This window comes from Sphingomonas sp. CL5.1 (assembly GCF_013344685.1).
Taxonomy (GTDB): Bacteria; Pseudomonadota; Alphaproteobacteria; order Sphingomonadales; family Sphingomonadaceae; genus Sphingomonas.
In genome coordinates, this window is sequence record NZ_CP050137.1 from 921,500 (window position 1) to 1,822,730 (window position 901,231).

General features: G+C 67.6%; 842 protein-coding genes, 8 tRNA genes, 15 pseudogenes and 1 riboswitch (2 of these 866 cut by a window edge). Of the genes and pseudogenes, 482 read left to right on the forward strand and 383 right to left on the reverse strand.

Annotation, left to right across the window (positions count from 1 at the left end; translation table 11 throughout):
- A protein-coding gene (alr, locus tag F9288_RS04620) for an alanine racemase (protein WP_174835548.1) crosses the window boundary here: on the reverse strand, positions 1-1,081 show its 5' portion. Its footprint begins 35 nt before the window's first position; 1,081 of the gene's 1,116 nt are visible here — the first part of the coding sequence; the start codon lies at positions 1,079-1,081; its stop codon lies off the left edge, out of view.
- Between the two features lie 120 nt (positions 1,082-1,201).
- On the opposite strand from alr (F9288_RS04620), the gene F9288_RS04625 reads away from it, so the two are divergent.
- A complete protein-coding gene (locus F9288_RS04625) occupies positions 1,202-1,648 on the forward strand; it encodes an Lrp/AsnC family transcriptional regulator (RefSeq protein ID WP_174835549.1) in 447 nt (148 codons plus the stop codon).
- Between the two features lie 204 nt (positions 1,649-1,852).
- Complete coding sequence (gene rnk / locus F9288_RS04630) at positions 1,853-2,266, forward strand: nucleoside diphosphate kinase regulator (RefSeq protein ID WP_174835550.1); 414 nt, start codon at positions 1,853-1,855, stop codon at positions 2,264-2,266.
- A gap of 49 nt (positions 2,267-2,315) precedes the next feature.
- On the opposite strand, the gene F9288_RS04635 is transcribed toward rnk, so the two are convergent.
- Together F9288_RS04635 and F9288_RS04640 are read right to left on the reverse strand one after the other, a co-directional pair.
- Positions 2,316-2,813, reverse strand: coding sequence for an RcnB family protein (locus F9288_RS04635; protein ID WP_174835551.1), 498 nt, complete (start codon positions 2,811-2,813; stop codon positions 2,316-2,318).
- A gap of 121 nt (positions 2,814-2,934) precedes the next feature.
- A complete protein-coding gene (locus tag F9288_RS04640; RefSeq protein ID WP_174835552.1) occupies positions 2,935-3,402 on the reverse strand; it encodes an outer membrane protein assembly factor BamE in 468 nt (155 codons plus the stop codon).
- Positions 3,403-3,514: 112 nt separating this feature from the next.
- Here F9288_RS04640 and F9288_RS04645 point away from each other — a divergent pair, with 112 nt between their 5' ends.
- Both F9288_RS04645 and F9288_RS04650 read left to right on the forward strand, forming a co-directional pair.
- Positions 3,515-4,036 carry a ubiquinol-cytochrome C chaperone family protein gene (locus F9288_RS04645; protein WP_254621076.1) on the forward strand — a complete coding sequence of 174 codons (522 nt, stop codon included), beginning with the start codon at positions 3,515-3,517 and terminating at the stop codon, positions 4,034-4,036.
- On the forward strand, positions 4,033-4,548 hold the full coding sequence (locus tag F9288_RS04650; protein ID WP_174835554.1) for a DUF177 domain-containing protein: 516 nt from the start codon (positions 4,033-4,035) through the stop codon (positions 4,546-4,548). The genes F9288_RS04645 and F9288_RS04650 overlap by 4 nt, the downstream gene beginning before the upstream one ends.
- Before the next feature lie 15 nt (positions 4,549-4,563).
- Here F9288_RS04650 and F9288_RS04655 read toward each other — a convergent pair whose 3' ends face one another.
- Together F9288_RS04655 and F9288_RS04660 are read right to left on the reverse strand one after the other, a co-directional pair.
- Entirely contained in the window at positions 4,564-5,103 is a 540-nt protein-coding gene (locus F9288_RS04655; protein ID WP_174835555.1) for a histidine phosphatase family protein, read from the reverse strand.
- 15 nt (positions 5,104-5,118) lie between these two features.
- The gene (locus tag F9288_RS04660) at positions 5,119-7,830 is read right to left on the reverse strand and encodes an ATP-dependent DNA helicase (RefSeq protein WP_174835556.1); all 2,712 of its coding nucleotides are present in this window, start codon (positions 7,828-7,830) and stop codon (positions 5,119-5,121) included.
- Between the two features lie 116 nt (positions 7,831-7,946).
- Here F9288_RS04660 and sucC point away from each other — a divergent pair, with 116 nt between their 5' ends.
- The 7 genes from sucC (at position 7,947) to F9288_RS04695 (ending at position 14,510) form a co-directional block, all read left to right on the forward strand.
- Entirely contained in the window at positions 7,947-9,146 is a 1,200-nt protein-coding gene (sucC, locus tag F9288_RS04665; RefSeq protein WP_174835557.1) for an ADP-forming succinate--CoA ligase subunit beta, read from the forward strand.
- A 423-nt stretch (positions 9,147-9,569) separates the two neighbouring features.
- On the forward strand, positions 9,570-10,319 hold the full coding sequence (locus F9288_RS04670) for an electron transfer flavoprotein subunit beta/FixA family protein (RefSeq protein ID WP_174838868.1): 750 nt from the start codon (positions 9,570-9,572) through the stop codon (positions 10,317-10,319).
- The gene (locus F9288_RS04675) at positions 10,316-11,245 is read left to right on the forward strand and encodes an electron transfer flavoprotein subunit alpha/FixB family protein (protein ID WP_174835558.1); all 930 of its coding nucleotides are present in this window, start codon (positions 10,316-10,318) and stop codon (positions 11,243-11,245) included. Before F9288_RS04670 ends, F9288_RS04675 begins: the two co-directional genes overlap by 4 nt.
- A gap of 220 nt (positions 11,246-11,465) precedes the next feature.
- Positions 11,466-12,410: a helix-turn-helix domain-containing GNAT family N-acetyltransferase gene (locus tag F9288_RS04680; protein ID WP_174835559.1), complete on the forward strand. Its 945-nt coding sequence runs from the start codon at positions 11,466-11,468 to the stop codon at positions 12,408-12,410.
- Positions 12,411-12,453: 43 nt separating this feature from the next.
- Entirely contained in the window at positions 12,454-13,539 is a 1,086-nt protein-coding gene (locus F9288_RS04685) for an alpha/beta fold hydrolase (protein WP_174835560.1), read from the forward strand.
- A 51-nt stretch (positions 13,540-13,590) separates the two neighbouring features.
- Complete coding sequence (locus tag F9288_RS04690) at positions 13,591-14,235, forward strand: peptidylprolyl isomerase (protein WP_174835561.1); 645 nt, start codon at positions 13,591-13,593, stop codon at positions 14,233-14,235.
- Complete coding sequence (locus F9288_RS04695; RefSeq protein ID WP_174835562.1) at positions 14,232-14,510, forward strand: acylphosphatase; 279 nt, start codon at positions 14,232-14,234, stop codon at positions 14,508-14,510. Before F9288_RS04690 ends, F9288_RS04695 begins: the two co-directional genes overlap by 4 nt.
- A 2-nt stretch (positions 14,511-14,512) precedes the next feature.
- On the opposite strand, the gene F9288_RS04700 is transcribed toward F9288_RS04695, so the two are convergent.
- Positions 14,513-14,953, reverse strand: a complete 441-nt coding sequence (locus tag F9288_RS04700; RefSeq protein ID WP_174835563.1) for an MAPEG family protein — start codon at positions 14,951-14,953, stop codon at positions 14,513-14,515.
- A gap of 199 nt (positions 14,954-15,152) precedes the next feature.
- Between F9288_RS04700 and rpmF the strand changes: the two genes are divergently transcribed.
- The 5 genes from rpmF (at position 15,153) to F9288_RS04725 (ending at position 18,111) form a co-directional block, all read left to right on the forward strand.
- On the forward strand, positions 15,153-15,332 hold the full coding sequence (rpmF, locus tag F9288_RS04705) for a 50S ribosomal protein L32 (protein WP_137785313.1): 180 nt from the start codon (positions 15,153-15,155) through the stop codon (positions 15,330-15,332).
- 30 nt (positions 15,333-15,362) lie between these two features.
- Positions 15,363-16,394, forward strand: coding sequence for a phosphate acyltransferase PlsX (plsX, locus tag F9288_RS04710; RefSeq protein WP_174835564.1), 1,032 nt, complete (start codon positions 15,363-15,365; stop codon positions 16,392-16,394).
- Positions 16,391-17,359, forward strand: coding sequence for a beta-ketoacyl-ACP synthase III (locus tag F9288_RS04715; protein WP_174835565.1), 969 nt, complete (start codon positions 16,391-16,393; stop codon positions 17,357-17,359). The genes plsX and F9288_RS04715 overlap by 4 nt, the downstream gene beginning before the upstream one ends.
- Before the next feature lie 95 nt (positions 17,360-17,454).
- The gene (locus F9288_RS04720) at positions 17,455-17,754 is read left to right on the forward strand and encodes an integration host factor subunit alpha (RefSeq protein ID WP_174835566.1); all 300 of its coding nucleotides are present in this window, start codon (positions 17,455-17,457) and stop codon (positions 17,752-17,754) included.
- A gap of 3 nt (positions 17,755-17,757) precedes the next feature.
- Positions 17,758-18,111, forward strand: a complete 354-nt coding sequence (locus F9288_RS04725) for a MerR family transcriptional regulator (RefSeq protein ID WP_174835567.1) — start codon at positions 17,758-17,760, stop codon at positions 18,109-18,111.
- A 471-nt stretch (positions 18,112-18,582) separates the two neighbouring features.
- Here F9288_RS04725 and F9288_RS04730 read toward each other — a convergent pair whose 3' ends face one another.
- Positions 18,583-19,269, reverse strand: a complete 687-nt coding sequence (locus F9288_RS04730) for a TetR/AcrR family transcriptional regulator (RefSeq protein WP_174835568.1) — start codon at positions 19,267-19,269, stop codon at positions 18,583-18,585.
- A 108-nt stretch (positions 19,270-19,377) separates the two neighbouring features.
- Here F9288_RS04730 and F9288_RS04735 point away from each other — a divergent pair, with 108 nt between their 5' ends.
- Both F9288_RS04735 and F9288_RS04740 read left to right on the forward strand, forming a co-directional pair.
- On the forward strand, positions 19,378-21,735 hold the full coding sequence (locus tag F9288_RS04735) for a TonB-dependent receptor (protein ID WP_254621077.1): 2,358 nt from the start codon (positions 19,378-19,380) through the stop codon (positions 21,733-21,735).
- Between the two features lie 70 nt (positions 21,736-21,805).
- Positions 21,806-23,065, forward strand: coding sequence for an MFS transporter (locus F9288_RS04740; protein WP_174835569.1), 1,260 nt, complete (start codon positions 21,806-21,808; stop codon positions 23,063-23,065).
- 3 nt (positions 23,066-23,068) lie between these two features.
- Here the strand turns inward: F9288_RS04740 and F9288_RS04745 are convergent, their stop codons facing one another.
- The 8 genes from F9288_RS04745 to F9288_RS04780 form a co-directional block, all read right to left on the reverse strand.
- Positions 23,069-24,595, reverse strand: coding sequence for a peptide chain release factor 3 (locus tag F9288_RS04745; protein WP_174835570.1), 1,527 nt, complete (start codon positions 24,593-24,595; stop codon positions 23,069-23,071).
- 56 nt (positions 24,596-24,651) lie between these two features.
- A complete protein-coding gene (locus F9288_RS04750) occupies positions 24,652-25,533 on the reverse strand; it encodes an aldose 1-epimerase family protein (RefSeq protein WP_174835571.1) in 882 nt (293 codons plus the stop codon).
- Positions 25,526-27,907, reverse strand: a complete 2,382-nt coding sequence (pheT, locus tag F9288_RS04755) for a phenylalanine--tRNA ligase subunit beta (protein WP_174835572.1) — start codon at positions 27,905-27,907, stop codon at positions 25,526-25,528. The genes F9288_RS04750 and pheT overlap by 8 nt, the downstream gene beginning before the upstream one ends.
- The gene (gene pheS / locus F9288_RS04760) at positions 27,904-29,049 is read right to left on the reverse strand and encodes a phenylalanine--tRNA ligase subunit alpha (protein ID WP_174835573.1); all 1,146 of its coding nucleotides are present in this window, start codon (positions 29,047-29,049) and stop codon (positions 27,904-27,906) included. The genes pheT and pheS overlap by 4 nt, the downstream gene beginning before the upstream one ends.
- Before the next feature lie 208 nt (positions 29,050-29,257).
- Positions 29,258-29,623, reverse strand: a complete 366-nt coding sequence (gene rplT, locus F9288_RS04765) for a 50S ribosomal protein L20 (RefSeq protein ID WP_174835574.1) — start codon at positions 29,621-29,623, stop codon at positions 29,258-29,260.
- A 13-nt stretch (positions 29,624-29,636) separates the two neighbouring features.
- Positions 29,637-29,840 carry a 50S ribosomal protein L35 gene (gene rpmI, locus F9288_RS04770; protein WP_066588206.1) on the reverse strand — a complete coding sequence of 68 codons (204 nt, stop codon included), beginning with the start codon at positions 29,838-29,840 and terminating at the stop codon, positions 29,637-29,639.
- 133 nt (positions 29,841-29,973) lie between these two features.
- Positions 29,974-30,381 (reverse strand): DUF1801 domain-containing protein, encoded by a 408-nt coding sequence (locus F9288_RS04775; RefSeq protein ID WP_254621078.1) that lies wholly within the window; start codon positions 30,379-30,381, stop codon positions 29,974-29,976.
- 5 nt (positions 30,382-30,386) lie between these two features.
- Positions 30,387-31,490 carry a DUF2332 domain-containing protein gene (locus F9288_RS04780; protein ID WP_174835576.1) on the reverse strand — a complete coding sequence of 368 codons (1,104 nt, stop codon included), beginning with the start codon at positions 31,488-31,490 and terminating at the stop codon, positions 30,387-30,389.
- 68 nt (positions 31,491-31,558) lie between these two features.
- On the opposite strand from F9288_RS04780, the gene hisG reads away from it, so the two are divergent.
- The 4 genes from hisG to F9288_RS04800 are packed head-to-tail and all read left to right on the forward strand — an operon-like array spanning position 31,559 to position 34,150.
- Complete coding sequence (gene hisG / locus F9288_RS04785; RefSeq protein ID WP_174835577.1) at positions 31,559-32,209, forward strand: ATP phosphoribosyltransferase; 651 nt, start codon at positions 31,559-31,561, stop codon at positions 32,207-32,209.
- Positions 32,206-33,498 carry a histidinol dehydrogenase gene (gene hisD / locus F9288_RS04790; RefSeq protein ID WP_174835578.1) on the forward strand — a complete coding sequence of 431 codons (1,293 nt, stop codon included), beginning with the start codon at positions 32,206-32,208 and terminating at the stop codon, positions 33,496-33,498. Before hisG ends, hisD begins: the two co-directional genes overlap by 4 nt.
- 23 nt (positions 33,499-33,521) lie before the next feature.
- Positions 33,522-33,974 (forward strand): transcription antitermination factor NusB, encoded by a 453-nt coding sequence (nusB, locus tag F9288_RS04795; protein ID WP_174835579.1) that lies wholly within the window; start codon positions 33,522-33,524, stop codon positions 33,972-33,974.
- Complete coding sequence (locus tag F9288_RS04800; RefSeq protein WP_174835580.1) at positions 33,974-34,150, forward strand: DUF4169 family protein; 177 nt, start codon at positions 33,974-33,976, stop codon at positions 34,148-34,150. Before nusB ends, F9288_RS04800 begins: the two co-directional genes overlap by 1 nt.
- A 35-nt stretch (positions 34,151-34,185) precedes the next feature.
- On the opposite strand, the gene F9288_RS04805 is transcribed toward F9288_RS04800, so the two are convergent.
- Complete coding sequence (locus F9288_RS04805; protein ID WP_174835581.1) at positions 34,186-35,109, reverse strand: ABC transporter ATP-binding protein; 924 nt, start codon at positions 35,107-35,109, stop codon at positions 34,186-34,188.
- A 68-nt stretch (positions 35,110-35,177) separates the two neighbouring features.
- Here F9288_RS04805 and F9288_RS04810 point away from each other — a divergent pair, with 68 nt between their 5' ends.
- From F9288_RS04810 to F9288_RS04840, 7 genes are all read left to right on the forward strand, one after another.
- The gene (locus F9288_RS04810) at positions 35,178-35,408 is read left to right on the forward strand and encodes a zinc-finger domain-containing protein (RefSeq protein ID WP_174835582.1); all 231 of its coding nucleotides are present in this window, start codon (positions 35,178-35,180) and stop codon (positions 35,406-35,408) included.
- Positions 35,409-35,454: 46 nt separating this feature from the next.
- Positions 35,455-36,879: a metalloprotease TldD gene (gene tldD / locus F9288_RS04815; RefSeq protein ID WP_174835583.1), complete on the forward strand. Its 1,425-nt coding sequence runs from the start codon at positions 35,455-35,457 to the stop codon at positions 36,877-36,879.
- A 77-nt stretch (positions 36,880-36,956) separates the two neighbouring features.
- On the forward strand, positions 36,957-38,729 hold the full coding sequence (locus tag F9288_RS04820; RefSeq protein WP_174835584.1) for a retroviral-like aspartic protease family protein: 1,773 nt from the start codon (positions 36,957-36,959) through the stop codon (positions 38,727-38,729).
- 14 nt (positions 38,730-38,743) lie between these two features.
- Entirely contained in the window at positions 38,744-39,304 is a 561-nt protein-coding gene (locus F9288_RS04825; RefSeq protein ID WP_174835585.1) for a pyridoxamine 5'-phosphate oxidase family protein, read from the forward strand.
- Positions 39,301-39,501 (forward strand): DUF2007 domain-containing protein, encoded by a 201-nt coding sequence (locus F9288_RS04830; protein WP_174835586.1) that lies wholly within the window; start codon positions 39,301-39,303, stop codon positions 39,499-39,501. Before F9288_RS04825 ends, F9288_RS04830 begins: the two co-directional genes overlap by 4 nt.
- Positions 39,502-39,645: 144 nt before the next feature.
- Entirely contained in the window at positions 39,646-39,984 is a 339-nt protein-coding gene (locus F9288_RS04835; RefSeq protein ID WP_174835587.1) for a P-II family nitrogen regulator, read from the forward strand.
- A gap of 11 nt (positions 39,985-39,995) precedes the next feature.
- Positions 39,996-41,306 (forward strand): ammonium transporter, encoded by a 1,311-nt coding sequence (locus F9288_RS04840; RefSeq protein ID WP_174835588.1) that lies wholly within the window; start codon positions 39,996-39,998, stop codon positions 41,304-41,306.
- Between the two features lie 88 nt (positions 41,307-41,394).
- On the opposite strand, the gene F9288_RS04845 is transcribed toward F9288_RS04840, so the two are convergent.
- The 3 genes from F9288_RS04845 to F9288_RS22295 all read right to left on the reverse strand — a co-directional run bounded on the left by F9288_RS04845 (position 41,395) and on the right by F9288_RS22295 (position 43,781).
- On the reverse strand, positions 41,395-42,087 hold the full coding sequence (locus tag F9288_RS04845; protein WP_174835589.1) for an aspartate/glutamate racemase family protein: 693 nt from the start codon (positions 42,085-42,087) through the stop codon (positions 41,395-41,397).
- A 4-nt stretch (positions 42,088-42,091) separates the two neighbouring features.
- A complete protein-coding gene (locus F9288_RS04850) occupies positions 42,092-42,868 on the reverse strand; it encodes a glutaminyl-peptide cyclotransferase (protein WP_174835590.1) in 777 nt (258 codons plus the stop codon).
- An 82-nt stretch (positions 42,869-42,950) separates the two neighbouring features.
- Positions 42,951-43,781, reverse strand: a complete 831-nt coding sequence (locus tag F9288_RS22295; RefSeq protein ID WP_174835591.1) for a cold-shock protein — start codon at positions 43,779-43,781, stop codon at positions 42,951-42,953.
- A gap of 367 nt (positions 43,782-44,148) precedes the next feature.
- On the opposite strand from F9288_RS22295, the gene F9288_RS04860 reads away from it, so the two are divergent.
- From F9288_RS04860 to rpoN, 5 genes are all read left to right on the forward strand, one after another.
- Positions 44,149-44,769: a ribonuclease D gene (locus F9288_RS04860; protein ID WP_174835592.1), complete on the forward strand. Its 621-nt coding sequence runs from the start codon at positions 44,149-44,151 to the stop codon at positions 44,767-44,769.
- Positions 44,762-45,400, forward strand: coding sequence for an LPS export ABC transporter periplasmic protein LptC (gene lptC, locus F9288_RS04865; RefSeq protein ID WP_174835593.1), 639 nt, complete (start codon positions 44,762-44,764; stop codon positions 45,398-45,400). Before F9288_RS04860 ends, lptC begins: the two co-directional genes overlap by 8 nt.
- Positions 45,401-45,407: 7 nt before the next feature.
- A complete protein-coding gene (locus tag F9288_RS04870; protein ID WP_174835594.1) occupies positions 45,408-45,977 on the forward strand; it encodes an LptA/OstA family protein in 570 nt (189 codons plus the stop codon).
- A gap of 135 nt (positions 45,978-46,112) precedes the next feature.
- The gene (gene lptB / locus F9288_RS04875) at positions 46,113-46,889 is read left to right on the forward strand and encodes an LPS export ABC transporter ATP-binding protein (protein WP_174835595.1); all 777 of its coding nucleotides are present in this window, start codon (positions 46,113-46,115) and stop codon (positions 46,887-46,889) included.
- 118 nt (positions 46,890-47,007) lie between these two features.
- Positions 47,008-48,483 carry an RNA polymerase factor sigma-54 gene (rpoN, locus tag F9288_RS04880; protein WP_174835596.1) on the forward strand — a complete coding sequence of 492 codons (1,476 nt, stop codon included), beginning with the start codon at positions 47,008-47,010 and terminating at the stop codon, positions 48,481-48,483.
- A 115-nt stretch (positions 48,484-48,598) separates the two neighbouring features.
- Here rpoN and F9288_RS04885 read toward each other — a convergent pair whose 3' ends face one another.
- The gene (locus F9288_RS04885) at positions 48,599-49,456 is read right to left on the reverse strand and encodes a LysR family transcriptional regulator (protein WP_174835597.1); all 858 of its coding nucleotides are present in this window, start codon (positions 49,454-49,456) and stop codon (positions 48,599-48,601) included.
- Between the two features lie 200 nt (positions 49,457-49,656).
- Between F9288_RS04885 and F9288_RS04890 the strand changes: the two genes are divergently transcribed.
- The 9 genes from F9288_RS04890 (at position 49,657) to alr (F9288_RS04930) (ending at position 59,587) form a co-directional block, all read left to right on the forward strand.
- The gene (locus F9288_RS04890; RefSeq protein WP_174835598.1) at positions 49,657-51,153 is read left to right on the forward strand and encodes a CoA-acylating methylmalonate-semialdehyde dehydrogenase; all 1,497 of its coding nucleotides are present in this window, start codon (positions 49,657-49,659) and stop codon (positions 51,151-51,153) included.
- Between the two features lie 12 nt (positions 51,154-51,165).
- On the forward strand, positions 51,166-52,311 hold the full coding sequence (locus F9288_RS04895; protein ID WP_174835599.1) for an acyl-CoA dehydrogenase family protein: 1,146 nt from the start codon (positions 51,166-51,168) through the stop codon (positions 52,309-52,311).
- The gene (locus F9288_RS04900) at positions 52,308-53,339 is read left to right on the forward strand and encodes an enoyl-CoA hydratase/isomerase family protein (RefSeq protein ID WP_174835600.1); all 1,032 of its coding nucleotides are present in this window, start codon (positions 52,308-52,310) and stop codon (positions 53,337-53,339) included. Before F9288_RS04895 ends, F9288_RS04900 begins: the two co-directional genes overlap by 4 nt.
- 132 nt (positions 53,340-53,471) lie before the next feature.
- The gene (locus F9288_RS04905; RefSeq protein WP_174835601.1) at positions 53,472-54,254 is read left to right on the forward strand and encodes an enoyl-CoA hydratase-related protein; all 783 of its coding nucleotides are present in this window, start codon (positions 53,472-53,474) and stop codon (positions 54,252-54,254) included.
- Positions 54,255-54,301: 47 nt separating this feature from the next.
- Positions 54,302-55,186, forward strand: a complete 885-nt coding sequence (mmsB, locus tag F9288_RS04910) for a 3-hydroxyisobutyrate dehydrogenase (RefSeq protein WP_174835602.1) — start codon at positions 54,302-54,304, stop codon at positions 55,184-55,186.
- Positions 55,183-55,650: a GreA/GreB family elongation factor gene (locus F9288_RS04915; protein WP_174835603.1), complete on the forward strand. Its 468-nt coding sequence runs from the start codon at positions 55,183-55,185 to the stop codon at positions 55,648-55,650. Before mmsB ends, F9288_RS04915 begins: the two co-directional genes overlap by 4 nt.
- A 165-nt stretch (positions 55,651-55,815) precedes the next feature.
- Positions 55,816-56,664 carry a nidogen-like domain-containing protein gene (locus tag F9288_RS22070; RefSeq protein WP_174835604.1) on the forward strand — a complete coding sequence of 283 codons (849 nt, stop codon included), beginning with the start codon at positions 55,816-55,818 and terminating at the stop codon, positions 56,662-56,664.
- Positions 56,665-56,913: 249 nt separating this feature from the next.
- Positions 56,914-58,530 carry an MFS transporter gene (locus F9288_RS04925; RefSeq protein ID WP_174835605.1) on the forward strand — a complete coding sequence of 539 codons (1,617 nt, stop codon included), beginning with the start codon at positions 56,914-56,916 and terminating at the stop codon, positions 58,528-58,530.
- A 31-nt stretch (positions 58,531-58,561) separates the two neighbouring features.
- On the forward strand, positions 58,562-59,587 hold the full coding sequence (gene alr / locus F9288_RS04930; RefSeq protein ID WP_174835606.1) for an alanine racemase: 1,026 nt from the start codon (positions 58,562-58,564) through the stop codon (positions 59,585-59,587).
- 7 nt (positions 59,588-59,594) lie between these two features.
- Here the strand turns inward: alr (F9288_RS04930) and F9288_RS04935 are convergent, their stop codons facing one another.
- Genes F9288_RS04935 through F9288_RS04945 form a run of 3 tightly spaced genes read right to left on the reverse strand, consistent with a single transcriptional unit; the run spans position 59,595 to position 62,243 of the window.
- Positions 59,595-59,981 carry a VOC family protein gene (locus F9288_RS04935; protein WP_174835607.1) on the reverse strand — a complete coding sequence of 129 codons (387 nt, stop codon included), beginning with the start codon at positions 59,979-59,981 and terminating at the stop codon, positions 59,595-59,597.
- Positions 59,978-61,150: an acetyl-CoA C-acetyltransferase gene (locus F9288_RS04940; protein WP_174835608.1), complete on the reverse strand. Its 1,173-nt coding sequence runs from the start codon at positions 61,148-61,150 to the stop codon at positions 59,978-59,980. Before F9288_RS04940 ends, F9288_RS04935 begins: the two co-directional genes overlap by 4 nt.
- A gap of 31 nt (positions 61,151-61,181) precedes the next feature.
- Positions 61,182-62,243 (reverse strand): alpha/beta fold hydrolase, encoded by a 1,062-nt coding sequence (locus tag F9288_RS04945; RefSeq protein WP_254621079.1) that lies wholly within the window; start codon positions 62,241-62,243, stop codon positions 61,182-61,184.
- 14 nt (positions 62,244-62,257) lie between these two features.
- On the opposite strand from F9288_RS04945, the gene phaR reads away from it, so the two are divergent.
- Entirely contained in the window at positions 62,258-62,815 is a 558-nt protein-coding gene (gene phaR, locus F9288_RS04950) for a polyhydroxyalkanoate synthesis repressor PhaR (protein WP_174835609.1), read from the forward strand.
- A gap of 4 nt (positions 62,816-62,819) precedes the next feature.
- Here phaR and F9288_RS04955 read toward each other — a convergent pair whose 3' ends face one another.
- The 3 genes from F9288_RS04955 to ada all read right to left on the reverse strand — a co-directional run bounded on the left by F9288_RS04955 (position 62,820) and on the right by ada (position 66,787).
- Positions 62,820-64,064, reverse strand: a complete 1,245-nt coding sequence (locus tag F9288_RS04955) for an aspartyl protease family protein (RefSeq protein ID WP_254621080.1) — start codon at positions 64,062-64,064, stop codon at positions 62,820-62,822.
- 113 nt (positions 64,065-64,177) lie between these two features.
- Positions 64,178-65,689 (reverse strand): CpaF family protein, encoded by a 1,512-nt coding sequence (locus F9288_RS04960; RefSeq protein WP_174835610.1) that lies wholly within the window; start codon positions 65,687-65,689, stop codon positions 64,178-64,180.
- 57 nt (positions 65,690-65,746) lie between these two features.
- Positions 65,747-66,787, reverse strand: coding sequence for a bifunctional DNA-binding transcriptional regulator/O6-methylguanine-DNA methyltransferase Ada (ada, locus tag F9288_RS04965; RefSeq protein ID WP_174835611.1), 1,041 nt, complete (start codon positions 66,785-66,787; stop codon positions 65,747-65,749).
- A gap of 68 nt (positions 66,788-66,855) precedes the next feature.
- Here ada and F9288_RS04970 point away from each other — a divergent pair, with 68 nt between their 5' ends.
- Positions 66,856-67,635 carry an enoyl-CoA hydratase gene (locus tag F9288_RS04970; RefSeq protein ID WP_174835612.1) on the forward strand — a complete coding sequence of 260 codons (780 nt, stop codon included), beginning with the start codon at positions 66,856-66,858 and terminating at the stop codon, positions 67,633-67,635.
- A gap of 6 nt (positions 67,636-67,641) precedes the next feature.
- Here the strand turns inward: F9288_RS04970 and F9288_RS04975 are convergent, their stop codons facing one another.
- Positions 67,642-68,316, reverse strand: coding sequence for a dienelactone hydrolase family protein (locus F9288_RS04975; RefSeq protein ID WP_174835613.1), 675 nt, complete (start codon positions 68,314-68,316; stop codon positions 67,642-67,644).
- Positions 68,317-68,481: 165 nt separating this feature from the next.
- On the opposite strand from F9288_RS04975, the gene F9288_RS04980 reads away from it, so the two are divergent.
- The 6 genes from F9288_RS04980 (at position 68,482) to F9288_RS05005 (ending at position 73,929) form a co-directional block, all read left to right on the forward strand.
- A complete protein-coding gene (locus tag F9288_RS04980; RefSeq protein WP_254621081.1) occupies positions 68,482-69,051 on the forward strand; it encodes a F0F1 ATP synthase subunit delta in 570 nt (189 codons plus the stop codon).
- 4 nt (positions 69,052-69,055) lie between these two features.
- Positions 69,056-70,585 carry a F0F1 ATP synthase subunit alpha gene (gene atpA, locus F9288_RS04985; protein ID WP_174835614.1) on the forward strand — a complete coding sequence of 510 codons (1,530 nt, stop codon included), beginning with the start codon at positions 69,056-69,058 and terminating at the stop codon, positions 70,583-70,585.
- A gap of 52 nt (positions 70,586-70,637) precedes the next feature.
- Positions 70,638-71,516 carry a F0F1 ATP synthase subunit gamma gene (locus tag F9288_RS04990; RefSeq protein WP_174835615.1) on the forward strand — a complete coding sequence of 293 codons (879 nt, stop codon included), beginning with the start codon at positions 70,638-70,640 and terminating at the stop codon, positions 71,514-71,516.
- Between the two features lie 24 nt (positions 71,517-71,540).
- Entirely contained in the window at positions 71,541-73,010 is a 1,470-nt protein-coding gene (gene atpD / locus F9288_RS04995) for a F0F1 ATP synthase subunit beta (protein WP_174835616.1), read from the forward strand.
- Positions 73,011-73,060: 50 nt separating this feature from the next.
- Positions 73,061-73,312, forward strand: a complete 252-nt coding sequence (locus F9288_RS05000) for an ATP synthase F1 subunit epsilon (RefSeq protein WP_174835617.1) — start codon at positions 73,061-73,063, stop codon at positions 73,310-73,312.
- Between the two features lie 107 nt (positions 73,313-73,419).
- A complete protein-coding gene (locus F9288_RS05005; protein ID WP_174835618.1) occupies positions 73,420-73,929 on the forward strand; it encodes a hypothetical protein in 510 nt (169 codons plus the stop codon).
- Between the two features lie 15 nt (positions 73,930-73,944).
- Here the strand turns inward: F9288_RS05005 and F9288_RS05010 are convergent, their stop codons facing one another.
- Complete coding sequence (locus F9288_RS05010; RefSeq protein WP_174835619.1) at positions 73,945-76,113, reverse strand: primosomal protein N'; 2,169 nt, start codon at positions 76,111-76,113, stop codon at positions 73,945-73,947.
- Positions 76,114-76,152: 39 nt separating this feature from the next.
- Here F9288_RS05010 and F9288_RS05015 point away from each other — a divergent pair, with 39 nt between their 5' ends.
- Both F9288_RS05015 and F9288_RS05020 read left to right on the forward strand, forming a co-directional pair.
- Positions 76,153-76,596: a hypothetical protein gene (locus F9288_RS05015; RefSeq protein WP_174835620.1), complete on the forward strand. Its 444-nt coding sequence runs from the start codon at positions 76,153-76,155 to the stop codon at positions 76,594-76,596.
- A complete protein-coding gene (locus F9288_RS05020; RefSeq protein WP_174835621.1) occupies positions 76,593-77,474 on the forward strand; it encodes a tyrosine recombinase XerC in 882 nt (293 codons plus the stop codon). Before F9288_RS05015 ends, F9288_RS05020 begins: the two co-directional genes overlap by 4 nt.
- Positions 77,475-77,627: 153 nt before the next feature.
- Here F9288_RS05020 and gshB read toward each other — a convergent pair whose 3' ends face one another.
- The 3 genes from gshB to rsmI form a co-directional block, all read right to left on the reverse strand.
- Positions 77,628-78,602: a glutathione synthase gene (gene gshB, locus F9288_RS05025; RefSeq protein WP_174835622.1), complete on the reverse strand. Its 975-nt coding sequence runs from the start codon at positions 78,600-78,602 to the stop codon at positions 77,628-77,630.
- A 178-nt stretch (positions 78,603-78,780) separates the two neighbouring features.
- On the reverse strand, positions 78,781-79,134 hold the full coding sequence (locus F9288_RS05030) for a YraN family protein (RefSeq protein WP_174835623.1): 354 nt from the start codon (positions 79,132-79,134) through the stop codon (positions 78,781-78,783).
- Complete coding sequence (gene rsmI / locus F9288_RS05035) at positions 79,131-79,961, reverse strand: 16S rRNA (cytidine(1402)-2'-O)-methyltransferase (RefSeq protein ID WP_174835624.1); 831 nt, start codon at positions 79,959-79,961, stop codon at positions 79,131-79,133. Before rsmI ends, F9288_RS05030 begins: the two co-directional genes overlap by 4 nt.
- A gap of 10 nt (positions 79,962-79,971) precedes the next feature.
- Here rsmI and F9288_RS05040 point away from each other — a divergent pair, with 10 nt between their 5' ends.
- On the forward strand, positions 79,972-81,162 hold the full coding sequence (locus F9288_RS05040) for a penicillin-binding protein activator (protein WP_174835625.1): 1,191 nt from the start codon (positions 79,972-79,974) through the stop codon (positions 81,160-81,162).
- Between the two features lie 17 nt (positions 81,163-81,179).
- Here the strand turns inward: F9288_RS05040 and hemW are convergent, their stop codons facing one another.
- The gene (hemW, locus tag F9288_RS05045) at positions 81,180-82,325 is read right to left on the reverse strand and encodes a radical SAM family heme chaperone HemW (protein WP_174835626.1); all 1,146 of its coding nucleotides are present in this window, start codon (positions 82,323-82,325) and stop codon (positions 81,180-81,182) included.
- A gap of 21 nt (positions 82,326-82,346) precedes the next feature.
- Between hemW and F9288_RS05050 the strand changes: the two genes are divergently transcribed.
- The 6 genes from F9288_RS05050 to pdeM all read left to right on the forward strand — a co-directional run bounded on the left by F9288_RS05050 (position 82,347) and on the right by pdeM (position 89,552).
- Positions 82,347-82,916, forward strand: coding sequence for a CAP domain-containing protein (locus F9288_RS05050; RefSeq protein ID WP_368076209.1), 570 nt, complete (start codon positions 82,347-82,349; stop codon positions 82,914-82,916).
- A gap of 85 nt (positions 82,917-83,001) precedes the next feature.
- Positions 83,002-83,928 (forward strand): helix-turn-helix domain-containing protein, encoded by a 927-nt coding sequence (locus F9288_RS05055; RefSeq protein ID WP_174835628.1) that lies wholly within the window; start codon positions 83,002-83,004, stop codon positions 83,926-83,928.
- Between the two features lie 46 nt (positions 83,929-83,974).
- Positions 83,975-86,392: a ligase-associated DNA damage response DEXH box helicase gene (locus F9288_RS05060; protein ID WP_174835629.1), complete on the forward strand. Its 2,418-nt coding sequence runs from the start codon at positions 83,975-83,977 to the stop codon at positions 86,390-86,392.
- 42 nt (positions 86,393-86,434) lie between these two features.
- Positions 86,435-87,382: an aspartyl protease family protein gene (locus F9288_RS05065; protein ID WP_174835630.1), complete on the forward strand. Its 948-nt coding sequence runs from the start codon at positions 86,435-86,437 to the stop codon at positions 87,380-87,382.
- Positions 87,383-87,447: 65 nt separating this feature from the next.
- Positions 87,448-88,845 carry a M20/M25/M40 family metallo-hydrolase gene (locus F9288_RS05070; RefSeq protein WP_174835631.1) on the forward strand — a complete coding sequence of 466 codons (1,398 nt, stop codon included), beginning with the start codon at positions 87,448-87,450 and terminating at the stop codon, positions 88,843-88,845.
- Positions 88,846-88,889: 44 nt separating this feature from the next.
- Positions 88,890-89,552, forward strand: coding sequence for a ligase-associated DNA damage response endonuclease PdeM (gene pdeM, locus F9288_RS05075; RefSeq protein WP_174835632.1), 663 nt, complete (start codon positions 88,890-88,892; stop codon positions 89,550-89,552).
- Positions 89,553-89,562: 10 nt separating this feature from the next.
- On the opposite strand, the gene F9288_RS05080 is transcribed toward pdeM, so the two are convergent.
- Positions 89,563-90,777: a UbiH/UbiF/VisC/COQ6 family ubiquinone biosynthesis hydroxylase gene (locus F9288_RS05080; RefSeq protein WP_174835633.1), complete on the reverse strand. Its 1,215-nt coding sequence runs from the start codon at positions 90,775-90,777 to the stop codon at positions 89,563-89,565.
- Positions 90,778-90,895: 118 nt separating this feature from the next.
- On the opposite strand from F9288_RS05080, the gene F9288_RS05085 reads away from it, so the two are divergent.
- Entirely contained in the window at positions 90,896-93,178 is a 2,283-nt protein-coding gene (locus F9288_RS05085) for a DNA translocase FtsK (protein WP_174835634.1), read from the forward strand.
- 9 nt (positions 93,179-93,187) lie between these two features.
- On the opposite strand, the gene F9288_RS05090 is transcribed toward F9288_RS05085, so the two are convergent.
- Together F9288_RS05090 and F9288_RS05095 are read right to left on the reverse strand one after the other, a co-directional pair.
- Positions 93,188-93,889: a dienelactone hydrolase family protein gene (locus F9288_RS05090; protein ID WP_174835635.1), complete on the reverse strand. Its 702-nt coding sequence runs from the start codon at positions 93,887-93,889 to the stop codon at positions 93,188-93,190.
- The gene (locus tag F9288_RS05095) at positions 93,882-94,280 is read right to left on the reverse strand and encodes a methylated-DNA--[protein]-cysteine S-methyltransferase (protein WP_368076210.1); all 399 of its coding nucleotides are present in this window, start codon (positions 94,278-94,280) and stop codon (positions 93,882-93,884) included. Before F9288_RS05095 ends, F9288_RS05090 begins: the two co-directional genes overlap by 8 nt.
- 119 nt (positions 94,281-94,399) lie before the next feature.
- On the opposite strand from F9288_RS05095, the gene F9288_RS05100 reads away from it, so the two are divergent.
- Genes F9288_RS05100 through F9288_RS05125 form a run of 6 tightly spaced genes read left to right on the forward strand, consistent with a single transcriptional unit; the run spans position 94,400 to position 99,911 of the window.
- A complete protein-coding gene (locus tag F9288_RS05100; RefSeq protein WP_174835637.1) occupies positions 94,400-94,633 on the forward strand; it encodes a DUF6489 family protein in 234 nt (77 codons plus the stop codon).
- The gene (mnmE, locus tag F9288_RS05105; protein ID WP_174835638.1) at positions 94,633-95,910 is read left to right on the forward strand and encodes a tRNA uridine-5-carboxymethylaminomethyl(34) synthesis GTPase MnmE; all 1,278 of its coding nucleotides are present in this window, start codon (positions 94,633-94,635) and stop codon (positions 95,908-95,910) included. Before F9288_RS05100 ends, mnmE begins: the two co-directional genes overlap by 1 nt.
- A complete protein-coding gene (gene mnmG / locus F9288_RS05110; RefSeq protein ID WP_174835639.1) occupies positions 95,910-97,631 on the forward strand; it encodes a tRNA uridine-5-carboxymethylaminomethyl(34) synthesis enzyme MnmG in 1,722 nt (573 codons plus the stop codon). The genes mnmE and mnmG overlap by 1 nt, the downstream gene beginning before the upstream one ends.
- On the forward strand, positions 97,628-98,242 hold the full coding sequence (gene rsmG, locus F9288_RS05115; RefSeq protein WP_174835640.1) for a 16S rRNA (guanine(527)-N(7))-methyltransferase RsmG: 615 nt from the start codon (positions 97,628-97,630) through the stop codon (positions 98,240-98,242). Before mnmG ends, rsmG begins: the two co-directional genes overlap by 4 nt.
- Positions 98,239-99,021 (forward strand): ParA family protein, encoded by a 783-nt coding sequence (locus tag F9288_RS05120; protein WP_174835641.1) that lies wholly within the window; start codon positions 98,239-98,241, stop codon positions 99,019-99,021. Before rsmG ends, F9288_RS05120 begins: the two co-directional genes overlap by 4 nt.
- Positions 99,018-99,911 carry a ParB/RepB/Spo0J family partition protein gene (locus tag F9288_RS05125; protein ID WP_174835642.1) on the forward strand — a complete coding sequence of 298 codons (894 nt, stop codon included), beginning with the start codon at positions 99,018-99,020 and terminating at the stop codon, positions 99,909-99,911. Before F9288_RS05120 ends, F9288_RS05125 begins: the two co-directional genes overlap by 4 nt.
- Positions 99,912-99,915: 4 nt before the next feature.
- Here the strand turns inward: F9288_RS05125 and holA are convergent, their stop codons facing one another.
- From holA to F9288_RS05145, 4 genes are read right to left on the reverse strand one after another with little or no spacing between them, the layout of a single operon-like run.
- On the reverse strand, positions 99,916-100,938 hold the full coding sequence (holA, locus tag F9288_RS05130) for a DNA polymerase III subunit delta (RefSeq protein ID WP_174835643.1): 1,023 nt from the start codon (positions 100,936-100,938) through the stop codon (positions 99,916-99,918).
- Positions 100,935-101,438 carry an LPS assembly lipoprotein LptE gene (gene lptE, locus F9288_RS05135; RefSeq protein WP_174835644.1) on the reverse strand — a complete coding sequence of 168 codons (504 nt, stop codon included), beginning with the start codon at positions 101,436-101,438 and terminating at the stop codon, positions 100,935-100,937. Before lptE ends, holA begins: the two co-directional genes overlap by 4 nt.
- Positions 101,435-103,945 (reverse strand): leucine--tRNA ligase, encoded by a 2,511-nt coding sequence (gene leuS / locus F9288_RS05140; protein WP_174835645.1) that lies wholly within the window; start codon positions 103,943-103,945, stop codon positions 101,435-101,437. Before leuS ends, lptE begins: the two co-directional genes overlap by 4 nt.
- Positions 103,946-103,987: 42 nt before the next feature.
- Positions 103,988-104,422 carry a DUF3576 domain-containing protein gene (locus F9288_RS05145; RefSeq protein ID WP_174835646.1) on the reverse strand — a complete coding sequence of 145 codons (435 nt, stop codon included), beginning with the start codon at positions 104,420-104,422 and terminating at the stop codon, positions 103,988-103,990.
- Between the two features lie 235 nt (positions 104,423-104,657).
- Between F9288_RS05145 and F9288_RS05150 the strand changes: the two genes are divergently transcribed.
- On the forward strand, positions 104,658-105,356 hold the full coding sequence (locus F9288_RS05150; RefSeq protein ID WP_174838875.1) for a hypothetical protein: 699 nt from the start codon (positions 104,658-104,660) through the stop codon (positions 105,354-105,356).
- A 15-nt stretch (positions 105,357-105,371) separates the two neighbouring features.
- On the opposite strand, the gene F9288_RS05155 is transcribed toward F9288_RS05150, so the two are convergent.
- Positions 105,372-105,881: a thiamine phosphate synthase gene (locus F9288_RS05155; RefSeq protein ID WP_174835647.1), complete on the reverse strand. Its 510-nt coding sequence runs from the start codon at positions 105,879-105,881 to the stop codon at positions 105,372-105,374.
- 22 nt (positions 105,882-105,903) lie between these two features.
- On the opposite strand from F9288_RS05155, the gene F9288_RS05160 reads away from it, so the two are divergent.
- From F9288_RS05160 to ribA, 4 genes are read left to right on the forward strand one after another with little or no spacing between them, the layout of a single operon-like run.
- Complete coding sequence (locus F9288_RS05160; RefSeq protein WP_174835648.1) at positions 105,904-106,578, forward strand: YggS family pyridoxal phosphate-dependent enzyme; 675 nt, start codon at positions 105,904-105,906, stop codon at positions 106,576-106,578.
- On the forward strand, positions 106,575-107,237 hold the full coding sequence (locus tag F9288_RS05165) for an HAD family phosphatase (RefSeq protein ID WP_174835649.1): 663 nt from the start codon (positions 106,575-106,577) through the stop codon (positions 107,235-107,237). The genes F9288_RS05160 and F9288_RS05165 overlap by 4 nt, the downstream gene beginning before the upstream one ends.
- Positions 107,238-107,276: 39 nt before the next feature.
- Positions 107,277-108,059 (forward strand): exodeoxyribonuclease III, encoded by a 783-nt coding sequence (locus F9288_RS05170; protein WP_174835650.1) that lies wholly within the window; start codon positions 107,277-107,279, stop codon positions 108,057-108,059.
- Entirely contained in the window at positions 108,056-109,105 is a 1,050-nt protein-coding gene (ribA, locus tag F9288_RS05175) for a GTP cyclohydrolase II (RefSeq protein WP_174835651.1), read from the forward strand. The genes F9288_RS05170 and ribA overlap by 4 nt, the downstream gene beginning before the upstream one ends.
- Positions 109,106-109,285: 180 nt before the next feature.
- Here the strand turns inward: ribA and F9288_RS05180 are convergent, their stop codons facing one another.
- The 5 genes from F9288_RS05180 to hemE form a co-directional block, all read right to left on the reverse strand.
- On the reverse strand, positions 109,286-109,882 hold the full coding sequence (locus F9288_RS05180; protein ID WP_254621082.1) for an outer membrane lipoprotein carrier protein LolA: 597 nt from the start codon (positions 109,880-109,882) through the stop codon (positions 109,286-109,288).
- A 60-nt stretch (positions 109,883-109,942) separates the two neighbouring features.
- Positions 109,943-110,662, reverse strand: a complete 720-nt coding sequence (locus F9288_RS05185) for a YjbE family putative metal transport protein (protein WP_174835652.1) — start codon at positions 110,660-110,662, stop codon at positions 109,943-109,945.
- 233 nt (positions 110,663-110,895) lie between these two features.
- Positions 110,896-112,152: a transcription termination factor Rho gene (gene rho, locus F9288_RS05190; protein WP_174835653.1), complete on the reverse strand. Its 1,257-nt coding sequence runs from the start codon at positions 112,150-112,152 to the stop codon at positions 110,896-110,898.
- A 165-nt stretch (positions 112,153-112,317) separates the two neighbouring features.
- Complete coding sequence (locus F9288_RS05195; protein ID WP_174835654.1) at positions 112,318-112,776, reverse strand: CopD family protein; 459 nt, start codon at positions 112,774-112,776, stop codon at positions 112,318-112,320.
- A 24-nt stretch (positions 112,777-112,800) separates the two neighbouring features.
- On the reverse strand, positions 112,801-113,823 hold the full coding sequence (gene hemE / locus F9288_RS05200; protein ID WP_302675330.1) for a uroporphyrinogen decarboxylase: 1,023 nt from the start codon (positions 113,821-113,823) through the stop codon (positions 112,801-112,803).
- Positions 113,824-114,121: 298 nt separating this feature from the next.
- Here hemE and F9288_RS05205 point away from each other — a divergent pair, with 298 nt between their 5' ends.
- From F9288_RS05205 to F9288_RS05255, 11 genes are all read left to right on the forward strand, one after another.
- Complete coding sequence (locus F9288_RS05205; RefSeq protein ID WP_174835656.1) at positions 114,122-114,952, forward strand: pyruvate, water dikinase regulatory protein; 831 nt, start codon at positions 114,122-114,124, stop codon at positions 114,950-114,952.
- Positions 114,949-115,539 (forward strand): nucleoside triphosphate pyrophosphatase, encoded by a 591-nt coding sequence (locus F9288_RS05210; RefSeq protein ID WP_174835657.1) that lies wholly within the window; start codon positions 114,949-114,951, stop codon positions 115,537-115,539. Before F9288_RS05205 ends, F9288_RS05210 begins: the two co-directional genes overlap by 4 nt.
- Positions 115,536-116,348, forward strand: a complete 813-nt coding sequence (locus F9288_RS05215; RefSeq protein WP_174835658.1) for a shikimate dehydrogenase — start codon at positions 115,536-115,538, stop codon at positions 116,346-116,348. Before F9288_RS05210 ends, F9288_RS05215 begins: the two co-directional genes overlap by 4 nt.
- Positions 116,345-116,938 (forward strand): dephospho-CoA kinase, encoded by a 594-nt coding sequence (gene coaE / locus F9288_RS05220; protein ID WP_174835659.1) that lies wholly within the window; start codon positions 116,345-116,347, stop codon positions 116,936-116,938. The genes F9288_RS05215 and coaE overlap by 4 nt, the downstream gene beginning before the upstream one ends.
- A 7-nt stretch (positions 116,939-116,945) precedes the next feature.
- Positions 116,946-117,638 (forward strand): DNA polymerase III subunit epsilon, encoded by a 693-nt coding sequence (gene dnaQ / locus F9288_RS05225; RefSeq protein ID WP_174835660.1) that lies wholly within the window; start codon positions 116,946-116,948, stop codon positions 117,636-117,638.
- A 55-nt stretch (positions 117,639-117,693) separates the two neighbouring features.
- A complete protein-coding gene (gene raiA, locus F9288_RS05230; protein WP_174835661.1) occupies positions 117,694-118,278 on the forward strand; it encodes a ribosome-associated translation inhibitor RaiA in 585 nt (194 codons plus the stop codon).
- Between the two features lie 17 nt (positions 118,279-118,295).
- On the forward strand, positions 118,296-118,766 hold the full coding sequence (locus F9288_RS05235; protein ID WP_174835662.1) for a PTS sugar transporter subunit IIA: 471 nt from the start codon (positions 118,296-118,298) through the stop codon (positions 118,764-118,766).
- Complete coding sequence (locus F9288_RS05240) at positions 118,753-119,208, forward strand: PaaI family thioesterase (protein ID WP_174835663.1); 456 nt, start codon at positions 118,753-118,755, stop codon at positions 119,206-119,208. Before F9288_RS05235 ends, F9288_RS05240 begins: the two co-directional genes overlap by 14 nt.
- Positions 119,205-119,534, forward strand: a complete 330-nt coding sequence (locus F9288_RS05245; protein WP_174835664.1) for a DUF1491 family protein — start codon at positions 119,205-119,207, stop codon at positions 119,532-119,534. Before F9288_RS05240 ends, F9288_RS05245 begins: the two co-directional genes overlap by 4 nt.
- A 161-nt stretch (positions 119,535-119,695) precedes the next feature.
- Positions 119,696-120,334: a cell wall hydrolase gene (locus F9288_RS05250; RefSeq protein WP_174835665.1), complete on the forward strand. Its 639-nt coding sequence runs from the start codon at positions 119,696-119,698 to the stop codon at positions 120,332-120,334.
- 86 nt (positions 120,335-120,420) lie between these two features.
- Positions 120,421-120,867, forward strand: a complete 447-nt coding sequence (locus F9288_RS05255; protein WP_174838879.1) for an MmcB family DNA repair protein — start codon at positions 120,421-120,423, stop codon at positions 120,865-120,867.
- Between the two features lie 4 nt (positions 120,868-120,871).
- Here the strand turns inward: F9288_RS05255 and F9288_RS05260 are convergent, their stop codons facing one another.
- Positions 120,872-121,468 (reverse strand): ankyrin repeat domain-containing protein, encoded by a 597-nt coding sequence (locus F9288_RS05260; RefSeq protein ID WP_174835666.1) that lies wholly within the window; start codon positions 121,466-121,468, stop codon positions 120,872-120,874.
- Positions 121,469-121,532: 64 nt separating this feature from the next.
- On the opposite strand from F9288_RS05260, the gene F9288_RS05265 reads away from it, so the two are divergent.
- Genes F9288_RS05265 through F9288_RS05275 form a run of 3 tightly spaced genes read left to right on the forward strand, consistent with a single transcriptional unit; the run spans position 121,533 to position 123,216 of the window.
- Positions 121,533-122,111, forward strand: a complete 579-nt coding sequence (locus F9288_RS05265) for an SCO family protein (RefSeq protein WP_174835667.1) — start codon at positions 121,533-121,535, stop codon at positions 122,109-122,111.
- Entirely contained in the window at positions 122,108-122,539 is a 432-nt protein-coding gene (locus F9288_RS05270; RefSeq protein ID WP_174835668.1) for a YcgN family cysteine cluster protein, read from the forward strand. Before F9288_RS05265 ends, F9288_RS05270 begins: the two co-directional genes overlap by 4 nt.
- On the forward strand, positions 122,536-123,216 hold the full coding sequence (locus F9288_RS05275; protein WP_174835669.1) for a M48 family metallopeptidase: 681 nt from the start codon (positions 122,536-122,538) through the stop codon (positions 123,214-123,216). The genes F9288_RS05270 and F9288_RS05275 overlap by 4 nt, the downstream gene beginning before the upstream one ends.
- Here the strand turns inward: F9288_RS05275 and F9288_RS05280 are convergent.
- The 7 genes from F9288_RS05280 to F9288_RS05310 all read right to left on the reverse strand — a co-directional run bounded on the left by F9288_RS05280 (position 123,186) and on the right by F9288_RS05310 (position 128,944).
- Complete coding sequence (locus F9288_RS05280) at positions 123,186-125,330, reverse strand: transglycosylase domain-containing protein (RefSeq protein WP_174835670.1); 2,145 nt, start codon at positions 125,328-125,330, stop codon at positions 123,186-123,188. The genes F9288_RS05275 and F9288_RS05280 overlap by 31 nt on opposite strands.
- 75 nt (positions 125,331-125,405) lie before the next feature.
- Entirely contained in the window at positions 125,406-125,801 is a 396-nt protein-coding gene (msrB, locus tag F9288_RS05285) for a peptide-methionine (R)-S-oxide reductase MsrB (protein WP_174835671.1), read from the reverse strand.
- A gap of 70 nt (positions 125,802-125,871) precedes the next feature.
- Complete coding sequence (locus F9288_RS05290) at positions 125,872-126,396, reverse strand: CAP domain-containing protein (protein WP_174835672.1); 525 nt, start codon at positions 126,394-126,396, stop codon at positions 125,872-125,874.
- A 79-nt stretch (positions 126,397-126,475) separates the two neighbouring features.
- Positions 126,476-127,108, reverse strand: coding sequence for a L,D-transpeptidase family protein (locus F9288_RS05295; protein ID WP_174835673.1), 633 nt, complete (start codon positions 127,106-127,108; stop codon positions 126,476-126,478).
- A gap of 16 nt (positions 127,109-127,124) precedes the next feature.
- On the reverse strand, positions 127,125-127,754 hold the full coding sequence (locus F9288_RS05300) for a PEPxxWA-CTERM sorting domain-containing protein (protein WP_254621083.1): 630 nt from the start codon (positions 127,752-127,754) through the stop codon (positions 127,125-127,127).
- Positions 127,755-128,012: 258 nt separating this feature from the next.
- Positions 128,013-128,099 (reverse strand) — tRNA-Leu (locus F9288_RS05305).
- Between the two features lie 113 nt (positions 128,100-128,212).
- Positions 128,213-128,944, reverse strand: a complete 732-nt coding sequence (locus F9288_RS05310; RefSeq protein WP_174835675.1) for an MJ0042-type zinc finger domain-containing protein — start codon at positions 128,942-128,944, stop codon at positions 128,213-128,215.
- Positions 128,945-129,104: 160 nt separating this feature from the next.
- On the opposite strand from F9288_RS05310, the gene ftsE reads away from it, so the two are divergent.
- The 4 genes from ftsE to F9288_RS05330 are packed head-to-tail and all read left to right on the forward strand — an operon-like array spanning position 129,105 to position 131,918.
- Positions 129,105-129,809 (forward strand): cell division ATP-binding protein FtsE, encoded by a 705-nt coding sequence (gene ftsE, locus F9288_RS05315; protein ID WP_174835676.1) that lies wholly within the window; start codon positions 129,105-129,107, stop codon positions 129,807-129,809.
- 3 nt (positions 129,810-129,812) lie between these two features.
- Positions 129,813-130,688, forward strand: a complete 876-nt coding sequence (locus F9288_RS05320) for an ABC transporter permease (protein WP_174835677.1) — start codon at positions 129,813-129,815, stop codon at positions 130,686-130,688.
- A complete protein-coding gene (locus F9288_RS05325; RefSeq protein WP_174835678.1) occupies positions 130,685-131,218 on the forward strand; it encodes a YdcF family protein in 534 nt (177 codons plus the stop codon). Before F9288_RS05320 ends, F9288_RS05325 begins: the two co-directional genes overlap by 4 nt.
- A gap of 13 nt (positions 131,219-131,231) precedes the next feature.
- A complete protein-coding gene (locus tag F9288_RS05330) occupies positions 131,232-131,918 on the forward strand; it encodes a 1-acyl-sn-glycerol-3-phosphate acyltransferase (protein ID WP_174835679.1) in 687 nt (228 codons plus the stop codon).
- A 12-nt stretch (positions 131,919-131,930) separates the two neighbouring features.
- Here F9288_RS05330 and F9288_RS05335 read toward each other — a convergent pair whose 3' ends face one another.
- Both F9288_RS05335 and hisC read right to left on the reverse strand, forming a co-directional pair.
- Entirely contained in the window at positions 131,931-132,839 is a 909-nt protein-coding gene (locus tag F9288_RS05335) for a prephenate/arogenate dehydrogenase family protein (RefSeq protein ID WP_174835680.1), read from the reverse strand.
- Complete coding sequence (gene hisC, locus F9288_RS05340; RefSeq protein WP_174835681.1) at positions 132,839-133,939, reverse strand: histidinol-phosphate transaminase; 1,101 nt, start codon at positions 133,937-133,939, stop codon at positions 132,839-132,841. Before hisC ends, F9288_RS05335 begins: the two co-directional genes overlap by 1 nt.
- Positions 133,940-134,021: 82 nt before the next feature.
- Here hisC and F9288_RS05345 point away from each other — a divergent pair, with 82 nt between their 5' ends.
- Genes F9288_RS05345 through F9288_RS05355 form a run of 3 tightly spaced genes read left to right on the forward strand, consistent with a single transcriptional unit; the run spans position 134,022 to position 136,163 of the window.
- The gene (locus F9288_RS05345; RefSeq protein WP_174835682.1) at positions 134,022-135,137 is read left to right on the forward strand and encodes a homoserine O-acetyltransferase; all 1,116 of its coding nucleotides are present in this window, start codon (positions 134,022-134,024) and stop codon (positions 135,135-135,137) included.
- Complete coding sequence (gene metW / locus F9288_RS05350) at positions 135,134-135,742, forward strand: methionine biosynthesis protein MetW (RefSeq protein WP_174835683.1); 609 nt, start codon at positions 135,134-135,136, stop codon at positions 135,740-135,742. The genes F9288_RS05345 and metW overlap by 4 nt, the downstream gene beginning before the upstream one ends.
- Before the next feature lie 28 nt (positions 135,743-135,770).
- On the forward strand, positions 135,771-136,163 hold the full coding sequence (locus tag F9288_RS05355) for a response regulator (protein ID WP_174835684.1): 393 nt from the start codon (positions 135,771-135,773) through the stop codon (positions 136,161-136,163).
- Here F9288_RS05355 and F9288_RS05360 read toward each other — a convergent pair.
- Genes F9288_RS05360 through F9288_RS05385 form a run of 6 tightly spaced genes read right to left on the reverse strand, consistent with a single transcriptional unit; the run spans position 136,147 to position 141,979 of the window.
- Entirely contained in the window at positions 136,147-137,661 is a 1,515-nt protein-coding gene (locus F9288_RS05360) for a sensor histidine kinase (protein WP_174835685.1), read from the reverse strand. The two genes, F9288_RS05355 and F9288_RS05360, sit on opposite strands and share 17 nt — an antisense overlap.
- 9 nt (positions 137,662-137,670) lie before the next feature.
- A complete protein-coding gene (gene ssb, locus F9288_RS05365; protein WP_174835686.1) occupies positions 137,671-138,231 on the reverse strand; it encodes a single-stranded DNA-binding protein in 561 nt (186 codons plus the stop codon).
- Positions 138,232-138,240: 9 nt separating this feature from the next.
- Positions 138,241-140,094 (reverse strand): ferrous iron transporter B, encoded by a 1,854-nt coding sequence (locus F9288_RS05370; RefSeq protein ID WP_174835687.1) that lies wholly within the window; start codon positions 140,092-140,094, stop codon positions 138,241-138,243.
- Positions 140,094-140,345: a FeoA family protein gene (locus F9288_RS05375; RefSeq protein ID WP_174835688.1), complete on the reverse strand. Its 252-nt coding sequence runs from the start codon at positions 140,343-140,345 to the stop codon at positions 140,094-140,096. The genes F9288_RS05370 and F9288_RS05375 overlap by 1 nt, the downstream gene beginning before the upstream one ends.
- Positions 140,346-140,402: 57 nt before the next feature.
- On the reverse strand, positions 140,403-141,071 hold the full coding sequence (locus F9288_RS05380; RefSeq protein WP_174835689.1) for a COQ9 family protein: 669 nt from the start codon (positions 141,069-141,071) through the stop codon (positions 140,403-140,405).
- Entirely contained in the window at positions 141,068-141,979 is a 912-nt protein-coding gene (locus tag F9288_RS05385) for a DMT family transporter (protein ID WP_174835690.1), read from the reverse strand. Before F9288_RS05385 ends, F9288_RS05380 begins: the two co-directional genes overlap by 4 nt.
- A gap of 62 nt (positions 141,980-142,041) precedes the next feature.
- Between F9288_RS05385 and F9288_RS05390 the strand changes: the two genes are divergently transcribed.
- Entirely contained in the window at positions 142,042-143,118 is a 1,077-nt protein-coding gene (locus F9288_RS05390) for an alkene reductase (protein ID WP_174835691.1), read from the forward strand.
- Between the two features lie 40 nt (positions 143,119-143,158).
- Here the strand turns inward: F9288_RS05390 and F9288_RS05395 are convergent, their stop codons facing one another.
- From F9288_RS05395 to gltX, 8 genes are all read right to left on the reverse strand, one after another.
- Entirely contained in the window at positions 143,159-143,428 is a 270-nt protein-coding gene (locus tag F9288_RS05395) for a hypothetical protein (RefSeq protein WP_174835692.1), read from the reverse strand.
- Between the two features lie 154 nt (positions 143,429-143,582).
- A complete protein-coding gene (ribH, locus tag F9288_RS05400; protein ID WP_174835693.1) occupies positions 143,583-144,002 on the reverse strand; it encodes a 6,7-dimethyl-8-ribityllumazine synthase in 420 nt (139 codons plus the stop codon).
- A gap of 24 nt (positions 144,003-144,026) precedes the next feature.
- Positions 144,027-145,178, reverse strand: coding sequence for a 3,4-dihydroxy-2-butanone-4-phosphate synthase (gene ribB, locus F9288_RS05405; RefSeq protein ID WP_174835694.1), 1,152 nt, complete (start codon positions 145,176-145,178; stop codon positions 144,027-144,029).
- A complete protein-coding gene (locus F9288_RS05410; protein WP_174835695.1) occupies positions 145,162-145,773 on the reverse strand; it encodes a riboflavin synthase in 612 nt (203 codons plus the stop codon). Before F9288_RS05410 ends, ribB begins: the two co-directional genes overlap by 17 nt.
- Before the next feature lie 5 nt (positions 145,774-145,778).
- Positions 145,779-146,765 (reverse strand): bifunctional diaminohydroxyphosphoribosylaminopyrimidine deaminase/5-amino-6-(5-phosphoribosylamino)uracil reductase RibD, encoded by a 987-nt coding sequence (gene ribD, locus F9288_RS05415; protein ID WP_302675331.1) that lies wholly within the window; start codon positions 146,763-146,765, stop codon positions 145,779-145,781.
- Positions 146,762-147,109, reverse strand: coding sequence for a hypothetical protein (locus F9288_RS05420; protein ID WP_174838881.1), 348 nt, complete (start codon positions 147,107-147,109; stop codon positions 146,762-146,764). Before F9288_RS05420 ends, ribD begins: the two co-directional genes overlap by 4 nt.
- A 123-nt stretch (positions 147,110-147,232) precedes the next feature.
- Positions 147,233-147,889, reverse strand: coding sequence for an energy transducer TonB (locus F9288_RS05425; RefSeq protein ID WP_174835697.1), 657 nt, complete (start codon positions 147,887-147,889; stop codon positions 147,233-147,235).
- Between the two features lie 143 nt (positions 147,890-148,032).
- Positions 148,033-149,361 (reverse strand): glutamate--tRNA ligase, encoded by a 1,329-nt coding sequence (gene gltX, locus F9288_RS05430; protein WP_174835698.1) that lies wholly within the window; start codon positions 149,359-149,361, stop codon positions 148,033-148,035.
- Between the two features lie 83 nt (positions 149,362-149,444).
- On the opposite strand from gltX, the gene F9288_RS05435 reads away from it, so the two are divergent.
- On the forward strand, positions 149,445-150,380 hold the full coding sequence (locus tag F9288_RS05435; RefSeq protein ID WP_174835699.1) for a ribose-phosphate pyrophosphokinase: 936 nt from the start codon (positions 149,445-149,447) through the stop codon (positions 150,378-150,380).
- A 77-nt stretch (positions 150,381-150,457) separates the two neighbouring features.
- Here F9288_RS05435 and F9288_RS05440 read toward each other — a convergent pair whose 3' ends face one another.
- Positions 150,458-150,772 carry a PilZ domain-containing protein gene (locus F9288_RS05440; RefSeq protein ID WP_254621084.1) on the reverse strand — a complete coding sequence of 105 codons (315 nt, stop codon included), beginning with the start codon at positions 150,770-150,772 and terminating at the stop codon, positions 150,458-150,460.
- A 220-nt stretch (positions 150,773-150,992) separates the two neighbouring features.
- On the opposite strand from F9288_RS05440, the gene F9288_RS05445 reads away from it, so the two are divergent.
- Together F9288_RS05445 and nhaA are read left to right on the forward strand one after the other, a co-directional pair.
- On the forward strand, positions 150,993-152,570 hold the full coding sequence (locus tag F9288_RS05445) for a lysine--tRNA ligase (RefSeq protein ID WP_174835701.1): 1,578 nt from the start codon (positions 150,993-150,995) through the stop codon (positions 152,568-152,570).
- A complete protein-coding gene (gene nhaA, locus F9288_RS05450) occupies positions 152,567-153,760 on the forward strand; it encodes a Na+/H+ antiporter NhaA (RefSeq protein ID WP_174835702.1) in 1,194 nt (397 codons plus the stop codon). The genes F9288_RS05445 and nhaA overlap by 4 nt, the downstream gene beginning before the upstream one ends.
- Here the strand turns inward: nhaA and F9288_RS05455 are convergent.
- A complete protein-coding gene (locus F9288_RS05455; protein ID WP_174835703.1) occupies positions 153,749-154,435 on the reverse strand; it encodes an RlmE family RNA methyltransferase in 687 nt (228 codons plus the stop codon). The two genes, nhaA and F9288_RS05455, sit on opposite strands and share 12 nt — an antisense overlap.
- Entirely contained in the window at positions 154,432-155,472 is a 1,041-nt protein-coding gene (locus F9288_RS05460) for a Ppx/GppA phosphatase family protein (protein WP_174835704.1), read from the reverse strand. The genes F9288_RS05455 and F9288_RS05460 overlap by 4 nt, the downstream gene beginning before the upstream one ends.
- Before the next feature lie 171 nt (positions 155,473-155,643).
- Between F9288_RS05460 and F9288_RS05465 the strand changes: the two genes are divergently transcribed.
- Positions 155,644-155,717 (forward strand) — tRNA-Gln (locus F9288_RS05465).
- Between the two features lie 62 nt (positions 155,718-155,779).
- On the opposite strand, the gene F9288_RS05470 is transcribed toward F9288_RS05465, so the two are convergent.
- Positions 155,780-156,295, reverse strand: a complete 516-nt coding sequence (locus F9288_RS05470; RefSeq protein WP_174835705.1) for a hypothetical protein — start codon at positions 156,293-156,295, stop codon at positions 155,780-155,782.
- A 110-nt stretch (positions 156,296-156,405) separates the two neighbouring features.
- Positions 156,406-157,095, reverse strand: a complete 690-nt coding sequence (locus F9288_RS05475; protein WP_174835706.1) for a helix-turn-helix transcriptional regulator — start codon at positions 157,093-157,095, stop codon at positions 156,406-156,408.
- Positions 157,096-157,196: 101 nt separating this feature from the next.
- Here F9288_RS05475 and F9288_RS05480 point away from each other — a divergent pair, with 101 nt between their 5' ends.
- Genes F9288_RS05480 through F9288_RS05490 form a run of 3 tightly spaced genes read left to right on the forward strand, consistent with a single transcriptional unit; the run spans position 157,197 to position 159,197 of the window.
- On the forward strand, positions 157,197-157,505 hold the full coding sequence (locus F9288_RS05480) for an NIPSNAP family protein (RefSeq protein WP_174835707.1): 309 nt from the start codon (positions 157,197-157,199) through the stop codon (positions 157,503-157,505).
- A 34-nt stretch (positions 157,506-157,539) separates the two neighbouring features.
- Positions 157,540-158,289, forward strand: coding sequence for an isocitrate lyase/phosphoenolpyruvate mutase family protein (locus F9288_RS05485; protein WP_174835708.1), 750 nt, complete (start codon positions 157,540-157,542; stop codon positions 158,287-158,289).
- 17 nt (positions 158,290-158,306) lie between these two features.
- Positions 158,307-159,197, forward strand: coding sequence for a formylglycine-generating enzyme family protein (locus F9288_RS05490; protein WP_174838882.1), 891 nt, complete (start codon positions 158,307-158,309; stop codon positions 159,195-159,197).
- On the opposite strand, the gene F9288_RS05495 is transcribed toward F9288_RS05490, so the two are convergent.
- The 6 genes from F9288_RS05495 to F9288_RS05515 all read right to left on the reverse strand — a co-directional run bounded on the left by F9288_RS05495 (position 159,194) and on the right by F9288_RS05515 (position 163,743).
- A complete protein-coding gene (locus F9288_RS05495) occupies positions 159,194-160,441 on the reverse strand; it encodes an adenosylmethionine--8-amino-7-oxononanoate transaminase (RefSeq protein ID WP_174835709.1) in 1,248 nt (415 codons plus the stop codon). The two genes, F9288_RS05490 and F9288_RS05495, sit on opposite strands and share 4 nt — an antisense overlap.
- Positions 160,438-161,067, reverse strand: a complete 630-nt coding sequence (gene bioD, locus F9288_RS05500) for a dethiobiotin synthase (RefSeq protein WP_174835710.1) — start codon at positions 161,065-161,067, stop codon at positions 160,438-160,440. The genes F9288_RS05495 and bioD overlap by 4 nt, the downstream gene beginning before the upstream one ends.
- Entirely contained in the window at positions 161,064-162,188 is a 1,125-nt protein-coding gene (locus F9288_RS05505) for an 8-amino-7-oxononanoate synthase (protein WP_174835711.1), read from the reverse strand. Before F9288_RS05505 ends, bioD begins: the two co-directional genes overlap by 4 nt.
- A 46-nt stretch (positions 162,189-162,234) precedes the next feature.
- The gene (locus tag F9288_RS22300; protein ID WP_302675318.1) at positions 162,235-162,369 is read right to left on the reverse strand and encodes a hypothetical protein; all 135 of its coding nucleotides are present in this window, start codon (positions 162,367-162,369) and stop codon (positions 162,235-162,237) included.
- 69 nt (positions 162,370-162,438) lie between these two features.
- Entirely contained in the window at positions 162,439-162,930 is a 492-nt protein-coding gene (locus tag F9288_RS05510) for a methylated-DNA--[protein]-cysteine S-methyltransferase (RefSeq protein WP_174835712.1), read from the reverse strand.
- A 216-nt stretch (positions 162,931-163,146) separates the two neighbouring features.
- Positions 163,147-163,743 (reverse strand): TlpA disulfide reductase family protein, encoded by a 597-nt coding sequence (locus F9288_RS05515; RefSeq protein WP_174835713.1) that lies wholly within the window; start codon positions 163,741-163,743, stop codon positions 163,147-163,149.
- A gap of 16 nt (positions 163,744-163,759) precedes the next feature.
- Between F9288_RS05515 and argH the strand changes: the two genes are divergently transcribed.
- The 8 genes from argH to F9288_RS05555 all read left to right on the forward strand — a co-directional run bounded on the left by argH (position 163,760) and on the right by F9288_RS05555 (position 177,112).
- Positions 163,760-165,121 (forward strand): argininosuccinate lyase, encoded by a 1,362-nt coding sequence (argH, locus tag F9288_RS05520; RefSeq protein ID WP_174838884.1) that lies wholly within the window; start codon positions 163,760-163,762, stop codon positions 165,119-165,121.
- A gap of 2 nt (positions 165,122-165,123) precedes the next feature.
- Positions 165,124-165,360 carry a hypothetical protein gene (locus F9288_RS05525; protein ID WP_174835714.1) on the forward strand — a complete coding sequence of 79 codons (237 nt, stop codon included), beginning with the start codon at positions 165,124-165,126 and terminating at the stop codon, positions 165,358-165,360.
- Between the two features lie 2 nt (positions 165,361-165,362).
- Positions 165,363-166,619 carry a diaminopimelate decarboxylase gene (gene lysA / locus F9288_RS05530; protein WP_174835715.1) on the forward strand — a complete coding sequence of 419 codons (1,257 nt, stop codon included), beginning with the start codon at positions 165,363-165,365 and terminating at the stop codon, positions 166,617-166,619.
- A 2-nt stretch (positions 166,620-166,621) separates the two neighbouring features.
- Positions 166,622-167,365 carry a bifunctional precorrin-2 dehydrogenase/sirohydrochlorin ferrochelatase gene (locus F9288_RS05535; RefSeq protein ID WP_174838886.1) on the forward strand — a complete coding sequence of 248 codons (744 nt, stop codon included), beginning with the start codon at positions 166,622-166,624 and terminating at the stop codon, positions 167,363-167,365.
- On the forward strand, positions 167,362-168,312 hold the full coding sequence (locus F9288_RS05540; protein WP_174835716.1) for a CorA family divalent cation transporter: 951 nt from the start codon (positions 167,362-167,364) through the stop codon (positions 168,310-168,312). The genes F9288_RS05535 and F9288_RS05540 overlap by 4 nt, the downstream gene beginning before the upstream one ends.
- Before the next feature lie 84 nt (positions 168,313-168,396).
- Complete coding sequence (locus F9288_RS05545) at positions 168,397-174,177, forward strand: alpha-2-macroglobulin (RefSeq protein WP_174835717.1); 5,781 nt, start codon at positions 168,397-168,399, stop codon at positions 174,175-174,177.
- Between the two features lie 4 nt (positions 174,178-174,181).
- A complete protein-coding gene (gene pbpC, locus F9288_RS05550) occupies positions 174,182-176,299 on the forward strand; it encodes a penicillin-binding protein 1C (protein ID WP_174835718.1) in 2,118 nt (705 codons plus the stop codon).
- A 15-nt stretch (positions 176,300-176,314) separates the two neighbouring features.
- On the forward strand, positions 176,315-177,112 hold the full coding sequence (locus F9288_RS05555) for a DUF72 domain-containing protein (protein ID WP_174835719.1): 798 nt from the start codon (positions 176,315-176,317) through the stop codon (positions 177,110-177,112).
- On the opposite strand, the gene F9288_RS05560 is transcribed toward F9288_RS05555, so the two are convergent.
- From F9288_RS05560 to hemC, 3 genes are read right to left on the reverse strand one after another with little or no spacing between them, the layout of a single operon-like run.
- On the reverse strand, positions 177,105-178,016 hold the full coding sequence (locus tag F9288_RS05560) for a hypothetical protein (RefSeq protein WP_174835720.1): 912 nt from the start codon (positions 178,014-178,016) through the stop codon (positions 177,105-177,107). The genes F9288_RS05555 and F9288_RS05560 overlap by 8 nt on opposite strands.
- A 24-nt stretch (positions 178,017-178,040) precedes the next feature.
- The gene (locus tag F9288_RS05565; protein ID WP_174835721.1) at positions 178,041-178,703 is read right to left on the reverse strand and encodes a uroporphyrinogen-III synthase; all 663 of its coding nucleotides are present in this window, start codon (positions 178,701-178,703) and stop codon (positions 178,041-178,043) included.
- The gene (gene hemC / locus F9288_RS05570; protein WP_174835722.1) at positions 178,700-179,599 is read right to left on the reverse strand and encodes a hydroxymethylbilane synthase; all 900 of its coding nucleotides are present in this window, start codon (positions 179,597-179,599) and stop codon (positions 178,700-178,702) included. The genes F9288_RS05565 and hemC overlap by 4 nt, the downstream gene beginning before the upstream one ends.
- A 65-nt stretch (positions 179,600-179,664) precedes the next feature.
- Here hemC and tsaD point away from each other — a divergent pair, with 65 nt between their 5' ends.
- From tsaD to F9288_RS05585, 3 genes are read left to right on the forward strand one after another with little or no spacing between them, the layout of a single operon-like run.
- On the forward strand, positions 179,665-180,690 hold the full coding sequence (gene tsaD / locus F9288_RS05575) for a tRNA (adenosine(37)-N6)-threonylcarbamoyltransferase complex transferase subunit TsaD (protein ID WP_174835723.1): 1,026 nt from the start codon (positions 179,665-179,667) through the stop codon (positions 180,688-180,690).
- Entirely contained in the window at positions 180,687-181,658 is a 972-nt protein-coding gene (locus F9288_RS05580; RefSeq protein ID WP_174835724.1) for an NAD(P)H-dependent glycerol-3-phosphate dehydrogenase, read from the forward strand. Before tsaD ends, F9288_RS05580 begins: the two co-directional genes overlap by 4 nt.
- A gap of 2 nt (positions 181,659-181,660) precedes the next feature.
- Positions 181,661-182,191, forward strand: coding sequence for a DUF1697 domain-containing protein (locus tag F9288_RS05585; RefSeq protein ID WP_254621181.1), 531 nt, complete (start codon positions 181,661-181,663; stop codon positions 182,189-182,191).
- Here F9288_RS05585 and F9288_RS05590 read toward each other — a convergent pair.
- Positions 182,188-182,349, reverse strand: a complete 162-nt coding sequence (locus tag F9288_RS05590; RefSeq protein WP_174835726.1) for a DUF1674 domain-containing protein — start codon at positions 182,347-182,349, stop codon at positions 182,188-182,190. The genes F9288_RS05585 and F9288_RS05590 overlap by 4 nt on opposite strands.
- A 40-nt stretch (positions 182,350-182,389) precedes the next feature.
- Here F9288_RS05590 and F9288_RS05595 point away from each other — a divergent pair, with 40 nt between their 5' ends.
- From F9288_RS05595 to purH, 4 genes are all read left to right on the forward strand, one after another.
- The gene (locus F9288_RS05595; RefSeq protein WP_254621085.1) at positions 182,390-183,673 is read left to right on the forward strand and encodes an RsmB/NOP family class I SAM-dependent RNA methyltransferase; all 1,284 of its coding nucleotides are present in this window, start codon (positions 182,390-182,392) and stop codon (positions 183,671-183,673) included.
- Between the two features lie 25 nt (positions 183,674-183,698).
- Complete coding sequence (gene rpe, locus F9288_RS05600) at positions 183,699-184,361, forward strand: ribulose-phosphate 3-epimerase (protein ID WP_174835728.1); 663 nt, start codon at positions 183,699-183,701, stop codon at positions 184,359-184,361.
- The gene (locus tag F9288_RS05605) at positions 184,358-186,091 is read left to right on the forward strand and encodes a heparinase II/III family protein (RefSeq protein WP_174835729.1); all 1,734 of its coding nucleotides are present in this window, start codon (positions 184,358-184,360) and stop codon (positions 186,089-186,091) included. Before rpe ends, F9288_RS05605 begins: the two co-directional genes overlap by 4 nt.
- A gap of 79 nt (positions 186,092-186,170) precedes the next feature.
- A complete protein-coding gene (gene purH / locus F9288_RS05610) occupies positions 186,171-187,742 on the forward strand; it encodes a bifunctional phosphoribosylaminoimidazolecarboxamide formyltransferase/IMP cyclohydrolase (RefSeq protein WP_174835730.1) in 1,572 nt (523 codons plus the stop codon).
- A 45-nt stretch (positions 187,743-187,787) separates the two neighbouring features.
- Here purH and F9288_RS05615 read toward each other — a convergent pair whose 3' ends face one another.
- The 5 genes from F9288_RS05615 to nadB form a co-directional block, all read right to left on the reverse strand.
- Positions 187,788-188,462, reverse strand: a complete 675-nt coding sequence (locus tag F9288_RS05615) for an OmpW family protein (protein ID WP_174835731.1) — start codon at positions 188,460-188,462, stop codon at positions 187,788-187,790.
- A gap of 118 nt (positions 188,463-188,580) precedes the next feature.
- Complete coding sequence (locus F9288_RS05620; RefSeq protein ID WP_174835732.1) at positions 188,581-190,101, reverse strand: lipopolysaccharide biosynthesis protein; 1,521 nt, start codon at positions 190,099-190,101, stop codon at positions 188,581-188,583.
- A 25-nt stretch (positions 190,102-190,126) separates the two neighbouring features.
- On the reverse strand, positions 190,127-192,886 hold the full coding sequence (polA, locus tag F9288_RS05625; RefSeq protein WP_174838888.1) for a DNA polymerase I: 2,760 nt from the start codon (positions 192,884-192,886) through the stop codon (positions 190,127-190,129).
- A 118-nt stretch (positions 192,887-193,004) separates the two neighbouring features.
- Positions 193,005-194,150, reverse strand: a complete 1,146-nt coding sequence (locus tag F9288_RS05630) for a serine hydrolase (RefSeq protein ID WP_174835733.1) — start codon at positions 194,148-194,150, stop codon at positions 193,005-193,007.
- 111 nt (positions 194,151-194,261) lie between these two features.
- Positions 194,262-195,842: an L-aspartate oxidase gene (gene nadB, locus F9288_RS05635; protein WP_174835734.1), complete on the reverse strand. Its 1,581-nt coding sequence runs from the start codon at positions 195,840-195,842 to the stop codon at positions 194,262-194,264.
- Positions 195,843-195,909: 67 nt separating this feature from the next.
- Between nadB and thiL the strand changes: the two genes are divergently transcribed.
- The 16 genes from thiL (at position 195,910) to F9288_RS05715 (ending at position 208,856) form a co-directional block, all read left to right on the forward strand.
- Entirely contained in the window at positions 195,910-196,797 is an 888-nt protein-coding gene (thiL, locus tag F9288_RS05640) for a thiamine-phosphate kinase (protein WP_174835735.1), read from the forward strand.
- A 111-nt stretch (positions 196,798-196,908) separates the two neighbouring features.
- Positions 196,909-199,080: a sodium-translocating pyrophosphatase gene (locus F9288_RS05645; protein WP_174835736.1), complete on the forward strand. Its 2,172-nt coding sequence runs from the start codon at positions 196,909-196,911 to the stop codon at positions 199,078-199,080.
- A gap of 125 nt (positions 199,081-199,205) precedes the next feature.
- Positions 199,206-199,451 (forward strand): translation initiation factor IF-1, encoded by a 246-nt coding sequence (gene infA / locus F9288_RS05650; protein WP_026325702.1) that lies wholly within the window; start codon positions 199,206-199,208, stop codon positions 199,449-199,451.
- 15 nt (positions 199,452-199,466) lie between these two features.
- Positions 199,467-200,057, forward strand: coding sequence for a nucleoside triphosphate pyrophosphatase (locus tag F9288_RS05655; RefSeq protein ID WP_174835737.1), 591 nt, complete (start codon positions 199,467-199,469; stop codon positions 200,055-200,057).
- Positions 200,050-200,967, forward strand: coding sequence for a ribonuclease (locus tag F9288_RS05660; protein ID WP_174835738.1), 918 nt, complete (start codon positions 200,050-200,052; stop codon positions 200,965-200,967). Before F9288_RS05655 ends, F9288_RS05660 begins: the two co-directional genes overlap by 8 nt.
- Entirely contained in the window at positions 200,967-201,140 is a 174-nt protein-coding gene (locus tag F9288_RS05665) for a DNA gyrase inhibitor YacG (protein WP_174838890.1), read from the forward strand. Before F9288_RS05660 ends, F9288_RS05665 begins: the two co-directional genes overlap by 1 nt.
- Positions 201,141-201,168: 28 nt before the next feature.
- Positions 201,169-201,244, forward strand: a tRNA-Phe gene (locus F9288_RS05670).
- Positions 201,245-201,435: 191 nt separating this feature from the next.
- Positions 201,436-202,701 carry an integrase arm-type DNA-binding domain-containing protein gene (locus F9288_RS05675; protein ID WP_174835739.1) on the forward strand — a complete coding sequence of 422 codons (1,266 nt, stop codon included), beginning with the start codon at positions 201,436-201,438 and terminating at the stop codon, positions 202,699-202,701.
- Positions 202,702-202,722: 21 nt separating this feature from the next.
- Positions 202,723-203,028 (forward strand): tyrosine-type recombinase/integrase, encoded by a 306-nt coding sequence (locus F9288_RS22355; protein ID WP_368076211.1) that lies wholly within the window; start codon positions 202,723-202,725, stop codon positions 203,026-203,028.
- Positions 203,029-203,093: 65 nt separating this feature from the next.
- A complete protein-coding gene (locus F9288_RS05685; RefSeq protein WP_174835740.1) occupies positions 203,094-203,870 on the forward strand; it encodes a hypothetical protein in 777 nt (258 codons plus the stop codon).
- A 121-nt stretch (positions 203,871-203,991) separates the two neighbouring features.
- A complete protein-coding gene (locus tag F9288_RS05690; RefSeq protein WP_174835741.1) occupies positions 203,992-204,168 on the forward strand; it encodes a helix-turn-helix domain-containing protein in 177 nt (58 codons plus the stop codon).
- Between the two features lie 198 nt (positions 204,169-204,366).
- Entirely contained in the window at positions 204,367-205,224 is an 858-nt protein-coding gene (locus F9288_RS05695) for a bifunctional DNA primase/polymerase (RefSeq protein ID WP_174835742.1), read from the forward strand.
- Positions 205,214-206,728: a YfjI family protein gene (locus F9288_RS05700; protein WP_174835743.1), complete on the forward strand. Its 1,515-nt coding sequence runs from the start codon at positions 205,214-205,216 to the stop codon at positions 206,726-206,728. The genes F9288_RS05695 and F9288_RS05700 overlap by 11 nt, the downstream gene beginning before the upstream one ends.
- A gap of 131 nt (positions 206,729-206,859) precedes the next feature.
- A complete protein-coding gene (locus tag F9288_RS05705) occupies positions 206,860-207,273 on the forward strand; it encodes a hypothetical protein (RefSeq protein ID WP_174835744.1) in 414 nt (137 codons plus the stop codon).
- Positions 207,270-207,770, forward strand: coding sequence for an ImmA/IrrE family metallo-endopeptidase (locus tag F9288_RS05710; RefSeq protein ID WP_174835745.1), 501 nt, complete (start codon positions 207,270-207,272; stop codon positions 207,768-207,770). The genes F9288_RS05705 and F9288_RS05710 overlap by 4 nt, the downstream gene beginning before the upstream one ends.
- Positions 207,771-207,779: 9 nt before the next feature.
- Positions 207,780-208,856 carry a beta family protein gene (locus F9288_RS05715; protein WP_174835746.1) on the forward strand — a complete coding sequence of 359 codons (1,077 nt, stop codon included), beginning with the start codon at positions 207,780-207,782 and terminating at the stop codon, positions 208,854-208,856.
- Positions 208,857-209,327: 471 nt separating this feature from the next.
- On the opposite strand, the gene F9288_RS05720 is transcribed toward F9288_RS05715, so the two are convergent.
- The 3 genes from F9288_RS05720 to F9288_RS21915 form a co-directional block, all read right to left on the reverse strand.
- A complete protein-coding gene (locus tag F9288_RS05720; protein ID WP_174835747.1) occupies positions 209,328-209,981 on the reverse strand; it encodes a hypothetical protein in 654 nt (217 codons plus the stop codon).
- A gap of 9 nt (positions 209,982-209,990) precedes the next feature.
- The gene (locus tag F9288_RS05725) at positions 209,991-210,257 is read right to left on the reverse strand and encodes a hypothetical protein (RefSeq protein ID WP_174835748.1); all 267 of its coding nucleotides are present in this window, start codon (positions 210,255-210,257) and stop codon (positions 209,991-209,993) included.
- A gap of 196 nt (positions 210,258-210,453) precedes the next feature.
- Complete coding sequence (locus F9288_RS21915) at positions 210,454-211,179, reverse strand: hypothetical protein (protein ID WP_217482584.1); 726 nt, start codon at positions 211,177-211,179, stop codon at positions 210,454-210,456.
- Between the two features lie 265 nt (positions 211,180-211,444).
- Here F9288_RS21915 and F9288_RS21920 point away from each other — a divergent pair, with 265 nt between their 5' ends.
- On the forward strand, positions 211,445-211,903 hold the full coding sequence (locus tag F9288_RS21920; RefSeq protein ID WP_217482585.1) for a hypothetical protein: 459 nt from the start codon (positions 211,445-211,447) through the stop codon (positions 211,901-211,903).
- A 413-nt stretch (positions 211,904-212,316) separates the two neighbouring features.
- Here the strand turns inward: F9288_RS21920 and F9288_RS05740 are convergent, their stop codons facing one another.
- Positions 212,317-212,868, reverse strand: coding sequence for a hypothetical protein (locus tag F9288_RS05740; RefSeq protein ID WP_174835749.1), 552 nt, complete (start codon positions 212,866-212,868; stop codon positions 212,317-212,319).
- 55 nt (positions 212,869-212,923) lie between these two features.
- On the opposite strand from F9288_RS05740, the gene F9288_RS05745 reads away from it, so the two are divergent.
- On the forward strand, positions 212,924-213,523 hold the full coding sequence (locus F9288_RS05745) for an ATP-binding protein (RefSeq protein WP_174835750.1): 600 nt from the start codon (positions 212,924-212,926) through the stop codon (positions 213,521-213,523).
- Positions 213,524-213,825: 302 nt separating this feature from the next.
- Entirely contained in the window at positions 213,826-214,011 is a 186-nt protein-coding gene (locus F9288_RS05750; RefSeq protein WP_174835751.1) for a hypothetical protein, read from the forward strand.
- A gap of 39 nt (positions 214,012-214,050) precedes the next feature.
- Here the strand turns inward: F9288_RS05750 and F9288_RS05755 are convergent, their stop codons facing one another.
- The 11 genes from F9288_RS05755 to F9288_RS05805 all read right to left on the reverse strand — a co-directional run bounded on the left by F9288_RS05755 (position 214,051) and on the right by F9288_RS05805 (position 225,377).
- Positions 214,051-214,779 (reverse strand): RNA methyltransferase, encoded by a 729-nt coding sequence (locus F9288_RS05755; RefSeq protein ID WP_174835752.1) that lies wholly within the window; start codon positions 214,777-214,779, stop codon positions 214,051-214,053.
- Positions 214,776-215,237, reverse strand: coding sequence for a transcriptional regulator NrdR (gene nrdR, locus F9288_RS05760; RefSeq protein ID WP_174835753.1), 462 nt, complete (start codon positions 215,235-215,237; stop codon positions 214,776-214,778). The genes F9288_RS05755 and nrdR overlap by 4 nt, the downstream gene beginning before the upstream one ends.
- Before the next feature lie 122 nt (positions 215,238-215,359).
- The gene (locus F9288_RS05765) at positions 215,360-215,536 is read right to left on the reverse strand and encodes a small multi-drug export protein (protein WP_174835754.1); all 177 of its coding nucleotides are present in this window, start codon (positions 215,534-215,536) and stop codon (positions 215,360-215,362) included.
- An 8-nt stretch (positions 215,537-215,544) separates the two neighbouring features.
- Positions 215,545-216,852, reverse strand: a complete 1,308-nt coding sequence (gene glyA / locus F9288_RS05770) for a serine hydroxymethyltransferase (protein ID WP_174835755.1) — start codon at positions 216,850-216,852, stop codon at positions 215,545-215,547.
- A 15-nt stretch (positions 216,853-216,867) separates the two neighbouring features.
- A complete protein-coding gene (gene rpiB / locus F9288_RS05775) occupies positions 216,868-217,383 on the reverse strand; it encodes a ribose 5-phosphate isomerase B (RefSeq protein WP_174835756.1) in 516 nt (171 codons plus the stop codon).
- A gap of 131 nt (positions 217,384-217,514) precedes the next feature.
- Positions 217,515-219,020, reverse strand: a complete 1,506-nt coding sequence (locus tag F9288_RS05780; protein WP_174835757.1) for an acetyl-CoA acetyltransferase — start codon at positions 219,018-219,020, stop codon at positions 217,515-217,517.
- Between the two features lie 2 nt (positions 219,021-219,022).
- The gene (locus F9288_RS05785) at positions 219,023-219,826 is read right to left on the reverse strand and encodes an enoyl-CoA hydratase-related protein (RefSeq protein WP_174835758.1); all 804 of its coding nucleotides are present in this window, start codon (positions 219,824-219,826) and stop codon (positions 219,023-219,025) included.
- 11 nt (positions 219,827-219,837) lie between these two features.
- A complete protein-coding gene (locus F9288_RS05790; protein ID WP_174835759.1) occupies positions 219,838-222,117 on the reverse strand; it encodes a CoA transferase in 2,280 nt (759 codons plus the stop codon).
- Entirely contained in the window at positions 222,114-223,514 is a 1,401-nt protein-coding gene (locus F9288_RS05795; protein WP_174835760.1) for a phosphotransferase family protein, read from the reverse strand. The genes F9288_RS05790 and F9288_RS05795 overlap by 4 nt, the downstream gene beginning before the upstream one ends.
- The gene (locus F9288_RS05800; RefSeq protein WP_174835761.1) at positions 223,511-224,626 is read right to left on the reverse strand and encodes a hypothetical protein; all 1,116 of its coding nucleotides are present in this window, start codon (positions 224,624-224,626) and stop codon (positions 223,511-223,513) included. Before F9288_RS05800 ends, F9288_RS05795 begins: the two co-directional genes overlap by 4 nt.
- Positions 224,627-224,777: 151 nt before the next feature.
- Complete coding sequence (locus F9288_RS05805; RefSeq protein ID WP_174835762.1) at positions 224,778-225,377, reverse strand: NADPH-dependent FMN reductase; 600 nt, start codon at positions 225,375-225,377, stop codon at positions 224,778-224,780.
- A 63-nt stretch (positions 225,378-225,440) separates the two neighbouring features.
- Between F9288_RS05805 and F9288_RS05810 the strand changes: the two genes are divergently transcribed.
- On the forward strand, positions 225,441-227,594 hold the full coding sequence (locus tag F9288_RS05810) for a transglycosylase domain-containing protein (protein WP_254621086.1): 2,154 nt from the start codon (positions 225,441-225,443) through the stop codon (positions 227,592-227,594).
- Between the two features lie 94 nt (positions 227,595-227,688).
- Positions 227,689-228,606, forward strand: coding sequence for a DMT family transporter (locus F9288_RS05815; RefSeq protein ID WP_174835763.1), 918 nt, complete (start codon positions 227,689-227,691; stop codon positions 228,604-228,606).
- On the opposite strand, the gene F9288_RS05820 is transcribed toward F9288_RS05815, so the two are convergent.
- Together F9288_RS05820 and F9288_RS05825 are read right to left on the reverse strand one after the other, a co-directional pair.
- Positions 228,516-229,343, reverse strand: a complete 828-nt coding sequence (locus tag F9288_RS05820) for an NAD(P)-dependent oxidoreductase (RefSeq protein ID WP_174835764.1) — start codon at positions 229,341-229,343, stop codon at positions 228,516-228,518. The genes F9288_RS05815 and F9288_RS05820 overlap by 91 nt on opposite strands.
- A gap of 109 nt (positions 229,344-229,452) precedes the next feature.
- Positions 229,453-231,090 (reverse strand): M28 family peptidase, encoded by a 1,638-nt coding sequence (locus F9288_RS05825; protein ID WP_174835765.1) that lies wholly within the window; start codon positions 231,088-231,090, stop codon positions 229,453-229,455.
- Positions 231,091-231,170: 80 nt separating this feature from the next.
- Between F9288_RS05825 and pepN the strand changes: the two genes are divergently transcribed.
- Positions 231,171-233,762 (forward strand): aminopeptidase N, encoded by a 2,592-nt coding sequence (gene pepN / locus F9288_RS05830; protein ID WP_174835766.1) that lies wholly within the window; start codon positions 231,171-231,173, stop codon positions 233,760-233,762.
- A gap of 74 nt (positions 233,763-233,836) precedes the next feature.
- Here pepN and F9288_RS05835 read toward each other — a convergent pair whose 3' ends face one another.
- The 7 genes from F9288_RS05835 to F9288_RS05865 form a co-directional block, all read right to left on the reverse strand.
- Entirely contained in the window at positions 233,837-234,208 is a 372-nt protein-coding gene (locus F9288_RS05835; RefSeq protein ID WP_174835767.1) for a tRNA-binding protein, read from the reverse strand.
- Positions 234,208-234,879 carry a glutathione S-transferase family protein gene (locus F9288_RS05840; protein WP_174835768.1) on the reverse strand — a complete coding sequence of 224 codons (672 nt, stop codon included), beginning with the start codon at positions 234,877-234,879 and terminating at the stop codon, positions 234,208-234,210. Before F9288_RS05840 ends, F9288_RS05835 begins: the two co-directional genes overlap by 1 nt.
- Before the next feature lie 89 nt (positions 234,880-234,968).
- Positions 234,969-239,495: a glutamate synthase large subunit gene (gltB, locus tag F9288_RS05845; RefSeq protein WP_174835769.1), complete on the reverse strand. Its 4,527-nt coding sequence runs from the start codon at positions 239,493-239,495 to the stop codon at positions 234,969-234,971.
- Positions 239,492-239,632, reverse strand: a complete 141-nt coding sequence (locus tag F9288_RS05850) for a hypothetical protein (protein ID WP_174835770.1) — start codon at positions 239,630-239,632, stop codon at positions 239,492-239,494. The genes gltB and F9288_RS05850 overlap by 4 nt, the downstream gene beginning before the upstream one ends.
- Positions 239,629-241,074 (reverse strand): NAD(P)-dependent oxidoreductase, encoded by a 1,446-nt coding sequence (locus F9288_RS05855; RefSeq protein WP_174835771.1) that lies wholly within the window; start codon positions 241,072-241,074, stop codon positions 239,629-239,631. Before F9288_RS05855 ends, F9288_RS05850 begins: the two co-directional genes overlap by 4 nt.
- Before the next feature lie 133 nt (positions 241,075-241,207).
- A complete protein-coding gene (locus tag F9288_RS05860) occupies positions 241,208-242,017 on the reverse strand; it encodes an undecaprenyl-diphosphate phosphatase (protein WP_174835772.1) in 810 nt (269 codons plus the stop codon).
- A gap of 38 nt (positions 242,018-242,055) precedes the next feature.
- A complete protein-coding gene (locus F9288_RS05865; protein WP_174835773.1) occupies positions 242,056-242,994 on the reverse strand; it encodes a complex I NDUFA9 subunit family protein in 939 nt (312 codons plus the stop codon).
- 104 nt (positions 242,995-243,098) lie between these two features.
- Here F9288_RS05865 and F9288_RS05870 point away from each other — a divergent pair.
- Positions 243,099-243,185: transfer RNA gene (locus F9288_RS05870), tRNA-Leu, on the forward strand.
- Positions 243,186-243,749: 564 nt separating this feature from the next.
- On the opposite strand, the pseudogene F9288_RS22360 reads toward F9288_RS05870, so the two are convergent.
- Positions 243,750-244,772: pseudogene (locus tag F9288_RS22360) on the reverse strand (recombinase family protein); the annotation flags it as partial.
- Positions 244,773-245,031: 259 nt separating this feature from the next.
- Complete coding sequence (locus tag F9288_RS05885; RefSeq protein WP_174835774.1) at positions 245,032-246,309, reverse strand: hypothetical protein; 1,278 nt, start codon at positions 246,307-246,309, stop codon at positions 245,032-245,034.
- Positions 246,310-246,662: 353 nt separating this feature from the next.
- Between F9288_RS05885 and F9288_RS05890 the strand changes: the two genes are divergently transcribed.
- Entirely contained in the window at positions 246,663-247,208 is a 546-nt protein-coding gene (locus F9288_RS05890; protein WP_174835775.1) for a hypothetical protein, read from the forward strand.
- Between the two features lie 194 nt (positions 247,209-247,402).
- Positions 247,403-248,347: an SAM-dependent methyltransferase gene (locus tag F9288_RS05895; RefSeq protein WP_254621089.1), complete on the forward strand. Its 945-nt coding sequence runs from the start codon at positions 247,403-247,405 to the stop codon at positions 248,345-248,347.
- 90 nt (positions 248,348-248,437) lie between these two features.
- On the opposite strand, the gene F9288_RS05900 is transcribed toward F9288_RS05895, so the two are convergent.
- Together F9288_RS05900 and F9288_RS05905 are read right to left on the reverse strand one after the other, a co-directional pair.
- Positions 248,438-249,223 (reverse strand): TIGR02391 family protein, encoded by a 786-nt coding sequence (locus F9288_RS05900; protein ID WP_174835776.1) that lies wholly within the window; start codon positions 249,221-249,223, stop codon positions 248,438-248,440.
- Between the two features lie 98 nt (positions 249,224-249,321).
- Positions 249,322-250,125: a hypothetical protein gene (locus tag F9288_RS05905; protein ID WP_174835777.1), complete on the reverse strand. Its 804-nt coding sequence runs from the start codon at positions 250,123-250,125 to the stop codon at positions 249,322-249,324.
- 387 nt (positions 250,126-250,512) lie between these two features.
- Here F9288_RS05905 and qatA point away from each other — a divergent pair, with 387 nt between their 5' ends.
- The 8 genes from qatA (at position 250,513) to F9288_RS05945 (ending at position 257,413) form a co-directional block, all read left to right on the forward strand.
- Positions 250,513-252,486 (forward strand): Qat anti-phage system ATPase QatA, encoded by a 1,974-nt coding sequence (gene qatA, locus F9288_RS05910; protein WP_174835778.1) that lies wholly within the window; start codon positions 250,513-250,515, stop codon positions 252,484-252,486.
- Complete coding sequence (gene qatB / locus F9288_RS22305; RefSeq protein WP_174835779.1) at positions 252,486-253,346, forward strand: Qat anti-phage system associated protein QatB; 861 nt, start codon at positions 252,486-252,488, stop codon at positions 253,344-253,346. The genes qatA and qatB overlap by 1 nt, the downstream gene beginning before the upstream one ends.
- Complete coding sequence (gene qatC / locus F9288_RS05920; protein ID WP_174835780.1) at positions 253,343-254,692, forward strand: Qat anti-phage system QueC-like protein QatC; 1,350 nt, start codon at positions 253,343-253,345, stop codon at positions 254,690-254,692. The genes qatB and qatC overlap by 4 nt, the downstream gene beginning before the upstream one ends.
- Positions 254,689-255,453, forward strand: a complete 765-nt coding sequence (gene qatD / locus F9288_RS05925; RefSeq protein ID WP_174835781.1) for a Qat anti-phage system TatD family nuclease QatD — start codon at positions 254,689-254,691, stop codon at positions 255,451-255,453. The genes qatC and qatD overlap by 4 nt, the downstream gene beginning before the upstream one ends.
- Positions 255,454-255,732: 279 nt before the next feature.
- On the forward strand, positions 255,733-256,281 hold the full coding sequence (locus F9288_RS05930) for a hypothetical protein (RefSeq protein ID WP_174835782.1): 549 nt from the start codon (positions 255,733-255,735) through the stop codon (positions 256,279-256,281).
- A gap of 218 nt (positions 256,282-256,499) precedes the next feature.
- Positions 256,500-256,883 (forward strand): hypothetical protein, encoded by a 384-nt coding sequence (locus tag F9288_RS05935; protein WP_174835783.1) that lies wholly within the window; start codon positions 256,500-256,502, stop codon positions 256,881-256,883.
- Positions 256,880-257,092: a hypothetical protein gene (locus tag F9288_RS05940; protein WP_174835784.1), complete on the forward strand. Its 213-nt coding sequence runs from the start codon at positions 256,880-256,882 to the stop codon at positions 257,090-257,092. The genes F9288_RS05935 and F9288_RS05940 overlap by 4 nt, the downstream gene beginning before the upstream one ends.
- 180 nt (positions 257,093-257,272) lie before the next feature.
- Positions 257,273-257,413, forward strand: a complete 141-nt coding sequence (locus F9288_RS05945; RefSeq protein WP_174835785.1) for a hypothetical protein — start codon at positions 257,273-257,275, stop codon at positions 257,411-257,413.
- Between the two features lie 95 nt (positions 257,414-257,508).
- Here F9288_RS05945 and F9288_RS05950 read toward each other — a convergent pair whose 3' ends face one another.
- Together F9288_RS05950 and F9288_RS05955 are read right to left on the reverse strand one after the other, a co-directional pair.
- The gene (locus tag F9288_RS05950; protein ID WP_174835786.1) at positions 257,509-258,060 is read right to left on the reverse strand and encodes a hypothetical protein; all 552 of its coding nucleotides are present in this window, start codon (positions 258,058-258,060) and stop codon (positions 257,509-257,511) included.
- A gap of 2 nt (positions 258,061-258,062) precedes the next feature.
- Complete coding sequence (locus tag F9288_RS05955) at positions 258,063-258,980, reverse strand: hypothetical protein (RefSeq protein ID WP_174835787.1); 918 nt, start codon at positions 258,978-258,980, stop codon at positions 258,063-258,065.
- A gap of 385 nt (positions 258,981-259,365) precedes the next feature.
- On the opposite strand from F9288_RS05955, the gene F9288_RS05960 reads away from it, so the two are divergent.
- The 10 genes from F9288_RS05960 (at position 259,366) to F9288_RS06005 (ending at position 271,423) form a co-directional block, all read left to right on the forward strand.
- Positions 259,366-262,644 (forward strand): MobA/MobL family protein, encoded by a 3,279-nt coding sequence (locus F9288_RS05960; RefSeq protein ID WP_174835788.1) that lies wholly within the window; start codon positions 259,366-259,368, stop codon positions 262,642-262,644.
- Between the two features lie 147 nt (positions 262,645-262,791).
- Positions 262,792-263,322, forward strand: a complete 531-nt coding sequence (locus tag F9288_RS05965) for a hypothetical protein (protein WP_174835789.1) — start codon at positions 262,792-262,794, stop codon at positions 263,320-263,322.
- Between the two features lie 4 nt (positions 263,323-263,326).
- Positions 263,327-263,956, forward strand: a complete 630-nt coding sequence (locus F9288_RS05970) for a hypothetical protein (RefSeq protein ID WP_174835790.1) — start codon at positions 263,327-263,329, stop codon at positions 263,954-263,956.
- 122 nt (positions 263,957-264,078) lie between these two features.
- Positions 264,079-264,309, forward strand: coding sequence for a hypothetical protein (locus F9288_RS05975; protein ID WP_174835791.1), 231 nt, complete (start codon positions 264,079-264,081; stop codon positions 264,307-264,309).
- A 260-nt stretch (positions 264,310-264,569) separates the two neighbouring features.
- Positions 264,570-265,028, forward strand: coding sequence for a MarR family winged helix-turn-helix transcriptional regulator (locus F9288_RS05980; RefSeq protein ID WP_217482586.1), 459 nt, complete (start codon positions 264,570-264,572; stop codon positions 265,026-265,028).
- The gene (locus F9288_RS05985; RefSeq protein WP_217482587.1) at positions 265,028-266,998 is read left to right on the forward strand and encodes an FUSC family protein; all 1,971 of its coding nucleotides are present in this window, start codon (positions 265,028-265,030) and stop codon (positions 266,996-266,998) included. The genes F9288_RS05980 and F9288_RS05985 overlap by 1 nt, the downstream gene beginning before the upstream one ends.
- Positions 266,995-267,207, forward strand: coding sequence for a DUF1656 domain-containing protein (locus F9288_RS05990; RefSeq protein WP_174835793.1), 213 nt, complete (start codon positions 266,995-266,997; stop codon positions 267,205-267,207). The genes F9288_RS05985 and F9288_RS05990 overlap by 4 nt, the downstream gene beginning before the upstream one ends.
- Positions 267,208-267,214: 7 nt before the next feature.
- Positions 267,215-268,123, forward strand: coding sequence for an HlyD family secretion protein (locus tag F9288_RS05995; protein ID WP_174835794.1), 909 nt, complete (start codon positions 267,215-267,217; stop codon positions 268,121-268,123).
- Positions 268,120-269,559: an efflux transporter outer membrane subunit gene (locus F9288_RS06000; protein ID WP_174835795.1), complete on the forward strand. Its 1,440-nt coding sequence runs from the start codon at positions 268,120-268,122 to the stop codon at positions 269,557-269,559. Before F9288_RS05995 ends, F9288_RS06000 begins: the two co-directional genes overlap by 4 nt.
- 13 nt (positions 269,560-269,572) lie before the next feature.
- Entirely contained in the window at positions 269,573-271,423 is a 1,851-nt protein-coding gene (locus tag F9288_RS06005) for an FUSC family protein (protein WP_174835796.1), read from the forward strand.
- Positions 271,424-271,699: 276 nt separating this feature from the next.
- Here F9288_RS06005 and F9288_RS06010 read toward each other — a convergent pair.
- The 18 genes and pseudogenes from F9288_RS06010 to F9288_RS06095 form a co-directional block, all read right to left on the reverse strand.
- Positions 271,700-271,930, reverse strand: a pseudogene (locus F9288_RS06010) (transposase domain-containing protein); the annotation flags it as partial.
- Between the two features lie 49 nt (positions 271,931-271,979).
- Entirely contained in the window at positions 271,980-273,143 is a 1,164-nt protein-coding gene (locus F9288_RS06015; protein ID WP_174835797.1) for an acyl-CoA dehydrogenase family protein, read from the reverse strand.
- A gap of 193 nt (positions 273,144-273,336) precedes the next feature.
- Complete coding sequence (locus tag F9288_RS06020) at positions 273,337-274,590, reverse strand: acetyl-CoA hydrolase/transferase family protein (protein ID WP_174838898.1); 1,254 nt, start codon at positions 274,588-274,590, stop codon at positions 273,337-273,339.
- Positions 274,591-274,610: 20 nt separating this feature from the next.
- Positions 274,611-275,804 carry an acetyl-CoA C-acetyltransferase gene (locus F9288_RS06025; RefSeq protein ID WP_174838899.1) on the reverse strand — a complete coding sequence of 398 codons (1,194 nt, stop codon included), beginning with the start codon at positions 275,802-275,804 and terminating at the stop codon, positions 274,611-274,613.
- Positions 275,805-275,907: 103 nt separating this feature from the next.
- Positions 275,908-276,822 carry an SDR family NAD(P)-dependent oxidoreductase gene (locus F9288_RS06030; protein ID WP_174835798.1) on the reverse strand — a complete coding sequence of 305 codons (915 nt, stop codon included), beginning with the start codon at positions 276,820-276,822 and terminating at the stop codon, positions 275,908-275,910.
- Positions 276,823-276,839: 17 nt separating this feature from the next.
- A complete protein-coding gene (locus tag F9288_RS06035) occupies positions 276,840-278,003 on the reverse strand; it encodes an acyl-CoA dehydrogenase family protein (protein ID WP_174835799.1) in 1,164 nt (387 codons plus the stop codon).
- Between the two features lie 3 nt (positions 278,004-278,006).
- Positions 278,007-279,059 (reverse strand): acyl-CoA dehydrogenase family protein, encoded by a 1,053-nt coding sequence (locus tag F9288_RS06040; RefSeq protein WP_174835800.1) that lies wholly within the window; start codon positions 279,057-279,059, stop codon positions 278,007-278,009.
- On the reverse strand, positions 279,056-279,943 hold the full coding sequence (locus tag F9288_RS06045) for a MaoC family dehydratase (protein ID WP_217482589.1): 888 nt from the start codon (positions 279,941-279,943) through the stop codon (positions 279,056-279,058). The genes F9288_RS06040 and F9288_RS06045 overlap by 4 nt, the downstream gene beginning before the upstream one ends.
- The gene (locus tag F9288_RS06050; RefSeq protein ID WP_174835801.1) at positions 279,933-280,790 is read right to left on the reverse strand and encodes a MaoC family dehydratase N-terminal domain-containing protein; all 858 of its coding nucleotides are present in this window, start codon (positions 280,788-280,790) and stop codon (positions 279,933-279,935) included. The genes F9288_RS06045 and F9288_RS06050 overlap by 11 nt, the downstream gene beginning before the upstream one ends.
- On the reverse strand, positions 280,790-281,692 hold the full coding sequence (locus tag F9288_RS06055) for a CoA ester lyase (protein ID WP_174835802.1): 903 nt from the start codon (positions 281,690-281,692) through the stop codon (positions 280,790-280,792). Before F9288_RS06055 ends, F9288_RS06050 begins: the two co-directional genes overlap by 1 nt.
- Positions 281,692-283,809: an acetate--CoA ligase family protein gene (locus F9288_RS06060; protein ID WP_174835803.1), complete on the reverse strand. Its 2,118-nt coding sequence runs from the start codon at positions 283,807-283,809 to the stop codon at positions 281,692-281,694. Before F9288_RS06060 ends, F9288_RS06055 begins: the two co-directional genes overlap by 1 nt.
- A 7-nt stretch (positions 283,810-283,816) precedes the next feature.
- Positions 283,817-284,209 carry a nucleic acid-binding protein gene (locus tag F9288_RS06065; RefSeq protein ID WP_174835804.1) on the reverse strand — a complete coding sequence of 131 codons (393 nt, stop codon included), beginning with the start codon at positions 284,207-284,209 and terminating at the stop codon, positions 283,817-283,819.
- 34 nt (positions 284,210-284,243) lie between these two features.
- Positions 284,244-285,686 carry an NAD-dependent succinate-semialdehyde dehydrogenase gene (locus F9288_RS06070; RefSeq protein WP_254621093.1) on the reverse strand — a complete coding sequence of 481 codons (1,443 nt, stop codon included), beginning with the start codon at positions 285,684-285,686 and terminating at the stop codon, positions 284,244-284,246.
- Positions 285,683-286,777 carry an alcohol dehydrogenase gene (locus tag F9288_RS06075; RefSeq protein WP_174835805.1) on the reverse strand — a complete coding sequence of 365 codons (1,095 nt, stop codon included), beginning with the start codon at positions 286,775-286,777 and terminating at the stop codon, positions 285,683-285,685. Before F9288_RS06075 ends, F9288_RS06070 begins: the two co-directional genes overlap by 4 nt.
- 141 nt (positions 286,778-286,918) lie before the next feature.
- Positions 286,919-287,806 carry a transporter gene (locus F9288_RS06080; protein ID WP_174835806.1) on the reverse strand — a complete coding sequence of 296 codons (888 nt, stop codon included), beginning with the start codon at positions 287,804-287,806 and terminating at the stop codon, positions 286,919-286,921.
- Between the two features lie 102 nt (positions 287,807-287,908).
- Entirely contained in the window at positions 287,909-288,661 is a 753-nt protein-coding gene (locus F9288_RS06085; RefSeq protein ID WP_174835807.1) for an SDR family NAD(P)-dependent oxidoreductase, read from the reverse strand.
- A gap of 84 nt (positions 288,662-288,745) precedes the next feature.
- Complete coding sequence (locus F9288_RS06090; protein ID WP_174835808.1) at positions 288,746-290,362, reverse strand: NAD(P)/FAD-dependent oxidoreductase; 1,617 nt, start codon at positions 290,360-290,362, stop codon at positions 288,746-288,748.
- 114 nt (positions 290,363-290,476) lie between these two features.
- The gene (locus F9288_RS06095; protein ID WP_174835809.1) at positions 290,477-291,382 is read right to left on the reverse strand and encodes an alpha/beta hydrolase; all 906 of its coding nucleotides are present in this window, start codon (positions 291,380-291,382) and stop codon (positions 290,477-290,479) included.
- A gap of 266 nt (positions 291,383-291,648) precedes the next feature.
- On the opposite strand from F9288_RS06095, the gene F9288_RS06100 reads away from it, so the two are divergent.
- The gene (locus tag F9288_RS06100) at positions 291,649-292,440 is read left to right on the forward strand and encodes an IclR family transcriptional regulator (RefSeq protein WP_174835810.1); all 792 of its coding nucleotides are present in this window, start codon (positions 291,649-291,651) and stop codon (positions 292,438-292,440) included.
- Positions 292,437-293,504, forward strand: a complete 1,068-nt coding sequence (locus F9288_RS06105; protein ID WP_217482592.1) for an AraC family transcriptional regulator — start codon at positions 292,437-292,439, stop codon at positions 293,502-293,504. The genes F9288_RS06100 and F9288_RS06105 overlap by 4 nt, the downstream gene beginning before the upstream one ends.
- A gap of 175 nt (positions 293,505-293,679) precedes the next feature.
- Here the strand turns inward: F9288_RS06105 and F9288_RS06110 are convergent, their stop codons facing one another.
- From F9288_RS06110 to F9288_RS06135, 6 genes are all read right to left on the reverse strand, one after another.
- Positions 293,680-295,716 (reverse strand): acetoacetate--CoA ligase, encoded by a 2,037-nt coding sequence (locus F9288_RS06110; protein WP_174835811.1) that lies wholly within the window; start codon positions 295,714-295,716, stop codon positions 293,680-293,682.
- Positions 295,713-296,690 carry a hydroxymethylglutaryl-CoA lyase gene (locus F9288_RS06115; protein WP_217482593.1) on the reverse strand — a complete coding sequence of 326 codons (978 nt, stop codon included), beginning with the start codon at positions 296,688-296,690 and terminating at the stop codon, positions 295,713-295,715. The genes F9288_RS06110 and F9288_RS06115 overlap by 4 nt, the downstream gene beginning before the upstream one ends.
- A complete protein-coding gene (locus tag F9288_RS06120) occupies positions 296,675-297,454 on the reverse strand; it encodes an enoyl-CoA hydratase-related protein (RefSeq protein ID WP_174835812.1) in 780 nt (259 codons plus the stop codon). Before F9288_RS06120 ends, F9288_RS06115 begins: the two co-directional genes overlap by 16 nt.
- Before the next feature lie 35 nt (positions 297,455-297,489).
- Positions 297,490-298,797 carry an MFS transporter gene (locus tag F9288_RS06125; protein ID WP_174835813.1) on the reverse strand — a complete coding sequence of 436 codons (1,308 nt, stop codon included), beginning with the start codon at positions 298,795-298,797 and terminating at the stop codon, positions 297,490-297,492.
- Positions 298,798-298,898: 101 nt separating this feature from the next.
- Positions 298,899-301,070: a TonB-dependent receptor gene (locus F9288_RS06130; RefSeq protein ID WP_174835814.1), complete on the reverse strand. Its 2,172-nt coding sequence runs from the start codon at positions 301,068-301,070 to the stop codon at positions 298,899-298,901.
- Positions 301,063-302,310, reverse strand: a complete 1,248-nt coding sequence (locus F9288_RS06135; RefSeq protein WP_217482594.1) for a CaiB/BaiF CoA-transferase family protein — start codon at positions 302,308-302,310, stop codon at positions 301,063-301,065. Before F9288_RS06135 ends, F9288_RS06130 begins: the two co-directional genes overlap by 8 nt.
- Positions 302,311-302,581: 271 nt before the next feature.
- Between F9288_RS06135 and F9288_RS06140 the strand changes: the two genes are divergently transcribed.
- Positions 302,582-303,337, forward strand: a complete 756-nt coding sequence (locus F9288_RS06140) for an IclR family transcriptional regulator (protein ID WP_174835816.1) — start codon at positions 302,582-302,584, stop codon at positions 303,335-303,337.
- Between the two features lie 11 nt (positions 303,338-303,348).
- Here F9288_RS06140 and F9288_RS06145 read toward each other — a convergent pair whose 3' ends face one another.
- From F9288_RS06145 to F9288_RS22365, 4 genes and pseudogenes are all read right to left on the reverse strand, one after another.
- On the reverse strand, positions 303,349-303,582 hold the full coding sequence (locus F9288_RS06145; protein WP_174835817.1) for a hypothetical protein: 234 nt from the start codon (positions 303,580-303,582) through the stop codon (positions 303,349-303,351).
- Between the two features lie 232 nt (positions 303,583-303,814).
- Positions 303,815-304,075, reverse strand: coding sequence for a hypothetical protein (locus F9288_RS22090; RefSeq protein ID WP_368076212.1), 261 nt, complete (start codon positions 304,073-304,075; stop codon positions 303,815-303,817).
- Between the two features lie 10 nt (positions 304,076-304,085).
- Positions 304,086-304,325, reverse strand: a pseudogene (locus F9288_RS22095) (hypothetical protein); the annotation flags it as partial.
- On the reverse strand, positions 304,256-304,552 hold the full coding sequence (locus F9288_RS22365; protein ID WP_174835818.1) for a transposase domain-containing protein: 297 nt from the start codon (positions 304,550-304,552) through the stop codon (positions 304,256-304,258). The gene F9288_RS22365 and the pseudogene F9288_RS22095, both read right to left, overlap by 70 nt.
- Between F9288_RS22365 and F9288_RS22105 the strand changes: the two are divergent.
- Positions 304,445-304,762: pseudogene (locus tag F9288_RS22105) on the forward strand (tyrosine-type recombinase/integrase); the annotation flags it as partial. The gene F9288_RS22365 and the pseudogene F9288_RS22105 overlap by 108 nt on opposite strands.
- A 108-nt stretch (positions 304,763-304,870) precedes the next feature.
- Complete coding sequence (locus F9288_RS06160) at positions 304,871-305,146, forward strand: hypothetical protein (protein ID WP_174834728.1); 276 nt, start codon at positions 304,871-304,873, stop codon at positions 305,144-305,146.
- Here the strand turns inward: F9288_RS06160 and F9288_RS06165 are convergent.
- Genes F9288_RS06165 through F9288_RS06175 form a run of 3 tightly spaced genes read right to left on the reverse strand, consistent with a single transcriptional unit; the run spans position 305,101 to position 309,286 of the window.
- Positions 305,101-306,534 (reverse strand): efflux transporter outer membrane subunit, encoded by a 1,434-nt coding sequence (locus F9288_RS06165; protein WP_174835819.1) that lies wholly within the window; start codon positions 306,532-306,534, stop codon positions 305,101-305,103. The two genes, F9288_RS06160 and F9288_RS06165, sit on opposite strands and share 46 nt — an antisense overlap.
- On the reverse strand, positions 306,534-308,060 hold the full coding sequence (locus F9288_RS06170; protein ID WP_174835820.1) for a DHA2 family efflux MFS transporter permease subunit: 1,527 nt from the start codon (positions 308,058-308,060) through the stop codon (positions 306,534-306,536). The genes F9288_RS06165 and F9288_RS06170 overlap by 1 nt, the downstream gene beginning before the upstream one ends.
- Complete coding sequence (locus F9288_RS06175; RefSeq protein ID WP_174835821.1) at positions 308,060-309,286, reverse strand: HlyD family secretion protein; 1,227 nt, start codon at positions 309,284-309,286, stop codon at positions 308,060-308,062. The genes F9288_RS06170 and F9288_RS06175 overlap by 1 nt, the downstream gene beginning before the upstream one ends.
- A gap of 242 nt (positions 309,287-309,528) precedes the next feature.
- Between F9288_RS06175 and F9288_RS06180 the strand changes: the two are divergent.
- The 3 genes and pseudogenes from F9288_RS06180 to F9288_RS06190 form a co-directional block, all read left to right on the forward strand.
- Positions 309,529-309,729 (forward strand): annotated as a pseudogene (locus F9288_RS06180) (IS21 family transposase); the annotation flags it as partial.
- The gene (locus F9288_RS06185) at positions 309,668-309,817 is read left to right on the forward strand and encodes a hypothetical protein (RefSeq protein WP_174834729.1); all 150 of its coding nucleotides are present in this window, start codon (positions 309,668-309,670) and stop codon (positions 309,815-309,817) included. The pseudogene F9288_RS06180 and the gene F9288_RS06185, both read left to right, overlap by 62 nt.
- Entirely contained in the window at positions 309,814-310,284 is a 471-nt protein-coding gene (locus F9288_RS06190; RefSeq protein WP_174835822.1) for a TetR/AcrR family transcriptional regulator, read from the forward strand. Before F9288_RS06185 ends, F9288_RS06190 begins: the two co-directional genes overlap by 4 nt.
- On the opposite strand, the gene F9288_RS06195 is transcribed toward F9288_RS06190, so the two are convergent.
- Together F9288_RS06195 and F9288_RS06200 are read right to left on the reverse strand one after the other, a co-directional pair.
- Positions 310,276-310,665, reverse strand: coding sequence for a PaaI family thioesterase (locus tag F9288_RS06195; protein WP_174835823.1), 390 nt, complete (start codon positions 310,663-310,665; stop codon positions 310,276-310,278). The genes F9288_RS06190 and F9288_RS06195 overlap by 9 nt on opposite strands.
- A 14-nt stretch (positions 310,666-310,679) precedes the next feature.
- Complete coding sequence (locus tag F9288_RS06200; RefSeq protein ID WP_174835824.1) at positions 310,680-311,135, reverse strand: PaaI family thioesterase; 456 nt, start codon at positions 311,133-311,135, stop codon at positions 310,680-310,682.
- An 84-nt stretch (positions 311,136-311,219) separates the two neighbouring features.
- Here F9288_RS06200 and F9288_RS06205 point away from each other — a divergent pair, with 84 nt between their 5' ends.
- Complete coding sequence (locus F9288_RS06205) at positions 311,220-312,197, forward strand: MlaD family protein (RefSeq protein ID WP_174835825.1); 978 nt, start codon at positions 311,220-311,222, stop codon at positions 312,195-312,197.
- Here F9288_RS06205 and F9288_RS06210 read toward each other — a convergent pair.
- Both F9288_RS06210 and F9288_RS06215 read right to left on the reverse strand, forming a co-directional pair.
- Positions 312,163-312,498: a hypothetical protein gene (locus tag F9288_RS06210; RefSeq protein ID WP_174835826.1), complete on the reverse strand. Its 336-nt coding sequence runs from the start codon at positions 312,496-312,498 to the stop codon at positions 312,163-312,165. The genes F9288_RS06205 and F9288_RS06210 overlap by 35 nt on opposite strands.
- A 170-nt stretch (positions 312,499-312,668) precedes the next feature.
- Positions 312,669-313,351 (reverse strand): annotated as a pseudogene (locus F9288_RS06215) (IS5 family transposase).
- A 204-nt stretch (positions 313,352-313,555) separates the two neighbouring features.
- On the opposite strand from F9288_RS06215, the gene F9288_RS06220 reads away from it, so the two are divergent.
- Together F9288_RS06220 and F9288_RS06225 are read left to right on the forward strand one after the other, a co-directional pair.
- Positions 313,556-314,587: an IS110 family transposase gene (locus F9288_RS06220; RefSeq protein ID WP_174835827.1), complete on the forward strand. Its 1,032-nt coding sequence runs from the start codon at positions 313,556-313,558 to the stop codon at positions 314,585-314,587.
- A 197-nt stretch (positions 314,588-314,784) separates the two neighbouring features.
- Entirely contained in the window at positions 314,785-315,372 is a 588-nt protein-coding gene (locus F9288_RS06225) for an IS110 family transposase (protein WP_174835828.1), read from the forward strand.
- A 586-nt stretch (positions 315,373-315,958) separates the two neighbouring features.
- On the opposite strand, the pseudogene F9288_RS06230 reads toward F9288_RS06225, so the two are convergent.
- Positions 315,959-316,828: pseudogene (locus F9288_RS06230) on the reverse strand (IS3 family transposase); the annotation flags it as partial.
- A gap of 138 nt (positions 316,829-316,966) precedes the next feature.
- Here F9288_RS06230 and F9288_RS06235 point away from each other — a divergent pair.
- The 3 genes from F9288_RS06235 (at position 316,967) to F9288_RS06245 (ending at position 320,362) form a co-directional block, all read left to right on the forward strand.
- Positions 316,967-317,680 carry a TetR/AcrR family transcriptional regulator gene (locus F9288_RS06235; RefSeq protein ID WP_254621096.1) on the forward strand — a complete coding sequence of 238 codons (714 nt, stop codon included), beginning with the start codon at positions 316,967-316,969 and terminating at the stop codon, positions 317,678-317,680.
- Positions 317,680-319,290, forward strand: a complete 1,611-nt coding sequence (locus tag F9288_RS06240) for an AarF/ABC1/UbiB kinase family protein (protein ID WP_174835829.1) — start codon at positions 317,680-317,682, stop codon at positions 319,288-319,290. The genes F9288_RS06235 and F9288_RS06240 overlap by 1 nt, the downstream gene beginning before the upstream one ends.
- A gap of 124 nt (positions 319,291-319,414) precedes the next feature.
- Positions 319,415-320,362 carry an IS630 family transposase gene (locus tag F9288_RS06245; RefSeq protein WP_174835830.1) on the forward strand — a complete coding sequence of 316 codons (948 nt, stop codon included), beginning with the start codon at positions 319,415-319,417 and terminating at the stop codon, positions 320,360-320,362.
- A 122-nt stretch (positions 320,363-320,484) separates the two neighbouring features.
- Here F9288_RS06245 and F9288_RS22110 read toward each other — a convergent pair.
- From F9288_RS22110 to F9288_RS06265, 5 genes and pseudogenes are all read right to left on the reverse strand, one after another.
- Positions 320,485-320,675 (reverse strand): annotated as a pseudogene (locus F9288_RS22110) (IS5/IS1182 family transposase); the annotation flags it as partial.
- A 323-nt stretch (positions 320,676-320,998) separates the two neighbouring features.
- Positions 320,999-322,783, reverse strand: a complete 1,785-nt coding sequence (locus tag F9288_RS06250) for an acyclic terpene utilization AtuA family protein (RefSeq protein WP_174835831.1) — start codon at positions 322,781-322,783, stop codon at positions 320,999-321,001.
- Positions 322,780-323,985 (reverse strand): CaiB/BaiF CoA-transferase family protein, encoded by a 1,206-nt coding sequence (locus tag F9288_RS06255; protein WP_174835832.1) that lies wholly within the window; start codon positions 323,983-323,985, stop codon positions 322,780-322,782. Before F9288_RS06255 ends, F9288_RS06250 begins: the two co-directional genes overlap by 4 nt.
- An 8-nt stretch (positions 323,986-323,993) precedes the next feature.
- Positions 323,994-326,882, reverse strand: coding sequence for a TonB-dependent receptor (locus tag F9288_RS06260; RefSeq protein ID WP_174835833.1), 2,889 nt, complete (start codon positions 326,880-326,882; stop codon positions 323,994-323,996).
- Positions 326,883-326,951: 69 nt separating this feature from the next.
- Positions 326,952-328,253 carry an MFS transporter gene (locus tag F9288_RS06265; RefSeq protein ID WP_217482595.1) on the reverse strand — a complete coding sequence of 434 codons (1,302 nt, stop codon included), beginning with the start codon at positions 328,251-328,253 and terminating at the stop codon, positions 326,952-326,954.
- 173 nt (positions 328,254-328,426) lie between these two features.
- Between F9288_RS06265 and F9288_RS06270 the strand changes: the two genes are divergently transcribed.
- From F9288_RS06270 to F9288_RS06290, 5 genes are all read left to right on the forward strand, one after another.
- Entirely contained in the window at positions 328,427-328,948 is a 522-nt protein-coding gene (locus F9288_RS06270) for a MaoC family dehydratase N-terminal domain-containing protein (RefSeq protein WP_174835834.1), read from the forward strand.
- The gene (locus tag F9288_RS06275; RefSeq protein WP_174835835.1) at positions 328,945-329,349 is read left to right on the forward strand and encodes an acyl dehydratase; all 405 of its coding nucleotides are present in this window, start codon (positions 328,945-328,947) and stop codon (positions 329,347-329,349) included. Before F9288_RS06270 ends, F9288_RS06275 begins: the two co-directional genes overlap by 4 nt.
- Positions 329,346-329,705: a hypothetical protein gene (locus F9288_RS06280; RefSeq protein WP_174835836.1), complete on the forward strand. Its 360-nt coding sequence runs from the start codon at positions 329,346-329,348 to the stop codon at positions 329,703-329,705. The genes F9288_RS06275 and F9288_RS06280 overlap by 4 nt, the downstream gene beginning before the upstream one ends.
- Positions 329,702-330,865 (forward strand): acyl-CoA dehydrogenase family protein, encoded by a 1,164-nt coding sequence (locus F9288_RS06285; protein ID WP_174835837.1) that lies wholly within the window; start codon positions 329,702-329,704, stop codon positions 330,863-330,865. Before F9288_RS06280 ends, F9288_RS06285 begins: the two co-directional genes overlap by 4 nt.
- A 118-nt stretch (positions 330,866-330,983) precedes the next feature.
- Complete coding sequence (locus F9288_RS06290) at positions 330,984-331,721, forward strand: IclR family transcriptional regulator (RefSeq protein WP_174835838.1); 738 nt, start codon at positions 330,984-330,986, stop codon at positions 331,719-331,721.
- Between the two features lie 499 nt (positions 331,722-332,220).
- Here the strand turns inward: F9288_RS06290 and F9288_RS06295 are convergent, their stop codons facing one another.
- The 5 genes and pseudogenes from F9288_RS06295 to F9288_RS06315 all read right to left on the reverse strand — a co-directional run.
- Positions 332,221-333,747, reverse strand: coding sequence for an IS66 family transposase (locus tag F9288_RS06295; protein WP_174838910.1), 1,527 nt, complete (start codon positions 333,745-333,747; stop codon positions 332,221-332,223).
- Between the two features lie 154 nt (positions 333,748-333,901).
- Positions 333,902-334,255, reverse strand: coding sequence for an IS66 family insertion sequence element accessory protein TnpB (gene tnpB, locus F9288_RS06300; RefSeq protein WP_174835839.1), 354 nt, complete (start codon positions 334,253-334,255; stop codon positions 333,902-333,904).
- Positions 334,252-334,695 (reverse strand): transposase, encoded by a 444-nt coding sequence (locus F9288_RS06305; RefSeq protein ID WP_174835840.1) that lies wholly within the window; start codon positions 334,693-334,695, stop codon positions 334,252-334,254. The genes tnpB and F9288_RS06305 overlap by 4 nt, the downstream gene beginning before the upstream one ends.
- A 144-nt stretch (positions 334,696-334,839) precedes the next feature.
- Positions 334,840-335,220 (reverse strand): annotated as a pseudogene (locus F9288_RS06310) (oxidoreductase C-terminal domain-containing protein); the annotation flags it as partial.
- Positions 335,221-335,257: 37 nt separating this feature from the next.
- Positions 335,258-335,395 (reverse strand): annotated as a pseudogene (locus F9288_RS06315) (IS3 family transposase); the annotation flags it as partial.
- Positions 335,396-335,740: 345 nt separating this feature from the next.
- On the opposite strand from F9288_RS06315, the gene F9288_RS06320 reads away from it, so the two are divergent.
- The gene (locus tag F9288_RS06320; protein WP_174835842.1) at positions 335,741-335,938 is read left to right on the forward strand and encodes a hypothetical protein; all 198 of its coding nucleotides are present in this window, start codon (positions 335,741-335,743) and stop codon (positions 335,936-335,938) included.
- Positions 335,928-338,000: a recombinase family protein gene (locus F9288_RS06325; RefSeq protein WP_174835843.1), complete on the forward strand. Its 2,073-nt coding sequence runs from the start codon at positions 335,928-335,930 to the stop codon at positions 337,998-338,000. The genes F9288_RS06320 and F9288_RS06325 overlap by 11 nt, the downstream gene beginning before the upstream one ends.
- Positions 338,001-338,023: 23 nt before the next feature.
- Here the strand turns inward: F9288_RS06325 and F9288_RS06330 are convergent.
- Positions 338,024-338,709: pseudogene (locus F9288_RS06330) on the reverse strand (IS3 family transposase); the annotation flags it as partial.
- Positions 338,710-338,970: 261 nt separating this feature from the next.
- Between F9288_RS06330 and F9288_RS06335 the strand changes: the two are divergent.
- From F9288_RS06335 to F9288_RS06355, 5 genes are all read left to right on the forward strand, one after another.
- Positions 338,971-339,852, forward strand: coding sequence for an integrase arm-type DNA-binding domain-containing protein (locus tag F9288_RS06335; RefSeq protein ID WP_254621097.1), 882 nt, complete (start codon positions 338,971-338,973; stop codon positions 339,850-339,852).
- The gene (locus tag F9288_RS06340; protein WP_174835844.1) at positions 339,833-341,590 is read left to right on the forward strand and encodes a hypothetical protein; all 1,758 of its coding nucleotides are present in this window, start codon (positions 339,833-339,835) and stop codon (positions 341,588-341,590) included. The genes F9288_RS06335 and F9288_RS06340 overlap by 20 nt, the downstream gene beginning before the upstream one ends.
- Positions 341,591-341,641: 51 nt before the next feature.
- Positions 341,642-342,208, forward strand: a complete 567-nt coding sequence (locus F9288_RS06345) for a TetR/AcrR family transcriptional regulator (RefSeq protein ID WP_174835845.1) — start codon at positions 341,642-341,644, stop codon at positions 342,206-342,208.
- Positions 342,209-342,271: 63 nt separating this feature from the next.
- Positions 342,272-343,240 (forward strand): quinone oxidoreductase, encoded by a 969-nt coding sequence (locus F9288_RS06350; RefSeq protein WP_174835846.1) that lies wholly within the window; start codon positions 342,272-342,274, stop codon positions 343,238-343,240.
- On the forward strand, positions 343,237-343,965 hold the full coding sequence (locus tag F9288_RS06355) for an SDR family NAD(P)-dependent oxidoreductase (RefSeq protein WP_174835847.1): 729 nt from the start codon (positions 343,237-343,239) through the stop codon (positions 343,963-343,965). The genes F9288_RS06350 and F9288_RS06355 overlap by 4 nt, the downstream gene beginning before the upstream one ends.
- On the opposite strand, the gene F9288_RS22370 is transcribed toward F9288_RS06355, so the two are convergent.
- Both F9288_RS22370 and F9288_RS22375 read right to left on the reverse strand, forming a co-directional pair.
- Positions 343,962-344,969, reverse strand: coding sequence for an ATP-binding cassette domain-containing protein (locus tag F9288_RS22370; protein ID WP_368076233.1), 1,008 nt, complete (start codon positions 344,967-344,969; stop codon positions 343,962-343,964). The genes F9288_RS06355 and F9288_RS22370 overlap by 4 nt on opposite strands.
- Before the next feature lie 97 nt (positions 344,970-345,066).
- A complete protein-coding gene (locus tag F9288_RS22375) occupies positions 345,067-345,567 on the reverse strand; it encodes an ATP-binding cassette domain-containing protein (protein ID WP_368076213.1) in 501 nt (166 codons plus the stop codon).
- 113 nt (positions 345,568-345,680) lie between these two features.
- Here F9288_RS22375 and F9288_RS06365 point away from each other — a divergent pair, with 113 nt between their 5' ends.
- Together F9288_RS06365 and F9288_RS06370 are read left to right on the forward strand one after the other, a co-directional pair.
- Positions 345,681-346,316, forward strand: a complete 636-nt coding sequence (locus F9288_RS06365) for a TetR/AcrR family transcriptional regulator (protein ID WP_174835848.1) — start codon at positions 345,681-345,683, stop codon at positions 346,314-346,316.
- Positions 346,317-346,477: 161 nt separating this feature from the next.
- Positions 346,478-347,584: a redoxin family protein gene (locus F9288_RS06370; RefSeq protein ID WP_174835849.1), complete on the forward strand. Its 1,107-nt coding sequence runs from the start codon at positions 346,478-346,480 to the stop codon at positions 347,582-347,584.
- 318 nt (positions 347,585-347,902) lie between these two features.
- On the opposite strand, the gene F9288_RS06375 is transcribed toward F9288_RS06370, so the two are convergent.
- Positions 347,903-348,118: a hypothetical protein gene (locus F9288_RS06375; protein WP_174834730.1), complete on the reverse strand. Its 216-nt coding sequence runs from the start codon at positions 348,116-348,118 to the stop codon at positions 347,903-347,905.
- A gap of 270 nt (positions 348,119-348,388) precedes the next feature.
- Positions 348,389-348,622 (reverse strand): hypothetical protein, encoded by a 234-nt coding sequence (locus tag F9288_RS06380; protein WP_174835850.1) that lies wholly within the window; start codon positions 348,620-348,622, stop codon positions 348,389-348,391.
- A gap of 88 nt (positions 348,623-348,710) precedes the next feature.
- Between F9288_RS06380 and mdlD the strand changes: the two genes are divergently transcribed.
- From mdlD to F9288_RS06395, 3 genes are all read left to right on the forward strand, one after another.
- Positions 348,711-350,039, forward strand: coding sequence for an NAD(P)-dependent benzaldehyde dehydrogenase MdlD (mdlD, locus tag F9288_RS06385; RefSeq protein WP_174835851.1), 1,329 nt, complete (start codon positions 348,711-348,713; stop codon positions 350,037-350,039).
- A gap of 19 nt (positions 350,040-350,058) precedes the next feature.
- Entirely contained in the window at positions 350,059-351,681 is a 1,623-nt protein-coding gene (locus tag F9288_RS06390) for an FAD-dependent oxidoreductase (RefSeq protein ID WP_174835852.1), read from the forward strand.
- A gap of 106 nt (positions 351,682-351,787) precedes the next feature.
- Positions 351,788-352,132: a UBP-type zinc finger domain-containing protein gene (locus tag F9288_RS06395; RefSeq protein WP_174835853.1), complete on the forward strand. Its 345-nt coding sequence runs from the start codon at positions 351,788-351,790 to the stop codon at positions 352,130-352,132.
- Between the two features lie 62 nt (positions 352,133-352,194).
- On the opposite strand, the gene F9288_RS06400 is transcribed toward F9288_RS06395, so the two are convergent.
- The 5 genes from F9288_RS06400 to F9288_RS06420 form a co-directional block, all read right to left on the reverse strand.
- Positions 352,195-352,827, reverse strand: a complete 633-nt coding sequence (locus F9288_RS06400; protein ID WP_174835854.1) for an NAD(P)H-binding protein — start codon at positions 352,825-352,827, stop codon at positions 352,195-352,197.
- Position 352,828: 1 nt separating this feature from the next.
- Positions 352,829-353,611 (reverse strand): SDR family oxidoreductase, encoded by a 783-nt coding sequence (locus tag F9288_RS06405; RefSeq protein ID WP_174835855.1) that lies wholly within the window; start codon positions 353,609-353,611, stop codon positions 352,829-352,831.
- A 24-nt stretch (positions 353,612-353,635) separates the two neighbouring features.
- Complete coding sequence (locus F9288_RS06410; protein WP_174835856.1) at positions 353,636-354,358, reverse strand: PA1136 family autoinducer-binding transcriptional regulator; 723 nt, start codon at positions 354,356-354,358, stop codon at positions 353,636-353,638.
- Positions 354,355-355,206: a glyoxalase III HchA gene (hchA, locus tag F9288_RS06415; protein WP_174835857.1), complete on the reverse strand. Its 852-nt coding sequence runs from the start codon at positions 355,204-355,206 to the stop codon at positions 354,355-354,357. Before hchA ends, F9288_RS06410 begins: the two co-directional genes overlap by 4 nt.
- 426 nt (positions 355,207-355,632) lie before the next feature.
- Positions 355,633-355,827: a hypothetical protein gene (locus F9288_RS06420; RefSeq protein ID WP_217482596.1), complete on the reverse strand. Its 195-nt coding sequence runs from the start codon at positions 355,825-355,827 to the stop codon at positions 355,633-355,635.
- A 37-nt stretch (positions 355,828-355,864) separates the two neighbouring features.
- Here F9288_RS06420 and F9288_RS06425 point away from each other — a divergent pair, with 37 nt between their 5' ends.
- The 3 genes from F9288_RS06425 to F9288_RS06435 are packed head-to-tail and all read left to right on the forward strand — an operon-like array spanning position 355,865 to position 359,666.
- Positions 355,865-358,156, forward strand: a complete 2,292-nt coding sequence (locus F9288_RS06425; RefSeq protein WP_254621099.1) for a TonB-dependent receptor — start codon at positions 355,865-355,867, stop codon at positions 358,154-358,156.
- A gap of 35 nt (positions 358,157-358,191) precedes the next feature.
- Positions 358,192-358,587, forward strand: a complete 396-nt coding sequence (locus tag F9288_RS06430) for a nuclear transport factor 2 family protein (protein WP_174835858.1) — start codon at positions 358,192-358,194, stop codon at positions 358,585-358,587.
- Positions 358,584-359,666 (forward strand): amidohydrolase family protein, encoded by a 1,083-nt coding sequence (locus F9288_RS06435; RefSeq protein WP_254621100.1) that lies wholly within the window; start codon positions 358,584-358,586, stop codon positions 359,664-359,666. Before F9288_RS06430 ends, F9288_RS06435 begins: the two co-directional genes overlap by 4 nt.
- A 3-nt stretch (positions 359,667-359,669) precedes the next feature.
- Here F9288_RS06435 and F9288_RS06440 read toward each other — a convergent pair whose 3' ends face one another.
- Complete coding sequence (locus F9288_RS06440; protein ID WP_174835859.1) at positions 359,670-360,686, reverse strand: fumarylacetoacetate hydrolase family protein; 1,017 nt, start codon at positions 360,684-360,686, stop codon at positions 359,670-359,672.
- 184 nt (positions 360,687-360,870) lie between these two features.
- On the opposite strand from F9288_RS06440, the gene F9288_RS06445 reads away from it, so the two are divergent.
- Positions 360,871-361,755: an SDR family oxidoreductase gene (locus tag F9288_RS06445; RefSeq protein ID WP_174835860.1), complete on the forward strand. Its 885-nt coding sequence runs from the start codon at positions 360,871-360,873 to the stop codon at positions 361,753-361,755.
- Here the strand turns inward: F9288_RS06445 and F9288_RS06450 are convergent.
- From F9288_RS06450 to F9288_RS06470, 5 genes are all read right to left on the reverse strand, one after another.
- Positions 361,681-362,694: a LysR family transcriptional regulator gene (locus F9288_RS06450; RefSeq protein ID WP_174835861.1), complete on the reverse strand. Its 1,014-nt coding sequence runs from the start codon at positions 362,692-362,694 to the stop codon at positions 361,681-361,683. The two genes, F9288_RS06445 and F9288_RS06450, sit on opposite strands and share 75 nt — an antisense overlap.
- Positions 362,695-362,765: 71 nt before the next feature.
- Positions 362,766-363,788 carry an amidohydrolase family protein gene (locus F9288_RS06455; protein ID WP_254621101.1) on the reverse strand — a complete coding sequence of 341 codons (1,023 nt, stop codon included), beginning with the start codon at positions 363,786-363,788 and terminating at the stop codon, positions 362,766-362,768.
- A 99-nt stretch (positions 363,789-363,887) separates the two neighbouring features.
- The gene (locus F9288_RS06460; protein ID WP_174835863.1) at positions 363,888-364,769 is read right to left on the reverse strand and encodes an SDR family NAD(P)-dependent oxidoreductase; all 882 of its coding nucleotides are present in this window, start codon (positions 364,767-364,769) and stop codon (positions 363,888-363,890) included.
- 49 nt (positions 364,770-364,818) lie between these two features.
- A complete protein-coding gene (locus tag F9288_RS06465; RefSeq protein WP_174835864.1) occupies positions 364,819-365,601 on the reverse strand; it encodes an SDR family oxidoreductase in 783 nt (260 codons plus the stop codon).
- Complete coding sequence (locus F9288_RS06470; RefSeq protein WP_254621102.1) at positions 365,598-366,638, reverse strand: glyoxalase; 1,041 nt, start codon at positions 366,636-366,638, stop codon at positions 365,598-365,600. Before F9288_RS06470 ends, F9288_RS06465 begins: the two co-directional genes overlap by 4 nt.
- 231 nt (positions 366,639-366,869) lie before the next feature.
- Here F9288_RS06470 and F9288_RS06475 point away from each other — a divergent pair, with 231 nt between their 5' ends.
- From F9288_RS06475 to F9288_RS06500, 6 genes are all read left to right on the forward strand, one after another.
- The gene (locus F9288_RS06475) at positions 366,870-367,802 is read left to right on the forward strand and encodes a 3-keto-5-aminohexanoate cleavage protein (RefSeq protein WP_174835866.1); all 933 of its coding nucleotides are present in this window, start codon (positions 366,870-366,872) and stop codon (positions 367,800-367,802) included.
- Between the two features lie 10 nt (positions 367,803-367,812).
- The gene (locus F9288_RS06480) at positions 367,813-368,850 is read left to right on the forward strand and encodes an SMP-30/gluconolactonase/LRE family protein (RefSeq protein ID WP_174835867.1); all 1,038 of its coding nucleotides are present in this window, start codon (positions 367,813-367,815) and stop codon (positions 368,848-368,850) included.
- Positions 368,851-368,963: 113 nt separating this feature from the next.
- Positions 368,964-370,082 carry an FAD-dependent monooxygenase gene (locus F9288_RS06485; RefSeq protein WP_174835868.1) on the forward strand — a complete coding sequence of 373 codons (1,119 nt, stop codon included), beginning with the start codon at positions 368,964-368,966 and terminating at the stop codon, positions 370,080-370,082.
- Between the two features lie 86 nt (positions 370,083-370,168).
- A complete protein-coding gene (locus F9288_RS06490) occupies positions 370,169-371,245 on the forward strand; it encodes a S9 family peptidase (RefSeq protein ID WP_254621103.1) in 1,077 nt (358 codons plus the stop codon).
- A 41-nt stretch (positions 371,246-371,286) separates the two neighbouring features.
- Positions 371,287-373,623 carry a transketolase gene (locus F9288_RS06495; protein WP_368076214.1) on the forward strand — a complete coding sequence of 779 codons (2,337 nt, stop codon included), beginning with the start codon at positions 371,287-371,289 and terminating at the stop codon, positions 373,621-373,623.
- Positions 373,624-373,664: 41 nt separating this feature from the next.
- A complete protein-coding gene (locus F9288_RS06500; protein WP_217482597.1) occupies positions 373,665-374,393 on the forward strand; it encodes an SDR family oxidoreductase in 729 nt (242 codons plus the stop codon).
- A 447-nt stretch (positions 374,394-374,840) separates the two neighbouring features.
- Here F9288_RS06500 and F9288_RS06505 read toward each other — a convergent pair whose 3' ends face one another.
- From F9288_RS06505 to F9288_RS06515, 3 genes are all read right to left on the reverse strand, one after another.
- Positions 374,841-376,397, reverse strand: coding sequence for a Fic family protein (locus tag F9288_RS06505; RefSeq protein WP_174835871.1), 1,557 nt, complete (start codon positions 376,395-376,397; stop codon positions 374,841-374,843).
- A 781-nt stretch (positions 376,398-377,178) separates the two neighbouring features.
- Complete coding sequence (locus F9288_RS06510; RefSeq protein WP_174835872.1) at positions 377,179-378,519, reverse strand: amidohydrolase; 1,341 nt, start codon at positions 378,517-378,519, stop codon at positions 377,179-377,181.
- Between the two features lie 37 nt (positions 378,520-378,556).
- Positions 378,557-379,126, reverse strand: coding sequence for a TetR/AcrR family transcriptional regulator (locus F9288_RS06515; RefSeq protein WP_174835873.1), 570 nt, complete (start codon positions 379,124-379,126; stop codon positions 378,557-378,559).
- A gap of 182 nt (positions 379,127-379,308) precedes the next feature.
- Here F9288_RS06515 and F9288_RS06520 point away from each other — a divergent pair, with 182 nt between their 5' ends.
- Together F9288_RS06520 and F9288_RS06525 are read left to right on the forward strand one after the other, a co-directional pair.
- Positions 379,309-382,218 (forward strand): TonB-dependent receptor, encoded by a 2,910-nt coding sequence (locus F9288_RS06520; RefSeq protein ID WP_174835874.1) that lies wholly within the window; start codon positions 379,309-379,311, stop codon positions 382,216-382,218.
- A gap of 23 nt (positions 382,219-382,241) precedes the next feature.
- On the forward strand, positions 382,242-383,384 hold the full coding sequence (locus tag F9288_RS06525; RefSeq protein ID WP_174835875.1) for an alpha/beta fold hydrolase: 1,143 nt from the start codon (positions 382,242-382,244) through the stop codon (positions 383,382-383,384).
- A 7-nt stretch (positions 383,385-383,391) separates the two neighbouring features.
- Here the strand turns inward: F9288_RS06525 and F9288_RS06530 are convergent, their stop codons facing one another.
- From F9288_RS06530 to F9288_RS06540, 3 genes are all read right to left on the reverse strand, one after another.
- The gene (locus F9288_RS06530; protein ID WP_174835876.1) at positions 383,392-384,120 is read right to left on the reverse strand and encodes a hypothetical protein; all 729 of its coding nucleotides are present in this window, start codon (positions 384,118-384,120) and stop codon (positions 383,392-383,394) included.
- Between the two features lie 91 nt (positions 384,121-384,211).
- The gene (locus F9288_RS06535) at positions 384,212-384,523 is read right to left on the reverse strand and encodes a hypothetical protein (protein ID WP_174835877.1); all 312 of its coding nucleotides are present in this window, start codon (positions 384,521-384,523) and stop codon (positions 384,212-384,214) included.
- A 167-nt stretch (positions 384,524-384,690) separates the two neighbouring features.
- On the reverse strand, positions 384,691-385,344 hold the full coding sequence (locus tag F9288_RS06540; RefSeq protein WP_174835878.1) for a hypothetical protein: 654 nt from the start codon (positions 385,342-385,344) through the stop codon (positions 384,691-384,693).
- 141 nt (positions 385,345-385,485) lie between these two features.
- Between F9288_RS06540 and F9288_RS06545 the strand changes: the two genes are divergently transcribed.
- The 8 genes from F9288_RS06545 to F9288_RS06580 all read left to right on the forward strand — a co-directional run bounded on the left by F9288_RS06545 (position 385,486) and on the right by F9288_RS06580 (position 397,379).
- Positions 385,486-387,708, forward strand: coding sequence for an arylsulfatase (locus tag F9288_RS06545; RefSeq protein WP_174835879.1), 2,223 nt, complete (start codon positions 385,486-385,488; stop codon positions 387,706-387,708).
- A gap of 73 nt (positions 387,709-387,781) precedes the next feature.
- On the forward strand, positions 387,782-389,077 hold the full coding sequence (locus F9288_RS06550; RefSeq protein ID WP_174835880.1) for an MFS transporter: 1,296 nt from the start codon (positions 387,782-387,784) through the stop codon (positions 389,075-389,077).
- 66 nt (positions 389,078-389,143) lie between these two features.
- Positions 389,144-390,610 (forward strand): hypothetical protein, encoded by a 1,467-nt coding sequence (locus F9288_RS06555; protein WP_174835881.1) that lies wholly within the window; start codon positions 389,144-389,146, stop codon positions 390,608-390,610.
- Positions 390,611-390,720: 110 nt separating this feature from the next.
- The gene (locus F9288_RS06560; RefSeq protein ID WP_174835882.1) at positions 390,721-394,164 is read left to right on the forward strand and encodes a response regulator; all 3,444 of its coding nucleotides are present in this window, start codon (positions 390,721-390,723) and stop codon (positions 394,162-394,164) included.
- A gap of 13 nt (positions 394,165-394,177) precedes the next feature.
- Positions 394,178-395,002: a protein-glutamate O-methyltransferase CheR gene (locus F9288_RS06565; protein WP_174835883.1), complete on the forward strand. Its 825-nt coding sequence runs from the start codon at positions 394,178-394,180 to the stop codon at positions 395,000-395,002.
- Positions 394,999-395,574 carry a chemotaxis protein CheB gene (locus tag F9288_RS06570; RefSeq protein ID WP_174835884.1) on the forward strand — a complete coding sequence of 192 codons (576 nt, stop codon included), beginning with the start codon at positions 394,999-395,001 and terminating at the stop codon, positions 395,572-395,574. Before F9288_RS06565 ends, F9288_RS06570 begins: the two co-directional genes overlap by 4 nt.
- The gene (locus tag F9288_RS06575) at positions 395,571-396,752 is read left to right on the forward strand and encodes a hybrid sensor histidine kinase/response regulator (protein WP_254621104.1); all 1,182 of its coding nucleotides are present in this window, start codon (positions 395,571-395,573) and stop codon (positions 396,750-396,752) included. Before F9288_RS06570 ends, F9288_RS06575 begins: the two co-directional genes overlap by 4 nt.
- Positions 396,753-396,779: 27 nt before the next feature.
- The gene (locus F9288_RS06580) at positions 396,780-397,379 is read left to right on the forward strand and encodes a DUF4126 domain-containing protein (RefSeq protein WP_174835885.1); all 600 of its coding nucleotides are present in this window, start codon (positions 396,780-396,782) and stop codon (positions 397,377-397,379) included.
- Between the two features lie 10 nt (positions 397,380-397,389).
- Here the strand turns inward: F9288_RS06580 and F9288_RS06585 are convergent, their stop codons facing one another.
- The 5 genes from F9288_RS06585 to F9288_RS06605 are packed head-to-tail and all read right to left on the reverse strand — an operon-like array spanning position 397,390 to position 402,805.
- On the reverse strand, positions 397,390-398,241 hold the full coding sequence (locus F9288_RS06585; RefSeq protein WP_174835886.1) for a MaoC family dehydratase N-terminal domain-containing protein: 852 nt from the start codon (positions 398,239-398,241) through the stop codon (positions 397,390-397,392).
- 19 nt (positions 398,242-398,260) lie between these two features.
- The gene (locus F9288_RS06590) at positions 398,261-399,493 is read right to left on the reverse strand and encodes an acetyl-CoA C-acetyltransferase (RefSeq protein WP_174835887.1); all 1,233 of its coding nucleotides are present in this window, start codon (positions 399,491-399,493) and stop codon (positions 398,261-398,263) included.
- On the reverse strand, positions 399,490-400,689 hold the full coding sequence (locus F9288_RS06595; protein ID WP_174835888.1) for a CoA transferase: 1,200 nt from the start codon (positions 400,687-400,689) through the stop codon (positions 399,490-399,492). The genes F9288_RS06590 and F9288_RS06595 overlap by 4 nt, the downstream gene beginning before the upstream one ends.
- 6 nt (positions 400,690-400,695) lie before the next feature.
- Complete coding sequence (locus tag F9288_RS06600) at positions 400,696-401,877, reverse strand: acyl-CoA dehydrogenase family protein (protein ID WP_174835889.1); 1,182 nt, start codon at positions 401,875-401,877, stop codon at positions 400,696-400,698.
- A 10-nt stretch (positions 401,878-401,887) separates the two neighbouring features.
- Positions 401,888-402,805: an SDR family NAD(P)-dependent oxidoreductase gene (locus F9288_RS06605; RefSeq protein ID WP_254621105.1), complete on the reverse strand. Its 918-nt coding sequence runs from the start codon at positions 402,803-402,805 to the stop codon at positions 401,888-401,890.
- Between the two features lie 103 nt (positions 402,806-402,908).
- On the opposite strand from F9288_RS06605, the gene F9288_RS06610 reads away from it, so the two are divergent.
- The 5 genes from F9288_RS06610 (at position 402,909) to F9288_RS06630 (ending at position 410,560) form a co-directional block, all read left to right on the forward strand.
- On the forward strand, positions 402,909-403,634 hold the full coding sequence (locus F9288_RS06610) for an IclR family transcriptional regulator (RefSeq protein WP_174835891.1): 726 nt from the start codon (positions 402,909-402,911) through the stop codon (positions 403,632-403,634).
- Between the two features lie 70 nt (positions 403,635-403,704).
- A complete protein-coding gene (locus F9288_RS06615) occupies positions 403,705-404,412 on the forward strand; it encodes a fumarylacetoacetate hydrolase family protein (RefSeq protein WP_174835892.1) in 708 nt (235 codons plus the stop codon).
- Positions 404,413-404,731: 319 nt separating this feature from the next.
- Positions 404,732-407,050, forward strand: coding sequence for a TonB-dependent receptor (locus F9288_RS06620; protein WP_254621106.1), 2,319 nt, complete (start codon positions 404,732-404,734; stop codon positions 407,048-407,050).
- A gap of 51 nt (positions 407,051-407,101) precedes the next feature.
- The gene (locus tag F9288_RS06625) at positions 407,102-408,817 is read left to right on the forward strand and encodes an amidohydrolase family protein (protein ID WP_174835893.1); all 1,716 of its coding nucleotides are present in this window, start codon (positions 407,102-407,104) and stop codon (positions 408,815-408,817) included.
- A 51-nt stretch (positions 408,818-408,868) separates the two neighbouring features.
- Positions 408,869-410,560, forward strand: coding sequence for an amidohydrolase family protein (locus F9288_RS06630; protein WP_174835894.1), 1,692 nt, complete (start codon positions 408,869-408,871; stop codon positions 410,558-410,560).
- 92 nt (positions 410,561-410,652) lie between these two features.
- On the opposite strand, the gene F9288_RS06635 is transcribed toward F9288_RS06630, so the two are convergent.
- Complete coding sequence (locus F9288_RS06635; RefSeq protein ID WP_174835895.1) at positions 410,653-411,108, reverse strand: Lrp/AsnC ligand binding domain-containing protein; 456 nt, start codon at positions 411,106-411,108, stop codon at positions 410,653-410,655.
- A 135-nt stretch (positions 411,109-411,243) separates the two neighbouring features.
- Between F9288_RS06635 and F9288_RS06640 the strand changes: the two genes are divergently transcribed.
- The 16 genes from F9288_RS06640 to F9288_RS06715 all read left to right on the forward strand — a co-directional run bounded on the left by F9288_RS06640 (position 411,244) and on the right by F9288_RS06715 (position 430,455).
- Positions 411,244-412,563 carry a radical SAM protein gene (locus tag F9288_RS06640; RefSeq protein ID WP_174835896.1) on the forward strand — a complete coding sequence of 440 codons (1,320 nt, stop codon included), beginning with the start codon at positions 411,244-411,246 and terminating at the stop codon, positions 412,561-412,563.
- A complete protein-coding gene (locus F9288_RS06645; RefSeq protein WP_174835897.1) occupies positions 412,553-412,807 on the forward strand; it encodes a hypothetical protein in 255 nt (84 codons plus the stop codon). Before F9288_RS06640 ends, F9288_RS06645 begins: the two co-directional genes overlap by 11 nt.
- A gap of 168 nt (positions 412,808-412,975) precedes the next feature.
- Positions 412,976-414,625, forward strand: coding sequence for a cytochrome-c oxidase, cbb3-type subunit I (gene ccoN, locus F9288_RS06650; RefSeq protein WP_174835898.1), 1,650 nt, complete (start codon positions 412,976-412,978; stop codon positions 414,623-414,625).
- Between the two features lie 13 nt (positions 414,626-414,638).
- Complete coding sequence (gene ccoO / locus F9288_RS06655) at positions 414,639-415,373, forward strand: cytochrome-c oxidase, cbb3-type subunit II (protein WP_174835899.1); 735 nt, start codon at positions 414,639-414,641, stop codon at positions 415,371-415,373.
- On the forward strand, positions 415,370-415,531 hold the full coding sequence (locus tag F9288_RS06660) for a cbb3-type cytochrome c oxidase subunit 3 (RefSeq protein ID WP_174835900.1): 162 nt from the start codon (positions 415,370-415,372) through the stop codon (positions 415,529-415,531). Before ccoO ends, F9288_RS06660 begins: the two co-directional genes overlap by 4 nt.
- Complete coding sequence (gene ccoP, locus F9288_RS06665; protein ID WP_174835901.1) at positions 415,524-416,453, forward strand: cytochrome-c oxidase, cbb3-type subunit III; 930 nt, start codon at positions 415,524-415,526, stop codon at positions 416,451-416,453. The genes F9288_RS06660 and ccoP overlap by 8 nt, the downstream gene beginning before the upstream one ends.
- Entirely contained in the window at positions 416,440-417,936 is a 1,497-nt protein-coding gene (gene ccoG, locus F9288_RS06670) for a cytochrome c oxidase accessory protein CcoG (protein ID WP_174835902.1), read from the forward strand. The genes ccoP and ccoG overlap by 14 nt, the downstream gene beginning before the upstream one ends.
- On the forward strand, positions 417,933-418,391 hold the full coding sequence (locus tag F9288_RS06675) for a FixH family protein (RefSeq protein WP_174835903.1): 459 nt from the start codon (positions 417,933-417,935) through the stop codon (positions 418,389-418,391). The genes ccoG and F9288_RS06675 overlap by 4 nt, the downstream gene beginning before the upstream one ends.
- The gene (locus F9288_RS06680) at positions 418,388-420,514 is read left to right on the forward strand and encodes a heavy metal translocating P-type ATPase (protein WP_302675319.1); all 2,127 of its coding nucleotides are present in this window, start codon (positions 418,388-418,390) and stop codon (positions 420,512-420,514) included. The genes F9288_RS06675 and F9288_RS06680 overlap by 4 nt, the downstream gene beginning before the upstream one ends.
- Positions 420,511-420,660 (forward strand): cbb3-type cytochrome oxidase assembly protein CcoS, encoded by a 150-nt coding sequence (ccoS, locus tag F9288_RS06685; RefSeq protein WP_174835904.1) that lies wholly within the window; start codon positions 420,511-420,513, stop codon positions 420,658-420,660. Before F9288_RS06680 ends, ccoS begins: the two co-directional genes overlap by 4 nt.
- Positions 420,661-420,814: 154 nt before the next feature.
- Positions 420,815-422,422: a serine hydrolase gene (locus F9288_RS06690; protein WP_174835905.1), complete on the forward strand. Its 1,608-nt coding sequence runs from the start codon at positions 420,815-420,817 to the stop codon at positions 422,420-422,422.
- Positions 422,423-422,516: 94 nt separating this feature from the next.
- On the forward strand, positions 422,517-425,261 hold the full coding sequence (locus F9288_RS06695; RefSeq protein ID WP_174835906.1) for a TonB-dependent receptor: 2,745 nt from the start codon (positions 422,517-422,519) through the stop codon (positions 425,259-425,261).
- A 210-nt stretch (positions 425,262-425,471) separates the two neighbouring features.
- Complete coding sequence (locus F9288_RS06700; protein WP_174835907.1) at positions 425,472-426,137, forward strand: response regulator; 666 nt, start codon at positions 425,472-425,474, stop codon at positions 426,135-426,137.
- 5 nt (positions 426,138-426,142) lie between these two features.
- A complete protein-coding gene (locus F9288_RS06705) occupies positions 426,143-427,636 on the forward strand; it encodes a HAMP domain-containing sensor histidine kinase (protein ID WP_254621107.1) in 1,494 nt (497 codons plus the stop codon).
- 87 nt (positions 427,637-427,723) lie between these two features.
- Complete coding sequence (locus tag F9288_RS06710) at positions 427,724-429,133, forward strand: CapA family protein (RefSeq protein WP_174835908.1); 1,410 nt, start codon at positions 427,724-427,726, stop codon at positions 429,131-429,133.
- Between the two features lie 35 nt (positions 429,134-429,168).
- Positions 429,169-430,455: a M20/M25/M40 family metallo-hydrolase gene (locus F9288_RS06715; protein WP_174835909.1), complete on the forward strand. Its 1,287-nt coding sequence runs from the start codon at positions 429,169-429,171 to the stop codon at positions 430,453-430,455.
- Positions 430,456-430,497: 42 nt separating this feature from the next.
- Here the strand turns inward: F9288_RS06715 and F9288_RS06720 are convergent, their stop codons facing one another.
- Positions 430,498-432,624, reverse strand: a complete 2,127-nt coding sequence (locus F9288_RS06720) for a M3 family metallopeptidase (protein ID WP_217482598.1) — start codon at positions 432,622-432,624, stop codon at positions 430,498-430,500.
- Between the two features lie 259 nt (positions 432,625-432,883).
- Between F9288_RS06720 and F9288_RS06725 the strand changes: the two genes are divergently transcribed.
- The 4 genes from F9288_RS06725 to F9288_RS06740 are packed head-to-tail and all read left to right on the forward strand — an operon-like array spanning position 432,884 to position 437,446.
- The gene (locus F9288_RS06725; RefSeq protein WP_302675320.1) at positions 432,884-434,932 is read left to right on the forward strand and encodes an FUSC family protein; all 2,049 of its coding nucleotides are present in this window, start codon (positions 432,884-432,886) and stop codon (positions 434,930-434,932) included.
- Positions 434,929-435,144 carry a DUF1656 domain-containing protein gene (locus F9288_RS06730; RefSeq protein ID WP_174835912.1) on the forward strand — a complete coding sequence of 72 codons (216 nt, stop codon included), beginning with the start codon at positions 434,929-434,931 and terminating at the stop codon, positions 435,142-435,144. The genes F9288_RS06725 and F9288_RS06730 overlap by 4 nt, the downstream gene beginning before the upstream one ends.
- Entirely contained in the window at positions 435,141-436,022 is an 882-nt protein-coding gene (locus F9288_RS06735; RefSeq protein ID WP_174835913.1) for an HlyD family secretion protein, read from the forward strand. The genes F9288_RS06730 and F9288_RS06735 overlap by 4 nt, the downstream gene beginning before the upstream one ends.
- The gene (locus tag F9288_RS06740; RefSeq protein WP_174835914.1) at positions 436,019-437,446 is read left to right on the forward strand and encodes a TolC family protein; all 1,428 of its coding nucleotides are present in this window, start codon (positions 436,019-436,021) and stop codon (positions 437,444-437,446) included. Before F9288_RS06735 ends, F9288_RS06740 begins: the two co-directional genes overlap by 4 nt.
- Positions 437,447-437,458: 12 nt before the next feature.
- Here F9288_RS06740 and F9288_RS06745 read toward each other — a convergent pair whose 3' ends face one another.
- The 3 genes from F9288_RS06745 to F9288_RS06755 are packed head-to-tail and all read right to left on the reverse strand — an operon-like array spanning position 437,459 to position 443,235.
- A complete protein-coding gene (locus tag F9288_RS06745; protein WP_174835915.1) occupies positions 437,459-438,871 on the reverse strand; it encodes an efflux transporter outer membrane subunit in 1,413 nt (470 codons plus the stop codon).
- Positions 438,861-440,042, reverse strand: a complete 1,182-nt coding sequence (locus F9288_RS06750; protein ID WP_174835916.1) for an efflux RND transporter periplasmic adaptor subunit — start codon at positions 440,040-440,042, stop codon at positions 438,861-438,863. The genes F9288_RS06745 and F9288_RS06750 overlap by 11 nt, the downstream gene beginning before the upstream one ends.
- Entirely contained in the window at positions 440,035-443,235 is a 3,201-nt protein-coding gene (locus F9288_RS06755) for an efflux RND transporter permease subunit (RefSeq protein WP_174835917.1), read from the reverse strand. Before F9288_RS06755 ends, F9288_RS06750 begins: the two co-directional genes overlap by 8 nt.
- A gap of 235 nt (positions 443,236-443,470) precedes the next feature.
- Between F9288_RS06755 and F9288_RS06760 the strand changes: the two genes are divergently transcribed.
- The 5 genes from F9288_RS06760 to F9288_RS06780 all read left to right on the forward strand — a co-directional run bounded on the left by F9288_RS06760 (position 443,471) and on the right by F9288_RS06780 (position 453,598).
- On the forward strand, positions 443,471-444,379 hold the full coding sequence (locus F9288_RS06760; protein ID WP_174835918.1) for a LysR substrate-binding domain-containing protein: 909 nt from the start codon (positions 443,471-443,473) through the stop codon (positions 444,377-444,379).
- An 87-nt stretch (positions 444,380-444,466) separates the two neighbouring features.
- Complete coding sequence (locus F9288_RS06765) at positions 444,467-445,738, forward strand: efflux RND transporter periplasmic adaptor subunit (RefSeq protein ID WP_174835919.1); 1,272 nt, start codon at positions 444,467-444,469, stop codon at positions 445,736-445,738.
- Positions 445,735-448,890, forward strand: a complete 3,156-nt coding sequence (locus F9288_RS06770; RefSeq protein WP_174835920.1) for an efflux RND transporter permease subunit — start codon at positions 445,735-445,737, stop codon at positions 448,888-448,890. The genes F9288_RS06765 and F9288_RS06770 overlap by 4 nt, the downstream gene beginning before the upstream one ends.
- Positions 448,887-452,156, forward strand: a complete 3,270-nt coding sequence (locus F9288_RS06775) for an efflux RND transporter permease subunit (RefSeq protein ID WP_254621108.1) — start codon at positions 448,887-448,889, stop codon at positions 452,154-452,156. Before F9288_RS06770 ends, F9288_RS06775 begins: the two co-directional genes overlap by 4 nt.
- Positions 452,153-453,598, forward strand: a complete 1,446-nt coding sequence (locus F9288_RS06780) for an efflux transporter outer membrane subunit (RefSeq protein WP_174835922.1) — start codon at positions 452,153-452,155, stop codon at positions 453,596-453,598. The genes F9288_RS06775 and F9288_RS06780 overlap by 4 nt, the downstream gene beginning before the upstream one ends.
- A gap of 10 nt (positions 453,599-453,608) precedes the next feature.
- Here the strand turns inward: F9288_RS06780 and F9288_RS06785 are convergent, their stop codons facing one another.
- Together F9288_RS06785 and F9288_RS06790 are read right to left on the reverse strand one after the other, a co-directional pair.
- Positions 453,609-454,784 (reverse strand): acyl-CoA dehydrogenase family protein, encoded by a 1,176-nt coding sequence (locus F9288_RS06785; RefSeq protein WP_174835923.1) that lies wholly within the window; start codon positions 454,782-454,784, stop codon positions 453,609-453,611.
- Positions 454,781-455,311, reverse strand: coding sequence for a MarR family winged helix-turn-helix transcriptional regulator (locus tag F9288_RS06790; protein ID WP_174835924.1), 531 nt, complete (start codon positions 455,309-455,311; stop codon positions 454,781-454,783). Before F9288_RS06790 ends, F9288_RS06785 begins: the two co-directional genes overlap by 4 nt.
- Positions 455,312-455,486: 175 nt before the next feature.
- On the opposite strand from F9288_RS06790, the gene F9288_RS06795 reads away from it, so the two are divergent.
- The 3 genes from F9288_RS06795 (at position 455,487) to F9288_RS06805 (ending at position 459,707) form a co-directional block, all read left to right on the forward strand.
- A complete protein-coding gene (locus tag F9288_RS06795) occupies positions 455,487-455,975 on the forward strand; it encodes a DUF3237 domain-containing protein (protein WP_174835925.1) in 489 nt (162 codons plus the stop codon).
- Positions 455,976-456,089: 114 nt separating this feature from the next.
- On the forward strand, positions 456,090-457,340 hold the full coding sequence (locus F9288_RS06800; protein WP_174835926.1) for a hypothetical protein: 1,251 nt from the start codon (positions 456,090-456,092) through the stop codon (positions 457,338-457,340).
- Between the two features lie 120 nt (positions 457,341-457,460).
- Positions 457,461-459,707 (forward strand): TonB-dependent receptor, encoded by a 2,247-nt coding sequence (locus F9288_RS06805; RefSeq protein ID WP_174835927.1) that lies wholly within the window; start codon positions 457,461-457,463, stop codon positions 459,705-459,707.
- Between the two features lie 74 nt (positions 459,708-459,781).
- Here the strand turns inward: F9288_RS06805 and F9288_RS06810 are convergent, their stop codons facing one another.
- The 6 genes from F9288_RS06810 to F9288_RS06835 all read right to left on the reverse strand — a co-directional run bounded on the left by F9288_RS06810 (position 459,782) and on the right by F9288_RS06835 (position 467,098).
- Positions 459,782-461,533, reverse strand: a complete 1,752-nt coding sequence (locus F9288_RS06810; protein ID WP_174835928.1) for a sulfatase-like hydrolase/transferase — start codon at positions 461,531-461,533, stop codon at positions 459,782-459,784.
- A 63-nt stretch (positions 461,534-461,596) separates the two neighbouring features.
- Positions 461,597-462,646 carry a cobalamin-independent methionine synthase II family protein gene (locus tag F9288_RS06815; protein WP_174835929.1) on the reverse strand — a complete coding sequence of 350 codons (1,050 nt, stop codon included), beginning with the start codon at positions 462,644-462,646 and terminating at the stop codon, positions 461,597-461,599.
- Between the two features lie 104 nt (positions 462,647-462,750).
- Positions 462,751-463,371: a VOC family protein gene (locus F9288_RS06820; protein WP_174835930.1), complete on the reverse strand. Its 621-nt coding sequence runs from the start codon at positions 463,369-463,371 to the stop codon at positions 462,751-462,753.
- Positions 463,372-463,533: 162 nt separating this feature from the next.
- The gene (locus F9288_RS06825; protein ID WP_174835931.1) at positions 463,534-464,175 is read right to left on the reverse strand and encodes a carboxymuconolactone decarboxylase family protein; all 642 of its coding nucleotides are present in this window, start codon (positions 464,173-464,175) and stop codon (positions 463,534-463,536) included.
- A gap of 12 nt (positions 464,176-464,187) precedes the next feature.
- The gene (locus tag F9288_RS06830; protein WP_174835932.1) at positions 464,188-464,580 is read right to left on the reverse strand and encodes a nuclear transport factor 2 family protein; all 393 of its coding nucleotides are present in this window, start codon (positions 464,578-464,580) and stop codon (positions 464,188-464,190) included.
- 229 nt (positions 464,581-464,809) lie between these two features.
- On the reverse strand, positions 464,810-467,098 hold the full coding sequence (locus tag F9288_RS06835; RefSeq protein ID WP_174835933.1) for a TonB-dependent receptor: 2,289 nt from the start codon (positions 467,096-467,098) through the stop codon (positions 464,810-464,812).
- An 87-nt stretch (positions 467,099-467,185) separates the two neighbouring features.
- Between F9288_RS06835 and F9288_RS06840 the strand changes: the two genes are divergently transcribed.
- Positions 467,186-467,686 (forward strand): DUF3237 domain-containing protein, encoded by a 501-nt coding sequence (locus tag F9288_RS06840; protein WP_174835934.1) that lies wholly within the window; start codon positions 467,186-467,188, stop codon positions 467,684-467,686.
- Here F9288_RS06840 and F9288_RS06845 read toward each other — a convergent pair.
- From F9288_RS06845 to F9288_RS06870, 6 genes are all read right to left on the reverse strand, one after another.
- On the reverse strand, positions 467,671-468,375 hold the full coding sequence (locus F9288_RS06845; RefSeq protein WP_174835935.1) for an alpha/beta fold hydrolase: 705 nt from the start codon (positions 468,373-468,375) through the stop codon (positions 467,671-467,673). The two genes, F9288_RS06840 and F9288_RS06845, sit on opposite strands and share 16 nt — an antisense overlap.
- Positions 468,375-469,286, reverse strand: a complete 912-nt coding sequence (locus F9288_RS06850) for an NAD(P)-dependent oxidoreductase (RefSeq protein ID WP_174835936.1) — start codon at positions 469,284-469,286, stop codon at positions 468,375-468,377. The genes F9288_RS06845 and F9288_RS06850 overlap by 1 nt, the downstream gene beginning before the upstream one ends.
- Positions 469,286-470,584 (reverse strand): phosphopyruvate hydratase, encoded by a 1,299-nt coding sequence (gene eno, locus F9288_RS06855; protein WP_174835937.1) that lies wholly within the window; start codon positions 470,582-470,584, stop codon positions 469,286-469,288. Before eno ends, F9288_RS06850 begins: the two co-directional genes overlap by 1 nt.
- Complete coding sequence (locus F9288_RS06860; protein ID WP_254621109.1) at positions 470,584-471,585, reverse strand: aminoglycoside phosphotransferase family protein; 1,002 nt, start codon at positions 471,583-471,585, stop codon at positions 470,584-470,586. The genes eno and F9288_RS06860 overlap by 1 nt, the downstream gene beginning before the upstream one ends.
- A 13-nt stretch (positions 471,586-471,598) precedes the next feature.
- Positions 471,599-472,726, reverse strand: coding sequence for an alpha/beta hydrolase (locus F9288_RS06865; protein WP_174835938.1), 1,128 nt, complete (start codon positions 472,724-472,726; stop codon positions 471,599-471,601).
- Between the two features lie 67 nt (positions 472,727-472,793).
- Positions 472,794-473,696 carry a hydroxymethylglutaryl-CoA lyase gene (locus F9288_RS06870; RefSeq protein ID WP_174835939.1) on the reverse strand — a complete coding sequence of 301 codons (903 nt, stop codon included), beginning with the start codon at positions 473,694-473,696 and terminating at the stop codon, positions 472,794-472,796.
- 111 nt (positions 473,697-473,807) lie between these two features.
- On the opposite strand from F9288_RS06870, the gene F9288_RS06875 reads away from it, so the two are divergent.
- Entirely contained in the window at positions 473,808-474,230 is a 423-nt protein-coding gene (locus F9288_RS06875) for a MarR family winged helix-turn-helix transcriptional regulator (protein ID WP_174835940.1), read from the forward strand.
- Positions 474,227-474,778, forward strand: coding sequence for a 3-isopropylmalate dehydratase small subunit (gene leuD, locus F9288_RS06880; RefSeq protein WP_174835941.1), 552 nt, complete (start codon positions 474,227-474,229; stop codon positions 474,776-474,778). Before F9288_RS06875 ends, leuD (F9288_RS06880) begins: the two co-directional genes overlap by 4 nt.
- A gap of 103 nt (positions 474,779-474,881) precedes the next feature.
- Here leuD (F9288_RS06880) and leuC (F9288_RS06885) read toward each other — a convergent pair whose 3' ends face one another.
- From leuC (F9288_RS06885) to F9288_RS06920, 8 genes are all read right to left on the reverse strand, one after another.
- The gene (gene leuC / locus F9288_RS06885) at positions 474,882-476,285 is read right to left on the reverse strand and encodes a 3-isopropylmalate dehydratase large subunit (RefSeq protein WP_174835942.1); all 1,404 of its coding nucleotides are present in this window, start codon (positions 476,283-476,285) and stop codon (positions 474,882-474,884) included.
- The gene (locus tag F9288_RS06890; RefSeq protein ID WP_174835943.1) at positions 476,282-477,460 is read right to left on the reverse strand and encodes a CaiB/BaiF CoA-transferase family protein; all 1,179 of its coding nucleotides are present in this window, start codon (positions 477,458-477,460) and stop codon (positions 476,282-476,284) included. The genes leuC (F9288_RS06885) and F9288_RS06890 overlap by 4 nt, the downstream gene beginning before the upstream one ends.
- Positions 477,461-477,521: 61 nt before the next feature.
- Positions 477,522-478,100: an NADPH-dependent FMN reductase gene (locus tag F9288_RS06895; protein WP_174835944.1), complete on the reverse strand. Its 579-nt coding sequence runs from the start codon at positions 478,098-478,100 to the stop codon at positions 477,522-477,524.
- 54 nt (positions 478,101-478,154) lie between these two features.
- Positions 478,155-478,670: a MarR family winged helix-turn-helix transcriptional regulator gene (locus F9288_RS06900; protein WP_174835945.1), complete on the reverse strand. Its 516-nt coding sequence runs from the start codon at positions 478,668-478,670 to the stop codon at positions 478,155-478,157.
- A 90-nt stretch (positions 478,671-478,760) separates the two neighbouring features.
- The gene (locus F9288_RS06905) at positions 478,761-479,735 is read right to left on the reverse strand and encodes a polysaccharide deacetylase family protein (protein WP_174835946.1); all 975 of its coding nucleotides are present in this window, start codon (positions 479,733-479,735) and stop codon (positions 478,761-478,763) included.
- Positions 479,736-479,803: 68 nt separating this feature from the next.
- On the reverse strand, positions 479,804-480,940 hold the full coding sequence (nagA, locus tag F9288_RS06910) for an N-acetylglucosamine-6-phosphate deacetylase (RefSeq protein ID WP_174838924.1): 1,137 nt from the start codon (positions 480,938-480,940) through the stop codon (positions 479,804-479,806).
- Between the two features lie 2 nt (positions 480,941-480,942).
- Positions 480,943-481,989, reverse strand: a complete 1,047-nt coding sequence (locus tag F9288_RS06915; RefSeq protein ID WP_217482599.1) for an SIS domain-containing protein — start codon at positions 481,987-481,989, stop codon at positions 480,943-480,945.
- A 5-nt stretch (positions 481,990-481,994) separates the two neighbouring features.
- Positions 481,995-482,738, reverse strand: coding sequence for a GntR family transcriptional regulator (locus F9288_RS06920; protein ID WP_174835947.1), 744 nt, complete (start codon positions 482,736-482,738; stop codon positions 481,995-481,997).
- 195 nt (positions 482,739-482,933) lie between these two features.
- On the opposite strand from F9288_RS06920, the gene F9288_RS06925 reads away from it, so the two are divergent.
- The 7 genes from F9288_RS06925 (at position 482,934) to F9288_RS06955 (ending at position 495,411) form a co-directional block, all read left to right on the forward strand.
- Positions 482,934-485,594 carry a TonB-dependent receptor gene (locus F9288_RS06925; protein ID WP_174835948.1) on the forward strand — a complete coding sequence of 887 codons (2,661 nt, stop codon included), beginning with the start codon at positions 482,934-482,936 and terminating at the stop codon, positions 485,592-485,594.
- A 124-nt stretch (positions 485,595-485,718) separates the two neighbouring features.
- The gene (locus F9288_RS06930; RefSeq protein ID WP_254621110.1) at positions 485,719-487,980 is read left to right on the forward strand and encodes a beta-N-acetylhexosaminidase; all 2,262 of its coding nucleotides are present in this window, start codon (positions 485,719-485,721) and stop codon (positions 487,978-487,980) included.
- Positions 487,977-490,421 (forward strand): phosphoenolpyruvate--protein phosphotransferase, encoded by a 2,445-nt coding sequence (ptsP, locus tag F9288_RS06935; protein WP_174835950.1) that lies wholly within the window; start codon positions 487,977-487,979, stop codon positions 490,419-490,421. Before F9288_RS06930 ends, ptsP begins: the two co-directional genes overlap by 4 nt.
- Positions 490,421-492,103, forward strand: a complete 1,683-nt coding sequence (gene nagE / locus F9288_RS06940; protein WP_174835951.1) for an N-acetylglucosamine-specific PTS transporter subunit IIBC — start codon at positions 490,421-490,423, stop codon at positions 492,101-492,103. Before ptsP ends, nagE begins: the two co-directional genes overlap by 1 nt.
- Before the next feature lie 71 nt (positions 492,104-492,174).
- Positions 492,175-494,433, forward strand: coding sequence for an NADP-dependent malic enzyme (locus F9288_RS06945; protein WP_174835952.1), 2,259 nt, complete (start codon positions 492,175-492,177; stop codon positions 494,431-494,433).
- A gap of 132 nt (positions 494,434-494,565) precedes the next feature.
- Positions 494,566-494,970 (forward strand): hypothetical protein, encoded by a 405-nt coding sequence (locus F9288_RS06950; RefSeq protein ID WP_174838927.1) that lies wholly within the window; start codon positions 494,566-494,568, stop codon positions 494,968-494,970.
- A gap of 117 nt (positions 494,971-495,087) precedes the next feature.
- Positions 495,088-495,411: a hypothetical protein gene (locus F9288_RS06955; RefSeq protein WP_174835953.1), complete on the forward strand. Its 324-nt coding sequence runs from the start codon at positions 495,088-495,090 to the stop codon at positions 495,409-495,411.
- Positions 495,412-495,487: 76 nt separating this feature from the next.
- On the opposite strand, the gene F9288_RS06960 is transcribed toward F9288_RS06955, so the two are convergent.
- The 6 genes from F9288_RS06960 to F9288_RS06985 are packed head-to-tail and all read right to left on the reverse strand — an operon-like array spanning position 495,488 to position 501,961.
- The gene (locus F9288_RS06960; protein WP_174835954.1) at positions 495,488-496,483 is read right to left on the reverse strand and encodes a cell wall hydrolase; all 996 of its coding nucleotides are present in this window, start codon (positions 496,481-496,483) and stop codon (positions 495,488-495,490) included.
- A 34-nt stretch (positions 496,484-496,517) separates the two neighbouring features.
- The gene (locus tag F9288_RS06965) at positions 496,518-499,331 is read right to left on the reverse strand and encodes a pitrilysin family protein (RefSeq protein WP_174835955.1); all 2,814 of its coding nucleotides are present in this window, start codon (positions 499,329-499,331) and stop codon (positions 496,518-496,520) included.
- A 9-nt stretch (positions 499,332-499,340) separates the two neighbouring features.
- Positions 499,341-500,132: a GNAT family N-acetyltransferase gene (locus F9288_RS06970; protein ID WP_174835956.1), complete on the reverse strand. Its 792-nt coding sequence runs from the start codon at positions 500,130-500,132 to the stop codon at positions 499,341-499,343.
- A complete protein-coding gene (locus F9288_RS06975) occupies positions 500,129-500,332 on the reverse strand; it encodes a hypothetical protein (protein ID WP_174835957.1) in 204 nt (67 codons plus the stop codon). The genes F9288_RS06970 and F9288_RS06975 overlap by 4 nt, the downstream gene beginning before the upstream one ends.
- Positions 500,333-500,334: 2 nt before the next feature.
- Complete coding sequence (gene tgt, locus F9288_RS06980) at positions 500,335-501,471, reverse strand: tRNA guanosine(34) transglycosylase Tgt (protein ID WP_174835958.1); 1,137 nt, start codon at positions 501,469-501,471, stop codon at positions 500,335-500,337.
- A 10-nt stretch (positions 501,472-501,481) separates the two neighbouring features.
- A complete protein-coding gene (locus F9288_RS06985; RefSeq protein WP_174835959.1) occupies positions 501,482-501,961 on the reverse strand; it encodes an EF-hand domain-containing protein in 480 nt (159 codons plus the stop codon).
- Positions 501,962-502,709: 748 nt separating this feature from the next.
- Between F9288_RS06985 and F9288_RS06990 the strand changes: the two genes are divergently transcribed.
- Positions 502,710-504,230: an O-antigen ligase gene (locus F9288_RS06990; RefSeq protein WP_174835960.1), complete on the forward strand. Its 1,521-nt coding sequence runs from the start codon at positions 502,710-502,712 to the stop codon at positions 504,228-504,230.
- A gap of 28 nt (positions 504,231-504,258) precedes the next feature.
- Here the strand turns inward: F9288_RS06990 and F9288_RS06995 are convergent, their stop codons facing one another.
- On the reverse strand, positions 504,259-505,203 hold the full coding sequence (locus tag F9288_RS06995; protein WP_174835961.1) for a hypothetical protein: 945 nt from the start codon (positions 505,201-505,203) through the stop codon (positions 504,259-504,261).
- A gap of 54 nt (positions 505,204-505,257) precedes the next feature.
- Here F9288_RS06995 and cysD point away from each other — a divergent pair, with 54 nt between their 5' ends.
- From cysD to F9288_RS07010, 3 genes are all read left to right on the forward strand, one after another.
- Positions 505,258-506,172, forward strand: a complete 915-nt coding sequence (cysD, locus tag F9288_RS07000) for a sulfate adenylyltransferase subunit CysD (RefSeq protein ID WP_174835962.1) — start codon at positions 505,258-505,260, stop codon at positions 506,170-506,172.
- 111 nt (positions 506,173-506,283) lie between these two features.
- A complete protein-coding gene (gene cysN, locus F9288_RS07005; protein ID WP_174835963.1) occupies positions 506,284-508,191 on the forward strand; it encodes a sulfate adenylyltransferase subunit CysN in 1,908 nt (635 codons plus the stop codon).
- 203 nt (positions 508,192-508,394) lie between these two features.
- The gene (locus F9288_RS07010) at positions 508,395-508,634 is read left to right on the forward strand and encodes an XrtV sorting system accessory protein (protein ID WP_174835964.1); all 240 of its coding nucleotides are present in this window, start codon (positions 508,395-508,397) and stop codon (positions 508,632-508,634) included.
- A gap of 18 nt (positions 508,635-508,652) precedes the next feature.
- Here the strand turns inward: F9288_RS07010 and F9288_RS07015 are convergent, their stop codons facing one another.
- The 3 genes from F9288_RS07015 to F9288_RS07025 all read right to left on the reverse strand — a co-directional run bounded on the left by F9288_RS07015 (position 508,653) and on the right by F9288_RS07025 (position 515,493).
- The gene (locus tag F9288_RS07015; RefSeq protein WP_174835965.1) at positions 508,653-511,808 is read right to left on the reverse strand and encodes a calcium-binding protein; all 3,156 of its coding nucleotides are present in this window, start codon (positions 511,806-511,808) and stop codon (positions 508,653-508,655) included.
- A gap of 122 nt (positions 511,809-511,930) precedes the next feature.
- A complete protein-coding gene (locus F9288_RS07020) occupies positions 511,931-513,325 on the reverse strand; it encodes an HlyD family type I secretion periplasmic adaptor subunit (protein ID WP_174835966.1) in 1,395 nt (464 codons plus the stop codon).
- On the reverse strand, positions 513,322-515,493 hold the full coding sequence (locus F9288_RS07025) for a type I secretion system permease/ATPase (RefSeq protein ID WP_174835967.1): 2,172 nt from the start codon (positions 515,491-515,493) through the stop codon (positions 513,322-513,324). Before F9288_RS07025 ends, F9288_RS07020 begins: the two co-directional genes overlap by 4 nt.
- 186 nt (positions 515,494-515,679) lie before the next feature.
- Between F9288_RS07025 and F9288_RS07030 the strand changes: the two genes are divergently transcribed.
- Both F9288_RS07030 and F9288_RS07035 read left to right on the forward strand, forming a co-directional pair.
- On the forward strand, positions 515,680-515,949 hold the full coding sequence (locus F9288_RS07030; RefSeq protein ID WP_174835968.1) for a hypothetical protein: 270 nt from the start codon (positions 515,680-515,682) through the stop codon (positions 515,947-515,949).
- A complete protein-coding gene (locus F9288_RS07035) occupies positions 515,949-517,289 on the forward strand; it encodes an SGNH/GDSL hydrolase family protein (protein WP_174835969.1) in 1,341 nt (446 codons plus the stop codon). Before F9288_RS07030 ends, F9288_RS07035 begins: the two co-directional genes overlap by 1 nt.
- A gap of 49 nt (positions 517,290-517,338) precedes the next feature.
- On the opposite strand, the gene F9288_RS07040 is transcribed toward F9288_RS07035, so the two are convergent.
- Entirely contained in the window at positions 517,339-517,584 is a 246-nt protein-coding gene (locus tag F9288_RS07040) for an XrtV sorting system accessory protein (protein WP_174835970.1), read from the reverse strand.
- Positions 517,585-517,891: 307 nt separating this feature from the next.
- On the opposite strand from F9288_RS07040, the gene xrtV reads away from it, so the two are divergent.
- Genes xrtV through F9288_RS07055 form a run of 3 tightly spaced genes read left to right on the forward strand, consistent with a single transcriptional unit; the run spans position 517,892 to position 520,391 of the window.
- Positions 517,892-518,779, forward strand: a complete 888-nt coding sequence (gene xrtV, locus F9288_RS07045; protein ID WP_254621111.1) for an exosortase V — start codon at positions 517,892-517,894, stop codon at positions 518,777-518,779.
- Positions 518,776-519,507, forward strand: coding sequence for an exosortase-associated protein EpsI, V-type (gene epsI, locus F9288_RS07050; RefSeq protein WP_254621112.1), 732 nt, complete (start codon positions 518,776-518,778; stop codon positions 519,505-519,507). Before xrtV ends, epsI begins: the two co-directional genes overlap by 4 nt.
- Before the next feature lie 26 nt (positions 519,508-519,533).
- Positions 519,534-520,391, forward strand: coding sequence for an EpsD family peptidyl-prolyl cis-trans isomerase (locus tag F9288_RS07055; protein WP_174835971.1), 858 nt, complete (start codon positions 519,534-519,536; stop codon positions 520,389-520,391).
- 100 nt (positions 520,392-520,491) lie between these two features.
- On the opposite strand, the gene F9288_RS07060 is transcribed toward F9288_RS07055, so the two are convergent.
- A complete protein-coding gene (locus F9288_RS07060; RefSeq protein WP_174835972.1) occupies positions 520,492-521,937 on the reverse strand; it encodes a tetratricopeptide repeat protein in 1,446 nt (481 codons plus the stop codon).
- Between the two features lie 222 nt (positions 521,938-522,159).
- On the opposite strand from F9288_RS07060, the gene F9288_RS07065 reads away from it, so the two are divergent.
- The 4 genes from F9288_RS07065 to F9288_RS07080 are packed head-to-tail and all read left to right on the forward strand — an operon-like array spanning position 522,160 to position 526,231.
- Positions 522,160-522,762, forward strand: coding sequence for a polysaccharide biosynthesis/export family protein (locus tag F9288_RS07065; RefSeq protein WP_254621113.1), 603 nt, complete (start codon positions 522,160-522,162; stop codon positions 522,760-522,762).
- A 20-nt stretch (positions 522,763-522,782) separates the two neighbouring features.
- Positions 522,783-523,946 carry a hypothetical protein gene (locus F9288_RS07070; protein WP_174835973.1) on the forward strand — a complete coding sequence of 388 codons (1,164 nt, stop codon included), beginning with the start codon at positions 522,783-522,785 and terminating at the stop codon, positions 523,944-523,946.
- On the forward strand, positions 523,943-525,397 hold the full coding sequence (locus F9288_RS07075; RefSeq protein WP_174835974.1) for a Wzz/FepE/Etk N-terminal domain-containing protein: 1,455 nt from the start codon (positions 523,943-523,945) through the stop codon (positions 525,395-525,397). The genes F9288_RS07070 and F9288_RS07075 overlap by 4 nt, the downstream gene beginning before the upstream one ends.
- A gap of 12 nt (positions 525,398-525,409) precedes the next feature.
- Positions 525,410-526,231, forward strand: a complete 822-nt coding sequence (locus F9288_RS07080) for a CpsD/CapB family tyrosine-protein kinase (RefSeq protein WP_254621114.1) — start codon at positions 525,410-525,412, stop codon at positions 526,229-526,231.
- A gap of 3 nt (positions 526,232-526,234) precedes the next feature.
- Here the strand turns inward: F9288_RS07080 and F9288_RS07085 are convergent, their stop codons facing one another.
- Genes F9288_RS07085 through F9288_RS07095 form a run of 3 tightly spaced genes read right to left on the reverse strand, consistent with a single transcriptional unit; the run spans position 526,235 to position 529,331 of the window.
- A complete protein-coding gene (locus tag F9288_RS07085) occupies positions 526,235-527,395 on the reverse strand; it encodes a glycosyltransferase (RefSeq protein WP_174835975.1) in 1,161 nt (386 codons plus the stop codon).
- The gene (locus F9288_RS07090; RefSeq protein WP_174835976.1) at positions 527,392-528,132 is read right to left on the reverse strand and encodes a WecB/TagA/CpsF family glycosyltransferase; all 741 of its coding nucleotides are present in this window, start codon (positions 528,130-528,132) and stop codon (positions 527,392-527,394) included. Before F9288_RS07090 ends, F9288_RS07085 begins: the two co-directional genes overlap by 4 nt.
- The gene (locus tag F9288_RS07095) at positions 528,129-529,331 is read right to left on the reverse strand and encodes a glycosyltransferase (protein WP_174835977.1); all 1,203 of its coding nucleotides are present in this window, start codon (positions 529,329-529,331) and stop codon (positions 528,129-528,131) included. Before F9288_RS07095 ends, F9288_RS07090 begins: the two co-directional genes overlap by 4 nt.
- 168 nt (positions 529,332-529,499) lie before the next feature.
- Here F9288_RS07095 and F9288_RS07100 point away from each other — a divergent pair, with 168 nt between their 5' ends.
- The 5 genes from F9288_RS07100 to F9288_RS07120 all read left to right on the forward strand — a co-directional run bounded on the left by F9288_RS07100 (position 529,500) and on the right by F9288_RS07120 (position 534,310).
- Positions 529,500-530,534 carry a glycosyltransferase family 2 protein gene (locus F9288_RS07100; protein ID WP_174835978.1) on the forward strand — a complete coding sequence of 345 codons (1,035 nt, stop codon included), beginning with the start codon at positions 529,500-529,502 and terminating at the stop codon, positions 530,532-530,534.
- A complete protein-coding gene (locus tag F9288_RS07105) occupies positions 530,531-531,538 on the forward strand; it encodes a glycosyltransferase family 2 protein (RefSeq protein ID WP_174835979.1) in 1,008 nt (335 codons plus the stop codon). Before F9288_RS07100 ends, F9288_RS07105 begins: the two co-directional genes overlap by 4 nt.
- Positions 531,535-532,077: a serine O-acetyltransferase gene (locus tag F9288_RS07110; protein ID WP_174835980.1), complete on the forward strand. Its 543-nt coding sequence runs from the start codon at positions 531,535-531,537 to the stop codon at positions 532,075-532,077. The genes F9288_RS07105 and F9288_RS07110 overlap by 4 nt, the downstream gene beginning before the upstream one ends.
- Positions 532,078-532,172: 95 nt before the next feature.
- A complete protein-coding gene (locus F9288_RS07115; RefSeq protein WP_174835981.1) occupies positions 532,173-533,420 on the forward strand; it encodes a glycosyltransferase family 4 protein in 1,248 nt (415 codons plus the stop codon).
- 20 nt (positions 533,421-533,440) lie between these two features.
- Positions 533,441-534,310 (forward strand): bifunctional 2-polyprenyl-6-hydroxyphenol methylase/3-demethylubiquinol 3-O-methyltransferase UbiG, encoded by an 870-nt coding sequence (locus F9288_RS07120; RefSeq protein WP_174835982.1) that lies wholly within the window; start codon positions 533,441-533,443, stop codon positions 534,308-534,310.
- Between the two features lie 17 nt (positions 534,311-534,327).
- Here the strand turns inward: F9288_RS07120 and F9288_RS07125 are convergent, their stop codons facing one another.
- Genes F9288_RS07125 through F9288_RS07140 form a run of 4 tightly spaced genes read right to left on the reverse strand, consistent with a single transcriptional unit; the run spans position 534,328 to position 539,036 of the window.
- Positions 534,328-535,356: an acyltransferase gene (locus F9288_RS07125; RefSeq protein ID WP_174835983.1), complete on the reverse strand. Its 1,029-nt coding sequence runs from the start codon at positions 535,354-535,356 to the stop codon at positions 534,328-534,330.
- Positions 535,346-536,467: an acyltransferase gene (locus F9288_RS07130; RefSeq protein ID WP_174835984.1), complete on the reverse strand. Its 1,122-nt coding sequence runs from the start codon at positions 536,465-536,467 to the stop codon at positions 535,346-535,348. The genes F9288_RS07125 and F9288_RS07130 overlap by 11 nt, the downstream gene beginning before the upstream one ends.
- Positions 536,464-537,642 (reverse strand): acyltransferase, encoded by a 1,179-nt coding sequence (locus F9288_RS07135; RefSeq protein WP_174835985.1) that lies wholly within the window; start codon positions 537,640-537,642, stop codon positions 536,464-536,466. Before F9288_RS07135 ends, F9288_RS07130 begins: the two co-directional genes overlap by 4 nt.
- Before the next feature lie 2 nt (positions 537,643-537,644).
- A complete protein-coding gene (locus F9288_RS07140; RefSeq protein ID WP_174835986.1) occupies positions 537,645-539,036 on the reverse strand; it encodes a sugar transferase in 1,392 nt (463 codons plus the stop codon).
- 162 nt (positions 539,037-539,198) lie between these two features.
- On the opposite strand from F9288_RS07140, the gene F9288_RS07145 reads away from it, so the two are divergent.
- Positions 539,199-539,956 (forward strand): IS5 family transposase gene (locus tag F9288_RS07145; RefSeq protein WP_174834848.1). Its coding sequence is split into 2 segments (ribosomal slippage): positions 539,199-539,532 and positions 539,532-539,956, totalling 759 coding nucleotides; the frame shifts between segments, so codons are not numbered across the junction.
- 108 nt (positions 539,957-540,064) lie between these two features.
- Here the strand turns inward: F9288_RS07145 and F9288_RS07150 are convergent.
- Both F9288_RS07150 and F9288_RS07155 read right to left on the reverse strand, forming a co-directional pair.
- Positions 540,065-540,271, reverse strand: coding sequence for a hypothetical protein (locus F9288_RS07150; RefSeq protein ID WP_174835987.1), 207 nt, complete (start codon positions 540,269-540,271; stop codon positions 540,065-540,067).
- A 154-nt stretch (positions 540,272-540,425) separates the two neighbouring features.
- The gene (locus tag F9288_RS07155; RefSeq protein WP_174835988.1) at positions 540,426-542,063 is read right to left on the reverse strand and encodes a hypothetical protein; all 1,638 of its coding nucleotides are present in this window, start codon (positions 542,061-542,063) and stop codon (positions 540,426-540,428) included.
- A gap of 142 nt (positions 542,064-542,205) precedes the next feature.
- On the opposite strand from F9288_RS07155, the gene F9288_RS07160 reads away from it, so the two are divergent.
- The 6 genes from F9288_RS07160 to F9288_RS07185 all read left to right on the forward strand — a co-directional run bounded on the left by F9288_RS07160 (position 542,206) and on the right by F9288_RS07185 (position 548,114).
- The gene (locus F9288_RS07160) at positions 542,206-543,039 is read left to right on the forward strand and encodes a 2OG-Fe(II) oxygenase (RefSeq protein WP_174835989.1); all 834 of its coding nucleotides are present in this window, start codon (positions 542,206-542,208) and stop codon (positions 543,037-543,039) included.
- Positions 543,040-543,082: 43 nt separating this feature from the next.
- Entirely contained in the window at positions 543,083-544,429 is a 1,347-nt protein-coding gene (locus tag F9288_RS07165; RefSeq protein WP_174835990.1) for an oligosaccharide flippase family protein, read from the forward strand.
- A 35-nt stretch (positions 544,430-544,464) separates the two neighbouring features.
- The gene (locus F9288_RS07170) at positions 544,465-545,640 is read left to right on the forward strand and encodes a glycosyltransferase family 4 protein (protein ID WP_174835991.1); all 1,176 of its coding nucleotides are present in this window, start codon (positions 544,465-544,467) and stop codon (positions 545,638-545,640) included.
- Positions 545,641-545,725: 85 nt separating this feature from the next.
- Positions 545,726-546,127 (forward strand): acyltransferase, encoded by a 402-nt coding sequence (locus tag F9288_RS07175; RefSeq protein ID WP_174835992.1) that lies wholly within the window; start codon positions 545,726-545,728, stop codon positions 546,125-546,127.
- A complete protein-coding gene (locus tag F9288_RS07180; protein ID WP_302675321.1) occupies positions 546,034-546,858 on the forward strand; it encodes an acyltransferase in 825 nt (274 codons plus the stop codon). The genes F9288_RS07175 and F9288_RS07180 overlap by 94 nt, the downstream gene beginning before the upstream one ends.
- Positions 546,859-546,932: 74 nt before the next feature.
- Positions 546,933-548,114 carry a glycosyltransferase family 2 protein gene (locus F9288_RS07185; RefSeq protein WP_174835994.1) on the forward strand — a complete coding sequence of 394 codons (1,182 nt, stop codon included), beginning with the start codon at positions 546,933-546,935 and terminating at the stop codon, positions 548,112-548,114.
- Here the strand turns inward: F9288_RS07185 and F9288_RS07190 are convergent.
- Positions 548,111-549,442, reverse strand: coding sequence for a NupC/NupG family nucleoside CNT transporter (locus F9288_RS07190; RefSeq protein ID WP_174835995.1), 1,332 nt, complete (start codon positions 549,440-549,442; stop codon positions 548,111-548,113). The genes F9288_RS07185 and F9288_RS07190 overlap by 4 nt on opposite strands.
- A gap of 218 nt (positions 549,443-549,660) precedes the next feature.
- Positions 549,661-550,389: a dienelactone hydrolase family protein gene (locus F9288_RS07195; protein ID WP_174835996.1), complete on the reverse strand. Its 729-nt coding sequence runs from the start codon at positions 550,387-550,389 to the stop codon at positions 549,661-549,663.
- 84 nt (positions 550,390-550,473) lie between these two features.
- On the opposite strand from F9288_RS07195, the gene gpmA reads away from it, so the two are divergent.
- The 3 genes from gpmA to F9288_RS07210 all read left to right on the forward strand — a co-directional run bounded on the left by gpmA (position 550,474) and on the right by F9288_RS07210 (position 552,799).
- Positions 550,474-551,160: a 2,3-diphosphoglycerate-dependent phosphoglycerate mutase gene (gene gpmA, locus F9288_RS07200; RefSeq protein ID WP_174835997.1), complete on the forward strand. Its 687-nt coding sequence runs from the start codon at positions 550,474-550,476 to the stop codon at positions 551,158-551,160.
- Between the two features lie 98 nt (positions 551,161-551,258).
- Complete coding sequence (purE, locus tag F9288_RS07205; RefSeq protein WP_254621115.1) at positions 551,259-551,735, forward strand: 5-(carboxyamino)imidazole ribonucleotide mutase; 477 nt, start codon at positions 551,259-551,261, stop codon at positions 551,733-551,735.
- On the forward strand, positions 551,732-552,799 hold the full coding sequence (locus tag F9288_RS07210; protein WP_174835998.1) for a 5-(carboxyamino)imidazole ribonucleotide synthase: 1,068 nt from the start codon (positions 551,732-551,734) through the stop codon (positions 552,797-552,799). The genes purE and F9288_RS07210 overlap by 4 nt, the downstream gene beginning before the upstream one ends.
- Before the next feature lie 6 nt (positions 552,800-552,805).
- Here F9288_RS07210 and F9288_RS07215 read toward each other — a convergent pair whose 3' ends face one another.
- From F9288_RS07215 to F9288_RS07230, 4 genes are all read right to left on the reverse strand, one after another.
- Positions 552,806-553,828 carry a hypothetical protein gene (locus F9288_RS07215; protein ID WP_174835999.1) on the reverse strand — a complete coding sequence of 341 codons (1,023 nt, stop codon included), beginning with the start codon at positions 553,826-553,828 and terminating at the stop codon, positions 552,806-552,808.
- Positions 553,829-553,971: 143 nt separating this feature from the next.
- On the reverse strand, positions 553,972-555,162 hold the full coding sequence (locus F9288_RS07220) for a cytochrome P450 (RefSeq protein WP_174836000.1): 1,191 nt from the start codon (positions 555,160-555,162) through the stop codon (positions 553,972-553,974).
- 162 nt (positions 555,163-555,324) lie between these two features.
- Positions 555,325-555,621, reverse strand: coding sequence for a hypothetical protein (locus tag F9288_RS07225; RefSeq protein ID WP_174836001.1), 297 nt, complete (start codon positions 555,619-555,621; stop codon positions 555,325-555,327).
- Entirely contained in the window at positions 555,611-558,433 is a 2,823-nt protein-coding gene (locus F9288_RS07230) for a pitrilysin family protein (protein ID WP_174838937.1), read from the reverse strand. Before F9288_RS07230 ends, F9288_RS07225 begins: the two co-directional genes overlap by 11 nt.
- A 115-nt stretch (positions 558,434-558,548) precedes the next feature.
- Between F9288_RS07230 and F9288_RS07235 the strand changes: the two genes are divergently transcribed.
- The 4 genes from F9288_RS07235 to F9288_RS07250 are packed head-to-tail and all read left to right on the forward strand — an operon-like array spanning position 558,549 to position 563,193.
- Positions 558,549-559,013: a MarR family winged helix-turn-helix transcriptional regulator gene (locus F9288_RS07235; RefSeq protein WP_174836002.1), complete on the forward strand. Its 465-nt coding sequence runs from the start codon at positions 558,549-558,551 to the stop codon at positions 559,011-559,013.
- A complete protein-coding gene (locus tag F9288_RS07240) occupies positions 559,001-560,425 on the forward strand; it encodes an efflux transporter outer membrane subunit (RefSeq protein WP_254621116.1) in 1,425 nt (474 codons plus the stop codon). Before F9288_RS07235 ends, F9288_RS07240 begins: the two co-directional genes overlap by 13 nt.
- Complete coding sequence (locus tag F9288_RS07245) at positions 560,422-561,615, forward strand: efflux RND transporter periplasmic adaptor subunit (RefSeq protein ID WP_174836003.1); 1,194 nt, start codon at positions 560,422-560,424, stop codon at positions 561,613-561,615. Before F9288_RS07240 ends, F9288_RS07245 begins: the two co-directional genes overlap by 4 nt.
- Before the next feature lie 27 nt (positions 561,616-561,642).
- Entirely contained in the window at positions 561,643-563,193 is a 1,551-nt protein-coding gene (locus F9288_RS07250; RefSeq protein ID WP_174836004.1) for a DHA2 family efflux MFS transporter permease subunit, read from the forward strand.
- 29 nt (positions 563,194-563,222) lie between these two features.
- Here the strand turns inward: F9288_RS07250 and mnmA are convergent, their stop codons facing one another.
- Entirely contained in the window at positions 563,223-564,326 is a 1,104-nt protein-coding gene (gene mnmA, locus F9288_RS07255; RefSeq protein WP_174836005.1) for a tRNA 2-thiouridine(34) synthase MnmA, read from the reverse strand.
- Between the two features lie 149 nt (positions 564,327-564,475).
- Between mnmA and F9288_RS07260 the strand changes: the two genes are divergently transcribed.
- From F9288_RS07260 to F9288_RS07270, 3 genes are all read left to right on the forward strand, one after another.
- Positions 564,476-564,712: a hypothetical protein gene (locus tag F9288_RS07260; RefSeq protein WP_174836006.1), complete on the forward strand. Its 237-nt coding sequence runs from the start codon at positions 564,476-564,478 to the stop codon at positions 564,710-564,712.
- A gap of 108 nt (positions 564,713-564,820) precedes the next feature.
- Positions 564,821-565,120 (forward strand): DUF1153 domain-containing protein, encoded by a 300-nt coding sequence (locus F9288_RS07265; protein ID WP_174836007.1) that lies wholly within the window; start codon positions 564,821-564,823, stop codon positions 565,118-565,120.
- Between the two features lie 241 nt (positions 565,121-565,361).
- Entirely contained in the window at positions 565,362-565,619 is a 258-nt protein-coding gene (locus F9288_RS07270) for a GlsB/YeaQ/YmgE family stress response membrane protein (protein ID WP_174836008.1), read from the forward strand.
- A gap of 56 nt (positions 565,620-565,675) precedes the next feature.
- On the opposite strand, the gene F9288_RS07275 is transcribed toward F9288_RS07270, so the two are convergent.
- The gene (locus F9288_RS07275) at positions 565,676-566,389 is read right to left on the reverse strand and encodes an SIMPL domain-containing protein (protein ID WP_174836009.1); all 714 of its coding nucleotides are present in this window, start codon (positions 566,387-566,389) and stop codon (positions 565,676-565,678) included.
- Positions 566,390-566,588: 199 nt separating this feature from the next.
- Between F9288_RS07275 and F9288_RS07280 the strand changes: the two genes are divergently transcribed.
- The 7 genes from F9288_RS07280 (at position 566,589) to F9288_RS07310 (ending at position 575,855) form a co-directional block, all read left to right on the forward strand.
- The gene (locus F9288_RS07280) at positions 566,589-567,761 is read left to right on the forward strand and encodes an efflux RND transporter periplasmic adaptor subunit (RefSeq protein ID WP_174836010.1); all 1,173 of its coding nucleotides are present in this window, start codon (positions 566,589-566,591) and stop codon (positions 567,759-567,761) included.
- Positions 567,762-567,769: 8 nt separating this feature from the next.
- Positions 567,770-570,985 (forward strand): efflux RND transporter permease subunit, encoded by a 3,216-nt coding sequence (locus tag F9288_RS07285; protein WP_174836011.1) that lies wholly within the window; start codon positions 567,770-567,772, stop codon positions 570,983-570,985.
- 78 nt (positions 570,986-571,063) lie between these two features.
- Positions 571,064-572,329 (forward strand): DUF445 domain-containing protein, encoded by a 1,266-nt coding sequence (locus tag F9288_RS07290; RefSeq protein ID WP_254621117.1) that lies wholly within the window; start codon positions 571,064-571,066, stop codon positions 572,327-572,329.
- A gap of 55 nt (positions 572,330-572,384) precedes the next feature.
- Complete coding sequence (locus tag F9288_RS07295) at positions 572,385-573,482, forward strand: ABC transporter permease (RefSeq protein WP_174838942.1); 1,098 nt, start codon at positions 572,385-572,387, stop codon at positions 573,480-573,482.
- Positions 573,482-574,300 carry an ABC transporter ATP-binding protein gene (locus F9288_RS07300; protein ID WP_174836012.1) on the forward strand — a complete coding sequence of 273 codons (819 nt, stop codon included), beginning with the start codon at positions 573,482-573,484 and terminating at the stop codon, positions 574,298-574,300. Before F9288_RS07295 ends, F9288_RS07300 begins: the two co-directional genes overlap by 1 nt.
- Complete coding sequence (locus F9288_RS07305; RefSeq protein WP_174836013.1) at positions 574,300-575,265, forward strand: MlaD family protein; 966 nt, start codon at positions 574,300-574,302, stop codon at positions 575,263-575,265. Before F9288_RS07300 ends, F9288_RS07305 begins: the two co-directional genes overlap by 1 nt.
- A gap of 8 nt (positions 575,266-575,273) precedes the next feature.
- Positions 575,274-575,855 carry an ABC-type transport auxiliary lipoprotein family protein gene (locus F9288_RS07310; RefSeq protein WP_174836014.1) on the forward strand — a complete coding sequence of 194 codons (582 nt, stop codon included), beginning with the start codon at positions 575,274-575,276 and terminating at the stop codon, positions 575,853-575,855.
- Positions 575,856-575,859: 4 nt separating this feature from the next.
- Here F9288_RS07310 and F9288_RS07315 read toward each other — a convergent pair whose 3' ends face one another.
- Entirely contained in the window at positions 575,860-576,816 is a 957-nt protein-coding gene (locus tag F9288_RS07315) for a peptidylprolyl isomerase (protein WP_174836015.1), read from the reverse strand.
- Positions 576,817-576,917: 101 nt separating this feature from the next.
- Here F9288_RS07315 and F9288_RS07320 point away from each other — a divergent pair.
- The 14 genes from F9288_RS07320 to F9288_RS07385 all read left to right on the forward strand — a co-directional run bounded on the left by F9288_RS07320 (position 576,918) and on the right by F9288_RS07385 (position 588,650).
- Positions 576,918-577,008: transfer RNA gene (locus F9288_RS07320), tRNA-Ser, on the forward strand.
- A gap of 575 nt (positions 577,009-577,583) precedes the next feature.
- Positions 577,584-578,711 carry a helix-turn-helix transcriptional regulator gene (locus tag F9288_RS07325; RefSeq protein WP_174836016.1) on the forward strand — a complete coding sequence of 376 codons (1,128 nt, stop codon included), beginning with the start codon at positions 577,584-577,586 and terminating at the stop codon, positions 578,709-578,711.
- Between the two features lie 355 nt (positions 578,712-579,066).
- Positions 579,067-580,395 carry a hypothetical protein gene (locus F9288_RS07330; protein ID WP_174836017.1) on the forward strand — a complete coding sequence of 443 codons (1,329 nt, stop codon included), beginning with the start codon at positions 579,067-579,069 and terminating at the stop codon, positions 580,393-580,395.
- A gap of 60 nt (positions 580,396-580,455) precedes the next feature.
- Complete coding sequence (locus F9288_RS07335) at positions 580,456-580,788, forward strand: hypothetical protein (protein ID WP_174836018.1); 333 nt, start codon at positions 580,456-580,458, stop codon at positions 580,786-580,788.
- Between the two features lie 11 nt (positions 580,789-580,799).
- Positions 580,800-581,519 (forward strand): C39 family peptidase, encoded by a 720-nt coding sequence (locus F9288_RS07340; protein WP_254621118.1) that lies wholly within the window; start codon positions 580,800-580,802, stop codon positions 581,517-581,519.
- Positions 581,520-581,527: 8 nt separating this feature from the next.
- Positions 581,528-582,289 carry a hypothetical protein gene (locus tag F9288_RS07345; protein WP_174836019.1) on the forward strand — a complete coding sequence of 254 codons (762 nt, stop codon included), beginning with the start codon at positions 581,528-581,530 and terminating at the stop codon, positions 582,287-582,289.
- A 16-nt stretch (positions 582,290-582,305) separates the two neighbouring features.
- The gene (locus F9288_RS22115) at positions 582,306-583,637 is read left to right on the forward strand and encodes a hypothetical protein (RefSeq protein WP_174836020.1); all 1,332 of its coding nucleotides are present in this window, start codon (positions 582,306-582,308) and stop codon (positions 583,635-583,637) included.
- A gap of 192 nt (positions 583,638-583,829) precedes the next feature.
- The gene (locus tag F9288_RS07355) at positions 583,830-584,222 is read left to right on the forward strand and encodes an EF-hand domain-containing protein (protein ID WP_174836021.1); all 393 of its coding nucleotides are present in this window, start codon (positions 583,830-583,832) and stop codon (positions 584,220-584,222) included.
- 40 nt (positions 584,223-584,262) lie between these two features.
- Positions 584,263-584,817, forward strand: a complete 555-nt coding sequence (locus F9288_RS07360) for an RNA polymerase sigma factor (protein ID WP_174836022.1) — start codon at positions 584,263-584,265, stop codon at positions 584,815-584,817.
- Positions 584,810-585,199 carry a hypothetical protein gene (locus F9288_RS07365; protein ID WP_174836023.1) on the forward strand — a complete coding sequence of 130 codons (390 nt, stop codon included), beginning with the start codon at positions 584,810-584,812 and terminating at the stop codon, positions 585,197-585,199. The genes F9288_RS07360 and F9288_RS07365 overlap by 8 nt, the downstream gene beginning before the upstream one ends.
- A complete protein-coding gene (locus tag F9288_RS07370) occupies positions 585,200-585,643 on the forward strand; it encodes a periplasmic heavy metal sensor (protein ID WP_174836024.1) in 444 nt (147 codons plus the stop codon). It abuts the gene before it with no gap.
- Between the two features lie 60 nt (positions 585,644-585,703).
- Positions 585,704-587,140 carry a DUF1800 family protein gene (locus F9288_RS07375; RefSeq protein WP_174836025.1) on the forward strand — a complete coding sequence of 479 codons (1,437 nt, stop codon included), beginning with the start codon at positions 585,704-585,706 and terminating at the stop codon, positions 587,138-587,140.
- A gap of 5 nt (positions 587,141-587,145) precedes the next feature.
- Positions 587,146-588,294, forward strand: coding sequence for a DUF1501 domain-containing protein (locus F9288_RS07380; RefSeq protein ID WP_174836026.1), 1,149 nt, complete (start codon positions 587,146-587,148; stop codon positions 588,292-588,294).
- A 101-nt stretch (positions 588,295-588,395) separates the two neighbouring features.
- Entirely contained in the window at positions 588,396-588,650 is a 255-nt protein-coding gene (locus tag F9288_RS07385; RefSeq protein WP_174836027.1) for a hypothetical protein, read from the forward strand.
- Positions 588,651-588,840: 190 nt separating this feature from the next.
- Here the strand turns inward: F9288_RS07385 and F9288_RS07390 are convergent, their stop codons facing one another.
- From F9288_RS07390 to F9288_RS07405, 4 genes are read right to left on the reverse strand one after another with little or no spacing between them, the layout of a single operon-like run.
- Positions 588,841-589,770 (reverse strand): LysR substrate-binding domain-containing protein, encoded by a 930-nt coding sequence (locus F9288_RS07390; protein WP_174836028.1) that lies wholly within the window; start codon positions 589,768-589,770, stop codon positions 588,841-588,843.
- 3 nt (positions 589,771-589,773) lie between these two features.
- Positions 589,774-591,606, reverse strand: a complete 1,833-nt coding sequence (locus F9288_RS07395) for a CocE/NonD family hydrolase (protein ID WP_174836029.1) — start codon at positions 591,604-591,606, stop codon at positions 589,774-589,776.
- A 2-nt stretch (positions 591,607-591,608) separates the two neighbouring features.
- Positions 591,609-592,994 (reverse strand): YfcC family protein, encoded by a 1,386-nt coding sequence (locus tag F9288_RS07400; protein WP_174836030.1) that lies wholly within the window; start codon positions 592,992-592,994, stop codon positions 591,609-591,611.
- A gap of 25 nt (positions 592,995-593,019) precedes the next feature.
- Positions 593,020-595,860: a TonB-dependent receptor gene (locus F9288_RS07405; RefSeq protein WP_217482602.1), complete on the reverse strand. Its 2,841-nt coding sequence runs from the start codon at positions 595,858-595,860 to the stop codon at positions 593,020-593,022.
- 202 nt (positions 595,861-596,062) lie between these two features.
- On the opposite strand from F9288_RS07405, the gene F9288_RS07410 reads away from it, so the two are divergent.
- Complete coding sequence (locus F9288_RS07410; protein ID WP_174836032.1) at positions 596,063-597,073, forward strand: CapA family protein; 1,011 nt, start codon at positions 596,063-596,065, stop codon at positions 597,071-597,073.
- A 46-nt stretch (positions 597,074-597,119) separates the two neighbouring features.
- On the opposite strand, the gene F9288_RS07415 is transcribed toward F9288_RS07410, so the two are convergent.
- Both F9288_RS07415 and F9288_RS07420 read right to left on the reverse strand, forming a co-directional pair.
- Positions 597,120-597,776 (reverse strand): TetR family transcriptional regulator, encoded by a 657-nt coding sequence (locus tag F9288_RS07415; RefSeq protein ID WP_174836033.1) that lies wholly within the window; start codon positions 597,774-597,776, stop codon positions 597,120-597,122.
- 121 nt (positions 597,777-597,897) lie between these two features.
- Entirely contained in the window at positions 597,898-600,165 is a 2,268-nt protein-coding gene (locus tag F9288_RS07420; protein WP_174836034.1) for an FdhF/YdeP family oxidoreductase, read from the reverse strand.
- Between the two features lie 428 nt (positions 600,166-600,593).
- Between F9288_RS07420 and F9288_RS07425 the strand changes: the two genes are divergently transcribed.
- Together F9288_RS07425 and F9288_RS07430 are read left to right on the forward strand one after the other, a co-directional pair.
- Positions 600,594-601,643 carry a Dyp-type peroxidase gene (locus tag F9288_RS07425; protein WP_174836035.1) on the forward strand — a complete coding sequence of 350 codons (1,050 nt, stop codon included), beginning with the start codon at positions 600,594-600,596 and terminating at the stop codon, positions 601,641-601,643.
- Between the two features lies 1 nt (position 601,644).
- Positions 601,645-602,463, forward strand: a complete 819-nt coding sequence (locus F9288_RS07430) for a family 1 encapsulin nanocompartment shell protein (protein WP_174836036.1) — start codon at positions 601,645-601,647, stop codon at positions 602,461-602,463.
- Between the two features lie 179 nt (positions 602,464-602,642).
- Here F9288_RS07430 and F9288_RS07435 read toward each other — a convergent pair whose 3' ends face one another.
- Positions 602,643-603,380 (reverse strand): O-methyltransferase, encoded by a 738-nt coding sequence (locus F9288_RS07435; protein WP_368076220.1) that lies wholly within the window; start codon positions 603,378-603,380, stop codon positions 602,643-602,645.
- 499 nt (positions 603,381-603,879) lie between these two features.
- On the opposite strand from F9288_RS07435, the gene F9288_RS07440 reads away from it, so the two are divergent.
- The 4 genes from F9288_RS07440 to F9288_RS07455 all read left to right on the forward strand — a co-directional run bounded on the left by F9288_RS07440 (position 603,880) and on the right by F9288_RS07455 (position 609,894).
- Entirely contained in the window at positions 603,880-606,405 is a 2,526-nt protein-coding gene (locus tag F9288_RS07440; protein WP_174836038.1) for a TonB-dependent receptor, read from the forward strand.
- A 21-nt stretch (positions 606,406-606,426) separates the two neighbouring features.
- Positions 606,427-607,740, forward strand: coding sequence for an amidohydrolase family protein (locus F9288_RS07445; protein ID WP_174836039.1), 1,314 nt, complete (start codon positions 606,427-606,429; stop codon positions 607,738-607,740).
- Positions 607,737-609,056, forward strand: coding sequence for an amidohydrolase family protein (locus tag F9288_RS07450; RefSeq protein ID WP_174836040.1), 1,320 nt, complete (start codon positions 607,737-607,739; stop codon positions 609,054-609,056). Before F9288_RS07445 ends, F9288_RS07450 begins: the two co-directional genes overlap by 4 nt.
- Before the next feature lie 274 nt (positions 609,057-609,330).
- Entirely contained in the window at positions 609,331-609,894 is a 564-nt protein-coding gene (locus F9288_RS07455) for an outer membrane protein (protein ID WP_174836041.1), read from the forward strand.
- Positions 609,895-609,925: 31 nt separating this feature from the next.
- Here the strand turns inward: F9288_RS07455 and F9288_RS07460 are convergent, their stop codons facing one another.
- Entirely contained in the window at positions 609,926-611,575 is a 1,650-nt protein-coding gene (locus tag F9288_RS07460) for a thiamine pyrophosphate-binding protein (RefSeq protein WP_174836042.1), read from the reverse strand.
- Positions 611,576-611,644: 69 nt separating this feature from the next.
- On the opposite strand from F9288_RS07460, the gene F9288_RS07465 reads away from it, so the two are divergent.
- The 17 genes from F9288_RS07465 to nadA all read left to right on the forward strand — a co-directional run bounded on the left by F9288_RS07465 (position 611,645) and on the right by nadA (position 625,608).
- On the forward strand, positions 611,645-612,586 hold the full coding sequence (locus tag F9288_RS07465; protein WP_174836043.1) for an SMP-30/gluconolactonase/LRE family protein: 942 nt from the start codon (positions 611,645-611,647) through the stop codon (positions 612,584-612,586).
- Positions 612,587-612,589: 3 nt separating this feature from the next.
- Positions 612,590-613,285: a VIT family protein gene (locus F9288_RS07470; RefSeq protein WP_174836044.1), complete on the forward strand. Its 696-nt coding sequence runs from the start codon at positions 612,590-612,592 to the stop codon at positions 613,283-613,285.
- 46 nt (positions 613,286-613,331) lie between these two features.
- Positions 613,332-613,985 (forward strand): HAD-IA family hydrolase, encoded by a 654-nt coding sequence (locus F9288_RS07475; RefSeq protein ID WP_174836045.1) that lies wholly within the window; start codon positions 613,332-613,334, stop codon positions 613,983-613,985.
- A 110-nt stretch (positions 613,986-614,095) separates the two neighbouring features.
- Positions 614,096-614,803, forward strand: coding sequence for a CoA transferase subunit A (locus tag F9288_RS07480; RefSeq protein ID WP_174836046.1), 708 nt, complete (start codon positions 614,096-614,098; stop codon positions 614,801-614,803).
- On the forward strand, positions 614,803-615,438 hold the full coding sequence (locus F9288_RS07485; RefSeq protein ID WP_174836047.1) for a 3-oxoacid CoA-transferase subunit B: 636 nt from the start codon (positions 614,803-614,805) through the stop codon (positions 615,436-615,438). Before F9288_RS07480 ends, F9288_RS07485 begins: the two co-directional genes overlap by 1 nt.
- Positions 615,439-615,560: 122 nt before the next feature.
- A complete protein-coding gene (gene leuC, locus F9288_RS07490; RefSeq protein ID WP_174836048.1) occupies positions 615,561-616,991 on the forward strand; it encodes a 3-isopropylmalate dehydratase large subunit in 1,431 nt (476 codons plus the stop codon).
- Positions 616,992-617,154: 163 nt separating this feature from the next.
- Positions 617,155-617,748: a 3-isopropylmalate dehydratase small subunit gene (gene leuD, locus F9288_RS07495; protein ID WP_174836049.1), complete on the forward strand. Its 594-nt coding sequence runs from the start codon at positions 617,155-617,157 to the stop codon at positions 617,746-617,748.
- A gap of 116 nt (positions 617,749-617,864) precedes the next feature.
- On the forward strand, positions 617,865-618,866 hold the full coding sequence (locus F9288_RS07500) for an NADPH:quinone oxidoreductase family protein (protein WP_174836050.1): 1,002 nt from the start codon (positions 617,865-617,867) through the stop codon (positions 618,864-618,866).
- 67 nt (positions 618,867-618,933) lie between these two features.
- Positions 618,934-619,257 carry a DUF1476 domain-containing protein gene (locus tag F9288_RS07505; RefSeq protein WP_174836051.1) on the forward strand — a complete coding sequence of 108 codons (324 nt, stop codon included), beginning with the start codon at positions 618,934-618,936 and terminating at the stop codon, positions 619,255-619,257.
- 1 nt (position 619,258) lies between these two features.
- Positions 619,259-619,492 carry a BolA/IbaG family iron-sulfur metabolism protein gene (locus F9288_RS07510; RefSeq protein WP_174836052.1) on the forward strand — a complete coding sequence of 78 codons (234 nt, stop codon included), beginning with the start codon at positions 619,259-619,261 and terminating at the stop codon, positions 619,490-619,492.
- A gap of 27 nt (positions 619,493-619,519) precedes the next feature.
- Positions 619,520-619,846, forward strand: coding sequence for a Grx4 family monothiol glutaredoxin (gene grxD, locus F9288_RS07515; RefSeq protein ID WP_174836053.1), 327 nt, complete (start codon positions 619,520-619,522; stop codon positions 619,844-619,846).
- A 281-nt stretch (positions 619,847-620,127) separates the two neighbouring features.
- Complete coding sequence (locus tag F9288_RS07520; protein ID WP_174836054.1) at positions 620,128-620,496, forward strand: BlaI/MecI/CopY family transcriptional regulator; 369 nt, start codon at positions 620,128-620,130, stop codon at positions 620,494-620,496.
- The gene (locus tag F9288_RS07525; protein WP_174836055.1) at positions 620,493-622,091 is read left to right on the forward strand and encodes a M56 family metallopeptidase; all 1,599 of its coding nucleotides are present in this window, start codon (positions 620,493-620,495) and stop codon (positions 622,089-622,091) included. Before F9288_RS07520 ends, F9288_RS07525 begins: the two co-directional genes overlap by 4 nt.
- Positions 622,092-622,202: 111 nt before the next feature.
- Positions 622,203-623,060 carry an MBL fold metallo-hydrolase gene (locus F9288_RS07530; RefSeq protein ID WP_174838945.1) on the forward strand — a complete coding sequence of 286 codons (858 nt, stop codon included), beginning with the start codon at positions 622,203-622,205 and terminating at the stop codon, positions 623,058-623,060.
- Complete coding sequence (locus F9288_RS07535; RefSeq protein ID WP_174836056.1) at positions 623,042-623,740, forward strand: DUF4230 domain-containing protein; 699 nt, start codon at positions 623,042-623,044, stop codon at positions 623,738-623,740. The genes F9288_RS07530 and F9288_RS07535 overlap by 19 nt, the downstream gene beginning before the upstream one ends.
- 82 nt (positions 623,741-623,822) lie before the next feature.
- Positions 623,823-624,584, forward strand: coding sequence for a hypothetical protein (locus tag F9288_RS07540; protein ID WP_254621119.1), 762 nt, complete (start codon positions 623,823-623,825; stop codon positions 624,582-624,584).
- A gap of 31 nt (positions 624,585-624,615) precedes the next feature.
- Positions 624,616-625,608, forward strand: coding sequence for a quinolinate synthase NadA (gene nadA / locus F9288_RS07545; protein ID WP_174836057.1), 993 nt, complete (start codon positions 624,616-624,618; stop codon positions 625,606-625,608).
- A 71-nt stretch (positions 625,609-625,679) separates the two neighbouring features.
- Here nadA and purQ read toward each other — a convergent pair whose 3' ends face one another.
- Positions 625,680-626,345 (reverse strand): phosphoribosylformylglycinamidine synthase subunit PurQ, encoded by a 666-nt coding sequence (gene purQ / locus F9288_RS07550; protein WP_174836058.1) that lies wholly within the window; start codon positions 626,343-626,345, stop codon positions 625,680-625,682.
- Positions 626,342-626,584: a phosphoribosylformylglycinamidine synthase subunit PurS gene (gene purS / locus F9288_RS07555; protein ID WP_174836059.1), complete on the reverse strand. Its 243-nt coding sequence runs from the start codon at positions 626,582-626,584 to the stop codon at positions 626,342-626,344. The genes purQ and purS overlap by 4 nt, the downstream gene beginning before the upstream one ends.
- Positions 626,585-626,680: 96 nt before the next feature.
- On the opposite strand from purS, the gene F9288_RS07560 reads away from it, so the two are divergent.
- The 3 genes from F9288_RS07560 (at position 626,681) to F9288_RS07570 (ending at position 628,218) form a co-directional block, all read left to right on the forward strand.
- Positions 626,681-626,833: a hypothetical protein gene (locus tag F9288_RS07560; protein ID WP_174834731.1), complete on the forward strand. Its 153-nt coding sequence runs from the start codon at positions 626,681-626,683 to the stop codon at positions 626,831-626,833.
- Positions 626,834-626,955: 122 nt separating this feature from the next.
- Complete coding sequence (locus F9288_RS07565) at positions 626,956-627,693, forward strand: TorF family putative porin (RefSeq protein ID WP_174836060.1); 738 nt, start codon at positions 626,956-626,958, stop codon at positions 627,691-627,693.
- 60 nt (positions 627,694-627,753) lie between these two features.
- A complete protein-coding gene (locus tag F9288_RS07570) occupies positions 627,754-628,218 on the forward strand; it encodes a hypothetical protein (protein ID WP_174836061.1) in 465 nt (154 codons plus the stop codon).
- 93 nt (positions 628,219-628,311) lie between these two features.
- Here F9288_RS07570 and glnA read toward each other — a convergent pair whose 3' ends face one another.
- The 3 genes from glnA to F9288_RS07585 all read right to left on the reverse strand — a co-directional run bounded on the left by glnA (position 628,312) and on the right by F9288_RS07585 (position 632,521).
- On the reverse strand, positions 628,312-629,724 hold the full coding sequence (gene glnA / locus F9288_RS07575; RefSeq protein ID WP_174836062.1) for a type I glutamate--ammonia ligase: 1,413 nt from the start codon (positions 629,722-629,724) through the stop codon (positions 628,312-628,314).
- Between the two features lie 73 nt (positions 629,725-629,797).
- Positions 629,798-630,136 carry a P-II family nitrogen regulator gene (locus F9288_RS07580; RefSeq protein WP_174836063.1) on the reverse strand — a complete coding sequence of 113 codons (339 nt, stop codon included), beginning with the start codon at positions 630,134-630,136 and terminating at the stop codon, positions 629,798-629,800.
- Between the two features lie 210 nt (positions 630,137-630,346).
- On the reverse strand, positions 630,347-632,521 hold the full coding sequence (locus F9288_RS07585) for a PQQ-dependent dehydrogenase, methanol/ethanol family (protein ID WP_174836064.1): 2,175 nt from the start codon (positions 632,519-632,521) through the stop codon (positions 630,347-630,349).
- Positions 632,522-632,679: 158 nt separating this feature from the next.
- On the opposite strand from F9288_RS07585, the gene F9288_RS07590 reads away from it, so the two are divergent.
- On the forward strand, positions 632,680-633,420 hold the full coding sequence (locus F9288_RS07590; RefSeq protein ID WP_174836065.1) for an LssY C-terminal domain-containing protein: 741 nt from the start codon (positions 632,680-632,682) through the stop codon (positions 633,418-633,420).
- Between the two features lie 7 nt (positions 633,421-633,427).
- On the opposite strand, the gene map is transcribed toward F9288_RS07590, so the two are convergent.
- Complete coding sequence (map, locus tag F9288_RS07595; RefSeq protein WP_174838948.1) at positions 633,428-634,255, reverse strand: type I methionyl aminopeptidase; 828 nt, start codon at positions 634,253-634,255, stop codon at positions 633,428-633,430.
- Positions 634,256-634,307: 52 nt separating this feature from the next.
- Here map and F9288_RS07600 point away from each other — a divergent pair, with 52 nt between their 5' ends.
- Positions 634,308-635,066, forward strand: a complete 759-nt coding sequence (locus F9288_RS07600; RefSeq protein ID WP_174836066.1) for a molybdopterin-binding protein — start codon at positions 634,308-634,310, stop codon at positions 635,064-635,066.
- 33 nt (positions 635,067-635,099) lie between these two features.
- Here the strand turns inward: F9288_RS07600 and F9288_RS07605 are convergent, their stop codons facing one another.
- Together F9288_RS07605 and F9288_RS07610 are read right to left on the reverse strand one after the other, a co-directional pair.
- The gene (locus F9288_RS07605; RefSeq protein ID WP_174836067.1) at positions 635,100-635,399 is read right to left on the reverse strand and encodes a hypothetical protein; all 300 of its coding nucleotides are present in this window, start codon (positions 635,397-635,399) and stop codon (positions 635,100-635,102) included.
- Positions 635,399-635,572, reverse strand: a complete 174-nt coding sequence (locus F9288_RS07610; RefSeq protein WP_174836068.1) for a hypothetical protein — start codon at positions 635,570-635,572, stop codon at positions 635,399-635,401. The genes F9288_RS07605 and F9288_RS07610 overlap by 1 nt, the downstream gene beginning before the upstream one ends.
- 90 nt (positions 635,573-635,662) lie before the next feature.
- Between F9288_RS07610 and F9288_RS07615 the strand changes: the two genes are divergently transcribed.
- Positions 635,663-636,286, forward strand: a complete 624-nt coding sequence (locus F9288_RS07615; protein ID WP_174836069.1) for a S24 family peptidase — start codon at positions 635,663-635,665, stop codon at positions 636,284-636,286.
- A gap of 9 nt (positions 636,287-636,295) precedes the next feature.
- Here the strand turns inward: F9288_RS07615 and F9288_RS07620 are convergent, their stop codons facing one another.
- On the reverse strand, positions 636,296-636,469 hold the full coding sequence (locus tag F9288_RS07620; protein ID WP_174836070.1) for a hypothetical protein: 174 nt from the start codon (positions 636,467-636,469) through the stop codon (positions 636,296-636,298).
- Positions 636,470-636,582: 113 nt separating this feature from the next.
- Between F9288_RS07620 and F9288_RS07625 the strand changes: the two genes are divergently transcribed.
- From F9288_RS07625 to F9288_RS07635, 3 genes are read left to right on the forward strand one after another with little or no spacing between them, the layout of a single operon-like run.
- Positions 636,583-636,795 carry a hypothetical protein gene (locus F9288_RS07625; RefSeq protein WP_174836071.1) on the forward strand — a complete coding sequence of 71 codons (213 nt, stop codon included), beginning with the start codon at positions 636,583-636,585 and terminating at the stop codon, positions 636,793-636,795.
- 41 nt (positions 636,796-636,836) lie between these two features.
- Complete coding sequence (locus tag F9288_RS07630) at positions 636,837-638,792, forward strand: autotransporter assembly complex family protein (RefSeq protein WP_174836072.1); 1,956 nt, start codon at positions 636,837-636,839, stop codon at positions 638,790-638,792.
- Positions 638,789-642,907: a translocation/assembly module TamB gene (locus tag F9288_RS07635; protein ID WP_254621120.1), complete on the forward strand. Its 4,119-nt coding sequence runs from the start codon at positions 638,789-638,791 to the stop codon at positions 642,905-642,907. The genes F9288_RS07630 and F9288_RS07635 overlap by 4 nt, the downstream gene beginning before the upstream one ends.
- A gap of 43 nt (positions 642,908-642,950) precedes the next feature.
- Here the strand turns inward: F9288_RS07635 and F9288_RS07640 are convergent, their stop codons facing one another.
- Together F9288_RS07640 and F9288_RS07645 are read right to left on the reverse strand one after the other, a co-directional pair.
- Positions 642,951-643,250 carry an EthD family reductase gene (locus F9288_RS07640; RefSeq protein WP_174836073.1) on the reverse strand — a complete coding sequence of 100 codons (300 nt, stop codon included), beginning with the start codon at positions 643,248-643,250 and terminating at the stop codon, positions 642,951-642,953.
- A 68-nt stretch (positions 643,251-643,318) separates the two neighbouring features.
- Positions 643,319-644,743 carry an aldehyde dehydrogenase family protein gene (locus tag F9288_RS07645; protein ID WP_174836074.1) on the reverse strand — a complete coding sequence of 475 codons (1,425 nt, stop codon included), beginning with the start codon at positions 644,741-644,743 and terminating at the stop codon, positions 643,319-643,321.
- 193 nt (positions 644,744-644,936) lie between these two features.
- On the opposite strand from F9288_RS07645, the gene F9288_RS07650 reads away from it, so the two are divergent.
- Complete coding sequence (locus tag F9288_RS07650) at positions 644,937-645,878, forward strand: right-handed parallel beta-helix repeat-containing protein (RefSeq protein WP_174836075.1); 942 nt, start codon at positions 644,937-644,939, stop codon at positions 645,876-645,878.
- A 92-nt stretch (positions 645,879-645,970) separates the two neighbouring features.
- Here the strand turns inward: F9288_RS07650 and F9288_RS07655 are convergent, their stop codons facing one another.
- The 4 genes from F9288_RS07655 to F9288_RS07670 all read right to left on the reverse strand — a co-directional run bounded on the left by F9288_RS07655 (position 645,971) and on the right by F9288_RS07670 (position 650,064).
- Entirely contained in the window at positions 645,971-646,765 is a 795-nt protein-coding gene (locus F9288_RS07655; RefSeq protein ID WP_174836076.1) for a PEPxxWA-CTERM sorting domain-containing protein, read from the reverse strand.
- A gap of 114 nt (positions 646,766-646,879) precedes the next feature.
- The gene (locus tag F9288_RS07660; RefSeq protein WP_174836077.1) at positions 646,880-648,493 is read right to left on the reverse strand and encodes a choline dehydrogenase; all 1,614 of its coding nucleotides are present in this window, start codon (positions 648,491-648,493) and stop codon (positions 646,880-646,882) included.
- 33 nt (positions 648,494-648,526) lie between these two features.
- The gene (locus F9288_RS07665) at positions 648,527-649,486 is read right to left on the reverse strand and encodes an NADPH:quinone oxidoreductase family protein (protein ID WP_174836078.1); all 960 of its coding nucleotides are present in this window, start codon (positions 649,484-649,486) and stop codon (positions 648,527-648,529) included.
- Positions 649,483-650,064 (reverse strand): TetR/AcrR family transcriptional regulator, encoded by a 582-nt coding sequence (locus F9288_RS07670; protein WP_254621121.1) that lies wholly within the window; start codon positions 650,062-650,064, stop codon positions 649,483-649,485. Before F9288_RS07670 ends, F9288_RS07665 begins: the two co-directional genes overlap by 4 nt.
- Before the next feature lie 96 nt (positions 650,065-650,160).
- Here F9288_RS07670 and F9288_RS07675 point away from each other — a divergent pair, with 96 nt between their 5' ends.
- From F9288_RS07675 to F9288_RS07685, 3 genes are all read left to right on the forward strand, one after another.
- Positions 650,161-651,420, forward strand: a complete 1,260-nt coding sequence (locus F9288_RS07675) for an acetyl-CoA C-acetyltransferase (RefSeq protein WP_174836080.1) — start codon at positions 650,161-650,163, stop codon at positions 651,418-651,420.
- A gap of 61 nt (positions 651,421-651,481) precedes the next feature.
- A complete protein-coding gene (locus F9288_RS07680) occupies positions 651,482-653,029 on the forward strand; it encodes an acyl-CoA synthetase (RefSeq protein ID WP_217482603.1) in 1,548 nt (515 codons plus the stop codon).
- A 19-nt stretch (positions 653,030-653,048) separates the two neighbouring features.
- Complete coding sequence (locus tag F9288_RS07685; RefSeq protein WP_174836081.1) at positions 653,049-654,641, forward strand: AMP-binding protein; 1,593 nt, start codon at positions 653,049-653,051, stop codon at positions 654,639-654,641.
- A gap of 13 nt (positions 654,642-654,654) precedes the next feature.
- On the opposite strand, the gene murA is transcribed toward F9288_RS07685, so the two are convergent.
- From murA to phaC, 4 genes are all read right to left on the reverse strand, one after another.
- Positions 654,655-655,938 carry a UDP-N-acetylglucosamine 1-carboxyvinyltransferase gene (gene murA, locus F9288_RS07690; protein ID WP_174836082.1) on the reverse strand — a complete coding sequence of 428 codons (1,284 nt, stop codon included), beginning with the start codon at positions 655,936-655,938 and terminating at the stop codon, positions 654,655-654,657.
- Positions 655,939-656,105: 167 nt separating this feature from the next.
- Positions 656,106-656,435 carry an ATP-dependent Clp protease adapter ClpS gene (clpS, locus tag F9288_RS07695; protein WP_174838953.1) on the reverse strand — a complete coding sequence of 110 codons (330 nt, stop codon included), beginning with the start codon at positions 656,433-656,435 and terminating at the stop codon, positions 656,106-656,108.
- Between the two features lie 176 nt (positions 656,436-656,611).
- The gene (locus F9288_RS07700) at positions 656,612-657,436 is read right to left on the reverse strand and encodes a phasin family protein (protein WP_174836083.1); all 825 of its coding nucleotides are present in this window, start codon (positions 657,434-657,436) and stop codon (positions 656,612-656,614) included.
- A 118-nt stretch (positions 657,437-657,554) separates the two neighbouring features.
- Positions 657,555-659,300 (reverse strand): alpha/beta hydrolase, encoded by a 1,746-nt coding sequence (gene phaC, locus F9288_RS07705; protein WP_174838955.1) that lies wholly within the window; start codon positions 659,298-659,300, stop codon positions 657,555-657,557.
- 153 nt (positions 659,301-659,453) lie between these two features.
- Between phaC and F9288_RS07710 the strand changes: the two genes are divergently transcribed.
- From F9288_RS07710 to F9288_RS07725, 4 genes are all read left to right on the forward strand, one after another.
- On the forward strand, positions 659,454-660,662 hold the full coding sequence (locus F9288_RS07710) for an LL-diaminopimelate aminotransferase (RefSeq protein ID WP_174836084.1): 1,209 nt from the start codon (positions 659,454-659,456) through the stop codon (positions 660,660-660,662).
- A 70-nt stretch (positions 660,663-660,732) separates the two neighbouring features.
- Entirely contained in the window at positions 660,733-661,509 is a 777-nt protein-coding gene (locus tag F9288_RS07715; RefSeq protein WP_174838957.1) for a sulfite exporter TauE/SafE family protein, read from the forward strand.
- An 8-nt stretch (positions 661,510-661,517) separates the two neighbouring features.
- Positions 661,518-661,976, forward strand: coding sequence for a GNAT family N-acetyltransferase (locus tag F9288_RS07720; protein ID WP_174836085.1), 459 nt, complete (start codon positions 661,518-661,520; stop codon positions 661,974-661,976).
- 66 nt (positions 661,977-662,042) lie between these two features.
- On the forward strand, positions 662,043-662,522 hold the full coding sequence (locus tag F9288_RS07725) for an acyl-CoA thioesterase (protein WP_368076225.1): 480 nt from the start codon (positions 662,043-662,045) through the stop codon (positions 662,520-662,522).
- A 161-nt stretch (positions 662,523-662,683) separates the two neighbouring features.
- On the opposite strand, the gene F9288_RS07730 is transcribed toward F9288_RS07725, so the two are convergent.
- The 4 genes from F9288_RS07730 to hflK form a co-directional block, all read right to left on the reverse strand.
- The gene (locus tag F9288_RS07730) at positions 662,684-664,300 is read right to left on the reverse strand and encodes a helicase HerA-like domain-containing protein (protein WP_174836086.1); all 1,617 of its coding nucleotides are present in this window, start codon (positions 664,298-664,300) and stop codon (positions 662,684-662,686) included.
- A 109-nt stretch (positions 664,301-664,409) separates the two neighbouring features.
- Positions 664,410-665,957, reverse strand: coding sequence for a Do family serine endopeptidase (locus F9288_RS07735; RefSeq protein ID WP_174838961.1), 1,548 nt, complete (start codon positions 665,955-665,957; stop codon positions 664,410-664,412).
- A gap of 119 nt (positions 665,958-666,076) precedes the next feature.
- Complete coding sequence (gene hflC / locus F9288_RS07740) at positions 666,077-666,952, reverse strand: protease modulator HflC (protein ID WP_174836087.1); 876 nt, start codon at positions 666,950-666,952, stop codon at positions 666,077-666,079.
- The gene (gene hflK / locus F9288_RS07745; protein ID WP_174836088.1) at positions 666,949-668,028 is read right to left on the reverse strand and encodes a protease modulator HflK; all 1,080 of its coding nucleotides are present in this window, start codon (positions 668,026-668,028) and stop codon (positions 666,949-666,951) included. Before hflK ends, hflC begins: the two co-directional genes overlap by 4 nt.
- Before the next feature lie 70 nt (positions 668,029-668,098).
- Here hflK and F9288_RS07750 point away from each other — a divergent pair, with 70 nt between their 5' ends.
- From F9288_RS07750 to F9288_RS07760, 3 genes are all read left to right on the forward strand, one after another.
- Positions 668,099-669,058: an Mrp/NBP35 family ATP-binding protein gene (locus F9288_RS07750; RefSeq protein ID WP_174836089.1), complete on the forward strand. Its 960-nt coding sequence runs from the start codon at positions 668,099-668,101 to the stop codon at positions 669,056-669,058.
- 71 nt (positions 669,059-669,129) lie between these two features.
- Positions 669,130-669,558, forward strand: a complete 429-nt coding sequence (locus tag F9288_RS07755; protein WP_174836090.1) for a CoA-binding protein — start codon at positions 669,130-669,132, stop codon at positions 669,556-669,558.
- Between the two features lie 190 nt (positions 669,559-669,748).
- On the forward strand, positions 669,749-671,062 hold the full coding sequence (locus F9288_RS07760; protein WP_174836091.1) for a dicarboxylate/amino acid:cation symporter: 1,314 nt from the start codon (positions 669,749-669,751) through the stop codon (positions 671,060-671,062).
- Here F9288_RS07760 and F9288_RS07765 read toward each other — a convergent pair.
- The 5 genes from F9288_RS07765 to serS all read right to left on the reverse strand — a co-directional run bounded on the left by F9288_RS07765 (position 671,032) and on the right by serS (position 675,806).
- Entirely contained in the window at positions 671,032-671,349 is a 318-nt protein-coding gene (locus F9288_RS07765) for a PilZ domain-containing protein (protein WP_174836092.1), read from the reverse strand. The two genes, F9288_RS07760 and F9288_RS07765, sit on opposite strands and share 31 nt — an antisense overlap.
- 87 nt (positions 671,350-671,436) lie before the next feature.
- Positions 671,437-672,663 (reverse strand): tyrosine--tRNA ligase, encoded by a 1,227-nt coding sequence (gene tyrS / locus F9288_RS07770; RefSeq protein WP_174836093.1) that lies wholly within the window; start codon positions 672,661-672,663, stop codon positions 671,437-671,439.
- A 23-nt stretch (positions 672,664-672,686) separates the two neighbouring features.
- On the reverse strand, positions 672,687-673,733 hold the full coding sequence (locus tag F9288_RS07775; RefSeq protein ID WP_174836094.1) for a peptidoglycan DD-metalloendopeptidase family protein: 1,047 nt from the start codon (positions 673,731-673,733) through the stop codon (positions 672,687-672,689).
- 34 nt (positions 673,734-673,767) lie between these two features.
- A complete protein-coding gene (gene surE / locus F9288_RS07780; protein WP_174836095.1) occupies positions 673,768-674,529 on the reverse strand; it encodes a 5'/3'-nucleotidase SurE in 762 nt (253 codons plus the stop codon).
- A complete protein-coding gene (serS, locus tag F9288_RS07785) occupies positions 674,529-675,806 on the reverse strand; it encodes a serine--tRNA ligase (RefSeq protein ID WP_174836096.1) in 1,278 nt (425 codons plus the stop codon). The genes surE and serS overlap by 1 nt, the downstream gene beginning before the upstream one ends.
- Positions 675,807-675,911: 105 nt before the next feature.
- On the opposite strand from serS, the gene F9288_RS07790 reads away from it, so the two are divergent.
- The 4 genes from F9288_RS07790 to F9288_RS07805 all read left to right on the forward strand — a co-directional run bounded on the left by F9288_RS07790 (position 675,912) and on the right by F9288_RS07805 (position 678,622).
- Positions 675,912-676,352, forward strand: coding sequence for a host attachment family protein (locus F9288_RS07790; protein WP_174836097.1), 441 nt, complete (start codon positions 675,912-675,914; stop codon positions 676,350-676,352).
- A 247-nt stretch (positions 676,353-676,599) separates the two neighbouring features.
- A complete protein-coding gene (locus F9288_RS07795; RefSeq protein ID WP_174836098.1) occupies positions 676,600-677,427 on the forward strand; it encodes a hypothetical protein in 828 nt (275 codons plus the stop codon).
- Positions 677,428-677,776: 349 nt separating this feature from the next.
- Positions 677,777-678,238, forward strand: a complete 462-nt coding sequence (gene dksA / locus F9288_RS07800; RefSeq protein ID WP_174836099.1) for an RNA polymerase-binding protein DksA — start codon at positions 677,777-677,779, stop codon at positions 678,236-678,238.
- Positions 678,239-678,298: 60 nt separating this feature from the next.
- A complete protein-coding gene (locus tag F9288_RS07805; RefSeq protein WP_174836100.1) occupies positions 678,299-678,622 on the forward strand; it encodes a PilZ domain-containing protein in 324 nt (107 codons plus the stop codon).
- 37 nt (positions 678,623-678,659) lie between these two features.
- Here the strand turns inward: F9288_RS07805 and F9288_RS07810 are convergent, their stop codons facing one another.
- Together F9288_RS07810 and F9288_RS07815 are read right to left on the reverse strand one after the other, a co-directional pair.
- Positions 678,660-679,124: a MarR family winged helix-turn-helix transcriptional regulator gene (locus tag F9288_RS07810; protein WP_174836101.1), complete on the reverse strand. Its 465-nt coding sequence runs from the start codon at positions 679,122-679,124 to the stop codon at positions 678,660-678,662.
- Positions 679,125-679,172: 48 nt separating this feature from the next.
- On the reverse strand, positions 679,173-680,351 hold the full coding sequence (locus F9288_RS07815; protein ID WP_174836102.1) for an alpha-hydroxy acid oxidase: 1,179 nt from the start codon (positions 680,349-680,351) through the stop codon (positions 679,173-679,175).
- A gap of 89 nt (positions 680,352-680,440) precedes the next feature.
- Between F9288_RS07815 and F9288_RS07820 the strand changes: the two genes are divergently transcribed.
- Positions 680,441-682,378: a PQQ-binding-like beta-propeller repeat protein gene (locus tag F9288_RS07820; protein WP_174836103.1), complete on the forward strand. Its 1,938-nt coding sequence runs from the start codon at positions 680,441-680,443 to the stop codon at positions 682,376-682,378.
- A 143-nt stretch (positions 682,379-682,521) separates the two neighbouring features.
- On the opposite strand, the gene F9288_RS07825 is transcribed toward F9288_RS07820, so the two are convergent.
- From F9288_RS07825 to F9288_RS07840, 4 genes are read right to left on the reverse strand one after another with little or no spacing between them, the layout of a single operon-like run.
- On the reverse strand, positions 682,522-684,231 hold the full coding sequence (locus tag F9288_RS07825) for a thiamine pyrophosphate-requiring protein (RefSeq protein WP_174836104.1): 1,710 nt from the start codon (positions 684,229-684,231) through the stop codon (positions 682,522-682,524).
- A gap of 45 nt (positions 684,232-684,276) precedes the next feature.
- A complete protein-coding gene (locus tag F9288_RS07830) occupies positions 684,277-685,725 on the reverse strand; it encodes an aldehyde dehydrogenase (protein WP_174836105.1) in 1,449 nt (482 codons plus the stop codon).
- Complete coding sequence (locus F9288_RS07835) at positions 685,725-687,092, reverse strand: MFS transporter (RefSeq protein WP_174836106.1); 1,368 nt, start codon at positions 687,090-687,092, stop codon at positions 685,725-685,727. The genes F9288_RS07830 and F9288_RS07835 overlap by 1 nt, the downstream gene beginning before the upstream one ends.
- Positions 687,089-687,676: a heme-binding protein gene (locus tag F9288_RS07840; protein WP_174836107.1), complete on the reverse strand. Its 588-nt coding sequence runs from the start codon at positions 687,674-687,676 to the stop codon at positions 687,089-687,091. Before F9288_RS07840 ends, F9288_RS07835 begins: the two co-directional genes overlap by 4 nt.
- Positions 687,677-687,851: 175 nt before the next feature.
- Here F9288_RS07840 and F9288_RS07845 point away from each other — a divergent pair, with 175 nt between their 5' ends.
- From F9288_RS07845 to F9288_RS07875, 7 genes are read left to right on the forward strand one after another with little or no spacing between them, the layout of a single operon-like run.
- Positions 687,852-688,685 carry a nuclear transport factor 2 family protein gene (locus tag F9288_RS07845; RefSeq protein ID WP_174836108.1) on the forward strand — a complete coding sequence of 278 codons (834 nt, stop codon included), beginning with the start codon at positions 687,852-687,854 and terminating at the stop codon, positions 688,683-688,685.
- 13 nt (positions 688,686-688,698) lie between these two features.
- Positions 688,699-689,526 carry a nuclear transport factor 2 family protein gene (locus F9288_RS07850; protein ID WP_174836109.1) on the forward strand — a complete coding sequence of 276 codons (828 nt, stop codon included), beginning with the start codon at positions 688,699-688,701 and terminating at the stop codon, positions 689,524-689,526.
- A 22-nt stretch (positions 689,527-689,548) separates the two neighbouring features.
- The gene (locus F9288_RS07855; protein WP_174836110.1) at positions 689,549-690,466 is read left to right on the forward strand and encodes a ketopantoate reductase family protein; all 918 of its coding nucleotides are present in this window, start codon (positions 689,549-689,551) and stop codon (positions 690,464-690,466) included.
- A gap of 20 nt (positions 690,467-690,486) precedes the next feature.
- A complete protein-coding gene (locus F9288_RS07860; RefSeq protein ID WP_174836111.1) occupies positions 690,487-692,325 on the forward strand; it encodes a CocE/NonD family hydrolase in 1,839 nt (612 codons plus the stop codon).
- 29 nt (positions 692,326-692,354) lie between these two features.
- Positions 692,355-693,593 (forward strand): RidA family protein, encoded by a 1,239-nt coding sequence (locus tag F9288_RS07865; RefSeq protein ID WP_174836112.1) that lies wholly within the window; start codon positions 692,355-692,357, stop codon positions 693,591-693,593.
- Positions 693,594-693,616: 23 nt separating this feature from the next.
- Complete coding sequence (locus F9288_RS07870) at positions 693,617-693,922, forward strand: hypothetical protein (protein ID WP_174836113.1); 306 nt, start codon at positions 693,617-693,619, stop codon at positions 693,920-693,922.
- Between the two features lie 5 nt (positions 693,923-693,927).
- Positions 693,928-694,461, forward strand: coding sequence for a 2,4'-dihydroxyacetophenone dioxygenase family protein (locus tag F9288_RS07875; RefSeq protein ID WP_174836114.1), 534 nt, complete (start codon positions 693,928-693,930; stop codon positions 694,459-694,461).
- 43 nt (positions 694,462-694,504) lie between these two features.
- Here F9288_RS07875 and F9288_RS07880 read toward each other — a convergent pair whose 3' ends face one another.
- From F9288_RS07880 to F9288_RS07905, 6 genes are read right to left on the reverse strand one after another with little or no spacing between them, the layout of a single operon-like run.
- Entirely contained in the window at positions 694,505-695,449 is a 945-nt protein-coding gene (locus F9288_RS07880; RefSeq protein WP_174836115.1) for a Gfo/Idh/MocA family oxidoreductase, read from the reverse strand.
- A 19-nt stretch (positions 695,450-695,468) separates the two neighbouring features.
- A complete protein-coding gene (locus F9288_RS07885) occupies positions 695,469-696,311 on the reverse strand; it encodes a class III extradiol dioxygenase subunit beta (protein ID WP_174836116.1) in 843 nt (280 codons plus the stop codon).
- On the reverse strand, positions 696,311-696,721 hold the full coding sequence (ligA, locus tag F9288_RS07890; RefSeq protein ID WP_174836117.1) for a protocatechuate 4,5-dioxygenase subunit alpha: 411 nt from the start codon (positions 696,719-696,721) through the stop codon (positions 696,311-696,313). The genes F9288_RS07885 and ligA overlap by 1 nt, the downstream gene beginning before the upstream one ends.
- Positions 696,718-697,737, reverse strand: a complete 1,020-nt coding sequence (locus F9288_RS07895) for an amidohydrolase family protein (RefSeq protein WP_174836118.1) — start codon at positions 697,735-697,737, stop codon at positions 696,718-696,720. Before F9288_RS07895 ends, ligA begins: the two co-directional genes overlap by 4 nt.
- Positions 697,734-698,597 (reverse strand): NAD(P)-dependent oxidoreductase, encoded by an 864-nt coding sequence (locus F9288_RS07900; protein WP_174836119.1) that lies wholly within the window; start codon positions 698,595-698,597, stop codon positions 697,734-697,736. Before F9288_RS07900 ends, F9288_RS07895 begins: the two co-directional genes overlap by 4 nt.
- A 52-nt stretch (positions 698,598-698,649) precedes the next feature.
- The gene (locus F9288_RS07905; protein WP_254621123.1) at positions 698,650-699,888 is read right to left on the reverse strand and encodes a LysR family transcriptional regulator; all 1,239 of its coding nucleotides are present in this window, start codon (positions 699,886-699,888) and stop codon (positions 698,650-698,652) included.
- Between the two features lie 82 nt (positions 699,889-699,970).
- Here F9288_RS07905 and ligK point away from each other — a divergent pair, with 82 nt between their 5' ends.
- The 4 genes from ligK (at position 699,971) to F9288_RS07925 (ending at position 703,697) form a co-directional block, all read left to right on the forward strand.
- Entirely contained in the window at positions 699,971-700,645 is a 675-nt protein-coding gene (ligK, locus tag F9288_RS07910; RefSeq protein WP_174836120.1) for a 4-carboxy-4-hydroxy-2-oxoadipate aldolase/oxaloacetate decarboxylase, read from the forward strand.
- A 123-nt stretch (positions 700,646-700,768) separates the two neighbouring features.
- Positions 700,769-701,824, forward strand: coding sequence for a 4-oxalomesaconate tautomerase (locus F9288_RS07915; RefSeq protein ID WP_174836121.1), 1,056 nt, complete (start codon positions 700,769-700,771; stop codon positions 701,822-701,824).
- Complete coding sequence (locus tag F9288_RS07920; RefSeq protein WP_174836122.1) at positions 701,821-702,711, forward strand: amidohydrolase; 891 nt, start codon at positions 701,821-701,823, stop codon at positions 702,709-702,711. The genes F9288_RS07915 and F9288_RS07920 overlap by 4 nt, the downstream gene beginning before the upstream one ends.
- Positions 702,708-703,697: an aldo/keto reductase gene (locus tag F9288_RS07925; RefSeq protein WP_174836123.1), complete on the forward strand. Its 990-nt coding sequence runs from the start codon at positions 702,708-702,710 to the stop codon at positions 703,695-703,697. Before F9288_RS07920 ends, F9288_RS07925 begins: the two co-directional genes overlap by 4 nt.
- Before the next feature lie 18 nt (positions 703,698-703,715).
- On the opposite strand, the gene F9288_RS07930 is transcribed toward F9288_RS07925, so the two are convergent.
- Together F9288_RS07930 and F9288_RS07935 are read right to left on the reverse strand one after the other, a co-directional pair.
- Positions 703,716-705,020, reverse strand: coding sequence for an MFS transporter (locus F9288_RS07930; RefSeq protein WP_174836124.1), 1,305 nt, complete (start codon positions 705,018-705,020; stop codon positions 703,716-703,718).
- Positions 705,021-705,242: 222 nt separating this feature from the next.
- Positions 705,243-706,769, reverse strand: a complete 1,527-nt coding sequence (locus tag F9288_RS07935; RefSeq protein ID WP_174836125.1) for an FAD-dependent oxidoreductase — start codon at positions 706,767-706,769, stop codon at positions 705,243-705,245.
- Between the two features lie 110 nt (positions 706,770-706,879).
- Between F9288_RS07935 and F9288_RS07940 the strand changes: the two genes are divergently transcribed.
- Entirely contained in the window at positions 706,880-707,308 is a 429-nt protein-coding gene (locus F9288_RS07940; RefSeq protein WP_254621124.1) for a MarR family winged helix-turn-helix transcriptional regulator, read from the forward strand.
- Between the two features lie 45 nt (positions 707,309-707,353).
- Here F9288_RS07940 and F9288_RS07945 read toward each other — a convergent pair whose 3' ends face one another.
- On the reverse strand, positions 707,354-708,700 hold the full coding sequence (locus tag F9288_RS07945; protein WP_254621125.1) for a helix-turn-helix domain-containing protein: 1,347 nt from the start codon (positions 708,698-708,700) through the stop codon (positions 707,354-707,356).
- Positions 708,701-708,960: 260 nt separating this feature from the next.
- Positions 708,961-709,269 (reverse strand): 2Fe-2S iron-sulfur cluster-binding protein, encoded by a 309-nt coding sequence (locus F9288_RS07950; protein WP_254621187.1) that lies wholly within the window; start codon positions 709,267-709,269, stop codon positions 708,961-708,963.
- A 104-nt stretch (positions 709,270-709,373) separates the two neighbouring features.
- Here F9288_RS07950 and F9288_RS07955 point away from each other — a divergent pair, with 104 nt between their 5' ends.
- The 7 genes from F9288_RS07955 to F9288_RS07985 all read left to right on the forward strand — a co-directional run bounded on the left by F9288_RS07955 (position 709,374) and on the right by F9288_RS07985 (position 719,854).
- Positions 709,374-709,619, forward strand: a complete 246-nt coding sequence (locus F9288_RS07955; RefSeq protein ID WP_174836128.1) for a hypothetical protein — start codon at positions 709,374-709,376, stop codon at positions 709,617-709,619.
- A 398-nt stretch (positions 709,620-710,017) separates the two neighbouring features.
- Positions 710,018-711,022 carry a sterol desaturase family protein gene (locus F9288_RS07960; RefSeq protein ID WP_174836129.1) on the forward strand — a complete coding sequence of 335 codons (1,005 nt, stop codon included), beginning with the start codon at positions 710,018-710,020 and terminating at the stop codon, positions 711,020-711,022.
- A gap of 475 nt (positions 711,023-711,497) precedes the next feature.
- Positions 711,498-713,897 (forward strand): TonB-dependent receptor, encoded by a 2,400-nt coding sequence (locus tag F9288_RS07965; protein ID WP_174836130.1) that lies wholly within the window; start codon positions 711,498-711,500, stop codon positions 713,895-713,897.
- 1 nt (position 713,898) lies between these two features.
- Entirely contained in the window at positions 713,899-715,437 is a 1,539-nt protein-coding gene (locus tag F9288_RS07970) for an alpha/beta hydrolase domain-containing protein (RefSeq protein WP_254621126.1), read from the forward strand.
- 393 nt (positions 715,438-715,830) lie between these two features.
- Positions 715,831-717,201 (forward strand): aminotransferase, encoded by a 1,371-nt coding sequence (locus F9288_RS07975; protein WP_174836131.1) that lies wholly within the window; start codon positions 715,831-715,833, stop codon positions 717,199-717,201.
- Entirely contained in the window at positions 717,198-718,397 is a 1,200-nt protein-coding gene (locus F9288_RS07980) for an MFS transporter (RefSeq protein WP_174836132.1), read from the forward strand. The genes F9288_RS07975 and F9288_RS07980 overlap by 4 nt, the downstream gene beginning before the upstream one ends.
- Positions 718,394-719,854: an NAD-dependent succinate-semialdehyde dehydrogenase gene (locus F9288_RS07985; protein ID WP_174836133.1), complete on the forward strand. Its 1,461-nt coding sequence runs from the start codon at positions 718,394-718,396 to the stop codon at positions 719,852-719,854. Before F9288_RS07980 ends, F9288_RS07985 begins: the two co-directional genes overlap by 4 nt.
- 81 nt (positions 719,855-719,935) lie before the next feature.
- On the opposite strand, the gene F9288_RS07990 is transcribed toward F9288_RS07985, so the two are convergent.
- Together F9288_RS07990 and F9288_RS07995 are read right to left on the reverse strand one after the other, a co-directional pair.
- Complete coding sequence (locus tag F9288_RS07990; RefSeq protein ID WP_174836134.1) at positions 719,936-720,739, reverse strand: SDR family NAD(P)-dependent oxidoreductase; 804 nt, start codon at positions 720,737-720,739, stop codon at positions 719,936-719,938.
- Positions 720,739-721,548, reverse strand: a complete 810-nt coding sequence (locus F9288_RS07995) for a 2-keto-4-pentenoate hydratase (protein WP_174836135.1) — start codon at positions 721,546-721,548, stop codon at positions 720,739-720,741. The genes F9288_RS07990 and F9288_RS07995 overlap by 1 nt, the downstream gene beginning before the upstream one ends.
- Before the next feature lie 123 nt (positions 721,549-721,671).
- Between F9288_RS07995 and F9288_RS08000 the strand changes: the two genes are divergently transcribed.
- From F9288_RS08000 to F9288_RS08045, 10 genes are all read left to right on the forward strand, one after another.
- Positions 721,672-723,189 carry an aldehyde dehydrogenase family protein gene (locus tag F9288_RS08000; RefSeq protein WP_174836136.1) on the forward strand — a complete coding sequence of 506 codons (1,518 nt, stop codon included), beginning with the start codon at positions 721,672-721,674 and terminating at the stop codon, positions 723,187-723,189.
- 50 nt (positions 723,190-723,239) lie between these two features.
- Complete coding sequence (locus F9288_RS08005; RefSeq protein WP_174836137.1) at positions 723,240-724,271, forward strand: YCF48-related protein; 1,032 nt, start codon at positions 723,240-723,242, stop codon at positions 724,269-724,271.
- Positions 724,258-724,737: a VOC family protein gene (locus tag F9288_RS08010; protein WP_174836138.1), complete on the forward strand. Its 480-nt coding sequence runs from the start codon at positions 724,258-724,260 to the stop codon at positions 724,735-724,737. The genes F9288_RS08005 and F9288_RS08010 overlap by 14 nt, the downstream gene beginning before the upstream one ends.
- 95 nt (positions 724,738-724,832) lie before the next feature.
- Positions 724,833-725,441: an amino acid synthesis family protein gene (locus tag F9288_RS08015; protein ID WP_174836139.1), complete on the forward strand. Its 609-nt coding sequence runs from the start codon at positions 724,833-724,835 to the stop codon at positions 725,439-725,441.
- Positions 725,438-726,352 carry an alpha/beta fold hydrolase gene (locus F9288_RS08020; RefSeq protein ID WP_217482604.1) on the forward strand — a complete coding sequence of 305 codons (915 nt, stop codon included), beginning with the start codon at positions 725,438-725,440 and terminating at the stop codon, positions 726,350-726,352. The genes F9288_RS08015 and F9288_RS08020 overlap by 4 nt, the downstream gene beginning before the upstream one ends.
- Positions 726,349-727,902 (forward strand): acetolactate synthase large subunit, encoded by a 1,554-nt coding sequence (locus F9288_RS08025; protein ID WP_174836140.1) that lies wholly within the window; start codon positions 726,349-726,351, stop codon positions 727,900-727,902. The genes F9288_RS08020 and F9288_RS08025 overlap by 4 nt, the downstream gene beginning before the upstream one ends.
- Complete coding sequence (locus tag F9288_RS08030; RefSeq protein ID WP_174836141.1) at positions 727,899-728,675, forward strand: SDR family NAD(P)-dependent oxidoreductase; 777 nt, start codon at positions 727,899-727,901, stop codon at positions 728,673-728,675. The genes F9288_RS08025 and F9288_RS08030 overlap by 4 nt, the downstream gene beginning before the upstream one ends.
- A gap of 10 nt (positions 728,676-728,685) precedes the next feature.
- Complete coding sequence (locus tag F9288_RS08035) at positions 728,686-729,246, forward strand: cytochrome b (protein WP_174836142.1); 561 nt, start codon at positions 728,686-728,688, stop codon at positions 729,244-729,246.
- A gap of 4 nt (positions 729,247-729,250) precedes the next feature.
- Positions 729,251-729,685, forward strand: a complete 435-nt coding sequence (locus F9288_RS08040) for a carboxymuconolactone decarboxylase family protein (RefSeq protein ID WP_174838966.1) — start codon at positions 729,251-729,253, stop codon at positions 729,683-729,685.
- Positions 729,686-729,832: 147 nt separating this feature from the next.
- Complete coding sequence (locus tag F9288_RS08045; protein ID WP_174836143.1) at positions 729,833-730,777, forward strand: LysR family transcriptional regulator; 945 nt, start codon at positions 729,833-729,835, stop codon at positions 730,775-730,777.
- Positions 730,778-730,820: 43 nt separating this feature from the next.
- Here the strand turns inward: F9288_RS08045 and F9288_RS08050 are convergent, their stop codons facing one another.
- On the reverse strand, positions 730,821-732,032 hold the full coding sequence (locus F9288_RS08050; protein ID WP_254621128.1) for an acyl-CoA dehydrogenase family protein: 1,212 nt from the start codon (positions 732,030-732,032) through the stop codon (positions 730,821-730,823).
- A 590-nt stretch (positions 732,033-732,622) separates the two neighbouring features.
- Between F9288_RS08050 and F9288_RS08055 the strand changes: the two genes are divergently transcribed.
- Positions 732,623-734,275 (forward strand): peptidase M61, encoded by a 1,653-nt coding sequence (locus tag F9288_RS08055; protein WP_174836144.1) that lies wholly within the window; start codon positions 732,623-732,625, stop codon positions 734,273-734,275.
- Positions 734,276-734,323: 48 nt separating this feature from the next.
- Here the strand turns inward: F9288_RS08055 and F9288_RS08060 are convergent, their stop codons facing one another.
- From F9288_RS08060 to F9288_RS08070, 3 genes are read right to left on the reverse strand one after another with little or no spacing between them, the layout of a single operon-like run.
- Positions 734,324-735,709, reverse strand: coding sequence for a CapA family protein (locus F9288_RS08060; RefSeq protein ID WP_174836145.1), 1,386 nt, complete (start codon positions 735,707-735,709; stop codon positions 734,324-734,326).
- Complete coding sequence (locus tag F9288_RS08065; protein WP_174836146.1) at positions 735,706-736,836, reverse strand: dipeptidase; 1,131 nt, start codon at positions 736,834-736,836, stop codon at positions 735,706-735,708. The genes F9288_RS08060 and F9288_RS08065 overlap by 4 nt, the downstream gene beginning before the upstream one ends.
- Positions 736,833-738,320, reverse strand: a complete 1,488-nt coding sequence (locus tag F9288_RS08070) for a hypothetical protein (RefSeq protein WP_174836147.1) — start codon at positions 738,318-738,320, stop codon at positions 736,833-736,835. The genes F9288_RS08065 and F9288_RS08070 overlap by 4 nt, the downstream gene beginning before the upstream one ends.
- A 119-nt stretch (positions 738,321-738,439) precedes the next feature.
- Here F9288_RS08070 and F9288_RS08075 point away from each other — a divergent pair, with 119 nt between their 5' ends.
- The 9 genes from F9288_RS08075 to F9288_RS22120 all read left to right on the forward strand — a co-directional run bounded on the left by F9288_RS08075 (position 738,440) and on the right by F9288_RS22120 (position 751,771).
- Positions 738,440-740,137: a peptidase M61 gene (locus F9288_RS08075; RefSeq protein WP_174836148.1), complete on the forward strand. Its 1,698-nt coding sequence runs from the start codon at positions 738,440-738,442 to the stop codon at positions 740,135-740,137.
- Positions 740,134-741,552 (forward strand): CapA family protein, encoded by a 1,419-nt coding sequence (locus F9288_RS08080; RefSeq protein WP_174836149.1) that lies wholly within the window; start codon positions 740,134-740,136, stop codon positions 741,550-741,552. The genes F9288_RS08075 and F9288_RS08080 overlap by 4 nt, the downstream gene beginning before the upstream one ends.
- A gap of 116 nt (positions 741,553-741,668) precedes the next feature.
- Positions 741,669-742,181 carry an RNA polymerase sigma factor gene (locus F9288_RS08085; protein WP_174836150.1) on the forward strand — a complete coding sequence of 171 codons (513 nt, stop codon included), beginning with the start codon at positions 741,669-741,671 and terminating at the stop codon, positions 742,179-742,181.
- Entirely contained in the window at positions 742,178-743,242 is a 1,065-nt protein-coding gene (locus F9288_RS08090; RefSeq protein WP_174836151.1) for a FecR domain-containing protein, read from the forward strand. The genes F9288_RS08085 and F9288_RS08090 overlap by 4 nt, the downstream gene beginning before the upstream one ends.
- 75 nt (positions 743,243-743,317) lie before the next feature.
- Entirely contained in the window at positions 743,318-746,569 is a 3,252-nt protein-coding gene (locus tag F9288_RS08095; protein ID WP_217482605.1) for a TonB-dependent receptor, read from the forward strand.
- A gap of 47 nt (positions 746,570-746,616) precedes the next feature.
- Positions 746,617-747,849, forward strand: coding sequence for an MFS transporter (locus F9288_RS08100; RefSeq protein WP_174836152.1), 1,233 nt, complete (start codon positions 746,617-746,619; stop codon positions 747,847-747,849).
- Between the two features lie 4 nt (positions 747,850-747,853).
- The gene (locus F9288_RS08105) at positions 747,854-749,074 is read left to right on the forward strand and encodes an aminotransferase class V-fold PLP-dependent enzyme (protein ID WP_174836153.1); all 1,221 of its coding nucleotides are present in this window, start codon (positions 747,854-747,856) and stop codon (positions 749,072-749,074) included.
- Between the two features lie 178 nt (positions 749,075-749,252).
- The gene (locus F9288_RS08110) at positions 749,253-751,094 is read left to right on the forward strand and encodes a sodium:proton antiporter (protein ID WP_174836154.1); all 1,842 of its coding nucleotides are present in this window, start codon (positions 749,253-749,255) and stop codon (positions 751,092-751,094) included.
- Positions 751,091-751,771, forward strand: a complete 681-nt coding sequence (locus tag F9288_RS22120; RefSeq protein ID WP_254621129.1) for an OmpA family protein — start codon at positions 751,091-751,093, stop codon at positions 751,769-751,771. The genes F9288_RS08110 and F9288_RS22120 overlap by 4 nt, the downstream gene beginning before the upstream one ends.
- Before the next feature lie 157 nt (positions 751,772-751,928).
- On the opposite strand, the gene F9288_RS08120 is transcribed toward F9288_RS22120, so the two are convergent.
- Positions 751,929-752,390 carry an Hsp20 family protein gene (locus F9288_RS08120; RefSeq protein ID WP_174836155.1) on the reverse strand — a complete coding sequence of 154 codons (462 nt, stop codon included), beginning with the start codon at positions 752,388-752,390 and terminating at the stop codon, positions 751,929-751,931.
- 242 nt (positions 752,391-752,632) lie between these two features.
- On the opposite strand from F9288_RS08120, the gene F9288_RS08125 reads away from it, so the two are divergent.
- From F9288_RS08125 to F9288_RS08135, 3 genes are all read left to right on the forward strand, one after another.
- A complete protein-coding gene (locus F9288_RS08125; RefSeq protein ID WP_174836156.1) occupies positions 752,633-752,896 on the forward strand; it encodes a DksA/TraR family C4-type zinc finger protein in 264 nt (87 codons plus the stop codon).
- A 198-nt stretch (positions 752,897-753,094) separates the two neighbouring features.
- A tRNA-Leu gene (locus F9288_RS08130) sits at positions 753,095-753,181 on the forward strand.
- Positions 753,182-753,257: 76 nt separating this feature from the next.
- On the forward strand, positions 753,258-754,037 hold the full coding sequence (locus F9288_RS08135; RefSeq protein ID WP_174836157.1) for an SDR family oxidoreductase: 780 nt from the start codon (positions 753,258-753,260) through the stop codon (positions 754,035-754,037).
- Between the two features lie 9 nt (positions 754,038-754,046).
- Here F9288_RS08135 and F9288_RS08140 read toward each other — a convergent pair whose 3' ends face one another.
- The 3 genes from F9288_RS08140 to F9288_RS08150 are packed head-to-tail and all read right to left on the reverse strand — an operon-like array spanning position 754,047 to position 755,662.
- Positions 754,047-754,502 (reverse strand): cytidine deaminase, encoded by a 456-nt coding sequence (locus F9288_RS08140; protein ID WP_174836158.1) that lies wholly within the window; start codon positions 754,500-754,502, stop codon positions 754,047-754,049.
- Positions 754,499-755,173: a GH25 family lysozyme gene (locus tag F9288_RS08145; protein ID WP_174836159.1), complete on the reverse strand. Its 675-nt coding sequence runs from the start codon at positions 755,171-755,173 to the stop codon at positions 754,499-754,501. The genes F9288_RS08140 and F9288_RS08145 overlap by 4 nt, the downstream gene beginning before the upstream one ends.
- A gap of 6 nt (positions 755,174-755,179) precedes the next feature.
- On the reverse strand, positions 755,180-755,662 hold the full coding sequence (locus tag F9288_RS08150; protein WP_174836160.1) for a UPF0262 family protein: 483 nt from the start codon (positions 755,660-755,662) through the stop codon (positions 755,180-755,182).
- A 114-nt stretch (positions 755,663-755,776) separates the two neighbouring features.
- Between F9288_RS08150 and F9288_RS08155 the strand changes: the two genes are divergently transcribed.
- A complete protein-coding gene (locus tag F9288_RS08155; RefSeq protein ID WP_174836161.1) occupies positions 755,777-757,273 on the forward strand; it encodes a replicative DNA helicase in 1,497 nt (498 codons plus the stop codon).
- A 12-nt stretch (positions 757,274-757,285) separates the two neighbouring features.
- A complete protein-coding gene (locus tag F9288_RS08160; protein ID WP_174836162.1) occupies positions 757,286-757,732 on the forward strand; it encodes a cupin domain-containing protein in 447 nt (148 codons plus the stop codon).
- 19 nt (positions 757,733-757,751) lie between these two features.
- On the opposite strand, the gene F9288_RS08165 is transcribed toward F9288_RS08160, so the two are convergent.
- Genes F9288_RS08165 through cobA form a run of 6 tightly spaced genes read right to left on the reverse strand, consistent with a single transcriptional unit; the run spans position 757,752 to position 761,873 of the window.
- Positions 757,752-757,973 (reverse strand): hypothetical protein, encoded by a 222-nt coding sequence (locus tag F9288_RS08165; RefSeq protein WP_174836163.1) that lies wholly within the window; start codon positions 757,971-757,973, stop codon positions 757,752-757,754.
- A 12-nt stretch (positions 757,974-757,985) separates the two neighbouring features.
- The gene (locus F9288_RS08170; protein ID WP_174836164.1) at positions 757,986-758,744 is read right to left on the reverse strand and encodes a phosphoadenylyl-sulfate reductase; all 759 of its coding nucleotides are present in this window, start codon (positions 758,742-758,744) and stop codon (positions 757,986-757,988) included.
- Positions 758,737-759,165: a DUF934 domain-containing protein gene (locus F9288_RS08175; RefSeq protein WP_174836165.1), complete on the reverse strand. Its 429-nt coding sequence runs from the start codon at positions 759,163-759,165 to the stop codon at positions 758,737-758,739. The genes F9288_RS08170 and F9288_RS08175 overlap by 8 nt, the downstream gene beginning before the upstream one ends.
- Positions 759,158-760,792, reverse strand: coding sequence for a nitrite/sulfite reductase (locus tag F9288_RS08180; protein WP_174836166.1), 1,635 nt, complete (start codon positions 760,790-760,792; stop codon positions 759,158-759,160). The genes F9288_RS08175 and F9288_RS08180 overlap by 8 nt, the downstream gene beginning before the upstream one ends.
- Positions 760,792-761,088 (reverse strand): DUF2849 domain-containing protein, encoded by a 297-nt coding sequence (locus F9288_RS08185; RefSeq protein ID WP_174836167.1) that lies wholly within the window; start codon positions 761,086-761,088, stop codon positions 760,792-760,794. Before F9288_RS08185 ends, F9288_RS08180 begins: the two co-directional genes overlap by 1 nt.
- A complete protein-coding gene (cobA, locus tag F9288_RS08190) occupies positions 761,085-761,873 on the reverse strand; it encodes a uroporphyrinogen-III C-methyltransferase (RefSeq protein ID WP_174836168.1) in 789 nt (262 codons plus the stop codon). The genes F9288_RS08185 and cobA overlap by 4 nt, the downstream gene beginning before the upstream one ends.
- A 116-nt stretch (positions 761,874-761,989) precedes the next feature.
- Between cobA and F9288_RS08195 the strand changes: the two genes are divergently transcribed.
- The gene (locus tag F9288_RS08195; RefSeq protein ID WP_174836169.1) at positions 761,990-763,825 is read left to right on the forward strand and encodes a DUF885 family protein; all 1,836 of its coding nucleotides are present in this window, start codon (positions 761,990-761,992) and stop codon (positions 763,823-763,825) included.
- A 59-nt stretch (positions 763,826-763,884) separates the two neighbouring features.
- On the opposite strand, the gene astD is transcribed toward F9288_RS08195, so the two are convergent.
- Together astD and F9288_RS08205 are read right to left on the reverse strand one after the other, a co-directional pair.
- Positions 763,885-765,297: a succinylglutamate-semialdehyde dehydrogenase gene (astD, locus tag F9288_RS08200; protein ID WP_174836170.1), complete on the reverse strand. Its 1,413-nt coding sequence runs from the start codon at positions 765,295-765,297 to the stop codon at positions 763,885-763,887.
- Between the two features lie 48 nt (positions 765,298-765,345).
- Positions 765,346-766,713, reverse strand: a complete 1,368-nt coding sequence (locus F9288_RS08205; RefSeq protein WP_174836171.1) for a protein adenylyltransferase SelO — start codon at positions 766,711-766,713, stop codon at positions 765,346-765,348.
- Between the two features lie 37 nt (positions 766,714-766,750).
- On the opposite strand from F9288_RS08205, the gene F9288_RS08210 reads away from it, so the two are divergent.
- The 5 genes from F9288_RS08210 (at position 766,751) to F9288_RS08230 (ending at position 771,287) form a co-directional block, all read left to right on the forward strand.
- Complete coding sequence (locus F9288_RS08210) at positions 766,751-767,626, forward strand: alpha/beta fold hydrolase (protein ID WP_174836172.1); 876 nt, start codon at positions 766,751-766,753, stop codon at positions 767,624-767,626.
- A 49-nt stretch (positions 767,627-767,675) separates the two neighbouring features.
- Positions 767,676-768,830, forward strand: coding sequence for a glycosyltransferase family 4 protein (locus F9288_RS08215; RefSeq protein ID WP_174836173.1), 1,155 nt, complete (start codon positions 767,676-767,678; stop codon positions 768,828-768,830).
- 84 nt (positions 768,831-768,914) lie between these two features.
- Complete coding sequence (locus tag F9288_RS08220; RefSeq protein WP_174836174.1) at positions 768,915-770,318, forward strand: nitronate monooxygenase family protein; 1,404 nt, start codon at positions 768,915-768,917, stop codon at positions 770,316-770,318.
- Between the two features lie 4 nt (positions 770,319-770,322).
- Positions 770,323-771,015 carry a glutamine amidotransferase gene (locus tag F9288_RS08225; protein WP_174838970.1) on the forward strand — a complete coding sequence of 231 codons (693 nt, stop codon included), beginning with the start codon at positions 770,323-770,325 and terminating at the stop codon, positions 771,013-771,015.
- 95 nt (positions 771,016-771,110) lie between these two features.
- Positions 771,111-771,287: a hypothetical protein gene (locus tag F9288_RS08230; protein WP_174836175.1), complete on the forward strand. Its 177-nt coding sequence runs from the start codon at positions 771,111-771,113 to the stop codon at positions 771,285-771,287.
- 312 nt (positions 771,288-771,599) lie between these two features.
- On the opposite strand, the gene F9288_RS08235 is transcribed toward F9288_RS08230, so the two are convergent.
- Entirely contained in the window at positions 771,600-772,598 is a 999-nt protein-coding gene (locus F9288_RS08235; protein WP_174836176.1) for a D-glycerate dehydrogenase, read from the reverse strand.
- Positions 772,599-772,688: 90 nt separating this feature from the next.
- On the opposite strand from F9288_RS08235, the gene F9288_RS08240 reads away from it, so the two are divergent.
- From F9288_RS08240 to F9288_RS08255, 4 genes are read left to right on the forward strand one after another with little or no spacing between them, the layout of a single operon-like run.
- On the forward strand, positions 772,689-773,183 hold the full coding sequence (locus F9288_RS08240; protein WP_174836177.1) for an SH3 domain-containing protein: 495 nt from the start codon (positions 772,689-772,691) through the stop codon (positions 773,181-773,183).
- Complete coding sequence (gene nadC / locus F9288_RS08245; protein ID WP_174836178.1) at positions 773,180-774,025, forward strand: carboxylating nicotinate-nucleotide diphosphorylase; 846 nt, start codon at positions 773,180-773,182, stop codon at positions 774,023-774,025. Before F9288_RS08240 ends, nadC begins: the two co-directional genes overlap by 4 nt.
- A gap of 56 nt (positions 774,026-774,081) precedes the next feature.
- Complete coding sequence (locus F9288_RS08250; protein WP_174836179.1) at positions 774,082-774,510, forward strand: hypothetical protein; 429 nt, start codon at positions 774,082-774,084, stop codon at positions 774,508-774,510.
- On the forward strand, positions 774,507-775,226 hold the full coding sequence (locus F9288_RS08255) for a ribonuclease T (protein ID WP_174836180.1): 720 nt from the start codon (positions 774,507-774,509) through the stop codon (positions 775,224-775,226). Before F9288_RS08250 ends, F9288_RS08255 begins: the two co-directional genes overlap by 4 nt.
- A gap of 46 nt (positions 775,227-775,272) precedes the next feature.
- Here the strand turns inward: F9288_RS08255 and F9288_RS08260 are convergent, their stop codons facing one another.
- From F9288_RS08260 to F9288_RS08295, 8 genes are all read right to left on the reverse strand, one after another.
- Entirely contained in the window at positions 775,273-777,399 is a 2,127-nt protein-coding gene (locus F9288_RS08260; RefSeq protein WP_174836181.1) for a TonB-dependent receptor, read from the reverse strand.
- A gap of 69 nt (positions 777,400-777,468) precedes the next feature.
- Positions 777,469-777,681: a hypothetical protein gene (locus F9288_RS08265; RefSeq protein ID WP_174836182.1), complete on the reverse strand. Its 213-nt coding sequence runs from the start codon at positions 777,679-777,681 to the stop codon at positions 777,469-777,471.
- Between the two features lie 125 nt (positions 777,682-777,806).
- The gene (locus F9288_RS08270) at positions 777,807-779,051 is read right to left on the reverse strand and encodes an N-succinylarginine dihydrolase (protein WP_174836183.1); all 1,245 of its coding nucleotides are present in this window, start codon (positions 779,049-779,051) and stop codon (positions 777,807-777,809) included.
- Entirely contained in the window at positions 779,051-780,067 is a 1,017-nt protein-coding gene (locus F9288_RS08275) for an arginine N-succinyltransferase (protein WP_174836184.1), read from the reverse strand. Before F9288_RS08275 ends, F9288_RS08270 begins: the two co-directional genes overlap by 1 nt.
- Positions 780,064-781,263, reverse strand: a complete 1,200-nt coding sequence (locus F9288_RS08280) for a hydrolase (RefSeq protein ID WP_174836185.1) — start codon at positions 781,261-781,263, stop codon at positions 780,064-780,066. Before F9288_RS08280 ends, F9288_RS08275 begins: the two co-directional genes overlap by 4 nt.
- Before the next feature lie 18 nt (positions 781,264-781,281).
- Positions 781,282-782,217 carry a YdiY family protein gene (locus F9288_RS08285; protein ID WP_174836186.1) on the reverse strand — a complete coding sequence of 312 codons (936 nt, stop codon included), beginning with the start codon at positions 782,215-782,217 and terminating at the stop codon, positions 781,282-781,284.
- 69 nt (positions 782,218-782,286) lie between these two features.
- Positions 782,287-782,760 (reverse strand): RNA pyrophosphohydrolase, encoded by a 474-nt coding sequence (locus F9288_RS08290; protein WP_174836187.1) that lies wholly within the window; start codon positions 782,758-782,760, stop codon positions 782,287-782,289.
- A gap of 70 nt (positions 782,761-782,830) precedes the next feature.
- A complete protein-coding gene (locus F9288_RS08295; protein WP_174836188.1) occupies positions 782,831-783,814 on the reverse strand; it encodes an alpha/beta hydrolase in 984 nt (327 codons plus the stop codon).
- 177 nt (positions 783,815-783,991) lie between these two features.
- Between F9288_RS08295 and F9288_RS08300 the strand changes: the two genes are divergently transcribed.
- The 6 genes from F9288_RS08300 (at position 783,992) to F9288_RS08325 (ending at position 790,927) form a co-directional block, all read left to right on the forward strand.
- Complete coding sequence (locus F9288_RS08300; protein ID WP_174836189.1) at positions 783,992-785,860, forward strand: 2-oxoacid:acceptor oxidoreductase subunit alpha; 1,869 nt, start codon at positions 783,992-783,994, stop codon at positions 785,858-785,860.
- 16 nt (positions 785,861-785,876) lie between these two features.
- A complete protein-coding gene (locus tag F9288_RS08305; protein WP_174836190.1) occupies positions 785,877-786,911 on the forward strand; it encodes a 2-oxoacid:ferredoxin oxidoreductase subunit beta in 1,035 nt (344 codons plus the stop codon).
- Complete coding sequence (locus F9288_RS08310) at positions 786,908-787,342, forward strand: periplasmic heavy metal sensor (protein ID WP_174836191.1); 435 nt, start codon at positions 786,908-786,910, stop codon at positions 787,340-787,342. The genes F9288_RS08305 and F9288_RS08310 overlap by 4 nt, the downstream gene beginning before the upstream one ends.
- Positions 787,343-787,541: 199 nt before the next feature.
- Positions 787,542-788,720 carry a cyclopropane-fatty-acyl-phospholipid synthase family protein gene (locus F9288_RS08315; protein WP_254621188.1) on the forward strand — a complete coding sequence of 393 codons (1,179 nt, stop codon included), beginning with the start codon at positions 787,542-787,544 and terminating at the stop codon, positions 788,718-788,720.
- 12 nt (positions 788,721-788,732) lie between these two features.
- Positions 788,733-789,959, forward strand: coding sequence for a serine hydrolase (locus tag F9288_RS08320; RefSeq protein ID WP_174836193.1), 1,227 nt, complete (start codon positions 788,733-788,735; stop codon positions 789,957-789,959).
- Positions 789,960-790,192: 233 nt separating this feature from the next.
- Entirely contained in the window at positions 790,193-790,927 is a 735-nt protein-coding gene (locus F9288_RS08325) for a PEPxxWA-CTERM sorting domain-containing protein (RefSeq protein ID WP_174836194.1), read from the forward strand.
- Between the two features lie 50 nt (positions 790,928-790,977).
- On the opposite strand, the gene obgE is transcribed toward F9288_RS08325, so the two are convergent.
- The 6 genes from obgE to hspQ all read right to left on the reverse strand — a co-directional run bounded on the left by obgE (position 790,978) and on the right by hspQ (position 794,637).
- The gene (gene obgE, locus F9288_RS08330; protein ID WP_174836195.1) at positions 790,978-792,027 is read right to left on the reverse strand and encodes a GTPase ObgE; all 1,050 of its coding nucleotides are present in this window, start codon (positions 792,025-792,027) and stop codon (positions 790,978-790,980) included.
- 1 nt (position 792,028) lies between these two features.
- Positions 792,029-792,619 carry a TetR family transcriptional regulator gene (locus F9288_RS08335; protein ID WP_174836196.1) on the reverse strand — a complete coding sequence of 197 codons (591 nt, stop codon included), beginning with the start codon at positions 792,617-792,619 and terminating at the stop codon, positions 792,029-792,031.
- Between the two features lie 137 nt (positions 792,620-792,756).
- Positions 792,757-793,302, reverse strand: a complete 546-nt coding sequence (locus F9288_RS08340) for a GNAT family N-acetyltransferase (RefSeq protein ID WP_254621130.1) — start codon at positions 793,300-793,302, stop codon at positions 792,757-792,759.
- A gap of 179 nt (positions 793,303-793,481) precedes the next feature.
- Entirely contained in the window at positions 793,482-793,751 is a 270-nt protein-coding gene (gene rpmA / locus F9288_RS08345; protein WP_174836197.1) for a 50S ribosomal protein L27, read from the reverse strand.
- A 13-nt stretch (positions 793,752-793,764) separates the two neighbouring features.
- Positions 793,765-794,139, reverse strand: a complete 375-nt coding sequence (gene rplU, locus F9288_RS08350) for a 50S ribosomal protein L21 (RefSeq protein WP_174836198.1) — start codon at positions 794,137-794,139, stop codon at positions 793,765-793,767.
- 120 nt (positions 794,140-794,259) lie between these two features.
- Positions 794,260-794,637, reverse strand: a complete 378-nt coding sequence (gene hspQ, locus F9288_RS08355; RefSeq protein ID WP_254621131.1) for a heat shock protein HspQ — start codon at positions 794,635-794,637, stop codon at positions 794,260-794,262.
- Between the two features lie 145 nt (positions 794,638-794,782).
- Here hspQ and F9288_RS08360 point away from each other — a divergent pair.
- Positions 794,783-794,872: transfer RNA gene (locus F9288_RS08360), tRNA-Ser, on the forward strand.
- A 286-nt stretch (positions 794,873-795,158) separates the two neighbouring features.
- Here F9288_RS08360 and F9288_RS08365 read toward each other — a convergent pair.
- The 3 genes from F9288_RS08365 to F9288_RS08375 all read right to left on the reverse strand — a co-directional run bounded on the left by F9288_RS08365 (position 795,159) and on the right by F9288_RS08375 (position 796,179).
- Complete coding sequence (locus F9288_RS08365; protein WP_217482606.1) at positions 795,159-795,593, reverse strand: hypothetical protein; 435 nt, start codon at positions 795,591-795,593, stop codon at positions 795,159-795,161.
- Between the two features lie 58 nt (positions 795,594-795,651).
- Entirely contained in the window at positions 795,652-795,813 is a 162-nt protein-coding gene (locus F9288_RS08370; protein ID WP_174836199.1) for a hypothetical protein, read from the reverse strand.
- A 183-nt stretch (positions 795,814-795,996) separates the two neighbouring features.
- Positions 795,997-796,179: a CsbD family protein gene (locus tag F9288_RS08375; protein ID WP_174836200.1), complete on the reverse strand. Its 183-nt coding sequence runs from the start codon at positions 796,177-796,179 to the stop codon at positions 795,997-795,999.
- A gap of 168 nt (positions 796,180-796,347) precedes the next feature.
- Between F9288_RS08375 and F9288_RS08380 the strand changes: the two genes are divergently transcribed.
- Positions 796,348-796,509, forward strand: a complete 162-nt coding sequence (locus F9288_RS08380; RefSeq protein ID WP_174836201.1) for a hypothetical protein — start codon at positions 796,348-796,350, stop codon at positions 796,507-796,509.
- 284 nt (positions 796,510-796,793) lie between these two features.
- Here the strand turns inward: F9288_RS08380 and F9288_RS08385 are convergent, their stop codons facing one another.
- From F9288_RS08385 to F9288_RS22380, 4 genes and pseudogenes are all read right to left on the reverse strand, one after another.
- Positions 796,794-797,204, reverse strand: a complete 411-nt coding sequence (locus F9288_RS08385; RefSeq protein WP_174836202.1) for a BLUF domain-containing protein — start codon at positions 797,202-797,204, stop codon at positions 796,794-796,796.
- 102 nt (positions 797,205-797,306) lie between these two features.
- Positions 797,307-797,696 carry a hypothetical protein gene (locus tag F9288_RS08390; RefSeq protein WP_174836203.1) on the reverse strand — a complete coding sequence of 130 codons (390 nt, stop codon included), beginning with the start codon at positions 797,694-797,696 and terminating at the stop codon, positions 797,307-797,309.
- Between the two features lie 338 nt (positions 797,697-798,034).
- A complete protein-coding gene (locus F9288_RS08395; protein ID WP_174836204.1) occupies positions 798,035-799,864 on the reverse strand; it encodes a hypothetical protein in 1,830 nt (609 codons plus the stop codon).
- Between the two features lie 135 nt (positions 799,865-799,999).
- Positions 800,000-800,560, reverse strand: a pseudogene (locus tag F9288_RS22380) (hydrolase); the annotation flags it as partial.
- Between the two features lie 192 nt (positions 800,561-800,752).
- Between F9288_RS22380 and F9288_RS08405 the strand changes: the two are divergent.
- The 4 genes from F9288_RS08405 to F9288_RS08420 all read left to right on the forward strand — a co-directional run bounded on the left by F9288_RS08405 (position 800,753) and on the right by F9288_RS08420 (position 803,510).
- A complete protein-coding gene (locus F9288_RS08405) occupies positions 800,753-801,571 on the forward strand; it encodes a class I SAM-dependent methyltransferase (protein WP_174836206.1) in 819 nt (272 codons plus the stop codon).
- A 46-nt stretch (positions 801,572-801,617) separates the two neighbouring features.
- Entirely contained in the window at positions 801,618-801,758 is a 141-nt protein-coding gene (locus F9288_RS08410; RefSeq protein WP_174836207.1) for a hypothetical protein, read from the forward strand.
- Positions 801,759-801,843: 85 nt separating this feature from the next.
- The gene (locus F9288_RS08415) at positions 801,844-802,386 is read left to right on the forward strand and encodes an SDR family oxidoreductase (RefSeq protein ID WP_254621132.1); all 543 of its coding nucleotides are present in this window, start codon (positions 801,844-801,846) and stop codon (positions 802,384-802,386) included.
- A complete protein-coding gene (locus F9288_RS08420; protein WP_174836208.1) occupies positions 802,383-803,510 on the forward strand; it encodes a glycosidase in 1,128 nt (375 codons plus the stop codon). The genes F9288_RS08415 and F9288_RS08420 overlap by 4 nt, the downstream gene beginning before the upstream one ends.
- A 27-nt stretch (positions 803,511-803,537) precedes the next feature.
- Here the strand turns inward: F9288_RS08420 and F9288_RS08425 are convergent, their stop codons facing one another.
- From F9288_RS08425 to F9288_RS08435, 3 genes are all read right to left on the reverse strand, one after another.
- The gene (locus tag F9288_RS08425) at positions 803,538-803,825 is read right to left on the reverse strand and encodes a DUF3175 domain-containing protein (protein ID WP_174836209.1); all 288 of its coding nucleotides are present in this window, start codon (positions 803,823-803,825) and stop codon (positions 803,538-803,540) included.
- A gap of 12 nt (positions 803,826-803,837) precedes the next feature.
- On the reverse strand, positions 803,838-804,011 hold the full coding sequence (locus tag F9288_RS08430) for a peptide ABC transporter permease (RefSeq protein WP_254621133.1): 174 nt from the start codon (positions 804,009-804,011) through the stop codon (positions 803,838-803,840).
- 160 nt (positions 804,012-804,171) lie between these two features.
- Positions 804,172-804,435, reverse strand: a complete 264-nt coding sequence (locus F9288_RS08435) for a DUF6522 family protein (RefSeq protein ID WP_174836210.1) — start codon at positions 804,433-804,435, stop codon at positions 804,172-804,174.
- A 103-nt stretch (positions 804,436-804,538) separates the two neighbouring features.
- Here F9288_RS08435 and F9288_RS08440 point away from each other — a divergent pair, with 103 nt between their 5' ends.
- On the forward strand, positions 804,539-805,015 hold the full coding sequence (locus F9288_RS08440; RefSeq protein WP_174836211.1) for a hypothetical protein: 477 nt from the start codon (positions 804,539-804,541) through the stop codon (positions 805,013-805,015).
- Positions 805,016-805,052: 37 nt separating this feature from the next.
- Entirely contained in the window at positions 805,053-807,377 is a 2,325-nt protein-coding gene (locus tag F9288_RS08445; RefSeq protein WP_174836212.1) for a nitric-oxide reductase large subunit, read from the forward strand.
- A 109-nt stretch (positions 807,378-807,486) separates the two neighbouring features.
- Here the strand turns inward: F9288_RS08445 and F9288_RS08450 are convergent, their stop codons facing one another.
- From F9288_RS08450 to hpnI, 5 genes are read right to left on the reverse strand one after another with little or no spacing between them, the layout of a single operon-like run.
- A complete protein-coding gene (locus F9288_RS08450) occupies positions 807,487-808,476 on the reverse strand; it encodes a lysylphosphatidylglycerol synthase domain-containing protein (protein WP_174838976.1) in 990 nt (329 codons plus the stop codon).
- Positions 808,473-809,381, reverse strand: a complete 909-nt coding sequence (locus F9288_RS08455) for a ferritin-like domain-containing protein (protein WP_174836213.1) — start codon at positions 809,379-809,381, stop codon at positions 808,473-808,475. The genes F9288_RS08450 and F9288_RS08455 overlap by 4 nt, the downstream gene beginning before the upstream one ends.
- A 10-nt stretch (positions 809,382-809,391) precedes the next feature.
- The gene (hpnK, locus tag F9288_RS08460; RefSeq protein WP_174836214.1) at positions 809,392-810,222 is read right to left on the reverse strand and encodes a hopanoid biosynthesis-associated protein HpnK; all 831 of its coding nucleotides are present in this window, start codon (positions 810,220-810,222) and stop codon (positions 809,392-809,394) included.
- A gap of 5 nt (positions 810,223-810,227) precedes the next feature.
- The gene (gene hpnJ, locus F9288_RS08465; RefSeq protein ID WP_174836215.1) at positions 810,228-811,673 is read right to left on the reverse strand and encodes a hopanoid biosynthesis associated radical SAM protein HpnJ; all 1,446 of its coding nucleotides are present in this window, start codon (positions 811,671-811,673) and stop codon (positions 810,228-810,230) included.
- Positions 811,670-812,824: a bacteriohopanetetrol glucosamine biosynthesis glycosyltransferase HpnI gene (gene hpnI / locus F9288_RS08470; RefSeq protein WP_174836216.1), complete on the reverse strand. Its 1,155-nt coding sequence runs from the start codon at positions 812,822-812,824 to the stop codon at positions 811,670-811,672. The genes hpnJ and hpnI overlap by 4 nt, the downstream gene beginning before the upstream one ends.
- A gap of 44 nt (positions 812,825-812,868) precedes the next feature.
- Here hpnI and hpnA point away from each other — a divergent pair, with 44 nt between their 5' ends.
- From hpnA to F9288_RS08505, 7 genes are read left to right on the forward strand one after another with little or no spacing between them, the layout of a single operon-like run.
- The gene (gene hpnA / locus F9288_RS08475) at positions 812,869-813,864 is read left to right on the forward strand and encodes a hopanoid-associated sugar epimerase (protein WP_174836217.1); all 996 of its coding nucleotides are present in this window, start codon (positions 812,869-812,871) and stop codon (positions 813,862-813,864) included.
- On the forward strand, positions 813,861-814,979 hold the full coding sequence (locus F9288_RS08480; protein ID WP_254621134.1) for a glycosyltransferase: 1,119 nt from the start codon (positions 813,861-813,863) through the stop codon (positions 814,977-814,979). The genes hpnA and F9288_RS08480 overlap by 4 nt, the downstream gene beginning before the upstream one ends.
- A complete protein-coding gene (hpnC, locus tag F9288_RS08485; protein ID WP_174836218.1) occupies positions 814,976-815,800 on the forward strand; it encodes a squalene synthase HpnC in 825 nt (274 codons plus the stop codon). Before F9288_RS08480 ends, hpnC begins: the two co-directional genes overlap by 4 nt.
- Positions 815,797-816,621 carry a presqualene diphosphate synthase HpnD gene (gene hpnD / locus F9288_RS08490; protein ID WP_174836219.1) on the forward strand — a complete coding sequence of 275 codons (825 nt, stop codon included), beginning with the start codon at positions 815,797-815,799 and terminating at the stop codon, positions 816,619-816,621. Before hpnC ends, hpnD begins: the two co-directional genes overlap by 4 nt.
- Positions 816,618-817,874, forward strand: coding sequence for a hydroxysqualene dehydroxylase HpnE (gene hpnE, locus F9288_RS08495; protein ID WP_174836220.1), 1,257 nt, complete (start codon positions 816,618-816,620; stop codon positions 817,872-817,874). The genes hpnD and hpnE overlap by 4 nt, the downstream gene beginning before the upstream one ends.
- A 9-nt stretch (positions 817,875-817,883) precedes the next feature.
- Positions 817,884-819,821: a squalene--hopene cyclase gene (gene shc / locus F9288_RS08500; RefSeq protein ID WP_174836221.1), complete on the forward strand. Its 1,938-nt coding sequence runs from the start codon at positions 817,884-817,886 to the stop codon at positions 819,819-819,821.
- Between the two features lie 2 nt (positions 819,822-819,823).
- On the forward strand, positions 819,824-820,444 hold the full coding sequence (locus F9288_RS08505) for a phosphorylase (protein WP_174836222.1): 621 nt from the start codon (positions 819,824-819,826) through the stop codon (positions 820,442-820,444).
- Positions 820,445-820,453: 9 nt separating this feature from the next.
- Here the strand turns inward: F9288_RS08505 and hpnH are convergent, their stop codons facing one another.
- A complete protein-coding gene (gene hpnH / locus F9288_RS08510) occupies positions 820,454-821,599 on the reverse strand; it encodes an adenosyl-hopene transferase HpnH (protein WP_174836223.1) in 1,146 nt (381 codons plus the stop codon).
- Positions 821,600-821,607: 8 nt separating this feature from the next.
- Complete coding sequence (ispH, locus tag F9288_RS08515; protein WP_174838978.1) at positions 821,608-822,573, reverse strand: 4-hydroxy-3-methylbut-2-enyl diphosphate reductase; 966 nt, start codon at positions 822,571-822,573, stop codon at positions 821,608-821,610.
- Between the two features lie 155 nt (positions 822,574-822,728).
- Between ispH and F9288_RS08520 the strand changes: the two genes are divergently transcribed.
- The 9 genes from F9288_RS08520 (at position 822,729) to F9288_RS08560 (ending at position 832,320) form a co-directional block, all read left to right on the forward strand.
- Entirely contained in the window at positions 822,729-823,322 is a 594-nt protein-coding gene (locus tag F9288_RS08520) for an ABC transporter substrate-binding protein (protein ID WP_174836224.1), read from the forward strand.
- On the forward strand, positions 823,319-824,284 hold the full coding sequence (locus F9288_RS08525; RefSeq protein WP_254621135.1) for a VacJ family lipoprotein: 966 nt from the start codon (positions 823,319-823,321) through the stop codon (positions 824,282-824,284). The genes F9288_RS08520 and F9288_RS08525 overlap by 4 nt, the downstream gene beginning before the upstream one ends.
- A 12-nt stretch (positions 824,285-824,296) precedes the next feature.
- Complete coding sequence (gene dxs / locus F9288_RS08530) at positions 824,297-826,222, forward strand: 1-deoxy-D-xylulose-5-phosphate synthase (RefSeq protein ID WP_174836225.1); 1,926 nt, start codon at positions 824,297-824,299, stop codon at positions 826,220-826,222.
- Positions 826,219-826,665 (forward strand): DUF2141 domain-containing protein, encoded by a 447-nt coding sequence (locus tag F9288_RS08535; protein WP_174836226.1) that lies wholly within the window; start codon positions 826,219-826,221, stop codon positions 826,663-826,665. Before dxs ends, F9288_RS08535 begins: the two co-directional genes overlap by 4 nt.
- Positions 826,666-826,667: 2 nt before the next feature.
- Entirely contained in the window at positions 826,668-829,271 is a 2,604-nt protein-coding gene (locus F9288_RS08540; RefSeq protein ID WP_174836227.1) for an MMPL family transporter, read from the forward strand.
- Positions 829,252-829,941: a Crp/Fnr family transcriptional regulator gene (locus F9288_RS08545; protein ID WP_174836228.1), complete on the forward strand. Its 690-nt coding sequence runs from the start codon at positions 829,252-829,254 to the stop codon at positions 829,939-829,941. The genes F9288_RS08540 and F9288_RS08545 overlap by 20 nt, the downstream gene beginning before the upstream one ends.
- Positions 829,942-829,984: 43 nt before the next feature.
- Positions 829,985-830,047: riboswitch (Fluoride riboswitch) on the forward strand.
- Positions 830,048-830,124: 77 nt separating this feature from the next.
- Positions 830,125-830,529: a fluoride efflux transporter CrcB gene (gene crcB, locus F9288_RS08550; RefSeq protein ID WP_254621136.1), complete on the forward strand. Its 405-nt coding sequence runs from the start codon at positions 830,125-830,127 to the stop codon at positions 830,527-830,529.
- Position 830,530: 1 nt separating this feature from the next.
- Complete coding sequence (locus F9288_RS08555; RefSeq protein ID WP_174836229.1) at positions 830,531-831,349, forward strand: universal stress protein; 819 nt, start codon at positions 830,531-830,533, stop codon at positions 831,347-831,349.
- Between the two features lie 74 nt (positions 831,350-831,423).
- Positions 831,424-832,320: a helix-turn-helix domain-containing protein gene (locus F9288_RS08560; protein ID WP_174836230.1), complete on the forward strand. Its 897-nt coding sequence runs from the start codon at positions 831,424-831,426 to the stop codon at positions 832,318-832,320.
- A gap of 126 nt (positions 832,321-832,446) precedes the next feature.
- Here F9288_RS08560 and F9288_RS08565 read toward each other — a convergent pair whose 3' ends face one another.
- The 13 genes from F9288_RS08565 to F9288_RS08625 all read right to left on the reverse strand — a co-directional run bounded on the left by F9288_RS08565 (position 832,447) and on the right by F9288_RS08625 (position 843,005).
- Positions 832,447-832,743 carry a plasmid stabilization protein gene (locus F9288_RS08565; RefSeq protein WP_174836231.1) on the reverse strand — a complete coding sequence of 99 codons (297 nt, stop codon included), beginning with the start codon at positions 832,741-832,743 and terminating at the stop codon, positions 832,447-832,449.
- A gap of 60 nt (positions 832,744-832,803) precedes the next feature.
- Complete coding sequence (locus F9288_RS08570; RefSeq protein WP_174836232.1) at positions 832,804-834,276, reverse strand: NAD-dependent succinate-semialdehyde dehydrogenase; 1,473 nt, start codon at positions 834,274-834,276, stop codon at positions 832,804-832,806.
- A gap of 43 nt (positions 834,277-834,319) precedes the next feature.
- Positions 834,320-835,066, reverse strand: a complete 747-nt coding sequence (locus F9288_RS08575) for an IclR family transcriptional regulator (RefSeq protein ID WP_174836233.1) — start codon at positions 835,064-835,066, stop codon at positions 834,320-834,322.
- A gap of 84 nt (positions 835,067-835,150) precedes the next feature.
- Positions 835,151-836,338, reverse strand: coding sequence for an amino acid aminotransferase (locus tag F9288_RS08580; RefSeq protein WP_217482607.1), 1,188 nt, complete (start codon positions 836,336-836,338; stop codon positions 835,151-835,153).
- An 89-nt stretch (positions 836,339-836,427) separates the two neighbouring features.
- On the reverse strand, positions 836,428-837,081 hold the full coding sequence (locus F9288_RS08585) for a glutathione S-transferase family protein (protein WP_174836234.1): 654 nt from the start codon (positions 837,079-837,081) through the stop codon (positions 836,428-836,430).
- A gap of 43 nt (positions 837,082-837,124) precedes the next feature.
- The gene (locus F9288_RS08590) at positions 837,125-838,534 is read right to left on the reverse strand and encodes an aldehyde dehydrogenase family protein (protein WP_217482608.1); all 1,410 of its coding nucleotides are present in this window, start codon (positions 838,532-838,534) and stop codon (positions 837,125-837,127) included.
- 20 nt (positions 838,535-838,554) lie between these two features.
- Positions 838,555-839,313 (reverse strand): aldolase/citrate lyase family protein, encoded by a 759-nt coding sequence (locus F9288_RS08595; RefSeq protein WP_174836236.1) that lies wholly within the window; start codon positions 839,311-839,313, stop codon positions 838,555-838,557.
- Positions 839,310-840,116: a 2-oxo-hept-4-ene-1,7-dioate hydratase gene (hpaH, locus tag F9288_RS08600; RefSeq protein ID WP_174836237.1), complete on the reverse strand. Its 807-nt coding sequence runs from the start codon at positions 840,114-840,116 to the stop codon at positions 839,310-839,312. The genes F9288_RS08595 and hpaH overlap by 4 nt, the downstream gene beginning before the upstream one ends.
- A 7-nt stretch (positions 840,117-840,123) precedes the next feature.
- Positions 840,124-840,513, reverse strand: coding sequence for a 5-carboxymethyl-2-hydroxymuconate isomerase (locus F9288_RS08605; protein ID WP_174836238.1), 390 nt, complete (start codon positions 840,511-840,513; stop codon positions 840,124-840,126).
- Positions 840,513-841,331 carry an extradiol ring-cleavage dioxygenase gene (locus F9288_RS08610; protein WP_174836239.1) on the reverse strand — a complete coding sequence of 273 codons (819 nt, stop codon included), beginning with the start codon at positions 841,329-841,331 and terminating at the stop codon, positions 840,513-840,515. The genes F9288_RS08605 and F9288_RS08610 overlap by 1 nt, the downstream gene beginning before the upstream one ends.
- Positions 841,328-841,654 (reverse strand): aromatic ring-opening dioxygenase subunit LigA, encoded by a 327-nt coding sequence (locus tag F9288_RS08615; protein ID WP_174836240.1) that lies wholly within the window; start codon positions 841,652-841,654, stop codon positions 841,328-841,330. The genes F9288_RS08610 and F9288_RS08615 overlap by 4 nt, the downstream gene beginning before the upstream one ends.
- Positions 841,651-842,403 (reverse strand): fumarylacetoacetate hydrolase family protein, encoded by a 753-nt coding sequence (locus F9288_RS08620; protein WP_174836241.1) that lies wholly within the window; start codon positions 842,401-842,403, stop codon positions 841,651-841,653. The genes F9288_RS08615 and F9288_RS08620 overlap by 4 nt, the downstream gene beginning before the upstream one ends.
- The gene (locus F9288_RS08625) at positions 842,400-843,005 is read right to left on the reverse strand and encodes a fumarylacetoacetate hydrolase family protein (protein ID WP_174836242.1); all 606 of its coding nucleotides are present in this window, start codon (positions 843,003-843,005) and stop codon (positions 842,400-842,402) included. Before F9288_RS08625 ends, F9288_RS08620 begins: the two co-directional genes overlap by 4 nt.
- A gap of 125 nt (positions 843,006-843,130) precedes the next feature.
- Between F9288_RS08625 and hpaE the strand changes: the two genes are divergently transcribed.
- From hpaE to F9288_RS08655, 6 genes are all read left to right on the forward strand, one after another.
- On the forward strand, positions 843,131-844,639 hold the full coding sequence (gene hpaE / locus F9288_RS08630) for a 5-carboxymethyl-2-hydroxymuconate semialdehyde dehydrogenase (protein ID WP_174836243.1): 1,509 nt from the start codon (positions 843,131-843,133) through the stop codon (positions 844,637-844,639).
- 93 nt (positions 844,640-844,732) lie between these two features.
- On the forward strand, positions 844,733-845,911 hold the full coding sequence (locus tag F9288_RS08635) for an aromatic ring-hydroxylating dioxygenase subunit alpha (RefSeq protein ID WP_254621137.1): 1,179 nt from the start codon (positions 844,733-844,735) through the stop codon (positions 845,909-845,911).
- Positions 845,912-845,917: 6 nt separating this feature from the next.
- Positions 845,918-847,258, forward strand: coding sequence for an MFS transporter (locus F9288_RS08640; protein WP_254621138.1), 1,341 nt, complete (start codon positions 845,918-845,920; stop codon positions 847,256-847,258).
- Positions 847,259-847,463: 205 nt separating this feature from the next.
- Positions 847,464-849,731 (forward strand): TonB-dependent receptor, encoded by a 2,268-nt coding sequence (locus tag F9288_RS08645; RefSeq protein WP_254621189.1) that lies wholly within the window; start codon positions 847,464-847,466, stop codon positions 849,729-849,731.
- Positions 849,732-849,868: 137 nt separating this feature from the next.
- Complete coding sequence (locus F9288_RS08650; protein ID WP_174836245.1) at positions 849,869-850,552, forward strand: SDR family NAD(P)-dependent oxidoreductase; 684 nt, start codon at positions 849,869-849,871, stop codon at positions 850,550-850,552.
- On the forward strand, positions 850,542-851,474 hold the full coding sequence (locus F9288_RS08655) for a 50S ribosomal protein L11 methyltransferase (protein ID WP_174836246.1): 933 nt from the start codon (positions 850,542-850,544) through the stop codon (positions 851,472-851,474). Before F9288_RS08650 ends, F9288_RS08655 begins: the two co-directional genes overlap by 11 nt.
- A 150-nt stretch (positions 851,475-851,624) precedes the next feature.
- On the opposite strand, the gene F9288_RS08660 is transcribed toward F9288_RS08655, so the two are convergent.
- The 4 genes from F9288_RS08660 to F9288_RS08675 all read right to left on the reverse strand — a co-directional run bounded on the left by F9288_RS08660 (position 851,625) and on the right by F9288_RS08675 (position 853,840).
- A complete protein-coding gene (locus F9288_RS08660) occupies positions 851,625-852,059 on the reverse strand; it encodes a hypothetical protein (RefSeq protein WP_174836247.1) in 435 nt (144 codons plus the stop codon).
- A gap of 30 nt (positions 852,060-852,089) precedes the next feature.
- The gene (gene phhA / locus F9288_RS08665; RefSeq protein WP_174836248.1) at positions 852,090-852,956 is read right to left on the reverse strand and encodes a phenylalanine 4-monooxygenase; all 867 of its coding nucleotides are present in this window, start codon (positions 852,954-852,956) and stop codon (positions 852,090-852,092) included.
- A 74-nt stretch (positions 852,957-853,030) separates the two neighbouring features.
- Positions 853,031-853,459, reverse strand: a complete 429-nt coding sequence (locus F9288_RS08670; RefSeq protein WP_174836249.1) for an OsmC family protein — start codon at positions 853,457-853,459, stop codon at positions 853,031-853,033.
- 72 nt (positions 853,460-853,531) lie between these two features.
- A complete protein-coding gene (locus F9288_RS08675) occupies positions 853,532-853,840 on the reverse strand; it encodes a glycine zipper 2TM domain-containing protein (RefSeq protein ID WP_174836250.1) in 309 nt (102 codons plus the stop codon).
- A gap of 848 nt (positions 853,841-854,688) precedes the next feature.
- Here F9288_RS08675 and F9288_RS08680 point away from each other — a divergent pair.
- Positions 854,689-855,312, forward strand: coding sequence for a trimeric intracellular cation channel family protein (locus F9288_RS08680; protein WP_174836251.1), 624 nt, complete (start codon positions 854,689-854,691; stop codon positions 855,310-855,312).
- 10 nt (positions 855,313-855,322) lie between these two features.
- Here F9288_RS08680 and F9288_RS08685 read toward each other — a convergent pair whose 3' ends face one another.
- From F9288_RS08685 to F9288_RS08700, 4 genes are read right to left on the reverse strand one after another with little or no spacing between them, the layout of a single operon-like run.
- Positions 855,323-855,886, reverse strand: coding sequence for a GNAT family N-acetyltransferase (locus F9288_RS08685; RefSeq protein ID WP_174836252.1), 564 nt, complete (start codon positions 855,884-855,886; stop codon positions 855,323-855,325).
- A 47-nt stretch (positions 855,887-855,933) separates the two neighbouring features.
- Complete coding sequence (gene rimI, locus F9288_RS08690) at positions 855,934-856,407, reverse strand: ribosomal protein S18-alanine N-acetyltransferase (protein WP_174836253.1); 474 nt, start codon at positions 856,405-856,407, stop codon at positions 855,934-855,936.
- On the reverse strand, positions 856,404-857,015 hold the full coding sequence (tsaB, locus tag F9288_RS08695) for a tRNA (adenosine(37)-N6)-threonylcarbamoyltransferase complex dimerization subunit type 1 TsaB (RefSeq protein ID WP_174836254.1): 612 nt from the start codon (positions 857,013-857,015) through the stop codon (positions 856,404-856,406). Before tsaB ends, rimI begins: the two co-directional genes overlap by 4 nt.
- Before the next feature lie 17 nt (positions 857,016-857,032).
- Positions 857,033-857,626 (reverse strand): malonic semialdehyde reductase, encoded by a 594-nt coding sequence (locus F9288_RS08700; RefSeq protein ID WP_174836255.1) that lies wholly within the window; start codon positions 857,624-857,626, stop codon positions 857,033-857,035.
- Positions 857,627-857,723: 97 nt separating this feature from the next.
- On the opposite strand from F9288_RS08700, the gene fdhD reads away from it, so the two are divergent.
- Together fdhD and F9288_RS08710 are read left to right on the forward strand one after the other, a co-directional pair.
- Positions 857,724-858,509 (forward strand): formate dehydrogenase accessory sulfurtransferase FdhD, encoded by a 786-nt coding sequence (gene fdhD / locus F9288_RS08705; RefSeq protein ID WP_174836256.1) that lies wholly within the window; start codon positions 857,724-857,726, stop codon positions 858,507-858,509.
- Positions 858,506-859,045 (forward strand): molybdenum cofactor guanylyltransferase, encoded by a 540-nt coding sequence (locus F9288_RS08710; protein ID WP_174836257.1) that lies wholly within the window; start codon positions 858,506-858,508, stop codon positions 859,043-859,045. Before fdhD ends, F9288_RS08710 begins: the two co-directional genes overlap by 4 nt.
- On the opposite strand, the gene F9288_RS08715 is transcribed toward F9288_RS08710, so the two are convergent.
- Positions 859,005-860,741 (reverse strand): DUF885 family protein, encoded by a 1,737-nt coding sequence (locus F9288_RS08715; RefSeq protein WP_174836258.1) that lies wholly within the window; start codon positions 860,739-860,741, stop codon positions 859,005-859,007. The two genes, F9288_RS08710 and F9288_RS08715, sit on opposite strands and share 41 nt — an antisense overlap.
- A 31-nt stretch (positions 860,742-860,772) precedes the next feature.
- Positions 860,773-861,783: a DMT family transporter gene (locus tag F9288_RS08720; RefSeq protein ID WP_174836259.1), complete on the reverse strand. Its 1,011-nt coding sequence runs from the start codon at positions 861,781-861,783 to the stop codon at positions 860,773-860,775.
- Between F9288_RS08720 and F9288_RS08725 the strand changes: the two genes are divergently transcribed.
- The 11 genes from F9288_RS08725 (at position 861,772) to F9288_RS08775 (ending at position 873,283) form a co-directional block, all read left to right on the forward strand.
- The gene (locus F9288_RS08725; RefSeq protein ID WP_174836260.1) at positions 861,772-863,304 is read left to right on the forward strand and encodes an aminoacyl--tRNA ligase-related protein; all 1,533 of its coding nucleotides are present in this window, start codon (positions 861,772-861,774) and stop codon (positions 863,302-863,304) included. The genes F9288_RS08720 and F9288_RS08725 overlap by 12 nt on opposite strands.
- Positions 863,304-863,729 carry a hotdog fold thioesterase gene (locus F9288_RS08730; protein WP_174836261.1) on the forward strand — a complete coding sequence of 142 codons (426 nt, stop codon included), beginning with the start codon at positions 863,304-863,306 and terminating at the stop codon, positions 863,727-863,729. Before F9288_RS08725 ends, F9288_RS08730 begins: the two co-directional genes overlap by 1 nt.
- An 18-nt stretch (positions 863,730-863,747) precedes the next feature.
- Positions 863,748-865,271, forward strand: a complete 1,524-nt coding sequence (locus F9288_RS08735; RefSeq protein WP_174836262.1) for a fumarate hydratase — start codon at positions 863,748-863,750, stop codon at positions 865,269-865,271.
- Positions 865,272-865,374: 103 nt separating this feature from the next.
- Positions 865,375-865,734, forward strand: coding sequence for a DUF6491 family protein (locus tag F9288_RS08740; protein WP_174836263.1), 360 nt, complete (start codon positions 865,375-865,377; stop codon positions 865,732-865,734).
- A 66-nt stretch (positions 865,735-865,800) separates the two neighbouring features.
- Positions 865,801-866,691 carry a crotonase/enoyl-CoA hydratase family protein gene (locus F9288_RS08745; RefSeq protein ID WP_174836264.1) on the forward strand — a complete coding sequence of 297 codons (891 nt, stop codon included), beginning with the start codon at positions 865,801-865,803 and terminating at the stop codon, positions 866,689-866,691.
- A gap of 17 nt (positions 866,692-866,708) precedes the next feature.
- Positions 866,709-867,386, forward strand: a complete 678-nt coding sequence (gene rpiA / locus F9288_RS08750; RefSeq protein WP_174836265.1) for a ribose-5-phosphate isomerase RpiA — start codon at positions 866,709-866,711, stop codon at positions 867,384-867,386.
- 71 nt (positions 867,387-867,457) lie between these two features.
- Positions 867,458-869,515, forward strand: coding sequence for a transketolase (tkt, locus tag F9288_RS08755; RefSeq protein ID WP_174836266.1), 2,058 nt, complete (start codon positions 867,458-867,460; stop codon positions 869,513-869,515).
- A gap of 69 nt (positions 869,516-869,584) precedes the next feature.
- The gene (gene tal, locus F9288_RS08760) at positions 869,585-870,694 is read left to right on the forward strand and encodes a transaldolase (protein ID WP_174836267.1); all 1,110 of its coding nucleotides are present in this window, start codon (positions 869,585-869,587) and stop codon (positions 870,692-870,694) included.
- A 65-nt stretch (positions 870,695-870,759) separates the two neighbouring features.
- Positions 870,760-871,746: a phosphogluconate dehydrogenase (NAD(+)-dependent, decarboxylating) gene (gnd, locus tag F9288_RS08765; protein ID WP_174836268.1), complete on the forward strand. Its 987-nt coding sequence runs from the start codon at positions 870,760-870,762 to the stop codon at positions 871,744-871,746.
- Positions 871,746-872,540: a Cof-type HAD-IIB family hydrolase gene (locus F9288_RS08770; RefSeq protein ID WP_174838984.1), complete on the forward strand. Its 795-nt coding sequence runs from the start codon at positions 871,746-871,748 to the stop codon at positions 872,538-872,540. The genes gnd and F9288_RS08770 overlap by 1 nt, the downstream gene beginning before the upstream one ends.
- Positions 872,537-873,283 (forward strand): HAD-IIB family hydrolase, encoded by a 747-nt coding sequence (locus F9288_RS08775; protein WP_174836269.1) that lies wholly within the window; start codon positions 872,537-872,539, stop codon positions 873,281-873,283. Before F9288_RS08770 ends, F9288_RS08775 begins: the two co-directional genes overlap by 4 nt.
- 6 nt (positions 873,284-873,289) lie before the next feature.
- Here the strand turns inward: F9288_RS08775 and F9288_RS08780 are convergent, their stop codons facing one another.
- From F9288_RS08780 to F9288_RS08800, 5 genes are all read right to left on the reverse strand, one after another.
- Positions 873,290-874,078 carry a 3'(2'),5'-bisphosphate nucleotidase CysQ gene (locus F9288_RS08780; RefSeq protein ID WP_174836270.1) on the reverse strand — a complete coding sequence of 263 codons (789 nt, stop codon included), beginning with the start codon at positions 874,076-874,078 and terminating at the stop codon, positions 873,290-873,292.
- The gene (locus F9288_RS08785) at positions 874,071-875,417 is read right to left on the reverse strand and encodes a TldD/PmbA family protein (RefSeq protein WP_174836271.1); all 1,347 of its coding nucleotides are present in this window, start codon (positions 875,415-875,417) and stop codon (positions 874,071-874,073) included. Before F9288_RS08785 ends, F9288_RS08780 begins: the two co-directional genes overlap by 8 nt.
- Positions 875,418-875,427: 10 nt before the next feature.
- Positions 875,428-875,664 (reverse strand): DUF1289 domain-containing protein, encoded by a 237-nt coding sequence (locus F9288_RS08790; protein WP_254621139.1) that lies wholly within the window; start codon positions 875,662-875,664, stop codon positions 875,428-875,430.
- Positions 875,661-877,001, reverse strand: coding sequence for a DEAD/DEAH box helicase (locus F9288_RS08795; RefSeq protein ID WP_174836272.1), 1,341 nt, complete (start codon positions 876,999-877,001; stop codon positions 875,661-875,663). The genes F9288_RS08790 and F9288_RS08795 overlap by 4 nt, the downstream gene beginning before the upstream one ends.
- 100 nt (positions 877,002-877,101) lie before the next feature.
- Positions 877,102-877,581 (reverse strand): hypothetical protein, encoded by a 480-nt coding sequence (locus tag F9288_RS08800; protein ID WP_174836273.1) that lies wholly within the window; start codon positions 877,579-877,581, stop codon positions 877,102-877,104.
- A gap of 67 nt (positions 877,582-877,648) precedes the next feature.
- On the opposite strand from F9288_RS08800, the gene F9288_RS08805 reads away from it, so the two are divergent.
- Genes F9288_RS08805 through F9288_RS08815 form a run of 3 tightly spaced genes read left to right on the forward strand, consistent with a single transcriptional unit; the run spans position 877,649 to position 880,487 of the window.
- On the forward strand, positions 877,649-879,097 hold the full coding sequence (locus tag F9288_RS08805; RefSeq protein ID WP_174836274.1) for an FAD-binding oxidoreductase: 1,449 nt from the start codon (positions 877,649-877,651) through the stop codon (positions 879,095-879,097).
- A gap of 56 nt (positions 879,098-879,153) precedes the next feature.
- On the forward strand, positions 879,154-879,924 hold the full coding sequence (locus F9288_RS08810) for a SapC family protein (RefSeq protein ID WP_174838986.1): 771 nt from the start codon (positions 879,154-879,156) through the stop codon (positions 879,922-879,924).
- Between the two features lie 17 nt (positions 879,925-879,941).
- Positions 879,942-880,487, forward strand: coding sequence for a cytochrome b (locus tag F9288_RS08815; RefSeq protein ID WP_254621140.1), 546 nt, complete (start codon positions 879,942-879,944; stop codon positions 880,485-880,487).
- A gap of 170 nt (positions 880,488-880,657) precedes the next feature.
- Here the strand turns inward: F9288_RS08815 and F9288_RS08820 are convergent, their stop codons facing one another.
- Positions 880,658-881,491 carry an N-formylglutamate amidohydrolase gene (locus F9288_RS08820; protein ID WP_174836275.1) on the reverse strand — a complete coding sequence of 278 codons (834 nt, stop codon included), beginning with the start codon at positions 881,489-881,491 and terminating at the stop codon, positions 880,658-880,660.
- Positions 881,492-881,622: 131 nt separating this feature from the next.
- On the opposite strand from F9288_RS08820, the gene cpdR reads away from it, so the two are divergent.
- From cpdR to F9288_RS08890, 15 genes and pseudogenes are all read left to right on the forward strand, one after another.
- On the forward strand, positions 881,623-882,000 hold the full coding sequence (gene cpdR, locus F9288_RS08825; protein WP_174836276.1) for a cell cycle two-component system response regulator CpdR: 378 nt from the start codon (positions 881,623-881,625) through the stop codon (positions 881,998-882,000).
- A gap of 56 nt (positions 882,001-882,056) precedes the next feature.
- Positions 882,057-882,131: transfer RNA gene (locus tag F9288_RS08830), tRNA-Val, on the forward strand.
- Positions 882,132-882,495: 364 nt separating this feature from the next.
- The gene (locus tag F9288_RS08835) at positions 882,496-883,548 is read left to right on the forward strand and encodes a site-specific integrase (RefSeq protein WP_254621141.1); all 1,053 of its coding nucleotides are present in this window, start codon (positions 882,496-882,498) and stop codon (positions 883,546-883,548) included.
- Between the two features lie 737 nt (positions 883,549-884,285).
- A complete protein-coding gene (locus tag F9288_RS08840) occupies positions 884,286-884,597 on the forward strand; it encodes a membrane dipeptidase (protein ID WP_174836277.1) in 312 nt (103 codons plus the stop codon).
- A 412-nt stretch (positions 884,598-885,009) separates the two neighbouring features.
- Entirely contained in the window at positions 885,010-886,260 is a 1,251-nt protein-coding gene (locus tag F9288_RS08845) for a cytochrome P450 (RefSeq protein ID WP_174836278.1), read from the forward strand.
- Positions 886,261-886,270: 10 nt separating this feature from the next.
- Positions 886,271-886,492 (forward strand): annotated as a pseudogene (locus F9288_RS22385) (iron-containing alcohol dehydrogenase); the annotation flags it as partial.
- A 67-nt stretch (positions 886,493-886,559) separates the two neighbouring features.
- Positions 886,560-887,393 (forward strand): iron-containing alcohol dehydrogenase, encoded by an 834-nt coding sequence (locus tag F9288_RS08855; protein WP_174836279.1) that lies wholly within the window; start codon positions 886,560-886,562, stop codon positions 887,391-887,393.
- 124 nt (positions 887,394-887,517) lie between these two features.
- Positions 887,518-889,056 carry an aldehyde dehydrogenase gene (locus tag F9288_RS08860; RefSeq protein WP_174836280.1) on the forward strand — a complete coding sequence of 513 codons (1,539 nt, stop codon included), beginning with the start codon at positions 887,518-887,520 and terminating at the stop codon, positions 889,054-889,056.
- A gap of 173 nt (positions 889,057-889,229) precedes the next feature.
- Positions 889,230-889,355, forward strand: coding sequence for a hypothetical protein (locus F9288_RS22310; RefSeq protein ID WP_302675322.1), 126 nt, complete (start codon positions 889,230-889,232; stop codon positions 889,353-889,355).
- A gap of 606 nt (positions 889,356-889,961) precedes the next feature.
- Positions 889,962-890,925: pseudogene (locus tag F9288_RS08865) on the forward strand (IS256 family transposase); the annotation flags it as partial.
- Positions 890,926-891,272: 347 nt separating this feature from the next.
- Complete coding sequence (gene lldD, locus F9288_RS08870; RefSeq protein ID WP_174836281.1) at positions 891,273-892,403, forward strand: FMN-dependent L-lactate dehydrogenase LldD; 1,131 nt, start codon at positions 891,273-891,275, stop codon at positions 892,401-892,403.
- A 475-nt stretch (positions 892,404-892,878) separates the two neighbouring features.
- Complete coding sequence (locus F9288_RS08875; RefSeq protein ID WP_174836282.1) at positions 892,879-893,349, forward strand: helix-turn-helix transcriptional regulator; 471 nt, start codon at positions 892,879-892,881, stop codon at positions 893,347-893,349.
- Positions 893,350-893,394: 45 nt separating this feature from the next.
- Positions 893,395-893,769 (forward strand): hypothetical protein, encoded by a 375-nt coding sequence (locus tag F9288_RS08880; RefSeq protein ID WP_174836283.1) that lies wholly within the window; start codon positions 893,395-893,397, stop codon positions 893,767-893,769.
- Positions 893,770-893,813: 44 nt separating this feature from the next.
- A complete protein-coding gene (locus F9288_RS08885) occupies positions 893,814-894,359 on the forward strand; it encodes a hypothetical protein (RefSeq protein WP_174836284.1) in 546 nt (181 codons plus the stop codon).
- A gap of 104 nt (positions 894,360-894,463) precedes the next feature.
- On the forward strand, positions 894,464-894,952 hold the full coding sequence (locus F9288_RS08890; protein WP_217482609.1) for an AraC family transcriptional regulator: 489 nt from the start codon (positions 894,464-894,466) through the stop codon (positions 894,950-894,952).
- Here the strand turns inward: F9288_RS08890 and F9288_RS08895 are convergent.
- The 3 genes and pseudogenes from F9288_RS08895 to F9288_RS08905 form a co-directional block, all read right to left on the reverse strand.
- The gene (locus tag F9288_RS08895) at positions 894,943-895,806 is read right to left on the reverse strand and encodes a nucleotidyl transferase AbiEii/AbiGii toxin family protein (protein WP_174836285.1); all 864 of its coding nucleotides are present in this window, start codon (positions 895,804-895,806) and stop codon (positions 894,943-894,945) included. The genes F9288_RS08890 and F9288_RS08895 overlap by 10 nt on opposite strands.
- Positions 895,803-896,495, reverse strand: a complete 693-nt coding sequence (locus tag F9288_RS08900; RefSeq protein ID WP_174836286.1) for a hypothetical protein — start codon at positions 896,493-896,495, stop codon at positions 895,803-895,805. The genes F9288_RS08895 and F9288_RS08900 overlap by 4 nt, the downstream gene beginning before the upstream one ends.
- Before the next feature lie 135 nt (positions 896,496-896,630).
- A pseudogene (locus F9288_RS08905) lies at positions 896,631-897,547 on the reverse strand (HEPN domain-containing protein).
- 146 nt (positions 897,548-897,693) lie between these two features.
- Between F9288_RS08905 and F9288_RS08910 the strand changes: the two are divergent.
- Together F9288_RS08910 and F9288_RS08915 are read left to right on the forward strand one after the other, a co-directional pair.
- Positions 897,694-897,915: a hypothetical protein gene (locus tag F9288_RS08910; protein WP_174834733.1), complete on the forward strand. Its 222-nt coding sequence runs from the start codon at positions 897,694-897,696 to the stop codon at positions 897,913-897,915.
- A gap of 948 nt (positions 897,916-898,863) precedes the next feature.
- Positions 898,864-901,231 carry the 5' portion of an RHS repeat protein gene (locus F9288_RS08915; RefSeq protein ID WP_174836287.1) on the forward strand. 14 nt of this gene lie beyond the right edge of the window, so the window shows 2,368 of its 2,382 coding nt (coding positions 1-2,368); the start codon lies at positions 898,864-898,866; its stop codon lies off the right edge, out of view.

Sequence of the window (901,231 nt, forward strand, 5' to 3'; positions counted from 1 at the left end):
GACGCCGGCCGAGCTGGGTGAGGATTTCATAGGAGATCGTGCCGGCATCGCCGGCCACGTCGTCGAGCGACTGCGACGGGCCGAGCAATTCGACGGAATCGCCCTCCGCCAGCGCATCGTCGGGCAGCGAGGAGATATCGACCGTCAGGCTGTCCATCGAGACGCGCCCGACGATCGGCAACCGCTGCCCGCGATGCCAGGCCGCGCCGCGGCCGCTCAGATGGCGCGGCCAGCCGTCGGCATAGCCGATGCCGATCGTGGCGAGCCGGCGACGCTCGCTGGCGACATAATCGAGACCATAGCCGACACCGGTGCCCGCGCCGATCTCGCGGATCTGGATGACGCGCGCCGACAGCGCCGCGACGGGACGCAACCCTTCGGCCAACGCGCTCGGCGGCGCGCCATAGAGTGCGATGCCGGCGCGGGCGACGTCGCAATGGAAGCCGTCCGGCAGGAACGAGCCGCCACTGTTCGCGATCGAGGCGGGGACGCCGGGGAACAGCGCGCGCGCCGCCGCGAATCGCGCGAGCTGCGCGGCATTGGCGGGATTGCCCGGCTCGTCGGCGCAGGCGAGGTGCGTCATCAGCAGCCGCAGCGGCACCTCGCGCGCGAAGCCGGCGTCGCCCGTTAGCGCCTCCACCGCCGCCGCGTCGAGGCCGAGCCGCGACATGCCGCTGTCGATCTGCAACGCCGCCGGCAGCGCCGAGCCCCGTTCGCGGGCAAGGGCGCGCCAGCGCGCGACCTGGCTGGCCGAATTGAGCACCGGCACGAAGCCGCGATCGGCGCATAGAGCCTCGCATCCCGGATCGAGGCCGTTGAGGATGAAGATGTCGCCGGCCGTGCCGAGCGCCGCGCGCAGCGCGATCGCCTCACAAAGCTGCGCGACGAAGAAGATGCCGCAACCAGCATCGCGCAGCACCGGCGCGACCCACGCCGCGCCGAGGCCATAGGCGTCGGCCTTGACCACCGCGCCGCAGGCGGCGGGGGCGACGCGCGCGGCGAGCAGGCGGTAATTGGCGCGGATCGCATCCAGATCGATCGTCAGCCGGCTCGAGCCGGTCGCGCAGACGTCATTCGCCATCGGGCATCCTCCGCGGCGGAGAATGGCAGCGATCGGCGCGAATCTTTCGCCGATTTGACGTGCAATGCTGCTCGAAACGCGGCTATGTCGCAGAATCTTCGATCAGATGGCATATCCTGCATGTCCACCCTCGACGACGCCGATCGCCGCATCCTGACGCAGCTTCGCCTCAACGCACGGATCACCAACAGCGCGCTGGCCGAGGCGGTGGGGCTTTCCGCCTCCGCCTGCCTGCGCCGCGTGAAGCTGCTGGAGCAATCGGGCGTGATCCGGGGCTATACCGCGATCGTCGCCGGGGCGGGGCCGGACGAGGGCACGGTGGCGATCGTGCAGGTCGAGCTGGAGCGGCAGACCGAGGAATATCTCGTCCGCTTCGAGCGCGCGCTGCGCCACCATCCCGAAGTGCGCGAATGGTATCTGATGACCGGCGCGGGGGATTATGTGCTGCGCGTGCAGATCGCGGGGATGGAGGAATATGCCGCCTTCCACCGCGACGTGCTGACGCGGTTGCCCGGCGTCACGCGGATCACCTCCAGCTTCGCGATGCGCGGCAACCGGCGGGCGTGAACGGCGGCGTTTGACTCGCGGCGGCGCGCGCGACATCATCGCGCGATGCAGGCCAGCCGCCGTCTTTTCCGTTTCCGCCGCCACGGGGGGCAGCTTCTCGCGGGCATCTAGCCCCGGGTTCCGGCGCGACATGCCCCGAACCCGGGGCACCCGACCGGCAGCGCGCCAGACGCGCGCGATCCCTCATTCGCGGAAAAGAGCACCATGACGAGCAGCAAGGCGACGAGACGTCCGCCGATCCACATGATCGATACTGAGGCAGACAGGCTGACCGATCTGGCGATCGGGGCGGAGGATCGCCTGCCCGAGGTCAGCGAGATGCTGCTGGAGGAAATCGGCCGCGCCAATGTCCACACCGCCGCGCGCATCCCGCGCGACGTGGTGACGATGCACGCCCGCGTCGAGTTCATCGACGAGGCGAACGGCGCGACGCGCATCGTGCAGCTCGTCTGGCCGAAGGAAGCCGATATCTCGGCCGGGCGGGTTTCGATCCTCACGCCGGTCGGCGCGGGGCTGATCGGGCTGCGCGAGGGCCAGTCGATCCTGTGGCCCGATCGCGAAGGGCATCGCCGCGCGCTCACCATCGTCAAGGTGACGCAGACGGCCGGGGCGGCGTGACGCGAAACGACCGCCGGCGATTGGTGCCGGCGGCCGCTCGATCCGCTTCTTACCAGAAGAAGTTGCGGATCACGTCCACGACGACACCGCGACGATAGTCTATCAGCAGCACGTCGTTATAATGGCGCACCCAGCGCGTATAGGGATGCGCCGGCGGCAGGCGATAGCGCCACGGATCGACGATCCAGTAACGCTGGCCGTAATAGCTCGGCGCGATCCGCGTGCCGACGCGGAAATTCTGGTAGCGGAACGGCGCGCTCCAGTTGCCGCGTGCATAAAGCGAGCGGTTCTGGTTGCGCCACGCGCGCCAGTCGTCGCGCGCCCAGACGCGGTTGCGGTCCTCCGTCAGGTTCCGGCGCGCGTCGTGCAGGTCGCGCTGCTCGCGGCGCACGTCGTGGCGGTCGCCGTAACGGCGCGCCTGGTTCAGCTCATGCTGCTGCTGGCGGACGTCCTGGCGGTCGCGGCGCAAATCCTGATAGGTCTGCGCGGAGGCGACCGCCGGGAAGGCGGTGGCGGCCATCAGCACGCCGATCATCAACTTACGCATTATCGTTCTCCTTTTCCCTCGGCGGCACGGCGAGAACGCCGCGTCGCGACGGATCGGCTTATCGCAACGCGCCGCTGAATGCGCTGCGAACGCGTTGGTCAGGAAGGAGCAAGGTGGCGCGTTACGGCGTGTCACGCCCGCCGGGCGTCGGGCCGCCCATGCCGGCGGCGCCGACCGCGCCGATGTTGCCGAACAGGTCGGAGAAGAAGCTGCGCTTGCGGCCCAGCGTCGGCGTCGTCTTCTTCATCGGCGTGATCGAGGCGACCTGCTCCTTGCCTGAACGGCGCACCGCCGTCACCGTGCCGTTGCGATCGAAGCTGATCTGCATGGTGAGCTGGTCCTTCACCTTCGGCAGATTGTAGGCGAGGTTCCGGCTGTCGCGCGAGATATAATACCAGTCGCCCTGGTTGAACTGCGCGGCGAAGGTCGGGTGGCCGAGCGTGGCGAGCACCGAATCGCGATTGTCGACCCCCGGCTGGATCGAATTCACCAGATCGGCATCGACGACATAGCCCTGATGCGAGCGGAGCGGGGTGCAGCCCGCGAGCACGATCCCAGCGAGCGCGGCGATCAGGATGGGTTGGCGCATGGATACTCCGCGAACGTGACGGTTGCGCGGCACATTGCGTCCGCAGCCGAACGCCTCAATATGCCGGGCGGCAGGACGACACAAGGCAATGACGAGAAGGACGGGAACAGGCGTGGGATTCCTCGACAGGTTGCGCGGCAGATTCGGCAAGACGCCGGACCGGGATGCGGCGCTGCCGCTGTATCGGGCGGTGGTGGCGCGCGCGCGCCAGCCGCACTGGTATCTGGAGGGCGCGGTGCCCGACACGCTCGACGGGCGATTCGACATGGTGGCGGCGATCGCCGCCTTCGTGCTGCTGCGGCTGGAGGACGATCCGGCGGCGGCGCAGATGAGCGCGCACCTCACCGAGCGGTTTATCGACGACATGGACGCGCAGGTGCGCCAGATCGGCTTCGGCGACATGGTGGTGGGCAAGCAGGTCGGGCGGATGATGGGGATGCTCGGCGGGCGGCTCGGCGCCTATCGCGAGGGTGTGGCCGAGGGCACGCTGGACGAGGCGCTGGCGCGCAACCTGTGGCGGGGCGAACCGCCCGCCGCTGCCGCGGTGGCGCATGTCCGCGACCGTCTGCTCGCGTTCCACGCCGCGCTGAAAGCGGTGCCGCTCGACGCGCTCGACCGGGGAGAATTGCCATGATGCCGGAGTTTTCCCGTCCCGAGCGGCTCGACACGATCGGCGGCGAGCCGCGCGAGGTGACGATCTCCGCCGACGCCGGGGAACGCCGCCGGCTCGCCGCGCGCTTCGGGCTGGTCGGGATCGAGCGGCTGGAGGCGACCTTCACGATCCGCCGCGACATCGCCGGCATCCGCGCCGACGGCCGCGTCACGGCGGCGGTGACGCAGGCGTGCTCGGTGACCGGCGACCCGCTGCCGGCGACGGTGGACGAGGCGGTCGCGCTGCGCTTCGTCCCGCCAGGCGAATCGGGCGAGGAAATCGAGCTGGACGAGAACGCGCTCGACACGATCGAGATCGAGGGCGGCGCGATCGACCTCGGCGAAGCGGCGGCGGAGACGCTGGCGCTGGCGCTCGATCCCTTTCCGCGCGGCCCGCGCGCGGCGGAGGCGCTGCGCGAGGCCGGCGTGGCGGCGGAGGATCAGGCCGGCCCGTTCGGCGCGCTCGCGGCGTTGAAGGGGAAATTGGGGAAGTAGCGCGAAAAGTCGCGCTCAGTCCGCCCCCGGCCCCAGCGCGGCGTCCACATCGCGCGGGCGGACGAATCGGGTGAGCGTCGCGCGGCCCGGCGCGGCATCGCCCCAGTCGTCGATGTCGAAGGTGAGTTCCGCCAGCGTCGCGGTGGGGTATTTCTCCTCCACCTCCTCGCGCAGCGCCCCGCCGCCGTGCGGCACGAGCAGCAGCACCAGATCCTCCAGCCCCGGATTGTGGCCGACCAGCAGCAGACGTTCCGCATCGCCCGGCGTCTCGCGCACCACGTCGAGCAGCATCGCGGAGGAGGCGAGATAGATGCGCCGGTCCCACGCCGGGTCGATCGGCGCGCCATAACCGGCGGCGACCTCCCCGATCGTCTCGACGACGCGCACCGCCGGCGAGGCGACGACATGATCGAAGGCGAGGCCGAGCGCGCGCATGTGCCGCCCCATCGCCTTGGCGGCGCGATGCCCCTTGGCATTCAGCGGGCGATCGAAATCGCGCGCGACCGGATCGTCCCACCCGGATTTGGCGTGGCGCAGCAGCGTCAGCGTCTTCACGAGGGGAATTCTCCGTCAGTTCGGGTCGGCGGGAGCAGCCTCATGCCCCAGACGCGCGCCGGAGGAAAGACGCTGCCGCACCCGCGCGATCGCTTCGTCGAGCGGCACGCGCGCGATCGCCACGCCCGGCGGGAAGGCGGAAAGCTGCCGCGACGGCATCGCCGCCGAGAGCAACACGAATGCCCCGCGATCCCGCGCCGAGCGGATCAGCCGCCCGAACGCCTGCGCCAGCCGCGCGCGCACGATGCGGTCGTCATAGGCGCTGCCGCCGCCCGCCAGCCGCCGCGCGGCGTGGAGCACGCTCGGCTTGGGCCACGGCACGCCCTCCATCACCACCAGCCGCAGCGAATCGCCCGGCACGTCCATGCCGTCGCGCAACGCATCGGTGCCGAGCAGCGAGGCGTGCGGATCGTCACGGAAGATATCGACCAACGTGCCCGTGTCGATCGGATCGACGTGCTGCGCGTGGAGCGGCAGGCCGGCGCGCGCCAGCCGGTCGGCGATCGCGGCATGGACGCCGCGCAGCCGGCGGATCGCGGTGAACAGCCCGAGCGTGCCGCCGCCCGCCGCCTCGATCAGCCGCGCATAGGCGTTGGCGAGCGCGGCCTGATCGCCGCGCTTCACGTCGGTGACGATCAGCACCTCGGCGCAGGCGGCGTAATCGAACGGGCTGGCCGCCTCGAATCGCTCCGGCGGCATGGAGAGATGCGGCGCGCCGACCCGCGCCTCCGCAGTGTGCCAGTCGCCCCCGGCGGTGAGCGTGGCGGAGGTGACGAGCGCGCCGTGCGCGGGCTTCAGCACCACCTCCGCGAAAGGCCGCGTCGGATCGAGCCAGTGGCGGTGGAGGCCGATGTCGAACTCGCGCCCCTCAATCCGGTCCACCGCCAGCCAGTCGACGAAATCGGCATCGGCCGGCCCGCCGATCCGCGCGAGCAGTGACAGCCACGCCGCCACCGTCTCCGCGCGCCAGCCGAGCGAGGCGATCGCGCCCTCGATCCGCGCGCGCGCCTGCCCATCCATCCAGTCCGGCGCCTCGGCCAGCACCGCCTCCAGCCGTTTGCCGAGCGTCACCAACGGGCGGAGCAAGGCGTCGAGCGCCTGCGCGGCCGGGCCGGCGGCGTCGATCAGCGCGGGCGGCGGCTCGGCGATCTCGGTCTCTAGCCCATAGCCAGCATCGCCCGGCTGCTCCGCGCGGGCATAGACCACGCCGCGCACCGCCGCGAGCAACGCCTCGACCGGGCCGAACGGCGCGCCCTCCGCCAGCCGCGCCAGCCAGCCGTCGCTCGTCAGCGCCTGCGCCGCCGTCACCGCGTCTCCGATGGCGCGCCCGCCCGCCTCGTCATAGCTCGCCACGTCGGACAATCGCGCCGCCAGCCCACGCCGCCGCCCCCGCCCGCTTCCCTCCGGGCCGAGCACCCAGCGGCGCAGCTCGATCGCCTCCTGCCCCGTCAGCGCGGTGGAGAACATCGCGTCGGCGGCGTCGAACAGGTGATGGCCCTCGTCGAACACGTAGCGCGTCGGGCGAGTCGCGGTTTCCCGCCCGCGCGCGGCGTTGACCATCACCAAGGCATGATTGGCGATGACGATATCCGCCTCCACCGAGGCGCGCGCGGCATGCTCGATGAAGCATTTCCGGTAATGCGGGCAGCCGGCATAGACGCACTCGCCGCGCCGGTCGGTCAGCGCCGCCGTGCCGTTGCGGCGGAACAGGGTGACGAGCCAGCCGGGCAGGTCGCCCCCCACCATGTCGCCATCCGCGCTATAGGCCGCCCAGCGCGCCACCATCTGCGCGAGGATCGCCGCGCGGCCGGAGAACCCGCCCTGCAACGCATCCTCCAGGTTGAGCAGGCAAAGGTAGTTCTCGCGTCCCTTGCGGGTGACGACGCGCGCCTTGCGCACGGTCGCATCGGGATGGAGCCGCACCGTCTCGTGCGAAAGCTGGCGTTGCAGCGCCTTGGTATAGGTGCTGATCCACACCGCGCCCTGCGCCTGCTCCGCCCACAGCGAGGCGGGGGCGAGATACCCGAGCGTCTTGCCGATCCCCGTCCCCGCCTCCGCCAGCACGAGATTGGGCGATTCGCGCGCGACTCGCGGGGCGAAGGCATCGGCGGCGGCATCGGCATAAGCGCGCTGGCCGGGGCGCGGCTCGCGGTTCGCGCCGGTGAGGCGCGCCAGCCGCTCCTGCACCGCATCGCCGTCGAGCGCGATCGTGCGCGGCATCGGACGCGGCGCGGCTTCCTCCCATTCCGGCAGACGTGAGAACAGCCAGCGCTCCGCATCGCGCGGCCGCACGATGCGGTCGGCGAGCAGTGGTGCCCACGGCCAGCGCAGGCGGAACAGCGTTTGCGCAGCGGTCCATGCGCCCTCACGCTCGGGCCAGTCGCCCTCGGGAATCGCGAGCAGCCGCGCTGCGGCCGCCAGCAGGAAGGGCGCGACCGCCGCGTCATTCTCGGGCGGCTCCAGCCCGGCGGCGGCGGCGAGCCCCTTGGGCGTCGGCACCATGAATTGCGCCGGCCGCAGGAAAGCGAACAGCTCCAGCAGGTCCAGCCCCGAAAGCTCGCCATAGCCGAGTCGCTGCCCGATCAACGGCGCGTTGAGCAGGATCACCGGCGTATCGGCGGCGATGCGGATCGCCTCCCCGCGCCCGATCGCGCGCACCTTCCCGGCCTCGGCGATCCACACGCCGGAATGGCTGGCATGCAGCGCGGGATAAGGGAGAACGGTCACGACCGCCGGTTAGAACAAATGCGAAACCCACGCCAGCCCATGCACCTTGGGGTGGATTCCCGTCCCCCCGTGTGCTTTAGGCCGCCCGTTTCCTATATGGTGAGGCCACGCATCCCATGAACATCCATGAATATCAGGCCAAGGAACTGCTCGCGAAGTTCGGCGTCCCCGTTCCCGCCGGCTATGCCGCGATGACCGTCGACGAGGCGGTCGAGGCTTCGAAGAAGCTTCCGGGGCCGCTCTATGTCGTCAAGGCGCAAATCCACGCCGGCGGCCGCGGCAAGGGCAAGTTCAAGGAGCTGCCGGCCGACGCCAAGGGCGGCGTCCGCCTCGCCAAAACGGCCGAGGAAGTGCGCGCCGCCGCCGCCGACATGCTCGGCAACACGCTCGTCACGGTGCAGACCGGCGAGCACGGCAAGCAGGTCAACCGCCTCTACGTCACTGACGGCGTGGACATCGCCAAGGAATTCTACCTCGCGGTGCTGGTCGATCGCGCCACCGGCCGCGTCGCCTTCGTCGTCTCCACCGAGGGCGGCATGGACATCGAGACGGTCGCACACGACACGCCGGAGAAGATCCATACCTTCGACGTCGATCCCGCGACCGGTTTCATGCCGCATCACGGCCGCGCCGTCGCCAACGCGCTGGGCCTGACCGGCGACCTCGCCAAGCAGGCCGAGAAGCTCGCCTCGAAGGTGTATGACGCCTTCCTCGGCACCGACGCCTCGCAGATCGAGATCAACCCGCTCGCCGTCACCGACGACGGCAAGCTGATGGTGCTCGACGCGAAGGTCGGCTTCGACGGCAATGCGATGTTCCGCCACAAGGACCTCGCCGAGCTGCGCGACGAGACGGAGGAGGACCCGGCCGAGCTGGAAGCCTCCAAATACGATCTCGCCTATATCAAGCTCGACGGCGACATCGGCTGCATGGTGAACGGCGCCGGCCTCGCCATGGCGACGATGGACATCATCAAGCTCAACGGCATGTTCCCGGCCAACTTCCTCGACGTGGGCGGCGGCGCCACCACCGAGAAGGTGACGGCGGCGTTCAAGATCATCCTCGCCGATCCGGCGGTGAAGGGCATCCTCGTCAATATCTTCGGCGGGATCATGCGCTGCGACACGATCGCCGAAGGCATCGTCGCGGCGGCGAAGGAAGTGAACCTCTCGGTGCCGCTGGTCGTGCGGCTCGAGGGCACCAATGTCGAGCAGGGCAAGGCGATCCTCGCCGGCTCCGGCCTCGCGATCGTCCCGGCCAACGATCTGGGCGATGCGGCGAGGAAGATCGTCGCCGAGGTGAAGAAGGCGGCCTAATCCGCGCGCGCGAGCAGCGTCGCTGCCCGCGAGACGAGCAGGGCCGGCCCGCATCCGCCGGTCCAGGAAAAGGGGCGGGAACCCGATAGCGGGTTTTCCCGCCCCTTCGCTATTTCGCGGATGGCACGCCCTCTTCGCTGATGCTCTTGTTGACGGCCGCTGCCATCGCGATGTTCCGGGCGAGGCCGGTCGGGTCGCTGCCGCCCTTCACGATGACACCCTCGATCGGTTGGCTTCGGTTTCGGGCCGCCGATGCCTCGACGCACTTTCCGCCCTTGATGGCGATACCCGGAATCGGATTGCCGCGCGCCGCGCCAAAGGTTCACCCGATCCCCCCGAAAGGACGTTTGGGCTGGACTCACGTCGATTCTGCTGCATTAGCGAACCCACTGTTCGAAGATAGCGCCAATGGAGACACAGCCGATGAAGGTGCTGGTTCCGGTCAAGCGAGTGCTTGACTATAATGTGAAGCCTCGCGTGAAGGCGGACGGGTCGGGCGTCGACCTCGCCAACGTGAAGATGTCGATGAACCCGTTCGACGAGATCGCGGTCGAGGAAGCGATCCGCCTGAAGGAAAAGGGCGTCGCGACCGAGATCGTCGCGGTGTCGATCGGCGAGGCGAAGTGCCAGGAGACGCTGCGCACCGCGCTGGCGATGGGCGCGGACCGCGCGATCCTCGTCCAGACCGACGAGAAGGCCGAGCCGCTGGCGATCGCCAAGATCCTCGCGAAGATCGCGGGCGAGGAGCAGCCGGGCCTCATCATCCTCGGCAAGCAGGCGATCGACGACGACAACAACCAGACCGGCCAGATGCTCGCCGGCCTGCTCGGCTGGGGTCAGGGCACCTTCGCGTCGAAGGTCGAGGTTTCGGGCGAGACGGTGAAGGTCACGCGCGAGGTCGACGGCGGGCTTGAGACGGATTCGTTCAAGCTCCCGGCGATCGTCACCACCGATCTGCGCCTCAACGAGCCGCGCTACGCCTCGCTGCCGAACATCATGAAGGCCAAGTCAAAGCCGCTCGCGACCAAGTCGCCGGCCGATTACGGCGTCGATGTCGCGCCGCGCCTCACCACGCTCAAGGTGGTCGAGCCGCCGAAGCGCACCGCCGGCGTGAAGGTCGCCGATGTCGATGAGCTGGTCGCGAAACTCAAGGCGATGGGAGTGGCGAAGTGAAGACGCTCGTTTGGGTCGAACATGACGGCAGTGCCGTCAAGGACGCCACGCTCTCCGCGGTAACCGCCGCGTCGAAGCTGGGCGAGGTGCATCTGCTGGTCGCCGGGCAGGGCGTCGGCGCGGTGGCCGATCAGGCCGCGAAGATCGCGGGCGTCGGCAAGGTGCATGTCGCGGACGACGCGGCTTACGCCCACGCGCTGGCCGAGAATGTCGCGCCGCTGGTCGTCGAGCTGATGGGCCACCATGACGCGTTCGCCGTCCCCGCCACCAGCAACGGCAAGAACATCGCGCCGCGCGTCGCCGCGCTGCTCGATGTGATGCAGATCAGCGACGTGCTGTCGGTCGAGGGGCCGGACACGTTCACGCGCCCGATCTACGCCGGCAACGCAATCGCGACGGTGCAGACCAAGGACGCCAAGAAGGTCATCACCGTGCGCGGCACCGCGTTCGAGAAGGCCGCGCCGGAAGGCGGCTCGGGTACGGTCGAGGCGGTCGCGGCGACCGGCGACAAGGGTCTCTCGACCTTCGAGGGCCAGGAGATCGCCAAGTCGGAGCGCCCCGAACTCACCTCGGCGAAGATCATCGTCTCCGGCGGCCGCGCGCTCCAGAACAGCGAGAACTTCCACGCGATCATCGAGCCGCTCGCCGACAAGCTCGGCGCAGGCGTCGGCGCGAGCCGCGCGGCGGTGGATGCGGGTTATGTGCCGAACGACTATCAGGTCGGCCAGACCGGCAAGATCGTCGCGCCGGAAGTCTATATCGCGATCGGCATCTCCGGCGCGATCCAGCACCTTGCCGGCATGAAGGACTCCAAGACCATCATCGCCATCAACAAGGACGAGGACGCCCCGATCTTCCAGGTCGCCGACATCGGCCTGGTCGGCGACCTGTTCAAGGTGGTGCCGGAGCTGACGCAGAAGCTGTGAGGCATGGAGCCTAGCTCCATGCCGGTGCCTGAGCATATCTAGGCACCCAGCCGGCCAGCCCCGCCACAGCGGCACCCGACGACGCGGGATTAATCCCCGTGCCCGTCCAATGAAAAGAATGAAAAGAAGGCGGTGTCCCGGACCGGACGCCGCCTTCTTTTATTGAGCGCTTGCCTCGATATAGTTGTATGATACAACCATATTGGGAGAGGAAGCCGGTATGGAAGCCACCACGCAATTGGTCGAGGATATACGCGACGTATCGCGTGCGATCGTGCGTCAGTGGGGCTTCATGGGTGGGAGCTTCGCGGGGACCGAGCTTTCGCCATCCGCCGTCCACGCGCTGATCGAGATCGAGCGCGGCGACCTCACCGCACGTGATCTCGGCACGCGCCTGCGCCTCGAAAAATCCAGCGTGAGCAGGATGTTGCGGAAGCTCATCGACGCAGGTGACATCAGCGAGGAAGCGGGCGAGGACGACGGCCGCATGAAAATCCTCTCGCTCACCCCGGAAGGAAAGCGCCGCGTCGCGGCGATCCATGCCTTTGCCGATGCGCAGGTGATCGAGGCGCTCGGGCGGCTGCGGCCGGAGCAGGCGCGCGCCGTTCTGGAGGGGTTGCGCCTCTACGCAAGCGCGCTCACCGGTGAGGGCGCCGCGGGGGCGCCTCCCGCCATCGCCATCGCGCGCGGCTATCGCACCGGGCTGGTCGCGCGGGTCACGGAGATGCACGCGCTTTATTATTCCCGCGAAACCGGCTTCGGCCAGCATTTCGAGAGCGTCGTGGCGACCGGCCTCGCGGACCTGTGCAACAGGCTGGAAAACCCGCGCAACGCCATCTGGTCGGCGCTGCGCGGAGAAGAGGTGGTCGGCTCGATCTCGATCGACGGCGAGGATCTCGGCGGCGACATCGCGCATTTGCGGTATTTCATCGCGGCGGACGATGCGCGCGGCGCTGGAGTCGGGCGCAGGTTGCTCTGCGCCGCGATGACCTTCGTCGACGAGCAGGATTTCGCTGAAACCCATTTGTGGACAGTAAGCGGTCTGGCGGCGGCGCGGCACCTCTACGAGAGCTTCGGCTTCACCTGCGTCGAGCAATGGTCCGGCCGGCAATGGGGGCCGGAGATGACCGAGCAGCGCTTCGTCCGGCCACGCCAACACGGATGAGGCGGTGCTGGCGCCGACGGAATCGCATGCTAACCTTGCCCGCATGATCCTCCCGCTGCTTCTCGCCACCGCGCCGGCGCAATCCGCGCCACCGCCCGCTCCGCCTCCCGTGGCCGCCGGGCAATGGCCCACGCAGGAAGGCGATTTCCTCATCCGCGATTTCACCTTCCGTTCGGGAGAGAAGCTGGCCGAACTGAAGCTCCACTACACCACGCTCGGTACCCCGCATCGCAACGCGGCGGGCGAGATCGACAATGCGGTGATGGTGCTCCACGGCACTGGCGGCACGGGCAGGCAATTCCTCCAGCCGCAATTCGCCGACGAGCTGTACGGCGCCGGCCGACCGCTCGACATCACGCGCTATTTCATCATCCTGCCCGACAATATCGGGCACGGCGGCTCCTCCAAACCGTCTGACGGGATGCGCATGGCCTTCCCGCATTACGACTATGACGACATGGTCGCGGCGCAGCACCGGCTGCTCGCCGAGCATTTCGGCATCCGCAAGATGCGCCTCATCATGGGCACGTCGATGGGCTGCATGCACAGCTTCATCTGGGCGGAGACCTATCCCGATTACGCCCGCGCGCTGATGCCGATGGCGTGCGAGCCGGTGCGGATCGCGGGACTCAACCGCATGTGGCGACAGCTAGCGATCGACGCGATCGAGCAGGACCCGGCGTGGCACGGCGGCAATTACACCAGCCAGCCGGCGCAGGGCGTGCGCGGCGCGGCCTCGCTGCTGTTCATCGCCGGCAGCGCGCCGCTCTACCTCCAGTCGGCCTATCCCACCCGCGACGCGGCGGTATCCTATGCGCGCGAGAAAGTGGCCGGATCGATCAGGGGAATCGACGCCAACGACCTGATCTATCAGCTCGATTCATCCCGCACCTATGATCCGTGGCCGAAGCTGGAGACGATCACGGCGCCGATGACGTGGATCAATTCGGCCGACGATTTCATCAACCCGCGCAATCTCGATTTTCCGAATCAGGCGGTGAAGCGGATGCCCCACACCCGTTTCCGCCTGATCGCGGAAAGCGCCGACACGCGCGGGCATGGCACGCACACCTGGGCGAAGTTCTGGAAACAGGATCTCGCCGATCTCCTGGCGCGTACCGCGCCCTGACCGTCGTGAGGCCGCTTGTCGCGAGCCGCGCGGCTGGATAGGCGCAAGGCCATGCGCGCCCTGTTCCTGCTCGCCGCCCTGCTCCTCTCCCTCCCCGCCGCCGCGCAGCGCGCGGATCGCGCGACGCCCGGCTTCGTGCGGGTGCGGCTGGAGACGGCGCTGGGCAATATCGTGCTGGCGCTGGACGCCAGGCACGCGCCGATCTCGACCGACAATTTCATGCGCTACGTCGACGACGGGCGATTCGACGGGATCAGCTTCTATCGCGTCGCGCGCAGCAAGCTGGCGCCGAAGTTCGGCTTCATCCAATCCGGCATCCGCACCGACGCGCGGCGCTTCCTCGACACGATCGCCCACGAGCCGACCAGCAAGACCGGCATCCGCCATCTCGACATGACGATCTCGATGGCACGGCGCGGGGAGCCGGGATCGGCCAATGGCAACTGGTTCATCACCGTCGGCGCGATGCCGTCGATGGACGCCAGCCCCGGCCATCCCGGGTACGCCGCGTTCGGACGCGTCGTCGGCGGGCAGGATGTGGTGCGCCGTATCCTCGCGCAGCCGACCGGCGGCGGGATGGGCGGGACGCTGCTGATGAAGCCGGTCTATGTCCGCCGCGCGGTGCGGCTCGACGGGGTAGCGAAGCCGACCGGTCGCCCGCGTCCGTGGATCATCGAGGGGCGCAAGGACGGATGATGCGTCGCCGCCTCGTCATCACCGGCCGGGTGCAGGGCGTATTCTATCGCGACTGGTTCGTCGCCGAGATGCGCCGGCTGGGCGTGCGCGGCTGGGTGCGCAACCGGCTCGACCGTTCAGTGGAGGCGGTGGTCGAGGGGAGCGAGGAAGCCATTGCCGCCGCGATCGCGCGGGCGCGCCAGGGTTCTCCGGCGGCGCACGTCGACGATGTCGTGGTGAGCGACGACGCGCCGGCCGACTTGCCCGAAACCTTCGCGAAGCGCCCGACCGTCTGACCTCAGCCCTGCGGCGGCGCCATCTCGATCGCCGGGCCGCTCGGCGCGGTGGCGCTGTTCGCCTGATAAGCGATCGTCAGCGCCCAGCCAGCGAGGATCGCGGTGACGATCCATGTCCCCACCGCGCCCGTCGCGCGGAGCGGATTCGGCGCGGGGCGCATGATCCCGATCGGATGCGCGATGCGGGCGATGACGAACACCACCGTCAGGACCCACAGCCACAGCGATGGTCCTCGCGCCAGCTCGATCAACCCGGTGAGGATCAGCACGAACGGCGCATATTCGGCGAAATTGGCGTGGGCGCGCATTCCCGCCAGCATCTCCGGCTTACCGCCGTCGCCGAGCATTACCCCCTGCATCCGCCCGCGCACCAGCCGCAGCCCCAGCCACAGGTTGATCAGCCCGCAGGCGGCGGCCAGCACCAGCGTTACCGGAAGCAGCATCCCATATTCCCCATGTCGTTATCGTGGCGAAAGACTGCCACTTGCCCGCGCCGCTTGCAACGCAGCGATATTCCGGTATAGGCGCGTGACTTCGCGATGCGCCCGGCCGCCCGGCGCGGCCGGCGTGTCTGTCGGCTGCGTTCGAGTTGTTCCGGGCGAATCGCCTCCTTTTGAACTGAATACGGATCAAGGTGCCGCGATGGCCGTCCCCAAGCGAAAGACTTCCCCCTCCCGCCGTGGCATGCGCCGCGCGCACGATGCGCTCTCGGTGGAGGCGTTCCAAGAATGCCCGAACTGCGGCGAGTTGAAGCGCCCGCATAATCTTTGCCCGTCCTGCGGCCATTACAACGGACGCGAAGTCGTTTCCGTCGAGGGCTGATAGCCCGGCCAAACAGGGGGTCGCTGCTTCATGTCCGACAGTTCCTGGATCGCCGTCGATGCGATGGGCGGTGACGAAGGGCTGGCGGTCATGCTTGCGGGCGTGGCGCGCGCGCGCCGCCAGTTCGAGGGGATGAAGTTCCTGCTCGTCGGCGACGAGGCGGCGATTCGCGACGGGCTGAAGACGCATCCGAACCTCAGCAACAATGCCGAGATCGTCCACGCCCCCGACGTCGTCGGGTCGAGCGAGACGGCCGGCAAGGCGCTGCGCCGCGCGCGGACGACCTCGATGGGCATCGCGATCGACTGCGTGAAGCAGGGCCGCGCGGGCGCCGCGGTGTCCTCCGGCAACACCGGGGCGCTGATGGCGATGGCGAAGCTGGCGCTGCGCACCATGCCGGGAATCGACCGGCCAGCGCTGGCGGCGATGCTGCCCTCGCTCGGCGACAATGACGTGGTGATGCTCGATCTCGGCGCGAATACCGAGTGCGATGCGCGCAACCTCATGCAGTTCGCGGTGATGGGCGCTGCCTACGCCCGCACCACCCTGGACCTCGCCAGCCCGCGCGTCGCGCTGCTCAACATCGGCAGCGAGGACCAGAAGGGCACCGAGGAGATTCGCGACGCCGCGCAGGGCCTGCGCGACGCGACTCACCTGCCGATGCGCTTTACCGGCTTCATCGAGGGCGACCAGATCGCGCGCGGCCATGTCGACGTGATCGTGTGCGACGGCTTCTCCGGCAATATCGCGCTCAAGACCGCCGAGGGCACCGCGCGATTCGTCGCGGACCTGCTCAAGCGCGCCTTCACCTCCTCGGTGCGCTCGAAGATCGGCTTCCTGATCTCGCGCCCGGCGACGCAATTGCTGCGCGACCATCTCGATCCCAACAATCACAACGGCGCGGTCTTCCTCGGCCTCAACGGGCTGGTGCTGAAGAGCCACGGCGGCGCGAACGAGCTGGGCGTGGCGACGGCGATCGGCAATGCGGCCAAGATGGTGAAGGCCGATCTCGCGCGGCGCATCGCCGAGGACCTCGGCAATTTCGAAAAGCAGGCGGCATGATACGGAGCGTCATCACCGGAACCGGCTCGGCGCTGCCGGCGCGACGCGTCTCGAACGCCGAGCTGGCGGAGATGGTCGACACCTCCGACGAGTGGATCGTCGAGCGCACCGGCATCCGCTTCCGCCACCTCGCCGGGCCGGACGAAACCACCGCGACGCTCGCCACCGACGCCGCCAAGGCGGCGCTGGCCGCCGCCGGGGTGCGCGCGCAGGACATCGACCTGATCGTGCTGGCCACCGCCACGCCCGACCAGACCTTTCCCGCCACCGCCACCAAGGTGCAGGCCGCGCTGGGCATCGACGATTGCACCGCGTTCGACGTCGCGGCGGTCTGCTCCGGCTTCCTCTACGCGGTGCAGGTGGCGGACAGCATGATCCGCGCCTCCGCGCACCGCAAGGCGCTGGTGATCGGCGCGGAGACGTTCAGCCGCATCCTCGACTGGGAGGATCGCGCCACCTGCGTATTGTTCGGCGATGGCGCCGGCGCGATCGTGCTGGAGGCGCAGGAGAGCATGGAAACCGGCGGGCGCGGCATCCTTGCCACGCGGCTCCACGCCGACGGGCGGCACAACGAGCTGCTCTATGTCGACGGCGGTCCCTCGACCACCGGCACGGTCGGCAAGGTGCGCATGAAGGGACGCGAGGTGTTCCGCCATGCGGTCGTCAACCTCGCGACGGTGATGGGCGAATCCCTCGCCGCCGCCGGGCTGACGGCGGAGCAGGTCGACTGGGTGGTGCCGCATCAGGCCAATGCCCGCATCCTCGACGCCACCGCGCGCAAGCTCGGGCTGCCGGCGGAAAAGGTGGTGATGACGGTCGACCGTCATGCCAACACCTCCGCCGCCTCGGTGCCGCTCGCGCTCGATACGGCGGTGCGCGACGGACGCATCGCGCAGGGGCAGATCGTGGTGCTGGAGGCGATGGGCGGCGGCTTCACCTGGGGGGCGTCGGTCGTCCGCTTCTGAAACGGGACAAGAGCCGGTAACAAAACCCTTTCTGCCCGCCCCCCGGAGTGATAACCTAATGATCTAGTCACCATTCCGGGGGGAGTGAGGCGGGAATGAGCGAGGCAGGCACCTTGACGCGAGCGGATCTGTCGGAGGCATTGCACCGACAGGTAGGGCTTTCGCGCGCGGATTCAGCGCGATTGGTGGAACAGGTGCTGGACATGCTGGGCGACGCGCTCGCCAACGGCGAGAACGTCAAGATTTCCGGCTTCGGCACTTTCGTCCTGCGCGACAAGGGCGAGCGGATCGGGCGCAATCCCAAGACCGGCGTGGAAGTGCCAATCGCGCCGCGCCGCGTGCTCACCTTCCGCGCCAGCCAGATGATGCGCGATCGCATCGTCGCCGCGGGGTAGGCATTGAGCGGTCCGGACGCCAAGGCAGCGGGCGCATTACGGACGATCGGTGAAGTCGCGGCCGCCACCGGCCTGCCGCAGCATGTGCTGCGCTATTGGGAAACGCGCTTTCCGCAGCTCCGCCCGCTGACCCGAGCGGGGAACCGGCGATATTACCGGCCCGAGGACGTGGCGCTGGTCGAGCGGATCGACGGGCTGCTCAACCGCGACGGCTATACCGTGAAGGGCGTGCAGAAGCTGCTGGCGAGCGAGGGGAAGCGCGCGGCGCCGGCGCCGGCTGTGGTGGCGCATGATGGCGCATCGCTGCGCGCGGTGCGGACGATGCTGCAACGGGCATTGGATGAGGATGGGGCTTGAGGCGCGGTTTCGACAGCCTGCGCCAGCGCAAGCTGGCAGGCGCTAGCCGCATCGCCTGAAGCTTATGGCCCGAACTTCCATTGAGGTGACGGAAGGAAGTAGCGGCCAACGCCCCACTTACAACCTCTTGCGGGCTTTGCTGGCATTCCCGATTGCGGTCATTCGCGCCAAGAGTACATTGTCGGCATGATGGCAAACGCCCGCACGTTGGCAATCATGCTGTTAGCGCCCCCGCTAGTTCTCTTGCTCTGGGCACATCTCATACATCCGATTGTGTCGAACTTAGATCTACTCGCAGTCTTCTCGGCAGGTATCATCGGGTTAGCCGGCGCGGCGACGGCCCCTTGGTCGGCGAAGGTCAAAACAACCGTCGTCGTCGCCTACATCGTCTTGGCTGTAGCAACCCTCCCGTTCATGACGCTGCTAGCCGTCTGCTCGACTGGTGATTGTTTGTAGCGTCGCGGCAGCTTTTCAGGTTCCAGGCTCGAAAGCCACCAAGCCTGTCGATCCCTCACCTCGCCGCAGCCCGCGCGCCAGCATCGCGGCGATCTGGTCGGCGATGTCGGCGATCGGGGCGTCCTCCGCCCACACGCCGAAGCGCAGGCCGAGGAACACGTTCATCCCCATGATCGCCCAGGCGTGGACCTCGCCCGCCTCCTCGATCAGCTCGCCGCGCGCCGCCGCCGCCTGAAGCCGCTCGCCAATGCGCTCCGCCGTGCTGGAATAGTGCCGGCGGAAGCTTTCGGGGTCGACGAACTCGGCCTCGTCGATGATGCGGTAGATCTCCTTGTGGCCGCGCACGAATTCCAGGAACGTCTCCAGCCCGGCGCGTTCCGCCGCGATCTGGTCCGGCGCGGCGCGGATCGCGGGGCCGACGCGGTCGCGCACCTGATCGGACATGTCGCTTACCAGCGCGCGGAACACCGCGTCCTTCGAATCGAACCAGGTGTAGAAGCTGCCCAGCGCCACCCCCGCGCGGCGTGTGATCCCGCTGATCGAGGCGGCGTGGAAACCGTGCTCGCCGAATTCCACCGCCGCCGCATCGAGAATCGCGCGTTGCGTGCGCTCGCCCCGCGCGGTGCGCGGGCGCTTGCCGTCCGTGGCGGCGCCGCCGTTCCGGGTGTGGCTTTCAGGCCCCACTTTCCCGCCTTCGCTCATCCCCGCTCCACATCCAAGTTGAATCCTGGTTCAAGTTTCATTATTACGTCTCCGTCCAGCGCACAAGCTCGCAACCGGGCGCGGCGCAGCATAGGGGAGGTTTTCACCTTGTTCACGTTCGTCCGTTCCGATGCGCTGCTCCGCTGCGGCGTCGCCGCGCTCGCGCTTGTGGCCGGAGCGCCCGCGCTGGCGCAGGAAGCGCCGCAGCCCGCCGCCGACGATACGCTCGCCGCCAACCAGGATATCGTCGTCACCGCCCGCAAGCGCGCTGAGCGACTGCTCGACGTGCCGATCGCGGTCACCGCGCTCACCGGCGACCAGCTCGCCAAGCAGGGAACGGTCGACCTTTCGGGCGTGCAGGGGACCATCCCCAACGTCAATCTGGTGCAGGGGCGCGGCTCCACGTCCAATGCCAACATCTTCATCCGCGGCGTCGGCCAGCCCGACGCGTTGCAGACGTTCGATCCGGCGGTCGGCGTCTATGTCGACGGCGTCTATATGAGCCGTATCCAGGGCGCGCTGTTCAACCTGTTCGACGTCGATCATGTCGAGGTGCTGCGCGGTCCGCAGGGCACGCTCTACGGCAAGAACACGATCGGCGGCGCGGTGAGCATCATCAGCCGCAAGCCGGACACCGACCAGATCCGTGCGATGGGCTCGTTCACCTATGGCAGCTACAATCAGGTGCTGGCGAACGGCTATGTCTCCGTGCCGCTGGTCGAGGACAAGCTCGCGCTGAGCCTCGCCGGCGTCTACGACAAGCGCGACGGCACCGTCACCGATCCGCTGACCGACCGCAAATACAACGACCGCAACACGCAGGCCGGCCGCGCCATCCTACGCGCGACGCCGAGCGACCGGGTCGAGCTGATCCTCGAGGGCGACTACACCCATCAGGACACCGCGCCGACGCTTGGCTACGCCACCGCGCCGCTCATCAACGTGGTCTATAATTCGACCTTCACCGGCGTCGCCGCCGTCCCGGTGGTGTCGCCGGCCTATCCCTATGGCCCGTACAACTACAAAGCATCGACCAGCCTGAAGCCGGGCCAAGGCCAGAAACTGGAGCATTGGGGCACGTCGTTCACCGCGAACATCGAGCTGAGTGACGCCTTCTCGGTCACCTCGATCACCGGCTATCGCAAGCTCAGCCCTGATTATTACATCGATTTCGATGCGACCCAGTTGCAGGTCGCCGACGCCTTCGTCGGCGTGCGGCAGCATCAGTTCAGCCAGGAACTGCAGCTTAAGTACAACAGCGACAAGCTGAAGGGCGTGTTCGGTCTCTATTATCTCGACGAGAGCGTGCGCTCGCATCAGGAATCCTACGACGACAATTATCTGCAGATGCAGATCGCCGGCGTGAACTATCCGCTGACCTTCCAGCGCTACATCGACGACCGGCAGAACACCAAGAGCTATGCCGCGTTCGGCCAGTTCACCTATGACTTCACCGAGAAGCTCTCGCTGACGGCGGGCCTGCGCTACACCAAGGAGCGCAAGCGTTATTTCCGCACCACCACCGCCTATCTGGCCGGGGCGCAGTTCGGCGCGACCTATGAATTCCCGAACAGCCTGCCCGCGCCCTACAACGATCTCGACCATGTCGATTTCGACGCATGGACGCCGATGGCGACGCTCTCGTACAAGCCGACGCCGGACACGCTGATTTATGCGACAGCCTCGCGCGGCTTCAAGTCGGGCGGGTTCAACGGCCGCGCCAACAGCGACGCGGACGTGACGCAGAATATCGACGGCAAGCTCGTCTATGTCCCCTATTTCAAGCCGGAAACGGTGTGGACCTATGAAGGCGGCGCGAAGGGCAGCTTCCTCAATGGCCGCGTCTCGCTTGCGGGTGATGTATTCTATTCCGATTACCGCGACTTCCAAGCGCGCGTCGGGGGCGGCGTGACCGGGATTGCCGGCGGCTCCTTCCCTGTGGTCAATGCCGGCAAGCTGCGCATGTGGGGCGTCGAGGCGGAGATCGCGGTGCGGCCGACCCGCGAATGGTCGATCCGCAGCAGCTTCGGTTATCTCAATTCCAAGTATCTGGAATTCAACGACGGACGCCGCGCGCCTTCCTTCTCCTGCAACCCGACCGGGCAGCAGATCACCTGCAAGCCCGCCTTCGCGCCGCCGATCAACTTCTCGGTCGCGAGCGATTACGCCATTCCGCTCGGCAATGCCGGTTCGCTAACCTTCGGCGGCGACGCGCGGTTCGTGGACAAGCAATGGCTGTCGGTCGACAACCGGCAGGGGCTGATGGAGCCGGGCTATTGGCTGGTCAACGCCTTCGTCCAGTATGACGCGCCGGGCGGCAAATGGTATCTGCGCGGGCAGGTGAAGAACCTGACCAAGTCGATCTACCTCACCGACGCGCAGGAATTCTCCAGCGTCGGCAACATCCAGACCGCTTATTACGGCGATCCGCGCACCTGGAGCGGAACGGTCGGCTTCCGCTTCTGATCGCGCCAGTGTTAAAGGGGGAGAAGGGGTCGGCAACGTCCGGCCCCTTTTCGTATCGGGAGGGGAGCGAATGATCGATCGCGAACGGCCGGGCTATCCCGGACTGGTGCTGGTGATGCTGCTGGCGGTCTATACGTTCAACTTCCTCGACCGGCAGATACTCGGCATCCTCGCCAAGCCGATCCAGCAGGACCTCGGCCTCGACGACGCGCAGTTCGGCGCGATCGGCGGCATCGCCTTCGCATTGCTCTATTCGTGCCTCGGCGTGCCGCTGGCGCTGCTGGCCGACCGGATCGGCAAGACGAAGGTGATCGCCGCGTCGCTGATCGTGTGGAGCGGCTTCACCGCCTTGTGCGGCATGGCGGGCAGCTTCTGGCATCTGTTCCTCTACCGGCTAGGCGTCGGCGTCGGCGAGGCGGGGGGCGTCGCGCCTTCCTATGCGCTGATCGCCGATTATTATCCGATCGAGCGGCGCGCACGGGCGCTCGCGATCTATTCGATGGGCATCCCGATCGGGCTGGCGTGCGGCGTGCTGCTGGGCGCCTATATCGCCGCGCTGGTGAACTGGCGGGTGGCGTTCCTGACGGTTGGCCTAGCCGGCATCGTGCTCGCGCCGGTCTTCCTGTGGATCGTGCGCGACCGGCCGCGGCCCGCGCCGGTCGCGACGGCGGAGCGCGTGCCCCTGCTCGCGGTGTTCCCGATCCTCGCGGCCAAGCCCGCCTTCTGGCTGATGGCGTTCGGCGCGGGGTTCAGCTCGCTCGCCGGCTACGGCCTGGCGTTGTGGGTGCCGAAGATTCTGATGGTCCGCTACGACTGGGGGCTGATCACCGCCGGGCAGTTCATAGGATCGCTGCTGCTGATCGGCGGCGCGGGCGGCGTGTTCATGGGCGGCGTGCTGGCGGACCGGCTCGGCAAGGGCGATCGCGGCTGGTATGTGAAGCTGCCCGCCTTCGCCTGGCTGATCACCGCGCCGACCTTCGCGATCGGGCTGGCCACCCCCTCGCCGGCGCTGGCTTGGATATGCCTGCTGATCCCGAACGGGCTGAACATCCTGTGGCTCGGGCCGATCACCACCGCGGTGCAGCATCTCGCCCCATCGCACATGCGCGCGAGCGCCTCGGGCGCGTTCCTGCTCATCAATAACCTCGTCGGGCTGGGCATCGGCCCGTGGCTGCTCGGCGCGATCTCGGTGGCGCTGAAGGCGCAATATGGCGACGATTCGCTGCGCTATGCGGCGATCATCGGCGTCAGCTTCTACCTGCTCGCGGCGGTGCTGGGGCTGCTGGCGGTCAGGTCGCTGCGGCGCGGGTGGATCGAAGAGCGCGCCTGATCCTCACCGCTCGCGCGTCGCGGCGAACCTCACTTTGGGATAGCGATCGGCGACATAATTCACCTCCCACGCGCTCTTGGCGAGGAACACGGGGTTGCCGTCGCGATCCTTCGCCATCGCCGTGCGGTTGAGATCGGCGAAGTCCTTGAGCGCGCCCAGATCGTCGCTGGAGACCCAGCGCGCGGTGTCGAACGGCGCAGGCTCCAGCCCGGCGGCGACCTTATATTCCGCCTCCAGCCGCGAGATCAGCACATCGAGCTGGAGCTGCCCGACCACGCCGATGATCCAGTTCGATCCGATCTCGGGATAGAAGACCTGCGTCACCCCTTCCTCGGCCATGTCGTCGAGCGCCTTGCGGAGCTGCTTGGTCTTGGTCGGGTCCTTCAGCGCGACGCGGCGCAGGATCTCCGGCGCGAAATTGGGCAGGCCGGTGAAGCGCACGTCGGCGCGCTCCGACAGCGTATCCCCCACCCGCAGCGTGCCGTGGTTGGGGATGCCGATGATGTCGCCGGGATAGGCCTCGTCCGCGATCTCGCGGTCCTGCGCGAAGAACAGGATCGGCGAATGGACCGCGATCGGCTTGCCATGCCCGGTCGGCGTCAGCTTCATGCCGCGCTTGAACACGCCCGAGCAGAGCCGCATGAAGGCGATGCGGTCGCGGTGCTGCGGGTCCATGTTCGCCTGCACCTTGAAGACGAAGCCGGTGACTTCCTTCTCCTCCGGGCTGACCGGGGCAGGCTCGGCCGGCTGCGGACGCGGCGGCGGGGCGTAATCGGCAAGCGCCGCGATCAGTTCCGCCGGCCCGAAATCCTTGAGCGCGGAGCCGAAATAGACCGGCGTGAGGTCGCCGTGCCGATATGCCTCAGCATCGAATGCGGCATAGCCCGCCTGCGCCAGTTCCACCTCCTCACGCACGTCGTCAGGCAGGATCGGCTCGGCATCAACCTTGCCCTGGAAGGTGCGGCTGTCGCCCTCCGGCCGGCTGATCGACCAGCGTTGCAGGTCGAGCACGCCCTCGAACGTGCCGCCCATGCCGACCGGCCAGCTCATCGGCGCGACGTCCAGCGCCAGCACATCGGCGATCTCGTCGAGCAGTTCGAACGGCGCGCGGCCCTCGCGATCGACCTTGTTGACGAAGGTGATGATCGGCACCGAGCGCAGCCGGCATACCTCGAACAATTTGCGCGTCTGCGCCTCGATGCCGCGCGCCGCGTCGATCACCATTACCGCCGAATCGACTGCGGTGAGGGTGCGATAGGTGTCCTCGCTGAAATCCTCGTGCCCCGGCGTGTCGAGCAGGTTGAAGGTCACGCCGTCCTTCTCGAACGTCATCACGGAGGAGGTGACGGAGATGCCGCGCTGCTGCTCGATCTTCATCCAGTCCGATCGCGCGCGACGGTTCGCCCCGCGCGCCTTCACCTCGCCCGCGAGGTGGATCGCGCCTCCGACGTAGAGCAATTTCTCCGTCAGCGTGGTCTTGCCGGCGTCCGGGTGGGAGATGATCGCGAAGGTGCGGCGGGGGGAAGTCATGGCGAAGGCTTTCGTGAGGCCGGAACGGGATGCGCGGAAAGGGAAGGACGCGCCGGTTACGATTCGGCCAGCAACGTCACGCGCATCGCGATCCGCTTCGCCGCGCCGGGCGCGACCTCGAACACGCCGGGCTTGTCGCGGAAATCGCCCGTGAAGCCGGCGGGATCGGCGATGCCGTGCCACGGCTCGATGCAAATGAAGTGCGCGCCCGGCCTCGTCCAGATGCCGAGCATCGGCGTGTCGGGGAAGGCGATCTCCAGCCCGTCGCCGCCCGCGCCGCGATAGGTCACGCGGTCGGAGTGGAGGGGGTCCCAGATCAGCGCGTCATTGACGAACAGGTCATCGCGCAATTCCAGCACGCGTCCGTCGAGTGGCGAGGGGCGCGGCTCCGGCGCGATCTGGCCGTCGGCGTCGATCTTGCGCAGCGCCTCCGACTCGTCGGCGGAGAAGGTGATGCGATGCGCCTCCTTCGCGCCGCCGCTGGGCAGCGGCCAAGCGAAGGCAGGGTGGAAGCCGAAGCTCGCCGGAAGCGGCGCATCGCCCGGATTGCTTATGGCCACATCGACCGACAACGCCGCGTCCGCGATACTGAACGTCACCTCCAACCGGAAGGCGAAGGGATAGCAGGCGCGCGTCTCCGCCGTATCAGTCAGCACGAAGGTCGCGCGGTTCGCCGCCTGTTCCGTCACCGCGAAGGTCATCCGCCGCGCGAAGCCGTGCTGCTTCATGGGGTAAGCGCGGCCATCGACGCGGATCGTCTCGCCGGCCGGCTTGCCGACCACCGGGAACAGCAACGGCGCGCGGCCAGTCCAGAAAGCCGGATCGGCATCAGTCATCAGCTCGCGGCCAGCGGCGTCCTTCAGCGACGACAATTCCGCGCCGAGCGGATTGATCGCCGCCGTCAGCCCGCCACCCGCGATGACGACCCATTCAGCCACGCAGGACCGCGCCCTGCTTCGCCGCCGCCGCCACCACCTTGTCGGCGATCGCCTTCAGCTCGGCATCGGTGAAGCTCTTGTCGCCCGGCTGGAGCATCACCTCCAGCGCGACCGATTTCCGGCCTTCCTCCACGCCAGCGCCGGTGAACACGTCGAACACTCGCGCCGAGACGATCGCCGCCTTGTCCGCGCCCTTCGCCGCGCGAGCGAGCGTGTCGGCCGACACCTCCGCCGGCACGAGGAAGGCGAAATCGCGCCGCACCGGCTGGAGCGCCGGCGGGGCATAGGCCGGGCGCATGAAACCCGCGCCACGCTTCGCCGGGATAGCGTCGAGGTAGATTTCCACCGCCGCCACCGCGCCGTCGAGGTCGAACGCCGCGATCGTGCGCGGGTGGAGCATCCCGAACGCCGCCAGCACCGTCTTCGGCCCGAGCCGCAGCGTGCCGGACTGGCCCGGATGCCACGCATCGCCAGCCTCGCCGAACACTTGCAGATTCTCCACCGGCGCGCCTGCCGCCGCGAGCAAGGCCAGCGCCTCCGCCTTGGCGTCAAACGCATCGAACGCGGCGGCCTTGCCCGCACGCCAGCCGCGCGGGCGACGGTCTCCGGTCAGCACCAGCCCGAGCGTCGGCCGCTCGGCATCGGCGAGATAGCGCCGGCCGATCTCGAACAGGCGGACACTCCCCGCCCCGCGCTTCACGTTACGCGCGGCGGCCGAGAGCAGCCCCGGCAGCAGCGACGGACGCATGACCTTCAGATCCTCGCTGATCGGATTGGCGAGCGTCCATGCGCCGCCGCCGAACACCGCGGCTTCTTTCTCGCTGAGGAAGCTCCACGTCACCGCCTCGTCCAGCCCGCGCGCGGCGGCGGCGCGGCGGACGCGGCGCTCCAGCTTCTGCTCGGGGGTAGCGGTCGGCTTCGCGACGCCCGGTGCGCGGTCGAGCGGAACCGGGGGGACGTTGTCGATCCCCTCGATGCGGATCACTTCCTCGACCAGATCGGCTGGACCGTCGATATCGCGCCGCCATGTCGGGGGCGTGACCTGCCAGTCCGCCGTCACCGTGAAGCCGAGCGATTCGAGGATCGCGCGCTGCCGCTCCGGCGCGACGGCGAGGCCGCCGAGCGTCTCCGCCCGCGCCGGATCATAAGCGTAGCTGCGCGTGCCGAGCGGCGCCTCGCCCGCGCGCGTGATCGCGGAGGGCGTGCCGCCGCAATGCTCCAACACCAGCCGCGTCGCGATGGCGAGGCCGTCGTCGAGGAACGCCGGGTCCACCCCGCGCTCGAACCGCTGGCGCGCGTCGCTGGTCAGCGCGAGCTTCTGGCCGGTGCGGGCGATATGGTCGGGATCGAAATACGCGCATTCGATCAGCACGTCGGTCGTCGCATCCGACACGCCCGAATCCTCGCCGCCCATGATGCCGCCGATATCGTGGACGTGTTTGTCGTCCGCGATCACCGTCATCGTTGGGTCGAGCGTATAGGTCTTGCCGTTCAAGGCCAGCACCGTCTCGTCCTCGCGCGCCCTGCGGGCGACGAGCGCGCCGGTCAGCTTCGCGCGGTCATAGACGTGCAGCGGGCGGCCAAGATCGATCGAGACGAAATTGGTGATGTCCACCAGCATCGAGATTGGCTTCTGCCCGATCGCGTTGAGCTTCTGCCGCATCCATTCCGGCGACGCGCCGTTGGCGACGCCCGACACAGCCTGCGCATAGAAAGCGGGACAGCCTTCGGGATCGTCGGTCCGCACGTCCGGCGCGGGGTCGTCGCCCGGCACCGGCGCGATTGCGGCACGATAGACCTCCGCCAGCGGCCGCAGCGTCCCCAGCCCCGCCGCCGCCAGATCGCGCGCGATGCCGCGCACGCCCATGCAGTCCTGCCGGTTGGGCGTGATCGCCACGTCGATCACCGGATCGTCGAGGCCAGCGTAGGCGGGATAAGACGTGCCGACCGGCGCATCGGCGGGAAGCTCGATGATGCCGTCATGATCGTCGCCCAACTCCAGTTCGCGGCTGGAGCACATCATGCCGTTCGATTCGACGCCCCGGATCGCCGCGACCTTCAGCACCATGCCGTTCGCCGGCACCGTCGCGCCCGGCATCCCGAACACGCCGACCAACTCCGCGCGGGCGTTAGGTGCGCCGCACACCACCTGCAGCGGACCATCGCCGGCATCGACCGACAGCACCTGCAGCTTGTCCGCCTGCGGGTGGCGCTCGGCGGTCAGCACCTTCGCGATGCGGAAGGCCGCCAGCTTCTCGCCCGGATTGTCGACTCCTTCGACCTCCAGCCCGATCCGCGTCAGCCCCTCGACGATCGCGTCGAGCGTGGCGTCGGTATCGAGATGCTCCTTGAGCCAGCCCAAAGTGAACTTCATGCGCCCACTCCCCCGCTCAGCGTCGGCACGTCGAGCGCCGAGAATCCGTAATGTTTCAGCCAGCGGATATCGCCGTCGAAGAAGGCGCGCAGATCATCCATGCCGTATTTCAGCATCGCCAGCCGATCGATCCCGCAGCCGAAGGCGAAGCCTTGCCACTCGTCCGGATCGAGCCCGCAGGCGGCGATCACCCTGGGGTGGACCATGCCGGAACCGAGCACCTCCATCCAGCCGCCGCCGGAGCCGCCGATGACGCGCTTGCCCTTCTCCAGCGTATAGCCGACGTCGACCTCCGCCGATGGCTCGGTGAACGGGAAATAGCTCGGGCGCAGGCGCAGCACGATATCGTCGCGCTCGAAGAACGCCTTGAGGAACGTCTCCAGCGTCCATTTGAGGTGGCCGAGCGTGATCCCCTTGTCGATCACCAGCCCCTCGACCTGATGGAACATCGGCGTGTGCGTCGCGTCGCTGTCGGAGCGATAGGTGCGGCCCGGCGCGATGATGCGGATCGGCGGCTTCTGGGCGAGCATCGTGCGGATCTGCACGGGCGAGGTGTGCGTGCGCAGCAGCATCCTGGGCGAGGAACCGAGCCCGGCCGGCGGCGAGCCAAGCTCGCCGTCCGACGACGGGCCTTGCCCGTCGCGGGCCGTTCTCGCCTGCGGCTCGAAATAGAAGGTGTCGTGCATCGCGCGCGCCGGGTGGCTTTCCGGGATGTTGAGCGCGGTGAAATTATGCCAGTCATCCTCAATCTCCGGCCCCGTCGCCACCGCGAAGCCGAGATCGGCGAAGATTTCCGCCAGCTCATCCATCACCTGGCTGACCGGATGGATCGTCCCCGCCAGCGGCGCATCGACCGGCAGCGTCATGTCCAGCCGCTCGCCCGCCAGCCGCGCGTCCAGCGCCGCCGCGTCCAGCGCCGCCTTGCGCGTGGCGATCGCGCTAGTCAGTTCAGCGCGATATTGATGCACGAGCGGGCCGATAACAACGCGCTCCTCTGCGGTCATCTGGCCAAGCTTCTTCAATTCAGCGGTCAGCACGCCTTGCTTTCCGAGAACTGCAACGCGGAGAACCTCAAGCGCCGTCAAATCCGGTGCGGCGTCTACCTGATGAAGATAGGATTCGAGGTAAGTAAGGTCAGACATCTCTCGTTTCCAAAAACCGTTCGCCCTGAGGTTGTCGAAGGGCTGCACTTCTTCGAAGAAAGAGCAGGGCTTCAACAAGCTCAGCCCGAACGGGAGCTCAGAATTCCGAACGGGTCGATACACGCGCTGTAATCATCCCCGCCGGGCACGCAAAGGGCGCGGGTGTCGCCACCCACGCCCTCATTCCGTCGCTACAGTCGAAGGAGCGTTACGCCGCCTGGGGCAGAGCCGCCTTCGCCTGCGCGACGATGGCGGTAAACGCCTCGCCCTCGTGCATCGCGATGTCGGCCAGCACCTTGCGATCCAGCTCGATGCCGGCCAGCTTCAGGCCGTGCATGAACTGGCTGTAGGTCAGCCCCTCGGCGCGGACGCCGGCGTTGATGCGCTGGATCCACAGGCCGCGGAAGGTGCGCTTCTTCACCTTGCGGTCGCGATAGGCGTACTGGCCGGCCTTCTCGACCGCCTGCCGCGCGACGCGGATCGTGTTCTTGCGGCGGCCGCGGTAGCCCTTGGCCTGCTCCAGAATGTTCTTGTGCTTGGCGCGGGTGGTAACACCCCGTTTGACGCGTGCCATCTCTACACCCTCCTCAGTTCAGGCCGTATGGCGCCCAGGCCTTCACGGTCTTCGTGTCGGCGTCCGACAGCACGGTGGTGCCGCGGTTCTGGCGGATATACTTGCCGTTGTGGCTGATGAGGCGGTGGCGCTTGCCGGCGACGCCGTGCTTGAGCTTTCCGGTCGCGGTGAGCTTGAAGCGCTTCTTCACGCCGCTCTTGGTCTTGAGCTTGGGCATTTTCGTCCTTTCTGTTCGGGCGAGGTCAAAACGGCCGCGGCAGCCCTTGTGGCCGGGCCGTTCGTCATGATCCTCGCGCGGGAAGCGGGGCCTTTAGCGGCGGCGCGCGGAAAAAGCAACCGAGGCCGCCGCGCTAGTATCCGGCCGCCAGTCGCGAGCGGATATCGCGACAGCCCGCCGCGATCAGCGCGCCCAGCGCATCCTCATCGACCGGCTTGCCATAGCGCAGCTTCACATGCCGCATGCGCTTGCCGGTGCCTTCGAGCAGGCCCGCCGGATCGGGCAGCGCCGCGCCATGGAAGAAGCCGACGTTCACATGCGCGCTGAAGGCGTCGACGTAACCGAACGCCGCGTCGCCGACACATGCCGTGGGATGGCCGTCGTGCAGCAGCCCGCCGACGTCTGCTCCGCACGCGAGCATGCGCGCGAACCAGCGCCCGGCGAGCGCCCGCAAACCATCGTGATCCGCCGCGAACCACGCCTCGACCCGCGCATCACGCCGGGTTGCGCCCGAAAGCCGGAAAAGCCGGTCTTCATCCACGCAGCTCAGCCCGCCTCGACCTTCGCCGATTTCGGCAACTCGATCGGGCGGCGATCCTCCTCGAAGATGCCGTTCTTCACCCATGTACCGTGCGCGTGGGCAGTGGCCAGCACCTCCCATCCGTCATGTCCGGGCCAGCTTCGTACCCGCACGATCTGCTGCGCGAAGGCGCGATTCGGCTCCATCATCACCCAGCCGAGCGGGCGCGCCGCCGTCGCCCGCGCGCCGGCCGCCGCCGTCGCCGCGCGGATGCGATTCGCGCTATCCTCCGGCAGATATTGCCAGACGACCGAATGCATCAGCACCCTCGTGACGCCCGCCTGCTGCGGCTCCGCGAGCCGCGCCTCCAGCCAGTCGGCGGCATCCGCCCGCACCAGCTCGACCCCACGCTCGCGCTGCATCGCGATCGCGCGGGTCAGCCGCTCCGCCCGCGCGGACGTCTCCGGCCAGACATAGGCGAGGAGCCGCGCCTCCACCGCCGGATCGGTCGCATCGAGCGGCTGGATGTCGCAACCGCGCACCGAGACGATCTCCATCTCGGCCGGCGCGAGCGGCTCGCCGCGCCATTCGGGGCGTATCGTCACCGGCGAATCGGGCGGCCCGAAGCGCGTCCCGCCGAGATCGAAGGCATAACGGTCGATCAGCAGGTTGAGGCCCGCGCTCGATCCGATCTCCAGCAACTCGATCCTCGGGCCATGCCGCCGCGCTATCTCCATCAGCCCGACCATCAGCGCGCCCGAGCGCCCCGGTTCATTGGTCTGCGGCGGACCGTCGAGCCATGGGACCAGCTCCTCGTCGTGCTTCACCAGCGCGGCGTTGAGCGCCGCCGCGATCGCATCAAGCTCCATGATCTTGCCCGCGAACACCGCCGCCAGCCCTTCGTCCCGTCGCTCGCGCACCAGCGCGTGCAGCCCGCCGCACAGGCGCAACGGCAAGGCGTCGCGAGTCGGCTCGCCCGGCCAATCGAGCACCCGCACCCCGGTGCGGCTGTCGCGCCTCAGCCCGTCCGCGATCGCAGCGCACAGCCGCGCATACATCGGCGCGTCCATGTGGCGGCAGTAGAATTCCTGGATGCGAAACGCCTCGCGAACTTCAGCTTCCGTCGCCATACGCGCCCTCCTGCGCCAATATCGCCGCTTATTGCGCCTCCCCACGCCCCCGCGTAAAGGCCGCGCCCGTGAGCGAACCGATCGTCATCGCTGTCCCCAAGGGCCGCATCCTCAGCGAGGCGCTGCCGCTGCTCGCGCGCGCCGGCATCGTGCCAGAGGCCGCGTTCGGCGACGAGGACAGTCGCGCGCTACGCTTCCGCACCGAAACGCCGGCAATCGAGCTGATCCGCGTCCGCGCCTTCGACGTCGCCACCTTCGTCGCGCACGGCGCGGCGCAGCTCGGCATCGTCGGGTCGGACGTGCTGGCCGAATTCGCCTATTCGGAGCTGTACGCGCCGGTCGACCTCGCCATCGGCCATTGCCGCCTGTCGATCGCCGAGCCGGCGGCGCTGGCCGAGCGCGATGATCCGCGCGGCTGGAGCCATGTGCGGGTCGCGACCAAATACCCCCACGTCACCGCCGAGCATTTCGCGCGGCGCGGCGTGCAGGCGGAGTGCATCAAGCTCAACGGCGCGATGGAGCTTGCCCCCACGCTCGGCCTCGCGCCGCGCATCGTCGATCTCGTCTCCTCCGGCCGCACGCTGAAGGAGAACGGCCTCGTCGAGGTGGAGACGATCATGGAAGTCTCCTCCCGCCTCGTCGTCAACCGTGCCGCGATGAAGACGCGCGCCGGGGTGGTGCCCTTGGTCGAGGCGTTCCGGCGCGCGGTGGAGGCATGATCCGGCTCGACGCCTCCGCGAGCGGCTTCGCGCAGGACTTCGCGGCGCTGGTCGATGCGCGGCGCGAGTCGGACGCTGATGTGGCGCGCGACGTGGCCGCGATCCTGCGCGCGGTGCGTGACGGGGGCGATGCGGCGCTGCGCGATCTCACCCGGAAGTTCGACCGCCACGATCTCGACGCGACCAGCTGGCGGATCGCGGCGGAGGATTGCGCCACCGCCTTCGCCGATCTCTCCCCCGATCTGCGCGCCGCGCTGGAACTCGCCGCTTCGCGCATCCGCGCCTATCATGAGAAGCAGCGGCCGGACGATCTCGCCTTCACCGACGAAGCCGGCGTGCGGCTCGGCGCGCGGTGGCGCGCGGTGGACGCGGCGGGCGTCTATGTCCCCGGCGGGCGCGCGGCCTATCCCTCGACCCTGCTGATGAATGCGATTCCCGCGAAGGTCGCGGGGGTCGAGCGGCTGGTGGTGGTGACGCCGACGCCGGACGGGGAGGTCAATCCGCTCGTGCTGGCCGCCGCGCATCTGGCGGGCGCGGACGAAGTGTGGCGCATCGGCGGCGCGCAGGCGATCGCGGCACTGGCGTGGGGGACGGAGAGGATCGCGCGTGTCGATGTCGTCACCGGCCCCGGCAACGCCTGGGTCGCGGAAGCGAAGCGGCAGGTCTATGGCATGGTCGGCATCGACATGGTGGCGGGTCCGAGCGAGATCGTCGTGATCGCCGACGGCGCCAACGACCCGGACTGGATCGCCGCCGACCTGCTCAGCCAGGCCGAGCATGACGTGACCACCCAGTCGATCCTGTTCACCGACGACGCGGGTTTCGCGGACAAGGTCGCGGCGGCGGTGGAGCACCAGCTCGCCACGCTGCCGACGGGCGAGACGGCGCGCGTCGCATGGGAAACGAACGGCGCGATCATTCTGGTACCCGCGCTCGCCGATGCCTGCCCGCTCACCGACGCGCTCGCCCCCGAGCATGTCGAGATCGCGACCGACGATCCCGACGCTTTGTTCGACCGGCTGCGCCACGCCGGCTCCGCCTTCCTCGGCCGGCACACGCCGGAGGCGATCGGCGATTATGTCGCCGGCCCGAATCACGTTCTCCCCACCGGCCGCCGCGCCCGATTCGCCAGCGGCCTCGGCGTCACCGACTTCATGAAGCGTACCAGCTTCCTCCAGCTCGACGCCGACGCGCTGGGCAAGCTCGGCCCGGCGACGGTGGCGCTTGCCAATGCGGAGGGACTGCCCGCCCATGCCGCGTCGGTGGCGCTGCGGCTCGCCAAACGCTGACCGGCGCTCTAAAGGCCCGTCCCATGTCCCGTACCGCAGCACGATCGAAGGCCCGCGCCGCCGCGCGTCTCGCCGCCGTCCAGGCGCTCTATCAGCATGAGATGGAAAAGACGCCGGTGCCGGCGCTGCTCCACGAATTCCACCAGCACCGGCTCGGCGCGACGATCGAGGGCGTCGAATATGCCGAGGCCGACGTCATGTTCTTTGACGATATCGTGCAGGGCGCGACCGCCCGCGCGGCAGAGATCGACGCGCTGATCGAGCCGAAGCTGCAAGGCTGGACGCTGGCGCGGCTCGACAAGCCGATGAAGGCGATCCTGCGCTGCGGCGCCTATGAGCTGCTGGCGCGAGGCGACGTGGCGGTGGGCACGGCGATCAGCGAATATGTCGATGTCGCCCACGCCTTCTACGACCGGCGCGAGGCGGGGTTCGTCAACGGCCTGCTCGACGCGATCGCGAAGGACGTGCGCGCCTGATGGGAGAGCTGGTCAACCTCCGCCTCGCGCGCAAGGCGAAGCGCCGCGCGACGGAGGAAGCGATCGCCGCCGCGAATCGCGCCGCCTTCGGGCGGACGAAGGGAGAGAAGCTCGCCGATCGCGCGGAACGCGGGCGGGCCGAACGGGCGCTGGACGGCGCGAAGCGCGGCGATTGACCGTCACCAGGCGAAAGCCGGGACGGCAGCGGCGGTCAGGCGTCGGCCGCGCGCGTCAGGCTGAGGAACACGTCCTCCAGATCGGGTTCTTTGGTCGATACGTCGACGATCCCCAGCCCCGCGCCCTGCACGGCGGCGAGCACCTGCCCGGCGTTCACCTTGTCCTTCTGATAGGTGATCTCCAGCGTCCGCCCGCCCTTCAGCGCGATCTTGCCGAAGTCCGGCGATTGCGGCGCTTCGGCGAGATCGCGGTCGACCGTCACCGCGACCACCTTCTCCTGCGCCTTACCGACCAGCTCGCGGGTCGGCTCGTTGGCGATCAACCGGCCGTGGTTGATGATCGCGATCCGGTCGCAAAGCTCCTCCGCTTCCTCCAGATAATGCGTCGTCAGCACCACCGTCACGCCCTGCTCGTTGAGGCGGCGGACATAGCTCCACAATTGCTGGCGCAGCTCGATATCGACGCCGGCGGTCGGCTCGTCAAGCACCAGCACCGGCGGCGAATGGACCATCGCCTTCGCCACCATCAGCCGCCGCTTCATGCCGCCGGAAAGCGTGCGGGCATAAGCGTTGGCTTTGTCCTCCAGATGGACGGCGCGCAGCAGCTCCATCGACTGGCGCTGCCCCTTGGGCACGCCGTACAGCCCGGCCTGTATCTCCAGCGTCTCGAACGGCGTGAAGAAGGGATCGAACAGGATTTCCTGGTTGACGATGCCGATCGAGGCCTTGGCGTTGCGCGGATGCTGGTCGATGTCGAAGCCCCAGATCGACGCCGAGCCGCTGGTCTTGCGCACCAGCCCGGCGAGGATGTTGATGAGCGTCGATTTCCCCGCGCCGTTCGGCCCGAGCAGGCCGAAGATCGTCCCCGCCGGCACATCGAACGTCACGCCGTCCAGCGCGCGCTTGCCTCCCTGATAAGTCTTGCACAGGTCCCGGATGGCGATGGCGGCGTCGGTCATGGCGGGCGCATTTACGGTGCGCGGCGGGCGATTGCTAGGCCGCGCGGGTGTTGCTAATCGCATCGGCCATGTTGCCGCCACCCGAAACCACCCGCGTCTCCCACCGCCGCGTCGCCTGCGACGGCGCGCATGACGGCCTGCCCGCCGCGCTCGGCCATCCGCGCGTCTGGCTGGAGATCGACGAAACCGGCTATGTCGATTGCGGCTATTGCGACCGGCGCTTCATCCTGATCGGCGGCCCGGCCGACGGGGTGGACCAGTCGACCCTCCCGGATCACGGGGATGGCGCGGGCCGCTGAACCTTCGCGGCTTTGCCGTGGCGCATTTCGCCCCTATCTATCAGCGATGACCGCCACCGATCCCCGCTCGTTCCTCTATCGCGACACGCTCGATCCCGAGGCCGCGAAGCGCCTGACCGCCGATGCGCTCGCCGCCGCCGACGATGGCGAGCTGTACCTGCAATATCGCAAGTCGGAGGCGTTCGGCTTCGACGACGGGCGGCTCAAGACGGCAAGCTACGACACGCATTCCGGCTTCGGCCTGCGCGCCGTCTCGGGCGAGATGACCGCCTTCGCGCACGCCAATGAGCTGTCCGAAGCCGCGATCAAACGCGCCGCCGAGACGATGGCGCTGATCGATCCGGCCACGGGCGCCAAGGCCGCGCCGCCGCAGCATACCAACCGCCATCTCTACACCGACGCCGACCCGCTCGATCTCGTGCCCTTCGCCGACAAGGTGAATTTGTGCCAGTCGATCGACGCCGCCGCGCGCGCCCGCGATCCGCGCGTCGCGCAGGTGTCGGTCGGTCTCAGCGGCACATGGAGCGTGGTGGAGATCGTCCGCCCCGACGGCTTCGTCGCCACCGACATCCGCCCGCTGGTGCGGCTCAACGTGCAGATCGTGGTGGAGCAGAACGGCCGCCGCGAGACGGGGACGTTCGGCATCGGCGGCCGCTACCTCTATGATTCGCTGTTCGACGAGAAGACGTGGAACCGCGCGATCGACGAGGCGCTGGCGCAGGCGTTGGTGAACCTCGAATCGGTCGATGCGCCCGCGGGCGAGTTCACCGTGCTGCTCGGGCCGGGCTGGCCGGGCGTGCTGCTGCACGAGGCGATCGGGCATGGGCTTGAGGGCGATTTCAACCGCAAGGGCACTTCCGCCTTCTCCGGGCGGATCGGCGAGCAGGTCGCGGCGCGCGGCGTCACCGTGGTCGACGACGGCTCGATCAAGGACCGGCGCGGCAGCCTGTCGATCGACGACGAAGGCACGCCGACCGGCGAGACGGTGCTGATCGAGGACGGCATCCTCAAGGGCTATATGCAGGATCGCCTCAACGCCCGGCTGATGGGCGTCGCGCCGACCGGCAACGGCCGCCGCGAGAGCTTCGCCCACGCGCCGATGCCGCGCATGACCAACACTTTCATGAAGGCCGGCACGGACGATCCCGCCGAGCTGCTGAGCCGGGTGAAGAACGGCATCTTCGCCAAGTCGTTCGGCGGCGGGCAGGTCGATATCGTCTCGGGCAAGTTCGTCTTCTCCTGCACCGAGGCGTACAAGGTCGAGAACGGCCGGCTCGGCGCGCCGATCAAGGGCGCGACGCTGATCGGCGACGGCCCGACGGTGCTGACCAGGGTGCTCGGCGTCGGCAATGATTTCGCGCTCGACGAGGGCGTCGGCATGTGCGGCAAGGGCGGGCAGAGCGTCCCCGCCGGCGTCGGCCAACCGACATTGCTGGTGAAGGGATTGACGGTGGGCGGCACCGCCGCCTGAGCACCCCGCGAAGCCGCTGGATTTCCCGCCCGTCTCCCGTCATCATCGGCTCGGGAGCAAACGGGGAAAGGCGCGCGATGCGTCACTTTTGGCATGCGGCCGGGCTGATCGCAGCGGCCGCATCGTGGCTGCCGGAGACCGCGCGGGCGGAGGAATGCAAGGTCGCCAAATACGGCACGCTGCCGGTGGAGATGGCCGGGCTGCGCGCGACCACCCACGTCGGGATCAACGGGCGGGACACGCGCTTCATTCTCGATACCGGCGCCTTCTTCAACACGATGCCCCGCGCCACGGCCGAGGCGCTGGCGCTGAAGCGCGAGCCGGCACCGCCCGGCTTCTACCTCACCGGCATCGGCGGCAGCGCCTCGGTCGAACTGACCCGCGTCAAGGATTTCGGCATCCTCGGCACGACGATGCACGACGTCGCCTTCCTGGTCGGTGGATCGGATGCTGGCGCGGGGCTACTCGGGGCCAACCTGCTCAATTTCGCCGATGCCGAGGCCGATCTGGCGCATGGTCAATATACGCTGTTCAAGACGACCGGATGCGGCAAGCGCGCGCTCGCCTATTGGGCGCAGGACGGGAATTATCGGGTCGCGGACCTGATCGCGGGTGAAAGCCGCCTGGACCGCACCCCGACCCTTTATGTGACGGTCAACGGCCATCGCGTAAAGGCGGCGCTGGACAGCGGGGCGGTCTCCACGCTCATCACCCGCCGCGCCGCCGAGCGCGCCGGCATCGACCTGACGGCGCCAGACGTGCAGGCGAGCTATGCCGCGCACGGCATCGGCACAAAATCCTATCGATCGTGGACGGTGCGCGTCGCCGCTTATTCGATCGGCACCGAAACGATCCAGCACGCGCAGATGCAGGTGATGGACGGCGATATGGGCAGCAGCGCCAACGCGCCGGAGATGCTGCTGGGGATCGATTTCTTCCTCGCCCACCGCATGTTCATCGCGAACAGCCAGCGGAAGCTCTATTTCACCTATAACGGCGGCCGCGTCTTCTCGCTGTCCAAGGCCCCGACCGGCAGCGACAAGCCCGCCGCCGACGGTGCCGACACGGCTGGCGGACCGAAGACCGCCGCCGATTATGCCTTGCGCGGCCGCGCCTCGCTGTCGCGCGGGGAGCCGGCCAAGGCGCTGACCGATCTCGACGCGGCGATCCGGCTCGATCCCGACAAGCCCGATTATTATCTCGCCCGCGCGCAGGCCCACATGCACGAGCGTCAGCGGGAGCAGGCGCTGGCGGATCTCGATCGCGCGCTGGCGCTCGCGCCGCGGGATATCGAGGCGCTGCTTCTGCGCGCACGGATCAACTTCCGCCGCAAGGACCAAGCCGCCGCGCTGCGCGACGTGGATGCGGCGAATGGCATCGCCACCCCCGGCTCGCCACAGGCGCGTCAGGTGGCGACCGCCTATATCGCGCTCGACCAACCGGATCGCGCGCTGCCGCTGCTCGATGCGTGGATCAGGCTCCACCGCGACGACGGCACGCTCGGCAATGCGCTGAACGAGCGCTGCTGGGCGCGCGGCCTCGCCGGCCAGATGCTCGACGGCGCGCTGGACGATTGCCGCAAGGCGATCCGACGCGACGGGCCGAAGCCGGGCTATCTCGATAGCCTCGGCCTCGTGCAGTTGCGGCTCGGCCATTATGCCGAGGCGGTCGACGCTTATGGCAAGGCGGCGCAGCAACTCTCATCGAACCCGTGGACGCGATACGGGCTGGGGCTGGCGCGGCTGCGCAGCGGCGACACCGCCGGCGGCAATGCCGACATCGCCGCCGCCAAGGCGCTGGACAAGGATATCGCGGAGCAATTCGCCAAATTCGGCATTGAGGCGATGTAGCAAGGCGAGGCGCGATGGCCGAATTCTTCCCCGATCTCACCAACGACCACCGCGCCTTCATCGCGCGCCAGCCGGTGTTCTTCGTCGCCACGGCGGCGGCCGGCGGGCGGATCAACCTCAGCCCCAAGGGGATGGACACGTTCCGCGTGCTCGGCGCGGACACGGTCGCCTATCTCGATCTCGGCGGATCGGGGAACGAGACGCAGGCGCATCTCGCCGTCGACGGGCGGATCACGATCATGTTCTGCGCCTTCGACAATCCCGCGCTGATCCTGCGCATCTACGGCCGGGGCCGCTTCGTCGTCGCGGGCGATGCGGGCTATGCTGATCTCGCCGCGCATTTCCCCCCGCTGCCCGGCCAGCGGCAGGTGTTCGTCATCGCGGTGGAGAGCGTGCAGACATCGTGCGGCTGGGGCGTGCCGCGCATGACGCTGGAGGCGGAGCGGCAGACCCTGGTCAAATATCACGCGCAGCAGGACCCGGCAGCGCGGCTGGAAAGGATCGCCGGGCGCACGCGCAGCATCGACGGCCTGCCGGTGCGCGTGCAGACCGAGATTCCGGCGGTGAAGCCATGAGCCTCGTCGAACTCGGCCGCTACGACCGCAACCTCGCCAATATTCTCGTCGGCCGGCTGGAGAGCGAGGGGATACCGGCGGTCGCCTTCGATCAGGACGCGAGCATCGCCGACGGAAGCTGGTTGCTGATCCCGGTGCGCGTGATGGTCGATGCCGATGACCTCGAACAGGCGAGGCGCATCGTCGGCGCTGCCTGATTCTTGGGCAGCATTTCGCAACTGCACAAAAATTTGCCGCCGGATACCCGCCGAACGCCGCCGCGCGGCGGGCGAAGCGCCCCCGCGCGCATCTGGCACGACAGTTGCGAAGCGCTCCAGCGGGCAAACCGAAAGGGGGCGCGGATGAAGCTGATCATTGCCGTCATCAAGCCGTTCAAGCTGGAGGAGGTGCGCGAGGCGCTCACCGCCCTCGGCGTGGCCGGCATGACCGTCACCGAAGTCAAGGGATTCGGCCGGCAGAAGGGCCAGACCGAAATCTATCGAGGAGCCGAATACAGCACCAACATGGTGCCGAAGATCAGGATCGAGGTGGTTTGCCCCACCTCGATCGCGGACCGCGTGGTCGAGACGATCCAGGCCACCGCGCACACCGGCGCGATCGGCGACGGCAAGATCTTCGTTCTCGACGTGGGCCATGCGGTGCGCATTCGCACCGGCGAAACCGACGATATCGCGCTGTGAAGGGGGTGAACATGAAGCACGCTTTCCGAACCGCCGGCGCCCTCGCGCTCGGCGCCGTGGCGCTCGCCGCGCTGCCCGCCTGGGCGCAGGCGGCGGCGACACCGAAACCCGTCGTCAACAGCGGCGACACTGCATGGATGCTCACCTCCACGCTGCTCGTGCTGCTGATGATCCTCCCCGGCCTCGCATTGTTCTACGGTGGCCTCACGCGGGCGAAGAACATGTTGTCGACCATGACGCAGATCGGCGCGGCGGCCTGCCTCGCCATGCTGATATGGGTGGCGTGGGGCTATACGATGGCCTTCGGCGACGGCGGCAGCTTCGTCGGCGGTTTCGGCAAATTGTTCCTCGCCGGCGTCACGCCGGATTCGGTCTCGGGCACGATCCCCGAATATGTCTTCGCCTGCTTCCAGATGACCTTCGCGGCGATCACGCTCGCGCTGGTGCTGGGCGGCACGGTCGAGCGGATGAAGTTCGCGGCGGTGATGGTGTTCGGCCTTATCTGGCTGACGATCGTCTATTTCCCGATCGCCCATATGGTCTGGGCGCCGGGCGGCCTGTTCTTCGCGATGGGCGCCCTCGACTTCGCGGGCGGCACGGTGGTGCACATCAACGCCGGCGTCTCCGCGCTGGTCGCCGCTTTGATCCTCGGCAAGCGCATCGGCTACCCGACCGAACGGATCGTGCCGCATTCGCTGACGCTGACCGGCGTCGGCACCGGGCTGCTGTGGGTCGGCTGGTTCGGCTTCAACGCCGGCTCGGCGCTCGCCGCCAATGGCTCGGCTGGACTCGCGATGATCAACACCTTCGTCGCCACCGCCGCCGCCGCGCTGGCGTGGATGCTGGTCGAGCGCGTCAACGGCCACAAGGGCTCGGCGCTCGGCTTCTGCTCCGGCATCGTCGCCGGGCTGGTCGCGGTGACGCCGGCGGCGGGCAATTCCGGCCCTTTCGGCGCGATCGTGCTGGGCGCGGTCGCCTCGGTGGTGTGTTTCTATGCGGTCACGGTGCTGAAGCCGCGGCTCGGCTATGACGATTCGCTCGACGCCTTCGGCATCCACGGCATCGGCGGGATGATCGGCGCGCTCGGTACCGCGATCGTCTATGCCCCGACGCTCGGTGGCCCCGGCAAGTCCGATTACGCGATCGGCGGCCAACTCGGGACGCAGGCGGCGGCGGTGCTCACGACGATCGTCTGGGCGTCGATCGGCACCGTCATCGCGATCTACATCGCCAGGGCGCTCACCGGATTGCGCGTCCGGCCCGAAGTGGAGCGCGAGGGCCTTGACCTCGGCGAGCACGGCGAGCGCGCCTACGACCATTGATCCGATCGGGGCGGGCGCGTTGCCCGCCCCCACCGACGTTCCTCCTGCGGACGACCCTTTGCCCGGTGCGCGAGCGCCGGGCGCTTTGTCATGCCAGCGCGGCCGCGACCGCCGCCTGCGCATGGAGCGTGGTGGTGTCGAACAGCGGAACCGCGCTGTCGGTCGCATCGACCAGCAGCATGATCTCGGTGCAGCCGAGGATCACCGCCTCCGCCCCCGCCGCGACGAGCCGCGCGATCACCTGCCGGAACACCGCGCGCGATTCGGGGCGGACGATCCCGGCGACCAGTTCCTCGTAGATGATGCGGTGGATCGCGGTACGGTCGCCGGCCGCCGGCACCAGCACCTCGATGCCGTCGCGTTCGCGCAGCCGCCCCTTGTAGAAATCCTGCTCCATCGTGAAAGCGGTGCCGAGCAGCCCGACGCGACGGAGGCCCCGCGCGGCGATGCGCGCGGCGGTGGGGTCGGCGATGTGCAGCAGCGGCACGGACACCGCCCGCTCCACTTCCCCGGCGAGCCGGTGCATCGTATTGGTGCAGATCAGCAGCAGGTCCGCTCCGGCCCGTTCGAGCCGCGTTGCCGCATCGACCAGCCGCTCGCCAAGCGCCGGCCAGTTCCCGCGATGCTGCAATCGCTCGATCTCCGCGAAGTCGAACGACCATAACAGGCAGCGCGCCGAAGCGGTCGGGCCGATCGCATCGCGCACCCCCTGGTTGATCAGGCGATAATATTGCGCGGAGCTTTCCCAGCTCATCCCGCCGATCAGCCCGATCATCCTCATCGCATCATCCTTTCGGCAGGCTGATCTCGAACATCGTGGGCCAGCGCTTGCCGGTGACGAACAGCCGGCGCTTCGCCGCGTCCCAGGCGATGCCGTTGGCGACCGCCTCGATATCGTCGCTGATGCCGATCTCCGCGACGATCGCGCGCAGGTCGATGATCGCGGTGACGCGGCCGCTCGCCGGGTCGATGCGGACGATGAACGGCGCGCGCCAGATATTCGCGAGGATCGCGCCGTCGACCGCCTCCAGCTCGTTGAGCTGATCGACCGGCTTGCCGTTCAGCGTCACCGCGATGCGGCGGCGCACCGCGAAGCTGGCCGGATCGTGGACGGTCAGCGTCGCGCTGCCGTCCGAGCGGACAAGCGAATCGCCGAGCGTCGTCAGTCCCCAGCCCTCGCCGCGATAATGCGCGGTGCCGGTGCGCTTCAGCGTCGCCGTATTCCAGCGATAGGCGGTGCCGCCGTGCCAGGTGAGGCTGACCAGCCCGCCCTTCCATGCCGCCAGCCCCTCGCCGAAGACGCCGGGGGGGATCGTGCCGCGCGCCATCACCCGCCCGGTGGCGAGATCGACGCGGCGCACGTCGGATTGCCCCTCCAGCCCGACGCTCTCGTAGAGATAGCCGCGATGCCAGATCAGCCCCTCGGTGAACGCCTCGCGATCATGCGGGAAGCGCGCGACGATCGTCGGCACCAGCACCGCCGGGGCGGTGTCGGCCGGCGGCGGCGCATCGGCGGCGGTCAGCGCGGGGACGGCGAGCAGGAGCAGGGGGAACAGGCGCATCTTCGTTCCCGGCGTCGGGAGAGAAACGGAAACGGCCCGCCCGACGTCAGTCGGACGGGCCGCTATCTGTCGGATCGACCGATCAGCTCGACTGCTGCAGGTTCACCGCGGCATATTTGCCGCGACGATCGACCTCGATCTCGAACGAGAGGCGATCACCTTCGTTGAGGCCGGGAAGACCCGCGCGCTCGACCGCCGAGATGTGGACGAACGCATCCGGCTGGCCGTCATCGCGCTGGATGAAGCCGAAGCCCTTCATCGCGTTGAAGAACTTGACCGTGCCGGTCGCCTTCTCTCCGGTGAGCTGACGCTGCGCGCCACCCGCACCGCCGGCGCCGCCGGCACCACCACGCGGAGCGCCGAAGCCGCCATCGCGCGGCGCACGTTCCTCGACCGGCAGCGGCTCGCCCTCGATCTTCAGCTCGGTGGCCGAGATGCGGCCGCCGCGATCGACGAGGGTGAAGCCGAGCGGCTGGCCCTCGGCCAGACCGGTCAGCCCGGCCTGCTCGACCGCCGAGATGTGGACGAACACGTCCTCGCCGCCGTCATCGCGCACGATGAAGCCGAAGCCCTTCTGTCCGTTGAAGAACTTTACGACGCCGGTGCCTTCGCCGACGACCTGCGGCGGCATCCCGCGACCGCCGCCGAAGCCGCCGCCGCCGCCACCACCGAAGCCGCCACCGCCGCCGCCGCCGCGGAATCCACCGCCGCCGCCGCTACGGAAGCCGCCGCCACCGCCGCCGCCGAAGCCGCCGCGATCACCACCAAAACCGCCGCCGCCGAAGCCGCCACGGTCGCCGAAGCCACCGCCGAAATCGCCGCCGCCGAATTCTTCGCCGCCGCCGCCGAAATTGTCGCGCTTGTCACGGCCACGTCCGCCACGCTGCCCGCGGCTACCTCTGTCGAAACCCATAAACCCCGTTCGTCTTCCCGTCCGCCCGACTTCGCCGTCAAGAGGTGCACGCCGGACGGCGAACAGCAAGCATACCTCTTCGGGCGCCAAACCTTTTGCGCCACAGTGCCGTCATAGCCCAGCTTTGTTCTCACCGCGAACGGAATCGTGAGCGGCCGTGCGTTTTACATGTCGATACTTGCGATACTGTCGCAGCATAAGCACAGCCCGGCGCATCAGGACATGTCCGGGCGATCGATTCGCCCCGTTCCGGCACAATGCCGCGACGATGATTTTCCTAACGATTCGCCCGTTTTGCCGGCAATCCCGCGTCATCGCGCGATTCGGGGCCATTGAGCGACGTCGGCGTGGGCGCTAGGGCGGCGCAATGACAGTGTATTTCCACGAAGAAGACCTTCCCGTCGACGTGTTCGCGCCCGGCGACGCCATCGCGGTCGACACCGAGACGATGGGACTCGTCACCCCACGCGACCGGCTGTGCGTCGTCCAGCTTTCGGACGGACGCGGCGACGAGCATCTCGTGCGGTTCTCGCCCGGATCGGATTATGCCGCGCCGAACCTGCGCGCGGTGCTGGCCGATCCGGCGCGGCTCAAGCTCTATCATTTCGCGCGCTTCGATCTGGCGGCGATCCGACACTATCTCGGCGTGGTCGCCGCGCCGGTCTATTGCACCAAGATCGCCTCGCGGCTGGTGCGCACCTACACCGACCGCCACGGGCTGAAGGAACTGGTGCGCGAGTTGCTGGGACAGGATATCTCCAAGCAGCAGCAATCGTCCGACTGGGGCGGGCCGGAACTGTCCGACGCGCAGAAGGATTATGCCGCTTCGGATGTGCGCTTCCTGCATCAGCTCAAGGAGGAACTCGATCGCCGGCTGGAGCGCGAGGGGCGCATGACGCTCGCGCGGGGCTGCTTCGATTTCCTGCCGCACCGCGCCGCGCTGGACCTCGCCGGCTGGCCGGAGGTCGATATCTTCGCGCATGTCTGAGGCGGCCGCCCCGATGTTCGACGCGCGCCGGCGCTGGGCGCTGCCCGGCAGCGCGCACGATCGCATCGTGGCGACCGCGAACTGGGTCCTGCCGGTGCTGATCGGCGTGCTCACCGCCTTCCTGGTGATGGCCCCGCTCACCACCGGGGGCGACGTTTCCTTTGTGCTCGACAAGAACAAGGTGGAGGTCGCGAAGGAGCGGCTGAAGATCCAGTCGGCGCGCTATCGCGGGGAGGATGGCAAGGGCCAGCCGTTCGAGCTGACCGCCGGCTCCGCGATCCAGAAAAGCTCGGCCGAGCCGATCGTCCGGCTCCAGAAGCTCGCCGCCGACATCCGGCTGAGCGACGGCCCCGCCTCGCTGGTCGCGAACCAGGGGCGCTACAACATGGATACCGAGCAGGTGACGATGGAGGGGCCGATCGCCTTCCGCGCACCCGACGGCTATACGCTCGACACCCATGACGCGACGGTCGATCTCAAGACGCGCCGGCTGCAATCGGGCGGCGCGGTGACCGGCACGGTGCGGCAGGGCACGTTCAGCGCCAACCGGCTGGACGCAGACCTCGACACGCATACCGTGACGCTGACCGGCAACGCGCGCTTGCACATCGTGCCGAGAGGCACGAGATAGCGGCCGCATGAAGCGCCTCGCCCTCCCGCTGCTCCTCGTCGCCGCCACCGCCGGGGCGCAGACGCGTCACGATTCGAACGCCCCGATCGATTTCGGCGCGAACCAGATTCAGCTTCAGGACAAGGCGAATCGCGCCGTGCTGACCGGCAACGTCACGGTCAGGCAGGCCGAGATGACGCTCAACGCGCAGCGCATGACGGTCGCCTATACCGGGCAGGTGGTCGACGGGAATCCGCAGGTCTCGCGGCTCGATGCGTCGGGCGGCGTGGTGGTGCGGCGGCCGAACCAGCTCGCGAAGAGCCAGTTCGCGGTCTATGACCTCAACCGCCATGTCATCACGATGATCGGCGCGGTCTCGCTGCAACAGGGCGGATCGAACACGGTCAACGGCGGGCGGCTGACGATGAACCTCGATACCGGGCGTGCCGTGATCGACGGCTCGGCCGCCGCCCCGGCGACCGGCACCCTGCCCGGCGGCAACGTGACCAGCGCGCCCTCCGGCCGCGTCACGGGCACCTTCTCGGTGCCCAAGCGCGCCAGCGGCACGAGCGCCACGCCGTCCGACGGCAGGAACTGACGCGCGCCGCCGCGCTTTCGTCGCGCCGGGGCTTTCATCTCGATGCCGGCTCGGGCAAAAGGCCATGCATGAATCCTGCCAACCGCGTAACCACGCGCCGCCCGGCAACCAACCAACCGCGAGGTCAGCGCGACCATGGATGACGTGACCAGCCTGGAGATAGTCGAGCCGATCGCTGAGCCGCCCGTGGTGAACGGCCTGCAGGCGGTGTCGATCGCCAAGAGCTACGACAAGCGCGTCGTGCTGACCGACGTCTCCGTCTCGGTCGGGCGCGGCGAGGTGATCGGGCTGCTCGGGCCGAACGGCGCGGGCAAGACGACCTGCTTCTATTCGGTGATGGGACTGGTGAAGCCCGATGCCGGGCGCATCATGCTCGACGGACAGGACATCACCGGCCTGCCGATGTACCGCCGCGCGATCCTCGGCCTCGGCTATCTGCCGCAGGAAACCTCGATCTTCCGCGGGCTGACGATCGAGAAGAACATCCTCGCCGTGCTGGAGCTTAACATCAGCGATCCGGTGAAGCGGCAGGAGCGGCTCGACCGGCTGCTGGAGGAGTTCGGCCTCACCCGGCTGCGCGCGGCGCCGGCGATGGCGTTGTCCGGCGGCGAGCGGCGGCGAGCGGAGATCGCCCGCGCGCTGGCGGCCGACCCGACGATCATGCTGCTCGACGAGCCGTTCGCGGGGATCGACCCGATCTCGATCGCCGACATCCGCGATCTGGTGAAAGACCTGAAGCGCCGCGACATTGGCGTGCTCATCACCGACCACAACGTCCGCGAGACGCTCGATATCGTCGACCGCGCCTATATCATCTACGACGGCCGCGTGCTGTTCACCGGCTCGCCGGAAGAGCTGGTCGCCGACGCCAACGTGCGGCGGCTGTATCTCGGCGAGGGATTCTCGCTCTGATGCCGTGGCTCGGCCTCGCCTCGCGCGCGGCGCCGGCCCGCTTCCGCAGCCGGCCTCCTAACGGCGGTATTCTATGGGAGGCCGGGTGCGGGAGCGGGCCGGCGCCGCACCTCAAATAATGTCGCTCGCTCCGCGCCTCGATCTGCGCCAGTCGCAATCGCTGGTGATGACGCCGCAGCTCCAGCAGGCGATCAGGCTGCTGGCGCTGTCCAACCTCGAGATCGAGGGTGTCATCGCCGAGGAGCTGGAGAAGAACCCGCTGCTCGAGGCGACTGCCCCCGCCGATGATGCGCCGCCGGTCGAGCGCGAGCCGGTCGAGGCCGCGCGCGACGAGCCGGCCGGGGCGGACGAGCTGGTGATGAGCGGCGAGGCGGCGGGCGAATCGCTCGACGTGGATATCGCCGCCGAGCGTTTCGACGACGCGCCCGCCGATTCGATCGGTCTCGGCGACGCGGGCGCGGGCGGCATGGCGGGCGAGGACGCGCCGGACCTCGACGCTTTCGCGGAAGGTCCACCGAGCCTCGCCGACCATCTCGCCGGGCAGGCCGGCCATGTCCTGTCGGGCACGGACCTCATCGTCGCGCAGCATCTGATCGACCTGATCGACGAGACCGGATATCTCACCGCCAATCTGCTCGACGTGTCGGCCCGGCTCGGCGTGCCGCTGGCGCTGGTCGAGCGGGTGCTGGCGGTGATCCAGACCTTCGATCCCACCGGCGTCGGCGCGCGCGACCTCGCCGAGTGCATTGCGTTGCAGGCGAAGGAGGCCGATCGCTACGATCCCTGCATGGCGCGGCTGATTGACCATCTCGACCTGCTCGCGCGCGGGGAGATCGCCCGCCTGAAGCGCATCTGCCAGGTCGACGACGAGGACATGGCGGACATGATCCGCGAGCTGCGCGGCTATGACCCCAAGCCCGGCTGCCGCTATGGCGGGGAGCCGGCCCCGGCGGTGGTGCCGGACCTGTTCGTGGCGCGCACGCGAGGCGGCTGGGCGATCGAGATCAACAACGCCACCCTGCCGCGCGTGCTGGTCAACCGGCGCTATTACGGCGAGCTGGCGCGGGGGCCGCAGGACAAGGCGTCGAAGGCGTGGCTCAGCGATTGCCTCGCCAGCGCCAACTGGCTGGTCAAGGCGCTCGACCAGCGCCAGCGCACGATCATCCGCGTCGCCACTGAGATCGTGAAGCAGCAGGAGGCGTTCTTCCTCAAGGGCGTCGCGCATCTGCGCCCGCTGACGCTGCGGCAGGTGGCCGACGCGATCGAGATGCACGAATCGACCGTCAGCCGCGTCACCAGCAACAAATATCTGAGCTGCGCGCGCGGGCAGTTCGAGCTGAAGTATTTCTTCACCTCCGCGATCCAGGCGGCGGACGGGGGCGAGGCGGTGTCGGCGGAGGCGGTTAAGTCCGCGATCCGCGCGCTGATCCAGAACGAGGGCACGAAGGTGCTGTCCGACGATACTTTGGTCGAGCTGCTCAACGCCAGGGGTTTCGACATCGCGCGGCGCACCGTGGCGAAATATCGCGAGTCGATGGGCATCGGCAGCTCGGTGCAGCGCCGCCGGCAGAAGGCGCTTGAGGGGGTGGGCTAGAAGCTTCCCTCCCATCGTCATGCCGGGCCGATCCGGCGTCCCGAATCACACGCGATGGCATTTGCGGCTCCGGATGCTGACATTCGTCAGCATGACAAGACATGTGGCGCGCACATCACCCCACCGCCTCGCGCAACCATGACGTCACCGCCTGGATTCGCGGCGTCGCCTGCCCGTCGGCGTGCATCACCAGCCAGAAGGCGCGGGTCAGCGCGATATGCGGCAGGACGGGCATCAGCCGCGCATCGGCCGCGCCGATGAAGTCGGGCAGGATGCCGATCGCCGCCCCCGCCGCGATCATCCGGTGCTGCACGTTGATGCTGGTGCTGCGCAGCCGCGCGACGAGGCCGTCATGCACCTCCGACAGATAATCGAGTTCCGGCGCATGGAGATGCTCGGGCACGTAGCTCGCCAGCACATGCCGCTCCAGCGCCGCCGCCGTCTCCGGCGCGCCGGCCGCCGCGAGATAGCCGGGCGCCGCGTAGAGCCGCAGCCGGTAATCCACCAGTCGCGCCACGACGAGCTGACGGTTGCGCGGCCGGGCGAGCATCACCGCGATATCCGCCTCGCGCTTCGACGGATCGAGCAGGCCGGACGCGGTGATGAGATCGAGCCGGATGCGCGGATGCGCCGCCGCGAACCCCGGCAGGCGCGGCGCCAGCACATGCGTCGCCAGCCCCTCCGCCACGCTCAGCCTGACGTGCCCCGCCGCGCCATGCGCCGCTTCCCCCTCCGTCGCGGCGGCGATGGCGGCGTCGATCGTCTCGGCGTGATGGAGCAGGGCCTGCCCCGCCTCGGACAGCCGGCGCTCCCCCGCCACCGTCTCGAACAGGGGGGCGCCGATCGCGCCCTCCAGCCGCGCGAGCCTGCGCCCGACAGTGGTCGCATCCACCCCGAGTGCCCGCGCCGCGGGCGCGATCCGCCCGGCATGGGCCACCGCGAGGAAGATGCGCAGATCGTCCCAATTCCTCATAAATCCTTCATCCGTCGCCGCTCCAGCCCGCTCCCCCACCCCGCCTCCCATTCAAAAATACTGACGCGGGAGGCGGGGTGGGGGAGCGGCTGGCACCGTAATGCAAAAACGCATCCCATCCCGGCAAATTAAGCGGGTTGAGTGCATATTTGCCGCACGGCTACAACCCCCGCCGATACGAATCCGACGGAGAGGCAGCCATGCGCATCATCGACCATCATATCGCCGGCCACACCGGCGGCGGCGCGGGCCGCACCGGCGACGTGTTCGATCCCAACACCGGCAAGGTGCAGGCGCGGGTGAACCTCGGCACGCGGGCCGATCTCGACCGCGCCGTCGCCGCCGCGCAGGCCGCGCAGCCCGGCTGGGCCGCGACCAATCCGCAGCGCCGCGCGCGCGTGATGTTCCGCTTCAAGGAACTGGTCGAGGCGAACATGCAGAGCCTCGCCGAATTGCTCGCCTCCGAGCACGGCAAGGTCGTCGCCGACGCGAAGGGCGATATCCAGCGCGGGCTTGAGGTGGTGGAATTCGCCTGCGGCATTCCGCACGTCCTCAAGGGCGAATATACGCAAGGGGCCGGCCCCGGCATCGACGTCTATTCGATGCGTCAGCCGCTCGGCATCGGCGCGGGCATCACCCCGTTCAACTTCCCGGCGATGATCCCGCTGTGGATGGGCGCGGTGGCGACGGCGTGTGGCAACGCCTTCATCCTCAAGCCCTCGGAGCGCGATCCCTCGCTGCCGGTGCGGCTTTCCGAGCTGTTTCTGGAGGCCGGGATGCCGGAGGGCATCTTCCAGGTCGTCCACGGCGACAAGGAGATGGTCGACGCGATCCTCGACCATCCGGCGATCGCGGCGGTGAGCTTCGTCGGCTCCTCCGACATCGCGCATTACGTCTATCGACGCGGCGTGGACGCGGGCAAGCGCGTGCAGGCGATGGGCGGCGCGAAGAACCACGGCATCGTCATGCCCGACGCCGATCTCGACCAGGTGGTGGCGGACCTTACCGGCGCGGCGTTCGGCTCGGCGGGCGAGCGCTGCATGGCGCTGCCCGTGGTGGTGCCGGTGGGGGACGGGACGGCGGACGCGCTGCGCGAGAAGCTGATCCCGGCGATCGACAAGCTGCGCGTCGGCGTCTCCACCGATGCGGAGGCGCATTACGGCCCGGTCGTGACGGCGCAGCACCGCGCGCGGATCGAGCAATGGATCCAGACCGGCGTCGACGAGGGCGCGGAACTGGTGGTCGACGGGCGCGGCTTCACGCTTCAAGGCCATGAGGAAGGCTTCTTCATCGGCCCGACCCTGTTCGATCGCGTCACCCCGCAGATGAGCGCATACAAGGAGGAAATATTCGGCCCGGTCCTCCAGATCGTCCGCGCGCCCGATTTCGAGACGGCGCTCAGGCTGCCGAGCGATCACCAGTACGGCAACGGCGTCGCGATCTTCACCCGCAATGGCCACGCCGCGCGCGAGTTCGCCGCGCGGGTGAATGTCGGCATGGTCGGCATCAACGTGCCGATCCCGGTGCCGGTCGCCTACCACACCTTCGGCGGCTGGAAGCGCTCCGCGTTCGGCGACACCAACCAGCATGGCATGGAAGGCGTGAAGTTCTGGACCAAGGTGAAGACGGTGACGCAGCGCTGGCCGGACGGCGGGGCATCGGGCGATAGTGCCTTCATTATTCCCACGATGGGATGATAGGCAGCCGACATGACCAACCAGTTTGACCTCACCGACGAGCAGCGCGAGATCCAGGAGCTGGCGCGCCGCTTCACCGCCGATCGCATCACGCCTTTCGCGGGCGAGTGGGACGAGACGCGGCATTACCCCGTCGATGTGTGGAAGGCGGCAGGCGAGCTTGGCTTCGGCGCGATCTATGTCGGCGAGGAATCCGGCGGGATCGGCCTCGGGCGGCTGGACGCGGCGCTCATCATGGAGGCGATGGCCTATGGCTGCCCCGCGACCAGCGCCTATGTCTCGATCCACAATATGGCGACGTGGATGATCGACCGCTTCGGCGACAAGGCGCTGAAGGATCGCTTTCTCCCCGATCTCGTCTCGATGAACAAGATCGCCAGCTATTGCCTGACCGAACCCGGCTCCGGTTCCGACGCCGCCGCGCTCAAGACGAGTGCGCGGCGGGAGGGCGATCATTACGTCATCAACGGCACCAAGCAGTTCATCTCCGGCGCGGGCTATAACGACATCTACGTCTGCATGGTCCGCACGAGCGAGGAGAAGGCGAAGGGCATCTCCTGCCTGGTGATCGAGAAGGACACGCCGGGCCTGTCGTTCGGCGCGCCGGAGAAGAAGCTCGGCTGGAACGCTTCGCCCACCGCGCAGGTGATCTTCGAGGATTGCCGCGTGCCGATGGAGAATCGCGTCGGCGCGGAGGGCGACGGCTTCCGCTTCGCGATGGCGGGGCTGGACGGCGGGCGGCTCAACATCGGCGCCTGCTCGCTCGGCGGGGCGCAGCGCTGCCTCGACGAGGCGGTGAAATATACCAAGGAGCGGCAGCAGTTCGGCCAGTCGATCGCCGATTTCCAGAACACCCAGTTCACGCTCGCCGACATGGCGACCGATCTGGAGGCGGCGCGCGCGCTGCTCTACCTCGCGGCCGCCAAGGTCAACGCCAACGCGCCGGACAAGTCGCGCTTCTCGGCGATGGCGAAGCGGCTGGCGACCGACAATGGATCGAGCATCGTCGATCGCGCGCTCCAGCTCCACGGGGGCTACGGCTATCTGCGCGATTATCCGATCGAGCGTTTCTGGCGCGACCTGCGCGTCCATTCGATTCTGGAGGGGACCAATCAGGTGATGCGGATGATCGTCGGGCGGGAGCTGACACGGCAATGAGCGAGGTGATCGTCGAGAAAGACGGCGCGGTCGGCCGCATCCGGCTCAATCGCCCCAAGGCACTCCACGCGCTCAACACCGCGATGTGCGAGTCCGTGCTGGACGCGCTGGAGGCATGGCGCGGCGACGATGCGGTGCGCGTCGTCACGATAGACCATGCCGAAGGTCGCGGCTTCTGCGCGGGCGGCGATATCCGCATGCTGGCGGAGAGCGGCGCGAAGGACGGGGCGGAGGCGCGCGCCTTCTTCCATACCGAATATCGCATGAACCACCGGCTGTTCACCTACGCCAAGGATATCGTGGCGTTCATGGACGGGATCACGATGGGCGGCGGCGTCGGCATCTCGCAGCCGTGCCGCTATCGCGTCGCGACGGAGAACACGCGGCTCGCCATGCCGGAGACGGGGATCGGGCTGTTCCCGGACGTGGGCGGCGGCTGGTATCTCTCGCGCCTGCCGGGGCGGACCGGGCAGTATCTGGCGCTGACCGGGCATCGGCTCGACGGCTCGGAATGCCTCGCGCTCGGCCTCGCCACGCATTACCTGCCCGCCGAGCGATTGCCGGAGGCCAAGGCGCGGATCGCGCAGGGTCCGCAGGCGGTGCTGGATTCGCTCGCCGTCCCAGCGCCGGAGGCCGCGATCCTCGCGCGCCGGGCGGAGATCGACCGGCTGTTCGCCTCCGACCGGCTGGAGGAGATCTTCGCCGCGCTCGCCGCCGACGACAGCGACTTCGCGCGCGAGACGCTGGCGATCCTCAGAACCAAATCGCCGCAGACCATGAAGGTCAGCCTCAAACTGCTGCTCGACGGCAAGGCGATGCCGACGTTCGAGGACGAGATGCGGCAGGAATATGCGGTTGGCGGCCGCGTCGTGCAGCGCCACGATTTCCTCGAAGGCGTGCGCGCGGTGATCGTCGACAAGGACAATGCGCCGAAATGGAACCCGCCGACGCCGGAGGGGGTGAGCGACCATCTGATCGACCAGATTTTCGCGCCGCTCCCCGATGCGGAGGCGTGGACGCCGAACTGACGCTCGCCGTCCCGGCGAGGGTCCCATCAAAGTATTACTTTGATGGGCGCCCGAAAGCTGGGATCTCGTGCCACACAGGGCCGCGCTTGCGGCCCGCGATCCCGGCTTTCGCGGGGATGACGGAGGAACGAAATGCCCGATTACGCCAATATCCTGGTCGAGCAGCGCGGCGCTGTGACGCTCGTCACGCTCAACCGGCCGCAGGCGCTGAACGCGCTCAATTCGGATGTGCTTGCGGACCTGTCAGCAGCGTTCGGCGCCTATGACAGGGACGAGGGTCAGCGCTGCCTCGTCCTCACCGGCGCGGGCGAGAAGGCGTTCGCGGCCGGCGCGGACATCAAGCAGATGGCCGACATGGCCGCCGCCGATTTCTTCCTCCAGGATTTCTTCGCCGGCTGGCAGACCGGAGTGGTCGCGACGCGCAAGCCGTGGATCGCCGCCGTCAACGGCTTCGCGCTCGGCGGCGGGTGCGAGCTGGCGATGATGGCGGACTTCATCATCGCCGCCGACACCGCGAAGTTCGGCCAGCCCGAGATCAAGCTCGGCGTCGCCCCCGGCATGGGCGGGTCGCAGCGGCTGACGCGCGCGATCGGCAAGGCCAAGGCGATGGAGATGTGCCTCACCGGCCGGATGATGGGCGCCGACGAAGCGGAGCGCGCCGGCCTCGTCGCCCGCGTCGTGCCGCTCGCCACGCTGGTGGAGGAAGCGCTCAAGACCGCCGAGACGATCGCCGCGATGCCACCGATGGCGGCGATGGTGAACAAGGAACTGGTGAACACCGCGTTCGAGACGTTCCTGTCGCAAGGCATCGTCACCGAGCGCCGGCTGTTCCAGATCCTCACCGCCACCGAGGACAAGGCCGAGGGCATGGCCGCCTTCATCGAAAAGCGCGCCGGGGTGTGGAAGGGCCGGTAACCCTCGGCGGCTTCGGGCGTTCAGAACACGGAAAGAGGATGCAGTAGATGGCGCGCGTCGGTTTCATCGGGCTGGGCAACATGGGCGGCGGCATGGCCGCCAACCTCGCGAAGAAGGGGCATGACGTCCGCGCCTTCGATCTGTCGGCGGAGGCGCTGGACAAGGCGAAGGCCGCCGGCTGCCTGCCGGTCGGCTCCGCGCGCGAGGCGGCGGAGGGCGCCGAAGCGGTCGTCACCATGCTGCCCGCCGGCACGCATGTCGAGCAGGTCTATGGCGAGAGCGTGCTCGACGTCGCGCTGCCCTCCGCGATCCTGATCGATTGCTCGACGATCGACGTGGCGACCGCCAGGCGTGTTGCCGATCAGGCGGCGGCCAAGGGGCTGATGGCGGTCGACGCCCCCGTCTCTGGCGGGATCGCGGCGGCCAATGCCGGCACGCTCACCTTCATGGTCGGCGGTGCGGCGCAGGCGTTCGAGCGGGCGGAACCCTTCCTCGCCGACATGGGCAAGGCGGTGATCCATGCCGGCGCGAACGGCGCGGGGCAGGTGGCGAAGATCTGCAACAACATGATCCTCGGCGCGGAGATGATCGCGACGTGCGAGGCGTTCCTGCTGGCGCGGAAACTTGGATTGGAAGCGCAGGCGTTCTTCAATATCGCCAGCGTGTCGTCGGGGCAAAGCTGGTCGATGACGAGCTATTGCCCCGTCCCCGGCGTCGGCCCGGAGACGCCTGCCGACCATGATTATCAGGGCGGGTTCGCCGCCGCGCTGATGCTCAAGGACCTGCGGCTCGCGATGGAGGCCGCCGGCAGCGTCGGAGCGGAAGTGCCGATGGGCGCGCGGGCGCGGGAGCTTTACGAGGCCTATGCCGGCGCGGGCCATGGCGCGCGCGATTTCTCCGGCATCATCAACATGCTGAACCGCAAGCCGTGAGCGTCGCCTTCCGCCGCGAGAGCGACGAGGAGCACAAGGAGCCGCGCTTCGAGCTGCCGATCCCGCCGGGGCCGAACCTCGTCACGCCGCGCGGCCGGGCGCTGATCGACGAGCGGATCGCGGAACTGGAGGCGGCGCAGGATGGCGCCGAAGAAGCGCGCCGCGAGGAGATCGCGCGCGACCTGCGCTATTGGCGAACGCGCCGCGTCACCGCGATCCTCGCGCCACCGCCGCCGGCGGACGAGGCGGCCTTCGGCAGTCGCGTGCGCTTCACGCTCGACGGCGCCGAGCGAACGATCGAGATCGTCGGCGACGACGAGGCCGACCCGGTGGCAGGGAAGATCGCCTTCTCCGCTCCGCTCGCCCGCGCGCTGATCGGGGCGGGCGAGGGCGACCTGCTACCGTTCGCCGGGCGCGAGGATGCGATCGAGGTGGTGGCGATCGAATCGCCTCGCGCCGCCTGATCGCTTGGGGACTCACGCACGCAACTGATTCCCCCTTCACCAAGCCGGCAAAATCGTCCCGATTCGGGGCGTTAATCGCTCGTTAACCTGCGTTGACTCGCTAGCGAGCGCGGCGTTACCTAGCGAAACGGGAGCCACTCTTGGATGATTCTGGGAGGATTTCTTATGAAAATCCGACACGTTTGTGCTGCGCTCGGCGCACTGGCAATGCCAGCGGTCGCGAGTGCGGGAACAGTCGATACAAGCTTCACGACCGATGGCACGGTGGCCCGTTGCGACGATTGTTATACGAGCGCCATCTCCCCGGGCTTCTCGCTGAACTTCTTCGGCAACACCTACAGCAGCTTCTACGTCAGCAATAACGGCTATATCACCTTCCAATATGGCACCGGCGGCTACACGCCCTACGGCCTGGGATCGGGCTACTCCGGGCAACCGATCATCGCCCCGTTCTTTGCCGATGTCGATACGCGCCCGTCCAACGGCGGCACCGTGACCTATGGCAGCGGCACCTACGCAGGTCAGAACGCCTATGCGGTGACATGGAACAGCGTCGGATATTATCCGGAGCAGACCGACAAGCTGAACACTTTCCAGCTCGTCCTCACGGACCGGTCGGATGTCGGGACAGGCGATTTCGACATCTATTTCAACTATGACCAGACCCAGTGGGAAACCGGCAGCGCGAGCGGCGGCAGCGGTGGTTTCGGCGGCACGCCCGCGGCGGCCGGCTTCAACGCCGGCACCGGCAACGCCAGCGGCACCTACTATCAGATTCCCGGCTCGCTCACGACGGGGAGCTTCGAGGACAACGGCACCAATCCGCTGATCGGGCAGACGAACGACAATGTTCCCGGGCAATATTTGTTCCAGGTCCGCGCCGGCCAGGTCATTGTCCCGCCGCCGACCGGCGGGGTGCCGGAGCCGGCGACCTGGGCGATGATGATCCTGGGCTTCGGCGCCGTCGGAGGAATAATGCGCCGGCGGCGGACGACGACGCTGCGCTTCGCCTGACGGATCTGTGAATGTCGATAACGGCCGGGCCTTCCCCGGCCGTTGTCATTTCCGCGACGCCCGGTTCCCGGAAACACGCCGGCCGAATGCGGCAGGCGCTCCTCGTCGTCGCCGCCGGCCGCGACTTCGCCCGCATCGGGCGACAGCGAACGGCGGCCATCATCGTCGGCCCCTTGCCGCTGAGCACGGGGTCGTTACAGCAAGCGCCGGGCCGCACGCCGGCCCGGCGGGGGGAAGGGACAGGCGAGGATGGCGACGATCGCTGATCAAGGCGGTGCGGGGCAAGACCATGACGCGCCGCCGTCCGAGGCGGACATCCGCCTCGTCATCTCCGCCTCCGCGCTCGGCACCGTGTTCGAATGGTATGATTTCTTCATCTACGGCACGCTCGCCGCTTCGGGGATCATCGGGCGCACCTTCTTCCCGGCGGGGAACGAGATGCTCCAGACGCTGCTCGCCTGGGCGGGCTTCGCGGTCGGTTTCGGCTTCCGCCCGATCGGCGCAGCGCTGTTCGGCTATCTCGGCGACCGGCTGGGGCGCAAATACACCTTCCTCGTCACCATCACGCTGATGGGCGTCGCCACCGCCGGGGTCGGGCTGATCCCGTCCTATGAGGCGATCGGCATGGCCGCGCCGATCCTCGTGCTGCTGCTGCGCATCGCGCAGGGGCTGGCGCTGGGCGGCGAATATGGCGGGGCCGCGATCTACGTCGCGGAACATTCGCCGCGCGGGAAATCGGGCTTCTACACCAGCTTCATCCAGGCCGGCGTCGCGGGCGGCTTCATCCTCAGCATCGGGGTGATCCTGGCGTTCAAGTCGGTGCTGGCCGGCGCGGCGTGGGACGGCTGGGGCTGGCGCGGACCGTTCCTGTTCTCGATCGCGCTGCTCGCGGTGTCGCTGTGGATGCGGCTGAAGCTGTCGGAAAGCCCGGTGTTCAAGGCGATGCGCGCCGCCGGCGAACGCTCGCCCAACCCGCTGGTGGAGAGCTTCACTTACCCCGGAAACCTCAAGCGGATGCTGGTCGCGCTGTTCGGCATCGCCGCCGGGCTGACGGTGATCTGGTACACGGCGATGTTCTCCGTCCTTTCCTTCCTCCAGACGACGATGCGGGTGGAGGAGACGACGGCGCAACTCGTCACCGGCGCCGGGGCGTTGATGGGGGTCGGCTGGTTCGTGCTGTTCGGGCGGCTTTCCGATCTGGTCGGGCGCAAGAAGCCGATCGTCATCGGCTACGTGATGACGCTGATCCTGCTGTTCCCGATCTTCCACGTCATGGCGGCGGCGGCGAATCCGCACCTGTCGCGCGCGGCGGAACACGCGCCGGTGATCGTTTCCGGGCCGGCCTGCGCCTATTCGCCCTTCGCCGCGAAGCAGGCGGACGAATGCGCGCGGCTGCTGGAATATTTCTCCCGAAAGGGCATCGCCTATTCCAAGCAGGCGACCCCGGTGACGAGCGTGTCGATCGGCGGCGAGCCGATCGCGGATCATTCGCCGGAAGCGCTGGACAAGGCGCTGGCCGACGCCGGATACGACCTCGCCCGCGTCACGCCCGGCGCGGGCAACATCGCGCTGATCCTGATCGCGATCCTCGCCATCACCGCGCTCTCCGGCATCACCTACGGCCCCGTCGCGGCGCTGCTGTCCGAGATGTTCCCGCCGGCGATCCGCTACAGCTCGCTGTCGATCCCCTATCACCTCGGCACCGGTTATTTCGGCGGATTCCTGCCGTTCATCAGCCAGTATATCGTCGCGCGCACCGGCAATCCCTTCGCCGGCCTGTGGTACACATGGGGGATCACGCTGATATCGCTGGTCATCACCGTGCTGTGGCTGAAGGAAGACCGCCACGGCCATGTGGTGGCGTGACGGCGCGCGATCGGCCCGCTAACCGGAGGGGATGAACCGCTCCCCCTGCCGGCTGTCGCTTGACGCCGCCGCCCTCGTCCATAACTGGCGCCTGCTCGACCGGATGAGCGGCACGGCGGCGTGCGGCGCGGCGGTAAAGGCGGACGGTTACGGCCTCGGCGCGCGCGAGGTGGCGCGGCGGCTGTCAGACGCGGGATGCCGCGATTTCTTCGTCGCGACCTGGGCGGAGGCGCGCGCGCTGGTCGACACCGGCGTCACCGTCTCGGTGTTCCACGGCCTGCGCGCGGAGGACATGGCGCTCGCCGGGCTGCGCAACGCCCGGCCGGTGCTCAACACCCCGGTCCAGGTGAATCGGTGGAAGGAGGCCGGCGGCGGGCTGTGCGACGTCATGGTGGATACGGGCATGAACCGGCTCGGCGTGTCGGCCGGCGACATCGCCGCCGGGCTGCTCGACGGCCTCGCCATCGACACGCTGATGACCCACCTCGCCAGCGCCGACGAGGACACGCCAATCAACCACACGCAGCGCGAGCGTTTCGCCGCGCTCGCCGGCAAGACGCAGGCGCGGCGCATGAGCATCGCCAATTCCGCCGGCATCGCGCTGGGCGCGCCCTATCACCTCGATCTCGTCCGCCCCGGCCTCGCGCTATATGGCGGGGTTCCCCGTGCCGAATTGCGCGATATCCGGCAAGTCGCGCGGCCCGAGGCGCAGGTGCTGCAACGCCGCCGCGTGGGCGCTGGCGAGACGGTCGGCTATAACGCGACATGGACCGCCCTCGCCGATACCGAGGTGGCGATCGTCAACCTCGGCTATGCCGACGGCTATTGGCGCGGCTTTTCCGGCAAGGGGCACGCGCTGGTCGGCGAGGCGCGGCTGCCGGTGCTGGGGCGCGTCTCGATGGACCTGATCGCGGTCGATTGCGGCGCGTTCGACGTGGCGGAGAGCGACTGGCTCGCGCTCGATTATGCGCTGCCGCAAGCGGCGGCGGCGAGCGGCATGTCGCAATATGAGCTGCTGACCGGGCTGGGGAGCCGGTTCGACCGGATCTGGCGCTAACCGGCTGTCACGCCGGGGCGTGACACACCGCCTCGACATTGATCCCGTCGGGATCGAACACGAACGCGCCGTAATAATCGGGGTGATAATGCGGCCTGAGGCCCGGCGCGCCATTGTCGCGCCCGCCGTGCGCCATCGCCGCCGCGTGGAACGCATCGACCGCTGCGCGCGTCGGCGCAGTGAAGGCGACATGGATGCCCGCGCCCCGCGCGCCGCCGCCCGACAGCCAGAAGAACGGCTTCCCCTCCCGGCCGTAGCCGACGCCGTGATAGCCGCCGCTCTCCTCGGCGGTCACCTCCATCACCACCGCGATGCCGAGCGGGGCGAGCGCCGCATCGTAGAAGCGCCGCGCCGCCGCATAATCCGCCGCGCCGATGCCGATATGGTCGATCACCGCTCCACGCACATGGCGATGCCCATGCCCCCGCCGATGCAGAGCGTCGCAAGCCCTCTCCTCGCATCGCGGCGGCGCATCTCGTAGAGCAAGGTCGTCAGCACGCGCGCGCCGCTGGCGCCGATCGGGTGGCCGATGGCGATCGCGCCGCCGTTGACGTTGACCTTCGCCGCGTCCCAGCCAAGCTCCTTGCCGACCGACAGCGCCTGCGCCGCGAACGCCTCGTTCGCCTCGATCAGGTCGAGGTCGGCGATCGTCCAGCCGGCCTTCTCCAGCGCGCGCTTCGTCGCCGGAACCGGGCCGATGCCCATCACCGAGGGATCGACCCCGGCCGACGCCCACGAGCGGATCGTCGCGAGGATCGGCGCGCCGCGCTTCTCCGCTTCGGCGCGGCTCATCACCACCAACGCCGCCGCGCCATCGTTGAGGCCGCTGGCATTGGCGGCGGTGACGGTGCCGTCCTTCTTGAACGCGGGGCGCACGCCGGAGACGCTCTCCAGCGTCACGCCGGCGCGGATATATTCGTCGGCGTCCACCAATGTGTCGCCCTTGCGGCCCTTGATCGTGACCGGGGCGATCTCGTCGGCGAAGCGGCCGGCGGCGCGCGCGGCCTCCGCCTTGTTCTGGCTCGCGACGGCGAATTCGTCCTGCGACGCACGGGTGATCTGATATTCGCTCGCCAGATTCTCGGCCGTAACCCCCATGTGATAGCCGTTGAAGGCGTCGGTCAGCCCGTCCTTGATCATCGTGTCGATCAATTCGAGCGCGCCCATCTTCTGCCCGGCCCGCAGCGCCTGCGCATGGGTAGAGAGCGACATGCTCTCCTGCCCGCCGGCCACGACGATCGTCGCGTCGCCGGTCTGCACGGCCTGCGCCGCGAGCGCGACTGCGCGCAGGCCGGAACCGCACACCTGGTTGACGCCCCATGCCGGCACTTCCTTCGGCACGCCCGCCGCCATCGCGGCCTGCCGCGCCGGATTCTGCCCCTGCGCGGCGGTGAGCACCTGCCCCAGGATCACCTCGCTCACCTCGTCGCCGGAGACACCGGCCTGCGCCAGCACGGCCTCGATCGCGATACGGCCAAGCTCATGCGCGGGGGTGGCGGCGAAGGCTCCGAGGAAGCTTCCGACCGGGGTGCGCTTGGCGGCGGTGATGACGACTTCGGTCATGGGCAAAAGGCTCCTGCCTGAGATTTGCCGTCTACCTACCGCCCGGAACCGCGCGAAGCCAGTCCCCCAGCGGCTCCCAGAGCTGCCGCCGCGCACTGCCGCCGACGATCATGCCCACATGTCCCGCGCCCAGGTCGCGCCGCTCGGCCAGCCCGGCGGCGGTGGCGGCGGGGACGATGCGATCGGTGAGCGAGACATATTCGATCGACGGGCAATCGATCGCCCCCGGCCCGACGCGCGTGCCGCCGACGCGCCACGCGCCGCGCCCCGGCCGGTCCTCGCCCACCATATGCTCGAACAGCTCGGCGCCGGCGGCATAGGTCAGCGGCTCGCCGGCGTTGGCCCAATCCTCCAGCGCGACGAACATCGCCGCGCGTTCCGCCTCCATTTCCGCGAACGCCTCGAACTTGGCGATCGTGCGGCGGGGATCGAGCCGCCAGAAGCCGGTTTGCAGCACCTCCATCGGCACCAGCCCGAGCTGGCGGCAGCCCGGTTCGGCGGCTTTCCACAACGCCCCGATATCCACCGCCGCCGCGCCATAGCCCGCGAAGCGCCACGGCGCGGCGATCATCGCCAGCCCCGCCACCCTCATCCGGCTCGCTGCGGCGAGCGCCATTGTGCCGCCGAGACAATAGCCGATCAGCAACGGCGGCTCCGGCAGTTTCGCGAGCAGCGGCTCCAGCACGCGCTCGACATGGGCGGCCACGTCCATCTCGCGGTCGCGCGGGTCGGTCACGCCCCAGTCGACCAGCCAGGCGTGGAACCCGGCCCCGGCGATCCAGCGCACCAGCGACGTCTCCGGCATCAGGTCGAGCACGAACGGCGGGTTGATCAGCGACGGCACGAACACCACCGGCCGCCCCTCCCCGCCATAGTCGCGCAGCCGCGCGCGGCGCTTGCGGAAGCGCGCGGGCGGCAGCCGGCGCGGCCTGCCGCGATCCGCCTCCTGATAGCGGCGCAGGCCCTTCAGCACGGCGGCGGCGCGCTCCGGCGATGCTGCGGTTTCGCTGCGCAACATGTCGAGGAACAGCGGCAGCGGGCGCGGCCCGTGTTGCAGCGCGGAAGATTGTGCTGTACCGCCGTAAATTCTCATTGCGGGAGCTTTCGATGAAGAAGCAGCATTCCGGCGACGGCGCGGTGATTATCAAGAAATATGCGAACCGCCGCCTCTACAATACCGAAAGCTCGTCGTACATCACGCTCGATCATCTTGCGCAAATGACGCGCGAAGGCCGCGAGTTCCGCGTCGTCGACGCCAAGACCGACGAGGACATCACCCACAATGTGCTGACGCAGATCATCATGGAGGAGGAGAGCCGCGGGCAGACGATGCTGCCGGTGAGCTTCCTGCGCCAGCTCATCGCGATGTACGGCGATTCGATGCAGGCGATGGTGCCGGCCTATCTGGAAGCGTCGATGGAGAGCTTCCGCCGCAATCAGGCGCAGTTCAAGACCGCGGTGGAGGGCGCCTTCGCCAACTCCCCCTTCGCCGAGATGGCAAAGCGCAACATGGCGATGTTCGAGGCCGCCGCCAGCGCGTTCAAACCCGCCAAGGGCGAGTCGACCGCCGCCGCCCCCGCCGCCGCGAGCAAGGACGACGAGATCGCCGCGCTGAAGGCGGAACTGGCGCGCCTGCAGGACAAGGTGGAGAAACTGGGGCGATGAGCCTTCAGTAGAACGCCGCCAGCGTCAGCTTGCGGATCGATCCGTCGCACATGCCGAGCGTCACCGTCCGCCCCGGCTCCCCGGCGGACCAGGTGGCGAGCGGGGTGATGGCATAGTCGCGGGTGATCGGCGCGCCGTCGATCGTGCAGATCAGGTCGCCCGCGCGCCAGCCGGCCGCCGCCGCCGCCGGGCCGCCGCGCATCACATGCAGCACGCGCAGCCGATCCGGCTCGACCCCGACGAGCAGGCCGCTGGTCGAACGCAGCGGCGGCTCGTCCGCCCCCGCCTCCGGCGCGAGCACCATCCGCCCGGCGGCGGGATCGAGCAGCACGCGATAATTCTGGAGGAAGCCCGATCCGATCCGCCCGGCCGCGCCGATCGCCTCCGAGAAGCCGCCGACCGGCTCGACCCGCACCTCGACATTGCGCGCGACGAGCTGGCCGACCGCCAGCGCCGGGACGATGCCGATCGTGCTGACCACCGATCCGGCCAGCCCGAACGAGATGGCGGTGGTGGTGCGCACGCCGGTGAGCCTCGCCGCGCGCCAGCCCTCGCTCGTCACGGTGATCGCGGAGCCGTCGCCGGTATCGACCACCATCGGCCTCAGCCGCGCCGCGCCGAGCGTCACCTCGCCGATATAGACGCGCTTCTCGCGCGAGATGGCGAGCGGGGCGGATTCCCCGCGAAACGGCAGCCGCCCGGACGGCAGCAGGCGAAAGCGCCGCGCGGCATAATCGATGTCGAGCGCGTAATTGCCGGTCATGTCGCGCCCGACGAGCAGGTCGACCGGCCGGGCGCTGCCGGTGGCGATCGCCGGCAGGTCGGCGACGCTGAGGCCGCCGCCGGTGCGGACGAGGCCGCCCAGCGCCACCTCGCGCGTCGCGACCCAGCCGATATCGACCGCCCCGCCGATCGCGGCGGCGCTGCCCCCGGCGGCGATCGGCAGCTTCGCCGCCTCGGCATAGCGCTTCGCCAGCACCGAATAGCTGACGCCGGTATCGAGGATCGCGGTCAGCGCGCGGCCATCGACCGTCATCTCGAAGCGGATCTGGTTGCCCGGCGTGAGATCGAACGACACCCAGCGCGCGTCCGCATCGGGCGCGAGCCGCATCACCCCCGGCGCGCGCGACGCCGGCGGCAGCGCGGGCGGCGCGGCGAGCGCGGCCGGCGCGCCGGCGCCGAGCAGCGACAGGAGGATCGGGACGAGCGCCATCACCACGCCATGCACGTCCGGGCGACGAAACGCCACCGTTCGTCGTCGATCCCTTCCGTTCAAGGGAGGAGCTTCAGGGGATCAGGAACCAATCGACATGCCGGAGATGGCGGCGCGAAGATGGCGCCAGCATTGCATGTCGACCGGTCCTAGAGACACGCCTCCAGGAATGCCTGATCGAAGCCGAACTGCTTGGCCTTGTCGATCGTGTACGGGCGCAGGCCCATCGCGCGATATTCGCCGAGGATCTTCCCGTCGGCGGTCTCGTCGAGATATTCGAACTTGAACAGCTCCTGCGTCACGATCACCGGGCCTTCCATCCCGATCACCTCGGTGACGTTGGTGACCCGGCGCGAGCCGTCGCGCAGGCGCTTCACCTGGATGATCATGTCCACCGAATCGGCGATCTGGCGGCTGATCGCCTCCTTCGGCACCTTGATGTCGGACATCATCACCATGTTCTCCATACGCGCCAGCGCCTCGCGCGGGCTGTTGCTATGGAGCGTGCACATCGATCCGTCGTGGCCGGTGTTCATGGCGGCGAGCATGTCGAAACACTCGGCGCCACGGATTTCGCCGAGGATGATGCGATCCGGGCGCATACGCAGCGCGTTCTTCACGAGGTCGCGGATCGATATCTCGCCCTGCCCCTCGAGGTTCGCGGGCCGCGTTTCCAGCGGCAGCCAGTGCGGTTGCTGGAGCCGGAGTTCCGCCGCGTCCTCGATCGTCAGCACGCGCTCGCCGGGGTCGATCATCTTGGAGAGGGCGTTGAGCATCGTCGTCTTGCCCGAGCCGGTGCCGCCCGAGATGACGACGTTGAAGCGGCACGCGCCCGCGATCTTCAGCGCGGTCGCCATCTTCGGGCTCATCGATCCGAAGCCGGCCATCATGTCGAGCGTGATCGGCTTGGCCGAGAACTTGCGAATCGAGATGGCGGTGCCGCGCAGCGAGAGCGGCGGCACGATCACGTTGACGCGGCTGCCGTCCTTGAGGCGCGCGTCGGCGAGCGGCGTGGTCTGGTCGACGCGGCGGCCGACCGAGTTGCAGATGCGCTGCGCGATCTGGAACAGATGCTCCTCGTCGCGGAACTGGATCTTGGCCAGCTCGAGCTTGCCCTTGCGCTCGACGAAGGTCTGCTCCGGGCCGTTGACCATGATGTCCGACACTTCCGGGTCGGCGAGCAGTTCCTCCAACGGACCGAGGCCGAGCAATTCGTCGACCAGCACCTTCTCCAGCGCGAACTGCTCGCGGCGGTTGAGGGTGAGCTTCAGCTCGGCCAGCACCTCGCCGATGATCGGGCGGAACTCCTCCGCCAGTTCGTCCTTGCCGAGCGTCGCCGCCGCCTCGGGGTCGACGCGCTCCAGCAGGCGGGGCAGCACCTGCTCCTTGATCTTGTGGATCGACGCCTCGAAGCCGTCGACCTTGCTCGATCCGGCCTCGCCGCTGGCGTTCTGGCGATCGGCGAGCCGCTGCATCGCGTCGATCTGCGAGGCGGGGATGCCCGGTTCCGGCTCGGCGGCGAGCGGCAGGGTCTCGATCGGCGGGAACTGCTCGCCGCCGTCGGCGCGCTGCGCGCCGCCGCCCTGCATCGGGCGCGCCACGCCGAAGCCGGGCCGCCCCCCCGCCGTGCCGATACCATTGCGACGCCCGAACGCGCTCATAGCCTGCCTGTCCCAAAAGTCCGGGTGTGGGGTTAGGCGCGAAGGCTTTATATTTGCCTAACCACGCCGTTCCACGCCTTCCCGCGCGCACAGAAGGCGTTTGCGTTCAAGGCCATAGGCGTAGCCGCCCTCGCCCCCGTCGCCGCGCCGCGCGCGGTGGCAGGGGATGACGACCGCCACTGGGTTCGCGCCGCACGCCGATCCCGCCGCGCGGACCGCGCCGGGGCTGCCTGCGAGCGCGGCAAGCTCCGCGTAAGAGCGCGTCTCCCCGGCGGGGATCGCGCGCAGCGCCTGCCAGATCGCCTCTTGGAAGGCGGTGCCGCGCACGTCGAGCGGCAGGTCGTGATCGCGCTCGGGCGATTCGACCGCCACCACGACCTTCGCCGCCAGCGCCGCCAGCGCCGCGCCGCCCGGCTCGATCGTGGCGCGTGGGAAGCGGGCGGCGAGCGCCAGCCCGTCCTCCTCGAACGACACGCGGCACAGCCCCCGGTCAGTCGCCGCGACGAGCAGCGGGCCGAGGCTGGTCGGCACGATCGTCCAGCGGATCGTCACCCCCGCGCCGCCGCGGACCCATGCCCCCGGCGACATGCCGAGCCGCTTCGCGCCATGCGCGTAGAAGCGGCTCGGCGCGGAATAGCCTGCCTCGTAGATCGCCGGCGTCACCCGCTCCTCGCCGCTCAGCGCCTCGGCCGCGCGCCGCGCCTTGAGGCCGCGCGCATAGGCCGCCGGGGTCACGCCGGTCGCGCGCTTGAACAACCGGTGGAAATGGTGCGGCGCATAGCCGACCCGCGCGGCGAGAGCATCGAGCGGGATCGCCTCCTCGCTCGTCTCGATCGCCGCGACCGCCTGCGCCACGGCGACGCGGTCCCGCCCCACCTCGTCGGGCTTGCAGCGCAGGCACGGGCGATAGCCGGCCCGCGCCGCCGCCGCCCCGTCCGCGAAGAAGCTGACGTTCCCGCGCTTCGGGTGGCGCGCGGGGCAGCTCGGCTTGCAATAGATGCCGGTGGTGCGGACCGCGACGACGAAGCGCCCGTCGGCATTGCGGTCCCGCGCGGAGAAGGCGGCCCAGGCGGCGTCGGTGTCGATGGCGTCGGTCATGCGCTTGATGTAGTCGCCCGGGCGACCGCCGGCATCCCGGCGCTTGCGATCAAAAGCGGGAGAGGAAGATGAGCGAACTGGTGCTGGTCGAGATCGCGGAGGGCGTCGCCACCGTCACGCTGAACCGGCCGGAGGCGATGAACGCGCTGTCGCTGGCGCTGCGCCACGCGCTTCATGACGCGATGCGGCGCGTGGACGCCGACGACACGGTGCGCGCCGTGGTGCTGACCGGCGCGGGCACGCGCGCCTTCACCGCCGGGCTGGACCTCAAGGAACTGGGATCGGTGGCCGGCGGGCTGGGCGCGGCCAATGCCACCGACGCGACGGACAATCCGGTCAAGGCGATCGAATCGTGCCGCAAGCCGGTGATCGGCGCGATCAACGGCGTCGCCATCACTGGCGGGTTCGAGGTGGCGCTGGCCTGCGACATATTGATCGCCAGCGACAATGCCCGATTCGCCGACACCCATGCGCGCGTCGGCGTGATGCCCGGCTGGGGGCTGAGCCAAAAGCTGTCGCGGCTGATCGGCATCTCGCGCGCCAAGGAGCTGTCGTTCAGCGGCAATTTCCTCGATGCGGCGACGGCGGAGCGCTGGGGGCTGGTCAACCGCGTCGTGCCGGCGGGGGAATTGCTCCCCGCCGCGCGCAAGCTCGCCGCCGACATCGCCTCCGCCGACGCGGATTTCATCGCCGGCTACAAGAAGCTGATCGACGACGGCTTCGCGCTCCCGTTCGGCGAGGCGCTGGCGCTGGAGCATCGCATCTCCTCCGCCGCCAACGCGCGGGTCACGCCCGAGGCGGTCGAGGCGCGCCGCGCGGCGGTGCAGGCGCGCGGGCGGGCGCAATAGCGCCCCTCACCCGCCGTTGGCGCGGAACAGGGTGAGCGTGCGGTCCTTCGCCAGATCGGCCGACGGCTCGTGATAATCCTTGCGCCGGTCGGAGTTGAAACCGTGCCCGGCCTCATAGACATGGACCTCCGCCTTCGGCCACGCCTTCGCCGCCAGCCGCTCCACGCCCTCCATCGGGATGCCCGAATCATAGCGGCCGAAATGCACGATCACCGGCACCTTCGGCTCCTCGTCCGCCGCGCCGGGGACCAGGCTGCCGTAATAGGCCGAGGCCGCCGCTACCCCGCGCATCCGCGTCGCCGCGAACCATGCGATCGACCCGCCGTAGCAATAGCCCACCACGAACACCGTCCCCTTCGCCGCCAGCGCGTCCACGCAGGTCTGCACATCGGCCAGCGACAGGTCGAACGGATGCGCCCCGCGCGCCAGCCGCACGCCCTCCGCCAGCCCTTCGGCGTCATATCCCGCCTCGAATCCGGGGTGCTCGCGGTCGAACAGCGCCGGGGCGAGCACCTCGTAACCGTCGCCGGCATATTCCTCCGCCATGTCGCGGATATGCTCGGTCACGCCGAATATCTCCTGCACCAGCACCACGCCGCCGCGCCGCTCGCCTTGCCCAGGCGCATGATAGACCGCGATATCCGCGCCATCGCTCATCGTCATCCGGATGAATTCGCCCATCGCGCCTGCCTTCCTCCATTTGCCTCGCCAGAAAGGATATGACGCAAGCATTGCATCGCCGCGACCCCTTTGCTACGCGCCGCGACAACCCAAGCGTAGGTGCGTCCAGCGCGCCATCCGTTCGCTCGGGGCCAACCCGTGTCGACGACGAGGAAAGCGAATCGCGTGGATAGTTCCAGCGGTATTCAAGGTGGCAGCATCCAGGCGAGTCTGGGCGGACGCTACGCGACCGCGCTGTTCGATCTGGCGGCAGGCGCCAGGACGATCGAAACGGTCGAGGCGAGCCTCGCCAAGGTGCGCGCCGCGCTCGACCAGTCCGATGATTTCAAGGCGCTGACCACTTCCCCGGTCGTCGCGCGCGACGCCGCCGCCAAGGCGGTGCTCGCCACCGCCGACGAGCTGGGCATCGATGCGACCACCCGCAACTTCCTCGGCGTGCTCGCGCACAACCGCCGGCTGGCCGAACTGCCGGCGATCATCCGCGCCTTCCGCGCGCTCGCCGCGCGCCATCGCGGCGAGGTCACCGCCGAGGTGACCAGCGCCCACGCGCTCGCCGACGATCAGGTCGCCGAGCTGAAGCAGCAGCTGCGGCAGCGTATCGGCCGCGAGGTTTCGGTGGAGCTTGCCGTCGATCCCGCGCTGCTCGGCGGGCTGGTCGTCCGCATCGGTTCCCAGATGATCGATTCGTCGATCCGCACCCGTTTGAATGCGCTCGCCAGCGCGATGAAAGGCTGACGTAATGGATATCCGCGCCGCAGAAATCTCCAGGGTCATCAAGGACCAGATCGCCAATTTCGGCACCGAAGCCCAGGTTTCGGAAACCGGGCAGGTGCTGTCGGTCGGCGACGGCATCGCGCGCATCTACGGCCTCGACAACGTCCAGGCGGGCGAGATGGTCGAGTTCGCCAACGGCGTGCAGGGCATGGCGCTCAACCTCGAGGCCGATAACGTCGGCGTCGTGATCTTCGGCAGCGATTCGGAGATCAAGGAAGGCGACACCGTCAAGCGCACCGGCACGATCGTCGACGTGCCGGTCGGCAGGGGCCTGCTCGGCCGCGTGGTCGACGGCCTCGGCAACCCGATCGACGGCAAGGGCCCGATCGAGGCGACCGAGCGCCGCCGCGTCGAGGTCAAGGCGCCGGGCATCATCCCGCGCCAGTCGGTCAACGAGCCGGTGCAGACCGGCCTCAAGGCGATCGACGCGCTGGTGCCGGTCGGCCGCGGCCAGCGCGAGCTGATCATCGGCGACCGCCAGACCGGCAAGACCGCCGTGGCGATCGACGCCTTCATCAACCAGAAGGCGACCAACAAGGGCGGCGACGAATCGAAGAAGCTCTATTGCATCTACGTCGCGGTCGGCCAGAAGCGCTCGACCGTCGCGCAGATCGTCCGCCAGCTCGAGGAGAATGGCGCGATGGAATATTCCATCGTCGTCGCCGCCACCGCCTCCGAGCCGGCGCCGCTCCAGTTCCTCGCGCCCTATACCGGCTGCACGATGGGCGAGTATTTCCGCGACAACGGCATGCACGCCGTGATCGTCTATGACGATTTGTCGAAGCAGGCGGTGGCCTATCGCCAGATGTCGCTGCTGCTGCGCCGTCCGCCGGGCCGCGAGGCCTATCCGGGCGACGTCTTCTATCTCCACTCGCGCCTGCTGGAGCGCGCGGCGAAGATGAACGACAAGCTCGGCGGCGGCTCGCTCACCGCGCTGCCGATCATCGAGACGCAGGCGGGCGACGTGTCGGCCTATATCCCGACCAACGTGATCTCGATCACCGACGGCCAGATCTTCCTCGAGACCGACCTGTTCTTCGCCGGCATCCGCCCGGCGATCAACGTCGGCCTGTCGGTGAGCCGCGTCGGCTCCGCCGCGCAGACCAAGGCGATGAAGAAGGTGTCCGGCTCGATCAAGCTGGAGCTGGCGCAATATCGCGAGATGGCGGCCTTCGCGCAGTTCGGCTCGGACCTCGACGCCTCGACGCAGAAACTGCTCAATCGCGGCGCGCGCCTGACCGAGCTGCTCAAGCAGCCGCAGTTCCATCCGCTGCCCTTCGAGGAGCAGACGGTGTCGATCTTCTCCGGTACCAACGGCTATCTCGACGATATCGCGGTGCAGGACGTGGTGCGCTACGAGGCGGCGCTGCTGGCTTACATGCGCGACCAGCATGCCGACGTGCTCACCGAGATTCGCGACACCCGCGATCTGGGCGACGCGACGAAGGCCAGGGTGGTCGCCGCGCTCGACGCTTTCGCCAAGACGTTCGCTTAACCCGATGTGCCCTGGGCTCCCGCGCCAGCGCGGGGGCGCTTGAAGGAAGACGATGGCTAGTCTCAAGGCCCTCAAGATCCGCATCGGCTCGGTAAAGTCGACGCAGAAGATCACCAAGGCGATGAAGATGGTCGCCGCCGCCAAGCTGCGCCGCGCGCAGGAGGCCGCCATCCAGGGTCGGCCCTATGCCGAGCGGCTGGAGGCGGTGATGGCGAGCCTCGCGCACAAGGTGACGGTGAGCGAATCCTCGCCGAAGCTGCTCGTCGGCACCGGCAAGGATCAGGTCCACCTGCTGGTGGTCGCGACATCCGAGCGCGGCCTCGCCGGCGCGTTCAACACCAACATCGTCCGCGCCGCGCGCCGCAAGGCGGCCGAGCTGGAAGCCGCCGGCAAGACCGTGCGCTTCTACATCGCCGGCAAGAAGGGCCGCGTGCTCCGCCGCTTCTACCCGAACGGGATCGCCGCCGATCATGACATGAGCGCGATCAAGTCGGTCGGCTTCGACGACGCCCATGTCATCGCCGCGGACCTGATCCGCCGTTTCGAGGCGGGCGAGTTCGACGTCGCGCACCTGTTCTACGCCAGGTTCCAGTCGGCGCTGGTGCAGGAGCCGACGGGAACGCAGATCATCCCGGTCGCGGTGCCGTCGAGCATGGAGACCGCCAACAACGGCTCCGCCGCCGTCACCTACGAGCCGGACGAGGAAGCGATCCTCGCCGACCTGCTGCCGCGCAACGTCGCGGTGCAGATCTTCCGCGCGCTGCTGGAAAACGCCGCGTCGGAGCAGGGCAGCCGCATGACCGCGATGGACAATGCGACGCGCAACGCCGGCGACATGATCAACCGCCTCACCATCCAGTACAACCGCACCCGCCAGGCCGCGATCACGACCGAGCTGGTGGAAATCATCTCCGGCGCGGAAGCGCTCTAAGAGTACGAAAGCAGGAAGCAGAACATGGCCACCGTCCTCGAGGATCGCCCGACCACGGGCAGCAACAACGTCGGTCGCATCAGCCAGGTGATCGGCGCGGTCGTCGACGTGTCGTTCGACAACCACCTGCCGGCGATCCTGTCGGCGCTGGAGACCGACAACAACGGCAACCGGCTGGTGCTGGAGGTGGCGCAGCACCTCGGCGAGAACACGGTGCGCACGATCGCGATGGACTCGACCGAGGGCCTGACGCGCGGCCAGACCGTCACCGACACCGGCGCGCAGATCACCGTGCCGGTCGGCCCGGCGACGCTCGGCCGCATCCTCAACGTGATCGGCGAGCCGATCGACGAGCGCGGCCCGGTCGACCAGACCCACACCGCGCCGATCCACGCGCCGGCCCCGCTGTTCGTCGACCAGTCGACCGACGCCTCGATCCTCGTCACCGGCATCAAGGTGATCGACCTGCTCGCGCCTTATGCGAAGGGCGGCAAGATCGGCCTGTTCGGCGGCGCCGGCGTCGGCAAGACCGTGCTGATCCAGGAGCTGATCAACAACATCGCCAAGGGCCACGGCGGCACCTCGGTGTTCGCGGGCGTCGGCGAGCGCACGCGTGAGGGCAACGACCTCTATCACGAGTTCCTCGACGCGGGCGTCATCGCCAAGGACGCGGACGGCAACCCGACGAGCGAGGGTTCGAAGGTCGCCCTCGTGTTCGGCCAGATGAACGAGCCGCCGGGCGCGCGCGCCCGCGTCGCGCTGTCGGGCCTGACGATCGCGGAATATTTCCGCGACGTCGAGGGTCAGGACGTGCTGTTCTTCGTCGACAACATCTTCCGCTTCACGCAGGCGGGCGCGGAAGTGTCGGCGCTGCTCGGCCGCATCCCGTCGGCGGTGGGCTATCAGCCGACGCTCTCGACCGACATGGGCGCGCTGCAAGAGCGCATCACCTCGACCAACAAGGGCTCGATCACCTCGGTGCAGGCGGTGTATGTCCCGGCCGACGACCTGACCGACCCGGCGCCGGCCACGTCCTTCGCCCACCTCGACGCGACGACCGTGCTTTCGCGCGCGATCTCCGAGCTCGGCATCTATCCGGCGGTGGACCCGCTCGATTCGACCAGCCGCGTGCTGGAGCCGCGCGTCGTCGGCCAGGAGCATTACGAGACGGCGCGCGCTGTCCAGTCGATCCTCCAGAAGTACAAGTCGCTGCAGGACATCATCGCGATCCTCGGCATGGACGAGCTTTCCGAGGAGGATAAGCTGACGGTCAGCCGCGCGCGGAAAATCCAGCGCTTCCTGTCGCAGCCGTTCCACGTCGCGGAGGTGTTCACCAACATCCCCGGCAAGTTCGTGCAGCTCGAGGACACGGTGCGCTCGTTCAAGGCGGTGGTGAACGGCGAGTACGACCATCTGCCGGAAGCCGCCTTCTACATGGTCGGCGGCATCGACGAGGTGGTCGCCAAGGCCGAGAAGCTCGCGCAGGACGCGTAAGACGGGTTTCAGCCCCTCCCTTCCCGGAGGGAGGGGCAAAGGAAGAAGAGATGCTGCATTTCGAACTCGTCACGCCCGAACGCCTGATCCGCTCCGAGGACGTGCACATGGTCACCGTCCCCGGCTCCGAGGGCGATTTCGCGGTGCTGGAGGGCCACGCGCCGCTGATGTCGACGATCCGCGACGGCGACCTGCTCGTCCAGCGCACCGCCGGCGGCGCCCCGGAAGCGATCGCGATCCGCGGCGGCTTCGCCGAGGTCAACGCCAAGGGGCTGACGGTACTGGCGGAACACGCGAGCTGACCGGCGCTTCATCATTGGTTTCAGACGGGCGTTCCGAAGGGAGCGCCCGTTTTGTTTGAGGGGCAGAGGACGTTGCCTTATGTACTGATCGCAGGCACGTTCGACGCATGGCGAAATGGCGTTTCGCAAATCTCGTGTCGATGATCCTGCCCCTTGCGAGCGGGGCGTGTAATCATCCGAAACCAAAGCTGTCGGACGCGCAGGTGCAAAAATTGCGGGCAGATTCGCCCGGCATCACTCCGGCATGTCTCGAAAAAATCCGCCTCGGAGGTATCGAGGCTATGCCCGACCGGACAGATCAATGCTTTGAGATGGCACCCGCAAAGCGCTGGAGCGGATTGTGCGCCGACAATTTTGAAGCGCGCCGATTCTGCCCGACACCTGCACGGGAATGTGGGTCTCAAACACCTCGTCCCGCTATCTGGCTTAGCTTCGCGCCGGGCGTCCGCCGTGACAGTATTCCAACGAACCGTGTGTACAAGATAGAGTTTGTCGGTCGCCGCACTTTGCAGCAAGGCTCATATGGTCACATGGGCATGTCCGAGCATGAAATCATCGTAGATCGGATCATTTCGATATCCCCGCTTATCGCAGGGGCACAACCGCAGCCACGTTAGGCGGCGGGGCACCCCTCACAGGAAACTATACGGGTCCACATCCACCGCTACGCGCACCTTCGCGGGCCAGTCCAGCGCGCCCAGCCACCCCCGGATCACGTCCTGCACGTCGAGCGTCCGCCGCGCGTGGACCAGCAACCGATAGCGGTGCCGCCCGCGCAGCATCGCGAGCGGGGCGGGGGCGGGGCCATAGACGTGCATCCCCTCCACCTCCGGCGCGGCGCGGCCGATCAGGCGGGCGATCTCGTGCGCGGCCTGCTGGTCCTCGCTGGAGATGACGATCGCGGCGTAGCGGCCGAACGGCGGCGCGCCCGCCTCGCGCCGCGCTTCCGTCTCGGCGGCGTAGAAGGCCTCTCCATCGCCGGTTACCAGCGCCCGCATCACCTGCGCCTTGGGGCTGTGCGTCTGGATATAGACATGGCCCGGCTTCTCGCCCCGCCCGGCGCGGCCGGAGACCTGACGGATCTGCTGGAAGGTGCGCTCGGCGGCGCGCAGATCGCCTCCCTCCAGCCCGAGATCGGCATCCACCACGCCCACGAGCGTCAGGTTCGGGAAGTGATAGCCCTTGGTGACGAGCTGGGTGCCGACGACGATGTCGATCTCCCCCGCCTCCATCCGGTTGACGAACTCCGCCGCCTTGGCCGGAGACCAGATCGTGTCGGACGTGACCACCGCCACGCGCGCCTCGGGGAACAGCGCCGCCACCTCGTCGGCGATCCGCTCGACGCCGGGGCCGCAGGCGACCAGCGTATCCTCGTTCTGGCATTCCGGGCAGACGCGCGGCACCGGCTCGACGTGACCGCAATGGTGGCAGGCGAGCCGCCGCGTCAGGCGGTGCTCCACCATCCATGCGGTGCAATTGGGGCATTGGAAGCGATGCCCGCACGTCCGGCACAGCGTGAGCGGCGCATAGCCGCGCCGGTTGAGGAACAACAAAGACTGCTCGCCCCGCTCCAGCGTCTCGCCCAGTGCCTTCACCAGCGGCGGCGCGAGCCAGCGGCCGCGATCGGGCTTGTGCTCCAGCAGGTCCAGCGCCTCGATCGTCGGCAGTTCCGCCGCACCATAGCGGCCGGGGAGGCGAAGCTCCGCGTAATGGCCGAGCGTCACCTGCTGGCGCGTCTCGATCGCCGGGGTGGCGGAGGCCAGGATCACCGGGCAGCCCTCGAACTTGCCGCGCATCACCGCCACGTCGCGGGCGTGGTAATGCACGCCGTCTTCCTGCTTGAAGCTCGTCTCGTGCGCCTCGTCCACCACGATCAGCCCGAGATCGGCATAGGGCAGGAACAAGGCCGAGCGCGCGCCGACCGTCACCGCTGCCTGCCCGGAGGCGATCGCCCGCCACGCGCGGCGGCGCTGGGAGGAGCGCAGGCCGCTATGCCACGCCACCGGCTCGCAGCCGAAACGATCGTGGAAGCGCTTGAGGAACGGCTCGGTCAGCGCGATCTCCGGGAGCAGGACAAGGCTTTGGCGGCCCTGCCGGATCACCTCCGCCACCGCCTCGAAATAGACCTCGGTCTTGCCCGATCCGGTCACGCCGTCGAGCAGCGTGGGGTGGAAGGCGCGCGCCGCCACATCCGCCACCAAGGCATCGGCCGCCGCGCGTTGCTCCGGGGAAAGCGCGGGCGGCGCATGATCCGGGTCGGGCAGCGGATAGGGACTGTCGATATCGACCTCCACCCCCTCGATCGCGCCGACCTTCACCAGCCCGCGGATCACGCCATCGGAAACGTCGGCGATCGTCGCCAGCTCGCGGATCAGTCCCTGCCGGTCGCCGATCCGCTCCAGCGCCTGCGCGCGCTGCGGGGTGAGACGATCGGGGACATGGCCGGTGGCGCGATATTCGATGACGAGCTTCTGCCCCTCCAGCGCGGCGGTGGAGGACAAAGCCATGCGCACCACCGCAGCGGGCGGGGCGAGATAATAATCCGCCGTCCACTCGACCAGCCGCCGCAGCGGCGCGCGCAGCGGCGGGGCGTCGGCCACCGCGATCAGGTTGCGCAGGCGGTTGTCGCCGACCTCTGCGTCGGACGGCATCCGCTCCGGCTCCCACACCACGCCGACGAGTTGGCGCGGCCCCAATGGCGCGACGACGATCGCCCCCGGCTCGACCGCCATCCCGCGCGGGACGCGATAATCGAGCGGGCCGAGCGCGGAATTGAGCACGAGGACACGGGCACGGGACATCGTCACCCGACTAATATAGGAATGCGCCAAAGACACCCCATGACGCCGCAGGATCAGCTCGATACGTTCATCGATCGCTTCACGCCCGAGGTGGCGGCGCTGGCGCGGCGCGCGCTGGCGGTGGTGGCAGCGCGGCTGCCGGGGGCGACGCGGCTGGTCTATGACAATTACAACGCGCTCGCGATCGCCTTCGCACCGGACGAACATGCGCGCGCGGCGGTTTGCTCGGTCGCGCTCTATCCGCGCCGGGTGAGCCTGTTCCTCGCCAACGGCCCGACGCTGCCGGACCCGCGCGGGCTGCTGGAGGGCAGCGGCGCGACGATGCGCCATGTGAAGCTCGACAGCGCGCTGGTCGACGATCCAGCCGTCGCCGCGCTGATCGACGCCGCCGCCGCCAGCGTCGCGCGGCCGATCGACCCGGCAGGGACGACGCGGCTGGTGATCCGTGCGATCGCCGCGAAGCAGCGGCCGCGCCGCTTGTGAGCCTCGCCGCCGATTATGGCGCGCACCTGCGCCGCGACCGCCGCCGCTCGGCGCATACGGTGCGCGCCTATGAGGCGACGGCGAACCGGCTGCTCGCCTTCCTCGCGGTTCATTGGGGCGGGCCGATCGATCGCGCCGATCTCGCGCGGGTGAACGCGGCGGACCTGCGCGCCTATCTCGCCCACCGCCGCGCGGATGGCCTGTCGAACACCTCAGCCGCGCGTGAATTGTCGGCGGTGCGCGGCTTCCTCGCATGGGCGAACGGCGAGGGCGCCGCGCCGCGCCTCAAGGGGCCGCGCGTGAAGAAGGGCCTGCCGCGCCCGATCTCCCCCGACGAGGCCGTGTCGCTGGCGGAGGAAGTGGCGGAGGGCGCGCGGCACGAATGGGTCGGCGCGCGCGACTGGGCGGTGCTGCTGCTGCTCTATGGCGCCGGACTGCGCATCGGCGAGGCGATCGCGCTGACCGGCGCGGCGGTGCCGCTCGGCGAGACGCTCGTCGTCACCGGCAAGCGCGACAAGACGCGGATCGTCCCGCTGCTGCCGCAGGTGCGCGAGGCGATCGAGGCATATCTGGCGCAATGCCCGTGGCCGATCTCACGCGGGACGCCACTGTTCCGGGGGGTGCGCGGCGGTCCACTGTCGCCCGGCGTGGTGCGGGTCGGGGTGCGCGCGGCGCGGCGACGGCTCGGGCTGTCGGAGCGGACCACGCCGCACGCGCTGCGCCACAGCTTCGCGACGCACCTGCTGGGGCGCGGGGCGGACCTGCGCGCGTTGCAGGAGCTGCTAGGGCACGCGAGCCTCAGCTCGACGCAAGTCTATACGGCGGTGGATGCGGCGCATCTGCTCGATGTTTACAGGGCCGCGCATCCGAGAGGGTGACGCAAGCCCGGTTGCCCCCAATCGGGCCGGTGCGCGCTAGCGGGGCGTCCGCCCCGGCCGGCGGGCGTCCGAAAGCGCGGTGCGACGCCACAGCGAAGCCGCGTCGTCGGACGGGTTCGCTGGCGCGACCCGCCGGCCGGACCGAGCGCTGCGCTAGCGCGCACCGGCTCCTTCGCCGGCGCGACCGAGCCTGCGCCCGATCGCATCCCAGATCATCCCCGCCACATCGGTCCCGTCGAACCGCTCGATCGCCACGATCCCGGTCGGCGAGGTGACGTTGATCTCGGTCAACCACTCCCCGCCGATCACGTCGATGCCGACGAAGATCAGCCCGCGCCGCTTCAGCTCCGGCCCGAGCGCCGCGCAGATCTCGCGCTCGCGCGCCGTCAGCACCGTCTTCTCCGCCGAGCCGCCGACCGCGAGGTTGCTGCGGAACTCGCCCTCGCTCGGCAGGCGGTTGATCGCGCCGGCCACCTCGCCGTCGACCAGCACGATGCGCTTGTCGCCCGCCGCGACCGAGGGGAGGAACGCCTGGATCATGTGCGGCTCGCGCCACGCGGTGTTGAACACCTCCATCAGCGCGGAGAGATTCTCCCCCTCCGGCCCGACGCGGAAGATCGCCTTGCCGCCATTGCCGTGGAGCGGCTTCACCACGATCGCGCCATGCTCTCTCAGGAACGCGCGCGCCTCGTCCAGCGATCGCGTCACCAAAGTCGGCGGCATGAAGCGCGCGTAATCGAGCACGAACACCTTCTCCGGCGCGTTGCGCACGCTGGCCGGATCGTTGACGACCAGCGTGCGGTCCGCGATCCGCTCGAGCAGGTGGGTGGCGGTGATATAGCCGAGGTCGAACGGCGGGTCCTGCCGCATCAGCACCACGTCCGCATCGTCGCCGAGATCGAGCCGCACCGGCTCGCCGAAGCTGAAATGATCGCCGGCGACGCGTTGCACCGTCACCGGATGCGCCTTGGTCCAGAGATGCCCGTCGGACCAGTTGAGATCCGCCGCCGCATAATGGAACAGGCGATGCCCGCGCGCCTGCGCCGCCAGCATCAGCGCGAAGCTCGAATCGCCAGCGATGTTGATCAATTCGAGCGGGTCCATCTGGACGGCGACGGTGAGGGTCATGCGGTCATCCCAATAGGTGCGGGCGAGCGGTGATGTAAGCGGTCTCGCTCTTCACGTCACCCTGAGAGGAATGCCCGACGCGGCAAAGCCGCGTCGTCGGACGGGTTCGCTGGCGCGACCCGCCCGCCGGGCTTGGCGGTCTCGCGGATAGCGTGGCTATCAGCGTGCCGCCTGCGCCCTACCCGATCCACGCATTCTCGATATGGCGTGGCCGCACCCCCGGCGCGAGCAGGATCACGTCCACCCGGATATCCTCGCCGTCGGTGGCATAGACCGGCATCAACACCTCCGCCGCCGCCGCTACGCGCGCCAGCCGGCGCTGGTCGATCGCGAAATCGAGATCGGCGGCGGAGGCGCGGGTCTTGACCTCGACGAAGGCGACGAGGCCGGGGCGCTTCGCCACCAGATCGACCTCGCCCGCCGGCGTCCGCACGCGCCGCGCCACCACGCGCCAGCCCTTGAGGCGGAGCCACCATGCCGCCAGCCGCTCCCCACGCCGGCCCGCTGCTTCGGCGGCGCGCCTGTCCGTCACCGCTTCATCTCCATCGCCCGCGCGTAGAGCGCCTTGCGATCCAGCCCGAGCCTTTTCGCCACCTCCCCCGCCGCCTTCGACGCCGGGAGCCGGGTCAGCGCCTCGGCCAGCGCGGCGTCGGCATCCTCGGCGCTGGCGGGTGGCGCCTCGCCGGGCGGGCCGACCACCACGACGATCTCCCCCCTGGGCGGCGCGTCGGCATAGCGCGCGGCGAGCGTGGAGAGCGTGCCCGTCACCGCCTCCTCGAATCTCTTGGTGATCTCGCGCGTCACCGCCGCCTCGCGGTCGCCCAGCCCGTCGCCCAGCGCCGCGAGCGTCGCGGCGAGGCGTGGGCCGCTTTCGTAGAACACCAGGGTCGCGCGGATCGTCGCCACCTCCGCGATCGCCGCCGCCTTCGCCCCCTGCTTCGCGGGGAGGAAGCCCATGAATAGGAAGCGATCGGTCGGCAGGCCGGCGAGCGTCAGCGCGGCGATCGCGGCGCACGGGCCGGGGATCGTCACCACCGGATGCCCCGCCGCGCGCGCGTCGCGCACCAGCTTGTAGCCGGGATCGGAGATCAGCGGCGTCCCCGCGTCCGACACCAACGCCACCGCCTCGCGCGCCAGCCGCGCGATCAGCGCGGGGCGCACGGCATCGGCATTATGGTCGTGATAGGGCTGCATCGGCCGCTTCGCCCCGATGTGGCGGAGCAGCGTGGCGGTGACGCGCGTGTCCTCCGCCGCGATCAGATCGGCGTGCGCCAGCACCTCGCTGGCGCGCGGCGAAAGGTCGCCGAGATTGCCGATCGGGGTCGCGACGATGTAGAGGCCGGGGGAGAGAGAAGTCACGAGGGGTTACATGGCAGAAGCGATGACCATGCCGCAACGGGGGCGCGGACTGTTCCGGCTGGTAGCATTGGCCGGCACGCTGCTGCTCGGCGCGTGCTCGACGGTCGTGCCCCGCGCGCCCGCCCCACCGCCGCCGGCGACCAAGGCGCCGCCGGTTTCGGAGACGGAGGTGCAGGCCGGCCTGCCGCGCGACACCGCGCGCAACCGCGTCGCGCTGCTCGTGCCGCTCACCGGCGCCAACGCCGGCGTGGGCAAGAGCCTTGCCAACGCCACCCAGCTCGCGCTGCTCGATTCGCGTGCCGAGAAGGTGCGGATCACCAATTACGACACCGCGATCGGCGCCGGCGCCGCCGCGCGCCGCGCGATCGCGGAGGGGGCGCAGCTCATCCTCGGCCCGCTGCTGGCGGAGGACGTGCGGGCGATCGCCCCGATCGCGCGCGCCGCGCATGTGCCGGTGCTGTCCTTCTCCAACGACGCGTCGGTGGCGGGCGAGGGCGTCTATCTGATGGGCTATGCGCCGAGCCAGTCGATCGAGCGCGTCATCTCCTATGCGCGCAGCCGGGGCGTGACCAATTTCGGCGGCCTCATCCCCAATTCGCTCTATGGCACGCGCGCTTCCACCACCTTCCTGCGCGCGGTGGAAGCGGACGGCGGCAAGGTCGTCTCGCTCCAGACCTATGACCGCGCGGCCGGCGCGATGGCGGCGGCGGTGGCGCGGATGGCGAAGGACGCGCCGTTCGACGGCGTGCTGATCGCGGATAGCGGCGCGGCGGCCGCGACGGGCGCGCCGCTGGTGCGCAAGGCCAGCCCACAGGTGCGCATCCTCGGCACCGAATTGTGGAATTCCGACAGCGGCGTCTCGGCCCGCGCCGGGCTGGAGGGGGCGTGGTTCGCCAGCGTCTCGAACGGCTTCTACCGGCAATATGCCACCAAATACCGCGCGCGTTTCGGCACCGCGCCCTATCGCCTGTCGAGCCTCGGCTATGACGCGGTGCTGCTGACGGTGCGCATCGCGCGCGACTGGAAGATCGGCGCGCCGTTCCCGGAGGCGCGGTTGCGCTCGGGCGAGGGCTATGCCGGAATCGACGGCGCCTTCCGCTTCGGCCGCGACGGCGTGGCCGAACGCGCGCTGGAGGTGCAGGAGATCAGGGACGGCACGACGACGGTGGTGTCCCCCGCCCCGGCCGGGTTCGACAAGTAACGGCCGGGGTCTAGCGGTTATCCCGCCCGCACGATCGCGGGCAGGATCGCGTCGAGCAGCAGCATCCCGGCGGGAAGCACGGTGAGCCGGCCCCCCGCCAGCCGCACCATCTCCGGCAGGCGCGCCACCGCGTCGAGGTCGACCAGCTCGCCTGCCGGCCGCCGCCCGAGCCGCGCGATGCGGGCGAGGTCCACCCCCTCCGCCAGCCGCAGACCCATCAGCAGCGCCTCCTCGGCCTGCGTCGCGGGGGGCAGCGCCTCCTCCGCCTCGATGCCGTGGCCGTTGCGGTCGATCGCGGCGAGCCAGTTCTCCGGCTTGCGCCGCCGCCGCGTCGCATGGCCAAGCCGCCGCCCATGCGCGCCCGGCCCGATCCCGGCATAATCGCGATAGCGCCAGTAGGCGAGATTGTGCCGGCTCTCCGCCCCGGCGCGTGCGTGATTGGAAATCTCATAGGCCGGCAGCCCGACCGCCGCCGTCATCGCCTGCGTCGCCTCGTAGAGATCGGCCGCCGCGTCGCCGTCCGGGATCGCCAGCCGCCCCGCCGCCGCCTCGGTGGCGAAGCGCGTCCCCGGCTCGATGGTGAGCTGGTAGAGGGACAGATGCTCCGTCCCGAACGCCAGCGAGCGCGCCAGCTCCCGCTCCCACGCTTCCGTCCCCTGCCCCGGCCGGGCATAGATCAGATCGAAGCTCACCCGCGCGAAGGCGCGCTGCGCGGTCTCCAGCGCGCGCAGCCCCTCGTCCACGCTATGCGCCCGCCCGAGGAAGCGCAGCGCCTCGTCGTCGAGCGCCTGCAACCCGAGCGAGACACGGTTCACCCCGGCGGCGGCGATATCCCCGAAGCGCGCCGCCTCGACCGAGGAGGGGTTCGCCTCCAGCGTGATCTCCACGCCATCGGCGAAGCCCCATGCCGCCCGCGCCGCGCCGATCACCGCCGCGACCGTCTCCGGCGGCATCAGCGAGGGCGTGCCGCCGCCGAAGAAGATCGAGGAGACGCGCCGCCCCGGCAGCGCGCGCGCCTCATGCGCGAGGTCGGCGAGCAGCGCCGCGCGCCATCGCGCCTGGTCCACCCCGTCGCGGACGTGGCTGTTGAAATCGCAATAGGGGCATTTGGAAACGCAGAACGGCCAATGGACGTAGAGCGCAAGGGAGTTGTCGTCGGCCATGCGCGCGCCGATATGGCGGCGATGCCAGCCAAAGGCCATAGGGTCGCTTACCCCTTCCTCCTCGCCCTCGCGCTCGCCGCCTGCGACCATGGCGGGCCGCCGCGCATCGTCGAGCCGCGCCTGACCGACGCGCCGGCCCCGCGCGGCGCGGCGCTGCTGCGCGATACGATGCTCGACGGGCAGAATGCGGAGCGCGCCCGGCTCGGCCTGCCGCCGCTGGCGTGGGACGAGGATCTCGCCGCCGCCGCGCGCGGCTATGCCGGCGAGATGGCGCGGACCGGCCGTTTCGCCCATGCCGAGCAGCCGCAGGGACCGGGGCGGCAGGGCGAGAATCTGTGGACCGGCACCCGCGCCGCCTATCGCTATGACGAGATGCTCGGCCACTGGCTCGCCGAGCGCCGCTTCTACGTCGATCTCCCCACTCCCGGCTTCAGCATCACGGGGCGCTGGCAGGACGCCTCGCACTATAGCCAGATCGTGTGGCGCGCGACGCAGCGCGTCGGTTGCGCGATGGTGTCGAACCACGGCAACGACTTTCTCGCCTGCCGATATCTACCGCCGGGCAATGTGGTGGGGCAGACCGCTTATTAAGTAACATTTGTTACAGCAGCGATCTATTTCAGGTTATATTGGGATCATGATTGCCGGGCGGGGTAAATAAACTTAGATTGATCTTATGGGCCTCAACCCGCGCACCGGTATCTCGCGCGACGGGCATCCCCTGTCGCTCAGCCGGACGCCCCCCGGCGACCTCGCCCGATTCGTCGCGCGCTTCTTCCTGCTCATCATCGAGCGGCCGGACGATGCGCTGGTCGAGAGCTTCCTGCTCCACGAGGCAGCCTATATCCGCGTGCCGGCGATCGGCCGCTGGGAAACGCAGGTCGCCGGGCGCTGGACGCCCTATGAGGGGCCGATGATCTTCGGGGCGCAGCGGCGGCGCTTTCCGGTGCGCTGCACCGGGCCGATCGTCGCGGCGGGCTTCATGCTGCGCCCGGCGGCGTGGTTCGCCTTTTCCGACGTGCCCGCGCATCAGGTCGCCGACCGGCTCGATCCGATCGACGGCGCATGGGGCGAGGCGCTGCGCTGGGCGTGCGAGGACATCTACCAGATCGAGCGCACGTTCGAGCGGCTGGAGCAGGTGGTGCGCGAGCGGGTCGCCGGGCGCGGCGTGACGATCGATCCGGCGCTGGAGCGGTTCGAGGCGATCAGCCGGCTCGACCCGACCCGCCCGGTCGCCGATATCGCGCGCGAGCTGGGGATGATCCCGCGCCGGCTCGACCGGCACGTCCGCGCGCATTTCGGCCACCCGCCGAAGATGGTGCTGCGCCGCAGCCGCTTCCTCGACATGGCGGCCGTGCTGCGCGGTCTCTCGGCGGCGGGCGACGGGGAGCAGGCGGCGCTGCGCTTCTACGACGCCTCGCACCTCAACCGCGAGTTTCGCCTGTTTCTGGATATCCCGCCCAACCGCTTCCGCAACACCCCCACCCTGCTGTTCACGCCGGGGCTGGAGGTGCGCGAGCAGCGCAAGCTCGCCGAGGCGGCGGCGGACGACGGGCTGGCGCTGGCGTGGAGCCCGCCCGGCATCCCCCGCGCGGCGGAATAGCCCCGCCTCTGGCGCAACCGGCCGCCCCGCCCCCATATTGCGCGCAGTGGCCGACGACCTCGCACTTCCCGCCCCGCTCGCCGACTGGTTCGCCCTTCGCGGCTGGCAGCCGCGCCGCCACCAGCGCGAGATGCTCGCGGAGGCGCGCGCCGGCCGCCACGCCCTGCTCGTCGCGGCGACCGGCGCGGGCAAGACGCTCGCCGGCTTCCTTCCCACCCTCGCCGAGCTGATCGAACGGCCGGGCGAGGGCCTGCACACGCTCTACGTCTCGCCGCTCAAGGCGCTGGCGGTCGATATCGAGCGCAACCTGATGACGCCGATCGACGAGATGGGTCTCGATATCCGCGTCGAGACGCGCACCGGCGACACTTCCTCGGAACGCAAGGCGCGGCAGCGCGCGCGCCCGCCGCAGATCCTGCTGACCACGCCCGAATCGCTCTCGCTGTTGCTGTCATACCCGGACAGTTTCCTGATGTTCGCCGGCCTCCGGACGATCGTGGTGGACGAAGTGCACGCCTTCGCCTCCGGCAAGCGCGGCGACCTGCTCGCGTTGGCGATGGCGCGGCTGCAACGGATCGCGCCCGGTTGCCGCCGCGTCGCGCTGTCCGCCACGGTGGCCGACCCGGACGATTATCGCGCATGGCTCGCCCCCGGCGGCGACAGGGACGCGGTGAGCCTCGTCGAGGGCGATCCCGGCGTCGATCCCGACATCACGATCCTGCTGCCGGAGGATCAGGTGCCGTGGGCGGGCCATTCCGGCCGCTACGCCGCGCGGCAGGTGATGGCGGAGATCGAGACACACAAGACGACGATCGTCTTCTGCAACACGCGCAGCCTCGCCGAGCTGATCTTCCAGGACCTGTGGAAGGAGAACCTGCTCCAGCTCCCGATCGGCATCCATCACGGCAGTCTGGAGAAGGAGGCGCGGGCGAAGGTGGAGGGCGCGATGGCCGCCGGGCGGCTGCGCGCCCTGGTCGCCACCGCCAGCCTCGATCTCGGGGTGGACTGGGGCGACGTCGATTGCGTGATCCAGATGGGCGCGCCGAAAGGCTCGTCGCGGCTGCTCCAGCGCATCGGGCGCAGCAACCATCGGCTCGACGAGCCGTCCGAGGCGATCCTCGTCCCCGGCAACCGCTTCGAATATCTGGAGGCGCGCGCGGCGCTTGACGCGGTGGAGGCGGGCGAGCTGGACGGCGAGCCGTTCCGCCCCGGCGCGCTCGACGTGCTGGCGCAGCACGTCATGGCCTGCGCCTGCGCCGCGCCGTTCGAGGAGGCCGAGCTGCTCGACGAGGTGCGCTCCGCGCTGCCCTATGCGGCGCTCGACGCGGAGACGTTCGTGCGCGTGCTCGGCTTCATCAGCGACGGCGGCTATGCGCTGCGCGCCTATGACCGCTTCCGCCGGCTGGTGAAGGAAAGCGACGGACGCTGGCGCGTGAGCCATCCGAAGTTCGTCGTCCAGCACCGCCTCAACGCCGGGATCATCGTCGAGGCGACGATGCTGCGCGTGCGCTTCCGGAACGGCCGCGCATTGGGCAAGGTGGAGGAGGCCTTCGCCGCGACGCTCGCCACCGGCGACACCTTCTTCTTTGCCGGCATGAGCCTGGAGGTGGAGAAGATCGACGGCGAGGACCTGATCGTCCGCGCCACCGCCCGGCCGGCGCGCATCCCCACCTATGGTGGCGCGCGGATGCCGATTTCCACCAACCTCGCCGATCGCGTCCGTGCATTCCTCGCGACGCGCGACGATTGGCACCGCTTCCCCGAAGACGTGCGGACATGGCTGGAGATGCAACGCCGCCGCTCCGCCCTGCCGCGCCCCGACCAGCTCCTGGTCGAGACCTTCCCGCGCGAAGGGCGGCATTACATGGTCGTCTATAGTTTCGAGGGGTGGAACGCGCACCAGTCGCTCGGCATGCTCATCACCCGGCGGATGGAGAGCAATGGGCTGAAACCGCTCGGCTTCGTCGCGTCGGATTATGCCCTGGGCTGCTATTCGCTCGATCCGGTGACCGATCCGGCGGCGCTGTTCTCGCCCGATATCCTGGAGCATGAATTCGTCGAATGGGTGCAGCAGTCGCATCTGCTGAAGCGCGCCTTCCGCGAGGTGGCGGTGATCGGCGGGCTGGTCGAGCGCCAGCATCCCGGCAAACGGAAGACGGGGAAACAGGTCACTTTCTCCACCGACCTGATCTACGACGTGCTGCGCCGCTACGAGCCGGGGCATGTCCTGCTGGAGGCCGCCTGGGCCGATGCCCGCGCGCGGATGACCGATGTCGGCCGGCTCGCCGATCTGCTCGACCGCGCGGCGGGCACGATGCTGCACGTCGACCTGCCGCGCGTCTCGCCGCTGGCGGTGCCCGTGCTGGTGCTGATCGGGCGTGAACGGGTGGCGACCGGGCTGGCCGACGACGCGCTGCTGCTGGAGGCCGAATCGCTCGCGCGCGAAGCGATGCAGGCCGATTGATTTCGCTTGCGAAAGGCCCGATTCGGGCGCACCCTCCGCTACATGAAACGCATGCTCGCCATGCCGTTGCTGCTGCTTCTCGCGGCGCAATCCCCGGTGCAGCAGCCGGCCCCCGCCACGCCTCCCGCGCCGCCGTCGGATGCGGCGATGCCGTTGGGCGACCTGCTCAATTTCGGCGCGAACGGGGAGCGGATGACCGTTCCGGTCCATATCGCCGGCGCCGGCCCGTATCGCTTCATCATCGATACCGGCGCGCAACGCACCGTGGTCAGCCGCGAGCTGGCCGGCCTGTTGCGGCTGGCGGCCGGGCCGACCGTGCGCGTCACCGCGATGACCGGCGTGAGCGAGGTCGGCACCGTGCTCATCCCCTCGATCTCGGTCGGAACGCTCGGCGGCCAGCGGATCGAGGCGCCCGCGCTGGAAGGGCGTTACCTCGGCGCGCCGGGGATGCTCGGCATTGATTCGCTTCAGGGCCATGCGCTCGCGATTGATTTCGAGAAAGGCTCGATGGTCGTCGCCCCGTCGCGTCGTCGCCCCTCGTTCGAGCGCAGCGATCCCGACGAGATCGTGGTCAGGGCGCGCAACCTGTTCGGCCAGCTCGTCGTGACCGAGGCTTTTGTCGGGCACCAGAAGGTGCGCGTGATCCTCGATACCGGATCGGCGGTGACGATGGGCAACCAGGCGTTGCAGCGCGCGGTGATGCGGCGCGGCAAGAAGGGCGTGCCGATCACGCTGACCGGCGTGACCGGGGAATCGGTGACGGCGAACTACACCCTGCTCAACACGATCAAGCTCGGCTCGATGTCGATCAACGACATGCCGATCGCCTATGCCGAGAACGACGCGCCGCCGTTCAAGGCGTTCGGGCTGGAGAACCGCCCCGCGCTGATGCTCGGGATGGACGCGCTCAAGCTGTTCCGGCGGATCGATATCGATTTCGTCAATCGCGAGGTGCGCTTCATCATGCGGCGCAATGCGCTGATCGGCTGAAACAGTTGCGCCACGCAACTTTCGCTGCGACGATCCTCATCCGATCGTTGCAGGGGAGAAAATGGATGCGTGCTGTGTTGCTGGCTGGAATCGCCGCCATGGGGTTCGCCCCGGCCATCGCCGAGGCGCAGGACCGGCCCGACCAGAAAGCGTTCTTCTCGCTCTACAAGGAACTGGTCGAGACCAACACCGTGGTCGGCGTGGGGAGCTGCACCAAGGCCGCGGCACAGATCGCCGCGCGGCTGAAGGCGGCGGGCTATGCCGATTCGGACATCACCCAATTCTCGGTTCCCGAGCATCCCGACGATGGCGGCGTGGTCGCGATCCTGAAAGGCTCGGACGCGAAGGCCAAGCCGATGCTGCTGCTCGCGCATATCGACGTCGTTGCCGCCAAGCGCGAGGACTGGAAGCGCGATCCGTTCAAGCTCGTCGAGGAGAACGGCTTCTATTATGCGCGCGGCACCGTGGACGACAAGGCGATGGCCTCGGTGTGGGCGGATGCGATGATCCGCTTCAAGCAGCAGGGTTATCATCCCAGGCGCACGATCAAGATGGCGCTGACCTGCGGCGAGGAGACCACCTACGCCTTCAACGGCGCGCAATGGCTGACCGACAATCGCCCGGATCTGGTGAGCGGCGAGTTCGGGCTGAACGAGGGCGGTGGCGGGCGCTTCGACGCCAATGGCAAGCCGGAAGCGCTCGCGGTGCAGGTCGGCGAGAAGGCGGCGCAGAATTTCACCTTCCTCGCCACCAATCCCGGCGGCCACAGCTCCGCCCCGACGCCGGACAATGCGATCTACGAACTGGATGACGCGCTGCGGGCGGTGCAGGGTTACGAGTTTCCGGCGAAGTTCACCGACACGTCCCGCGCCTTCTTCGCCGCCACCGCCAGGGTGGCGCCCGCGCCGGTGGCCGATGCGATCAACCGCCTGCTAGCCGATCCGCAGGACAGGGCGGCGAATGCGATCATCGGCCGCGACAAGGTGCTGCACTCGATGCTGCGCACCACCTGCGTCGCGACATTGGTCAACGCGGGCCATGCCGAGAATGCGCTGCCGCAGCGCGCCACCGCCAACGTCAATTGCCGCATCTTCCCCGGCGAGACGGTGGAGGGCACACTCGCGAAGTTGAAGGAACTGGCCGGGCCGAAGGTGACCGTCACCGCCAACCAGCCGATCCGGCCGCTCGCGGTGCCGCCGCAACTCGACCCGAAGATCATCGGACCGATGAAGACGGTCGCGGCGAAATATTTCCCCGGCGTGCCGATGGTGCCGATGCTGCTTACCGGCGCGACCGACGCGGTGTTCTTCGGCAAGATCGGGATGCCCGTCTATGGCGTGCCGGGCATCCTGGTGGAGCAGGACCTGAACGGCGTCCACGGGCTCGACGAGCGCATCCGCGTTTCCGCGCTCTATCGGGGGCGTGATTATCTGTTCGACCTGGTCAAGGCCTATGGCGGCTGACCGTTGAGGTTGATCGCGCCGCCGGCTTGCGGCATGGCGGCGCGATGGTTCCCTTTTCGTTCGCCGGTCATGAACTGATCGCGCTGCCCGAAGGCGCGCTGTTCTGGCCGGCGCGCGCGGCGCTGCTCGTCGCCGACCTGCATCTGGAAAAGGCGAGCTTCTTCGCCGGTGTCGGGCAGATGCTGCCACCGTATGATTCGGTCGCGACGCTGGCCGACCTATCCCGGCTCGCCGCAGCCACGGACGCGCGCGAGATCTGGTGCCTGGGCGACAGCTTCCATGACGTCACCGGCAGCGAACGCCTGTCGGATACGGCGCGCGCCATGCTCGGGGCTTTGACGGCGCGCGCGCGCTGGACGTGGATCACCGGCAATCACGATCGCATCTACGCCGATCGCTGCGGGGGCGAGGTGATGGAGGAGGCGCTGGTCGACGGCCTCGTCCTGCGCCACGAGGCCGACCCCGCCGATCCGCGCCCCGAATTGTCGGGCCACTTCCATCCCAGGCTGCGCATCCGGGTGCGCGGGCGGCTGGTGTCGCGGCGCTGCTTCGTGGCGAGCGGCCGCAAGCTGCTGCTGCCCGCGTTCGGCGCGCTGACCGGCGGGCTGGACGCGGCGCACAAGGAGATCGCGCGCGCCATCGGCGAGGCGGCGGAGGCGCTGGTGCCGGTCGAGAACCGCTTGTTGCGCTTCCCGCTGGCGGCGTGAGGCCCCTTTCCTAGACCGTCAGCCCCTGCAACAGCTTGGGCAGCGCCCCGCTTTCCCCGCGCGCCTCGGCCATGAAGCGCGCCTTCAGTGGCGCGATGCGATCGACCGCCGAGATGCCGAAGCGCCGCACCGCGCTCGCCGCCCGCCCGGGAATGCCGAACAGCCGCGTCAACGCGTCGGTTGCGCCCGCCACCATCAGCGTGTCGAGGCTGCGCCAGCGCTGGTAGCGATCGAGCAATTGCGCGTCACCCGCCTCCAGCCCGAGCCGCCGCCCCTCGACCAGCACCTCGACCAGCGCCGCGACATCGCGGAAGCCGAGATTGAGCCCCTGCCCCGCGATCGGGTGGATGCCGTGCGCCGCATCGCCGACCAGCGCCAGCCGCTCCGCGGTGATCGTCGCGGCATGGTGGAAGCCGAGCGGGTAGCTCGATCGCGCGCTGGCGGCCGACAGCGGCCCGAGGAAACCGCCCATGCGCTTGTCCGCCTCCGCCAGAAAGGCGCGGTCGCCGAGCTTGAGCATCGCGGGCGCGTCCGCCCCCTTCACCGTCCAGACGATCGCCGAGCGATGCCCGATCTCGTCATCGACCAGCGGCAGCAGCGCGAACGGGCCGGCGGGGTAGAATATCTCGTAGGCGGTATCCTCGTGCGACCGCTCGTGGTGGAACGCCGAGATGATCGCTGTGTGATCGTAGCGCCATTGCGCCACGTCGATCCCCGCCGCCATGCGGGTCGGCGAGTTACGCCCCTCCGCCGCGACCAGCAGCGAGGCGCCCACCGTCTCCCCCGAGGAGAGCGTCGCGGTGACGCCGCGCGGGCCGCGCTCCACCTCGATCGCGCGGGTCTTCATCCTGAGGTCGACGCCGGAGGTCTCCAGCGCCTTACCCAGCGCCAGCCGCATGCGCCGGTTCTCGTACATCGTCCCCAGCGCGCCATCGTCGGGATCGGGGATGAAATCGAGCTTCCCTGGCGCGAGGCCGTCGCTCACGCGGATATGGCGGATCTCGCAACCATGCCCGGCCAGCCCCTCCGCCACGCCGATCGCCTCCAGCATCCGGTGGCTGGCGCTGGCGATCGCCGAGGCGCGACCGTCGAAGCCGGCGGAAAGCGTGATCGCGGGATCGGCGGGGTCGACGACGATCGTGCGCAGGCCATGGCGATCCAGCGCCAGCGCCAGTGTCGCGCCGACCAGTCCGCCGCCCAGGATAAGGACATCAGCGTGATCCATCCGCCACGCTCTATCCCCGATCCGGCGCGCCGACAATCGCGCCGTCTTGACGCGGGACTCGTCGAGGCAGATGATTCCGCCGGGCAGATTTCAGCAAATCGTCGGGGGATTCAAGGCAATGGCGAGCCGGGCGGACGCATCGCTGTGGCGCGAGACGGTGAAGGCGGGGGCGGTGCGCAGCGGCGCACTGGCCGTCGCACTCGCGCTGGTCGTCGCGACCGTGCTGATGGCGCTGGCGCTGGCGAGCTATTCGCCGGGCGATGCCGCGCTCAACACGGCGGCGGGCGACGGGCTGCATAACCTGATCGGCGCGCCCGGCGCGTGGTTCGCCGATATCGCGCTCACCGTCTTCGGCCCGGCGGTGGCGTTGCTGCTGCCGATCGGCCCAATCGTCGCGCTCAGGCTGTGGCGTGACCAGCCGGCGGGCGAATGGTGGCGGATGCTGCGCAACGCCGCGCTCGGCGTCACGCTGATGGCGACGGCGCTGGCGTGTGTCTCGCGCGGCGCGGTCCCGGCGCTGCCGTTCGGCTGGGGCGGCGCGATCGGGCTGGGCGTGGTCGCAGCGGTGCGCTGGGCCTTGTCCTTCGCCGGCAATGCGGCCGTCAGCTATTGGTCGGTCGTGGCGCTCGGCTTCGTCGCGGGGATCATGGGCGCGATCCTGTGGGGGCGCAGCATCGATATCGCGCTGCCCCGCGTATGGCGCGCGCGGCGCGACCGCCCCGCCCCGATCGACGATGAGGACGAGCCGCTGGAGCTGATGCGTCGCCCGGTCGCCCCGCGCCCCGTGGCGCAGCCCGATCCGCGCCCCGGCCCGGTGATCAGCGAGCGCACCCTCGCCCCCTCCGCCGCGCGCGCGAAGCCGCAGCAGCAGCAACAGCAGCTCGACCTGCGCGACAATTACGTGCTGCCGACGCTGGACCTGCTCACTCCCGCGCCGCCCGCGCAGAACGCCACGATCGACAAGGCCGCGCTCGAACGCAACGCCCGCCTCCTCGAAACCGTGCTCGACGATTTCCGCGTCAACGGCGAGATCAAGGAAGTCCGGCCCGGCCCGGTCGTCACGATGTACGAGCTGGAGCCGGCGCCGGGGATCAAGGCGACGCGCGTCGTCTCCCTCGCCGACGATATCGCGCGCAACATGTCCGCCGTCTCGGCGCGCGTCGCGACGATTCCGGGGCGCACCGTGATCGGCATCGAGCTGCCCAACGCCAAGCGCGAGACGGTGTCGCTGCACGAGCTGGTCGGCTCGCAATCCTTCGAGGATCAGTCCGCGCAACTGCCGGTGATCCTTGGCAAGAATATCGCGGGCGATCCGGTGATCGCGGATCTCGCGCCGATGCCGCACCTGCTGGTCGCCGGCACCACAGGCTCGGGCAAGTCGGTCGGGCTCAACTGCATGATCCTGTCGCTGCTCTACCGGCTGACGCCGGACCAGTGCCGCATGATCATGATCGATCCCAAGATGCTCGAACTGTCGATGTACGACGACATCCCGCATCTGCTCGCGCCGGTCGTCACCGATCCGGCCAAGGCGGTGCGCGCGCTCAAATGGGCGGTCGAGCAGATGGAGGACCGCTATCGCCAGATGTCCTCGCTCGGCGTGCGCTCGCTCGGCAGCTTCAACGACAAGGTCCGCGCCGCCCGCGCCAAGGGCACCCCGCTCGGCCGCCGCGTGCAGACCGGCTTCGGGGAGAACGGCCAGCCGGTCTATGAGGAGGAACAGCTCGATTATCAGGTGCTGCCGCAGATCGTCGTGATCGTCGACGAGCTGGCCGACCTGATGATGACCGCGGGCAAGGAGGTGGAGTTCCTCATCCAGCGGCTCGCGCAGAAGGCGCGCGCGGCCGGCATCCACCTCATCATGGCGACGCAGCGGCCGTCGGTGGACGTCATCACCGGCGTCATCAAGGCGAACCTGCCGACGCGCATCTCCTTCCACGTCACCTCGAAGATCGATTCGCGCACCATCCTGGGCGAGCAGGGCGCCGAGCAGCTATTGGGCAAGGGCGACATGCTCTACATGCCCGGCGGCAAAGGCATCGTCCGCGTCCACGGCCCCTTCGTATCGGACGATGAGGTGCGCGCCGTAACCGACCACTGGCGCGCGCAGGGAGCGCCCGACTATGTCACCTCCGTCACCGAGGAGCCGGAGCAGAGCTTCGACCTCGAAGGCGCGCCGACCGGCGAGGATTCGGCCGAGGACCAGCAATATCGCGCCGCGATCCAGCTCGTCTGCGAGAGCCAGAAGGCCTCGACCTCCTGGCTCCAGCGCCAGCTCCGCATCGGCTACAACAGCGCCGCCCGTCTCATCGAACGGATGGAGAAGGACGGCATCGTCGGTCGCCCTGACCACGTCGGGCGCCGCGAAGTGCTTCGCGACGCCGACGGGCATCCAATCTAAGCGATTGTATTAAGCCAGATTTTTCTTGAAGAAAGCCGCCGTCCGCTCATCCGCGAGATCGGCGGCCTTCCCGGAACGGCGGTTGCCCATCTCGGTCGCGAAGCCGTGGTCCTCGCCCGGATAATCGTGGATCGTCACGCGGGGATGATCGTCCAGCCCCTCGTGCATCCGCCGTTGCGTGGCCTTGTCGACGAAGCCATCCTCGCCGGCGACGTGAAGCATCACCGGGCGGGCGATCGCATGTTTCTCGCCGAGCAGCCCGTCGATCCCCACGCCGTAATAGCCGACCGATGCGTCGATATCGGTGCGGCAGGCGGTCATGAACGCCAGCCGGCCGCCGAGGCAATAGCCGACGCAGCCGACTTTCCCGCCATTGCCGAGCAGCGCGCGCGCCTTGCGGATCGACGCCTCGATATCCTTGATCCCGGCGTCCTGATCGAACTGGCCGAACAGCTCCAGCCCGCGCTGCATTTCGGCGGGAACGTCCGGATCGAGCTCGATTCCCGGCTCCAGCCGCCAGAACAGGTCGGGCGCGATCGCGAGATAGCCCTGCTCGGCCAGCCGATCGCATTTGCGGCGGATACCCTTGTTCACGCCGAACACTTCCTGGATCACCACGATCGCGGCGGTCGGCGTTCCCGCTGGCCGCGCGACATAGGCACCGAAATGCCCGTCGTGATCCAGCGTTTCGACGTCGATCATCTCACCCATTGCTCTTGCTCCAATGTCGTTCGTGGTTCAGCAGCCAATTCTTAGTCGCCAGCCCTTCCCCGGCCGAATAATGGCCCGCGCCGCCGGTGACGCGGTGGCACGGAATGACGATCGGGAAAGGATTGCGCCGGCACGCCTGGCCGAGCGCGCGCGGGCTTGACCCGATCGTCCGCGCGACCTCGCCATAGCTCACGGTGCCGCCATAGCCCACCGCCGCGATCGCGGCGCGCAGCACCTCTCCGCGCGGCGTGGTGGAGGGCGCGAGCGGCAAGTCGAAATCGCGGCGCTCGCCGGCGAAATAAGCCTCCAGTTGCTCCGCCGCCGCGCGGATCACCTCGCTGCCCCCGCGCCGCGCCATTTCGTCGACGCCGCCGATCGTGATTCTGGTCACGGTTGCGCCTCCTTCGATCAGGATAAGGCCGATGGGCGTTGCTAGGATGGCGGAATCGCGGGCATACATCTCGATCGAAGGCTATCCCGCCCGGCCGCGCGGCTCAAGGAGTGCTCTGGATGAAAGTGAATGTCGAAGTGGATTGCACGCCGGAGGAAGCGCGGCGACTGATGGGCTTGCCCGATCTCAGCCCGATCCACGAAGCCTATATCGCCAAGATGCGCGAGACGATCAGCGGCGGGCTGCGGCCGGAGATGTTCGAGAGCATGATCAAGAACTGGGCGCCGATGGGCGAGGCCGGGCTTTCCTTCTGGCAGCGCCTGTTCGAGGCGGGAACCAAGCCCGGCGGCTGATGGACACGATCTTCGCCGTTTCGAGCGGCCAGCCACCCGCCGCGATCGCGGTGTTGCGGATGAGCGGCCCCCGCGCGCGCGATGCGGTCGAGGCGCTCGCCGGCGCGCTTCCGGAACCACGCCGCGCGGTGCTGCGGCGGCTGTGGGACGGTGACGGCGCGTTGCTCGACGATTGCTTGCTGCTGTGGTTCCCCGGCCCGAGCAGCGCGACGGGCGAGGATCTCGCGGAATTCCATCTGCACGGCGGCATCGCGACGGTGGCCGCGGTGGAACGGGCGCTCGCGGCGCAACCCGGCCTGCGCCGCGCGCGCGGGGGCGAATTCACCCGACGCGCGCTGGAGAACGGGCGGATCGATCTCGCGCAGGCGCAGGGTCTGGCCGATCTGCTCGAAGCGGAAACCGAGGCGCAGCGCCGTGCCGCCATCGCCAGCGTCGATGGCGAGGTCAGCCGCGCCGTCGCGCGCTGGCTCACCACGCTTGCCGGCATCGCCGCCCGGATCGAGGCGATGATCGACTTCAGCGACGAGGACGATGTCGAACCGGCGGATACGGCGGCGCTCGATGCCGCGATCCGCGCGTGGCTGGCCGATCTCGACATCATCCTGGAGCGCCCGACTGTCGAACGACTGCGCGAAGGATGCCGAATCGTCCTCGCCGGATCACCTAACGTCGGTAAATCCTCTCTTTTCAACGCGATGATCGAACGCGAGGCCGCGATCGTGACACCGATCGCCGGCACGACGCGCGATCTGCTCGAAACGCGCGTGGTGCGCAACGGGCGTCTCTACACCTTGATCGACACGGCGGGTCTCGCCAGCGACACCGACGATCCGGTCGAGCGGATCGGCATCGAACGCGCGCGCCGCGCGGCCGACACCGCCGATATCGTGCTGTGGCTCGACGATAGCGCGCCGCCCGCCGAGTGGCCGGTCCTCGCGCTTCACCCGCGTTGCGACATGGCGGAGCGGCTCATTACACCGACCGATCGCCTGCCAATATCCCGCGACGATCTGCGTAGCATCGATCACTTGTGGGGAGCGATCGAGCAACGCGCCGGTTCGCTCCTTACAACCGATGGCGCCGCGCTACGCGAACAACAACGCAACGCCGTGATCGCTGCCCGCGCATCCATGGCGACCGACGGAATGGCAGACGACCTGTTGGTACGCGCCGAAGGAGTGCGCTATGCGATGCGGCAATTGGCGGGCATCGTCGGCGCGGACGCGACCGAGACGATGCTCGACGCGCTGTTCGCGCGTTTCTGCATCGGGAAGTGATGTTTCACGTGGAACAAGACTTTGACGTGATCGTGGTCGGCGGCGGCCACGCCGGGACGGAAGCGGCTGCCGCGGCGACCCGTCGTGGCGCCCGCACTGCGCTGCTCTCGCATCGCCGCGACCGGATCGGGGTGATGTCGTGCAATCCCTCGATCGGTGGACTCGGCAAGGGGCACCTGGTCCGCGAGGTTGACGCGCTCGACGGTTTGATGGCGCGCGCCGCCGATGCCGCCGCGATCCACCACCGGATGCTCAACCGCAGCAAGGGACTGGCAGTTCAGGGACCACGCATCCAGGCGGATCGCGCCCTTTATAGTCGTTCGATCCAGTCGCAACTCGCTAATCAGGAAGGCCTGTCGATCATCGCCGGCGAGGTCGACGCGCTGTTCATGCGGTCGGGCAAGGTGACGGGCGTAAGGCTCAAGGACGGCAGCGAAATCGGCGGCCGCGCGATCGTCTTGGCCACCGGCACTTTCTTGGGCGGCCGCATCTTCCGGGGCGAAGAGCAGCACGAGGGGGGCCGGATCAACGAAGCCGGCGCGATCGAGCTTGCCGAGCAATTGCGCGCGCTCGACCTGCCGATTCGCCGGCTCAAGACCGGCACGCCGCCCCGGCTAGATGGGCGCACGATCGATTGGGCGATGCTCGCGCCGCAACCATCGGATGCGGATGAGTGGACGATGTCGCCGATGACGCGCGTTCGCGCCCTGCCCCAACTCGCTTGCGCCATCTCGCGAACCACTGCGGAAACCCATGCCATCATCCGTGACAATCTCCACCGCTCTCCGCTCCACACCGGTGCGATCGAGGCTGGCGGGCCGCGCTATTGCCCGTCGATCGAGGACAAGATCCGCCGCTTCGGCGATCGCGACGGCCACCAGATTTTCCTCGAACCCGAAGGGCTGGATGATCCGCTCGTCTATCCGAACGGCATCTCCACCTCGCTGCCGGCCGATGTGCAGACGGCGATGGTGCGATCGATTCCCGGCCTTGCCGACGTGACGATCGTCACTCCGGGCTACGCGGTGGAATATGACCACGTCGACCCGCGCGCGCTCGATCATCGGCTGGCGCTCGGCGCATTGCCGGGCGTGTTCCTTGCCGGGCAGATCAACGGCACGACCGGTTATGAGGAGGCGGCGGCACAGGGGCTGGTGGCGGGCGCCAATGCGGCGGCCCATGCGCTCGATCTCGCGCCGCTGACGCTCGATCGGGCGACGAGCTACCTCGCGGTGATGATCGACGATCTGGTGCTTCAAGGCGTCACCGAACCCTATCGGATGCTCACCGCCCGCGCGGAATATCGCCTCGCCCTGCGCGCTGACAATGCCGAGACACGGCTGTCGGCGATCGCCGAGGCGCACGGCCTGATGAGCGACGCGCGGCGCGGTCATGTCGAGCGCCGGAACGAGCAGCGCGAAGCAATCGCGCGGGGCGAGCGGGATGGCATCGATCCCGACCTTCTGCGCGAGGCGGAGGAGGATGCGCGCTACGCCCCCTATCTCGAGCGTCAGGCGGACGAGATCGCCCGGATGCGGCGCGATGCAACGATCGCCGTCCCCAGCGGCGAGGCGCTCGCGGCGGTCAACGGCCTGTCGAATGAGATGCGCGAGCGGCTTCGTGTCGCCAGTCCCCTGACGCTGGACGAAGCCTCGCGCGTGCGCGGGGTGACGCCGGCCGCCCTCACCGCGCTCTGGCTTCATGCGAAGGCCAGCGCATGACGGAAGCGGATGCGAGAGCATGGATCGAACAACGCTTCGGTCAGGAAGCGACGGCCCGCGTCGCGCACTTTGCGGATCAGGTAGCGCGTGAGAGCGAGTACCAGAATCTCATCGCCCGCTCGACGCTCGATTCGATCTGGTCGCGTCACATCCTCGATTCTGCGCAGCTCATTCCGCTCGCTGGGAAAGTTGATGCGGCGACGCGCTGGCTCGATATCGGGTCGGGCGCGGGCTTTCCCGGTGTAGTGGTCGCCCTGCTTACCCCCGCGCAGGTAACGCTGGTCGAGCCACGTCGCCGTCGCGTCGACTTCCTGTCCGAAACCCTTACCAACACCCCCAACGCCACCGTGCTGCTCGCCAAAGTCGAAGCGATCTCGGTCGAACCGCAGCAGATTATCAGCGCCCGCGCCGTAGCCCCGGTGCTCGAGTTGTTACGCGCAACCCGCCACCTCGCCGACATATCCACACGTTATATCTTGCCGCGCGGCCGTTCGGCGCACGCCGAGCTTGAAAGCGCGCGCCGGGGCTGGCACGGATTGTTCCACGTGGAACCAAGCATCACCGACGCGGAATCGGGGATTCTCATCGCAGAAAAGGTTCGCATCCGATGATCTGTATCGCGGTCGCCAACCAGAAAGGCGGCGTCGGCAAGACGACCAGCGCGATCAACCTCGCCACGGCGCTTGCCGCCACCGGCAAGCGCGTGCTGCTGATCGACCTCGATCCGCAAGGCAACGCCTCGACCGGGCTGGGCATCGGGCAGGCCGCGCGCACCGTCTCCAGCTATCATGTGCTGGTCGATGGGACGCCGATCGATGACGGCGTGGTCGCCTCCGGCATCCCGAGGCTGGAAATCTTGCCGGCGACGGTCGACCTTTCGGGCGCCGAGATCGAGCTGATCGAGCTTGAGGCGCGCACCCACCGCCTGCTCCGCGCGATCGAGGCGTGCGCGCCGCGCTGGGATATCGTGCTGATCGATTGCCCGCCGTCGCTCGGTCTGCTGACGATCAACGCGATGGTCGCGGCGGATTCGCTGCTCGTGCCGCTGCAATGCGAGTTCTTCGCGCTGGAGGGGCTGAGCCAGCTGCTCAGCACGGTCGAGCGGATTCGCGCGCGCTTCAATCCTTCGCTGTCGATCATGGGCGTCGCGCTGACGATGTACGATCGCCGCAACCGGCTGACCGAGCAGGTCGCGACCGATGTGCGCGCCGTGCTCGGTCGCGTGGTGTTCGACACGGTGATCCCGCGCAACGTCCGCCTGTCGGAAGCGCCGAGCCACGGCCTGCCCGCGCTGATCTATGATCATCGTTGCAGCGGATCGGAGGCCTATATCGCCCTGGCGCGAGAGTTGATCGCGCGGCTTCCGCGCATGAAAGAGGCCGCCGCATGACCGATCGCCGCCCCCGCCCCGGCCTTGGCCGTGGCCTCAACGCGCTGCTGGGCGATTTCGCCCGCGACGAGGCGGAAACCGCGACCGAGGGGCATAGCGCCACCGGCGTGCGGATGATCCCGGTCAGCTCGATCGCGCCGCACCCCGGCCAGCCGCGCCGTCAGTTCGACGAAGCCGCGCTGATAGAACTGGCCGCCTCGATCGCCGAACGCGGGGTGATCCAGCCGATCATCGTTCGCCCCCACGGCCATGATTATCAGATCGTCGCCGGCGAGCGCCGCTGGCGCGCGGCGCAGCGCGCCCGGCTGCACGAGGTGCCGGTCGTCGTCCGCGACTATAGCGACAGCGACACGCTCCAGATCGCCCTGCTGGAGAATATCCAGCGGCAGGATCTCAACGCGATCGAGGAGGCCGAAGCCTATCACCGGCTCGCCGAGGAATTCGGCCATACCCAGGAAGCGCTCGCGCGGATCGTCCACAAATCGCGCAGCCATATCGCTAACCTGTTGAGATTACTGGATCTTCCTCACGAAGTTCAGGCGCTGGTGGTCGATGGCAAGCTGTCGATGGGCCATGCCCGCGCGCTGATCGGCGCGCCCGATCCGGCCGCGCTGGCGCAGGAGGTGATCGAGAAAGGGCTGTCGGTCCGTCAGACCGAGAAGCTCGCCAGCTCGGCCAAGCCCGCGTCCACGCGCGGCGGCAGGGGCGGCAAGAGCTACAGCCAGGATGCCGACGCGGATATCGCGGCGCTGCAACGGCAATTGTCCGATCTGCTCGGGCTGAACGTGCGGATCGCGCATGGCGAGCGCGGCGGATCGATCACGCTCGATTATTCGACGCTCGACCAGCTCGACATGGTGTGCCAGCGGCTGAGCGGCGAGCGGATCTGAGCCGTCAGCGCCCCAGCCGCCGGGCGCGCTCCGCCATGCCGAGCATCGCCTGATCGGCCAGCACGTTTCCAGCGGTCGCGCTCGCCACCAAAGACCGCTCGATCTGGCGCACGCGGCGCTGCGCCTCGACCAGCGCCTCCGGCGGCCACCGGCGCAGCGCGGCGGCGGTGGCGGCTTCCTCGCGAAAGAACACGCGGTGGCGCTTGATGACCGAGGCGATATCGCCGCCCGCCGCGACGTCGGCGCGCATTTCCGCCAAAGCGCCCAGCCGGCGCGCGAGCTGGCGCAGCCACGGGATCGGCGAGCCGCCCGCCTCGCTCATCCGATGCAGCGCCGCGCCAAGCTCCGCGCTGCGCCCGGCGACCACCGCCTCGACGATCTCGGACATCTCCGCCTCGCCCAGATCCGCGCCGACCGCGTCGAGCGCATCGTCGTCGAGCTGCTGCGGCCGATCGGGCGCGGCATCGAGATAGAGCGCCAGCTTCTCCAGCTCCCGCGCCATCACCGCGCGATCGCCGCCGGTCGCCTGCACCAGTCGCCGCGCCGCACCGCCCATCGCGCGCAGGCCATGTTCACGGGCGAGCTGCGCCGCCAGCGCTTCCGCCCCCTCGCCGACCGGGACGTAGCAGGCGGTGGCGAGCGCCGAATCCGCCTCCAGCGCGCGCTTGACGAGCCGGCTGGTCGCCTTCGCGGAGGGCGCGATCATCACCACGGGATTGCCGGCGCGTTCCGCCGCGAGCAGCGCTTCGACCGCGGCGGTCGATTCGTCCCCCGCCCCTGTCACGCGGATATAGCGCGCGCCGCCGAACAGCGAGAGCGAGGCCGCCTCGTCGGCCAGCCGCGCCGCGTCCGATTTCAGCGCCGCGCCGTCGAGATCCATCCGCTCCGCCTCCGGCCCCATCGCGCGGCCAAGCCGCTCCGCCAGCGCCATCGCGCCGGATTCATCGGGTCCGTAGAGCAGATAGAGCCGGATATCCGCCGGCGGCCGATCGAGCGCTGTCTTGATCCGCGTCTCGCTGGCCTTCATTTCCGGGGCGTCTCGTTCCTCGCATAGAGCGCGACGCGGGCGACGATCTGGTCGGCGACGATCTCGCTCAGCCGCTCCAGCGCGGTGCTTTCCGCAGCGATCGTGGCATATTCGGAGGTGACGACATCGATGCCGGCGTCCGAGCCGGCGGTCGCGTCGAGCACCACCGTGCCGGTATCGAGCGCGACGAGCTGATAGCGCGCGCGCAGGGTGCGGCGTTCGCGGGTGACGCTATTGTCGCTGCGCACCGCGAGGCCGACGATCTTGTCGTCCAGCTTCACGTCGAGCCGGTAATGCGCCGTCGACGCCGCGCCGCCCTCGCCGAAGCGGTCGCGCAACGCATTGGCGACGAGCCAGCCCGACTTGCCTTCGATCGGCGCGACCTCGACCTGCCCGAGCAGGTTCGCCACCGGGCCGGAGCCGCCCGCGGTATAGAGCGGCTGAAGCCCGCATCCGCCGAGCGGCAGCGCCAGCGCGAGCAAGGCGGCGAGCCGCTTCATGCGACGAGGTTCACCAGCCGGTCGGGCACGACGATCACCTTCTTCGGCGCCTTGCCCTCAAGGATGCGGATCACCTTGTCGCTGGCGAGCGCGGCGGCCTCGATCGCTTCCTTTGACTGGCCCTTCGACAGGGTGAGCGTGTCGCGCAGCTTCCCGTTGACCTGGATCGCGATCGTCACCTCATCCTCGACCAGCAGCGCCGGATCGACCGCCGGCCATGCCGCGTCGGCGATCAGCCCCTCGCCGCCAGCGGCGGCCCACGCCTCCTCGGCGAGATGCGGCACCATCGGCGCGACGAGCAGCATCAGCGTGCGCACGGCCACATCGCGCGAGGCGGAGGGTTGCGCCTTCTCGATCGCATTGGCGAGTTCGTAGATCTTGGCGACCGCCTTGTTGAACGACAGCGCCTCGATATCGGCGGCGACCCCGGCGATCGTCTGGTGCAGCTTGCGGTCGAGCGCGGCGTCCGCGCCCTCGCCCGCGCGCCGTCCCTCGAATTGGCCCTCGAACAGCCGCCACAGCCGCTGGACGAAGCGCCACGCGCCCTCGATGCCGGATTCGCTCCACGGCAGGTCGCGCTCGGGCGGCGAATCGGAGAGCATGAACCACCGCACCGCGTCCGCGCCGTACTGGTCGACGATGCCGGTCGGATCGACGGTGTTCTTCTTCGATTTCGACATCTTCTCGACACGGCCGAGCGTGATCAGCTGGCCGTTGGCGATTTCGATCCCGTCGCGCACCTCGTCCGGCGCGAGCCAGCGGCCGTCGGCGGACTTGTACGTCTCGTGTGTCACCATGCCCTGCGTGAACAGGCCGGTGAACGGCTCGGTCACGCCGATCATGCCGACATGGTTGAGCGCCTGGGTCCAGAAGCGCGCATAGAGCAGGTGGAGGATCGCATGCTCCACCCCGCCGATATATTGCCCGACCGGCAGCCAGCTTTCGGCGACCGCCTTGTCAAACGGCCGATCCTTCGGCTGGCTGGCGAAGCGGATGAAATACCACGACGAATCCGCGAAGGTATCGAGCGTGTCGGTCTCGCGCACCGCCGCGCCGCCGCATTTCGGGCAGGCGACATGCTTCCACGTCGGATGGCGATCGAGCGGGTTGCCGGGCACGTCGAAGCTCACGTCCTCCGGCAGCACGACCGGGAGCTGGTCCACCGGCACCGGCACGACGCCGCAGGCATCGCAATGGATGATCGGGATCGGCGTGCCCCAGTAACGCTGGCGGCTTACCCCCCAGTCGCGCAGGCGATAGACGGTCGAGCCTTCGCCCCAGCCGCCGGCCTCCGCGCGGGTGATGACCTCGCGCTTGGCGTCCTCCACGTCCATGCCGTCGAGGAAGTGCGAGTTCACCAGCGTGCCCGGCCCGCTATAGGCTTCATCCTCATGGAATTCGGGCGCGTCCTTCGATCCCTCCGACACGACGCGGCGGATCGGCAGGCCGTATTTGCGGGCGAACTCGAAATCGCGCTGATCATGCGCCGGCACGCCAAACACCGCGCCGACGCCATAGTCCATCAGCACGAAATTGGCGATATAGACGGGGAGCTTCCACGCCGGATCAAAGGGATGCGTCGCGGTGAGGCCGGTGTCGAAGCCCAGCTTCTCCTGCGTCTCCAGCTCGGCCGCCGTGGTGCCGCCCTGCTTGCAGCGTTCGACGAACGTCGCCGCCTCCGGGCTGGCCGCCGCGATCGGATGGTCGGCCGCCACCGCGACGAAGCTCGCGCCGAAGATCGTGTCCGGCCGGGTGGTGAACACCTCCACCTTGTCCATGCCCCCCGCGCTGGCAGACAACGCGAAGCGGAAGGTGAGGCCCTGGCTCTTGCCGATCCAGTTCTCCTGCATCAGCCGCACCTTTTCCGGCCAATGCTCAAGCGATTTAAGGCCCGAGAGCAGATCGTCGGCGAAAGCGGTGATCTTGAGGAACCACTGGTTGAGCTTGCGCTTCTCAACCAGCGCGCCCGAGCGCCAGCCGCGCCCGTCGATCACCTGCTCGTTGGCGAGCACGGTCATGTCGACCGGGTCCCAGTTGACCGCGCTCTCCTTGCGATAGACGAGGCCATGCTCAAGGAATTTCAGGAACAGCGCCTGCTCGTGGCCGTAATAATCCGGCTCGCAGGTGGCCAGCTCGCGCGTCCAGTCCAGCGCGAAGCCGAGCCGCTTGAGCTGCGCCTTCATCGTCGCGATATTGTCGCGCGTCCAGCCGCCGGGGTGGACGCCTTTCTCCATCGCGGCGTTCTCGGCCGGCATCCCGAAAGCGTCCCAGCCCATCGGGTGGAGCACCTCCATCCCGTTCATCCGGCGGAAGCGCGCGAGGACGTCGCCCATCGTATAGTTGCGGACGTGCCCCATATGGATGCGCCCCGAAGGATAGGGGAACATCTCCAGCACGTAGCTCTTGGGCTTGCCGCTGTCGTCGCGGGCGGCGAAGGTTTCGGCGTCGTCCCACACCTTCTGCCAGTGGGCGTCCGCCTTCAGCGCGTTGAAACGGGTGTTGCTCATTATCTCTTGTCGTTGAGGCGCGCGGAGGGGTTCACCCCCGCGTCAGCCGGTGATCGAGGCGCGGCGCAGGTCGCGGGCGCGGGTGAGGATGATATCCTCCAGCTTCTGCGTGGTGGACGCGGCCACCGGCGCGGAGACCCACTGGCCGTTCCGGTTCACCTCGCGCAGCGCCGCGACGCGCAGCGCATCGGCGCGCAGATCCTGATCGAGGATCGAGACGGTCACCTTCATCCGCTCGTTCGGCATCTGCGGATTGACGTACCAGTCGGTGACGACGACGCCACCATTCGAATCCGTCTGGAGCAGGGGCATGAACGACAGCGTGTCCAGCGTCGCGCGCCACAGATAGGAATTGACGCCGATCGTGGTGATCTTCGATGCGGCGAGATCGGCCTCCGGCCGGGCGCGATGATGCCCGCACGCGGTGAGGGCAAGGGCAGCGCCAACGGCTAGCGCGAGACGCAACGGGCGGAACATCGGCATCGTCCTGAAAGCGAGGAAACAGCAGCGGCAACCTCTATAGACGCGCCCCGTTCCCCGCAAGCGGGGCGGATTCGCGCGGCGATCTGGCGGATGATGTGGGAGTCATGCAACACTTAGCAATAAAGCGACTCTTGTGATGGTGCGCCGGGATCGAATCGTGTTAGGCGTATTTTGATCCAAGTTCAGTTGGGGGTGACTCGTGGTCGCTATGCGCGCGATTGCTGGTGGAATGGTCGTGGCGCTCGTCGCCGCGGCTGCCGCCGTCGCGCCCGCGATCGGAGCCACCGAACTGGGTCAGCGCCCCGCCAAGAAAGCGGCCGCCACGCCGATATCCGCCCGCTTTTCCAGTGGCTTCACGCCGTCCGCCGCCGATCCGCGGCTCGCCGCCGTGTTCGCGCGCGGGGGGCTGGACGGCGGTGATGTCGGCGAGTTCCGCTTCACCCCGGCCGAGACGCGACAGGGCAATCGCGCCGTCACCGTGGCGGTGCGCGCGCGCTCGAATCGAGTCGGCGACGGAACGACTCGCTTCGCCGCAAATGCGCCGACCGTGGGAATCGCGCCGATCGCCTATAATCTGGGCGCCGCGATCGGCTGGCAGCGCTTCGCCGTGTCGGGTGACGTCTCGCGCGTCGATGTCGGCCCGCAGCCGGGCAGCCGCGAATCGACCGACGTGGCGGTCAGCTATTCGCTCAATCGCTTCACCGGCCGCGTGAAGGCCACCGCCGAGCGTCCGCTGGCCGGCGCGACGACCGCCGTGGACAACAATTCGAGCTATGCGATCGACGTGGGCGGCTCCTATTCGCTGACCCGCAACATCGATCTCACCGCCGGCCTGCGCTACAAGAGCGAGCGTGAGCGGCTGACGCAGGTTGCCGACGACCGCCGCGACAGCCAGGCGGTCTACGTGGGCACCGCCTTCCGCTTCTGACGCCGCCGGCGTCGTTCACAGCCACGCATCGATCGCCGCCCAGCCATCGAATCCGGTGAGCAGCGCGTAGCGGCGCGCATCCATGCCGCCGAGCGCGATCCGCCGCGCCGGCAGGCCGCGCGCGATCGCCGCGGCGCGCCGCGCACCAAGCGCCGGCGCGCCGGGATGCGAGCGGGTGGCGAAGACCGGCGAGACGAACAGCGCGTCGGCGCCGCGTCGCACCCCCTCCACCGCCTCGCGCCGCGAATGCGCCGGCCATGTCGTGATTCCCGGCCCGCTGCGGCCATGCGTCCCCATCTCGCCGGACAAGCGCGCCGCGCCCGCGCGCACCAGCACCAGCCCGCGCGCCCGCGCGATCCTCAACAGCCGCGCGAACAATCGGCGGCGCTCGGCGGCCGGCGTGTCGTAATGGCGAAAGACGATGCCCGATCCGCGCGGCAGGCGGCTTACCGCGCGCCACAGCCCCTCGCCCATCCGCTCGTCGGTCATCAGCCAAAGGCACGGGACGGGGTGGCGGCGGGACATCGCGCTTCCTATAGCGCCGACCATGCCTTCCGCCGAGATGTCTCCCGCCGCGCGCCTCGCCTCGATCAACGAGCGGATCGCCCGCGCCGCCAAGCCGGCGCGCCGCTCGCCCGCCGATATCACTCTGATCGCCGTCTCCAAGACGCATCCGGCCGAGGCGATCACGCCGCTGCTCGCCGCCGGCCAACGCGATTTCGGCGAGAATCGCGTGGCTGAGGCGCAGGCGAAATGGCCCGCGCTGCGCGAGGCATGGCCTGATGCCCGGCTGCACCTGATCGGCCAGCTCCAGTCGAACAAGGCCGCCGAGGCGGTGGCGCTGGCGGACGCGATCCATGCGGTCGACCGCCCTTCTCTGGTCGCCGCACTGGCCAGGGCGATGGATGCGCAGGGCAAGCGCCCGGCCTGCTTCGTCCAGGTCAATATCGGCGCGGAAGCGCAGAAGGGCGGCTGCGCGATCGACGCCCTGCCGGAGCTGCTGGCCGAGGTGCGCGCCGCCGACCTGCCGCTCGCCGGGCTGATGTGCCTGCCTCCCGCCGGGGTGGAAGCGGCACCCTATTTCGCGCTGCTGGCGAAGCTGGCGCGCGACAACGGCGTCGCGGGCCTCAGCATGGGCATGTCCGACGATTTCGAGACGGCGGTGATGATCGGCGCGACCCATGTCCGCGTCGGCAGCGCGCTGTTCGGCGCGCGCGCATGAAGGTCGACGCGATCCTGTTCGATTTCGACGGCGTGCTGATCGAGAGCGAGGCGATCGGCAACCGCCAGATCGCGGACTATCTCACCGGCATCGGCCATCCGACCAGCCTCGAAGAATCCATGGCCAATTTCATGGGCCTTTCCGGCGCGGACTTCCTCCGCCGGATCGAGCAATGGATCGGCCGCCCGATCCCGGACGATTTCCACGAGGCGCGCAAGGCCGAGGACGCGCGCGTGATGGCCGAGGGGATCGAGGCGGTGGCCGGCGCGGTCGCCTTCGTCGAATCTTTGCCCGACAGCCTGCCGCGCGCGATCGTCTCGTCCAGCTCGACGCGCTGGATTCGTCGGCACCTCGATCATATCGGGCTGACCGGCATGTTCGGCGACCATATCTATTCCGGGCGCGAGCATGTCGAGCGCGGCAAGCCCGCGCCCGATCTCTATCTTTATGCGGCGCGGCAACTCGGCGTACCGATCGAGCGCGCCGCGATCATCGAGGATTCGCCGGTCGGCGCGACGGGAGCGGTCGCGTCAGGCGGTCACGTCGTCGGACTATGCGCCGGCAGCCATTGCGCGCCCGATCACGACCGGAAGCTCCGCGCGCTCGGCGTCCACGTCATCGCGCACGATTTCGGCGATGTCGCGCGCCTGCTCGGCTGACGCTTCCCCACGCCGTCCGCTGCGGTTACAGGCAATGGCGTGAAGATCGTAAGCTGGAACATCAATTCGGTGCGCTTCCGCATCGAGATCGTCGAACAATTCCTTCGCGAGGCGTCACCCGACATCTTGTGCCTCCAGGAAACCAAGGTGATCGACGCCGATTTCCCGGCGGAGGCGTTCCGCCGGCTCGGCTACCCTCATATCCTGATCCACGGCCAGCGGATGCACCACGGTGTCGCGATCATCAGCCGCGTGCCGCTGGCGGAGGATGACCGGCTCGACTGGCAGGCCAATCGCGAGGCGCGGCATATCGGCGTGCGGCTCGCCAACGGGGTGCGGCTGGAGAACGTCTATGTGCCGGCGGGCGGGGACGTGCCGGACCGCGCATTGAATCCGAAATTCGGCCAGAAGCTCGATTTCGTCGGGCGCATGACCGACTGGTCCCAACGGCTCGACCGGCCGACGATCCTCACCGGCGATTTCAACATCGCGCCGCTGCCCAGCGACGTGTGGAGCCACAAGGCGCTGCTCAAGGTGGTCAGCCACACGCCGGTCGAGGTGGAGGCGCTCGACCGGCTGAAGGGGTCGAACGACTGGGTCGATCTCGGACGGCATTTCCACCCCGCCCCGGCGCGGCTGCATACCTGGTGGAGCTATCGCTCGCCCGACTGGACGAAGAACGATCGCGGCCGCCGGCTCGATCACATGTGGGCGACCGGCGAGGTGGCGAAGGCGGCGCGCACGCACCATGTGTTCGAGGAATGCCGTAGCTGGATCAAGCCTTCGGACCATGTGCCGATCATGACCGAGTTCGATTTTTGACCGACCCGCGCCAGACCGCGCGCGCGATCGACGCGCTGCGGCGCGGCTGGCCGATCCGCATCGGCGCGCTGGCGCTGCTGCCGATCGAGACGGCGGACGCGGTGCGGCTCGCCGCGTTCGATCCCGCCGGCAACGCGCCGGTGCTGCTCTCCGCCGGCCGCGCGGTGACGCTGAAGCTCGCCAACCAGCGCGAGGCGGCCGCGCCCGACGCGCCGGTGCTGGTCGATCGCGCGCCGTGGATCGATTTCGCGGCGGCGACCGCGCTGGCCGATCCGCAACTCGATCTCGCGACGCCGCTCAAGGGGCCGTTCCGCGCGATCCATGTCGATCATTCCGAGGATGCCGCCGCCGCGCTGCGTCTCGCGCGGATCGCCGGGCTGCTTCCCGCCTTCTTCGCGCTGCCGGGCGGCGCTGGCGACGTGTCGATCGGCCCGGCCGACATCGACGCGCATGAGGAAGCGGCGCGCCTCACCATCGCGGCGCGCGCGCGGCTGCCGGTCGCCCATGCCGAGGATGCGGAGATCGTCGCCTTCCGCACGCCGGAATCGCCCGGCGAGCATATCGCGCTGCTGATCGGCGAGCCGAACGGCCAGGCGCCGCTCGTCCGGCTGCACAGCGAATGCCTCACCGGCGACGCGCTCGGCAGCCTGAAATGCGATTGCGGACCACAGCTCGACGCCGCGATCAGGGCGATCGAGGCGAGCGGGTGGGGGATATTGCTCTACTTGCGGCAGGAAGGACGCGGGATCGGATTGGTCAACAAGCTGCGCGCCTATGCCTTGCAGGATCAGGGATTCGATACGGTCGACGCCAATACCCGGCTGGGATTCGCGATCGACGCACGCGATTTCGGCGTCGCGGCGCGGATGCTCAAGCTGCTCGGGCAGGACGAGATACGACTGCTGACCAATAACCCGGCGAAGGTCGCGGGGCTCCAGCAAGCCGGAATCCGCGTCGTCGAACGCGTGGCGCATGCGCTGCCGCCCAATCGGCACAATGAACGCTATCTGGCGACGAAACGCGACCGCACCGGCCACCAGCTATAGCGCCAAAACGCTAAGGCCCCCGCTCCGGGGGCTTGGAGCGAGGGCCAGCCTGACGTTCGTCACGCAGGGGGAAACGGGGAAATCCAGGCAACAGGGGGAAAATCCCAGAGCCCCGCGTCCACCTCGCTCTTCTAGGCCAAAAAACCTGTCGCTTCGGTGAACGATTGTAAGAAAAGACCGCTAGCTGCGCGCCGAATTCCTCCGCGGGTCGCTCCAGCGGAACGTCCCGTCGTCAACCGGGGTGTTGAAGCGCTGATCCGACAGGCGGATCGTGGTGCGGTTGCCCTGGCTGTCGAGCATCACCCAGCCCTGCAACATCAGCCCGCCCGGCGCGCCCTCGTCACGCGCGAAGACCAGGGTGATGCGGCCGTATTCGGGGTGTTTCGCGTCATAGCCCTCCACCGACAGCACGCGCGGGTCGGCCGAGGGCACCACCTTGGCATAGCCGCTGATGTCCTTGTTCGGATTGATCAGCACGCCCAGCGGCGTGTTGCCGATCGGCCAGCGCTGCACCTGCTTCACCGAATAATCGATGAAGGTCAGCGCCTTGCCGTCGCCGACGATCAGGATCGGCACGCCCTTCTCATATTGGAAGCGGATCTTGCCGGGTTTCTTGAGCGTCAGCGTGCCGGTCAGCACCTTGCCGTTGCGGTCGGTCTGGGTGAAGGCCGCCGTCATGCTCGACACCGCCGCGAGATGACGCTGCACCTGCGCGAGATCGCCGGTCTGCGCGGCGGCGGGAACGGCCATGGCGATCGCCGCGACGGGCAGGAACATTCTCATATCCATAAGCCGCACTATCCCCTCCGCGCGTTGAATGCACCGTGAACCCGATGTTCAGAACAGCGACACCAGCCCCTGCGTGCCATGGGTGCCGATCCAGCCTTCGTAGATCATCTTGAGCGCGACGAAGAGGATCACCGCAAGCCCGACATAGGCGATCCAGCGATAACGATCGATGATCCGCGCGATCAGGTTCGCCGCGACGCCCATCAGCACGACCGAGAGCAACAGGCCGACGACGAGGATGCCGGGATGCGCCCGCGCCGCCCCCGCTACCGCCAGCACGTTGTCGAGGCTCATCGACACGTCCGCCACCGCCACCGCCCATGCCGCCGCCGCGAAGCTGCGCGCGGGGGCAAGGCCCGATTGCTGGGTATCGTCGGCAAGATCGGCCGCATGCCCGCCGCTCCTGATCTCGCGCCAGAACTTCCAGCTCACCCACAGGAGCAGCAGCCCGCCGGCGAAGATCAGCCCGACGATGCCCATCAGCCAGGTGACGATCAGCGCGAACAGGATGCGCAGCACCAGCGCCGCGCCGATGCCGATCATGATGACCTTGCGGCGTTGTTCCGCCGGCAGCCCGGCGGCGAGCGCCCCCACGACGATCGCATTGTCGCCGGCCAGCACGAGATCGATCATCAGCACCTGCCCGAACGCGGCCAGCGCCGCCGGATCGGTAAGATTCGAGAAATCGGCGATGATGTGCCGCCAGATATCGGCGAGCGAGCCCGGCCCCTGCACGGCGGCCGCGGCGGCGAGGAAAGTGAGGATCAACGCGAAAGCTCCCGGATTGCGTCACCGGCACGAACGGCGGAGCCGGCGCTTCGGTTGCGCCGCCGTGTTACAGGGCTGCGGGAACGGGCGCCATGGGTTTGCTTGGAGAGCGGCCTCGCGGTCTTGCGCCGAGTGGCGACGCGGCGAAGCCGCGCCGTCGGACGGGTTCGCTGCGCGACCCGCCGGCCGAACCGGTGTGAGTCCTGCGCCGGCACGGCGCAGGCCACGCTCGGTTACTGATTCATGCTCTCGAAGAAATCCTCGTTGGTCTTGGAATCCTTCATCTTGCCGAGCAGGAACTCCATCGCGTCGACGGTGCCCATCTGCATCAGGATGCGGCGCAGCACCCACATCTTGCTGAGCGTGCCCTTCTCGACCAGCAGCTCCTCCTTGCGGGTGCCGGACTTGCCGACGTCGATCGCCGGGAAGATGCGCTTGTCGGCCACCTTGCGATCGAGCACGATCTCGGAATTGCCGGTGCCCTTGAATTCCTCGAAGATCACCTCGTCCATCCGGCTCCCGGTGTCGATCAGCGAGGTGGAGATGATGGTGAGGCTGCCGCCTTCCTCGATGTTGCGCGCCGCGCCGAAGAAGCGCTTCGGCCGCTGGAGCGCATTGGCGTCGACGCCGCCGGTCAGCACCTTGCCCGACGAGGGGACCACGGTGTTGTAGGCGCGGCCGAGGCGGGTGATGTTGTCGAGCAGGATCACCACGTCCTTCTTGTGCTCGACGAGGCGCTTGGCCTTTTCGATCACCATTTCCGCGACCTGCACGTGACGCGTCGCCGGCTCGTCGAAGGTGGAGGAAACCACCTCGCCGTTCACCGTGCGCTGCATGTCGGTCACTTCCTCGGGCCGCTCGTCGATCAGCAGCACGATCAGGAACACTTCCGGATGGTTATGCGAGATCGCGCGGGCGATGTTCTGCATCATGATCGTCTTGCCGACGCGCGGCGGGGCGACGATCAGGCAGCGCTGGCCCTTGCCGATCGGCGCGACCACGTCGAGCACGCGGCCCGACTTGTCCTTGATCGTCGGGTCCTCGATTTCCATCTTCAGCCGCTCCTCGGGATAGAGCGGGGTGAGGTTGTCGAAGTTCACGCGGTGGCGGACCCGGTCGGGGTCCTCGAAATTCACCGTGGAGAGCTTGGTCAGCGCGAAATAGCGCTCGCCATCCTTGGGCGCGCGGATCTCGCCTTCCACCGTGTCGCCGGTGCGCAGGCCGAACTTGCGGACCTGGTTGGGCGAGACATAGATGTCGTCCGGCCCGGCGAGGTAATTGGCCTGCGCGCTGCGCAGGAAGCCGAAGCCGTCGGGCAGCACCTCGATCGTGCCTTCGCCCATGATCTGGTCGCCGTTCTCGGCCTGGACCTTGAGGATGGCGAACATCAGGTCCTGCTTGCGGAGGGTGGAGGCACCCTCGACGCCAAGCTCCTCGGCCAGCTGAACCAGTTCCGCCGGAGTCTTCTTCTTCAAATCTTTCAAGTGCATGTGTGGTATGTCCCGATGGGATCGGTAAGGGGAGAGGTAGCTCGGACGGCGGATAACGCTCGCGAACGATGCTGTAGGGAGGCGGCGGGACAGGACAGCCCCACCGTCGCGTCGACCTAGGAAGAGTGAGGCGTCAAGTCAAGCGGCGATGCGGCCGCCTTTGCGTCAGAAGGGCCGCACGATCACCAGGATCACCGCCAGCATCGCGGCGATGGCGGGAATCTCGTTCATCATCCGCAAGGCGCGGTTGCTGATCGTCGGCTTGCCGCGCGCGAGCTTCTTCGAATAGCCCACCGCCCAGCCGTGATAGGCGGACAGCAGCAGCACGATCGCGATCTTGGCATGCAGCCAGCCGAGGCCGGGCGCCCCCGCGAGCAGCCCGAGGTTGATCGCCAGCATCGCACCGAACAGCCAGACGAGGATCATCGACGGGGTGAGGATGATGTTGCGCAGCCGCCGCTCGCGCTCCGTCCAGCGCGCGGCGTCGGCCGGGTCGGCCAGCCCTTCCTGATGATAGACCAGATAGCGCGGCAGCATGAACATCCCCGCCATCCAGAAGATGACGAAGATCACATGCCCGGCCTTCACCCAGTCATAGGCCACACCGAGGAAACCCGGCTCCATCCTGAATCTCCTGTCCCAGTCCCGCTACGAACGCACCCGCGCCACCAGTTGCTCGACATGAGCGATCGGCGTGTGCTGCCCGATGCCGTGGCCGAGGTTGAAGATGTGCGGCCGATCGCGGAATGCTTCAAGCACCCGGTCGATACCGCGCGTCAGCGCCGCCCCGCCGACCTCCAGCGCGATCGGATCGAGATTGCCCTGTACCGGAAGCCCGGCGGGCAGCACCGCATCGGCCCAGGCCGGATCGACCGTCTCGTCCAGCCCGATCGCATCGACCCCGGTGCCGGCGGCATAGGCGGGCAGCTTGCCGCCAGCGCCCTTGGGGAAACCGATTACCGGGACATGCGGATGGCGTTCCTTCAGCGCCCGCACGATCGCGGCATTGGGGGCGATCACCCAGCGTTCGAACTGCTCGGGCGACAGGCTGCCGGCCCAGCTATCGAACAATTGCACCGCCTCCACCCCGGCCTCGATCTGGCGGGCTAGGTAATCGACCGTCATCGCCACGATCGCGTCCACGATCACATCGAACGCCGCCGGATCGCGATAGGCGAACATCCGCGTCTCGCCCTGATCGCGGCTACCCTGCCCGGCGACCATATAGGTGGCGACGGTCCACGGGCTGCCGGCGAAGCCGAGAAAGGTGGTTTCGGCCGGCAGCATCGCCCTGACGCGCCGCACCGTCTCATAGACCGGATCGAGCCGCTCCGCCGCCCGTTCGAGCGACGCGAGCGGTTGCGTGGCCAGCGGTGGGACGAGGCGCGGTCCCTCGCCGGGGCCGAAGCTCAGTTCCTGCCCCAGCGCCCACGGCACCATCAGGATATCGGAGAACAGGATCGCGCCGTCGAAGCCGAAACGGCGGATCGGCTGCACCGTCACCTCGGCGGCGGCGGCCGGATCAGTGGCGAGCGCGAGGAATCCGCCCTTCTCCGTCCGTAGCGCGCGATATTCCGGAAGATAGCGCCCGGCCTGCCGCATCAGCCACATCGGCGGGGTCGCCAGCCTTTCCCCCTTGAGGACGTTCAGCAGGGCCTTGGTCACCGCGATGCGCTTCCTTCTTCCAATATAAGAGATTCAAGGAGGTTGTTGATGCAGTAGGCACGTGGGTTGCGGGGCTTATGCGCCGCTGCCGGAAATGCCAACAGCTTGACCGCGGGCGAGTCCGCGGATTCCCCCGGATTCGGGATTCGCCGTCCCCATGATCCACAGGCTGTTGAGGAACATCGCCGGCGTGGACCGGTTTGTGGACGAATCACCGCTTTTCCACGCCGCCGGTTGCGCCTTGGCGGGCCGGCACGGTTGCGCTAGCGCTTGTCCGCATGTTTTCCACAGGCTTGTTCCGGCGATGGTGAGGCTTCACCTCCACCTCCTATCGGATTCGACCGGCGAGACGCTGGAGAATATCGCCAAGGCCGCGCTCGCCCAGTTCGACGATGTCGAGACGGTGCGGCATTTCTGGCCGATGGTGCGCACCGAGGCGCATCTCGATCGCATCCTCCAGGAGATCGCGCAGAATCCGGGGCTGGTCATCTATACATTGGTCAATCCCGCCACCCGTGGCGCACTGGAGCAGCGTTGCCAGGCGCTCGGCCTGCCGATGGTCGCGCCGCTCGACCGGGTGACCGATGCGCTGTCGGACCTGCTCGGACAGCAGGCCAAGGGGCGGCCGGGCCGCCAGCACGCGCTCGACGCGGCCTATTTCGAGCGGGTGGACGCGATCCAGTTCACCATCGCGCATGACGACGGCATCGGATCGGAGGATTGGGAGCAGGCGGATATCGTCCTCGCCGGGGTCAGCCGCTCGTCCAAGACGCCGACGTCGATCTATCTCGCCAATCGCGGCTACAAGGTCGCCAATATCCCGATCGTGGTGGAAAGCCCGCCGCCGGCGACGCTCTACGCGCTGGAAAAGCCGTTGGTCGTCGGTCTCACCACCAGCGCCGACCGGTTGATCCAGGTGCGGCGCAACCGGTTGCTGTCGCTCAATCAGGCGCCGGAGACCGCCTATGTCGATCAGGAATCGGTGTCGAAGGAGATCGCCTTCGCGCGGCGCATGTTCACTGACAACGGCTGGCCGGTGATCGACGTGACGCGCCGCTCGATCGAGGAGACGGCGGCGGCGATCATCTCGCTGTGCAACGAACGGCGCGGCGAACGGGAGGGCGCGGGCGAATGAAGCTGATCCTCGCCTCGCAATCCGCCTCGCGCCGCGCGATGCTGGAAGCGGCGGGCGTGCCGTTCGCGGCGCAGCCGGCGCATGTCGACGAGGCGGCGGCCAAGGCCGCGCTCGCTGGCCGATCCCCGCGCGATCTCGCCGACGCGCTCGCCGAGCTGAAGGCGCTCAAGGTGTCGCAGCGCGAGCCGCAGGCGCTGGTGCTGGGATCGGATTCGCTCGTCGCGCTGGAGGATGGCGCGATCCTCGACAAGCCGGAGAGCCGCGAGCAGGCCGCCGCGCATCTCCGGCGCATGTCGGGCGGACGGCACGAGATCGTCAGCGCGGCGGTGATCGCGGAGGGCGGCCGGGCGGTGTGGCGGCATGTCGACCGCGCGAAGCTGTTCGTGCGGCCGCTCTCGCCCGCGTTCATCGACGCGTATCTCGACGCCGAATGGCCGGCGATCGCAGGCTGCGTCGGCTGTTTCCGCATCGAGGGGCCGGGGGTGCAATTGTTCAGCCGGATCGAGGGCAGCCAATTCACCGTGCTGGGGATGCCGTTGCTGCCGCTTCTTTCCTATCTGCGTGAACGTGGAGTGCTGCTGGCATGACGCGCCCTTATGCCGAGGTGATCGGCGATCCGATCGCCCATTCGAAATCGCCGCTGATCCACGGCTTCTGGCTGGAGAAACTGGGGATCAAGGCGGATTATCGCGCCACCCATGTCCTGCCCGACGACTTGCCGCGCTATATCGCCGAGCGGCGCGACGATCCGGCGTGGCACGGCTGCAACGTGACGATCCCGCACAAGATCGCGATGCTCGATCTGGTCGACGATCCGGGCGAGGTGCGCGATTCGATCGGGGCAATGAACACGATCGTGCGCGATTCGGACGGGCGGGTATTCGGCACCAATACCGACGCCGCCGGATTCTACGCGCCGCTCGCCGAGGTGGATCTTGCCGGCGCGCCGGTGGCGGTGATCGGCGCGGGCGGCGCGGCGCGGGCGGTGCTGTTCGCGCTGGCGCGGGCCGGGGTCGGCCCGGTTACGATCCTCAATCGCAACCCTTTGAAGGGCGCGGCACTGCTGGCGCGCTTCGGGCTGAAGGGCGATGCGTTGCCGTTGTCCGCCGCGCTCCCGCCGGCCGCCCTGCTGGTCAACACCAGCGCGCTGGGCATGACGGGCCAGCCGCCGCTGGAGGTGGACCTGTCGCCGCTGCCGGACGGGGCGATCGTCTATGATATCGTCTACGCTCCGCTGGAGACCGGCCTGTTGCATCAGGCCGAGGCGCGCGGGCTGGAGAGGATGGACGGGCTGGAGATGCTGATCGGGCAGGCGGCGATGGCGTTCGAATTGTTCTTCGGCCGCCCCGCCCCGCGCGTCCACGACGCCGAGTTGCGCGAGCTGCTGACGCGATGATCCGGCTCGGCCTCACCGGCTCGATCGGCATGGGCAAATCGACCGTGGCGAAGCTGTTCGCCGAGGAGGGCGTGCCGGTGTTCGACGCCGATGCCGCCGTCCACCGGCTGCAGGGGCCGGGCGGTGCGGTGGTCGGGAGAATCGAGGCGCGCTTCCCCGGCACGACCGACCCGCGGGGAGTCGACCGCGAGAAGCTCGGCGCGGCGGTGCTGGGCGACGATGCGGCGATGAAGGCGCTGGAAGCGATCGTCCACCCGGCGGTGGGCGCGGAGCGCGCGCGGTTCCTCCGCGACCATGCCGACGCGCCGCTCGTGCTGTTCGATATACCCTTGCTGTTCGAGACCGGCGGCGATCGCGCGGTGGATAAAGTGGCCGTGGTCTCCGCCGCGCCTCATGTCCAGCGCGCACGCACGCTGGAGCGCCCCGGCATGACGCCGGAGAAGTTCGACGCGATCCTCGCCCGCCAGACGCCCGATGCGGAAAAGCGCGCGCGCGCCGATTTCGTCATCCCCACCGATGTCCCGCTGGAGGAAACCCGCGCGGCGGTGCGTGCGGTCATCGCTTGCCTGTCGCGTCCGACAGGCCGATAACGGGCGCATGCGGGAAATCGTGTTCGATACCGAAACGACTGGCCTCAGCTTCTCGGGCGGGGACAGGCTGGTGGAGATCGGCTGTGTCGAGATCTTCAACCGGGTGGAGACGGGGCGCACCTTCCACGCCTATTTCAACCCGGACCGCGCGATGCCGGCGGAGGCGTTCGCGGTGCACGGCCTGTCCGACGCCTTCCTTTCCGACAAGCCGCGCTTCCCCGAGCTGGTCGAGGCGATGCTCGATTTCATCGGCGACGCGCCGCTGGTCGCGCACAATGCCGGATTCGACTTCGGCTTCCTCAACGGCGAACTGAAGCAGTGCGGCCGTCCACTGGTATGTACGACGCGGATGGTCGACACGCTGACCATCGCGCGATCGAAACATCCCGGCGCGAAGCACACGCTCGACGCGCTCTGCTCGCGCTACGGGATCGACCGGTCGCATCGCGTGCTGCACGGCGCCTTGCTCGACGCGCAATTGCTGGCGCAGGTCTATGTCGAGCTGCTCGGCGGGCGGCAGATCGGGCTGGGGCTGGTCAGCGACGTGACGGTGGTCGCCGCGCAGCCGGCGCAGGTGCGGACGCCCTCGGTGGTGCGTCCCGCTCGCGCTTTTTCGGCAAGCGAGGCGGAACTCATCGCCCATGCCGCGTTCATGGGGAGGGTGAAGAACCCGATATGGGGGAGCGATGCGTCCGCGTGACGCAGATCCGGCGCGCGGGGTCAGGCCCGCCGTCGAAGCAAGTGGAGAGAAGAAGATGGATATCCGCGTTTCTGGTCATCAGGTCGCAACGGGCGGTGCGCTCAAGACCCATGTCGAGGAGCGTCTCCAGAGTATCGCGGACAAATATTTCTCCCGCGCCCTTTCCGCCGAGGTGACGTTCGGCAAGGGCCCGCGCGATGTGGGATTCACATGCGACATCGTCGCGCATGTGATGAAGGGGCTGGTGCTGAAGGGCCGGAACGAGGCGCAGGACGCGCACCTCGCCTTCGACGGCGCGGCCGGGCGGATCGAGACGCAGCTCCGTCGCTACATGCGCCGGCTGAAGGACCGCCAGGCCGACAAGGCGCTCGAGATGGCCGAGGCCAATGGCTATGACAATGCCGGCTATACGCTGTTCGCCGAGAGCGCGATCGACGAGGAGGCCAGCGAGGCGCCGCTGATCGTCGCCGAGACGCGCGTCGACGTGCCCGACGCCAGCGTGTCCGATGCGGTGATGATGCTCGACCTGCGCAACACGCAGGCGCTGCTGTTCCGCAATTCGGGCACTGGCGCCTATAACATGGTCTATCGCCGGGGCGACGGGACGATCGGCTGGGTCGAGCCGCAGCGGGCACGCTGAGGCAGCCGATTATCGACATGACCAGTGATCTGAGCGACCTGCTGTCGCATGACCTCATCCTCGTCGACGTCGTCGCGTCGAGCAAGAAGGCGCTGTTCCAGCATATCGCGGCGATCTGCGGCGGGGCGCTCGCGCTCGATCCCGCGACGATCGCCGCCGCGCTGGCGGAGCGCGAGCGGCTCGGCTCGACCGGCTTCGGCGGGGGCGTGGCCATCCCGCACACGCGGATCGCCGGCGTGCCGCGCATCGCGGTGCTGGTCGCGCGGCTCGCCAAGCCGATCGACTTCGCGGCGGTGGACGATGCGCCGGTCGATATCGTCGTCGCGATGCTCTCGCCGCTCGACGCGGGGGCGGAGCATCTGAAGGCGCTGGCGCGCGTCTCGCGCCGGTTTCGCGATCGCGCCTTCGTCGACAAGCTGCGCGGCGCCGGCTCGCGCGACGCTTTCTATGCGCTGCTGACGGCGGACGAGGCGCGTGAGGCATCCTGAGGGCGCGGAAGCGCATTTCCGCGCGCTCGAATCGCTTTATGCGGCGGCGCCGATCAACCGCTTCTTCGATTCGGCGCTGGAGATACCGGAGGCCGGCGTCGCCCGCATCCGCTTCACGGTGGACGAGCGGCATTTCCATGCCGGCGGCGCGACCCACGGCACCGCTTATTTCAAGATGCTGGACGATGCGGCCTTCTATGCTTGCAACAGCCTGGTGACGGACCGCTTCCTGCTCACCACGCAGTTCAGCCTGCTGTTCACGCGGCCGCTGCCCGCCGGGCCGGTGGTGGCGGAAGGACGCTGGATCAGCGGCCACCGCCGCGTGTTCGTCGGCGACGCGCGGCTGATCGACGCCGAAGGCGAGGAAGTGGCGCGCGGCACCGGCACCTTCATGCGCAGCCGCATCGCGCTCGCTGGCCTGCCGGGTTATCGTACCGAATGAGCGGGCGGCTGCCCGCGCATGTGACGGTGGACGCGCTGCTGCGCCGGGTGAACGACGCAGGCGGCATCGCGGTGGTGCGCGCGCGTGGCGATCGGCAGGCCGGCGCGATTCTCGTCATCGACGAGCGCGAGGTGTCGGTGCTGGAGCGCGGAATCGGCCCCGATGGGGGCATCGCGCTGATCGAAACCGGTCCGTCGGCGGGGCGCGGGGAATCGCTCGACGATTATTGGCAGCGCCGCCGCCAGCGCGATCCAGACCTGTGGGTGGTTGCTCTGGATATCCCGCAGGCGAAACGGTTCGCCGCTGAAACGATCTGCGATGATTGACTCCGTTGCGTCGCACAAACACTAACCGCGCGTTCATGTTTCAGCGTTGTGCCGAGTGCGGGTGCGATCCGTTCGGTGACGCAGTCGGGGGGGAACCCGGCCGGTCCTGTCCTTCGTGACGACCGCGCATCCGCGTCCCAACCGCCCATGTCTGTTGTTGAATGTCGTTTCATGCCCGGATCGCGGTTGCCGCGACCATGACTCTTGCGATCGTCGGTCTCGCTGTTGGCAGCAGCGCCGGCCTTGCCGCTGAAGTGGCGCCCACCGCGCTCGCGACGATCCAGCCGGCCTATGTGCCGTCGATTCCCAATCCCGTCGTTCCCACCGTCACCCCCACGCCGGGCGAGGCTGTTGCCGCCGACGCGCAGCCGGACGATACCATCGCCTATCCGACGCTCGCCGCCGCGGTCGCAGCGCAGCAGACCAAGGGCGAGATGGATGACGATCTGCGCTGTCTTGCCGGCGCGATCTATTATGAATCCAAGGGCGAGCCGCTCGCCGGCCAGCTCGCGGTGGCCGAGGTGATCCTCAACCGCGCCGACAACGGTCGGTTCGGCAGCAGCATCTGCGGCGTCATCACCCAGCCGGGCCAGTTCTCCTTCGTGCGCGGCGGCCGCATTCCCAGCGTCGATCCGTCGCGCCCGGCATGGCGCACCGCGCTGGCCGTCGCCAAGGTCGCGCTCGACGATGCGTGGGAAAGCGACGCCAGCGATGCGCTCTACTTCCATGCCCGCCGCGCCGCGCCGGGCTGGGGTCGGGTCAAGGTCGCCTCGATCGGGAACCACGTTTTCTACCGCTGATCTTTTTTTCGTTCCTGAGATGTTCTAGAGGGGGCGGGGTGACGATCACCTCGCCCCTTTCGGTTCTGGACGAATCGCTCGCGCCGATGATCGCCGCCGATGTCGCGCGCGGCGTGACGCGGATGCTGCTGCGGCACGAGCTGACCGCGATCGCCGAGGTGCCGCTGGAGGGCGGGCGGCGCGCCGACCTGATGGCGCTCGACGCGCGCGGGCGGATCACGATCGTCGAGATCAAGGTCTCGCGCGCCGATCTGCTCGGCGATGCCAAGTGGCGCGACTATCTCGATCATTGCGACCGCTTCTTCTGGGCGGTGCCGGCCGGATTCGATGCGTCGCCGATCCATGGCGAGGCGTTCCTGCCCGAACGGACCGGGTTGATCGTCGCGGACCGCTATGACGCGGCGGTGCTGCGCGAGGCGCGCAGCGAGCCGCTTGCGGCGCATGTCCGCAAGCGTTGCACCCTTGCCTTCGCCCGCCGCGCCGCCCGCCGCCTGATCGCGCTGGGCGACCCGGAAGCGGAACCGGGGTTCTAGGACGTCACAGCTTCGGTCCGGCGACGTCGCGATGCACGGTCTTGGGTTTTTCGTCGATCAGCTTGGCGATCGCGGGGGAGCGCGAATCGGCATGGGCGTAATCGCGCGCGGACATGCCAGCGACATTGTCGGTCATGTCCGGGTCCGCTCCCGCCGCGAGCAGGACGCGCACCAGCGGCAGGTCGCGGCGCTGCACCGCGCGGATCAGCGGCGTCTCGCCCGCGCTGTTGGCGAGGTTCGGATTTGCCTTCACCAGCAGCAAGGTGTCGACCAGCGTGTTCTGGCCGTACTGGATCGCCATCAGCAGCGGCGTGTCCCCCTTGCCGTTGCGCAGGTTGGGATCGGCGCCGCGCGAGAGGAGATAGCGCAAATACATGTCGTCGCCGCGCTTGATGACGATGTGCAGCGCGCCGTCGCCGGTGGTAACGTCGCGCGTGTTGATGATGCGCTGGCCGGGCTGGTCGAGGATCTTCGTCACCTCGTCGCCCTTGGCGTCCTTCACGGCCTGGAGGAACTTGTAGCTCTGTGACTGTTGCTGCGCGGCGGCGGGCAGCGCGGCGGTGCCGGCGAGGATCGCGGCGGCGAGGAGGATGCGCTTCATTGGCGTCTCGATATTCCACACGAGGTTGCGATAGAGGCTCTAACAGATCATCTCTGGCGGTGCCATGAAACTGCGTCTTGCCTTTCTCATCCCCGTCGCGCTCGCCGCCTGCTCCCCCGCGAAGCAGGCGGAGCATCCCCCGCTCGAAGGCGCGCGTATCGGCGGCCCCTTCACGCTGACCGACCAGAACGGCCGTCCGGCGAGCGACCGGGACTTCGCCGGTAAATACCGCATCATGTATTTCGGCTACACCTTCTGCCCCGACGTCTGCCCCCTGGACATGCAGAATATCGGCGCGGCGCTGAAGATCGTGGAGAAGGAACAGCCAGCGGTCGGCGCGCGCGTCGTACCGGTGTTCGTGACGATCGATCCCGCGCGCGATAATCCGGCGGTGCTCAGGCAATTCGTCGCGGCGTTTCACCCGCGCATGATCGGGCTGACCGGCACGCCCGATGAGATCGCGAAGGTGGCGAAGGAATATGCGATCTATTATGCGCGCGGCAAAGGCAGCGCCGGCGGCTATCTGATGGATCACAGCCGAGCCGCCTATCTGATGGCGCCGGACGGCAAGCCGATCGCCCTGCTGTCGCAGGAGGGGCCGCCGCGCAAGATCGCCGACGAGATCGAACGCTGGGCGAAATGACGCGCTTCTGGGAAGACACGCCGCTCGACAAGCTCGACCGCGCGCAATGGGAGGCATTGTGCGACGGCTGCGGCAAATGCTGCATCCACAAGCTGGAGGACGAGGAGACCGGCGAGCTGATCCCGACCAACGTCGCCTGCCGCCTGCTCGACCGGCGCAGCGGGCGCTGCTCGGATTATCGCCACCGCCACGCCTATGTCAGCGAATGCGTGCGGCTCAGCATGCGCAACGTGGGCGAGATCGACTGGCTGCCCGCGACCTGCGCCTATCGCCTGCGCGCGGCGGGCGAGCCGCTGCCCGAATGGCATTATCTGGTGTGCGGCGATCCCGAGGCGGTGCATCGCGCGGGCCAGTCGGTGCGCGGCTGGACGATCAGCGAGGACGATGCCGGCGATCTGGAACACCATATCGTCGATCGCGAATTATGACCGCCGGGATCGAGGTCGTCCGGCATCCGCGCGCGCGCCGGGCGAAGCTGTCGATCGATCCGGCGAGCGGGCGCGCGCGGCTGGTGATCCCGCAGCGCGCCTCGGCCAAGGCGGCGCTGGCCTGGGCGGCGACGCAGGGCGAATGGCTGGACCGCCAGCGCGCCGCGCTCCCCATCGCGAAGCCGTTCGTGGACGGCATGACGGTGCCGTTCGACGATGCCGCGCTTGTCGTCACATGGAATGAAGCGGCGCCGCGCCGGGTGCTGCGCGACGGCGATCGGCTGATGCTCGGCGGCCCGCGCGAGACGATCGGCCGCCGCGTCGAGGCGTGGCTGAAGCGCGAGGCGCTGCGGCTGTTGAGCGAGGATACCGCGCATTATGCCGCGCTCGCCGGGGTCAGGGTGACGAAGGTCGCGATCGGTGACGCGCGCGGGCGCTGGGGGAGCTGCGCGGCGTCGGGAACGATCCGCTACAATTGGCGGCTGGCGCTCGCCCCGCGCGCGGTGCGCCGGGCGACCGTCGCGCATGAAGTGGCGCACCGCGTCCATATGAACCATGGCGCGGCGTTCCACGCTTTGGTCGCGACGCTCTACGGCCGCGATCCGCTGCCGGAACGCCGCTGGCTGCGCGCGCACGGTGCGGCGCTTCACTGGTACGGGCGCGGGTCCGACGAATAGGTGGCCGGCGGCGGCTGGCGGTTCCCCTGCGGCGGCGTCGCGGGCCGCCGCTGGTCGCGGCGCGGATCGCGGCCGGTGACCCGGTCGATCCAGTCCTGATCGAGCCGCTCCTGCGGCGGCGGCGGTGGCGGCAGCGCGTTGCCGTCGTCATCGACCTGCGGCTGCGGCCGGGAACGGTCGGGCGGCGGCGGATTGGCATAGTCGGGCGGACCGGGGACGCCGCCGGGCACGGGATTGCCGTCCGGATCGACGAACAGGCTGTTGTCCGGCGCGCCGTAATAGCTTTCCGCGTCCGGCTCGAGCTGCGCCTCGGGCAAGGTGACCTGCGTCTCGAACTGCTCGATCGGGCGCTTGGCCACCGCGCGGATCATGAAGTCGTGGAAGGCGCGCGCCGGCGCGGTGCCGCCGTGCAGCCCGGCGATCGGCCTGGCGTCGTCACGCCCCATCCATACCCCGGTGGTGAGGCCGGAGGAGAAGCCGAGGAACCAGCCGTCCTTCGACGAGCTGGTCGTGCCGGTCTTGCCCGCGACCGGGCGGCCGATCTGCGCCGCGCGGCCGGTGCCGGTGTTCACCGTCGTCTGGAGCAGGTCGATCATCTCCGCCGCGATCTGCGGCGCGACCAGCACGCGGCTGCGATCCACCTCATGCTGGTAGATCGTCTCGCCGTTGGCCGTCACCTTGAGGATGCCGTAGGGCGTCACCGCCACGCCCTGGTTGGCGACGCTGGCGAAGGCGCGCGTCATGTCGATCAGCCGCACGTCCGAGGTGCCGAGCACCATCGAGGGATGGGTGTTGATCGTGGTGGTGATGCCGAAGCGCCGCGCCATGTCCGCCACGGTCGCGAAGCCCACTTCCTGGCCGAGCTTGGCGGCGACGGTGTTGAGCGAATAGGCGAAAGCGGTGCGCAGCGTCACCTGCCCCGAATTGCGCCGCGAATCGTTGCGCGGTGACCAGCCGTCGATCGTCACCGGCTCATCGACCTCGGTCGATTCGGGCGTCTTCCCCGCCTCCAGCGCGGCGAGATAGACGAACAGCTTGAACGCTGATCCCGGCTGCCGCTCCGCCTGCGTCGCGCGGTTGTAGATCGACGAGACGTAATCCTTGCCGCCGACCATCGCGCGCACCGCCCCGTCGCGGTCGAGCGCGACCAGCGCGCCTTGCGCGCCGTTCGGGGCGTTCTGCCGGATCGCGGCGTCGGCATCGCGCTGCATGTCGAGATCGAGCGTCGTCCACACGTCCAGCGGCTTCTCGGTCTCGTCGATCAGCAGCTCAAGCTGGGGCAGCGCCCAGTCGGTGAAATAGCGGACGCTGTTCTGCTTCGGCTCCGGCGCCAGCGCGACCGATTTCGGATCGGCGGCGCGCGCCTCCCCGGCGGAGATCGCGCCGCTGTCCTGCATCGCCTGCAACACCACCGAGGCGCGGCCGACCGCCGCATTGGCGTCGGCGGTGGGGGAATAATTGGACGGCGCCTTCACCAGCCCGGCGATGATCGCCGCCTCCGGCAGCGACAGGTGATCCGCGCCATGCCCGAAGAATTTCCGCGAGGCCGCGTCAATGCCATAGGCGCCGCCGCCGTAATAGACCTTGTTCAGATACAGTTCGAGGATCTGGTCCTTGCTGAACTTGCGCTCCATCGCCAGCGCGAGGATCCATTCGCGGAACTTGCGGCCGAACTTCTTCTGGTTGTTGAGGAAGACATTGCGCGCGAGCTGCTGCGTGATGGTCGAGCCGCCCTGTACCCAGCGCCCGCGATCGAGCCGCACCTTCACCGAGCGCGCGACGCCGATCGGATCGACGCCGAGATGGCTGTAGAAGCGGCGATCCTCCACCGCGACGGTGGCGTCGCGCATCACCCTGGGGATGCGGTCGTAGCTCAGCCACTCGCCATAGCTCGGCCCGATCGACACGATCACCGTGCCGTCCGCCGCGTGGACGCGGATCATCTGCCCGTTGGGCGACGACTTGAGCTGATCGAAGTCGGGCAGCTGCGCGCGGGTGACATATACGGCGGTGACGAGCGCCCCCAGCCCAAGGATCGCGAGCAGCACGAGGAGCTTGATCGCAAGCGACAGGCGGCGGCGCCAGGGCGAACGGGTTCTAGGGGCGCGGGCCATCGGATCGGCTAGAGGGGATAGAGGCTTAGCCGTGGCTTAACAAGCGCGCGATTGCCGGCGGCGGCGGGCGGCGAATCAACGCCGCGCGTGGAAATCGAGGCTGACCGAGTTGATGCAGTAGCGCAGCCCCGTCGGCGGCGGCCCGTCGGGGAAGACATGGCCGAGGTGGCTGTCGCAGCGCGCGCAACGGCTTTCGGTGCGGGTCATGCCGTGGCTGGTGTCGGTATGGTCGGTCACCGCATCCGCCGCGATCGGGCGGGTGAAGCTCGGCCAGCCGGAGCCGGAATCATATTTGTCGGCCGAATCGAACAGCGCCAGCTCGCAGGCGGCGCAATGATAGATTCCGTCGGCCTTGTTGTCGTTGTATTTGCCCGCGAAAGCGCGCTCGGTCCCCGCCTCCCGCAGCACATGATATTGTTCCGGCGTCAGCCGCCGGCGCCATTCGGACTCGGAAAGGTCGAATTGTTCCATGCGGCGGAATTTCCGCTTCGCCGCGATCCGCGTCAAGCGGATTGGGGAACGGCCTCGCGGCGATTCCGTATCAGAACGGCCGCTCGCCGATGTAATTGCCAGCGTCGCTGTAGCGGCAGACCAGCACGTCCTCCACTTTCCCCCTGGCCAGCGCGCAGCCGACCTCGCCGGTGTCACGCCACATGAGCTGGGTGTAGTGGCCGATGTCGTCGACATCGCCGGTCGCGCTGTTGTTCGGGAACAGGCCGGGGGTGAAATAGCGCTTCTCGCGAATCCACGCATCGACCATCCGCTCGAGCGTGAAGGCGCCGCGCGTGCCGGCCCACAGATTCTCGCCCTGCGGATCGTTCTGGCGCTCGGGCGCGTGCTCGAAGCGGCCGGTCGCGGCGAGGTGATCGGCCCAGCCCTGCGCGGAGGCGGCCAGCCGCCCGTCCCAGCGCAGCGGCGCGATCCCCATCGACACGCGCTCGCGGTTGTGCCGCGCCAGCAGCCGCTCGGCGAAGTTGGACGTGGGGTCGGTCGCGCCGACCGTCAAAGGGATGCTCGACAGCAGCGCGAGCGCCCCGAACAGCGATGTCAGTCGTTGATGCGACATGATTGGCCCATTCCGAGGAATGGACCTTTTCTCTCACCTGTCGGTCATCAGGCGATTGAGGGGGCTGGTTAGTTTTCGACTAACCACGAATCCTTGCGGGCGGCACGATCGCCACCGTGTCGCCGCGCTTCACCGCCGCGAACAGCAGGGCGGCGAAGGACGGCGGCACCCCGATGCAGCCGTGGGTGGCCGATCCGCGCCGCACGTTGCTGGCGTGGATCGCGACGCCGTCGCCGGTCAGCCGCAGCATGAACGGCATTTCGGCGTCATAGAGCGTGGAGCGGTGCTCCACCTGCTTTTCCATGATCGGGAAGACGCCGGTCGGCGTCGGCTTGCCGTCCGTGCCGTAGAGGATCACCGCCGAGCCGATCTCATGCCCGTCGCGGAACACCGACAGCAATTGCCGCCCGAGATCGATGCGCACCCAGGTGTCGCCTTTCGGGATATGCTGGTCGTTCCACACATAATCGCCGAAGCGCATCGATTCGCGGATGTTGAGCACGCTCCTGACCGTGCGCCGCTCGCCGTCGGGCAGCGCGAGCACGGGATATTGGCCGACCGGATACCAGATCCGCGGCCCCGTCTCGATCCGCCGCGCCGGGGGATCGGGCGCGGCGGGTTCGGGGCGATGACGCGTGAGCGCCGCGCCCAGCCAGATCGCGACCAGCAGGACGGCGAGCGGGAGGGCGGCGCGTGACAACGCGCGCGTCATCCGCCCCGCGCGCGGCTCAGCTATTGGCGGCCGCCGTCGGCCGTGACCGGCGACGCAATGCCATGCCGATGCCGAAGAAGCCAAGGATCATCATCCCCCAGGTCGCCGGCTCGGGCACGCTGATGACGGGGGGCGTGACCGGCGGTGTGACGGGCGGCGGGTTGACCGGTCCGGGGCCGGTGATGATCGGCGGGAAGACCGACGGGATCGGGCCGGGGCCGGGGACGGAAGGCACGGGATTGGCGATATCGGCAGGCGAGGCGAGTGGGCCGGCCACCTGATCGAAGGGGATCGCGCCCTCGTCGAGGAATGGCGGGCGCTCGCGCATCGAGGCCAGCACATGCTCGACCGGCGTCTCCGCGCCGGCCGGGTGCCGGCGCTCGCGCACCTGCGCCAGCGTCCGTTCGCGCGCCGGCTTCGTCTGGGTCAGCGCGCCGGGCGAGCGCGCGCCGGGCGAGCGATCGCTGAACACCGAAAGCGGATCGGCCAGCGCGGCCATCACCGCCGCCTTGGCCGCGCCGATGCCGCCCGCGCTCCGGTCGACCGCGACATAACCGGTGCCGACTCCGGATGCCGCGAGCAGACCCAGGAGAACCAGCCTCCTGCCCCTTTTCGCGATATTCAAACGGCTCAACTTCGGCAACACGGCCTTCCCCCTTGCGGAACGGTGACCCTGACTCAACCTAGATCGCGATCTTCCGGTCCCCGTCAATTCGGGTAACCAATTTCGTCCTGAAATGCGACACTTTATCTATGCGCTGTCAGCATTTGTTACATTTATCCCGGCGCGCCGCGTGGACGCGCCGGCCGGATCAAGGTTAACAATATCCTGAAGCGCCGTCCGATTCGCGCGTGGCGCGAAATCGCTATCGGGCAATGAAATCATCCGGCCCGCGAGGGGCAATGGTGCGGTCGAGAAGACTCGAACTTCCACGTCCTTTCGGACACAACGACCTCAACGTTGCGCGTCTACCAATTCCGCCACGACCGCACGTGATATCCACCGGGCTGGCCCGGCGATTGGCAGGACGGCGCCCCTAGCAAAGCGCCGCCGGGCTGGCAATGGCCCTTTTGGAAATGGCGCCGGCGTTTCGACGCCGCCGGTTATTTCCCGCTCTCGCCGGCGAAGCTCAGCTCCAGCCGCTTGGAATTGGCAGGCACGTCGAGCTTGGCGGAGTTGAAGTCGATCGACCCCTTCGGGCCGAGCGAGCGCTGCTGCGGCGTGATCGTCCAGCTATAGACGATCCGGCCCTGCGCGTCGCGCAGGTCGGCGCGGATGTCGGGGACGCGCTGGCGCGTGCCGGAAGGGTTGAGCACCTTGCCGCTCACCGCGAACAGCTCGCTGCCATTGGCCATCTCGCGCCGCTCGATCGGATTGTCGACCAGCCGCAGCGGCGATTCCGCCGGGCCGAACGACAGGCCGAGCTGCTGCGCCAGCCCCGGCGCGCTCATCCACACGATCGCCCCCACCGCGACCAGCATCAGCACCCCGGCCGCGATCGCCGCGATCGTCCAGCGGCGCGACTGGTCGCGGCGCGGGCGGAACGGCGGGCGGTGCGCGAAGGCGTCGTAATCCGGCTCGGCCGCCGGCATCGCGGGGCGATCCGCTTCCGCCGGAGCGGCGGCGACCGGCGCCCCGGTCTGGGCGGCGGGCAGGCCCGGCGGCGGGGCGGCTGGTGTCGCCACCGCTTCGCTCAATGCCTCGATCGCCGCCGCGCCCGGCTCCTGATACCAGCTATGCCGGCAATTGGCGCAACGCACGACCCGCCCCGACATCCCGATCGCGCTGTCGGGGACGAGATAGCGGGTGCGGCATTCGGGGCATTCGAGGATCATGTCGCGACACACGCTGGAGCGGCAGGAACGGGCTTGAATCCGTGAATCTAAGCACGCCCCGCATGGTGCTGGCAAGCAATGAGTGCGCCGGCCTTGAAGCGAGGCCCCGGCTCGTGCGATGGCGGACGGGCAAGGGGCGGGAAGGCGGACGGCGCCGGCAATGGCGAATATCGTGCAGTTCGAGAATGTGGGGCTGCGCTACGGCACCGGCCAGGAGACGCTGTCCGACCTCAGCTTCAACCTGGCGAGCGGCGCTTTCTATTTCCTCACCGGGGCGAGCGGGGCGGGCAAGACCTCGCTGCTCAAGCTGCTCTATCTCGCGCAGCGGCCGAGCCGGGGGATCATCCGACTGTTCGGCGAGGATGCGGTGACGATGCCGCGCGGGCGGCTGCCCGGATTCCGCCGCCGCATCGGCGTGGTGTTCCAGGATTTCCGCCTGATCCCGCATCTTTCGATCGCGGACAACATCGCCTTGCCGTTGCGCGTCGCCGGGGTGCCGGAGGCGGATGTCTCCGGGCCGGTGAGCGAGATGCTCGCCTGGGTCGGGCTGGGCGATCGCGGCGCGGCGCGGCCGGCGACGCTCTCCGGCGGGGAGCAGCAGCGCGTGGCGATCGCGCGCGCGGTGATCGGGCGGCCGGAGATCCTCGTCGCCGACGAGCCGACCGGCAACGTCGATCCGGAGATGGCGGACCGGCTGCTGCTATTGTTCGATTCGCTCAACCGGCTGGGGACCACGGTGCTGGTGGCGACGCACGACCTCCACCTGCTCAGCCGCGTGCCCGACGCGCAGATGATGCGGCTCGACAAGGGGCGGTTGCAGGACCCGACCGGCGCGCTGCTCCACCCGCCGGGCAGGCAGGGCTAGGCGATGGCGTACAGCACCGCCAGGCTGCTCGACGACGCGCGCGACGGCCGGGCGATGACATGGGTCATCGCGATCATGCTGTTCCTGACGGTGCTCGCCGCCGCGATGGGGCTGGCGACGCGCAACGCCGCGACGACGCTGGAACGCTCGCTCGCCGGGCGGCTGACGGTGCAGCTCACCAGCGGCGCGCCGGCCGCGCGCGCGGCGCAGGGGGCGCGGCTCGCCGCGCGGCTGCGCGCCACGCCGGGGGTGACGCGCGTCGCGCCGGTGAGCCGCGCGGCGCTGGCCGAGCTGCTGCGCCCGTGGCTTGGCGCGGACAGCGCCGATCCCGCGCTGCCGCTGCCGGTGATGATCGATGTCGACCTTGCGGATGGCACGCCGGCGACGCTGGCGCGGGTGCGCGCGGCGGTGGCGAGGATCGCCCCCGAAGCGCGGATCGACGCCCATGCGAGCTGGATGGCCGCGATCGCCGGGATGCTCTCGCTGGCGACGTGGATCGGCGCGGGGCTGGTCGCGCTGATGGCATCGGCGACGGCGATGGTCGTGGTGCTCGCCGCGCGCGCCGGGCTGGACGCGCATCGCGCGACGATCGAGGTGATGCACATGCTCGGCGCGACCGATGTGCAGGTGGCGCGGCTGTTCCAGCGCCGCATCGCGCGCGATGCCCTGGTCGGCGGCGCGATCGGCGGCGCGGGCGCGCTGGCGCTGGTCGCGGTGATCGGGATGCGCGGCGCCGGGCTTGGCTCGGAGCTGCTCGGCGCGGCCGGGCTGGGCGCGGGGGCGTGGGTGGCGCTCGCGCTGCTGCCACTTTGCTTCGTCCTGCTGGCGATGGCGGCGGCGCGGGTGGCGGTGACGCGCGCGCTGAGGAATATCCTGTGATCAGCCGGCTGATCGGTCTGGTCGCGGTCGCCTGGGGGCTGGGCTTCGCGGCGTTCACGCTGCTGCTCGCCCGCCCGTCGGACGTGGCGCGGACCGATGCGATCGTCGTGCCGACCGGCGGCGTCGGGCGGATCGCGCGCGGGCTGACGCTGATCGAGGAGAAGCGCGCGCAGCGGATGCTCGTCACCGGCGTCGCGCCCGGCGTGGGCAAGCGCGAGCTCGCCGCCGCCTTCGGCCACGCGCCGGCGATCGATTGCTGCGTCGATCTCGGGCGGCAGGCGGTCGATACACGCTCGAACGCGGAGGAGACCGCCGCCTGGGTGCGCGAGCATCATTATCGCTCGGTACGGCTCGTCACCTCCGACTGGCATATGGCGCGCGCGCGGATGGAGCTGCGCGCGGCGCTCGACAATGACGTGACGATCGTCCGCGACGGCGTGACGACCGAACCGAGATTGCGGCAATTGGTGAACGAATACAACAAGCTGATCCTGCGCCGCGTGGTGCTGTGGCTGGGCGTTGGCAAGTGAACGAATGGGGCAAATGACCGACTGGCTGAGGACGATCGCCTTCCGCGCCTTCTTCTACATCGTCTCGGTGCCGATCGTGCTGTGCGTGCCGGTCGCGGCGCTGTTCGGGCGGCGCGCGGTGATCGGCTATGCGGACGGCTGGGCGCGGGTGCATCGCTGGGCGATGCGCGCGATCCTCGGCATCGAGAGCCGGGTGGAGGGGAATGTGCCACGCGGCCAGTTCCTCTACGCCGCCAAGCATCAGGCGATGTACGAGACGCTGGAGCTGCAACTCATCCTCGACAGCCCGGCGATGGTGCTGAAGCGCGAGCTGCTGCGCATCCCGATCTGGGGCTGGGCGACGACGCGCTACGGCTCGATCGTGGTGGACCGCGATGCCTCGAGCAAGGCGTTGCGCCAGTTGATGCGCGACGGCGCGGCGGCGAAGGCGTCGGGCCGGTCGGTGATCGTCTATCCCGAAGGGACGCGCGTGCCGCCGGGAGAGATGCCGCCGCTGCGCTCCGGCTTCGCGGGGCTGTACAAGGCGCTCGACCTGCCGGTGGTGCCGATCGCCACCGACAGCGGGCGGCTGCTACCGAAGAAGGGGGCGAAGCATTCCGGCGTGGTGACGTTCCGCATCGGCGAGCCGATCCCGCCCGGCCTGCCGCGCCGCGAGGCGGAACAGCGGGTGTGGGAAGCGATCAACGCGCTGGAAGAGTGACGGGTCTCGACTCTATCCGTGCCGCCGGCCGAAATCGGCGGCCGCGTCGTCCTGCCCCTGATCGACGATCGAGCGGCGGATCGCGCGGGTCTGGGTGAAATGATCGAACAAGGTGTCGCCGTCGCCCCAGCGGATCGCGCGCTGGAGCTGGGAGAGGTCCTCGCTGAAGCGCTGGAGCATCTCCAGCACGGCTTCCTTGTTGCTGAGGAACACGTCGCGCCACATCGTCGGATCGGATGCCGCGATCCGGGTGAAATCGCGGAAGCCGCCGGCGGAGAATTTGATCACTTCCGATTCGGTCACTTCGGCGAGGTCGTTGGCGGTGCCGACGATCGTATAGGCGATGAGGTGCGGCAGGTGGCTGGTGATCGCCAGCACGCGATCGTGGTGGTCCGGCGCCATCGTCTCGACATCGCTGCCGAGCCGGCGCCAGAATTCCGCCACCCGCTCCGCCGCCGCCGCATCGCCGCCCGGCAAGGGCGTGACGATGCACCAGCGGCCGTGGAACAGCGAGGCGAAGCCCGCCTCCGGCCCGCTCCGCTCGGTGCCGGCGACCGGATGGGCGGGGACGATGATCGCGCCCGGCAGCGCCTCGGCCAGTGCCTTCGCGACCGATTCCTTGCTCGATCCCACGTCGCTGACGATCGCCTCGGCCGGCAGGTCGGCGGCGATCTCGCGCGCCACCGCGCCCATCGCGCCGACAGGGACGCACAGGATCACCAGCTCCGCGTCGGTGACGGCGGCGGCGGCGGTGTCGGTCACGTCGTCGACCAGATCGAGCCGGCGGACCGTCTCGCGCACCTCCGCGCTCGCGTCATGGCCGGTGAGGCGGACGGTGGGCATCGCCTGACGCACCGCGCGCGCCACCGACGAGCCGATCAGCCCCAGCCCGATGATCGAAACGCGCGCGAAGGGCAGCATCAGTCCGCGCCCGCCATGCGGCGAAGCGCGGCGACCACGCCTTGCGTCTCATCGGCGGTGCCGATCGTGATGCGCAGGCCGTGCGGCAGGCCCTGTCCGGGAAGCCAGCGGACGATATAGCCCGCCTCCATCAGCCCCTTGTAGGCCGCCTCGGCGGTAAGCTCGCCCTCGAACAGCACGAGGATGAAGTTCGCCTGGCTGGGGATCGCGCGCAGCCCGGCATTGCCGAGCTTGCCGATCTCTTCCGCGAACCACGAACGCCATCGCGCGTTGTGCGCGCGGGTGCCGGCGACGAATTCCGCGTCGCCGACCGCCGCGACCGCCGCCGCCGTGCCGGCGATGGTGATCGAGAAGGGCAGGCGGATGCGGTGCATCGCCTCGATGATCGCGGGCGCGCCATAGCCCCAGCCGATCCGCTCGGCGGCGAGGCCGTACATCTTGGAGAAGGTGCGCGTCACCAGCACGTTCGAGGCGGTTTCGGCCAGCGCCATGCCGCCGTCGTCGTCCTCGCCGTCGATATATTCGGCATAGGCATGGTCGAGCACGAGCAGGATATCGGGGCGCAGCCCGGCGTGGAGCCGCTCGATCTCGGCGCGCGGGGCGTAGGTGCCGGTCGGGTTGTTGGGGTTGGCGACGAACACGATGCGGGTGCGTGGGCTGACGGCGGCGAGGATCGCGTCGACGTCGGTGGCGTAATCCTTGTCCGGCGCGATCACAGGCGTCGCGCCGACGCGACGGGTGGCGATCGGATAGACCGAGAAGCCGTAATTGACGTAGATCACCTCGTCGCCCGGCCCGGCGAAGGCCCCGGCGGCGAGGTGCAGCACCTCGTCCGATCCGTTGCCGTAGATGATCCGCGCCGGATCGAGCCCGTGCTTCGCCGCCAGCGTCTCGCGCAATTCGGTGGCGCCGGCGTCGGGATAGCGTTCGAGGCTGGTCGCGGCGGCGGCGAACGCCGCGCGCGCGCGCGGGCTGGTGCCGAGCGGATTCTCGTTCGACGAGAGCTTGGCCACCTTGCGGCCGTCGTCGGTGGTGGAGCGGCCCGGAATATACGGGGCGATCTCCATGATCCACGGCTTGGGAACGGGTGCATTCGTCATGGTCGCCGCGCTTACGCGGAGAGCGCCGCGCAGGGAAGGGCCATTGCTGGCGCGTCCGCTCCCCGCTAACGCGCTTTGCACGATGTCAGACGATCAGCGTTTCGGCCCAGGGCGCCATGTCGTGCTGCCGGGGCCGCTCAGGCTCGACGGCGGCGGCGCGCTCGCGCCGGTCGAGATCGCTTACGAGACCTACGGCACGCTCGCGCCCGACGCCGGCAACGCGGTGCTGATCTGCCACGCGCTGACGATGGATCAATATGTCGCCTCGCCGCACCCGCGCACCGGCAAGCCGGGGTGGTGGACGGCGATGGTCGGGCCGGGGCGGCCGATCGACACCGACCGGCTGTTCGTGGTGTGCGCCAACGTGCTCGGCTCGTGCATGGGCAGCTCCGGGCCGGCGACGATCGATCCGGCGACGGGCCGCGAATATGCCATGGCCTTCCCGGTCATCACGATCCGCGACATGGTGCGGGCGCAGGCGATGCTGCTCGACCATCTCGGCGTCGCGCGGCTCAAGGCGGTGGTCGGCGGGTCGATGGGCGGGATGCAGGCGCTGTCGTGGGCGGCGACCTTCCCCGATCGCGTCGAGGCGGCGGTGGTGATCGCCTCCGCCGCGCGCCACTCGGCACAGAACATCGCCTTCCACGAGGTCGGGCGGCAGGCGGTGATGGCCGATCCGCTTTGGAACGGCGGCGATTATTATCGCGGCGAGCCGCCCGCCGCCGGCCTCGCGGTGGCGCGGATGGCGGCGCACATCACCTATCTGTCCGAAGCCGGCCTAACCGAGAAGTTCGGGCGGCGATTGCAGGCGCGCGACGCCAAGTCGTTCGGCTTCGACGCGGATTTCCAGGTCGAAAGCTATCTCCGGCATCAGGGGCTGAGCTTCGTCGACCGGTTCGACGCCAATTCCTATCTCTATATCACGCGCGCGATGGATTATTTCGATCTGGCGGAGGAGCATGGCGGGCGGCTGGCCAACGCCTTCCGGGGGAGCGGGGCGCGCTTCTGCCTCGTCAGCTTCGACACCGACTGGCTCTATCCGACGCGCGAATCGCGCGCGATCGTCCACGCGCTCAACGCGGCGGGCGCGGCGGTGAGCTTCATGGAGCTGTCCAGCCCCTATGGCCACGACGCCTTCCTGCTCGACGCGCCCGAGCTGTACCGCGTGGTGACGGGGTTCATGGGGGGCGGGGCATGAATCTGCGGCCCGATCTCGCGATCATCGCCGATCATGTCGCGCCGGGCGCGCGGGTGCTGGACATCGGCTGCGGCGACGGGCTGCTGATGGCGGCGCTGCGCGACGCCAAGGGGGTCGATGCGCGCGGGCTGGAGCTGGATGCCGGCAATGTCGCGGCGGCGGTGGGGCGGGGCCTGTCGGTGATCCAGGGTGACGCCGACACCGATCTCGCGGATTATCCCGCGCGGAGCTTCGACTATGCGATCCTCAGCCAGACGCTGCAGACCTGCCGCGCGCCGGACAAGGTGCTGGACGAATTGCTCAGGATCGGGCGGCGCGCCTTCGTCAGCTTTCCCAATTTCGCGCATTGGCGGGTGCGGCTGTCGCTGCTGTGGGGCGGGCGGATGCCGGTGACGCGGCTGCTGCCGGAACGCTGGTACGACACGCCCAACATCCACCATCTGACGGTGGACGATTTCCGTGCCTATCTGAAGGAGCACGGCGTCGCGGTGGAAGGGGCATGGTTTCTCAGCCGTGGCAGGAAAACCACATCGGCGGCGGCGAATGTGCTCGCGGAGCACGCCGTCTTCCTCCTGCGCGGAACCGAAACGCACAACGCAGGTTAGTTTCCGAACAATTAAACGGACGGGGCTGATGGGCAATACGGCATTGATCGTCGAGGACGAGATTTTCGTCGCGCTCGATCTGGAGCGAATCCTGATCGATGCCGGCTATAATGTCGTCGCGATCGCCGCCGACGAGGCGGAGGCGCTGGCCGCCGCGCCGGCCTGTCGCGCGGCCTTCGTCGACGTCAACCTGCGCGACGGCGCGACCGGCCCGACGATCGCCGAGCGCATCGCGCGCGATTACGGGGTGAAAGTAGTGTTCGTCACCGCCAATCCCGCGCAGATCGCGGACGGCGTTCCGGCGCTGGGCTATATCCGCAAGCCGTTCAGCGAGGAAGCGATCCGCGCCGCCGCCGCATGGGCGATCGACGGCGTGGCGCCGGCAACGCGCGACGTCGTTCGGCTCAGCGCGTTCGGCTGAGCGAGGCGCTCGGCAGCGATATCTCCACTACCAGCCCGTCCGGCCGCCAGTCGCGGTGGACGCTGCCACCGAGCTGGCGCACCGCGCTCAATTCGATCAGCCGGCTGCCGAAGCCGCCCTCGCCGCCGGGCGCGCCGACCGGCGGGCCGCCGTGCTCGCGCCATGCGAGCAGCGTCGTCTCCGTGCCCGGCGTTATCTCCACCGTGACATGGCCGGTGTCGTTCGACAGCGCGCCATATTTGGTCGCGTTGGTGGCAAGCTCGTGGAACAGCAGCGCGATCGGGGTGGCGGCGCGGTCGTCGATCGTCACCTCGCCGCCGGAGACGGTGACTCGCGCGCGTCCGGCGAGCTGATAGGGCGCGAACAATTGCCCGAGCAGCCCATGCAGGCTGTCGAGCGGCGGCGCGTCCTGTCGCGCGGGGCCGCGCGGGCGGATGAAGTCGTGGGCGCGGCCCAGCGCGGTCACCCGCTCGCGCAGGTCGGCGGCGACGGGTGCGAATTCCGGCCACGCGCGCGCCGAAAGCTGGACCAGCCCGGCGATCACCGCGAAGATGTTCTTGATGCGGTGGGACAATTCCTGGCTGACGATCTCGCGCTCCTCCAGCGCGATCTTGTGCGCATGGATATCGGTGGCGGTGCCGAACCAGCGCGTGATCCGCCCGTGCGCGTCGCGGATCGGCAGGGCGCGGCCGAGCATCCAGCGATAGCCGCCGTCGCGCATCCGCAGGCGATATTCGATCTGATAGGGTTCCCCGGTCGTCACGCTATGCTGCCATTGCTCGCGCGCGCGCGCCCGATCGTCGGGGTGGAACATCGTGCTCCACGCATCGCCGGCGACCTCGCCCTGCGCGGTGCCGGTATATTCGTGCCAGCGCGCGTTGGCATAATCGGTGACGCCGTTGGGCCGCGCGGACCAGACGATCTGCGGCATCGTATCGGCCAGCGTGCGGAAGCGGATCTCGCTGTCGGCGAGCGCGCGGGCGGCGCGCTCCGCCTCGCGCGCGGTGCGGCGCGCTTCCAGCCGTCCCAGCGCGGCCGAGGCCGCGATCGTCAGTCCCTCGCGCTGGAGCGGGGTGAGCGCGGCGCGCGGCTTGTCGTCGATCACGCAGAGCGCGCCGAGCGCCAGCCCTGCGGCGGTGGCGAGCGGCGCGCCGGCATAGAAGCGGATATGCGGCGCCCCGATGACGAGCGGATTGTCCGCGAAGCGCGGATCGGCGCGCGCATCCGGCACCTCCATCACGCCATGGCCGTGCATCGCATGGGCGCAGAACGACTGGCTGCGCGGCGTTTCGGCGAGATCGGTGCCGACGCGCGCGAGGAAGCGCTGGAACTGCTCCTCCACCACGCTGACCAGCGCGATCGGCGCTTCGCAGAGCTGGCTGGCGAAGCGCACGAGATCGTCGAGCACCCCTTCGTCCCGCGCGCCGGCCAGATCATAGAGCGACAGGGCGCGCGCGCGCGCTACTTCGTCCAGCCCGGATTCGGTGTTCGGGGGCACGGGTCTCCTTTAGAAAGGGACGTCGTCGTCGAGATCGTCGGCGAAGCCGCCGCGGCTCTGGCCGAAACCGCCGCTGCCGCCACCGCTACCGGCGCTGCTCCCGTCGCCACGGCCGCCGAAGCCGCCGCCGGAGGAGGCCCCGCCGCCGAAGTCATTGCCGCCGCCCCAGTCGTCACGGCCGCCGCCGGCCATCCCGCCACCGCCGGCGCCGCCGCCCGGTGCGCCGTCGAGCATCGTCAGCACGCTGTTGAAGCCTTGCAGCACGATCTCGGTGGAATAGCGGTCCTGCCCCTGCTGGTCCTGCCATTTGCGGGTCTGGAGCTGGCCCTCGATATAGACCTTCGATCCCTTGCGCAGAAAGCGTTCCGCGACATTGGCGAGGCCTTCGTTGAAGATCGCCACCGAATGCCATTCGGTGCGCTCCTTGCGCTCGCCGGTGTTGCGGTCCTTCCACGATTCGGACGTGGCGATGCGCAGGTTCACCACCTTGCCGCCGTTCTGGAAGGTGCGCGATTCGGGATCGCGCCCCAGGTTGCCGACGAGAATTACCTTGTTGACGCTGCCTGCCATGTAAGCCCCTCAGAGGCCCACGGCGACCGCGAGCCAGTATGTGATTCCCGTCATGATGTAGGCGGCGGCGAACAGATAGCCAATCATGAACAGCGGCCATTTCCACCCGTTCGTCTCGCGCCGGGTGACGGCGATCGTGGAGATGCACTGCGGCGCGAAGACGAACCACATCAGGAAGGCGAGCGCGGTGGCGAGGCTCCATTTGCCGGCGATCGCCTGGCTGACCTGCGTTTCATCGTCGGGGCCGGCATTGTCGATGGCATAGACCGTGCCCAGCGCCGCGACCGAAACCTCGCGCGCCGCCATCGCCGGGATCAGCGCGAGCACGATGTCGCGGTTGAAGCCGATCGGCCGGAACGCCGGCTCGATCGCATTGGCGATGCGCCCGGCGACCGAATAATTGACCTGGCTGACCGGGCTGTCCTTCGGCACCTGCGGGAAGGACAGCAGCGCCCACAATATGATCGTGGTGAAGGCGATCGTCGTGCCGGCGCGCTTGAGGAAGATCTCCGCGCGGCTCCACAGGCCGATCGCGAGGTCGCGCACGCTGGGGAGCTGGTATTTCGGCATCTCCATCATGAAGCCCGACGACGCGCCCCTGGTGACGGTGCGGCGCAGGATCAGCGCGACGACGAACGCGCCGAGCACGCCCATGACGTAGAGGCCGAGCATCACCAGCCCCTGCAACCCGACGAAGGGCAGCACGCGCGTGTTCGGGATCAGCGCGCCGATGACCAAAGTATAGACCGGCAGCCGCGCCGAACAGGTCATCAGCGGCGCGATCAGGATCGTGGTCAGCCGGTCCTTCTCATCCTCGATCGTGCGGGTCGACATGATGCCGGGCACCGCGCAGGCGAAGCTGGAGAGCAACGGGATGAACGCCCGCCCCGACAGCCCGACGCCGGCCATCAGCCGATCCATCAGGAAGGCGGCGCGGACCATGTAGCCGCTCGCCTCCAGCAGCAGGATGAAGAAGAACATGATGAGGATCTGCGGCAGGAACTTCACCACCGCGCCGACGCCCGCGATCACGCCGTCGGTGAGGAGCGACCGCAGGATCGAATCCGGCATCACGTCCTTGATAAGCCGGGAAACCCGATCGAATCCGTCAGCGATCGCGTCGGCCGGCGCGGCGCCCGCCCAGAACACCATCTGGAACATGACGAACAGCACGGCGAGCAGCAGCGCCACGCCGATCACCGGATGCAGCGCGACCGAATCGAGCAGGTGCGTCCAGCGCCGCACCGGCGTTTCGTGGACGGTCGCGACGACGGAGAGCGCGCGCGCGCGGCGTTGCAGCGCCGCGATATCCTCCTGCGCCGCGCCCGGCGCGGGAGCGGGGATCGCCCCGTCGATCAGGCCGGTCAGCGCGTGGCGCAATTCGTCCAGCCCGCGCCGCCGCACCGCCACCGTCGGCACCACGGGCACGCCCAACTCGCGCGCGAGGGCCTGAGGATCGAGCGTCAGCCCGTCGCGCTCGGCGAGGTCGAACATGTTGAGCGCCACCACTACCGGCAGCCCCAGCGCGACCAGTTGCAGCGTGAAGCGCAGGTGGTTGTCGAGATTGGCGGCATCCACCACCACCACCAGCGCGTCTGGCCGCCGCTCCCCGCTCTGGGCGCCGGTCACCACGTCGCGGGTGACGCGCTCGTCGGGGGAGGACGGATCGAGGCTGTAGGCGCCGGGCAGGTCGACCAGCTCGATCGGCCGCCCGTCGTCCAGCGCGAAGCGGCCGGAATGGCGCTCGACCGTGACGCCGGGATAATTGCCCACCTTCTGCCGCGCGCCGGTGAGCGCGTTGAACAGGGCGCTCTTGCCGGCGTTGGGATTGCCGACCAGCGCGACCAGCGGGAGCGTCGACATTATCCCAGCGAGACCGTGATGGTCGCGGCGACCGCGCGGCGCAGCGCGACCGTCATCCGCCCGATGCGGCAGGCGATCGGCCCGCGCCCGAGCGTGGCGCGATGGAGCACCTCCACCCCGACACCCTCGTCGAAGCCGAACTCGCGCAGCCGCCGCGCCTCGGGCGCGGTGAGCCGATCCCACGCGATCGCCGCGATCGTCGCGTGGCGGCGAAGCGGAAGCGATTCGAGGCTGGGAACCGACGTGAGCATGGAATCGGTCTAACGATGATGCGAACGATTATCAATTATCTTTCGCGCGCACCGTCGTCACGCCACCGGATAGCGCAGCCGCCCGACGAAGCGCGACAGGCTGGGGCGGCGCGCGGCGCGGCGCAGGAAGCCCGCCTTGGCCGTTTCGAACCGCATGATGCCGTCGATCCGCCGCGCGAGGAAGGCGCGCGTGTCCGCCTGGCCCGCGCTTTCGTCGTCGAGCAGCACCGTCATGGTCGCGGCATAGACGCCGAGCAGGATGGTGCGCTTGGTGTAGTGGTTATAGTCGGTCGCGGTGTCGCCGGCCGCGCGCCAGATCGTGTCGACCGTGCGCCACGCCAGCCGCGTGCCGGCCGCGATGTTGCGTGGCAGCGCGAGGATGGCGAGCGCGCGGCGCAGCGATTCGCGGTGCGGCGCGAGAGCGTCGATCCGCGCCTCGACCAACGTCGCGATGCGCTCGCGGATCTTCATCGCCGCGCGGCGCTCGGCCGGCACGGCGGCGAGCATCGCGGCGTCGACGGCGGCGAACCAGGCGTCGATCATCGCCGGCGCGTCGGGCAGCGCGAGCGCGGCGACGTCGCGGTCCACGCCGGCGGCGTCGGCGGCGATGTCGCGCGCCGGCGCGGCCCAGCCGTCGAAAGCGGCGTTGGCGGCGATGCGCGGGGCGAGCGCGGCGCGGATTTCGTCGAGCGTCGCGTCCGCGAGCGGGGAGGGCTGGTCGGTCATGCCGTCTTCCTATCACTCCCCGACGAACGGCGCACCAGCACCAGCGCGATCGCCACCAGCACCGCGCCGACCAGATCGAGCGGGCCGAGCCGCTCGCCATAGACGATCCAGCCGACCGCCGCCGCCACCACCGGCTGGATGAGCAGCGCCAGCCCGATCACCAGCGGGCTGAGCCGGCCGAGCGCATAGGTCATCAGCCCCTGTCCCAGCACCTGGCTGACCAGCGCTAGGATGATGAGCGGGGTCCAGTTGCCCGGCATCACCCGCTCCCCCAGCATCAGCGCGACGAGCAGCAGCGGCGGGGCGGCGGCGATCGAGGAGAGCGCGAGCGCCGGAAGCGGCTGCATCGTCGCGCGGGCGCGGACCATGAAGATGAAATAGGCGGCGTAGAGAACGCCGGCGATCATGCACAGCAGGTCGCCGATGAGGTTTTCGGGCGAAACCTCCGCCGACCGCCCCATCAGCACCATCGCGCCGACCAGCGCGAGCAGCAGCGCCGCGCCCTGCGTGCGGCTAGGCCAGGTGCGCGCGACGGCGAAGCCGTAGATCGGATAGATCAGCGAGGCGCAATTGCCGAACAGCGTGGCGTTGGCGAGCTTGGTATGGTGGATGCCGACGTGCCATGTGCCGAGATCGCCCGCGAACAGCACGCCGGAGGCGATCAGCACCCACCACAGCCCCTTTGCCTCGGCGATCGGCCGGCTGCCGGTGGCGCGCGCCAGCACCAGCAGCAGCGGCGCGGCGAGCGAAAGGCGCCAGAATCCCGCCGCGACCGGCCCGACGTCCGCCATCCGCACGAACCACGGCCCGAACGCCAGCGTGATGTTCCCGCAGAGCAGCGCGATGAACGCGATGGCGGTGCCGCTTGCGCCGAAGATAGCTTTTCTTGAGCGAATCGGCTGATGCATGCCGCCCTGTAACCGCCTATCTCCGGCGCGTCAGGTAGCAATGCGCAACTGAAAGGGAATCAATGCCCAGTCTGTTCGATCCCATCGCGCTCGGCGCGATCCATGCACCCAATCGCATCATCATGGCGCCGCTGACGCGCACCCGCGCCACCGAGGGCCATGTGCCGACCGGGCTGATGATCGAATATTACCGCCAGCGGGCCGGCGCGGGCCTCATCATCAGCGAGGCGACCGGGATCAGCCGGCAGGGCCTTGGCTGGCCGAGCGCGCCGGGGCTGTGGCTGGACAGCCAGGTGGAGGCATGGAAGCCGGTGACGGAGGCGGTGCACCGCGCCGGCGGGCGGATCGTCGCGCAGCTCTGGCACATGGGGCGGCTGGCGCGGCCCGACGTGAGCGGGCTGCAATCGCTGTCCTCCTCGGCGAAGCGCGCGCCTTATGCGGTGCCCGAGAAGAACCCCTATGACGTGCCGCGCCCGGCGACGCTGGACGATATCCGCCAGACGCTGGACGATTACGCCGCCGCAACGCGCAACGCGCTGGCTGCCGGGTTCGACGGCGTGCAGATCCATGCCGCGAACGGCTATTTCATCGACCAGTTCCTGCGTGACGGCGTCAACGACCGTGACGACGATTACGGCGGGCCGCCCGAGAACCGCATCCGCCTGCTGCGCGAGGTGACGGAGCGGGTGATCGCCGAGGCGGGCGCGGATCGCACCGCCGTCCGCCTCTCCCCCAACGGCGATTCGCAGGGCGCGGACGACAGCAACGCGGAAGCGGTGTTCATCCCCGCCGTGCGCGCGCTCGACGCGCTTGGCATCGCTTTCCTCGAATTGCGCGAGCAGTCGCCGGACGGGACGTTCGGCAGCACCGACGTGCCCAAGCTCAGCCCGAAGATCCGCGCGGCCTTCGCCCGCCCGCTGGTGCTGAACCAGGATTATTCGCTCGCCGCCGCGCAGGCCGATCTCGATTCGGGGCTGGCCGATGCGATAAGCTGGGGGCGGCTGTTCATCGCCAATCCCGATCTGGTCGAACGCTTCCGCGCCGGCGCGCCGCTCAACGAACCCGATTCCAGGACCTTCTACAAGCCGGGGCCGGAGGGATATATCGACTATCCCGCGCTGGAGGTGTCGGCGGGCTGAGCGTTGGCCCGAGCCTGTCGCGGCGCGGCCCCCGGCAGGCTCAGGGCTTCGCGACCTCATAGCGGTCGAGCCAGCGGGTGATCCTGCGCCGGATCGTCGCGCCCAACCCGTTGCGGGCAAGCAGGAACAGCGGCAGCACGCCGAGCCACGGTTGCCAGATCGCGGCGAGAAGCCACGCCATTGCAAGGACCAGCGTGAGCAGGCGCATCCGCCCGAGCGTCGCCGCGCCGCCCGCGTCGAGCCGCACGATACGCGGCGCTTTCTCGTCATAGAGCCGCATCGTCGTGAGCGACCGGCCGGTTGTCGCCAACGAACGCGCCGGCGCCGTTCCGGCACGCGATGGGGAGGTAATGGCCGGCGCGGAAGGTGGCGCCGGGGATGGCATCGCCCGCGTGTCGATCACCTCCAGACGCCGCCCTCGCTCCACCACGCGATAGCGCGACGGGGGCGGCTCCGTCGGCACCTCAGCCGAATCGCTCGCGCAGCTTGAGCATCGCCAGCGCCGCCATCGCCGCGCCGCCGCCCTTGTCGAGCTGGCCCGGATCGGCGCGGTGGATCGCCTGCGCCTCGTTCTCGGTGGTGAGGATGCCGTTGCCGATAGCTAGGCCGTCCATCGTCAGCGCCATGACGCCACGCGCGCTTTCGTTCGAGACGATCTCGAAATGATAGGTCTCGCCGCGGATCACCACGCCGAGCGCGACATAGGCGTCGTAGCGCCCCGTCTCCGCCGCCATGGCGATCGCGCCGGGCACTTCCAGCGCACCGGGGACGGTGACGATCTCCGCCTGATGCCCCGCGCCCTCGATCGCGGCGCACGCGCCGGCGATCAGCATGTCGTTCAGGTGATCGTAGAAGCGCGCCTCGACGATAAGGATGCGGGCCATTCGGGAAACTCCGTGGGGGATGCGTTACTCCGCGTCGCCGTCCGTGATCGGATGCTCGGCGACGATCGACAGGCCATAGCCTTCCAGCCCGACCAGCGCGTGATGCGTATTGGTGAGCAGGATCATCTCCTCCACGCCCAGCTCGGCGAGAATCTGCGCGCCGACGCCATAGTCGCGCAATTCCTCGATCTCCGGCGCGCCCGGCCCCTTGCCCTCGGCATGCGCCTTGACGAAGCGCGAGAAGGCGCCCTGCATCGGGCGGTTGATCACCACGATCACGCCGGAGCCTTCCGCCCCGATCATTTCCATCGAGCGCGAGAGCAGGTCCGCGCGCGGCGACAGCTCGCCGAACATGTCGCTGAAGAAGCTGGCGGTGTGCATCCGCACCAATGTCGGCTTCGCCGGATCGATATGGCCCTTGACCAGCGCGATCGTCTCGTCGCCGGTCGCCTTGTTGAAGAAGGTGAGGCCGCGCCAGGTGCCGCCCCAGCGCGATTCGAACGTCGTCTCCGCGCGCTTCTCGACCAGATGGTCATGACGTCGGCGATAGGCGATGAGGTCGCGGATCGTGCCGATCCTGAGGTTGTGGAGTTGGGCGAAGGCGACGAGATCGTCCATCCGCGCCATCGTGCCGTCCTCGTTCATGATCTCGCAGATCACGCCCGAGGGGTTGAGGCCGGCGAGCCGCGCCACGTCCACCGCCGCCTCGGTATGCCCCGCGCGCACCAGCACGCCCCCGTCGCGCGCGACCAGCGGGAAGACATGGCCCGGCGTCACGATCTCCCCACGCCCCTTCGACGCGTCGATCGCCACCGCCACGGTGCGCGCGCGGTCCGCCGCCGAGATGCCGGTCGTCACCCCCTCGCGCGCCTCGATCGAGACGGTGAAGGCGGTCTCGTGCCGCGTGCCGTTGTTGCGGCTCATCAGGTCCAGCCCGAGCTGGTCGACCCGCGCCTTGCCCAGCGCCAGGCAGATCAGCCCGCGACCGTGCTTCGCCATGAAGTTGATCTTCTCCGGCGTCGCCATCTGCGCCGGAATGACGAGATCGCCCTCGTTCTCGCGATCCTCGTCGTCGACGAGGATGAACATCCGACCGTTCTTCGCCTCCTCGATGATCTCCTCCGGCGAGGAAAGGAATGCGTGGCGCAGGCGCGCGAGTTCAGCCGGCTTTGACACGATAATGCTCCATGCGTTGGAGGTAGCGGGCGAGGACGTCGATCTCGATGTTGACGGCCTGCCCCGCCGTCAGCCCGCCGAGGGTGGTGACGGACCGGGTGTGCGGGATGAGGTTGATCGCGAAGACGGTGCCGTCCGCACGATCCTCCACGGTGTTGACGGTGAGCGACACGCCATCGACCGTCACCGAGCCTTTCGGCGCGAGGAACGGGGCGAGATCGCCGGGGACGCGGAAGGCGACGCGCTTCGAATCGCCGTCCGGCATAACCTCCACCACCTCGGCCACGCCGTCGACATGGCCGGTGACGATATGCCCGCCCAGTTCCTCGCCCAGCTTCATCGCGCGTTCGAGGTTGAGACGGCGGCCGGCGGTCCACTGGCCCTGCGCGGTGCGGCTGGCGGTTTCGCCCGACACGTCCACCGCGAACCAGCCCGGCCCCTTGTCCACCACCGTCAGGCACACGCCCGAGCAGGCGATCGACGCGCCGAGATCGACGGTGGCGGTGTCGTAGGCGGTCTCCACCACCACGCGCAGGTCGCCGCGCGATTCCGCCGCTTTGATGGTGCCGACGTCGGAGACGATCCCGGTGAACATATGAGTCAGAAGTCCTGCTGTCGCTGGCGCTCATATGCCTCGAGCCGGTCGCTGCCAAGCGCGCGCGCGTCGAGCAGCCGCCAGCGGCCGTGCGCGTCGGCGAGGCTGGCGAGGCCGATGTCGCCCAGCGCCGCTCGCCCGCCGCCGATCAGGATCGGCGCGCGATAGATCAGCAGGCGATCGACCAGATCGGCAGCGAGGAAGGCGGACGCCGCGCCCGCGCCGCCCTCGATCAGCAGGTGATCGCCCGGCAACGCAGCGATATCGGCGATATCGGCGATGACGGTGCAGTCGGGCGCGTCCACGCCGAGCGCGGAGAAGATGACGCGATGCGGGGAGCGTGCCTCAAGGCCCGGCAGCCGCACGTCGAGGCGCGGGGCGTCCGCCTCCCATGTGCCGCGCCCGACGAGGATCGCCTCGTGCCGCGCGCGTTCGAGATGCGCGTGGGCGCGTGATTCGGCGCCCGTGATCCAGCGGCTTTCGCCGTCCGCCCGCGCGATGCAGCCGTCGAGCGAGGTGGCGAGCTTGAGCGTCACCTGCGGCCGCCCGAACGCGCGGCGGGTGAGGAACCCGTCCATCGAGCGTCGCGCCTCCGCCGCGAGCACGTCGGTGGAGATGGCGATGCCGGCGGCGGCAAGGCGCGCGAGGCCCGCGCCGTCGGTGCGCGGATCGGGATCGCCGAGCGCGGCGACGACCCGCGCGACACCCGCTTCCGCCAGCAGATCGGCGCAGGCCGGGCCGCGCGGCGAGCGGTGTGCGCACGGCTCCAGCGTGACATAGGCGGTCGCCCCGCGCGCCGCCTCGCCCGCCTGGGCCAACGCCATCGCCTCGGCATGCGGGCGGCCGCCGGGCTGCGTCCAGCCGCGCCCGACGACGCGACCTTCCTTCACGATCACGCAGCCGACATTGGGATTGGGCGCGGTCCGCCCGCGCGTCCGCCCGGCGAGGGCGAGCGCGGCGGCCATCCAGCGCTGGTCGTCGGCGGCGCTCAGATGCCCCAGCGCTTCAATTTGTCGTCGAGCCGCTGGAATTCGGCGCGGGTCTTAGCCTGCTCCTTCTCCTGCTCGGCCAGTTCCTTGTCCTTCTTCGCCTGATCGACCTTCTGCTGCGCGACGATCTCCGCCTCGGTGCGGTCGAGCCGCCATTGCTGCACGTAGACGATGTCGGGCTTGTAGACTTTCTCGATCGTCGAATCCTTGATGAAGGCGAAGATGAAGAAGCCGGTGATCAGGATCGACAGCGCGAAGAAGCCCAGCTCGTGCGGCTGGCGCTGGTGCAGGAATAGCCGAAGATCTCGCAGCGCGCGGAGCGGCGACATGCGGGCGAAGAATTGCATGTGGCCCAAGATAGGCGCGCGCGACGCCGGTTGCCAGCCCCGGTTATGCCGGAGCCGCGCCAGTCCGCCCGTCTCGGGGGGAGGGGGAAGCGGACTGACGCGACAGCTCTTCATACGATCCAGCTAGGATTCCATCTCGAACCGCACCGTCATCGTGCGCCATGATTCGACCGCCACGCCGTCGCGCGTCGCCGGGCGGAAGCGCCAGCGGGAAAGCGCCTGCCGCTCGGTCGCCTGCCAGAAGGCCTCGCTCGCCGCCGAGACGCGCTCGACCTGCTTCACGCGCCCGTCCGCGCCGACCAGCACGCGGATCACCACCTTGCCCTCATTGCCCATGCGCCGCTCGCCGGCGGGATAATCGGGCTGGAAATCGCGGGCGTAGCGCGGATCGGCGACCGCATCGACCATCACCGGCGGCTTCACGGGCGGGTCGATGATCGTGTCGATGCCGCCGCCGGTTCCGGGATTGGTCGGCGGCGGGAAGGGCGGGATGACGAGGCCGCCCGATTCGCTAGTCTGGACGATCGGCGTGGTCCGGTCGATCTGATCCGTCGCGGCCCTGGACGGGTGCGCGGTCTTGCGCTCGGGCTGCGGGAGCGGTTCGGGCGGGGGCGGCGGCTCGATCGGAATGTTGATCGCGGTGAATTCCTTGGTGAAATTCTCCCTGATCTCCGGCACCGACATCACCAGCCCGGCGACGATCGCGGCATTCAGCCCGACCGCGACGGCGAGGCTGCCCGGATTGAACCCGCTCGAGCGAACGTAACGATCCGCGTACATAAGCCTGATCCTCTCGTCTGTTCTCCTTTGCCGGTTTCCCGGTTCAGGGATGATACAACGTATCTATGCGCGCGAGAAGATATTTTATAACGTAACGGAAACGGCCTCCATCCGGCCCGCCACCGTGACCTGTGAACGGCGGCTCAGGCGGTGGAGAGGCGCGCGATCGCCCGGTCGCGGCCGATCAGCGGCAGCAGCGCGGCCATGTCCGGGCCGTGGTCGCGCCCGGTCAGCGCGCGGCGCAGCGGCAGGAACAGCGCCTTGCCCTTGCGCCCGGTCGCGTCCTTCAGCCGCGCGGTGAGCGCGTGCCACGGGTCGCCGGCCCAGTCGATTGCGGCGGCGGCGGCGGCGGCCTGGGCGAGATAGGCGGCATCCTCGCCGGCATCCGGCGCATCGACCGGCCCTTCGATCACGCGCCACCAGTCGGCGGCTTCCGCGACGGTCGCGAGATTGGGCCGCACCGCCTCCCACGCCGCCGCGCCCATCCCGGCGGGCAGGCGATCCGCGACCGCCGCATGGGAAAGCTGGTGGACGATCCGCGCGTTGAGCTGCGCCAGTTCCGCCTCGTCGAACCGCGCGGGCGCGCGGCCGAAGCGGGCGAAGTCGAACCCGGCGACCAGCGGCGCGACATCCACGAACGGCTCGACCGGATCGCTGGTGCCGAGCCGGGCGAGCAGCGCGCGGATCGCCTGCGGCTCGATCCCCGCCGCGCGGAACTGGTCGACCCCGACGCTGCCGAGCCGCTTGGAGAGCTTGCCCTCGCTGCCGGTCAGCAGCGCCTCGTGCGCGAAGGCCGGCGGGGTCGCGCCGAGCGCGGCGAACATCTGGATCTGGAGCGCGGTGTTCGAGACGTGATCCTCGCCGCGCACGACATGGGTGATGCCCATGTCGATATCGTCGATCACCGACGGCAGCATGTAGAGCCACGAGCCGTCCGCGCGGCGGATCACCGGATCGCTCATCGTCGCGGGATCGAAATGTTGCTCGCCCCGGATCAGGTCATGCCATTCGATCGGCGCTTCGTGATCGAGCCGGAAGCGCCAGTGCGGGCGCGCGCCCTCCGCCTCCAGCTTCGCGCGGTCGGCATCGCCGAGGGTCAGCGCCGCGCGGTCATAGACCGGGGGCAGGCCGCGCCCGAGCTGGACCTTGCGCTTGAGGTCCAGCTCCTGCGCGCTTTCATAGGCGGGATAGATGCGCCCCGCCGCGACCAGCTCGTCGAACCGCCGCCGATAGAGCGCGAACCGTTGCGACTGGCGCACCTCCTCCACCGGCGTGAGGCCGAGCCAGGCGAGATCGGCGCGGATCGAATCGACGTGACGTTCCTCGCTGCGCTCCGCGTCGGTATCGTCGATGCGCAGCACGAAGCGGCCGCCGGTCCCTTGCGCGAACAGCCAGTTGTGCAGCGCGGTGCGGATGTTGCCGACATGCAGCCGCCCGGTGGGCGACGGCGCGAAGCGGGTAACGACGGTCATGGAGGTCCGCTTAGGCGCTTGCCCTTCCCCTCGCCAGCCCCGCGCATTAAGGCGACGCGAATCGGGGCGGGAAGGGCGACGCAATGAAACTGATGACCGGCAACTCCAATCTGCCGCTGGCGCGCGACATCGCCGCCTATCTGGAGCTGCCGCTGACCGAGGCGCTGGTGCGCCGCTTCGCCGACGAGGAGATTTTCGTCGAGATCCGCGAGAATGTGCGCGGCGAGGACGTGTTCGTCGTCCAGTCGACCAGCTTCCCCGCGAACGACAACCTGATGGAGCTGCTGATCTGCATCGACGCGCTGAAGCGCGCCTCGGCGAAGCGGATCACGGCGGTGGTGCCGTATTTCGGCTATGCCCGGCAGGACCGGAAGCCCGGCCCGCGCACGCCGATCTCGGCCAAGCTGGTCGCCAACCTCATCACCACGGCGGGGGCGGACCGCGTGCTCTCGGTCGATCTCCACGCCGGGCAGATCCAGGGCTTCTTCGACATCCCGACCGACAATCTGTTCGCCGCCCCGGTGATGTCGGCGGATATCCTGACGCGCTTCGGCGACAAGAACCTGATGGTCGTCTCGCCCGACGTGGGCGGCGTGGTGCGCGCGCGGGCGCTCGCCAAGAGGCTCGACAACGCGCCGCTGGCGATCGTCGACAAGCGCCGCGAGCGCGCCGGCGAATCCGAGGTGATGAACATCATCGGCGACGTCGAGGGCCGCTTCTGCATCCTGATCGACGATATCGTCGATTCGGCCGGTACATTGTGCAACGCCGCCGCCGCGCTGAAGGAGGCCGGGGCCGAGGACGTGGTGGCCTATGTGACGCACGGCGTGCTGTCCGGCGGGGCGGTGGCGCGGGTCGAGGGATCGGCGCTGCGCGAGCTGGTCATCACCGATTCGATCGGCAATCACGAGGTGCTCGCCGAGGCGAAGCGCATCCGCCACCTGACCATCGCGCCGCTGCTGGCGGAGGCGATCCGGCGCATCGCGGACGAATCGAGCGTGTCGTCGCTATTCGACTGACGGGCGCAGGCGCGACCCGCCGGCCGGGCAACAGCTTCGCTCAGCGGACTGATCGACCGGCGTGCAGCGTGCGCGCCTTAGCTGTTGCCGAGCGCCACGATGTGATCGAACACCGCCGGATGCAGCGGCCTGGCGAAGGCGCAGCCGTAGCGGTATTTGTCGCGCCATGCGACCACCGCCTCCAGCCCGGCGAGGCCGGGCAGCGTCAGCCAGACCGTCTGGCCCGGCCACAGGGTGAAGCTGGTCTGCGCGCGGAATCCGGTGGTGGACAGGTCCACCACGTCGATCTCGAACCGGGTCGTGCCGCGGTCGCGCAGGTGCGCGCGCATCTTGACCGCCTTGCGCAAGGAGCCGCGATTGTCCTCGCCGTCCAGAGACATGGGTATAGACACGGCCTGATCCATTGGCCGTTTATGCGCCGCCAATGGTTACCAATCCGCAAACGAATCCACTCGGCTCGCCGCACAAAATGCGTTGTTTAGGCTATGGTTTCAGGGCGATAGGGGCGATCGGACCCAGTCGCGAGGCATGGGCGCTCCGGCCTTTTCGCGCCGCGAAACCCGCACGGGGATATAGCCATCGCGCGCGCGCGTCGCTACGTCGCACCGCACCATGACAGACGATCTCCGCTCCGCAGCCCTTGAATCCAAAGCCTGGCCGTTCGAGGAAGCGCGCCGGCTGCTCAAGCGCTGGCCGGAGGGAAAACCGGGCGGCGGGGCGATCATCTTCGAGACGGGCTACGGCCCCTCGGGCCTGCCGCATATCGGCACGTTCAACGAGGTGCTGCGCACGACGATGGTGCGCAACGCCTTCCACGCGCTGTCCGACCAGCCGACGCGGCTGATCGCCTTCTCCGACGACATGGACGGCCTGCGCAAAGTGCCGGACAACGTGCCCAACCAGGCGATGCTGGCCGGATATCTCGGCAAGCCGCTGACGCAGGTGCCCGACCCGTTCGGCAAGTTCGAGAGTTTCGCGCACCATAACAATGCGATGCTGCGCGCCTTCCTCGATCGCTACGGCTTCGACTATGAATTCGCCTCCTCGACCGAATATTACCATGCCGGCCGGTTCGATGAGCAGCTCCGCAACGTCCTGCGCCAGTACGATGCGATCATGGCGGTGATGCTGCCGACGTTGCGCGGCGAGCGGCAGGCGACCTATTCGCCCGTGCTGCCGATCAGCCCCAAATCCGGCGTGGTGCTGCAAGTGCCGGTCGAGGTGGTCGATGCCGACGCCGGGCTGATCCGCTTCGTCGACGAGGGCGAGACGATCGAGCAGTCGGTCCTCGGCGGCAAGGCCAAGCTCCAGTGGAAGCCCGACTGGGGGATGCGCTGGGCGGCACTGGGCGTCGATTACGAGATGCACGGCAAGGACCTGATCGATTCCGCCGCGCTCGGCGGGCGCATCTGCCAGATCCTCGGCGGGCGCAAGCCCGAGACTTTGGTGTACGAGCTGTTCCTCGACGAGAAGGGCGAGAAGATATCGAAGTCCAAGGGCAACGGCCTCAGCCTCGAGCAATGGCTGACCTACGGCCCGGAGGAATCGGTCGCCTTCTACGCCTATCGCGAGCCGAAGAAGGCCAAGCAGCTGCACATGGGCGTGATCCCGCGCGCGGTGGACGAATATTGGCAGTTCCGCGCCAATTATCCGGGGCAGGGCATCAAGGAGAAGCTCGGCAACCCCGTCCACCACATCCACGACGGCAAGCTGCCGGAGGGGACGCTGCCGGTGACGTTCGGGCTGCTGCTCAACCTCGTCGGGGTGATGGGAGAGGCCTCGAAGGAACAGGTGTGGGGCTATCTCGCCAATTACCTGCCCGATGCCTCGCCCGCCGCCTATCCGGAGCTGGACCGGCTGATCGGCTATGCGCTGGCCTATCACCGCGACTTCATCGCGCCGACGCTCAGGCGCCGCGCGCCGGAGGGCGTGGAGGTCGCCGCGTTGCAACGGCTCGATGCCGAGCTTGCGGCATTGCCGGCGGACGCCAGCGCCGAGGATATCCAGAACCACGTCTATGAGATCGGCAAGACCGGCGGGTTCGCCGAGCTGCGCGACTGGTTCCGCGCGCTCTACGAAACGCTGCTCGGGTCGAGCCAGGGGCCGCGCATGGGGAGCTTCATCCGGCTCTACGGCGTGGAGAACAGCCGCAAGCTGATCGCGGAGGCGCTGGCGCGCGCCGGCGGATGACGGCGCGCCGCGCTTCCGCGTTGCGCGCCTTCCTCACCGGCGAGGCGGCGGGCGGCTTCGTGCTGGTCGCGGCGGCGGCGCTGGCGATGCTGGCCGCGAACCTGCCGGCGACGGCGGGCTGGTATGCGCATGTGCTTCATGCGCGGACCGGGCCGGTGCTTTCGTCCGCGCTCGGGCCGATGACGGTGCATCTGTGGATCAACGACGGGCTGATGGCGCTGTTCTTCCTGCTCGTCGGGCTGGAGATCAAGCGCGAGTTCGTCGACGGCCGCCTCGCTCGTGCCGACCAGCGCCGCCTGCCGTTCATCGCGGCGGCGGCGGGGATGGCGGTGCCGGCGCTCGTCTATCTGCTGGTGGTGGGCGACCGCGGCGGGTTGCAACGCGGCTGGGCGATCCCGGCGGCGACCGACATCGCCTTCGCCATCGGGGTGATGGCGATGCTGGGGAAGCGCGTGCCGCCTGCGCTCAAGCTGCTGCTCACCACCGTCGCGATCGTCGACGACATGGGCGCGGTGGTGATCATCGCGCTCGCCTATACCGATCAGATCAGGGCGCTGGCGCTGGCCGGCGCGGGCCTGGCGCTGGCGGTGCTGTACGTGATGAACCGGCGCCGGGTGCGGGCGCTGTGGCCGTATCTCGCGGCGGGCGCGGCCCTGTGGCTGTTCGTGTTGCAATCGGGCGTCCATGCGACGATCGCCGGGGTGCTGACCGCCGCCTTCATTCCCGTGGTGCCGACGCCGGGCGCGCCCGACTCGCCGGAATCGCCGCTGCACCGGTTGGAACATGCGCTCAGCCCGTGGGTCGCCTTCGCGATCGTGCCGCTGTTCGCCTTCGCCAATGCCGGCGTGGCGCTCGGCGGGTTCGGCTGGGGCGTGCTGGCCGAGCCGGTGGTGCTGGCGGTGGCGCTCGGGCTGTTCCTCGGCAAGCAGATCGGCGTGTTCGGCGGCATCTGGGGCGCGGCGCGGCTGGGGATCGCGGCCCGGCCCGGCGGGGTGGGCTGGGCGCAGGTCTATGGCATGGCGCTGCTCGCCGGGATCGGCTTCACGATGAGCCTGTTCATCGGCGGCCTCGCCTTTCCCGGCGACGCGATGCTGGTGGAGGAAGTGAAGATGGGCGTGCTGGCAGGCTCCTTGCTCTCGGCATTGGCGGGGTTCGCGGTGCTGGCGCTGGCCGCCCGTTCACGCGCCTGAACCGGCCTCATCGGGCCGTCCCTTGAACCCCTGCGCTACGACGAACCACTCCACGCTGCCCTTGCGGCTGGCCGGCGGCTTGGCGTGCTTCACCGTCGTGAAATGGCGTTTCATCTCCGCCACGAGCGTCGAATCCGCGCCGCCGGCGAACACCTTGGCGACGAACGCCCCGCCCGGCGCCAGCACCTCGATCGCGAAGGCGAAGGCGGTCTCGACCAGCGCCATGGTGCGCAGCGCGTCGGTCTGCGGATGGCCGACCGTGTTCGCCGCCATGTCCGACAGCACGATGTCCGGCGCGCCGCCCAGCGCCTCCATCAGCATCGCCGGCGCGGCGTCGTCCATGAAATCGTGCTCGAAGATCGTCACCCCGTCGATCGGGTCGACCGGCAACAGGTCGATCCCCACCACCGCCGCCTTGGGGGCGAGCCGGCGCACCACCTGGCTCCACCCGCCCGGCGCGATGCCGAGGTCGATCACGCGGCGCGCGCCCTTCAGCAGCCCGAAGCGCTCGTCCAGCTCGGTCAGCTTGTAGGCGGCGCGGCTGCGATACCCTTCCGCCTTGGCGCGGCGGACATAGGGATCGTTGAGCTGCCGCTCCAGCCAGCGGGTCGATTGCGCGGTGCGGCCGCGCGCGGTGCGCACGCGCTGGCGCCCGCCGGAACCTTCCCGGCTCATCGCGAAGCCGCCATCAGCCGGCGCAAGATGCCCTCGCGGATGCCGCGATCGGCGACGCCGATCCGCTCCGCCGGCCACAGATCGAGGATCGTCTCGAGGATCGCGCAGCCCGCCACGACCAGATCGGCGCGCTCGCGCCCGATGCACGGCAGCGCGGCGCGATCGGCGGGGGACATGTGCGCGAGGCTGCTCGACACCTCGCGCATCGCCGCCGCCGGCGCGATCAGCCCGTCCACCGCCGCGCGGTCGTACCGGTCCAGCCCGAGATGGACCGAGGCGAGCGTCGTCACCGTGCCCGATGTGCCGAGCAGCCGCCGCCGGTCCGCCCCCGCCGGCAGCCGCTGCGCGAAGGGCGCGAAGCTCTCGCGGACCAATGCGCGCATCCGCTCATAGGTGGCGGCGCGGCCGGCGGCGCCGTCCCGCGCCGGGATGCTCTCGGTGAGCGAGACGACGCCCCACGGCGCGGAATGCCAGTCGAGCACGGTGGGGACGGTGCTGGTGGTGTCGATCAGCACCAGCTCGGTCGATCCGCCGCCGATGTCGAACACCAGCGCCGGCCCCTCGCCCGGCTCCAGCAGCACATGGCAGCCGAGCACCGCGAGCCGCGCCTCCTCCTCGGCGGAGATAATGTGGAGGTGGATGCCGGTCTCGGCATGGACGCGGGCGATGAACTCCGCGCCGTTGGCCGCGCGGCGGCACGCCTCGGTCGCGACCGAGCGGGCGAGCGCGACGTTGCGGCGCTTCAGCTTGTCGGCGCAGACGCGCAGCGCGGCGAGCGTGCGGTCGATCGCTGCGTCGGACAAACGCCCGCTGCCCGCCAGCCCCTCGCCGAGCCGGACGATGCGCGAGAAGGCGTCGACCACCGCGAACCCGTCGCCCTGCGGTCGCGCGATGAGCAGGCGGCAATTGTTGGTGCCGAGATCGAGCGCCGCGTAATGCCGCGCGAACCCCGCCCGCGAGCGCGGGGGGGAGGGTGCCGAACGGGCCGGGGCGTCGCCCCCCTGCCGGTGCGGCAAATTGGCGGAAACGTCGCCCATTGCCGTCACTTTCTATTCTGTTCTGCCGTCGCGGATCGTCCGTCCGCCGGTGCCTGAGGGCGAGGCTACAGATTCGCGGCCGGGCGGGCAAGCCGCGCCCGGCGCGGCGTCCGGTTCCTCCTCCAAGCCCCTTGACCCTAGGATTTCCGCCGACTAGACGCGCGCCTTCGTTGCCCCGTCGTCTAACGGCAAGACTACGGACTCTGACTCCGTCAATCGTGGTTCGAATCCACGCGGGGCATCCAGCTTCCTTTCCGCCGATCTTGCAGTTGAGCGGCCCTTCCCGACCGGCCGCCGCGATCGGCGATCATAGCACCCGCCAGGCCGCCAGCCCCAGCGCGGCGAGCAGGACGACAGCCGCCACCGCGAGGATGATTCCCCATCTCGCGCGTTCGCCGCTCTCCACCGTGTCCTCGAGCAGCAGCGGCGCGGGTTCGTTCGCCTCGTCGCGCGGGGCGGCGATGGCGATCGCTTCATGGTCGCTCGGCCAGTCGCCGCCGGTCAGGACATGCTTCTCGGCCGCGATCGCCGCTTTCTGGCGCCCGATGAAGCCGGATAGCTGCGCATCCCCCGTGGGAAGGGATGACGTCGCGGCCAGCGTCGCGGTGAGCCCTTCCATCTCCGCGTCCATGTCGAGCAGCGTATCGAGCGCCTGCATCGCGGTGCGGCGACTCGACTGGTGGAGCGCGAGCTGGAAGCGGAGCATCGTGAGCTGGCTCGCCCGCGCGAGCTGCAATCCGGCGCGCAGCGTCTCCATGCTCGCGGTGCCGGCGGGATCGCGCAGTTCGTGGCTTGAGCGGATGGTGGCGGTCGGATTGGTCACGCTATCTGTCCCCGGCTTACAACGCCCTTGGGCAATAGAATCCGCGCCCCGGCGATTGTGAACCGCAATCTGTCCATCCGTGGGAAGATCGCGCCGGATCGGTCGCTTCGTCAGCCGATCCCGAAATGCCGGCGCAGCGCGAGCGCGCCGGCCGGCGTCACCGCGACGGCGCGCGTGCCGGGCAGCGGGCGTATCCAGCGACGGTCGAACATCAGCCGGTAGAGCGCGCGGCCGACCGCGCCGGCCAGATGCGGCCGGCGCTCGCTCCAGTCGATGCACGGGCGGCATAGCGGGCGTCGGCGCGCCGGCTCGATCGTCAGGCCGAGCCGTTCGAGGAAGTCGCTCCCCGCCGGGGTGATCGCGGCGGCATCGGCGCTCAGGTCGAGATAATCCGCCTCGACGAGGAAGTCGGCGATCCGCACCGCCACCTCGCCCGCGAGGTGATCGTAGCATTTGCGGGCGCGCCGCATCGCATGGTCGGCGGGGCCTGACCGGACGGGGCGGCAGCGCCGCGCGGCGTCGACGACGCCGGCAACGCCCATCATGCCCTCGATCATCCCCGCGACGGCGGGCGAGGCGAGCCTGAAATAGCGATGCCGCCCCTGCGCCGCGACCGCGACCAGCCCGCCGTCGACCAGCCGCGTGAGATGGCCGCTCGCAGTCGCCGGGGCGATGCCGACGGCGCGGGCGAGTTCGCCGGCAGTCAGCGCGCGGCCGTCCATCAGCGCCACCAGCATCGCGGTGCGCGACGGCTCGCCGATCAGCGCCCCGGTCTGCGAAAGGGAAGCGATGCTGCTCATCGGCGCGATCATAGCGCATCGGGCGCGCGGATGCTTCGGCCGCGATCGAAGCATCGCCGCGGGCGGCGCGATAGGATGGCGCGGCAAGGAGGTTCCCCGCCATGATAACCTGCGTCATCCGCTACGAGATCGACCCGTACAAATTGCGCGCGTTCGAGGAATATGCGCGCAACTGGGGGAAGGTGATCCCGCGCTGCGGCGCCGACCTGATCGGCTATTTCGCGCCGCACGAGGGCACGGCGACGACCGCCTACGGCATCTATTCGATCGCCGACCTCGCTGCCTATGAGGCATATCGCGCGCGGCTCAGGGCCGATCCGCTCGGCCGCGAGAATTTCGCCCTGAGCGCGCGCGAACGGTTCATCCGGCGCGAGGAGCGGCAATTCTTCACGCTGGCCTCGGCGGGGTGATCGGCGGTAGGCTGCCCGACACAGGAGCACGGACATGCCGACGACCGCCGAGAAGCGCGCCACCTTCCGCAAGCTGCACGAGGAAGGCTTCTTCATCATCCCCAACGCGTGGGACGCGGGCAGCGCCGCGCGGCTCGCCGCGCTCGGCTTCCGGGCGATCGCCTCGACCAGCGCGGGCGCGGCATGGGCCGCCGGCAAGGGCGACGGCGAACTCGGCCGCGACGCGGTGCTCGCGCATCTCAGGATGCTGGTCGATGCGACCGATCTGCCGGTCAACGCCGATTTCGAGAATGGCTTCGCGGACGATCCGGCGGCGGTGGGCGTCAACGTCGCGCTGGCGGTGGAGACCGGCGTCGCGGGCCTGTCGATCGAGGATTGGTCGGGCAGCGCGATGTATGACCGCGACCTTGCCGTGGAGCGGATCGCGGCGGCACGCGCGGCGATCGACCGGGTCGATCCGACCGTCATGCTGATCGGCCGCAACGAGAATTTCCGCGCGCCCGGCATGTCCGCGAGCGAGAGCATCGCCCGCGCCGTGGCCTATGCCGGGGCGGGCGCCGATTGCCTGTTCGTGCCCTTCATGCTCGATCATGGCGTGGTGGCCGAGCTGGTCGCGGCGGTCGCGCCGAAGCCGGTCAACGTGGTGGTGCATGACTATGACGCGGGCATCGGCGCGCTGGCGCGGCTCGGCGTCCGGCGGTGCAGCGTGGGCGGCAGCCTGGCCAAGCGCGCCTGGACGGCGTTCGACGAGGCTGCCGCGACGCTGAAGGCGTGCGAGCCCTGATGGCCGGCCGCGACAATATGCGCCGGCTGGACGGCGGACGCTTCGTCATGGGTTCCGACCGTCACTATCCCGAGGAAGCGCCCGCGCGCGCCGTGCGGGTCGATCCGTTCCGGATCGACGAAACGCCGGTCACCAATGCGCAATTCGCGCGTTTCGTCGCGGAAACAGGCCATGTCACGCTCGCCGAGCACGCCCCCGATCCGCGCGACTATCCCGGCATGGACCCGGCGATGGCGCGGGCGGGGTCGCTGGTGTTCCAGCGCACCGCGCACCCGGTCGATACCGGCGATCCGGGCCAGTGGTGGGACTTCCGCTTCGGCGCGGACTGGCGGCATCCGCTCGGGCCGGAAAGCTCGATCGACGGGCTGGAGGACCATCCGGTCGTCCATGTCGCCTACGGCGATGCGCAGGCCTATGCCGACTGGGCGGGCAAGGCGCTGCCGACCGAGGCGGAGTGGGAATATGCCGCGCGCGGCGGGCTGGACGGCGCGGATTATGCCTGGGGCGACGAACTGGCGCCGGAAGGCAGGATGATGGCGAATTACTGGCAGGGCCTGTTCCCGTTCGCCAACCAGTTGCTCGACGGCTATGAGCGCACCTCGCCGGTGCGGGCCTTTCCCCCCAACGGTCATGGCCTGTGGGACATGATCGGCAACGTCTGGGAGTGGACCGCCGACTGGTATGCCGCGCGCTCGCGGAAGAAGGGCAAGCCGGGCTGCTGCGGCGAGCGCGAGAGCTACGATCCCGACACGCCGGACATCCGGATCGCGCGAAAGGTGCTGAAAGGCGGATCGCATCTGTGCGCGGCGAATTACTGCCAGCGCTATCGCCCCGCCGCGCGCCACCCGCAGACGGTGGATTCGTCCACCAGCCACATCGGCTTCCGCTGCGTCGTGCGCGGGATCTAGTCCAGCGCCTCGCCGATCGCGGCGTAGATCCGGTCGAGATCGGCGTCGTCGATGCAATAAGGCGGCATGACGTACACCGTGTTGCCCATCGGCCGCAGCAGCAGGTCGCGCTCGCGGAAATGCCGCAGCAGGCGCGGGCCGAGCTGCGAGAGATAGCCGCCGCCTTGCGGGTCCGTGATGTCGATCGCGGTGACGGTGCCGATCGCGCGCGGGTTGGCGACGCCGGGGCGGCCGGCGAGCCCGGCGAGCCGCCGCGCCTGCCGCGCGGAGAGGTCGGCGATGCGCGCCGCCACCGGCTCGTCGCGCCAGATCGCGAGATTGGCGTTGGCGGCGGCGCAGGCGATCGGGTTGGCGGTGTAGCTCGACGAATGGAAGAACATCCGCGCGCGATCCCGCGAGAAATGCGCCTCGAAGATCGCCTCGGTCGCCATCGTCACCGCGAGCGGGATCGCTCCGCCGGTCAACCCTTTGGAAAGACAGAGGATATCCGGCACCACGCCGGCCTGCTCGCACGCCAGCAACGTGCCGGTGCGGCCCCAGCCGGTCATCACCTCGTCGGCGATGAACAGCACGCCGTGCCGCGCGCAGATCGCGCGCATCTCGGCCAGCACCCATGCCGGATAGATCAGCATCCCGCCCGCGCCGAGCAGCAGCGGCTCGACGATCAGCGCGGCGGGCGCCTCGCGGCACGCCGCCTCCAGCGCGTCGAGCGTCGCCTGCTCCGCGCCGGCCCGCGGGAAGGGCAGGGTGCCGACGTCGAACAGCAGCGGCGCATAGGCCGCATTATACACCCCGCGCTCGCCGACCGACATCGTCCCGATCGTGTCGCCGTGATAGCTGTGCTGCATCACCAGGATGCGATGGCGCGGCGCGCCGCGATTGGCCCAGAAGCCGAGCGCCATCTTGAGTGCGACCTCCACGCTGGTCGAGCCGGAATCCGAATAGAAGACGCGGGTCAGTTCGCGCGGCATGATCGCGGTGAGGCCGCGCGCCAGCGCCTCGGCCGGCTCGTGCGTCCAGCCGGCGAAGATGATCTGGTCGAGCTTTCCGGTCTGCTCGGCGATCGCCGCCATGATGCGCGGGTGGCGATGGCCGTGCGTCGTCACCCACCAGGAGGAGATGCCGTCGATGATCCGCCGGCCGTCGGCGGTGTATAGCGCCGCGCCCTCGCCACGCACGACGAGCGGGATCGGCTCGCCGAGGCCGTGCTGGGTGAAGGGGTGCCAGATCGGCGAATCGGTCATCGGAAGTCGCCCGTATCGAAATGGTCGGCGAAGGCGCGCGCGAGCGTGTCGCGGTCGAGCGGGTCGAGACGCGGCAGGCGGCCGAGCCGCTTCACCGCGCCGAGCCGGGCGATCGTCGCCTCGCTGTCCGGCTGCGCCTCGCCGACGAAGGCGAGGCCGAGGATCGGGACGCCGCGCCGGCGCAGCGCCTCGATCGACAGCAGGCTGTGGTTGATCGTGCCGAGGCCGGTGCGCGCGACCAGCACCACCGGCGCCGCCCAGCGCGCGAACATGTCGGCGAACAGCAGGTCCGGCGCGATCGGCACCATGACGCCGCCCGCCCCCTCGACCACCAGGGGCGCGGCGACATCGGGCAGAGCGAGCCGCGCGGGATCGATCGTCACCCCGTCGATCTCCGCCGCGCGGTGCGGCGAGCAGGGGGTGGCGAGGCGATAGGCTTCGGGAAGGATGTTCGCCGCCGGGACGCCGGCCAGTTCGGCCACGCGCTCGCGGTCGCCGTGCGGGTCGACGCCGGCCTGCACCGGCTTCCAGTAATGCGCGCCCAGGGCGCCGGTCAGAGCGGCGGAGAAGATCGTCTTGCCGACATCGGTGTCGGTGCCGGTGACGACGATACGCGGGTGGCTCATCGCCGCAATCTCCCGATGGTTTCGGCGAGCGCGGCGATCTGCGCCTCGCCGACGTTGAGCGTGATCGAGATGCGCAGCCGCGCGGTGCCGGCCGGGACGGTGGGGGGGCGGATGCCGCGCACGTCGAACCCGGCCGCCTGCATCCCGGCGGCGAGTGCCATCGCCGGGGCGTCCTCGCCGATCAGCAGCGGCAGGATCTGCGAGCCGGTCGGCGTCACGCCATGAGGCGCGAGCGCGGTTTCGGCCGCCGCGACCAGCGCCGCCAGCCGGTCGCGCCGTTCCGGCTCGTCCGCGAGGATATGCAGCGCCTCGCGCACCGCGCTCGCCATCAGCGGCGAGGGCGCGGTGGAGAAGATGAAGCCGCGCCCGCGATTGACGAGGAAATCGCGCACGACGCGCGGGCCGCACAGCAACGCCCCCTCGCACCCCATCGCCTTGCCGCAAGTACGCAGCGTGACGACGTTATCGCGCCCCTCGAGCTCCGCCGCGAGGCCGCGCCCGCGTTCGCCGAACACGCCGGTCGCATGCGCCTCGTCGATCAGCAGCATCGCCTCGCGCCGCTCCGCCACCGCGAGCAGGTCGGCGAGCGGCGCGCGGTCGCCATCCATGCTGTAGAGGCTCTCGACCGCGATCCACGGCCGTCCCGTGCCGCCGTCGCGGCGCCAGCGCGCGATCGCGGCGTCGAACGCATCGGCGTCGTTATGCGCCGCGCTCACCGCCGCCGCGCGCCCGAGCCGCATCCCTTCGTGCGCGCTGGCGTGGACCAGCGCGTCATGCACCACGAGGTCGCCGCGCTGCGGCAGCGTCGAGAGCAGGGCGGCGTTGGCGGTGAAGCCGCTGGAGAAGAACAAGGCCGATTCGCTGCCGAAGAAGGCCGCCGCTTCCGCCTCCAGCGCCTCATGCTCGGCATCGTTGCCGCGCAGCAGCCGCGATCCGCCCGAGCCGACCGCGACGCCGCGCGCCAGCGCCGCCGCGACCGCCGCCCTGAGACGCGGCGAATCGGCCAGCCCGAGATAGTCGTTCGAGGAGAAGTCCAATCCGGCGCGCGGTTGCAGGTGGCGCAGCCGCGCGCGGGCCGCGAGATCGCCGAGGTCGCGCTGCTGGGCGGTCAACAAGCTCATGCGCGCCGCTATAGCGGATCGCGCGGGCAGCGCGAGCGCCGATGCGTCAGCGGGGCGGGCGGCTACGGCGGCCCCAGATGCGCTCATGCTCGCGCCGGCGGTGGCGGACGAACAACGCCCCCGCCGTCACCAGCGCGATCATGAACAGGATGAGCAAGGCATAACCGATTTCGACGCGCATCGCACGAAACCTGTCTCCAAGAGGGTGATTCGGCCGCTCAACGATCGTGCCGGCAAACGGCTCCCGAGATTATTTCGCGTCGCGCTCCAGCGCGAGCAGCGTCTCCTTCGCCGCCAGCCCGCCGGCGAAGCCGGTGAGCGCGCCGCTCGCGCCGACGACGCGGTGGCATGGCGCGACGATCGAGATCGGGTTGCGCCCGTTGGCCGCGCCGACCGCGCGCGCCGCGCCGGGCCGCCCGAGCGACCGCGCGATCGCGCCGTAGCTCGACGTCTCGCCGAACGGAATGGCGAGCAACGCGGACCACACCGCGCGCTGGAATTCGGTGCCGCGAAAGCGCAGCGGCAGATCGAAGGCGCGGCGGCGACCGGCGAAATATTCGTCGAGCTGCCGCCCGGCCTCGGCCAGCACGGGGTGATCGGGCGCGGCGACGGTGGCGGGCAGCGGGACGCGCGCCGGATCGTCCTTCTCCCACAGGATCGCGACGAGCGAATCGTCGTCGGCGACCAGGGTGAGCGCGCCGACCGGGGAAGCGACGGTGGCGGATGACAGCGGCTGGATCATGGCGATCTCCTTTGCCCCGTCACTGCCCGAATCGCGCGCGGCGCGCTTCCCGGCGCTTGCGGTCAATGTCCGGAAATGCGCCGCGGGCGCATTTCGCGGTACCAGCCCGCTCCCCCGCCCCGCCTCCCATCAAGGATATACTGAGTGGGAGGCGGGGCGGGGGAGCGGGCTGGCGCCGCCCTGAAATTCGCGAAAGAGCGCATTTCCAGACAAGGCTCAAAGCGCCTCGTCGATCAGCTTGCGCGTCGCGGGGGCGGTCCAGTCCATCGCGCCGGAGACGCGCCACACCTCGCGCCCGTCGGCGTCGAACAGGATCGTCGTCGGCAGGTTGACGCGATAGCCGAGGCTCAACTGCATCTCGGGATCGGTATAGGGCTTCAGGCTGTGCAGCCGGCGCGCGGCGACGAAGGGCGCGACCTTCTCCGGCTGCATGTCCTGGCTGACCGCCACCACCTTCACCCGGTCGCCGAGTTGCGCCGCCAGCGTGTCGAGGCTCGGCAGCTCCTTGACGCACGGCGCGCACCATGTTGCCCACAGGTTGAGCAGCACCGGCTTGCCGTGGAAGCTCGCCAGCGTGACCGATTCGCCGCCGGGGGCGTGGAACGACGCGCCGATCGCCTTCGCGCCATGTTGCGCGCGGTCGATCTTGCCGCTTTCGCCTTGCGCGGGCGGGGGCGCGGCGACCATTTCGTCGGGCGCAATCGCATTGTCGGCCGCTGCGGTCGCTTGCCCGGCGGCGGCCCTTTGCCTATCGCAGCCGCCGGCCGTGAGGGCCAGCCCGAGGAGAAAGACGATCGCCGGACGCGAAGCCATGAGCGGTTCCAATCAGATGTGGGGCGGGCGGTTCGCCGAAGGCCCCGCCGCGGTGATGCGTGAGATTAACGCCTCTATCCCGTTCGACAAGCGGATGTGGCGGCAGGACATCGCCGCCTCGAAAGCGCATGTCGCGATGCTGGCGAAACAGGGCGTGGTGAGCGCGGCCGACGCGGCGGCGATCAGCGCCGGGCTGGACGATGTGGCGGCGGACTATGCCGAAAACGGCGTGCCCGATGACCTGACGCTCGAGGACATCCACATGCTCACCGAGGCGCGACTCGCCGAGGCGATCGGGCCGGTCGCGGGGCGGCTGCATACCGCGCGCAGCCGCAACGACCAGGTGGCGACCGATTTCCGCCTGTGGGTGCGCGACGCGATCGACCAGACGCTCGACGCGCTGGCGGCGCTCGACGCGGCGCTGCTGGCGCGGGCGGAGAGCCACGCCGGCGATGTGATGCCGGGCTTCACCCACCTGCAATCCGCGCAGCCGGTGACGCTGGGCCATCACCTGATGGCCTATCACGAGATGATCGCGCGCGACGCCTCGCGCTTCCGCGACGCGCGGGCGCGGATGAACCTGTGCCCGCTCGGCTCGGCGGCGCTGGCCGGCACCGGCTTCGCGCTCGACCGGCAGGCGACGGCGACGGCGCTCGGCTTCGACGGGCCGACGCGCAACTCGCTCGACGCGGTGTCCGACCGCGATTTCGCGATCGAATATCTCACCTGCGCCGCGCAATGCTCACTCCATCTGTCGCGGCTGGCGGAAGAGTTCGTGCTGTGGGCGTCGCAGCCGTTCGGCTTCGTCAGCCTTTCGGACCAATGGTCCACCGGCAGCTCGATCATGCCGCAGAAGCGCAACCCCGACGCCGCCGAGCTGGTGCGCGGCCATGCCGGGCGCATCTCCGGTTGCCTCGTCAGCCTGATGGTGACGATGAAGGGCCTGCCGCTCGCCTATTCGAAGGACATGCAGGACGACAAGCCGCCGGTCTTCGAGTGCCACGACCTCTTGGGCCTCAGCATCGCGGCGACGACCGGGATGATCGAAAGCGCCACCTTCCGCACCGACCGGATGCGCGCGCTGGCCGAGAGCGGCTATGCCACCGCCACCGACCTTGCCGACTGGCTGGTGCGCGAGGCGAACGTGCCGTTCCGCGAGGCGCACCACATCACCGGCCGCGCGGTGGCGCGGGCGGAGGCGCTGGGCGTGACGCTCGACAAGGTGCCGCTCGCCGACCTCAAGGCGATCGACGCGCGGATCGACGATCGCGTCTATTCGGTGCTGTCGGTCGACGCCTCGGTCGCCAGCCGTACGAGCTTCGGCGGCACCGCGCCGGACAATGTGCGCGCCGCGATCCGCGCCGCGCGGGGAGAATGACGATGAAACGCCTGGCCGTGCTCGGCTCGCTCCTGCTGCTCGCCGCCTGCGGCCGGGCGCATATGTTGCAGCCGGCGAAGGGCGACAGCCTGCCGCCCGCGCCCTATGGCGCGGACAGCGAGCCGACCGGCAACCAGCTCATCACCCCGTCCGTCCAGGCGCGCCCGGCGCGTGGCGACGAATTGCTCACCAACTCTCAGGATCGCCGGTCGGACCAGTTCGACCTGCCGCCAAGGTAAAAATGGACCATTTCACGCTGATCGATGGCGCGCTGCATTGCGAGGGCGTGCCGCTGGAACGGATCGCCCGCGAGGTGGGGACGCCGGTCTATGTCTATTCCGCCGCGACGCTGCGCCGCCATGCGCAGGTGTTCCGCGAGGGGCTGGAATCCGCCGGGCGGGTGCATCTCGCTTATGCCATCAAGGCCAATCCCAATATCGGCGTGCTGCGTGTGCTGGCCGACGAGGGCTATGGCGCGGACGTGGTGTCGGGCGGCGAATTGTCGCGCGCGCTGGCGGCGGGGATGCCGGCGGCGGACGTGGTGTTCTCCGGCGTCGGCAAGACCGATCGCGAGCTGGTGAAGGGGCTGGAGGCCGGGATCGGCCAGTTCAACCTCGAGCTGGAGGAAGAGGGCGTGGTGCTGGCCGCGCTCGCCCACGCGCGCGGGCTGACCGCCCCGGCGGTGCTGCGCGTCAATCCCGACGTGGACGCGGGCACGCACGCCAAGATCTCCACCGGCAAGAAGGAGAACAAATTCGGCGTGCCGATCGATCGCGCGCCGGCGATCTTCGACCGGCTAGCGCCGCTGGAGGGGCTGAACCTGCGCGGCGTGGCGATCCATATCGGCAGCCAGCTCTTCGACCTCGCCCCGCTGGAGGCGGCCTATCGCCGTGTCGGCGAGCTGGTCGCGGAGCTGCGCGCGCGGGGGCACACGATCACGCATGTCGATCTCGGCGGCGGGCTGGGCGTGCCGTACAGGACGCATGACGAGCCGCCCTCGCCGGCCGATTACGGCGCGATGGTGGCGCGCGCGACCGAAGGCTGGGACGTCGAGCTGATGTTCGAGCCGGGCCGCGTCATCGCGGGCAATGCCGGCGTGCTGCTGACAGAGGTGATCTGGGTCAAGCCGGGCGTCGTGAACCCCTATGTGATCGTCGACGCGGCGATGAACGACCTCGCGCGCCCGGCGATGTACGACGCGTGGCACGATTTCTCCGCCGTGCGCCCGAGCGGCGAGACGATGACGGCCAATATCGCCGGCCCGGTATGCGAGACGGGCGACACCTTCGCGATGGCGCGCGAGATCGACCGGGTGAAGCGCGGCGACCTCGGCATCTTCCGCACCGCCGGCGCCTATGGCGCGACGATGGCCTCGACCTATAACAGCCGCGCGCTGGTGCCGGAGGTGCTGGTGGACGGCGACCGCTATACGGTGGTGGCGGACCGGATCGCCGCCGAGACGATCCTCGCCGCCGAGCGGGTGCCGGACTGGCTGTGACGCTGCCGGCGCTCCCCCTGTTCGTCCGGCTGCACAAGCGGCCGGTGATCCTGATCGGGGCGGGCGAGGCGGCGGAAGCGAAACGGCGGCTGCTGGAGCGCGCGGGCGCGGTAGTCGTCGCGGAGAGCGAGGCGGCGGCGCTGGCGATCGTCGTGGATGACGATGCCGCCGTCGCCCGGCTCAGGGCGCGCGGGGTGCTGGTCAACGCGGTCGATCGGCCGGAATTGTGCGACTTCACCCTGCCGGCGATCGTCGATCGCTCGCCGGTGATCGTCGCGATCGGCACCGGCGGCGCGTCGGCTGGGCTGGCGGCGGCGCTGCGGCAGCGGCTGGAGGCGATGCTGCCGGCGCGGCTCGGGCGGCTCGCGGATGCGCTCCACGCCGCGCGCGGCGCGTGGCGCGCGCGTTACCCCGGCGCGGGCGAGCGGCGGCGCGCGATCGGCGCGGCGCTGGCGGCGGGCGGCGCGCTCGATCCGCTGCTGGACCATGGCGACGCGCCCGATGCGGGGCCATCGCAAGCCGGTGGCGTGGCGGGGATCGTCAGGCTCAGGCTACGTTCCGCCGATCCCGACGACCTCACGCTGCGCGAGGCGCGGGCGCTCGCCAATGCCGATCGCGTCACGCATCGCCCCGGCGCGCCGCGCGCGATCCTCGATCGCGCCCGCGCCGACGCCGCGCGGATCGAATGCGCCGCCCCGCCGTTGGACGCGGCACCAGGCTTGACCGTGGACGTGGAGATGCTGTGAGCGGATTCGGCTATCGCATCGATGGGGGCAAGGCGCGCCGCATCACGGTGAAGGAGGCGCTGGACGGCCCGGCCGGCATGGTCTGGGTCCATCTCTCGGTCAATAACGACGAGGCCAAGGCGTGGCTGCGCGACGTGGCCAAGCTGCCCGAATATCTGGTCGAGGCGCTGACGGCGCAGGAAACGCGCCCGCGCTGCGACGATTACGAGACCGGCGCCTATCTCAACCTGCGCGGGCGGACCGACGAGGACCTCGACGCGGACCTGCTCGCCTCGGTGCGGATCTGGGCGACCAGGGGGCGCGTGATTTCGGTGACGCGCAAGCATCTCATCGCCACCGACATGGTGGAGAAACAGGTACAGGACGGGACGGTGGACGATCCCGGCGACGTCATCGCCGCCTTCGCCACGGCGATCACCAACGACCTCGATCCCGTCGTGGCGGAGCTGGGCGACCAGATCGACGATTGCGAGCAGGAGCTGGACAGCGACCGCGTCTATGAGCTGCGCCGCCGCGTCACGCACGTCCGCATCGCCTCGATCGGCTACCGCCGCTTCCTCAACCCGCAGCGCGCCGCGCTGGAGAAGCTGGCGCAGCTTCCCGGCGACTGGCTGGCGACCGACGACCGCGCGCATGTCGCCGCCGCCGCCGACCGCGCGGCGCGCATGGCGGAGGAACTGGAGGCGATCCGCGAACGCTCCAGCCTGATCCACGAGACGTTGACCGACCTGCGCGCCGAGCTGATCGACACGCGCAGCCTGATCATCGCGATCGCCGCGATGGTGTTCCTGCCGCTGACCTTCATCACCGGGCTGTACGGGATGAACGTCGCGGGCCTGCCTTATGCGCAAAAACCGTGGGCATTCGACGCGATCATGGCGATCTGCGCGGCGATCTCGCTCGGCACGGTGGTCTATTTCATGCGGCGGCACTGGTTCAGGCGATAAGTAAACAGCCGGAAAACCGCTCTTTTCCACTGGACGCGGCCCCGGTCGCGCCGATAGCCTCCACGCGATCTCGGGAGGATGTGGATGAAGCTCGCGGCGAAACTGGCCCTGCTCGCGGCCGCGATCGCGCCGGTGGCGGCGCTCAGCGACAATGCGCCGCGCGTGATCCTCGCCCAGCCGGGGATCGGCGACGGCGCGATCGAGCGCTTCACGATGCGCTTCAGCCAGCCGATGGCGCCGCTCGGCGACCCGCGCGCCGCCGCGCCGGCCAAGGCCGAATGCCCGGTCGGCGGACAGGGCCGCTGGGTCGACCAGCAGACCTGGGTCTATGAGTTCGAGCACGCGCTGCCCGGTGGCACGACCTGCAGGTTCAACACCGTCGATGGGCTGAAGAGCGTCGCCGGCTATGCGCTGGCCGGGCCGCAGCGCTTCACCGTCGATGCCGGCGGACCGGTGGCGCGCGCCGTTCTTCCTTCCGGCGGGGGCGACGAGATCGAGGAGGACCAGACCTTCCTCGTCGCCGCCAACATGCCGCCCGATCCGCGCTCGGTCGCCGCCAATGCCTATTGCGCGGTGGACGGGATCGGGGAGAAGATTCCGGTCGACGTGCTGGCGGCCGATCTGCCGGGCAGGCTGATCGGGGAGATGGGCAGCGATCGCTGGGAGGTCAGGAGCTTCCTCGAAAGCGCCGGCGTCCCGCAGGACATCGCCAAGGCCTCCGCCGCCGACCGCCAGCGCGCGCTGGCGGGCGTGGTCGCGCTGAAATGCCGCCGCAACCTGCCGCCGGGACGCGATATGGCGCTGGTGTGGGGCGCGAACATCGCGGGCGCGGGCGGCAAGACCGCCGGGACCGACCAGCGTTTCGACTATACGGTGCGCAAGCCCTTCGCGGCGCGCTTCGAATGCTCGCGCGTCAATCCGCAGGCGGGATGCAGCCCGGTCGAGAAAGCCTATGTCCGTTTCTCCGCGCCGGTGCCGATGTCCGCCGCGCAGGCGATCCGCATCGCGCTGCCCGACGGGAAGAAGATCGCGCCGGTGTTCAGCGACGACGACAAGAAGAAGGCGACGATCGCCGACGTCACCTTCGCCGCGCCGCTGCCCTATGCCACCACGGCGAAGCTGGAGCTGCCGCGGGACGTGAAGGACGAGAGCGGGCGCGCGCTCTCCAATGCCGAGCGCTTTCCGCTCGATATCCGCTTCGATCGCGCGCCGCCGCTGGTGAAGTTCGCCGCGCCGTTCGGCATCATCGAGGCGAAGGAGGGCGGCGTGCTGCCGGTGACGGTGCGCAACGTCGAGCCGGCGCTGCAGGGCCGCGACATGGCGGTCGGCGGGCAGGCGCTGCGCGTCGCCGACAAGGACGGCGAGGTGGCCGACTGGCTGCGCCGCGTCTCGTCCGCCGGCGACACCAGTTACGAGACGGTCAAGCGCGGCGGCGAGACGGTCGAGATCAACCACACCGGGGACACCTCGATCCTCGGGAACAAGGGCGCGCCGCTGAAGGTCGCGCTGCCCGGCAAGGGACGGGATTTCGAGGTGGTCGGCATCCCGCTCGGCAAGCCGGGCTTCTATGTGGTCGAGCTGGCCAGCCCGGTGCTCGGCCGCGCGCTGCTGGGCCGCGATGCGCCGCGCTATGTCGCGGCGGCGGCGCTCGTCACCAACATGGCGGTGCATTTCAAATGGGGGCGGGAGCGCAGCCTCGCCTGGGTGACGGCGCTCGACAGCGGCAAGCCGGTCGCCAACGCCAGCGTCACGATCACCGATAGCTGCACCGGCGAACCGCTGGCGCGCGGCATCACCGATCGCTCCGGCGGCGTGTTCGTGCCGGGCGGGTTGCCCGAGCCGGAGACATACGGAAGCTGCGAGGGCAATTCATCGGCGCATCCGCTGATGGTCTCGGCGCGGGCGGGCGGCGATTTCAGCTTCACGCTCACCGCATGGGGCGAGGGCATCCGGCCCTATGACTTCGACCTGCCCTATGGCTATTCGAAGCCGGAGGACGTGTTCCACACCGTATTCGACCGCGCATTGGTCCGCGCGGGCGAGACGATCCACATGAAGCATATCGTCCGCCGCCCGGTCGGCGCGGGCTTCACGATCCCGGCGGGCTTCACCGGCACCTTGCGCCTGTCGCATCGTGGATCGGACACCGAATTCGACCTGCCGCTGACGATCGACGCCAACGGCATCGGCGAGACGCAATGGACCGCCCCCAAGGGCGCGCCGATGGGCGATTACGACCTGCGCGTGATCGACGGCGACCGCACCATCTACACCAACCAGTCCTTCCGCCTCGACGAATACCGCCTGCCGACGATGCGCGCGACGGTGAGCGGGCCGAAGGGCGCGGTGGTGCGGCCGAAGACGGTGCCGCTCGATCTGTTCGTCGGCTATCTCTCCGGCGGCGGGGCCTCCAATTTGCCGGTCGACATGCGCGTCGGCTGGTTCGCGCATCGCGGCAACCCGGACGGCTATGACGCCTATACCTTCGGCGGTCGCGCTGTGCAGGAGGGCGTGAAGCCGCTCAATGGCGACGGCGAGGAGGACGGCCCGACGCTCCCGCCGACGCAGACGCTCCCCGCTACTCTGGGGGCGGACGGCACCGGGCGGCAGGTGGTCGAGGTGCCGCAGGGCCTCGACGGCACGACCGACATGACGGTCGAGATGGATTACCAGGACGCCAACGGCCAGACGCTCACCGCCGCGCGCACCATCCCGGTGTTCGCCTCGCGCGTGCAGCTTGGCGTCAAGACGGACGGCTGGCTGATGAAGCAGGACGATCTGCGCCTGCGCTTCGTCGCGCTCGATCCCGAGGGAAAGCCGATCAAGGGGCAGAAGATCAGCGTCGCCTTCTACAGCCGCCAGATATTGACCGCGCGGCGGCGGCTGATCGGCGGCTTCTACGCCTATGACAACCAGATGCGGACGACGAAGCTCTCCGCCTCCTGCGCCGCCACCACCGACGCGCAGGGGCTGGCGCAATGTGGCGCGAATCCCGGCGTCTCGGGCGAGGTCTATGCCGTCGCGACGAGCGTGGACGCTGACGGCAACGTCGCGCGCGCCGTGCGCTCGGTGTGGCTGGCGGGCGACGACGACTGGTGGTTCGGCGGCGACAATGGCGACCGGATGGACGTGGTGCCGGAACAGCCCGCCTATAAGGCCGGCGACATCGCGCGCTTCCAGGTGCGGATGCCGTTCCGCTCCGCCACCGCGCTGGTGACGGTGGAGCGCGAGGGCGTGCTTTCCAGCTTCGTCACCGAGCTTTCGGGCAAGGACCCGGTGGTGCAGGTGAAGATGCCGGGCAGCTATGCGCCCGACGTCTATGTCTCGGTGATGGCGGTGCGGGGCCGCGTGTCGCAAAGCTGGTGGGGCTGGTTCAAGAGCCTGTTCGGCGCGCGCGACGAGGCGCCCGCCGCCACCGCGCTCGTCGATCTGTCGAAGCCCGCCTATCGCCTCGGCATCGCCAAGGTGAAGGTCGGGTGGGAGGCGCACAGCCTCGGCGTGACGGTGAAGGCCGATCGCGAACGCTATGCCGCGCGCGACACCGCGCAGGTGGCGATCGAGGTGCGCGGGCCGGACGGGAAGCCCGCGCGCTCGGCGGACGTGGCCTTCGCGGCGGTCGATCAGGCGCTGCTCCAGCTCGCACCCAACGATTCGTGGGACGTGCTGACCGCGATGATGGGCGATCGGCCGCTCTCCGTCCTCACCTCCACCGCGCAGATGCAGGTGGTGGGCAAGCGCCATTACGGGCGCAAGGCGGTGGAGGCCGGCGGCGGCGGCGGCGCGGATTCGGCGGCGCTCAACCGCGAGAATTTCCAGCCGGTGCTGCTGTGGAAAGGCCGTGTCGCGCTCGACGCCAATGGCCGCGCGACCGTGCCGGTGCCGCTCAACGACGCGCTCACCTCGTTCCGGCTGGTGGCGATCGCCATCGATGGGGCGGATCGCTTCGGCATGGGCGCGAGCAACATCCGCACCGCGCAGGACCTGTCGGTCTATGCCGGCCTGCCGCCAGCGGTGCGCACGGGCGACCGATATGCGGCGGGCTTCACGCTGAGGAACGGCTCCGACAAGCCGATGACGGTGACGGCGGAGGTTTCGCTCACCCCGCGCATCGCCACCGGCAAGCCGCTGACCGTGACGATCCCGGCGGGTGGGGCCGCGCCGATCGCGTGGAACCTCACCGCGCCGCCGCTCGCCGGCAATTTGCGCTGGCAGGTCAGCGCCAGGGCCAGCGACGGCCGTGCGGCGGACAAGGTGACGGTGACGCAGGAGGTGGTTCCCGCCGTGCCGGTCGAGGTGTGGGCCGCGACGCTCGCGCGGGTTGGCGCGGATACCGCCATCCCGATCCGCGCGCCCGCCGGCGCGATCGGCGGGATGGGTTCGGTCGATATCCGCCTGTCCGACACGCTCGCCCCGCCGATGGAGGGGGTGCGCGCGTTCATGGCCGCTTACCCCTATGATTGCTTCGAGCAGCAGATGAGCCGCGTCGTCGCGCTCGGCGACACGGCGGGCTGGACGCGGCTGGCGGGCGAGATCCCGGCCTATCAGGCGCCGGACGGCCTGTTGCGTTACTGGCCGAGCGAGAGCCTGCAAGGGTCGGAGGCGCTCACCGCCTATGTCCTGTCGATGGCGGGCGAGGCGGGGCTGCCGATCCCGGAGGCAAGCAAGACGAAAATGGTCGAGGGGCTGCGCGCCGTGCTCGACGGGCGCTTGCGGCGCGAGGAATATGGCGACGTGCGCCTCCAGCGGCTCGCGGCTTTCGCGGCGCTAGCGCGGACGGGGGCGGCGACGCCCGCGATGCTCGGCCAGATCGGGCTGACCCCGGCCGAGATGCCGACCTCCAGCCTCGCCGATTACCTGATGGCGCTCGATCGCGTGCCGGGCCTCGCCAACGCCCAGGCATTGCGTGGGGCGGGCGAGAATGCGCTGCGCAGCCGGTTGGTCTATGAGGGCACGCGGCTCGACCTGTCCGACGCATCCAATGCGCCGTGGTGGCTGATGTCCTCGGCGGACGAAGGCTCGATCAAGGCGCTGCTCGCGGTGCTGGGCAAGCCGGGCTGGCAGGACGAGGGGCCGAAGATGATGGTCGGCGTCGCTTCCCGTCAGGCGCGCGGGCGGTGGGACACCACCACCGCCAACGCCTGGGGCGCGCTGACCGTGCGGCGGTTCGCGCAACTCTATCCCGCGAGCGCGATCGCCGGCACCACCACCGCGACACTTGCCGGACGGAGCGCGAGCTTCGCATGGCCGCTCGCGGCGGACCGGCGGCAGGCATCGCTGCCGCTGCCGTCCGGGCAGGCCCCGCTGGTGCTGCGCCAGTCGGGCGGCGAGGGGCCGTGGGCGACCGTCTCGGTGCGCGCGGCGGTGCCGCTGACGCAGCCGCTCTCCGCCGGCTATCGGCTGACCCGCAAGGTGGAAGTGGTGCAGCGCCGTGTGCCGAACCAGCTCACGCGCGGCGACGTGCTGCGCATCACGCTGACGGTGGACGCCACCGCCGAGCGCAACTGGGTGGTGATCGACGATCCGATCCCGGCGGGCGGCACGATCGTCGGCGATCTCGGCGGGCAATCGAAGATGCTCGCCGATCAGGCCAATGCGGGCGACGGCGTGAAGTTCGGCGCGATCGATAGCGGCGGGAAATTGTGGGACGTGCAGGTCGGCGTCGTGCCGGCCTATGTCGAGCGCGGCAACACGGCGTGGCGCGCGTTCTACGCCTGGGTGCCGCGCGGGCGGTTCCAGGCGTCGTACATGCTTCGCCTGAACGGCGCGGGCCGGTTCCAGATGCCGCCGAGCCGGGTGGAGGCGATGTATTCGCCCGCCATTCATGCGGCGGTGCCGAACCAGCCGATCGTGGTGGTGCAGAGGTGAGGTGATGGGCCGGCGGGGCGAGCATTGGGCGCTGGCCGCGATCGTCGCGGTCGCCACCCTGTTCGGCCTCGCCGACTGGTTCACCCGCCCGCCACCGCTCCCCGGCTATGCACAGGTGCGCGCGGCGTGGCGGCCGTCGGAGGCGTGGCTCTACGATCGCAACGGCGCGTTGCTCGATTCCTCGCGCGTCGATTTCGCGACCCGGCGGCTGGCGTGGACGCCGCTCGACCAGATCGCGCCGATCGCCCGCGCCACGATCGTCGAGAGCGAGGACAAGCGCTTCGCGCATCACGGCGGGGTGGACTGGCTCGCGCTGGCGGGATCGGCGCGCGACCGCCTCTCCGGCAAGCGCCCGCGCGGGGCGAGCACGCTGGCGATGCAGCTTGCCGGCTTCCTCTCCGGCAATCTCGCGCGGCCCGGCGCGCGCGGGTGGCTCGACAAGCTGCGCCAGATCAGGGCGGCGCGGGGAATCGCGGATGACTGGAGCCGCGACCAGATCCTCGAAGCCTATCTCAACATGGCGGGCTTTCGCGGCGAGGCGCAGGGGATCGGCGCGGCGGCGCTCGGCCTGTTCGGCAAGACCCCCGCCGCGCTGACCCGCGACGATGCGCTGCTGCTCGCGGCGCTCCTCCCCAACCCGCAGGCCCCGGCCGAGACGGTCGCGCGGCGCGCGTGCGCGCTGTCGCATGATGGCGATTGCGGGCGCTTCCCCGCGCTCGCCGCGTCGATGCTGGGGCCGGCGCGCAGCCTAGCGCTCGATCCCGGCCTCGCGCCGCATCTCGCCGACCGGCTGCTGAGGAAGCCGGGGATGCGCGTCACTACCACGCTCGACATCGACGTGCAGCGCATGGCGATCGCGGCGTTGCGGCGGCAGCTCCTCGGCCTCGGCGCGACGCGCGCACGCGATGGCGCGGTGATCGTGGTGGACAATGCGAGCGGCGACGTGCTCGCCTATGTCGGCGGGATCGGCGGCAATTCCACCTCGCCGGCCGTGGACGCCGCGAACGCCTATCGTCAGGCGGGATCGACGCTGAAGCCCTTCCTCTACGCGCAGGCGATCGAGAAAGGCTATCTCACCCCGGCCTCGATCCTCGACGACACGCCGGTGCAGCTCGACACCGCCTCCGGCCTCTACGTGCCGCAGAATTACGACCGCGCGTTCAAGGGGCCGGTCTCCGCGCGCGCGGCGCTGGCGGGGTCGCTCAACGTGCCGGCGGTGCGCACCCTGCTGCTGGTCGGCGTCGATCCGTTCCGCGATCGCTTGTGGGACACGGGCTATCGCGGGCTGGTGGAGGACGGCTCCTATTACGGCTTCAGCCTCGCGCTCGGATCGGCGGAGGTGACGCTGGCGGAGCAGGCGGCGGGCTATCGCAGCCTCGCGCGCGGCGGGCGCTGGTCCCCGCTGCGGCTGCGCGCCGACGATCCGCGCGAGCCGCCGCGCGCGATCACCACGCCGCAGGCCGCGTGGATCGTCGCCGACATGCTCTCCGATCCCGTGGCGCGTGCCGGCACCTTCGGGCTGGATTCGGCGCTGCGCCTGCCATTCTGGGCGGCGGTGAAGACGGGCACGTCGAAAGCGATGCGCGACAATTGGTGCGTCGGCTTCTCGGATCGGTTCACCGTCGCGGTATGGGTCGGCAACGTCGAGGGCGATGCGATGCGCGCGGTTTCCGGCACCAGCGGCGCGGCCCCGGTGTGGCGCGACGTGATGCTGGCGCTGGAGGGCGCGCGCGGCGGGCAGGAGCCGCTTCCGCCGCCGGGCGTGGAGGCGCGCCGCGTCACCTTCGCCGGCACGGGCGAGCAGCCGCGCCGCGAATGGTTCCTCGCCGGCACGTCCTTCGCCCATGCCGATGTCGCCCCGGCGGAGGCACGCCGGCCGCGCATCGCCTCGCCGGTGTCGGGCAGCGTCTATGCGCTCGACCCGGACATCCCGCGCGACCGGCAGCGGCTGGCGGTGGCGGTGACGGGCGCGGCGGCGACGCATCGGCTGCGGCTCGACACGCGCGATCTCGGCGCGGTGGATTCGGCGCCGCTCACCTTCCCCGCGCCGGGCCGGCACCAGCTCGCGCTGGTCGATATCGCCGGCCGCACCGTCGACCGCGTGACCTTCACGGTGCGCTGAGCGTAAGATCGCGCGATGAGCAACGGCATGATTCGCATCGGCATCGGCGGCTGGACCTATGAGCCGTGGCGCGGCACCTTCTTCCCGCCGAAATGGCCGGTGAAGCGCGAGCTGGAATATGCCGCCGGCAAGATGACCGCGATCGAGGTCAACGGCACCTATTACAGCGGCTTCAAGCCCGCGACCTTCGCCAATTGGGCGAAGGCGGTGCCGGAGGATTTCGTCTTCACGCTCAAGGCGTCGCGCTTCTGCACCAATCGCAAGGTGCTGGCGGAGGCGGGTGAATCGGTCGCGCGCTTCGTCGGGCAGGGGATCGTCGAACTGGGCGACCGGCTCGGCCCGATCCTGTGGCAGTTCATGGCGACCAAGAAGTTCGACGCGGCGGATTTCGGCGCGTTCCTCAAATTGCTGCCGGGAAGCCACGAAGGGGTGAAGCTGCGCCATGCGGTGCAGGTGCGGCACGAATCCTTCGCCGACCCTGCTTTCATCGCGATGTGCCGCGCGGCCGGGGTGGCGATCGTCTATGCCGATTCGGCGGATTATCCGGCGATCGCCGACGTGACGGGCGACTTCACCTACGCGCGGCTCGAGAACGGCGTGGAGGAGGAGCCGGCCGGCTATTCCGCGCAGGCGCTCGACCGCTGGGCCGATGCCGCGCGGATATGGGCGGCGGGCGGCGCGCCGGAAGGATTACCCTATGTCGAGCTGGCCAGCCCCGCGAAGAAGCCGCGCGACGCTTTCGTGTTCTTCATCAACGGCGCCAAGGTGCGCGCGCCGCACGGCGCGATGGCGCTGATCGAACGCGTCAGATAGCGTCGGTCGCCGGCGGGGCGAGCGGCTCGTCGGGCGCTTGCGGCGTGGCGGCCTGCGCCTCGTCGCGCTTCGCTGCCGCGGGTGCCGGCAGCATCAGCGCGGCCGCCTCGATCGCGTCGAGCGCGCGGTGCGCATCGACGTAGCGGCGCGCGGCATTGGTCCAATTGCCCGAATCCGCCGCCCCCGGCAGGCGCGAGACCTCGCCGATCGCCGCCTGCACCTGCCCGGATTCGAGCAAGCGCCGCGCGCGCGCCAGCCGCTCGCCGGGAAGCTGCGACGGCGTGTTCGCGTCATGCAGGAAGACGAGCTTGCCCAACTGACGGCGCAACCCTTCGAGCCAGCCGTCGTCGCCGTTGATGAGTTCATTGGCGCTATTGTCCAGCGCCTGACGCAGGGCGGCGAGCGTCACCGGCTGGCGCGCCGCGTGGATGACGGTGGCGACCGGGCCGGGCGCGATCCCGCCGAAACGCTCGCGTAGCTGCACCTCGAGATAGCCGAGCGGCACCCCGCGATCGATCGCGCGGCGCGTGGCGAAGGCGACCATCAGCGCCTCGGCGCGCCCGGCCTGCGTCGCGGCGGCGGCTGACGTGGTGCTTATCTCCGCCGCGCGCGCTTCCAGCGCGGCGATCTGCGCGGCAAGCGCGGTCTCGCGCGTGGCGAGCGTATCGAGATCGGGCGGCGGCGCCACGGGTGTCGGCGCGGGGGTAGGCGACGGGGGCGGCGGGGCGGCGGTTTCGGCGGCCGGCTGGGTGGCGGCGGGAGCGTGGATGAACCAGCCCCCCGATTTGCGCATCGCGAAGAACATCAATGCGATGCCGACGGCAAAGGCGAGCACGATGAAAATCGTCACCAGCCCGACCCGCGGCCGGCGCGCGGCGGTTTCGCTCGGCACAGGATCGTTCATGGTGATACTATTCCCGTCCCGGCCTCATGGGTCAATCGCCAGCCTGGCGGCGAGCGCGACGAGCGAGGCGTCGTCCGGCCGCGTGGCGGCCAATGTCTCGCCCCAGCCCGCGCCGGCGGCGCGCGCGACCGCCTCGCTCAGCGCGGCGAGCCGGATCGAGGCGCGCGGCACGCCGTCCCGGTCGACCAACGCGGCGAAGCGACCCGCGGCACGGGGCGAGTGCAGCAGTGCCACCTGCCCGCGCGCCACCTCCAGCGCGCCGGGCGGCGGATCGAGCGCCTCGCTGCGATAGACGGTGACGGCGGTCATGCCGGGCAACCCGATGCGGTCGTACCCCGCGAGGTGGAGCAGCCGGGCGAATCCCGCCTCCCGCGCCTCGGCCACCACCGTCATGCCGTCACTCGCGCCGACGATCGCGACATCGAGGCCCGCCGCCCGCGCGGCGGCCGCGCTCGCTTCGCCCACCGCGACGACCGGCAGCCCGCGCACGCCATCCAGTTCCGCATGGCGAATCGCATTGACGCTGGTGATGAGCAGCGCGTCGAACGCGCCTGCGGGCAACGACCATGCGACCGGATGCACCGCGAACAGCGGCAACGCGCGGGCGGGGATGCCGAGCGCCGTGAGCCGGGCGATCGTCCGCGCGTCGCCGGGCGCGGGACGCAGCACGATCGCGGTGCGAGTCATCCGCCGAACAGCCGCTTCATCGTCGCCGGCGCGCGGGCGAGCAGGTCGCGGGCCAGCGCGGCGGCAAGCTCGTCGCCGGGTGCGCCGGTCAATTCGCCCTCGATCGAATCCTCGCCGTCCTCCGACAGCAATTGCGCGCGCAGCGTGGCGCGCCCGTCCGTGATCCGCGCCAGCGCGCCGACCGGCGAGTGGCAGCCGGCATGGATCGCCGCGAGGAAGGCGCGCTCGGTCAGCACCGCCGCGCTGGTCGGCGCATCGTCGATCGCGGCGACGATCGCGGCCGCCGGGGAGCCGGCCAGCGTCTCCACCGCCACCGCCCCCTGCGACGGGGCGGGCAGCATGTCGGCGAGCGGGATCGCATGGCCGAGATCGTGCCGCCCGAGGCGGTCCAGCCCGGCGGCGGCGAGCAATGTGGCGTCCGCCTCGCCCGCCTCCAGCTTCGCCAGCCGGGTCGCGACATTGCCGCGGAACAGCACGATCTTCAGGTCCGGCCGCCGGTGGAGCAGTTGCGCGCGGCGACGCGGCGAGCTGGTGCCGACCACCGCGCCCGGCGTCAGCGCGGCGATCGATTCCGCGCCGATCAGCCGGTCGCGCACGTCGGCGCGGGGCAGCATCGCGGCGATGGCGATCTCCGCCGGGCGGATCGTCTCGACATCCTTGCCCGAATGGACGCAGGCGTCGACCTCGCCGGCGAGCAGGGCGCGGTCCAGCTCCTTGGTCCACAGCCCCTTGCCGCCGATCTCGGCCAGCGCGCGATCCTGCACCTTGTCGCCGGTGGTGCGCATCGGCATCAGTTCAACCGCGATCCCCGGATGCGCGGCGACGAGCGCGTCGCGCACCATTTCCGCCTGGATCAGCGCAAGCGGGGACGCACGGGTGCCGAGGCGGAAGGTCATGGCGCTTCCGATGGCGGACCCCGCGCCCTTCGACAAGCCCGGACGGAGCGGATAGAGGATCGGACATGCTGATCCTTGGCCTCGAATCCTCCTGCGACGAGACCGCCGCCGCGCTGGTGAGCGGCGACCGGCACGTGCTGGCGCACCGGCTCGCCGGGCAGGAGGCGGCGCACCGCCCCTATGGCGGCGTGGTGCCCGAGATCGCCGCGCGCGCGCATGTCGAAGCGCTGGAGCCGCTGATCGAGGCGGCGCTGGCCGATGCGGGCGTCTCGCTCGATCGGGTGGACGCGATCGCCGCCACTGCCGGGCCGGGGCTGATCGGGGGAGTGATGGTCGGGCTGGTCACGGGCAAGGCGATCGCCCATGCGGTCGGCAAGCCGCTGGTGGCGGTCAATCATCTGGAGGGCCATGCGCTCAGCCCGCGCCTGTCCGATCCCGACCTCGAATTCCCCTATCTGCTGCTGCTCGTTTCCGGCGGGCATTGCCAGTTGCTGCTGGTCGAGGGCGTCGGCCGCTATCGCCGGCTGGCGACGACGATCGACGACGCGGCGGGCGAGGCGTTCGACAAGACCGCCAAGCTGCTCGGCCTCGGCTTTCCCGGCGGCCCGGCGGTGGAGCGCGCCGCCGCGCTGGGGAATCCGAACGCCGTGCCGCTGCCGCGCCCGCTGGTCGGATCGAAGGAGCCGCATTTCTCCTTCGCCGGCCTCAAGAGCGCGGTGGCGCGCGCGGTGGGGCAGCATGCGCCGGAGGATATCGCCGCCTCGTTCCAGCAGGCGGTGGTCGATTGCTTGATCGACCGCACCCGCCGCGCGCTCGACCGCGCCGACGGCGCGACCGCGCTGGTGGTGGCGGGCGGCGTCGCGGCGAATGGCGCGGTGCGCGGGGCATTGGAACGGCTGGCGGGCGAGAGCGGCCTGCGCTTCGTCGCGCCGCCCTTGTGGCTCTGCACCGACAATGCCGCGATGATCGCCTGGGCGGGGGCGGAACGGTTCGTGGCTGGTCTCACCGATCCGCTCGACGTGCCGGCGCGCGCGCGCTGGCCGCTCGATCCGGCGGCGGAGGCGGTGCGCGGCGCGGGAGTGAAGGCATGAAAATCGGGGTGATCGGTGGCGGCGCATGGGGCACCGCACTGGCGCAGGTGGCGGCGCGCGGCGGCGAGGTGCTGCTCTGGGCGCGCGAGCCGGAGGTGGTGACCTCGGTCAACGCCGATCATGCGAATCCCTTGTTCCTGCCGGACGTGGCGCTTTCCCCCGCGATCCGCGCGACCAGGGCGCTGGGCGATCTCGCGGGCGTGGACGCGCTGCTGGTCGTCGCGCCGGCGCAGCATGTCGGGCGGGTGCTCGCCGAAACGCCGGTCGGCGCGACGCCGCTGGTGATGTGCGCCAAGGGGATCGAGGCGGGATCGCGCCGGCTGGTCGGCGAGGTCGCCCATGAAGCGCATCCGGACGCGCCGATCGCGGTGCTCTCCGGCCCGACCTTCGCGCATGAGGTCGCCGCCGGGCTGCCGACCGCCGTGACGCTCGCCTGCGAGGATGCGGCGCTTCAGGCACGGCTGGCGGAGCGGCTCGCCGGCCCCGCCTTCCGTCCCTATGCCTCCAGCGACGTGACCGGCGCGGAGATCGGCGGGGCGGTGAAGAATGTCCTCGCGATTGCCTGTGGAGTCGTGGAGGGCGCGGGGCTGGGGCAGAACGCGCGCGCCGCGCTGATCGCACGCGGCTTCGCGGAGATGACGCGCTTCGGCCTTGCGCGCGGCGCGCGGGCGGAGACGCTGGCGGGGCTTTCGGGGCTGGGCGATCTGGTGCTCACCTGCTCCTCGACCAGCTCGCGCAATTTCTCGCTCGGTGTCGGGCTGGGGCGGGGCGAGCCGGCCGCCGGCCTGCTCGCGGACCGCCGCACCGTGGCGGAGGGCGCCTTCACCGCGCCGGTGCTGGCGGAGGCGGCGCGCGAGCTGGACGTGGACATGCCGATCGTCGAATCGGTGTGCCGGCTGCTCGACGGTGCGGACGTGCGCGCGGTGGCGCGCGACCTGCTCTCCCGCCCGCTGCGCGAGGAGGCGTGACGATGCGCTGGGCGGCGCTGCTCAGGAGCATCAACGCCGGCAAGAATGTCGCGATGGCCGATCTGCGCGATTTCCTGTCGGCGCAGGGGATGCGCGAGGTGACGACCCTGCTCGCCTCCGGCAACGCATTGTTCGACAGCGACGCGTGCGACGCCGCGGCGCTGGAGGAAAGATTGCAGGCGGCGGCGCGCGGGAAGCTAGGGCTGGATACCGACTGGTTCCTGCGCGGCCATGACGACCTCGCCGCGATCGTCGCCGCCAATCCCTTTCCGGCGGAAACGGCGGCGCGGCCGAATCATGTGCAGGTGTTCTTCCTGCATCGGCCGGTCGATCCGGCGGTGCTGGAGGCGCTGGCCGGCGGCTATGACGGGCCGGAGCGGGTCGTGGCGGTAGGCCGGGAGCTGTTCGTCGATTATCCCGCCGGGATCGGCCGGTCGAAGCTGCCCCCGGCGATGGCGCGCGCGAAATTCCCCAGGGCCGCAACCGCGCGCAACTGGAACACGGTGCTCAGGCTGGCGGAGCTCACCGCCTAGAAATCGACCGCGATTCCCTTCAGCTCCCAATCCCCGAAGCGGGTTGGATCGCGATCGGCGGGATCGGCCGGGCCGGGCTTGCCGGGGGCCGGTTTCGGCACCGGCGTGTTCGGCGAGAGATAGGCCGGCGGCTTCACATGCGGGGGGCGTTTCGACATTGCTCTTCCGATCTGGCTGCTGACCCGCCACATGGGCGCGATGACGACGCGCGCCAAGCCCCATAAACGCCCCTCCCTGCCGCTCGGCACGCCGACCCGCCGCGCCGCCATGCGGCTGCTCGACGCGGTGCTGCGGCGTGGCGAGGCGCTGGAGGCGGCATTCACCGCCGCGACGCGCGATATCGTCTCGCCGCCCGATCGCGGCCTTGCCCATGCCATCGCCGCCGAGACGCTGCGCCGGCTGCCCGATCTCGACGCGCTGATCGATTCGGCCACGCGCCAGCGCCTGCCGGACGACGCCAAGGCGCGGATGGCGCTGCGCATCGCGCTCGCGCAGACGCTCGCGCTCGGCACGCCGCCGCATGCCGCGATCGCGACGGTGCTGCCGCTGGTCGACGGCGGGCCGCGCCGGCTGGTGCATGGGGTGTTCGGCACGCTGATGCGGCAGGGCGTCGCCTTGCCAGAGACGCCGACGCTGCCCGAGACCGTCGCGGCGCGCTGGCGTGCCGCATGGGGCGAGGAGACGGTCGCCGCCGCCGCGCGCGCGATCGCCGCGCCGCCGCCGCTCGATCTCAGCTTGCGCGATCCGGCATGGACGGGGCTGGAGGGCGAGAGCTTCGCGCCGGGGCATTTGCGCCTCGCCGATGCCGGGCCGGTGCCCGGGCTTGCCGGCTATGACGAGGGCGCATGGTGGGTGCAGGATCTCGCCGCCTCGATCCCCGCGCGGCTGATCGGCGCGGGGCGCGGCCGCGCGCTCGACCTGTGCGCCGCGCCGGGCGGCAAGACGCTCCAGCTCGCCGCCGCCGGCTGGAAGGTGACGGCCGTCGATGCCTCGAAAAACCGCACGGCGCGGCTTGGCGAGAATCTCGCGCGCACCGCACTTTCCGCCGAGACGGTGGTGGCGGACGTGCTCGGCTGGTCGCCCGAGGCGCCGGCGGAGGCGGTGCTGGTCGATGCGCCGTGCAGCGCCACCGGCATCTTCCGCCGCCACCCCGACGTGCTCCACCGCGCGCATGGCGGGGTGATCGCGGAGATGGCCGATCTCCAGCAGCGCATCCTCGCCCGCGCGGCGGACTGGGTGACGCCGGGCGGCGTGCTGGTCTATGCCACCTGCTCGCTGGAGCCGGAGGAGGGCGAGGCGCAGATCGCGCGCTTCCTCGCCGATCGCAACGACTTTGCCGTCATGCCTCCCGCGCCGGGCGAACTGCCTGAAGGCATCGCCGCCCACCCGGACGGCCATGTCCGCACGCTCCCCGGAACGGTCGAGGCGAAAGGTGGCTGCGACGGCTTTTTCGTCGCGCGGCTGCGACGCGCTTCCGCCTGAGCGAAACGCGCGTTAAGCGGGGGCCATGTCCAGGCCCGTCCGCATCGCCCCCTCGATCCTTTCCGCCGATTTCGCGAAGCTGGGCGAGGAGGTCCGCGCGATCGACGCGGCCGGGGCGGACTGGATACACGTCGATGTGATGGATGGCCATTTCGTGCCGAACATCACGATCGGCCCGATGGTGGTGAAGGCGCTGCGCCCCTATACGCAGAAGCCGTTCGACGTTCACCTGATGATCTCCCCGGTGGACGTCTATCTCGACGCCTTCGCGGAGGCCGGGGCGGACACGATCACCGTTCACCCCGAGGCGGGGCCGCACGTCCACCGCACGATCCAGCACATCAAAGGCCTCGGCAAGCGCGCCGGCGTGGTGCTCAACCCGGCGACGCCGGTCGAGATCCTCGATTACCTGCTCGACATGGTCGATCTGGTGCTGGTGATGAGCGTCAACCCCGGCTTCGGCGGGCAGAGCTTCATCGACAGCCAGCTCCGCAAGATCGCCACGATCCGCGCGATGATCGACGCGACCGGGCGCGACATAGACCTTGAGGTGGACGGCGGCATCGACCAGCGCACGGCGCGGCTGGCGGTGGACGCGGGGGCGGACGCGCTGGTCGCCGGCACCGCCACCTTCCGCGGCGGGCCGGACGCCTATGCCGCCAACATCCGGGCGCTCCGGGGCGAATGACCGGGGAGACCGGCGATCCCGGCGCCGACGGGATCGAGCAGGGCAAGCGGCTGGTGCGATCGGGCGGCGACAAGGGGCTGTCGCTCGCCGAACGCCTGTCGCAGACGTTCGACCGGCTGACGTGGCGCACGCCGATCCATTCCTTCCGCCTCAAGGGCCGTTACCCGCTCAAGCTGATCGCGGTGCCGGACGATCCACTGTTCGGCGACGCCGCGCGCGGGCAGGCGTTGATCGAGGGGCGCGTCGCGTGGCGCGGCGACACGCGCGAGATCGCCAGCCTCGATTTCCGCAACCTCGATGTCCCGCCGGGCTTCGCCGATTATCTCCAGTCCTTCGCCTGGCTGCGCGACCTGTCGTCGGTCGCGACGCGCGCCAAGGGGGCGCCGATCGCCGAAGGACTGATGTCGCGCTGGCTGATCGCCCATGCCGACAAGGTGGCGGGCATCGCGTGGCGGCCGGATATCTGGGGCTGGCGCATCCTGTTCTGGACGGCGCATGCCCCGCTGATCCTGTCCTCGACCGATCTGATCTATCGCTCGAAGGTGCTCAACACGCTGGCGCGCGGCGCGCGGCACCTCGATCGCGGGGCGGACAAGACGCCGCCGGGGGCCAGGCGCGTCGCCGCATGGTGCGGGCTGATCGCCGCGGGGTTGCTGATTCCGGGTGGCGATCCGCGCCGCGTGTTCGGCGAGGCGGGGCTGGCGCGCGCGCTCGACACCGCCTTGTTCGAGGATGGCGGCGCGGTCAGCCGCGCGCCGGACGCGCTGCTCGACATGGCGATGCTGCTGGCGATCCTGCGCGAATGCTATGCCGCGCGCCGGCTGGAGCTGCCCGAGCCGGCCGAAGCGGCGCTGGCGCGGATGATTCCGGCGCTGCTCGGCGTGTGCCATGCCGATCGCGGGCTGGCGAGCTGGCAGGGTGGCGGCCCGGTGCCGGCGGAGCGCGTCGCGCAGATCGTCGAGGCGACCGGCGTGCGCACCCGCCCGCTCAAGCAGGCGCGCGAATGGGGCTATCAGCGGCTGACCGGCGGCAATGCCGTGCTCATCATGGACGCCGCCCCGCCGCCAGTGGCGCGTGTGGTCGATGGCGGCTGCGCCTCTACGCTTGCGTTCGAGTTCTCCGACGGCGCGGCGCGGCTGATCGTCAATTGCGGCGGCGCGCGCGGGGCCTCGCCGCGCCTGCCGCGTGAGCTGGTCGAGGCGCTGCGCACCACCGCCGCGCATTCGACCCTGACGCTTAGCGATTCCAATTCCACCGCGATCCTGGCGGACGGTTCGCTCGGCAAGGGCGTGGCGGAGGTGGAGCTGTCGCGGCAGGAATCTGACGGCGCGGGGCGGATCGAGGCGAGCCATGACGGCTATGTCCGCCGCTTCGGCTTCGTCCATCGCCGCCAGCTCGTGCTGACCGGCGACGGGCGCGAGCTGCGCGGCGAGGATTCGCTGCTGCCGAGAGGTCGCCGTCGACGTCCCGGCACGACGCCGTTCGCGATCCGCTTCCATCTCGGGCGCGGGGTGGAGGCATCGCCCACCGCCGATGGGCTAGCGGCGGTGCTGCGCGTACCGGGCGGGGCGCTGTGGCAATTCCGCGTGCGCGGCGATTCGCTGGCGATTGAGGAGAGCCTGTGGATCGATGGCGACGGCCGTCCGGTCGCGACCCAGCAGCTCGTCGTCACCGGCACGGCGGAAGCCGGCGGCGCGAGCGTGAGCTGGGCGCTGAAACGCGCGCGATAGCGCCGCGCGGCGGGGTGGCGCGACTTCCAAACCGCCTCTAAGAGGCGCGGCGAGTCCTCCCCAGTTTCGCAAGGCCGACATGACGACGATCCCGATCAAGCGCGCGCTCCTTTCCGTTTCCGACAAGACCGGGGTGATCGATCTCGCCCGCACGCTGGCCGGACGCGGCGTGGAGCTGGTCTCGACCGGCGGCACGGCAAAGGCGTTGCGCGATGCGGGGCTGGAGGTGCGCGACGTGTCCGACCTCACGGGCTTTCCCGAGATGATGGACGGGCGCGTCAAGACGCTTCACCCGATGGTCCACGGCGGGCTGCTGGCGGTGCGCGACGACCCCGCCCATGCCGCCGCGATGGCCGAGCACGCGATCGGCGCGATCGATCTGGTGGTGGTGAACCTCTATCCCTTCGCCCAGACGGTCGCGAAAGGCGCGGCGCGCGACGAGATCATCGAGAATATCGATATCGGCGGCCCCTCGATGGTGCGCTCGGCGGCGAAGAACCATGCCTATGTCGCGATCGTCACCGATCCGGCGGATTATGAAATGGTGGCGAGGGGCGAGACCGATCTTGCCGAGCGCAAGCGGCTCGCCGCCAAGGCCTTCGCCGCGACCGCGACCTATGACGCCATGATCGCGAGCTGGTTCGGATTCGCCGACCAGCAGCAGCAATTCCCGGCGACGCTGCCGTTCATCCTCCAGTCCCCCATTGTGCTGCGCTATGGCGAGAATCCGCATCAGCAGGCCGCTTTCTACAACCATGCCGGCCCCTCCACCCCCGGCATCGGCCAGGCGCGGCAGGTGCAGGGCAAGGAACTGAGCTACAACAACCTCAACGACGCCGACGCCGCGCTGGAGCTGGTGAGCGAGTTCCGCGACGCCGCGCCGACCTGCGTGATCGTCAAGCACGCCAATCCCTGCGGCGTGGCGAGCGGGGCGACGCTGGCGGAGGCCTATGAGGCGGCCTTCGCCTGCGACACGGTGTCGGCGTTCGGCGGGATCATCGCGCTCAACCGCACGCTAGACGCCGCGACGGCGAAGGCGATCACCGGCATCTTCACCGAGGTGGTGGTCGCGCCCGACGCGGACGAGGAGGCGATCGCGCTGTTCGCCGCGAAGAAGAACCTGCGGCTGCTGCTCACCGGCCAGCTTCCCGATCCGGCGCGGGCTGGGATGACGGCCAGGTCGATCACCGGCGGCTGGCTGGTCCAGTCGCGCGACAATGGCGTGCTGACCGACGACATGCTCAAGGTGGTGACGAAGCGCCAGCCGACCGCGCGGGAACTGGCCGACTGCCGCTTCGCCTGGACGGTCGCCAAGCATGTGAAGTCGAACGCGATCGTCTATGCCAAAGATGGCAGCACGGCGGGTGTCGGCGCCGGGCAGATGAACCGCCTCGAATCCGCGCGCATCGCCGCGTGGAAGGCGAAGGACGCGGCGGAGAAGGCGGGCTGGGCCGAGCCGCGCACGATCGGCTCGGCGGTGGCGTCGGATGCTTTCTTCCCGTTCGCGGACGGCCTGCTCGCGGCGGTGGAGGCGGGGGCGACGGCGGTGATCCAGCCGGGCGGCTCGATCCGCGACGCCGAGGTGATCGCGGCAGCCGATGAGGCCGGCCTCGCGATGATCTTCACCGGGATGCGCCACTTCCGCCACTGAGGCGTCCCCGCCCCGCATTCCATGAGAGCGCGGGGCGGTCGCCGGTCAGAAGCGGACGCCGACGCCCGCGCCGAACACCAGCGGATTGATATCGACGCGCACGCGCTGCGTGCCGATCGCGGCGGTGTCGAGCCGCGCGGTGGTGCGCATGTCGATATATTTGACGTCGAGGTTGACGAACATCCGGCGCGATACGTCCACGTCGACGCCCGCCTGCGCCGCCCAGCCGACGCTGTCGCTCATTCCCACCTTCGTCTTGCCGACGGCCGCTTGCAGGCCGTCCGACGCCTTCTCGTTCCAGAAGATCGTATAGTTGATGCCCGCGCCGACATAGGGCCGCACCGTCCCCTTCGGATTGAAGTGATATTGCGCGGTCAGCGTCGGCGGCAACACCCAGGTGGAGGCGAGCTTGCCGATCCCGCCGGTCGTGCCGCTGGTGCCCGAGGCATTGTGCTTGGTGGTGGAGGCGATCAGCTCGAAACCGATATGGTCGGTCGCCATATAGGTGACGTCGACCTCGGGCATCACCGCGTCGTCCAGCTTCACCTTCTCGCCGGGAAAGGTTGGGGTGATGCCGCCCGATTTCTCGTTCGGCGCGACGACGATCGCGCGCAGCCGCACCAGCACGTCGCCGGCCGCGATCCCCTGACGGTCCTGCGCCACGGCGGGCGTGGCGAGCAATGCGCCGGCCAGCAGGCCCAGGCCGATCATTCCCTTCATCTTGCGTCTCCTTGCTTGCTGGCGCCGATGTGGCGCGAGCGGCAAGAAGTGGCTTTGCGCGCCGTCAAGCCTTTGCTTGACCCGCATCAAACCGGGGCTGTTTCGGGGGCGTTCCGATCTAGCGGGTCACCGCGCCGACGTTGGGCAGCGTCGCCTCGTCGGCGCGCGGCATCTTGCTGAACAGGGCGCGGTCGGCGGTGCCGAAGGCCCAGCGCCACAGGATGAACAGATAGGTCGCGGCGATCGCCGGGATGCCGATCACCACCTGCGCCCATTCATAATCGTGCGGCAGCATCGTGAAGGCGCCGCCCACCATGATCGCCGCCAGCGCCGCCCAGACCAGCGGCCAGCGCAGCGGGGAAACGGATGCGTGCAACAGCCCGCCGAGCACCCGCGCCTTGATGACGGAGGTCAGCGCGAGGCTGAGCATCAGCGCGACCGCCGGCCCGGCCGCCTGCCATTCGACCGGCCAGCCGAGCGCGCGCATCGCGAAGATCAGCGCGAAGCTCAGCACCACCTGGAACGACAGCATCGCGGCGGAGATCATCAGGTTGCGGTGTCGCGCCATATAGACCAGCGCGGATTCGCATACCGCGCCGGTCGAGGCGAGCACCTCGGCGGTGAGCAGGAAGGCGAGCGCGGCGGTGCCGGCGACGAACTGCGGCCCGACGATCCCCATCACCGCCTCGCCGGGGATCGAGCCCATCAGCGCAAGCCCGCCCTGCGCGGCGATGATCCAGAACGCCACCTGTCGCACCTGCTCGGCGATGGCGGCGCGATTGTCGCTGGCGAGGTTGCGGGTGATGACCGGGCCGAGGATCGGGTCAAACGAGGTCTTGAGCTTCTGCGGCAGCGAGGCGACCTGCTGCGCCATGTAATAGATGCCGACGATCTTCGGCGCGAACATCAGGCCGAGGATGAAGCGGTCGACATTGCGCGTGCCCCATTCCAGCGCGTCCGCCCCGGCGAGCGGCGCGTTGCGGCGGGCGAGCGCGAACAAAGCGCGCAGGTGCGGCGACCAGCCATGCGGCAGGCCGTAGCTGCGGATGAAGGGAATGAGGCTCGCGGTCAGCGCCGCGAGCATCGAGGCGACATAGGCGAGGACGAGGCCGTCGCGCGTGGTGAAGAAGGAGAATATCCACGCCGCGATCGAGATCGTCCACGGCTCCACCACCGCCCGCGCCGTCACCGTCGCGCGCACGTTGAGGCGGTAGGCGAGCGCGGCGAGGCTGATGTCGGACCAGGCGATGGCGAGGATGATGAGTGGCAGATAGCGGTCCAGCCCGGCGACGTAGCTGTTGGGGTACATCACCTCCGGGAACGCCCACAAAACCGCGCTCGCAGACAGGCTGAGGATGCCGCCGAGTACCATCGCGTCCCACACGACATGGACGTGCGGCCGCTCGGTGGTTGCCAGCGCCTGCGCCAGCCCGCGCTTCAGCCCAAGCGTGGAGACCAGTGCGGCCAGCTCCACCACCAACACCGCGATGGCGAAGCGCCCGACGAGATCCGGGCCGTAGAGCCGCCCGGCGATGAACAGGAACGGGATGCGCGCCATCAGCCGCAGGACGAAGCCCGCAACATTGGTGCGCCCGCCCTTGGCGAGCGTAGCGATATCTTCGGAGGCTTCGCTCACCATCGGCGCTCCGGACGCTCGCCGGTGGTCAATGCGCCGCTCCCCAGCTTTCGCCGACGCCGATCTCAACCGCCAGCGGCACGTCGAGCTTCACCACCGGCTCGGCGGCGCTGGCCATGACGCGCTCGATCACGGGGCGCGCGGCGTCCACTTCACTCGCCGGCAGCTCGAACACCAGTTCATCGTGCACCTGGAGCAGCATCCGCGTGGCGGTAAGCCCCGCCTCGGCCAGCGCCGGCTCCATCCGTGCCATCGCGCGCTTGATGATGTCGGCGGACGAACCCTGGATCGGGGCGTTGATCGCCGCGCGCTCCGCGCCCTGCCGCTCGTGCTGCACCTTGGATTTGATGCGCGGGAAGTGCGTCTTGCGACCGAACAGCGTCTCGGTGAAGCCGCGCTCGCGCACATGGGTCAGCGTTTCGGCGATATAGCGGTTGATGCCGGGGAAACGCTCGAAATAGCGGTCGATCATCGCCTGCGCCTCGTCCGACGACACGTCGAGCCGCCCGGCGAGGCCCCAGCGGCTGATGCCGTAGAGGATCGCGAAGTTGATCGTCTTGGCGCGCGCGCGGGTGTCGCGGCTCAGCTCGCCGAACAATTCGCGCGCGGTCATCGCGTGGATGTCGTCGCCGCGCGCGAACGCCTCCTTGAGCGCGGGCACGTCGGCCATGTGCGCGGCGAGCCGCAATTCGATCTGCGAATAATCGGCGGCGAGGATGACATTGCCCGGCTCCGCCACGAAGGCGTCGCGGATCTGGCGGCCGGTCTCGGTGCGGATCGGGATGTTCTGGAGGTTCGGGTCGGTCGAGGAGAGTCGCCCGGTTTGCGCGCCGGTCAGGCTGTAGCTGGTGTGGACGCGGCCGGTCTCCGGGTGGATCTGCTCCTGCAAGGCATCGGTATAGGTGCTCTTGAGCTTGCTGAGCTGCCGCCAGTCGAGCACGCGCGCGGCGATCTCCGCGCCGGGCGAATCCTTGTCGGCGGCGATCCGCTCCAACTCGTTCACGTCGGTCGAATAGACGCCGGACTTGCCCTTGCGTCCGCCCTTGATTCCCAGCCGCTCGAACAGCACGTCGCCCAGTTGCTTGGGGCTGCCGATCGTGAAGGGGCCGCCGGCGAGGCCGTGGATCGTCGTCTCCAGCGTGGCGATCCCGGCATCGAAGCCGCGGCTCAATTGCGCCAGCCGCTCGCGATCGACCTTGATGCCGTGGCGCTCCATCCGCGCGATCACCGGCACCAGCGGGCGATCGACCATCTGGTAGATGCGCGTCGCCCCCTCCGCCGGCAGCCGCGCGCGGAAGCGCCGCCACAGCCTGAGCGTCACGTCGGCGTCCTCGGCGGCGTAGCGCGTGGCGGCCTTGAGATCGACCTCGTGGAAGCCGAGCTGCTTCTTGCCGGTGCCGACCACGTCCTTGTACGCGATGCAGCTATGCGACAGGTGCGTCGCGGCCAGTTCGTCCATGCCGTGCCCGTGCAGCCCCGCATCGAGATCGAAGCTCATCACGATCGAATCGTCATAGGGCGCGACATCCACGCCGCACCGCGCCAGCACGATCAGGTCGTATTTCAGGTTATGCCCGATCTTGAGCACACCGGGGTCCTCGAGCAGCGGGCGCAGCTTCGCCAGCGCCACGTCGCGGCCGATCTGCACCGGCTTCTCGGCGAACATGTCCGTTCCGCCGTGCGCGAGCGGGATGTAGCAGGCGCGATTGGGGGCGAGCGCCATGCTGACGCCGACCAGCTCGGCCAGCATCGGGTCTTTCGCTGTCGTCTCGGTGTCGATCGCGACATGGCCCTGATGCCGCGCCGCCGCGATCCAGCGGTCCAGCGCCGCCTCGTCCGACACCGTCTCATAGGTGTCATGGTCGCACGGCGGGTCTTCCTCCAGCACCACGGCGGGGGAGGGCGCGGGCTGCGGCGCGTCGGCCACCTGCCCCAGCTTGGCGAGCAGCGACTTGAAGCCGTGATGCTCCAGGAAGGCGTGCAGCGGCGCCTCCGGGATGCCGTTCAGCTCCATCTCCTCCAGCGGGTGCGGCAGCGGCACGTCGCTCGCCAGCTCGACCAGCCGGCGGCTTAGCCGAGCCATCTCGGCGTGCGCGATGAGATTCTCGCGCAGCTTGCCCGGCTTCATCCCCGGCGCGGCGGCCAACACGGCCTCCACGTCGCCATATTCGGTGATGAGCTTCGCAGCGGTCTTGGGGCCGACGCCGGGGACGCCGGGGACATTGTCGACGCTGTCGCCCATCAGCGCCAGCACCTCGCCCAATTTGTCCGGCCCGACGCCGAACTTCTCGACCACCGCTTCCGGCCCCATCCGCCGGTCGCGCATCGTGTCGAGCATGTCGATGCCCGGCTCGGTAAGGAGCTGCATCAGGTCTTTGTCCGAGCTGATGATCGTCACCTGCCAGCCCTGCGCCAGCGCCGCCTTGGCATAAGAGGCGATCAGGTCGTCCGCCTCCCACCCGCGCTCCTCGATGCAGGGCAGCGAGAAGGCGCGCGTCGCGTCGCGGATCATCGGGAACTGGGGGACGAGGTCTTCCGGCGCGGGCGGGCGCTGCGCCTTGTACTTGTCGTACATCTCGTTGCGGAAGGTATGTTCCGATGCGTCGAGGATCACCGCGAGGTGCGTCGGCCCGTCCGCCTCGTGCAGCTCCTTGGCGAGCTTCCACAGCATCGTCGTATAGCCATAGACCGCGCCAGCCGGCTCGCCGTGCTGGTTGGTGAGCTTGGGCAGGACGTGATAGGCGCGAAAGATATAGCCCGAGCCATCGACGAGATAGAGATGCGGCATGGCGGCGGGATAGCCCGGATCGTGCGCGGGACCAATCCCGCTTGTGGCTTGTTTGGGAATGTCTCGCGCGAGGGGCCGGCGCAAAATGCGATTCTATCGCATCATGGCGGGCATCGCATCAGCTTCCCGGCGCGTCGTCCTCGGTCGAGGCGAGCGCGCGCGGGTCGGCGCGATGGCCGGTCAGCGCGCTGGCGGCGGCCTGGATCAGCAATTGCCGGTCGCGCATCGGGCGCATCGTGTCGCCGATCATCACCGCGATGGCATAGCGCCGCCCGTCGGGCGCGGTGAGCAGGCCGACGTCGTTGAAGCCGGCGTTGCGGCGGCCCAGCTCCTGCCCGGTGCCGGTCTTGTGCTCCAGCGACCAGCCCGGCGGCAGCGCCGCCTTCAGCCGCGCGCGCCCGGTGACGGTGGACCCCATCGTGGTGAGCAGGAAGCGCGTCGAGGTTTCCGACAGCAGTTCGCCGCGCGCCAGCCGCGCCAGCGCGTCGGCGATGGCGAGCGGTGCGGCGCCGTCGGGCGGATCGGCGATATAGGCTTCGAGCGCCGCCGCGCGCACCTCCGGCGAGAGGCGCGAGCGGGCGATCTCGAAGCCGTTGCCGAGCGAATAGCTCTGCTGCCACGTCAGCCCCGCCGTGCGTGCCTGGAGCAGCCGCTCGCCGGGGCCGAAGCGGATGTCGCCGAGCTGCTTGCGCTCGATGAACGAGCGCACCGCGGCGGGGCCGCCGACCAGCGTGAGCAGGCGGTCGTTGGCGGTATTGTCGCTATGCGTCAGCGCGCGGGTGAGGAGCGCGCCCACCGTCGTGTGATAGCCCGAGGGCTTGACCAGCGCGGCGATCGGCTGGTGGAACAGGGTGAGGTCGGCGGGATAGAGCGTCACCGGATCGTCGAGCCTGATCCGGCCGGCATCGCGCTGGTCCAGCACGGTCATCGCGACCCACAATTTGCTCACGCTCTGCTGCGGCATCCGGCGGCGGCCGCCGCTCTCCACCGTCCAGCCCTCGTCGACCGCGCGGATCGCGATGCCGGCAATGCCGGGGAAGTCGCGCACCAGCGCGTCGACCTGCTCGACCAAAGCGCGCGGCGCCTCGATACGGGGTCGCCGCATCACCTTGGGCACCGGCAGCGAGACGACATAGGCGGGCGCGCCGACATAGGTGGCGGCCGGCGCGGCGCTGGAGGTGCCCGGCCGCGATCCGGAGCCGCAGGCGGCCAGCGCCAGCGTTCCGAAACCCGCCATCAACCACGCGATACGCGAACCCGTCATGCCTCGATCTTGCCCACCCGACCCGAGGATCAGGTTAAACCCGATCCCGACGCCGAAAGAAAACAGCGGCTTGGCACAATCGCGATGAACCGCGCCTGAGGCGCGACAGATTCACGGAACGAGAATCGTGTCGACCGCCCGGGGCAGGGTTTCGGGCCAGTCGAGCGTGTAATGCAGCCCCCGGCTCTCGTGCCGCTGGAGCGCGGAGCGCACGATCAGATCGGCGGTCTGGAGCAGGTTGCGCAGCTCGATCAGGTCCGGCGTGACGCGGAAATGGCCGTAATAGTCGCCCACCTCGTCGGTCAGCAGCTTGATGCGGTGCGCGGCGCGCTCCAGCCGCTTGGTGGTGCGCACGATGCCGACGTAATTCCACATGAAACGGCGGATTTCCGTCCAGTTCTGCTTGATGACCACTTCCTCGTCGGAATCGGTGACGCGGCTCTCGTCCCAGGCGCGGATTTCCGGCACCGGCCCGAACGCGTCCCAATTGGCGGCGATATGCTTCGCCGCCGCCTCGCCGAACACGAAACATTCGAGCAGCGAGTTCGACGCCAGCCGGTTCGCGCCGTGCAGGCCGGACTGGGTGCATTCGCCCGCCGCATAAAGGTTCGGCAGGTCGGTGCGCCCGTCGCGGTCGATGACGATCCCGCCGCAGGTGTAATGCTGCGCCGGCACGACGGGGATCGGCTGTTTCGTCATGTCGATGCCGAGGCCGATCAGCTTCTCGTAGATGTTCGGGAAATGCCCGCGCACGAAATCGGCCGGCATGTGGCTGATGTCGAGATGGACGTAATCCAGGCCGAGCCGCTTGATCTCATGGTCGATCGCGCGCGCCACGATATCGCGCGGGGCAAGCTCCGCGCGCGGATCGAAATCGGGCATGAAGCGGTGGCCGGACTCGGGGATTTTGAGCTGCCCGCCCTCGCCGCGCACCGCCTCCGTGATGAGGAAGTTCTTGACCTCCAGATTGTAGAGGCAGGTCGGGTGGAACTGCATGAACTCCATGTTCGAGATGCGGCATCCCGCGCGCCACGCCATCGCGATCCCGTCCCCCGTCGCGCCGCGCGGCGCGGTGGAGAAGAGATAGGTGCGCCCCGCCCCGCCGGTCGCGAGGATCGTCGCGCGCGCGGTGAACAGGTTCACGCCGCCCGTGCGCCGGTCGACCGCATAGACGCCCCACACGTCGCCCGCGCCGGAATAGCGCTCCTCGTGCCGGCTGGTGGCGAGATCGATCGCCACCTGATCGGGGACGAGCGTGATGTTGGGATGCTTCTCGGCGGCGCGTTGCAGCGCCTCCTGCACCGCCCAGCCGGTCGCGTCGGCGACATGGACGATGCGGCGATGCGAATGGCCGCCTTCGCGGGTGAGGTGCAGTGCATCGCCTTCGGTGGCGAACGGCACGCCCAGCGCCTGTAGCCGGTGGATCGCGGCGGGGGCGTTCTCGACCACGAACTCCACGGTGGCGCGGTCATTGAGGCCCGCGCCCGCGATCATCGTGTCCTCGATATGGCTCTCGAAGGTGTCGCCCGGCTCCAGCACGGCGGCGATGCCGCCCTGCGCCCAGGCGGTCGAGCCTTCGTTGAGCGCGCCCTTCGCCAGCACCGTCACCCTGAAGCGGTCGGCGAGGTTGAGCGCGGCGGTCAGCCCGGCGGCGCCGGAACCGACGATGAGGACGTCGCTGGTGTTCGTCATGGCGCGCCTTGTTGCACGAAAGTCGCGGCGGGGGACAATGGTTAAGTATCGCGCTAGACAGCGGCCCATGATCGAAGCCGAGTTCATCGCCGCGCTGCGCCGCCTGCCGCTTCATCCCGGCGCGCTCGGGCTGGCCGACGACGCCGCGCGGCTCGGCGATTACGTCCTCACCACCGATACCCTGGTCGAGGGCGTGCATTTCCTCGCCACCGATCCGCCCGAGGACGTCGCGTGGAAGCTCGTCGCGACCAACCTCTCCGATCTCGCCGCCAAGGGCGCGCGGCCGGAGGGCGTGCTGCTCAACTATCCGCTGGGCGAGAACAAGTGGGACCGCGCCTTCCTCGCCGGGCTGGCGACCGCGCTGGCGGCGCTCGATTGCCCGCTGATCGGCGGGGATACGGTATCGCTGCCCGAGGGCGCGGCGCGCGTGCTCACGCTCACCGCGATCGGGGCGGACGCGGCCGCCCCGACGCGCGGCGGCGCGTTGCCGGGGGACCGGTTGTGGGTGACCGGGACGATCGGCGATGCGGGCGCGGGCCTTGCCATCGCGCGTGGAGCGGACGGGCCGGTCGCGTTGCTCGCCGCCTATCGCCGCCCGCGCCCGCGCGTCGCGGAGGGGCGGCTGCTCGCGGCGCACGTCCATGCGATGATGGACGTGTCGGACGGCCTGCTGATCGACGCGTGGCGGATGGCGGCGGCGAGCGGCTGCGCGGTGACGATCGACCTCGCCCGCGTGCCGCTCTCCGCCGAGTATCGTGCGACCGGCGGCGACGCGCTTGCCGCCGCGACCGCCGGCGACGACTATCAGCTCCTGTTCGCCGCCGCGCCGGACTCCCCGCCCCCCGTGCCGGCGACATGCGTCGGGGCGTTCGCGGAGGGCAGCGGCCTGTCGCTGACGGAGGGCGATCGCGCCGTGCCGCTGCCGCCCCGGCTAGGCTTCGAGCATCGCGCCTGACGCGGCGCGGCTTGCGCACAGCGCGGGCGCCCTATACGCCTTCACCCGATCCGTGTTCGTTCGGGGGCAAAAGCCTTGGGCGCGGAACGAGAAAATAGGGGAAGGAATGCGATGACGACAGTCCAAATCGCCATCCTCTGCGGCCTGCTGGCCGTGGTCTATGGCTTCGTGACCAGCCGGCAGGTGCTCCGCGCCTCGCCCGGCAACGAACGCATGCAGGATATCGCCGCCGCCATCCAGGAAGGCGCGAAAGCCTATCTGGCGCGGCAATACACCACCATCGCCATCGTCGGCGTGATCGTCGCCGTCATCATCGCCGTCACGCTCGGCCTCACCTCCACGATCGGCTTCATCATCGGCGCGATCCTGTCGGGTGTCGCCGGCTTCGTCGGCATGAACATCTCGGTGCGCGCCAACGTGCGCACCGCGGAAGCGGCACGCGGCTCGCTGCAGGGCGGCCTGACGCTGGCGTTCCGCTCCGGCGCGGTGACGGGCATGCTGGTCGCGGGGCTTGGGCTGCTCGCGATCGCTTCCTTCTTCTGGTACCTCACCGGGCCGGGCGGCCATGCGCCGAACGACCGGGTGATCGTCGAATCGCTGACGGCGCTGGCCTTCGGCGCGTCGCTGATCTCGATCTTCGCGCGTCTCGGCGGCGGCATCTTCACCAAGGCGGCTGACGTCGGCGCGGACCTCGTCGGCAAGGTCGAGGCCGGCATCCCCGAGGACGACCCCCGCAACCCGGCGGTGATCGCGGATAACGTCGGCGACAATGTCGGCGACTGCGCCGGCATGGCGGCCGATCTGTTCGAAACCTATGTCGTGACGCTTGGCGTGACGATGGTGTCGATCGCCTTGCTCGTGCAGGCGGACGCGGCCGAATTGATGAAGCTGATGTCGCTGCCGCTGATCGTCGGCGGCGTGTGCATCGTCACCTCGATCATCGGCACCTATATGGTGCGGCTCAGCGGCGGCTCGATCATGGGCGCGCTCTACAAGGGCTTCGGCACCGCCGCCGTGCTCTCGATCCCGGCGATCTATCTCGTCACGAGATATACGCTGGGCGATCTCAACGCCGTGATCGGCGCGCCCGGCTTCCTCGATCAGTCCGGCGACGCGCTGGGCGGCGATCTCGCCACCAATGCCGCGCCGGTGGTCGCCGGCGGGGGATTCACCGGCATGGACCTGTTCTGGTGCATGCTGATCGGCCTCGCGGTGACGGCGCTGATCGTGTGGATCACCGAATATTACACCGGCACCAACTATCGCCCGGTGAAGTCGATCGCGCGCGCCTCCGAAACGGGGCACGGCACCAACGTCATCCAGGGCCTCGCCGTCAGCCTGGAGGCGACCGCGCTGCCGACGCTGGTGATCGTCGTCGCGGTGATCGCGGCATACAAGCTCGCCGGCGTGATCGGCATCGCCTTCGCCGCGACCTCGATGCTGGCGCTGGCCGGCATGGTGGTGGCGCTCGACGCCTACGGCCCGGTCACCGACAATGCCGGCGGCATCGCGGAGATGGCCGGCCTGCCCGACGACGTGCGCCACAAGACCGACGCGCTCGACGCGGTGGGCAACACCACCAAGGCCGTCACCAAGGGCTATGCGATCGGCTCCGCCGGCCTCGCCGCGCTGGTGCTGTTCGGCGCCTATACCACTGATCTGCAGACCTATTTCCCCAACATTCAGGTCGATTTCAGCCTGTCCAACCCCTATGTCATCGTCGGGCTGCTGCTGGGGGCGCTGCTCCCCTATCTGTTCGGCGCGTTCGGCATGACGGCGGTGGGCCGCGCGGCCGGCGCGGTCGTCGAGGAGGTGCGCGGCCAGTTCCGCGACAATCCCGGTATCATGGAAGGCACCAGCCGCCCGAACTACGGCCGCACCGTCGATCTCGTCACCCGCGCCGCGATCCGCGAGATGATCGTGCCCTCGCTGCTGCCGGTGCTGTCGCCGATCGTGCTCTATTTCGTCGTCAGCGGCGTGGAGGATCAGGCGGCCGGCTTCGCGGCGCTGGGCGCGATGCTGCTCGGTGTGATCGTCTCCGGCCTGTTCGTCGCGCTGTCGATGACCAGCGGCGGCGGCGCGTGGGACAATGCCAAGAAATATATCGAGGACGGCCATTACGGCGGCAAGGGATCGGAAGCGCACAAGGCCGCCGTCACCGGCGACACGGTGGGCGATCCCTATAAGGACACCGCCGGCCCGGCGGTGAACCCGATGATCAAGATCACCAACATCGTGGCGCTGCTACTGCTCGCCGCGCTGGCCGGGCACGTCGCGGGCTGACACGCCGCGTCGATTATACTATCCCGCCCGGATCGGTTCCGGGCGGGCTTTTCTGTCCAATGCTTCCCAAGGCAGCCGCTTTCCGCTAAGGGCGCGCGCGCCCTCCAATCCCGAAAGACAGTTGTTTGGCGAAAGAAGAACTCCTCGAAATGCGCGGCCAGGTGGTCGAGCTGCTGCCCAATGCGATGTTCCGTGTCCGTCTTGAGAACGACCACGAGATCCTCGGCCATACCGCCGGCAAGATGCGCAAGAACCGCATCCGCGTGCTGGTCGGGGACGAGGTGCTGGTCGAGCTGACCCCCTATGACCTGACCAAGGGGCGGATCACCTACCGCTTCATGCCCGGCCGCGGCGGCCCCGGCCCGCAATAACGCGCGGACGGGCCTGTGCCCTCCGTTCCTCCGGCTCCGGCCCTCGTCCTCGCCTCCGCCTCGCCTCGGCGGCGCGATCTGCTGGCGCGCATCGGCGTGATCCCGGCGCGCATCGTCGCGCCCGATATCGACGAGACGCCGCGCAAGGGCGAACGCCCGCGCGATTACGTCCGTCGCGTCGCCGCCGCCAAGGCCAATGCGGTGGAGCGCGCGCCCGGCGAGGTGATCCTGAGCGCCGACACGACGATCGCGCTCGGTCGCCGCATCCTCGGCAAGCCGGCGGACGAAGCGGAATTGCGCGCCATGCTCGCGCTGCTCTCCGGCCGCCGCCACCATTGCCTGTCCGCCGTCGCGGTGATCGACGCCGCCGGCCGGTTGCGCGAGCGGCTGTCCGATACGGTCGTGGTGTTCAAGCCGCTCTCGGCGGCTGAGATCGATGCCTATGTCGCGAGCGGCGAGGGCATGGGCAAGGCGGGCGGCTATGCCATCCAGGGTTGCGCCGAAACCTGGGTGCGGCGGCTCGACGGATCGCATTCGGGCGTGGTCGGCCTGCCGCTCTACGAGACCGCCGCGTTGCTGCGCGCGGCGGGCATCGACCTTGGCTGAATGGCTGTTCGAGGACGGGATCGGCGAGGCGCGCGCCGCGCTGGTCGCGGAAGGGCGCATCCTTCGCGCGCGAATCGTGCCCGATGGCGCAGGCCCTGCGCTGGGCGCGATATATGCTGCGCAACTGATCGAGCCGGGGGTCGTGCGGTTGCCGGATGGGAGCCCGGCGACGCTGCTGCGCCCGCCCGCCGGCCTGACGCTCGGCGCGCGGCTGAACGTCGAGGTGGTGCGCGAGGCATTGCCCGAAACCGGCCGGCGCAAGCCGCCGCGCGTGATCGCCACCGATGCCGCGCCGCGCGCCGCGCCTTCCCTGCGCGATACGCTCGATGGCCCGGTGCGGGTGCTGCGCGCGCATGAGGCCGACGCGCTGGAGGAAGCGGGCTGGTCCGAGGTGATCGAGGAGGCGCTGACCGGCGATATCGTTTTCCCCGGCGGAGCGTTGCGCATGACGCCGACTCCGGCGATGACCCTGTTCGACGTTGATGGTGACGGTCCGCTCGATGCGCTCGCCGAACGCGCGGCGGCGGCGGTCGCGGCGGCGATCGTGCGGCATGACGTCGGCGGCTCGATCGGCGTCGATTTCCCCACCATCCAGGGCAAGGAAGCGCGGCAGCGCGTCGCGGCGGCGCTCGATGCGGAATTGCCGCAGCCGTTCGAGCGCACCGCGATGAACGGCTTCGGCTTCCTTCAGATCGTCCGCCCGCGCCCACGTGCCTCGCTGCCGGAGCTGCTGCGCGCCGATCCCGTTGGCGCCGCCGCCCGCGCCGCGTTGCGCCAGATCGAGCGTACGCCTCCCGGCGCGCCCGGCGGGCATCGCCTCGCCCCCGCCGTGCGCGCGCGGATCGAGGCGCGCGCGGACTGGCTCGCGGAACTGGTGCGGCGCACCGGCCGCACCCCCATATTGCAATGATGACGACGTCCACCTGTCCGATCTGCCGCCGTCCGTCGGCGCCCGAACACGCGCCCTTTTGCAGCCGTGGCTGCAAGGATCGCGACCTGCTGCAATGGCTGGGCGAAGGATATCGCCTGCCCGGCCCGCCGGTCGATCCAAACGGGCTGGACAGCGGCAAAGACCCCGACTAGAGAGCGCGGCTCCGGCGTCCGTCGGTGTGCCCAGGTAGCTCAGTTGGTAGAGCATGCGACTGAAAATCGCAGTGTCGGTGGTTCGATCCCGCCCCTGGGCACCATTTACCCATTCGCCGACATCCGCTTGCGTCTAGAAATTGGCGGTTTTCTGCGGTATTTACTCCTTACAGCGTTCGCGAGCGTTCACTTGCGTTTGCGGGCATACCCCCAATTCAGGGGGTAGCTTTGGGGGCATATCGCTGGGGGTATCCTCCAAATGGGCATTATACCCCCAGTGACGCGGGGTATGGGCATGGCCCTTTCCGATATAGCAATTCGCAACGCCAAGCCGGGGATGCACCCGGAAAAGCCCGAACTGAACGGGAGGCCCTACAAGCTGTTTGACGGCGGCGGTCTTCACCTTGTGATCATGCCTACCGGGGGCAAGCTGTGGCGGCTCAAATACCGCGTGGCGGGTAAAGAGAAGCTGCTATCGCTTGGGGCCTATCCAGCACTGTCTTTGGCGGCCGCCCGCAAGGCCGCCGGCAAAGCGCGGGAAGCATTGGCTGGAGGTAGCGATCCGGCGCTGGAGAAGCGGCGCGCCAAAGCGAAGGCCAAGGCTGGCGCAGGCGACACGTTCGCCGCCATCGCAAAGGAATATATCGCCAAAAAGAAGCGGGAGGGCGCGGCGGCGGCAACGCTGTTGAAGCTGGAATACCATGTTGCGAACCTGACCGACATTGGAACCATCCCTGTTGGCCAGCTCACCGCGACGGATATTCTTGTTCCGTTGCGCAAGGTGGAGCGGCGCGGCAATCTGCACGCAGCCGGGCGGGCGCTGCAATTCACCGGGCAGGTGCTTCGCTATGCCGTCGCCACCGCTCGCCTCAGCAGCGATCCCAGCCGGGATTTGCGCGGCGCGCTCGAAGCTCCCAAGGTGAAGCACCGGGCCGCGATAACGGACCCGGTGAAGCTGGGCGGATTGCTTCGCGCCATCGATGGCTACGAAGGCAAGGGCAGTCTCACCGGCATGGCCATGCAACTCGCCGCCTATCTGGCGCAACGCCCGGGCGAGATACGGCAAATGCGGTGGGAGGAATTGGACCTATCCGGGGCTGTCTGGAATATTCCGGCGACTCGGACGAAAATGCGCAAGGTCCATGCGGTGCCGCTATCCGGGCAGGTGCTTGCCATCCTCACCGCATTGCAGGGCCTCACCGGCGGCGGCGAAGGCTATCGGGGCTATGTGTTCCCCTCTGTGCGCAGCCGCGCCCGGCCAATGTCGGAAAACACCCTCAACGCGGCTCTGAGGCGGCTGGGCTATTCCAAGGAGGAAGCGACCACGCACGGCTGGCGCGCCACCGCCAAAACCCTGTTGCTGGAAAGCGGGAAGTGGAGCCGCGACATAATCGATCGCTGGCAATCGCGCGGCCCCAATGACGCGCTGGGCAGCGCCTATGACCGCACAGAATACTGGGCGGAACGGGTAGCGATGGCGCAATGGTGGAGCGACTATCTGGATATGCTCCGCAAGGGCGCGGACATTGTGCCGATCAAGACGAGGGGCGCGGGCAAATGAGCGGATTGGACCTCTCCCCATATGAGCAAGCCCTTGAAAACCAAATCGCCCGATGCGCCGATCTTTGCCGGCCCGCGTGGCGGGCCGTTGTCCGGGATGGCGATGGCTATGCTGCTGCGCCGTATAGATCGTCTTGATATCACCGTGCACGGCTTCCGATCCGCATTCCGCGATTGGGCCGCCGAGATAACGACATTCCCACATGAGGTCTGCGAGATGGCGTTGGCCCACGTCATCGCCAACAGGGCTGAGGCCGCTTACAGGCGAGGTGACCTGATCACCAAGCGCCGCGAACTCATGGATGCATGGGCCGCTTACTTCGCCTAGGACGAATCTCTAAAATAACCCCCGCGCACCTTTTCGCCATGATCCGTTCCGGGTAGCCGTCTGGCATGAGTGAATATGAAAACCGCTGGCTACCCGCTGGTACAGTGCTGAGCATCGTGTCCACCCACTTTGCCGCAAGCCTTAATCTTAATCGGGATGCAGCATCCTCGCGGGCTAGAGAAGAGATACTCGAATTACTAGTCGCTGGGACATTACTCGCCAGCCCTAAGGGCTTCCTGCTGCCATTTGCTGACCAGAACACCGAAATAGAGCGATGGTTTTGGTTTCACCGCTCAGAATCCGACGGTAGGAAAACCGAAGATTATCCCGAGAGCCGTCTTGGACAAAATGTGGTGACTATACCGAGTGATTTTTGGTTGCCGTTCCGAGATTACTGTGGTGGTGCTTACGCAGATTGGAATTTAGGCAATTTTCATATCACGAAGTTTGTCGATACCAATGGAGGAGAGTTGTCTGGCAGCGCTAGAAATGTGCTTTTTGACTCGATTGATCTTCCAGCCGCTTGGGTCATGTCGTCAAAGACAACGGTGCAAGCGACGGAAACAGCATCATCCGAATCCTCCAAGAAACGTGGAGGAGGTCGTCACAGGACATGGGATTGGGATGGAGCTCTTTTGCATCTCGCAGCTGTAGCGCATCTAAACCCAGATGGCCTTCTTCGTAACAATGGAAATGAGCCCAACCAATCCGACATCGGAAAAATCTTAGGAGACTGGTTTTTTGCGCAACACGACAATTCTCCCCATGACAGCCAACTTCGCGCCTATGGTCAGAAATTTCAGGAGGCCGTAGACAAAATAAAAGCAGAAAAATCAAAATGATGACCGATTAGGCTTTTTGCTACGTCGAATTTTCCGCAATTTTCGGCAATTCTCCGCAGTCAGTCCTGTAGCGATCATCGAGAATGCACGTCGTTCAACAGCGAACGAACGGAGCATGATAATGAACGCTTTTCCACCCATCGCCTATAGCGTGCGCGATGCCTGCCGCGTGTCTTCCATCGGGCGCACCCGGCTCTATTCGCTCATCAAAGCTAAGAAGCTGGATGCCTGCAAGGTCGGCAAGCGCACGCTGATTCCGGCGGCGAGCTTGCAGCGCCTTATCGATGAGGGCTGCTGATATGAGTATGCCTTCACCCTGCGCGCGCAATCACGCACAAGAGGGCGCGCATCAATCCCTCCCAAATTCCCCCGCAAACCGCCCCGTGAACGCGATGACGCGGTCGCCCCGTTCGATCATCAATGCGCGAAATCAGGCGGGAAAATTGACGTCCCTTGGTGGGGTGAGTGCCTTCCTCCCTGCAATGGGAGGCGGAGCGTGACCGACCATAACTTTCTCACGGCAGACACCCTTATACGGGCCGGGGTGATGGTGTTTCCCTGTCAGGAGGGAGGCGCGTCCGCCAAAGCGCCATACACGCGACGGGGGTTCAAGGACGCCACAACCGACCAGCTTACGGCGGACCTCTGGTCCCTGAAATATCCGGGAGCCATATGGGGGCTGCCGTGCGCACGGAATGGCGTGTTGGTGCTGGATGCCGATCGCCATGGAAAAGGTGATGGTGTCAGCAACATAATGACTCTTTTTGAACGTCACCAATTCGATTGGTACACGGTGCCGGTCGTCGCGACCCCGAACGGCGGCTACCACTTCTACTTTAGCCGCCCTGTCGCGATGGGGCAGACCAGAGCGACTCTCTGCGAAGCCGTGGACGTTCGGGACAACGCCTTTGTGATCGGTCCCGACTGCCGGATGCTCAACGGACGCAGATACTCGCTGGTCGAAGGAACCTTGCACCAGTTTGCGGAGGCCATCGCTACTCATAGCCTGCCTGAGCCGCCCGCATGGATGATGCCGATGCTCGTTCATCCGCCCGCGCCGAAATGGGCTGGCACCCCACAGCCCGTTGCCGTTGATGACGAGGCCCTTAGAAATCAGGTCAAAGGTCTCATCCTCGCCGTTCTGCGCGCCGAAGACGGCAACCGCAACAAACTGCTTTTCTGGGCCGCCTGCCGGTTAGCCGAGATGGTGCGGGGCGACCTGCTCGATCTCGAAGTCGCGAAAATGCTGCTCGACGAGGCAGGGGCGCGGATCGGTCTCGATCCACAGGAAACACGCCGAACTACCATCAGCGGTCTTCGCACGATATTGGGGGGCGACCGCAATGCCCGCTAATCGCGCGAATCCTGCTAATTTGTCCGGGGCCGATGCCAAGGCGTTGATGATCGAGGCTGTGGCGGAGCAGGCACAAATCCCCGAGAAACGGCCCTTGTTCCGTGAGTTGCCACCTCCATCCCAATTCCCGGTCGATGCTCTCGGCCCGCTCAAGGATGCTGCGCTTGCCATTCAGTCCAGAACACAAGCGCCGATCGAGATTTGTGCGCAATCCGTGCTCGCCGTGGCGACCCTCGCGGTTCAAGCGCATATCGACGTTGATCTGCCGGGCGGCGGCACCAAGCCTGTCGTAAACATGTTCGTTTCCATCGCCGAGAGCGGCGAGCGAAAAACCAGCGTGGATAAGATCGCGCTCGCCTCCGTGCGGGACGTGGAATCGCAATGGAATAGGGACCATAAGCTCGCGACGGCAGATTACGAGAACCGTCTTGTCGCGTGGAAAACGGCCCGGGCAGGCGTCAAGAAGGGCGCCGTGCCCGATATGGTGGCCGCGCTCGGCCAGATCGGGCTGGAGCCGGAGGCTCCGCCGCATCCCATGCTAATATGCTCGGACGTGACCCCGGAAGCATTGGCCCTGCATCTTGAGAAAGGCAGGCCGATAGCAGGGCTGTTTACCGCCGAAGGCGGCATCCTTGTCGGCGGCGCTGCATTCAACGACGAGAGCCGGATGCGCACGGCGGCGTTGCTCAATAGCCTTTGGGACGGCGAACCTATCAGGCGACAGCGCGTAGGGACGGGGACGACGTTCTTGCCCGGTTGCCGCTGCTGCGCACATATTATGATGCAGCAGGTCGTCGCGGACAGGCTGCTTGGCGATTCCATGTTGGACGGCATGGGGATGCTTGCGCGGATGCTGATCGTCGCGCCTGAAAGCACGGCGGGTAGTCGGCTGTTCAAGCGCGATGTGCCCGAGAATGCCGCGATCCTTCAAGCCTACAATAATCAGATCGCGATGTTGCTGCGGATGGAGCCTGCCACCAACAACAGTCGGGAACTCGCTCCAAGAGTGCTGCCGCTGGATACCGATGCAAGCGCGGCGTGGATCATCTTTCACGATCAATGCGAGACTGCGATCCGAAAGAACGGCGAGCTCGTCACGATCAAGCCTTTCGCCGCCAAACTCGCCGAACACGCCGGGCGGCTCGCCGCCGTGCTGACCGCCTATGACGATCCACAGGCACAGGTTGTCCCTCTTTGGGCGATGGAATCGGGCATTCAACTGGCGGAGCACTATGCGATGGAGATGCTACGGCTGCATGGCGGGGCGGTTATCCCGTTGGAACTGCGCCGCGCGCAACGGCTGCTGGACTGGTGGCAACGGCGCGAGGAATCGACGCTGCATCTGGCCAACATTTACCAGAAAGGCCCTCCCGAACTGCGAGACGCCAAACCAGCCAGAGCCGCTGTGAAGGTATTGATCGAGCACGGTTGGGTCGAGCGCCTTGAGCCGGGAACGGAGGTCGAGGGCAAGCCGAGGAAGGACGTCTTTCGGTTGGTTGCGTGAACACCCTCGGCTGCACGCAGGCAAAGCGATCATTGATCGAAGCGAGCACGCTGATAGAAACGCCTCGAAGTCCGTTGACCCCAAGACGACGCGCCCATATATGTTCGCATAATGTTCCATAAGGTTGGTTGATGTCAAACGATCAGACGCGAACGCGGTTTGGCCTAGTTAAGGGGATAGGCATAGTCTTTCTGTGCCTTGTGTCAGGTGTGATCGGGGGCGGACTCACCCGACATTTTGGAACGAGCAGCTATACGCTTTCCTACGCTGATTTTATCTCCATCATGCTGACAGCCGTGTCATTGCTAATGACCGTGCTGGCCATCTTTTTGGCCGTGTTGGGCTTTGTGGGTTGGACAACCATCGAACAAAAAGTTCACAATCTAACAGATGATTTTCTCAAAAGGGGTTTTGAAAAGGGTGGACCATTGCACCAGATTCTCACGGAAATGAATAACCGTATGTACTCTGGGATTCAGGGAATAGATGAGACCACATTGAATGGTGACGATGTAATCAATGATAGTGACGGTGACACTGCATGAGCCTTCTTTCTGACAATAGGGTCAGAGAAGACGATGCCGATGTTGTTCGGCGTTTTACCGCCGAATTTCCGGTGAAAGTGGGTGAGCTTGCGAGTGAGCTTGGCCTAAAGGTGACGCGCGCGCCTCTTCTCCCCAAGATTTCCGGTCTTATCCAGCCTTCGTCAGACGCTCGCTCTGGTTTTGAAATCCGTGTGAATAAGTACGAGATACCTGAACGCCAGCGATTTACCGTTGCTCATGAGATTTCCCACTATCTGCTGCATCGGGACGATATTGGCTCCGGGGTCGTGGACAGCATCATGTATCGGTCTAATCTGACTTCACGAAAGGAAACCGAGGCTAACCGGCTTGCCGCAGACATTGTGATGCCTGCCCGAGCGGTAAGCCGAGAGTTGGAGAGGCTAGGCGGACGACGGACCGACGATGTTGTGGAAAAGCTGGCCGCTATGTTTCGGGTTTCGGTTCCTGCTATGAAAGTTCGGCTGGGGGTAGCCTAGAAGGCATAGATGCTGGAAAACTTTCCTTATTGCCCCACCCTCTACGCAAGGGTGGCCGAGATCAAAGCGCTGGCTCAGTTGCCAGCAGCAACAAAGGATCGCATTTTTCCCCTGATAATCGGTCGCCCTTGGCCAAATGCCAAATACCTCACCCGGACTTGGGAAAAAATCCACGAAGCGCTTGGAAACCGCAGATTTGCGCTGGATTTGGATGAGACCAAGCGGAATTCAGGCGGTAGTCGCCCAGCAGCAGCAGAATTCGACAGCCTGTTTTCGAGCCGCAGCGGCTTCGAAAATTACTATCAAGCCGTCTTTGATATTGCTGAAGCTATTCCAGTCCTACGAATAAGTGGAGGCGATGCAGCACAATTTGATTCCCAAGCGGAACATATCGAAAGGCTCGACCGAGGGCTTGTTGTTCGTATTGAGCATGGGAAAGTCAGCAACCCGCTTGGACTGGTCGATCAAGTGTTGGGTCGCTTTGTTGACTTATCCATATTTGTAGATGCTGGGTGGTCGCGCGACATTCTGAGCAAAGAGGTTTGGGTGTCTTCGATCATTGAACGGATTTCCCGAGATCATCCGGAAATCGAAGTTGTCGTGTCCGGCAGCAGTTTCCCAGACTCTTTTACGGGCATTGGGGAGCGCGGCGCGATCCCCGTTGAGGAACGCCACCTCTTTAACAACCTGGTTCGACGGCACAACGCCGCCACGCTGATCTATGGAGATTGGGGAAGCACACGCCCGCCCCCGCCCTCAGCCGATCAAGTGCCGATGCGGAACGTGCCTAGGATTGATTTGCCCATGTCCAGTCAGTGGATCTCGTTCCGGCGGGATCGAGATTTGCAGGACGATGAAGATTACACCGATATTGCCCAACGTGTGGTAGGAGACCCAGACTGGCCCGCCGATCTGAACATATGGGGCACTTATACGATCGGTTGGACAGCCAACGGCGAACCCGGTGCGATACGCAGTCCAGCAACTGCGGCAGCGGCGCGGATAAATATCCATCTTCACCGGCAAGCCTTCTTCGGTGCTAACGATACCATTGTTGATGGGGATGAGCCGTTCACGGACGATTGAACGGGGAACTAGGTGCAAGAGGCCAATTAGCGGATTCGCACGATTAGCAGGCACGTCGCTGTCGCACATTTATGAGCGGGTGACCGCCTAATACCCTAAAACCCGAATACCCCCTTCGTTAAACACGAAATGTGCGCCCTTGCCCGCCCTGCGGGGCGCTGCACGCGCGGGGGCACCTCCTACGGACGCCCATGCGCATATCGACGTTGTGCGGCGGGTTTGGGCGGGAAACCCCACTCGTTGCGGGTGACCTCATGCGAGGCGATGGCGGGTAAGTTTGGAACTGTCGACCAATATAAGCATTCCAGCCCGGTGAATACCGCATGGGGCTGCTAGGCGGCCAGCCATCGTCCAGCAAGGTAGAATAGAGTTCAAGAACGCATCGCCCGGAACCCGCGCAAAGGTCACAACTGGTTCCGAATCAGGGCGAGCTGTTAGCTATACCTATCAACCTATTAGCGGCGGACGAGTCTAGTGCTCGCATTTGACGGGACGGCGAGGTGACACTGGCCGAAATTTATAACCCGTCAGGCGATATGATCTTGCTGAACAGTTGTCACCTACACCGTCACTAGGAGAATACGTCACTGTCACAATGTCGCTATCTGCTGTTGATTTTACATCATCGAGAGATTCGCCATCTTGGGATTCGTCTGGTGATCCCAAAACAACTCCGGTTTTTCTGTCGTAAAACCAAATACTGGTACAACCAGTGCCGCAACTCACAGCTGACTGCACATATGTTCTGTTAAACGACGGGATGCGATCAGCAGCTTCCACGATCTCGCGCGGAACTGCATAATTACTGCCATCCACGAAATGCGGAGTTGGCGGCGGGCGCTGGGCGGTTGTTGCGTCGACTACTTCGTTTGCGTCGTTTCTTGTCACGTCGGGCGCCCTTGCTACGTCGTCACGCGCGCTCGATGCGGGGACGGGCGTTTGCACGTTCGCGGGCGTGTCGTTCGTCACGGCGCTTTTGAGCGTGGTGCTAATTGTCGAAGCGTCGCGCTGAGAGCCAATTCGTGCACTTCCACTTTGGTCGATCACGAAAATTGCGATGCCTATCCCGGTGCACACCGCGATAAAAATAATGCCTTGAACCACATGAGATCGTTTGTTGGCCATGCCTGCCTCTCACGAATGCGCGCCCGCGCGCCAATCCCGAATTTCTTCGACAAGTTCACAGTGGCGATCATGGATTGATATAAAGGTCGCGGTGAGACCGAGCATCATGATCAATCCCACGAACAGCGATATCGCGCCGAGGCCGTATAGCATCATGAGGGGAGCTATTTCCGTCGGAAGCTGACTCAATTTGAGTAATCCGTAAACGGCTCCAACGATCATAACGGCGAGTATCGCGAATATAAGATAGCGATATAGGTCGACGATAAAGCGCATCACATTCCCCTATTGGCAAGAACGATCAGTAAATTATAAGATATATATCTTGATGATATTTCTTAAGGACTACTATATGACTTCATTATTTTCAACGTAAGTTTGTCATATGACATATCGTTCGTGCCGACTAATAGATCAATGCCAGATCAATGCATTTCTTTTCCAGGGGCGAGGCGAACATTCGCCGGTTTCGTCAGCCGGAGATACGGGGAGCTACTGGCAACGCATCGGGTGCGGCGGGCTTCGCCTGACGGCCGGGCGCGGCAGTGCCCACGAGGCCGTGGAACTTGCGCCAATGCGCGTAGAGGCTTGCGGTCATCGCCATGTTGAAGCCCTCGACTTCGCCTCGTTCGAGGATTTCCTTGCGCGTGGCCGGCGCGCCCTTGTCGCGTGTGATCTCGTCTATGATCGCCCACAAGCGACCTGTGATAGTGCCTTCCGCTGGCTTGGTTACGCCGTTCCGCTTCTCGCGTTCGATCTTGGACGCCTCGGCATTTTCGATCACAGGTTCGGCGGCAAGCCGATCCCAAGCCTCTTTGAATTTGGGGTCGTCGTATGACTTGGGAATGAGCCAGTGGTTTCCATCGCCATCCCGCGTCGCTAACTGTCTCACTTCTTCAAGGCGCATGATGTAGCAAGTCGGGGTGTTAGAATTTGCATGAACAGTAATAATCCACCACTCTGATCGCAAATTTTCGAGCTTCATTCCCAATGGAACAGAGTTACGGCTACTAAGGGCCTTGGATTGTACGCCAAATTTTAGATTCTCACCCTCATCCGTTACAAACATATCTGAACCACGGGCATTGCGTATCGTCGGCGTCACATGCCATGTGCGCCGCGATAATTGCCATGCAACATAGCTGAGGCCGGCATTGCCGGTAAAATGAGGGCGGTTCTTGAAGGCGTCCAAGGCCATGGCACTCGCTCCAAATCTTGTTTTGGAGCGACCGGCCAAAGCCGGGTGTTGGAATCCCCGTGCGTAGCCCGAGGCACCGCCATTTTAGGCAAAGCCCTGGACATACGGCGGTCACCCGGCCGAGAAACTCGACCGAGCTACGCATCAAAGGGGATTCCACGCCCCACGGGCGGAATGTGCCGCGCCGCAGGTCGCTTCTGCCACTGGGAGGTTAACGGCGCAATAATGCGGGTTACGGCGGAACGTCGTCGGGGATTGTTAGTCCATGCGCAGTTGCCCCGTCCCCAACGATGCAGGAGGGCGCAATCAATTCACTTGTGCGGACTTGCCGCAACAGCCTGCCGTTTTATTACTAAAGTTGCAATTTTATCGAGATATGTTATTATTGATTGATGATAAATTTGATCAAATACGGATAGATGTTTTGAGTAATTACGATAAAAATCCGTCGGACGATGCGAATATTTTAGGGAATAATAGGGGTAATGCCGGCAAAGGTCGTCCGAAAGGCTCGCTCAACAAGGTCAATGCCAGCCTGAAGGAGATGATCCTTGGGGCGTTGAAGGACGCGGGCGGACGGAATTGGCTCGCGACACAGGCTCAGGAGAATCCGGCGGCGTTCATGGCGCTGCTCGCCAAGCTACTCCCCCTCGAACTTAAGCAGGAAGCGACTCAACCCGAGCCGCTCACGATCCGGGTGATCGGCGGCCTTCCTGACAATTGAGTTGTGGAGAAGCGCGCTCCGCAGGCGACGGAGCCATCTTGGTGCGTTGCCAAGGGGGGTAGTGCATCCGCATATTCGTTTGCCCCATGACAGACCAGCTTCTCGATTCGGCCATGAGCCACTTGCGCGCCGTTGCCGCGCATTCGCAGGATTGCACTGATTCCGAAGACGACGGCGGATTGCTGGCCCACGCAGCTTCCCGCTTACTCTCATCCACGAGGGCGCGGGGGCACGCGGTCGAAATCCTCCGCTTCGCAAAAACCGCGCTGGCCGTGCCCATTGACAGCATGGTCAAGGATATCGAAAAACCAACCGCCCATGAAATCGAGTCCGTAGTGAAGCTGCTCGCTTCACGGGAATTCCGGGCCACACCACTGCAACATCGGCTGGCCTGTCTGTGCGATATTCTGGGACTAGATGGAGCGGACCTCGCGATACTGGTCGCCGTTGCCCATTACTACCGCGACGAGCATTTGCGCTCGCTCATAAACGATACCTGTGGTTACGGCTGGAGATGCTTGCGCTCGCACGCTGTTGCCCAGATTTCCGGAATCGGCGAGGGGGAGGTGCAAGAACACCTTTCTAAACACGGGCGACTGGTCGGTATGGGGCTGGTCAGCATCGACGACAGGGACGGCGAATACCAGCAAGGCACATTGTTGAGCGACATCGCGAGTCTTCAAGGGACGCAGCGCGATGACGTGGAACGCTTCCTTGCTCCGGACGACGAAGGCACTGGCCTTGACTGGGAGGATTTCGCCCATCTTGGTTCGTTGCGTGATCTGGCCGAGCAGGTTTTGCGCTCGGGCAAGCCGGTCAGCATTCTCCTTCACGGTGAACCCGGCACCGGCAAGAGCGAATTTGCGCGTACCCTGGCGCGTCGCGTTGGGCGTGGCGCAACCTTCGCTGGTCTCGTTGGCAAGGGGGGAAACGAGGAGTCGAAACGGGATCAGCGCCTTTGGCATCTCGCCATGCTGCGCCGCATTTGCGCAAACCGGGACGACCGTATCGTGGTGGTGGATGAGGAGCCTGTTGCTTTCCGGGCCATCGGGAACGGGCAAGAGCGCCTTCGCCCGACACCTTGCCGAGCGTCTCGGGATCGAGGTCGAGGCGAAACGCGCGTCGGATCTCGTCAGTCCCTTCGTGGGCGAAACCGAGGCCAACATCGCCCGCGCCTTTGCGGCGGCGGCGCGGCGTGGGGCGATGCTGTTAATCGACGAGGCGGACAGCTTTCTCTACCGGCGTGATAACAGCCTCCGCAATTGGGAGGTGTCGCAGGTCAACGAAATGCTCTGCCAGACGGAGCGGCTGGAATCGCCGTTTGTCGCCACCACCAACCTCGCCAACCACCTCGATCCGGCAAGCCAGTGCCGCTTCACCCTTCGGGTGGCGTTTCGCACGATGACCGCTGCGCAGGTGGAACGCCTTTTCGCCGCGCGCTTCGGCATGGGGTGGCCGGCTGGCGAACCTCTGCCCGTCGATCAGACGCCGGGAGATTTCGCGGTCGTCGCCTCGCGCGCCGATCTGCTTGGTGAAGGGAATCCCGACCAGCTCGTCCGTTGGCTCCGGGATGAGGCGGAAGCACGCGATGGCGGTGCGCGCGGCCCTATTGGGTTCTAGATAGGATTCCTCTCGGGCTCGCAAACCGCCGATTGGGACGTTAACTTGGGGTGTTGCGCTCCGCGATTGCACGCCTGCGTTCGCTCACAGTCAGCAATTTTTAGGGGTACTATTGGGGGTATCGTTCAAATTCGGATTTGAAAATATAAATAATGTTCATATGGATAACCAGATATATATGATGCCGCCCCTGGCACCATTCCCCCCGCAAATGACCGAAATCGCCTCCGCCGCCATGGCCGTTGTCGAGGCTGCCGATCCATTATAAGCTCCGCCGTCCGATGCGGACGAAGGAGAAGCATATGTTGAAGGCTGCGTTCATTGCCGCGTCACTGGCTTCATTGGCGGCCGTTCCCGCCTATGCGGCCCCGTGCAAGGATGCGAAGGGCAAGTTCGTGAAATGCCCGCCCGCCAAGCCGGTCAAATGCAAGCTCGCCAACGGCAAGTTCGCCAAATGCGGCACGCCAGGCGCGAAACCGATCAAGTAAGACCAGCGACCCGCCCACCGGGAGGGGCGGGACCTGTCGTTATCGCCGTTTCGCCTTCGCCCCGGCCAGCGCCGAGAGCACCCCGCGCAGCGTGCGCACTTCCTGGCTCGACCAGCCGGGCTTGGTAAGCAGGGTGCGCAAGGTGCGCCTGGTCGCGGGGGTGCGATCGGGCGGGAAGAAGAAGTTCGCCTCCTCCAGCATCCGGTCGAGCTGGCCGATCATCCCCTCCAGCTCATCCTGCGGCGCGGGCGGGGCGAGGTCGGTTTCCGGCGGGCTGGCGAGCATCTCGCCCTTCGACCATTCATAGGCGACGAGGATCACCGCCTGCGCGAGGTTGAGACTGCCGAATTCCGGGTTGATCGGCACCGTCAGGATCTTCCGCGCCAGCGCCACGTCGTCGGTTTCCAGCCCGGAACGCTCCGGGCCGAACAGGATCGCGGCGCGCTCGCGTACGCCACGTATCTCGCGCGCGGCGGCCTCGGGGGTGACGACCGGCTTGGTCACGCCGCGCTTGCGCACCGTCGTCGCATAGACGTGCGCGCAATCCGCCACCGCGTCGGCGACGTTGTCGAACAGCTTCGCGCCCTCCAGCACCATGTCGGCGCCCGAGGCGGCGGGGCCGGCGAGCGGGTTGGGCCAGCCGTCACGCGGGGAGACGAGCCGCATCTCGGTGAGGCCGAAGTTGAGCATCGCGCGTGCCGCCTTGCCGATATTCTGGGCGAGCTGCGGGCGGACGAGGACGATGACGGGCGGCGGGACGACGCTCATCCGCGTCCGGCTTCCTCGACCGTACCGGCGAATTCCTCGAAATCCTTCGCCTCGTTGAAGTCGCGATAGACCGAGGCGAAGCGGATATAGGCGACCGAATCGAGGCCCTTCAGCCCCTCCATCACCATCTCGCCGATCCGCTGGGAGGTGACCTCGCCGTCGCCGCTGGTCTCGAGCTGGCGCTGGATGCCGGAGACGAGCCGCTCGATCGCCACGCCGTCCACCGGCCGCTTGCGCGCGGCCACGCCGATCGAGCGCACCAGCTTCTCGCGCTCGAATGGCTCGCGGCGGTCCTGGCTCTTGATGACGATCAGCTCGCGGAGCTGGATGCGCTCGAAGGTGGTGAAGCGCGCGGCGCAGCCCTCGCACTGGCGGCGGCGGCGGATCGCCGCGCCGTCGTCGGTCGGGCGGCTGTCCTTCACCTGGCTCGCGTCGTGGCCGCAGAACGGGCAGCGCATCTGGCTTTCATTCCCTCAAGCACGAAGCGGGACCGCCCGCTCCCCCGCCGGCCTCTCCCACAGCTTGCGCGCGATGGGAAGGGCGGACGAGAAAGCGGACGGTGCGCGTCGTTCGAAAAGGATCAGGCCTTGTCGCGCCTCGCATAGGCGACGCCGGCGCCGACGATCGCGCCGAGCACCGGGCCGACGAAGGGCAGCGGGATCGCCAGCACCGCGCCGATCGCGCCATATTTGGCCATCTTCTTGCCGAGGCCCGGCGTGTTCTTCACATTGTCCTGCACTTCGTCGATCTTCGACATGTCATCCCTCACTGGTAGATCGGGAAACGAGCGCACAAGGCGCGAACTCGTTCCCTGACATGCGCCTCGACCTGCGCGTCGCCGGCTTCGCCGTTCTTGGCGAGGCCATCGAGCACGTCCGCCACCATGTTGCCGATCTCGCGGAATTCGGCGGTGCCGAAGCCGCGCGTCGTGCCGGCGGGCGAGCCGACGCGGATCCCGCTGGTCTTGACCGGGGGCAGCGGATCGTTGGGGATGCCGTTCTTGTTGCAGGTGATGCCGGCGCGCTCCAGCGCCTCGTCGGCGTCCTTGCCGGTGACGCCGAGCGGGGTGAGGTCGATCAGCGCGAGATGCGTGTCGGTGCCGCCCGAGACGACGCGCGCGCCGCGCTCCGCCAGCGTGGCGGCCAGCACCTTGGCGTTCGCGATGATCGCGGCGGCGTAGGTCTTGAAGTCCGGCCGCAGCGCCTCGCCGAACGCTACCGCCTTCGCCGCGACGACATGCATCAGCGGGCCGCCCTGGAGGCCGGGGAACACCGCCGAGTTGATCTTCTTCGCTACGCCCTCGTCATCGGTGAACACCGCGCCGCCGCGCGGGCCGCGCAGCGTCTTGTGCGTGGTGGTGGTGACGACATGGGCGTGGCCGAACGGCGTGGGATGGACGCCGCCCGCGACCAGCCCGGCGAAATGCGCCATGTCGACCATGAAGAACGCGCCCACCTCATCGGCGATCTTGCGGAAGCGGGCGAAATCGATGTGGCGCGGATAGGCCGAGCCGCCGGTGATGATGAGCTTCGGCTGATGCTCGCGCGCAAGGCGCTCGACCTGATCGTAATCGATCAGGTGCGTGTCCGGCGTCACGCCATATTGCACGGCGTTGAACCACTTGCCCGACATCGCCGCCTTCGCGCCGTGCGTCAGGTGGCCGCCCGAATCGAGGCTGAGGCCCATGATCGTGTCGCCCGGCCTGGTCAGCGCCAGCATCACCGCGCCGTTCGCCTGCGCGCCCGAATGCGGCTGGACGTTGGCGAAGCCGCAGCCGAACAGCTCCTTGGCGCGGTCGATCGCGAGCTGCTCCACCTCGTCGGAGGGGTGGCAGCCCTGATAGTAACGCTTGCCGGGATAGCCTTCGGCATATTTGTTGGTAAAGACGCTGCCCTGCGCTTCCAGCACGGCCTTGGAGACGATGTTCTCGGAGGCGATCAGCTCGATCTGCGTCTGCTCGCGCTCCAGCTCATGCTCGACGCCCTTGAACACAGCGGGGTCGGCGTCGGCGAGGCAGCGCGTGAAGAAGCCGTCCGGCTGCACGTCGTTGAGATTGGCGGGGTTCGTGCTCATGCTGGCTCCTTTGGATCAAGAGGCGGCGCCGGCTCGCTCCCCCACCCCGCCTCCCACAGCGTATCCTGATTGGGAGGCGGGGTGGGGGAGCGAGCCGGCGCCGCCAGCAGACAGTTTATCGACGCGGTGCTGATGGCGGCCGCCCTCGAAGTCGGTCGAGAGGAAGGCGGCGAGGCAGGCCTTGGCCATCTCCGGCCCGATCAGCCGCGCGCCCATCGCGATGGCGTTGGCATCGTTGTGAGTGCGCGCCAGCGCGGCGGAGAGCGGCTCGCTGACCAATGCGCAGCGGCAGGCCGGATTGCGGTTGGCCGCGATCGCGATGCCGATGCCGGAGCCGCACAGCGCCACGCCGCGTTCGGCGCGGCCGTCCGCCAGCGCGGCGGCGACGGCGTGGCCGTAATCGGGATAATCGACGCTCGCGCCGCCGTTGGTGCCGAGGTCGAGCACGTCATGGCCGCCCTCGCGCAGCCATTCGGCGAGCATGGTCTTCAGCTCGACGGCGGCGTGGTCGGACGCAATGGCGATGCGCATCGGCGGCGCTTTCCTGAAAGGCGGTGAACGGATGCCCGCGCCTTTAGCGGCGCCGGCACGCGAATGCCACCGTTGAAGCGCGCGAACAGCGCTTCTTGTCGCCTTGCCTCGCTCCGGTCGGGTCTGGGGCGCTACGCCCGTCGCCAGACCTTCATGTCGCCCGCCGCGACCACCTCGCCTTTCGTCCCGACCGGCTCGGTCGCGCCGTCGGTGAGGAAAGCGATCGTCGCCGCATCCTCGCCCGGCACCTGCGCCAGCGTGCGGTTGCCGTCCGGCAGCCGCGCGACCACCACGCCGGACTTCGGCTTGCCGTCGCGGGCGTAGAACACCGTATAGGTCTCGATCTGCGCCGGCCCGGCATAATCCTTCACCAGTTCCGGCACGCGCCCGCGCGCGGCATCGGCTTCGGCCTGGCAGTCGAACGCATGCGCCTCGCCCGCGCCGGGCAGCGGCTCCATGCCGAGCACGATCGCGTGGTTGTGCGTGGCATAGCCGCCGTTGGCGAACAGCAGGCCCTTCTTCCCCGCCCCGGCGCGGAGCGCGTCGACCATCTCCGCGACGGCGTGGCTCATGTAATTGCCGATCGGGCCGCCGCCGAAGGTGAGGCCGCCGAACACCGTCGCCGGCTTGTCGAGCGGCCAGCCGATCACGCGCCGCGCCATCTTCGGCACGCAGGGGAAGCAGGAATAGAGCTCGGCGAGGTCGAGGTCGTCGGCCGTCAACTCGTTCCATTCCAGCGTGCGCCTGAGGCACACTTCCATGCTCGGCGATTTGTCGTAGCGGTCGCGCGCCATGAAATCGTCCGCCTCGTGCGCGCTCGCGCCGCGCCCGACATAGACGATCCGCGCTTCCGGCACCCCGCGCCGCCGCGCCTCGGCGAGGCTGGTGACGATGAAGCCCGCGCCCTGGTTGACACTGGAATTGGCGACCATCAGCTTGGTGTAGGGGAAAGCGATCGGGCGATTGTCGGCGGTCGGCTCGATCACCTCGGCCGGCGTCTTCGGCGCGTGGATCCATGCCGCCGGCGTCTCGTTCGCGACGCGGCTGAAGCGCGACCAGATCTCGCCCGATTCGCGCTGCCCTTCGGCGAGCGTCTGGCCGTAGGCGGCGCGGCCGGCATTCTCGTAGAGCGGATAGACATCGACCGGCGCGGTGAGGCCATGGACCTGCCGGTATCCCGGCGGGCGGCCCTTCGCGAGGTTGCGGATCGGGTTCTGGTCCGCCACCGCCGTCCTGGCTGCGAGCGCGGCGCGCTGGCTGGCGGTGCGCAGCGCCTCGCCGCCGGTCACCGCCGCGACCCTGATCTCGCCGCGCGCGATGCGGTTGGCGGCCTCGTTCAATAGCAGGATCGGGCTGTCGCCGTTCGGGCCGGCCGATTCATAGACGATGCGTGCCTGTGAGCCGATCCCGTCCGCCACTTTCTGCGCCAGCGGATTTTCCTGCCGGAAGCTGATCTGCTGCACCACCGCGACGGATTCGACGTCACGCAGCCAGCCGCCGCCGGCATCGCGGTCCGCCTCCTCCAGCGCCGCGACCATCAGGCCGAGCGAGTCGAGTCCCTGCATCGGATCGGCGGGCCGGTCGTTGACCTGCCCCACGCCGACGATGACGGCGATGCGTTCGGGATCGGCCGCCATGCTCAGCGCGCCTTCCACACCGGCGCGCGCTTCTCGGCGAAGGCCTTCGGCCCCTCGCGCGAATCCTCGCTGGTGAAGACGATCTTCGCCTCGGCGCGGTTCTGCGCCCATGCCGCCTCGTCGCGCGCCACCTTGCCGTCGACGATTCCCAGCGCCATCCGCTTCGACGCCTGCACCGAAAGCGGGGCGTTGACCGTGATCCGCGCCGCCAGCGCGAAGGCGGTGTCGAGCAGCGCCTCGCGCGGGGCGATCGCGTTGACGAGGCCGAGTTCCAGCGCGCGCTGAGCGGTAATCGGGTCGCCCGTCAGGATCATCTCCATCGCGATCTTCTTCGGCAATTGCTCGGGCAGGCGGAACACGCCGCCGGCCGCCGCGAACAGCCCGCGCTTCGGTTCGGGCAGGCCGAATTGCGCGCTGTCCACCGCCACCGCCAGGTCGCAGGCGAGCGTGATCTCCAGCCCGCCGCCCAGCGCCGTGCCGTTGACGCAGGTGATCACCGGCTTGGAGATGGCGTGGCTGACGATGCCGGCGAAACCCCACGCCTGCTTGGCCTTGTCGTCCGGCGTCAGGCTCTCACCGCGCGACAGCGCCACGAGGTCCGCCCCGGCGCAGAACGACTTGTCGCCCGCGCCGGTGACGATGACGCAGCGGATCTCGGGGTCCGCGTCCGCCGCCTCCAGCGCGTCGCCGACGCCTTCGTGGACGAAGCGGTTGACCGCGTTGCGCGCCTCCGGGCGGTTGATCGTGACCAGCATCACGTTGCCGCGCGTCTCGACCGTCACCGCGTCATTACCAAGTTGAGTCATGATCCGTTCCTTCAAGCTGCCTGTTCGATGATCCTGTCGGCGAGGAGCGCGGCGACGGCCGCCGGGTCCAGCCCCAGCCAGTCCGCGACGACCGCCGCACTGTCCTCGCCGATGCGCGGTGCCGGGCGTTGGTCCGGGTCCGGCAGGCGCTCCGAGCGCGTCGCGCGTCCCTCGACGATGAAAGGCGCGGCGATCAGCGGATGCGTCGCCGCGCGGAAGGTGCCGAGCGCGTGATATTGCGGACTGTCCGGCATGTCGGTGACACGCATCATCATCCCCGCCGGCACGCCCGCCGCCTGGAGCAGCGCCATCGCTTCCTCCGGCGAGTGGCGCGCCGCCCATTGCTCCGCCGCCGCGCGTCCCTCCCCGGCGATTCCGGCCAGCGCGGCGCGATCGGCGGCGTCGCGGATCGTCACGACGCAATATTCGTCGTCGCCGGCGCAGGGCAGCAGCCAGTCCTCGGCCGCCTCCCCCGGCTCCGGCGCCAGCCCCGCCGCTTCGGCGCCGAGCGCGGCGATCTCCGCGCCCTTCTGCGCCAGCATCACCTCGGCCTGGCTGACGCTGGCGCCGCCGCCGCGCCCGGTGCGCATCCGGCGGATCAGCAGCGCGGCGGCCGCGCACGCCCCGATCCGCGCCGCGACGTGATCGGGATAGACCGTGATCGCGTCCGAGAAGCTCTCCGGCTCGCCGGGAGAGACCCATTGCTTCGTCAGCCCCGCCGAGCAGCGCACCAGCGGGCCATAGCCGAGCCGGTCGGACCACGGCCCGGTCGGGCCGAAGGCGGAACTGTCCACCGTCACGAGGCGCGGATTGGCCGCCGCCAGCGTATCCGCGTCGAAGCCGAGCGACGCCAGCGTCCCCGGCTTGAAGTTCGAGCACAGCACGTCCGCCCGCCGCACCAGATCGAGGAACAGCGCCTTGCCGCGTTCGCTCCTCAGGTCGATCGCCAGCCCGCGCTTGTTGCGATGCCCGGCGGCAAAGGTGAGCGACACCGGCGCATTGTCGCGCGACTGGCGCTGGCCGTCGGGGAAGGCGCCGTTCTCGACCTTCACCACCTCCGCGCCGAGGTCCGCGAACAGCCGACCGGTGTCGCCGCCGACGACGATGACGCCCATGTCGAGTACCTTCAGCCCCGCGAACGGCATGGCGGCGGGCGGCGGCGCGTCGAATGCCGGGCGCGCGCTTTCGAAATGCGCGTCGCCGCCCGGCGCGGGGGCGGGGCCGCGGATGCCGGCGCGGGCGCCGTCGATCTCCACCACGCCGTTGGGGAAGGGCAGGCTGACGCCGGGCGAAACCTCGACCGGCGCGAAGGCCCGGCGCGCGGCCATCTGCGGCGTCGCGATCGCCTCGCCCACGTCGAGCAGGCCGGCGGCGGGCACGCCATGCGCCACCGCGCCCGCCTCGATCTCCGCGCGGGTCATCGGCGCGAGGAAGCGGGCGAACGCCTCCAGCAGCGCGGTGGAGCGATAGCGCGTCGGCAGCTTCTCCCATTCCGGCCCGGCGAACTCGGGCGGCTCGCCCATCCAGCGGAACATGCCGCGCCACTGCCGCGGCGCGAGGACGCACAGGCGCGCGAAGCCGTCGGCGCAGCGGAAGATCGGATAGCGGTGGCGCTCGTCGGTGCGGCCGCGCGCCAACTTCCACAGCGGCACGCCCGATTGCGCGCTGCCCGACAGGCCGTAGCCAGGATCGAGCGCCTGCATCGCCGCCTCCAGCAATGCCACCTCGAGCCGGTCGCCCGTGCCGGTGCGCAGCCGCGCGGTGAAGGCGGCGAGCGCGAGCCAGGCGATCTGCGGCGCGGCGGTCTGGAAGGTCAGCTCGCCCGGCGGGAGCAGCGGGGGCCGGCCCGGCAGGCCGGAGCGGGAGAGGCCGCCGGTCAGCGCGTGGAGCACCGCGTCGCTGGCGCGCCAGTTCCGCCACGGCCCCTGTTCGCCGAAGTCGCTGATCGAGACGACCACCAGCGCGGGATTGGCCGTGCGGACGGCGTCGAGATCCAGCCCCGGCAGCCGCGCCTCCAGCAATATGTCGGCTTCCCGCGCCAGCGCAGCGAAACGCGCCGCGTCGGCGGGCAGGTCTATCGTCGCCGCGCGCTTGCCGAGGCTGGCGGCGGCGAAGGCCAGCCCGACGCCATCGAGCGTCACGCCGGCCGTGCGGTCCGCGCCGCCGCCGCGCGGCTCGACGCGGATCACCTCCGCGCCCAGCTCGCCGAGGAAACGCCCGATCGCGCCGAGCGGCCCCGGCACCGCGTCCAGCACGCGCACTCCGGCGAGCGGCAGGTCGGTTGACGTCATGCCGGCCACGCCAGCTCCCGCCGCGAGGCGCCGCGCAGGTAGAAGTCGAGGAACGCGCTGTCGTCCGCCCCCCGCGCCGCGACGCGATCATGCTCGGCGATTAGCGCGCGGGACAGCACCGCCCAGCGCGCGTCGAGCGCCGGGAGCGTCATCGCCATATCTTCCTCCATCGTATCGCCGAGCAGCACCCGCATCTCCGCGATGTCGAGGAGCCGCCACGCCGCCGCTTTCTCCGCCTCCTGCGCGGCGAGCAGCGCGAGCAGCCCGGCGCCACCCAGCGTCGCGCCGCCGAACGCATCGGTGACGCCCGCCGCCTGCCCCGCGCTAGCGGCGATGATCCCCGCGCCGGTCAGGACATGGCCGAGTTGGCTCTGCGTCTCGGCGGGCGGCTCTGGCGTGGTCGGGCGGCCGGCGAGCATCGTCGCGATCACCGCATCCTGCCGCCGCCCGACATACCAGCCGGACAGGCCGAGCACCGGATCGGTCCGCCCGCCGTCGACGAACTCGCGGAAGGCGGAAATCCAGATCGCCGCGCCTTTCACCGCGTTGAACAGCAGCCACCAGTCGAGCGCCGCGCGGTCGACCGTCAGCCCGCTCGCCTCGCGCCAGACCGCCAACGCGCGCTCGTGCGACGTCATGCCGCAGGCGCGGCCGGGCTGGAAATGGTCCCACACCGGATTGAGCGCCCAGCCGAGGTCCTCCAGCGGATCGCCGAGGTGCGCCATCTCCCAGTCGAACATCGCGAGCATCCGCCCGGCGCCGTCGTGCATCATGTTGCCGGAGCGATAGTCGCCGTGGACGATGGCGATGCGCTGCGCGGGCGGCGGCGGGGCGGCGCGCAGCCGGCGGATCGCCGCGCGGATGATCGGCTGAGGCAGGAACGAATCCGCTTCGATCACGCCTTCCCAATAATCGAGCGCGATGCGCCAGCAATCCTCCGGTGCCGGCGCGGGGAGGTGCGCCGCCAGCGGCGAGCCGGCGGGATCGTGTGCCGCGAGCCGGCCGAGGCTGGCGAAGAACTGCTCGCCCAACGCCTCGGCATGATCGCCGAAACCGGCGCGGTCGAACGGGCTGACCACTTGCCCGTCGTCGATCCGCTCCATTACGAAGAACGGCCGCTCCAGTTCCGCGCCCTCGCGCTCCAGCGCCACGGCGGCGGGCACGGGAACCACGCCGGCGGCGCTCTGATAGGCGCGGAACTCTGTCTCGCTCTCGGTGTCGATCAGGCCGGTCGCCGGCTCGCGGCGCAGGATGAGGCGCCGTCGCTCGCCATCGACGAAAGCGTCGAAGCGATAGGTCTCGCGGCTCGCCCCGCCGGGGATGCGCGCGAGATCGCGGATCACCACCGGCGTATTCCACAGGCGTGAAAGATAGGCCTCGATCCGTGGACCGATCATCGCGCCGGGTCCAGCACGTCGCGGAAGCCGGATGGCGCGTGCGGTCCCATCACCAGTTGCTCCAGCACACCGCGCCCGCGACGCACCGATCCGTCCGGCGCGGTCATCGTCACCCCGACCAGGGCCTGGATGTGGAGATGGTGCGGCAGCATCGGATCGAGTTCGGCGGGCACGAAATCCTCGCGCTCCACTGTCGGCGCCTCGCCGTGGTGGCGACCGTGCGCCCATTTCGGATGGCCGTAGCCGAGACCGAGCATCTGGAAGGTCGGGCCGATATCGAACGTGATTCGCGTCTCCCCGTCGCCGTCACGCAGCGACAGCGCGGCGTGCTCGGCGTGGCGCGTGCCCTTGCGCCAGTCGATCGCATAATCCACCGTTTCGTAATGCCGCTCGTCGGCGATGCCGCCGCCCTCCGGCCGCCATGTCGCGCGGCGGTTCCAGAAGCGGCCGTGCGCGTCGTCATTGGTGTGGCAGTAAAGCTCCCCGCCTTCCATCACGCAGGGGCTCCATAGCCAGAAGAATTGCGGCGCCAGCGGCGGGCTGGCCGGCTGCGCGTCGGGCGCGCCGATCGGGCGCACGCCCCACGAGCGGTCACGCGTGCCGACCCAGCCGCTCACCTCGACGCGCTCGCCGTCCAGCTCGATCCAGCCGGAATAGCGCCCGTTCTGCGTCAGCCGCGTCACGTCCATCAGCACGCGCGGGCCGTTGCGGCGGGTGAAGCGCGGCTCCTCCAGCGGGAAGGCGCGGCCGGTGAAGGTGATGTCGGCGCGGATCTTCTCGCCGGGCGCGTCCACGGTGAGACGGAGCACCCTCAGCGGCTCGACGACCTCGATCGCGATCGGCCCGACCCGCGTATCCATCCGCTCCATGCCGAGCCCGCGACTCGCGTGGAGGTTCACCTGCCGCCCGCCGATCAGCACGCAGAAGGCCGCGTCGATCACGTTGAGATGCGGATAGACCCCCAGCGCGGCGGCGAAGAAGCCGTCCGTGCCCGCGTCGGCCGGGTAGCCGTTGAAGAAATAGCGGTCGTAGAAATTGCGGTCCGTTCCCGCATAGGCGACCGGCTCCGCCGTCTGGTGGATCGGATAATCGTCGCCCTTCGTCAGCACCATGCCCGCTCTCCTTCGGGTCGCATTCTGCCGTCGCGTCGTCCCCGGTTGGACCAGCGGCAAGGGCCGTGTCAATCAAACAATAACAGAAGTTATGCCGAGGGGCTTCAGCGGCGAATGCGCCGCAACGCCTGCCGGGCCGGAGGGTTTGCGCTCAGTCCTGTGTCAGCGGAGCGAAGCGGGCGACCTGCCGCCCGATCAGCCGAAGCTGCTCGACGACCGCCGGGTCGCTCGCGCCGCCGATGTCGTCGAACTTGGTGACCTGGCTGTTGATCGCGGCGGCGAATGGCGTCGGCCAGCCGCGCAGCGCGTGGACGATCGAGCGCAGCGCGGCGATCGTCGATCCGGTCGCCTGCCAGCCGTAGGCGGTGGCGATCAGCCCCACCGGCATGTCGGCCAGATACGGCCGCGCCTCGTCGCGCGCGGTTTCCTCGAGCAGATCGAGCGCATTCTTGACGAGACCGGAGATGCTGCCGTGATAGCCGGGGCTGGCGATGATCACCGCCGACGCCTGCCGCACGGTCTCGACGAACTCGCGCTCCTCCGCCGTGCGCTCCGGCGCGCGCGGGTCGTAGAGCGGCAGCTTCGCCATGTCCGCGCCGCCGAACATCCGCGTGCGGAAGCCGGCGTCGCACGCGGCCTCCAGCGCGATGCGCAAGGCGCGCTCCGTCGAGGACACGCCGCCGGTCGTGCCGCCGATACCCACCACCAGCGGCCGATCGTCGCCGCTTCCCGCTTTCGCTTCCGTCGTCATCGGGCTAAGCCCATTGCATGGCCCGGCCCCTTGCGGCAACTGTCTTATTGAAGTAATACGCTAATGGCCGACCGCCAAGACGACGACATGCACCCCGATTCACACGATATTGGCCGCCTGCGCTACAATCACGCGCCAGCCGAGCCGCGCAGCCCGCTGCCCGTTTTCGATGCGTGGCATGAGGGGGCGGGCGATCCGCCACCCGAATCGCCTCGCCGCACCCTCGCCGAACGCGCGCGGCGAATCTGGCGCTGGGCGGTGCGCGGCATGGCGGCGCTGATCGTCCTGCTCATCGTCGCTATCGCGTGGCTCGCGGTCACCGCGCCGCTGTCGCGCTCGCTGAAGCCGCCGACGCCGCCGTCGATCACGCTCACCGCGTCGGATGGCACGCCGATCGCGCGGCGCGGGGCGATCATCGGCGCGCCGGTCGACGCCGCGAAGCTGCCGCCGCACGTCCGTGAGGCGTTCATCGCGATCGAGGACCGGCGCTTCTATTCGCACTGGGGCATCGACCCGCGCGGCATCCTGCGCGCGGCCTGGGCCAATATCGGCCACGGCGGGGTGCGGCAGGGCGGCAGCACGATCACGCAGCAGCTCGCCAAGAACGCCTTCCTCGACGCCGACCGCACCGCCGGGCGCAAGCTGCGCGAGGTGCTGATCGCCTTCTGGCTGGAGGCGTGGCTGTCGAAGGACGAGATCCTCTCGCGCTATCTGTCGAACGTCTATTTCGGCGACAACGTCTATGGTCTGACGGCGGCGGCGAAACATTATTTCGGGCGCGCGCCGGACAAGCTCAACGTCGGGCAGGCGGCGATGCTCGCCGGGCTGGTCAAGGCGCCGTCGCGGCTCGCGCCGACAAGCAACCTGGCGGGCGCGCAGGCGCGCGAGATGGTGGTGGTCGGCGCGATGCAGGATGCCGGCTTCCTGACCAAGGGGGAGGCCGCGCGCGTCGAGCCGCAGCGCGTGCTGGCGAAACAGCCCGAGCAGCTTCCCAGTGGTACGTATTTCGCGGACTGGGTGCTGCCCGAGGCGCGCGATCAGGCGGGCGAGATCCGCAACGAGGCGGTGGTGCGCACCACGCTCGACCGCAATCTCCAGCGCACCGCCGAGCGCGTGATCCGGCAGGCCGGGCTGCGACAGGCGCAGGCCGCGCTGGTGGCGATGACGCGCGAGGGCGAGGTCGTCGCAATGGTCGGCGGGCGCGATTATGCGAAAAGCCCGTTCAATCGCGCGACGCAGGCGCGCCGCCAGCCGGGATCGACCTTCAAGCTGTTCGTCTATCTCGCCGCGATGCGCGCGGGGATGACGCCCGAGACGATCTTCGACGACGCGCCGGTGGAGATCGCCGGGTGGAAGCCGAAGAACGACGACAACAGCTATATCGGCAAGATCCCGCTGCGCCGTGCCTTCCAGCGTTCGTCGAACGTCATCGCCGCCCGCGTCACCGAGGAGGTGGGCGTCAAGAACGTGATCCGCGCCGCCCGCGATCTCGGCATTTCCACGCCGATCGCCAACGAGGCGACGATCTCGCTCGGCACGTCGGAGGTGTCGCTGCTGGAGCTGACCGCCGCCTTCGCCGGGGTGGCGGAAGGGCGCTATCCCGTGCAGGCGCGGGGGCTGAGGGACAATGGCGACAAGCCCTGGTATGCCGCGCTGACCGGCGGGCAGACGACGATGCCCGGCAAGATCCATGACGAGATGCTGGAGCTGCTCGCCGCCTCGATGCGCGGCACCGGGCGCGCGGCCGCGCTCTCCATCCCCGCTTACGGCAAGACAGGCACCTCGCAGAGCGGGCGCGACGCGTGGTTCATCGGCTTCGCGGGCGATCTCGTGGTCGGGGTATGGGTCGGCAATGACGACAACACGCCCAATCCGGGGTTGCACGGCGGCGGCATCCCAGCGCAGATCTGGCGCAATTTCATGGTCTCCGCGCTCGATCTCCAGCCGGTCGTCAAGGCGCCCGCACCGGAGGAGGTCGATCCCGAGGCGGCGATCGACGACGTGGCCGACAATGTGCTCGCGCCGGTCGCGGGCCAGATCAAGGACCAGCTCCAGGGGCAGTTGCAGGACCAGCTCAAGGGCATGGGGATCGACCTGAAGGTTGGACAGGACGGCTCGGTCTCGGTCAACAACCGTCCGCCTCCGCCGCCGTCCGGCCCGCCGCCGCGCCGCGACGATCGCGCGCCGCCGCCGGACGGTTCCCCGCCGCGCGATTGATCAGCGGGGCTTGTGACCGGCGCGGGAGATTTGGGTCGACAGCGCCGCGCGGGTGGGTAGAGCGGGCCGCGAACACGCGCCAACGGGGCACAGGATGATCGACACGACCCGCCCCAATTCCACCCGCGCCGCGATCCTGGTGCCGTTCGCGATCGTCACGCTGAACTGGGGCTCCACTTGGCTCGTCATCCGCGACCAGCTCAGCGTCGTGCCGGCGAGCTGGTCGGTCAGCTATCGCTTCCTCACCGCCGGCATCGCCATGCTCGCCTGGGCGCTCGTGAGACGCGAGCGGTTCGATTTCGACGCGCGCGGCTGGGGCTTCGCGGCGGCGCTGGGCGCGGCGCAGTTCGTGTTCAACTTCAACTTCGTCTATCGCGCGGAGCAGCATATCACCTCCGGGCTGGTCGCGGTGGTGTTCGCGCTGCTGCTGGTGCCCAATGCGCTGTTCGGGCGCATCTTCCTCGGCCAGAAGCTCGGGCGGCAGCTCATCGCCGGATCGACGGTGGCGATGGCCGGCGTCGTGCTGCTGTTCATCAACGAGGCGCGCAGCGACCCGCACGGCTCCGCCTCCGCGTTCATCGGCATCGCGCTCACCTGCTGCGCGATCCTCTCCGCCTCCAGCGCCAATGTGATGCAGGCGACGCAGATGGCGCGGCGCTATCCGATGAACGCCACGCTGGCGGTGGCGATGCTGATCGGCGCGACGCTGGATGCGATCTGGGCGTTGTCGACGACGGGGCCGCCCGTGTTCGAATGGCGCGCCGGCTATGTCGCGGGCATCCTCTATCTCGGGCTGGCGGCGTCGGCGCTGTGCTTCCCGCTCTATTTCAACGTGATCCGCGTGATCGGCCCGGCCAAGGCGGCCTATTCCAGCGTGATCGTGCCGGTGATCGCGATGTTCCTGTCGACGCTGTTCGAGGGCTATCGCTGGTCGCCGCTGGCGATCGGCGGCGCGGCGCTGGCGGGCGTGGGGCTGGTGATCGCGCTCACCGCGCGCAGGCCGGCGCGATAATCGGGATAAAGCGGCGTCCAGCCGAGCACGCGCTTCGCCTTGCCATTGGCGACGCGCCGGTTCTCCGCATAGAAGCCACGTGCCGCCGGGGAGAGTGCATCGAGCGCGACCAGCGGCGGCGGAGCCAGCCCTAGCAGCGCGACGGCATGGTCGATCACCTCATTCTGGCCCGCCGGCAGGTCGTCGGCGAGATTATACGCCCCCGCCGGCGCGTCGAACCCGGCGACCACCCCGCGCGCGATATCGGCGACGTGGATGCGGCTGAACACCTGCCCCGCCACGTCGACGCGGTGCGCCGTCCCCGCGCGCAGCCGGTCGAGCGGGGAGCGCCCCGGCCCGTAGATTCCGGGCAGGCGGAACACCCGCGCCCCGCGTGCCAGCCACGCCGCATCCGCCGCCGCCCGCGCGCCGCGCCGTCCGCCGCCGATGGGCGCGCTCTCGTCCACCCACGCCCCGCCGGTGTCACCATAGACGCCGGTCGATGAAAGGTAGCCGAGCCAGCGGCCGTCGAGGTGAGGGCCGTAGCGCGCGAGCACCGGGTCCGCGCCGACGGCGTCGGGCGGCACGCTCGACAGCACATGCGTCGCCGCCGCCAGCCCGGCGCGCACGGCTTCCTCGTCATCGAAGGCGATCGTGCCGTCGCGTCCGTCGCGCGTCGTCCCCAGCACCGGCCAGCCGCTCGCGTCGACGATCGCGCACGCGGCGTAGCCGAGACCGAAGACGAACAGCCGGCTCATCGCAGGATTCCTTTTTTACGGCGCGGGTCCGCTCTCCGACCCGGCCGCCAATCAAGGATACACTGAATGGGACGCCGGGTGGGAGAGCGGGCCGGCGCCGCGCACAATCTCATCGCGCCATCGGGCCGTTGAACAGCGTGCCGAAATAATCGCCCTTGTTCCACACCGGCCGCGCATCGGCATCGGCGATCTCGCGCGCGATGCGATAGTTCGCGTCGACGAAGCGCACCGCCTGATCCCACATGATCGGCTGGCGCAGGTCGTCCGACGGGCGGTGATAATGTTTTGCCATGAACGTCTCGATCGCCGCCTTGCCCGGCCCCTTCTCGCCCGGCCACAGGAAGACGGAGGGGATGCCGCGCTGCACGAAGTTGAAATGGTCCGATCGGACGAAGATCGCCTCGTCCGGCATCGGATCGGGCGACATGGTGACGCCGATCGTCCCCGCCGCCCGCGCGATCACCGGGCCGAGCGTCGAGCGATCGCCGCCGAACGCCACCATATCCTCGAAGCGATAGGTAAGGATCGGCATGTCGAGGTTCACGTCGGCGACGATCGTGTCGATCGGCCCGGTGGGATGCGCGGTGAACCACGCGCTGCCGATCAGCCCCTTCTCCTCGGCGGTGAAGGCGACGAACAGGATCGTGCGGCGCGGCGGCTGCTTCTCGAAGCGCTTCGCCTCCTCGATCAGGCTGGCGATGCCGATCGCGTCGTCGAGCGCGCCGTTGTTGATCGTGTCGCCGCTCGCATCGGGCGCGGTGATGCCGATATGGTCGAGGTGCGCGGAGAGCACCACCACCTGCTTGCCCAGCACCGGATCGCTGCCCGGCAACATGCCAACCACATTGGCCGAGCGCGCCTTGTCGAACGCGCTCGCCGTCTCGATCGCGAGCGTGCCGGGGAGCGGTTCGGCGGCGTAGCGCGGCGTCTTGCGCTGCGCCTCCTTCACCAGCGCGGCCCAGTTGGTACGCGCGCCGGCGAACAGCTTCGCCGCGCCCGCCTCGCTGAACGTGGCGACCACCGGGATCGGCGACGAGGCGTGGCCCGATCCGTCCGGCTCGGCCCAGGTCATGCGCGGCCTCGCGACACGCTCGACGGTGCGCGCGAAGGGCGGCCTGGCCTCGCCGCCCGGCGCGGCAAGCTGGATCATCCCGATCGCGCCGCGCGCGGCGGCGGCCGCCGCCTTGGTGTCGATCCCGCCGAGATAGGCGCGCTCCTCCGCGTTCATGTCGCGCGGGGAGCCGGGCAGCACCGCGACGATCCTGCCCTTGAGGTCCAGCCCCGCGAAATCGTCGCGCCCGTCGCTGCCGCCGGCGATGCCGAACCCGGCGAACACCACCGGCGCGTCGAGCGACACCTTCGCGCGCGCCGGATCGGCCAGCGCGACATAGTCGGTGCCCGCGACCAGCGCCTCCGCCTTGCCCGCCACCGAGCGCACCACGCGCCCGTCACCGTCCGGGCGATAGCTGACCAGCGGCACCTGTTGCAGATAGTCCCCGCCGTCGCCGCCGGGCCGCAGCCCCGCCGCCTCGAATCGCGACGCGACATATTGCGCGGCGATGTCATATTCGCCGCTCCCCGCCTCGCGCCCCTTCATCGCGTCGGAGGCGAGGAACATCACATGCGCCTTGATCGCCGCCTGAGCGGGCGGCAGCGGCGCCGGCGGCGTGTCCTGCGCGGCGAGCATGGCGGAAAGCGGGAGAAGGGCGGCGAGGCCCGCGCGGGCCAGCAGGGAAATGGCTTTCATATCTGCCCCGCGCCTAACACGCCGCCGCCCGCGTGCAAGGTTTCGATGGAACCACCGGGCGCGCCGGCTATATCTCCCTCATGATCGACGCCCAGACCGCCATTGCCGCGCCCGCCGTCACCCGGCGCGAGGATTATCGTCCGCCCGAATGGCTGGTGCCGGAAGTGGTGCTCGATTTCGATCTCGATCCCGCGCGGACCGTGGTGAAGGCGCGCTTCCGCGTCACGCGCAACGGCGATCATGCGGCGTCGCTCAAGCTCAACGGCGCGGGGCAGGCGCCACTCGCCGTGCTGGTCGACGGCGTGGCGGTGAACGGCTGGCGGCAGGAGGGCGACGATCTCCTCATCCCGCTCGACGGCGCCGCGCATGTGATCGAGACGGAGGTGGCGATCGCCCCCGATAGCAACACGCAGCTCATGGGGCTGTATGCGTCGGGCGGCATCCTATGCACGCAATGCGAGGCGGAAGGCTTCCGCCGCATCACTTATTTCCCCGACCGGCCCGACGTGCTCGCCACATGGCACGTGAAGATGACGGCGGACAAGGCGCGCTTCCCGGTGCTGCTGGCGAACGGCGACCCGATCGCGGCGGGCGATCTCGCGGACGGGCGGCACTGGGCGGAATGGCACGATCCGTTCCCCAAGCCCACCTATCTGTTCGCGCTGGTGGCGGGTGATCTCGCGGTCAATCGCGGCACGTTCGTCACGCAATCGGGGCGCGAGGTGGCGCTGGGCATCTGGGTGCGCGCCGCCGACCTGCCGCGCACCGACCACGCGCTCGACGCATTGAAAACGGCGATGGCGTGGGACGAGCGCGTCTATGGCCGCGAATACGACCTCGACGTGTTCAACATCGTCGCGGTGGACGATTTCAACTTCGGCGCGATGGAGAACAAGGGGCTGAACATCTTCAACAGCCGCTATATCCTCGCCGATCCCGACACCGCGACCGATTACGATTACGACGCGATCGCCGCCGTGGTGGCGCATGAATATTTCCACAACTGGTCCGGCAATCGCGTCACTTGCCGCGACTGGTTCCAGCTCTCGCTTAAGGAAGGCTTCACCGTCTATCGCGACCAGAGCTTCTCCGCCGACCAGGGATCGGCGGCGGTGAAGCGGATCGAGGACGTGCGCGGCCTGCGCGCCAGCCAGTTCCCGGAGGATGCCGGGCCGCTGGCGCATCCGGTGCGCCCGGAAAGCTATATCGAGATATCGAACTTCTACACCGCGACCATCTACAACAAGGGCGCGGAGCTGATCCGCATGATGGCGACGATCCTCGGCCCGGCGAGGTTCCGCGCCGCGACCGACCTTTATTTCGCGCGCTTCGACGGCACGGCGGCGACATGCGAGGATTTCGTGTCGTGCATGGAGGAGGCGGGCGGCGTCGATCTCTCGCGCTTCCGTCTGTGGTATGCGCAGGCCGGCACGCCGCGCGTCTCGGCCGGCATCTCGCACGACGGCGGGCGCGCCACGCTGCGGCTCGCCCAGCATGTGCCGCCGACGCCGGGCCAGCCGGACAAGCAGCCGATGGTGCTGCCGCTCAAGTTGCGCCTGTTCGGCGCGGAGACGGGGAAACCGCTCACCGACGAGCAACTCGTGCTGCTCGACACCGCCGCCGAGACGATCGTGTTCGACGATGTGGTCGAGCGCCCCGTGCTGTCGATCAATCGCGGCTTCTCCGCCCCGGTCATCATCGAGAGCGACCGCACCGCCGCCGATCTCGCCTTCCTCTCGGCGCATGACGACGATCCCTTCGCCCGCTACGAGGCGATGCAGCAGCTCATGCTCGACACGCTCGTCGCGGCGACGGTCGAGGGGCGGGCGGACCATCAGGCGGTGATCCGCGCGGTGGCCGGGACGCTGGCCAATCCCGCGCTCGACCGCGCGTTCGTGGCGGAGGCGGTGCTGCTGCCGTCGGAGAGCTTCATCGGCGACCAGCTCGCGACGGCCGATCCCGACGCGATCTTCGACGCGCGCGAGGCATTGCGCCGCGATCTCGGCGTCGCGCTGGCGGCGGCGTGGCGCGCCGCTTATGACGCGGCGGGGAACGAGCCTTATGCCTACAACCCGCACGCCAAGGGGCTGCGGCGGCTGCGCAATGTCGCGCTCGGCTATATCGCGGCGAGCGGCGCGGCGGATGCGGCGCGGCTCGCCTTCCGCCAGTTCGAGGCGGCGGACAACATGACCGACCGGCAGGCGGCGCTCACCACGCTCGCCAACAGCGAATGGGACGAGCGCGAGGCGGCGCTCGATATCTTCCATTATCGCTATGCGGACAATCCGCTGGTGCTCGACAAATGGTTCCAGACGCAGGCGCTGTCGACGCGCGGCGATACGCCGGCGGTGGTCGCGCAGCTTGCCGAGCATCCCGATTTCACGCTCGCCAACCCCAATCGCGCGCGCAGCCTGGTCGGCGCGTTCAGCGTCAACCAGCGCGCCTTCCACGTCATCGACGGGAGCGGCTATCGCTTCGTCGCCGATCAGATCGTCGCGCTCGACCGGATCAACCCGCAGACCGCCGCCAGACTTCTCCCCCCGCTCGGCCGCTGGCGGCGCTTCGACGAGGACCGCGCGGCGCTGATGAAGGCGGAGCTGGAGCGGATCGTCGCGACGGCGGGGCTGTCGAAGGATACGTTCGAGCAGGCGTCGAAGAGCCTGGAGGGATAATCCCATCGTCATGCCGGCGAAAGCGGGCGTCTCATGCGGTACGCGACCCGGCCTGCGCCGGTGACGCTATCCGGTCAGAACAACCTTCCCCCGTCCGGCACCCGCTCGCTCGGGCCGATCAGCACGACCCTGCCGTCCGCGTCGGGGAAGCCGAGCGTCAGCACCTCGCTCATCATCGGCCCGATCTGGCGCGGCGGGAAGTTGACCACCGCCGCCACCTGCCGCCCCACCAGAGTCTCGGGCGCATAATGTTCGGTGATCTGTGCGGAGGAGCGCTTCACGCCGATCGTCGGGCCGAAATCGATCGTCAGCCTGAACGCCGGCTTGCGCGCCTCCGGGAAGGGATCGGCCGCGACGATCGTGCCGACGCGGATATCGACCTTCAGGAAATCGTCGAAGCCGATCCGGTCCGCCGCCGGCGCGGCGGAATCGTGATTCACGTGCATCAGAAGTCCGGGTTCTCGTAATAGGACGGCGGCTCGATCCCGCGCATCCGCTCGGCGAGCAGCGGGCGGAAGCTGCGCCGGCTCTTGAACGCCGAATACCATGCCTTGGCATGGGTGTGCCCGCTCCAGTCGATCCCGCCGAGATAGTCGGCGACCGAGATCTGCGCGGCGGCGGCGAGATCGGCGAGGCTGATCGTCGCGCCGCCCATCCATTTGCGGTGATCGAGCAGGAAATCGATGTAATCGAGATGCCCGATCGCCGACTTCATCGCCTCGCGCAGCCGCGACGCGTCTGGCGAGGCGCGGTGGACGATGCGCTTCACCATCCGTTCGTGCAGCAGCGGCCCGGTGACGTCGCGGAAGAATTGCGTGTCGAACCACGTCACCAGCCGGCGGATCTCCGCGCGGTTGGCGGCGGTGCCGTTGATCATCTGCGCCTTGTCGACCGTCTCCTCGAAATATTCGCAGATCGCCATCGAATCGATCAGCAGGATATTGCGGGTCGGATCGGCCATCACCGGGGTCTGCCCGGTGGGGTTCATGTCCACGAACTCGTCGCGCCGCGCCCACGGCTCCTCGGGCACCAGCTCGTAGCCGACGTCCTTCTCGTTGAGCAGCGCGCGCACCTTGCGCGTGAACGGACACAAGGTGAATTGGTAGAGCTGCCACATGCCCCCACCCATAAGCCGGGTGGAGGCGATGCGGCAACGCGGATTGCGATCATCTTGTCTCACCGCTCCCCGGAAGAGGAGGGGCGCCGCTACTCCGCCGCTTCCAGCACCTCGCTGTCGTCGAGCGGATGCGCGAGTCGGGTGAGCATCTCCTTCGGCACGACCTGCCAGAAATGTCCGGCCTCGCGCTCCCAATCCTCGAGGATGCCGCGCGACCATTTGCTGTCGGTCACCTCGGCATGCTCGCGGATCAGGTTCCTGAGCACGCTTTCCCAGTGGAGCGAGGAGAGCCGCTGCCACACGATGCTCTCCGGGTTGGCGCGCCGGGCGAAGGTGCCCTTGGGATCATGGACGAAGGCCATGCCCCCGGTCATGCCCGCGCCGAAGTTCGCGCCGACCTCGCCCAGCACCACCGCGATGCCGCCGGTCATGTACTCGCAGCCGTTCGCCCCGCAGCCCTCGACCACCACGGTCGCGCCCGAGTTGCGCACCGCGAAGCGTTCGCCCGCCTGCCCGGCCGCGAACAGCCGCCCGGCGGTCGCGCCGTAGAGCACGGTGTTGCCAATGATCGTATTGTCCTGGCTGGCGAGCGGCGAGGATACCGCCGGCCGCACCACGATCACGCCGCCGGACAGGCCCTTGCCGACATAATCGTTCGCGTCGCCGAACACTTCCAGCTTCACGCCCTTGACGAGGAACGCGCCGAGGCTCTGCCCGGCCGAGCCGCGCAGGCGGATCGTGACGTGATCGTCGTTGAGCTTGTCCATGCCGAAGCGCGCGGTGATCTCGCTCGACAGCCGCGTGCCCACCGCGCGATGCGTGTTGCGCACCGAATAGGTGAGCTGCATCTTCTCGCCGCGCGAGAAGACCGCCGCCGCATCCTTGATGATCTGCGCGTCGAGGCTGTCGGGCACCTCGTTGCGGAAGGTCGGCAGGCTGAAGCGCCGCTCGTCGTCCGCCGCGTCGACCTTGGCGAGGATCGGGTTGAGATCGAGATCGTCGAGATGCTCCGCGCCGCGATTGACCTGACGCAGCAGCTCGGTGCGGCCGATCACCTCGTCGAGGCTGCGCACGCCGAGCCGCGCGAGGATGTCGCGCACCTCCTCGGCGATGAAGGTCATCAGGTTGATGACCTTCTCCGGCGTGCCGACGAACTTCGCGCGCAGCTTCTCGTCCTGCGTGCAGACGCCGACCGGGCAGGTGTTCGAATGGCACTGACGCACCATGATGCAGCCCATCGCCACCAGCGACAGCGTGCCGATGCCGAACTCCTCCGCGCCGAGGATCGCGGCGATCACGATGTCACGCCCGGTCTTGAGGCCGCCGTCGGTGCGCAGCTTGATCCGCCCGCGCAGGCCGTTGAGCGTCAGCACCTGGTTGACCTCGCTCAGCCCCATTTCCCACGGCGTCCCGGCATATTTGATGCTGGTCTGCGGGGAAGCGCCCGTGCCGCCGACATGGCCGGAAACGAGGATTACGTCGGCATGGGCCTTCGCCACGCCGGCCGCCACCGTGCCGATGCCCGCAGAGGAGACGAGCTTCACGCACACCCGCGCGCGCGGGTTGATCTGCTTCAGGTCGTAGATGAGCTGGGCGAGGTCTTCGATCGAATAGATGTCGTGGTGCGGCGGCGGGGAGATCAGCGTCACCCCCGGAGTCGCGTGGCGCAACTTCGCGATGAACTCGGTCACCTTGAAGCCGGGAAGCTGCCCGCCCTCGCCGGGCTTGGCGCCCTGCGCGACCTTGATCTCGATCTCCTCGCAGGCGTTGAGATATTCGGCCGTCACGCCGAACCGCCCGCTGGCGATCTGCTTGATCGTCGAATTGGCGTTGTCGCCGTTGGCATAGGGCTTGTAGCGCACCTTGTCCTCGCCGCCCTCGCCCGACACCGCCTTGGCGCCGATGCGGTTCATCGCGATCGCCAGCGTCTCGTGCGCTTCCGGGCTAAGCGCGCCGAGCGACATGCCCGGCGTCACGAAACGCTTGCGGATCTCGGTGATCGGCTCGACCTGATCGACCGGCAGCCCCTCCGCCGGGAAGTTGAACTGCAACAGGTCGCGCAGGTAGATCGGCGGCAGGTCCGCCACCCCGCGCGAGAATTGCAGGTAGGTCGAATAGCTGTCGGTCGACACCGATGTCTGCAACAGGTGCATGAGCTGCGCCGAATAGGCATGCGCCTCGCCGGTGTTGCGCTGGCGGTAGAAGCCGCCGATCGGCAGGTTGACGACGGCGGTGTCGAACGCCGCCTCGTGCCGTTCCACGGCATTGATGTGGAGCGAGGCATAGCCTTCGCCCGAGATCTTCGCCGGCATGCCGGGGAACAGGTCGTTCACCAGAGCGCGGGAAAGCCCGACCGCCTCGAAATTATAGCCGCCGCGATAGCTGGAGATCACCGCGATCCCCATCTTCGACATGATCTTGAGCAACCCCTCCTCGATCGCGGTGCGGTGGCGTTCGAGGCATTGCTCCATCGACAGGTCGCCGAACAGGCCGCGCGCATGGCGGTCGGCGATCGCCGCCTCCGCCAGATAGGCATTCACCGTCGTCGCGCCGACGCCGATCAGCACCGCGTAATAATGCGTGTCGAGGCATTCGGCGGTGCGGATGTTGACCGAGGCATAGGAGCGCAGGCCGCGCCGCACGAGATGCGTGTGCACCGCCGCCGCCGCCAGCACGCCGGGGATGGCGATCCGGTCCGGCCCGATATGCTCGTCGGTGAGGAATATCTCGCTGCGCCCCTCGCGCACCGCCTGCTCGGCCTGGTTGCGGATGCGCTGGATCGCGGCGCGCAGCCGCTCCGCCCCGCCATCCGCCTCGAACGTGCAGTCGATCTCGGCGGCGGCGTTGCCGAACCATGCCTTGAGCCGGCCCCACATCGCGGAGGTGAGCACCGGCGAATCCATCACCAGCACGCGCTCGCGCCGGTCCTCGGTGTCGAGGATGTTGGCGAGGTTGCCGAAGCGCGTCTTGAGCGACATCACATAGCGCTCGCGCAGGCTGTCGATCGGCGGGTTCGTCACCTGCGAGAAATTCTGCCGGAAGAACTGGCTGATGAGGCGCGGCTTGTCCGAGATGACGGCGAGCGGCGTGTCGTCGCCCATCGAGCCGATCGCCTCCTTGCCCGTCTCGACCATCGGCGCGAGGATCAGCTCCATGTCCTCCAGCGTCTGCCCGGCGGCGACCTGGCGGCGCGTCAGGTCGGCGCGGTCGAAGCGCGGCACGCTGTCGGCGGGGGCGGGCGGCAGATCGGCGAGCGTCGCGAAATTGCCGATCATCGCGGCATAGTCCTGCTCGCCCGCGATCCGGTCCTTGATCGCGCGATCGTGGTAGATGCGACCCTCCGCCAGATCGACCGCGATCATCTGCCCCGGCCCGAGCCGGCCCTTGGCGACCACGGTGGATTCTGGGACGACGACCATGCCGCTCTCCGAGCCGACGATCAGCAGCCCGTCCGCTGTCTCGGTATAGCGCAGCGGGCGCAGCGCGTTGCGGTCCATGCCCGCCACCGCCCAGCGCCCGTCGGTCATGGCGAGCGCGGCGGGGCCGTCCCACGGCTCCATCACGCTGGCGAGATATTGGTACATCGCGGCGTGCGCGGGCGGCAGGTCCTCCTCGCCGCCGCGCCATGCCTCCGGCACCAGCATCAGCTTGGCGGTCGGCGCGTCGCGGCCCGAGCGGCAGATCGCCTCGAACGTCGCGTCGAGCGCGGCGGTGTCGCTCGCGCCGGCCGGGATCACCGGCTTGATGTCCTCCGAATGCTCGCCGAACGCGATCGAGGCCATGCGGATCTCGTGGCTGAGCATCCAGTTCTTGTTGCCGCGGATCGTGTTGATCTCGCCATTGTGCGCGAGGCAGCGGAAAGGCTGCGCCAGCCACCATTGCGGGAAGGTGTTGGTGGAATAGCGCTGGTGGAAGATCGCGACGCGGCTCTCGAAACGCTTGTCGACCAGATCGGGGTAGAAGACCGACAGGCTCTCGGCGAGGAACAGCCCCTTGTAGATGATCGAGCGGCAGGAGAGCGAGCAGATGTAGAAGCCCTGGATCTGCGCCGCGATCACGCGCTTCTCGATCCGGCGACGGATCAGGTAGAGGTTCTTCTCGAACTCCGCCGCGTCCACCTCGTCCGGCATCGGGCCGGCGATCATGATCTGCTCGATCTCGGGGCGCGTCTCCTGCGCCTTGCGGCCGATCACCGAAACGTCCACCGGCACCTGCCGCCAGCCGTAGATCGTGTAGCCCGCCTCGATGATCGCGCTTTCGACGATCGTGCGACACGTCTCCTGCGCGCCGAGATCGGTGCGCGGCAGGAAGATCATGCCCACCGCCAGCCGGTTCGGCAGCACCTTGTGGCCGCCCACCGCGATCGCATCGTCGAAGAAGCGGATCGGCAGGTCGACGTGGATGCCGGCGCCGTCGCCGGTCTTGCCGTCGGCATCGACCGCGCCGCGATGCCACACCGCCTTCAGCGCGTCGATCGCCGACTGGACGACGCGGCGCGACGGCCGTCCGTCAGTCGCGGCGACGAGGCCGACGCCGCAGGCATCGGATTCCAGCTCGGGGCGGTACATGCCATGGGTGGCGAGATAGTCGCGCTGTTCGGCGAGGGTATCGGTCATGATTTCCTGCTCCCGTTCTCGGGCAACATTTCCTGTGTGATGCGCTCGAAGGCGCGGGCGCCTGTTTCCCTGCCGGCCACGCTGCCAAGTTCCCGGCCGTCAGCGCTCATCTTCGCCTGAAGCGCGCGCCGCATCATGCCGCTTCCTTCCGGCGCGTGACTTTCGCCTGCGCCTTCAGCCATGCGTGCATCTGCGCCGCCACGTCCTGCCCGTCACGGATCGCCCACACCACGAGGCTCGCGCCGCGCACGATGTCGCCGGCGGCGAACACGCCCTCTAGGTTGGTCATCAGCGTCTTGCCGTCGACCAGCACCGTGCCCCAGCGCGTCACGCCCAGTTCCGGCGCGTTCCACAGCCGGGGCAGTTCCTCCGCGTCGAAGCCCAGCGCCTTGATGACGAGATCGGCGGGGAAGGAGACCTCGTTGCCCGGATCGATCTCCGGCGCACGGCGGCCGCTGGCGTCGGCCGCGCCGAGCCGCATCCGGCTGGCGCGGACGCTCGTCACCCTGTCGCCGTCGAACGCCAGCGGGGCGGAGAGCCAGACGAACTCGACACCTTCCTCCTCCGCATTGGCCACCTCGCGCTGGCTGCCCGGCATATTGGCGCGATCGCGGCGATAGAGGCATTTCACGCTCTTGGCGCCCTGCCGGATCGCGGTGCGCACGCAATCCATCGCGGTGTCGCCGCCGCCGACCACCACGACATGCTTGCCGGCCGCGTCGAGACTGCCGTCGTCGAACGCCGGCACCGCGTCGCCGAAGCCCTTGCGGTTCGAGGCGGTGAGATAGTCGAGCGCCTCGACCACGCCGGACGCGCCGTTGCCCGGCACGTCGATCGCGCGGGCGCGATAGACGCCGGTGGCGATCAGAACGGCGTCGTGCCGGCGGCGCAATTCCTCCAGCGTCGCGTCGCGCCCGACCTCGAAGCCCTCGTGGAAGACGATCCCGCCCTCGCGCAGCCGCTCGACCCGCCGCATCACCACCGGCTTCTCCAGCTTGAAGCCGGGGATGCCATAGGTCAGCAGCCCGCCCGCGCGGTCGTGCCGATCATAGACGTGCACCTCATAGCCGTCGCGGCGCAGATATTCCGCCGCCGCCAGCCCCGCCGGCCCCGCGCCGATCACGCCGACCGACTGGCCGCGCGCCGGACCGGGCCGGAGCGGTTCGACCCAGCCTTCCTCCCACGCGGTGTCTGTGATGAACTTCTCGACCGAGCCGATCGTCACCGCGCCGTGCCCGGAGAATTCGATCACGCAATTGCCCTCGCACAAACGGTCCTGCGGGCAGATACGACCGCAGATTTCCGGCATGGTCGAGGTGCTGTTGCTCAGTTCATAGGCCTCCTTGAGCCGGCCCTCGGCGGTCAGCCGCAGCCAGTCCGGGATATGGTTGTGGAGCGGGCAATGCACCGAGCAATAGGGCACCCCGCATTGCGAGCAGCGCGACGCCTGATCCCGCGCCGCCGGCACCGCATAGCGATCCGCGATCTCGCGGAAGTCCGCCGCGCGCTCGGCGGCACCGCGCTTGCCCGGATAGGACTGCGCCTCCGCGACGAATCGAAGCATCTTCTCACCAGCCATAAGCCCTCCGCCGTCCCCGTTCTCACAGGCGCGGCGAGACAACAAGTCAGTAATGCTGTCCTATATGGGCGATTCCGCAGCCGGGCGTCTCGATGCGGTGCTCAGTCGTTCCTTTTTTGAGGCCGATTCGGACTTATCTCATCGCGATCGCCGCCAGCGCGACGATTCCCGCGATGATCCGATACCAGGCGAAGGGCTGGAAGCCGTGCCGCGTCACCACCCGCATGAACCAGCGCACCACCACCATCGCCACCACGAAGGAGATGACGAAGCCGATCGCGATCGAGTTGAGATGCGCCCCGCTCAACTCGTGCCGCGCCTTCCACAAGGTCAGCGCGGTGGCGCCGAGCATCGTCGGGATGGCGAGGAAGAAGCTGTATTCCGCCGCCGTCTCGCGGCTCACCCCCATCGAGCGGGCGCCCATGATCGTCGCGCCCGAGCGGCTGACGCCGGGGATCATGGCGAGGCATTGCACCACGCCGATGCCCAGCGCGGTGCGCCATGTCATGCTCTCGACCGAATCGGTCCGCGCGGGTGGGGCGACGCGCTCGATGAACAGGATCGCGATGCCGCCGACGATCAGTGCGATCGCCACCACCAGCGGCGCGATCACCGGCGCCTCCAGCACCGCCTTGATCGCCTTGTACGCGACCGCGCCGACCACCGCCGCCGGCAGGAAGCCGAGCAGTACGTTGCGGGTGAAGGCGATCGCGTCCGGATCACGCCGCAGCAGGCCGTGCGCGACCTTCACGAAGCGCCGCCAGAACAGCACCACCACGGCGAGGATCGCGCCGAGCTGGATCACGATGTCGAACACCGCGTCCGCCTCCGGCAATCCCAGCAGCGCGCCTGCGAGGATGAGGTGCCCGGTCGAGGAGACGGGCAGGAATTCGGTCACGCCTTCGACGATCCCGAGCAGGATCACGATCAGCAGGTCGTTCATGGATGGTCCTCGGTCGGCGCCCGGGGGCGCGCGGGGGATCAGGCTTGCGCGGTCGTCATCGCGAAGCGGCCGGCGCGGCGATAGCGCACCAGCCAGCCCGGCGCGACCGCCGCAAGCGGCGTCGGCGTCACGCCCAGCGCGGCCAGCCCCTCGGCGCCGGGCGCGACGACGGTGTCGCGCTGGAGCAGCTTCCACTGGTCGGCGGTGATCGGCGCGCCCGGCAGGAAGCCGAACGCGGCGATCACCCGTCCGGCGACGTCGGGCAGCGCCGGCAATGCCGGGTCACGCCCGATCGCGCGTGCGATCCAGCGGTGCAGCTCCAGCAAGGTCAGGACGTCCGGCCCGCCGAGTTCATAGACATGGTCGCCGAAGCGATCCGGCATCGCGAGCGCCGCGACCGCGGCAGCCGCGACATCGCCGACGAACACCGGCTGGAAGCGGGTCGCCGCGCGCAGCACCGGGACGACCGGCGACATCGCGATCATGCCGGCGAAGCGGTTGATGAACCGGTCCTCGCGGCCGAACACGGTCGCCGGGCGCAAGATCGTGGCATTGGGGAAGGCGGCGCGCACCGCCGCCTCACCTTCGCTTTTGGTGCTGGCATAGCGCGACGGCGAATCGGCATCCGCCCCGATCGCGGAGAAGTGGACGAGCGATTCCGCGCCGCTCGCCCGCGCCGATTCCGCCACCGCGCGCGCGCCGTCGACATGGATGCGCCTGAGGTCGCCGGAGAAGCTGCCGGCGAGGTTCACGACATGCCGCGCACCCTCTACGGCGCGTGCGATCGTGTCGGGTTTCGTCACGTCGGCGGCGACGAACTGCGTCTGCCCGAGTCCGCCGAGCGGCTTCAGGAACCATGCCTCGCGCGGATCGGGCTGCGCGACCCGCACCCGAGCGCCCGCCGCGAGCAGCGCCTGCGCCACGTAGCGGCCGATAAAGCCTCCTCCGCCGACGAGCGTGACCAACCTGTCCTTCATGCGCGAGCTGTCCAAATGCGATTTTCGATGTGCCGCGCCTACCCCTGTCGCCGCCCGGTTGACAAGGCCACGCCGCGTCCACTAGAGGCGCCGGCCTACCCCGTGCCCAGATGGCGGAATTGGTAGACGCACCAGCTTCAGGTGCTGGCGCTCGCAAGGGCGTGGAGGTTCGAGTCCTCTTCTGGGCACCATTCCCGGTCAAAACTGGGCACCAGCTGCCCGTCAGCAGATATTCTGCTGACGGCGCGGGCGAGAGCCTGTTTTGGTCCGGTGATTCGTATCTCCTGCGGGGCCAGGACGACCTGAGATACGAACAGCCTGACATATCCGCGGCGCAAGGCGGGTTCGTTGCCGCGCAGCTTCTCGCGCACAAGCGCCCCGAACCGATCGACGACCTCGGGCGTGATCTTGCGATGGCCGCTCCGGAGTTGCGCTTCGAGGATGTCGATCGTCGCGGTTAGCGATGCTATGCGGGACCGTGTATCGGCCAGCATATTGGCGAACGTCCGATCCTTGAGCGACGCATGACCATCGGCGGCGAGATCATAGAGGTTGCGAAGCCGTGTCTCGGCCTGAGTGCGGGCGGAGCGCGCCTGCGTCAACTCTCGGGATCGACGCTCTTCGGCCTCGGATGACGCGTCAAGCATGTGCTGCAGCAGGTCGCGCAGGCGATCGGGCTGGAACAGCCGTTCCTCGAGCGCCGTCAGGACGATCCCATCGAGCGCCTCCTGCCGGATCGCCTTGCACGCGCATCGTTCGGCCGCCCCGTTCACCTTGGCGCCGCAGGCATAATAGCTGTAGCGGCCACTCTTGCCGGTACGGATCGTCAGTCCTTCGCCGCAGAGACCGCAACGCGCGACCGAGGTCAGCAGGATCGGACTGGTGGTGATGCGCGGCGCCGTGACCTTCGGCGCCCGCGTTGCCCTGAACGCGGCTGCCGCCTCGAATTGCGCGCGATCGATGATCGCGGGACATACCACCTCAACCCACGCCTCTTCGGGCTCCGGCTTGCCGTCATCGCCTAGCCTGCGGTCTATATAGTGGCCGGTATAATGCTCGCGGCCCAGGATGCCCGAGACGTTGCTGTTGTTGAACGGACTGCCGCGCAACGTGAACCCGCGCTGCTGGAGCCATTGGGCGATCCCGCGTGCGCCAAGCGGACCGTTGCTGTCGCCGACCGTCGCCAGCCTGAACATCGTCCGCACGACTTCGGCCTCGTCCTCGCGGACGAACAGCTTCTTCTTTTCCTTGTTGCCGCGACGCTCCACCGTACGGCTTTCATAGCCGAACGGCACCGGACCGCCGTTGAAGAACCCTTCCATGGCATTGGCGCGCATGGTCCGCTTGGTGTGCTTGGCCGCCTCCAGCGCGAAGTGCTCGTCGAACATGGCGAGCATGTTGCGCATGAGGTTGCCGCTCGGGTCGTCGCTGAACGACTGCGTCAGCGATACAAGCCGCACCCTGGCGCGCTTGAGACGTGCGAAGGTACGCACCTGAAGCTCGAGATTACGCGCGAGCCGCGAGAGCGAGACGATCTTGATTTCAGCGATGCGGTTGACGGGATCCTCGACATAAGCGAGCATGCGATTGAACTCGGGCCGGGCCTCCTCACGGCCCGACACGCCCGGTTCGCTGAACACCGCGACAAGGTCCTGGCCCTTCGCCTCGGCATCGGCCCTGATCATCTCGATCTGGCTGTCGATGCTGGTGCGATGCTCGGCCTGATCCTCGGTCGACACCCGGACATAGCCGACGACCTGCTCCGGGGCCTTCTTCATGCATTCACCTCATTGTCGCCCGGGCATCGCACCCGGATTGTCGAAGAGCGCCGCAAACGCAGCACCGAGGGCCGCCAGCAGCATTTCCGGCTCACCGGTCGCGATGCAGAGATCATCTGGAAGGTTGCAGACCACGACACGCGCGGGTTCCGAAATATCGGCCCCGGCAGCATGGCATGTAAGTGTGGCATCCCGTTCCATGCCGGAAGAGATGGCCCGATTCGGACAGGCGAGCTGGGTAACCCGAAGCGCGCGGCTGTCATGGCTTGAACAGCCGGTTCGCGTCGATCGCGAAGGTCATGGCAACGGATCGGGCAACGACGGGATCGCGCAGCTTGGCGGTCAACGATACGAGCGGCCTACGACCGCCCTGATTGCCCGGATCGAGCCCGCCCTCCGCACCGCGCGTCCGACCGAGTTGGAGCGATTCCCGGTCGGACTTCCCTTCAGCGCGAAGGAGCGTTGCGGCGAATGTGATCTGGTTATCCGATAGCGTCTTTTCGGTCCGGACGGGTGTCCTGCCGTCGAGTGCCGCTTCGACCAGCGCATCGACCACGCCCAGCGCCTTCAACAGTTCGATCGCCACATAGGTGGCAAGCTCGCTCGGCTCGAGTCCGAACCACAGGCTGGTCATGCTCGATCGCGCAAGCCCCTCGTCGGCGACATCCTGGCTGGTAATCCGCGCTGCCCTTGCCAAGGGACCGGATGTTCTGTCGAGCGTCGCCTGGACGTGCTCGGGCGGTACCTCCCGGTGCACCATGATTGCGTGCGCTTCGAGCGCGGCCTGGAACACGAATGCGCCAGCATTATTGTCGGGGAGCAGTTCTTTGCGAGCCGCGTCATGATCGCCGTTGAACGTGGTAGCGTGCCGATAGATCTGCTCGACCACCAAGGCCGGCTCGGCAACGGTCGCAAGCAGGACGTGTCCGGCAAATTTCCATTCGTTGAACCCGGAGAAATGCTGGCCGTAAGGACTGGTCGCCATCTGTTGCACATGGGCGATGCGATCATAGGCAGCGCCCACCAGCAGGAACCGGGCCTGGTCTGCGAGCAGGCTGGCCAGCCGTGACCGGTCGATATTCGTCCGCTTGCAGATCCGGATGGCTTTGTGGAGTGTTGGCGCGAATAGCGCCTTGTACAGGTCCGGGTGCGTAGAGCGGAGGTCGTCCAGCGCGTCGGCATGCGCGTCGAGCCGGTCCTGCAGCCAGTCGCTCACGACCCAGAGCAGTACATCATCATTTCCTGTGGGCGATGCGAGCGCGAGCAGATAGTCGCGAATCGCCTGCGGATTACCATCGGGCATGCTGCCCGCGATGCCGGACAGCGGCTTGCCGATCGCCACGTTCCGGCGTTCCATCGCGGCATGGATCGTCGGCGGGAGTGCCCGCTTTCCATTGCCCGCGTCGTGGATCAGGTCGACGGCAAGGCGTGCGACCTTATGGATGCTGCCGAGCCCCTGAACATTTCGTGCAGCGGCATCACCAGCCTGTGCGCGGGTAAGGGTACGGCGAGTATAAGAGACGACAACTGAACGCATGAGACCATAGCCTTTCGCTATGGACCGCGTCCTGATCGCGATCGATTTGGGCTGCTCGTTCTATGAGCCAGGCCACACTTCAGGAGGTGGCCTTCGACCGACTGGGGGTTGACGCGCCCCGCTGCTTCTTCCTTGCCGCCTCAGGCCGGCGACGCCCAAATCTTGCCGACCGCCCGCATCTTCAAAACGCCCGACACGCCGAGAATAGCACGGTAACTCAGTGCAATGAAGCGGAGATTACGCGAGCTTGCGCTGTCGCTCGCGACGCGAAGAACAGCATGAATGGGGAGATGGGAGGTGTCGCCATGGGGCGAATGAAATGACGGCGATATGCCGTCGAAAAGGAATTGAAGATGACGCGCGCGCCCTGCATCGCAACCGCCCAACCGATCTATGGCTTCGTGCCCGTTCAGCGGGATGGTCTGTATCTGCTCCTACTCGTCGATACACAGATGCCTTTTTTACCGCCGCTCCATGTCATGGCGTTCGAGACCTCGGCGCAATGGGATGTCGCGGCCAAGTGGCTCCTTGAGCGTAAGAATCACTGGCAGTCATGGGGAGCCCTGGCCCGGATCAGCCGCGCCGAACTCAGCGCGCAGGTCAAGGCACTGCTCGAAGCCGAGCCAATGGACCCGGCGGTGGAAGCGTGCGTGTTTGCCGAATCCCCCGATGGCCGCACGCTCACACTCAGCGAACTCGTGCGCGATCGTAAGGGGCGGCAAGGCAGACGGCAGGTCTGGTGCCGCACGTTCGGATCCAGGGCCAAATGCCGCCGGGCCAAGGCATGGATACTTCGGCACTATCCGCAGCTCGACGAACTGGCGGTGCTTGTCCGCGAGGAAGGCAGCGACGCGGTCGATGCGCTGTTGGATCGGGGGGGAGCCGGCGCCGCAGCGTAAGCACGCGTTGCACGGTCGCACCGAACGCTACCCTCTCAGCAGAATGTCTCTGCTGTGATCGACGCCCCGCGGGGCGATCCCGCCGCGTCCCGCGGTCCGGGTTACCCGGATGGCGATGTCGAAGCCGCCCATGAAGCCAGCGAGGTGACGCGCTGATCGTCGTCTCGGAACGGCCGCCGCATGGGGAGGACATCATGTATATACAGGGAGTACAAGAAGTTGCCGATGGGCAGGCAGAAGCGACAACCGCCGCGCCGGCCCAGGCTGAGGCTTTCTTTCCGCCGCAGAACGCGGTCACGCGAGCGGCGCTCAACGACAATCGCGCCTCGGATGTTCAGCTCGATCAATATTATACCAGACAGGATGTCGCCGCCCACTTTTACGGTATTTTCCGGGAGCATTTCGATCCGGCTATCTACCTGATGGTCGAACCGAGCGCCGGCACGGGATCGTTCTTCAGGCTGTTGCCCGCGGGCAGTGTCGCCTACGATGTCGAACCCAAATATCCCGGTATCCGGACGGCAGACTTTCTCACGATCAACATCGGGAGCGATCGGCCCGCAGCCATCATTGGCAATCCGCCCTTCGGAAAAAACGCCAGCATGGCCGTGCGCTTCTTCAACCATGCGGCTCGCCAGGCCGACGTCATCGCCTTGATCCTGCCGCGAACGTTTCGGAAGGGCTCGATCCACAATCGCCTCGATCGCGCGTTCCACCTGGTTCGTGAGGAGATCGTGCCGGACGATGCGTTTCTGTTCCGGGGCAAACCGTACAATGTCCCGGCCATCTTCCAGATCTGGGAGCGCCGCCCAGAGCCGCGCGCGCTACGGCCCGTCGAAACGCGGCATCCGGATTTTGAATTCACGACGCCGGATCGCGCTGATTTCGTGATCCAGCGCGTCGGTGCGCGTGCAGGTCGCGTGCATCACGATTTCACTGCCAGTCCGTCGTCGCATTATTTCATCCGGGGCGATGTCGAAGCCGTTATGGCCCAACTCGACTTTGCCAGATTCGCAGGGAACGTCGCAGGCAACCCAAGTCTGTCAAAAGCGGAGATCGTTTCCCTGTACCGCGAGTGGGTCGAACTGGGAGCAGGGACAGGCGTCGACGCTGTCGCACGTTGTATTCTACGGCAATAAAGCGCCCCTAAACGGTCGTTCACGATCCTCGGCGCCCACCGCAGAATCGGACATCGATACAGCTGCCTGCACGATCGGCGACTATGACTGCTATGATTTGGCCGTCAGCTTTGCGGTCGCTTCAAGCCGAAACAGGTGGTTCAGAAGCAGCAGTTCGCTGAGCAGCGCGTCGCGGTGCGACTTCTCGTCGCGATGCGCGCGCACATGGCGATATGCGGTCAGCACGCCCATGAAGAGATTCATACGACCGGCATGCTCCGACTTGGTGACACCCTCCCAACTCAAGCGCGGTGCGTTACCGCCGAACGCATAGCGGTACACGGCTGCTGGACCGTCCGTGGCCTCTTCCTTCGACATGTCGGCCTTGAGCCGGACAGCCTGTTCGAGGGCGCGGTGGCCTTTCATAAGCACGGCGTCGGGGTCGTCCCAGAAACGGCGGACATGTGGCGCAAGACGCTCATCGAGGAGCGCGAACGGGCTGATCGGTTCGCGATATTGCCAGGGATTTCCTTCAAGTTGCGGCCTGTCTTCCTGGTCGAAGACATAGTCCCAGTAGCGATGGGGCCGAACGGGCCTTGCCTCCCGAATATTCTCTAGGTCGGCAATGGTCAGGGCTGAAGCGTTCAGCCGCTCCATCAACGTGGCATCGATCTCGATCTCCGATAGCTCCACGCCGTGCCAGTCGAGCAGCCGCAAGGTGGCGGAGAAGCCCTTGGGACCGCTGCCGCCGTAGCCGGAGGCGAACCCGCCCTTGATAATGATCTCGTCGCCGCGGCTGTCGGTCAGGAAAAGCGCATGACCCGAGGAATCTTTGCCGGGCTTGGTCAGGATTTTGGCCGTGCGCAGTTCACGTGTGCCTTGGATCAGTCGCTCCACCGCCTCGATACAGTCCTGCGTCCCTGACGCGCCGTGATACTCGACATATGTCTAGCAGCCGTCTGGATTCTCCTCGGGATGATCTGCCGCCTGCGATGTCACAGCTTAAAGCTTCCTCGATCGGCATAGCCCAATGGCTCGACCTCGAGCTGCGCCAAGCGGTCGAGATGCGAATTCTTGCAGCGAAAGCTGTCCCGCAATCTGCTGTCGCGCAATACTTGGAGCCAGGCCCCGTCGCGTCGCTCGAGCCAGCCCATTGCGAACGCTTCTCCGGCGAGCTTGCCCGCGCCAACGGCCGGCACCCAATATTCCGCATCCTTGGTTGGCCAGAGGGCCACATGGACGCTGAGTTCGTCATAGCCTGCGTCATGGACCGAGCCCACCGCTGGCATTCCGTCGATCTCGAAGCGGAAGGTCGCCGCGATATTCTCGTCGAAGCGATCCTTGCGTGCGCCGGGCCAGCGATTGTCACCTGGCCGGACCGTGAAAAGTCGCTGCGCGATCCCGGCGTTGATCGCGTGGACCATCAGGTTGCGCCATGCCAGCCGGCGCTTGGAGCGATCGTACCGGACCTTGGTGAAGCCGACGGATCTAGTTCGGATGAGCTGGCCGTCATCGGCAATGCGCAGATTGTCGAAGATCAGCGCCCGGTCCGAGGATGTCAGCGGTCGGCGGGCAACCGTCTGAAGGCGCTCGAGGAACCCAGCTTCATCGAGGAGTAGGATGTCGGGGTCGTCAACGTCGGTGCGCCGCACGGCGTCGACCAGCGACATGTTGGTGTTGAAGCGTAGCGCAGCGGCTAGCGCCTCGGAGAGATGCGACGATTTATCGCCTGGAAAACGGGCAATGAGGCCGCGTTTGAGCGTGCGAACAGCGGATTCGGTAAGGGGAATAGCAGCCATGATCGATCGTCCTTGCCTGAAGGTCGATGTCCACCGATTACCCATCGACCACGGGAAGGAGCCGATCAAAATCACGTCTAGATATGTCCGCTTTAACCCGGTGGCAGGTCTGGCGGGACGGCCGATCGTAGCATCATCTAGGAAGCTAGATCGGTCAAGCCGTCTGCTCTGTTCATCTCAATCGTCGGTCCGCTAGACGACAGGGCCAAAAAATAACTGCGCGTTCTCGCCTCCCGAATGGAGAGACTTCGGTTTGACGCGCACGACGCGTGCACGGCGAGGCTCGCCACGCATAAGAGGCCTATCACTCTATTCTGGTTCTAATCCCGCCGCGCTGCGCTTGACTGCACCAAAGACCATGAACAAACATGGAACTGGGAGGGGTAGATGTTCCTATTCGATAACGAGACCAAGGTCGATCTGCTCAATAACGAGCCGATCGCAGCCTCAATCGTCGCACTTCTTCGTGACAACCCCTCGAAACCGATGACGATCGGCGTCCACGGTGATTGGGGCGCTGGTAAGTCGAGCATCCTCGAGATGATCGAGAACCAATTCGCGACCTATGAGGACACCGTCTGCCTGAAGTTCAATGGCTGGAGGTTTCAAGGATTCGAAGACGCCAAGATCGCGCTGATAGAGGGCATCGTCACCGCGCTCGTCGAAAAGCGCCCGGCTCTCACGAAGGCCGGGGACGCAGTAAAGGACATCTTCGGACGCATAGACTGGCTGAAACTTGCGAAGCACGCCGGTGGACTCGCCCTCACCGCGACCAACGGGATTCCCTCGCCCGACATGGTCGGCGCGCTATTCGACAAACTCAAGGATCTCGCGGCCGATCCCGCGAAGCTGGCGACAAAGGAGAATCTCGACGCGGCAGCCGAAGGCGCGAAGGGTCTGATCAAGCCTTCCTCGAAACGGGTCCCTGAAGAAATCGAGGCATTCCGGAAGGAGTTTGACGAGCTCCTCAACAAAGCCGGAATCAAACAACTCGTGATTCTTATCGACGATCTCGACCGTTGCCTCCCCGATACCGCAATCGAGACGTTGGAAGCGGTCAGGCTGTTTCTGTTCACGTCCAACACCGCCTTCGTCGTCGCGGCCGATGAGGCGATGATCGAATATTCGGTCCGTAAGCACTTCCCCGATCTGCCGGACAGCACCGGCCCCCGCGATTATGCTCGCAACTACCTTGAGAAACTGATCCAGGTCCCGTTCCGGATCCCGGCGCTCGGCGACGTAGAGACCCGTTCTTACGTGACACTCCTTCTTGTCGGCGCCGAAATCGGAGAAGACCATCCCGGATTTCAGACGCTCATCGAGAAGGCTCGCGAAGCGCTAAGGGAGCCCTGGAAAGGCGGCGGCGTAGACGCCGCGCTACTGAACACCTCGCTCGGCGATCTCGGGGATAAGGGACCGGCCGTCGTCTCCGCGCTCACACTCAGCGACCAGATCGGTCCCTTGCTCGGTCGCGGTACGTTCGGCAATCCGCGACAGATCAAGCGCTTCCTCAATGCACTGCTGCTACGCGAACATACCGCGCGTAACCGGAAATTCGGCGAGGATTTCAAGCGGACGATACTTGCCAAGCTGATGTTAGCCGAACGCTTCATCCCGCGTCTATTCGAGCAGGTCGCCACCGATGCAGCCCGGGATGAAGGCGGTGTCTGCCGCCGGCTGGCGAAGCTCGAGGCCGGGCCGGATGTTCCGCCGACAGCGGCGGATGACACCGAGCCGAAGACGAGCAACGGGGCCGCGAGGCGAAGGGCGGGCGCCGAGGCCGCACCCGAGCCCCCCGCAGCTGCCGATCAGATCCTCGACGAATGGCGCGTCGATGAACGCGTCACGGAATGGGCGAAGCTGGAGCCGAAGCTCGCCGGTGTCGATCTGCGCCCCTACCTGTTCATCGCACGTGACAGGAAGGATTTCTTCGGTGCGGCTTCCACACTCGGCCACCTCGAAGGCGTGGTCGACATGCTAATGCTTCCGCGAATCGCGATACAATCGACGAGGCTCAAAGAACTCGCGCCAGCCGAAGCCAGCAAGGTCTTCGAAGGCGTCCGGCAGAGGATCATGTCCAGTGACGACTTCAGGCAAAAGCCGAAGGGCGTCGAGGGCCTGGTGATACTAGTCACCGCGCAACCCGCCCTTCAACCGAACCTGTTGGACTTCATCGAGCAGCTGCCGGCCGACCGGTGCGGCCCATGGCTGGCAACAGGGTGGAACGCCGCCCTGACCTCGCAGCCGTCGAAGGACCGCCTCACCCAAATTCAAGATGGCTGGGCGAAACAGGACGGAAATACAGCGCTCAAGGCGGCGGCAGGAGCCGGTATGACGATCAAGACCAAGGCGAAAAGCTAATGGGAACCTCCACGCCCTTCGGCGGACCCAATGGGAAGGATCCCCTAGTTCCCGACTTCGTTAACGATGGCGACGCCGCGCCACCGGCACCCGCCCCGCAAGATGGCGATGGCGCGGAGCCGGTCCCGCCGGCTCCACCCCCACGCCCGGCTCCGGCACCGTCCCCACCTCCCGATCGGTTTAGGAACGCCCGCCGGAACTTCACCAAATTCGCCAGCTCGGGCGGTGAGGACCGACGCGCACTCGGCCGCGCGGTCTCTCAATATGTGTCCCAAGCCTCCGGCGGATCCGGACCGGCGGCCCGCCGGATGGGGTCGTCACGCGGGGTGGCTGCCCGGATCGCCGGCTTCCTCGGCGACGTCAGCGTGCGTGGCCTCCAGGCAGCTCTTGTAACGTTCAACCTTGCCGGAATGGCCGGCAGTTCTCCGGTCGAGATATTCTCGGCGCTGGTCGAGCAGTTCTGCCCCGAAGGCGGATCGATCGACGAGGGCATCGCGCGCGACGCCTTCATGGAAACCGTCGTCGACCTCGCGGATGCGGGGATCGCCGACATGTCGAGCCTGACGCCTGAGCAGATGCAGACGGTGCTCGAGCTCTACGTCGCGCACACCATCGAGGATCGAATATACAACGACATTGGTATCAGGGGCGTCGAGATTCCGGCGGATGCCGGCGCCGCGCAAACGGTCCAAGATCAATTGCACGAGTTCATTCTCGGCGGCGTATCCGACGCCTTCAGTGAAGCCGCGATCGACTTCGCCGCGATCGATCCGAATACGATCGGCCAGACCATGGAACGCATCTATGGGGCCGCCTTCGACATCCTCGAGGCGCTTGGCGAAGAGGAGGCCGCGAAGTGACCCGTCATCTCATTGTAGGTCGGCTCGGCGCTGGCGACAGGACCGCAATCCCAAAGGCCGCCGATGAACAGCTGACCCAGTTGAGGTTCGGCGCGCCCGACGGTCTGGCATTCGGGCTCGGCCATGCGCTCGACGATCTCCGAAAGCTTGGGCTCCATCCGAGCGAGATCGGAGCTGATCTGCTCGTGCTCGCCGCGCACGTTCATGCGGCCGACACCCGCATCTCGCGCGCGTCTGAATCGCAAGACGGCTGGACGAGAGAGATACGTCTCGTCGTCCCCGTCAGCGACCCCGACCTCTGGCAGACGACGCGGCAGACACTCAAGCGGGCGCTTGACTTCCTCACCGGCGACCGCTGGCAGATCGGATTCCGAGCGCGGCCGCGCACCCATCATTCTCTGGTCGCCGCGCCCGACGAGCAGCTCGGGGGGATACCATATGACGGAATCAGCCTCTTCTCGGGCGGCCTGGACAGCCTGATCGGCGCGATAGACAAGCTCAACGCGGGCCACTCGCCCCTGTTCGTGAGCCATGCGGGCGAGAGCGCCGTCAGCACGTCGCAGGAGACCTGCTTCGATGGGTTGCGGCAGCACTTCCAACGCAACGATCTCGATCGGCTGCGGGTCTGGATGACCTTCCCGAACGGTCTCGTCGAGGGAGTCGAGTCCGAAAGCACGACGCGCGGGAGGTCGTTCCTCTTCTTCGCACTCGCCGCAGCCGCGGGGACCGGGCTCGGACGCCGATTCGAGGTCCAGGTGCCGGAGAACGGACTCATCGCGCTCAACGTACCCCTCGATCCGCTGCGCTTGGGCGCACCGAGCACCCGCACCACACATCCATTCCACATCGCCCGATGGAACGACCTGCTGGGGCTGCTCGGCGTGCGAGGAACGCTCGTGAATCCCTATTGGGACAAGACGAAGGGAGAGATGGCGACGGGATGCGCGGACCAGGCATTGTTGATGGACCTTGCCGCCGGTTCGCTTTCTTGCTCGTCACCGGCAAAGGCGCGGTGGCAGGGGCTCCCGCAAGGTCATTGCGGTCATTGCCTTCCTTGCCTGATCCGACGCGCTTCACTGCTAGGCCGAGACCCGACGCCCTATATCCTTGCCGATCTGACAGCCGCGAAGCTCGACACGCGCAAGGCCGAGGGCATACAGGTCAGAGCATTCCAACTCGCAATCGAACGGCTACGGCAGAACCCGGACCTCGCTGCAACGCTCGTGCATAAACCAGGAAGTCTCACCGACGTGCCTCACCAGACCGCAGCCCTCGCAGACGTCTATCGACGCGGACTCGTGGAAGTGGGCCTATTGCTCAGGGGTGTCAGGGCCGGCCCCGCGTGAACGAGCGCGACAAGTTCGAGCGAGCCGCACTCGTCGATTTCCACTGCCACCTCGATCTCTACCCAGACCATCAGGCTGCGATCGCGCGATGTGAGCGGGAGGCGGTCTACACGCTGGCCGTCACGACCACGCCGAAGGCCTGGGCAAGGAATCATGAGCTTGCCTCCCACACTAAGTTCGTGAGGGCGGCGCTTGGCCTTCACCCGCAGCTGGTCGAGTCCCGTGCGACCGAGCTGGCGCTCTGGAAAGAGCTGGTGGGTGAGACGCGATACGTGGGAGAAGTCGGCCTCGATTCGGGCCCGCGATATTATCGCTCTCTGGACACGCAGAAGCAGGTGTTCGGGGAGATCCTGGACCGGTGTGGGGAACTCCGCGATCGCATATTGACGATCCATAGCGTGCGATCCGTCACGGCGGTCATAGACATGGTCGAAGCCAGATTACCAAGGTCGCACGGCAAGGTCGTCATGCATTGGTTTACCGGCTCCGCTCCGGAACTGCGGCGCGCGATCGACCTCGGCTTTTACTTTTCGGTAAACCACATGATGCTCGACGGAGAGAAGCGTCGCGCTTTCGTCGCGGCTATACCGCTAGATCGCCTGCTTACCGAAACCGATGGGCCGTTCACGCAGATTTCGGGGAGGCCTTCCCAGCCCGCCGACGTCTCATTGGCGGTCGTCGAACTCGCCCGTCTGCATAAGATCGAGGCGCCAGCGATGGCACGGCGCATTACCGCTAACCTGAGATCCCTCATCGGCTAAGCCCTGGAGATCCGCATCGCTCCACGATGCTGACGACGCTCGAATCCTGCTTTACCTATCCTCGGACGGGCCGCTGCAGAAGTGTTTTCTTCCCGCGATCAGCCGTCCGGAAGCGGCCTGTCTCCAACCGGCCCGAACTCCGGCACGTGCGCTGCCGAAAGGCATATGCTCGGGGAACGAATGGCGGCCATGGTGATCGGGGTACTATCCACCCCAGCCAAGGTCCAAGAATGAGAATTGAAGTCTCCGTTCGGTTGAACCGAATGGAGAGGAAATTTCATGAACATCGACGACACCGTGCGGTGGCTCGGGCCGTACGGCCAGTATGGCGGCTGGCGATACATCTCGCCGCCGGGAAGGGTGTGGGGCTTCGATAATTTCGGGCGATTCGATCGCTTCGGAGTTACGAAAGTAGGCAGCAGATCATGGTTCTTCGTCGCGCCCGACGGGAACACCTATGACGATATGCGCGACCTGTTCGCGCACTTCAGATTGAGGCTGTGTGAATGCAACCGCGCGACCGATCAGCTTGAATTGATGCGCAGCGCCTTGCGGCTCATCGACATGGAGATTCACCGCACCGACTTGGTCGATTTCATGGTCAGAGGCTTTGGCGGCAACCGCGCGTTCGGCGAGCATTACCTGCACTTCCTGGAGTGCGAGAAGCTGGTCACCTGCACCACCAGCATCCTGGAGGATATCGCGCTGAGTGAAGAAGGTCACGCGACGCTTCGCATGCTCGATATGACGGCCGCCGGCAGCAACGTCGACGCGACGCCAGCAGGCGCCCTGAAGCGTTTCGACAGACTGTATCCCGGGAAACGCTGATCCCATGTCGGACCACCCCACGAAATCGTGCCATGCGCTCCCCACCATCCGCTTCGTCAGCCAGCGAATCCGGATCGGCACCAATGGCGCCACGACTTCGTCGCAGTTGTGACGTGCGATATCGATCGGCTGGTGGCGATGCGCCGCGCCGGCCGCATTTCGGCTGATCGGTTCGAGCGCATCGTCGTCGATGCGATCGGCCCCGTCGAATACATGCGATGGCTCGCGTCGTTCGAATAATCGGCGAGCTGGAGACCCCTTTGCAGCGCTACGATCCAATCCACATCCATTACGACGAGGCGACCGCTTTCCTGCGAATCCATGCCAACACGGCCCGGTATTATGCTTGTCTCGGTACCCGTGCTGGGTGCATCGACTGGGTCGCCATCAGCGAGGATGGCGAGGAGGCGAGCGAGAGTCTTTTGCGGGTGGACGACGTGGTCGAGGTTATCCGTCAGGCGCTATCGCTCGAGCCTGCGATGATCGACGCGGTCGTTGGTCATCTGGCCGCGACGACCATGCGGCGCGGCGCCCAGGTCGGCCCGCTCTTCGAACCGATCGGGCTGCTGCGCTGGACCGCCAGCATCGCGGTGTCGGCATGAGGCATCGGATCGGCATACCGAATGCCAACGGTAATTGGACCGACCTCGACACATGGCTGGCCGACAACGAGGAATGGGCCGCAAGCGCCAGGGATATCGGTGGAGCCCCCTATGCCTGGCGGGCGATCGAGACGGACGACGACGAACTGGCGCTTGTGGTGAAGATGCGGTTCGGTCGCATGTATGGCGTCGAACCCGGGGAGCGGTAGCTGCTCCATGCGTGCATCGCGCGCGTGGGACGAAAAAGCAGGTCCGCCAATCGTGCATCCGTGATGCACGGAGATTGCTGTGCTAAATTTCCCAGAGATGAATATCGCAATCGCAATGAAGGTGTTCGTCCGATGATCGCTCCGCCGCCCGTCCGCACCAGTGCCTGGAGGACGCCCGCCATGATGATGCTGATCGCTGCCGCGATCTACGGTCAATGGTCCGCGACACCGGCTCGCAATGCCTCGGCGCATGCGCTGGATGCAGCTGCTTGGCGCATGATCGGCGGCGTCGTAAACCGCCTGGTCGGCACGGATGCATAGCACCGTGCCGACGTTAGTTCATGACGATTGTCGCCGGTTGCCAGTCGACCATACGCCACCATCGCGCGGGCATGCATCAAGCGCCGGTTTGACGATCAACTGAGCCGCGGGCCGACCCAGATCGAGCGCTCGGCCAATACGCCGTCGGCACCGAACCGTGCGGTGAGCTGGATCGCTTCCCCGGGCAACACCGCGACGAACGGAATGACACAGTCCACCGGCGTGCGGGGGTTGCGCCGCTGCCGCTCGGCATAGCTCAGCCGGGCGAGTTCGGGGTCGATGTCGGTGTGGATCCCATTGGTGTCCTCAACGTAAAGATCCCAGATCGCGAGCCGCCCGCCATCGGCGGCGGGCGCGACAAAATGCGGCTTATGATAGCGCGTGGTTAGAACCTCTACGCGCGTCACGCCGACGATCAGATCCAGCCGGTTGATGCTGTCGTCCAGATCAAGGTGGCCGAGCGGTACGCTGACGAAAATGTCGAGCCGCATCAGAGCCGCATGAATGACGGTTTGGATCGCGCCTGCATGGTACCCACACTCTTCGAGGCGCTCGGTCAGCTCCCCCAACGTCAGGCCGCCGAAATGATCGAACCACTCGGCCAGATCGGCTTCGATCATGCTGTTATCGTTTGCTGCGTCGCGCATGATCAGTCCTCCCCTGCCGCATTTGCATCGGTGTGTTCGAGGTCGTGCCCGGCCAGTCCTGCCAGCACATCGCGGTAGTCGTGGCGCAGCCCTTCACGGCGCACGCTGGTGCGTCGCTGCTCGTAGTTCCGGATCGTCCGCTTGGCGGTCGCGGACAGCCGCGCGCCGGTCCGCTTTGCCTCCGCGATTTCCGCCTCGATACTGGCCTTGGCGTCGGTCAGCACCTTGTAGATGGCGCGATGCAGCTTGATCTCGACCGCCACGTCACCGACAAAAAAATCGAGCAGTTCCTGGATGCGCCGCGACGTGTCCTCGCGGTTGGCGAGATGCTCGTCGAGCCACGCCCGCCCCGTCGCATCGAGCGCTTCCTCGAACGCGGCGTCGCGGCGCTGATAGACGCTGATCGCGCGGCCAATGGTGAACAGCGGACCCATCGCGAACACACGCCCCAGCAGCTTCGCCGCATCGATCGCGAACCGATAGCAGACCACCGCGCGCAACTGCGCATCGGCGGCTTTGACCCCCTGCTCTGCCTGGTCGAACAACTGCTCGGCATCGACCAATTTCTGTCGACACGTAGCGACCTCGCGCGCCAGCTTGTCGCGCAGATCCACAGCCGATTGCCAGGCGCCGCGCGCGGACTTTTGCCGTCCCCGGTCGGGGTCGGTGAGCTTGGTTGCACCATCCGCAAACGTGCCGCCCTCGATCCAGTCGAGCCAGGCGCGCGTGTCGATCTCGGCAGGCAGGATATCGAGCATCGCGGCCATGAGCCGCTCGGCGCGGGGCGAGCCGTCGGCGAGGTCGGCGATACGCTCCGCCGCCAGCGGATCCTCCTTGCCCAGCAGGGTCAGTTCGGCCATCGTCCTGGCCGTGGCGGCGGCCACTTCGGGACGCATCTTCCCGGAATCCATCGCGGTCATTTATCTTCTCCGTCACAGCGCCCGGAAGTGGGCGCGGACAGGATGAGTAAGACCGATTCGGCACCCGGGCGGGGTAACCCAAACCGCAGATCCGGGCCTCGCACGCGCGGGGCGCGCTACGGGCGTGCACGGCGCGCGAGCTCGCATGTGCCGCGCGCGTCCGCATGCGCCGCGCGCCCGCGAGAGGAACCTCGCGACCCTGTTTTTTGCGCAATAAGGTAGTCGTGGACGACTACCTGCGGATGGGGGGCAACTGGCGCTTGCCTGCCCCAACGATCGCTGCCGTCCGAGTTTTCGTCCGACGAGCGTGGGCGCGATTTTCGATGAAATCGCGCGGGGTCCGCCGCTTCGCTCCGGAAGGCCAAAGTTTATTTGCCAAGGGGGTATGGCCGGTTTGGCGAAGTCGAGTCATCCTGATGCCGTGCAGCTGGTCGACCGCCTTTATTTTGCCACCGAGGCCATGCGCGCGATGATCGCGCGCATGGCGTTGGAGGAATTGGGTGGATCAGCCAAAGCGGGAAAGGTTCGAGCCGAGAAGAAGGATGAGCGCAAGCGCTCGGCAGCATGGTCGCCGCGCCGCAGCGCCATCGATCTCAGCTATCCCGCGCCACCGCGTGGACGTCCGACCAATGCCGATGGCGCGACCAGTTTTCACTTCGCCCTGTCCTCGGTCAGCAAGGTCCGGCCCGCGCCTGGGAGGAGCGCCGGCATCCGCTCCAACCCGGCGCTGAATTTCGAACGTTATGTGACCGACCTCCAGGCGGATCAGTTCGATCGCGCAATGGGCGTCGAGCGCTACGTAACCGACGAGCCCAGTCACGAAGGCGCGGAATCGAGAACTGCCTTCGTGATCAGCAACATCTCGAGTATCGCCGCCGAGCGTGAAGCCTTCTGGGTTGCCGTCAACCAAGCCGCATCGACGCCTTCACACCCCCGGCTCGAAATCCGTCCGCAGCGTTGCGGCGTGGCCGAGCTGCGCACGCTTGCCGATGAACACGACACACCCGAAACTATCTCGCGAGCGCTTCACGAGCTCGCGGACGGGCTGAGCCATGCGGGTGGTATCGCACCGCGCAAGGTGCATCGGATCGATCTCGACGACGCTGCCTTCGCCTGGGCGCAGACGCTCGATGGCGATCGTTTCGGATCACGGCGCGACGAGCGGCTGGTTCATCTCGTGCGCCCGCGCGGCGGCGTGCTGCAATGGCAGATCGAGTCCGAATTTCCGGCCGAGCTAGACGATGACGACAACCGCGCCATCGCCGGGGAATTCGGGTCGATGCTCGGCAGGCTTGGCCTGAGATATACCATCGCCGTTCATGACCCCACGCATCGCAATGATGTGAAAAATCGGCATCCACACGTCTTGATTTACCCCGGTGCCTGTTGCCGCCACGGCGATGACAGCTGGGATTTTTCGAAGGGGAAAATTCAGCCCGGGGAGATCGCGCTGCGTCTCGGCAAGGTCGATCGCGAAGCGCTGCCGAAACTGCGCTTCGAACAGCGCTCGGCGGCGGATGTGAACGCCCTGCGGCAGCACTTCGCCGACATTATCAACGAGAAGCTCGCCGAGCGTAATGTTCGCCGCCGCTACGACCCACGGTCGTATCGGGAGATGCGGATCGACCAGGTGCCGTCCGAACATCTCGGCGGCGCGGCCGCAGCATTGGTCGCGGCCGGCCGGCCCGTCGAGATCGACCACCGCAACGCGGTGAAGGGTTGGGCCGGCCGACAGCGTCAGGCAGCCGATCAGATCGGCGCCGAGCGGGCGCGACACGCGAGCCTCGTTGCCCGGATCGATGCCACGGATCCTGACAACGAAGACCCCGCTCTGGCCACGCTGAAGGCCCGGTACATCGGACTCGCCGAACGCTTTGTTGCGATGCAGGCGACGCTCTCCACACATGATCTCCATGCGGCCATGGCGCGGTCCGCCGCCGAGCGACTGGCCGGCAAGTCCGGGGACATGCTGGACGCGATCGAGGCGGGCAGGGCCAGCCCCGACGAAGCGCGCGCGATCGCTGCCTGGCGTGCCCGCAATGAGATCGCGCTAGCGCATCTCGACGCGATCGACGAGGCGCTTGAGCCGCACGCACAATGGGTCGAAGCCGCGCGCGACGAGGTCGCCGATGGGCGCGTGGAATTGCGCGCGATCGAACAACAGATTGGCGCCCGGATCAAGCTTCGGGACCAGGTTGCGTCCGCTGAACGCGACGCTGAAAAATGGGCGGCTGAGACTGTGTTGTCGCCCAAGCGGTATCCTGTTCGACTGGGGCCGCAGGAGCACTACGACGCGCTCCGCAAACAGCTTCTCGACCAGCGGACGCCTGACGCCGACGAGCCTGTAGACCGTTTCATCTACATTGTCCGAAAGGGCGATTGGTTCGAACCCGTCGGCTTGCGCGCGGCCGATCGCGCGATCGTGGCGCGACAACCATATCGTCGACTTTTCGATGGCGTGCTGAGCAAGGCCGGCGAGATACAGGAGGTCGAGGTCGGTCGCGTGATCGCCTATATCGCCGCGCACGGCGAGGCGCCGTTGACGTTGAACGAAGCAACCGCCCCACGAACGCCGCGACGACACTATCGGCTGTATCAGCAGCACCCCACTTTCCGGCGCCTGCTGCCAGAGGCTCGGCGCAAGTTCGAGGCCATGCAGGGGCATGCCGGGGCGCGTGAACGGCCCGTCGCCGCGCTTCCTGTCGGTGCCTCGACCGCGGACCTTGCGAGTGCATCTGCCACCACGACGGCGGTCTCGGCGCCCACGAAGAACCCGGGTGCGGCCGCATCGAGGTCGGCGTTCGAAGATACGTCGCCAGAAGGTGGCGAAGTGAGCCCCGCGCCCGCTGTCAACGAGACGCCGACAACCCGCTCGCCTGACGTCCCAGACGTCGCCTCGCCGGATCCGCGAAGTCGTTCAATAGAAATAGGCATTGCCGAGTTCGACAGTGTCGGCGACAGACCCAGCCAGCGGGATGCCGATGCGCCGAAGCCTAATGTCATCGACCCGGTCAGAGCGCCGGAGCGAGCTCCGGCCGCAGCCGCCCCGCCTCGGTCGCCGCTGCCGGATGCCCCTGCCGAGCCCGAACGAGCGCGCACGACGCGAGCGCCCAAACCCATGTCGCAGGCGGTAGTCGAGAAGGGCAGCAGGTCATCGATCGAACAACTCCGCGAGGTCGTACGCGAGCGCACTGCCCACCGTCCCGCGCCGCGAGCGAGCACCCCGTTGGACGGCGCGGATCAAAGTATACCGCTGCCTCCGGCAGTCGCCCACCCGGCCCCTCGGAGACCCGAGCCGACCCTGCTACAGAGGGTGAGTGGCCTTGTGAAAGGCTTCCGAGAAGGGTCGCTCTATGCGCGCCTTGCCGACGTAGAGCGGCGAGCGTTCGACGATCGCCTGCAGGAGCCGATGAACGACATCGTTGCCGGTCGCCTGGCGCTGCGAATCGGCGGCGGCACGCTCCAGGCCGCCACAACATCGGATGACGGGCTCACCGGTGTCCGAGCCCTCGCGAACAGCGATGCCGGATACTGGCTCCTTGTCCGTCTCGCCGAAGGATTACCGTCGACCGGGAAGGCTCCTGGCACGTGGCACGCGGTCGAGCAAGGCTGCGATGCAGAAACGCCGGTACGCGGAAGACCGAGTCCCGGCATCGGCGAATAGCGCGCGTTGCCACCCACCGCCTGACGGCCAAATCGGCTTAGCCGGAATGAGATTGGGAACACGCCTGCGGCTGTGCCGAAAAGGTGAAAATCCCCGCGCGCCTGACGCCTGCAGCCGGCGGCAGCGCGCTTAAAGAGAAGACCCCAAGTGACCAATGACAATCACGCGCGCCGCGTCGCGGAAGCGCAGGTAATCGGTGCGAGCCTCGCGCTCATGAAAAAGACAGGCTGGACGATTCACAAGACGGCCACCACTGCCTTGCCGACCGACTTCTGGAACTACCTCTACGTACCGTGCCCCGAACTGCTGCTCGTGCCGACGATCGAGGATCCGCGACTGCTTCGTTCGACGGTCACCGAAGCCGTACGGGCGGCGCGCAGTGACGCGCTCGTGGTCTCGCTCGGCAAGACCGCGCGCGACGAGCTGCAGGCATCCGTGCGCATCTGCATGTGGTCGCGGATCGCCGCGCACTGGTATGGTCCGCACCTTCCCTGGCTGTCGCTGGACGGCCAACTGTGGCTGGTCCCGGATCACCGCGCACCGGTCGATGAGGAGCCGGCGTTCCGTCTCGGCGATGGCCGGCTGGCGCTGCGGGCTGCGCCGTTTACTTCGATGCTCGATCGCTATCGTGGCCTCGCGGCCGCGCGCGCGCTCGTCAACGAAGCGCTGCAGGGCTGAGCTGATGAAATGGATCAGCCCCGCGCAAGCCATGGACATGGTCTATGACGATCCGGCGCGAATTGGGCCGGATGACGAATTCGGGTTCGCCCTCTTGTGGGCGGGCAACGGCAAGGGAGGCAAACACTGCACCGCCGATCTTGCCCGCGCCAAGTTGCAGCCGCGCAAGCCGACCGCCCAGGAAATTACCGACGCCGGGCCCAACTGGGCGATCACCGCAGCGGACTATCGGCTTCTGCTTGCCGATGGCGTCGCCGATGTCCGTTCGGCACGCGAGCTGTTCGAAAGCTACGACGCTCAGGTCATGTCCGGCCAGAACCTGCTCGCCATCGTCCAGACCCTGCGGTTCTCGCCATCGATGCCCCGCCACGGCATGATGCATGCGGCCTATATGTATACTGCCCTGTGTCTCCAGCCGAAGAAGCTCAGCAGCCTGATCGTCCAGCATATGCCTTCGGATAGTCGGTCCGACCTGGCACCGCATCTGCATATCGTCACGCCTGTCCTGACTCATCACCTGTCGGGGTACGCGGCTGTTCACCCAATATTCGAGGAGTCGCCTGCCGACATGCATCGAGCGTTCCAGGCTGACTGGCTACGTGTTCGGGAGGCGCTCGTAAAACTCGCTGCGTAACTCGTCCGCAGCGGACGTTGGAAATATCGATGGGTCGTGGGAATGTTTTTCCTCGCCTGTGGCAAGCCTAATTTACTCTCCCCCTTAGTCCATACCAAAATACTGGGATTAAGGGAGGCGATATGTTCAAAGTGAATTTAGGCGCGCTGATTGCGGGCGTTAGCCTGATGGGTGGTTTGACGCTTCAGCCCGCATATGCGGAGGAGGCCAAGGCGTCGGACTCCAAGGCTGGATCGGACGCCAAACCCGTCGACGACCAATCGACCGACGCAAGCGGCGCCGAGATTATCGTAACGGCACGCCGGCGCAACGGGCGACAGGGTGAATATCGCTTGCCGGAATCATCAGCGTAGGATTTCGCCCCCTCCCGCAAACGACCCCAGAATGAATGCTTCTACCGCTGTCGCTCGAGCCTCGTCCCGAGGATCATCCGTCCCTCAGCGATATTTTCGCTCTAAGGCTCCATGACCTCGATTCTGTCATTCTGTCTTGGGACTCGCAGAGAGTGCGCCAGGAACATTATTATTCAAAAGGAAACTATTGCTTTTTGATCTAGCCTGGTGCAGGTGGAGCTGCGCGAGCAGCCGGTCATTCGCGACGTAAGGAAAATCTCGTGCGCTCCGATGCATCGCTCTATGCCTTCACCAACTCGCTTCAGCCGGTGCGGCGGGCGTGGACCCAGGCGGCGGGACGCGTGCTCGCGGGCATGGGGCTGTCGACATCGCTGGCGACGGTCGTGCTGCTCGCCTCGCGCCTCGGGCCGCACGTGCAACAGAAGATCCTGGCGCTGGAGCTCGGCATCAACCCGGCCGCGCTGGTGCGACTGCTCGATCAGGGCGAGGCGGCGGGGGTGCTGGTGCGCAACGACGTGGAAGGTGACCGGCGTAGCAAGGCCATCGAGCTGCTGCCGGAGGGCCGCCGCCTCGCGGAGCGGATGGAGCGCACGCTGGCGGAGCTTCGGCGGCAGCTTCTGGGCGACGTCCCACGCGCGGAGATCGATGCCGCGACCCGGATGCTGCGATTGCTAGAAGAGCGGGCCGCTCGCTGGCTGCGAGACGACCGGGTCCGCTGATGTTCGAGGCGGGGCGATGGCTGTTCGCGCTCAAGCTGTTCATGTCGGCGATGATCGCGTTCGCGATTTCGGTGCGGATCGGCCTGCCACAGAACTACTGGCCGGTCGTTACTTGCTGCGTGCTTGCCAATCCGCTCACCGCCGGCATCCGGTCGAAAGTGGTTTATCGCTTCATGGGCACGCTGTGCGCCGGCGTCGTGTCGCTGATGCTCGCGGGGCTGTTTGGCAGCGCGCCGGTGCTTATGGTGATCGGGGCCGGGCTGGTCGGCACGATCGCGTTCACCTTCGCGTATCTAGACCGCACGCCGCGCGCTTACGGCTTCCAGCTCTTTGGATTGACGCTGATGATCGTGCTGGTCGCCGGCATCGATCACCCGGAAAAGATGTTCGACACCGCGCTCGCGCGCCTTTGCGAGATCAGCCTCGGCATCGTCTGCGCAACGACGATCGACACGATCGTCCTGCCACGTTCGCTGGGGCCGATCTTGCGGGGACGGCTGCGCACGTGGTTGCCCGACATGGAACGGTGGATGGATGATGCTCTTGCTGGCCGCGCCGATGGCGCGATCGGTGCCCACGACCGGCTCAAGGTGATCGCCGACATGATGAGCCTGTCGACGCTCGCAGGGCAGCTGCGTTACGACCCGATGGTCAGCCCGCGCCATCGGCAGATCGTGTTCGCGATCCAGCGGCGGATGCTGCGGCTGGTGCCGCTCATCTCCGCCATCGGCGCGCGGCTCGCCGGCGTCGATGAGGCCAAGCGGCGCGAGCATCTCCGGCAACTCGTCGGGGCGTGGGAGCGCGTCCGGACAGGCGGTACGGCGGAGGACGCGGGCGCGGAGCCGGCGACCGCTCTCCCCGATCCCGACCCCGCCACGCCGTGGCGACGGCTGGTGCGACAGAACGGCGCCGAGTTGGCGGCGGAGGCGCTCCGTCTGTGGGGCGAGCTTCGCCAGCTTGATGCCGCGCTGGAGAGCGGCGCGTCGCTCGGGGCCGAGCTCGAGCGGAGCATCGGCCAGGACGCGCCGTTCCCGCTACGGCCAGACTATCACATCGCGCTGCGCGTCAGCGCCGGCGTCCTGCTCACCTATACGGCGTTGTGCGGGCTCTGGCTGCTGACCGGCTGGACGCAAAGCCCAGGCGCGGTGCTAATCGGCACGGTGGCGCTCGCCTTTTTCGGGGGGGCCGACCAGGCCGACCGCGCAATCGCCCAATTTGCGAAGTTTTCCACGATCGCGATCCTGCTGGGCATAGTCCTGAGCTACTGGATGCTGCCGCTGGCGCACGACTTCCCGAGCTTCGTATTGGTGATGGGGCTGTTCATGCTTCCGCTCGCCGCCTGGGCCGCGACCAATCCGTTGGCACTTCTTTTGCTCGCCATGACGCTCAGCACGATCAACCTGCAAAGCAACTATAGTCCGCCCGGTTTTGCGGCCTATCTGGACGCTAACGTCGCCAGTCTGGTCGGCATCTTCATCGCCTTCGCCAGCCTTGTGCTGGTGCGGCAGATGGGCAGTTCGCACGCGCTCGCCCGCTTCGCCGCCGATGAGCGCGAAGATATGGTCGAGCTTACCCTCCATGCGAGCCGCCGCGACCGCGACGCCTTTCTCGACCGAGCGCTCGACCGCATCGGACAGATGACCGCCCGCTTGGCCGCAGCGGGGGAGACAGACCAGAGCGGCCGGCTGCTCACCCGGCTGCGTGCGGGTGCCAACATCGCCGATCTGCGCCGGGCGAGGTCCGCGATGCAGGGAGAACTGCGCGACTCGGCCGAGCGGCTGCTCGCCTCAGTGCGCGAGGAGATCGGCAAGGAGGAGCCCGCGCCGCGGCTCCTCGACGACATCGACGAGACGCTGACGACCGCCTGGCGCGAAGGCGGGGATCAGGCGCAACGCGGACTCATGAACAGTCTGGTCGGTCTGCGTCTGGCGTTGTTCGAACGGGCGCCCGCGTGGGAGCCGGCGGCATGATCGGCGAGTTCGACGTTGCCGGCATCTTCATGTCGCCGCTGCTCCTGTGTCTGGTAGTGGCCTTTTTCGCCCGGCCGCTACTTTCGCAGGCGCTCCTGCGTGTAGGTTTCTATCGTATGGTGTGGAACCGGCCGTTGTTTGATCTTTCCTTGTTCCTGATCCTGCTGGGATTGTCCTTCGGGCTTCTCGAACTGCTAACCGCAAGTTGAAATTGCCATGCACCTGACTCGACAACGCATATTACAGGCACTGAAGGTTCTGCTGACGGTCGCGGTCGCCTGCCTTGGCGTCCTTGTCCTGTGGCACCTCTACAATTACTACACCTATGCGCCGCAGACGCGTGACGGCAAGATCCGCGCCGACGTGGTGCCGCTGGCGGCCGATGTCTCGGGCCGGGTGACCGCGATCTTCGTGCACGACAACGAGGTGGTACGCAAAGATCAAGTACTGTTCCAGGTGGATCGCGAACGGCTGGCGAACGCATTGGCGCGGGCGGATGCGGCGGTGGGCACGGCGAAGGCGAACATGACCGCCGCAGAGCGTGAGGATCGGCGCTATCGCAGCCTTGCCGGCGTGGTGTCGGGGCAGGATATCGATATACGCCGTTCCGCAGCGGAAGAAGCGAAGGCCGCTTATGCCCAGGCACTCGCCGACCGCGATCTCGCGCGCATTAATCTCGAACGCGCCGACGTGAAGGCGCCGGTCAACGGCACGATCACCAACTTTTCGCTGCGCCCCGGCGTCTACGCCACCGCTAGCCAGCCCGTCATGGCCATCGTCGATTCGGACAGCTATTACATCGCTGGCTATTTCGAGGAGACCAAGCTGTCGCACATCCGCGACGGATCGCGCGTGACGGTCTGGGTGATGGGGGAGGAGCGGCCGCTCAAGGGTCATGTCCAGGGGCTGGCCGCCGGGATCGACGATCGTGAGCGCACGACCGCTTCCGGTACGTTGCTCGCCAACGTCAACCCGACCTTTAGCTGGGTCCGCCTCGCCCAGCGCATCCCCGTCCGTATCGCAATCGACAGCGTTCCGGCAGGCCTGACACTGATTTCCGGACGGACCGTCACCGTTACGCTGGATGGCGCCGACAAGGCGCTCGATCCGAGGCGCAAGCCATGATCCGCCGGGTTCCCCGGCGCGGCTGTTTCACCGTCGCCCTCGCAGCGATCCTCGCGGGCTGCACGATCGCGGGCCCCACCTATGTCCCGCCCGAGCCGCTGGCGGGGATCGCCGACCGGCCGAACAGCGCGTTCGAGGCTTCGTCATCCCCGGCATTGGCGGATGTCCCGATGCCGTCGCACTGGTGGCGGCTCTATAACGATCCGAGGCTCGATGCGCTCGTCGAACAGGCGCTGGCGGCCAACACCGATTTGCGCGCGGCCGCCGCCAATCTGGAACGCGCCCACGCGGTGGTGCGCGAGGTCCGTGCCGCGGCGGGCGCTCAGGCTACGGTCGAGGGCGGCCCCAGCGTCGGCCAGACCACGTCATTGGGCGTCGCTCCTTCCGCTGGCATCCATGCCCAGATCGACGCGGGGGTCGGCATCTCCTACCAGGTCGATGTGGTGGGGCGCATCCGCCGTGCGATCGAAGCCGCGAACGCCGGCGCCGAGGCGCAGGCCGCCGCGCTCGATCTCGCCCGCACCACCGTCGCCGCGGGCGTCGTAGGTGCCTATACCAATGCCTGTGCGGCGGGCGCTCAGATCGACGTGGCACAGCAATCGCTGAACCTGCAAAGACGCAGCCTCGCCCTTACCGAGCGCGGCGTGCGCGGCGGGGTGTTCGCGCCACTCGACGCGGTACGGTCGCGTACGCTGGCCGCGCAGCTAGCGGCGACGCTGCCTCCCCTTGAGGCCAACCGCCGTGTCGCGCTCTATCAGCTCGCGGTGCTCACCGGAAAGGCGCCGACCGACTATCCGGCCGAACTGGCAACCTGCACGGCGATGCCGCACATCGACCGGCCGTTGCCGATCGGCGACGGTGCCGCGCTGATCCGGCGGCGGCCCGACATCCGGCAGGCGGAACGCCAGCTTGCTGCGGCCACTGCGACGATCGGGGTCGAAACGGCCGATCTCTACCCTAGCATCTCGATCGGGGCATCGGCGGGAACGACCTCACGGCGCGTCAGCGGGCTGCTCAGCAGTTCGGCGCTGCGCTTCAACGTCGGTCCGCTGATCAGTTGGACCTTTCCCAATCGCGGCGTTGCCCGCGCCCGCATCGCGCAGGCCAACGCGGAGGCCAAGGCGGCGCTGGCCGGGTTCGACGGCACCGTGCTGACCGCGCTGCGTGAGGCGGAGAGCGCGCTCACGGTGTATGTGCGCGACCTCGAGGAAAATGCGCAACTGCGCGTGGCGCGTGACCAGAGCCGGAAGGCGGCGGGCATCCAGCGCCGTCTTTCGCGCGGCGGCACGGTCTCTGGGCTGGAGGCGCTCGACGTCGAACGGACGCTGGCCACGGCCGAAAGTGCGTTGGCGGCGTCCGACGCGAAACTGGCATCGGATCGTGTCGCCATATTCCTCGCGCTGGGTGGTGGCTGGGAGCCGGATTCCCAGCCATGACGGCGCGGCTCGCATGAAGCTGCCGCTCGGCCTCCCGGCGCTGATTTTCTCGATCAAGAGCTTCGCGGCTGCCGTGCTGGCGCTGTGGATTGCCTTTCATATCGGCCTGCCCAACCCCTATTGGGCGCTTGTCACTGTCTATGTTGTGGCCCAGCCGCGCGTTGGTGCGGTTCTTTCCAAATCGGTTTATCGTATTGTCGGCACGATGACCGGCGCGATCGTCTCGGTCGCGCTGGTACCGCCGCTGGTCGATGCGCCTGAAATCCTGTCGTTGGCGATCGCGCTGTGGCTCGGGCTGTGCGTATTCGCATCCGGAATCGAGCGATCGTCGCGCTCCTATATGTTCGCGCTGGCGGGATACAGCACGTGCATCATCGTCTTTGCCAGCGTTCAGAATCCAGGAGCGATCTTCGACACTGCCGTCGCCCGGTTCGAGGAAATAACGCTCGGTATCCTTTGCAGCAGTATGATCCATGCGACGGTGCTCCCTGGCTCGGCGCGCGAACTGATGCTGTCCAAACTGGATGCCACGATGCAGACGGCGGCGCGATGGTCGGCCGATGCGCTGGTCATCCCTGGCGATCGTCAGCTAGATCGCGACCGGTGCCGGCTCGCTTCCGACGTCAACGAGATTCACGAACTTCTCGTCCACTCCGGTTTTGAGGGCGCCGGCATGCCGTTGCGCAAGGATGTGGTGCGCGCGCTGCTGGCGCAGGTGGAGCGGACATTGCCATTGTCTGCCGGAGTGGATGACCGGCTGAGCGAACTCGCGCGGCTGGGCGGCGCATCGCACGGCGTCGTGCCGCTGGTGTCCGACATCGAGCAATGGCTCCGTCAGATTGCCGATGGCGCCCCACATACGCCGGGCCTAGCAAGCGCCGCAGACGCGCTCCGGCGGCGCTGCCGCGAAGCCGAACCCGCGGTCGTTCCCGGCATGGGCTGGCGCGAGCGGCTGGAACTGAGCCTGCTAGCGCGGCTTGCTGATCTGATCCAGGTCAACGGCAACGCACTGCTCTTGCGCAAGGCGATGCGCGGCGATCGGCAGAGGGACAGCGAACGCAGGCGAATCCGCGTTCTTGTCGCTGGCGCGCAGCGCAGCGTCGAGCGCGACGTCGCCGGGGCGGCAGGGGCGGCGATCGCCACGACGGCGACACTGTACCTCATCTGCCTGCTGTGGATCGCTTCAGGCTGGGAAGGCGGCGTCAACGGCGTGATGCTGGCGGGGGTCTATTTCTCCATTTACGCGAACAACAGCGATCCCAGCCTTTTGTTGCGGAACAAGTTCATCGGGGTCGCGCTGCGGCTGCTGCTCGGCGCGGCCTATGTGCTGATCGTGCTGCCGGCGATCGACGGACTTCCGCTGTTCGTCCTCGCGCTGGCGCCGGTGCTGATCCTGTGCGGCGCGCTGCAGACGGTGCCGCGCTACGCCCCTCTGTCGTTCAATTTCATCATCGGCACCTTGAGTCCCAATATCATTTCAGAACGGTTCGAGCCCGCCTTCGCCGATTATCTGAACGGTGGCCTGTCGACGCTGACCGGCATCTATCTGGCGCTGGTCGCGATGAACCTCACCCAGTCGCTCTGGACCAGCGGCGCGGTCGCCCGCACGCTGAAGGCCGGGCAGCACGACATCGCGCGGGGCCGTTTCGGTGCGGGCAGCGCCGCCGCTTGGCGCAGCCGGATGCTGCACCGGATCGCGCTGACCACGCCCCGCCTGGCCCGCGACGAATCGGACGGTACCGGCACCACGCGGGATGTGCTGCGCGACATGATGGCCGGCCTTTCGCTCGCGCAGCTCGCCGGATTGCACGCGAGGCTGGAGCCGGGGGGGCAGCGGAGACCAGAGGCATTCTTTCTTCCGTGAAGAATTATTTCGACCATCTCGCCCGTGGTCGATCGCTCAAGCCCTCGGAGGCCCTCCTGAGAATGATAGATCGGGAGTTAGACACCGTCGCTGTGGCGGATCCTCCCACACTTCGCCGAGACGCCGCATTGGCGCTGCTAAGCCTTCGCCGGAACCTTTTCCCGGATGCTCATCAGCCTGATGGCGAAGGATGTGTGACTTCCTGCTGAATCCCAAATATGGGGTATCAAGTGCCAACCTACCGGGCAAGCCGTAAGCATACCCGAGTACCGCGGCCTAGCTCAGACAGGCGGCGAGCGCGAGCTGGGCGGCCTTCCAATTCCATGGGAGCAGTTCGTCGAGGCGGCTGACGGGATGGTCGGCGATGCGGGCGAGGACATCAGCGAGCCATGCCTGCGGATCGACGTCGTTGAGGCGACAGGTCTGGATCAGCGAATAGGCGACCGCCGCCCGCTGGCCACCGCGATCCGATCCACAAAACAGCCACGATTTGCGCCCGAAAGGCATCTTGCCCTTAAATTTCCTCACGCTTGCGGTCCTTCACGTCTTGGCCGGCTCAAAAGGATCGCGGCATCCCAAGGACATGCTGGCCGATATAGCTCAGGATCATGTTCGTCGAGATCGGCGCCACCTGGTAGAGGCGGGTTTCGCGGAACTTGCGCTCGACATCGTATTCCTCGGCAAAGCCGAAGCCGCCATGGAACTGGATGCAGGCATTCGCGGCTTCCCAGCTTGCCTTCGCCGCAAGATACTTCGACATGTTGGCCTCGGCGCCGCAGGGCTCGTTCGCGTCATACAGGTCGCAGGCGCGGAACCGCATCAGGTTGGCAGCCTCGGTCTCGATGTAGCATTCGGCGATCGGGAACTGCACACCCTGATTCTGGCCGATGGGGCGACCGAAGACGACCCGCTCTTTCGCATAAGTGGTGGCGCGATCAATGAACCAGTAGGCGTCACCTATACACTCAGCCGCAATCAGCACCCGTTCGGCATTCAGCCCCGAGAGCAGGTGCTTGAAGCCCTGCCCCTCGGTGCCGACGAGGTTCTCGGCGGGAATTTCAAGGTTGTCGAAGAACAGCTCGTTGGTTTCGTGGTTCACCATGTTGGCAATCGGCTTGACCGTCAGCCCGTTCTTCTGCGCCTCCTTGATGTCAACCATGAAGATCGACATCCCCTGTGACGGTGTCTGACACTGCTCGACCGGCGTCGTGCGGGCCAGCAGGATCATCAGGTCGGAATGTTGCACCCGGCTGATCCAGACCTTCTGACCATTAACGATGTACCGGTCGCCGCGCTTTGTAGCCGTGGTCTTGATCTTCGTCGTGTCGGTGCCGGTCGTGGGTTCGGTGACGGCCATCGACTGCAGGCGCAGCTGGCCCGCAGCGATGGGCAGCAGATACCTTTCCTTCTGTGCCGCCGAGCCGTGCTTGATCAGTGTGTTGATGACATACATCTGCCCGTGGCACGCACCCGAGTTGCCGCCCGAGCGGTTGATTTCCTCCATGATGACCGACGCTTCGGCAAGGCCAAGGCCCGAGCCGCCATGGTCCACCGGAATAAGCGCGGCAAGCCAGCCTGCGCGGATCAGCGCATTCACGAAGTCTTCGGGATAGGCCTTGGCCTGATCGACCTTGCGGTGATACTCGCTGGGGAATTGCGCGCAAAGGGCGCGGATGCCATCGCGGATATCCTGATGGCGGTCGGTGGTCTTTGGCGACATTTCTGTGGTTTTCCTTGCCGTTTTGAGACCTTTTCGCAGCGAGCATCTCAGACGCGCGGACGATCTGTGTTTTCGTGCGGAAGCGCGCGACGTGATGGCTGACACCCTTCGCCGGTCTCCCATCCCTGCGCGGGACCGAACTTTGCCCAATGCAGGGGACTGCGATTTTCCGATCCGGCGCTTGCCTGGCGCGTCATGACACCAGATCCTTTTCACGCACCGCGCGCGCAAGTGTCTCGCGCTGGTCCGGGTGGGCAATAGCGATCATCCTTGCGGCGCGTTCGGCAAGGCTTGCACCCCGCAGATCCGCGATGCCGTACTCGGTTACGATGATGCAGGGATCGCTGCGCGCCACGGTGACCGGTCCGTTCAGCCGCGGAACGATCCGGCCAAGGGTCCCTGCCATCGAGGGAAGGGCAACAATGGGAAGCCCCCGAGGGGAAGCGCCCGCTGCTCGCAGGAAATCGTTAATGCCGCCAACGCCCCCGACGTAGGTGCCAGCAGTCTCTGAGTTGACTTGCCCGGTCAGGTCCACCTCGAGCGCGGAGTTGATCGCGACCAGCCCCTCGATCCGACGAAGGCCGTCGCGGCCATGCGTATAGTCCGTCCCATGCAGTTGCAGGACCGGGTTGCAATGGGCAAACCGGCGCAGCGCGGCCCCGCCTATAATGATGCCGCCGATCGAGATGCCGCGATCAACGGACTTGCGGGTGTTGGTAATGACGCCGGCCTCGATCAGTCGCAGCGCGCCGTTGCCGATAGAGCCGGAGTGCAGGCCCAACTCGCGATGCCCGGCCAACTGCCCGAGGACCGCATCAGGGATTGCACCAATACCGGTCTGCAATGTCGCCCCGTCTGTGACCAGAGAGGCGACATTGCGGCCGATCGCCTGTTCGATCGGTCCGATTTCCGCGGCCGGCAGGTCGGGCAGGTCGCTTTCGGATTCGACCAGCAGCGCGAAGTCTCCGGCGGTCAGATAGGGCCCGCCAAAGGTCCAAGGCACATCGGGATGGACCTCTCCGATGATGACCCGCGCTGTGGAAACCGCCGCGACTAGATATTCACGGGCCTGACCCAAGCTGTAGCGACCGTGCACGTCCGGGGGCGAGACCTGCAACATAAGCACGTCGGTCCGCAGCCCGCCGCCCCTTATCAGCTTCGGAAGCTGCGAGTAATGCGCCGGCAGGATATCAAGGACCCCAGCCTTGGCCAGCCGGCGGTTCGTGCCTGATCCGCAATAGGACAGCAATCCGATGCTGTCGGCGTGTTCGGGGCCAAGCTGTCCCCCCGAGCCGATGCCAAGAAAGACGCGGATGCCCCCGAAACGGGCGCGCTGCTCGATGACCTTGGCGATCAGGCTTCGCGGTTCGGCAACCGACTGGCCCCACATCAGGCGGTCGCCCGGTCGGATCACACGGCTCAGGTCAAGATCCTGCGTTTTGAGCATCAAAGGTTACCGCCTTTTGCTCAGGCGCGTTCGAATATTGCGGCCATGCCCTGCCCGCCTCCGACGCACATGGTTTCAAGCCCGTAGCGGATGCGCCGACGCTGCATTTCGTGGACCAGCGTCGCCATGATTCGCACGCCGGTCGCTCCAATCGGATGGCCAAGCGCGATGCCCGAGCCGTTAACGTTCAGCCTGTCGCGCTCGTCCCAGTCCATGCCCTTCAGGCAGGCCAGCACCTGGGCAGCAAAGGCTTCGTTGATCTCGACAAGCCCCATGTCTGACATTTTCAGCCCGGTCTTGCGCAGGACCTTGGCCGTCGCGGGAACCGGGCCGATGCCCATGCGCGAGGGGTCGCACCCCACGGCGGACCATCCGGCAAGGAAGGCCACGGGGGTCAGGCCAAGCGCAGCGAGTCTGTCTTCGGACACCACGAGGCAGGCGGCGGCGGCATCGTTCTGCTGCGCCGCGTTGCCGGCTGTGACGATCCCGCCCTTTTGCAGGACCTTGAGCTTTGCGAGCGACTCCGGCGTCGTTTCGCGTATCCCCTCGTCGCGGTCGAAGACCAAGGCCTCGGCGTTGCGCTGCGGGACAGTGACGGGCACAACCTCGTCGGCGAAGCATCCGCCGGCCCAGGCCGCCGCAGCCCGGCGATGGCTTTCGGCGGCATAGGCATCGGATTCCTCGCGGGTGATGCCATAGTCGAGGGCCAGATTCTCGGCGGTCTCGACCATGCCCGAGATGTAGCCGAAGCGATGCTCGGGCTGCGAACGCTCGCGCCCGCGGTCCAGCCGGTCATAAAGGTGGGTGGTGCCGGCGCGCCGACCCCACCGCATGTCGGTGGTGTAGTATTCGATGTTGGACATCGACTCGACCCCGCCGGCCAGCACGACATCGCAGGCGCCCGTCTGCACCATCATCGCCGCGGTCGCCAAGGCCTGAAGCCCGCCGCCACACCTGCGGTCGGTCTGAAGGCCGGGAATCTCGATCGGCAGACCCGCCTCCAGCGCGATCCAGCGGCCGACGCAGGGGGTTTCGGAATTGGCGTAGGATTGGGCAAAGACCATGTCCTCGATCAGCGCGGGATCAATGCCGGTCCGATCCACGATGGCCCGCGTGACGGTGCTGCCCAGCACTTCCACCGGAACGGAGCGCAAGGCCCCACCGAACTTGCCGACGGGTGTGCGGACGGGGCAGACAATTGCGGCGCGGCGCATGGCTTTCTCCAATATCCTCTCGCATCACGGGCACGAAGCCGCGGTGATGCCGTATGCGGTGACGACGCCGAGACCGGATGATCGCCTCGGCCTTGCTGATTCTTCAGCAGGGATCCCAGCTGAAGACGTCCTGACTGCGGTCCAGCGGATAGAACGACGGGCTCATTGCCGGAATCGCGTGATCCCGGATCGTCTCCGGTGTCCAGTCGTCAGCAGTATGAACCGAACGGAGCGGGCGGCTCTGTCCCATTAGGAATATCTCGTTGCGGCGGGTCGCGAAGATCTGGCCCGTCACATGGCTTGCGTCATCCGACCCGAGGAACACCGCCAGCGGCGCGTTCTTTTCCGGTGTCATTTTCTTCAGGTTCTCGACCCTGGCGATCTGGTCGGGTGTCTCGGCCGGGATGTTCGAGGTCATGCGCCCCCAGGCGAAGGGAGCGATACAGTTGGAACGGACGTTGTAGCGCTTCATATCCATCGCGATCGACTTCGACAGGGCCGCCACGCCCAGCTTGGCGGCCGAGTAGTTCGCCTGCCCCAGATTGCCGATCAGCCCCGAGGTCGAGACCATGTGGACGAACGAACCCGCCTCCTGCTCGCGGAACAGTTCGGCCGCGGCACGGCTGACGAAGAACGATCCGTTCAGATGCACGTTGATGACGGCCAGCCATTGTTCTGGCGTCATCTTGTGGAACATCGCATCGCGCAGGATGCCGGCGTTGTTCACCACGATGTCGAGCCGGCCGAAACTGTCCTTCGCTTGCCTGACCATGCCCTGCGCGGCCTCCCAGTCCGAGACGGACCCGGTGTTGATAACTGCCCGCCCGCTGAAAGCCTCGATCTCCGCCTTGACCGCCTCGGCCGGCGTGGCCGATCCGCCTTCGCCCGACAGCGAGACGCCGACATCGTTGATCATCACCGCCGCGCCCGCGCGCGCCATCGCTATCGCGATGGCACGGCCGATGCCGCCGCCCGCCCCGGTGACAAGCGCGACCTTGCCGTTCAGTATCTCAGTCATGGTTTCCGACCTTCCTTTCAGCCGAGGTCCAGCACGGCCTTGGCGAGAATGTTCTTCTGGACTTGTGTGGTGCCGCCATAGATCGAGACCGCGCGGGAGTTCAGGAACTGGGTCTGGACGGCAAGATCGCTCGATCCGTTCGGCGACTTGAGCAGCGCGCCATCCTCGGCCACTAGCTCCAGCCCATATTGCGTTATGCGCTGGTAGAGGTCCGAGAGGTTCAGCTTGAGGAAGCTGACCTCCGGCCCCAGGCGTCCGCCGCGCTTCAGCGTGTCGGCCACACTGGAGAACAGCGCCTCGTGATCCTCCAGTTCCATCCGGAACTGGGTGTAGGCCGCGACAAAGCCTTCGTCCCCAGTAAGCCCGTAGTGGACGCCCAGTCGGCGCAGCTTCACCAGCGCGGCAGCCGCTAGCCTCGGGCTGCCAAGGAATATCCGCTCGAAGCCGAGCAGGTTCTTCGCCATCGTCCAGCCCTGGTTGACTTCGCCGACGATGTTGTCCTGTGGCACCCGGACATCGTCGAAGAAGACTTCCGAGAATTCCGTGTCTAGCTCGAGATTGATGATCGGCCGGACAGTCACGCCGGGCGTGTTTAGCGGGATCAGCAGGAAGCTGATGCCCTCCTGCTTCTTGCGGGTCTTGTCGGTGCGCACCAAGCAGAAGATCCAGCTGGCATCGGTGGCAAGGGTCGTCCAGGTTTTCTGGCCGTTCACCACCCATTCGCCGCCGTCGAGCACGGCCTCGGTGCGCAGGCTCGCAAGGTCTGATCCGGCGTTCGGTTCGGAATAGCCCTGGCACCAGATATGCTCGCCCGAAAGAATCTTCGGCAGGAAATGCGCCTTCTGCGCCTCCGAGCCGTAGGTGATGAGCAACGGCCCCAGCAACATTATCCCGTGGTCGGGAGTGCGGGCGGCGCCGAACCTTTCGTATTCATCGACAATGACCAATTGCTTGGCCGGATCCAGCCCCATACCGCCATGCTGCCTGGGCCAGTTCGGCGCCAGCCAGCCTGCCGCCGACAGGATCATGTACCACGGCTTGACCTCAATCCACCGCAGCCGCTTGGGGGGGTGGCGCAGCTCGGGCGGGTGGTTTTCGGTCAGAAAGCGGCGGATGAGGCTGCGGAACGCGTCGTCGCTCAGGGCATTGTAGTCGGCCCGCTGGTAGGCTTCATAGGTCACGGTTCAGCACTCCTGCTCGATCGGCTTCAGTTGCCCGAAACGCGCGCGATGCTGGGCCGGGCCGCCGAAACGTGGCGCCTCGACCATCGCCTTGCGCAGAAACAGGCCGATGTCGTGTTCGTCGGTGAAGCCGATGCCGCCGTGAAGCTGGATGCAGTCGCGCGTCACCTTCCGCGCCGCAGCCGAGGCCCGCGCTTTGGCGCGCGAGATCGCGGCATGGGCGGCGGAGCTGGCGCCTTGGGTGTCCCATTGCAGTGCGGCCTGGCCGATGCTGGCCCGGCTGAGCTGAATCTCCAGCCGCGCGTCCACGGCCATGTGCTGCAACACCTGGAACTGGTCGAGGGTTTTGCCGAATTGCACCCGCTGCCTGAGGTAGGCCAGCGTGATCTCCAGCGCGCCATCCATCAGGCCCAGAAGGTAAGCGGCGGTTGCCAGCGTCGCCTCGGCCAGGGCCGGTCGCGGATCGACCGCCAGCGCCTGGCAAGGGGCACCATCAAACCGGACGTCGGCGACATGCCCGCCGTCCTGGGTCTGGTGCACCGTCACCTCGACGCCCGGCGCATCCGCGGCGACCAGCGCGCCCCTCGACGCGCCGACGACAAGAAAGTCATCTGCGCCAGCGGCCAGCGGAACGTGGATCCTATGCGCGAAGAGCCGTCCGTCGCGGATATCCAGCGAACGCGCGGGCTCCAGGGCATCACGCCCATCCATCCAAGCCGGCAGCACTAGCCTCTCGCCCGCGATATGCTGCTCATGCCTGACGCCGTCGAACAGACCGGAGGCAAGGATCGCCGGAATCAGCGGCTCGGGCAGGAGCGCGCGCCCGGCCTCCTCGGCAAGCGCAGCATATGCCAGAAGGCTAAGGCCTGCGCCGCCCCGTTCTTCGGGAAGGCGCAGTGCGAGCCAGCCTAGAGAACACATCTCCGCCCAGACCGACCGGTCGAAGCCGGGCAAGGTGAAGCGCAACTTGCGGATTCGGCCAAGATCCTGACGGGCGATGCCGCGCGCGCTGTCGCGGATCATTTCTATCGAGGAGAGAACGTCGTCGGGTATCATGCTGGGCTCCGGATTCGTTGCTGTGGGGAGCAGTCGAGCCGGGCGAAGCCGCGGTCGACCACCACGACATCGCGCTCGACCACCCGGGCACGGAAGCTGCCGTCGCTCCATATTTCGGTGCGGATGGTTTCCCCGGGATAGGCCGGTTTCGAGAACCGCAGGCTCACGCCCCGCATGCTCTCGGCCGAATAGTCGCCGAGCGCGCGCAGCAACGCATGGCAGAGAACACCCATCGTGCAGAGCCCATGCAGGATGGGCCGTTCGAACCCCACCTGTCGCGCCAGGTCGGGGTCGCTGTGCAAGGGGTTCAGATCACCGTTCAGGCGGTAGAACAGCGCCTGTTCGGGACTAGTTGCAAGATCAACCACATGATCCGGCTGTCCTTCCGGTATCGGCCAGACCGGGTCGGAGATCGCGACCCCGACCGTGCCGCCAAAGCCGCCGCCGCCGCGTACGAAGGTGGTGCGGTTCAGCCGCGCGAAGGGGTTTCCAGCCGCGTCCCTGAGTTCGGTATCGGACAGGATCAGCGCAGGCCCGCCCGCGCCCTTGTCCACGACACCGGTGATGCGGGTCCGGCTGACGACCTCCCCCGCGGCGGGAAGCGGGGCGATCAGGGCAAATTCCTGTTCCACATGCAGCACCGCCTTCGGGTCCACGCCGGATTCTGGATCGGCGAGATAGAAGCCGGGGTGTGCCATGACCAGCACCATTGCTGGCATGACTACCGGTCCGCGAAGCGGATCAACAAAGGGCAACTGGCGCGCATCGCAGGGATCGTGGCCCATGCCGATCGATAGGGCGTAAAAGGCGATGTCACGCGGGTTCAGCACCTGCCGGGCTGAAGGCGGCGAAAACTGCATCAGCCGGTCGATGTCAATCGGCACGGCACACCTCGCCCGTTGCCTTTGCCGCCATGGCGAGATAGCCGCCCGGCCCCTCGGCCCACAGGTCGAATCCCTCGCCGCCGAGCCGACCGCAGAGCACGACCGTGTCGCCGCAGAACAGCGGTGCCTGCCCGCGGAAGCTGAAGCTCCGCACCGTCCGGCCCGTCTGCTTCCGGTAGGCTTCGAGCAGAAGCGTCGCCGTCAGCGGCCCTTGCACCACGAGGCCCGGATAGCCCTCGACCTTCGTCGCGTAGGGCAGATCATAGTGGATGCGATGAGCGTTGAAGGTGACCGCCGACCAGCGGAACAAGTGCGTCGGATCGGTCGTGAAGGCCTCGCGCCAGTCCGCGTCCCGCAAGGGGGCGGGCGCAGCGGCAGAGCGCGGCGTCACCCCCGCTTCACGATAGACGATATCCTGCTCCTCCTCGACCGCCGGTCCCCCGACGTTCGAGAGGGTATGGCGGATCGTCACGAAGACCAACGCGCCCTGCGCTCCAAATTTTTCGGATACCGAAAGGATCTCGGATTTGCGCGTCACGGTTTCCCCGATGCGCAGGGCGTGATGAAAGGTCAGCCGTCCGCCCGCCCACATCCGGCGCGGCAGCGGCACCGGGGGCAGGAAGCCGCCACGCCGCGCATGGCCATCGTCGCCAAGTTCGGAATGCGGAGCGTGAGGCGCGAAGTAGAGCCAGTGCCAGAGCGGCGGCAGCGGCTGGCCCTCTGCGGGGTGATGCCCGCGATCAAGCGTCGCGGCAAGCTGCATGGCCTGGAGAAGCGATAGCCCATCGGTCGCGGTTTCCGTCCGCCCGATCCACTGCCTGAGATGGTCAATGTCGATTTCGGTCATTATGCTTTCGGGTCCGCTGCGGCCATGCCGAGATATCGGTGCGCCAGTTTCAGATGGGCCCGGTCCACCATGCTCCCATCCACCACCGCGACGCCGGTGGTCGACGCGTCAAGCGCACCGATCGTGGTCCGCGCCCAGGCGAGCCTTTCGGGGTCGGGCCGGAAGGCCGCGTGAACCGGCGCGATCTGGTCGGGATGAATACAGAGCTTTCCTGCGAACCCCAGGGCCGCAGCCTGCCCTGCCTCGGCAACAAGGTGATCGGGCCGTCCCGGATCGGGAAAGGGCGTGTCGATGGCCATGACCCCGGCGGCTGAGGCCGCGATTACCACCCGGTGACGCGCGTACACAAGCAGCGGGTTCATCCCGTCCCCACGGCGGGCATCGACCCCCAGATCGGCAGCCAGATCCTCGGCGGCAAAGCACAGCGCGGCAAGCCGCGGCGTCACCCCGGCATAGGCCATGTCGGCCAGCGCGCCCGCCGTCTCGGTGATCAGCGGCAGGACCGCCGTGCCCTGATGCGGCAGTCCGAAGACCACTTCCAGCGCGTCAAGCCGGTCTGACAGTCGGCGAAGGGCTCGGGGTCCGTCGCACTTTGGCAGCATGATCGCATCGGGGGGCGCTGGCAGGATCGCCGCAAGGTCGGGCAGATGCCAGCCGGTGTCATCGGCGTTCACCCGGACAACCACCGGCACCGCGCGGTCTGCGGCCAAGACCTGCGCGACCAGCGCCCGGGCTTCGGACTTGGCGTCGGGATGCACGGAATCCTCGAGATCAAGGATCACGGCATCGGCGCCCGCCGCCAGAGCCTTGTGGATACGCCTTTCGTGATTGCCCGCGCAAAACAGCAAGCTGCGCAGGGGGGCACCGCTTGTCGCCAAGAGATCAGGGAGGGCACCGACCATCAGTGGCCTCCCGCAGTTGCCGCGCCGGCGATTTCCAAAACCGCGTCAAGTGCGAAGGCACCCTGACCCTGCGGCATCGCCAGCACCGGATTGAGATCAACGGACCGTAGACCAGGCCCGGCGGCTATGGCGAACCGTGACAGCCGCGACAGCATCGCCGCGAGGGCGACGACATCGGCGGGCGGCCGGCTCCGCGCGCCTTTCAGGATGGCCGCGGCCCGGATCGACAGGATCATCTCGCGCGCCGCCGCCTCGTCGAAAGGGCACTGGCGCACCGCGACATCTTTCAGGATCTCGACGAAGATGCCCCCCAGCCCGAAGACCGCGACCGGCCCGAAGGTCGGATCACGGCTGATGCCCATAAAGCATTCTACGCCTCCGGTCATCTGCCGGGCGACAAGAACGCCGGTGACGCGGGCATCGGGCGCTTCTTCCGCCACGGAGGCCATGATGGCGGCAAAGGCGCTCTGGACGCCATCGGGGTCGCGAATGTCCAGCTTGACGCCGCCGATATCGGATTTGTGCAAGATGTCGGGCGACAGCACCTTCATCACCACTGGATAACCGATCTGACCGGCGGCACGGATCGCTTCTTCCGCCGTCGTGGCCGTGCTCTCGGACGCGGTCACGATCCCCGCACCAATGAGAAGACGCTTGGCCTCCGCTTCGTCCGGCGTCCGGTCGGGTAGCGCCGGAGTCTGCAGGGGCAAGGGCGGCACCGGCGGCGGTAAGGCGAACGCGGCGTCAAGTCCGGACACGGCATGAAGGGCCCTAACCGCACGGCTCGGGTCCGTGAAGACCAGGAATCCGGCCTTCTCGTAGTCGTGCATGACCTCGTTCGAGCCGACGGCACAGATCACGATCAGCCGGTCGGGAAAATCCCTTCGCAGCGGCGCCATTGATTTCAGGATGGTAGGCGCGAGGCTTGGGCTGCCCGCGACATAGGTCATGAAACAGATGACCGCACCATAGGCACCCTTCTCAAGTGCAGCGCGCGTGAACCGTTCGAACAAGTCGGGCTGGTTCAGCGCCTGTGCCGTGCAGTCCAACGGGTTTGTCGGGGTCGAGATCGGCATCAGCGCCTTCAACTCGGTCTGCGCGGCGGCAGGCATCGGCGGCATAGCGAACCCGATAGCCTCGGCCTCGTCCGACGCGACAATGCCCGCACCGCCGGATACGGTGACGAAACCGAGCGTCGCCGACCGGGGCTGGATACGCTGATGGGCGACATAGGCTACGTCCATCAACTGTTCGCTGTCGCGCACCAGGATTGCGCCATGTGCCCGTAGGACCGTGTCGGCGACCAGCGCATCGCCGGTGAGCGAGGCGGTGTGCGACGCCGCAGCATGCGCGCCGATGGCGCTGCGCCCGGCTTTGAATACGATCACCGGCTTGCGTGCGACACGCGCGGCGTCAAGGCCCTCCAACAGCGAGCGCGGCGCGTTAATGCCTTCGAGATAGGCGCAGATCACGTCGATCTCGTCGCACTGCGCCATCCATCCTATGGCCTCGCCCACGGTGATGTCGGCCTCGTTGCCGGTCGCGATCAGCACCGATGCGCCCAGACCACGGTCGCGCGCGATCACTGCAAGATGGGCGCCGAAGGCCCCTGATTGGCTGGCGATGCCGATATTGCCAGGCAGGGGCAGGCCATTTTCGAGCGACGACGAAAAGGTGCCGAAATAGCGGTGGTTCGCGTTGAAAGCGCCCAGGGTATTCGGCCCGAGAATCCGCATCCCATAGCCGCGGGCGATTGTGAGGATCCGCTCCTGCTCCTGCCGACCGGCCTCGCCGGCCTCGGCGAAACCCGACGAGAACAGGGTGGCAGTCTTGCAGCCGCGCCGCCCCAGATCCTCGACGACGCCCGCGACATCTCTGGCTGCAACCGCGATCAGCGCGGCATCCGGGGTTTCGGGCAGCGCCGAGACCGAAGGATAGCAGGGCAGGCCCTGGATGGTGTCGCGCGTCGGGTTGACCGGCAGGATCCGGCCCTGGAACCCGGCGGCGAGCATGGTCGCAATCGGCCGCCCGCCGATCCGCGCGGGATCCGACGAGGCTCCGATCACGGCAACAGAGCGCGGGGCAAGCAGGTTGGAGATTGCAGAAAAGTCCATCATTTAGCCTTCAAAGAGTGTCTTGCCATCCGAGGAATGCGGTCGCTGGGGCCAAGAAATGCCCCGCCATTGATGTTGGTGGGCAGCGCGCCGCCCCAGGCCCCTCAAGCCGCGCCAGCGCAGTGGCGCCGATCCGCGCGCTTTCGACGCCCGGCGCGCATGACTTCATCCGCGGGCCTTCCTCCTGCGTGACCGGCACCACCTTTTCTGTCATCCTCCGCCGGCGCGCGACGGTGGGCACGTAGATGGTTCCCGGGCCCGAAGCCTCGACCCACTCGAGATCACAGGCGCCAAAATGATCGGCGAGTCGGGGCCAGAACACATAGTCTCCGGTTAGACACGCACGCTGAATCACCAACAACCCTTGGGCCAGCAACACCTCGTAGGCGGCTTTGAGGGCCATTTGGCTCTCTGCTGAAGGCGGCGCGACAGGCATCTCAAATTGCCGCCTGAGTGACTAGTTTAGAAATCAGATACGAGTCGATGGCTTCCGATCCGCCCTCGCTTCCGAAGCCGGAATCCTTGACCCCGCCAAGCGGCAATTCTGGCAATCCCAGCAGGGTGTGGTTGATGGCGAGCATGCCAACTTCCAGTTCGGTCTGGAGCCGCTGCGAATTGCGGATTGAAGAGGTGAATGCATAGGCGGCAAGACCGTAGGGAAGACGGTTCGCCTCGGTTATCGCCTCGTCGATCGTGTCGAAGGGCGACAGGATCGCAACCGGTCCGAAGGGCTCGTCGTTCTGGATGCGCGACGAGAGGCTGACCCCGGTAAGGATCGTGGGGGCATGAAAGAATCCCGGCTGCGGCGTCGCTTCGCCCGAAGCGAGGATATGCGCCCCCTCCTGGATCGCCTCCTCGATCATCCCCGAAACCGCCTTCAGCCTGCGTTCGCTGACAAGCGGACCCATCGAGGTTCCGGGCTTCAAGCCCGACCCGACCCGGACTTTCCCGACATGTTCGGCCAGCGCCGCCGCGAAACGCTCGTAGATGCCCTTCTGGACCAGAACCCGCGTCGGAGAGATGCAGACTTGCCCAGCATTGCGGACCTTGAAGCCCGCAACGGCTGCGGCCGCAGTCTCGACGTTCGCGTCGTCACAGACGATCACCGGATTGTGGCCGCCCAGTTCCATCGTGATGCGCTTCATGTGCTTGCCGGCCAGGGCCGCAAGCTGCTTGCCCACCGGAACCGATCCGGTGAAAGACACTTTTCGGATCACCGGATGCGGAATGAGGTAGTCCGCGATTTGCGCCGGTTCGCCGAAGACGATGTTGAGGACACCTGCGGGAAGCCCCGCATCCAGCAGCGCCCGCGCAAGTGCGGCGGGCGAGGCGGGCGTATCCTCGGGCGGCTTGGCGATGACGGTGCAGCCGACCGACAGCGCCGGCCCCAGCTTTCGCACCAGTTGCGACATCGGGAAGTTCCACGGCGTGAAGGCGGCGACCGGGCCCACGGGCTGTTTCAGCACCATCTGGGTCACGTTCGGCGTCCGTGCCGGGATCACCTGGCCATAGGCCCGCCGGCCTTCACCGGCAAACCAGTCGAGCAGGTCGGCCGACGACATCACCTCGGCCCGCGCTTCGATCAGGGGCTTGCCCATTTCGGTGGTGATGAGTTCCGCAAGCTGGTCGGCACGCTCGCGCAGAAGAACGCCCGCGCGGCGCAGGATGCCGCTTCGCGCATAGGCCCCCGCGTCGCGCCAGGGGGCAAAGGCAGTGCCGGCGGACTGTATCGCCTCTTCGAGGTCGGCAGGTTCGGCCATGGCATAGTGGCCGATCACCGAGGCCGTTGCCGGGTCGTAGACGGCAGAGCGGCGCTTCATCGCTCCGTCCCTCCAGCTTCCGTTGATCAGAAGCTGTGTGTCAGGGTAGATCACGCTCATCGGACCCTCTGATCTGCTGCTTCGGGCAGGTAATCGCCGACGCCGGTCAAGACCGCCCGACCGATGATCTTGCCCTCGGCCAAGCGGTTGAGGACGGCCTCCGCCTCGTCCAGCTGGTAGCGTGTCGTGGGAATGGGGCTGATCTCACCCTTGCGGGCAAGCTCCATCAGCTGCGCGAACTCTCCGGGCGAGCCGGCGTAGCTGCCGCGGATCGTGATGGATTTCAGCGCGATCAGCGGCAGGGACCAGGGGGCGCCGCCACCGAATAGGCCGACAACGACATAGGTTCCGCCCTTGCTCACGGCGTTGAACCCGAGCTCGGCCGTCGTTTCGGCACCGACGAAGTCGATCACGGCGAGGGGTGCCCCGCCGGCGGCGGCATGGATCTCCGCCACCACGTCCGGCGCGCTGGGGTCGATCGCCGCGCAGGCGCCCGCCGCAAGGGCTGCTTCGCGCTTGACGGGATCGAGATCCACGAAGACCGGCGCCTGTGCACCCATTGCCCGCAAGAGCTGCGCGCACATCAGGCCCAAGCCGCCCGCCCCGATGATCAGCGGCGCATGGTCCTTCAGCGTGTTCTCGACCTTCTTCAGCGCACCGAAGGCGGTAAGCCCTGAACATGCCAGCGGCGCGGCAGTTTCGGGCGGCATGTTGCCGATCTCAAAAAGATATTTAGGATGCGGCACCCGGATTTGCGTGGCATAGCCGCCATCTACATGGATGCCGAGGAATTTCGGGGTCCCGCACAATTGCTCGTTCCCGCCCTTGCAGACCGCACAGGTGCCGCAGCCGATCCAGGGGTAGACCACATAGGTCTTTCGGGTGTCGATGTTACCGGCATCGGGTCCCGTGGCAACGACCTTGCCCGCAGTTTCATGGCCCATCACGAGAGGCAGCGAGATTCCCCGCTTGGCGAACTCCAACTTGCGTCCGCGACCGAGGTCATAGCCGCCGTCGCGAATGTGCAAGTCGGTATGGCAGACGCCCGCAGCCGTCACCGACAGAACGACTTCGGTTCCCTGCGGGGCTAGATCCGGCCTGTCATCCGAACGGAGGGGCCGGCCGAATTCATGAACGCACTGACAATGCATGGATTTTCCTTCTGCTTGCTGCGGATCCCTGGGACGCTCCCTGATCGCGCCGTCATTCGTTTCGACCAGGACAGCATCACCACGTTGAAACCGGGCAGTGCCGTCCTGCCATCACGTTATCGAACCACTTCTCCGACCAGCCTAAAAGAACTTCGCAAGCCGAAGGGTTAATGTCGCATCGCGCTTGAAATTGTTTTTCGCCTCCACGTCGTGACCGACTTCTATCAGGAACTGGGTGGTCGGATTCAGCATCTGCGACCAGTCCGCCCGCACCGTGGTGGACGTCACGTCCGCACCCTTGACGCCTCCAATGGTTTCCGCCCCACCGCGGTTCGTTATGCCCCCGAATGAGAGCGTCGTCTTGTCGCTAGCCTGATAGTTCAGCCAGCCGAGCGCAGTATAGCTCGCATCCTTCCGGATGGTCGTCGCACCAGCGCCATCATGGTTGTCCCCGTAGATCGTAGTGCCGCCGACAAGATCGACCGACCACTTGGGGGCAATTTTGAAACGGAAGCCAGGTTGAATGGCTACGGACCATCGATTGGCGGCAAGGCCGGGCCTGGTAGCCGAATAGTCGCCGGTGGGAAGCGTCAGATAGGTGGCAATCCCGAAGTATCGGCCCTTCTTGGGATCGTTCAGTGGCCAGACTGTGCCGACAAGCGTCAAGTCTCCGGGTGTGAACTCCTTAGTGCCGATTTTTCGCCCGCCGAGCCTCATGTTGTGCAGCCCTCCGAAGGGTTGCAGCACGTTCACGTCAGCGCGCACGCCCGCCACGTCGAAATAATAGACGTAGCGCAGGAGGAGCACATTCGTGTCAAGGCTTGATGCAGGCACATCATTGCCTTTGGCATCCACGAAGTTGTCGGACGTGCTGCCAAGATAGTACACGAGTCCGAGTTGCGTTCCCGCTGGAGCGGTCACAAAATCGCCCGGTTGTGCGTCTTGGGCGTATGCGGCGGTGGTCGGCAATGCCGCGACCGACCCGACCGCCATGAGAACGCAACAGCGTATTTCCCTCGAGGTCTTCATGTTCTCTCTCCTCTCCTGAATTCTATTTTCTGTTATTGGCCAACGGCGGCGCGCTCCTGCGATGACGGTCGAATGCGTACGCCGCCGCCAGCGCTGCTGCCGTCAGTTGGCGGTGTAGCCACCGTCCACCAGGAGTTCCGCGCCATGCACGAAGGACGATTCGTCCGAGGCAAGGAACAGCACCGCTTTCGACACTTCGACCGGCAGGCACGGCCGGTCGAATAGGGTCGCCCCCATGATCGCCTTGCGGGTCGCGGCATCCCCGTGGAGCAGATCCTTGGTCATCGAGGTGTCGATGACGCCCGGATGGACCGAGTTCACGCGGATGCCGTACTGGATCAGATCGACGGCGCAGGATTTCGTCAGCAACCGCACCGCACCCTTCGACGCGATGTAGGCGCCCGCCGCCGGCGCCCCGACGATTCCGTAGATCGACGAGATGTTGACGATCGAGGCCTTGCGCCCCTTCATCAGGGGTACGCAGGCGCGGATGCCCAGCCAGACACCGCGCACGTTGACATTGAAGACGGAGTCCCATTCGTCGTTAGTGGTTTCATGCGCGGGCTTCAGGACGAGTATCCCGGCGTTGTTGACAAGGATGTCGAGGTGGCCCACTTTCTTGGTGATCGCCGCAATCACGCTGTTCCAGTCGCTTTCGCTGGTCACGTCATGCTGGATGAAGTCGGCTTTGCCACCCGCAGCGACGATGCCCTTAACCACCGCTTCGCCCGCCGCTGTTTCGCGGTCGGTTACGAAGACATGAGCGCCCTCTTTGGCGAGTTCCTCGGAATGGGTCCTGCCCATCCCCATCGCTCCACCGGTAACCAGCGCCACCTTTCCTTGTACGCGTCCCATATGCTTTCCCTCTCCGGCATTGAGTGAAGGCGGGGGCCGGGGGGCCGGTTCCCCCGACGGCCGATTTGGTTCGGGAGCCCAAGCTCAGTGATCGAAGTCGAGCGTGGCGTAGTCGGCGTCCACGACTTTCTGAAGCTCGGTCCGGTAGGCGCCGAGCCCTGCCAGATAGAAGCGCACCGCATTCTTCTTGCCCGGTATGTTTGCCCCGAAGATCCAGGATTGGGCTTTCGGGAACAGCGTCATGTCGGCGATGGTCTGACAGGTGTCGATCCAGCTGTCGCGCGCTTCCAGCTTCGGCTCGATGGTCTTGCGACCCTCAGCTTCCATCATTGCCACAGTGTCGGCGATCCATTCGACTTGCACCTCGATGCTGGGCACCAGGTTGGTGAACGGCCCGTTGGGGCCAAGGATCATGAACAGGTTGGGGAAATCGCATTCCATGATTCCCAAGTAGCCAAGCGGGCCATCCTTCCACAGCTGGTTCATCGTCACTCCACCCCTGCCGCGCATGTCGATCTTGGTGTAGTTGCCTTCCACCGCATCGAAACCCGTTGCAAAGACCACGATATCCAGTTCATGCTCCGCACCGCTGGCCAGCTTGATGCCCTTCGGGGTGAACTCGGCGATCGGATCCGCCTTCACATCCACCAGGTTGACGTTGTCGCGGTTGTAGACTTCGTAGTAGTCCATTCCGCAGAGCGGGCGCTTGGCATAGAGATCGGTCGGCATCAGCTTGCGCGCGGTTTCGGGGTCCTTCACGATCTGTGCGATCTTGCGCTTTATGAAGTTCGACGCCGCGTCGTTGGCCTCCTGGTTGGTGGCGATGTCGCAGAAGGTCTCGAACATGAAGCGGAAACCGCCGCCGCGCTGCCAGGCTTCCTCGAACACGCGCTCGCGCTCGGCCTCAGAGACCGAGATCGCGGGAACCGTGCTTTCGTGGAAGCCGAAAGCGACGGCCGAGGATCTGATCTGCTTCCAGATGTCGTCGTAGCGGGCCTTGTAGTCATTGATCTTCGCCTGATCCTCCGGCCAGTTGCCGATCGGCACGACATACTGAGCCGACCGCTGGAACACCGTCAGGTGGCTAGCAACCGGCGCCAGCGCGATGATGACCTGCACCCCGGTCGAGCCGGTGCCAACGACGCCGACGCGCTTGCCGCGGAGGTCGACGCCTTCCGGCCACGCCCCGGTGTGGTAGATATTGCCCTTGAACGTGTCGATGCCCTTGAACTGCGGGGTATTGGTGGCCGAAAGCAGCCCAAGCCCGGTAACAAGGTATTTCGCGGTGATCGTCTGGCCCTCGTCGGTCGTCACGCTCCACAGACTCGTCGCCTCGTCGAAGCGCGTGGCCGTGACGCTGGTGTTGAACTGATAGCTGCGTCGGATATCGTAACGGTCGGCAAAATCGTTAAAATAGCTGATGATTTCGGGCTGCGTCAGATAGCGCGATTTCCACTGGCCCTGCTGGAGCAGATCCTTGTCGAAGGAAAAACGGTAGCAGAAGCTTTCGGTATCCGAGAGCGCGCCGGGATAGCGGTTCCAGAACCAAGTTCCGCCGACATCCCCGCCGTTGTCGTAAGCCTGCACCGACAGGCCAAGCTCATCGCGGAGCTTGTGGACAGCGTACAGTCCCCCAAAACCCGCGCCGATAACCACGGCGTCGACATCAGCGCCCTTGGTCTTGCTGACATTCATGTTCATGTTCTTTTCCCTTGAGGGGACGCGGCACCAGGCTGCGTCACCGCAGGCAACAGGTGCGCGTCCGAAATGTTAGATGCAGTCGGCGCTGATGGCCGTCAGGCACGCGCGGGCGGATCAGGGTCGGAGCGCCTTGTACCAAGCGGCGATGTTCGCCAGTTCGGCGTTGGCTTCCGGCGCGCGGCCGGACAGGGCGAGAAAGACGTGCTGCATGCCGGGCACGACCGAAAGCTGCGCCTTCACGCCGGCGGCCTTCACCTTGCTGAAAAGGCTTTCCGAATCGCTCCTGAGCGTTTCGGCGCTGCCGCATGCGATGTAGATCGGCGGGAAGCCAGCGAAATCGTTTTCCAGCGGGTTCGCCAGTTTGTCCAGCGGGTCGGTCTTACCACCCAGGAACATTCCGGCCATCCCTTCAAGGACGGCACGGCTGACCAGCGCATCGGTAGCCGCGTTCGTCTTCAACGTGTCGCCGCGCAGCGCCATGTCGAGCCAGGGCGAATAAGCGATAACCGCGCCCGGCAGCGGCAGACCGAGGTCGCGGAACTTCAGCACGCTCGAGACCGCGAGATTGCCGCCCGCACTGTCACCTGCCGTCAGGATGTTGCGGGCCTCGTATCCCTTGGCGAGCAGGGCCTTGTAGGCCGAAACGGCATCCTCGATCTGCGCCGGGTAGGGATGCTCGGGCGCACGGCGATAATGCAAGATCACCGCCGTGACACCAAGCGCCTTGGCCAGGTGCCCGGCGATCTTGCGGTGGCTTTCCGCCGAGCCGACGGCAAAGCCGCCGCCATGGGTGTACTGGATGACGCGAGTCTTGTCCGCACCCGCAGGCAGGGCCCAGAGCGCATCGACGCCGCCGACAACATCGCTCTTGTAGCTGACATCCTCGGGCTCCAGCGCAGGCTGGCCCCATTCATCGAACATGCTGCGTAGGTTCAGGATCGTCAGGTTCGGATTCGCGACCATCTGGTCGGTCCAACTCTGATAAAGCGCGCGCAGAACGTCGGCTTCCTTGCTAATCATTCATCTCTCTCCTGAGAATTTAGTTCGTCCAGTATTCCGGTTCGTCCTGAATTATAGAACGCGCCAAGGCGGCCGGTATTGGACGTTCTTGCGCGACGCATTGAACGGTCTTGGCACTCCGGCGAGCCGGCGTATGTCTGTCAGTCCTCACCGGAGCGGTGCTTGTAGCTTGCGGTTATCCCGCAGAGCGGAATAAAATTCCGCAATTTGACGAATGCGGCGGCCTCGGGCTACTCTTTCGCGAGGCGCCACCAAGGGGGAGTCGGATGAGACCAAGGAAGGAGCCCAGTCCCGAGCTGGAGCAGGATCGCAATTTCGTCGTCGCCCTGTCGCGCGGGCTGGAGATTCTGCGCGCCTTTGGCCGCGAGGGCGAGGCGCTAGGCAACCGGGACTTTGCCCAGCGCACCGGGATGTCCAAGTCCACCATCTCGCGGCTGACCTACACATTGCACAAACTGGGCTATCTCAGCCATGACGCGGATACGGCCCGTTACAGACTAGCCCCGCCGGTCCTGACGCTTGGCTATGCCTGCCTTGCCGGACTTCCCCTTCGGAAGTTGTCCAAACCGCTGATGCAGGAAATCGCCGATTACACCGGGATGCCAGTGGCGATGGTCGCCCGTGACAAGATGTCGATGGTGTATCTTGAGCGATGCAAGGGCACTAATGCATTGACCCTAGCCATCGAGGTTGGCGCCCATGTCAAGATGGCGACCAGCGCCGCGGGTCGCGCCAGCGTTGCCGCCATGGCGACGAATGGGTACCCCGAAATTCTCGAGGAGCTCCGCGACCACGAGGGCGAGAACTGGACGCTGGTCGAGCCGGGAATCGAAGCAGCGATCGAAAGCTACCTAAAGCGCGGTTTTTGCACCTCATACGGAGAGTGGCGCAGCGACGTGAATGCTGTCGCGGTGCCGCTTCTACCGCGCGATGGTTCGCCAGTCATGGCCTTCAACTGCGGCGGCCCTTCGCATTCTCTCACGCGCGACTGGATCGAGAGTGACGTAGCGGCACGCATGGTTTCGCTCGTCCGGCGCGTGTCGGAGTTCGCCTCATGATGACCCGCCTTGCAGCCGGTTCGGTAACGCGCGACAGCGTCTCGGGGCTCGTGCATCCCGACGCTCCGATGCCGCTTGCTCCCGGTGCGGGGGGCGTCGGACGGCTCGCCGAATGTCAAACGGGACATTCCCCGCCGGGCCCGAGCTACGATCCCCGCAGAGGCCTGAACGGACGGCAGGACGGGACTAAACACCTAGTGCCGCCGGATAGGATTCCCGAGTGGATTCCGGGCGTGCAGACCTTGGATTCTTCGTACCAGGACTGGAGCGGCATCACCCTGAAGGGTTATGACTACGACCGCCAGTCGGCAGCAATCCCGCCCATGCGTGATTACATGATTGTCGGCTACGGGGGCAGCCCGACCTCAATGCATCGAACCGCCGGCAGAGCACGTGAAGAAGGGGAAGTCGGCCCCGGTCGGGTATCCCTACTGACCCGAGCGGAACAATCCACTTGGGCTTGGCGCGATCCGATCCAGGTCCGGCACATATATCTTGGTCACGAGGAAATCGAGACCGCAGCGCAGGGCGTGTTCGATCGCGATCCGCTCTCTATCGAGATCTCTGACTGCGTGTCGACCGAAGATCCCCTGATCGTGAACTGTTTCGACATACTTGGAGCCGAACTGAAATGTGGCGAGTTCGGCCAGCGGCTGATGGTGGACGCCGTGCGCAGCCTGCTGGCTGTGCACCTTCTGCGCCACTACGCCAGGATTCAGCTGCCCGACGAGCAGAATGCCGGGCTTACAGCTGTGCAAAGGAACCGGATCGTCGACCTGATCAATTCGCGACTGGACGAGAATATCAGCCTCGACGAACTCGCCCGCATTGCGGGCACGAGCCCCTTCCAGTTCTCGCGCAGGTTCAAGGTCGATTTCGGGATAGCCCCCTATAGATATGTCATCCGCGCGCGAGTAGCCAAGGCACAGGAAATGCTGCGCCGTCGTAAGGTCCCACACAAGGTCATCGCTTTCGAGTGCGGCTTTTCGGATCAAAGCCATTTCTGCCGCACATTTCGGAGGATAACCGGCGTGTCGCCGAGTGAATACCAGAGCAAAGCCTGATCTCGTCTGGCATGTCTCGTGGCGTCCGTGTTGATCGGAACATCTCGATCCGCCAGAGGTTCTGGCTGTGAGACCCGATACAGCACGACCAAGCTCCGGTTCGGCCAGTGCGGACAGATCTATGAAGCCCTCAAGGGATCAACACCGCCTCGCTGTGCAATTACAGATCCGGACCCTAGGCGCGACCCATCCGCATTAAATACATTTGCCGTAGGTCGGCAAATTCTTGGATCAGTTCTGGATTATACATGGTAGCTGGATCTAATTCGGATGATGGCTCGGACCCCTCGAATATTTTTTTCACGGGTATTTCCTGCTTTTTCATGGAAAGAGTGCGTGGGATACCCGTTGCCGCGATGATGTCGTCCGGTACAAAGCGTGGTGATAATTCGGTGCGTATGGCCTGATTGACTTCGTTCACGACAGTCTGGCTCAGCGGGTCGGACGTGACCAGAAACAGCAACAAAGCTGAACGCCCGCTTTCGATTCGGACATCGATCATCATCGAATCCAGCACGCCGGGATGCGATTCCACGACATCGTAGATCTCGCTGGTTCCCAGACGATGCCCGCCGCGATTGATCGTGGCGTCGCTTCTTCCGAAGATCTCGCATGTGCCGCGCTCGTCAATCAGCAGCCAGTCGCCGTGCCGCCAGACACCGTCGTAGACGCCGAAATAGGTCTCGCGATATCGCTCGCCGTTGTCGTCACCCCAAAGAAACAGCGGCATCGACGGCAACGGTTTGACGCAGACAAGCTCGCCGATCTCGCCAACCAATGGGCGCCCGTTGGCGTCCCACGCTTCGACGGCGGCCCCCAGTTGCCGGCATTGCAGCTTGCCCGGTGTCGCGGGCAGTTCCCGATTGCCGGTGCAGAACGCGCCGCAAATGTCGGTTCCGCCCGAAATGTTAAGCCACCATGGATCCGCATAACCTGACCCGACGAGCGCTCGCGATAGGTGTTGCTGTACCTCGGCGGGCAGTGGCGACCCGGTACTACCGAGGGCGCGCAGCCTGCCGAGATCGCCGACTGCTGCGACATCAACGCGCATCTTTACACATTGGGTGTAATAGGCAGCCCCGGCGCCGAAGAACGTGATCCGATGGCGTGCCGCGAAGCGCCACAGCCGGCTCCAATCGGGTTGCTCTTTCGTACCCGCGGCGCTGCCGTCGAAGAGACAGATCGTCGTTCCGCTCAATAGCCCGGCCACCTGGCTGTTCCACATGATCCAACCAGTCGAGCTGTACCAGTGGAATCGTTCGCCGAGTGCGGCCGGCACATAGCTCGGCTGGAGGTCCATATGTAGGCGCGTCGCCAGCGCACCAAGCAGTACACCCCCATGGCTGTGGACGAGCGCCTTCGGCTTTCCCGTCGTCCCGCTCGAATAGACGATCCACAACGGCTGGTCGAACCGTACCCAATCGGGCTGGAACACACGCGTATCCGCGTCGTCGCGCGACGCGAGCTCAGCGAACGATACATGGCCGCGATTCGGTTCCGTCGCAGGCATCTCGCCTGAACCCACGACGATGCAGGTCTTCACGCTCGGCAGTTGTTGCAACAGCTCTTCGATCAACGCCCGTCGATCTACCAGCCTCCCGGTGTAATAGGTCGCTTCGCACGCGATGAGAACGCAGGGCTCGATCTGCTGGAAGCGGGCAAGCACGGCACGCGCGCCCATGTCTGGCGCGCACACGCTCCAGATCGCGCCGATTGACGCGCAAGCGAGAAAGGCAATGACGGCTTCGGTGCGGTTTGGCAGGTAGGCCGCGACGCGATCGCCACGACCGACGCCGCGCGCGCGCAGCGCTAGAGCCAGCGATGCGGTCCGCCGACGCAGTGTCGGCCAATCCGTTTCGATCACCTCGCCCCGTTCGTCTTCGGCGATGATCGCTGGCTGGCCTGCCGCATCGGCTGGCTCGACGTGCGAGAAGACATGCCGCGCATAATTGAGTTGCGCGCCGGCAAACCACGTCGCGCCGGGCATGCGCGCGTCGGACAAGACCGCAGAAAAGGGCGTAGGCGTGACGATGCCCTCGAAACGCCATAGCGCGCCCCAGAAGGCGTCCTGATTGGCCACCGACCATCGGTGCATCGCTTCATAGTCCGTGAACGCCAACCCCAGTTCCTCGCCGAGCCAGGCGCGGAACTGCGCGATCACAGGAAACGGTCCGCCATGATCCGCACCTCCGTCCGACGCGGCTTGGATCATATAGGCATCGTGTGCGGAATGATACCGGCGTTCATGGTCTTTCCCGGTAGCGGATGCCCGACGATATCGGCGGCGAGCTTGGCGGCGTCGATCAGCGCTGGCAGATCGACGCCCGTTTCGATTCCCATCTCCTCGAACATCAGCGCCATGTCCTCGGTGCACACGTTGCCGGCAGCGGCACGGTTGCCGGCGAATGGGCAGCCTCCCAGCCCCCCTACGGACGAGTCAAAGCGGTCGACACCCAGTTCCAGGCCGGCCAGAATGTTGGCCATACCCATTCCGCGCGTGTCATGCAGATGAAGCGCGAAGGAAAGGTCGGGCCAGCGCTCGCGGGCTAGATCCAGCAGCCTGCGGATCGATGGCGGGCTGGCAAACCCCACAGTGTCGCAGAAATAGACCGTTCCTGGGCACTCACCCTCGTCCGCGCAGATGTCAAGGAGCCGTGCCAGCGTGTCCACCGCGAGCTGCGGCGGCACATCGCCTTCGAACATGCAGCCGAACGCGGTGAAGACATAGGTGACGGTGGTGGCAAGCCTGGCCGCGCGATAACGCTGGATCAGCTGACGCTGGCCCTCGAGCACATCGACCGCGGACCGATTGTTGTTTTTTCGGGCGAAGCTGTCGCTGGTGATAGCGAACACCGATCCGACCAGATCGAGTCTCGATACCTCGGCGCGATCGAAGCCCTTCGCGTTGAGCCACGTGCCCGTGTAGTGCACACCCGGCTCGCGCCGCAGTTCGGCGGCGACGCGTTCCGCGTCCGCCATCTGCGGCACGCGCTCCCGGTCCACGAAGGAAACGCAGTTGATTTCCTTCAGTCCCGTCCGGGCAAGCGCGTGGATGAGCTCGAGCTTGCGCTCGGTCGGCACCACCGTGCGCTCGCTTTGAAAACCCTCGCGTGGCCCCTCCTCGCAGATCGAAACCCGCGAAGGCGTGTTGAGCGGTCGGACGCGTCCCATCAGCGGCCAGTCCATTGTGGGGGCCGCTTGTCGTTGAAGGAGGCCAGCCCTTCCTCCGCATCCTTGGTGAGGCGCATCATCTGGATCTGTCCTTCCGTGTACGCGATTGATTGGGCGAAGGTCATGTCGGTGATTGCGAGCAACGCATGCTTCCCGATCCTGACTGCGGTCGGCGACTTGTCGATAATCCGGCCGACGAGCCACTGCAGTCGCTCATCCAGCTGCGCGCGCGGCACGACGTAATTGATGAGCCCGAAATCGGCCGCGTCTTGCGCGCTGATCGGCTCGCCCGTCAGGCACATCTCGCGGAAGCGGCGCTGCGGGATGAGATGCTGCATCAGACTTGCGACCTGCATCGGAAACATGCCGATTTTGACCTCTGGCAGCCCGAAAATGACGTCGTCGGCTGCCACCGCCATGTCGCACATCGAAAGCACGCCCATTCCGCCGGCCATGCAGGCGCCGTTAACCCGCGCCACGATCGGAATGTCGCACTGCATCACCTTGCGCAGCATCTGCGCATAACCAGTAGTCGGTTGCGAATAATCGTGATCGAACATTCCCGAGCCACGTTTCAGGTCGCCGCCCGCGCAGAATGCGCGTTCGCCCGCGCCGGTCACGACGATCGCCAGCGCGTCGCCGCGCGTCGCCTCGTCGATGCCTGCGGACAAGCCCGCAACGACCGCATCGTTCAGCGCATTTCGGCGATCCGGGCGGTTGATGACCAGGTGGATGACCCGTTCGGACCATTTGTATTGTACGGCTGGTTCGTCAGTCATCTCTCTCTCTCCTTAAAGCGGCCGGTCAGCCGACATCAGATCAACGCTTCGTCGGCCGACGCGATCGGCGTCGTGCCATGCGTGCGCTCGATGGCACGGCGGACCGGCTCCAAGCCGACAAAGGCGGACAAGGTGGCGATCGGGCCGAGTATTCCAATCAGCAATACCGCAGAATGTCCTATTCCCGCCGTACCGAACAAACGGTCGCTAAGCACGCCAATGAGAAGTGGACCGAGACCGTTGCCGAACAGGATGAGCATCATGACGTATAGACCGGCCATTCTCGCCCGCGCCGCTACAGGAGAGACAAGCTGCACCAGAGCCGAGGCATAGCCGGTAAAAGAAAAGGCGAAGAAATGCGCCACGAAAATCAAGGCCAGGAACAGATAGGGGGTGCGGCAGAGGAAGGCCGCCAGCGCGCACGGGGCGCCGACGACCGTACACCAACCGAACACCCGAAGATGGGCGTCGATCATCCCGCCACTGAACAGCCGATCCACCAGTGCGCCGAACACGAGCGTGCCTAAGCCGGATCCGACGAGATGCACCGCACCGTAACTGATCCCGATCTGGTCCGGCTGCCAGCCATAGGCGCGCGCCATGAAGGTCGGCGTCCATAATACGATCGCAAACAGCAGGAGCGCCGTGGTCACAAAGCTGCCGAAGATTGCGGCCAGAGCGCCCTTATTGTCTTTCAGCGCCGAGCCGAACGACGTCGTCGTCGTGCCGCGTGAAACCGGTTCATTCCCACCGGCGCGGAAGGTGAACGCCAGCGCTGCGCTCAGCACGCCGCAAGTGCCGAGCACGATGAACGGCATCTGCCAGCCGCGCACCACGAGCCCGCCGACGAGCGCGATTCCCGGCCAATGCGCAAAATGGCTAACGGCAATTCCGCCCAGTGCCGTCGACGCGCTGCTGCCGAAGATGCCGCCGAAATAGAAAATCGACATCGCCATGCTCAGCCGCTCGCGTGGGAAACGGTCGGCCATCAGCGCATGCGCGGCCGGCATGAGCGAAGCTTCGCCGATCCCGAGGACCATCCGAGCGAGCAGGAGTTCCCCGTAGGTTGCCGCGATACCACAAGCAATCGTGGCCGCAGACCAGACCAGAACGCCAGTAAATAGGACGGCGCGTCGTGAGAACCGATCGATCAACGCTCCGATCGGCCAACCGAAGAAGCCGTAGAACACGGCGAACGCCATACCCAGGAGCAGGCCGACCTGCGTATCTGAGGCGCCCATGTCCTCTTTCACGTGCGGGACCATCAGCGAAAGGACGGTGCGGTCGAACGAATTGAGAAAATAAAACAGGATAAGCACCGCCACCATGTACCAGGCCGACATAGGACTGGCTGCCCTGGCCGACCAAGGACCAGGTTCGCCGCTTGGCGGGAGGATTAATTCCTTCATGAGATGATCTTCATCGTCAGCAACTCCCGGCCATCTCAAAAATTGATCGTGCCGCGGATACCGTACGTAGCCGGACGCATGTAGCTGGCGAGATCGCCCGTTGAGAAACCGACGACCTGAAGCGGATATCGGACGTCGGTGATGTTGCGGCCCCACAAGGCGATTTCGAACCTGTCCGCCGAAGACCGCCACGTCAGCTGCGCGTTGACGATCGCATATTCCGGCTGACGAAGCCGGCCATCCACGGTGAAGTTCATCGGCCCCTGATAATAGGCATTGGCTCCGATGGTGACCTGACCGCTCAGCGCTGCGAACGTGTAATCGATACCAGCGTTGCCACTGCGCTGAGGCGTTCGCAGCAGCGGTTTGTTGGCGGCATCTACGAACGCGGCGACGTTGCCGCCGCCGGGACGCGGAACGAAGACCTGGGCATTGGGAAACTGCTTGTACGTGGCGCTCAACGCAGAAACACCGACGCGCAGGTTCAGGCCGCTGGTCGGCTGGACGACGATTTCCGCCTCGCCGCCGTAGATTTCGGCCTTGGCGGCATTTTGCAAGATGACGGCGTTGCTGACCGGGTCCCTGCTGTTGACCTGGATATCGCGGTAATCCGTATAATATCCGGCAACGTTGATGCGCAGCCAAGGCGCCGGATCGGACTTGAGCCCGAGTTCATAGCTCTTCACGTGTTCAGGGTCAGCCGGGACGGGAGAGAAACCCGGCGCGTTGAAGACACCCGCTTTGTAGGCCTGCGCATAGCGTGCATACAGCTTCAGCTTTTCGCTCGCGCGCCAGTCGAGCGTGAAGCTGGGATCGACGCTGGTCCAGGTTTTACACGTCCTGGGGAGCGTCTGGGTGCCGACGTAATTGTCAGCGGCGCCGCATTTGCGGTCGTTGCTATAGCGTGCGCCGGCAGTAACGGTCAGGGCGTCCGTCAGCTTGTACGAGCCTTGCGCATAAAGGGCGAACGCGCGCAACGTCAGCGCCGCCTTGAGCGACGACGTGTTGACGGTCCGGGGCTTGAAACCGGAATCGTCGTGGATGTAGAAACCACCGATAACCCACGAGAAACGCTGTTTGTCGGACGACGCGAGATACAAGTCTTCAGTCAGCCCGTTGTCATATTGATGCGCGCTCTGAGTTTGAATCGCGAGCGGCGACATATCGAGATCTAGCCGGTAGTTGTTCATGTTTTCGGAATAGCCGGTGATCGACGTTAGCGTGGCACCGGAAAAACGGTGGACGAGCGTACCGCTGAAGGACGTTTGGCTCATTGCCACCTGAGGCGGTTCGGTCAGGCGAACTTGACGGTTTGTATAGGCGAGTGGCACGTTGGGATCGATCTGTCTCGCGACCGTATTGCCGTTCAACGGGAAGTTGGCGATCGTGGTGTCTTTCCGCTTGAAATACCCAGCGGCCAGGGTGATGTCGGTGTCGCCGTCCGGTTGAAACAGCAATTTGCCGCGCACCAGATAATTGTGTTGCGACGCCGTGCGGGTATTGGTGGTCAGTTCGGTCACATAGCCGTCGTCGTCGAGATACTGGGCTACGATGCTTCCCGCCAGGTGGCCGGTTCCGCCGGTAAGGTAAAGCGAGCCCTGAAGCTCGTTGAAGCGGCCATAGCTCGCCACGACCTTCCCGCCGGGCTCAAAACTCGGCGCCTTGGTGATGATGTTGATCGCGCCCGCCGTGGCATTGCGGCCGAGCAGCGTCCCCTGCGGGCCTTTAAGCACCTCGACCCGCTCGATGTTCGCGAGTTCGAAAAGTCCTCCGGTGATGAATGGCTGGTAGACGCCGTCGACGTACGTCGGCACGACCTCCTCGTCGCCTGGGTTCGCGCCCCGGGTGCCGATCCCGCGGATCGTCGGTTGCGGCGTGAAGGTCGACTGCACGAAATTCAGGCTGGGCGTGACCAGTTGGATGTCGCGCGTATCCTGGACGCCTGCCTGCGCGAGCTGCCGCTCGCTCAGCGCGGTAATCGCGATCGGCACATCCTGGAGACGCTCGTTGCGACGCTGCGCCGTGACCACGATATCGCCGATCCCATTGTTCTGATCGGTGGCTGCCTGCGGTTGCAGCGCCTGGACAGGGGCCGATACCGGCGACGAGCTTTGCGCGGTGGCTGCGTGCGGAAAGCCGATCGCAAGCGCCAAAAGCGATGCCTCCAAGGATCTGTTGCGCCTTGCCGCGACCTCGAACTCAATCATCTGCCCCCTCCTTGTCCGTTTCATTTTCCGTTTCACTGAAACGATGCGAGTTGTCTGCTTGTCGGGCGGCGCCCGGTGCATCGAGCTGGTCGATCTCCGCGTTGCTCAAGCCAGCCTCGCGCAGCACCTCGACGGTGTGCTCGCCGATCAATGGTGCCGGCCGGAGCGGGCCCAGTGTCGTCCCATGCCATTCGCTGGGCACAGCCGTCTCGACGTACCGGCCGATGGCAGGATGTTCGAGGTCGGTGAAAAAGCCGATGTCGGTAAGATGCGGATCGTTCACCAGGCTCGCCATCGTGTGCACGGGAAAGACCGGGATGTCGGCTTCCAGTAAGAGCGCGCACCATTCGGCCGTGGTGCGTTTCGCCATCTCGTCGCGCACTAGCCCACTTGTGTAACTGCTGTTGGCGGTGCGAGCCGCGATCGACCCCAGCTTCGGATCGTCCGTCCATTTTTCAGGCTGTCCGATAATGGTCAGGAACGCGCGCCAATTGGCATCACTGTAAATCGTGCAGCACACGAAATCATCGCGTGTGCGATAAGGTTGCCGTTCCTTGGTCATGATGCGCGGGTAGCCGAAGCCGCCCCGCGCGGGCCGATACTTTTGCCCCCAGAAATGATCGCCAAGCACGAATGGCACCATGGTCTCGAACATCGGCACGTCGACCTGCTGGCCGGTGCCGGTACGCTCTCTCGCGTACAGCGCCGACGCGATCACGCCGAAAGCGTAAAGGCCGACCGCTCGATCCATCACGTTCATTGGCACGTAGCGCGGTCCATCGTCGTTGTGTTCGGCGATGAGCGATGGGATCCCGGTCGCCGCCTGAATTAGATCATCGAACGCCGGAGAAGGACCGTATCGGCCGCGTTGTGAAAACCCGATAAGATTGGCGTAGATTAGTCGCGGATTGATGGCCTGCATCACCTCGAACGTCAGGCCCAGCCGCCGCATGCCGGCCGGACGCACGTTGCATACGAGGACGTCGGCTCCGACCAGCAGGCGCTTGAACGCGGAAACCCCTGCGGCGTTCTTGAGATCGAGCACAACGCTGCGCTTGTTGCGATTACTGCTCAAAAACATCGGCCCCATGCCGATGTCGCCAAAAGGTCCGACCCGCCGGATCGGGTCGCCTTCTGGACCTTCGACCTTGATAACGTCGGCTCCGAGGTCGGCCAGCATCTGCGAAGCGGACGCCGCCATGACAATGGTGGTGAGGTCGATGATCCGCACGCCAGCCATTGGCCCAGCACCTGCTGAGGCGGTCGCTCCAGTTGTCGATGGATTGGTGGTGGTCACGACCATGTGCAGCCGGTCGGTGTCGTCGACGTCATCCCACTCCCTCCCGCTTTAGCGAGTCACACGTCTTTGCAGTAATATGTTCCGATATGCAAGCTAGTTTTCTGCTATGTTCCGATATCAGAGCACCAGCGATTTGACAGCTGGTGCGGTTCGTGAAAAAAACCGCACCTCGCGCTGCTGCTGCAACCACACTCGTACAGGTCGATAGGTTATGGTGACTGACAATCCGGACCGTTTCCCGCGGGCGCCGGTTCGGGCACTACAATTGGTGGAACTCCTCGCGCGATATGCCGATGGCATCACGCTGAGCGTTGCCAGCAAGGAGCTGCGGATTCCCAAGACGAGCACGCTGCAGCTGCTGCGTGCCCTCATTCAGAGCGGCTATCTCGTGCATGCCGATGGGCGCTACCGCCTCGGACTGTTGAGCCGGCGATTGGCATTGCTTATCGAGCGGCACACCGCAGTGCATGGCGTCAGGTCTGTACTTGAGGCGCTGCGCGAGCAGATCGGCGAATCCGTGTCTTTCTGCGTGCTGGATCGCACCGGCATTTGGGTGGAACATGTCGAAGTCGTACAGAGCGAGAAAGTGGTCCGCTACGTCATCGCTCCCGGTACGAGGCGTCCACTATACTGTTCGTCACCGGGGCAGATCTTGCTCGCGTGGCAAGCGCCCGCCGACGTTGACCGCTATCTAAGCAGGGTGAAACTGGACCGCCTGACGCCCAACACCATCGTGTCGCGCGACCAATTGTTGGCACGTTTGAGAGATGTCCGTAACAATGGCTTTGTGGTGATCGACTCCGAGATGACTCCGGACGTCGTCGGCGCGGCGGTTCCCGTCTTTGATGCCGATGGTCAGGTCCTGGCTGCGCTGGCGATGGGCGCACCGCAACGGCGGGGGGCGTCCCACATCGACGAGTATGTGGCGGCTCTGCGCAGGAGTGCGGCGCAATTGTCAGCCGTGTAACGGACATGCTGTCAGGCCATTGAACTGGATGGCACTGACGCGCAGTGCCTCTCGCACCAACAATCCGAGCGCAGCGGTGCGAGATCGATAATCGCGGTGTAGCGCAGCTTGGGCCGGAAGATGTCGGCGATCACGTGGACGAGTTGTCGTTCGCACTCGACCGGCAGGATCGCGCCGATCTTGGCGACCACAGAGTCCGCCGCGTTGGCCAGCGCCAGCGCGATCAGCGCGACCAGCCCGCCCACTTCCAGCAGCGCCCCAAAGCCGCGCAGGATACTACGGATATTTGGTTCAATCGCACGCCTTTTCGAACAACATAAGCGCCGACGAAAGGCGGCATTGACGCGAGGTCATCAGCGTGTTGTCCGCGGCTTTGGCGCCCAATTTTTCGCAAGGGTCGCGAGCTTGGTTTCGATGAGGGTGATATTGGGCGGCCGGTTCGGGTCGTATTCCTCGCCGAGGTTTTCCAACGCTTCTTCATGATATTCGCGCTCCGCAAAGCAGCGCCTTGAGCATCTCAGCATAGCCGTACGGCCCACCGGAGTCATCGGGCGGGCGCTCGCCGATCGCCTTCAGGATCCGGGGATAGGTCAGTTGAGGATCGGTCGGCGCGGCCTGCTCGATCTTTACGCTGTGCTCCCAGGCGTCGCCGAAGTCGTAGAGGTGCTGGAATGGTCTTGCGCCATGTATCGCGAAGCGCCTGGGCCAGGGTGGCTTTCCGCGCATCGATCGGCCCATCGAAGCCGTATTCAGGATCGAGCACGCCGAACCCGGTTCGCTCGAACGTCATCTCCCACAGATGGGAGTCGGTCCAGGCCAACGCTGCCTGGAACACCGCGTGCAACCGATCAAGCCGGAAAACTAGCGGGACCTCGATGGTGCGACTGACCGGCGGCGCAACGTCGTCCAGCGTGATCTTCATTCGCACGACCGTGCCGGTGCTCCCGCGGCTTCCTCCAGATGCACTTCCCGGCGTGCAGCCTGCCATTGCCAGGGCAGGAAGTCATCGTTCCGATTGATGGGATGGTCGCCGACGCGCTCGATGACGTCGCTGAACCATGCCTCAAGCTCGATGCCGTTGAGGCGCCAGGTGCCAGCCAGCGCGCACATAGCCAGGAGGAGATGACGGCGCAAGGCTTCCGCGCGATGGCAGCGAACCTGCTCAACGAAATGGGCATCTGGAACCCAGACGCTATCGAGAAGCAGCTCGCCCATCTCGACACCTCGATGGTTCGCCGTGCCTACACGCGGGGCGAATATTGTGACGAGCGCGTCCGCATGATGCAGCACTGGTCCGACTATCTCGACCAGCTCCGGGACGGTGCGAAGATTCTCCGGCCACAATTCGGAAGGGGCCGGGACAGAGGAGCCAAGGGAAGTCGGCGTCTACGCCTTCTCCGCCGCCTCAGCGCGTGGCGCGAATGATGGCTTTTGTTCGGGCAGGCTGCTTACAAACCTGTTTGTCTCCAACATTGCGCAAATCAATGCTGGTGAGGAACGCACAGGGAACGCTATGCTTCCACTGGAAGAAGCATGAAGAAGGTTGCTCGTAGCGACATCATAGGCCAGCGCGGCATGGCTCACATTGACGGCGTGGTCCATTCGATGGGCTACGTCTTCTATCCAAGCGATTTGCGCGACGGGAATCCGCCACCCTTCCCCTGGCTGCGCCACGTGTTCGCCGATGGCGGCTGTGCCGGCGACAAACTTCGTAATGCGCTCAAAAGTCGGCTCGGAGCAGTCAAACTCGCGCGATACTACTATTACGAAGATTTCGGAGTGCCCCACCCCAGTCCCAACGCCTTTTGAAGTGCGATGAAAGCCCGGGTCAGCTCGCCTTGCGCTACAACCGAAGACTGAGCCGCCGCTAAAGCTGCGCGCTGGGCATCGAGCGACGCTGTGAGCGGCACGGCACCGCGATCAAACCGCTGCGCCGCATAATCGGCGGACTGGCGCGCGCCTTCGGCGCTCCGGTAGGCCGACAGCAGATTCTTGCGCTGGTTGCCAAAGCGGGAAAGACTCGTCTCAGCGTCGGTCAATGCGGCCAACACGGCTTTGCGATACTGGGCCTCGGCTTCGTCGCGATCGGCGCGGGATTGATCAACCCGCGCGCGGTTGCGCCCGAGATCGAGGAAGCTCCAGTTGATCCTGGGGAGCAGGAGGCTGGACACGTTGTCTGTGTCGAGCACGTCGCCGATATTCGGACCCCCGAGTCCGATGATGCCCATGATGCTGATCGACGGAAATTGGCGGGCGACGTTCGCGCCGATCTGGGCGGTGGCGGCGGCGAGCTGTCGCTCGGCCGCGCGGATGTCAGGCCGCCGCCGCAGCATCGCCGCCGGATCGCCAATCGGCACGCTTGCAGGGAGCATCGGGATCGCGGCGGGCACCGCCAAGGTCGCGTCGTGCGTCCCAGGCTCATCGCCGGTGAGCAGCGCCAGCTGGTCAAGCGTAACGGCGATCTGCCCTTCGACCGGTAGCATGTCGCCTCGTGTTCGATTCAACTCTGTCCGCAGCCGCAAGACATCGTCGCGGGAGGACGCGCCGCGTTGCTCGCGCTGCTCGAGCAACGCAAGCGACTGGGCAAGCAACTCGGTCGAGCGCCGGGCTAGAATCAATCTCTGCTGAAGCTCGCGAAGCGTGATGTAGTTACTAGCGACTTCGGCCGACAACCGAACTTGGGCGTCGGCTAAATTCGCCTGCGCCGCGCTGGCCTGCGCGGAAGCAGCCTGGGCGGCCCGTCGGCGGCCGCCGAACAGGTCGATCTCCCAAGACGCGTCGAGGCCCACATTGTAGAATTCTGCCTTGATCCGGTCAGACTGCTGGCCTTGCGACGGCAACGCCAGCGATCCCGCCGGCAGCTCGGCGATGATCGCAGTTCCCGTCGCCGATAAGCTGGGCAACTGGTTCGCACGCTGCTCGCGCAGCGTGGCGCGTGCCTTTCGGACCCGCGCCTCGGCGATCGCGATGTCGGGACTGGCGGCCAGCGCGCGGTCGATCAGCGCGGTCAGTTGCGCATCTCCCAGCGACGTCCACCAGCGGGCGAGCGGCGGCTGCGGGACCGTCTGCGCGGCGTCGGCGCGCCGGAACTGCGCTCCCGCGCGCTCGGCGTTCGCGACGGGGCTCGGACCGCCATAGTCGGGTCCGACGGTGCAGCCGGCGAGGAACAGCGGAAGAAAAATAATGTATCGGGTCATCAGTGCATCGCCATTTGCGTGCCGGAGGGAATTGGGCGGAGAAACAACGCCAGCGGGGTCGTGATTGCGACTGCGACTCCGAGCGCGAAGAAAAGGTCGTTATAGGCCATGACTGTCGCCTGCCGGAGCATCTGACCGGCCAGCTGCCGATAGGCACCGGCTTCACCGGCCGGACCCGCCATGGCGTGCGCAAACCATTCCTGCGTCGTCGCGGAATTGGCCGACACCATCTCGCCGAGCCGGTTGAAATGGATGAACGTCTGGCGGTCCTGGAGCGTCGCCATTAGCGCCAGGCCGATCGATCCCCCGAGATTGCGTCCCGCATTGAACAGCGCGGACGCGTCGCCAGCATCTTCTGGCGCGACGGCGCTGATCGCCGCCTGGTTCAGGAACATCATCGCGAAAATCTGGCCAAACCCGCGCACCAACTGCGAATAGGTCATGTCGCCGCCCGATGATTGCGTGGTAAGATGCCAGTCCATCGCGCAGCTAAGGCCGATCAGCACCATGCCGACCATCACGGCAACCCGTACGTCGAGATATTTGAACGCCAAAGGCAGGAACGGCATCATGAAGAGCGCTGGAACGCCGGAGATGAAGACGACTTGGCCCGACTGCAGCGCGCTGTAACCGGCGTTGATCGCGAGGAACTGGGGGATCAGGAATGTCACGCCATAGAGCACGACGCCGATCACCAGGCTGAGAATGAAAACGCTGCCGAACGAGCGACTGAAGACGAGCCTAAGCTTTAACACCGGGTTTTCGGCGCGCACCTGTCCCACCGTGATCAGCGCGAAACCGAACACCGTCGCGATGGCGAGCTTCACGATCATCGCTGACTCGAACCACATCTCGCGTTGCCCTTCTTCGAGCATCACGGTTAGCGAACCCAGGCCGATCACCAGCCCGGCGATCCCGAGCCAATCAGCCTTGCGCAGCTCGTTGAGACGGAGGCGCTCATGGTCGAGTCCAAACAGAAGCAGCATCGCCAGTCCGGCACAGACAGGCACATTGAGAAAGAAAGCATAGTGCCAACTGTAATTGTCTGTCAGCCAGCCGCCGATGATTGGCCCCAGCACAGGCCCCAGGATTGCCGTCCCGCCGAATGCCGCTGTTCCAATCGGCTGCTGTGAGGGCGGGAGGCGCGTTGCGATGATCGTCATCGCCGTCGGAATCAGAGCGCCCCCCGTAAACCCTTGACCGACGCGACCGGCGATCATCGTCGGCAAGGTCGTCGACAAGCCGCAGGCGACCGAGAATGCGGTGAACGACACCGCGGCTCCGAGCAGGAAGTTGCGCAGGCCGAACAGTCGGACAAGGAAAGGGCTGAGCGGAATCATCACGATCTCCGCGACCAAATAAGACGTAGCGACCCAAGTGCCTTCTGTACCACTCGCGCCGATCTCACCTTGAATTGTCGGCAAAGCGGCGTTGACGATCGAAATGTCCAGCAGCGCCATGAACGACCCGATCGTTCCTGCCGCCACCGCGATCCAGTCTCGCGCACGAGCGCCATGAGAAGCCATCACTGCTGCGCCCTCGCCCCACCGCGCGTCAGCCGGTCGCTTTCCTCCTCGATTCGCTGCCTGCTTCCCTTTGCCCCAACCGTGTCAACGGTGACTTCGACCGACAGACCCGGCCGCAGCACCTTTCGCGCCTCCGGCCCTGCCTCGATGTTGATCCGCACGGGCACTCGCTGAACGATCTTGGTGAAGTTCCCCGTTGCGTTCTCGGGGGGCAGCAGGGAGAATTGCGCGCCGGTGCCCGGAGAGAAACTCGCGACCCTGCCACGCAACTCGGCACCATCGAGCGCATCGACCTTGATCGTCACTGGCTGGCCGACCCGCATGAGCGCAACCTGTGTCTCCTTGAAGTTTGCCTGCACGTAGATCTGATCGGTCGGCACGATCGACATCAGCCGGGTTCCCGGTTGAACGAACTGGCCGGCACGCACCGCCTTGTCCGCGACAACGCCATCGATGCTGCTGCGTATCTCAATCGATCCGAGGTCGATTGAGGCTCGCGAGAGCTGCGCCTCGGCCGCCCCACGCTGTGCCAGCGCCTGACCGATACGCGCGTCTTGAGTGGCCAGCATACGGCGTGCAGCGACGGCGGCGGCGCGTTGTGCCCGCAGATTTGCGAATGACCGGTCGCGATCTAAGACAAGCGCCGCCAGACGTTCGCGCGATTCAGCGCCGGACTGGGCAAGTGGCTCATAGCGGCGCACCTCGTTCGCTGCAGCGGCGGCGGCGGCAGCGGCGCTTGCCACCTGGGCGTTCGCCTGAGCGATCGACGCACGCTGCTCGTCTAAGGTACGCCGCGCGGTGCGAATACCTGCTTCGGCAGCCGAGACCTGGGCCTGCGCCTCGGCAACACCGGAGCGGAAGTCGCGCGGGTCGAGGACTGCCAGTAGCTGGCCTTTGCGCACCGGCTGGTTGTCGCTAACCAACACACGCTCAATATAGCCGCCAAGCTTCGGCGATATCGTCACGAAGTCAGCGCGGACATACGCATTGTTGGTCGATTGGCGGTATTGCCCCGTCTGCTCGTAATCCAGATACCACAGGCCGGCTGCTAAGATGCCCGCTACCAGAGTGGCTACGAGCACGACGCGAATGATTGGATAACGCGTGAGCAGGCCAGGCTTGCCCACGTCGGTATCGCCATCACCCGATTCTCCCGCATGACCTTTCTGCCCCCGACCTTCGTCGCGACTGTCCGCCGCGTCAGTCTTCGGATGCTCAACCGCCATGCTGGAACCTTAAGATATGTAAACCGTTCCGTATCCTAGAGAAGCGAGGAACTCGTTTCCAGCCGCTTTTCCGTTGCAAATAGGGGTCTCGTCAAAAAATTATCGTCACGGACAAAGAGCCGCCTGGTTGGTCGCGCGCGCGCTTGTGCTGGCAATGGCACTCGCCGGCGCGATTACGGCGTCGAACGCCAAGGCCCAAACAAGCGATGAGTCCGACGATGCGCGCCGGTTCTCGCGCGACCAGCTGCGACGTCGTCATCAACATCTTGACCCGCCAGCGGCAGCCACCGGCGCCGCTCACCATCGCCACGCCCGAAGGACTGCAGCTGCGTCACGAACCCGTGGCGGACTGCGCCCGCTATGACAGCCTGAGGGGGTCCTATGGAACGCCACACGATCCTGGAGATGATGGGAACGCTCAAGCTCGCAGGCATGCGGCATGACACGCCGATCCCCGCTTCGTCCGAACACGTGCGGCGCTGCGCTGAGCGCTGCTTCGAACACTTTAGCGGATGGAGCTGGCACAAGTGACCGTGCAGATGGTCGTCGCCGAAGCCGGCATCGGCTACGCCACGTTCTTCCGGCACTTCGCCTCGATCGATGCGCTGCTGATGGCTGTTTCGGAAACCATGATCGGCGAGATTGTTGAGCGGATCGGGCCGGCACTGGCTTCGGGCGATCAGGACGCGCTACTGAAAGCGGCTGCCACATATATCGCCGAGCAACGACGGCCGATTGCTGCAATTTTGATCGGCGGCGGCGAGCGCACACGGAAAGCAATCACTGCGCAGGCGATCGCCCGCGCCGAACACGTGCCCCTTGTGCTGGATCCTGGGCTACCGCCCGCGCTTGCCGTGACTCACCTGGTCGGCAGTGCGATCGACGTCGTGGCCTGGTGGGTGATCAATGGCGACGGCCACGACGCGGAGCGGCTTGTCGAAATGCTGCGGCGCCTCGCGCTCGCCCCCGTCACGGCAAGCGAACCGGCATCACGCTGACAGAGCGAACTCGCACTGGGCGGCGCAGACGGGCGAACTGAAATCTTCCTGCCAAGCGTCAGCGTGGACAACGGCGATGCGTCTTCCCGTGCGGAGGATTGTCGGTTGGGTGGTAATATCCCGCAAGCGCATCGGGGCCAGAAACTGTACGTTGACACTGATGAGCCGCGGCAGGACTTCACGGTCGAGGCTATGGGCTACAATGGCTCCGCACGCCAGTTCAAGGAACGCCGTTGCCGCGCCGCCATGGAGGGCGGGAAGGAGCGGATTGCCGATCAGATCGGGGCGTGGAGACAGGGTCCACGTCAAGCCGTCTTGCGTGACCTCGATCATCTCGCCCAACTTTGCGCCGAAGGCCGATGACGCGATGATCGTGGCCAAGCGTCCGTCCATGTTCACGCCGTTATCGGCCGGTTGATCGAGAATACACCCTGCGCTGAGGCGAACACATCTGCCGCATCCTGCTCCCACACTTCTGCACGCACAAACGCCCTGTCGCTCGTAAGTCGGTAACAGTGGGCCCATACCGTCACCGGGCACTTTGAGGCCGACGGGCGAATGTGATCGATCTTTAGATTCAAGGTCGAGATCAAGACCGGTCGTGCAAGCTTGGACATGACGGCAGCGCCGCATCCGTGGTCGATCAGGCTTGCCACCGCGCCGCTCGCCGCTCCTCCGTCTTGGTCCGACAAGTCCTTGCGCCAGGGCATCCGAAGTGCTGCCAGGCCGTCACCCGACGACAGAAACTCGATTTCCAGTGCGGCACTCCAAGGGATAGCGACCATACCGGCTTCTGACAGCACAGACAACATATACCCCCGCAATCCGTCGCGCACGTCAATTTTCAGCATCGAACGAGCGGCGTCAACCGTGCATACGAAACTATACCGTGCGGTTTACATCTTAGCGAGGCGCCAGTATCTTGGACGGCGGATATGGAGACCACTTCAAACCGACTGCTCGTATTCGCTGCCGTCGGCGTCCTCCTTCTATCGCTCGTTACGTTCTCGATATGGCTGCACTCTGCAAGCAATCCGACGGGTCGCGACTACCTTATTAGGTTCAAAGATAGCGTCTCCGGCATCCGTATAGGTTCTTCGGTCAGCTATTCGGGGGTGCCGGTCGGCTCGGTCACCTCTGTGCGCCTGACCGTGAACGATCCCTCGACGGTATTGGTCACCATCCGACTCGATCCTGAAGTTCCGATCCTGCACGGCGTAACGGCATCGATATCGCGTTCGCTCGTCGGGGGCGGGGCCGCCATCAGCCTCGATGGATCGCTGAAAGGAGCGTCAACAATCGTTGCGGTCAACGGCGAAGCGCTTCCCGTCATCCCGGCCAAAAACGGCGGCCTCCTCGGATCGGGAGGAGACCCGATGGCAATGGTCGAAAAGATCAGCCGCACTATCGACAAGGTGTCGACCAATTTCGACGCCCGCGGGCAGCAGCGTGCGCGCGATCGGCTCGCAGCGCTGGCCGATAGCTCGTCGGCATGGTCCAGCCGTGCCGCGCGCATTTCCGATTCGCTAACGGGCGCGCGCGGGAGGATATTGCGTGTCGGCACCTCCATCGCCAGCGCAGGGGAAGGAGCGGACCGATTAAGAGCAAAGATCAACGGGCAGCAAGGCGACGCGTTCAGTTCGGCCGATGAAAAGTTGCGCAGGGTGCAGCGCGGTATCGTGGCATTTGACCGCAGTGTCAGCGCCGCGCGGCCCTCGATCCGAGCGATCGACGCAAAGGGCAAGGCTATTACCGGCCGGGTTCGCTCGGTTCGCGCGAAGACGCGCGGCATCGCCGATCAGGCGGAACAGATCGATCGGATAGGCCTTCAGGTAGGTGCGCCCAGGCTTCCGGACTACAAGCGCGGGAAAAGAAGTGTCAGACCGCCCAGCGCCCCGCCGCCCACCCAATAATCAGACCGCCGACCAGGCCCGTCGTCAGGATCGGCACGTAGGCCCTGGTGATCACCGCGTCCGGAACGCTGAGGAGTAGCCCGACAACCGCGCCTATGACCCACACCGGAATGGGCATCTTCACCAAGGGGATCAGAAAGCCGATGGCGAACCTGCTGCAAAACGCCCCGAGTAACGCCGTTTTTTTGTCGGGGAAGTCCATTGGCACCATCAGCCCCATATCGATTGTACCGAACACGACGCCAGCAACTGTGCCGAATATCACTGGGTTCATAAGCTTCCCTTTGCGCTTGTTGTTCACCGAACCAGCTCATAGATGTCCACTCGGGGTTGATGGTGTGCTCGTGAGCGAACGCTGTCTCGTCCGCGCGAAGCACAATGCGCACCGCGTTCTGCTGCCCTCCAAGGTTGCGCACAACCTGCGCGATCGACTTGGCCTCGGCGCCGTTATCACAGAACTAGGGGCCGGACTCATAACCACCAGATGACGGTAGCGGCGATGGCGATGGTAGCCATGAAGGTTTTGATGTTTCGGTCGAAGCGCATGGCGACACGGCGCCAGTCCTTGAAGCGGCAGAACATACGCTCGATGACGTTGCGCTGTTTGTAGATGACGGGATCGCAGTCGAGTTTGACCCTGCGATGCCGCTTGGGCGGAATGACAGCGGCGGTGCCGCGCTCGGCAAGCCAGGCACGCAAGTCGTTGCTGTCGTATCCCTTGTCGGCGACGAGTTCGGCCGAGGGAGGCATGGCCGCGATGCAAGCCTTGGCGACCCGCATGTCATGGACGTTGCCGGGCGTCAGCAGGAGGACGTGCGGCCTGCCCCTTGTGTCGCAGATGGCGTGGAGCTTGGTGTTCCTGCCGCCACGCGTCTGGCCGATAGCATTGGCCAAGGCCCCCCTTTTGCGCCGCCGGCGGTGCGGTGGACCTTGATGCAAGAGCTGTCGATGAACAGCCGATCGGGCGCGTCGTCGGCCCCGGCCAGTGCCGAGAAGATATCTTCCCACACCCCGCGCTCCGCCCAGCGTACGAACCGATTGTAGAGCGTCTTCTTGGGCCCATAGACTTGCTCGGGACAGTCACTCCACCGCCCGCCCGACTGCAACGCGTGGACGATGCCCGACAGTACCCGCCGATCATCGACCCGCGGCATCCCCCGCGTATCGGTCGGTAAAAGCGGCGCTATCCGCGCCCACTGCGCATCCGAAAACCAAAAGAAATCCGCCACATCCAACGCCTCCTCAACGGACGCGTTGAATCATATGTGGACCTCGGGTAATCGCGGCATCGAGTCGAATGATCGATAGTGTTGCGATCCGGGCGCTTGGCCCGGTGGTAAGCACCATCGGAGGTTTCAATGCCACACTCAGTAGGTTTGGACGTATCACAGAAGACCACGGCGATCTGCGTGGTCGATAGCGAAGGGCGGCGGATCTGGAGAGGAAGCTGCCCAACTGACCCTTGTTCGATCTCGAAACTCATCTCCAGGTATGCTGGCGCTGACGCGAAGTTGGGTGTCGAGACCGGAGCGATGACACCGTGGCTTGTGCACGGCCTGCGTGCTGCTGGTCCCGATGTCGCGGTCCTTGACGCCCGCCGGGTGAAAGCAGCGCTGCAAATGAGGTTGAACAAGACCGACCAAAATGACGCGGAAGGGCTGGCGCAGGTGGTACGGACAGGCTGGTACCGCTCCGTCCACGTCAAGTCGTTGGATGCTCACCAAGCACGATCCCTTCTCGGCGCGCGAGCCCAACTCGTTGGAATGCGGACGCGCCTCTCCAACATGGTGCGCGGCGTGCTCAAGACATTCGGCCTGCTGCCGGGTGCTGACCGCGGGCTCAGGTTCGATCGCCGCGTCGAAGCAATGGTCGAGGATACGCCGGACGTCGCGTTGATCGTGCGACCGCTCCTTGCCACCTGGAGACAGCTTCGCGAACAGATTGCCGTCTTCGACGCGGCCGTTCAGCGCCGGGTGAAGGCAGACGCGACCTGCAGATTGCTGATGACAGTTCCGGGCATCGGCGCCCTGTCGGCGCTCGCATTCGTCAGCACGATCGAAGATCCAGCACGTTTCTCTCGCTCGAGATCCGTCGGAGCGCATCTCGGCCTGACGCCGCGGCGTTACCAGTCAGGTGAGATCGACCGTAGCGGGCGCATTTCTGGATGCGGCGACGTCCTCGCGCGAACGCTCATGTACGAGGCCGCCATCGTGATCCTCCATCGAGTGAAACGAGCGCTGCACCTGAAGGACTGGGCTCTGGCGATCGCCGAGCGAGCCGGACCAGGCAAGGCGAGGGTCGCGCTGGCGCGGAAACTGTCGGTGATCCTGCACAGCGTGTGGCGCTCGGGTGAGCCGTTCCGCTGGGAGCCAGTCCCTTCCGCAGCCTAACCAGATCGTCCGGCACGAGCCGGATGTACGTGTCGCCTCGGGCGGGGTGTGGGTGACTGCGCGGTAGGGGCCATGGGCACGTGATCTGACGTCAGCCCGTTGTGGACCTTGCAGCGCCCGCGCTTTTCCGACCGGACCAGATGCTGCGGCGGCCAATGCCGACCGCGAAGAGAACCATGACCCGGAAGGCGACTAAGATGTTGACCAAGGAGCCACGATTAGAGAACCGCGGGCTCAGGTTCGATCGCCGCGTCGAAGCAATGGTCGAGGATACGCCGGACGTCGCGTTGATCGTGCGACCGCTCCTTGCCACCTGGAGACAGCTTCGCGAACAGATTGCCGTCTTCGACGCGGCCGTTCAGCGCCGGGTGAAGGCAGACGCGACCTGCAGATTGCTGATGACAGTTCCGGGCATCGGCGCCCTGTCGGCGCTCGCATTCGTCAGCACGATCGAAGATCCAGCACGTTTCTCTCGCTCGAGATCCGTCGGAGCGCATCTCGGCCTGACGCCGCGGCGTTACCAGTCAGGTGAGATCGACCGTAGCGGGCGCATTTCTGGATGCGGCGACGTCCTCGCGCGAACGCTCATGTACGAGGCCGCCATCGTGATCCTCCATCGAGTGAAACGAGCGCTGCACCTGAAGGACTGGGCTCTGGCGATCGCCGAGCGAGCCGGACCAGGCAAGGCGAGGGTCGCGCTGGCGCGGAAACTGTCGGTGATCCTGCACAGCGTGTGGCGCTCGGGTGAGCCGTTCCGCTGGGAGCCAGTCCCTTCCGCAGCCTAACCAGATCGTCCGGCACGAGCCGGATGTACGTGTCGCCTCGGGCGGGGTGTGGGTGACTGCGCGGTAGGGGCCATGGGCACGTGATCTGACGTCAGCCCGTTGTGGACCTTGCAGCGCCCGCGCTTTTCCGACCGGACCAGATGCTGCGGCGGCCAATGCCGACCGCGAAGAGAACCATGACCCGGAAGGCGACTAAGATGTTGACCAAGGAGCCACGATTAGAGAACGGCCTCCGCTTACAAGGCATTGAGCAGATAAAAGTGACGGATCGCTTGCGATCATATGTCCGGCCTGTTGTTGCGGTCGCACGTGACCGCTGGCCAAAATGGCCTCCGCGACGAGGGTTCCAAACAACCTGGCGACCTGATGAAGGCCATTGATTCAAACGGATTGTCCCTCGTCGTGGATCGATCGATCACACCATCTGCTGCTCGTCTTGCAAGTTACGGCCTCATCTCGGCACGGTCGCATCGTTGTTGCTCCCCGTGCCGGCTGAACTTCAGGCGGCTTGTGCGATCGGCTGTCGGCCATGAGCCGCTGGAACTGCTCGCTGGTATATTGGGCGGATTCAACCGGTCGTCGCAACACCCTGGTCGGAGTGATGCAACAGGGCATCGGGCTTGCCACGACGCCAGATCGCCATGACCAGCGCGTCGGTGACGAGTTGCGCCGTCATCGTGTCGCTCATCGACCAGCCGACCACACGCTTGGAGAACAGGTCGATCACTGCCGCCACGTAGAGCCAGCCTTCGATCGTCCAGATATAGGTGAAGTCGGCGACCCACTTGCGGTTCGGGGCATCCGCGCTGAACTGGCGATCGAGCACATTGTCCGCGATTATCGAGCGTTCGCCGGCGTCCTTGGGCAGCCCGCGACGCCGGGGCCGCGCCTTCAGCCCGTGCAGGCGCATCAGCCGTTCGATGCGGTGCAGGCCGCATGCAAGGCCTTCGGCCAGAAGATCGTGCCAGACGCGACGCGCGCCATAGGTCCGATCGCTGGCGATGAAGCTGGCGCGGATCTTCGCGCTGAACGCCTCGTCGCTGGATGAGCGTGCGCTCGGCGCGCGCGTGAGCCAGGCATGAAAGCCGCTGCGCGAGACCCCGAGCACCTCGCAAATCCACGATACCGGCCAGATCCCCCGGTGCTTCGCGATGAAGGCGAACCTCATATCGAGTCCTTCGCGAAGTAGGCCGCCGCTTTTTTTAGGATGTCGCGCTCCGCCTTCACCCTGACAAGCTCGCGGCGAAGCCGCTCAATCTCAAGCTGCTCGGGCTTCATGTTGCCGTGACCGGGAAATGCCGCTCCCGCATCGGCCGCCGCCTCGTGGACCCATTTGCGCAGCACATTTACATGTAAATCCAGATCGCGCGCGGCCTGCGCCACGATCGTGTCCCACCGCGTGGTGTAGCTTCACCGCCTCCAGCTTGAACTCCCGGCTGAACTTCCGTCGTTGCATTGTCACCCTCCGGTTCCATAAACACCTTATCTCGGTGTCCACGAAACCGGCAGCAGCTCACGCGTACCTGTCCGCCTCAAACCAAAAGTTGGTAAGAAACCCGGGGTAACTATCGACATCCTCTCTCGTCAGGCGCGCATGAAGCGAGTAGTGCTGTGGCGGGAGACGGTGTTGAGAGACGCAAACGAGGAGCGCCCGAAGCGCGCGCGAAAAATGGGGCGGCCCACGATCGTTGAAGCCGCCCGTCTCGCGCCTCACATACTCAGAAGCGCGCGTGACGTCTTTTTCGAGCGCGGGTTCGACGGAGCAAGTTCGGACATGATTGCCGAACGGGCCCGGATTTCGAAGCGAACGCTCTATGCGCGTTTCGGCAGCAAGGCGCGCGTGTTCGAAGCGGTGATCCTCGACGAAATCGACACCCAATTGCGCGCACTGGAGCCGACGATCGACGATCAACTCGATGTCGCCGTGAGGCTCAAGTCGATCGCGGACGTATTGCTGGCATGGTTGTTGACCACGCGAATCGCGTCGATGGAACGGGTCGTCATTGCCCAGGCCGTGCGCTTTCCCGCGCTCGCGGCGAACATCCATGATTTCGGATTTCAGCGCGCCGTTCAATGGGTCGCAAGCATCCTCGCGCATGCAGCGGCGAAGGGCGAAATAACCGTGTCCGACCCGGTCTTCGCCGCCGAACAGTTCGTCACGCTCGTCGTGGTCGCGCCCATGCGGCGGTCGGCGCTGGGCCTCGCGCCAGCGGCGTACGATGCAGCGGCAAAGGACCGCGTCAGTCGCGGCATCGACCTGTTCCTGACCGGCTGTCGGCCCGGCACCCCGGCCGACGATGGCGCGTAATGATCGAGGAAGACGTTCCGATCGGTGAGCGCGCTCGTTTCGCAGAATTGGCCGGGATATTCGTCCGCCACGGCCTTGGCGGGCTTGCGGCACGCTTGGGTCTGGCTTTGGGAAGCCCGGATCAGACAGGTGAGAAGGACGCTCCCGGGCGAGTGGTCGCCATGCTGCGCGAGCTCGGACCGGTCGCCGTCAAGCTAGGCCAGGTGCTGGCGACGCGCGAGGATCTGCTGACGCCAGAATGGGTGGCGGCGTTGGCCACGCTTCAGGATCAGGTCACGCCGCTCCCCTTCGAGCAGATCGAAGCAGATCTGGCAGCCTCGCTCGGCGCACCGGTCGACCAGGTGTTCGCACGCTTCGATCGGACGCCCATCGCAGCCGCGTCGATCGCGCAGGTTCACTCTGCGGCGCTCCAGGACGGGACCGAGGTCGTGGTCAAGATCCGCCGTCCCGGTATTGCCACGCGGGTCGATGCTGATCTGCGGCTGTTACGACGGGTCGCGCGATTGGCGGAGAAGCAATCGCCTGAGGTGCGTCGCCTCAAGCCCGACGAACTCCTGCGCTCCTTCGCCGAAGGTCTGTCGCAGGAAATGGACCTCAGCGCGGAAGCCGCGGCCTGCGAGAGCATCGGCGCGTATCTGACGACCCTTGGCGTATATACACCGAGGTTCTTCTGGGACCATGTCGGCCGACGGGTCAATGTGCAGGAAAGGCTGGTCGGCCAATCCGTCCGTGCGATCACGGCCGTTCCGATCGATCGATCAACCGCAAAGGCGATCGCCGGCACCTACGCCGATGCAGTGCTTCGCATGATCATCTTCAACGGGCGCTTCCATGCCGATCCCCATCCCGGCAACGTGTTCGTGCAACCTGACGGGACGATCGCGTTCATAGACTTCGGTGCGGTGGGAACGCTGACCCCCGCCCGCCGCTCCGAACTGGTCAGCCTGGTACTGTCCATTGCGGGCGATGATGCCCGCGGGGTCGGCGACGTGCTGATGCGATGGTCCGGCGACTATACCGTCGATGCGCGTTCGCTCCACCGAGACCTTGAAGAACTGATAGGCGAATTCCGCGGCGCCGTCCTTGAGCAGATTCAGCTATCGGTGATTTTCCAACGCGTCTTCGCGTTGCTCCGCGACTATCGCCTCGCGCTGCCGCCTGATCTGGCGCTGTTGCTGCGCACCCTTCTTACCGCCGAGGGGTTCGTCCGTTCGCTCGACCCTGAATTCGACATCGCGGCGAGGGCGATGCCGATCGCTCGCGAGCTGATGCGTGAACGCCTAAGTCCTGCCGATCTCAAGAAGGGCGGACGCCGATTGGTTGCCAGCTTGGGGAGGCTGGCGGCGGCTTCGCCAGAACTAGTGGCCCTTGCGGAAAGCGTGGCGCGATCGGGTGCACTCCCGGTGGAGGTCAGGACCACGGCCCGACCTTCTTCAAACATTACAGGGCGCGTCGGCGACCCCAATGTTCTCACGGTAGGCTTCTTGGTAGCTGGAGCGCTGTTGGCGGACAGTCACACAGTTCCTGCTACGATTCTGTTCGCCGCCGCCATCGCCAACTTTGTTCTCAGTTGGTGGGTTCGCAAAGGCGAGGGTCCGAGGGGGCCATAGATAGCATGCAGCGCCGAACCGTCTTGGTGGCTAGAGCAAAATCTGATCTGATAGATTCGCTTTGGGATTCCCTTAGGATCAAAAGTCTGATTCATGATGCCGTCCGAGCGGAGGTCGGCGTGTCATGGCGAAATCTTTATCTGCGGATCTTCGTTCTCGTGTGATCGCGGCGGTCGATGGCGGTCTGTCACGACGGGCAGCGGCCGACAGGTTCGGTGTCGGTGCCGCCAGCGCGATCCGTTGGGTGCGCGAGTGGCGCGATAGCGGTACGACCAGTGCGAAGCCGCAAGGTGGCGACCGGCGATCCCGACGGATCGAAGCGTATCGAGAGGTGATTTTAGCGACGATCGAGCAGCAGGTGGACATCACGCTGGTCGAATTGGCCGAGATGCTTCGGGCCGAGCATGGTGCCGCGTTCGCGGCGAGCACGATCTGGCGTTTTCTCGACCGTCACGACATGACCTTGAAAAAAACGGCGCACGCGAGCGAGCAGGAGCGGCCCGACGTCGCCGCGCGGCGACACGCCTGGTTCGATGCCCAGCCTGATCTCGATCCCGAGCAGTTGGTGTTCATCGACGAAACCGGCGCCTCTACCAAGATGGCTCGTCTGCGGGGACGCGCAAAGCGCGGCATGCGATGCCGATCATCCATCCCACACGGCCATTGGAAGACGACCACCTTCACCGGCGCGCTCCGCCTGTCCGGCATGACCGCGCCGATGGTGCTCGACGGACCGATGACAGGGGAATGGTTCGTCGCCTATGTCGAGCACGTCCTCGTCCCGACCTTACGGCCCGGCAATGTCGTGATCCTCGACAACCTTCCTGCCCACAAGAACGTCGCCGCCCGCGAAGCCATCGAAGCGACGGGCGCGCGGATGCTCTTCCTCCCGCCATACAGCCCCGACTTCAATCCGATCGAGAATGCCTTCTCAAAGCTCAAGGCCATCCTGCGAAAGGCTGCTGCTCAAACCATCCCCGACCTGTGGGACACAATCCGCGACGCCCTGCCGTGCTTCACGCCAGAAGAGTGCGCAAACTACTTCTCGGCCGCCGGATATGAACTGGAATGATCGGAATCTGCTCTAGGCAGTGCCCGATCTGACGGAACCGTGATAATTCGAAAAAAAGAATTTGGGCAAAATGCCCCACCATTTCGGAAGGCGTGATTCGACATTGCCCGGCAGAGTCACCTATAGTCGCTGATCTGACCGGCGGTAATGAAGAAACTCAACGGGCGATCATTCGCATCGGTAAAGGCATGGGGCTTGGTGTTCATGCCGCCTTTGATTCGGCCAATCAGTCGGCCAAGATCCCCCTTTTTATCGTCAGCCTCGATGCCGCGCGGCGCGTCTTCAGATGGGACACGTCGATCATCACCGGTTCACCTCAAGCCAGCTCCAAAGGTCGGCCAGCGGTTCGGCGATTTGCCGCTCATCGAAGGCGCGCGCTGCTGCCAGGTGCAGCGTCTCCGCGACAGCGCGTACTGTCACCAAGCTTCGTGCCATTGTCGCGCTCGCACCTGTCCGCTGGCGCCTACGACGCGCTTTCTGGTCTGGGCTGGCCTCCACCGGCGACCTCGATGTTATCACGGCGGGAATGTGCTGGGCGACATCAGCATCGTGTTCGAACCTGCTGTGAGTCCGCACCTATTGCATTTACTCTTTCCAGCAGGTTGCCCAAGCCCGCTGCTCGGCGGTGCGTGACTCTCAGTGTGGGCCATTTCGTGCGGCGAGAGCCAGCGGTAACGCCATAACTTTGGACCTGACATACTCCCCCAAGGCCTTGGCTTGGGTGTCGAAGCGCAGTGTCTCAGTCGCACCGCCATCGAGGAGGGCCTTGATCACGAAGTTAACGGCGCAAAGGTTAGGGAGGGCGTAACGCTCGATCGTCAACCCGGCCGTTTCCGGCAACAGGCTCGCCAATGTCTCGACCGTGAGCTTTGAGACCAGCCACTCATATCCGAGATCATCCTTCGCCCATATCCCGACGTTCCCGTTACCACCCTTGTCTCCCGAGCGAGCATCGAACGCCGTCCCGATCGGCGCATCGACAGTGTCGCCCCAATCCCGCTCGGTATAGGTTGTCGCGGGTTGCCGAAGCTCGATCCAGGCCATGACGGGTGGTCGAGCAGCCTCCAACCGCGTGCCGTCCGCCAGCACCGCGACATGAGCGAGCAGATCCTGAAAAACGACTGCGGGCCAATAGACGCCAAACGCGGTCGCGCCTCGAGTTCCAGCCCGGAGCGAGAATAGGCCGGGATAGCTAGCCAAACCAAGCTCGACCGACGCGTCGAAGAAGTTCCGCCCGACAGCAGCCTCCGACCCTTGCGCGCTGACCTTAAGGAAGCTCGTTGCCGCGAGTTGATCCGCTGGGCGCGGATCCACCCCGCCAATCAGGTCGAAGCGCAGCGCGGTGAGGTCGGCGTCCACCAGCTGCGCGCGGAATCCCCGCTCCAGCAGATGCGCCTTCTCAGCGCGATCGAGGCCAGTCAGCACGAACATCATGCTGTTCTCGAAGCCGCCGAGGGCAGTGATCGCGACTTTAGTCGTGACCGAAGGCGGAGTACCACGCGTGCCGTAAAGACGAACGCGGTCCTGACCCAGCTCCTCGAGCTGGATCGTATCGAGCTGCACGGTCACGTCGGGATTGAGATAGTCGAGCCCCTGGATCTCGTATAGCAGCTGCGCCGTGACGGTGCCGGCCGTCACGGCTCCCCCGGTCCCGGGATGCTTAGTGATGACGCTACTTCCATCGGCAGCTATCTCGGCGAGTGGAAAGCCTGGACGGATCGGATCCGCGATAGCGGCGACGCCGGAGTAGTTGCCGCCGGTCGCCTGCGTTCCGCACTCAATCACATGCGCCGCGGCGACCGCGCCGGCGAGCGCGTCCCATTGATCGAGTGGCCAGCCGTGCCACCAGGCTGCGGCGCCAACCACGACGGAAGCGTCCGTAACCCGAGGGCAGATCACGATGTCGGCTCCCGCGCCGAGTGCCGCCACGATACCCCAGGCGCCGAGATAGGCGTTCGCGGTGAGGGGCCGGTGGCCCCAAGATGACAGCGGTTTCCCCGTGTCGAGGTGTGAAAGGGGGTTTCCTTCTTCCTGGAGGGCATCCAGCCTCGGCAACAGGTCGTCGCCTTCGACATGGGCAATCGAGAGGGGGACCCCCCGCGCGCCGCACGTGCGACGCAGCCGCTCGGCAAGTGTCGCCGGCGCGAGTCCGCCGGCATTGACCACGACCTTCACCCCGCGTGCCGCGATCTCCTCAAGTAGGGGGTCGATCTGCCGTTCGAAGGTCTTGGCGTAGCCTGTCTCGGGATCCTTCAACCGGTTCTTCGCGAGCACCAGCATGGTGACCTCGGCGAGGTAGTCGCCGGTAATCACGTCCACCTCGCCGCCCCGCAGGACCTCCTCCATCGCGCTTAGGCGATCGCCGTAGAATCCCGAGCAGTTGGCGATACGGACGGGGCGATTTCCCCTTTCATCGGTCATTTTGTCTCTCCGAATGCGCCTTCACGGCGCCACATCGCTATCTGTTCGTCACCGGCTTCCAGCAATTCGGCCAGGATCGCGTTGGTGCCTTCCGCTAGTTCGGGGGCGGCGCGCACCTCGACGGACGAGTCGCCCAGACGGATGGGCGATCCAGGCACCGGGATGGTTCCCCGCAGCGGATGCTCCACGTCGCGGATCATGCCCCGCTCGCGCAGATGGGGATCTTCGGCTACCTCGCGGACGGTCAGCACGGGGGCCGAAGGCACACCCTTCTCCGCCAGCATGCGCACCAAGGCCCATCGATCGAAGCCGCGGGTCCACGCCTCTACTTGCGCGTCGAGCTCGTCCATATGCTCGAGCCGTGAATACCGGGTGGCATACCTCGGGTCCGACGTCATCTCCGCGCCGCCGGCCAGTTCCATCACGCCGATCGCGTGCCGTTCGTTCGCGGACATGATCGCGATGTGTCCGTCGGCCGCGCGGTAGACGTTGTAGGGGGCGACCGCGAGGCCACTGTGCCTGTTCCCCGTGCGCTCAGGCACGACCCGCGCGGGATCATTGTAGAGCGCACCCAACACGGAAGCCAGAGCGGGATAGATCGTATCGTGCATGGACACCTCGACCGCTTGCCCGCGTCCTGTATGCTCGCGCTGATAAAGGGCCGTGGCGATCCCCGCAAACAGATGAATTCCGCCCATGATGTCCGCGAACGCCGGCCCTGCTTTGACCGGCGGACCATCGGGAAACCCCGTAGAGGCGATTACCCCGGCCATCGCCTGGACCGTGATGTCCATGGCCGCCATGTGGGCATAGGGGCCCTGGTTGCCGTAGCCCTTGCCCGAGGCGAATATCAGTCTCGGATTCCGCTCCATCAGCGTCGTCGGCGAGAGCCCCATCCGCTCCATTGCGCCGGGCGCGAAGTTCTCGATCACCACGTCGACCTCGGACGCGAGGTCCAGGAACAGCGACTTCCCGGCCTCGGTCTTCAGGTCGAGTACGATGCTGCGCTTGTTCGAGTTCAGCATCATAAACTCGTGCGTCTCGACGGCGTCGGTCGACCGGAAGCGAAGCCGTTCGCCTCCGGGTGGTTCGACCTTGATGACGTCGGCGCCGAGAAGCCCAAGCAGCAGGCCGCAATAGGGACCGTTGTAGATCTGTCCCATGTCCAGCACGCGCAGTCCGCTAAATGCCTTGTCCGTCATCACGCTCCTTAGAACTTTGCCTGGAAACCGAAAGTGAAGTAACGTCCGATCACGTCGTAGAGCGCGAAGTTCGTGCTGCGGTAGCCACCATAGGGGATGGTCGGCACGATCGGCGGTTGCCGGTTGAACAGGTTGTTGACGGTGAGGAAGAACTGCCCCGTCCCGCCCATACCCGGCGCGCTGAAACGGGCGGTTACGTCCGTATACCAGACCGCACCGACATGGTTATCGGCGAACGTGCCCGCCGCGGCGGTGGTGTCGATTTTGCCCGAGCCAATAAAACGTTCCTGCGCGAACAGATCGACCGGCCCCGCAACGTAGTTGACCGATAAGGTGCCGCTCCACCGTGGGGTTCCCGTGGTGCCGATGTCGCCTGCACGTTCGATCGGTGCCGTGCCCGGCAAGGTCGTCTCGTATTTGTCGAGGTAGGTGAGGAGCCCGCGCAGCTTCAGGTCGCCACCGCCGAGCTTGATCGAGTAAAGGGCTTCCATATCGACGCCGCTGGTCTTGATCGACGAAAGGTTGAGGGTCGGGATCAGCAGCGTGAGCTGGCCGTTGTTTGTGATCTGCGCGCAAGCCGGCTGGAAACCTTGGTTGCATTGATCGATCGTCTGCTGCGGAGTGAGCTGCGCGATCGCCCCGTTCAGCTTGATGTTGTAATAGTCCACGGAAAGGTTGAAGCCTGGCAAGAAGCCGGGTTTGAACACCGCGCCGGCGGTGAGAGTGTCCGCCCTTTCGGGTGCCAGGTTCGGATTGCCGCTGCGTCGGCCGATGAAGGCGGTGGTCATGTTGTTGTAGAGAACCGTCCCCTGGATGCTGACAGGACCAGTGTAGAGTTCGGACACGTTCGCGGCGCGGATGTCGCGCGACCGCGTGAACCGCAGGCGCAGTCCCGAAATGGGGTCGAAGACCGCGCCTGCCTTCCATGCAACGAGCGACCCCACCGTGCTGTAGTCGATCAGTCGCGCCGCGCCGTTCAGGGTGAGCGCCTTGCCGACCGGAGAATTCTTCAGGACCGGGACTTCGACCTCAATGAAGCCCTCGCGCACGTCGTAGCTGCCGCGAAGCGGTTGCGGGTTGGAAAGAAAGTAGGATCCAAGTTGCCCAACGAATGAACCCGGGATTCCCCGGACGCCCACATTAGAGATCACCGTCTGCGACAATGCGTCGGACGTCTGGTTCGCGGATTCACGTCGGTATTCGATGCCCGCCGCGACGCTTACCTTGCCGGCCGGGAGCTCCAAGGCGGAACCGCGCACCGTCAGCGACCCAACGTCCTGGGTCAGCCGCAGCTTCTGGACGGCCGTGCCCATGAAGTAGTTCAGCGCCGCCGACGATACCGAGCCGTCGCCGAACAGGTTTACCGGCACGCAACCCGGATTGTATCCCTGCAGCGTGGAGCGGCAGACGATCTGGTTTGTCGCCGGATCCCGCACGGCGTCGGCCGCCGCGAAAAGACGGCGGTAGATCGGGTTGTTGTAGGTGTCGACCTCATAGTTGTTGGTGCCATGAGCGTAGTAGCCCTCGACCTCCCAGTCGCTGCCAAGCTTCCAATTGAAGCCTCCGGTCACCCGCCACGTGTCGCTGCGAGCCTTCACGCGCGAGAAACCGAAGTCGCGATCGACGCGGGCCAGCCGGAACGACGTGACGCCGGCGCCTGCCAACTGGTTACGGAGGGCGTCGGACAGGTAGGCGTTGTCGTTGTAGATGGTAAAGGCGGTGCCGGCCGTTTGGCTGGAGCGCGCGACGTCATAGCCAGAAGTGGACCGCGCGGCTCCGCCCTCGACGAACAGCGAGAGGTTGTCGGTCACGTCACCGGTTAGCCGGACGAAAGCATTGTAGCTTTCCAAACCCGAGGTGAATCCGAATTGCGACGGGGCGCCGTCCCCCCCGATCATCGTGGTCGCGGTGACCGCGGTCCCAAGCCGGAACGGTGCAGTGGCACCACCCGCGAGAAACTGCGTGTTGTTCAGCGGACCGCCCACGATCAGGCCGCCGAAGGTGGCGTTCGAGGCAACCGTCGGTGCTATGAGCCGCGAAGGGGCCCCATTGGGATTGACGATGATGGCATAGGCAGCGTCTGCCCAAGGGCGGCTGTTCCCGCCGCGGATCTCGTCGGTTTGACGATACTCGATGCTGGCGATGAGATGGGCGCGCCCGCCGAACAGCGGCGTGCCATAGGAAAGTGCAGCCTGCCGCGACCCCCCATCTCCTTCATTCGAGATTCCGGCCTGTGCTCGTACGCGAAACCCGGTGAAGTTCTTGTCGAGCACGAAGTTGACCACGCCCGCTACGGCGTCGGACCCATAGGCTGCGGACGCGCCGCCCGTCACGACTTCTACGCGTGCCACGAGATCCTGGGGAAACAGGTTGATGTCGGGCGACCCCGCGCTGCTCGAGGCGACGACGCGGCGGCCATCGAGCAATGTGAGAGTGCGCTGTGATTCCAGCCCGCGCAACGACAGGAAGCTCGCGCCGTTTCCCCGCACGCCCGAGGGCCCGGCCGTCGACGCGCGTGATGAGTTCCGGAACTGTGGCAGCTGGGTCAGTCCATCGGTCAAAGACGTCGGCGCCGCCGATCGCAGGTCGTCCGTGGTCGCGACCGTAACCGGCGTGGGGGAGGCGAACCCGGTCTTCAACCGGCTGCCGGTCACGACAATGTCGCCGTTGCCGCCGTCAGAGCTTGTCTGAACGTCCGTGCCCGCGACCGTGCCTGACGTATTGTCCTGTGCGGACGACGGCTCGCAGTTGCCGCTCGCGCGCGGTTCTCCCTGCCCCCGACACCGGTCCCCGGTCTGGTTCTGCGGTGGGGCCGGTGCCGTCTGGGCGACGGCCGTGCCCGGCAGTACGATCAGGGCGATCATCGCCGAGGAAGTAAAGAGGTTCCGCACGTTCATGTTCATCTCTCCCATTTCTAGTTTGTCATTATCGTGGCTCACGTCTGCAGTCGGTGTGGTCGAAGGCGGTTATCGGGTGATCTCGTCCGGGATCGACCGTCGGGCCGACCAGAAGAGCCAGGCGGGCACGAGTCCGACAAAGGACGCGGCTACCAGCGCAGCCTGGACGCCCCTGGCCGCCCCGAAGCCCCAGCCCGAGGAAAACCAGTCGCTCAGGATACCCACGGTGAGCGGTCCGAGACCGAGACCGATGAGATTCAGGACCAGCAAGAGGATCGCAGTGGCCGTGGCCCGTACATGTGCGGGAGCCACCCCCTGCTGAGTCGTGTGCACCGGACCGAACCACATCGAGTTGAAGAGGCAGGGGATGGTCAGGAAAAGCAGAGCCGCGCCGGCATTTGGCATGAGGATCGCGGCGATGAAGGTCGGGACGGTAAGCAGGGCCGCGACCGCCGGCACGGTGCCGTAATGGCGGACGTCACCCCGGCTGATGCGATCGGCGAGTTGCCCGCCGAGCCAGACGCCGAAAAGGCCCGAAATTCCGCTGGCGAGACCGAGCGCCAACCCTAGAAACCCGGCGCGTTCCAACCCGATTACTCTTCCGAGCGACGCGAGTTCGGCACCGTGCATACGAAAGAAGTAAGAGGCGATGAAGGGCGCCTGCCCATAGCTCACGAAAGCCTGGAAGGCCGTGCCTAGGACGAATAGTCGGTACGAGCGGATCCTCCACAGAGTGCGCGTGGCATCGACCAACGTCGTAGGGGAGGATGACGCCGGCGTCGCCGCATTCGCCCGCGGCTCCCGAAGAAGGAGCAGGGCCAGTCCGCCGAGCAGCAGGCCGGGCAGGCCCACGACCAGAAAAGCATGGCGCCAACCCACCAGATCGAAGAGCATTCCACCGAGCGCGAGGCCGAGGAGAGATCCCAACGGCACGCCCATGTGGTAATGGGCGAGGGTCGAGGCTCGCTTTTCGGGGGGCGAATAATCCATGATGAGCGAGGTCGCCGGCGGCGTCAGTCCAGCCTCCCCGATGCCGACTCCGACACGCGCCGCCAGCAGCAGCGCGAAATTCGATGCGAAGCCGCTGGCCGCCGTGAAAAGGCTCCAGGCAATCACGGCGGTGCCGATGATTCGAGGCCGGTTCGCCCGGTCAGCCAGGCGTGCAATGGGCAAGCCCGCGATAGTATATAGCACGGCGAAGGCGAGGCCCGTCATGATGCCTATCTGCCAGTCGGCCAGACGCAACTCATGGCGGATCGGTTCTGCCAGGATGTTGATGATCTGGCGGTCGAGAAAGCTCAGCGCGAACAGCGCCAGCATCAACGAAACCGCCCATCGGCGATAACCGGCCGGTTGTGGCGCGAAGGCCACCGTCTCTTCTCCTAGTGCCTGCACGCGAATCCCTCGTCAGGTCGATAGCTATTGTTCTACTGCATGGAACGACATTACCTGTCAATGGCGGCCTATTCCCCGTTCGACATTGACCGTCCACATCTAAACAGGTAACGTCGTTCTACTAGATAGAATATTGCGGGAGAGTCGTGTTGAGCGAGTTGGATCCGACCTTGGAGGCGTATCGACTTCAGATGGCCGATCGGATAGGTGTGCGGCATCGGGCGCACATCGGTATCCTCGATGGCCGCACGATCAGTCGCTACGCTCTCGCCGTTGGCGATCTTGCGCCAATTCACCATGATCAGGAAGCGGCCACCGCCGCCGGCTTCCCCGGCGTCGTCGCATCGCCCAACCTGCTGTCCGCGATAGCCGATTGGGGAGCAGGTGCTCGCGAAGGCGACCTCGCGCCGGACGGAATTGCCCGCGATCCTACGACTGCGACGCTTCGTGTCATGGGCGCGGGCGAGGAGCTCGATCTGCTCCGACCAGTAACGGCGGGGCTCGATTTATATCACGAGGAGGTGATCGAGCGGGTCGATCTCAAGCATGGTCGCAGCGGAGCCATCGTGTTTGTGACGGCATTGCACGAATTCTCGGACGCGACCGGCGTCCTCTACAACCGCAACCGGCGGACGGTCCTCGCCAGGGCGGAGAAAGGCGGTGATGCGTGAGCGAGACCATGACGCCGGGCCAGGCGCTGCCCGAGATCACGATGCGGCCGAGCGCCCTACAGCTCTTTCGCTACAGCGCTGTCACATGGAATAGCCACCGCATCCACTACGATCTGGACTGGGCGAAGCAGGAGGGCCACGCGGGTCTCGTTGTCCATTCGCATCTCCATGCGGCGAATGCGATCCGCGCCCTTACCGAAGGGATCGGCCCCGGTTGGCGGGTCGACAAGGTCGCCTACCGCATCGTCCGGTCTGCGGTGGCGGGCGACGTGCTCACGGCATCAGCGCAGCTTGAGACGGCTTCGGAGGACGGAAACGTCCTGGAATTCTCCCTGCACGAGATCAACCAGCACGGCGAGGCGTGTCTGGAGGGGATCGCCACGGTGAGCCGTCGGCCATGAGCGGCCTTGGCATCCGCGAAGCCTGGCGGCCATTCAATCAGGAAGCGATCAGCGAACTGAGCGCCGTCCTAGGCGTCTACGAGATCGGCAACTCGACGGGCGAAACGCTTCGCATTGGCTATGCCGGTGGGCGGTCCCTCTTCGGCTTGCGCTCCGAGCTCGTCGATTTGCTGAACGCCAGCGTCCCGGACGGATGTTGTTTCCGCGTCGAGTGCAACATGCAGTATATGTCGCGGTGGAAGGAGCTGCTGATGGACCATGTGGCCCGTCATGGATCCATTCCACCGCTCAACCCGCCCGAAGACGCTACGAACATCGGGCAACTGGGACAACGGGTAAGGGGAGAGCAGCTATGATTGATTTCACGCCGAGCGAGGAGCAGCAGGCACTGATCGATGTGATCCGGCGCTTCGTCCGCGAGGAGATCATTCCGCTAGAGGCCGACCTCGACCCGGACGCGGCCGAGCTCAAGCCGAGGGATTTCACGCGCCTGCGGCAGAAGGTCCGCGATCTCGGTCTATACGGGATGGATATTCCCGAGGAATTTGGGGGGCCGGGTCTCGACGTCACGACGCGTGCCCTACTGGCAATGGAGATGACGCAGCACCGCGGCGGCCTTTACACCGCCTGCTACGGCGTCTTTGGCGGTGCGGGACTGGCTCAGCTCTATGAGGCGACCGACGATCAAAAGGAGCGCTACCTCTATCCCACTCTGCGCGGCGAGAAGCGCGGCTTTTTCGGCCTGAGCGAGCCCAGCGGCGGGAGCGATCCCGCCCGTGCGATCCGCACGAAGGCGGTGAAGGACGACGACGAGTGGGTCATCAATGGCTCAAAGCTATGGATCAGTGGCGCCGACGATGCCGATTACGGCATCCTCTTCACCCGCACGGGTGAAGGTCGGGAGGGCATCACCGCCTTCATCATCGACACCGACACCCCAGGCTTCCAAGTTCGCCGCGTCGTCCACACGCTGCGATCCGCACACTACGCGACCGAGCTGTCGCTGGACGACGTTCGGGTGTCGGACGCGCAGCGCCTGGGCCCTGTCGGCCAGGGGTTCGCCTTGGCCAACGACCGGCTGAGCGCGCAGCGCATCCCTTATGCGGCGCAGTGCATCGGTGTAGCCGAGATGGCGCATCGGATGGCGATCGACTACGCCCAGTTACGCGAGACATTCGGCCAGCGCCTCGCCGCGCGGCAGGGTATCCAATGGATGCTCGTCGATAACGAGATCGATCTTCGCAGCGCCCGCCTGTTAGTGCTCGCTGCCGCCGCGAAGGCGGATCGAGGCGAACCGTTTCGGACTGACGCTGCGGTGGCGAAAATCGTCGCCACTGAGGCAGCCGGGCGGGTGGTCGACCGCGCGATCCAGATTCACGGTGGACTTGGGGTCAGCAAGGAGCTTCCGCTCGAACGCTGGTATCGCGAGCTTCGTATACGCCGGATAGGGGAAGGACCCACCGAAGTTCAGAAGATGATCGTCGCGCGCGATCTTCTGGGTAAGATCGCAGGCTAACCCTAAACTGGTGCTGGACCCGCCCACCGCGCCAAACTATGTTTAGGTCCATGATCGCCGCTGGTCTCCCGAAACGACGACTTTGCTCAGGGTTGCGATCTCGATACGGCGTTCAGGAATGACGCCTGCGGTGCTGCGCACGCTGCGCATACTGGACCATCTTGCACGTCATGGCGCGCAACGTCTCTCCGACTTGGCCCGAGAGTTTGCTTTGCCGAAAAGCAATATCCACCGTCTTTTGCAAAGCTTGGCAGAAGAGGGGTTCGTGGAGCAAGAGGAGAACACGGGGCGTTATCTCGCCAGCATGAAGGTCTATGAACTCGGCGCGATGATCGCCAACCGTAATCCGGTGAGGCGCGCCGCGGCCCCCTTCGTCCAGCAACTACACCAAGCGACCGGCGAAACCGTTGCGCTCGCGATACTGACCGACACCGACATCGTATACATTGACCGGATACTCTCGCCGAACCCATTGCGCGGCTCGCTCCGGGAGGGATTCAGGGTGCCGGCTGCTTTCACCGCCGCCGGTAAGGTGATGTTGGCCCATCATCCAGATGGCGATGCCCTACTCGACCGGATCCTTTCCGGAGTACCCGAGGCCATAGATCTCGTGCGCGAGGACATCTTCGAGGAGTTCGAGACGATCCGTCGCCAAGGCTATGCCGTCAGCCGCGGCGGCTGGACCCGCGGCATCAACAGCATCGCCTGCGTGATCTGCGAACGCGAGGCGATTCCCACCGCCGCGCTCGCCCTCGTCGTTCCGACTGAGCGAATGCCCGACGAACTGATCCCTTCGGCTGCACTTAAGGTCATGGGCGCCTGCGAGAAGATAAACGGGCTCTTCCAGTTGCGCTGAAGAGTTGAGCGCCTCATTCCCTGTTGCCCATGCCTTAAAGGTGATGCTCAGGGTCTTGTCGGCGACCATGGCTAGTCCTGTGTAGCGGTCGGTTGAGGAATCCTCGATCGGCGCGGGCTAGTATCGCGCACATAGTCGATTTCGGCCGCAACCGCGGGCGCGTTGAGCAATCGCGCGCCGACCGCGAGAAAGCCGAGCAGTATCGCAAGTCGGTAGACTGAAACAATCGAACAGGCGGGCTATTCGAGAAGGATATAAGCACTGCCTATGACGATTCTGAACTGCGTGAACCGGTGACGTCCAGGTCGCGCGGCAGTCCAAGTACCTTGCCGACCTCGGCCACCGCGCCACGCGTGCGATACCTGGTGACGACCGCAGTGAGCGCCGACCGATGGAGACCGTAGGCCTCTTGGATCCAATGGATGATTTCCTAGCGCCGCTCATGCGTAAGCGGTAAAAATCCCCCACGTGGCGCGCGGCGGTGGCTTAAATCGGCCAGTCAGGCGGCGTTTGCGATGCTGCTCATTTCGAACATCGCTTGCGCGGCGTTGGTATCGACCCAGTTATAGGGCAGCAGGTCGTCGATCGGATCGGTGTCGGCGCGTGTGATGATCCGGGCGAGGACATCGCAGAGATAGGCGTAGGGGTTGATGTCCAGCATCTTGCAGGTTTCGACCAGAGAGGAGATCGCCGCCCAGTTTTCAGCACCGAGCTGGTGACCGGTGAAGAGTGCATTTTTTCTTTGGAGAGTCACCGGCCTGATAGCGCGTTCGGCGGCATTGTTGTCGATCTCGATCCTGCCGTCGTCGAGGAAGCGTGTGAAGCCCGCCCAGCGCTTGAGCGCATATTTCATCGCGTCGCTGGTTGCCGATCCGGTCATCATGCGCGGAGCGGTGGCGACGAACCAGGCATGGAGCTTGTCGACCAGCGGACGGGTTCGCTCCAGCCTGACGGCGAGGCGCTCTTCGGGTCTTCGGCCCCGGATTTCCTTCTCGATGCCATAGATTTCGGCAATGCGCTGCAAGGCATCCTGCGCGACCGGAGCGTCGCTGCCGGCATCAATAAACTTGCGGCGCAGATGAGCCCAGCAGTAGGACTTGGTGACACCGGCGTTGGCGCCATCGTCCTTGCCGAACTGGTCATAGGCCTGCCAAGCATCGACCTGCAGGATGCCCTGGTAGGATCCGAGCAACTGCCTGGCCCACATCTTTCCGCGTCCCGGCATATAGGTGTAGAGCGCCAGAGGCGGATCGGCGCCGCCGTGCGTGCGATCGTCGCGCACCGTGACCCACATGTAGCCGGTCTTCGTCTTGCCCGTTCCCGGTGCCAGCACCTTGACCGTGGTCTCGTCGACGAACAGGCGACCGCTGGCCAGCGCATCGACGCGCATCCGGTTGGTGATCGGCATCAGCGCGGCGATGCCGCGGCCGACCCAGTTCGCCAGGGTGGCGCGGCTGATCTCGATGCCCTGCCGGGCGAGAATCTTCGACTGGCGGTACAGAGGCAGATGGTCGCAATATTTGTTGATCAGGACGTCGGCGACCAGCGCCTCGGTCGGCAAACCGCCCGGCACCACGTGCGCCGGGGCTGGAGCCTGGGTCACGCCATCGCCGCAGCAACGGCAGGCATAGCGCGGGCGGATCGTCACCATCACGCGATGCTGTGCGGGAATGATGTCGAGCCGTTCGGAACGGTCTTCGCCGATCTTGTGCAGTGCGCCGCCGCAGACGCATTGCAGGCTCTCGGGCTTGATGACAGTCTCGAAGCGCGGTAGATGGGCCGGCAGCGACGCGCGCTCGGCATCCGCAGGCCGGCGGCGGCGCTTTTTTAGGCCGTAGCGCTCGCCTTCTTCCGCCGTCTTCTCCTGGAGTCCCTCGGCTTCGGCAAGGGCAACCTGTTCATCCTCCAGGACGAGCGCCAGCTGGTCCGCCGGCAGCTTTTCCGAACGCTTGCTGAAGGTCGTGCGGTTGATCAGCTTGAGGATATGCTCGAACCGAGCGGCGCGAGCGCGCTCGGCCAGCACCATGGCCTTAAGCTGCCCGACATCGTCGGGAAGCTCGTCATATCCGGCCTCGAAGCCGGTCTCGACAGGGGGTTCGGGATGCGCCTCCACGCCCGCATGCTAAACGATATCGGGCACTTTGGAACGATCTTGCGCCAGGCAGAATCAGGCGTGCGACCTACTGCGCATGGAGCGGCTTCGGCACGCGCGGCACATGCACGCGCGACCAGTCCAACCCCTCGAATAGCGCGGCGGCCTGTGCCGCCGAGAGCCTCATCACTCCGTCTCCCGGTCGGGGCCAGCGGAACTTCCCATCCTGCAATCGCTTCGTCACAAGGACGAGCCCGGTGCCGTCCCAAACTAGGAGCTTTATCCTGTCCGCCCGGCGCGCCCGGAAAATAAAAAGCATGCCGGAGAATGGGTCGAGCCGCAGTTCGCGCTGCACCAGCGAGGCAAGGCCCACCATGCCCTTCCTGAAGTCCACGGGCTGCGTCGCGACCAGCACCTTCAACGGTCCGGGCGGGATGATCATGTATTCGCCTGCACAGCCAGAAGCACCCGTTCGATGTGATCGGCATCCACATCGGACGGAATGCGGATCGACAGCCCGGCAGTTTCGATGACGATCTGCCCGCCAGCCTTCGGCGTCGCAGGTGCCGATGACACGGCAGGCGTCGGTGGAGCGGGCGGTATCGGCGGGCCATCGATCACGGCCGGGACGAAACCCATCTCCTCGGCACGCTCCCTGAAACGTCCCCGCCAGGTGTAGAGTTGTTGCGGCAGCATCCCGTGGCGCCGGGCAACCTCGGCCACATTCGCCCCCTCCTGGAAGCTCTCCGATATGATCCGCGCCCTCGCCGCCGGCGTCCATCCCCGTTTGCCACTCGGCAGGGGAATGACGTCCAGGCGCTCGGCCTTGCCTGTCCTCTCCACCCTGTCAGTTTCGAAACCTGTTTCGAAATCCCCGCTCATCATCACCCTCGCAAACACAAGGGACACCCCTAACAGATCGCCAAACCCTGAAAATGTGGGGGATTTCTACCGCTTACGAACGGGTCCGACCAGTCGAATCCGAACGCATGAGGCATAGCTTAACTATTCCCGGTATCGGCCAGATCAGGCTAGGTCTTTCAAGGGAAGGGATGTGTCGGCCAACCTTTGGGGATTGGCGCAAACCCCGCGCTCGACCAGCTTCCTCCCTTGCACGTAATCCTTCGCTGAATTAACGCAGTCCAGCGCGACGATGCGCCCTTGTTTTAAATGCACGATTGAAAAGCTGCGGCTCGCTGGATCGCCCCGCACAATTGCTAGATCGTACTCATTCGACAGTCCGACGGTCTGGAGCTTAAGATCATATTGATTAGACCAGAACCACGGAACGGCCTCGTATTTTGCCTTCTCACCAAGGATTGACCTCGCCGCGACAGTGGCTTGATCAGTGGCATTTTGGACGGACTCGATTCTTATTTCAGCACCTCCGGCGAATCGGTTTGCGTGGATTGACCGGCCCCCACGGAGTGGTCCGGGCTATATGTTAGTGCATTGACGCCTCCATCGCCAGTGTTGGCCGTAGGTGGAGCGAAGCGGAACCGGAGGGCGACACTGGCGATGGAAGGGCTTCCGGCGCCGGTGGGCGATATCCCAGCGAGCTATGCGGCCGGACCGTGTTGTACAACGGGGCGCCAGAACGCCCACGGGACCGACGTTCGTGAGGTTCTCTATCCGTGGCATCCCTGGACCGGGCGTCAGGTTCACATTCATGAAGCCGTAGAGCGGGCGGGTTCGGATATTTTCCGCTGCAGTATTGCGGGGGCGACGTCCGACCGGTGGCTTGAGATTCCCGCGTGGATGTTCGACCGCGCGGTTTGCGCCATGGTGCGTATCGGCGCCGCGCCCCAGGTCGATTTAGGCGCCCTGAGCGCCCTGGCCAGGCTGCTGCAGGCGGCGGGGTCGGTTTCGGCTTTGTCGGTTTCGAGCGCAGCATTGGGGCCTCACGACTCGCATCGGGGAGGCCTCAATGGCGCGCAAGTCCATGACGTTGCAGTTCGATCTGTTCTCCAGCCCACGCGATTTCGAGATCACGCAGACACCGCGATGGCAGACGCTGCCTGCACAGACGCGCCAGACGCTGACGCCGCTGATCGTACGCCTGCTTCTCGACCACGTCGACGGCGATCCCGTCGCGGAGCCGCAGGAGATGTGCGATGATCTTTGAGAAGATCGGGCCGCAGCATCTCGAACGCAAGGCGATCCTGTATGTGCGGCAGTCCTCGCCCTATCAGGTCATCCACAACCGCGAGAGCAGCGCCCTGCAATACGCCATGCGCGATCGTCTCACAGCACTGGGCTGGTCGCGCATCGAGACGGTCGACGACGATCTCGGCCGGTCGGCGGCAGGTGGCGTGACCCGCGCCGGTTTCGACCGGATGGTTGCCGAGGTCTGCCTTGGCAAGGTCGGCGCGGTCGCGGCGCGGGAAGTCTCACGCTTCGCCCGCAACAGCCGTGACTGGCAGCAGCTCATCGAGATGTGCCGCGTCGTCGATACGGTGCTGATCGACCAGGAGACCGTGTACGCGCCGCGCCAGGGCAATGACCCGCTGCTGCTCGGCCTGAAGGGCAGCCTTAACGAGTATGAGCTGGATCTTCTGCGCCAGCGTTCGCTCTCGGCGCGTTACGAGAAGGCCCGGCGCGGCGAACTCATCGTCGCGGCTCCAGTCGGGTTCGTGAAGGTTGGCGACCGGCTCGAGAAGGATCCCGATCGCCGGGTCCAGGAAGCCATTGCCCTCGTCTTCGACAAGGTGACCGAACTCGGCAGTGCACGGCAGGCGCTGCTCTGGTTCATCGAGCACGGCCTGGCTCTACCTGCAAAGCGCAACAACGGCGATGTCGTGTGGCGCCGGCCAAGCTATGCGACCATCCATCGGATGATCGAGAACCCAATCTACGGCGGCGCCTATGCCTATGGTAAAAGTCGCGCCGCTACCGGATATGAAGGGGCGGCCTTGCAACCGAGGATCCGCCGCAAGGCACGGGACGAGTGGCTGGCGCTGATCCCCGGCGCCCATGAAGGCTATGTCAGCTGGGAGCGATCGGAGGATATCCGCAAGATGGTGCGCGACAACGTCCCCGCCGGCCGACATCATGGCGCCCCGAAGCATGGCGATGCTCTGCTCGCCGGGCTCCTCCGCTGCCGGCGCTGCGGACGCAAGCTGACCGTGCGCTATACGGGTGCCAGACATGATATTCCTCGCTATTCCTGCTGGCGGGGGCTGCTCGACAATGGCGAGCCGCGCTGTATCGCCTTTGGCGGGCTGCGCGTCGACGATGCGATCGAGCAAGCGATCATCCCGGTCATCGAACCCGGAGCGATCACGGCCGCCGTCGAGGCCGAGGCGCAAGCCGCCAGTCGCCGCGATCAGGTTCGCGACGCGCTGATGCGCGATCTCGAGGCGGCCCGCTACGATGCCGATCGGGCGTTCCGGCAATATGATGCCGCCGATCCGCAGAATCGGCTGGTAACAGCGGAACTGGAGGTACGATGGAACCGGGCACTCACGCGTGTCGGCGACGTGGAAGCCAGGATCGCCGCGCACGACGCCTCGACTTCGCGTCCGGCGTCGCTGTCACTGAAGGATATCAATGGCCTTGCCGCCGACCTCAATGCCGTCTGGAATGCCCCGCACACCGATGCGCGCCTGAAGAAGCGCATCGTGCGAACCCTCATCCATGAGGTGATCGCCGATATCGACGACGAAGCGTCCGAGATCGTGCTGTTGCTCCACTGGACCGGCGGCGTCCACACCGAGTTGCGGCTGCCGAAGCGTCGCAGAGGGCAGCGCAACAGCACCGCCGCCGATATCATCGCCGCCGTGCAGCATCTCGTTCTCATCGCCAATGACGATCTGATCGCCGGCATCCTCAACCGGAACGGGCTGCTGACCGGGCACGGCAACCGCTGGACGCGCGAGCGGGTCACCGCCCTCAGATCGCATCACAGGATTTCGGTCTTCCGTGCGGCGACCGACGGCGATGCGCCGTGGCTCAACCTGAGCCAAGCCGCCCGTCACATCGGCGTGGCCCCGAAGACGCTCCGGCTCGCCGCCGAAGCCGGCGACATCGAAGGCGTCCATCCTCTGCCAGACGGCCCATGGATCTTCAGTCGGGCCGAACTTGGCGGAACAGCGGCTCAAAAACTCGTAGAACGCGCACGGCAAAACCCAAAATACCCCACGGGATCGCATCCCGATCAGCAAAGCCTATTCACTTCAACAACATAGACAGGTGGGTGTTATGAAGCAGGATTGTAATGTCGCCGCCAGCGTCCGATCAGGAGCTCGGCTTCCCGCACCGTGTAGAAGATCTCGCCGTTGAGCAGTTCGTCACGCAGCTTGCCGTTGAAGCTCTCGCAGTACCCATTCTCCCACGGTGATCCCGGCTCGATGTAGAGCGTCTTCACGCCGAGCCGGCCGAGCCAGTCGCGCACCGCATTGGCGGTAAATTCGGCGCCATTATCGGACCTAATATGCTCAGGCGGCCCGTGGCGGACGAACAGATCGGCAAGCACCGCCAGCACGTCATCGCTCTTGAGCTGGCGCTGGACATGAATCGCCAGGCACTCCCGGCTGTACTCGTCGATCACCGTCAGCATCCGAAACGCCTTGCCGTCATGCGTGCGATCCGCGACGAAGTCATAACTCCAGACATGGCCGCGATGTTGCGGTATGAGCCGCACGCACGATCCGTCGTTCAGCCAGAGCCGACCGCGTTCGGTTGCCGTTGTGGTAGTTTCAGCCCCTCCCGACGCCAGATGCGTTCGACCCGTTTGGCGTTCACCATCCAACCCTTGCCCCGTAGCAGGGCGGTGATCCGGCGATAGCCGTAGCGCCCGTAGGTCGAGGCCAGGCGGACGATCGCCGCCGTCAGGTGCTTCTCGTCGGATCGTGGCTTCGCCGGCTTACGCTGCGTCGAGCGATGCTGGCCGATCAATGGCACAATCGGGTCGTTAATGGACACCCGACACCGAAATTCTCCAATGATCTGAGTGCCCAGATTTGTCCTCTGTGGGGCACCAATACTGGCTCTGGATACGTCCAGCAGCGTCCAGTAAGCGGCTGGTTTCACAGCATTTTTAGACCGAGAATCGCCAGACACCGTCCGGCGAAATCCGGCTAAGGGCATGTGCAGCGACCACAAATGCTGCCCTTTTTGTTGCCCTCGGATCGACCCGGCCTTGCTGGGAAAACGACTATGCTGACCTACATCCAGATCAATGCCGCCAAGCCGAGAGCGAAGGCTTGGAACCTATCCGATTCTCAAAACCTGTATCTCGTCATACAGCCCAACGGCTCGAAGCTCTGGCGCTTCAACTACCGCTTTCTGGACAAGCAGAAGAAGCTTCATCTCGGTGGGTGGCCAACCATCAGCCTCGCCGAGGCACGGGTGCGGCGCGACGAGGCCAAGAAGAAGATCGCCGAGGGGATAGATCCGGCGCTCGAGAAGAAGCGCGCGCGGATCGCCGCGAAATATGCCGCTGCCAACACCTTCCAGGCGGTCGCCGAGGAATGGCTCATCAAATGCGAGCGCGACGGTTTGGCACCGGTGACCGTCGAAAAGATCCGCTGGCTTCTCGCCAAGGCATATCCGCTGATCGGCACCATCCCGATCGCGCAGATCACTCCGCATGAAGCCCTCGCGGTGCTGCGAAAGGTCGAGGCGACCGGCGCCTACGAAAGCGCGCGGCGCATGCGCAGCGTGCTCAGCCGGGTGTTTCGCTATGGCGTGGCAACCGTGCGATGCGACAAGGACGTCGCGGCTGACCTTCGCGGCGCGATCGCCGTGCCCAAGGTCGCCGTGGCCTCGATGCTGGGCCTGTCGATCCAGTCCGACGATCCGACGCCCGGCGTAATCGCCTATCTCAGAGACAAGCGCATCCTGCTGATCCTCGATACATGCGAGCATCTGATCGAGGCTGTGGCTGCCCTCGCGGCGCGGGTGTTCGCAGCGGCGCCGCGTCCATATTCTCGCAACGAGCCGCGAGGCGCTCGAGGTCAAGGGCGAGCGTGTCCACAGGCTGGTTCCGCTGGCCTGCCCGCCGGACGATGCCGCGGCGATGGCAGCGGCCGTCCATAGCTTCCCCGCCACCCAGCTCTTCATCGAGCGTGCGGCGGCGAGCGGCGCGGGTCTGGATCCCGGTGATGCGGACGCCGCGATCGTGGCCGGCATCTGCCGCAATCTGGGCGGCGTGCCCCTCGCCATCGAACTGGCAGCCCGCCGGGTCGAGGCTTATGGGCTACGGCAGATCGCAAGCCATCTCGACCAGAGCCTGGCCCTGTCCTGGGCCGGACCGCGCGGCGCGCCGTCACGCCAGAAAACCCTGCTTTCGACTTTGGAATGGAGCTATGGACTGCTCTCCGAACCCGAGCGGACGGTGCTGCGCCGGCTGGCGATCTTCGTCGGCGATTTCACGATCGAGGCGGCGCTTGCCGTGGTGACGAACGGGGCCATCGATGAGGCGGCCATGTTCGGTGCGGTGGACAGCCTCGTCGCCAAGTCGATGGTCGCGACCCGGCCCGCCGGAGCGATGATGCGCTACCGGCTCCTCGATACCACCCGCGCCTATGCGCTCGGGGTCGGCGATGGCGATGGTGAGGGCGAACGCGCAGAACTGGCAGCGCGGCACGCCGCTTATTATCGGGACTGGCTTGACCAGACCGGCGCCGCGTCCCGCATCCTGTCGAGTGGTGCCGAGCGTGCCGGTCATTTCGCCGCCCTCAACAATGTCCGTGCCGCCCTGGAATGGTGTTTCGGCGACGGCGGCGATGTGCGGATCGGCATCGACCTTGTCGCCGCGGCAGCGCCGGTGTTCCTTGCCATGTCGCTCCTGTCGGAATGCCATCGCTGGTCGGAGCGCGCGCTGCTCGAACTCGACGAGACCGGGCGCGGAGGACGCATGGAGATGCACTTCCAGGCCGCGATCGGCGTGGCGGTCATGTTCACCCGTGGTGGCCGGGACATGGCGCGCGTGGCGCTGCACCGAAGCCTTGCCATCGCCGAAGCGGCCGGCGACCGCTTCGAGGAATTGCAGGTACTGGGTCCACTGCAGCTTTTCTATATCCGGACGGGCGACTTCAGGACCGCACTGCACCACGCAAGGCGATGCGCCGCCATCGCCGAGACGCTGGAAGATCCGGTCGCCATGACGATCGCCCGCTCTCTTCTTGGCATGGCGCTGCATTTCAGCGGGGCGCTCGACGAGGCCCGCGCCGAACTGGAGGCGGCGCTGCGGAGCGCGCCGCGCGCGCAGCGGACGACCACGGTCTATATCGGCTTTGAATGCCGTATCCTCGCCGGCGCGGTGCTGGCGAGGACGCTCTGGTTGCAGGGCGATCGGACACAGGCGCTGGAACGCGCACGGCAGACCGTCAGTGACGCGGCCGACGCCGATCATGCGGTGACATCGTGCATCGCCTTGATCTGGTCGACTACCATCTTCCTGTGGGCCGGCGATTACGGTGACGCGGAGGATTATATCGGCCAGCTCGTCTCGCTTGCCGAGGCCAATTCCCTGATACCCTATCTTGCGGTGGCGCATAGCTTCGCCGCCGAACTCGCGCTTCGCCGGGGTGACGCCGACGGCAGCATCGATCGCCTCCAGGATGGCATCGGCGAACTGCGCGTCGCACCCTATGGGATGCTCGACACGCCGTTCAACATCGCGCTTGTCGAAGCCCTTATCGATGCGGGGCGCCTCGTTGAAGGCCGCGTCCTGCTTGACAACACGATCGCGCAGGTCGAAGCGAAGGGCGACGCCTGTTATGGTGCGGAACTGGCGCGCGTGAAGGCCCGCTTCCTGGCGATGCCGGAATAAAGGGCAAGTTCGTTATTGAACGATCGTTCCTGAATGCCTATTTGGCCCGTCATGGCAAGGCCCAGGGAATTCGATACCGACGAGGCGCTGGACGCGGCAATCGGGGTGTTTCGCGAACATGGCTTCGAAAGTTCCTCCGCGCAGATGCTGGTAAGCGCGATGGGGATCGGGCGACAGAGCCTCTACGACAGCTTTGGCGACAAGTGGCAACTCTATCGCCTTGCCGTTCGCCGCTATTCGCTCGCCGAACAGACGGCGCATCTCGATGCGCTTCGCAGTGGGCCGCGCGCGATCAACGGGATCACCGCCATGGTGAAGCGCGTGGTCGACGATGCCGGCCAGCCCTGTCTGGGCGTCAGTTCCGTCTGCGAATTCGGCGGGTCGCGCCCCGATCTGACGGAGGTTCGCGCCTCCGTTGGCGCGAGTCTTCGTGCCGCCATCGCGGAGCGAATCCGCGACGCGCAGGAAGAGGGCGACGTCGCCACCGACCTCGATCCTGAGCGGATCGCCGACTTCCTGATCGCGAGCTTCGCCGGCATCCGCATCGCGGCCCGGGGCGGTGCCGACCGTACCACGCTATCGGACCTTGGCGGCATGGCCCTTCGCGCGTTGCGATAGGACCAGCCGCCCCCTTTTTTTTGCCTAATTATGGAACAATCATTCAATAAAGGAGCAAGACCCATGAAAGCGATCGTGATGACCCGGACGGGCGGCGTCGAGGTGATCGAGGCCGTCGATCGACCCGAGCCGGCGCCCGGTCCCGGAGAAGTCCTTGTCGACGTGGCGGTGGCTGGGGTCAACTTCATGGACATCGGGGTGCGGCAAGGCCTGGCGTGGACAGAGATGTCCAACCCCAAGACGCTCGGCGTCGAGGGGGCGGGCCGCGTGCTCGCGGTGGGGGAAGGCGTCGGCTCGGTCCAGCCCGGCCAGCGCGTGGCATGGGTTTATGTGCCGGGAAGTTATGCCGAACGCATCGTCGCTCCCGCGGAGGCGCTGGTCCCCATCCCGGATGGTATCGATGACCGCACCGCGGCCGCGGTGATGATGCAGGGGCTCACAGCCAGTCACTTCGGGGCGGATTTCTATCCGGTGCAGGCCGGCGACATCGCGCTCATCCATGCGGCGGCCGGCGGTGTCGGGCTGCTCCTGACCCAGATCGTCAAGCTGCGCGGCGGGCACGTGATTGGCCGCGTCTCCTCGGCGGACAAGGCCGCGGTTGCCAGAGAGGCCGGCGCGGATCATGTGATCGTGGACACCGAAGGGCGCTTCGCCGAGGAAGCGATCCGGCTGTCGGGCGGCGAAGGCGTGCATGTCGTCTATGACGGCTCCGGCCCCACGACCTTCCAGGGTTCGCTCGACGCGCTCCGCCCGATGGGCACGTTCGCCTGGTACGGCCCGGTCCTGGGCGGTCCCGGCCCGATCGACATCATGAGTCTGCCGAAGAGCATCCGGATCGGCTATGCCGTCTTCTCCCACCACATCCGCACGCCCGAACTGCTGCGCGCCCGCTCCGCGCGGCTGTTCGACTGGATCATCGATGGAAAGCTGAAGGTCCATATCGGCGGCGAATATCCGCTCGCCGATGCGGCACGGGCTCATGCCGACATGGAAAGCCGGGCCACCACCGGCAAGCTGCTGCTGGTCCCATGAGCGACGGAACCGGAACGGCGCTGGTGTTCGGCGGCTCGCGCGGGATCGGCGCGGCCATCGTCACACGGCTCGCGCAGGATGGCTTCGATGTCGGCTTCACCTATGTCTCGCGGCCCGACAGCGCCGAGGCCCTTGTGTCGTCCATTGAACCCATGGGGCGCAAGGCGATCGCGATCCGCGCCGACAGCGCGGATCCGAAGGCGCTGCGGGCTGCGGTGACCCAGGCGGTCAAACACCTCGGGACGCTCGATGTCGCGGTCGTCAATGCCGGCGTGCTTCGCCCGGGGACCGTAGGCGAGTTGAGCCTCAAGGACCTGGACCTAATGCTCGATGTCAACGTGCGCGGGGTTTTCCTTGCCATCCAGGCTGCCGCCGCAGACATGCAGGACGGCGGTCGCATCATCACCATCGGCAGCAATACCGCGGTCCGGACCGGCTCGCAGGGCAGCAGCGTCTATGCCGCGACCAAGGCCGCCGTTGCGGCAATGGTCAAGGGCGCAGCGCTCGATCTCGCGCCGCGTGCGATCACGGTCAACAACATCCAGCCCGGACCTACGCAGACCGACATGACCGCCGCCATGATCTCCCGTCTTGCCAAAATCATTCCGCTGGGGCGCGTCGGGCGCCCGGAGGAGATCGCGGCGCTGGCCTCCTTCCTCGCGCGCGGCGAGTCCGGTTACATGACCGGCGCCAGCCTCACCATCGACGGCGGCTATGTGCTCTAGGAGGCTGGATCAGCCGGTGACCGCGCTGACAGGTCTAGCCGCCGGGTGATGCCGACATTGGTGATGAACGTCTCGTCATGGCTCACCAGCAGCAGGGCACCGTCATAGGCGGCGAGCCCGGCCTCGATTGCCTGGACCGAATCGATGTCGAGATGATTGGTCGGCTCGTCGAGGATAAGAAGCTGCGGCGGTCGCAGGCCCCCCAGCACGCAGGCGAGACCGGCGCGCAGCGTCTGGCCGCCACTCAACGAGCCGACGTTCTGGAGCGCCGCATCCGCGCGGAACAGGAAGCCCGCGAGCGCGGAGCGACAGGCATTCTCGCTGGAATCGGGATTCAGCCGCATGAAATTGTCGAGGATCGATGAGCCAGGGTCGAGGATGCTCACGCGCTGGTCCAGCAGTGCGAAATCCACGCCGACCGAAACACGCCCGCCGACAGGCTGCATCTGGCCTGCGATCAGCTTGATGAGGGTGGTCTTGCCCGATCCGTTCGGCCCGACCAGCGCGACCCGCTCGGGTCCGACCATGGCGAAGGACAGGTCGCGCAGGATCGGGCGGTCGATCTCGTAACCGGCCGTGACCTCGTCCAGCGCCAGCACCGTGCGGCTTGCCGCGAGACCGGTCGGCGGCAACACGAGCGACAATTGCTGCAGGGTTTCGATCCGTGCCCGCGCCGCCGCGGCGGCCGCCAACGCCTGTTCTCTCTGGCGCTCGGCGAGGCGCGCACCGTCTCCACGGCTCGTCTCGGCAGCGTTCTTCCGGGCGCCCGCAAGGATGCGCGGCATGTCGCCGCGCGCGCCTTTCCGCGCTCCGGCAGCATCCCGCCGATCCTTCCGCTCGGCGGCGAGCTGCGTCTTGCGATTGACCTCCGCGACCCTTTTCTCGGCCAGCGCGAGATCATGCTCCGCCGCCGCCAACTCAATCGCCTTACGCTCCCTGTACCAGCTCCAGTTCCCGCCATAGCGCGTCGCGCCGAGCGACGTCATCTCGACGATCGCATTCATCTCCTCCAGAAGCGCGCGATCATGGCTGACGACGATAGCGCCGGCCTTCCAGTTGGCGAGAAGCCCGATCACGGCGGCGAGGCCGGCGCGGTCGAGATCATTGGTGGGCTCGTCGAGCAGCAGGAAATCCGGCTCGCCGAAGATCGCGGCCGGCGAGGCTGGCGCACGTGCGCTGTCCGCCGGAGAGCGCGGCGAGAGCCGTGTCGGCGCGCGCCGCAAGGCCGACTTTCGCAAGCGTGGCGGCGATGCGCTCGTCGAGCGTCCAGTCGGCTTCCGCCAGTTCGCCGATGCCGGCTTCACCGGCTTCGGCGCGGCGCAGGATCGCCAGCGCTTCGGTCACGCCGAACAGATCGGCCACCGTCTCACGCGAGCCGGCCTGAACGCTCTGCCTGAGCACGCCCAGCGTGGCGCTGGCCGAAACCGTGCCCGCCAGCGGCTGAAGGTCTCCAGCAAGGATCCTCAGCAACGTCGTCTTGCCGACACCGTTTCGGCCCACCAGCCCCACGCGTTCCCGGCCGAATCCTAGATCGATATCGGAAAGGATGCGGCGGCCGTCCGGCGTCGACCAGGCAAGCCTTGATACGATGATGGAAGACATTGGCGGGAAATCCGGTTGAAACTCTAAAACAGCACTATATCGTGCCGATATTGAATGAGCACTGAAAACGCAACCTTACCGTGCTGTTTTACCGGAGCGAAATGGAACCGCGAATGGAAGCACGCACACGCAAGGCCGGCGGACGACCGACCCGGGAACGGGCGGCGGCTCTTGACGATCTCCTGCTCGACGGCGCCCGTTCGGCTTTTTGCCGAAACGGCGTTGCTGCGACCTCGGTGGACGAGATCGCTCTCGCGCTCGGCATATCCAAGCATACGATCTACCGCCGCTATCCCAACAAGGGGGCGCTGCTGGAGGCTGTGGTCGAGCGCGACATACGCCAGTTCAGGACAGCCTTGACATCGGCCGCCATCGGAACTGCCGACCTCCTCGACGCCATCCGGCGGACGGCCCTGCGCTATTTCGAGATCGGATCGTCGCGCGACTATGCGGCTTTCTATCTTTCGGTCAGCGCGGAAGCAGCCTTCTCCCCGACGCTGCGACACCGGCTCGCTACATGGTCAAGGACGGCGCTGGAACCGCTGGTCGCCGCGATCGCCTCGGCCCAGGCCGCAGATCTGCTTTTGCCCGGCGATCCGGCCGCGATCTGCGAAATCCTCGTGGACCTCCTCGAAGGGGCAAACAATCGCGTACGCCTGCACGCGGAAGAGACGAGCAATGTGCCGGTACCCGATCGGCTATTCGAAACGCGATGGATGATCTTCCTGCGCGCTTTCGGTACCCCGTGACTGGCCGTTAGCCGCTCCATCCGCAGGCGGCGCTGTGCATAAACGCCCATGCCCTGTCAGGGCCTCACAAAGCACAGCAACTGCTAACACCGCGCCCGCACTCGAGTCTCTAAACGAAGGCGATCAGTCCGTCGGCTTCGAGGACAATGCGAGTGACAGTTATGGGCACATTCCGTTCGACCGGTTTCATCGCCGCCGCGATCCTGGCGGCGGGTACGACCACCGCGCTCTGCTTCGGCGACGCGCTGGGCCTCGTGCCCGGTCAGGCCGCGAACAGCGCGATCGCGGCCGTTCCGGTGGGAGCGACGACCGAGCCGCTGGCCATCCTGCGCCGATCGTCACCCTGGCTGACGCCCGTGCCCGGTGGCGTGCAGGCCCTTCGCGGCAAGGTCGTGCTGGTGAATTTCTGGACCTATTCGTGCATCAATTCGCTGCGAGCATTGCCCTATCTGCGCGCCTGGAACGACAGATACGCGAGCAAGGGGCTGGTGGTTGTCGGTGTCCATGCCCCGGAATTCGGCTTCGAGAAGGATGCCGCGAAGGTGCGCCTCGCCAGCGCGCAGCTGGGTGTCCGCTATCCGAATGTTCAGGATAATCGCTACGCCGTCTGGCGCGAATTCGGCAATCAGGGCTGGCCGGGTTTCTACTTCATCGACGCGAAGGGACGCATCCGGAGCTACCGGCTGGGTGAAGGCGACTATACCGAAGCCGAGCAGTTGATCCGAAAGCTCCTGGCGGAGGCAGGCCATGATCCTTCGGACATCCCCGTCTCTCCTATTGCAGGCACCGGAATAGAGGCCGAAGCCGCCTGGGGCGATCTGCGATCGCCGGAAGCCTATGTCGGTTACGAGAAGGCGGTGAAGTTCGCGTCTGCCGGCGGGCTCGTGAACAATGTCGAAACCGCATATGCGACTCCGGGCGACCTTTCCCTCAACCAATGGGCTCTCGCGGGACACTGGACCGTCGGTCCGGAATTCGCGACCCTCAACAGGTCTGTCGGTGCGCTCGCGTTCCGGTTCCACGCGCGCGATGTGCATCTGGTGCTCGGCGGGGCCGCCGACGGTCGGCCCGTCCGGTTTCGCGTCACGGTCGATGGCGCGGCCCCCGGTGCAAGTCACGGCAGCGACGTTGATGAAGCGGGCTGGGGCGAGGTGAGGGAAGACCGTCTCTACCAGCTCGTCCGGCAGCCGGGCCGAGTGGTCGACCGAACCGTCCGTATCGAATTTCATCGTCCGGGTGTGCGCGCCTATGTCGTCACCTTCGGGTAATCTTGCCGACGGCCGGTCCAGTTCTGGTTGAGTCGGGCGGGTACCGGCGTGTTCGATGCCGCGGGAACGACGAGACTATCGACACGAGCCGGTTCGAACGACAGATCGCTATCAACTAATCAGGCGGTGTCGCGGCCATCCGTGAAGCTTCGCACGTGATGGGCGAAGGAGGCCGGATCATCACGGCGGCGGAGGGCCTTGCGTCACACGCGAGCTGGTCCAGCGTCGCCGACCATGCTGCTACCAGGGGCGCGATCGAGGGCTACACTAGGGAGCAGTCGGGACTCGAATTTCCAGCGCTCCTCCCGAGGAGCGGCGTCAGGAACGTGCGCTGGTCGGGAGGGATTCGGAGGGGAGCCGGGCCACCGTTTCCCCCTTGAGTTCGCGGTCCAGCAGTTGCGCCAGGAAATCCGTGAATGGGTGGATATTCTGCCGGCTGCTGGCTTCCTCGAGCGCAGCCATATAGCCGGCGCGCTGCTCAACAGGCACGACCGTCCAGGGATAGCCGCCGGCCGCCAGCATGACGTTCATCATCGGAATCCGGCTATCCGAGACATCCGTCGAAGCGACCAGAGACGCGCTCAATCGTCCGAAATTCGTAGACGTATTTCGGACAAAGCTCCAACCCGCCCAATGCCCCAGAGCACTCGAACCGCCCCATCCATTCATGTCCAGCCTTTTCCACGAATCCAGATCGTGCTAATGCTGCCCGTGGCGACTTCGTAAGTCTATGATTTGACTGCGAAATCAACCGCTTAGCCGCCCAGCGATCCAGCTCTTCTGGACCGTCCAGCGACGTCCAAGCTAATCCACCAGCGTCCAAGCATCGAGTAAATTTCCCGGCTTGGCCAGGCCCAGTAAATACCTGCTGAGCATCTCATTGCCATGTGACACCGTGCCCAGACCGAGTGCCATATGCTCGCTTTCGGCCAAACCTTGCCCTTCGCACATTCGCGCACGAACTTCCGATTCGGACAATATTTGCCGTTCGCAGTGGAGTAATGCTTTGGCTGTCGGAAGGTTCACCACCACCAACAATGAGGGATTTCCCTCATTGCCCGGCTTCCGATGCGTTCTAGATTCAAGGGAGAAACAATATTCGAAATTAGCTTCGGAAGGCTTACCTATGGCTGTCACCAGCGAAGACGAAATCAGGCGCATTTTCGACGAGCAGGCGGCCTTCTTGCGAGAGGGTAAGGCGGTGAGTGTCGCGTTCAGGAAACAGGCGCTTGCCGCGCTGCGCGATTCCATCGAGGCTCACAGGCAGGAAATTCGTGATGCGCTGCGCGAAGATCTCGGGAAAGCGGAGGCGATAACCGATGCGATGGAAATCGCGCCGGTGGTGGATGAGATAAACAACTATCTCGAAAACATCGAAGAGTGGAGCAGGCCGCAGATCGTTCCCAATTTCCCGTCACCGCTGGATTATCAGGGCAAGCCTCCGGTCCAGAGCGCGATCGAGCACGAACCGTTCGGCATGGTCTATATCATCGGTCCGTTCAACTATCCGCTCAATCTGGTCCTCTCCCCCCTGACAGGCGCGCTGGCGGCGGGAAATCTGGCGATCATCAAGCCATCGGAAGCCGTTCCCAACACCGCCGACGTCATCGGCAAAATCATTCGCGAGGCATTCGACCCCAGTCACGTCACGGTCGTGCGGGGTGACCGGGTCGAGAATGCCGCGCTGCTCAAGCTGCCGTTCAACATGATCTTTTTCACCGGAAGCCCGGCCGTCGGCAAGATCGTGATGAAGGCGGCGGCCGAAAATCTTACGCCGGTGGTGCTTGAGCTGGGAGGGAAATCCCCGTTCGTCGTTTGCAAGGATGCAGATCTCGACCGCGCCGCGGACCGGGTCGTGCAAGGCCGCTTCGTCAACAGTGGGCAAACCTGCATCGCGCCCGACTATGCACTGGTCGATGCCCGGGTGAAGGACGACTTCCTGCGCAAGGTGATCGAAAAGATCGGCGAGTCGTTTCCCGATGCGGGATCGACCGGCAAGGTGGTCAGCAGCGCTCAGGTAGAGCATCTTCTTTCGCTCATCGGCCGTACAGGCGGCGAAATCGTCTACGGCGGACGCGCCGACCCGAATGCGCGCACATTGCAGGCCACTGTCGTCGACGGCGTGGATTGGTCTGATTCGCTGATGGAACAGGAGTTGTTCGGGCCGGTACTGCCGGTCCTGACGTTCGATGACGTCGAGGATGTTCCGAACCTCATCAACGCGCATCATCCAAATCCGCTAGCGGCCTATTATTTCACGAGCGATGTCGAAAGCGGCAAACGCCTGTCCAGGCTCGTCCCCTCGGGGGATGCCGTCATCAACGGCATCATGCTCCAGGTCGTATCCCCCTATCTGGCTTTCGGAGGTGTCGGAGCATCCGGCATGGGCGAATATCACGGCCGCAGCGGATTCGACGCATTCACGCACAGGAAATCCGTCGTCGTCGCAGGCTGAGCGCATCGGAGGTTTCACAATGGAAACGATCGGCCGCGACCTAGCGGAAATGCAGCGTACACCGCTTGCCCCCGCACACGTCGCCGCGATCCGCGAGGCGGGACGGGAGGTAAACTATGCCGCGGGAAAGCTGCTCGTGCGCCCGGGCGATCCCATCGATCGCTTCGTCTATATCGAGGAAGGCGAGATAGAGGTTCTCAACCCCTTCACGGGCAATCGGCTTTTGCCCTCGACACTTGGGCCGACGCAGTTCCTGGGCGAAATCTCGTTTCTCAGTGGCGGAAACTGGTCGTTCCAGCTTCGCGCCGCACAGGATACTCGCGTGATAGAGGTGCCGCGCGGACGAATGCTGGAACTGATGGCGCATATCCCGGAGATGTCGGATATCATCATCACGGTGTTCGCGGCGCGCCGCCGGTGGCAGTTGGAATCGACCGAAAACTCGCTGGTGCTGCTCGGTGAGGAGGCCGATCGTGACGTCCGCCGCATCGCCGCTTTCGCGAGCCGCAACCGCATAGCTTATACGTCGCTCGCGCTGGGAAGCGCTGAAGCGAAGACTGTCGCCAGCAGTTGCGCCGTATCGCCCGAGCGGCCCGCCGTCATTTTCGGTCGCGATCTTGTCATCACCGATCCGACGCCGGAGAAGGTCGCCCGCCTGCTCGGCTTCAACCGCGAATTCGTCGATAACGAAGCCATCGATGTGCTGATCGTCGGCGCTGGGCCCGCCGGTGTCGCGGCGGGCGTTTACGCCGGCGCCGAGGGCATGAAGGCGCTGGTCGTCGAGGATACCGCCATAGGCGGCCAGGCCGGCACATCGAGCCGGATCGAGAATTATATGGGTTTCCCCACCGGCATATCGGGCGCGGACCTCGTCTGGCGCGGCGAGGTACAGGCGATGAAGTTCAGCACACGCTTCGCCATGCCGTTGCGGGTCGACAGGCTGGAAAGGCATGAGGACGGCGGGTTCACGGCAACCTTCGACAACGGCCAGCGCGTGCGGGCACGGGCGGTGGTGGTGGCGACCGGCGTACAATATCGCCGCCTGCCGATCGACAGGCTCGCGGAATTCGAGGGTGCGGGCGTGTACTACGCCGCGACGGAAAACGAGGCGCGTTTCTGTCGCGGCGGTGAAGTGATCATCATCGGCGGCGGCAATTCCGCGGGACAAGCCGCCATGTTTCTCAGCCGTTTCGCCAGCCATGTACGGCTTCTCGTCAGGGGCAAGTCGCTGGCAAGTTCGATGTCGAGCTACCTTTCCACGCGGCTGGATGCCGATCCGGCGATTTCGATCGAATATGGCGCGCAGGTCGCGCAACTGCACGGCACGGACCATCTGGAGGCTGTGACCATCCGTCAGGAGGGCAAGGACGATATTCGCGTTCCCGCGTGCGGAATGTTCGTCATGGTCGGTGCTGCGCCGAACACCGGATGGCTGACCGACCTCGTGCAGCTCGACGACAAAGGCTTCGTTCTCACGGGTGCGGGAGCAGATGCAGCATCGCCCTACGAAACATCCTGTCCAGGCATTTTTGCGGTTGGTGATGTGCGCGCGGGATCGGTCAAGCGGGTCGCTTCGTCCGTGGGCGAAGGATCGGTCGTCATCTCCAAGGTGTGGGAGCATGTCAACCAACGTCGGCCGTGAATGCCAGCGACCGTTTGGCGTCTTGCTCTGATCCATTGCCAGCGGCGGGCATGTCCCGTTCGGGCCTGAGAATATTCAAACGGGTGATGATAGGATCAACAAACATATGCGCGACGGAATAAACCCGGAGGTTCCGCCAAGCGGGACAGGCTGCAAGGAATGTCTTGAGACGGGCGGTTGGTGGGTGCACCTGCGCCGCTGCGCCCAATGCGGTCATGTGGGATGTTGCGACACCTCCCCGTCGCGCCACGCAACCGCCCATTTTCATGCAACCGGCCATCCCGTCATACGCAGCTTCGAACCCGATGAAGAATGGTTCTTCGACTATCGCGACGGCGCCGTCTTTCCGGGACCGAACCTTGTCGCGCCGATCGCGCGTCCCGTCGGTCAGTCGGTGCCGGGGCCTGAAGGAGCCGCCCCGCCCGATTGGATGGACTATATCCACGAATAGCGGGACGACATCGGCAATGGCGGGATGGTTTGCCGAACCCGGTCTCGGCCGATCCCGGGGGATCAGGCCATCTGCGCCGAGCCGATGATTTTGATTCCCGTCCCGTCGCCGAGGGCGGCGTCGAGCAGAACCTCCGCGATCCGTGAGCCTGAATTGATCCGCCACGCTTTGGGCAAGACGGGGCCGAACAGGTTCAGGGCCAGCGCGGCGGCCTGTTCACCGGCGCGTCGTTCGGCCCTGTCGCCGCCGATCAGCCCCGGCCGCACGAGCGTAAGAGATGGGAAGCCAAGCGTGGCCAGATCGGCTTCCAGTTCGCCCTTCACCCGCGAATAGAAGAACACAGAATTTGGATTGGCGCCCATCGCCGAGACGATGGCGAAGCGTTGCGTACCATGCGCTCGGGCAAGCCGGGCGACGGCGAGGGGATAGTCATGATCGACCTCGCGAAACGCCTCTCGCGAACCCGCCTTCCCGATCGTCGTCCCAAGCGTGCAGATGGCGGCGTTCGCCTGCCACCAGCCGGCATCCTCGGGCAGATCGTCGAAACGGACGACCGGTGCGGTGAGCTTGCGATGAGCGACCGTCAACGGACGGCGTGTGAGGGCGATCACGCTTTCGACCCGCGGATGTTCAAGGGCCTGCGTCAAAACCTCATGGCCGACGAGGCCGGTTGCGCCGACGAGCAGAAGTTTCATGTCAGGCCTCCGAAGCCTTCCGTTCCCAGATGTCGGCCTGTTCCTTGCGCACCATCTCCTCCGCGGTGGCGGGGCGCACGGTCCGATAGGGCGGGTCCCGGGCCTCTATGACATCGATGATCGCTGCGATCATCTCGGCGGGATCGTGCTGCTTGTTGAGTTCGCGCACCGGCCAGTGCGCGACGACGCGCTCGCCCTGGCTCCACCATTGGTCCATGCTCTCCATGCCGGTGTCGTTGAAGCCGGTGCGGAAGGCGCCGGGATTGACCGTCACCACCTCGACGCCATAGGGCTTCAACTCCTCGTGCATCGCAGAGCAAATGCCCTCGACCGCATGTTTGGATGCCGCATAGGCACCGTCGAACGGCACCTTGACGAGCCCGGCGACCGAACTGGTCCAGACGATGCGACCCGAACCGCGCTGCACCATCTTGCGGGCAAAGCCCTGCGCAAGGGCCAATGCCGCGAAGACGTTGGTCTCGAAGACCGAGCGGAATACCGCCATCGGAATCTCGGCCATCGGTCCGGATTCCATGATGCCGGCATTGTTGTGCAGGACGTCGATGTCCAGTTCCAGCGCCTTGGCGCGGTCGATCTCGCTCAGCACATCGAGCTTGATGACCTGCAATTCGATGCCCTCGGCCTTGGCGGCGCTGCGCAGTTCCGTGACCTGCGGCCAGATCTGGCAGCTGGCGATCGCCTTATGACCGCGCCGGGCAAGGCCGAAAGCAACACCGCGCCCGAACCCTGATGCCGCGCCGGTTATCAGAACTGTCTTACCCATGTCGCTACTCCCGACCTGATGACTTCAGGCGTTGATCTCACCATTGCGGATCCCGACCCGGATCGCTTGCGCCGTCGTGGTGACGCCCAAACGGTGGCGGATGCGCCGCAGGTGATTTTCAACCGTACGCTCCGATAACCCCAGCGTCACGGCAATGTCTGCCTGCCGCCGCCCGGCGGCCGTCCATGCCAAAACCTCCCGTTCCCGTTTCGACAACGTCTCGACCTGTATCACGGAGGGCGATTCCAGCAACGTGCGCGCCGCGAGAAACGCCGTCTGTGCGATCAGCTTCAGGCCCAGCCTGACCGACGGCGAGAAGTCGATATGCTCCCCGCCCAGACTGACGGCTCCTTCCAGTCCCAAAGGACCGAACACCGGAACCTGAAGGCCGTGGATGCCGCGTCCGCGAGGAATGCGGACCAGCTTGTAGAGGTCACCGGTCTTGCCGCGCGTCTTCTTCCAGAAGAACGGTTCGCGAGCGTCGAGGATATGACGATTCACCGGGCAGCGACGGATATAGGTCTCGGCATCGACGCCTTGGCCGTCGCCGAACCAGTCGCCCTCAACCCAGTAGATGCGCTCGACCACCTCGTCGCGCGCAGCAGAGGCGGAGAACAACAGGAACCGGTCATAGCCCAGCGGCAACGCTGTGGCGCGAACCTCGGCCTCGATCTGCGCAAGGGTCTGCGCGCCTTCGATCGCGAGGGCGCTTCGGAAGACCTGTTCCGCAGTCAGGGCGCTCGTCATCCGGAGGTCGTTGCCTTGAGCAGAGCTTCGGCGGCGAGCTTGCCCAGATTGTTCCCGGCCAGCGGACTGTCGCCGGTCAGCAGATTGCGATCCTGATGGACGGCCCCGGAAATGTCATCGTTGACGATCTCGAAACCAAGACCTTTCAGCTTCTCGCCGAACTTCCAGGTCAGATGGCCGGGCATGTATCCAATGTCGGGCGTCTTGGCGTCGAGCGCGTCGGGGAAGGCGCAGATCTTGTAGCCGCGATAGATGTCGCTGGCGCCCACCGCGAGGAACGCCGCCGGGCCATGGCACAGCGAGATGACGAAGCGGTCGTTCGCTGCCGCCCATTCCAGCGCCGCCGCGACATCCTCGCTCTCCGGCAGGCCGATCAGCGCGCCATGTCCGCCGGGGACGAAGATTGCGATATAGTCGTTGAGTCCACCTTCAATCACATCCGACAGCTTCAGCGGCTGTTTGAACTGCGGGTGATATTTCTCGAAGAAGCGCTTCACCTCCTCGTCTTCGGACGGCATCGCCCAATATTCGAATTTGACCGGATTGCCGGACACTGTCGCCACGTCGAAGGCGAAGCCCGCCTTGTCGAGATGGTACATCGGCAGCAGCGTCTCCACCGGATGGTTGCCGGTCGAGAAGAAGGAGCCGTTATCGGTCAGCAGGTAACGCTCATCGGCGCCGATCATCAGCACCTTCTTCCCGCCCGTGTAGGGATTGGGATAATCGGCGCCGCTCAGATCGGATTTCGGCGAGGTGAACTGGCTCAGCGAATAGGGTGAGGGAAAAAACGCATTTTCCTCAGCCGGATCGGATTGCGGATTCTTGTCGGTGATAGTCTGGTCGGACATGGCAGCCTCATGAAGTTTGAACTCGTGATAGCATGAATACCCCGATGGGTAGTATGAAAGAATAGGGGATTTCCCTCAAAATCGTGCGATCATATCTGGCTTCGATTATCGGCGCCAACCAATGTTTGAAGTCGCTATGTTCAAGAGGGGCATGGCGAAGAAACGGCGACGTTTGGTGGCAAGTCCTGCGCTAAGATCGCTTTTTCGAGAGGTGATGAGCCGGGAGAGGTTCGAGCTACCATTTCATTTGGGCGGTGCCGAGAACTGATTGCGTCCGCTCTCAACAGTCCAAACTTCAATGAGTGTCGAGTAGGGTGACCGTCTCGGTGCGAACCGGTCTGATTCGAAGCATTGAAATTTATGCTCGGAATATACCGGCGGTATAATCCGAGCGCATATTTCGAAGCGCTATGATCGGCCTGCCAATCACGCTTTCGGCAGCCGGGCGACTGTTTCCCCCCTCAGTTCGCGGTCCAGCAGTTGCGCCAGGAACTCCGTGAAGGGGCGAATGTCCTGCCGGCCGCTGGCTTCCTCGAGCGCGGCCATATAGGCGGCGCGCTGCTCGACGGGCACGACCGTCCACGGGTATGCGGCAGCATTGCCCCGGCTGATGCAAGCCATTTCCACAATATATTGGTCCGCTCACAACCAAAATGTCATGCGCTCCGAGCCAGGGCCCGGCGGAAGACCGGCCAGAATGGACTTCATTGGGGAGGAACGCATGCGTTTTCGGTTTTTGCTGTCGTCGGTCAGCCTACTTACTGTTATTCCATACGCGCCTGCCTTCGCACAGGATAGCCACGCACCGGCGGAGAAGGGTGTCGATGGCACACATAGCGCCGTTGGAGACGGCACCGGTCTCAGCGACATCGTCGTAACGGCGCAAAAACGCGAAGGGCGGCTTCAGGAAACGCCGCTGGCGATCTCGGCCGTCGATTCTGCCACAATCGATCGCCGGCAGGTGCTTTCGGTTCAGGATTTGCCGGCGCTGGCCCCGGGTGTTTCGGTGGCGCAGCACGCCGGCTACAACCGGCTGTTCATTCGCGGTATCGGGTTGACCTCGATCTCGAACGGTCAGGATCCGAGCGTCGCGTTCCAGGTCGATGGCGTGGTGATCGGGCGTCCATCCGCCCAACTCGCCTCCTTCTTCGACATCGAGCGCATCGAGGTGCTGCGCGGCCCGCAGGGCACCTTATATGGCAGGAACGCGACCGGCGGCACCGTCAATCTCATAACGCGCAAGCCGACGGAGGCGCTGAGCGGGTATCTCGACGTCGGTTACGGCAATTACAACAGCGTCGATATCGATGGCGCGATCAGCGGCGCGCTCGACAAGGCGGGCGATCTGCGCGCGCGGCTGGCCTTCCAGCGCATCACGCACGACGGCTATGGCCGCGACGTCACGCTGAACACCCCCATCGACGACCAGAACAGCTGGGCGGTGCGTGGCACCGTCGAGGCGGACCCGACGGACAAGATCCAGATCACCGTCAGCGCCGATTATGCGAAGGAAGACGACCACAATTACGCCTTCCACGGTTTCGGCCCGTATCGCGCGGACGTGCCGCTGCCGGGGCTGCTCATGGGCGGCACCTTGCTGGCCAACAGCCGGGATATCGCCAGCGAGGTCAATACCACCAACAAGCGCGAATTCTGGGGATTGGCCGGGACGATCAAGATCGACCTGGGCAATGGTTTCAGCCTGCAGTCGATCACCGGATATCGTCACTCGCATCGCGGCAACATCACCGATCCGGAGACCACCTCCTATCCCGTATTCTCGCCGGTCAACACCGTCGAAACCGCCAGGCAGTTCTCCGAAGAGTTGCAGGTCAATTACAGCAGCAATCGCCTCAAGGCCGTGGGCGGATTGTTCTATTACGACGAAGATCTGTTCGCGATGCTCGATCTCAAATGGTTGCTGTTAGGTAGCCAGTTGGGTTTCCCCAATGCGGCCTATCAGGAGAAGGGGACGGTGGGGATCAAGTCCTACGCGGCTTATACCGAATGGACATGGGAGGCGCTGGACCATGTGCACTTCACCGTCGGCCTGCGGTATAGCGATGAACGCCGCAAATCGCTCGGCACGCTCACCATTTTCAACTTCCTGCCGCCACCGAATGGCGCCAATTCGGTCATCCCGATCAACCAGAAGAAAAACTGGGATGCTTTCACGCCCAAGTTCGGGATCGATTATAAGCCGAACGACAATGTCATGCTTTACGCCTCGGCGACAAAGGGTTTCAAGAGTGGTGTGCTGCTGGCCGGCAACCCCAATCCACCGGTCGATCCCGAATATATCTGGGCTTATGAAGGGGGCATCAAAACGACATTGCTAGATCGTCGACTGCAATTGAACAGCAGCGTGTTTCATTATGACTATACCAACCTTCAGGTGAATCAGATCGTCGGAAATTCGATCATTACCAAGAACGCCGCGGCGGCGAAAATCACCGGCGCGGAACTGGAAATGCGCGCGGCGCCGGCTCGCGGGATCAACCTCGACGCGTCGGTGACCTATCTGGATGCCAAGTTCACCTCCTTCACCTCGACCAATCCGGCTTACCCGGCCGGGCCGAGTGTCGATCTGGCCGGGCGTCGCCTGGTCAATGCGCCGAAATGGGCGCTCAACGCCGGCGCCGAGGTGGAATTGCCGGTGGGGCTGCCGGGCAGTCTCTCGTTACGCGGCGACATGGCCTATACATCGAAGGTCTATTTCACCGAGTTCAACGACGCCGCGCTGTCGCAGAAAGCGGTTGCGATATTCGATGCGTCGCTACGGTATGAAGACGCCGGCAACCATTGGACCGCCAGCCTGTTCGTCAAGAACCTCACCAACCAAATGGTGCTGAGCAACAAGTTCGTTGCCGCCGGCCTCACCGGTTATGCGATCAACGGCGGCTTCAAGCCCCCCCGCCTGTATGGCGTTCGGCTCGGCTACAAGTTCTGAGAGCCGAAATTGGCCGTCGCGGAGGAGGGTGGGGCATGAGCACCGATGGGAAAGATATCACAGGTGTCCTTGCAGCTGAACGGCGGCGCGGCGAGGCGTTAGTGGCGCGGGATTTTGCCGCGCTGCGCGCGATGATCGCGCCCGACGTCACCCATACGCATACGCGCGGCGTGACTGACGGATTCGCTTCCTATTTCCGTTTCATCGAGGAAGAACTGGCGTTTCTGGAATGCGATCGCGGGCCGCTGACGGTTCGTCTGATCGGTGATGTGGCGGTCATGACCGGCGAGATGACCAATCGCGTCCTGCCGCGCGGAAAGGATGCATCGATCCTGACCCGGGCGCAGGTATTGCAGATATGGGAATGGCGCGCCGATCGCTGGATGCTTGTCGCGTTTCAGTCCACCAACCTGCCGCCGGTCGGCGCATGACCGGCGTGACCACTCCGGGGTTGCATCGCTGCAGCGAAACGGCCGGGCCAACGCCGCTGGGCACCAGCTTGCAACGCCTGCCTTGGAGAACGATCGACTTGCATTGCCATATGGCCGTTCCTGCCGTCGAGGCGATGGTCGCCGATCAGCCGGCCCGTATTGCCCAGGCTGCGGCCGAAGCGACAGCAATCGGGCCGCAATCGCTTGCCGTCAACGCGGGCCAGATGGCGGCCCTCGCCCCGCGCCTCACGGGTGTCGCCGAGCGCCTGGCCGATATGGACGCAATGGGCGTCGATATTCAGGTCGTCAGCCCGTCCCCCACGCAATATCATTATTGGGCCGGCGAGGATCTGGCCGAGGAAATCGCGGGCGGGATCAACGCTGCGATCGCGGAAGCCTGCGCAGCCCATCCGGATCGCCTGCTCGCGCTCGGTACCGTGTCGCTCCAGCATCCCGAACGTGCCGCGCGCCAGCTCGAGCGGCTGATGCGTAACGAGAGGTTCAAGGGCGTCGAGATTTCCTCACTGGTCGCCGGCCGGGATATCGCCGACCGGTTCTTCGATCCGTTCTGGCAAAAGGCGGACGAACTCGGCGCGGTTGTCTTCATCCATCCCTGGGGCACCACATTAGGCGCGCGACTTGCCGACCATTACCTGATGAACACGATCGGCCAGCCCTTCGAGACGACGGTGTGCCTGTCAAAGCTGATCTTCAGCGGCGCGCTCGATCGATATCCGGAGGTCAAGATCGTCGCCGCGCATGGCGGTGGCTATTTGCCGATGTACGGCGGCCGATCCGATCACGCTCATGCTGTCCGCCCGGAAGCGGGGGGCTGCGCTTGCCGCCCGACAGATTATCTGCGTCGGCTGTGGTTCGATAGCCTGGCGCACGATCCTCATCAACTCGCGCGGTTGATCGATCAGGTCGGTGCGGATCGCATTGTGCTGGGTACCGATTACCCCTTCGACATGGGGCACTATGCACCGGGCCCGTTGCTCGCCGTGTTCGACGCAGCCGATCAGCGCCGTATCGCCGGGGGTAACGCCGAGATGCTACTCGGCCTGCCTCCGCAGCCCTGATGATCAGAGCGGAACGAAGGGCCGGTGCAGCACCGCGCCCGCCGCGACCTGTTCCGCCGTGCATGGCACCACTTGCGCGCCAAGGCCGGCGATCGCGCCGCGCATCACGTCTCCATCGCGCAGGAAGCGATTGAAATGCGTGCCGTTGCCGGCGGGCGAGCCGGTACAGATGACGTCGCCGGGCAGTAGCAGGATATGGGTGGAGACGAATTCGATCAGCCGCGCCACGTTAAAGATCATGTCGGCGGTTGATTCATCCTGCATTATCATGTCGTTCAGCCGCAGCGTCAGACGCATGTCCTGCGGATCAGCGATCAGCGGCGCCGGCACCACCAGCGGCCCGAGCGGGAGGAAGCCGGGGCAGGATTTGCCGGCGAGAAAATCCAGTCCCATCCCCGGAATATCGGGACGCGCGATATGGTCGCGCGCGCTGATGTCGTTGGCGATCGTGTATCCCGCGACATGACGAAGCGCCTGATCACGGGGCACGCGGCGTGCCGGCCTGCCGATCACCACCGCGAGTTCCAGCTCCCAATCAGTCTGGGCGCTGTCGGTGGGAACGACCAGCGTGTCGAACGCTCCGGCCAGTGCCGAGGCCGCCTTGACGAACGCGAAGGGCGCGCCCGCCGCCGCACGATGATCCATCAGAGCGATTGCCCGGCGGCGACGCTCAGCGGAGTCGAGGCCGGATTCGCTGCCGGCGGAATGGTCGGTCATAATATCGATCACATGCCGCCGGTAATTGGCGCCGGCGCAAAGAATCTGGCGTGGCACGACCGGCGGCAGCACGTCGAGATCGCCCAAGGCCATTCCCGTTTCCGCGCCAGCGCGGATCGCCTCAACGCGCTGGGCTAATTCGGGCCAGATATCGTCCCATATGTCGAAGATCGCCAGTGTATCGCCACGTGGCGCCTGCGTCAGCGGATAGGCCGCCCCATCGACCACGAGCGCGGCAAAAGGCGCGTTACGCCCGCGCGCGAACCGCCCGATGCCAACCGCCGGTAAAGGGTTTCCGCTCATCACAACTCTCCCGTCGACGGCGATACCCCGCCGTCGCCGACGGCACCAATCGCGGACGCCAATGCCTCTCATCGGCCCGGCTGATGGGCGAGCCATCAACCGACGCTATGCCAGCCATCCATTCTGGCGCTTTCCGCGCGGCACCAGCCGCACTTAAACTGTCCGTGAAAACAAGGAGACCCTCATGGCGGAGCAGCGCCCGATCTTCATCAATTGCGCCGGCAGCCGCACCCAGCGCGCGGTGATCGCGGCGTTACGCGCCCGCGGCGCATCGTCGCTTCGCGCCTTCGGCCGCTCGCTTGACAAGACGCGATTGCACGACCGCGGCGTCGATACGGTGATCGAGGGCGATCTGCTCGATATCGACGCGCTTAGCGATGCTATGGCGGGCAGCAGCACGGTGATCCACGTCGCCCCCGCGCTCCAGGACAAGGAAGTGGCGATGGGGCAGTTCGCCATCGACGCCGCCCGGCGCGCCGGTGTCGAAAGCTTCATCTACATCTCGGTAATCCATCCGCAGATCGACTATCTGATGAACCATCGTGCGAAGCTGGCGGTCGAGGATTGCCTGATCGGCTCGGGCTTGTCGTTCACCATCATGCGGCCGATGCATTATTTCCAGAACCTCGACGTCGCCGCCGCACTCGATACCGGGCGGGTGCAGTTCACCTACTCGGTCGAGCGGCCGCTGGGATTCGTCGATATGGCGGATGTCGGCGAAGCCGTGGCCAAGGTCGCGATCGAACCGGGGCATGATTATGCCACCTACGATCTGTGCGGTGCCACCGCGCTGACGGGGCTGGAAATCGCAGCAGAACTTAGCAGAATCGCGGGACGCGTGATCGAGCCGATCCGCCTCCCGCTCGAGCGTCTGGTGGATTGGCTGGCGCCGATGCTGGCCCATGACGCACATTCGGTCGACTGGACCGCGAGCGCGATCGAGCGGCTGTTCAACTATTACGACCGCTTCGGGCTGTACGGTAATGCCAATGTGCTACGCTGGCTGCTCGGCCGCGAGCCGACATCCTTCACCCAATTCGCTCTCCGTGAGATCGCGGGTGGACGATGAAACGGTTTGTTCCGCGACGATTTCAGCCACAATGTCCGCGATGACCCCGCGAAACCAGCGATGCCCGGGATCATTGTCGTTTCGCGGATGCCAGTACAGATTCTCCTCCAGCATCGGAAGCGCCAGCGGCGGCGCGACCGCGCGCACGCCAAGCGCGTCGGCGCAACGTTGCACGAGGATCGAGGGCGCGAGCGTGACCATCTCGCTATGCGCCACCATGCTCAGCGATTGCTGGAAATTGGGCAACCAGAAACGCACCCGCGGCCGGCGCGGCTGGCGGCGCACGATCTGCTCGCCGATGGAGGTGAAATTCCCGCCGAACCGGGTTTCGACATAGGGGAGCGCGCAGAATTCGTCATAGGTCAGCGTATCGCCTACCAGCGGATTATCGCGCGCGACGGCAATAACCATTCGATCGCTGAACAGCGGCTTGCCACTGATCGCCTTGTCGACACAGGCAGGGTCGAGCGTCAGGCGCTGCGCCAGCGTGATCGTGCAATCGAGACTGCCCTCGAACAATCGCGGCAGCGTATCCGCGAGCAGATCGTCGAACTGGAAGCTGATGGCCGGCGCCTCGCGCAGCAGGCGTCGCGCAAGCGGCTCTGCCAGGAGGTCGCTGCAAAAAGAGGAGCAGCCCAGCCGAAACAGCCGCTCGGCATTGCCCGGATCGAAACTTTGCGCCTCCGAGGTTAGCTCGCGGACGCGATCGAGAATATCGCGCACCGGCGTGACCAGCTCACGCGCGCGCGGACTCAACTCCAGCCCGCGCCCGACACGTTCCAGCAGCTCATCCTTGAAATGCCAGCGCAACTTCTGGAGCGCGGCGCTCATTCCCGGCTGGGAAATGTGCATCCGCTCGGCCGCGCGGGTGACGCTCCGTTCCGCCAGCAGCGCGTCGAGCGCGAGCAGAAGATTGAGATCAAGCCCTCGCAGATGCACGCTTTCCTCTCCTTATGATGATCGGTTGCGTTCCTCAGCGTAATCGCCGCGCGTCGGCTTTGACAGCCTGTTCACACGCCGAGCAGCGCGCGCGGCGTGCGGACCGCGATCGTTTCGAACATCGTCGGCGTGAGCCCCGGCGTGCGGCGCAGGTCGCCCAACCCATCCTCCTCGCCCACCGGATAGTCCGAACCGAGCACAATGCGCTCGACCCCCACTATCTGGATCAGCGCGGCGAGAATCTCGGAGCTGTAAACGCAACTGTCGTAATAGAAATCCTTGAGATAAGTGCTTGGCATCCGGCTGATGTTCCGCATCGTCTGCGGGCGTTCGATCGCGTTGCGATCGAGCCTCCCGTAATAGTGCGGGAGGAAGCCGCCGCCATGGGCGATCACGATCTTCACACCGGGGAACCGGTCAAACACGCCGTTGTAGATTATCGAGCACATCACCTTGATTTCCTCGACCCCCTGGCCGACCGAATTGCTGAGCGCGAAATCGTCGAATGGAGGGGCCGTGTCTTGGCCATGCGGATGGATGAACACGGTCAGCCCGTGGCGGCGCACCGCTTCCCATAGCGGATCGAAGCGCCGGTCGCCGAAATAGATGCCATCGGGCGTGCAGGAGGAAAGCTGCAACACCCGCATTCCCAATTGGGTCGCGCAGCGTTCAAGTTCGGGCAACGCAAGCGACAAATCTTGCATCGGCAGGCTGAATGCACCGTGGAATCGGCCGCGATGAGCCGCCACCCAATCGCGCGCGATCCGGTCGTTGCAGGCACGATAGAGCTTCAGGTCATGCGCGGCATCCCCCCATGTGATGCCGTGGGTCGCGTTGGAATAGCCGACGACATGGCTGCCGACGCCATATCGGTCCATATGCGCGATCTGCACTTCAGGCGATTTCATCCCCTCAAGCCATGCGGCAACATGCGTGCTCGTCATCGCTCCGGTGATGAGATTGGGCAGATCGGGATCGAACATATGCGTGTGAAAGTCGATCGGGCCGCCGGACGCATGGGGTTGCGTTGCTTCGGCAGCAGCGGAATTGGAGAGCGCGCCGCTGGCCAGCACCCCGCCCGTGATAGCGCCCAAACCGGCGAGGCCAGCGCGTACTGCCGAACGACGCGACATTTCACATTGCGGGCAGCCAATCATTGTTGCTCTCCTTTGTCGATTGCGGAATCCAGGCGGCTATTCTTCTTTTGCTGCGGCCTTGGCCACTTCAAGACGGAATTGCTCGAAACCAGATTCGGGAATTATCTCGTCCAGCCGATCCGCCACGTCGTCGAGGCGGCGGAGCAATTCACTGGCAACGTCGTTCTGAGCCCGGATATGGATGCCCCGCGTCATTGTAATATGGGCTTGCTCAAAGCTGCCCGCTCCGGCGAGCAGGATCCGACGCGTGGGCGCTTCGTCGGCACAGAGCGCAACAACCGCCGGGCTGACCAGCCCCGGATCAAGCCGTGCGAAATCCTCCGCCGCAAAAATGCCCTCCGTCATGCCCGTGGCAGCGCTCGGCGCGAGGCAATTCACACGGATATCGTGGCGCTGGCCTTCGATCGCGAGCGTCTGCATCAGGCCTACCAGCGCCATTTTCGCAGCACCGTAATTGGACTGACCGAAATTGCCGTACAGCCCCGATGATGAGGTGGTGAAAACGATCCGCCCATATTGACGCTCGCGCATATGGTCCCACACGGCTTTGGCGCAGATCGCCGCCCCCATCAGATGCACATCCAGCACCAAGCGAAAATCGTTGAGATCCATCTTCGCGAAACTCTTGTCGCGCAGAATGCCGGCATTACAGACCAGAATATCGATCGTGCCCCAATGAGCGATTGCTACATCGATCATCGCGGCTACCGCCGTTTCATCGGTAACGCTCGCAGCGAACGCGATGGCGTCGCCGGCCATCGCCCTTATCTCCCCCGTGACCGTCTCGGCCGCCTCAGCCGAAAGATCGTTGACGAGTACGCGCGCGCCATGACGAGCGAGCAGCATGGCGTGGGCACGCCCCAGGCCCGCACCCGCCCCCGTCACGATCGCTGTGCGACCGGATAGCAATAGCGACATGAAAATCCTTCTCCCCGCCCTTCTTCATGACGAAGAAGGGCTCCTTATGTCAGATGGTGGTGAAGCCCCCATCGATCGCCAGGATCTGGCCCGTGATATGTCCACCGGCATCGGAGGCAAACAGTAAGGCCGTCCCTTTGAGATCGCCGTCGTTTCCGAGCTTGCCGAGCGGGGTGTGGTTGATCAGTTCGCCACCATGCGCGTCGATCACGGCATTGGCCATCTTCGAGGGGAAATAGCCGGGGGCGATCGCATTCACGCGAACACCGCGCGGGCCCCACTCAGCCGCAAGCGCGCGCGTGAGGTTAACCACCGCACCCTTCGACGCATTATAGGCGATACTGCCGGGGCGTGACCAATGGTGCCCCATCAACCCCTCGATCGAGGCGATGTTGACGATCGCGCCAGTACCGCGCGGAAGGAAATGAGCGCGTGCGACGGCCTGAGTGAGACGAAAGAGCGCGCCAACATTGAGCTCGAACACCTTGTCCCATCCGGCCGCCGGATAGTCCTCTGCCGGCGCACCCCAGGTCGCCCCGGCATTGTTGACCAGCACATCGATAGTGCCGAACGCGTCCGTTATCCGCTCAACCAGCGTGACGGCCGCATCGGGCCGGGTGAGATCGGCGGCGAAAGATCTGCATTCGATCCCCGCCGCCGCAAAGTCGGCGGTGGCCGCATCGAGATCAGCCGCCTTGCGCGAAACCAGTGCCACCTTCGCACCGAATTCGCCGAGCGCCTCGGCGATCTGAAGGCCAAGCCCGCGTGAAGCGCCCGTCACGACGGCCACGCGCCCCGTCAGATCGAACAGATGGCGCAGGCGATTGCTCACGACACGGCCTTTTTCGTATCGTCATGGGAAAGCGCATCGAGCGCGGACGCGGGCGGAAGCGCATATTTGCCCGGGGCGTCGGCCGGGTTGAAGGCGACGTCCCAGGTCGGCCCCGCGACCCAGAATTCCGGCATATCATGCACCCATTGGGCGAAGCCGAAGCTCCGGTCGAAATCGCGCGGCACCCAATCGTCGTTCAGCGCATCCGAATCCGCGCCATATTCGACCTCACCGCCGCCGGGAAACGGCATGTAGCAGAACAGCGCGGAAGCGATGCGATGCCGGCCGACACCCCAGATCGACTTTGCCCAGCCCTTCCTTTCCATGTGATTCTTGCCGACCATGATCTCGTCTAGGTCGGTGACCGCGAAATTGATGTGATGGAACTTCGCGGTGCCGTCGATCCCGGGGAAACCGGAATTGGCATTGAGCAGGAACAGATTGTGGTGATCCATGGTTCCCGGCGCGCGAACATAGAAACCCAGCCCGCGCTGCCGATCCGCCAACCGGAAATCCAGCCGATCGGCGAGAAAGGCGAAACATTCCTCATATTGCGGGATGATAAAGACGACATGCGCCATATAGCGCGGACGGGCGCGCACCACCCAGCGGCGATGCGCGTTCATCCGGTTGATATTGCCGGGCGAATTGACCGGATCGGTCGAAGTGATGACGGCACGCTTCTCATGCCAGTGGCGCAACCCCATCGCGATCCCGCCATCGGCGACAAAATGGAATACGCCTTCATCGTCCTGTCGCACCTCGCGATCGCGGGAAACGCGCTCGACCAGTTTCTTGAGATGCGCCTCCGTATCGACGCCCCACACGACTTCATGAATCCCCTGCCCAATGAGGATCGAACCCGGAACCGGATCACTCGTGCGCTTCACGATGACCTGCGAATTGTCGGGCAGTTCGAAGCGTACCTCGTCATCCCGCTGCGCGGAAAGGCGCAACCCGTAATCCTCGAAATAGCGGGTGCACAGCTCGATATCCTCGACGCGATATTGCACGCGTTCAATCCCTACCACGGTCATCTTCTTGTCCAGTCGTTCTCGTGACGATGGATGCGATGCTAGCCGCGCCAGGCCACCGGCGAATAATCGCCAGTTCTTATTCAACCCATAAACGTCAGCCATGCCCGCCGAATGGTCGCCGCGCATAGGTCGGGGCGATAGGTGGCATAACATCTCTCGATTTTTCTGTGCCCGCCCGGGGTGCCAGCTTCAGCCTCAACGCCAGTCGTCGCGGAGAAAGAGGGAAGCCTAGTGGGTAAAGTCATCATTACCTGTGCCGTAACCGGCGCAGTGCACACGCCGTCGATGTCGCCCTATCTGCCTCAGACGCCAGACGAAATCGCGCAGGCGGCGATCGACGCCGCCGAGGCTGGCGCCGCGATCGTCCACCTCCATGCCCGTGATCCCGAAACCGGCGTTCCCAGTCAGGATCCCGCGATTTTCGCGCGTTTCCTACCGCGCATCGCGCAGGAATGCGACGCGGTGATCAACATTACGACCGGCGGCGCGCCGACTATGACGATTGAGGAGCGGCTGCGTCCGGCGACGACCTTCAAGCCCGAGATCGCCTCGCTCAACATGGGGTCGATGAACTTCGTCCTCTACGAGATGCTCAACCGGTTCAAGGAGTTCAAATACGATTGGGAAGAGCCCTATCTTCGCACCTCGGACCAGAATATCTTTCGCAACACCTATCGCGATATCGAGCATATCCTGCGCACATGCGGCGATCAGGGCACGCGGTTCGAAATCGAATGCTATGATGTCAGTCACCTTTACACCGCTGCGCATTTCCGCGACCGCGGCCTCCTGACCGGCCCGATCTTCCTCCAAACCGTGTTCGGCATACGCGGCGGCATCGGTGCGCATTATGAAGATATCGCGATGATGAAGCGCACCGCTGACCGGCTCTTCGGCGCGGACGATTATGTTTGGTCGGTGCTCGGCGGCGGGCGCAACCAGATGTCGATCGCCACCATTTCCGCCGCACTCGGCGGCAATGTCCGCGTCGGACTGGAGGATTCGTTGTGGGGCGAACCGGGAAAACTCGCCCGCAGCAACGCCGAGCAGGTTCGGCGTATTCGCACGGTGCTTGAGGCGCTGTCGCTGGAGATCGCAACACCCGACGATGTGCGAGGCATGCTGAAGCTCAAGGGATCGAGCGACGTCGGCGCGATGATGTGAGGAGCGATAGATGACACTGATTTGCGACGGTCGCGGTCCCAATCCGCTCAGGGGCTTTCAGGTTGATCGCGCGGCGATCACCTTTGTCGGCGAGGATCTACAGCGCCCGGAGTGCATTCTTGCGGAGCAAGACGGCACCTTATGGTCGGCGGACGCGCGCGGCGGCGTCGTGCGGATCGCGCCGGATGGGTCGCAGCAGGTCATTACTCAGCATAGCGAGGATCATTTCGATCTCGCCGGAGACGCAGCGCGGAGCTTGCTTTACGGCACCTTGCCCAACGGCCTCGCCTTTGCGCGGAACGGCGATCTCCTGATCTCCAACTTCGGCACCGACCGGCTAGAGATCATGACCCGCGCCGGCGAGACGCGCGTGCTCGTCGACACGATCGGTGGCAAGCCACTCGGCAAGGTCAATTTCGTGCTCCGCGACAGCCGCGATCGCATCTGGGTGACGATCTCGACCATGGTCAATCCGTGGAGCGACGCCACGCGATTGGGGCTGGCAGACGGCTATATCTGCCTACTCGACGATACTGGTTTTCGCGTCGTGGCAGACGGCTTCGCCTTCACCAATGAGATCCGGCTCGATGCGCGTGAGGAATGGCTCTACGTTGCGGAGACTACTGGCAAGCGCGTCTCCCGATTGCGCGTCCAACCTGATGGCTCGTTGACCGATCGCGAAGTATTCGGTCCCGCCGATCTTGGTACAGGCGTGATCGACGGCATCGCGTTCGACGCATACGGCAATTTGTGGGCGACGATGATTATGGCCGACCGGCTGATCGCGATCACCCCGGACGGCGAGGTGCTCGAATTGCTCGACGACGGCAACCCAGAAGGTACGGCCGCCTTCGAGACAGAGTTCGCCAGCGGCGCGACGGTTAGTTTCGATACAATGCTTAAGTGCGGGGGATCACTCGCGCCGTGGATGGCCAGCGTCACCTTCGGCGGCCCCGACCTGTCCACGGTCTATCTCGGCAGCTTGCGCGGAAACCGCATCCCGGCGTTCAGGTCTCCGGTTGCCGGATTGCCGATGGTGCATTGGTAGGGACACATCGGCGGTCGCTATAGCAGGCATCGCAGCCTGCTATTTCAGTCATCCCCGCTTCTGCTCTAGGCCGTTCGTACAGAACAAATTCTTTGGTGAGAGGAATCATCCCAGTGAGCGCGGTCAGCAAAGTTCTTGTCGTTGGCGGCGGGATCGCCGGACTATCGGTTGCGATCGCCTTGCGCGGGCACGGCATCGCGGTGGATGTGGCCGAGAAGTACCGCCCAGACGCCGTGCTAGGGATCGGCATCATCCTGCAAGGCAATGCATTGCGCGCGCTGAACAGCCTTGGCCTGCTCGAAGCGGTGCGCGCGGTTGGCTTCGCCTACGACGGCTTCGCCTTTTTCGATGCGCAGGGCGGAAACCGCACCTTTCTAAAGGGCGATCTCACTGCTGGCCCCGAATATCCGGCGATGATGGGGATCACGCGACCCGACTATAGCCGTATCCTGACCGACGCCGCGACCAGCGCGGGCGCGCGCATCTTTCCCGAGACCACGATCACCGATCTGACACAGGACGCGGATGGCGTGGATGTCGCCTTCGCCGACGGGCGCCGCGGGCGGTACGATATCGTGATTGGTGCGGACGGCATCCACAGCGCTACCCGCAAGCTCGTCTTCGGCGATATCGGTTCGCCGCGATACAGCGGGCAGGCGGCGTGGCGGGTGAATTTCCCCCGCGAGGTCGACGAATTGCAGAGCTATGACGGCGGCGATGGCGATCGCGCGGGCGTGGTGCCGCTCACCGACAAGGTCATGTACATGTATGTGACCGACAAGGCCGAAAAACCGATCGAGCCCGAGGGAGACTTGCGCGAGGTACTTCGCGCCAAGCTGGCGGGATATGGCGGGCTGATCGGCAAATTGCGCGATAACCTGCCGCCCGCGAACGAACTGGTCTGGAAACCGTTCCTGCTCGTGAGCCTCCCGCAGCCCTGGTACAAGGGCCGCGTGATCATCATCGGCGATGGCGCCCATGCCACGAGCGCCCATCTCGGACAGGGTGGCGCGATGGCGATCGAGGATGCGGTGGTGCTTGGCGAGGAACTGGGGCGCGAGACCGATGTCGCTACCGCATTCGAGCGGGTGATGGAGCGCCGTTTCGAGCGCGCCAACAAGATCCAGCAATGGTCGGAGCAATTGTGTCGCTGGGAAATCGAACGCGCGCCCGACGCCGATCACACCGGGGTCGTCGCCAAGGCATTCGAGCTGGTCCGCCAGCCGATCTGATTCCCCCAATAGGATTTCATCGCGCCATGTTCGAGCCATTTCCCGGCAATTATGTGTGGAACCTGTCGGTCAACATCTGCCTGTCGATGGGCGGGGCGATCGGCGAAATCGACGAAGCCAATGCGCCGGTGCGGGAAGCGGCCAACGCCGGCGACGACGCGGGAACGGAAGCCTTTTTTACCTCGTGGATGGCGCTGGCGGAGAGGCTGGACGAACAGGGCCGGCAGGCGGAAGTCGCAGGAAACCCGCTCACCGCCAGCGGAAAATATGCGCGCGCGCTCTCCTATGCGATGACCGCCGAACGGATGCAGGACAGCGACTATGCGCCGCGCAAGGCGGCCTATGCCCGGATGATCGGCATGCGCGACGCGATGATCCGCACCGGCGGCATTCCGTGCGAAGCAGTCGAGATTCCCTACGAAGGGAGCAGTCTGCCCGCGTTGTTCCTGCCCGGTGACGGCCCCGGTCCGTGGCCCTGCATGATCTTCTGCAATGGGCTGGACAGCGTGAAGGAGATGATCTTCCTCATCAACCGCGAGGCCTTCGCGCGGCGGGGCATAGCGCTGCTGATGATCGACCAGCCCGGCGTCGGCGGCGCGCTGCGCCTGAAGGGGCTCACAGCGGTCGTCGAAAGCGAGCGCTGGGCCAGCGCGGCCGTGGATTATCTGGAAAACCGGCGCGACGTGATCGCCTCCCGTATCGGTATCATCGGCTGGTCACTCGGCGGCTATTACGCGCCACGCGCGGCCTGCTACGAAAAGCGCCTGAAGCTATGCGTTGCATGGGGTGGCAACCATGATTGGGGCGCATTGCAGCATCGCCGGGCCGCGTACGAAGGCGATCGCCCCGTGCCGCACTACTGGAAACACGTCTGCTGGGTCTGGGGGCAACCTAACGCGGATGCATTGCTCGCGATGAGCGACCGGATCACGCTGCGCGGCCATTTGCGGAATATAACAGTGCCGTTCCTCGTCACTCACGGCGCGAACGACCGCCAAATCCCGGTCGCCTATGCCCATGAAAGCTTCGAGGAAGCGATCAGCAGCCCGGACCGGGAATTGAAGATTTTCACGCCTTTCGAAGGCGGTACCGAACACACCGGCGCGGACAATATCGAACCGGTGCGCAGTTTCGTGGCGGACTGGGTCGCCGCGCGGCTTTGACGGCCGCATTGTGAAAGCGAGCACATTTGTGGAGTTCCCTTGTGAACGACCCCCAGAAAGCGGACCGGATCGCGGCGCTGAACGCAATCGAAGGCCGTCTGCGCTGGCTTTCCGCCTGGACGATCCATAACGCCAACCACCTCCGCGAAAGCCGCGACGGATTGAAGGTCGGCGGGCATCAGGCAAGTTGCGCCTCGATTACGGCTATCATGGCGGTGCTCTACTTCCATGCGTTGCGCCCGCAGGACAAGGTGGCAGTCAAACCGCACGCAGGCCCGGTACTCCATGCTATCAACTATTTGCTGGGGCGGCAGGAAATCGATCAGCTTCAGCGTTTCCGTGCGCTGGGCGGTGTGCAAAGTTATCCCAGTCGCACCAAGGATTGCATCCCGGTCGACTTCTCGACCGGCTCGGTAGGGCTCGGTGTCGCGGTCACTGCGTTCGCCAGTCTGGTCCAGGATTATCTGGTCGCGCATGGGCAACTCGCGCCTGAAGCAGCAGGGCGAATGGTCGCGCTGATGGGCGACGCCGAACTGGACGAGGGCAATATCTACGAATGCCTGATCGAAGCCTATAAGCACGACATCCGCAATTGCTGGTGGATTGTCGATTACAACCGCCAGTCACTTGACGCGACCACCGCCGACCGAATGTTCGGGCGGTTCGACGATATCTTCCGCACCTGTGGTTGGCGGGTTTGCACGCTCAAGTACGGCAAACGGCAAAAAGAGGCGTTCGCCCGTCCCGGCGGCGCGGCTGTGGCGGCGTGGATTGATAACTGTCCCAATGCCGAGTTCGCAGCGCTGACCTATCAGGGCGGCGCGGCATGGCGGGAGCGGCTGCGCGCCGACCTTCGCCGCGACGCAGCGGCGCTCGGCCTTGTCGACAGCTTCGACGACCACGCGCTGGCGGAGGTGATGACCAATCTGGGCGGCCATTGCGTCGAAACATTGATGGACGCCTTCGCTGCGGCCGATGACGACGTGCCTACCCTGTTCATCGCCTATACGATCAAGGGATTCGGGTTGCCCTTCGCCGGGCACAAGGACAATCACGCCGGTTTGATGAATTCGAACCAGATCGCTGCGCTCCGCGCTTCGATGGGGATTGCGGAGGGTCAGGAATGGGCGCCGCTTGCCGGTGTGGGGGGCAATGCGGCGGCGCCGCTGGGTGCGTTCATCGCCGCCTCGCCGCTGGCGTCGCTGCCACCCGCCCCGATTGCCGATAATATCCCGGTGCCGATGCTCGTCGCGCCGGACGGGGAGGAACAATCTACGCAGGCAGCGTTTGGACGCATCTTGCTGGATCTAGCCAAATCCGGGCATCCGTTAGCCGATCGCATCGTCACCACCTCGCCCGACGTCACCGTTTCGACCAATCTTGGCGCCTTCGTGAACCAGCGGGGGCTGTTCCGGCGACGGGAACTGCGCGACGTGTTCCATGCTGCCCGGATTCCTTCGCCGCAGCGTTGGGTCGGGCATGAAGCCGGCCAGCACATCGAACTGGGCATTGCCGAGAACAATTTGTTCCTAATGCTCGCGGCACTGGGGTTGGCCGCGCCCATCTTCGGTACGCGATTGATGCCGGTCGGCACCGTATATGATCCGTTCATCGCCCGTGGACTCGATGCGCTCAATTATGCCTGTTATCAGGATGCGCGCTTCATGCTCGTCGCCACGCCCTCGGGTATCACGCTCGGGCCGGAGGGAGGCGCGCATCAATCGATCAACACGCCGCTGATCGGCATTGGGCAGCCGGGTCTCACGTATTACGAGCCCGCCTTTGGCGACGAACTCGCGGTGCTGATGCGCCACGCCTTCGAGCGAATGCAGGCGATGGACGGCAATTCGACCTATTTTCGTCTTTCGACGCGATCGATTCATCAACCCACGCGATCCGACAACGGCTGGCAGTCCGATGCCGTGAAAGGTGCCTATTGGTTGCGCGCCCCCAACCCGGACACGAAAATCGCGATCCTGTTTTCGGGAGCGATTGCACCTGAGGTGCAAGCCGCATGGGAGATGATGATCGACGACCTCCCGGGACTGGGCCTGTTGAACGTCACCTCACCAGATCTGCTGCATCGCGATTGGTCCGCGCAACGAGCAGCGCGCTGGACGGGTGGCGCGCAAACTCCAAGTCATATCGAGCAGCTGCTCGGCGAACTCGCGCCCGATGCCGGGCTGGTGACCGTAATCGACGGCTCGCCGGCCAGCCTGTCATGGATCGGTGGGGTAAAAGGCAACCGCGTTAGCCCGCTGGGGATTGATCGCTTCGGGCAGACTGGCGACCTTCCGGATTTATACGCGCTCTATCGTCTGGATGCAGAAGCCATCGTCGACGCCACTGCTGAATTGATTCTGGCGGAATCGAGGTGAGTTCCGAAATCCGGCACAACTCGGGAGGAAATGGGATGCATATGTCGGGCAACAGCATTCTCGTCACGGGCGGGGGCAGCGGTATCGGACTTGGCCTCGCGCAAGCACTTCATGCCAGAGGCAACAGGGTAGTCATCTGTGGGCGTGATCGGTTGCGGCTTGAGGCAGCAGCGCGGGGAACGCCTGGGCTGGTTCCGTTGTACGCCGATATATCCACCGTCGCAGGCCGCGACGCGCTACTCGCGGATACACTGGCCATTGCGCCGGATCTCAATGTTCTCATCAACAACGCGGGCATCCAGCGCCGCGTGGAGTTCAGTGCAGATCTCGCGAGTTGGGCGGAGCGCGCACGAGAAATCGCTGTCAATCTGGAAGCGCCGATCCACTTGGCCGCGCTCTTCCTGCCGCTACTGCGGGAAAGACGGGCCGCGACGATCGTCAATGTCAGTTCCGGGCTCGCTTTCCTGCCGGTGACTTTCGCCCCGGTCTACGCCGCCACTAAGGCGGGATTGCACAGCTTCACGATGACCTTACGTGCCGATTTGAGCGGTAGTTCTGTATCCGTGATCGAGGTTATCCCGCCGATGGTAGACACCGGATTGGGCGGCGCGGGGATCCATGCGTCGGGCGTTTCCGTGGACATATTTGTCGAAGCGGTGATGGAAAGGATAGCCGCGGGTGAAACCGAAATCGGCTATGGCCTGTCAGACATTTTACGCAACGCCGACCGGCAAGAGCTGACGATCATTCTAACGAAGATTCAAAACTAGGAGCGGCAGGGCAATCGACCGGCGATGTCGGTTTCAAAACCCGTAGCTGCCGATAGCGTCGATCCGGAGGAATGGCGGCTAAGTCCCAAGATCAGACGCGAACTGGCCGGCGCCAGGATTCGAACCGTTGCGTCCATTGCCGTCCACCCTTTTCCACGAATTGAAAGCATGCTAGTGCGGCCCTTGGCTAGTTCTCAAGTATATGATTTTACTGCGGAATAACCGCTTATCTGCCCGGCGATCAAGCTCTTCTGAAAATTGGCGATGCTGCCCGACAGAATGCCGATAAAACTGGCGTTCGCCGTCACGCCCGATCTGCACCAAATGTTGCAACCGTAGCCGGCTCAGTGCGAACCGGTCTGCTTCGAAGCATTGAAATTTATGCTCGGAATATACCGGCGGTATAATCCGAGCGCATATTTCGAAGCGCTATGATCGGCCTGCCAATCACGCTTTCGGCAGCCGGGCGACTGTTTCCCCCCTCAGTTCGCGGTCCAGCAGTTGCGCCAGGAACTCCGTGAAGGGGCGAATGTCCTGCCGGCCGCTGGCTTCCTCGAGCGCGGCCATATAGGCGGCGCGCTGCTCGACGGGCACGACCGTCCACGGATAGCCGCCAGCCGCGAGCATGACATTCATCAGGAAGCGGCCGGTTCTTCCATTCCCGTCCATATAGGGATGGATGTAGACGAAGATGAAGTGGCCGAGAACGACGCGGACCGCGGGCTCGGTTTCCTCTCTTAGCAATTCGAAGAACACCGGCATCGCATCGCGGACAGCATCGCGGTTGAGCGGTACATGCATCGAGCCGCGCAGATAGACCTGACCGTTGCGGTATCCGGCAAGGTCGCTTGCGCTGATCAATCCTGCGGTAACACTCGGCGTGAACATCTCGCGATACCAGTCGCCGTGCTCCTCGTCGGCGACGAGGCCGGGGTTCTCGCCGGCCAGCACGCGATTCAGGCTTTTGAGAACAGCTTGATAGGCGAGCCAGTAGCCCCGTGCGGCCAGTCCATCCTTATATTCGCGGTCCTGCTCGTGGCTTTGCGGATTCCACGTGCCGCTGCGAACGCGCTCGATCAGTTCCGGGCTGACGCGATAGCCCTCGATCGATAGCGAGTGGTAGGCGTCGGTGACGTAGCTGTCCTGCACGCGCTTGAGATAGGCGTCGACATCGGCGGGGCGGCCGGGCGGCGGTGGGAATCGCTCAAGGACTGCTCCGCGCATCTCCTGCCACATCAGGCGAGTCCGGCCCGCATAGGGAGAGCGCTCACGCGCCGGGAGGAGAGTCTCTAGCTTTGTCGCGAACGGATCCTGCTCGCGCACGGTATAGCCTGCCGACCGCATCGCTTTCAAAATGTCGTCGGCAATGCGTTCGCGCCCGATGTTGCGGAAGGCGCCGGCCAAACGGCCGGCGATCGCGCTGTGGCCTCCTTGGAGCAATCGTCCCAGCAATTCGGACGCGTCCCGCACGGTCGCCAAGGCTGCTCGGGCGTCGATCGCATTGTTTTCATAGAGGCCGGGTGCACTCGCAATGAGGGCAGCGGGAATCGAGAAGAGGCGCAATCCGTCCTCTGCCGCGGCATCCTCCGGCGTCGGGATCGCCGCACGGACGTCGAACAAGGAAGTGCCCAAGGGCAGTGCCGTCGGCTTGTTGCCGCCTTTCGGCGTGCGCACGAGGAGCTGCTTTGGAACTGTGTGATTCCCCGTTTGCAGGGCAATCGAAAGCTCGGGGGAGAGGGACCAGTCTTCACCGAAGCGTTCGTTCAGATAGGCGCTGCAGAAGCCCCAATAGGAGGTATACCAGGCCGTGCTTTCGCCGGCACCCGCATCGGGCTGTGCGGGGATATACCAGCCCTTCATGACTTCCTGCAGGAAGCCCTGCTTCATGAGCAGCTCGCGCTGGGGCCGACTGAGATCGTCGCTGCGGATGGCGACGAGGTTGCGGTCCTGAAGCTTGCGGAGCGTATCGAGCGCGTCCGCGAGCTTTTGCTGGGGAGTGGCCACGGCATTCACCCTCGATGATGCGCAACCATTAGGTTTTCGTGTCGCGTGTATATTAGGTTTTTGTGCTATGCTACTTTTAGGTTATTGTGTCGAGCGAAAATTAGGCTTTTGTGTTGAACGGTCGGAATCCGGCTATGCGAGACATCCGTCGAAGCGACCAGAGACGCGCTCAACCGTCCGAAATTCGTATACGTATTTCGGACAAAGCTCCAACCACCCCAATGCCGCAGAGGACTCGAACCGCCCTATCCATTCATGTCCAGCCTTTTCCACGAATCCAGATCGTGCTAATGCTGCCCGTGGCGACTTCATAAGTCTATGATTTGACTGCGAAATCAACCGCTTAGCCGCCCGGCGATCCAGCTCTTCTGGCGCCATTTGCTCCTCTCACGGCAATCGACAAAATCCCAAAAAATGTCAGTTTTAAGCGGGTTCTATTCCGTATTGTCCGAGGACATCTCACGCGATCTCACTCCGAAACGGGCCATCGAAAATGCCACAATGGCCCGTTTTTTCTCGGTGTGAAGCTTGCTCGATGACCCGTCTGCCTCGAGTGTCGTGGTCGGTGCCGGTCCAAACCTCTCGGAAGGAGTTGAACCGAGCCTCCTGGCGATGTTCAAATCAAGTTGCGGGATCGCGTCTACAAAATCTCCGATGCCGATAGCCTCCATATCGAGGTGTATCCGATCGGCGCGTGGCTGTGGCGCTTCGAATACACCCGGCATGGAAAGCGGAAGCGTATCGCGCGCGTTCGCCGCTCGGGAATGTCCGGCGAATCCGCTCAGCGCTCCTTCCCCGCGACGGTCAGCACCGCGAGCGCCAGCGTTTCCGCGCCGCGTTTGATCGTCGGCTCGGGCACCGGCGCGAAGAACGGCGAGTGGTTGACCGGCAGCGGTTTCCCTTCCGCCTTGTAGCGCGCGATCATCGCCGGATCGTAGCCGCCGACCGCGAAGAACACCGAGGGCACGCCCGCGTCGATGAAGACCGAGAAATCCTCGCTCGCGTTGCCGCCGGGGGCGGAAGCCGGAACGAACGTCGCGTCCTTGCCGAACGCCGCCGTCATCACCGAGGCGGTGCGCGCCGACAGCGCGGCATCGTTATGCACCGCGTTGGTGCCTTGCGGATGGGTGATCGTCGGCTCCGGCGCGCGCGCCATCTGCGCCACCGCGCGCGCGGTGCGCTCCACGCCGTCGATCAGCAGCTTGCGGGTGGCGTCGTCGTGCGAGCGCAGCGTCAGCAGCAGATCGGCATGATCGGGGATGATATTGTCCACCGTGCCGCCGACGAAGCTGCCGACCGTCACCACGCCGAACGCATTGGGGTCCTTCTCGCGGCTGATGACCGTCTGCACGTCGGTGACGAAATGGCTGCCCATCACGATCGGGTCGATGCTCTTGTCGGGCATCGAGCCGTGCGCGCCGACGCCATTGAAGGTGATGTTGATCTCGTCGGAGGCGGAACTGACCGTCCCGTCCTTGATGATCACCGTGCCGACCGGCATCGGCCCGACATGCGCGGCGAAGCCGTAATCGGGCTTCGGCCAGCGCTTGAACAGCCCGTCCTCGACCATCGCCTTGGCGCCGCCGACCGTTTCCTCCGAGGGCTGGCCGATGAACATCAGGGTGCCGTGCCACTGGTCCTTCATCGCCACCAGCGCCGATGCCGCGCCGACCCACCAAGCCATATGGCTGTCATGCCCGCAGGCATGATCGACGAAGAAGGTCTTGCCGTTCACCGTCTGCTGCGCGCGGCTGGCATAGGGCAGGCCGGTCTTCTCCTCCAGCGGCAGCGCATCCAGCTCGGTGCGCACCAGCACGACCGGCCCCTCGCCGTTCTTCAGGATCGCGACGATGCCCGTCTTGCCGACCTTCTCGGTGACGGTGAAGCCCAGCTTGCGCATCTCGGCGGCGAGGATGCCGGCGGTGCGCACTTCCTGGAAACCGACCTCCGGATGCTGGTGGAGATCCTTGTAGAGCGCGTCTAGGTGCGGATATTGCTTGTCCAGCGTCGCGTCGATCCGCGTCCTGGCGGCGGCGGCGTCGAAACCCGGCGCGGCGTTGGTCTGCGCGGCCGCCGGCAGGGCGGCAAGGGCGGTGGCGAGCATCAGCACGGTCTTGCGCATCGGGTAATTCCTTCGGTCTGGAGCATGGAAAGCACGGTCATCGCAGCAGCGCGTCCACCAGCCGCGCGATGAAATCGTCGGTGACGGGGCGATCGATGAGGTAGCCCTGATCGATCGCGGCGGTCAGCGTGAAGATGATGTCATAGGGGCCGAGCACCGGGTGCAGCCCCTGTTCGTTCAGCGCGCTGGCAAGCGTGCCGATGTTGATCTTGCGCCGGTCGCGCTGCGCCTCGCCGATCGGACGGACCAGTTCCGGCGTGACGCGCCGCGCCTCGTAGATCGCGGGCAGGCAGATGCTGACCACCGGATCGGCATAACGGTTCCTGACGCTGACGGAGAAGGCGATCAGGTCGGCCTTCACGTTGCCGGTATCGCCCAGCAGCGCATCCTCGAACCGGTCGTTGAACGCCTCGATCAGCGCGGCGACGCCGGACGGCCAGCGGCGATAGAAAGTGGGGCGCGGCACGCCGGCGCGCTGGCAAATGCGGTTGACCGACAGGCCGGCGAAGCCCTTCTCGCCCAGCAGCGCGACCGCGCTTTCCTTGATCCGCGCATCGAGCGCGGACTGCCTGGGACGGCCGGCGCCAGTCGCCCGTTCGTCAGTCAATCGCCTGTCTCCCCCTGTCGCCATTCCTATCCGGCAATACCGACATGATCGACCGTGAAAATTATTATTGACGCAAGATTGTATCGATATCATCCTGTCTTGCAATACGACAGTGATACGAAATTCGCTGCGGTCCGGCGCCGGCGTGAAGCCGTGCCATGGTGCTTCAAGGGAGGTCCAGAATGATACGTTTGTTCGCAACGGGTGTGTCGACGATGGCGCTGGCGGCGGCGGCGCTGCCGTTCGCGGCGCAGGCGCAGGAGGCGCCCGCCGTCGCGCCGGCACCGGCGGCCGGGGATGCCGCCCAGCCCGACATCGTCGTCACCGGATCGCGCGTCGCGCGCCGCGACTATCAGGCGACCAGCCCGATCGTCACCGTCAGCAGCGACGCGATCGCCGCGACGGGCAGCACCACGCTGGAAGGCGCGCTGAACCAGCTGCCGCAGTTCGCGCCGGGTTCGACCGCCTTTTCGAACGGCCTCAACGACAACGGGCAGGCCACGCTGAACCTGCGCGGGCTGGGCGCGCAGCGCAACCTCGTGCTGCTCGACGGCAAGCGGCTCCAGCCGTCCAGCTCGACGCAGGTGATCGACATCAACACCATCCCGACGATCCTCGTCGGCGGGACGGAGATCATCAGCGGCGGCGCCTCGGCGGTCTATGGCTCGGATGCGATCTCGGGCGTGGTGAACTTCAAGCTGCGCAAGATCGACGGGATCGAGATCACCGCCCAGAACACGATCACCGAACATGGCGACGGCGGCATCCGCGATCTCGGCCTGGGCGCTGGCACGGCCTTCGCCGGCGATCGCGGCCGCGTGACCTTCGGCATCTCCTATACCGATCGCGACTCGGTGAACATCAACGCGCGCGAGTTCTTCCGCCGCAGCACCGGCGTGTCGAGCACGATCGGCGCGGGCCTCTACACGCCCAGCACCAACCCGCCGTCGCAAGCGGCGACGAACGCCGCCTTCGCGCAATATGGCATCGATCCGGGCAAGGTATCCTATTCCTCGTCGATCGGCCTGAACCCGGACGGCACGCTCTTCTCGACCGGCAAGGGCGTCTTCAACTATCGCGACACCACGCCCTATATCTACAACACCGGGCAGGCGCTGCTCCAGCTGCCGGAGAACACCTACACGCAGATCCCGCTGGAGCGCGTGTCGACCTTCGGCAAGGTCAGCTACGACCTGTCGCCGAACGTCACCTTCTACGCGCAGGGCCTCTACACCGACTATAATTCGACGACGATCGCCGACGCCGCGCCCAATGCCGGCCTGTGGATGCTCAGCGTGCCGCTCAGCAATCCGTTCGTCCCGGCCGCGTTGCAGCCGATCCTCGCCTCGCGCGCCAACGCGGCCGCGCCGTTCCTCATCACCAAACGCTATCTGGAGGCCGGGCCGCGCCTGACGCTCCACGATTCGACGACGTGGCAGGCGATGGCCGGCTTCTCCGGCAAGCTCGGCCAGCTCACCTGGGAGCTGTACGGGTCGCACGGCGAGAGCAAGCTGGCGGACAAGACCTCCGGCTCGGTCTTCGCCAGCAAGGTGCAGCAGCTCGTCTCCGCGCCCGACGGCGGGGCGGCGCTGTGCGGCGACGGCGTGGGTTACAATCCGTTCGCGGTCACCGGTTCCGCGCAATGCGCCGCCTATTTCAGCGGCACGACGGTCAACCGCACCAAGACGACGCAGGACGTGGTTGAGTTCACCGTCCAGGGCGGGCTGTTCAACCTGCCGGCGGGCGAGGTGCGCTTCGCGGCCGGCGCGGACTATCGCCGCAACAGCTTCACCTTCACGCCCGATCCGCAGCAGGTGATCGGCAATGTCGTCGGCATCACCCGCACCTCGGCGACCGGCGGCTCGACCCGCGCGATCGAGGGCTATGCCGAGCTGGTGGTGCCGCTGCTGCGCGACCTGCCGCTGATCGAGTCGCTCGAGCTGGACGCGGCCTATCGCTATTCGGATTACGACCGCAGCGGCGGCGTCTCCACCTACAAGGCCGATCTCGACTGGAAGGTGGTGAACTGGCTCAGGCTGCGCGGCGGCTATCAGCGCGCGATCCGCGCGCCCAATGTCGGCGAGCTGTTCACCGCCAGCACCGGCGTCTTCCCGACGATCGGCTCGGCGGCGCAGGGCGCGGGCGATCCGTGCGACACGCGCAGCGCCTATCGCACCGGGCCGAACGCGACGGCGGCGCGCGCTTTGTGCCTCGCGCAGGGCGTGCCGACGGCGGTGATCGACACCTTCCAGACCAACGTCACCCAGGTCGCGGCCTATATGTCGGGCAACACCAACCTGACGCCGGAAAAGGCCGACACCTATACGATCGGGGCGGTGTTCACCCCGCGCGCCGCCTCGCCGTGGCTGTCCGGGCTGAGCGCCTCGGTCGATTATTACAATATCTCGATCAGCAACGCGATCTCGACCATCCCGGTCACGCTGTCGCTCAGCAAGTGCTTCAACGGCGACGGCAGCAACCCGACTTACGCCCAGTCGAACTATTATTGCTCGCTGATCGGGCGCGATCCGAACACCGGCGGCATCACCAACGCGCTGATGCCATATCTCAACATCGGCGGCTATCGCACCGCGGGCATCGACGTGCAGGTCGACTGGAACGTGCGGCTCGCGGATGTCGGCATCGGCGACGGGGGCGTGAAGTTCGGCATCTCGTCGGTGGTCAATTATCTCGACACCTACAAGGTGCAGAACCAGCCCGGCTCGCCGTTCCAGGAGTTCGGCGACACGATCGCCGGGGTCGCGACGCTGCCGCGCTGGCGCTCGACCACCTCGGTCACGCTGGGCGACAGCCGGATCGGCGGCCTGCTGCGCTGGCGGCATATCGGCGGGATGACCGACGCATCGCACGTCACCAACCCGTCGAGCACGATCCCCGGCGTTCCGGCCTATGACTATTTCGACCTGTCGCTGCATATCGAGGCGACCAAGCGCTTCGGTTTCCGCTTCGGCGTCAACAACCTCGGCAACCGCGAGCCGCCGGTGGTGAGCGGCGTGCTGGGGCAGACCGATACCGGCACCTATGACATGCTCGGCCGGACCTATTATCTGTCCGCCACCGCGCGCTTCTGAACGCCAACGAAGGAGAGGATGCCATGAAGGCCGCACTGATCGGAATCGCCGCCCTGGCGCTCCCGCTGCCCGCGCTCGCGCAGACCACGCCGGCGGCGGGAACGATGATGCGGACCGCGCCGCTCGCCGCCGATCACGGGCTGGCGGACGCGGGCAAGGCGCTGAGCATCCTCTATTCCTCCACCGACGGGGTGACGGGGCGGGGCACCGTCCCCGTCTCCGGCGCGCTGTTCCTGCCCAAGGGCACGCCGCCGAAGGGCGGCTGGCCGGTGGTGGCGTGGGCGCACGGCACGGTGGGGATCGGCGACGATTGCGCGCCCTCCCGCAACGCGCGCTCGCAGCGCGATTCCACCTATCTCAACGGCTGGCTGCGCGATGGCTATGCCGTCGTCGCGACCGATTATCAGGGGCTGGGCACGCCGGGGCCGCACCCCTATCTCAACACGCGGGCCGAGGCCTATTCGGTGCTCGATTCGGTCCGCGCGGCGCTGGGCGCGAAGCTCGGCCTCGCCAACAAGGTGCTGATCGTCGGTCAGTCGCAGGGCGCGGGCGCGGCCTTCGCCACCGCCGGCTATGCGCAGGCTTATGCGCCGAAGGTCAACCTGCTCGGCACGGTGGCGACCGGCGTTCCCTATCTCAACGGCGCGCTCCCCCAGCCCGACGATATCGACCACGTCGATCGCACCATCGCCTATCTGATGTATATCGCCTCGGCCGCGCAGGAGGTCGATCCGGCGCTGAAGGCGGACGCGGCGTTCACGCCCGAGGCGCGGCCGCTGGTCGCGGAATCGGAGAAGCGCTGCGTCGGCGACATGATGGGCGCGGTGGTGCAGGCGGGCCTCACGCGCCGCAAGGCGCTGACGGGCGATTTCTCGGCGCTATATGCGCCCTATCTGCGCGGCACCGGCTATGCGACGGTCCATATCGCCACGCCGGTGTTCATCGGCACCGGGGAGAAGGATATCGACGTGCCGCCGCCGATGCAGAAGGCGCTGGTGCGCGATGCGTGCAAGGCGGGCACGCGCATCCAGTTCCACCTCTACAAGGGCCTCGACCACTCGGCCACGCTCAACCCGTCCTTCGCCGATTCGCGGGTGTTCGCGCGCGACCTGCTGGAAGGGAAGCCGGTCGCGTCGAACTGCGGGACGCCCGAAGCGACCGAATGATCGCGCGCTATCGGGCGGCGGCGTTCGCGACGGCCTGAAGCCGCAGGCGGGGAAACACGTCCTCCAGCGGCTTCGTGTCGGGCAGCACATAGACATAGCCGCCCTTCTTCCGGAACAGCGGGCTGAGCAGCTTGCCGTAGAACGCCTTGGGCACGTTGATGCACCCGAAGGTGATGCGATTGTCGTCCGGCGTCGGGGACAGCATCCGCTCGCGGCGCTTTTCCCTGGCGCCGGCGTCCTTCGGGATCGGGTGGAGCGCCACCGATGTCGCATAATCCACCCACAGCACCCGCTCGCCGCCCACCGGCATGCCGAACTTCGCGAGGAAGCGCCCCGCCGGCGTCGTCTTCTCGGCCGGGCCGAGATCGGCCAGCTTCTTGCTGCCGACGCCGGGAGTGGCCTCGTCGCCCACCGCGATGCCGATCAGCACCGGGGCCGAGCCGAGCGGCTTACCCTGCGGATCGAACAGAAACACGGCGGCATTCGTCTTGTCGACCACGGCCCAGGGCAGCGAATGATTGTCGTTCGACGCGGCCACCCACTCGGCGACGCGCGTCGCGGCTTCCGAAGGGACGATCGCCGGCATCGCCGCCGGCGCGGCTTTGCCTGCCGGCCGCGCCTTCGCCGTCTTTTTCACAGGCTTGGCCGCCTTGTGCACAGGCTTGGCGGGATGCGCGCCGGCCGCGGCCGGAACGATCAGCGCAAGCGCGGCCAGCGCCCGCAGGACATGGATCATCAGGTCGAGGCACTCGAAAGGAATCGGCCGCCCCGCTGGGGGACGACCGACAGGGAAAGACAGTCTGATTTATATGCGTCGCGGTGTGCGATCAATGGCGCGGGCGCTTGGCGCGCTTCTGCTCCTGCACCGTCAGCCGCTGCTCGACGCCGTCCACCCGGCTGCCGAGCTGATCGAGCCGCTGGCTGTTGTTCTGCGCCTGGCCGGCCGCCGCCTGCGCCGCCGCCAGCGCCGATTTGGCGGTGCCGTCGGTCTCCTGCAATCTCGTCTCGAGCACGCCGACGCGCTGGCTCACGGGTTCGATCTGCTCGCGCACATAGGATTTGGTGGCGCAGCCACCGAGGCCAAGGGCGCCGGCCAAAGTCACCACGGCAAGCATGGATTTCGACGCAAAAGCGGACATCGGGTTTCTTCCAATCGTTAACCAACGGGAGCTAGCAAGCCGCGCGGCGGCTCTCCCGACAATCCGGATTCTGTCCGGCTGTGCATCTTCTCCGTCCAGCCGATCGTCCCCGTGGGCACGGCGCGGTATCGGGGCGCTTCGTCGCAGCGACGGACTCGCCCTTCCTGCTATTTCTTCTTCGACTTTCGTGAGGAAACCGCGAACGGATCAGCCGGGATATCATCGGATCGCGCCTTGCGGCCCGCCGTGGCGACCGGATTTTCCCGCTGGGCAGCGACGCATTTCCTAAGCGCCGCGACCGCCGCTTTGCCTCCATCGAGGCTCAGCCGCTCCACCGGCACGTCGCCGCGCGAGATATCGAGGCTTCCGGATGCCGCGAAATAGGCCGGGAATTGCGCACCGAAGCTGGTGACGAATCCCTGTTGCCCGTCCGATGCGATGCCGACGGCGAAATGCGCGGGATAGCTGCTGTTCGACAGGCGGAAATTCAGCTTCAGCTGGTCCTTCGGCTTGATCGACCAGTTCGCGTTGAGCACCGAGAGACGATTCGTGCCGTCGATATCGAGGCCGAGGAGCAGCCTCGTCCCCCCATTCCGCTCATATTCCCGCGTCAGGAAGCAGCCCTTGCCATCCTTGCTCGCCGCCACTGTCCAGTCGCCGATGTCGCGCGACGCATAATCGCGGGCGGACGCGCGATCGCCGGCAAAGAGGCCGGCGACGCAGGCGATGGCGACGAACACCGGCCGCGCGATCGCCCGCAGCCGGGGCCGAGCGAAGGGGGCGGCAGAGTCGATCGGTTGTCGCGGCGTCGGCATGGGCATGTTTCTCCACGCCGACCTTAGCCGCCGCCGCGGGCCTTGGCCACGACCGCGAGATTGCGGGCCGGCCGCCATCGCGCCTACACTCCCCGGAACGGGCCGCGTCGCGGCGGGAGAGGAAGGATCGGCCATGAGGGTTTTGCGATGGTGAGCGCGCGCGATCCGCTGGCGACGCCGCACAAGGCGCATTGGCCCACCCCGCCGCGCGCGCCGGAGGGGGCGCCCAACATCATCGTCATCCTGTTCGACGACGTCGGCTTCGCGGACTTCGGCTGCTACGGCTCGTCGATCCGCACCCCGGCGATCGACGCGATCGCGGCGCGCGGGATGCGCTATTCCGGTTTCCACACCACCGCGATGTGCTCCACCACCCGCGCCGCGCTGATGACCGGGCGCAACCACCATTCGGTCGGCATGGGCTGCCTCGCCAATTTCGACAGCGGCTATCCCGGCTATCGCGGCAAGATCCGCCGCGAGGCCGGCACGCTGGCGGAGATGCTGCGACCGCACGGCTACAACAGCTACATGGTCGGCAAATGGCACGTCACCCCCCTCGGCGAGACCGGGCCGGCGGGGCCGGTCGACGGCTGGCCGCTCGGGCGCGGGTTCGATCGCTTCTACGGCTTCATGGATGCCGAGACCGATCAATATGCGCCGGAGCTGGTGCGCGACAATACGGCGGTGACGCCGCCCGGAACCTACGCGAGCGGCTATCACCTCACCGCCGACCTGACCGACGAGGCGATCCGCTTCGTTGCCGATCATGTCGCGGCGAAGCCCGACGCGCCGTTCCTGCTGTGGCTCGCCTATGGCGCCTGCCACGCGCCGCATCAGGCGCCGCGGGAGCTGATCCGCCACTATGACGCCGCGTTCGCGCACGGCTGGGACGTGGAGCGCAAGCGCCGCCTCGCCGCGATGAAGCGGGCCGGGCTGGTGCCGCCCGACACGCACATGCCGCCGCGCAACGATTTCGTGCAACCGTGGGAGAATCACGGCGCGGACGAGCGCCGGCTGTTCACGCGGTTGCAGGCCGCCTATGCCGCGATGCTCGACCATGCCGATCGCCATATCGCGCGGCTGATGGCCTTCCTCGATCAGGCCGGGCTGACCGACGACACATTGGTGCTGGTGCTGTCGGACAATGGCGCCAGCCAGGAAGGCATGATGTACGGCTTCGTCAACGCGATGGGGCCGTACAACCAGCGGCCCGAGCCGATCGAGGAGAAGATCGCGCGGATCGACGATATCGGCGGGCCGGACACGCATTCCAATTTCCCGCTCGGTTGGGCGATGGCGGCGAACACCCCGCTCCGCCGCTACAAGCAGAATACCCACGGCGGCGGCATCCGCGATCCGCTGGTGATAAGCTGGCCGTCGCGCATCGCGGCGCGCGGCGAGGTGCGCCACCAGTTCGCGCATTGCGTCGACGTGGTGCCGACCCTGCTCGACCTGATCGGCATCGCGCCGCCGGAGCAGGTGGGCGGCGTGGCGCAGATGCCGCTGGAGGGGACGAGCTTCGCCGCCAGCCTGTTCGACGCCGCCGCGCCCGCGCGCGACACGCCGCAATATTTCGAGATGTTCGGCCATCGCGGCATCATCCACCGGGGCTGGAAGGCGGTCGCCTTCCACCCGCCCGGCACGCCTTACGCCGACGACAAATGGGAGCTGTTCCATCTCGACATCGATTTTTCCGAAACCAACAACCTCGCGGAAGCCGAGCCGGAGAGGCTCGCCGAACTGATCGACCTGTGGTGGCGGGAGGCGGAGGCGCATGACGTGCTGCCGCTCGACGACCGCTTCGGCCCGCGCTTCGCAGAGAATGCCGCGCGGCGGCTCGGCGCGCGGCGCGTCTTCACCTTCCACAAGGGGATGGGGCATATCCCGACCGATGTCGCGCCCGACCTGCGCGCGCGCAGCTACCGGATCGAGGCGCATGTGCGCATCGCCAAGGGCGACGAGGGCGTGCTGATCGCGCATGGCGACGCGACCTGCGGCTACAGCCTGTTCCTGCGCGACGGGCATTTGCATTACGACGTGAACGTCGGCGCGCATCAGGTCGTGCGGTCCGACGCGCCGGTCGCGCCGGGCGAGCATGTCCTCGCGGTCGAGGTGACGCACGGCGCGCCGGCGACGGTGACGCTGCGGGCCGGGGACGCGGCGATCGGCGGCGGGGCGATCCGCCACGGCTTCGTCAACTTCATCTCCTGGTCCGGGCTGGATATCGGGCATGACCGTTCCAGCCCGGTGTCGGACTATGCCGCGCCGTTCGCCTTCACCGGCGATCTGAGCAAGGTGACGGTGACGATCGTCGACGACGCCTCGGGCGACGACGAGGCCGCCGCGCAGGTGCTGCTCGCGCGCGAATGATGCGGGCTTGAGTCCGGCAAGCCGTTCGTCGCAAGGGCGGATCGCCGCGAGCCTCCGGGGAGAAAGAGACGATATGGATCATGCCACCGTGGGAAAGCGGCTGCGTTCGATCGTCGCCGGATCGGCGGGCAATCTGGTCGAATGGTATGACTGGTATGTCTATGCGGCGTTCGCGCTCTATTTCGCGCCGGTGTTCTTCCCGCAGAGCGACCGCACCTCGCAATTGCTGAACACGGCGGCGATCTTCGCGGTGGGCTTCGTGATGCGGCCGATCGGGGCGTGGGCGATGGGGCTGTATGCCGATCGCTACGGGCGGCGCGCGGGGCTGACGCTGTCGGTGATATTGATGTGCGCCGGCTCGCTGCTGATCGCGCTGACCCCGCCGTTCGCCGCGATCGGGCTGGCCGCCCCGGTGCTGCTGCTGCTCGCGCGGCTGATGCAGGGGCTGTCGGTCGGCGGCGAATATGGCGCGAGCGCGGTCTATCTCAGCGAGATGGCGGGGCAGGAGCGGCGCGGCTTCTTCTCCAGCTTCCAATATGTCACGCTGATCGCCGGGCAGCTTGTCGCGCTGTGCGTGCTGCTCGCGCTCCAACTGGTGCTGAGCGAGAGCCAGCTCCACGCCTGGGGCTGGCGCGTCCCGTTCGCGATCGGCGGGCTGCTCGCGCTGGCGGTGTTCCGGCTGCGGCGCGGGATGGCGGAAACCGAATCCTTTCGTCGTTTGGGGGAGAAGCCGGCGGCGCGCCCGAGCGGGCTGGCGCTGATGCGCGATCACCCGCGCGAGGTGCTGGTGGTGATGGGGCTGACGGCGGGCGGCACGCTCGCCTTCTATGCTTACAGCATCTATCTCCAGAAATTCCTCGTCAACACCTCGGGCTTCCCGGTGTCGACCGCCTCGCGCGTGATGACGGCGGCCTTGTTTATCTACATGCTGCTCCAGCCGCTTGCCGGCGCTCTCTCCGACCGGATCGGGCGCAAGCCGCTGATGGTCGGCTTCGGCATCGCTGGCGTACTCGGCACCGTGCCGCTGTTCCTCGCGCTGGAGCGCGTCTCCAGCCCGTTCAACGCCTTCCTGCTGGTGCTGGCGGCGCTGGTGATCGTCACCGGCTATACCTCGATCAACGCGGTGGTGAAGGCGGAGCTGTTCCCCGCCAACATCCGCACGCTCGGCGTGGCGCTGCCCTATGCGCTGGCCAACACCTTGTTCGGCGGGACGGCTGAATATGTCGCCTTGTGGTTCAAGCGCGCGGGGATCGAGCGCGGCTTCTACTGGTACGTCACCGCGATGATCGGCGTGTCGCTGATCGTCTATCTCAGGATGCGCGAGACGCGCGAGAGCGGCGCGCTGGCACGGGAGGAAAGCGCGCGCTGACCCTTCATTATCGCGCTCTTTACCGTTGCCTCGCTATGCGGCGGGGGAACGGGAGGAACGGGGAATATGAAGGCGCAAACCGGCGGCGCGCGATCGGCGCTGATCCTGGCGGCATGGTTCGTCGCGGTGCGACTGGCCGTGCTGGCGCTCGGCCAGCGATTCGACGCGGACAATCTGACGAGCTGGATGCAGATCGCGGACCTCGCGCTGCTGCGCGAGCATCTGTGGCGCACGCTCTGGTATCTCCACAGCCAGCCGCCCCTGTTCAACCTGATGATCGGGCTGGCGCTCAGGGCCGGGCCGGCAGCGTTCCCGTGGATCGTCGGGACGATCTACGCTCTGGTCACGCTTGGCGGCATCCTCGCGGTCCATGCGCTGCTGCGCGACATGACCGGGCGCCCGCGCCTGGCCTTCGTCGTCGCGGCGTGGCTGTGCGTGTCGCCCGCCGTGCTGCTGTTCTCGCAGAAGCTCTATTATGACGGGCTGGTGCCGTGGCTGCTGTGCATGGCGCTGTGGGGGCTGCACGCGGGGCTGACGCGGCGCTCGACCGGCTGGCTGGCGTTCGGCTTCGCGATGCTGGCGGTGACGACGCTGCTGCGTTCGATGATCCATCCGGTGCTGTTCGTAGCCTTGCTCGCGATCGTGCTGCTGGCGGCTGCCGGGATGCGCCGCCGCGTTCTGTTCGCCGCCGCGCTGCCCGCCGCCGCGATCGGCGCGGTGATGCTCAAGAACCTCGTGATCTTCGGCTCGACCGCGCTGAGCAGCTGGGCGCCGCTCAACGTCGACCACACAACCGTCGATCGCCTGCCGCTGGCGACGCGCGAGGCGATGATCCGCGAGGGGAAGCTGTCGCGCTTCGCGGTGGTGCAGGGCTTCTCCCCGCCGCCGGTCTATCTCGCGATGCTCCCGCCGATCCCGCCGACCGGCGAGCCGAGCCTCGACAACCTGCGCAAATCGACCGGCGAGGATAACTGGAACCATATCCTCTATACGAAGATCGGCGCGGCGCGGACGCGTGACGCGCTGGTCGGGCTGGCGGCCGACCCGGTCGGCTTCGTCGGCGTGCTGGCGACCTCGCTCTATCACTTCAACCGCCCGCCGAGCGAGTTCAAGGGGCTGGAGCGCAACCGCGCGGTGATCGCGCCGTGGGAGCGGATCGGCAATGCCGTCGTCGGCCTCCAGCCGGCCGCGTGGCTCGGCCGCATCGACGATCCGCGCCGCACCACCGCGCCGCTGCTCCAGGTGTCGCTGACCGAGCTGGCGGTGTTCCCGCTCTATGTCGGGTTCGGCATCACCGTCGCCGCGCGGCTGCTCGCGCTGCTGCGCGCCCGCGCGCTCACCGCGATGCCCCCGGCGCTGGCGAGCGATGCGGCGAACCTGCTGCTCGGTGGCTGGGTGATCGTGATCTCCAGTTCGTTCGACGTGTGGGAGAACAATCGCGCGCGCTTCGATATCGGGCCGGTGCTGCTGATCGGCGCGCTGGTCTTCGCGGCGCGTCTTCTCGAACGGCGAAAGGAGCGCGCGGCGGGATAGCCGAAGGCGGGGAAAGGCCCGCTTCCGTCAGGTGCTTGCCATCATTCGCGTTTTCCCTATCTCTAGCGCGTCATGCCGATAGCTTTTCGGCGCCAACCGCCGAGACGCCGATGACCGATGCTTCCATGCGCACGACTCTGATCCGGAGAACCGGGCTGAACGCGCGGACGGCGTTGGGGCTGGCGGCGATGATCCTGTTCTTCGTCGTCAGCGGCACGATCACCTACCGCAACGTCGGCGCGTTGGTGGATCATGCGAACCGCATCCAGCATTCGCATACGATCATCCGTTCGATCGACGATCTGCTGTCGACGATGCAGGACGCCGAAACCGGGCAGCGCGGCTATCTGCTGACCGGCAACGAACGCTATCTCGAGCCGTATCGGGACGCGGAAAGCAACGTCGCCGCGCAGACCGACCGTATCGCGGCGCTCACGGCCGGCAATGCCGCCGAAGCGTCCCGCCTGGTGGCGCTGCGCCGCCATATCCGCGACAAGTTCGCCGAATTGAACGACACGATCGCGCTGCGCCGCGAGAAGGGCACCGCCGCCGCGATAGCATTGGTCAACAGCGATCGCGGCAAGGCCGAGATGGACGCGATCCGCGAACAGCTCGACCTGATGCTGCAGGAGGAGACGCGTCTGCGCCGCGCGGGGATCGCGGCGATGGACAGCGCCTATCGCGCGGCATGGCTCAGCGTGTTGCTGACCGGCGTGGCCGGCGTGCTGCTGACCCTGTTCATCGGGGCGCTGCTGCGCCGCGCCGCGCTGATGCGCGAGCATCACGATTGGCTCCAGTCCGGGCATGTCGGGTTGGGGACGGCGGTGCTTGGCGATCTCAGCGAGGCGCAGGCCGGCGACAATATCCTCGCCTTCCTCGCGCGCTTCCTCGGCGCGACGGCCGGCGCGGTGTTCGTCGGCGACGGCAGCCGCTATCGCCGCGTCGCCGTTTACGGCGTGCCGGCGGATGCCGATATCGTCGCAGGCTTTGCACGCGGCGACGGCCTGCTCGGGCAGGTCGTCGCGAGTGGCGAGGCGATGGTGATCGACGACGTGCCCGACGGCTATCTCATGATCGGATCGGCGCTGGGGCGCGATCGGCCGCGCCATCTGGTGATCGCCCCGACGCACGCGGACGGGATGGTGCAGGGGGTGATCGAGCTGGGCTTCCTGCGGCCGGTCGACGATCGCGTGCTGGAATTGCTCGGCGAGGTTTCGAACGCGGCCGGCATCGCGCTGCGCTCGGCGCGCTATCGTGGCGAATTGCAGAACCTGCTGGAGGAGACGCAGCGCCAGGCGGAGGAATTGCAGGTCCAGAGCGAGGAACTGCGCGTCTCGAACGAGGAACTGGAGGAGCAGGGCCGCGCGCTGCGCGAATCGCAGGGCCGGCTGGAGCAGCAGCAGGCCGAGCTGGAGCAGACCAACGCCCAGCTCGAGGAACAGGCGCAGGAGCTGGAGGTGCAGCGCGACAATCTCTCCCGCACCAACGCGGTGGTGGAGTTGAAGGCGCGCGAGCTGGAGCAGGCGAGCCGCTACAAGTCCGATTTCCTCGCCAACATGTCGCACGAGCTGCGCACGCCGCTCAATTCGCTGCTGATCCTCTCCAAGCTGCTGGGCGACAATCCAGACGACAACCTGACCGAGGAGCAGGTCAACTACGCCCGCACGATCCATTCGTCGGGCAACGACCTGCTCGGGCTCATCAACGACATCCTCGACCTGTCGAAGATCGAGGCCGGGCATGTGCAGGTCCGGCCGGAAACGATCGCGCTGGAGCGGCTCGCGACCGACCTGCGCCCGCTGTTCCAGCCGGTCGCCGACGAGCGCGGGCTGCAATTCGCCATCTCCATCGCGCCCGATTGCCCGGCGACGATCGACACCGACCGGCAGCGGCTGGAGCAGATTCTCAAGAACCTGCTCGCCAATGCCTTCAAGTTCACCGAGGCCGGGAGCGTGCGCCTGTCGATCGAGCGCGCGGACGGCGACCGGCTGGCGCTGGCCGTCGCCGATACCGGCATCGGCATCGCGGCGGAGCAGCAGCACGACATCTTCGAGGCGTTCCGCCAGGCCGACGGCACGATCAGCCGCCGCTACGGCGGCACCGGGCTGGGGCTGTCGATCTCCCGCGAGCTGGCGCGGCTGCTCGGCGGGACGATCACGCTGACCAGCGTGGAGGGACAGGGCAGCACCTTCACCCTCGTCATCCCGCGGAGCTACGACCCGGCGTTCGTCGCCTCGCGCGACGCGCCGGTGATGGCGTCGCCGCCGACCGCATCGGCGCCGGCCATGCCCGCGCCGCCGGCCGCCGCGCGCCCGGCGCTGCTGCCGCGCCGCGTGGAGGACGATCGCGACCGGCTGAGCGAGGCGATGCGCATCCTGCTGGTGGTCGAGGACGACGCGACCTTCGCCGGCATCGTCTGCGACCTCTCCCGCGAGATGGGCTTCCAGTGCCTCGTCGCCGGCACGGCGGAAGAGGCGCTGGAGCTGGCGCGGCAATACCGGCCGAGCGCCGTGGTGCTCGACGTCGGCCTGCCCGACCAGTCCGGCCTCGCCGTGCTCGACCGGCTGAAACGCGATGTCGAGACGCGGCACATCCCGGTGCATGTCGTCTCGGGCAGCGATCATACGCAGACCGCGCTGTCGCTCGGCGCGATCGGCTATCTCATGAAGCCGGTGAAGCGCGACGACCTCGCCCGCGTGCTCGACGCGCTGGCCTCGACGCTCACCCGTACCGTGCGTCGCGTGCTGATCGTGGAGGACGATCCGCGCCAGCGCGAGGCGGTCGGCAAGCTGCTCGCCACCGGCGATGTCGAGACGGTCGGCGCGGGGACGGCGGCGGAATGCCTCGAACGGCTGAAGGAGCAGACGTTCGACTGCATGGTGCTCGATCTGTCGTTGCCCGACGCGACCGGCTTCTCGCTGCTCGAGACATTGAGCGCGGACGGCAACCACGCCTTCCCGCCGGTGATCGTCTATACCGGGCGCGATCTTTCGCCCGACGAGGAGCAGCGCCTGCGCCGCTATTCGGATTCGATCATCATCAAGGGCGCGCGCTCGCCCGAGCGGCTGCTCGACGAGGTCTCGCTGTTCCTGCATCAGGTGGTCAACGACCTGCCGCCCGAGCAGCAGAAGATGATCCGCAAGGCGCGCAGCCGCGATGCGATCCTCGAAGGACGGCGAATCCTGATCGTCGAGGACGACGTGCGCAACGTCTATTCGCTCACCAACATCCTCGAGCCGCGCGGCGCGCGGGTGGAGATCGCGCGCAACGGGCAGGAGGCGCTCGACGCGCTCGGCAAGGCCGCCGGCGATCCCGCGCAGGCGATCGACCTGGTGCTGATGGACGTGATGATGCCGGTGATGGACGGGCTGACCGCGACGCGCGAGATCCGCAAGGACCCCCGCTGGCGCAAGCTGCCGATCATCACGCTCACCGCCAAGGCGATGCCCGACGATCAGGAGCGCTGCATCGAGGCGGGCGCGAACGACTATATGGCCAAGCCGCTGGACGTGGACAAGCTGCTCTCGCTGGTCCGCGTCTGGATGCCGCGCTGAGGCTGACGGGGCGATGCGCGACGAGATCGAGGATATCGAGATCGAGCTGCTGCTCGACGCGCTCTATCGCCGCTATCACTACGACTTCCGCAACTATGCGCGCACCTCGATCCGCCGCCGGCTGCGGCAGGCGCGGGAGCAGATGGGGCTGCGCAGCTTCTCCGCGATGCAGGAGGCGCTGCTGCACGATCCGGCGATGCTGGGCGCGCTGCTCGGCTATCTCACCGTGCAGGTCAGCGAGATGTTCCGCGATCCGCTCTATTTCCGCGCGATCCGCGAGAAGGTGATCCCGCGCCTGCGCACCTATCCCTCGCTTCGCGTGTGGATCGCGGGGTGCAGCAGCGGGGAGGAGCTGTATTCGTTCGTCATCCTGTTCCGCGAGGAGGGGCTGGAGGAACGCACCCTGTTCTACGCCACCGACATCAACCCCGATGCGCTGAAGACCGCCTCCACCGGCATCTATTCGCTCGACCGGATCAAGGCTTTCACCGAGAACCACCAGCGATCGGGCGGCAAATCCTCGCTCTCCGATTATTACAGCACCGCTTATGGCGGGGCGGCATTCGACAAGAGTCTGCGCAACCGCGTGGTCTTTTCCGACCACAGCCTCGTCACCGACGCGGTGTTCGCCGAGATGCACCTGATCTCGTGTCGCAACGTGCTGATCTATTTCGACCGGGCGTTGCAGGACCGCGCGATCGGGCTGTTCCGCGATTCGCTGGTGCGCGGCGGATTCCTCGGGCTGGGCGGCAAGGAGAGCCTGCGCTTCTCCAGCCACGCGCGCTCGTTCGCCGATTTCGTGCGCGAGGAGAAGATCTACCAGAGGCGCGAGCCGTGACGGTCGCCCGGATCGAGGCCGTGGCGATTGGCGCGTCGGCCGGCGCGGTGGAGGCGCTGTCGGCGATCCTGCCGCGCCTGCCGGCCGATTATCCGCTGCCGGTGCTGGTCGTCGTCCATGTGCCCGCCGACCGGCGCAGCGTGCTCGCCGCGCTGTTCCAGTCGAAATGCCGCATCGCGGTGCGCGAGGCGGAGGACAAGGAGCCGGCCGTGCCCGGCACAATCTATTTCGCGCCGCCCGACTATCACCTCCAGGTGGAGGCGGATCGCACGTTGTCGCTGTCGGCCGACGATCCGGTGCTATATTCGCGTCCGTCGATCGACGTGCTGTTCGAAAGCGCCGCCGACGCCTATGGCGCCGCGCTCGCCGGGGTGGTGCTGACCGGCGCCAACCAGGACGGCGCGCGCGGGCTGGCGGCGGTCGCGGAGGCGGGCGGGATCGCGCTGGTCGAGGAGCCGGCGACCGCCTGCGCCTCGATCATGCCGACGGCGGCGCTCAAGGCTTGTCCCGCCGCGCGGGCGCTGTCGCTTGACGCCATCGCGGCCTGTTTGCTTGATCTGGGAGAGGTATGAAGGCGGTGATGGAGCAGGTCCACTTTCTCCTGGTCGACGATCTCGAGGGCAATCTCCTGTCGCTGGAGGCGCTGCTGCGGCGCGACGGCCTCGTCGTGCTGAAGGCGCGCTCCGGCGAGGAGGCGCTGGAGCTGCTGCTGCGCCACGACGTCGCGCTGGCGCTGCTCGACGTGCAGATGCCGGGGATGGACGGGTTCGAGCTGGCGGAGTTCATGCGTGGCAACGAGCGCACGCGCCACATCCCGATCATCTTCGTGACGGCGGGCAGCGCAGACCGGCAGCGGCGCTTTCGCGGCTATGAGGCCGGCGCGGTGGACTTCATCCAGAAGCCGATCGAGCCGGATATCCTGCGCAGCAAGGCGAATGTGTTCTTCGATCTCCACCGCCAGCGCCAGCAGCTCGCCGCGCAGCGCGACGAGCTGGAGGCGGCGGCCCGCGCGCTGCGCGACGCGGACCGGCACAAGGACGAGTTCCTCGCGATGCTCGGGCATGAGTTGCGCAACCCGGTGGCGGCGCTCAGCGGCGGGCTTCACCTGCTTGAGCGGCGCGGTGGCGGCGAACGGGCCGAGGCGATCCGCGCGCAGATGGCGCGGCAGCTTTCCCACCTCTCGCGCCTGGTGGAGGATCTGCTCGACATCTCGCGGATCAGCGAGGGCAAGCTTTCGCTCAAGCGCGAGCGCGTCGAGCTGAAGGAGGTGCTGCGCTCGGCGGTGGAGGCGAACCGGCCGCATCTGGAGGCGGGCGGCCATGTCTTCGTCGAGCAGCTTCCGGCCGGGCCGGTGTGGCTGGACGCGGACCATACCCGGCTGGCGCAGGTGATCGGCAACCTGCTCAACAACGCCGCCAAATACACCCCCGCCGGCGGCCGCGTGTCGCTCATCGCGCGGCGGGCGGCGGGGGATGCGGAGATCGTCGTCGCCGACACCGGTATCGGCATCCCGCAGGAGATGCAGGCGCGCATCTTCCAGATCTTCGCGCAGGTCGAGGATCACCGCACCCGCGCGCAGGGCGGGCTGGGCATCGGGCTGGCGCTGGTCAAGCAGCTTGTCGCGCTGCACGGCGGGACGATCACGGTGGACAGCGGCGGTCCGGGCAAGGGCAGCAGCTTCACCGTGCGGATTCCGCTCGCCGCCGGGGCATCGGGCGGTATCGAGACGGGGGTCGAGCGGGTCGATTGACGGCGGACAAGCTGCTAGGATGACGCCATGACCGCGGCGGGCATCCTTGGGCTGGCGGCGAGCGTCAGCCTGTTGAGCGGATGGCGACTGTACGTCTGCGTCTTCGTCACCGGGCTGGCGATGCACTTCGGCTGGATCGCGATGCCGGCGCACCTCCATGCGCTCGACGTGCTGGCGAATCCGTGGGTGATCGCCGTCGCGGGCGTCGGCGCGGCGGCCGAGTTCCTCGCCGACAAGGTGATGTGGATCGACAGCGCGTGGGACGCGGTCCACACGCTGATCCGGCCGCTCGGCGGCGCGCTGCTCGCGCTCGCCATCGTCGATCCGGCCGACCCCAGATGGCAGGTGATCGCACTGCTGCTCGGTGGCGGCGCGGCGATGCTGACGCACGGCGCCAAGGCCGGCACGCGCGCCCTCGCCAATGCCAGCCCGGAGCCGGTATCGAACGCGGTGCTGTCCACCAGCGGGGACATCGCGACCACCGGGCTGCTGCTCGCCGCCTTCGCCAGCCCGTGGGCGGCGGCGGCGGTCGCCATCCTCGTGCTCGGCGTGGCGATCGCCGTGCTGGTGCTGCTGCGCGGCCTCTATCGCCGCATCGCGCGGAAGAAGAAGCCCGCCGCGCCCTGAGACCCTGAGCTCAGCGCTCGCCGCGCGCCTGCATCACCCGCCGGCCATCGGCGGCGAAGGCGCCCAGCTCGATCGCCTGACCGTCCGCCTTCATCGCCAGATGCAGCGTCTCGCCGGCGATCGCGGGGGAGACGCCGCGGAAGGAGAAGGTGCGCAGCGCGTGATCCCCCAGCTCGCGCCGCGCCAGCTCCAGCAGCAGCGTCGCGGTGAGCGGGGCGTGGACGACCAGCCCGCGATAACCCTCCCTGGCGGTGGCGTAGGGCAGGTCGTAATGGATGCGGTGGCTGTTGAAGGTCAGCGCGGAATAGCGGAACAGCAGCGGCGGCGGCGGCACGATGGTGCGCACCGCTTCCCATGCCGCGGTGTCGAAATTGCCGGGACCGGGCAGGGGCGGCGACGGCGGGGCGTCGGGCGGCGACGCCTCACGATAGACCACCGACTGCACCTCGCGCACCGCCAGTTCGTCCGCCGCCAGCAGGTCATGCGCCACGTCGATGAAGACCAGCGTGCCCGAGCTGCCCTGCTTCTGCGTCACCGAGAGGATGCGCGAGCGGCGTTCGATCGCGTCGCCGAGGCGCAGCGGGTGGAGGAACTCCATCCGGCTCGACGCCCACATGCGGCGCGGCAGCGGGACCGGCGGCAGGAAGCTGCGCGGGCCGAGATCGCGGCGCGGGTGCCCGTCGGCGGCCAGCATCGCGGTCGGCGCGTCGGGCAGGCACAGGCACCAGTGGAAGCCGGCCGGAGCGGTGCCGTCGAGCGGCGCGGCGCGGTCGAGCGTCGCGCACCAGCGCGCGACCGCGCCGGGATCGACCCGGTCGCCATGCGTCTCGGTGCGTCCGGTCCACGCGCTCCAGTCGTCCATTCCCGCTCTCCTCTCCGCCTCAGGCGGCGCGTTCGAACACCGCCGCGATTCCCTGCCCGCCGCCGATGCACATGGTCTCCAGACCATAGCGCCCGCCGCGTCGTTGCAGCTCGCGGGTGAGGTTGGCAAGGATGCGCCCGCCGGTCGCGCCGATCGGGTGGCCGAGCGAGATGCCCGAGCCGTTGACGTTCAGGATATCGTTGCGGCTGTCGTCGGCGCTCCAGCCCCAGCCCTTGAGGCAGGCGAGCACCTGCGGCGCGAACGCCTCGTTCAGCTCGACGAGGTCGATGTCGCCCCAGCCCAGGCCGTTGCGCGCGAACAGCCGCTCGACCGCCGGCACCGGGCCGATCCCCATCCGCGCCGGATCGCAGCCGGCGGCGGCGGCGCTGTGGAACCAGGCGATCGGCTCCAGCCCCAGCTCCTCCAGCCTGTCCTCCGCCACGACGAGGCAGGCGGCGGCGGCGTCGTTCTGCTGGCTGGCGTTGCCGGCGGTGACGATCGCGCCGGGGATGGTCTTGCCGTCGATCGGCTTCAGCGCGCCCAGCGTCTCCATGCTGGCGTCGGCGCGATAGCCCTCGTCATGCGCGAAGATCACCGGATCGCCCTTGCGCTGCGGCACGGGGACGGGGACCAGCTCGTCGTCGAACAGGCCGTTCTTCCACGCGGCGGCGGCGCGCTGGTGCGAGCGGACGGCATAAGCGTCGGCAGCCTCGCGGGTGATGTTGTAGTCACGCGCGAGATTCTCCGCCGTCTCGATCATGCCGGAGATCACCCCGAACCTTTCGACCGGCTGCGACATGACGCGCCCGCGTGTCAGCCGGTCGTGCAGCATCAGCCCGCCCGCGCGGGTGCCGCGCCGGCCCTCGACGGTGTAATATTCGACGTTCGACATGCTCTCGACGCCGCCCGCGACCACCACGTCGCTCATCCCGGTCTGCACCATCAGCGCGGCGTTGACGACCGCCTGAAGCCCGGAGCCGCAGCGCCGGTCTAGCTGATAGCCCGGCACCTCGATCGGCAGCCCGGCGGCGAGCCACGCCCAATGGCCGATCGCCGGCGCCTCGCCATTGCCATAGCCTTGCGAGAACACGACATCATCGACCCGCGCGGGATCGATCCTCGTCCGCTCGATCAGCGCCTTCAGCACCACCGCGCCGAGCTGCCCGGCGTTCATGGCGGCGAGGCTGCCGCCGAACTTGCCGACGGCGGTGCGGATCGGGGCGACGATGGCGGCGCGGCGCAAACTGGTCATTGGGCAATTCCTATGATGCGGGAGTCGATGAGGCGGGCGATCTCGCCCGAGGAGAGCGAGAGGCGCTCGGCGAGCACCTGCTCGCTATGCTCGCCGTTGCGCGGCGCCGATGCCGGCGGGCGGCGTTCGAGCTGCGGGACGGTGGCGAAGGCTCCGGCGGCGGGATAGGCGAAGCCGCTGGGATTGTCCGCCGCGCCGAAGATCGGATTGTCCGCGACCAGCGCCGGATCGCGCACCGCCTCGGACATATTGCGATAGGCGGAATGGACCACCCCGCCCGCGTCGAAGGCGGCGGCGAGATCGGCATGGGCGCGCGCGGCGATCGCCCGCTCGAACAGTGGGAACAGGGTGTCGCGGTGCGTGAAGCGCAGCCCGTCGTCCTTCGCGAACGACACGCCGAGCCGCGCCTCCGCCGCCGCCACCGCCTCGCCGAGGCCGAGCGCGGCGACGAGGTTGCTCCACTGGCGCGGAGTGACGACGACGATCATCGTCCGCACGCCGTCGGCGGTCACGAAATCGCGCCCGAACAGGCCGTACACCGTGTTGCCGAGCCGGGGGCGATCATGCCCCTCGTAGAGCACCTCCGCCATGCTGCCGAGGTTGGCGACCGTGCCGATCGCCACGTCGGAGAGCGGGATGCGCACCTCGCTTCCCGCGCCGGTCTCCGCGCGGCGGCGCAGCGCGGCGAGCAGCGCGAAGGCGGCATAGGCGCCGGAGAGCAGGTCCCACGCCGGCAGGACGTGGTTCACCGGCTCCGGCCCCGCGCCCGTCAGCATCGGATAGCCGACCGCGTTGTTGACGGTGTAATCCAGCGCGGGCGAGCCGTCCGCCCAGCCCATCACGCGCACGGTGACGAGATCGGCGCGGCCCTCGGCCAGCACGTCGTGCGCCATGAAGCCCCTGGCGGGGAAATTGGTGATGACCTGCCCTGTCGCACGAACCAGCGCCTGCAACAGCTCCCGCCCCTCCGGCCGGGCGAGATCGAGCGCGACCGACTTCTTCGCCCGGTTGAGATTTTCCCAATAGAGCGAATCACTGTTCGCGGTGACCGGCCAGCGATGGAAATCCGGCCCGCCGCCGATCTGGTCGACGCGGATCACCTCCGCGCCCATCTGCGCGCAATAGAGGCCGGCGGTCGGCGAGGCGACGAACGACGACGCCTCGATCACCGACAGGCCCGAGAGCAGGTCGTACACGGCCGGTCAGTCCCGCAGGCCGGCGTTGAACTCGCGCAGCATGTGCTTGGCGATCTGCAATTGCAGGATCTGCGTGGTGCCTTCGTAGATGCGGTAGATGCGCGCGTCGCGGAAGAAGCGCTCGGCATCATATTCGGCGAGATAGCCCGCCCCGCCATAGACCTGCACGCAGCGATCGACCACGCGGCCACACATCTCGGAGGCGAACACCTTGAAGGCGGCGGCCTTGCGCAGCACGTTCTCGCCCGCGTCGGCGCGGCGCGTCACGTCGGCCATCATCGTCTCGGCGGCGTAGATCTCGATCTCGCTGTCGGCGAGCATCTGCTGGATGAGCTGGAAATTGGCGATCGGCTCGCCGAACGCCTTGCGCTCGGTGGCATAGCGGACCGCCGAATCCAGCGCGCGCCGCGCATAGGCCGTCGCCGCCGCGCCGACCGACATGCGGCCGTTGTCGAGGCTCATCATCGCATAGACGAAGCCCTTGCCCAGCTCGCCGCCGAGCAGCGCGTCGGCGGGGACATGGACGTCCTCCATGATGATGTCGGCGATATGGCTGCCGGACTGGCCCATCTTCTTGTCCGACTTGCCGACCGACACGCCCGCCGCGTCCATCGGCATGACGAAAGCGGAGACATGCGCGTTCTTCGGCAGATTCTCCTTGCTGGTCCGCGCCATGATGAGCGCGACCTTCGCGAACGGGGCGTTGGTGATATAGCGCTTGGTGCCGTTGAGCACCCAGCCGTCATCGGTCCTGACCGCCGTCGTCTGGAGACCGGCCGAATCCGATCCCGATCCCGGCTCGGTCAGGCCGAAGGCGGCGATCTCGCCCGCCGCGACGCGTGGCAGCCATTCGGCCTTCTGGGCGTCCGTCCCGCCGTTCTTCAGCGCCGAGCAGAACATGCCGATGTTGATCGAGATGATCGAGCGGAACGCCGGCATGGCGTAGCTCAGCGCGTGGATCGTCCGTACATATTGGCCGACGTTCATCCCCGCGCCGCCATATTCCTCCGGCATGGTGAGGCCGAACAGCCCCATCTCGCGCATCTCGCCCAGGATATCGGCGGGGATCTCGTCGGTCTCGATGATCTCGCGCTCGGCCGGGATCAGCCGCTCGCGGACGTAGCGGCGGAGCTGGTCGATGAACTGCTCGAAGACGTCGGCGTCCATGCCGGGGTTCACGTTGCTCATGGGCTTTTCCTCAGACCGGATCATAAGGGAAGACGTGCGCCGAAACCTCGTCCGCGCGCGCGAAGCTGGGGCGGAAGGCGGGGATCAGCTCGTCGGCGATCGCCTCCGCCGTCCAGCCCTCGACCTTCACCATCGAGCGGATCGGGCGCGGCTTGGAGAACAGCAATATCTCGTTGCGGCGAACCGCGAAGATCTGGTTGGTCACGTCCGCCGAGCGATCCGAGGCGAGATAGGCGACGAGCGGCGCGATCTTGTCCGCGCTCATCGACTGCATCCGCTCGACGCGCTTCTGCTGCTCCGGCGTGTCGGCCGGGATCGAGGCGGTCATGCGGCTCCACGCGAACGGCGCGATGCAGTTCGAGCGCACGCCGACCCGTGCCATGTCCAGCGCGATCGACTGCGACATGGCCGCCAGCCCCAGCTTGGCGGCGGAATAATTCGCCTGCCCCAGGTTACCGATCAGCCCGGAGGTGGAGGTGAAGTGGATGAAGCTGCCGGATTGCTGCTCGCGGAAATAGGGCGTCGCCGCCTTCGACACGTTGAACGCGCCGGTGAGGTTGACGTCGATCACGCTCGTCCAGTCCTCATAGCTCATCTTGTGCCAGATCGTGTCGCGCAGGATGCCGGCGTTGTTCACCACCGCGTCGATCCGCCCGAAGCGTCGCACCGCATCCTCGATGATCGACGCCGCCGCCTTGGGATCGGCGACGTTGGCGAGATTGGCATAGGCCTTGCCGCCCGCCGCGACGATATCGGCCACGGTCGTCTCCGCCGGCCCGGCGTCGCCGCCGTCGCCGGCCTGCGCCACGCCCGGATCGTTGACCACCACCGCCGCGCCCTCGCGCGCGCAGAGCAAGGCGATCTCGCGGCCGATCCCCCGGCCCGCGCCCGTGATCGCGACGACTTTTCCTTCAAGGATACGGCTCACCGCACTCTCCCGCATGATTCGGTCATGCGGCCGATAGACCTTTTGCCGGCATCGTTCAACATTGAGAATTGAAATTCACGATGTTGAAAACTAAAGAGGGGCGATGACAGGCCCCGTCCGATCCGTTTCGCAGGCGCTGGCGATCCTGCGGCTGCTCGCGGAGACCAGCCCGATGTCGCTGTCCGATATCGCGCGGGTCGCCGGCCTCAGCCCGTCGAGCTGCCTCAACCTGCTCAAGACACTGGTCGACGAAGGCGCGGTGGAGCGCGACGGGCGCACCAAACACTATCGTCTCGCGCGGGCATGGGCGGCGGCGGAGGCGTTGCGCGACGGCACCGCGCAGGGGCTGATTGATCGCGCCCAGCCGCTGATGGCGCAATGCGCCGAGCGATATGACGCGGCGCTCGGGCTGTGGAAGGTGATCTCGCGCGAGCGCGTGCGGCTGATCGCGCGCGCGGAAAGCAAGGCGGGGGTGCGCGTCGCGATGGCGGACGGGCAGCGCCAGCCGCTCGGCGGCGGCGCGGTCGGGCGCGCGCTGGCGGCGGCGCAGGGCGTCGGCCGGGACGAGCTGGCGCGGCGCTATGCCGGCGTGCGCTGGCAGGCGCCGCTGCCGTTCGACGATTATGCCGCGCAGGTGGCGCGCGTCGGGGCGGCGGGCTTCGCGCTCGACGAGGGCTTCACGCATCGCGGCATCTGCACGGCGGCGGTGTCGATCGCGCCGGGATTCTGCCTGTCGGCGTCGATCTTCGCCGGCTCGCGCGATCCGGCGGAGGTGACGGCGCTGGCGGAGGCGTTGCAGCGGCTGCGCGCGACATTGCTGCCGGCGTAAAGACGGCGCTTGCATATCGCCGGAACGGGCGTCAGGGCGCGGCCAGACTTGCCCGCTGGAGCCGCCCGCCATGCCGAATGCCTTCGATCTGCCCGCGCCGCCGACCATCGCGATCGACGGCGGCGACGAACGCTTTCCGGTCGGGCGGATCTTCTGCGTCGGGCGCAATTATGCCGATCACGCGCGCGAGATGGGGAGCGACCCCGATCGCGAGCCGCCGTTCTTCTTCTACAAGTTCGCGCAGGCGCTGGTGCCTGGCGGCGGCACGATCCCCTATCCGCCCGAGACCGCTGACTATCATCACGAGGCCGAGCTGGTCGTCGCGATCGGGCGCGAGGGCGCGGCGGTGGCGCCGGAACTGGCGCTCGATCTGGTGTACGGCTATGCCGCCGGGCTGGACATGACGCGGCGCGACCTCCAGGCGCGGGCCAAGGCCAAGGGGCGGCCGTGGGACACCGCGAAGAACTTCGCCTTCTCCGCCCCGGTCGGCGCGCTGCGCCGCGTGGCGGACGGCGGCCATGTCGACGCGGGAGAGATCGCGCTGACCGTGAACGGCGCAATGCGCCAGCGCGGCGACATCGGCGACATGATCTGGAGCACCGCCGAGGTGATCGCGCATCTCTCGCGGCTGGAGCGGCTGCTGCCGGGCGACCTGATCTACACCGGCACGCCCGCCGGGGTCGGCGCGGTGACGCCGGGCGACCGGCTGGTCGTCTCGATCGCCGGCCTTTCGCCGCTCGTCGTGACGATCGGCCCGCGCGAGGCGGATTTCGCCTGACGCGCCCACCCGTTTCCGCCCGGTCGCGACCCGCCGTGATCCCGCCGGCGATTTGATCATCCTCGCCATTTCGGTGTGATTCGGACGCAGGCTTTTCGACAAGCCTCGCGGGTCGGCTCCGTTATGTTCGGCCGATCGGCGCATATGCCGGTGGAATGGGCGGCGATTGGCGCTGTAACCCGAATTTAATTCGGAGATCACCGTCAATTTAGATAGCACCTTCTGCGACAATAATGTTACGTATCTAAGGGACGTGACGGGAAGATCATTTCTCACCCTGTCATGCGGGAGTAATCTGGGGTTCCGGGGGGATCGTAAAATGACATTTTTGCGCAATGATTCCGCGCGCCTGCGCGGCATGTTCCGCCGCGCCGCGCTTCTGTCGGGCGCCGCGCTGCTGGCGCCGTCCGTCGCCGCGGCGCAGGAAGCGTCGGACACGCCGTCGGAGAATGCCGGCGAGATCGTCGTCACCGCGCTCAAGCGCGACACGCGGCTTCAGGATACGCCGATCGCGATTTCGGCGGTGGGCGGCGACAGCCTCCAGCGTGGCGGCACGACCAGCTTCGCGGATCTCACCCGCAACGCGCCCAGCCTGCGCGTCGTCGACGGCGGTCCGGGCAATCGCCGCGTGATCCTGCGCGGCGTGACGGCGGCGGGCGAGCCGACCGTCGGCGTCTATTACGACGAATCGCCGGTGTCCGGCTCGGTCGGCACGACCAGCGACGCGGCCGGCTCGACGCCGGATTTCCGCCTGTTCGACGTCCAGCGCGCGGAGGTGCTGCGCGGCCCGCAGGGCACGCTCTACGGCTCCGGCTCGATGGGCGGCACGGTGCGCATCATCTATGAGAAGCCCAAGGCCGACCGGATCGAGGGCGCGGCCGGCATGACGCTTTCCGCCGTGCAGAGCGGCGCGCCGGGCGCGTCGGTCGACGCGATGATCAACCTGCCGATCGTCAGCGACGTGCTCGCGCTGCGCGTCGTGGGCAATTACAACCAGTTCGCCGGCTATGTCGACAACAGCTATTACGGCACGAAGAACATCAACAACGGCAACAGCTACGGCGGCCGCGCGCTGGTGCGCTTCACGCCGTCGTCGGCGCTGACGGTCGATCTCGCCGCTTATTACGAGAAGGTCGCCACCAACAGCCCGCGCTGGATCGCCGAAACCAAGCAGCGCTACGTCACCAACGGGCGCTCCGAATCGGGCAATTACGACGAGAACCGCATCTTCAGCGGCACGCTGAACTATGATTTCGGGCCGGTGGCGCTGACCGCCGTGACGACCTATTTCCATCGCGACCGCATCGTCGACGGCGACGTCAGCGATACGTTCAACGGCCGCGCCAACGCCGCCGGCTGCGCGCGTTATCACCTCGGCAACGTCAACCTCACCTGCTCGCCGACCGAACTGGCGACCTATCTCGACGAGACGAACCGCATCCTGTTCTCCAGCCTCTATCAGCCGCAATGGGTGAAGAACTGGTCGAACGAACTGCGCCTCAGCTCCACCGGCAAGGGGCCGTTCAACTGGACGGTCGGCGTCTATTCGGAAGACCGCAAGACCGAGGTGCGCAGCACGCTGCTCGCCGCCGATCCGCGCACGGGCAGGCTGCTGCCGTTCGTCGCCGCGAACATCTTCTACGACCGCACGATCAACGACCGGCTGAAGCAGAAGGCGGCGTTCGTGGAGGCCTCGTACAAGTTCTTCGACAAGCTGACGCTGACGGCGGGCACCCGCTATTACAATTACGACAAGACCGTCGGCGGCCGCGTCGATCAGGGGCAGGAGCATTATGTCTCCAAGGTGACCCCGTATCAGGAAGCGCGTTCGAAGGAGGACGGCTTCGTCTTCAAGTTCAACGCCTCCTATGAGGTCAACAGCGACTATATGATCTACGCGCAGGCGTCGCAGGGCTTCCGGCCGGGCGGCGTCAACCAGGTGATCGGCCTGCCGGCGGCGCTCGCCGCCTATACGTCGGACAGCCTGTGGAACTATGAGGTCGGGCTGAAGACGCACCCGATGTCCGGCGTGTATTTCAACCTCACCGGCTATCGCATCGACTGGAGCAACCTGCAGGTTTCGGCGCGCACCTCGGGCACCGGCTCGGTCTTCGGGCTGATCGCCAATGCCGGCGCGGCGCGGATCGACGGCTTCGAGGCGGAGCTGACCGCGACTCCGGTCAGCGGCCTCTCGCTCACCGGCAACCTCGGCTACACCAACGCCCGCCTGTCGCAAGACCAGGTCAGCTCGGTCGTCACCGCCACGGGGCGCAAGGGCGATCGCCTCGCCTATGTGCCGCGCTGGAACGCCAGCGGCTCGGCCGAATACAGCTGGGGGCTGACCGGCGATCTCGACGGCCTGTTGCGCGTGGACGCGGCCTATGTCGGCTCGTCGTACAGCACGCTGTCGCCGGCGGACGTCTATCGCCGCCGGGTCGATGCCTACACGCTGGTGAACGCGCGCATCGGCGTGCAGGCGAACGACGGCGGCTGGAACGCCTTCCTGTTCGTCAACAACGTGTTCAACGCGGCCGCGATCAACAGCCAGGGTTCCAGCTCGAACACGGGCGGCTTCACCACGGTGTTCAGCTCGCCGCCGCGCACCTTCGGCCTGAGCCTGCTCAAGCGCTTCCGCTGAGGGAAGGGACGCCGCACGAGCAGAGGTCAATAAACCGGGAGAGGATTTCGCATGATCAAGAGGGCAGGGATCGTCCGTTCCGCGCTGCTTTTCGGCGTGGCGTCACTGGGGCTGGGCGTGCCGGCGCATCTTCCGGCCCAGTCGGCGGAAAAGGCTCCGCACCCGGCGGCGGACCCTGCCCTCCCCAGCTTGCGCGGAACCTCGCTGGGGTCGGCGACGGCAGCCCCGGCGCGACAGCCGGGCGAGGGAGCCGGCCCGTTCCGCCGGCTCGTCATCCGCGGCGTCACGCTGATCGACGGATCGGGCGCGCCGCCGCGCGGGCCGGTCGATATCGTGATCGAGGGCAACCGTATCGCGGACATCAAGGCGGCCGGCACGCCGGGCCTGCCCCCGAAGCCGGATCGCGCGCCGCGCGATTTCGATCAGGAGATCGACGCCACCGGCATGTACGCGCTGCCTGGCTTCGTCGACATGCATGTCCACGGCTCGACCAACGACAAGGCGCCGAACCTCAGCTATTCGTACAAATTGTGGCTGGCGCACGGCGTGACGACGGTTCGCGGCGTCGATCTCGCGCCGTTCGAGCTTTCGCTCAGCGAGCGCGCGCGTTCGGCGCGCAACGAGATCGTCGCGCCGCGCATCTTCGCCTATCAGCGGCCGGGGGAAGGGGCCGGCTGGACCAGCGGCCGGGTCAATACGCCCGAGAAGGCCCGCGCCTGGGTGCAATGGGCGGCGAAGCAGGGCATCGACGGCATCAAGCTGACCGACAGCGAGGACCAGACGCCGGAAGTGATGTCCGCGATCCTCGACGAGGCGAAGAAGCAGAAGCTCGGCACCGTCGCCCACCTGTCGCAGATCGGCGTCGGCCGCTTCAATGCCGAGCAGGCGGGGGACGCCGGGCTGGGCACCGTCACCCACTTCTACGGCCATTTCGAATCGCTGCTGAAGAACGGGCCGGTCCAGAACTGGCGGCCCGATTACAATTACGCCAACGAGCAGGATCGCTTCGGCGACGTCGCGAACCTCGACGTGGAGAGCTTCGGGCTGGAATCGCCCGAATGGTGGGCGTATCTCAAGCATCAGAAGGAGAATAACGTCACCTTCGACCCGACGATGACGATCTATGTCGCCGGCCGGGACCTGATGCACTCCCGCAACGCCGACTGGCACGACAAATACACGATGCCGCAGCTTTGGGGCTTCTTCCAGTCGTCGCGCGAGAATCACGGATCGTATTTCTACGACTGGACGCTGGCGACGGAGATCAAGTGGCGCAACTTCTACAAGAAGTTCATGGCGCTCATCAACGATTACAAGAATATCGGCGGCCGCGTGACGACCGGTTCGGATTCCGGCTTCATCTTCGAACCTTACGGCTTCGGCTATATCCAGGAGCTGGAACTGTTGCAGGAAGCCGGCTTCAACCCCTCGCAGGTGGTGCGGGCGGCGACGCTGAACGGCGCGCTGACGCTCTACGAGCCGAAGGGCGAGCCGGTGCCGCCGATCGGCACGGTGCGGGTCGGCAAGCTGGCGGATCTGGTGCTCGTCAGGGAGAACCCGCTCCAGAACTTCAAGACGCTCTACGGGACCGGGGCGTTGCGGCTCAACGAGAAGACCCAGAAGCTCGAGCGGGTCGGCGGGGTCAGCTACACGATCAAGGACGGCGTGGTCTATGACGCCAGGAAGCTGCTCGCCGACGTGGCCGAGATGGTGAAGGCGGAAAAGCGCCGCCTCGGCATGCCCGAGGAAGGGCTGCCCCATCCCTGACGCGCGTCGCCCGCGAAAGGACTTTCCCGAACTCCGGCAAGGAAGCAGGACATGAAAAGATTACTTCTCTCGACGGTGGCGCTGATCGCCGGCCTCGGCGCGTTCGGCGGCGCGGGAATCGCGCAGGACCATGACGATTGGGTGCCGGGCGGCGCGACCGGCGCGAATCCGGGGCCGGCGGGGCATTATGTCCCGGCGCCGGCGCGCACCTCGGCGGAAAGCAAGGGGCCGTTCCGCAAGCTGGTGATCCGCGGCGCCACGCTGATCGACGGCACCGGCGCGCCGCCGCGCGGGCCGATGGATATCGTGATCGAGGGCAATCGCATCACCGCCGTCACCCAGGCCGGCTGGCCCGGCCTGCCGATGAAGCAGCAGCGCGAGCCGCGCGACGCCGATTACGAGCTGGACGCGACCGGCATGTATGTGCTGCCCGGCTTCGTCGACACGCACACGCACCTGCCGGCATCCGACAAGGCGCCGGACATCAGCTATGCCTACAAGCTGTGGCTCGCGCATGGCGTCACCACGGTGCGCGGCGTGCCGCTCGCGCCGCCCGATCTCGCCAGCTCCGAGAAGAACCGTTCGGCGGCGAACGAGACCGCGGCGCCGCGCATCTTCAACTACCAGACGCTCGGCGCGGGCTGGACCGGGGGCGCGATCGATTCCACCGACAAGGCGCGCGCCTGGGTGCGCTGGGCGGCGACGCACAACATCGACGGAATCAAGTTCTTCAACCGCCCGGAGGAGACGCCCGCGATCATCGCCGCCGCGATCGACGAGGCGCACAAGAACAAGATGGGCACGCTCGCCCATCTGTCGCAGACCGGGGTCGCCAATTTCAACGCGCGCGACGCGGGCGACGCGCATCTCGACACGGTGACGCATTATTACGGGCACCACGAGGCGCTGCTGAAGGATCACACGATCCAGAACTTCCCGCTCGATTACAATTACAACAACGAGCAGAACCGCTTCGGCGACATCGCCGAAATCTGGGATGAGGTCTACACGCCGGAATCGCCGGAGTGGATGGAGTATCTCCATCACCAGAAGGACAATAACGTCATCTTCAATCCGACGTTCAACATCTATGCCGCCTCGCGCGACCTGATGCGGGCGCGCAACGCGGACTGGAACAACACGTACGTCACTCCGCAGCTCTGGAACTATTTCCAGTCGACGCGTGACAACCACGGCTCCTATTTCTACGACTGGACGACCGAGAACGAGTTCGCCTGGAAGCGGTTCTATTCGAACTTCTTCAAGCTGATGAACGATTACAAGAACATGGGCGGCCGCGTGACGGTGGGTACCGATTCGGGCTTCATCTTCAAGACCTACGGCTTCGCTTATGTCGAGGAGCTGGAGCTGTTCCGCGAGGCGGGCTTCACCCCGCTGGAGATCGTGCGCTCGGCGACGATGTGGAGCGCGGACGAGCTGTGGCGGCAGAAGGGCGTGCCCGCGCCCGTCGGCGTCGTCCGGCCGGGGATGCTGGCCGATCTCGTGATCGTGAAGGAAAATCCGCTCGCCAACCTCAAGACGCTTTACGGCACCGGCCACCTGCGGCTGAATCCGGCGACCAACAAGCAGGAACTGGTCGGCGGGGTCAGCTACACCGTGAAGGACGGCATCATCTTCGACGCGAAGAAGCTGCTGGCCGAGGTGGCCGACATGGTGGCGTCGGAGAAGGCGCGTCTCGGCCAGGCCGGCGCGCCGCCGGCCAATCCCGGCACCGGCCAGTAACGGGAAGTTCGCCGCCGCGCATCGTCGCGGCGGCGGCATCGGGCGCGGCGCGGGGGCGCATCCCCACGCCGCGCCCGATATCCGGCGATCGATCAGATCGGCAGCTCGGTCAGGTTCTTCACTTCCTCCATCACCGCATAGGTGCGCGTTTCGCGGACGCCCGGCATGCTGACGAGCGAATCCGCGAGGAAGGCGCGATAGGCGACCATGTCCTTCACGCGGACCTTCAGCAGATAATCGAAGCCGCCTGCCACCATATGGCATTCGAGGATCTCGGGCATCAGCCGCACTTCCTCGGCGAACTGGACGAAGACGTCGCCGGTGGTGCGGTCCAGCAGCACCTCGATGAAGATCAGCAGCGCGCAATCCAGCTTCACCGGATCGAGCCGCGCGACGATATCCATGACATAGCCCTGCTCGCGCAGCTTCCGCAGCCGGTCGAAACAGGCGGAGGGAGAAAGGCCGCAGCGATTGGCCAGCTCCTGGTTGGTTATTCGGCCATCTTTCTGGATCGTCCTCAGAATCTTTCGATCGATCTCGCTGAGCATCCCGAACTCCCCCGGTCATTATCGAATTTGCCCGAAGAATATTCACCAACCCGGCCCGATCGCCAAGAGCCGATCGCGGGGCGTGGCTTGACGGCCGTCAAACCTGTGTCGCGCGGCGCGGCGTAGCGGCGGGGCATGTGGACCTACCATCCCGAGCTGCTCGCGACGCCGGTGCCGCGCTATACCAGCTTTCCCACCGCCGCGGAGTTCGGCGACATGGACGCGCGCGGCATGGAGGAGGCGCTGACGGGCGTCGCGCCCGATGCGGCGCTGTCGCTCTATCTCCACATTCCCTATTGCCATGAGATCTGCTGGTATTGCGGCTGCAACACCGGCGCGGCCAACCGCACGGCGCGCGTCACCGCCTATCTCCAGCGGCTCGGCGAGGAGGTGGAGCTGGTCGCGCGGCGGCTCGGCGGGCGTGGGCGGATCGGGCGGATCGCGTTCGGCGGGGGCAGCCCCAACGCGCTCGCGCCGGCGCAGTTCGCCGCCCTGCTCGAAAAGGTCCGCGCCGCTTTCGCCTGCCCCGACGCCTCCGTCTCGGTCGAGCTCGATCCGCGCCGCTTCGAGCCGGAATGGGACGCGGTGTTCGCCGCCGCGCGGGTCGAGCGCGCGAGCCTCGGCGTGCAGACCTTCTCCCCCGCGTTGCAGGCGGCGATCGGCCGCGTCCAGCCGGCCGGGGTGATCGCGGGCGTCACCGCGCGGCTGCGCGCGGCGGGGGTGCGCTCGCTCAACTTCGACCTGATGTACGGTCTGCCGGGGCAGGATGTCGCGCTGCTCGTCGACACGATCGACACCGCGCTGGCGATGGCGCCGGACCGGCTGGCGGTGTTCGGCTATGCGCATGTGCCGCATCTCATCCCCCGCCAGCGGCGGATCGACGCGACCGCCTTGCCCGACGCGGCGCTGCGCTTCCGTCAGGCGGAAGCGGCGCACGCGCGGCTGGTCGACGCCGGGTGGCAGCCGGTCGGCTTCGACCATTTCGCGCGGGCGCACGACGATCTGGCGGTCGCCGCGCGACGCGGCACGCTGCGGCGCAACTTCCAGGGCTTCACCGACGATCCGGCCGAGGTGCTGATCGGGCTGGGCGTGTCCGCGATCAGCATGTTCCCCGATGCGCTGATCCAGAACGAGAAGAACGCCGGCCGCTATCACCTGCGCATCGCCAACGGGAAACTCGCGGCGGCGCGCGGCATCCGGCGCGGGGCGGCGGATCGCAGGCGCGGCGCGGCGATCGAGCAATTGCTGTGCCGGGGCAGCGCCGATCTCGCCGCGCTGCCGGACCTCGCCATGGTGCGCGCGCGGCTGGAGCCGTTCGCGGCGCGCGGCCTGATCGGCTGGAGCGGCGCGTGCGTCACGCTGATGCCGGACGCGACGCCCTATGCCCGCGCGATCGCGGCGACGATCGATCCTTATCGCCAGCACAGCGCGACGCGGTTCAGCAGTGCGGTATAGCCGCCCGGTCCTCGCGCTGGCGGTCGGCGCGGCGGGCGGGCTGGCGACCGCGCCGCTCCACGCCGCGCGGCCGGAGGGGATCGCGATCGGCGTCTGCGGCCATCCCGGCCTCACGCTGCGCATCCCGCTCGCGCCGGGCAGGGCGCCGGCGCGCGACGAGGGGGCGTGGGGATGCCACGGCTGCGACCTGCGCAAGCGCCCGGCAGACGGCATCTGCGGTTGTGACGGCGATGCGGGCGAGTGAGCCGCGGGGCTTTTGACACGGATCAAGGCGGCGCCCCGTTTCGCGCCGCAACACGGACCTGCCGGGCGCCGGGGGGCGTCAGGCACCTTTCTGGAATACCGGAAGGGCGTGCGGCCGGTCGCCAAGGGGGAGATCGGCCGCACCACCTTTCCGTAACGGGGTGAACCAATGGCAAAGGATATCAGCGCGTCCGCCGGCTGGCTGTTCGTCGCGCTGCTCGCGCTGCTGGCGTCGGCGACCGCCGTCGATGGCGGCTTCGCCGTGCATATGGGGATCGCCGCCGTCGCGGCCTTCTTCGTCGCGGTGCGCGGGCTGGGGGCCGAGCCGAGGGAGGGCATGGGACCGCGCGTCTCGCCCGCCACGGCCGGTCAATATTATGACGACGTGATCCGCTGGGGCGTGATCGCCACGGTGTTCTGGGGCATCGTCGGCTTCCTCGTCGGCGTGTTCATCGCCGCCGAGCTGACCTTCCCGCAGCTCAACCTCGGCGAATATGTCAATTTCGGGCGTATCCGGCCGCTGCACACCTCGGCGGTGATCTTCGCCTTCGGGGGCAATGCGCTGATCGCGACCAGCTTCTACGTCGCGCAGCGCACCTGCCGCACGCGGCTGTTCTGGCCCAATCTCGCGAATTTCGTGTTCTGGGGCTATCAGATGTTCATCGTGCTGGCCGCCACCGGCTATGTCATGGGCATCACCGAGGCGCGCGAATATGCCGAGCCGGAATGGTATGTCGACGTCTGGCTGACGATCGTCTGGGTCGCCTATCTGGTGGTGTTCGTCGGCACGCTGGTCCGCCGCTCGGAACCGCACATCTATGTCGCCAACTGGTTCTACCTCAGCTTCATCGTCACGATCGCGATGCTGCACATCGTCAACAACCTGTCGATGCCGGTCAGCATCGTCGGGTCGAAATCCTATTCCGCCTTCTCCGGCGTGCAGGATGCGCTGACGCAATGGTGGTACGGCCACAATGCGGTGGCCTTCTTCCTCACCGTGCCGTTCCTGGCGATGATGTACTACTTCGTGCCGAAGCAGGCGGAGCGGCCGATCTACAGCTACCGCCTGTCGATCGTGCATTTCTGGTCGCTGATCTTCCTCTACATCTGGGCCGGCCCGCACCACCTGCACTACACCGCGCTGCCGGACTGGGCGCAGACGCTCGGCATGGTCTTCTCGGTCGTGCTGTGGATGCCGAGCTGGGGCGGCATGATCAACGGGCTGATGACGCTGAACGGCGCGTGGGACAAGATCCGCACCGATCCGATCATCCGCATGATGGTGTTCGCGCTCGCCTTCTACGGCATGGCGACGTTCGAGGGGCCGATGATGTCGGTCAAGAGCGTCAACTCGCTCAGCCATTATACCAACTGGACGATCGGCCACGTCCATTCCGGCGCGCTGGGGTGGAACGGCATGATAACCTTCGCGGCGGTCTATTATCTCGCGCCGCGCCTGTGGGGACGTGAGCGGCTCTATTCGCTGCGCATGGTCAACTGGCACTTCTGGTGTGCGACGCTGGGCATCGTGCTTTACGCCTCCTCGATGTGGGTGGCGGGCATCATGCAGGGGCTGATGTGGCGCGAATACGGCGACGACGGCTATCTGGTCTATTCGTTCGCCGAGGTCGTGGCCGCGCTCCACCCCTATTACCTGATCCGCACGCTGGGCGGCGCGCTGTTCCTGACCGGCGGGTTCCTGATGGTCTGGAACGTGTGGATGACGATCCGGGGCCGCGTGCGCGAGGAGGCGCCGATGACCACGGCCGCCTACGATCCCGCGCGCGACCATCCGCTCGTCCCCGCCCACGCTCGCTAAGGAAAGGCCGGAAATGGCTACCTGGGCAAATCGCCACAAGAAGATCGAACGCAACGTCACCCTGCTGGGGGCGCTGGCGCTGGCCGTCGTCGCGATCGGCGGGATCGTCGAGATCGCGCCGCTGTTCTGGATCGAATCCACCGTGAAGCACGTCGAGGGCGTGCGGCCGTACACGCCGCTCGAGCTGGCCGGGCGGAACATCTACATCCGCGAGGGCTGCTACGGCTGCCACAGCCAGATGATCCGCCCGTTCCGCGACGAGGTGGAGCGTTACGGCCACTACAGCCTCGCGGCGGAGAGCATGTACGACCATCCGTTCCAATGGGGGTCGGAGCGCACCGGGCCTGACCTCGCGCGCGTCGGCGGGCGCTATTCGGACGAATGGCACGTCCAGCATCTGAAGGACCCGCAGTCCGTGGTGCCGGAATCGATCATGCCGAAATATGCCTTCCTCGCGCGGACGAACCTCGACACCAGCCGGCTCGGCGCGGACCTCGCCGCGCTGCGCCGGGTCGGCGTGCCCTATACCGACGAGGATATCGCCAAGGCCGACGAGGACGCGCGCACGCAGGGCTTCGGGGAAGGCGACACCGCCGGCCTCGCCAAACGCTATCCCAAGGTGCAGGCGCGCGATTTCGACGGCGATCCCGGACGGATCACCGAGATGGACGCGCTGGTCGCCTATCTCCAGGGGCTGGGCACGCAGGTCGACTTCAAGTCCGCCTCCGCGCGGGAGGCGGCGAAATGAGCACCTACGACGTCATGCGCCATCTGGCCGACAGCTACGGGCTGATCATCATGGTCGGCGTGTTCGCCGTGCTGATCGGCTGGGCCTTCCTGCCGCGCAACCGCGAGGCGAACCGCCGCGCCGCCAACAGCATCTTCGACGAGGCCGAAAATGGCTGACAACAAACGCATCGACGCCGCCACCGGCACCAGCACCGTCGGCCACGAATGGGACGGGATCGAGGAGCTCGACACGCCGATGCCGCGCTGGTGGCTGGTCATATTGTGGGCGACGGTGGTGTTCGCGATCGGCTATTGCATCGTCTATCCCGCCTGGCCGCTCCTCCACGGCGCGACGCCGGGCATCTGGGGTTGGACCAGCCACGGGCAGCTCGCGCGGGAGACCGCGCAGGAGAATGCCCGGCGCGCGCCGATCCTGGCCGCGCTGGCGACGACGCCGATCGACCGGCTTCCATCCGATCCGAAGCTGCTGGCGGCGGCGGTGGAGGGCGGGCGCTCCGCCTTCAAGGTCTATTGCGTGCAATGTCACGGCTCGGGGGCGGCGGGGAGCAGGGGTTATCCCAACCTCAACGACGACGACTGGCTGTGGGGCGGCGACCTCAAGACGATCCAGCAGACGATCACCGACGGCATCCGCTTCCCCGGCGACGACAAGACGCGCATGTCGCAGATGCCGGCCTTCGGGCGCGACGGCATCCTCAACCCGGCCGAGGTGGACGATGTCGTCTCCTATGTCCGCTACGTCTCGCATCAGGAGGCGGCGAGCGCGGCGGCGAAGCGCGGCAAGACGCTGTTCGCCAACAATTGCGCGGTCTGCCACGGGCCGGACGCCAAGGGCAACCGCACGGTGGGCGCGCCGAATCTCACGGACGCGATCTGGCTCTACGGCGGCGATCGCGACACGCTGGTGCAGACCGTCACCAACGCGCGTTACGGCATCATGCCGGCATGGGGGCACCGGCTCGATCCGGTGACTATCAAGATGCTGGCGGCCTATGTTCATTCGCTCGGCGGCGGCGAGGCCGATCCGGCGGCTCCGGCCGTCGCGGCGGCGCAGGCGGGCGAAAATGTCGGGCGCTGACGTCGCGGACGGGCCGAAGCCACGGTTCTTCGAGGCGCGGCGCAAGGTTTTCCCGCGCCGCGTCGACGGCACGTTCCGGCGCCTGAAATGGGCGATCATGGCGGTGACGCTGGCGATCTATTACGTCACGCCGTGGCTGCGCTGGCATCGTGGGGAATATGCGCCGGATCAGGCCGTGCTGGTCGATCTGGCGCATCGCCGCTTCTACATGTTCTCGATCGAGATCTGGCCGAACGAATTCTACTATGTCGTCGGCCTGCTCATCATGGCGGCGGTGGGGCTGTTCCTCGTCACCTCCGCCGTGGGGCGCGCCTGGTGCGGCTATGCCTGCCCGCAGACGGTGTGGACCGACCTGTTCGTCCATGTCGAGCGCGCGATCGAGGGCGACCGCAACGCGCAGATCAGGCTCGACCGCGCGCGTTGGGGCGTGGAGAAGATCGCGAAGCGCGGCACGAAATTCGCCATCTGGCTGCTGATCGCGATGACGACCGGCGGCGCGTGGATCTTCTATTTCGCCGACGCGCCGACGCTGGCGCGCGAATTCGTCACTGGCACCGCGCCGTTCGTCGCCTATTCGACGGTCGGCATCCTCACCTTCACCACCTTCACGCTCGGCGGGCTGATGCGCGAGCAGGTGTGCATCTACATGTGCCCGTGGCCGCGCATCCAGTCAGCGATGATGGACGAGAAGTCGCTCGCCGTCACCTACAAGGACTGGCGCGGCGAGCCGCGCACCCACGGCCTGAAGCGAGCGCAGGCGCATGAGGCGGAGGCCGCGCCCTCGCTCGTCCGGCTGGCGCAGGGCGAGAAGGTGGGTGACTGCATCGACTGCAACGCCTGCGTCGCGGTCTGCCCCACCGGGATCGACATCCGCGAGGGGCCGCAGATCGGCTGCATCACCTGCGGCCTGTGCATCGACGCCTGCGACGAGATCATGGAGAAGGTCGATCGGCCGACACGCCTGATCGGCTACACCACCGAAGCCGACATGAAGCTCGCCCGCGCCGGCGGGACGCCGATGCCGCCGCTCAAGCGGCTGCTGCGCCCGCGCACGATCATCTATTTCCTGATCTGGGCCGGAATCGGCTGCGGCATGCTGTTCGCGCTCGGTACGCGCACGCACATGGGGGTGAGCGTGCTCCAGACGCGCAACCCGCTCTGGGTGCGGCTGTCGGACGGCGACATCCGCAACACCTATACGGTGAAGGTCCGCAACATGGAGGGCCGCCCGCGCAGCTTCGCGGTGTCGCTGTCCGGCATCGACGCCCGGATGTGGACCGACGGCGGATCGCGCGAGACGGCGGGCAGGACGGTGACGATCAATGTGCCGGCCGATCGCGTCGCCAAGACGCAGATTTTCGTCGTCGCCCCGGCGCAGGGACCGCAGCGCAGCGAATTGCTGTTTACGGTGACGGCGCTGGACGGGCAGAAGACCGCCGCCAGCGACGGCAGTTATTTCGAACGACCGGAGGGCAATCCATGACCCGTCGCTTCACCGGCTGGCACATGACCGCGATCCTCGTCGCCTTCTTCGGCGTGGTGATCGCGGTGAACGCGACGATGGCGACCTTCGCCACCACCACTTTCGGCGGCGTGGTGGTGGAGAACAGCTATGTCGCGAGCCAGCATTACGATCGCTGGCTGGCCGAGGCGCGCGCGCAGGACAAGGCGGGATGGCGCGCGGTGCCGTCGGCCGCTGGCGGCAGGCTGGCGGTGGCGTTGACGCAGCGCGGGGCCGCCGCGCCCGACGTGGCGCTGACCGCCACCGCGCGCCACCCGCTCGGCCGCCTGCCCGATCGCACGCTGACCCTGCATTGGGACGCGGCCGGCGGGCGCTATCTCGCCGACCAGCCGCTGCCGCGGGGCCGCTGGCTGATCGAGATCATCGGCGCGCGCGGCAACGAGCGGTTGCGCTTCGAGGACGAGGTGCGGATGTGACCGCACCGGCCCGCCCGGCCGCCGCGCAGCCGCTGACGGCCTCGACCTTCGTGGTCGAGGGGATGCGCTGCGCGGCGTGCATCGCCAGGCTGGAGCACGGCCTCGCCGCGCTGCCCGGCGTGGCGGCGGCGCGGGTCAATTTCACCAACCGCCGGGTGCGCGTCGACCATCTCGACGAGATCGGCGAGGACCGGCTGATCGACGCGATCGACGGACTGGGCTTCACCGCCCATGCCTTCGCTGGGGAGGCGGCGGACAGCGGCAGGAGCGAATCGCGCCGGCTGGTGCTGGCGCTGGCGGTGGCCGGCTTCGCGATGATGAACGTGATGCTGCTGTCGGTGTCGATCTGGTCCGGCGCGGACGGCGCGACGCGGCAATTGTTCCACTGGCTTTCCGCGCTGATCGCGCTGCCGACCGTCGCCTATTCCGGCCGCGTCTTCTTCGCGAGCGCATGGAGCGCGCTCAGGCGCGGGCGCACCAACATGGACGTGCCGATCTCGATCGGCGTGCTGCTTACCCTCGCGATGAGTCTCTACGAGACAGCGCTCGGCGGCGCGCACGCCTATTTCGACGGCGTCGTCATGCTGCTGTTCTTCCTGCTCGGCGGGCGGTTCCTCGACAGCGTGATGCGTGATCGCGCGCGCGGCGGGGTGGACGCGTTGCTGCGCCGCCTGCCGGCCGAGGCGACGGTGATCGCCCGCGATGGCGCGCACCAGCGCCGCGCCATCGCCGAGCTTGCGCCGGGGATGCGGCTGCTCGTGACGGCGGGCGAACGGATCGCGGCGGACGGCATCGTCGAGGAAGGCGAGAGCGCGGTCGACCGCTCGCTCGTCACGGGGGAAAGCGCGCCGGAAACGGCGGCGGCCGGCGCGGAGGTGCTGGCGGGAACGATCAACCTCTCCACGCCGCTGGTGGTGAAGGTGACGCGTGCCGGCGAGGCGACCGCGATCGCCGATATCGCGCGGCTGATGGAAAGCGCCGGGCAGTCGAAATCGCGCTACATGCGGATCGCCGACCGCGCCTCGCGGCTCTACGCCCCGGCGGTGCATACGCTCGCCGCGCTGACGCTCGCCGGCTGGCTGGTCGCCGGGCTGGGGTGGCATGTCGCGCTGACCAATGCGGTGGCGGTGCTCATCATCACCTGTCCCTGCGCGCTCGGCCTCGCGGTGCCGGTGGCGCAGGTGGTCGCGTCCGGCGCGCTGATGCGCGCGGGGGTGCTGGTGAAGGATGGCTCGGCGCTCGAGCGGCTGGCGAAGGCCGATCGCGCGTTGCTCGACAAGACCGGGACGGTCACGCTCGGCCGCCCGGTGGTGACGGGCGGCCTGCCTGGTGCGCCGGGCGAGCGCGCGATCCTCCATGCCCTCGCCCGCGCCAGCCGCCACCCGAGCGCGCTGGCGGTCGCCGCGGCGCTGGCCGACGCGCCGGCTGCGCCGCTCGCCGATATCGTCGAGGAGGCGGGGTTCGGCGTGCGCGGGTTGGTCCACGGCGTTGAGGTGCGGCTCGGTCGGCCCGGCTGGGCGGGGCCGGCGGATACGGACGCCTCGATCCTGTTCCGCATCGGCGATGCCACGCCCCATGCGATCCGCGTCGCCGATCGCGAGCGCGATGATGCGGCGGCGGCCATCGCGCGGCTGGCCGCGTTGGGCCTCGCGCCGGAAATACTGTCCGGTGACGCGCCCGGCGTGGTCGAGGCGCTGGCGGGGGAGCTTGGCGTCCACGGTCGTGCGCGACTGACCCCGCAGGACAAATATGCGGTCGTGCAGGCGGAGGAAGCCGCCGGGCATCGCGTGCTGATGGTCGGCGACGGGATCAACGACGGGCCGGCGCTCAAGGCGGCCTGGGTCTCGATGGCGCCGGCCGGCGCCAGCGACGTGGGGCAGATGGCGGCGGACCTCGTGTTCGTCGGCGCGCGGCTGATGCCGGTGCCGGTCGCGGTCGCCGCCGCGCGCCGCACGATGCGCGTGGTGGCGCAGAATTTCGCGCTGGCGATCGGCTATAACGTGCTCGCGGTGCCGCTCGCCGTCGCCGGCTTCGTCACCCCGCTGATCGCGGCGCTGGCGATGTCCGGCTCGTCGCTGGTGGTCGTCGCCAATGCGATGCGCCTCAGGAGCGCGGCGCGGTGAGCACCGTCGGCATCCTCATCCCGATCGCGTTGTTCCTCGGCCTGTCCGGGCTGGGGGCGTTCTTCTGGGCGGTGCGCTCCGGCCAGTATGACGACATCGACGGTGCCGCGCTGCGCATCCTCAACGACGAGGACCCGGAGGACTGACCCGGCCTTCGCCGTGTTTTTTCGGTTCGTGACAGGTTGATGACAGCGATGCCCGCTATCGGGCGCCTGTCAGACCCTCCCCGTGGCGGTTGCGCGCCGGGGAAGAAGGGCACGAATCGGAGACAGGCGAGTGCGCGTTGTTGCACGAGGGAAAATGAGCGCGCTCGTCGCGCGTCGGGTGATCGGGGCGGCGCTTGGCGTCGCGGCGCTGGCTGGCGGCACCGCCGCGGCGGCCGATCCGTCGATGGCGCGGATCGATGCGATCTTCGCGCGCTGGGCGGGCAAGGACGCGCCGGGCTGCGCGGTCGCGGTGTCGCGCGAGGGCAAGCCGATCGCGGTGCGCGCTTACGGCATGGCCGATCTGGAGAGCCATGTCCCCGCCACGGTCGATTCGATCTATGAGGCGGGATCGGATTCGAAGCAGTTCACCGCCGCCGCGCTGGTGATGCTGGCGCGTGAGGGCAAGCTCTCGCTCGACGACGATGTGCGCAAATACCTGCCCGAGCTGCCCGATTACGGCGCGCCGGTCACGCTGCGCCATATGCTCCACCATGTCAGCGGGCTGCGCGACTGGGGCTCGGTCGCGGCGGTGGAGGGCTGGCCGCGCAACAGCCGCACGGCGAACAACCAGGACGTGCTGGAGCTGGTCGCGCGGCAGAAGGAGCTGAACTTCGCGCCGGGCACGCATTACCTCTACAGCAACAGCAACTACAATCTCGCCGCGATCGTGGTGCGGCGGGTGAGCGGCCAGTCGCTCGCCGACTTCACGCGCGAGCATATCTTCAAGCCGCTCGGCATGACGCATACGAGCTGGCGCGACGATCACCGCAACATCGTCCCCGGCCGCACCGGCGCCTATGAGCGCGCCGGCGCCGGCTATGCCAACGAGCAGGTGATCGAGGACGCCTATGGCAACGGCGGGTTGCTGACCACGGTCGGCGATCTCGTCAAATGGCAGGCCGCGCTCGACGGCGATTTCTTCGGCAAGGGTTTCGTTGCCGAGATGCAGCAGCCGTTCGTGCTGAAGGACGGGACGAAAAGCGCCTATGGCCTCGCGCTCGTCTCGGGCGATCATGATGGTGTGCTTGAGGTGAGCCATTCCGGCTCGACCGGCGGCTATCGGGCGTGGATGGCGCGATATCCGGCGCAGAAGCTCGCCGTGTCGCTGCTGTGCAACACGGGCGAGGCCGACACGCCGGTGCTCGGACGCGAGGTGGCCGACCTCTATCTGCCGCCGCACCGGGACAAGCCCTATGCGCCGCGCGGGCCACTGCCGACCGGCATGTGGGCCGATCGGCTGACGGGCTTCCCGTGGCGCTTCGCCGCCGACGGCAAGGGCGGGCTGACCGCCAACGGCCGCGCGCTGGTGCCGGTCGGGCCGGGCCGCTGGCTGCTGCGCGAGGACGTGTTCGCCTTCTCCGGCGACAGGCTGGTGCGCGAGACGCGCGAGGGCGAGCGCCAGCCGCTCGATCGCGCCGAAGCGCCGGCTAACGACCTCTCGGCCTATGTCGGGCGGTTCTGCGGCGTCGATGTCGCCTCGTGCATCACGGTAACGCAGGATGGCGGCCGGCTCGTGTTCAGCGGCCCGCGCTGGCGGGGGCAGGCGCTGGAGCCGGCCTATCGCGACGTGTTCACCGGCGACGTGAAGTCGCTCGGCCTGGACCTCGTGCTCAAGTTCCGCCGCGATGCCGCCGGGCGCATCGACACGCTGCGCCTCGGCGAGACCCGTGCCTTCGACCTTCTGTTCAGGCGCGCCGGCTGAGCCGGCTGCCCCATCCTTCCGCACGGAACCAATAACAAAGCCAGCCCCGGTTCGCGGCGAGCTGGCGGATCAAACCGACCAAAGGGATATGTGTATGTCGATCCGTAGTGACAGTCTGCGCCATGCGCTTCTCCGTGGCACCGCCGGTGTCGCCCTGCTCGTCTCGCCGCTCGTCGGCGGGGCCGCGATCGCGCAGACCGCGCCCGAGCCGGCGGCCGACGCCGCTCCCGCCGCCGCCGACGATGCCGCCGCCGATATCGTCGTCACCGGCTCGCGCATCGACAAGGCCGGTTTCGACGCGCCGACGCCGACCACCGTGGTCGGCGCGGCCGAGCTGAGCCTCGGCGCCCGCCCGAGCGTGGCGCAGGCGCTCAACGACCTGCCGCAGTTCCGCGCGACGCAGACGCCGACCAGCACGGTCGCCAACACCAATTCCTCCGCCTCCGCGATGGACCTGCGCGGCCTTGGCGTGACGCGTACGCTGACGCTGCTCAACGGCCGCCGCTTCACCGGTTCGGCCGATCTCAACACGATCCCGCAGAACATGCTGAAGCGGGTCGAGGTCGTCACCGGCGGCGCCAGCGCGGCCTGGGGCTCGGGCGCGGTCGGCGGCGTGGTCAACCTGATCCTCGACGACAAGCTCGAAGGGCTGACGGTCGGCGCGCAGAACGGCATCTCCTCGCGCGGCGACGGCCACCGCTACAGCTTCAACGGCTCGTTCGGCACCACCTTCGCGGGCGGCCGCGGCCACTTCATGATCGGCGGCGAATATCAGCGGGACGCGGGCATCTTCGACCGCTTCTCGCGCCCGAACGTGGGCAGCACGGACCTGTTCTCGCCGGTCGGCAAGGTGAACGGGCATTCGCTGGAGCTGTCGCGCAACGTCTTCTACGCCAATTACGGCACCAACGGCCTCATCACCGGCGGCCCGGCGTCGCTGATCGGCCAGACGTTCAACGCCGACGGCTCAACCCGGCCGTTCCAGTTCGGCCAGGTCGGCGTCGGCGGCACCACGATGGTGGGTGGCGAGGGCGTCTCCTCGAACAGCGAGCACACGCTGACCAACCCCTATCAGCGCTACAACAGCTACGCGCGCCTCAGCTATGAGGTCGGCCAAGCGACCTTCTGGGCGGACGCGACGTTCAGCCGCATCTGGGCGAAATATCCCTTCTACGCCGAAACCGGCACCTACACGCTGAGCGGCTCCAACCCGTTCGTGCAGCAGGCGCTGGGCGGGCAGGTCGGCCCGAACGACACGATCAAGGTCGGCCGTGTGTTCGAGGATTACGGCATGCGCACCTTCGGGTTCAGCCGCCGCAACATTGAGGGCGCGATCGGCGTGGACGGCACGATCGGCGACGGCAAGTGGAAGTACAGCGCCTATTACGCGCACGGCGAGCTGCGCAACGCGCAGAGCTATGACAACCAGATCACCGGCGCGAACCTCACTAAGGCGCTCGACGCGGTGGATGACGGCAGCGGCCACATCGTTTGCCGCGACGCGCTGACCAATCCCGGCACCGCCTGCCGCCCGCTCAACATCCTCGGCGCGGGTCGTGCCGATCCGGCCGCCGTTTCCTATGTGTTCGGCAACCAGGCGAGCGTGGTCTACACCACCAAGCTCGACACGACCGGCTTCTCGCTGCGCGGTGATGCGTTCAACACCTGGGCCGGCCCCGTCTCCGTCGCGTTCGGCGGCGAGGCGCGGTGGGAGAGCAGCACCACCAACTCGCTCGATCCCGTGTCGGCGGCGAAGGGCTTCAGCCGCTTCAACTTCGCGCCGCTCGACGGCGGGTTCAACGTGCAGGAGGGCTTTGGCGAAGTCGCCGTCCCGCTGCTCGACCAGCCGTTCAGCAAGCTCGATATCAACGGCGCGGCGCGCTACAGCCACTACAGCACCTCGGGCGGCATCTGGTCGTGGAAGGTCGGCGCGACCGACCGCATCTTCGACAACCTGCTGCTGCGCTTCTCGCGCTCGCGCGATATCCGCTCGGGCAGCCTGACGGAGCTTTACACCACGGTGGCGACGAGCTTCTTCTCGGTCGCGGAGAACGGCAACACCTATAACAACGTGATCCGCTATGCTGGCGGCAATCCGAATCTGCGCCCGGAGATCGGCAGCACGCTGACGCTGGGCGGGGTGTTCACGCCCACGGCGGTGCCGGGCCTCAACCTGTCGCTCGATTACTACAAGATCGACATCAAGGACGCGATCGTCTCGCTCGGCGCGCAGGACATCATCACGAGCTGCGGCCTCGGCAACGCAGCCGCCTGTGCCCAGATCGACCGTGCTCCGCCTACCACGCCGGGGGGGCTTGGCGCCCCGACGGTGATCCACTCCACCTACATCAACCTCGCGGAATACAAGACGCGCGGGCTGGACATGGAAGCGTCCTACCTGCTGCCGATGAACCGCTTCAGCAACCTGCCGGGCAATCTGCGCCTGCGCGTGCTGGCAACCTATGTGCCGAAGGTGGAGATCAACAACGGCGTGGCGGTGATCCAGCGCGCCGGCGACGTGGGCGACGGCGTCAGCTTCGGCACGCCGAAGTGGCGCGGCACCGGCTCGATCACCTACACCAACAGCGACTTCTCGATCGACGCGCGCGTCCGCTATGTCGGTGGTGGCCTCTATGACCACACGCTCGATCTGGCGAACAACAGGATCGCCAGCCGCACCTATCTGGATCTCGGCGGGCAGACGACGATCGGCGGGTTCACGCTGTTCGCCAGCGTCAACAACCTGTTCGATCGCAAGCCGCCGCTCACCACCTACGGCTCGATCTTCTACGATTCGATCGGCCGTTACCTGAACGTCGGCGCGAAGGTTCACTTCTGAGCCGGGGCCGGACGAGGCGCTGAGAAGCGGGGGGGCGATCGCGAAGGCGGTCGTCCCCCTTTCGGCGTTTCGGCCGGTGACGGGTTGACGGGACGGGAAGGGAGTGGAAACGCGGATGCCGATGGCCCGGACACGCGGGCCGGGGGCAACGACACGCGCGAGAGGTAAGCAGGGGAAACAAGCGGGCGCCCGCGCCCGATGGAGGCTGCATTGCGCATCTTGCTGGTTGAGGACGACGCCGCGCTCGCGCGCGGTATCGCGTCGTCTTTGGGGTCCGAGGGGCTGTCGGTCGATATCTTCGGCACCGGCGAGGATGCGCTGATGATCGCGCCGAGCGAGCCTTATGCCGCGATCGTGCTCGATCTCGGGCTGCCGGGGATGGACGGGATCGAGCTGCTGCGGCGGCTGCGCCAGGCCGGCGTCGCGACGCCGATCCTGATCCTCACCGCGCGCGACCGCGTCGACGATCGCGTGCTGGGGCTGGATGGCGGCGCGGACGATTACATGGTGAAGCCCTTCCATCCGCGCGAGCTTCATTCCCGCGTCCGCGCGCTGATGCGCCGCGCGCAGGGCACGCCGGCGCCGGTGCTGCGGCTCGGCACGCTGGAGTTCGACCGGTCGAGCCGCAGCGTGCTGCTGGAGGGTGTCGCGGTGCCGCTGCGCCCTCGCGAGCTGGCGGTGCTGGAAACGCTGATGACGCGGCCGGGCAGGCTGGTCGGCAAGGAGCAATTGTCGGCTGAGGTGTTCAGCTTCGACGACAATGTCGGGATCAACGCGCTGGAAGTCTATGTCGGGCGCCTGCGCCGCAAGCTCGGCGAGCGCGGGCCGGTGATCCGCACGGTGCGCGGCCTCGGCTATATGATCGAGGCGGCCTGACCGCCGTGCGCGCTTACCCGCGATACAAATCGCTTCAGGCGCGTCTGATCGCGGCGGTGATGCTGCCGCTGGCGCTGCTCGTCGCGCTGCTCGCCGGGATTGCCGGCTGGGCGGTGAAGAATACCGATTCGGACACGCTGGACCGGGTGCTGGTGGGATCGGTGCGCACGCTGAGCGGCGCGTTCAACCAGCCGCCCGAATTGCGCGATAAAGTCGCGCCGCTCATCATCCACCTGCTCAAGCGGCGCGCGCGGCCGCACGTCAATTTCAGCGTCTATCGCGGCGATCGGGTGATGATGGGCGATCCGGCGCTTCGCCCGCCGGCCGACTATCGCATGGACGACGCGGTGATCGACCGCCATCCGCCGGCCGAATTCCCCAAGCAGGCGCGCGATACGCCGATGACGCGCGGCTATATCGATGCGCCGGACGCGGAAGGGGTGACGCAGGCGGCCTATCTGCGCGACGGCACGCTGCACGGCCGCCCGGCGCGGATCGCGACCGAGATGCGGCGGTTGCCGGAGAACGGCGATATCGTCGCGATCCAGATCGCCGATTACGTCGACGACCAGCGCATCTACAATCGCGACTATTACCTCCAGATCGTGGGGGAGGGCGGGCTTGTGCTACTGGTCGCGGGGCTGCTGGTGTGGCTGGCGATCGGCTGGGGGCTGCGCCCGTTCGCCGCGCTCACCCGGCAGGTGCGCGACGCGCAGACCGATCCCTCGCCGCAATTCCGCCTCCAGCTCCAGCCGGACATGCCGCGCGAGACGGTGCCGTTCGTCGAATCCTTCAACGCGCTGATGACCCGGCTGGAGAAGGCGAACCAGTCGCTGCGCCAGTTCACCTCGAACGCTTCGCACCAGATGCGCACGCCGCTCGCGGTCGCGCGCGTCCACCTCGACGTGCTGCGCCGCGCCGGGCCGCACGCGCCGGCCGCGCGCGCGGCGATCGGCGACATCACCTATGCGGTGGAATCGCTGGAACGGCTATTGCTCCAGCTCATCGCGCTCGCCCGCACCGACGAGCAATCGGTCGCGCCGCTCCAGCCGTTCGACCTCACCGCGCTCGCCGGGCGGACCGCCGCCGACCGCGCCGCGCAGGGCGAGGACGACGGGATCGACATATTGTTCGACGCCGCCGGCCCGGTGGCCGCGCTCGGCGACCCCGGCCTCGCGGGCGAGCTTGCCGGCAACCTGATCGACAATGCGATCCGCTACAACCGCCCCGGCGGCACGGTGCGCGTCACGGTCGAGCGCGCGGCTGGCGGTGCGCGGCTGGTGGTGGAGGACGACGGCCCCGGCATCCCCGAGCATGAGCGCGAGAAGGTGTGGGAGCGTTTCTATCGCGTCGCGCGGGAGGGGGCGCCGGTCGGCAGCGGGCTGGGCCTGCCGATCGTCCGCGCGCTGGCGGAGAGGATGGGGGCGAGCATCGCGCTCGGCACGCCGGAAAGCGGCGTGGGCCTGCGCGTCGTGGTCGATTTCCGCGCCGCCGCGTGACAGGTTGGTGACAGCGATCCGGCCTAGATAGCCTTCCCGTAACAGGGTCGCGACTCTTGCGCGACGTAGCGGATACGGGAGAAAGAAATGGCGGCACGGCGTTTGGGATGGATCGCTGGCTCGCGCGTCGTGCTGGCGGCGGCGCTGGCCGGGCTGGCGATGCCCGCGATGGCAGGCGAGCGCGACCAACTCACCATCACGCCGGTGCCGAGCGCGCCGCTGGCCGGCCAGTTCACGCTCACGGCGGTGGGCGACCTGATCTACCTGCGCCCGATGCTGGCGACAATGGAGAGGCGCTCGCCGGAGATGATCCGCATCCTGCGGCGCGCCGACGTGACCTTCGGCAATTTCGAGGAGGTCGTCTTCGATCTTCCCACCTTCAAGGGCGCGCCGCAGGCCGAATCCGGCGGCACCTGGATGCTGGGCGATCCGAAGATCGTCGACGATCTCGTGTCGATGGGCTTCGACATCGTCGGCACCGCCAACAACCACCCGACCGATTGGGGCGCGGAAGGGATGCTGGAGACGATCGAGCGGCTCGACGCGGCGAAGCTGGTCCATGCCGGCACCGGGCGCACCATGGCGGAGGCGCGCGCGCCGCGCTATTTCGACGCGCCGCTCGGCCGGATCGGGCTGGTTTCCGCCACCTCGACCTTCACGCCGATGACGCCCGCCGCCGATCCGCTCGGCATGGTGCCGGGGCGGCCGGGCGCCAATGTGATCCGCACGCAGGAGGTGGGGCTGGTCTCCGATGCCGATCTTTCGGTACTGGCGAAGCTGGCGGGCACCAGGCCCGGCGCGGCGGTGAAGCTCGGCGAGCGCGTCTATCGCGCCACGCCCGCGCCGCAGCAGCCGCTGACGATCGAATATGACGCCAATGCGAGAGACGAGGCGGCCAACCTCCGCTCGATCCGTCAGGCGAAGCAGAACGGCAATTTCGTCATCTTCTCCTTCCACAACCACGAGCCGAGCGAGGCGGTGCAACAACCCCCCGCCTTCACCGTCGATTTCGCGCACCGCGCGATCGACGAGGGGGTGGACGCCTTCATCACGCACGGCCCGCACCAGCTTCGCGGGATCGAGATCTACAAGGGCAAGCCGATCTTCTATTCGCTCGGCAACTTCGCGATGATGAACAACTCGCTCGATCACCTGCCGGCCGACATGTACGAGCAGTTCGGCGTCGATCCGGCGAAGGTGACGGCGCCCGAGTTCCTCCAGGCGCGCGGCTCGGCGGTGTTCGGCGATCCCAACCTCTACGAATCGGTGATCGCGGAAAGCCGCTTCGTCGATGGCAGGATCGCGGAGATCCGCCTCTATCCGATCGACCTCGGGGTGAACGAGCAGGGCGCGGGACGCGGCACGCCGCGCCTTGCCGACGCGACGGTCGGCGCGCGCATCCTCGAGCGCCTCGCGCGGCTCTCGGCGCCGTTCGGCACGAAGATCGTGATCGAGAAAGGCGTGGGGATCGTTAGACTTTCCGCCGCGGCGAAATAGGCTAGACCTGTCCGCATAGAAAAAGAGGGGATCAGATGAACCGCTTCCAGCTTGCCGTTTCCGCCGCCGCTTTGCCGCTGCTCGCGACGCCCGCCGTCGCGAAGCCGGCTGACAATGCCGAGGGCGCGATGCGCGCGCTCTATGCCAGCCGGCCGTTCGACGTGGCGCGCAAGTCGCTCGCGGCGGATTACGACCGGATCGTCAGCGAGATCGTCACGCTCACCGAGATTCCGGCACCGCCGTTCAAGGAAGCCAAGCGCGCCGCCGCCTATATGGAGATGCTGCGCGCCGCCGGCCTTCAGGACGTGGAGATGGACGAGGAAGGCAATGTGATGGGCCTGCGCAAGGGCACCGGTGGCGGCCCGCTGCTGGTGGTCGCGGCGCATCTCGACACGGTTTTCCCCGAGGGGCTGTCGACCAAGGTGCGGCGCGAGGGCGATTATCTCTACGCGCCCGGCGTGGGCGACGATACGTGCAGCCTGCCAGTGCTGCTCGCCTTCATCCGCGCGCTCGACAAGGCGGGCATCCGCACGAAGAGCGACATATTGTTCATGGGTGACGTCGGCGAGGAAGGGCCGGGCGATCTGCGCGGGATGCGGCACCTGTTCAACAAGGGCAAATACAAGGGCCGGATCGCGCGGTTCATCTCGGTCGAGCCGGGCCGCGACCGCGTGACCAACGGCGGCGTCGGATCGAAGCGCTACAGGGTGGCGTTCAAAGGGCCGGGCGGGCACAGCTATGGCGCGTTCGGGCTGGTCAACCCGGCCTATGCGATGGGCGACGCGATCGTCGAATTCGGCAAGATGAAGGTGCCGGAGAAGCCGCGCACCACCTATAATGTCGGCCTGGTCGAGGGCGGCACCTCGGTCAATTCGATCCCGTTCGAGACGGCGATGACCGTCGACATGCGCTCGGTCGACAAGGATGAACTGGCCAAGGCGGACGCCTATCTCCATTCGATCCTGCCCGGCGCGGTCGAGCGCGAGAATGCCGCCCGCTCCACCGCGCGCGGCAAGATCAGCTACGAGGCGAAGCCGATCGGCGACCGCCCGGTCGGCCATACCGCCGACGACGATCCGCTGGTGCGCACCGCTTATGCCGCGATCGCGGTCGGCGGCGGCAAGCCCGAGCTGGAGAGCAGCTCGACCGACGCCAACCTGCCGATGAGTCTGGGCATTCCGGCGATCACGATCGGTTCCGGCTTCGCCACGGAGCGCGCCCACTCGCCCGACGAGCGGCTGAAGCTCGATCGCGAGGATACGGTGCGCTACATGACAATGAGCCTGGCGACCGTCATCGGCGCGGCGGGGCTGGCGAAGTAAGGTCCCGCAAACCCCTCCCCATCACGGGGAGGGGCCTTTGTTTCACTTGGCCGGTGCCGTCAGGCCGTGCTCCTCCAGCATCGGGCCGACATCGGGGTCCTTGCCGTAGAAGGCGCGGAACATCGGGCCGTAATCCTCGGTATGCCCCTTGCTCAGGATCATGTCGCGGAAGCGCTGGCCGTTCTCGCGGGTCATGCCGCCGTGGTCCATGAACCAGTGATAGGCGTCATGCTCCAGCATCTGCGTCCATAGATAGGCATAATATCCGGCCGAATAGCCGTTCGACCAGATGTGCAGGAAATAGCTGCTGCGATAGCGCGGCGGCACGTCGGTCACGTCCAGCCCGGTCGCGGCGAGCGATTTGGCCTCGAACGCATCGACATCCTGTTTCGGCGCGCCGGCCGGCAGCGAATGCCAGTCCATGTCGAGCATCGCGGCGGCGATCACCTCGCCCAGCGCATAGCCCTGGTTGAACTTCGCCGCCTTCCGGATCTTGTCGACCAGCGCCGCGGGGATCGGCGTGCCGGTGCGATAGTCCTTGGCGTAATGCGCCAGCACCTTCGGGTCCCACGCCCAATGCTCGTTGAACTGCGAGGGGAATTCGACGAAATCGCGCGCGACGTTGGTGCCGGACACCGCCGGATAGGTCTGATCGGCGAACAGGCCGTGCAGCGCGTGGCCGAATTCATGGAACATCGTCGTCACGTCGTCCGAGCTGATCAGCGCGGGCTGGCCGGCGGCGGGCTTGGTGAAATTGGCGACGTTGTAGACCACCGGCTTCGTGCCGAGCAGCTTCGACTGGTTGACGAAGTTCGACATCCACGCGCCGCCGCTTTTATTGTCGCGCTTGAAATAGTCGAAATACATCAGGCCGAGTTCCGACCCGTCCTTGTCATAGACGGTATAGACCATCACGTCGGGCTGATAGACCGGGATGTCGTGGCGTTCCTTGAAGGTCACGCCGTAAAGCTGGTTGGCGGCGAAGAACACGCCCTGCTCCAGCACCGTCTTCAGCTCGAAATAGGGCTTCACCTCATTCTGGTCGAGATCGTATTTCGCCTTGCGCACCTGCGCGGCATAGCGATCCCAGTCCCACGGCTTGAGCTGGAACTTGCCGCCGGTGGCGTCGATCTGCGCCTGAAGCTCGGCGGCCTCGCGCTTCTGCTCAGGCGCGGTGGCGGCGGCCAGCTCGCGCATGAAGCCGGACGCGGCCTCCGGCGTCTTCGCCATCTGGTCATAGAGCGTATAGGCCGCCCAATTGGGATAGCCGAGCAGCCTGGCCTTATCCGCGCGGAGTTGCGCGATCTGCACGATCGTCGCGCGCGTGTCGTTGGCGTCGCCCTTTTCGGCGCGGGTCCAGCCGCTGTCGAACAGCGCCTCGCGCGTCGCGCGATCGGTCATGTCCTCAAGATCGGGCTGCTGCGTGGTGTTCTGGAGCGGGATGACCCATTTGCCGTCGAGCTTGCGATCCTTCGCGGCCGAGGCGGCGGCGGCGATCTTGCCCTCGTCCAGCCCGGCGAGCTTCGCCTTGTCGCCCACCACCAGGGCGCCGGCCTTGGCGGCGGCGAGCAGCTTCTGCTGGAAGCTCGTCTCGAGGCTGGCGAGTTGGGTGTTGAGCGCTCTCAGCTTCGTCTGGTCGGCGGCGGAAAGCTGCGCGCCGGCATGGACGAAGCCGTCATAATAAACCTTCAGCACCTGCGCCTGCTCGGGCGTCAGGTTGAGCGCGGCGCGCTTGTCCCATAGCGTCTTGACGCGCGCGAACAGTTTGGGATCGAGGTTGATCGCGTCCTGATGCTGCGACAATTTGGGCGCCACCGCCGCCTGCACCTTGTCCAGCGTGTCGTTGGTATTGGCCTGCACCACGCCGAAGAAGGCGAGGCTGACGCGTTCCAGCATCCGGCCGGAGCGTTCGAGCGCCGCGATCGTATTGTCGAAGGTCGGCGCGGCGGGATCGTTCGCGATCCTCGCCACCTCGGCGAGCTGCTGCCGCATCGCCGTGTCGAACGCCGGCTGATAGTCGCCGTCCTTGATCAGGTCGAAGCGCGGCGCCTGGAACGGCAGGGTGCTGGGCGCGGCGAAGGGATTGGCGCGCGTCTGCGTCAAAGCCGGCGCGGCAAGGCCGGCGACACCGGCGAGCAGGGCCGATGCGAATAGAAAACGATGGGCCATCAAGCATATCCTCGACATGGAATCGCCCGTCACGGGCATGGTCGCAGGGGTGCGCCTTCGCGTGCCGTCGCGCAAGCGATCGCCTCGCGGCTCCGTTCGCTTTTTGCATGTTGCGGTGCAAAAAGAGCGTTCGCACGGGCCGGGGGTTTCGGCTAGCGCGCGCGATGAGACAGTGATGCTGTCATTTTCTTTCGAGGTTGCGTTTGGCCGTGGATTGCGAAATCGTGGCCGCCGTCTTCGCCATGACGGGGGCTGCGTCTTGATCCAGCGTTGGGGCGTCGATGCCGCGCTCTTTTCGGCCAAATGCTTCCTCGGGGCGATGCTGGCCTATTGGATCGCGCTGCGCATCGGGCTGACGCGGCCCTATTGGGCGGTAGCCACCGCCTATATCGTCGCGCAGCCGCTGGCCGGCGCGGCGGTGTCGAAGGCGGTGTTCCGGCTGGGCGGCACGTTGCTCGGCGCGGTGGCGGCGGTGGCGCTGGTGCCGAACCTCGTCAATGCGCCGGAACTGCTCACGCTGGCGCTGGCGCTGTGGCTCGGCCTGTGCCTCTACGTCTCGTTGCAGGACCGCACGCCGCGCAGCTACGTATTCCTGCTCGCCGGCTATACCGCGAGCATCATCGGCTTCCCCAGCGTCGAGGCGCCCGGCGCGATCTTCACCACCGCGCTGTTGCGCGTGGAGGAGATTTCGCTCGGCATCGTCTGCGGCAGCCTCGCGCAGGCGCTGATCCTGCCGCAGACGGTGACGCGGCAATTGCTCGTCCGGATCGAGACGATTCTCGCCGACGTCGAGCGGTGGACGCGCGACGCGCTCGGCGAGGCGGGCGGCGAGGCGCTCGACCGAGACCGGCGGCGCGTGGCGCTGGACATCAACGAGCTGCACCAGCTTTCCATCCATCTGCCGTTCGATACCGCGCGCCTGCCGCCGCGCGTGCGCACGGTGCGCGCGTTCCAGGATCAATTGTCGCTGATCCTGCCGCTGGCCAGCGCGGTGGAGGATCGCATCACGCAATTGCGCGCGCTGGACGCGCTGCCGCCCGCCGCCGAGGCGCTGGTCGCGCGCATCCGCGACTGGCTCGCGATGCCGCCGCTCGACGTCGACACGCGTGCGGCGGTGACCGATGCGCTGATCGCCGACGCGCGCGCGCTGGAGCCGGATGCCGCCGCGCCGCTCGAATGGCGCGACGCGCTGCTGCTCAGCCTCGCCGCGCGGCTGGCGGACCTCGTGTCGGCGCATCGCGCGGTGCGCGACCTGCGTGAGCAGATGCGCGCGCCGGGCCGGCGCTCGATCAGCCCGGTGGCGGCGGCGGCGCTGGCGCAAAGCTCGCGCCGCGCCTTCCATCGCGACCGCGCTGCCGCGCTGCGCTCGGCGCTCGGCGCGATCGCCACGGTGGTGCTCGGCAGCATCTTCTGGATCGGCACCGGCTGGGCGGACGGCGCGGGCGCGGTGCTGATCGCCGGCGTCGCCTGCGCCTTGTTCGGCGCGAGCGACGATCCGCGCCCGATGATCCTGTCGTTCCTGTGGGGCACGCTCATCGGCGTGGTGCTGGCGGCGATCTACGCCTTCGCGATCATGCCGCGCGTCACCGATTTCGTCACGCTGGTCGCGGTGCTGGCGCCGGTGTCGCTGATGATCGGCGTGTTCCTGACCAACCCGCGCGTCTCGCTGATCGCCACCGGCACGGTGATGGGCTTCTTCAACATCGTCGGGCTGAACGATCGCTACGCCGCCGATTTCGCCGCCTTCGCCAACGGATCGCTGGCGCAGATCGTCGGCACCGGCTTCGCCGTGGTGACGGTGGGGCTGTTCCAGGTGGTCGGCGCGGATCGCAGCGCGGCGCGCATCATCCGCGCCGGCTGGCGCGATCTCGCGCGGCGCAGCAACCTGCCCGGCCGCTCCGATGTCACCGGCTGGGTGAGCAAGATGCTCGACCGGATCGGGCTGCTCGCCCCCCGGCTGGCGGCGATGGGGGAAGACCCCGGCCGCCCGATGCTGGATGCGTTGCAGGACCTGCGCGTCGGCGTCACGGTCGGCCATCTGCGCGACCTGCGGCTTGACGCGGGCGGGCCGGCGGAGGAGTTGATCACCCCCGTCCTGCATGGCGTGGGGCGCTATTATGCGGCGCGGCGGCTCGACCGGGCACCTCCCGACGATCCCGCGCTGCTGGAGGGGATCGACCGGGCGATGCAGGCCTTTTCGCATGACGGGGACGGCGGCATCCGGCGAAGCGCGGTGCTGGCGCTGACCGGCCTGCGCCGCAACCTGTTCCCCGAGGCGCCCGCTTATCGCGCGGAGGCGGCGGCGTGAACGGCGAGGTCGATATCGCCGGCGTCTATATGCCCGGCCTGCTGGTGCTGGGGATAGCGGCGCTGCTCCTCACCGCGTTGCTGACGCGGATGTTGGGCGCGATCGGCGCCTATCGCCTGATCGCCTATCGCCCGCTGGTCGATCTGGCGCTGTTCTTCATCGTGCTAGGCGCACTCGTTCTCCTTTTCGCATCGGACGCTCCCCTGCCATGAACCGCTATCTCGCTCCGCTCGGCCGAACCGTCGCGACCCTGGTGCTGGTCGCGATCGCGGTGCTCGTCGCGGTCTGGCTGTGGCGCAGGTACGAGGTCGATCCGTGGACCCGCGACGGCCGCGTGCGCGCCGACGTGGTGCGCGTGACGCCCGACGTCGGTGGGCTGGTGACCGAGGTGGACGTGCGCGACAACCAGCAGGTCAACCCCGGCGACCTGCTGTTCGTGGTCGATCGCCCGCGCTACGCGCTCGCGCTGGAGCAGGCCAATGCCGCGATCCAGTCCGCCCGCGCCACCCTGGGGCAGGCGCGGCGCGAGGCGAAGCGCGACCTCGCGCTCGGCGACCTCGTCGCGGCGGAGGCGCATGAGCAGAATGTCGCGCGCGTCGCCACCGCCCAGGCCACGCTGGCGCAGGCCGAGGCGCAGGCGGACGCGGCGCGGCTCAACCTGTCGCGCACCAATATCAAGGCGTCGGTGGCGGGCACCGTCACCAACCTCGATCTCCACCCTGGCGATTATGTCGCGGCGGGGCAGCAGGCGATGGCGCTGGTCGATCGTGATTCGCTGCGCGTCGAGGCCTATTTCGAGGAGACCAAGCTCGGCAGCATCCGCATCGGCGACAAGGCGCATATCCGGCTGATGGGCGATGGCCGCGTGGTCGAGGGCCATGTCGAGAGCATCGCCGCCGGGATCAGCGACAGCGAGCGGACCAATACCGGCAACCTGCTCCCCAACGTGAACCCGACCTTCAACTGGGTGCGGCTCGCGCAGCGCATCCCGGTGCGGATCAAGCTGGACAAGGTGCCGGCCGACCTGCGGCTCGTCTCGGGGCGCACCGCGACGGTGACGATCGTCCCGCATGACGGGGGCGGGAAGTGAGGCGAGCGCCGCTCGCGCTCGCCGCGCTGCTCGCGGGCTGCGTCGCCGGGCCGGACTATCATGTGCCGGAACGCGCGACCGTCAATACGCCGGGCGCGCAGGGGAAGTTCGACGCGGCGAAGGGCGGCGGCTTTGCCGACGCGCCGCTCCCCGATCACTGGTGGCGGCTCTATCGCGACGCAACGCTCGACGCGCTGGTGGCGGGGGCGCTGGCGGCGAACACCGACCTGCGCGCCGCCGACGCGAACCTGCGCGCGGCGACGGCGGTGGTCGATCAGGCGCTCGCCGGGCGCACGGTGCAGACCTCGGTCGACGCCGGAGTGGCGCTGGCCCGCCCCTATGGCACCGAGCTGCCGGCCACCGGCGAGATGACCTATAGCGCGACGATCGGCGGTGCGCTGCCGCTCGACCTCGCCGGCCGCATCCGCCGCGCGATCGAGGCGTCGCGCGCCGATGCCGGGGCGGTCGCGGCGGTGCGCGATCAGGTGCGGGTGACGGTCGCCGCGACCGCGACGCGCGCCTATCTCGCCGCCTGTGCCGCAAACCTGCGCATCGCGGCTGCACGGCGCGTGATCCATATCCAGCGGCAGACCTATGACGCCACGCGCCGGCTGGAGAAGGGCGGGCGCGGCACGGCATTCGACACCACCCGCGCCCGCGCGGCGGTGGAGCAGAGCGAGGCGCTGGTGCCGCCGTTGCTCGCCGCGCGTCAGGCCGCGCTCTATCAGCTCGCGACGCTGGCCGGGAAGCCACCGGCCGACTATCCGCGCAATGTCGAGGGGTGCGCCGCGCTGCCCGCGATCGCCGGTCCGCTGCCGGTGGGCGACGGCGCCGCCCTGCTCCGCCGCCGCCCGGACGTCCGCGCGGCCGAGCGCCGGCTCGCCGCCGCCACCGCGCGGATCGGCGTCGCCACCGCCAGCCTTTATCCTGAGGTGAGCATCGGCGGATCGATCGGCTATACCGGGCCGCTCAAGGGACTGGGCGAGCATGAGGACTTCAACTTCAGCCTCGGGCCGCTGCTGAGCTGGAGCTTCCCCAACCGCCGGGTCGTCCGCGCGCAGATCGCGCAGGCCGGGGCCGCCGCCGATGCCGCGCTGGCGACGTTCGACGGCACGGTGCTCGGCGCGCTGCGCGACGTGGAGACGGCGCTTGCCGCTTATGCGCGCGGCCGCGATCAGGTGGCGGCGCTGCAACGCGCGCGAGACAGCGCGGCGACCGCCACGGCGCAGGCGGACAAATTGTTCCGTTTCGGGCGCGGTGATTTCCTCGACTTGCTCAGCGCGCAGGCGACGCTCGCCAATGCCGAAGCGTCGCTCGCCGCCGCGCAGGCCGGGGTGGCGGACACGCAGGCGCAATTGTTCCTCGCGCTCGGTGGCGGCTGGGAGATGGACCAGACCCCGGCGCCGGCGACGCCGAAACCCTGACGCGGGCTGGCGTCAGGCGGCCGGCGCGCCGCCCAGCGCCTTCACCAGCGCGATGCTGGCGCGCATCCGGCCGGTTTCCACCGCGATCAGTGCGCGTTCGGAATCGAGCGCCTCGGTCTGCGCGGTGACGACCTCCAGATAATCCGCCGCGCCGTCGTGATAGCGGGTCAGCGCGAGATCGCTGGTGCGCTGCGCGGCGGTGGCGGCGTCGCGCTGCTCGACCGCCTGCGTCGCGAGGTGACGGGTCGCGGCGAGCGCGTCCTCCACCTGCCGGAACGCGCCGAGCACGGTGTCGCGATAGCCCGCCGCCGCCTCGTCATATTGCGCGCGCGACAGCTTCACCTCCGCCGCGCGCCGCCCGCCGTCGAACAGCGTCGCGACCGCCGAGAGCGGCCCCAGCCCCCAGAAGCTGCTGGGGGTGGAGAGCAATGACGGGCCGGTCGTCTGCCATCCGCCGGCAAGGCCGAGCGAGAGCGACGGGAACCACGCCGCGCGCGCCACGCCGATCCGCGCATTGGCGCCGAACATCCGCCGCTCGGCCGCCGCGATATCCGGCCGGCGCTGAAGCAGCGTGGAAGGCGCGGAGGCGGGAACCGAGAGCGTGCCGGGCTGCTGGATGCGCGGCGCGATCGCGAAATCGGAGGCGACCGCGCCGACCAGCGCGGCGATCTCATGCTCGGTCGCGGCGCGCTCGTTGGCGACCGCCGAAATCTGCGCGCGCGCGTTGGCCAGCACGGTGCGCGCCCGGTTGACGTCGACGCCCGAGGCGATGCCGCCGTCGTGCCGCGTCGCGGTGAGGTCATAGGCGCGGGTGAACGCCGCGACCGAGCGTCGCAGCAGATCCGCCTCCGTGTCCAGTCCGCGCAGCCGCGCATAGGCGTCGGCCACCGCCGCCTGCAGGCTGAGCCGCGCCGAGGCGAGGTCGCCCGCGCTGGCCGCCGCATCGGCGCGCGCCGCCGCCACGCTGTTGCGAACGCGGCCCCACAGGTCGATCTCGTAATCCAGCGACGCGCCGACGACATAATTGTCATAGGTCGCCGCGTTGCCGCTGCCCAGTGGCCGGTTGGCGGAGGCGCGCTGTCGCCCCGCCTGTCCGCTGGCGCCGATCTCCGGCAAAAGGTCGGCCGCGCTCGCCCGCGCCGTCGCGCGCGCCGCGTCGTAGCGCGCCAGCGCGGCGGCGAGCGTCGGGCTGGCCTGCGCGGCACGCCGCTCCAGATCGTTCAGCACCGGATCGTCGAACGCCGCCCACCAGTCGCCGCGCGGCGCGGTGTCCGCAGGGGTCGCTGTGGTCCAGCCGGGGATTTCCTTATAGGCGGCCGGAGCCGCGATCACCGGCGGGCGATAGGCGGGCGCCATCGAGCAGCCGGCGAGCGCCAGCAGCAGGAAGGCGGCCGCGCCGGCGTGGCGGCGGCGCTCAGTCGGCATTCGACGCGGCCCGCACGCGCACCTGATCGCCGCTGCGGATCGCGTCCGGCGGGCTGTCCACCACCCGGTCGGCGAGGGTGACGCCCCGCGAGACGGCGACCGTCTTGCCCTCGTCGCGCGCGATCGTCACCGGCTTCACCGTCACGCGGCCGCGCGCGTCGACCACCGCGACGCTCGGGCCGTCGTTGGTGTAGATGATCGTGCTGCCCGGCAGGTTCAGCGTGTTGCCGCCGCCCGCGCCGGTGCTGAACGACACCTGCGCGAAGGCGCCGGGCTTCAGCGCGCCGTCGGGGTTGGGCGCCTGCAACTCGATCAGCACCGCGCCGGCCTTCTCGTCCACCGCCTGCGCGCTGCGCGTCATCGTCGCGGGGAAGGTGCGGCGCGGATATTCGGGCAGCGAGAGCGTCGCGGTCATTCCCGGATGCACCTCGGCGGATGCGCCCTGCGGCACGCGCACGTACACGCGCACGCGGCTGGCGTCGGAGACGGTGAACAGCGGCTGCGAGGCGGCGTTGCCGGCGACGACGAGCTGGCCGATCTGCGCCGAGCGGCTCGTCACCACGCCGTTGAACGGCGCGTAGAGGTGGGTGAAGCCCTGCAACGCGCGCAGCCGCCGGACATTGGCGAGCGCGGCATTGGCGAGCGCGGATTTGGCGGCAAGGTCGCCGGCCTTCTCGTCCGCCTCCTGCCGCGACACCGCGTCCTTCGCCAGCATCGTCGACCAGCGTTGCGCGGTGGTGGCGGCGAGCTTCTGGTTGGCGAGCGCGGTCTGGTAATCGGCGGTTGCCTGCGCGAGCTGCTGGTCGATCTCCGGCGCATCGAGGATCGCGAGCGGCTGGCCGGTGTGGACGTGGTCGCCGATGTCGGCCAGCCAGCGCCGGACATAGCCGTTGGTGCGCGCGTAGATCGCCGCGCTGTTCAGCGCCTGCACGTTGCCGGGCAGGACGAGCGCGTCGCCCGCGCCGCCGCTGGCCGGATGGACGACCGCGACGGTGGGGACCGCCGCCTCCGCCGCGGCCTGTTTCAGGTCGCCGTTGGCGTTGATGCGGGTGGCGATGCCTGCGGCCGCGATGGCGATCGCGGCGATGCCGGCGGCGATGCCGACGCGCTTCAGCGTGCGCGGGCTGGGGCCGGCGGCGGCCGGCGGGGGCGTATCGGACATGTCAGCCATGGGCGGGGTGCATCTCGACGGTTGGTTGCCGCGCGGCGGCGGTATCGCGCTTGCGGTGGGCGAGCGCGAAGACGGTGGGGACGAAGAACAGCGTGGCGATGGTGGCGCAGATCAGCCCGCCGATCACCGCGCGGCCAAGCGGGGCGTTCTGCTCGCCGCCATCGCCCAGGCCGAGCGCCATCGGCGCCATGCCGATGATCATGGCGAGCGCGGTCATCAGCACCGGGCGGAAGCGGACCATGCCGGCCTCCAGCGCGGCGCGGGTGGCGTCGCCCAGCACCGCGAGCCGCTCGCGCGCGAAGCTGACGACGAGGATCGAGTTCGCGGTCGCCACGCCCATGCACATGATCGCGCCGGTCAGCGCCGGCACCGAAAGGGTGGTGCCGGTGATGAACAGCATCCAGACGATACCGGCCAGCGCGGCGGGCAGCGCGGTGATGATGACGAACGGATCGAGCCAGCTCTGGAAATTCACGACGATCAGCAGGTAGATCAGCACGACCGCTCCGATAAGCCCGAAGGCGAGCCCGGAGAAGGCGGTGTTCATCGTCGCATATTGCCCGCGCACCGTGACGGTCGCGCCCTTCGGCACTTCCTTTTCGAGCGACTTGATCGCGCGGTGCACATCCCCCGCGACCGCGCCGAGATCGCGCCCCTGCGGCGAGGCGTAGATGTCGATGACCGGCTGGATGTCACGATGCGAGACGACCGGCAGCGCGTTCGAGCGGCGGATTTCCGCCAGCCCGCCGAGCGGCTGCACCCCGCTGCCCGCCGCGCCGGAGATCGGCACGTTGCTGAGATCGCTGATCGATCCGATGAGATATTCCGGCGCCTGCGCGATCACCGGATAGGAAACGCCGGTCTTGGGATCGACGAAGAACACCGGCGATGACTGCGCGGTGCCGGCGAGCGATGCCGACAGGCTGTTCGTCACGTCGCGCTCGCTCAGCCCGTACTGGCCGATGCGCGAGCGGTCGACGTCGACGTCGAGCTGTGGCGAGCGGCCGGGCTGCTGGATGCGCGCGTCGACCAGGCCGGGGATCGCCGTCATCTTGGCCAGCAGCCTGGCGGCATAGGCGCGATTGGCGGTGGCGTCCTTGCCGGAAATCTGCACGTCGATCGGCGCCGGCGCGCCGAAGTTCAGGATCTGGCTGGTGATGTCGGCGGGCAGGAAGGCGAAGGTCGTGCCGGGGAAGCGGCGCGGCAGCTCGCGGCGCAGCGTGGCGACGACCTCGTCGGTCGGGCGATGATGCTCCTTCAGCGTGATCATCATGTCGCCGTCCTGCGGGCCGATCGTGCCGCTGTTGCTGTAGACGGTGTTGAGCGAGCTGACCGGCAGGCCGATATTGTCCGCGATCGAGCCGAGCTGATCGGCCGGGATCAGTTCGCGCACCGCGCGGGTGATATGGTCGAAGCGCGCGGCGGTGTCCTCGATCCGCGTTCCCATCGGCACGCGGACGTGCATCGCGATCTGCCCGGAATCGACGCTGGGGAAGAAGTTGCTGCCCAGCCACGGCAACAGCCCGAACGACACCAGCACCACGGCCATGAAGCCGATCAGGAACGGCTTGCGCGCGCCCAGCGTCCGTTCCAGCATCCCGCCGTAAGCGGCGCGCGTCTGCTCGAAGCGGCGCTCGAACCCGCGCTGGAAGCGGACGAGCGGGTTGTGCGATGTGGCGCTGCCGGCGGCGTGCGCGTCCTCGCCCGGCCGGTGCGGCTTCAGCAGGAACATCGCCATCGTCGGGACGAGCGTGCGCGACAGCACGAACGAGGCGATCATCGAGAACACCACCGACAGCGCCATCGGCACGAACAGGAACCCCGCCACGCCCGGCAGGAAGAACATCGGCACGAACACGATGCAGATGCACAGCAGCGAGACGAACGCCGGCGTCACGATCTGCGCCGCGCCGTCGAGGATCGCCTCCGTCACGCCCTTGCCCTGCTCGAGATGCCAGTTGATGTTCTCGATCGTCACCGTCGCGTCGTCGACGAGGATGCCGACCGCGAGCGCGAGGCCGCCCAGCGTCATCACGTTGAGCGTCTGCCCGAACGCCGCCAGCGCCGCCAGCGCCGCCAGGATCGCCAGCGGGATCGAGGTGGCGATGATGACGGTCGAGCGCCACGAGCCGAGGAACAGCAGGATCATCAGGCTGGTCAGCGCGGCGGCGATCGCGCCTTCCTGGATCACGCCCTTCACCGCGCCCTTCACGAACAGCGACTGGTCGCCGATCGGCAGGATCTTGAGCGTGTCGGGCAAGGTCGCGGCGATGCGCGGCAGCGCGTGCTTGGCGCCGTCGATGATGGCGAGCGTGGAGGTCGTGCCGTTCTTGAGGATGGTGAGCAGCACCGAGCGCCGCCCCTCGACGTGGACGACGTTGGTCTGCGGGCCGTTGCCGTCGCGCACGTGCGCCACGTCGCGCATGTAGATGGTCGCGCCGTTGACCACCTTCACCGGCAGGTCGTTGAGCGCCGCGATCGAGCTGGGCGCGTTGTTGAGCTGGACGCTATATTGCGTCGGCCCGATCTTGACGAAGCCGGCCGGGTTGATCTGGTTCTGCGCGGCCACCGCGTTGCTCACGTCCTGCGCCGACAGTCCCTTGGACTGGAGCGCGAGCGGATCGAGATCGATCTGCACCTGCCGCTGCTTGCCGCCGGAAGGATAGGGCATGGCGAGGCCGTGCACCGTCACCAGCTGCGGGCGGATCTGGTTCTGGCCCATGTCGAACAATTCCTGTTCGGACAGGCCCTTGCCCGACAGCGCGAGCTGCAGGATCGGCACGGTCGAGGCGCTGTAGTTCAGGATCAGCGGCGGATTGGTGCCGGGGGGAAGCTGTTTCAGCAGCGTCTGCGAGATCGAGGTTACCTGCGCCGTCGCGATGCGGATATCGGCGCCGGGCTGGAAATAGACCTTCACCACGCCGATGCCCGGCAGCGACTGGCTTTCGATATGTTCGATATCGTTGACCGTGGTGGTCAGCGAACGCTCGAAATTGGTGACGATGCGGTTGGACATGTCCTCCGGCGGCAAACCGGCATAGGTCCAGGCGATCGCGACCACCGGGATGCGGATTTCGGGGAACATATCCACCGGGGTGCGCATCGCCGACATGACGCCGATGATCGCGATCAATATGGCCATGACGATGAATGTCAGCGGCCGGGTGAGCGCGATCCTGACGATACCGATCATCCAATACCCTCACCTGCGCCGCTGGCGGCTGGATGCCGCCGGGCCGTGAATCACCCACCTCTCCCGAAGAAGCCGGCGAACCGTCGCGCCTGCCTTCCCGGACAAGCGGCGCGGTTATTCGCCTGCGCAACGGGGTGCCGCCGGCAACCCATTGCGGAAGCGCGCCAATGCGCCCTTGGTCGGGTCGCGTCTAATATATAATATGGCTCGATTGATATCAAAAGAGACTTGATTCGTGGACCTTCGCCACCTGCGTTATTTCCTGTGCGTGGCCGAGGAGATGCACTTCGGCCGCGCGGCGCAGCGGCTCGGCATCTCCCAGCCGCCGCTCAGCCAGCAGATCCGCTCGCTGGAGGACGAGCTGGGCGTGCGGCTGTTCGACCGCACCAGCCGGCGCGTGCGGCTGACCGAGGCGGGCGAGCTGTTCGTGCCGGAGGCGCGGCAGACGCTGACGCAGGCGGAGCATGCGATCGAGACGGCGCGGCTCGCGCGGCGCGGCGAGCTGGGGCGGCTGCGTGTCGGCTTCACCTCGTCCGGCCCGTTCGTGCCGCTGATCGCCTCCGCGCTCTACCGCTTCCGCGAGACGCATCCCGAGGTGGCGCTGACGCTGCGCGAGCTGGGCCGCGACGAGCAGATCGAGGAATTGCGGCGCGGCGGGCTGGACATCGCGCTGGTGCGCGGCGTCGCCCCGCCGGCGCCGCTGCCCGATGTCCATGCCCGCTGCATCATCGAGGAGGACATGGTGGTCGCGATGCGCGCCGGACACGCGCTGGCGGATCGCGCCGCCGATCCCGCCATCGCCGATTTCGCCGGCGTGCCGATGGTGCTCTACGCCGCGCCGCTCGGTGCCGGGTTCAACGAGCATTTCTTCGCCATGTGCCGCGAGGCGGGGTTCGAGCCGGACGTCGCGCATGAGGCGGGCAGCTTCGCCACCCTGCTCGGGCTGGTCGCGGCCGGGTTCGGCGCGACGGTCCTCGCGCGGTCGCTGGAGCGGCTGCATCTGGAGAATGTGATCTACCGCCGGCTCGACGCGCCGATCGCCAGCCGGCTGTGGCTGATCCACGCGACGGCGCTTTCTCCCACCGGCCGCGCTTTTCGCGACGTGATCGACGAATTGCGGCTTGACGACACCGCCCCAACGTAAGGATCAGGAAAGGTAAAGGCACAAAAGGCGACAGCGGGTGTTCGTGCGACATCCCGATCGGCATCGAAGAACAGGACGAAGGAACGCATGACCGACGATCACGATCCGCTCCCTGCTTCTTCCGCCCCCGCCGGTGAACCGCCCGCCCGTCGCCGCCCGTGGAAGATCGTCGCGGCGATCGTCGTGGTGTTCGCGCTGATCGCGTTCGGCGCGAACCGCATCGCCAGGAGCGGCGGCAACCGCGGCGGCGGCCGTCCTCCGGCGGCGGTCGCGGTGGGCAAGGCGACGCCGCGCGACATACCGGTCAGCGTCACCGCGCTCGGCACCGTCCAGCCGATCGTCACCGCGACGGTGCGCGCCCAGCTCGCCGGCACCCTGTTCAAGCTGTTCTTCAAGGACGGCCAGATGGTGCGCGAGGGGCAGGTGCTGGCGCAGATCGATCCGCGCCCCTATGAGCTGGCGCTGGCGCAGGCGAAGGCCAATCTGGCGCGCGACGAGGCGCAGCTCGCCGCCGCGCAGGTCGACCTCAACCGCTACGAGACGCTGCTCAAGCAGGATTCGATCGCCAGCCAGCAGGTCGATACGCAGCGCGCCACCGTCCGCCAGCTCACCGGCACCGTCGCGGCGGACAAGGCGGCGATCGGCTCGGCGCAGCTCAACCTCACCTATACCTCGGTGAAGGCGCCCGTCACCGGGCGCGCCGGCATCCGTCAGGTCGATATCGGCAATTACCTCACCCCCTCGGACACCAACGGCATCGTCGTGGTGACGCAGCTCGATCCGATCGACGTCGCCTTCTCGCTGCCGCAGGCGCAGCTTTCCGCGATCGGCCATGCGGCGGGGGCGGGCAGCGGGCTGCCGGTGCAGGCGCGCGATCAGGACGACAATAATGCGATCGCCACCGGGCGCTTCCTGACCTTCGACAACCAGGTCGACACCACCACCGGCACGGTGAAGGCCAAGGCGCGGTTCGACAACAAGGGCAACGCGCTGTTCCCGAGCCAGTTCGTCAACGTCTCGATGTTGACCAACACGCTCCACAATGTCGTCACCGTGCCGGTCAGCGCGGTGCGCCACGGCGCGCCGGGCGATTTCGTGTTCGTGCTGCGAGGCGATCGCACGGTGAAGCTGACGCCGGTGAAGATCGGCCCGAGCGCCAACGGACAGGTCGCGATCACCTCCGGCCTCGCGGCCGGCGCGACGGTGGTGATCGAGGGCGCCGACGGGCTTGAGGACGGCTCCGCCGTGCGCCTGCCGGGCGACAAGGGCGGTCCGGGCGCAAGCGGCAAGGGAGGCAGGAGTGGCGCGGCCGGCGGCCAGGGCCGCCGTCATCGCGGCCAGGGCAACCAGGCGGGATGACCGACACGGCCGCGTCCGCCGCGCCGCCGCCACCCCCGCCGCAGCCCGGCGGGCCGTCGCGCGCGTTCATCCTGCGCCCGGTGGCGACGACCTTGCTGATGGTGGCGATCCTGCTCGCCGGCCTCGTCGCCTATCGCTCGCTGCCGCTCTCCGCGCTGCCGGAGGTGGACTATCCGACGATCCAGGTTTCCACGCTCTATCCCGGCGCCAGCCCGGACGTGATGGCGCTGACCGTCACCTCGCCGCTGGAGCGCCAGTTCGGCCAGATGCCGGGGCTGACGCGGATGACCTCCGCCTCCTCGTCGGGCGCCTCGGTCATCACGCTGCAATTCCGGCTCGACCTGTCGCTCGACGTCGCGGAGCAGGAGGTGCAGGCGGCGATCAACGCGGCGAACACGCTGCTGCCGAGCGACCTGCCCGCGCCGCCGATCTACGCCAAGGTCAATCCGGCCGACGCGCCGATCATCTCGCTCGGCGTCACGTCGGAGACGCGCCCGCTGGGCGAGGTGCAGGGGATCGTCGAGCGGCAGTTCTCGAACAAGATCGCGCAGGTCTCGGGCGTCGGCCTCGTCTCCATGTCGGGCGGGCAACGGCCGGCGGTGCGCATCCAGGCGAACGTCGCCGCGCTCGCCGCGCGCGGCCTGTCGCTGGAGACGATCCGCACCGCGATCGGCAACGCCAACGCCAACGCCGCCAAGGGCAGCTTCGACGGCCCGACCAAGAGCTGGACGATCGACGCCAACGACCAGCTCGCCGACGTGGCGAGCTACCGCAACCTCGTCATCGCCTTCGCCAACGGCGCGCCGATCCGGCTGTCCGACGTCGCGGACGTGGTGCAATCGACCGAGAACGTGCGGCTCGGCTCGTGGATGAACGGCCAGCCGGCGGTGGTGATCGACGTGCAGCGCCAGCCGGGCGCCAACGTCATCGGCACGGTCGATGCGATCAAGGCATCGCTGCCCGATCTGGAGGCGCAGCTTCCCGCCGACGTGCATGTGACGGTGCTGACCGACCGCACCGCCGGCATCCGCGCCTCGGTGTCGGACGTGAAGTTCGAGCTGGTGCTGGCGGTCGCGCTGGTGACGCTGGTGATCTTCCTGTTCCTCGGCTCGCTGCGCGCGACGGTGATCGCCAGCATCTCGGTGCCGCTGTCGCTCGTCGGCGCGTTCGCGGCGATGTATTTCATGGGCTTCTCGATCAACAATCTGACGCTCATGTCGCTGACCATCGCGAGCGGATTCGTGGTCGACGACGCGATCGTGGTGCTGGAGAACATCTCCCGCCATATCGAGGAGGGGATGCGCCCGTTCGAGGCGGCGCTGAGGGGCGCGAGCGAGATCGGCTTCACGATCATCTCGCTGACGGTCAGCCTGATCGCGGTGCTGATCCCGCTGTTGTTCATGGGCGACGTGGTCGGCCGGCTGTTCCGCGAGTTCGCGGTGACGCTGGCGGTGACGATCCTGCTCTCCGCCGTGGTCGCGCTGACGCTCGTGCCGATGCTCTCGGCGCGCTGGCTGCGCGCGGAGCATGACGAGCGGCGCTATCGCATCTCCGAGATGACGCAGGGCTGGTTTGATCGCGTCGCGCAGCAATATGCCCGCGCGCTGGACTGGGTGATGCTGCGCCGGACGCTGACCTTGCTGGTGTTCGCCGGCACGCTCGTCGTCACCGCCATCCTGTTCTACGTCATCCCCAAGAACCTGTTCCCCGAGCAGGACACTGGCCAGATCGCGGTGACGACCACCGCCTCGCAGGACATCGGCTACACCCGCATGGCCGGCCTGCAACAGCAGATGGCGCAGGCGCTGCTCGCCGATCCTTCGGTGGCGAGCCTCAGCTCGGCGATCGGCGTGGACGGGCAGAACGCCACGCTCTCGCAGGGCCGCATGATCGTCAACCTCAAGCCGGAGGGCCAGCGCGGCAATCTCGGCGAGGTGCTCGCCGGGCTGGAACGGGCGGCGGGCAAGGTGCCGGGGATGCGCGCCTATTTCCGCCCGGTGCAGGATCTGACGATCGACACCTCCACCGGGGTCAACGCCTATCGCTTCTCGTTGCAGGGTGCGGACGAGGGGCAGGTGGACGAATGGGGCGCGAAGCTCGCCGCAGCGCTGATGAAGGACCGCCATCTTAGCAACGTCACCTCGGACGTGCTGGCGGGCGGCCGCGCGGTGGTGGTGGACATCAACCGCGACACCGCCGGGCGGCTCGGCCTCAGCGCGCTCGCGATCGACAATGCGCTCTACGACGCCTTCGGCCAGCGCATCGTCTCGACCATCTACACCCAGTCGAGCCAGAACCGCGTGATCCTCGAGGCGCAGCCGGGCAGCGTCACCGATCCGCAGGCGCTGGGCGATCTGCGCATCCCGCTGGCGGGCGGGACGAACGTGCCGCTCTCCGCCGTCGCGACGATCCGCACCACCGACGCGCCGCTGGTCGTCGCGCGCGAGGCGCAATTCCCGGCGGCGACGATCGGCTTCGATCTCGCGCCGGGCGTGTCGCTGGGCAGCGCGGTGTCGGCGATCGAGCGCGCGGAGAAGTCGATCGGCGTGCCACCCGCCATCTCGACCAACTTCACCGGCGCGGCGAGCGCGTTCAAATCCTCGCTGGCGAACGAATTGTGGCTGATCCTCGCCGCGATCGTCGTGGTCTATATCGTGCTGGGCGTGCTCTACGAGAGCTTCGTCCATCCGGTGACGATCCTCTCCACCCTGCCCTCCGCCGGGATCGGCGCATTGCTGTTCCTGTGGATGACGGGGCTGGGGCTGGGCGTGATCGGCATCATCGGCATCGTCCTCCTCATCGGCATCGTGAAAAAGAACGCGATCATGATGATCGACTTCGCGCTGGACGCGATGCGCGAGGAGGGGGCCGACGCGCATCACGCGATCCGGCAGGCGGCGCTGCTGCGTTTCCGGCCGATCATGATGACCACCTTCGCCGCCCTGTTCGCCGCGATCCCGCTGATCTTCGGCGGCGGCATGGGGCATGAGCTGCGCCAGCCGCTCGGCATCGCCATCGCCGGCGGGCTGATCTTCAGTCAGGTGCTCACCCTGTTCACCACGCCGGTGATCTTCCTCGGGCTGGAGGAATGGCGCGAGCGCGGGTGGAGCGTGCGGCGGCGCCCGGCCGGCGGCGAGGCGCGGATCGCGTGAACTTCTCCGCGCCCTTCATCCGGCGGCCGGTCGGCACGATTCTGCTGACGATCGGGCTGATGCTGGCGGGCGCAGCGGCGTTCTTCATGTTGCCGGTCGCGCCGCTGCCGCAGGTCGATTTCCCCACGATCATGGTGCAGGCCAGCCTGCCCGGCGCCAGCCCCTCGACCATGGCGTCGAGCGTCGCCGCGCCGCTGGAACGCCATCTCGGCACGATCGCCGGCGTGTCGGAGATGACCTCGCGCTCGGGCGTCGGCTCGTCGTCGATCGTGCTGCAATTCGATCTGTCGCGCGATATCGACGGCGCGGCGCGCGACGTGCAGGCGGCGATCAACGCCAGCCGCGCCGACCTGCCCGCGACGCTGCGCACCAACCCCAGCTACCGCAAGGCCAACCCGGCGGAGGCGCCGGTGCTGATCCTCGCGCTCACCTCGCCGACGCGTAGCCCGTCCGAAATCTACGACGCGGTATCGACCGTCGTGCAGCAGAAGCTGCTCCAGGTGCAGGGCGTCGGCAATGTCGAGCTTGGCGGCGCGGCGCTCCCCTCGGTGCGGATCGAGGTCAACCCGCTGGCGCTGTCGCAATATGGCATCGCGCTGGAGGACGTGCGCACCGCGCTGCAATCCGAAAGCGCCAACCGGCCGCGCGGCATCCTCGACGCGCGCGGCTATAGCTGGCAGATCTATTCCAACCAGCCGGGGCTGCACGCCGCCGACTATCGCGACACGGTGATCGCGTGGCGCAACGGCGCGGGGGTTCGGCTGTCGGATATCGCCAGGGTGGAGGACGGGCCGGAAGACATCCGCACGATGGGCCTGTTCAACGGCAAGCGCGCCGTGCCCGTCATCATCAGCCGCCAGCCGGGCGCGAACATCGTGCAGGTGGTGGATTCGCTGAAGGCGCAGCTCCCGGCGCTGCGCGCCGCCGTCCCCTCCGACATCCACCTCGACGTGGCGAGCGACCGCACCCTCACGATCCGCGCCTCGCTGCGCGAGGTGGAGGTGACTTTGCTGATCGCGACGCTGCTGGTGGTGCTGGTGGTCAGCCTGTTCCTCAGGAGCTGGCGCGCGACGCTGATCCCGGCGGCGGCGGTGGTCGCCTCGCTGCTCGGCACGGTCGGCGCGATGTATCTCGCGGGGTTCAGCCTCGACAACCTCTCGCTGATGGCGCTGACCGTCGCGACCGGCTTCGTCGTCGACGATGCGATCGTGGTGGTGGAGAATATCAGCCGCCACGTCGAGGCCGGGATGAAGCCGTTCGAGGCCGCGCTGGTCGGCGCGCGCGAGGTGGGCTTCACCGTGCTGTCGATCTCATTGAGCCTGATCGCGGTGTTCGTGCCGCTGATCTTCATGGGCGGGATCGTCGGGCGGCTGTTCCGCGAATTCGCGCTCACCATGTCGATCGCGGTGCTCATCAGCCTCGTCGTGTCGCTCACCACCACGCCGATGCTCGCCTCGCGCGTGCTGCGGGGCGAGGAGAGCGAGGGGCGGATCATGCGCGCGGCGGGGCGCGGGTTCGACTGGGCGCAGGCGCGCTATACGAAGGCGCTGGACTGGGCGCTGGCCAATCGCGGCGCGGTGCTGCTGCTGCTCGCCTGCACGGTGGCGCTCAACATCTACCTGATCGCGGTCGCCCCCAAGGGCTTCTTCCCGCAGCAGGATACCGGCGGCCTGATGGGCGGCCTGCGCGCCGACCAGAGCATCTCCTTCACCGACATGCAGGACAAGCTCACCCGCATCACGTATATCGTGAAGAGCGATCCGGCGGTGGCGACGGTGGTGGCCTTCACCGGCGGGTCGCGCGCGGGCGGCGGCTTCATGTTCGCGACGCTCAAGCCGCGCGGCCAGCGCCCGCCGGTGCAGGCGGTGATCGCGCGGCTGCGGCCGAAGCTGGCCAAGGTCAGCGGGGTCAGCCTGTTCCTCAATCCGGTGCAGGACCTGATGGTCGGCGGGCGGCAGAGCAACAGCACCTATCAATATGTGCTGAAGGCCGACGATCCCGATGTGCTGAAGGCGGCGGGGCAGAAGCTGGTCGACGCGCTGAAGCAGCATCCCGACACCGTCACCGATGTCGATATCGACCAGCAGGACGCCGGCGCCAACGCCTTCGTCGAGGTCGATCGCGACGCCGCCGCGCGGCTCGGCGTGACGATGCAGGCGGTCGATGCGGCGCTCTATGACGCATTCGGCCAGCGGCAGGTGGCGAACATCTATTCCGGCCTCAACCAATATCATGTCGTGATGGAGGCGGCGCGGCAGTTTAACGGATCGCCCGCCTCGCTCGCCAACATCTGGCTGCCGCTCAACCCGCCGGCGAACAATGTGACGAACGGCGTCACCACCCCGCCGAGCGCCGCCAAGGCGGCGGCGGCGGACAATGCCGGCGGCGGCGCGCCGAGCGCCGGCACCGGCGGCACCGGATCGGGCGGTTCGGCGGTCGCCGCCGGCAACGCGGTGAGCACGACGGCGCGGACGATGGCCCCGCTGTCGGCGATCGCGCACTGGTCGACCGGATCGACCAACGCGGCGGTGAGCCATTCGGACGGCGAGCCTTCCGCCACCGTCTCGTTCAACCTGCCGCAAGGCGTGTCGCTCGGCCAGGCGGCGCAGCTCATCTCTGAGGTGCAGGCGAGCCTCGCGCTGCCCGCCACCGTCCACGGCGAGTTCGGCGGCACCGCGCGGGTCTTCAAGCAATCGACCGGCTCGATGCCGATCCTGATCCTCGCCGCGCTGCTGGCGATCTACATCGTGCTCGGCATCCTCTATGAAAGCGCGATCCATCCGCTGACCGCGCTCTCCACTATTCCCTCCGCCGGGGTCGGCGCGATGATCGCGCTGATCGCCACCGGCGGCCAGTTCGACGTGATCGCGCTGATCGGCATCATCCTGCTGATCGGGATCGTGAAGAAGAACGCGATCATGATCATCGATTTCGCGCTGGAGGCGGAACGCGGCGAGGGGCTCAGCCCGGTCGCGGCGGTGCGAGAGGCGTCGCTGCTGCGCTTCCGCCCGATCATGATGACGACGATGGCCGCCGCGCTAGGCGCGCTGCCGCTGGCGATCGGCTTCGGCGACGGCGCGGAATTGCGCCGCCCGCTCGGCATCGCGATCTTCGGCGGGCTGGTCGCCAGCCAGCTCATCACCCTGCTCACCACCCCGGTCGTCTATCTCGCGCTCGATCGCTTCCGCCGCCGCCACGGCGCGGAGGAGCGCATGCTGGCGCGCCGCGGCGAGCTGCCGCTTTCCTCTTCCGGAGCCTCCGCATGAAGCGCGTCCTGCCCGTCGTCACCGCCCTGCTGCTCGCCGGATGCAGCATGGCCCCGGCCTATCGCCCGCCGACGACCGTGGCGATCCCGCCCTCGTTCAAGGAGCAGCCGGGCTGGGGCGCGGCAAAACCCGATGACGCGGCGGCGCGCGGCGACTGGTGGAATTTGTTCGGCGATCCGGCGCTCGACGCGCTGGAGCGAAAGGTGGATGTCACCAATCAGAATGTCGCCGCCTCGCGCGCGGCCTATCAGGCGGCGCGCGCGCTGGTGATGGTGCAGCGCTCGCAGCTTTTCCCGACGATCACCGGCTCGGCCAGCGGGCAGCATTCCGGCGCCTTCTCCGGCGGCGCCGCGTCCAGCGTCGGCACGGGCAGCAACGGCACCGTCACCACCTCCGGCTCGCGCTTCGCGCTCAGCATCGGCGGAAGCTGGGAGCCGGACCTGTGGGGCAAGCTCGGCAACGCCGTGACGCAGGCGAAGGCAAGCGCGCAGGCGAGCGCGGGCGATCTAGCCAACGCCACGCTTTCCGCGCAGGGCGAGCTTGCCACCGATTATGTCGAATTGCGCGGGATCGACGCGCAGATCGTGCTGCTCGACGCGACGATCAAGGATTATCAGCGCGCGCTGACCATCACCACCAACAAGTACAAGGCCGGCACAATCGCGCATTCGGACGTCTATCAGGCGCAGACCTCGCTATCGAACGCGATCGCCTCGCGGCAGGATCTCGATCGGCAGCGCGCGGTGCTGGAACATGCCATCGCGGTGCTGGCGGGCGAGAATCCCTCGACCTTCGCGATCGCGCCGGTCGAGTGGAAGCCGATGGTGCCGGCGGTGCCGGGCGTGCTGCCCTCCACCCTGCTGGAGCGGCGGCCCGACATCGCGGCGGCGGAGCGGCGGGTGGCGGCGGCCAACGCCAATATCGGCATCCAGCGCGCGGCCTATTTCCCCGACGTCACGCTGACCGGCAACGCCGGGACGAGCGGCGGCGCGGTGCGGCAATTGTTCTCCGCCGCGACGAGCCTGTGGTCGTTCGGGCTGAGCGGGCTGATGACGTTGCTCGATTTCGGCGCGCGGCACGGGCAGGTGCTTCAGGCGCGCGCGCAATATGACGAGGCGGTGGCCAACTATCGCCAGACGGCGCTCACCGCCTTCCAGCAGGTCGAGGACAATCTCGCCGCCACCCGCACGCTCGCCGACGTGACGCAGAGCCGCGCCGCCGCCAGCGACGCCGCGACGAAGGCGGAGGCGATCGCCAACAACCAGTATCGCTCCGGCCTGATCGACTATTCCGAGGTGATCGTCGCCCAGACCACCGCGCTCAGCGCGCGCCAGTCGCAGATCCAGGCGGTGCTCAACCAGCAGACCGCCGCGATCGCGCTGGTGCAGGCGATCGGCGGCGGGTGGAGCAAATGCGGCGACAAGGCCGCCGGGGGCTGCTGAAGCGCGGGAATCAGGCCCCCCGCGCCGCCTTCCAGTCGCGCTTCACCTTCTTGGCGAGGCTCCACTTATGCACCTCGGTCGGGCCGTCGTAGATGCGGAAGGCGCGGACCTCGCGGAACACCTGCTCGACGATCGTGTCGCCGGTCACGCCGCTGCCGCCCATCACCTGCACGCAGCGGTCGGCGACGCGCATCAGCGCCTCCGACACCGCGACCTTCGCCATCGAGCTTTCCGCCGTGCCGAGATCGCCGGTGTCGAGCACGTCCGCGCACCAGTCGATCATCAGTTCCGCCTGCTTCAGGTCGATCAGGTTCTCCGCCAGCATGAAGCCGACGCCCTCGTGATCGACCAGCGGCTTGCCGAAGGCGTGGCGGCGGCAGGCATAGTCGGTCGCGATCTCGTTGGCGCGGGTGCAGGCGCCGAGCCAGCGCATGCAGTGCGACAGCCGCGCGGGCGAGAGGCGGACCTGCGCATATTTGAATCCCTCTCCGGCCTGCCCGAGCATCTGGTCGGCCGGCACGCGGAGGTTGTCGATGCGGATCGTGGCGTGGCCGCCGGGCATCGAGCTGTCGATCGTGTTGGGCACGCGCTCGATCGTGATCGCGGGATCGGGCAGGTCGACGAGGAACATGCACGCGCCCTCATCCGCCTTTGCCATGACGATGCCGACCTTCGCGCCGTCCGCGCCGGTGATGAACGCCTTGCGCCCGTTGATGACCCAATGGTTGCCGTCCGGGCGGCAGGTGGTCAGCATCATCGACGGGTCGGAACCCGCGCCGCCGTCCGCCGCCGGCTCGGTCATGAAGAAGGCGGAGCGGGCGCGGCCCTCGACCAGCGGCGTGAGGAAGCGTTCCCTGATCTCCGGGCCGCCGACCTTGCCGAGCAGGTACATGTTGCCCTCGTCCGGCGCGGCGGTGTTGCACGCGAGCGGCCCGAGCGGGGAGAGGCCGGTGCGCTCCAGCACGATCGCCGTCTCGCGCTGCGACAGGTGGCTGCCGTCGGCGAGGATATGCGGGGTGAGCACGCCCGCCGCGCGCGCCTTCTCGCGCAGCTCCATGACCAGCTCGTCGGTCGGGCAATCGTGATGGTCACGGCGGGGATCGCGCTCATAGGGCACGACCTCCTCGCGCACGAAACGCTCGACGCGATCGGCGATCTCCAGCGCTTTTTCGATGCCGATGCTCATGCCTTGTTCTCCTTGTCGGTATCCATGGGTTCGTTGCGGGGCGCCTCCACTCCGGGCGGGTCGCCCCAGTCGCGCGCCAGCAATGCGGCGAGCCGGCTTACGTCCGCAGTGCCGAGCCGCGCGATCAGCTCACGCTCGATTGCGCGCATCGTCGCGCGGGCGGCGCGGGTGAGCGCGCGGCCTTCCGGGCTGAACTGGACGATGCGCGCGCGGCGGTCGGCGGGGTCGGGCAGGACTTGCAGGATCTTCCGGCGTACCAGCTCGTCGATCATCTGACTCATCGACTGGCGCGTCATGCCCAGGTTGTGCGCCAGCCGCGCCGGGCGCGTCACGCCGCTGGCGATATTGGCGAACAGCATGGATTGCATGCGCGTGACGGGCGGCCAGCCGGCGCGGCGCAGCGCGCCCTGCAACGCCTCGTCATACCAATAGACCGCGCGCAACAGGTCCATCATCAGCATCGGCAGATAGCCGCCGTCGCCGTGCGTCGCGGCGGCGGCTTCGCTGCGGTCCCGCCGTGATGCCATGATCGCCCCCTCGCCCCCTCGCCGGATGCGCTGCCTGTAGGGGCGCGGCGGAACCGTGGCAACGCGGCCGATCCCGCGCTTGACCCTCCGCCCGCGCGATATGTAGTTAGTATCCGAAGTAATATCGCCCGGCCATCGCTTTTTGACGGCGGGCGCCAGATCAGGAGAGCGACCCATGACCCGCAACATCCCGATGCTCGAACCGCGCTTCGCTTATCTCTGCTCCTATCGCGCCGAGTTCACCGAGCCGCAGCAGATGGTCGGCCGGGGCCATTTCGGCACGCGGATGATCGCGGCGCTGACCGGGGGGACGCTGACGGGGGAGCGGCTTTCGGGCCGCGTGATGCCGAGCGGCGGCGACTGGGCGACGATCGACGATCGCGGCGTGCTGCGACTCGATGCGCGCGTCACGCTGGAAACCCATGACGGGGCGCTGATCTACGTCTCCTATCGCGGCGTGCTGCGGCCGATGGAGAAGGTGCGCGAGTTCACCCGGCGCGGCGGACCCAAGACGGCGGAGGAGCACGGGCAGGTCTATTTCCGCACCGCCCCGGTCTTCGAGACGGGGCACCCGGACTATCAATGGCTCAACGATATCGTCACGGTCGGCATCGGCGCCTCGGTGGGCGGGGCGGTGGAATATGACGTTTACGAGCTGTTGTGACGACGACGCGACGAACTGTTAGATTCCTAATTGAATTTAGGCAGGCAACCTGACAATATACTCCCAGCAAGGAGGCGCCCCGCGCGAGCGAGGTCGTTGTCAGGAGAGAGCCAGATGTCCAAGCCGCAGACGGTCCAGCCGTTCATTCCCGCCAATGACGATTTCCTGACGCGCGGCGAGCTTGCCGCGTTGACCCCGGCCGAGCTGATTCGCCGCACCACGGCGCTGAAGCCGATGTTGGCGGCCCATGCGGCGGAATGCGAGCGGCTGCGCCACCCCATCCCCGCGGTGTGGAACGAGATCCGCAAGACCGGCTGCTTCTATCACTTCATCCCGAAGAAATACGGCGGGCTGGAATTCGACGTGGACAGCTTCATCGACGCGATGCTGCCGCTCAGCGAGGGCTGCCCCTCGACCGGCTGGGTGGCGGCCTTCTGCGTCGAGCACAACTGGATGCTCACGCAATTCCCGGAGGAGTTCCAGGACGAGGTGTTCGGTACGCGCGACGGCGATCGCGTTCCCTATGTCATCGCGCCGGGCGCCACTGCCCCGCCGGGAAAGGCGGTGCCGGTCGACGGCGGCTATCGCATCAGCGGCCGCTGGAAATGGGGCACCGGGGTGATGCACTCCGATTGGGTGATGGTCGCCTGCGCGATCGTCGATGGCCCGGAGAATATCGTGCTGTTCTGCGCGCTGCCGACCGAGCAGGTGACCGTGCTCGACACCTGGCACATCGACGGCATGGAGGGCACCGGCAGCCATGACCTGCTGATCGAGGATGTCTTCATCCCCGCCTATCGCACGATGGACATGGCGGAGATGCGCGCCGGCACCGCGCATGGCTCAAGGTTGTACGACAATCCGATCTATCGCCAGCCGATGCTGCCTTTCCTCGGCGTGACGGCGGCGATCTCCGGCGTCGCGGCGGCGCGGGCGGCGACGGCGCTGTTCCGCGACCAGCTCGCCGAGCGCGTGGTGCACGGCACCAACATCACCCAGTCCGAAAAGCCCGCCGCGCAGATGCGTCTCGCCAATGCCAGCGTGATGGCGCGCACGGCGGAGCTGCTGCTGCGCGATGCGATCAACACCAACATCGCGCTGGCCCGGCCGGAGCAGCGCGCCGATTTCGAGCAGCGTTCGCGGATGCGGCTCGAGATCGCGCAGGCGATGGAGCTGTGCCGCCACGCGATCATGATGGTGGCGGAGGCGAGCGGTGCCAGCTCGCACCTGCGCAGCAATCCGATGCAGCGCTACCTGCGCGACGTGAACGTGATGTCGAACCACATCGTCTACGACAAGGACGGCGCGGCCGAGCTGCACGGCCGCGCGCTGATCGGCCTGCCGCCCAACGCGCTGACGTTCTAGGAGGGCTTGGCCATAATTGATTAGAATGCTAACTATACGAAGCCGGGAAGCAGATCAGCCGCCAGGCGGACGGGCATTGGAACATCGCCCGATCCGCGAAACACAGAGGAGGAGGGTGCCGTGAAACTATTCTGGAATCGCCGCATGGGATTGCTGCTCGGGGCGGCGTTGCCGCTGGTGGCGGGTTACGCGGGCACTGCCGTCGCGCAGGACACGGGAGCCGGGGAAACCACGGCCCAGCAGACCGCCGCGACCGGCAACGACATCATCGTCACGGCGACGCGCCGGCCACAGACCTTGCTGGACGTGCCGCTCTCGGTGGCGGTCGTCTCCGGCGATTCGCTGGCGAAGATGGGCACGCGGCAGTTCAACGATCTCCAGGGCAGCGTCCCCAACCTCCAGATCGACCAGACCAACGGCAATTTCGTCATCAACATGCGCGGTCTCGGCTCGGGCGGCGGCAACCTGGCGTTCGAGCAGTCGGTCGGCTTCTTCGTCGACGGCGTCTATTCGGGTCGCTCGCGCTCGCTCCAGACCGCGATGATGGATGTGGCGCGCGTCGAGGTGGTGCGCGGGCCGCAGGGCGCATTGTTCGGCAAGAACACCGACGCCGGCGCGATCAGCGTCATCACCGCCGCGCCGACCCGCGATTTCGAGGGCCGCGTCAGCGCCGGCTACGAATTCGAGAATCAGGGCTGGAACGCCGAGGGCTATCTTTCCGGCCCGATCACCGACAGCCTCTCGGCCCGCCTCAGCGCGCAGGGCGGCCATGCCGGTGGCTATATGTACAACCGCGCGACCAAGACGGACGACAACAGCAACGATTATCTCGGCCTGCGCGGGCAATTGCTGTTCGAGCCGATGAAGGGCATGTCGGCCAAGCTGAAGGTCGAATACGGCAAGAACAATTACAACGGCAACAACCTCGCCTATAACGGGCTGGGCACCAGCGTCGTCGCCAATGCGATCCGCGCGATCGACGCGCCCTACGGCGGCGCGATCGAGACGCCGAGCTTCACCCGCATCCAGTCCTCGCCCTATGGCCGGGGTTTCTCGCGCACCGAGAACTGGAACGTCACGCTGACGACCGATACCGATCTCGGCGGTGGCGTGAAGCTGACGACGATCACCGGCTATCAGCATATCAAGGCACGGACCAACACCGATATCGATGTCAGCCCGCTCACGCTGGTCGATAACCTGCATACCGAGAGCACGACGCAATTGTCGGAGGAGGCGCGGGTTTCCGCCTCGATCGGCAAGCTGTCGCTGATCGCTGGCCTGCAATATTATTATGCCCAGTCGCATATCGTTCAGGGGGTTTACTGGAACAATCCGGGAATCGCGCTGCCGCTGTTCGTCGGTAACTCGATTTTGCCGTTCGATCAGAAGAGCGAGTCCATCTCGCCCTTCTTGGCCGGCAATCTGGAGATACTGCCGGGCCTGACGATCGACGGCAGCGTCCGCTACAGCGACGAGACCAAGCAGGCGCGGATGCAGCAGCTGCCTGGCGGCCCGTCGGCATTCCTGGCCTATGACATCCGTGGCCGCCGCCACGAGAAATTGTGGGATTATTCGGGCAAGGTCAGCTACAAGTTCAACCAGCGCGGGCAGGTCTACGTCAGCTACGCGACCGGCAGCAAGGGCGGCGGCTTCGTCGCGAACGACACCCAGCTTGGCAGGACCGGCAAATATCAGTTCGATCCCGAGCGCGCGCGCTCGTGGGAGGCGGGCCTCAAGCTGCGCGGGGAGGGGGGCCTGTATGACCTCAATCTCGCGGTGTTCAACACCAACTTCGACAATCTTCAGGTCTCATCGTTCAACGGCGTGAACTTCGTCACCGGCAATGCCGCGAAGGTGCGGTCGCGCGGCGTGGAACTGGAAGGCGATCTCCGGCCGGTTTCGTTCTTCAGCGTCGGCGGGAACGTCGCGTTGCTGGACGCGAAGTATCAGAGCTATCTGGGGCCGTGCATTTATAACGCAAGCTGCCCGCTGGGCTATTCGGACCTCAGCGGCTATCGCCTGACGCGCGCGCCGAAGTGGAAATGGACCGCCTATGCGCAGGTCGATACGCCGCTAAGCGACGCGCTCCAGTTCAGCGCGCGCGGGCAGGTCAATTACACCGGCCTCACCAATTATCAGGATACGCAGAATCCGGCGACGATGATGCCGGCCTATACCACCGTCGACGCGCGCGTCGCGGTGACGAACAAGGCGCAGGGCTGGGATGTCGCGCTGATCGGCCGCAATCTCACCAACACCATAAGCTGGAGCCAGGCGTTCGGCCTCCCGGAGATCGCCGGCGCGACGGGCATCTTCATCAATCCGGGGCGGACGATCACCCTGCAGGTATCCAAGAACTTCTGAGCGGGCGGAAGAAAGAAGGGGCGGGTCGCGATTGCGCGGCCCGCCCCTTTTTCTTGTCCGTCGCGGACGAGCGGTCAGCTCGTCCGGTTGGTGACCTGATACTGCCCCTTGTAGAGCGCGCCGTCGTCCACGCCGACTTCGCGCGCGATCAGGTCGTTGGTCATCTTGCTGAGCCGCAGGATCAGCGCGCGATTCCTGTCGCGATTGGCCGGGCTGGCGAGATTGACGATCTCGTCGGGATCGCGGAGCGTGTCGTACAGCTCCAGATCGTTGAGGCGCAGCAGCGTCTCCCAACTCGTCGGGATATGATGCTGGTCGGGCGCGAAATAGCGCGCGAACTTGTAGCGGCCGTCGAACGCGCCGCGATACAGCCGGCGCAGCGCGATGTCCGGCGCGGGCAGCGGCTTCACATTCTCCACCCCCGGCGGCACGTCGGGCTGGTTCCAGCCATAAGCGACCGCATAGTTGAGCAGCGATCCCTGCCGGTCGCGCTCGGTGCGCGCGTCGGGCTTGAAGGCGGCGGGGGAGAGGTCGAACCCCTTGAGCTGCGGATGGCGCGACGCTCGCGTCGCCGCATCGACTCCGGCGAGCCCCAGCACCGTCGGCGCGAGGTCCAGCGTGGTGCCCAGCGCGGCGGTCTGCTGCCCCTTCATGCCCCGCGGATGCGCGATCACGAAGGGGACGCCGATGTCCTCCTTGTAGACCGTGCCCGCCTTCTGGCGCAGGCCGTGCGCGCCGCCGCGCTCGCCATGGTCGGAGGTGTAGATGACGATCGTGTCGTCGATCTGCCCGCTTTCCTCCAGCGCCCGCATCACCGTCGCGACGTGGCGGTCGACGTCGAGGATGCAGTTGAAATAATAATTCTGGAAACGTTGCCACGCCGCCTCGTCGGCATGATCGAGCTTGCCGTAGAACGCCCATGAGGCCGCCCGGATCGCGGCATGGGCGTGGGGCTTGGTGGAAAGATCGTCCTCATAGAAGCTCTTGGGCAGCGGCGCCTTCCAGTCGGTTTCGTACACCGGATGGCCGGGTGCGGGGAACAGCGGCGCGATCAGGTTGGGCCGGGCGCGCGTCTTCTCGCCGTCGCCGCGCGCGTCGAAGAACATGATGTCGTGCGGATTGACGAAATTGACCGCCATGAACCACGGCTTGTCGCCCGCCTTGCCCGCGTCGAACGCTTCCAGCATGTTGACGGCCTCGGCGGCGGTGGTGCCGTCGTCCATGAAGCCCTGCCACGTCAGGCCGACGCGCTCGCCGTTGAAATTATAGTCGGAGAAGCCGAACGGCTCGAGCAGGTTGTCGCCGCGCGGATATTCGATCTTGCGCTCCGAAACCTGCGGCAGCTCGATGTCGGAGAGGTGCCACTTGCCCTTGTAGGCGGTGTAATAGCCCGCCTCGCGCAGCATGTGGCCGATCGTCGGCAGGTCCTTGCGCAGCTCCGGGAAGGGCTGGCTGTTCGGGTTGAGATAGACGCCGTTCTGCTGCGTGTGCTGCCCGGTGTACATCACCGCGCGCGACGGGCCGCACGGGTTGGTGTTGATGAGGTAATTGTCGAAGGAGACGCCCCGGCGGCGCACCATGTCCTGCCCCGGCAGCGGCACCGTCTTCGGCACGTCGGCCCAGGAGCGCTGCTGGTCGGTGACGATGAGCAGGATGTTGTGGCGCCCGTCGGTGCGACGTTCGCGGCGCGGGCGTCCGGCCGGCGCGGGGGCGGCCTCCGCCGGCTTCGTCATCGATGCGGTCGCGGCGATCGCCGCCGCGCCGCCGGCGCCCGCCAGCAGCGTGCGCCGGTTGACGTTGTTGTTGCCCATGAGCCTCTCCTCCATATCCGGTTCCCCGGCCGTGCGCCGGCCGGGGAGAAACAGCGCGTGCGTGATCGTGCGCGCGGTTCAGCCCGCGCCAAGCTCCTTGCGGACGATCCGCGTGCCCTCGACCATCGCGGCGAGCTTGGCGAAAGCGACCTCGCGCGAATGGTATTTCATGCCGCAATCGGGCGCGATCCACAGCCGGTCGGCGGATACGTGGCGCAGCGCCTCGCGGATGCGCGAGGCGATCAGCTCGGCCGGCTCGATCTCGTTGTGCGACAGGTCGAGCACGCCGTACATGATGATCTTGTCGGGCAGCTCGGCGAGGATCGACGGGTCCAGCCCCGGCTGCGCCGCCTCGACCGAGATGACGTCGATGCGCGAGCGGTTCAGCTCGGTCAGGAAGTCATAGGCCTTGGGCTTGGCCGCCTGATTGCCGTGCACCAGCGCATAGCCGAAGCAGATGTGCAGCGCGGTGGTGCCGGTCACGCCGTCCAGCGCGCGGTCGATCGCGGCGAGCGCATAGTCGCGCGCGTCGGCCGCCCGCGCCTGGAGATACGGCTCGTCGAGCTGCACCACGTCGACCCCGGCGGCGAACAGGTCCCTGATCTCGGCGTTGACCGCGTCGGCATAGTCCATCGCGAGGTCGGCGTCGGTCTGGTAATAATCGTTCTGCGCCTGCTTGGTCATCGTGAACGGGCCGGGCAGCGTGAGCTTCACCGGCTTCGACGAATGGCGCTTGAGGAACTCGGCGTCCTGCACCTCGATCCCGCCGATGCGGCGGATCGGGCCGGCGACGCGCGGCGCCGGGTTGGGCTTGCCGGTGCGGTCCATCGCCACGCCGGGATTGTCGATGTCGATCCCGCTCAGCGCGTTGGCGAGGCGATTGGAATAGCTCTCGCGCCGCATCTCGCCGTCGCCGACGATGTCGATCCCGGCCAGCTCCTGATCGCGGATCGCGACGAGGGTCGCGGCTTCCTGCGCATCGGCCAGCCACGGTTCGGGGATGCGCCACAATTCCTGCGCGCGGGTGCGCGGCGGCAGGCTCGCCTTCAGCCGCTCTCGGTCGATCAGCCAGTCGGGCTGGGGATAGCTGCCCACGATCGTCGTCGGCAGGAGGATGTCGTTGGCCATATCACCCCTTAAGGAAAGGAGCGAGAAGGATACTTAGCAATGTAAGTGACTGCAAGCGCGGAAGCGGCCGGGAGGCGCCGTGCCTCCCGGCTTTTCGGGCGCGGTTACTTGGCGTGCGCCATTTCGGCGACGTCGTTCTGGGCGAGCGCCTTCTGGACGATCATGCCCTCCTTCTTGATGCCGTCCGCGGTCACGGGATCGTGGGCTACGTCGGCGTCGGTGAACTCCTTGGTCCACGCCGCGAACTCGAGGCAGACACCGTCGGGATCGAAGAAATAGACCGAGCGGACGAACACGTCGTCGTGCATGTGGTCGGCGGTCTGGGTCTCCGAATTGTCGTGATTGAGGATCTTGGTGACCTCGATCCCCTTGGACTTCAGCCGGTCGTAATATTCGTCGAACTTCTCGGCCGGCACGTTGAACGCGATATGGTTCATCGATCCGTGCGCGGACATGAAATTGCCCAGCGTCGGCAGCGCGGCCGGCGCGGAGATGCCGGGATGCGCTTCCGGCGCGCCGGAGAACCAGAAGAAGGCGAGGCTGTCACCATTGCCCATGTCGAAGAAGAAATGCTGCCCGCGATTGCCCGGCAGGTCGATCGTCTTGACCAGCGGCATGCCGAGCACGTCGCGGTAGAATTCAACTGTCCTGGCCATGTCCTTGCAGACCAGCGCCAGATGGTTGACGCCCTTGAATTCGAACTGGGTGTTGGTGGCCGGCATCATCCGTCTCCTCTTGTGCCATCGTCCGGGCCGCGCACCGGCGCGATCCGGGAGAATCTTTCAGGGAAGGCCGGGTCGCCGGTGGGGCCGAAACGACTCGCTTCCTTCCCGTTCTGCTTCCGCGACCATAGCCCGGATCGCGATAATCGTCAAATATATTGACGGTTATCGCGATGGCCGCGCGCTGAGGAAGTCGGCGGCGTTGAAGCCCTCCGGCGCGGCGATCTCGACGATCGGCTCCTCGCGATCGTCATATTCCATGCGCAGCGCGCGGGTGATCACCGCGTGCATGTCGTAAAGGCAGGTGATGTAGGTGAATTCGAAGATCTGCTCGTCGTCCCAGAAGGTCCTGAGCTTGTCGAACACCTGCTGCGGCACGCGCCCGCCGGCCTGCGCGAGGCAATCGGCATAGGCCAGCACCGCGCGCTCCTGCTCGTCGAAGCAATCGGCGACCGTCCAGTACGGGATCGCCGCGATCTTCTCGTCGCTGACGCCCAGCCCGCGCAGCGACTTGCAATGTTGCGAGAAGACGAACTGGCTGCCCTTCACCCAGCCCGCGCGGGTCTGCCCCAGCTCGCGCAGCACTGGCGAGATGCGCCGGCTCGGGTGGCGATAGACCGCGAAGCCGTCCACCGCGTGCTTGAAGATATCGGGCGCGAGCGCATAGACCGTCCACCAGTCGCCCGGCGTGCCGGTCGCGGTGCCCGGCTCGCTCACCGGATCGCGGTCGCCGAACAGGCGGTTGTAATAAGCGAGCACCGTCTCGTCGGTGACCTCGCCGCGCGGCACCTGGCGCAGAACCGGCATCGTCTCGTCTCCTCAGGCGTTGGCGAACTTGCGGAATTCGGCGACGTGCGCCGAATCGAAATATTCGTCGAGCCGGGTGATGAGGCCGTTCTCCACCCGGCAGACGATGCAGCACGGCAGCCGCACCGCGACGCCGTCATGCGTGCGGTTGCCCTGGAGCACGTGCTGCTGGACGAAGCCGCCGGGGAAGACGGCGACCTGCCGGTCGGCATAGCGGCGGTTGCCGATCCGCGCGACCATGCCGGACAGCGTTATTGCGGTGTCGGCGGGGGTGACGATGACCTCGTCGGTATTGTGCCAGATCTCGGCGTCCGGCGTGAAGCAGGCCTGCATGGCGGCGATGTCGCCCTGCTCGATCGCGTCGAAGAAGCCCTTGATGAAGGCGCGCATCTCGGTTTCGGACATTCTCTCTCCTGTCGCTTCGATCCACCGACGCAGCGAGGGGTGTCGCATCCGGCCGGTCCATCCTGCGCGCAATGCTTAGATAGGTAAGGATGACTGTCAACGGCTTTGCCGTCCGCCGGGTCGGCGGCGATCGGCACGCGGCCAAAAAAACGGCGCGGCGGCCCGGCAATGGGTCGCGCACGCCGCCGCAGGGAAACGCCCCCTCCCGGTTAGGGAGAGGGCAGGGGGATCAGAACTTCACGCCGGCCTCGACCGCGATGTTGCGCGGCGGATCGATGAACATGATCGCGCGGGTCGTGTTGGTGATCGGGAAGGGCAGGCGGAAGGCGCTGCCGGTGGTCAGTTCGTTGGTCAGGTTCTTGCCGATCAGCGCGATATGCCACCGGTCGTCCTGCGGCGCGAACTGGATGCGCAGGTCGAGCTTCGCGAACCCCTTCTGATAACCATAGGTCGGGCTTTGATCGTCGGAATCGTAATAGCCTGAGCGGCCGCCGATCACCGCCGTGCCGTCCAGCTTGTAGTCGCTGACATCGACCCGGCCGTGGACCGAAACGTTGCCCGTGAACTTCGAGGTATAGGGCGGACGATAGCCGGCGAGATTGTTGTTCAGGAAGCTGTTCGGCTTCGTCTTGTCGGTGACGGTCGTGTCGCACACGCTGGTTGGCTGGATCGCAAGGCACGCCGCGCCCGGATAATCGTCGTACTTGATATCCTGATAGGCCGCCGATGCGGTGATATCGAAATATTTGCTCGGCGCGATGCGGAGCGAGCCTTCCACGCCCTTTGACGAGGCTGCCGCCGCGTTCTTGGTGATATAGGTCAGGGCATTGGGATCATAGCCCGAGGTCTGCAGGTTGGTGAACTTCGTATCATAGACCGACACGTTGAACGTCGCGCGGCCGTCCCACAGGGTGGACTTGAAACCGGCCTCCCAGTTGCGCGACCGCTCCGGCTTGTAGATGAAGGTCGCATCCTTGGTGCCGACGGTGTTCGACACGAAGCCGCCCGATTTCGAGCCGCGACCATAGACCGCATAGACCATCAGGTTATGCGACACGTCATATTGCACGGTGATCGACGGATCGGCGAGGCCCTCGCTGATCGATCCGCTCGCCGAGGTCGAGGGCTTGTAAACCCCGCCGGCGAGCAGCACCGGGCCATAGAAATCACCCTGCTTGTGCGTGTTGGTGTAGCGCAGGCTGCCGATGAGGCGCAGGCCCGCGGTCGGCCGCACCGTCGCCTGCGCGAAGGCTGACAAGGTGCGCGCCTGTTGCGAGAAGTACGTCTGGTTCATCGAATAGAGACCGGACGGGAAATAGGCGCTGATCGGGAAGTCGTATCCAAGATACGGGTCAACATGATAGCGCGACGTATCGTAATAAGCGCCGACGACATATTCCAGCGTCCCGCCAGTCGGTGAGAGCAGGCGGACTTCCTGCGAGAATTGTTTGAAATTCTCTGGATATTTGTTGTAGACGGAATTCTCGACGATCGCGCCGCTCGGCGCCTGCTGGTCGAAATAGTTCGTCACCTGTCCGTCGAACCACGAATAGCCGGTGATCGAGGTCAGCGTATGCGTGCCGACCTTGAGGTTCGCGGTGACGGAGCCGAGGATCGAGCGGTTGGTATAGCCCTCCTGGCCCAGCGGCGTGTTGACCGCATAGCGGGTCAGCTTGGGCTGCTGCGCGGTGTTGACCGGGCTGGACACGCCGAGGCCGCCGACGCGCTCGTAATTCGACATCTCCAGCTTGGCGGACAGATCGAAATTGTCGCTCGGCTGCCAGAGGGCGCTGATGCGGAACAGTTGCAGCTTGTTCTCGGGATCCTCATGCCCGGTGGCGAGGTTCTTGATATAGCCGTCCTGATCCTGGATGCGGGTCGCGACGCGCAGCGAGAGCGTGTCGGTGATCGGGCCGGAGACGTAGCCGGTCAGGTCATAACCCTTGAGATCGAAATTATAGGTGCCGGTGACGGCTCCCTCGAACGTCTGGGTCGGGCCGGCGCTGACCACGCTGATCGCGCCCGCCGGGGTGTTCTTGCCGTACAGCGCGCCCTGCGGCCCGCGCATCACCTCGACGCGCGCGACGTCGAAGAACGGGTTGAGCGCCTGGCGCATCTTGCCGGCATAGACCCCGTCCATATAGACGCTGACCGCCTGATCGAACGAGAAATTCTGGGGCGGCGAGCCGAAACCGCGGATGTAGATCGTATCGTTGCCGTTGGTCTGCTGCACGAACATGTTCGGCACGTAATTCTGCACCGCCTTGAAATCGGCGGCGGAGAAATCGGCGACCTTCTGCCCGCTGACGACCTCCATCGAGATCGGCACATCCTGCAACCGTTGCTCGCGCTTCTGCGCGGTGACGACGATATCGCCGCCGGCGCTCTCGCTACCCTGGGCGGCGGCAGGCGTCGAATCCGGGGCGGATTGCGCAATGGCGGGGGAAGCCGTTCCCAGTGCGACGATGAACGGCGTTGTGGCAATTCCAATCAACAAACGGTTGAAACTACGGGACATATTCCCCCTTCTCCTCCAGGCGGCGCACTGTTGCGCCTTGTTTTCAATTAAACTTAGACTACTAACTATAGCTAGTCCAGCAGGAGAATGGCGATGATTGCGGAGGCGGAACGGGTGCTTGGGGATCATCTCTGCACGGTGGATTTCCATGTCGGGGGCGGGATCATCCCGATCGGTGCCACGCCCTTCTGCGACCGGCGGATCGGCTACATCACCGGCGGAGAATTCGACGGCCCCCGCCTCGCCGGCGAGGTGTTGCCGGGCGGTGGCAACTGGTCGGTCGGCGGGCGGCTCGACGAAACGTCATCGGTCGGCACGCTCGACGCGCGGGCGATCCTGCGCACGCATGACGGCGCGATGATCTACATGAACTATTTCGGGCGGAGCGTGATCCCGGACGATGTGCGCCGCGAGTTCGCCGACCCGACGCTCGCCTCGCAGGTGGAACGGTCGCGCTACTATCTGCGCATCGCCGCCGTGTTCGAGACGGCGAGCGCCGATTATGCGTGGCTCAACGGTACGTTGGTGGTGGGCCTGGGCGAGCGCACCGATCTCGGCGCGCGGCACCGGCTCTACGCGGTGCGCTGATCGAGCCAGTCGCTGATGAGCGCGGTGGCCCGTTCCGCCGCTTCCACCGTGGGCAGGTGGCCGACGCCCGGCAGCGTCTCCAGCCGCGCGCCGGGAATGGCGTCCAGCATCTCCCGCTGCTGCTCGATGGTGGTGATGCCATCCGCCTCGCCACGGACCAGCAGCACCGGCGTGCGGATCGCGCCGAGCGTCGGGCGACTGTCGATCCGCCCCATGATCGCGCGCTGCTGGCGCAGGAAGGTCTCGGCGCCGGTATCCGCCGCCATCCGCCGCGCGAGGCCGATCAGTCCGGGGTCGTTCCTCTTCGCCGGCGGGAACAGGATCGGGATACGTTCCTCGATCACCTGATCGAAGCGGCCGGATTCGACGAGATCGATATAGCCCTGCCGCCGCGCGGTCTGCGCCGGGCCGTCGGCGGAGGCGAGCGTCGCGATCAGCGCCAGCCGCGCCACCCGCTCCGGCGCGCGGCGCATCACCTCGAACGCGACGAAGCCGCCCATCGCGTGCGCGACCAGTGCGAACCGTTCCGGCGCAGCGTCGAGCAGCCGCGTCGCCATGCCGGCGATCGTATCGTCGCGCTGATGATCGGCATGGCGCACGTCGCGATCCGCCCAGGCGGCGATCTGCGGCGTCCACGTCTCCTGCGTGAGCAACTGGCCGGAAGCGAGGACGATAGGGAGCGGCGACATCAGATCACCTGATTGAGCAGGGGTTCGCCCGCCGCGAGCCGGCGGACATTCTCCGCCGCCGCCGCGAGGCTGCGCCCGAGCGTCTCGGGCGTCTGCCACGCGACATGCGGGCTGACGACGACATTGGGCAGGGCGAGCAGCGGATCGGCGCGATCGACCGGCTCGGTCGCGAACACGTCCAGCCCCGCGCCGCGCAGATGGCCGGAGCGCAGCGCCTCGGCCAGCCGCGCCTCGTTGACCAGCCCGCCGCGCGCGACATTGATGAGCACCGCGCCGCGCTTCATCGCCAGCGGGTCGACCATATTGGCGGTTTCGTCGGTGAGCGGGACGTGCAGCGAGACGACATCGGCCTCGGCCAGCAATTCGGGGAGCGCCACCTGCCGCCGCCGCGCGTTCCCGCGCGGCGCGCGCGCGGTGAAGATTACCGTCGCGCCCAGCGCCTCCAGCGCTCGGGCGAGCCGCTCGGCGCTGTTGCCCATGCCGACGAGGCCGATCGTGCGCCCGGCGATCTCGCCCATGTCGTCCAGCACGTCGGATGGAACCGCCCATCGCCCCGCGCGTGTCGCCGCATCGAGCGAGACGGTGCGGCGCAGCACCGCGAGCAGCAATGTCAGCGCGCATTCCGCCACCGCCTGCGCATTGACGCCGGGCATGTTGCACACCGCGATGCCGCGCGCCTTCGCCGCCTCCAGCGCGATCGTGTTTACGCCGACGCCGAGCTTCTGGATCAGCCGCAGCGACGGAGACGCCGCGATCGCCTCCGCCGTGACGGGCGCGAGGACGTGGAGCAGCACTTCCGCATCGCCCGGCGGGCTGCCCGGCTCGACCGCGCGCACCTTGCCCGCGCCGAACGTCGCGTCGATCTGCGCCTGGAACCCGGCGCTGGGAATGGTGTCGATGGTGAGCCGCATCAGCCGAGGCGCGCCGCGACCGGGCCTGTGAAGGCGGAGGCCCCGGCGAACACCGCGTCCGCGCCCATCTCCTCCTCGATCCGCAGCATCTCGTTCCACTTCGCCATCCGTTCGGAGCGGGTGAAGGAGCCGACCTTGAGCTGCCCGGCGTCCCAGCCGGTCGAAAGGTGCGCGATCGTCACGTCCTCCGTCTCGCCCGAGCGTGCGGAGACGATCATGCCCCAGCCCTGCGCGCGCGCCGCCTCCAGCGCGTCATGCGCCTCGGTGATGGTGCCGACCTGATTGACCTTGATCAGCGCGGCGTTGCACGCCTTCGCCTCCGCCGCCTGGGCGACGCGCGCGGCGTTGGTGACGAGCACGTCATCGCCGATCACCTGCACCTTGTCGCCCACCGCGCGCGTCACCGCCGCCATGGTGGCGAAGTCGTCCTGCGAGGCGGGGTCCTCGATCGACAGGATCGGATAGCGCTTCGTCCAGCCGATCGCCTCCTCCGCCATCGCCGCGCCGTCCAGCTTGCGATCATCGAGCGCGAGGCGGTAGCCGGTCGCGTCGCCAAGCTCGTTGGCGGCGATGTCGAGCGAGATGAACACGTCCTCGCCCGGCCGGTGCCCGGCGCGCTCGATCGCCTTGGTCAGCGTGTCGAGCGCCTGCTCGTTCGACGAGAAGTTCGGCCACCAGCCGCCTTCGTCCGCCACGCCGCAAAGCGGTCCCAGCGCCTCCATCAACTGCCCGGCGGCGCGATAGACGTCATCGGTGATTTCCAGCGCGCGGCGGAAGCTGCCGGCGCGCGGCGCCATCACCATGAAATCCTGGATGTCGGTGCGGCGGCCGGCATGCGCGCCGCCGCCGAAGATCTGGATCTCGGGCAGCGGCACGCGCACCTTGCGACCGCCCGCGAGATAACGCCACAGGGCTACGCGCTCCGCCGCCGCCGCCGCGTGCAGCACCGCCATCGACACCGCCACCACGGCGTTGCCGCCGAGCCGCGCCTTGTTCGGTGTGCCGTCCAGCGCGATCAGCGTGCGGTCGATCGCGGCCTGATCGCGCGCGTCCATGCCGGCGAGCGCGGGGGCGATCTCGGCGGCGACGTTCGCCACCGCCTTCGCCACGCCCATGCCGCCGAAGGTGTCGCCGCCATCGCGCAGGTCGATCGCCTCATGCGCGCCGCGCGACGCGCCGGCCGGCGCGATGGCGCGGCCGATCGCGCCGTTTTCCAGCCGCACCTCCGCCTCCACGGTCGGACGGCCGCGCGAATCCCAGAGCTGGCGGGCGAGGACGGTGGCGATACGGTTGGTCATCAATGCTCCTTGGGCCAATCGGCGATGAGTTGGTCGATAGCGGGCGTGTCCCCCGCGAGCAGCGCCAGCGCGCGGGCGCGTACCACCTGCTTCGCGGCATCGTCGAGATAGGGCGCTGGCGACTTGCCCTCGACGCGCGCGAGCAGCAGCGCGGCGACCAGCGCTCCGGCGCGCGCGGCGAGCGCCTCGCGCGGCTCCCACGTCACCCCGGCGAGATAGTCGGCGACGAACGCCGCCGCCGATTGCTTCAGCGCATAGCCGCTCGACGCGAGCCAGATCGTCTTGAGCAGCAGGTGCGTGGTGCAGAAGGCGAGGTCGAACGCCGGATCGCCATAGACCGCGCATTCCGCGTCGAGGAACACGCCGCCGCGCGGCCCGCACAATATGTTCTTGGGGCTGACGTCGCCGTGGACCAGCGCCATGCGCCGGCCCTGCAGATCGTCGGCGATCGCACCGAGTCGCGCCGCCAGCTCCGGCCGGCTCGCCGCGACATGGCGCAGGAAGGGCGAGATGCGCAGCGCGTCGAACAGGTCCATGCTGTCGAAATCGGCGGCGGTCCGCGCGTCGCCGGCGGTGGCGGCGTGGATGCGGGCGAGGTCGCGCCCCAGCCCGCCCGCGAAGCCGGGATCGATCCGCCCGGCGATCAGCTCGTCGCGCCATACCGGATGCGCATCCGGCTCCAGATAGGCGAGCGCGAAGAGATGCTCGTCGGGCACCTCAGCCACCACTTCCGGCACCAGCCGCGCGTCGATCCGCCCGACATGGCGCAGCCAGCGCACCTCGTTCTCGGCGCGCTCGACCGGGGCGAGCCATTCCGCCGCGACGCGCAATTGCGGCAGTGCGCGTTTGACGACGACCGGCGCCTCGTCGCCGATCCGCGCCAGCCACACGTCGCACGACACTCCGCCGGAAAGTGGGGTGAGCGTGACCGGCTGGCCGTCGCGGGCGATCCCCGCGCGGCGCAGCGATGTGATGGTGGCGGCCTCGCCCGTGTCGGTCACGCTCCCCGCCCCGTCAGCTCTTGGCTTCGATCCAGGCCGCCATCAGGTCGGCGGCGGCATTGCGCTCCTCGATCGAATCCTCGAAATAATGCGCGCCGGGGATCAGCTCGATCCGCTTGTCGGTCGATCCGATATTGTCGAAGATCTTGCGCGCGTCGCTCGGGAACACGCCGGTGTCCGCCGTGCCCTGCACCACCAGCGCGGGGGTGTCGAACTTGGCGAGATGCGGCGCGCCCTGGCACGGTGAGGTTTCGATGCTCCACATGTTGAGCCACGTCTTGAGCGAATTGACGCGCCCGATCGAGGGGGTGCGGTTCGCGGTCGCGGGATCGCCGCGATAGCACCAGCGCGGCTTGCGGGTGGACGGATCGAGCGCCGGGTCCATGCAGCGCAGGTCGCCCCACACGCGGAACAACGGGAACAGGCGGTCGGGAACGCCGGCCGCGTTCAGTCGCGCCAGCTCGGCCTTGGCCCAGTCGGTGATGCGCTGGTTGCGCGCGCGCTGCGCGGCGCGATAGCGGGTGACGAATTCTTCCGAATAGGGCGGGGCGTTCTCCGCGCTGAACGGATCGAGCGCGGGATCGGTCGGCACCGGATCGTTCTCGTCGATCACCGAGGCGTCGAGCCAGTCGGTCAACACCTCGGGCCGCCCCTGATGGGCGTTGAGCGAGATGTAGAGATCGGCCTTGATGAGCTCGTTGTACGCCTCCAGCCCCGCACCGCTCAGCTCGCCGCCCAGGGTCGGCCTGATCGCCTCCGCCTGATAGGCGCCCATCAGCGATCCGCCGCCGGAATTGCCGAGGATCACGATCCGCTCGACCCCCGCCTCCTCCTTCAGCCAGCGCATGCCGACGCCGATGTCGAGGATCGCGTGATGCAGCAGGAACTGGTCCTCGAACCCGCGATAGCGCGTGTTCCAGCCGAGGAAGCCATAGCCGCGCCGCGCGAAATAGGGCGCGATATAATGTTCGGTGAAATCGACGTTGTAATGGGTCGCGATCACCGCCGTCCTGGGCTTCTTGCCCGCCGGGGTCCAGTAGATGCCCTGGCAGGGATGGCCGCCGGCCTGAATGCGCGGCGCGGTCGGGGAGACCTTGCCGATGAACTGTGTATCTAGACCGTTGGTGTCGCGCGGGTCCATTTCCGCTCCTCTCGAATTTGCTTAGCTAGCGAAGAATATCGTCGTGTGTGGCCGAGGTCCAGCCTCATCACGTTGCGGCGGGCGGAAAAGCCGGGGCGCAACGCACCTTGCCGGACAGATCGCGCCCGATCACATCGGCAAGCCACGTCGCCGCCGCGATCGCCCCCGCGCGATCGTAACCGGTGGCGATGCCCGAGCGATCGAGCAGATAGAGCACATCCTCCGTCGCGACATTGCCGGACGCGCCCGGCGCGAACGGGCAGCCGCCCAGTCCGCCGAGCGCGGCGTCGACCACCGTCGCGCCCGCCTGCACCGCCGCCCAGACATTGGCGATCGCGGTGTTGCGCGTGTCGTGGAAATGGACGCGCACCGGAATCGGCGCGATCGCCTCGACCACGCGGGCCACCGCCTCGCCCACCTGCCCCGGCACGGCGACGCCGATCGTATCGGCCAGCCCCACCTCACGCGGGGCGGCGTCGGCGGCACGCTTCGCCATCTCCACCACGCGGGCGAGCGGCACCTCGCCCTCGAACGGGCAGCCGAAGGCGGTGGCGACGGTGATCTGCGCGCCGCGTCCCGCCGCCTTCGCCAGCGCGACCGTCTCCCGCGCGACCTCCAGCGATTCGGCGCTGGTCTGCCCCTGGTTGCGCATCGCGAACGTATCGCTGGCGACACACACCGCGCCAAGCTCGTCGATCCGCGCCGCCAGGGCTCGCTCCGCCCCGCGGCGGTTGAGCACCAGCGCGATGAAGGTCACGTCGCCGCGCTCCGGCAAACCCTTCGCCACCTCGTCGGCGTCGGCCATCTGTGGCACGCGGCGCGGGTTGACGAAGCTCGTCACCTCCAGCCGGCGCGCGCCGGCGGCGATGGCGCGCCCGATCAGCTCCAGTTTCTGCGCCGTGGAGACGAGCCTGGCCTCATTCTGCAACCCGTCACGCGGGGCGACCTCGACGATTTCGACGGAAGGCAAGAGTTGCTCCTTTCGAAAAAGATAGTATTCTAAGTAAATCGCGTCCGCAAGCCGGTCGACAGCCGCCGGCGCGGCTTGCGTTGCGCGATGCAACACCGTTTAAGCGGGTTCATGCGGTCGATCGAGTTGATCATTCACCTGTTCCAACGATTCTGCTGGCTCGACGAAGGGCTACAGGCGCGCGTCCATGACAAGGGCTGGCCGGACATCAGTCGCGCGCAATCGATGGTGATGATCAATATCGTCAGCGGCGTCACCCGTCCGTCGGAAATCGCGCGCCGCATGGGCGTCTCGCGCCAGGCGATCCACAGCACGATCGCGCAGATGGTCGAGAAAGGCGTCGTCACGCTGGAGGACGATGCCGAGGACGCGCGCCACAAACGGCTGCTACTCACCCCGTTCGGCGAGCGGATGCGTGGCGACGCGCAGGCCGCGATGACCGAGCTTATCGCGCAGATCGCCGGGAAGGTGGGGCAGGAACGGTTCGACCTGTTGCTTGAAACGCTGGCGGCGGACTGGGGCAGGCCGACATGAAGCCATGGACGATCGTCACCTCGCGCGCGGCGCTGCTGCCGGACGCGGATATCGACACCGACAAGATCCTGCCGGCGCGTTACATGAAAGGGCTGGACCGGCGCGGGCTGGGCGCGCGCCTGTTCGCCGACATGCGCGCGATCGATCCGCGTTTCGCGATCGACCCGGCGGCGGCGATCCTGGTGGCGGGGCGCAATTTCGGCTCCGGCTCGTCGCGCGAGCATGCGGTATGGGCGCTGGACGACCACGGCATCCGCTGCGTCGTTGCGCCGAGCTTCGGCGGCATCTTTAGCGGCAATGCGGCGACCAACGGCCTGCTGCTCGTGACGCCCGCGCCCGATGACTATGCCGCGCTGGTCGAGCGGCTGAGGGAGGCGCCGGATGCGCCCGTCACCGTCGACCTGCGGGCGTGCGCGATCGCGGTGGACGGGCTGCGCCTGTCCTTCGCGATCGACCGCGATCTGCGCGAGGCGCTGCTGGCGGGGCTGGACGATATCGGCCGCACCCTGCGCCACGCCGGGGCGATCGCGGCGTTCGAGGAACGGTAGCCCCAGGGCGGATCGACATTCAGTTCTGGCGGGCTGCAAATGGCGCTTTTGCGTGCTTCCGGTGCTCACGGACCTCCAGTCCGCTGCGCGCCGTCGATCGGCCCTAAAGGTCCGCGACGTCGGTGATGCGGCCGGCGATCGCCGCTGCCGCCGCCATCGCCGGGCTCATCAGATGGGTGCGCCCGCCGATGCCCTGGCGGTTCTCGAAATTGCGGTTCGAGGTGGCGGCGCAGCGCTCGCCCGGCGCGAGCCGGTCCGGGTTCATCCCCACGCACATCGAGCAGCCCGGCTCGCGCCAGTCGAACCCCGCCGCGACGAAGATGTCCGCCAGCCCCTCCGCCTCCGCCTGCTGCCGCACCAGCCCCGATCCGGGGACGACCATCGCGCGGACGTTCGCCGCAACCCGTCGCCCGCGCGCCACCCCGGCGGCGGCGCGCAGGTCCTCGATCCGGCTGTTGGTGCACGACCCGATGAACGCGCGGTCGATCGGCAGCCCGGCGATCGGCTGGCCCGCCGCCAGCCCCATATAAGCGAGCGCACGTTCCCGCGCCGCGCGGTCGAGCGCGTCGGCCGCCGCGCGCGGATCGGGGATCGCCTCGTCGATCGCGATCACCTGCGACGGATTGGTGCCCCAGCTCACCATCGGGCGCAGCGCGTCGGCCGCGACTTGCGCCTCGCGATCGAACACCGCGTCCGGCGCGCTGGCGAGCGTGCGCCACTCGGCGACCTTGCGCGCCCATTCCTCGCCGCGCGGCGCGCCGGGGCGGCTGGCGAGATAGGCGAAGGTGGTCTCGTCCGGGGCGATCAGCGTGGCGCGCGCGCCCATCTCCACCGCGAGGTTGCACAGCGTCATGCGCCCTTCCATCGACAGCGCGCGCACCGCCGGCCCGGCGAACTCGATGACATGGCCCAGTCCGCCGTCCACCCCGATCGCGCGCAAGATGCCGAGCGCGAGGTCCTTGGCGGAAAGATGTGCGGGCAGCGCGCCGGTGACGTTCACCCGCATCGCCTTCGGCTTGCGCAGCCGCAGCGTCTGCGTCGCCAGCACATGCTCGATCTGCGAGGTGCCGATGCCGAACGACAGCGCGCCGAACGCGCCGTGGGTGGAGGTGTGGCTGTCGCCGCAGACGATCGTCATGCCGGGGTGGGTGCGGCCCTGCTCCGGCGCGACGATATGGACGATGCCGTTGCGCGGATCGCCCATGTCGAACCGCTCGATCCCGTATCGCTCGCTGTTCTCGACCAGCCGGGCGAGCTGGGCGCGCGCCTCGGGATCGGCGACGGCGGCGATGCCCCGCTCCTGCGCCTCGGTCGGGACATTGTGGTCGAACAGCGCCAGCGCCCGCCCCGGCTGGCGCACGGTGCGGCCGTGCGCCTCCAGCCCGGCGAAGGCCTGCGGCGAGGTGACCTCGTGCAGCAGGTGGAGATCGACGTAGAGCAATGTCTCGCCGCCGTCCTCCAGGATGTGGTGGCGATCCCAGACGAGGTCGAGCAGCGTGCCGGTCACACGATGCCGCGCTGCTTGAGGTCGGCGATCGCCGCCGCGTCATAGCCGGCCTCGCGCAGCAGCGCCTCGGTATCCGCGCCGACCGCGACCGGCGCGGGCGCGCGGACGCCGCCCGGCGTGCGCGAGAGGCGCGGGAACACGCCCTGCATCGGCAGCGCGCCGTGGCGCTCCGTCTCGACCGTGACGATCGCCTCGCGCGCGGCAAAATGCGGATCGGCCAGCATGTCGCGCGCGGCGAACATGCGCCCGGCCGGCACGGCATGGTCCTCCATCAGCTTCTCGACCGCGGCGACGCTCTGCCCGCGCGTCCAGTCCGCGATCATCCCGTCGAGCAGGTTCTGATGCTGGCCGCGCGCGTTGTGCGTGGCGAAGCGCGGATCGTCGCCCAGCTCCGGCTGCCCCATCGCGGCCGCCAGCCGGCGGAAGATCGCGTCCTGGTTGGCGGCGATCAGCAATTCGCCGTCGCTGCACGGATAGACGTTCGACGGCGCGATGCCTTTCAGGATCGAGCCGGAGCGCGTGCGGACATGGCCGGCGGCGGCATATTCGGGGACCAGCCCCTCCATCACCTGCAACACCGATTCGAACAGGCTGACGTCGACGATCTGGCCGCGCCCGCTCTTCTCGCGCTCGTGCAGCGCGGCGAGCGCGCCGAGGCAACCATAGGTGCCGGCGAGGCTGTCGCCGATCGACACGCCGAGGCGTGAGGGCGGCCGGTCCGGCGTCCCCACCAGCGCGCGCCAGCCACCCATGGCCTCGCCGATACCGCCGAAGCCGGCGCGGGTGGAATAGGGGCCGGTCTGGCCATAGCCTGAGACGCGCACCACGATCAGCCGGGGATTGGCCGCGCACAGGTCGGCGGGGGAGAGGTTCCACTTCTCCAGCGTGCCGGGGCGGAAATTCTCGATCAGCACGTCGGTGCCCGCGATCAGGCGGCGCGCGATCTCCTGCCCCTCCGCGCTGCGCAGGTCGGCGGCGACCGACCGCTTGTTGCGCGCGATCACTTCCCACCACACCGGCGGATCGCCCGCGCCCCATTGCCGCATCGGATCGCCCGCCTCGGGCGGCTCGATCTTGACGACGGTCGCGCCGAGATCGCCGAAGAGCTGGGCGCAGAACGGCCCGGCGATCAACTGCCCCAGCTCGACGACGCGAATGTCTGAAAGTGGTCCCACGACGGTTCCCGATAAAACTTAGAATACTAAGTTATATGGTGCGACGCGACGGTGCAAGACCCTATGCGCGCAGGCGGCCGGCGACCTCCACCAGCCGCCCGACCAGCCCGTCGAGGATCGCGTTGGGCAGCGGTTCCGCCAGCGCCCCCTCGGCGGTGAAGGCGCGGTCGGCGAGCGGCACGGCGAGTTGCTCGGGGATGACCATCATCTGCACCGTGCCCAGCACCTGACGCAGGTGGGCGAGCGCGCGCATCCCGCCGAACGGGCCGATCGAGGCGGCCATGATCCCGGCCGCCTTGCCGCGGAAGGCGGTGAGCGCGATCGCCGATTCGCCGTCGCTCGGGCGCGAGGCCCAGTCGATCGCGTTCTTGAGCAGGGTGGAGATCGAGCCGTTATGCTCCGGCGTCGCGATCAGCAGGCCGTCGCACGCCGCCAGCGTCGCCTTCAGCCGGCGCGCGTCGGACGGACAATCCTGAAGCTCGAGATCCTGCGCATAGACCGGCAGGTCGTAGGTGGAGAGATCGACCGGCACCGCCTCCGCACCCGCCGCGCGAATCCGCTCGGCGCCCAAGGCGGCGAGCGCGCTGTTATGCGATCCGCGCCGCACGCTCCCCGAAATCACGGCAATCCGAACCGTCATCGCTGCTCCTTTTGATAAATTAGCTATCTAAGGATGACCGCGATTAAAACCGCGTCAAGCCCCTTCGTCGGGTTCGCTCTGGATTTCGGCCGGGATGCGGCGGGCCTCGGCGGTGAGGTTGCCGATCACGCGGCGCAGCAGGACCCGGAGCGTCTCGACCTCCTCGTCGGACATGCCGGCGGTTGCCACGGCGTGCACCTCGGCGTTGAGCGGGGCGAGCTTCGCCTCCAGCGATTTGGCGAAGGGCGTGAGATAGATGTGGATCTTGCGGCGATCGATCTCGCTCTTCTCGCGCCGGATCAGCCTGGCCGCCTCCAGCCCCTTGAGCGCGACGACCGTGGTCGGCTCGCGCATCCCGACGCGCTCGCTCAGCTCGCGCTGCGTGATCCCGTCCTCGATCCACAATTGCCGCAGGAAACGCCATTGGCCGGCGGAGATATCGTGCTGCAACGTATGGCGTTCCAGCAATCGCGAGAAATTACGGAATACGATCCGCGTGAGATAGCCGATGCTATTCTCCGGGTTCTTGTAATAATCGGCCGGGTGGCGGGTGATCCGCTTCGAGGTCAAGGCTGAAACTCCGGATATAAGCCGTTGCGTCCATAACTATGAGGGATGCGTGGGGCGGGCAACGCTCAAAAGGAAACGCGGACGGGACGATCACTGATCTGGCGTGGACAGGCGATCATTGTCAACTCTGTCATATTCCGTTTGTATTTCGGCGGGCGGGTCTTCGTCGCCTTCCTCGGGCAAGGTCTTGTGCAAGGTCACGGCCCAGCGCTCCAGCCAGGTGACGCCGTTCTTCTCCGCATAATCGTCGCGCGTGCGATAGGCCGGGTCGCGCATCGCCCGCGCCAGCGTCACCGGGCGCAGATGCGCCGCGCGCAGCAGCGCGGCGAGCTGGCCCAGCGTGTCGGCGTTGAGCCGGGTGCAGTGGAGCAGCATGACCTGCGCGATGTCGCGGCCAAACAGCACCCGCGCGCTCGCCTGCGACCAGCGGATGCGCATCGCGGTATAGGCGAGATAGGCCGCGCGGATGCGTTCCTGCCGCGCGACGTCGCGGCGCGCGATCGCGTCGTCATAAGGTTCGGCGAATTCCCAGTCCTCCGCGTCGATCGTCACCGGGGCGACGCGATAGCCGTTGGCCGCCAGCCAGTCGTCGATCTTGTCGCGCACCGCCCTGGGATAGCCGGTTTCGAGATAGGGATGGCGGAACCATTGCAGCTTCAGCCCGCGTGCCGCCAGCAGCGGCCGGGTGATGCGCTCGCCGCGCGCGATATCGGCGATATAGCCGTCCGCCCCGAGCGTGTTCGGCGAGCTGTGCGAATAGGTGTGGTTGCCGAGCGACAGGCCGGCGTCGAGCCAGCGCGCCAGGTTGGCGATCTGGCGGTCGCGCTGGAGATTGTCGATCTTCTCCTCGTTGACGAAGCCGGTCGCGGCGAAATGGTGGCGTTTCAGGCCGGCGACCAGCGCCTCGTTGGTATAGTCGATATAGTCCTGGTCGGGCAGGATGCTGAGCGCGGGGAGATCGTCGAAGGTCAGCGCGACCATGCCGCGCCGCGCGGCGGCCGGCCCGGCGCAGCACAATGCGGCGAGCGCCAGCGCCCACCCGATATGTCGCAACTTGCCCGCCATCGATGTTTCGCCCCCAAACCAGTCCGCAGGCAATGCTCTCAGCGCGGACGGGTTCCGTCCAGCGGTTTTCAGCCGTCGTGACGCTCGCCGCCGATCCATGTCGCCGCGACGCCATGATCCTCGCGCAGCGCGACCAGATCGGCGCGTAGCCCCGGTGCGATGCGGCCCAGCTCGCCATCGAGGCCGAGGAAGCGCGCGGGCGTCGCGCTGGCCATCGCGATCGCCGATTCGCGCGACACGCCCAGCAGCGCCGTCGCATTGGCGACCGCGCGCGTCATCGTCAGGTTGGCTCCGGCAAGCGTGCCGGCGGCATCGACGAGGCGATCCTCGCGCACCACGATGCGGCGCTCCTGCAACAGGAATTCGTGCAGGTCGGCGCCGATATTGGGCATCGCGTCGGTGACGAGCATCAGCTGCTCCGGCCCCTTGAGCCGCAGCGCGAGGCGCAGCGTCGCGGGGCTGACGTGATGGCCGTCGACGATGATCCCGCTGACGATGTCGCTGCCCAATGCCGCGCCGACCACGCCCGGCTCGCGCGAGCCGAGCTGCGACATGGCGTTGAACAGGTGCGTCGCGCCGGTCAGCCCCTCCTCGCGCGCCGCCATCACCTCGGCATGGCGCGCGTTGCTGTGTCCCACCGCGACGCGCGCGCCGGAGGCGACGAGCCGGCGGATCATCCCCGGCGCGACCCGTTCCGGCGCGAGCGTGACGAGCATCCGCCCACGGCGCGGCGTGGTGAGGATCGCCATCGCCTCCTCGTCCAGCGCGCGCAACCGGTCGGCGCGGTGGATGCCGCGGCGTTCGGTGTTGAGGAACGGGCCTTCGACATGGATGCCGAGTACGCCCGGCACGCCGGCCGCGATCGCCTCGTCGACCGCCGCGATGGCGCGGGCGATCACCGGCAGCTCGTCGCTGATGAGGGTCGGCAGGAAGCCGGTGGTGCCGTAGCGGCGGTGCGCCGCGCCGATCGCGGCGATGCCCTCCACAGTTGGCGCGTCGTTGAACAGCACACCGCCGCCGCCGTTGACCTGCGTGTCGACGAAGCCGGGGGCGAGGATCGCGCCGCCCAGATCCTCGCGCGCAGTGCCCGCCGGCACGTCGCGCGCGGCGACCATCGCGGCGATCCGCCCGTCCGCGACGAGCACCGCCCGTCCCTCGGCGAACGCGCCGTCGATCAGCACGCGGCCATTGACGAACGCCCGCATCGTCATACCGTCTCCGTCACCTTGGCGAGATGCGGCGGGTGATCGGGATCGAGGCCCCGCCGCAGCGACAGCGCGTTGGCGGCGCGGTAGAAGGCCTGGATCTGGAGCATCGGCTCGATCGCGGGAGCGGCGGCGGGATGAGGCAGGTGGATCGCCCCGGGCACCGCACTGCCGGCGACCAGCACCTCGCCGCCGCGCGCGACGACCTCGCGCACCAGCTCGTCCACGCCGTCGCCGGTCTCGTCGGCCTGGCGGAAGACGAGCAACGGGAAGCCCAGCCTGACCAGCGCCATCGGCCCGTGGCGCACCTCCGCCGCGCTGAACGCCTCGGCATGGAGGCCGCAGGTCTCCTTGAACTTCAGCGCCGCCTCCTGCGCGATGCCGAAGCCCAGCCCGCGCCCGATGACATAGAGCCCGCGCGCCGATTCGAGCCGCTCGACCAGCGGCGACCAGTCGCTGTCCCACGCCGCGCGGAGCAGGGCGGGGGCGCTCGCCAGCGCCTCGCGCAGCGCCGCGTCGTCCGCCCAGCCGGCGACGAGCTGGATCAGCGCGGCGATGCTGGCGATATAGGACTTGGTCGCCGCGACGCTGCGCTCCGGCCCCGCCTCCAGCGGCAGCGTGGTGCCGGCGAGCGCGGCGAGCGGCGAGGCGGCGTCGTTGACCAGCGCGACGGTGCGTGCGCCGGCGTCGCGCGCGGCGTTCATCGTCGCCAATATGTCCGGGCTGCGGCCCGATTGCGAGATGCCGATCGCCAGCGTGTCGGCCATTGCCGGCACCGCGCCATAGACCGACGCGACCGACGGCGCGGCGGAGGTGGTGAGCAGCCCGAGCCGCGTCTCGATCAGATATTTGGCGAAGGTCGCGGCATGGTCGGAGCTGCCGCGCGCGCAGGTCAGCACGCCGCGCGGCGGCGCCGCGCGCAGCGTCTCGCCGAGCGTGGCCACCGTCGCGGCGTTGCGGGCGATCTGGCGCGCGACGACATCGGCGGCCTCGCGCGCTTCGGCGAACATCCGCGTCGCCTCGGGGGCCTGCGCCTTGGGAGATGCCATGTCGTTCACGCCCTGGTGTTCAGTTCGGCGACGAAGTCATAGGCATCGCCGCGATACCAGCTCCGCGTCGCCTCGATGATGCGGCCGTCGTCGAGGAAGCCGCGCCGCTCGATGTACAGCCCCGGCGCGCCGGGCTTCACCCCCAGCAGCGCCGCCTGCTCGGCGTCGAACAGCACTGCGCGCAGCCGTTGCAGCGCGCGCGCCGGGCGGTTCCCGGTCGCCTCCAGCGCGGCGTAGAGCGAGCTTTCCACCACCTCCGGCCCGGCGAGGCCGTAGCCGGCGATGGTGGAATATTCGAGCGCCATCGCCACCTCGTCGGCATAGCGCACACGGTTGAAGCGCAGCACCGGCGCGCCCGGCCCGAGGCCGAGCGTCAGCGCCTCCTCCGGCGTCACCTCGCCCGCCGCGCGCAGCAGCCATTCGCTGCGCGCGACGCGGCCGCGCGCGGCCATGTCCTCGGTGAAGGAGCTGAGCTTGGCGAACTGCTTCTCGACCCGCCCGGCGACGAACGTGCCCGCGCCCTGCCGGCGGACGAGCAGCCCCTCGCCGACCAATGTGTCGAGCGCCTTGCGCACCGTGATCCGCGACACCGAAAGGTCGCTCGCCAACTCGCGCTCGGGGGGAAGCGCCTGATTCGGCTTGAGCACGTCGGCCCGCAGCGCGTCGCGCAGCGCATTCTCCAGCCGGCGATAGAGCGGCCCGCCCGCCGCGCCCTCCAGCGACCCGATCGCGTCGGCGAGCAAAGTCATGTTCGTCGTCTCTCCCCCTGCGGTGCGGCGGTCTTAATACCAATGCAATACCATGCGCCAGTCCCAATCTGTCAATGGGCATCACGAAAGTGAAAGAATCCTACTTGACGCCCCATTTGGTTATGACAATGATTGGGTATTGGTATGGAACCGGTCTTACCGATGGCGAGCCCGGAAAATATAAAGGGGATGGATATGGGGATTCGGGCATTTCTGGTCGGCTCCGCCAGCGCGGCCGCGCTGCTTTCGGGCGCCGCTCATGCGCAGGGCGCGCCGCAGCCGGCCGCCGGCGACACGCAGCAGGACGTGGTCGTCACCGGCATCCGCGCCTCGCTCGCCGCCGCGCTCGACACGAAGCGCAAGTCCGACGCGATCGTCGATTCGGTCTCGGCGGAGGATGTCGGCAAATTCCCCAACACCAATGTCGCCGAGGCGCTGACGCTGGTGCCGGGCGTGACGGTCGACCGCGCGTTCGGGCAGGGCGAGAAAATCTCGATCCTCGGCACCGATCCGGCGCTCAACCGCACCCTGCTCAACGGGCAGACGGTGGCGTCGGCCGACTGGTTCATCCTCGACACGCCGGGCCGCACCTTCAACTACGCCCTGCTCGCGCCGCAGCTCGTCGGCAGCGTCGACGTCTACAAGACGCCGGAGCCGCGGCTCGACGAAGGCTCGATCGGCGGCACCGTCATCGTCAACACGCGCAAGCCACTCGACCTGAAGCCGCTGACCGTCGCGGCCTCACTCGGCTATCTGTGGAACGACCGCTCGCGCAAGGGCGACATCCAGGGGTCCGCGCTGGCGAGTTGGCATAACGATTCGGGCACCTTCGGCGTGCTCGTCGCGTTCCAGCGCGCGAAGGACCGGCTGCGCCGCGACGGCCTCGAAAGCTACGGCACGATGCGGGCCGACCAGTGGAACGGCGCCAATACCGACAATCCGGTCAGCTCGATCGCCAACGGCACCTGCACCGGCGCGTGCGCGACGACGCTGGCCGCCAATCCCGGCGCGATCAGCCCGAACGCTTTCGGCACCTCCTATTTCGAGCAGGACCGCGAGCGGCTCAGCTATTCGGCGGCGGTGCAGTGGAAGCCGGTCGAGCAGCTCACGCTGGAGGCCAACTGGCTGAAGATCAAGGCGACCTACGACAACCTCAACCAGTCGATGTACGCCTTCCAGGGCAATACCTGGAACAGCCTCGGCGCGCTGAGCGGGATCACCGTCGCCAACGGCGTCGTCACCTCAAGCTCGCTGACCAACGGGCTGAGCGTGCTCGACGTGCAATATCGCCAGGCGGAAATGCATTCCGACACCTATCAGTTCAAGGCGAAGTGGCAGGACAATAGCTGGGACCTGAACCTGGAGGGCGGCCTGTCCGACGCGGACGGCGGCACCAAGAAGCAGGTGTTCCTCGAATTCCTCAACCACGCCAATTACACCGTCGACAACACCGGCGCGCCGGACAAGCCGGGCAACCTGACCTATACGACCAACGTGCAGGGCAATCCGGCGGCGTTCGTCACCGATCCAGGCTGGAGCGGCAACCTCGTCGCCAAGCCGACCACCGACAAGGAACGGTACGGCCAGGTCGACCTCGGCTTCGACTTCGACGGGGCGGTGAAGCGGCTCCAGTTCGGCTATAAATACCGTCACCACGAGACGGGCCAGTCCTATGCCGGCGTGTCGCTCAACGGCATCGCGGTGGCGGCGGCGGCGTTCGATCCGTCGCAGGCGCCGGGCAATTACCTGCGCGGGTTCAACGGCGCGGGCGACCAGATGCGCGACCGCTTCGTCATCAGCGGCAATGCGATGTACGATTACGTCACCGGCCTGCCGAACCTGCCCTCCCCCTCGGCCTATGCCGCGCCGGAATTCGCCTCGGGCAACTGGAACATCAAGGAGAATATCCACGCCGTTTACGGCCAGGTGGATGTCGACACCGGCATCCTGCGCGGCAATTTCGGCGTCCGCTACGTCCGCACCATCACCGATGGCGCGGGGCTGGTCTGCACGCCCGGCGCGTCGTGCAGCTCGCAGGGCGACTGGGTGATGCAATATTCGCACAAGACCTATGAGAACGTGCTGCCCAGCTTCAACCTCGCCCTGTCGGTGCGCGACGACCTGATCGTGCGCTTCGCCGGGGCGGAGGTAGTCGCGCGGCCGAACTATTCCGACATGACCAATTATTTCTGGCTGTCGGATCAGGTGCTGAACGGCGCGGGCGGCAACCCGAACCTGAAGCCGTATCGCTCCGGCAACCTCAACGCGTCGGTGGAATGGTATTTCCAGCGCCACGCGATCCTGTCGGCGGAGGCGTTCTACAAGTCGATCGACGACTATATTCTGTACCGCACCGCACCGGAGAATTATTTCAACCAGTCCAAGGGCTTCGTCACCACCTACCAGATCAGCCGACCGTACAATGCCGGCCATGCCTCGGTGAAGGGCTTCGCGGTCGCCTATCAGCAGAACCTGCCCTATGGCTTCGGCATCCTCACCAACTACACCTATTCGGACGCCAAGGGCGTCGGCGGGGCGGACCTGCCGTACAATTCGCGGCATCAGGTGAGCCTCAGCCCGTTCTTCGAATCCGGCCCGGTGGCGCTGCGCGGCACCTGGACGTGGCGGTCGAAATATTTCACCGGCATCGATCGCGGCGACAACATGTACGTGCGCGCGACCGACAATCTCGACGTGTCCGCCACCTACAAGTTCACGCCCGAGGTCAACCTGACGCTCTCCGGCATGAACCTCACCGATTCAGAATATTACGCTTATGCCAACACGCCCGCCCTCCCTCGCGGCGTGTATCGGAGCGGCCGGAAGCTGATGGCGACCTTCAACGTCAACTTCTGACCGGCCGGATGACGGGGCCGCCGACAATGCCGGCGGCCCCGCTTTGTCCCGCGCGGGCATTCCCAATCGCGCCCGCCCCGTTATGTTCCCCTCGATCCGCCGTTGCCGGAAAGGGCGTGCCAGCGTGTTTCCCCGCCGCTTCCTGTCGCTTGCCCTGCTGACCGCCGCGTTGCCCGTGGCGGCATGGGCGGAGCCGGCGCTGCTTCCCGCGCCCACCTCGGCGGTGGCGGGATCGGGCCGGCTGCTGGTCGGGCCGGGGACGGCGATCGTCGTCCCCGCCGGCGACAGCGGCGCGCGCAACGCCGCCGAGCGGCTGGCGGAATGGATGCTCGCCGCGCGCGGGCTGAAGCTGGCGATCGCGACGCGCGCGACGGGGCCGGCGATCCGCTTCCGGCGCGCCGCCGCCGGTGGGGCCGAATCCTATGCGCTCGATATCGGGCCGCGCGGCGCGACGATCACCGCCGCCGACGATGCCGGGCTGCTCTATGGCGCGGTCAGCCTGTGGCAGTATCTGACGCCCGATCGGGAACACGGCGCGGTCGCGGTCCCGGCGGTGTCGGTGAAGGATGCGCCGCGCTTCCGGTGGCGCGGGCTGATGCTGGACAGCGCGCGCCATTTCCAGTCGCCCGATTACGTCCGCCACCTGATCGACTGGATGGCGGTCAACAAGCTCAACACGCTCCACTGGCATCTCGTCGACGATCAGGGCTGGCGGCTGGAGATCCGCAAATATCCGCGCCTGACCGAAGTGTCGGGCTGGCGCGTTCCCGCCACCGCGCCCGGCGCCCCGCCGCTGCCGCGCAACGGGGGCTTCTACACGCAGGCGCAGGTGCGCGAGATCGTCGCCTATGCCGCCCGACGTAACGTGACGATCGTGCCGGAGATCGAGATGCCCGGCCACGCGCTCTCCGCGATCCGCGCCTATCCGCAGCTCGGCACCGGCGCGCCGGTGACGCCGGGAGCGGAATCCGACTGGGGCGTATTCCCGTGGCTCTACAATGTCGACGACGCGACCTTCGGCTTCCTGGAGGACGTGCTCACCGAGGTGATGGCGCTGTTCCCCTCGCACTATATCCATGTCGGCGGCGACGAGGCGGTGAAGGACCAGTGGAAAGCCTCGCCCGCGATCCAGGCGAGGATGAAGGCGCTCGGCATCGCCGACGAGGACAGGCTGCAAAGCTGGTTCGTCCAGCGGATGCAGCGCTTCCTCGCGGCGCACGGCCGGCGGCTGATCGGCTGGGACGAGATACTGGAGGGCGGCATCGCGCCGGAGGCGACGGTGATGTCGTGGCGCGGCATCGACGGCGCGGTGGCGGCGGCAAGGGCGGGGCATGACGCGGTGCTCAGCCCCTCGCCCGCGCTCTATCTCGACAACCGGCAGGGGTTCGGCCCGCTGGAGCCGCCGGGGCGCGGCAATTTGATCGACCTCGCCAGCGTCTATCGCTTCGATCCCGCGCCCGCGGCGATCCCGGCGGAGGCGCGCAGCCATATCCTGGGCGTGCAGGCCAATCTGTGGACCGAGCATGTCCGCACGGAGCAGCGCGCGGCGTGGATGATGTTCCCGCGCGCCAATGCGCTGGCGGAGGTGGCTTGGTCGCCGGGCACGGGGCATGACTTCGCCGGCTTCGTCGCGCGGCTGGTGCCGCAGCTCGACCGGATGCGCGCGCTGGGGCTGGAGCCGGCGGCCAGCGCGTTCGCGGTGACGACGGCGACCGATTTCACGCCCGGCGATCCGCATGCCATTGTGACGCTCGCCGATCAGGCCGGCCTGCCGCTGCGCTATACGACCGACGGCAGCGCCCCCACCACCGCCTCGCCGCTTTACGCCGGGCCGCTGACCCTGACGCTGCCGACGCGGCTGCGCGCCGCCGCGATGTTCGGGGAGCGCGCGATGCCCGGCGCGTTCGACGCGACGATCGACGCCGCCTACGTCCGGCGGCGCAGCGACGAACAGCTCGCCACCTGCACTGACAAAGTGCGGCTCGCGGTCGAGGACGACGCGCCGGCGGAGGGCAAGCGCGCCTCGTTCCTCACGGATATCCTCAATCCGTGCTGGCTCTATCGCGACGCGCCGACCGGCGGCGCGCGGCGGATCGCGCTGACGGTGGGGCAGTTCCCGTTCAACTTCCAGATCGGCAAGGATATCGACAATATCCGCTTCCGCGCGCCCGAGACGCCCGACGGCGAATTCGAGGTGCGCGCCGGAAGCTGCGACGGCGAGCGGATCGCGGTGCTGCCGCTCGCGCCCGCGCGCGGCAATCCCGAGCTTACCCGGCTGGTCGCGCCGCTGCCGCCGCGCGCGGCGCGGGAGACCCTGTGCATCACTTATACCGCGCGCGGGGTGAAACCGATGTGGGGGCTGAAGCAGTTGGAGCTGCTGCCGTGAGCGAGGTGGCGCTGCTCGCCCCGTTCGCCGGCTGGTTCGGCCAGATCGACGAGGTGCCGGACCCGGTGTTCGCCGGGCGGATGATGGGCGATGGCTGCGCGGTCGACCCGATCGAGGGCGAGCTGCGCGCGCCCGCCGCCGGCACGGTGATCGCGGTGCCGGCGACCGCCCATGCGGTGACGCTGCGGCTCGACAATGGCGCGGAGCTGCTGATCCATATCGGGCTGGAGACGGTGGCGCTGGGCGGCGCGGGGTTCACCGCGCTGGTCGCGGCCGGCGCGCGGGTGGCGGCGGGTGACGCGCTGATCCGCTTCGATCTCGATGCGGTGGGAGAGGCGGCGAAGGCGCTGATCACCCCGATCGTCGTCGCCAATGACGGCTATGCGCTGCGGCTCGACGCGCCGGGCCGGGCGGTGCGCGCGGGGGAGACGATCGGCTGGCTCTCCGGCGCGGGCGCGGGGGCGACGGGCGCTGCGGATGGGGAGAGCTACAGCCGCAACGTGCCGGTCGCCGCCGCGCACGGCATCCATGCGCGGCCGGCGGCGCGGATCGCGGCGTCGCTGCGCCCGTTCGCCGCCGAGGTGACGCTCGCGGCGGGCGGGAAAAGCGCCAATGCGCGCAGCACCGTGGCGCTGCTCGGGCTTGGCGTGCGGGCGGACGACGCGGTGACGATCACCGGAATCGGCGGCGATGCGCGGGGCGCGGTGGATGCGGTCGCGGCGCTGATCCTCGCCGGGCTGGGCGAGGCAGCGGCGGCGTCTCCCGCCGTCCGGCCCGCTCCGACGGGGCAGGCGGTGACGGGCGCGCCGGGGCTGGCGATCGGGCAGGTGATACAGCTTCGCGCGGTCGACCTCGACGTGCCGGTGGACGGCGCGGGCGTCGCGCGCGAGCGGCAGGCGCTGGCCGAGGCGCTGGCGGCGGTCGCGGCCGGGCTTGGCGGCGGCAGTCACGCGGCGGCGGAGATCGCGGAGGCGCACCGCGCGCTGCTCGCCGATCCCGAGCTGGCCGACGCGGCGGAGCGCGAAATCGCCGCCGGGCGCAGCGCCGGCCACGCATGGCGCGCCGCGACCCGCTCCGCCGCCGATGCGATCCGCGCGACCGGCGATGCGCTGCTGATGGAGCGCGTCGCTGACCTCGCCGATCTGGAGCGGCAGGTGATCGCCCGGCTGCTCGGCCATGACGCCCCGGCGGTGCCGGCGATCGCGCCCGACACGATCCTGATCGCGGAGGACCTGCTCCCCTCGCAATTCCTCGCGCTCGATCGCGCGCGGCTGGCGGGAATCGTCACCGCCGCCGGCGGGCCGACCGCGCATGTCGCGATCCTCGCCGCGTCGGCCGGCGTGCCGATGCTGGTCGCCGCCGGGGAGGCGGTGCTGGCCATCCCCGAAGGACGCACCGTGATCCTCGACGCGGACCGCGCCGCGCTCGATGCCGATCCGGGCGTCGGCGCGCTCGCGGCGGCGAGCGAGCGGCTCGCCGAGTCGCGCGAGCGCCGCGCGCGCGACCTCGCCGCCGCCACCGCCCCGGCGGCGACGGCGGACGGCGCGCGCATCCAGGTCTTCGCCAATCTCGGCGCGGCGGCGGAGGTGCCGGGGGCGGTCGCCGCCGGGGCGGAAGGCTGCGGGCTGCTGCGCACCGAATTCCTGTTCCTCGATCGCGACACCGCCCCCGACGAGGCGGAGCAGCGTGACGTCTATCGCCGAATCGCCGCCGCGCTGGGCGATCGCCCGCTGATCGTCCGCACGCTCGACATCGGTGGCGACAAGCCGGTGCCGTATCTGCCGCTGGCGGCGGAGGAGAATCCCGCGCTCGGCCTGCGCGGCATCCGCCTAAGCCTCGCCCGGCCCGATCTGATGCGCACGCAGCTTCGCGCGATCCTCTCGGCGGTGCCCGCGGCGCAATGCCATGTCATGCTGCCGATGGTGGTCGATCTCGCCGAATTGCGCGCGGCGCGCGCGATGCTCGACGAGGCGCGCGCCGCGCTCGGCATCGCCGCGCCGGTGCCGCTGGGGGTGATGATCGAGACGCCCGCCGCCGCGATGCTGGCCGACCAGCTGGCGTCGGAGGCCGATTTCCTGTCGGTCGGCACCAATGACCTCACGCAATATGCGCTGGCGAGCGATCGCGGCAACGCGGCCGTCTCGGCGAAGCTCGACGCGCTGCACCCGGCGGTGCTGCGGCTGATCCGCGAGGTGGGGCGCGGCGCGAAGGCGCATGGCCGCTGGGCGGGGGTGTGCGGCGGCCTCGCCTCCGATCCGCTCGCCGCGCCGATCCTGATCGGGCTGGGGATGACCGAGCTTTCCGCCACTCCCGCCGCCGTCCCGGCGCTCAAGGCGGCGATCCGGCGGTGGGCATTGGCCGATTGCGTCGCGCTGGCCGAACGCGCCTGCGCCGCGACCGCCGCCGCCGAGGTCCGCGCGATCGCCAGCGAGGTGTTGTGATGCCGATCAGACCCGCCGTCCTGTTCAGCCGCCTCCAGCCGCTCGGCCGCGCATTGATGCTGCCGATCGCGGTGCTGCCGCTGGCGGCGCTGCTGCTGCGGCTCGGCCAGCCGGACCTGCTCGACATCCCGTTCATCGCGGCGGCGGGCAATGCGATCTTCGCCAATCTCGGGCTGCTGTTCGCGGCCGGCGTCGCGGTGGGCCTCGCGCGCGGAAACCACGGCGCGGCGGCGCTGGCCGGCGTCGTCGCCTATCTCGTCGCGACCGAGGGGGCCAAGGCGCTGCTCGTGCCGCCGCCCGACATGCTCGTCGCCGATCCCGCGATCCAGGCGGCGTGGCGCGCGAAGGAGATCGCCAAGCTCGGCGTGCCCGCCGGCATCCTCGCCGGGCTGACGGCGGGGGCGCTCTACAACAGATTCTCGGATATCCGGCTGCCGGACTATCTCGCCTTCTTCGCCGGGCGGCGCTTCGTGCCGATCGCGGCCGGGGTGGCGGGGCTGGCCGGCGCGGCGCTGTTCGGCTGGGGCTTCCCGTGGTTCGAGGGCGCGATCGACGGGCTGTCGCAATGGGTGGTCCATGCCGGGTCGTTCGGGCTGTTTGCCTATGGCGTGCTCAACCGGCTGCTGCTGGTGACGGGGCTGCACCATATCATCAACAACATCGCGTGGTTCGTGCTCGGCGACTATCATGGCAAGACCGGCGACATCGCGCGCTTCTTCGCCGGCGATCCCCATGCGGGCGCGTTCATGGCCGGCTTCTTCCCGGTGATGATGTTCGGCCTGCCCGCCGCCTGCCTCGCGATGTACCGCGCCGCGCTGCCGGAACGGCGCAAGGCGGTGGGCGGCATGTTGCTGAGCCTCGCGCTCACCTCGTTCCTGACCGGCGTGACCGAGCCGATCGAGTTCAGCTTCATGTTCCTCGCGCCGATGCTCTATGCCGTCCACGCGGTGCTGACCGGCGTCGCGATGGTGGTGATGGACGCGCTGGGAGTGAAGCTCGGCTTCGGCTTCTCGGCGGGGCTGATCGATTATGCGCTGAACTTCGGCCTCGCGACGCGGCCGCTGATGCTGCTGCCGGTCGGGGCGGTCTATTTCGTGCTCTATTACGCCGCCTTCGCCTGGTGCATCCGCCGCTTCGACCTCAAGACGCCGGGGCGTGAGGCAGAAGCGACCGCGGTGGCGGAGCGGCCGGCGGGCGGCTCGCGCGGCGAGCGGGTCATCGCGGCGCTCGGCGGGGCGGCGAACATCCGCGGCGTCGATGCCTGCACCACGCGGCTGCGGCTGGTGCTGGCGGACAATGCGCGGATCGACGAGGCGGGGCTGAAGGCGGAGGGCGCGCGCGGCGTGCTCAGGCTGGCGGACGGCGGGCTTCAGGTGGTGTTCGGGCCAATCGCCGATCAGGTGGCGGGCGAGGCGCGGGCGGCGCTGTCGGGTGGGCCGCCCGCCCCGGCCGCGCCCGCCGTCGCGGCGAGCGTTGAACCGGCCGGGAATGACGCGATCCGCCGCGCGCTGGGCGAGGGCAATGTCCTCGCGCTGGCCGCGCGCGGCACGCGGCTGATCGCGACGCTGCGCGATCCGGCGCTGGCCGACGAGGCCGCGCTCCACGCCGCCGGCGTCCGCCTCGTCGCGCGGCGGGCGGGCAGCGACCGGCTGCACCTGCTTGTCGCTCCGTCCGGAGAATAGTCGGCGCGGCGTTGTTCTGCGGGAATTTGGACCCTAAAGGATCGGGAAACTCCTCCCAGCAAGGTCCACCCATGTCCGAAGCCACCAACGTCCAGTTTTCCGAACGCGAAGCCTTGCTGTTCCACTCGGAGGGGCGGCCGGGCAAGATCGAGATCGTCGCCTCCAAGCCGATGGCGACGCAGCGCGACCTGGCGCTGGCCTATTCCCCCGGCGTCGCGGTGCCGGTGCAGGCGATCGCGAACGACCCGGCGACCGCTTACGACTATACCGCCAAGGGCAATCTCGTCGCGGTGATCTCGAACGGTACGGCGATCCTCGGCATGGGTAATCTCGGCGCGCTGGCGTCGAAGCCGGTGATGGAGGGCAAGGCGGTGCTGTTCAAGCGCTTCGCCGACGTCGACGCGATCGATCTGGAAGTGGCGACCGAGGACGTGGACGCCTTCATCAACTGCGTCGCGCTGCTGGAGCCGTCGTTCGGGGGAATCAACCTGGAGGACATCAAGGCGCCGGAATGCTTCATCATCGAGCAGACACTGCGCGAGCGGATGAACATCCCCGTCTTCCATGACGACCAGCACGGCACCGCGATCATCACCGCCGCCGGGCTGATCAACGCCTGCCTGCTGACCGGCCGCAACATCGACGAGGTTAAGGTGGTGGTGAACGGCGCGGGCGCCGCCGCGATCGCCTGCACCGAGCTGATCAAGGCGCTGGGCGTGCGGCACGACAACGTGCTGATGTGCGACCGCAAGGGCGTGATCTATCAGGGCCGCGAGGGCGTCAACCAGTGGCAATCGGCCCATGCGGTGAAGACCGAGCGCCGCTCGCTGACCGAGGCGCTGGTCGGGGCGGACGTGTTCCTCGGCCTCTCCGCCGCCGGCGCGCTGAAGCCTGAGATGGTGAAGGACATGGCCAAGGCGCCGATCATCTTCGCGATGGCCAATCCCGATCCCGAAATCCGCCCCGAGGAGGCGAAGGCCGCGCGGCCCGACGCGATCATCGCCACGGGCCGCTCGGACTATCCCAACCAGGTCAACAACGTGCTCGGCTTCCCTTTCATCTTCCGGGGCGCGCTCGACGTGCGCGCCTCGGCGATCAACGAGGAGATGAAGGTCGCCGCCGCGCAGGCGATCGCCGAGCTGGCGCGCGAGCGCGTGCCGGAGGAAGTGGCGATCGCTTATGGCGTGCGGCATGTGTTCGGCCCGGAATATATCATCCCCGCGCCGTTCGATCCGCGCCTGATGGAGGTGGTGCCCGCCGCCGTCGCCAGGGCGGCGATGGATTCTGGCGTCGCGACCAAGCCGATCCTCGACATGGATGGTTATCGGCAGCAGCTTCGCGGGCGGCTCAATCCGACCAATTCGGTGCTGACGCTCGCATATGAGGGCGCGCGCGCGCATCCCAAGCGGGTGCTGTTCGCGGAGGGCGAGGAGGAAGTGGTGCTGCGCGCCGCGATCCAGTTCAAGGAAGGCGGCTACGGCACCCCCGTCCTCGTCGGACGCGACGACGTGCCGGAGCGGCTGCGCGCGCTGGGTGTCTCCCGTCCCGAGGAATATGAGCTGCACAACAGCCGCCATTCGCCGCTGGTGCCGAAGATGGTCGATTTCCTCTACCAGCGGCTCCAGCGCCGGGGCTATCTGCGCCGCGATTGCGAGCGGATGATCAACCAGGATCGCAACATCTTCGGCGCGGTGCTGCTCCAGATGGGCGAAGCCGATACGATGATCACCGGCATCACCCGCACCTGGGCGCATACGATGCGCGAGGTGAAGCGCGTGATCGATCCCGAAGTGGGCCGTACCCCGTTCGGCATCCATATCATGGTCGGGCAGAGCCATACGGTGTTCATCGCCGACACCACCGTCAACGAGCGCCCCAGCCCCGATGAGCTGGCCGATATCGCCGAGCATACCGCGCAGGTCGCGCGCCGCATGGGCCACGAGCCGCGCGTCGCCTTCCTGAGCTATTCGACGTTCGGCAACCCCGAGGGGCAGTGGCTGGAGAATATCCGCGCGGCCGTGGGCGTGCTCGACGAGCGCAAGGTCGGCTTCGAATATGAGGGCGAGATGTCGCCGGACGTCGCGCTCAACCCGCGGCAGCTCGCCAATTATCCGTTCGCGCGGCTGTCCGGCCCTGCCAACGTGCTGGTGATGCCGGGCCTGCAATCCGCCAACATCTCCGCCAAGCTGCTGCGCGAGCTGGGCGGGGATTCGATGATCGGCCCGATGCTGATCGGCATGGAGAAGCCGGTGCAGATCGCGCCGATGACCTCCACCGCGAGCGAGCTGGTGACGCTCGCCGTGCTGGCGGCCGGCGGCATCGCGCGCTGAGCGGGAAGGCGGCGGCTGGGCGGCCCGCTCCCGCCGCCGCCGCGCCCGCGATTTCATTTGCAATCCATCTTGGCCGCGCAACCTTTCGCGGCCGAAACCATTTCATCCATCGGGAACGATGGAGAACAGATGATGCGGATGGTTGCTTTGGCCGCCCTTGGCGCGGCGGTGCTGGTGACGGGCTGCGTGGACGACGGCGGTCCGGGCTATGCCGGAGACGGCTATCGCCGCTACGACTACAACCGGCCAGACCCTTCCTATAACGGCTATTATGCCGACCGTTATTATCGCGACAATCCGCGTTACCGCGAGCGCCGGCTCGGTTCCAACGACCGCGTCTATGTCGGGCAGGACGGTCGCTATTACTGCCGCCGCAACGACGGCACCACCGGGCTGATCGTCGGTGGCATCGCCGGCGGCGCGCTGGGCGCGGCGATCGCGCCGGGCGGATCGGGCCTGCTCGGCGCGCTGCTCGGCGGCGCGGGCGGCGCGCTGCTCGGCAAGTCGGTCGACAAGAGCAACGTGCGCTGCCGCTGACGGGCGCGGGACGGCGACAGGTTGCGACAATTTCGTCGCTGTCCCGGCACGTTCGCGCGACAGGCGCGCGTCATATCTGCCCATGGCCAGCGTATCGGCCGCGTAGGGAGCAAGATGATGAAGAAACTGACCATGATCGCTGCCGGCATCGGCATTGCCTTCGCCGCCGTGCCAGGCGTTGCGGCGGCCGCGCCGTGGGTGTCGATCGACCAGCGCGCCGCGAACATCAACATGCGCATCGATCAGGGCCTGCGCGCCGGCAAACTGAATCGCGCGGAGGCGCTGCGGCTGCGCGGACAGGTGCGCGATCTGAAGATGCTGGAAATGCGTTACCGGCGTGGCGGGCTGACGATGGCGGAGCGGCGCGATCTCGACCGGCGCTTCGACCGGCTGAGCGCGCAGGTCCGTTTCGAGAAGCACGACCGCCGGCATCGTTGGTAAAAGCCCTGGGACGGATCGACAGTCAGCCCATGCGGGGCTGCAAATGGCCGACGTCTGACCTGAATGTCGGTCCGTCCTAGCGCAACGGTTTCCCCGAATCCTTCCAGCGATCGAGTATCCGGGATTGGGGCAGGTTTTCGGGAGCGGCGTCGCGCAGGGCGGCGCCGCTTTCCGCATGGGCCGGCTGGACGGCCGGCATGGGCGCCGCCGGGATCGCCTTGTCGGCCGGTGGCGGCGACGGTAGCGGGATCACCGGCAACGGCATCGGGGCGGCGGGCATGGCGGGTTGCGGCTCGCCGCCGCGATAGACGCGGGTGAACGCCGCCGCCGTGCCCCAATAACCCTTCCAGCGATGGAAGAAATGCGCACCGATCGCATCGGTCATCACCAGGGTGCGGTTCCACGCCGGGGTCACCGTATAGGTATGGTAATGCGTCGCCAGCCCGACCGGCGCGAACACCTGCCCGGCGAGGATCATCGCGGCGTTGCGCGCCGCGCGCGCCCAGCCGGCGCGTGAGGGGATGCGCGCGGCCGAACCGTCGCAGGCGAAGCTGAACTGGCAGCCGCTCGCCCGGCCCGCGCCCTGATAGACCACGCCGCATACGGTGGGCGGGAAGGCGGGATGGCGGACGCGGTTGAGCACCACCTGCGCCACGGCGCGCTGCCCGGCGTCGCTCTCCGACGCCGCCTCGTAATAGACCGCCGCCGTCAGGCACTGGAGCGCGCGGGCGCGGTCGATCGTGCCGGCGAGCCGGGTGGAGAAAGGGGCGGCCGGGGTGACATTGGCGTCACCGGCGATCGCCACGCCGCGCGGCACCGGGGGCAGGGCGATGGTGCCGGTGGAGCCGCGTGCCGGTGCGGCGAATTCGGCCGGCGCGGCGGCGTCGCCGGCGAGTGGTGCGGCGGCGTTACGTACCGGGGCGGGGGCCGGTTGGGACGAGGCGAGGTGGAACGCGACGCCACCCGCCGCCGCCGCGCATCCCGCCAGCGGCAGCGCGACGCGGCGCAGCGCGCGCAACCGTTCGAGGCGTTGCGCGCGCCGTTCGCTGGGATGCGTCGGCGCCGTGGACATGGCGCCCCTTTCGCACGGATGGCTTACGATTCCGCTATCGCAGGTTCACGCTGTCGAGGTTGAGCGTCGCGGCGGGGATCGTCTCGGTCGCCGGGCGCTCCTTGCGCAGCGCGTCGCCGAATGCGCGGGCGTCGCCCACCACCACCGTCGTCGCATCGGCCGGGTCGAACAGGCTGGCCGCCGCCGACTGCACCGCCGTCGCCGGGGTGTCGCGCACGGCATCGGCGTAATGTGTCATCTCGTCGATCGGCAGGCCATCCAGCACCATGTTGCCGACGATCCCGGCGAGGCCGGCGGTGCGCTCGACCTGTCGCCCGAAATTGCCGATCAGTACCGAGCGGCGCGTCGCCAGCTCGCTTTCCGCGATCGGCGCGCTGCCCAGCCGTCGCATCTCTCCGGCGATCAGCGACACCACCTCCGGCGCGGCGTCGTTCCTGGTCGAGGCGGCGGCCATGATCGATCCGGTCAGCCGGTCCGCGTCGAGGTCGCTGCGCGCGCCATAGGAAAGTCCGCGCCTGATGCGGATCTCCTGATTGAGCCGCGAGGTATACCCGCCGCCCAGCACCGTATTGGCGAGCAGTGCGGGATAATAACGCGCATCGCCGCGCGGGATCGCGCCGCGCGCGACGGTGACGCCGGCCTGCCCCGCGTCCGGCAAGTCGATCAGGATCGTGCGCCGCGTCGCCGCGGGGGTCGGCACGGCGAGCGGGGCTGGGGCGGGGCCGTCGGCGCGCCAGTCGCCGAACCAGCGTTCCGCCAGCGCCTTCGCGGTGGCGGGCGTGATGTCGCCGGTCAGGATCAATGTCGCGCGTTCCGGCGACCAAGCGGCGGCATAGGCCGCGCGCACGTCGGCGGGGGTGACCCTCTTGAGCGATGCGGGCGTCCCCTCCACCGCACCGCCATAGCCGGACGCGCCGTACAGCGCGCGATCCGCCACCAGCCCGGCCAGCGCCATCGGATCGGTGAGCGTCACCCGCGCCGCGTCGATCGCCTGCGCGCGCGCACGCTCCAGCTCGTCGCTCGCGAGCCTGGCGTGGCGCGCGGCGTCTGCCAGGATGCCGAGTGCGGGCGACAGCGCGGGCGTGGCGACGGTGATGCCGATCGCGCTGCCCTCGCGCCCCGCGCCGGTGTCGAGCGACGCGCCGAGCGCCTCGGCATCGCGTGCGATCTGGGTGGCGGATCGGGTCGGCGTGCCCTTGGTCAGCAGCGTCGCGGCGAGGCTGGCGGTGCCGGCCTTGCCCGCCGCGTCGCGCGCCGCGCCCGATGCGCCGATCAGCCGCGCGGTGACCAGCGGCACGTCATGCCGCTCGACCGTCACGACCCGCAGGCCGTTGGCGAGCCGAAGCTCGCGCGGCGCCGGCACATGGCCTGCGACGACCGGGCCGAGCGGCGGCAGCGGTGCGCGCTCGGCGTCGGTCGCCGGAGTGACGATCGCGATGTCGCGCGGCGCCTCCAGCGGCCGTGTCTCGACCGTCGCGGCAACCGGGACGCCGGCATCGGGCCTGGCCCCCTCGGCGGCGGGGAGGTAGCGGATCGTGGCGACGCGATCGTCGGCGAGATAAGTCCGCGCGACCCGCTGGACATCGGCGGCGCTTACCGCGCGCACCGCGGCGAGCTGCCGCTCGGTGGCGCGCGGATCGCCGTCCACCAGCACCGACGCGGCGATGACGCGGGCGCGGCCCTCCGCCGTCTCCATCGCCTTCAGCGCGTCGGTGAGGATTTCGGTCTTGGCCTCGGCGAGTTCGGCGGCGGAGACCGGCGCGGCGCGGATCGCCGCGAGCTGGGCGCGCAACGCGCGGTCCACCGCGTCCGGGTCTTTGCCCCCGGCGGCGATGGCGATGATATCGAGCTTGCCCGGCCCCGCGCGCGTGTCGAGCGAGGCGTCCACCGTCTGCGCCAGACCGTCGCGATAGACGAGGTTTTCGTGCAGTCGCGAGCTTTCGCCGCGCGCGAGGATCGCCTGCAGCACCATCAGCGCGGGCATGTCGGGCGAGCGATCCGGCGGCAGCGGATAGCTCAGCGCGATCGCGGGCAGCGGCGTGTTCGGTTCGTGCACCGTCACCGTCACCGGCCTGGTGCGCACCGGCTCATCGACGGTGACGCGCGGGATCGGGCGATCGGGGCGCTTGATCGGGGCGAAATAGCGATCGACCCAGCGATCCAGATCGGCCGGATCGAAATTGCCGGCGACGACGAGGATCGCATTGTCGGGCCGGTAATAGATCGCGTGGAAGGCGCGCACGTCGTCGATCGTCGCCGAATCGAGATTGGCGATGCTGCCGATCACGCCGCGCGCATAGGGGTGATGCTGCCAGGCGAGCGCCGGCAGGTAGAGCGATTCGAGCTTGCCATATGGCCGCGCCAGTACCGACTGGCGGAATTCCTCCTTCACCACGTCGCGCTCGGAGGCGAAATCGGCCGGCGACACCACCAGCGAGGCCATGCGATCGGCCTCCGCGAACAGCAGCCGCTGGAGGTGGTTGGCCGGCACGACCTCGAAATAATTGGTGTAATCGTCGCCGGTCGAGGCGTTGTTGTAGCCGCCGACATCCTCGGTCAGCCGGTCGAACTGCTCGGCCTTGAGGTTGCGCGTCGCCTTGAACATCAGGTGCTCGAACAGGTGCGCGAAGCCCGATCGCCCGCGCGGATCGTCACGCCCGCCGACGTCGTACCACACCTGGATCGCGACATTGGGCGTCGCGGCGTCGCGAATCGCATAGACGCGCAGCCCGTTGGCGAGCGTCCGCTCGGTGAAGGCGATCGGCTGCACCGCCGGGAGCGGGGGCAACGGTTCGGCGAGCGCGGGGACAGCGGCGGCGGCGAGCAGCAGCGGCAGGATCAGGCGCATGGCGTCCTTTCAGGGATTCGGATGGCAGACCCAATTGCGGGTCAGCGCGACCGGCACGAAGCCGAGCGAGGCATAGAGCCGCGCGGGCGGCGCTCCGGCATGGACATCGATGAACAGGGCATCGCAGCCGCCCGCGCGGAGCCGATCGCCGGCCCACAGGATGAAGGCGGACATTACGCCTTTCCCGCGATGTTCGGGCAGCACGAACAGGTGCTCGATCAGCCCGAGATTGCCGGGGCACGCCAGCGTCATTCCATATCCGAGCGGCGGCCCGCCCTCGTGCCCTGCAATCAGCCAGTAATCGGCGGGTGGACTGCGAAGGCGCATCCCCTCAAGCTGCCCGGCGGCGACGGCGGGATCGATCGTGCCGGTGCGTAACCCCTCGCGATGATCGATCGCGACCAGCGTGGCGAAGGCTCGCCAGTCCGCCTCGCCGCATACCGCGCGCGGCGCGATCGCGGGCAACGGATGGCGGGATGCGAGCGGGCAGAGCGCGATGAACTCGATCAGCGGTGGTTGGGCGACATGACCGGCCAGCGCCAGTGTTGCCTCGATCGCCGGATCGGTCAGCGCATCCACGGCCACGACGCGCCACGGCGAATGGGCGAGATATCCGTCGATCGCGGCGAACAGCGCTTCTGGGGTCGCACCCGGATCGGCGGTCGCGAAATTCGCGTCCCAAGTATCGGGATAGGCCGGCGAAGCGACCACGGTGATGCCGGGCGCCGCGGCGATCGCCTCATGCCCGAGCCGCCGGAACCAGCGCCGCGCGGTGGCGGCACGGGCGGCGGCGTGGGTCACTTCTTCTCGTCCTTGTCGCGGTTCGCGAACAGCACGGCGGCGGCGACGGCGGCGGAGCCTATGCCGACGCCGAGCCCGATCTTGCCGATATTCCAGTTGCGGGTCTTGCGCTCCCGCTTCGCCTTGTCGGCGCCTTCCTCATGCGCCTTGGCGTCGCGCGCGGCGGCGAGGATCTCGTTGGGTTCGTCATTGTCGGACACGCTTACTCTCCTTCACTTCCGTAATATCGTGCGCGGAACGCGCGGGCGAACGGGGCGAGCGTGCCGGCGGCGATCGCCGCGCGCAGGTCCGCCATCAACGCTTCGTAGAACCAGATGTTGTGCTCGGTCATCAGCATCGCGCCGAGAATCTCGCCCGCGCGGACGAGATGATGGAGATAGGCGCGGCTCCATGTGCCGCACACCGGGCAGGCGCAATCGGGATCGAGCGGTCCCTGGTCCTCCGCGAAGCGCGCGTTGCGGATGTTGATCGGCCCGCCACGGGTGAAGGCCTGCCCCGTGCGCCCCGAGCGCGTCGGCAGCACGCAATCGAACATATCGACCCCGCGCTCGACCGCGCCGACGATATCGTCGGGCTTGCCGACCCCCATCAGGTAGCGCGGCCTGTCGGCGGGAAGCTGGCCGGGCGCGAAATCGAGGCAGCCGAACATCGCCTCCTGCCCCTCGCCCACCGCGAGGCCGCCGATGGCATAGCCGTCGAAGCCGATGTCGGTCAGCGCCCCGGCCGAAGCCTTGCGCAGCCCCTCGTCCAGCGCGCCTTGCTGGATGCCGAAGATCGCATTGGCGGCGGCATGTTCCCCGCCCGCGTCGAAGGCGGCGCGGCTACGCTTGGCCCAGCGCATCGAGCGCTCCATCGCCGCCGCCTGCACCTCGCGCGTCGAGGTGGTCGGCACCAACTCGTCGAACGCCATGACGATGTTCGAGCCGAGCAGCCGCTGGATCTCGATCGACCGCTCCGGGCTGAGCAGGTGGCGCGAGCCGTCGAGGTGGCTCTTGAACGACACGCCATCCTCACTGCGCCTGGTGAGGTCGGCGAGGCTCATCACCTGATAGCCGCCCGAATCGGTGAGGATCGGCCGATCCCAGCCCATGAAACCGTGCAGCCCGCCGAGCCGCGCCACGCGCTCGGCGCCGGGGCGCAGCATCAGGTGATAGGTGTTGCCGAGGATGATGTCCGCGCCCGCCGCGGCGACGTCGGCGGGCTTCATCGCCTTGACGGTGGCGGCGGTGCCGACGGGCATGAAGGCGGGGGTGCGGATCACGCCGCGCCGCATCGCGATCGTGCCGGTGCGCGCCGCGCCGTCGGTGGCGGCGATGGTGAAGGTGAAACGGTCGGTCATCGGATGAAGCTCATTGCGGCGGCGCGCCACGTCTCTTGTGCTTGCCGCCGGGGCGGTCGCCGGGCACCGAGGCGCGGATCGTGAGGCATTCTGCGCGGGTGACGACGCCGTCATGGTCGCGATCGAGCCGGCGGAAGATCTCCGCCATCTTCACCTGCAACTCCGCCGGCGTGATGCGGTTGTCGCCGTCGGCGTCCACCTCGAACGGGCTGGGCAGCGCGTTGCGGTCGCCCAGCCAGCGCTCGGCCCAGTCGGCGAATCCGATATAGCCGAGCACGCCCTTGCCGCCGGTGTCGATCGCGGCGAAGCTGCGCTCGACGCAGGCGTGAAGCTCGGCGGCGGTGGTGCGGCCGTCACCGTCGGCGTCGCAGGCGGCGATCATCATGGCGACCGGCTCGACCACCATCGTCGCGGGCGGCTGGCCGGGGCCGGGCGGTGTGGCGGTCACGGTGACGGCGGCCTGGAGCAGCAGGGCGAGGGCGATCGTCATTGGCGCTGCTCCCATGCATCGACGGCGAGAATGGGCGGGGCATTCACTGGCACGTTCCCGCCTGAACCGTTGCTGAGCCGCGTCGTCCGCATCCTTCCGCCCTATGGTGCGTGCGGCGGGCTGGCAACAGCCGCCTTACATGATTCAGGTTTTGCGGTAGGCGCGATGGCGGGAGGAACATCGCTCAGCAGCAGTATTGACTTTAATCGAAATGTTCTCGTTCCGATGATTGATGAAGGTCCGCATGTATTACGCAGTATATGCTTTTTATGAATAACTAAAAATATGAACGGTAGATTGTGTTTTGTGGTTAGGGGTAAGACAAAAATCAATTGTTTTGAAAATATAAAACTAAACATTCAAGTGTGTGTGGAGAAAATACATCCTCATATCTTCTGAAAATATTTGGTTATATTTACGATATCCGCCTCGGCAGCCTGCATTGGAACCGCGTTGTCATCTGCCACACCCTTCGTTGAAAGGCTGTTGCAGCAACGGATTGCGTGTCTGGCATTCACTGAATGCGACAATGCCACCGACGCCTTATGGCTGTATCCGACGAGTCTTGCCTGATGCATTCGCTGCTCAAGTCGCTGCGCCGCCGGGATTGTTATTGCATCGTGGCGGGGGAGTAATGAAATACCCGCAAGGGAAAATGCGTTCATCGCCGCAAGGGTGCATGGCGGAAAATATTCGCTTATGTCACAGCCGCACGAGGCCGCCAGTGCGGCTCGCCAGGGAATGACGCATGGTACAATCGCTCAAACTGCTTGCCTTCATCGAATTCCTGCAATTTGCGGCGATCGGCATTTTCTGGCTGTGTCTGCGCAACGATGCGCGCCGTTTGGTTCGCCCGATCGATCTGGCGCTTATAGCTATTCTCCCGTTAGCCGGTCTATTTTTGGGCAATAAATTTCTATTCTATCTTGTATTGTGTACCATACCATTTTTTTATATGAATTCCAGCACCGCGTTAGCAAGTAGATATCTCTTATTTTTGCCGATTTTTCCTGAACTTTCAGATAATATAATTATTGGAGGAAAGTTTTTAGGTGATTTTTCTGCGATAGATTTTTTCAATCTCGCCTTTTTTATAGCCATGCTCCTTACCATGAAGCTAAGAGTTCGTCGATTAACTTCTATTGACATCGCGGCGTGGATTTTTTTTGCCGCATGCTTGATCATGGTGGGGCGAGGCGTACCACTCAATGGGTACGTTCGACTTATTGCAACAACATTGTTGAGTGTCATTGCGCCATTTTACGTGATTTCGCGCTTGATTCGAACTCGTCATGATGCAAGCGACGCGGCGCTGTTTCTCGCTCTCGGCGGTTTCATCAACGCGGTGGTCGCGGTTTTCGAAGCAAGGCGCGGCTGGCCGCTTTATCAGGCATATTATAACGCGCTTCACGTCGATATGGTCGGGCTGAGCGCCACGCTGGCGATTCGGGCCGGTTTCATGCGCGCACAAGGTGCGCTGGCGAATCCGGCCAGTCTGGGCCTTCTCCTAGCTCTTGCGCTGCTCGCCGTGTTGACGTTGCGTTCCCGATTTAAACCCGCGGGGCGCTATCTAGTCATGGCCCTGCTTTCCGTCGGGATCGCGGCGAGTCAGTCGCGTGGGGCGTGGATCGCCGCTCTGTTCGGGATGTGCCTGTATTTCCTCTACAATCGGCGGACCATGATGCTGGCGGCCTTCGGCACGATCGGGTCGATCGCGTTGGTCATAATGGCGGCTGCGCCGAGCGGCAGTCACCTCGCCCAATTTCTCGGTCGCTCGGGATCTGGGCGGCAGACCGCGGAATATCGCTCCAATCTGCTCAGCCGGGGAATACAGGAAGTACTGGCTCATCCATTGGTGGGGCAAACTCGCGATCAACTCGAAGTGACGATGAACGATTTGCGGCAGGGCGAACATATCATCGATTTCGTCAACACCCACCTGACAATCGCGCTCACCGGAGGCCTGTTCATGTTCGCGGCATGGATGGCGGCATGGTCCGCGCCGATGCTGGCGGGCTGGCGGGTGCGAGGGTGGTCCGCGGCTCGACGCGAACCGGGCGGAATCGCACTGCCCTTCGCGATGATCGGCGCCTGCTTCGCCTGCCTGACGCTGACGTCGACGATCGATAGAATGCTGCCACTGACCATGTTGAGCATCGGCCTGATGAGTGCGTGCGTCAGTCTGGTGAAAACGACGGACGGCGCGGTGCGCCGGCAGGCGGCGACGCGGCGTCACCCGGCGCTGGCTCCGCCGATGCGTTCGGCCTGAGGGGATTTCCGCTTTTAAGCGTCGGCGGTCATGCCAGTGCCGCCGCCCCGGTTAGCAACAGGCGGACCAACTCGCCTTGTCCATGCGTGCCGGTCTTGGTGTAGATGCGTCGGGAATAGTTGCGCGCGGTTTCGATCGTTAGGCCGAGCGTGACAGCAGTTTGTACGATGCTCGCACCGTCGGCGAGCAACGCGGCGAAGCGCGCCTCGCTGGCCGTCAGCCCGTGCAGCGCGCCGATCGCCGCGATCCGCACGGAACTGGCCGAGATCGCCGCGCGAATCAAGGCGATCGACGCGCCGCCACGCGCCATCAGCAGCGCCTCCAACCGGGGGGTGGACGACAGCAGCAGCGCGCGGGGCGGCTCTTCCGGCGTGGCGACAAGTGTGGCCAGCAGGCGCTCGCCTTCCGCATCGCCGGTGCGCAATCGCTGGCCGAGCACGGGCGGCGTCCCGGTCAGCGCTCGTATCGTCCTCTCGGCGGCGGAATCGAAATCGGTCACCCGCGCTTCCTGATCGAATGCGATCCAGCCGGCGCCGGCCCGCGCTAGCGCATCCTCCGCGATGGCGAGCCGGTCGCGTGCGCGCTCCTCGCGCATCAACCCGGCGATCGCAATCGCGAGGTGCGGCGCGAGCGCGGAGAGCAGCGCCCCGTCCGCCGCCGAAAAGACGCGATCAGTGCTGTGGATGGCGAGCACCGCGCTCGTCCCGCCAAGCTTCGCCACGCGCACGATGCGCAGATCACCCGGCGGCGCTTCGTCCAACTCCGCGGCGGCATAGACCCGGCTGGGACGCAGCCGGTCGGGGGCGAGATCGGATAGTGGCGGCGGCAGGTTCGTCCCGACCGTCAGGCGTGCGAGATCGGCGCGCGTCCGCTGGCGCAGGCGGCGCAGGAAAGTGTCCCAGCGCGGCTCCTCCCGCGCGCCCTCGTGGAGCGGGAGCAGCAGATCGGTCTCGTCGACGCGGCTTAAGGCCATCTGCCTCCCATATGGGAGGTGGCGCGGGAAAGCCAGTCGCGCAGGTGACGGCGCATGACGACCGACGCGAAGACCCTCACCCATCTGGAACGGCTGGAGGCCGAATCGATCCACATCATCCGCGAGGTGGTGGCGGAGTGCGAGAAGCCGGTGATGCTCTATTCGGTCGGCAAGGATTCGGCGGTGATGCTGCATCTGGCGCGCAAGGCCTTCCATCCCGCGCCACCGCCCTTCCCGTTGCTGCATGTCGACACGACGTGGAAGTTTCGCGCGATGTACGACCTGCGCGACCGGATGGCGCTCGAGTCGGGCATGGAATTGCTCGTCTATCGCAACCCGGAGGCGGAGGCGCGCGGGATCAATCCGTTCGATCACGGCCCGCTCCACACCGATATGTGGAAGACCGAGGGGCTGAAGCAGGCGCTCGACAAATACGGGTTCGACGCGGCGTTCGGCGGCGCGCGGCGCGACGAGGAGAAGAGCCGTGCCAAGGAGCGGGTGTTCAGCTTCCGCTCGGCCAGTCACCGCTGGGACCCGAAGAACCAGCGCCCGGAATTGTGGAACCTCTACAATACGAAGAAGGCGCGCGGCGAGAGCATCCGCGTCTTCCCGATCAGCAACTGGACCGAGCTGGACATCTGGCAATATATCCAGCTCAACGACATACCGATCGTCCCGCTCTATTTCGCCGCGCCGCGCCCGACGGTGGAACGCGACGGCATGTTGCTGATGGTCGATGACGATCGCTTCCCGCTCGCGCCTGGCGAGGTGCCGGTGGAACGCTCGATCCGCTTCCGCACCCTGGGCTGCTATCCGCTGACCGGCGCGGTGGAGAGCGCGGCGACCACGCTGGAGGAAGTGATCCAGGAGATGCTGCTCACCACCACCAGCGAGCGGCAGGGCCGCGCGATCGACCGCGACGCGGGCGCTGCGAGCATGGAGAAGAAGAAGCAGGAGGGGTATTTCTGACGTGAGGGCAAAGCCCTCACGTCACCCCGGCGCAAGCCGGGGTCTCACGCCGCAAGCCGCGCCCTCCCTTCCAAGCGATCCCGGCCTTCGCCGGGATGACGGGACAAGACGATGACGAGCACCGACCCGATCTACAAAACCGACGCGCTGATCGCCGAGGATATCCACGCCTATCTCGACCGGCATCAGCACAAGTCGCTGCTGCGCTTCATCACCTGCGGCTCGGTGGATGACGGCAAGTCCACGCTGATCGGGCGGCTGCTCTACGATTCGAAGATGATCTTCGAGGACCAACTCGCCGCGCTGGAGGCGGATTCGCGGAAGGTCGGCACGCAGGGGCAGGAGATCGACTTCGCCTTGCTGGTCGATGGCCTCGCCGCCGAGCGCGAACAGGGCATCACGATCGACGTCGCCTATCGCTTCTTCGCGACCGAGAAGCGCAAGTTCATCGTCGCCGACACGCCGGGGCATGAGCAATATACCCGCAACATGGTGACCGGCGCCTCGACCGCCGACCTCGCCGTGATCCTGATCGACGCGCGCAAGGGCGTGCTGACGCAGACGCGGCGGCATTCCTATCTCGCGCACCTGATCGGCATCCGGAACGTGGTGCTGGCGGTCAACAAGATGGACCTGGTCGATTACGATCAGGCGACCTTCGAGGCGATCGTCGCGGATTACGCGGCGTTCGCGCGCTCGATCGGCATCGCGGATTTCACCGCCATCCCGATCTCCGGCTTCAGGGGCGACAATATCACCGCGCTCTCGCCCAACACGCCATGGTATCGCGGGCCGGCGCTGATCGAACAGCTCGAGAACGTGCCGCTCGATGCCGAGGCGGATCAGGCGAAGCCGTTCCGGCTGCCGGTGCAGTGGGTCAACCGCCCGGACCTCGATTTCCGCGGGTTCGCCGGATTGGTCGCCAGCGGGCGGGTGAAGCCGGGCGACACGATCCGCGTGCTGCCCTCGGGCAAGACCTCCACCGTGGCGCGGATCGTGACGCTCGACGGCGATCTCGACGAGGCGGTCGCGGGGCAGTCGGTGACGCTGACGCTGGCCGACGAGATCGATTGCTCGCGCGGCGACGTGATCGCCGCCGCCGATGCCCCGCCGCAGGCCGCCGACCAGTTCGAGGCGACGATCGTGTGGATGGCCGAGGAGGAGATGCTGCCCGGCCGCTCCTATTGGCTGAAGCTGGCGACGCAGACGGTCGGCGCGACGGTGCAGGCGCCGAAATATCAGGTCAACGTCAACACGCTAGAGCATCTGGCGGCCAAGACGCTGGACCTCAACGCGATCGGCGTCGCGAACCTGTCCACCGACCGGCCGATCGTGTTCGAGCCTTATGCCGACAACCGCCAACTCGGCGGCTTCGTGCTGATCGACAAGCTGACCAACGCCACCGTCGCGGCGGGGATGCTGCACTTCTCGCTCCGCCGCGCGCAGAATGTTCATTGGCAGCCGCTCGACGTGACGCGCGAGGTGCGCGCCGGGCTCAAGAACCAGAAGCCGGCGGTGCTGTGGTTCACCGGCCTGTCCGGCGCGGGCAAGTCGACCATCGCCAACCTCGTCGAGAAGAAGCTGGCGCGGATGAACCGCCACACCTTCCTGCTCGACGGCGACAATGTGCGGCACGGGCTGAACAGGGACCTCGGCTTCACCGACGCCGACCGCGTCGAGAACATCCGCCGCGTCGGCGAAGTTGCGCGGCTGATGACCGACGCGGGGGTGATCGTCATCACCGCCTTCATCTCCCCCTTCCGCGCCGAGCGCGAGATGGTGCGGCGGATGATGCAGCCCGGAGAGTTCGTCGAGATCCACATCGACACCCCGCTCGCCGAGGCCGAGGCGCGCGACGTCAAGGGCCTCTACGCCAAGGCGCGCAGCGGGGCGCTCAAGAACTTCACCGGCATCGATTCGCCCTATGAGCCGCCGCTCGATCCCGAAATCCGCATCGACACCACCGCGATGAGCGCGGAGGAGGCCGCCGAGCTGATCGTGCGGCGGCTGATTCCATAACGGGACGATCTCGCCGCGCGCGCGATGGACAGGGTTGCGCCGCCTCTGCTAACCTTGCTTGCGCCGCGCCGGGGGCTGCGTGGGGGAGAGGATCGGTGTTTCGTTCGGGTAACGGAATGGAGGCGGTTGCCATTGCACCGTCGGGATCGGCCGGTCGCCTTCGGGGGAGGCGCCGCACGCGGCGTCGGGAGCCGTAACGCGCGATGCAGACGCCTTTCGACTGGCTGACGCTGATGGTTTTCACCGGCCTCGTCGTGCTGATGCTCCATCGCTCGGCCGCGGAGGAGCCGGTCGATAAATTATGGCATTATGCCCCGCCGGCGGTGGGCTGCGCGGTCGTCAACTATATTGGCAACGAGGGCCATATCACCCTCGCCATCTTCGGCCTGGTCGCGGTCATCCTCTATATCCTGCTGGTATTGCGGCCGAAAATCTCGTTGTGATGCCGGCGGCCAGCCGCCTCATCCGAGGATGAAGTCGGACTGGACGAGCGGGCCGGAAGCCTTGACGTTGAGCGCGAAGTCGGCAACGCCGTCGCCATTGGTGTCGCCCATCACGTTCCAGTAGCCGCCGATTGAATCCACCCGCACTTCTCCCGCAGTATGCGAGAAGGGCTTGTTGGCGATAAAGGTGAATGCGTCCTTCGCGATCGTATTGGTGTTGGCGTCGAACTGCGACAGATCGATCTTGTCGCCTTCGGCATGGCTGAAATCGAGGATGGTGTCGGTATTGGTGATGGTGTTGCCGAGATCGCCAGGGGCGAATACGAACCGGTCCGCCCCGGCGCCGCCGACCAGCGAATCCTTGCCCGGGCCGCCGATCAGCACGTCGTTGCCGTTGCCACCGGAAAGATAGTCGTTGCCCGCGCCGCCGATGAGGATGTCATTGCCGTTGCCGCCGCTCAGTGAATCGTTGCCGTCTCCACCGTCAAGGTAGTCGTCGCCATCACCACCTTGCAGCACGTCGTCGCCACCGCCGCCCGAGAGGATGTTGTTGCCGGCATTGCCGGTGATTATGTTCGCGGCGTCGTTGCCGGCACCATTGATATTGCCCGATCCACCCAGGCGGAGATTCTCAAGGTTCGCGCCGAGTGTGTAGCTGATCGAGCTGACGACCGTGTCGGTGCCGCCGCCGGGCAGTTCGACCACCACGTCGCCGGGATTGTCGACGACATAGGTGTCGTCGCCGTCGCCGCCGGCCATATAGTCGGCCCCGGTTCCGCCATCGAGATAATCGTTGCCGGCGCCGCCGATCAGGGTGTCGTTGCCGTCATAGCCGTACAATTTGTTCGCGCCGAGGGTGCTGCCGGTGATGACGTTGTCTGCGGCGTTCCCTATGCCGGTGAACGTGCTTGATCCGGTAGCGGTCAGGTTTTCAAGGTTCGCGCCGAGCGCGTAGCTGCCGAGTGAAGTACGAACCTCGTCGATGCCGCCGCCGGGCAACTCGACCACCACATCGCCGGGATTGTCGACGATATAGGTATCATTGCCCGCGCCGCCGACCATGCGATCCGCGCCTGTGCCGCCATCGAGATAATCGTTGCCGGCGCCGCCGATCAGGGTGTCGTTGCCGTCATAGCCGTACAGTTTGTTGCCGCCGTCGCCGCCAGTGATCACGTTGGCGAGATCGTTTCCGGTTCCGGTGAAGGCTCCGCTGCCGGTGTAGGTGAGGTTTTCGATATTCGCTCCCAGCGTGTAGCTGTCGAGCGAGGTGCGAACCTCGTCGGTGCCCCCGTTGGCCGCCTCGACCACCACGTCGCCGGGATTGTCGACGATATAGATGTCGTTGCCGGCTCCCCCCGTCATCGTATCCGCGCCCGTGCCGCCATCGAGATAATCGTTACCGGCGCCGCCGATCAGGGTGTCGTTGCCGGCGCCGCCATACAGCTTGTTACCGCTGTTGCCGCCGGTGATTACATTGTCCAGATCGTTGCCGGTGCCGACGAAGCCGCTTTGGCCGATATAGCTCAGCGTCATAGCGCCGGATTCCAGCGTATAGCTGGAGGCGGCGGTGGTTATGTTTTGGGCGACCGGAGTTGGTTGATTTGCCGCCGGGAGGCCGGAAACATTATTCGCGGGGACGGGTCCAGATGCCTTGCTAGCCTCCGCCTGACCATTCACCGGCGCCGACCAGGCGGGCGATGCACTGTCGTAGATAGATTTTAGCGTGCCATACAGCCCGCCCGGACGATCAACCTGTGCATCGGTATAGGCGTTGAGCAGTGTCCCGCCAGCAGCCGAAAAGCTGTCGATCATCTGCGTATAGATAGTCGCCATTCGCGGATCGGCTTCGAGTCGCGAAAAGAAATCCATTACGATCGGTTGATCAGCGGCCGAAAACCCTGCGGCGCTAAGATCAATGCCGCCTTCATATGCAACAAGATCAAGGCCATATTTTTTTGCGACCGTTGCCTGGTAAGCCCATTGCGCGATGATCGAAGGCAAGGATCCCCAGCCGGTCAACGTGCCGCCGTTAGCAATCTCATTGAAAGCGGCGTCCAGCCCGGCGCTGCCGCCTTTCGCCCAGCCAAGGATCGTTGCCCGATCCGCGCTGTTCTGGCCACTCAACTCGCTGCCGAAATAGGTGGTGACCGCATAACTCTGGAAAAGTGACGAGACGTCACCCAAGCCCGCCTTTGCGACGCCCTCAAAAATATACTTTTCCAGTCCGAGATTCGCCGTTTGGGTAGCGAGCACGTTGTCCAGGCGGGTAGCCGCGCCGTCCCCGAAGACATCATTTGCGATCGCCGCAATCTGGGCGGAGCGATAGCCGTAATATTGTTGCACGCCGCGCGTGACATTTGTGCCCCAGAGCTGGGTGGCCAGCTGGTTTGCGTAACGCGATTGTTGGAATCCCCAGTTCCACATTTCATTGGAATATTCGACATTGACCTTCAGCGAAGGATCAAGGTTGTCGCGCACATAGGTCAACATCTGGCGCACGTAATCGTCGTTCGCCTGCGTCGGTATGTTGAGCCACATGTTGGTGCGGCTTTCGTTCGCCAGCGCGACCATCGCCTCGATCGGCACGCCCGTCGTGCTGCCGGTACTCGCCCAGGAAAGCGTGTCCGGCGTCGTCCGCTGCGACCACGAGGTGGCGGTGGTGATGTTGGTCTGTTCCCAGTCCATGTAGCGCAAGGTGCCGAATTGCGAGACTTGCTTTACGAACGCGGGATTGAACAACTCGCCCTGATTGAACAGCGCCATCTGATCTTGCCGGACGACGTGCATCGCCGTCAGCGGATTGGAAGCGGCGATGCTGGTGATCATCACCGTCTGCATTGGATTGGCGCCGGTGACGGTAAAGGTGATCTCGCCCGGTTTGGAGCTGACGATCGTGGCGCCCGGAATGCGGAAGGTGGCGGTTCCGGTATAGGTCAGGACATAGGTATTGTCGGTTCCGGCGGATGCCGGATCGAGTGCGATTATCGTCGAAACGCTGGTCGCACCGGTGGGAATTGTCGTGGGATAGCCGTTCTGATCCACGATTAGCGAGGAAACTGAAGTGCCTTGCACCCCCCAGGTGCCGGCGGTTTTCATCCTGTCGAGAAAGGGATATTCCGTGCTCCAATAGTTGACTGGAGACAAGTTGATCCCGACGGATGTAGTGTTCGACATGGATTGAGAGTTCCCTGAGTTTGTCCTGTAACTGACAGAATTCTACTCTTTCTTCCTCTATACGAACGGTTAATGGCTGTTTAATCAATATTGAACGATGAGGCGGAGTATACCGCTGCCTCTCACCGCTCCTTGAGCGCGTTCCCCCGCGCTTCCTCGATCGGGCTGGTGAGGTAGCTCAGGTAGCTGCGATTGCCGGTGACGATATCGGCCACCACGGTCATCCCCGGCATCAGCGACATCAGCCGGTCGCCACGATCCACCGTGGCGCGGTCGAGCGCGACGCGGACGATATAGACGGTGCCGAGTTTCTCGTCGTCGATCGCGTCCGGGCTGATGCTGACCACCCGCCCCGGCACCGTGCCGTAGCGCGAGAAGGGAAAGGCATCGAGCTTCAGCGCCACCTTCTGGCCCGGCTGGACGAAGCCGGCGTCGCGGTTGAGCAGCTTCACCTCGGCGACCAGCGTATCGCCCGAAGGCACCACCGTCATGATCGGCTTGGCCGCCTCGACCACGCCGCCCTCGGTATGCAGCGAGAGCTGGCCGACCGTGCCGTCCGCCGGCGCGCGCAGCGCCTGGAAGCCGGACCGCTGCTTCGCCTTGACCATCTCCTCCTGCCGCAGCCGCATCTCGGTGGTCGCCTTGACGAGCTGCTCGTACAGCTCGGCGCGGGCGTCGGCGCGTGACTTGGCGAGCGTGGAGGCGGCGCCCCCCGCCTGCGCCGCGGCGCGGCGGATCGCCTCGCGCGCGGCATCGCGGCTCCCGGCCTCGAGGATGCGCTGGCGGCGCATTTCCAGCACCTTGAGCCGCGAAACGAAGCCCTTCTCGAGCAATTGCTCGTTGGCGGCGATCTGCTGGTCGAGCAGCGGCAGCGACTTGTCGAGCTTCGCCACCTCGGCGCGCGCGCTGGCGATGTCGGCGCCCGCCACGCCGCCGTTCGCGGCATTGGCGGCGATCGTCGCGCGAATGTCGGCGAGCCGCGCCCGCGCCAGCGACTCCTGCGCCGCGATCGACGCGGCGTCCGCCCCCGCCGGCGGGGTGAGGACGAGCGGCTTGCCGTCGAGCGCGTCGATCACCGCGCGGGTGCGCGCCACTTCGAAAGCGGCGGTTTCATAGGCCTTGGCCGCCTGCGCTGCCTCCGCGCCGGATACGGTGGGATCGAGCAGGACGAGCGGCTGGCCCTTTTTCACATGGTCGCCGTCATGGACGAGGATGCGCCGCACCACGCCCGCCTCGGCCGGCTGGACGAGCTGCACCGCGCCCTTCGGCACGATCCGCCCGGTGGCGGAGGCGATGATGTCGGTCCGCCCCAGCACCAGCCAGCCGGCGAGGAAGATGATGCCCGCCATCATCACCCGCGCGGTCAACCGCGCGGTGGGGGACACGGGGCGCTCGATCACCTCCAGCGCGGCGGGGAGGAACGCGGCGTCGTCGATACGCAGCCGCTCCGCCTCGCGCTGGCGGTCCTCGGCGAGCGCGGCCTTGACCAGCGACCAGTTGGTGGTGAGCGCGTTCATGCGGCGATTTCCTTGATGCCGGCCTGCCGGCGGTGAAGCTCGGCATAGCGCCCGCCCAGCTCGATCAGCTCGTCATGCGAGCCGCCCTCGACGATCCGGCCCTTTTCCATGGCGATGATCCCGTCGCATTCGCGCACGGCGGAGAGCCGATGCGCGATGATGACGACGGTGCGCCCGCGCGCGATCGCCTTCAGGTTGCGGCGGATGATCTCCTCGCTCTCCGCGTCGAGCGCGGAGGTGGCCTCATCGAGGATCAGGATGCGTGGATTGGTGATGAGCGCGCGGGCGATGGCGATGCGCTGGCGCTGGCCGCCCGACAGGTTCGCGCCGCGCTCGACGATCGGCGTGTCGTATCCGTGCGGCTGCTGGAGGATGAACTCGTGCGCGCCGGCCAGCTTCGCCGCCTGCATCACCCGCTCCAGCGGCATCGCCGGATTGGCCAGCGCGATATTCTCGCGAATCGAGCGGTTGAACAGGATATTCTCCTGCAGCACCACGCCGATATGACGGCGCAGCCACACCGGATCGGCCTGCGCCAGATCGATGCCGTCGACCATCACCCGCCCGCTTTCCGGGGAATAGAGTCGCTGGAGCAGCTTGGTCAGCGTCGACTTGCCCGAGCCGGACGAGCCGACGATGCCGATCGACCGCCCCGCGCCGATATGCAGCGAGACGCCGTCGATCGCCGGCGGCGTATCCGGGGCGTAGCGGAAGCGGATGTTCTCGAAGGTGATCGTGCCCTGCATCGCGGGCATGTCCACCTTGCCGCTGGTCTGCCGCTCGACCGGATGGTTGAGGATGTCCCCCAGCCGCTCGATCGAGATGCGCACCTGCTGGAAATCCTGCCAGATCTGCGCCATGCGGATCACCGGGCCGGAAACGCGCTGCGCGAACATGTTGAACGCCACCAGCGCGCCGACCGTCATCTCGCCGCCGATCACCTGCTTCGCGCCGAAGAACAGGATCGCGGCGAAGCCGAGCTTGGAGATCAGCTCGACCGCCTGGCTGCCGGTGGAGGACAGCGTGGTGACGCGCAGCGCCGACCCGCTATAGGCGGCGAGCTGGCGTTCCCACCCCTCCTGCCATTGCGGCTCGACCGCCGAGGTCTTGACGGTCTGGATGCCGCTGACGCTTTCCACCAGCAGCGCGTTGCTCGCCGCGCCGCGCTCGAACTTCTCCTCGATGCGATCGCGCAGCGGGCGGGTGACGAACAGCGAGACGGCGACATAGCCGACCAGGGTGAGGGCGACGATGCCGAACAGCGCGGGGGAATAAACGATCATCGCCACCATGAAGACGATCGTGAACAGCGGATCGACCAGCACGGTCAGCGAGGCGTTGGTGAGGAACTCGCGGATCGTCTCGAGCTGGCGGACGCGGGTGACGGTGTCGCCGACGCGGCGGCGCTCGAAATAATCGAGCGGCAGCGCGAGCAGGTGGCGGAACACCCGCGCGCCCAGCTCGACGTCGATCTTCTGGCTCGTCTCGGCATAGAGCCGGCTGCGAATCCAGCCGAATGCCGCCTCCCATACCGACACCGCAACGAAGGCGATCGCCAGCACGTTCAGGGTGGAAAGCGAATTGTGTGCCAGCACCTTGTCGATCACGTTCTGGAACAGCAGCGGCGAGGCCAGCCCGAGCAGGTTGAGCGTGCAGGTGATCAGCAGCACCTCCCCGATCAGCCGGCGATAGCGCACGATCTGCGGCACGAACCAGCGGATGTCGAAGCGGCCGGGACCGCCGGCGGCCGGCTCGCGCGTGGTGACGAGCACGACCTCGCCCGACCATAGCGCGTCCAGCCCGGCGCGATCGACGCGCTCCACTTCGCGCCCCGGCCGCTGGATCAGCACGCCGTCGTCAAGCAGGCGGCCGATCAGGAACCAGCCCTCTGGCCCATTGGCGAGCAGCGGCAGCGGCTGGCGCGACAATTTGCCCGGCGCGACCTGCGCCTGACGCGCGCGCACGCCAGAGAGTCGCCGCGCGAGGCGCACGATGTCGCCCCCTTCGAGCGGGCCGGATTTGCCCAATTCGTGACGCAGTTGCGCCGGATCGACCACCATCCGGTGCAGCGAAAGCAGCAGCGCGAGCGCACGCACACCCGATTCGGGGTCGATCGTCGGCCCGCCGAATGCTTCGTTCAGACGTGCAAAACGCTCGGTCAAATTCATCGCGCGGGCCTCGGCTGCATACAGACGCGCGACCTCGGTAACGGCAGATGGTAAACGCTGATTTAACCCGCGACATGATGGCGGACGATTAAATTCGCCCTGTCCTACATTCTTATTTAGAACATATCAGGAACATTCCTGCCGATTCGCGGTGCCGGATCGGCCTCATCCAAGGGAGATGTTCCGATGCCGATCGATCCTTTCGCCCAGTTCAGCGACGCGGTTGTCGCCCCGGCCGGCGCGCCGTTCGCGGTGACGCCTAGTGACGCCACGCCGCTGCCGGTGGTGCCCAAGGCGCTCTATGTCGGCACCGCCGGCGATGTCGTGCTGCGCGGCGTCGCCGGAACGGGCGACGTGACGTTCCGCAACGTCGCCGCCGGGCAGGTGATCGACGTCCGCGCCGGTTTCGTGCGCGCGACCGGCACCACCGCCGCCGATATCGTGGCGTTGGCGTGATGTCGTTGGGTTTCGCGCTCGGCGCGCGGGCGCGGCGGGGAGGATTGGCGTCGCCGCCGCCGGCCGTCGCCGCCCTGCCGCAGCAGGCGGCGATCGTCGCCCGCTGGTCGGCGGACGAAATTCCGTCGCAGGCCGACAACAGCGCCCTCGCCGGCTGGACCGACAGTGTCGGTGGTCTCGTGGCGGCGCAGGCGACCGCTGCCGCGCAGCCGAAATATCGCGTCGGCGGAGCGGGCGGCAAGCCTTATGTGCTCTTCTCGGGAGCGCAATATCTCGACGCGGGGACCAGCAACGCGGTGGCAAGCGCTTGCCAATCGGCGACGAGCAGCGCGTTCGTTGTCTGCCGCAACGTGCAGGCATCCAGTTTCGGCTTCCTGTTCACCGCGTCGAACTCGACCGGCTATAACCTGTTCGCCAACGGGGCGCAGGCCGGCTTCTTCGGCAACGGGCTGGGGCGTTGCCCTTATGCCGGGAGCGGGCTGACCACGCTGGGCTATACCGCCGGGCGGCCGGAGACGACGTCCGCACGCTACTTCGTCAACAACAGTTGCGTCACCCATCTCGGCAAGCTGACGGCGGCGGCGGGGCACAATGTCGGCATCGGCGGATCGCCGGCCACCCCCGCCACCGCCGCCAAGGCCGAGATCTATGAGGTGATCGTCTGGAACCGGGCGCTGACCGCCGCCGAGATGATGCAGGTCGAGATATGGGCGCGCGGCAAATATGCCGCTCCCTTGCCATGGGCGGGCGGACCGTTCCGCCTGTTCCACGGCGACAGCCTGACCAACGGCTACAGCATGACGGCCCCGCTCAACAGCTATCCGGCGAAGGTGGCGGCGATGAACGGCTGGAGCCTGGGTACGTGGACCAACCTCGGCCATGTCGGCATATCCATGACAGCGATGGATGCCGAGGCGGCGGCGGAGATCGATCCGATGCTGGCGCTGCTCGGTTCCACCCCGGCCCATCTCGCGGCTTGGGAATGGTATAACCAGCGCGGCCTGTCGACCGCCGTGGCCACGGCCGCGACCGAAGGTTATTTCCGTGCGCGGCGCGCGGCGGGCGTTGCGAAGCTGGTGTTGTTGACCAGCACCGACGCCGCCGATCCGTTCGACCTTCCGGCGGCGCGGGCGGCATATAATGGCTATTTCGATGTCAACGGGCCGGATTTCTGCGACGCCTATGTCGCGCTCCATGCCGATGCGATGATCGGCGTGGAAGGAGCTTGTCCAAACGCCGCGCCTTACGGCCCCACTTTCCATAGCGACGGCATCCACCTCACCGACGCGGGCTATGCCGTGCTGGCGGGCATCGTCGCGCCGGTCATGGCGGCGCTGTGAGACAGGGATGAGCCTTGGCGGCGGGGCGCGTGCCCTGCCGCCCTTCGCGCTATTTCCTGCGGAGGATGTCGGGCTTCAGGATGTGGAAGATATAGCCGATCACCGCGGCGAGCACGAGCACCGCGACGAGATGGTTGCCCTCGTTGCCGAAATAGTTCGCCACCGCGCAGCCGATCGCCGGCGGCAGATATTGCCAGAGCCGATCCGACGGCTCCTCATGCGATGACCGCTGTAGCAGCAGCACAACGAGGCCGGCGAAGATCGCGACGGAGATCCAGTCGTAGGCCGTCTGCATGAATCGATTCAGCTCCCAGAAAGGCGAAGATGCGGGTTTCTCCGCATCTTCGCCCATTAAGCACGAAACGGTTGACGAAGAAATAAGGTGCGCGACGGTCGCTTCATCGCCTTGCCCGGGCGAAGATGCGGACGATGGCGCGGCGCCGAAACATTTGCGGACATCGTTAATGTATCGGAATGGTCCAGCCACGCTTACGACCGGCGGTGCTCCTTGCTAAACCAAGGGACCTCCGATAAAAAATGCCCAAGGGAAAGTCGGCGAGTATCGCGGTGATCTGCCTGTGCCCTTGGGAGGTGTTTCCACCGTGGATTCCGGTCTGCTGGCGCAAAGATCGCAGACACCGATCGACTGGGTCCGATCCAGGCCGCTGCTGATTCTGGGACTGCTGGCGATCGTCATTCCGGTGATGATCCGGGTAGGGCAGGAAAGCTGGTCGACGGAGCAGGGCGCGCACGGGCCGATCGTGCTTGCGACGGGCCTTTGGCTGCTGAGCCGCGAGTGGGGGCGGGCGGCGGCGCTGGCCCGGCCGGGATCATGGCTGGCCGGCACGGCGCTGCTCGCCGTGCTGCTGCCGCTCTATATCTTCGCGCGGGTGACGAGCATCGTCGAGATCGAGGGCGCGGCGATGTACGCCATCGTGCTGACGGCCGCGTACCTGCTGTGGGGTGCGGCTTCGCTCCGCGTGGTGTGGTTCCCGCTCGTCTATCTGCTGTTCATGTTCCCGCCGCCCGACACGTTGTTCGCGATGCTGACCCAGCCGCTGAAGATCGCCATCTCGCAATGGGCGGTGACGATCCTGCACGCGGCCGGCTATCCGATCGCGGGATCGGGCGTGACGATCCAGATCGGTCAATATGACATGCTGGTGGCGGCGGCCTGCGCCGGGCTGAATTCGATGATCAGCCTGACGGCGCTCGGCCTGTTCTACATCTATATCCGGCACAGCGCGAACTGGCGCTACATGCTGTTCCTGTTGGCATGCATCCTGCCGGTGGCAATCGTGGCGAACCTGATCCGCGTGCTGATCCTGCTGCTCGTCACCTATCATTTCGGTGAGGCGGCGGGGCAGGGCTTCATTCACGAGGCGGCCGGGCTGACGATGTTCATGACGGCGCTGCTCGGTATCTTCCTGATCGACAGTCTGGCGCGGCCGCTGCGCGATCGGCTCGCGGCGCGGGGGGCGGCGGCATGAACGAGGAAAGCTGGCTGCGGCGCGCCGAACAACAGGGCGAGTCGCGGACGACGCGGCGCGAGATGCTGCTCGGCGGCGCGCTGCTGGCGACGGCGGCGGCGGGCTTCGCGCTGATGCCGCGCCGGGTGGAGAAGCTGCTCGGCGACGCCAAGCTCGACAAGCTGGTGCCGGAGAATTTCGCCGGCTGGCGCTATCAGGCGGCCAGCGGGTTGGTGCTGCCGCCGGCCGACCAGCTTCGCGACAAGATCTACAGCCAGTTCGTCACGCGCGCCTATACGCGCGCCGACGGCGCGGCGGTGATGCTGCTCATCGCCTATAGCGGCGCACAGGACGGCACGATCCAGGTCCATCGACCCGAAATCTGCTATCCGGCGAGTGGTTATAAGCTGACCCAGATCGCCGGGCATGAGACGCCGCTGGCGCCGGGTCTCACCATCCCCTCGCGCTATATCGTCGCGGAGGCCGACTTGCGGCGCGAGCAGCTTATCTACTGGACGCGCGTGGGCGATTATTTCCCGGCGAAATGGTCGGCGCAGCGCTTGGCGGTGATCAAGGAAAATTTTTCCGGCGTCATCCCGGACGGCGTGCTGGTGCGGATGTCGGCAGTCGGCGCGGACGATGCGCGCGGGTTGCTCGACAGCTTTGCGCGCGATCTCTACGCCGCCGTCGGCCCGCGCCTGCGTCAGGTGCTGGTCGGGTTGGACCGTGCAGGCATGCAATTGAAATGAATCGGATATTTTCGTTGGGGGACAGGATGAGCAAGGTGAAAATCGGTCTGGTGGTCGCCACGGCGATGATGCTGCCGCTGGTCGCGGGTTGCCAGAAGAAGGCCGAAGGGCAAGTCGTCGCCGTGGTCAACGGCCATGAGATCACCCAGCAGGAGCTGAACGCCGAACTGGGCAATGCGCAAATCCCGCCCGGCGCCGACAAGAAGGCGATCATGGCGCAGTTGCTCCAGCGCGTTATCGACCGCAAGCTGCTGGTCGGCAAGGCCAAGGCCGAAGGGCTGGATCAGTCGCCGACCTACCTGACGCAGGTCTCGCGCGCGCAGGACGGCATCCTCATCGACCTGCTCGCCGAAAAGAGCGCCAAGGCGGTGCCGGTGCCGGATGCGGCGGCGGCGGCGAAGTTCGTCGCCGACAACCCCAGCCTGTTCGCGCAGCGCAAGCGCTACGTGCTCGATCAGATCGCCTTCCCGATGTCCAATGATCCGGCGCTGGCCGCGAAGCTCAAGGCGGCGCAGACCATGGCGGAAGTCGAGGCGGCGCTGAAGTCCTCGAACGTCCAGTACAAGCGCGGCAGCGCGACGCTCGATACGGCATCGATACCGCCGGACGCGGCGCAGAAGATCGCGGCGCTGAAGCCGGGCGAGCCGTTCCTCGTGCCGCAGAACGGGCAGGTGATCGCCAGCGTGATCAAGAGCGTCGAAGCACAGCCCGTCGACCAGCAGCAGGCCACGCCGGTCGCGACGCAGATACTGCGCCGCAAGGGCGTCGAGGAAGCCATGAAGAAGGATCTCGACGCCGAGCGTGCCAAGGCGAAGATCGACTATCAGCCGGGCTTCGCGCCACCGGCGGGTAAGGCCACGCCGTCGCCGGCCGCGACGAAATAACACCAGAATTCATATCGACGGAAGGGAGGGAGGACGCGAAGTTCTCTCTCCCTTTTTATGTGATCGGGCCGCGCCGGCCCACCGCGACTCGAAGCCGCGTTCAGCCCGGCCGAACTTTCGCCGCGCGCTGGCTGAGCGGGTTGGCCTTCGCGAAATCGCTGAGTGTCGCGGCGGCCTCGTCGCGGCGGCCTTCCGCGATCAGCAGGCGCGCCAGCCTGGCGGGCAGACGCGGATCGTCGTCCGCCGCGTTCATGCCGTCGCGCAGCGCCGTTTCCGCCAGCACTCTCTGGCCGTCCTGCAGGAGGAGATCGGCGAGCGTTAGCCGCGCCGCGACATTGCTCCCATCCTGCGCGACCGCGTTGCGCACATCCTCGATCGCGCCGCGCCGGTCGCCCGCGGCGGCGCGCAGCCGCCCGCGCGCGAGGAGCGCGCCGGGCTGGTCCGGGTCGGCCTGCAACACGTTCGCCAGCATCGCGTCGGCCCCGGCGCGGTCGCCACGCAGCCCGCGCGCATAAGCGAGCGCGGCGGCCGCGTTCGCCGCGTCGGGGCGCTGCATCGCGCCGGCGTCGAGCTTCTCGCCCTGAAGCAGGCGGATCGCCAGATCGGGGCGGCCGGTTTCGTTCGCGAACTGGGCATAGGCGGCCTTCATCGCCAGCGGCGCATTGGCGGCATCGGACAGCAGCCGGTCGGCCGCGATCGCGCCAGATCCCTGTTTCAGCCACAGGTTCAGCGCCCGGCCAGCCACGGCGATATCGCTCGCGCCGCCGTCCACCGCGCGGGCGATCGCCGCATTGGCGGCATCCGCATTGCCGCGATCGAACAGCAGGTCGGCATATTGGAACTGGATGTCGGGATCTTTCGGATTGGCCTGCGCGAGGCGCTCGACCGCGCGGAAAAGCCCGTCGCGATCGCCCGCGCGCTTGTAATATCCGGTCAATATGCTCAGCCGCCCGGTGGGGTTGCCGGGAGCGGCGGTGGCTCGCTCCATGACTTTGGCCGCGCCCGCATAGTCCTGCGCATCGGCCAGCAGGCGGGCCTTGACCATCAGCGCGATGGGGTCGCCCGGCTGGACGGCGAAAACCAGATCGAGGAAATGGTTGGCCTTGTCCCGGTCGCCGCGCGAGGCCGCGGCGGCGGCGCGCACGGTGTTGGGCAGGACGTCGCTGGGGTTGAGCGCCGCGAGCTGATCGGCATATTTCTCCGCCTGCCCCGCGATGTTGCCGGCGATCGCGATCTGGCACAGGCCGGTCAGCGCCTCGACATTGGCGCGATCGAGCTGGATCACGTTCTGATAGGCGTCATAGGCGCCGCTCAAGTCTTGCGCCGCGAGCGCGATATGCGCCTTGATCAGCCAGTAATCACTGATGTCGTCGCGCAGCGCCAGCGCGCGCTGGATATATTGCCGCGCGACCGTGATCTGTCCGCGTTCGAGCGCGCCCTGGGCGATCGCGGCGTCGTTGGCGGCCTTGCGATCGCTGGACGTGCAGCCGGCGAGCAGCCCGGCGGCGACCAGTGGAACGAGGAACGGGATCGAACGCTTCTTCATCGGTTACGAATGTCCGTATCTTGGTGCAGACAGGCAAGCATTGCCGGCGCGACGGCTGGCGTGCGTCGGGAAATCGAGGCGAGCGCATAGATGCAGGTTGTTCGGTTAACACTCTTTTGCCTAGCGATGGTGTAGGCAAGCAGGTAGAACATCAAGGCTCTCACGAAACAATGCGTTCAACAGAACAATCAGGGGTGATGAATGCGGCGTAAAGCATGGAAGATGGCTGCGGGCCTCGCTTGTGCCGGTCTGGTGCACGGGCCGGCGGCGATGGCGCAGGGAGGCGCCCCGGCCGCCTCGACGTCCACTCCCCCGGCGCAGCTTCGCGCCTATCGGATCAGTCCGGGCGACGAGCTTGAGGTCTACGTCTGGGGCGAGGACAAGCTCCAGCGCGATATAAAGGTGCTGCCGGACGGCACCTTCTCCTTCCCGCTGGTCGGGCAGGTCAATGCCAACAACAAATTGCCGTCGGAGGTGGAGCAGGAGATCACGCGCGGGCTGCGTAGCCAGTTCCGCGATGCCGTGCCGCAGGTGACGGTGTCGGTGAAGACGCCGGTGGGCGTGCAATTCTCGGTCGCCGGCAAGGTGCGCTCGCCGGGCGCCTTCGCCACCGGCCGTTATGTCAACGTGCTGGAGGCGCTCGCGCTGGCCGGCGGTCCGGGGGATTTCGCCGATCTCGGCAATGTCCGCATCCTGCGCAAGTCCGGCAATGGCCTGACGGTCATCAAGGTGCGCCTGACCGACATCATGAAGGGTAATCCCAGCGATCGGGATCTCGCCGGCCTGCCGCAGCTCGAGAGCGGCGATACGGTGGTCGTACCGTGAAGCTACGCTGGTATGGCTGTGTGGCCGCGGCCGCGCTGATCGCGCCCGGCGTCGCGCAGGCGCAGGAGGAGACTCGCGCCAGCATCGATGTTTCGCCGAACGTCGGATATTCGTCGAACCCCTTTTCAGGAACCGGCAACGATCTGGGCAGCGGCTATGCGGCGGTCGATATCGCGCCGCAGCTTCAGCTGCTGACGGCGCGCGACATCCTCACCGTTTCGGGAATGGCCAGCATCAAGGAATATTTCCAGCATTATGCGGAAGCATCCAGCTATAACGTCAGCGCCGATTATGCCGGACGCCCGTCGGAACGGGTGAACACGCATGTGCGGATGGACCTGTCGAGCGCGATCGTCGGCGCCTATGATACCGTGGGAGACCTGCTGACGAATCCGGCCGCGGGCGTGCCGCCGCCAACCGATCTTGCGCTGTACGGCTCGCGCGATCGCCGCCGGCGCGTCTATGTCACCGGCGATTTCAATATCGCGTTGTCGGAGCATGACAAGATCAACGTCAGTTCGTTCTACGAATCGACGCGCTATCGCAGCTTTGGCGATGCGAGCAATTATGACGGCTATGGCAGCACCTTCGGCTATTCCCGTCAGATCTCGGCCGCTACCAGTGTCGGTTTGCAAGGTTCGCTGGCGCGTTACGTCTATCCGGGGCAGCGCGGCGACACGCGGGTGATCTCCACGCAGGCCACGGCATCTACCCGGCTCGGCCCGTTCTGGACGCTGGACGGCGCGGTCGGCGTTTCGTTTGTCGACAGCAGCACCTTCGGGTCGACGCACAAGGCCTCCCTTTCCGGCAACGCGACCTTGTGCCGGAAGACCGACCGCACGAACTTGTGCTTCGTCGCATCGCGGTCGGTGCGGCCGACCGGCTTCAATGGCACGCAATATGTGAACATGTTCGGTATCGACGGCAGCCGGAAGCTCAGCGAGCACGACACGATTTCCCTCCACGCCGCCTATACCACCGAGGCGGGATCGCGTTCCCTGGTGCTGCCGGGCCTCAACACCCGTTTCCTGCTGGTGTCGGCGATGTTCGAACGTCGTTTGTCGGAACGGCTGCGCGTCTCGGCAATGGGACAATATCGCAACATCTTTACCGATATTTATAGCCGCCCCGCCGATATCGGCGGGCGAATCGGCCTGTCTTACCGTTTCGGAGATTTGCAATGACCGATAGCGGGCGGACCGGCTACGACGATCAGGAAGCGGCCTCGACCGGGTTGCTCGGCAATCTGCCGATGATCCTGTGGCAGCGCCGCTGGTTCGTGATCGTGCCGGCGGTGCTGATCGCGGTCGCCGCCGTCGCGGCGGCATTCCTGCTGCCGCGCAAATATGAGTCCAAGGCCACCCTGCTGGTCGAATCGCAGGATTTGCCGGGCGCGCAGCCCGGCGCGGCGAACGACGATCCGATCGACCGCCGCATGGCCAAGATCCGCCAGCAGATCCTGGCCCGGCCTGATCTGGTCGAACTGATCCAGGCCAACGATCTCTACAACGCCTCCGCGCACAGCGAGCCACTGTCGAAACTGGTCGACCGGATGCGCGATGCGACGACGATCAGCGCGATCGATGCCGATATCCAGCGGGGGGCGTCGTCGGGCAAGCCGGGCAGCGGGTCCATCGCCTTTTCGCTCTCCTTCTCGTATCCGCGCGCGGCGCAGGCGCAGATCGTCGCGCAGACCTTCGTCGATCGCCTGCTCAAGCTTTCGACCACCTCGACGCAACAGGAAGCACAGACCAACGTGTCCTTCCTGGAGGATCAGGAATCGAACCTTCAGGCGCAGGTGCAGGCGATCGAATCGCAGATCAACCACATCGCCGGGATCAATGGCGCGGCGCTGTCGGCGGCCGGGCTTGGGATGGTCGGCGCCGGCGCGTCGGTCGATTATGCCGGCCAGATCGCGGCATTGCAGCGCGAGAACGCCACGCTCGGCGCACAGGTGCAGAGTGGCGTGGGCGTGGAACGCGATCCGGCGGTCGCCGCCGCCGAAGCCGCGCTCGCCGCCGCCAAGGCGAAATATTCCGACGATCACCCGGATGTGAAGTCGGCGGAGCGGCTGCTCAAGGCGGCGCGCGACAATTCAAAGCAATATCAGGTCCGCGGTGTCTATAGCGTCGTGCAGCAGCAGATCGCGGCCAACAACCGGGCGATCGCCGATCTCGAGCGGCAGCGCGGCGCCGAGCAGAGCCGCGCCGCCGCGCTGGCCGCCGCGCAGGCGCGCGGGCCGCAGGTCACGCAGCAGGTGCAGCAGCTTCAGGCGCGGGCGGATATCATCCGCGCCAATCTGTCGAAGGTTTCCGCCAACCTGCTCACCGCGCGCTCGGTGGCGAAGCTGGCCGATCAGCAGCGTGGCGAACGGCTGACGCTGATCGATCCGCCGGTGACGCCGGACCATCCCACCTCGCCGAACCGGCCATTGCTGATCGCGGGTGGCATCGCGGGCGGTCTATTGGTCGGCCTGGCGCTGGCGTTCCTGATCGAGCTGATCCTGCGGCCGATTCGCAGCGTCGGCCAGCTCACCAATCTGCTGGGCGAGGCGCCGCTTGCGGTTGTTCCCGTCCTGTCCCGCAAGCGCAAGCGGAGCCGCTGGGTGCCGCGACGCTTTGCCCGCTCCGCTTGAGCGGTTGAGAAGATGAGACCCGAATCCATGTCCAATTCGTGGAAGCTTGACGCGATCGACAGTGCCGCACCACCGCCGCGCGAGGTGCTCGGCGGCTCGCTGGCGGACGAGCGGCTGGAACTGCCCGACGCGACCCAGCGCAAATTGTTCGGCTTCAACAGCAGCGATCGCCGCTCGCGGCCGTTCAACCTGCTCCGTTCGCAGGTGCTGAAGATCGCCAAGGCGAACGGCTGGAAGATCATCGGCGTCACCTCCGCGACGCCCGATGTCGGCAAGACCTTCATCGCCAGCAATCTCGCCGCATCGATGTCGCGCATCCCGGACCAATATACGTTGCTGTTCGATTTCGACTTGCGGCGCAGCTCGGTCGGCAAATGTTTCGGCCTGGAGGAAGGGCCGGGGATCGGTGACTATCTTACCGGCGAAACCGATACGCTCGACGCGGTGGGCCACAATGTCGCCGGCACCGGCCTGATCGTCTTTCCGGCCGCGCAGATCGTCCGGCAATCCGCCGAGGCGCTGGCCGGCAACCGCATGAAAAGCCTGATCGAGGCAATGCGCGGGCTGGGCGAGAATTGCTTCTGCCTGTGCGATCTGCCGCCGGCCTTCGCCAATGACGATGCATCGATCGTCGTGCAGCAGATCGACGCTTACCTGTTGGTGGTGGAGGAAGGCAAGACGACCGCGCGGCAGGTGCGCGACGCGATGGAGGTGCTCAGCCCGGCGCCGTGCATCGGCACCGTGCTCAATCGCTATCACGGCGCGATCGGTGGGGACGATTACGGCTTCGGTTATTGGACGCAGCGTTATTACGACGCTTATTATCAGGAATAGGGTTTAGCGCGCGCCCAGCGCCGCCCGCACGTCGGCGTTATAACGGGCGAGGCTGGTCGCCGGATCGAACGTCGCGAACAGGCGCGGCGCGGCGGCGGCGATCACGGCGCGCATCTCGACGGTGCGCGCATCCAGATCGAGGATCGCGGCGGCGATCGCCTTCGCGTCACGCGGCGGCACGGCGCGGCCCACGTCCAGCCCGTCGAGATAGCCGTCGATCGCGGTGCCGCGCGTGAACAGGATCGGCACGCCGGCGAACAACGCCTCGACATAGACCATGCCGAATGTCTCGTTGAGGCTCGGGAGCAGCAGCGCGCGATAATGCGGCAGGCGCGCGAGCAGTTCGGCATTGGGCAGCGGCCCGACCAGGGTGACCGCTTCCGCCAGTCCGCGCGCGGCGATCATCCGCTCGACGTGCGCGCGCGATTCCGCGCTGCCGCCGCCGATCAGGTCGAGCTTCAGGTCCGGCCGCTCGCGCCGCGCGAGCGCCAGCCCGTCGAGCAGCCAGCGCACGCCCTTGCGCTTCCACGTATCGAGCGCGAGGATCGCGACGAAGCGGTCGCCGGGCGGCTGCGGCGCGATCGCGGGCGCGATGTTGCGGACGATATTGGGGAGGTTGCGCTCCTTGTCCGGCTGCGCGGGCACGTAGCGGTGGAATTCCTCGCGGAACCACGCGGAGACGAAATAGAGCCGTGCCGCCCCCGCCGCCACGCGCCGCAGCAGCGGGCGGAGCGTTGGCTTCATGCGGAACACCTTCGTCTCCACCTCGCCGCGCAGCGAGACGAACAGCGGCACGCCGAAATGGCGCGCGATCTCGCGCCCGGCCAGCCCCTCGAAGGTGAATTTGTGCGCGTGGACGAGATCGGGGCGGATGCCTTGCGCCTCCAGCAGCGCGATCGTGCGTTTCGCCGCGCGGCGCATCGCCGGCAGCAGGCCGATGCCGAGGCGCAAGCCGAAATAGGGGAAATGGAACAGCCGGAAGCCCTGCGCCGCGCATTCCACCGGGGCGGAAACGGGGCGCTCGCGGCGCTGATAGGCGATGACGACATTGTCGTAATCGCCCAGCTCGCGCACGAACCATTCGATCGCGTTGGTCGTCTTCGGCCGCTGCGGCGTGTTCACGTCGACGGCGAGGTGGAGGATGACGGGGCGGCGCTCGCTCATCGCCGCGCACGCCGCCAGCGCCATACCATCGGGAAGATCGCCGGCCCTTCGACCAGATAGCGGCGCGCGAGCCGGCGCGGGCTGGTGGCGAGCCGCCACGCCCATTCCATCCCCATCCGCTGCACCGCGCGGGGCGCGCGCGCCTGCCGCCCGACGAGGAAATCGACCGACGCGCCGATGCACAGGGCGGTGCCCCGCGCGCCCGCGATCGCGCCGATCTCGCGCGCCAGCATCTCCTGTTGCGGTGAGCCGACCGCGAGCAGGATCGCGCGCGCGCCCGCCGCCACCGCCGCGCGGGCCGCCGCCGCGCGGGCCGCCGCGTCGGTGCGCAGCCCCATCGGTGGCTGGTGATGAACGATATCGAGCGCGGGGTGGAGCGCGCGCAGCCGGACGGCATCCTCCGTCTCCCCGCCGATCAGGCACAACCGGTCGCCCGGCCGCAGCACATGCGCGAACAAAGCGGCGGTGAGATCGCTGCCCGGCACCACCGGCAGCGTCACCCCCGCCAGCCGCGCCAGCCGTGCCAGCACCCGGCTGTCGCACAGGCAGAGCGCCGCGTCGCGATAGGCCGCCGTCACTTCCGCCGGCGCATCGGCCAGCCGCACCATATGATCGACGTTGGGGGTGACGACATAGCCATAGGCGCTGTCCGCATCGCGCGCCGCGAGCCATGCCACCGCCGCCCCGAACGGCAGCGGATCGAATTCGGTGCCGAGGAATTCGGTGCGCGCCGTCATCCCGCCGCCGTCGCGAAGGCGCGCTCCAGCCGCGCGAGGTTCACCGCGTCGGAAAATTCCTCCGTGACGAAGACCCGGGCGGCATGGCCGAGCCGCTGGCGCTCGTCCGGGTCCGCGGTGAGGCGCGCGATCAGCGCGGCGATTGCCCCGGCGTCGTCGGGCGGGGCGAGCAGGCCGGTCTCGCCGTCGCTCACCAACTCGCGGATCGTCGGCAGGTCGCCCGCGATCACCGCGCGGCCGGCGGCCATCGCCTCCATCAGCACCACCGGGATGCCGTCGCGATCGTCGTTGGTCGCGGTGCGGCAGGGGAGGACGAACAGCCCGGCGGTAGCGATCGCCGCGAGGCAATCAGCATGCGGCCGCGCCCCATCGAACGTCACCCGCCCACCGATGCCGAGCGCGGCGACCTGCGCCTCCAGCTTCGCCCGTTCCGGCCCGTCGCCGAGGATGCGCAGGATCCATCCCTCAGGCGCGGCGCGGTGGAAGGCGTCGATCAAGAGGTCGATGCCTTTCTTGGCGACCAGCCGCGCGACGATGACGATCTCGCGTCGCTCCGCCGCCACTTCCGGCGGGATCGCGACCGAGCAGCGCACCACCGGCAGCCGCTCCTCCCCGATCGTGGTGATCGAGCGGTAGAAGCCGCGATGCCAATGGCTGATGCACGACACGAAAGCCGCTTCGTCCAGCTTGAAGGCGAGCGCGGCGCGCTGCACGAACAGGTCGGCGGCGTGGCCGGTGAAGCTGAACGGCACGCCCAGCGTCCGCGCGATATAGAGCGCGATCATCGCCGGCACGTTCGCCATATGCGCATGGACCGCGCCGATCCCGCGCCCGCGCAGCCGCCAGCCGGTCGCGATGCCGAAGCCGGCCTGCGCGACATGCTTCAGCCGACTCCTGAGCGAGGAATGGTCGGCCGTGAAGGCATCGCGGATCGCGCGCGCCGCCAGCAGCGGATGGCGCAGCAGCGCGATCGGCAGCGCCAATGTGGTGGCGGGTGCATAGATCACCACCGCCTCGCGCGCGATCTTTGCCAGCAGCGGGTCGTCGGTAGCGAGTGGCCGATGGACGCTGGCGCCGATCACTTCCCGCCCGCGCGCGCGCAGCCCGAGCAATTCGCGATAGACGAACGTCTCCGAAAGCGTCGGCAGGCGGGCGGCGACATAGAGGATGGCGGTCATGGTCAGGCCGTCATTCACCATCGGACTGGGCCGTATCCCGGTGATTTCATTCGCGGGATCGCGGCCGGTGGGGATCGGTAGGGCTTTGACAAGGAAGTCCGTCCTAAGCAAGAGATGCCCTTGCGCAACGGTTCCGACGCCACAGGGGGCGGCGGCGGTGGCGCAACCACAGCGGGGCGGGAAACGGGTGTGAACGGACTCGCGGTCATCATCGTCAACTATCGGACGCCGGACCTTTCGATTGCGTGCATCGCCGCGCTGGAGGAGGCGCGGCGGGCCTTTCCCGGCCTGCGCGTGGTGGCGGTGGACGGCGGATCGGGTGACGGATCGGCCGCGCGCATCGCCGAGGCAATCGCCACCAACGGCTGGAGCGAATGGGTGACGCCGCTGCCGCTCGAGGTGAACGGCGGCTTCGCCTTCGCCAACAATCAGGCGATCGCGCTGCTGGCGGAAGGCGGCGAGATGCCCGAGGCGATCGCGCTGATCAACCCCGACGCACGCGTCCGCCCCGGCGCGCTGGAGGCGATGGCCGACCTGCTCGATCGCGAGCCGCGCGCCGGCGCGGTGGGGGCGCTGCTGACGCATGAGGACGGGCGGCCACAATCGTCGGCGTTCCGGTTTCCGTCGATCCGGGGCGAATTCTGCCGAGGCGCGCGCACCCGCGCGATCGAGCGGCTGCTGCGCGTGCCGCCGACCAGCATCCAGGCCGCGCAGGCCGTGGAAGTGCCGTGGGTGACCGGCGCGGCGGTGATGTTGCGCACGGCCGCGCTGCGGCAGACCGGCCTGTTCGATGACGGCTTCTTCCTCTATTTCGAGGAGACGGACCTCATGCGGCGGCTGCGCCGGGCCGGCTGGGCGGTCTGGCACGAGCCGGCGGCGCGGGTTGTCCATGCCGGCGGCGCGGCGACGCAAATCCGCGATCCGGGCACCGGGTTGCCGCATGCGAAGCGGATGCCGCGCTATTGGTATGAATCGCATCGCCGCTATTTCGCGCTGGCCGGTGGCTCGGGCGCGGCGATCGCGGCCGGGCTGGCTTTTTTCGCCGGTCATGCGATCTGGCGCGCGCGCCGCCTTGTCTCGCCGCGCCTCAACGGCGGTGCGCATCGCAGCGCGCGCGATCTTCTCGCTTATGGCTGGTGGCCTAGCCGCCGCGACGTGACGCCTTCCGCGCCGCCGCTCGGCCCGGCGCGCCATGTCGCGCCATCATGGATGGATGCGCCATGAGCGCGGCGCTGGGCATCGTGGTGATCGGCCGCAACGAAGGCGAGCGGCTGGTGCGCTGTCTGGCGTCGATCGGGCGGGATCATCCCGTTGTCTATGTCGATTCCGGCTCGACCGACGACAGCGTGGTGACGGCGACGCGCGCGGGAGCACGAATAGTGGCGCTGGACATGTCGACCCCGTTCACCGCCGCGCGGGCGCGCAACGCCGGGCGCGCCGCGCTGGGCGGACAGGTGACGTTGGTGCAGTTCGTCGACGGTGATTGCACGCTCGATCCGGCGTGGCTCGACCATGCCCAGGCAGCGCTGGCGGCGGATGGCGGGCTGGCGGCGGTCTTCGGCCGACGGCGCGAGATCCGGCCGGAGGCGAGCCGCTACAACTGGCTGTGTGATGTCGAATGGGCCGTGCCGCCAGGCGAGGTGCGCTATTGCGGCGGCGACGTGATGATCCGTGCCGACGCATTGGACGCGGCGGGCGGCTATCCGGACGAGATGATCGCGGGCGAGGAGCCCGACCTGTCGATCCGCATGCGCGCGTCGGGATGGCGAATCGCCTGCCTGCCTTATGAGATGACCCGACACGACGCGGCGATCACGCGCTTCGGCCAATGGTGGCGGCGGGCGGTGCGCTCCGGCCATGCCTATGCCGAGCTTGCCGCGCGCCATCGCGGATCGCCGTTGCAGGATTACGGCCACCGACTGCGCGGGGTGCTGTTCTGGGGCGGGCTGCTGCCGGTGGCGGCTTTTGTCCTGCTGCTGTCCGGGGCGATCCTGCGTCAATCGTTCGTGGCGCTGTGCGGTTGCGCCGTGCTGATGTTGCCCGTGCTCCAGTTTGTCCGCATCACGCGGCGGGAACGGTCGCGGCGGCCGATGCGCGAGGCGCTGACGATCGCCGCTTTCCTGATGCTCGCCAAGCCGGCGCAGACGCTGGGAGCGTTGCGCTACGCGATCGGGCGTATCGGCGGGCGTGGCGCGCGGATCATCGAATATAAGGGAGCGGCGGCATGAGCGGGCTGTGGCGGCGGATCGCCGATGACTGGCGGGCGCATGGCCGCGACTGGACCAAACCCGGCTTCCGCGCCGTGGCGGTGCATCGCTTCGGCGTGTGGCGGATGGGGATCAAGCCGAAGCTGCTGCGCGTGCCGTTCACGCTGATCTACCGCTGGCTTTTCCGGCGATGTCGCAACGTCTACGGTATCGAGCTGCCCTATACGGTCGCGCTTGGGCGCGGCGTGATCGTCGAACATCAGGGTGGTATCGTCGTCCACGGGGGATGCCGGATCGGCGACAATTGCATCATCCGCCAGAATTGCACTCTGGGCATCCGGCGGATGGATGATCTCACCGGCGCTCCCGTGCTGGAGGACGGCGTGGAACTGGGCGCGGGCGCCGTGGTCATCGGCCGCGTCACCCTGGGCCGAGGTGCCCGGGTCGGCGCCAATGCGGTGGTGCTGGACGACGTGCCGCCGGGCGCGACCGTGTGGGGAATCCCCGCAGGGCCGGGCGGCGTTCGTCGTGAACGATGCACCGATAGCCCCAAAGAGTGATGGAATCGGGACAGATAGCGCATGTTGCGACGCAAAAAGAAATCGACAGTCGTGGCGGGCGGGAGCATCACGGTCCGCGCCCGGGGAGCAAGGCGGTGAAACTGGTGCGTAAGATCGTCATCGTCACGCCGAACATCTCCGAACAGATGGGCGGCGAGGCGATCAAGGCCTATCAATTCCTTCGGCACCTGCATCTGTCGGGTGCGGACGTGACCGTCATCACCCATCGGCGCAGCGCGCCGGTGCTGGAGAATGATTTCCCCGACGTGGACGTGCGCATCGTCGAGGATTCGCTCGATCAGGTCGCGGTGTGGAACAGTGTCGCATTGCGGCCGATTATCGCCAGCTTCTTCTTCTTCTACGCACGGCGCGTGGTGAAGGAGATACTGGCCCGCCACCCGGACGCGGTGTTCCATTATCTCTGCCCGGTCTCGCCGATCCTGCCGCGCTTTCCGGTGAAGGCGGCGACCAATGTGCTCGGCCCGCTCACCGGCAACATCTACTATCCGCCGGCCTTCCGCGACGCGGAGCCGGCGAAGGACAAGTTCCGCCGCAGCTTCCATTATCTCGCGCAGCGCCTGTCGCGCGCGCTGGTCGGCGACAAGAAGGTGTTCTGGCGCGTGCTGGTCTCGGGCGGGGAGCGCACGCGCCGCTCGCTGTCCTGGGCCGGTTGCGCGGACGACGCGATGCAGGACGTGATCGATTCGGGCATCTCCGACGAATTCGATGCGCATCCGCTGATCCGCCACGAGGGCGTCAACACCCGTTTCATGACCAGCGGCCGACTCGTGCCGCACAAGGGCGTGCAATTGACGATCGAGGCGCTGCAACACGTGACGAAGCCGATCGTGTTCGACGTCTATGGCGACGGTTATTACGGGCCGGAACTGAAGGCGCTGGCCGAGCGGCTGGGCGTGGCGGACAAGGTGCGCTTCCTCGGCTGGATGGAGAGCCACGACGCGCTGATCGCGCGGATGGCGGACTATCGCGGCTATATGGTGCCCAGCCTCGCCGAGGCGAACGGCATCGTCGTGCAGGAGGCGATGATGGCCGGGCTGCCGGCGGTGTGCCTGAAATGGGGCGGTCCGGCGATGCTGGCCAACGATCAGGAGGCGGTGCTGATCGAGCCGCGCTCGCGCGATTATGTGGTGCGCGAGCTTGCCGCGGCGATGGATGCGCTGGCCGGGGATCCAGTGCGCGCCAACGCGATCGCCGCCAACGCCCGCCGTGTTGCGGAACGGCGCTTCACCTGGGACGATGTGGTCAGGGAATGGCAGCGCGCCTATGATCTGCTCGGCGCATCCGCGCCGGTGGAGCGGATCGCGCGCGAGGCGAGGGCGTGATGCGAGGAGCTGGAGCAAACATGGGGGGCGACAAGCTTATGGATGCGGATCGGGTCGTCGATGAAGTGCTCGCCGAGTTGGCGAATGTCGATTTGGCAATAACGGAGGAATCCGCCGGCGCGCCTTCCGACTATCTCCGTGAGCACCGGCACGAATATGTGCGCACCGTGTACGATATCCTGAAAACGCGTCCGCCGTCGCAAGGGCCGGTGCGCGTTCTGGAAATCGGTGCTTTTTTCGGCGCCGTGTGCGTCGCGCTCAGTCGACTGGGTTATCAGGTGACGGCGGGTGACATCCCTGAATATATCGAAATGCCGCAGCAGGTCGCGCGTTACGCGCGGCACGGCGTAAAGACGCAAGGTATCCGGCTGGAGGAATTTATCCTGCCGTTCGCGGATGAAAGCTTTGACGTGGTGGTGATGTGCGAGGTGCTCGAACACCTCAATTTCAATCCACTGCCGCTTATCAAGGAGATCAACCGCATCCTCGTGCCGGGCGGGCTGTTCTACCTGTCATTGCCCAATTACGCACGGATGAAGAATCGCGTAAACATCCTGCGCGGAAAAGCGGCGGGCATCACGGTCGACGAATTCTTCGCGCAGCTCGATCCGAAGAACGCGCTGATCGCCAATGGCCACTGGCGCGAATATACGATGCCCGAGGTGCGCACGATGCTCGAGCAGCTCGGTTTCCGGCTCCAGGATCATTATTATTTCTCTTATGGCGAGACGATTCCGGGCGGATCGCTCAAAAAGCGGCTCGGCAAGCTGTTCTATCGCACTTTTCCGACCTTCAAGGAAAATCAGACGGCGCTGGCGATCCGCGAGCGGCGCACGGATATCAGGTTCGATATTCCGTCCACCGTGCACAAGGAATTGCGCGCGCTCTGAAACGAGGGACGCAGGCGTCATTCGCTTACGAGCGTCAGGTGTTTCGCACGGCGCGCCTTGGCCACGCGATGGCTCCAGTCGATGAAACGCTTCTCGAAGTGGAAGGTCGACCAATGCGCGAGTGCGAAGGTGATCGCGAAGCAGAGTGGGCGCTTGGCGTATTTCTCCACCCCATGACCCGCGCCGAGCCATCCGAACAAGGTGAAGTGATGGACGATGTAGAGCGCATAGGAGATTTGCGCGATATAGCCGGCCGCGCGCGATTCCAGCAAAGGGGATAGCGCATGGATCGGACGCATCACGGTAATGCCCACCATCGTTGCCGCGAGATAAGGGCGAAGGTAGTTCAGCCACGGCAACTCGGGGCGGGAGGATAGAAGGAAGAGCGCCACGGTCAGCCAGAAGGGCACGCGCGCGAGCCAATGCGGTGCGCGATCGCCGAAGCTGCCGTGGATAATCAGCGCGAGGATGCCGCCCGCGAGGATCTCATCGACGCGGAACCATGTGACGATGGAGACGTCGGTTCCGGTGGCGATGCGCGCGCCGGTAACGACCAACGCGCCCAACGGCACCAGCATCAGCCCTCGCCTTCCCAGCGCGGCGACGGTCAGGGCGATCGCCACGTAGAATTGCATCTCGACGCACAGGCTCCAATAGTGCGACGACCAATTGTCGAGCCAGAAGGGCGGCAGGTTGGCGTAGAACAGGAAATTGGCCAGCCAGACCGACGTGGGCTGTCCTTTGACAAGGAAGGAGATCGCCAGCACCGTCCAGGCAAGCGGCAGGATGCGGGCGAAGCGGCGGACGAGAAAGGATATCACATCGTCATCGCGCAGCAGGATGCTGACGATCAGGAAGCCGGAAAGGGTGAAGAAGATCGCCATGCCATTGGCGGCGATTGGCCCGTTCATCGCCCAGCGCGCCGGCCCAAGCGGCAACATGTGCGCGGCCATCACCGACAGGATGCTGATCGCGCGCCAGCCGTCGAGCATCTTCAGCCGGCGATGCACTGTTTCTCCGGCGGCCCCGGTCGGATCAGCGGACATGGGAGCCGAGCCGCCGCCTGATCGCTTTCAGCGGCATTTCCAGTGCATTATAGGACACGGACGCGACGGTCAGCGAAACGACGAGCGATATCGGCAACAGGATCGGCGGGGAAATGCCGGGCCATGCCTGCTCGATCAGGCGATTGAGCAACATATGGTAGAGATAGAGGCCATAAGAGATTCGCCCGACATAGCGGATCGGCCGCCATTCCAACGCTCGCACCACATTTTTCCATCGCGGGTCGAACAGCAGGTTTGCGATTATCAGGACGATGCCGATGCCTTGCAGGGTGAAGCGCCACGTCCAGCGGAACGCCTCGTCGCGATATAACAGAGTGCCGAGGATGATCACGAAGCCGAGTACGATCGCCGGCCGACTGATGAACCACAGCTCGCGGATCGTGCGCTCGCTATTATCGGGGCGACGCATCAGAAGCGCCAGAAGGCATCCCCAGGCGATGGAATCGATCCGCGTGTCGGTAGCAACGTAATTATATTGCGCTGGAAGTCCGAGCCAGAAATAAGTGACGAAGCGCCAAAGGAACGGAACCGCAAGCAGCGTGACGATGAGAATCATGCGCGATCGCCATGTACGTGCGACGAACAGCATCAGGCCCGGGAAGAAGAAATAGAAATGCTCTTCGATGGCGAGCGACCATAATTGTCGCCACGGATAGCTCACCGATTCTGGATAATGCGCGCCAAAGACATAATAATAATTCATGTAATAGAAAAGGCCGGCGAGTTTTTCCGCGGGCGTGGCCCGAAGGTCAAGCGCTGCGCCAGCGATCAGGCACAATATCACCAGCGCGATCAGCTCGGGATAGAGCCGGAGGATACGCCGCAGGTAAAAGAGCTTGAGGTTGATCGTTCCGGAACGGGCGAATTCGTTGATGAGCAGCGTCGATATCAGATAGCCGCTGATCGCGAAGAAGATGGTGACGCCGAACCCGCCCGGTACGAGCATGCCATAGCCAGCATGCGCGACCAGCACCATGCCGACCGCGATTGCGCGAAGCCCGTCGAAACCCGGGATGTAGCCGCTTGCGCCCCCGCTGGCATGGGGTGTGGAGCGCGCGGTGGACTTTTCCGCATCGGGTTGCTTGGTCAAGATCGATATCCTCGGTCGAAATCATTCTGCCCGGCGCGGCGCGGCAATCGGCGTGGCTCATCCGGTAGCCCGATTCGTCTAGTTGAGCGTATCGCGGGCTTTTCTATCCACCGCCATGTCAGCCATGAGGCGGCCCCGGTTACCAGCAACGCCGCGAGATAGATGATGGCTAGCGCGGGGATCGGGCCGAAAGCGGCTTCCGTCATCGTGGCCAACGGATGTAGCGCCCCTAGTATCGCGAACTGGAGGATATAAAGGCTGAAGCTGATCTCGCCGATCAGCGGCAGCAACCGCCCTTCAAGGAGGCGCGGCCGCATCGCGCCCGCCGACCAGACGAAAAGGGTCAGCAGCGCGATCGCCACCAGCACGTTGGAATGCCCGCGCAACTGGCTGTCGACGAGAAGACCCAGGATGCTTAGGGGAAGCGCGATCCTCGCGAAGGAACGCCATCGCCCGGTGGGGGATGGGAGTGTCGCAAGCCAGCATCCGCCGATGAAGGCCGGTGCATGAACCAGCCAGAACTGGCGCGCGAATTCGATGCCGCCGGGTGTGCTCCCCAGCAACCGGGAAAGTGTGAGATTGGCGATGCCAGCAAGGATGTAGCCGCCGAGCAGGATCGCGAGCATCCGGCGCGGATGTCGCACCGCGCGTAACAGCAGCGGGAAGACGACATAGAACATCGCCTCGGCGGCGATACTCCATCCGCCGGGCACGACGGTGTTGATGGCGCTGGGCAGCCAGCCGTGGACGAACAGGACGGTTGCGATCACGTCGATCGTCGATGCCGAATCCGTCGGTAGTGATAGCGTCGTGAGCCGGCTCAACAGCAGATAGAGGATGATGCCGAAGTAAAACATCGGCGCAATGCGGAAGTAGCGCCTCGCGGCGAAATTGACGACATGGAAAGGCCGGCTGGCATAATTGATCGTCAACGTGAGGCCGCTGACGATGAAGAACAGTTGCACGCCACGCACGCCGTAAAAAGTCAGATCGCGTACGGGTTGCGACAGGCCGGGAATCAATTGACCCGAATGGACCATTAACACCGCCAGTATCGCGACCCCTCGCAAACCGTCCAGATAGCGTAGGTGAGGGCGATCCGGTCCCTCTGTCCGCGCGGTCGTGCCCGGGCCTGTCGAGTCAGGCATCGTCGGCGAAGCGGCGGTGGACGTCACGCTTAATAAGCTTTCGGATGGACGATCACGCGCAGCGTGTTGAACATGATCGTCACGTCGCGCCACAACCGCCAGCCCTCGATATATTCCAGATCGGATTGCAGACGGTTCTCCAGATCGGACTGTTCATGCGTCGCGCCACGATAGCCGCGCACCTGCGCCAACCCGGTGATGCCTGGCTTCAGCGTGTGGCGCAGCCAATATTTCTGGCTCACCTCCCAAAACAGTTTCTCGCCGGCGAGCGATCCCAGCGCATGGGGGCGCGGGCCGACGATGCTCATGTCACCCTTCAGCACATTGAATATCTGCGGTAGTTCGTCGAGGCTGGTCATGCGGAGCAGCCGTCCGACGCGCGTGATGCGATCGTCGTCGGGGGTGGCCGATCGCGTGCCGTCCGCGTCGGTCGCCTCGACGCGCATGCTGCGGAACTTCAGGATGCGGAACGGCTTGTTGCCGCGCCCCATCCGCACCTGCGAGAACAGCACCGGTCCAGGGCTGTCGAGCTTGATCGCGATGGCGATGACAACCAGCAGCGGCAGCAGCACGACGGTGGTGATGCTCGCCAGCACCAGATCCATCGCGCGCTTCGTGATGCGGTTGCTGAGCGACATCGCGCCCACCGCGACCACCGCCGTGTCGCTGCCATGATAGCGCGACAGCGCGATCGCCCCGAGCGGGCTACCCTGATCGAGCTGGATCTCGCCGGTGATGTCATATGCCTTCAGCAGCAGCGCCCATAGATGGCGCCGTTCCGGGATACAGGAGACGACCACGCGGTCATAAGGCTCGATCAACACCGCAAGGCGCGAGAGCGCGTCCGGATTGTTCAGATCGGGGACGAAGCCGACCGCGCCGGCATCGAACACGTGATACGCGCCCGGCCTTGGCGGGACACCGTCGACGATTAGCAACTCGCCGACCAGCCCTCCCTTCACGGGGGAGACGAAGCAGAGGTGGAAGAATAACCGAAACAGGCAGATGAAGCCCAGCGCGCAGAGGATCGACACGCCGAACGCGACCCGCGACACCAATACGCCCAGATACTGGAAGAACATCACCAGCGTCACCACGCTGGTCGCGATGATCAGCGCCGAGATGCCGCGCCGCAGCGATTCGCTCGGCCGTTGCAGCGCCTCGCGCGAGACCGCCCCGTTGCGCAGCGCCACGAAGATGTGGATGGGAAGCAGGATCCACGCGATCTCGATCCCCAACGGCGCGAGCCAGCGCGCCGCACGCAACGAACCGCCGACCGCGAAGCCCGAGCGAATCGCCGCGCAATCGCACAGGATGACGCCGAAACAGAGCAGATACCTGATCCGGCGCTTATGGAACGAGGTGCTCAGCGCTTTCGCCTGATGCGGCGATTGGAGCGTTGCTGTGGTCGAATTTCCCACTTACCCAACCTGCCCGTCCGTAGCGCCCGAAGAAAAGCCACCCGCACCCTGCCGAGCGGGAGGGGCGAGCGACGAACATCTTCGCATCCAAAACCTTACTAGGGTCAGGACCCATTGATATGAGAAGCGCGATCTGATTCAGGCTCCGTGAGGAGACTGAGAATGAGCGACTTGTACTGGCTGACTGACGAGCAGATGGATCGTCTGCGCCCCTATTTTCCCAAGAGCCACGGCAAGCCGCGTGTTGACGATCGGCGGGTGTTGAGCGGCATCGTATTCGTGAACCGCAACGGGCTACGCTGGCGCGATGCGCCCAAGGAGTATGGCCCCCACAAGACGCTGTACAACCGGTGGAAGCGATGGGGCGATATGGGCGTGTTCCTTCGCATGATGGAAGGGCTGGCTGCTGAAGGCGCCGAACCAGCGACGATCATGATTGATGCGACCTATTTGAAGGCGCACCGCACAGCTTCGAGCCTGCGGGTTAAAAAGGGGATCTCGGGCGCCTGATCGGCCGCACCAAGGGCGGCATGAACACCAAGCTTCACGCCGTCACCGACGCCAACGGCCGCCCGCTCAGCTTCTTCATGACCGCCGGGCAGATCAGCGACTACACCGGAGCTACGGCTCTGTTGGACGACCTGCCCAAAGCGAAATGGCTGCTGGGTGACCGCGGCTATGACGCCGACTGGTTCAGAGAGGCTTTGCAGGCGAAGGGCATCAAGCCCTGCATTCCGGGCCGCAAATCTCGGCTGCAGCCCGTCAAATACGACAAGCGCCGGTACAGACGCCGTAACCGCATCGAGATCATGTTCGGCCGCCTCAAGGACTGGCGGCGCGTCGCCACACGCTACGACCGGTGCCCGCGGGTGTTCTTCTCTGCCATCGCACTCGCAGCCACCGTCATCTTCTGGCTCTGATCAACGAGTCCTGACCCTAGGCGGTTTGTGCTGTAGTGCAACCAAAGCGCGCGGTCATATCGACGCGCGCGACGCTCGCGTTGCCGCAGGGGCCGGTGAAGGAGGAGGTCAGCGTATCGCGATCGCTGCGGCCGTGGCGCCGATCAGCGACCACAGGAACGCCGTCGCGCCGACAAGAATCGCGAGGCGCTGGCGACGAGAAAGCGTCTTTTCCGCCGCCGCCGCCGCCGGATACGAGAAGGATTCGAGCAGCCGATCGTGCAGTTGCCGCGCGGGCGAGGCCGTCCAGGCCAAATCCCCAGTGGCGAGCGTCACGACAACCGGCTGTGCATCGCCGGAGGCGGCGCGGCTTGCGCCGGGACGCGGCTGCGGATCGAATTGTATCGCGGGCTGTGGCATCGCTACCTCCGCATGCCAGCTAGAACCCATTTCGCTAACGAAGGGTAAAGATTCGGCCGGTGTGGGCGGATCAGCGTGGCCGCGATGCCGCCCGCCGCGCCAGATGCTGCTCGATCACGTTCCACGAGCCGCTATCGACGAGGCCGAAATAGCCGCCGTTGCCGGGGCCGCTGGACAGATTGTAGAGGCAGGCGAGGCTGCCGCCGGCGGCGGCGAAGGCGGCGAGGTTCGCTTCCGTCACCCGGGCTGACGCTGGCGACCTGGTAATCGCCTCGAAGAAAGGTTTCACCAGCGATTGCTGCGCGGCGAAGGTTGGGATCGGATTAAGGTGAAGGTTACCTTCATAGGCGACCAGCTTCAGCCCGTGCGCCCGCGCTATCTCGCCTTGCCGTCGATAGACTGCCGCCATCGTAGCGACGCTCATCGCGCCGGCGCCGTCGGCGTGAAGCAGATTGTCGATCGCCGCGTCGATGTCGTTGCGCGGCGCCAGCGACGCGGTCGGTCCGCGAGCGTCGGTCAGCGTGCCGGTGACATAAGCGGCGATGATCCAGTCGGCAAAATCGCGCTCGCTGGCTCCGGCCCGGCGCACACCCTCCCACACCGCGTCCGCGCGATGCGGACTGACCGTTTGCGTGCCTATCACGACGCGGCAACCCGAGCCGCGCGCCAGCCGGGCGATCTGACCGGCACGAAAGCCGTAGAAGATGTCGCCCGACGTGCCCGCCCCCCAGCGCGCCGCCGCCTGTCGTTGCGCGTAACGCGCCTGCTCGAAGCCGAGGTTCCAGACTTCGTTGCTATATTCGATATACGGCGTCACGCCGCCAGCGGCGCGCAGCATCTCGATCATGCGCGTCACATAAGCGTCGGTCGCGAGATGTGGCACGCAGAGCCAGGGACGCGCGCCGATCCGCGCGGCGAGCTTTGCCATCACCTCGACCGGGACGCCGGGGGCATAGCTGCACGCCCCGACCGCCGGAAAAGTGTCGGACACCTGGCTGCCGTTGGTGCGCATCCAGTCCATGAAGCGTAGCGTGTCGAAGCCCTTGAGCTGAGCGAGGAATTCAGGAGCGAATATCTCCCCTTGGGCAAAGGCGGCCGCATCCTTCTGATGGATGAAGTGCATGAAGGTAGGCGGCTTGCGGATCGCGTCGATGATTATCTGCCGACCGCTCGGCGCCGGCCCGCGCACCTCGTAAACGACCGCGTCGCGCCGGCGCGAGACCAACGCGCCGCCCTGGAGCCGCACGTCCATATCCCCGTCGTGCATCAGCAGATAGGTGCCCGCCTCGCAGGGCAGCATGGCGGCGACGAAAGGCAGCCCGCCCAGCCCGGTCGGATAACCGAGCGCATCGAGCGGCGCGGGCGTGCCGTGTCTGTCCCACGGCGAGGACGCCTTCAGCCGGTCGATGAAGGCTGTCGTCGTCCAATAGCTGATCGGCGTCAGGTTGATGCCGAGCGCCGGACCGTCGCCGTCTGCCGGCGCGAGCGTTCCCGCGGCGGCATCGCCGGCGCCGGATGCATCCGACGGTGTCATCGCATTCTTCAGCGCGCGGCCGCCGACCAGATGCAGGGCGCCGGCCGCGACCGCTCCCGTGCCGGCCAGCAAGAGAAGCCGGCGATTCATTCCGTTGGTCGGCAAGGATTGATCCATCTTCTTCCGCTCGCTGACGTCGAGGAACGGGTAGCGCAACGCACGGCCCAATGCCATCGTCGCGTGCCCAGCCGGTGGATCGCCGTGACCACAGGCGCGACGCCGCGATATCGATTCGGGACAGGTGCTCGCCCGACGGCCGCGAATTCCTTTTCGCGCCTGCCGCAATTGGCTAGGGAGGCACGCAAGGAGATTTCGTATGTCGGTGCTGACATTCGCAGGTTCGGGATACAGTCGTTTCGACAAGCAGGAATGCGAGCGCGAAGGTGAGGCCCGAGCGGAAAGTTACCGGACGGCCGCGCCGTTCCCGCATATCGTGATCGACGATTTTCTTGATAAATCGCTGCTGCGCAATGTCGCCGCGCACTATCCGCCGATCGACAAGCAGCAATTCTTCGACCGCGACCAGGAACGGTTCAAATATCAGTTCCAGCCGGCGGCGATCGACGATCCCGTGGCGCTCAATCTCCTTGCCGAGTTGAATAGCGAGGCCTTTATCTCCTTCCTGGAGAAAATGACGGGGATAGAAGGGTTGATTCCGGACCCGTATTTTGTCGGCGGCGGATTGCACCTTACGCGTAAGGGCGGCCATCTCGGTGTGCATGCGGATTTCAACCTGCACAATATCCTCAAGCTGGAACGGCGGCTCAATCTTCTTGTCTATCTGAACGATGACTGGGACGAAGCCTGGGGCGGGTCGCTCGAGCTATGGGATCGGCAAATGAAGGCGTGCGAGGTGCGCGTCGCGCCGGATCTCGGGCGGGCAGTGGTGTTCAGCACGTCGCTCGACAGCTTCCACGGCCATCCCGATCCGCTTGCATGCCCCGACCACCGTGATCGGCGATCGATCGCCACTTATTATTACACGGCGTTCGACGCACGGGAGGGAATTGTCGAGCGGACCACCAATTTTCGCGCACGTCCCGGTACGGGCGATCGTGCCGATCGCGCCGTTTCGTTCCGGCATTTCGTCAACGATTGGGTGCCGCCGCGCCTGCAACGCTATGCCAACCGATTGAATCCCTTCACTTGAGGGATTGGCGGTTTAGGGGACGAGTGTGGCGGTAAGGCGATTGATGGCGGCCGGGCGCCCGATGTTGTCGCGCCGGCGGCTGATGGGGCCATCGGCGACGCTGATCGGCACCACGGTAGCGATGAACGTACTGCGCATCGGCAACACGATGGTGTTGACCCGGTTGCTGGCGCCGTCCGACTATGGCCTGATCGCGATCATCATGGCGATCTTCTTCGTGATCACCATGATCACCGATACCGGCTGCCAGGCGTTCATCGTCCGGCATGAGCGGGGGCTGGAGCGAGCGTTCCTCGATTCGGTCTGGACCATCCACGTGCTGCGCGGAGTGGCGAACGCCTTGCTGGCGATCGCGCTCGCCGTGCCGCTCGCGGCGCTGCTGGGCAAGCAGGCGCTCGCGCCGCTGATGGCGGTCGCCGCGATCAGCCTGGCGGTCGACGGCGCGGCGTCGCTGTCGTTGCTGACGGCGCTGCGACGGAAGATGGTGCGGAAATTGTCGATCGTCGATTTCGCGGCTTTCATCATTCAGCTTGTCGTAGGGTTGATCGCGGCATGGTTCCTGCGCAACGCATGGGCGATCGTCATCGCGATCATAGCCCAGAGCATCGCGCGCACGGCAGCCAGCTATCTAGTGTTCCCCGACGCGCGGCAGTCGTTCCGGCTCGACCGTCCGATATCAATTGAGTTGTGGCGGTTCTCGCGCATGATCGCGGCATCGAGCACGCTCACGCTCATCATCAGCCAGGTCGACCGGCTGGTGCTGGCGCGGCTGTTCTCGTTACAACAATTCGGCGTCTATTCGATCGCGGGTTCGCTTGCCTCGGCGCCCACCACGGTGGCGCAACTCTATGCCTCGCGAATCATGTATCCTGCATTGGCCGATACGTGGCGGGCCGCGCCCGAGCGGCTGCGCAAGACCTTCTACGGCATACGCGGGATTGTCTTCTACGGCTATCTGTTCGCCGCCGGCGGCCTGATCGGCTCGGCTTCGCTGCTGATCCGGTTGCTATATGATCCGCGCTACGCGGGTGCGGCGAGCTATCTCCATCTGTTGGCGATCACCACCGCGATGATCATGCTGACCAGGCCGATGAACGAGTTCCTCGTCGCGATCGGGCACGTCCGCGCGACGCTGGAAACCAATGTGGTGCGGGTCGGCTGGCTGTTGCTGGCCGCGCCGCTCGGCTATTTCGCGCTCGGCCCGATCGGAATCGTGGTCGCGCTCTCGCTGATCGAGTTTCCCGCTTACCTGTATGGGGCGTTTATGCTGGCGAAGTTGCGCCTCTATAGTCCCTCGCACGATCTGGGCGCTTTCGCGACCATCGCCGGGGGTGTGATCGCGGGCTATGCCGGCGCCACTGTTGGTCTCATGGTAATGGGAAGTCGGTAACCAGGCGAAGACCTTCTCTTTCGGAACATCGTGAAATGCACATCGCGCTATATTCGCCGGAACTGCCGTCCTCCGGCTCGGCCAATGGCATCGTCACCTATACCCGCATCATGCAGGCGGCGTTGAAGGCCGCCGGGCATCGCGCCACCGTGTTCGACCGTTTCGGAATCGAGCATGATGACGGAAGCATCGAGCAACTCGGCCCCGATTCGCGCATCGCCGCACGGATCGGCCGCTTGCGCGAGAGGATCGTAGGAAGATCGCCGGTGCGATGGCCGGTGCGGTTCCGGCATATCATCGAGCGGATTCATTCGCGCCATCCGATTGACGTGATCGAGATGGAGGAGAGCTTCGGCTTTGCGGGCCGGTTGGGCCTGGGGATACCGGTAGTTACCCGGCTGCACGGCCCGCATATATTCGGCAAGGATGAGCGCGAGCCGCCGCAAATAGCGCGTGTCAGCGCGGCCAGAATGGAAATTGAGCGACAGGCGTTGGTCGGCGCAAGCGGCATCACGTCGCCTTCGGCGCGGTTGCTTGACGATACGCTGGGTTATTACGGAATCTCTCCCACGCGCACCGCTTTTATCCAGAACCCGATGCCGCTCAGTGGAACGCCATGGTCAGTAGAAGGGGCACGGACCAATAATTTGCTATTCATCGGGCGGTTCGATTTGAGGAAGGGCGCGGATATCACCCTACGCGCGTTCGCCCTCGCGGCCAAAAAGGTAGATGATCTTTCGATCACGATGTGTGGACCAGATCGAGGTATAACGACTGATGATAACGAAAACATTAAATGCAAAGAATGGATTAATAAAAATATTGATAAAAAAATTGCGGGAAGAATAAAATTTCTCGGCGACATTGATCATAATACGCTAAATGAACTAAGAAAAATACATAAATTGCAATTATCTACTTCGAGATTTGAGACGTTTTCATATAGTATCGCCGAATCTTTGGCCGTGGGGATGCCCGTGGTGATGGCGAATACTTACGGGCTCGCTGAAGTGGTGACGGACCGAGAAAATGGCTTCGTCGCGCCGATCGGCGATGTGAACGCTTTCGCAGACGCGGTCGTTGCTGCTCTATCCGATTGTGAGCGATTGGCTCGAATTGGTGCGGCTGGGCGGGGCTTGTGCGCGCGGCTGCTTTCGCCAGAGCGGATCGCGGCGCAGACGGTGGATTTCTATCGCACGATCTCGGGTTGAAACCGACTGTATCCAGCCGGAGCCGGGGACGCCGGCCAGGAAAAGAAGGCTCGACTCCGGTATGATGAAGACGGAAGATCGCCCCATGCCGCTCCTCATCCCGGCCGATGAACAGGCGCAGCGCGCCAATAATTTCGATGCGATCCGGCTGGCGATGGCGTTGCTGGTGGTGTGGTCGCATTCGTTTGCCTTATGGTATCATACCGAAGCGAATGAATGGATTTCGCTGGCGATGGCCGGGACGTACAATGCCGGCAATCTCGGCGTGCTTGCCTTCTTTGCGATCAGTGGCTTTCTGATCACCGCGAGCTGGCAGCGCTCGCGCTCGTGGCGAAGTTACCTCAAGCGCCGTGTGGCCCGCATCTATCCGGGCTATCTCGTCGCCGTGACCTTATGCTCGCTGGTGATCGTGCCGGCCTTCTCCTCGCGCGCGTTCGGCGAACTCGGGCGCGGGGAGGTGGGGGGCTGTTCTCCAACCTGCTGCTGAAGAATTACATCGTTGCGTCGGATGCTTTCGGCGGCGGCGCGGTGAACGGGTCGCTGTGGAGCATTCCCTATGAGTTCTGGTGCTATCTGGGGGTGATGGCGCTGGGCATCGCCGGCCTGCTGGGCCGGCGGCCGGTCTATCCGCTGATCGCGGTCGGGGTGATGGCGGTGCGCGCGTGGCTCGACATGACGGGTCGCCACCCGGCCGGCGGCTGGTTGCAGCCGATCATCGGCGTCGCCTATTTCTGGTTCAACGTCCTGCCGCCCTTCGTGCTGGGCGGCGCGGCCTATATCTGGCGTGACCGGATTCCGCGCAGCGGCTGGCTGCTGGCGGGGCTCGTCGCGGCGACATTGATCGCGGCGCACCTGCCGCTGGCCGATCCGCCGCGTCTGGTGCTGACGCGGCTGCTGCTGCCACCGACACTGGTCTATGGCGTCCTCTACCTGGCCTTTCACCCCCGTTTGCATATGGGAGATGCCGCGCGTTACGGGGATTTCTCATACGGCACTTACCTTTACGCCTTCCCGATCCAGCAGATGCTGGCGGTGCTGTTGCGCGGGAAAGTGGCATTTCCGGTATATCTGGGGGCGGCGATGGTCTGCTCGCTCGCGGCGGGCGTGGCGAGCTGGTATCTGGTCGAGCGCTGGTTCCTGCCCAGGATCCGTTCGGGGCCACGGCATGAGAAGGACGCGCGCCCGCTCGCCGAGGAAGCGACGCTCGTCGCGCCCTGAGCGGTGGCGCCGACTGGCTAACGCCGCGCGATGTTGCTACCGGCGGCCAACGTCCCCGGCTTCGAGGTTCCCGCATGTCAGCATTCTCCGCGCCCGATCGGGTGGACGTCGCGGCGACGCGGGGAACGGAAGGGGCGGTGCCGCAGCTATCGATCATCTCCCCGGCCTATCACGAGCGCGCCAATATCCGTCCGCTCGTCACGGCGATCGCGGCGGCGATGGGGGAGGCGCGCTGGGAGCTGATCGTCGTCGACGACGACAGCGGCGACGGCACGGTCGAGGAGGTGTTCGCCGTCGCGCATGAAGGCTATCCGGTGCGCTGCATCCGCCGCATCGGCCGGCGCGGCCTCGCCTCCGCGGTGGTGGAGGGCGCGCTGGCGGCAAGCGCGCCGGTGATCGCGGTGATCGACGCCGACGGCCAGCATGACGAGCGCCTGCTGCCGCGGATGCTCGCGTTGATCGCGGAGGGCGGCAGCGATCTGGTCGTCGGCAGCCGGCATGTCGAGGGCGGCGGCGTCGGCGACTGGTCGAAGGACCGCCAGGCGATGAGCGGTTTCGCCACCTGGTGCGCGAACCTCGTGCTCGGCACCGGGATCAGCGATCCGATGAGCGGCTTCTTCGCGATCCGGCGCGACGTGTTCCACGCCTGCGTCCACGATCTGTCGCAGCAGGGCTACAAGATCCTGCTCGACATCATCAGCTCCGCCCCGCGCGAGCTGAAGATCACCGAAATCCCCTATGTCTTCCGCAACCGCACGCAGGGGGAGAGCAAGGTCGACCTGATGATCATGCTGGAATTCCTGTTCCTGCTGATCGAGAAGGTGACGCGCGGGCTGATCCCCCCGCGCTTCGTGCTGTTCTCGGCCGTGGGCGGGCTGGGCCTGCTGTTCCACCTTGCCATATTGCAGACGCTGAAGGTGTTCGGCAGCACCTTCCTGTTCGCGCAGACGGTGGCGACGGTGGCGGCGATGACGCTCAACTATGTCGTCAACAATTCGGTGACCTATCGCTCGCAGCGGCTGCGCGGCGCGCGCTTCGTCGGGGGGTATTTCGTCTTCTGCCTGGTCTGCTCGATCGGCGGCATCGCCAATATCGGCGTGGCGGACCTCGTGCTGGCGGGCGAGGGCAACTGGGCGCTCGCCGGCATCGCGGGGGCGCTGATGAGCGCGGTGTTCAACTTCGGCGTGGCGACCCAGTTCGTCTGGACGCAGCGGCGGCGGACGCGGCGGCCGAAGGTGATCCGCCCCGCCGGCTAGCCGAGCAGCAAGCCCGCCAGCGCCGCCGACATCAGGTTGGCGAGGCTGCCGGCCAGCAGCGCGCGGATGCCGAGCTTCGCGATCATCGGGCGCTGGTTGGGGGCGAGGCTGCCCGTCACCGCCATCTGGATCGCGATCGACGAGAAATTGGCGAAGCCGCACAGCGCGAAGGTGACGATCGCCACGGTGCGCTGGCTCAATTGCGCCTGCTGCTCGCCGAGCGAGATATAGGCGACGAACTCGTTGAGCACGATCTTCTGCCCGAACAGCCCGCCGGCGATCCCCGCCTCGTGCCACGGCACGTTGAGCAGGAACATCACCGGCGCGAAGACATAGCCGAGCAGCCCCTGGAAGCTCAGGCCGGGGAAGCCGAACCATGATCCGATGCCGCCGAGGATGCCGTTGGCGAGCGCGACCAGCGCGACGAACGCCAGCACCATCGCGCCGACCGCCACCGCGAGCCTGACGCCGGTCTGCGCGCCCTGCGCGGCGGCCATGATGATGTTGGCGGGTTTTTCCTCGTCATGCGTCGCCTGCGGCATCGGCTCGCCCGGCGTGCCTTCGGGGAGCAGCGCGGCCGGCCCCTTGCCGCTGATCCGCGCCTCGGCGAGCGCGATCTGGCGATCCTCCTCGCTCATGTCGCCGAGCGGCAATTCGCCCGCCGCCGGCTCGGGGCGGTCGGGCATGATGATCTTCGCCATCAGGATGCCGCCCGGCGCGGCCATGAACGAGGCGGCGAGGAGATATTCGATCCTGATCCCCATCGAGGCATAGGCCGCGAGGATCGTCCCCGCCACGCCGGCCATGCCGCTGGTCATCACGGTGAAGAGCTGCGCCGGCGTCAGCCCCGCGAGATAGGGGCGCACCACCAGCGGCGATTCGGACTGGCCGACGAAGATGTTCGCCGCCGCGCACAGGCTCTCCACCTTGCTGGTGCCGATCACCTTCTCGATCGCGCCGCCGATCCAGCGCACGATGAGCTGCATGATGCCGAGATAATAGAGGATCGAGACGAGCGCGGCGAAGAAGATGATGACCGGCAGCGCCTGGATCGCGAAATTCTTGCCGAGCGGATCGTCGGCCAGCTTGCCGAACAGGAAGGCGGTGCCGGCATTGGCATAGGAGAGCAGGTTCGCCACGCCGCCCGACAGGATCGAGAGCATCCCGCGCCCCCACGGCACGTAGAGCACCAGCACCGCGATCCCCGCCTGGAGCGCGAAGGCCGCGCCGACGACGCGCGGGCGGATCGCGCGGCGGTCCGCCGACAGCGCGAACGCGATCAGCAGGATCACGACGATGCCGGCGATGCCGATGAGGAGACGTTGCATGGATACCCGCGTTACTGAGGGCGCGGCCCCCCGCGCGACCGCCAACCCTTACACGCCCGCCAACCCTTCGCCACCACGATTCTCCCTGTCAGGCGAAGGATGGACGCCGCCCATTCTTCCGTCATGCCGGGCTTGACCCGGCATCCAGAGCCGCGAACGTCATCGCCCGTTACCCTGGATGCCGGGTCAAGCCCGGCATGACGGGAAGTGCGCCTGGCCTAGACGAACAGTTCGGCGAGGAAATCCTGCATCGCCTTCCAGCTCCGCCGGTCGGCGCGCTCCTCGTAGGTGACGCCGGGATGCGGCATCTTCCCCTTCAGCTCGATATCGGTGAAGGCATGGCCGGCATTGCCGTAAGCGTGGATCTGCCAGTCCGCGCCGCTGTCGGTCAGCTCCCTGCCCAGCGCGACCATCGCGTCGGGCGGGGCGATCGGGTCCTCCCAGCCGTGGCAGACCAGCACCTTCGCCGCGATCGGCGAGACATTGGCATAGTCCGGCCGGTCATAGACGCCGTGGAAGCTCACCACGCCCAGCACGTCCAGCCCGGCGCGCGCCATGTCCAGCGCGCACTTGCCGCCGAAGCAATAGCCCACCGCCGCCGTCCGCGCCGCATCGACATGGCCGAAGCCCTTGAGCACGCCGAGCGAGGCGGCGAGCCGATCGCGCAGCAGCGCGCGGTCGGCGTTCAGCTCGTTCATATATTCGGACGAATTCTCAGACTCGCGCGTCTTGCGCCGGCCCTGCCCGAACAGGTCGCAGGCGAAGCCGACATAACCGAGCTTGGCGAGATTCTCGGCATGGACATTGTCCGCCTCCTTCTGGCCGAGCACGTTGGGGATGACGAGCACGCCGGGGCGCGGCGTCTCCACCTCGTCCTCATAGGCGATCACGCCCTCGAACGGGCCGCCGGGACCGTCGTAAACCAGTGTCTGCCGGACGATCGCCATCGCATTTCTCCAAGGTTGCCGGCCAAGGTTGCCGGATGTGCGGAAAGCGCTACAGACCGGCCGCAGCCATCGCAAGGAGAGCCAATGCCCCGCCTCGTCCTGATCCGCCACGGCCAGTCGGCGTGGAACCTCGAGAACCGCTTCACCGGCTGGTGGGACGTTGACGTGACCGAAAAGGGCGCCGCCGAGGCGCGTGCGGCCGGCGAGCTGATGGCGGCGAAGGGCCTCGATTTCGACATGACCTTCACCTCGCTCCAGACGCGGGCGATCAAGACGCTCAACATCGCGCTGGAGGCGATGGGCCGGCTGTGGCTGCCGACCGAGAAGAACTGGCGGCTCAACGAGCGGCATTACGGCGGCCTCACCGGGCTGGACAAGGCGGAGACGGCGGCGAAGCACGGCGACGCGCAGGTGCATATCTGGCGCCGCAGCTTCGACGTTCCCCCGCCGCCGCTGGAGGCGGGCAGCCCCTATGACCTTGCGAACGACCGCCGCTATGCCGGGATCGACGTGCCCGCGACCGAGAGCCTCAAGGACACGATCGCGCGCGTGCTGCCTTATTGGGAGGAGCGGATCGCCCCGGCGCTGCGCGACGGCCAGCGCGTGCTGATCTCGGCCCACGGCAATTCGCTGCGCGCGCTGGTCAAGCATCTCAGCAATATCCCGGACGACGAGATCACCGGGCTGGAAATCCCGACCGGCCAGCCGATCGTCTATGAGCTGGACGACGCGCTCAACGCGACCGATCGCTATTACCTGAGCGAACGCTGATCCCGGCGCTCCGTCACCCCGGCACAACATCGGGGTGACGGGAGCGCGCGATACAACGCGCACTTGCCCTCATGCCTATGCCTCGCTAACCGCCCGCAATGGCGCACGTCGGCATCATCATGGGCTCCACCTCCGACTGGGAGACGATGCGGCACGCCGCCGACGTGCTGGACGCGCTGGGCGTCGACCACGAGACCCGCGTCGTTTCCGCGCATCGCACGCCGCAGCGGCTCTACGATTACGCCAGCGGCGCGGCGGCGCGCGGCATCCGTGTCATCATCGCGGGCGCGGGCGGGGCGGCGCACCTGCCGGGCATGGCGGCGTCGATGACGCATCTGCCGGTGCTGGGCGTGCCGGTCGAATCCAAGGCGTTGAACGGCATGGATAGCCTGCTGTCGATCGTGCAGATGCCGGGCGGCATCCCGGTCGGCACGCTCGCGATCGGCAAGGCGGGGGCGACCAACGCGGGGCTGCTCGCCGCCGCGATCCTCGCGCTCGGCGACGCCGGGCTGGAGGCGCGGCTCAAGGCGTGGCGGCAGGCGCAGACCGACGGCGTGGCCGACGCGCCGCAATGAGGACGCTGCCTCCCGGCGCCACCATCGGCATCCTCGGCGGCGGGCAGCTCGGGCGGATGCTGGCGTCGGCGGCCGCCGAGCTTGGTTATCGCACCCATGTCCTCGCGCCGGATCGGGAGAGCGTCGCGGCGCAGACCGCCTCCTCGCTGACCCGCGCCGATTACCACAACCGCATCGTGCTGGCCGATTTCGCCGCGCAATGCGACGTGGTGACCTACGAGTTCGAGAATATCGCGGTCGAGCCGGTCGAATGGCTGGCGGAGAAGGTGCCGGTGCATCCCTCGCCCGCCTCGCTGCGCGTCGCGCAGGAGCGGATCGCCGAAAAGAGCTTCGTCGCGGGGCTGGGCGGCCGCCCGGCGGCGTTCGCGGCGGTGGGCAGCCGCGCGGAACTGGACGCGGCGATCGCCGAAGTCGGCACGCCAGCCGTGCTCAAGACGACGCGCATGGGCTATGACGGCAAGGGGCAGGCGCGGCTCCGCTCGCCCGCCGACGCCGATGCGGCATGGGAGGCGATCGGCGGCCCGGCGGTGCTCGAGGCGTTCGTCACCTTCGCCCACGAATTCTCGATCGTGCTGGTGCGCGGGGCGGACGGCGCGATGGTGAGCTATCCCCCGCCGTGGAACGTGCATGAGGACGGCATCCTCGCCCGCTCGACCCTGCCCGCGCCGGCGGAAGTGGCGGCGCAATGGACCGAGGCGGCGGCGCTGACCGGGCGGATCGCCGAGACGCTCGGCCATGTCGGCGTGCTGACCTGCGAGTATTTCGCCACCGCCGACGGCCCGGTGTTCAACGAGATGGCGCCGCGCGTCCACAATTCCGGCCACTGGACGATCGAGGGCGCGGTCACCTCGCAATTCGAGAACCACATCCGCGCGATCTGCGGCCTGCCGCTCGGCGACACGGGGCTGACCGCGCCGGGGATCGAGATGGAGAATTTGATCGGCGATGCGTGGGAACGCTGGTCCGAGGTGCTGGCCGAGCCGGGCGCGCACCTCCACCTCTACGGCAAGCGCGAGGCGCGGCCGGGGCGCAAGATGGGGCATGTCACGCGGATCAGGCGGTAAGCGTCGTCAGGCGTTGCGCTTCGCGTAACTGGCTAGCGACCAGGTGTCGCTTCCCGCCCATTGCCACAGTCCCGCGATCCTGATCGGGGAATAGCGCCGCTCGGCGGCGGCTCCTTCCAGCGAGACGCGCGCGACGGTGAGCAGATGGCGGGCGCGATCAAGCCGGTTGGCCGTGCCGGGCTGAAGCGAGGCTTGCGCGTCGCGCGTCGCGATCCGGGCCTGTCCGGTTCCGCGCAGCGGCACGGCGCGCGCATTCGCCGCGGCGCGTGCATTCGTCGCGGCGTCGCGCGGTGACAGGCGCCCGGCCGCCGCCATCCGCGACGGCCCCGCGATCCGATCCGCCGCCATGCTCCGCCGCCCGTGCGCGGATCGGCTGGCGGCGAGCGGCGGTTGGGCCGCGATCGGATGGTGTTTCCGCGCCACCACCTGTCGCGACGGCGCGCTGGCGATCGTGGCGCCCGCCGTTTCCGGCCCATCGCCGCACGCGGAGACGCGGCCGCGCGGGTCGCAGCCGCGCGGCGGTTCGTCCAGCGCGATCCGCGCCAGGGCCAGCTTGCGCGCCGCCTCCGCGCGTTTCAGGCGGAGGGAAAGATCGCGAAGCTGCGCGGCCGCTGCCGTGCCGCCGCCCGGCTTCAGACTGTCGATCCGCTCGCGCAGCACCGCGATCCGCGCCTCGTGCGCGGCGACCACCGCGTCGTCAAGCTCGCCCCGCTCGCTGATCGCCGACCCATCGCCGGCCGAAAAATCCTGCTGCGTCAGCGTGCCCGCTTCGGGCCGGGAGGGCGCATAATCCTCGCGGCTGCGCTTCAATCCCTCGGCGATGGCATTGCCGAGCGATCGCCTGTTCAACCCGCCGTCGAGTTTCGGCACATCGAGGATGACATAACCGTGAGCCGGCTGCGCGTTCGACCCGGCTTCCGGGCTGGCGATGTTCATCGCGCTGGTCTGATCCGCCGGGAGGATCGCCGGATGATTGCCCGCCGCGAGCGTGGTGGCGAGATAGACGACGTTTGATCCAATGCCCCCCATGAGACGAATCGTCTCAAAAAGGAACAAGTCCGTCAATGGCGGATTTGTCGGCCGGCGGCTCGCGGGCGCGAGAACGGCGGGGCCGACATTCCCGCTCCGCCCGGCGGATCAGGCGGCGCGCGCCCCGTCACGCCACGCGGCCTTCACAGCACGCGCACCGGCATTTCGTGATTGCCCTTGAACATCAGCCCGTCGCGCGGCGTCGGCTCGCGCGCCAGCTCGATCGTGGTGATCCGGCGCATCAGCATTTCGAAGGCGATGCGCCCTTCCAGCCGGGCCACGGCCTGACCAAGGCACAAGTGGAAGCCGGCGCCGAAGGCAAGATGCTGCCTGGCGTTCTCACGCGTGATGTCGAGGCGATCGGGGTCGGCGAAGACGGACGGATCGCGATTGGCGGCCGCGAGCGACAGGATCAGGAAGGTGCCCCTGGGAACGGCGGTCGCGCCGAACGTCACGTCGCGCGACGTTTCCCGGAACAGCACGTAAACCGACGGATCGTAGCGCAGGAATTCCTCCACGGCGTTGACGGTCAGGTCCGGCCGCTCGCGCAGCAGGCGCATCTGGCCGGGATCGCGGATCAGCGCGAGCATGCCGTTGCCGAGCAGATGGGTGGTGGTCTCATGGCCGGCGACGAGCAGGGTGATGGCCCCCCAGATCACCTCCTGCGCGCTGATCTTCTCCTCATTGGCCGCCTCGATCAGCGTCGAGATCAGATCCTCGCCAGGATGCCTCCGCCGTTCCGCCGCTATCCCGTCCAGATAGTCGTACAGGTTCGCGGTCGCGGTTTCCGCCCGCTCCGCTTCGCCGGGATCGGCGGACAGCTCGAGGCCCGCGAGCAGCGCCGCCGACCAGTGCTCGAACAGATGCTGGTCGGCCAGCGGGATGTCCAGCATCCGGCAGATGATCGCCACCGGCAGCGGCAGGGCGAAATCATGGATGAAATCGCATTCGCGGCTTTCGATCATCCGGTCGATCAGCGCGTCGCAGCTTTTCCGCATGTCGGGGGCGAGCTGCTCGACCCGCCTGGGCGCGAAGGCTCGCGCCATCGCGCGCCGAAACCGGGTATTGTCGGGCGGGTTGAGGCCGATCATGTTGTTGCGCGCGAACGCCTCGGACATGCTGCCCGGCCTGCGGCGCGCGACCGACGCCTCGGTCGGGCGGCGAAAGGATTCGAGATCGGTGAGCGCCCGTTTGACATCGTGATAGCCGCACAACAGGTAGCGGCCGTCATCCAGCGCGGTGACGGGCTGGGTTCGCAGAAGGTGCCGATAGATCGCGATGCTGTCGCGACGGAACTCGCGCGATGTCGGATCGATCCGGACGGGCGTGTTCATCAGCCCCTCTCCCGCTATTTGCTTAGCTAGCGAATGATATGATTGCCCGACCGGACTGTCAAATATCCACGTCGCCACGGATGCAAGCCGCTGTTCGCACACGAAAAACGGCCGCGCCGGGCGGTCCCCGGCGCGGCCGTGCTTCGCCGGCTCCGTGCGCGCTTACGCCGAGCGCGTGCCGTTCATCGGGAAGCTGCCGAACGCGCCCGCGCCGACCGTGCCGGTCAGCGTGTCGCCGTCGATCGTCGCCTTCATGTCCAGCGTCATCGGCATCGGCACGGTCATCTGCTGCTTCCAGGTCAGCGTGTTGCCGTCGACCTCGCCCGAAATGTCGGACGAGCCCATCGCGCCGGCGGCGGTGCCGGTGAAGGCCGCGCCGTCGCTCTTCACGGTGAGGGTGGTCTTCTGATCGCCCAGCGGGGATTTCACGGTGACGTCGTAGGTGCCATCAACGGCCATTGGCGCTCTCCTGCTTCTCGTCCGTGATGGACGTCGCGGTGATGACCTCGACCGGCAGGCCGAGCGAGTCAAGCTGCGGCCGGACGATCTTCGCATCGCCCGCGACGATCCACACGAAGCGATCGGGCACGATCACCCGCCTTGCCGTAGCGTCCAGCTCGTCGCGGGTCAGCGCGCGATATTTCCGCGTGATCGTCGCGTAATAATCGTCCGGCCGGCGATAGAGATCGTTCGCCTGCATCGCGCCGAGCACCGCGCTCGATGTTTCGAAATTGCCGGCGAGCGAGCGAGTCGCGTCGGCGACGGTGCGGTCGAACTCCGCCTGCGTCAGCGGCTTCGTGGTGACGAAGGCGGAAAGGTCGGCGCGCAGCGCGGCGATCGACGCCCCGGTCTTGTCCGCCTGCACCGGCGCGCTGACGACATAAGGCGCGGCGAAGGCGTTGCGCATGAAATTGCCCGAGACGCCATAGGACCAGTGCTTGTCCTCGCGCAGGTCCATATTGAGCCGGCCGAGGAAATCGCCGCCCAGCGCGTCGTTCATGGTGATCGCGGGGAGCAGGTCGTCGGTGCCGCGCAGCCCGGTGCGCAGCCCGCCCGAGATCAGCGATTGCGGCGAATCCGGCCGGTCGATCAGGATGATGCGCGGCGCCGGCAGGCTGCGGTCCTCGCGGAACAGCTTCTCGCCGGCCGCGCCGTCCATCCGCCAGTCGCCGAAGGCATGGTCGAGCACCGCCTTCACCTCGGCGAGCGGGCGATCGCTGACGACGAAGATCTTCGCCTTGTCCGGGCGCAGCCACGCCTGGCGGAAGGCGACGAGGTCGGTGCGGGTCAGCGTCACGACCGCCCTGGCGTCGCCGCTGCCGCGTCCCTTCGCGTAGGGACTGCCCGCGCCATAGAGGATCGGCGGCAGCACGCGGCGGGTGAGGCCGGCCGGGTCGGTCAGCTCTTGCGCGATGCCGGCGAGGAGCTGGCCCTTGACGCGCGGCAGCTCGCTTTCGGGGAAGGCGGGCGCGCGGGCGATATCCGCCCATAGCGCCACCGCCGGGGCGAGATTGGCGCTCGGCGCGCGGAAGCTGATCGTCGTGCGATCCGCCGACGAGCCGGTCGCGATATCCAGCCCGAGCCGCTCCCCCGCCTCGGCGAGATGGATCGAATCGAGCGCCTTCGTGCCCTCGTCGATCATCGCCAGCGTCAGCGTCTGGGTGCCGAGCTTGTCGGCGACGTCGGCGGCGGTGCCCGCGTCGAAGCTCAGCACGCCGCGCGTGATCGGCACGGTGGTGCGGTTGGCGTAGATCAGCTCGATCCCGTTGGCGAGCCGCGTGCGCTCCACCTGGGGGAAGGCGAGGTCCGCCACCGCGCCGGCCGGCGGGATCGGGCCGCGCGTGCCCTTGACCGGCGGCGTGGCGGCGGCGGGCGGCGGCGCTTTCGCCTCCGCCTCGGCATAATGATCGCGCTCGCCGGGCAGGACGGTCAGCGTATAGGCGGGGCGCCTGAGCCATTTGCGCGCCGCGTCGCGCACGGTTTGCGGCGTCTGCGCGGCAAGCGCCGCGAGCTGCTTCTTGTAGAAGCCCGGATCGTTCGAATAGAGTTCGCCCTCGGCCAGCGCCACGGCCTTGCCGCCGAAGCCGCCGACCTTCTCCAGCCCGCTGATGCGTCGCGAGACGGCGGTTGTCAGCACGCGCTGCACCTCGTCGGCGGTGGGGCCGTTCTTCGCGAGGTCCGCGACGATCTCGTCGAGCCGCTTCGACACCAATGCCGGATCGACGCCGGGGCTGACGATCGCGTTGACGGTGAACATGCCGACCTGGGCGAAGGCGTCAGAATCCGCGCCGACGTCGACCGCGAGCTTCTCTTGCTTGACCAGCACGTTCTGCAACCGCGAGCTGGCGAGGCCGCCGAGCACCGCCGCCGCCACGTCGAGCGGGACGGAATCGGGGTCGTTCAGGCCGGGCACCGCCCATGCCTTGATGACCAGCGGCGCGGCCACGCGATCCTTGATTGTCTCCGATTTCGGGGCGGGGAGCGTCGGCACCTCGACCTTCGGCGGCACGCTTTTCGGGCCGGCGGGGATGGCGCCGAAATATTTCTCGACCAGCGGCTTCGCGGTCGCGACGTCGATGTCGCCGGCAAGGACCAGCACCGCGTTGTTCGGCCCGTAATGATCGTGGAACCAGCCCTTCACGTCGGCGAGGCTGGCCGCGTCGAGATCGGCCATCGAGCCGATCGTCGTATGGCCATAGGGATTGTCCGGCGGGAACAGCCCCTCGGTCAATTTGTAGCGGACGAGGCCATAGGGGCGGTTGTCGCCCTGCCTCTTCTCGTTCTGGACGACGCCGCGCTGCCTGTCGAGCACCGATTGCGTGATCGCGCCGGTCAGCCAGCCCATCCGGTCGCTTTCGAGGAACAGCGCGCGGTCCAGCGCCGATTTCGGCACCGTCTCGAAATAATTGGTGCGGTCGAAATAGGTGGTGCCGTTGAGATCGGTCGCGCCTGCCTGTTTCAGCGGCTCGAAGAAATCGCCCGGCGCGTTCTCGCTGCCGTTGAACATCAGATGCTCGAACAGGTGCGCGAAGCCGGTCTTGCCCTTCGGCTCGTGCTTCGATCCGACGTCGTACCAGATGCTAACCGCGACCACCGGCGCCTTGCGATCGGTGTGGACCACCACGCGCAGGCCGTTCTTCAGCGTGAATTGCTGATAGGGAATGTCGATCGCGCGGACCAACTCGGAAACCGGCGCGGCCTTGCCGGCATCGGCCTGCGCGAAGGCGGCGGGGGAGATGAGCGCCAGCGCGATGGCGGCGCCGAGGGGCATGAAACGCAAGCGGGAACTCCTGTGGATCGCTGCGAACGCTAGGGCCGCGACGAAGCGACGTAAAGCCGGCGAAAGAGCAGTTGACTGCCACGGCAATGATTGCCAAGGCAACCAAATGCACCCGTTCAACGAATCCAATTTCATTCCCGATTCGTCGCCGGGCTATCTTGTGCGGCTGATCAACCAGATGAGCATGGCCGGGCTGGAGCGGGCGCTGGCGGGGGAGGGGCTGAACGCCTCGCAGTGGATGGCGATGGTCTCGCTGCACTTCCATTTCGCCGACACCTGCGCCGAGCTTGCCCGCCAACTCGCCCACGACAAGGGCGCGATGACGCGGCTGATCGACGCGCTGGAGGAGCGCGGCTGGGTGGAGCGGACGCGGGCGGAGGACGATCGCCGCATCGTCCGCCTCGCGCTGACGCCGGAGGGCTATGAAGTCGCGATGCGCGGGCGGCGCAAGGTGATCGAATGCTGGAACCACTGGCTCGGCGACTGGAACGAGTCGGAGGTCGAGGCGCTGTTGGCGATGCTGCGACGGCTCAGGACATCGATGGAGAAGGCCGGGCCATGCAACGCCTGACGACCATGAGGACGATTGGCGCGATGCTGATGGCCGGCGCCGCGCTGGCGGGTTGCACCCCGCCCGACACGCGCCCGGCGGTGAACGCGAAGGCGCCGGCCGATCTCGGCCTAGTCGGTGCGGCCGCCCCGGCGGTCGACGCGCAATGGTGGCGCGCGTTGGGCGACCGGCAGCTCGATCGCATCCTCGCCGACGCGCTCGCCGGCAATCCGACGCTCGACGCGGCGGCGGCACGGGTGCGGCAGGCGCAGGCGGCGCTTGCCTCGCGCCGGGCGGAGGATGGGCCGAACGTGGCGTTCGACGCCAACGGCATGGAGCAGCGCCTGTCCGGCACCTATATCTATCCGCCGCCCTATGGCGGGACGGTGCGCTTCCTCGGCAACGTACAGGCCGGGCTGGCGTGGAACCTCGACCTGTTCGGGCGGCAGAAGGCGGCGATCGAAAGCGCGCGTGCCTCGACGCGCGCGGCGGCGCTGGACGCGGACGCGGCGCGTCTGATGTTGCAGGGCGCGATCGTCTCGACCTATCTGGAGGTGGTGCGCGCCGAACGGCAGGCGGCGCTGGCCGAGCGCACGATCGCGGCGCGCAACCAGTCGCTGAAGCTGATCGACGTGCGCATCCGCAGCAACCTCGCCAGCAAGCTCGATCGCGAGGCGGCGAACACGCTGCTCGCGCAGGCCGAGCTGGCGCTGACCCGCGCCCATGCCGCGCGCGCGCTGGCGGTGAACGCGCTGGCGGCGCTGGCCGGGCGCGGGGCGGATTATCCGGCGACGATCGGGGCGACCAGCGTCGTGGCGGATACCGCGCTGCCGCTGCCCGCGACGATTCCTGCCGATCTGCTCGCCCGCCGCGCCGACATCGCGGCGGCGCAGGCGCGGATCGCGGCGGCGGCGGCGGGGCGGCAGGTCGCGCGGCGCGCTTTCTATCCGAACGTCAACATCTCCGCGCTTGCCGGGCTTCAGGCGCTCGGCCTCGGCAACATGTTCGACATGGATTCGGGCGTGGCCGGGGGCGGGGCGGCGATCCATTTGCCGATCTTCGACAACGGGCGGCTCAAGGCCGATCTCGCCGGCGCCACCGCCGGGCTGGACCTCGCCGTCGCCGATTATAATGCGAAGGTGGTCGGCGCGGTGCGCGAGGCGGCGGACGCGGTGGCGAAGATCCGCGCCGCCGATGCCGAGCGCGCCAGGCAGGGCGATGTCGTGCGCGGCTATGCGGAGACGGCACGGCTCAACGGCATCCGCGTGTCGAGCGGCCTCGCCTCGCGGCTCGACCTGATCGACACCGACGTGCGGCTGCTCGACGCGCAACTCGCCGAAACCAATCTCGCCATCGACGCGCTCGCCGCGCGCGCGCAGCTCGCCGAGGCGCTCGGCGGCGGCTTCGATCCTTCACGGGACACCCAGCAATGACCGACGCAGAGACTCCCGCTTCCACGAACGGCGCGCCGCCCGCCGCTGCCGATATCCCCAACGGCGGCAAGGCACGCACCCGCAAACGCCTGCTGACCGCGCTCGCGGTGATCGTGGCGTTCGCCGGGCTGGGCTGGCTGATCTTCGGCGTGCTGCTCGCACCGCCGTCGGAGGAGACCGACGACGCCTATGTCGCGGGCGACGTGGTGGCGATCACCGCGCGCGACGCGGGCACGGTCGTCTCGCTGCACGCCGACAACACGCAGGCGGTGAAGGCCGGCGAGCCGCTGATCGACCTCGATCCGGCGACCGCCGACGTCAACCTCGCTTCGGCCGAGGCGGAGCTGGCCCGCGCGGTGCGCGCCACCCGCGCCGATTTCTCCAAGGTCGGCGCGTCGGGCGCGGCGGTGATCCAGGCGGAGGCGCAGCTTTCGGCGGCGCAGGCGGATTATGGCCGCCGCAAGGCCGCCGCCGGCGCGGGCGCGATTTCCGGCGAGGAGCTGAGCCACGCGGCGGACGCGGTGAAGGTCGCCAGCGCGACGCTCAACCTCGCCCGCGCGCAGGAAGCGCAGGCGCAGAGCGCGGTGGCGGGCACCGCCGTCAACACCAATCCGGCGGTGATGACGGCGATCGCGGCCTATCGCCGCGCGGCGATCACGCGCAGTCACATGCACATCGTCGCGCCGATCGATGGCGTGGTGGCGCAGCGTACCGTGCAGGTCGGCCAGCAGATCCAGGCCGGCACACCGCTGATGGCCGTGGTGCCGCTCAACCGCGTGTGGATCGACGCCAATTTCCGCGAGACGCAGCTGCGCGATCTGCGCATCGGCCAGCCGGTCAAGGTCGTGTCGGACATGTACGGCGGCAAGATCGTCTACCACGGCCGCGTCGTCGGGCTGGGCGCGGGCAGCGGCAACGCCTTCGCGCTGCTGCCGCCGCAGAACGCCAGCGGCAACTGGATCAAGATCGTGCAGCGCGTGCCGGTGCGCATCGCGCTCGATCCGAAGGAGCTGGAGAAGAACCCGCTGCGCGTCGGCCTGTCGGTGACGACCACCGTGGACACCGCCGACCGTTCCGGCGCGCGGCTCGCGCAGCAGGCGGCGGCGCCCTATCGCGGCGACGTGGCGACCGACGCGAGCGATCCCGCCGTCGAGGCGCGCATCCGCCAGATCATCGCGGCGAACCGTTGAGCCGGCGCGGGTAAGGGGCCGATCGCCATGGCAGACGCCGCCGCCGCTCCCGCCGGCCCGCCGCCGCTCCACGGCGCGCGGCTGGCGCTCGTCGCGATCGGGCTGGCGATGGGCACCTTCATGATGGTGCTCGACAGCACGATCGCCAACGTCTCGCTGCCGACGATCGCCGGCAACCTCGGCGTGTCGAGCGACAATTCGACATGGATCATCACCGCGTTCGCGGTCGCCAACGGCATCTCGGTGCCGCTGACGGGGTGGCTGATGCGGCGGTTCGGGGTGGTGCGGACCTTCTGCGTCTCCCTCGCGCTGTTCACGATCGCCTCGTTCCTGTGCGGCATCGCGTGGAGCCTGCCGTCGCTGATCGTCTTCCGCGTGCTGCAGGGCGCGGTGTCCGGGCCGATGATGCCGGGCAGCCAGGCGCTGCTCATTTCGGTCTTTCCGTCGCACAAACGCTCGCAGGCGCTCGGCATCTGGTCGATGACGACGCTGGTCGCGCCGATCATGGGGCCGATCCTCGGCGGCTATATCTCCGACAATTACCACTGGAGCTGGATCTTCCTGATCAACGTGCCGATCGGCTTCGTCGTCGTCGGCATCTGCTGGCCGAACCTCGCGAAGCGCGAGACGCCGACCGTCAAGGCGCCGATCGACACGGTCGGGCTGGGGCTGCTGGTGGCGTGGGTCGGTTCGCTCCAGATCATGCTCGACCTCGGCAAGAACGCCGATTGGTTCAACGACCCGACGATCGTCGTGCTGGCCGTCGTCGCCGCGATCAGCTTCGTCGCGTGGCTGATCTGGGAGCTGACCGACGATCACCCGACGGTCGACCTGTCGCTGTTCGCCAACTGGAATTTCGCGATCGGCACGCTCGCCTTTTGCCTCGGCTATGCGGTGTTCTTCGCCAACATCCTGCTGATGCCGCTGTGGATGCAGACGCAACTCGGCTATACCGCGACCTGGGCCGGGCTGGTCGCCGCGCCGAGCGGGGTGGTGGCGGTGGTGCTGACGCCGTTCGTGGCGCGCGCGGCCGGGAAGGTCGATGCGCGCATCCTCGCGACGATCGCCTTCGTCGGCTTCGCGATCAGCTACTGGATGCGCTCCGGCTATACGACGACGGCGAGCTTCTGGGACTTCATGCTGCCGCTGCTGGTGCAGGGCGTGTCGATGGCGACCTTCTTCCTGTCGATGGTGACGATCTCGCTCGATCGCATCCCGCCGGAGAAGATCCCCTCGGCGACCGGCATCTCGAACTTCGCGCGCATCGTGGCGGGCGCCTTCGCCGCGTCGATCATCACGACCGCGTGGGACCGGCGCGAGGCGCTGCACCAGAGCCGGCTCGCCGAGGCGGTCGGCGACAACATGCCCTATCGCCTGTCGGTGGAGGGGCTGGCGCACATGGGCCTCGACGCGACGCAGGCCGCGGCGGCGGTGACGCGGCAGATGGTGGGGCAGGCGTATCTGCTTGCCTCGACCGACCTGTTCCGGCTCTCGGCATGGCTGTCTGCGGCGATGATCGTGGTGGTGTGGTTCACCCGCAAGCCCGCGCCGCACGACGGGCCGATCGCGGCGGACTAGGGGCCGTCAGAACTGGATGTTGATCGGCCCTAGGCCGCCAGCGCTGCCGCCTCCGTCGCGGCGATCCAGCCGCCGCCGAGCACGCGGTCGCCGTCATAGAGCACCGCCGCCTGCCCCGGCGCGACGCCATATTCCGGCGCGTCGAACAGCAGGCGGTCGCCCGACAGCCGCGCCGGCACCGGCTTGGCCATCGAGCGCACCTTGGCGCTGAGCGGGCGATCGAGCGGGCCGAGGGTGTTGATCCCCTCCAGCCGCGCCGCGCCGACCGCCAGCGCGGCGCGCGGGCCGACCACCACCTTCTTCTCGGCCGCGTCGACGCGCACGACATAGAGCGGCTCGGGCGTGCCGCCGATCTCCAGCCCGCGCCGCTGGCCGACGGTGAAATGGATGATGCCGCGATGCCGGCCGAGCGTGCGCCCCTCCAGATCGACGATCTCGCCCGCCGTGTCCGCCTCGGGCCTGAGCTTGCGGACGAGGCCGGCATAATCGCGGTCGGGGACGAAGCAGATGTCCTGACTGTCGGGCTTGGCCGCGACGCCGAGGCCAAGCGCGGCCGCGATCTCGCGCACCCGCGCCTTGGGCAGCGCGCCGAGCGGGAAGCGCAGGAAATCGAGCTGCGCCCGTGTCGTCGCGAACAGGAAATAGCTCTGGTCGCGCGCCGGATCGAGGCCGCGATGCAGTTCGGGGCCGTCCGTGCCGATCATGCGACGAACGTAATGGCCGGTCGCGAGGCAATCCGCGCCGAGATCGCGGGCCAGCGCGAACAGGTCGGTGAACTTCGGCCCCATGTTGCACTGGACGCAGGGGATCGGGGTGCGCCCGGCGAGATATTCGTCGGCGAACCGGTCCACCACCGTCTCGCGGAAACGCGATTCATGGTCGAACACGTAATGCGCGATGCCCAGCCGGTCGCACACCGCGCGCGCGTCGCGGATGTCGCGGCCGGCGCAGCACGAGCCGGCGCGCCCCACCGCCTCGCCGTGATCGTAGAGCTGGAGCGTCACGCCGATCGTCTCCGCGCCGGTCGTATGAGCGAGCGCGGCCACCACCGAGCTGTCGACCCCGCCCGACATGGCGACGACGATGCGCTTGCCCGAAAGGCTTTCGCCGAGCTGGAAATCCACCTGATCCATCGTCCGCGCCGATACAGGAGAGCGCGCGCGCACGCAAAGTAACCTTGGTGAACGAAGCGTTTCCGCCGCCTTTACGGGACCTTCAGCATAGCCGCGTAGAACCGCATCCGCGCCTGCCGGGTAAGGCGTGCAATGCGAAAAGGGCCGCGATGGATTTGAGTTTCGGCAGATTCGACACCGCCGCCGCCGCCGCCGCGGCGGTGCTGTTGCCGGTCGATCTGGCCGTCCTGCTGGTGCGGATCGCGGCGCGGCAGGCCGCCTCGCCGACCGCGATCGCTCACGCGCGGATGACGAGCCGCGCGGTCGCGGAGGATCGGTTCATGCCTGCCGACGGGGCGTTCAACGGCGGCATGGCGCGTGCGCTGACCGATTGGAAAGATGCATGAATTTCCCGTTTACCGTGCCGCTTAGGCAGGGGGCAACGGCCTGCCCGCTAAGCCAAGGGTCTCGTAGTTGGAGAGGGGGCCCCCCGCCCCGAACCGAAGGTTAGAGTAATGATCGAGAACCAGAAAATTCGACCCGCACGGGTCATCGGGCCGCTTGGTGAACCGCTCACGCTGGACACGCTGCCGCCACCCGAAACGACGCGCTGGGTGGTGCGTCGCAAGGCCGAGGTCGTCGCCGCCGTCAATGGCGGGCTGCTGACGGTCGACGAGGTGTGCGAGCGTTACGGGCTGAGCGTCGAGGAGTTCGCCGGCTGGCAGCGCGCGATCGACCGGTCCGGCATGCCCGGCCTGCGCGTGACGCGCATCCAGCACTACAAGTCGCTGTACGAGCGCCAGCAGAAATATTGAGATCGTACCGGCCCGGCATCGCCGGGCCGCCGACGGCGCCGGTGCCCGCGCCATCCCTTCCCGCATCCGGACAACAGCGGGGGAGGATGGCGCGCCGCACCGGCGCCTTTTCCATGTCGGTTTCCCGTGGCGCCGCGCCGCGTTCGCCGCCCTGTCGTCGCGCAACCGGAACAAAAGCGGGTCTCGGCGTTTATCCCCTTACGCGGCCCGGAGATGCCGGGTGACCGCAGGGGAGAACGTCATGGGTATCATTCTTTGGCTCATCATCGGCGGCGTCATCGGTTGGCTCGCCAGCATCATCATGCGGACCGACGCGCAGCAGGGGATTTTCCTGAACATCATCGTCGGGATCGTCGGCGCCTTCATCGGCGGCCTGATCTTCTCGGGCGGCAATTTCGGGCAGACCGGCCTGTCGGTCTATTCCTTCCTCGTCTCGCTGCTCGGCGCGGTCGTCCTGCTGGCGATCGTCAATCTGGTCCGTCGCGGCTCGGTACGCTGACGGCGACGTAAGGCGAGACGGTCGCCCGGCACTCCGGGCGACCGTCCGTCCGCGCGTTATTGCAGCAGGAAGCGCACCACGACGCTGATCGAAAGATCGGTCTCGCCGGGCATCACCTGCGTATCGGCGGCCGGCGCGGCGGCCGCCCGCGCATACATCATCGGCACCGGGCGCGGCGGGTTGCCGCCGTTCTCGCCATTCTCGTTGATCGACACGATGCGCACGACGCGCAGCCCGGCCGCCCTGGCGTATAGTTCGGCGCGGGCGCGGGCGATGCGCACCGCGTCGGCGCGCGCCTCGTCAAACGCGCTTTCGGGATTCTCGATCGACATTGACGGGCCGTCGATCTGGTTCGCGCCCGCCTTCACCAGGGCATCGAGCGCCGCGCCGCTGCGGCCGATATCGCGGAACTTCACCGAAACGGTGTTGCTCGCCTGATAGCCGGTGATCACCGGCGCCTCGTTCTGCTGGTAGCGATATTGCGGCGAGAGGCCGACGTTGCTGGTCGCGATGTCGCGTTCGGCGATGCCGGCCGCCTTCAGCGTCTGGATCACCCGCGCCATGCGGGTCGCATTCTCCGACAGTGCCGCCCCGGCGGTCGCGGCCTGGGTGACGACGCCCGCGCGGATCGTCGCGATATCGGGCGTGCGCGTCACCTTGCCGGTCGCGGTGACGTCCAGCGTGGTGCCCTCGGGGATCGCGGAATCCGCGAAGGCCGGCAGCGAAGCCAGCGCGGCGCCGGCGGCGGCGATAGAGACGATCAAGCGCATGATATCCATTACTCCCGTGTGAATGATTGCGGCGGGTTGTGGCAGGGCGTCGATCAACCGAAGATGAACGAAAAATCGGGAATGGCGGGTTCTTGCCTTGCCGCATCGCACCCCCTTGAGGGAAGTGATTTATTTCTATAATACACGACATATTCGAACAAACGCGGCGGGAAAGCGCCGGGACGGGGAAGTGGACCGCATGAATTACGAGGCCGGCAGTCTTGGGGGAGAGCCGCTGGCGATCGAGGGCCCGGCGCGCGACGCGCGTCGCCGCCGCCGCTGGATCGTGATCGTCGCGGTCGCGGCGGTGCTGGCGATCGCCGCCTACGCCTGGGCGAAGCGCGGCGGCGATCCGGCGCATGTGTCGCCGGCCGACCAGGCTCCCACCGTCACCGTCATCGTGCCGGGCGACGCGCCGGTCGGCCGCGTCATCAACGCCACCGGCTCGCTCGCCGCGAAGCGCGACATGCCGGTCGGCGTCGCGGGCGAGGGCGGCATGGTGACGCGCGTGCTGGTCGAGCCGGGCCAGTGGGTGAAGCAGGGCCAGGTGCTGGCGACGGTCGACCGCTCGGTGCAGGTGCAGACCGCCGCGAGCATGGAGGCGCAGATCGGCGTGGCGAAATCCGATCTCGTGCTCGCCCAGCAGGAGCTTGAGCGCGCGCAGCAGCTCGTCGGGCGCGGCTTCATCAGCCAGGCCGACGTGCAGCGCCGCATCGCCACGCGCGACGCCGCCGCCGCGCGGCTGAAGGTGGCGCAGGCCGGCGCGGCCGAGCAGGGCGCGCGCAACCGTCGGCTCGATATCCGCGCGCCGGAACCGGGGCTGATCCTCACGCGACAGGTGGAGGCGGGGCAGATCATCAGCTCCGGCTCGGGCACGCTGTTCCGCATGGCGAAGAACGGCGAGATGGAGATGCAGGCGCAGCTTGCCGAGGGCGATCTCGCCAAGATCCATGTCGGCGACAGCGCCACCGTTACCCCCGTGGGCGAGTCGCGCTCCTTCGCCGGCCATGTGTGGCAGGTGTCGCCGGTGATCGATCCCAAGACGCGGCAGGGCATCGTGCGCGTCCAGCTTTCCTATGACCCCGCGCTTCGCCCCGGCGGCTTCGCCTCGGTCACCCTCGTCGGGGGCACGAGCAACGAGCCGCAACTCCCGCAATCGGCGATCATGAGCGACGATCGTGGCAATTTCGTCTATATCGTCGGGCCGGACAACAAGGTGTCGCGGCGCGACGTGCGGCTGGGCACGGTGACTGACCAAAACGTCGCCATCGCCGCCGGCCTCACCGGGCGCGAGCATGTCGTGCGCTCGGCGGGCGCGTTCCTCAATCCGGGCCAGCGGGTCGTGCCGGTGCTGGAAAAGAGCGGGGGCTGAACGGCGCCATGAGCTTTCGCAACATCTCCGCCTGGTCGATCCGCAACCCGATCCCGGCGATCGTCCTGTTCACGATGCTGACGGTCGCGGGGATCATCAGTTTCGCCCGCATGGACATCAACGACGACCCGGACATCGATTTCCCGGCGGTGACGGTGGAGATCACGCAGCCGGGCGCCGCGCCGACCGAGCTGGAGACGCAGGTCACCCAGCGCGTCGAGGCGGCGGTGCGATCGGTGGAGGGGATCGACGAGATCCAGTCCTTCGTCAGCGAGGGAAGCTCTGTCACCTTTGTCCAGCTCGACATCGGCACGCCGATCGATCGCGCGGTGAACGAGGTGCGCGACGCGATCACGCAGATCCGCTCCAACCTGCCCGAAGGCATCCTGGAGCCGCAGATCAGCCGCGTGAAGGCGAACGACAACGATGTCGGCAGCTATTCCGCGATCGCCACCAACATGACGATCGAGCAGCTTTCCTGGTACATCGACAACACGGTCGCCAAGGAGCTGATGTCGATCCCCGGCATGGGGAAGATCGAGCGCAACGGCGGCGTCGACCGCGAGATCCGCGTGATCCTCGATCCGGCGAAGATCGCGGCCTATGGCCTCACCGCGACGCAGATCAACCAGCAGCTCCGGCAGGTGAACCTCAACGCCGCCGGCGGCCGCTCCCAGATCGCCGGGGCGGAACAGTCGTTGCGCGTGCTGGGCAACGCGCGCGATGCCTATGAACTCGGCCAGACGCAGATCGCGCTGGGCGACGGGCGCACGGTGAAGCTGTCCGACGTCGCCACGGTGCGCGATCTCTATGCCGAGCAGCGCAGCGCCGCCGCAGTGGACGGCCGCCCGGTGCTGAGCTTCGATTTCAAGCGCGCCAAGGGCTATTCCGACGTCACCGTCTTCCGCGAGGCGCAGAAGAAACTCGCCGCGCTGGAGCAGCGCAACCCGCAAGTGCATTTCGCGCTGCGCTACGACGGGTCGAAATACCCGATGGAGCAGTACAAGAGCGCGATCCACGCGATGATCGAGGGCGCGGTGCTCGCCGTGTTCGTGGTGTTCCTGTTCCTGCGCGATGCGCGCGCGACGGTGATCTCCGCGCTGGCGATCCCGCTTTCCGCGATCCCCGCCTTCTGGTTCATGAACCTGCTGGGCTTCACCCTCAACGGCATGACGCTGCTCGCGCTCAGCCTGGTGGCGGGCGTGCTGGTGGACGACGCGATCGTCGAGATCGAGAACATCGTGCGCCACATGCGCATGGGCAAGACGGCCTATCAGGCGGCGATCGACGCGGCGGACGAGATCGGCCTCGCGGTGCTGGCGACGACGATGGCGATCGTCGCGGTGTTCCTGCCGGTCGGCCTGATGCCGGGCATCTCGGGCCAGTTCTTCAAGAATTTCGGCCTCACCGTGGTGGTCGCGGTGCTGATGAGCCTCGCGGTGGCGCGGCTCATCACCCCGATGATCGCGGCCTATTTCCTGCGCTCCTTCGGCCATGCCTCGCACGGCGAGGGGCGGCTCATGGACATGTACATGAGCGTGCTGCACTGGACGCTGGACACCGGAAAAGCGCCGATGATCCGCGCGCGCGGCGGCTTCCACCGCGTCACCGGCTATTTCCGCGATCATCGCATATGGGTGGTGGGCGTCGGCGCGCTGGCGTTCGTGCTGACGATCCTGTGCTTCATGGCGCTGCCGATGCAGTTCCAGCCGGCCAACGATTCCGATCGCTCGTCGGTGACGATCACGATGCCGCCGGGCACGACGCTCCAGCAGACGCAGGTGACGGTGGACAGGGTGGTCGCCTTGCTGCGCAAGCAACCGGATGTGGAAAGCGTCTATAGCCGCACGCAGGTCGGCACGGCGCGGGTGAGCGCGCAGTTCAAGGACCACAAGTCCATGAAGTCGACCGAGTTCGAGCGCAAGCTGGCGCCCGAGCTGGCGAAGTTCGCCGACGCGCGCGTCAATTTCGCCTCGCAGTTCGGCTGGGGCGACAACAACCGCGACGTCTCGATCACGCTCGGCGGGGACGATCCGGTCAAGCTGCGGGAGACGGCGGACCGGCTCGTCGCGCAGATGATGCATGTGCCGGGGCTGATCGCCCCGCGCATCGCGGGCGACCTCAACCGGCCCGAGATCGTCATCAAGCCGCGGCTCGACCTCGCCGCCAACGTCGGCGTGACGACCAGCGCGCTGTCGAACGCGATCCGCATCGCGACGATCGGCGACATCGACCAGAACAGCGCGAAATTCTCGCTTTCCGATCGACAAGTGCCGATCCGCGTCGCGCTCGACCAGTCCGCGCGCACCGAGATCTCGACGATCCAGAACCTGCCGGTGCAGACGCAGAGCGGCGGATCGGTGCCGCTGTCGCTGGTCGCCGACATCGGCTTCGGCTCCGGCCCGACCAAGATCAACCGCCTCAACCAGCAGCGCCAGCTCACCATCGGCGCCGACCTCGCCTCCGGCGTGGTGCTGAGCGACGCGATGAAGAAGGTCGATGCGCTGCCCGCGATGCGGAACCTGCCGCTCGGCATCCAGCGGATGACGGTCGGCAACGCCAAATGGCAGGGCGAGATGCTGGTCAATTTCCAGTTCGCGGTGCTGGCCGGTATCTTCCTGATCTTCTCGGTGCTAGTGCTGCTCTATCGCCGCCTGCTGCCGCCGCTGGTCAACATGGGGTCGCTGCTGCTGGCGCCGCTCGGCGGGCTGGTCGCGCTGCTGGTGACGGGCAATCCCTTGTCGCTGCCGGTGTTCATCGGGCTGCTGATGCTGCTCGGCATCGTCGCCAAGAACTCGATCCTGCTGATCGACTTCGCGCTGGAGGAGATGGCCAAGGGCGTGCCGACGCACGAGGCGATCATCGACGCCGGGCACAAGCGCGCCCAGCCGATCGTGATGACCACCGTGGCGATGGTCGCCGGCATGGTGCCGACCGCGCTGTCGCTGGCCGGCGACGCCTCGTGGCGCGCGCCGATGGGCGTGGTGGTGATCGGCGGCCTCACGCTCTCCACGTTGCTGACGCTGCTGATCGTGCCGGCGTCGTTCAGCCTGGCGATCGGCATCGAGCGGCGGATCGGCCCGTGGCTCGGCCACCGGCTGCTCACCTATCGCCCCGGCGACGAGGGAATTCCGGCGATCGACCACGTCCCCGGCGGCGGGCCGCTGCCGGCCCCGCGCGGGCGGATCGGCTATGGGGACGGCGGCTCGCAACCGGCGGAATGACCCCGGCGCGGAAACGCGGCGGCACGCTTTCCGCGACGCGGACTTGAACAAAGCGGGCAGTTGGGGATTGTTTCGGCAATGAACCTGATCGTCCGCCGGCGCCCGCCCCACGAACGACCGCCCGCGGGGCTGGTGCGGATGCGGGTGATCGCGACGGCGATGCTGGTCGCGATGGCGGCGGCCTTCGCGCTGGCGCGGGCGCTGGAGCCGGCGCATGCCGCCTGGGGCTTCGTCCGCGCCTTCGCAGAAGCGGCGATGGTCGGCGGGCTGGCCGACTGGTTCGCGGTCACGGCGCTGTTCCGCCACCCGCTCGGCCTGCCGATCCCGCACACCGCGATCATCCCGCGCAACAAGGACCGGATCGGCGACCAGCTCGCGCTGTTCCTGCGCGACAATTTCCTGATCCCCGGCGTGGTCGCGCGGCGGATGCGGCGGATGGACCTCGCCAGCGCCGCCGGCCGCTGGCTGACCAACCCCGCCGCCGGCGGATCGCGGCTGACGCGCGGCGTCTCGCGCCTCGCGGTGGAGGTGCTCCAGGCGCTCGATCAGGAGCGGCTGGGCGGCATGGTGCGCGGTGCGATGGTGCAGCAGGTGCGTGTGCTGGAACTGTCGCCGATGCTGGGCCGCGCGCTCGCCGCCGCGATCAGCGAGGATCGCCACCTGCCGGTGCTCGACGGCATCGTGCGCTGGGCGGGGCGCGTACTGGAGGCGAACGAGCCGCTGGTCCGCGCGATGGTCCATGAGCGCGCCGGCTCGATCCTGCGCTGGACCGGGCTGGACGAGACGCTCGCCAACAAGATCATCGACGGCCTTCACAAGATGCTGACCGACATGGCCGAGGACCGCGACCACCCTCTGCGCGGCAAGGCGGAGGAGGGGCTGGTGCAGCTTGCCCATGATCTTCAGCACGATCCGGCGATGATCGCCCGTGTCGAGCAGGTGAAGCTGGAATTGCTGGAGAATCCGGCGATGCAGGGCTGGATCAACGGCCTGTGGGAACAGGCACGCGCCGCGATGCTGCGTGTCGCGCGCGATCCCGAGGCGCTGCTCGCCGGGCGGCTGCGCGAGGCGTTCAACCAGTTGGGCGAGACGCTGCAACAGGACGTGCGCCTGCAACGCACGCTCAACCGCTTCGCGCGCCGCGCGGCGGTGGGGACGGCGGCCGACTATGGCGATTCGATCGTCCGGCTGGTGTCGGAGACGGTGCGTGGCTGGGATGCGCGCACGATCACGCGGCGGCTGGAGAACGCGGTGGGCAAGGATCTCCAGTTCATCCGCATCAACGGCACGCTGGTCGGCGGGATGGTCGGGCTGGTGATCCACGCGGTGGATGTCGCGCTATGAGGAACCGGCGCGAACTGCTTGCCGTTATGGGAAGTTTCCCGCAAGGAAGCGGATGATGGGCGCGGCGGCGGATTTCAGCGAGGACGGCGACACCCTGCGCTTCACCGGCGACCTGTCGCTGGCGAAGCTCGGCGACCTGCCGCAGCGGCTGCGCGAGCGCGACGGCGAGGTGCGGCGGCTCGACCTTTCCGGGATTGACCGCATCGACACGATCGGCGCCTGGGTGGTCCATCGCTTCGCGCGCGAGCATGACGCGACGATCGAGGGGCTGGACGACGAGCGCGCCCGGCTGCTCCAGCATGTCGAGGGCGCGGACCAGCCAGTCGCGATGCGGCCGCAATATCTCAGTCCCTTCACCCGCGTGCTCGGCGAGATCGGCACCGCGACCGTCACCGCCGGCAACACGCTGCTCGGCCTGCTCGGCTTCCTCGGCGCGACGGTGATCGCGCTGGGCAGCGTCATCCGCCATCCGCGCCGCTTCCGCTTCAACGCCACGGTGCAGCATTTCGAGGTGGTCGGTGTCTCGGCGCTCGGCATCATCGGGTTGATGAGTTTCCTGATCGGCATCGTCATCGCGCAGCAGGGGGCGGTGCAGCTCCGCCAGTTCGGCGCGGAGGTGCTGACGGTCAACCTGATCGGTCGCATCACCCTGCGCGAGCTGGGCGTGCTGATGACGGCGATCATGGTCGCGGGTCGCTCCGGCTCGGCCTTCGCCGCGCAGATCGGCACGATGAGGCTGACCGAGGAGATCGACGCGATGCGCACGATCGGCGTTTCCCCGATGGAGGCGCTCGTCCTGCCGCGCACCACCGCGGCGATCGTGCTGATGCCGCTGCTGGGCTTCTATTCCTCGCTGGTGGCGATCATCGGCGGCGGGCTGCTCTGCTGGATCAATCTCGGTATCCCGCCAGTCACCTATGTCGGGCGCATCAGGGAAGTGGTGCCGATCACCGATCTGTATGTCGGGCTGGTCAAGGCGCCGGTGTTCGGCGCGATCATCGCCATGGCCGGCTGCTTCCAAGGGATGCAGGTGGAGGGCGACGCCGAGCAAGTCGGCAAGCGCACCACGGCGGCGGTGGTGCAGGCGATCTTCCTGGTGATCGTGCTCGACGCGTTCTTCGCGGTGTTCTTCACCTCTGTGGGGTGGAACTGATGGCGGGGGGCGAGGACGACGATGTCATCATCCGCGTGCGCAACCTGCGCACCAGCTTCGGCGATCAGGTGATCCACGACGGGCTGAATCTCGACGTGCGGCGCGGCGAGATCCTCGGCGTGGTCGGCGGCTCCGGTACCGGCAAGTCGGTGCTGATGCGCGCGATCATCGGCCTCCAGCCCGCGGACGAGGGCGAGATCACCGTGTTCGGCGAGCCGACCAGCGGCCGCGAGGAAACCGAGGCGATCGAGATCCGCAAGCGCTGGGGCGTCCTGTTCCAGGGCGGCGCGCTGTTCTCCACCCTGACGGTGGCGGAGAACGTGCAGGTGCCGATCCGCGAATTCTATCCCGACCTCGACATGGCGCTGCTCGACGAGATCGCCTCTTACAAGGTGGTGATGAGCGGGCTGCCGGCGGAGGCCGGGCCGAAATATCCGTCGGAGCTGTCCGGCGGGATGAGGAAGCGTGCCGGCCTCGCCCGCGCGCTGGCGCTCGATCCCGAACTGTTGTTCCTCGACGAGCCGACCGCCGGGCTGGACCCGATCGGCGCGGCCGGGTTCGACGAGCTGACCCAGTCGCTCCAGCAGACGATGGGGCTCACCGTGTTCCTCATCACCCACGATCTCGACACGCTCTACGCGATCTGTGACCGGGTGGCGGTGCTGGCGGACAAGAAGGTGATCGCGGTCGGCACCATTCCCGAGCTGCTGGCGTTGGATCATCCGTGGATACAGGAATATTTCAACGGCCCGCGCGGCCGGGCGGCGGTGGCGACGCGCGAGGCGGACGTCGCGCGCGAAAAGGCAGGGGCTGACTGATGGAAACTCGCTCCAACCACGTCCTGGTGGGATCGGTCGTGCTGATCCTGCTCGCGGTGCTGGCGCTGTTCACGGTGTGGATCGCGCGGCTGGGCGGCGCGACCGAAAAGGAATATGATATCTTCTTCAAGCAATCGGTCGACGGCCTCGCGAAGGGATCGACCGTCACCTATTCCGGCGTCCCTTCCGGGCAGGTGAAGCTGATCCAGCTCTGGAAGAACGATCCGCAATTCGTCCGCGTCCGCGTCAGCCTCAACGAGGACACGCCGATCCTCCAGGGCACCACCGCGACGATCCAGGGCAGCTTCACCGGCACCAGCACGGTGAGCCTCGACGGCGCGGTGAAGGGCGCGCCGCCGATCACCTGCCCGGCGAACGACGCCGCCAACGAATGCCCCTATGGCGTGCCGGTGATCCCGACGCGCACGGGCGGGCTGGGCGCGATCCTCAATTCCGCGCCGCAATTGCTCGAGCGGCTCTCGACGCTCACCGAGAAGCTGACCGGCCTCGTCTCCGACAAGAACCAGGCGTCGATCGCCGGCATCCTCGACAACACCAACCGGCTGACCCACGCGCTCGCCGATCGCGGGCCGGAGATCGCGGCCACGCTGGCGCAGACGCGGGTCGCGGTGCAGCAGGCGGGCGACGCGGCGCAGAAGATCGGCGATCTCGCCGCGACCACCAACGGCCTGATCTCGGAGGACGTGAAGCCGGCGATGACCAACCTCAACGCCGCGATCAAATCGGCGCAGGCGAGCGCGGACACGCTCAACGCCGCGATCGGCGACGCGCGGCCGGGGTTGCAGACCTTCTCGAAGGAAACCCTGCCGGAGGTCAGCCAGCTCGTCCACGACCTGCGCAACATGGCCGCCGCGCTTTCCTCGGTGGCGGAGAAGGTCGATCGCAACGGTGCCGGCTCGCTGATCGGCCGGCAGCGGCTCCCAGACTATAAGCCCGGCAAATGAGGCGGACGATGAAGCGACTTGCGATTTTCCTGGCGGCGCTGCCGCTTGCCGGCTGCGTCAGCTTCGCGGCGAAGCCGCCGCCCTCGCTGCTCGATCTCACCGCCGCCGAGCAGGTGAAGCCGGGGCAGGAGCAGGATGCTTCCAGCGCGAAGACGGTGACGATCAGCGTGCCGGTCGTGCCGCAGGCGCTCGCCACCGCGCGCGTGCCGGTACAGGCGACGCCGACCTCGGTCGCCTATGTCAAGGACGCCTTGTGGGTGGAGGCGCCGCAGCGGCTGTTCGCGCGGCTGCTGTCTGACACGATCGCGGCGCGCACCGGGCGGGTCGTGCTCGGCGCGGCGCAGTCGTTCGGCGATCCCGGCGCGCGGATCGGCGGCGAGCTGCGCAATTTCGGCGTCGACGCCGCCTCGTCGAGCGCGGTCGTCACCTTCGACGCGGCGCTGGTGCGCGACAATGGCGGCAAGGTGGAGAAGCGGCGTTTCGAGGCGCGCGTGCCGATCGCGCGGATCGACGCCGCCTCGGCCGGCCGCGCGCTCAACACCGGCGCGAACCAGGTCGCGGCGGAAGTGGCGGACTGGATCGGCAAGTAGCGCGCTATCGCGCGGCGCGGCGCACCGGCGTGGGCACGTTGCAGATGTCCGCGCCGCCCGCCGGCCGGATGAAGAAGCCGTCGCGGCGATTGGCCCGCGCATCGGCGTAGCGCGCGAAACTGTCGCTTTCCGTCGCGAGATATTCGTAGCGCGGGCGCTCCGCCGCCGGCAGCTCGCTCGCCATGCGGATTGCGACGATCGGCACCCGCTCCGCCGCGCTGGCGTACATGCCGAGCGCCTCCGTGCCGCGCGGCAGCGCCGAGAGCAGCTCGATCCCCTCGATCACCCGGCCGATCAGCGCGATATTGCGGTCGAGATGGCGCGGCGCATGGCCGATCACCGCATATAGCTCCGCGCCGCTCCCCGCATCCGGCGGCATGTCGCGCCCGACCCCGACCATGCCGTAGCAATGCACCGGCCACGCGGTCGTCGCGCCGCTGGCGGCCGATCGCCCGGCGGCGACGGGCCAGCCGCGCCAGGTGAAGGTCAGCGGCGCATAGGCATCGCGCCCCGCCGTCGCCACGCGCCCCACGATGCGCCGCCTCGCCGCCTCGCGCAACAGCCCGCCGTCGATCGCGGTGCGGCCGAGATCGGTGGCATAGTCCGCCTGCGTGGTGGCGGCGAGGCCGGGCGGGACCGGATGCTTCGCGGTGTCGCCGCCCCATTGCGCGACATAATCGTCCTGTACGCGATTGATCGCTGCCCCGTCCCACCAATGCGCGGCGGCGAGGCGGCGGATATTGCCGATCCATGCCTGCGAGAAAGGCGCGGGCATGAGCTGGATCACCACGCGGCGCGGGCGGCCGGCGCGATCGGGCGCGAGGTCCATCACCAGCAGATCGCTCTCCGCGATCGCGCGCCAGTCCCGCGCGGGCGCGGCGGCGGCGATTTCGGAAGGCGCGGGAGCGGCGGTGGCCGGCGCCAGCGCCATGCCAAGCAGCGTGAGGATGGTCGCGATCATGCGGCCGATGCTGCCGTCTCTTGATACGGCGCGCAATCGCGAACGGCAAGAGCTTGCGTCCCGCGCCGCCCCGGCCTAGTGCGTCGCCCTCCAGAGCATGCGGAGCGGTGGCCGAGTGGTCGAAGGCGCTCGCCTGGAAAGTGAGTATACGGCAAAACCGTATCGAGGGTTCGAATCCCTCCCGCTCCGCCACTTCAGTCAACCGGGCTGTCCGAGCAACGAAGCATCGGTGGAACTCGGCTGATGCCGTGCGGGAATGAGCCGGAAATCGGGAAGCGTCCGTCTCAGTCCGTTTTGTCATTTCAACTCGTCGGCTGAGGTGATCTGCTTGGTGGTGTGATGTGGCTTCGGTTCCCGCCGATGCTGCGTGCTGTCGAGGATTTGCTGTTCGAGCGTGGTGTGCGCGAGGCGATGCGGTTTAACTGGCGAGTCGTTGGAAGGTGGAGGAGATCGATATTTCAACGGCCACGAAATTTAACACGAAACCTATATTATCTTATTGATTATAAAAGGATTTTTATATATTTTGTGTGTAAGCAATTTTCTGATTGCATTAACCATGCATTTAGGATTTGTTAATCATCCCTTTGGTTTGGGGAAAATCAGGGGATTGATCTGAGACAATAGTCCTCATTCGAGTCGCGAAAAGTTCACTTCATATTTGTGAGGTGAACGCTTGGTCGTCCTGCATCAGCTAGATGATCAGGTTTGTTTGCTGCCGGTTTATGTTTCGTATGAACCGGCTTTTCGCTTCTTGGAGGGCAATCGTGTTCAATCGCAGCTTTCGCGAAGATGTCGTCCAGATCAGCGATGTCGTCGTCGGCCCCTTCGGTTTTGATACTTCCAGTTTGCTGGATCAGGTGCTCCGGCGTTTTGCCGAGTCCATCGGAGCCGCGGCGGCGTTTCTGCTCGCGTCACCGGCGCAGGCGGAGGACAGGATCGTGACGGCCTATGTGCGCCGGGCGGATTCGCGCACGATTGATGCCAACCAATTGGCCGGCGACCTCAAGGATGAGTTATCGGCCCACCTCGATTCCTTCGATTGTGACGAGCCGCTTTTCTGGGCGGGGGAAGCGCACGCCCCTATCCTGGTTTCACGCTGGGATGAATCGTCCCGGCTGTCCTATTATTTCGTCCTGTCCTTCGATCGTCAGAAGGATGCAGCCGACCGGCGGGCCATAGAGCATTGCGTGGGTCTTTTCTTTCCGCTGCTCCAGCTTCACCTGAAGACCCTCGCGGAACTCGAGACGATGACGCGCAGCTTCGACGGAATGCGCGGCGTGCTCGACAACAGCGAGGTGGCGATCATCCTGTTCAGCCGCGAGGGCCGGATGATCCTGTCGAACAAGGCGGCGACCGATATCGTCGAAGCGCAGGACGGCTTGCGCATGGGCGGGCGCGGGCCGACGCCAACCTCGCTGCGCGCCGCCGCGCGCTTCCAGATCGCGCTGGAACATGCGATCGCGGAGAACGGCCGGCCGGGCCGGATGGGCAACGGGCGCGGCAGTGCGGTGATGAAGATCCCGCGCGAGGAGGGTCGCCGGCCGCTCATCGCCGCGCTGGTCCCGGCGAAGGAGACGGCGGAGATGCCGGGCGATCCGGCCGTCATACTCTATCTGTTCGATCCGACGCTGGAGCATCCCGAGTTCCTGGAGCCGATCTGCCAGCTTTACGAACTGTCGAAGGTGGAAGCGCGTCTCGCCTGCCATCTCGCAACTGGCATGACGCTGAGCGAGGCGGCGAGGACGATGCGCATCAAGGACCCGACCGCGCGCACCTATCTCAAGCAGATATTCGCCAAGACCGCCACGCACCGGCAGACCGATCTCGTCCGGCTGCTCCTGTGCAGCAGTGGCCGGATCGTCACGCAGACATCACCCGAAGCATTCGTCTGAGATGCCCGCGGCGGCGGTCCGGAGGGCCGCCTTGCCGCCCCGCGAAAGCCTTCCAAGGCCCGATTCCGATATGGAGTCGGGGCTTTTCGCGTTTTTCGAAAAATCGCTTCACTTTCGTGACATAGCGGCGGCCGCGCATCTGTCCCTTTTCAGGACAGCCCCCATTTGAGGGGTGTCCATATCCCCATTTGAAGGTGCGCATTTCCCCGACTTCGAGGGAGGCTCCGGCGGGGTCGGGGAATTACCAAAAGCATGTCCGTTGAGGACAGGCGACTCGGGGGCACCTCGGCATAGGTCGACAGGCGTCAATGAACCCTTTCGCTGAAGCGACGAAGCATCATTGGGAGTGATAGCAATGAAAACCAAGCTCTTGATCTCGACTTCTGCGGCAGCCCTGTTGCTGATTGGCGCGCCGGCATTCGCCGACGGAACCGCAGGCGCCGGCACATCGGCCGCCAATCAAGGCAGCCTCGCCACCGGCGACATTTCCGATAGTGGCAACACCTCGGGCAGCAATGTCGGCAACTCCAGCACGACCAACAACTCGACGACCAACGCGAACCTGAACACCAATCTCGCGAGCGGCAACAGCGCGAGCGACAGCTCGACGAACACCAGGACCGACACGATCGCCAGCGGCAACACGGCGACCGACAATTCGACCAACACCAAGACCACGAACCTCGCCAGCGGCAACACCACGGCGAGCGGCAACTCGGTCGGCAGCGGCAACACCGCCACCAACACCGACAATTCGACCAACACCAAGACCGCCACCATCGACAGCGGCAACACGGACAATTCGACCAACACCAAGACCACGAACCTCGCCAGCGGCAACACCACGGCAAGCGGTAATTCGGTCGGCAGCGGCAACACCGCCACCGACAATTCGACCAACACCAAAACGAACACGATCGCGAGCGGCAACACCGCCACCGACAGTTCGACCAACACCAAGACCACGAACCTTGCGAGCGGCAACACCACCGCCAGCGGCAATTCGGTCGGCAGCGGCAACACCAACACCGACAATTCGACCAACACCAAGACCGCGACGGTCGCCAGCGGCAATACGACCGCCAGCGGGAACACGGTGGCGAGCAACAACACCGACAATTCGACAAACACCAAGACCAACAATCTCGCCAGCAACAACACCACGGCGAGCGGGAACACGGTGGCCAGCGGCAACACGGTGGCCAGTGGCAACACCAGCAACACCACGACAAACCTGACGAAGAACGAGAACGATCAGCGCACGTTCAACAACAACGAGACCACCAACACGTCGTTGACCAAGAACGAGAACGACCAGCGCACGTTCAACAACAACGAGACCACCAACACCGATAATTCGGTGAGCGTGGCCGACAGCGGCAACAACAGCGGCAACACGTCCGTCAGCTATGCGGCGACGAACAGCGTCGCGCCGACGTTCGCTTTCGGTGACGGCGCGCTGGTGGCGAGCGCCAACCTGTCCAACTCGGTGTCCGGCGTGAAGGTCTCCTTCTCCGGCATGGGCGGGCAGGCGGCGTCGGCCGACAACCACCTGTCGATCGAGGGCAGTTCGTTCCAGAACTTCGCCGGTATCCAGTCGATCAACCAGAACACCGGCGTGGGCGCCTCGCAGGCTTCCTCCGTCAGTGTCGCGGTTTCGACCCGCGATATCGCGATCCACTGAGGTGCCAGGGGCCGGCGGCGACCGTCGCCGGCCCATTCTTTCGATCGAGCGGAGGATAGCATGTCCAGACTTGCTTTCGCCCTTGCGGTCATCGTGTCGGTGGCTCCGGCTTCCGCGCTTGCCCAGACCGCCTTCGACGCGGCGCCGATGAACGACGACACGTTGAAAGCCGTCGCGGGCCGCGAGGATATCGGCCAGGCCGCCTTCGCCAACCAGACCAACAATGTCAGCAACAACAGCGTGACGGGCAATTCCGTCACGGGCGCCGTGCGGATCGGCGACAACGCCTTCCAGAACATTTCCGGGCTGGCGGTGATCAACGTCAACAGCGGCAACAATGTCGCGATCAACAGCGCGATGAACGTCACCATCTCGCTCGCCCCCCGGAACTGACGGGGGCGGGGGTGACCGGGGGCCTGCGCCTCGCAGCATCGTCAGCCGGCCTCGCGGCCGGCTTGCTGTTGTCCGGCTGCTCCGCGCGGCTTTCCGGCGATCCCCATTTCATCAGCAGCGCCGTGCCCGGCGGCGAGTTCGTCGTGCCGGTCGCCTCGATGCAGGCGCGCCGTTTCAACACGGTGGTGCGCCAGCAATATGATTTCAGCTGCGGCTCCGCCGCGCTCGCCACCTTGCTGCGCTACCATTACGGCGACCCCCGGACCGAGGAGGACGTGTTCCGCGGCATGTGGCAGGATGGCGACCAGGCGCAGATCCGTCGGGTCGGCTTCTCCCTGCTCGACATGAAGCGCTATCTCGCCGCGCGGGGGCTGCGCGCCGACGGCTACAAGGTCGGCATCCAGGATATCGCGAAGCGCGGCATTCCGGGCATCGCGCTTATCACGGTGAAGAAATATCGCCATTTCGTCGTGCTCAAGGGCATCTCGAAGAACGAGGTGCTGCTCGGCGACCCCTCGCTCGGGTTGCGCACCATGCCGATCGCGGAGTTCGTCGCGGCGTGGAACGGCATCTATTTCGTGCTCAATTCGCGGCTCGATCTCGCGACGCACGCCTTCAACGTCCATACGCAATGGGCGAGCCTCGCCCGCGCGCCGACCGACGGCGCCTTCCTGCAACCGCTCAGCCAGCAGGCGCTCGCGCTTGCCGCGCCCTTCTACAGTGATTTCTGACGATGTGCGTGCGGCGCATCCTGACCGGGCTGGCGATCGCCACCGCGATGCTCGTCGGCAGGCCGGCCTCGGCGGAGGCGGCGTTCGACAATCCGGTCGACGACGCGACGCTCGCGAGCAGCTACGGCAAGTTCCTCGCGCCGGGCGGCATCGATCTGGCGATGAGCGTCCAGTCGAGCACCACGGTCAACGGCAACCTCGTGCTGCGCTCGGTGTTCAGCGTCGATCGCGGGCCGGGGACGCTCCAGGTGTTCGCGCCGCCCAGCGGCAGCAGCGGGCCGGAGGTTTCGCTTTCCGCCGCCGCGGGGACCGGCAACGTCCAGTCGAACATGAGCGGCAGCCAGGGCGTTTCCGTCTCGGTCGATCGCGCCACCGGCACGACCATCATCCAGCCGACCCATGGCTCCGCCGTCACGCCGGTCGTGTCGGTCAACAGCGCGCAGATCTCCGTCGCGGCACCCGCCGACAACAGCGGGCTGGTGCAGGTCACGCCCGCCGCCGCCGGGGTCGAGACGGGCGCGGGCGTGGTGTCGGTCACCGCGGTGGCGGCGGGCGCGCGCGTGACGCTCGACGGCGCCGGGTTCAGCATCAGCCATCTGGTCGGCGCGGCGACCGGCGCGGTGATCGCCAACACCGCCAACGATCGCGTCATCGACACGGTGACCAACGTGCAGATCGATCTCCACAATGCGCAGGCGATGGCGCTCGGCTCGGCGATGCTGCGCGTGGATTCGCTGGTGAGCGCGGCGACGCGCGCGATGTTCCATTGACGTCAGGGGAGTGGGCATGAACTGGAAAGGCTGTGCGCTGGCCGCCGTGATGATCGTATCGGCCACCCCCGCCAGCGCCGCGCCGGTGAGCGCGCTCACCAGATTACGAGCGGAGCTGGCGGCGGCGAAGGCGCAGATCACCGCGCAGCAGCAGGAGCTGGAGGCGCAGGAGAAGCGTCTCCGCTCGATCGAGGAGCGCCTTTCCGTGCCTGGTGAAGTCGTCACCGCCGCCGCTCTCCCGGCCGGCGTCGCGCAAGCGCCGGTGGCGGCGGCGGCTCCCTCGCCCGCCGGGGGCGGTTCCCCCGCGTCGGGCGAGGTGGCCGCCGCGCAGCAGCCGCACGCGCCGATCGAGCGCGTCGGGCAGGCCGCGCCGAACAGCGACCGGCCGCCCGAGGTGGCGGTGCTGGGGACCGAGGGGTCGGTCGTCACGCGCAAGGGCCAGCTCACCACCGAGTTCGGCCTCGAATATGCCCGCGCCGACCGCAACCAGGCGCTGTTCCGCGGCATCGAGCTGGTCGAATCCGTGCTGGTCGGCGTGTTCAACATCAGCCAGAGCCGGCAGGATATCGTCACCGCCTCGGGCGCGCTGCGCTATGGCATCACCGACAAGCTGGAGCTGGGCGTGCGCGTGCCCTTCGTTCACCGTTCGGACAATCTCGTCACCACGCCGATCGGCCAGAACAACGATACCGAATCGGTGGTCGCCGCGCAGGGCAACAGCCTTGGTGATATCGAGATGACCGCGCGCTACCAGTTCCTCGGTGCGCATGGCGGCTGGCCGTATCTGATCGGCAACCTGCAAGTCGTCGCGCCCACCGGCACCAATCCCTTCACCCTGCCGCGCACCGCGACCGGCGAGGAGAAGGAGGCCGCGACCGGCGCCGGCTTCTGGGGCGTGACGCCGAGCATCACCGCGATCCTGCCGACCGATCCGGCGGTGCTGTTCGGCACCCTGGGCTATACCAAGAACTTCGGCCGCAGTTTCAACACCCAGATCGGCTCGGTCGTGATCGACCGGGTCAATCCGGGCGACGGCATCTCGTTCAGCGGCGGCATCGGCATCTCGCTCAACCAGCGCACCTCGATCAACCTTGGCTATGCGCATACCTGGGCGTTTGGCACGCGGACGTTCAGCCATCTGCTCAACCCGTCGAACAATCCCGACCTGAACGGCGAGCTTCAGCAGGTTTCGCGCGATCTCCAGATCGGCCGCTTCCTGTTCGGCATGACCTATCGCGTGAGCGACCGGGCGAGCCTCAACTGGTCGGTCGAGGTGGGAGCGACGCAGGACGCGCCCGATCTCCGTACCTCGATACGCATACCCCTCGTCCTCTTCACCGGCGGCTAGCTAGAGCGCGCGGAGACGAGCCGGGCGCGTCACCATCGGCGACTGCTGGGCGCCGCCGGGTTGCTCCGCGATGTTCCCGGTATGGAGAAGTTCGTAGGGCCAGCGGGCATCCTCAGCAATAAAAAGCGCGGCCGCGCGACGGAAATATGAACCGCTTGCGTTGAAGTGGCATTCGTAAGCCGGAGGCCAGCGATGACGCCATCGTCCCTGTTTGTCGTGTCCCTCGCTCTGGCTACGCCCGCGCTGGCGCAGTCCGCCCCGCCGATCGCCGGCGGGATGACGCTCGATCGCTTCGTCGCGCGGCAGACCGAACGCATCATGGCCGCCGACACCGATGGCGACGGACGCGTCAGCAAGGCGGAGATGCAGTCGCTGGCCGGTCGCGGCGGCCGTGACCCGGCGCGAATGTTCGATCGGATGGACACCAATCATGACGGCTATCTCGATCGTGACGAGATCCGCGCGGCGCTCACCGCGCGGTTCCATCGCATGGACCGCAACGGCGACGGTGTGCTGGGCGCTGACGAGAGGATGGCGCGGCGCGGCGCGAAAGCCGCCGGTAATCCCGCGACGCCACAACCCTGAATCGGATATGCGGGTGCGGTGACGGCGGAGCCGAAATCGATTGGGCGAGACGGATCCCGATGCAGAGCTGGTGCGGCGTGTCGGCCAGGGCGACGAGGCGGCGGCGCGCCTGCTCGTTTCGGCCAAGCTGCCGCGCGTGCTGGCGCTGGCGCGGCGCATGACCGGCGAACGCGGAGAAGCGGAGGACATCGCGCAGGAGGTGTTCCTGCGGGTATGGCGGCACGCGCGGCGCTGGCGGCCCGGCGCGGCGCGTTTCGATACCTGGCTGCATGTGGTGACGCTCAACCTTTGCCGCGACCGGCTGCGCCGCCGCCGCGAGACGACCATGCCGACGCTGCCGGAGGTGGCCGATCCCGCGCCGGACGCCGCGCGCGCGCTGGACGAGTCGGCGCGCGGCCGCGCGGTCGCCGCCGCGATCGCCGCCTTGCCGGAACGCCAGCGCGAGGCGATCCTGCTCGTCCATTATCAGGATATGACCAACATCGCCGCCGCTGAGGCTCTGTCGGTGAGCGTGGAGGCGCTCGAAAGCCTGCTGGCGCGGGGCCGGCGGGCGTTGCGGGAGCATTTCAGGAACCAGGAGGCGCGTGATGACTGATCCCTTGTCCGTGGCGTGTTTCCGGGCGCTGGCCGAGGCGTACGGCGCGATCGACCGCTGGCCGGCGGCGCTGCGCGAGGAGGGGCTTCGCATGGCTGGCCGGCCCGAGCTGGCGGCGATCGTCGCCGAGGCGGCTTCGCTCGACGCCCGGCTCGATTCGTGGAGCAGCCCGGCGCCCTCCGCCGCGTTGCGCGCGGCGATCCTCGGGCAGCGCCGGCGACGCCTCCGCCGGCGGCTGCGACTATGGTGGTCGGCGATCGGGGTGGCGACCGCGCTGGCCGGCGCGGCGACCGGATCGCTCGCCATCGCCGCGATGCCGGCCGATCATCATCCGTTCGGGGACGATACCGCCTTCGGCAATGTTTCCATGCGGGAGGAATGAATGTCGCTCCGCACGCTCAAGGCGATCTGCGCCGTTTCGATCCTCCTCAATATCTTCCTGATCGCCGGGGTGGCGGCCAGCTTGTTGTGGGTCCGCGCGCAGCGGCCGATGATCGGCGCGGGGGCGATGCGTATCGCCGGGGCGGAGCTGCCCAAGGCGGAGCGGCGCGCCTTCCGCCAGGCGCTGCGTGCCGCCCGGCGCGAGGCCGCGCCGCTGGCAGCGACCGACCGGCAGGCGCGGCGGGAAGCGGCCGCGCTGCTGCGCGCGCCGACCGTCGATCCGGCGGCGCTGGCGGCGGCGCTCGGCCGCGTGCGGGATGCCGACCTCGCGGTGCGTGCGCAGATCGAGAACGGCGTTGCCGGCTTCGTCGCCAACCTGCCGCAGGCTGACCGGGCGCGTCTCGCCGACAGTCTCGAACGACGCGGCGCGCGGCGGCAACGATAGCGCGACGGAATCCGCCGCCGCGCGCGTTCAACCGGATGAGTCGGCCGCAAAGGTAACGCCATGCCTCCTTCCGCCAGCCTGTCGCCAGCCGCGATCGCGATGAACCGTTTTGGGCTCGGCGCCCGGCCCGACGATACGCTGCCCGCCGACCCGAAGGGGTGGCTCAAGGAGCAGTTCGTCCGCTTCCAGCCCGCCACCGCCGCCTTCGCCGCGCTGCCCGATGCGGGAGAGCTGGTGCGGACCTACCTCGACGAGCAGCGGCAATTGCGGCGGCAGGCCAGTCGCGAACAGATGGCGTCGCCTGTCGCCGCCGGTACGAAATCGATCGAGCAGAAGGCCGCGCGGCGGGATTATGCGCAGGACGTGCAGGCGCTCTACCGTCAGGCGGTGCAGGCGCGCGCGCAGGCGGCGCTCGACACGCCGGCACCCTTTGTGGAGCGTCTGGTCCACTTCTGGTCCAATCATTTCTGCGTCTCGGCGGACAATCCGCAGGTGACCGCCTTCGCCGGTGCGTTCGAGCGCGATGCGATCCGCCCGCATGTGCTGGGCCGGTTCGAGGACATGCTGCTGGCGGTCGAGCATCATCCGGCGATGCTGATCTACCTCAACCAGATCCAGTCGATCGGCCCGGACAGCCTCGCCGCGCAGCGCGCGGCGCGCCGCAATCCCGAGCAGCGCCGCGGGCTCAACGAGAATCTCGGGCGCGAGATCATGGAATTGCACACGCTCGGCGTGCGTTCCGGATACGGTCAGGGCGACGTCACCGAATTCGCGCGCGCGCTGACCGGCTGGTCGGTCGCCGGCATCGGGCCGGGCGGGGCAACGGATGGCCGCCCGGGCGATTTCCTGTTTCGTCCGCAACTCCATGAACCGGGTGCGCGGACCATCCTCGGCAAGCGCTACGGGGAGGATGGCGAGGCGCAGGCGCGCGCCGCGCTGATCGATTTCGCCCGCGCGCCGGCCACCGTGACCCATGTCGCCACCAAGCTCGCGCGGCACTTCGCCGGAGACGCGCCGCCGCCCGCGCTGGTCGAGCGGCTGGCCGCTTCGTTCCAGCGCAGCGGCGGCGCTCTCCCGGCGCTCTATCGCGCGCTGATCGACAGCCCGGAACCGTGGCAGCCCCGGCCGCTCAAGTTCAAGACGCCGTGGGAATGGACGATATCCGCGCTGCGCGGGCTGGGCCGGAGCGAGATTGGCGCGATGCAGGTCGCCGCGATCCAGAATCAGCTCGGCCAGCCGGTATGGAAGCCCGGCTCGCCCGCCGGCTGGGACGATATCGCGGCGAGCTGGGCGGGGCCGGACGCGCTGCTCCGCCGGGTCGATTTCGCGCAGCGGCTGGTCGCACCGGTGGGCGACCGGCTCGACGCACGGCAACTCGGCCCGCGCCTGCTGCCCGCCTCGTTCAGCCGCGCGACCGCCGAAGAGGTGGGACGCGCCGAAAGCCCCGGCGACGCGCTGGCGCTGCTGCTCGTCTCGCCCGATTTCCTGCGGAGGTGAAAGCCATGATCGATCGCCGCCTGTTCCTCTCCTGTGCCGGCATCGGCGCGGGCGCCATGCTGATCGCGCCGCGCATGGCGCTCGCGGCGGTGGAAAGCGACCGCCGCTTCGTCTTCATCATCCAGCGCGGCGCGGCGGACGGCCTCAATATCGTCATGCCCTATGCCGATCCGGCCTATGCCCGGCTGCGCGGGGCGCTGGCGGGCGACATGGCGGCCGCGACCAAATTGGACGGAACGTTCGCGCTCCACCCCGCGCTCGCCGAAACCGCGAAGATGTTCGCGCAGCGGCAGGCGCTGTTCGTCCATGCGGTCGCCTCGCCCTATCGCGATCGATCGCATTTCGACGGCCAGAACGTGCTCGAGACCGGCGGCACCCAGCCCTATCAGGCGAAGGACGGCTGGTTGAACCGGCTCGTCGGCATGATGCCGGGGGCCGGAGATGACGCGATCGCGATCACCTCCACCGTGCCGATGGCGTTGCGCGGCGCGCGGCAAGTGACGTCTTATGCTCCGTCCGCGCTGCCGCAGCCCTCCGACGACCTGTTGTTGCGCGCCGGCAGGCTCTATGCGGAGGACCCGCAGCTCCATCCGCTGTGGACCGCCGCCCTGGAAGCACGCGGTCTCGCGGCGGGCAGCGGCGCGCGGCAGGACCCCGCCAGCCTCGGACGGCTGACCGCCAGTTTCCTGACCAAGCCGAACGGCCCGCGCATCGCGATGCTGGAAACCGGCGGGTGGGACACGCATAGCGGGCAGCAGGGGCGGCTGGCGGCGCAGCTCCGCGCGCTCGACACGTTGCTCGCGGCGCTGCGCGACGGCCTCGGGCCGGCATGGAAGGAGACGACCGTGCTGGTCGCGACCGAATTCGGGCGCACCGCCGCCGCCAACGGCACCGGCGGCACCGATCACGGCACCGGATCGGTGGCGTGGCTGGTCGGGGGCGCGGTGAAGGGCGGGCGCATCGTCAGCGACTGGCCCGGCCTCGGCACCGGGCAGCTCTATCAGGATCGCGACCTGAAGCCGACGATGGCGCTTGACGCGCTGATCGCGGGCGTCGCTGCGGAAAGCATGGCGCTCGATCCGCAGCATGTGGCGCGGACGGTGTTTCCGCTCGCCGCGCCCGTCCGCCCGGTCACCGGGCTGATCGCCGCATAGCCGCGACGGAAAATATCCTGTCGCGCGTTCAACCTTTCGGCCGGCGCGAGTGTGGAAGCGGCGGCCATGATCAGGTGTAACGGATCATGAGGAGTGCAATGATGAAGAAGCTGGTTTGGGGCCTCGTCGCCACCGGAATGCTGATCGGTGCCGCCACCGCGGCGGATGCTGCGCAGGGCTGCGGCCCCGGCTGGCATCGCGGCCCTTATGGCCGTTGCCACCCGGATCGCCGCCCGGTCTATATCGCGCCCGGCCCGGTGGCGATCGGCGTCTTCTATCCCGGACGCGGCTGGTGGGATGGCCATCGCTACTGGGGTCACCGTTATCGCTGGCACGGCGGGTGGCGCTATCGCTGACGAGCTGACCGATACGAACAGACCGCTCCGCGAACACTGGAAGACGCGACATCCCGACGTCGCGCCTTCCAGACGCGAACGGCTTCAACCGCGCTGCTCAAGGAATTCGGTCACCCCGGAAAAGCGCCGCTATCCCGAAGAGTTGCCACAGGCCCACTCGCTGAGTGATGAGATATTGAAACCGCCTCGATCAGGCGGTTGGGACGATCTTGGAAAGCTCGGCCTGCGCTTCCTCCAGAAAGGCGGATACCAATCGCGATTCGCGGAGGTTGATCGAGGTCACGAAGGCATATTGATGCGTGATCGGCGGCGCAAAACCGCGCATCGCCAGATCGTCGCGAAGGTAGCCACGGGCGAGCAGCCGGTTGACGATCGCGATCCCCACGCCGCGCGCGGCCAGCGCGCAGGCGGAGCCATGGGTATGCGTCTCGATCGCGACCATCGGGCGCAGGCGATAATCGGCGAACGCCTGATCGACCTGGATGCGCCACTGTCGCCCGGAACCGAGCAGGATCAACGGCTCGTCGCGCAGCAGGTCGGGAGTGAGCACCTCATGCGCGGCGAGCGGATGGTGCGCCGGCAGCACGCAGGCCGATCCGCTCGCCACCAGGGGTTCGCAATGGAGATTGTCGCCCGCGACCGGCATCTTCATGAAGCCGCAATCGACCACGCGGGTCGCGATCATCATGCGGCTGGTTTCCTGGCTGCGTGAATCGAGGTTGAAACGCACGCCGGGATGCTTTCGCAGGAAGCGGGCGACGATCGCGGGCAGCACGCCTTCGGAGAAGCTCGGCGGGGCGACGACGCTCAGTTCGCCGGCCGCCGAATTGGCGATATCCTCGGCCAGATTCGAGACGCGCTGCAATCCGGCGAGCGCGAACTCCACTTCCTCAGCGAGCAGCCTGCCGTCCTTGGTGGGCACGAGCTTGCCGCGATCGCGGTAGAACAGCTCGAAGCCGATCGCGCGCTCGAGCTGCGCCAGCGTGCGGCTGACACCGGGCTGGGTCATGCCGAGATTGGCCGCCGCGGCGGTGGCCGAGCCGGTGCGCATCACCTCGGACAAGGTTTCCAGCGCGCGCACCCCGAGCGTGGCGAGCGGGCGGCGCGGCCCGGCGCTCATCGCTCAGCCTTCCGCGTCGGCGACGATCGGCAGGATGATGCGCGAGGGATGATCGCGATCGACGAAGACACTGTTGCGCGCGACCGCCGGCGGCGCGTCCGGCACGCGCCAGTCGCTGTTCGGATTGACGTCGAAATGCGGGAAATTGCTGCTCGACACCTCGATGCGGATGCGGTGCCCGGCGCGGAACAGGTTGCTCGTCGGGAACGCGCGGACAGTGAGGGCATGGACCTTTCCCGGCTCCAGCGGCTGCGGATGCTCGAACGAATTGCGGAAGCGCGCGCGCAGGATGCCATGCGCGAGGTTCAGCGCATAGCCCCGCGGATAGTCGGGGTTCGGCGGATAGACATCGACCAGCTTGATCGTGAAATCGGTGTCGACCGCCGAGGAAGCGACGTGCAGATGCGCGACGACATTGCCCGTCACCTCGACATCGCGTGCGAGCGGCCCGGTCTCGAACACCAGCACGTCGGCGCGATCGGCGAGCGCGCGGCCGGGATGGCGCGCGCCGAACAGCGTTTCCGTCTCGCGCTGGTCATAGCCGCCCGCGAACATCACCGGCGCGCCGGACGCGATCGCGCCGCCGATCGTCGGCACCGGATCGGCAGGGTCGAAATCATAGGATAGCGGCCGGGCGTCCGCTTCCGGCGGCGTCTCGCGCAGGATACCGTCATCGTGCAGGAACATCGCCACGTCGCGCGCGCGGGTGGGTGGCCATGCCAGCTCGTCACGCCAGCGGCCGCCGTGATCGAGCCGCCCCGCCGCCGTCCGCCGCCCGCTGCCGCCGCCCATCACGAAGATGCGCACCGGCGCGGGGAGGTGCGCGGGCGCGTCCTCGCGGCCCAGCATGTGCCGGTCGAACCAGTCGCGGCGCAGCGTGAAATAGTCCGGCCCGACATGGCCGTCGAGCACCGCTTCCGCGCCGAAATCCGCGTCGCCGGCATAGGTCACCGATCGCTGCCCATGCGTCCACGGGCCGAGCACCAGCTTGATCGGACCGCGCTTGATCGGGGCGAGCGCGGTGAAATTGTCGATCGCGGTCTGCGAATAGGGATCGTACCAGCTCGCCATATGCACCGCCGGCACATCGGCATAATCACGATAGGCATCGAACGCGTAGATGCCGCGCTGCTTCCAGAAATCGGTCAACCGGTCATTGTCCCATTGCTCGACGACATAGGCTTCATATTCCGGCGCGGCGGCGAGCGGCGAACGGCCGATGCGCCAGCGGCGGCCGATCCATTGCTCGATCGATTCGCGCTCCAGCGCGGCGCGGCGCGCTGGATCGGCGGCGGTCTCCGGCGATTGCAGCGCGTGCTTGCGCGCCCAGGTGAGCTGCTTCAGCTCGAACGCGCCGCCCTGCCGCGCGCCGCCGTGATAGGCGCTGGAGAAGCCGCCGGAATCGAGGAACATCGCCTTGAGGCCCGGCGGGTCCAGACAGGCCAGCGCGTTCTGCACATGCGCGCCATAGGACAGGCCGAGCGTGCCGATCCGCCCGTCGCACCACGGCTGTTCGAGCAGCCAGGCGAGCGTGTCCGCCCCGTCCTCCGCTTCGCTGAGATATTTGGTGAATATGCCCTCCGATCCGAAGCGGCCGCGGCAATCCTGCAGGACATAGGCATAGCCGGCTTCGGCGAACCACCGCGCGATCTCCGGCTTGGGGCGTGGCACGGGATCGGCGGCGGTGAGGTCACCGTGATTGGTGCCGCGCTTGTCATAGGGTGTCCGCTCCAGCAGCACCGGGAACGGCCCCGGCCCGGCGGGGAGGTAGATGTCGGTCGCCAGATGCACGCCGTCGCGCATCGGCACCATGCGGTCGCTCAGGATGGAGGTCATGGTCAGTAACCGACCAGCACGGCGATCATCAGCGCCGCCGCCGACAACAGGGTCAGCAGCGCGAACAGCGGCGCGGCGAAGCGGAACCAGCGGTTGTACGGGATGCCCGCCGCCGCGAGATAGGCGAGCAGCATCCCCGAGGTCGGCGCGAGCATGTTGACGAGGCCGTTGCCGAGCAGGAACGCGAGCACCGTCGTCTGCCCCGACACGCCCGCCGAAGCCGCGATCGGGCCGAGCACCGGGATGCTCAGCGCCGCCTTGGCCGAGGTAGAGGGGATCAGCAGCGTCAGGATCATCTCCACGCCCATCACGATCGGCGCGACGATCACCGGCGACATGCCGTGGATGCCGGAGGAGACCGCCTCGATGATCGTGTCGAGGATCTGCCCGTCGCGCAGGATCACCTCCACCGCGCGACCCATGCCGACCAACAGGGCGGCGAGCATCATCGATTTCATCCCGTCGACGAACAGCGCCACGCCCGTCCGCGCCGGCATCCGCGCGGCGAGCGCCATCACCGCGGCGGCGGAGATGAACAGGGCGGTGAACTCGCCGTCGCCCCAGCCGAATTCGAGCGACCCCACCACCAGCAGCACCAGCGTCGCGCCAGCGATCAGCAGGATCGCGAGATGGCGCGGGGAGAGGCGCTCGTCCTCGATTGGCGCTGGCGTCGAGACGATCCGCGCCTCGCGCAGCACGTAGAGCATCGCGATGGCGAGGAACGTCACCCAGATCGCCAGCCGAAAGCCTAGTCCGCTGAACACCGGCACGTTGACGATCGGCTGCGCGATCAGGAGCGCAACCGGGCTGGTGACGGAGGCAAGGTAACCGACCTTCGCGGCGAGGGTGACGATCGCGAAGCCGAACATCCGGCTCCGCCCCAATCGCTCGGCCAGTGCGATCATCACCGGGATCAGCAGCAGATATTCGGAGATCATGCCGAGGAACGTGCTGCCCGCCGAGAAGGCGAGCATCAGCACCGGCACGAGGATCGCCATCCGCCCCCGACTGATACCGATCAGCCGCTGGATGCCGGCGTCCAGCGCCCCCGTCGAGCGCATCACGCCGAACATCCCGCCCAGCGACAGGATCATGAAGATCAGCGGCGCGGATTTCTTCAGCCCCACCGGGATCGAGGTGGCCAGCGCGACCGGGCTGACCGGCCGCGCCTCGCCCGCCGCCGCCTTCCCCGGCAGCAGCGCCGCCGGCCCGAGCGGCTTGGGGAGCGATCGATAGGTGCCGGCGATCACCGGCGCATTCTCCTTGTCGGAGACGCGCTGGTGCTCGCCGGAGGGAATGACCCAGGTCAGCGCGATCGCGAGGATCATCGCCGCCAGCATCATCAGCACCGGATCGAGCGATCCGTGGTGCCTGCCTTGCCCCGTCATCGTATCGCGCCCGCCGTCGCCAAGCCTACAGCTTCACCGAAAAGCGGGCGTAGAGGAAGCGCCCGCGCGCGTCATAGGTGTAGATATCGTAGTTGATCGGCGCGTTGGCATAGGATGCCGGCGGCTGCGTATCGAACAGGTTGTTGACGCCGATGCCGAAGCGCGTGCGCCCATCCGCGACGTCGAAGCCGACCTCGGCGTCGATATAGGTCACCGCGCTGGTGCGGGCGTCCTTCACCGGGTTCACCACGTCGGTGGTGCTGCCGATGTAGCGCGCGCGCAGCGTGGCGTTGGCGCCGTCACCGTCCCAGTTGAGCGAGGCCTGCCCCTTCCAGCGCGGATAGGTCGCGCGCGGCTGGTCGCCCTTGCCGGCGCGGTTGTCGACGATCGTGCCGCCGGTCGCCGGATCGGGCGAGACGGTGCGGAACGAGCCGAGATAGGAAGCGTCGACGATCGCGCCGATCCGCCCGATGCCGGTGGTGAAATCGTAGCGCACCGTCGCGTCCACGCCGTCGGTAGTGATCGAATTGAGGTTCTGCGCGCCTTGCAGCAGGTTGAGGATCGCCCCCGTGTTCGCGTCGCGCTGGACGAGATCGCAGAACACGCCGGCCCGCTGCGCGCATAGCTGCATGATCTGCGTCGCCGATTGCGAGGCGATCGCGTTCTTGATCCTGATGTTGTAATAATCGACCGTGATCGACAGGCCGTGAACCGGCGTCAGCGCGATGCCGGCGCTGATGCTGTCGGACGTCTCCGGCTTGAGGCTGGCGTTGCCGCTTATCACGCCCGGGATCAGGCCGTTCAGATTGTAGTTGATCTGGTTATAGCCGGTCGGCACGCCGACGCAGCCCGGCCTGTTCGGGTTGGCCGAGGCGCCGCCGTTGCACGGATCGGTGCCCTGGAAGCTCGTCTGCCGCGCGCCCTGATACAGTTCGAGGATCGATGGCGCGCGGAAGCCCTGCGCATAGGTGCCGCGCAGCAGCACCCCCTCGATCGGGCGATAGCCGAGGCCGCCCTTGAACGTCGCCTTGCCGCCCACCGTCGAATAGCGCGAGTAGCGCCCGGCGAGGCTGAGATCGAGGCTCTTGCCGAACGGCGAATCCTTCAGCACCGGCACCGACAATTCGCCATAGACCTCGTGCAGGTCGTAAGCGCCGCTCGTCGGGGTGCGGGTCTGCGCGGTGGTCTTGGCATAGAGCGCGCCGTTCAGATAGGTCGGCGCGGCGTTGGCGACCGGATCGGGATTGTCCACCCCGCGATTGCGGCGATATTCGTAGCCCACCGCCAGCGCGACCTCGCCCGCCGGCAGGTTGAACAACGTGCCGGTGGCGTTGACGGTGCCGTTCCACAGCTCGGTGTAATTGGTCTCGTGCGTGGTGAAGCGGATATAGTCCGCCTGCGCCTGCGTCATCGGGCCGAACAGGTTGACCGGCACGCAGCCCGCCGCCGCCGCGCAGGTCGCGGGGTTGCCGAGCGCGAGATAGAGATTGTCGTAGTTGATGCCGTTCAGCGCGGTCGACTTGATATAATCCTTCGAATAGCTGCCGAAGGCGTCCCAGTGCCAGTTGTTGCCGAACAGGCCGAACGAGCCGTCCAGCCCGGCGGCGATGCGCCAGGTCTGCACGTCCTGGATATTGTCGCGGTTGCCGACGTCGCTCATCACCTTGCGGACGCGGAAGGCGGAATTGGCGGCGAAGGCGAGCGCGTTGCCGGCGGGCACGCCGTTCGCGGTGCCGAACGGATTGAACGGCTGGTTGTTGGGGATGTAGAAGCCGCGCACGGTGCCCGCCGTGCCGCCGATATCGAGCAGCACCGGCGAGAAGAGCTGGTCCGACTTGCGCTCGTTATAAAGCCCCTCCAGCTTGAAGTTGAGGTTGTCCGCCAGCTCGTAGTCGAACCGGCCGTAGAAGCCGTAGCGCTGCGATGGGCCGGCGGAATAGATGCCCTGCGCCTGCGTATTGTAATAATCGCCCGGCAATGCGGCGGTGTGGAAGGCGTTGTCCGCGCCCGCGCCCGGCCCGTAGAGCGTGCCCGGCGAGTTGAGCGCGATCGGGGCGCTCGATGCGCCGAAGCCGGCTGGTGTGCCGAAATAGCCGTTCGAGGCGAGGCCTGGCAGGATATAAAGTCCGTTCGGGCTGGTTCCCGGCGATGTCACCGGCACCAGCGAGGTGGTGGTCAGCGGCCGTGCGTCGGTGCGGATCGGCTTCGATTCATAATAGCTGCCCGACAGGATGATCGAGGCGCGGCCGAAACGCTTGCCGACGTTGAGCGTCGCCGAATATTCCGCGCCGTCGCCCTTGTCGGTAACGCCCATGCGGGTCGATCCGCGAATGCCGTCGAACGGGCGGATCGTCTTGATGTTGACCACGCCGGCGATCGCATCCGCGCCGTAGATCGCGGAAGCGCCGTCCTTCAGCACCTCCATACCCTCGATCATCCCCATCGGGATGGTGTTGAGGTCCACGAAGTCGCGGAAGCCGCGCTGCCCCACCGCGTCGACCCAGCGGTGCCCGTCGACCAGCACCAAAACGCGATTTCCGCTGCCCTCGCCGCCGCCGAGATAGCGCAGGTTGATCGACGACGCGCCATAGGAGGTGCCCTGCGTGCCGTTCGAATTGAGGCTGACGCCGGCCGAGGGCAGTTTCTGGAGCAGGTCGCCGGGCGAGACGCTGCCGGACTTGGCGATGTCGTCGGCGGTGATGGTCAGCAGCGGGCCGACCGCCGCCGCGTCACGGCGCTGGATGCGCGATCCGGTGACGACGATCTCGCCCGATTCCGGCGCGTCCGCCGCCGGGGATGCCGGCAGTTCCTGCGCCCCCGCCGCCGCGCTCAGCGCGATCGTCATCAGGCTCGCGCCCAGCATCATGGCGCCCGCGCGCCTACGAAAATCCCGTTCGATCATGGCAAAGCCCCCCATCTTCTTATCGATTCGCCGCACAGGTATCGGATCGCGCGCCGGGCGATAGCTGATGGCGGAACTTCATCGGGCCATACCATGATCGGTATATGGTTGCGGGTGCGATGCAATGCCGGATTATGGCTATGCAACAAAAGTGAAAAAGCAGGCGATGTGGCGCAATCCTGATCGGCGCGGAATGCTGGGGGCGATCGGCGCGGCGGCGGTGTTCGCGTCGTCCGCCCACGCGCGGGAACGCCGGCCGATGCGCGTCATGCTGCTCGGCCAGTCGCTGATCCAGCGCGATGTCTGCCGCGAGGGCTGGCCGGGAATGAAGGCGATCGCCGCGTTGCTGCGGCGGGCGGATGTGGTGTTCACCGATCTCGAAACGCCGATCGACGGGCCGGAAGCGGGCGATCCGACCCGCGCCGACGCGACGCTCCACCGCGCGCCGCCCGAGGCGCTGGATTGCCTCAGAGCGCTGGGCGTGACGCTGGTGACGACCGCCAACAACCACGCCTGGGATCTCGGCACCGGCGGCATCCTCTCCACGATCGACGCGCTGGACCGTCGCGGCATCGTCCACGCGGGATCGGGGCGCGATCTCGCCGCCGCCGCCGCGCCCGCGATCCAGCACACGCCCGCCGGCGGCTTCGCGCTGGTCGCGGCGGCGGCGGGCGCGATCCGGCCCGGCGCGGCGGCGGCGCCGGGGCACGCCGGGGTCAACGAGCTTCGCAGGCGGGGGGACGGCACGCTGGAGCCGGCCGACGTGGAGCGCGTGCTGGCCGCGATCTGCGCCGCGCGCGCCGCTGGGGCGACGGTGCTGATGTGCCTCCACAATCATTATTGGGAACCGGTGCAAAGCGACACGCCCGCGTGGCAGAAATCCTTCGCGCGCGCCTGCGTCGACGCGGGCGCGGCGGCGTTCGTGGGTCACGGCACGCCGGTGATGCAGGCGCGCGAATCCTGGCGCGGCGCCCCGCTGTTCCACGGCCTAGGCAATTTCATCTTCCAGACGCGCAAGGCGGACGGCGCTTATGGCGCCGAGGCGTGGCGATCGACGATCGTCGAGGCGCGATTCGCCGACGGTCGTTTCATCGACGCCCGCTTTCATCCGATCCGGCTGGAGGCAGCGAAGCGCGGGGAGCTTTCATGGGGCGTGCCAACCCTCGCCCGCCATTGAAGCCAAGGCGGAGGGGGCGTGCGAGGATTCGCGGAAGCCGCCGATCTCAACAGGCAATCGGGCGGGGAGGCGCTTTGGCGCTCAACCGTTCGAGATAGGCGCAAAGCATATCGGCCAGCGCCTCCGACCAGGCGGCGATCTCCGGCGCCGTCCTCGATGTTTCCGAGAAGCTGCTGCCGACCTCGCTCAGCGTCATTTTGATCAGGTCCCCCGCGATCATGAGCGCGTCCGCTGGGGCGCCCGGCAGCGCCTCGGCCAGGAACGTCCGGAAAATCTGCGTATTCTCCCGCTTCGCCTCGATCGCCTCCGGCGCGTCGCGGTAAAGCGGCGCGGCGTCGCTGAGCGCGGTGCGGATCGCGGCCTCCTCGCATTCCGACAGGATGAACGCATGGACCAGCCGGCGAAGCCGGGCGGTCGGCGGGGTGGCGCGATCCTCCAATATGCCCTTCAACAGCGCCGAGGTGCGCCGCCACTCGTCGCTTTGCAGGCGGAACAGGATCGCGGCCTTGTTCGGGAAATATTGATAGAGCGATCCGACGCTGACGCCGGCGCGCTCGGCCACCCGCGCGGTGGTGAATCGCTGCGCGCCCTCCTTCGCCAAAACCTGAACGGCAGCGTCGAGCACCGCCTCGACCAGCAGGTTGGATCGCGCCTGTATTGGCTCCTTCCGCGTGGAGACGCGGGTGTTCCGGTCGGCCGTCATGCGGGCTTCCAGTGCGAATGGCGGATCTGACGAACTGATCGCATTTTGCGTGGCGGCAAGCAAATCGTCTGCCGTGACGCCCTTCCCGCCCCGACGAACGATCCGCGCGACGGGAAAGGCGTCAGGCAGCCACCACGCGCACGGGCACCGACTTCGCGGCGGGCGTGCCGCTGATGCGATCGTAATAATCGAGCGGCAGCAGCGGGTTTAGCTCGGGATAGTAACCCGCGACCGAGCCGCGCGGCATCGGATAGTCGATCACGGTGAGCGCCTCGACCCGTCGGCGCACACCATCGGTGCTGATCGTCTCCAGCGCGACCTGCGACCGCGCCTCGATGCCGCGCGCGATCCGGTCCGCCTCGTTCATGAACAGGACCATGCGATCGTTGTAAACGCCGCGATAGCGATCGTTGTAGCTATAGATCGTCGTGTTGAACTGATCGTGCGAGCGCACGGTCGCCAGCCGCAACATGGCGGGGTCGGCGACCGGCTCGTCGACGTCCAGCCCCGGCAGCAGGAGGAAATTCGCCTTGCCGTTGGGGGTTGGCCAGACCAGGCGGCGCGGCGGGATATCGAGGTGGAATCCCCTGGGGTCCTTGATCCGCTCGGAGAAGCCCTCGTAGATTTCCGGGTACACCTCCGCGATCTTGTCGCGGATGAGATCATAGTCGTGGATATAGGATTCCCACGGAATCCTGCTTTCCGGCAGCGCGGCCATCGCCATGCGGCAGACGATCTCCACCTCGGGCTTGAGGTCGGGACTCGCGGGGGCGAGCACGCCGCGCGAGGGCGTGACGTTCGACATCGAATCCTCGATGGTCACGAACTGCTCGCCCGCCGACGTCTCGATCCGTTCCGAGCGCGCGATCACGGGGAGGATCAGCGCGTCCCTGCCGTGGACAAGATGGCCGCGATTGAGCTTGGTCGCGATGCCGACGGTCAGCGCCAGCTTGCGCATCGCTTCATAGGACCGCTCGGTATCCGGCACGGCCCGCACGAAGTTGCCGCCCAGGCCGATGAACACCTTCGCGGTGCCCGCGATCATCGCCTCGACCGATTCGACCGTGTGATGCCCATGTTCGCGCGGTGGCTCGAAGCCGAACACGTCGCGCACGCGATCGAGATACTTCTGGCTCGGCTTCTCGTCGATCCCGACGGTGCGGTCGCCCTGGACGTTGGAATGGCCGCGGATCGGCGAGATGCCCGCGCCGGGCTTGCCGTAATTCCCCTTGAGCAGGAGCAGGCTGGCGACCTGCTGGAGCAATTGCGAACCGAACTGGTGCTGGGTGAGGCCCATGCCGTAGCAGATGATCGTCGCGCTGGAACGGATGTAGATTTCCGCGCAGCGCCTGATCTGCGCTTCCTCCAGCCCCGAATGCTCGACGATGTCGCGCCAGTCGAGCGCCATCACCTCGTCGCGCACCGCCTCCATGCCCAATGTGTGCTCGGCGAGGAAGGCATGGTCGAGAACGGTCTCGCCCGCCGCCTCGCGCTCGAACATCACCTTCATGATGCCCTTGATGAACGCGAGGTCGCCGCCGATCCTGATGTGCACGAATTCGCTGGCGATCGGCGTCGAGCCGAAGGTCGCCATCTGGATGACGTCCTGCGGCTCCGTGAACCTGATAAGCGCGCGCTCGGGCATCGGATTGACCGCCACGATCGGGACGCCGCGTTTGCGCGCCTCGACGAGGTTGGTCATCATGCGCGGTGAGTTGGTGCCGGTGTTCTGGCCGATGACGAAGATCGCCTCGGCATGTTCGAAATCCTCCAGCACCACCGTGCCCTTGCCCACGCCGATCGCGGGTGGCAGGCCCCGGCTGGTCGGCTCGTGGCACATGTTCGAGCAATCGGGGAAGTTGTTGGTGCCGAACTGGCGCACCATGATCGAATAGAGGAACGCGGCCTCGTTGGGGGTGCGGCCCGAGGTGTAGAATTCGGCCTCGTGCGGGCTTTCCAGCGCGCGCAGATGCCTGCCGATCAGCGCGAACGCCTCGTCCCACGAACACGGCACATATCTGTCGGTGGCGCTGTCATAGCGCATCGGCTCGGTGAGGCGCCCCTGCATCTCCAGCCAGTAATCCGACTTCTCCATCAGCTCCGTGACGGTGTGCTGCGCGAAGAAATCGCGCGTGACGCGGAACTTCGTCGCCTCGTGCGCCAGCGCCTTCGCGCCATTCTCGCAGAATTCCAGCGTCTTCTTGCAATCGGCATCGGGGAAGGCGCAGCTCGGGCATTTGAACCCGCCCGGCTGGTTCATCGACAGGAGCGCGCGCGATCCCTTGGTGACGACGCTCTGCTCGAGCAGCACCTTCGCCGTCGCGGCGGCGGCGCCCCAGCCTCCCGCCGGATGGTCATACGGTTTGAAGCGGGGGGCGTCCTCGGCCATAATGACGCATTCCAAGATACCTGTGGTCGCTTCATTATAGGAGCGTTCCGCATCGACTTTCCATCGCCAATAATTTCCGCCGGCGCGGGGACAATGCCCGGTATCGGCTGGCCCGTTTCCCGCCCCGCCCAACCTCTGCGCCGGCCATTATTGAGGTTGCGCGCGAGGACCAGGAAACCCTACAGCGCCATAGGGCTTTGCAGGATATCATCGCCATTCTCGGGATGGATGAGCTATCGGGAGACGACAAAGCGACGGTCGTCCGCGCGCGGAGGCTGGCGTTGCCTTTTCCAGCCGCCCTTCTCCGCCGGAGCCGGAATGTCGGACCCGGCGATACGATCGGCGGCGTCGAGCGGCTGGCGAGCGGCGGGTTTGGGGCAGTTCCTCCGACCCGCCTGACATGTTCCATGTTCTAACGGAGCGATTTCGTGGCAATTCCAGTAAGCCAGTCCGTCACAGCCAGGCTCTCCCGAACCGCCATCTTTCTGGTAGTGACGATCGCCCCGCAGAAAGAGAGCCTCGACGTCGTCCGGCGCTTCCTCGCCGACCTCTCGGGCATCGTCCGCGCGGTCGGGTTCCGCGATCTGGATGGCGGCCTGTCGTGTGTAACGGGCATCGGATCGGCGGCGTGGGATCGGCTGTTCGGCGCGCCGCGGCCGAAGGAGCTCCACCCGTTTCGCGAAATCAACGGCGTCCACCATGCCCCGTCCACGCCGGGCGACATGCTCTTCCACATCCGCGCCACCGGCATGGATCAATGTTTCGAGCTCGCCGCGCAGATCATGGTGCGGATCGGATCGGTCGCCACGATCGTCGATGAAACGCATGGCTTCAAATATTTCGACGACCGCGATCTGCTCGGCTTCGTCGACGGGACCGAGAATCCGGTCGGGCAGGAATGCACCGACGCCGCGATCGTCGGCGACGAGGACCCGGCCTTTGCCGGCGGCAGCTACGTGATCGTCCAGAAATACCTGCATGACCTGCCGAAATGGGAAGCGATCCCGGTCGAGCAGCAGGAAGGGATTATCGGCCGGAAGAAGCTGTCCGACATCGAGATAATGGATGATCTCAAACTGCCCTATGCGCACAATGTGCTGAACGTCATTCAGGACGAGGACGGCAACCAGCTCGATATCGTCCGCGACAACATGCCGTTCGGCGAGTTCGGGAAGGGCGAGTTCGGGACCTATTTCATCGGCTATGCGCGCTCGCCGAGCCGCACCGAGCGGATGCTTGACAATATGTTCGTCGGCAACCCGCCCGGAAATTACGATCGTATCCTGGATTTCAGCCGCGCCGTCACCGGCTCGCTCTTCTTCATCCCGACCTCGACGTTTCTGGATGACGTGACGCCCGGCGAGCCGCCTTCCGCCGGATCGTCGGAAGCCCGACCGCAGGAGGGCGATGCGACCGGCGATGCGCCCGTGCCGCCGGCCCACGGATCGCTGGATATCGGATCGCTGAACGAGGACTGACATGAACAACCTGCATCGGGAACTGGCTCCGATCTCGGCGGCCGCGTGGGAGCAGATCGAGGAAGAGGCGAAGCGGACGCTCAAACGCTATCTCGCCGCGCGCAAGGTCGTGGATGTGATCGGCCCCAGGGGTTTCGATCTCTCGGCGGTCGGCACGGGCCATACCAAGGCGGTCGCGCCGCTTTGCGACGGCTTGCAGGTCGTCCAGCGCGAGACGACCCCGGTGGTGGAATTGTGCGTGCCGTTCAAACTCACCCGCAAGGCGATCGACGATGTCGAGCGCGGTTCGAACGATTCCGACTGGCAGCCGCTCAAGGATGCCGCGCGCACCATCGCCTTCGCCGAGGATCATGTCGTGTTCGAGGGCTATGGGCAGGTCGGCATCAATGGCGTCCGCCAGGTCACCAGCAACGCCAAGCTCACCTTGCCGGGCGACGTGCGCGCCTATCCGGCGGTGATCGAGCAGGCGGTCAACGCGCTGCGGCTCGCCGGGGTCAACGGCCCTTATGCGCTGGTGCTCGGCGCCGATTCCTATAGCGAGATCACCAGCGAGAGTGATGACGGCTACCCCGTGCTCAAGCATATCGAGAAGCTGGTCGACAGGGAGGTGATCTGGTGTCCGGCGATCAAGGGCGGGGTGGTCGTCACGACGCGGGGCGGCGACTTCGACCTCACCATCGGGCTGGACCTGTCGATCGGCTATCGCGGCCACACCGCCGATGACGTCGAGCTATATATCCTGGAGACGCTGACCTATCAGACGCAGACCTCCGAGGCGTCGGTGATCCTCGACCTGCCGGCAAGCGGCCAGCCGAGGTGAGCGCGACCGGATCCGCGGGATCGCGATCGGGAGTAACGCGACGGGATTGAACCCCGGAAGTCGATCCGTGGCCGCGCCCAAGCTGTGGCCGGGGAGCAGGGCCGCTCGGTGGCCAGCCTTGGGCGCGCCGTGAACGGTAATCGTTGGCGGGAGGTGGGGCCGGCGAGGCCCCGAAGCACCTAGCGCTTGCGTGCCAGCGTCATGCCATTCGAGAAATGCAGCAGCACCATGTCGATGCCGTCGCAGCCGTGGATGTGCATGTTTTCCGGATGGCCGTCGCGGGCCATGTCGACGATCGCCGGATGATCGCCTTCCTGCGGGCCGGTGGCCACCCGGCCGAAGGCCAGCGTGTCGTCAACGACGATCAGGCCGCCGGAACGCACCAGTTGCAGGCATTTGTTGAAATGATCGATGCCGTCGTTCTTGTCGGCGTCGATGAAGGCGAGGTCGAACGTGCCGGCCTTGCCCTGCGCGATCAGCGAGTCGAGGCTTGCGTTGGCGTCGCCGATCATCGTGTCGATCCGGTCTTCCACGCCGCCCGCCTTCCAGAATGTCCGCGCGGCGTTCACATAGTCCTCGGAGATGTCGAGGGTGGTGATCTTTCCGCCCTCCGGCAGCACCATGGCCATGGCCATGGTGGAATAGCCGGTGAAAGTGCCGATCTCGAGGATGTTTCGGGCGCCCATGATCTGCGCCAGGATCTGCAACAGCGCGGCCTGCTCGGGCGAAAGCTGCATCAGCGAACGCGCGATCGTGGAGGTATATTCCCGGCATTGCACCATCGCCGGCGTCTCTTTGTACCCCCACCGATCGATATAGGCGCCGAGTTCGTCGGTGAGAGGAATGCCGATGCGGCGAGTCTTCATGGCCGGCTCCGCTATCGTGTAGGATGGAATATTTAGCATACTAAGCGTCATGCTCGCAGGCAGGTCAAGTCAATTCCGGGGGCGGCGCAGCGTGCGGAGACGATTTTGGTACCGCCTTTTCCAGACACGAATGCGGGCCGGTTTACGCGCGCGCGCAGCGGGTGATCGGCAGGCCGCGCGCGTGACGGGCCGATCGCCGAATCTGCCGGAAAACGTAGCGTCGGGGCGAAGAGCAGGGTTATCGGGCCGATCCGGCCCCTCCGGGCGCGCCGTTTCGCGTCGCTATAATTAGTTATTATACTATTAGTTCGTCATATCGCAGGAAAACAGCCGAAAATTTCAATTTTGGTGCGGTATTTTAGAATTGCGTTCGAGGCCATTTCGGTTTCAAATTCGCGTAAGACGCGTGACAGGGATCTCGCTGATACGGGGGCGTGGCAAGCGGTTTCGGGAGGAGCTTCGCCCGGACATCAATCGGGGAAGGCGGCGGCGTGTCCGTCCGCACATAGGGGGGTTAGACATGATCATTCGTGGGTCGCATCGTGCTTTGATGCTGGGAATCCTGGCCGGCGCCTCGTCGCTCGCCACCTCTACCGCGCTCCATGCCCAGACGGTGCCGGCGGCGCCGGAAGCGGCGCCAGCGCCGGCGGCCGGGAACGACACCGAGATCGTCGTCACCGCGCTCAAGCGCGCCACCAGCATCCAGCAGACACCGCTCGCCATCTCGGCGGTCAGCGCCGAGACGCTGACCAAGCAGAACATCACGGATTCGAGCGCGCTGACCCGCGTCTCGCCGGGCCTTCAGATCAACGAGAATTCCAACGGCGGCAGCCGCGTCATCATCCGTAACCTCTATGCCACGGGCGAGGCGCTGGTCGGCATCTATTACGACGACGTTCCGCTGAGCGGCACGGGCGGCGTCTCGAACGACGCGGGCGGCACGCAGCCGAACCTGCGGCTGTTCGACGTCGAGCGCGCGGAAGTGCTGCGCGGCCCGCAGGGCACGCTCTATGGCGCCAGCTCGATGGGCGGCACGCTGCGCATTATCTTCAACAAGCCCAAGCTGGACCGTTACGAGGGCGCGATTGACGGGCAGCTCAACACCTCGGCGGAGAGCAACGGCAGCCTGGGCCGGCAGGTCAACGGCATGGTCAACGTGCCGGTCATCAGCGACGTGCTCGGCGTCCGCGCCGTCGGTTATTACGATCGCTCGGCTGGCTATATCGACAACAGCCTGCTCGGCATGCGCAACATCAATGCGAACAAGAGCTACGGCGGCCGCGTCACCGCGCGGTTCAAGCCGGCCGACAACATCACGCTCGACCTGATGGCGGTCTATCAGAACCGCAAGGGCGTCGGGACGAGCTGGAACTATACCGAATATCAGCTGACCGGGAAGAAATACGATCAGCCGCTGCTGATGCAGCAGCCGCAGGAAGACAGGATGAAGCTGTTTTCCGGCACCATGAACTGGGACATGGATTTCGCCACGCTGACGGTGGCGGCTTCCTATACCGACCGCCTTCTCCAGTATAAGTTCGACTACACGCCATATTTCTCGAAATGGCAGTCGGTCAACAATACCCGCGGGCTGGTCGCTCCTTATGCCGGCGCCGGCACGGCAATTCCGGGTTACAATGCTTTCCTGAACGACTGTAATACCGGGTATGTCGTGGGGACGACCTGCAACGGCGCCGGATATCAGCAACTGGTCAACGGCTACGGCAACAGCACCACTTATCAGCCGCAATCGAACAAGACTTCCACCGAGGAAGTTCGCCTTGCTGATGACCGTAATGCCTTCAAGTGGACGGTTGGCTTCTATCACAGCTATCGCAAGAACTTCACCGAATCCATCCTGAGCCCGGCCGATCCGGTCACCGGTATCCAGCTCTATCCGGTCGGATATCCGTCCGGCAGCACCTATGTCGTCGGCGTGGACAATGTCGGCCTCGACCGCACCATCGACGACCGGCTCGAGCAGATCGCGGGCTTCGCCGAAGGCACGTGGGACATCACCAGCAAGCTCAGCGTGACCGGCGGCATCCGCTATTTCAACTACAAGAAGCGCACGACGTCCGCTGTCATCATCCCGAGCTATATCGCCGGCAACAGCCGTCAGGCGCCGCTGACCACCGGCGGCAACGAGCACGGCACGCTGCTGAAGTTCAGCGCCAACTACAAGTTCAACCGCGACGTGATGTTCTATGCGTCGGCGACGCAGGGATATCGTCCGGGCGGCGTGAACCAGACGCTGGGCCTGCCGAGCTATGCCGCGATCTACAGCTCCGATTCGGTGTGGAATTACGAAGCCGGCCTGAAGACATCGTGGTTCGATCGCAAGGTCGTGCTGAACGTCGATGCGTTCCGCATGGACTGGACCAACATGCAGGTCTCGGCGAGCTACAACAACGCCTTCGGATTCATCACCAACAGCTCCAGCCCCGCGCGGATCCAGGGCATCGAGTTCGACACGGGCTTCTATCCGCTCGATCGCCTGTCGCTGAAGGTGTCGGGCAGCTATATCGATGCCAAGCTGAAGGGCGACCAGTCGCTGCCCAATGGCATCACGCCGTGCCCGGTTCCCTATGACGGCACGCTTGGCTGCGCGACGATCAGCGCGGGCAAGTCGGGCGATCCGATCCCTTATTCGCCGAAGTGGACGCTGCAGACGAGCGTGGATTACAGCACGCCGATCAGCGACGATCTGGAGATCATCTACCACGGTGACCTCAGCTATCGCAGCAGCGCGCTGACCACCTACAACCTGCCGCGCTATGCCACCGCCTATCCGAACGGCCCGGCCGGGACCGCCGGGGGCGCGGCGCTCTATACGCTGCCGGGCTTCGCCACGGTCGGCCTGCGGTTCGGGCTGGAGAAGGATCAGGGCCTCTGGGGCGTCTATCTGTTCGCCAACAACCTGTTCAACACGATCGGCCTCACCAGCCTGACGAACGGGCAGGCCAGCGCCACCCAGCTCGGCTGGCGGTACAACGGCACGATCATCCGTCCCAACTATGTCGTCTCCACCGCGCCGCGTGTCGTCGGGGTGCAGTTCATGGCCAAGTTCCGCTAATCGAACGGGGGTAAGTCCGATATGAAGACTGGTATCCTGCGCGGCTGCGCTGTCGCCGCGCTGGTCGCTGGCGTCCTCGGCGGGGGTTCTGCCTCCGCCAAGGATGTCGTCATCCACGCCGGCAAGCTGATCGACGGCGTCTCCGCGACGCCCCGGACGCAGGTGTCGATCTTGATCCGCGACGACCGCATCACCGGCGTCCAGAGCGGCTTCGTCACCCCCGCCGGCGCCGAGGTGATCGACCTCTCGTCCAAGACGGTGCTGCCCGGCTTCATCGAATGCCACGATCACATCTCGTCGAACGGCGATCGCCGCCCGCTCAACCGTTTCACCCAGACCACCGGTGACGCGACGATCGCCGCCGTCGCCAATGCGCGGCGCGAGATCGAGGAAGGGTTCACCACGGTTCGCGATCTCGGCTCGGACGGGATTTCCGCCCCGGCGGTGATCCGCGCGATCGCCGCCAGGCAGATCGTCGGCCCGCGCTACTGGACGGCATTGCAGGCGATGGGGCCGACCGGCGGCCATTCCGATCGCCAGAACGGCCTCAGCCCCGCGGTCTCGATCGCCGGGCGCGACGCGGCGATCATCGACGGGCCGGAAGACGCGGTGGTCAAGGTGCGCCAGCACCGCCGCGACGGCGCGACCGTCATCAAGATCATGCCGTCGGGCGGCGTCGGCTCGATCGGCGACGATCCCAATCACATGACGATGACCGACGCCGAGATGAAGGCGGCGATCGACACCGCGCACGAGCTGGGGCTGAAGGTCGCCGCCCATGCGCACGGCAAGCAGGCGATCGACCACGCGATCCTCGCCGGTGTCGATTCGATCGAGCACGGCACCTATTCGGACGCAGAAAGCTACAAGCTGATGAAGGAGCACGGCACGTTCCTGGTGCCGACCCTGCTCGTCGCCGACGCGATCTACCAGAACGCCGTCAAGCATCCCGAGACGCTGCCGCCGACCGTGGCGGACAAGGCCATCGCGGTGACGCCGGTGATGATCGGCAATGCTGGCCGCGCCTACAAGGCCGGCGTCAAGATCGCGTTCGGCACCGATCAGGGCGCCACGTCGGATCGCAACAAGGCGGAGGAATTCGCGCTGCTGGTCAAGGCCGGGCTGACGCCGATGGATGCGATCTTCACCGCCACCCGCAACGCCGCCGAGCTGATCGGCACGCCGCAGGACATCGGCTCGGTCCAGACCGGGCGCTATGCCGATATCGTCGCGGTGGAGGGCGATCCGCTCGCCGACATCACCACGCTCCAGCGCGTCGAGTTCGTCATGAAGGGCGGCGAGGTACTCAAGAACGGCGGAAGGATGACGCGATGAGCATTGCGAGGAAGATGACCGGGGCGCTGCTCGGCGCCTGCGCGCTGCTGGCGATGACGTCGCCGGCGATGGCGAAGGACGTGGTCGTCCACGCCGGCACGCTGATCGACGGCGTTTCCGCGACGCCCCGGCGGCAGGTGTCGATCCTGATCCACGACGATCGCATCACCGGCATCCAGAACGGCTTCGTCACCCCGGCCGGCGCCGAGGTGATCGACCTCTCGTCCAAGACGGTGCTGCCCGGCTTCATCGACGTGCACGACCATATCTCGATGGATGCGGACTGGGGCGTGCTGGGCCGCTTCACGCGCAACGACGGCGATGCGGTGATTACCGGCATCCGCAATGCCGAGCGCGATATCGACCAGGGCTTCACGGCGGTCCGCGATTGCGGTTCCGGCGGCATCGAGGCACCGGCGCTCAAGCGCGCGATCGCCGCGAAGCAGGTGATCGGGCCGCGCATCTGGACGGCGATGCAACCGCTGTCGGCCACCGGTGGCCATTCCGATCCGCAGAACGGCATGCAGCCCGGCGTCCATTTCGACGGCCGGGAGCTGTCGATCATCGACGGGCCCGAGGATGCCGTTTACAAGGTGCGCCAGCACCGCCGCGACGGCGCCGATCTCATCAAGATCATGCCGTCGGGCGGCGTGGCCTCGATCGGCGACGATCCCAACCACATGACGATGACCGACGCGGAGATGAAGGCCGTCACCGATACGGCGCATTCGCTCGGCCTCAAGGTCGCCGCCCACGTCCACGGCAACAAGGCGATCAACCACGCGATCGAGGCGGGGGTCGATTCGATCGAGCACGGCACCTATGCCGACGCCACCAGCTACAAGCTGATGAAGGAGCACGGCACGTTCCTGGTGCCCACGCTGCTCGTCGCCGACTGGATCTACCAGACCGCCGTCAAGACGCCGGAGAAGCTGCCGCCGACCGTGCCGGAAAAGGCCATCGCGGTGACGCCGACGATGATCGGCAACGCCGGCCGCGCCTATAAGGCCGGCGTGAAGATCGCGCTCGGCACCGACCTGACCGGCCTGGGCAACCGCAACAAGGCGGAGGAGTTCGCGCTGCTGGTGAAGGCCGGGCTGACGCCGATGGATGCGATCTTCGCGGGCACCCGCAACGCCGCCGAACTGATAGGCGCGTCGCAGGATATCGGCTCGGTGCAGACCGGACGCTTTGCCGATATCGTCGCGGTGGACGGCGATCCGCTCGCCGATATCACCAAGCTCCAGCATGTCGCCTTCGTGATGAAGGGCGGCGACGTGCTGAAGAAGGACGGCAAGGTCAATGTGCTGAACTAGGGCCTGGCCGTCCGGCTCGACCCTACGAAGGAGGCGGGGAGCAAATCGGCGCGTTGCGTCGCGCGGCTGCTCCCTGCCTCCTTTCCTATCGGGCCGACATGGTGCTTGGCGCATCCGCACCGAGGCGCGTCTTTCGCGGCTGAAACGGCCGCGACAATTGGTCGCAAAGTCGCCTTGTTCCTGAAACTCCGCGCAATATCGCGGAGAAGCAACGGTGCTTTTCCTCGAACGCCGCCCGGCCCCTCGCCGGCGGCGATGTTCGAGGAGTAATAGCATGTACCAGTATCTTTCCGCCCCGCTCGCGGGCTTCGCGCTGCTGGCCGCGCTTGCCGCCGCGACGCCGGCGGCCGCGCAGGATGCGGCGGCTTTCCAGGGGCCGCGCGTCGAGGCGACGGTCGGGCTGGACCAGCTTCGTTTCGACCTGTCGAATATCGGCAGCGCGGGCCGCGCCAAGGCGAGCGACGTCGGCTTCGGCTTCGCGCTCGGCTATGACAAGGCGGTGTCGCCCAACATGGTGATCGGCGCGGAGGCGGGGATGAATTTCTCCGACGTATCCTATGCCGACGATGCGCTGCGCAGCCGGCGCGAGTTCGACTTCTCCGGCCGGATCGGCACGCCGGTCACGCATAATGCACTGCTCTACGGCAAGGTCGGCTATTCGAACCTGCAAGTGCGCGAGGTGGATCAACTGCGCAATCTCGACGGGCTGCTGCTCGGCGCCGGCGCGGAGGTGAAGGTGTCGCCAGTCGCTTATCTCAAGAGCGAATATCGCTATGTCACTTATGGCGACGGCTATTCGACCAACGGCATCCTGACCGGCGTCGGCCTGCGCTTCTGACGCCGCCGCGTGGGGCGGTAGGGGATCGCCCCTACCGCTTCGCGATCGCCGAGAGCGTGGTGCCGGCGGTGATCTGCTCCAAGTCGGTCCTGACGTGGAGCAGGCGGACGCCGCGCCCGGCGATCGCGCGGTCCAGCGCGGGGGCGAAGTCCTCCGTCCGCGTCACCGTCTCGCTCCACGCGCCGTAAGCGCGCGCCAGTGCCGCGAAATCGGGGTTGGCGAGCCGCGTGGCGGAGACGCGGCCGGGATATTCGCGCTCCTGATGCATGCGGATCGTGCCGTATGCGCCGTTGTCGACGAGGATCACCAGCATGCCGCAGCCGTGCTGCACGGCGGTCGCCAGTTCCTGCCCGTTCATCAGGAAATCGCCGTCGCCCGCCAGCGCCACCACCGCGCGATCCGGATGGCGCAGCGACGCGGCCACCGCCGCCGGCACGCCATAGCCCATCGCCCCGGCGGTCGGCGCGAGCTGCGTTCCCGGCCCGGCGTAGCGCCAGTAGCGGTGCCACCAGCCGGAGAAATTGCCCGCGCCGTTGCAGATGATCGTATCCGCCGGCAGCCGCTCACGCATCGCCCCCACGCACGGCCCGAGGTCCATCGCCACGCCGTCGCGCGGGCGCGGGGTCGACCAGTCGAGATAGTCGCCGTGCGCCGCCGCCGCATCGGGCCGCGCGGGCGCGTCGATCGCCGCCACCGCCGCCGCGAACGCCGCCATCGAGGCGCAGATCGCGAGGTCGGTGGCATAGGTCATGCCCAGCTCGTCGGCATCCGGGTGGACGTGGACGAGCCGCTGGCCGGGATGATCCGGCGTGACGAGCGTATAGCCGTCGGTGGTCGCCTCCCCCAGCCGCGCGCCGACGACGAGGAGCAGGTCCGCCGCCTTCACCCGCGCGACCAGCTTCGGATTGGGGCCATAGCCGAGGTTGCCGGCATAAGCGGGGGTGTCGTTGGGCACCGCGTCCTGCCGGCGGAAGGCGGCGACCACCGGGATGCCGGAGCGATCGGCCCATGCCGCGAAGTCGCGCGCCGCGTCATGGTCCCAGCCAGCGCCGCCGATGATCGCGACCGGGCGCTCGGCGGCGGCGAGCAAATCCGCCAGCCGGTCGATCGCCGCCGGATCGGCCGCCTGCGCGACGCGCTCGACGCGCGGCCGGTCGGCCGCCTCCACCATGTCGAGCAGCATGTCCTCAGGCAGCGCCAGCACCACCGGGCCGGGCCTGCCGTTCATCGCCACCGCATAGGCGCGCGCGACATATTCCGGGATGCGCCGCGCGTCGTCGATCCGCGCCGCCCATTTGGCGAGGGGAGCGAACATCGCCTCGAAATTGATCTCCTGGAACGCCTCGCGGTCGCGCGTGCCGCGATCGACGTCGCCGACGAACAGGATCATCGGCTGGCTGTCCTGCATCGCAACATGCACCCCGATCGAGGCGTTGGTCGCGCCCGGCCCGCGCGTGACGAAGGCGATGCCGGGCCGGTGCGTCAGCGCGCCGTCCGCGCAGGCCATGAAGGCGACCCCACCCTCCTGCCGGCAGGTGACGACCTCGATCGCCGGCGTGTCGACCAGTGCGTCGAGCACCGCCAGGAAACTCTCCCCCGGCACGGTGAAGATACGCTCGCAGCCTTGCGCCACGAGCTGGTCGACGAGGATGCGTCCTCCGGTGCGGTTCCTGCTCTCCATCCGTGTCATCTAGAGGGGAAGGGCGGCTATTGCCAAGCCGCGCGCGCTGGATGATCGTGGCCGCGAAACATGCAAAAGGAGAGCGGCGGCGTGAGCGATTTCACCCTGGTAGCGGACGGCCTGCGTTTCCCCGAGGGGCCGGTGGTGATGCCCGACGGCAGCATCATCCTGGTCGAGATCGAGGCCGGACGCATCACCCGCGTCACGCCCGACGGCCGCAAGCACACCGTCGCCGAGCCGGGCGGCGGCCCCAACGGCCTCGCGATGGGGCCGGACGGGATGCTCTATTGCTGCAACAACGGCGGGTTCGAATATCTCGAGGCGGGCGGCATCCTCGCGCCGCACGGCATCGCGAAGGATTATTCCGGCGGCCGGATCGAGCGGATCGACCCCGCCACCGGCAAGGTCGAGGTGCTCTACAAATCGGGCGATTTCGGCTGCGTGCTGCGCGGGCCGAACGACATCGTGTTCGATGCGCACGGCGGCTTCTGGTTCACCGACCACGGCAAGGTCGATTATGCGAAACGCTGCCACGACATCGTCGGCATCTTCTACGCGAAGGCGGACGGCAGCCATCTGGAGGAGGTGATCTTCCCGTCGAACAACCCCAACGGTTGCGGCCTCTCGCCGGACGGCAGGACGCTCTATGCCGCCGAGACCTATACCTGCCGGCTGATGAGCTTCAACGTGACCGCGCCGGGCAAGGTCGCGCCGGATGCGGGGCCGGGCGGGCCGGGAATCCCGCTCTATCGCCCCGCCGGCTACAAATTCTTCGATTCGCTGGCGGTGGAAGCGTGCGGAAACGTCTGCGTCGCGACGATCGGCGAAAGCGGGATCAGCGTGATCTCGCCGGCCGGCGAGCTGGTGGAATTCGTCGCGACCGACGACATCTTCACCACCAACATCTGCTTCGGCGGCGCGGACATGATGGATGCGTGGATCACGCTTTCCGGTACCGGCCGGCTGGTGAGGACGCGCTGGAAGCGTCCCGGCCTCAAGCTGGAATATTGATCGTTGCGCGCGCGGCATGGCGAGACGCACGCGGTCGACCGCATCGGCTGGCTGCGCGCGGCGGTGCTGGGGGCGAATGACGGCATCCTTTCCGTCTCCAGCATCATCGTCGGCGTCGCGGCGGCGCGGCCCGGCGTGGCGGCGATCCTGCTCGCCGGGCTGGCGGGGCTGGTCGCGGGGGCGATGTCGATGGCGGCGGGCGAGTTCGTTTCGGTCAGCAGCCAGGCCGATGCCGAGGATGCCGACCGCGCGAAGGAGGCCGCCGAGCTGGCGAACAACCCGGACGGCGAGCATCGCGAGCTGGTCGCGATCTACCGCGCGCGCGGGCTGGACGAGGCGCTGGCGGAGCAGGTCGCGACCCAGCTTTCCGCGCATGACGCGCTCACCGCGCACCTGCGCGACGAACTGGGGCTGACGGAGGCGGCCGCCGCGCGTCCGGTGCAGGCGGCGCTCGCCTCGGCCGGCAGCTTCTTCGCCGGCGGCGCCGCGCCGATGCTGACGGTGCTGCTGGCGCCGGCCGTGACGCTGGTGTGGTCGGTGCCGGCGGTGGCGCTGCTGCTGCTCGCGGTGCTGGGCGCGATCGGCGCGCGGGCTGGCAGCGCGAGCGCGGCGCGGGGCGCCCTGCGCGTCACCTTCTGGGGCGCGCTGGCGATGCTGGTGACCTATGTCATCGGCGACCTCGTGGGCACGACTTTGTAGCGACGGGGCTTGCGCGACGGCGCGCGGCGCGGCACGGATTGTGGCGATGAAGCGCGATACAGTGATCTTCGATTTCGGCGGGGTGGTCACGTCGTCCCCGTTCGAGGCGTTCAACCGGCTGGAGCGGGCGCGCGGCCTGCCGCGGGATTTCATCCGTAAGGTCAATCAGCTTTCGCCGGACGACAATGCCTGGGCGCGGTTCGAGCGCGCGGAGATCGATTCCGCCGGCTTCGACGCGGCCTTCGCGGAGGAGGCCAAGGCGCTTGGCCATGAGCTGCGCGGCGAGGACGTGCTGGCGGTGCTGGCCGGAGACATTCGCCCGCGCATGGTGCACGCGCTCGACTGGCTGAAGCGGCAGGGCTACCACCTCGGCTGCATCACCAACAACGTGCCGTCGGGCGAAGGCGCCGGGATGGAGCGCAGCGGCGAGCGCGCACGGGCGGTGAGCGAGGTGCTCGTCCGCTTCGACTGCGTGATCGAATCGAGCAAGGTCGGCATCCGCAAGCCCGATCCGCGCATCTACCAGATGATGCTCGCGCATTTCTCCAAGCCGGCGGCGGCGTGCATCTATCTCGACGACCTCGGCATCAACTGCAAGCCGGCGGCCGAGCTGGGGATGCACGCGATCAAGGTCAGCGACGAGGACCAGGCGCTGGGCGAGCTGGCCGATGTGCTGGGCGTGGAGCGCGGCCTGTTCTGACTCCGCGTGTCGCGGTTCGCGGGGCAAAGCTGAACCGCTATTCGGCTTCGCTTGCGGCGGCGTTCGTCCGGGGCTAATCGCCGGGCCGGACGAAGGAGAGTCACCCGCCGATGAAGAAGCTCTACCCCGACGCCGCGGCCGCGCTGGACGGCATATTGTTCGATGGCATGACGATCTGCGCGGGCGGCTTCGGCCTGTGCGGCATCCCCGAGCGGCTGATCGACGCGCTGCTCGCGGCGGGCACGAAGAACCTCACCATCGCCAGCAACAACGCCGGGATCGACGGCGAGGGGCTGGGCAAGCTGCTCCGCACGCGGCAGGTGAAGAAGATGATCTCGTCCTATGTCGGCGAGAACAAGGAGTTCGAGCGCCAGTATCTCGCGGGCGAGCTTGAGGTGGAATTCTGCCCGCAGGGCACGCTCGCCGAGCGCTGCCGCGCGGGCGGCGCGGGCATCCCCGGCTTCTACACGAAGACCGGTGTCGGCACGCAGGTCGCTGAGGGCAAGGAAGTCAAGACGTTCGACGGCGAGGACTATATCCTCGAGCGCGGCATCCGCGCCGACCTCTCGATCATCAAGGGCTGGAAGGCGGACGAGGCGGGCAACCTGATCTTCCGCAAGACGGCGCGCAATTTCAACCAGCCGATGGCGACCGCCGGCAAGATCTGCATCGCCGAGGTGGAGGAGATCGTGCCGGTCGGCAGCCTCGGCGCGGATAATATCCACCTGCCCGGCATCTATGTGAACCGGCTGATCGTGGGGGCGCCCTACGACAAGAAGATCGAGTTCCGAACCACCCGCCAGCGGGAGAATGCGTGATGGCGTGGAGCCGTGACGAAATGGCGGCGCGCGCCGCGAAGGAATTGCAGGACGGCTTCTACGTCAACCTCGGCATCGGCATCCCCACGCTGGTGGCGAACCATATCCCGGCGGGCGTCGAGGTGACGCTCCAGTCGGAGAACGGGATGCTCGGCATCGGGCCGTTCCCCTATGACGATGAGGTTGACCCGGACCTCATCAACGCCGGCAAGCAGACGATCAGCGAATTGCCGCAATCGGTGTATTTCGGCTCGGACCAGAGCTTCGCGATGATCCGTGGCGGGCATATCGACCTCACCGTGCTCGGCGCGATGGAAGTGGCCGAGACGGGGGACATCGCGAACTGGATGATTCCCGGCAAGATGATCAAGGGCATGGGCGGCGCGATGGATCTCGTCGCCGGCGTCAAGAAGATCATCGTCGTGATGGAGCATACCAGCAAGAACGGCGACCCGAAGTTCATTCCGGCCTGCACGCTGCCGCTGACGGGCAGGAACGTGGTCGACATGATCATCACCGATCTCGCGGTGTTCCAGCGCCCCGACCACAATTCGCCGTTCCGCCTGATCGAGACCGCCAACGGCGTCACGGCGGAGGAAGTCGCCGCCAAGACGACGGCCCATTACGTGGCCTGACGCTATAGGCCCCTCCTCCTGAGGGGAGGGGCTATTTGAGGCGCGGGCGCAATTTTCTTGCCGGAATGATGCGAAAACTAGGGTTTCGCGAAAGGGCGCTTTGGGTCTAATGCGCTCGCATCATGGCAACTCGTCCCCTCACGCTCTACGAAAAGGTCTGGAACGCGCATGTCGTCGAACGGCGCGACGACGGCACCTGCCTCATCTACATCGACCGCCACCTCGTTCATGAGGTGACCAGCCCGCAGGCGTTCGAGGGGCTTCGCGCCGCCGGGCGCAAGGTGCGCCGGCCGGACCTGACGCTGGCCGTGCCGGACCATAACCTGCCGACCACCGCGCGCGTAGACGCCGACGGCAACGAGCTGCCGATCGCCGACCCGGAAAGCGCGACCCAGCTTGCCGCGCTGCGCCGCAATGTCGCGGAGTTCGGCGTCCCCTATATCGACGCGCTCGCGCCCGCGCAGGGCATCGTCCATGTCGTCGGGCCGGAACAGGGCTTCACCCTGCCGGGGACGACGATGGTGTGCGGCGACAGCCACACCTCCGCGCACGGCGCGCTCGGCGCGCTGGCGTTCGGCATCGGCACCAGCGAGGTGGAGCATGTGCTCGCCACGCAGACCTTGCTGCTCGCCCAGTCGAAGACGATGGAGGTGCGGGTCGACGGCACGCTCGGCTTCGGCGTCAGCCCGAAGGACGTGATCCTCGCGATCATCGGCAAGATCGGCGCGGCGGGCGGCACCGGCCATGTCATCGAATATACCGGCGAGGTGATCCGCGCCATGTCGCTGGAGGGGCGGCTGACGGTCGCCAACATGTCGATCGAGGGCGGCGCGCGCGCCGGCATGATCGCGCCGGACGATATCACCTTCGCCTATCTCAAGGGCCGCCCGATGGCCCCCGCCGGCGCGGACTGGGACAAAGCGGTGGAATGGTGGCGCTCGCTCGCCACCGATCCCGGCGCGACCTATGACAAGCGCGTCGTGCTGGCGGCGAGCGACATCGCGCCGGGGCTGACATGGGGCACCAGCCCGGAGGATGTCGTGCCGATCACCGGCGTCGTGCCGGACCCGGAAAGCTTCGCCGATCCCTCGAAGCAGGCGGCGGCGGCCAGGTCGCTCGATTACATGGGCCTGACGCCGGGGATGCGGATGCAGGACGTGGCGATCCAGCACGTCTTCATCGGATCGTGCACCAATAGCCGGATCGAGGACCTGCGCGCGGCCGCCGCCGTCGCCGACGGGCGGCGCGTGGCGGACGGGGTGCGGGCGCTGGTCGTCCCCGGCTCGGGGCTGGTGAAGCGGCAGGCCGAGGCCGAGGGGCTGGACCGTATCTTCGCCGCCGCCGGGTTCGAATGGCGCGAGCCGGGCTGCTCGATGTGCCTCGCGATGAACCCGGACAAGGTGCCGGCGGGCGAGCGCTGCGCCTCCACCAGCAACCGCAATTTCGTCGGGCGGCAGGGGCCGGGCGCGCGGACGCATCTGGTGTCGCCGGCGATGGCGGCGGCGGCGGCGGTGGAAGGGCGGCTCGCCGATGTGCGCGAATTGATGCGATAAATAGAGCGGATGAGAGGGGAATGGCGATGAAGAAGGTGCTGCTGCTGCTGGTTGCCGGATCGCTGCTCAGTGGCGTCGCCGCTTATGCCGCGATCGCCAAGTCGGTCGTCGTGACGAAGGAACGGACGGCGCGCTGATCTGCGCGCGCCAGAGGAGTATTGAGATGGAAGCCGTGACGAGCGTTTCCGGCCGCGCCTATCCGTGGGGCCAGAAGAACGTCGATACCGATGTGATCATCCCGGCGCATTGGCTCAAGACGATCACCCGCGCCGGGCTGGGGCGCGGCGCGTTCGAGACGGTGCGCGCGGTGTCGGGCAATCTGTTCGACGATCCCGAATATGCCGGCAGTCCGATCCTGATCGCGGGCGACAATTTCGGCTGCGGCTCCAGCCGCGAGCATGCCGCCTGGGCGCTCGGCGATCTCGGCATCAAGGCGGTGATCGCGCCGAGCTTCTCCGACATCTTCTCCGGCAACGCCTTCAAGAACGGCATCGTCACGGTGGTGCTGCCGCAGGAGGCGGTCGACCGGCTGATCGAGGTGGCCAAGACTGACCCCATCTCGATCGACCTAGAGCATATGACGGTGACGACGCCGTTCCAGGATCGGTTCGAATTCTCGCTCGATCCGTTCCGCCGGCAGTGCCTGATGCACGGACTGGACGAAATCGGCCTGACGCTGGAGCGCGACACGGCGATTTCGCGCTACGAAGGCGAGATCGACGCGAGCCGCCCGTGGGTGAGCCGCCGGGCGGCGTAGCCCGGCCGCTAAACCCTCTGGACGCGCCGCTTCCCGCGCTGCAAGGGGATACCGTCAATTCTAAAACCGCGCGCGCGTCGGCTTTGGCGCGCGCTGACGGGAGGGAAGGAGCGGATATGCGCGCATTGCTGTCGACCGCGATCGGCGGACCGGAAACTCTGACGGTGGGCGATCTGCCTGATCCGGTCGCCGGACCGGGCGAGGTGATCGTCGCGGTGAAGGCCTGCGCGGTCAACTTCCCCGACGTGCTGGTGATCGAGGACAAATATCAGTTCAAGCCGCCGCGCCCGTTCGCGCCGGGCGGCGAGATTTCCGGTGTCGTGGAAAGCGTCGGCGAGGGCGTCACCGCTTTCAAGCCGGGCGACCGGGTGATGGGCAACACCGGCATGGGCGGCATGTCCGAAAAGGCGGTGGTTCGCGAGGCGGCGCTTTATCCGCTGCCGGCGGCTCGCAGCTTCGAGGAAGGCGCGTCGATGCTGCTCACTTATGGCACGACGATCCATGCCCTGGTCGATCGCGGCCATATCAAGGAGGGCGACAACCTGCTCGTGCTCGGCGCGGCGGGCGGCGTCGGCCTCGCGGCGGTCGAGCTGGGCAAGGCGCTCGGCGCGCGGGTGGTCGGCGCCGTCTCGTCGGAGGAGAAGGCGCGGGCGGTGCGCGATGCCGGCGCGGACGATGTGCTGATCTACGGCCGCGCGCCGTTCTCGAAGGAGGAATCCAAGGCGCTGGCCGACGCCTTCAAGGCGAAGGCCGGGCCGAACGGCTTCGATCTCGTCTATGACGCGGTGGGCGGCGATTATGCCGAGCCGGCGGTGCGTTCGATGGCGTGGGAGGGGCGCTATCTGGTGATCGGCTTCCCGGCCGGCATCCCGAAGCTGCCGCTCAACCTGACGCTGCTGAAGAGCTGCGACATCTGCGGCGTGTTCTGGGGCGCGTTCGCCGCGCGCGAGCCGGCGCGCAACCGCGCCAACATCCAGCGGCTGTTCGACCTGTGGGCCGCCGGCAGGATCGCGCCGAAGGTGACCGGCGTCTATCCGCTGGAGAAGGGCGGCGAGGCGATCGCCAAGCTCGCCGCGCGCGGCGCGATCGGCAAGCTGGTGGTGCGCGTCGCGGCGTGACGGCCGCGGCGTTGCGCGCGGGCTGCTCCCTCTCTATCTGCATTGACGATTATTGCTGGGAGCAGATATGACGACCTTTGACGATCGCGAACGCGCTTTCGAATCCAAGTTCGCGCGCGACGAGGAAATGGCCTTTCGCATCGTCGCGCGTCGCAACCGGCTGCTTGGCCAATGGGCGGCGGAGCTGATGAAGCTCACCCCCGCCGAGGCCGATTCCTATGCCAAGACGGTGGTTCACGCCGATCTGGAGGAAGCCGGCGACGACGACGTGGTGCGCAAGCTGCTCGGCGACCTCACCGCCGCGGGCGTCGATATCGACGAGGGGGCGGTGCGGCGCGCGCTGGAGGAACAAACGATCGAGGCGCGTCGCCAGCTCATGGAAGCGCAGTGACATGGCGATGGCGGCGGACGACATCGCGGCGCTGATCCGCGCCGGCATCCCCGATGCCGAGGTGGAGATCACCGACCTCGCCGGCGACGGCGACCATTATGCCGCGCGCGTCGTCAGCGCCACCTTCACGGGGATGCCGCGCGTGCGGCAGCATCAGGCGGTCTATGCCGCGCTCGGCGGCCGCATGGGCGGCGTGCTCCACGCCTTGCAGCTCACCACCGCCGTCCCGAAATAACGGCCAGCGATTTTTGAGGAACCGGCGATGAGCGAAGACGTCCAGGCCCGCATCGATGCGGTGGTGAAGAACAATCCGGTGGTGCTGTTCATGAAGGGCAGCCCGCTGTTCCCGCAATGCGGCTTTTCCAGCCGCGCGGTGGCGATCCTCCAGCATCTCGGCGTCGAGTTCGAGAGCGTCGACGTGTTGCAGGATCAGGGCATCCGGCAGGGCATCAAGGCCTATTCCGACTGGCCGACCATCCCGCAGCTCTATGTCGGCGGCGAGTTCGTCGGCGGCTCCGACATCATGATGGAGATGTACGAGTCGGGCGAGCTGGCCGAATTGTTCGAGGGCACCGCCAGGGCCGGTTGACCGGGTGAGGGCGGGACGCCGCGAGATCGGAAGCGACGCACCCGCCCTGCTGAAGCGTGATTACGCTCGGTGCGCGATACACCATGCAGCGCGCGTGCCAGAGCGGCAGGCGGGCGGAAATCCGGCCGGTCCCGTGGTTAACGCGGATTCATCCGGGTTGCCGGCTGTAAATTTTCTCGACAGATCAGCCCCGCGCCTTCCCCGTGCGTCCGCGCCAGAAGGCTCTTGACCACAGATGTAATCAATGCAATTACATCCGTAGTCGATAGGAGAGCCGAATCGTGGCCGAGCGGATCAGCGATGCCGAACATGCCGTGATGGAGGTGCTGTGGGACGATTCCCCGCTCACCGCGCAGGAGGTGGCCGAACGTGTCGGCCCCGATCGCGGATGGAGCGTCAACACCGTCAAGACCCTGCTCGGCCGGCTGCTCGCCAAGAGCGCCGTCCATCATGAGGAGGACGGGCGGCGCTATCTCTATCGCCCGGCCGTGCAGCGCAGCGAATATGTCACCGGGGAATCGCGCCGGCTGATCGACCGGCTGTTCGGCGGCAAGCTCACCCCGCTGGTCGCCCATCTCGCCGAGCGCGACGAGCTTTCCGCGCAGGACATCGCCGAGATCGAGGCGCTGCTGAAGGCGCTCAAGCAATGATCGGCTGGGCGGTGGAGGCGCTGATCGCCTCGGCCGTGCTGATCGCGCTGGTGCTGGCGATCCGCATCCCCGTCCGCCGCGCGTTCGGCGCGCCGGTCGCTTATGCCTTGTGGCTGCTGCCGGTGCTGCGGCTGGCGCTTCCGCCGCTGCCGGCGACGCTGCGCGACAGGATGGTCCCGCCGATCGCCGCCCCGCTGGCGGATGTCGGGCAGCAGGTGTCGGTGATGATCCTGCCCGCCGCGACCGCCGATGCGCCCGCCGCCGCCGTCCCGGACCTCGCGGCGCTGCTCGGCGGCGCGCTGCTGCTGTTGTGGGGGCTGGGCGCGCTGGGTTTCATCGGCTGGCAACTCGCCGCCTATGTCCGTTTCCGCCGCCGGCTGCTCGCCGCCGCGACGCCGCTCGACAGCATCGGCGGCGTGACGATCGTCGCCAGCCCGGCGGCATCGGGGCCGCTGGCGTTCGGCATCGCCCGGCGCTTCGTCGCCTTCCCGCGCGATTTCGCCGGCCGCTATGACGAGCGCGAGCGCGCGCTGGCGCTGGAGCATGAGCTTGGCCATCATGCGCGCGGCGACCTGATCGCCAATTGGGTCGCGCTGGCGGTGCTCGCGCTGCACTGGTTCAACCCGATCGCCTGGTTCGCCTTCCGCGCCTATCGCGCCGATCAGGAGATGGCGAACGACGCGCGCGTCCTCGCCGGGCGCAGCGCGGCGGAGCGCCATGCCTATGCCTGCGCGATCGTCAAGGCGGCGCACGGCGGGGCGATCGCCGCCGCCTGCCATTTGTATACGGTCGACGATCTCAAGGGGCGGTTGCGGATGCTCTCGACGCCGGCCACCCGCGCGCGTGTCCTCGCCGGCACGGTGAGCATCGCCGCGCTGGGCGCCGCCGCGCTCGGCTTCACCGCCTCAGGCACGGCCGCCGCCGCGAAGATGCGCGCGGGGGTGGAGCGCGCCACCGGGGTCGATATCGGCGCGCTCCAGCCGACCGCGCTGCTTCGCCCGCCGCCGCCGGTCGCCGCGCCGCAGGCTCCCGAAGTGCCGGCCGCGCCCGCCGCCGGGGAAGGCAAGCGCCGCATTGTGATCCATCGCGACGGCGAGACGCATGTCTATGAGGGCGCGGACGCCGATGCCTATGTCGCCGCCAATCCGCTGCCGACACCGCCGGAGCCGCCCGTCCCGCCGTCGCCCGACATGGTCGCTGCCCCGCCGCTTCCGCCCGTGCCCCCCGCGCCGCCGTCGCGCTCGGATATCGATCGCCGCGTGGCGCGGGCGATGGCCTCGGTGCCGTCGGTGGTGTCGCGCGATTGCGGCGGCACTGGCGGCATGACGCTGAACCGCAACGAGAACGGCCGCCGCCTGATCGTCATCTGCAACGATCGCATCGCCCACGCCGCCGACGAGGGAGAGCGCCGCGCGGCCGCCGCCGAAGCCGATGCGGAGGCGATCCGCCGCCGCGCGATGGCGAGCGAGATCGCGGGGCTGCGCTCTGCCCGCGCCTCGATCGCGGCGAACCGCAACATGCCGGAGGACGCGCGGCGCGAGGCGCTCGCCGAACTGGATCGCAGCATGGCCGACATGGCGCGCGATCGCGACTAGCGGGACCGGGGGAGGAGCCGGTCGGCCGGCCACCGCCACGATAACGGCGGGGCCGGCCGTTTTGTGCCGCTTTCCCTTGCCATGACGGTGCGCAGCCGCCATCTCCCGCGCATGGACGAGCCACCGACCGGCATCGCGATCGCGCTCGAACCGCTCGTCACGCGGGTTCTGGCGCCCAATCCGTCTCCCTATACCTTCACCGGCACGCAGACGCATATCGTCGGCGCGCGCGATCTCGCGGTGATCGATCCCGGCCCGGCGGACGAGGCGCATCATGCCGCGCTGCTCGCCGCCATCGCCGGGCGGCCGGTGCGGGCGATCGTCATCACCCACCACCATCGCGATCATTCCCCCGCCGCGATCCGGCTGAAGTCGGAAACCGGCGCGCCGATTGTCGGCGCCGCGCCCTTCCACCTGTCGGACGACGGCCCGCGCGCCGATGCGGCGTTCGATGCGGATTACGCCCCCGATCAGGTGCTGGCGGAGGGCGACCGGGTGAGCGGCGAAGGCTGGACGCTGGAGGCGATCGCGACGCCCGGCCATACCTCCAACCATCTCGCTTACGCCTTGCCGGAGACGAAGGCGCTGTTCTCCGGCGATCACGTCATGGGCTGGTCGACCAGCGTGGTGTCGCCGCCGGACGGCGACATGAGCGCCTATATGGCCAGCCTCGAGAAGCTGCTCGCCCGCGACGACCGCATCTATTACCCCGGCCACGGCGAGGCGGTGGAGAAGCCGCAGCGGCTGGTGCGCGGCCTGCTCGGCCACCGCAAGCAGCGCGAGGGGCAGATTTTGCGGCTGATCGGCAAGGGCGTCGGCACGATCCCCGCAATGGTCGAGAGGATGTATGTCGGGATCGACCGCCGGCTGTTCGGCGCGGCGGAACATTCCGTGCTGGCGCATCTCGTCGATCTCGAGCGGCGCGGGGTGGTGGAGGCGGAAGCGGGGACATGGCGGAACCGCGCGTAAGGCCGTTCATCGTCGATTTCCTCGCCGCGCTGGCGATCCTGCTGCTGCTCGCGGGCGGCGGCTGGTGGCTGGCGCAGCGCTACGTCAATTCCCGGCTCGCGCCCGATCCGACGACGATCGCCAACGCCAGCCTTTCGGGCCTGCGCGAGCAGAACCGGCTTTCCGCCTTCGCCGCGCGCTTCGTCGCGGTCGTCACCTCGAAACAGTCGCAGTTCGGGCTGAGCGCGGAGCGGACGACGATCATGCCCGGCATGGTGCGCTACGAGGTCGATCTCGGCCGCCTCTCGCAGCGCGACGTGGCGTGGGACGGGGCGACGCACACGTTGTCGGTGCGGCTGCCGGCGGTGGAGGTGACGCCGCCGGCGATCGATCTCGACGCGATCCGGAGCTACGGCTCGGGCGGGGTGCTGATGACGCTCACCGCCGCGCGCGAGACGCTCGACGCCGCCAATCGCAGCGCGGGGCAGGCCGAGCTGCTCAAGCAGGCGCGCGCCGCGCCGATGATGAACATGGCGAAGGACGCCACCCGCCGCGCGGTCGAGCGCAGCTTCGCCATGCCGCTGAAGGCCGCCGGCATCGACGCCACCGTCAACGTGCGCTTCGCCGACGATCCGGTGCGGAACGCCGAGCATTGGGACGTGAGCCGCAGCCTGGAGGAAGTGCTCGGCAACCAGCGTTGAGCGGCGGCGGAAAGCGCAGTATAGCAACGCCCGCATAATAACTGGTCGCGCGGTCAATCGGCTTCTTCGGGGGGCACCGATAATGGCGAGCGTTTCGGCACGATTCGATATCGCCGGGGACCGGCGGTTCTTCTTCTTCCTCGCCGTCGCGATGACGGTGACGATCGTTGCGGGATTCGCGTTCCAGTTCGCGATGGGGCGGTCGACCTTCGCCGCGCCGCTGCTCGTCCACGCCCATGCCGTCACCTTCATGGGCTGGACCTTCTTCTATCTCTTGCAGAATACACTGGTGTTCACCGGGAATGTCGCGCTGCACCGGCGGATCGGCTGGATCGGCGTCGGCTGGGTATCGGCGATGGTGCTGCTGGGCATCGCGATCACCGCCAGGATAGTGCGCGATGGGCACGCGCCGCCGTTCTTCACGCCGCTCTATTTCCTGACGATGAACACGCTTTCGGTCATCGCCTTCGCGGGCCTGTTCGCTGCCGCCATAGCGATGCGGCGGCGCAGCGACTGGCACCGCCGGCTGATGGCGTGCGCGATGGCCGGCCTGACCGGGCCGGCGTTCGGACGGCTGCTGCCGGGGCCGTTGCTGATCCCCTGGGCGGCATGGGCGATCTTCGCCGGAATGATGCTGTTCCCGCTCGCCGGGGTGATCCACGACCAGCGCAGCGCCGGGCGCATCCATCCGGCATGGGCCTGGGGGATCGGCGTGCTCGTCGCCGATCAGTTGCTGATGGGGCTTGTCTCCGCCACCGGGATGGCGCTGTCGCTATATGGCGCGCTGGTGGCGGGCGGGGCCGGGGCGAAGCTCGCGCCGCTGGTTTATCCGCCATTCCCTTGATTGCGCGGCGCGCGCGGTCCATCTGGCAGGCATGGAGCAGCCCACCAACTTGCGCGGCCTTGACCTGCGCGCCGAGATCGATCGCCTCCGCAAGGAGCGCAACGCCGTCATCCTCGCGCATTATTACCAGAAGCCGGAGATCCAGGACCTCGCCGATTTCGTCGGCGACAGCCTCGACCTCAGCCGCAAGGCACAGGCGACCGACGCGGAAGTCATCGCCTTTTGCGGCGTGCGCTTCATGGCGGAGACGGCGAAGATCCTCTCCCCGCAGAAGATCGTGGTGCTGCCCGACATGGACGCCGGGTGCAGCCTCGAGGATAGCTGCCCGCCGGAACAGTTCGCCGCTTTCCGCGCGCAGCACCCGGACGCGATCGCGCTGACCTATATCAACTGCTCGGCGGCGGTGAAGGCGCTGTCCGACGTGATCGTCACCTCCTCCTCGGCCGAGAAGATACTGGCGCAGATTCCGAAGGAGCGGAAGATCATCTTCGGCCCCGATCGCAACCTCGGCGGCTATCTCGCACGCAAGAGCGGGCGCGAGCTGATCCTGTGGCCGGGCGTGTGCATCGTCCACGAGGCGTTCAGCGAGACCGAATTGCTCAAGCTGAAGGCCGAGCATCCCGACGCGCCGATCGCCGCCCACCCGGAATGCCCGCCGGTGATCCTCGACCATGCCGATTATGTCGGATCGACCAGCGGCATCCTCGATTATGCCAAGTCCTTTCCCGGCGACACGCTGATCGTCGCGACCGAGCCGCACATCATCCACCAGATGGAAAAGGCGCTGCCGGAGAAGACCTTCATCGGCGCGCCCGGCGCGGACGGCAATTGCAACTGCAACATCTGCCCGTACATGGCGCTCAACACGATGGAGAAGCTCTACGTCGCGCTGCGCGATCTGGAGCCGCGCATCGAGATGGACGAGGAATTGCGGCTCGGCGCGAAGAAGAGCCTCGACGCGATGCTGGCGATGGCGAGCGGCACGATCGGGCTGGGCGACCTGGGGCCGGCGAAGGCGGGCTGAACCGCCCCCTTCCGGCGTCGCGTCGTCTCGCGTTTTCGCCTGAAATCCCGGTTTCCGCCGGGATGGCGGGGTTAGGCCACCAGCTCCAGCAGCCCCTCGAACAATCGCCGGCCTTCGTCGCCGCCGTGCGCCGGCTCGATCCGGCGCTCGGGGTGCGGCATCATGCCGAGCACGTTGCCGGCGTCGTTGAGCACGCCGGCGATCGCGCGCGCGCTGCCGTTGACGTCCTCGGCATAGCGGAACGCGACGCGGCCCTCGCCCTCCAGCCGGTCGAGCGTGTCGCCGTCGGCGAAATAATTGCCGTCGTGGTGCGCCACGGGGATCATGATGCGCTCGCCGGCGGCATAGCGGCTGGTGAAGGCCGACTGGGCGTTCTCCACCGTCAGCGCCACGTCGCGGCAGACGAAGTTCAGCCCGGCGTTGCGCATCAGCGCGCCGGGCAACAGCCCCGCCTCGGTCAGCACCTGGAAGCCGTTGCACACGCCGAGCACCGGCATCCCCTTCGCCGCCGCGTCGGACACCGCGCGCATGATCGGCGAGCGCGCCGCCATCGCGCCGGAGCGCAGATAGTCGCCATAGGAAAAGCCGCCCGGCAGCGCGACGAGGCCGGTGCCGTCGGGCAATTCGCTATCACGATGCCACACCATCGCCGGCTTGCGCCCGGTCACCGCCTCCAGCGCCACCGCGATGTCGCGGTCGCAGTTCGATCCCGGAAAGACGATGACCGCAGACTTCACTTCGCCGGCTCCGGATGCTCGATGCGGTAATTCTCGATCACGGTGTTGGCGAGGAGCTGGCGGCACATCGCGTCGATCGCCGAATCGTCGATCGAATCGGCGACGTCCAGCTCGATCAGCCGGCCGACCCGCGCGCCGTTGATCCCGGAGAAACCGAGGCCGGCGAGCGCGTGCTCGATCGCCTTGCCCTGCGGATCGAGCACGCCGGGCTTGAGCGTCACATGGATGCGGAGCTTCATAGCCGCGCCTATGCCGGAGCGCGCGCCGCCCCGCAACCTTAACGAGATTTTTACGCTGTTCTGCGATCGTTGCCCGGCGGGAGCGAGGATCGAAGTATGATCTCAGGCATCGCAACGGCGCTGTTCATTGCTATTTTCGCATTCGGCGGCGACTATTTCCATTGGGACGACCCGCACGGCCGGGTGAGCATGGCGCTGCTCGCGGCATTCGTGTGTGGCCTCGTCGTCGGCTACCGCTTCCGCGACTGATCGTCACGGGCGGTTTGTCGACCGGGGGATTCGCCGTGCCGCCATGTGATTGACCGCGCGGCGCGGGATCGCGAGACTCCGGCGGCGGAACCGGATCACCATGGACCGCACCGGGAGTCGACATGCGCCACGCCGAAATCCTCGCCACCGTCCTGCTGGCCGGCACCGCTTTGCCCGCCGCCGCGCAGCTTTCGGTCGGCGGCTCGGTCGATGTCGTTTCCGACGAGCGGCGGCGCGGGATAAGCTGGAGCGAGGGGAAGGTCGCGCCATCGGCGTCGCTGTCGCTCCAGCTTCCCGCCGGGTTCGATGTCGGCGCGCGTCTCACCGGGCTGCGCGGGAGCGCGCGTTCGGGCGGGGCGGATGCGGTGGTCGACGCCTCGCTGGGCTATGGCGGCGATCTCGGGCTGGGCTTTCGCGGCGAGGGATATGTCATCGCCCATGCCTTCACCGGCGCGCGCGGGCATATGGATTATGTCGAGGGCGGTGTGGGGCTGAGCTATCAGCTCGGCCCGGCGCAGATCGGCGCGGACGCGCGCTACGCCCCGTCGCAAGGCGCGATCGGCGGCGACAATTTCTACGTCTCCGCGCGCGCGCAGTTCGGCCTGCCGGCGACGCCCTATACTTTCAGCGCCAGCATCGGCCATTCCTCCGGTTCGGTCGACGACCCGCTCCGCGCGGCGCGGCTGCGGCCGGGCGGCAGCTATAGCGACTGGCTGGTCGGCGTGCGGCGCGTCACCGGGCCGCTGACGCTGGGGCTGGATTATTCGGGCACCGACATCGATCGGACGGTGGTCTCGCCTTATGCGGATGCGCGCAACAGCGGGGACAGGCTGACGGCGCGGATCGGCATCTCCTTCTGAAATCGGGAACCGCCGCCCGTGCGGACGGTTGAATCGCCTCCCGATGCAAGGAGGCATCCGATGCGTATTCTTCCGTTGCTGATCGCCGGGGCGATGCTCGGCGGCGCCATACCGGCCACGGCGCAGGAAGCGCCGGCGCAGGACCCGAACGCCCCGCGCGCGCCGCTCCCCCATGATCGCGGCTATGACAAGGACAGCCCGCGCACCGAGGCGATCGACGCCGCCGGGCGGCCCGGCGTGGAGGCGGCCAATCGCGCGGCGCTCGATCAATCGAACATGCAGGCCGCCGTGCAGGCGGACGTGCAGCAGGCCGATACCGCGCAATATCAGGCCGACGTGGCGGCCTATCGCCGCGCGATGCGCGCGCACCATCGGCGCATCGCGCGCCAGGACGCGCGTTATGCGCGGCAGGAGCGCGCCTATGCCGATGCGATGGCGGACTGGCGGCTGCAGGTCGCGGCGTGCAAGCGCGGCAACAGCGCCGCATGCAATGCGCCGACGCCCGATCCGGCGAATTATCGCTAGGGTGGAAACGCGAACGGCGCGGCAAGGGCCGCGCCGTCGGTCCTGATCAGGTCAAGGCCGGCCGACAGCGGTTGTGCCGCAGGCCCGCCGCGCTCAGCCGCTGTAATACATATCATACTCCACCGGGCTGGGCGTCATCTCCCAGCGGGCGACCTCCTCCCACTTCAGCTCGATGTACGATTCGATCTGCTCCTTGGAGAAGACGTCGCCCTTGAGCAGGAAGTCGTGATCCGCCGCCAGCGATTCCAGCGCCTCGCGCAGCGACGCGCACACCGTCGGCACCTGCGCCAGCTCGGCCGGCGGCAGGTCGTAGAGGTTCTTGTCCATCGCGTCGCCGGGATGGATCTTGTTCTGGATGCCGTCGAGGCCGGCCATCATCAACGCGGCATAGGCGAGATAGGGATTGGCCAGCGCGTCCGGGAAGCGCACCTCGACGCGCTTCGCCTTGGCGCCCGCGCCATAAGGGATGCGGCACGAGGCCGAGCGGTTGCGGCTGGAATAGGCCAGCAGCACCGGCGCCTCATAGCCCGGCACCAGCCGCTTGTAGCTGTTGGTCGACGGGTTGGTGAAGGCGTTGATCGCCTTCGCGTGCTTGATGACGCCGCCGATGAAATAGAGGCACATGTCGCTGAGGCCGGCGTAGCCGTTGCCGGCGAACAGCGGCGTCTTGCCTTCCCAGATCGAGAAATGGGTGTGCATGCCCGAGCCGTTATCCTCCTTGATCGGCTTGGGCATGAACGTCGCCGACTTGCCATAGGCATGCGCGACCTGGTGCACGACGTATTTGTAGATCTGCATCCGGTCCGCCGTGGTGGTCAGCGTGCCGAAGGTGAGGCCAAGCTCGTGCTGCGCGGCGGCGACCTCATGGTGATGCTTGTCGCACGGCAGGCCCATCTCGAGCATGGTGGAGACCATCTCGCCCCGGATGTCGACCGCGCTGTCGACCGGCGCGACGGGGAAATAGCCGCCCTTGGCGCGCGGACGGTGGCCAAGATTGCCGCCCTCATATTCGCGGCCCGAATTGCCGGGCAGCTCGATATCGTCGATCTTGTAATAGCTCGACGAATAGGTGTTCTCGAACCGCACGTCGTCGAACATGAAGAACTCGGCCTCGGGGCCGACGTAGACGGTGTCGCCGATCCCGGTGGTCTTGAGATACGCCTCCGCGCGCTTCGCGGTGGAGCGCGGATCGCGGGCGTACAGCTCGCCGGTCGCCGGCTCCACGATGTCGCAGATCATGATGAGCATCGGCGTGGCCGAGAACGGATCGACATAGACCGCGTCGAGATCCGGCTTCAGCGTCATGTCGGATTCGTTGATCGCCTTCCACCCGGCGATCGAGGAGCCGTCGAACATCAGGCCGTCGGTCAGCTCGTCCTCGCCCAGCACGCCGGCGCACATGGTGAGGTGCTGCCACTTGCCCTTGGGATCGGTGAAGCGGAGATCGACCCACTCGATCGCCTCGTCCTTGATGCGCTTCAGAACGTCGCTGGCCGTCGTCGCCATGATGAAAATGCCCTTCGTGTTCGAGATGCCGCGCGCCCGATGGAGCGGCGGGGTTCACAGATGATGTGGTGGATCAGATCGCGTCGTCGTCGCGTTCCCCGGTGCGGATGCGCAAGGCGGTCTCGACCGGGATGACGAAGATCTTGCCGTCGCCGATCCGGCCGGTCTGCGCCGCCTGCGCCACCGCCTCGACGACGCGCTCGACCAGGCCATCCTCGACCACCACCTCCAGCTTCACCTTCGGCAGGAAGTCGACGACATATTCGGCGCCGCGATAAAGCTCGGTATGGCCCTTCTGCCGCCCAAAGCCCTTGGCCTCCGTGACGGTGATGCCCGATACGCCCACTTCGTGCAGCGCTTCCTTCACTTCATCGAGCTTGAACGGCTTGATGATCGCCTCGATCTTCTTCACGCTTGGTTGCCCGTCCCCGATTGAAAACCACACCGTCTGCTGAACGGCATTGCATCGACCGTGCCAGTCGAGCGCGCGAAGGGCAAGGCGGCGACTCGCCGCCCCGCATGCGATATTCGCTGCCCGTTTTTTGGGCAGGCGGGCGATATGTGCCGGTTTCGAGGGCAGCGGCGCGGTGGGGAGGGGTAAAGGCCGCGCCGCCGCCCCCGGTCACCGGGCCGGCGTGGCCGCGGCCGCGCCGCCGGTGGTCAGGTTCTTCTGCGCCCAGTGCGCCTCGTCGATCACGTAATAACGGACGAGTTGCGCCTGATCGGGGGTGAGCACCCTGGCGAAGCTGACCATGCCCTGATCCTTGAGCGCGCCGTCGATCAGGATCGACTTCCACGCATCCGCGCTGCCCAGCGCGCCGGAGCGTTGCAGGTCGGGCAGCACCCCGCCGCCGCCGGCCGCCGAGGCGCCGTGGCACACCTGGCAATAGCGGCCGAACAATGCGCGGCCCTGCGCGATCTGTTCCGGCGTGCCGCTCGCGGCGGGCAGCGGCACCGGCGCGCTGTCCGGCGCGGTGGTGGCGGGCAGCTTCTCCTGCCCGCCAAGCTTGAACACGACGAGGCGCGGGTGGTTCGGCACCTCGGCGCCCTTGCCCATGGCATAGCCCAGCGACAGCGGTAGCGCCCCGCCGCGCCCGGCGAGCACCGCGACATATTGCGTGCCGCCCACCATATAGGTCGCCGCGCCCGCCATCACCCCGGTGCCGACCGGATAGCTGAACAACTGCTTGCCCGAATCGGCGGCATAGGCGCGGAACTCGCCCAGCGACGTGCCCTGGAAGACGAGGTTGCCGGCGGTGGTCATCGTGCCGCCGTTCCACGGCGTCGGATATTTCACTGTCCAGCGCGGCTTGTTCGCCACCGGGTCCCACGCCACCAGAAGCCCGGTCGCGCCCGCCGTCGCCGCCTTCACCGCCGCCGCGTCGCGTGGATACATCAGCGCGCCGAGGTTCTCGCCTACGTTGAACCCGATCGGCTTGGCCTGATCGAGCGGATCGCTGCTCGCCATATAGCCCGCCGCGACGATCTGCGCCGGGATATAGGCGAGGCCCGTCGTGGGGTTGAAGCTCATCGGCTGCCAGTTGTGCGCCGCGATCGCCGAGGGCAAGGCGAGGAACGGTTTGCCCGTCTTGTAATAGCGCGCCGCCGGGTTCTCGATCGGCCGCCCGGTCTTCATGTCGTATCCGGTCGCCCAGTTGACGCCGGGGATATACTGGCCGGCGTTGATGAGCTTCCCGTCGGTCCGGTCGATGACGTAGAAGAAGCCGTTCTTCGGCGCCTGCATCAGCACCTTGCGGTCCCTGCCGTCGATCTTGAGCGTGGCGAGGTTGATCGGCTGCGTCGCGGTGAAGTCCCAGCTTTCCGCCGGCGTCTCCTGATAATGCCAGAGATATTCGCCCGTCTCCGGCTTCAACGCGACGATCGAGGAGAGGAACAGATTGTCGCCCTGTCCCTCAGAGCGCAGCCCGTGGTTCCACGGGCTGCCGTTGCCGACGCCGAGATAGAGCTGGTCCAGCTCCGCGTCATAGACGATCGAATCCCATACGGTGCCGCCGCCGCCCGATTGCTTCCACTGGCCGTTGGCGGACCAGGTCGGCGCGGCCTTCGCCATCGCCGCGTCGGATGCCTCGTTGTCCTTCGCGCCCGTCGGGTTGGGGACGGTGTAGAAGCGCCACTTCTTCGCCCCCGTCGCCGCGTCATAAGCGGTGACATAGCCGCGCACGCCGAACTCCGCGCCGCCGTTGCCGATCAGCACCATGTCCTTCACCACGCGCGGCGCGCCGGTGATCGTATAGGGCTTGCTCTTGTCCGTGGTCTGGACCGACCAGTCCTCCTTGCCCGTCGCCGCGTCGAGCGCGATCAGCCGCCCATCGAGCGTGCCGAGATAGAGCCGTCCCTTCCACGCCGCGACGCCGCGATTCACCACGTCGCAGCACGCCTGCACGCCCTTCTGCGGATCGACCTTGGGATCGTAGGTCCAGAGCTGCTTGCCGGTCGCCGCGTCGAAGGCGAACACCTTGGACCACGGGCCGGTGACGAACAATTTGCCGTCAATCACGATCGGTGTGGCTTCCTGCCCGCGCGCGTCGGGCATGTCGGCATACCAGGCGACGCCGAGCTGCCCGACATTGCCGGCGTTGACCTGGGTGAGCGGGGAGAAGCGCTGCTCGGAATAATTGAACCCGGTCATCGCCCAGTCGCTGCCGTCGCCGCCGGTGGTCAGCAGCGCGCCGTCGACCTTGCCCACCCCGGACGCGCCGCCCGCCGCCTGCTGGTGGCCACCGCCGCACGATGCGAGCAGCACGGCCGTCAGCGCCAGCGCGAATCCCTTCCGCATATCCCTCTCCCCGCTTCGTTGCTGAAGTCGTCGGCGGTGATGGTGGCGCAGGATTGAAAGGAAGGGAAGGGGGAAGTGCACCCTTGCTTGAGCGACTTTGGAAAAATCGGTATGGCTCCGGGCGTTTCCCGTCGCTGGAGGGGCGGCCGAATCCTTCGATGCACGATGTCACGATATCCGCTTCCATTCCTCCCGCTCGCGCGCGGCGGCGCAGGCGTTGGCGCTGGGGCACGCTCGTCGCGCTCGCGCTGCTCGGCGTGCCGGCATTGTGGTTCGCGCTGGCCTATGGCGGCCTGCCGCGCCTGTGGAGCCGGCATGAGCACAAGCTGATCGGCCGGCGCGACGCGATCACCTCCTATACCGCCCAGGATATCCCCGGCGATCCGATCAACCTCGAACTGTTCGGGGAGCGCGGCGCGATCGACTGCGCCTTCCGCCGCGCGGGATGGTCGCCGGCCGATCCGGTCGATCTGCGCTCGGCGCTGGGCATCGCGGCGAGCGTGCTGTTCGCGCGCCCCTATCCGCAGGCGCCGGTCAGCCCGCTCTATTTCGCCGACCGGCAGCAGGATTTCGCCTTCCAGCGCGATGCGGGAAAGAGCGCCGACAAGCGCCATCACATCCGCTTCTGGCGAATCGGGCCGCGGCGCTGGGTGGCGGCGGCGACCTTCGATCGTGGCGTGGGCGTCAGCCTGTTCACGCTCCAGGTGACGCATCATATCGGCCGCGAGGTGGATGCGGAGCGCGACGCCGCCGGCGCGCTGCTGCGGGCGAGCGGCGCGCGGCTGATCGACGCGCTTTCCTCGCGCCTCGCGCCGGGCTGGCACCGCAACGGCGGCGGCGACAGATATTTCACCGACGGGATGATCCACGTCTATCGGCTGGGCAGGGCCGGCTGCTGACGCCGCCTCAATCGTAAGGCGGACGATCCAGACCCGCCGGGGAAAGCGTGAAGACCTCGCAGCCGTCCTCGGTGATGCCGATCGAATGCTCGAACTGCGCGGAGAGCGAGCGGTCCCGCGTCACCGCCGTCCAGCCGTCGTCGAGCAGTTTCACGTCCGGGCGGCCGATGTTGATCATCGGCTCGATCGTGAAGATCATGCCGGGGCGCAGTTCCGGCCCGGTGCCGGGGCGGCCGACATGGACCACTTCCGGCGCGTCGTGGAACAGGCGGCCGAGGCCGTGCCCGCAGAAATCGCGCACCACGCCATAGCGATGCGCCTCCGCGTGGCGCTGGATCGCGTGCGCCACGTCGCCGAGGTGGTTGCCCGGCTTCGCCTGCTCGATGCCGAGCATCAGGCATTCATAGGTCACGTCGACCAGTCGCCGCGCCTTCAGCGGCACCTCGCCGATCAGGTACATGCGGCTCGAATCGCCGTGCCAGCCGTCGAGGATCGGCGTGACGTCGACATTGACGATATCGCCGGACTTCAGCGCCTTGTCGCCGGGGATGCCGTGACACACGACATGGTTGATCGAGATGCACGAGCTATGCGTATAGCCGCGATAGCCGAGCGTCGCGGGCACGCCGCCGCGCGAGACGATGAAATCGTGGATCAGCCGGTCGATCTCCGCCGTGGAGACGCCGGGCGCCATGTGCGGCACGATCATGTCGAGTGTTTCGGCGGCGAGGCGGCCGGCCTTGTGCATCCCCTCGAACGCATCGCGTCCGTGGAGCTTGATCGCGCCGTCGCGCCCGAGCGGCGCGTCGCTGGTGACGGTGACATATTCGGTCATCGCGCCGATATAGCGTGGCGAAGCGCGATTGGCGAGGTTATGGCGGAACTTCATGGTTGAGGAACGCATCTGGACCGCCGCGCTCGTCGTCATCGGCGACGAGATTCTCTCCGGCCGCACGCAGGACAGGAACGTCGCGCAGATCGCGCTGTGGCTCAACGTGCAGGGCATCCGGCTGACCGAGGTGCGTGTCGTCGCCGATCGCGAGGAGGCGATCGTCGAGGCGGTCAACACGTTGCGCGCGCGCAACGACTATCTCTTCACCACCGGCGGCATCGGCCCGACGCATGACGACATCACGGTGGACGCGATCGCCGCCGCGCTCGGCGTCGGCGTGGTGCATCATCCCAAGGCGGTGGCGGTGCTGGAGCGTTATTACGCGACGCGCGGCGGCGCGACCGAGGCGCGGCTGCGCATGGCGCGGGTGCCGGAGGGCGCCGACCTGATCGAGAACCGCATGTCCGGCGCGCCGGGCATCCGCATCGGCAACATCTTCGTGATGGCCGGCGTGCCGCACATCACCGCCGGGATGCTCGACGCGCTGACCGGGACGCTGGAGGGCGGCCGCCCCGTGGTGAGCGGCACGCTCGGCTGCTGGGTGGGGGAAAGCGAGGTGGCGGACCTGCTCGGCACGATGGAGCGCAGCCACGCCGGGGTGGCGATCGGCAGCTATCCCTTCTTCCGCGAAGGCCGCACCGGCGCCAATTTCGTCATCCGCTCGCCCGATGCGGCGCAGGTCGATCGTTGCATCGCCGACCTCGCCGAGGCGCTGGCCGCCGCCGGCCATGCGCCGGTGCCGGGGGGAATCTAGGACGGATCGCCATCTCCTGAATGTCGATCCATCCTAGCCCTCCACCACCGTCAGCGCCTCCAGCCGGAAGCGCGTTCGTAGCGAGTCGCGGCTGACTTCCACGACGGCGATGTCGGCGACGAGATGCCCCGCGACCGGCAGTTCCGCTTCCGCCAGCCCTTCCAGCCAGCGATCGAGCGCCGCGCTGGTCGCCGCCTCGCCCGAAATCTCGTGGCGCATGCCGGAGAAGGTCGCGCTGTGCCATTCGGTCGCGTGGTGGCGGGAGATCGCGATCCCCGTCCCCGCCGCGCACAGGGCGCGTTCCAGCAAACGCACGACGCCTGGGCCGCGCATCACTTCGTCCTCGCGATGAAGGCATCGACGCGCGCGGCAAGGCGCGGCCCCGGCACCCGCCCGCGCTTCAGATCCCCCACCAGCCGCGGGTCCTTCACGGCGCGGCGGCCGAAGGTGCTCGGCGGCATCCCGGTGCGGCGCAGATAAAGGTCGATCTTGGTCAACAGCGTCATCTCGACTCGGCTCCCGTTTGATTCGTTCCCTTTTTGTTCTCGCAAGAAATCCAACTTGTCCAGGAAATTTCCTGCGGCTATGCTGCGGCCATGTCCCAGGACCCCCGCGAGGCGCTGATGCGGCTGGCGAGCGCGCGCGGCGTTAGCCTCGCGGCGCTCTCCGCGATGCTCGGGCGTAATGTCGCCTATCTCCAGCAGTTCGTCGGGCGCGGCTCGCCGAAGCGGCTGGCGGAGGAGGATCGCCGTGCGCTGGCGGCGTTCTTCGACGTCGAGGAGCGCGTGCTCGGCGGCGCGGCGGCGGGCGCGGCGCTGGTCGAGGTGCCGTGGCTCGCGCTGTCGGCGGCGGCGGGGGCCGGAGCCGACGCGGCGGACGAGCGCCGCTTGCGGGTCGAGCGTTTCGCCCCGGAAACGCTGGCGGCGGCGGGGATCGCGCCGCGCACCGCCTCGATCATCATGGCGCGCGGGGATTCGATGGCGCCGACGATCCTCGACGGCGACCGGCTGGTGGTCGATCGCGGCGACCGGCGGATCGTGCGGACGCCCGCGATCTTCGTCGCCCGCCGCGACGGCGACCTGCTGGTCAAGCGGGTGACGGCGCGGGGCGACACGATCACGCTGGCGAGCGACAATCCGGCCTATCCGCCGCTTACCCTGCCGGAACCGGAGGTGGAGGTGATCGGCCGCGTGAAGCTGCTGCTGCGCGCGCCGGCCTGATCCGCGCGCTCAGCCCCGCTCGCGCCACCACATCGCGACCGAAACCGCGACCGTGAGGGTGAGGCCGATCAGCACCCCGATCGTTGGCTGGCCGGCGGCGAAGCCGAGGATCGCGCCCGCCAGCACGCCGCTGGCGATCAGGAAGCCGCCGGCGGCGGAGGGACGGGAAGGCTTATCGGACATTGCCGCGCGCCCTTGCCATGTCCTGCGGCGGGACGCCAGCACCCCATCGCAACACTTTGGAAAGGCATTTCCCGAACGGACTTTTAGGCAGCCCGCGCGCAACAGGGCGGGGCATGGACGATTTTCCCTATGTCGCCGATCGCACCGCGCTCAACGACGCGCAGGTGCTGATCCTCACCTTCGGCCGCGCCGCCGCCGACGAGGCTGTCGCGCGCGCCGATCGCAGCCGCGATCTCGGCAATCACATCCATTTCTGCCGCTGGCGCCAGATCGAGCGGCTGGTCGAATGGCTCTCGGCCGGACGCGCGGACGGCACGATTCACTGACACCATTGTCGCCCGGCGCGATCACGCGCTATCAGGCTGAAATGGTTCGGCGAGGCGCCGCATTACTGGTCGCGATCGTCGCCGTGCCGCCCGCCGCGGCACAGCAGCAACCCGCCGCGCCGGCCGCACAGCCGCCGTCGCCTGCCGCCGATGCCGGCGACATGCTCGATCCCAACGCACCGCTCGCGCCGCTGCCCGATATCGGTGTGGCCTGGCCCGATCTGAGCAAGGCCCCGGCCGATACGGAGAGCGCGCAGACCAGCGCCGCCGCCGAGACGCGCTACGGCTATCGTATCGAGGGGATCGACGCGGTGCCCTCGCCGCTGCTGCGCCAGCGCTTCGCCGAGCTTTCCGTGCTCGACCAGCATGACGGCGAGCCGGCCAACGCCGCGCAGCTCGATCGCCGCGCGCGCGAGGACGCGGACCTGCTCGTCACCCTGCTGCGCGCGGAGGGCTATTATGACGCGCGCGTCCAGACCAGCGTCGACGCGAGCGGCGGCAAGCCGGTGGTGGTGCTCTCCGCCGAGCCGGGCCAGCTCTATCGCTTCGCCGGCGTCACGATCGACGGCATGGCGGCGGCCGGCGACAAGGCGGCCGCGCTGACCGACGCCTTCGGGGTGAAGCAGGACGATCCGGTCAACGCCGATGCGATCGTCGCCGGGCAGGCGCGGCTGACCGAGCAGGCCGGCAAGCAGGGCTTCCCCTTCGCGAAGATCGGCGAGCCGGAGATCACCGTCGACCGCACCGCGCGCACCGCGACGCTGGACCTGACGGTCGATCCCGGCCGCGCGCGCAGGTTCGGCCGCATCCGCGTCAATCCGAACAACCATGTGTTCGGCGCGAAGCATGTGCAGGAGATCGCGCGCTTCCAGCCCGGCGAGCCTTATTACGCCCCCGGCCTCGACGACCTGAAGCGCGCGCTGATCCAGACCAGCCTCGTCTCCAGCGCGGAGGTGAAGCCGGTGCCGGGCGACACGCCCGACACGGTGGACGTGGACGTGACGCTCCAGCCCGCCCCGCCGCGCACCATCGCGGGCGAGCTCGGCTATGGCACCGGCGAGGGCGCGCGCGCCGAGGTGAGCTGGACGCACCGCAACTTCTTCCCGCCGGAGGGTGCGCTTATCCTGCGCGGCGTGCTGGGGACGCAGGAGCAGCTTGCCCAGATCACCTATCGCCGCAACAATTTCGAGGGTCGCGACCGCGTGCTGACCGCGCAGGTCGCCGCCTCGCACACCGAGCGGCTGGCCTATACCGCCGACACCTTCTCGCTCTCCGGCTCGCTCGAGCGGCAGACCAATATCTTCTTCCAGAAGGCGTGGGTGTGGTCGCTGGGCGCGGAACTGGTCAGCACCGACGAGCGCGACGTGATCGCCTCGACCGGCCAGCCGCGCCGGCGGACCTATTATATCGCCGCGCTGCCCTTGAGCCTCACCTATGACGGCTCGGACGACCTGCTCAACCCGACGAAAGGCTTCCGGCTCGGCGGGCGGCTCAGCCCGGAGCTGTCGTTGCTCGGCACGGCGTTCGGCTATGCGCGGACGCAGCTCGACGCCAGCGCCTATACGCCGTTTGGCGACAAGGTGGTGCTGGCCGGGCGGGTGCGGCTCGGCACGATCGTCGGCGCGCCGCGTGACGCGATCGCGCCGTCGCGGCGATTCTATGCCGGCGGCGGGGCGTCGGTGCGCGGCTATGGCTATCAGGCGATCGGGCCGCGCGATCCGAACAACGATCCGATCGGCGGGCGCAGCCTGACCGAATTCTCGATCGAGACGCGCGTGAAGGTGTGGGGCAATTTCGGCATCGTGCCGTTCTTCGACGGCGGCAATATCTACACCTCGCCGCTGCCGAGGTTCTCCGGGCTGCGCTACGGTGCGGGGCTGGGCGTGCGTTATTATTCCAATTTCGGGCCGATCCGCGTCGATGTCGGCACGCCGATCAACCCGCAGCAGGGGGATTCGCGCGTCGCCGTCTATGTCTCGCTGGGGCAGGCGTTTTGAGGCGGGCGGCGAAGTGGATCGCCGGATTGCTCGCGGCCGCGCTGGCGATCCTCGGCGCGGCGGTGCTGGTGGTCGACACCGACATGGGGCACCGCTGGGTGGCGGACCGGATCGCGGCGGTGCGCACGCCGAGCGGGCTGCGCTTCACGGTCGGTCGCATCGACGGGTCGATCTACGATCGCGCGGTGTTGCGCGACGTGCGCGTCTATGATCTCGACGGGCTGGTGTTCTCCGCGCCGGTCGCGCGGCTGCACTGGTCGCCGCTGCGCTGGTTCGCCAACCGGCTCGACATCACCGCGCTGGATATCCCTACCGCCACCTTCGCCAAATGGCCGCGCACCAAATCCAGCGCGAAGCAGGGGCCGCTGCTCCCCGATTTCGATATCCGCATCGGGCGGCTGCGGGTCGATCGCCTGTATGTCGATCGCCGCGTTACCGGCATCGCGCGCTATGGCCGCATCCGGGGCCGCGCCGATATCCACGCCGGGCGCGCGCTGGTCGATCTCGCGGCGGTGGTCGAGGGCAGCGATGCGCTGCGGCTGAGGATCGACGCGGAGCCGGATCGCGACAGGTTCGACATCGCCGTCCGCGCGCGCGGGGTGAAGGACGGCGTGCTGGCGCGGCTCACCGGCATCCGCAAGCCGCTGCGACTGGAGGTCGGCGGCGCGGGGAGTTGGACGCGCTGGGACGGCCATGCGCTCGCCAATGCCGGCGCGGCGCGGGTGATCGACCTGACGCTCGGCAACCGCAAGGGCGCCTACACGCTCACCGGCAATCTCGTCCCCTCGGCGGTGTCGGGCGGCAAGCTTGCCCGGCTCACCGCGCCGCGTGTTACGGTGAACGGCGGCGCGACGCTCGCCAACCGGCGGCTGGCGGGCAATCTCGCGCTGCGCTCGGCGGCGCTGGCGGTGGACGCCACGGGCACGCTCGATCTCGGCGCGAGCGCGTTCCGCAACGTTCGCCTCCGCGCGCGATTGCTCCAGCCCGCGGCGCTGTTCCCGAACATGACCGGGCGCGACGTGGAGCTGCGCGCGGTGCTCGACGGCGCCTTCGCGACGGCCGGCTTCGATTACCGGCTGACCGCCGCCCGCTTCGCCTTCGACGACACCGGCTTCGATCAGGCATGGGCGGCGGGGAAGGGGCGTTTCTCGAAAGCGCCGGTCAGTCTGCCGGTCCGTTTCACCGCTGCGCGCGTGACCGGGGTGGGCGACGTGGCGGGGGGCATGTTGCGCAACCTGTCGGTCGAGGGCGTGCTGCGCATCACCAGCAAGCTCGTCACCGGCGACGATCTGCGCGTGAAGTCGGACAAGCTCACCGGGCGGATCAACCTGCTGCTCGATCTTGCGACCGGCGACTATCAGGTCGGCGTCAACGGCGCGCTCGGGCGGTATCTGATCCCCGGCCTCGGCGTGGTGGACGTCACCTCCACCCTGCGCGTCGTGCCGGGGCCGGGCGGGCACGGCACCCGCGTCGTCGGGCAGGGCGAGGCGCGGATGGTGCGGCTCGACAACGCCTTCTTCCGCAGCCTTGCCGGCGGCCTGCCACGCATCCGCACCGCGCTGGAGCGAACGCCGGACGGCGTGCTGCATTTCACCAACCTGATCCTCACCGCGCCCTCGCTGCGCCTTACCGGCACGGGTTTGCGCCGTCGCGACGGCACCTTCCATTTCGAGGGGCGGGGCACGCAGGCGAGTTACGGCCCGCTGACGCTCAAGCTCGAAGGGCAGATCGACCATCCGACGATCGACCTGCTGCTCGCGTCGCCCAATGCGGCGATGGGGCTGTCGCAGGTGCGTGCGCATCTCGATCCGACCGCGAAGGGCTTCGCCTTCACCGCCGCCGGCGGCTCGCGGCTGGGGCCGTTCGAGGCGGCGGGCGATATCCTCCTGCCGCCCGGCGGCACCGCGCAGATCGCCTTCGCGCGGATCGACGTCAGCGGCACGCGCGCGACCGGCACGCTCGATATCGTCGAGGGCGGCTTCACCGGCCGGCTGGCGCTCGACGGCGGCGGTCTGTCGGGCGAATTGCTGTTCCGCCCGGCGGGCGACGTGCAGCGCATCGAGGGGCATATCGACGCGCGCCGCGCGCGGCTGGGTGGCAAGGTGACGGTGGCGCGCGCGCATCTCGATCTCGTCGCCCTGCTCGATCCGGCCGGCACGGCGATCGAGGCGAGCGTCAACGGCGGCGGCCTCAGGCGCGGCAAGCTGACGATCGGGCGCTTCGCCGCCGCCGCCCATCTGCGCGGCGGCAGCGGCGAGATCCGCGCGCAGATCGCCGCCGCGCGGGGCCGGGCCTTCGACGTCAGGAGCGTGATCGCCGTCACGCCGGACAGCTATCGCATCACCGCCGAGGGCAATGTCGATCGCCGCCCGCTCAAGCTGGAGGAGCCGGCGGTGGTGACGCGCGAGGGCGACGCATGGCGACTCGCGCCGACGCGGCTGACCTTCGCGGGCGGCGAGGCGAAGCTCTCCGGCCTGTTCGGCGGCGACGCCACCAGCATCGAGGCGGCGGTGACGCGGATGCCGCTGTCGATCCTCGACATCGGCTATCCGGGGCTGGCGCTGGGCGGCAGCGCCTCGGGCAATGTCAGCTATGCGGTGCGCGGCAACGGCCCGCCGACCGGCCGCGTCGACATGACGGTGCGCGGCCTCACCCGCTCGGGCCTGTTCGCCTCCTCCACGCCGATCGACATCGGCATCGCCGGCGCGCTTTCCGCCGATCGCGCGGGCGTGCGCGCGGTGATGGCGTCCGGCGGGCAGACGATCGGGCGCGCGCAGGCGCTGCTCTCCCCGCTCGGGCAGGGCGATATCGCCGAGCGGCTGATGGGCGCGGGGCTGTTCGCGCAACTTCGCTACAATGGCCCCGCCGACACCTTGTGGCGGTTGAGCGGGCTGGAGATGCTGGCGATATCCGGCCCGATGGCGCTCGGTGCGGACGTGACCGGGCGCGTCTCCGACCCCTCGATCCGCGGGATGCTGCGCACCAGCGGCGCGCGGATCGAAAGCGCGACGACCGGCACATTGCTGACCAATGTGCAGGCGGCGGGCACGTTCCAGGGTTCGCGCCTGCAGATCCAGCAATTCGCCGCCGACGCCGGCAAGGGCGGACGCGTCACCGGCAGCGGGCAGTTCGACTTCTCGGCCGAGGCCGGGATCGGGCTGGACCTGTCGCTCGACGCCGCCCATGCCGTGCTCATCAACCGCGACGATATCGGCGCGACCGTCACCGGGCCGCTGCGCCTGCACTCAAGCGGCAACGGCGGGCTGATCTCGGGCGACGTGACGCTCGATCGCAGCCGCTACCGGCTGGGGCAGGCGAGCGCGGCCACCGCCGTGCCGCAGCTCAGGATACGCGAGATCAACCTGCCCGGCGGCGGCGAGGAGGAGGAAGCGCGCGCGACGCCGTGGCGGCTCGACGTCCACGCCCGCGCGCCGAACCAGCTTGCGGTCAGCGGCCTCGGCCTGTCGAGCGAATGGTCGGCGGATCTGAAGATCGGCGGCGCGCCGGACAATCCCGCGATCACCGGCCGCGCCGATCTGGTGCGCGGCAATTACGAGTTCGCCGGGCGCGAGTTCCAGCTTTCGCGCGGCGTGATCCGCTTCGCTGGCGAGGTGCCGGCCAATCCCGCGCTCGATATCGAGGCCAATGCGGATTCGACCAACCTCAGCGCCACGATCCGCGTGACGGGCGTGGCGCAGAAGCCGGAGATTTCGTTCACCAGCACCCCCGCGCTGCCGCAGGATGAATTGCTGTCGCGGCTGTTGTTCGGCACCTCGATCACCAATCTTTCCGCGCCGGAGGCATTGCAGCTCGCGGCGGCGGTGGCGGCGCTGAAGGACGGCAATGGCGGCCTCAATCCGATCAACGCGGTGCGTCGCGCGGCGGGGCTGGACCGGCTGCGCATCCTCCCCGCCGACGTGCAGACCGGGCAGCAGACCTCGATCGCGGCGGGCAAATATGTGACGCGCAAGCTCTATGCGGAGATCATCACCGACGGTCAGGGCTATTCAGCGACGCGGGTGGAATATCAGGTGACGCGCTGGCTCTCGCTCCTGTCGAGCATCTCCACGCTCGGCCGGCAGAGCGTCAACGTGCGCGTGTCGAAGGATTATTGAACCTGCCGGAACCGGCTCCGGCAGGTTCAACGGAAAGGAAGGATCAGCCGAGCGTCCGCCCGATCATCACCTGCGGCGCGATATCGGTGAAGTTGACGATATCAGCCTGAAGTTCGCCGCGACGCGGGCTGGCCATCGCCGCGCCCAGCGCCTCCGGCGAGGCGAAATGGAAATGCGCGATCAGCGCGAACGGGCTGGGGGCGCCGCCCATCGGCTGCCCCTCGATCAGCTCGACCCGCTCCGGCTGCCACACCTCCCGCGCCAGCTTCGCATGATGGTCGCGGTAATAGGCGCTGTCGAAACGCGCGCCGTCGTGATTGGGGTATAGGACCGACACGATCATGACGTTCTTTCCTTCAGGCAAAAGAAAGGGCGCCGTCGGATCGAGCGGCGCCCAGGGGGGAGGAAGGTTCAGGCCGGCTCGCCGACGATCGTCTTGACTTCCATGAAGTCGGTGAGGCCGTATTTGCCGCCCTCGCGGCCGTTGCCCGATTGCTTGTAGCCGCCGAACGCCGTTCCCGGCGTCGGGCCCCACGAATTGATCGTCACCAGCCCGGCGCGCAGCTTGCCGGCGATCCTGGCCGCCTCGGCGGGATCGCCGGAGATGGTGGCGGAGAGGCCGTAATCGGTGTCGTTGGCCATCTCCACCGCCTGATCGCGATCGTCATAGGTGGTGATGGTGGCGACCGGACCGAACGTCTCCTCGCGATAGATGCGCATGTCGGGCGTGACGTCCGCCAGCACGGTCGGCTTGACGAAATAGCCCGCGTTGCGGCCATCCGGCCGCCCGGTGCCGCCGGTGACGAGCCGCGCGCCCTCGTCCAGCGCGGACTGGATCAGGCCCTGGATCTTCTCGAACTGCGCCTTGTTGACCACCGGGCCGATATGCGCGCCCTGATCCTCCGGGTTGCCGACCTGCGTCGCCTCCATGATCGCCTTGGCCACCTCGGTCGCGGCATCGACCTGGCTCTTGTGGACCAGCAGGCGGGTGGGGGCGATGCAGCTCTGCCCGGTGTTGGCAATCACGCCGGCCAGCGTCGGCGGCAACACCTCTTCCAGCTTCGCGCCTTCCAGCACGAGGTTGGGGGCCTTGCCGCCGAGTTCCTGGTGCACGCGCTTGACGGTCGCGGCGGCGGCGGTGGCGACCGCCACGCCCGCGCGGGTCGAGCCGGTGAAGCTCACCATGTCGACATGCTTGTGGCCCGACAGCGCCGCGCCGACGCCCGGCCCGTCGCCGTTGACGAGGTTGAACACGCCCGCCGGCACGCCCGCGTCGTGCAGGATTTCGGCGAGGATCAGCGCGTTGCTCGGCGCTTCCTCCGACGGCTTCAGGATCATCGTGTTGCCGGCGGCGAGCGCGGGGGCGACTTTGGCGCAGATCTGGTTGAGCGGCCAGTTCCACGGCGTGATCATCGCCACCACGCCGACCGGCTCGTGCACGACGCGCGAATTGCCAACCTGCTCGGAGAATTTGAATTCGCGCAACGCGGCGAGCGTGCCCATGAAATGGCCGAGGCCGGCGGGCACCTGCGCCATCTGCGCGAAGGAGATCGGCGCGCCCATCTCGCGGCTGGTCGCGGCGGCAAGCTCGGGAAGGCGGGCCTTCATGCCGGCGATGATCTTCTCCAGGATCGCGGCCCGTTCCTCAATGCTGGTCTGCGACCAGCTCGCGAACGCCTTCTTCGCGGCGGCGACCGCCTTGTCGACATCGGCGGCGGTGCCGAGCGTGATCTCGGTGCAGGGCTGCTCGGTCGAGGGGTCGATCACCTCATGGCGCCGCCCGCCCTCGCTCTCCACCCATGCGCCATCGATATAGTGCTTCAGGTAGCTTTGCATGACCGGCCTCTCCACTGGCGTTTTAGGGAATCGGGTATGGTTGTGATGCCTCGCGGATTAGGTTGCAACAGGAAACGCGATGTCCGCTAACCGTACCGCGACGGGACGTGCCGGGCGTTAACCGCGAAAGCCACTTTCGCGCCGCCGCCGTCGCGCGCAAGAAGCCGTGGTACGACGAAAGGAATCTGCCGGCATGCGCCGTTTCGCCGCCCTCATCGGCCTGTCGCCGCTCGCGCTCACCGCCGCTGCCCCGGCCCCGGCCCCGGCGCCGTTCACGATCGTGGAGACGGGGGAGAGGTTCGCCCATCTTCAGGACGCGCTGATGGCGCGGCGCGGGCAGGACTTCACCGTGCTGATCGCGCCGGGCGTCTATCGCGAATGCGCGATCCAGCAGGCGGGGCGCGTAACCTTCAAGGCGGCGGAGCCGGGCAAGGTGATCTTCGAGAGCGCGTGCGAGGGCAAGGCCGCGCTGGTGCTGCGCGGGCGCGGATCGACGGTGGATGGCCTCGTCTTCCGCAACATCCGCGTGGGCGACGGCAACGGCGCGGGCATCCGGATCGAGATCGGCGACCTGACGGTGCGCAATGCGATGTTCCTCGACAGCCAGGAAGGCATATTGGGCGCGACCGGCGACGCGACGCGGATCACCGTCGATCACTCGACCTTCTCGGGCCTCGGCCAGTGCGACGAGACGCCCGATTGCGCCCATTCGATCTATCTCGCCAATACCGGCGAGATCACGGTGACCAACTCCCGCTTCGAGCGCGGTCGCGGCGGGCATTACGTCAAGCTGCGCAGCCCGCATGTGCGGATCGACGACAACAGCTTCGACGACAGCGAGGGGCGCAAGACCAATTACGCCATCGACCTGCCGGAGGGCGGCACCGGCGAGATTCTGCGCAACACCTTCGTCCAGGGAGCGAACAAGGAGAACTGGACCGGCTTCATCGTCGTTTCGGCGGAGCAGCGCAAATATTCCGCCGCCGGCCTGCGCATCGACGGCAATGTCGCCACGCTCGCGCCGGGGCAGAGCAAGAGCCCGGCCTTCGTCGCCAACGTCAGCGGCGAGCGGCTGGCGCTGGGGACGAACCGGCTCGGGCCGGGCGTGCGCGCCTATGAGGACCGGCGGCCGTAGGCGCCGCTTTCGGCCTGCCGGTTTCGTCAGACGACGTGGAAACGCCGGCGGGTTGCCCCGCCGGCGCTCCATGCTCGCGGTCTGATTGCCGGTCAGGCCTGGGAGAAGGCGACCTTCGCGCCATTCTTGCGCGTCCGCATCACGCCGCCGACCAGGCCGAAGCCGAGGATCATCATCGCCCAGGTCGCCGGTTCCGGCACGCCGGGGATGACGGTGCCGCCGCCGTTCTGGCTCGTGGACCAGCCAACGGTGTGATTGTCCGATTCGTAACCGGCGCCGATATTCGTCTGATGGAACACGATCCGGTCGAACGTCCCCGTATCGAGGAAGAAATTGATGAACACGTAAGGCTGGCCGCCGTTCTGGCCCTGATAGGGGCTGAAGGGATTGCCGTTGTAAGCGCTGTTGCCGCTCACATACGACAGGACGTTGGTGGGATCGAACGTGCCCAGCGACGTGCCGCCGTTGAAGAATTCGACCGTGTTGCCGCTGTCCAGCGCGGATAGCCAGAAGCCGAAATAGTTGATCCCGTTCGTGCCGGTGTCGCTGAAGCTGATCGAATATTGCGACGTCTGGTTGATGCCGGCGACGGCGTAATTGCCGCTGCCGCCCGCACCGCCATATTGGTCGGCCCGGATGACGTTGACGTTCGTGTAGGTGCCGGTGATCGGACTGGCGCCGAACGTCGTGGTGAGCGACGGCGAGACGCCGGTGCTCTGACCATCGAATGTCTCGACGCCGAAATAATCGAAATCCGTCGCCGTGGTGTTTGTGACCCCCGGCGCCTCGACCTTGACGGTGAAATCGGCGGAAAGCGCCGCGTCGGCGACATTCGCGCCGAACGCAGCGGTGGTCGCCAGGGCGACGCTCGCAACAATCTTCTTCATGACACCCCTCGAAAGATGAGAAAAATGATGCGACCGTTAAGTGACCATTAAGTCGATTCGCCCCGCGCCGCAACGGGCGCCCGGCCGCTGTTCCAGAGCGGGACGGAATCGAAACTAGGCCGCCGCCGCGACCCTTTCCCGGATCAGGTCCGCCGCCTTTTCCGCGATCATGATCGTCGGCGCGTTGGTGTTCGATCCCACCAGCGACGGCATCACGGAGGCGTCGACGACGCGCAGCCCCGCCAGCCCGCGCACCTTGAGCCGCGCGTCGACCACCGCCAGCCCGTCCCCGTCCGCGCCCATCCTGCAGGTGCCGACCGGGTGGTAGATCGTCTCGGCCGTGCGGCGCACCCAGGCGTCGATCTCCGCGTCGGTGCGCACCTCGCCGCCGGGGGCGAGCTCCGCGTCGCGATAGGGGTCGAGCGCCGCCTGCGCCGCCACGTCGCGCCCGATCTTCACGCATTCGCGCATCACGCGCACGTCCTCGGGCTGGCTCAGGTAATTGGCGAAGATCAGCGGGTCGGCCAGCGGATCGCCCGACGCGATCGTCACGCGGCCGCGGCTTTCCGGGCGGAGCTGGCAGAGGTGGAAGGAGAAGCCGTCCTCCTTCGCGCGCACCTTGCCGTGGTCGCGCATGATCGCGAGCACGCCGTGGATCTGCACGTCCGGCCGCGACAGGCCGGGGCGCGAGCGGACGAACGCGCCGGATTCGAGGAACTGCTGCCGCCCCAGGCCGGTGCCGCGCAGCAGATATTCGAGGCCGACCTTGAGCTGCCGCAACCCCCTGGTCGCCGAATAGGCGGTGGTCAGCCCGTGCGAACGCCAGTTCATGATGACGTCGAGATGGTCCTGCAGATTCTCGCCGACGCCGGGCAGGTCGTGGACCGCGCGCACCCCGGCGTCCTTCAGCCGCGCCGGATCGCCGATGCCGGAGAGCTGGAGGATCTGCGGGCTTTGCACCGCCCCGGCGCACAGCAGCGCCTCGCCCGCCACCTCGACCCGTGCGAGGCGGTTGCCGGCGAGATATTCCACCGCCACCGCGCGGCCACCCTCGATCACGATCCGCGTGGTGCGCGCGCCGGTGATGACGGTGAGGTTGGGCCGCGCCATCGCCGGGCGCAGATAGGCCGAGGCGGTCGACCAGCGCTGCCCGTTCGCGATCGTCAGGTCGTAGCGGCCGAAACCCTCCATCGCCGCGCCGTTGAAGTCGCTGGTGAGCGGATAGCCGGCCTGCCGCCCGGCCTCGATCAGCGCGTCGTGGAACGGGCTGTCGCTCTCGCCGCCGGAGACGGTCAGCGGTCCTTGCGTGCCATGCAGCCCGCCGCTCTCGCCGCGATGATGGCCCTCCAGCCGGCGGAAATAGGGCAGCACGTCGTCCCACGACCAGCCGGCCAGCCCGAGCTGGCGCCATTCGTCATAATCCTGCGGGTGGCCGCGCATGTAGACCATGCCGTTGATCGCGGACGATCCGCCCAGCCCACGCCCGCGCGGCCACCACAGGCGGCGGTTGTCGAGATGCGGCTCCGGCTCGGTCCAGAAGCCCCAGTTATGCTTGCCCCTGGCTTTTATCAGGTTGCCGACGCCGGCGGGCATCCGCACCAGCATCTCGTTGTTGGCGCCGCCGGCTTCCAGCAGGCAGACGCTCGACGCCGGGTCTTCCGAAAGCCGCGCGGCGAGCGTGCAGCCCGCCGAGCCGCCGCCGATGACGACATAATTATAGCCTGCCACGCGACCCTCTCCTGTTCCTCATGGCCCTGTCTCTTATGGAACGAGCACCAGTTTCCCGACCATCGCGCTGTCCCGCATCGCCTCGAACGCGGCGCACCAGTCGGCGAGCGGATATTCGGCGTGGACGCGCGGCCGGATGCGCCTCTCCGCCGCCAGCCGCCAGATCGCGTCGAGATTCTCGCGCCCCTTGTCCGGAAAGCGCCGGCCATATTCCCCCGCGCGCACGCCGATCACCGAAAAGCCCTTGATGAGTGGCATGTTGGTGGAGACGGTCGCGATCCGGCCCGAGGTGAAGCCGACCACCAGCAGCCGGCCGCCGAAGGCGATGCAGCGGGTCGATTCGTCGAACACGTCGCCGCCGACGGGATCGTAGATCAGGTCGGCCCCGCCGCCGGTGATCTCCTTCACCGCCTCGCGGAAGCCCGGCGTGGTGACGGTCGCGTCAGGCGCATGGTCGCGCGCGACCACCGCCAGCTTCTCCGCCGAGCGCGACGCGGCGATCACGCGGCAGCCGAGCGCCCTGGCCAGATCGACCGCGGCCAGCCCGACGCCGCCGGTCGCGCCGTGGATCAGCGCCCATTCGCCCGCTCGCGCCATGCCCAGCCGCACCAGCGCGACATAGGCGGTGAGATAGGCGGTGCCGACGCTCGCCGCCTCGGCGAAGGAAAGGTGCGCCGGCTTGGGCCGGACGGCGGCGGCGTCGACCGACACCATCTCCGCGAATCCGCCGAGCCGCGTGCCGCACACCACCGCCGCGCCGGGCGTGAAGCCGTCGCCCGCGATCACCTCCCCCGCCACTTCCATGCCGGGGGTGAAGGGCAGCGGCGGCTTGAGCTGATAGTCGCCGCGCGTCATCAGCAGGTCCGGATAGTTGAGCGAGGCCGCCTTCACCCGCACCAGCACCTTGCCGGGGGCGGGCGCCGGCGCCGGCACGTCGGCGAGCGCGGTGCCCGACAGCTCGGGCGACAGCGCCGATACGACCAGCGCCCTCATGCCGTCGGCGCGCGCGCGATCATGATGTCGAGCAGCGAATCGAACAGCGTGCTCATGTCGAGCTGCGGCGCGTGGACCTTGCCCAGCCCGAGCGTGATGAGGCCATAGGCGCGGATTTCCGCCTCGTTGCGGGTGAAGCCGGCGGCGGTGAGGTTGCGCGCGAGGAAATCGAGCAGCAGCGTGTCATGCCGCTCCACCGCCGCCTGCGCGCGCGGGTCGCTTTCCGCCCAGGCGCGCATCGCGATCGCCAGCCGGGAGGAGCCGCGCCGCCGCACCGTCTGCCCCAGCAGGCGGATGCGCGCGATCGGATCGGGGGAGGAGCGTTCCAGCGCGTCGATCAGGTCGCCGACCTGATCCTCCGCGAAATAGCGCGCGAGCTGCCCCTGATAGTCGTCGAAATCCTTGAAATGGTGATAGAAGCTGCCGGTCGACACGCGCAGCTCGTCGGCCAGCGGGCGCAGCTTGAGCGCCTTCAGCCCGCCGCGCCTGAGCAGGGACTGGCCGGCCTCCAGCCAGTCGCGCGGCGTGAGGTCGGGCGATCGCGTCGCTGTCTGATTTGCTGGCTGCACGCTTGACATCCCCTCTACCATAACGAAGGTTATGCCGGAAATCGGCGCCGGTAAAGAGCCGGGGCCGTCAACCGCTTTTGGCAACCGCCCTTGGAGAGTCCATCCATGCCCGACGCTTATATCATCGACGCCGTCCGCACCCCGCGCGGGATCGGTAAGCAGGGAAAGGGCGCGCTCGCCCATCTGCACCCGCAGCATCTCGCCGCCACCGTGCTGAAGGCGCTGAAGGAGCGCAACAACCTCAACACTGCCGAGGTGGACGACATCATCTGGTCCACCTCCTCGCAGCGCGGCAAGCAGGGCGGCGATCTCGGCCGCATGGCGGCGCTCGACGCCGGCTATGATATCAAGGCGAGCGGCACCACGCTCGATCGCTTCTGTGGCGGCGGCATCACCGCGGTGAACTTCGCCGCGGCGCAGATCATGTCCGGCATGGAGGATCTGGTGATCGCCGGCGGCACCGAGATGATGAGCCTCACCGCAGCGATGGCGCAGGAGGACATGGAATCGGGCAAGCCGCCGCTCGGCATGGGATCGGGCAACGAGCGGCTCGACCTCACCCACCCGCAGAGCCATCAGGGCATCTGCGGCGACGCGATCGCCAGCATGGAGGGGATCACCCGCGAGCAGCTCGACCGCGCCGGGCTGGAGAGCCAGCAGAAGGCGGCGGCGGCGATCGCCGAGGGGCGTTTCGACAAGTCGATCGTGCCGGTGGTGGACGATGCCGGTGAGGTCGTGCTGGCGAAGGACGAATATCCCCGCCCGCAGACCACCGCAGAGGGCCTCGCCAGCCTCAAGCCGTCGTTCACCGCGATCGCGGACATGCCGCTAAACGCGAAGGGCGACACCTTCCGCAAGCAGATCAACCGCAAATATCCCGATCTGGAAATCCAGCATTTCCACCACGCCGGCAATTCGTCGGGCGTGGTCGACGGGGCGGCGGCGGTGCTGCTGGCGTCGAAGGAATATGCCGACAAGCACGGCCTCAAGCCGCGCGCGCGGATCGTGGCGATGGCCAACATGGGCGACGATCCCACGCTGATGCTCAACGCGCCGGTGCCGGCGGCGAAGAAGGTGCTGGAGAAGGCCGGCCTCAGGAAGGAGGACATCGACCTTTGGGAGATCAACGAGGCGTTCGCCGTGGTCTCCGAGAAGTTCATCCGCGATCTGGAACTGCCGCGTGACAAGGTGAACGTGAACGGCGGCTCGATCGCGCTCGGCCACCCGATCGGCGCGACCGGGGCGATCCTGATCGGCACGGTGGTGGACGAGCTGGAGCGCCGCAACAAGCGCTACGGCCTCGTCACGATGTGCGCCGCCGGCGGCATGGCCCCGGCGATCATCGTGGAGCGCGTCGAAGGGTGATGGCATGACGGCGTGAGCGGCGCGCGAGACGCCGCCACGCCTTGTTTTGGAGAGAGAAGGAATGCTGCACCCGGTCGCTCATGCACGGGCGACGCCCGACAAGGCCGCTTATATCATGGCCGCCACGGGCGAGACGGTCACCTATGGCGAGCTTGACCGCCGCGCCAACCAGGGCGCGCATCTGCTCCGCTCGCTGGGCCTGAAGCGCGGCGACGCGATCGCCGTGATGATGGACAACAACGCCCGCTACCTGGAGATCATGTGGGCGGCCGAGCGCACCGGCGTCTATGTCACCTGCCTCTCCTCGAAGCTGCTGGTCGACGAGGCGGAATATATCCTGCGCGACGGCGATTGCCGCGTGCTGATCGTGTCGAAGGCGATCGCGGTGCAGGCCGCCGCGCTGCTGCCCCGCATCGGCGACATGCGGCGTTTCATGGTCGGCGGCACGACCGAGGGCTATGACAGCTATGAGGCGGCGCGCGACGCGCAGCCCGACGGCCCGATCGCGGACCCCTCGCCGGGGCAGATCATGCTCTATTCCTCCGGCACCACTGGCAAGCCCAAGGGCGTGCGCTTCCCGCTGCCGGAGGAGCCGTTCGGCGAGAATCCATCGGCGCTCGTCGGGCTGGGACAGGCGCTGTACGGCTGGACGCCCGATCTGGTCTATCTCAGCCCCGCGCCGATGTATCACGCGGCGCCGCTGCGCTGGTCGATGGCGGTCAACCAGATCGGCGGCACGGTGGTCGTCATGGACCGGTTCGACGCGGAGAAGGCGCTCGAATATATCGAGAAATACAAGGTCACCCATGCGCAATGGGTGCCGACCCATTTCATCCGCATGCTGAAGCTGCCGCCGGAGGTGCGCGCGAGATACGACGTCTCCTCGCTCAAGGCGGTGTGGCACGCCGCCGCGCCGTGCCCGGTGCCGGTGAAGCAGGCGATGATCGACTGGTGGGGGCCGATCATCGGCGAATATTATGCCGGCACGGAGGGGAACGGCTTCCACGCGATCCAGTCGGCCGAATGGCTGACGCACAAGGGCTCGGTCGGGCGCAACCTCACCACCATCACGCATATCTGCGACGAGGACGGCAACCCGCTGCCGCCGCGCACCGAGGGCGCGATCTATTTCGAGCATCCGGAGGGGCTGCGCACCTTCACCTATCACAACGATCCCGAAAAGACGGCGGATTCCACCGATCGCCACGGCTGGACGACGCTGGGCGACGTGGGCTGGATGGACGAGGAGGGCTATCTCTACCTCACCGACCGCAAGAGCTTCATGATCATCTCCGGGGGCGTGAACATCTATCCGGCGGAGATCGAGAACCTGCTCGTCACCCACCCGAAGGTGGCGGACGTGGCGGTGATCGGCGCGCCGCACGACGAGATGGGCGAGGAGGTGGTCGCCGTCGTCCAGCCGCGCGACATGGCGGAGGCGGGCGAGGCGCTGGCGGCCGAGCTGACCGCCTTCGCGCGCGAGCATCTCAGCCACGTCAAGACGCCGCGCCGCATCGACTTCCGCGCCGAGCTGCCGCGCCACGACACCGGCAAGCTCTACAAGCGGCTGCTGCGCGACGAGTATTGGGGGAAGAAGCCGCTGGTCTAGGGTTCTCGGGGAGCGACGAATGAGCTTCAACTTCGGCGACATGATCGAGGCGGTCGAGCGGAAAGTCCCCGCCGATCGCGTGGCGCTGGCGCATGGCGACGAGGTGGTGGACTGGGGCGAGCTGCGCCGGCGCTCGAACAACCTCGCGCGCGCGCTGATCGGGCGCGGGCTGCGGCCCGGCGAGCGGGTGGCCTTCTACGCCTATAACAGCGCGGACTATCTCGTCGCGCTGATGGCGTGCTGGAAGGCGCGCGGGACGCACGTCAACGTCAACTATCGCTACGTCGCCGACGAGCTGGCCTATATCCTCGCCGACAGCGACGCGACCGTGCTGCTCTACGACGCGCGGCTGCGCGACGCGGTGGCGGCGGTGGTCGATCGCTCGCCGCTGGTGCGGACTTACGTGGAATGGGGCGGGGACGGCGACGCGCCGGCCTTCGCCGAGCGTTATGACGCGCTGATCGCGGGGGACGGCGCGCCGCTGGACATCGCGCGCGACCCGCAGGACCGTTTCTTCATCTACACCGGCGGCACCACCGGGATGCCCAAGGGCGTGGTGTGGGCGCACGCCGATCTCAACGCGATCGGGCTGGCGATCGCCGCGTCGCAGGGTTTGCCGGTGCCGCGGGATGTCGAGCAGGCCGCCGATTTCGCCGCCGCCAATCCCGACTATCCGGTCACCCTGGTCGGCCCGCCGATCATGCACGGCACCGGGCTGCTTTCCGCTTATGCCGCGCTGCTCGCCGGCGGGACGGCGGTGACCTTGCCGAGCCGCAGCTTCCGCGCGGAGGAGGCGCTGGATGCGATCGAACGCTGGCGGGCGAACCGGCTCGTCGTGGTCGGCGACGCCTTCGCCCGCCCGATCCTCGACGCGCTCGATGCCGCGCCGGGGCGGTGGGACGTATCCTCGATGCGGCTGATCGTCTCGTCCGGGGTGATGTGGACGCAGGGTGTGAAGGACGGGCTGCTGCGGCACATGCCGGACGCGGTGTGCCAGGACAATTTCAGCTCGTCGGAGGCGATCGGCATGGGCGTGGCGCTCACCACGCGCGAGGGCACGGTGGAGACGGCGAAGTTCATGGTCGGCCCGCGCTGCCGCGTGCTTGACGAACATGATCGCGATGTCGCGCCGGGCTCGGGCATGCGCGGGGTGGTTGCGCTGGCGCCGCCCAATCCGCTGGAATATCACAAGGACCCGGACAAGACCGCGCGCACCTTCCGCACGATCGACGGCGTGCGCTATTCGATCCCCGGCGATTTCGCGGAGGTGGCGGCGGACGGCACGCTGATCCTGCTCGGGCGCGGCTCGGCCTGCATCAACTCGGCCGGCGAGAAGATTTTCCCGGAGGAGGTGGAGGAGGCGCTGAAGCTCTGCCCGGCGGTGAAGGACGCCCTGGTGTTCGGCGTGCCGGACCCGAAATGGGGGCAGGCGGTCGCGGCGGTGGTGGAGGTCGCGCCGGGATACGACGAGGGCGCGGCGCGCGACGAACTGCGCGCGCGGCTGGCCGGGTACAAGCAGCCGAAGCTGCTGGTCGCGACGGCGGAATCGCTCCGCGCGCCGAACGGCAAGGCGGATTACGGCAAGGCGCGGAATCTGGCGGGGGTCGCCTGACGCCGCGGACGGTTCACCCGTCGCTGGCGCGCTCGATATCGGCGCCGACCGCGCTCAGCTTCTCCTCCAGCCGCTCATAGCCGCGATCGAGGTGATAGACGCGGCTCACCGCCGTCTCGCCTTCCGCCGCGAGGCCGGCGAGGATCAGGCTCATCGAGGCGCGCAGGTCGGTCGCCATCACCGGCGCGCCGACGAGGCGATCGACCCCGCGCACCACCGCCGTGCGCCCGCGCACCTGGATGTCCGCGCCCATCCGCGCCAGTTCGGGGACGTGCATGTAGCGATTCTCGAAGATCGTCTCGGTCAGCACGCTCGCGCCGTCCGCCTTGCACAGCATCGCCATGAACTGCGCCTGCATGTCGGTGGCGAAGCCGGGGAAGGGCGCGGTGGAGAGCGTCAGCGGGCCGAGCTTGCCGTTCGCGGAGACGCGCACAGAGCGCTTGCCCTCCACCACCGTCACCCCCGCCTCGCGCAGCGCGTCGAGCGTCGCGCCCATGTCCGCCGCGTCGACGTTGGTCAGTTCGATATCCCCGCCGGTGATCGCGGCGGCGCAGGCGTAGCTGCCGGCCTCGATCCGGTCGGGCATCACGGCATAGGTCGCGCCGTGCAGCCGCTCGACGCCCTCGATCTCCAGCGTTTCGCTGCCGATCCCCTCGATCTGCGCGCCCATCGCGACGAGGCAGCGGCACAGGTCGACGATCTCCGGCTCGCGCGCGGCATTCTCGATCCGGCTCGATCCCTTCGCGGTGACGGCGGCCATCACGACATTCTCCGTCGCGCCGACCGAGACGATCGGGAAGGAATAGCGTCCGCCCGCCAGCCGCCCGCCCGGCGCGCGCGCGGTGACATAGCCGGCCGACATCTCCAGCTCCGCGCCGATCGCCTCCAGCGCTTTCAGGTGCAGGTCGATCGGGCGGTTGCCGATCGCGCAGCCGCCGGGCAGCGACACCCGCGCCTCGCCCGCCCGCGCCAGGATTGGGCCGAGCACGAGGATCGAGGCGCGCATCTTGCGCACGATGTCATAGGGTGCCTCGGTCGAGGTGAGCTTGCCGGCGCGGATCGTCATCACGCGGCCGAAATCGTCGGGGCGCGAGCCTTCGATCGCGGTCGATGCCCCCAATTGGTTGAGCAGGTGGCCGAAGCTGTCGACATCGGCGAGGCGCGGCAGGTTGCGCAGCGTCAGCGGCTCGTCCGTAAGCAACGCACACGGCAGCAATGTCAGCGCGGCATTCTTCGCGCCGGAGATCGGGAGGGTGCCGGAAAGGCGGTTGCCGCCACGGATGAGGATACGGTCCATTCGCCCGCGTCTATCGAAGCGGCGGCGCGGCGCAAAGGGGTGAGAAGCGAATGAACCGCGCTCCGCTCCCCGTTTGCGCCGGTCTCGTAGAATGGCTGGACTTCTAGGAGGGAAAATGCAGGGCTTACCGGACTTGATCGGGGGTCAGCCCGAACGGGAGAGCGAGGTTACGCCTTCTCCAGCGTGCATTGCAGCGGGTGCTGGTTCTGGCGGGCGAAGTCGATCACCTGGCCGACCTTCGTCTCCGCCACCTCATAGCTGAACACGCCGCACACCCCGACGCCCTTCTGGTGGACGTGGAGCATCACCCGCGTCGCTTCCTCCACGTTCATGCGGAAAAAGCGCTGGAGGCACAGCACGACGAATTCCATCGGGGTGTAATCGTCGTTGAGCATCAGCACGCGATAGGGCGTCGGCTGCCTGGTGCGCGTCCGAGTGCGGGTGGCGATTCCGATGCCGATGCCGCCATCGGAATCGTCATCGCGACGCTCGGCCATCAGGAGGGGCGCGGGGAGGTGAGTCTGGCGCTGCATGGTTCGCGCTAAAATATGGCAACGATGCCCGCGAGGGCAAGAGGCGCGCGCCGGGCGGTGCGCACGAAAAAGGGACGATCGCGTGGCCCGCGAATCGTCCCTTCATCATGCCTTGTGCGGGCCACCGCCCGCGACGGCGATCAGGCGGCCGCCTTGACCTTCTCCGCGGCGAGCGCGAAGCGGTTCGACAGCGGCTGGGCGATCTCGCCCGCCAGCTTCAGCGCGGCTTCGGTCGAGCGCGAAGTCTCGGCGACGAAGGCGTCGAACGAGGAGCGGACATAATCGCTCTGGAGCTTGAACAGCTCGGTCGGCGACTTGACGGCGGACATCGCCTTGAACGCCTCGTTGGCCTTCTCGTAGCTCGACTTGGCGTAAGCGGCGGCGTCCTGGCCGAACTTCTCGGCGCCCTTGGCGGCGATCTTCGACGATTCGACGAGCGCCTCGATATTGCCCTTGTGGAAAGCGTTGGCGTCCTCGAACACCTTCACACCCTTCTCAAGCGCGCCCTTCGCGCGCTCGTTGGCGTCGGCGAAATAGGCCTGGGTCTTTTCGGTCACATTCTTGAACGTGTCGGCCATCTTGGGTTCCTTTGCAGCGTTGGTCACCGGCCTGGTCGCCGGGCGTTTGGGCGAGGCTACGGCCTTCGCCCGGATTGCCGGCTTCTTGGCGACCGGCTTGACGACCGTGCGGCGAGCCGCCGGCGTCTGTTCCTTGGTGATGACGGGAGCGGCGGGGACGACGGGGGTCGCCGCCTGCTTCGCCGGAGCCGGCCGGGCCGGAGTTACCGCGACCGGCGCGGGCTTGATCGCGACCGCCGGGGCCGCCTTGGCGACGGGGGCCGGCGCCTGCTTCGCCGGCGCGGGCGCCGTCACGGCCTTCGGCGCGACCGTGGCGGTCGGCGTGGTGACGGGCGCGGCTTTTGCCGCTGTCGGCTTCGGTTCAGGCTTGGCGGCAGTATCGGTCATCCGCGCGACTCCATCTTGCTGCGATGCAACATAGTGAGGCCGTGCGGGCTTGGCAAGGAATTTTTGTGCGGCGCAACAAAATGTCGGGCCGCATCATGATGTCATTGATAAGCCACGATCATTTCGATCTGACATAGGTGCCCGGCGCGTCCTCGATCGCCTTGAGTCGGCCCTTTCCGGGGATGCGGGCGCCTTGCGCCGCAACCTCCTCCGCATCGATCGAGCGCAACCACCCGTTCCAGTCGGGCCACCAGCTTCCCTTGGTCTCGGTCGCGCCCGCGACGAAGTCGTCGAGCGATTTCACCGGCGCGGGGTTGGTCCAATATTGGTATTTATGCTGCGCCGGCGGGTTGACGACGCCCGCGATATGGCCGGAGCCGGCGAGCAGGAACTTGACCGGGCCGGCGAGGATCTGCGTGAGCTTCCACACGCTCTCCACCGGGGCGATATGATCCTCGCGCCCGGCCTGCACATAGGCCGGCGTCCTGATCTTGCCGAGGTCGAGCGGCGTGCCGTCGATCGACAGCGCGCCGGGCCGCACCAGCAAATTGTCGCGATAGAGGTCGGTCAGGTAGCTCAGATGCCATCTGGCCGGCAGGTTGGTGGTGTCGCCGTTCCAGTGCAGCAGGTCGAACGGCGCGTAATCGTTGCCGAGCAGATAATTGTTGGTGACGTAGTTCCAGATCAGGTCGCGCCCGCGCAGCAGGTTGAAGGTCACCGCCATGTAGCGCCCGTCGAGGAAGCCCTGCGGCGAGAGCGTGCGGATCAGCGTGAGCTGCTCGTCGTCGATGAAGTTGAGCAGGTCGCCGGCGCGGGTGAAGTCCACCTGCGCGGTGAAGAAGGTGGCGCTCGCCACCTTGTCCGCGTCGCCGCGCGCGGCGAGCAGCGCCAGCGTGGCGGCCAATGTGGTGCCGGCGACGCAATAGCCGATCGTGTGGACCGCCGGCACCTCCAGCGCGGTGCGCACCGTGTCGATCGCGTCGATCTGCGCGTTGACATAATCGTCCCACGCGATGTCGGCCATCGTGGCATCGGCCGACTTCCACGACACGACGAACACGCTGATCCCCTGATCGACGCACCAGCGGATGAAGCTCTTCTCCGGCGTCAGGTCCAGGATGTAATAGCGGTTGATCCACGGCGGGAAGATCACCAGCGGCACGCCGAGCACCTTCTTCGTGGTCGGCGTATATTGGATCAGTTCGTAGAGCGGCGTACGCTTGACCACCTTGCCGGGGGTGACGGCGAGGTTGCGGCCGACCTCGAACGCATCGGCGTCGGTATGGGTGAGCTGGCCGCGCGCCATGTCGGACAGCATGTGCTGCAACCCCTTGAGCAGATTCTCGCCGCCGGTCTCGATCGTCTTCTCGATCACCTCCGGGTTGGTCAGCGCGAAATTGCTCGGGCTCATCGCATCGACGAAGCCCTTGGCGGCGAAGCGGATCTGCTCCTTCTGCCCCGGCTCCAGCCCGTCGAGCGCCTCGACGTTCTTCAAGAGATGGTCGGCGATCAGGAAATAGCTGTCGCGAATCCACGCAAACAGCGGATTGTCGCGCCACGCCTCGGCCTTGAAGCGCCTGTCGCGCGCATGGGCGGCGGATTCGGGCGCGGGCGCGCCGCTATCCGCGCCGGGGTTGAGGAAACGCTGCCACAAGGTGAGGCTGTCGCGCCAGAAATCGTTCGCGCGCTCCAGCGTCGCGGCGTCGTTGAGGCCGGGGATCACCGGCATGCCGGGCAGCCCCGCCGCGCCCTCGCCGCCGCGCATCGCCGCCATCCCGTGCTCCAGCATCATCTGCTGCGCGCGCCCGAGCACCCAGGTCCAGCGTTGCAGGTCGGCGAGGCTGGGGGACTGGAATTCGGTCATCATCCTCTCCTTGGGCGCGTGCCCCGGCGGGCCGCCCGCGCATAAGGTAGCAATGTTGCGGGGATGAGATAGCGGGTTTTTGCGCCGCCCCGCACGCGGCACCTGTCGCCGCCGCGCCGGACGCGATATGATGCGGCTGCGAAAGGAGCAAAGATGTCCGACGAATTCTACCGCATGAAGCGCCTGCCCCCCTATGTCATTGCCGAGGTCAATGCGATGCGGGCAGCGGCGCGCGCGGCGGGGGAGGACATCATCGACCTAGGCATGGGCAACCCCGATCTGCCCCCGCCGGCGCATGTGATCGAGAAATTGTGCGAGGTGGCGCAGAAGCCCTCCGCCCACGGCTATTCGCAGTCGAAGGGCATTCCCGGCCTGCGCCGCGCCCAGGCCAATTATTATGCCCGCCGCTTCGGCGTGGAGGTCGATCCCGAGAATGAGGTGGTCGTGACGATGGGGTCGAAGGAGGGGCTGGCCAGCCTCGCCACCGCGATCACCGCGCCCGGCGACGTGGTGCTGGCGCCGAATCCCTCCTATCCGATCCACACCTTCGGCTTCATCATCGCCGGCGCGACGATCCGAGCGGTGCCGACCACGCCCGACGAGCATTATTTCGAGAGCCTCGAGCGCGCGATGGCCTATACCGTGCCGCGCCCCTCGGTGCTGGTGGTCAATTACCCGTCGAACCCGACGGCCGAGACGGTCGACCTCGCCTTCTACGAGCGGCTGGTGGCGTGGGCGCGCGAGAATCAGGTGTGGATTCTCTCCGACCTCGCTTATTCGGAACTGTATTACGACGGCAATCCGACCCCCTCGATCCTCCAGGTGCCGGGCGCGAAGGACGTGGCGATCGAGTTCACCTCGCTCTCCAAGACCTATTCGATGGCCGGCTGGCGGATCGGCTTCGCGGTCGGCAACCGCAAGCTGATCGCGGCGATGACGCGGGTGAAGTCGTATCTCGATTACGGCGCCTTCACCCCGATCCAGGCGGCGGCCTGCGCCGCGCTCAACGGGCCGCAGGATATCGTCGACAAGAACCGCCAGCTCTATCACAAGCGCCGCGACGTGCTGGTGGAGAGCTTCGCGCGCGCCGGGTGGGAGATCCCGAGCCCACGCGCCTCGATGTTCGCGTGGGCGCCGCTGCCGCCGGCGCTGGCGCACCTAGGTAGCCTTGAGTTCTCGAAACAATTGCTGACTCACGCCAAGGTCGCGGTTGCGCCAGGGGTGGGCTACGGCGAGAACGGCGAGGGTTACGTGCGCATCGCGATGGTCGAGAACGAGCAGAGGTTGCGCCAGGCCGCGCGCAACGTGAAACGCTATCTGCAGATGATGGGCGTCAATACGCCCGCGCGTAACGCCGGGTGAAGGTGCGCGTCGCTGACGGCCGCGTTGCCGGCCGCCGGACTGGTGGATAGGCGGGCGGCCGGTCGTGCCGATCGTCTATAACCCCTTCTATTCGCTGGCCGGGGTGCTGGTCGGGCTGCTCGTCGGGCTGACCGGCGTCGGCGGCGGATCGCTGATGACGCCGCTGCTGGTGCTGGTCTTCGGCTTCCATCCGGTGACGGCGGTCGGCACCGACCTGCTCTACGCCTCCGCCACCAAGACGGTCGGCACCGCCGTCCACGGCTGGCGCGGGACGGTGGACTGGCGCGTGGTCGGGCGGCTCGCGGCGGGCAGCGTGCCGACGACCGTCGCGATGCTGTTCGCGCTGAACTATGCCACGCATCGCGCGGCCGACACCGGACATCTCGTCGCGACGATCCTCGGCGCGGTGCTGCTGCTCACCGCCGGCGCGATCCTGTTCCGCGAGCGGATCGTCTCGCGCCTCGCGCCGCGCTTCGGGCGGCTCAGCGACCGGCGGATCGGCTGGCTCACCGTGCTGCTCGGCGCGATCCTCGGCGCGCTCGTCTCGCTCACCTCGGTCGGCGCCGGGGCGCTGGGGATCACCGCGCTGCTCGTGCTCTATCCCCGACTGGAGCTGAAGCGGCTGGTCGGCTCGGACATCGCCCATGCCGTGCCGCTCACGCTGATCGCCGGCCTCGGCCATATGACGCTGGGCGCGGTGGACTTCTCGCTGCTGGTGTCGCTGCTCGCCGGATCGGTGCCGGGAATCGTCATCGGCAGCCTCGTCGCGACCCGCGTGTCCGATCGCGTGCTGGTCCCGATCCTCGCGATGACGCTGGCGGTGGTGGGCGTGAAGCTGGTGCTCTGAGGCGCGGTATGACCGATTCCCTGTCCATTCGTCTGGCCAGCCCGGCGCAGGTCGAGCAAATCCGAGACCTCACGTTGCGCGCCTATGCGAAATGGGTTCCGATCACACCGCGCAAACCGCGTCCGATGACCGCCGATTATGATGTTGCGGTGCGAGAGAACCGCTTCGACTGCCTCTATGAGGACGACCAGTTCGTCGGTCTGATCGAAACCGTCCAGCAAGGCGACGAACTGATGATCGTCAACGTCGCGATCGACCCGGACCATCAGGGGCGCGGATTCGGCACCCGCCTGATGAAACATGCGGAGGAAATCGCCAGAGTGGCTTCGCTTCGTGCGACCCGCCTGTACACCAACAAGCTGATGACGGAGAATATCGTGCTCTACGAGCGTCTCGGCTATCGGTTCGAGAAGGAGACACACCACGATCTCGGCACCGTAGTGCATATGGTGCGTCCCGTTTCGTAGCCGAGCTGGTTGATCGGCGTTGTCAGGGGCGATGATCTGGCGGATTGCGATCATGCTTCCACCCGGTTGACCTCCGCGCTCCGCTCCCGCATCCCCGCCGGCATGACACGCCCCGGCTTCGCTTTCTCCACCCGCTTCAAGGTCCGCTATGCCGAGATCGACGGGCAGAAGGTGGTCTTCAACTCGCGCTATCTCGAATATGCCGACGTCGCCGTCACCGAATATTGGGAGTGGACCGGCATCGGCGAGGTGCTGGGGAAGCTGTGGCACGAGACGGAGTTCCACGTCCGCCGCGCGGCGGTGGATTATCTCCGCCCGCTCGTGCTGGGCGACACGATCGAGGCGTCGGTCAGGATCGAGCGGCTCGGCTCGTCGAGCATCACCAAGAGGTTCGAGCTGGCCAACCAGCGCGGCGAGCTTTGCACGGTGATCGACATGGTGAGCGTCCACGTCCACCTTCCCAGCGGCCGTCCGACGCCGATCGAGGGCGAGGTGCGGCAGTTCCTCGAGGCGCTCGTCGCCGCGCAGCCGGATCGGGTGGCGTAGGACGGATCGACATTCAGCCGATGCGGGGCTGCAAATGGCGGTTCTCCGCGCTTCCGGCGCTCACGGACCTGTAGTCCGCAGCGCTCCGGGTCACGGAAAACCACCATTTTCGCTGACGTCTGACCTGAATGTCGATCCGTCCAGGACTTGGCGCCGGCCGCCTACCGCCGGAACAATCCCCCCAGCACGCCGCGCACGACGCTGCCGATCAGCCCGCCGCCCGACGACGACGAGCGCCGACTGGAGGTGCCGAACACCTGCTTGCCGATCTCGTTCGCCACCTGCCGCCCGATGGAGGAGCTGGCGGCGCGCGTGGCGGAGGTGATCGCCTTGTTCCACGGCGAGTTGGCCGCCTCGCGATCGGCGGCGATGCGGGCGCGTTCGGCTTCCTTCGCGGCCTGTGCGTCGGCCTTGGCCTGGAGCGCGGCGGCCTTCTCGGCATCGTCCTGCGCGCGCGCGGCGGAGGCGGCGGCCGCCGCCTCGGCGGTCTTGGCGGCGAGCAGTTCGTGCGCGGATTCGCGGTTGACCAGCGTGTCGTATTTCGCGCCGATCGCGTCGGTCTGCACCAGCACCTTGCGCTCGTCGGGCGTGATCGGGCCGACGCGGCTCTGCGGCGGGCGGATCAATGTGCGCTCGACCGGGGAGGGCGCGCCGTCCGGCTGGAGCAGCGACACCAAAGCCTCGCCCACCTTCAGCTCGGTGATCGCGGTGGCGACATCCACGCCGGGGTTGGCGCGGAAGGTCTGCGCCGCCGCTTTCACCGCCGCCTGGTCGCGCGGGGTGAAGGCGCGGAGCGCGTGCTGCACGCGGTTGCCGAGCTGCCCCGCGATCGTATCCGGCACGTCGATCGGGTTCTGGGTGATGAAATAGACGCCGACGCCCTTGGAGCGGATCAGTCGCACGACCTGCTCGATCTTCTCCAGCAGCGCCTTGGGCGCCTCGTCGAACAGCAAATGCGCCTCGTCGAAGAAGAAGCACAGCTTCGGCTTGTCGGGATCGCCCACCTCGGGGAGATGCTCGAACAGCTCGCTCATCAGCCACAGGAGAAAGGTGGAATAGAGCTTCGGGCTCGCCATCAATTTGTCGGCGGCGAGGATGTTGACGATGCCACGCCCCTTGTCGTCGGTGCGGATGAAATCGTCCATGTCGAGCGCCGGCTCGCCGAAGAAATGCTCCGCGCCCTGGCTGCGGAGCTGGAGCAGCTGGCGCTGGATCGCGCCGATCGATTGCTTCGAGACGTTGCCGTAGGTGGTGGTCAGCTCGTCCGCGCGATCGGCGCAATTGGCGAGCATGGATTGCAGGTCGTCGAGGTCGAGCAGCAGCAGCCCTTCCTTGTCCGCGACGTGGAAGGCGATCGTCAGCACGCCCTCCTGCACCTCGTTGAGGTCCATCAGGCGGGCGAGCAGCAGCGGCCCCATCTCGCTGACGGTGGTGCGGATCGGGTGGCCCTGCTCGCCGTAGAGGTCCCAGAATTGCACCGGATTGTCGGCGTAATGCCAGTCGGAAAGGCCGATGTCGGCGGCGCGCCGGGCGAAGGCCTCGTGCGTCTTGGACTGCGGCGAGCCGGCCATCGCGATGCCGGAAAGATCGCCCTTCACGTCCGCAACGAAGCACGGGACGCCCTGCCCCGACAGTCCCTCGATGATGCCCTGGATCGTCACCGTCTTGCCGGTGCCGGTCGCGCCGGCGATCAGCCCGTGGCGGTTGGCGCGCTTCAACTGGAGCACCTGCGGATTGGCTCCGCCCGCGTCCGCGCCGATGAAGATGCCGTCGGTCATACCTGCTCCCGGAATTGCTGCGGAAAGCAGCCTAGCCGCCGTCCCGTGACACGAAAAGGGCGTCGCGCGAGAAGACCCGCGCGGCGCCCCTCTTCGGTTGCGACCCGAATTACTTGATCTTGACCGGCACGAAGCCGCTCTGCCCCCGCGCGCGGTTGATCATCAGCAGCACCTGCGGGCGACCCGCCGACTTCGCCGCCTGCACGCCGCGCGCGAGATCGGCCGCCGAGCGCACCGGCGTGCCGTTGATTGCCGAGATCACGTCGCCGCGCCGCAGCTTCTGCCCGGCGTCGCTCGACGGATCGACCGCGCTGACGACGACGCCCTGCACGGTCGAATCGACGCCCACCTGCCGCGCGATCGCCGGGGTGAGCGGCTGGACGGTGACGCCGATCGCGTTCGATGCCGGGGCCGGCTGCTCGCTGCCCTGATCGTCGTCGTCGCCGGAGAAATCGTCACCGCTGCCGGTGGTGGTCGCGAGCTGGTCCTCCGGCGGGCGGGTGGTGACGTTGGCGGTGATCGACATCGGCTTGCCCTCGCGGATGACGTCGAGCTTCACCGTCGAGCCGGGGCTGGCGTTGGCGATCAGATAGGAGAGCGTGGTGTCCGGCGTCACGGCGGTGCCGTTCACCCTGGTCACCACGTCGCCCGCGCGCAGCCCGGCCTTGGCGGCGGGGCCGCTCGGCTCGACGCGGCCGATGATCTCGCCCGAGTTCTTGGGCAGGCCGAGCGCGGCGGCGATATCGTCCGTCACCGGCTGGATGCCGACGCCGAGATAGCCGCGCTTGACGCTGCCGCCCTTCATCAGCGTGTCGATGATCGGCCGCGCCTCCTCGGCTGGAATGGCGAAGCCGATGCCGATATTGCCGCCCGACTGCGAGAAGATCTGCGAGTTGATGCCGATCACGTTGCCGTTCATGTCGAACATCGGGCCGCCGGAATTGCCCTGGTTGATCGACGCGTCGGTCTGGATGAAGCGGTCGTTCGCGCCGCCCTGCCCGGTCACGCGGTGGACGGCGGAGATGATGCCGGCGGTGACGGTGCCGCCGAGGCCGAACGGGTTGCCGATCGCGATCACCCAGTCGCCGACGCGCGCATGCGCCGAATCGCCCCATTTCACATAGGGCAGCGGGCCGGGCGCGGTGATCTTGAGCAGGGCGAGGTCGGACGCGGCGTCGCGGCCGATCAGCTTGGCGACATATTCCTTGCGGTCCGGCAGCGTCACGCGGATCGAGGTGACCACCGCGCCGCGCATCCCGGCGGCGACGACGTGGTTGTTGGTGACGATATAGCCGTCCGGCGAGATGATGAAGCCGGAGCCGAGCGATTGCGCCTCGCGCGTCACCGGGGCGCCGCCGCGCCCGCCGCCGCCGCCGCCGAACTGGCCGAACAGGTCGCCGAACGGCGTGCCGGCGAACGGGTTCGCGGGCTGCTGCACCGTCACCTTCTGATCGGTGGAGATGTTGACGACGGCCGGCTGGAGCTTCGCCACCATGTCGGCGAAGCTCATCGGCGCGCCTGCGCGCGGGGCGCCGGCGTTGATCGTGCCGGGCTCGTTCTGCGCGACCTGCGCGGCGGTCGCGGGGTGCTGGAGCACCAGCGATGCGGCGGTGCCGCCGAGAAGGAGAGCGCCAGTAAGGGCGTAGGCGTAGCGCACGGTCTTCATGTTCCTCTCAATCACCCGGCAGCGGCCGGGCGTGTTTCAATGGCCTTTCGCCGATGAACGACGATTGAATATGAACGATTCGACAGTCGGACGTGTTTCCGGCCGGCGGATCATTTTCCGCGACCCTCGAACTCCTTCAGATAGGAATTGTCGCGCGACATCAGGATCGTGGTCGATCCCTCCGGCGCCGGCCCGCCGTCCGCCCCGAAGGTGCGGCGATAGGACTGCATCGCGCGATAGAAATCGTAGAAGTCCGCATCCTTGCTGAACGCGTCGGCATAGATTTTGGCGGCGGTGGCGTCGGCCTCGGCGCGGACGATCTGCGCCTGCTTCTGCCCCTGCGCGCGGATCGTGTTCGCCTCCTGCTGGCGCGCGGTGCGCATCGATTGCAGCGCGCTTTCCAGCGGGCTGCCCTCGGGCAGGTCGGCGTGCTTGATGCGCACGTCGACGATCTGCACGCCATATTGCCGCGCGTTGCGCTGGAGCGAGTTCTGGATCGCCTCCATCACGTCGCCGCGCTCGGGCGTGAGCAGCGAGGAGAAGGGCACCTTGCCCAGCTCGTTCCTCAGCGCCGTGCCGAGCAGCGGACGGAGCTGGTCCGCGACGCGCTCCTCGGTGGCGGAGGTGGAGCCGGTCGAGGTGACCGCCTTCAGCGGATCGACGATGCGGAAGCGCGCGAAGGCGTCGACGTTCAGCCGGAGCTGGTCGGTCGACAGCACGAGCGTGTTGTCGAGGTCCGCGTCGAGCACGCGCTTGTCGACCCACACGATCTTGTCGATGAACGGGATGCGCGCGATCAGGCCCGCGCCGGTGTTCCGGCCGATCACCTGCCCCGGCTGCCACTGGTTGATCGTCGTCACCGGATTCTCGAAGCGCAGGATCACCGCCTGCTTCGTCTCCGGCACGATCGCGAAGGTGGCGGCGGCGACGATCACCGCGGCCAGCGCGGCGAAGCCGATCGCGATCGGGTTGCGGGCGAGGCTCATCGCTGGCCTCCCTGCTGCTGCGCGGGCTGGGCCTGCGCGTCCGGCACCTTGCGCAGCCTGTCGAGCGGCAGATAGGGCGCGACGCCCGGCGTCTCCACGATCACCTTGTCGGTCCTGCCCAGCACGGCTTCCATCGTCTCGTAATACATGCGGCGGCGCGTCACTTCCGGCGCGAGCCTGTACTGCTCGTAAACCTTGTCGAACGCGGCGGCCTCGCCCTGCGCGTGGGCGATCACCTGCTGCGAATAGGAGCGCGCGTTGTTGAGATTGGCCACCGCCTCCTGCTGCGCGGCGGTGACGGCGTTGAAATCGTCGACCAGGCTCGCGGGCGCGGAGGCCTGCTTGATCGACACGCCCTGGATGCGCACGCCGGCCTGATAATCGTCGAGGATCTGCTGCATCGCGCGGGTGACGCGCGCCTCGATCGTGGTGCGGCCCGCGCCGATCGCCTCGTTCAGCGTGGTGGTGGCGACCACCGCGCGCATCGCGCTCTCGGCGGTGGCGCGGACGGTTTCCTCCGGGTCCTTGATCTCGAACACGAAGTCGCGCGGATTCTCCACCCGCCAGCGCACGGTATAGGCGAGGTCGATGATGTTGCGGTCGCCGGTCAGCACGTTCTCGCCGCCGTCGCGCGGGAAATCGTCGTTGCGCACCTGCTCGACGTCGACCTTCTGGACATCGACGATCGGCGCGGGGAGGGTGAGGCGGATGCCCGGATCGAGGATGCCCGAATAGCGCCCGAAATAGGTGACGACGCCGCGCTGCTGCGGCCCGATCTGGTGGATGGAGGTGAACACCAGCCACAGGGCGACGATTACCCCGGTGCCGATCAGCCACAGGTTGCGCGCGGTGACGCCGGGGGGAAGCTGCGGCCCGCCGCCGCCAGCGCCGCGCGCGCGCTTCAGGAACTCGTCGAGCGCGGTGGGCCTGGACGCGCCCTTGCGGCCGCCGGGCGGCACCGCCCACGGATTGCGCGGTCCGCTCTTGTCGTCGTCGTTCCCCGGCCCCCATGGGCCGCCGGGCGTTTCGTTCATCAGGATGGACTGGCGCCTGAACCAGCGCGGCAAGGTGATCATGCACCCCTTATAGGAATGGTATTCGCGAAAAACAGTGCCAAGCGCGCAGTTCGATCGTATCGCGCTGTCCATGGACGAGACTGACATACGGGCGGCGGTGGACGCGGTGGCGGGGTCGCGCGCCACGGTGAAGGTCGATGGCGCGCGCGTCGGCGTGGTGCTGGACGCGACCGGGCTGGACGCGAAGGCGCGCGACGCGATGGAGGCGGCGGTGAAGATGGCGGCGGCCGCGCCGGGCCGCGAGGTGCGCGTGGTCGTCACCGCCGAGCGCCCGCGCCGCCGCGCGATCGCGGTGGCGAGCGGCAAGGGCGGCGTGGGCAAATCGACCGTCTCGGCCAATCTCGCCGTCGCGCTGGCGCGGCTCGGGCGGCGCGTCGGGCTGGTCGACGCCGATATCTACGGCCCGTCGCAGCCGCGCCTGCTCGGCGCCGAGGGCGAGCGGCCGGAGGCGAAGGACAAGGTGCTGCTGCCGGTCCCGACGCGCTATGGCGTGCCGATGCTGTCGATGGGCCAGCTCGTCGCGCCGGGCAAGGCGCTGGCGTGGCGCGGGCCGATGGCGGCTGGGGCGCTCGGGCAGCTCATGGATGCCGAATGGGGCATCGCCGACACGCTCGTCATCGATCTGCCGCCCGGCACCGGCGACGTGCAGCTCACCATGGTCCAGAAGCATCGCCCGGCCGGCGCGGTGATCGTCTGCACGCCGCAGGACCTCGCGCTGATCGACGCGACGCGCGCGATGGACCTGTTCGACCAGACCGGCGTGCCGATCATCGGCGTGATCGAGAATATGGCGGGCTATGCCTGCCCCGCGTGCGGCGAGGTCTCCGACCCGTTCGGGCGCGGCGGGGCGGAAGCGGCGGCGAAGGAGCGGGGCGTGCCCTTCCTGGGCCGCGTCCCGCTCGACATCGCGATCCGCCGCGCGTCGGACGCCGGCGAGCCGCCGGCCGCCGATCCCGCCGACCGCATATTCCGTCCCATCGCGGAACAGGTCGTCGCATGGCTGGAAACCGATGGCGGGGCAGGGCGTTGAGGGGCTACCGGTCGTGCTGGCGCGCTGATGCCGCCGGCACGAGCGGACCAGTTTTCGAGGGGGTCTGAACCGTGCCGCTGACCGATCCCGCCGCGATCAAGGCGCTGCTCGAGGAAACGCGCACGATCGCGATGATCGGCGCGTCGGACCGGCCGGATCGCGCCTCGTATCGCGTGATGGCGATGCTTCAGGGGCACGGCTATCGCGTGATCCCGGTCAATCCGCAGATCACCGGCGAGCATGTCCACGGCGAATATATATTCCGCGACCTTTCGCAGATCGGCGAGCCGATCGACATGGTGGATATCTTCCGCCGCTCCGACGCGGCCGGCGCGGCGGTGGACGAGGCGATCGCCAGCGGCGCGCGATCGGTGTGGATGCAGCTCGGCGTGATCGACGAAGCCGCCGCCGCCCGCGCCGAGGCCGCCGGCCTGAAAGTGGTGATGGACCGCTGCCCCGCGATCGAGATTCCGCGGCTCGGCGTCGCGCCGGTAAGCTGACCGTCGCCCGCCGCCCTCCGCTGCCGTCCCTTACCACCATGTCACTCCAGCGAAGGCTGGGGTCTCACGCCCAAAGTGTCACGCTCGCTGCCCGCGACCCGGCTTTCGCCGGGGTGCCGGATCGGAAGGGATTCCGTCCGCTGCCTCCAGCGCATAAGAAGCGGGGATTCGGGCAGGGAAGGGGACGGGAATGATCGCGATGCCGCCGGATGCGCCGCCGCCCGCGCGGCGGCCGTGGTATGCGCATCTCTACCTTCAGGTGCTCGTCGCGATCGCGGCGGGGGTGATCCTCGGCCATTTCTGGCCGGCGACCGGCGAGGCGATGAAGCCGGTCGGCGACGCCTTCATCAAGCTGGTGAAGATGATCATCGCGCCGGTGATCTTCCTCACCATCGTCACCGGCATCGCCGGGATGCGCGATCTCGGCGCGGTCGGGCGGGTGGCGGCGCGCGCCTTCGCCTATTTCCTGACCTTCTCGACGCTGGCGCTGATCGTCGGGCTGATCGTCGCCAATGTCGTGCGGCCGGGGGCGGGGCTGCATATCGATCCGGCGACGCTCGATACCGCCAAGGTCGCCGATTACGCCGCCAGGGCGCATGAGACGACGGTCACCGGCTTCCTCACCGCGATCATTCCCGACACGTTCCTCTCTGCGCTGACCGGCGGCGATATCCTCCAGACATTGTTCGTCGCGATCCTGTTCGGCGTCGGCCTCGCGACGATCGGCGAGCGCGGCGAGCATGTCGTCGCGCTGCTGGAGGACGTGTCGGCGGCGGTGTTCCGCATCGTCGCGATCCTGATGAAGACGGCGCCGGTCGGCGCGTTCGGGGCGATGGCGTTCACGATCGGCAAATATGGCGTCGGCACGCTGGCCAACCTCGCCGCGCTGGTCGGCACCTTCTACCTCACCTCCCTGCTGTTCGTGCTGGTGGTGCTGGGCGCGGTCGCGCGGGCGTGCGGCTTCTCGATCCTGCGGCTGATCGCCTATCTCAAGGCGGAGCTGCTGCTGGTGCTCGGCACCTCCTCGTCGGAAAGCGCGCTGCCGCTGCTGATCGAGAAGATGGAGCGCGCCGGCTGTCCCAAATCGGTGGTCGGGCTGGTCGTGCCGACCGGCTACAGCTTCAACCTCGACGGCACCAACATCTATATGACGCTGGCCGCGCTGTTCATCGCGCAGGCGTGCGACGTGCATCTCACCCTGGGGCAGGAACTGCTGCTACTGGGCGTCGCGATGCTCTCGTCGAAGGGCGCGGCGGGGGTGACAGGCGCGGGGTTCATCACGCTGGCGGCGACGCTGTCGATCGTGCCTTCGGTGCCGGTCGCGGGAATGGCGCTGATCCTCGGCGTCGACCGTTTCATGAGCGAATGCCGCAGCCTCACCAACTTCATCGGCAATGCGGTGGCGACGGTGGTCGTGTCGCGCTGGGAGGGGAAGCTCGATCGCGCCGCGTTCGATGCGGCGCTGCGCGGCGATCAGCGCCTGAGCGCGGCGAGCATCTCGTAATAATGCTGCGGCGGGATCGCCTGCTCGAACTGGCAGCCGATCCGCCCGCCGAGCGCCCAGCGCACCGTCGCGCGGACCCGGCCCGTCACCGGCAGCATCACCGAGAGCGCGGTCCCCGGCGCCATCCGGCCGTCGCAGCGCGCCATCAGGCCGGAGGGGGAGGTGTTGACGATCAGCAGGCTGAACGGCGCGCCGCCGTCCGCGCGCGCGCTCGCATGGTGGAACACCTCGTCGCGTGATTCGCCGCGTGCGTCGACTGCCGGCCATCCGGCCCGATATGCAGCCACCCCCGATACTCCTTGGCCCTTGAAGCTGATCGCTACGGCAGGGTCGTGAAAGGGGTACGAACGGAAATGGTCAACGCGGCGTTGGCCTTACCCCGCGACCAGCAGTCCGTGATGCTTCTTGCCGGCCGAGATACGCAGCGGCTCGGCGCCCGGCGTCACCGTGGCGGCTTCGTCCGCCACCTTCTCGCCGCCGACGCGTGCGCCGCCCTGCTTGATGAGCCGCCGCGCCTCGCCCTTCGACGCGCAGAAGCCGAGCCCCACCAGCGCATCGACCAGCGGCACCGCGCCGGACGCCGCGAAGGTCGGCAGCGCGTCGCCGCTCGCCCCTTCCTCGAAGGTGCGGCGCGCGGTTTCCGCCGCCTGCTCCGCCGCCGCGCGGCCGCGGCACATCGCGGTCGCCTCGTTTGCGAGGATTTTCTTCGCCTCGTTGATCTCCGCGCCGCCCAGCGCCTCCAGCCGCGCGATCTCGTCGAGCGGCAGGTCGGTGAACAGGCGCAGGAAGCGGCCCACGTCGCGGTCGTCGGTGTTGCGCCAGAACTGCCAGTAATCGAAATGCGGCAACTGGTCCTCGTGCAGCCATACCGCGCCGGAGACGGTCTTGCCCATCTTCCCGCCGTCCGCCGTGGTGATGAGCGGGGTGGTGACGCCGAACACCTCCACGCCGTCCATCCGGCGCGTCAGTTCGACGCCGTTGACGATATTGCCCCATTGGTCGCTGCCGCCCATCTGGAGCCGGCACCCGGCGCGCTGCGAAAGCTCCCGGAAGTCATAGGCTTGCAGGATCATGTAGTTGAATTCGAGGAACGACAGGGATTGCTCGCGATCGAGCCGGAGCTTGACCGAATCGAACGACAGCATCCGGTTGACCGAGAAATGCTGCCCCACCTCGCGCAGGAAGGGGATATATTCCAGCCGGTCGAGCCACTCGGCATTGTCGAGCATGATCGCGTCGGACGGCCCGTCGCCGAAGGTCAGGAACCGTTCGAAGATGCGCTTGATCGAGGCGATATTGGCATTGATCCCGTCCAGCCCGAGCAGCTTGCGCGCCTCGTCCTTGAAGCTCGGGTCGCCGATCTTGCCGGTGCCGCCGCCCATCAGCACGATCGGCTTGTGGCCGGTCTGCTGGAGCCGGCGCAGCAGCATGATCTGCACGAGGCTGCCGACGTGCAGCGAGGGCGCGGTGGGGTCGAAGCCGATATAGCCCGGCACCACCTGTTTCGCGGCCAGCGCATTGAGCGCGGCCGCATCGGTCATCTGGTGGACATAGCCGCGCTCGGTGAGCAGGCGGAGCAGGTCGGACTTCGGCTCGGTCATAACGGGTGCGCGTTACACGCACCTCACTCGCGCGGCAATTGCGTCAGCGGGTCGACCGGCCCACGCCCCTTGCGCAGCTCGAAATGCACTTCCGGCCGGTCGGCATAGCCGGTCGCGCCGGACAGGGCGAGCGTCTGCCCCTTCTTCACCGCCTGCCCGCGCTGGACGAGCAGCTTGGAGGCGTGGCCATAGACGCTGGTCCAGCCCTCGCCGTGCTTGACGATCACCAGCCCGCCCATCGAGGTGATCGCGTCGCCGACATAGGCGACGGTGCCATCGGCGGTCGAGCGGATCGGCGTGCCCAGCGGCACGGCGATGTTGATCCCGTCGTTGCGCTCGCCGCTCTGCCCCGCGCCGAAACGCGCCACCACCTGCCCCTCGACCGGCCACAGGAAGCGGCCCGGCGGCGCGATCGGGGCGGAGATGGCGACGGTGGCGGGCAGCGCGCGGCGCGGCGTCTCAACCGGCGCGGCGGGGCGCTGGTTCGCCGCGATTGCCGGCTCGCCGCCGGTGATGATGTCGTCGATGTCGAGCTTGAAGGCGGCGGCGCGCTCGGCGGCGCTGGTCGGCTGCGTGCCGCCGGGGATCAGGATGCGCTGGCCGGTGCGCAGCACATAAGGCTCGGTCAGGTCGTTCGCCGCGACGATCCGCGACCATTCGACGCCATAGGCGCGCGCGATCGCGATGCCGGTCTGCCCGGCGCGGACGAGGTGGTAGCGCCCCGGCGGGATGGTCAGCCGCTGCCCCGCGCGCACCGTATAGGCGGGCGCGGCCAGCCCGTTGGCGGCGGCGATCACCGTGACGCCCGCGCCGGTGCGGTCCGCGATATGGCTCAGCGTGTCGCCGGGCCGCACGACATAGGTCTGCGCCGCGACATAATGCGCGTCGGCGGCCGCCCCACGCGTCTCCCATGCCGGGCGCGGCGCGGGGAGCTGTTGCACCCGCTCGCCCTGTGGCTGGCGCGGCGGGGCGTGCGTGACCGGCGTCGGCCGATAACGCGGCGGCGGCGGCGCGCGGCGCGGCGCATCGACCTGCGGGATGCAGGCGCCGAGCAGGAGGCAGGTCGCCATTGCGCTCAGCCGCCGCCGCATCCCGATCCTCCGCTTACAAATACGCGCCGTGGAGCGCTTCTAGCGACCGCTCGTGCGTCAGGTCCAGATGCAGCGGGGTGACGGTGACATATCCCTCGGCCACCGCCGCGAGATCGGTGCCCGGCGCGAGCGCATGTTCGATCCGCCCGAGCGACAGCCAGTAATAGGGAAAGCCGCGCGGATCGGTGCGCGGCTCCAGCCGGACGCGGCCGTAATCGCGCATCCCCTGCCGCACGACCTTCACCCCCTTCACCGCCTCGGCGGGGACGGGCGGGAAATTGATGTTGACCACCGTGCCGGGCGTCCACTCGCTGCCGAGCAGCGGGCGCAGCACGCGCTCGCCCCAGCCTTCCGCCGCGGCGAACGACACCTCGTCGCCCAGCCCGGTATCGGCGTAGCGCTGGCTCAGCGCGATCGCGGGGATGCCGGCCAGCGCCCCCTCCATCGCCGCCGCGACGGTGCCCGAATACATCACGTCCTCGGCAAGGTTCGCGCCGCGATTGACGCCCGACAGGATCAGGTCGGGCTTCGCCGGCATGAGCTGCGCCAGCGCCATCATCACCGCGTCGGTCGGCGTGCCGGAGACGGCGAAGCGCCGCGCGTCGAACTGTCGCACCCGCAGCGGGCGCGAGAGGGTGAGCGAGCGCCCCGCGCCCGATTGCTCCTCCGAAGGCGCGACGATCCAGATGTCGTCGGAGAGCGTCCGCGCGATATCCTCCAGCACCTTCAGGCCCGGCGCGTGGATGCCGTCGTCGTTGCTCAGCAGGATGCGCATCAGCGCGGCTCCAGCCGGTTCACCCCGCCGAGATAAGGCTTGAGCACCTCCGGCACCCACACCGAGCCGTCCTCCTGCTGATAATTCTCGAGGATCGCGACGATCATCCGCCCGACCACCAGCCCGGAGCCGTTGAGCGTATGGACGAAGCGCGTCGCCTTCTCGCCCTCCGGCCGGTAGCGCGCGTTCATTCGGCGCGCCTGGAAATCGGTGCAGGTGGAGCAGGACGAAATCTCGCGATACCGCTTCTGGCCCGGCAGCCACACCTCGAGGTCATAGGTGCGCGCGGCGGTGAAGCCCATGTCGCCGGTGCAGAGCTTCATCCGGCGGAAGGGCAGGCCGAGCCGCGTCAGCACGTCCTCGGCGGCGGCGGTCATCCGCTCATGCTCCGCCTCCGACTGGTCGGGGGTGACGATCGAGACCATCTCCGCCTTGTCGAACTGGTGCTGGCGGATGAAGCCGCGCGTGTCGCGCCCCGCCGCCCCCGCTTCGGAACGGAAGCAGGGGGTAAGCGCGGTGAAGCGCAGCGGCAGTTCGTCGGCGGCGAGGATCTTCTCGCGCACGATATTGGTCAGGCTCACCTCGGCGGTGGGGATCAGCCAGCGGCCGTCGGTCGTCTCGAACAGGTCCTCGGCGAACTTGGGAAGCTGGCCGGTGCCGAACATCGATTCGCTCTTGACCAGCAGCGGCGGGGAGACTTCCTCATAGCCGTGCTCGCGGGTCAGCGTGTCCAGCCCGAACTGGCCGAGCGCGCGGGCGAGCTTCGCCATCTGCCCGCGCACCAGCGTGAAGCGCGCGCCGGCGATCAGCGCGCCCGTCTCGAAATCGAGGCCGAGCGCCGGGCCGATCGCGTCATGCTCCTTCACCGCGAAGGCGAAATCCGGCCGCGCGCCGCGCTCGTGGATCAGCGCGTTGTCATTCTCGTCCGCGCCCTCCGGCACGTCCGCCAGCGGGACGTTGGGGAGCGAGGCGAGCAGGTCGTCCAGCTCGCCGCCGATCTGCGCCTCCTCCGCCTCAAGCTCCGGCAGGCGCTGCTTGAGCGTCGCGACCTCGGCCATCAGCGCCGCTGCGGTCGCCTCGTCCTTCGCCGCCTTGGCCGCGCCGATCGCCTTGGAGGCTTCGTTGCGGCGCGCCTGCCCGGCCTGCAATTCGGTCAGCAATTCGCGGCGGCGACGGTCGAGATCGAGGATGACGGCGCTCTCCGCGCCCTTGCCCCGCTTCGCCATCGCGGCGTCGAAATCGGACGGATTCTCTCGGATCAGGCGGATGTCGTGCATGTCCGCGCTATGGCGGCGGCGGCGAGGGGAGGCAACCCGCCAGCGTGGCAAGGTGTTTCACTCATGATATGACCATGGCCCCTGTCGGCAGGAAGGAGACTGATTGTGCAGCTTCCCACGAATTCGTTGGTGCTTGTCGCGGACGGCGAGAAGATGCTGTTCCTGCGGAACGAGGGCGATGCGACCTATCCCGATCTGGTGGTGGAGCAGCATCGCGAGCAGGATAATCCGCGGACCGGCGAACAGGGCACGGATCGCCCCGGCCGCTCCTTTTCCAGCGTCGGCTGGGGGCGCAGCGCGTATCAGGAGCCGGATTATCACCGCCTCAACCAGGACCAGTTCGCCGCGGAGGCGGCGGAGCTGCTCAAGCGCCGTGCGCTGGCCGATGACTATAAGATATTGTTCGTCATCGCGCCGCCGCGCACCCTGGGCGAGCTGCGCAAGCATTATCACAAGAGCGTCGCCGAGCGGCTGCGCTGCGAGATCGGGCGCGACCTGACCGGCCACCCCGTCGCGGATATCCAGAAAGCGATCGCCGACGCCTGAGCGTCGTCAGGCGGCGGCCGCCTTCCGCGCCAGCCGCCGCCGCGCGACGAGGCCCGCGGCGGCCGCGCCGAACAGCAGGATCATCGGCGGGGCGGGAACCGGCGTGGGGTTGCCGCTGCTCGATCCGCTGCTGCCGTGATGGCCGCCGTTCGAGGACCAGCCCCCGTTCGAGGACCAGCCGCCATTGGACGACCAGCCGCCGTTCGAGGACCAGCCCTTCGAGCTGGAGCCATAGGACGAGCTGGACGTGGACGAGGAGGTCGAGCTGCTCGACCCGTTCGAGCTGGAGCTTGACGAGGTCGAGGTCGAGACGTTGCCGCTCGAGCTGGACGAGGTCGAGGTGGACGAGGAGACATTGCCGCTCGACGACGAGGAGGTGGACGACGACACGTTCCCGCTGGACGAGGACGAGACGTTGCCGCTCGACGAGGAGGTGCTGCTCACGTTGCCGCTGGAGGACGTGCTGCTGACATTGCCGCTGGAGGACGTGCTGCTGACATTGCCGCTCGACGTGGACGAGGTGCTGCTGACCCCGCCGGTCGAGGTGGATGACGAGGTGGACGAGCCGCCCGACGACGAGGAGACGTTGCCGCTCGACCCGCCCGACGAGGTCGAGCTGGAGGTCGATCCGCCGCTGGTGCTGGAGGTGGACGACACCACGATCCCGCTCGATCCGCCGCCGCTGCCGCCGAAGAAGCCGCCGGCGAAGAACCCGCCGCCGCCGAAGCCGCCGCCCCAGCCGCCGCCAATCACGGCCGGCGGCGCGGCCGGGCCGGTGCTCGCCAGCATCTCCGGCGCGGGGGGCAGCGGCACCGGGGGCGACTGGGTGGAGACGGTGACGACGGTCGGCGCGCAGGTCGGCATCGGCGGCGTCTTGACCCGCGTGCGCGCGGCGACGCGCTGCACCGGGCGGCGCTTGACCGGCTTGGCGGCGACCTTCTTCTTGCTGAATTCGGTGCGCGGCTTGGCGTTTTCAGCCACATGCACCGCGCCGCCGCCGATCACGGCTCCGCCGGCGGTAAACGCCGCGAGTTTCGCCAAGGCCATCCGCACAGACATGATTCATTCTCTCTAGTCTTTGTCGGCGATAACTCCCGCCGCCATTCCCAACGCGCGTCGCATTGCCGCTAGCCGACAAGTGCAAAGCAAAGGTTTAAGTGCAAGTTCGTTTACCACGATTGCGCGTGCCGGAACGCAACACTAGCCGGGAAACGCGCGTGCCGGCGCCGCTTCGTTTCATTACGAGACAGTATCTATCGCCACCGGCGGCGCCGGTTCAGCGCCGAGAAAGGCGAAGCGGGTCAAGAAGATGATCCACAGGCCCCGGTTCGTGATCGCTTGTTTGCGCTCCCGCACCCGACTATAGGCGCGCTTCGGACGGTGTACGGCGTGCGAGAACGCCGGCACGGGGCGGGAGAAGGTCGATGGCGACGGCATACGATCGAACTGGACAGGGCGACCATGGTCGCGAGGCCGCCAACGACGGGGACGGCTACCGGCCGCGTCCCGACGAACCCTTCATGTGCGAACGGCAGCAGGAGTATTTCCGTGCCAAGCTGCTCGACTGGAAGGAGGCGATCCTGCGTGAGGCGCAAGGCACGCTCTCGCAATTGCAGGTCGATTCGCTGCGCGAGGCCGACCTCAACGATCGCGCCTCGAGCGAGACGGACTGGTCGATCGAGCTGCGCACCCGCGATCGCCAGCGCAAGCTGATCGCCAAGATCGACGCGGCGTTGCGCCGGATCGACGACGGCGAATATGGCTATTGCGAAGTGACCGGCGAGCCGATTAGCCTCGGCCGGTTGGAAGCGCGGCCGATCGCGACCATGACCGTCGAGGCGCAGGAGCGCCACGAGCGGCAGGAAAAGGTCTCGCGCGAGGATTAAGGATTTGTTAGCCCGTGCGCGTTCCGGTTTGGCAATATCTGGCGGCTTATTGAGGTGTCGATGAAGCATCTCGACACAGGCGCCTTCGCCGATGCGGCTCCGCTGGACGGGCAGGGGCGCGGGCGCGAAAGCGTGTCGTTCAACGCGCGGCTGCGGGTTGGCGATGCGAAGCGCGCGGCGAAGGTGCGCATCCGCAACGTCTCGCCCGGCGGGCTGATGGCGGAGGTGCCACGTCCCCTCGCGCCCGACGCGGCGGTGGAGATCGAGTTGGCCGGGATCGGCTGGGTCGCCGGCCGCGTCGCCTGGCAGATCGAGGGGCGCGTCGGTGTCGCCTTCGACAGCGAGATCGATCCGCGCCGGTTGCAGCCGGCCGCCGACGCCTGACTCCCGCGCGCGGCGCGGGAGCGCCGGCCGGCCCCCTCTATCGTGTCGTGCCGTTCGCCGATGCGTCGTCGCCGGCGTCGCGGCCCAGCTCGTCGACGATCTTCTCGAGCAGGTGGATCAGCAGCGGCTTGTGGAACTCGCCGACGATCTCGTCGAGGATGCGATCGTGCGCCTCGGCGTGGACGACCAGCTTCTGGAGATAGTTCTTGCCCGCCGGCGTCAGGTTCAGGTGATAGGCGCGGCGATCGAGCTTCGAGCGGTCGCGCGAGATGAAGCCGTGCTTCTCCAGGCTCTTGAGCGCGGGCGTCAGCGTCGATTTGTCGCGGCCGGTGGCATAGCTCAGCGCGGTCTGGTTGAGGCCCGGATTCTCGTTGATCACCGAAAGGATCGCGAAATGGCCGGGGCTCAGGTCCGCCTCGCCGACGCGCTTGGCGAACGCCTGGAAGGAGACGTCCTGCGCGCGCCGGAGCTGGAAGCCGATATAATCTTTCAGCGGTCCCAAATCTTCATTGCCTCCCTGGCCGCGGCATCGCCGCATCGGATATAAGAGTCACGCGCCCGGCCCTCCACAAGAATCGCCCGGCCGGTGCAGCAGCGCGCCGTCGATCTCCGTGATCCGGCGGCATCCCGATTGCGTCATCGCGCGATCGAGTTCGTCATGGAGCAGCGCGATCAGCGCCGTCGGACCCCGCGCGCCGCCCAATGCCGCGACCGCATGGAGGAAGGCGCGGCCGAGCAGCACGAAATCCGCGCCGGATGCGAGGCAGCGCATGATATCCTCGCCGCCGCGCACGCCGCCGTCGACGATCAGCGGCACCGCGCCGCCGACTGCCGCGCGGATCGGCGCGATCATCTCGACCGGCGCGGGGGCGGCGTCGAGCTGGCGGCCGCCGTGGTTCGAGATGCCGATCGCGTCCACGCCCAGCGCCGCCGCGCGCCGCGCATCGTCGGGATGCAGCACGCCCTTCAGCACCAGCTTGCGCGGCCAGCGCTCGCGGATGCGCGCCAGCAGCTCCCAGTCGAGCCGCGCCGAGCTTTGCCCGGCCATCAATTCGGCGAGCGAGCCGGTGGAGCTGCCCGGCGGCGAATAGGCTTCGAGGTTGGCGAAGCGCGGCGCGCCGCCGGTCGCCATCGCCAGCGCCCAGCGGGGGTGGCGCAGCAGGTCGAGCGCCATGCCGGGGCCGGGGCGCAATGGCAGCGTGAAGCGGTTGCGCAGGTCGCGCAGCCTCTTGCCCGGCGCCGGCACGTCGGCGGTGACGACCAGCACCGGATAGCCGGCCGCCGCCGCGCGGCGCAGCAGGTCGTCGGTGATCCCCGGATCGCGCCCGACATAGAGCTGGAACCAGCTCTCCGGCGCGGCCTCGGCGATCGTCTCCAGCGCGGTGGTGCCGGCGGTCGACAGCGCATAGCCGATGCCGGCCGTGGCGGCGGCGCGGGCGAGGGCGAGGTCGGTGCCCGGCGCGACCAGGTTGGCCATGCCGATCGGCGCCACCCCGAGCGGCATGGCGTAGCGCCGGCCGAGCAATGCGGTCGAAAGGTCGCGCGTCGTCGCCCCGGTCAGCACGCGCGGGACGAGGCGGATCGCGTCGAGCGCGGCGGCGTTGCGGGCGAGCGCGCTCTCGCGGAGCGCGCCGCCGTCGACGAAGTCGAACGCGAAGCGCGGCAGGCGACGTCGCGCCAGCGCGCGCATCGCCTCGAAATCGCACGGAATGTCGCCGGTCCCCGTCATCGCGGCCGGCTTACCGCGCAACAACGGGCTTGACAACATGGTTTGTCATCCAACTATATATTGGCGGAGTTCAGAAGAGGGAGAGGCGCATGGCCGCCGCTGTTAACGGTAGGAACGGGCACGGATTCGCCCCGCGATGGTTGCTGGCCTCGACCACCGGGCTGGTGCTGGCCGCCACGCCGCTGATGCTGCTCGGCTGCGGCAATTCGAGCGGTCAGGCGGAGAATCCCGGCGGCGGCGCGGCGGAGGTCTCGGCCGGCGGCGAGTTGAGCGGCGGGCGGCCGAAGTTCGGCCCGCCGCCGGGGATGAAATTGTTCGAGGACAATTGCGCCGCCTGCCACACCGAAAAGGGCATGGAGATGGGCGGCCGCGCGATCCCGAACCTCGCGACGCTGCATTCCATGTCGCCCGAGCGCATCTTCGACGTGATGCTCAACGGCATGATGAAGGAGCAGGCGGCGGGGCTGGATCGCGTGCAGAAGAAGCAGGTGGCCGAATTCCTCGGCGGCCGGCCAATGATGGACGCCGCCGGCACCGACGTGAAGGCGATGAAGAACCTGTGCAAAGCGAACCCGGAGTTCGCGTTGCGCGCGGACGACTGGAACGGCTGGAGCCCCTCGCCCGACAACACGCGCTTCCAGAATGCCGGCGGCCTCGCGGCGGGCGACGTGCCGAAGCTCAAGCTCAAATGGGCGTTCGGCGTGCCGCAGGGCGCCAGCCTGTTCTCGCAGCCGGCGGCGGCGGGCGGGCGGCTGTTCTTCGGCGGCGACAACGGCACCGTCTATGGCATCGACGCCGATACGGGCTGCGCCTATTGGTCGTATCACGCCGACGGCGGGGTGCGCACCGCGCCGGTGGTGCAGCCGGTGACCGGCCAGAAGGAGAAGTTCGCGGTCATCTTCGCCAGCCAGTCCGGCACCGTCTTCGCGGTCGGCGCGCGGACCGGCGAGTTGCTGTGGAAGATGAAGCCGTCGAGCGATCCGCACGGCCTCACCGGCTCGATCGCGGCTTATGGCGGGCGCGTCTATGTGCCCTTCACCGGCACCGAGACGCTGGCCGGCGCCAACCCGAAATACGAATGCTGCAAGTCGAGCGGCGGGGTCGCCTCGATCGACGCGAGCAGCGGGAGGCTCGTGTGGTACGCCTCGACCATCCAGGAGCCGATCGTCTCGCGCGGCAGGAATGAGGTCGGCGTGGCGATGTGGGGGCCGTCCGGCGCGAGCGTGTGGAACACGCCGACCGTCGATGCGAAGCGCAAGCTGGTCTATGTCGGCACCGGCAACAGCTATAACGAGCCGGCCGCCGCCACCTCGGATTCGATCGTCGCGCTCGATCTGGAGACGGGCAAGATCCGCTGGCATCATCAGGAGATCGCCGGCGACGCCTTCGCGCTCGGCTGCCCGGATACCGCGCCGGCCGGCAACCATTGCCCGACGAAGATCGGGCCGGACTGGGATTTCGGCGGCTCGTCGGTGATCCTGAAGTCGTTGCCGAACGGCAAGGACGTGCTGATCGGCGCGGGCAAGGCCGGCATCGCCGTGGCGGTCGATCCCGACCAGCAGGGCAAGGTCGTGTGGCGCACGAAGCTGTTCACGGATAAGCCGCCGACCGCCGACGGCCTCGTCATCTTCGGCGGCGGCGCGGACAGCCGCTACGTCTATTATCCGCTCCAGCGGCCGGGCGGCGGGCTGACCGCGCTCGATCTCGCCACCGGCAAGCCGGCGTGGACCACGCCGATGCGCGCCGACGGGCGCGGCCAGATCGGCCCGGCGAGCGTGATGCCCGGCATCGTCTTCACCGGCGGCTGGGACGGCGTGCTGCGCGCGGTCGATCCCGCCGGGAAGGTGGTGTGGACGTTCGACACGAAGCGCGATTTCCAGACGGTCAACGGCATTCCCGGCAAGGGCGGCTCGCTCGGCCAGTCCGGCGCGGTGGTGGCGAACGGGCGGCTCTATGTCGCGTCGGGCTATGTCGGGATGCAGAACGGCTCGGCCGGCAACGTCATCCTCGCCTTCGCCCCGAAGTAAGACAGCTCTCCGACCTCGGCCCCGCCAGCCTTTCCGGGCCGGCGGGGCCGTTTTTTTTGCCAGTCGAACGAAAGGCGGGAAAAGAAACCCCGCGCGCCCTTGCGGGCACGCGGGGGAGGTTCCTCACATGGAGGGGGACCCGATCAGCCGCGCGGCAGCCATATGTCGAGCACCGCGCAGCGGCCTTCCTCGCGCACGACGCGCAGCCCCTCGGCCAGCGCCGCGTCCACGTCGGACACTTCCTTCACCGCGCGCGCGTAGGCGCCGCCCGCCGCCGCCGCGATGCCGGCATAGTCCGGCGGCGGATCGAAATTGACGTCGAGGTCGGCGGTGTTCGCGGCATAGCCCGCCGGATGCACCGCCAGCGCGGAGAAGCGTGGCGCCTTCCACCCGCGGTTGTTGAGCACGATGTGCAGGAACGGCGCCTTGTAATGCCGCGCCATCCAGTGAACCGACGAGGGGATCGAGAACATGTACGATCCGTCGCCGGTCACCGCGACCACCGTCTTGTCCGGCGCGGCGAGCTTGGCGCCGATCGCCGCCCCGCCGTTCCACCCGAGCGACCCGCCGCCGCTGGCGAAGAACGTCCCCGGCTCGTCCGGCGCGATATGGTCGAGGATCTCGGGATAGTTGGTGATCCCCTCGTTCAGCACGATGCTGTCCTTGCCCAGCATCGTGCGCAGCCGTGCCATGACATATTCGGTGGTGAGATGCTCGGCCGGCTTCGCCCGCTCGGCGAGCCACGCGCCGCGCCGCTGGTGCAGGCCGGCATAATGCGCGCGCCGCTCCGCCACCACGTCCATGTCGAGGGCGAGCGCCGCCGCGCGCCGGTTGAGCTGGCGCAGCGCGGTCGCCGCGTCGGCGCGGAACGACTGGACGGCGGGGATGTACCACAAGGGCATCGACGCCTTCAGCGGATCGACGTCGATATGGAAGATCGTCGCATCCGCGCGCGGTCGGCTGACGGTGGGGATCCACGGCACGTCGCTGTCGAGCACCAGCACCACGTCCGCCTCGGCCAGCACCGGATTCTGGAACGGATGGTTCCAGTGGCTGCCCTGATAGAGCGGGTTGCTGTGCGGGAAGTTGAGCGCGCTCGGCACCGATTCGAGCAGACCGACGCCCAGCGCCTCGCAGAAGCGCACCAGCTCGCCCAGCGCCTCCGGGTTGCGCCCGGCGAAGGAGGTGACGACGATCGGCCGTCGCGCCCCGGCGATCGCGGAGAGGATCGCGTCCACCCCCTCGGCGGTCAGCGCGCCGGGCTGCACCGGCCGCCAGTGCGCCATGTCGATCGCGACCGGCGTCACCTCCTCCTCCATCACCTCGCGCGCGCCGACCAGATAGACCGGCCCCTTGGGGTCGCTGGTGGCGAACTGCATGGCGCGGTGGACGATCTGCTTGACGTTCGTGCCAGTGCGGAACTCATTGTCGTATTTCATATATTCGCGGACGATGCCGCGCTGGTCGTACACGTCCTGGATCCACTGGATGAACTCGTTGCGGCTGCCCTTCAGCTCGCCGTCCTGCGTGAAGGGCGAGAGGCCGGCGAAGATCAGCACCGGCGACCGCCCCTTGGCCGCGTTGTGCACCGCGCCCGCCAGCGACTGCGTGCCGCATTCGACGTGCACCACCACCGCCTGCGGCTTGCCGCTGACCTGCGCGAAGCCCTGCGCCGCCGACAGGCCGACCATCTCGAACGGGGCGGTGACGACCTTCGGGATCTTCCGCCCGTTCGCCCGCGCCTCCGCGATCGCCTCCACCAGCGCCGGGTGATCGCTGCCGAAATTGGCGAAGATATAAGAGACGCCCGCCTCCGTCAGTGCTTCGAGAAAGGCGGAGCTGGCTGTGTACATTGCGTGATTCCTGACGTGAATTTTGTGCGTAAGAAGGGCGGGCGCTCAGAACGGATAGTGCTGCTCGTCCTCGATCGTGATCCATCGGAGGTCGGTGAACTCGGCGATCGCCGCCTTGCCGCCGAACCGGCCGTATCCGCTGTCCTTGACCCCGCCGAAGGGCATCTGCGCCTCGTCGTGCACGGTGGGGCCGTTGATGTGGCAGATGCCGGACTGGATGCGCTGCGCGGCGCTCAGCGCGCGGCGGATGTCGCGGCCGAACACGGCGGCGGAGAGGCCGAACTCGGTATCGTTGGCGGCGGCGACCAGCGCGTCGTCGCCGTCCGCGCGGACGATGGTGACGACCGGGCCGAACGATTCCTCGGCATAGATGCGCATCGCCGGGGTGACGTGATCGAGCACGGTCGGCTGCATCACCGGCCCGTCGCTCGCGCCGCCGGCGAGCAGGGTCGCGCCGTTCTTCACCGCGTCAGCCACCAGCTCCCCGACGCGCGCCGCCGCCTCGCAGCTCACCAGCGTGCCGAGCTGCGCCGCGCCATCGTCCGCCGCGCTCGCGCGCAGGCTCTCGGCCTTCTTCTTCAGCCGCGCGGCGAAATCGTCGGCGACCCTGGCGTCGACCACGATCCGCTCGGTCGACATGCAGATCTGGCCCTGGTTCATGAACGCACCGAACGCCGCGCCGTCCACCGCAGCGTCGAGATCGGCGTCGTCGAGCACGACCAACGGCGCCTTGCCGCCAAGCTCGAGCAGCGCGGGCTTCAGATGGCGCGCGGCGACCTCGGCGATGATCCGGCCGACCCCGGTCGATCCGGTGAAATTGACGCGGCGCACCGCCGGATGGGCGATGATCGCCTCCACCAGCGCACCGGCGTCGGCGGGGGCGTTGGTCAGCACGTTGACCACGCCGTTCGGCAGGCCGGCGTCGTGCAGCACCTGCCCGATCAGCCGGTGCGTGCCGGGGCAGATTTCCGACGCCTTGAGGATCACCGTGTTGCCGCAGGCCAGCGGCATGGCGATCGCGCGCACCGCGAGGATCACCGGCGCGTTCCACGGCGCGATGCCGAGCGAGACGCCCGCCGGCTGGCGCACCGCCAGCGCGATCGCGCCCGGCTTGTCGGAGGGGATCACCTCGCCCGCGATCTGCGTCGTCATCGCCGCCGCCTCGCGCAGCATCCCGGAGGCGAGCCTGACGTTGAACCCGGCCCAGCCGCGCGTCGCCCCGATCTCCGCCCGCATCAGCGCGGCGAACTCGTCGACCCGCGCGGCGAGCGCGTCGGCGGCGCGCAGCAGCAGGTCGCGCCGCGCGTTCGGCCCCAGCTTCGCCCACGCCGGGAAGGCGCGCGCCGCCGCCTCGCAGGCGCGCCGCGCGTCGTCCGGCGTGGCGGCGGCGGCGGTCGTCGCCACGCGCGCGCCCGACGGGTCGCGCCGCTCGAACGTGGCATTGCCGGTGGCCGCGACGCTTTCGCCGTCGATCAGCAATTGGACGGTCATCATCAAACTCCGGTTGAATGGGCTGGTCGGGAATGGCGGCGGACGGCGAGCAGCGCGATCGTGGTCGCCGCCATCGCGGCGAGCAGCATCAGGCTCAGCCCGCTCGCGCCGAGCGCATGAAGCGCCAGCGCGCCGCCGAACGAGCTGGCGATCGCGCCGATACGGCCGACGCTGGTCGCGCTGCCGACCCCGGTGGCGCGGATCGCGGTGGGATAGACATGCGCGGCGAGCGCGTAGAGCGTGGTCTGCACGCCGTTGATGAACGCGCCCTCCACGCCGAGGATCAGGATCAGCATCGCGCGCGATCCGCCGGGATCGAGCGGCGTCGCGAGCATCGCGCCGGCGCCGATCACCCCGCCGATCGCCATCGCCACCATCGGCGCGCGCGATCCCTTGTGCCCGATCAGCCACGCCCCGCCCAGCGCGGCGATCACCCCGCCGATGTTGAAAGCGGTCAGGCCCTGGCTGGAGAAGGCGAGGTCGAATCCGGCGTCGGACAGCATCGTCGGCAGCCAGCTGAACGCGGCATAGACCGCGAACAGGCACGCGCCGAACGCTCCCCACAAAGCGATGGTGTCGTGCCGCCACGTATCCGCGAACAAGGCCGCGACCGGCGACTTGCCCTGCGGCGCGGCATCCTGCTCGCCGCGATCGACCAGCCGCGCGTCGCCCGGCACCTCCAGCCCCACCCGCGCGAGCAGCCGGCGCAGGCGCGGCGTGTCGCCTTCGCGGCGCAGCAGGAAGCGGGTCGATTCGGGCAGCAGCGTGATCAGCAGCAGCGCCACCGTCAGCGTCGCGCCGCCTGCCGCCGCGAACAGCATCCGCCAGCCGAACACCGGCAGCACCTTCGCCGCGATCAGCCCGCCGACCACGCCGCCGAGCGGCACGCAGACGATGCTCGCGGTCACGCCCAGGCTGCGGCTGCGGCGCGGGGTATATTCCGAAACCAGCGCGGCGGCGTTGGGGAAGGCCGCGCCCAGCCCGACGTTGGCGAACAGGCGCAGCGCGCCGATCTCGATCAGGCTGTTGCTGATCGCGATGCAGGCGGTGAGCACGCCGAAGGTCAGCACGCTGCCGACCAGCGCGGCCTTGCGCCCGAAGCGGTCGCCGATCATCCCGCCGAGCGCTGCGCCGAACATCATGCCGAACTGGCCGATCGCCATCACCGGCGAGAGCATCTCCTTGGAAATGCCCCAGTCCCGGATGATGGCGGGCGCGGCGAAGCCCAGCGACTGGTTGTCGAACCCGTCGAAGATCACCGCGCAGCCGACGAGCAGCAGGATCAGCTTCTGGTAGCCGGTCCAGCGCCCCTCGTCGATCGCCGTGCCGATATCATAGTCGGGCGACGGCCCGGCGGCGGAAATGCTCATTTGCCGGCGGCCGCCCCGCTCTGGATCGCGTCCATGCCGGCCTTGGCGATGATGTCGTCCTCGCCGGCCATGCCGCCGCTGACGCCGATCGCGCCGATCACCTGGCCGTCGCGCATGATCGGATAGCCGCCCGGCACCGCGACTACGCCGGGGATCGTTCCCATCGCGGCGTTCTGCGACACCATCTGGCTGATCATCGCGGTCGGCGCCTTGAACATGATCGCGGTGGTCGCCTTGCCGATCGCGGTGTCGATCGTGCCCATCGGCGCGCCGTCGGTGCGGTGGAAGGCGAGCAGCTTGCCGGCATTGTCGACCAGCGCGATCGACGAGCCCCAGCCGTTCGACGTCGCCCTGGCGATCGCCGCGTCCATCACCGCGCGCGCCCCGGCGGAACTGAGCACCGGCAGGTTCTGCACCATCGCGGTGGTCGGCTTCGGCCCCTGTTTCGGCTCGGCGGCGGCGAGCGGTTGCACCGCGGCGGCGGCGAGCAGCGCGGCGCCGCCGTATTTCAGCATCTTCGTCATCGGCATTCCTCCCAGGTTGACCGTGGCGCGGTCGTGATCGTCGCCGTCACGTTGAACCACGAATCGCCTCCCCAAAACCGTGTCCGGCACGGCGGCAACAGGCGCCGCCGCCGTCCAGGCTGATCGCAGCCTAACAGAAACTAGTGTGAGATCAAACTTGTTTGTTGCGCGCGATGCTGGTAGCGATCGTGCAACGACCGCCGGCCCGGAGCCGGATTTCATCAGGGAGAAGCCGATGGCCGAATCGCCGCTTTCATTGCGCAGCCTGGGCGGGGGCGCCTTGCTCGCCGCCGGTGCGCTGGGGGCCGTCGCGCTCTCGTCCGCCGCCTCCGCGCAGGGCACGGTGGAGCGGCGGCTCGCCGCGCTCGAATCGCGGGTCGATCGGCTCGACGACCGCGCGAGGATCGAGAATCTCACCCGCGCCTACGGCTATTATGTCGACAAGCAGCTCTGGAACGAGGTCGCCGACCTGTTCTCCGACAACGCCCGCGTCGAGATCGCAGGGCGCGGCGTCTATCTCGGCAAGGCCAGCGTAGATCGGCTATTCCTGCAATCGATGGGCGGCGGCCAGGTCGGCCTGAGGCCCGGCGGCCTGTTCAACCACATGATCCTGCAAGGCGTCACCGATGTCGCGCCCGACGGAAAGACCGCGAAGGGCCGCTGGCGCGCCTTCGTCCAGATCGGGCAGGCGAAGATGTTCGGTATCTGGTCGGAGGGCACGTACGAGAACGAATATGTCAAAGAAGGCGGCGTGTGGAAGATCAGCGGCATGCACTTCTACGCCACTTTCTACGCCCCCTACGAGAAGGGCTGGGCGCAAGGGGCGCGGCCGAACAACGGGCCGACCAAGGATGCCCCGCCCGACGCGCCGCAGTCGGTGGAATATGACGTCTATCCCGGCCATTACGTCCCGCCGTTCCATTATCCCAACCCGGTGACGGGCAAGCCGTGGACGATCGAGGAAAGCCGCAGATATTCCACCACCGGCATGTCGCCTGCGCCCGCCGGCCCGCCGATCCAGCCCGGATCGCCGATGCCCGCCGCGCCCGCGCCCAAGCCTGCCCAGTGACCGGAGACTTACGATGAGCATCAAGAACTGGACCCGCGTTGGACTGGCCGGCGCCGTCATGGCTGCCGCGATCGTCGCTGTCCCCGCGCTGGCGCAATCGGACCGCGGCGTCGAAGCGCGCCTCGCCGCGCTGGAGAAGCGGGTTGCGCTGGAGGAGGATCGCGCGCAGATCGAGAACCTCACCCGCGCCTATGGCTATTATATCGACAAGAAGGTGTGGAGCGAGGTCGTCCCGCTGTTCTCGAAGGACGCGGTGGTCGAGATTTCGGGGCGCGGTGTGTACAAGGGCGCGAAGGGCGTCGACACCTTGTTCTCGAAGGTGATCGGCCGCCAGCATATGGGTCTCGCCGATGGTGAGCTGTCCAACCATATGGTGCTTCAGGGCGTCACGAACGTCGCGCCGGACGGCAAGACCGCGACCGGTCGCTGGCGCGCCTTCATCCAGATCGGCATGTGGCAGAAGATGGGGCTGTGGGCCGAGGGCACCTATGACATCCGCTACGTCAAAGAGGACGGCAAGTGGAAGTTCAGCCTGATGCGCTGGTACGGCACCTATTTCACACCCTATGACAAGGGCTGGGCGCAGGCGTCGTTCGGCAACAACGGGCCGAGCAAGGAATTCCCGCCCGACGCGCCGCCATCGGTGCAGTATGACGCCTATCCGGGCCATTACGTCCCGCCCTTCCCCTATCCCAACCCGGTGACCGGCCGCCCGTGGACGCAGGCGGACACCGATCGTTACTCCACCAGGGGGATGGACCCGAGCAACGCGGCCAATTCCTCGTCGGCGGGCTCGCCGCTGTCGCTGGAAAGCCAGCGCCAGCAGCAGCCGCCGCGCTGACCCGCGCGAACGGGGCGGGGCGATGCGGATCGCGGTGATCGGCTCGGGGGCGATGGGCAGCCTGTTCGGCGGGCGGCTCGCGCTCGCCGGGCATGAGGTGTGGTTGGTCGATGTGAACCAGCCGCATATCGACGCGATCAACCGCGCCGGTCTGCGCCTCGATCTCGACGAGGGGGAGCGGGTGGTGACGAACGTCCGCGCCGGCGTGGCGGACGCCTTCGCCGGGCCGGCTGATTTGCTGATCGTCTTCACCAAGGGCTATCACACCGCCGCCGCGCTCGCCGCCGCCCGTCATCTCGCCGGGCCGGGGACGTGGGCGCTGACGCTCCAGAACGGCCTCGGCACCGGCGAGCGCGTCGCCGCCGCGCTGCCCGGCGCGGCGGTGGCGATCGGCATGACCGACCTGCCGGCTGACCTCAGGGAACCGGGCCATGTCGCCTCGCACGGCGCGGGCCATGTGCGGCTGTGGAGCCTGTCCGGCGCGCCCGATCCGGCGCTGGAGCGGATCGCCGCCGCGCTGGGCGAGGCGCGGATCGCGGCGCGCGCCGATCCCGAGGTGGTCACCGCGATCTGGGAGAAGGTGATCTTCAACACGGTGATGAACCCGGTCGCCGCGCTCACCCGGCAGACGGTCGGCGGCATGGCGGCGCAGCCGGACGGGCGGGCGCTGGCGGAGGCGATCCTCGCCGAGGCGTTCGCGGTGGCGGCGGCGTGCGGCGTGGCGGTCGATCGCGAACATGTCCGCGCGATCATCGAGCATGCCTGGGCGGCGCACGGCCCGCACCAGCCGTCGATGTTGCAGGACGTGCTCGCCGGCCGCCCGACCGAGATCGATTCGATCGCGGGGCAGCTCGCGGAAAAAGGCGCCGCGCATGGGGTGGCGACGCCGGTGCTCGATACGCTCACCCGGCTCGTCAGGATGATCGCGCGCGCCGGCTGAACAATCAGGGGAAGAAGGGGATGACGATGAAGGTCCGCAATCTGGCTCTCGTCGCGTTGCTCGGCACGGCTTCGATCGGGGCGGCGCAGTCGCCCGACGCACCGGCGCTGACCGGGCCGGACTGGGCGAGGCGGGGAGAGGCTGAACTTTCACCTGCGCGTTACAGCGTGATCGTCGAAAAGGACGTCGCCGTGCCGATGCGCGACGGGGTGAAGCTCGCCGCCGATGTCTATCGCCCCGACGCGCCGGGCAAGTTCCCGGTGATCGTGCTGCGCACGCCGTACAACAAGGCGACGCCCGACGAGGTGCAGAACTCGCGCTGGTATGCCGAGCGCGGCTATGTCGTCGTCAACGAGGACGTGCGCGGCCGCTTCGCTTCCGGTGGCGATTTCTACACCTACCGTCACGAGGCGCAGGACGGCTACGACACCGACGCCTGGGCCGCCGTCCAGCCATGGAGCAGCGGCAGGCTCGGCACGCTCGGCGGCTCCTATCTCGGCTATACCGGGCTGACGCAGGCGATCGGCGGCCATCCCGCGCTGAAGGCGGTGGCGACCGACGTCACCACCACCGATATCTACAATAGCTGGGTCTATAGCGACGGGGCGTTCCTGCTCGGCTTCTCGCTGCCGTGGGGGGCGGGGACGGTGTACGGCCGCACCACCGACGGCGGCGGCGCGTTCGTGAAGCCGGAGGCCTATGCGAAGCTGCCGCTGAACACCGCCGACGCCGCCTCGTACAAGGTCGACCAGCCGTATCGCGACTGGCTGGCGCATCCGCTTCGCGGCGACAGCTATTGGAACGGCATCAGTTTCGAGCGGCAGGCGGCGAAGATCAGCATACCGGCGCTGGTGGTGAGCGGCTGGTACGACATCTTCCTGCGCGGCGCGCTGGGCGATCACCAGCAGATCAAGGGTGCGGGCGCGACCCCGCTCGCCCGCGCGCAGAAGCGCATCGTCATCGGCCCGTGGACGCACTTCAAGACGATCGCGCCGCGCAAGGGCGGGTTCGGCGGCATGTCCACCCCCGACGATGTGGATTACGGGCCGGACGCCGCGCTCAACGGCAACCTCCTTTACCTGCGCTGGCACGATCACTGGCTGAAGGGCATGGACAATGGCGCGGACCGGGACCCGGCCGTGCGCATCTTCGTGATGGGCGAGAACAAGTGGCGCGCCGAGGACGAATGGCCGCTGAAGCGCACGCGCTACACGCCTTATTATCTCGCCAGCGGCGGGAGGGCGAACACGGCGACCGGCGACGGCACGCTCTCCACAACGAAGCCGGCCGGTGCTGAAAGCGACCGCTACGACTACGATCCGGCGAACCCGGTGCCGACGCTCGGCGGCAACATCTGTTGCAGCTCGGTGCCGTCCGGCGCGCACGATCATTCGCCGGTCGAGAAGCGGCCCGACGTGCTGGTGTTCACCGGCCCGGTGCTGGACCGGACGGTGGAGGTCACCGGCCCGATCCGCGCGACGCTCTACGCCGCCAGCTCCGCGCCCGACACCGACTGGGTGGTGCGGCTGATCGACGTCGATCCGAACGGCTATGCCCGCAACATCCAGGACGGCATCGTCCGCGCGCGCTACCGCAAGGGCAAGGACGCGCCGCCCGCGCCGATCGAGCCGGGCAAGGTCTATCGATATGACATCGACATGTGGGCGTCGAGCAACGCCTTCCTGCCCGGCCATCGCATCCGCGTGGAGGTGACGAGCAGCAACTTCCCGCGCTTCGACCGCAACCTCAACACCGGGGAGGACCCGGCGACCGGCACGCGGATGGCGGTGGCGCATCAGCAGGTGCTCCACTCCGCCCGCTATCCCAGCCACGTCCTGCTGCCGATCATCCCGCGCTGATCCGCCTTCTTTTCGAAAGGGAACGACCCATGATGCGTAAGACTGCCGCCCTCGCCATGCTGCTCGCCTGCGCCACGACGCCCGCGCTCGCCGCGCCCGCGCCGCAGGCCGCTGCCACGCCTGCCGGCGCGCCCGATGCGGTCACGGCCGGCGGGCTGGTCTTCCCCTCGATGGCGGCCGGCACCCACGGCACCGCGATGGAGCAGGTGGACGAGATCGTGAAGAAGATGGACGCGCGGCTGCGTAAGGCCGGCGCGGCGGGCGGCATCGGCAACATGATGCAGCATACCATCTACCTGAAGGACGGCGCCGCCTCGCCGATCGACGTGCTCGGCCGCTTCCACGGCGCGGCGCGCAAGCTCGCGCCGAGCCTCGTCGCCGAGCCGAGCGTCGGCACGATTGTCCGCGTGCCCGAGTTCGCGGACAGGAACACGCTCGTCGCGGTCGATCTCGTCGCCGGGCCGGGCAAGGCGGCCGGCTTCGAGCGCCACCCCTTCACCTTCGGCCCGAAGGAGATCGTCGAGACGATCGGCACCGGCCCGGTGATCTTCACCGCCGGGCTGGAGGCGATGGACTTCCAGAACGGCAAGCTCGTCCCCGGTATCGACGAGCAGATCGACGTGATCGTCGCCAAGCTGGACGGCGCGATGAAGAAGGCCGGCCTGTCGGTCGGCAACATGATCTCGCACAACCTCTACGTCACGCGCGGCACCGATCCGATCCATGTGATCGAGAAGTTCCACGAGGCGACGCGCAAATATTCGCCAGGCCTCAGGAACCATCCCAGCGTCGGCACGCTCGTGCTGGTCGACGGCATGGCCGTTCCCGGCTTCCTGCTGGAGATCGACGCGATCGCGGCGAAGGGCGATCCGGCGGCGCTGAAGCGCGTGCCCTTCACCGAGATGCCGATGGATATCGCCAAGTCGGTGCAGGCCGGCTCGCTGGTCTATCTCGCGGGGATGGAGGGCGTGGATTTCGACAATGGCGGCAAGGTCTCGCCTGACGTGATGGAGCAGGTGGACGCCGCAGCGCGCAAGATCGCCGCAACGCTGCGCCCGGCCGGTCTCTCCACCGCCGATCTCGTCAAATACAAGATGTACGTGAAGAAGGGGAATGACGCGGCGGCGGTGCGCGCGCGCTTCCGCGCGGCGCTGGCGAAACTCGCCGGCGGCAGGCAGCCGCGCGCGGCGGAGACGCTTGTGATGGTCGAGGGGCTGGCCGGCCCGTCGCTGCAATTCGAGGTGTCGGCGATCGCCGCGCACCGTTGAGGACTCACGCAAGGAGAGGATATATGAAGGAAATCGTCGCGCTCGCGCTGATGACGGCGCTTGCCGCCCCTGTCGCCGCGCAGACCGTCCCGGCCGCCGCCTCGGCGACGAAGGCCGGCTTCTCGGTCGACGGCACGCCGATCGAGACGCTCGCGGGCGATCCGCGCAGCAAGGCGGTGATCGATAAATTGATGCCGCAGCTGCTCGGTCACCCGGCCTATGAGCAGTTCAAGACGATGACGCTCGCCCAGCTCGCGCCGATGAGCCAGGGCGGCATCACCGACGAGCTGCTCAAACAGGTGCAGGACGAACTGGCGAAGATCAGGTAGCGGCCATGTCGAAGGCCGCGACCAGCGAGTTCTGGAAGGACATTCCCCCGATCGAGCGGGTGTTCCGTGCCGACGCGATGCCGGAAACATACATCCCGGACGCGGCCACCGACGACGAGCGTTATTATTTCCCGCTCAGCCCGACGGTTTTCTCGCGCCCGCTATGGATATCGCCGCAGCGGAACATGTGGGCGGACATTTTGATGGCGAAGGAGGCCGGCCTCGTGAACCGGCATTACCACCCGCATCAGGTGTTCGCCTATACGATCCAGGGCCAATGGGGCTATCTGGAGCATGACTGGACCGCCCGCGCCGGGGACTTCATCTACGAAAGCCCCGGCGAGGGGCATACGCTCGTCGCCTATGACGTCGGCGTGCCGACCAAGATCCTGTTCGTCGTCACCGGCCCATTGATCTGGCTCGACGAGAAGGGCGAGGGCGTCGGCCACTACGACGTCCACGACTATATAGCCGACGCCCGCGCGCATTACGCGCGCGTGGGAATCGGCGCGGATCATATCGACCGGCTGTTCCGCTGACCGAATCCTCTCCCCTCCGCATGGCGCGGAGAGGAGAGGCTGCTCACGCCCCCGCGAGCTGCTGTTCCAGCGCGCCCAGCACGCGATAGCAGGGCATCACCTGCGCGACCGAGCTGTTCGGCTCGCGCTCTTCGCGGATCGCGGCGACGAACTCGCGATCCTGCAATTCGATGCCGTTCATCGACACGTCCACCGTCGAGACGTCCACCGGTTCCTCGCGCCCGGTCACCAGATCGTCGTAGCGCGCGATCCACGTGCCGTTGTCGCAGATGTAGCGGAAGAAGGTGCCGAGCGGCCCGTCGTTGTTGAACGACAGCGAGAGCGTGCAGATCGCGCCGCTTTCCGCCTTGAGCTGGATCGACATGTCCATCGCGATGCCGAGTTCGGGATGGGTCGGCCCCTCGATCGCATTGGCCTTGACGATCGGGCCGGCCTGATAAGCGAACAGGTCCACGGTATGCGCGGCGTGGTGCCACAGCAGATGGTCGGTCCAGCTCCGCGGCTCGCCCTTGGCGTTGATGTTCCTGCGGCGGAAGAAATAGGTCTGCACGTCCATCTGCTGCACGGCGATCTCGCCCGCCGCGATGCGCTTGTGGAGCCATTGGTGCGACGGGTTGAAGCGCCGCGTGTGGCCGACCATGCAGACGAGGCCGGTCTCGCGCTGCCTGGCCAGCACCGCCTCCGCGTCGGCGAGGCTGTCGGCGAGCGGTATCTCGACCTGCACATGCTTGCCCGCGTCCATGCACTGGATCGCCTGGCGCGCGTGCATCTGCGTCGGCGTGCAGAGGATCACCGCATCCACGTCGTCGCGCGCGAGGCTTTCGGCGAGATCGGTGGTGGCGTGGGCGATGCCGTATTTCTCCGCCACCGCGCGGGTCGGCTCGATCTGTCGCCCGACCAGCGACACCACCTCGGCCCCGGCGATGTTCCGCAACCCGTCGAGATGCTTTTCCCCAAAGGCGCCGGCGCCCGCGAGAGCGATCTTCATCCGTCCGTTCCTTTCCGATTCATTCGACCGGTTCGAGCACGAGGTGCCCCACCGCCGTATTGCTGGCCGGCACATGATAATGCCGGTGGAGTGCCCGCGTCCGCCGCCCGAGCGCGCCGCGCATGATGAGCCACATCACCAGCTCGATCCCTTCCGAACCGGCCTCGCGCAGATATTCGATATGCGGGATATGGCGCAGCGCGTCGCTGTCACCGATCATCCCGTCGAGGAAGCGATTGTCCCATTCGGCGTTGATGAGGCCGGCGCGCGGCCCCTGGAGTTGGTGGCTCATGCCGCCGGTGCCCCACACCTGCACGTTGAGGTCCTCCGGATAGCTCGCCACCGCGCGCGCGATTGCCTCGCCCAGCGCCCAGCAGCGGTTGCCGGAAGGCGGGGGATAGGTGACGACGTTCACCGCCAGCGGCACGACCTTCACCGGCCACGCCGCCGGCTGACCGAACATGAGAGAGAGCGGCACGGTGAGGCCGTGATCGACGTCCATCTCGTTGATCATCGTCATGTCGAATTCGTCGAGGATCAGGCTCTGCGCGAGATGCCAGGCGAGGTCGGGATGACCGATCACGTCGGGCACCGGGCGCGGCCCCCAACCCTCATCGGCCGGCCTGAAGCTCTCCGCGCAGCCGATCGCGAAGGTCGGGATGATCCGCATGTCGAACGCGCTGGCATGGTCGTTGTAGACGAGGATCACCACATCGGGCTTCACCTCGGCGACCCACCTTTTGGTCCAGTCGAACCCGGCGAACATCGGCTTCCAGTAATCCTCGCCCGTCCTGCCGAGATCGACGGCCGCGCCGATCGCGGGGACGTGGCTGGCGGCGACGCCGGCGCTGATGCGGGCCATCAGTTCTTCTCCCTGATGCTGCGCACGCCCTCGGGCGAGCGGCCGCCGGCGACCATCATCGCCTGATAATCCTCCGGCGACATGCCGGTCATCGTCCCCACCGCCTGCACGAAGCTCAGACCGTCGGTGGAGAAGATCTTGGCGAGGAAATAGATGTTGCCGCCCAGATCGAGCAGCCGGTTGTAGTCGCGCGCCAGCACCGCCTCCTTCTGCGCGTCGGTGAGCGGCCATTCGTCGAGATAGGCGCGCTCGTTGGCTTTCCAGCGTTCGCGGTTCTCGGCCTTCATCAGGCTCATGCAGAACTGGTTGAGGTGATAGCCGGTGCGTGCCCGCTTCGCGGTATAGACGCGCGTGCCGGGGATATCGTCGAACTCGGCGAGATAGGAGTGGATGTCCTTCGGCGCGGTCATAGCCCCCGCTCCTTCAGCAACGCGTCGAGGCGCGGGAAGACCCGGCGGGCGTTGCCCTCGAAGATCGCGGCGCGCTGCCCGTCGCTGATCGGCAGCGCGTCGACATAGCGTTTGGTGTCGTCGAAATAATGGCCGGTCTCGGGGTCGATCCCGCGCACCGCGCCGACCATCTCGCTGCCGAACAGGATGTTCTTCGTCTCGATCACGTCGGCCAGCAGGTCGATGCCCGGCTGGTGATAGACGCAGGTGTCGAAGAACACGTTGTTCATTAGATGCCCGTCGAGCGCCGGCTTCCTGAGCATGTCGGCGAGGCCGCGATAGCGCCCCCAGTGATAGGGCACCGCGCCGCCGCCGTGCGGGATGATGAAGCGCAATGTCGGGAAATCGGCGAACAGGTCGCCTTCCAGCAGCTGCATGAAGGCGATCGTGTCCGCCGCGATATAATAGCCGCCGGTGGCGTGGAGGCCGGGATTGCACGAGCCGGAGACGTGGATCATCGCTGGCACGTCCAGCTCGACCATCTTCTCGTAGAAGGGATACCAGAAGCGGTCGGTCAGTGGCGGGGCGGTGAAATGGCCGCCGCCGGGATCGGGGTTCAGGTTGCAGCCGATGAAGCCTAGCTCGGTGACGCACCGCTCCAGCTCCGCGATCGAGCCGGTCATGTCCGCCCTGGGGTTCTGCGGCAACATGCAGACGCCCGCGAAAATCTCGGGGTAGAGATCGACGCAGCGCTTGATGAGGTCGTTGTTGACCCGCGCCCATTGCGTCGCGACCGCCTCGTCGCCGACATGCGGCGCCATCGCCGAGGCGCGGGGGGAGAAGATCGTCATGTCCGCCCGGCGCTCGCGGATCAGGCGGATCTGGTTCTTCTCGAGGCTCTCGCGGATCTCGTCGTCGGAGATCGCGGGATAGGGCGGCGGCGTCTCGCCGGCCTTGAACGCCGCTTTCTGCGCCTCGCGCCAGTCCGAATGGCCGGCGGGGACGGTGGTGTAATGGCCGTGGCAGTCGATAATCATACGGCGTCCGCCTTCTGTGCGAGGATGAGCGCGGCCTTGGCCTCAAGGCCGTCCGGCGAGGGGAGGCGGCGCGCGCCGATCGCGCGCTGGCGCTCGACGGTGCCGCGCGTCATCGCGGCGCCGGTGCCGAGCGCGTCGAGCGTCTTGACCACCTCCTCCATTTCGGCGGCGCGGCGCAGGCCGTGGACCAGCATCCGGTCGAGATTGTAATCCGCGCGCCGCCGCCAGTCCGCGCCCGGCCAGCTCGCGTCGAGCGAGGCGATCACCGCCTCCGATACGCCGGCGGCATGCGCGGCGAGGAAGCATTCGGCGGACAGCGCCTCGATCCCCTTGACCATCACCGAACGGATCATCTTGATCGCCGACGCCGCGCCGACCGGCCCGTCGACCAGCTCGACTTTCGTGAAGCCCAGCGCGCGCAATGCATCCGCCGCGCCGGCGGCATGGGGGCCGCCGACCAGCAACGGCGTGGCATGGCGCGCGGGATTGACCGGGGCCATCACCGCGACATCGGCATAACGTCCGCCCGCCGCCTCGATCCGCGTGGCGGCGGCGCGCTTGGTATCGGGGGCGACGCTGTTCATGTCGCAATAGAGCGCGCCGGCGGCGATCGACCGCGCCGTCTCCCTAGCGGCGGCGAGCGCCTGATCGGCCGTCACCAGCGACAGGATCAGCGGCGCGTCCGCGACGGCGGCGGCGTTGCTGTCGGCCGGCGCCACCCCGGCGGCGGCGAAATCGGCGAGCTTGGGCGCGCGCGTCGCGGCGGCGTCCAGCTTCAGGTCATAGCCGCGCGACGGCGTATCGGCCGGCGCAAATGCCATGCCCGCCTCTCCCAGTCCGATGAAAGCCACCTTGACCATGGCACGGTTCTGCGAGGGTCTGCGCCCCGCCGCCAATCGGAAGTTGCGAGGGCTATCCGATTTCCGGAATTTTGCTCTCACGTGCCACGGCATTGAGGATGTCGAGGAATTGACGCTGGATTAAGGTTGGCTGCCAGTCGGCGCGGGTCGTCACGCCGATCGTCCGCTCGGTTGCCGGCAGCGCGGCCGGCACGCCCGCGAGCAGTCCGGCGCGCAGCTCCAGCGCGATCTGGTCGGGCGAGACGAGCGTCAGGAAATCGGAATCGATCAATATGCCCCGGATCGCCATCACCGATCCGCATTCCACCGGCGCGGCGGGGCGGGGCAGGCCGGCGGCGTCGAACAGCCTTTCCCAATGGTGGCGCAGCGGCGATCCGGCGCGCCCGACGATCCACGGGAAGCGGCCGAGATCCTCCGCCGAGACGGGTGTGCCTCCCGCGAGCGGGTGGCCGGCGCGCGCGGCGATCATCAGCCGGTCGACGAACAGCGGCACTTGCGAGAAATCGGGCGGGCACGGATCGCGCAGCGCGCCGATCATCAGGTCGATCCGCCCGTCGCGCAGCGGCTCGGACAGTTCGGCATGCGAACCTTCGACGATATCGACATGGCTCGCCGGCATCGCGCGGGTGAAGGCGGCGACCGCCTTGGGCAGCAGCAGCGCGCGGCACAGCGGCATTGCCCCGATCGCCAGCCGCGCCGTGCCCGCGCCGTCCGCCTCGGCCTCCTCCAGCGCGGCGGCGAGGTCGGCGGCGGCGAGGCGGAAGTGGCGCGCGAGCCTCCTGCCCTCCACGGTCAGCGCCACGCCGCGCCCCTGCCGCACCGCCAGCGCCGCGCCGCACAGCCCTTCCAGCTCGCGCACCGCGCGGTGGAGCGCGGGCTGCGACACGCCGGTCGCGCGCGCCGCGCCGACGAAGCTCCCCGCTTCCGCGAGGTTGAGCAAGGCGCGCACCTGCGTCGCGGTGAGCAGGTTCTCGGGCCGCTCGAAGCCGCGCCGCGCGCCGCGCGTCAGCGGGCGCATCGCGCGGGCGAGCCGGGCGTGGGCGTCGGTGATGCGCGGGATCGCGCGCGCGCCCGCCTCGGTCGCGCGCATCCCGTCGGGCAGCCGCTCGAACAGCGCCGCGCCGAACCGTTCCTCCAGCTTGGCCAGCCCCTGCGCCAGCGCCGGCTGCGACAGGCCGATCGCCTCGGCCGCCGCGCTCATGCTGCCACGCTCGGCGATCAGCGGCAGCGCGCGCAGGTGGCGCAGGTTGAGGTCGAACGGCCGGGCCATGCTGCGGGCGATATATAGCATAAACTTATCGCCGTGCCGCAATTCGGAATTGTGCTTTGTCCGGGCGGCGATCATCCCCGCATCGTCAATCGGAGGGAGTGAAATGGCCGGTGTCGTCATGACCGGGGTGGAGCGTCCGCCCCTCGCCATCGTGGACGGGCTCGCCCATTGCGGCGTCGCGACGGTGCATGAGGCGCAGGGGCGCACCGGGCTGATGCGCAGCCACATGCAGCCGATCTACCCGCGCGCGCGGATCGCCGGCACCGCCGTCACCATCTCCGCGCCGCCGGGCGATAATTGGATGGTGCATGTCGCGATCGAGCAGCTCCGCGAAGGCGACGTGCTGGTGCTCGCGCCGACCAGCCCGTGCGAGGACGGCTATTTCGGCGACCTGCTCGCCACCTCCGCGATGGCGTGCGGCTGTCGCGGCCTCGTCATCGACGCGGGCGTGCGCGACGTGCGCGACCTGACCGAGATGGGCTTCCCCGTCTGGTCGAAGGCGGTGTTCGCGCAAGGAACCGTCAAGGCGACGCTCGGCTCGGTCAACGTGCCGGTGGTCTGCGCCGGGGCGCTGGTCAATCCCGGCGACGTGGTGGTGGCGGACGACGACGGCGTATGCGTCGTCCCGCGCGCCGATGCGGAAGCCGTGCTGGAGAAGGCGCGCGCGCGCGAGGCCAATGAGGAAGCCAAGCGCAAGCGGCTCGCGGCGGGCGAGCTCGGCCTCGACATCTACGACATGCGTGGCAAGCTCGCCGAGATGGGGCTGAAATATGTTTGACCCTTCGTCACCCCGGCCTTGTGCCGGGGTCCACGGAGCCGCAAGCGCAGCGGCCGGAGCCTCCATCCGGTCGTCTGCCTCCCGATGGCCCTCGGCACAAGACGGGGACGGGGAGGGCAGGCGATGACAGTCGGCGTGCGCTGCATGTGGATGCGCGGCGGCACCTCCAGGGGCGGCTATTTCCTTGGTCACGACCTTCCCGCCGACACAGCCGAACGCGACGCCTTCCTGCTGCGTGTGATGGGCTCGCCCGATCCGCGCCAGATCGACGGCATGGGCGGCGCGGACCCGCTCACCTCCAAGGTGGCGGTGGTGCGCAAGTCGGCGCGACCGGGCGTCGATGTCGATTATCTGTTCCTGCAGGTGTTCGTCGATCAGGCGATCGTCACCGACGCGCAGAATTGCGGCAACATCCTCGCCGGGGTCGGCCCGTTCGCGATCGAGCGCGGGCTGGTCGCGGCGCGCGACGGCGAGACGCGCGTCGCGATCTTCATGGAGAATACCGGGCAAGTCGCGGTCGCCACGGTGCGGACGCCGGGCGGCAAGGTCGTCTATGACGGAGAGGCGTCGATCAGCGGCGTGCCCGGCACCGCCGCGCCGATCCCGCTCGCCTTCCGCGACACCGCCGGTTCGTCCTGCGGCGCGCTGCTGCCGACTGGCAACGGGGTGGACGAGATCGCGGGCGTCGCCTGCACGCTGATCGACAACGGCATGCCCTGCGTCGTGCTTGCGGCGGAGAGCGTCGGCGTGACCGGTTATGAAGATCGCGACACGCTTGATGCCGATGCGGCGATGAAGGCGAGGGTGGAGGCGATCCGCCTTGCCGCCGGGCCGCTGATGAACCTCGGCGACGTGCGCGAGAAATCGGTGCCGAAGATGATGCTGGTCGCCGCGCCGCGCGAGGGTGGCGCGATCGCGGTGCGCTCGCTGATCCCGCACCGCGTCCATGCCTCGATCGGGGTGCTCGGCGCGGTGAGCGTCGCGACCGCCTGCCTGATCGAAGGCTCGCCGGCCCATGCCGTTGCGAAAGTGCCCGATGGCGCGACCAGGACGCTGGGCGTCGAGCATCCCACCGGCGTCACCGAATGCGTGGTGACGGTGGACGAGCGCGGCCGGCCGGTCGAGGCCGGGATGCTGCGCACCGCGCGCAAGTTGATGGACGGGACGGTGTTCGGATGAGCGACGATCAGGCCGGGCGTATCCTGAGCTGGACGCTCAATCCCTCGAAACCCGCCTTCGCGCCGCCGCCGGGCGCGGTCGATGCGCATTGCCATGTGTTCGGCCCGCAGGCGCAATTTCCGTTCAGCGCCAGGGCCAAATATCTCCCGCGCGACGCCGGGCCGGAGGCGCTGTTCGCGCTGCGCGACCGTCTCGGCTTCACCCGTAACGTGATCGTGCAGGCGAGCTGCCACGGCACCGACAACGCCGCGACGCTGCACGCCATCACGCGATCGAATGGTCGCGCGCGCGGCGTGGCGGTGGTCGATCCGGCGATCGGTGATGCGGAACTCGACCGGCTGCACGAGGGCGGGATGCGCGGCGTGCGCTTCAATTTCCTCAAGCGGCTGGTGGATGACGCGCCGAAGGACAGGTTCATCGAGGTATCCCACCGCATCGCGCGGCTCGGCTGGCATGTCGTGGTCTATTTCGAGGCGGACATCTTGGCGGAGCTGCGCCCGTTCCTCGCCGCCATCCCGGTGCCGGTGGTGATCGACCACATGGGCCGCCCGGACGTGAGCCAGGGGCCGGACGGCGCGGACATGCGCGCCTTCCGCGCCTTGCTCGACAGCCGCGACGATATCTGGACCAAGGTGACCTGCCCCGACCGGCTCGACGCCAAGGGGCCGCCATATGACGATTTCGTTCGCGCGGTGCGTCCGTTGGTGGAGGATTATCCCGATCGCGTGCTGTGGGGCACCGACTGGCCGCATCCCAACATGCAGGACGCGATCCCCGACGACGGCGCGCTGGTGGATGTCATCCCGCGCATCGCGCCCACGGCCGAGTTGCGGCGCAAGCTGCTGATCGATAACCCGATGCGGCTGTATTGGCCGGAGGAAATGTGAGCGCGAAACGCCGGATCGGTCCGTTCGAGGTCAACCCCATCGGGCTCGGTTGCATGTCGCTGAGCCACGCCTATGGCACGCCGCCGCCGCGTGAGGATGCGGTGCGGCTGCTCAACCGCGCGCTCGATCTCGGCCACGATTTCCTCGACACCGCCGCGCTCTACGGCTTCGGCGCGAACGAGACGCTGCTGGGCGAGGCGATCGGGCACCGGCGGGGGGAATATGTCCTCGCCTCGAAATGCGGGATGACCGGGGTCGAGGGCAAGCGCGTGATCGACGGGCGGCCGGAGACCCTGCTCGCGACGATCGACGAATCGCTCCGCCGGCTGCGCACCGGGGTGATCGACCTTTATTACCTCCATCGCCTGGACAGGAAGGTGCCGGTCGAGGAATCGGTCGGCGCGCTGGCGCGGATGGTCGAGGCGGGGAAGGTGCGCGCGATCGGGCTGAGCGAAGTCTCCGCCGCGACGCTGCGCCGCGCCCACGCGGTCCATCCGATCGCGGCGGTGCAGAACGAATATTCGCCCTGGTCGCGCAACGTGGAGATCGGCGTCCTCGACGCGGCCCGCGAGCTTGGCGCGGCGCTGGTCGCCTTCTCGCCGGTCGCGCGCGGGTTCCTGGCCGATGGAGTGCATTCGCCCGATATGCTCGCGCCCGGCGACATCCGGCGCGGGATGCCGCGCTTCCAGCCGGACAACTTCCCGCGCAACCTGGAACTGCTCGCCCGCTTCCGCGCGATCGCGGCGGCGGCGGGATGCACCCCGGCGCAGCTTTCGCTGGGCTGGGTGCTGTCGCGCGGGGAGCATGTCGTCGCGATCCCCGGCACCACCTCGACCGATCATCTCGCGGAGAATTTCGCGACGCCGGCCGGGTTGCCGCGCGAGGCGCTGGAGGAGGTCGACCGGCTGATGACGCCCGATGCCGTGGCCGGGCCACGCTACCCCGCCGCGACCCAGGCCGAGATCGATACCGAGGAATTTGCGTAAGCCGGGTCGGTTTCCCGGCTAGCGATCGCGGGGCAACCGACTTGCGGGGCTTGCGATCTGTCCGGCCGATCGCGGTCGCGTCTCCGGCAGGGCGAGCAGCACCGGCAACACCGCGATCGCCACCAGCGCGATCATCACGCCCGGCGCGCTGAGCGAGCCGCTGCGTTGGGTCAGCACCTGCGCAAGCCACGGCGTAAGCCCGCCGAACAATGCGGTCGCGATGGTGGCACCCAGCGCGAGGCCGCTCAAGCGGCCCTCGACCGGTAGCTGCTCGGCGGTCGCCACCGCACCGACCGCGCTGATTCCCCCGGCCAGCATCGCCAGCACTATCGCGCCGGCCAGCGTCGTTCCCGAGGTCGCGCCCGCCAGCAAGTGGAACAATGGGTAGGGCAAGGCGGCGGACAGCAGGGCGAGGCCGATCAGCACCGGCCTGCGACCCCAACGGTCCGCCAGCAGCCCGACCAGCGGCGTGACGAGGACCACCGCGACTGCGGCGACGGTCGCCAGTTGCAGCGCCTTCGCCTCGTCCAGCCTGCCGATGGAGGTGAGGTAGAGCGGTACATAGGTGATGCCGACATAATAAGTGATCGATCCCAACGCCGAGATCGCGAAGCCGCGCAGCACGCCGGCGCGATGTCGCCGCAACGCGTGGACGAGCGGCCGGCGCACCAGCGCGCCCGCGTCCCGGCGGGTCTCGAACGCCGGCGATTCCCGCATCGCCGCCCGCGCGATGAGGATCGCCCCGGCCAGCGCCGCCCCGAACGCGAAGGGCAGGCGCCAGCCCCAGTCGTCGAGCACGGGCCTGGGCAACAGGCTTGCGGTGAGCGCGGCCAGGGCCACCGCGAGCAGGCCGCCGATCTCGCTCGTCGCGGCGGCCAGCGATGTCACGAGGCCGCGACGGCCCGGCGCCGCGCCTTCCAGCAGATAGGCGACGACGCCGGTATATTCGCCGCCCACCGCAAATCCCATCACGCAGCGCAAAAGCAGCAGCAGGACACCGGCGATGGGGCCGGCCTGCGCGGCGGTCGGCAGGATCGCGGTGAGCGCCATCGCGACCGTCATCAGCGTCATCGAGGCGAGCAAGGTCGCGCGCCGCCCGTGCAGATCGCCGAAATGCCCGAACACCAGCGCGCCGACCGGACGCAGCAGATAGGCGACCGCGAAGCCGGCCAGCGTCGTCAGGACGGAATCCTCGCCCCGGAAGAACACGCGCGCCAGCACCGTCGCGAGATAGAGGAACAGCGTGAAATCATACCATTCCACCACCGTCGAGAGCGCTGCGAGGACGAGCGAGCGGCGGTCGACCGGACGGGAATGGCTCATGAATGCCCCTTTTTTCTCGAAACCGTCGCATCGGCATCGCACGGCGGCCGGGGGATCGGCAAACCGTCACGGGAAAATGCGGCGGATGTGTGAGCATATCGCGGCCGGCGGAACCGCTATGCGACGGCGGCGTAAACCGCATTCGATCCCGTCACCGCCGCGCCGCGAAATGATCGCACCGCCTGGCGGCCGGGATTCGCCTCAGGTCGATCGGGCTTCCCGTCAGGGCTGAATCGCGATCGGCCCTTTCGCCCCCGGCCCAAGCCCGACGGTGGCGAGATAGGCTTCGAGCGCCGGCAATTCGTCCGCGGCGACGATCGCGCCGACATAATTGTCCGGCCGGATGAGGAACCAGTCGCCGGGGCGGGGCGCGTAGGCGGCGTCGAAATGACCCGCCTCGTCGACCAGCTCGCCATGTCGGCCGATCGCATGAATATGCAGCCCCGCGCGCGGGAGGACGAGACCGCGATCGCCTTCGAAGCCGAGCAGCGTCCAATGCGGCCCCCGGAACAGGTCGAACAGCCGCTTCGCCTGACCCGCCGCGCCGCGGATCGGTGCGTCGGGCGCCCGATCGCCGGCCAGCAGGCCGCCCGCGCGTTCCGGCTTCTCGAGCGCGAGGCGCGATCCGGGATAACCGATGTCGAGCTGGTGCACGTCGCGCCCGCGCCGCATTTCGCCGCGCTTCATCGCGTCGAGCAGCCCCGTCGACAGGCCGAGCATCGCCTGTGCGACCGGCCGCCGTTCCGCCTCATAGCTGTCGAGCAGCGCGGGCGGCGCGCCCGAAATCACCGAGGCGAGCTTCCAGCCGAGATTGTAAGCGTCCTGCACGCTGGTGTTCAGCCCCTGGCCGCCGGTCGGTGGGTGGACGTGCGCCGCGTCGCCGGCGAGGAAGACCCGGCCCGCGCGATAGCGATCCGCCAGCCGGGCGTTCATGGTGAAGACCGACGCCCATGACACATCATGCACGACGATATCGTCCCGCCCGGTGCGCGCGGCGAGCAGCCCCGTCAGCCCGGTCGCGGACAGATCGATGTCACCATCCATGGGCACCGGCCCCTGAAGCTGGAAGAGATCGGTGCCGGCCAGCGGGCAGGCCGAAATCTGCCGCCGCATGTCGCCCTCGCCGAAGCGGTGCCAGACATCCCGTGAAAGGCCGGACAGGGACACGTCGGCGACGATGGCGCGGACGCCGAGCGTCCTGCCGGGAAAATCGATCCCCAGCGCCTGGCGCACGAAGCCGCGCCCGCCATCGGCTCCCACCAGCCAGCGGATGCGGATCGTCTCCGTCCCGGCCTGTTTGACGAGCCGCGCCGTCACGCCGTCCGCATCCTGATCGAAGCCGGCAAGCTCCACGCCGTATTCCGGGCCGGCCCCGAGTTCGGCCAGCCGCTCGCGCAGCACCCGCTCGGTCAGGAATTGCGGCACCATCAGCGGCAGGTGATACGGTTCGGCGGGCGTCGCGGGGTCGGCCTCGATCATATCGGTGTCGGCATGGCCTCCATCCTCGCGATATTCGCGCTGTTTGGGATAGAAGCCGCCGACCGCCATGAGCCGGTCGAGGATGCCGAGGTCTTCGAACACCTCCTGCGTTCGCGGCTGGATGCCCTTGCCGCGCGAGCCGCGAAACGGATCGTCGAGCTTTTCGACCAACCTGAAGGAAACGCCGCGCCGCGCCAGCTCGATGGCAAGCGTCAGCCCTGTCGCGCCCGCGCCGCAGATGAGTACGTCCGCCGCGAAATCATTTGCCATGACGATCTCCATATGTGCATTATGCACTTAAATGGAGATCGTGGATGCCGTCAAGGAAGAATGTGCATAATACACTCGATTCGGCGGCGCTTCGTGAATTGCATGGCGCCATGATCGATATCGTCAGCGTGATGAACCGCCCGCAGCGCGACGAGGAAATGGTCCGCCAGGCCGGGATCGCGCTCGATCGGGCGCTGTTTCCGCTCCTCGTGATGATCGAACGGCTCGGCCCGATCGGCATCGTCGATCTGGCCGGCCGGGTTGGGCGGGATTACACCACCGTCAGCCGGCAGGTTTCGAAACTCGAGGATCTCGGCCTCGCCGAACGCCGCGAGAACCCTGTCGATCGCCGCGTTCGCGAGGCGGCCATCACCACAAGAGGCAAGGCGATGACCGATAAGGTCGATGTCGCGCGGGAGAAAATGGCGCGGGAAATCCTCTCCGACTGGCAGGAGGACGAGGTCTTGGACCTCATCCGCCTGATGCGTCGCTTCGCCGACGCCGTGACGCGGGGAAGCCGAGCCTCGGCGGCATCCTGAAGCCACGGAAATAGGTGCCGGCCTTGCGCATCGGGAGCGCGATGCTCAGCCGTTGGGCGGCGCCCGCCATTGGTGGCCGACCTGTGTGGCGCGGGCGACGATCAACTGGCTGGCCACGCTCGACGGGCCAAAGGTCCGGACCTCGTACAACGCCTCGAATGCCTGCGCCTTGCCGACCCTGGCGGTCAATGTGTCGAGATCCGCGCGGCGCGCCACGATCTGCGCGCTTTCGGCCAGCGCCGGATCGTTCATCCCGGCGATGACCAGGATGCGGTTCCCATATGGCCCGGGCAGGCTGGCGACATAGACGTAATCGCGACGCAACATGCGTTCCTGCGAAGGGTCCGCCCAGTCCGACTGGAACCGGCGGTGGCTGCGCCGGTCGACGAGGGCGTCTCCGTCCGGTGCCAGCTCGAATCCCGAACTGTCGAAGATCGGCTCGCACAGATCGCGCAGGTCGCTCAGCAAGCCGACATACACTATATTATGCGCTTTCAGCATGTCGGTCGTGAAGCGGGATGAGGTGATCGGGGTATTGGCGCCCTGTCCTCTGGTCGCCTCGCTGACGATCGGCGCGATCACGGCAATCGCCGGCGCCATCGCGGAGGGCAGGTCGAACAGATTCAGGTCGACATAGCGCTCGCCCTGCTTCGCATCCCGGCTTTTGTAACGATCCAGCACTTCGCTCGACGTGATGGCGGGATCGCGCAACTCGCGGAATACCTTCCCCTGGCTGTCGACCTCGCCGAACGTATAGCGATCCCCGCTGACGAGCAGCACCGGGAAGTGCGCGCGCGCAAGCGGCTGCCAAAAGGCGGAGCGGAGGCGGGGATCGTCTCCCGCCGCGCGCTGGGGAGAGAACCCCCGCCACGCCGCGACGGCGGACAGCAGCAGCATGAGCACGACGCCGGCCGCCAGCCACGTCGAACGCGAACGCCAGCCGCCGCGCCGCGCGCCGGAACCGTCGGACGCGCCGGGCGGCCCCTCACGCCGGGAAGCCGATGCCTCCGGCGAGGGTGTCGCCGCGTCCGCCGGCGCCAGCAATTGCAGCCGATACTCGCCGCGAGGCAGCACGAGCCGCTCCCCGAGCGTGTTCGCGGGCAGGTCCTCCAGCTTCTTGCGCAGCCGGTGGATGCTCATGCGGACGGTCGCATCGTGGCCGATCTGCTCACTGACCGACAGGCCGAACACTTCCTGCGCGACCTCGATCTCCTTCGGGATCCTGCCGGCCAGCGAGCGCTCTATCAGGAACTCGAAAAGGCGATTGATCTGTGCCGATTTGCCGAGGGTGCCGCTGCTCCGCGCGACCTCGGCGGCCGCGCGTAACCGATCCTGCCAATCGTCGTCGGGCCGCGCGGAAACTCCGGAAGCATCGGGGCCGAAATCACTCATGGGCAAAAGGCGATCAAGCGGCCCCCTCCAGACAACGATCTTCTGCTTAGCCCAATTTCGCCTCGCAACAAGACCGGCGGCGCGGCCTGACCGGGCCGGTACACGCGCCGTCCTTCGAGGCGGGATCGACGACCGCCCCGCCATGCTTCGGGCGGCGCGGGAAGGCGCTCGCCCCGCGCGCCATCACCGAGGCCCGGATCGCTGGAACGTCCCGGTGGCGCCTGGCAAAGGAGATTTCCCGACATCTGGAAGCGCGAAGGCTATTCCATCCTCGCGACCGCGACTTCAAGCCCGTCCAGCGCATCCGAGAAGCGGATCTGGCAGGAAAGGCGCGACAGTCCGGTCCTGTCCACGGCCTCATCCAGCAAGGCGCTCTCATCGTCGCTCATCGCGGGCAGGCGATCGAACCATTGGGGGGCGACATGCACATGGCAGGTCGCGCAGGAACAGCATCCGCCGCAAAGCGCGGGCAATTCCTCGATCCCCGCGCCGCGAATGATTTCCATGACCGAGAGGCCGGTTTCGCCCGCGACGGGACGGATCGTGCCATCATGCGCCGTCACGAACACGCGGGGCGCGACGGTCGCGGCCTCCCCGATCGCGGCGCCGGCCTGATCCGTCCGCTGCCCTTCAATCGTCGCCACTTCCATACCCTCCCATCACATCGATCTGAATGAAGACGTTTCGCCCGTTCCCGATCGCGCCTCGCCCGATCCGGGAATCGATCGCCCCGACAGCGAGGCGCGAGCGCGGCGTTTCGGGCCGCCGTTACCGCATCGCCGGGCGTGACCATCCGCCGTTCGTGACATCATCACGCCATGACCAGCATGGCCGCGCCTACCCGGAGAATTTCCATCCCAAAGGCAATCACGCCGCTGTTTGTGCATTAAATGCAACCATAATGCTAAATCGTCAATGATCTTTTCGAAAACGAGACAATAGGCGAGCCGTATGGACCGCAATCACGCGGCCGCCAAACGCGGTACGGTTCGTTACCGCGACCGTACTGTTTGGTACTTATCCGGGGCATGCGGGCGGCTCATCCATGGCGTGTCGCACCGCCTGTGATGCGGCGCCGACCGGGCGCTATCCATCGCGGTCCATTCCGCAGGATTGCCGCGCCGGCATCCCGCCGCCGCGATCCCAGGCACCGCGACGCGACATTCGCGCGGGGCAACCCGTGTGGAAGACAGAAGCGATAGGAGAGAAATATGCCTCCCGGCTCCAATATGGCGGCGCGCCTCGTGGGCGGCGTCGCGCCGGCCCGCGCTCCGCAACGCGCGCATCGCCGCCTGCTCCGCCGCGAAGGAGGCCGTCATGACTGACGCGACACCATGGTCCGCGATCGCTGACTTCTACCAGCCCACATTGGAGATCGTGAAACTGTGGATGTGGGGGCTGCCGCTCTTCGCCGCGATCATCGCGATCTCCTTCATGCTGTCCGGAAAGCGGTTACGGGGATTGAGCTGGAAGGGGATGATCGACGTCGTGTTCCCCCGCGATCTGCACGCCCATCCCTCGGCACGCGTCGACCGGTGGAACGCGATAATCCTGTTCGTGATCGGCTTTCCGCTGGTCGGGCTATTCGCCCTGAACGGCCTTGCCATCGCCAGCAACGTCGCCGGGGTGATGACCGGTCATTTCGGCGCGGTCCCGCAACTGCTTCAGGCCGGCTGGGCGATCGTCCTGCTGCAATTCTCGGTGTTCTTCCTGGCCACGGACTTCGCCGGCTACTGGGTGCATTACTGGTGCCACACCAACCCGTTCCTGTGGACGCTGCACAAGCCCCACCATACGGCGGAAACCCTGACGCCCTGGACGCTCTATCGCCAGCATCCGATCGAATTCTTCGTCCTCAACGCCATTCCGGCGGTGTTTGGCGGGGCGGTGACGGGGATCGCGCTATATGCGACCGGAACGGCCATGCATCCGGGCACGGTGGCCTGCGTCGGCATCCTTTCTTACGTGCTGTTCTTCCTGATCGACTTCCTGTCTCACGCCCATGTTCCAGTGTCTTATGGATGGCTCAACCGCATCGTCCTCGCCCCGGTAATGCACAACATCCATCACAGCATGGAACTCCAGCATCGCGACAAGAACAATGCCGTCGTGCTGACGCTGTGGGACTGGATGTTCGGAACGCTATACCTCCCCGCGAAGAACGAAAAATGGCGCTGGGGCGTGAACGAGGAGGAATATGGTCCCACCAATCCGCACAATACGCTGAAGGGCTTCTATGCGGAGCCGTTCGTCGCGGTCGGGAAGAGCGTTTCCCGGTTGCTGCCGCACCGGGCCAGGAAAAGCGCGGGCGATCGGGGGTAAGCCTACCCCGGTCGACCGGGCGGGGTGGCGACGCGGCCACCCAATAGATCGGATGAGCTGACACGAGGCTCGGGGCAGTCCCCGGGCCTCGATGTCGTATGCGCCGGCCGCCGCATGCCGCGAGCAAACGGACGATCGCCGCGATCGACGCGCAAAAGACGCCGGCCGGCAAGCGATCGGCGGCCCGCGCGATGTCGCGATCCGGCGCGTGCGGGCTACGGTTTTGTTACCCGCGCGGGTACCGTTCGTTACTTGCCGCTGCCGGGCCGCCCCCGCACCCAGCACGGCAGATGGAAATCCATCGCCATCCGGCGCAACCGGATCTGGCGCGCGCGCCTTCGGATAAGGCGTGACCGCGTCCCAGGATCACCTAAGGAACGCAGCCGCGTTTCGACGGGCATTGCGTTGAATGTTGAAGAACAGGCGGACCGACCTCGTCGTAACCGCCGAACAATCTGGATAATGGGAGAGAGGCATGCGCAACTTGGAAACCCGGCTGACTGGACGCGATCGCTCGCGCCTGCAAAAGCGTCATCCCGCAAGCCGGGTGGCAACGCTTCTCATCATCCTTTCGAGCAGCGCGTCGGCATATGCGCAGACCGTCACCCCCCCGCCGCAGGGGCAGGCGGAGCAGGCCCGTGACGCCGCCCCGCCGCCGCCCGCGACTGACGCGAAGGCCAGCCCCGGCGCCGGCGACATCGTCGTCACCGCGCGGCGCAAGGAGGAATCGCTGACCGACGTGCCGGCCTCGATCACCGCCTATTCGTCCGATTTCCTCAAGAAACAGAACATCCAGACCTTCGCCGACTATGCGACGAAGATTCCGAACGTCACCTTCCAATATGGCCAGGGCACCGATGCGTCGTCGGTCGGCTTCGTCGGCGGGCGGCAGACGACGGTGCGCGGCGTGGCCGGGGCGAACACCACCGCTTATTACATCAACGACACGCCGGTCCCCGCCTCGATCAGCCCGCAAACGCTGGACCTCGACCGTATCGAGATATTGAAAGGCCCGCAGGGCACGCTCTTCGGGGCCAGCTCGATGGGCGGCAATTTGCGCTTCATCACCCGGCAGCCGTCGTTCACCGAGGACAGCTACACCGTGCAGGTGCAGGGTGGCGGAACGAAGCAGGGCGGATTCGACTTCGACGGCAACGCGCGCGGCGATATCGTGCTGGTGCCCGGCCGCGCCTCGCTCGACATCGCCGGGGGCTATACGCGCGAATCCGGGTTCATCACCCGCAGCTTCCCCGAAAACGGCACCATCGTGGACAAGCCGGGGCAGGGGCGCAACGACACCTATTCCGCCGCCGCCACGCTGCGCGTCAAGCTCGCCGACCGGCTCGAGGCGAGCCTCAGCGGCATCGGGCAGATCTCGAACCTGCACGGCTTCCCCGCCGCTTACGTCCCGCTGCCGGGATATCGCCCGGTATCGTACACGCTCGATCGCGACCGGGACGTGCAGGAATATTCCCGCGACCGCTGGGGGCTTGGCTCGCTGGTGCTGAAATATGCCGGCGAAGGCTTCTCCATCACCTCCTCGACGAGCTATTTCGCGCGCCGGACCAAGGAGCTGGAGGACGATACCGAGGGCAACAACGACTATATCACGAACGTGCTGGGGAAGGATATCGGCGATCCGGCGCTACCGACCATCAACATCTCGATGGACCGGCGCTTCACCGAGGAGAACCGGCTGTCCTTCGACGAGGGGACGCTGCTGCCGCATCTCTCCGGCATCGTCGGCGTATTCTATCAGCATCAGTTCAACAGCTTCTCGCAACCGGCGATCCCGATCCCCCAGCTGGAGGCGGCGGGGCTGGTGCCGGGCTATATCACCGCGCAGACCTTCATCACGCACGAGGACAATACCGCGATCTTCGGCGAGCTCTATTACGAGGTCGTCCCGCGCCTGACCCTGACGGCGGGCCTGCGCAAATACTGGATCACGCAGAAGGCGGACGCCGCGCTGAGCCAGGGAATCTTCAATTCGCCGGAAGGAGACCTCGCGCCGGCCCGCCGCAGCAGCCAGAGCGGCGTGGTGCCGAAGGTCGTGCTCTCCTATAAGCTGCCGGGCGACGGCACGCTGTACGTCTCGGCGGCAAAGGGTTTCCGCCCCGGCGGATCGCAGGCGCGCCTGCCCGATTTCTGCGCGAGCGACCTTGCCGCGATCGGCCGCAACCAGGACGACACGCAGGCATACAGGTCCGACACGCTGTGGAGCTACGAGGCCGGCATCAAGGGGCAGCTCGCCAACCGCCGGCTCAATGTTTCGGCGGCCGCGTTCCAGATCGACTGGTCGAACATCCAGCAGCAGGTGATGCTGCCGACCTGCACATTCAGCTTCATCGCCAACGCCGGCCGCGCGCGGATCAGGGGCGGCGAGCTTGAGGTCAGCGGCCGGCCGATCGCGGGCGTGCCGTTCACGGTGCAGTTCGGGCTGGGCTATACCGACGGGCGCCTGCTCGATCCGGGCCTGATCGTGCAGGCGCCCGACTCGCGGCTGGTGCAGACGCCGGAATGGACCGGCTCGATCGCCGGCAACTACGAACAGCCGCTCAGCGACAGCGTGACGTTCGTGGCCAGCGCCGATTACAGCTACACCGGCTCGGTCAAGGTGGCGAACAGCGCCGGCGGGTTCCTGTGGCGCCAGCCGCTCAACTTCGTCAACGGCTCGGTCGGCCTGCGCTTCGGCAAGTCCCAGATCCTGCTGTACGGCAAGAACCTGCTCGACAAGCGCCTCAACCTGGGCGATCTCTACAGCTCCGGTATCGAGCGGTCCGAAATGCTGGCCGACGGCACCTCGCAGCGGTTGCCGCGCGCGGCCGTGAGCCGCCCGCGCCAGATCGGCCTGCAATATCGTGTCGACTTCTGAGATGCGCGCGCGCCAGGTAAGCGGCGCGGGGCGAAAGGCCCGGTTCGTCCGCATATCGGCGCTGGTGCTGTGTCTCGCGCCATCTGCGGTCGGCGCCGCGCGGGCGCAGACGCTGGTCATGCCCAGCGTCGAGCCGGTGCCGCCGAGCGGAAAGCTGCCGCTTTCCTCGGCGGAGCGGCCGGGCACCGAATATATCGATCTCGCCAAACGGGGCTATCAGGAGGAGGAATATTATCTCTCCGGCGTCGCCCCGGCGATCACCGCCGATGGCCGGACGGTGGCGGACGTGCCTTACGTGACGCGATTCCTGATCCGCAAGCCGAAGGACCCGCGCCGCTTCAACGGCACCGTCATCATCGAGCCGTTCAGCTGGTTCGGCGAGCGGGCGGCCGGATGGATCCTGACCCGCGACTATCTCACCCGGCGCGGCTACGCCTATGTCGGCTATACGCTGAACATCAACGCGCCCGCGCACGACCCGAAGTTCCCCGTCGACGCGTCCGGAACCAGCGAGGACGCGAAGCAATATGGCGGCATCGTCAATTTCGATTTCATGCGCCGCTTCGATTACGCGCGCTACGCGCCGCTCGGCAGCTATTACGACGAGCGCCTGTTCCTGCGCGGCGGATTGCCGGACCCGTTCGTTCCACAAGCGCAGGGGATCAGCGCGGAGCTGGCGCTGCTGCTCAAATCGAACCCGCCCGACGGGCCGGCGAAGGGGCTGAAGGTCGATCGGGTGTACGTCAACACCTGGGCGGTCAATGCCCAGATCTGGATGGATTATCTCAATCAGGGCCGCCACCAGCAATGGCGGATGCCCGATGGCCGCCCGCTGATCGACGCCTATATGACCGGCAAGCTCGCTTATGGCGAGGTCGCCGGCGAGAGCATCCGGGTTCCGCGGCACATGCCGGACGACGCGCCGTTCGTGACGGTGTTCAGCGAGTCCGAGACGCTGCACGACGCCATCAACGGGATCGCGCTGCCCCCGGACACGGACGTTCCGCGCCTGCGCTATTACGAGGTCATGGGCACGCCGCATCTGCGCAAGGCCGATCTGGGCACCGGCGAGGTCGAGCCGCTGCCGAACGAGCGCGGCAAGCCGAACGATCCGCGCTGCCAGACCATCTATGACGAGCCGTCGGAACTGCCCTTCTCCGCGCTGCTGGACGCGCTCGACCGCTGGGTCCGCCTCGGCGTGCCGATGCCGAGGGAGGAGCGGGTCGAGCGTCGCGGCAAAGGCGTGGTGCGCGACGGCAGGACGGGCAATATCGTCGGCGGGGTGCGTCCCCCGTGGATCATGGTCCCCGCCGCCGAATATTGGACCGATTACGAAACGGGATGCGGCGTGGTGTACGACAGCAAGGTGCCGTATTCCGCCGCGCGGCTTCGCGCCATGTACGGGAATTACGCCAATTACGCCCGCAGATTCGAGGAAGCAAAGCGCAGGTCGGTGGCGCAGGGCTATCTGCTGCCGGAAGACGCGGCGGGGCTGAAGCCGATCGCCACGCCGCAGGATTTCGGGCCGCAAAGGCGTTGATCCCCGGACGATCGGTTCCGGCCGTTCCCCTGTCCTGCATCCCGTGGCCGCTGGACGGGGAGGGGCGGCCACGCCCAGCTCACGTTGGTCGCCAACGCCCGGCGGCGAGCGCCGAGTCAGCCCCCGTAACCCGACGATCACGCGGGGAAGGATACAGCCATTGTTGCGTTTGGTAATTTATAAGGCTTGAAAACCAGATAATGTTGCATCATGGTGGCGATCTGGCCACGATGCGCGGTCAGCGTCACACGAGCGGCCGCGTTACCCAGGCGACGCTGGTGCGCGGCCTGTTAACGATAGAGGTTAGGTGCCTGTGCCGTGTCTCGCTTCACGCATCGGGAATGATCGCTTTGCCGCCCCACCGCGCGCCATCAATCAGTGGAGGACCCGTAGATGACCATCGATATCCAACGTGCGGCGCAACTCGATCGCGAGTCGCTATTCCATCCGTTCACCGCCCTGAACGATCTCTATCGCGATGGTCCCAACGTCATGACCGAGGCGCGGGGGCTGTATGTCACCGACATCCACGGCAACACCTATCTCGACGGCATGGCGGGCCTGTGGTGCGTCAACCTGGGCTATGGCCGGCAGGATATCGTCGACGCGATCGCGCAGCAGAGCGCCAGGCTGTCGTTCTTCCACACGTTCAACAGCATGTCGACCGACGTGGCGATCGAATGCGCCGATGAGCTGCTGAAGCGCGCGCCGGTGCCGATGGCGCGCGTGTTCTTCGGCGCGTCGGGCAGTGACGCCAACGAGACGCAGATCAAGCTGATCTGGTATTACAACAACCTGCTGGGCCGCCCGGCCAAGAAGAAGATCATCGCGCGCTGGAACGCCTATCACGGCTCGGCGGTGATGACGGCGGGGCTGACCGGCCTGCCGGGGATGCACGCGCTGTTCGACCTGCCGCTCGGCCCCATCCTGCACGTCACCGCGCCGCATCACTACCGCAAGGCGCCCGAGGGCATGTCGGAGCGCGAGTTCTCGCGCATGCTGGCGGCCGAGCTGGAGGAGCTGATCGAGCGCGAGGGCGCCGATACGATCGCGGCCTTCTTCGCCGAGCCGGTGATGGGCGCGGGCGGACTCATCACCACGCCCGAGGGCTATTGGGAGGAGATCACCCCGATCCTGAAGCGCCACGACATCCTGCTGGTGATGGACGAGGTGGTATCCGGCTTCGGGCGGCTCGGCACCTATTGGGGCGCGCAGGCCTATGGGCTGGAGCCGGACCTCATCACCGCCGCGAAGGGCGTGACCAGCGGCTATTTCCCGATGTCGGTGTGCTACATCTCGCCGAAGCTGTGGGACGTGTTCGAGGCGCAGAAGGACGTCGCCGGCCTGTTCGGCCATGGCTACACCTATTCCGCGCACCCGGTCGGCGCGGCGGCGGCGCTCGCCACGCTGCGCGCGATCGACGAGGACAAGGTGGTGGAGAACGCCGCCGATGTCGGGCCGTACCTGCACGAGCGGATGCGCGCCGCGCTCGGCGACGATCCGATGGTGGGCGAGATCCGCGGACGCGGGCTGATGATCGGCGTCGAGCTGGTCAAGGACCGCGCCACCAAGGAAGCCTTCCCCATGGCCCAGCGCGTCGGACGGCAGGTGCTGAAGGCGGCGGCGGATCGCGGCCTCATCACCCGCGCGCTGGGCGACACGTTGGTGTTCGCGCCGCCGCTGGTGATCGATCGGGGATCGATCGACACATTGGTCGGCACGTTCAAGGCCGCGATCGACGCGGTGCGCGCGGACGTCGCGTGACCGCCGCCAGCGCGGGCGGGGCGGTGGCGCCGCCGCTCGTCACGGCGGGTGGCGGACAGCCGATCGGCTATGCCGCGCTCGCCTCGGCGATCGCGGCCGGCATCGTCGGCGCGCTGATGATCCTCGTCACGCCCGGCTTCCTCGCGCTGGTCGCGGCGCAGGCCGGGCTGGGCGACCAGCAGCTCGGCTATATCGCCGCCTGGGACATCAACGCGATGGCGGTGGCGATCGGGATCAGCACCTTCCTGTTGCCGCTATGGGACTGGCGGATCAGCGTCGGGGTGGGGTTGCTGCTGCTGGTGGCGGGCAATTTCGCCACCGCCGCCAGCCACAGTTATGCCGCGATCGCGGCGGCGCGCGTGCTGGCCGGCACGGGGGAGGGGATCGCGGTCGGCTTCGCCTTCGCCGCGTTCGGCCGGGCGGCCAATCCCGACCGCACCTTCGCGGTCTATCTGGTGCTCGGCGCGGTGCTCGGCGCGGGCATCCTGCTGATGCTGCCGGCCCTCCAGGCGCAATTCGGCCCGCAGCGGCTGTTCGTCGCCAATGGCGTGCTCGCCGCGCTGGTGCTGCTGGGGCTGCGGTGGTTCCCGCACGGGCGCCGGCTGGAGCAGGATGCCGTGCTGGGCCATGGCGGGCTGAACCGGCGGATGGCGACATGGTCGCTGATCGCGGTGTTCTTCTACTTCTTCGCGATCGGCGCGGTGTGGAGCTACAGCGAGCGGATCGGGCAGGCCAGCGGGCTTGACGCGCAGCAGATCGCGCACGGCCTGTCGCTGGGCACCTTCGCCGGCATGGGCGGCGCGGCGCTCGCGGGCCTGCTGCCCCGCCGCTTCGGCCGCGCCTGGCCGCTGGCGGTGAGCGGCGCGGCGACCATCCTGAGCTACCTGCTGCTGGTCGGTGGCGTGTCGGCGACCGCCTTCACGATATCGATGGTGCTGTTGCTGATGTCGTGGAATTTCGCGCAGCCGCTGCTGTCGGGCATCTGCTGCGACGCCGATTGCGAGGGGCGGGTGGTCTGCGCGATGGGGTCGATCCAGACCTTCGGCATGGGCTTCGGCCCCGCCGCTGTCGGGCTGACGCTGCGCCATGGCGGCTACGCGCCGACGCTGTGGGCGAGCTGCGTGATCCTGGCCGGCAGCCTGTTCCTCGCCATCCTCGCCATCCGATCCCCGCGCCCGGACAGGAGCATGTCATGACCGCGTTGAAGCTTGCCGATCCCGACCTGCTGCGCGAGGCGGCGCTGATCGGCGGCGAGTGGGTGACGGGCGACCGCGCCGACGCGATCGCGGTCACCAACCCCGCGACGGGCGAGACGATCGGCCATGTCCCCGATCTCGGCGCGGCCGGGACGGAGCGGGCGATCGCGGCGGCGGCGCGCGCCTTTCCGGCATGGAGCCGGCTGACCGCAGCCGCGCGCGCCGCGCCGCTGCGCCGCCTGTACGAGCTGATGCTGGCGCATATCGATGACCTGGCCGCGATCATGACCGCCGAGCAGGGCAAGCCGCTCGCCGAGGCGCGCGGCGAGATCCGCTATGCGGCGGGCTTCATCGAATGGTTCGCGGAGGAGGGCAAGCGCGTCTATGGCGACGTGATCCCGCCCAACGCGCCCGGCCGCCGCATCCTGACCTTCAAGCAGCCGATCGGCGTGTTCGCGGCGATCACCCCGTGGAACTTCCCGTCGGCGATGATCACGCGCAAGGTCGGGCCGGGCTGGGCGGCGGGCTGCACCGGGGTGGTGCGCCCGGCTTCCGCGACGCCGTTCTCCGCGCTGGCGCTGGGCGTGCTGGCGGAGCGCGCCGGGCTGCCGCCGGGGGTGTGCAACATCATCACCGGGGCAGCCGCGCCGATCAGCAAGGCGATATGCGACAGCCCGGTGGTGCGCAAATTGTCGTTCACCGGCTCCACCGCGGTCGGCGCCAGGCTGCTCGCGCAATGCGCGCCGACGATCAAGAAGACCTCGATGGAGCTGGGCGGCAACGCGCCCTTCCTGGTGTTCGACGACGCGGACGTGGACGCGGCGGTGGATGGCGCGATGATCGCCAAGTTCCGCAATGCCGGCCAGACCTGCGTCTGCGCCAATCGCTTCCTGGTGCAGTCGGGAATCCACGACCGCTTCGTCGCGGCCCTGGCGGTGCGGGTGGCGGCGCTTCGCGTCGGCGACGGGCTGCGCGAGGGGGTGGAGATCGGGCCGATGATAGATGGCGCGGCCGTCGCCAAGGTCGAGGAGCATATCGCCGACGCCGTGGCGCTGGGCGCGCGCGTGGTTGAAGGCGGCGGGCGGCATGAACTGGGCCACAGCTTTTTCGCGCCGACCGTGCTGGCGGACGTGTCGCCCGACGCGCAATGTTTCCGCGACGAGACGTTCGGGCCGCTCGCCGCGATCGTCCGCTTCGACAGCGAGGAGCAGGGGATCGCGCTGGCCAACGACACCGAGTTCGGGCTGGCCGCCTATTGCTACACCCGCGACGTCGCGCGCGCGTTCCGCGTGGCCGAGGCGCTCGAGGTGGGGATCGTCGGCATCAACGAGGGGCTGATCTCCACCGAGGTGGCGCCGTTCGGCGGGGTGAAGCAATCCGGGCTGGGGCGCGAAGGCTCCAAATACGGGATCGACGACTATCTGGAGATCAAATACGTCGGGATCGGCGGCATCTAGCCTTCGTCATTCCGCGAAGCGATAGCCCGCCGGCGTACCCCCCGGCGATGGAGGGTGGGCCGGCCCACCCTCCGGTCGAGCCTACAGGAACACCGCGCGCGACAGGCCGCCGTCGACCGCGATCGATTCGCCGGTGATGCCGCTGCCCAGGGCCGAGGCGAGGAACACGATCGGATCGGCGACCTCGGCCACCTCCAGCATCCGCCGGATCGCGGACGGATCGCCCGCCTCGCGCTTCACGAACGCTTCATAGGTGATGCCTTCCTCGCGGGCCATGTCGGCGAACCATTGCTCGACATGCTCGGTGCGCGTCACGCCGGGATGGATGATGTTGACGGTGATGCCGTCGCGGCCGACCTCGTCCGACAGCGTCTTGGTCAGGTGAACCAGGGCGGTGTTGCGCATCCCGCTCAGCGCCTCGGTGCAGCGCGCGGTCAGCCCGCCGACGTTGACGATCCGGCCCCATTGCGCGCGCCGCATATGCGGCACGCATGCCTTGCACATGCGGAAATAGCCGAGCAGCTTGGTGTTGAGGTCGAGCAGCAGGTTGTCTTCGTCCGCTTCCTCGATCGCGTTGCGCACCAGCCCGCCGGGGGCTGCCGCGCAATTCACGAGAATGTGGACGCCGCCGTAGAGATCGGCGGTCTGGTCGACCAGACCGCGCACCGAGGCCATGTCGGTGGTGTCGACCGGGATCGCGCTGACCTTCCCGCCGGTATCGGCGCGCAGCTCCTCGGCGGCGGCGTCCAGCGTCGCCCTGGTGCGCGCGGCGATCGTCACGTTGACGCCGGCCTGCGCCAGCTTGCGCGCGGTCTCCTTGCCGATGCCGACGCTGCCGCCGGTGACGATCGCCGTGCGCCCTTCGATACCAAGATTCAGGCTCATCAAATTCTCTCCCTTCGATCCGCCGGATGGCCGATCCGTGCATGTGCCTCGCTGCCGTCGGAAAAGCGGCTGGTCAGCCGTTCGTCGGATGCGATCGCGGTGATGCCGGTGCAGCTTCCGGTCGCCACCAATTGCCCGCAGCACAGCATCTCGCCCCGCGCGGCCAGCCAGTTCGCCAGCCACGCCAGCGCGGCCAGCGGATTGCCGAGCACCGTCGCGGCGCCGCCATGCACCGGCGCGCCGCTCGATCGGAGCAGCGTCGCCTCCAGCGTGGCGAAACGATCCTCCCACAGCGCCGACAGCCGGTCGCCGACCACCAGCAATTCGGCATTGCTGTTGTCCGCGACCAGCGCGCCGGCATCGACGTCGTCGGCCGCATAGCGCGAGCTGCACAATTCGATGCCGGCATAGACGCCCGCCACCGCCCGCGCCACGGTGGCCTGATCGAACGGCGCCGCCGATGGCGGCAGGTCCTCGCCGATCTCCACCACCAGCTCCGCCTCCGCGAATCGCGGATGGGCGCTGGATGGCACCGCCGCTTCGCCGCGCAGGATATCGGCGGCGCGCAGCCGCCCAGCGATTGGCTCGCCAACCCCCATCGCCCGCTGGGCCGCGGGATTAGTCAATCCGATCTTGTAGCCGGCGACCGGCGCGCCGCGCAGCCGCGCGACCTCGGCCTGCACCGCATAGCCATCACTCAGGGAAAGCGCGGAGGCGGGCGGCGGGATCGTGGCGCCTGCCGCCCGCGCCCCCGCAAGCGCGCGGGCGAGATCGCCGATGCTGGTCTGGATGAATGTCATGACCGACATCTGCCTGCATTGTACCGAATACGCAACAGTGAACCTTATAAATGGACTATTGTTTCCATTATTGATAATTGGTAGAAGAGGTGAACGGGCAATCGCCGCAACGGATTCGGAGTAGGAAGCAGCATGACGACGCTATCGGCGGTGGATCTCGCGGCGCGACTCGGCGGCGAGCTGGCAAAGGCGCCGCGCAAGCTGCTGATCGACGGCAAGCTGGTCGACGCGCGCTCCGGCCGGACCTTCGCGACGATCAATCCGGCGACCGGCGAGGAGCTGGCGCAGGTCGCGCATGGGGCGGCGGAGGATATCGACCTGGCGGTGGCGGCGGCGCGGCGCGCGCTCGAGAATCCGGCATGGCGCGACATGACCGCCAACGACCGTTCGCTGCTCCTCTATCGCCTCGCCGACCTGATCGAGCGCGACGCGCAGGAGCTGGCGGTGCTGGAATGCCTGGACAACGGCAAGCCGGCGACGCTGACGCGGGCGGTCGAGATCGAGGGATCGATCAAGACGTTCCGCTATTTCGCCGGCTGGCCGACGAAGTTCGGCGGCGAGACGCTGCCGGTGTCGCCGCGCGGCGGGCTGAAGATCCTGAACTACACCACCCGCGAGCCGGTCGGCGTCGCCGGGCTGATCGTGCCGTGGAACTATCCGATGTCGATGGCGGCGTGGAAGATCGCGCCGGCGGTGGCGGCGGGCTGTGCCGTCGTGCTCAAGCCGGCCGAGCAGACGCCGCTGACGGCGTTGCGGCTGGGCGAGCTGGCGCTGGAGGCGGGCTTCCCCGCCGGCGTCATCAACGTCGTGCCCGGCTTCGGCGACGCGGGCGCAGCGCTGGTGCAGCACCCCGGCGTCGACAAGGTGGCCTTCACCGGATCGACCGAGGTCGGCAAGGCGATCGTCCGCGCCGCGGCGGGCAACCTCAAGAAGATATCGCTGGAGCTTGGCGGCAAGTCGCCGCAGATAGTGCTGCCCGACGCCGACCTGGACAATGCCGCCGCGTCGATCGCCACCGGCATCTTCTTCAACCAGGGGCAGACCTGCACCGCCGGCTCCCGGTTGTACGCGCATCGCTCGATCCACGACGAGCTGCTGGCGAAGATCGCGGACCATGCCGCGAAGCTGAAGATCGGCAACGGGCTGGACCCGGAAACGAGCTTCGGCCCGCTTGTCTCGCAGGAGCAATGGGACCGGGTGAGCGACTATGTGCGGATCGGCGCCGACGAGGGCGCGCGGCTACACACCGGCGGGCGGCGGCCGGAAGGGCTGGCGCCTGAACTTCATGGCGGCTTCTTCTTCCAGCCGACGATCCTCGCCGACGCCACGCGCGACATGCGGGTCGTCCGCGAGGAGATTTTCGGGCCGGTGCTGAGCGCGCTGTCGTGGTCCGACACGGAAGACCTGATCGCGCAGGCCAATGATTCCGAATTCGGCCTGTCGGCGGGCGTGTGGACCAACGACATCAAGAGCGGCCACCGCATCGCCGCCGCGGTGAAGGCGGGGACGATCTGGATCAACTGCTTCAACCTGGTCGATCCGTCGACACCGTTCGGCGGCTTCAAGCAATCCGGCTGGGGCCGGGAGCACGGGCGGCAGGCGATGGAACTCTACAGCGAGACGAAGAGCGTCTGGGTCAACCTCAGCTGATCGCGGCTGCCCGCGACCAACTGCACGAACGAGAGAGCGAGAGGGACGAAATGGCCACGGAAAAAACCCTGCTGGTATCCACCGACGGTCAGGCGGTGATGCGCAGCCATGACAATGGCGATACCTGGCACCGGATCGGCATCGACCAGGATCTGGAATATGACGATCGCGTCCGGTGCCTGCTGGCCGATCCGCGCGATCCGCAGTCGATCTTCGCCGGCGCCGAGCGCGGGCTGTTCCACAGCGCGGATTGCGGCGTGACGTGGACGCGCATCGATTGTGCGCTGAACGACATGGCGGTGTGGAAGTTGGCGATCGCGCCAAGCGATCCGAACGTGATGTACGCGGGCACCGGATCGCCGACGCCGGCGGTGTTCTACCGCTCGACCGACGCCGGGCGGACGTGGGAAGCCACCTCGCTGCGGATGCCGCTGAAATGCGCGGGGGTCAGCCGGCCCCGGATGCTGGCGCTGGCGGTCGATCCCGACAATGCGCGCGACATCTGGGCGGGCGTCGAGGAAGGGGGGCTGTTCCATTCCACCGACGGGGGCGACAATTGGGAGCGGGTCGACAAGGGCTGGCCGGAATCGGCCGGCAATTCCGACATCCACAACCTCATCGTCCTGCCGGGCACGCCGAAGGTGGTGCTGGCGCTGGTGGTCAACGCGCTCTACCGTTCCGAGGATGGCGGCCGCACCTGGTCGCGCGCCGGCGCGAAGGAGACCTGGGGTCTGCGGTATTCGCGGTTCCTGCTGAAGAAAGTCGACAGCGACGAGCTGTTCCTGGGCATCGGCGACGGCACGCCGGGGACGATCGGCGCGCTGCTGCGCTCGACCGACCGGGGCGCGACCTTCCAGCCGATCGACCTGCCGGTGCGCCCCAATTCCTGCCTGTGGGCCGCCGGCGGCAACGCCGCCGATCCCGATTTCCTGATGATCGGCACCAAGTTCGGCGATCTCTTCTCGAGCCGCGACGGCGGCCGGACCTGGAACAAGGAATGGCGCGAGTTCAACGAGATCACCGACGTCACCTGGCTGCCCAGCGTGCCCGCCAATCAGGGGACCGTCCATGTACACGCCTAGGATCAAGCGCATCGCGCATATCGTGCTCTACGTCAGGGACCCCGAAGCCTCGGCGCGCTGGTACAAGGATGTGCTGGGCATGGAGATCAGCTCGCGGGTCGGCGGCGGCCCGTACAAGGGCGGCGTGTTCATGACCTTCGGCCATTACGACCATGACATCGCGCTCTTTCCCGGCGACCCCGAAGCATCGCGCGGCAAGGAGATCGAGCATGTCGCGCTCGAACTGGACTGCGGCAGGGACCTGAACGAGCTGCGCCGCGTGTACGCCAGCTTCCTCGACAAGGGCGTGAAGATCGCCGAGGTGCTGGACCATGGCGTCGCCCACGGCCTGTATTTCTACGACCCCGACGGCCATATGCTCGAAATCTTCGCGCCCACCGTCGAACCGTCCGCGGCGACAATCGAAGAATTCCGCGCGGGCGAGGGCAAGGCCGATCCGGTCGAGCTGACCCCGCTCAGGAACTGACCGCTCCCCCGGGCCCGTCCCGCGCCGTCGTCCTCTCTATTCGGGCGGCGCGGGGCGGGAATCCTCTGTTCTCAACATTGCGAAAGCCATCAGACATGTCCGACAAGCCCGAGAATTTCCACGGCCTGCACGTTCGCAAATGGTATCGGTTCGAAGAAGAGACGCTGGCGATCGAGAGCGGCGCGCTCGCCGATGGCGATCCGGTGGTCAAGATCGTCATCGCCGCCGCCGTCGCCAATCCGCATGCGGGCGGCTTCACCAGCGACTTCTCCGCCGTCATCGCCAAGTCCGCGGCGCTGGGCGAGGAATTCGGGCGCCGCATCGTCGCGGCGCTCGCCGGTCGGCCGGCGGCGAGCTACGGCAAGGCAGCGATCGTCGGCCTCAACGGCGAATATGAGCATGGCAACGCCTTTCTCACCACCGATTTCGCCAACCCGATCCGCAAGGCGCTGGGCGGGGCGGAATCATGGGTTCCCTCGACCGGCAAGTCCGGCGGGCCGGGCACGGAGATCGACATCCCCCTGGCGCACAAGGACGCCCTGTACGTCCGCTCGCACTATGACACCGTTTCGGTGAGCTTCGGCGACGCGCCGCTGGCGAACGAGGTGGTGATCGCGATGGCGGTGGCGACGCGCGGGCGGCTGCATCCGCGACTGGGCGGGCTGACCGCCGATCAGGCGATCGGCAAGGACGGGCTGCGGTGACCGGCGCGATCGCCCCCCTGGACCGCGCGCCCGCCGCGCCGGAGAAGCTGCCGGGAGAACGCGAGTCCTTCGTGTCGTCGGGCGGCCTGCGGTTGCGGGTGCGCGAATGGGGCGATCGCGATGCGCCCCCGATCGTGCTGCTCCACGGCCTGCGCGGCTTTTCCGGGACGTGGCGGCACCTTGCCGCCGCGCTGCCCGGATATCGCCTGATCGCGATCGACCAGCGCGGGCGCGGGGAAAGCGACTGGGACCCGGCGCGCAATTATTATACCGATGCCTATGTCGCCGATCTGGAGGCGGTGGTCGATGCGCTGGGCCTGACGCGCTTCGTGCTGATCGGCCATTCGCTGGGCGGCACCAACGCCTATGTCTATGCCGCGCGCCACCCGGAGCGGCTGGGCGCGCTGATCGTCGAGGATATCGCGCCGGGATCGTCGGTCAGCGGCGAGGGCGCGGCGCGGATCCGCGCGGAGATGGCGGCGCTGCCGGTCGACTTCGCCTCCTGGAGCGAGGCGCGCGATTACTGGCGGCGGATACGTCCGACGATCGGCGCGGCGGGGCTGGAGCAGCGGCTGGCGGAAAGCCTGTGCGAGCGCGACGGGCGGATCGGCTGGCGCTATGACGCGGCGGGAATCAGCGCGACGCGGATCGATCCCGATCCGGCGCGGGTCGTCGACCTGTGGCCGGTGGTCGACGCGATCACCGTGCCGACGCTGGTGATCCGTGGCGCGAAATCGGATTTCTGTCCGCTCGACACGGTGCTGGAGATGGGCAGGCGCAATCCGCGCATCACCGCCGTGACGGTGACGGACGCCAGCCATTATGTCCATGACGATCAGCCCGAGGCGTTCGAGGGCATCGTCCGTGAATTCCTGGGCCGTCACGCCCCGTCATCGGGAGATTTGGGTTGAGCGGGAATCGCAACGGCGCGCGGGCATTGCTCGAGGCGGCCCGGTCGATGGGCGCCGACATCTGCTTCGCCAATCCCGGCACGACCGAGCTGACGCTGGTTCACGCGCTGGAGCATGTGCCGGCGATCCGCCCGGTGCTCGGCCTGTTCGAAGGCGTGTGCACCGGCGCGGCGGACGGTTATGCGCGGGTGTCCGGCCGGGTCGCGCTGACGCTGCTGCATCTGGGGCCGGGGTTCGCCAACGGCATCGCCAACCTGCACAACGCGCGCCGCGCCCATTCGCCGATCGTCAACATCATCGGCGATCACGCGACCTGGCACCTGCGTTTCGACGCGCCGCTGACCTCCGACATCGAATCGTTGGCCGATCCGGTATCGGGCGCGGTGGTGCGGCTCGCGTCGGCGGATACGATCGACGCCGATGTGGCGACCGCCTTCGACGTGGCGACCGCCGCGCCGGGCGCGGTGACGACGATCATCGCGCCGACCGACATCATGGACGCGCCTGCCCCCGCATCGACCCGCCCGGCCGCCGCGCGGCGGCCGGCGGCCCCGGTATCCGACCGGGCGATCGCGGCGGCGGCGGCGGTCATCCGTGACGCGGGCCAGCGCATCCTGCTGCTCGGCGGCGACGCGCTCGACGAGCGGGGCCTGCGCGCGGCGCAGCGGATCGCGGCGGCGACCGGCGCCCGGCTGGTGATGGAGCCGTATCCGGCGATCGTCTCGCTCGGCGGAGACCTGCCACGCATCGAGCGGCAGGCATATTTCCCCGACGACGTGCTGCGCCAGTTCGGCGACGCGCAGGTCGTGCTCGCCGGCGCGCGCCCGCCGATCAGCTATTTCGGGTATGAGGGCCAGCCGAGCGAGCTGGTCGATGCCGCGCGCCTGACCGTGCTGGGCGCGGCGGGGGACGACAATGCCGCCGCGCTGGAGGCGCTGGCCGACCGGCTTGGCGCCGCGGCGGTGGCCGCGACGCGGGCGGACAGTGAGCCGGCCGCGCCCGGCGAAAGGCTGACCGGCGACGCGATCGTCGAGGAACTGATCGCGCAGCTACCCGAGGATGCGGTGATCTCGCTCGAAGGCTCGACGCTGGGCGGGCCTTACCTGCGCCAGGCGCATCGCGCCGCGCGGCACCGGGTGATGACCAATACCGGCGGGGCGATCGGGCAGGGGCTGCCATGCGCGGTCGGCGCGGCGCTGGCTGCGCCGGGATCGCGCATTGTCGCGCTCCAGTCCGACGGAAGCGGGCATTACACGTTGCAGGCGCTGTGGACGATGGCGCGTGAGCGCCTGCCGGTGACGGTCATCATCGCCGCCAACCACCGCTACGGGATATTGCAGACCGAGCTTGCCCGCGCCGACGTGCCGCTGGACGATGCGGCGGTGGCGCGGCTGACGCGGCTCGACAATCCGCGCGCGGACTGGACCGCGCTGGCGGCGGGCTATGGCGTGCCCGCGCTCCGCGTCGATACGCCGGCGGCCTTCGCCGCGGCGCTGCGGCGGGGGCTGGCGGAGAACGGCCCGCTGCTGATCCAGGCCGAGCTGCCGTGAGCGAGCCGGTCGTGATCGTCACCGGCGGCAGCGGCGACATCGGCCGCGCCATCGCCGCCGCGCTGGCGCGCACGATGCGGATCGTCATCACCGCGCGCCGAGCCGCGACGCTCGAGGCCGTCGCGCTGGCGATCGCCGCCGAGAGCGGACGGCCGGTGCATTCGCAATGTTCCGACGCGCTCGACCAGGCCTCGATCGATGCGCTGGTCGGGGACGTCATGGCGCGCTTCGGCCGCATCGACGTGCTGATCAATTGCGCCGCGAGCACGTCGAGCGTGGCGGGCGATATCGAGCAGGTCGAGGTCGATCGCCTGATCGCCGATCTTGACACCAAGGTCGGCGGCTATCTGCGCTACGTGCGCGCGGTCGCGCCGGTCATGAAGGCGCGCGGCGCCGGGCGGATCGTCAACATCGGCGGGCTTACCGGGCGCGCCTCGGAGACGTTGAGCGGGATGCGCAACGTCGCGGTCAGCCACCTGACCAAGGTGCTGGCGGACCAGCTCGGCCCGCATGGCATCGCGGTCAACGCGGTGCATCCCGGCATCGTCGCGACCCCCCACCTCGACGAGGTGTTCGCCGGCCAGGCGCTGGAGCGCGGCACCACGGCGGACGTGATCGAGGCGGAATATGTCGGGCAGATCCCGCTGCGCCGCATCCTGGGCGTGGAGGAGATCGCCGGGGTGGTCGCGCTGCTCGCCGGCCCGTCGCTGGGCGCGATCACCGGCCAGTCGATCACCGCCGATGCCGGCTATGCGCGCGGCGTGTATCTGTAGGGAGCGAGCGATGAGCGATACCGAAGACGGCCGGATCGAGCGCTACCCGCCCGCGCTGCGCCTGCTGCACTGGGTGCGCGCGCTGCTGGTGCTGGGGCTGATCGCGGCCGGCTGGACGATGACCCGGATGTCGGACGCGCAGGTCGCGCGGTACGGCGATCTCTATCCCTGGCACAAATCGTTCGGGCTGCTCGTGCTGATGATCGTGCTGGTGCAGCTCGCGATCCGCGCGCGCGCCCGGCTGCCGGAGCCGCCGGCGGCGCTGCCCCGGCACGAGGCGATGCTGTCCAGGGTGGTGCACCGCACGATGTATGCGCTGCTCGTCGTGGTGCCGGTGATGGGCTATTCGATGTCGAGCACCTACACGCATAGCGACGGGGTGCCGTTCTTCGGCCTGCCGGTGCCCGAGCTGCTGCCGAAGAACGACCACTGGTTCGCGGTGTTCCAGTGGCTGCACCGTGTGCTGGCCTATACCTTGCTCGGGCTGGTTGCGCTGCACGTCGGCGGCGCGCTGAAGCACCGCTTCCTCGATCGGGACCGGCGGGCCGACGTGCTGCCGAGGATGTGGTGAGATGATGCCGGACGACAATGCCTTCGATCGCGGACTGCGCACGCGGCGCGCCGTGCTGGGCGACGCTTATGTCGATGCCGCGCTCGCCCGCGCGGATTCGTTCGGCGCGCCGATGCAGCAATGGACGACCGAGGTGTGCTGGGACCGGATCTGGAACCGGCCCGGCCTCGATCGGCGCAGCCGCAGCATCCTCAACCTCGGCATGATCGCCGCGCTGAACCGGCCGCACGAACTAGCGGCGCACGTCCGCGCCGCGTTGCGCAACGGGTTGACGGTGGCGGAGATCCAGGAGGTACTGTTGCAGGTCGCGGCCTATTGCGGCGTGCCGGCGGGCGTCGACAGCTTCCGCATCGCCGGCGGGATCGTCGCGGAATGGACGCGGGAGCGGGAAGGCGGCGACCCCGATGCCCCGCCGTCGCCCGCCGACGATTGCGCCTGACGGGAAAGCGGTTATTCGGTATCCCGTCCGGCGTCCCGGCCGCCGGCCGATCCGCCTGGGCAAGGGCGATACGGGGGGTCGCCGGTCGACGGCATTGTTGGGCGCGCCGGTCTTGCAGCGGCCGGAAGTGGACGGGACGGGCGGTTGATGGACGAAAAGGTCGAAATCGGAAACACCATCGCGATGATGTCGTTCGCGGCGGTGGTCAGCAACGGCAGCTTCTCCGCCGCGGCCAAGCTGCTCGGCTATTCCAAGGCGGCGGTTAGTCGCCAGATCGCCCGGCTCGAGGCGAATGTCGGGCTGAAACTGCTCGATCGCACCACGCGGACCGTGACGCTCACGCCGGCCGGGCGCGAGATGTATCGCCGCTGCGCGCGGATCATCGACGAGGTGAGCGAGGCGAACCAGGCGATGAGCGGCATGCTCTCCACGCCGCGCGGCGACCTGAAGGTCAACGCGCCGGTCGTTTCCTCGCTGTTCAACATCACCCAGAGAATCCCGCAGTTCCTGCAGACCTATCCGGATATCCGGCTGTTCATGAACCTGTCCGACAGCAAGACCGATCTGCTGAAGGACGATTTCGACATCGCCTTCTGGGTCGGCGAGCCATACGACCTGACGCTCGATACGGTGAAGCTGTGCGATTACGAGATGACGCTCGCGGCATCGGCCGATTATCTCGACCTTCACGGCCGCCCGTCGACGCCGGCCGATCTCAAGGAGCATATGTGCATCCTCGAGACGCATCTGTCGCGGATCGGTGAATGGCGCCTTTCCTCCGACGTGGTGATCCCGGTCAGCAGGGGGCCGCTTACCTCTAACAGCGTGCGGCTGACGCGCGAGGCGATGCTCGCCGGGATGGGCATCGGCTACCTGCCGCGCTTCCTGCTGGAGCAGGACATCGCGAGCCGCAAGATCGAGGTGGTGCTGCCGGGAATCGTCACCCAGCGGCTTCCGCTATACCTGCTCTTCTCGCGCGGCAGCTACGCCATGTCGAAGGTCCGCGCGTTCGTGGATTTCCTCGCGGCGGAGATGAACGGCACCGGCACCCCGCTTTCGGGCGCGGCGATCCAGCTCGCCAGCGCGATCTGAGGCGGGAAGGGGCGGGCGCGCCGGCGACGCGCGCGCCGCGGCTTCAGATGTCGACACATTCCACGTCATAGCCGAAATACATGGCGCCGAGATTGCGGGCATAGGGATACGGATTGTTGGCGACGTGCGCGCGCGCGGAATGGATATCGAGGAAGGCGCGCTGGATCGGATTGCCGCGATAAATGGCCTTGCCGCCGCTGAACGTCATCAGCTTGTCGATCTCGGTGACGCAGCGGCTGACCATGGACGTGGTTGAAAAGCCCAGTTCGGCCCTACCCAGCAGCGTCCAGTCGTCCTCGCCGGCGCGGCGGCAGAGTTCCGCCACGTCGCGATTGTGCACCAGCGTCAGCTCGTCGAGCGTGCGTTCGACCTCCGCGACCACCTGTTGAATCGTCGAATCCCGCGCCAGGCGTTCGCCGGTATAGGTCGCCCTCTTGTCCCTTGTCGCCCCGACGAAGATCGTGGCGGCGCGCCGAAGCGCACCGAGCGACGTCGTGGAAACCGTGCGATTGAAGAGCTGCGCGAAGGGGATGCGATACAGGCTGCCCTTGTTCACCGCATGACCCGGACAGCTCAGTTCGAACATGTCCAGTTCCCGGATGGTGCGATGTTCCGGCACGAACGCATCCTCGACCACGATATCGTTGCTGCCGGTCGCGCGCAGCCCCATCACGTCCCAGGTGTCGACGATGCTGTAATCGGCGCGCGGCACCAGGAAGTTGCGGGGTTCGGGCGGCGCGTCCCTGGTCGCGCCGGGCACCATGGCGCCCAGGATCACCCAGTCGCAATGCGCCGAGCCGCTCGAGAACGCCCAGCGGCCGGACAGCCGGTATCCCCCGTCGACCGGCGTGACCTTGCCGACCGGCATGTATGAGGAACTGATCCGCACATCCGGGTCGGCGCCCCACACGTCCCGCGCGGCCTGGTCGTCGAACAGCGCCAGTTGCCAGTTATGGACCGCGATGACGCCATAGACCCAGGCGCTGCTCATGCAGCCTTCGGCCAGCGTCCTGGCGACGTCGAAATATACGCTGGGCGGCAGTTCGTACCCGCCGTAGCGCCTCGGCTGAAGGATGCGGAAAAAGCCGGCCTCGACGAAGTCGCTGATCGTCTCGGCGGGAACCTGCCTGGCCGCATCCGCCCGAACCTCGCGGTCCCGCAGCACGGGGACGAGTTCCCGTGCTCGTTCGACCAGCGTCGTGGAGAGATTCTCCCCGACGGAATACGGCATCAGGTTGCCGACGGCGCTGCTCATGGCGTTCCTCTTCTAAAGCGACGGCTTGTGCGTCGTTGGCTGAAGCAAGTATCATCGGACGGCACCGGCGCGGCGCCGCGTTCCTCGGGCGGATCGCGTGACAGGCGATGCCGTCACGGAACCCCGCTTTATTGGTAAACCTCTTGCGCAACGGCGTTATCGGCGCATCTCAACAGCCTGTGGCCTGCGCGGACAAGTAGGTTACGGTTGCGTACGGTAACGGGAATCCGGGGTGTTTCGGGAAAGGGGCGCGATGGCGCAAATCGTCATCACGGCGCGGAAACCCGATCCGCCCGCACGCCGCGTTCGTCCGATCGGTCAGGTTGGCTCAGGCTCAGAACATGCGACCTTGCGGGCGGCGATCATCGCGAGCGCGTCAGCGATTCTACGGATCAGATCATCCGAAAAAGGGATGGAGGTTGATTGGGTGGCTGCTGCAAGCAAGGTGGGATGCGCGCCTAAGCCGGCGTGCCTTGGGGTCATCTAGATGGCGCGCGTTATTGCGCCGGCCAGGAAACACAGCCTTGGCATGGGGCTGTGCGGGCTTCGTGCGTATTGAAGGCTAAGTCTGTCGTCGGAGCCGCTCGATCATGACCAACCTGATGGCGGCGATCGCTCTGGCCGTGCTGGCGAGCGGGATCGACGCATCCGCCAATGTACCGATAATACGCGTTTCGATTGTGCCCGGGCGGATGGACGGCTCGCGCGGTAGCGGCAATGTCCGCGTCGCCATCGACGTGCCGGGCGTTCACGTCGATGCCGGCCAGCCGCTGTTCGATTTCCCCACCGGCGACGATCTTGTCGTCACCGATGCGCGCGGTGCCGTGGATATCGCGTCGCGCGGCGCGGGCGAGGATCGCTTCTATGTCGCGACCCGTGCGGTCGATGGCGATCTGCGGATCGCCTATCGCGTCGCGATCCGGAATAGCGTGGCGACTGGCGGCACCACGCCGATCTTCCCGCGCGTCGACGGCGATGGCTTCTCGGCGCTTGGCATGGCGTTCCTGGCAACGCCGCATGTCGCCGGGAGCTATCGGCTGGCGCTCCGCTGGGACCTGTCGGCGATGGGGCCAGGCGCGACCGGCGTATCGAGCTTCGGCGACGGTGACGCGACGGTGCCCGCCGCGCCGGTCGATCGACTGCGAAAGCTGGTGATGATGGCAGGCCGCCTCAACCGTGAGCCAGCCGCCGGGGGCACGGGCAAGTTCGCCGCAGTATGGTCGGGCGACCCGGGTTATGACCTCAGGCCGACGATGCGCTGGGCGCAGCGGCTGCACGGCTGGATGGTCGATTTCTTCCGCACGCCGGATGACCCGGCCTATCGCGTGTTCGCGCGCGAGAATGGCGGCCTCAACGCGGGCGGGGGCGTCGCCTTCCCCAACAGCTTCTTCCAGACCTGGGGACGCGGCGTCACCGGCGACAGCATGCGCGGCATCCTCGCGCACGAGATGGTCCACACGTTCACCGCCAACGATCTCGGCCGCTGGTACGTCGAAGGCGACGCTGTCTATTATCAGGTGCGGCTGCCGTGGCGCGCGGGCATGGTCTCGACCGACCAGTACCTCCGCGATATCAACATGACCGCCTATCGCTACTACACTAACCTGAAGATCGCCGCGCATGAGGACGAGATCGATCCGGCGTTCTTCAGCAATCCGTGGCTCAACACGCTGGCTTACGATCGCGGCGCGCTCTATTTCGCGCAACTCGACGGGATGATCCGGCGCAAGACCGGCGGTAAGCGCTCGATCGACGATCTGGTGCGGGTGATGGTGCGCACGGGGCGTGACGGCGAGACGATCACCGACGAGACGTGGTTCGCGCTGCTGCGCGAGGGCATTGGCGAGGAGGCGGTGGCGCTGACCAAATCGATGCTGGCCGGCGGGATCGTCCTGCCCGAATCCGACGCCTATGGCCCGTGCTTCCGGCGCGTGGCGGCCAGGCTCCGCCGTTACGAGCTGGGCTTCACCGTCGCGCGCAAGCCTGCCGGCACTCCGGTCGAGGTAAAGGGGCTTATCGCGGGTTCCGAGGCGGACAAGGCCGGCGTCCGCAATGGCGACATGATCGCGCTGCCGCTGTTGACGAGCGACGGCCCGCGGCGCGATTTTGCGGCGACGGTGACCGCGCAGGTGACGCGCGATGGCCGGACCTTTCCGGTCACCTGGGCGCCGCGCGGCGCGGCGGTCGACGGCTATCAATGGGAACGCGTCGCCGGCGTGCCCGATAGCGCCTGCCGGCCCTGACGGTCAGCGATCACCCGGCGGCCGAGCCGGTTTCGTCCGGCGCGCGCGTCAAGGCCGGATCACCCCGACATCGCCCTCGATCATGATCCGCGTGCCGAGCGGCGCGGATTCGCGCTGCAGCGTGGAAAGTATTTCGCGCGCACGGTTGCCCGTAGCGAGATGTGGAACGCCGCGTCGCCGGGTCGCGGTGTTGAGCAGGTCGATCGGATAGAGCCGCACCTCGGCCAGCCTGCCTTGATCGAAGGTCGTCACCGCCATCATGCTCTCATACCAGCTTGGCGGGCTGGTCGGGCGCGGGTCTGGCGCCTCGGGCCAGGGCATCGGCGGATAGGCGTTTTGCGTCGCCGTCTCCTGGCTGGCGAGGATGCTCGGCTTGAACATGAAGATCGCCAGCCCGTAGAAGATCGGCTTGCCCTTGTAGATTTCGATCCCGCGCAGCGAATGCGGGCCACCGCCCATGATGACGTCCGCGCCGGCATCGATCGTGTCGTGGAAGAGCTTGATCAGGAAATCGGGTGGCTCGGGCGTATCGTCGTCGACGCCGGTCGGTGTCTCGTGCGCGTGGATGGTGAAGACGACGAGGCCGGCCTTGTCCTTCGCCTCGCGTACTGCCTGCAACAATCCGGCCTCGTCGAACAGGTTCATGTCGTAATGCTGGCCGCGTTTCCCGGAAACGCGGTACAGCGCGCCGCCGAATTCGACCTGCGCGGCGCCAGCCGGCGGCGCGGGATGGAGTGGTGAGGCGAGATCGGTCGCAAGTCGGATGATCCGGTCCATGTCGTCGCGGGTGACGAGGTTGACCGTGCGCGTGCGCAGCAGATTGTTGCCGGCACGCGCCGGCTCGCGCTGGAAAGCGTCGTGCGCCATCGCCTCGGGCTTGAAGGTGGAGGTGGCGGCGACCAGCCCGACCGTCCCCTTGGGTGTGGTGAAATAGCCCGCGCCGCGCGCCTCCGCCAGGGTGCGTCCGCCGCCGGCATGCGCGACGCCGACGTCGTCGAGCAGCCTTATGCTGGCGAGCTGGCCTTCGCCGCCCCAGTCCATGCCGTGATTGTTGGCGGTCGACACCATGTCGATCCCCATCGCCTTGTAGTCGCGCGCGAGCGTCGGCTGGCCATAGACCTGTCCGGGGCCGAAGGAGGTGCCGGCGAAGGTTGCGAGGTCGAACGCCATCCCCTCCTGATTGGCGATTGCGACATCGCCGGCGCGGACGATGTCGAGCACTCTGGCCATGTCAGGATCGCCGTTGTCCGCCTGTGGCGCGTTGTAGAGCAGGTCTCCGAGCGAGACGACGGTGAACGACCCCTGCACGTTGGCCGGCTTGGGCGGCGTCTTGAGATAGATCGCGGGGTCGGATGGCAAGGGCGTTCCATCCTGCGCCAATGCCGGGGCCGCGAGGAGCAGCGCGACCGCGCCGATCGAGCGAGCGCGGGTCACTGGCCCCAGATCTCTTCCGCGAAGCGCAGGAAATTGGCGCCGAGGATCTTCTCGACCCGCGCCGCCTTGTGGCCGCGCGCCTCGAGCAGACGGGCGAGCTGGCGAAACTGCTCCGGGCCGCGCAGATCGTCGACGAAGGGATGGGTGTCGTCGCCTTCGCCCGGTGCGGCAACGCCCTTGGCGACGCGGTCGGCATGTTCGGCGCGCAGCGCCGCCGCATAGGCGGTGAGGTCATCGACCGGCGTCGTCCCGCCATCGGTGCCGATGCCGACATGATCCTCGCCGCACACGTTCACCGCATGCTCGATATGCGCGACGACATCGGCGGCGGTGGCATGGCCCGACGGGTTGAGGAACGGCATGAAATAGATGCCGATGAACCCGCCATGGTTGGCGACGCCGCGCAATTCCTCGTCGGTCTTGTTGCGCGGCAGGTCGGTCAGCGCGCGGCAGCCGGTATGGTTGATCGAGATCGGGCGCGCGGCGGCGGCGATGGCGTCGAGACATGTGCGCCGCCCCGAATGCGACAGGTCGACCATCAGCCGCCGCGCCTCGAGCCGCGCGATCACCGCGTGACCAAACGGGGAGAGCGGCGTTTCCTCCGGCGCCATGCTGCCGCCACCGAGTTGGTTGGCCGGGTTATAGGTCAGCTGGAACACGCGCACGCCGGCGTCGCCGAATTCATCGACCCGATCGACGTTGTCGCCCAGCATCGCGCCGTTCTGGAATCCGTAGATCAGCCCGGTCCTGCGCGAGGCGTGGGCACGGCGGATATCGGCGGCGGTGCGTACCTTGATGAGATCGCGAGGATGCGCGGCGATCAAGGCATCCCAGCGCGCGATTGCCGCCTTGGTATAGGCGTAAGGCTCCTGTCCGCCTGCGACATAGCCCAAGGTGATGTTGACCGCGGTCTGGCCCGACCTTCGCGCGTCGGCGATCATCCGGGGCGTGATCGTGATGTTGACTACCTCGGCGTCGTCGACCGGTTGGTTGGGATCGTCAAGCGCGCCAAGCGCGTTGATCACTGTCCAGCCCGCGGTCGGATCGCGCGGGGAAGCGCGGGCGGCGGCGATTCCGCCCATCCCGGCGGCGAGCAGCGTCAGGCAATCGCGGCGATCGACCATCATTCGTTATCTCCGGCAATGGTGCGCGCGAAGGCGCGAAGGTCGGCGGCGTAAGCGGCGCGCGCCGGCGCGTCGCGATAGATGGCGTGGCCGGCGAGGTAGCAATGAAAGCGAATCGCATCCCGGTCGTGGCCAGTGAGGTGACGGAATAATTCGGCGTCGATCGAGCAGCCGCCGAGCGGGTCGTAGGCGCCGTGCATCACCATCACCCGCACGCGCGGATCGAGCGCGATCGCCGCCGCCGCACCGGGCAGATCGGGGCCGAAATGGCCCGCGCCGATGATGTCCTTCTGCGCGAACGCCGCTTCGGCGGCGGCAAGATCGGCATCGGTCGCGCCATAGATGGTGGTATGGCGCCAGGTCGCGTTGACCGATTTGGGATAGACGCCGCCAGGCGCGAAGCCGTTCTCGATCGGTTCGACGCCGAGATAAGGCAGGTCGGACGGATAGCCCAATTCGTGCCGGATCGAGCGCACGCCGGGGTCCAGCGCCGGCGAATGGTGTGGCTCGATGATGCGATAATCCGAATAATATGGCTGCTTTCCGGGCACGAGATGCCCGAGGAAATAGCCTTGGGTTATCAGCAAGGTCTCGCGATCGATCTCGGATGCCGGGAGTCCGGTGCGCTTTGCCAGCTCGGTCGCGATCGCCTCGCGCCTGGAAGCGCCCAGCGTCTCGCGATGCAGCACGGCGGGAATATAGACATCACGCGCCCAGCGCTCCGCCCCGGCGCGTGCGGTGGCCGGCGTGGTGCCAAGCTCGGCGGGCAGCTTGTGGTAATAGAGCGCGGCAACGGCATAATCCCCGACATGGATCGCCGCCGCGATCCGCTCTTGGTCCGGGTAGTGTGGCAGCCCTTCCGAATTGGAGACGAGGACGATGCCGCGCAGTTTCAGCCCGCGCTTGAGCAACTCGTAGCCGGCGGAGCCCGCGCGTCCGGCGCCATAGCTCTGCCCGGAGACGATCAGTGGCGTGTCCTCGTCGCCGTGCCGCAGCACGAAGACGCGGACGAATTCGGTCGCCGCAGCCACGTCCCCGACGATGCTGGTGAACGCGACCTGCGCATTGTCCGACACGGCGCGCGAGAAGCCGGTGCCGATCGGGTCGACGAACACCAGGTCGCTGTCGGTGAGGGCGGTATCCTCATTGTCGACCAGTTTGCCCTGCTCGATTCGACGTGGGCCGAACCCCTCGAACTCGACCGAGGCGGCGGGAAGGCCGGGGCCACCGTTCCAAAGGAAAGTGAGCGGGCGATGCTCGCCCCGCTTGGGGAGGCGATAGGCTGTGTAGAAGGAATAGCCGATCGGCGCGCCGGTCGCCACGTCGCGGATCGGGATGCGGCCGGCCTCGGCGGTGTAGGTCAGGCGATGGCCCGCGATCACGATGCTGTGCGTGGTGAGGACCGGCGGCGGCTCGTCGGCGGCGGCGGCCGCGCCCGGCCATGCCAGCGCAAGCGCCAGCGCGATGATGCCGGTTCGTGCGCCCATGCCGTGCCCCTTCCGACCAGTGATACGCGCCGCGCGCCGGAATCCGCAGGGCCGCGAGGTGGATGCGCGCATGTCGAGCGTAATATACCGCGAACGACACGATCAGGGGGACGCGTGGCATGAAGGCTCGTCTGGCAATCGCGGCGCTGGCGCCGGTCACTCTGGCGGGCGCCGCCGCGCCCGACGCCGCGCCGCTGGCGACCGTCACGATCACCCCGGCCAGGCTCGGTTCGCCGGAGGGCACCGGCGACGTCGGCGTCGAGCTGTCGATCCCCGGCGTGAGCGCGGCGGCGGGCACGCGGCTGGTGACGATCGGCACCTGGGTGCCCGGCATGGCGCGTCCGCTGACGATCCGTGACATGCGGCTGACGGACGACGGCGGCGCGGTGCCGGTCTCCGCCGCGAAGGGCGGACAGGGGCCGAGCGACAACACCAACGAGGGCTGGACGATCGGCCGCGCGGTCTCCGGCACCTTGCGCGTCAGCTATCACCTGATGGTCGAGAACGTGCCGCTGCTGCGCGGCGGGCCGCCGGTGCAGCCGCGCATCGACGGCGCGAGCGTGTCGAGCGTCGGCGCCGGGCTGATCGCCGCCGTGAAGACCGATGCCCCCTATCGCATCGCGCTGCGCTGGGACCTGTCCCAGGCGGGCGCGGGCGCGGCGGCGGCGACGAGCTGGGGCGACGGCGACGTCGAGCTGCCCGCCGGGCCGCTCGCGCGGCTGGGCGACACGGTGTTCATGGCGGGGAAGATCCGCTCCACTCCCAATCCCCCGGCCGGGCCGTTCCTGGCGGTATGGGGCGGCACGCCCAGCTTCGATCCCGCGCCGTCGATGGAATGGACGCGCCGGCTGCACGGCTGGATGAGCAAATTCTTCGGCGACACCGACGAGCCGGCCTATCGCGTCTTCATCCGCTACAACCCGATGAACGCGGGCGGCGGCGCCGCCTTTCCGCATTCGTTCCTGATGACATGGGGCGCGGGCGTGAACGGCGACAACTGGAAGCCGATCCTGGGCCATGAGATGACGCATACCTGGACGGCGATCGATATCGGCGACGGCAAATGGTATTCGGAAGGGATCGCGGTCTATTACCAGGCGCAGCTCGCCTGGCGCGCCGGGCTGATGTCGACCGACGATTATCTCGCCGACCTCAACATGACGGCGAGCCGCTATTACACCGACGCGCTGCGCTCGACCCCCGAGGATCAGGTGGTGGCGCATTTCTGGGAGGATACGCGCATCCGCGTGCTGCCCTATGATCGCGGCGCGCTCTATTTCGCCGCGCTGAACGGCATGGTCCGCCGCGCCTCGGGAGGCAGGCGATCGATCGACGAGCTGATCTTCGCGATGAACCGGCGCGCCGCCGCCGGCGACAGGCTGACCGAGGACGACTGGCTCGCGCTGATCGGCAAGGAAGCGGGGCCGGAGGCGCTGGCGCTGCACAAGGCGATGCTGGCGGGCGGCCTCGTGCTGCCGCGATCGGACGATTTCGGGCCGTGCTTCCACCGGGTGGAAAAGCCGATCCGCCGCTTCGACCTCGGCTTCGACAATGGCTCGCTGCTCGGCGACGACAAGATCGTGCGGGGGCTGAAGCCCGGCTCCGAGGCCGAAAAGGCCGGGCTGCGCAACGGCGATCACATCGCATATGGCGTCGCGCTCGACAGCGTGCAGGCCGAGGTCCACCACCAGCTCGCGCTGACCGTCACGCGCGACGGCAAGAGCTTCCCGCTCACCTATCTGCCGCGCGGCGAGGCGGTGCCGGCCTATCAATGGGAACGCGTGGCCGGCGTGCCCGACGAAAAGTGCCGGCCGTGAGCGTGCGGACGATCCTGCGCCACGCCGCCGCGGCGGCCGCGCTCGGCCTCGCCATCGGCGGGGCATCGGCGCAGGTGAAGCCCTCGAACGAACCGGAGGATTTCCTCAGGGCGCCGCCCAAGCCATCGACGCTGAAGGGCCATTTCTCGCTCGTGGCGATCGGCGACCTGCTCTACTCGCACCCTTACGCGCAAAGCCCCGATCCCGAATTGCAGAAGGTGCTGGCGATCACGCGCGCGGGGGACGTGACGATCGGCAACCGCGAGGGCATGTTCTTCGATCTCGGGACGTTCAAGGGCACCGGCTACGGCAACGGCATGTTGTGGAGCGAGGCGGCGATCGGCCCGGACATGAAGGCGATGGGCGTCGACATGGTGTCGATGGCCAACAACCATTCGACCGACTGGGGCGGCGAGGGGTTGCGTGAATCCGCGCGGCTGCTCGACGAGGCCGGCATCGTCCATGCCGGCAGCGGGCCGAACCAGCGCTCGGCGCGGGCGGCGGCGATCCTGACGACGCCGCAGGGTCGCATCGCGCTCGTCTCGACCGCCTCCACCTTCAAGCCCAATGCCGGCGCCGACGATGCGTTCGAGGGCGTGCCGCAGCGCACCGGGATCAGCATTCTGCGCACGCGCGCGATCCACCTCGTCGACGCCGACCAGCTCGCCAGGGTGAAATGGCTGGCGACCCGGCTCGCCTCGCCGCTCGCCCCCGCGCCGGCGGCGGACGCGACCGAGGTGACCCTCGACGACACCATATACCGCCTGTCCGACCGGCCGGGCCTTCACTACGACATGGACCTGTACGACCATGCCGCGCTGCTGAAGGCGGTGCGCGAGGCGAAGGACAAGGCCGACCTCGTCGTCTTCACCATCCACGCGCACGAAAGCCCGACCGGGGTGGACGACGACACGCCGCAGCCGCCCGATTTCCTGATCCGGCTTTTCCACGACGCGGTCGACGCGGGCGCCGACATGATCCTGGGCGGCGGCCCGCATTCGCTGCGCGGGGTGGAGATCTACAAGGGCAAGGTGGTGCTCTACGGGATGGGCGCGTTCTTCCTCAACGGCGAGATCAAGGCGTTGCAGGAAACCGCGTTCGCCGAATGGCCCGACGCGACCGGCCACGCGCCGCCGCCCGCCCCGCCCGAGCGATCGGTGCGCAAGGGCGGCAACCCCAAAAGCTGGTATGACGGCATGGTCGCGACGACCGAGTTCGTCGACGGCAGGGCGAAAACGGTGCGGCTCTACCCGCTCGATCTCGGCAACACCTATGATCGCGCGCGGCGCGGCATCCCGCACCTCGCCGATCCGGCGAACGCGCGGCGCATCCTCGCCGACCTGCAACGCTTCTCGGCCCCGTTCGGGACGAAGATCGCAATAGAGGGATCGGTCGGGGTGATCCGCCTGCCCTGACGGCGGGCGTGCCGGATCGGGAAAGCCGCGCGCCGGCCGGCGTCGCCCCGGATGGGGATAATCGCGCGCCGAGCGTATAAGAGGTGCCGGCGGATCGGCGCGTGGAGGTGACGGGGATGCGAAGGGAGGCGGTCAAGGTCATCGCCGACCTGAGCGTGCGCTTCCGCCCCGCGCTGATGGCGTTCTTCCTGCGCCGCATCCATAATTTCACTGAGGCCGAGGATCTGACGCAGGAAGTGCTGCTGCGCGTCGCGCAGAAGAGCGAGACGCTCGATACCGGCCGCCCCGACGCCTATGTCTTCCAGATCGCCGCCAACCTGCTGCGCGACCGGGCGCGGCGCAGCAATGTGCGCGAGGCATATCTGCGCGGCGCCGCGATCATCGAGGAGGCGCGGGTCGAGGAGCGCGACCCCGACCGCGTGCTGCAGGGCAAGCAATCGCTTGCCACGGTCATCGCGGCGCTGCACGAAATGCCCGAGCGCACGCGCACGATCTTCATCCTGTTCCGCCTGGAGAACCTCAAGCAGCACCAGATCGCCGACATGCTCGGGGTATCGGTGCGGACCGTCGAGCAGCATGTCGTGCGCGCGAGCCTGTTCCTGCGCCAGAAGTTCGGAGAAGAAAGTTGACCACCGACCGCCCGCATCTCGCGGACGATCCGTTCGAGGAAGCCGCCTATTGGGCGGTGCGCCTCGCCGAAGCGCCGCCGGCATTCGCCGAGCAGGCGCGGTTCGAGGCGTGGCTCAACGCCGATCCGCTCAACATCGCGAGGATGGAGGACATCGTCCGCAGCTGGGAAGCGGTCGAGGCGCACGCCGCCGCCGAGCCGATCATGGAGCTGCGCCAGGCCGCGCTCGCCTCGGCGCGCGCCAGCGCGACCGCGCACGAGCGCGCGTGGCACGGCATCGGCTGGCGCGCCGCGCTCGCCGCCGCCTCGCTGCTGATCGCGGTGATGGGCGCGGGCGTGTGGCTGATCCTGCAACCGACCGAATATCGCACCGGTATCGGCGAACGGCGCCTGGTGACGCTGGCCGATGGCTCCACGCTGTCGCTCGACGCCGGCAGCGCCGTGGACGTGCTCTATTCGCGCGGCCAGCGCGAGCTTACCGTCGAGCAGGGGCGCGCGAAGTTCGTCGTCGCCAAGGACCCGCTGCGCCCCTTCACGGTGCGCGCGGGATCGAAGCTGGTCGTCGCGACCGGCACCGCGTTCAGCGTCGAGCGGCTGCGCGACAGCGTCCATGTGGTGCTCTACGAAGGCCATGTCGCGCTGCTCGACGCGACGACGCCGCGCTACCGCCCGATCGGGCTGCGCGGCGCGGCGGACAAGGGACCGGTCGGCCGCCTGCTCGCGCCCGACCAGCAGGTGACGCTGCCCGCCGGCGACGCGCCCGCCGACGCGACCGACGTGGCGGTCGTGACGCCCGCCGACCCGGTGCGCTCGCTGGCGTGGGAGAGCGGGCAGCTGATCTTCAACGACGAGCCGCTGCCGCGCGTGGTGGAGCGGATCAACCGCTATGCCGACCGGCCGCTGCGCCTGGGCGACGACAGCGCGCGCGCGCTGCGCGTGTCGGGCGTGTTCCGTGCCGGCGATACCGGAGCGCTCGTCCAGGGCCTGCAGGCCGCGTTCCACGTCCATGTGCGGGAGGAGCCGAACGCCGTGGCGATTTTCGGTGGCGATCCGCCCGGGTGATCGCGGGTTTTCGTCACCTGTGCGTAACACTGCACAGGGGCGGATCAGGGCCGTCCCGCAACAGGGGCTGAGATCATGCGCGATATGGGGACGGGCGTGGCTTTCGGGGCGATGGCGACGGCGCTGGTCGCCGTGGCGGCGCCGGCGGCGGCACAGGCACAGGCATATAATCTCGACATTCCGGCGGGGAGCCTGGGCGACAGCCTGCGCGCGTTGGGGCAGACCTCGGCGCAGCAGATCATCTTCTCCGAGGCATCGGTGCGCGGCATGGCCGCCCCGGCGCTGCACGGCAGCTATACGATCGACGAGGCGCTGGGCCGGCTGCTCGCGGGCACCGCGCTGCGCACGACGCGGACATCGGGCGGCGTGTTCTACGTCGGCGCCCCGGCGGAGGCGCCGGAAGCGGCCGCCGGGAACGCCGCGCCTCCCGGCCCGGACGTGATCGTCACCGGCACGCGCATCCGGTCGACGAGCCAGGTGACCGCCGCGCCGGTCACCCGCATCAGCAGCGAGCAATTCACCGAGCGCGGGGTGGTGCAGGTCGGCGACATGCTGAACCAGGTCACCTCCAACGTGCCCGAGCTGCCGCAGGCGCCGTTCTCCGGCGTGCCGGCCGGCTCGGGCCAGACCTTCCCCAATTTGTTCGGTTTGGGCGAGGGACGCACGCTGACGCTGCTCAACGGCCGGCGCATGGTCACGTCGTCGTCGGGCCTCGGCGCGCGGGTGGTCGACGTCAACACGATCCCGGCGGGCCTTATCGATCATATCGACGTGGTCGAGGCGGGCGGGGCGGCGGTGTACGGCTCGGACGCGATCGCCGGCGTCGTCAACTACGTGCTCAAGCGCAACTTCTCGGGCGTCGAGATCGACGCGCAGAACATGGTTTCGGGCCGCGGCAAATATTCGCAGCCGTTCGCGCGGATCACGGCGGGCAAGAACTTCGCCGACGGCAAGGGCAACATCGCAGTCGACGTGGAATATTCGCGCACCGATCCGCTGCTCGAAACCGACCTGCCCTATTTCGAGAGAGGCCCGCGCAGCGTCACCAACTTCGCGAACACCGGCCCCAATGACGGCCAGCCGCCGACGGTGATCGCCTATGGCGGCCACCTGTGGCGCTTCAACGGCAACGGCGTGATCTTCGCCAACAACGCGAGCGCGCCGTCCAACCTGCTGCGGATCAACGGCTCGCCGGTGCAATTCTCGCCGGACGGCCAGTCGATCATCCCGTACAACACCGGCGCGATCCAGCTCAGCAGCCCGACCGTGGCGAGCAGCACCGCGCTGGGCGGCGAGGGCTTCGACACGCGCCTGCTGTCGACCTTCCTGACCGGCGTCGAACGCTACACCGGCTCGGCGATCGGCCATTACGATTTCAGCGACCACGTCCGCCTGTCGGGTGAGTTCCTGTATTCGCACCAGCGCGGCACCGACACGCTCGCGACGGAGGACATCCAGCGCGCGGTCGGCGGCGGCGCGACCTTCTCCGCGGTCAGCTTCACCAAGACCAATCCTTTCCTCACCGCCTCGCAGATCGCCGCGTTGAGCGCGGCCAGCCCCGGCTTCGCCGCCGGCGGGCCGCTGTGGCTGTCCAAATATTTCGACATCCTGCCGACCCGCGAGGGCATCAGCACGACCAACACCTGGCGCGCGCTGCTGGCGCTGGACGGCGACTTCACGCTCGGCGACCATAATTTCTACTGGAGCCTGTCGGGCAGCCATGGCGAGACCAACTCGGTCACCGGCAACTGGGCGCAATATTTCGATCACTTCAACAATGCGATCAATTCGGTGCGCAACGGATCGGGCCAGATTGTCTGCGCGATCAATGCCGATGCCGATCCGACCAACGACGATCCGTCCTGCGCGCCGGTCAATCCGTTCAGCAACGACGCGGTGTCGGCGGCGGCGCGCGCCTATGTCTCGACCTATCTCCGGCAGACGGTGCGCAACAAGCAGGATGATTTCCTCGCCACCCTCGGGGGCGAAATCGTGAAGCTGCCGGCCGGCGCGGCGCAATTCAGCGTCGCCTTCGAACATCGCTACGAGAGCGCGGCGTTCATCCCGTCCGACACGTTGCTCAACGGCTATGGCGGCTATGCCAGCGTCGCCGAAGCGGGCCGATACCACACCGACGAATATTCGGGCGAATTGCTGATCCCGATCATGGGCAAGGATTTCAAGCTGCCGCTGGTCGAGGCGCTGGTGGCGACCGGCTCGTTCCGTCACGTCGACAACTCGCTGGCCGGCAAGGAGAACGTGTGGGGGGCGGGCCTTCGCTGGACGGTCGGCTGGGGGTTGACGCTGCGCGCCTCGCGCAGCCGGAACTTCAGCGCGCCGACGCTCGACCAGCAGTTCGCGCCGGTCAACGTCAATCCCGGCAATCCGGCGAGCGATCCGTGCGACGTCACGCTCATCGGCTCCGGCTCGAACCCGTCGGCGCGGCGCGCGAACTGCATCGCGCTGTTCAACGCCAACCCGGGCTATGGCCTCAACACGCTGCCCGCCGGCGTCGCGAACACGGCGGAGAACCGGCTGGCCAATTTCAACGATCCGTCGATCAACACCGGCCGGGTGACGATCACCACGCAGGGCAACCCCGGCCTGAAGAACGAGATATCGAACACGCTGACGTTCGGCGCGGTATATGAGCCGCGCTACATCCCCGGCCTGTCGATCAGCGCCGACTATATCCGGGTCGACCTGAAGGACGCGCTGTCGCCCTTCGCGATCGGCGACTTCCTCAACGCCTGTTACGACAATGTCGTCCAGCCGGCGGCGATCTGCTCCACCTTCACCCGCGACGCCGACGGCTATCTCGCGACCGGCACCGAGGAGACCTTCAACGCCGGTTCGCTGAGATATCGCGGCGAGGTCTATAAGGTGAACTATCACCTGCCCTTGTCGCGGGTGTTCGACGGCGACCCCGGAACGCTGGATTTCCATGTCGAGGCGACGCACAACCGTTACTTCAACACCTCGGTCACCGGGTTCGACAACACGCGCAGCGACGGCACCGTGGCGGCGCCGGACTGGCGCCTGCGGTTCGACCTCAACTACGGCAGGGGGCCGTTCCGGGCGTTCTATTCCTTCTATTTCCTGCCCGACGCCAAGGCGAGCTTCACCGCGACGGCCGACACCACGACGGTGCCGGTCCTGCAAGCCAATGCCACCCATTCGATATCGTTCCAGTATGACGCCGGCAGGAGGTTCACCTTCCGCTTCGGGGTCAACAACCTGACCAACCGGACGCCGCCGCCGCCCTCGCGCACCTATGGGGACATCTATGGGCGGCGCTTCTTCGCCGGGGCGCAGGTCCACTTCTGACCTCCTCCCCTTCCTCCCGCTCCAGGGTCCGATCGATGCGCCCGCGCATGCCGACCGATCATGACGACGCGCCGGGCGGCCCCGCCGCGACCATCCTGCTGTGCTTCGTCACCGCGATGCTGGAGGGGGCGGACATCATCTCGATGGGGTTGGCCGCGCCCACCGTCGTGCGCATCTTCGGCTTCGCGCCGCAGCAGATGGCGGCGATCCTGACCGCCGCGATCGTCGGCATGATGGGCGGCGCGGTGATCGGCGGGCGCGCGGGCGACCGGCTCGGGCGGCGGCGGGTGCTGCTGTTCGCGCTGGCGGCGGTGGCGATCTTCTCGCTGGCGACGACGCAGGCGGCCAGCTTCGAAGGGTTCATGCTGGCGCGGTTCCTGTGCGGGCTGGGGCTGGGCGGCGCGTTGCCCAACCTCATCGCGATCGTCGCCGAGGCATCGCGGCCGCGCGCGCGGGCCACCTCGGTCAGCTTCATGCTCGCCGGGCAGCCGGTGGGCGGCTCGCTGCTCGGGCTGCTCGTCGCCGCGCAGGGGACCGCGCTCGACTGGCGGCTGGTGTTCTTCATCGGCGGCGCGCTGCCGCTGATGATCCTGCCGGCCCTGTTCCTGCTGCTGCCCGAATCGGTGGCCTTCCTCGACGCCAGCCGCCGCGTGCCGGGCGAGGCGGCGCGCCTCGGCTTCGCCCAGGCATTGTTCAGCGGCGGACGCGGCGCGATCACGCTGCTGCTGTGGCTCAGCTACGGCTTCACCCAGGTGGTGGTGTACCTGATAAACAACTGGCTGCCGACGCTGATGGTGGCCAAGGGCTTCGGCGCGCGCGACGCCGCGCTGATCTCCGCGCTCGAGAATATGGGCGCGGTCGCCGGGTGCATCCTGCTGGCGATCGTCGTCGATCGCGGACGCATCCGCTCGGTCATCATGGTCACCTATGCGATGATGATCGTCTCGCTGCTGGCGCTGGCCGCGTCGACCAGCTTCGCGGCGGTGGTCGTGGCGGGCGTGCTGACCGGCTTCTTCGTCGTCGGCGGGCAGCTCATGCTCTACACCGTCGCGCCGGCTTATTACGCGACGCTTATCCGCGCGACCGGCGTGGGATCGGCGGTGTCGGTCGGGCGGCTGGGGGCGATCGCCGGGCCATTGGCGGCGGGACAGCTGCTCGCCCTGGGGCTGACCCCGGCGGCGGTGCTGGCGGCGGCGGCGCCATGCCTGCTGATCGCCGGGGCGGCGGTCGGGCGGCTGGTCTATGGCTACCGGCCGGCGACCGAATCCGCTACCGTCTGACGCGATGGAGTTCAGCCGCCGCTCCCTGCTGGCGACGGGCACCGGCCTGTTGCCGGCGATCGCCGCGGCCGGAGCGGCCGCGCCCGCCGCCGTGCCCGATCGGGCGCGCTTCCGTTTCGCCGGGACCTATCTCGACGCCGCCTTCACGCATCCGCTGAGCGATATCGCCGCGACGGCGGGCGAAGCCTATCTCGCGGCGCGCGCCCGCGATCCGCAAGCGGTCGGCCCCGCCCACAACGCGCGCCGCGCCGCGGTCGCGGCGTTCGCGCGGCTGGTCAATGTCGATGCCGCCGACATCGCGGTGGTACCGAGCACGATGGACGGCGAGAACCTGGTCAACCTCGCGCTGCGCACCGGGCCGGGCGCCGGGGTGGTGACCGACGCGGGACATTACGACGCGTCGCTGGCGATCTATGGCGAGCTGGCGAAGCGCGGCGCGCCGGTCGCGGTGGCGCGGCCGCGCGAGGGAGGGCGGATCGATCTCGCCGACATCAAGGCGGCGATCGGCCGCGAGACGCGGCTGCTGGCGGTGTCGCTGGTGTCGGGCAGCACCGGCTTCACCTACGACCTGGCGGAGCTGTGCGCGATCGCGCATGCCCACGGCGCATTGGTCTATGCCGACATCATCCAGGCCGCCGGGGCGATGCCGGTCGACTTGCGCGCCAGCGGCGTCGATTTCGCCTGCTGCGGCACGTACAAATGGCTGATGGGCGATTTCGGCGCGGCGTTCCTCTATGTTCGCCCGGACCGGCGCGACCGCTTGCATCGCGTGGAGGTCGGCTGGCGCCAGATTCGCGCCCGGCAAGGCCATGCGCTGCCTTTCGAGCCGCCCGGCCCCGCGATCGGCGATTATGCGCTGGGCGAGGACACCGCCGCGCTGTTCGAGGTCAGCACCCCGGCCTGGGGCGCGCTGGCGATCGCCGCCGCCTCGATCGAGGCGATCCTGGCGACGGGTGTCGAGCGCATCGCGTTGCAACGCGCGCCGCTGATCGCGCGATTGCGCGATGCCCTCGCCGGGTGGGACGCGATCCCGCTGACGCCGCCGCGCGGCGCGGGGCCGATCCTGGCCTATGCGGTGAAGGACGCCGCCCGCCGGTTCGACGCGCCGCTCAAGGCCGCCGGTGTGACGATCTCGACCTATGACGATCGCATCCGCGTCTCGCCCTCGGTTTACAACACCCCGGCGGACATCGACCGGCTGGTTGCGGTGCTGCTCAATGCCTAGCGCCGGGGTGCGGACAGTCGCCGGGGCGATCCGGGGGGTCGACAGGTTTCGGGACAGGCCACTCGCGCCCTGAATGGCGAGTTCCGGGGCGCCAGGCCGCCGTTCGCCTCGCGCGCGCTCGATCAGCCGGTCGATCGCGCGGTTGCGGGTATCCGTGCCGCGCGGCTAGCATGGGGCGATGCTGAACCCGATAGAAGAGCAATCGGCGGTCATCGCGCTTATCGGCCTGCTCGGAATCGGGGCGCAGTGGATCGCGTGGCGCACGGGCTGGCCGGCGATCGCGCTGATGCTGGCGGCCGGCGTGATCGCGGGGCCGGTCATCGGCCTCATCAATCCCCAGCACACGTTCGGCGCGCTGCTGGAGCCGATGGTGTCGATCGCCGTGGCGATCATCCTGTTCGAGGGCGGCCTCAGCCTCAACTTCCGGGAATTGCGCCGGACCGACGGCGCCGTCACCCGGCTGGTGCTGCTTGGCGTTCCGGTCGGCTGGGTGCTCGGCGCGCTGGCCTGCTATTATGTGGCGGGCCTGGTCTGGCCCGTCGCCATCCTGTTCGGCGGCATCCTGGTGGTGACCGGCCCCACCGTCGTCATCCCGCTGCTGCGGCAGAGCAACGTCGCGCCGCGCCCGCGCGCCATCCTCAAATGGGAAGCGATCGTCAACGACCCGTTCGGCGCGCTGTGCGGCCTCATCACCTATGAATATCTCCGCCGCTCGGCGGCGGGCGGGACGTTCGGCAGCGTGATGGCCTCGCTGGTCGCGGCGGCGGTGGTGGCGGGCCTGCTGGGCTGGATCGCCGCGCGGATCGTCGGCTGGGCCTTCCCGCGCGGCTATGTGCCCGAATATCTCAAGGCGCCGGTGCTGCTGGTGACGGTGATCGGCGTGTTCGTGATGTCGAACCTGATCCAGACCGAGACCGGGCTGCTGGCGGTGACGGTGATGGGGGTGGCGCTCGCCAACATGCGGCTGAACTCGCTGCGCGACATCCATCCGTTCAAGGAGAATGTGACCGTCCTGCTCGTGTCGGGCGTCTTCGTCCTGCTCTCGGCTTCGCTGGACTTCGCGTTCCTGCAACAGTTCGAATGGCGGTTCCTGGCGTTCCTGCTCGCGCTGCTGTTCCTCGTGCGGCCGGCGACCGTCCTGCTCAGCCTCGCCTTCAGCCCGGTGCCGTGGCGGGAGCGGCTGCTGATCGGCTGGGTCGCCCCGCGCGGCATCGTCGCGGTCGCGATCTCCGGCCTGTTCGCGCTGCGGCTCAGCCACCTGGGCTATGGCGACGGCTCGATCCTCGTCACGCTGTCGTTCGCGGTGGTGGTGGCGACGATCGTCGCGCACGGCTTCACGATCGGCCCGGTCGCCCGCCTGCTCAAGGTGACCGGCTCCGCGCAACGCGGGCTGCTGATCGTCGGCAGCACGCCGTGGAGCCTGTCGCTGGCCGAGCACCTCCGCCAGCTCGAGGTGCCCGTCACGATCGCGGATACGAGCTGGCACCGGCTGGCGGCGGCGCGCCAGGCGGGAATCCCGACCTATCACGGCGAGATCCTCGCGGAGGCGACCGAGGACCAGCTCGACATGACGCAGTTCGAGGTGCTGGCCGCGACCACCGACAACGAAGCCTATAACGCGCTGGTGTGCAGCGAGTTCGCGCCGGAGATCGGCCGCGACAAGGTCTATCAGCTCGGGGACGCCAGCGAGGACGACGCCCGCGCGCTGCCCGACAGCCTGCGCGGCCGCGCGATGTTCACCTCCGGGCTGGGGGTGGAGGAGCTGCTGGAGCGCGAGCGCGCCGGCTGGTCGTTCCGCAAGACGCGGATCAGCGAGCAGTTCGATTTCGAGACGGCGCGCGCCGATCTGCCGGGCGAGGCGGACCTGCTGCTGCTGGTGCGGAAAGGCGGATCGCTCAACTTCTTCACGCACGCCTCGCGCCCGACGCCGCAGATCGGGGATACGATCCTGTCCTATGGGCCGCCCGACGCGAACCGCAGCGCGCGGCGGTTGAAGAAAAGAATGGAGGAGATGTCGTGAGGACAAGCGCCGCATGGGTGGCCGGCCTGGCCCTGATCTGTCTCGGCGCGGCGGGATGCCGGCAGGAAGGCGAGGGCCCCGCCAATCGCGCCGCGCCCGCCGAAGGCAACGGCACGGCGCCCGCCCCCGAAGCGACCCGGCCGAGCGAAGCCGCGACCCCGGCCGCTCCGTTAGAGGAAGGCGCGAACACGCAGGCGTCGGGCGGCGCGCCGGACAACGCCTCGGGCGAGGGGGCGAAATCCATTCTCCGGCCGGACGTGGCGCCGCCCGAACCGGCCCCGCCGCCACCAGAGCCGGTCACGCGCGTCATCGCGTTCGGGGCATCCGGCACGGCGCTGGACGATACGGGCCGGCGGATGCTGGACGACCTCCTCCATCAACCGGCGACCGCCGCCGGGGGCCGCATCGTCCTGCGGGGCAACACGGATTCGCGCGGCAGCGACAGCGCCAACCTGATCGTCTCCCGCCGCATGGCGGAGGCGGTTCGCGATTATCTCGTGAAGAATGGCGTCGACCGGGAGCGGATCAGCGTGATCGCGCTGGGCGAGCGCAGGCCCGTAGCGCCCAACGCGCATGCCGACGGCAGCGACGACCCGGAAGGACGCGCCCGCAACCGCCGTGTCGAGATCGAGGTGCTGCTGCCCGACACCCCGGCCCGCCCGGCGCCGAAAAGCTGAGACGGCGGCGCACGCACGTCGCGAGGCCGGCCGCTTCCTCACGCTGGCGGTGCGATGCGCGTCACCGCTTCATCCGCAGGCATTTCCCCGCATTCGACATGGCCCGCCGGTCGCCGCCCCGTTCAGGAACGGCGCCGGCGAGCCGGTGCGGTCGGGATCAGGCCGCGGCCCTGGGGTTCCCGATGCGGCCCTGGGCCGGATCGCCGCCGCCGATCTCGATCCTGCGCGGCTTCATCGCCTCCGGGACGACGCGCCTCAGCTCGATCGAGAGCAGCCCGTTCTCGAAGCGGGCCTGACCCACTTCGATGAAGTCGGCGAGCTGGAACCGCCGCTCGAACGCGCGGGTCGCGATGCCGCGATGCAGATAGTCGCGCTGATCGTCATCCCCGGCGCGCTTGCCGGTGACGGTGAGCTGATTCTGCTGCGCGACGACCTCGATCTCGTCCGGCGCGAAGCCGGCGATCGCGAGCGTGATGCGATAGCTGTCCTCGCCCTCGCGCACGATGTCGAAGGGCGGATAGCCGTCATCCTCGCGCAGGCCGGATTCGAGCAGGTTGAACAGCCGGTCGAAGCCGACCGTCGAGCGGCGATAGGGGGTGAAGTCGAAAGCGGTTCTCATTTCCAAATCCTCCATTTTCGAAGCGATCTGGACATGAGAAGCGCCGGTATGAGAGCCGGCGCCCTCTATGTCCCGCCGGGCCCGAACGCGGCGCCCGGCGGGATTCAGATAATTTCCCCAAATCGCTCTTCAAGGGGGTCCGACGCGGAATTGGCGGGTTCCGCCGATCCCGGAGCCGCTTTGAATTCCGCCGTCAATTCCTATCTGGGTCACTGGTATCGCGCATGGGCGCGGAGGACAGGATGGCGAATGGTTGGGCGCGCGACGGCGCCGTTCAGGATCAGATCGACGACACGGTGATGGACGCGGTGCTGCGCGCCCGCGTCATGATGCCGACGGGCGACGGCAGCGATGAATGCGACGATTGCGGCGAGGAGATTCCGGCCGCCCGGCGCGCGGCGCTGCCGGGCACGCGCACCTGCGTCGCCTGCCAGTCGAGGCGCGACGCGAATATCCGCCCGATCGGGATCAACCGGCGCGGCAGCAAGGATAGCCAGTTGCGCTAGGACGGATCGACCGGCTGCAAGGCGCCTCGACGCCATCGCCGCGCCGCGCGACGGCACCTCCGTTCCCGCCCGCCAGCGAGGGCGCGATCCGCATGCGCTGCCGGGAACAACGGGCCGAACAATTCGGCTGGAAAAGGGCCTGACGCTCACCTATAGACCCGCCAGTGGTTCCAGGGCCGGTTGCGTGCCGGACGGCATGCGGGTGTGGCGGAATTGGTAGACGCAGCGGACTCAAAATCCGCCGTTGGCAACAACTTGTCGGTTCGAGTCCGACCACCCGTACCAGAGCGGCCCGGCGCCGCGCTTGAATTTCCGCCGTGCTTTCGTCATCGCCGATCGCGATAGATCGGAGAGGACGGACATGACCAAGCGGTTCGCGGGCAAGCACGTATTCGTCGCGGGTGCCTCCAGCGGCATCAATCTCGGCATCGCGCACGGTTTCGCTGCGGAAGGCGCGAAGCTCACCGTGCTCAGCCGCAGTGAGGAGAAGATCCAGGCGGCGGCGCGGGAGCTGCGCGATGCCGGCGCGGAGGCGCTGGGCATCGCCTGCGACGTGCGCGATTATGCGGGGCTGGAGGCGGCCTATGCGCAGGCGGTGGCGGCGTTCGGCAAGATCGACGTGCTGATCTCCGGCGCGGCGGGCAATTTCCTCGCCCCGGCGGTGAAGCTCAGCGCCAATGCGTTCAAGACGGTGGTGGATATCGACCTGCTCGGCACGTTCAACGTGTTCCGCGCGAGCTGGGACCATCTCGCGAAGCCCGGCGCGTCGCTGATCGCGATCACCGCCGGGCAGGCGGTGCATCCGATGAGCTTCCAGATCCACGCCTGCGCCGCCAAGGCCGGGGTGAACATGGTGACGAAATGCCTCGCGCTGGAATGGGGGCCGGCGGGCGTTCGGGTCAATGCGATCTCGCCGGGACCGATCGGCGACACCGAGGGGATGCGGCGGCTGGCCGATCCGGCGCGCGAGAAGCAGATCAAGGGCCGGCTGGCGCTGCGCGATTACGGCGAGAAGCGCGATATCGCCGAGGCCGCGCTGTATCTCGCCAGCCCGGCGGCGAAATATGTCACCGGCACGATCCTGAATGTCGATGGCGGCTCGGACCTTGGCGACGCCAGCGCCGATGCGCTGGGGGAGTAGGCAAACCGATCAGGAGCGTTGCACGATGCCGAGGTCCGCGGGGCCGAAGGCATCGGGCAGCAGCTCGGACAGGCGATAGGTGACGACCGCATCGCCCTCGGCCGCGCCGCAATGGACGATCAGGTCGCGCCCGCCCATCTGCGCCGCCTCGTTGAGCACCTGCCGGCAGCGGCCGCACGGGCTCACGACATGCGCGCCGGTCGGGACGCCGTGCGTGTCCATCAGCCCGCCGATCACCGCCACCGCGACGATATCGGCCAGCCGCCCCGCCGCGCTGGCGCTCGCCACCGCGACGGTCTCGGCGCAGAGCGACAGGCCGTAGCTGGCGTTCTCGACATTCGCGCCCGTCATCACCGATCCGTCGCTGAGCAGCAGCGCCGCGCCGACCGCGAAGCGCGAGTAAGGCGCATGGGCCTTGAGCGCGGCGGCGCGGGCGGCTGCGATCAGCGCGGCGGTGTCTGTCATGGCGCGGCGACGTCCCAATTGGCGGGGCCGTCGATCCCGTCGACCCGGCGCATGTCGTTGGCGCGCCATAGCCGCCACGGGCGCGCGGCATAGGATGGCGCGATGAAATTGCCGGTCGCCCACAGGTTGCGGGGCAGCGCGGCGCTGACTTCATAGTCGCTTTCCACCGCGCGCGCGACGCGCAGCAGCACGGGCTTGCCCATATGCGCCTCGATCGTGCTGGCGAGCAGCCGGAGGTCGTCGAGCAATGCGGCGCGCTCGGGACGGGTGGCGCAACCCGGATCGTAGCTGATGTCGATCGCCACCGGCAGCGCGTCGGCGTCCGAGGGGACGAAGGTGTTGAAAGCGTTGGCCTGCTCGCGCGCCGGCTGGCAGAAGGAATAGACGTGGACCGCGCCGCGCCGCATCCCGGCCGCGTCCACCCCGCGCCAGTTCGCCTCGAACGCCGGATCGCGCTGGTTCGCCCCGCGTGTCGCGACGACATAGGCGAAGTCGGCGCCGGCGGCGGCGACGTTGTTCCATTCGATCGCCCCGTCGCTCGCGTCGACATCGACGCCCTGCACCGGATAGCGTTCCACCGAAGGGTGCCAGCGCGTCGCATATTGCCACGCCGCCACGCCCGCCAGCGCGAGCGCCGCGACGATCAGTACGAAACGCCCCAGCCCCCACATCCTTCGTCAGCCCTTGATGTGCAGCACGCAGATCAGCGTGAACAGGCGGCGCGCGGTGTCGAAATCGATCTCGATCTTGCCCTCCAGCCGCTCCTTGAGCAGCTCCGCCGCCTCGTTGTGGATCGCGCGGCGCGCCATGTCGACCGTCTCGATCTGCTGCGGGGTCGATTGGCGGATCGCCTGGAAATAGCTGTCGCAGATCGCGAAATAGTCGCGGATCGGGCGGCGGAAGCGGCCCATCGCGAGGATATGCGTCTCCAGCGGCGCGCCGTCCTCGCGCCGGATCGCCATCGCCAGCCGCCCCTCCTCCACCGACAAGGCGAGGCGATAGGGGCCGGCATAGCCGTCGGGATGGACCTTCTGCGGCGCGAAGTGATTGCCCTCGATCAGGTCGAAGATCGCGATCCGCCGCTCCTGCTCGATATCGGCCGAGCGCCACAGGATCGTGCGCTCGTCCAGCTCGACATCGATGATCCGGGGATCGGCCATTGTGGTTGCGATAGAGACGAACGGCGCGCGCGACAATCCGTCCGCCTTATCCACAGATCATTCGGCGCAATCCGGGTTGAGCCGCGCGCGGTGGCGAGCGTAGAAGATGGCGCAATGGCCACTCTCGCGTTCCCGAACCCGGCGGCGACCCCCGCCGAGCCGATCCACCTGCCGCGCAACGTGGAGGCGGAGGCCGCGCTGCTCGGCGCGATGATGATCGACAACCGGCTGGCGGACGATATCGTCGACCGGATCGAGCCGCAGCATTTCTACGAGCCGCTGCACGGCCGCATCTTCGCCGCGATCAAGACGCTGCGGGGGAGCGACATGCTGGCCACCCCCGTCACGCTGCGCCCGATGTTCGAGGCGGACGAGGGGATGAAGGAGCTGGGCGGCCCGGCCTATCTCGCCAGCCTCACCGGATCGGGCGCGGGGCTGATCGGCGCGCGGCAGTTCGCGCAGCAGATCTACGACCTCGCGATGCTCCGCGCGCTGGTGACGGTGGGGCGGACGCTGGTCGATCGCGCGCTCGACACTTCCGAGGAGGTCAATCCGCGCGCGCAGATCGAGGCGGCGGAGGAGGAGCTGTTCAAGGTCGCGGCGGACGGCGGGGCGGAAAGCAGCGTCAAGACCTTCGTCCAGGCGACGACGATGGCCGTGAAGATGGCGGAGCGCGCGCTCAATTCGGGCGGCAACCTCTCCGGCGTCACCACCGGCCTCGATTCGGTCAACGGCAAGATCGGCGGCATGCATCATTCGGACCTGATGATCCTCGCCGGCCGCCCCGGCATGGGCAAGACCTCGCTCGCCACCAACATCGCCTTCAACGCGGCGCGGCGCTGGATGCGCGACATGGAGGATGGCATCCCGCCCTCGCAATCGGTGGGGGCGAAGGTCGCTTTCTTCAGCCTTGAAATGTCGGCCGACCAGCTCGCGACGCGCATCCTCGCCGAGCAATCGGGCATCAGCTCCGAGGCGCTACGCATGGGCAAGATCAGCCGCGCGGAGTTCGAGAAGCTGGCGACGGCGGCGGCGGAGCTGGAGAACCTGCCGCTGTTCATCGACGATACCGGCGGCCTGTCGATCGGCGCATTGCATACCCGCGTCCGCCGGCTCCAGCGGCGCCATAACAACGAGATCGGGCTGGTGGTGGTCGATTACCTCCAGCTCCTCACCGGCAGCGGCAAGTCGAGCGACGGCAATCGCGTGCAGGAAATCTCCGAAATCTCGCGCGGATTGAAGACGCTGGCGAAGGACATGAACGTGCCGGTGCTGGCCCTCTCCCAGCTCAGCCGCGCGGTGGAGCAGCGCGAGGACAAGCGCCCGCAGCTATCGGACCTGCGCGAATCCGGCTCGATCGAGCAGGACGCCGACATGGTGTGGTTCGTGTTCCGCGAGGATTATTACGTCGCGCAGAAGGAGCCGAAGCGCCCGATGGAGGGCGACGACAGCAAGGTGTTCGAGGACCATGCGCAATGGGCGACGAACATGGAGCGGGTGTTCGGCCTCGCCGAATTGATCGTCGCCAAGCAGCGCCACGGCGCGACGGGCAAGGTGGTGCTGAAATTCGATCCGACGATCACGCGCTTCAGCGACTACGCCGGCTATTGAGGAGGGCGGGGGATGCCGCGGATCGACCTTGCGACGGTTCCGGGGCGGACCGGCAGCGGCTATCCCGCGCCGTTCGACCGCGCGGCCGGCGCGCGCGTCTATCGCCGGCTGGAGGGGCCGGGCGGGATCACCGATTTCAACGTCACCCATGTCGAGCTGCCCGAAGGCGCGTGGTCCAGCCAGCGCCATTGGCATGAGGCGGAGGACGAGTTCCTCGTCATGCTGGACGGGGCGGCGACGCTGGTCGACAATGACGGAGAGACCCCGCTCGGGGCGGGCGATTGCGTCGCCTTTCCCAAGGGCGACGGCAACGGGCATCACCTGATCGGCGGGCCGGGCGGCTGCGTGTTCGTCGTGTGGGGCGTGCCGGAGGCGTCGGCGTGCCATTATCCCGATATCGACCTCGCGCTCGACGGGGCGACCGGGCAATACAGGCACAAGGACGGGACGTCCTACTGAACGCCCTCCGGCGCCGCCTTCACCGCCGCCGCAGCCACGCCACCAGCCCGGCCGCCAGCGCATTGAGCGCCGCCGCGCCCGCCGCGATCCACAGCAAGGTCGTCGTCCACCCGCCCGCGCAGGCGTCGCCGGCCCGCGGCGCGCATTCCCCGGCGAAGGCGCTGAGCATCATCAGCCCGGCGAGCAGCCAGATCGTCGCGGTGAGCGCCCATCCAAGGCCGGTGAGATTCTCGCGTGGCATCGGGCCCATCGCCTAGAACACCGGCTCCTCGCCGGGCCTGGTCGGCAGATGGATGCCGCATTCCACCTTGTCCCAGCCGCGCCAGCGGCCGGCGCGCGGGTCCTCGCCCGGTAGCACCTTCGACGTGCAGGGCTTGCAGCCGATCGAGGGATAGCCGTCCGCTTCCAGCGGGTGCCGGGGGAGTTCGTGCATCTCGAAGTAAGCGTCGAGCCGTGCCTTGTCCCAATCCGCCAGCGGGTTGAGCTTCAGCCGCCCCTCGTCGATCTCGAAGCGCGGGATGCCGATGCGCGTCTTCGACTGGAAGCCCTTGCGCCCGGAAATCCACGCGTCGAACGGCAGCAGCGCGCGGCGCAGCGGCTCCACCTTGCGGATCTCGCAGCAGCCGTCCGGGTCATAGGACCAGCGCAGGCCGTTGGCGTCCTTCGCCGCGAGGATGCGCGGATCGGGGCGATAGACGCGCAGATCGGTGAGGCCGAGCTGCTCGGACAGCGCGTCGCGATATTCCAGCGTCTCGCCGAACATCTTCTGCGTGTTGGTGAAGATGACGGGAACGTCGCGATCGACCCGCGCGATCATGTGCAGCAGCACGGCGGATTCGGCGCCGAACGACGATACCGCAGCGATCCGCCCCTTCAACTCGCCGCCGAGCAGCTCCGCCAGCATGTCCTGCGTCGGGACGCCGGCGAAGCGCGCCTCATAGACCGCCGCGTCGGCGGCGGTGAAGGGCGTCACGTCGATCGTGTCGAGCGCGCGCGCCGCCGCCTCAGCCATGGCGCAGCTTCCACACCGGCACGGCGTCGTCGGCGGCGGTCTGGTAGCGATAGTCGTAGCGTTCCAGCGCGGCGCGCAGCACCTCCCGGTCGATCGGCGCGTCGGGTGCGAAGCTGTCGAAGCCGCAGCGGCGCATATGATCCATCTGGTCGACCAGCACGTCGCCGGTGGCGCGCAGCTCGCCCGTGTATCCCGCCTCGCGCAGGATGCGGGCGGAGGAATAGCCGCGCCCATCGCGGAAGCGCGGGAAATCCACCTCGATCAGCCTGATATGGTCGAGATGCGGCAGCAGCAGCCGCGCGTCCTCGCCCGCCTCCAGCAGCACGGCGGAGGAATTGGTCTGGTCGAGGAAGGCGTCGAGCGTCACCGCCGGCTCCTCGGTCGGCTCGTCGTCGCGGAAGCGGAGATAATCGTCACCCATAGATCGCCTCCTTGAACGGCTCGAACCCGACGCGGCGATAGGTGTCGAGGAAGCGTTCCCCGTCCTCCCGCATCTCGAGATATTTGTCCGTCACGCGCTCGACCGCATCGACCACGCCCTCCTCGTCGAAGCCGGGGCCGGTGATCTTGGCCTGCGTCGTGTCCTCCGCGCCCGATCCGCCGAGCAGGAGCTGGTAATTCTCGGTGCCCTTCCGATCGACGCCGAGGATGCCGATGTGGCCAGCGTGGTGGTGGCCGCAGGCGTTGATGCAGCCGGAGATCTTGATCTTCAGCTCGCCGAGATCGCGCTGGCGGTCGATATCGGCGAAGCGCTGCTGGATCTTCTGCGCGACCGGGATCGAGCGCGCATTGGCGAGGCTGCAATAATCGAGGCCGGGGCAGGCGATGACGTCGGTGATGAGATCGAGGTTCGCCTCGGCCAGCCCCGCCGCGACGAGCGCCTGCCAGACGGCATGGAGATCGATCTTGCGGACGTGGGGCAGCACCAGATTCTGCGCATGGCTCGCGCGCAACTCGTCGAAGCTGTAGCGTTCGGCGAGATCGGCCACCACGTCCATCTGCCCGGCGCTGATGTCCCCGCCGATGCCGCCGATCGGCTTGAGGCTGATATTGGCGATCGCATAGCCGGGCGCCTTGTGCGCGACGGTCTGGCGATCGACCCACAAGGCGAAGGCGGGGTCGGAACGGTCGATCGCGTCCGGCAGGCCGGTTTCGAACGGCGGCGGCGTGAAACAGGCCGCGATGCGGTCATATTCCGCCTGCGGGAAATCGGTCGCGAGCGTCAGGAAATGCTCGAACGCCTCCTCCACCTGACGGCGGAACTCCTCCTCGCCGAGCTGGTGGACGAGGATCTTCATGCGCTGCTTGTGGATGTTGTCGCGGCGCGCGTTCAGGTTCCACACGCGCAGGATCGCCTGGAGATAGGAGAAGATCTGCGACGCCGGGCAGAAGTCGCGAATCTTGTAGGCGATGAACGGCGTGCGGCCCATGCCGCCGCCGGCATAGACCTCGAAACCCTCCTCGCCCGCTTCGTTGCGCACGATGCGCAGCGCGCAATCGTGCCAGCGCAGCGCGGCGCGGTCGGCCGGCGCGGCGATGACGCAGATCTTGAACTTGCGCGGCAGGTAGCTGAACTCGGGGTGGAAGCTGGTCGCCTGCCGCAGCAGCTCGGCCCAGGGGCGCGGATCGCAGATCTCGTCGGCGACGGCGCCCGCATATTGGTCGGCGGAGATGTTGCGGATGCTCTCGCCGCTGGTCTGGATCGCGTGCATCTCCACCGTCGCCAGCTCGGCGAGGATGTCGGCGGCCTGCTCCAGCTTGATCCAGTTGTACTGGATGTTCTGGCGCGTGGTGAAATGGCCGTAGCCGCGATCGTATTTGCGCGCGATATGCGCCAGCATCCGCATCTGCCGGCTGTTCAGCGTGCCATAGGGGATGGCGACGCGCAGCATATAGGCGTGGAGCTGGAGATACAGGCCGTTCTTGAGCCGGAGCGGCTTGAACTGGTCGTCGGTCATCTGGCCGGCGAGGCGGCGGCGGGCCTGATCGCGGAATTCCTCGACGCGCGCGTCGACGATCGCCTGATCGTATTTGTCGTAGCGGTACATCAGATCACCCAGCTTCCGGCGTTGGGATCGGCCGGCTTCAACGTCAGGTCGGGGCGCACGGTGGGGCCGAGCGCGCGGATACGGTCCTTGATATGCGCGGGGCGGGGGCCTTCGGGCGTCATCGTCGCGTCGATGATCGTGCCGCCGTTGACCCGGCACGCGCCGTCCTCGGCATGCAGGATCGCCTCGCCACGATCGCCGACGTCCACCGCATCCTCGACATGGCGCGACCAGCCGTCGCCGGTCCACCAGATCACGTCGCCGGTGGGAAGATCGTTTCCGGTAAGCAGTTTCACGCGATATTCTCCGCAACCCTGGCCCAGCGCGCGAGCTTGTCCTCGGCGTCGCTCAGCTCGACCACCTCGCCGACGACGATGATCGCCGGGCTGCCGACATTCTCGCGCGCCATCATCGGGCCGAGATCGGCGAGCAACGTCCTGAGCGCGCGGCTGCCGGCGAGCGTGCCTTTCTCCAGCACCGCGACCGGCATGTCCGGCGCGACGCCGTCGGCCATCAATTTGTCCGCGATCTGCTCGGCGGTGGCGACGCCCATGTAGATCACGAGCGTGCGGCCCTGCCCGGCGAGGCCGGACCAGTCCTGCTCGCTCAGCCCCTTGCACTGGCCGGCGACGAAGCTGACCGCGCTGGCATGATCGCGATGGGTGAGCGGCAGCATCGCCTCCGCGGCGCAGCCGAGCGCGGCCGAGACGCCGGGGATCACCTCGACGGGAAGGCCGGCGGCGCGCACCGCCTCGACCTCCTCGCCGCCGCGGCCGAAGATGAAGGGATCGCCGCCCTTCAGGCGCACCACCACGCTGCCCGCCTTCACATGCGCGACGATCAGCGCGTTGATCGCCTCCTGCGGCAATGTGTGTCGCGCACGGCGCTTGGCGACCGAGATGCGCTGCGCCTCCGGCGGCGCGAGATCGAGCACGCGCGGGTCGATCAGCCCGTCGTGGACCACCACGTCGGCCTGTCGCAGCGCCTCCGCCGCGCGCAGCGTGAGCAGGCCGGGATCGCCGGGGCCGGCGCCGACAAGGATGACGCGGCCGCGCGCGTCCGGATCGAGAAGGGTCGCCATAGTGGAGCGCAGATGGCCTCCGCCGGCGCGGGCGGCAAATGAGGCTTGCTTTGCGGCGGCCTAGACCAGCTTTTCTCTACCCCGGAAGTGTTATATTCCGCTGGCACACTTCAAGGATGAGGATCACGCCCTTGCGTAACTTGCTTGCCGCCGCGCTTCTGGCCGGCGCCGCCTTTGCCGTTCCCGCCGCCGCCATCGCGCAGGCGGTCCCGCCGCCCGCGCCGCAGCCGGGCGACGGGCCGGAGGACGCCGCGCTCAAGCAGCTGTTCCACGACAGCGACGAGGCGAGCCTCCGGCGCAATCCGATCCAGGGCATCTTTCGTGGCGACCTGCGCTATGCCGCGCATCTCGGCAATTACCTGACCGACGCTTATTACGCCGCCGAGCAGAAGGCGTCGGAGGACGATCTCGCCGGGCTGAAGCGGATCGACCGGGCGAAGCTGACCCATGTCGACCAGATCGCCTATGACGTGTTCGAGAACCAGACCGAGATCGCGCTGCGCGGCTTCGCGCCGGACATCCTGACGCCGCAGAAGCTGCGGCCGCTCGATCACTTCTTCGGCTTCCAGACCTTCTATCCCGATTTCGCGTCCGGGCAGGGCGCCGCGCCGTTCAAGACGCTGGCCGATTACGAGAACAACCTGACGCGCAACCGCGAATATGCCGAGATCCTCGATCGCGCGATCGGGCTGTTCCGGCAGGGCGAGAAGGCGAACATCGTCCAGCCCAAGCTGGTCGTGCGCAACATGATCGAGCAGTTCGACAACCTCATCAATCAGGGCGTCGAGGGATCGGTGTTCTACGCGCCGGTGAAGAAATTCCCCGATACCGTCCCGGCCGCCGATCAGGCACGGCTGCGCGCGGCCTATGCGGCGCAGATCCGCGACGTGCTGATCCCGGCGCACAAGAGGATGCGCGATTTCCTCGCCAATGAATATCTCGCCCATGCGCGCGACAGCGTGGGGCTGTCGGCGATGCCGGGCGGGGCGAGGCTCTACAGCTATCTGATCGAGGAGAATACGACGCTGCCGCTGAAGGCGGAGGACGTCCATCAGCTCGGCCTCAGGGAGGTGGCGCGCATCCGCGCCGAGATGGAGGTGCAGAAGGACAAGACGGGCTTCAAGGGCACGCTGGCCGATTTCTTCACCTTCATGCGCACCGACAAGAAGTTCCAGCCGACCTCCGCCGAGCAGCTCCGCGAAGGCTATGAGGCGATCGGCCGGCGCGTCGATGCGCGGGTGCGCGAGCAATTCTCGCTGATCCCCAAGACCCCGCTCGAGATCCGCCCGGTGCCGGCGTACAAGGAAAAGACCGAGGCGGGCGGATCGTACAACCCCGGCACGCCGGACGGATCGCGGCCCGGCATCTTCTACTACAACACCTATGACCTGCCCTCGCGTTACATGTGGGAGATGGAGACGCTGTATCTGCACGAGGCGGTGCCGGGGCATCACTTCCAGATCAGCATCGCGCAGGAGAATGCGGCGTTGCCGGCGTTCATGCGCTTCGGCGGCAACACCGCCTATGCCGAGGGCTGGGGGCTGTATGCCGAGAGCCTGTGGCACGATCTGGGCATGGAGACCGATCCCTGGCAGCGGATGGGCGGCCTCAACGACGAGATGCTGCGCGCGATGCGGCTGGTGGTCGACACCGGCATCCATGCGAAGGGCTGGACCCGCGACCAGTCGATCCAGTACATGCTCGATAATTCCCCGATGGCGCGCACCGACGCCACCGCCGAGGTGGAGCGCTATATCGCCATTCCGGGCCAGGCGCTGGCATATAAGATCGGGCAGCTCACCATCTCGCGGCTGAAGGCGGGCGCGAAGGCGGCGCTCGGCGACCGGTTCGATCCGCGCGCCTTCCATGCACAGGTGCTCGATACCGGCGCGCTGCCGATGCCGGTGTTGGAGCAGAAGATCGACGCCTGGGTGAAGGCGGGGGGCAAGTAATCCTCTCCCTCGCTCCTTCTCCGTCATTCCGGCTTTCGCCGGGGTGACGGTGGGAGGCCTTACCCGTCCCTCAGGCCGATGCCGATCGTCGCGCGCGCGGCGTCGGCTTCGTTGCTCACCACCGGATAGGCGCAATAATCCGCCGCGTAATAGGCGCTGGGGCGGTGGTTGCCGGACCAGCCGATGCCGCCGAACGGCGCCGAGGACGACGCGCCGTTGGTCGGCTTGTTCCAGTTGACGATCCCGGCCCGCGCGCGCGCCCAGAAACGGTCGAACAATTGCGGCGTCTGGCTGATGAGCGAGGCGGACAGGCCGTAGCGCGTTTCGTTGGCCTCCGCGATCGCGGCGTCGAAATCGGCGCAGCGCGAGACTTGCAGGATCGGGCCGAACAACTCCATGTCGGGACGGTCGCGCACGCTGGTCACGTCGATCAGGCCCGGCAGCAGGAACGGCCGTGCCGGGTCCGGGCGCTCGAGGTGGCGGATCGGGCGGCCGCCCTTCATCAGCAGCGCGAGGAAGCTTTCGGTGAGCTGGTCGGCGGCGTCATTGTCGATCACCGGCCCCATGAACGGGGCGGGATTGGCGAACGGCTCGTCGACGATCAGCCGCGCGAGCAGCTTGCAAAGCTCCTCGATCAGCGGCTCGTAAAGCCTTTCCTCCACTATCAGCCGCCGCGCCGCCGTGCAACGCTGCCCGGCGGTGGTGAAGGCGGACTGGGCGATGAGCACGGCGGCCTGCCAGAGATCGGGCGTGTCCCACACCACGACCGGATTGTTGCCGCCCATCTCCAGCGCGAGGATCTTTTCCGGCTTCTCGGCGAAGGCGCGGTTCAACGCGAGGCCGGTGCGCGCCGAGCCGGTGAACAGCAGCCCGTCGATCCCGTCGTGCGCGGCGAGCGCCTTGCCCTCGTCCGGCCCGCCGGTGACGAGGCGGATGCAGTTTTCCGGCACCCCCGCCTCGCGCAGGCAATCGACGAGGAAGGCGCCGGTCGCGGGGGTCTTCTCGGACGGCTTGAACACCACCGCATTGCCCGCGATCAGCGCGGGGACGATATGGCCGTTGGGCAGGTGCGCCGGGAAATTATACGGCCCCAGCACCGCCAGCACGCCATGCGGCTTGTGGCGCAGCGCCATGCGGCTGCCCATCGGCGAATCGAGCCGGCGCTGCGCGGTGCGCTCGGCATAGGCGCTGACCGAGATGTCGACCTTGGCGATGACCGAATCCACCTCGGTCCGCGCTTCCCACAGGGGCTTGCCCGTCTCGCGCGCGACCAGGTCGGCGAAGGCGTCGGCGCGGGCCCGGACGACATTGGCGAAGCGGCGCAGCGTCTCGATCCGCACGGTGAGCGCGCGCGCCGCCCAGCTCGCCCACCCGCCGCGCGCCGCCGCCACCTCGGCATCGACGTCGCTGATCGCGTCGCGCCACAATTCGGCGCCGCTTGCCGGCTCGAAGGAGACGAGTTCGGTGGCCATCGGTCAGTCATTCCCCCCGCGAGATCGCGAGCGCGATTGTAGAGAAGATCACGGCCGTTCGACAAGCGCGTCGCCCATCGCGCGGATGCTTGCCACCTTGGCGTCAAACGCGGACCAGTCGTCGGCTTCCGCGATGCGCGACCAGATCGCCTCCACCTCGTCGATCAGCATCGAGCACGGCTCGCCGCGCCAATAGGCGTGCGCGCGGGCGGCGCGGAGAGGATATTGTTCCAGCGCGACGCGCGCCTCGTCCCATTCCGGTCCATATTGCGCGGGCAAGGCTTGCGCGAACGCGTCGAAGAAGAAGCGGTCGATGCCGACGCCGCTCGCCCGCAACGCGCGCTCGACCGTCTGCACCAGCGCGCGGTCGGTGGCCGGATCGATCGGCCTGCGCCCGAGCCGCCAGAGCAGCGCATCGGTGATCGTCGGCTGGTAGCGGTCGCCGAACGTGTCGAGCAGCGCGATCATCGGCTCCGCCTCCGCGATCGGGCGCAGCGAGACGGCGAGCTGCATCACGTCCCAATGGATCGCCTCGGGCTGGCGGCCGAAGGCATAGAGGCCGTTCTGGTCGAAATAGGCGGCGGTGAAGCCCGGGTCCCAGGTCGGCGAGAACCGCCACGGGCCGTAATCGAAGCTCTCGCCGGTGACGTTGATATTGTCCGAATTGAGCACGCCATGCACGAACCCCGCCGCCATATAGCCTGCGGCGAGTCTGGCGGCGCGGGTGATCACGTGGTCGAGCAGGCGCAGCGGGTCGTCGCCATCCTCGCCATAGAGCGCGCGCAGGACGTAGCCGACCAGCCGGCGAATCGCCTCATCCTCGCGGAGATATGCCAGCCGCTGGAACGTGCCGATGCGGATATGGCCGTGGCTCAGCCGCACCAGCACCGCCGAGCGGGTGGGGGAAGGCTCGTCGTTGCGGTAGAGCTTCTCGCCCGTCTCGATCAGCGAGAAGCTGCGCGAGGTGGGGACGCCCAGCGCCTCCAGCATCTCGCTCGCCAATATCTCGCGCACGCCGCCCTTGAGCGTCAGGCGGCCGTCGCCGAAGCGGCTCCACGGCGTCTGCCCCGATCCCTTGGTGCCGAGGTCCATGAGCCGGCCGCCCTTGTCGCGGAGCTGCGCGAAGGTGAAGCCGCGCCCGTCGCCGATCTCGGGATTGTACACGCGGAACTGATGGCCGTGGTAGCGCAGCGCGAGCGGCTGCGGCAGCGAGCCGGGGAGCGGGGCGAAGCGCCCGAAATGCGTGGTCCATTCCGCGTCGGTCAGCCCGTCCAGCCCCACCTCGCGCGCGGCGCGATCGTTGCGGAAGCGCAGCCGCGTCTCGGGGAAATCGGCGGCCGCGACGCGATCGTAGAAGGCGTCGCCGAGCGAAAGGATCGCCTGTTCGGGCCGATATGCTTGCGGGTCGATGGGCATCCGGCGATATGGGGCGCATCGCAGCAAAGGTTCAAGCATGGCCGGCCCGCAGGATCTGATTTGGTGGTCGAAGGACGGCCTCCGCCTTCACGCCCGCGATTATCCGGGGGACGAGCGCGCGCTGCCGGTGCTGTGCATGCCGGGGCTGACGCGCAACGCGCGCGATTATGAAGCGCTCGCCGCGCGGCTGTCCGGCGCGCGGCGGGTGATCGCGATCGACTTCCGCGGGCGCGGCGAGAGCGCTTATGCCAAGGACCCGATGAGCTACGTCCCGCTCACCTATGCGCAGGACGTGACGGCGCTGCTGGACGAGGCGGGGATCGACCGTTTCGTGTCGATCGGCACGTCGCTCGGCGGGATCGTGACGATGCTGCTCGCGGCGATGCTGCCGGGGCGGATCGCCGGGGCATTGTTCAACGATGTCGGGCCGGAGATCGAGCCGGACGGGCTGGCGCGCATCCGCGGCTATGTCGGCCGGTCGAGCGTCTTTCCCACCTGGATGCACGCCGCCCGCGCGCTCGCGGAAAGCAATGCGGACGTCTATCCGGCGTGGAAGATCGAGGACTGGCTGGCGATGGCGAAGCGGCTCTATCGCCTCAACAGCGCGGGACGGATCGTGCTCGATTACGACCTCAAGATCGCCGAGCCGTTCCGCGTGCCGGGGGCGGAGAGCGCGCCCGACATGTGGCGCGTGCTCGCCGCGCTCGGCAATGCGCCGGCGCTGGTGGTGCGCGGCGGCAATTCCGACATCCTTTCCGAAGCGACCGCCGCGCGGATGATCGAGACACTGCCCGATGCCGAGTTGCTGACCGTGCCGGGCGTCGGCCACGCGCCCACGCTCGACGAGCCGGGGGTGGATGAGGCGATCGCGCGGCTGCTGGCGCGCGCCGAGCGGGAGCCGGCCGGGGTGTGAGGCGGCGGACGCCTCTCCCGCTGGCGCGACGGATCGGCTAGGGCGCGGCATGGCCCAGCCCGTCCGCATCCTCCATCTCCATTCGACCTTCGACCTCGGCGGCAAGGAGGCGCGCGCCGTCCGGCTGATGAATGCGTTCGGTGACCGCGCGCGGCATGTCATCGTCTCGTCGATGGAGGGGCATTACGGCGCGCGCGAGCGGATCGCCAGGGGCATCCGCTACGAGATCGCACAGGACCCGCCGCCGCTCACCGGCAAGCCCTCGGTGAAGCGCTACGAGGCGATCGCGCGCTACATGCGCGGCTTCGATCTGGTGCTGAGCTACAATTGGGGCGCGATCGACGGCGCGATGGCGCGGCGCGTGTTCGGCGCCTTTGGAAAAGGGGGGGGCGTGCCGCCGCTCGTCCACCACGAGGATGGCTTCAACGAGGACGAGGCCGGTGGGCTGAAGCGCGAGCGCAACCTCTATCGCCGGCTCGCGCTGGGCGCGGCGCACGCGCTGGCGGTGCCGTCCGAGACGCTGGAGCGGATCGCGCTGGAGACGTGGAAGCAGCCGCGCGGCAAGGTCCACCGCATCGTCAACGGCATCGCTACCGCGCTCTACGCCCCCGATCCCGAGCCGAAGGCGATCCCCGGCTTCGTCCGCAAGCCGAAGGAGGTGGTGATCGGCACCGTCGCCGGGCTGCGCGCGGTGAAGGACCTGCCGCTGCTGGTGCGCGCGGCCGGCGGGCTGGCGGGCAAGTACCGGCTCGTCATCGTCGGCGAGGGGCCGGAGCGCGCGGAGATCGAGCGCGCCGCGATGGCGATGGGGATAGACGACAGGCTGGTGCTGCCCGGCTTCCTCGACCGGCCCTATCGCTACATGCGGCATTTCGATTTGCTCGCGCTGTCCTCGCGCTCGGAGCAGTTCCCGATTTCGGTGGTGGAGGCGATGGCGGCGGGGCTGCCGGTCGTCGCGCCGCCGCTGGGCGACGTGCCGCGCATGGTGTCGCCGGAGAACCTGCCGTTCATCGCGGAATATGCCACCGAGGTGAAATTGCGCGACGCGATGCAGCCGCTGCTCGACGACGCGGCGCTGCGCGCGCGGGTCGGCGCGGCCAACCAGGCGAAGGCGCGGGCGGACTATGACGAAGGGGTGATGATCGCGCGCTACGCCGCCCTATATGAAGAGGCGATGGGGCGTCCGGGAGCCTTGCGCGCATAGGGCGCGCGTTACGCTAATTTGCTCGATTCCCGGCGTCCTTGCGCTATAGCGGGCGAAATTACGTCCGAAAGGTGACCAACTGCCGTGTTCAAGGGTTTGAAGCCGATCGTCTACAACGGCCGCGAGGTGTGGCCTCTCGTCGAGGGCGGGAAAGGCGTGGCCGCGACCAATCATGCCTCCGCCGGGGCGTGGGCGGCGGCGGGCGGCATCGGCACGGTCTCGGCGGTGAATGCCGACAGCTACGATCCCGAGGGCAAGATCGTGCCCCAGATCTACAAGGCGCTGACCCGGCGCGAGCGGCACGAGGAACTGATCGCCTATGCCGTCGAGGGGGCGGTGCAGCAGGTGAAGCGCGCGTTCGACATCGCCGGCGGCAAGGGCGCGATCAACATCAACGTGCTGTGGGAGATGGGTGGCGCGCAGCGCGTGCTGAACGGCGTGCTGGAGCGGACGCGCGGCATGGTCGCCGGCGTCACCTGCGGCGCGGGGATGCCGTACAAGCTCAGCGAGATCGCGGCGTCGTACAACGTCCACTACCTGCCGATCGTTTCCTCCGCGCGCGCCTTCCGCGCCCTGTGGAAGCGCGCCTATTCCAAGGTGGCGCACCTGCTCGGCGCGGTGGTCTATGAGGACCCGTGGCTGGCCGGCGGGCACAACGGCCTGTCGAACGCCGAAGACCCGCTGAAGCCGGAGGACCCCTATCCCCGCGTCAAGGCGCTGCGCGAGACGATGCGCGAGGGCGGCATCCCCGATTCCACTCCGATCGTGATGGCCGGCGGCGTGTGGTATCTGCGCGACTGGAACGACTGGATCGACAATCCCGAACTGGGACAGATCGCCTTCCAATACGGCACCCGCCCGCTGCTGACCAGGGAAAGCCCGATCCCGGACGGGTGGAAGGAACGGCTGATGACGATCGAGGAGGGCGACGTGCTCCTCCATCGCTTCTCGCCGACCGGCTTCTATTCGTCCGCCGTGCGCAATCCCTTCCTGCGCAATCTGGAGGCGCGGTCGGAGCGGCAGATCGCCTTCTCCACGCAGGAGGCGGGGGATCACGTCTTCCAACTCGACGTGGGCGTGAAGGGCAAGAACTTCTGGGTGACGCGCAACGACCTGCTGCGCGCGCGCGAATGGTTCGGCGCGGGCTTCACCGACGCGCTCAAGACGCCGGACAATACCCTGGTGTTCGTCACCCCGGCGGAGAAGGTGGAGATCCGCAAGGATCAAGCGGATTGCATGGGTTGCCTCAGCCAGTGCCTGTTCTCTAGCTGGGCCGATACCGAGACCAATTCCACCGGCCGGCTCGCCGATCCGCGCAGCTTCTGCATCCAGAAGACGTTGCAGGAGATCGCGCACGGCAGCGATACCGAGCAGAACCTGATGTTCGCCGGCCACGCCGCGTTCAACTTCAAGCGCGATCCCTTCTATTCCAACGGCTTCGTGCCGACGGTGAAGCAACTCGTCGATCGCATCCTGACCGGGGACTGATCCGCTGAAGCGCGCGCTCGTCGTCAGTCACGTCGCTTATGAGGGGATCGCGGGCTATCGCGCTCCGATCGAGGCGGCGGGCTATGCGATCGAGCGCGTCCCGGCCTGCGCCACCGACTTCGCGGTGCTCGACATGATCGCGCCCGACCTGCTGGTGGTGATGGGCGGGCCGATGGGCGTTTATGACACCGCCGACTATCCGTGGATCGCGCCGGAGATAGACGGGATCGCCGCGCGGATCGCGGTCGGGCGGCGGACGCTGGGCGTGTGCCTCGGCAGCCAGATGATCGCCGCCGCGCTGGGCGCGCGAGTCTATCCGGGGCACGGGCCGGAGGTAGGTTTCGCGCCGCTCGCCAATCTCGACATGGAATCGCCGCTTGCCCACCTTGCCGGCGTGGCGATGCTGCACTGGCACGGCGACACTTTCGACCTGCCGGCGGGGGCGCGGCGGCTGGCCTCCACCGCGCGCTACGCCAACCAGGCGTTCGCGGTCGGCGATCATGTGCTGGCGTTGCAGTTCCATGGCGAGATGGGCGAAGATCCGCGATTCGAGACATGGGTGGACGAGGGCGGGGCGATGATCGCGGCGGCGGGGCTGGACGCCGCCGCCTTGCGCCGCGATCACGCGGCGTTGGGGCCGCTCGCGGTCCGCGCGGGGCAGCGGATGCTGGCCGACTGGCTCGACGGGCCGGGGTGAAACCACGACAATTTTTCCGCGAGGTAACAGTGCCGACACGCCGGTGAAGCATAAGCGGCGTAGATGCCGGAGCGTCATCGGAAAGGAGATGCGCGATGAACCTCGATCGCGACCGCGCCTACCATACCCGCCGCGCCTATCAGGAAGCGGTCCGCGCGATCCGCACGCTGAGCGCCGACGCGGAAGCGAGCCACGACGAACTTTGCCTGATGCATTGCCGACGTTTCCTCGCGGCGATGGGGCCGGGCGGCAGGGTGCCGATCGCGGCCTAATACGGATCGATGTTCGGGCTTCCGCGCGTTGTCCCATCGTCATGCCGGACTTGATCCGGCATCCAGCGCCGCAAAGGTCATCGCCCGTTGCTCTGGATGCCGGATCAAGCCCGGCATGATGGGAGAATCCCGCCCATTTCACCGCCTGTCATGGCAGGCGCTTGGGAGAGGCTTGTGCCGGGGGTTCGCCGGGAGGCGGGCGCTGAACAAGAAGCTCAAGCCGCGTTGCGCGCAGCCGGACCCCGGCACAAGGCCGGGTGACGGATGGTGCATTTCTGGCCGGAACACTGGCGCGGGTTACCCGCGTCCCGCTTACGCCCAGCCCTCCAGCACCTGATCGGGCGGGCGGTGGCCGTCGGCCCACATGCGGATGTTGGCGATCACCTTCTCGCCGGTCGCGAACCGGCCCTCATAGGTGGCGGAGCCCATGTGCGGGGTCATCACCACATTGGGCAGCGCGAGCAGGCGCGGGTCGATCTCCGGCTCGTGCCGCCACACGTCCAGCCCGGCGCCGGCGAGCCGGCCCTCGGCCAGCGCCTCGACCATCGCATCCTCGTCTACCACGCCGCCGCGGCTCGTGTTGATGAGATAGACATGGCGCCGCATCAGCGCGATGCGGCGCGCGTCGAGCAGGTCGCGGCTGTCGTCGTTTAGCGGGGTGTGGATCGTCAGGATGTCGATCGCGCCCAGCATCTCGTCGAGATTGGGGTGCCATTGCGCGCCGAACTCGGCCTCCACCACCTTCGGCAATCGGTGGCGGTTGTGATAGTGGATCGACAGGCCGAAGGCGCGCGCGCGGCGCGCCACCGCCTGCCCGATCCGCCCCATGCCGACGATGCCGAGCGCCTTGCCGCCGATGCGGTGGCCGAGCATCCCGCCGGGGCTCCACCCGGTCCATTGGCCGGCGCGCACCAGCTTCTCGCCCTCCGCCAGCCGGCGCGGCACGGAGAGGATCAGCGCCAGCGTCATGTCGGCGGTGTCCTCGGTCAGCACGCCGGGGGTGTTGGTGACGATGATGCCGCGCGCGCGCGCGGCCTTCAGGTCGATATGGTTCACGCCCGCGCCGAAATTGGCGATCAGCTTCAGCCGCTCGCCCGCCCCGGCGATCAGCCCGGCGTCGATCGAATCGGTCATCGTCGGCACCAGCACGTCGCAATCCGCCATCGCCGCCGCCAGCTCGGCGCGGGTCAACGCGCGGTCGCTGCGGTTGTTGGTGGTGTCGAACAGCATTTCCAGCCGATCCATCACCGCATCGGGAAGCTCGCGGGTGACGATCACCTTCGGATTGGCGCAGCGTCGCGTTTCGACCATGAAAAGGGCTTGGCGAACGGCTCGCCCGGCGTCAACGGCATTGATCGATCGCGCGAAGCGTGAAAAGTCGGTTCGCTCCGGCAACAGGGGATGAAGATGCGACGGGCGGCGGTGATATTGGGCATGGTGATGGCTGGCGGATTGATCGCCGGCGATGCGATCGCGGCCGATCCGCCCGCGAAGCAGCCGTATTTCGCCTCGATCGCGCCGTCGCGCGCGCGGATGCGCAGCGGGCCGGGACGCAACTATCCGGCGACGTGGCTCTACGTCCGCGCCGACCTGCCGGTGCGCGTGGTCGACAGCTTCCAGGACTGGCGCAAGGTGGAGGACCCCGCCGGGACGCAGGGCTGGATGCAGGGCAAGATGGTCAGCCCGCGCCGCACCGCGCTGGTGCAGGGCGGCATCACCGAGCTGCGCGAGCAGCCGGCGGCCGGCGCGAAGGTGACGTGGCGCGCCGAGCCGGGCGTCGTCGGGCGGGTCAGCCAGTGCGGCGGCGGCTGGTGCCGGCTCGACGTGCGCGGCCAGGCCGGCTTCGTGGAAACCGCGCATTTATGGGGCGTCGCGCCCGGGGAGACGCTGCCATGACCTTCGCGCTCGACGGATTCGATCTCGATGCCTTCGTCCGCGCGACGCTGGCCGAGGATGCCGGCGACAAGGGCGACGTCACCTCCGACGCGGTGATCCCGGCGGAGGCGCGGTTCCGCGCGGTGATGGGGACGCGCGACGCGATCACCGTCGCCGGGCTGGAGATCGCCGCCGCCTTCTTCCGCGCGCTCGATCCCGAGGTGTCGGTCGAGATGCTGGTGGCGGACGGCACCAGCGTGCCGCGCGGCACCGCGCTGATGCGGCTGGAGGGCCGCGCGCGGGCGATGCTGACGGCGGAGCGTTCGGCGCTCAACACCGCGCAGCACCTTTCCGGCATCGCGACGCTGACGCGCAGCTACGTCGATCGCATCGCCGGCACCGGCGCGACCCTGCTCGACACGCGCAAGACGATCCCCGGCCTCAGGCGGCTGGAGAAATATGCCACCCGGATGGGCGGCGCGAAGAACCATCGCATGGGCCTGTGGGACGCGGCGATGATCAAGGACAACCATGTCGCGATCGCCGGCGGCGTCGACGAGGCGGTGCGCCGCGCGAAGGCGGCCGGCATCCCGGAGATCATCGTCGAGGTCGACCGGATCGACCAGATCGAGCCGGCGCTCGCGGCGGGCGCGACCTGGCTGCTGCTCGACAACATGGCGCCGCCGACGCTGCGCGGCGCGGTGACGCTGATCGGCGGGCGCGTGCCGGTCGAGGCGTCGGGCGGCGTCACGCTGGAGACGATCCGCGCGATCGCGGAGACCGGCGTCACCTATGTCAGCGTCGGCCGGATCACCCAGTCCGCTCCGGCCGCCGACATCGGGCTGGATTTCGCGGCCGTCTGATCCGCTTGCGCCGGGGCGGCGTGACGCTAACCTTCGGGCGCAAAGGGGGAAGAATCATGCAGCGTCCAGCCTCGATCGTCCGTTACGAGCAACTCTATCTCGCATCCTTCGTCCTCGGCCTCGTCGCGTCGGGGGTGAACTGGCAGGGGCGGGCGGCGCAGCTCGCCGCGAATCCGGCGCTTGCCAGCATGCAGTGGCTCGCGCCGCTCTCGCTGGTGATCGGCATCGTGATCGCCGTTACCTTGTGGTATTTCACCGCGCGCAAGCCCAGCGCGGCGGCGAAATGGGTGGTGGTGGTGTTCGCCGCGCTCTCCGTGCTGGGGATCGGCGGCAACATATTGACGCTGCTGCGCGGCGGGCCGGTGTTCGCGGTGCTGCTCGGCGTGATCGTGTCGTTGCTCTACATCGCGGCGGCGGTATTGCTGTTCAGGCCGGACGCGAAAATCTGGTTCGGCGAGCAAGTGAATGGAGACGATCCGGCATGACCTTCAACCGCGCGCTGCTTGCCGGCGCCGCCGCCCTTGCCGCGCTGCCCGGCGTGGCGGGCGCGCAGGCCTATCGCTGCGCCGTGCCGGACGAGATCGCGACCCCGCATCCCGATCTGCCCAACGAACGCGAGCCGCAGCGGCTGCTGCCGATCGGCGGCTATACGCTGGCGATAAGCTGGTCCCCGCAATTCTGCCGCACGCGGATGCACGATCCGAAGGCGCGGATGCAGTGCGGCGGCAACCGCTTCGGCTTCGTGCTGCACGGCCTGTGGCCGGACGGCGAGGGCAAGGACTGGCCGCAATATTGCGCCGCGACCGATATCGTGCCGCGTCAGGTGATCGCGGCCAACCTGTGCTCCACCCCCTCGGCGCAATTGCTCCAGCACGAATGGGCCAAGCACGGCACCTGCATGGCCGGCGAGACGCCGGCGAGCTTCTTCCGCCGCTCGACCGGCATGTACGCCAGGCTGCGCTATCCCGACATGAACGCCCTGTCGCGCCGGCCGCTGACCGCCGGGCAGTTCGCGGCGGCGCTGGCGCGCGCCAATCCGGGGCTGAGCGCGGACATGATGCGGATCACCGCCAACCGGCAGGGCTGGCTGGACGAGGTGTGGCTGTGCCTCGACCGGAAATTCGCCTTTACCACCTGCCCCGCGCATCAGGGCGGGCTGGCCGCCGATGCCCGGCTGAGGATCTGGCGCGGGCCGCGCTGAGCCGCGCGGTTGCCGGCCCCTCCACAGAGCGGGAGGGGCCGTTGCCTCAGATGCCGACCCGCAGCGTGGCGCGGATGTCGCGGCCCGCGAGCGGGGCGAAATCCTTGAGCACGCTCGCGGCGCGGCGCGCGTCCACGTCGAACAGGTTGTTCGCCGCCACGGTGATGCTCGTCCGGTCGTTCCCCGCGAACGGCTTGAACGAGAAGGAGGCGTTGACCATCGTATAGGGCGCGGTCGCGGTCTCGTAACCGGCGATGCGGTTCTGGCGGAACACATGCTCGAGCTCGACGCGCGCGCTGGTGCGGTCACCCTGCGCCTCCAGCCCGCCGAGGATGCGGAGCGGCGGGATACGCGGCACGGGGCTGACGTCCACCACCGTCGCGCGGACGTAATCGGCGAGGATATCGGCGTTGATCCGTTGCCCGCCGATCGTCGCCAGCCGCTTCGACGCGTCGATCTCGAAGCCGTAATAGCGCGCCTTCGCCTGGGTATATTGGAAGCAGGGGAATTCCACCTCCCGTCCCGACGGCGCGGCCGCCGCCTCGCACACGTCCTGCCCGGTCTGGTTCTCGTAGATATAGTCGTCGAACCAGTTGTAATAGGCCGAGGCGTCGAGGCTGAAACCGTCGCCGTGCGCGTGGAGCGTCGCCTCCAGCCCCCATGACTTCTCGGTGCGGAAGTTCGGGTTGCCCAGCTCATAGGCCTGCGTGCCGGCATGGGCGCCGTTGGCGAACAATTCCTCCGCCGACGGCGCGCGCTCGGTGCGCGATGCGTTGAGACCGAGCCGCACCCCGTTGGCGATGCCATAGGACGCGCCGAGCGAGCCGGAGAAGGTGTCGAAGCCGCGCGTGCCGTTGAAGAAGCGCGGATCGTCGAGCGGATTGCGCGCGGCGAGGCTGGTATGTTCATAACGCACTCCGCCCTCGGCCTTGAAGGCGCCGCTCTCATATTGCTGGAGCGTGAAGAGGCCGACCTGCTGCGTGTCGTTGCGCGGCAGGAATGCTTCCTCGCCCACGACGTTGAACTGGCGGCTGAAATATTGCGCCCCGCTCGCGCCGTTCCAGCCGCCGTGATCCGCCTGGAGGAACTCCACCCGGCCTTCCAGCCCCTTGTTGTAGAAAGCGGTGCCGACCTCGCCGTCCTCCTCCAGCTCGAAATGGCGGTAGCTGGCATAGGCGGCGCGCAGGCGGATGCGGTCGAGGAAGCCGCCGCCCGTCTCCACCTCGCCGCGCAGGTCGAAGCGGTTCTGGAGCACCGAGAGGCGCGGGGCCTCCTGCTCCTGGCCCGGCTCGGTCGCGTAGCGGATCGGCACGCCGTAGAGGCTGTCGTAATGGCTGTACGACGCGCCGAGCGAGCCGCCGTCGGTGATGAGCGCGGCGCCGACCCCCGCCGTCCACGTCTCCGCCGCCGAATTGGGCAGCCGCCCCTTCAGCCGCGCGGAGGCGGCGAAGTCGATCGGATCGTCGGGCGCTTCCGCCGCCGCCGCCAGTGCCGCGCGGCGGGCAGCGGGGGAGAGGACATAGCCGCCGATGCGCAGATCGTCGGCCTTCAGATAGGAGCCGTCGGCGTGCAGGACGAGATTCCTCGTCACCGCCACGTCGCCCGCCGCGCCGACCGAGCGCTCGCTCGCGGCGCTGGCATAGCTGCCGATCGCGTTCAGCCGGTATCCGTTCTCCGGCACTTTGCGCGGAATACGCGAATCGATCACATTGACCACGCCGCCAACCGCCGACGAGCCGTAGAGCAACGCCGCCGGGCCGCGCAGCACCTCGACGCGCTCGGCGAGCAGCGGGTCGATCACGACGGCGTGATCGACCGAGGTGTTCGACACGTCGACCGAGCCGATGCCGTCGGTCAGCACGCGGATGCGGTCGCCCTGGAAGCCGCGCAGGATCGGGCGCGACGCGCTCGGGCCGAAGGAGGTGGCCGACACGCCGGGCAGCCGCGCCAGCGTCTCGCCGATCGTCGGGCGCAGCTCGCGGTTGAGGCGGTCGCCGGAAAGGACCGAGGTGCCCTGCAACACGTCCATCTCGTCATGGGCGACCGGCGCGGAGACGATCACGTCCTGCGGCGTCGAGTCCTGCGCGGCGGGGGTTTCGGCGAGCGCGGGCGTAGCGGCAAGCGCGACGAGGATGGCGGCGAGCGGGCCAGTGGCGGCGTTTCCCTGAATCATGAAGCCCGGCTAAACGCAATGTTACATCATATCAACACTATTCGTCGTGCGTTATCATCGCCTTGTCGCTCAGCGGCCGCGTTCGACCGAATCCAGGATGCGCGCTGCGGCCATGAACACCGTGCCGGCGCACGCCACAAACAGCAGCCGCCCGCCATAGCCGGGGAAGTCGTGCATATAGTGAATCCCGCGCTCGACCGCGCCCGTGCCGAGCGCATAAATCACCAGGAACGCTTCGAATTTCGTCTTGATGACGAACAGGCGGGCGATGCGGGACCACATGCCTCGCGCACACGCAAATGATGTGCCAGCGGCGGATTCCCGTTATTTTCGGCGCGGGCATGATGGTTAATTGTAAGTAAATTCGACATTTTCCGTCATTCCTCACGCGGGAATCGCGGGGAGGGTCAGGCCAGCACCGCCAGATCCAGCACTTCCAGCAGCGCGCGGCGCGCCTCCTCGATCCGGGCGATCAAAGCGGTATCGCCGATCGACTCCACCGCGATCGCCTCCGGCCAGCGCGCCTCGATCACCGCCGCGATCCGGTCGAGCTTCGCGTCGTCGACCATGAAGCGCGGGTCGATCGTCGCCGGATCGGCCACCACCCGCAGCCGCAGGCACGCCGGGCCGCCGCCGTTGGCCATCGATTCGCGCACGTCGACCACCTCCACCGCGCGGATCGGGCCATTGCCGGAGACGTGAGACTGAAGCCAATCCCACACGCGAGGATTGTCGCGCGCCTCGCCGGGGACGATCAGCGTCTGGCCGCCGCCGGGCGGCGAGACGAGTTGCGCGTTGAACAGATAGGAGCGGATCGCGTCGTCGAGGCTGACGCGGCTGGCCGGCACCTCGACGATCTCCACCTCGGGCATCAGCGCCCGGAGCCGCGCGTAGAAGCCGGCCCTGTCGGCGAATGCCTCCTCATGCGCGAACAGGGTGCGCTCGTTCGCCACCGCCACCACGTCGTTGTGGAAGGCGCCGGCCGCGATCGCCGCCGGGGACTGCTCGACGAACAGCGTCCGTGCCGGATCGAGTCGATGGGCGCGGGCGATCGCCTCGCTCGCCTCGCGATGCTGGCGCGCGGGGAAGGGGCCGCCTGGCTCGCCATAGACGAACACCTCGACGCCGGGCGCGCCGTGCGCCGCGCAGAGCCGCATGTGGTTGGCCGCGCCCTCGTCGCCGAACGGGGCCGGGATCGGCTCGTGCACCGCGAAGGCGGCGTCGGCGAAGGCGAGGCGGAGCTGCGCCAGCGTCGCGGGCCATTCATGGCTGCGGTGCGGCATGGTCATCAGGTTGGCGACCGTCAGGTGGCAGCGTCCGTCGCCGCTGTCCGCCGCCGGGGAGACGGTCGCGGCATTGGCCGCCCACATCGCCGAGGCGGAAAGCGCGCGCGCCTGAAGATGCGGCGCGGCACGGGCATAGTCGGTGGCGAGCGCCGCCAGCCAGTGATGGTCCGGCCGGGGATGTGGCAGCAGGATGCCCTGTACCAGCCCCAGCGCGAGGTTGGCGCGCATCTTGGCGATGCCCTGCAACGCGGCGGCGCGCGGATGGGCGACATGGCCGGCGTTGCGCGTCGCGGCGAGGTTGCCGGGGCTGAGGCCGGCATAATTGTGGCTCGGGCCGACGATGCCGTCGAAGTTGATCTCGCGCATCACGTTCTCGCCATGAAAGTGACGTTGCTGTCCTCCTGCGCGCCGATCGCCCTCGCGCTCGCGGAATCGATCACCACCGCATCGCCCACCTCGCGCACGACGCCCAGCGCGCAGCGGAAATCGGCCAGCTCGCCATAGGCGACCAGCGCCTGCGTCCCGCCCTCGTCGTCGATCGCGACGACCGGCGCGGTCCGCGCGTCGCGGATCGAACGGACATTGTCGGTCCGCGCCGTCATCGTCGGGCCGCCGTCGAAGATGTCGATGTAATTCTCGAACGAGAAGCCTTCATTCTCCAGCATCCGCATCGCCGCCCGGCCGGAGGGGTGCGGCAGGCCGATCGCGGCGCGCGCCGTCTCGGAGAGCATCGCGGTGTAGATCGGGTGCTTCGGCATCAGGTCGGCGATGAACTGGTGGCCGTGAGTGGCGTTATACTGGTCCGCGTCCTGGAAGTTCATGCCGAAGAAGCGCCCGGCCAGCCCGTCCCAGAACGGCGATCCGCCCGCCTCGTCGATGATGCCGCGCAGCTCGGCGAGGATGCGGTCGGCGAAACGCCGGCGGTGCATGCGGATGAACAGGTAGCGGCTGCGCGCGAGCAGCATCCCCAGGCCGCCGGCGCGCTCGCCGGGGTGGAGGAACAGGCCGCCGACCTCGCTCGACCCTTCGAGATCGGTGGTGAGCGACAGCATCTCGGCGCGGAAGGTGCGGCCGAGCTGGTCGCTGTGCTGGGTCAGCGTGCCGATGCGGTAGCTGTAGAAGGGGTGGCGCTGCCCGACCTGCGTGAAGAGCTGGCAGGTGCCGCGCACCTCGCCGGTCTCGCCATTCTCCAGGATCAGCACGAACAGCTCGTCGCCCAGCTCCCCCTCGGTGCGGGCGAAGGCGGCATGGCTGCGATCGAGCTTGGCCTTCAGCGCGGGCCGGTCGGCCGGCAGGTTGGTGAAGCCGCCGCCGGTCAGCTTCGCCATCTCGTAGAGCGGCGCGAGATCGGCGTCATGCGCCGCGCGAACGACGAAGCTCACAGCCGCCCCTCCGCGATGCGCAGCATGGTGAGGGCGGAGAGCGCGGCGCGCTCGGCCAGGCTGTCGACGATCAAATATTCCTCCCCCGAATGGATCGCGCCCCCCCGCGCGCCCATCGTGTCCACCACGGGCACGCCGCACGCCGCGATATTGTTGCCGTCGCACACCCCGCCGGTCGCGCGCCAGCCGATCGCGAGGCCCAGATCGGCGCCGGCATCGCGCACCAGATCGAACAGTCGCGCCGCGCCTGGGTCGATCGGCTTGGGCGGGCGGTTGAAGCCGCCGTGGACCTCGACGTGCACGTCATGCGCCACGGCGACCTCCGCCACCGCCGCGTCGATCCGCGCGCGGGCGCGGGCGATCTCGTCCTGCGAGGCGGGGCGGAAGTTGACGCGCAGCACGGCGAGATCGGGCACGACATTGTTCGGCCCGCCGCCATCGATCCGCGCCGGGTTGACCGCCAGTTGCGGCCCGCGCGCGGCGGCGAGGCGCAGCGCGATGTCCGCCGCCGCGACGATGGCGTTGCGGCCGTCCTCGGGATTGCGCCCGGCATGGGCGGCGCGGCCGCGCACGACGATCGAGAAATTCCCCGTGCCGCCGCGCGCGCCGGCCAGCGTGCCGTCGGGCAGCGCCGGTTCATAGGTGAGCGCGGCCGTCTTGCCCCGCGCCAGCCCGGCGATCAGCGCGGCGGACGAGAAGGAGCCGGTTTCCTCGTCCGAGTTGATCAGCACGTCATAGCCGATCGCGCTGCCCGCCGCCTCGACGCCCTCCAGCGCGGCGAGCATCACCGCGAGGCCGCCCTTCATGTCCGCCACGCCGGGGCCGTTGATCGTGCCGTCCGGCCGGTCGGCGAGCGTCTGGAAAGGGTGGTCGGCGGGGAATACCGTGTCCATATGCCCGGTCAGCAGCAGCCGCACGGGTGCATCGGGGCGCACCACGAGGTGGAGGTGGCGGCCGTGCGCGATCGGCTCGACCTCGCCCGCCGCCGTCACGCGCTCGGCCGGCGCCGGCTCGACCAGCCGCACCTCGCCGGGCAGCGCGGAGAAGGCGTCGGCCAGCATCCCCGCCACGCTCGCCAGCCCGGCGAGATTGCCCGTGCCGCTGTTGACCGCCGCCCACTGCCGCACCCGCGCCAGCATCGGCGAGGACCGCGCCCGCTCGATCGCGCGTGTTTCGTGTGCCGACAAACCCCTCATCCGCAAGTGGTAGCGCGGTCAGAACGTATAGACCAGAGACGCCCTGCTGGTGGTGTCGGTGGTGCGCCGGCCCTCCGGCGGCATGCTTTCATATTGCACGACATAGGAAAGCTGCGCCGACAGCGGCCCCACGACCTTCGCCGCGAGCGCGGTGGTGCCGCTGACGGACGAATTGTAATGCTGGAGATAGGCCGAGGCGACCTGCGTCAGCTTCAGCCCAGGCGCGAATTTCCACCCGAAATCCATGCTGCCGCGCGCCGCGATGCTGCTCTGTTCCGTCTGGTCGGTGAAGGCGGTGTAGCGATAGGCCGGGCCAAGCTCCAGGTCGAGCTTCATCGCCGGCGTCTGGATCGCGCTGTAGCCCGCGCCGACCGATGCGGAATAGCGATCGGTATAGCCGAGGAAGCGATCGGATTCGAATTGCCCCGCGCCATAGATGTAGCGGCGCGAATCGATCTTGTAGTTCGGCTCGTAGCTGGCGAGATAATGTTCTCGCGTGGTGATCCCCAGGCTGCGCTGGTAATCGGCCTGGAGGTGCACCTTCTGCCGCCATTGCAGCCCCTCGCGCGTCAGGTCGAGCACGCCGGTCGCGCCGGCGGTCTCGCTGTTGCCGGTGGTGAGATAGCCGCCCAGCTCCGCGCGGCCGCGCCACAGGTCGAACAGGCGCGCCTCGCGGATGCGCGTGTCGTGCGCGCGCTTGCGCTCGTCGCGCCACTGTTCCGCGACCTTCGCCACCGCGTCGCCGCTCGCCGGGTCGGCGGTACGGGCGTATTTGACGATCGTCGTCACTTCCGCATCGTTGCCGGCGGCGATCGCCGCCTCCAGCATCGCCTTGATCGGGGGCGGAATGGTCACTTCCCCCGCCGGGTGCCTGTCGCCGTCGGCGGGATTGTCGCCCGTGACGACGGCGGTGTTGGCGAGCAGCAGCGGGAAGGCGAGGAGAAGCGCGCGCATCGTCGTATTGTTAACCGGCTTTATGGCGATTTTGCAGCGGCGCGCGGGCGGCGGACGGCAGGGTGTGGCTCAGCCGAGACGATCGGAAAAGGCCGCCAGCACCTGCTCGTAGAGCGCGCGCTTGAACGGCACGATCATGTCGGGCAGTTCGGCCGGCGCGGCCCAGCGCCACGCGCGGAACTCTGGATGCGCGGTGCGGATGTCGATGTCGTCGTCCGTGCCGGTGAAGCGGAACAGGAACCAGCGCTGGCGCTGGCCGCGATACCGGCCCTTCCATACCTTGCCGATCAGCTCGGGCGGCAGGTCGTAGGTCAGCTCCTCCGGCGCCTCGGCGATGAGGTCGAGATGGCGCGGCGCGACGCCCGTCTCCTCGCCCAGCTCGCGGATCGCGGCGGCGCGCGCGTCCTCGCCCGGATCGATCCCGCCCTGCGGCATCTGCCACGCCTCCAGCGTGGTATCGATGCGCTGGCCGACGAACACCAGCCCGTCGCGGTTCATCATCATCGCGCCCGCGCAGGGGCGGTAGGGGAGGTCGCTCGTCATGGTGGGGGCAGCGCTATCCGATGCCGGCCGGGGCCGCCAGTCCCCAAACCGTCGCCGGGTGGCGGCGCGCCTATTTCGCGCCCGCCTCCGCGATCGCCTCCTTCACCGCCGCGAGATAGCCGGCGGCGTCCTTGGCCGCGGAGGGGATCGCCTGGCGCAGGTTGACGAAGCCGTGGATGTTGCCCTTCGCCTCGCGGAACGTCACCGGCACGCCGGCCAGCGCCAGCGCTGCGGCATAGGCGCGGCCCTGGTCGCGGATCGGATCGAGGCTGGCGGTGACGATCACCGCCGGCGGCATGCCGGCAAGGTCGCCGGCCAGCGGCGAGCCGCGCACATGCGCCACGTCCGCCGCATAATGGTCGGCGAACCAGATCATCCCGTCGCGGGTGAGCAGGAACCCTTCCGCGAATTGCTCGAACGAGGGATATTCCGTCGCCATGTCGGCCGCCGGATAGATCGGCGCCTGCACGATCACCGGCACCTTCGCCGGCGCGTCGCGCAGCGCCATCGCCGTCACGATCGTCAGGTTGCCCCCGGCGCTGTCGCCGGAGAGGACGAGGCCGGTCACGCCGCGCCCCAGCTCGCCGGGATTGCCCGCGACCCAGCGCGCGGCCGCCTCGCAATCGTCCGGCGCGGCGGGCCACGGCGCTTCCGGCGCGAGCCGATAGTCGATCGAGACCACTGGCAGGTCGAGCTGGCGCGCCATCTCGGCGGTGAAGCTGGCGTGGGTGTCGATATCGCCGATCACGAAGCCGCCGCCGTGATAGAACACCACCACCGGCCCCGGATCGCGGGTCGCGCGCGCGTCGAACAGCCGTGCCGGAATCGCGCCCGCCGGGCCGGGAATGGCGAAGTCCTTGATGACGGCCAGCTCGCCCACCGGCGGATCGGCAATGTCCTTCATCGCGGTATAGACGGCGCGGGCGTCGGCCGGCGGCTGCTCGTGCATCTTCGGGCCGGGCACGTTGTTGAGATAATCGAGAAAGGCGCGCACGTCGGGGCGGACATAGGGCGCGGCGTCGGCGGCGGGGCGGTCGATCAGCGTGTCGGTCATCGCGTCGTCTCTCCTCACGGGTTCGCTTTTGCTACCGATCCTGCCGCATAACGCCGGCCGCGTCCATCGCCCGCGAAAGCGCGGCTTGTCATGCGGCCATATCATTCTACGTTGGAACGTGGAGAGACGAGGGCGTAAGGCCCCCAAGACAACCGAAGTGCCACAGGAAATTGCCGCATGGCGACCGCCGCCCATCAAGTGACCCCCGAGGAAGCATCCGCCCACCCGCCCGCCGAATCCGTCGTCGTCCGCTTCGCGGGCGATTCGGGCGACGGGATGCAGCTTACCGGAGGGCAGTTCACGCTCTCGACCGCGCTCGCCGGCAACGATCTCGCCACCTTCCCCGATTTCCCGGCCGAGATCCGCGCGCCGCAGGGCACCTTGTTCGGCGTCTCGGCGTTCCAGATCAACTTCGGCTCCACCGAGATCGACACCGCCGGCGATGAGCCGGACGTGCTGGTGGCGATGAACCCGGCGGCGCTCAAGACCAATCTCGCCTCGCTCAAGCGCGGCGGCCTCATCATCGCCGACGAGGGCGAGTTCAACGACCGCAACCTCGCCAAGGCCAGGTACGACGCCAACCCGCTGGAGGACGGCAGCCTCGCGCAATGGCAGTTGATGAAGCTCAACATCTCCCAGCTCACGCTCGACGCGGTGAAGCCGTTCGGGCTGGGCAACAAGGAGGCGCTGCGCTGCAAGAACATGTGGACGCTGGGGCTGGCGCTCTGGATGTTCGACCGCGACCGCGCGCCGCTGGTCGACTGGCTCAAGGCCAAGTTCGCCAAGGCGCCGACGCTGGCGGAGGCCAATATCGCCGCGCTCAACGCCGGCCATGCCTATGGCGAGACGGCGGAACTCGCCGGGCCGATGAAGCAGCATCATGTGCCCGCCGCCCCCGCCGAGCCGGGGCTGTATCGCACGATCACCGGGGCTGAATCGATCAGCCTCGGCCTCGTCGCGGGCGCGCAGCTTGCCGAATTGCCGATGTTCTTCGGCGGCTATCCGATCACGCCCGCCTCGGCGATCCTGCATCACCTGTCACGGCTGAAGGAGTTCGGCGTCACCACCTTCCAGGCGGAGGACGAGATCGCCGCGGTCGCCAGCGCGATCGGCGCGTCCTATGCCGGCCAGCTCGGCGTGACCTCCTCGTCGGGTCCGGGCGTGGCGCTCAAGACCGAGGCGATCGGCCTCGCGATCATGACCGAGCTGCCGCTCGTCATCGTCAATTCGCAGCGCGGCGGCCCCTCGACCGGGCTGCCGACCAAGACCGAGCAGTCCGATCTCTATCAGGCGGTCTATGGCCGCAACGGCGACGCGCCGATGCCGGTGATCGCGGCGCGCTCGGCCGCCGACTGCTTCGAGGTGGCGATCGAGGCGTGCCGCATCGCGACGCAATATATGACGCCGGTGATGCTGCTGACCGACGGCTATATCGCCAACGCCGCCGAGCCGTGGAAGGTGCCCGACACCAGCGCGCTCGAGCCTTTCCCGGTGACGTTCCTGAACGAAGCGCCGGCCGGGGGCTTCCTGCCCTACGCACGCGACGAAAAGGGCGCGCGGCCGTGGGTGAAGCCCGGCACGCCCGGCCTGCTCCACCGCATCGGCGGGATCGAGAAGGCCGCCGGCACCGGCAACATCGATTATTCGCCGTCGAACCACCAGTTGATGACCGATACGCGCCGCGACAAGGTGGCGGGGATCAAGGTGCCTGACCAGCAGGTCGAGGTCGGCGAGACTTCCGGCAAGCTCGCCGTGGTCGGCTGGGGCAGCACCTTCGGCCCGATCCATCAGGCGGTGCGCCGCGCGCGTCGCAAGGGGCTGGACGTCGCGCATATCCACCTGCGGCATATATGGCCGATGCCGGCGAACCTCGGCGCGCTGCTCAAGGGCTATGAGCGCATCCTCGTGCCCGAGATGAACACCGGCCAGCTCAAGACCGTGCTGCGCGACCAGTTCCTTGTCGATGCGAAGCCGCTCAACAAGGTGTCCGGCCAGCCCTTCCGCATCGCCGAGATCGAGGCGGCGATCGAGCAGGCGCTGGGCTGAGCGGGGAGACGAGACAATGAACGAGATGACCACCATCGCCAAATCCTCCCCCAAGGACTGGGAGACGGATCAGGAAGTCCGCTGGTGCCCCGGCTGCGGCGACTATGCGATCCTCAAGGCGGTGCAGCGCACCCTGCCGGAGCTTGGCGCGCGGCCGGAGAACACCGTGTTCGTCAGCGGCATCGGCTGCTCCTCGCGCTTCCCTTATTATATGGAAACCTACGGCTTCCACACGATCCACGGCCGCGCGCCGGCGATCGCGACGGGGGTGAAGCTCGCCAATCCGGGCCTCGATGTGTGGATCATCACCGGCGACGGCGACGCGCTGTCGATCGGCGGCAACCACACGATGCACCTGATCCGGCGGAACCTCGATTGCCAGATCCTGCTGTTCAACAACGAGATCTACGGCCTCACCAAGGGGCAATATTCGCCGACCAGCCGGGTCGGCACGCAATCGCCCTCCACGCCGTTCGGCTCGGTCGACCGGCCGGCCAATCCCTGCGCCTTCGCGCTGGGCGCGGGCGCGCGCTTCGTCGGGCGCGGGATCGACGTGCACAAGAACCTGCCGACGGTGCTCAAGGCGGCCTATGCGCACAAGGGCACCGGCTTCGTCGAGATCTTCCAGAACTGCATCGTCTATAACGACGACGTGTTCGCGCCGTTCACCGCCAAGCCCAACGCGGCGGCGAACCAGCTCTGGGTAGAGCATGGCAAGCCCCTGCTGTTCGAGAACGGCGCGAAGGGGCTGGCGATGGACCCCGACCGGCTGGTGCTCAAGGTGGTCGATGTCGCGGACGGCGACTGGCAGGCGGCGGGCGTGATCGTCCACGACCAGACCAATCGCGGCCTGGCGCATATGCTGGTCGAGATGCCGACGGGGGCTTTCCCCGTCGCGCTTGGCGTGATCTTCGACGATCCCGCGCCGACCTTCGAAAGCGCGGTCGTCGCGCAGAACGAGCGGGCCAGCGAGGGCAAGAGCGCCAATCTCCAGAAGCTGCTCTCCAAGGGCCAGACCTGGATGGTCGAGAAGGAGCCGAGGGCCGAATGATGCTGGGCATGATTATCGCGGTGGCGCTTCAGGCCGCCGCTCCGGCCGCGCCGGCCGGCGCACAGGCGACGCCCGAGCAGCGCACGCGCCTCGCGCTCGCCGCGCGCGGCATGTCGCAGGCGGGCATCGACGCGATGATCGCGGCGGAGAAGAAGCACACGGCGACGCTCCGCGGCATCGCCGAGCGCGGCCAGGCGGCGGAGCAGAACCTGCGCGCCGCGCTAGCGAAGCGCCCGGTCGATGTGGAGGCATTCGTCGCCGCCAACACCGCGCGCGGCGAGGCGTCGTCGGCGCTTCAGCGCGAGGCGGTGATGGTGGCGAACGAGCAGATGCGCGCGCTGTCGCCGGCCGATCGCGTCGTGCTGTCGCAGATCGCGGCGTCGCCTTCGCAGCCGCCGCGCCAGCCCGCGAAGCCGCAGCCGAAACGGTGATCCGCTTCGCCGTTCCCGCCTATGCGGGAATGACGAAGATGGTTCTGACCGGAGGGCGAGCGAGCTCGATTCGGCGCAACATGCTCCGACGCGTTCGTTCACGCGCGCGCTTTCGCCCTTCCGCTCGCGCCGTCGGCCGTGCAAAGCCGCGCGGGTGAATCGACCGGGAGTTAACGAAGCGCGGCGCGCGGGCGGCCGTCTGGCGCATGTCGCCGCGCCATTGTTCCACCGCATCCTCGACCGGATCGACGCGGGGCTGGCCATCGGCGCGATCGAGACGACGCTGCCGGATGGCACGCGCCGCCTGCTCGGCGGGCGGGTCGACGGGCCGCTGGCGATCGTCGCGATCCGTCGCTGGCGCGCGCTGCGGCGGCTGGTGCTCGCCGGCTCGATCGGCTGGTACGAGGGCTGGGCGGCGGGCGACTGGTCCAGCCCCGATCCGGTGCCGCTGTTCGACCTGTTCATGCGCAATCGCGTCACGCTGGGCGAAGTGGCGCGGGCCAAGAGCGGCGCGCGGCTCGCCGGGCGGCTGCTCCACGCGCTGCGCCGCAACGACCGCGCGGGAGCGAAGCGCAACATCGCCGCGCATTACGACCTCGGCAACGACTTCTACGCCGAATGGCTCGATCCGACGCTGACCTATTCGAGCGCGATCTTCGCCCCCGGCGACACGCTGGAACAGGCGCAGCGCCGCAAGCTCGCCGCGATCCTGTCGCGCACCGGCGCGGGGGCGGGCGACACATTGCTGGAGATCGGCTGCGGCTGGGGCAGCTTCGCGCTGGCGGCGGCGGAGGCGGGGGCGGACGTCCATGCGATCACCCTGTCGGCTGAGCAGAAGGCGGTGGTGGAACGCCGCGCGGCGGGGCTGCCCGTCACCGTCACGCTCACCGATTATCGCGATGTGACGGGCACGTACGACGCGGTGGCCAGCATCGAGATGGTGGAGGCGGTGGGGCAGGAATATTGGCCCGACTATCTCGCCGCGATCGCCCGTGCGCTGAAACCGGGCGGGCGGGCCGCGATCCAGCTCATCTCCATCGCCGACGATATCTGGGACGGCTATGCCCGCAACGTGGATTTCATCCAGCGCTATATATTCCCCGGCGGGCTGCTGATCTCCGAAAGCCGCTTCCGCGCGCTGGCGGAGAATGCCGGGCTGGCGTGGCACGACCGCAGCGGCTTCGGTCTCGACTATGCCGAGACGCTGCGGCTGTGGCGCGGGCGGTTCGACGCGGCGGTGGCGGAAAAGCGGCTGCCGGCGCGCTTCGATCAGAAATTCATCGACTTGTGGCGCTATTATCTGATGTATTGCGAGGGGGGCTTCCGCGGCGGGGGAATCGACGTCGCGCAGGTCACGCTGGTCAGGCAATCGGAATAGGGAGCAGGGGACATGCGCTGGACGGGTCTGATCGCGGCGGCATTGCTGGCGGGCACGGCGACGGCGCAGAGCGCGCCGCAGACCAACGCCCCGCCCGCGCCGGTCAATGCCGGCGTCGCGATCACCGACCAGAACCGCGCGCACCTGCAACAGATCGGCGCGGAGATATTGTTCTGGTCGCAGGCGCAGCGCGACGAGAATTTCCCGCACATGGAGAAATTGTTCCCCGGCCATGTGGTGAGCGCGGGAAGGAAGGTGCTCGCGCTCCCGCCCGGCCCGCCGCTGCCGATCCCGGCGACCGAGGTGGACGCGTTCATGCGCGACCAGAACGTCGCCGGGCTGATCGTGGTGCAGGCGGGCACGGTGCGGTTGGAACGCTATGCGCGCGGGTTGACGCGCGAGGGGCGGTGGACGAGCTTTTCGGTGGCCAAATCCTTCACCTCGACGCTTGTCGGTGCGGCGATCCGCGACGGCTTCATCAAGTCGGTCGAGGAGCCGGTGACGAAATACATCCCGGACCTCGCCGGCAGCGCCTATGACGGCGTGACGATCGCGCAATTGCTGACGATGACATCGGGCGTGAAGTGGAACGAGGATTATACCGATCCGAAATCCGATGTCGCGCGGATGTTCTCGATCCCGGTGCCACCGGGAATGGACGCCACCGTCGCCTATATGCGCACCCTGCCGCGCGAAGCGGCGCCGGGCAGCAAATGGGTGTACAAGACCGGTGAGACCAACCTGATCGGCGTGCTGGTCGGCAATGCGGTGAAGATGCCGCTCGCCACCTATCTCAGCGAGCGGGTGTGGAAGCGCTACGGCATGGAGCGCGATGCGTTCTGGATGACCGACGCCACAGGGCGCGAGGTCGGGGGCTGCTGCCTCTCCGTCTCGTTGCGCGATTATGCGCGGATGGGGCAACTGGCGATGGAGGGCGGCGCGGGCATCGTCGCGCCGGGCTGGTTCGCCGAGGCGACGCGCGCGCATGCCGATACCGGGCGCGGACCCGGCTTCGGCTATGGCTATCAATGGTGGACCTATCCGAAAGGCCGCTTCGGCGGGGTTGGCATCTTTGGCCAGAGCATCACCGTCGATCCCGCCAGCAAGACGGTGATCGCGATCGTCAGCGCGTGGCCGAAGGCGACCGACGATCGTTTCTCACAGGCGCGGCTGGCGTTTGTCGACCGGCTGTTCGCGACGGCGAAGGCGCCATTGACGAGACATCCGCAGCGGTGGTGAATTATGATCGTGAGATTAAATATAGATTAAAGAAAGATTAAACAAAACAGACTTTGATCTGACCATTTAACCGCGAACATCCGGCACGAAGAAGATTCGTTCTTAATCGGGGCAATATTGGCGCGTAAATTGGTTGTGCGAGGATAACGGCGTGTTAACCTAATTCCAGCGCAGCCTAAGAGTCGTGGGCAACATGCGCATGTCTGTCAATTTCGGTCATGTGGAGATGTTGTATGCACATAAGGCACGTTCTGGCGACGCTTGGCGCACTTGCGCTCGGCCCCGCTGCCCATGCCGCCGCGATCGCGGATTTCGAGTTGAACGGCACGCTCAACAATAGTGCGGGCGGAAGCGTCGCGCTGGTCAACAATGGCGGCGCACTCGGCGCGTCCGGCATCACTTTCGGGCTGAATCAAGGGCCGACGATCACCGGGCTGGGCGCGCTTTCGGCCTATACGATCGACGTGGGCTTCACGCTCGACAGCCTCAACGGGCCGCGCGGCAATGGCTATGTCAAGCTCATCGATTTCAGCAATCTGACCAGCGATTCAGGATATTACAGCTATTATGGCCACCTCAACGCCTATCCGTTGAGCGATTCGACCAACGCGGTCTTCACGGCGGATTCGCCGGTCCGGCTGACCCTGTCGCGCGATAGCGCGGGGCTCATCACCGCCTATATCGACGGCACTCAGATTTATGCCCAAAGCGACAGCACGAACCAAAGCAAGACGCTGATCGACGGGCTGAACCCGCTGACGTTCTTCACCGACGATACCGTGACCGCCTCCGGGGAAGCCTCGTCCGGGTTCGTCGACTATATCCGCATTTTCGACAGCGCGATCACGCCCGGCCAGGCGAACCCGGTCGGCGTGCCGGAGCCTTCGACCTGGGCGATGATGATCGTGGGATTCGGGCTTGTCGCCGCCGCCGCCCGGCGTCGCAAGGCGATTCCCCGCCCGGCCTGAGATCGATCGTCGCGCCGCCCGTCACCGCGACGGGGCGGCGCGGCTTTCGTTTACACCGGCGACCATTCCAGCACGTCCTCGCCCTCGTCGTCCGCGCTAACCGCGCCCGGCTCCGGCCCGATCGCCTCGAGCAGCCGGTCGAGCGCCCAGTCGACCCCGACGCCGCTCGCGCCGGAAATGGGGATCACCGGATGCCCGCTCGCTTCCTCCAGCTCGGCGGAGAGCGCGGCGATCAGCTCGTCGTCCAGCGTGTCGATCTTGTTGAGCGCGACCACCACCGGCTTGTCGTCCAGCCCCGCGCCATAGGCGGCCAGCTCGTCGCACACGATGCGATAGCTCTCCGCCACGTCGGCGTCGTTGGCGTCGACGAGGTGCAGCAGCACGCGGCAGCGCTCGATATGGCCGAGGAAGCGGTCGCCGATGCCGGCCCCGTCCGCCGCGCCCTCGATCAGGCCGGGGATGTCGGCGATGACGAATTCGCGCCCCTTGTGCCGCACCACGCCGAGCTGCGGCCGCGTGGTGGTGAAGGCATAGGCGCCGACCTTCGCCTGCGCGTTGGTGACGGCGTTGATGAAGGTGGACTTGCCCGCGTTGGGCAGCCCGACCAGCCCGGCGTCGGCGAGCAGCTTGAGCCGCAGCCAAACCCACGCCTCCTCATGGGGCCAGCCGGTGCCGTGTTGGCGCGGCGCGCGATTGGTGGACGTCTTGTAGCTGGCGTTGCCGCGCCCGCCGTCGCCGCCGCGCAGGAAAACCTCGCGCTGGCCGACGCGCACCATGTCGAGCAGCAAGGTGCGGTCCTCGTCGTCGGCGAGGATCTGCGTGCCGACCGGCACCCTGACGACCAGATCGTCGCCGCCCGCGCCGGTGCGGTTCGATCCGGAGCCGCCCTGCCCGCGCGGGGCGCGGAAGTGCTGCGTGTAGCGGAAGTCGATCAGCGTGTTGAGGCCGGCGACCGCCTCGAAGATGATGTCGCCGCCCTTGCCGCCGTTGCCGCCGTCCGGCCCGCCATATTCGATGAACTTCTCGCGCCGGAAGCTGACCGCGCCGGGGCCGCCGGCGCCCGAGCGGACGAAAATCTTGGCCTGATCGAGGAAATGCACGTCAATTCGTCCGGTCGTGAATGAGCATATTGCGCGCGAGCTGCCGCGCGCGGTTGCGCGGCAGCCCGAGCGCGCGGGTGAGGGGGGCGCCGAACAAGGCGTCGCCCAGCGCCATCAGCACGAGCTGCACCGTCTCGTCCTGGAGCGGGCGCTCGTCCCTGGAATGGCCGGCGGCCAGTTCGTCGACGAGATCGTGGATCGCCTGGAAGATCGGATCGAGCGCATCCTCGTTGCCGGTCAGGATCATCCAGCTCGCCAGCGCGCCGGCCCCGCCGGTGTCGAACGCATCGAAGGCAAGCTCGACGATCTCGGCTGGCTCCTGATCGGTCTCGCGCTGGCGCAGCACCGCCTCGCGGATCGTGCCGGTGATGAAGGCCGCCATCCGCGCGATCAGCGCCTTCTGCAAGCCGTCGGCCGAGCCGAAATGGTGGAGCAGATTGGCATGGGTGCGGCCGATCCGCGACGCCACCGCCTTCAGCGTCACCGCCTGCGGGCCGACCTCGACCAGCAGCGCGCGTGCCGCCTCCAGCGCGGCCTCGCGCGATTCCTCCGGGCTGAGCCGGCGGCGGGTGGGCAGGGGAGTGACGGACATGGAATGGCTGTCGGCGCTTTATGGCGGAAATTCAATCGTCGAGTTGGTTCAACCCCTTCGCCGTTCGCCCTTAGCCTGTCGAAGGGCTGCTTCGGCGGGCGCAGGACGAACGGCCAAGGTGACGCGGTCGATGAGCGTCATGCCGCGATCGGAAGCGGATTCATGTCTCCCTCGTCTTCCAGATCGAGCGCCAGCACCGCGCAATCGACCTCGCCGCGGTGCGCCAGCGAATAATGCGGTTCGCGCCGCACTTCGCGGAAGCCCAGCTTGGTCAGCACCTTGCGCGAGGCGGCGTTGTCGAGGTGATGGCTCGCCTCGATCCGCTTGACGCCCAGCGCGTGCCGCGCCTGCTCGATCACGATCCGCGCCGCCTCGGTGGCATAGCCGCGCCCCCAGGCGTCGGGGGTCAGCCAATAGCCAAGCTCGTGGACGCCGTCCTCGCGACGCAGCCCGATGCTGCCGATCAGACGCGGATAGTCGCCCTCATGCGCGAGGATCGCGAAGCGCGGCTCGGCCGCTCCGCGCGGCAACGTCAGGAACGCTTCCGCATCACCCTTCGCGTAGGGCCATGGCATGCGGGCGAGCCTCGTCGCGACCGCCTCATGCGCGATCGCCTGCGTCAGTCTCTCGGCATCTTCGGGCCACCACGGCCGCAACGTCAATCTCTTCGTCCGCGCGAACATCTGTCGCTCTCCTCACCTGTTCGCGCCGCTACGCCGCCATCATGACGGCCAAGCGACACAAGGGTTCCAGGGAGCACGAAAAAAGGGAGCCGGGGCGGACCCGTCTCCCTTGTGTCTGGCTGGTTCCTGCTATCGGAACCCGGGTCGCCCTGGTGGGCAACCCGGCTGGTTGCCCGATGTTACTCGGCCGCTGCCTGCATAATCTCGACCGAGCAGAATTTGCGGCCAAGCTTGCCGTCGTGGAACACGACGCGGCCATCGACGAGCGCGAAGAGGGTATGGTCCTTGCCCATGCCCACGTTGCGGCCCGGATAGAATTTGGTCCCGCGCTGGCGCACGAGGATGTTGCCGGCGACGGCTTCCTGCCCGCCGAACTTCTTCACGCCGAGGCGACGACCGGCCGAATCACGACCGTTACGCGACGAACCGCCTGCCTTCTTATGTGCCATTGCGATCTACTCCTTACGCTTCGGCGGCCTGGGCGGCGTCGCCCTCGGCCTGCTTGGCGGCGGCCTTCGGGGCGGCCTTCTTCTTCTCGGCGGCGCCGATCGACACGATCTTCAGGATCGTGTGCTGCTGGCGGTGGCCGTTGCGGCGGCGATAGTTGTGACGGCGGCGCTTCTTGAAGACGATGACCTTCTCGCCCTTCGCCTGCGCGATGATCTCGGCGGCGACGGTGAGGCCGGCGGTCGGCTTCAGTTCCGAACCCTCGCCCGCGAGCAGCACGTCGCCAAGCGTCACCGAGGAACCTGCGTCACCCTCGATCTTCTCGACGACGATCTTGTCTCCGGCGGCGACGCGATACTGCTTGCCGCCCGTGCGCACGATTGCGAACATGGCCCTTGTCACTTTCCAAATGCTATTACCCGAACAGGCACGCCCGTCGGGAGAAGCGGCGCGGTTAAGGCAGGCGGGTGATTCTGTCAACCGCTCTCCAGCCCCGCGCGGCTCCGATAATCAGTGCCGGTGTTCGCGCCTGAGGCTGTACCGGCCATCGGCATAATCGTTGAACAGCCCGGCGATCGCGGGATGGTCGATCGGCTCGTCGCTGTCGTCCGCCACCAGGTTCTGCTGGCTGACATAAGCGACATAGGTCGATTCGGCGTTCTCGGCGAGCAGATGATAGAAGGGCTGGTCCTTGCGCGGCCGGATCTTCTCCGGGATCGCCTCATACCATTCGTCGCTGTTGTTGAAGACGGGATCGACGTCGAAGATGACGCCGCGGAAATCGAACATGCGATGGCGCACCACGTCGCCGATCGCGAAACGCGCGTGCGCGATCGGTGGGGCGGACATGGCGGCGTCACGAGAAAGCGAGGCGGCTTTGATCGTCATACCCGACTATCTAGGGTCCAGACCCACCAGCGGCAATGCCTCGATGCCGCGCGCCCCGGTCATGGCGCAACCCGCTTGCACATGCCGGTCACAGCGGTTAGAGGCGCGCCCTCGATCGCCCGCCATGCCGGCGGACATCCTCTGCGGAGAGGTGCCAGAGTGGTCGATTGGGACGGTCTCGAAAACCGTTGTGGGTGCAAGCTCACCGTGGGTTCGAATCCCACCCTCTCCGCCAAAAATTCTCATATATCAACCGAATAAGCAGATTTTAGTCACCTGTGCCCACGTTCGTGCCTATTTTTGATCCGGCCTTGGGCGAGCTATCGTGGCCTTTAACGATCAAAGGCAGCGATGACGGGGCATTGAAGACGTGATCGTAAGCGCTCCAAAGTGCGTCATAACGGAATGCCGCTATCCCGCTGGAAGCGGTTGAGACTAAGAAATCCAGCCGTTCTCGCACTTCCCAGTCCAACTACTGCGAGCTACGGGTAACGCAGATCATCCCATGGCCGAATCGCCCCTCATCGCGGAAGGAGCGCCGGCACTCCGAAGAAGATATCGAACGCGCGAGCGACCCGCGCCTTCCCGAACGGCCGTAAATCCAGCTTGAATACGAACCGGCGCAGCGCCGCCGGGTCCAGCTTGTGCGCGTGGTTGGTGGCGGCGATGACCGGGAGCGGATGGCGATCGAGCCATGTGAGCAGTTCGGCGGCCAGTGTCCGCGCCAGTTCGGTCTTGCCGACGCCGGGTGGACCAAGGGTCAGAATATTGATCCCGGCGGCCTTGCTGCGGATGGCGCCGTGCAACAGCCGGACCATAAAGTCGATTTCCTCGCATCGATCCTGGCCGCTGACTCGAAAAAATGGCGCGAGCAATGTGACACCATGCGCCCGCGCCAAGTTTTCCCATCGCACCGAAGTTGCCATGATGGCTTCGGGCAGCGCGATAACGATCAATGGCTAATGGCGCTCCGGCGTGCTGATCGAGGTTAATTCGATTTTCCGCCGTCCGGGTTCAGTCCTTCAGTGCCGCCCGTTGTTCATGCTGCCCGGCCATTGCCAAATGCAGCCTGCGCGTATGCGGATCGGCAGCGGCGTCCGCCACCTCGTGAGCCTGTTTGGCGCGTCGCTGGTAATATTCCCTGTTGCCTGCGCGGCGGTTCGCGTTGCCGTCCATCTCTCCACTCCATCGTGAGTCGCCCGGCTGCCCAAGACGATATCACAATGGGACATGGTTGCTGACTCAATCCGGCTGGCCGCATTTGGCCGCGCAGACCCGGCATCCGATGACCATGACCAGGGCGCGCTGGCTCCAGCAAATGGCGCGGGCGAAGTGATACCATCGGCCCGCGCCAATGCTTTACATCTTGTCGCCCATCTTGCCCTTTATGTCGCCAGTGGCCTTCTGCACGTGTCCCTTGGCATTCTGCGCCGCGCCCTTGGCCTCCATTTTGCGGTCGCCGGTCGCCTTACCGATTTCCTCTTTGACCTTGCCGGCAACCTCGTTCGCGGTGCCCTTCATCTTGTCCTTGAACTCACCCATTGCTTCCATTGCTTCTCTCCTGATTGGTGGTTTCGGAATGCCTGGACGCGCGAGGCGTTCCGCACCTGATCGAAGTTAGGTCGATTTCATCTAATGGACCGGATAATGCCACGGTTCTGGCGCTCGAGCGTTATTCGACATTCGTGGAAGACGCCGTGGAGGTCGACCATGTTGTTGTTGCTTACCGTTGTGCTGGTTGCCGTGCTGATCCTCGGTGCCATCTGGCTATTCGATCTGGAGCGTCGGATGAGCGCGCTTGAAGCGGCAAGGCGCGGCGGCGTGACTGCGGACGGGAAGCGGTTTGGCCGGCGTCGAACGGATCGGCTCTAGCGGACGCTTTCACTTCGGTCGGCTGGACCTCATCCCGGTCCACCGCCTCGCCGTGTCCCCTTGGATGCCTCCTGCCGGCCTCGCCCGCGCATCTTCGCCGCCAGTTCCGGGAGAACCTGCGCGTAGGGAGGCAAATACGGCAACCCACGGGTCGCAGCCCGTTACGTGGGGTAACTTCGTGAAGGAATGCTTGCGAACCGGCCCCTATCGTTAATTTCGAGTGGGCGTTTCTATCTGGCCGAGTGGGGCGAAGCGCCTGCTGCTAGAGGTGGCCGCGCTGAAAGCTACGCGGCAAGCGCAAGTCGCGAAAAATGCTCCACCGTTTGCGGGGACGCCGTGAACAAGAGCACGCGCATTCGCTCGTCGAAGTCATCCGCCTTAAAGCCTCCGATATCGTCCACCGGGTCGCGCTGGACCATGGTCCAATCGCCGAACTCCCGTTCATCGATCGATGTGTCGGATAGGATTGCGATGTCCATGTGCCGGGGATCGGCGAGCAATCGCTCCAGCAAGCCGGCGATGCTCTCGGCTTCGCCTTCAATCACCTGAAGGAAATTCTGGCCGTCGATGTAAAGGATGCCGGTTATTCCATCGACGCCATTGAGTGCTTTCGCGACCTTCAAAATTTCGGGGGCATCGTCGGCCGCGAGTCCTGAGGCGGCCGTCGATATGCTGCGGTAAATGACCTGACGCATTGCCGGGATTATGGGGTCAGCAATGCGGCCTAGCAAGATCGATCAGCGCAATCATCCCGCTACGCTCGCCGCTGGTGCTGCGATCAACGCAGCGTTCAGCGCTCATCCGGCGCGGGAGCGCGGCGGCACTTCCCAATGGCGATAGACCAGCCCGAAGGTGCCGTCCTGATATTCCTCGCCCTCGATCGGCGTGACGTCGACATAGACCGTATGCAGCGTGGGTGAAGGCGATTGCGCGCCGTTGGCGGTGTCGGTGTTCCAGTTCGAGCAGGACACGTAGATGCGCGGGTGCTTCCTGCCCGCCGGGGCGGATAGCAGGCAGCGCTTGGCGTGCAGCATTCCGGCGTTGCCCATGCGGTCGTGGGAGGGATTGACGATGATATCGGCCGCCGTGATCGCCGCTTCGCATTCCGGGTCGCGCGCCTCATCCATCGTGGCGAAGCTCTGGCGGCCGAAACGATGGATTTCGCCGTCCGGGAAGATCGCCCACATGGCATGCTGGCGACCGAGCGAACGGCGGCGCCTACCGTCATAATGGCCCTCGTCGATTCCGACATCTGGCGGCTCTGGCCGTAACTCCGGCGGACTTGGCGGCAAGAATGACCTGCCCTGTCGGTTCGATAACGTTTCGACCGGCACGCAAGCGGCATAAGCCCCCGGGCGAGCCGCCGCCGACACGATGCTCTTCGTTGCGCGCGGAGTTTCTCGCCAAGCGGCATCGGAACAGGAAGCCCAAACCCTGACCGCTCGCTGTATCGCCTAACTTCATAAATATGCCCGCTGCGCTCTCGCAGCGGGCATTTCCCGTTCTGGGGCGAATATGCTCAATGCTAAGAGCCTTGGGGGCGTAAGCCTGAAGACACTGGTCGGTGCGCAGTGCCACCTGGGTTGAATGCCAGCCCGTGCGTGCGACCCGCTGCGCGCGCTAGTTTACCAACAGACAAGCGTGAGCCTCTTGACGGCCGGCGGCCGGCGGCCGGCGCATTGTCGGTGTCGGTGTCGGTGTCGCCGCAACGAGCGACGCTCTGCGCTTGTTCGATGATCGGGCGGAAGACGATCGACAGGACCAGCGGCTCATCCAACGCCACGCGTGGCGGCGGGACGAACAACAGGCTGTTTCCGTCGCATCGCCACAGGCCGTCGGCGAGCGCCGTCATCGAATCGAACACCGGGTTGGCGGCGATCGGCGAAGCGGCGATCCCGGGCTTGCCGGCGCCGAACATGCTGATGCGATGGAACGCGATTTCGCCGATCTGGACGACCTGTCCAAGCGCCCCGATCTGGACCCCCGCATCGAATTTCGCCGCCCCCACCGGGATATTCAGCACGTAGAAGCCGTCATGAGTGGGCGATGCCGTCAGGCTTTGAACGAGCTGTTCGCCACCAGCCGCGAGAAGAACCGGAACGGGAAGCTTTTCGACGGCAAAATCGACCAGCCGCAAATCGAGACCGAAGCGATTGGCCGAAAGCCACGACAAGGAGATCGGCAGGCCATGTGCCTGCAACTCGCCCGAAAGAAACATGCGATCGACACGGCGCACATAGGCCATGCCGTGGCGACGCAATTCCCGGCGCGCGCCTTCCTGATCGACCATCCCGACGAGATCGTCGGTGCCGAGATTCACATCATGCTCGAACCGGCTGAAGATAGCCACCTCGTCCGCCTGCGGCATGAACAGCAATCGCCCGAGAATGGCGAGCGCCATCCGCCGCCGCGCATCCGGTTGGTCGACAGCGGGCGGACGATGGAAAGCCGCATCGCACGACCGGGCGAAAGCGATCGCGCCGGTCTGAATCCTGGCGCGCGTCTCCGATTGCGCGCCGTCGACGCGCGAGGCCCGGCACCTGGCGCGCCCGTTGTCGGCGTAATCGAGCACCGATCCCGTGCTCGATGTGCAGACTTGCTCAAGAATTGCGATCTGGCCGCACAGCGCCCTCAGAAGCCGGTGATCGTAGTGGCGGGAATCGAACAGGCCGCGCTTCCGTTCGGGATCGACGTTGCTGTTCGCGAGCAGCAGATAACGGCCGGTGACGGTAACGCCGAGACCATCTTCCAGAACAGGCGCGACAAGATCCTGCACGGTTCCGCGATAGCCGAGGTCGACCAGCATCACGATGTCGCCATCGGCGATCCTCGCCTCCCGCCGGACATGAGCGATAAGGCGCTTCGCATAGGCTGCGCTGCGCCTGATAATGCGGCTCAGCGTTTCGGGCGCGAATATGTTGCGTCGGAAAGCGGCGTTCGTCTCGCCGATTTTTGCAGTTTCGGCCGGAGTCAGGCCGAGTTGCGCCGCAAGCACATCGACACGATTGGTGCCTTCCTCGTCCAGATAGCGTTCCACCGCGGTCCGATCGCCGAACGATGCCTGCCGCGCGGCGAAGCGGCTGATCGCCACGCTGGCGCCTTCGCCGCCGATCGCTTCGTACATCGCATGGGGCAGGAAGCCGTCGCGCAGCAGGAACAGCGGCTTGACCGGGCGCGCGGTTTCGGCGGCAACCGCCTCCACCTCCGCTTTCAGCCAACGCGAAAACGCGTCGAGCACCGGCCCTACAATATCGTGGCCGAGGTGCCATGCCGGATCGCGGCGTTCCTGAAGGGCAAGCGGCGCGCGGTGCAACTGGACCATCGGTCGTCGAACGCGCGTCATCGGATCGAGCATCACCGCCGCATTGGCCTCAAGGCGCAGGATATTCGCCGTCGCATCGTCGAATTGCCGGATGTGGACGGCATTCAATCCCGCCGCTTCCGCCGCCAATCCATCCGCATCGAGATTATCGCCGACATGCAGGATCGCCTTCGGCGATTCCCCGATTTCGCGCAGCACATGAGTGAACAGCCCCGCACCCTTCGACCGGCCGTATTCCGACGAGCAGAATATCTGGTCGATCATGCCGACCATTTCCTCTCCGCCGACAGCCGCGATCAGGCCATGCAATTGCGATCGCGACAGATAGGTGTCGCTGACGATGATGACTTTCAGCCCACGCGCCCTTGCGTCCGCGATCAGCGCCACCGTGGGGGCGAACGCGAAACAATGCCGCGCCTCGAGCGCCAGTTCCCGTGCCACGCCGGCATCGGCATCGCCAGGCAGGTGCGCGTGGATTTCCTCGATCGAGACCTCGGAAAGTCCGTCCTTGCGCAGCCGCAACCGGCGCGCCGCCTGCTCCGACTGGACGCGCGGCTCGATCCCGCCACCGGGATAATCGAACTCCGCGAAAACGTCCTGCGGCAGGTTGGTCGCGCGCCATATCAGCGTATCGAAGCAATCGAGCGAAAGGACACGGATTCCTGCCGGGGCGTTTTCCAGCAACGTCGCGACGTCTCTTGGAGTAACCGTCTTCCGCATCGTGCTCATCTTTCGGGCGGTGGCGTTGATATTGTATCCGCCGGAATACGGGCAATTGGATTGCCGAAAAGTTAACCTCGTTCGTTAGTTAATCCGGTGTGACGCCGCCCGGCGATCGGCTCCAGTGTTTTAATTCCCGTGGTTAACCAAATGCTAGGAACGGCCTGCGACGACTGCGGTCGACATCGAAAGGGCACCCAGATGCCGGACCTGCTTATTCATTCCATGGCCGAATTCTCCGATCTTATTCTCGCCGGCCTCGCCATTGCGGAGGCGCGGGAGATCGTGGAGATCGGCGCCGAGTTCGGTGGAATGTCGAAATTGCTCGCCGATCATGCATCATCGGTGAATGGATCGCTCACCAGCATCGATCCTTCCGTCAAGCCGGCGTTCACCGCCTGGTTGGCGGCCAATCCGGCGGTTCGCCATATCGCCCAGCCGAGTCTTGCCGCGCTCGATCATGTGGGGCCGGCGGACGCGTGGCTGATCGACGGCGACCACAACTGGTTCACCGTCTATCACGAACTGCACCGGATCGATGCCATCTGCCGCGAGCATGACAGGCCATTGCTTGTCTTCCTGCACGACATCGGTTGGCCGGCCGCCCGGCGGGATATGTATTACGCGCCGGAAGCGATCCCGGCCGACTATCGTCACGCCCATGATTATGACGGGGGCGCGGTGCCCGGCTCGAACGCGCTGGTGCCCCGCGGCGGCTTTCGTGGAAACGGGCAGTTTGCCTTTGCCTGTCATGAAGGCGGCCCGCGCAACGGCGTGCTTTGCGCGGTCGAGGATTTTGTTGCGGACCTGCGCGACAATGGCCGCACCCTTGCCTTTGCCGAGATCAACGCGGTCTTTGGGCTGGGCGTCCTGTTCAGCGAAGACGCGCCGTGGAGCGAAGCACTGGGGCAGCATTTGCTGCCGTTCCACCAAAATCCGCTGCTCGCCACGCTCGAGCAAAACCGCCTCGCAAACTATCTCCGCGTTATCGAGTTGCAGGACGGGGGACTCCACACTTGAATTGTCCGCGAGGACAGGGCGCACATCCGCCGCGGTGCAACGCGACATGGTCGGGCTGATCGGTGGCGGCAATACGCGCATAGCTGCCGAATTCCTCGACGATCGCACGGTGATCGCGCGCACGATCGTGGTCATGAAGATGGCAAGGCCAATAATCGCGGGCATTCTCCGGCGAGCACCGGATTAGGCCCCCTGCACGCTCCGTATATCGCGCACGGATGTTCGCCCCGCGCCCGGCGGAACCCGATCGCCTGCTCGGCTCTTTTTGAGGGTTGAAGGAGCGCCGCGTGTCCAGTGTAGCCCGACCGAACAACCTCGCCGATGCCCATACCGGGCAGCCGCGCCTTTTCGGGCGCAGGGCCGTCATTACCGGCGGCACCATCGGGATCACCGTCGACCTTTCCCGGCGCGAGGAGGCCGACAGGTTCTTCGATGCGGCGGGTGCCTGTCTGGGCAGGCTCGATATTGCGGCGATAAACGCGGCGATCCCCGCCGAAGCCCTGCCGGACACTTCCGGCGCCGATACAGACTATCAGATCGCGGTCGGTTTCACTTCCTGTCCGACCGGCACCCAGGCCGCCGTCAACCGGATGAAGGAAGGGAGCGACATCAAAATCGGCCTGATCGAACCGGGCTTCACCGGGGCCGATTTCCGATATCCGGACTATCCGCCGGAAAAGCAGCGCGCGCTCATCGCGCGGGACCAGATGCTCCGCGCGGAGGACATCGCCGTCGCGGCGCACTTCATGCTCACCCAGCCGCGCAGGGCTGCCGTCTCCTTCATGCGCGTCGAAACGCGGCGCAAGTGCCCGTGAGCGACTATCCCGTCGACAGGCTCGTCCTCGTTCCGGACGACATCGATCTTTCGAGATCGCCGCTCGCCGGCCAGCTCGATGCCGAAACCTATGTGCTCGGCGCGTTCAATCCCGGCCTGACGCGGCTGCCGAACGGCAACCTGCTGATGATGGTGCGGATCGCCGAGGCGCTGCGCGAACCGATCCATGGCGGCAAGGTCCATGCGATCCGGCTGGACGAGGGGCGTTATGTGCTCGACGGCTGGCCGCTCGAACTGGTCAACACGGCGGACCCGCGTAAGTTCATGCTGCATGGCGGCGGGTGGAAGATCATGGCCTTGACGTCGCTCTCGTGGCTCTTGCCCGTGGAGCTTTCGCCCGACGGGCTGGAGATCGTCGCGATCCATTATGGCCGTGCGATCGCGCCGGCGGGCGAATGGCAGTGCTATGGCGTGGAGGATGCGCGGATCAGCCGGATCGACGGGAAATGGCTGATGACCACCTGTTCGGTCAGCCCGGAGCGGCATTCGACCACACTTTACGTTTCCGACAACGGGCTGGACTGGCGCTTCGACGGCATCGTGCTCGATCACCAGAACAAGGACATGCTGATCTTCGAGGGGCGTATCGACGGACAATATTGGGCGCAGACGCGACCGCTCGGCGATCTCTATTTCGCTTATCCTCCCGGCAGCGAATGGCGCGCCGGCCCGTCGATCAATCTCGCCGTATCTCCCGATGCGCGTCATTGGCGCCCGTTCCTCAAGCCCGGCATCCGGCCGCGCGCCGACACCGTCGCCACCGCGCGGATGGGAGGTGGAACGCCACCGATCCGGGTCGATGGCGGCTGGCTGTCGCTCTGGCACGGGGTGGAGCCGAAGGAGATCGTCGGTATATACCGCACCTATTGGTCGCTGCTCGATCCGACGGACCCGTCGCGCGTCATTCGAACGGAGGCGTCACCGCTGCTCGAGGCGAATCCCGCGCTGACCCGGCCGATCGAGCATCAGATGTATGTCCGCGATGTGGTGTTCACCACCGGCATCGCGGAGCTGGACGACGTATATGTCGTCGCTTCCGGGGAGGCGGACCTGGCGTGCCGGATCACGCATATCCCGAAATCCCGCTTCAGTCCGGGATCGTGAGCGGGAACAGCCAGCCCGATGGCCGGGTCATTGCCCGGAAGGGTCCCTGCCGAACAGCGCGCGCAGCTCGTCCTTGGCGTTTTCCAGCTTTTCGTGATCCTGCCTGGACAGGTTGTCGCCGGCCCGGTTGATGTAGAAGGTTAGCATCCCCATCGTCGATTGCAGCGGTGTGCCCTTGCGGCGCTTGCTGTGTTCGGCAGAATGCTTGAGCGATTGCGCGATGGCCTTGGGATCGTCCATCGTGAACATTCCCCGCTCCAGATCGAGGGCGTCGGAATGTTCGGTCACCTCGTGCGACCATTTGTGCTGTGTCATCCCAGGCTCCGATCAGGCGCAACCGGCCACGCCGAGCAGGAGGGCGAAAAGCCCGACGCCGATCAGGCCGCCCAGAAAGATGGAACGCTGCCGGCGGGTACGCAGGACGATTTCACCGCCGCGCGCCTTCCGGCCGGCAAGGTGGATGGGTGGGTCCGGATCGCGCGCCAAGGTCTTCTCCTGCAAGTGCAAGCTCAATTCCCGGACCGGCCGGCCGTTCCGGCTTTCCTGTCGCCTACTGATCCAGGTTTGCGGAAAAGCGCCTGCATGTCGGTGGGAGCAGCGCGTGATGGAAGGCGATCCGCGTTTCGAGACCACGCAGAGCCTGAGCGGTGCGCTGGCGCCTTCAGCGCGGCGGATCGCTGGTCGTCACCGTCGAGCGGCGGATCAATTCGCCGCCGGCATCCACCGTCAGCCGCAGGTGGCGGTTGCCGGCGAAGAAGCTCAGGCGGAACGTGCCGGCATCCTCATCCATGCCGCGTTCGCATACCGAGGTGATCCGCCCCGCGCGCATGTCCGCCTGCACCTGTTCGGGGGCGATCCCCAGACCGGCGGCGATCAGCGCGGCGTCAACCTCCACCGCTCCATTATCGAACCTGACCTTCGTCATCACGGGAGCGAGCATAATCTATTTGCCGCCGGAAAGTTTGCGCCAGCGCAAATCCGCCCGTCTCGCGCCGGGGTAGAACGCGCGCGATCGGAGGTCCGGCAGAATGGATGGTCTGGCACTTGCCCGCGCGCTGCACGTCCTTGGCGTGGTGGTGTGGATCGGCGGGGTCGGCATGGCGACGACGGTGGCGATCCCGGCCGCGCGTCGCGGCGATCTGGGCGCGGACCGGCTCGCGGCGTTCCAGGCGATCGAGCATCGTTTCGTGTGGCAGGCCCGCGCCGCCGTCCTGCTCGTCGGCGCGACCGGGCTGTACATGATCGCGAAGCTCGACCTGTGGGACCGGTTCCGCGAACCCGGCTTCTGGTGGATGCACGCGATGGTCTGCGTGTGGCTGATCTTCGCGCTGATGCTGTTCGTCGGCGAGCCGCTGGTGCTCCACCGCCGCTTTCCCGGCTGGGTCGAGCGCTATCCGGAAGGCGCGTTCGCCTGGCTCCAGCGCGCGCATGTCGTGCTGCTCGCGCTCGGCCTGATCACCGTGTTCGGCGCGGTCGCCGGCAGCCACGGCTGGTCGGTCTTCTGACGAAGGCAATATCACATAGCGGGTAGGGGGATTGTCGATGACGCTGGAAGCCGAGCAGATCGATCCGCCGCTGGCCGATCCGGTCAGCGCCGTCCTCAAGTGGGTGTTGCTCGCGGTGGCGGTGCTGACCTTCGGGCTGCTCGCATGGGCCACCGTTGCCACCTATCGCGCCGTCCCGCCGCAGCCCGACCGCTTCGTGACGCGGGGCGGCGCAGTGGTGATGACCGGCGACGACGTTATCGCCGGCAAGGGCGGTTTCCAGAAAGCCGACCTGATGGATTACGGCAGCATCTACGGCATGGGGTCCTATTACGGCGAGGACTACACCGCCGCGGCGCTGGTGCGGATCGGCACCGCCGCGCGGGAGGCGGAGGCGCGGGCGCGCTACGGCCGCGCCTTCGCCAGCCTGCCCGACGAGCAGCAGGCGGCCGCCACCGCCGCGATGCGGAAGGCGCTCCACGGCATCGACCTGACGCGGCGCGAGGTGGTGCTGCCAGACAGCGAGGCCGGCGCGATGATCTCGGTGCGTGACGAGCTGGCGCGCGGGCTGGCGCTGTCCGATCCGAAGCGCGGCTGGACGCCGGCGCACAGCCTCGATCCGGCGCTGGCGCGGCAGACCGCCGATTTCCTCGTCTTTTCCGCGCTCACCACGGTCGCGCGCCGGCCGGGCGTCACCTGGTCATGGACCGAGAACTGGCCCTATGAGCCGCTGGTCGGCAACACGCCGACCACCAACACCTTCCGATGGACGTGGATCAGCTTCTGCTTCACTTTCTTCGCCTTCGGGCTGGTGCTGTTCATCTACGAATTCTTCCTGAACGGGCCGGACGAGGCGCCGATGGACCCGGTGCTGGCCGGCTTCCGCCCGCTCACGCGCAGCCAGAAACGGATCGGCAAATATTTCCTCGTCGTCGCCGCGCTGCTGCTGGTGCAGATCGGCGCGGGCACGGTGATGGCGCATTCCTATTACGAGCGCGAGGCGTTCTACGGGATCGACGTCAACCGCTGGCTGCCGTTCAACTTCCTGCGCAGCGTGCACATCCAGGCGCCGATCGTGTGGATCGGCCTGTCGTGGATCGGCGCGGCCCTGTTCCTCGCCCCCGCGATCGCCGGTGGGCGCGAGGCGAAGGGGCAGCATGTGCTGGTCGACCTCCTGTTCTGGGCGACGGTGGTGGTCGTCGCAGGCGCGCTGGTTGGCGATTATCTCGGCATCATGGGGGTGATCGACCGGGGCTGGTTCTGGTTCGGCAACCAGGGGCTGTCATACATCCAGCTCGGGCGCTTTTGGCAGATCGGCTTCTTCATCGGCCTTGCGCTGTGGAGCCTGCTGGTGATGCGCGCGCTCTGGCCCAGCCGCGCGCTGTTCCGCACCGCCGCCGGCCAGTTCTGGACCGGGCGCATCCGCATGGAGCATTTGATCTGGGCCTCGACGATCAACATCGCGGCGCTCTACGTGTTCGGCATGATCCCGCTGACGGGGATCGAGAAATCCTTCTCGATCACCGATTTCTGGCGCTGGTGGGTGGTGCATCTGTGGGTCGAGCAGTCGTTCGAGTTCTTCGCCGCCTGCATGAGCGCCTATCTGTTGATGTCGGTCGGCCTCGTCTCGCGCCAGCTTGCCGAGCGCGCGGTCTATTTCGAGCTGATCCTCGTCTTCCTCGGCGGGGTGATCGGCACCGGGCATCACCTCTACTGGGCGGGCGGGCCGAGCATGTGGGTGCCGATGGGCAGCATGTTCTCGTTCATCGAGGTGCTGCCGCTGGTGCTGCTCATCATCGAGGCGATCAACAACCACCGGCTGATCCGGCGCACGCGGGATTTCCAGTATCGCCTCGCCTATCTCTACGTGATCGGTGCGGCCTTCTGGAATTTTGTCGGCGCGGGCGTGTTCGGGGGCGGGACGCTCAACGCGCCGCTGGTCAATTATTACGAGCACGGCACGTTCCTGACGCTCAACCACGCGCATACCGCGCTGTTCGGGGCATTCGGCGAGCTGGCGATCGGGCTGGTCTATTTCTGCCTGCGCTATGCCGCGGGCGAGCGCCATCCGTTCAACGAGAAGCCCGGTCTGTGGGCGTTCTGGCTCTACAATGCCGGGCTGGTGCTGTGGATATTGCTCAACTTCTTCCCCATAGGCTGGCCGCAGCTCGACGCGGTGTACGAGCATGGCCTTGCTTATGCGCGCAGCCTCGAATTCTATCAGGGCACCCTGTTCTGGCAATGGATGCGGCTGCCCGGCGACGTGGTGTTCGCGGCCGGCGCGGTGCTGATGGCGTGGGATTTCTTCGTGAAGGGCAAGGCGCTCGCCAGCGCGCAGCCGTCCGACGATGCCGGCGGGGAGGGTGGCCATGCTGTGCCCTGAATGCGGCGAGGTTCTCCCGCCGGGGCCGATCGATCCGCGCTGCGCCCGTTCGGTCGAGCGACGGCGCGGGTTGCTCGCGCGCCTGTGGCGGGTCGTTTCCCGCCGCCCGCTATCGCCGGTCGCGGCGCGCGACGATGCCGTCGATCTCGGCGAGCTGCCAGCCGAGCAGCGTCGGCAGCCCGATCACCAAGTCGCGCGCGCGCTTGGCGAGTGACAGGGCGAGCGCGCTTTCCGGGGGCAGGCCGAACAGCGGCCCCGCCACCGCATAGGCCGCCTCCTGCACGCCGAGCGCGCCGGGAATGAAGAAGGCGACGCTGCGCAAGGTGAAGATCAGGCTTTCCAGCGACATCACGTCCCAGATCGCGATCCGCACGTCCATCAGGTGCAGCGCCAGCCACGCCCCCGCGCCGCTCGCCACCCATCCGGCGAGGTTGAAGGCGAACGATTTCGCCACCCGACCGCGCCGGGCGTAGATACGCGCCAGCTCCACGCGGATATCGGCGATCGCCGCCTGCGATTGCGGTACCAGCCGGCCCGCGATGCGCCCGGTGAGGTCGAACGCGGCGCGCTGCGCGACGAAGAACAGCAGGATCACCGCCACCATGATCCCGGTGCCGCCAAGGATCGCCGGGCGCAGCGCCGCCGCCGCGCCATCACCGATCAAGAGCGAGGCGATCATCGCCAGCCCGAACAAGGTATAGACGAGCTGCGCCGCCATCTCGGTCGTCATGTCGACTACCATCGAGCCATAGACGCGCGGGGTCGCGATACCGGCGGTGGTCAGCGTCCGCGCGCCGATCACCACGCCGCCGAGCTGCGACAGCGGCAGCAGGTCCGACACTGCTTCCCGCACCATCCGCGCCCAGGTGAAGGCGCGGATACGGCCGATCGCCTCGCCCGGCGCGGCCGCCAGCCACGCCGCGCCGAGCAGCGCGAAGGTGCCGAGCGACCACAGGCAGAACAGTAAGAAGCCGCCCACGCCGATCCGCCGCGCGACCGCGACGATATCGCCGAGGCCGGTCTCGCCGAACGTCCACAGCGCGACGCCCAGCCCGGCGATGGTCGCCAGCAGCAGGCCGGCGCGCGCGGAAATCCTCAGGCGGCGTCTCCCGCCGGCGCGGGCTTGCGCATGAGCTTCAGCGCGAGCCGCATCATCGCCGGCACGAAGCGCGGGCGGATCAGGCGCCGGTCATAGGGCGCGAGGCGGCGGTCGTTCTCCGACAGGCAGATCGCCGCCAGCTCCGGGAAAGTCACCTCGACGCCCAGTTCCTTCGATCCGTTGAGGGTGAAGTTGTTCTCCTGCGCCTTGGTGTTGTCGCCCATGCCCTTCGCCATGTCGATCCGTTCCCAGATCAGGAACAGCCACACGACGATCACCTTCGCCTCGAAATACGGCCGCCGCCACCACGGCATGTTGCGCCGCCACCATGCCACCCAGTTGACGAAGAACAGGATATGCCGCCCTTCCTCGCGCATCACCGGCTCGAACGTGTCGATCAGCTCGGGCGGGAAGAAGCCCGTATCCTTGGCGAGCCTGAACAGCCCGAAGCCGAAGAAGCTGTCGATACACTCCGAATAGCCTGATCGCATGAAGGCCCATTCGGCATCCTTCGGCGTCACGTAGTCCGGCTCGGGCTGAAGCTCGATGCCATAGGATTGCACCATGTCGGCGAGGACGACCTTGTGGCGGCGCTCCTCGAACGCGTCCATCTGCACGGCGGAGCGCAGCAGCGGGTCCTTCACCGTCTCGCCGAAGGTCTTGACGAACAGGCCGGTGCGCCCCTCGGTCTGCACCGCCATGTCCCAGATCGGCAGCGAGACGATCTTGTCGCGCGTCTCCGGCTCCAGCTCGGGCCAGTCGATCAGCGCGGGGCGATAGGGATCGTGCGTGTCGAGCAGCATCCGGCTGAACAGCATCAGATGCCCCGGGCTGCCCAGCTTCACCTTGCCGGCGGGCAAGGGCGTCGAGGCATCGAACTGGTCCCAATCGGGCACGAGATTCATGCGCGCATCCTCATGTGAAATCGGCGAACCGCCCGAGCGCGATGCTGTTGCGCGCAATCGCGGCTTGCGCAAGCGCGTCGGTGAGCGCCGCCAGTTCGCCCGGATAATCGTAGCCGGGGGCGCCGCCGGGCCAGGGGGCGGTCGCTGGATGGGTGTAAAGCTCGGACAGCCCGTCGGGCAGGCGATCGAGCAGGCTGCGCACCCGCCCGGCGGTCATCGCGCCGGACCAGGCGAGGCCGAACACCTGATCGGGCACGACCATCCCCGCGCGCCGCATCCGGCGGCGGACCAGCTTCGCCCATGCCGTCTCGATGCGCGGCCCGGTCCGCGTGCCGTCGATCGCGTGGAGCGGGGCGGCTGGTTCCACCGGCGCGCGCACCGCCTTCATGCCGTACTGGCGCCCGACCGCGAGGATCGTCCCGGCGATCGTCGGGTGGAGGTGGAAATGCTTGTGCGCGTTGACGTGATCGAGCGGCAGGCCGGTCGCGGCGAAGGCGGCGAACTGCGCCTCGATCTCCGCGCGGAGCTGCCGGCGCGCGGCGGGGGCGGCGAAGATCGTCAGCCCCGCGCGCGCCATGTCGGTGCGGAACATGCCGGCGGCGTCGACCAATGCCGGAAGCCGCTCCGGCGGCAGGACGGGACGACCCTCGACCAATACGACATGCAGGCCGACCCCAAGCGTCGATAGCCGCCGCGCGCGCTCCACCGCATCGGCGGCGGCGTCGCCCGCGACCATCAGGCTGGCGGCGGTGAGGATGCCGCCGCGATGCGCCTGCTCGACCGCGTCGTTGACTTCCGGCGAGGCGCCGAAATCGTCGGCGGTGACGATCAGGCGGCGCAAGGCGGTCAGGCGGCTTCCTTGCGGCGTCGCAGGAAATCGAAGAACTCGACGCCCTCGCGCAGCCGGCGCTTCATCATGTCCCAGTCGCGCACCATCTCGCCCACGATCGAGCCGATCTTGCGCGGGCGGAAATAGAAGCGCTTGTAGAATTCCTCCACCTTGTCGAAGATCACCTTCGACGACAGGTGCGGATAGCTCAGTTGCGCGATCTGGTTGCCGCCGTCGGTCAGCAGGTGGTCGCTGCCGTCGAACCAGCCATTCTCCACCGCCTGATTGTAGAGGAAGGTGCCGGGATAAGGCGCGGCCAGCGATACTTGGATGGTGTGTGGATTGATCTCGATCGCATAGCGGATCGTCTCCTCGATCGTCTCCAGCGTCTCGCCGGGGAGGCCGAGGATGAAGGTGCCGTGGATGACGATGCCAAGCTCGTGGCAGTCCTTGGTGAACTGCCGCGCGACATCGACGCGCAGGCCCTTCTTGATATTGTGCAATATCTGCTGGTTGCCGCTTTCGTAGCCGACCAGCAGCAGCCGCAGCCCATTCGCCTTGAGCACCTCCAGCGTCTTACGCGGGACGTTGGCCTTGGCGTTGCAGCTCCACGACACGGGGAAGCCGGGTTTGCCGAAGCCGAGTTCGCCCAGCGCCTTCGCCAGTTCCTCGACGCGATCGTGATTGTCGGTCAGCGTGTCGTCGTCGAAGAAGATCTCCCTGGTCTGGGGAAGCTCCTTCAGGATATATTGCACCTCCTCGATCACCTTGAGGATCGAGCGGAAGCGGTAGCGGTGGCCGGAGATGGTCTGCGGCCACAGGCAGAAGGTGCAGCGGCTCTTGCACCCGCGCCCGGTGTAGAAGCTGACGTAAGGATGGCGCAGGTAGCCGCCGAAATATTTCTCGATCGTCAGGTCGCGCTTGTACACCGGCGAGACCATCGGGAGGACGTCCATGTCCTCGATCATCGCGCGGTCCCGGTTGCGGACGAACTCCCCGCCCGGCGCGCGCCAGGTGATGCCGTCCACCTCCGCCAGCGGCTTGCCTTCGGCGATCTCGACCAGCGTGAAGTCATATTCCTCGCGCGCGACGAAATCGATCGCGGCGGAGGCGGCGAGGCTCTTGTCCGGCTCCACCGCCACCTTGGCGCCGACGAGGCCGATCAGCGCCCTGGGGTTGCGCGCGCGGATCAGCTCGGCGGTGCGCACGTCCTGGTTGAAACTGGGCGTCGAGGTGTGGAGGACGATCAGGTCCTTCCCGTCCACCTCATGCGCGATATCGTCCCAGCCCTGATCGTGGGCGGGGGCGTCGATCAGGCGCGAGCCTTCGATCATCGCGGCGGGCTGGGCAAGCCACGTCGGATACCAGAAGCTGCGCACCTCGCGCTTCATCTGGTAGCGCGCGCCGGCGCCGCCGTCATAACCGTCGAACGAGGGGCCTTGCAGGAACAGGGTACGCATCATGTACGGAGATTCTCCGGTTCGGCCGAGATCTGGCCGTCTTGCTCCATTCTAAGCCTTGCGCCGCGCCAATCAACCGATCGCGCGGTGAGGCTGGCGAGGAAAACCGCGAAGGTCAGGCAATCGCGGAAGGGGAAGGTCCATAAAGGCGCGGTCCGTCGCCCCGCGCGCGCGTCGGCGGTCAGCACGGCGGCGAGCCGCGCCAGTAGCGCGAATCCGGCCAGCGCCAGCGCAAGCAAGGGGTGGAACGGCGTGGCCAGCAGCGCCAGCGGCAGCGGCATGGCGATCACCCCCATCACATGCGCGAACGGCACCAGATCGCGCACCGTCGCGCCCCAGCGCACCTCGTGCCGCCACAAGTCGCCGAAATCGCGCTCGATCGAGGCATGGGTGACGAGCAGCGGCGGCATCGCGACGGTCAGCCCGCGCGCGGCGATCGCCTGCCCGATGGCGTAATCGTCGGCCAGCACGTCGGCGAAGGCGTCGAACCCGCCGATCGCCGCCAGTGTCCCGCGCCGCATTGCGATGGTCGAGCCCATGCACGGCCGCGCGAGGCCGCGCGCGACGCCGAACACCGCGCCCGGCAGGAATTGCCATGTCAGCCCGGCGGCGGCGAGGCGAGACCAGAAGCCGGCGTCCCCACGCCCGGCATAGGCGAGCGTCACCGCGCCAACGCCCGGCCGGTCGAGCGCGGCGAGCACGCCCGCGAGATAATCGGGCGCCGCCGCCATGTCGCTGTCGCTCAGCACGACCACATCATGCGCGATATGCGGCGCGAGGTTGATGAGGTTGGCGACCTTGCCGTTCGCGCCGTGCGGCGTGGGGTCGACGATCACGTCGATCCGCGCCTGCGGGAAACGTGCCTTCAACGCCTCGACCGCGGCCAATGCCGGATCGTCGGCGCGCTGGACGCCGCAGAGGAGCTGGACCGGGCCGTCATGTTCCTGTTCGAGGAAGGTCGCGAGATTGTCCGCCAGCCGTGGTTCGGCGCCGTGCAGCGGCTTGAGGATCGTCACGCCGTCCGACCGTCGCGCGGTTCGGTTGGCGCTCGCAAGGAACCCGCGCAGCGTGATCGCCGACGCGATCGTGTAGAGCGATCCGATCAGCGCAAGGGCGAGAAGCATCCAGCCGATCGCGGGCAATAAGGCGGCCATGCGTCCCCCTATCCGGCTCCGGCGGCGCTGTGTAGAGCGAAGGCGTGGCACCACCGCTCACCCTCGTCACCGGCGTATCGGGCTTCGTCGGATCGGCGGTCGCGCATGCGCTCGCGGCGCGCGGCGCGCCCGTGCGCGGGCTGGTCCGCGCGTCCAGCCCGCGCGGGAACCTCGCGGATTTTCCGGGCGAGCTGGTCGAGGGCGACCTGCGCGACGGCGATGCGGTGGCGCGGGCGATGCAAGGGGTGGGGCATTTGTTCCACGTCGCCGCCGACTATCGGCTCTGGGCGCCTGACCCGGACGAGATCGTCCGCAACAACGCCGCGATGACCCGTGTGGTGATGGAAGCGGCGCTCGCCGCCGGGGTCGAGCGGCTGGTCTATACCTCCAGCGTCGCCACCCTCAGGCCGCGCGACGACCGGCCCGCCGACGAACGCGACGCCGCCACGCCGGATCAGGCGGTCGGTGCATACAAGCGCAGCAAGGTGATCGCCGAGCGGCTGGTCGAGGAAATGGTCGCGGCGCGCGGCCTGCCCGCCGTGATCGTCCAGCCTTCCACCCCGATCGGACCGCGCGACGTGAAGCCGACGCCGACCGGGCGGATCGTGGTCGAGGCGGCGAACGGGCGGATGCCGGCCTATGTCGATGCGGGGCTGAACCTTGTCCATGTCGACGATGTGGCGGCGGGGCATCTGCTCGCGCTGGACAAGGGGCGGATCGGCGAACGCTATATCCTCGGCGGGCAGGACGTGATGCTGGGCGACATGCTCGCCCGCATCGCAGCGATCGTCGGACGCAGGCCGCCAGCGGTCAGTATCCCGCGCGCGCCGCTCTTTCCGCTGGCATGGGCCAATGAGCGGCTGGCGCGCATCACCGGGCGGGAGCCGTTCCTGACGCTCGATTCTCTCAGGATGGCGAAACACCGGATGTTCTTCAGCTCGGCCAAGGCGGAGGCGGAACTGGGCTATCGCGCGCGGCCGCATGGTGAGGCGCTGGCCGATGCGATCGGCTGGTTCCGCGAGGCGGGGATGATCCGGTGATCGCCGCGCTGGCGCTCGCGGTCTGGCTGGTGCTGGTCTTCGCCCGGCACGGTTTCTGGCTGACGCGCGAGCGCGACACCCGCGACCTGCCGCCGGAGCCGGCGCATTGGCCGGCGGTGGTCGCGGTGGTGCCGGCGCGCGACGAGGCGGCGGTGATCGCGGAGTCGATCGCCAGCCTGATCGCGCAGGACTATCCAGGCCCCTTCCGAGTCATCCTGGTGGACGATTCCTCCGGCGACGGCACCGGCGACATCGCGCGTCGGTTGGGCGCGGCGCGGCTGGAGGTGCTGACCGGCCTGCCGCTCGCGGCCGGCTGGACCGGCAAATTGTGGGCGGTGCGGCAGGGCGTCGAGCATGCCGGTGACGCACCGACCTATCTTTGGCTGACCGACGCCGATATCGCCCATGCGCCCGATACGCTGCGCATGCTGGTCGCCCGCGCGGAGGCTGGCAGCCTCGCGCTCGTCAGCCTGATGGCGAAGCTGCGCTGCGAGACGCTGGCGGAGCGGATGCTGATCCCCGCCTTCGTCTTCTTCTTCCAGATGCTCTATCCGTTCGGGCTGGTGAACCGCCCCACGGGCCTTGGCGGCGCGGCCGGTGGTTGCATGCTGGTGCGGCGCACCGCGCTTGAGGCGGCGGGCGGGATCGCCGCGATTCGTGACGCGCTGATCGACGATTGCACGCTCGGCGCGTTGCTCAAGCGGCAGGGACGCATCTGGATCGGCCTCACCGACCGATCGCGCAGCATCCGGCATTATGACACCTTCGGCTCGGTCGCGGCGATGATCTCCCGCTCGGCCTATGCGCAGCTCCGTTATTCGCCGTGGCTGCTGGCGGGGACCATGCTGGGGCTGGCTTTGATGTATCTCGTCCCGCCGATCGCGGCGATCTTCGCGAGCGGCTTCACCCGTCTCGCCGGGCTGGCGGCATGGGCGCTAATGGCGATCGTCTTCCAGCCGATGCTGGCCTTCTATCGCCGCTCGCCCTTGTGGGGCGTGGCGCTGCCGGCGATCGCGGCTTTCTACGCCGCTTGCACCTTGCTATCGGCGTGGCAGCACGTGCGGGGACGGGGCGGCATGTGGAAGGGCAGGGCACAGGCGGCGGCGGGCGGATGACGAAGGCAGCCGATCTCGTGTCGGGCAAGGGCCATACCGACGAGAATTTCCCGGTGGCGAGCTTCCTGCTGCGCCCTGAGGCGCGCGCGCCGGTGATGGCCTTCTACCGCTTCGCCCGCGCGGCCGACGATATTGCCGACAATGCCGATGCGTCGCAGCGGACGCGGCTCGACCTGCTCGCGGAGATGCGTGCCGGGCTGGACGGGGAGGGCGCGCCCGAGGCGATAGCGCTGCGCGAGGCGATGGCGGCGCGCGGGATCGACCCGGTCCATGCGCACGAACTGCTCGACGCCTTCGTCCGCGACGTGACGGAGACACGCTGCCGCGACTGGGACGACCTGATCGGCTATTGCCGGCTCTCCGCGATGCCGGTCGGCCGCTACGTGCTCGACGTGCATGGCGAGAGCCGCGACCTGTGGCCGGCCAATGACGCCTTGTGCGCCGCGTTGCAGGTCATCAACCACCTCCAGGATTGCGGCAAGGATTACCGGGCGCTCGGCCGCGTCTATATCCCGCTCGATACCGGCGTGGATATCGAGGACTTGCGCCGCGACCGTGCGACGCCCGCGTTGCGCGCGATCCTCACCGCGCTGGTCGGGCGGACGCGCGGGTTGCTCGCGCGATCGGCCGGCTTCGCGGCGGCGATCCGCGATCGGCGGCTGGCGGCGGAGGTCGCGGTGATTCAGCGGCTCGCCGAGAGCCTGTGCGACCGGCTCGAGACGCGCGATCCGCTGAGCGAGCGTGTCCACCACGGCAAGGTCGAGGCGGCGTGGCTCGCGCTCGGCGCGGCGGTGCCGACGCTGCTGAGGCGCGCGGCATGAGCGACGCGCCCGCCACCACCGCCTCGCGCAGTTCCTTCTACGCTGGGATGCGCGTGCTGCCCAAGGCGCAGCGTGAGGCGATGTTCGCGATCTACGGCTTCTGCCGCGCGGTGGATGACATCGCCGACGACCAGCAGGGCGACCGCGCGACCCGCGCCGCCGCGCTGGAACAATGGCGGCGCGATCTCGATGCGCTCTACGCCGGGCGCGATCCGGGGCAGGCGGCGATGGTGGCGGAGGCGGTGCGGCGCTTCGCGCTCGACCGCGCCGATTTCGACGCGGTGATCGACGGCATGGCGATGGATGTCGCGCGCGATATCCGCTGGCCCGGGATGGCGGAGCTGGACGTTTATTGCGACCGCGTCGCCTCGGCGGTCGGGCGGCTGTCGGTCCGCGTGTTCGGGATGCCGCGCGCGGAGGGCATCGAGCTTGCGCATCATCTCGGCCGCGCGCTCCAGCTCACCAACATCCTGCGCGACGTGGACGAGGATGCGACGATCGGCCGCGTCTATCTTCCCGCCGAGGCGCTGGCGGACGCGGGCGTCGCGCTCACCACGCCGGCGGAGGTGGCGGCCGATCCGCGCCTTGATCGGGCGGTGCGGCCGCTGGTGGCGCTGGCGCACGATCATTATCGCGCCGCCGACGCGATCCTTGCCGCCCGGCCGCCCGGCCATCTGCTCGCGCCCCGGCTGATGGAGGCGGTCTATTCGAAGCTGCTGCGGCGGATGGAGGCGCGCGGCTGGGCGCCGCCACGCGCGCCAGTGAAGGTGAGCAAGCCCGCGCTGCTGTGGACGCTCGCGCGGCTGCTGGTGACGCGTTGAGCTTCGCGCGGGCGACGATTGTCGGCGCTGGCCTGGCGGGGCTGTCGGCGGCCGTGCGACTGGTAGCGGCGGGAGTGGCGGTGCGCATCGCCGATGCGGCGGCGCAGGCGGGCGGGCGGTGCCGTTCGTATCGCGATCCGCAGCTCGGGCTGGTTATCGACAACGGCAATCACCTCGTGCTGGCCGGTAACAGGTCGGTTGAGCGGTTCCGCGCGACGATTGGCGCAACGACGCCGCTTACCGGGCCGGATCACGCCGATTTCGCCTTCGTCGATCTCGCCGATGGTGCGCGCTGGACGATCCGCATCAACGACGGCCGCTTGCCGTGGTGGGTCTTGGCGGAGGGCAGGCGCGTCCCCGGCTCAAGCTTGAGGGATTATCTGCCGCTGGCGAAGCTGCTGGGTGGCGGACCATCCGATAGCGTCGGAGAGCGGATCGATGCGGCGGGTCCGGTATGGGACAGGCTGCTTGAGCCGGTGCTGCTCGCGGTGCTCAACACGCCGCCGGAGAAGGGTTCCGCGCGGCTGACCGCCGGAGTGCTGCGCGAATCGCTGCTGCGTGGCGGCAAGGCGAGCTTGCCGCGCATCGCCGAGCCGACGCTCGCCGCCGCCTTCATCGATCCGGCGCTGGCGTGGCTCGCCGCGCGCGACGCGCCGGTGGCGCTCGGCAAGCGCCTCCGCGCGATCGCGACCGAGGGCGATCGGGTGACCGCGCTCGACTGGGGGAGCGGGGCGGAACCGGTGGCGGCGGATGAGGCGGTGATCCTCGCGGTCCCGCCGTGGGTGGCGAGCGCGCTGCTCCCCGAAATCTCAGCGCCGGATGCCTTTCATGCCATAGTCAATGCGCATTTCGCCGTCCGGCCACCATCGACCGCGCCGCAGATGCTCGGCGTGATCGGCGGCGCGGCGCAATGGCTGTTCGCCTTTTCCGACCGCATCTCCGTCACCGTCAGCCACGCTGACGCGCTGGTCGATCAAGACCGGGAGGAACTCGCGCGGCTGTTCTGGGACGATATCCGGCGCGCTTATGGCTTCGACGCGCCGCTCCCGCCGTGGCAGATCGTCAAGGAGAAGCGCGCGACCTTCTCCGCGACGCCCGGGCAGGATGCGAAGCGCCCGCCGACCGCGACGCGCTGGCGCAACCTGTTCCTCGCCGGCGACTGGACGCGGACCGGCCTGCCCGCGACGATCGAGGGCGCGCTCCGTTCCGGCGAGACGGCGGCGGCCTTGGCGATCGGCGGTCGGACGCGATAGGGGAGGGGCATGGCGACGCTTCACCACACCCTCGATCCGCTCGCCGCCGTCGACGCGGCGGTCGATCGTGCGGCTGCCGCGTTGCACCGGGCGCAGCGCGACGACGGCCATTGGGTGTTCGAGCTGGAGGCGGATTGCACGATCCCGGCCGAATATGTTCTGCTGCGCCATTATCTCGGCGAGCCGGTCGATGCGGAACTGGAGGGCAAGATCGCCCGCTACCTGCGCCGCATTCAGTCGGCGGAGCATCACGGCTGGGGCCTGTTCCATGCCGGCGGGTTCGATGTCAGCGCGACGGTGAAAGCCTATTACGCGCTCAGGATGATAGGCGATGCGCCCGACGCGCTGCACATGGTCCGCGCGCGGAATGCGGTGCTCGCGGCGGGCGGGGCGGAGGCGGTCAACGTCTTCACCCGCATCCAGCTCGCGTTGTTCGGGGCGGGGCCGTGGTCGGCCGTGCCGACCATGCCGCCCGAGCTGATCCTGCTGCCGCGCTGGTTCCCGATCCATCTTTCCAAGGTAAGCTATTGGGCGCGCACCGTGATCGTGCCGCTGCTCGTGCTGGGCGCGAAGAAGCCGCTGGCCCGCAACGCGAAGGGCGTCAGGGTCGACGAACTCTACACCGGCCACACCGCGCAGGCGAGGACGCAGGCGGCTGACCCGAAATGGCTGTGGACGCACGGCTTCAACACACTCGACCGGCTGCTCAAGCTGGGCGACGGATTGTGGCCGAGGCGGTTGCGCCAGCGCGCGCTCGCGGCGTGCGAGGCGTGGGTGCGCGAGCGGCTGAACGGCGAGGACGGGCTGGGCGCGATCTATCCGGCGATGGCGAACAGCGTGATGATGTTCGACGCGCTCGGCTATCCCGAAAGCGATCCCGGGCGCGCCATCGCGCGCAAATCGGTCGAGAACCTCCTCGTGATCCATGAGGACGAGGCTTATTGCCAGCCGTGCGTCTCCCCGGTGTGGGACACCGCGCTCGCCGCCCATGCGATGCTGGAGGCGGGCGGCGAGGAGAATGTCGCGCGGGCCGGGGTGGCGCTCGACTGGCTCCGGCCGCGTCAGGTGCTCGATGTCGCGGGCGACTGGGCGCAGGAGCGGCCCGGCGTGCGGCCCGGCGGCTGGGCGTTCCAGTATAACAACGCGCATTATCCCGACCTCGACGATACCGCCGTGGTGGTGATGGCGATGGACCGCGCGGGCGTGGCGGACCGGATGCCGATCGATCGCGGCGTCGAATGGACGGTGGGGCTGCAATCGAGGAACGGCGGCTGGGGCGCGTTCGACGCCGACAACGATTACGATTATCTCAATAACCTGCCGTTCGCCGATCATGGCGCATTGCTCGATCCGCCAACCGCCGACGTGTCCGCGCGTTGCGTCTCGATGCTGGCGCAGCTCGGCGAGCACCGCGATTCGCCGCGCATGGCCGCCGCGCTCGACTATCTCCGCCGCGAGCAGGAACCGGACGGAAGCTGGTTCGGCCGCTGGGGGGTGAATTACATCTACGGCACCTGGTCCGTGCTGTGCGCGCTCAACGCCGCCGGGCTGGGGCCGGACGAGCCGATGGTCGCGCGGGCGACGGCGTGGCTGACGGCGATCCAGAACCCGGATGGCGGCTGGGGCGAGGATTGCGACAGCTATGCGCTCGATCGCACCGGCCACGCGCCCGCGCCATCCACCGCCTCGCAGACCGCCTGGGCGCTGCTCGGCCTGATGGCGGCGGGCGAGGTGGACAGTGACGCGGTGAGGCGCGGCGTCGACTGGCTCGCCGCGCATCAGGAAGCGGACGGCCTGTGGGGGCAGGAGCATTACACCGGCGGCGGCTTTCCGCGCGTCTTCTATCTGCGCTACCACGGCTATCCGAAATATTTCCCGCTGTGGGCGATGGCGCGCTACCGCAACCTCAAGAGATCGAACACCCGGCGTGTCACGGTCGGGATGTGAGGATGATCGCCGCCTGCGGGCTGAAGCGTGAGGCGCGGATCGTCGCGCGCGCCTGCCCGGATGCGGTGACGGTGATCGGCGGCGGCGTGGCGGCGCAGCTAGAGGCGCGGCTGGAGCTGGCGGCCGAGGGGTTCGCGGGGATCATCCTTTCGTGCGGCATCGCGGGTGCGCTCTCCCCGGCGTTGAGGCCGGGGGATGTGGTGATCGACGGCGACGATACGGTCGTGGAGCAGCTGCGGCGCGCCATGCCGGATGCGGCGCGAGGTCGGATCGTCGGTGGCGACGCGATCCTCGCCAGCGTAATGGCGAAACGCGCGCTCCGCGATGCGACGGGCGGCGTGGCGGTGGATATGGAGAGCCATGTCGCCGCGCGGGTCGCCGCGCGGCGCGGGCTGGCGTTCGGGGCGGTGCGCGTGATTTCGGACGGCGCGGCGGACGACCTGCCGCCCGCCGCGCTGGTCGGGATGCGGCCCGACGGCGGGCTGGCTTTGGGGGCGGTGCTCGCCTCGCTGGCGCGTGATCCGCGTCAGTTGCCGGCGCTGATCCGCACCGGGCGGCAGGCGGATCGGGCGTTTGCCGGGTTGAAGGCGGCAATGGAAGCGGTCAGCCGGATAATCGGCTGACGACGGCGCTCACGCCACCTTCTGCACGCGCTTGAACCCTTCGGGATCGGCTTCCTTGATCTTCGCCAGCTCGCGCTCGACGTGGCTGGAATAGACGTCCTCCGCCTTCCGCGCCTTCGACAGGTCAACGTCCGGCGCCATCGGCCCCTCTGTCTTCACCCCCTTGCGCCCGATGCCGAACATCTTGAGCGGGTGGCGGATCGCGTCGGTGGCGGCGGTGCCCTCGAAGCCGCAATGCGTCATGCAGTTCGAGCATTTCTCGTACTTGCCGACGCCGTACTGCTCCCAGTCGGTGCCCTCCATTAGCTCCTTGAAGGTCGCGACATAGCCTTCGCCGAGCAGATAGCACGGCTTCTGCCAGCCGAAGATCGTGCGCAGCGGCATCGACCAGGGCGTGCATTCATAGGTCTGGTTGCCCGCGAGGAAATCGAGGAACAAAGGCGAGTTGGTGAAGGTCCAGTCTTTCCCGCCATGCCCGCGCGCGAACACGTCGCGGAAGAATTTCTTGGTCCGCTCGCGATTGAGGAAATGCTCCTGATCGGCCGCGCGCTCATAGGCATAGCCGGGGGAAATGGTGATCTCGACGCCCAGCGCCTCCATCTCGTCGAAATAGGCCGCCAGCCGCGCCGGGTCCGCCCCGTCGAACACGGTGCAGTTCACCTGCACGCGGAAGCCCTTCGATTTCGCGAGCCTGATCGCCTCCACCGCGATGTCGTAGGTGCCCTGCTGATCGACGGCGTGGTCGTGCATCTCCTTGTCGCCGTCGAGGTGAATCGACCAGGTGAAGAAGGGCGACGGCTCATATTCGTCGATCTTCTTCTTCAGCAGCAGCGCGTTGGTGCACAGGATCACGAACTTCTTCTTCGCGATATAGCCCTTCACGATGCGGGCCATGTCCTTGTGGAGCAGCGGTTCGCCGCCCGCGATCGAGACGGCGGGGGCGCCGCATTCGTCGATCGCCTCCATGCATTGCTCATAGCTCATGCGCTGGTTGAGGATCGCGTCGGGATAGTCGATCTTGCCGCAGCCGGGGCAGGCGAGGTTGCAGCGGAACAGCGGCTCCAGCATCAGCACGAGCGGGTATTTGCCGCCCTTGATATGCTCCTTGAGCGTGTAGGCGCCGATGCGGGCGATCTGGGAGAATGGCAGGCTCATAAGTCGTTCTACTCAGCGGCCGCGCGGACGGGCCGACGCAATTGGGGTGGAAGCGCGAACGAGACGTTCTCGGCCACGCCGTCCAGTTGCCGCACCGATACGGGGCGGACAGCGGCAATGGCAGCAATCACGCTTTCGATCAATTCATCCGGCGCGGAGGCCCCGGCGGTGATGCCGACCGTCTCCACGCCGTCGAGCCACGCGCGCTCGACGCCGCCGCCGTCATCGACCAGATAGCTCGGCACGCCCATCTCATCGCCGATCTCGCGCAGCCGGCTGGAATTGGAGCTGTTGCGCGCGCCGACCACGATCACGAGGTCGCTGTGCCGGGCAAGGTCGCGCACAGCGGTCTGGCGGTTCTGCGTCGCGTAGCAGATGTCGGCCACGTCCGGCCCGGTCACGTCGCTGAAGCGCGCGTTGAGCGCGACGATCACCCCGCGCGTGTCGTCCACGCTCAGCGTCGTCTGGGTGACATAGGCGATCGGCGTATCGTCCGCGAAGGGCAGCACCGCGACGTCCTCCGTCGTGGAGACGAGATGCACCGGCGCGTCGATCTGGCCCATCGTGCCGATCACCTCGGCATGGCCGGCGTGGCCGATCAGGACGAGCGTCCGCCCGGCCCTGGCATAGCGCCGCCCCTGCACATGCACCTTCGCGACCAGCGGGCAGGTGGCGTCGAGCACCGGCAGGTCGCGCGCGACGGCCGCCTCCTGCACCGCGCGGGGCACGCCATGCGCGCTGAAGATCGTCGGCGCGCCGGCCGGGATCTCGTCCAGCTCCTCGACGAAGATCGCGCCCTTGCCGCGCAGCCGCTCCACGACATGGCGGTTGTGGACGATCTCGTGGCGGACATAGACCGGCGGCCCGTAAAGCTCGAGCGCGCGCTCCACGATGTCGATCGCGCGGACCACGCCCGCGCAGAAGCCGCGCGGGCTGGCGAGAAGGACATTCAACGGAGAAGGAGAACCGGTCATCTCGTCGTCCACGTCGTTCCCGGAAGGGTTCCAGATAGTCGTCCGATCCCAGATACAAAAGGCGCAATTGTGGCGATCCGCCGCCGGACGTGCTGAAGGGTGGACGGGCTGCCGCCGAAGCGGGTAATCGCGGGGAACCGACTGGGAGTGTTTCCATGCGTATGTCCCTTTCCACCGCGTTGCTGCTGGCGCTGACGGCCCCCGTTCCCGCCCTGGCGCAGGCCGATCCGGCCCGCGCGACCGTCCAGACGCTCGATGACGGGCTGATCGCGATCATGAAGGCGAAGGGCACGGCGAAAAGCCGCGCGACGGCGATCGCGCCGGTGATCGACCGCACTTTCGACCTGCCGCTGATGACGCGGCTGGCGGTCGGCGCGGGCTGGACGACGATCGCCCCGGCCGACCAGCAGGCGTTGGTCGCCGCCTTCCGCCGCCTGACGATCGCGCAATATGCCGCCAATTTCGACGACTGGTCCGGCGAGAGCTTCGCGATCGCGCCGCAGGTCGACGCGCGCGGCGGCGACCGGCTGGTGCGCACGACGCTGGTGACGCCGGGCAAGGCGGGGATCGCGATCAGCTATCGCCTGCGCGCGAACGGCGGCGAATGGAAGATCATCGACGTCTTCTACCGCAACGCGATCAGCCAGATCGCGACGCGCCGCGCCGATTTCGCGAGCGTGCTCGCGAAAGGCGGGGCGAAGGCGCTGGTGGCGCACCTCGACGCGCTGGCGGCGAAGGGCAGTTTTTGAGCCTTTCGCTCCTTCTCCTTTCCGCCCCGGCGCCGATGATCGCCCCGGCGCGGGATATGCAGACCGAGGCGCCCGCGCCGCCGGTCGTCGCGCCCGCGCCTCCGCGGCCGTCGCAAGAAGCGCCGGCCGCGCCCGAACTGGCCGACCCGCTGACCGATCCGGCAACCGTCGCCGCCCAGCCGGTGCCGGCCAAGGCGCCCCGCCACGCGAAGGGCGATCCGCTCGAAGGCTTCAACCGCAAGATGTTCGGGCTGCACCAGTCGCTCGACAAGGCGATCTACCGGCCGGCCGCGATGGGCTACAAGCATGTCGCGCCGAAGCCGGTGCGCACGGGCCTGCGCCATTTCTTCAGTAACCTCACCGAGCCGGTGGCCTTCGTCAATTATCTGTTGCAGCTCAAGTTCGGCAAGGCGGGGCGGACCCTGGTGCGCTTCACCGTCAATTCGACGCTCGGCGTGGGCGGCGTGCTCGATCTGGCCAAGACCGAGGGGATCAACATCCCGCATCACGACAACAGCTTCGGCGACACGCTGGCGCGCTACGGCTTCGGGCCGGGGCCGTATCTGTTCCTGCCGCTGGTCGGGCCGACCACGCTGCGCGACATATTGGGCGGTCCGGTGGACGGCGCGGTGCTGCCGATCGCGATCGGCAAGCCGTTCACCGACTGGCGCTATCAGGTGAGCAGCGCGGTCATTCCGGGGCTGGACCTGCGCGCCGAATCCGACGACGAGCTGCGCGCGCTGTTCGGCGGTGCGGTGGACCCTTATGCCACGTTGCGCTCGGTCTGGCTCCAGAACCGCGCCGCCGAGGTTGCGGCGATCCGCCACCGCAAGGCGCCGCCGGGCGAACTGGACGATCCGATGCGCGATCCCGATGCCCCGGCCGGCGCTTCGAACGCGCCCGAATTGTCCGATCCGCTCAGCGATCCCGCCGCTCACAATCCTGCCACAACGCCCCGATAACATTGGCTTGCGATGACAGACTTTCCTGAGACACCATTGCTGGACACGGTTGGGACGCCTGAGGCGTTGCGTGGTTTGCCGGTGGATCGTTTGCGTCAGGTGGCGGACGAGTTGCGGGCGGAGGTGATTTCGGCGGTGGGCCAGACGGGGGGGCATCTCGGGTCTGGTCTGGGCGTGGTCGAGCTGACGACGGCGATCCATTATGTGTTCGACACGCCGCGCGACCGGCTGGTGTGGGATGTCGGCCACCAATGCTATCCGCACAAGATCCTGACCGGGCGCCGCGACCGGATTCGCACGCTTCGGCAGGGCGGGGGGTTGTCGGGCTTCACGAAGCGGAGCGAGAGCGAGTACGACCCGTTCGGGGCGGCGCATTCGTCGACCTCGATCTCGGCGGCGCTGGGGTTCGCGATCGCGAACAAGCTCAGCGGCGCGCCGGGCAAGGCGATCGCGGTGATCGGCGACGGGGCGATGTCGGCGGGCATGGCCTATGAGGCGATGAACAACGCGGAAGCCGCCGGCAACCGGCTGGTGGTGATCCTCAACGACAACGACATGTCGATCGCGCCGCCGGTGGGGGGCTTGTCGGCATATCTGTCGCGGATCGCCTCGAGCCGGGAGTTCCTGTCGCTGCGCGAGGTGATGAAGCGGATCGCGCGGCGCTTGCCGCGTCCGTTCCACAATGCCGCGCGCAAGACCGACGAGTTCGCGCGTGGGATGACGATGGGCGGGACGCTGTTCGAGGAGCTGGGCTTCTATTACGTCGGGCCGATCGACGGGCATAACCTCGATCATCTGATCCCGGTGCTGGAGAATGTCCGCGACGCGGAAGAAGGGCCGATCCTGGTCCATGTCGTGACCAAGAAGGGCAAGGGCTATGCCCCGGCGGAGGCGGCGGCGGACAAGTATCACGGGGTGCAGAAGTTCGACGTGATCACCGGGGCGCAGGCCAAGGCGCCGCCGGGGCCGCCGGCCTACCAGAACGTGTTCGGCGAGGCGCTGGCGGACGAGGCGGACAAGGACCCGCGCATTGTGGCGATCACAGCCGCCATGCCGTCGGGCACCGGGGTGGACCGGTTCGCGAAGCGCCACCCTACCCGTGCGTTCGACGTCGGCATCGCCGAGCAGCATGCGGTGACCTTCGCGGCGGGGCTGGCGGCGCAGGGGATGCGGCCGTTCTGCGCGATCTACTCGACCTTCCTGCAGCGCGCCTATGACCAGGTGGTGCATGACGTGGCGATCCAGAACCTGCCGGTGCGGTTCGCGATCGACCGCGCGGGGCTGGTGGGAGCGGACGGGGCGACCCATGCCGGGAGCTTCGACATCACCTATCTCGCCTCGCTGCCGAACTTCGTGGTGATGGCCGCCGCCGACGAGGCGGAACTGGTGCATATGGTGCACACCTGCGTGGCGCACGACACGGGGCCGATCGCGGTGCGCTATCCGCGCGGCAACGGCACGGGGGTGGCGCTGCCGGCGGTCCCGCAGGTGCTGGAGATCGGCAAGGGCCGGGTGGTGCGCGAGGGCAAGACGGTGGCGATCCTGTCGCTGGGTACGCGGCTGGCGGAAGCGTTGAAGGCGGCGGACGCGCTGGAGGCGAAGGGGCTGTCGACCACGGTGGCGGACCTGCGGTTCGCCAAGCCGCTGGACGAGGCGCTGATCCGTCGGCTGTTGTCGACGCACGAGGTGGCGGTGACGATCGAGGAGGGGTCGATCGGGGGGCTCGGCGCGCATGTGCTGACGCTGGCGTCGGACGCCGGGCTGATCGATACCGGCCTCAAGCTCAGGACCATGCGCCTGCCCGACCGCTTCCAGGACCACGACAAACCCGACACACAATATGCCGACGCCGGACTCGATGCACAGCATATCGTCAATACCGTGCTCAAAACACTCAGGTGGAATGAGCGTGTCGCCGGGGAACGCCAGATCGGATGAGACGCCTGCTCCCGGCGCTGATCGCCCTGCCGCTCCTTTCCGCCGCCGCGCCGGAGGGCGTGCTGACCGTCGATGTCGGCAACGTCCGTGTCGGCAAGGGCGTGGTCCATGTCGATGTCTGCCCGGAAGCGAAGTTCCTGAAGGAGGACTGCCCCTGGTCCGGCAACGCCCGCGCACGGGTGGGGGAGACGCGGGTGACGGTGGGCAACCTGCCCGCCGGGCGCTATGCGGTGCAGGCGTTCCTTGACGAGAACGGCAACGGCAAGGTCGATCGCGGCTTCCTCGGCATCCCGAAGGAAGGGATCGGCTTCTCGAACGACGCGAAGATCCGCCTCGGCCCGCCGAAATTCGCCGACGCCGAGTTCGCCTTCGACGGCACCGCCCGCACGATCCGGCTGAATTTGCGCTATTTCACCGGGCCGTCCGGCCCGCCCGCGCGCTGAGCATGGCCAACCCTGTCCCGCGCGCCGTCGCCGCGAGCATCCGCCGTCCGTGGCTGACGATCGTCGCCGGGCTGGTGCTGGCGGCGCTGGCGCTGGCGGTCGTCGTGGATCGCTTCGCGATGACCACCGACACGGCCGAACTGATCTCCCCCGACGTGCCGTGGCGGCAGCAGGAGCGGGCGATGGAGACCGCCTTCCCGCAACTCCGCGACGTCATGCTGGTGATGATCGACGGCGCGACGCCCGAGCTGGCGGAGGATGGCGCGACGCGGCTTGCCGCGCGGCTGGCGGTGGACAAGGCGCATTTCCGCCGCGTCTCGCGCCCGGACGGGGGCGACTTCTTCGGCCGCGAGGGGCTGCTGTTCGGCACCGAAAAGGAAGTGCGCGACGCAACCGCCGCGCTGATCGAGGCGCAGCCGATGCTCGGCCCGCTCGCCGCCGACCCGAGCCTGAGAGGCGTCGCCGGCGCGGTGGCGACGATGGCGGACGGGGTGGCGGCCGGCCAGGTTTCCGCCGACCGCATCGACAAGCCGGTCCGCGCGCTCGCCGAGGCGGTGGACGGCGCGCTGGCGGGCAAGCCCAGGCCCTTTTCGTGGCAGGCGCTGTTCGGCGGACAAGGCGGCGCGCTCGCCGCGCCGACCCGGCGGCTGATCCTCGCCCAGCCGGTGCTCGATCACGGCGCGCTGATGCCGGGCGAGGCGGCGGAGGAAGCGGTGCGGCAGGCGGCCGGCGCGCTCGGGCTGGACGCCGCGCACGGCATCCGCGTGCAGCTCACCGGCGAGGTGCCGCTCGCCGACGAGGAATTCGCCACCTTGCAGGAGAATATCGGCCTCGTCGGCGCGATCATGCTCGGCGCGATGTTGATAACGCTCTGGTTGGCGACACGCTCGGCGCGGCTGGTCGCGGCGATCCTCGCCACCATCCTGCTCGGCCTCGTCATCACCATGGCGGTCGGGCTGCTCGCGGTGGGGCGGTTCAACCTGATCTCGATCGCGTTCATCCCGCTGTTCGTCGGGCTGGGCGTGGATTTCGGCATCCAGATCTGCGTCCGCTACAATGCCGAGCGTGCCGGCGGCGCGGCGCCCGAGGTCGCGCTGCGCCAGGCCGCCGCCGCGCTCGGTGCGCCGCTGACGCTGGCGGCGGGGGCGATCTTCCTCGGCTTCGGCGCGTTCCTGCCGACCGAATATATCGGCATCGCCGAGCTGGGCGTGATCGCGGGACTGGGCATGGTCGTCGCGCTGGCGCTGAGTGTCACGCTGCTGCCCGCGCTGGTGATCGTGTTCCGGCCGGGGCCGCCGCGCGGCGAGACCGGCTTCGCGCGGCTCGCACCGGTCGATCGCCTGCTGGAGCGGCGGCGCGGCACGGTGCTGTGGACGTTCGTGGCGGCGCTGGCTGCGAGCATTGCATTGCTGCCGTGGGTGGTGTTCGACTTCAATCCGCTCCACCTGCGCGACCCCCATGCCCCCGCGATGCGCGCGCTGGCCGAGCTGACCCGCGACCCGGACCGCACGCCGAACACGATCGACGTGCTCGCCGCCAATCGCGCCGACGCGGCGGCGCTGGCGGCAAAACTCTCTAAGCTGTCGGAGGTGTCACACGTCGTCTCGCTCGACAGCTTCGTGCCGGAGGATCAGCCGCCCAAGCTCGCGCTGATCCAGGACGCCGCGCTGCTGCTCGACGTGACGATCAACCCGCTCGACATCGCGCCGCCGCCCACCGACGACGATCTCGTCGCCGCGCTCGGCCAGAGCGCCGCGAAGCTGCGCGCCGCGGCGAAGGGCGATGCGGCGGCGCGGGACATGCGGCGCCTCGCCGATGCGTTCGACCGGCTGGCGCGCGCGTCCGCCGCGAAACGCGCCGACGTAAACGCGCTGCTCGTCCGTCCGCTCGGCGTGATGCTCGATCAGATGCGGCTGGCGCTTCAGGCGTCCCCCGTCACCCGCGCCGACCTGCCGCCCGATCTGGTGCGCGAGTGGGCCGCGCCGGACGGGCGGATGCGGTTGCAGGTATTCCCCGCCGGCGACAGCAACGACAACAAGGTGATCCGCCGCTTCCGCGCGGCGGTGGCGGGGGTGACGCCGGCCATCTCCGGTCTGCCGGTCGCGACGCAGGCGGCGGCGGGCACGGTGGCGGGCGCATTCGTCAAGGCCGGGATCATCGCCTTCATGCTGGTCAGCGCCTTGCTGTTCGCGGTGCTGCGCGACGCGCGCGAAGTGGCCTTCACGCTCGCGCCGGTGGTGCTGTCGATCTTCCTTACGCTCGGAAGCTGCGTGCTGATCGGGCAGCCGGTCAACTTCGCCAACATCATCGCCTTCCCGCTGCTGTTCGGGGTCGGCGTGGCCTTCCACATCTATTTCGTGATGGCGTGGCGCGCGGGGGCGACCGGGCTGCTGCAATCGAGCCTCGCGCGCGCCGTGCTGTTCAGCGCGCTGGCGACCGGCACGGCGTTCGGCAGCCTGTGGCTGTCGCGCCATCCGGGCACCGCCAGCATGGGCGAGATATTGATGATCTCGCTGGTATGGACGCTGATCTGCGCGCTGATCTTCGAGCCGGCGCTGCTCGGCCCGCCCGACCGGAAGCGGCACGATGAATCCGCGTCGCGCTGAGATCGCGGCGATCCCGCTGTTCGAGGGCGCGCCGGCCGATGCGCTCGACGAGCTGGCCGCGCGGGTGCGGATAAGGGCGCTGCCGCGCGGCGGGTGGGCGTTCGATCAGGGCGAGCCGGTCGAGCGCGCGCATGTGCTGCTGTCCGGCGCGGTGCGGATATCGCAGGCGGGAAGCGACGGCGGGCAGGTGGCGCTGCGCTTCATCGGGCCGGGCGAGATATTCGGCAGCGTCGCGATCTTCACCGACGGGCAATATCCGGCCGACGGCGTGGCGATGACCGATTCCGTCGAGGCGAGCTGGGCGCGGGCCGAGCTGCTTGCGCTGGCCGAGCGCTTTCCCCGGATCGCGCTCAACCTGATCGCGATCGTCGGCCATCGGCTGGCCGAATTGCAGAACCGGGTGCGCGAAATGGCGACCCAGCGCGCGGAGAGTCGCATCGCCAACACCCTGCTGCGGCTCGGCGCGCAGGCCGGTCGCGCGACCGCCGCGGGCATCGAGATCGCCTTCCCGCTGCGGCGCAGGGATATCGCCGACATTTCCGGGACGACGCTCTACACGGTCAGCCGGACGCTGGGCGACTGGCGCCGCCGCGGGCTGATCGCCGCCGACGGGCGCGGCGTGGTCCTGACGCGGACGGCGGAGCTGCGCGGGATTGCCGGGAGCGCATAGCGGCCGTTGCCGCTGGAATTTCCCGTTCCGCGTGATTAAGATGGCCGGCGATGGGGATGGAGTACCCCCGATAACCGCCGTACCGGCTGATGACTCCTGTCATGCGTTGCAAAGGGCGCGGGCAGGGGCTGACCTTCCTCCCGGCCGAAGGGAGAAGAAGATGGCACCGAACTTGAAGCGGGCATGCGCGCGATGGTGACGCCGTTGTGGCTCGCCGCCGGCGGCGCGCTCGGCACGTTGCTGCGCTACTGGATCAACCTGCTCATCACCGCGCGGTTCGGCGAGAGCCTGCCGTGGGGCACGATCTTCATCAACATCACCGGATCGTTCGTCATCGGGCTGTTCGCCGCGCTGACCGAGCCGGGCGGGCGGCTGATGGTGCCGCCCGATATCCGCCTGTTCGTGCTGGTCGGCGTGTGCGGCGGCTACACCACTTTCTCCTCCTTCAGCCTCCAGACGCTGACGCTGTTGCAGACCGGGCAGCCGGTGCGCGCGATCGTCAATGTCGTCGCCTCCGTCGTGCTGTGCCTGCTCGCGGTGTGGCTCGGCCATTCGGTGCCGGCGATGCTGCACGGGGTGAGGAATTGAGATGCGGCTGCTCGCCATCCTGACCGGCGCGCGCAGCGCCGCCTCCTGCCTCGACGCGGCGATGACCGCCGCGCGGTCGTTCGACGGCGCCAGCGTCGAGGCGCTGCATGTGATGGTCGATCCCGAGCGGATCGTCGCCGCCAGCGAGGAGATCAATCTCCAGCGGCTGCGCGAACATGACGAGGGGACGCCGCAACAGCGCGCCGACGCGATCCGCGCCGCCTTCCTCGCGTGGAGCGCGAGCGTGCCCGAGGGGGCGCCCGGCGTCGGCTGGAAGGTGCTGACCGGGCCGGAGGAGGAGACGGTCGACCGCGCGGCGCGCGCCGCCGACGTGATCGTGCTGGTACTGGCGCGCGAGGCGAACATGGACAGCGCCGATGCCTTCCACGCCGCGATCTTCCGCAGCGGCAAGCCGGTGCTGGTCGTCCCCGCAGGCTGGCGCGACGACGCGCGCGGCGTGTTCGCGACCATCGCCGTGGCATTGAGCGACAGCGAAGCGACGCGTCACGCGATCGAAGGCGCCGGCCCGTGGCTGCGCACCGCCCGGCGGGTGGTCGCGATCCATATCGGCGACCGGGGCGAGGCCGCGCTGGCGGCGACGCGGCTGCTGCTCGAAACCGGCGCGGAGCCGGAGCTTCATGCGGTGCCGCCGGGCAAGCCCAGCCTCGGGCAGCAGATCGTCGAGGAGGCGCGGTCGATCGGCGCGGACCTGCTCGTCGCCGGCGCCTATCGCCATTCGGAGGTGATCGAATGGCTGCTCGGCGGCACCACCCGCCATCTGCTCGCCGCCGCCGATCTGCCCGTGCTGCTGGCGCATTGAGAACAAGAAAAATTTGGTAGGACTCCGCTGGCCCGTCACGTTAACCACGTCATGAGGAGACAGGGGGGCAAGGTGTGGAAGAACGTGATCCGGCCGAGCCGGTGGCCCAGGTGCGGTTCCGTCGTCCGCAAGGGATGCTCGGCGAATATATCACGGCTTATTATTTCGTCGAGATCAGCGCCCCGCCGGGCACTGTAATCGAGGACATGCTCCACCCCGAATGGGGCAATCTGCGTTTCGTCGTCGGCGAGGAATGGGAAGTCGCCATCCATAACGGGCAATTCATGCGGGGCCTCACCGCCGCCTTGTTCGGCCCCACCTCGCGCGCGCGCCTGATCCGCGCGCGGCCGGGAACGGTGATCGGCGTCGGCTTCACGCCGCAGGGCTGGGTGCATCTCGTCGGGGTCGCGGCGGGCGCGCTGGCGGACGCGCTGGTGCCGGCGGAGCAGGTGTTGCGCGGAATCGAGCCGCTCCGCGACGGCTTAACCCGCGCGGCCGATGACGAAACGCGCGCCGCCCTGCTCGACGAATATTTCGGCTGGCTGTCGCGCGCCGGACGGGCGCAAGATCCCCGGATCGACGTGATCGCCGGCGCGCTGGACGAGACCGTCGATCATACCGTCGAGGAACTGGCGCTGCTCGTCGGCATGAACACGACGCAACTCGCGCGCGCCTGCCGGCGCTGGTTCGGCTTCACCGCGAAGGTCCTGCTGCGCCGCCAAAGGTTCCTGCGCACGCTGGCGAAGCTGATGGAGCCGGGCGGCCAGCCGATCGGCCGCGTCATCGACGAATCCTATTACGATCAATCGCACTTCAACCGCGAGTTCCGGCATTTCATGGGAATGGCGCCGCGCGCCTATTTTTCCCGGCCGCGCTCGATCCTGCGGCCCGCCACCGCCAATCGCGCGATCGAGGTGGGCGAGGCGTTGCAGGGCCTCCACCAGAACGCGCGCGCCTGGACCGGCCGATGACCGCGACGGGCGCGCATCGTGTGTCGTTCAGGGTCGCCCGCGCACCGCTCCGGCCGGACGGGCTGGATCATCCTCGACGCATGACGCGCTGACGGCGCGCGCGTGAGGCGGGCCGGTTGCCTGCCCTCAGGCGTTGCCGTGCCGGCGGCGGGTTTCCCAGCCCTTCTTCGCCGCCGCCGAGCGTTGCTCCGCGCTCTGGCTCGATCCGCCCTTGTGGCCGCCCTTGCGCGACGGCTCGTGGTTTTCCGCCTTGCCGCGCCCGGAGCCGGACTTCTTGCCGCCGCCGGTTTCCTTGTTCACCGTCGCCCAGGCGCGCCGCTCGGCCTCCTTGTGGCCGGTGCCGCGCTTCTCATAGCCTTCCTCGATATGCTCGGCCTGGCGCTTCTGCTTGTCGGTATAGCTCGACTTGTCTCCACGGGGCATCGCATCCTCCTCGTCGCCCCCGTGGCGGGGAAAACGCGCGAGAGGGGATAAGGCTGCGGATCAGGCCGGTTCGACCTCGATGCACAGCGTCTTGGCGTCGATATAGTCGCGGATGCCATAGACCGAGCCTTCGCGGCCGATGCCGGATTCCTTGACCCCGCCGAACGGGGCGACCTCGGTCGAGATCAGCCCGGTATTCACCCCGACCATCCCGTATTGCAGTCCTTCGCCGACCCGCCACGTCCGCGACAGGTCGCGGGTGAAGACATAGGCGGCGAGGCCGGCGGCGGTGTCGTTGGCCAGCGCGATCACTTCGGCTTCGGTGTCGAAGCGGACGAGGCCCGCCACCGGCCCGAACGTCTCCTCGCGGCATAGCAGGGCGTCGGCGGGCACGCCGGTCAGCACGGTCGGCTCGAAGAAGGTGCCGGGGCCGGCGATCGCATGGCCGCCGCGCAGCAGGTGCGCGCCGCGCGCCAGCGCGTCCTCGACATGCTTCTCGACCTTCTCCCGCGCGCGCTGGTCGATCAGCGGCCCCTGCTGCGTCTCGCCGGCGAGGCCGTCGCCGACCGCCAGCTTGCCCACCGCCGCTGCCAGCCGCTCGGCGAAGGCGTCATAGACCCCGGCCTGCACATAGAGCCGGTTGGCGCAGACGCAGGTCTGCCCGGTGTTGCGGAACTTGGATGCGATCGCGCCCGCCACCGCCGTGTCCAGATCGGCGTCGTCGAACACGATGAACGGCGCGTTGCCGCCCAGTTCCAGCGAGACGCGCTTCACCGTGCCGGCGCATTTCGCGGCGAGCAATTTGCCCACCGGGGTCGAGCCGGTGAAGGTGAACTTGCGCACGCGCGGATCGGTGGTGAAGACCTCGCCGATCGCGACCGCATCGCCCGTCACGATGTTGAGCACGCCGGCCGGCACCCCGGCCTCCTCCGCCAGCACCGCGAGCGCCAGCGCGGAATAGGGGGTCAACTCGGACGGCTTGAGGACGACGGTGCAGCCCGCCGCGAGCGCCGGGCCGACCTTGCGCGTTATCATCGCCGCCGGGAAGTTCCATGGGGTGATCGCGGCGACCACGCCGACCGGCTCCTGCACCACCATCAGCCGCTTGTCGACGGCATGGCCGGGGATGGTGAGGCCGTTGATGCGCCGCGCCTCCTCCGCGAACCATTCGAGGAAGGCGGCGGCATAGGACACCTCGCCGCGCCCCTCGGCCAGCGGCTTGCCCTGCTCGGCGGTCATCAGCTTGGCGAGGTCGTCTCCATGCCGCTCCATCAGCGCATACCAGCGCTTGAGGACGTTGGCGCGCTCCCTGGCGGACTTCGCCTTCCACAGTGGGAAGGCAGCCGCCGCCGCCGCGACCGCCTGCTCGGCCTCGACGGCGCCCATCATCGGCACCGTGCCGATCACCGCGCCGGTCGCCGGGTTGGTCACGTCGAGCGTCGCGGCCGCCGTCACCCACTTGCCGCCGATATATCCCGCCTCTCGCAGCAGGTCGGGGCGGGCCAGCGGCGGGCGGGCAGTGGGGTCGTTCATGTCGCTCTCTCTCATCATTCCGTGCGCCGTTCCGCGCGGGGCGTCACCCTTCGCGCGGGGGCATCAGTGGCGATGTCGCGCCTTCGGCGAATTCGGCCTGGATGCGCGCGGCGGCGTCGCGCACATGGCGGATCAGATCGTCGCCCGGCACCGGATCGACCAGCGCCGACGACAGCACCAGCCCGATCGTCGCGGCGATCCCGCCGTCGGAATCGAAGATCGGCGCGGAAATGCCGCCCAGCCCGTTGCCGCGCGCATCCGCCTCGAAATCGACGCCATAACGCGCGAGGTTGGCGCGGACATGGTCGGCATCGACAGGCTGGCGCTCGAAGAAGGCGGTGAGCCGCGCGGCGGGCGACTTGGGCAGCTCCAGCAGCGTGCCGGGCTGGATCACCACCCCCGGCTCGAACTCGTTCGGCACCGCCGTCACGACCATCGCGCCGGTGCGCGCGGGGAGCGTCTGCACGGCGGTATGCCCGGTCCGGTCACGCAGCACGCGCAGGAACGGCCGGGCCAGCTCGACGATATTGCTGCGATAGATCGCCGCGCGTCCGAACTTCAGCAGCTTGCGCCCGAAGACATAGCCGCCGCCGTGCGGCGCGCGATCGACCAGCCCCAGCCGGGTGAGCGTCTGCAGGTGCCGCGACACGCGCGCCTTGGTCATGCCAAGGTCGCGCGCCAGATCGGTGACGCGTACGGGGCCGAAAGAATCGGTCAGACTGTCGAGGATGCGGACCGTGACTTCGACGCTTTTCACCGAAGCCGGCCGTTCATCCATATTCTCAGTCATTCGTTCCCGATCTTCCGTGTTGTCCCCCGCGTACGAAGCATGGGGGGATGCCGGGGAAGAAGCAAGCGGCCGATCGACCGGCCGTCAGCTCACCGCCGCGATCGCCTGCGCGACATGCGCCACGTTGCGCGGCGTGAGGCCGGCGATGTTCGCGCGGCTCGATCCGGTGACATGGACATGCCATTCCTCGCGCAGCCGGCGCACCGCGTCGCCGGAGACGCCCAGCATCGCGAACATGCCGTGCTGGCCGGCGAGGAAGGAATAATCGCGCCGGTTGTTGCCGGAAAGCAGGCGGACCAGCTCGTGGCGCATGTCGCGGATGCGGTTGCGCATCGCCGCCAGCTCCTGCTCCCATGTCGCGCGCAGCGTCGCGTCGCCGAGGATGTGCGCGACGATTGCTGCGCCGTGATCGGGCGGCATCGAATAATTGGTGCGGACCACCGGCAGCAGGTTGCCGAGCGCGGTGTCCGCCTGTCCCGGATTGGCGCCGACCACGGTCAGCGCGCCGGTGCGCTCGCGATAGAGCGCGAAATTCTTCGAGCAGGAGCTGGCGACGATCATCTCCGGCAGCCGCTCGGCGAGGATCGCGAGGCCCTGCCGGTCCTCCTCCAGCCCTTCCGCGAAGCCGAGATAGGCGAGATCGACCAGCGGCGTCGCGCCGGAACGGGCGACCGCGTCCGCGATCTCCGCCCATTGCGCAGCGCTCGGGTCCGCGCCCGACGGATTGTGGCAGCAGCCGTGGAGCAGCACCGTGTCGCCGGCGCGCAGGCCGGCGAGCGCGCCCATCATCTCGTCCAGCTTCAGCGTGCCGGTGGCGATGTCGTAATAGGGATAGTTGACGATCTCGAACCCGGCGACGCCGAAGATCGCGGGGTGGTTCGCCCAGGTCGGATCGGGCAGGAAGATGCGCTTGCCGGTGCCGAACCTGCCGATGAAATCGGCCGCGACGCGCAGCGCCCCGGTGCCGCCGACCGTCTGGATCGTCCGCGCGCGGGCGTGCGCGTCGGAGCCTTCGCGGAACAGCAGGCCGCGCGTCCGCTCGTTATATTCGGGGTTGCCGGCCGAGGAGAGGTAGCGCTTGGTCGCCTGATTCTCCACCAGCGCGCGCTCCGCCGCCTTGACGGTCGGCAGGACGATCACCTCGCCATGCTCGTCCTTGTAGATGCCGATGCCGAGATCGACCTTGTCGGGCGAGGGGTCTCGGGCAAAGGCCTGGGCCATTCCCAGGATCGGATCTATCGGTGCTTCGGGCAGTTCGGCAAACATCGTCATTCCCACCTCAGGTATCGTTATCCGATACATTGGAACGTATTACGATACAATATGCTTGTCGTGTTTTACTACGCGAGACGCGCGGGCGCTCAATATACGATGTCGGTCAGGCCGTGCGCCTCGGCGCCGGCACGCTCCCGCTCCAGCGCGCGTTGCAGCGGGGCGAGCTGGCGGACGCGCGCGGCATGATCGGTGATCGCGGGATAATCGGCCAGCGGAAAGCCGCCCTTCTGCGCGACGTTGCACAGCCAGAACAGATAGACGTCGACGATCGACCAGCGCTCGCCATACCACCAGCGCCCGTCCACCCCGGCGGCGATGCGCGCGCATTCGGCGGCGAACTTGCGCATCCCGTCGGCCTTCACGTCCGCCGGATCGCCGACAGTATATTTGTCCGGCGCGCGAATCTGCCGCATCGCCGGATGCAGCGTGGATGAGCACCACAAAAGGTCGCTGAGCGGTGCGATATCGCTCACCGGATCGCTGTCGTGCGGCAGCAGCCCCGCTGTCGGGAACAGCCGGTCGAGGAAGACGAGGATCGCGACGTTCTCGGTCATGATCCGCCCGTCGATCGCCAGCGCGGGCACCTTGCCCTTCGGATTGACGCGGGCGTAGTCGGCGGACTTCTGCTCGTCCGCGCGGATGTTCACCAGCCGGTCGCGATAGCGCACGCCGGTCCCCTCCAGCGCGGTCATGGTGACGCGCGAGCAGGCGCCCGGAAAGAAATAGAGCGTCAGGTCCATTGCCGGTTCCCCGAAAGCTGGGTCCGCCGCGCGGGCGGGAACGTCAAGCGCCGGCGGGAAGCCGGACGGTCTGGAGCTGCATATATTCGTCCAGCCCGTGCAGGCCGAACTCCACCCCGATCCCCGATTGCTTCGCGCCGCCGAACGGCACGTCGGGCGATATCTTGGAATGGCTGTTGACCCATGCCGTGCCGCATTCCAGCCGCTGCGCAAGCTCGGCCGCGCGGCCGATATCGCTCGACCAGACCGATCCGCCGAGGCCGTTCTCGCTCGCATTGGCGCGCGCCAGCACGTCCTCCACGTCGCTGTAGCGGACGATCGGCAGGACCGGGCCGAACTGCTCCTCGTCGACGATGCGGTTGCCGTCGGTCACGTCGACCACCACGGAGAGCGGGAAGAAATAGCCCTCGCCGTCCAGCGGCTCGCCCCCCGCGAGGAAGCGGCCGCCCCGCGCGCGGGCGTCCTCCGCCAGCGAGCGGACGTAATCGAACTGGCGCCGGTTCTGGAGCGGCCCGTATTGCGTCGCGGGATCGGCGCCGGGGCCGACCTTCGCCGCCGCCGCCAGCGCCGCCACCTTCTCCGCCAGCGCGTCGTGCAGGCTGTCATGGACATAGACGCGCTTGATCGCCGCGCAGATCTGCCCGCTGTTGCCAAAGGCATATTGGAAGATCTGCGGCGCGATCGCCTCGACATCGGCGTCGGGAAGGACGATCGCCGCGTCGTTGCCGCCCAGCTCCAGCGTCAGCCGCTTCAGGTTGGCCGCGCCGTCGCGCATGATCGCGCGGCCGGTGGGGGTGGAGCCGGTGAACACCACCTTGTCGATATCGGGGTGCCTGGCGATGCCCGATCCGATCTCGATATCGCCGGTCACGACATTCCACACCCCGGCGGGCAGGTGCCGGGCGGCGATCTCCACCACGCGCAGCGTCGCCAGCGGCGTGTTGGGCGATGGCTTCTGCACCACGGTGTTGCCGGCGACCAGCGCCGGGATGACGTGCCAGATCGCGATCATCACCGGGAAGTTCCACGGCGTGATCGAGCCGACCACGCCCAGCGGCTTGCGGTGGATCTCGACCCGTCCGCCGTCCGCCTGCTCGATCCGCTCGACCGCCGGGCGGAAGCCGGCGGTGGTGCGCGTCCAGTGGATCGCGCCGTGGATCTCGCCCACCGCCGCGCGCAGCGGCTTGCCCTGCTCGCGCGAGAGCAGCGCGCCGAGTTCGTCGGCTTCGGCGGCCAGCGCGTCGGCAAAGGCGTGGATCATCTCCGCGCGGCGCTCGATCGGCGTCGCGGCCCAGCCGGGGAAGGCGGCGCGCGCGGCGGCGACCGCCTGGTCGAGCTGCTCGACGCTCGCCAGCGGGCATTGCGCGAACTCGGCGCCGGTGGCTGGGTCGATCACCGCGAAGCTGTCGGCGCAGGGCACGGCCTTGCCGCCGATCGTCAGTGCGAAGGACATGTTCGTCTCCTCTGTCATGTTCAGGCGCGGCACGTCCGCAGCAGCGCGCGTCCGCCGTTCGCCAGCAGCCCGATGTCGGTGCCGATCGAGACGAAGGCGAAGCCCTGCGCGGCGCGCGCGCGCGCGTCGTCCGCATCGAGCGCGAAGATGCCGGCGGGCTTGCCGGCGGCGCGGATCGCGGCGAAGGCGCGGTCGATCGCGGCCTGCACCTCCGGCGCGCGCGGGTTGCCGAGATGGCCGAGCGAGGCGGCGAGGTCGGCGGGGCCGATGAACAGGCCGTCGACGCCCTCCACCGCCGCGATCTCCCCCACCGCGGCCAGCGCCGCGCCGCTCTCGATCTGCACGATGATGCCGACGCGCTCGTGCGCGGTGGCAAGATAGTCCGCCTGCGCGCCGAAGCGCGAGGCGCGGCTGGTCGAGCTGGCGACGCCCCGGATGCCGCGCGGCGGGAAGCGCGCGGCGGAGACGATCGCCGCCGCCTGTTCGGCGCTCTCGACCATCGGGACCAGCAGCGTGCCGAAGCCGATGTCGAGATATTGCTTGATCGTCACCGCGTCGCCCACCGGCGGCCGCGCGATGACGTGGACCGGGTAGGGGGCGACCGCCTGCAACTGGCCGAGCAGGGTCTGCGCGGTGTTGGGCGCGTGCTCGCCGTCGAACAGCAGCCAGTCGAAGCCGAGCGTCGCGCAGATTTCCGCCGTATAATTGCAGGCGAGCGCCTGCCACAGCCCGAGCCGCGCGCCGGGCGCGGCGTCGATCCAGTCGCGGAACGTGCTCATGCGAAGCGCACCGAGATCGCGCCGAGCGGGCCGAAATCGACGTGGAAGGTGTCGCCCGCGCGCGCCGGCACCGGCGCGGTGAAGCTGCCGCCGAGGATGATCTCGCCCGCCTCCAGCGTCTCGCCATAGGGGTGCAGCTTGTTGGCCAGCCACGCCGGGCCGAGCGCGGGATGGCCCAGCACGGCGGCGGCGACTCCAGAATCCTCGATCACGCCGTTGCGGTAGATTAGCGCCGAGACCCAGCGCAGGTCGATATCGTGCGGTCGCATCGGCCGGCCGCCCAGCACCAGCCCGGCGTTGGCGGCATTGTCGGAAATGGTGTCGAACACCTTCCGCGTCGTGCCGGTGGCGCGATCGACCTGCTCGATCCGCGCGTCGATGATCTCGATCGCCGGGACGATGTAATCCACCGCGTCGAGCACGTCGAACAGGGTGCAGTCGGGCCCACTGAGCGGCTGTTTCAGGCGGAAGGCCAGCTCCACCTCGACGCGCGGCACGATGAAGCGGCCGATCGGGATGTCGCGCCCGTCGGGAAACAGCATGTCGTCAAGCAGCAGGCCGTAATCCGGTTCGTCGATGTTCGAGGAACGCTGCATCGCGCGGCTGGTCAGCCCGATCTTGTGGCCGATAGCCTTCCGCCCCTCCGCGATCTTGCGCCGCGTCCAGGCGCGCTGGATCGCATAGGCGTCCTCGATCGCGATTTCGGGGTGGCGCAGCGAGAATTGCGCGATCTGCGCGCCGCCGCGCTCGACTTCGTGCAGCTCGTTCGCGAGCCGGTCGATCAGGTCGGGGGACAGGGCCATCGTGATCTTACTTCTTCGCGGCGAGGCGCTGGTGGATGGTGTTGTGTTTCCACCCCTCCGCTTCCTCGACATAGAGGGAAAGGGCGAGCGGGCGGCGCTCGAACAGGTCGCCGAGGAACGCCCTCACCGCCGCGAACATCTGGTCGAAGAACGCTTTGCGGAACGCCGCGTCGCGGCCCGCGCCCATCTTCACGTCGATGTTGATGAAGGCGTCGTCGGTGCCCTCGCCGTCCGCGATGACGTAATCGGTCAGGCGGATTGCGCGGACGCGGATGCCGCCGACCGGGAACATCCCGCCGGAGCGTTCGCGCATCTCCGCCGCGATCAGCGCGAGCAGGCCGGGCGGGTCGAACTCGCCCTCCAGGTTGGCGGTCCATTCGACGGTGGCGTGCGCCATCACACGATCTCCGACCGGCCGATCACGCAGCCGGTGCTGAAGATCGGGATCGGCTGGTAGAAGTCGATATGCCCCTTGCCGCCAGCGGCGGCGGCGGCGGCGATCAGCGTGCGGATCTCATAGCCGCCCTGCCCGCCGTCGGCATAGGTTTCGACATCGGTATAGGCAGTCATCCGCGCCTCGTCGCCCGAGGCCCAGCGGGTGAGGAATTCGCGGTCCCACGCCTCGTTGACGCGCCCGCTGTCCGGCGTGCAGGGCCAGTGCGAGATGCCGCCGGTGCCGACCAGCGCGATCCGCCGGGGCACCTTGTCGGCGGCGCGGCGCAGCGCGCGGCCGAAGGCATAGGCGCGGTGCAGCGGGGTGAGCGGCGGCCCCTGGCAGTTGATGTTGGCCGGGATCACCGTCAGCTCGTTGTCGGGATCGAGGAAGTGCAGCGGCACCATGATGCCGTGGTCGAACTTCCATTCCTCGGCATAAGCGACGTCGACCGTCTGCTGCACCTCGGCGATCAGCCGGCGCGACAGTTCGGCGTCGCCGCGGATGCGCTGGCGCGGGATGCGCAGCCATTCGGGGTCCTCGATCGGCCCGTCGTAATGGTCCGCTGCGCCGATCGCGTAGGCGGGCATGTTGTCCATGAAGAAATTGGCGAAATGCTCCGCCGCGACGACGATCAGCACCTCGGCGCCGGCCGCGCGGATCGCGTCGCGCATCCCGCGATAGGCGGCGTAATAGGGATCGCGCAGTTCGGGCGGCGCCATGTCCGCCCGCCCGGTGATGCCCGGCCCATGGCTGCAAATGCCGCTGAACACGAGGGTCATACGCCTGCCACCTTGTCGTCATAGCCGGTCGTCATGGCATAGACGCCGGCGCGGATCGGGCCGTGCTGCCGCACGCCGTCGCGCATCCGCTGGAGATAATCGGCCCATTCGATCCGCATGAACGCGGCGAAGTGCATCAGGATCTGTCCGTTGACGCCGAGCACGTAGAGCAGCCCGATATCCGGCTCCAGCACCGCGCGGCGCTCCTCGCCGGTCAGCTCGTAACGGTCGGCGACGGCGGGGGCGTCGGCGGTGAAATCGGCCTGCAACGCCGGATCGCGGTTGAGCTGATAGAGCAGCTTCTGGAGCTGGTAGAGGCTCATGCCTGCAGCCCCACGCGATGCACGAGGCTGCCGACGCGCTCCACGGTGCAGGCCACCTCGTCGCCCGCGCGGACGAAATGGACGCCGTGCGGCGTGCCGGTCAGGATCATGTCGCCGGGCGAGAGCGTCATGAACCCGGAGAGATAGGTGATCAGCGCCGCTACCGAGAACACCATGTCGCCGGTCGAGCCGGACTGGACGGTCGCGCCGTTGACGGTGGTGGACAGCGCCAGCGCCTGCGGATCGCCGACATCCGCCGCGTCGACGATCCACGGGCCGATCGGGGTCAGCCCGTCGCGGTTCTTCACGCGGAGGTTGGGGCGATAGTAGTTCTCGAGGAACTCGCGCACCGCATAGTCGCAGGCGATCGTATAGCCGGCGACATAGTCGAGCGCCTCGGACGCGGCGACGCGGCGCGCGGTGCGGCCGATCACCGCGACCAGCTCGCATTCGGGGTGCATCTGGTCGGCATCGCGCGGCTTGGGCGAGACGCCGTCGTGGGCGACGAAGCCGTTCGGCCCTTTCAGGAACACCAGCGGCTGCGACGGCGGCTTGAAGCCCAGCTCGACCGAATGGTCGGCATAGTTCAGCCCGAGCGCGAACACCGTCGCGCCCGGCGTGACCGGCGGCAGCAGCGTGGCGGCATCCCAGCCCACCGTGGACCCGTCGGCCAGCGCGATCGCCCGCTCATCGGGCGAGACGACGCCCCATTGCTCGCGCCCCGCATGGATCAGCCTGACGCGCTTCATCGCGCCTGCTCCGCGACGAGCGACACGGCTAGCGGGGCGAAGCCCTCCGCCGTCACCTCGATCGTGTCGCCCGCCCGCGCGGCCGGCGCGTCGCCGGCGATGCCGCACAGCAGCAGGTCGCCGGGCGCGAGCGTCATGAAGGTCGCGATCTCGCGTTCCAGCGCGGCGGGATCGCGCACCAGCCGCGACAGGTTCCAGCGGTGGCGCTCCACGCCGCCGACGCGCGTCACGATCTCGATCGACGCGAGATCGGCGGGCAGGGCGGTCGCCGGGCCGAGCGGCAGGAAGCCGTCGCGGCAGCGTTCGGCGATCGCCGGGCGGTAGAAGCTGGCGTGGGGCACGAACAGATCGATAGCGAGCCGCGCGACCGGCGGCCCGGCCAATGCGCGCTCGATCGCGATAGTTGCGCCCACCGCAACTTCGGCGATGTCGCCGGGCAGGGCCACCGCCGAACCGTTCGCGGCGAAGCAATTGCGCGGCTTGATATAGAGAATCGGCGCGACCGGCGGCCTGCCATAGGGCTTCTCGCCCAGCGCATCTCCCAGCGCCGCCACCTGCTCGCGGTCGTTCAGCGCCACGCCATAGGCTGTCCCGCCGATCATGCCTTCCTCTCGTTCGTCATGCCCGTGACTTAATATTTAACATGATAAGGGTCAAGTCGCCGCTTTGGGTTTGACGGCCGAAGCCGGAGGATATATTTAACACGATAATCAATTGTGGAGTCCTTATGCAGCCTGATCGTCGGAAGCTCGCCACGGAGGCGATCGCGCCGTTCACCCGGCAACCGCTCGGCCATTTCGTCGACGGCGCTTCGGTGGCAGGCGAAGGGGTGGCGTTTCCGGTCCATGATCCCTCGACCGGCGCGGTGCTGGGCGAGGCATGCGACGCGAGCGAGGCGGAGCTGAACGCGGCGGTGGCGGCGGCGAAGCGGGCCTTCCCGGCGTGGGCGGCGCTGGCCGGCGACAGGCGCAAGGCGGTCCTCCACCGCATCGCCGACCTGATCGAGGCGCGCGCGGAGGAGATCGCGGCGGTGGAATGCCTCGACGCCGGCCAGGCATGGCGTTTCATGTCCAAGGCGGCGCTGCGCGGGGCGGAGAACTTCCGCTTCTTCGCCGATCGCGCGCCCGCCGCGCGCGACGGGCAGGCGCTGCCGTCCGGCGAGCATCTCAACTACACCTCGCGCTATCCGATCGGCCCGGTCGCCGTCATCACGCCGTGGAACACGCCGTTCATGCTCTCGACGTGGAAGATCGCCCCGGCGCTGGCGGCGGGCTGCACCGTCGTCCACAAGCCGGCGGAATGGTCGCCCTATTCGGCGCGCCTGCTGGTCGAGATCGCGCATGAGGCCGGGCTGCCGGCGGGCGTGTTCAATTCGGTCAACGGGCTGGGCGAGACGACCGGCCGGCGACTGACCGAGCATCGCGACATCAAGGCGATCGCCTTCGTCGGCGAATCCAGGACCGGCAGCGCGATCATGCGGCAGGGATCGGAGACGCTGAAGCGCGTCCATTTCGAGCTGGGCGGCAAGAATCCGGTGATCGTGTTCGACGACGCCGATCTCGATCGCGCGCTCGATGCGGTGGTGTTCATGATCTACTCGCTCAACGGCCAGCGCTGCACCTCGTCGTCGCGGCTGCTGGTGCAGCGGTCGATCCACGACGCCTTCGTCGCGAAGCTCGCGGAGCGCGTCCGCCAGCTCAAGGTGGGGGACCCGTTCGACCCCGCCACCGAGGTCGGGCCGCTGATCCACGAACGCCATCTCGCCAAGGTGACGAGCTACGCCGATGTCGCGGCGGCCGACGGCGCGACGATCGCGGTGGGCGGGCAGAGGCTCGACCGGCCGGGCTATTTCTATGGCCCCACGCTCTATGCCGGCGCGGATGTCGGAATGCGCATCGCGCAGGAGGAGATTTTCGGCCCGGTCCTCACCGTCATCCCGTTCGACGACGAGGCGGATGCGATCGCCACGGCCAATGCGGTCGATTACGGCCTGGCCGGCTATCTCTGGACGAACGATGTCGGCCGCGCGCTGCGTGTGTCCGATGCGCTGGAGGCCGGGATGATCTGGGTCAACAGCGAGAACGTCCGCCACCTGCCGACCCCGTTCGGCGGGGTGAAGGCCAGCGGCATCGGCCGCGACGGCGGCGACTGGAGCTTCGATTTCTACATGGAGACGAAGAACGTCGCGCTGGCCAAGGGCCACCACAAGATCCAGCGGCTCGGCGTCGCGGGCTGACAAGGACGGTACGGGCGGCCAGACGCGCCGCCCGCCGACAACGACACATAACGAAACGGGGCGCGCAAAGACGCCCGACGCGGAGACGATGGAATGAAGGATATGCTGAGCGCCTATGCGCTGCCGGCGCCCACGTTCGACGAGGCGCTGACGCTGGTCGGGCGCGGCACGCCGATGGGCGAGCTTCTGCGCCGCTACTGGCATCCCGTCGCGCTGAGCGCCGATGCGACCGAGACGCCGCGCATCGTCACCGCGCTGGGCGAGCGGCTGGTGCTGTTCCGTGACGGCGCGGGGCGACCAGGACTGCTTCACGAACGCTGCGCGCATCGCGGCACCTCGCTCTATTACGGCAAGGTCGACGATCGCGGCATCCGCTGCTGCTATCACGGCTGGCTGTTCGACGTGGAGGGCAAGTGCCTCGAGCAGCCTTGCGAGCCGGCCCGCGGCGCGCGGACGGCGGCGCGGGTGCGCCAGCCGGGCTATCCGGTACAGGAGCTGTACGGGCTGATCTTCGCCTATATGGGGCCGATCGAGCGGATGCCGCTGCTGCCGCGCTACGACGTGCTGGAGGAGCTTGGGCCGGGCGAGTTCATCGAGACGGACGACACCAGCCTCGGCAGCGGCGGGCCGGCGATCGTGCCGTGCAACTGGCTCCAGCATTTCGAGAATGTCATGGACCCGTTCCATGTGCCGATCCTCCACGGCAGCTTCAGCGGCAACCAGTTCGTCGCGCAGATGGCGCTGATGCCCGAGGTGGTGTTCGAGGAGACGGAGCGCGGCATCCAGAGCACGCAGGTCCGCGATCTCGGCGAGGGCAAGGTGCACCGCCGCGTCACCGAGGCGATGCTGCCGACGATCCGCGCGGTGGCGAACCCGCGCGCGGAGAATGTCGGCTCCTGCTCGCTGCTCGGCTGGGTGCTGCCGATCGACGACACCAGCTTCCGCATCTATTCCGCCGGTCGCGTGACGGAGAAGGGCGCGCTGGCGAAGATCCGCTCGCACTTCAACGGCAAGCTCTGGCACGAACTGACCGAGGAGGAGCATCGCGCGCTCCCCGGCGATTACGAAGCGCAGGTGGGGCAGGGGGCGATCACCGCGCATTCGGAGGAGCATCTCGTCACCTCCGACAAGGGGATCGGCATGTTGCGCCGGCTGTACCGGCGGCAGGTCGAACTGGTCGCGGCCGGGGGCGATCCGGCGGGCACGCGCTTCGGCGCTGCCGATCCGCTCGTCCGGCTCGCCGCCGGCACCGCGATCGTCGCGGCGGGCTGAGCCGGCGTGGCGAGCGTGATCGAAACCGGCGACGCAGCCGCCGCGCCGGGCCGCAGCTATGCCTATGGCTGGTACACGGCGGCGGTGCTGATGGTCGCCTATACCTTCTCTTTCCTCGACCGTCAGATCCTCAACCTGATGGTCGGGCCGATCAAGGCGGACCTGCACCTGACCGACACGCAGTTCGCGCTGCTGACCGGCGGGGCGTTCGGCATCTTCTACACGGTGATGGGGCTGCCGATCGGCTGGCTGGCCGATCGCTATCCGCGCACGCGCATCATCACCTGCGGCGTGGCGATGTGGAGCGTCGCCACCACCGCCTGTGCGTTCGTGCGCACCTTTCCGGCGCTGATGGCGGCGCGGATCGGCGTGGGGGTGGGCGAGGCGACGCTTTCGCCCTCCGCCTATTCGCTGCTCAGCAACAGCTTCGACCGCTCCCGGCTGCCGCGTGCGATGAGCGTCTATTCGGTCGGCATCTATATCGGCGCCGGGCTGGCGCTGATCGTCGGCGGGTCGGTGGTGGAGGCGGTCGCGCGGACGCCGAGCGTGATGCTGCCGCTGCTCGGCGAGATCCATTCGTGGCACGCGGTGTTCCTGGTTATCGGTCCGCCGGGGCTGCTCGTCGCCTTGTGGGTGGCGACGCTGCGCGAGCCGGGGCGGCAGGCGAAAACCGGCGACGTCGCGGCGAGCTTCTCGATCGCGCGCATCTGGCGCTTCCTCGCGTCATGGCCGGCAATGTCGGTCGCGCTGTTCCTGGGATCGGCGATGCTGGCGATCATGAGCTATATGGACGCCTGGTATCCCGAGCTGTTCATCCGCACTTTCCACTGGAGCGTGGGCGAGACGGGGCATGTCAACGGCCTCGCCTCGCTGACCGCCGGGCCGCTCGGGATGCTCTCGGCGGGCTGGCTCTCCAGCCGGATGATCGCGCGCGGCCGTGTCGACGCCTGCCTGCGGCTGGCGATCCACGCGGCGATCGGGATGAGCATCACCGCCACTGTGATGCCGCTGCTGCCGCAGGCCTGGGCGATGGCGGCGATGCTGTGGCCGATCAAGTTCCTCGGCGGCTTCATCCCGGTGCTGATCCCCTCCGCGATCCAGATGGTCGCGCCGGGCAATATGCGCGCGCAATTGAGCGCGGTGTTCGGGCTGACCGTGGGCATCCTCGCCGTCACGCTCGGGCCGGTGCTGCCCGCGCTGATCGGCGACTATGTGCTGCGCGACGAGGGCGCGCTCCACCTGTCGCTGTCGATCGCGGCGGCGATTGTCGGCCCGGTGGCGACGGTGCTGTTGTGGTGCGGGCTGCGCCAGTTCCGCGCCTGCCTGAGCGAGCGGCCGGAGACCTGAGCTTCAACGACTGAAAAAGCGCGTGCCAGCCCTGGGCGCGCTTTTTCCTTGTTTCGTTATTCGCGCCGTTGTTTCATTCCTCGCAACAAATCGCGAAACCGCGTTGCGCGCGCAGGGCATAAGAATAACATGTTATGTAATCCGGTCGCGTCCAACCCCCGCATGGCGTCCGGTTTTCATGGAGGGAGGGGATAAGGTGGGCAAGATGAAGATCAAGGTAGCAATGGCTGCGCCTTCGATGGTGATGGCGGCCGTTCTCGGCATGGCGCCGGCGCAGGCGATGGCCGTCCCGGCGGCGGACGCGGATTCCGCCGTCCAGTCCGGCGGCAACGGCGGCGTGCCCGATGTCGTGGTCACCGCCAACAAGCGCGAGCAGAAGTTGCAGGAGACGCCGACCAGCATCGGCGTCATTACCTCCGACGATCTGGTCAAGCGCCAGATCACCGATATCGAGCAGGTGACGCGCAACATCGCCGGCCTCAACGTCATCAACGCGGGGCCGGGCCAGAACACGCTGATGATCCGCGGCCTCGTCGGCGCGGGCGAGTCCACCGTCGGCCTCTATTACGACAATCTGCCGACCGCCGGCACCGGCGACAGCGCCACCACGGCCGCCGGCCGCCAGACCGATTTCCTCGTCTATGACGTGCAGCGCGTCGAGGTGCTGCGCGGCCCGCAGAGCACGCTCTACGGTTCGTCGGCGCTGGCCGGCGTCGTGCGCGTGCTGTCCAACCCGGCCAAGCTGGGCGTGACCGAAGGCCGCGTCGACCTCGAAGGCTCGCTCGTCGAGCATGGCCAGGCCGGCTATTCGGTGAAGGGCGTGGTCAACGTGCCGCTCGGCGATTCGGTCGCCTTCCGCGTCGTCGGCTACGGCGTCCACACGCCGGGTTTCATCGACAACATCTCCTTCGGCAAGGAGAATGTGAACAGCGCGAACACCTGGGGCTTCCGCTGGAACGGCACCTATCAACTCGGGCCGGACACCACCGCCACCACCCAGCTCTACGTGCAGGACATGAAGTCCAACGGCCAGCCGTATGAATGGTCGCACGTCTCGACGATCGGCGGCGTGACGCTACCGGCCGCGGGCGACCTGCAATCACGCACGCAGAGCCGCGAGCCGTATCACGATCGCTCGATCCTGACCGGCCTGACGCTCGAGCATCAGTTCTCGAACATGACGCTGACCTTCACCCAGTCGTATCAGCGTCGCCGCAATGAGAGCTACACGGACCAGCAGGGCCTGCCGCTGTTCTTCGGTTTTCTGCAGAGCATCGACGCGTTCCCGGATATCACGCTGCCGACCGCGATCACCTTCCGCTCGGCGCAGAAATTGACGATGTGGAATTCCGAGCTTCGTCTCGCCACCAACTTCGATGGCCCGCTCAACGTCATCGTCGGCGGCATCTACCAGAACCGCCGCATCCAGATCGACAACAGCTTCGTCGATGTGGACACGACGACCGGCAAGCCGATCACGGCCAATCCATTGTGGTATGAGCGCGCCGGCGATTTTCGCCTGACGCAATGGGCCGGGTTCGGCGAGGCGACGCTGAAGCTGTCGGACAAATTCTCGGTCCTCGGCGGCATCCGCGTGTTCCAGAACAGCCGCCACGACGTCGCCACCTCGATCGTTCCTTTCCTGCGCCTCGGCGCGAACGGCGCGCCGGACGACGTGCGCAGCAAGGAAAGCAAGGCGATCTACAAGTTCGAGGCGGACTATAAGCCGACCAGCGACATCATGCTCTACGCTTCGGCGTCGCAAGGCTATCGCGCCGGCGGCACGATCGTCCGCGTCGTGCCGGAGCTGCCGCCTGCCTACGGCCCTGACTATACGTGGAATTTCGAGGCCGGCGCCAAGACCGACTGGCTCAACCGCGCGCTTCAGCTCAATATCGCGCTGTATCGCGTCAACTGGTACGACACGCAGATCTCGGGCGACTTCTTCAACGGGTCGTTCTCCGGCGTGCTCAACTGCTCGGGCCTGTGCGCCCGTTCGCAGGGCGTCGAGTTCGATCTCACCGCGCGTCCGGTTCGCGGCCTGGAGCTGACCGCCAGCGGCACGGTGTTCAAGGCCAAGTGGTTGAAGGACCAGCCGGCGATCTCCGGCTCGCCGGTGGCGGGCACGCAGTTCGCCAACACGCCGACCTTCACCCTCAACGGCTCGGCGGCGTACACATGGGAGCTTGGCGGCGACAATTCGCTCGAACTGCGCGTCGATGCCCAGCATCGCGGGAAGTACGCCTATATGGACTATCGCCCGCAGTATAACCTGATGGCGCCCGAGGCGTTCACCCTGGTCAATGCGGCGATCACGCTGGCGCATCAGGACGCGTGGAGCGCCGCGTTGTTCGCGCGCAACCTGTTCGACGAGCGGGCGCAGATCAACTCGATCGCCGACTCGGTCACGCCTTATCAGACGCTGATCGCGCAGCCGCGCACCATCGGCGTGCAGTTCGGCGTGAAGTTCTGACGACAGGCGCCGGGCGGTCGCGCCGACCGCCCGGTACAGTCCGGACACTGGGAAACCCCTGTCGCTGGCCGGCCGGGTTTTCCTTTGCACGCTTCTCGCCCGTGGCCTGACGCGTCCGGCGCCGCTATGGCCGGCGCATGATTCACATTCTCGCCACCGGCACCTCGCGCGGCATCGGCGCTGCGATCACGGGCGCGCTCGATCGGCCCGGCGTGCGCATCGTCGGACACGGCACCGCCAGCAGCATCGCCGCCGACTTCTCCGACCCGGCCGCGCCCGCGCGATTATGGGAGGCGGCGCTGGAACAACTCGGCGCGATCGACGTGCTCATCAACAACGCCGGCGTCTACGAGGCGAATCCAATCGACCGCGAGGAGACGGACTGGAATGAGGCGTGGGAGCGCACGATGCGGATTAATCTCACCGCCACCGCCGCGCTGTCGCGACTCGCGGTGCGCCATTGGCAGGCGCGTCGGCAGGGCGGGCGGATCATCAACATCGCCAGCCGCGCGGCGCATCGCGGCGACAGCGCGGAGCATTGGGACTATGGCGCGAGCAAGGCCGGGATGGTGGCGCTGACCAAGACGATCGCGCGCCAATATGCGGCGGAGGGGATTCTCGCTTTCGCGATCTGCCCCGGCTTCGTCGATACCGATATGGCGGCGGATCATCTCGGCCCCGCCTTGCTCGCCGAAATACCCCTCGGCCGCGTCGCGACGCCGCAGGAAGTGGCCGAAATGGCGCGTTGGCTGGCGCTCGACGCGCCCGCCGCGATGACTGGCGCGGTGCTGGATGTGAACGGAGCGAGCTATGTCCGCTGATAGCTGGAAGGTGACGCTGCCGTGCACCCGCGCGGAGGCGGAGGCGATCGACGCCGCCGGCGATCTGGCGATCGACGCGGTGCTGATGACCACCGAGGAGGTGGAGGACGATATCGAGCGCTGGCGGCTCGACGCCTATATGGAGAAGGAACCGGACGCCGCGATGCTCGACGCGCTGCGGGCGCTGGCGCCGAGCGCGGCCGGCGCGGAGCCGGCGATCGAGGCGCTGACCGCGCAGGACTGGGTGGCGATGAGTCAGGCCGGGCTGGAGCCGATCCGCGAAGGACGGTTCGTCGTCCACACCTCCGCCCATCCGGTCGCGGCGGAAGCGGGGCGGCGCGCCTTCCTGATCGACGCCGGGCAGGCGTTCGGCACCGGGCATCACCACACCACCGCCGGCTGCCTCGCGATGATCGACGCGCTCGCGGGGCAGCATTTCGCCAATGTGATCGATTTCGGCACCGGCACCGGCCTGCTCGCCTTCGCCGCGCGGCACCTCTGGCCCGAGGCGCGGGTGACGGCGACCGATATCGACCCGATCGCGATCGAGGTGACCGCCGCGAACATGGCCGCCAATGACGTCGCCGGGATCGAGCTGGTCGTCGCGGACGGCGCGCGCGCGCCGGAGATCGAGGCGCGCGCGCCCTATGACCTGCTGATCGCCAACATCCTCGCCGGACCGCTGGTGGCGATGGCGCCGGAGGTGACGGCGGTGGCGGCACCGCACGCGACGATCGTGCTTGCCGGGCTGCTCACCAGCCAGGCGGAAACGGTGGTCGAGGCCTGGCGCGCGCAGGGCTGTACGCCGACGGGGCGCGACGTGCGTGGCGACTGGACGATCCTGCGCCTCACCGCGCCGGCCGAGCCGCGGCCCGCCGCGACCGGCGGCGATCGCGCGGCGTGGAAGACCGACGGGCGCTAGGACCGATCGCCATTCGGTTCCGGCGGGCTGCAAAAAATGGCGCCTTGCGTGCTTCCGGTGCTCACATACCGGAGGCACGCCGCGCGCCGGGTCACGCAAGACCGCCAATTTCGCTATCGCCATCTCCTGAATGCCGACCGGTCCCCGGCGTCAGCCATAGGGCAGGGGAGAGGCGTTCCACTCCCCGATGGCGCGCGCGATCAGCGCGTTGAGCGCGGCCGCGCTGCGCCGCCATGCCGCCGCCGTGGCCTCGCTCCAGTCAGCGCCGGCAGCCGCCGCGAGCGCGTCGATCGCCATCTCGATGAAGTCGGCATATTCGCCCGCCGGCAGATGGCCGTAATTATAATGCTGATAGACGATCTCGGCGACCTGCCCCCAGACCCAGTCCTCGCCCTGTGCCAGCCCGAGCAGCCAGGTGAGCGTCTCGTCGGTCATGCGGATCGAGGTCGCCTCGACGTGCATGAACAAGGCGCGATGATCGGGGTAGCGGGCGAGGAAGCGGTCGAACAGCGCCGCGCGCATCGCCGCCTCGTTCGGCGCGGCGGCGACCAGGCTGCGCTCCATCAGTGCCGCGTCGCTCTCCATTGAGCGAGTGTCGCCTTATTTACATGAATGTCAATGATCGGCCTTGGCCAGCGCATAGGCCTGCGTGCCGCGCGTCAGCACCTCGTCCTCCGGCAGCAGTTCAGCGACCGGAATGTCGGGCCGATGCTTGATCGCCTCGTAGAGCGGGGCGAAATCGGTCTCGACCGTCACGCGCAGCAGATCGTCGAAGCTGGGGATGACGAAGTAATTCTGCTGGAAATCATCGATCCGATATTCCGTGCGCATCACCCGCGCGAGATCGAAGGCGATGCGGTTGGGGGACGGGTCGTCGAGCGCGAAGCGGCTCTCCGCATAGCTGGAGACGATCCCCGCGCCATAGATGCGCAACCCCTCCGGCTCGGCGATCAACCCGAACTCGACCGTGTACCAGTAGAGCCGCGCGAGATATCGCAGCGAATGCAGCCCCAGCGCGCGCTGCCCGCCCTTGCCATAAGCGACGAGATAATCCGCGAACACCGGGTCCGCGAGCATCGGCACATGGCCGAACACGTCATGGAAGACGTCCGGTTCCTGGAGATAATCGAGCTGGTCGGGCCGGCGGATGAAATTGCCGGCGACGAAGCGGCGGTTGGCCATGTGATCGAAGAACACGTCGTCCGGCACCAGCCCCGGCACCGCGACGACCTGCCAGCCGGTGAGCTTCATCAGCCGCTCGGACAATTCCTCGAAATCGGGGATGCCGGGGCGGGAAAGCCTGAGCACGTCCAGCCCGCGCAGCCAGGCGTCGGAGGCGCGGCCGGGCAGCAGCTTCGCCTGCCGTGCGAACAGCCGGTCCCAGGTGGCATGTTCCTCGGGCGTGTAATGCCCCCAGTTCTGCGGCACCGTCCAGTCGGCGGCGGCACCGGGCGGCGGGGACTGGGGAGGGATATCGGCCATGCCGTCATCATAGCACCCCGCGCCGCGCTGCCAAGATAGTAACAGATGAAATCATATCGGCGCGGGACGGAACGCTATTCCGCGAGGCTGTGGGTCAGCGTGATCTCCGCTTTCATCAGCTTGGAGACGGGGCATCCCGCCTTCGCCTCGTTGGCGATCCGCGTGAAATCGTCGGCCGAGATTCCCGGCACAGACGCCCGCAGTTCCAGCGCGGATTTCGTGATGGAGAAGCCGTCGCCGTCCTTGTCCAGCGTCACCTTCGCAACGGTGTCGAGCGTGCCGCGGTCATAGCCGGCGCGTGCCAGCGCGAAGCTCAGCGCCATGGTGAAGCAGCTTGCATGCGCCGCCGCGATCAGTTCCTCCGGGTTGGTGCCCGGCTCGTCCTCGAAGCGCGTCGCGAAGCCATAGGGATTGTCGGCCAGCGCGCCGGACTGGGTGGAGACAAAGCCCTTCCCGTCCTTGCCGAAGCCTTCGTAACGGGCGGAGCCGCTGTGGGTGGGCATGGTTTCCTCCTCCTGCGTGACCCCGATATAACGGGCGCGGCGCGAAAAGGCGCCGCGCCCGCCGCAAATAAATCAGCGGCAGCGGCGGTTGCCGGAGTCCCGCTCGATCGCGCGGCCGGCGAGCGCGCCCAACGCCGCGCCGCCCAGCGTGCCGAGCGTGCGGTCGCCGCGCGTGTCGATCGTCCGGCCGAGCAGCGCGCCCGCCGCGCCGCCGACGATCAGCCCGGTCGTCCCGTCCGGCCGGCGGCAGCGCCAGCGGCCGTCCTCTCCGCGCCATTCGCGATATTGATGACGCCCGCGCGCCTCCGCCTCGTGCGTCGTGGCGATCAGCGTCGGCGCGATCATCGCGGTGGCGCCCAGCGCCAGCATCAGTTTACGCATCAGTCTCACTCCCGGATCATGAATAACCTGTGATGCGATCATGACGGGGCTTCGCTTAACCTGCGGCAACCGGCTGTTCATCGATCCGGGACGATCCACGATATCCACGTTATCCACAGCCCGTAACGCGCAGTTCGCGCTTGGTGCGACTCGCGATCGGTGACAGCATCGTGACTGCGGACGGATGACGCGGTGGGGAAGAAATTCCCTGACAAATCAGAAGTTTGCACCTGATGGCAAGTCATGCTGGTGGCGCGAGCAAACCGCGGGACAAGCGATCGGGAAGGGTGGCAGGCGATCCGTCTTTTCCACAGCCTTGCGGCGAAAGCCGGCGGGCGGGAAAAAGGAAGATGCGGCGACCCGAAGGTATCCGGCGCGACCCCTGACGATCGTTCCGGATGCCGGCCGTGGATGATGCGGCGACACCGGTTCCGGCCTCCCTCGGGATGCCGAATCCGCCGTCGGCGTGGAGATACGGCCAATGGCTTCGCGGGCATTCCGGTGCGCGCGATGGCCGAAACGCGGCGCAGACCGGCATCGTTCGCGATGGTGGCGCGCGACGCGAGGCGGTGTGGCGGAAGGGAGCGCCGGCCTGCGGGCCAGCAGTTCCATCCGCAACCGCCGAACGGCGAGGTCCGGCGCGACGAGCGACGGGCGGAGCCGAGCCGTCGAAACCGGCGCGGGTGCCTCCTTCGAGGAGCGTGACCGTGCAAGGTGCGGCGACAGGGGGATCGGCAGCGATGCCGGTCCCCCGAATGCTTTTCAAGGGGGACATCCCGGTGGCCCGGAAAGCTGTCCGGCGGGATATTTCGGCTGACCTGCCCGGTCGCCCGCGTTAGCTAGGGGCCATGCCGCCCGAGCTTCTCCCTGTCTTCGCGCCGTGGTTCGATCTGGCCGGTCTCGCGGTGTTCGCCGCTTCCGGCGCGCTGGCGGCGGCGCGGCGGGCGCAGACGATGGTCACGCTCGCCTTCTTCGCGATCATCACCGGGGTGGGCGGCGGCACGGTGCGCGACCTGCTGATCGGCGCGCCGGTGTTTTGGGTGCATGACAGCCGCGCGGCCGGCGTGTGCCTGACGGTCGCGCTGGTGATCTGGATGACGCCGGAGAGATGGTGGCGCGGTGCGGCGCTCGACTGGTTCGACGCGATCGGGCTGGCCGCCTATGCCGTCTATGGCGCGGCGAAGGCGCTGCGCTACGGCGTGCCGCCACTGCCGGCGGCGCTGATGGGGGTGGTGACCGCCTGCGTCGGCGGCGTGATCCGCGACGTGGTGGCGGGCGAGCCGTCGATCATCATGCGGCCGGAGCTTTACGTCACCGCGGCCGCGCTGGCGGCGGCGCTCTTTGTCGGGCTGACGTTGCTCGGGGCACCGGCGGCGGTGGCGGCGACGCTCGCGGCGCTCGCCGGCTTCGCGCTGCGCGCCGCCGCGATCCGCTTCCGGCTCGCGCTCCCCGCTTATCGCGGGCGGCGCTGACCCTGCGGCGTCAGACGCGGACCACGCCCGTCTCGGAGAAGGGGCGCGGCTCGACCGGCGGGGTCACGCTGTCGTTCAGCGCGCATTGCCAGAAGCCGACGTCGATCCAGCGGCCCTGCTTGTAGCCGATCTCGCGATAGACGCCCGCGCGGCGGAAGCCGACCGCCTCGTGCAGCGTGATCGACCCGTCGTTGGGCAGCGAGATCACCCCGATCGCCTGGGTGAAGCCCTGCGCGCGCAACGTGTCGATCAGCGCCTCGTAGAGCAGTCGCCCGACGCCGTTGCCCTGCACCGAGCCGGACACGTAGATCGAGGTCTCCACGACATAGCGATAGGCCGGGCGATCGCGGAAGCGCGTGGCATAGGCATAAGCGACGACGCCCGAATCCTCGCCCTCGCCGGAGGTGGCGACCAGCCACGGATAGAGGCCGTTCGATGCGGCGATCCGCCCCCGCATCGCTCGCGCGTCCGGCGCCTCCGTCTCGAACGATACCGTGCCGGAGAGGACGTAGGGCGCGTAGATCGCGGCGATGGCGGCGGCGTCTTCGGGGCGGGCGGGCCGGATGGCGATCAACGGGTGGCTCCCTTGCTGCTTCGCCCCCCGAGCTATCGGCACCCGCCCTATAGCGCAACCGCGTAGCTGTGCGCGTCGAAGCTCTGCCCGGTGCGGCCGCGATAATAATCGCGCCGCTCGCCGACCTTGACGAAGCCGTGCGCACCGTAGAGCGCCACCGCCTCGTTCCCCGCGCGCACCTCCAGATGAAGCCGCGTGACGCCGCGCCCGCGCGCGTCGGCGATCACCCCGCGCAGCAGCGCTGCGCCGATCCCGCGCCGGCGGAAGGCGGGGCGGACGGCGATCAGCAGCAGCTCCGCCTCGTCGAGGATCGCGCGCGTCAGCGCGAAGCCGGCGACCTCCCCGCCGGCGCGCGCCAGCGTCAGCCACACGCCGGGCATGCCGAGGATGCCGAGGCACTGGCTGCGCGTCCACGCCTCGCCGAAGCGCGGATCGAACGCCTCGCTCATCACCGCGTCGATCGCGGCGATGTCGGTCGCGCCGCCGGGCGCCAGCTCCACCATGCGCAGCGAGGTGCTCATGCCGGCAGCTTCGCATCCGGCGCGCGTCCGTAGAGCGGGCGGGCTGGCAGGCCGGCGAGCGCGGGGGGCAGCAGCGTCGCGCGCGCCGCGTCCGGCAACATGTCGTGCAGCGTCAGCGCGGCGTCGAGCGGCGCGAGCCAGCGCACCCCGCTCCCCACCGCCGGGCGGCCGGCGAGCGCGGCGAGCGCGGCGGCGGGCGGCAGCGAGGCGAGCGGGCCATCGGCGGCGAGGGGGGAGACATAGCCTTGCATGAACAGCTCACCGTGCCCGCCTTCCAGCACGACGGCAAGCGGCGCCGGCACGCCCTCCGCGATCGCCGCCGCCGCGATCAGCGCGGTCGAACCGTAGCCGGCGACGCGCGCGCCCCAGCCGAGCGCCAGCCCGCGCGCAGCCGCGATGCCGACGCGGATGCCGGTGAAGCTGCCCGGCCCGACATCGACGAGGATGCGGCCCGCGCGCCCGCCATCGGCCAGCTCCGCGATCATCGGCACCAGCCGCTCGGCATGGCCGCGCCCGACGACCTCGTGGCGCGCGTCGACGACGCGCCCGTCCTCGATCAGCGCGACCGAGCAGGCGGCGGTGGCCGTGTCGATGACCAGGGTGCGCACGCGTTTGCCGTCCGGCGTCAGGCGATGCGGTTGAACTTCTCGAACGCCGGGCGCGGCGAGCGGCCGAAGATCGTCGCCGGATCGCCGTGGCCGAGGGTCGAGATGAAATTGACGCGGACGTTGGGCTGATCGGCGAAGAAGGCGGCTTCGACCGTCGCCGCGTCGAAGCCGGACATCGGGCCGGTATCCAGCCCCAGCGCGCGGGCGGCCATGATGAAATAGCCGCCCTGCAACGTCGAATTGCGGAAGGCGCTCGATTCGCGCAGCGGCAGATTGTCGGTGAACCACGATTTCGCGTCGGCGTGGGGGAACAGCTCCGGCAGATGCTCGTGGAAATCGATATCCATGCCGATCACGACGCTGACCGGCGCCTTCAGCACCTTGGCGCGATTGCTCTCCGAACAGGCGGCGGCGAGCTTCGCCTTGGCTTCGTCGGACACGCACCAGACGAGCCGGGCGGGAAGCTGGTTGGCCGAGGTCGGCCCCATCTTCATCAGATCCCAGATCGCGCGAAGCTCCGCCTCGCCGACGGGCTGGTCGGTATAGCCGTTATAGGTGCGGGCGGTGCGGAAGAGCTGGTCGAGCGCAGCATCGTCGAGGGGTTTTGTCATCGCACGGGGCTATAGCGTCGTGCGCGCCGCCGCGTCGATAGCGACGGCGCGAGACACAGCGTTTCTGTTCCTCGCCATGTGCGGATATGACGGGCGGATGACCGGACCAGGCAGCATCGACATGGATTTCCGCCGCCTCCCCGCCTCGGGCGAGCCGGCGACGGTGGCGCGCGCGGTGGCGGTCGAGCGGCCGGTGGCGATCGAGTTCAACGGCATCGGCTATGCGGTGATGATGGCGACGCCGGCCGACCTCGCCGATTTCGCGACCGGCTTCGCCTTCACCGAGCGGCTGGTGGCGCGCGCCGACCAGATACGCGCGATCGACCATGTCGCGCGCGACGAGGGCGAGCTGCTGCGCGTCACGCTGACCGCCGAACGCGCGGCGGCGGTGACGGAGCGCGCGCGGCACCGTATCGCCGAATCCTCCTGCGGCCTGTGCGGGATCGAGAATCTCGCGCAGGCGATCCGCCCGCTGCCGGCGGTGGAGGCGGTGGCGCGCGCCGAACCGGCGGCGATCTTCCGCGCGCTGGCGGCGCTCCGCGCGCGGCAGCCGCTCAACCGCGCCACGGGGGCGGTCCATGCGGCGGCGCGCTGCTCGGCGGAGGGCGCGGTGCTGGCGGTGCGCGAGGATGTCGGGCGGCACAATGCATTCGACAAATTGATCGGCGCGATGCTGCGCGAGGGCGCGGAGTGGGACGGCGGTTTCGCGCTGCTCAGCTCGCGCTGCTCCTATGAGCTGGTCGAGAAGGCGGCGCTGGCCGGCTGCCCGCAACTGGTGACGATCTCCGCGCCGACCAGCCTCGCGATCGAGCGCGCGCGGGCCTGCGGGCTGAAGCTCACCGTGCTGGCGCGGCCCGACGCGATGCTGGAGCCGGCGGCGTGACGCTGCTCGGCGTGGTGCTGGCGGGGGGCGAATCGCGGCGCTTCGGCAGCGACAAGGCGCGCGCGCTGCTAGGCGGCGCGACGCTGGCTGATCATGCGCGGGCGACGCTGGCGCCGTTCGTCGCGGAAATCTTGCTGAGCGCCGGCGCGGGAATTCCCGACCGGCCCGCGCCGGGGCTGGGGCCGCTCGGCGGCATCTGCGGCGCGCTGCGTCATGCCGCCGCGAACGGCCATGCGGCGATTGTGACGATCGGCTGCGACACGCCGTTCGTTCCGGCGGAGACGCTGGCGGCGCTCGCCGGTGCGCCGGGCGCGGCGTTCGTCGCGGGGACGCCGATCGTCGGGCGCTGGCCGGTCGGCCTCGCCGATGCGCTGGAGCGGCATCTGCGCGAGGGCGGCGACCGCTCGATGCGCCGCTGGTGCGCGATGATCGGCGCCACGCCGCTCGACGCCGCGCCGATCGCCAATATCAACCGGCCGGAGGATCTCGCCGCGCTCAGTCCGCCGGATAGGGCGAGGGGCCGCCCTCCGCGATGAAGCGGTCGACCCGCGCCTCCAGCACCGGCAGCGGCACCGAGCCGAGCGACAGCACCATGTCGTGGAAGTTGCGGATGTCGAATTTCGCGCCGAGCGCCTTCTCGGCCTTCGCCCGCGCCTTCAGGATCGCCAGCTCGCCGAGATAATAGGACAGCGCCTGCCCCGGCCAGCCGATGTAGCGATCGACCTCCGACACCACCTCGCGCTCGGGCAGGGCGGTGTTCTCGCGCAGGAATTGCTGCGCCTGCTCGCGCGTCCAGTTCTGCGTGTGGATGCCGGTGTCCACCACCAGCCGCGCCGCGCGCCACATCTGGTAGGACAGCATCCCGAACCGTTCGTAGGGCGTGCGGTAGAAGCCCATCTCGTCGCCGAGCCGCTCGGTGTAGAGCGCCCAGCCCTCGCCGTAAGCGGAGATATAGCTGTTGCGGCGGAACGGCTTGAGGCTCTTGTTCTCCGCCGCCAGCGGCATCTGGAAGGCATGGCCCGGCGCGCTTTCGTGCAGCGTGAGCGCGGGAAGCTGGATCAGCGAGCGCGATTGCGGGTCATAGGTGTTGACCAGGAACACGCCCGGCCCGCCGCGCCCAGAGGTATAGTAAGGCGCGATCTCCGGCGGCACCTCGACGATCGCGAAGCGCTGGCGCGGCAGCCGGCCGAACCATTTCGCGGCCATGCCGTCGAAACGCTTGGCGTGCCATGCCGCCTCCTTCAGCAATTGCTCGCCGGTCGTGGGGTGGAATTGCGGATCGGTGCGCAGGAAGGTCAGGAACGCCGCCAGATCGCCCTTGAAGCCGGCGTCGGCCTTCGCCTTCTCCATCTCCGCGCGGATCTTCGCCACTTCGGACAGGCCGAGCCGGTGGATCTCATCCGGCGTCATGTTGGTGGTCGTATAGACGCGGATGCGGCTCTGGTAATACGCCTTGCCGTCCGGGTATTTGTCCGCCCCCAATTGCTTCGTCAGGCCGGGGAAATAGCTGTCGCGCAGGAAGGCGAGCAGCTTGCGGTGCGCCGGGATCACCTGTTCCGCGATCACCTTGCGGGCGGCAGCGCGCAGTTCCTCCTGCGTTGCCGCGGGTATGGTCGCCGGCAGCTTCGCGAAGGGGCGGTAATAAGCGACCTGCGTCGGATCGGTCGCGGCGGCGATGTCGGCGACGCCCTTCTCGCGGCCCCGCATCACCACCGCCGGCGCGGTGAAGCCGCGCGCGAGGCCGGCCTTCATATTGTCCGTCTCCTGCGCGAAATAGCGCGGGATGTCGGCGAGCCACGTCAGATAGTTGCGGTAATCGCGTTCGCCGTTGGCGAAATCGCCGCGCGCGGCGGAGGCGAGGTCGGACCAGAAGGCGCTGTCGCCGTTCGCCGGCTTCTCATATTCGTGGAAATCCTCGTCGTCGATCAGGCTGGCGATCTGCGCGCGATAGACCTGCCAGTCGGTCAGTGTGTCGGGCGAGAGCGCCTTGGTGTCGATCGCGTCGAGCCGTTTCAGCACGCCGCGCCAGTAAGCGAGGCGGCGCGCATGGGCGGCGGCCGAATCGTCGGGGATGTGCGCCTCGACCGTTCCGGGCGCGCTTTCCACGATCCCCTCGTGCTGCCGCCACGCCCATTCGCCCTGCCAGATGCGGTCGAACTGCTGGTCGGTGGCGGTGGGGGCGGGGGCGGCGGCGATGAGCAGCAACGCGGCGGGCAGGATCGGGTAACGCATGATACGATCGTGGCGCAACCGCGCGGGCGCTTCAACCCGGCGTCAGCGCGGCGCGTGTCTCCTCGATGTGCCGGCGATGCTCGCGCCATACGATATAGAGGCCCGACGCGACGATCACCGGCGCGCCGAGCCACGTCGCGGCGACGGGCAGCCGATCGAACAGCAGCCAGCCGAGCAGGGTCGCCCACAGCAAGGCGGTATAGTCCATCGGCACGACGACGCTGACCGCCCCGAGGTGCAGCGCGCGCGTCATCGCGATCTGCGCCGCGCCGCCGAGCAGCCCCACCGCGAGCAGCCAGAACCAGGTCATCGGATCATGTGCCCGCGCCACGAACGGATAGGCGATGCCGAGCGGCAGCAGCGACAGCGCCGAGAACCAGAACACCGTCGTCAGCCCGCTCTCGGTGCGGCCGATCGTGCGCAGCAGGATCGAGACGATCGCGCCCATCAGCGCCGCGCCCAGCCCGGTGGCGACGCCCAGCGGCGGGATATGGCCGGAGCCGGGCTGGGTGACGATCAGCACGCCGGCGAACCCGGTGAGCACCGCCAGCCAGCGCCGCCACCCGGTCGGCTCGTGCAGGATCAGCGCGCCGAGGATGGTGGCGAAGATCGGCATGGAGAAGCCGATCGTCGTCGCCTCCGCCAGCGGCAGCAGCATGACGGTGGCGAAGTTCAGCGTCATCGACATCAGGCCGAGCGCGCAGCGCAGCACATGCGCGCCCATCCGCTCCGTGCGCAGCGACGCGAAGCCCGGCCCGGTCGCGACGATCGTCGCCACCAGCAGCGTCGCGCCGGCCTGCCGCCAGAACATGATCTCGACCAGCCCGGCGCCATGCGCCTCCGCCAGCTTGATCGCCGCGTTCATCACCCCGAACAGCGCGGCGGACAGGAGGCGCAGCGAAACGGCGCGCAGCACATGCGATCCGCCATGTCCCGTTCCCCCCGTCACATCCCCGCCAGTGCAGCAAGGCGCGGGCGCGGACAAGTCCGCAGGTGACGAACCGCCGATCGCGCGGTAAGCGCGCGCGATATGATCAAGCATGCCCTTTCCGTCACGCGCGACGCGGATTTCGCGCAATGGTATCAGACCGTCATCACCGAAGCGGACATGGCCGAGGAATCGGGCGTGCGCGGCTGCATGGTGATCCGCCCGTGGGGATACGGCATCTGGGAGCGTATCCAGCGGCTGCTCGATGACAAGATCAAGCAGCTCGGCTACGACAATTGCTATTTCCCGCTGTTCATCCCGCTCTCCTATTTCGAGAAGGAGGCGGAGCATGTCGACGGTTTCGCCAAGGAGATGGCGGTCGTCACCCATCATCGCCTCGTCGGCGACGGCAAGGGCGGGCTGGTGCCTGATCCCGAGGCGAAGCTGGAGGAGCCGCTCGTCGTCCGCCCGACCAGCGAGATGGTGATCGGCGCCGCCTTCGCGCGCTGGGTGCAGTCGTGGCGCGACCTGCCGGTGCAGATCAACCAATGGGCCAATGTCGTCCGCTGGGAGATGCGCACCCGCATGTTCCTGCGCACGGCGGAATTCCTGTGGCAGGAGGCGCACGGTGCCTATGCCTCCGCCGAGGAGGCGCGGGCGCGCACGCTGGACGGGCTGGAGGTCTATCGCAGCTTCGCCGAGGATTGCGTCGCGCTGCCGGTGATCGCCGGCGAGAAGCCGGAGAACGAGCGTTTCCCCGGCGCGGTCGCCACCTGGTCGATCGAGGCGATGATGCAGGACGGCAAGGCGTTGCAGGCCGGCACCTCGCACTTCCTGGGCACCAATTTCGCCGAGGCGCAGAACATCCGCTTCCAGAATGCGGAGGGCGAGCTGGAATTCGCCAATACGATCAGCTGGGGCATGTCGACCCGGATGATCGGCGGCCTCATCATGACGCACGGCGATGACGACGGCCTGCGCGTGCCGCCGCGCATCGCGCCGTGGCAGGTGGTGATCGTGCCGATGCTGCGCGACAGCGACGAGGACGCCGCGATCGTCGATTACTGCCGCGCGTTGCAGGGCGAGTTGAGCAAGCTATCCGCGTTCGGCGAGCCGGTGCGCGCCTTCCTCGATCTCAAGGCCGGCAAGGCCGCCGGCAAGCGCTGGGGCTGGGTGAAGAAGGGCGCGCCGATCGTGATCGAGGTCGGCGGGCGCGACGTGGCGGGGGGCAATGTCTCCGTCCTGCGCCGCGACCGGCTGTATCGCGAGGACGGCAAGCTCGACAGCGGTATCCTCGCACGCGATGCTTTCATCGGCGAAGTGGCGGCGACGCTGGAGGATATCCAGACCGCGCTCCACCGCGAGGCTAAGGCACGGCTCGACGCCAATATCGCGCGGGTCGACGACTGGGCCGGGCTGGAGGCGATGTTCGCGGAAGGCGCGGCCAGGCCCGGCTGGGCGGACGTCGCATGGTCGCGCCCGACCGGCGCGGCGCTGGACAAGGTGGTCGAGCGGCTCAAGACGCTCAAGCTCACCATCCGCAACGCGCCGATGGACCAGAGCGCGGCGGCAGGCACCTGCATCTTCACCGGCGCGCCGGCCGTCGAGCGGGTGCTGATCGGGCGGGCCTATTGATGGCGGCGGTGTGGAAGCAGGCGTTCACGCTCGACCAGCTCACCGCGCTCGGCGCGCATGCGTTGCCCGGCCTCGTCGGGATCGAGTTCACCGATCATGGCGACGACTGGATGCGCGCGCGCATGCCGGTCGACGCGCGCACGCACCAGCCGTTCGGGCGGCTCCACGGCGGCGCCTCGGTGGTGCTGGCGGAGACGGTCGCCTCGGTCGCCGGATCGATGGCGGTGCCGGACGACAAGGTGACGGTTGGGCTGGAGATCAACGCCAACCATCTGCGTCCCGCCATGTCCGGCCATGTCCACGCCACCGCGACGGCCGAGATGCTGGGCCGCTCGACGCAGGTGTGGACGATCCGCATCGAGGATGACGCCGGCAAGCTCATCTGCCTTTCCCGCATGACCGCGGCGGTGATCGACCGCCGGTAATCCCTACAGGAACCTTCCATGACCACGACGATTCGCTCCGCCGATTTGATCGAAAGCGTCGCCGACGCTCTCCAGTTCATCAGTTACTATCATCCGATGGATTATATCCGCGCGCTGGGCACGGCCTATGAAGCGGAGCAATCGCCCGCCGCCAAGGACGCGATCGCGCAGATTCTGACGAACAGCCGCATGTGCGCGGAGGGGCATCGCCCGATCTGCCAGGATACCGGCATCGTCAACGTGTTCGTGAAATGGGGCATGGATTGCCAGCTCGACGATACGTCTCGCAGTTTGCAGGAAGTGGTCGATGAGGGCGTGCGGCTTGCCTATCTGAATCCGCAGAACAAGCTGCGCGCCTCGGTGCTCGCCGATCCCGCCTTCACGCGCCGCAACACGAAGGACAATACGCCCAGCGTGCTGCACGTCGAGATGGTGCCCGGTTCGCTGGTGCACATCGATGTCGCGGCCAAGGGCGGCGGATCGGAGAACAAGTCGAAGTTCAAGATGATGAACCCGTCCGACTCGATCGTCGACTGGGTGCTAGAGATGCTGCCGCAAATGGGCGCGGGCTGGTGCCCGCCGGGGATGTTGGGCATCGGCATCGGCGGCACGGCGGAGCATTGCGTGCTGCTCGCCAAGAAGTCGCTGATGGAGCAGATCGACATGGCGACCCTGAAAGCCCGAGGCCCGAAGAACGATATCGAGGCGCTGCGCATCGAGATATTCGACAAGGTCAACGCGCTTGGCATCGGGGCGCAGGGGCTGGGCGGTCTCGCCACGATCCTCGACGTGAAGATCATGGACGCGCCCTGCCACGCGGCGGGCAAGCCGGTGGCGATGATCCCGAACTGCGCCGCCACGCGCCACGCGCATTTCACGCTCGACGGCTCCGGCCCGGCGTATCTGGAAGCGCCGAAGCTGGAGGAATGGCCGGACGTGAACTGGACGCCGGACAAGGCCGCGATCCGCGTCGATCTCGACGCGCTGACGCCTGAGGTGGTGCAGTCGTGGAAGCAGGGCGACCGGCTGCTGCTCAACGGCAAGATGCTCACCGGCCGCGACGCCGCGCACAAGCGGATCAAGGACATGCTCGACAAGGGCGAGCCGCTGCCGGTCGAGTTCAAGGGCCGCGTGATCTACTACGTCGGCCCGGTCGATCCGGTTGGCGAGGAGGTCGTCGGCCCCGCCGGCCCGACCACCGCGACGCGGATGGACAAGTTCACGCGGCTGATGCTGGAGCAGGGCCTTCTGGCGATGGTCGGCAAGGCCGAGCGCGGGCCGATGGCGGTCGAGGCGATCAAGGATCACAAAAGCGCCTATCTGATGGCGGTAGGCGGGGCGGCCTATCTCGTCGCGCGCGCGATCAAGGGCAGCAAGGTCGTCGGCTTCGAGGACCTCGGCATGGAAGCGATCTACGAATTCGAGGTGGAGAATTTCCCCGTCACCGTCGCCGTGGACAGCGAGGGCAACAACGTCCACCAGCTCGCGCCGCTGGTGTGGAAGGAGAAGATCGCGAAGGAGCATCTGCTCGTCGGCGCATGAGGTGAGTGTCGGTCGCCCCGGCATGGCGCCGGGGTGACGAATGTTTAATGGACCCCACCGCGTCCGCCGCTCGTTTTCCCTGCCTCAACTGGAGGCAAGGCATATGTTCAGACCGGGCATGTTCGCCGCGCTGGCGCTGATCGTCTCGGCGCCGGCCTTTGCGGAACAGGCGAAGGACGCGAAGGAAGCGAGCGTCCCTTTCGTCAACCACCACAATATCGACGATTTCCAGGCGGATGGCGATCAGGCCGTCTATCTGCGCGTCAACGGTTTCGACTGGTATCACGCCAAGCTGATGGGACCGTGTATCTCGCTGCCCTTCGCCGAGCGCATCGGCGTCGAGACGCAGGGGACCGACACGCTCGATCGCTATGCGACGCTGCTCGTCGGCGACCAGCGGTGCCAGCTCACCTCGCTGGTGAAAAGCGCCGCCCCGCCCACGAAGCACAAGAAGAAGGGCTGAGCCGCTTGCGTCCGTCGCCATAAATAATGTTATGGTGCCGCCGACCCGAAATCGAGGAGAGGCGGCGTGGATTACGAACAGATTCTCTATGCGGTGAGCGACGGCATCGCGACGATCACGCTGAACCGCCCGGACAAGCTCAACGCTTTTACCGAGCGGATGATGCACGAGATGATCGATGCCCTCGATCGCATCGACGCCGATGACGATGTCCGCGCCGTGATCGTGACCGGCGCGGGCCGCGCCTTCTGCGCCGGGGCGGACCTGTCGAGCGGCGGCAAGACCTTCGACTATGAGACGAGCGGCGACGAATCGCCGATCGGCCCGAACGGCGAGTTGCGCTATTCCAGCGAGCGCGCGCGCGACGGCGGCGGGCGGCTGACCTTGCGCATCTTCGAATGCCTGAAGCCGGTGATCGCGGCGATCAACGGCCCGGCGGTCGGCGTCGGATCGACCATGACGCTGCCGATGGACATCCGCCTCGCCGGCGACGGCGCGCGGATGGGCTTCGTCTTCGCGCGGCGCGGGATCGTGCCGGAGGCGGCGTCGAGCTATTTCCTGCCGCGCGTGGTGGGAATCAGCCAGGCGCTCGAATGGTGCTATTCCGGCCGCGTGTTCGACGCGCAGGAGGCGCTGAAGGGCGGGCTGGTCAAGGAGGTCGTCCCCGGCGACCGGCTGATCGCCCGCGCGACCGAGCTGGCGCGCGAGATCGCCGACAATACCGCCCCCGTCTCGGTGGCGATGACGCGGCAGATGCTGTGGCGCGGCCTCGGCTATGCGCACCCGATGGACGCGCACAAGGTCGACAGCCGCGCGATCCTGTCGCGCGGCCGCTCGGGCGACGCGAAGGAGGGGGTGACGTCTTTCCTCGAAAAGCGCGCGCCGACCTATCCGGACCGCGTGTCGCACGACATGCCGGACTTCTTCCCGTGGTGGGAGGAGCAGAAATATGGCTGATCGGTTATCGTCCACGCATGGCGACGGATGACGACAAAAGGCTGGCGGCGGAGGCCGCCGTGGCGGAGGCGCGCGACGGGATGCTCGTCGGCCTCGGCACCGGCACCACCGCCGCCCATGCGATCGCGGCGCTGGCGCGGCGCGTCGCCGACGGCCTGAGGGTGGAAGCGGTGGCGACCAGCGCGGCGACCGCCACCGCCGCGCGCGCCGCCGGCATCGTCGTGCGCGACTTCGCCGAGATCGCCGCGCTCGACCTGACGATCGACGGCGCGGACGAGATCGACCCGCGCCTCTACGCGATCAAGGGCGCGGGCGGCGCGATGCTGCGCGAGAAGACGGTCGCCGCCGCCTCGCGCCGGATGGTGGTGATAGCGGACGGATCGAAGCGCGTCGCGGCGATCGGCGCGGCCAGGCTGCCGGTCGAGGTGCTGCCCTTCGCCCGCGCCTCGGTCGTGGCGGCGCTGGAGCGGCTCGGCGCGGCGGTGACGGTGCGCGTCGGCTATATGACGGACAACGGCAATGTCGTCGCCGACTGCCGCTTCCCCGCGATGCCGGACCCGCGCGCGCTGGCGGCGGAGATCGCCGCGATTCCGGGCGCTTTGGGGCACGGCCTGTTCCTCGACGAGGTCGATGCCGCTTATATTGCCGCTGATGGCGTCGTTACGCGGCTGGAACGCGACGGGCCGAGCGACTAAGGGGGCGGGGAATCGGCAACCACGCGCCCGTCCGGTGCGTTCGCCATCACGATCCCGAACGAGGCCCCTTGATGACCGACACCACCAGCCTTCACGAAGACGGCAGCCCGGAGCGGCTGGCGATCGACACGATCCGCACGCTGTCGATGGATGCGGTGCAGAAGGCCAATTCCGGCCACCCCGGCACGCCGATGGCGCTCGCCCCGGTCGGCTGGACCCTGTGGACGAAGTTCCTGCGCTACGATCCCGGCACGCCGGACTGGCCGAACCGCGACCGTTTCGTGCTGTCGGTCGGCCATGCGTCGATGCTGCTCTATTCGCTGCTCCACCTTGCGGGCGTGAAGGAGATCGACCGCAACGGCAAGCCGACCGGCCTGCCCGCCGTCAGCCTCGCCGATATCGAGGCGTTCCGCCAGCTCGGCTCGAAGACGCCGGGCCATCCCGAATATCGCCACACCACCGGCGTCGAGACGACCACCGGCCCGCTGGGGCAGGGGTGCGGCAATTCGGTCGGCATGGCGATCGCGGAGCGCTGGTTCGCCGCGCGCTACAACAAGCCGGGCTTCACGCTGTTCGACCACGACGTCTATGCGCTGTGCGGCGACGGCGACATGATGGAGGGCGTCTCGTCGGAGGCGGCGAGCCTCGCGGGGCACCTCAAGCTCTCGAACCTGTGCTGGATCTATGACGCCAACCAGATCTCGATCGAGGGCAGCACCGATCTCGCCTTCGACGAGGATGTCGGCAAGCGTTTCCAGGCCTATGGCTGGAACGTCATCCACGTCGACGACGCCAACGACATCGCCGCGCTGACCGCCGCGTTCGAGGCGTTCCGCAAGACCGAGGACCGCCCGACGCTGATCGTCGTCCATTCGGTGATCGGCTGGGGTTCCCCCCGCGCCGGCAGCGAGAAGGCGCATGGCGAGCCGCTCGGCGTGGAGAATGTCGCCAAGACCAAGGAAGCCTATGGCTGGCCGGCGAAGGACTTCTACGTCCCCGATGGCGTGCAGGCGGCGTTCGAGGGAGCGGTCGCCGGGCGCGGCCGCCCGCTGCGCGAGGAATGGCAGGCGACGCTGGCCAAATATGAGGAGGTCGAGCCGGAGCTGTACGAGGAGCTTGACCTGCTGCTCGCGGGCAAGCTGCCCGACGGCTGGGACGCCGATATCCCGATCTTCGACGCCGACGAGAAGGGCATGGCCAGCCGCGACGCGGGCGGCAAGGTGCTCAATGCGATCGCCAGGCGCGTGCCGTGGCTGATCGGCGGCTCGGCCGATCTCGCGCCGTCCACCAAGACCGACATCAAGGGCGCGGCATCGTTCGAGGCGAACAGCTATGGCGGCGCGAACTTCCATTTCGGCGTGCGCGAACATGCGATGGGCGCGGTGGTCAACGGCATGACGCTGTCGCACCTGCGCGGCTATGGCAGCACCTTCCTCGTGTTCCTCGATTACATGCGGCCGCCGGTGCGCCTCTCGGCGCTGATGGAACTGGGCAGCATCTGGATCTTCACGCACGATTCGATCGGCGTGGGCGAGGACGGGCCGACCCACCAGCCGATCGAGCATCTGACGATGATGCGCGCCACGCCGGGGCTGGACATGATCCGGCCCGCCGACGCGAACGAGGTGGCGGAGGCGTGGCGCGTCACCGTCCGCGACGGGACGCATCCGACCGCGCTGGTGCTGTCGCGCCAGGCGCTGCCGACGCTGGATCGGGGCAGATACGCCAGCGCCGCCGGGCTGGACCGGGGCGCCTATGTCCTCGCCGACAGCCCCGATCCGCGGGTGATCCTGATGGCGAGCGGCTCCGAAGTGTCGCTCGCGGTCGGCGCCTATGAGCAGCTGAAGGCGGAAGGGATCGCCGCGCGCGTCGTGTCGATGCCGTCCTGGTATCGCTTCGAGTTGCAGGACGCGGCCTATAAGGAGAGCGTGCTGCCGGCGAAGGTGACGGCGCGCGTCGCGATCGAGATGGCGGGCGAGCTTGGCTGGGATCGCTACGTCGGGTCGAAGGGGCGGACGATCACCATGTCCACCTTCGGCGCGTCCGCCCCGGCGGCGAAGCTGGCCGACAAATACGGCTTCACCGTCGCCAATGCGGTGAAGGTCGCGAAGGAAGCGATGCAGGGCTGAACCCGGCCTTGCACCGCGCGGCCGCGGGCCAATATCGGGAATCTGACGTTCGGACATGGAGTGAATGCGATGGGACGCCTCAACGACCTTGAAAGCCACGGTCAGGCGGTGTGGCTCGACTTCGTGGACCGGAAGTTCCTCAACGAAGGCGGGCTGAAGAAGCTGGTGGAGGAGGACGGCGTCACCGGCGTCACCTCCAACCCGTCGATCTTCGAGAAGGCGATGGGCCACGGCACCGCCTATGACGAGAGCCTCGCGGCGTTCGACAGGGCGAACCCGGAGGCTTCCGCGATGGCCCGCTACGAGCATCTCGCGGTGGAGGATATCCAGGAAGCCGCCGACACGTTGCGCCCGATCTACGACCGGCTGGATGCGAAGGACGGCTATGTCAGCCTCGAGGTGTCGCCCAAGCTGGCCGAGGACACCGACGGCACGATCGCCGAGGCGTCGCGGCTGTGGAAGGCGGTTGACCGGCCGAACCTGATGATAAAGATTCCGGGGACGCCGGAGGGCGTGCCGGCGATCGCCGCCTCGATCGCGGCGGGGATCAACATCAACGTGACCTTGCTGTTCTCGATCGAGGCGTACAAGGCGGTCGCGCTTGCCTATGTCGAGGGGCTGGAGCAGCGCGTCGCCAGGGGCCAGCCGATCGACCGGCTCGCCAGCGTCGCCAGCTTCTTCGTCAGCCGCATCGACAGCAAGATCGACGACAGGATCGACGCCGGCACCGGCGGCGAGGCGGCGAAGGCGCTGAAGGGCAAGGTCGCCATCGCCAACGCCAAGATGGCCTATGCCTGGTATCAGGCGTTCATCGCCTCCGATCGCTGGAAGAAGCTCGCCGAGAAGGGCGCGATGCCGCAGCGGCTGTTGTGGGCCTCCACCGGCACCAAGAACCCGGCCTATCCCGACACGCTCTACATCGACACGCTGATCGGGCCGGACACGGTGAACACCGTGCCGCCCAAGACGCTCGATGCCTTCCGCGACCACGGCAATGTCGCGGAGACGCTGACGCAGGACGTGGACGGGGCGCGCAAGGTGCTGGCCGATGCCGCGCGGCTCGGGCTGGACCTCGACGGCGTGACCGCGCTGCTGGTGCAGGAGGGTGTCCACTCCTTCATCCATTCGTTCGACGACCTGCTCGGCGCGATCGCCGCCAAGCATCCCGCCGCCGCCTGAACCTTCGGAACGAATCCCCGCACCCGGCGATTGAGCCGGGGCGGGAGTGGGAAGAAGGAATATCTATGAAGATCGGCATCGTCGGCCTCGGCCGGATGGGTGGGAATATCGCGCGACGGCTGATGCGCGGCGGCCATCAATGCGTCGTGTGGGATCGCAACGCCGATGCGGTGAAGGAACTGGCCGGCGAGGGCGCGATCGCGGCGGATTCGCTGGACGACATGCGTGGCAAGCTTGCCGATCCCGCGATCTGGTGGGTGATGCTTCCCGCCGGCGATCCGACCGAGCAGACGGTGATGGCGATCGGCGAGCAGGCCGCGCCGGGCACGATCGTCATCGACGGCGGCAACAGCTTCTGGAAGGACGATATCCGCCGCGCCAAGGCGCTGGCCGGGAAGGGCGTGCATTACGTCGATGTCGGCACCTCCGGCGGCGTTTGGGGGCTGGAGCGCGGCTATTGCATGATGATTGGCGGGCCGGACGAGGCGGTCGCGCTGCTCGATCCGATCTTCGACACGCTCGCGCCCGGCCTCGGCATGGTGCCGCGCACCCCGGACCGCGCGGCGAGCGACGGGGAGGACGAGCGCGCCGAAAAGGGCTATATCCACGCCGGTCGCGTCGGCGCGGGCCATTTCGTCAAGATGGTCCACAACGGCATCGAATACGGGCTGATGCAGGCCTATGCCGAGGGCTTCGACGTGCTCTACGGGCGCGGCGCGCCGCATTTGCCCGAGGACGAGAAGTTCGATTTCAACATGGCCGATATCGCGGAGGTATGGCGGCGCGGCTCGGTGATCTCGTCGTGGCTGCTCGATCTTTCCGCGATGGCGCTGGCGAAGGACCACGACCTGTCTAGCTTCTCGGGCAACGTCGCGGATTCCGGCGAGGGCCGCTGGACGATCGACGCGGCGATGGAGCAGGCGACGCCGGTCGCGGTGCTCACCACCGCGCTGTTCGCGCGCTACCGCAGCCGCATCGACCATATGTTCGGCGACAAACTGCTCTCCGCGATGCGCTACGGCTTCGGCGGCCATGTCGAGATTCCGCAGTGATGCTGGTGGTCTGCGATGTCGACGGCACGTTGGTCGACAGGCAGAAGCGATTGACCGAGGCGACCGTCGCGGCGGTAGGGCGGCTGCGCGCCGCCGGCATCCGTTTCACGATCATCAGCGCGCGGCCGATGTCCGGCATGATGCCCTTGGCGGAGCGGCTGGCGCTGGACGAGCCGATGGGCGCGTTCAACGGCGGCGTGGTCTTCCACCGCGATGGCACGGTGAGCGAGCATCATGCCATCCCGGCCGAGGTCGCGCGCGGCGTGTTCGATCTTGTCGGCGATGCGCCGGTCGATCGCTGGGTGTTCGCGGATGACCGCTGGTACGCCTCGACCGATCGGGGCGAGCATGTCGCGCACGAGCGGATCGCCTCGGAGCAGGAGCCGGTGGTGCGCGCCGATTTCGGCGGCCTCATCGACCGCGCCGACAAGATCACCTTCGTCAGCGACGACGCGGACCTGCTCGGCAAGCTGGCGGACAAGGTGAAGCCGTTCGCCGATCGCGCCACCATCGTCCAGTCGCAGACCTATTATCTCGACGTCACCGCGCGCGCCGCCAACAAGGGCGACGGCATCGCCGCGCTCGCCCATGCGATCGGCGTGCCGCTCGCCCGGACGGTGGCGATCGGCGACCAGGCCAACGACCTCGCGATGTTCGCGCGCGCCGGCCGCTCGATCGCGATGGGCAACGCGACCGACGCGGTGAAGGCCACGGCGGGTGACGTGACCACCGGCAACGACGCGGACGGCGTGGCGCACGCGATCGACAATCTGATTCTCGGGAGGATGATGTGAAGCAACTGGTGGCGTTCGATCTCGACGGCACGCTCGCGGCGAGCAAGCAGGCGATCCTGCCCGAGATGGGCGAGGCGCTGGCCGACCTGCTCGGCGTGGCTGACGTGGCGGTGATCTCGGGCGGGGACTGGCCGCAGTTCGACAAGCAGGTCGCCTCGCGGCTGCCGGCGCGCGCCGATCGGGCGAAGCTGTGGCTGATGCCGACCACCGGGACCAAGCTCTACACCTTCCGCGACGGGAAATGGGGCGCGGTCTATGCCGAATTGTTCTCCGATGCGGAGAAGGCGAAGATCATCGCCGCCTTCAACGCCAGCCTCGCCGCCACCGGCTTCGTGCCGGAGCAGACATGGGGCGAGCGGATCGAGGATCGCGGCAGCCAGATCACCTTCTCCGCCCTGGGCCAGCAGGCGCCGCTGGAGGCGAAGGAGAAGTGGGACCCCGATTTCGCCAAGCGCCGCGTGATCCAGGCCGACCTGCGCCAGCGCCTGCCGGGCCTCGCGATCAACATGGGCGGCGCGACCTCGATCGACATCACGCGCGAGGGCGTGGACAAGGCCTATGGGCTGAAGCGGCTGCGTGACGAAAGCGGCATCGCGCTCGACGCGATGATGTTCGTCGGCGACGCGATCTTCCCCGGCGGCAACGATTATCCCGCGAAGGAACTCGGGCTGGACACGGTGCGCGTGCGCGATCCGCAGGAAACGCTCGCGGTGATCGCGACCGTGGTGGCCTGCCAGAAATAGCGCGGCCTACCGTTCCTCCGCCACGATCGCGGTCGCGCGGTCGTGCAGCCGTTCCACCGCCGCCGCGTGGATGCCGGGGGTCGAGACGATCACCCCGAAGGCGCGCGGATCGGGCTTGTTGAAGGTGAGCGGCGCGCCGAACGCATCGCTGGTCGCCGCGCCCGCCTCGGCGGCGATCAGCGCGGCGGCGGCGATGTCCCATTCGTTGCCCCAGCGCAGCGTGGCGACGAGATCAGCGCGATCGTCCGCCACCATCGCCATACGCAGCGCGATCGAATTGGGCTTCTCCACCGCCACCAGATCGCGATCCGCCTTGGGCAGGGCGTCGGTCGGCACGCGCGCGCCGGGGAAGATCATACGGTCGCCGGCGCGCACCGCCGCGCCGTTCAGCGTCGCGCCCAGCCCGCTGCCGGCGCGCCATATCTCCCGTCGCGCCGGCGCGTCGAGCACCGCCAGCGTCGTGCGGCCGCGCTCGGCCAGCGCGACCGACACCGCCCAGCCGGGCCGCCCGCGGATATAATCGCGCGTGCCGTCGATCGGATCGACCACCCACACGCGATCGCACGCCAGCCGGTCGGGGTTGTCGGCGGTCTCCTCGGAGAGCCAGCCGGCGTCGGGCAGCAGCGCCATCAGCCGTGCGCGGAGCATCGCGTCGATATCGAGATCGACCTCGCACACCGGGCTGCCCGGCGTCTTTTCCCAGCGCGCGAAATCGGTGCGCCAGCGGGCGAGCGCCATTGCCCCGGCCTCGCGGGCGATGTCCGCCACCGCATCGGCGAGCCGGATATCAGCCACCGGCGACCGTCATCCCGTCGATGCGCAGCGTTGGCACGTTGGTACTGTAGCGGAACTCCAGGTCGTTGGCGGGGGTGAGCTGGCGGAACATCTCCCTGAGGTTCCCCGCGACGGTGAATTCCGCCACCGGGCGCGTGATCGCGCCATCCTCGATCAGGAAGCCGGCCGCGCCCCGGCTGTAATCCCCGGTGACGCCGTTCACGCCGTGGCCGATCAGCTCGGTGACATAGACCCCGCGCGCGATGTCCGCGATCAGCGTGTCCACCGGCACATGGCCCGCGTCCATGTAGAGGTTGCTGGTCGAGACGCCCGGCGCGCCGCTCACCCCGCGCGCGGCATGGCCGGTCGGCTCCATGCCGAGCTGTCGGGCGGAGGCGGAATCGAGCAGCCACGTCTCCAGCATCCCGTCCTCGACCAGCGCGACCGGCGAGACCGGCAACCCTTCGCCGTCGAACGGGCGCGAGCGCAGCCCGTGCGGGCGATGCGGGTCGTCGCAGATGCGGATGCCCTCCGCGAACACCAGCGTGCCGAGCGCCTCGAGCAGGAAGCTCGTCTTGCGCGCGATCGACTGGCCGGAGATCGCCGCCGTCAGATGCCCGAGCAGGCTCATCCCGACGCGCGGATCGAGCACGACCGGCATCGCGCCGCTCTCGACCTTGCCCGGATCGAGCCGCGCCACCGCGCGCTCGCCCGCCTCGCGCCCGATCGTCTCGGGCGGATCGAGCCGGTGGAGATGGCGCGCGGAATGGAAAGCGTAGTCGCGCTGCATCCCGCTGCCTTCGCCCGCGATCACGCTGGCCGATGCGCCGAAGCCGGTGGTGGCATAGCCGCCCGCGAAGCCGTGGCTGGTGGCGAGCGCGATCACGCTGCGCGAGGCGCTCGCCCCGCCGCCCTCGCTGTTGGTGACGCCGGGCACGGCGCGCGCGGCATCCTCCGCCGCCGCCGCGATCTCGCGCAATTCGGCGGGCGAGATATCGCCTTTGTCCTCCAGATCGAGCGCGGGGGGCGTGCCGCGCAGCAGGCGGCTTTCGGGCGCGAGGCCGGCCCAGCGATCCTCCGGCGCCTCGCGCGCCATCGCCACCGCGCGCTCGACCAGCGCGTCCATCGCCCGTGGCGACAGATCGGAGGTGGAGACGCTCGCCGAACGATGGCCGACGAACACGCGCAGGCCGAGGTCCTCGCTCTCGGAGCGGCCGACATCCTCCAGCTTGCCGAGGCGAACGGAGACTTCGCTCGACGCATCGGCGGCGAACACCGCGTCGGCCGCGTCGGCGCCCGCGCGGATCGCCCGCGCCACGATATCCTGCGCGCGATCCCGCGCCTGGTCGGAAGTAAGCATCGGCGAGGACTTAGGGGCAGGCGCGGCCGGATGCTAGTGGCGTAGCGCCCGGTTCCGGCCGCTGGGATGCCGCTTCCCGCTCCTTCACCCGCGCGAGCACGGCACGCTTCTCCGCGTCGCTCATCGCCGACCAGCCCGCGATCTCGTCGATCGTCCGGTGGCAGCCGTGGCACAGCCCGGTCGCCTCGTTCATCACGCAAACCAGCACGCAGGGCGATTCCGGCGGATCGGCCGGCGGCGCGGTCACCCGTCGATCGAGACGCTCAGGAAGCCGGGGACGGGGCCGTTCCAGCCGTCGTCGGGCGTATCGTCGCGCGGTTCCTCGCGGCGGCGGCGCGGCTCCGGCCGGCGGCTGGCGCGGGCGGGCGCTTCCTGTTCGGCCTGCTGTTCGGCGGGCCGTTCGGCGCGGCCCCGGCGGCGCGGCCGCTCCTCGCGCGCCGGGCGATCCTCTTCCGGCTCGGCGGCCGGCGCCTCGACGCGCGCGATCTTCTGGCCGGTGAGTTTCTCGATATTCTCGATATTCTCGGCGTCGTCGGCGCTGACGAACGTATAGGCGATGCCGGTAGCCCCGGCGCGGCCGGTGCGGCCGATGCGGTGGACGTAATCGTCCGGGTGCCACGGCGCGTCGAAGTTGAAGACGTGGCTGACGCCCTTGATGTCCAGCCCGCGCGCGGCGACGTCGGAGGCGACGAGGATGTTGATGTCGCCCTGCTTGAACCGCTCCAGCTCGGCGATCCGCGCCGGCTGCTCCATGTCGCCGTGGATTTCGCCCGAGGCGAAACCGTGCTTCTTCAGGCTCTTGTTCAGCTCGCGGACGGTCGTCTTTCGGTTGCAGAAGATGATCGCGGTGCGCACCTCCTCGGTTTTCAGCAGGCGGCGCAGCGTGTCGCGCTTGTCGAACGCCGATCCCTTCACCGGCACCAGCCATTGCGCGATGTTGATGTTGGTGGTGGCGGGCCGCGCGACCTCGATCGTCTTCGGATTGCTGAGGAAGCGGTCCGCCAGCTTCTTGATCGGCGGCGGCATCGTTGCGGAGAACAGCAGCGTCTGCCGGCTGGTGGGCAGCTTGGTGCAGATCGTCTCGATATCCGGGATGAAGCCCATGTCGAGCATCCGGTCCGCCTCGTCGATGACGAGCAGGTTGCAGCCGGTGAGCAGGATCTTGCCGCGCTCGAACAGGTCCATGAGGCGGCCGGGCGTGGCGATCAGCACGTCGACGCCCTTTTCCAGCGCCTTCACCTGATCGCCCATCTGCACCCCGCCGATCAGCAGCGCCATCGAGAGCTTGTGGTATTTGCCGTACTTCTCGAAATTCTCGGCGACCTGCGCCGCCAGCTCGCGCGTGGGCTCCAGGATCAGGCTGCGCGGCATCCGCGCGCGGCTGCGGCCGTGGGCGAGGATGTCGATCATCGGCAGCACGAACGAGGCGGTCTTGCCCGTCCCCGTCTGCGCGATGCCGATGATGTCGCGCATCATCAGCACGGAAGGGATGGCGGACGCCTGGATAGGCGTCGGTTCGGTGTAACCCGTGTCGGTTACGGCGCGAAGCAGTTCGTCTGACAGGCCGAGATCGGCAAAGCTCATGGCGGTTCCGAGAAAGAGCGGTGGGCGCACCCCCGTCGCCCTTAGCCGCCGGAACGCGATTGGAGCGGAAAAGTCAAGTTTTTGTGGAGCGGGCGCCGTCTCAGCGCCGTGGAACCAGCATGCGGAACCGCGCGATCTCGCACCGCGCGCCGGAACGCGAGCGCAGCGCGTCGCGCCCGGCGCAGATCATGCCGTCGCCCGTCCGCCGCAGATAGAAGCCGGTGTAGAATTTCAGCGTCGGGCAGGCGTCGTCGAGCTTGGCGCGCAGCCTGCGGCCGTCGACCGTTTCCAGATCGACGTCGCCATCGGCCATCGTGGCCGCGACGATCGTCTCCATCGGCACACATTTCGGCGCTTTCTGCTCGCGCCACGCGGACGGCGGTGACGGCGCGGGGCGATAGAGCGGGCGCGGCGGGTCCGCGCGCGAATCGACGCGCGGGATGCGGATCACCATCCGCTCACGGATGATGACCTGCGCCCATTGCGTGCCGGCCAGATCGTCCATGCCCGTGTCGCGCGCCGACACCAGGATCGGAGCCAAAACGGCGAGCGTCAGCAGGGGCAGGGCGCGTTTCGGCATGGCAAACGGGACAAGCCGTGGGCGAAGGGATTTGAACGCCGCATGAATTGCGTGCGATGAACGGTGCATGACACCCGCCCAGATACGCCTGCTCGATGCGCTTGCCGGCACGCTCCCGCCGCGCGCGATCGTCACCGACCGCGACGCGATCGCGCCGCTGGAGACCGACTGGCGCGGCCGCTGGCACGGCCATGCGCCGCTGCTTTTCCTGCCCGGCTCGACCGCCGAAGTGTCCGCCATCGTTGCCGCGGCGGCCGCGCTTCGCGTGCCGCTGGTGCCGCAGGGCGGGAACACCTCGATGGTCGGCGGCGCGACGCCGCCGGCGGACGGCAGCGCGGCGATCCTCTCGACGCGGCGGATGAACGCGATCCGGCGGCTGGATGCCGATGCGGGGCTGGCGGTGGCGGAGGCCGGGGTGATCCTGTCCGATCTCCATGCCGCCGCGCTCGGCGTCGGGCGGCGCTTCCCGCTGTCGCTGGGGGCGAAGGGATCGGCGACGGTCGGCGGCCTCGTCTCCACCAACGCCGGCGGCACCCAGGTGCTGCGCTTCGGCACGATGCGCGGGCTGGTCGCGGGGATCGAGGCGGTGCTGCCCGACGGGCAGGTCCACGACGGGCTGGCGGCGTTGAAGAAGGACAATCGCGGCTATGACCTCACGCAATTGCTGATCGGCGGGGAGGGGACGCTGGGCGTCGTCACCGCCGCCACGCTGCGGCTGGTGCCGGCGGTCGCGGCGCGCGCGGTGGCGTGGGTCGGGTTGGCCGATCCGGCGGCGGCGCTGGCGTTGCTGCGGCGCTTCCAGGCGGCGAGCGAGGATGTGGAGAGCTTCGAGCTGCTTCCGGCGGAATCGCTCGGCGCGGTGCTGCGCCATATTCCCGGCACCCGCGCGCCGCTGGCGGGCGAGCATCCGTGGCACGCGCTGATCGAGCTGACCGCCGCCGACACCGCGCGCGAGCTGCCCGCCGCCGTGATCGAGCGCGTGCTGGCCGCCGCGCTCGCCGACGGGCTGGTCGCGGACGCCACGATCGCGGCGAGCGAGGCGCAGGCGGAAGCCTTCTGGCGCATCCGCGAATCGATCTCCGAGGCGGAGCGCGCCACCGGCCCCGCCGCGCAGCATGACATCTCGGTCCCGGTCGAGGCGATGCCGCGCTTCATGGTCGAGGCGGCGGCGGCGTGCGAGGCACGGTTTCCGGGCAGCAGCGCCTCCGGCTTCGGCCATCTCGGCGACGGCAACGTCCACTTCCATGTCCGCGCGCCGGCCGGGGTCGATGCGCGACGCTGGTTCGCGGAGGAAGCGCCGGTGGTGACGAGCTTCGTTGACGATCTGGTGGTCGCGGCGGGCGGCTCGATCTCCGCCGAGCACGGCATCGGCCAGATGAAGCTCGGCGAGCTGGAGCGGTTGTCCGCGCCCGCGCGGATGACGGCGCTGCGCGCGATCAAGGCGGCGCTCGATCCGCATGGCATCATGAACCCCGGCAAGCTCGTGGCGCTTGCGCCCGGCGGCGCGGGCGAATAGGGCCGCCCGATCCTGGCCGCAACGGCCGCGAATGTATTTCGAGACTGGAGAGAATGATGGCCAGCGCGCCGCAGCAGCTTCCGCTTTTCTATAACGGCCTGGAGCCGCTTTCGAGCGAGTTGCACGCCAATTACCGCCTCCGGCCCGCCAATGCCGCGCCGTTCCTCCGCAACCAGCATGCGATCCCGGTGACGGTCGAGGAGTTTCCGCTGGTCCAGCGCTTCATGCCGATCGTGTTCAGCGCGGGCGATGATGCGGTGCCGATCGCGCTGATGGCGCTGAACGAGGGCCTCAACGTGTTCGTCGATGCGGACGGCAAGCTGACGGAGGAGAATTTCTACGTCCCGGCCTATGTCCGCCGCTATCCGTTCATGCTCGCCCGACTGCGCCCCGATGCGCAGGAGCTGTCGCTGTGCTTCGATCCGACCGCCGACACGCTCGGCGCGTTCGATGAGGGCGATGCGCTGTTCGACGGCGCGGAGCCAACCGAGCTGACCCGCAACATCCTGTCGTTCAACGAATCGTTCGAGCAGGCCGGCGCCCGCACCGCCGCCTTCATCCAGGAGCTGCGCGAGCTGGAGCTGCTGATGGAGGGCGAGGTCTCGATCCAGCACGAAGGCTATGAGCAGCCGTTCGTCTATCGCGGCTTCCAGATGGTCAACGAGGAGAAGCTGATGGACTTGCGCGGCGACCAGCTTCGCAAGATGTCCAAGTCGGGCATGTTGCCGTTGATCTACGCCCATCTCTTTTCGCTGGCGCTGATGCGCGATATCTTCGCGCGTCAGGTTCGTCTGGGCTACCTGCCGCAGCCGAACCCGATGGTGTAACGGGAGAAGACGACGCGATGACCAGGCCAATGACCGGCGTTCGCTATTCCGCCGTCGCGGTTGCGTTGCACTGGACCATCGCGTTGCTCGTCATCGTCAACCTGATCGTCGGTCTCGGGCATGACGCGGTGCCGGCGCTCCGCGCGTGGATGCCGGCGCACAAGTCGATCGGCATCACCGTGCTGGTGCTGACGCTGGCGCGACTCGGCTGGCGGCTGGGGCATCGCGCCCCGCCGCTCCCGGCGGAGGTGCGGGGATGGGAGCGCGGCGTGGCGCACACCGTCCACGGCCTGTTCTACGTCGTGCTGATCCTGCTGCCGCTCTCCGGCTGGGCGATGGTCTCCTCGCCCGATCGCAAGAAGCCGCTGGACTGGTTCGGGGTGTTCGACATCCCGTTCCTCTCCGTCTCGCGCGAAACCGCGCATTTCGGCGGCGGGGCGCATGGGCTGCTCGGCTGGCTGATGCTCGCGCTGGTCCTGATCCATATCGCCGGCGCGTTGCGCCACCAGTTCCTGCTGCGCGACAATCTCGTCGCGCGGATGCTGCCGGGATCGGCGCGATAAAATCGACGGGCCGTTACTGACCCACTTGAAACCATCCGTATCTGTTCTATGTTATTGAAGTACGGCGGCGTGTCCCCCCTTTCGCGATGTCGTACGGCACGCCTCTGGCGTGTCTCCTCCCTGAACCTTGGCCACCTCGTGCGCTTGCACGAGGTGGTTTTTTTATGTGCTCATTCGGCGGCGAGCGCGGAGGGCAGGGCGAACGCTTCGTCGGCCAGCGCGTCGATCGTCGCGCGGACCAGCGCCACCGTCGCGTCGAAACCCGCGCCGGGCCGGTCCAGCATGGAATCGAGATAAAGCGACCGGTCCAGTTCCAGTTGGACCGCATGGACCTGCGCGGCGGGATTGCCGTGCCGCTCCAGGATATGCCCCCCGGCGTAAGGCGTGTTGCGGATATGGCGCAGACCGGCGGCTGCCGCCTCCACCTCCGCGCGCCGCACGAACCGCGTCGCGCATGACCGGCCGAAGCGATCGCCGGTTACGATCCGCGCCTCGCTTCCGGTGATCGGCGGCATCGAATGCAGGTCGAGCAGCACCGCGCAGCCGAATCGCGCGCGGGTCCGTTCCAGCAAGTCGGCGAGCGCGGCGTGATACGGGCGATGATCGGCCGCGATCCGGGCGACGATCTCCGCGCCGGAAAAGCGCCGCCGCCACAATTCGCCGGTGCGGCCCGTCCGGCGCGGGACGATGCCCAACCCGCCGCGCACCTTGGCGGTTGGCGGCCTGTCGGCGGCGTCGTCGTCCACGGCGGGGTCGCGCTCATGCTCGGCGCGGTTGAGGTCGATCCACGCGCGGCCCAGCCGCTGGACGATCAGCGTCTCGCATCCGCGCGCGGCCAGCGCGATCGTGTCGACATGGCGATCCTCCAGCGAGGCGAGTAGCTCCGCCGGCACCCGCAGGTTGGCGCGCAGCGCCAGTGGGTACTCGCGCCCCGCATGGGGGACGGACAGTACTACGGGGCTCTCCGGAATCGCCGGGCCGAGGATGTCGAACGATCGCGTCATCGGCACGCGAACCTATGGGAGGTTGCAACCCGTCGCAACCGGCCCTCGCGCGGATGGAAAATCTTAATGGGTTGGCGCATAATGCGCGTGCCGCGCGAGGCATGGCCAGAGGCAAGGACCGACAACCCCAAATGATCAGAATTCTGCTGGCCGAAGACGATCAGGTGATGCGCGAATATCTCACGCGGGCGCTGGAGCGTTCGGGCTATGCGGTGACGGCGGTCGATCGCGGCACGGCGGCGCTGCCGCTGATCGAGACGGAGCGATTCGACCTGCTGCTCACCGATATCGTGATGCCCGAGATGGACGGGATCGAGCTGGCGCAGAAGGCGGCGGACATCGCGCCGGACATGCGCGTGATGTTCATCACCGGCTTCGCCGCCGTCACGCTGAAGGCCGGCAAGGCCATGCCGCAGGCGCGCGTCCTGTCGAAGCCTTTCCACCTGCGCGACCTGGTGCTGGAGGTCGATCGCATGTTCGAGGCGGGCAATGTGAGCGGCCTCAACTAAATGTGAAACGGATGCTTGCGCGGGTCAGACCTCCCCGCTAAAGGCGCCACTCCCGTGGGCGTGTAGCTCAGTGGTAGAGCACTGTGTTGACATCGCAGGGGTCGCAAGTTCAATCCTTGCCACGCCCACCATTAAAAGCCCTTGAAAACTTTAGGTTTTCGAGGGCTTTTTCGTAGGTGAATCAGGTCATCGGCTCGGCCAGTTCCGGCCAAATTTGACCTGTTTTGACCCGTTTTTGCCCATTCCGTTGGGCATATTTTGGGCACGGGCTGGGCACGGGACGAACCTTCCACCAACCGCGCCCGTCGATTCGCAGAGCCGCGAGATAACCCCGCAGCGGGATCGGGATCGTCGTTACGCGACTTCCCGGCCCCACCCTCGCGGTGGGCACTCGGCCGCTCCCGGCAATCGGGAATGGTCGGCTCACCGCAACCGGAATGGCGGGGCAGGGCCACCATGGGAGCGATTCGGTCCCGGATGTGCATGCCGCCGCGGTTGGAAGACATCGAAATGCTCAGCATGCGCAAGCGCGGGAAGGCGCAGAATTTCTATATCAGGGGATCCATCACGCTCGGCGATCGCTCGGTCGAAGTCGCCGAGTACAGCTCCGGAACGCCAGACAAGGATGCGGCGGCGCATCTCATGGCCCAGAAGGAGCTTGAGCTACGCGAGCAACTCATGTTCGGGCCGCGGGCAACCGCGTCCCGGGCGACCATGAACGACGCCTTCGACGCCTATCTCAACAAGGCACCGAAACCACACTCGACCGACGTGGTAAGGGTCGAAGTCATGCGCACCCATATCGGCACGAACAATCTCACCGATGCGAGAGCCGCATGGCACGAGTTCAGGGACGATTATCTACTGGGACACGCTCCTGCCGGGCAGGACCGCTATCGCTCGCTGCTTCAGGCGTGCGTCAACGTCTATCACGACAAGCACGAGTTGCCGCCGTTCAAGCTCAAGGCAATTCCGTTCGACAACCAGCGTATCCGGTTCCTCAGTTATGAGGATCGCGACCGTCTGATCGAAAGCTATGTGAAGCACGTCAAGCCGATAGCAACGATGTTCGCGTTCCAGGGGCCGCGCACGCAGGAAGCGTTGCAACTGGTGTGGGGTGCAGGCGGCGCGGATATGGAGCGGGGCACGTTGTTCTTTCCACGCACCAAGACCGGAAATCCGCGGACGGTTGAGATGCACCCTCGGGTTCGCTCGGTGCTCCGCTCGCTTTGGCTGGCTCGTGGCGGTCCTCGATCCGGCCACGTGTTCCTGAATCGGTTCGCGAAGCCCTACACCGATACCCGTGACCTGGAGGTTCAGGGAGGTAACCCGATAACCAGCGCACACAAGACTGCCTGCAAGCGCGCCGGTGTCGACGATTTCACAGTTCACGACTGGCGCCATCACTGGGCGAGCCATTGCGTGATGGCCGGAATCGACCTCGTTACAATCATGCGTCTTGGAGGCTGGAAGTCGCTTCGCATGGTTCAACGGTATGCAGCCGTGGATACACGTCACATGAAGGCGGCGGTCTTGAGGCTGCGCTGAAGAATCTGATCCTATTCGGCATCTGGGAATCGCAAGGACTCGAACCCGTGTTTTCGCTGCGAGAGTATAAGTAAAACGGAATAAATCCGTCTCAGTAAGTCTCATAGTGTCCAATAGAATCAAGAACGTGCAAAAATCCGTCGCAGTGGCTATCAGTCGGCTTCAAGGGCTGTTCTGTAATCATTCTGTACGATATTTCGATGTCTGGCGGTCTCAAAGAAGCCAAGCTCGCAACGCGCAGCACAAGACAACAGCTAAAGCGAGGCGTGTATTGGCGCCAGATCGATGCGGGGGATTCATCTTGGCTACCGCAAGCTCGCCGAGGGCGGCGAGTGGCTGGTGCGCTGGTATATTGGTGACGGCAATTGCCATCGCGCGACGATCGGTGCTGCCGACGACCATGTCTCGGCTGGGACGCTATCGTATGACGAGGCCGGCATCCATGCGATATCTTCCCCGCGATGCGATCGATCTCTCCGCAGACGTGCGCGCCATCGCCGCTGCCGGACCGATGGGGGAACAGGCGGTCCGCGACATGCGTGCTGGCCGCATGGCGGGCAGAAGTTTCGCGGCCGTTGCGGACGTGGAGATAATCGGCACCCGCAACGGCGCCATGGGATGGTTGCGCGAGTTCCGACCCGGCGAGGCGCGGGCGAGCTATGAACGCCAGATCCGCAACCTCCGCAAGCGGATAGGCGAGGCCGGCGCGAGCATCGCGCTGACGCCGGCGGATATCCGTGCGGCTGCATCGCCAGGGGAAGATCGCGGCGCTGCTCACGGTCGAGGGCGGCGATTTCCTCGCGGGCGACGCATCCTATCTGGACACGGCGTTCGCGGACGGGGTGCGCGCGATCACCTTGGTGCATTATCACCCCAACGAACTGGGCGACAACCAGATGGCCCCGCCGAGGAGCAGGTTGACCGCGTTTGGGCGGGAGGTCGTGCGCGGGATGGACCGGCTCGGCATGGTGATGGCGCGAGCCACTCTTCCAGGTCCGCTTGGCAGTTCCCTTCCATCGCCAGCCTCCACCAAAGCTGGCTCCCCATGAATCGCGCAATCAGCCTCAAGGGAATCCCAAAATCACACTTCTGCCAAAGTAGTGCTAGGACCCGCTGATTAAGAGGCCTGGCGTATTTCCTTCATGAATAAAAATCGGCTCAAATATCTATTGGTCAAGCGACAGCTGAGCGCGGATAGTCAAGACATATGAGTGCTGGTTTGAGCTGGATCAGTTCCGATAGTCCGCGGGAAGGCCCCTTTAAAGGAGGGGTTGTCTTCCCCGCCGATTACGAAAGCACGACAAAACGGCCTTATATCCTAGATATCGGCGCGGATTCCGGAGAGCGCGATGGCCGAAATCATCTATTTCGTGCAGATGTGTGGGGGGCGTCGCCGATACGGTGCGTGCTGCGCCTCGTCTCATGACGGCCAAGACCGAATATATTGGTGGAGGGTAAGGCATGACCCAAACAGATGCCGGGCAGGGCAGATATATTGATAGGAGAGAAAGCATGGCCGAAACAGATGTATTGGTGGAATCACGGACCCCGACCTCCGATATGGATATCTGGTCGGACGAAGTGCTCACCAATCCTTATCCGTATTACAGGCAGTTGCGGGATCTCGGTCCCGCAGTATGGCTAACCAAGCATGGTGTGTGGGTCGTGCCGCGCTATAGCAGCATTCGCGAGGCGTTACTCAATTGGGAGGTATTCACCTCAAAAAACGGTACCGCGATGAATGCCGTGATGAACCAGGCTGTTGATGGCATTCTGTTGCTGTCGGGCGAACCAGAGCATCAGCGTCTGCGTAGAACCTTTGTTAAGCCACTGCAGCCCCAAACGCTGAAGAAACTTCAGGATCGCCTCACGGCTTTGGCTGAACAGCGCGTCGAGGAGTTGCTGGGCAAGGGTGAATTCGATGCGGTCGCCGATCTCGCGCAATTTCTTCCCTTGAGCGTTGTCACGGAACTGTTGGGATTGGGCGAAGAGGGCAAGAAACACATGCTTCGGTGGGGGGCTGGCCTGTTCGATGGACAAGGTCCGGACGGTTATCCGCGCACAATTGCCGGTCTTGAGGTCGCCAAGGAGGCGTTCACCTATCTTTCCAATATCAAGCGATCCGAACTCGATCCGGAAGGTTGGGGCGCGGCATTGTTCAACGCAGCCGACGCGGGCGAACTCTCGTATCAGGAAGCCCGATATATGCTGCTGGATTACACGGCACCGGCGCTGGACACGACGATAAACGGATTCAGCAGCACCTTCTACATGCTAGGAAGAAATCCGGACCAGTGGGAGACATTGCGGCAAAACCCGGAGCGGTTGCCCTTCGCGATTGACGAGGCGCTGCGCATGGAGTCGCCGATCCGCTTGTTTACCCGGACATTGACGCGAGATTTCGATCTCGAGGGAGTGGAGATGAAGGAGGGCGATCGCGCCATCATGCTGTCCGCGGCCGCCAATCGCGACGAGCGTCATTATCCTGATCCCGACAGTTATGACATCATGCGAGATTCGCGCGACCATGTCGCCTTCGGCTATGGCATTCATATGTGCGCCGGGCGACATCTCGGAAAGCTTGAGATCACGACGGTTTTTAAAGTCTTGCTGAAGCGGCTAAAAAGTTTTGAGATCATAGAGGAACGTCGCGAGTTGCAGAACAATCTGCGCGGCCTCGCGAAGCTCGTCATCCGCGCCAATCCGCTTTGACGAGGATGATATGACGGCCATACTTGAATTGCCGCGCACTTTGTTCGGACCGGGCACGATCAGCGAATTGGCCCGCGAATTACGCCGAATTGGCATAGCGCGTCCGTTGTTTGTCACCGATCGGGGCGTCATCGCCGCTGGCCTTGCCAAAAAGCTCGTTTCTGCACTCGGCAGCAATATGGAGTTCGTGCTGTTCGACGGCGTGACCGAGAACAATGTCTTTGCGGATGCGGACAATGGCGCTGCCCTTTGCCGGCAGGAACGCTGTGACGGCATCCTCGCATTGGGCGGCGGGGTCGGTGCTCGATACGGCCAAATGCATTGCGGTGGTTGCACGCTGTGGCGGAAGCACGGCCGATTATGCACTCAATCCGGAGAAGCAAATTCCAAGCGCCGTTCCCATCATTGCCATTCCGACCACGGCGGGAACCGGTAGCGAGGCCGACATTTTTGCAGGGGTTCACCCCGATAGCGAGAGTGCGGGCGTTGCTATTGTATCGCACCATATTATTCCGCAGGTCGCGATACTGGATGCGGAGATGACGGTTACGCTGCCCCCTAAAGGGACAGCCGCCACTGGGATAGATGCTCTCTCTCATTGTATTGAAGGCTATTTGTCCAAGGAAGACGTCCCCTTGGCGAAGCTGATTGCGCTTGACGGCGTAAGGCGCGGGATGAAATCGATCAGGCGGGCCGTCTCCCATGGAAGCGACATCGCGGCACGTTCCGAAATGCTCGTGACAGCTTATTCGGGGGGCGTGGCCATGAGCATGGGCACCGGCCCCGCCCATGCCATCGCGCTGACATGCAGTGATCAGGGCTTCCCGCATGGCATATTGAGCGGAATCGGCATTGTGATGACACTGGATCGGGTGCTGTCCCGGCTGCCTGCACAAAAAGCGGCGCTGGGGGAGGCGATGGGTTTGCAGCCATCCGAAGCGCCCGGCCTTGGCTTCGCGCAACTCATGCGCGATCTTGGCCTGCCCGTTACCTTGGCCGAGCTTGGCTATATTGTGGAAGATATTGAGGCCCTTGTCCAAGGTGTGCATGCCCATTTTCTGAACAGCTTTGCTTATTATCCTCCGGATCTTTCGACTTGCAGAGAAATAATCCGATCATCGCTCTCTGAATAATAAAGTATTATTATTTCTACAGGTGATATGGAATGGCCTATTCATCAATTTGATTGTTACTTCTGTACGGAACATAACTTTGCCGTGCCTTCCGCCATGAAGAGACAGGATTAGGAGAAGAGCGATGCAACTGACTCTCGATCTTACGAGAAAAAAGGCGGAAGAACTGGGGAAACCCAAGACGTTCGGTCAATTTGTCGGCGGCCAGTGGATCGAGGGGGATGGTGGCGAAACCATTGCGCTGGAAAATCCCGCGACGCGTCGGATTTTAGGCTATATCCAGTCGGGCAACGCGAAGGACGTCAATAGGGCGGTCGAGGCGGCCGCGTCGGCATTTCCAAAATGGGCCATGTCCGCGCCGGCTCAGCGCCAGAATATCTTGCGCGCGATCGCTCAGCGTATTCGTGAGCGTCATTTCGAATATGCAATGCTGGAATCGCTCAACAACGGCAAACCAATCACAGACGCCTTCACGCACGACATCGTCGGCGCGATGGGGCATTTTGAATTCTTTGCCGGCGCGGCGTTCTTTCCCCATGGCCAGACGGCGGATTTCGCCGATGCGACGATGCTGGTGCATCGCGAGCCGATAGGCGTGGTGGCGCAGATCATTCCCTGGAATGTGCCGTTGCTGATGGCGGCATTTAAGATTGCTTCCGCTCTGGCGGCGGGCTGCACGGTCGTGCTCAAGCCCGCCGAGGTGGCTTGTCTTTCCGTCATGCAGTTTATCGAGGATATCGCCGACATCGTCCCGCCCGGAGTCATCAATGTGGTGACCGGCTATGGGCATGCGGTCGGCGAGGCGCTGGTGTCCCATCCCAAGGTGCGCAAGGTCACCTTCACCGGATCTCGCCCCACAGCCCAGAAGATCATCGGCTACGCGGCGAAGAACGTCATTCCGCAAACGATGGAACTGGGCGGTAAATCAGCGAACATCGTGTGCGAGGACGCCAATATCGAGGCTGCGGCGCAATCGGCGGTGATCACCAATATTTTCAACAAGGGCGAGGTCTGCTCAGCCGGTACGCGCGTGTTCGTGCATGAGAAGGCGGAAGACCAGTTCCTGGAAGCGTTCCAGCGTCAACTGCAGGCGATCAAGCAGGGCGATCCGCTCGATCCCGAGACGCAACTGGGCGCGATGGCGTCGAAGATGCAGTTCGACAAGGTCAGCGGTTATCTCGAACTGGCGAAGGATGAGGGCGCGACCATCTTCCAAGGCGGCAAGGCCGCCTCTATCGACAATCTGGAAAACGGACTGTTCATCGAGCCGACCATCTTCACCGAAGTGCGCAACGATATGCGGATCGCTCAGGAAGAAATATTCGGCCCGGTAACTTCGGTAATCCGCTGGAAGGACGAGGCGGAGATGCTGAAACAGGCCAATGATACCGAATATGGGTTGGCGGGCGGCATCTGGACGAACGATCTGACACGGGCCCACCGGATCGCGCGTGGGCTCGAAACCGGGATGATCTGGGTCAACCGCTATTATAACTTCAAGCCCGGCATGCCGCTCGGTGGCTATAAACAGAGCGGCTTCGGCCGCGAAGGCTGTCTGGAAACGCTCAGCCATTACACCTTAACGAAGGCCGTCGTCATCAATCTGGATGAACCTCAGTCCACTTATGCCGTGAGGGCGCCGGCGCCGAATACAGAAAGCTGATGCTTCGGCCACATATATATCGGAGAGGTTCTTTTCATAAAGTTGCCCCCGGCTCGTCCAATATAGGGGAGTATAATCAGTGACCAACATCGTCATAACTCGGCATCGCGGCGAGGAGAGGCGGGTCATTCCTGCCACCGATGGGCTTAGCGTCAGGTGGTGGCGCGGCCTCATTGCGCAACGATGCGTTGGGCAAGACTTTCGCGCAAATCCTGCTGACGATGAAATTGCCTGTGCCCCCGCATCTGGCCGTGGACTTGGGTATCGGCATATCCGAACCGCTGGCGCCGGTAGGGTGAGGCTTTGTTGCATAACGTGACCGCAGTATGACGGTGGTACTATTGACGAATATCATGCGGCGCGGATCATGGTTAGGGTCAGGATCTGTAATTTGCATCCGCTCGGCGGTTGTCCCTTGAGTGTCTCAAGGATCTGTCCGCACTCGCCGGCCTCATGGCCGATGGTGCTGTATCGGGTCTCACAAGGCCGGACGTTGCATTGACTCGATACGGCTCGGGAGCCCATCTGATAACCTTCGCAGATCGTCCGTCCCTGCGTTCCCTCGCGGGACTCCGCCATCGGGTCGACTTGAGAGCATCACCGCTGGCGAACAGGAACTTACGACGATTGAGACATCGAATTCGGCGTAGGATTTTCTTCGATTTGGTTGCCGTCGATTGCCCGAAGGGGCTTTATCGGCTCGTATAAAGGCTGATCCAATTTTTCTGACTCTATCATATCCTATTGCTAGCGTCCGCGGTCGTGGTGTAATTTCCCGGTGTAGATGACGGTGTTGCCGTGGTGTGGCCGATGCCCCATCCCGGCAACGGCGTCGTGGTGGTTACCGGGCTCATCGGTAAGGTGGAGTTGTCTGACTTCACCCCCAACCGAGGAGTTGATCCTCGATGACCGACGACAGAATACCCCTTGCCGAGCTGATGTCGAAGAGCGGAGACGGCGACTTTCTGCGCACCGTGGCCGAGAGCGTGTTGCAGATCATCATGGAGGCCGACGCCGATGGCCTGATCGGTGCCGGCCGGCACGAACGATCCGGCGAGCGTAGCACCTGGCGCAACGGCTATCGCGACCGCACGCTCGATACCCGGCTCGGGACGCTCAACCTGAAGATCCCGAAGCTGCGGACCGGAGCCTACTTCCCCGGCTTCCTCGAGCCGCGCAAGACCGCCGAGAAGGCGCTGGTCTCGGTGATCCAGGAAGCATGGATCGCCGGCGTCAGCACCCGCCGCGTCGACGAATTGGTCCAGGCGATGGGAATGTCTGGCATCTCCAAGTCGAGCGTGTCGAAGCTGTGCAAGGACATCGACGAACGGGTGAACGCCTTCCTCAAGCGCCCGCTTGTCGGCGAATGGCCCTATCTCTGGCTTGACGCCACCTACCTCAAGGTTCGCGAGGATGGTCGCATCGTCAGCGTCGCCGCCATAATCGCCGTTGCCGTCAACACCGAGGGCAAGCGCGAGATCATCGGCTTGCACCATCGGCCCGAGCGAGGCCGAACCCTTCTGGTCGACTTTCCTGCGCGACCTCGTCCGGCGGGGCCTCAAAGGCGTGAAGCTGGTGATCTCCGACGCCCACGAGGGTCTGAAGGCCGCCATCACACGCGTCGTCGGCGCCACCTGGCAGCGCTGCCGTGTCCACTTCATGCGCAACGCGCTGGCGCACGTGCCGAAGGGCCAGAACACCGTCGTTGCCGCCGCGATCCGGCAGGTCTTCCTCCAGCCCGATCATGCCGCCGCTACCCAGACCTGGCGTCACGTCGCCGACCAGCTCCGCGCCCGATGGCCGAAGCTTGGCGCCTGCATGGACGCTGCCGAGCAAGACGTGCTCGCATACATGACCTTCCCCGAGCAGCAAGCCTGTGGACGCGGATGGGCTGCCCTCGGCGCCGCTGGCCGCCTGGTCGGACACCTCTTCATCCACAATAGCGATGATTCCGGCTTCGTCGCCGAACTTGAGTGACTTCTTCAACGGCCTGCTAGTCCAGCGCCCATCTGCGGATCGCCGGATTGTTCCTGCTGCCAGCGCCAATCCAGGCACGGCCCACTCAGATCGGGTTGAAATGGATCGTGAGCGGCTTGAGCGCGCGCCCGACGCTGGTTTCGCAGGTTTTTTTATGTGTTCCGGTGAATCCCATTATGCCGTCGGCACATTTCGTGTGATCGTTGACGGGTGGCGCAATAGCCTGAGGCCGGTCAGCCGTGATTATCTCGTCCCCATCTGATTTCCGCGAGGCCGCCAAAGCGCGCCTGCCCCGTTTCCTTTTCGATTATGCGGATGGCGGCGCCAATGCGGAAGCGACGCTGAAGCGCAATGTGGCTGATCTGGCGGCGATAGCGTTGCGCCAGCGCGTGCTGCGCGACGTTGCCGATATCGACCTGACGACGACGCTGTTCGGCCGGCGGATGCCGCTGCCGGTCGCGCTCGGCCCGGTGGGGATCGCGGGCATGTATCGGCGACGCGGTGAGGTTCAGGCCGCGCGCGCGGCGAAGGGAGCCGGTCTGCCGTTCACATTGTCCACCGTCGGGTTGTGCTCGCTGACCGAAATTCGTGCTGCGACGGACGGGCCGTTATGGTTCCAGCTCTACGTCATCCGCGATCGCGCCTTCATGCGGGACCTCATCGCGACGGCAAAGGCGCAGCGCGCGGAAGCTTTGGTCTTCACGGTCGACATGCCGGTTCCCGGCGCGCGTTATCGCGACGCGCATTCGGGGATGTCGGGGCCGAACGCGCCGCTGCGCCGGGTGCTACAGGCGATGGGCAGGCCGCGCTGGGCCTGGGATGTGGGGATATGCGGCCGCCCGCATCAGCTCGGCAATCTGACGCCGGTGCTGGGCAGGTCGAGCGGCATGAACGATTACATGGGCTGGCTCGGCGCGAACTTCGATCCGTCGATCGCATGGCGCGATCTGGAATGGATCCGCGCGGCATGGGATGGGCCGCTCATCATCAAGGGTATCCTTGACCCCGATGATGCCCGGGCCGCTGTGGACATCGGCGCGGACGGGATCGTCGTGTCCAACCATGGCGGGCGGCAATTGGATGGCGTGTTGTCGAGCGCCGCGGCACTACCTGCCATCACAAAAGCGGTGAAGGGGAGCATCCCGATCCTCGCCGATTCGGGTGTCCGTTCCGGGCTGGACGTGGTGCGCCTGCTGGCTCTTGGCGCGGATGGCGTGCTGCTCGGCCGGTTATGGTTGTTCGCGCTGGCCGCTGGCGGAGAGAGCGGCGTCGCACGGATGCTCGCTCTCGTCGAAAGAGAAATGCGTGTCGCAATGGCGCTGACTGGCGTTCGCGATATCGCTTCGATCGATGCGTCGATCCTGTCCTGATTGGATCGGACACGCAGTCAGCCTCGCGAGCCGGGAGCATGGATTTACATGACCAGGAACTATCGGACTGGTCGAGAAGGGCGTCCAGTGGGGGTTTTCCCTTGGACTATCTGATACCGGCCGCGTCTACCCGACCCTCCGCCGCGACCTGTGCCACCGAGTTCTAAATGGTCAATCGCAGGAGAACGGCGATGACGTAGTTGCATGCGACTCCGGGCCGGCCTTGTCCTCGCCCAGGATCAAGCGCGCTCCGATGCGTGATCAGGATCGGTCGGGGACAGCGGGGTGAGTGAGTGCCGGATTTATCGGCCCGGAAATGAAGCGCCCGTTACGCTCCCCGGTCGATATTTCGGCACACCACGCTGATGGCACGGCGTCGAAAAGAATGTGATAATCTCCGGCGTCCCGCTGGTCATTTTGTTGCTGTCGGCGAGGGCCGGTTCAGCGTAAACAATAGTCGTGGTGAACGGGGCCCATGAGCATTTCGTCCCTTACAGACCGTGAAAAGGAGTGCCTGCGCCTTCTGGCCCATCCGATGAAGGCGAAGGACATCGCCCGGGAAACACAGCTCTCGGTCTACACCGTGAACGAGCATCTCAAATCGGCGCGCCGGAAGCTTGGCACCACCGACAGCCTGTCGGCGGCGCTGATGCTGCGCGCCCATGAAGACCCCCCAAAAAATTTGGATACGACAGAATCGGGATCGCTGCCTCCGCCAGATCCCGGCCAGTCCCGGTTCGCCGATACGTCGGCGGAAAAGACGGTTCTGGGTCGAATCGCCGCTGTCGTCCCGCTGGGTTCCAGGGGGAGGCCGTGGAACGATCTCAACCTGCGGTGGCGGCTGGTCTGGCCGATCCTCCTTCTGGGCGTGGTGGCGTTCGGCGGCGGGTCGATCCTTGCCGGAGCCTCGGAGCTCTCGCAGCTCGTGATCGCGCTTTCCCGCTGACGTCGGTCAGTCACGCAGTCCGGATGGACCGGGAAAGGAACCAACATGACGTTCGTGGAAAAGCGGCAGGCTCAAATCCAGCGCCATCACCTCGCCGGCGAGGTCAAGGCGCATCTCACCACGTTCGAGCGCGATCTCGGTCGTGCGCTCGCGAGCGGCAGCAAGCTGCTGGGCTTCCTTCCGGAAGCCCGTGAGCAGGCGAGCGTTTCCGAGACCGTAGGGCAGCAGGCGATCGGGCGCCTTGTCGCGTCGATTGCTTTCGTCTCGCAGGCCATGGAACAGGCGGCCGGCGGCCACGTCGAGCTCGATGGTATCAGGCGGGACCTGCGGATTCCGGAAACCGCCGGCGGCGACAAGATCCCGCTCCGCGTCTTCGGTGAGCTCGCGGCGCAGGACGGGGCAACCGCTGCGGTCGGGTAACACCCCGTCGGAAAGGGAAATGGGAGTGCATGACCAGGATAATCGTGTTCAATCTGTTCTATGCCGCCTCGTGCGTGTACGCGCTCGTTCGCGGCGGCGCACCGGAGCGGATCGGCGCGGCTATCCTGGTTGCCGACTTCGAGCTTAGCCTTCTGGTCGTAAAGCCGATCGCAAGTCGCTTCACCGGCGTGGAGTGGACAATGTTCGCGGTCGATCTCGGCGCCTTCGGCGCGCTCTATGCTCTCTCGCTTTTCACCACCCGCTACTGGCCGGCGTGGATGGCGGCATTCCAGGGTTGCGTCGCTCTCTCGCATATCGCGGGATTTCGGGGCGAGATCGCTCCCTGGGTCTACGGTACTGTCGTAGCGGCATGGGCTTATGCCATGCTCGCCATCCTTGCGGCCGCAACCTGGCGTCACCAGCGCCGCCTCCTGCGCTATTCGATCGATCCCGCCTGGGTGTGGCATTTGCCCGAAAGCTACCGATCGGGCGCGCCCGTCGAGGAACTGACTCTTGTCGTGCGCCCGCCATTCCTCGCTCGACGCCTCGTTCGGTCCGTTCTGATGGTCCGCGCTCTTGTAGGGCGCTGAGCCGGAACCCGAACGCGACAGCCCGCTCATCCGGGACCGGAATCGATACCTGTCCGCATCGGAGGTCCGGCGTCAGGGCGACGCGTCGATCCGGGAGACGTCCAATGATCCGCACGCCACGGCGGCGCCTGCACAATCTGATGGGCGAAATGTCAACGCCCGCGTCCGCCCGTCCGCGGCACGCCGCGTTGGTGGCGCGCTGCCTCTGCCTTGAGCCGCGCGACGATGAACGACCGCGGCGACCAACCGCGGGACTTTCTCCGTGGCAGCAGCGAGCGGCCAAGAAGCTTCTCTGCGATCACCTTTCGGACCCTCTCGATGTCGGTACGATCGCCGAACTGCTAGGGGTCTCGCGCAGTCACTTTATCGATGCCTTTGCCAATTCCACCGGAAAGACGCCCTATCAGTGGCTCATCCTCCTGCGTGTCGAACGAGCGCGGGAACTCCTTCTGTCGAGCGAATTGCCGCTGGCCGAGATCGCGCTCGCATGCGGCTTCTACGATCAGAGTCACTTCAACCGGACCTTCGTTCGCACAATTGGCACGTCGCCCGGACGCTGGCGTCGTCGCGCGATCGGCTATCGTCAGCCGTGAAGAGGTGGCAGTGGCAGTTTGTCCAGTTTCGCGAGGAAGAACCGCCGGCTCCACAAATCGAGTGATTTGAGTTCTGCGGGGCGCAGGAAACGCCGCACGTCGTTGGCGGCAGCTTCCCAGTCGATTTTCGCGATCGTGCTTCCCAGCGCCTCATTCAGCCATGCCGTATCGACGGCGAGATATTCCGCGCCCGCCCACGGACCAGCCTGGATGAGGGCGGTGCGCAGCAGCGGCAGGTTGGGCGCAACCCCTTTGGCGACATACCAGGAGAAATCGAACCAGTCTCTTCCCTTAAGAAAACCCCGGCATAGCAGGGCATGAATCTTGAGCGCGAAATTGGACGGCAGATCCTGGTGCCGAATCTCGTGGTCCGCCGGGAAATCGAGATAGGTCGATGCCGCACCAGAACCCGCGGGGGGATTGACGTCGATCTCGAGCTTGATCCGGATCGTCTTCGGTTTGCCGGCGCCGGCAAACGACAAATCGAGCTGGTTCGCGATGGAATCGTTCTTGATCAGCGCCTGGCGGATTGCCGTATCCATCCTCACCCTGGGCAGTGCGTCGAGCTTCAGCCCAAACTGGCCGAATACCGCGGTCAGCGTCTTGAGATAGGGCGTCCATTCGAAGGCGAGGTCAGGGGTTCGCAGCAGGAAATCGAGATCTTCCGAGAAGCGCGGCAGCCCATGGAGGGTGCGCAGGGAGGTGCCGCCCTGAAAGAGCGCGACGTCGAAGAAGTCCCCGCGCCAGAGGGCGTAGAGCGCGATTTCCTGAAGGATCTCCTTGACGGCGTTCTCTTCTTCGAGCGCGTTGGCGGCCTCGTACCGGCGCAGTTTTTCCTGGATGATGTCGATCACTTGCGGACGTCACCTTCCTGGCCGTCTTCACGGTTCCTCGCGATTTTCACAGCGCGCTCCAGCGCCGTGAGGAAGGTGTTCACCGCCTTGTGTTTATAGACCGGTTTCAGCTTGGCGAAATCCTGCCGATGGAGCTCCAGCAGGCTCTCCTCATCGATCCGCATGCCTTGGGTAAGCCACTCGATCCCTGCCCATTGTTCCTTTCGCAGGGCGACCAGATCCAGGAGGGCCCTCAGCGGCTGTGCGACAAAGGCCGTGAGCTTGCCCATTTCCACCCGATCGACCCCGGTTAGAAAATGATATTCCGCGATGGCGAGAGGGTGGAAACTGAAGGAGCCGAAGTCCGGCGTTTCAAAGCGCAGCGTCTTGCGGCCAGGAGACACGCTCGCGGTCGCGAACACCGCTTCGGGAATCCAGCCATGATGGGCCAGTGCGCTTTCAAAGGAGACATAGCTACCCGGCACAAGGGCCTGGGCGACGGGGAAGGGATGGACGGCTCCGCTGCGGTAGCGCCTGCCCAGCATATACGTGCCGCGCTTCACGCGAAGCAGGGAACCATCCTTGAGCGCGCGGTTGACCAGTCCGTAACGCCGTGCATCGCCGCCGCCCAGCAGATTGCCGAGCTGACGCTCGCTGAGGATGCGATCGGCCAGACCCGCTTCCGCGACCTGTTGCGCAAGAGTGGACATGAAATTCGTGATACTTCCAATATATGAAAGTTTCTAGAAATTTCTACTCCGTCACCACCTGCGATCGATGGCGAGGCTGTCCTGCAAGTGCCTGGAGGTCCGGCTGGCCGCCCGTTGATGCGGGTTGATCGGTCGTTATCGGTCGGCGGCTTTCCGCAGCGCCTCGATCCGTTCCGTGCAGATTGAGTGGACCAAGCGTCCCAATTCCTCGATCTGCTCGGCGAGCCAACTCAGCTCCTCTTCGCTGATCCGGTAATGTTTCGAGTAGCGTGCCTTCACATAGGCATCCTTCAGCTTCTCGAAGCGCGCGCGTTCCTGCCGATTTGCGCGGGGCCAGGCGTGGAACAGGCGAGGGGCGGCGCGTTCCGCCTGGGTGCGAAGGAAGGCGAGGTTGTGCACGTGCGGCGTGTAGAAGGTCATCACCAGCAGGACGCAGTGATACAGGCGCTCGGTCGTCTGGTGTAGATCGAACGCAGCGTCCTTCAGGTAACCCTTTTCGAGCGCGATCTTAGCCAGATCGAAGCGCTTCATCGATCCGGGAAACCAATCCTCGAAATACTCAACCACCATCGCGAGCGCCTGTTCGGGCGTCTTTGGTTTCGGCGTCAAGAGTTCGCTGTCGTCGGCCTGGTAAAGCGCGATGCCGTCGCGAGCCACGTCCATGAAGAAATAGCGGCCATGGGCGAGGCCGTCGTTCACCTCCTGCAGCGAATGGACAATGAAATTGACCGGCGTCCTGAGGGTGCCGGTGATCGCGCGCTCTCGTGTCAGGCGCTCCTCGGCGCGTTCCCCATAGGCGACGCGGTCGGTCAGTTCCTTCTGGTTGACGATCACCAGCAGGTCGAAATCGGACTGGTAACCTTTTGCTGTATGCGGCTCATCGACCCAGCCGCCGCGCGCATAGGACCCGTAGAGGACAACCTTCAGTACCCGACCCAGCCGGCTGTTGCCTGACCGCTCGCGTCCTCGAATTCCTCGAACAGGATCTGGACGACGCGCCGCAGTTCGCGCTGCTTGGCCGCCGGGAGTGATCGAGTTCGGTCCCTGAGCATAGCTGTGAGTGCCGGAAGCGGTAAAGCTGTATATTAGAACGCTAGCTAAATAGAGATAATCATCTCGTTTGAGGACAAACATTAAATGGTTGTGGGATGATCGTTACTGTGCTGCACTTACCATCCAACGACTCGCAGGAGGGGGCATGATGCAGTTGAAGGTGGCGGTCATTGCCGGGGCAGGCCTACTCGCAATTGCGGGCGCAACTGCGTTGCTAGCAACAGAAGCGATTACCTATACTTACGACGCCAAAGGCCGTGTGGCCAAGGTGGTGCATTCCGGCACTGTCAATAATGGGGTGACGACCGAATACACCCATGACAAGACGGATAATCGTACCCGCGTGAAGGTGACCGGCGCGCCCTGAAGAAGTGTTGACACAAACTTAAATTGACTTTTACAGGCAGGGGATGGGGAAATGGCTGAGTACGCTCAAACCGGGCGCGTACGTGCGCGCCGCGCGCTGTTCATTGTATCATCGGCATTGTGCTCGAGTCTGGCTGCTCCCGCGCTTGCCCAGTCGACCCTTCCAGCGCCATTGCTTCGATCGACCATAGATACCAATAACGTCGATCTTGCCAGCGGAACTCTGCAATTGTCTGGTGTGGATGTAGCTATCGGTGCAGGACACGCAACATTGTCAAATATCATGTATTGGAGAGGCGGTCTTTCGTGGCAATCATCGTTTGATATGACATTGGCGAGCGGCGGAAATTCGATCATATTATATTTGAATGATTCGAAAAAGACATATACGTTATCTGGGTCTATTTATATATCGGATCAGCAAGATGGCTCAACTATAGCCGCCGGTGCAACAAATTATACATACACAGCGTCTGATGGGACTTCAATAATATTTGATAAAGTTGCTGGAGATTTATACGCTCCGGCGAGTAAAATAACAAATCCAGATGGATCTGTTATAAATATAACATACGAATTGGCAACATTCGTAATATATTATGCCGGATATCCGCTAACCACTAAATATTCAAGAGTCACTTCGGTGGAAAATTCTGACGGATATCGTTTGAATATACAATACGTATATCCCATTACAACTATTCCAGTAGAATGGGCCGGTCGTGCTATATCCGGGGTGACGTCGGTAAATACAAAAACAGGAAGCGCGGGACCATCGGCAAACTATTCATACTCACCATATCCTCAGACGGCGACATCCATAACTGCGACGGATGCAGGTGGGCACACAACCGCTTATAGAATGAGCACTAAACAGGAGATTTTGGGGGTAAAGCGACCCGGAAGTGCAAGCGAAGATGTCACACTAACTTACGATACATCATCAAGAGTGACGAGTCTGACCAACGCGGCGGGGACGACAAGCTACAGTTATGCTGACAGCGGATCGACGCGCACCACGACGGTGACCGATCCGCTGGGGCATGTCGCGACATATGTTTTCAACATGAACATTTCGCAAATGACCTCGCGCACCGATGCAACGGGCAAGGTGCTGACACGACAATACGACAGCGCGGGTCGACTTACCAAAAATATCGCACCTGAGGGTAATTACACCCAATATACCTACGACGGCCGTGGCAATGTCACGGAACTGCGGCAGGTAGCCAAAGCGGGTTCGGGTTTGGCCGACGCGGTGAGCACGGCGGGCTATGATGCGACCTGTTCCAGCGCGGCGAAGTGCAACAAGCCGAACTGGACGAAGGACGCGAGCGGCAATCAAACGGATTATACTTATGATCTGGTAACCGGGAACATCCTGAAGGCGGAGGCTCCGGCGGCAACCCCGGGTGGCGCGCGGCCTACCGCGACCTATAGCTATACCACCGTCAACGGCGCGCAACTGCTCTCCAGCACCTCGACCTGCTCGAACGCCGCAACGTGTGTCGGGTCGGTCAGCGAGTCGAAGACGAGTCTGGGCTATAATGCGAATGGCTTGCCGACGACGGTCACCAGACAGGCTGGCGACGGCTCGGTGGTGGCGACCACGACGCTTGGCTATGACAATGTCGGCAACGTCACCAGCGTCGATGGCCCGCTCTCCGGTACCGGAGACACCGCCTATTATCGCTACAATGCCGATCGCGAGGTCGTGGGAGTGATCGCCCCGGATCCCGATGGCGCGGGATCGCTCAAGCGGAAAGCGCTCCGCAACACATATGATGCCAAGGGCCGGGTGGTCCTTGCCGAACTCGGCACGGTGACCGACGCGAGCGATCCGGCCTGGACGGCATTCACACCATCCCGGCAGGTCGCGACCACCTATGACGGCGTGGATCGACCGCTCAGCCAGACGGTGAGCGCTGGCGGCACGGTCTATGCGGTCAGCCAGAACAGCTACGATCATCAACGTCTCGACTGCACGGCGACGCGGATGAACAGCGCCGCGTGGGGATCATTGCCCGCTTCCGCGTGTACATTGCAGGCGACGGGCAGCGCCGGGCCTGATCGCGTCACCAAAATCAGCTACGACAATGCCGATCGCCAGACGAAGGTGACCACCGCCTATGGCACGGCGGAGGCTTCCGACGACGTAACCGTGAGTTATACCAGCAACGGCAATCAGGCGACGGTCGCCGATGCCAACGGCAATGTGACCTCATACGCCTATGACGGGTTCGACCGTCTGTCGCGGACGTGCTTCCAGGTGACGACGAGCGCGGCATGCGCGAGCACGCCGGGAGACTATGAGCAGCTTGGCTATGACGCGAACGGCAATGTGACGAGCCGGCGGCTCCGGGACGGCAAGTCGATCGGGTTCGGCTATGATGCGCTCAATCGCCGCACGTCGATGACCTTCGGCAATCCGGTCGATGTCTCGGATTCGAATGTCGCCTATGGCTACGACCTTCTTGGCCGTTTGACGCTGGCGCAGGACGTCAATGGCCATAAGACGGGATACAGCTATGACGCGCTGGGACGCGGAACGAGCGAAAGCGGGGCCTGGGCGACGCTTTCGAGCCAGTATGATGTCGCCGGCCGCCGGACCCGCCTGACCTGGGATGACGGCTTCTTCGTCACCTATGAATATGATACCACTGGCAACATGACGGCGATCCGTGAGAATGGCGGGTTCCTGCTCGCCAGTTACGGCTACGACGACCTCGGGCGTCGCGTTTCGCGGACGCTCGGCAATGGCACGTCGACGAGCTACGGCTATGACGGGGTCTCCCGCCTGACCGCGCTTAACCTCAACGGCGCATCCCAGCCGAATGCGATGACGTTCGGATTCAACCCGGCGGGGCAGATCAGTTCGCGTACGACCTCGAACGACGGTTTCGCATGGACCGGGGCGGCGAACGTCGATCGCCCCTATACCGTCAACGGCCTCAACCAATATACTGCTTCGGGAAGCGTGACCCCGACTTACGACGGTCGCGGCAACGTGACCTCGGCAGGTGGCTCCGCCTATCTCTACAACAGCAAGAACCAGCTATCCGGCGCGAACGGCACCTATATCTATTATGATCCTGCGGGCCGGATCGATCAGGTGACGCAATCGGGCCTGGCATGGGACTGGGATGGCAGCAGGCTGGTGACCGAGCATCAAGGCGGCGTGATCGCGAACGGTACGTGCACGGTGCCGGCGTGGATGAGCCGATCGTCGTCTATAGTGGCGCTGGTACCGGCAGCCGCACCTGGCTCGACGCCGATGAACGTGGCTCGATCGTCAGGATCACCGATGACGCTGGTAA

What these genes read in the sequence shown, in the direction of transcription:
- F9288_RS07485 (WP_174836047.1), top strand. Translation starts at nt 614,803, where the DNA reads ATGGCGTGGAGCCGTGACGAAATGGCGGCGCGCGCCGCGAAGGAATTG.
- F9288_RS06095 (WP_174835809.1), bottom strand. Translation starts at nt 291,382, where the DNA reads ATGATTAGCAAGGAAGCCGACGTTCTGCGCGCGCTTTATCAGAGTTGG.
- F9288_RS05390 (WP_174835691.1), top strand. Translation starts at nt 142,042, where the DNA reads ATGCCCAGTCTGTTCGATCCCATCGCGCTCGGCGCGATCCATGCACCC.
- F9288_RS07240 (WP_254621116.1), top strand. Translation starts at nt 559,001, where the DNA reads ATGCAACGCCTGACGACCATGAGGACGATTGGCGCGATGCTGATGGCC.
- F9288_RS04975 (WP_174835613.1), bottom strand. Translation starts at nt 68,316, where the DNA reads ATGGGCGAATTCATCCGGATGACGATGAGCGATGGCGCGGATATCGCG.
- F9288_RS04895 (WP_174835599.1), top strand. Translation starts at nt 51,166, where the DNA reads ATGACCAACCAGTTTGACCTCACCGACGAGCAGCGCGAGATCCAGGAG.
- tyrS (WP_174836093.1), bottom strand. Translation starts at nt 672,663, where the DNA reads ATGACCGAGCCGAAGTCCGACCTGCTCCGCCTGCTCACCGAGCGCGGC.
- F9288_RS06460 (WP_174835863.1), bottom strand. Translation starts at nt 364,769, where the DNA reads ATGTCGCTATTGCTATCCGGTCGCACAGCGATCGTGACGGGGGCGGGT.
- F9288_RS05645 (WP_174835736.1), top strand. Translation starts at nt 196,909, where the DNA reads ATGACGACAGTCCAAATCGCCATCCTCTGCGGCCTGCTGGCCGTGGTC.
- F9288_RS05815 (WP_174835763.1), top strand. Translation starts at nt 227,689, where the DNA reads ATGATCGACACGACCCGCCCCAATTCCACCCGCGCCGCGATCCTGGTG.
- F9288_RS05565 (WP_174835721.1), bottom strand. Translation starts at nt 178,703, where the DNA reads ATGACTCGCACCGCGATCGTGCTGCGTCCCGCGCCCGGCGACGCGCGG.
- F9288_RS07230 (WP_174838937.1), bottom strand. Translation starts at nt 558,433, where the DNA reads ATGCCCCTCGGCGCCGCCATCGCGCTGGCGCTCATCTCCCCCGCCGCC.
- F9288_RS08150 (WP_174836160.1), bottom strand. Translation starts at nt 755,662, where the DNA reads ATGGCCGATCCCCGGATCATCGATGTCGAGCTGGACGAGCGCACGATC.
- F9288_RS05580 (WP_174835724.1), top strand. Translation starts at nt 180,687, where the DNA reads ATGAAAATCGGGGTGATCGGTGGCGGCGCATGGGGCACCGCACTGGCG.
- F9288_RS05985 (WP_217482587.1), top strand. Translation starts at nt 265,028, where the DNA reads ATGTTCGAGGCGGGGCGATGGCTGTTCGCGCTCAAGCTGTTCATGTCG.
- F9288_RS05055 (WP_174835628.1), top strand. Translation starts at nt 83,002, where the DNA reads ATGGGCCTCAACCCGCGCACCGGTATCTCGCGCGACGGGCATCCCCTG.
- F9288_RS05120 (WP_174835641.1), top strand. Translation starts at nt 98,239, where the DNA reads ATGATCTGTATCGCGGTCGCCAACCAGAAAGGCGGCGTCGGCAAGACG.
- F9288_RS06985 (WP_174835959.1), bottom strand. Translation starts at nt 501,961, where the DNA reads ATGACGATCGCCCTCGCCCTGCTGCTCCAGGCCGCCGTCACCGTGACC.
- F9288_RS06165 (WP_174835819.1), bottom strand. Translation starts at nt 306,534, where the DNA reads ATGACCCGATACATTATTTTTCTTCCGCTGTTCCTCGCCGGCTGCACC.
- F9288_RS06085 (WP_174835807.1), bottom strand. Translation starts at nt 288,661, where the DNA reads ATGGGACGCGTACAAGGAAAGGTGGCGCTGGTTACCGGTGGAGCGATG.
- qatB (WP_174835779.1), top strand. Translation starts at nt 252,486, where the DNA reads ATGGGAACCTCCACGCCCTTCGGCGGACCCAATGGGAAGGATCCCCTA.
- hpaE (WP_174836243.1), top strand. Translation starts at nt 843,131, where the DNA reads ATGCAGCCTGATCGTCGGAAGCTCGCCACGGAGGCGATCGCGCCGTTC.
- F9288_RS07410 (WP_174836032.1), top strand. Translation starts at nt 596,063, where the DNA reads ATGTGGCGCAATCCTGATCGGCGCGGAATGCTGGGGGCGATCGGCGCG.
- F9288_RS05755 (WP_174835752.1), bottom strand. Translation starts at nt 214,779, where the DNA reads ATGAGCGTCGTCCCGCCGCCCGTCATCGTCCTCGTCCGCCCGCAGCTC.
- F9288_RS07030 (WP_174835968.1), top strand. Translation starts at nt 515,680, where the DNA reads ATGCCGATCGATCCTTTCGCCCAGTTCAGCGACGCGGTTGTCGCCCCG.
- F9288_RS05245 (WP_174835664.1), top strand. Translation starts at nt 119,205, where the DNA reads ATGAGCGGGCGGCTGCCCGCGCATGTGACGGTGGACGCGCTGCTGCGC.
- F9288_RS05725 (WP_174835748.1), bottom strand. Translation starts at nt 210,257, where the DNA reads ATGCGCTTTATCGTCGACCTATATCGCTATCTTATATTCGCGATACTC.
- leuC (WP_174836048.1), top strand. Translation starts at nt 615,561, where the DNA reads ATGGCAACTCGTCCCCTCACGCTCTACGAAAAGGTCTGGAACGCGCAT.
- F9288_RS07010 (WP_174835964.1), top strand. Translation starts at nt 508,395, where the DNA reads ATGCAGACGCCTTTCGACTGGCTGACGCTGATGGTTTTCACCGGCCTC.
- F9288_RS04810 (WP_174835582.1), top strand. Translation starts at nt 35,178, where the DNA reads ATGTTGCCGCCACCCGAAACCACCCGCGTCTCCCACCGCCGCGTCGCC.
- F9288_RS07865 (WP_174836112.1), top strand. Translation starts at nt 692,355, where the DNA reads ATGATGCGTAAGACTGCCGCCCTCGCCATGCTGCTCGCCTGCGCCACG.
- F9288_RS07935 (WP_174836125.1), bottom strand. Translation starts at nt 706,769, where the DNA reads ATGGCAAATGATTTCGCGGCGGACGTACTCATCTGCGGCGCGGGCGCG.
- F9288_RS08230 (WP_174836175.1), top strand. Translation starts at nt 771,111, where the DNA reads ATGAACCTCGATCGCGACCGCGCCTACCATACCCGCCGCGCCTATCAG.
- F9288_RS05065 (WP_174835630.1), top strand. Translation starts at nt 86,435, where the DNA reads ATGAAACGCATGCTCGCCATGCCGTTGCTGCTGCTTCTCGCGGCGCAA.
- F9288_RS07385 (WP_174836027.1), top strand. Translation starts at nt 588,396, where the DNA reads ATGAAGAAGCTGGTTTGGGGCCTCGTCGCCACCGGAATGCTGATCGGT.
- F9288_RS06510 (WP_174835872.1), bottom strand. Translation starts at nt 378,519, where the DNA reads ATGCGCAAGACCGTGCTGATGCTCGCCACCGCCCTTGCCGCCCTGCCG.
- F9288_RS06610 (WP_174835891.1), top strand. Translation starts at nt 402,909, where the DNA reads ATGACAGGCCCCGTCCGATCCGTTTCGCAGGCGCTGGCGATCCTGCGG.
- F9288_RS08280 (WP_174836185.1), bottom strand. Translation starts at nt 781,263, where the DNA reads ATGAGGGGTTTGTCGGCACACGAAACACGCGCGATCGAGCGGGCGCGG.
- F9288_RS07155 (WP_174835988.1), bottom strand. Translation starts at nt 542,063, where the DNA reads ATGGCATTGGGCCGTGCGTTGCGCTACCCGTTCCTCGACGTCAGCGAG.
- F9288_RS07530 (WP_174838945.1), top strand. Translation starts at nt 622,203, where the DNA reads ATGGACGAGCCACCGACCGGCATCGCGATCGCGCTCGAACCGCTCGTC.
- F9288_RS08170 (WP_174836164.1), bottom strand. Translation starts at nt 758,744, where the DNA reads ATGGCTGAGGCGGCGGCGCGCGCGCTCGACACGATCGACGTGACGCCC.
- F9288_RS07510 (WP_174836052.1), top strand. Translation starts at nt 619,259, where the DNA reads ATGGCGATGGCGGCGGACGACATCGCGGCGCTGATCCGCGCCGGCATC.
- F9288_RS06255 (WP_174835832.1), bottom strand. Translation starts at nt 323,985, where the DNA reads ATGACGGACAAGGCATTTAGCGGACTGCGCGTGCTGGACATGGGACAG.
- F9288_RS07465 (WP_174836043.1), top strand. Translation starts at nt 611,645, where the DNA reads ATGCAAAAGGAGAGCGGCGGCGTGAGCGATTTCACCCTGGTAGCGGAC.
- F9288_RS06990 (WP_174835960.1), top strand. Translation starts at nt 502,710, where the DNA reads ATGGTACAATCGCTCAAACTGCTTGCCTTCATCGAATTCCTGCAATTT.
- F9288_RS08120 (WP_174836155.1), bottom strand. Translation starts at nt 752,390, where the DNA reads ATGAGAACCGCTTTCGACTTCACCCCCTATCGCCGCTCGACGGTCGGC.
- F9288_RS08005 (WP_174836137.1), top strand. Translation starts at nt 723,240, where the DNA reads ATGGCCACGGAAAAAACCCTGCTGGTATCCACCGACGGTCAGGCGGTG.
- bioD (WP_174835710.1), bottom strand. Translation starts at nt 161,067, where the DNA reads ATGAGCCACCCGCGTATCGTCGTCACCGGCACCGACACCGATGTCGGC.
- F9288_RS08675 (WP_174836250.1), bottom strand. Translation starts at nt 853,840, where the DNA reads ATGCGTAAACTGATGCTGGCGCTGGGCGCCACCGCGATGATCGCGCCG.
- F9288_RS07075 (WP_174835974.1), top strand. Translation starts at nt 523,943, where the DNA reads ATGACCGATAGCGGGCGGACCGGCTACGACGATCAGGAAGCGGCCTCG.
- F9288_RS06075 (WP_174835805.1), bottom strand. Translation starts at nt 286,777, where the DNA reads ATGCATTGTCAGTGCGTTCATGAATTCGGCCGGCCCCTCCGTTCGGAT.
- F9288_RS05485 (WP_174835708.1), top strand. Translation starts at nt 157,540, where the DNA reads ATGCCGACGACCGCCGAGAAGCGCGCCACCTTCCGCAAGCTGCACGAG.
- tkt (WP_174836266.1), top strand. Translation starts at nt 867,458, where the DNA reads ATGACCGACACCACCAGCCTTCACGAAGACGGCAGCCCGGAGCGGCTG.
- F9288_RS07165 (WP_174835990.1), top strand. Translation starts at nt 543,083, where the DNA reads ATGGCGGCCGGGCGCCCGATGTTGTCGCGCCGGCGGCTGATGGGGCCA.
- F9288_RS06765 (WP_174835919.1), top strand. Translation starts at nt 444,467, where the DNA reads ATGACCGACGATCACGATCCGCTCCCTGCTTCTTCCGCCCCCGCCGGT.
- F9288_RS07415 (WP_174836033.1), bottom strand. Translation starts at nt 597,776, where the DNA reads ATGACGGCCGACCGGAACACCCGCGTCTCCACGCGGAAGGAGCCAATA.
- raiA (WP_174835661.1), top strand. Translation starts at nt 117,694, where the DNA reads ATGGATATCCGCGTTTCTGGTCATCAGGTCGCAACGGGCGGTGCGCTC.
- F9288_RS08145 (WP_174836159.1), bottom strand. Translation starts at nt 755,173, where the DNA reads ATGTGGGGGCTGGGGCGTTTCGTACTGATCGTCGCGGCGCTCGCGCTG.
- F9288_RS06440 (WP_174835859.1), bottom strand. Translation starts at nt 360,686, where the DNA reads ATGAGCGGAAACCCTTTACCGGCGGTTGGCATCGGGCGGTTCGCGCGC.
- gnd (WP_174836268.1), top strand. Translation starts at nt 870,760, where the DNA reads ATGAAGATCGGCATCGTCGGCCTCGGCCGGATGGGTGGGAATATCGCG.
- F9288_RS05885 (WP_174835774.1), bottom strand. Translation starts at nt 246,309, where the DNA reads ATGCGTTCAGTTGTCGTCTCTTATACTCGCCGTACCCTTACCCGCGCA.
- F9288_RS06770 (WP_174835920.1), top strand. Translation starts at nt 445,735, where the DNA reads ATGACCGACACGGCCGCGTCCGCCGCGCCGCCGCCACCCCCGCCGCAG.
- F9288_RS05765 (WP_174835754.1), bottom strand. Translation starts at nt 215,536, where the DNA reads ATGTCGAAGATCGACGAAGTGCAGGACAATGTGAAGAACACGCCGGGC.
- clpS (WP_174838953.1), bottom strand. Translation starts at nt 656,435, where the DNA reads ATGGCCGAGCGTCGCGATGACGATTCCGATGGCGGCATCGGCATCGGA.
- mnmE (WP_174835638.1), top strand. Translation starts at nt 94,633, where the DNA reads ATGGACACGATCTTCGCCGTTTCGAGCGGCCAGCCACCCGCCGCGATC.
- F9288_RS08325 (WP_174836194.1), top strand. Translation starts at nt 790,193, where the DNA reads ATGCACATAAGGCACGTTCTGGCGACGCTTGGCGCACTTGCGCTCGGC.
- F9288_RS08435 (WP_174836210.1), bottom strand. Translation starts at nt 804,435, where the DNA reads ATGACGAAGGTCAGGTTCGATAATGGAGCGGTGGAGGTTGACGCCGCG.
- F9288_RS08565 (WP_174836231.1), bottom strand. Translation starts at nt 832,743, where the DNA reads ATGCCCCGTGGAGACAAGTCGAGCTATACCGACAAGCAGAAGCGCCAG.
- F9288_RS06965 (WP_174835955.1), bottom strand. Translation starts at nt 499,331, where the DNA reads ATGCGCCTGATCCTGCCGCTGCTGCTCGCCGCCGCCGCTGTCCCCGCG.
- F9288_RS08575 (WP_174836233.1), bottom strand. Translation starts at nt 835,066, where the DNA reads ATGACTGAGAATATGGATGAACGGCCGGCTTCGGTGAAAAGCGTCGAA.
- nagA (WP_174838924.1), bottom strand. Translation starts at nt 480,940, where the DNA reads ATGCGGGCGTTCGTCAATGGCCGCGTGCTGATCGACGGCGCGTTCGCC.
- astD (WP_174836170.1), bottom strand. Translation starts at nt 765,297, where the DNA reads ATGGCCACCGAACTCGTCTCCTTCGAGCCGGCAAGCGGCGCCGAATTG.
- nusB (WP_174835579.1), top strand. Translation starts at nt 33,522, where the DNA reads ATGTCCCGTACCGCAGCACGATCGAAGGCCCGCGCCGCCGCGCGTCTC.
- F9288_RS06720 (WP_217482598.1), bottom strand. Translation starts at nt 432,624, where the DNA reads ATGGCCCATCGTTTTCTATTCGCATCGGCCCTGCTCGCCGGTGTCGCC.
- rpmA (WP_174836197.1), bottom strand. Translation starts at nt 793,751, where the DNA reads ATGGCACATAAGAAGGCAGGCGGTTCGTCGCGTAACGGTCGTGATTCG.
- F9288_RS06875 (WP_174835940.1), top strand. Translation starts at nt 473,808, where the DNA reads ATGCGGTCGATCGAGTTGATCATTCACCTGTTCCAACGATTCTGCTGG.
- F9288_RS05155 (WP_174835647.1), bottom strand. Translation starts at nt 105,881, where the DNA reads ATGTCCCGCCGCCACCCCGTCCCGTGCCTTTGGCTGATGACCGACGAG.
- F9288_RS07855 (WP_174836110.1), top strand. Translation starts at nt 689,549, where the DNA reads ATGCGGATCGCGGTGATCGGCTCGGGGGCGATGGGCAGCCTGTTCGGC.
- F9288_RS05080 (WP_174835633.1), bottom strand. Translation starts at nt 90,777, where the DNA reads ATGGATCACGCTGATGTCCTTATCCTGGGCGGCGGACTGGTCGGCGCG.
- pheS (WP_174835573.1), bottom strand. Translation starts at nt 29,049, where the DNA reads ATGTCTGACCTTACTTACCTCGAATCCTATCTTCATCAGGTAGACGCC.
- F9288_RS08160 (WP_174836162.1), top strand. Translation starts at nt 757,286, where the DNA reads ATGCCGCGGATCGACCTTGCGACGGTTCCGGGGCGGACCGGCAGCGGC.
- F9288_RS07265 (WP_174836007.1), top strand. Translation starts at nt 564,821, where the DNA reads ATGATCGAGAACCAGAAAATTCGACCCGCACGGGTCATCGGGCCGCTT.
- mnmA (WP_174836005.1), bottom strand. Translation starts at nt 564,326, where the DNA reads ATGGATCAGGTGGATTTCCAGCTCGGCGAAAGCCTTTCGGGCAAGCGC.
- F9288_RS05295 (WP_174835673.1), bottom strand. Translation starts at nt 127,108, where the DNA reads ATGACGCGCGCGTTGTCACGCGCCGCCCTCCCGCTCGCCGTCCTGCTG.
- F9288_RS07500 (WP_174836050.1), top strand. Translation starts at nt 617,865, where the DNA reads ATGCGCGCATTGCTGTCGACCGCGATCGGCGGACCGGAAACTCTGACG.
- F9288_RS08720 (WP_174836259.1), bottom strand. Translation starts at nt 861,783, where the DNA reads ATGCTTGATCATATCGCGCGCGCTTACCGCGCGATCGGCGGTTCGTCA.
- F9288_RS08860 (WP_174836280.1), top strand. Translation starts at nt 887,518, where the DNA reads ATGCAACTGACTCTCGATCTTACGAGAAAAAAGGCGGAAGAACTGGGG.
- F9288_RS08700 (WP_174836255.1), bottom strand. Translation starts at nt 857,626, where the DNA reads ATGACAAAACCCCTCGACGATGCTGCGCTCGACCAGCTCTTCCGCACC.
- F9288_RS06340 (WP_174835844.1), top strand. Translation starts at nt 339,833, where the DNA reads ATGGCAGCGGCCGTCCATAGCTTCCCCGCCACCCAGCTCTTCATCGAG.
- F9288_RS04970 (WP_174835612.1), top strand. Translation starts at nt 66,856, where the DNA reads ATGAGCGAACTGGTGCTGGTCGAGATCGCGGAGGGCGTCGCCACCGTC.
- F9288_RS08165 (WP_174836163.1), bottom strand. Translation starts at nt 757,973, where the DNA reads ATGCCACGCGAGAATCTCACCGGCCTTGGATGGGCGCTCACCGCGACG.
- F9288_RS06290 (WP_174835838.1), top strand. Translation starts at nt 330,984, where the DNA reads ATGACGCCTGCGGTGCTGCGCACGCTGCGCATACTGGACCATCTTGCA.
- serS (WP_174836096.1), bottom strand. Translation starts at nt 675,806, where the DNA reads ATGCACGACATCCGCCTGATCCGAGAGAATCCGTCCGATTTCGACGCC.
- F9288_RS06635 (WP_174835895.1), bottom strand. Translation starts at nt 411,108, where the DNA reads ATGCTCAGCGAGATCGATCGAAAGATTCTGAGGACGATCCAGAAAGAT.
- ligA (WP_174836117.1), bottom strand. Translation starts at nt 696,721, where the DNA reads ATGACCGCGCCGAAGGACATCCACTCCTATCTCGCCGAGTTCGACGAT.
- hspQ (WP_254621131.1), bottom strand. Translation starts at nt 794,637, where the DNA reads ATGACGATCAAAGCCGCCTCGCTTTCTCGTGACGCCGCCATGTCCGCC.
- hpnI (WP_174836216.1), bottom strand. Translation starts at nt 812,824, where the DNA reads ATGGCCGCCTTATTGCCCGCGATCGGCTGGATGCTTCTCGCCCTTGCG.
- F9288_RS07730 (WP_174836086.1), bottom strand. Translation starts at nt 664,300, where the DNA reads ATGACCGACGGCATCTTCATCGGCGCGGACGCGGGCGGAGCCAATCCG.
- F9288_RS06865 (WP_174835938.1), bottom strand. Translation starts at nt 472,726, where the DNA reads ATGGACCCGCGCGACACCAACGGTCTAGATACACAGTTCATCGGCAAG.
- F9288_RS07710 (WP_174836084.1), top strand. Translation starts at nt 659,454, where the DNA reads ATGTCCGACGAATTCTACCGCATGAAGCGCCTGCCCCCCTATGTCATT.
- F9288_RS22375 (WP_368076213.1), bottom strand. Translation starts at nt 345,567, where the DNA reads ATGTCTTCCATCATCGTATCAAGGCTTGCCTGGTCGACGCCGGACGGC.
- hpnJ (WP_174836215.1), bottom strand. Translation starts at nt 811,673, where the DNA reads ATGATGCGTACCCTGTTCCTGCAAGGCCCCTCGTTCGACGGTTATGAC.
- F9288_RS07620 (WP_174836070.1), bottom strand. Translation starts at nt 636,469, where the DNA reads ATGTCCGATAAGCCTTCCCGTCCCTCCGCCGCCGGCGGCTTCCTGATC.
- F9288_RS05275 (WP_174835669.1), top strand. Translation starts at nt 122,536, where the DNA reads ATGACCGCCGGGATCGAGGTCGTCCGGCATCCGCGCGCGCGCCGGGCG.
- F9288_RS06235 (WP_254621096.1), top strand. Translation starts at nt 316,967, where the DNA reads ATGAAGCGAGTAGTGCTGTGGCGGGAGACGGTGTTGAGAGACGCAAAC.
- F9288_RS05260 (WP_174835666.1), bottom strand. Translation starts at nt 121,468, where the DNA reads ATGAAGCGCATCCTCCTCGCCGCCGCGATCCTCGCCGGCACCGCCGCG.
- F9288_RS07760 (WP_174836091.1), top strand. Translation starts at nt 669,749, where the DNA reads ATGATCGCGATGCCGCCGGATGCGCCGCCGCCCGCGCGGCGGCCGTGG.
- F9288_RS08805 (WP_174836274.1), top strand. Translation starts at nt 877,649, where the DNA reads ATGACACCCGCCCAGATACGCCTGCTCGATGCGCTTGCCGGCACGCTC.
- F9288_RS05620 (WP_174835732.1), bottom strand. Translation starts at nt 190,101, where the DNA reads ATGGTGAGCGAAGCCTCCGAAGATATCGCTACGCTCGCCAAGGGCGGG.
- F9288_RS06590 (WP_174835887.1), bottom strand. Translation starts at nt 399,493, where the DNA reads ATGACCAGTTTGCGCCGCGCCGCCATCGTCGCCCCGATCCGCACCGCC.
- F9288_RS08175 (WP_174836165.1), bottom strand. Translation starts at nt 759,165, where the DNA reads ATGGGTGACGATTATCTCCGCTTCCGCGACGACGAGCCGACCGAGGAG.
- F9288_RS07015 (WP_174835965.1), bottom strand. Translation starts at nt 511,808, where the DNA reads ATGTCGAACACTACATCCGTCGGGATCAACTTGTCTCCAGTCAACTAT.
- F9288_RS06160 (WP_174834728.1), top strand. Translation starts at nt 304,871, where the DNA reads ATGAAGAAGGTTGCTCGTAGCGACATCATAGGCCAGCGCGGCATGGCT.
- F9288_RS05945 (WP_174835785.1), top strand. Translation starts at nt 257,273, where the DNA reads ATGATGATGCTGATCGCTGCCGCGATCTACGGTCAATGGTCCGCGACA.
- pdeM (WP_174835632.1), top strand. Translation starts at nt 88,890, where the DNA reads ATGGTTCCCTTTTCGTTCGCCGGTCATGAACTGATCGCGCTGCCCGAA.
- gltB (WP_174835769.1), bottom strand. Translation starts at nt 239,495, where the DNA reads ATGACCGATACCCTCGCCGAACAGCGCGACTATCTCGCCACCCATGGC.
- F9288_RS05090 (WP_174835635.1), bottom strand. Translation starts at nt 93,889, where the DNA reads ATGGGTGAGATGATCGACGTCGAAACGCTGGATCACGACGGGCATTTC.
- F9288_RS05865 (WP_174835773.1), bottom strand. Translation starts at nt 242,994, where the DNA reads ATGAAGGACAGGTTGGTCACGCTCGTCGGCGGAGGAGGCTTTATCGGC.
- F9288_RS05525 (WP_174835714.1), top strand. Translation starts at nt 165,124, where the DNA reads ATGAAACGCCTGGCCGTGCTCGGCTCGCTCCTGCTGCTCGCCGCCTGC.
- eno (WP_174835937.1), bottom strand. Translation starts at nt 470,584, where the DNA reads ATGACCAACCGTATCGCCACCGTCCTCGCCCGCCAGCTCTGGGATTCG.
- F9288_RS04780 (WP_174835576.1), bottom strand. Translation starts at nt 31,490, where the DNA reads ATGGCGACGGAAGCTGAAGTTCGCGAGGCGTTTCGCATCCAGGAATTC.
- F9288_RS06060 (WP_174835803.1), bottom strand. Translation starts at nt 283,809, where the DNA reads ATGATGGACTTTTCTGCAATCTCCAACCTGCTTGCCCCGCGCTCTGTT.
- F9288_RS06175 (WP_174835821.1), bottom strand. Translation starts at nt 309,286, where the DNA reads ATGGCGGTTGAGCATCCGAAGACTGACGCGGCGGACAGTCGCGACGAA.
- F9288_RS07170 (WP_174835991.1), top strand. Translation starts at nt 544,465, where the DNA reads ATGCACATCGCGCTATATTCGCCGGAACTGCCGTCCTCCGGCTCGGCC.
- F9288_RS06925 (WP_174835948.1), top strand. Translation starts at nt 482,934, where the DNA reads ATGGGGATTCGGGCATTTCTGGTCGGCTCCGCCAGCGCGGCCGCGCTG.
- F9288_RS08735 (WP_174836262.1), top strand. Translation starts at nt 863,748, where the DNA reads ATGACCACGACGATTCGCTCCGCCGATTTGATCGAAAGCGTCGCCGAC.
- F9288_RS05860 (WP_174835772.1), bottom strand. Translation starts at nt 242,017, where the DNA reads ATGAACGACCTGCTGATCGTGATCCTGCTCGGGATCGTCGAAGGCGTG.
- F9288_RS07535 (WP_174836056.1), top strand. Translation starts at nt 623,042, where the DNA reads ATGGCGGAACCGCGCGTAAGGCCGTTCATCGTCGATTTCCTCGCCGCG.
- glyA (WP_174835755.1), bottom strand. Translation starts at nt 216,852, where the DNA reads ATGAGCACGAACCCCGCCAATCTCAACGACGTGCAGCCGGACGGCTTC.
- F9288_RS04700 (WP_174835563.1), bottom strand. Translation starts at nt 14,953, where the DNA reads ATGCTGCTTCCGGTAACGCTGGTGCTGGCCGCCGCCTGCGGGCTGATC.
- cysD (WP_174835962.1), top strand. Translation starts at nt 505,258, where the DNA reads ATGACGACCGACGCGAAGACCCTCACCCATCTGGAACGGCTGGAGGCC.
- F9288_RS06025 (WP_174838899.1), bottom strand. Translation starts at nt 275,804, where the DNA reads ATGCGCCGCGCCGCAATTGTCTGCCCCGTCCGCACACCCGTCGGCAAG.
- rnk (WP_174835550.1), top strand. Translation starts at nt 1,853, where the DNA reads ATGACGAGCAGCAAGGCGACGAGACGTCCGCCGATCCACATGATCGAT.
- F9288_RS08065 (WP_174836146.1), bottom strand. Translation starts at nt 736,836, where the DNA reads ATGATGGTCGATCGCCGCGATTGCCTGACGCTGCTCGCCGCCGGGATG.
- F9288_RS06660 (WP_174835900.1), top strand. Translation starts at nt 415,370, where the DNA reads ATGAGCACCTACGACGTCATGCGCCATCTGGCCGACAGCTACGGGCTG.
- F9288_RS05290 (WP_174835672.1), bottom strand. Translation starts at nt 126,396, where the DNA reads ATGTCGCATCAACGACTGACATCGCTGTTCGGGGCGCTCGCGCTGCTG.
- F9288_RS04745 (WP_174835570.1), bottom strand. Translation starts at nt 24,595, where the DNA reads ATGACTTCCCCCCGCCGCACCTTCGCGATCATCTCCCACCCGGACGCC.
- F9288_RS07060 (WP_174835972.1), bottom strand. Translation starts at nt 521,937, where the DNA reads ATGAAGAAGCGTTCGATCCCGTTCCTCGTTCCACTGGTCGCCGCCGGG.
- F9288_RS06305 (WP_174835840.1), bottom strand. Translation starts at nt 334,695, where the DNA reads ATGAGCGGGGATTTCGAAACAGGTTTCGAAACTGACAGGGTGGAGAGG.
- F9288_RS05370 (WP_174835687.1), bottom strand. Translation starts at nt 140,094, where the DNA reads ATGTCGACGCTCCCGCTGGTCGCGCTGGTCGGCAATCCCAACGCCGGC.
- sucC (WP_174835557.1), top strand. Translation starts at nt 7,947, where the DNA reads ATGAACATCCATGAATATCAGGCCAAGGAACTGCTCGCGAAGTTCGGC.
- F9288_RS05515 (WP_174835713.1), bottom strand. Translation starts at nt 163,743, where the DNA reads ATGGCTTCGCGTCCGGCGATCGTCTTTCTCCTCGGGCTGGCCCTCACG.
- F9288_RS05460 (WP_174835704.1), bottom strand. Translation starts at nt 155,472, where the DNA reads ATGGGCGACGTTTCCGCCAATTTGCCGCACCGGCAGGGGGGCGACGCC.
- F9288_RS06560 (WP_174835882.1), top strand. Translation starts at nt 390,721, where the DNA reads ATGACCGATGCTTCCATGCGCACGACTCTGATCCGGAGAACCGGGCTG.
- F9288_RS07645 (WP_174836074.1), bottom strand. Translation starts at nt 644,743, where the DNA reads ATGCAAAGCTACCTGAAGCACTATATCGATGGCGCATGGGTGGAGAGC.
- F9288_RS05690 (WP_174835741.1), top strand. Translation starts at nt 203,992, where the DNA reads ATGAACGCTTTTCCACCCATCGCCTATAGCGTGCGCGATGCCTGCCGC.
- alr (WP_174835606.1), top strand. Translation starts at nt 58,562, where the DNA reads ATGAACCGCTCCCCCTGCCGGCTGTCGCTTGACGCCGCCGCCCTCGTC.
- F9288_RS07160 (WP_174835989.1), top strand. Translation starts at nt 542,206, where the DNA reads ATGTCGGTGCTGACATTCGCAGGTTCGGGATACAGTCGTTTCGACAAG.
- F9288_RS05835 (WP_174835767.1), bottom strand. Translation starts at nt 234,208, where the DNA reads ATGCACGTGAATCACGATTCCGCCGCGCCGGCGGCGGACCGGATCGGC.
- F9288_RS06845 (WP_174835935.1), bottom strand. Translation starts at nt 468,375, where the DNA reads ATGTCGCCGCTCCCTATCGTCCTCGCTTCCGGCCAGTTGCTCACGCAG.
- F9288_RS08015 (WP_174836139.1), top strand. Translation starts at nt 724,833, where the DNA reads ATGTCCGACAAGCCCGAGAATTTCCACGGCCTGCACGTTCGCAAATGG.
- F9288_RS06280 (WP_174835836.1), top strand. Translation starts at nt 329,346, where the DNA reads ATGAGCGGCCTTGGCATCCGCGAAGCCTGGCGGCCATTCAATCAGGAA.
- mnmG (WP_174835639.1), top strand. Translation starts at nt 95,910, where the DNA reads ATGTTTCACGTGGAACAAGACTTTGACGTGATCGTGGTCGGCGGCGGC.
- F9288_RS04900 (WP_174835600.1), top strand. Translation starts at nt 52,308, where the DNA reads ATGAGCGAGGTGATCGTCGAGAAAGACGGCGCGGTCGGCCGCATCCGG.
- F9288_RS07390 (WP_174836028.1), bottom strand. Translation starts at nt 589,770, where the DNA reads ATGAGCGCCGGGCCGCGCCGCCCGCTCGCCACGCTCGGGGTGCGCGCG.
- F9288_RS08295 (WP_174836188.1), bottom strand. Translation starts at nt 783,814, where the DNA reads ATGACCGACACGCTGATCGACCGCCCCGCCGCCGACGCCGCGCCCTAT.
- F9288_RS05790 (WP_174835759.1), bottom strand. Translation starts at nt 222,117, where the DNA reads ATGACGTCAACCGACCTGCCGCTCGCCGGAGTGCGCGTGCTGGACGCG.
- F9288_RS08270 (WP_174836183.1), bottom strand. Translation starts at nt 779,051, where the DNA reads ATGCGCGAGATCAACTTCGACGGCATCGTCGGCCCGAGCCACAATTAT.
- F9288_RS06905 (WP_174835946.1), bottom strand. Translation starts at nt 479,735, where the DNA reads ATGGCGGGCAAGTTGCGACATATCGGGTGGGCGCTGGCGCTCGCCGCA.
- rplT (WP_174835574.1), bottom strand. Translation starts at nt 29,623, where the DNA reads ATGGCACGCGTCAAACGGGGTGTTACCACCCGCGCCAAGCACAAGAAC.
- F9288_RS05715 (WP_174835746.1), top strand. Translation starts at nt 207,780, where the DNA reads ATGCTGGAAAACTTTCCTTATTGCCCCACCCTCTACGCAAGGGTGGCC.
- F9288_RS06250 (WP_174835831.1), bottom strand. Translation starts at nt 322,783, where the DNA reads ATGACCGATGAAAGGGGAAATCGCCCCGTCCGTATCGCCAACTGCTCG.
- F9288_RS05445 (WP_174835701.1), top strand. Translation starts at nt 150,993, where the DNA reads ATGACAGACGATCTCCGCTCCGCAGCCCTTGAATCCAAAGCCTGGCCG.
- F9288_RS08910 (WP_174834733.1), top strand. Translation starts at nt 897,694, where the DNA reads ATGATGCAGTTGAAGGTGGCGGTCATTGCCGGGGCAGGCCTACTCGCA.
- F9288_RS05955 (WP_174835787.1), bottom strand. Translation starts at nt 258,980, where the DNA reads ATGACCGCGATGGATTCCGGGAAGATGCGTCCCGAAGTGGCCGCCGCC.
- F9288_RS07280 (WP_174836010.1), top strand. Translation starts at nt 566,589, where the DNA reads ATGAATTACGAGGCCGGCAGTCTTGGGGGAGAGCCGCTGGCGATCGAG.
- grxD (WP_174836053.1), top strand. Translation starts at nt 619,520, where the DNA reads ATGAGCGAAGACGTCCAGGCCCGCATCGATGCGGTGGTGAAGAACAAT.
- ftsE (WP_174835676.1), top strand. Translation starts at nt 129,105, where the DNA reads ATGGCGAATATCGTGCAGTTCGAGAATGTGGGGCTGCGCTACGGCACC.
- F9288_RS04830 (WP_174835586.1), top strand. Translation starts at nt 39,301, where the DNA reads ATGAGCCTCGTCGAACTCGGCCGCTACGACCGCAACCTCGCCAATATT.
- F9288_RS07460 (WP_174836042.1), bottom strand. Translation starts at nt 611,575, where the DNA reads ATGGAGAGCAGGAACCGCACCGGAGGACGCATCCTCGTCGACCAGCTC.
- F9288_RS06365 (WP_174835848.1), top strand. Translation starts at nt 345,681, where the DNA reads ATGGAAGCACGCACACGCAAGGCCGGCGGACGACCGACCCGGGAACGG.
- F9288_RS06735 (WP_174835913.1), top strand. Translation starts at nt 435,141, where the DNA reads ATGAACCGCTATCTCGCTCCGCTCGGCCGAACCGTCGCGACCCTGGTG.
- F9288_RS05555 (WP_174835719.1), top strand. Translation starts at nt 176,315, where the DNA reads ATGAGCAACGGCATGATTCGCATCGGCATCGGCGGCTGGACCTATGAG.
- F9288_RS05605 (WP_174835729.1), top strand. Translation starts at nt 184,358, where the DNA reads ATGACCGGGGAGACCGGCGATCCCGGCGCCGACGGGATCGAGCAGGGC.
- F9288_RS06000 (WP_174835795.1), top strand. Translation starts at nt 268,120, where the DNA reads ATGATCCGCCGGGTTCCCCGGCGCGGCTGTTTCACCGTCGCCCTCGCA.
- F9288_RS21915 (WP_217482584.1), bottom strand. Translation starts at nt 211,179, where the DNA reads ATGGCCTTGGACGCCTTCAAGAACCGCCCTCATTTTACCGGCAATGCC.
- F9288_RS06640 (WP_174835896.1), top strand. Translation starts at nt 411,244, where the DNA reads ATGTGGACCTACCATCCCGAGCTGCTCGCGACGCCGGTGCCGCGCTAT.
- F9288_RS06795 (WP_174835925.1), top strand. Translation starts at nt 455,487, where the DNA reads ATGACCCGCAACATCCCGATGCTCGAACCGCGCTTCGCTTATCTCTGC.
- F9288_RS08155 (WP_174836161.1), top strand. Translation starts at nt 755,777, where the DNA reads ATGGCCACTCTCGCGTTCCCGAACCCGGCGGCGACCCCCGCCGAGCCG.
- ccoO (WP_174835899.1), top strand. Translation starts at nt 414,639, where the DNA reads ATGGCTACCTGGGCAAATCGCCACAAGAAGATCGAACGCAACGTCACC.
- atpD (WP_174835616.1), top strand. Translation starts at nt 71,541, where the DNA reads ATGGCCACCGTCCTCGAGGATCGCCCGACCACGGGCAGCAACAACGTC.
- F9288_RS05505 (WP_174835711.1), bottom strand. Translation starts at nt 162,188, where the DNA reads ATGAGCTTGTTGACCGCCCAGCAGCGCGACCTCGGCGATCTCGCGGCC.
- hisC (WP_174835681.1), bottom strand. Translation starts at nt 133,939, where the DNA reads ATGACGAATGCACCCGTTCCCAAGCCGTGGATCATGGAGATCGCCCCG.
- F9288_RS07190 (WP_174835995.1), bottom strand. Translation starts at nt 549,442, where the DNA reads ATGCAACGTCTCCTCATCGGCATCGCCGGCATCGTCGTGATCCTGCTG.
- F9288_RS06005 (WP_174835796.1), top strand. Translation starts at nt 269,573, where the DNA reads ATGAAGCTGCCGCTCGGCCTCCCGGCGCTGATTTTCTCGATCAAGAGC.
- lptC (WP_174835593.1), top strand. Translation starts at nt 44,762, where the DNA reads ATGTCTGAGGCGGCCGCCCCGATGTTCGACGCGCGCCGGCGCTGGGCG.
- shc (WP_174836221.1), top strand. Translation starts at nt 817,884, where the DNA reads ATGGCGACGCTTCACCACACCCTCGATCCGCTCGCCGCCGTCGACGCG.
- F9288_RS05855 (WP_174835771.1), bottom strand. Translation starts at nt 241,074, where the DNA reads ATGGCTGGTGAGAAGATGCTTCGATTCGTCGCGGAGGCGCAGTCCTAT.
- F9288_RS08405 (WP_174836206.1), top strand. Translation starts at nt 800,753, where the DNA reads ATGCCGGACCTGCTTATTCATTCCATGGCCGAATTCTCCGATCTTATT.
- F9288_RS05935 (WP_174835783.1), top strand. Translation starts at nt 256,500, where the DNA reads ATGGCTCGCGTCGTTCGAATAATCGGCGAGCTGGAGACCCCTTTGCAG.
- F9288_RS06470 (WP_254621102.1), bottom strand. Translation starts at nt 366,638, where the DNA reads ATGACCGTGGTAGGGATTGAACGCGTGCAATATCGCGTCGAGGATATC.
- F9288_RS07850 (WP_174836109.1), top strand. Translation starts at nt 688,699, where the DNA reads ATGAGCATCAAGAACTGGACCCGCGTTGGACTGGCCGGCGCCGTCATG.
- F9288_RS06675 (WP_174835903.1), top strand. Translation starts at nt 417,933, where the DNA reads ATGACCCGTCGCTTCACCGGCTGGCACATGACCGCGATCCTCGTCGCC.
- F9288_RS07845 (WP_174836108.1), top strand. Translation starts at nt 687,852, where the DNA reads ATGGCCGAATCGCCGCTTTCATTGCGCAGCCTGGGCGGGGGCGCCTTG.
- F9288_RS08545 (WP_174836228.1), top strand. Translation starts at nt 829,252, where the DNA reads ATGAATCCGCGTCGCGCTGAGATCGCGGCGATCCCGCTGTTCGAGGGC.
- F9288_RS08055 (WP_174836144.1), top strand. Translation starts at nt 732,623, where the DNA reads ATGACCAACCTGATGGCGGCGATCGCTCTGGCCGTGCTGGCGAGCGGG.
- F9288_RS07210 (WP_174835998.1), top strand. Translation starts at nt 551,732, where the DNA reads ATGAGGACGCTGCCTCCCGGCGCCACCATCGGCATCCTCGGCGGCGGG.
- F9288_RS06525 (WP_174835875.1), top strand. Translation starts at nt 382,242, where the DNA reads ATGAAGGCCGCACTGATCGGAATCGCCGCCCTGGCGCTCCCGCTGCCC.
- F9288_RS06245 (WP_174835830.1), top strand. Translation starts at nt 319,415, where the DNA reads ATGGCGAAATCTTTATCTGCGGATCTTCGTTCTCGTGTGATCGCGGCG.
- purH (WP_174835730.1), top strand. Translation starts at nt 186,171, where the DNA reads ATGACGACGATCCCGATCAAGCGCGCGCTCCTTTCCGTTTCCGACAAG.
- F9288_RS07480 (WP_174836046.1), top strand. Translation starts at nt 614,096, where the DNA reads ATGAAGAAGCTCTACCCCGACGCCGCGGCCGCGCTGGACGGCATATTG.
- F9288_RS07475 (WP_174836045.1), top strand. Translation starts at nt 613,332, where the DNA reads ATGAAGCGCGATACAGTGATCTTCGATTTCGGCGGGGTGGTCACGTCG.
- F9288_RS04800 (WP_174835580.1), top strand. Translation starts at nt 33,974, where the DNA reads ATGGGAGAGCTGGTCAACCTCCGCCTCGCGCGCAAGGCGAAGCGCCGC.
- F9288_RS06140 (WP_174835816.1), top strand. Translation starts at nt 302,582, where the DNA reads ATGGTGACTGACAATCCGGACCGTTTCCCGCGGGCGCCGGTTCGGGCA.
- F9288_RS06530 (WP_174835876.1), bottom strand. Translation starts at nt 384,120, where the DNA reads ATGATCCATGTCCTGCGGGCGCTGGCCGCGCTTGCGCTGATCGTTCCG.
- F9288_RS07920 (WP_174836122.1), top strand. Translation starts at nt 701,821, where the DNA reads ATGAGCGACGATCAGGCCGGGCGTATCCTGAGCTGGACGCTCAATCCC.
- F9288_RS08070 (WP_174836147.1), bottom strand. Translation starts at nt 738,320, where the DNA reads ATGGGCGCACGAACCGGCATCATCGCGCTGGCGCTTGCGCTGGCATGG.
- leuS (WP_174835645.1), bottom strand. Translation starts at nt 103,945, where the DNA reads ATGAGCAACACCCGTTTCAACGCGCTGAAGGCGGACGCCCACTGGCAG.
- gpmA (WP_174835997.1), top strand. Translation starts at nt 550,474, where the DNA reads ATGCCCCGCCTCGTCCTGATCCGCCACGGCCAGTCGGCGTGGAACCTC.
- F9288_RS05010 (WP_174835619.1), bottom strand. Translation starts at nt 76,113, where the DNA reads ATGTCCCGTGCCCGTGTCCTCGTGCTCAATTCCGCGCTCGGCCCGCTC.
- hpnH (WP_174836223.1), bottom strand. Translation starts at nt 821,599, where the DNA reads ATGAGCCTGCCATTCTCCCAGATCGCCCGCATCGGCGCCTACACGCTC.
- F9288_RS08085 (WP_174836150.1), top strand. Translation starts at nt 741,669, where the DNA reads ATGCGAAGGGAGGCGGTCAAGGTCATCGCCGACCTGAGCGTGCGCTTC.
- F9288_RS08335 (WP_174836196.1), bottom strand. Translation starts at nt 792,619, where the DNA reads ATGTCCGTCACTCCCCTGCCCACCCGCCGCCGGCTCAGCCCGGAGGAA.
- hflC (WP_174836087.1), bottom strand. Translation starts at nt 666,952, where the DNA reads ATGAGCCTCGCCCGCAACCCGATCGCGATCGGCTTCGCCGCGCTGGCC.
- F9288_RS07025 (WP_174835967.1), bottom strand. Translation starts at nt 515,493, where the DNA reads ATGAATTTGACCGAGCGTTTTGCACGTCTGAACGAAGCATTCGGCGGG.
- F9288_RS06550 (WP_174835880.1), top strand. Translation starts at nt 387,782, where the DNA reads ATGGATCATGCCACCGTGGGAAAGCGGCTGCGTTCGATCGTCGCCGGA.
- F9288_RS05665 (WP_174838890.1), top strand. Translation starts at nt 200,967, where the DNA reads ATGACGACGTCCACCTGTCCGATCTGCCGCCGTCCGTCGGCGCCCGAA.
- F9288_RS05805 (WP_174835762.1), bottom strand. Translation starts at nt 225,377, where the DNA reads ATGACGACGGAAGCGAAAGCGGGAAGCGGCGACGATCGGCCGCTGGTG.
- F9288_RS05410 (WP_174835695.1), bottom strand. Translation starts at nt 145,773, where the DNA reads ATGTTCACCGGGATCGTCTCCGACGTCGGCACCATCAAAGCGGCGGAA.
- F9288_RS07965 (WP_174836130.1), top strand. Translation starts at nt 711,498, where the DNA reads ATGCGCAACTTGGAAACCCGGCTGACTGGACGCGATCGCTCGCGCCTG.
- F9288_RS08610 (WP_174836239.1), bottom strand. Translation starts at nt 841,331, where the DNA reads ATGACCCTCGTGTTCAGCGGCATTTGCAGCCATGGGCCGGGCATCACC.
- F9288_RS08235 (WP_174836176.1), bottom strand. Translation starts at nt 772,598, where the DNA reads ATGGTCGAAACGCGACGCTGCGCCAATCCGAAGGTGATCGTCACCCGC.
- F9288_RS05270 (WP_174835668.1), top strand. Translation starts at nt 122,108, where the DNA reads ATGACGCGCTTCTGGGAAGACACGCCGCTCGACAAGCTCGACCGCGCG.
- F9288_RS06615 (WP_174835892.1), top strand. Translation starts at nt 403,705, where the DNA reads ATGCCGAATGCCTTCGATCTGCCCGCGCCGCCGACCATCGCGATCGAC.
- F9288_RS06750 (WP_174835916.1), bottom strand. Translation starts at nt 440,042, where the DNA reads ATGGCTGACATGTCCGATACGCCCCCGCCGGCCGCCGCCGGCCCCAGC.
- F9288_RS04825 (WP_174835585.1), top strand. Translation starts at nt 38,744, where the DNA reads ATGGCCGAATTCTTCCCCGATCTCACCAACGACCACCGCGCCTTCATC.
- F9288_RS08810 (WP_174838986.1), top strand. Translation starts at nt 879,154, where the DNA reads ATGGCCAGCGCGCCGCAGCAGCTTCCGCTTTTCTATAACGGCCTGGAG.
- F9288_RS05630 (WP_174835733.1), bottom strand. Translation starts at nt 194,150, where the DNA reads ATGACGGGTTCGCGTATCGCGTGGTTGATGGCGGGTTTCGGAACGCTG.
- F9288_RS07035 (WP_174835969.1), top strand. Translation starts at nt 515,949, where the DNA reads ATGTCGTTGGGTTTCGCGCTCGGCGCGCGGGCGCGGCGGGGAGGATTG.
- F9288_RS05615 (WP_174835731.1), bottom strand. Translation starts at nt 188,462, where the DNA reads ATGAAGGGAATGATCGGCCTGGGCCTGCTGGCCGGCGCATTGCTCGCC.
- rpoN (WP_174835596.1), top strand. Translation starts at nt 47,008, where the DNA reads ATGTCGCTCGCTCCGCGCCTCGATCTGCGCCAGTCGCAATCGCTGGTG.
- hchA (WP_174835857.1), bottom strand. Translation starts at nt 355,206, where the DNA reads ATGTCCGACCAGACTATCACCGACAAGAATCCGCAATCCGATCCGGCT.
- F9288_RS05355 (WP_174835684.1), top strand. Translation starts at nt 135,771, where the DNA reads ATGGGCAATACGGCATTGATCGTCGAGGACGAGATTTTCGTCGCGCTC.
- F9288_RS06755 (WP_174835917.1), bottom strand. Translation starts at nt 443,235, where the DNA reads ATGATCGGTATCGTCAGGATCGCGCTCACCCGGCCGCTGACATTCATC.
- F9288_RS07750 (WP_174836089.1), top strand. Translation starts at nt 668,099, where the DNA reads ATGGACGAGACTGACATACGGGCGGCGGTGGACGCGGTGGCGGGGTCG.
- F9288_RS08770 (WP_174838984.1), top strand. Translation starts at nt 871,746, where the DNA reads ATGCTGGTGGTCTGCGATGTCGACGGCACGTTGGTCGACAGGCAGAAG.
- F9288_RS06580 (WP_174835885.1), top strand. Translation starts at nt 396,780, where the DNA reads ATGACCGCGGCGGGCATCCTTGGGCTGGCGGCGAGCGTCAGCCTGTTG.
- F9288_RS05960 (WP_174835788.1), top strand. Translation starts at nt 259,366, where the DNA reads ATGGCCGGTTTGGCGAAGTCGAGTCATCCTGATGCCGTGCAGCTGGTC.
- F9288_RS04805 (WP_174835581.1), bottom strand. Translation starts at nt 35,109, where the DNA reads ATGACCGACGCCGCCATCGCCATCCGGGACCTGTGCAAGACTTATCAG.
- F9288_RS08880 (WP_174836283.1), top strand. Translation starts at nt 893,395, where the DNA reads ATGACGTTCGTGGAAAAGCGGCAGGCTCAAATCCAGCGCCATCACCTC.
- F9288_RS06835 (WP_174835933.1), bottom strand. Translation starts at nt 467,098, where the DNA reads ATGTCCCGTAGTTTCAACCGTTTGTTGATTGGAATTGCCACAACGCCG.
- F9288_RS08300 (WP_174836189.1), top strand. Translation starts at nt 783,992, where the DNA reads ATGGCGACCGCCGCCCATCAAGTGACCCCCGAGGAAGCATCCGCCCAC.
- rpiB (WP_174835756.1), bottom strand. Translation starts at nt 217,383, where the DNA reads ATGCGCATCGCCATTGCGTCCGACCACGCCGCCGTCGAGCTGAAGACC.
- F9288_RS06405 (WP_174835855.1), bottom strand. Translation starts at nt 353,611, where the DNA reads ATGGGTAAGACAGTTCTGATAACCGGCGCGGCATCAGGGTTCGGGCGC.
- F9288_RS05000 (WP_174835617.1), top strand. Translation starts at nt 73,061, where the DNA reads ATGCTGCATTTCGAACTCGTCACGCCCGAACGCCTGATCCGCTCCGAG.
- map (WP_174838948.1), bottom strand. Translation starts at nt 634,255, where the DNA reads ATGACCGAATATGTCACCGTCACCAGCGACGCGCCGCTCGGGCGCGAC.
- atpA (WP_174835614.1), top strand. Translation starts at nt 69,056, where the DNA reads ATGGATATCCGCGCCGCAGAAATCTCCAGGGTCATCAAGGACCAGATC.
- F9288_RS05210 (WP_174835657.1), top strand. Translation starts at nt 114,949, where the DNA reads ATGAAGCTGATCCTCGCCTCGCAATCCGCCTCGCGCCGCGCGATGCTG.
- F9288_RS07995 (WP_174836135.1), bottom strand. Translation starts at nt 721,548, where the DNA reads ATGTCGGTCATGACATTCATCCAGACCAGCATCGGCGATCTCGCCCGC.
- F9288_RS05250 (WP_174835665.1), top strand. Translation starts at nt 119,696, where the DNA reads ATGTCGTTTCATGCCCGGATCGCGGTTGCCGCGACCATGACTCTTGCG.
- F9288_RS08580 (WP_217482607.1), bottom strand. Translation starts at nt 836,338, where the DNA reads ATGACGATGTTTGCCGAACTGCCCGAAGCACCGATAGATCCGATCCTG.
- F9288_RS04960 (WP_174835610.1), bottom strand. Translation starts at nt 65,689, where the DNA reads ATGAGCGCGTTCGGGCGTCGCAATGGTATCGGCACGGCGGGGGGGCGG.
- F9288_RS07640 (WP_174836073.1), bottom strand. Translation starts at nt 643,250, where the DNA reads ATGATCGTGTCGGTCCTATACCCCAATCACGACGGCGCGCGTTTCGAC.
- F9288_RS07175 (WP_174835992.1), top strand. Translation starts at nt 545,726, where the DNA reads ATGCCGCTCCTCATCCCGGCCGATGAACAGGCGCAGCGCGCCAATAAT.
- F9288_RS04685 (WP_174835560.1), top strand. Translation starts at nt 12,454, where the DNA reads ATGATCCTCCCGCTGCTTCTCGCCACCGCGCCGGCGCAATCCGCGCCA.
- F9288_RS08590 (WP_217482608.1), bottom strand. Translation starts at nt 838,534, where the DNA reads ATGTCCTTCGCACTGACGATCGGCGGCAAGGCCGTGCCCTGCGCCGAC.
- F9288_RS08180 (WP_174836166.1), bottom strand. Translation starts at nt 760,792, where the DNA reads ATGTACCGCTACGACAAATACGATCAGGCGATCGTCGACGCGCGCGTC.
- F9288_RS04740 (WP_174835569.1), top strand. Translation starts at nt 21,806, where the DNA reads ATGATCGATCGCGAACGGCCGGGCTATCCCGGACTGGTGCTGGTGATG.
- ssb (WP_174835686.1), bottom strand. Translation starts at nt 138,231, where the DNA reads ATGGCAGGCAGCGTCAACAAGGTAATTCTCGTCGGCAACCTGGGGCGC.
- F9288_RS07825 (WP_174836104.1), bottom strand. Translation starts at nt 684,231, where the DNA reads ATGTACACAGCCAGCTCCGCCTTTCTCGAAGCACTGACGGAGGCGGGC.
- F9288_RS06620 (WP_254621106.1), top strand. Translation starts at nt 404,732, where the DNA reads ATGACATTTTTGCGCAATGATTCCGCGCGCCTGCGCGGCATGTTCCGC.
- F9288_RS07700 (WP_174836083.1), bottom strand. Translation starts at nt 657,436, where the DNA reads ATGACCGATACTGCCGCCAAGCCTGAACCGAAGCCGACAGCGGCAAAA.
- F9288_RS07435 (WP_368076220.1), bottom strand. Translation starts at nt 603,380, where the DNA reads ATGACGCTTAGTATGCTAAATATTCCATCCTACACGATAGCGGAGCCG.
- F9288_RS05810 (WP_254621086.1), top strand. Translation starts at nt 225,441, where the DNA reads ATGGCCGACCGCCAAGACGACGACATGCACCCCGATTCACACGATATT.
- F9288_RS07815 (WP_174836102.1), bottom strand. Translation starts at nt 680,351, where the DNA reads ATGACGGGGACCGGCGACATTCCGTGCGATTTCGAGGCGATGCGCGCG.
- F9288_RS05685 (WP_174835740.1), top strand. Translation starts at nt 203,094, where the DNA reads ATGAGTGAATATGAAAACCGCTGGCTACCCGCTGGTACAGTGCTGAGC.
- F9288_RS08800 (WP_174836273.1), bottom strand. Translation starts at nt 877,581, where the DNA reads ATGCCGAAACGCGCCCTGCCCCTGCTGACGCTCGCCGTTTTGGCTCCG.
- F9288_RS08815 (WP_254621140.1), top strand. Translation starts at nt 879,942, where the DNA reads ATGACCAGGCCAATGACCGGCGTTCGCTATTCCGCCGTCGCGGTTGCG.
- F9288_RS07110 (WP_174835980.1), top strand. Translation starts at nt 531,535, where the DNA reads ATGAGCGGGCTGTGGCGGCGGATCGCCGATGACTGGCGGGCGCATGGC.
- F9288_RS08890 (WP_217482609.1), top strand. Translation starts at nt 894,464, where the DNA reads ATGATCCGCACGCCACGGCGGCGCCTGCACAATCTGATGGGCGAAATG.
- F9288_RS06545 (WP_174835879.1), top strand. Translation starts at nt 385,486, where the DNA reads ATGGTGAGCGCGCGCGATCCGCTGGCGACGCCGCACAAGGCGCATTGG.
- F9288_RS07105 (WP_174835979.1), top strand. Translation starts at nt 530,531, where the DNA reads ATGAGCGCGGCGCTGGGCATCGTGGTGATCGGCCGCAACGAAGGCGAG.
- F9288_RS07090 (WP_174835976.1), bottom strand. Translation starts at nt 528,132, where the DNA reads ATGACGGCGCGCACCGAATTCCTCGGCACCGAATTCGATCCGCTGCCG.
- F9288_RS08650 (WP_174836245.1), top strand. Translation starts at nt 849,869, where the DNA reads ATGATTCACATTCTCGCCACCGGCACCTCGCGCGGCATCGGCGCTGCG.
- coaE (WP_174835659.1), top strand. Translation starts at nt 116,345, where the DNA reads ATGATCCGGCTCGGCCTCACCGGCTCGATCGGCATGGGCAAATCGACC.
- cpdR (WP_174836276.1), top strand. Translation starts at nt 881,623, where the DNA reads ATGATCAGAATTCTGCTGGCCGAAGACGATCAGGTGATGCGCGAATAT.
- ccoN (WP_174835898.1), top strand. Translation starts at nt 412,976, where the DNA reads ATGGCAAAGGATATCAGCGCGTCCGCCGGCTGGCTGTTCGTCGCGCTG.
- F9288_RS08635 (WP_254621137.1), top strand. Translation starts at nt 844,733, where the DNA reads ATGAAGGATATGCTGAGCGCCTATGCGCTGCCGGCGCCCACGTTCGAC.
- ribH (WP_174835693.1), bottom strand. Translation starts at nt 144,002, where the DNA reads ATGGCCCGCATCCTTATCGTCGAGGCGCGCTTCTACGATCACCTGAAC.
- F9288_RS07605 (WP_174836067.1), bottom strand. Translation starts at nt 635,399, where the DNA reads ATGCGCGGCCCAGGCGTCGTGCGTTTGCTGGAACGCGCCCTGTGCGCG.
- F9288_RS04860 (WP_174835592.1), top strand. Translation starts at nt 44,149, where the DNA reads ATGACAGTGTATTTCCACGAAGAAGACCTTCCCGTCGACGTGTTCGCG.
- F9288_RS04695 (WP_174835562.1), top strand. Translation starts at nt 14,232, where the DNA reads ATGATGCGTCGCCGCCTCGTCATCACCGGCCGGGTGCAGGGCGTATTC.
- F9288_RS06920 (WP_174835947.1), bottom strand. Translation starts at nt 482,738, where the DNA reads ATGACTTTGCTCGCCGACGCGATCGGGTCGCTGGAGGGCGCGGCGGGC.
- F9288_RS07095 (WP_174835977.1), bottom strand. Translation starts at nt 529,331, where the DNA reads ATGGTGAATGACGGCCTGACCATGACCGCCATCCTCTATGTCGCCGCC.
- F9288_RS06785 (WP_174835923.1), bottom strand. Translation starts at nt 454,784, where the DNA reads ATGAGCATCGGCATCGAAAAAGCGCTGGAGATCGCCGATCGCGTCGAG.
- F9288_RS05255 (WP_174838879.1), top strand. Translation starts at nt 120,421, where the DNA reads ATGATCGCCGCCGATGTCGCGCGCGGCGTGACGCGGATGCTGCTGCGG.
- F9288_RS07245 (WP_174836003.1), top strand. Translation starts at nt 560,422, where the DNA reads ATGACCGACGCAGAGACTCCCGCTTCCACGAACGGCGCGCCGCCCGCC.
- F9288_RS07895 (WP_174836118.1), bottom strand. Translation starts at nt 697,737, where the DNA reads ATGATTATCGACTGCCACGGCCATTACACCACCGTCCCCGCCGGCCAT.
- lptB (WP_174835595.1), top strand. Translation starts at nt 46,113, where the DNA reads ATGGATGACGTGACCAGCCTGGAGATAGTCGAGCCGATCGCTGAGCCG.
- F9288_RS08210 (WP_174836172.1), top strand. Translation starts at nt 766,751, where the DNA reads ATGGCCGGCCCGCAGGATCTGATTTGGTGGTCGAAGGACGGCCTCCGC.
- pepN (WP_174835766.1), top strand. Translation starts at nt 231,171, where the DNA reads ATGATCGACGCCCAGACCGCCATTGCCGCGCCCGCCGTCACCCGGCGC.
- F9288_RS07870 (WP_174836113.1), top strand. Translation starts at nt 693,617, where the DNA reads ATGAAGGAAATCGTCGCGCTCGCGCTGATGACGGCGCTTGCCGCCCCT.
- F9288_RS05585 (WP_254621181.1), top strand. Translation starts at nt 181,661, where the DNA reads ATGCGCTGGGCGGCGCTGCTCAGGAGCATCAACGCCGGCAAGAATGTC.
- F9288_RS06355 (WP_174835847.1), top strand. Translation starts at nt 343,237, where the DNA reads ATGAGCGACGGAACCGGAACGGCGCTGGTGTTCGGCGGCTCGCGCGGG.
- F9288_RS06960 (WP_174835954.1), bottom strand. Translation starts at nt 496,483, where the DNA reads ATGTCCACGGCGCCGACGCATCCCAGCGAACGGCGCGCGCAACGCCTC.
- F9288_RS07380 (WP_174836026.1), top strand. Translation starts at nt 587,146, where the DNA reads ATGATCGATCGCCGCCTGTTCCTCTCCTGTGCCGGCATCGGCGCGGGC.
- F9288_RS04990 (WP_174835615.1), top strand. Translation starts at nt 70,638, where the DNA reads ATGGCTAGTCTCAAGGCCCTCAAGATCCGCATCGGCTCGGTAAAGTCG.
- F9288_RS05385 (WP_174835690.1), bottom strand. Translation starts at nt 141,979, where the DNA reads ATGCATCAGCCGATTCGCTCAAGAAAAGCTATCTTCGGCGCAAGCGGC.
- F9288_RS07505 (WP_174836051.1), top strand. Translation starts at nt 618,934, where the DNA reads ATGACGACCTTTGACGATCGCGAACGCGCTTTCGAATCCAAGTTCGCG.
- F9288_RS05420 (WP_174838881.1), bottom strand. Translation starts at nt 147,109, where the DNA reads ATGCAATTCTTCGCCCGCATGTCGCCGCTCCGCGCGCTGCGAGATCTT.
- F9288_RS06435 (WP_254621100.1), top strand. Translation starts at nt 358,584, where the DNA reads ATGACCGGCGTGACCACTCCGGGGTTGCATCGCTGCAGCGAAACGGCC.
- F9288_RS05040 (WP_174835625.1), top strand. Translation starts at nt 79,972, where the DNA reads ATGGCAGAAGCGATGACCATGCCGCAACGGGGGCGCGGACTGTTCCGG.
- F9288_RS06015 (WP_174835797.1), bottom strand. Translation starts at nt 273,143, where the DNA reads ATGTCGCCAAAGACCACCGACCGCCATCAGGATATCCGCGATGGCATC.
- F9288_RS05890 (WP_174835775.1), top strand. Translation starts at nt 246,663, where the DNA reads ATGACGCGCGCGCCCTGCATCGCAACCGCCCAACCGATCTATGGCTTC.
- F9288_RS05205 (WP_174835656.1), top strand. Translation starts at nt 114,122, where the DNA reads ATGGTGAGGCTTCACCTCCACCTCCTATCGGATTCGACCGGCGAGACG.
- nagE (WP_174835951.1), top strand. Translation starts at nt 490,421, where the DNA reads ATGCCGATCAGACCCGCCGTCCTGTTCAGCCGCCTCCAGCCGCTCGGC.
- F9288_RS07540 (WP_254621119.1), top strand. Translation starts at nt 623,823, where the DNA reads ATGGCGAGCGTTTCGGCACGATTCGATATCGCCGGGGACCGGCGGTTC.
- F9288_RS06285 (WP_174835837.1), top strand. Translation starts at nt 329,702, where the DNA reads ATGATTGATTTCACGCCGAGCGAGGAGCAGCAGGCACTGATCGATGTG.
- hemW (WP_174835626.1), bottom strand. Translation starts at nt 82,325, where the DNA reads ATGGCCGACGACAACTCCCTTGCGCTCTACGTCCATTGGCCGTTCTGC.
- F9288_RS08095 (WP_217482605.1), top strand. Translation starts at nt 743,318, where the DNA reads ATGCGCGATATGGGGACGGGCGTGGCTTTCGGGGCGATGGCGACGGCG.
- F9288_RS07275 (WP_174836009.1), bottom strand. Translation starts at nt 566,389, where the DNA reads ATGCGCTTGATCGTCTCTATCGCCGCCGCCGGCGCCGCGCTGGCTTCG.
- F9288_RS08040 (WP_174838966.1), top strand. Translation starts at nt 729,251, where the DNA reads ATGCCGGACGACAATGCCTTCGATCGCGGACTGCGCACGCGGCGCGCC.
- F9288_RS07120 (WP_174835982.1), top strand. Translation starts at nt 533,441, where the DNA reads ATGGGGGGCGACAAGCTTATGGATGCGGATCGGGTCGTCGATGAAGTG.
- F9288_RS08290 (WP_174836187.1), bottom strand. Translation starts at nt 782,760, where the DNA reads ATGACGAGCGACCTCCCCTACCGCCCCTGCGCGGGCGCGATGATGATG.
- F9288_RS07820 (WP_174836103.1), top strand. Translation starts at nt 680,441, where the DNA reads ATGGCCGCCGCTGTTAACGGTAGGAACGGGCACGGATTCGCCCCGCGA.
- dnaQ (WP_174835660.1), top strand. Translation starts at nt 116,946, where the DNA reads ATGCGGGAAATCGTGTTCGATACCGAAACGACTGGCCTCAGCTTCTCG.
- F9288_RS05215 (WP_174835658.1), top strand. Translation starts at nt 115,536, where the DNA reads ATGACGCGCCCTTATGCCGAGGTGATCGGCGATCCGATCGCCCATTCG.
- F9288_RS07650 (WP_174836075.1), top strand. Translation starts at nt 644,937, where the DNA reads ATGCGCCGTTTCGCCGCCCTCATCGGCCTGTCGCCGCTCGCGCTCACC.
- F9288_RS07305 (WP_174836013.1), top strand. Translation starts at nt 574,300, where the DNA reads ATGGAAACTCGCTCCAACCACGTCCTGGTGGGATCGGTCGTGCTGATC.
- F9288_RS06625 (WP_174835893.1), top strand. Translation starts at nt 407,102, where the DNA reads ATGATCAAGAGGGCAGGGATCGTCCGTTCCGCGCTGCTTTTCGGCGTG.
- F9288_RS07600 (WP_174836066.1), top strand. Translation starts at nt 634,308, where the DNA reads ATGGTTGAGGAACGCATCTGGACCGCCGCGCTCGTCGTCATCGGCGAC.
- F9288_RS08010 (WP_174836138.1), top strand. Translation starts at nt 724,258, where the DNA reads ATGTACACGCCTAGGATCAAGCGCATCGCGCATATCGTGCTCTACGTC.
- F9288_RS06410 (WP_174835856.1), bottom strand. Translation starts at nt 354,358, where the DNA reads ATGACGAGCGCCCTGACTGCGGAACAGGTCTTCCGAAGCGCCCTCGCG.
- F9288_RS05990 (WP_174835793.1), top strand. Translation starts at nt 266,995, where the DNA reads ATGATCGGCGAGTTCGACGTTGCCGGCATCTTCATGTCGCCGCTGCTC.
- dksA (WP_174836099.1), top strand. Translation starts at nt 677,777, where the DNA reads ATGGCGACGGCATACGATCGAACTGGACAGGGCGACCATGGTCGCGAG.
- F9288_RS22300 (WP_302675318.1), bottom strand. Translation starts at nt 162,369, where the DNA reads ATGCGCGTCGAAATCGGTTATGCCTTGCTCATCCTGTTCATGATCGCG.
- F9288_RS08390 (WP_174836203.1), bottom strand. Translation starts at nt 797,696, where the DNA reads ATGTGGGCGATCTTCCCGGACGGCGAAATCCATCGTTTCGGCCGCCAG.
- F9288_RS07040 (WP_174835970.1), bottom strand. Translation starts at nt 517,584, where the DNA reads ATGCAGACGGCCTACGACTGGATCTCCGTCGCGATCTTCGCCGGCCTC.
- gshB (WP_174835622.1), bottom strand. Translation starts at nt 78,602, where the DNA reads ATGACCCTCACCGTCGCCGTCCAGATGGACCCGCTCGAATTGATCAAC.
- F9288_RS06390 (WP_174835852.1), top strand. Translation starts at nt 350,059, where the DNA reads ATGGAAACGATCGGCCGCGACCTAGCGGAAATGCAGCGTACACCGCTT.
- F9288_RS05510 (WP_174835712.1), bottom strand. Translation starts at nt 162,930, where the DNA reads ATGATCCAGCCGCTGTCATCCGCCACCGTCGCTTCCCCGGTCGGCGCG.
- holA (WP_174835643.1), bottom strand. Translation starts at nt 100,938, where the DNA reads ATGAAGGCCAGCGAGACGCGGATCAAGACAGCGCTCGATCGGCCGCCG.
- F9288_RS05195 (WP_174835654.1), bottom strand. Translation starts at nt 112,776, where the DNA reads ATGGAGCCGGGTTTCCTCGGTGTGGCCTATGACTGGGTGAAGGCCGGG.
- F9288_RS05150 (WP_174838875.1), top strand. Translation starts at nt 104,658, where the DNA reads ATGGTCGTGGCGCTCGTCGCCGCGGCTGCCGCCGTCGCGCCCGCGATC.
- rpmI (WP_066588206.1), bottom strand. Translation starts at nt 29,840, where the DNA reads ATGCCCAAGCTCAAGACCAAGAGCGGCGTGAAGAAGCGCTTCAAGCTC.
- F9288_RS08370 (WP_174836199.1), bottom strand. Translation starts at nt 795,813, where the DNA reads ATGGACGGCAACGCGAACCGCCGCGCAGGCAACAGGGAATATTACCAG.
- hpaH (WP_174836237.1), bottom strand. Translation starts at nt 840,116, where the DNA reads ATGGCCCTGTCCCCCGACCTGATCGACCGGCTCGCGAACGAGCTGCAC.
- F9288_RS04890 (WP_174835598.1), top strand. Translation starts at nt 49,657, where the DNA reads ATGCGCATCATCGACCATCATATCGCCGGCCACACCGGCGGCGGCGCG.
- fdhD (WP_174836256.1), top strand. Translation starts at nt 857,724, where the DNA reads ATGACCGGACCAGGCAGCATCGACATGGATTTCCGCCGCCTCCCCGCC.
- F9288_RS08445 (WP_174836212.1), top strand. Translation starts at nt 805,053, where the DNA reads ATGACGCTGGAAGCCGAGCAGATCGATCCGCCGCTGGCCGATCCGGTC.
- F9288_RS05545 (WP_174835717.1), top strand. Translation starts at nt 168,397, where the DNA reads ATGAAGCTCGCGGCGAAACTGGCCCTGCTCGCGGCCGCGATCGCGCCG.
- F9288_RS08380 (WP_174836201.1), top strand. Translation starts at nt 796,348, where the DNA reads ATGTTGTTGTTGCTTACCGTTGTGCTGGTTGCCGTGCTGATCCTCGGT.
- F9288_RS22295 (WP_174835591.1), bottom strand. Translation starts at nt 43,781, where the DNA reads ATGGGTTTCGACAGAGGTAGCCGCGGGCAGCGTGGCGGACGTGGCCGT.
- F9288_RS08045 (WP_174836143.1), top strand. Translation starts at nt 729,833, where the DNA reads ATGGACGAAAAGGTCGAAATCGGAAACACCATCGCGATGATGTCGTTC.
- F9288_RS05950 (WP_174835786.1), bottom strand. Translation starts at nt 258,060, where the DNA reads ATGCGCGACGCAGCAAACGATAACAGCATGATCGAAGCCGATCTGGCC.
- F9288_RS06200 (WP_174835824.1), bottom strand. Translation starts at nt 311,135, where the DNA reads ATGCTGAAAATTGACGTGCGCGACGGATTGCGGGGGTATATGTTGTCT.
- F9288_RS06240 (WP_174835829.1), top strand. Translation starts at nt 317,680, where the DNA reads ATGATCGAGGAAGACGTTCCGATCGGTGAGCGCGCTCGTTTCGCAGAA.
- F9288_RS07720 (WP_174836085.1), top strand. Translation starts at nt 661,518, where the DNA reads ATGACCGATTCCCTGTCCATTCGTCTGGCCAGCCCGGCGCAGGTCGAG.
- F9288_RS07355 (WP_174836021.1), top strand. Translation starts at nt 583,830, where the DNA reads ATGACGCCATCGTCCCTGTTTGTCGTGTCCCTCGCTCTGGCTACGCCC.
- F9288_RS08620 (WP_174836241.1), bottom strand. Translation starts at nt 842,403, where the DNA reads ATGAAGCGCGTCAGGCTGATCCATGCGGGGCGCGAGCAATGGGGCGTC.
- F9288_RS06585 (WP_174835886.1), bottom strand. Translation starts at nt 398,241, where the DNA reads ATGGACGACTGGAGCGCGTGGACCGGACGCACCGAGACGCATGGCGAC.
- phaR (WP_174835609.1), top strand. Translation starts at nt 62,258, where the DNA reads ATGAAGAAGCAGCATTCCGGCGACGGCGCGGTGATTATCAAGAAATAT.
- F9288_RS06345 (WP_174835845.1), top strand. Translation starts at nt 341,642, where the DNA reads ATGGCAAGGCCCAGGGAATTCGATACCGACGAGGCGCTGGACGCGGCA.
- F9288_RS07085 (WP_174835975.1), bottom strand. Translation starts at nt 527,395, where the DNA reads ATGAGCGAGCGCCGCCCCGTCATCCTCCACCTCGCCGTCGACGTGAAC.
- F9288_RS07125 (WP_174835983.1), bottom strand. Translation starts at nt 535,356, where the DNA reads ATGTCCGCTGATCCGACCGGGGCCGCCGGAGAAACAGTGCATCGCCGG.
- F9288_RS08725 (WP_174836260.1), top strand. Translation starts at nt 861,772, where the DNA reads ATGATCAAGCATGCCCTTTCCGTCACGCGCGACGCGGATTTCGCGCAA.
- epsI (WP_254621112.1), top strand. Translation starts at nt 518,776, where the DNA reads ATGAACGAGGAAAGCTGGCTGCGGCGCGCCGAACAACAGGGCGAGTCG.
- F9288_RS08395 (WP_174836204.1), bottom strand. Translation starts at nt 799,864, where the DNA reads ATGCTCGATCCGATGACGCGCGTTCGACGACCGATGGTCCAGTTGCAC.
- F9288_RS06170 (WP_174835820.1), bottom strand. Translation starts at nt 308,060, where the DNA reads ATGGCTTCTCATGGCGCTCGTGCGCGAGACTGGATCGCGGTGGCGGCA.
- F9288_RS07235 (WP_174836002.1), top strand. Translation starts at nt 558,549, where the DNA reads ATGCACCCGTTCAACGAATCCAATTTCATTCCCGATTCGTCGCCGGGC.
- F9288_RS05975 (WP_174835791.1), top strand. Translation starts at nt 264,079, where the DNA reads ATGTTCAAAGTGAATTTAGGCGCGCTGATTGCGGGCGTTAGCCTGATG.
- F9288_RS04715 (WP_174835565.1), top strand. Translation starts at nt 16,391, where the DNA reads ATGATACGGAGCGTCATCACCGGAACCGGCTCGGCGCTGCCGGCGCGA.
- F9288_RS06375 (WP_174834730.1), bottom strand. Translation starts at nt 348,118, where the DNA reads ATGATGAACGTCATGCTGGCGGCCGGCGGCTATCCCTGGACGGTCGTG.
- plsX (WP_174835564.1), top strand. Translation starts at nt 15,363, where the DNA reads ATGTCCGACAGTTCCTGGATCGCCGTCGATGCGATGGGCGGTGACGAA.
- F9288_RS07080 (WP_254621114.1), top strand. Translation starts at nt 525,410, where the DNA reads ATGAGACCCGAATCCATGTCCAATTCGTGGAAGCTTGACGCGATCGAC.
- F9288_RS08265 (WP_174836182.1), bottom strand. Translation starts at nt 777,681, where the DNA reads ATGTGGTCCCGCATCGCCCGCCTGTTCGTCATCAAGACGAAATTCGAA.
- F9288_RS07450 (WP_174836040.1), top strand. Translation starts at nt 607,737, where the DNA reads ATGAGCATTGCGAGGAAGATGACCGGGGCGCTGCTCGGCGCCTGCGCG.
- nrdR (WP_174835753.1), bottom strand. Translation starts at nt 215,237, where the DNA reads ATGCGCTGCCCGTTCTGCGGCCACGACGCGAGCCAGGTGAAGGACAGC.
- F9288_RS05905 (WP_174835777.1), bottom strand. Translation starts at nt 250,125, where the DNA reads ATGGCTGCTATTCCCCTTACCGAATCCGCTGTTCGCACGCTCAAACGC.
- F9288_RS07180 (WP_302675321.1), top strand. Translation starts at nt 546,034, where the DNA reads ATGCTCGCTGGTGATCGTGCCGGCCTTCTCCTCGCGCGCGTTCGGCGA.
- F9288_RS08540 (WP_174836227.1), top strand. Translation starts at nt 826,668, where the DNA reads ATGGCCAACCCTGTCCCGCGCGCCGTCGCCGCGAGCATCCGCCGTCCG.
- F9288_RS08135 (WP_174836157.1), top strand. Translation starts at nt 753,258, where the DNA reads ATGACCAAGCGGTTCGCGGGCAAGCACGTATTCGTCGCGGGTGCCTCC.
- F9288_RS08785 (WP_174836271.1), bottom strand. Translation starts at nt 875,417, where the DNA reads ATGCTTACTTCCGACCAGGCGCGGGATCGCGCGCAGGATATCGTGGCG.
- F9288_RS05750 (WP_174835751.1), top strand. Translation starts at nt 213,826, where the DNA reads ATGTTGAAGGCTGCGTTCATTGCCGCGTCACTGGCTTCATTGGCGGCC.
- F9288_RS06575 (WP_254621104.1), top strand. Translation starts at nt 395,571, where the DNA reads ATGAAGGCGGTGATGGAGCAGGTCCACTTTCTCCTGGTCGACGATCTC.
- tal (WP_174836267.1), top strand. Translation starts at nt 869,585, where the DNA reads ATGGGACGCCTCAACGACCTTGAAAGCCACGGTCAGGCGGTGTGGCTC.
- F9288_RS05480 (WP_174835707.1), top strand. Translation starts at nt 157,197, where the DNA reads ATGATAACCTGCGTCATCCGCTACGAGATCGACCCGTACAAATTGCGC.
- F9288_RS06520 (WP_174835874.1), top strand. Translation starts at nt 379,309, where the DNA reads ATGATACGTTTGTTCGCAACGGGTGTGTCGACGATGGCGCTGGCGGCG.
- F9288_RS06030 (WP_174835798.1), bottom strand. Translation starts at nt 276,822, where the DNA reads ATGACTGAGATACTGAACGGCAAGGTCGCGCTTGTCACCGGGGCGGGC.
- F9288_RS05720 (WP_174835747.1), bottom strand. Translation starts at nt 209,981, where the DNA reads ATGGCCAACAAACGATCTCATGTGGTTCAAGGCATTATTTTTATCGCG.
- F9288_RS05335 (WP_174835680.1), bottom strand. Translation starts at nt 132,839, where the DNA reads ATGCTGCCCTTCGCGCGCGTTTCGATCATCGGGCTGGGGCTGATCGGC.
- F9288_RS08875 (WP_174836282.1), top strand. Translation starts at nt 892,879, where the DNA reads ATGAGCATTTCGTCCCTTACAGACCGTGAAAAGGAGTGCCTGCGCCTT.
- F9288_RS07195 (WP_174835996.1), bottom strand. Translation starts at nt 550,389, where the DNA reads ATGGCGATCGTCCGGCAGACACTGGTTTACGACGGTCCCGGCGGCCCG.
- F9288_RS05015 (WP_174835620.1), top strand. Translation starts at nt 76,153, where the DNA reads ATGACGCCGCAGGATCAGCTCGATACGTTCATCGATCGCTTCACGCCC.
- F9288_RS06400 (WP_174835854.1), bottom strand. Translation starts at nt 352,827, where the DNA reads ATGAAACTTCTGCTCGTCGGCGCAACCGGCCTCGTCGGCCATGAGGTT.
- purE (WP_254621115.1), top strand. Translation starts at nt 551,259, where the DNA reads ATGGCGCACGTCGGCATCATCATGGGCTCCACCTCCGACTGGGAGACG.
- F9288_RS06790 (WP_174835924.1), bottom strand. Translation starts at nt 455,311, where the DNA reads ATGGCATCACGGCGGGACCGCAGCGAAGCCGCCGCCGCGACGCACGGC.
- F9288_RS04940 (WP_174835608.1), bottom strand. Translation starts at nt 61,150, where the DNA reads ATGACCGAAGTCGTCATCACCGCCGCCAAGCGCACCCCGGTCGGAAGC.
- metW (WP_174835683.1), top strand. Translation starts at nt 135,134, where the DNA reads ATGAATCTGCGGCCCGATCTCGCGATCATCGCCGATCATGTCGCGCCG.
- glnA (WP_174836062.1), bottom strand. Translation starts at nt 629,724, where the DNA reads ATGGCGACGACGGCCAGCGACGTTCTGAAGCGCATCAAGGACGAGGCG.
- F9288_RS08340 (WP_254621130.1), bottom strand. Translation starts at nt 793,302, where the DNA reads ATGTTCGCGCGGACGAAGAGATTGACGTTGCGGCCGTGGTGGCCCGAA.
- F9288_RS07335 (WP_174836018.1), top strand. Translation starts at nt 580,456, where the DNA reads ATGTCCAGACTTGCTTTCGCCCTTGCGGTCATCGTGTCGGTGGCTCCG.
- F9288_RS07930 (WP_174836124.1), bottom strand. Translation starts at nt 705,020, where the DNA reads ATGAGCCATTCCCGTCCGGTCGACCGCCGCTCGCTCGTCCTCGCAGCG.
- F9288_RS07955 (WP_174836128.1), top strand. Translation starts at nt 709,374, where the DNA reads ATGAAGACGTTTCGCCCGTTCCCGATCGCGCCTCGCCCGATCCGGGAA.
- F9288_RS06820 (WP_174835930.1), bottom strand. Translation starts at nt 463,371, where the DNA reads ATGATGCCGGCCACCAACACCCAGTTCGAATTCAAGGGCGTCAACCAT.
- F9288_RS07610 (WP_174836068.1), bottom strand. Translation starts at nt 635,572, where the DNA reads ATGACGCTGTTGACCAAGATCGACCTTTATCTGCGCCGCACCGGGATG.
- F9288_RS05125 (WP_174835642.1), top strand. Translation starts at nt 99,018, where the DNA reads ATGACCGATCGCCGCCCCCGCCCCGGCCTTGGCCGTGGCCTCAACGCG.
- tnpB (WP_174835839.1), bottom strand. Translation starts at nt 334,255, where the DNA reads ATGATCATCCCGCCCGGACCGTTGAAGGTGCTGGTCGCGACGCAGCCC.
- F9288_RS06850 (WP_174835936.1), bottom strand. Translation starts at nt 469,286, where the DNA reads ATGCGGCTCACCATCGACACCATTCCCAGCGCCGGGTTCCAGGCGCAG.
- pheT (WP_174835572.1), bottom strand. Translation starts at nt 27,907, where the DNA reads ATGAAGTTCACTTTGGGCTGGCTCAAGGAGCATCTCGATACCGACGCC.
- F9288_RS08520 (WP_174836224.1), top strand. Translation starts at nt 822,729, where the DNA reads ATGCGTATGTCCCTTTCCACCGCGTTGCTGCTGGCGCTGACGGCCCCC.
- F9288_RS07860 (WP_174836111.1), top strand. Translation starts at nt 690,487, where the DNA reads ATGACGATGAAGGTCCGCAATCTGGCTCTCGTCGCGTTGCTCGGCACG.
- F9288_RS05850 (WP_174835770.1), bottom strand. Translation starts at nt 239,632, where the DNA reads ATGATGCGGCGCGCGCTTCAGGCGAAGATGAGCGCTGACGGCCGGGAA.
- F9288_RS06600 (WP_174835889.1), bottom strand. Translation starts at nt 401,877, where the DNA reads ATGAGCAACGTGAACCCCGGCATGGACGCCGACGTCTTCGAGCAGTTC.
- F9288_RS06395 (WP_174835853.1), top strand. Translation starts at nt 351,788, where the DNA reads ATGCGCGACGGAATAAACCCGGAGGTTCCGCCAAGCGGGACAGGCTGC.
- F9288_RS08310 (WP_174836191.1), top strand. Translation starts at nt 786,908, where the DNA reads ATGATGCTGGGCATGATTATCGCGGTGGCGCTTCAGGCCGCCGCTCCG.
- F9288_RS06050 (WP_174835801.1), bottom strand. Translation starts at nt 280,790, where the DNA reads ATGACCGAAATCGACATTGACCATCTCAGGCAGTGGATCGGGCGGACG.
- leuD (WP_174836049.1), top strand. Translation starts at nt 617,155, where the DNA reads ATGGAAGCCGTGACGAGCGTTTCCGGCCGCGCCTATCCGTGGGGCCAG.
- F9288_RS08035 (WP_174836142.1), top strand. Translation starts at nt 728,686, where the DNA reads ATGAGCGATACCGAAGACGGCCGGATCGAGCGCTACCCGCCCGCGCTG.
- surE (WP_174836095.1), bottom strand. Translation starts at nt 674,529, where the DNA reads ATGCGCATCCTGCTGAGCAACGACGACGGCATCCACGCGCCGGGCCTG.
- F9288_RS06420 (WP_217482596.1), bottom strand. Translation starts at nt 355,827, where the DNA reads ATGGCTTGCATCAGCCGGGGCAATGCTGCCGCATACCCGTGGACGGTC.
- F9288_RS05070 (WP_174835631.1), top strand. Translation starts at nt 87,448, where the DNA reads ATGCGTGCTGTGTTGCTGGCTGGAATCGCCGCCATGGGGTTCGCCCCG.
- F9288_RS05740 (WP_174835749.1), bottom strand. Translation starts at nt 212,868, where the DNA reads ATGCCAAAGGCGCTGATCCCGTTTCGACTCCTCGTTTCCCCCCTTGCC.
- hisD (WP_174835578.1), top strand. Translation starts at nt 32,206, where the DNA reads ATGATCCGGCTCGACGCCTCCGCGAGCGGCTTCGCGCAGGACTTCGCG.
- F9288_RS05495 (WP_174835709.1), bottom strand. Translation starts at nt 160,441, where the DNA reads ATGACCGATTCGCCGATCTGGCACCCCTTCACCCAGCACGGCCTCGGC.
- F9288_RS06065 (WP_174835804.1), bottom strand. Translation starts at nt 284,209, where the DNA reads ATGGCCCTCAAAGCCGCCTACGAGGTGTTGCTGGCCCAAGGGTTGTTG.
- F9288_RS06090 (WP_174835808.1), bottom strand. Translation starts at nt 290,362, where the DNA reads ATGAACATGAATGTCAGCAAGACCAAGGGCGCTGATGTCGACGCCGTG.
- F9288_RS07365 (WP_174836023.1), top strand. Translation starts at nt 584,810, where the DNA reads ATGACTGATCCCTTGTCCGTGGCGTGTTTCCGGGCGCTGGCCGAGGCG.
- hflK (WP_174836088.1), bottom strand. Translation starts at nt 668,028, where the DNA reads ATGATCACCTTGCCGCGCTGGTTCAGGCGCCAGTCCATCCTGATGAAC.
- crcB (WP_254621136.1), top strand. Translation starts at nt 830,125, where the DNA reads ATGCGCGCGATGGTGACGCCGTTGTGGCTCGCCGCCGGCGGCGCGCTC.
- F9288_RS05235 (WP_174835662.1), top strand. Translation starts at nt 118,296, where the DNA reads ATGACCAGTGATCTGAGCGACCTGCTGTCGCATGACCTCATCCTCGTC.
- F9288_RS07310 (WP_174836014.1), top strand. Translation starts at nt 575,274, where the DNA reads ATGAAGCGACTTGCGATTTTCCTGGCGGCGCTGCCGCTTGCCGGCTGC.
- F9288_RS08250 (WP_174836179.1), top strand. Translation starts at nt 774,082, where the DNA reads ATGCAGCGTCCAGCCTCGATCGTCCGTTACGAGCAACTCTATCTCGCA.
- F9288_RS07455 (WP_174836041.1), top strand. Translation starts at nt 609,331, where the DNA reads ATGTACCAGTATCTTTCCGCCCCGCTCGCGGGCTTCGCGCTGCTGGCC.
- F9288_RS08100 (WP_174836152.1), top strand. Translation starts at nt 746,617, where the DNA reads ATGCCGACCGATCATGACGACGCGCCGGGCGGCCCCGCCGCGACCATC.
- F9288_RS06540 (WP_174835878.1), bottom strand. Translation starts at nt 385,344, where the DNA reads ATGCCCATGCCGACGCCGCGACAACCGATCGACTCTGCCGCCCCCTTC.
- F9288_RS05940 (WP_174835784.1), top strand. Translation starts at nt 256,880, where the DNA reads ATGAGGCATCGGATCGGCATACCGAATGCCAACGGTAATTGGACCGAC.
- F9288_RS05710 (WP_174835745.1), top strand. Translation starts at nt 207,270, where the DNA reads ATGAGCCTTCTTTCTGACAATAGGGTCAGAGAAGACGATGCCGATGTT.
- F9288_RS08845 (WP_174836278.1), top strand. Translation starts at nt 885,010, where the DNA reads ATGACCCAAACAGATGCCGGGCAGGGCAGATATATTGATAGGAGAGAA.
- purS (WP_174836059.1), bottom strand. Translation starts at nt 626,584, where the DNA reads ATGAAGCTCCGCATCCATGTGACGCTCAAGCCCGGCGTGCTCGATCCG.
- F9288_RS06040 (WP_174835800.1), bottom strand. Translation starts at nt 279,059, where the DNA reads ATGATACCCGACGACGTTCTCTCCTCGATAGAAATGATCCGCGACAGC.
- F9288_RS07285 (WP_174836011.1), top strand. Translation starts at nt 567,770, where the DNA reads ATGAGCTTTCGCAACATCTCCGCCTGGTCGATCCGCAACCCGATCCCG.
- hemC (WP_174835722.1), bottom strand. Translation starts at nt 179,599, where the DNA reads ATGACCTTCCGCCTCGGCACCCGTGCGTCCCCGCTTGCGCTGATCCAG.
- F9288_RS08555 (WP_174836229.1), top strand. Translation starts at nt 830,531, where the DNA reads ATGCGGCTGCTCGCCATCCTGACCGGCGCGCGCAGCGCCGCCTCCTGC.
- F9288_RS06070 (WP_254621093.1), bottom strand. Translation starts at nt 285,686, where the DNA reads ATGAGCGTGATCTACCCTGACACACAGCTTCTGATCAACGGAAGCTGG.
- nadC (WP_174836178.1), top strand. Translation starts at nt 773,180, where the DNA reads ATGACCTTCGCGCTCGACGGATTCGATCTCGATGCCTTCGTCCGCGCG.
- F9288_RS05050 (WP_368076209.1), top strand. Translation starts at nt 82,347, where the DNA reads ATGCCAGCCAAAGGCCATAGGGTCGCTTACCCCTTCCTCCTCGCCCTC.
- F9288_RS07065 (WP_254621113.1), top strand. Translation starts at nt 522,160, where the DNA reads ATGGCTGCGGGCCTCGCTTGTGCCGGTCTGGTGCACGGGCCGGCGGCG.
- F9288_RS07560 (WP_174834731.1), top strand. Translation starts at nt 626,681, where the DNA reads ATGATCTCAGGCATCGCAACGGCGCTGTTCATTGCTATTTTCGCATTC.
- ccoP (WP_174835901.1), top strand. Translation starts at nt 415,524, where the DNA reads ATGGCTGACAACAAACGCATCGACGCCGCCACCGGCACCAGCACCGTC.
- mdlD (WP_174835851.1), top strand. Translation starts at nt 348,711, where the DNA reads ATGGCTGTCACCAGCGAAGACGAAATCAGGCGCATTTTCGACGAGCAG.
- F9288_RS04820 (WP_174835584.1), top strand. Translation starts at nt 36,957, where the DNA reads ATGCGTCACTTTTGGCATGCGGCCGGGCTGATCGCAGCGGCCGCATCG.
- F9288_RS05085 (WP_174835634.1), top strand. Translation starts at nt 90,896, where the DNA reads ATGGCGAGCCGGGCGGACGCATCGCTGTGGCGCGAGACGGTGAAGGCG.
- rplU (WP_174836198.1), bottom strand. Translation starts at nt 794,139, where the DNA reads ATGTTCGCAATCGTGCGCACGGGCGGCAAGCAGTATCGCGTCGCCGCC.
- F9288_RS05160 (WP_174835648.1), top strand. Translation starts at nt 105,904, where the DNA reads ATGCCTTCCGCCGAGATGTCTCCCGCCGCGCGCCTCGCCTCGATCAAC.
- F9288_RS07315 (WP_174836015.1), bottom strand. Translation starts at nt 576,816, where the DNA reads ATGATCGCGACCATCCTCACGCTGCTTGGCATGGCGCTGGCGCCGGCC.
- F9288_RS06830 (WP_174835932.1), bottom strand. Translation starts at nt 464,580, where the DNA reads ATGTCCGAAACCGAGATGCGCGCCTTCATCAAGGGCTTCTTCGACGCG.
- F9288_RS07945 (WP_254621125.1), bottom strand. Translation starts at nt 708,700, where the DNA reads ATGAGTGATTTCGGCCCCGATGCTTCCGGAGTTTCCGCGCGGCCCGAC.
- thiL (WP_174835735.1), top strand. Translation starts at nt 195,910, where the DNA reads ATGATCGAAGCCGAGTTCATCGCCGCGCTGCGCCGCCTGCCGCTTCAT.
- F9288_RS08285 (WP_174836186.1), bottom strand. Translation starts at nt 782,217, where the DNA reads ATGCGCGCGCTTCTCCTCGCCTTCCCGCTGCTGCTCGCCAACACCGCC.
- rpiA (WP_174836265.1), top strand. Translation starts at nt 866,709, where the DNA reads ATGGCGACGGATGACGACAAAAGGCTGGCGGCGGAGGCCGCCGTGGCG.
- rsmG (WP_174835640.1), top strand. Translation starts at nt 97,628, where the DNA reads ATGACGGAAGCGGATGCGAGAGCATGGATCGAACAACGCTTCGGTCAG.
- F9288_RS08140 (WP_174836158.1), bottom strand. Translation starts at nt 754,502, where the DNA reads ATGACAGACACCGCCGCGCTGATCGCAGCCGCCCGCGCCGCCGCGCTC.
- F9288_RS08615 (WP_174836240.1), bottom strand. Translation starts at nt 841,654, where the DNA reads ATGAGCCTCTACCAGCTCCAGAAGCTGCTCTATCAGCTCAACCGCGAT.
- F9288_RS06630 (WP_174835894.1), top strand. Translation starts at nt 408,869, where the DNA reads ATGAAAAGATTACTTCTCTCGACGGTGGCGCTGATCGCCGGCCTCGGC.
- pbpC (WP_174835718.1), top strand. Translation starts at nt 174,182, where the DNA reads ATGGGCCGGCGGGGCGAGCATTGGGCGCTGGCCGCGATCGTCGCGGTC.
- F9288_RS05800 (WP_174835761.1), bottom strand. Translation starts at nt 224,626, where the DNA reads ATGGTGCTGACGAAGGGCGACGATTATCCGATCCACCAGACGGCGGAG.
- F9288_RS06220 (WP_174835827.1), top strand. Translation starts at nt 313,556, where the DNA reads ATGCCACACTCAGTAGGTTTGGACGTATCACAGAAGACCACGGCGATC.
- F9288_RS08660 (WP_174836247.1), bottom strand. Translation starts at nt 852,059, where the DNA reads ATGGAGAGCGACGCGGCACTGATGGAGCGCAGCCTGGTCGCCGCCGCG.
- F9288_RS08585 (WP_174836234.1), bottom strand. Translation starts at nt 837,081, where the DNA reads ATGGACCTGACGCTCTATTTCTTTCCGGGCGCCTGCTCGCGCGTCACC.
- F9288_RS08410 (WP_174836207.1), top strand. Translation starts at nt 801,618, where the DNA reads ATGGTCGGGCTGATCGGTGGCGGCAATACGCGCATAGCTGCCGAATTC.
- F9288_RS06955 (WP_174835953.1), top strand. Translation starts at nt 495,088, where the DNA reads ATGAAGAAACTGACCATGATCGCTGCCGGCATCGGCATTGCCTTCGCC.
- rimI (WP_174836253.1), bottom strand. Translation starts at nt 856,407, where the DNA reads ATGAGCACCTCGCTGCGCATGGTGGAGCTGGCGCCCGGCGGCGCGACC.
- F9288_RS07185 (WP_174835994.1), top strand. Translation starts at nt 546,933, where the DNA reads ATGTCAGCATTCTCCGCGCCCGATCGGGTGGACGTCGCGGCGACGCGG.
- F9288_RS08455 (WP_174836213.1), bottom strand. Translation starts at nt 809,381, where the DNA reads ATGAATCTCGTGCCCGATTGGGACCAGTTCGATGCCTCGACGCCCTTG.
- F9288_RS07400 (WP_174836030.1), bottom strand. Translation starts at nt 592,994, where the DNA reads ATGACGGGGCAAGGCAGGCACCACGGATCGCTCGATCCGGTGCTGATG.
- F9288_RS07225 (WP_174836001.1), bottom strand. Translation starts at nt 555,621, where the DNA reads ATGGCCGTTGATGGCACCTACGACGTCACCGTGAAATCCCCGCTGGGC.
- F9288_RS05180 (WP_254621082.1), bottom strand. Translation starts at nt 109,882, where the DNA reads ATGTTCCTGCCCGTCGCGGCGATCGCCATGGCCGTTCCCGCCGCCGCG.
- F9288_RS07370 (WP_174836024.1), top strand. Translation starts at nt 585,200, where the DNA reads ATGTCGCTCCGCACGCTCAAGGCGATCTGCGCCGTTTCGATCCTCCTC.
- F9288_RS08125 (WP_174836156.1), top strand. Translation starts at nt 752,633, where the DNA reads ATGGCGAATGGTTGGGCGCGCGACGGCGCCGTTCAGGATCAGATCGAC.
- F9288_RS06115 (WP_217482593.1), bottom strand. Translation starts at nt 296,690, where the DNA reads ATGGACTGGCCGCTGATGGGACGCGTCCGACCGCTCAACACGCCTTCG.
- F9288_RS06895 (WP_174835944.1), bottom strand. Translation starts at nt 478,100, where the DNA reads ATGACGGTTCGGATTGCCGTGATTTCGGGGAGCGTGCGGCGCGGATCG.
- F9288_RS08505 (WP_174836222.1), top strand. Translation starts at nt 819,824, where the DNA reads ATGATCGCCGCCTGCGGGCTGAAGCGTGAGGCGCGGATCGTCGCGCGC.
- F9288_RS06690 (WP_174835905.1), top strand. Translation starts at nt 420,815, where the DNA reads ATGAGCGCGCTCGTCGCGCGTCGGGTGATCGGGGCGGCGCTTGGCGTC.
- lysA (WP_174835715.1), top strand. Translation starts at nt 165,363, where the DNA reads ATGGACCATTTCACGCTGATCGATGGCGCGCTGCATTGCGAGGGCGTG.
- F9288_RS07395 (WP_174836029.1), bottom strand. Translation starts at nt 591,606, where the DNA reads ATGACCTCCATCCTGAGCGACCGCATGGTGCCGATGCGCGACGGCGTG.
- F9288_RS07665 (WP_174836078.1), bottom strand. Translation starts at nt 649,486, where the DNA reads ATGAGGGCGCTGGTCGTATCGGCGCTGTCGCCCGAGCTGTCGGGCACC.
- F9288_RS08820 (WP_174836275.1), bottom strand. Translation starts at nt 881,491, where the DNA reads ATGACGCGATCGTTCGACATCCTCGGCCCGGCGATTCCGGAGAGCCCC.
- F9288_RS08385 (WP_174836202.1), bottom strand. Translation starts at nt 797,204, where the DNA reads ATGCGTCAGGTCATTTACCGCAGCATATCGACGGCCGCCTCAGGACTC.
- leuD (WP_174835941.1), top strand. Translation starts at nt 474,227, where the DNA reads ATGAAGCCATGGACGATCGTCACCTCGCGCGCGGCGCTGCTGCCGGAC.
- F9288_RS07290 (WP_254621117.1), top strand. Translation starts at nt 571,064, where the DNA reads ATGAACCTGATCGTCCGCCGGCGCCCGCCCCACGAACGACCGCCCGCG.
- F9288_RS04870 (WP_174835594.1), top strand. Translation starts at nt 45,408, where the DNA reads ATGAAGCGCCTCGCCCTCCCGCTGCTCCTCGTCGCCGCCACCGCCGGG.
- F9288_RS04845 (WP_174835589.1), bottom strand. Translation starts at nt 42,087, where the DNA reads ATGAGGATGATCGGGCTGATCGGCGGGATGAGCTGGGAAAGCTCCGCG.
- F9288_RS07900 (WP_174836119.1), bottom strand. Translation starts at nt 698,597, where the DNA reads ATGGTCAAGGTGGCTTTCATCGGACTGGGAGAGGCGGGCATGGCATTT.
- F9288_RS07960 (WP_174836129.1), top strand. Translation starts at nt 710,018, where the DNA reads ATGACTGACGCGACACCATGGTCCGCGATCGCTGACTTCTACCAGCCC.
- F9288_RS04905 (WP_174835601.1), top strand. Translation starts at nt 53,472, where the DNA reads ATGCCCGATTACGCCAATATCCTGGTCGAGCAGCGCGGCGCTGTGACG.
- F9288_RS04850 (WP_174835590.1), bottom strand. Translation starts at nt 42,868, where the DNA reads ATGCGCCTGTTCCCCCTGCTCCTGCTCGCCGTCCCCGCGCTGACCGCC.
- F9288_RS22115 (WP_174836020.1), top strand. Translation starts at nt 582,306, where the DNA reads ATGAACTGGAAAGGCTGTGCGCTGGCCGCCGTGATGATCGTATCGGCC.
- F9288_RS05330 (WP_174835679.1), top strand. Translation starts at nt 131,232, where the DNA reads ATGACCGACTGGCTGAGGACGATCGCCTTCCGCGCCTTCTTCTACATC.
- F9288_RS06810 (WP_174835928.1), bottom strand. Translation starts at nt 461,533, where the DNA reads ATGGAGGAGAGGCTCATGGGCAACAACAACGTCAACCGGCGCACGCTG.
- F9288_RS06800 (WP_174835926.1), top strand. Translation starts at nt 456,090, where the DNA reads ATGTCCAAGCCGCAGACGGTCCAGCCGTTCATTCCCGCCAATGACGAT.
- F9288_RS04650 (WP_174835554.1), top strand. Translation starts at nt 4,033, where the DNA reads ATGATGCCGGAGTTTTCCCGTCCCGAGCGGCTCGACACGATCGGCGGC.
- ligK (WP_174836120.1), top strand. Translation starts at nt 699,971, where the DNA reads ATGGCCGGTGTCGTCATGACCGGGGTGGAGCGTCCGCCCCTCGCCATC.
- F9288_RS05700 (WP_174835743.1), top strand. Translation starts at nt 205,214, where the DNA reads ATGCCCGCTAATCGCGCGAATCCTGCTAATTTGTCCGGGGCCGATGCC.
- F9288_RS07885 (WP_174836116.1), bottom strand. Translation starts at nt 696,311, where the DNA reads ATGGCCCGCATCAGCGCCGGCGTCGCCGCCAGCCACGTCCCCGCGATC.
- rpe (WP_174835728.1), top strand. Translation starts at nt 183,699, where the DNA reads ATGTCCAGGCCCGTCCGCATCGCCCCCTCGATCCTTTCCGCCGATTTC.
- F9288_RS07615 (WP_174836069.1), top strand. Translation starts at nt 635,663, where the DNA reads ATGTCCCAGGACCCCCGCGAGGCGCTGATGCGGCTGGCGAGCGCGCGC.
- F9288_RS06565 (WP_174835883.1), top strand. Translation starts at nt 394,178, where the DNA reads ATGCGCGACGAGATCGAGGATATCGAGATCGAGCTGCTGCTCGACGCG.
- F9288_RS05560 (WP_174835720.1), bottom strand. Translation starts at nt 178,016, where the DNA reads ATGAACGATCCTGTGCCGAGCGAAACCGCCGCGCGCCGGCCGCGGGTC.
- F9288_RS07020 (WP_174835966.1), bottom strand. Translation starts at nt 513,325, where the DNA reads ATGAACGCGCTCACCACCAACTGGTCGCTGGTCAAGGCCGCGCTCGCC.
- F9288_RS05745 (WP_174835750.1), top strand. Translation starts at nt 212,924, where the DNA reads ATGAGGAGCCTGTTGCTTTCCGGGCCATCGGGAACGGGCAAGAGCGCC.
- F9288_RS08730 (WP_174836261.1), top strand. Translation starts at nt 863,304, where the DNA reads ATGGCGGCGGTGTGGAAGCAGGCGTTCACGCTCGACCAGCTCACCGCG.
- F9288_RS06915 (WP_217482599.1), bottom strand. Translation starts at nt 481,989, where the DNA reads ATGGCATCTCCCAAGGCGCAGGCCCCCGAGGCGACGCGGATGTTCGCC.
- F9288_RS06105 (WP_217482592.1), top strand. Translation starts at nt 292,437, where the DNA reads ATGATGACCCGCCTTGCAGCCGGTTCGGTAACGCGCGACAGCGTCTCG.
- F9288_RS08670 (WP_174836249.1), bottom strand. Translation starts at nt 853,459, where the DNA reads ATGCCCACCCACAGCGGCTCCGCCCGTTACGAAGGCTTCGGCAAGGAC.
- F9288_RS07375 (WP_174836025.1), top strand. Translation starts at nt 585,704, where the DNA reads ATGCCTCCTTCCGCCAGCCTGTCGCCAGCCGCGATCGCGATGAACCGT.
- F9288_RS08645 (WP_254621189.1), top strand. Translation starts at nt 847,464, where the DNA reads ATGAAGATCAAGGTAGCAATGGCTGCGCCTTCGATGGTGATGGCGGCC.
- F9288_RS06710 (WP_174835908.1), top strand. Translation starts at nt 427,724, where the DNA reads ATGGCGGCACGGCGTTTGGGATGGATCGCTGGCTCGCGCGTCGTGCTG.
- F9288_RS04730 (WP_174835568.1), bottom strand. Translation starts at nt 19,269, where the DNA reads ATGAGCGAAGGCGGGAAAGTGGGGCCTGAAAGCCACACCCGGAACGGC.
- F9288_RS06110 (WP_174835811.1), bottom strand. Translation starts at nt 295,716, where the DNA reads ATGATCCAAGCCGCGTCGGACGGAGGTGCGGATCATGGCGGACCGTTT.
- F9288_RS07670 (WP_254621121.1), bottom strand. Translation starts at nt 650,064, where the DNA reads ATGTCAAGCGTGCAGCCAGCAAATCAGACAGCGACGCGATCGCCCGAC.
- tsaD (WP_174835723.1), top strand. Translation starts at nt 179,665, where the DNA reads ATGCTGATCCTTGGCCTCGAATCCTCCTGCGACGAGACCGCCGCCGCG.
- F9288_RS05705 (WP_174835744.1), top strand. Translation starts at nt 206,860, where the DNA reads ATGTCAAACGATCAGACGCGAACGCGGTTTGGCCTAGTTAAGGGGATA.
- F9288_RS08215 (WP_174836173.1), top strand. Translation starts at nt 767,676, where the DNA reads ATGGCCCAGCCCGTCCGCATCCTCCATCTCCATTCGACCTTCGACCTC.
- lptE (WP_174835644.1), bottom strand. Translation starts at nt 101,438, where the DNA reads ATGAAGCGGCTCGCCGCCTTGCTCGCGCTGGCGCTGCCGCTCGGCGGA.
- F9288_RS08595 (WP_174836236.1), bottom strand. Translation starts at nt 839,313, where the DNA reads ATGAGCACGTTCCGCGACTGGATCGACGCCGCGCCCGGCGCGCGGCTC.
- F9288_RS04885 (WP_174835597.1), bottom strand. Translation starts at nt 49,456, where the DNA reads ATGAGGAATTGGGACGATCTGCGCATCTTCCTCGCGGTGGCCCATGCC.
- F9288_RS05970 (WP_174835790.1), top strand. Translation starts at nt 263,327, where the DNA reads ATGAAATGGATCAGCCCCGCGCAAGCCATGGACATGGTCTATGACGAT.
- F9288_RS08205 (WP_174836171.1), bottom strand. Translation starts at nt 766,713, where the DNA reads ATGCCCATCGACCCGCAAGCATATCGGCCCGAACAGGCGATCCTTTCG.
- F9288_RS04635 (WP_174835551.1), bottom strand. Translation starts at nt 2,813, where the DNA reads ATGCGTAAGTTGATGATCGGCGTGCTGATGGCCGCCACCGCCTTCCCG.
- F9288_RS05380 (WP_174835689.1), bottom strand. Translation starts at nt 141,071, where the DNA reads ATGACCGACCAGCCCTCCCCGCTCGCGGACGCGACGCTCGACGAAATC.
- F9288_RS07300 (WP_174836012.1), top strand. Translation starts at nt 573,482, where the DNA reads ATGGCGGGGGGCGAGGACGACGATGTCATCATCCGCGTGCGCAACCTG.
- F9288_RS08425 (WP_174836209.1), bottom strand. Translation starts at nt 803,825, where the DNA reads ATGACACAGCACAAATGGTCGCACGAGGTGACCGAACATTCCGACGCC.
- tldD (WP_174835583.1), top strand. Translation starts at nt 35,455, where the DNA reads ATGACCGCCACCGATCCCCGCTCGTTCCTCTATCGCGACACGCTCGAT.
- F9288_RS07565 (WP_174836060.1), top strand. Translation starts at nt 626,956, where the DNA reads ATGCGCCACGCCGAAATCCTCGCCACCGTCCTGCTGGCCGGCACCGCT.
- hpnD (WP_174836219.1), top strand. Translation starts at nt 815,797, where the DNA reads ATGAGCGACGCGCCCGCCACCACCGCCTCGCGCAGTTCCTTCTACGCT.
- F9288_RS22370 (WP_368076233.1), bottom strand. Translation starts at nt 344,969, where the DNA reads ATGAATGCGATCGTCGAGATGACGTCGCTCGGCGCGACGCGCTATGGC.
- F9288_RS07675 (WP_174836080.1), top strand. Translation starts at nt 650,161, where the DNA reads ATGCCCGACGCTTATATCATCGACGCCGTCCGCACCCCGCGCGGGATC.
- F9288_RS05265 (WP_174835667.1), top strand. Translation starts at nt 121,533, where the DNA reads ATGAAACTGCGTCTTGCCTTTCTCATCCCCGTCGCGCTCGCCGCCTGC.
- F9288_RS08570 (WP_174836232.1), bottom strand. Translation starts at nt 834,276, where the DNA reads ATGAACGACCCCACTGCCCGCCCGCCGCTGGCCCGCCCCGACCTGCTG.
- F9288_RS06130 (WP_174835814.1), bottom strand. Translation starts at nt 301,070, where the DNA reads ATGATTGAGTTCGAGGTCGCGGCAAGGCGCAACAGATCCTTGGAGGCA.
- F9288_RS08740 (WP_174836263.1), top strand. Translation starts at nt 865,375, where the DNA reads ATGTTCAGACCGGGCATGTTCGCCGCGCTGGCGCTGATCGTCTCGGCG.
- F9288_RS07445 (WP_174836039.1), top strand. Translation starts at nt 606,427, where the DNA reads ATGAAGACTGGTATCCTGCGCGGCTGCGCTGTCGCCGCGCTGGTCGCT.
- F9288_RS08240 (WP_174836177.1), top strand. Translation starts at nt 772,689, where the DNA reads ATGAAGATGCGACGGGCGGCGGTGATATTGGGCATGGTGATGGCTGGC.
- F9288_RS07055 (WP_174835971.1), top strand. Translation starts at nt 519,534, where the DNA reads ATGAGCAAGGTGAAAATCGGTCTGGTGGTCGCCACGGCGATGATGCTG.
- F9288_RS08260 (WP_174836181.1), bottom strand. Translation starts at nt 777,399, where the DNA reads ATGATTCAGGGAAACGCCGCCACTGGCCCGCTCGCCGCCATCCTCGTC.
- F9288_RS04640 (WP_174835552.1), bottom strand. Translation starts at nt 3,402, where the DNA reads ATGCGCCAACCCATCCTGATCGCCGCGCTCGCTGGGATCGTGCTCGCG.
- phhA (WP_174836248.1), bottom strand. Translation starts at nt 852,956, where the DNA reads ATGGCCGATATCCCTCCCCAGTCCCCGCCGCCCGGTGCCGCCGCCGAC.
- F9288_RS06120 (WP_174835812.1), bottom strand. Translation starts at nt 297,454, where the DNA reads ATGACTGACGAACCAGCCGTACAATACAAATGGTCCGAACGGGTCATC.
- F9288_RS06350 (WP_174835846.1), top strand. Translation starts at nt 342,272, where the DNA reads ATGAAAGCGATCGTGATGACCCGGACGGGCGGCGTCGAGGTGATCGAG.
- F9288_RS06320 (WP_174835842.1), top strand. Translation starts at nt 335,741, where the DNA reads ATGGCGCGCAAGTCCATGACGTTGCAGTTCGATCTGTTCTCCAGCCCA.
- F9288_RS05840 (WP_174835768.1), bottom strand. Translation starts at nt 234,879, where the DNA reads ATGTGGCAGCTCTACCAATTCACCTTGTGTCCGTTCACGCGCAAGGTG.
- F9288_RS07295 (WP_174838942.1), top strand. Translation starts at nt 572,385, where the DNA reads ATGGGCGCGGCGGCGGATTTCAGCGAGGACGGCGACACCCTGCGCTTC.
- F9288_RS05320 (WP_174835677.1), top strand. Translation starts at nt 129,813, where the DNA reads ATGGCGTACAGCACCGCCAGGCTGCTCGACGACGCGCGCGACGGCCGG.
- F9288_RS05795 (WP_174835760.1), bottom strand. Translation starts at nt 223,514, where the DNA reads ATGATCGGTCCACGGATCGAGGCCTATCTTTCACGCCTGTGGAATACG.
- F9288_RS04690 (WP_174835561.1), top strand. Translation starts at nt 13,591, where the DNA reads ATGCGCGCCCTGTTCCTGCTCGCCGCCCTGCTCCTCTCCCTCCCCGCC.
- F9288_RS07270 (WP_174836008.1), top strand. Translation starts at nt 565,362, where the DNA reads ATGGGTATCATTCTTTGGCTCATCATCGGCGGCGTCATCGGTTGGCTC.
- nadB (WP_174835734.1), bottom strand. Translation starts at nt 195,842, where the DNA reads ATGACGAACACCAGCGACGTCCTCATCGTCGGTTCCGGCGCCGCCGGG.
- F9288_RS07525 (WP_174836055.1), top strand. Translation starts at nt 620,493, where the DNA reads ATGATCGGCTGGGCGGTGGAGGCGCTGATCGCCTCGGCCGTGCTGATC.
- F9288_RS07440 (WP_174836038.1), top strand. Translation starts at nt 603,880, where the DNA reads ATGCTGGGAATCCTGGCCGGCGCCTCGTCGCTCGCCACCTCTACCGCG.
- F9288_RS06840 (WP_174835934.1), top strand. Translation starts at nt 467,186, where the DNA reads ATGGCGATGATTGCGGAGGCGGAACGGGTGCTTGGGGATCATCTCTGC.
- F9288_RS07685 (WP_174836081.1), top strand. Translation starts at nt 653,049, where the DNA reads ATGAGCTTCAACTTCGGCGACATGATCGAGGCGGTCGAGCGGAAAGTC.
- F9288_RS04670 (WP_174838868.1), top strand. Translation starts at nt 9,570, where the DNA reads ATGAAGGTGCTGGTTCCGGTCAAGCGAGTGCTTGACTATAATGTGAAG.
- F9288_RS06715 (WP_174835909.1), top strand. Translation starts at nt 429,169, where the DNA reads ATGAACCGCTTCCAGCTTGCCGTTTCCGCCGCCGCTTTGCCGCTGCTC.
- F9288_RS08075 (WP_174836148.1), top strand. Translation starts at nt 738,440, where the DNA reads ATGAAGGCTCGTCTGGCAATCGCGGCGCTGGCGCCGGTCACTCTGGCG.
- F9288_RS08255 (WP_174836180.1), top strand. Translation starts at nt 774,507, where the DNA reads ATGACCTTCAACCGCGCGCTGCTTGCCGGCGCCGCCGCCCTTGCCGCG.
- ada (WP_174835611.1), bottom strand. Translation starts at nt 66,787, where the DNA reads ATGACCGACGCCATCGACACCGACGCCGCCTGGGCCGCCTTCTCCGCG.
- F9288_RS08535 (WP_174836226.1), top strand. Translation starts at nt 826,219, where the DNA reads ATGAGACGCCTGCTCCCGGCGCTGATCGCCCTGCCGCTCCTTTCCGCC.
- F9288_RS06745 (WP_174835915.1), bottom strand. Translation starts at nt 438,871, where the DNA reads ATGCCGACTGAGCGCCGCCGCCACGCCGGCGCGGCCGCCTTCCTGCTG.
- polA (WP_174838888.1), bottom strand. Translation starts at nt 192,886, where the DNA reads ATGCCGCATCTCTATCTCGTCGATGGCTCGGGCTATATCTTTCGCGCC.
- F9288_RS07330 (WP_174836017.1), top strand. Translation starts at nt 579,067, where the DNA reads ATGAAAACCAAGCTCTTGATCTCGACTTCTGCGGCAGCCCTGTTGCTG.
- F9288_RS08680 (WP_174836251.1), top strand. Translation starts at nt 854,689, where the DNA reads ATGCCGCCCGAGCTTCTCCCTGTCTTCGCGCCGTGGTTCGATCTGGCC.
- F9288_RS06995 (WP_174835961.1), bottom strand. Translation starts at nt 505,203, where the DNA reads ATGGCCTTAAGCCGCGTCGACGAGACCGATCTGCTGCTCCCGCTCCAC.
- gltX (WP_174835698.1), bottom strand. Translation starts at nt 149,361, where the DNA reads ATGACCGTCGTTACCCGCTTCGCGCCGTCGCCCACCGGGCGGCTGCAT.
- F9288_RS06815 (WP_174835929.1), bottom strand. Translation starts at nt 462,646, where the DNA reads ATGGCCAACGACATCCTCCTGCCGACGACGATCGTGGGCAGCTATCCC.
- F9288_RS07585 (WP_174836064.1), bottom strand. Translation starts at nt 632,521, where the DNA reads ATGCGGAAGGGATTCGCGCTGGCGCTGACGGCCGTGCTGCTCGCATCG.
- F9288_RS06695 (WP_174835906.1), top strand. Translation starts at nt 422,517, where the DNA reads ATGTCGATCCGTAGTGACAGTCTGCGCCATGCGCTTCTCCGTGGCACC.
- F9288_RS05310 (WP_174835675.1), bottom strand. Translation starts at nt 128,944, where the DNA reads ATGATCCTCGAATGCCCCGAATGCCGCACCCGCTATCTCGTCCCCGAC.
- F9288_RS07220 (WP_174836000.1), bottom strand. Translation starts at nt 555,162, where the DNA reads ATGAACACGCCCGTCCGGATCGATCCGACATCGCGCGAGTTCCGTCGC.
- F9288_RS08305 (WP_174836190.1), top strand. Translation starts at nt 785,877, where the DNA reads ATGAACGAGATGACCACCATCGCCAAATCCTCCCCCAAGGACTGGGAG.
- F9288_RS07905 (WP_254621123.1), bottom strand. Translation starts at nt 699,888, where the DNA reads ATGCTATATATCGCCCGCAGCATGGCCCGGCCGTTCGACCTCAACCTG.
- F9288_RS07830 (WP_174836105.1), bottom strand. Translation starts at nt 685,725, where the DNA reads ATGATGACCGTCCAATTGCTGATCGACGGCGAAAGCGTCGCGGCCACC.
- F9288_RS06490 (WP_254621103.1), top strand. Translation starts at nt 370,169, where the DNA reads ATGGGCGGGGCGATCGGCGAAATCGACGAAGCCAATGCGCCGGTGCGG.
- rpmF (WP_137785313.1), top strand. Translation starts at nt 15,153, where the DNA reads ATGGCCGTCCCCAAGCGAAAGACTTCCCCCTCCCGCCGTGGCATGCGC.
- F9288_RS08900 (WP_174836286.1), bottom strand. Translation starts at nt 896,495, where the DNA reads ATGTCCACTCTTGCGCAACAGGTCGCGGAAGCGGGTCTGGCCGATCGC.
- mmsB (WP_174835602.1), top strand. Translation starts at nt 54,302, where the DNA reads ATGGCGCGCGTCGGTTTCATCGGGCTGGGCAACATGGGCGGCGGCATG.
- F9288_RS07805 (WP_174836100.1), top strand. Translation starts at nt 678,299, where the DNA reads ATGAAGCATCTCGACACAGGCGCCTTCGCCGATGCGGCTCCGCTGGAC.
- F9288_RS04925 (WP_174835605.1), top strand. Translation starts at nt 56,914, where the DNA reads ATGGCGACGATCGCTGATCAAGGCGGTGCGGGGCAAGACCATGACGCG.
- F9288_RS06295 (WP_174838910.1), bottom strand. Translation starts at nt 333,747, where the DNA reads ATGGTGCTGGCCGAGCGCGCTCGCGCCGCTCGGTTCGAGCATATCCTC.
- F9288_RS08105 (WP_174836153.1), top strand. Translation starts at nt 747,854, where the DNA reads ATGGAGTTCAGCCGCCGCTCCCTGCTGGCGACGGGCACCGGCCTGTTG.
- ispH (WP_174838978.1), bottom strand. Translation starts at nt 822,573, where the DNA reads ATGACCGGTTCTCCTTCTCCGTTGAATGTCCTTCTCGCCAGCCCGCGC.
- F9288_RS06535 (WP_174835877.1), bottom strand. Translation starts at nt 384,523, where the DNA reads ATGTCCGCTTTTGCGTCGAAATCCATGCTTGCCGTGGTGACTTTGGCC.
- F9288_RS06500 (WP_217482597.1), top strand. Translation starts at nt 373,665, where the DNA reads ATGTCGGGCAACAGCATTCTCGTCACGGGCGGGGGCAGCGGTATCGGA.
- F9288_RS06225 (WP_174835828.1), top strand. Translation starts at nt 314,785, where the DNA reads ATGTTGACCAAGGAGCCACGATTAGAGAACCGCGGGCTCAGGTTCGAT.
- F9288_RS05280 (WP_174835670.1), bottom strand. Translation starts at nt 125,330, where the DNA reads ATGGCCCGCGCCCCTAGAACCCGTTCGCCCTGGCGCCGCCGCCTGTCG.
- F9288_RS08110 (WP_174836154.1), top strand. Translation starts at nt 749,253, where the DNA reads ATGCTGAACCCGATAGAAGAGCAATCGGCGGTCATCGCGCTTATCGGC.
- F9288_RS07625 (WP_174836071.1), top strand. Translation starts at nt 636,583, where the DNA reads ATGGACGATTTTCCCTATGTCGCCGATCGCACCGCGCTCAACGACGCG.
- F9288_RS04625 (WP_174835549.1), top strand. Translation starts at nt 1,202, where the DNA reads ATGTCCACCCTCGACGACGCCGATCGCCGCATCCTGACGCAGCTTCGC.
- F9288_RS05595 (WP_254621085.1), top strand. Translation starts at nt 182,390, where the DNA reads ATGACGACGCGCGCCAAGCCCCATAAACGCCCCTCCCTGCCGCTCGGC.
- F9288_RS05895 (WP_254621089.1), top strand. Translation starts at nt 247,403, where the DNA reads ATGTATATACAGGGAGTACAAGAAGTTGCCGATGGGCAGGCAGAAGCG.
- F9288_RS06325 (WP_174835843.1), top strand. Translation starts at nt 335,928, where the DNA reads ATGATCTTTGAGAAGATCGGGCCGCAGCATCTCGAACGCAAGGCGATC.
- F9288_RS06335 (WP_254621097.1), top strand. Translation starts at nt 338,971, where the DNA reads ATGCTGACCTACATCCAGATCAATGCCGCCAAGCCGAGAGCGAAGGCT.
- phaC (WP_174838955.1), bottom strand. Translation starts at nt 659,300, where the DNA reads ATGACCGAATTCCAGTCCCCCAGCCTCGCCGACCTGCAACGCTGGACC.
- F9288_RS07990 (WP_174836134.1), bottom strand. Translation starts at nt 720,739, where the DNA reads ATGAGCCTGAATCTTGGTATCGAAGGGCGCACGGCGATCGTCACCGGC.
- hpnC (WP_174836218.1), top strand. Translation starts at nt 814,976, where the DNA reads ATGACGAAGGCAGCCGATCTCGTGTCGGGCAAGGGCCATACCGACGAG.
- F9288_RS06480 (WP_174835867.1), top strand. Translation starts at nt 367,813, where the DNA reads ATGACACTGATTTGCGACGGTCGCGGTCCCAATCCGCTCAGGGGCTTT.
- F9288_RS05825 (WP_174835765.1), bottom strand. Translation starts at nt 231,090, where the DNA reads ATGAAAGCCATTTCCCTGCTGGCCCGCGCGGGCCTCGCCGCCCTTCTC.
- F9288_RS08320 (WP_174836193.1), top strand. Translation starts at nt 788,733, where the DNA reads ATGCGCTGGACGGGTCTGATCGCGGCGGCATTGCTGGCGGGCACGGCG.
- F9288_RS04720 (WP_174835566.1), top strand. Translation starts at nt 17,455, where the DNA reads ATGAGCGAGGCAGGCACCTTGACGCGAGCGGATCTGTCGGAGGCATTG.
- F9288_RS06555 (WP_174835881.1), top strand. Translation starts at nt 389,144, where the DNA reads ATGAAGGCGCAAACCGGCGGCGCGCGATCGGCGCTGATCCTGGCGGCA.
- rho (WP_174835653.1), bottom strand. Translation starts at nt 112,152, where the DNA reads ATGCACTTGAAAGATTTGAAGAAGAAGACTCCGGCGGAACTGGTTCAG.
- tgt (WP_174835958.1), bottom strand. Translation starts at nt 501,471, where the DNA reads ATGACCGACCGTTTCACCTTCACCATCGCCGCCACCGACGGCGCGGCG.
- F9288_RS05005 (WP_174835618.1), top strand. Translation starts at nt 73,420, where the DNA reads ATGGCGAAATGGCGTTTCGCAAATCTCGTGTCGATGATCCTGCCCCTT.
- F9288_RS05490 (WP_174838882.1), top strand. Translation starts at nt 158,307, where the DNA reads ATGCGCCGGCTGGACGGCGGACGCTTCGTCATGGGTTCCGACCGTCAC.
- nhaA (WP_174835702.1), top strand. Translation starts at nt 152,567, where the DNA reads ATGACGGCGCGCCGCGCTTCCGCGTTGCGCGCCTTCCTCACCGGCGAG.
- F9288_RS04840 (WP_174835588.1), top strand. Translation starts at nt 39,996, where the DNA reads ATGAAGCACGCTTTCCGAACCGCCGGCGCCCTCGCGCTCGGCGCCGTG.
- F9288_RS07655 (WP_174836076.1), bottom strand. Translation starts at nt 646,765, where the DNA reads ATGAAGAAGATTGTTGCGAGCGTCGCCCTGGCGACCACCGCTGCGTTC.
- F9288_RS08195 (WP_174836169.1), top strand. Translation starts at nt 761,990, where the DNA reads ATGAGGATCACGCCCTTGCGTAACTTGCTTGCCGCCGCGCTTCTGGCC.
- F9288_RS08050 (WP_254621128.1), bottom strand. Translation starts at nt 732,032, where the DNA reads ATGAGCAGCGCCGTCGGCAACCTGATGCCGTATTCCGTCGGGGAGAAT.
- F9288_RS06945 (WP_174835952.1), top strand. Translation starts at nt 492,175, where the DNA reads ATGTCCGAAGCCACCAACGTCCAGTTTTCCGAACGCGAAGCCTTGCTG.
- F9288_RS06100 (WP_174835810.1), top strand. Translation starts at nt 291,649, where the DNA reads ATGAGACCAAGGAAGGAGCCCAGTCCCGAGCTGGAGCAGGATCGCAAT.
- F9288_RS07215 (WP_174835999.1), bottom strand. Translation starts at nt 553,828, where the DNA reads ATGGGGGGCATTGGATCAAACGTCGTCTATCTCGCCACCACGCTCGCG.
- F9288_RS08000 (WP_174836136.1), top strand. Translation starts at nt 721,672, where the DNA reads ATGACGACGCTATCGGCGGTGGATCTCGCGGCGCGACTCGGCGGCGAG.
- F9288_RS05100 (WP_174835637.1), top strand. Translation starts at nt 94,400, where the DNA reads ATGAAAGTGAATGTCGAAGTGGATTGCACGCCGGAGGAAGCGCGGCGA.
- ccoG (WP_174835902.1), top strand. Translation starts at nt 416,440, where the DNA reads ATGTCGGGCGCTGACGTCGCGGACGGGCCGAAGCCACGGTTCTTCGAG.
- F9288_RS08375 (WP_174836200.1), bottom strand. Translation starts at nt 796,179, where the DNA reads ATGGGTGAGTTCAAGGACAAGATGAAGGGCACCGCGAACGAGGTTGCC.
- qatA (WP_174835778.1), top strand. Translation starts at nt 250,513, where the DNA reads ATGTTCCTATTCGATAACGAGACCAAGGTCGATCTGCTCAATAACGAG.
- F9288_RS07680 (WP_217482603.1), top strand. Translation starts at nt 651,482, where the DNA reads ATGCTGCACCCGGTCGCTCATGCACGGGCGACGCCCGACAAGGCCGCT.
- murA (WP_174836082.1), bottom strand. Translation starts at nt 655,938, where the DNA reads ATGGACCGTATCCTCATCCGTGGCGGCAACCGCCTTTCCGGCACCCTC.
- dxs (WP_174836225.1), top strand. Translation starts at nt 824,297, where the DNA reads ATGACAGACTTTCCTGAGACACCATTGCTGGACACGGTTGGGACGCCT.
- F9288_RS05930 (WP_174835782.1), top strand. Translation starts at nt 255,733, where the DNA reads ATGAACATCGACGACACCGTGCGGTGGCTCGGGCCGTACGGCCAGTAT.
- F9288_RS08440 (WP_174836211.1), top strand. Translation starts at nt 804,539, where the DNA reads ATGGATGGTCTGGCACTTGCCCGCGCGCTGCACGTCCTTGGCGTGGTG.
- F9288_RS06205 (WP_174835825.1), top strand. Translation starts at nt 311,220, where the DNA reads ATGGAGACCACTTCAAACCGACTGCTCGTATTCGCTGCCGTCGGCGTC.
- F9288_RS07985 (WP_174836133.1), top strand. Translation starts at nt 718,394, where the DNA reads ATGACCGCGTTGAAGCTTGCCGATCCCGACCTGCTGCGCGAGGCGGCG.
- F9288_RS07915 (WP_174836121.1), top strand. Translation starts at nt 700,769, where the DNA reads ATGACAGTCGGCGTGCGCTGCATGTGGATGCGCGGCGGCACCTCCAGG.
- msrB (WP_174835671.1), bottom strand. Translation starts at nt 125,801, where the DNA reads ATGGAACAATTCGACCTTTCCGAGTCCGAATGGCGCCGGCGGCTGACG.
- F9288_RS07835 (WP_174836106.1), bottom strand. Translation starts at nt 687,092, where the DNA reads ATGAGCATTTCCGCCGCCGGGCCGTCGCCCGACTATGATATCGGCACG.
- nadA (WP_174836057.1), top strand. Translation starts at nt 624,616, where the DNA reads ATGGAGCAGCCCACCAACTTGCGCGGCCTTGACCTGCGCGCCGAGATC.
- F9288_RS06445 (WP_174835860.1), top strand. Translation starts at nt 360,871, where the DNA reads ATGGCGGAGCAGCGCCCGATCTTCATCAATTGCGCCGGCAGCCGCACC.
- F9288_RS07875 (WP_174836114.1), top strand. Translation starts at nt 693,928, where the DNA reads ATGTCGAAGGCCGCGACCAGCGAGTTCTGGAAGGACATTCCCCCGATC.
- F9288_RS05995 (WP_174835794.1), top strand. Translation starts at nt 267,215, where the DNA reads ATGCACCTGACTCGACAACGCATATTACAGGCACTGAAGGTTCTGCTG.
- F9288_RS08655 (WP_174836246.1), top strand. Translation starts at nt 850,542, where the DNA reads ATGTCCGCTGATAGCTGGAAGGTGACGCTGCCGTGCACCCGCGCGGAG.
- F9288_RS07970 (WP_254621126.1), top strand. Translation starts at nt 713,899, where the DNA reads ATGCGCGCGCGCCAGGTAAGCGGCGCGGGGCGAAAGGCCCGGTTCGTC.
- F9288_RS21920 (WP_217482585.1), top strand. Translation starts at nt 211,445, where the DNA reads ATGCGCAGTTGCCCCGTCCCCAACGATGCAGGAGGGCGCAATCAATTC.
- F9288_RS06430 (WP_174835858.1), top strand. Translation starts at nt 358,192, where the DNA reads ATGAGCACCGATGGGAAAGATATCACAGGTGTCCTTGCAGCTGAACGG.
- F9288_RS06135 (WP_217482594.1), bottom strand. Translation starts at nt 302,310, where the DNA reads ATGGCTGGCGTGCGGATCATCGACCTCACCACCATTGTCATGGCGGCG.
- F9288_RS07775 (WP_174836094.1), bottom strand. Translation starts at nt 673,733, where the DNA reads ATGGCGACCTGCCTCCTGCTCGGCGCCTGCATCCCGCAGGTCGATGCG.
- F9288_RS07940 (WP_254621124.1), top strand. Translation starts at nt 706,880, where the DNA reads ATGATCGATATCGTCAGCGTGATGAACCGCCCGCAGCGCGACGAGGAA.
- F9288_RS06185 (WP_174834729.1), top strand. Translation starts at nt 309,668, where the DNA reads ATGGAACGCCACACGATCCTGGAGATGATGGGAACGCTCAAGCTCGCA.
- F9288_RS05435 (WP_174835699.1), top strand. Translation starts at nt 149,445, where the DNA reads ATGAAACTGATGACCGGCAACTCCAATCTGCCGCTGGCGCGCGACATC.
- F9288_RS04945 (WP_254621079.1), bottom strand. Translation starts at nt 62,243, where the DNA reads ATGAGAATTTACGGCGGTACAGCACAATCTTCCGCGCTGCAACACGGG.
- cysN (WP_174835963.1), top strand. Translation starts at nt 506,284, where the DNA reads ATGACGAGCACCGACCCGATCTACAAAACCGACGCGCTGATCGCCGAG.
- F9288_RS07250 (WP_174836004.1), top strand. Translation starts at nt 561,643, where the DNA reads ATGGCAGACGCCGCCGCCGCTCCCGCCGGCCCGCCGCCGCTCCACGGC.
- F9288_RS22365 (WP_174835818.1), bottom strand. Translation starts at nt 304,552, where the DNA reads ATGGGCGAGCTGCTTCTCGATAGCGTCTGGGTTCCAGATGCCCATTTC.
- F9288_RS05145 (WP_174835646.1), bottom strand. Translation starts at nt 104,422, where the DNA reads ATGTTCCGCCCGTTGCGTCTCGCGCTAGCCGTTGGCGCTGCCCTTGCC.
- F9288_RS07590 (WP_174836065.1), top strand. Translation starts at nt 632,680, where the DNA reads ATGCACGATGTCACGATATCCGCTTCCATTCCTCCCGCTCGCGCGCGG.
- F9288_RS08605 (WP_174836238.1), bottom strand. Translation starts at nt 840,513, where the DNA reads ATGGCGCACGCCACCGTCGAATGGACCGCCAACCTGGAGGGCGAGTTC.
- F9288_RS06125 (WP_174835813.1), bottom strand. Translation starts at nt 298,797, where the DNA reads ATGTCGGCCTGGTACATGGTGGCGGTGCTTATCCTGTTTTATTTTCTC.
- F9288_RS05675 (WP_174835739.1), top strand. Translation starts at nt 201,436, where the DNA reads ATGGCCCTTTCCGATATAGCAATTCGCAACGCCAAGCCGGGGATGCAC.
- F9288_RS06080 (WP_174835806.1), bottom strand. Translation starts at nt 287,806, where the DNA reads ATGAAGACCTCGAGGGAAATACGCTGTTGCGTTCTCATGGCGGTCGGG.
- F9288_RS05425 (WP_174835697.1), bottom strand. Translation starts at nt 147,889, where the DNA reads ATGTACGCGGATCGTTACGTTCGCTCGAGCGGGTTCAATCCGGGCAGC.
- F9288_RS06950 (WP_174838927.1), top strand. Translation starts at nt 494,566, where the DNA reads ATGCGGATGGTTGCTTTGGCCGCCCTTGGCGCGGCGGTGCTGGTGACG.
- F9288_RS07430 (WP_174836036.1), top strand. Translation starts at nt 601,645, where the DNA reads ATGAACAACCTGCATCGGGAACTGGCTCCGATCTCGGCGGCCGCGTGG.
- F9288_RS05375 (WP_174835688.1), bottom strand. Translation starts at nt 140,345, where the DNA reads ATGCTCACGTCGGTTCCCAGCCTCGAATCGCTTCCGCTTCGCCGCCAC.
- F9288_RS08795 (WP_174836272.1), bottom strand. Translation starts at nt 877,001, where the DNA reads ATGAGCTTTGCCGATCTCGGCCTGTCAGACGAACTGCTTCGCGCCGTA.
- F9288_RS05345 (WP_174835682.1), top strand. Translation starts at nt 134,022, where the DNA reads ATGTCAGACGATCAGCGTTTCGGCCCAGGGCGCCATGTCGTGCTGCCG.
- F9288_RS07420 (WP_174836034.1), bottom strand. Translation starts at nt 600,165, where the DNA reads ATGGCCGAGGACGCCCCCCGCTTCAAACCGTATGACCATCCGGCGGGA.
- F9288_RS08625 (WP_174836242.1), bottom strand. Translation starts at nt 843,005, where the DNA reads ATGATCGGCGGGACAGCCTATGGCGTGGCGCTGAACGACCGCGAGCAG.
- F9288_RS05780 (WP_174835757.1), bottom strand. Translation starts at nt 219,020, where the DNA reads ATGGCGGCCGATCCCGAACGCATCGCCGTCATCGTCGGCGTGGGGCAG.
- cobA (WP_174836168.1), bottom strand. Translation starts at nt 761,873, where the DNA reads ATGGCGACCCTTCTCGATCCGGACGCGCGCGGCCGCGTCATCCTTGTC.
- F9288_RS22090 (WP_368076212.1), bottom strand. Translation starts at nt 304,075, where the DNA reads ATGGGCCGATCGATGCGCGGAAAGCCACCCTGGCCCAGGCGCTTCGCG.
- F9288_RS22355 (WP_368076211.1), top strand. Translation starts at nt 202,723, where the DNA reads ATGAGCAAGCCCTTGAAAACCAAATCGCCCGATGCGCCGATCTTTGCC.
- F9288_RS07630 (WP_174836072.1), top strand. Translation starts at nt 636,837, where the DNA reads ATGGTTCGGCGAGGCGCCGCATTACTGGTCGCGATCGTCGCCGTGCCG.
- F9288_RS06825 (WP_174835931.1), bottom strand. Translation starts at nt 464,175, where the DNA reads ATGCCGGTTCTGCGCCAGGTGCCGCGCGGCGAGGTCACCGACGAGACG.
- F9288_RS04835 (WP_174835587.1), top strand. Translation starts at nt 39,646, where the DNA reads ATGAAGCTGATCATTGCCGTCATCAAGCCGTTCAAGCTGGAGGAGGTG.
- F9288_RS05785 (WP_174835758.1), bottom strand. Translation starts at nt 219,826, where the DNA reads ATGACTCAACTTGGTAATGACGCGGTGACGGTCGAGACGCGCGGCAAC.
- F9288_RS05455 (WP_174835703.1), bottom strand. Translation starts at nt 154,435, where the DNA reads ATGAGCCGGGAAGGTTCCGGCGGGCGCCAGCGCGTGCGCACCGCGCGC.
- F9288_RS07570 (WP_174836061.1), top strand. Translation starts at nt 627,754, where the DNA reads ATGCGTATTCTTCCGTTGCTGATCGCCGGGGCGATGCTCGGCGGCGCC.
- F9288_RS08715 (WP_174836258.1), bottom strand. Translation starts at nt 860,741, where the DNA reads ATGCGTTACCCGATCCTGCCCGCCGCGTTGCTGCTCATCGCCGCCGCC.
- F9288_RS06260 (WP_174835833.1), bottom strand. Translation starts at nt 326,882, where the DNA reads ATGAACGTGCGGAACCTCTTTACTTCCTCGGCGATGATCGCCCTGATC.
- F9288_RS06370 (WP_174835849.1), top strand. Translation starts at nt 346,478, where the DNA reads ATGGGCACATTCCGTTCGACCGGTTTCATCGCCGCCGCGATCCTGGCG.
- F9288_RS04680 (WP_174835559.1), top strand. Translation starts at nt 11,466, where the DNA reads ATGGAAGCCACCACGCAATTGGTCGAGGATATACGCGACGTATCGCGT.
- F9288_RS05475 (WP_174835706.1), bottom strand. Translation starts at nt 157,095, where the DNA reads ATGAGCAGCATCGCTTCCCTTTCGCAGACCGGGGCGCTGATCGGCGAG.
- F9288_RS05590 (WP_174835726.1), bottom strand. Translation starts at nt 182,349, where the DNA reads ATGTCGAAACGCCCCCCGCATGTGAAGCCGCCGGCCTATCTCTCGCCG.
- F9288_RS06425 (WP_254621099.1), top strand. Translation starts at nt 355,865, where the DNA reads ATGCGCTCCGAGCCAGGGCCCGGCGGAAGACCGGCCAGAATGGACTTC.
- F9288_RS06020 (WP_174838898.1), bottom strand. Translation starts at nt 274,590, where the DNA reads ATGCTCAAAACGCAGGATCTTGACCTGAGCCGTGTGATCCGACCGGGC.
- argH (WP_174838884.1), top strand. Translation starts at nt 163,760, where the DNA reads ATGTGGGGCGGGCGGTTCGCCGAAGGCCCCGCCGCGGTGATGCGTGAG.
- F9288_RS07260 (WP_174836006.1), top strand. Translation starts at nt 564,476, where the DNA reads ATGGATTTGAGTTTCGGCAGATTCGACACCGCCGCCGCCGCCGCCGCG.
- F9288_RS06055 (WP_174835802.1), bottom strand. Translation starts at nt 281,692, where the DNA reads ATGGTCGGTGCCCTCCCTGATCTCTTGGCGACAAGCGGTGCCCCCCTG.
- F9288_RS06780 (WP_174835922.1), top strand. Translation starts at nt 452,153, where the DNA reads ATGAAGCGCGTCCTGCCCGTCGTCACCGCCCTGCTGCTCGCCGGATGC.
- F9288_RS22070 (WP_174835604.1), top strand. Translation starts at nt 55,816, where the DNA reads ATGAAAATCCGACACGTTTGTGCTGCGCTCGGCGCACTGGCAATGCCA.
- F9288_RS07880 (WP_174836115.1), bottom strand. Translation starts at nt 695,449, where the DNA reads ATGAAGATCGCTCTCGCGGGCGCCGGCGCCTTTGGGGAAAAGCATCTC.
- F9288_RS05820 (WP_174835764.1), bottom strand. Translation starts at nt 229,343, where the DNA reads ATGAGCCGGCTGTTCGTCTTCGGTCTCGGCTACGCCGCGTGCGCGATC.
- F9288_RS07405 (WP_217482602.1), bottom strand. Translation starts at nt 595,860, where the DNA reads ATGATGCTGGGCGCGAGCCTGATGACGATCGCGCTGAGCGCGGCGGCG.
- F9288_RS05165 (WP_174835649.1), top strand. Translation starts at nt 106,575, where the DNA reads ATGAAGGTCGACGCGATCCTGTTCGATTTCGACGGCGTGCTGATCGAG.
- F9288_RS07975 (WP_174836131.1), top strand. Translation starts at nt 715,831, where the DNA reads ATGACCATCGATATCCAACGTGCGGCGCAACTCGATCGCGAGTCGCTA.